Consider the following 914,792-nt stretch of genomic DNA (forward strand, 5'->3'; position numbering starts at 1 on the left):
GAAAACTACTTCAAGGCACAGAAGCTGTTCGGCATCCCGAAGGCCGGCGACATCGACTACACGAAGGTCGTGACGCTGGATCTCGCGACGGTCGCCCCGTCGCTGGCCGGCCCGAAGCGCCCGCAGGACCGCATCGAGATCGGCAACGTCAAGTCGACGTTCACCGACCTGTTCTCGAAGCCGGTCGCGGAAAACGGCTTCGCGAAGAAAGCGGACGACCTGAACACGCAGTACACGACGAGCAACAACGTCGACGTCAAGAACGGCGACGTGCTGATCGCCGCGATCACGTCGTGCACGAACACGTCGAACCCGAGCGTGCTGCTGGCCGCCGGCCTGCTCGCGAAGAAGGCCGTCGAAGCCGGCCTCACGGTCGATCCGAAGATCAAGACCTCGCTCGCGCCGGGATCGCGCATCGTCACCGAGTACCTGACGAAGACGGGCCTGCTGCCCTACCTGTCGAAACTCGGCTTCGAAGTCGCGGCCTACGGTTGCACGACCTGTATCGGCAACGCGGGCGACCTGACGCCAGAGCTAAACGAAGCGATCACGAAGAACGACATCGTCGCGGCGGCCGTGCTGTCGGGCAACCGTAACTTCGAAGCGCGTATCCACCCGAACATCCGCGCGAACTTCCTCGCGTCGCCGCCGCTGGTCGTCGCATACGCGATCGCCGGCAACATCACGCGCGACCTGATGACGGAACCGGTCGGCAAGGGCAAGGGCGGCCGCGACATCTACCTCGGCGACATCTGGCCGACGAGCGACGAAATCCACGCGCTGCTCAAGTTCGCGCTCGATCCGAAGAAGTTCGAGGACAACTACTCGAAGCTGACCAAGAAGGGCGACCTCTGGAGCAAGATCGAGGGCGAATCGGGCCAGGTCTACGACTGGCCGAAGTCGACCTACATCGCCGAGCCGCCGTTCTTCGGCAACGACTTCTCGATGGAACCGGCTGCGTCGATCCCGACGGTCAAGGGCGCGCGCGCACTGGGCATCTTCGGTGACTCGGTCACGACCGACCACATCAGCCCGGCAGGCTCGATCAAGGAAGACTCGCCGGCAGGCAAGTGGCTGAAGGAAAACGGCGTGCAGAAGGCCGACTTCAACAGCTACGGCTCGCGCCGCGGCAACCACGACGTGATGATGCGCGGCACGTTCGCGAACGTGCGGATCAAGAACCTGATGATCCCGGCGAAGGCGGACGGCTCGCGCGTCGAAGGCGGCCTGACGATCCACCAGCCGAGCGGCGAACAGCAGTCGATCTACGACGCGGCGATGCAGTATGTGGGCGCCGACACGCCGACCGTCGTGTTCGCGGGTGAAGAGTACGGCACGGGCTCGTCGCGCGATTGGGCCGCGAAGGGCACGCAGCTGCTCGGCGTGAAGGCCGTGATCGCACGCAGCTTCGAGCGGATCCACCGCTCGAACCTGGTCGGCATGGGCGTGCTGCCGCTGCAGTTCAAGGGCTCGGACAGCATCCAGTCGCTCGGCATCACCGGTGAAGAGACGTACGACATCGAAGGCCTCGGCGACGACTTCAAGCCGCAGCAGGACGTCACGCTCGTGATCAACCGCAAGAACGGCGAAACGCAGCGCGTGCAGGTGCTGCTGCGTATCGATACGCCGATCGAAGTCGACTACTACAAGCACGGCGGTATCCTGCCGTTCGTGCTGCGCTCGCTGCTCGCAGCGTAAGCGCCCTGCTTTTGCAGGTGCCGCAGCCGCCTCGCGGGCGGTTGCGGCCGATTTGGATGCCCGACCTCGTGTCGGGCTTTTTTTTGGTTCATCGAGGATGAATCGGCGTCCCGCCGATCGGCAACGCCATGCAGATAACCGGCTGAGCCGCAACGTAGGGCACCGTGTCACAATGGCTTCATCATCGATCCCAACCGCGCCCCATGTCCCGTCCTGCCCTGCAACTCGCAGCAGCGCTTCTGTCCTTGATGACCGCCACGGCGGCGCTGGCCGCCCCTCAGTACTTTCACAAGTACTTTGCAGGCCTGATCGGCGACCGCTATGCGTTCACGATGGATCTCAAGAATGCCGACGGTAAGTTGACGGGAAGCTATCGCTACGCCGGCAAGCACGACGCTATCGCTCTAAGCGGCAAGATCGATCCATCGGGCACCTTTGCGATGGACGAGATCGGGAGCAGCGGTCAGCACACCGGCACTTTCACGGGCAGGGTGACCGGCAACACACTCGACGGTACCTGGGCATCGGCCCGTGGAGACCGGCATTTGCGCGTCGATGCGCGACAGACCTCTGAAATCGTCATCGGCTCGAAGCGCGAAATTCTCACGCAGGCGATCGGCACGTATGTACTCGATAGCGTCACCGGCTCCGGTGGGGCCAACGGCATGTGGGATTCATGGCGGGAGAAAGGCCGATGGAAATCGAATATATCGGCCATCGAAATGGCACGCCGCGAGTACTCGGACGTGCGCCTCACACATGAGGACCTGCATCGCCTCGACAGTATGACGATCACGGTCGATACGGCGCTCGCTACGCGCCTGAGCGTCGATGGCAAGGCGCTGCTGTCGATCCCGTACCGCGACGCGGGCATGGAGTACAAAATCAACCAGCCTCACAACAGTATCGTGGAGGACGAGCTGAAAACACTTTCGCCCGCCACGACGGTTCAAGACGAACATCTCTACCTGCTCGCCCGCGATGCGGTTGATTTCGTCCCGGCGATGTCAGGTAACTTTCTGCCTAACGACCGCCTGGACGTCGTGACTATCAGCTACGCCATCGTCGACAAAACCTTCGACGTCTACTTGCAGGACGGCAACTGCTGTGGCGGCACCCTGTTCACTTTCCGGCGCAAGGACCGATAGCGGTACCGCACCGCGTCGCGTCACGCTGCATCGCCGCGTCGCGTCTTCGCCGCCGCCCCTCGCGCGTTCTTCTTCAGATGCGTGCGGTTGTATTCGATCGCCGCCCGCACGAGCGTCTTCAGCGCCCGCTTGTCGATCCGGTCGCCTTCGAAGAAATCGATCGCGCGTCGCGCATTGCCGTCCAGGCCGTCGTTGAACAGCTGGTCGGGATCGGGGAGCTGCGCGCCGTGCATGAAGGTCACTTTCACCTTGCCCTTGTGCGCGTTCGCCACCGCGATCATCCCGTCGCATGACCAGACGGGGCTGCCCATCCACTTCCATTCCTCGACGATGCCTGCTTGCGCAGCGAGGATCGTCTGACGCAGGTCGGCGAACGTCTTGCCGCGCCAGTCGGCGATGCCTGCAATCAGCGCATCGATGCGCTCCGACGGCGTGAAGTCCGTTGTGCTCATGCGCGGGCCTCCGTGCCTTCATCGGGGCGCGCCAGCACCTGTTCGAGCGACTCGAAGAACCGTACCCAGCCATGCTGCGCACCGCGGTACGCCTGTTCCTGATCGGCGCGGAAACCGACCTGCTCCATGCGCAGGTGCGTGCCGGCCGGCGTCGGCGTGAGCGTCCACGTAACGACGCTTTCGAGCCCGTACGCGGCCCACGTGTACGACAACGTGCGCGGCGGCTCAATCGCCAGCACCGTGCAGTCGACCGAGCCCCAGTCCGCGCGGAAACTGAACGCACGGCCCGCGACGGGCTCGAAGTCGCTCTGCATCAGCCACGCCTCAATCAGGTGCGGTTGCGTGAGCGCGCGCCAGATCTTCTCCGGCGGATGGGACAGGTCCCGTTCGACGACGACGGAGCGCGTTTCGGTAGTGGCTTGGTTCATTACTGATCCATCCTTTTGAGCAGATCTTCGAGGGCATCGAACCGGTTCTGCCAGAAGCCTGCCATCTGGCTCGTCCAGTCGATCAGCGGGGCCAGCGCTTGCGGCTGTGCGCTGTAGTGCGTCTGCCGGCCTTCGTGACGGTCATTCACGAGCCCGGCCTGCTTCAGTACACCGAGGTGCTTCGACACGGCCGGTTGCGAGACGCCCGCATGGGCCGTCAGCGCGGCAACCGTCAGCTCGCCCTCCTCGCACAGCCGCTCGAAAAGCGCGCGGCGCGTCGGATCGGCAAGCGTCCTGAAAAGCATGTCGTGAGCGTTCTGCATGTCGTCCAAAATCCATAACCCGTTGGTTATGGATTGAAGGATATCTGCTGAACGGCGCACGTCAAGGCGAAATTTCGTGGACGCTATCTTCCGATCCTGAGCCGGTGGCGTGCGCATCGCGCCGGCTCGCGCCCGTCGCGCAATTCGAGCATTCCCTCTAATCCACAATCGCGACACGCGATCCGAAAGCCGCCTGCAAGACTGCCCGGCGGGCCGTTCCACAGTTCGGGAAACGCTTGCGTTTGACCGGCCCCTTTTTTGTGCACGCGCGGATCCGTTCCTGCCGCATCGCTTCGTTTGACCACATAGTGCGACTCGGTGCGCGGCAACGGACACGCAAACGCCACGCATTCGCGCGTCCTTCCGCTCCGCGATCTCGCGCGTTTCGATGTCGCGACGATCAACTCGTGCGTACCAACGCCACGCGTTGCCACGCTGTCGTGCCGCGAACCGGTTCCGTTCGCCGCGCGCGATATCGCAGGCGTGTCCGGCACCACGCCTGCATCGGCACGCGTCGATGTCAGAACTGACAGCTGTGGAAACTGGCAGCTACCCGAACGACACCGACGCCCTACGCTCGTCACCGCTCGCGGCCCCACAAGGGCCGGGGGTTCCAGTAACGTCGCCTCTCCTAAAAAAGGACTCCCGATGAAAAGGAATGCCTGGTTCGCCCTGCCCCTTCCGTCGCCCCGCCGCCTCGCGTGCGTAGCGCCGTTCGTGTTCGCTGCCGCTGCGGCGCATGCGACGACGGATTGGGTCGATACCCATACGAAGGCCTTTCTGACCGGCCCGCAGTTGATGGCGCGCAGTGCGGCGCCATCGCTCGAACTGGCAGCCGGTGAAACGACCAACGTCGTCATCAGCCTGAAGCTGCGCAACGCCGCGCAACTCAAGCAACTGGCGCGCGACGTGAACCGGCCCGGCAGCGCGCATTACCGTCATTACCTGACGCACGAGCAGTTCCTCGCCAACTACGCGCCGACCGATGCGCAGGTGAAGTCGGTCGTCGACTATCTGCACAAGAGCGGCTTCGTGAACGTCGAAGTCGCGCCGAACCGCCTGCTGGTCTCCGCGCGCGGCACTGCCGGCACCGTGAAGACCGCATTCAACACGTCGCTCGTGCATTTCGAGTACGCAGGCCGCTCGGGCTTCGCGAACGCTTCGACCGCGCAGGTCCCGAGCGCGCTCGGCAACGTCGTCGGCTCGGTGCTCGGGCTGCAGAGCGTCGCGCGTGCGCATCCGATGCTGCGCATCGGCAACGTGGCGAAGCCGCAGGCGCTCGCGGCCGGCACGGCAACGGGTCACTATCCGAAGGAATTCCCGGGTCTCTACAACGCAACCGGCGTGCCGACCGCGGCCGGCGTGACCGTCGGCATCATCACGATCGGCGGCGTATCGCAAACGCTGCAGGACCTGAAGCAGTTCACGTCGAGCAACGGTTACGGCGCGGTCTCGACACAGACCGTCCAGACCAACGGCTCGGGCGGCAGCTACACCGACGACCAGGACGGCCAGGGCGAATGGGATCTCGACAGCCAGTCGATCGTCGGCTCGGCCGGCGGCCAGGTCGGCAAGCTCGTGTTCTACATGGCCGACCTCAACGCAAGCGGCAACACGGGTCTCACGCAGGCGTTCAACCGCGCCGTGTCGGACAACACCGCGAAGGTGATCAACGTGTCGCTCGGCTGGTGCGAGACCGACGCGAACGCGGACGGCACGATCGACGCCGAGGAGCAGATCTTCACGACGGCAGCCGCCCAGGGCCAGACGTTCTCGGTGTCGTCGGGCGACGAAGGCGTGTACGAGTGCAACAACCGCGGCTATCCGGACGGCGCGAACTACACGGTATCGTGGCCGGCCTCGTCGCCGCACGTGCTCGCAATCGGCGGCACGACGCTCTACACGACGTCGGCAGGCGCGTTCTCGAATGAAACGGTGTGGAACGAAGGCCTCGACAGCAACGGCAAGCTGTGGGCGACGGGCGGCGGCGTCAGCACGATCCTGCCGGCGCCGTCGTGGCAATCGGGCAGCAACCGCCAGTTGCCGGACGTGTCGTTCGACGCCGCGCAAAGCACCGGCGCGTACATCTACAACTACGGCCAGTTGCAGCAGATCGGCGGCACGAGCCTCGCCGCGCCGATCTTCACGGGCTTCTGGGCGCGCCTGCTCGCGGCGAACGGCACGGGCCTCGGCTTCCCGGCCGGCAACTTCTATGCGGACATTCCGTCGAACCCGTCGCTCGTGCGCTATGACGTCGTGTCGGGCAACAACGGCTATCAGGGGTATGGCTATACCGCCGGCACCGGCTGGGATCTGACGACCGGCTTCGGCAGCCTGAACATCGCGAACCTCAACCAACTGATCAAGTCGGGCGGGTTCTGATCGATGCATGAAGGCCGGCGCGCGGCGGCATTTGCCGCGCGCCGGTTTATAACGCCTACTCCACCGCCCGCTCCTTCGCGCGTTCCGGCGCGGCCGGCACACCGGCCCGATGCGACGGCGCGAACAACCGCAGCCCGCTCGCAACGCTCGCGGCCCCGGCGAACCCTGCGCCAAGCATCAACGCAAGCGTCGGCCCATGGCGCCCCGCGATCCCGAACGACAGCGCAACGAGCGCCGCGCCCGTCGCCTGCCCGATCAGCCGCGCGGTCGCGATGATCCCGCTCGCGCCACCGCTGCGCTCGGGCGGCGCACTCGACATCAGCGCCTTCAGGTTCGGCGACTGGAAGAAACCGAAGCCCGCGCCGCACAGCATCATCCGCCAGCCGATGTCGACGACGCTCGGCGACACCGGCAGCGCGGCGAGCGACACCATGCCCGCGCTCAGCAACGCGAGCCCGATCGCACCGAGCAGACCGGGCGGATAACGATCCGACAACCGGCCCGCGATCGGCGCGGCGAACGCGACGATCGCCGACCACGGCGTCATCAGGAAGCCCGTTTCGACCGCGCTGCGATGCAGGACGGTTTCGAAATAGAACGGCAGCGACACGAACGCCAGCCCCTGCGCGGCGAACGCGCACACGGCCGTCAGCGCGGACAGCGTGAACACCGGCCGGCGAAACAGGTCGACCGGCAGCATCGGCGCCGGGTGCCCGGCCTGGCGGCGGATCAGCAGCCAGCCGAATGCGAGCGCAACCGCGGCCGATGCGAACACGATCGAAAGCGGCCCGCGCTGCGCGAATTCACCGAGCGCGAAGATCAGCGACGCGAACGTGATCACGTTGAACAGCGCGGCGACCGGATCGAACGCATGCTTGCCACGCGCCGTCTGCGGCAGCGACGGAATCGCCACGGCGAGCGCAATCACGCCGAGCGGCACGTTCACCGCGAACAGCCACGGCCATGCGGCAACCGACAGGATCAGCGACGCAATGGTCGGCCCCACCGCGAACGACACGCCGACGACGAGCGCGTTGAAGCCGACGCCGCGTCCGAGCCGGTGTGCGGGAAACAGGCCGCGGATCAGCGCGACGTTGACGCTCATGATCGCGCTCGCGCCGAAGCCCTGCACGATCCGTGCGGCCGTCAGCATCGGCAGCGTCGACGCGAGCGAACAGCCGAGCGATGCGAGCGTGAACACCGCAAGCCCGGCGATATACACGCGCTTGTGGCCGACGATGTCGCCAAGCGAGGCGAACGGCAGCAGCGTCGCGACCATCGCGAGCTGGTATGCGTTGATGATCCACACGGAAGCGGCCGGCGACGCATGCAGGTCGGCGGCGATCGCGGGCAGCGCGGTGTTCGCGATCGCGGTGTCGAGCGTCGCGAGCGCGACGGCCAGCAGCACCGCGGACATCGCGCGCCAGTTGACGGCCGGCTCATGGGCGCCGGCGGGGGTAGCGAATTCGGACAAGATGAGGCTCGGCTGACGAGCGACGCGTTGCGCCACGTCGCGGATTGGACTCGCGGCGGCGTTCCGGTCGCACCGCACGGAACGCGCGCCGCCGCGCCCCGTATTGTTGCAGAGCCGCATCGAACGTGCAGGCGGCCGCGTCGTCAGTCAGCAAAATGAAAGAAAATGCGCCGCGCGCCCCATGCGCGGCGGCGCCTCGTGCCGGGCGTGACCGGTCAGCTCACCGCGCGCCGCGCATTGCGCCCGCGCAGCCATTCGAGCGCCAGCAGCAGGCTCGTCGAGAAGATGATCAGGATCGTTGCGAGCGCAGCGATCGTCGGGCTGATGTTCTCGCGGATACCCGTGAACATCTGGCGCGGCAGCGTCGTCTGGTCCGCGCCCGCGAGGAACAGCGTGACGACCACTTCGTCGAACGATGTCGCGAACGCAAACAGCGCGCCCGACATCACGCCCGGCGCGATCACCGGCAGCGTCACGCGGAAGAAGGTCGACACCGGGTTCGCGCCGAGCGACAGGCTCGCACGCACGAGGTTCTGGTTGAAGCCCTGCAGCGTCGCGGCGACCGTCGTCACGACGAACGGCACGCCGAGCGCCGCGTGCGCGGCGATCAGCCCCGTGTAGGTGTTCGCGAGCCCGAGCGGCGCGAAGAACAGGTACATGCCGACGCCGACGACGACAACCGGCACGATCATCGGCGACAACAGCACGGCCATCAGCAACCCCTTGCCGCGGAAGTCGGCTTTCGTGAGACCGATCGCGGCAAGCGTGCCGAGCACGGTCGCGACGATGGTCGCCGACGGCGCGACGATGAAGCTGTTCTTCGCGGCCATCCGCCACTCGTCCGATGCGATCAGGTTCTCGTACCAGCGCGTCGAGAAGCCCGGAATCGGATAGACGAGGAACGTGCTCGACGAAAACGACAGCGGCACGATCGCGAGCACCGGCAGGATCAGGTACAGCAGCGTCAGCACGACGAGCACGCGCAACGCGACGTACCACGCGCGCTCGACGAACGACATGTGCGGCGCGAACACCGGCCTGGCGAGTTTCATGGTCCGAATCCCCTTCCCGTTTCGTGACGTATTTCTGCCCGGGCGCTCAGCCGAGGCTCACGTTGGTGCGCGTGAAGCGCCCGTACACCGCGTACAGCACGAGCGTCGCCGCGAGCAGCAGCCCGCCGAGCGCACACGCCATGCCCCAGTTGATCGTCACGTTCGTGAAGTACGCGACGTAGTAGCTGACCATCTGGTCGTTCGGCCCGCCGAGCAGCGCGGGCGTGATGTAGTAGCCGATCGCGAGGATGAACACGAGCAGCGCGCCCGCGCCGACGCCCGGATAGGTCTGCGGCACGTACACGCGCCAGAACGCGGCGAACGGATGGCTGCCGAGCGACACGGCCGCACGCTGGTAGGTCGGCGGGATCGACTTCATCACGCTGTACAACGGCAGGATCATGAACGGCAGCAGGATGTGCGTCATCGAGATGTACACGCCGACGCGGTTGAACAGCAGCGTCAGCGGATGCGAGATCAGCCCGCTGCCGATCAGCGCCTTGTTGATCAGCCCTTCGCTCTGCAGCAGCACGATCCACGCGGCGACGCGCACGAGCACCGACGTCCAGAACGGAATCAGCACGAGAATCATCACGAGGTTCGCGCGCCGCTCCGACAGCGTCGAGATCCAGTACGCGAGCGGATAGCCGAGCAGCAGCGCGAACAGCGTGACGGCGATGCCGATCACGAACGTGCGGCCGAAGATCGCGAGATAGATCGACTGGTCGGGGTCGGCCTGCACGATGTGGCCGAAGCCGTCCTGCTTGTGGTCGAGCGCGGCAAGCAGGTAGAACGGCGATACCTGGCTGCCGTTCTTCGCGATCGCCTGCCAGTACGCGGCGTCGCCCCAGCGCGAATCGAGATCGACGATTTTCTCGCGCGTCTGCGCGGGCGTCAGCGCCGCGTCGTTGTCGCCCTTCAGCGGCATCGCACGCGCCGTCTTCGCGACGAGCGAGCGATAGCCGGGAATCTCGGTGTTCAGCCGCCGCGCGAGCGCACCCATCGCCTCGCTGTCGGCCACCTTCGTCATGTCCGCCGCGAGCGCGACATACGCGGCGTCGGCCGGCGGCGCCTTGCGGTCCCAGCCCGACAGCGCGGCGACCGTATTCGGCAACGCGGTTGCGATCTCGGGGTTCTGCACTGCGCGCGTGAGCAGCGTGCCGATCGGCACGACGAAGATCAGCAGCAGGAAAATCGCGAGCGGCGCGACCAGCAGCAACGCCATCGTGCGCTTGCGGGCCTCGGCAGCCTTCAGCTCGCGCTTGAGCGCGGCGGTCGACGGCGAGGAAGGCGCGATCGTCATCGTATTCAACGGTTCTCTCCGGCCGGGCACGTTCCGGCGGAATGCCGCGCGACACGATCGACGCATCGCGCGGCCGGTTGCATCAGGACACCTTCAGGATACCTGACCGGTTACTTCGTCGCCCATGCGGTGAAGCGCTGCTCGAGCTCGTCGCTGTGGTCGGTCCAGAAGCCGATGTCTTCCAGCACCGCGTTCTTGCCGTTGGCCGGCGAGTTCGGCAGGTTCGAGAGCGTCTTCGCGTCGAGCGACTTGATTGCCGCGATGTTCGCAGGGCCGTACGCGATGTGCTGCGCATACGCCTGCTGCGGCTTCGGCGTCAGCGAATACGCGATGTACTGCTCGGCCAGCGCCTTGTTCGGCGAACCCTTCGGAATCGCCCAGTAGTCGAGGTCGTAGATGCTGCCGTTCCACACGACCTTCAGGTTCTTGCCTTCCTTCTGCGCGGCATCGATGCGGCCGTTATACGCGGTCGACATCACGACGTCGCCGGCGACGAGGAACTGCGGCGGCTGCGCGCCTGCTTCCCACCACTGGATGTACGGCTTCAACTCGTCGAGCTTCTTGAACGCGCGGTCCTGGCCGGCCTTCGTGCCAAGCACCTTGTAGACGTCCTTCGTCGCGACGCCGTCGGCCATCAGCGCGAATTCGAGGTTATAGCGCGCGCCCTTGCGCATCCCTCGCTTGCCGGGGAATTTCTTCACGTTCCAGAAATCGGCCCAGCCGGTCGGCGCCGACTTCAGCTTGTCCGCGTTGTACGACAGCGCCGTCGACCACACGAAGAAGCCGACGCCGCACACCTGCGGCGATTCCGGAATCAGGTCGGACTTCTTCGCGATCTTCGACCAGTCGAGCTTCTCGTACAGCCCTTCGTCGCAGCCGCGGTTCAGGTCGCCCGATTCGACTTCGACCACGTCCCAGTTGACGTGCTTCGCCTCGACCATCGCCTTCACCTTCGCCTGCTCGCCGTTGTACTCGACGGCCGTGACCTTGTTGCCGGTTGCCTTTTCGAACGGCTGGTTGAACGCGGCCTTCTGTGCGTCGCCGTTCGCGCCGCCGAAGTTGACGACCGTGAGTTCCGCAGCCGATGCCGATGCACCGAACGCGATCAGTGCCAGCGCGAGTGCCGTGCGGCGCGCAGTAAAGCTTGCTCGTTTCATGATGGTTCCTCTCCTCTCGTGGTGGAAGTGGGCTTTGTTGTTGACGACGTGCTGCGGAAAAGCGGTGAAACCGGGGTCACGCGAACACGCGCAGGTGTTCGGGTGCGAATGCAAGCGAGACCGGCGCGCCGGGCGAGAACGCGTCGAGCGCGCCGGTGCCGAGCGGCACCTTCACGAAGCATTCGTCCTGGCCGGGCAGCGCGCAGCGCATGCGCACGTGATCGCCGAAATAGATGAGGCTGCGCGCTTCGCCGCTCAGGCGGTTCGCGGCGGCGCCGTTCGCGTGGCCGTTGGCAGCGAGGCTCATGCGTTCGGGGCGGATGCACGCGACCGCCGATGCGCCTTCGGCGGCTTCGCCAATGTGGCGGCCGACGAGCTTCGTGCCGTCGTCGAGCCGGAACTCGCAGAATTCGCCGTCGACACGCGCGATGGTGCCGCGCAGCCGGTTGCTGTCGCCGATGAAGTTGGCAACGAATTCGTTGCACGGCGATTCGTACAGGCGGTCCACGGTGTCGAGCTGCTGCACGATGCCCTTGTCGAACACCGCGACGCGGTCGGACATCGTCAGCGCCTCGCCCTGGTCGTGCGTCACGTACACGAAGGTCACGCCGAGCTTCTCGTGCAGCGCCTTGAGTTCGTACTGCATGTGTTCGCGCAACTGCTTGTCGAGCGCGCCGAGCGGCTCGTCCATCAGCACCAGCTTCGGCTCGAACACGAGTGCGCGCGCCAGCGCAATGCGCTGCTGCTGGCCGCCCGACAACTGCGCCGGATAGCGTTTCGCGAAGCGCTCCATCTGCACCATCTTCAGCGCATGCGCGACGCGTTCCGCGCGCTCGCCGGCCGGCAGCTTGCGCACGGTCAGCGGATACGCGACGTTCTGCTCGACCGTCAGGTGCGGGAACAGCGCGTAGTTCTGAAACACCATGCCGATGTTGCGCTTGTGCGGCGGCACGTTGTTCAGCAGCTCGCCGTCCAGGCGGATCTCGCCGCCGGTCGGGAATTCGAAGCCGGCAAGCATCATCAGGCAGGTGGTCTTGCCCGAACCCGACGGCCCGAGCAGCGTCAGGAATTCCCCACGGTGGATATCGAGGTCGAGCGATTTGACGACCAGCGTTTCGCCGTCGTAGGTCTTCCGCACGCCGCGAAAGCTGACGATCACATCATCGGACTTCATCGTGGCTGTCCCCTTGCTTCGCGACAATTGATTTTGAGATGCGAGCCACTATACGGCGCGCACGGTTCTATACTAGGGAACCATTTCAATATTCCAAGTAGGACCACTTTGGATACCGTGATCGTCGCCGACTGGCTCTCCGCCCGTCTCGACCGCAGCTCGCCGGAGCCGATGTACCGGCAGTTGCTGCAGCTGATGCAGCAAGCCATCCTGACCGGGGAATTGGGGCCAGGGACGAAACTGCCGAGCTCGCGCACGCTCGCGGGCGACCTGTCGATCGCGCGCAATACCGTGCTGCATGTGTACGACCAGTTGACGGCCGAGGGCTACGTGCTGACGACGACCGGCAGCGGCACCTACGTGGCCGATACGCGGCCGGACGCCGCGGCGATCCACGCACCGGGCAACGCGCCGGCGCCGTCAGCCGCCGACGAACCGCCGCCGGATGCGCAGGGCAGCCTGTCGACGCGCGGCCGGCAACTGATCGAGCACGCGGGTGTATCGCGACGCCAGTGGGGTGCTTTCATGCCGGGCGTGCCGGACGTGTCGGAATTTCCGAGCCGCACGTGGAGCCGCCTGCAGGCGCGGCTGTGGAAGGAAGCCAATCCCGAACTGCTGACCTACGCGCCGGGCGGCGGCTACCGGCCGTTGCGGCGCGCGCTTGCCGATTACCTGCGCGTCGCGCGCTCGGTCAAATGCTCGCCGGACCAGGTGATCATCACGACGGGCATCCACCAGTCGATCGATCTCGCGGTGCGGCTGCTGTCCGATATCGGCGATCGCGCGTGGGTCGAGGAGCCGTGCTACTGGGGCGTGCGCAGCGTCCTGCAGGCGGCCGGTCTCACGCTCGCCCCGGTGCCGGTCGACCAGGAAGGGCTCGACCCGCGTGCGAGCGACATGCAGCATCCGCCGCGGCTCGTGCTCGTCACGCCATCGCATCAGTACCCGCTCGGCATGGTGATGAGTCTCGCGCGGCGCCGGATGCTGCTCGAATACGCGCGCCAGCACCGCTGCTGGATCATCGAAGACGACTACGACAGCGAATTCCGCTACGGCAGCCGGCCGCTCGCGTCGCTGCAGGGGCTCGACGACGGCGGCCGCGTGATCTACGTCGGCAGCCTCGGCAAGATGCTGTTCCCGGGGCTGCGGATGGGCTATATGGTCGTGCCCGAGCATCTGGTCGATACGTTCCGCACCGGATTGTCGGAGCTGTACCGTGAAGGCCAGCTGATGCAGCAGGCCGTGCTCGCCGAATTCATCATGGACGGCCACCTCACTTCACATGTCAGACGAATGCGCACGCTGTACGGCGAGCGCCGGCAACTGATGATCGACGCGATCCGCGCGCGCTTCGGCGATGCGCTCCCGGTGATGGGCGACGAGGCCGGCCTGCATCTGGTGCTCGGCCTGCCTGACGCGTGCGACGATCGCGCGGTCACGCAGAGCGCGTTCGATGCGGGCGTGATTGTCCGCCCGCTGACCAGCTACTACAGCAGCCTCGACACCGCGCGACAGGGCCTGCTGCTCGGCTATGCGTGCGTCGCGCACGAAGGCATCGGGCCCGCGTTCGACACGCTCGCCGATACCATCGAGCAGCATCTGCCGCGCGACATCACGCGCGCCGCATGAGGCCTCGCGAGACCGGCCACACGCGGCGACGCCCGCGTCATTGCGTGCCGCCGGCCGCGCGATCGAGCGATGCCGCGCGCACGGCTTCGCCCGGCTTCGTGAACACACGCTGCCGCAACCCGGCGATCTGCGCGTCGCGGTCCTGCTGAGACAGGCCGGCCGATTCGATCTGCGCACGCTGCGCCGCGTAGTCCGCATAGCGGCGTTGCCACGACGCATCGTCCTGCTGCATCTGCGCGACGCGCGCGGCGGCGTCGGGGCCGAGCGTCTGCGTCAGCTGCGCGCGCATCGCATCGGGCGTCGCCCCGCTCTTCTGCAATTGCGCGATCTGGTCGATCGCGGCACGCTGCTGGTCGATGCGCTGCTGCGCCGCCCGCTCGTCAGCCGGCATCTGCTGCGCCAGCGCCGCGAGCCGCTCGGCCTTCTGCGCATCGGTCAATGAGCGATCCTGAGTGATCTTCAGCCGTGCGAGGTCGTAGCGCTGCCGCCACTGCTCCGCACCGAAGAACGGCTGGCTCCAGTCGCCGAGCGTGCGGTACGCGATCGACGCGCGCTGATCGAGTGCGAGCTGCAACGCGCCCAGATCGGACTTGTCGACCGCGCCGGCATCGCGCAGTTTCGCGAGCGCGTCGAGATACGCGCGATACCGGTGCCACACGTCGAGCGCCTCGGCCTGCGCGGCCGTACCATCGAGCTGCGCGGCAATCTCGCGCACGACGAACGCATCGAGCGCGGCCGCGCTCAGGTCGCTCTGCGCGGTCAGGCAATAGTCGAAGAAATCGCGTACCGCGCGCGACTTCGCGAGATGGCCGCCGGCATCGAGCGGCAGCCGCGGCGCGCTGGAACCGGCCAGCGACGGCGGCAAGCCCGCGCTCGCCGGCACGGCGGCCTGCGGTGCTGCGGCCGTCACACCGCCCGCCGCTGCCGCGTCCGGTGCGTCACCGGCGGCGCCCGACCCGCGATGCCACCCCGCCCCGCTCCACATCGCGACGCCGGCAACCGCCGCCAGCCCCACGACACCATAGACTGCTGCGCGCCGCGCCAGCGGCGCGCGCCCTTCACGTGCCGTCATCGATTACACGCCCGCGAGCTGCAGCCGGTTCGCATGCGTGCGGATCACCGCGACCGGATCTTCCGCATACGCGCCGCGCACGCCGAGCAGTTGGTTGATCTCGTCGATGTGGTTCCACTTGTAGCTCGTGCTCAGCACCTTGCCGTACAGCGCGCTGCACTTCGACACGAGCCCGTCGTTCTGACCCGAGCCACGGTTGATCATCACCGTGCCGGTGCCGAACAGCGCGAGCGTCGACGGGTCGAGCGCGTTTGCGGGATCGACGAGCGGAATGGTGCTCGTGTCCTTCGCACCCGTCACGCCGAACAGCGAAAGCGTCGGCTGGATCGCCGTGCCGGCCCACGAGTACAGCAGATGCGTGTTGCCGCCGACCGTTTCCGTCGGTGCGCCAGTCTGGCAGCTGCCCGGTGCACCAAGGCCCGCGCTCGGATAGTTCTGGTTGTAGGTCGCCGCCTGCGCGGTCGTCAGCGTCTTCAGCGATGCAAGCGCATCCTGGTTCGTGTTGTGGCTGCTGCTCGTCAGGATTCCGAACACATTGACGAACGCCGCGATCACCGTCGACGACAGCCCGGTCGGATCGTACGCGAGCACGCTCTGCACGAAATCCGCGAACTCGGAGCCGCGATGCGGCGTGCCGATCGTCGTCACCGACGCGACGAGATCGGGCGCGACGGCCGCGACATAGCGCGACGTCAGCCCGCCCTGGCTGTGGCCGACGAGATTGACCTTGGTCGCGCCCGTCGCGGCGAGTACCGTCTTCACGTAGGCGAGCAGCTGTTCGCCGCGCCCGTTCGGGCCATCGTCGCTCTGGAAGCCCGACAGGTTCGCGACGTAGACGGTCGCGCCATGCTGCTGCAGATCCTCCTGGATGCCGTACCAGTACTCGAGCACGCCGGCGTACTTGTCGGTGCCGGTGAGCCCGTGCACGAGGATGATCGGATAACGCGTCGCCGCGTAGTTGTCGGCGGGCGCGGTCGCCGCCATCGCCGCGTGTGTCGTCGCGAGCGTCATCAGCGCGGTCGTCCCCGCGAACGGTGCGACGCTCATCGCACATGCCACTGCCCCTGCCATTACCCTGGAACGCATCGATCTGGCCATGCATGTTCTCCTGATTATTGTGCTGCCGGTGCGAATGACACCGGATCGACGCGCACGCTGCATCGCGCGCACCGTGTGCGTCGAATGCGGGAGTGAATCACGAGTCGCGAACGTTTGCGCCCTGACTAGACACGGTTCTCTAATCGGTTGACGTACCCCGCCCGTTCGGGCGGGGCTGCATTCACACGCGTGCATGCTGCAATGCACACGCGCCGCGCGCTACAGCTTCGCGCTCACGCGCACCCATGCGGTCCGGCCCGGCTCCATCACCGGCGCGTTCGCCGGATAGCCGAAGCCCGCGTTGCCGGCGAGGTTCAGGTGCTCGGTGTAGGCCTTGTTCAGCACGTTGTCGACGCCGACCGAGATCTGCACGGTCTTGCTGACGTTGTATTGCGTATGCAGCGACAGCACGCCGAATCCGGCGCTCGGACCGAAGTCCTTGCCGACCACGTTGCCCTCGTTCAGTGCATAGCGATGCTGCGGCGCAACGATCCGCCACAGGCCGCCGGCCGACCATGCGCCTCGCGTGTATTCGAGCCCGATGCGTGCCTCGAGCGGCGGCATCTGCGGCAGCGGATCGCCGCTTGCCACGTTGCGCCCCCATGCATACGCGAGCGACGTCTCGACGCGCAGCGGCGCAACCGGCCGCCACGACACGCCCGCTTCGCCGCCCATGATCTGCGCGTTGACGTTGGTCGCCTGCGTGGTCGGGCCCATCATGCCGGCCGCGTAGTTGAACAGGATGAAGTCCTGCACATAGCCGGCATATGCCGACACCCACGCATCGAACCGGTCGCTCTTGTACTGCGCGCCGATGTCGATCTGCGTGGTCTTCTCCGGCTGCACCGCCGAGAATGCGTTGACCGAACCGGCCGGCCCGCGCGTCGCGGAGAACAGTTCCCAGTAGTCGGGATAGCGTTCCGCGTGGCCGATCCCCGCGTACCACGTGACGGGCAGCGACGCGAGATCGCGCTCGTAGCGCACGAAGCCGCTCGGCAACACGCGCGAGCGATCGTCGTCGAAGGTCGGGTTCGGCTTGCTCATCATCATCCCGCTCTTCATCGCGCGCTTGTCGCGAGCGCTCGCATAGTCGACGCGCGCGCCGCCGATCACGCGCGACACGTCGCTCGCATACCACGTCAGTTCGCCGAACACGCCCGCGTTCCACATCGTCGCCTGCGCATCCCACGGTTGGTCGCGGTAGTTCTGCTGCCCCATCGACGAGCGCGAATCGAGCCGGTTCGATTGCGCGTCGATACCCGTCACGAGCTTGAAGTCGTCGCCGAAACGGAACGTCGCCGCCGCGCGCGCACCGACCGTGCGGCGCCGCACGTCGGCCGCCATCCGCATCGGCATGCTGCTGGTCGGGTCGGGCTGCCGCAACGTGTAGTTGTCCATCACGTGATCGGCCTCGTTGTAGTACACGCGCGCCTCGATCCGGTCGAGCACGTCGCCGAGGTGCCGCTTGTCGAACGACAGCCCGAGCGTCTCGCGGCGGAAATGCGCACCGTCCATCCCGCGGCCCGCGTAGCGCGCATAACCGTCGCCGGTGCCGGCGGTCAGCTCGACGCGCGTGTGGTCGTCGGGGGTCCAGCCGAGCGCCGCATCGGCGTTCCACTTGTCCCACTGCGACGGCACGGTGTTGCCGTTGCCGTCCTTGTAGTCCTGCGAATGCGCGTGGTTCGCGGTCACGCGGCCGTAGACGTCGGGCGTGCCCGCCGTCAGGTCGATGTTCTGGTCGTTGCGGCCAAACGATCCACCGACCAGGCTGCCGTCGAAACGCATGCCCGGACGCTCGAAGCGCGGCGTCACGCGCTCGAACAGCACGGTGCCGGCCGACGCGCCGGGACCGTACAGCACGGACTGCGGCCCCTTCACGACGGTGACCTTGTCATAGCTTTCCGGTGCGATGTACGACGTCGGCGCATCCATCCGGTTCGGGCATGCGCCGAGCGTCGGCATTCCGTTCGCCAGGATGTTCAACCGCGAACCGAACATCCCGCGCAGCACGGGGTCGCCGTTCGTGCCGCCGCTGCGGATCGACGTGAAGCCGGGGATCGTCTTCAGGTAATCCGCACCGTCGCTGGCGGGCAGCGGCTGGCGCGGCGCCTTCGGATTCGTGACGACGACGAGCGGCGTCGACAGCGGCGCCGCGACGACCTCGACGGGCGGCAGCAGCGCGGCCGACTCGTTCACCGGCGCGACGTCCGCACGCGCCGTTTCGGCCGCCGCAGCACTCGCTGCCAGCGCGCCGGCAGCGAGCGCGGGAACGGTAAGTTTCAACATTCGCGGCACGCGCCGCGCACTGGCATTGCATGACGCCCGCGGCGCACGCAACTGGAAATTGGTCATGATCGAAAGCCCGAGTGACGCCCTCCACGCGGCCGCGACGGGCCGCACGGATATCGGCGGTAATAAGAACGGATAACAGCGCGTCAGGCGCGCTCGGGCGGTGCGCGTGGATACGCGCGCGGATAGCGGCCGGCGTGCACCGCGACGGCAGGCGGCGCGGCGGTGGACGCGGAAACGGCGGGGATGGAAGCGAACGACGCAGCAGCAGGCGCACCGATCGCGGGGCTATGGGCGAAGAAGCCGCAGTAGCCGCACGCGTCGAGATGCAGCGCGTGATCGTGCATGCGGCCCGCATCGGCCGACCGATGCACGCCATGTTCCGTACTGCAGACGATGGCGTCCGGCGTGGCCGCTTGCGCGATGCGCCACTGCGACACCAGCGGCGCCGCGATCGCGATCCAGATCGCGAGCACGCCAAGCCAGGCGGTCAGGTGACGATGTCGGTGCAGCATGCGTGGCGACGAGTAAGCGGAATGTAAAAACAGCCGAGATGTTACCGAATGTTCAACGCGATGAACAGTCACCCATGCCGGTAAACGGACCGGGGGCGCATGGTTGTCAGCACAACCATGCGCCCCCGCCCGTGAGGCATGCCAAGCACGTGGCGATCAGGGCGCCATGCGCCGCAGCACGTCGTCGCGCCGGATGAAGTGGTGGTACAGCGCGGCCAGCGCATGCAGGCCGATCACGAAGTAGAACGCGTTGCCGATCAGCTCGTGCGCTTCCTTGATCGTCGGCCGCAGCGCCTTGTCGGGGCCGAACAGCGTGAACGACACGCCGAGCCAGTCGAGCGACACCGGCTTGCCGCCCAGGTTGATCATCATGATGCCGAGCAGCGGCTGCGCGATGATGAACACGTAGAGCGCGACATGCGCGAGCCTCGACAGCCAGCGCAGCAGCGCCGCCTGCGGAATGGCTTCCGGCACGCGGCTGACGATGCGCCACAGCACGCGCAGCACCGACAGCACCAGCACGAACGTGCCTGCGGTGAGGTGCACGTTCATCCAGAACACGCGGCTGTCGCTGCCCTTCGGGCCGCGAATCTCGATGGCGAGATAGGCCAGCGCCACCAGCACGAAGATGGCCCAGTGGAAGAAGATCGCGGGCGAACTGTAGCGCGTCTGTTTCGCGAGGATGTTTCTCATGCTTCGTCTCGTGTGGTATGCGGGGTGGCGCGCGGGCGGCAACCGGCTCTGCGCCCGGCTTGGCTTTCAGGATTGTAGCCGCACGGGCGTCCGGTTTTACGCGACACGGTCAAATATCTGACGAATCGTCGACGCGCACCGCGCGCGTCCCTCATATGGAAAGTCCGCATCGCGCGCGCAAACGGCTGTGGCACGATGAAGCTTTGGTGCGACGGCGCGCGGGCATCATGAGCAAAGCGTTCTTCGTTGCGGCCTATCGGCTGACCGCCGCGTTGCTCGCGGTATCCACCACGCTGCACAGCGTCGCCGACTACTGGCGCCTGCCGAACTTCCATCTCGGCAACTATCTCAGCTACTTCACGCAACTGAGCAGCCTCTACGCGGCCGCGATGCTGGCCGCGGGGCTCTGGCGCATCGCGCGCCCCGGGTCGGCCCGCTACGAATCGATGCGCGGCGCGGCCGTGCTGTACGTGCTGATCACCGCGATCGTCTACGAACTCCTGCTGGCGCGGCTCGATGCGCTGCGCCATGTCACGCCGGCGTTCAACAACTGGGTGCTGCACCGGATCGTGCCGCTCGTGATGCTGTGCGACTGGCTGTACGTGGAGCCGTGCCGGCCGATCGCGCGCAGCAGCGCGTTCGCCTGGCTCGCTTTTCCGGTCGTCTATCTCGGCTATACGCTCGTGCGCGGTGCGCTGGAGAACTGGTATCCCTACCCGTTCGTCGATCCGCGGCCGCACGGCTACCTGCCGGTCGCGATCCAGTGCTCACTGATCGCGCTTGGCGCGGCGGCGCTCGCATTGGGCATCCGCTGGCTCGGCAATCACGCGAGACAGTCCGGTACCGCGACACTCAAGGGGGGATGAAGGCAGGAGCGTGTGCGCCGCCCGGCGCACACGGAATACTGCGGGCCGTCAGCCGCCGTTGCGCGGCAGGAAGTTCATCGGATCGACGACCTTGCCGTTCTGACGGACTTCGAACTCGAACGTCGAGCGGCCGTTCGCGTCGGTGCCCATTTCGGCGACCGGCTGGCCCTGGCGCACCGCGTCGCCTTCGTTGACGAGCAGCTTGCCGTTGTGCCCGTAGGCCGTGATGAGGCCGTTGTCGTGCTTCAGGATCACGAGCGGACCGTACGCCTTGACGCCGGACCCGGCGTAGACCACGCGCCCGTTCGCCGCGGCCCGCACCGAATGGTCGGGCCCGGATGCGGCGATCACGACGCCGCGCGTCTTGCCAGTCGCGAACGGCGTCGCGACGACACCCGTAGCCGGCCACGCGAGCGAGCCCGGCGCGGCTGCGGCGGACGGCTGCCCGGGCGACGGCGCGGCGGACGGCGGCGCCACGCGCAGCACCTGGCCAGGCGACACGGCATCGGTCGGCGCCATGTGGTTCCAGCTGGCCACGTCCTGCACGCGTTGCCCGTAGGCACTCGCGATGCCCGCGAGCGTATCGCCCGGGTTCACGCGGTAATAGCCGGCGATCACGCCCGGCGTCGCAGCCGACATCGAGGTCGGCTGGCGCGCCGGTTGCCAACTGTCAGTCCACGGTGTCAGCGTACATCCCGACAGCGCGACGGCTGCGGCGATGAGCGCCGCCTGCGGCAACCAGCGCGTCAGCGCATCGTGGATGGGAATAGTTTCTCTCAAGGGTCCTCCCGGATTTGCGTCGTGGCGCCGCCCACCGCCCCCCGGTGCGCGCCGCACGATGTCCGGCCGGACGGCCGGACCAACCAGTATCCGACCGCTCTCGCGGCCGTCAGTTTCCACAGCGGAACGTCGATGCGAATGGGCTCACCGGCCCCTTTTTCGCACTTTTCAGTGTCGTCCCGACCGGCAAAGATACCATTTGTCGCGGTCGGGACTGCGTCAGCTGCCTGTTCCGGCAACAATCTTGCACCGCCGTGCGGGTGTGGCGACGGCCTGCGAGCCGCGCCGCGCGGGCCGTCCGGCGGGCCTGGCGCGGGTTTTCCACCCGCGCCGCCGCGCGCGCCGGCCATCTCGTCCCCGTCACATTCCCCTCTTCGATCGCCGCCTATACTCGGGGATGCAGCGCGCGATCCAATGACAACGAGGAGCATGACAATGAACAACGCGACGTTTCTTTCCGTGCAGCTCGACGCCGACGATTTCGCCGGCTCCAGCAGCCTGGTCGAATTGCTCAACCGGCACCTGCTGTTCGCGACCGATGTCGCTGAAGCGGCCGACGCGCTCGTCCAGCTGGCGAGCGTCGCGCACATGACGGGCGCCACGCGCCACAGCGTCGAGCTGCCGGTCCTCGCGATCGAACGACTGCGCGACGCACTCGACACGCTGAGCGGCTACGACGAAACGTGGCTGCAGGTGCTGGAACCGGCCGAAGCGCTGTTCCGCGATATCGGGCGCGGCCGCCGCCCGCTGCATTGAGCGCCGGCGCATCACGCGCCGCCAATGAAAACAGCCCGTCGTTCCGCATAACGGAACGACGGGCTGTTTGTACTGCATGGGGTCGGATCCGGCCGCCGAAGCGGCCGCACCATTAACGACCCTTGTAGATCGGGGCGTCGTCAGCGATACGCTTGACTTGCCAGCCGGTCTTGGCCTTGGCCGGTGCGCCGGATTCTTGCGCGGCGGCCGGTTGTGCGCCGTAGCCGGTCGTGTCGGCAGCGGCGACGTTTTGTTGCGGGTTCAGACGGGCTTCAGCAGCCTGGATGCCTTCCGGGTAGTTCGTGCGGTCGCTGCCCAGCTTGTAGCCGGCCTGCTGGACGGCGACGAGTTCGGCCTTCACCTGTGCACGGGTGACGGGCGCGTTCTGTTGGGCGAACGAGACGGCGGGAACGGCGAGGACGGCAGCTGCAGCGAACGTTGCGATCAGCGATTTCATGATTACCTCCGGGATTTTTTTGCTCCGCCGCACACACCATGTCTGCAGCGATGGAACAGAGTTTAGTCCCGGCAGCACCTAGGGAAAACCATGAAAGAACGAAAACACTGTTTCCCCGGAGCCAACAATGTCGGCATCCGGGATAGAAAAACCCTATTCAGAGAATAGATTTTCGCAACAATGCTGCCCCCGCGGGCCGGTTACGACCAGTTCGCGTGGAAGCTGCCCGGCTTGTCGGTGCGCTCGAACGTGTGCGCGCCGAAGAAGTCGCGCTGCGCCTGCACCAGGTTCGCCGGCAGCCGCTCGGAACGGTAGCTGTCGAAGTACGCGACCGCCGACGCGAACGCCGGTACCGGCACGCCGGCCTTCACCGCGGCGACCACGACATCGCGCAGCGACGCCTGATAGTTCGCGGCGATGTCCTTGAAGTACGGATCGAGCAACAGGTTCGCGAGCGCCGGATCCTTCGCATAAGCGTCCGTGATCTTCTGCAGGAAGCGCGCGCGGATGATGCAGCCCGCGCGGAAGATCTTCGCGATCGTCCCGAGATCGAGGTTCCAGCCGTACTCTTCCGATGCCGTGCGCAGTTGCGCGAAGCCTTGTGCGTACGAGATCACCTTGCTCAGGTACAGCGCGCGGCGCACGGCTTCGACGAACGCGGCGCGATCGCCGTCGAACGGCGCGGCGGCCGGGCCCGACAGGATCTTGCTGGCCGCGACGCGCTCGGTCTTCAGCGACGACAGCACGCGCGCGAACACCGATTCGGTGATGAGCGGCAGCGGCACGCCGAGATCCAGCGCGTTCTGGCTCGTCCACTTGCCGGTGCCCTTCTGCGCGGCGCGATCGAGGATCACGTCGACGAGGTGCTTGCCGGTCTCTTCGTCCTTCTTGCCGAAGATCTTCGACGTGATCTCGATCAGGTAGCTGTCGAGTTCGCCCTGGTTCCATTCGGTGTACACCGCGCCGAGCTCGTCGTTGGTCAGACCCGCGACGTCCTTCAGCACCGAGTAGCTTTCGGCGATCAGTTGCATGTCGCCGTATTCGATGCCGTTGTGGACCATCTTCACGTAGTGGCCCGCACCGTCCGGTCCCATGTACGCGACGCACGGCTCGCCGTCCGACGGCGCCTTCGCGGCGATCTGCTTGAGGATCGGCTCGACGAGGTCGTACGCGTCGCGCTGACCGCCGGGCATGATCGACGGGCCACGCAGTGCGCCCTCTTCGCCGCCCGACACGCCGGTGCCGATGAAGTGCAGGCCCGATTGCGCGAGTTCCTGGTTGCGGCGGATCGTGTCGGTGAAGTGCGTATTGCCGCCGTCGATCAGCACGTCGCCCTTCTCGAGCAGCGGCTTGAGCGATGCGATCGTCGCATCGGTCGCTTCGCCGGCCTTCACCATCATCAGGATCCGGCGCGGCGTTTCGAGCGACGCGACGAACTCCTCGAGCGTATAGGTCGGCACCAGGTTGCGGCCGGGGAATTCGGCGATCAGTTCGTCGGTTTTCTCGCGGCTGCGGTTGTACACCGACACCGCGTAACCGCGGCTCTCGATATTGAGTGCGAGATTGCGGCCCATCACCGCGAGCCCGATCACACCGATTGCTTGTTTGCCCATTAGTCAATTCTCCGGAAAAAACGGGGCGCGACCCGACCCGGGCCGCGCGCACAGGCGAAAGGATAGTGGAAACCCGGCGTCGATGCGCGCTTGCGTGTCATTGCTCCGCGTGCGGCAGCAGCCGGAACACGACGCTCAGGTTGTTCGCCGGCATCTCGACGACCTCAATGCAGTCGAGCCCGCGATCGAGGCCGAGCGCGACGACGGTCTCGAGATCGCGCACGCCCCACGACGGGTCGCGGCTGCGCAGCTGCAGGTCGAATGCCTCGTTCGACGGCGCCGTGTGCCGGCCTTCGCGACGGTACGGGCCGTACAGGAACAGCACGCCGCCCGGCCGCAGCAGCCGCGCCGCGCCCGCGAACAGCGCTTCCGTGCAGGCCCACGGCGAGATATGAATCATGTTGATGCAGACGATCGCATCGAGTGCCGCGACCGGCCACGATGCATCGCGCACGTCGAACGCCAGCGGCCCGGCGACGTTCGCGAGGCCCGCATGCGCGATCCACGCGGCGACCGAGTGCCGCGCCTGTTCGTCGGGATCGCTCGGCTGCCAGCGCAGGCCCGGCAGTGCCTGCGCGAAATGAACGACATGCTGTCCGGTGCCGCTCGCGATCTCGAGCACGCTGCCGCTCGCCGGCAGCACACGGCGCAACACGTCGAGGATCGGCCCGCGGTTGCGTTCGGCCGCGGGCGCCAGCAGCCGCGCGGAAGGATCGGGTGAAGATGTAGCGCCGGTCACGATGCATGCTCCATGGTGTTGCCGCCAAGACCCAGACGGGTCGTCAGTGCGTCGAGCGCCGGTGCGCAACGCGCCTCGACCTTCAGCGTCAGTATCGGATCGGCGCGCGTATGGCCGAGATTGAGCGCGGCGACCGGCTTCTGCTGCGCCTGCGCCCACACGCAGAAGCGGTAGCCGGAATACACCATCAGCGACGAACCGACGACGAGCAGCGCATCGGCCGCGTCGAGCGCCTGCGACGCCAGCGCCACGCGTTCGCGCGGCACGTTCTCGCCGAAGAACACGACTGCCGGCTTCAGCAGGCCACCGCATGCGGGGCACGCCGGGATCCGGAACGTGTCGAGCGCGGCCCATTCGAGGTGCGCGTCGCCGTCCGCGGCCGGCTCGGCCTGCGCGCCCAGCAATTCGGGATTGTCGGCTTCGAGCACGTCCTGGATCGTCGCGCGTGCATGGTGCGCGCCGCATTCGAGGCAGGTCACGCCGTTGATCCCGCCGTGCAGTTCGATCACGTCGTCGCTGCCCGCCCGCTGGTGCAGGCCGTCGACGTTCTGCGTGACGAGGCGCTCGATCCGGCCCGCGCCGCCGAGCCGCGCCAACGCGACGTGCGACCCGTTCGGCCGCGCGCGGCCGACGACGGGCCAGCCGATCATGCTGCGCGCCCAGTAGCGTCGCCGCGCGGCATCGGAGCCGAGGAATTCGTGAAGCTGGATCGGCGGCGAGCGCATCCACTGACCGTTGCGGTCGCGATAGCCCGGAATGCCGGAATCGGTACTGATGCCCGCGCCGGTCAGCACGAGCAGGCGCGGATGACGCTCGACGAACGCATGCAGCGCATCGAGCGCGGCCGGGTCGACGCCAGCGGTTGAGGGGTCGTGCAAGGCTTTGTCGTTCATGTTGGCAACGCGTGATCGGGCGCGCCGGCAGGCCGTGCGACCGCACGAGCGGCCCGCGCGCCAACACATGATACAGAACGACGCACGATCCGGCCGGCGGCCCCCGCGCAAAACCGGCGCACAAAAAAAGACGCCCATTCACCACTCGGCGATGGGCGCTTCAACAATTGATCCATCGGGGTAGTGGATCAACTGACAGCACAAAGTTGCGACGTCCACCATGCGGCCACCGGTGAACGCTTCCCCTGGACTACGCGTGTTCCACGATGCTGCGCGCTGCGTTGCGCCGCCGGCGCTTCCGTGCGATCCCGATCATCTCCGCCACGCCGCAACGCGCGGCGCGCGGCGCGCGAACGCATCCACTGCGCGACGACTCGCGTTGCGCCACGGCATGACGATCCGGGATCCAGGCCGGAGCCATCCGCATGCATTCGGGGCTCATCCCCGACGGCCGACCGTTGCCGGTCGGCCTCGTGCGTCAAACATGCACGTTGTCGTTCAGAACGAACCCGATTGCTCGGATGGAACGGAAAGCCGCGCGCTCACGTCGCCGCAATCAACGGCGACGCGAATACCCTGGCAGGTCGGCGATTCATGTTTGCAACACGCCACGTTGCGATTCGGTCTCTTTTCATTCTCTTGTCCCCGTCTCCGATACGTCCGACCCACTGAAGCGATTGTCGGGCCGACTGCGCCCTGCGATCGCACTCACGGCCCGTACAGATATGCAAGGAGCGCACCATGCTTCGCGCCGCAAGGCCGCGCGGGCGCCCGCAAGGTCGTCGGAAGGGATCGCGCACCGTCAGGAAGCGCGAACGTTTCGAAACTGAAACGCCCGCCGGCACGACGATGGCCGGCCATGCGTGGCGTCGGGCTGCAGTGGCCCGTTGCGGCGAAGTCGACGCGTTGCGTCTGCGCGCCACGGACAATCGTCTTACAATCGCCCGACAGTGACAGCCCGCCGCGACCGGATTTGCCGGCGTCGCGCAGCTCGCCACCTCCTGACCGGAACCCGCCTCCGACGCATGTCCGACACACGACAGCGACAATTGCGCGGCGCAACGCGCGGCGTGACGCTGCGGATCGCGTAGCGCCGGGGACGGCGTATGCCGCGCGGCTCGCGCCTTGCGCAAACACGCTAGCATTCGGACACGGAACACCGCGCATCCGCTTTGCATCGTCTCCAAGGATCCGACATGACCACGCCTGCCCCTGCCCGCCCCGACGTCGCCCATCGCGTCTTCTCGGACGGACAGCTGTCGATCGGCCTCACGCTGCCGCTGCTTCGCGGCGGCCATATCGTCGCCGACTTCAACGAGCAGCTCGAACTCGCCGAACTGGCCGATACGCTCGGCTTTCGCGCGCTGTGGATTCGCGACGTACCGTTGAACAGCGCCGACTACCCCGACCCGGTCGGCCATCTCGACCCGTGGGTGCTGCTCGGTGCCCTGGCGGCGCGCACGCGCCGGATCGCGCTGGCCAGCGGCGCGATCGTGCTGCCGCTGCGTCATCCGCTGCACATCGCGAAAGGCGCGCTGTCGGTCGCGACGCTCTCACGCGGGCGCTTCATCCTCGGACTCGGCTCCGGCGACCGGCCACCCGAATATGCGGCGTTCGGCGTCGATGCGGAAACGCGTCGCGACCGCTACCGCGCGCACTGGGACGTCGTCGCAGCCGCATTGGGCGTGCCATCCCGCGTGCTGCCCGACGAAGCACCGGCCGACGCGCCCGAGTTCATGCTGCTGCCGCGCGGCGACGCGGTGCCGATGCTCGCGGTCGGCTCGGGCGGACAGAGCGTCGACTGGATCGCGCGGCACTCGATCGGCTGGATGACGTACCACCGTGATCCGGACACGCAGCGCGCACGCCATTCCATGTGGCGCGCGGCGGTCGATCGGCTTTCGGCGCCGGAACTCCGCGCGTTCGGCGTATCTATGCGACTCGACCTCGCCACGGACCCCGACGCACCGGCCAGCGCGCTCTCGCTCGGCTACGCGACCGGGCGCCGCGCCCTGGTCGACATCCTGCAGGACATGCGTGCGGCGGGCACGCATCATGTCACGCTGAACCCGGGATCCGACCGGCCCGTGCGCGAGGTCATCGAGGAAATCGCCGAGTACGTGCTGCCGGTCTTTCACGGCGAACATCCGTGATTCGTCAGGAATCCAGATTTATCTGATGCATCGGACACGTTCGGGCGATTGCTCACGTTGCAACGCACTGCTCGCCTCCCACTGCAAACGGACGTTACAAGCACCTTACGACCCAGCAAGCAGGGCCCTCCCGACTGTCGGACCAGCCGGAGCCTGCGTCAGACATTTGCCTGCGCAAGCGCGACGCAAACGCCCGCGCCGCCTCACGCATGCCCGATTCGAATAGTCGTCGACGGAACTATTCGGCTCCGATCGCGATCATGTTAACTTCCGTCCATCGTTCAGCCTGGCGGGCCGCGCGCCGATGCGCACCCGCATGCCTACTCCATGCGACATTTCCTCCTCGGCTGGCTGCTTGCCGCCGTCGTGTCGGCCGCCCATGCGGCCGCCCCCATTCCGGCCGCTGCATCGGCCGCCTCCGGCACCAAGCCCGCGCTGACGCCGCAACAGGCCCAGCAGGCACTCGATGTGCTCGAAAATCCGCGCGAGCGCGCGCAGGTCGAAACGACGCTGCGCGCGATCGCGGCCGTCGGCGCATTGAGTGCGCCCGCGGTCGCCGCCAGCGAAGCGGCCGCGGCCAGCAGCGCATCGGCCGCCGCGGCCCCGACCGCGCTCACGTCGAACGGGCTCGCGTCGATGCTCGTCCGCCAGGGGTCGCGCTGGAGCACCGAAATCGGCGGCGCGCTGAAGGAATCGCTGCGCTCGCTGCTCGATGTCGGGTCGGTCGGCAGCTGGTGGCATGACAGGCTGGTACGCGCCGACGAGCGCGCCGATCTCGCCCACACGATCTGGGTCATGCTCGCCGTGCTCGTACCCGCGCTCGTCGTCGAATGGTTCGCGAAGCGGCTGTTGCGACGTGCGCTGGCCGCAGTGGCCGCACGGCGCGCCGGCACATCGCGCCCCACCGTGCCCGATTCCGTCACCCCAGACGACGACGCGCCGCCAGACACATCCGCGCCGCCCAACGCCACCGATGCTGCCGAAGCCGCGCCAGCCTCATCCCAGGGTCAAGGCCACGCGCGCCGTCATACCACGCTGCTGCACCGGATGCCGCGTGCGCTCGTCAGCCTCGCGCTGCGCGTGGTGCCGCTGCTCGTGTTCGTCGGCGTCGCGAGCCTGACGATGTCGCTGATCGGCGATGCGGGTACACCGATCGAATCCGCGCTCGAAGCGCTGATCGACATCTACGTGATCTGCCGGCTCGTCACGATCGTCAGCCGGCTGTTCTTCCAGCCCGACGCTCGGCAGCTGCGGCTGCTGCATATCAGCGACGCATGGGCCGATTTCGCGCAGCGCTCGATCGCACGAATCGTGATCGTGGTCGGCGCGTGCACGGCCGCGGTCGAGATCGCCGCCAGCTTCGGCCTCAGCGAAGCCGGTCACGTCGCGCTGTTGAAAGCCGTCGCGCTCGTCGGGCACGTGATGATCTCGGTGCTGATCCTGCAGTGCCGCCAGCCGGTCGCCGCGCGGATTCGCGCGGCCGGCGCGGACCGTCCGAGCTTCGCCGTGATCGGCAACGCGCTCGCGGATGCCTGGGCCCCCGTGTCGGTCTTCGTCGTGATGGCGCTGTGGTTCGTGTGGGCGCTCGACGTCCACAACGGCTATCGCGTGCTGATCACGCTCGGCGGCCGCTCGATCGCCGTGATGATCGGCATGCGGATGGTGTCGATCGTCGTGTTCGGCGCGCTCGCGCGGCTGTTCCAGGGCCGCGACGAAGACCGCACGCTCGTCCATCTGCACGCGTACCGCTACTACCCGCTGCTGCGCCAGATCGTATCGGGCGCGATCGGCATCGTGACGCTCGTGCTGCTGCTGCAGATCTGGGGCGTGCCGGTCTTCCGCGCGTTCGAGACCGGCACGATCGGCCACCGGCTCGCATCGGCGCTGGTGACGATCGCGATCGCGGCGATCGTCGCGCTCGTCGTATGGGAAGCCGCGAACATCGCGATCGAGCGCCGCCTGCAGCGCTGGACGCGCGAAGGCAACCTGGTGCGCGCGGCGCGGTTGCGCACGCTGCTGCCGATGCTGCGCTCGCTGCTGTTCGTGATGATCGCGCTCGTCGTCGTGCTGACGGGTCTCAGCCAGCTCGGCGTGAACGTCGGCCCGCTGCTGGCCGGCGCGAGCATCTTCGGCGTCGCGCTCGGTTTCGGCTCGCAGAAGCTCGTGCAGGATTTCATCACCGGAATCTTCCTGCTGATGGAAAACGCCATGCAGGTCGGCGACTGGGTCACGCTCGCCGGCGTGTCGGGCACGGTCGAATACCTGTCGATCCGCACCGTGCGGCTGCGCGCGGGCGACGGGTCGCTGTATACGATCCCGTTCAGCTCTGTAACGACCGTCAACAACACGAATCGCGGGCTCGGCAATGCGGCCGTCAAGGTCAGCATCGCTTATGGCGAGGACATCGATCGCGCGATCGCGACGCTCAAGGAGATCGGCGCCGCATTGCGCGACGATCCGAAATACCATGACGGCATCCTGTCCGACTTCAGCTACTGGGGTATCGACCAGGTCGACGGCGCAGCGCTCGCGCTGGCCGGACAGATGCAGTGCACGGACTCGACGCGCTGGAGCGTGCAGCGTGAATTCAACCGGCGGATAGCGGAAACGTTCCGCGAACGCGGCATCCGGATCGCCAATCCGCAGCGTAGCGTCGTCGCGTATGCGGATGGATCGCGGCCGGTCGGCAACGGCGAGAACGGCAGCCATGACGGCAACGGCAATGCCGCCGAAACGGCGCCCCGGCCGCCGTCAAACGACGAGCCGGCGCGCAAGCCGAACTGACTTGAAGGGTTAGCGGCCCGCCGCGCTCAACGTGCGGCGGGCTTGGTCACGCGCCGCGTGTTGTTCGCCGCGGAGGTTGATGCGCCGGGCTTCGCCGTGCGTTCCGCCGCAGCACGCGGCCTGCGCTTCGCGGCAGCCTCGGGACCGGCGGCAAACGCATCGCACTGCGCGTGCCATTGTTCGAGCAGCACGCGCGTCTGGTCGGCGATCGTCTCGATCAGCAACGCCGCGCGCTCGCCATTGAATGCATCCCATTCGAGCACCTGCAGCGCGGAACGCTCCGCGATGTGGAACACCGTGATCTGCCCGAACAGGCTCATCGCGCGCAAGCGCGTGACGGGATCGTCGGCCGGCCGCCCCGAGATGCGGCCGATCAACTCGGCGCTCACGTCGTTGAGCGGCTTGCGCATGCGCTTCATCAGGATTTCGCTCGCGCTTGCCGGCTCCTGGCCGACCTGCTCGCGCGCGAAGAACAACCGCTGGTTCATCGTCTTCGGCGCCGTGAACATCCGGTCCGACAACGCACGCAGCAGCCCGATGAACGCGTCGATCAGCACGTCGACGTCCGCGTCCGCGTCGAGCATCGCCCACGCATGGCCGACCGACGGCGCGAACACCTCCCAGCCGTTCTCGGCGATCGTCTCCACGCACGCGCGGTAAACGCCTTCCTTGTTCTCGAAGTAGTACTGGAGCGCCGGTGCGTTCACGCCGGCCATCGCGGCAATCTCGCGCGTCGATGCGCCCGCGAACCCGCGTTCGCCGAACAGTTCAATCGCCGCTTCGATGATCCGCTGGCGCGTTTCGTCGCCGCGCGCGTAGCCGCTCGCGGACGTGCGACGCAGCTTCTTCGCTTCGTTCATGCCTTCCTCGTCATTCGATCGATCGACATTCTACTTGACACAATTCTAGCAACTGGAATAATTCTTCCACTCGGAATAAATTGGATGCCAGCATGTCGACGCTGCAAGACCCGCCACAGAAAGCAAATCGTCAGGAAACCGGAACAACGCCGCGCAACGAAAAGGTCGGATCGAAGCGGCGCATCCTGCTCGTGGTCGCCGTGCTCGCGGTCATCGGCGGCGCCGTCTGGCTCGGCCGCTGGTGGACGGTCGGCCGCTTCATCGAAAGCACCAACGATGCTTACCTGCAGGCGGACAGCATGACCGCCGCGCCGAAGGTCGCCGGCTACGTGACCGACGTGTATGTGCGCGACAATCAGGCCGTGAAGGCCGGCGATCCGCTCGTGCGGCTCGACGTCCGCCAGTACCAGGTCGCGCTCGCGCAATCGCTCGCGACCGTCGACGCGCGCCGCGCGGATATCGCGCGCGCCGAAGCCGATATCAGCCAGCAGCACGCGAATCTCGAACAGGCCGACGCGCAGGCGAAGGTGTCGCAGATCAACGCACGCCACGCGAACGACGAATACGCACGTTATGCACCGCTCGCGGCGACCGGCGCCGAAACGCACGAACGCGTGGCCGACCTGAAGAGCACGCGCGACCAGGCGGCCGCGACGCTCGCCGCGAATAACGCATCGATCGCCGCCGCCCGCACGCAGATCGCATCGTTTACCGCGCAGCTCCAGCAGGCGCGCGCGCAGCTCGAGGCCGCCCAGGCCAGCGCCGCGCAGGCGCAGCTTGACCTCGACAACACGGTCGTGCGCAGCACGCTCGCCGGCCGCGTCGGCGATCGCACGGTGCGCGTCGGTCAATATGTGCAGCCCGGCACGCGCCTGCTGACCGTCGTGCCTGTCGATGCGATCTACCTCGTCGCGAATTTCAAGGAAACGCAGATCGGCCAGATGCGCATCGGCCAGCCCGTCGAACTGCACGTCGATGCGCTGCCGGACGGCGCGCTGTCCGGCGTCGTCGACAGCTTCGCGCCGGGCACGGGCGCACAGTTCGCGCTACTGCCGCCCGAGAACGCGACCGGCAACTTCACGAAGATCGTCCAGCGCGTGCCGGTACGCATCCGCCTCGCCGCGGACGCGCGTGCGCAGCGCATGCTGCTGCCGGGCCTGTCGGTGACGGTCGATGTCGATACGCGTTCGGCCCGCGACGAGCAGCGCCATGGCTGATACGCCCGCCACGATGCCCGCGCCGCCGCACGAAGGCCGCGCGAGCGTGACCGACTGGATCGCGGTCGCGGCCGGCGCGCTCGGCGCGCTGATGGCGACGCTAGACATCTCGATCACGAACTCCGCACTGCCGCAGATCCAGGGCGAAATCGGCGCAACCGGCACCGAAGGCACGTGGATCTCGACCGGCTACCTGATGTCGGAGATCGTGATGATCCCGCTCGCCGCGTGGCTCACGCGTGTGTTCGGGCTGCGCAATTTCCTGCTGACGAACTCCGCGCTCTTCATCGCGTTCTCGATGATGTGCGGCTGGTCGCATTCGCTTCCGATGATGATCGCCGGCCGGATCGGCCAGGGCTTCACCGGCGGTGCGCTGATCCCGACCGCGCAGACCATCATCCGCACGCGGCTGCCGTTGTCGCAGTTGCCGGTCGGGATGACGCTGTTCGGCCTGATCGTGCTGCTCGGGCCGCTGTTCGGCCCCGTGCTCGGCGGCTGGCTTGCGGAGAACGTGAACTGGAGCTGGTGCTTTTTCCTGAACCTGCCCGTGTGCCTGCTGCTGATGGCGCTGCTGGTGTTCGGGCTGCCGTCGGATCGCCCGCAATGGGGTTCGTTCTTCAACGCGGACTGGCTCGGGATCGCCGGCCTCGCGATCGGGCTGAGCTCGCTCACCGTCGTGCTCGAGGAAGGCCAGCGCGAACGCTGGTTCGAATCGCAGATGATCGTCACGTTGAGCCTCGTGTCGCTCGCCGGGATGATCCTGATCGCGCTGTCGCAGCGCTTCGCGAAGCGGCCGATCATGCGGCTGTCGCTGATGCGCAACCCGCGCTACGCGAGCGTGATCGTGATCGTGTCAGCCGTAGGCGCCGGCCTGTACGGCGTGTCCTACCTGCTGCCGCAGTTCCTCGCGATCGTCGCCGGCTACAACGCCGAGCAGGCCGGCGCGATCATGCTGCTGTCGGGGCTGCCGGCCTTTCTCGTGATGCCGATCCTGCCGCGCCTGCTCGGCAAGGTCGATTTCCGCATCCTCGTGATCTCGGGGCTGCTGCTGTTCTGCCTGAGCTGCATGCTCGACATCAGCCTGACCGCGCAGAGCGTCGGCCACGATTTCGTGTGGTCGCAGCTGATCCGCGGCGTCGCGCAGATGCTCGCGATGATGCCGCTCAACCAGGCGTCGATGGCGGCCGTCGCGCGCGAAGACTCGGGCGATGCGGCAGGGCTCTACAACATGGCACGCAACCTCGGCGGCTCGATCGGGCTCGCGATCATCGGCACCGTGATCGACCGGCGCACGACCTTCCATACGGCCGCGCTCCGCGAATCGGTGACCGCGAACTCGCTGATCGGGCAGGAACGGCTGTCGGCCTATGCGGCCAACTGGTTCGCCCACACCGGCGACCTCGCGTATTCGAACATGCGCGCGCTCGGCCAGCTGGCGCAGCAGATCCAGATCCAGGCCGTCGTGATGACCTACTCCGAAACCTTCTACCTGCTGGGCCTCGCACTGCTCGCCTGCGTGCCGCTCGCGTTGCTGCTGAGAACGCCGCGCGGGCCGCAACCGATGTCGTCCGGCCATTGAACCGTCTTACGCGATGAAACCCTTCCCCCTGCCCCGCCGCCCTGCGCTCACGCTGTGTGCGGCCGCGTGCCTGCTCGCCGGCTGCACGGTCGGCCCCGACTATCGCGGCGCGCCCGCCGCACCCGATGCGCCGACCTTCGTGCGCGCGCCTGCCTCCGGCATCGACACCACCGCGCCCGCACCGAGCGCGTGGTGGCACGCGCTGAACGATCGCCAGCTCGACGACCTGATCACCGCCGCGCTCGTCTACAACCCCGATCTGCACGCGGCACAGGCACGCTTGCGCGCATCGCGCGCGCAGCTCTCGCAACAGCGCGCGGCCCAGTTGCCGAAAGCGTCGGCCACCGCAGCGGCCATCCGCATGCGCGAACCGGACGTCAGCGCACTCGGCTCGCTGCTGCCGTCGAACGGGTCGAGCCAGTCGGGCGGCACGTCGCCGTCGCTGGGCGGCTCGGGGCCGCTGCAACTCTATTCGGCGGGCTTCGACGCGACCTGGGAAATCGACCTGTTCGGCGGCACACGTCGTGCGGTCGAAGCGGCATCCGCGCAGGCCGAAGCCGTCGACGCCGATCTCGCCGATACGCAGGTGTCGATCGCAGCCGAAGTCGCGAACGCGTATGTCGACCTGCGCGACCAGCAGCAGCGGCTTGCGCTGTCGCAGCGCACGGCCGAGCTGCAGCAGACGATGCTCGAACTCACGCAGCAGCGCCGCGCGCGCGGCGTCGCGGCCGATGTAGACATCGAACGCCTGACGACGCAGGTCGAGACCACGCGCGCGTCGCTGATCCCGCTCGATGCGCAGGTGACGGAATCGCTCGACCGGCTCGCGATCCTGACGGGCCGTGCGCCGGGTGCGCTCGACGCCGCGCTGTCGGCAACGGACGCCCCGCTGCCGACGCTGCCCGGCAGCGTCGCGATCGGCGATCCGGCCGCACTGCTGAAGCAGCGCCCCGACATTCGCGCGGCCGAACGCCGGCTCGCGTCGAGCAACGCGCAGATCGGCGAGCATGTGGCCGACTATTTCCCGAAGGTGACGCTGCTCGGCGATCTCGGCTTCAGCGCGACGGACCCCGGCCACCTGTTCCGCAAGCAGAATTTCACGTGGGTCGGTGCGCCGTACCTGCAATGGAATATCCTCGACTTCGGGCGCACGCGCGGCGCGGTACGAGCAGCCGAAGCGTCGCGCGACGAAGCGGAAGCGAATTACCAGAAGGCCGTGCTCGGCGCATTACAGGATGCCAACACGGCATTGCAGCGCTACGGGCACCAGCGCGAGCACGTCGTCGCATTGACGAAGGTGCAGACGTCGGCCGTGCATTCGCGCTCGCTGATGGACGAGCGCTATCGTGCGGGCGTCGCGTCGATGATCGACCTGCTCGATACGCAACGCGAAGCGCTGTCCGCACAGCAGAACGTGATCGCCGGACAAGCCGAGCTGATCAAGGACTACGTGTCCGTGCAGAAGAGCCTCGGGCTCGGCTGGCAGGCGAACGCGGGGTGACGGCGCCGGTGCGCATGATGCACGATCGCCACATCATGCACGCCGCAACAACTCATTGCGTGCGCAACAATACCGATTCGTTTCGTCCGCAACGAGTGGGCCCGCGCAGCTTCGACACCTCGGCTATCGAAAACATATCGAATATCAATTAGCCAATCATCTGACGATCTCTTCTAATTCAGTCGGCTTCCCCACCACCGATCGGATTCAAGGAGTTCCATCGTCATGTCCCCATCCTCCCATCGCGTGCTGCGGCACGCAGTCGCCGCGATCTGCGTTGCCCTCTCCGCTTCCCCATACGCCGCCGAGCTCACGCGCGACACCGGCGCCCCCGTCGGCGACAACCAGAATTCGCAGACGGCCGGCCCTGCCGGCCCCGTGCTGCTGCAGGACTCCGCGCTCATCGAGAAGCTGCAGCGCTTCGATCGCGAGCGCATTCCTGAACGCGTCGTGCATGCGCGCGGCACCGGCGCCTTCGGCGAGTTCGTGCCGAGCGCCGACATCTCCGACCTGACGAAAGCGAAGGTCTTCACGCCGGGCACCCGCACGCCGGTGTTCGTGCGCTTCTCGACCGTGATGGGCTATCGCGGCTCGCCCGAACAGGCGCGCGATCCGCGCGGCTTCGCGGTGAAGTTCTATACGCAGCAGGGCAACTGGGACATGGTCGGCATCAACTGGCCCGTGTTCTTCATTCGCGACGGCATCAAGTTCCCCGACTTCGTTCACGCGAACAAGCCAAGCGCCGTGACCGGCGTGCAGGACCCGAACCTCGCATTCGACTTCTTCGCGCACACGCCCGAAGCGACCCACATGCTGACGATGCTGTACACGAACGCGGGTATGCCCGATTCGTATCGCCGCATGGACGGCTTTGCGGTGCATGCGTTCAAGTTCGTCAATGCGCAAGGCGACGTGCACTACGTGAAGTTCCACTGGAAGAGCCAGCAAGGCGTGCATGGCCTGCGTCCGCAAGAGATCGCCGCATCGATCGGGCGCGACTGGAACATGATGACGAACGACCTGTACGGCGCGCTGAAGCAAGGCGATTTCCCGAAATGGGATCTGTACGTGCAGGTGCTCACGCCGAAGGAGCTGAATCGCTTCGACTTCGATGCGCTGGACGATACGAAGGTGTGGACCGGCGTACCTGAGCGAAAGATCGGCACGATGACGCTCAATCGCGTGCCCGACAACTACTTCCAGTCGACCGAGGAATCGGCGTTCGCGCCGTCGCGGCTCGTACCGGGCATCGAACCGTCCGAGGACCGGATGCTGCAGGATCGCCTGTTCGCGTATGCTGACACGCAGATGTACCGCCTCGGCGCGAACTACATGGACCTGCCGATCAACCGCCCTGTCGTGCCGGTGGTCAACAACAACCAGGACGGCAAGATGAATGCGGGCGACCGCAAGGGCGAGGTGAACTACGAACCGTCGACGCAACACGAGCTCGCGCAGGATCCGCAGTACAAGTCCGTGCGTATGGCGCTCGGCGGCACGACGCAGCAGGAGGCGATCCGCAAGAAGCTGCTGTTCCGTCAGGCCGGCGAGTACTACCGCGGCCTGTCGCAGCAGGACAAGGACGACCTCGTCACCGCGCTGTCCGGCGATCTCGGCCAGGTGAAGAACGCGCAAAACCAGTACGCGATGCTGTCGTACTTCTACAAGGCCGATGCCGACTACGGCACGCGGCTCGCGCAGGCCGTTCACGCGAACGTTCAGCAGGTGCAGTCGCTCGCGGCGAAGCTGAGCGAGAACTGATCGCGCGACACCAGTCGCCGCCGACGTGCGTCTTTGTGCCGCGCACGTCGGCCCGACCTCTTCATCAGGACATTCCCATGCGCTCAGAACGCTTCACGCGCGCGATCCGCGCGGCCGCCATGACCGTGGTGCTGGCCACGACCGCCGGCTGCGCGCACCTGCCCGACCGGCCGGCGTACGGCAAGGCCGATCCCGCCGCACTGCGCCGCTATGACGGCGACTGGTTCGATGCCGCACGCGTCGGTCGCGTCGACATCCTGCGTGCATTGCACGACGCCGGGTATCCCGTCGATGCCACCGACAGCCGAGGCTATACGGCCGTGATACTCGCGTCCTACGACGGCCAGCCTGCCGCGCTTGACTACCTGTTGTCGGCCGGCGCCAACGCATGCGCCGGCGATCGTCACGGCAACACGGCGCTGATGGGTGCGCTCTTCAAGAACGAACCCGGCATCGCACGTCGCCTGATCGACACGCATTGCCCGATCGACCAGACGAACGGCGCCGGCGAAACCGCGCTGGGGTTCGCGACGCTGTTCAATCGCTTCGAGTTGATTCCGCTACTCGTCGCGCACGGCGCGAACCCGAACCATGTCGATCGGCGCGGGCAGTCGCTGCTGCAGCTTGCGCTGACGCACGACAACACCTACGCCGCGGATGCGCTGCGACAAGCCGGCGCCAGGCAGTAGCGCGACTACGCGCCAACCGTCTGAACAATGCGAACGCACCGTGCCATCGTGCCGTTGGTTTCATCGCACGGAGACAGGAAAATGCCGAGCCGCTTTGCCATTGTTCTTGTTGCTCGGAAAAACGCGTCGAGCAGCCGGTAGAAGGTGATCCGCTGTGGATCGCCGTGCGTGACGACACGGTCCTCGGTGCACGGCCGGTGCGCCAGCAGCCTCGCGAACAGTTTGTCGAGCGGCACGCCCGTATTCGCGTCGTCGAGGTTGTCCTCGTCGACGCACCCCGCGTCGATCCGCGCCCGGGCGCGCTCGATGCGAAGCGCGGCGCCGTGATCGAACGGGCACGTGGCCGGATCGAGTCGATGCAGCGCACGCAGCGCATCGGCGACGATCGTCACCTTCGACGCCGGTGCGAGCCGCGCCAGCTCGAGGTTGTCGCCGCGCACCGCACTCAGCAGCATCCACTCGCACCCCTTCCCCCGACCATTGCGACGCCGGCTGACACCCTCTTTTCGGTTCCTTTCGCCGGCTCCATCGAATCTCCATCTTTCCGCATAAAAGACGCCAACTAATCCACGCAAACTCCGCCCCGTCAAAGCAGGCAGTGGGCTGCCTGCGTTTCCTGGAGTCGCTATGAAGAATCAGAAACGATGCTGCTACGGCGCCGTATGCGCGCTGGTGGCGGCGATGCTGGCGGGTTGCGGGCCCTCCGAACAGCAGGCCGCCGCACCGGCCGCGCCGGTCGCGGCCATGACCGTGGCCGCCACGCGCCTCGACGTGACGGAAGACTTGCCGGGCCGCGTCGCGGCCGTGCGGGTCGCCGAGATCCGCCCGCAGGTGAGCGGCATCGTGCAGCGCCGCCTGTTCGAGCAAGGCACCGAAGTACGCGTGGGCCAGCCACTGTTCCAGATCAATCCCGCGCCCTTCAAGGCCGAGATGGACACGGCCGCCGCATCGCTGCAGCGCACGCAGGCCGCGCTCGAACGCGCGAAGGTACAGACGGCGCGCTTCAAGCCGCTCGTCGAAGCCGATGCGATCAGCCGCCAGGTGTACGACGACGCCGTCTCGCAACGCGACCAGGCCGCCGCCGATGTCGCGCAGGCCCGCGCGACGCTCGCGCGCCGCCAGCTCGACCTGAAATTCGCGACCGTGGAGGCGCCGATCGCCGGCCGCATCGACCAGGCGCTCGTGACCGAAGGCGCGCTGGTGTCGAGCGGCGACAGCCAGCCGATGGCGCGCATCCAGCAGATCGACCAGGTCTACGTCGACGTACGCCAGCCGGCCGCGTCGCTCGAATCGCTGCGCGGCGCCCTCGCGGCGCAACCGCAAACGCCGGACAGCAATGGCCTGCCGGTCGATGTGCTGCGCGACGACGACACGCGTTACGACGCGCGCGGCCGCATGCTGTTCTCGGGCGTCAACGTCGATCCGGGCACCGGCGACGTGCTGCTGCGCGTGCTGGTCGACAACCCGAAACGCCAGTTGCTGCCGGGCATGTACGTGCGTGCCCGCATTCCGCGCGCGCACTACGCCAACGCGGTGATGGTGCCGCAACAGGCGGTCGTACGCGCCGGCGGCAAGCCGCAGGTGTGGGTGCTCGACGCGAAGGGTACCGCGCATCTGAAGGCTGTCGAGGTCGGCGAACTGACGAACCGCAGCTACCGCATCAAGTCGGGCCTGCAGGCCGGCCAGAAGATCGTCGTCGAAGGCATGGAACGCCTGATCGACGGCGCGCCGGCCGCCGCGACCGACTGGAAGTCGCCTGACGCGGCCACCACCGCGTCCGCGCACTGAGTCACGAGGAGCCTCCAGTCATGGCTGAATTCTTTATCCGCCGCCCGGTGTTTGCGTGGGTGATCGCACTCTTCATCATCCTGACCGGGCTGATCGCGATCCCGCAACTGCCGGTCGCGCGCTACCCGTCGGTCGCGCCGCCGTCCGTCACGATCACCGCGAGCTACCCGGGCGCCACGCCGCAGACGATGAACGACGGCGTGCTGAGTCTCATCGAGCGTGAACTGTCCGGCGTCAAGAACCTGTTGTACTTCGAATCGTCGGCCGATACGTCCGGCTCCGCGCAGATCACCGTGACGTTCAAGCCCGGCACCAATCCGGAGATGGCGCAGGTCGACGTGCAGAACAAGATCAAGTCGGTCGAGCCGCGCCTGCCGGCGGCGGTACGCCAGAACGGGCTGATCGTCGAATCCGCGTCGTCCGGCTTCCTGATGCTGATCGGGCTGCGCTCCGACAACGGCCGCTTCGACGAAGGCGCGCTCGCCGACTACATGGCGCGCAGCGTGTCCGAGGAGCTGCGGCGAATCGACGGCGTCGGGCGTGTGCTGCAGTTCGGCTCCGAACGCGCGATGCGCATCTGGGTCGATCCGCAGAAGTTGATCAATTTCGGCCTGTCGATGAGCGACCTGACGACCGCGATCGGCCAGCAGAACGTGCAGATCGCGCCGGGCAGCCTCGGTGCGCTGCCTGCGCTGCCGGGCCAGCGCGTGACCGTGCCGCTCACCGCGCAGGGCCAGCTCACGACGCCGGAAGAGTTCGCGAAGGTCGTGCTGCGTGCGAACGCGGACGGCTCGAAGGTCGTGCTCGGCGATGTCGCGCGCATCGAACTCGGCTCGCAAAACTACACGTTCGTGAGCCGCGAGAACAACAAGCCGGCCACCCTCGCCGGCGTGCAGCTCGCGCCGGGCGCCAACGCGGTGAAGACCGCCGACGCGATCCGTGCGCGCATGGCCGAACTGAGCAAGTCGATGCCGTCGGGCATGACCTACTCGATCCCGCTCGACACGTCGCCGTTCGTGAAGATCTCGATCGAGAAAGTGCTGCACACGCTGCTCGAAGCGATGGTGCTCGTGTTCCTCGTGATGTACCTGTTCCTGCAGAACGTGCGCTATACGCTGATTCCGGCCATCGTCGCGCCGGTCGCGATGCTCGGCACGTTCACGGTGATGCTGATGACCGGCTTCTCGATCAACGTGCTGACGATGTTCGGCATGGTGCTCGCGATCGGCATCATCGTCGACGATGCGATCGTCGTCGTCGAGAACGTCGAACGCCTGATGGCCGAGGAAGGACTGTCGCCGAGGGATGCAACCTCGAAGGCGATGAAGGAAATCACCGGCGCGATCGTCGGCGTCACGCTGGTGCTGACCGCGGTGTTCCTGCCGATGGCGATGGCGAGCGGCTCGGTCGGCGTGATCTACAAGCAGTTCACGATGTCGATGGCCGTGTCGATCCTGTTCTCGGCGCTCCTGGCGCTGACGCTCACGCCGGCCCTGTGCGCGACGATGCTCAAGCCGCTCGAACCGGGCCACCACGAGAAGCGCGGCTTCTTCGGCTGGTTCAATCGACGCTTCGATCGCCTGACGAAATGGTACGAGACGCGCGTCGGCCGCCTGGTCGGCCGCACGGGCCGCGTGATGCTGGTGTTCGTCGCGATCTCGGGCGCGCTCGTGTTCGGCTTCCGCAGCCTGCCGTCGTCGTTCCTGCCGGACGAGGACCAGGGCTACTTCATCACCAGCTTTCTGCTGCCCGCGGACTCTACCGCCGAGCGTACGCATGACGTGGTCAACACGCTGGAGAAGCATCTTGCTTCGCGTCCGGCAATCCAGTCGAGCATTTCCGTGATCGGCTACGGCTTCTCGGGCCAGGGTTCGAACGCAGCGATCAACTGGTCCGTGATGAAGGACTGGAAGAACCGCGGCAGCTCGTCGACGATCGAGGAAGGCATGCTCGCGCAGCAGGCGATGGCCGGCGTGACCGAAGGCACGGTGATGAGCCTGCTGCCGCCGGCAATCGACGAACTCGGCAACAGCTCGGGCTTCTCGATGCGCCTGGAAGACCGCGCCAACCAGGGCACGGCGGCGCTCAAGGCGGCGGAAGCGAAGCTGCTCGAACTCGCCGCGCAAAGCAAGGTCGTGACCGGCGTGTACCCGGACAGCCTCCCCGCCGGCACGAGCATCCGCCTCGAGATCGACCGCGCGAAGGCGCAGGCGCTCGGCGTGTCGTTCACGACGCTCAGCGACACGCTGTCGACCGCGATGGGTTCGACCTACGTGAACGACTTCCCGAACGCGGGCCGCATGCAGCAGGTGATCATCCAGGCCGATGCGCCGGCACGCATGCAGATCGACAACGTGATGAAGCTGTACGTGCGCAACGCGGCCGGCGGCATGGTGCCGCTGTCCGAAGTGGTTCGCCCGGTATGGGCCGACACGCCGCTGCAGATGGTGCGCTTCAAGGGCTACCCGTCCGCGCGTATCTCGGGCACGGCCGCCCCCGGCCAGTCGAGCGGCGCCGCCATGGCCGAGATGGAGCGTCTCGCCGCGCAACTGCCGCCGGGCTTCGCGGTCGAGTGGACCGGCCAGTCGCTGCAGGAACGTCAGTCGGCGTCGCAGGCGCCGATGCTGATGGCGCTGTCGATGATCGTCGTGTTCCTGGTGCTCGCCGCGCTGTACGAAAGCTGGTCGATCCCGCTGTCGGTGATGCTGGTGGTGCCGCTCGGCCTGATCGGCGCGATCGGTGCGGTGCTGCTGCGCGGCATGCCGAACGACGTGTTCTTCAAGGTCGGGATGATCACCGTGATCGGCTTGTCCGCGAAGAACGCGATCCTGATCGTCGAGTTCGCGAAGCAGTTGCGCGAGGAAGGCAAGGGGCTGATCGAAGCGGCCGTGCAGGCATCGAAGCTGCGCCTGCGCCCGATCCTGATGACCTCGCTCGCATTCGGCCTCGGTGTCGTGCCGCTGATGATCGCGACCGGCGCCAGCGCCGAAACGCAGCACGCGATCGGTACCGGCGTGTTCGGCGGCATGGTGACCGCCACGGTACTGGCCATTTTCTTCGTCCCTGTTTTCTTTGTGTTCGTGATGAGTATCCAGGAGCGTATCGGCGCATGGCGGGCTTCCCGCAAGCAGCCGGCTGCCCCGGCTCACGGACAGGAAGGTTGATGCCATGCGATTGCTTATTCTTCCCCTCGTCCTCGCCCTGTCGGCCTGCTCGCTCGCGCCGACGCTGGTCAAGCCCTCGATGCCGGTGCCGACGGCCTACACGGCCGCCGCGGCCGCCGACCTCAAGGCCAACGCCGCCGATCTCGGCTGGCGCACGATGTTCGGCGATCGCCGCCTGCAGCGCCTGATCGAGATTGCGCTCGAGCACAACCGCGACCTGCGCCTCGCGGCGCTGAACGTCGAGGCTGCCGAAGCGCAGTACGGCATCCAGCGCTCCGCGCGCCTGCCGTCGATCGGCGCCGGCGCGAACTTCACGCGCCAGCGTACGTCGGACGACACGCAGTCGAGTCCGCCGTTGTTCGGCACGACGCAGAACCAGTACGGCGTGAACGTCGGTATCAGCGCGTTCGAGATCGACCTGTTTGGCCGCGTGAAGTCGCAGTCGGATGCGGCCTTCGCACGCTACCTCGCGACCGATCATGGCCGCCGCGCGGTGCAGATCTCGCTGGTCGGCGGCGTCGCCGACGCGTACTTCGCGGAACGCCTCGCGCTGGAGCAGCGCCAGTTGTCCGAGCGCACGCTCGCCGACTGGCAGCAGTCACTCGATCTCGCGCGCCGCCTGAAGGAAGCACATCAGGCGAGCGGCGTCGACATCGCGCAAGCCGAAGGCCAGGTCGCAAGCGCCACGGCCGATCTCGAGGCGCGCACGCGCGCTGTCGAGCAGGCACGCAATGCGTTGCGCCTGCTGGTCGGCACCGAGCTGCCGAAGGATCTGCCCGACCCGGTGCCGCTTCGGCAGCAACCAGTGATGACGCAACTGCCGGCCGGCCTGCCGTCTGAACTGCTGTTCCGTCGCCCGGATATCCAGCAGGCCGAACAGAATCTCGTCGCCGCGAATGCCGATATCGGCGCCGCGCGCGCCGCGTTCTTCCCGCGCCTGTCGCTGACGTCGTCGATCGGCTTCCTCAGCCCGGCGATGGGCAGCCTGTTCGACGGCGGCCAGCGCACGTGGAGCTTCGCGCCGCAGGTCACGGTGCCGATCTTCCAGGGCGGCCGGCTGCGTTCCGAGCTGCGTCTCGCGGAAGTGCGCAAGTCGAGCGCGGTCGCCGAGTACGAACGCTCGATCCAGACTGCATTCCGTGAAGTGGCAGACGGTCTCGCCGGACGCGAAACCTTCGGCCGCCAGATCGAAGCGCAGACACGCGTGGTCGGCTCGGCCGAACGCCGCACCGACCTGTCGAACCTGCGCTATCGCGCGGGTATCGAGGGGCGGCTGGAACTGCTCGATTCGCAGCGGCAGCTCTACTCGGCACGGCAGGCGCTGCTCGACCTGCGTCGCAGCGAGCTCGGCAACGCCGTTGCGCTGTACAAGGCGCTCGGTGGCGGCCTGACGGACAAGGACGTCGCGCCGTCGCAGAGCGTGGTGCAGAACTGAACGAACGGCGCCGTTCCGCCCCGCGCAGCAGCGGGACGGAACGGCGCGATTCAGCCCGGCAACGGGCTGCCCCGATTGTTCGACATCGCACGGCAAACTCCATGACGAATTCCCTGATACTGATTGCAGAAGACGAGCCCGACATCTCCGAGATCCTCGATGCGTACCTGACCCACGATGGCTTTCGCACCTACCGCGTCGCCGACGGGCAAGCGGTGCTCGACGTGCAACCGCACCTGAAGCCCGACCTGATCCTGCTCGACGTGAAGATGCCGCAGAAGAACGGCTGGGACGTGCTCACCGAGCTGCGGCGGCGCGGCAATACGCCTGTCGTCGTCCTCACCGCGTTCGACCGCGACCTCGACCGGCTGCAGGCACTGCATGCCGGCGCGGACGACTACATCGTCAAGCCGTTCAACCCGGCCGAAGTCGTCGCACGGCTGCGCGCGATCCTGCGCCGGTCGGCCGCGCCGCCGGCCACGCGCATGCTGCGCGTCGGTGCCCTGGAGATCGACACCGACAGCTATCTGGCCCGCGTGCGAACGGACTCCGCCGAGATACCGATCACGCTGACGCTGACCGAATTCCGGCTGCTCGCACACATGGCGCGATCGCCGAGCCGCGTGTTCACGCGCGGCGAACTGCTCGATGCGTGCATGGCCGACGTGAGCGCGCTGGAGCGCACGGTCGACAGCCACATCTGCAGGCTGCGCAGGAAGCTCGAACAGGCCGGCGCGCCGGGCATGCCCGAAGTGATGCGCGGTGTCGGCTACCGGCTGCGGGGCATGCAGTGACGCTGCCGGCGAGACCCGGCCGGCACATCGGGCAGGCGATCGGCCTGGGCGCGATCGTCGCCGTGCTGACCGCCTGTACCGTTGCCTTCCTCCTTGCCGTGTTGCGTCACCCGGTCGTGTTGCCGCACGACGCAACGGCCGGCGCCATGATCCGCAATGCGTCCACTTACCTGGTGCTCGCGACGGTGCTGTTCGTGTGCCTGCTGTCAGCCGCGTTCGATCTGCTCCGGCAGATGCGCCGCACGCTCGCGGCGCTCGACACGATTGCCGACAACACCGGCCGCATCGTCGCCGGCGACATGTCCGTGCGCGTGGTTTCCCGCGACGGCTGCACGGCCGACCTGTCGCGCTTCATCGAGGATTTCAATGCGATGACCTTTCAACTGAAACATAGGACTCCCTCCCTTCCGGAATCTGCCACCGGAAGCGGCAGTCGCTCGATGCGCACGCCGCTCGCGGAACTCGAAACCCGGCTCGAAATCATCAAGGGGCTCGCCAACGAAACCGGTACTTCGTCACGCGACGCGCTGCTTCACCAGGTCGACGGCCTGTTCCGGTTCGTCGATGACCTTCAGGTTGCCGAACAGCCCGAGGCGCTGACACTCGACCTGCGCTCGACGGCGCTCGACCGCGAAATCGCCAGCGCCATCGATTCGGTTCGCGAAGCGTTTCGTGAAGCGGGGGTCGCCATCGACCTGACGACCGCCGCGACCGTCGTGACTTGCGACGGCGCGCGCATCCGCCAGGCCGTTCTCGCGCTGCTCGACGACATGCGGCGCCATTCCGCACCGGCGAGGCTGAAGCTCTTCGTCGAGGACCGCCCTGCGGGCGCCGTCGTCCGAATCGAAGACGAAGGTTCGCGACGATTCGTCGAAGACGGGCTTGGCCTGTCCGTCGTGCGCGCGGTCGTCCAGGCGCATGGCGGGCAGATCCGCCTGCTCGCATCGCTTGGTGGAGACGCCGTCCTCGAATTCGACATCCCGCGGCACGCGCCGGCGATTCGAGCATTTCCTCGATAGCAACCGCCCTATTACGAAACGAATCGGAAAGGATCGGCGAATCGATTCCGGCATTACCCTTCTTGCCGGTTTCGAGCATTACAAAATGCCGTCGATCTTTTCAAAATCATTGCGCTTTATTCGATTTAATTTTGTTTCATATAATCAAAAAAAGTTTGACACTTCGCTTTCGTTCTTGATACCGTCCGATGCAAGCAATCTGACGGATTGCCCACCACGCAATCGATTCCGCTCTACGTTTTTTCGCTTCCGCCGCACCGCAGTGCTCGCCGCCGGCTGATTCTTTCGCGCGCCGGCGCATGCAATATCCCGATGCATATCATTGGACAGCTGTCATCCGGCAGCGGGCCGAAGGACCGAAACAAATGAGCAGGACAACGAAACTGTTGCTCTAGCAATCCCGCCCGCGTCAAGTCCGGCGCGGCTGCCTCGCAGTGCAGCCTTCCCGTTATCACGTTTTCCGTATTTCGCCCCCGGAGCAAACCCATCTCTCCGGATCGGGCGAAAGGCCCTGTCGCGTCCGTGCCATCCGCATGCATGCGACAGAACACGGCGGTGCATGACCCGCATCGCCGTCGACCGTTGTTGTTCGTGCCGTTCGATGTTCAACCGGAGGGGTAATTCAAATGAATCAGGTTGCAGACAAGAAACAAAAGCACATTCGCATCGTCAAGCTCGCATCCGCCGCCGCAGCCGTCGCGTCGATCGGCATCGCGACCGCCCATGCCGCGCCAGCGGCCGGCTGGACGGAAACGCGCACCAAGGGGTTCCTGCCGCTCGTGCAGCAAAGTGAAGCCGGTACCGCCGGCGCGCCCGCCGCGAGCACGGCGGCAGCTGCAACGGCCGCCGTCGAACTGGCGCCCGGCGAATCGGTTGACATCGTGCTCGGGCTGAACCTGCGCAACGAGACGCAACTCGACCAATACCTGCGCGACCTGCATACGCCCGGCTCGCCGCACTACAAGCAGTTCCTCACGCCCGCGCAGTTTGCCGCGCAATACGCGCCGACCGACCAGCAAGTCGCGTCCGTCGTCTCGCACCTGCGCAAGGAAGGTTTCGTGAACATCGTGGTCGCACCGAACCGCCTGCTGGTATCGGCGTCCGGCACGGCGGCGACCATCAAGTCCGCGTTCCGCACGACGCTCAAGCGCTTCACGCGCAACGGCCGCAGCGTCTATGCGAATACCGACGCCGCGCAAGTGCCGAACGCGATCGGCAACATCGTGGGCGCGGTGCTCGGGCTGCAGAACGTCGAGTTGATGCATACCGGCGCCGGCAGCAAGCCGCAAGGCAACACCAGCAACCTGACGATCCCGGCCGGCGCGTCGGCGGTGCCGCACAACCCGACCGAGTTCTCGTCGATCTACGGCGGCGACGGCACGCCGACGGCCTCGCAGACCACGGTCGGCATCATCTCCGAAGGCGACCTGTCCCAGACCGTTAGCGACCTCAATACGTTCGCCGCGAACAACGGCCTCGGCACGATCAGCAGCACCATCGTGCAGACGGGCCCGGCAGGCAGTTCGTACACCGACACGTCGGGCACCGTCGAGTGGAACCTCGACAGCCAGTCGATCGTCGGCTCGGCTGGCGGCAGCGTGAAGCAGGTCGTGTTCTATGCCGCACCGTCGATGACGCTCACCGCGATCACGGCCGCGTACAACCGGGTCGTGACCGACAACGTCGCGAAGGTGATCAACGTGTCGCTCGGCGTGTGCGAATCGTCGGCGTACAGCACCGGTTCGCAGGCGACCGACGACACCATCTTCAAGCAGGCGGTCGCGCAAGGGCAGACCTTCTCCGTTTCGGCCGGCGACCACGGCGCGTACGAATGCGCAAGCGGCACGCCGTCGCGCTCCACTTACACGGTGAGCGAACCGGCCACGTCGCCGTACGTGATCGCGGTAGGTGGCACGACGCTGTTCACGAATACGTCCACCAACGCGTACAACAGCGAGATCGTCTGGAACGACCCGAGCTGGCAACCGGGCACCGTGTGGTCGACGGGCGGCGGGTACAGCAAGTACGAGGCCGCGCCGACGTGGCAGTCGTCAACCCTGACCGGATCGACCAAGCGCGCATTGCCCGACGTAGGCTTCGACGCCGACCTGCGCACCGGCGCGATTCTGGTGGTGAACGGCCAGACGTCCGACACGCTGTGGGGCTCGGGCTACCTGAACAACGAAGGCGGCACGAGCCTCGCCGCGCCGATCTTCACGGGCATCTGGGCGCGGCTGCAGTCGGCCAACAACAATGCGCTGGGTTTCCCCGCGTCGAGCATCTACAAGTACTTCCCGTCGAACGCAGCGCTGCTGCACGACGTCACGTCCGGCAACAACGGCAGCGGCACCTACGGCTACAAGGCGAAGGCCGGCTGGGACGCAACGACGGGCTTCGGCAGCGTGAACATCTCGAAGCTGAACGCGTTCATCCAGAGCACGTCGGATTTCGCGCGCTGATGAGCCGATGACCGACCCGGTTCCGGGTGCGCGCGAATGCGTGCGCCCGGGACCGCACGCAACCGCGTAAAAGCCCGCGACAGGTGCAAGCCGTCGCGGGCTTTCTGCATTCCGCGCAATCTCGCGAAGCGAGCATCCAGCGAGACGATACGCGCGCCGACCTTGCAATCGTTGCGCCAGCAACTTTCAGATCGATTACCCGTTGGGTGCCCGCCCGCTTACGGACTGCAAGGTACACACACTGTTACACAACACCCCGACACTTCCGCGCGTGTCGTGCGTTTAACTGAATATGACGATTCGTCGCGGGACTTCCACCATGCGAACACGATCTTGCCGCCCGCTCCGGCCGACGCCGTCGGCGCATGCGCGCACGGTCGCGGCACAGTGCCCAAGCCGATCGCACAGCCCGCGTGCCTGCCAACGCTGCCACCACACCGAACGAACCTCATGAACAACAACCGCGCCTACCGCCCCGTCAGGACGCTGATCGCGTCGTCCCTCATCGTGTCGCTGCTCGGCCTGTCGGCCTGCAACAAGAACGGCGACAGCAGCACCGCCGCACCGGCGAGCGATGCGAGCGCGGCCGCCGCGGCGCAGCCGGCCTCGACGCCCGTCGCCTACACGCCGCCGAGCGCCGACCAGCTCTACCAGATGGTCGCGCCGATCGCGCTGTTCCCCGACAAGCTCGTCGCACTGGTGCTTGCAGGTGCAACGTATCCGGACCAGGTGACGGCCGCCAACAACTGGGTCACGCAGAATCCGGCATTGAAGGGGCAGGCACTCGCGAGCGCAGCCGATACGCAGCCGTGGGACCCGTCCGTCAAGGCGCTGACCGCCTTCCCCGCGGTACTGGCGCAAATGGCGTCGAACCCGGCCTGGACCACGTCGCTCGGCCAGGCGTACTACAACGATCCGACCGACGTGATGAACGCGATCCAGGTGATGCGCCAGCGCGCGCAGACGTCCGGTCATCTGCGCTCGGGCGGCCAGATGCGCGTCACGCAAGTCGCGCAGGCCGCGCCGACCGGCTATACGCCGGCCACCGACGCGCCCGTGGTGTACGCCGGGCCGGCGATCGTGCCGCCGCCCGTGCAGGCGATCGAGATCGAGTCCGCGCAGCCGGATGTCGTGTACGTGCCGTCGTACAACCCGACCGTCGTCTACGGCGAGCCGGTGTCGGCCTACCCTGGCTACGTGTACCGTCCGCCCGCATACAGCACCGGCGAAGTCGTTGCGGCCAGCGTGATCACGTTCGGTGTCGGCGTCGCCGTCGGCGCCGCGATCTTCGGGCACCACGACTGGGGCTGGCATGCATGGGGCATGAACTGGGGTGCGCCGCGTCCGGAAGGCCCGGGGTGGAACGGCGGCTGGCAGCGCCCGGCCGTGGTGTACAACCACACCACGTACGTGACGAAGTCGACCACCGTGATCAACAACATCACCAACATCCGCAACACGCGCATCACGAACAACTACGGCGGCAACGTCACCACCACCACCACCAACAACACGACGATCGAACGCAACACCGTACAGCCGGGCGCCGAACCGATGCGAGGACAGGCCATCGAGCAGCGCGCGGGCGCCGCGCCGATGACGATGCCGCATTTCGGCGCAAACGACGCGCGCCCCGGCACACGCCCCACGCCTGAAGCATTCGCACAGAACCGCGCGAACGCGCCGCATGCCGAGGCACCGGCGCAGCATCCGCCCGGCGCGATGCACGACGAGCGGCAGCAGGCGATGCAGCAGGAGCGTACCGCGCAGGAACATCGTGCGACGGCCCAGCAACAGCAGCAACAACGCGAAGAAACGCAGCAGCACGACGCCGCGCAGCAACAGCAACGCGAAGCGATGCAGCAACGCAATGCGGTGCAACAACAGCAGGAGCGCGCGGCGGCCCAGCAGCGTAACGAAGCCCAGCAGCAGCAACGCCTGGAAGCGCAGCAACGCAGCGAGGCCCAACAGCAACAGCAGCGCGAAGAGGCACAGCAGCAACAGCGCAAGGAAATGCAGCCACACGCCGAAGCGCCGCCGCAGGAACATGCGGCACCGCAACCCCGGCAGCCGGCAACCGAGCACGCGGCGGCTGCGCATCCGCACCCTGCCCAGTCTCACCCGGAGCACGAATCGCGCGAACATCGTCCGGAATAGCCATCACCCCGCGGCACGGCAGCGCCGCATGCGCGCTGCCGGCCGTCGATGCACGATTCAATCGGCCCAGTTCCGCACGTAGTCCGGCACGGGCACGTTGCCGTCGGCATGCACCGGCGCGCCGCGAGTCATCTTCAGCGGCAGGATTCCGGCCCAGGCGGCGAGTTCCAGATCTTCCTCCTTGTCGGACGGCAGCGAATCGCTGACTTTCACGGCCGCCTCGTCCATCGAAATCCGCAGCACGCTGGTCGCATTGAGTTCCTTCGCATTGCCCGGCCGCGCTTCATGCCTGCGGCCCGGTGCGATCTTGTCCATCAATGCATCCAGCGCCGCGAGTTTTTCCTCACTGCCCTCCACTCCATCGAACTGCCCGTAGATCACCGCGGATCGATAATTCATCGAATGGTTGAAGGCTGACTTGGCCAGCACGAGACCGTCCAGCAACGTGATCGCGATGGAAGCCTGCGCGCCCGCCGCCAGCGCCTTGATCATCCGGCTGCCGTTGGATCCGTGGATATAGAGGACGTCGCCCCGCCGCCAGTGCGCGGTCGGGATGCAGTGCGTGTTCTGTCCGTCGCCGAACGCGATGTGGCAAACGTAGGCCTCGTCCACGATGCGGTGGAGCATCGCGCGATCGTGACTGGCCAGCTCGGGGAGCCGTCGAATGGTTGTACGTGGTGTCGGCGAAATTTCAGTCTGGTCTTTCATATTTATGTACTGCGAAATGAATTGAATCGGTATCGCGCTGCATTCTCGGCCGAACGCGCCGCCGCCGGGCTCGTCGACAGTCGCGCGTCAAATCGATCAAAATACGCGCGTGCAACGCGCCGCGACGATCGCCGGAACGCCTTGCGCTCTGGCCTGTACCGCGAGCACGTGAACGATACGATGCGCGTGGCATCTTCAAAAGAACCAGCACAACGGAAATTTCTGGAACCAGCCTATGGATCTCGCGCTGCTCATCTCGTCGCTTTCCCGACAGGACGGCACGACCCGACACAGCCAGCAGGAAGCGCTGTACCGCAGCCTGCGCACCCTGCTGCTCGACGGGCACCTTCCGCCCGGCACGCGGCTCGTGTCGACGCGCGTGCTCGCGGCCGAGCTGGGCATTGCACGCAATTCGGCGGTCTATGCGTACGAGCGCCTGGCGGAAGAAGGCTTCGTGGCTGCCACGCGCAACGGCACGATCACGCGATGGGACGGATCCGGCCGCGCGAGCACCACGAATGAAGACGGTCCGCCCGCGGTTCAGCTGTCGGCGCGCGTGCACGGACTGGAGAACGCCGATCCCGAGCCCGAACGCATGCTGCCGTTCGTCCCCGGCCTGCCCTCGCTCGCCGAATTCCCCGTTGCACAGTGGCGTCGTTGCATCGAGCGCGCGTGGAAAACCATCAAGCCCGCCCACCTCGCGTATGGCCCGGCCGAAGGGCTGCCCGAACTCAGGCGTGCGGTGGCCGCATACATCCGCGTGTCGCGAGGCGTGCGCTGCGACACGAATCAGGTATTCATCACCGACGGCACGCAAGGCAGCCTCGAGTTGTGCGCGCGCATGCTCGCGAATCCCGGCGAATACGGCTGGCTCGAGAATCCCTGCTACAACGGCGCCCGGACGGCTTTCCAGTCGACCGACCTGAACCTCGTGCCGATCGAGGTCGATCACGAAGGGATGGCGCCCACGGGCGAACAGTGGCGTACCCAGCCGCCCCGGTTGATCTATACGACGCCATCGCATCAATACCCGCTCGGCTCGCTGATGAGCCCGGAACGGCGAGCAGCGCTCGTCGAGCATGCGCGCGCGTGCGGTGCATGGATCATCGAGGACGATTACGACAGCGAGTTCCGACACGGCGGCCAGCCGTTGCCCGCGATCCAGGGCCTGCATCCCGACGCGCCAGTCTGCTATCTCGGCACGTTCAGCAAGACGATGTTTCCCGCCCTTCGGCTCGGCTTCATGGTGGTACCGCCTGCCCTGGTCGAACGCTTCACGCGAACGCTGCGCGAACTCGTCCATCGCGGACATTCGGCCGACCAGCTCGCGATGGCCGAATTCATCGACACCGGTCTCTTCGCACGGCACCTGCGCAAGATGAGGTCACTCTACGCCGACCGGCGCAGCAGCCTCGAAGCGGCCCTCGCCCGCCATCTCGGCACCGCGTTGAGCGTGCGTGACAGCCCGGGCGGCATGCATCTGTCTGCGGACCTGGCGGCGCCGCTGCACGACGCTGACGTCGCGCGCGCCGCGTCCGCGCATGGCCTGCTGCTGCAGCCGCTGAGCAACTATCGCGTCGGCGACGGCCGCCCGTACAACGGCTTCGTGCTCGGCTATTCCGGGCTGGACGACGCGACGATCGAGACGGCAACGACGCAGTTCGCGGCCGTCATCGAACGGCTCGGCCGCACGCGCCGCTGAGCGTCGCTCACAGTTGCGATTCGATCGGAAACAGCCCCAGAAACCAGACTTCCATCCGCCGCGCCGCCGACACTTCCGGTTCGTGATCGATTTCGGTGACCTTCCCGTCCGCATCGGTCTGAATCCACTTGAGCCGCCCTTTCCCGGCCGCATCGGTCCTCGGCTCGACACGCCACGCGATCTGGTCGAGTCGCGATTCCAGATCGCCGGCAACCTGCGACGCGATCGCCGGACTCTCGCAGAAAACACCGATCTCGGTATTGAGGTTCAGCGAGCGCGGATCGAAATTCATCGACCCGATGAAAATGCGCTGGTGGTCGAACACGTAGGTTTTCGCATGCAGCGACGCACGCGACGACCCGATGATGACGTCCTTCGAAATGCTCTTGTCGCCCGATGGCCGCCGCTCGTAGAGCCGCACGCCGGCCGCGACGAGGTCGCTCCGGTAGCGGCGATAGCCGGCATGCACGGCCGCCACGTCGGTCGAGGCGAGCGAATTGGTGAGCACCGTCACACGCACGCCGCGCGCCGAATACGCACGCAGCCGCTCGACGAAGTCCTTGCCCGGCACGAAATACGGCGACACGATCAGCAGGTCATGCTGAGGCTGCAACGCAAGTGCTCGCAACTTCGGTAACAGGTGCCCGTCGCTGTCCTTAGGCGCATGCGCGATCTTCGACGGATCGTCGTACAGCACCGTCGCGTGCCCCCACGACAGGTCGGTGCCCTGCCCGTGCACGATCCGGTCGAGCCGCTGCCGTGCTTCGAGCACGTACGGATTGTCCTCCATGGCCCTCAGGTAGTCGCGCAACCGCTCTCGCTGGCGATCGAGCCCGCCCGGCGCCGCGTCGTGCCCGACCAGCGTATCGATCGGATACGCATACGGCGAATTCCAGAACGTATCGAATTCGGTCGAGATGTCCTTCACCGCCGGGCCATGGACGACGACATCGAGATCGCCGAACTCCAGCATCGACGAGGCGCCGAAGTACTCGTCGCCGATATTGCGGCCACCGACGATCGCCACCTGGTTGTCCGCGATCAACGCCTTGTTGTGCATGCGCCGGTTGACGCGCGCGAACTCGAACACCGTGCCGATCCTCTTGAACCGGCGCGTCGCCACCGGATTGAACAGCCGGATCTCGATGTTCGGATGCGAGCTGATCTCGAGCAGCTTGCGGTCGTCCGCGTTCGTGCCGAGATCGTCGAGCAGCGCGCGCACGCGCACGCCGCGATCGGCCGCGCGAATGACCGCATCGGCCAGTTCATGCCCGGTCAGGTCGTCGTGCCAGATGTAGTACTGAAGGTCCAGCGACCGGTCTGCCCGGTCGGCCAGCAGCACACGTGCGTCCAGCGCGTCGACCGGATCGGTCAGCAAGTGAAACGCGTCCTGTCCGGGATGCTCGGCGGCCTGCGGCCGGAACGCGGCGCCCAGCCGCGTGTGTTCCGTATCGGTGAATGCATGCGTCGGCGCGCGATCGGCCTGCGGCGGAAGGCTGGCGCACGCAACGAGCGCCAGCAACGAGAGAATCGCACCCCACGAACGCAGCATGGTCATGATGACCGCCCCCACTCCCGGCGAAGTCTGTTTATTCTGGGCGCCGGATTGAGAACGGCGCGGGTCGGCAGTCCGGGCGCGCGACGCATAGCGCGCTCGGGCCGTGCCGCGCCACAGCATACTTCGATTGCAATCGGCACTGCACCGTTTCCGCGTTTTCCCGGTGGCGGTGCTGCAACATGCCCGGCCGGCGCGCGACATACCGCTGTCACACACGGCGGAAGTGCTCGCGGCGAGATTTCAGCGGGGAGATCGAAGCAGGCACATGCCAAGAAAAACCCGCGACGCACGTTGCCATCGCGGGTTTCCGGCGCGCGACATCGCGCCTCGGATGAATGCGTTGCTCTTCCGCCCGGTCACGACACAGGCGGCGCACCGCGTCCTGTCACTGCTTGCCGGCCGTCGTTGCAGCTTGTTCGATCAGCCTGGCGACTTCGGCAGGATGCGACATGTAGGCCACATGGCTCGAGTCGAGCGCAACCGTCGTACTCCCCGCGCGCTTGGTCATGAAGCGCTCCAGGTCGGGATTGATCGCGCGGTCCGCCGTCGCGACGACAGCCCAGCTCGGCTTGGTCCGCCACGCCGCGTGCTGGATCGGCACGCCGAACGCCTGCGCGGCAGGCGTCACCTGCGAGATCGCCATGAAATTCGCTTCGGCCGCCGGCAGATCGGCGCAGAAGTCCTCATGGAACCTCGCCTGCTCGATATACAGGTGGCCATCCGCGGTCGGCTTGATCGACTTCGAGGCCGGCGGCATCTTCTTGGTCAGGTCGAGCGGGCTTTCCCCCGTATCGGGCTGGAATGCAGCCACATAAACGAGGCCGGCAACCTTGTCGTCGTTGCCGGCTTCCGTCACCACCGCGCCGCCGTAGCTGTGGCCAACCAGGATGCTCGGCCCGTCCTGCGCGTCGATCACCCGTGTCGTCGCCTTGACGTCTTCTTCGAACGACGTCTCCGGCTCCTGCACCACGGACACCTTGTAGCCGTCGCGCGCCAGGATTTTCGATACCGCCTGCCAGCCCGAACCATCGGCGAAAAAGCCGTGGACGAGGACGACATTCTTGACCGGCGCAGCCATCGCGGCAGGAGAACCCAGCGCGGCACCGGAAAGGACCAGCACGGCGGCGGCACGCATTACGGACGAGGTCGTTTTCATTTTCGTGCTCCAACAGGTTGGGGATGACGAACATCGGCCGGCAATCGCGACACCGGCGCTTTCTTCCAACGAAATGCTAGTCCGGCAGTCGCACATGGCATGACTGCCATTGCTCGACATCGCTCCGCCGCACTTGCGACAACGTTAGGCGTACGTCGGCCGCAAGTCCTGTCCTTACCATGGAGAAGTTCTGAAAACCGGCGGGACCGACGGGACCAGACCGTCAGGCGGCGTCGACCGCGTCCTCGCCCAGGACGCCGGCAATGAACGGAGACGAAAGGAACGTCTGCCGAAGCGCCGGCCGGGACCCCAGCGAATCGGCAAGCGCCAGAATCGCGGCTCGGGCGATCTCGCGGTGCCGCTGCGCGACGACAGGCTGCCCGGAGGCCGCGAACAGCGATGCGGCCGTAGCGTGGACACGCCAGGTCGCCAGCGGAACCTCGTGTTCTTCCACGGCCTCGATCGCCCGCACGATGAATGCATGCGCTGTCGATCGTGCGCCACCGGCCAGCGCCACGCGCGCGTTCACTTCGAGCGCGAGCGCCTGATTCGCATAGTCGTCGGTCGACAGCGCGAGTGCCAGGTAGTCGCTCGCCTCTTCACGCGCGTGCGGCGCATCCCCGCGCAAGAGCCAGAGTTCCGCGAATGCCGCATGCAGCGGAAGGCGGAAACACCAGTCGAGCACGATGCGGTGACTGTTCATTTCGTCGCGCGCCGCGATCAGCGTCCGTGCCGCGCGCTCGCCGTTTCCCGAGCAGACATCGGCCGAGCCCGACAGCAGCCGCCCAAGGCGAACGAGGTAGCTGCCGCCGAAACTGTCGCCGATGTGCTCCACCCGTTCACTGGTCGCCAGCACTTCGTCGAAGTCCATCGCATGGAAGTGAATCCACGATCGGCTCAGGCGAAGCATCTGCGCGGGGAATGAGTCGCCGTTCCTGTCGGCCAGCTCGATCGACGCATCCACGGCGTCCAGCGCCTTGCCCCACTCGCCGCGAAACAAGAGCGCGCGCGGCAGATAGAACTGCCCCTTCTGGTACGCGATACTCAAGTACGGGTTCTGCCCCTCGAGCGACGCGGTCAGCATGTTCAGCCCGTCCGCGATGCATCGATACGATTCGTCGTATTCGGACGAAGCCCACTGGATCATCCCGTACTCCATCGACTCGCGCGCCAGCGCCGTACGGTCATGCTGCTGCAGATCCCGGAATATCCGCCGCACCTGACGGACTTCCGTGTCGTTCCATCCGCCGGCCCAGACGTGCCAGAAATGGCAGCTCATCTGAAAGCGCTGTCGCGCGAACGCATCGGGCAGACGCTCCGCGATGCGATACACGCGCTCCGCGACCTTCAGCGCCCGCTCCGCATCGTCCCACGAGAGGCACGTCGCGAGATTCAGCAGCGCCGTCGCGCCAGTCTCCGGCAGTCCATACGCCAAGGCCGTTTCGGCCAATTGCTCGTAGGTGTCGACGCACCGCGCATCGAACGACGCCACGTAGATGGTCGCCAGCTTCTCGAGCAGTTGCAGCTCGACATCGCACCGCGGTTCCGGCGCGATCCAGTTCACCAGTTCGAGTGCGTGCGACAGCAGCGCGATCGCCTCGCGGTGAGCATGGCGCCGCTCCGAATTCTCCGCGGCGATGCGCAGATACCGGACGGCACACGCCCAGTCCCCGGCCTGTTCGAAATGCATCGCCAGCTCGGCAGCGAGTTCTTCGAGATGCCCGTCGTAAAGACGTTCGAGCGCCTGACCGACAAGCTGGTGTTGCGCCGCGCGACGTCCCGGCACCTGCCGCTCGTACAACGTCTCGCGATACAGCGCATGCACGAACGCGTAACGCGGCGACTCCGGGCCGCGCATGCGATGCACGGAGCCCGCCACGCGAATGATCTGGTGCCGACGCGCGAGGTGGTGACACACCTCCTCGACCTGCTCGACCGGATATCCCGCCGCGGAGGCCACGATCGCGGGCGTGAACTCCACACCCGCGACACTCGCCGCTTCCAGCACGCGCCAGCCCTCGGCGCCGAGGTGGTCGAGCTGCGCTTCGATGACCGTCCGCAAGCTTCGCGGAATATCCAGCGCCAGCTTGTCGACCGGCTGCCCCAGGCGCAGCCGCCCGTCGCGATCTTCCAGCAGCCCGCGCTCGACGCTGTGTTCGAGCGCGGCGACCATGAACAACGGATTGCCTTCCGTGCGCCGGAACAGCAGATTCGCGAGCGGTTGCCGCAGCCCGTTGTCCGTCGCCACCTGGCCGAGGTACTCGACGATGTCGCCTTCCGTCAGCCCCGTCAGGCCGATCTCGTCACATAACCGGTGCGCGACGAGTGCCTCTTTCAGCCGCTTGATCGGATGCTCGTTCAGCAACGCTTCCAGCGGCCGGAACGTGCAGATCAGCAGGATGCGCGCCGCATGATGCCTGCGTGCGAATTCGGAGATCACGTCGACGGTCGCATGATCGACCCACTGAAGATCGTCCATGATCAGTACGACTGGCCGCGACTGCCCGAGTGCTTCCAGTGCCGCGAGCATCTCGCGCAGGATGCGCCCGCTGGTCGCGCCCGTGACGTCGCGCTCGAGCGCGTGACGCTGCTCCCTGCCGACCAGATCCGGAAACTGGACGATGCAGGTCGGTGCGTTGTCGACGAACAGCTGCGTGACCGGCTCGCCGCCGGCCCGGCACAGCTGGTGAATGGCCTTGAGCACCGGGAAATACGGTTCCGTGACGCCATACCCCTCGATGCACTGGCCCCACGCGACATGCGGTACCGACTCACGATCGCGAAGCCGGCGGGCGAACGCCAGGCAGAGCGCGGTCTTGCCGATGCCCGGCTCGCCGGTGACGAACACCAGTTGCCGCTTGCCGGCGGCGGCGGCATCGTAAGCCTGCTGCAGCTTCAGCAGCTGGGCGTCCCTGCCGATAAGCGCGGGGACGGCCGCGCCGTTGGCGTCACTCGTCGTCGCGGGTCCGGCCGCGCCGATCTTCGCGATGAAGCGATACCCGCGGCGCGCAACCGTTTCGATGAACGCCGGGCGTCTCGCGTCATCGCCAAGCGCCGCCCGGATATCGCGGATATGGCTTGCCAGCACTTCGGGCTGGACATGCGTATTCCGCCAAAGCTGCTCCATCAGCTCGTCGTGCGTGACCAGCCGACCGGCGTTGTCCAGCAAGTATTGAAGGATTGAAAAGGCCTTGGGCCGAAGTTGAATCCGCCGCGTTTCCCCGTCAGGCATATTGCGCAGCAACGACTGGTTTGCCGCATCGAGACGAAATGGGGAAAACTCGTGCATTGGCGTTTCGCGGAAAGTGAAGCGTGTGCAGAATTTCGGGCGCCTGCGATTTCAGGCGCCGCCGGGTACGTCTCTCGTCGAAATGGATCGTAGCGCAGTTAAACATGGCCTTCCAGTCGGGCGGATGCCGACTGACGAACGCGATGCGAGACGCCAGGGTGAGCGCGGCCGTGCCACGCGGCGAGTGCCGGACGATCCGACCGTCCGCGCAAAGAAAAACCCGCGACGCATGCAGCCATCGCGGGTCTTCGGCACACCACGACACAGCGTGGCGCGGCATGAAATCTGGTGGGCCCGGCGGGGTTCGAACCCGCGACCAATCGATTATGAGTCGACTGCTCTAACCGCTGAGCTACAAGCCCTGATGAGATACGACGCGTGCTACACGCCGCCCCGCCAATGCAGCCGGGCCGGCATTGTAACAACAAAGGGGACAAACGCCACCGGCATCATGCAGATACCGGCGGCGTTCGCAGGACAGACGCTGGAAATCAGTTCCCTTCGAGGAACGACTTCAGCTTGTCGGAACGGCTCGGGTGACGCAGCTTGCGCAGCGCCTTGGCCTCGATCTGACGGATCCGCTCGCGCGTGACGTCGAACTGCTTGCCGACTTCCTCGAGCGTGTGGTCGGTGCTCATCTCGATACCGAAACGCATCCGCAGCACCTTCGCCTCACGCGGCGTCAGCGAATCGAGCACGTCCTTCACGACGTCGCGCATGCTGGCATGCAGCGCTGCATCCGCCGGCGCGACCGTGTTGTTGTCCTCGATGAAGTCGCCAAGATGGGAATCGTCGTCGTCACCGATCGGCGTTTCCATCGAGATCGGCTCCTTCGCGATCTTCATGATCTTGCGGATCTTGTCTTCCGGCATCTCCATCTTCTCGGCGAGCGTTGCCGGATCCGGCTCGAGACCGGTTTCCTGCAGGATCTGCCGCGAGATGCGGTTCATCTTGTTGATCGTTTCGATCATGTGAACCGGAATACGGATCGTGCGCGCCTGGTCCGCGATCGAACGCGTGATGGCCTGACGGATCCACCACGTCGCGTAGGTCGAGAACTTGTAGCCACGACGGTATTCGAACTTGTCCACCGCCTTCATCAGGCCGATGTTGCCTTCCTGGATCAGGTCGAGGAACTGCAGGCCGCGGTTCGTGTACTTCTTCGCGATCGAGATCACGAGACGCAGGTTGGCCTCGGTCATTTCGCGCTTCGCCTGGCGTGCCTTCAGTTCGCCGGCCGCCATCTGGCGGTTGGTTTCCTTCAGGTCCTTCAGCGGCAGCACGACACGCGCCTGCAGGTCGAGCAGGCGCTGCTGCTGTTCGCGGATCGCCGGGATGTTACGCGACAGGACCGCGCTGTACGAATGGCCTTCGGCCGTGATCTTCTCGGACCAGTCGAGATCCGTCTCGCTGCCCGGGAAGCGTGCGATGAATTCCGAACGCGGCATGCCGCACTTGTCGACGACGGTGTGCAGGATCTGGCGTTCGACCTGGCGCACTTCATCCACTTGCGCACGCAGCGTGTCGCACAGGCGCTCGACGGTACGCGCGGTGAAGCGGATCGTCATCAGTTCGGTCTGGATCGTTTCCTGCGCCTTCAGGTAGGCCTTCGACTTGTAGCCTTCCTTTTCGAACGCGCGGCGCATCTTGTCGAACCACTCGCTGATCTGCGAGAACTTGTCGAGCGAGGCACGCTTGAGGGCTTCGAGCTGGGCGGCGTTCGCCGATGCCTGCGCGGCGCCGTCGTCTTCCTCCTCTTCCTCTTCTTCCTCTTCCTCTTCGGCTTCCTCGTCCTCGTTCTCGATGGCTTCCGCTTCCTTCGCGGAGAAACCGTCGGTATCGGCGGAGTCCGAAGCATTCGGATCGAGCAGGCCGTCGACGAGCTCGTCGACGCGGATCTCTTCGTTCGCGACGCGTTCGGCCATCGCGAGGATGTCGGCGATCGTCGTCGGGCAGGCGGAGATGGCCATCACCATGTGGCGCAGGCCGTCCTCGATCCGCTTCGCGATCTCGATTTCGCCTTCGCGCGTGAGCAGCTCGACCGTGCCCATTTCACGCATGTACATCCGGACCGGATCGGTCGTGCGACCGAATTCCGAATCGACGGTGGACAGCGCGACTTCCGCTTCCTCTTCGACTTCATCGTCCGACGACGCGGCCGGCGCGTTGTCGTTCAGGAGCAGCGTTTCCGCGTCCGGCGCCTGCTCGTAGACCGCCACGCCCATGTCGTTGAACGTGCCGATGATGCCTTCGAGGGCTTCGGTCTCGGTGAAGTTGTCCGGCAGGTGGTCGTTGATTTCGGCGTACGTGAGGAAGCCGCGCTCCTTGCCGAGCTTGATCAGCGCGCGCAGTTTCACGCGGCGCTCTTCGAGCTCCTCGGCCGTGCCCGGCGTGCTCGTCGCGAACGCTTCCTTCAGCAGCGCCTTTTCCTTGGCGCGACGATCGCGCACCTTGGATTTGCCCGGTGCAGCCGCGGCTGCGGGCTGCTCGTCGCTCTGATTTGCGTCGTCAACGACGGATACTTCGTTCAGCTTTTTGGTCATGGAGTTCGCCGTACCGGCTATATCGACTCGCGGCTGCTGGACGACAGCCGGTTGAACCGTGGGTGCATGAGTAGTACGTACTGCCGTTTCGTCCGCGTCGGCAGTCGTGTCCCTTGCGCTTTTCGCACTTGCCCGCTTCGCCGCCGGCTTGGCCGGCCCGGAGTCGGGTCTCGCGGCAGCCCGTGTTCTGGCTGCCGGTGCCGGCGCAGCCTGAGCAGTGCCGGCCGCGGTTTTCTTTCCCGCTGAGGCTGACGTGGCTGAAGACGTTGTCCTGGTGGAAGAAGCAGACTTGGCCGCTGTGACCTTCTTGGTCGGCTCCGTCGAGCCCTTGCCTGTTGCTTTCTTTCCGCCTGTCGTCTTTGCCATCGCGATTCTCGCCTCTGCTTGGAAAACAAACCGCTGGAAACCTTATATTATAGCACGCTGGGGAGCCCTCTCTAAGCTCCCCGGCCGCCTACAGCCCGAGCCGACGTTTCATGTCGGTTCGCTGCTGGTTCAATTCCGTCAATTCGGCCAATTCCTCGGGTGTGAAGGTGGATTGCCGCGCCAGCCGGTCAAGCCGGTCGCAGCAAGCGTCATAGCGCATCTTGAGCACCGCCGCCTGCAGTTCCTCCCCCGCGATCCGTTCCTGTTCACGCTGCCGCTCGGGCACCGTCTCGTCTTCCGGATTCTGTAACAGCAAATCGCGGACGTTTTCATCATAGTCCAGAATTTCGCGGAAGATTTCCTCGTAAGTCGCCCCGTTCGAGGACGTCCGCAGGACATCCGACAGCAGCCGGAACTCCGCGCCGTCGCCCAGCGCGCGCGCATGGTCGACGACTTCCGCGAACAACTCGCCGATGCGCGGCAACGCGCGCAGGGTCGCAATCTGCTCGTCGTCGAGCTGCGACGCGATGCGCGGATGCATCACCAGCGTGCGCAGTGCGCGCTTTTCGCTGTCCGTCACGCGGCGGCGCTCGCTGCGCGCGGGCGCCTGGCGCGGCGGCGCCGCGATCCGCGTATCGACGTCGGACAGCCCCGCGACCTCTTCGAACGGGATATCGAGGCGGTCAGCGAACATGTGCATGATCTGCGCGCGCAACGCGTTCGCGGGCAGCGCCTGCAGCAGCGGCTTCGCGTCGAACAACGCCTTCGCGCGCCCTTCCGGCTGATCGAGCGCCTTGCCCGAAATTGCTTCGTTCAGCAGAAATTGCGACAGCGGCATCGCGCGCTCGACCTGCTCGGAGAACGCGTCCGCACCGAACTCGCGCACGTAGCTGTCCGGATCATGCTCGGTCGGCAGAAAAAGGAACCGGATCGTGCGATTGTCGCCCGCATGCGGCAAGCAGGCCTCGAGCGCGCGCCGCGCCGCCCGCCGTCCGGCCGAATCGCCGTCGAAACTGAAAATGACCGTGTCGGTCTGGCGCAGCAGCTTCTGCACGTGAATCGGCGTGCACGCGGTGCCGAGCGTCGCGACCGCGTTCGGAAACCCGAGCTGCGCGAGCGCGACGACATCCATGTAGCCTTCGACGACCAGCACGTACTTGCGCTCGCGAATCGCGAGCCGCGCCTCGAACAGCCCGTACAGCTCGCTACCCTTGTTGAACAGCGGCGTTTCGGGCGAGTTCAGGTACTTCGGTTCGCCGCTGCCGAGCACGCGGCCGCCGAAGCCGATCACCTGCCCCTTCACGTTGCGGATCGGGAACATGATCCGCTCACGGAACCGGTCGTAGCGGCGCGCGACGCCCTGCGCGTCGGTCTTCTCGCTGACGATCACGAGCCCCGACTCGACGAGCGATTCGTCGCGATAGTCCGGAAACGCGGTTTCGAGGTTCTGCCAGCCGTCCGGTGCGTAACCGAGCCCGAAACGCGCGGCGATCTCGCCGGTCAGGCCCCGATTCTTCAGGTACTGGATCGCGACGGTCGCACCGCGCAACTGCTTGCGGTAGTAGTCGCACGCGGCCGTCATCGCATCGGACAGCGCGGTCGCGACCGATTTCGACACCGGCGCCGGATAGTCGCCACCACCCCCGCCGCCACCGCCACCGCGCATCGACGGTTCGTGCGGTACGGTCAGCCCGACGGACTGCGCGAGTTCCTGCACGGCTTCCGGGAACGTGAGCCCCGCGTGTTCCATCAGGAAGCCGATCGCCGTGCCGTGTGCGCCGCAACCGAAGCAGTGATAGAACTGCTTGGTCGGGCTGACGGTAAACGAAGGGCTCTTCTCGTTATGGAACGGGCACAACCCCATGAAGTTGGCGCCGCCCTTCTTGAGCTGCACGTACCGGCCCACCACGTCGACGATATCGACGCGGTTCAGCAAGTCCTGCAGGAACGAATGCGGAATCACCGTGGGATCGAGCGAAAAAAGACAATTCGATGCCCGGCGCACGCATCGCTGGGCGCGCCGGGAACGGGTTTTACTTCGTGAGCGCGGCCTTGACCTGCGCGGAAACGGCCGTCATGTCGGCACGGCCGGCGAGCTTGCCCTTCAGCACGCCCATCACCTTGCCCATGTCCTGCGGGCCGGCTGCGCCGGTTTGCGCGACCGCCGCCTGGACTTCGGCCGCCACTTCGGCGTCCGACAGTTGCGCGGGCATGTAGCCGCCCAGCACGACCAGCTCGGCCTGCTCCTTCGCGACGAGGTCGTCGCGGCCTGCGGCCTGGAACTGGCTGATCGAATCCTTGCGCTGCTTGATCATCTTGTCGATCACGGCCGTGATGCCCGCGTCGTCGAGCGTGACGCGATCATCGACCTCACGCTGCTTGATCGCGGCCATCAGCAGGCGAATCGTCGCCAGGCGCTCGCTTTCCTTCGCGCGCATTGCGGCCTTCATGTCTTCGCTGATCTGCTCTTTCAAACTCATCTTTCACCCGGAATGGAAACGTGAATCCGACGCCCGCGAATGGGCGTCAACACAAAAACCCGCTTGGGACAGTGTCTCAAGCGGGTTGCTCGAATCCGGCATCGGCGACTCGCCGCCTGATCGGCTGCGCGATCGCACCGAATCGCGCGGAGTCGCCGGTGCGCCGCTCAGCGAACCGCGCGGCGCCCAATCGTTCAGTACAGCTTCTTCGGCAACGTCTGGCTGCGAATTCGCTTGTAATGACGCTTCACTGCAGCGGCCTTCTTGCGCTTGCGCTCCGCGGTCGGCTTCTCGAAAAACTCGCGCGCCCGAAGTTCGGTCAGCAGACCGTTCTTCTCGATCGTGCGCTTGAAGCGACGCATTGCAACTTCGAACGGCTCGTTCTCTTTAACGCGAATGATCGTCATGATCCGACACGAATAAAGGTTTGCAGGGAAAGACTACTGAGTATAGCAGAGCGATTGGATTGTCCAAAGGCACGGGGCCTGGTCCCGCCAAGGGGAGCCGGCCCGTCAGGCGCCGCGCGAATACTCCGCCGCGGCTTGCCCGGCCGCCGTGCCGGACGCCCACGCCCACTGGAAGTTGTAGCCGCCGAGCCAGCCCGTCACGTCCACCGCCTCGCCGACGAAGAACAGCCCCGGCACGCGCGCGCTCATCATCGTCGACGACGACAGCTCCCGCGTATCGACCCCGCCCTTCGTCACCTCGGCCTTCTTGTAGCCCTCGGTGCCGTTCGGCGTCAGCGTCCAGCCGGACAGCGCCTCGCCGATCTGGCGCAGTGTCTTGTCGGGCAGGTCCGCGAGCCGCGCGTCGGCCGCGACGCGATGCGTGTCGAGCCACGCATGCGCGAGGCGCGACGGCACCCAGTCGGCGAGCAGCGAACCGATCTGGCGCTTCGACGAGTGCTTCGCGTCGAGCAGGTCGGCCACCGAGTCACGCTGCGGCAGCAGGTCGACGCGAATCGGGTCGCCGGGCTGCCAGTAGCTCGAGATCTGCAGGATGCCGGGCCCCGACAGGCCGCGATGGGTCAGCAGCAGATCCTCGACGAATTCGCCGCCGCGCTTCTTGTCGCCAGTCGACACGCGCACTTCGAGCGACACGCCCGACAGCGCCGCGAACGGCTCCCAGTCCTGCGGCGCGAACGTCAGCGGCACGAGCGCGGGCCGCGTATCGACGAGCTTGTGGCCGAACTGCTTCGCCAGCCGGTAGCCGAAATCGGTCGCACCGATCTTCGGGATCGACAGGCCACCCGTCGCGATGATCAGCGCGCGCGCACCGATCGCCCCCGCCTGCTGCGTGTCGAGCACGAAGCCATCGGCCGGCGCGTGGCGCACCGCGTCGACGACGACCGGCCGGCGCCACGCAATACCACCCGCGTCGCACTCGTGCTTCAGCACGTCGATGACCGCGTCGCTGCCGTGGTCGCAAAAAAGCTGGCCCTTGTGCTTTTCGTGCCAGGTCACGTGATGGCGCTTGAGCAGCCCGAGGAAGTCGCGCGGTGTATAGCGCGCCAGCGCCGAACGCGCGAAATGCGGATTCGACGACAGATAGTTGTCGGGCCCGGCGTACAGGTTCGTGAAGTTGCAGCGGCCGCCGCCCGAGATGCGGATCTTCTCGGCGAGTCGCGGCGCGTGATCGATCAGCACGACGCGGCGGCCGAGCTGCCCGGCAACCGCGGCGCTCATCATCCCGGCGGCGCCCGCGCCGATCACGGCGATGTCAAAAGTTTCCATGGCGCGGATTGTACCTGCCCGGCATCGGCCCCGGGCCGCCGCCAGCGGCGGCAGGCCCTCGCCTGCTATACTTTCCGGTTACGTTGACCTTCCTGCGGCGCGCTCGAAACAGCGCGCCCTGCCCGCACCCATGCTCGTTCTCGGCATCGAAAGCTCCTGTGACGAAACCGGCCTCGCGCTCTACGACACGCAGCGCGGCCTGCTCGCGCACGCGCTCCATTCGCAGATCGCGATGCACCGCGAGTACGGCGGCGTCGTGCCTGAGCTCGCATCGCGCGACCACATCCGCCGCGCATTGCCGCTGCTCGAGGAAGTGATGGCGCAAAGCGGCACGCGCCGCGACGACATCGACGCGATCGCGTTCACCCAGGGCCCCGGCCTGGCCGGCGCGCTGCTGGTCGGTGCGAGCATCGCCAATGCGCTCGCCCTCGCGTGGAACAAGCCGACCGTCGGCATCCATCACCTCGAAGGCCACCTGCTGTCGCCGCTGCTCGTCGACGAACCGCCGCCGTTCCCGTTCATCGCACTGCTGGTGTCCGGCGGCCATACGCAACTGATGCGCGTGACCGACGTCGGCGTGTACGAAACGCTCGGCGAAACGCTCGACGACGCGGCCGGCGAAGCGTTCGACAAGACGGCGAAGCTGATCGGCCTCGGCTACCCGGGTGGCCCGGAAGTGTCGAAGCTCGCCGAGACGGGCACGCCGGGCGCGGTCGTGCTACCGCGCCCGATGTTGCATTCGGGCGATCTCGACTTCAGCTTCAGCGGCCTGAAGACGGCCGTGCTCACGCAGATGAAGAAGTTCGAAGCGGCGAAGCTGGAGGGCACTGCGCTCGACCGCGCGAAGGCCGACCTTGCGCGCGGCTTCGTCGACGCGGCCGTCGACGTGCTCGTCGCGAAGTCGCTCGCCGCACTGAAAAAGACGAAGCTCAAACGCCTCGTGGTCGCGGGCGGCGTCGGCGCGAACCGCCAGTTGCGCGCGGCGCTGTCGGCCGCCGCGGCCAAGCGCGGCTTCGACGTGCACTATCCCGATCTCGCGCTCTGCACCGACAACGGCGCGATGATCGCGCTGGCGGGCGCACTGCGGCTCGGCCGCTGGCCCGAGCAGGCGAATGCCGACTACGCATTCACCGTGAAGCCGCGCTGGGACCTCGCGTCGCTCGCACGCTGAACCACGCAACCCGCGCAAAAAAGGCCGCTCGGTGAGCGGCCTTTCTCATTGGCGCGACGAAAAGACGCAGCGTTATGCGGCCTGACGCTTGTCGCGCTCGATCAGCGCATACGCGCTGTGATTGTGGATCGACTCGAAGTTCTCTGCTTCGAGCACATACGCCACCACGCGCTCGTCGGCATCGAGACGCTGCGCGACGTCGCGCACGAGATCCTCGACGAACTTCGGATTCTCGTATGCACGCTCGGTGACGAACTTCTCGTCCGGACGCTTCAGCAGGCCCCACAGTTCGCACGACGCCTCTTCTTCCGCGATGCGAATCAGCGCCTCGACCGGCAGGTCGGCCGCGAGCTCCGCGTCGATCGTCACGTGCGAGCGCTGGTTGTGCGCGCCGTACTGCGAGATCTTCTTCGAGCACGGGCACAGGCTCGTCACCGGCACGAGCACCTTCAGGAACAGGCGCGTGTCGCCGTTGCGACTTTCGCCCGCGAGCGTCACTTCATAGTCGAGCAGGCTCTGCACGCCGGACACCGGCGCCGTCTTGTTCACGAAGTACGGAAACGTGACCTCGATACGGCCGGCTTCGGCCTCGAGCTTCTCGAGCATCGACGCGAGCATCGCGCGGAAACGCTCGACCGTCAGCGGCGCGCGATTCTCTTCGAGCAGCGCGACGAAGCGCGACATATGCGTGCCCTTCTGGTCCGCAGGCAGGCGGACGTCGAGGTTCCAGACACCGACGGTCGGCTGCACGTCGCCGCTTTCGGTACACACCGTCAATGGATGCCGGACCGCCTTCACGCCCACGCGCTGAATCGGAATCTGACGGGTATCCACCGTGCTCTGCACGTCGGGCATCACGAAGGCGGGATTCATCTGGTTCATCTTGTTCAATCCTTGTAAGCCGCGCGTTCGACGACGCGCACGCCGCGTCATGCGGCAGCCGGAAAAGCAACATGGGCCCGCAGGCCCATGTTTTCCGCATCAATGAAGACCGGTTGCGCCAGTCGCACCGGCACCGCCCGCAGGCGGCGCCAGCTTATGCGACGCGCTTCGCCTGACCGGCGACATCGGCCGCCGGATTCAGAAAGCGTTCGCGAATCGATTTCGCGATGCCCGCGCCGTCGAGGCCGCATTGCGACAGCAGCTTCGCGGGATCGCCGTGATCGATGAACAGGTCAGGGAGGCCCAATTGTAGTACGGGTCGGATAACCCCACTCTCCATCAGGGCTTCCACGCAGGCCGAACCCGCGCCACCCATCACGCAGCCTTCCTCGACCGTGACGAGGTAGTCGTGCGTCTCGGCGAGTTCGCGCACGAGCGCAGCGTCGACCGGCTTCACGAAACGCATGTTCGCGACGGTTGCGTCGAGCTCTTCGCCTGCCGCGAGCGACGGTGCGACCATCGTGCCGAATGCGAGGATCGCGACGCGCTTGCCTTCCGGCTGCGACGTCTGGCGACGCACTTCACCCTTGCCGAGCGGGATCTCGGTGAATTCCTTCACCGTCGCCACGCCCGTGCCCGCGCCGCGCGGATAGCGCACCGCGGTCGGGTTCGGCTGCTGCAGCGCCGTGTGCAGCATCTGGCGGCATTCGTTCTCGTCGGATGCGGCCATGATCGTCATGTTCGGGATGCAGCGCATGAACGCGAGATCGTATGCACCCGCGTGCGTTGCACCGTCCGCGCCGACGAGGCCCGCGCGATCGATCGCGAACACGACCGGCAGGTTCTGCAGCGCGACGTCGTGGATCAGCTGATCGTAAGCACGCTGCAGGAACGTCGAGTAGATCGCGACGACCGGCTTGAGGCCTTCGGTTGCCATGCCGCCCGCGAACGTCACCGCGTGCTGCTCGGCGATGCCGACGTCGTAGTAGCGGTCCTTGAAGCGCTTCTCGAACTCGACCATGCCCGAGCCCTCGCGCATCGCGGGCGTGATGCCGACGACGCGCGTATCGCGCTCGGCTTCGTCACACAGCCACTCGCCGAACACCTGCGTGTAAGTCTTCTTCGCGGGTGTGGTCGACGGCTTGATGCCTTCGGCCGGATTGAACTTGCCGGGGCCGTGGTAGAGCACGGGATCGGCTTCGGCGAGCTTGTAGCCCTGGCCTTTCTTCGTCACCACGTGCAGGAATTGCGGACCGCGCAGTTCGCGGATGTTCTGCAGCGTCGGGATCAGCGAATCGAGATCGTGACCGTCGATCGGGCCGATGTAGTTGAAGCCGAACTCCTCGAACAGCGTAGCCGGCACGACCATGCCCTTCGCGTGCTCCTCGAGCTTGCGCGCGAGTTCGAGCACCGGCGGCGCCACGCTCAGTACGCGTTCGACACCCGCGCGCGCAGCCGCATAGAAGCGGCCCGACATCAGGCGTGCGAGATGGCGATTCAGCGCGCCGACCGGCGGCGAGATCGACATGTCGTTGTCGTTCAGGATGACGAGCACTTTCGCATCTTCCGACACGCCCGCGTTGTTCATCGCTTCGAACGCCATGCCGGCCGTCATCGCGCCGTCGCCGATCACGGCGATCGAGAAGCGGTCGTCGCCGTTCAGCTGGCTGCCGATCGCCATGCCGAGCGCGGCCGAGATCGACGTGCTCGAGTGTGCGGTGCCGAACGTGTCGTATTCGGATTCGCTGCGACGCGGGAAGCCCGAGATGCCGTCCTGCTGACGCAGCGAATGCATCTGGTCGCGACGGCCCGTCAGGATCTTGTGCGGATAGGTCTGGTGGCCCACGTCCCAGACGATGCGATCGTTCGGCGTGTTGAACACGTAGTGCAACGCGATCGTCAGCTCGACCGTCCCGAGGTTGGACGACAAATGGCCGCCCGTCTTCGACACGCTGTCGAGCACAAACGCGCGCAGTTCATCCGCGAGCGGTTGCAGTTGGCGACGATCGAGGCGGCGCAAATCCGCCGGGTCGTCGATGGTTTTCAGCAAGTCGTACATCGTCGTTCCATTGTAGGAAATCAAACGCGCCCGCATTCTGTTGCACGCATCGTAGCGTATGCGCGGCGGCGGGCTTTCGCGTCAGCTGACCCGGTTCACTACCAGGTCGGCAAGTTCGGCGAGACGCTGTGCGCGTGCGCCGAACGGTTTCAGCGCGTCGTGCGCTTCGGCGCGCAGTTGCGCTGCCAGCTCGCGCGACGCCTCGAGGCCGAGGATCGATACGTAGGTCGGCTTGTCGTTCGCCGCGTCCTTGCCGGCCGTCTTGCCGAGCGTCGCCGAATCGGTCGTGACGTCGAGAATGTCGTCGACGACCTGGAAGGCCAGACCCACGGCCCCCGCATAGACGTCGAGCGCAGCCATCGTTTCCGCCGAAGGCGTCTCGCCGGCCAGCGCGCCCATCCGCACGGCTGCACGCAGCAGTGCGCCGGTCTTCATCCGGTGCATCGTCTCGAGCTGCTCGCGCGTCAGCTTGAGGCCGACGCTCGCCAGGTCGATCGCCTGCCCGCCGGCCATGCCGATCGAGCCGCTCGCGAGCGCCAGTTCGCGCACGAGCGCAGCCTGCTGCACCGGCGACAGCGCATCGGCGTCGGTCAGCGCAACGAATGCCTGCGACTGCAGCGCATCGCCAACCAGCAGTGCCGTCGGCTCGTCGTACTGCACGTGCACGGTCGGCTTGCCGCGGCGCAATGCGTCGTCGTCCATGCACGGCATGTCGTCATGCACGAGCGAGTAGACGTGGATCATCTCCAGCGCCGCCGCCGCCGCATTGCGTGCCGCTTCCGTCGCGCCGCTCAGTTCGCCGGCTGCATGGCACAGCAGCGGGCGAACACGCTTGCCACCGCCGAGGACCGCGTAGCGCATCGCCTCGTGGAGTTTCGCGGGCATCGCGGTTTCAGCGGGCAAATAGTGGCCGAGTGCGTTCTCGACACGGTCAAGCACAGACCGCATCCATTGTTCGAATGTCATAGATCGTCGTCTTCGCCGTCCGTGGCGGCCGTTCCGGACGAAAGCGGCTTCAGCGTCGCGCCGTCGAGCACGCGAACCTGCTGCTCCACTTTCTCGAGCTGCTGTTGGCAAAACGCAACGAGGGTCGCACCGCGGCGGTATGCCGTCAGTGAATCCTCGAGGCTCAACGCGCCGCCTTCCATCCGGGCAACCAGCGTCTCGAGTTCCGCGAGCGCCATCTCATAATTGTCCGGCAACGGTTCGGTGCCATTGCCGGGCGGCGTGGCGCCTGGGGATGCGGTTTTCGCCATGGACGAGGGTGTCAAATTTCAAAACAAGTCGGACATTCTACGGCAAAAGAGAATTTTCCGACCTGCCGTCGTGGGCACCCCGGAACATATTCCGGCCCCATCTCCGACACACATTGTGCGCCTTCCGGTGGTCGCCCGACAAAAAATTGACACAAATCAGGCACTTAATCCTAGCCTTGCGAGGCGAACCGGGTATAATTCCCCGTTTCCCTAAATCGATTTTTCGATGGTTGGGTTGTTCACTGCTTTCACGCTAACACCGGGAGTGGGAATGTCCAATCTGAGCGACGCGCTTCAGTTGAAGTCGGCTCACAGCCAGCTTCCAGTCACTGCATATTTCGATGAGGCGCTACTCGAGCGCGAGATCGAAACCCTCTTCAAGAAAGGACCTCGTTACGTCGGGCACGAGTTGATGGTGCCCGAGGCGGGGGATTATTTTGCGCTGCCGTCCGAGAAGGAAGGCCGCGTGCTGGTCCGCAACCAGACGAACCAGATCGAGCTGCTGTCGAACGTCTGCCGTCACCGTCAGGCGATCATGCTTAACGGGCGCGGGCACACGCAGAATATCGTGTGCCCGCTGCACCGCTGGACGTACGACCTGGAAGGCGAGTTGCTCGGCGCGCCGCACTTCCCCGACAAGCCGTGCCTGAACCTCGGCAAGAGCCCGCTGCAAAACTGGCAGGGGCTGCTGTTCGAGGCCGAAGGCCGGAATGTCGCGCGCGACCTCGCCAACCTCGGCACGAAGCATCACTTCGACTTCTCCGAGTACCACTTCGATCACGTCGAAGTGCACGAGTGCGATTACAACTGGAAGACGTTCATCGAGGTCTACCTCGAGGATTACCACGTCGTCCCGTTCCATCCGGGCCTCGGCAGCTTCGTGTCGTGCGACGACCTCAAATGGGAGTTCGGCGACTGGTACAGCGTGCAGACGGTCGGCGTGCACAACGCCCTCGCGAAACCGGGCAGCGCGACTTACCAGAAATGGCACGAGCAGGTGCTGAAGTTCCGCAACGGCGTGCCGCCGGAGTTCGGTGCGATCTGGATGGTCTACTACCCGGGCCTGATGATCGAGTGGTATCCGCACGTGCTCGTCGTGTCGTGGCTGATTCCGCAAGGCCCGCAGAAGACGACCAACATTGTCGAGTTCTATTACCCCGAGGAAATCGCGCTGTTCGAACGCGAGTTCGTCGAGGCCGAGCGCGCCGCCTATATGGAAACGGCCGTCGAGGACGACGAGATCGCAATGCGGATGGACGCAGGCCGCCGTGCACTGATGGCACGCGGCGAGTCGCAGGTCGGCCCGTACCAGAGCCCGATGGAAGACGGCATGCAGCACTTCCACGAGTTCCTGCGCCGCCACCTCGGCGACCTCTGACGGCCGGTGCGGCGCTTTGACGCCGCGCGGCATCCGGCAGACGAAAAGACGGGTTTCGGCCCGTCTTTTTTTGTTTAGACTTGGAGTGTCAGGCCAATTGCACTCCAGGGAGTCGTCATGCCACACACTCACTACACCACGCTCATCTCCGCCGCCAATCTCGCCGAGCGCCTGGCCGCGGCGCCCGGCAGCGTCGTCCTGTTCGACTGCCGCTTCGATCTCGTCGATCCCGCTGCCGGCGAAGCCGCGTATGCGGCCGGCCATATCCCGGGCGCACAGTATCTCCATCTCGACCGCGACCTGTCGGGCCGCAAAACAGGCACCAACGGCCGCCATCCGCTACCGACCCGCGACGCACTCGCCACGCTGCTCGCCAGCCGCGGCCTCAAGCAGGGCCAGCAAGTCGTCGCATACGACGCGCAAGGCGGCGCCTATGCGGCGCGCCTGTGGTGGCTGCTGCGCTGGCTCGGCCACGATTCGGTCGCCGTGCTCGACGGCGGCCTGCAGGCCTGGGAAGCGGCCGGCCAGCCGCTGACGGCCGACGTGCCGCAACCGGCCGCCGGCGATTTCCGCGCGGCTGCGCCGCTCGAATCGACGGTCGACGCGGCAGCCGTGCTCGCCAACGTGAGCGCACCCACGCGCGTCGTGATCGATGCGCGCGCACCGGACCGCTACCGCGGCGAAAACGAAACAATCGATCGTGTCGGCGGCCACATCCCCGGCGCGCGCAACCGCTTCTTCAAGGACAACCTGAACGCCGACGGCCGCTTCAAGACCGGCCATGAACTGCGCGAGGCGTTCTCGACCGTGCTGGCAGGCACCGAGCCGAACCGCGTGATCCTGCAATGCGGCTCCGGCGTGACGGCGTGCCACAACGCCCTGGCAATGGAAGTGGCCGGCCTGCACGGCGCATCGCTGTATCCGGGCTCGTGGAGCGAATGGAGCGCCGATCCGTCGCGGCCGATCGCAACCGGCCCGACGCCGTAAGCGCGGGCACCACGCAGCGGTGATAAAGCGGCGGCATGGGCCGCCGCTCGCCGTTTACATCACGCCGTACTTGTGGAGCCACGCGATCGCGCGCTTCCAGCTCTCCTCGGCATCGGCCTTCACATAGCTCGGCCGATAATCGGCAAAGAACGCGTGACCGGCATCCGGATACACGACGATCTCCGATTCGCGCGCGAGCTTCGAATCGCTCGTCTGGATCGCCTTGCGCATGTCGGCGAGCGATGCCTGCGTGATGTTCGTGTCCTTCTCGCCGTAGAGCCCGAGCACCGGCACCTTCAGCAACGACGCATGATCGACCGGATTGAACGGCGTCATCTCGTCGGTCTTGCCTTCGACGAACCCGTACCATGCAACGGCCGCACGCACGTGCGGATTGTGCTCGGCATACAGCCAGCTCTGACGGCCGCCCCAGCAGAACCCGACCACGCCGAGACGCGACAGGTCGCCGCCGTTCTTGCCGGCCCACGCGACCGTCGCATCGAGATCCTCGGTGACCTGCCGGTCCGGCACCTTGCTGACGATGTTGTCGACGACCCCCTGGATCGTCGGATACTTCGACACGTTGCCCTGCCGCGCAAACAGGTCCGGCGCGATCGCGAGATAGCCGAGCTTTGCAAAGCGGCGGCAGATATCGGCGATATGCGCATGCACCGCAAAGATCTCGTGAATCACGATGACGACCGGCAGGTTCGTCTTGTCGACTGGTTGTGCACGATAAGCCGGCACGCTCGCGTCGCCCGAGCGGATCTCGATGGTGTCGACATCCAGCCCGGTACTGTCGGTCGTGACCGTCTGCGCCGAAACGGGCAACACGGCCGCCGCGAAGGTGCCGCCCAGCGCGGCCTGCATGAATTTGCGGCGCGAGAACGGAACGTGGGGAACCAGGCTGTCGACTTCGGGTTTCAACATGAATGCACTCCTCGATTGGGCGCCACCGTCACGATTCTGGATGCATATGACGGGGCATCGCGCCGGCGCGCGGCACGGATGTCGCGGCGGTTGGCACCCCGCCGCAAACGGAAACCCGGACAAGATGCCCAATAATCCGTTGTCGCGTCAACTGTCAGATGTGTAAGACTCGATTACGGCGCGTTGATTCGACACGTCGATCGTCGTGAAAAAACCGCAGGCGGCCCGTCGAATCGCGATGCAACACGCCGCAGATTGATCGCCGTCACGCGATCGGATGCTGGCGAATTGAAACGAAAAACACGCGGTCGATATTGCCCGTCACACGCGGGCACGGCAGCCCGGCTGCCCGCAAAAACGACAGACAGGGACTACGCACGACGTGTGCGCTCCCCGCCCGCCTCCCACGCGAACACGCGCTCAGTGCAACTTGACGCGCGGCAGCGTCGTGCGTCGCAGCCAGTGCGCGACCGTGTCGAGCATCATGCGCGGATAGCCGTGCAGCGCGGCGATGTGCATCCGGTACAGCGACATGTACATGAAGCGCGCGAACAGCCCTTCGATCAGCATGTTGCCGCCGATCAGCCCGCCCATCAGGTTGCCGACCGCGCTGAAATGGCCGAGCGACACGAGCGAGCCCAGGTCGCGATACGTGAATTCGGGCAGCGGGCGCCCGTCGAGCCGGCAGCCGATTGCCTTCAGCAGGAAGGTCGCCTGCTGGTGCGCGGCCTGCGCGCGCGGCGGCACGTTGCGCTCGTTGCCGGGCCATGCGCATGCCGCGCAATCGCCGAGCGCGAACACGTTGTCGTCGGTAAAGGTCTGCAGCGTGCGGCGCACGTCGAGCTGGCCGAGCTTGTTGACCTGGAGGCCATCGAGACTGGCGAGCACGGATGGCGCCTTGATGCCCGCGGCCCAGACCGTCAGGTCGGCACGCACCGTCTTGCCGCTCGCCGTATGGACGGCCCCGGGCGCCACCTCGGTCACGCGCTCGGCGAGCATCAGCCGCACACCGATCTTTTCGAGCAGTTCGGCCGTCGCCGACGACACGCGCTCCGGCAACGCCGGAAGGATCCGCGGCCCCGATTCGATCAGCACGATGCCGACGTCGTGCCGCGGGTCGAGCTTGTGCAGCCCGTAGGCCGACAACACCTGCGCGGTGTTGCGCAACTCGGCGGACAATTCGACGCCCGTCGCGCCGCCACCGACGATCACGACCTGGATGCGCGGCTCGGCCGCTTCACCCGGCGGGGTCGGCGCCGGCGCCTGATGCTCGGCGCGCATGCACGCGGCGATCAGCCGCTTCCGGAAGCGCTCGGCCTCGCCGACGGTATCGAGCGCGATCGCGTTTTCCGCCGCGCCCTGTACGCCGAAGAAGTGGGTCGTGCTGCCGATCGCGATCACGAGCGTGTCGTATTCCAGCTCGCGCGCCGGCAGCAGTTCCTCGCCGTCGCTGTCGTTGACCGGCGAGAGCGTGATGCGCTTCGCCGCGCGGTCGAGCCCGGTCAGCCCGCCCTGCTGGAACTCGAAGCCATGCCAGCGCGCCTGCGCTGCATATTCGAGCTCCTGCGTGAACGGGTCCATGCTGCCGGCCGCGACCTCGTGCAGCAGCGGTTTCCAGATGTGGGTCGGATTGCGGTCGACGAGCGTGACAAGCGCACGCGCGGGACGATTGCCGCGCGCGCCGTAACGGTCGCCGAGCCGCGTCGCCAGTTCCAGGCCGCCCGCGCCTCCGCCTACGATGATGATCCGATGCATCTGATTCCCCCTTTGCGATTCGAAACTGCTGCCGCCGGACGAAGCAAACACGATCCATTCGCGCCGCCCGGTGGATTAACCGGTTCGGACATCATCGATGTGCAGTTCGAAGCACTTCGATGCGACCGCCCCGGAACGCGGGGCGCGCTGCCCCCGTGTCAATGACATGCATTGTCCGGGAGCTTGCGCGTTGACCACAAGCAAACCAGCTCGATATTCAGCATCCCTGCAACAATATGCCGCGGGAAACGCGAACCGCACGGGGGTGCGTCAGTGTGCCTCTTCCCAGTTCGCGCCGGCACCTACTTCGGCGACGAGCGGCACCTTCAGCTTCGCGACGCCACACATCATTTCCGGCAGTTTCTCGCGCACCAGCGACAGCTCTTCGTCGGGCACCTCGAGCACCAGTTCATCGTGTACCTGCATGATCATGCGCGACGCGAGCTTGTCGCGCGTGAGCCAGTCGTCCACCGCGATCATCGACAGCTTGATCAGGTCGGCCGCCGTGCCCTGCATCGGCGCGTTGATTGCGGCGCGCTCGGCTGCCTGGCGGCGCGGGCCGTTGCCGCCGTTGATCTCCGGCAGCCACAGGCGGCGACCGAAAACGGTTTCGACGTAGCCCTTCTCCTTCGCCACCGAGCGCGTGTCTTCCATGTACTGCGCGACGCCCGGGTAGCGCGCGAAATAGCGATCGATATAAAGCTTCGCGGCGTCACGCGTGATGCCGAGGTTCGACGCGAGGCCGAACGCGCTCATCCCGTAGATGAGCCCGAAGTTGATCACCTTCGCGATCCGGCGCTGGTCGGAATTGACCTCCAGCGGCGTCACGCCGAACACCTCGGCGGCCGTCGCGCGGTGGATGTCCTCGCCCTGCGAGAACGCGCGCAGCAGCGACGCATCGCCCGAGATGTGCGCCATGATCCGCAGTTCGATCTGCGAATAGTCGGCCGACACAATCCGGTGGCCCGGCGGCGCGATGAACGCCTCGCGGATGCGCCGGCCCTCGGCCGTACGCACCGGAATGTTCTGAAGATTCGGATCGTTCGATGCGAGGCGGCCCGTCACCGCGACGGCCTGCGCATAATTCGTGTGCACGCGGCCCGTCGAAGGATTCACCATGCGCGGCAGCTTGTCGGTATAGGTCGACTTCAGCTTCGACAGCCCGCGATGCTCGAGCAGCAGCTTCGGCAGCGGGTAGTCCTCCGCCAGCTTCTGCAGCACCTCTTCGTCGGTCGACGGCGCGCCGCTCGGCGTCTTCTTCACGACGGGCAACTGCAGCTTCTCGAAGAAGATCTGCCCGATTTGCTTCGGCGAGCCGAGATTGAATTCGCCGCCTGCCAGTTCGTACGCCTGCGCTTCAAGCTCGATCAAGCGCGTCGCGATTTCGGTGCTTTGCGCCTGCAGGCGCGCATCGTCGATCAGCACGCCCGTGCGCTCCATCTTGCGCAACACGAGCGACACCGGCATTTCGATCTCGCGATACACGCGCTCGAGGCCCGGTTCGCGCGCGACCTGCGGATACAGCGCGTGATGAAGCTGCAGCGTGACGTCCGCATCTTCGGCCGCGTATGCGGCGGCCTCCGCAAGCGCCACTTCGTCGAAGCCGATCTGCTTCGCGCCCTTGCCCGCGACGTCTTCGTACTTGATCGTCTTGACACCCAGATGACGCAGCGCGAGGCTGTCCATGTCATGCGTGCGGTGCGATTCGACGACGTACGATTCGAGCAGCGTGTCGTGCTCGATGCCGTTCAGCGCGATGTCGTAGTTCGCGAGCACCTGCGCGTCGTACTTCATATGCTGGCCGACCTTCTTGCGATCGGCCGATTCGAGCCACGGCTTCAGGCGTGCGAGCACCTCGTCGATCGGCAGCTGCTCAGGCATGTCGGGGCCGCGGTGCGCAACCGGCAGGTACGCGGCCTTGCCCGGCTCGACCGAGAACGACAGGCCGACGAGCCGCGCGAGCATCGGGTCGAGCGCGGTCGTCTCGGTATCGAACGCGGTCAGTGCGGCCGCATCGATCTTCGCGAACCACGCGTCGAATTGTTCCCAGGTCTGGATCGTGTCGTATTCGCGCACGATGTCGGCCGCCACCACCGGCGCCGGCTCGCCTTCCGGCGCATCGGCGCCGCCGCCTTCGGCCGGCGCGCTGTCGACTTCGCGCAGCCAGGTCTTGAAGCCGTAGCGCGCGAAGATGTCGCGCATCAGGTCGCGCGCTTCGCCGTCGGTCTTCAACGACGCTTCGATCGATTCGAGATGCGGCGCGAGATCGCACGCCGTCTCGACCGTCACGAGCGTGCGGCCGAGCGGCAGGAAGTCGAGCGCACGGCGCAGGTTGTCGCCGACCACGCCCTTGATCTCGCCCGCATGCTCGATCACGCCGTCGAGGCTGTCGTATTGCGCGAGCCATTTCACGGCCGTCTTCGGTCCGCACTTCTCGACGCCCGGCACGTTGTCGACGGTATCGCCGATCAGTGCGAGGTAGTCGATGATGCGCTCGGGCGGCACGCCGAACTTCGCGATCACGCCGTCGCGGTCGAGCGTCTCGTTGGTCATCGTGTTGACGAGCGTGACGTGGTCGGTCACGAGCTGCGCGAGATCCTTGTCGCCGGTCGACACGATCACGTTCATCCCGTGCCGTTCGGCTTCGCGCGCGAGCGTGCCGATCACGTCGTCGGCCTCGACGCCTTCGACCATCAGCAGCGGCCAGCCGAGCGCGCGCACGGCGCCGTGGATCGGTTCGACCTGCAACGCAAGATCGGGCGGCATCGACGGACGGTTTGCCTTATAGTCGGCATAAAGGTCGTCACGGAACGTCTTGCCCTTTGCATCGAACACGCAAGCGCTATACTCTGCACTGACTTCCTTGCGCATACGGCGCAGCATGTTGATGATTCCGTAGAGCGCTCCGGTCGGCTCCCCGCCAGGGCCACGCAAATCAGGCATCGCATGGTAAGCCCGATACAGATAGCTCGAACCGTCAACCAATAGCAGGGTCTTACCTTCCAGATTTCGTTCTTCAGGCATTATGAACAAGAGAAAAGTGATTCCGAGTCTGCGTTCGCTCGCAGATCAAGAACGCGCGACGGCCAAGAAGGCGCGCGCATCGTGGCAGATGTTCACGATTATGGCAGAGTTTATCGAGGCGACCGAGTACCTGTCGGAGATCCGCCCGGCTGTCAGCATCTACGGTTCTGCCCGCCTCAAACCCGACACGCCGCACTACAAGCTCGCCGTGCAGATCGCGCGCAAGCTGTCCGATGCCGGCTTCGCCGTGATCTCCGGCGGCGGCCCCGGCATCATGGAAGCAGCGAACAAGGGCGCGCACGCCGGCAAGGCGCCGTCGGTCGGCCTGAACATCGAGCTGCCGCACGAACAGGCCGGTAACCACTACCAGGACATCTCGCTGCGCTTCCGCCACTTCTTCACGCGCAAGGTCACGTTCGTGAAGAACTCGGATGCGGTGATCGTGATGCCGGGCGGCTTCGGCACGCTCGACGAGCTGTCCGAAGTCCTCACGCTGATCCAGACGAAGAAGTCGCGCCTCGTGCCGATCATTCTCGTCGGCAGCGAATTCTGGAAGGGGCTGCTGCAGTGGTTCCGCGACCAGCTGATCCCGATGGGCCTGATCAATCCGGACGACATGGATCTGATGCAGGTGATCGACGATCCCGACCAGGTGCTCGATGCCGTGCTCGCGTTCTACGAGGACCGCGGCGAGGAAGAAGGTTCGGACGACGAGGATCATCCGCCGCGGCCTGAAGAAGACCGGATGTTCTATCTGTAACGCATCCGTGGCAGCCGCCGGCCTGACGGTCTGCGTGCTGCTTGATGCGCGGAGGGCAGCGCTTCGGCTGCCTACCGCGCGTCACTTTGTAACGCACCGTTAATCCCGCTTCGCGGCGCGCGCCGCCGAATGTCAAATCCGCGCAGCCCGTGCTGTGCGATGCGGAGTGTCTATCCGCACCTGCGGCCCACCATTGTCAAATGGCGCAGGCGCATACCCGCACCCCGCCTCTGCCGACCGGCAACTCTCCGTAATAAACCTGCCTCGCCTTTTCCGTCACGTGCCCGCACACTGCATTTTGTCGGCGCGGCGTTCCCCCGGTGGAACGGTCCCCCTCGCTTCCATCGCGTCGTGCCGGCCTCCTCACAACGACATCACGGAAAAGAACATGCAACGCTCGCTGATCGCCCTCGCTTTCGCCAGCCTCGGCCTCTCGCTATCCGGCCTCGCTCATGCCGTCAACGTCGACGTCAACATCGGCACGCCCGCGCCGGTCGTCGTCGCGCCTGCGCCCGTCATGGTCGCCCCCGCGCCGGCCGTCATCGTCGGTTGGCACGGCGACCGCTACTGGGACGGCCGCCGCTACTGGGAACGCCGTGAATGGGAAGATCACCAGCGTTATCGCGGTCATGACGATCGTCGCGGCTATCACTGCCCGCCGGGACACGCGAAGAAGGGTGAGTGCTAAGCGACACCGCGCGCTCACCCGCCATGCAAGGCCGTCCGCGCGCTTCGGCGCCGGGCGGCCTTGTTGTTTTTGGCGCCGTGCCGGGCCTGCCCCGGCGCGCCGGATCGACCGCGCAGGTCGGAACGAACGCCAACCATCGCCCTCCCCCGGCAACGTGCCATGTCAAGCACGGGCTTCCACAAACGAAAGCGGCTCCAGATCCGGATGCGCACCGAGCCGTGCAACGAGGAAATCCATCAGCAAACGGTTCCGGCGCGGCAGATGCTCACGCTGCGGCATGCACAGGTAGAGGCCATACCGGCAAGTGACGTGCCGGGTCAGCAGCGGCACGAGACGACCTTCGCGTACATGCTCGTGGACCGAATAGCCGAAGAACTGGCCGATCGCGGCGCCGCTCAGCACCGTATCGAGTTCCGCGTCGATGTCGTTGGTCGCGATGAACGGGACGATCTGGCGCGTGTCGACCCGTCCGTCGACGAGGAATTCCCACGGGAACGGCTTGCCCGTGCGAGGGTACAGGAACGCGGTGCATCGATGATCGCTCAGTGCGTCGATCGTCTGCGGTTCGCCGTGGCGGCGCACATACGCGGGCGCCGCGCAGACGATCAGCTGCAGCCCGGCAATGCGCCGCGCGATCAGCCCGCTGTCGGGCAGATCCCCGGTTCGAACCGCGATATCGATCCGCTGCTCGACGATGTCGGCCATGTCGTCGCTGACGATCAGCTCGGCGGTCATGCCCGGATGCTGGTCGCAGAATTCGCCGAGCAACGGTGCGAGAAAACGCCGTGCCAACGAGTAAGGCGCCGCAACGCGTAGCGTGCCGACCGCGTGCTCGCGAGCGTCGTCGAGCATGCGCAGCGCGGTCTCCAGCTCCCCGACGGCGCCACGGCACTGCGCGAGAAGGCGCTCGCCTTCGACCGTCAACGCAATCCGGTGTGTCGAACGCTGGAACAACCGGATATTCAGCAAAGCCTCCAGCGCGGCCACCTGCTTGCTGGCCGCCTGCGGCGTCATGCCAAGCTCGCGGGCACCCGCGCTGATGCCGCCCGCGACTGCGACGCGGACGAACACCGTCAGCGCCTTCAAACGATCCATTTGATGCTCCCGTCGAACCGGGCACGCCCGGGCCTTCATCAATCGCGCCGCGACACCGCTCCGTCAAGTTGAATCGGTTTCAACCGGACCGCCGCTATGCGCGTGCCGTTCCGCTTCGCACAATGGCGCCGTCCTCAACGCTCAGCCCCAACGGGCCGTTCGCCATGAAACTGCGCGCATTTACCACCGCTTTCCGGGCCGCCGCCGTGGCCGCGCCGCTCATCGCCGGTATTGCATCGCCCGCGCTCGCGCAGGAAACCGGTGCGCCTGCCCGCACCGTCGAAACGGTATTGCTGCGAACCACGCACGCATGGGACGGCTCACCCTACCGCGCCTATCCGGCCGGTCGACCGGAGGTGACGGTCGAACGCTACCGCATCCCGCCGCACGCCGTACTGCCGTGGCATACGCATCCGTCCATCAACATCGGCTACGTCCTGTCGGGCCATCTGACCGCCGTGCGCCGCAGCGACGGCAAGCGGCTGGCGCTCGGCCCCGGCGACGTGGTGCCGGAAATGGTCGACGGCGCCCATCGCGGCGAGACCGGCAGCGAGACCGCCGAATTGATCGTGTTCTACGCAGGCACGCCCGGCACTCCGCTGACGGTTCCGGACGGCGAAGACTGAACGCCGGCCCATCGGCCGCCTGATTTCACCCTGGCACGGAGCCATGCACATCATGTCCGATTCACGCATCTTATCAACCCGTTCCACCACGACGCAGCACCGGCTCGGCGGGCGTGTCGCACTCGTCACGGGCGGCGGCAGCGGCATCGGACGGGCAGCCGCGCTCGCGTTCGCGCGCGACGGCGCTCGCGTCGTCGTCGCCGGACGGCGCGCGGCTCCGCTCGACGAAACCGTCCGGACCATTACCGAAGGCGGCGGCGAAGCCTTCGCAATAGCCGTCGACGTCGCCTCCGCCGACGGCGTGCGCGCGCTCATCGACACGACGATCGCGCGCTACGGTGCATTGCACGCAGCCTTCAACAATGCCGGGACGGAAGGCACGTTCGCGCCGATCGTAGAACAATCGGAGGCCGACTTCGACGACGTGATGGCCACCAATCTCAAGGGCACGTGGCTGTCGATCAAATACGAGATGGAAGCGATGCTCGCGCACGGCGGCGGTGCGATCGTCAACACGTCGTCGTGGCTCGCGAAAGGCGCACTTGCCGGCTCGTCGACCTATTCGGCGAGCAAGGGCGCACTCGATGCGCTGGTGCGCGCGGTCGCGCTCGAAGGCGGCCCGCACGGCATCCGGATCAACAACGTGAATCCCGGCATCATCGACACGCCGATGGCACGCCGCTTCGGCGACGACGAGATGTTTCGGCCGTTCGCCGCGTTTACGCCCGCACGGCGGATCGGCACTCCTGAAGACGTGGCCGACGCAGCCGTCTGGCTCTGCAGCGACGAAGCACGTTTCGTGACCGGCGAGTCGATCCTTGTCGACGGCGGCTACACGATCGGTGGCATGCGCTGACCGGCGCCGCAACGGAGGTCGAACCGATGGAATACGTGAGACTGGGAACGTCCGGGCTGAAGGTATCGAAGCTGTGCCTGGGCTGCATGACCTACGGCCATCCGTCGTGGCGGCCGTGGGTGGTAACCGAGGACGTGGCGCGCCCGTTCATCCGCGCGGCGCTCGATGCGGGCGTAACGTTCTTCGATACGGCCGACATCTACTCGGGTGGCGAGAGCGAGCGCATTCTCGGACGCGCACTGCGCGACTTCACGACACGCGATGACGTGGCAATCGCCACCAAGGCGTTCTTTCCGACCGGCGACGGGCCGAATGCACGCGGGCTGTCACGCAAGCACCTGCTCGCGAGCATCGATGCGTCGCTGCAGCGCCTTGGCACCGACTACGTCGATCTCTACGTCATCCACCGGTTCGATCCGGATACGCCGATCGACGAAACGCTCGATGCACTCGACACCATCGTCAGGAGCGGCAAGGTTCGATATCTGGGCGCATCGTCGATGCACGCGTGGCAATTCATGAAGATGCTCGCCTTCCAGCAGCATCATGGCCTCGCGCCGTTCGTATCGATGCAGAGCCAGTACAGCCTGATTTGCCGTGAAGACGAGCGCGACATGCTGCCGCTGTGCGTCGAGGAAGGCATCGCGTACACGCCATGGTCTCCGCTCGGCCGCGGGCTGCTGGCCGGCTCGCGCAGCGCGGAGACGACGCGCGCCGCGACCGATCAGCAGATGGTGTCGTGGTACGACGGTCGCGACGCGGTCGCCGCAACCGTCGAAGCGGTCAGGCAGGTGGCGCAGGCGCGCGGCCTGCCTCCCGCCCGGATCGCCCTCGCATGGGCGCTGCGTCGGCCCGGCGTGACGGCGCCGATCGTCGGGTTGTCGAAGCCGTATCACATGACCGATGCGCTCGCGGCACTCGATCTGGCGCTCGACGATCGCGAAACCGCGATGCTCGAGGCGGCCTTCGACAGGATGGTCGAACCGGTGCAATGGTGAGCGCGGCGCGTGTGGCCCGCCGGGGCCGGGTATCGGTGCCGCGCCGGCCGTGGCGCTCGTTTCGAACGAGCGATCCGGCAGTCGGCTGGATCGCATGACGTCGATGGCAGGATTGGCCTTGTCCCTAGCCAATCCTGCCAACCATGCCGCTCATCCGAAGGGAGCAGCGGCAGGCGAGCAAGCGGCGCGCACCCTGACCGGGGCCGGCGTTTGCATTACTGGAACGCCGTTTCTGCAAAGCTCCGCAGCTTGCAGACACAAAATCACATCAAATCAGGACCTTACTTCACTTCCTAAAATTTTTTGCGAAAATACCGCTCACGATTACGCAGGGAATTCGGCAGCATTCTGCGAGCAAGTTAGACGACTCTTGCGAGCGACCAAACGCTGCCTTCAGAGTGTCACCCGCGCACAAAACCCCCTACAAATCAATGCCTTGCGCAATTTGCAATTTGCAAAACCAAGGCTAAACAAGGTCAATCAGGGCTACCCAAGTTCGACCAAACTGTAATTTCACTGTACTTCGCTCAACGGCCGTTGAAACAGCTTGCAGTTCTTCGCCCCCATCGCTGTAACCATCTCGTCATACTGTCCGGGAAACTCTTGCAGAATAGCGACGCGCCTAGAGCACGTGTTACTGGCGCTAAGGATTTCCCGTGAAGATTCGGCATGAGTTCATGCCTTCATCCGCGAAAGCAACTCGACCGAGTGCGACGACCGCGCGCACGCGTGCAGATTGACCAATATCGTTTTCGGGCAGTCACTCTCACTGGTGGGCGACATGTTGTCACGTCCGCGTTGACGCTGCGTCAACCCGACATTGGAGTAGCCTCCGGTACTAGGTATTCGCGATCGTTGATTTCCCAGCCCTCTCATCGCAGAATGACTTGCGGATAGCCCCCATAGATGCGCTTGACGAATAGACTTCCGCACTTCGAAAACGATCAGAATATCTAGTGAGGACCACATGCGCCTAGACGAAGTTGTAATCCACAATTACTGTTCGTGCTCAGCAGTTAGCGTTCCACTTTCCAGCTTCAACCCCATAATTGGATACAATAACTCTGGAAAATCCAATATATTGCGAGCAATTAGCTGGCTGCTTCGAAAATCTGTACTTCCGACGCATGCGTTCCATGACCCCGCCACCGCCGTAATGGTCGAGGGATTGATTTCAGAAACCAACATCAACCTATTGCCCGCAAACCAACGAACTCAAATTGATCCATACGTCGTGGATGGGAAGCTAAGATTTAGACGGCGACAGGATATTCCGAACGCCCCTGCAGCGCAGATTAGAGTTGACGTATTCAACCCAGCAACCGACCAGTGGGTTGCAAATCCAACAGGATTGGATAACGCAATTGGCGTTCTGTTTCCCGATCCTCTTTACATTGAAGCCATGGATGATGCCGCCGACGACATCAGCCGCTTTGCCGCAAGAAACACAATAGGATTACTCTTAAAATATACACTCGATCAGATTCGCGCAAATAACGCCGCCGCCTTAAACAAGGTCCTAACCGATTTGCAGTCGGTAGGCGCCCATCTTAACGGCCCTGCTCGAATACAGGAGCTGAACACTCTTGAGGGTGACGCAACTCAGGCAATTGGTGATTTTTTCCCCGGACTTTCACTCCACCTCGATATAGAAGCACCATCCTTTGACGATCTGATCAAGGGCGCGACGATCTCATTGTCGGACACTCCTGGACTCCAGCGACCATTCACTTCGTTCGGGCATGGCGCACAGCGCACGGTCCAAATGGCTTTAATAAAGTTGTTGGCATCGCAAATCAATCAACAGGCAGCAGCCGGCTCCATTACAGTATTGCTTATCGACGAGCCGGAACTCTATTTACACCCACAAGCCATTGAGTTGTTGCGAGAATCTCTAAAACTGCTTTCCCAACAAAATTTCCAAGTCGTCTTCTCAACTCACTCTCCATTGCTTCTAGGCATAGAAGATGTTCTCAATACGAGCATGGTCTACAAAACAGCAGCCAATGGAACCGTGGTTCGTGACAAACTGGCTAATGCTTCGAACATGATAGCCACAAATCCACATCAAGCCAGCGTAATTTTTTCGATACAACACGCCACATATTTAATGTTTTCCGAGACCGTCCTCGTAGTTGAAGGAAAGACGGAGATGATGATTCTACCAACGCTCTACAAGGCAATCACCGGTAGAACTATAGTTCAAGACAAGGCTTGCCTAGTTAGCGGATCAAGCAGCAGTTCCATTCCTCCAATGATGCAAGTTCTTAGAGCCGTAGGCTTCGAACCCAAAGCAGTTGTCGATTTGGATTTTGTTTTTAAAGTCGGACCTCAAGCTGGTTTGATAAACAACACCGACGCGGACTTTATTGCATGTCACGCGTGGTTCGCTGCAAATCAAGCGACAGTAAATTTCGAACTTGGCACAGACGGATTTCCGGCTAAAAAAAGCGCGGCGGGAGTAGTTGCGGCAGTCGGGCCGGAGGAGGCATTCAGGCTGATGGCTGCGGCGATGAGTACCGAGGTCACACGACTATGCGCCATCTTTCGCACTCACGGAATCTGGGTGTGGGGGCGAGGAGCAATTGAAGCTCATCTGGGCATTCAGAAGAACGACCCGGCACGCATGGCCTTCATAGGAACCATGCAGGCAAACGGGAACGCCAGTCATGCGGCACATGAGCAAGATCTTATCGATTTCGCAGCGTGGGTTTGAAGTGGAGATAGGCGATCGACGGGGCACAATAAAACTGCCTCGTCGATCCGACGCATCGATTTGCATCATCGCGCATCAAAACGCATGATTCCCGCGCACCGGGAAACGCCCAGAACTCCACACCACCGGGGCCGCCGAGCCGGTCGGTCTAGTGCACAAAAAGCGGCCCCCCAAGCGAAGCCCGCAGGCAGGGGACCGCTCGGCGGTGCAAGGGGAGTCGTTTTCAGCGTGTAGGAAAACGGCGACGCGACGCGAAAAAATCTGCGGCTACGATCGGAATGCTCGACAACTTATTGGAAACAGAAATGGCAAAACCCATCCAACGTCGCCCCGAGTATGTCACCTGCCGAAACCACGACTGCGGCCGGTTACTGAAGCTCGCCGACTACCGCTCCTACTCTGACGCAACCACGAATTGTCATTACGTCCCGGATCCGCGACTCGCCGGAGACCGTGTAATTTGCAGCACGTGCGGGCATTACACCGAGTTTTACGACCCCGCCGAGGACCGGCGAAGCACCGTCCATGCTGAGACTGCATAATCAAGGCGCATAAAAGTGCATAGAGGAATCGGGCCGCCGGTCTCCGCGCGGCCCGCACCGGGCGGCCTCAAGCGCCTGGCGCATGAGTGCATAAAAACCGTTCATTTTTGCGGGCAGGTGGGACGGGGTCACAACTGCGCGTGCCGGGCCTGTGTGAGCCTCACCAGGGCCAGACCCGCCACGTCTAGGCTGCATGCGCGTCAGCAGCCCCTCCACGCGCATGCCGCATGTCAGCGAAACTGCGGCGCGCATCCGCGCGGCCGGCCACTCTGAGGGTGCGGGAACCTGCCACGGCCATGCACGGGCGTGGGTGAAAAAAGCCGCCGGCACCGAAGTGCCTGGCGGCTTTCGGCTACCGGCCGACTGCTCATTTTCGCAGCGGGCGCGGGCGCTTAGGAAACAGGTATTCCGGCCGGTAGACACCGACGCTCATGTTAGACACAAAGGCTCCCCAGCCGAACCAGGGAGCCTTATACAACAAGGACTTATTACTGAAACGCCACTTCCGCAAAGCTTCGCAGCTTGCGGCTATGCAGCTTGTCGAGCCCGTTGGTACGCAGGATCTCCATCGCCTTCACGCCGATCTGCAGATGCTGGTCGACCTGCCCGCGATAGAACGTGTCGGCCATGCCCGGCAGCTTCAGCTCGCCGTGCAGCGGCTTGTCCGATACGCACAACAGCGTGCCGTACGGCACGCGAAAGCGGAAGCCGTTCGCGGCGATCGTCGCGCTTTCCATGTCGAGCGCGACCGCACGGCTCTGCGACAACCGCTGCACGGGCTCGCGATGATCGCGCAGTTCCCAGTTGCGGTTGTCGACGCTTGCGACCGTGCCCGTGCGCATCACGCGCTTCAGTTCCACGCCCTCCAGCCGCGTGACGTCGGCCACCCCGCGTTCGAGCGCGAGCTGCACTTCGGCCAGCGCCGGAATCGGCACCCACAGCGGCAGGTCGTCGTCGAGCACGTGATCCTCGCGCACGTAGCCGTGCGCGAGCACGTAGTCGCCGAGACGCTGCGTGTTGCGCAGCCCCGCGCAGTGGCCGAGCATCACCCACGCGTGCGGACGCAGCACCGCGATGTGATCGGTGATCGTCTTCGCGTTCGACGGACCGACGCCGATGTTGACCATCGTGATCCCGCTGCCGTCCGCGCGCTTCAGGTGATACGCGGGCATCTGCGGCAGGCGCGGCGGCGCGGCGCCCTCGGCCGGCTCGCTGCCGAGGTTCGCGTTGTACGTGACGACATCGCCCGGCTCGACGAACGAGCTGTACTGGCTGCGATATGCGCGCACCTCGGGATCGTCGCTCTCCGTCATCACCGTGCGGCCCAGCTTCACGAACTCGTCGATGTAGAACTGGTAGTTCGTGTAGAGCACGTAGTTCTGGAAATGCGTGGGCGACGTCGCCGTGTAATGGCGCAGCCGGTGCAGCGAGAAGTCGACACGCGCGGCCGTGAACAGCGCAAGCGGGTGCGGCTCGCCCGGCGCCGGCTCGAACGTGCCGTTGACGATGCGGTCGTCGAGATACGACAGGTCGGGCGTGTCGAAGATGTCGCGCATCGCGAGCAGGCGGTCGCGGTCGAGCTCGCCCTCGAGATGGATGCCTTCCGGAAACGCGAAATGAATCGGGATCGGCTGCGATGACACGCCGATCTCGATCTTGACATGGTGGTTCTTCGCCAGCAGGCGCAGCTGCTCACGATAGTAGTTCGCGAAGAGGTCGGGACGCGTGACCGTCGTCTCGAACACGCCGGGGCCGGCGACGAAACCGTACGAGCGGCGCGAATCGACGTGCGTGTTGACATCGGTGCGGATCCGCACGAACGGATAGCACGCGCGCACGTGCTCGGTTATCGGTTCGTGGCGGCGATAGCGCGCGAACGCGTCGCGCAGGAACCCCGTATTCGTGTCGTAAATGGCGGACAGCCGCGCAACGGCGGCGATCGGATCGTCGAAAGCCTCGACCGACGGGCTTTCGGGCGACAGCACTCGGTGCCGGCGGCTCAAATCGTTCTTCATTTTCATCACCTCGTCTGATCGAACGACATTACCACGGAACCCGGTCACGCTTATGGCCGCCCCTGCGCACGCGAGGGCCGGATGGCGCGCAGTATTTGCTAAAATCGGTAGGTTCACTGGAGACTCATCATGAAGCCGCTCATTCTCGTCGTCGCTGCCGCCGCGTTTGCCGCCGCCAGCGCCGCTTACGCCGCCGGCGGCACGCCTGACGCCGACGCGCAGGCCCGGGCCGAGGCCAACGAGGCCGCCGGCCTGCCCGATCTCCGCAAGATCAACCGGCCGGGTGCCGAAGTCACGTCGAAAGTGGACTTCGCGGACATCCGCCGCACGCCGAGCTTCCACGAAAAGAGCAAGAACGGCACCGAGGTCACCGAGTACCGCGACCGCGGCAAGCCGGTCGAGATCGACGTGAAGTCGAATTTCGGCACGCGCTACCAGATGAGCTCGACGCCCGATACGTCGCCGAAGCCGCACGACGCGGGCATCCCGATCACGCGCCTGCCGTCGCTGAACCTGCGCTACTGATTCCGTGGCCCGCCGCGTCGTTCGCGGTGCGCCGCCTCCCTTCACCTGCTGTCGCGACGCACGCCGCCCGCGTGCCGACACCCTGACCTGACGCATCCCGCATGGCCGTTTTCACTGCTGTTTCCGACTCCGATCTCGCGCAATGGATGCGCCACTACGAACTGGGCGACGTGCTTGCGTTCCGCGGCATTCCGTCCGGTATCGAAAACAGCAATTTCTTCCTGACGACGACGCGCGGCGAGTACGTCCTCACGATCTTCGAAAAGCTGTCGGCGCAAGAGTTGCCGTTCTACCTCGACCTGATGCGCCATCTGGCCGGCCACGGCGTACCGGTGCCGGATCCGATTCCGCGTGACGACGGCGCCTTGTTCGGCGAGTTGCACGGCAAGCCGGCCGCGATCGTCACGAAGCTCGACGGTGCGGCCGAGCTCGCGCCGGGGGTCGAACACTGCATCGAGGTCGGGCAGATGCTCGCGCGCCTGCACCTTGCAGGGCGCGACTACGCGAACACCCAGCCGAACTTGCGCAGCCTGCCGTGGTGGCGGGAGAACGTGCCGGCGATCGTGCCGTTCATCACCGACGCGCAACGCACACTGCTGGAAGGCGAGCTCGCGCACCAGGCGGCCTTCTTCGCGTCGGACGACTACGCGGCGCTGCCGGCCGGGCCGTGCCATTGCGACCTGTTCCGCGACAACGTGCTGTTCGCGCACGCGGCGCCCGACACCGGCCACGACGTACGGCTCGGCGGCTTCTTCGACTTCTATTTCGCCGGCTGCGACAAGTGGCTGTTCGACGTCGCGGTGACGGTCAACGACTGGTGCGTCGACCTCGCGACCGGTGTGCTCGACGTCGCGCGCGCCGATGCGCTGCTGCGCGCGTACCAGACCGTACGGCCGTTCACGGCCGAGGAGCGCCGCCACTGGAGCGACATGCTGCGCGCGGGCGCGTACCGCTTCTGGGTGTCGCGCCTGTACGACTTCTACCTGCCGCGTGCGGCCGAAATGCTCAAGCCGCACGACCCCGGCCATTTCGAACGCATCCTGCGCGAGCGTATCGCGCATACGCCCGCGCTTCCCGAGATCCAAACCGCATGCAACTGATCGAAGTGCCCGCCAAAACGGGCTATGTCTGGTTCCGTCAAGGCGTCTGGCTGTTCCGCCGGAACCCGCTCGCGTTCATCACGCTGTTCTTCACGTACCTGTTGGCGATCACGCTGGTGTCGATGGTGCCCGTGATCGGCTCGGCGCTGCCGCTGGTGTTCATTCCCGGCATCGCGGTCGGCTTCATGGCCGCGTGCCGCGACACGGTGGCCGGCAAGCCCGTGATGCCGACGATCCTCGTCGACGGCTTCCGCTCGTACGGCACCGTCGCGACCCACCGGCTGCTGGTGCTCGGCGTGATCTACGTCGCGTCGATGGTGCTGGTGTTCGCGGCTTCGTCGTTCGTCGACGGCGGCGCGCTGTTCCACGTGATGATGGGCGCGGCCGACGAAGCGAGCACGACGCCGGAAGCACTGGCCGCGCAAGGCACGCTCGGTGCGCTGTTCTTCGCGACGCTGCTGTACCTGCCGGTCGCGATGCTGTTCTGGTTCGCGCCGGTGCTGGTCGCGTGGCATGACGTGCCGCCTGCAAAGGCGCTGTTCTTCAGCGTCGTCAGCTGCTGGCGCAATCGCGGCGCCTTCGTCGTGTACGGCGTGCTGTGGTTCGCCGTCGCGCTCGGCACGTCGCTCGCGCTGTCGCTGCTGCTGCAGGCGCTCGGCGCCGGCGCGTATGCGCTGACCATCATGATGCCGGTGACGATCATCATCGTCACGATGCTGTACTGCTCGTTCTACGCGACCTATCGCGGCTGCTTCGGCGTACAGGAACCGGGCGCGCCGACGACCACGTCCGGCCGCTAACCCCCTCCGGCCGGCGCGCGTCGCCGGCCGTCACGCCGTTCACCGCGCCGGGTGTCCTTCCGGCGCACTTCTGATCTTCCCCCCTTTTTCCGCGTCGATCACCGGCAACCCTCGCCGGGCGCCCCTGTTCAACCCGATCTTTTGCGCGCAAAATAATTTGCGTACAAATTGTTCGCGCGTCCGTCGCGCCACCCGAATCATGGACCGCCCACCCGCACTGCCCCAGACGCTCGATGAGCAACTGTGCTTCGCGCTCTACTCGACTTCGCACGCGATGACGAAGGCGTACAAGCCGCTGCTCGACAAGCTGTCGCTGACCTATCCCCAATATCTCGCGATGCTCGTGCTGTGGGAGCGCGACGACATCGCGGTGAAGGACATCGCCGCGCGGCTCGATCTCGATCCGGCCACCGTCACACCGCTGCTCAAGCGACTCGAGGCGCTCGGTTACGTCGAACGCGTGCGCAGCTCGGCCGACGAACGCGTCGTGAACGTGCGCGTGACGCCGGAAGGCCGCGCACTGAAGGATCGCGCGCGCTCGGTACCCGCCGATCTCTTTTGCGCGATGCAGCAGACGCCCGACTTCCTGATCAGGCTGCGCGCCGATCTCCAGCAATTGCGCACCGCGCTGTCGGCCGCCAACGAACGCTGACACGCGAGCGCCGACCACTCGGCCCGGCACTGCCGGGTTTTTCTTCAAAATTTCATTTGCACACTAATGATTTGTGCTCTATATTTCCTTCGTGGCCGGCGACATCCCGTTTGACCGGACCGCTTTTCCCCTTTTCCCGACAGGAGCTGCACGATGAACATTCTGTACAAGACCAGCGCCACGAGCACGGGCGGCCGCGACGGCCGCGCAGTATCCGCCGACAACAAGCTGGAAGTGAAGCTGGCCGCGCCGCGCGAACTCGGCGGCACGGGTGCGGAAGGCACGAATCCGGAGCAACTGTTTGCCGCAGGTTACTCGGCCTGTTTCTTGAGCGCGATGAAATTCGTCGCCGGCCAGAACAAGCAGGCGCTGCCGGCCGATACGCAGGTCACGGCGGAAGTGGGCATCGGCCCGAACGACGCAGGCGGCTTCGGGCTCGACGTCGAGCTGCGCGTGTCGCTGCCCGGGTTCGACAAGGCCGACGCGCAGGCGCTGGTCGAAAAGGCCCACCACGTGTGCCCGTATTCGAACGCGACGCGCAACAACGTGCCGGTGCGCCTGACGGTCGTCTGACGCGACGCTGGAGCGCACATGCAAAAAGGGCGCGTGCGGCATGTAGCCGCACGCGCCCTTTTGCGCGATTCGTCGAAACGGCGGGCCAGCGCGCCCGCCTGCGCTGCTTAGCGCGAGCCGATCGAGTACGGGCGGTTCATCGCCGCTTCGCGATCGATCTTGCGCATGCGGAATTCGAGATCGTAAATGTCGGTGGCATCGGCCAGGTACGCCTCGGCGCGCTCTTTCGAGGCCTTTTCAGCGTTCTTGGTCAGCATCAGGAAGAGGTGGCTCAGCAGGTACATGTTCGATCTCGCAATCCAAAGGTTCTTTGACTAGGGTTTTCCCGAATTATAGGGAAAACCCTAAGCTTTGGCTAGCACTGATCGGATGGTGCGTCGTCAGGTCGCCACAGTGCGTTGATTGGCCTCGAAAAAGGCCCAGATCATCGCGCTTGCATCGGGGCCGACCGCTGCGTGAAACGGCACGGCTTCGTCGCCGCCGGACCACGCATGATCGAGCCCTTTCACGTGACAAAGCCGCACGACCGGCTCGCCGTCGCGGCACACGTCGGTGATCTGCGCGCCTGCTTCGCGCGTCTCGACGCGTTCGCCGCCGCGCAGTGCGCCGCGGGCATCGGCCAGCCCGTTCAGGCGCATGAACTGCACCGTCAGCTGATCGGCATTCTTCGGCGCGACGACGTGGTCGCCGTCACCCTGGACGATCAGCGCGGGCATGCCGGGATACGCAGCCGCATCGACCAGCGCATCGATCACCGCGGCCGGGTTCTCCCGCAGGCCGCGCCGCATCACGTCCATCGCGGTGATGCCGGAATTCGCCTCGCCGAGCGCGGGGCCGGAATGCAGCGCCACCGCCGCGAAGCGGTCCGGATGGTGCAGTGCAAGAAGCGACGCAAGGCCCGCACCGGCCGACAGCCCCGCAACGTAGACGCGCGACGCATCGAAACCGTGTTCGTCGACGAGCGCATCGACCAGCGACGCCACCGTGTTCGCCTCGCCACGGCCCGCGCGGTCGGTATCTTCATACCAGTGCCAGCAGCCGTGTACGTGTGCGCGCAACGACTGCTCCGGATACAGCACCGCGAAACCGTGCTTGTCGGCCAGCAGGTTCATCCGCGTGCCCTGCACGAATTCGTCGACGGACTGCTGGCAGCCGTGCAGCATCACGACGAGCGGCATCGTGCCGCGCCGGCGGCCAGGCGGCACGTACAGGCCGTACGCGAGATTCTGGACGAGGCGCCCGAGCGCGGGCGCCATCGGATGTTCGCCGCGCGTCCACGCGCCCGCCGCCCACGCGGCAGCACGCGGACGCACGCGCGATTCGCGTGGCGGGGACAGATCGGATGCGGCGGGAGAGGCAGCAGCCTCGAGGGCGTCGCGTGTGATGCGCTGCGCATCGCGCGCCGCGCGCTTGGCAGCCGGAGACAGCATGCGTTTCATGCCGCCCACCCACACCTTGGTCAGACTTTTGGTCATCGATCGGGCTCGCAGTCAGGAAAAATAGGGGCGCCATGAAGGTGCCGCAACGGATGCATCGTTCGACTTTGTGCAATGCACCATAACATTGTTTCTGGGATTTTTCCTGCATGCGGATAGTTCCCCGCGGCGCAAAAAACGGGCCTCATGCACACGCGGCGCTATACTGGGGTTTCGCCGCTTGTATCCGTTGTAGTCGTTCTTCCCGGCTCGCGCGTTGATTTAAGCATTCTCCCCGCCTTCGTTCGTCCCCTTCCCGATGTTCGACCTGTCGTCTCACCTCTGGATCATGATTACCGCGTTCGGCGGCGCCGGCCTGACCTTGCCGCTCGCGATCACGATCGCCGTCTGGCTTGCACTCGGCTACTCGTGGCAGCGCGCGGCCGCGTGGCTCGGCGTGCTGGCGGCTGCGATCGGCGTGGTGGCGCTCACGAAGATCGCGTTCCTCGGCTGGGGCATCGGCATCCGCGCGTGGGATTTCACCGGGTTCAGCGGTCATGCGATGCTGTCGACGTCGGTGTATCCGGTCGCGATCTTCCTTGCGCTGATCCGCACGCGCACGCCGGTGCGGATCGCCGGCATCGCGCTCGGGCTCGCGGCCGGCGTCGCGGTCGGCGTGTCGCGCGTCGCACTCGACGCGCATTCGCCGTCCGAATCGATCACCGGCTGCATCGTGGGCGCGATCGCCGCGCTCGCGTTCATCGCCGGCTCGTGGCGCGCGGTGCCGCACCGCTGGTCGGTGCCGGCGGTCGTCGCGAGCCTCGCAATCGTCACCGTCGCACTGCACGGCATCACGGTGCCGTCGCATCGCTGGGTCACCAAGGTCGCGCTGCAACTGTCCGGCCACGAGCGCCCGTTCGTCCGCGCGCGCTGGAAGGCCAACCCGAACTACCATCCCGCATCGCAGCCGTCGTCGCTGCAGCGCACCGAATCGTCGACGCGCACGCTTCGCACGTGACCGGCCGCCCGGCCGCCCCTTTTCAGGTCTGACCATTTCATGCGCGCCGTCGCATGAACGGTATGTCGAGCGTTATAACCCACCCTATATTACGATTACGGTTTCCACCCATTCAAAACGAATCCACCATGCGCTCATCCGTCCGTCCGCTTCGCCGCACCCTGCTCCGCCTGCTGCCGATCGCCACGCTTGCCGCTGCCGGTATCGCGTTCAGCGCGCCCGCTTCCGCCGCCGACGAACTGGTCGTGTCGGCCGCCGCCAGCCTGACGAACGCGTTCAAGGCCGTCGGCGACGCGTACGAGAAGCAGCATCCGGACACCAAGGTGCTGTTCAACTTCGGCGCCTCGGACGTGCTGATGCAGCAGATCGCCAAGGGCGCGCCGGCCGACGTGTTCGCGTCGGCTGACCAGAAGGCAATGGATCGCGCGGCGGAAGAGAAGGTGATCGTGCCCGGCACGCGTCGCGATTTCGCGGCGAACTCGCTCGTGCTGATCGTGCCGGCGGACAGCCGCGCGGCCGCACCGACGTCGTTGAACGACCTGACGGCACCCGGCGTGAAGCGCATCGCATACGGCGACCCGGCATCGGTGCCGGTCGGCCGCTACACCGAAGGCGCGCTGCGCGCGGCCGGCGTGTGGGATGCCGTCAGCGCGAAGGGTGTGCTGGCCGCCAACGTGCGCCAGAGCCTCGACTACGTCGCGCGCGGCGAGGTCGACGCGGGCTTCGTGTTCGGCACCGACGCCGCGATCATGCCGGGCCGCGTGAAGGTCGCGCTGACGGTACCGACCAAGACGGCCATCACCTACCCGATCGCCGTGGTGAAGGACAGCCGGCACGCCGCGCAGGCGCAGTCGTTCATCGACTTCGTCGCGTCACCGCAGGGCCAGGCCGTGCTGTCGACGTTCGGCTTCAAGCCCGCGGGCAAGTGAGCGTTACGCGATGCAAGACGCCTGGGTACCGCTGCTGCTGTCGCTGAAGGTTGCCGGCTGGGCAACCGCGCTCGACATCGTGCTCGGCGTCGCGGCCGCATTCGTGCTTGCGCGCTGGCGCTCGCCGCTGCGCGATGTCGTCGATTCCATCCTGACGCTGCCGCTCGTGCTGCCGCCGACGGTACTCGGCTATTACCTGCTCGTGCTGCTCGGCCGGCGCGGCGTGTTCGGCGCGTGGCTCGACGACCTCGGCATCGAGCTGGTCTTCACGTGGCAAGGCGCGGTGATCGCGTCGATGGTCGTCGCGTTTCCGCTGATCCTGAAGTCGGCGCGCGCCGCGTTCGAAGGCGTCGATCCGCATCTCGAACGCGCGGCGCGCACGCTCGGGCTCGGCGAAGTCGCGGTGTTCTTCCGCGTGACGCTGCCGCTCGCCACGCGCGGCATTCTCGCGGGCGCGCTGCTCGCGTTTGCACGCGCGCTCGGCGAATTCGGCGCGACGCTGATGATCGCGGGCAACCTGCCCGGCCGCACGCAGACGCTGTCGGTCGCGATCTACGCGGCTGTGCAGGCCGGCGACGACAACACGGCCAACTTCCTCGTGCTGGTGACGTCGATCACCTGCGTGCTCGTGCTGCTCGCGACCGGCTGGCTCGTGCCGTCGCGCGCCCGGCGGAGCCAGCTGACATGAAGCGCGTACCCCGTCCGTATCGTTGCGCGGCCGGATTGCTTCGGCGGAGGCCCGCATGAGCCTCGTCGTCGACATCCGCAAGACCTACGCGAACGCCGAGCGGCGCTTCACGCTCGACATGTCGTTTACCGCGACGACGCAGCGCGTCGTGCTGTTCGGGCCGTCCGGCGCGGGCAAGAGCATGACGCTGCAGGCGATCGCCGGGCTGCTGTCGCCCGACGAAGGCTCGATCACGCTGAACGGCGAAGCGCTGTTCGACGCCGCGCGCCACATCGACGTGCCAACCCGCGACCGCCGGGTCGCTTACCTGTTCCAGGATTACGCGCTGTTTCCGCATCTGAACGTGCGCCAGAACATCGCGTTCGGGCTCACGTCGGGGCTGCGCAACCCGCGCGCGAAAGCGGTGCCGCCCGAGGTCGCGTACTGGCTGCGCGCGTTCGACCTGGAAACGCTCGCGGGGCAGTATCCGTCGCAACTGTCGGGCGGGCAGAAACAGCGCGTCGCACTGGCGCGCGCGCTGGTCGCGCAACCGCGAATCCTGCTGCTCGACGAACCGTTTGCGGCGCTCGACGGCGCGATGCGCCAGCGCATGCGCCACGAGCTCGCCGAGTTGCAGGCGCGGCTCGATATCCCGATGGTGCTGATCTCGCACGACCCCGACGACGTCGCCGCATTCGGCGACCAGGTCGTGCAGTTGAGCGAAGGACGCGTGCAGGCGAACCCGCCGCACGCCGAGTGGCCGACGCGCGTCACCTGAATGCGCGAGGCCGTGGTCGTGGCAGGCAGGTTGGAGCCTGAGAGAAGCCGCGCATAGCGGCATATGTCGAAAGCGGAAACGAAGCCGGCGCCGCGCACGCGCTGTGCGGTGCCGGCTTCGCACCGTCCGTCATATGAGCTTCGAAGCGCACCGCCCCGGTGCTTCGTCAGCCCGTCACCGCGAGAATCACGCTCGATGCCTTGAACAGCGCGATCGCCGGCCGGCCAACGTCGAGTTGCAGCGCCGCGACGCTGTCGTTGGTGACGACGGCCGTCAGCGTCCCGCCGCCGTCGAGCGCCAGCGTCACCTCGCTGTTCACCGCGCCCGCCGCGACGGCTTCGACGCTGCCGCGCAACCGGTTGCGCGCGGACACCTTCAGGTCGGGCCCGCCATCGTCGACCGCGAGCACGACCCATGACGCCTTCACCAGTGCGCACGCATCCACGCCTTCCCGCAGGCCGAGCACATCGGCGCTTTCGTGCGTGAGCACGGCAACGACCGGCTGCCCGCCGGGCAGCGTGAGCGTCACCTCGTCGTTGACGGTGCCGCGCACGATCGACGCGACCTTGCCGAACAACTGGTTGCGCGCGCTGGTCTTCATCCCGATCCGGCCGATCAGCGCCCAGTCGACATCGAAACCGGCGACGGCCGCGCTCGCGGCCTCGATGAAACGGCGATGCTCGCGCTCGATCGTGCGGAACGCGGCGATCAGCGACGTCGCACGCGGTGTCAGCGTCGTGCCGCCGCCGCCCTTGCCGCCCGTCGACCGCGTGACAAGCGGTTCGCCGGCGAGATTGTTCATCGTGTCGACTGCGTCCCACGCGGCCTTGTAGCTGAGGCCGACGGCCTTCGCCGCGCGCGTGATCGAACCGGTATCGCCAATCGCCGCGAGCAGCGCGATGCGCGTCGCGCCGCCGAGCGTCTGCTCGCCGGCGCGCAACCACAGCTCGCCGCCCAGTTCGAGCGGTTCGGCGGACGAGGAAGAATGCGGTGCGTCGGTCATCGGGATGCGTGCGGGAAACGGGCGGCCATTATAGTCAGCGCGCCGCTCGGCCCGGCTTGCCGTCGAGCTTCGGCGGACGCAGGCTGGCCAGCAGCGTTTCGGCGTCGCGCGCCGCGCGCTGTTCGAGCGCCGCGCCGTAGCCGCGCACGAAACCGAGCTGGTACGGCGGCGCCGCCAGCTGTTCGAGGTGATGCAGCGCGACCATCGTGTCGTTCGCTTCGCCGAGCACGCTCTGCACGCGCGTGAGCGTCTTGACCGTCTCGCTGCGCGTGCGGCGCGACGCCAACGACGCGAAGAACTCGAGCGCATAGCGCAGCCGCTTCGCATCGATCCGCACCTGGTGGCGCGCAGCCGTATCGAGCGACGTGAGCGACGGCGATGCGTAGAGATGGCCGAACAGCCGGCGCACGCGCTTCGTCGCGTGCCGCCGCAGCGACGGCGCATCGCCGCCTTCGGCCGCCGGCAGCGCAAGCGTGCTCAGCCATTCGAGCCAGCCGAGCGTCAGCCGCGCGTAGCGGGCCGAATGCAGCGCCTGCCGCAGTTCGACCCGCGCGGCCATCGACTGCGCGCGTGCCGCGTCGAGCGTGCCGTTCCAGTCGCCGTCGCCGCCGTCGGCGGCGATCAGCGCGGGCAGGCTTTCGGTCGAAAACACGTCCCAGTCGCGCACCGTGCCGAGCAGCGCGGCAAGCCAGCGCAGGTCGACGCCGAGCGTGTCGCGCCACTGGCGGTCGGCGAAAAGCGGGAAGAAACGCATCAGCGTGCGCAGGCGGCGCAGCGCGACGCGCATCTGGTGGACGAATTCGGGATCGTCGCGATCGAGCACGCCGCCCTCGTTACCGAGCCACTGCGCGGTGATGTCGCCGGACAGCGCGAACAGTGCGGCGCGTTGCGTGCGGATGCCGGTCAGGTCGACGAACTGCGCCTTGACCAGCCCGGCGGCCATCGGCTCGCCCGCACAGGCGCGGTCGATCACGCTCGTCAGTTGCACGAACGCGGGCCACGCGCCGCTCAGTTCGCGCGCCGCGGCAAACAGTGCCTGCAACGCGGCCGTGCGCGCGGCGACGGTTTCCCAGTCGGGTGCGGCAAGACGCAACTCGACATAGCGGCGCGGCGGCTCGCCGCCGCCGTACAGCGTGATGTCGTCGAGCGTCATCTCGACCACGACGCCGCTGTCGTCGGCCCACCGCCCGCGCCGCCGTTCGCTGACGAGGCGCAGCGCCGACGCTTCGGGCTGCGCACCCGCCTCCGGCGGCGCGGCGGCGTCAGGCGCGACGCCATCGACTTCGTCGGTCGGTGCGTCGGCATCGGCTGCGGTCGTCGTCATGGGTACCGGTAACGGCATCGCGACGACGATGCCCGCATGCTCCGCATCGAACAGCTCGCGCTCGGTGACGCCGGGTGCGAACGCCTTCGTGCGCGCCGCGACGACACGCCTGCCATGCGCGTTCGATTCGACCCAGGTCCACCAGCTTGCGCCGGGGCTCGCCTCGGCCTCCTCGATCTGGCACGGCTCGATCGTCACGCGTTCATGGCCGCGCCGCATTCGCACCTGCGGGCAGATCCGCCACGCACGCACGAGTTCGGCGCCGAAGTCGCGCTGCGTGCCGCGGGCGCGACTCGCAGCCTTGACCGGCCAACCTTCCAGCGACAACGACAACACGATTTCCAGCACACGCGACATGAAGGCTCCCGCACAAGAAGAATCGCCGGTGCATCGACCGCGCCGGCGTCGCCCGTGAAGCAGCTTCAATAGTACACGTCGCAAAAACGTGCCGGCGACGATCTGGCCCTGCCGCCCTGTCGGATATCAAATGGCGTATTGCGCAAGGCCGTTGCCGAACGACCAGTCTTCCTTCAATACCTTGACAAGACTGATGAATACGTCCTGCTGTCGCACGCCGGGCTTCTGCGAGAGGTTCTCCGCGATCGTGCGGTACAGCGCCCGCTTCTGCTCGAGCGTGCGCGTGTTGTTCGCGGTGATCTGGATCATCACCAGATCGTCGCTGCGTTCGACGTCGAGGTAATGGCGGCCATACACGAAGTTCTCGGCCGCATGCTCGGTCACGACCATGAAGATGTCGTCCTCGGGCACGTTGAAGGTCTGCATCAGTGCGCGATGCACGCCGTCGACGAGTGCCGCGCGGTAGGCGGCCGGTTTGCCTTCGCGTACGGCGATACGGGTGAATGGCATGGTCCTGCTCCTGTCGGTGAAATTGACGTTGAAGAACGGAAACACAGGGTCAGGTTAGGCGCGCAGAACTATAATGAACAGTCATTGATTAATATTTCATCCATTTACATTGGAAATGAAAGTACTCGATCTCGATGCCGTGCGCGCCTTCGTGCTGGTCGCCGATCTCGCCAGCTTCACGCGCGCCGCCGATGCACTCGGCACCACGCAATCGGCCGTCAGCCTGAAGCTGAAGCGGCTGGAGGCCCATCTCGGCAAGCCGTTGCTCGCGCGCACGCCGCGTGTCGTCAAGCTGGCTGCCGACGGCGAGAATTTCCTGCCGGCCGCCCGCGCGCTGCTCGATGCGCACGATCACGCGCTCGGCGCGATCTCGGCCGGCACGGTCCGCCTGTCGCTCGGTGTCAGCGAGCACGTCGCAGTGCCCGACCTGCCGGCCGTGCTCACGAGCCTGCATCGGCAGGATCCGGGGCTGTCGCTGGAAATGCACCTTGGGACGTCGACGAACCTGCTCGCGCAATACGACGAACGTCGGCTCGACGCGGTGATCGTGCGGCACGAGCCGGGCGAGGATCCGCCGCGCGAAGACGGCACGCTGCTGTTTTCCGAGCCGCTGGCCTGGCTCGCCGCGCCCGACTGGGCACCGCGCGTGGGCGAACCGCTACCGCTCGCGGTACTGGCCAGCCCGTGCGGCGTGCGGGCCGCCGCGCTGCGCGCGCTCGACCGCGCAGGGCGGCCGTGGCGCGAACGCTTTACGGGCGGCGGCGTGGCGGCGGTCACGGCCGCCGCCGCCGCGGGGCTGGCCGTCTGCCCACTGGCACGGCGTGTCGCACCGCGCACGCTGGTCGACGTCGGCGCGAAATACGGGCTGCCGCCGCTGCCGCTGTCGCAGGTCGTGCTTTATTCGCGCGTACGCGACACACGCGCCGCCGCCGCATTGCGAAGGTTTGCCGACAGCCTTGCAATCTCGGCGTAAACTGGCGGATTACGCCGCCCGCAATCTCCAGAAGAATTCCAATGAAGACCGAAGCCCGCAAGCACCTCCGTGCCAACCTGCTGATGCTCGCCGCCGCCGCGATCTGGGGCTCGGCTTTCGTCGCCCAACGCCTGAGCCTAGACGTGATCGGGCCGTTCCTGTTCACCGGGCTGCGCTTCCTGCTCGGCGCACTGGTGCTGGTGCCGCTGCTGATGCTGAACACGGCGTCGCGTGTGCAGTTCGCGGCGATCCGCCGTGAGCCGGCACTGCTGCTGCCGGGCCTCGCGCTCGGCGCGCTGCTGGCGGTATCGATTTCGCTGCAGCAGATCGGCCTGCAATACACGCGCATCGCCAACGCGGGCTTCATCAGCTCGCTGTACGTCGTGATCGTGCCGCTGATGGGCGTGTTCGCCCGTCACCGGATCGGCCCGGGCACGTGGTTCGGTGCGCTGCTCGCGGCGATCGGCCTGTATTTCCTCAGCATCAACGAGCACTTCTCGGTGCTGTACGGCGACTGGTTCCAGCTCGCCGGCGCCGTGATCATCGCCGCGCACGTGATGGCCGTCGGCCATTTCGCGAAGCGCCACAATCCGCTCGTGCTCGCGTTCATGCAATTCGTCGTATGCGGCGTGACATGCCTCGCGGTCGGCCTCGTCATCGAGCCGGTCAGCGGCGCGATGCTGCGTAACGCACTGCCGACGCTGCTGTACGGCGGCCTGCTGTCGGTCGGCGTCGGCTATACGCTGCAGGTCGTCGCGCAACGCGACGCGGCGCCCGCGCACGCGGCCGTGATCTTCAGCATGGAAGGCGTGTTCGCGGCGATCGCCGGCTGGGCCGCGCTCGGCGAAACGCTGACGCTGCGCGCGCTCGTCGGCTGCGCGCTGATGCTGGCCGGCCTGCTCGCCTGCCAGTTGCTGCCGAACGGCGACGCCCGGAAAAAGGACGAGGACGCGCTGCCGGCGTGACACGCGCCGTCCCTATAATGGCGGTTCGCGTGACTTGCACGCCAACCGCTTCCGACAGGCCAGCTCCGTGACGTCCACTTCCGTCGATCCCGCCGCCGACCTGCTGCGCGAACGCGCAGCGCATTACGCTGCCCAGGCCGCGCTGTTCCTGCGCGACCAGGCGCTCTCCACCGCGTCGCACGACCTGCGCAGCCCGCTGAACGCCATGCACAGCTGGGCGTACGTGCTCGAGCGCCAGCTCGCCAATGCCGACCCGAACCTGCAACGCGCGCTCGCGGGCATCCGCACGGGCATCGACCAGCAGGTTGCGCTGATCGACGAGGTGCTCGACGCGCCGCGCGCGGAAACCCGCACGCTCGCCCTCGAGCCGCAGCCGTTCGCGCTGCGCGCGCTGCTCGACGACACGATCGCGCTCGTGCGCGCGACGCTCGCCGATGCACGGCAGGTCGCGCTCGATGCGACGCTGCCGGACGGCGAGCTGTCGCTGACCGTCGACCGCGCGCGCATCGCGCAGGCGCTGTGGACGATGCTGACGACCGCCGTCGAAGCCAGCGCCGCCGGCGCACGCGTGACGTTCGAATGCGCGCGCGACGGCGCGCAGTTCACCGCACGCGTCACCTGCACCGTGAATGCCGCCGCGCTCGCCGATCCCGCGCAGCCGCACGCGTTCGAAGCGTTCGCCCGGCGCGAGATGCTGCGCGAGCGCGACGCGAAGCGGATCGCCTGGACGCTCGCGCTGTGCCAGCGCGTCGCGCTCGCGCACGGCGGCACGTTCTCGCATACCGCGTTCGCCGACGGTGCGCCGGCAACCCTCACGTTCGCCATCCCCTGCGAGGCGCCGGTGTAAGTATTCGGCCGCCCGACACATTACAAATTCCTTTCTGGCTCTATACTGATGGGCCTGTCATAACCGGAGCGATTCTTTGTTACAGATCTTCGCGCTCATCGGCGCGTTGTTCCTGGTGGCCCTCAACGGGTTCTTCGTCGCGGCCGAATTCGGCCTCGTCAAACTGCGCGCCACGCGCGTCAAGACACTGGCCCGCAAGCACGGCCTGCGCGGCCGCATCCTCGGCATCGTGCACGGCCGCCTCGATGCGTACCTTTCCGCGTGTCAGCTCGGCATCACGCTCGCGTCGCTCGGCCTCGGCTGGGTCGGCGAGCCGGCCTTCGCGCAACTGCTCACCCCGGTGCTCGACCTGATCGGCGTGCAGTCGGAACGCGTCGTGCACCTGATCTCGCTGGTGTTCGCGTTCTCGCTGATCTCGTTCCTGCACATCGTCGTCGGCGAACTGGCGCCGAAATCGATGGCGATCCGCCAGTCCGAGAAGGTCGGCCTGTGGGTCGCGCTGCCGCTGTATGCGTTCTACTGGGCGATGTATCCGGCAATCTGGGTGCTCAACAACAGCGCCAACGCGGTGCTGCGGCTCGCGGGGCTGTCGGCCGACCACGGCGGCGACGCACACTACTCGACCGACGAGCTGAAGCTGATCCTGCGCAGCCGCCGCAGCACGGCCGGCAATGCCGCCCAGCCGGCGCGCGGCACGTACAGCAACGACGAGTGGAACACGCTCGCGCATTCGCTCGATTTTTCGTCGATGACCGTGTCGGACCTGATGCGGCCGGCCCATGAAATGATCGGCCTGCGGCGCGACCTGCCGCTGCCGGACAACATGGAGATCGTCGCGCGGCACCGCTTCAGCCGCTATCCGCTGTTCGAGGATGCGTCGCGCGAACAGGTGAGCGGGCTGATCCACCTGAAGGACCTGCTGCTCGCGCGTCATGCCGGCGCGGCGCTCGAAGACCTGTCCGACTACGTTCGCCCCGTGCAGTACGTACGGCCCGACACGCCGGCGCTCGACCTGTTCCGCCGCTTCCGCAAGGGCGCGCCGCACTTCGCGCTGGTCGGCAACAAGGGCGAGAAGCCGATCGGCTTCCTGACGCTCGACAACCTGCTCGGCGCGCTGGTCGGCCAGATCCACGACGAATTCCGCCAGGGCGATGCCGACTGGAGCCGCCTCGACGACGGCACGCTGATGGGCAAGGGCAGCCTGCCCGTCGTGTCGCTCGAACAGGCGCTCGGCATCGACATCGACGAAGGTCGCGCGGAGTCGGTCGGCGGCCTCGTGATCCATGCACTCAGCGACCTGCCGACCGAAGGGCAGCGCGTGTCGTTCGACCGCTTCGACATCGTCGTGAAGAAGATGAACGGGCCACGCATCGTGCTCGTGCGCATCTATCCGAAGGTCGTGAAAGAGGCCGACGAATGACGGCCGCGCAGCGCCACACGCGATGAACGCCACGGCCGCGCCGCTGCCGCGCTGCTGCGTGATCACGCCGGAACCGGCGTCCGCGTCGGCGGCCGATTGCGCGGCGTTCCTCGACCGGCTGTCGGCCGCGCTCGCGCGCGGTGAAACGCTCGTGCAACTGCGCGTGAAATCGCTCGACGCGGCCGCGTTCGCGCAACTCGCCGCCGCGGCGCTCGCGCGCTGCGAAGCAGCCGGCGCGCACCTGATGCTCAACGGGCCGATCGATGCAGCCGGCGTCATGCGGCTCGACGGCGCCGGCTGGCATCTCGACGGCACCGCGTTGCGCGCCGCCACACAGCGGCCGCTGCCGGCCGGACGATGGGTGTCCGCCGCCTGTCACACGCATGACGATCTGCTGCTGGCCGCGCGCGCGGGCGCGGACTTCGTCACGCTGTCGCCCGTATTGCCGACGCTCAGCCACCCCGGTGCGCCGACGCTCGGCTGGGCGCAATTCGATGCGCTGGCCGCGCAGGCCGTGCTGCCCGTCTTCGCGCTTGGCGGAATGACGCATGCGCATCTCGACGACGCGCGCCGCCACGGCGCGTACGGCATCGCGGGCATTCGCGGGTTCTGGTAAGTCCGGGCGTTCCTGCCGCACGGCCGGGCGCGCACGCACCCGGCCTTCCAGCCATCACGCCGTCATCGGCTCATGCGTTCAGGTTCGGACGCATGCCGCGCCACGAACCGTCATCGATACGCCGCGCGTCGTGCGTCAGCGCGTAGCGATTGACGTCGCCCGTCAGCCACGCGACGAGCGAATAAGGCGGCAATTCCCCTTCATCGACACGGTCGCGCGCGCGTGCCGGCGTCTCGAACACGACGCGCCCTCTCGGCGCATCGAAGCGCACCGCATCGGGCGACAGGTTCAGCGCGATCGTCAGCGTCTCGTCGTCGGCGAGCCGCCACGACGCGAGCAGCGCGTCGGCATCGCCGTCGCCGTCCGCCTTCAGCGCATGCGCGTCCCGCGGCCGGCAATCGGACAGCCGCGGCGCAATCAGCTTCGCGCGCACCGCGAGCGCGGACTGCACGAAATGCGCACGATCGGCATCGCGCGCGGTTTCATCGAAGATCAACGGGATCTGCGGCGTGAGCAGCGACAGCGCGAGCGCGGCCAGGCCGGCCTCCTGCTCCTGGTCGCTTTGGCCGCTGTCGCGCCATGCGCCGTCGGACAGCACGAGCGACGTCAGCGCCAGCCCGCTGTCGGCCGCCATGCCCTCTCCCGACGCGGCCGGCTGGAATGCCGCACCGGCCGCGGTCAGTGCGCGCGCGAGCGTGTGGATCGACTGGTGCGCGGAAATGCCTTCGTGGGCCGACGTATCGCGCCCCGTCAGCCGGTGCAGCGCGCGTTCGCCGCACCCGTTCCACTGCGCATCGAAATGGGTATCGGCGAGATGCGCGGGATGCCGCTCGCTGCCGAGCACGAGATGGATGAGCCGGTCGGCCGGCACGGCCGCGCGCACGCGGTCCGCGATCTCGCGCAGCCACGACACGCCGATCCGGTCGGCCTCGCGCAGGCGCAGCCCGTCGCAACGGTATTCGTCGATCCAGTACAGCGCGTTGTCGCAGAAGAAATCGCAGACTTCCGGATGATCGAGCGCCAGCGGCGCAGCCTGCAGCGGATCGTCGCGCGTATGAAAGAACGGCGCCGCGTAGTGACGCAGCGCATCGGTGCCGCTGCCGAAGCGCGCGTAGTCGAGCTCCAGCAGCACCGCGAGACCGTAGCCGTGCGCTTCGTCGATCAGCGCCTTCAGCGCGTCGGGGCCACCCTCGACCGCGAGCGGCGCGAACGGCAGGCTGTCGTGCGGCGACGCGAGCAGTTCCAGCGCGGTCACGCCGAGCCGCGCGAGCTGCGGCAGGCGGCGACGCACGCCTTCGAAGCCGCCCACCGCGTGCGGGCGGATCGCGTAGAGCGCCATGTCTTCCCACGCACGCCCGCGCCAGAACGTGTTGCGCCACGTGAACGCGCGCGGATCGACGACCTCGCTCGGGCCGTTGAGCCCGTCGGGTTGCGAGCGCGACGCGGGATCGGGAATCGACACGGCATCGTCGAGGCGATAGCGGTAACGCGTGCCCGCACCGCAGTCGGCGAAGACTTCGAACCAGTTCGGGCCGGCGGCCGACATCGGAACGAGCGTCGGGTCGGAGCCGGAATCGAGTTCGAGTTGAACCTGTGTACTGCCCGGCGCCCACACGCGGAAATGCGTGCGCGGTGTCGTGCAGAGCGCGCCACAGGGCTGCGCGCCAAACGGCAAACAATGGATGTAGTGCTGCGCGTACGGATCGTGCGGACAATCGGACATCATGCGCTCCTCGTGCGTGCCGAGCGGCATGGCCGCGCCCGTGGCGCGGCGCATCGGGGCCCGGCATGCGACGGCCAGGCGGGGGGAGAGAACCGAGTATGCGCCGGATTCGCCATCGCGATGCGAGCTGGTCAGACATTTTTAAATGCGAATCGACCCCTGGAAAACAGGCACGCCGGCACGTGCCGGCGAGTCGGGTAGTCGGCATACCGGAATGTCTGCCCGCCTTGTTGCGCGGGCCGCGCGCCCCTACGCTCTGCGTCATGCTCGCGGACACGTCGTCCGCCACACACCCAAGGAACCCGCCATGTCGCTTCCCGCCAGCGCCGCGAAATTCGATCCGTCACGCGCGCAAGAATATGCCGAGCAATCGCGCATCGCGCTCGCCGGCTACGATGCGTGCCACGAGCTCGGCGCATGCATGCTCGCGTCGGCGATCGGCGTGACCGATGCGCACATCCTCGTCGCGGGTGCGGGCGGCACGGGGCAGGAAATCTGCGTGGCGGCCGCGCTCGAACCGGGCTGGCACTTCACGGCGGCCGACCCGTCCGCGCCGATGCTGGCGCTTTCGCGCTCGAACGTCGAGGCCGCGGGCTTCGGGCCGCGCACACGCTTCGTCGAGGACGGCGTCGATGCGCTGCCCGATGCCCCCGCGTTCGACGGCGCGACGCTGATCGGCGTGCTGCATCACGTGCCGGGCGACGATGCGAAGGCCGCGCTGCTGCACGCGATCGCGCGGCGCCTGAAGCCCGGCGCGCCGCTCGTGCTCGCCGGCAACCATCGCCGCTACGCGGACCACCCTCGCCTGCTCGACGCGTGGCAGCAGCGCTGGCGCATGAAGGGCGCCACGCCCGACGCCGTGCGCGCGCAACTCGCGAAGATCCTGCAGGGCGCCGATCCACCGGCCTCCGAGGAAGCCGTGTTCGACCTGCTGCGCGATGCGGGCTTCGATGCGCCGCTGCGCTTTTTCGCGAGCCTGTTCTGGGGTGCGTGGGTCGCGGTGCGGCGCGCCTAGCGGCCCATAGCGGCCCAAAGCGGCGCGCGACCGGATTCGCGTGCATGTCGCGCGCGCTGGGTATGATGTCGTTCCCGCCCCCCTTCCGGCCTCGCCATGCTCACCGTCCATCACCTGAACAACTCGCGCTCGCAGCGCGTGCTCTGGCTGCTCGAAGAACTGGATGTGCCGTACGAGATCGTCCGCTACGAGCGCGATCCGAAAACGATGCTCGCGCCGCCCGAACTGCGCGCGATCCATCCGCTCGGCAAGTCGCCCGTCGTTACCGACGAGGGCCACACGTTCGCCGAATCGGGCGCGATCATCGAGTACCTGGTCGAGCGCTACGGCAACGGACGCCTCGCGCCGCCGCCCGGCACGCCCGAACGGCACGACTACACGTACTGGCTGCATTACGCGGAAGGGTCGGCGATGCCGCCGCTGCTGCTCAAGCTCGTCGCGCTGCGGATCGCGCATGCGCCGATGCCGTTCTTCGCGCGGCCGATCGCGCGCAAGATCGCCGACACGCTGCAGTCGGGCTTCGTCGATCCGCAGATCGCGCTGCATCTCGGCCATATCGACGGTGCGCTGCAGCGCACGGGCTGGTTCGTCGGCGACAGCTTCAGCGCGGCCGACATCCAGATGAGCTTTCCGCTCGAAGCCGCGACCGCGCGCGGTGGCGGCAGCCGCTATTCCGCGATCGCGCGCTTCCTCGACGCAATCCATGCGCGGCCCGCGTATCAGCGGGCGCTGGAACGCGGCGGCCCGTACGACCTGCTCAAGTAACCGGCGTCAGCTCAGCAGGCCGGCCGCGACGTTGATCGACAGCCCGAGCACGGCCATGTTGAAGTAGAACGACAGGATCGACTGCGCCAGCACCGAGCGCCGCGCGGAACGGTTCGCCAGCGACACGTCGGCGGTCTGCGACGCGACCGCGAGCGTGAACGCGAAATACAGGAAATCCCAGTAATCGGGTTCGGGATTGCGGTCGGGGAAACGCAGCGCGCGGTCATTGGATGGCGAGCCGTAATAGAGCCGCGCGTAATGCAGCGTGAAGATCGTCGGGATCAGGAACCACGCGCCGAACAGCGTCGCGCCCGTGATCGCGTAGTGGCTGAGCCCCGCACTGAAGCCCACGCTCTTGGCGGTCGCGAGTTCGATCGCGATCGCCGCCACGCTCGCGACGGTCGCGAAACACACGACGGTCAGCACGGTCGTTGCGTTTTCGTCTTCGCGGATCGCGACTTCGCGCACCTTGTGATGATGCGCGGTGACCATGCGCACCCACATCAGCACGAGATACAGCCAGACCGCGCAATCCCAGCCGATCAGCGCGCGCACGGCCGGACGCAGCGGAAACGGCAGCAGCACCGCGCACAGCACGCCAGCGACGAACGCCGCGACCATGCGCGGACGGTTGCGTAATACCTGCGGATAAAACGTCATCGTGTGATTCCGAAAGCGGATGGAAAGGGTTCGAACGGCGCGCGGGGCAGCCCGCTGCGCCGCCCCGGCGGGTACCGTGCCCCGATTATCGCCATTCCATCGTGACGTGGCGATGGGCGTGAGCGCCTAAGATAAGGGGATGACTGCCACCGCCCCCCTCTGCCACCACCCCGCGAACACCGCTGGCCGTGACCTGGTCGTCGGCGACCTGCACGGGTGCGTGGACGTGCTGCGCGCGCTGCTGCACGACATCCGCTTCGATCCGGCCCGCGACCGCCTGTTCTCGGTCGGCGATCTGGTCGACCGCGGCCCTGCTTCCGAAGCTACGCTCGACCTGCTCGACCGCCCGTGGTGCCACGTCGTGCGCGGCAACCACGAGGAAGTGCTGAGCCTCGTGTCGCGCGGCAAGCTGTCGCCGGACGCCTGGCGCGGGATCGGCGGCGACTGGGGCGCCGACCTGCCGCCGGAACGGCTGCACGCGCATGCGGCGCGCGTCGACGCACTGCCGCTGGTGCGCGTGATCGGCAACGGCCCCGGGCGCTTCAACGTGCTGCATGCGGAATTCTTCGGCTCGGACGCCGATCTCGACACGGGCAGCTATGCGCACGACGTGCGCGAGCGGCTGATCTGGGGCCGCGATCTCGTCCAGGGGCTCGCCGATCCGGCGCGGCAGGCCGGGCTGTCGCTGACCTGCACCGGACATACGCCCGTGCGTACGCCGCAGCGGATCGGTGCGCAATGGTTCATCGACACGGGTGCGTTCGCACCTTCCGGGCGGCTCACGCTCGCCGAGCCGCGTACCGGCAGCACGTGGTCGATGACGCAGGCCGAGGCGCGCGAACGCCACGCAGGCGACTGGCCGCTGCCCTGATGGGCTAATGCACCGGCTGGCGCACGCGTCCTGCGAGCGCCCGCGAGCGCGTGAACGCTAGCCGACCTGGTTCAGTTCGAACACCGCATCGACGCCCGAACCGTTCCAGTTGTATTCGAGATAGGCCGCGTGATGGCAATCGCGCAGCAGCGCGGTGCGGAACGCCGCCAGGCACTCACCGCGCGGGTCGCGCACCGACGGATAGACGATCCCCGCGCCGCCCGCGTTGCGCACCGCGCGGCCGAGCGCCTGCCCCGCGCCGTAGTCGAGCGGATGCAGCAACGCCGGATCGCGCTGCGGCCACGTACGCACGTCGACCACGCTGCCCTGCGCGAGCACGGTATAGAGCCGCATTTGCTGGCGCATCGGCGGCTCCTTCGTCGCGGCCAGGAACAGCGCGCTGTGATAGCGCGTTTCCGCGATCGCCGTATCGCGCGAGCGGGTGCAGTAGAACACGCCGTAGCTGCCGTCGGAAAAGCGGCTGCCCTGCGGATTCAGGTGCGTGAACGCGGCCATGATCGGCCCCCAGCCCAGCCCGTAGCGGCGCTCGGCAGGCGGCACGAGGTCGAGTGCGCCGATTTCGTTGCGGATGCGGTCGTTAGTCAGCGATTCGAGCGCGTACAGCGCGTCGAAATCGTCGGCCGACGCCACGCGGTCGAACAGGTTGATCGCCGGAAAACGGGTGGGAATCACGCGATAGGCAGGTGCCCAGTCGACCGTGGTCGTGGGCCATTGTTGTGCTTCGATCGGCATCGTCACGCCCAGCCACCTCGCATCGCGTCGAGATATTGCCGGACGGCGACCAGATCGCCGACATTGCCGGCGAGCATCCGGTCGAGTGCGCGCTTGCCGCCGAACGGCGCCGCATCGTTGGGCCGCTTGACCCACGCGTCGGCCGCGGCCGGCTGCGGCAGCAGGATTTGCAGCGCCTTGTAGATGCCGAGCAGCAGCGACAACCGCTCGAGCGTATCGCGCGGCAACCGCGCCGATTCCGGCGTGGCCTTCCACTTGAAGAACGTCGAACGGCCGGGCGACCCGAGCAGCACGATCTGCTCGTCGATCGTCAGTTGCCAGTCGCGCGCGATGTTGAAAAACGCACGCAGGCCGGCCGCCGACATCTGCGCGACCGAAGCCTGCGGCGGGGCGGAATGCGAATCGTAGGCGGGCTGTGACATGATCGTTAGTCTCGAAACGAATTTACTAACAAGATTAGTCCATTTTCGTATTTTTGCAAGGGTCACACCCGTCGATCGGCCATTGCTTCCAGCGAAACGATATTTTTTGTCCATTCTGGACTCTTATTTTATTTTCTGCGTTAATGACCGTGCGGACACCGCGTCAAGACGCGGCTCGTATCCGTGAAACCGTGTCGCACAGAACCCGGAAGCACCCGCCAAGGAACGCACCATGAAGAGACTGATTGCCGCTGTTTCGATCGCCCTGCTCGCGGTATCCGCAGGCCCCGCCGTCGCGAAGGACTGGACCACGATCCGCTTCGGCACCGATGCCAGCTATGCGCCGTTCGAGTCGAAGGCGCCCGACGGCAAGCTCGTCGGCTTCGACATCGACCTCGGCAACGAGATCTGCGCGCGCCTGAAGGCCAAGTGCGTATGGCTCGAGAACGATTTCGACGGGATGATTCCGGCGCTGAAGGCGAAGAAGTTCGACGCGGTGCTGTCGTCGATGTCGATCACGCCGCAACGCGCGGAGCAGATCGGCTTCACGACCAAGATCTACAACCAGCCGACGCGGCTCGTCGTGAAGAAGGGCTCGCCGCTGCTGCCGACGGCCGAATCGCTGAAGGGCAAGTCGATCGGCGTCGAGCAGGGCACGACGCAGGAAACGTATGCGAAGGCGTACTGGGGCAAGCAAGGCGCGAACGTCGTGTCGTACCAGAACCAGGACGGCGTGTACGCGGACCTGACGTCAGGCCGCCTCGATGCAGCGCTCCAGGATGAAGTGCAGGCCGCGATCGGGTTCCTGAAATCGCCGCGCGGCGCGAACTATGCGTTCGTCGGGCCCGAACTCGTCGACGAGAAGATGCTCGGCATCGGCGCCGGCATCGGGCTGCGCAAGGAAGACGCCGACCTGAAGGCGAAGATCGATCGCGCCATCACCGACATGGTCAAGGACGGCACCTACAAGCGGCTCGCGTCGAAGTACTTCGACTTCGACATCTACGGCGGCTAAAACGGCGTCGCGCGCGTACGGGTACCACTCCCGTCGCGCGCGTCCGACCGCCCCTCCCCTTCAACCGGATGGCAACGGCATCGCGCGGTGCGCCGTTGCATCGAATGTTTCCCGTCTGGCGTCGCGTGTGCGACGCAATGCATCGATCATCGTTCGGATTGCAGATCAATCGTTCAGGGAACGACAGGTCACGCGAACGGATGTCGTGCTGCTTGAGTCAATAGGCGAAGATCGGGCGCCGCGGTACCGGCGCCCGTGCGCACATGCCCATGCGAACCGGGTTGGCGTGCAGGAAAGTGCCGACCCGGCGCGGATGACCGGCAACCAGCCGGATCCGCCTCGCACCGGGCGCGGAGAGATGGCCTGTCGAAGCATGCCGGTCGGCTGCGAGTGCGACGTTCGACCGACGATGCCCCAAATCACTGCGATCGCGGCCTGCCGGCCGCGGCGTGTGGCGATCGTTCATTTTTCTACCCCGTTTGCAGTGTGATGTTTGTTCCGGCAACCGGACGATGCCGGTGCCCCGACGATCAGGCGACGACGTCCCGTGCCCGCCGGAACGCGGCGACTGCGCCGCGCTCCGCCGCCGCATCCCCGCGGAGTGCGTCCTGGCCGTTGGAACCGGCCGGACCTCGCGTCGTCGACTTTCGCACGACAACCTCCGCAAGGAGCGGGCCAGCTGCGCGCGAGCCCGTCCGGACAAGGGGTTGGCCGGGCCGACAGGCAGCCGGAACGGGGGCGGATTGGCGAAAGTTGCGAATCTGAAACATGCGGCGCGCGGCCCGCGCCGGACGGGTGGCGGCGAAGCCTTGCGGGATAAGGCTGAACAATGGAGCGCGACGTTTTTACCGATACGTGTCGGGCCGTTCAGCCCGCTTTGCCGCGAGAATTCGCCCGGCTGCCGAGGCGAAATGTTTCATGCGCTTTACATGCCCGTCGACGCGATGGATCGGCAGACGCAGGCCGAGACGAACACACGGACGCACGACGGGATGCACGACGCAACCGGCGCGTTCGTGCCGCAGCGGCTCCGGTTCAGCCGACCCGTTGATGCCCCGCGTCGCCCGACGGCGCGCCGTCGTGCCCGCCGTTGTCGCCGTTCCCGCCGTTGTTGTCGTGCTCGTTCAGCCCGTGCTCGATCATCATCCGGTAGAGCGTCACGCGCGAGATGCCGAGTTCGGCGGCGGCCTTGTTGATCCGGTGATCGTTGCGCAGCAGCGCGTTCTCGATCGCGGTGCGCTCGGCGAGCGCCCTCGCCTGTTCGAGCGTCACGGGTTCGGTTTCGCCGGGTGTTTCGAGCCCGAGATCGTGCGGCGTCAGCAGCCGGCTCTCGGCCATCACGATCGCGCGCCGCACGCGGTTGATCAGCTCGCGCACATTGCCGGGCCATTCGTAGCGGCGCATCGCATCGAGCGCGGCCGACGTGAAGCCACTGATCTTGCGGCCGCTGTCGGACTTGAATTTCTGCAGCACGTAGTGCGCGAGGATATCGATGTCCTTGCCGCGCGCGCGCAGCGGCGGCTCGTGGATGCGCAGCACGCACAGCCGGTGATAGAGGTCCGCACGGAAGCGCCCGGCCTCGACCGCGCCGTCGAGATCGACGTGCGTGGCCGAGATGATCCGCACGTCGACCGCGATCGACTCCTGCCCGCCGAGCCGCTCGATCTTCCCTTCCTGCAGGAAGCGCAGCAGGCTTGCCTGGCTCTCGACCGGCATGTCGCCGATCTCGTCGAGAAACAGCGTGCCGCCGTTCGCCGATTCGATCCGGCCCGCGCGCCGCTGATTCGCGCCGGTGAATGCGCCACGCTCGTAGCCGAACAGTTCCGACTGCAGCAGGTGATGCGGAATCGCACCGCAATTGATCGCGATGAACGGCCCCTTGCCGCGCCCGGAGCGCTCATGAATCGCGAGCGCCGTCAGCTCCTTGCCGGTGCCCGACTCGCCCGAGATGAACACGCTCGCATCGGTCTTCGCGACCTTGCGGATCGTGCTGAACAGCTGCTGCATCGCTTCGCAGTTGCCGATCATCCCGTGTTCGCCGATCGACGCCGCATAGGCCGCGCCGTCGACGCGATCGAGCGCGGCCATCCCGCGCGCATGGCCGAGCACGTGCGAAATCCATTCGTAGGGCAGCGGCAGCGTCACGTAGTCGAAACAATAGCTGCGGATCAACTCGCGCACGGCAGGGCTGATCGTGACGCCGGCCTGCGCAATGGAAATCCAGCCGATCGCCGGCTGGCTCAGGCACGCCTTCAGCGCGGGATAGTCGCGTGACGTGAAGCCCGTGAAATCGACCAGCCCGGCCGCGACGCTCACGCCGGAGGTCATGTTCTGCGCGGCACCGGCCGTCTTCGCGACCGCGATCTCCCAGCCGAGCCCGCGCAGTTGCGCCAACAACGGCTCGTCGGGCGTCCGCATGATCACGAACAGCTTGCGGCCGGCCTCGGGAGCGGTGACGGATACATCCGTCATCTCGGGCGCCGCCTGCCCGTTTGCGTCGGGTGACCTTGCAACCATCGTTGTTCCCCGCTTGGCGTTGGTATCGTGCGCCGGCTCGCCGCCGTGTACGACGGACCACGATTGAACCGACATATTGGCCGCATTTCCGTCCGAATAAAATCCCCCCGCGCACGAATCGCGCGCGAGGTGGACGTTGTCATGAACGGTATATCGATGCGGCCGGCGGGCGGCTAGATGGGTGTTATCCCTGTGGCGCGCGCGGCGAGAACCGGGAACGGGAACGCACGCCGCGCGCAAACCCGCGCCGGTGCTGGCGCGCGGCGTTTGCATGCGATGCGGCTACGCAGGATCGGCACGCCGGCGCGGACGGGCGCAACCGGCCGGCCGGGCACGCATGCGCCCGCGCAACCGTTTCCGATTGACTTCCGTCAATCGTCATAGGAAGCCCGCTGATGCGGGAACGCAACATGCTCCGCGCGTCGGGACGTGTCAGCGGCCCGACGCGAGCGATGCCGGCGCGTTCGCGCGGCCACGGCCGGCAGGCGCGCCGCCCTGTTCGCCGTAGGTGGCGGCAAGCGCGTCGACGCGCGCCAGATGGTGATGGTTGTCGTGATCCCACGGATGGAAGCCCGGCCGGAAAAAACTCAGCCATTCGCCCGCGATGCGCGGGAACAGGCCACGACGGGGCCCGTACAGGAACGCGATCATCCGCAGCATGCCGCGCACGTGATGGCCGGCGCCGCGATCGCGCCACAGCAGCGTCGCATGCATCAGGAACACGGTCGGCCAGAACGTCAGCGTCGTCAGCAGATAGACGCCGATGCGGATCAGGTAGCGGCGCAGCCCCGGCTTCATCGCGGTATTCCACACGTCGAACGACACCGCCTTGTGCTCGGTTTCCTCGAGCGCGTGCCAGATCCACATCTGGCGGTAGCCTTCGACCGAACCGTCGAGGCGCGTCGGGTCGCGCAGCAGCCAGTCGGCGAGCATCGCCGTGTAGTGTTCCGCCGCGACCGTATGCGCGAGTTGCACCGAATGCGGCAGCTTGCGCTTCATGAAGGCGAGTACCGTCCAGACGCGCTTGTCGAGCTTGCGCGCGGGCAGGTGGTTCGCCTGCATCAGCTCGTTGTATTCGATGTGCTCGCGCGTGTGCATCGCCTCCTGGCCGATAAAGCCGAGCACCTGCTGCTTCAGCACCGGATCGTCGATCCGGTCGCGGTAATTGCGCACCGAATCCATGAAGAAGCGCTCGCCGGCCGGAAACAGCAACGACAGCGCGTTGAAGAAATGGGTCACGTGCGACCCGAGGCCATGCCAGTCCTTCGCACGTTCAACCGGCAGGTCGAAGCGCAGGTCGCGGCGCACCGGCATGATCCCGGCTGCGGTAGCGCAAGCGGCTGACTTCATGTTCATGGTTCTCCTGGTTCCGGAGCGGCCCGGCGCGTCATCCGACGCGGCCGGCGCGGGCCCGGGCGGCGCGTCGCGCACCGCCAAAATCTTGACATCGACAGATGTAAAGATAGGCTGCCCGCGCCGGCGGGCGCAAGCCGCGCGGTAGATGCGCGCTTCCAAACAGGGCACGGTCGGAAAGGCCGAAAAAACGGCGCTCGAGCGGCACCCGGACCGGCCGCGATTCGAACGCGGGGGCTGGCCGGAACGTGATGCACGACGCTCGGCCGCAGGTCCTGTCGGCTACCTGAAAGCCCCGTGGGACGGGCGTTTTGCGGCATCCGACGGCGGCCGGACGGAACGCGGCCGGCCGCCCCGGCAGCGCCGATTCATACGCGCCGCGCACTGGCCTGGTGCAACCGCGATCGTGCGGTTCGCGAAAAATTCAAACGCGCGTTCCAATCGTGTTGCGGGCGACCGCGGGCAAGGTGGTCCGCCGCCGCTCCCGATCCGCCTGCAGCGACGCAAAAACCACGCGCGCCGGCCCGCTGCGCGCTCGCCTACAATAGCGGTTTTACGCAACCCTCTTTCAGGAGAAGTCATGTCTGTCATCACGACCGAATCGGGCCTCAAATACGAAGACCTGACCGAAGGCACCGGCGCCGAAGCGCAAGCCGGCAAGACCGTCAGCGTCCACTACACGGGCTGGCTGACCGACGGTCAGAAATTCGATTCGAGCAAGGACCGCAACGACCCGTTCGCATTCGTGCTGGGCGGCGGCATGGTCATCAAGGGCTGGGACGAAGGCGTGCAGGGCATGAAGGTCGGCGGCGTGCGTCGCCTGACGATCCCGCCGCAACTCGGCTACGGCCCGCGCGGCGCAGGCGGCGTGATCCCGCCGAATGCGACGCTCGTGTTCGAAGTGGAACTGCTCGACGTCTGATCGCGCACCCGGCCGTTTCCTTCCGATGGAACGCATCGCCTCCCCCGCCATCGCGCTGCGCCGCTACGACACGTGCGAAGAGTCGGACGTGCACGACTTCCACCAGGTCGTGCTCGGCGTCGATGGCGCGATGGTGATGACGGTGGACGGGATCGGCCAGCGCATCGACCGGCACGCGGCCTGGCTGATTCCGGCCGGCGCGCGCCACGACTACGCGGGCCTCGGCGACAATCGCCAGCTCGTGATCGACCTGCCCGCGGCGTCGCTCGCGGTGCCGCAGCGGTTGTTCGACCGCGCGCGCGCCGTATCGATCGACCCGGCGCTGACGTCGCTCGTCGCGCAGGTCGCGGCCGCCGCCGTGCAACACGATGCGCCGGCCGGCGACGCAAGTCACGCAGCCGCGCACCGTTTCCAGTGGCAGGCTGCCGCGCGTCTGTGCGGCGCGCTGCTCGACGACGCCGGCATTGCCGCGCCCGCGTCGGGCCTCGATTTCACGCGCATCGACCGCTGGCTGCGCGCGCGGCTCGCGGAGCCGCTGCGCATCGCCGATCTCGCCGCGCATTGCGGCTACGGGATGCGCCGGTTTCATCAACTGTTCGTCGATGCATTCGGCGAAACACCGCATCGCTACCTGCAACGGCTGCGGCTCGACGCAGCGGTCGTGCTGCTCGCCGACGGCCGGCATCCGCTCGTCGACATCGCGGGCATGGTCGGCTTCGCGGACCAGAGCACGTTCACGCATGCGTTCACGAAGCGCTTCGGCGTCGCGCCCGGACGCTGGCGCGGCGAACGGCACTGAGCGCATCGCCCTCGCCGAGCACGCATCAACGCACGTAGCAAGCACGACGCAGCCGCGCCGGCATACGTATCGACGCTTCACCTCCCGCTGAAACATCGCCCGTCCGTCGCGCCCTACGATGGGTGCATGGATACGACCACACCCTCCTCCGCCTTCCCGCCCGCGCTGGCACGCGTCGTCGCGACCGTCAGCATCGGTTTCGTCGTCACGCAGCTCGACGTGACGATCGTCAACATCGCGCTCGCGCATCTCGCGGCCGACCTGCGCTTGCCGGTCGCCGGCCTGCAGTGGGTCGTCGATGCGTACACGCTCGCGTTCGCGGTCCTGATGCTGTCGGGCGGTGCGCTCGGCGATCGCTTCGGCGCGCGCCGCCTGTACATCGCGGGCCTCGTGCTGTTCGCACTCGCGTCGCTCGCGTGCGGCGCCGCACGCGCGCCTGCCATGCTGATCGCGGCCCGTGCGCTGCAGGGCGTCGGCGCCGCGGCGATGCTGCCCAATTCGCTCGCGCTGCTCAACGACGCGTGCCGGCACGACCCGCACCTGCGCGCCCGCGCGGTCGGCTGGTGGACGGCGGCCGGGTCGATCTCGATCGCGGCCGGCCCGGTGGTCGGCGGCCTGCTGATCGCCGCGTGGGGCTGGCGCGGCATCTTTCTCGTGAACCTGCCATTATGCGTGGCGGGGCTTGCAGCCGCCATCGCCTGGGTGCCTGCGCGCCGCGAGCACGCCGCACCATCGCGTGCGGTCCGCGAACTCGACCTGCGCGGCCAGCTCATCGCGATCGCGATGCTGACCGCGCTGACCGGCGCCGTGATCGAATGGCGGCCGCTCGGCTTCGCGCACCCGGTCGTTGCCGGCGGCTTCGGGTTCGCGGCACTCGCCGCGCTCGCCTTCGTCGCAGTCGAATCGCGCACGGCCACGCCGATGCTGCCGCTGTCGCTGTTCCGCCATCGCACGTTCAGCGCGGCCGTCCTGTTCGGGATCTGCGTGAACCTCACGTACTACGGCACCGTATTCGTGCTGGCGCTCTACCTGCAGCGTGCCCGCGGTGAATCGGCGTTGCAGGCCGGCCTCGCGTTCCTGCCGCTGACGGGCGGCTTCCTGCTGTCGAATCTCGCGAGCGGCCGCGTCGTCGCGCGTCACGGCCCGCGCGTGCCGATGCTGGCGGGCGCGCTCGTCGCCGCGCTCGGCTACGGATCGCTGCATTTCGTCGATGCATCGACGCCGCTCGCCGTGCTGCTCGTGCCGTTCCTGCTGATTCCGTCGGGCATGGGATTCGCGGTGCCGGCGATGACGACGGCCGTGCTCGCGTCGGTCGCGCCCGAACGGGCCGGCATCGCGTCGGCCGTGTTGAATACCGCGCGGCAGGCCGGCGGCGCGATGGGTGTCGCGGCATTCGGTGCGCTCGCGGGTGGCGGCGGCGCGTGGCAGGTCGTCAGCGGACTACGGATCGAAACGGCCGTGTCGGTCGCGCTGCTGGTCGCGGCCGCGCTGCTCGCGACGCTCGTGCGGCCCGACGCGCATCGCAGCGCGGCGCCCGCGCGTCACGCGATGCCGGCGGCCGATTGAGCGCGTGCGGTCATGCGTCGCCGGGGTCGGGGTCGGGGTCGATCAGGTGACGCGACGGAAACGCGTTCTGCTTGAAGTGGCTCTCCCCATGCTTCGCCGAAGTACCGAATATGCAGCCCGGCCCGCATCGGCGCGACATCGACGTGGTTGAAATCGGTCAGCTACAGCGGCTTCGCCGGATTCGCATGGTCGCGCCCGTCGTCGGCGCCTTCACTTTCGCCGTGGTCGTGGATACGGCGCGGCAAGTCGAGCAGCAGCCGATAGCCGGCGGAATCCAGCGAATGGGTCATGGCAATGCGGGGCCGGTCAACGACGATCGCATCAGTCTGGCCGACCGGCCGGTCGCCGCGCATCGCGCTCATTGCCGTGTCGCACCCGCTTCGTCGCCGATCTTCTTCACGACGGTCTCGGCCGCCTTCAACGGCCGGCCGTCGTCGTGCCGCAGTGCGAGCTTGCGGATCGCGCGCCCCGTGCCGCGATCGACCAGCACCGAATGCGGCTCGCCGCGCGCGAACAGATTCGCCTCGCCCCACTGCCGCAGCATCACGATGACGGGAAACAACCCCTCGCCCTTTTTCGTCAGCGCGTACTCCTGATACGCGGTGCCGTCCGACGCCGGCACGACGTCGAACACGCCGGCGTCCACCAGCATCTTCAGCCGGTCGGACAGGACGTTGCTCGCGACGCCGAGGCTCGCGCGGAAATCGCCGAACCGCCGCACGCCGTCGAACGCATCGCGCACGATCAGCAACGCCCAGCGATCACCGACGATATCCGTCGCCCGCGCCACCGGGCACGGCGAATCCGCAAGACTTTTCTGCCTGGCCATGTTCCTCTCCGCAATCGTGCCGGCCGCCCTCGCGGCAGTGCCGGCCATCCGTGCCCGAGCTGTCGCCCGCCGCACAACAAGTTGCATTTTAAAACTACTTTTCCTACACTCACACTAGTTTTAATTTGCAACTACATTGCGTGAGGGAACCCATGGCGTCTTCCTGTCATTCCAGCACCGTTGCTTCAACCGAGCCGGCACATGCAACGCATCCGGCCGATGGCGACCACCTGTCCTCGGCACGCGTCGCATTGCTGGCCGTCTGCTGTGCGGCGAGCGTCGCGAACGTCTATTACGCCCAGCCGCTGCTCGATTCGATCGCGCGGGATTTCGGCATGTCGCAGGCGGCCGTCGGCGGTGTCATCACCGCGACGCAGCTCGGCTGTGCGCTCGCGCTGCTGTTCGTCGTGCCGCTCGGCGATCTGCTGAACCGCAAGCGTCTGATCACCGTGCAGCTTCTGCTGCTGACGGCGGCCTGCATCGGCGTCGCCGCATCGTCGACGCGCGTCGCGCTGCTGGCGGGGATGGTCGCGGTCGGGCTGCTCGGCACCGCCATGACACAAGGGCTGATCGCGTGCTCGGCCGCGCTCGCGGGCGCCGGCGAACGCGGGCGCGTGGTGGGCGCCGCCCAGGGCGGCGTCGTGGTCGGGCTGCTGGCCGCGCGCTCGCTGGCCGGCGTCGTCACGGACTTCGCGGGATGGCGGGCCGTCTACCTCGTGTCGGGTGCGCTCGCGATCGCGATGCTCGTCGTGCTGTCGCGGCTGTTGCCCGACACGAACGCACCCCGCGTGCGCATCGGCTACGCGGCGCTGCTGAAGTCGATGGTGTCGTTGTTGCGCCATGAACGCGTGCTGCGCGTACGCGGTGCCATCGCGCTGCTGATGTTCGCCGCGTTCAGCATCTTCTGGAGCGCGCTCGTACTCCCGCTGAGCGCCCCGCCACATTCGATGTCGCATACGCAGATCGGTGCATTCGGCCTCGTCGGCGCGCTGGGTGCGGCGGCCGCCGCCCGCGCAGGCCGGCTCGCGGATCGCGGGCGCGGCGAAGCGACGACCGGCGCCGCGCTCGCGCTGCTCGCGTGCTCCTGGCTGCCGCTCGCATTCGGCGACACGTCGATTGCGTGGTTGATCGTCGGCATCGTGCTGCTCGACGTCGGCGGCCAGGCTGTCCACGTCGTCAACCAGAGCATGATTCTCGGCGCTCGGCCCGATGCGCACGCGCGCCTCGTCGGCTGCTACATGCTGTTCTACTCGGTCGGCAGCGGACTCGGCGCGATCGCGTCGACGATGATGTATGCGCGCGCCGGATGGACGGGCGTCTGCGCGCTTGGCGCGATCGTGAGCATGGCCGCGCTCGGCGCATGGGCCGCGACGCTCAGGCGCGCGTGATGCGCGCCGGCCATCCCGATCGAACGGAACAAGCCGGCCCGCCCTCGTCGGGCGGCCGGCACGCGAACCGGCCACACGCATGCGCCGGCCCGGCTTCAGGTTCGGCGCGCAGGTTGCGCGCCGCGGCGTTCAGCCTGCCGCCTGGATCGCCTCTTCGTACACGCCGGCGACGCGTCGCGCGATCACCGCGTTGTCGAAATGATCACGCGCGTAGCGCTTGCATGCGGCTTCATCGGGCAGCGCGATCGCACCCGACAGCGCGCCGCCGAGCCCTTCCGCGATCGCATCCGCGCCCGTCGACGGCAACACGAGATCGTTCGACAACCCGGCGACCGCCTCCGGCAGCCCGCCGACCGGCGTCACCAGCACGGGTGTGCCGGACGCCAGCGATTCGACGGTGATCAGCCCGAAACCTTCGAGCGCGACCGTCGGCACGACGCTGACCGTCGCCGCGCGGTACAGCGCCGCGAGATGGTTGTCGGGCACGAAGCCGAGCAGCTTCACGTTGTCCTGCAACCCGGCATCGTCGATGCGCTGCTGCAGTTCCTCGCCGATCTTGCCCTTGCCGGCGATCAGCAGCAGCACGTCCGGGTGACGGTGCTTGACGAGGCCGATCGCGTCGATCAGGTCCTCCAGCCCCATGCGCCGCACGAGCCGGCGCACGGCCAGCACGATCGGCCGGTCCTGCGGCAGCTGCAGCTTGTGCCGCGCCTCGGCGGGCGTGAGCGGCGTATCGAACTGCGCGGTATCGACACAGCCGGGAATCACCCGCACGCGCGACGGATCGATCCCGTAGCGGTTCGTCAGGATCTGGCCGAACGCTTGCGACAGCACGATCAGCCGCGACGAGCGCGTATAGACGGCCTGTTCGAGATAGCGCTTCGCGCGCTGGCCCAGTGACGCGGCGCCCTCGACCTGACTTTCGTCGGCCCACGGCCCCTGAAAGTGCGACACCTGCGGAATCCCGCGCGTGACGTCGAGTCCCGGGAACGTGTACAGCGCGAAGTGCGACGAGATCACGTCCGGCCGTTCGCTGCGGATCTCGTCGCGCAGCGCGCGCCGCGCGGCGAGCATCCGGCGCGCGAGCGGCTCCGACGCGGGACCGAAGCCCTGGATCGCGCCGCCCGTGTCGTCGGCGACCTTCGGCGAGCCGGCGACGAGCCCGCGCACCTCGACGCCCGCGCCCGGCAGCGCACCGACGAGCGAGTAATACATCCGGTCGAGGCCGCCCGCGCGTTCGGGGAACCAGTGCATGCCGATTTGCAACGATTTGATCGGCCGGGAAGATTGAGACATCACGACTGCTCCTGCGTGACTGCATGCTCGACCCGCTCGAAGGCGGACGGCTGCGTGGGTTGGCCGATGCGCCGGTAAAGCGCGACGTACTGGGCACCCATATGCGCCCAGCCGAAACGGGTCATCAGTTCGCGGGCCGCGTCGCCCATCGCGCGGCAGGTGTCGCGCGACGCCGCGAGCGAGCCGATCGCCTGCGCGAGCGCGGCCGGATCGTCCGGGTCCTCCAGCACGATCCCGCATTCGCGCGTGATGATTTCCGCGCCGCCCGCCGTGCGCGCGGTGACGACCGGCAAGCCGGCCGCCATCGCCTCCAGCAGCGACAGGCTCATCGCTTCGTAGCGCGACGGGAAGACATACGCGTCGACCGAGCGCATCAGCGTCGGCATGTTTTTCACGAGGCCGAGGAAATGCACGCGCGAATCGATGCCGAGCGCGCGCGCCTCTTCCGGATACGGGCTGCCGGGCAGATAGCCGGCCACCGCCAGATGCACGTTCGCCGGCAGTTTCGTCAGCGCCCTCAGCACGGTGCCGAGGTTCTTGCGCGGCGTGCGCAGGTCGCCGACGAACAGCAGCAGGAACGCGTCGTCCGGCAGCTTGAACGCCGCACGATCGGCCTGCGCACCGGCGAACGCGCTGCCGTCGACGCCGTTGTAGATCACGCTGATCTTGCGGCTGTCGATGCCGAGCCCGGCGATCTCGTCGGCCACCTTCTGCGACACGGCCGTGATCGCGCGCGAGCGCTTGTACGCCCAGCGCTCGAGCGTGGTGTTCACGCGCGTATAGACGTACTGGTAAGCCGACCAGATGCCCTTCGTCGGCCCGAACGGATAGTACGGACTCTTGAACCAGCCGCCGTGCACGAAGTGCGCGGTGTTCACGTCGGCCTTGATCCACGAGATGAAGCCGTTCACGTGCAGCACGTCGTATTCGCCGCGGTGCGCGCGCAGCCAGGCCGCGCTCTTCAGCGCGAACACCTGCTGCTTGACGAGATTCGACGGCCAGAAGCCGCCGACCTTCACGGGCACCCAGCGCACGCGCGGGTCGGCCAGCAGCTCGGGCGCGACATGCGACGCGACCAGCGTGACTTCGTAGTTCTCGGCCAGCGCCGCGCGCGCGATTTCGTAATTGACGCGGCCCTGCCCGTCGTTATGTCGCACGACGTGCGTGACGATCGCGATTCTCAATGGTCGCCTCCCCGTGAATGCGCGACGGCCAGCAGGCGTTGTGCCTTTTGCCAGTGCGCCGCGGCTAGTATCGAAAAAATGGCTGTGAACATCAGCAGGCCGCCCGTGCCGATCAGCGAGTTCGTGAACACGAGCATCGCGAAAGTCGACAGGCACAGGCTCAGGCACGCGCCGACGAACTTGTCCTTGCGCAGCTTGAATGCCGCGCGCAGCGTGCGGCCGAACAGCATCACGACGCCGGCGAGGTAGAGCAGCGTGCCGGGCCAGCCGAGCACGAACGGCACGTTCATCACGCCGCTGTCGAAGCTGCCGTACTTGCCGAGCTCGCCGCTGTCGCTGGACAGCTTCGTGGAGGCGCCCGTCGCGCCCATCCCTTCGCCGGCGACGTCGGTAAACGCCGTCTGCGCGAAGGTGGCGTAGAACTTGTTGCGGTCGTCGTAGCTGCGGTCGTCCTTCAGGTTCGTGATCGACTGCAGACGCGCGCCGAGACGGTCGGCCACCGGCCCGACGGTCAGGAGCGGCACGCAGAGCCCGACCAGCACGACGCCGCTGATCAGGATCCGCATCCGCACGCGGTTGTTCGACTGCGCGAGCTGGATCGCGAGCGCGATCACCCAGCCGCCCCACGTCGAGCGCACGAGACACAGCGCGAACGACACGAAGCCGGCCGCCCCCGCGAACCAGCGGATCTTCTGCGGCGCCGCGAACACGAACACCAGCGCACCCATGATCGCGAACGCGAACGGCCCGGACGAATTCATCGTGCTGAACACGCGCACGCCGTACGGCACCGGCTCGCCCTGCGAACCCATGTCGGACCCGATCATCCACAGCACGTCCCACTGTGGCATCACGAAGTACTGCACGACGCCGTACAGGCCCATCACGAGCATGCCCCACATGAACGTGGACAGCAGCACGTCGCGGTACTCGGGATAGTCGCGCGCGTTGACCATGATGTGGAAACCGATCAGCACCGGATACACCCAGTTCGCCAGGTCATAGGTCGCGGCCATCACGCCGCTCGACACGATCCCGACGAGGTACGCGTACGTGAGCCCGAACAGCATCAGCAGGATGGGAATCCCGCGGCGCTGCGCGAGCACGCGGTAATGCCGGATCAAACCCAGGCCGGCGATCATCGTCACCGCGAGCGGCGCGACCTGGATCAGGCTCGTCGGCGTGAACGCGCCCTTCGACCAGTCGGCGAGCCGCCGCACTTCCGGGCTCAGGAACCACACCCACCACATGAAGCCGACGTAGCGCGCCGGGCTCTTGAAATACAGCCAGATGCCGACCGCGATGGCCAGCACCGGAAACGCGAGCGTCAGCACCTTGCCCTGGTGAATGGCGATCAGCGCGGCGGTGAAGGACCACAGCGCGGCCTGCCCGACCCAGTGCTTCGGCTCGGGTAGCCGACTGCGCTTGCGTGACGGTGCGCGTTCAGCGGTAATCGTACTCATCGATCGGCTCTCACCGCGACGACGGGCGCGAATCCGCGAGCGGCATCGCGACGCCCGCGGCGGCCGGCGTACGGCGCCGGCGCAGCATGTCGCGCGTGATCCGCACGTGCTGCTCGGCGAACGCCTGCGTGGTCAGGTCGCGATCGCGCAGGCACGCGGCGGCTGCCCGCGCGCAGTCGAGCGCCGCCGCCGGGTCGGCGACGAAGCGGTCGGCGGCCTGGCGCATCGCCTGCGCGTCGAACGCCGGCACATACGCGGCCGTGTCGTGCGGGAAGTAGTCGCTGAGCCCGCCGACATCGGACACGATCATCGGCTTGCCGACGGCCGCCGCCTCGAGCATCACGGTGATGCCCGACGCGTGGAAATTCGGCCGCAGCGGCACGACGATCACGTCGGCCCATGCATACAGTTCGTGCTGCTTCGCGAGCCCCGACGCCGAGCCGATCTTCACGTTCGGCGCATGCCATTCGCGCGGCACGCGGCGGCGCGTCGCGAGCCGCACGTCGTAGCGCTCGTCGCCGCCGAACGCGGCGAGGAAGGTGCGCCAGTCGCGGTCGCGGTCGTTGCCGATCGCCGCGATCCGCAACGGCCGGTTCGGCTTCCATTGCTGCGGCTCGGTCAGCGGAAAATCCTGCGTGTTCAGCCCGTAGTAGACGAACTCGGCTTCGCGGCCGAGATAGCGGCGGCACAGGTCGGCGTTGTCGCGCGCCAGCGTGGTCAGCGCGTCGGCGCGCTTGAGCAGCTTGCGGTACAGCCAGCGGCGCGGGCCACCGAAGCTGCCCCACTTGTCGAACAGCCACACGCTCTGCGCGAGCAGCAGCGGGCGCTTGCCCTGTGTGCCGGCAAGCTTCAGGACCAGCGAGGCCGCCAGATGCTCCTGTTCCGTGTGCGTCCAGATCACGTCGGTGTTCAGCAGTGCGGCGCGATTGCGCCACGCATGCACGACGTCGAAGCCGAGCGCCGCCTTCAGCGCGCGGCGCGCGAGGCCGGCGACACGGTTCTCGCCGCCGTCCTGCGAATAGGTCAGCCGGAATTCGTCGGATTCGGCGTGGTGATAGCCGTACAGGCAGCCGATGTTCTCGCCTTTCCGGTAGGTACGCGGATCGGCGCCGTAAAACAGATGGACATGGACCTTGGTTGCAGTCATTCGAGCCCTTCTCCGGGTTCGGCCGCGCGGTGTTGCGCGCGCAGCACGTTCAAGACGTCACCGGCGGCATCGCCGCGCGGTGGGGGGCAAGGTTCGCGCGGCGGGCGTCGCGCGCCCCGCGGCGCACCGCGCGCCAGTGCTCGCGGATCCGCTCGCGCTTCGTCGTATGCAGCGACAGCAGCACGTGTGCGAAGCCCGGGTAGACGCGCGTACCGACCAGCGTCCACCACCACCACGCGATCTCGCGCCGCAACGGCGGCAGGTGTTCGCGCAGGATCAGGTGCAGGTTGTACGCGCCGTTGCTGATCGCATTCAGCGACGCGGCATCGCGCCGGTCGTCGTCGAAGCGTTCCGCCGGATAATGATCGACCGCGATCGCCGGGTCGTAGACGAGCTTCCACCCTTCGCGCTGCACGTGCATGCTGAAACCCATGTCGTTGTGCACCTGCGCGCCGGCGCCGCGCAGCCGCGTGTCGAAGCGCAGCCGCTCGATCGCGGCGCGGCGATAGCTCATGTTCGCGCCTTTCAGCATGTCGACTTCGCGTGCGCCGCCGACGCCGAGATGATGATTGCCGACGATCTTGCCGGACAGCGTGAGCTGGCCGACGAGTTCGCGCGATTCGTCGAGCACGCGGCCCTTCTCGTGGACCCAGTCGCGCCCGCCGACCGCGCCCACGCGCGGATCGGCCTCGAATACCGATTCGACGCGCGCAAGCCAGTCGGGGTGCGGCGCCGCATCGTCGTCGGTGATGGCCACGATGTCGCCGTGCGCGGAGTCGAGCCCCTTGTTCAGCGCGGCGACCTGCCCCGGCACGTCGACCGCCACGATGCGCAGCGGCAGTGCGCCGCCGACCGCCGGATCGGCGAGCCGCTCGTGCGTGGCGTCGTCCTCCGGGCGCGCGACGACGATTACCTCGTCGGGCAGCCGCTGCTGCCGCTGCAGCGCCAGCAGGCAGCGCGCGAGGTCGGCAGGACGCCGGTAGGTCGGAACGAGCACGGAAATTTTCATCGATGGTTCTCCAGTCGGCCGGGTGGGCAGCACGCGCTGCCCGCCCGGTTACGCGCCAGATGGATCAGGCGCTCAGGTATTCATGCACGGCCGCATAGCCGCGGCCGTAGCCGCGCGCCTTCGGCGGCACGCCGTTGAAGATCCCGCCTTCCAGGTCGACACCCGCGGTGCGCAGGCGCTTGATCGCATCGGCGATCTCGCCTTCGGTATGCATGCCCGAACGCAGCACGAGGAACGTCGAGCCGGCCATGCGGCCGATGATCGTCGCGTCGGTCACTGCCAGCACCGGCGGCGAATCGATCAGCACGACGTCGTAGCGCTTGCCGAGCCCTTCGAGGTATTGCGGCAGGCGCGTCGACATCAGCAGCTCCGACGGGTTCGGCGGACGCGTGCCGGCCGAGATGAACGACAGGCCCTGCACCGGCGTCTCGCGCACGGCGTCCTCGAGCGCCGACTGGTCGCTCAGCAGCTCGGACAGGCCCGGCTGCGAGGTCAGGCCGAAGTAGCGGTCGAGCAGGCCGCGGCGCATGTCGGCGTCGATCAGCAGCACGCGCTTGCCCGAATGCGCGAGCAGCACCGCGAGGTTGACCGTCAGGAAGCTCTTGCCGATGCCGGGCGTCGGGCCCGTCAGCACGATCACGCGGTTCTTCGCGTCCATCATCGCGAACTGCATCGCGGTGCGCAGGCTGCGCAGGCTCTCGACGCTGAGATCCTTCGGGCGCAGGCTCGCGAGGATCGGCCGTGCGCGGCTGCCGCTCTTCTCGGCCACCGCGTCGAGCTTCACCTGCTCGGCGCTTTGCGGCACCAGCCCGTACAGCGGCAGGTTGAACGCGCGCTCGATGCGGTCCGGATCCTCGATGCCCTGGAACATGTTGCGGCGCAGGAACACGACGCCGGTGCCGAGGATCAGCCCAAGGAATACCGCGGCCGACAGGATCAGCACCTTCTTCGGCTTGACCGGATCGCCCGGACGCAGCGCCGAATCGACGAGGTGGATGTTGCCGCCCGTGCCGGCCTTCTGCACCGACAGCTCCTGCACGCGGTTCAGCAGCAGCACGTAGATGTCCTCGGCGACCTTCGCGTCACGCTGCAGCTGGACGGCCTTCACTTCGGTGGCCGGCAGGCTGCGGAAGCGGTTGCTGAACTTGTCCTTCTCGCCCTGCAGCTCGGCGAGCTGCTGCTTGGCCGCGATCACCATCGGATGCGAATCGGTGAAGCGCTGCGCGAGCGATGCGAGCTGCAGGCGCTGCGCGGCGATCTGCTGCTCGTACTGCACGCTGCCTTCGAGGTAGACCTTCGCCTCGTCGCTCGCGTTGATCGAGCCCGACGTGCGCTGGTACTGCGTCAGCGCGGCTTCCGCGCGTTCGAGGTCGGACTTCAGGCGCGGTTCCTCGCCCTTCAGGAAGTCGAGCATCTTGGTCGCTTCGGCCTGCTTCGCGACCACGTGCTGGTTCAGGTACGACTGCGCGAGCGCGTTCGCGATCGCGGCGGTCTGGTCCGGGTCCTTGCCTTCGAGCGAGATCTGCACGACGCCCGTCTGCTTGCCCTGCTCGGTCACCTGGATGCCGGTCTGGAAGCCGCTGATCGCGTCGAGATCGTTGTAGCGGACCACCGTGAACTGCGTGCCGGGACGCGCGACCAGCTTCGACACGAGCAGCGTCACGCCGCCGCCCTGCGTCGATTCGCCGACCTGGCCCGACAGCAACCGCGTGCCGTTCTGGTCGACCAGCGAATAAGTCCCGTTCGGGCCGGCCGTCAGCGTCAGCTTCTTGCCTTCGAGCGCGGGCACGACGCTGATCGAATCGACGTCGGCAATTTCACCGCCCCATGCATACGATTTCAGGCCGAGCCACGGTCGGGCCGGCGTACCCGGCGACGCGACGCGCGCGGCGAGGCTGCCGATCACCGGCAGCGTCTTCGGCACGACCGAGAAATTCAGCTTGAACTGCTCGACCACCGGCGCGACCACGCCGCGGCTCTTGATGATCTCGATTTCCGCGTCGGTCTGCGCCTGCTGCGGGCCGGTGTTGATCGTCGCACCGGTCTGCGTCTGCGTGAGCGCCTGCGACGTGTTGTCGTTGCTCTCGACCCGCACGTGCACGTCGGCCTGATACACCGGCTTCGCGATATAGCAGTAGAGGCCGGCGAGCGCGACGACCGTCACCGCGATGCCGAGCAGCAGCCAGATGTCGTCCATGATCACCTGGAGCAACTGGCCGAGGACGACGTCCTCTTCCTCGGTTTTCACGGACAGATCCGCGTAGGAGTGTTTCGCTTGCGTGTTCACCATTCGTTCCCGCTTGAGTGGTGCCGGGGCGGAGGTGCCGCCCCGGCGGGCTATCAGCGCGTGATTTGCTTCATGTAGAAAATCGTCTGAATCGTCGGCAGCACCTGCTGCAGCACCCGGTTGAACTGCACCGAGCTGGCCGTGCTGACGTAGACCACGTCGAGCGGCTGAAGCGGGAAACGGCTCGACAGCATCAGCGCATCGGGCTGTGTCATGTCGAGACGGAACACTTCAGGCTTCGTCGGGTTGTCGCGCATGCCGCGCATCACGTAGATCTTGCGCGGGTTCGCATCGGTGTCGAGGATGCCGCCGCCGGCCGTCAACGCGTCGGCGATGGTCAGCTTGCCCTTGAGCATCGGCACCGTGACCGGCGTCTTGACCTCGCCCATGATGAACACGCGGCTGTCGCTGCGATCCGGCACGTTGACGATGTCGCCCTGCTGCAGCATCACGTTCTGCCGCACTTCGCCGCGGTCGAGCACGCCGTTCGCGTCGAGCGTGTAGAGCTTGCCGTCGCGCGTCAGGCGCACGCGCTGCAGATCGGCGTCGGTGGTCGAGCCGCCCGAGCGCGAGATCGCGTCGACCAGCGTCAGCGGCACGTCGCTCATCGCGAGCGGGCCCGGTGTCTTCACCTCGCCCGTCACCTGCACCTTCTGGCTGCGGAACGACAGCACGCGCACGTCGAGCTGCGGATTCTTCACATAGCGCGCGAGACGCGTGGCGAGCTCGTCACGGGTCTGCGCGATCGTCTTGCCCGCCACGTGGATGCGGCCGACGAACGGGAAGAAGATCGTGCCGTCGGCGGCCACCGTCTGGCCATAAGGATCGGCCTGGCCCGGCAGCGATGACGAATAGGGCTGCTGCAGCGCGCCCGCGATCGTCTGCGTCGTGTTGCCGCCGCTCGAGAACGACTGGCCTTGCGGCGTCGTCAGCTCGGGGTGGTCCCAGACGGTGACGCCGAGGATGTCCTGCGGCCCGATCCGGTACACGTATTGCGACGGATCGGTATAGCGCGCGGGCGGCAGCGGATGGTCGACCTGCGCCTTCTGCAGCTGGTCCATCACCACTTTGGCGTCGATGTAATGAACCGGATAGGTTTCGGCGGCTTGCTGCCGGCCTTCGTCCTTCAGGTTCGACGAGTCGAGGTAGTTGCCGGGAGCGGTTGCACAGGCTGACAGGAAAGTCGTCAGCGCGACGGCAAGCGCCACCGGGCGCATCGGGCGTTTCAGCATAGTTTCTGTAGCCATCCTTGAACCAGACGTTCGATCAGTGAGTAGCTCTCGCGGTAATCGGCTTCGGGGCCGCCGTGCGGGTCGGCAATCTCGGCCCCTTCCCACTTGCCGAGCAGGTGGACCTTGCCGCGCGCGAACGGATCGACCTTTTCGACGGCCGAAATCTGTCCGCGCTCGCTGACGAGAATCAGGTCGGCGTCGCGCACGATCCGGCGCGACAGCCGCCGCGAGCGATGGGGCGTCGCATCGACGCCCCGCTCGGCGAGCAGCTGCCGCATCACCGGATCGATGCCGTCGCCGTCATTCGCATGCACGCCGGCCGAGTGAAACGTCGGGCGCACGCCGCCCCGCGACGCGGCGTGCGACTTGAACAGCATCTCCGCCGCCGGGCTGCGGCAGACGTTTGCGTGGCAGACGATCAGGATGTTCCGGAACATGGCGTCTCGTAACGAGTGACGGGAAACGGGTTACGCGCTTGCGCGCGCGATGCCCGGCACGCGGGCGGCGACAGCCTGGCGCGAGCCCGGCCGGCCGATCGGGTGGTATTCGATGCCCTGCTCGCTCATCGTCTCCGGCTCGTACAGGTTGCGGCCGTCGAAGATCACCGGCGACTTCCACAGGCGGCCGAGCGCGACGAAATCGGGGCTCTTGAAGATCTTCCATTCGGTGACGATCACGAGCGCGTCGGCGTCGCGCGCGGCCTGCGCTTCGTCGTCGACGAAAGTCAGGCGCTCGAGCCAGCTCGGGTGACCGGCGAGATCGAGTGCGATCACGCGGCGCGCTTCCTGCTGCGCGACCGGGTCGTATGCGGCGATGCGCGCGCCGCGCGACAGCAGCTCGGCGATCAGCTCGCGGCTCGGCGCTTCGCGCATGTCGTCGGTGTTCGGCTTGAACGCCAGGCCCCAGATCGCGAACGTGCGGCCCGTCAGGTCCTCGCCGAAACGCGCGACGATCTTGTCGGCGAGCACGCGCTTTTGCGTCGCGTTGACCGACGACACGGCCTTCAGGATCTGCAGCGCCTGCCCGTGCTCGTCGGCCGTGCGGATCAGCGCCTCGACGTCCTTCGGGAAGCACGAGCCGCCGTAGCCGCAGCCGGCATACAGGAAGTGATAGCCGATGCGCGGATCGGAGCCGATCCCGCGGCGCACGGCCTCGATGTCCGCGCCGAAACGGTCGGCGAGGTTCGCCAGCTCGTTCATGAACGAGATGCGCGTCGCGAGCATCGCGTTGGCCGCGTACTTCGTGAACTCGGCCGAGCGCACGTCCATGTACAGCGTGCGTTCGTGGTTGCGGTTGAACGGCGCGTACAGCTTCTTCATCAGCTCGCGGGCGCGCTCGCCCGGCACGTCGTCGTCGCAGCCGATCACGATGCGGTCGGGGCGCGTGAAATCGTCGACGGCCGCGCCTTCCTTCAGGAATTCCGGATTCGACACGACCGAGAACATCTGGTCGCCGCCGCGCTTCGCGAGCTCCTCGGCCACCGCCGCGCGCACGCGCTCGGCCGTGCCGACCGGCACCGTCGACTTGTCGACGATCACCTTGAAGCCCGTCATGTAGCGGCCGATGTTGCGGGCGGCCGCGAGCACGTACTGCAGGTCGGCCGAGCCGTCCTCGTCGGGCGGCGTGCCGACCGCGATGAACTGCACGTCGCCGTGCGCGACCGCGGCCTCGACGTCGGTCGAGAAGCGCAGGCGGCCGGCCGCGCGATTGCGCGCGATGACTTCCTTCAGGCCCGGCTCGTGGATCGGCACGCCGCCATTGTTCAGGACGTCGATCTTTGCCTGGTCGACGTCGAGACAGAACACGTCGTGCCCGATGTCGGCGAGACAGGCGCCGGTGACAAGACCTACGTAACCGCTGCCGATGATAGTCAGATTCATGATGTGTCGGACCTCGTGACCAATGATTCGAAATTCGTAAAACCGGAGTGCCGGCGTGGTGGCGCTGCGTGCCGGCGTCAGTAAGCGTTGCTGCCGGTGAAGCCTTTCCAGAGCGTCAGCACGACGATCTTGATGTCGAGCCAGAACGACCAGTTCTGCATGTAGTACAGATCGAGCTTCACACGTCCCATCATCTTCTCGATCTGGTCGGTCTCGCCGCGATAGCCGTTGATCTGCGCCCATCCGGTGATGCCCGGCTTGATCCGGTAGCGGAACATGTAGCCCTTGACCAGATCCTTGTAGATGTCGTCGTGAGCGAGCGCATGAGGACGCGGGCCAACGACCGACATCTCGCCCTTCAGCACGTTGATGAACTGCGGCAGTTCATCGAGGCTCGTGCGGCGCAGGAACCGGCCGACCGGCGTCACGCGCGTGTCGTTCTTCGTCGCCTGCGTGACCTGCCCGGACACTTCCTGGTGCACCTTCATCGAGCGAAACTTGTAGATCTCGAACTCGTGCCCGTCGATACCCTTGCGCTTCTGGCGAAAGAACACCGGCCCGCGCGACGTCAGCTTGATCAGGCCCGCGATCATCACCATCACCGGCGCGAGCGCCGTGAGCGCCGCCAGCGCGAACATCCGGTCGAACACGAACTTCGGCAGGATCCGCACGTCGGTGATCGGCGACGCCGCGAGGTTGATCGCCGGCACGCCGAGCACCTCGACCACTTCCTGGTTGAAGAACGACAGCGTGCGCACGTCCGGGATGAAGCGGATATTCACGAAGTCGTGGCGGAACACCGTCACGATCTGGTGAATCCGGCGCTCCTCCGTGATCGGCAGCGTGAGCCACAGCTCGCTGATCGCGCGGCTGCGCACCAGCCACACCAGCGATTCGAACTGCCGCTCGATACGCACGTCGTCGAGCGCCACTTCGCCCGGCGCTTCGCTTTCGTCGTACACGCACACCGGGTTGAAACCGGCTTCCGGCCGCGCCCGCATCTGCGCGATCAGCCGCCGCGCCGCCGGCGTACCGCCGACGATCGCGACCGCCTTCAGGTTGTAGCCGCCGCGGCGCAACTGCCGCAGCACGACGTGCACGCAGGCCTTCGAGCCGGCGAGCAGCACCATCGTCACGAGCGCCCAGTAACCGAGCCACATCCGCGACAGGTCGCCCGACTGGTGGAAGCTGAAGCTCATCAGGATGCCCGCGAGCTCGACCACGAGCCACGCGAACGCCACCCGGCCCACCAGCCCGACGAGACGCTTGCCGCGCCACGACTGGTAAATGCCGATGGCCGGAAAGAACACGACGACGAGCAGGCAGTCGAACAGCACCGTCGTGCGCTGCAGGTCGTTGAGCCAGATGCTGCCGCCGTGCAGGGCGGCGGCGATCAGCGCCCCCGCCACGACCATCGCGATATCGATGACTCTCGCCAGCACGCTCAACATGTCTGCTTCCTCTTTGAACAGGCGTTTGCCGAACAGCTCCTCGTGCGACCCGTGCCGCACCTTCGATTCAAACGTTGCATGACGCTATTGAAGCGGTAAGAAAATTCCTCCTCAAGCGCACAAGTATTTCGAAAAATAATCGGAAATTCTTGCCGCGAAGTTTTTGAATTAATTCGGCAGGTTTTCCCGAATCGATCGGAAATCGAGAAGTTTTCGGAAACTTTACGTTCGCCGTAACCCCTTTACAGGCAAGCGCTTGACGCCGATGCGCGGAATTATTTTTTATTTTTTTATTTGCATCCGATGCTATCGCGGAAAATTTTTCCAGATGAATGCCTGATGAATATCAAGCAATGGGCCCGGTTTTATTGTCGATTTACTTCATGCTACAACGACAGGCACTGACTTCAACCGTGGAGAGTGTCATCATGAATGCTCCGGCCGTGGCAGCCGAAACGCGCCATTCTTCTTCCGCCGCCCCCGCTACCGGCACGCGCCTCGCGGTGCAACCGGTGATTCTTGCCGGCGGCTCCGGCACACGCCTGTGGCCGATGTCGCGCGAACGTTTTCCGAAACAGCTGATCGGCCTGCTCGGCGATCATTCGCTGTTGCAGTCGACCGCCCTGCGCCTCGACGGCCTCGCGGCCGCTCATCCGCTGAACGACGACGTGCTGATCGTGTGCGGCGAGGATCACCGCTTCACGACCGCCGAACAGCTGCGCCTGACGGCCAAGCGCGCGACGATCATGCTCGAGCCGCTCGGCCGCGACACCGCGCCCGCGCTGACGCTCGCCGCGCTGCGGCTCGTTGCCGGCGGCAACGATGCGGTGATGACCGTGATGCCGGCCGACCATGCGGTCGCCGACCTGCCGCGCTTTCACGCAGCCGTCGCGGCCGGCGTGCACTGCGCCGCGCAAGGCAAGATCGCGACGATGGGCATCGTGCCGAAGCACGCGGAAACCGGCTACGGCTACATCCGCGTCGGCGCGCCGCTCGGCGATGCCGCGACGGGCAGCCTCGACGTGCGCCGCCTCGACCGTTTCGTCGAGAAGCCGCACCTCGAACTCGCGCAGCAGTACGTCGCGTCCGGCGAGTACTGGTGGAACAGCGGGATCTTCATCGTGCGCGCATCGGTGTGGCTGAAGGCGATCCGCCAGCTCGAACCGGCGATCTACGCCGCGTGCGAACAGGCCGTCGCCCAAGGCAAGGAAGACGGCGATTTCTTCCGCGTCGATCGCGACGCATTCGCCGCGTCGCCGTCGAACTCGATCGACTATGCGGTGATGGAGCCGCTCGCGAGCCTGCCGCAACTTTGCGAAAGCGTCGTCGTGCCGCTCGACGCCGGCTGGTCGGACGTCGGTTCGTGGGATGCAATCTGGCAAATCTCGCCGAAGGACGATGCGGAGAACGTCGGCCGCGGCAATGTGCTGTTCGAAGACGCCGAATCGACTTTCGCGCATTCGGAAAGCCGGCTCGTCGCTTGCGTCGGCACGCAGAACCTCGTCGTCGTCGAAACGCCCGACGCCGTGCTCGTCGCGGATAAATCGCGCGTGCAGGACGTGAAGAAAATCGTCGGCCGCATCAAGGCGCAACGCGGCGCGGAAGCCACCGATCACCGCAAGGTGCACCGCCCGTGGGGCCACTACGACTCGGTCGACATGGGCGAGCGCTTCCAGGTGAAACGCATCGTCGTGAAGCCGGGCGCGCAACTGTCGCTGCAGATGCACCACCACCGCGCCGAACACTGGATCGTCGTGCGCGGCACCGCGCGTATCACGCGCGGCGACGAAACGTTCCTGCTGTCCGAGAACGAGTCGACGTACATTCCGCTCGGCGTCTCGCACCGCCTGGAGAACCCGGGCAAGATGCCGCTCGAACTGATCGAAGTGCAATCGGGCGCGTATCTCGGCGAGGACGACATCGTCCGCTTCGACGATACCTACGGCCGCCAGTGATGCATCAAACGCCGGAGGGCGCCGCTGTCGAAGCGGCGCCCGGCCGGCACGGCAGGCTTGAAGAGACGGAATCGCCGCGCGGGCGTCGTGGCACACGACGGCCCGCGCATTGCATCGACACCGCGATCAACCGACGCGGTACTCGTACTCGCGGCGCTCCGGCTGCACCGGATCGTTGCGGCCTTCGGTCAGCGCGCTCGCGTGGCGCTCGGCGATGAAGCGCTTGATGTCCGACTCCGCACGCGCCAGCGCGGACAGGCCGGCCAGCACCTCGCTTTGCGGCTCGCGCGCCGGCTCGTCGCTCGCGCCGTGGCGATCGATCCACTGGCGCGCCCAGTCGAGCGCGAACTGCTCGGCTTCCTCGGCATCGGTGAAACGCGGGCCGATGAGGCCCGAGCGTTCCACGCGCCGCTCGTCCTGCGAGATCTCGGCCCACGCGCGATACATCAGGTTCTGCACGGGCTGCGCGATGCCGCTGATCGTATAGCCGCGATACTCGTCGACTTGCGGTTCGGCCGCGGCGAAGCTCGCCGACGACGCATGAGCGTGGCGCAGCTCCGTCGCCGGCGCACCGGGCACGACGAATGACGTGTCGGACGGATCGATTACCGCATCGTCCTGCATCGCACTTACCGACGCACCTTCGCCCTCCCAAACGTTTGCCTGCGCAACCGGCAATTGCCACGACTCGGGGTTTTGCCAGAACACGCCGCGCAAGCGATCGTTGTCGGGCACGGGCTCCACGCGGCGCGCGGGAACAACCGGCACCGGCGGCGGCGGAATATACGCGAACGTGCGCCCGCTGAACTGGGTCAGCACGTCGATCATCTGCAGCAGCGTGCCGCTCGCCAGCCATTCCTCGTAGCGGCGACGGCACGTCGGCCCGGACGGATAGCGACCGGGCAACTTGGACCAGGCTTCCCCGGTCGTCAGGATCCAGAGCACCGCATTGGCGACGACGCGCGGTTCGGCACGCGGACGCCCACGACGATTCAGCCGGATGGGTTCATCGGCGATCAGCGTTGAAAGACGAAACCACTCTTCATCGTTAAGCTCATCGAAGAACATAGTAGATCTCTCCACGCAGCCAGGCCGGGCTGCGATTGGCGGCGCCATCGCGACACATCGGGTCGCGGGGCGGCCAGGTTGCACATTATGGTTATCCGGTGTTGTGCATGCCGGCTCGGCACCGCACTTTCACGGTGCCGCAATTCCCGGCAATGGCGCACAAATCACGGTCTCACTCCAATGTGGGAATTTTTGTGCACGAAGCATACCATCCTCAGGGTTTATCTCAATATGACAATGACTTAATGTTACGCACTGAAACATCCAGCCATTGGTGCGCAATCTATTTACGCTTGAATTTTTTTGCGAGATCTTTATGCCCGTCGCTGCAAAGGCCCGTCTGGCGGGGCTCTGCAGGGTATGAAGAATAGCCTGAAATAAGCTGTTACAGGCTGATCCGGCCCTTGCCGGAAACAATTTCCCGGATTGCTTCCTAAAATCGGTAAATCGCGGGAAAATTCGTAACAAGATATTCACGAATCGGTAAATCATTCAATTTCCGTTCACCTTAATTATCCCCGTGCACAATCTTTTTATTGTTTCTCTGCGAGTAATGAAAGGGCAGTGACGTGTGATGCACGGTATGTCCCGGCATGCAAACTCGTGACGCCTGTTACATCTTCGCGGCGACAGGCGCGCGACAGCACCGCCCGGCGAGCGGACATCCCGTTTCGGGTCGGAACGGAAAAGCGGAAACCGCCGTGCGGGACGCGCGGCGGTTGCGTCAGCGCAGATCGCCGGCCAGCGATGCGCTCACGTCCGCGTCCACGCGCTGCGGCGGCATCGCGTAGGCCGGGTGATCGCAGCCGATCGACAGCGCCGCCCCGCCCTTGAGCGCCGCGCGCATCGGCGCGTCGAGTTCGAAACGCACGAAGTGCACGGCCGACGTCTTCTCGGCGGTGTCGCGCTCGAGATCCTCGTCGGCGATCGCGTAGACGTTCGCATGCCCGTCGACCTGCACGTACACGCGATCCTCGACGCCGATCAGCCGCGCGAGCGCCGCGCGCCGCTCGGCCTCGTGCTCGTATTCGATCTGCAGCGTCGCCTTCAGGTTGGTGCCGTCGGGCACCAGCGGCAGATAGGCTTCCAGTTCGCCTTCGATCCCCGCCTCGTCGAAAATCTTCTCGATGTGCAGCATTTCCTGGATCTGATAGCGGATCGTCGTCTCGTCCTCGAACAGGAAGCGCAGGTGGTTGCCGAGCGCCACCGCGCGGCGACGCTTGTACGCGACGAGCCGCGCGTGTTCGGTCCTGCGGATCTTTGCGTAGGCTTCGAGCGTCAGCAGGGAGTCGCGGGTCAGCGTCATGAGCAGTCCTCGTGAACGGCAGGCGTCGGATCAGATTCCGTATGCGCGGCGCAGCAGCGTGAGCGGGTGCGCGAGCGGCGCGGACGGCAGCCCCTTCTCGTCGATGCCCTGCACGATGTGATGGCCGGCCAGCGCGCAGTCGGACGACACGACATCCGGTTGCGGCTCGGCCATCGCCTTGAATACGGGTGCGCCGATCCGCATCGCGTCCGCATGGAATTCCTTTTTCACGCCGAACGTGCCCGCATGGCCCGAGCAACGCTCGACGACGTTCACACGCGTATCGGGCACGAGCGACAGCACGTCGGCCGTCTTGCGGCCGATGTTTTGCACACGCGCATGGCACGGCACGTGATACGACACGGTACCGAGGCCGGTCTTGAAATCGGTCTTCAGCAGCCCGTCGCGATGCCGCGCGATCACGTATTCGAACGGATCCCAGAATGCGTCGGCCACCGCACGCACCACCTCGTCGCCGGGGAACATCAGCGGCAGCTCGCTCTTGTACATCAGCACGCAGCTCGGAATCGCGCCGATCAGCGCGTAGCCTTCGCGCGCGTAGCGTTCGAGCACGGGCATGTTCACGGCCTTCTTCGCGGCGACGCCGGCGAGGTTGCCCTGCTCGAGCAGCGGCATCCCGCAGCAGGCTTCGCGCGTGACGAGTTCGTACGGGATGTCGTTGTGCGCGAGGATCGCGAGCAGGTCGTGGCCGATACCGGGTTCGTTGAAATTCACGTAGCACGTCGCGTAGATCGCGACCTTGCCGGGCGTGCGTTCGCCGTCGCGCACGGGCGGGTTGCCGGAGCGCTTCGCGGTGCGCCGGAACTTGCGCGGCGCGAACTCCGGCAGCCATGCGTTGCGATCGACGCCGAGCGCCGCTTCGAGCGCGTGGCGCGCGGGCGGCGTGCGGTTCACCGCGTTGACGGCCTGCGTGACGATCGGAATGCCCGCGAAATGGCCGAGCGCATCGGTATTCGACAGCACCTTGTCGCGTAACGCCACTTCGCCGCGCTGGTAGCGCGCGGCCTTGCCGCGCAGCATCAGGTGCGGGAAGTCGACGTTCCATGCGTGCGGCGGCACGTACGGGCATTTCGTCATGTAGCAGAGGTCGCACAGATAGCACTGGTCGACGACCTTGCCGAACGCTTCCTTCGGCACCTCCTCGATGTCGCCCATCGGCGTGTCGTCGACCAGGTCGAACAGCGCCGGAAACGCGCCGCACAGCGACACGCAGCGCCGGCACCCGGCACAGATGTCGAACACACGCGTCATTTCAGCGTCGATCGCGGCCTGGTCGTAGAACGCATCGGACTGCCAGTCGAGCGGATGCCGGGTCGGGGCTTCGAGACTGCCTTCCTTGTGGGGCATGGGGCGCTCCAGCGTGGCGCGCATGCGCGCGCGCCGCCCGCGCACGGCGAGCGGCGATGAACGAACAGCCGGCCGCGTGCCGGTCGCACGGCGATGCCGTGCGGCCTGCGGCGGCCCGTCAGTCGACGAGACTGTCCAGCGCCTTCGTATAGCGGTTTGCGTGGCTGCGTTCGGCCTTCGCGAGCGTTTCGAACCAGTTCGCGATTTCGTCGAAGCCTTCGTCGCGCGCGGTCTTCGCCATGCCCGGATACATGTCGGTGTATTCGTGCGTCTCGCCGGCGATCGCCGATTCGAGATTCAGCCGCGACGAACCGAATGGCAAGCCCGTGGCCGGATCGCCGACGGCTTCCAGGTATTCGAGATGGCCGTGCGCATGGCCGGTTTCGCCTTCGGCGGTCGAGCGGAACAGCGCGGCGAGGTCGTTCTGCCCTTCGACGTCAGCCTTCGAAGCGAAATACAGATAGCGCCGGTTCGCCTGCGATTCACCCGCGAATGCGGCCTTCAGGTTCTCTTCGGTCTTGCTGCCCTTGAGGTGAGCCATTTGCGCCTCCGTTCGAGTCGGCGCGGCCGCATGCGAAGCCGGGCCGATGAAGTATGTGGGGAACGATGCGTGTGCCGGGGCGCGCGCATCGTGCTCTTCAATCTAGGCGCTCGCGTTCGCATCCCCCAATAGGCTTTTTCAATGCGCGCGATAGTGTCGGTCCGGACGCGGGTGGTGCCGGAGGCAGCAATGACGGCACGCCCACGCGTGCATCATGCGTCACGCATCGGTCGCGCGCTTCAGCAGCAATTCGCGTTCGCGCTCGTTGCGCGTCAGTTCCGCCGCGCGGCGGAACTCGAGCTTGGCCTCGTCGGCGCGGCCGAGCTTCGCGAGCAGGTCGCCGCGCACGCTCGGCAGCCAGTGATAGCGCGCCAGTGCGGGATGGTCGCGCAGCGCATCGACGAGTTCGAGCGCCGCGGCCGGCCCGAACGCCATCCCCACGGCTACCGCGCGATTCAGCTCGACGACGGGCGACGGCGCAACCTCGGCGAGCGCGTCGTACAGCGCGACGATCTGCGCCCAGTCGGTATCCGACGCGTGCCGCGCACGCGCATGGCAGGCGGCCAGCGCGGCCTGCAGCGCATACGGCCCGCGCACGCCGCCGAGCTTCGTCGCCCGCTCCAGCGCCGCGAGGCCGCGCCGGATCAGCAACGGATCCCAGCGGCTGCGATCCTGGTCGAGCAGCAGCACGGGACGGCCCTGCGCATCGGTGCGCGCATGCATGCGCGATGCCTGCAGTTCCATCAGCGCGACGAGTCCGAGCACTTCGCTTTCGTCCGGCGCGAGCCCGGCCAGCACGCGGCCGAGCCGCAGCGCCTCGTCGCACAGCGCCGGGCGCGTCCAGTCGTCGCCGGCGGTCGCCGCATGGCCTTCGTTGAACACGAGGTAGATGACTTCGAGCACCGACGCGAGCCGCGCGGGCCGCGCATCCGCAGCCGGCACCTCGAACGGCACGTGCGCGGCCGAGAGCGTGCGCTTTGCGCGCACGATCCGCTGCGCGATCGTCGGCTCGGGCGTCAGGAACGCGCGCGCGATCTCGCCCGTCGTCAGCCCGCCGAGCAGCCGCAGCGTCAGCGCGACGCGCGCATCGGTCGACAGCACCGGGTGGCACGACGTGAAGATCAGCCGCAGCAGGTCGTCGCCGATGTCGTCGTCGCTCGCGTCGGCGAGCGCCTCCGCGATGTCGGGGACGACGTGCGCTTCGAGCGCGTCCATCTCGTGCCCGAGCTGGTCGCGCTTCGCCGCGTGCAGCGACTCCTGCCGCACGCGATCGAGCGCACGACGCTTCACGGCCGTCATCAGCCAGGCGGCCGGGTTGTCGGGCACGCCGTCGACGGGCCAGTGCTCGAGCGCCGCGACGAGCGTGTCCTGCGCCAGCTCCTCGGCCACGCCGACGTCGCGCACCACGCGCGCGGCGCGCGCGATGATCTTCGGCGCCTCGATTCGCCAGACCGCTTCGATCGCACGATGCGTCGCCTCAAGCGTCACGACGCCTGCCCCTGGCCGGACGCGTCCAGCGGCATGGCCATCAGCTCCCATGCGTGCCCGTCCGGATCGTCGAACCCGTGGCCGTACATGTTCGGGTACTCGCGCGGCGGCTGCGGCGCGGAACCGCCGGCCGCGAGCGCCTTCGCGACGATCGCGTCGACCTCGGCGCGGGTTTCGCACGACAGGCACGACAGCACCTGCACCTGCGTCGCCGGATCGATGATCGCCTTGCCGGTAAAGGTCTGGAAAAACGGCCGCACGAGCAGCATCGCGAAGATCGTGTCGCTGATCTTGATGCAGGCGGCCATGTCGTTGGTGTATTCCGGCACGACCTCGTAACCAAGCGCCTGGTAGAACGCCTTCGAGCGCGGCAGGTCGGCCACGGGCAGGTTGATGAAGACCATCTTGTGCATGACGGGTGCTCCCGGTGAAGTTGGATTCAGGTGGACGCTCAGACGCCCTTGCGGCCGACGTCGAGCTCGCGGAACCGCTCGACCGCATCGCTCGGCGTGAGATCGTCGAGTTCGAACAGCGGCCGCACCTCGATCTCGCAATCCATCTCGGCGCCGAACGGCGCGGGAAACCGGCGCGTCCATTCGAGCGCCTCGTCGCGCGAACGCACCTGGATCAGCGTATAGCCGGCGATCAGCTCCTTCGTTTCGGCGAACGGGCCGTCGACCACCGAGCCCTTACCGTCCGTGTAGCGCACACGCCAGCCGCGCGCGCTCGGCCGCAGCCCGTTCGCGTCGAGCAGCACGCCGGCCTTGGCCAGTTCCTCGTGATAGACGGTCATGGCCTCGACCAGCCGGTTGTCCGGCAACGCGTCGGATTCGCTGACGGCGTTCGCCCGGATCATGATCATGAATCGCATCGTTCACTCCTTGTCATCGATGGAAGGAGGCGCCCGTTCATCGGGGCCTTATCCGGACGACGCGCGAACGACGGCCGGATCGACATGCGTCGCGACACATCAGGGTAAATACCGAGTCGCGAAAATTACAGGAAGCACGGACCGACCGCGCGAACCTCGACCGTGCACCATTGCGCCGCCGGGCACTGGCGTGCGATCTCGATCGCCTCTTCGCGTGTGTCGACGTCGACGAGGAAGAAGCCGCCGACCATTTCCTTTGCCTCCGCGAACGGGCCGTCGACCAGGCGCGTCTCGCCGTCGCGCACCTGCACGCGCGTGCCGCGCTCGGAGCGCTCCAGCGACTCGACGCCGCGCAGCACGCCACGCGCCTTCAGCGTCTCCGCGAAATCGACCATCCGCGCGTACAGCGCCTGACCTTCGTCGAGCGTGCGCTCGGCGCGCTGTTCGGTCGGTTCGACAATCAACAGCATGTAAGACATGGACTTCTCCTGTGGGAACGGGGCGCGGCAACGTTCGCTGTGCAATCGGCAAGCGACACCCGATGCAAAAGCGTAGCAGCCGCGATGCGGCCTGCCGACATCGTTAGCCGATCGGCACTGGCCTGACGGCCAATTCGGCCACTTCCTGACATTTTGCCTTCAGGATGCAGTCCCGAACTGTCGGATTTTCTTCCTGTGGATCGTCCCATGTCACGCCTGCTGCCGCTGCTTGCCGTTGCACTGTCGCTCGCCCTCTCCGTCCGCCCCGCCATGGCCGGGCTGCCGGTCAGCGCCGGCTGCGGCGGCGCGACCTCGGCGATCGCCGATCTCCGTCGGGCCGACGGCCCGTCGCCGGTGGCCGGACGCACGACGTCGATCGAGGCCGTCGTCACCGCCGCGTTCGGCGGGCCCGACGGCCTCGGCGGCTTCTTCGTCCAGCAGGCCGATGCGCAGCGCAAGCGCAAGCCGGGCGTCCCGGAAGCCCTGTTCGTGTACGCGCCGAACGCGCGCGCGAACGCAGGCGATCTCGTACATCTCACCGGCAGGGTCGACGATCGATACGGTCGCACGCAGTTCACACTGACGGGCGGCATCGCCGTCTGTGCACGCGGGCAAAGGGTCACGCCCGCCACGCTCACGCTGCCGGTCGCCACGCCGGCCGTGCTGGCCGCGCATGAAGGCATGCTGGTGCGCTTGCCGCAAACGCTGACGGTCAGCGACACGCACGAACTCGGCCGCTACGGCAGCGTCGTGCTCAGCAACGGCCGGCTGCGCATCCCGACCCAGGTCGTCCCGCCCGCCGAAGCCGCTGCGCTCGCAGCGGTCAACGCGCGCAACCGCATCGTCCTCGACGATGGCTCGAACCGCCGCGATCGCGCGACCGTGCGCTATCCGCCACCCGCGCTGAGCGCCGCCAACACGCTTCGCTCGGGCTACACGGTGCGCGGTGTCGAAGGTGTACTCGAACTGCGCTACGGCGCGTGGCGGCTGCAACCGGCCGCCGGCGCCGCGCCGATGTTCGACGCCACGACGAACCCGCGCACCGATGCACCGGCCCGGCATCCCGACGCCGACGTGCGCATCGTGTCGTTCAACGTGTTCAACTATTTCAATGGCGACGGCCACGGCGGCGGATTCAATGCAGCGGCCAATCGCGGCGCAAAAACGCCTGCCGCGTTCGCGCGGCAGGAGGCGAAGATCATCGCGGCGTTGCACGCGCTGCGCGCCGACGTGATCGGGCTGATGGAAATCTCGAACAACGGCCATGGCGACGCAAGCGCCGTGCGGCGTCTCGCCACACAACTCGGCGACGGCTGGCGCGCGGTCGACCCCGGTACCGCGCGGCGCGGCCGCGATGCCATCGCGGTTGCGCTGCTGTACGACAGCCGCACGGTCGAACCGGTCGGGCGTGCCGCCACCATCGCGCTCGGTGGCCGGCATCGGCCGCCGCTCGCACAGACATTCCGGCGCGTCGGCGGCACACGTGCGTTCACGGTCGCGGTCAATCACCTGAAGTCGAAGAACTGCCCGAACGCGAGCGGCGCCGATCGCGACCAGTCGGACGGCCAGGGCTGCTGGAATGCGGCGCGCACGCAGGCAGCCGTGCGCATCGCCGACTGGCTCGCCATGTCGCCGACGGGCGCCACCGCCGACAGCGTGCTGCTGATCGGCGACCTGAACAGCTACGCGAAGGAAGATCCCGTTCGTGTGCTCGAAGCGCGCGGCTACGCGAACCTCGTGGCCCGCTTCGCCGGCGATGCTGCGTACAGCTACGTATTTCGCGGCGAGGCCGGCAGCCTCGATCATGCGCTCGCGACGCCGGCACTCGCCGCGCGCGTCAAAGCCGCGCACATCTGGCACATCAACGCCGATGAACCGTTTGCACTGCAACCCGTGCCCGATTACAAAACGGCCGCGCATCGATCGTCCTATTACGCACCCGACGCCTATCGGTCGTCGGACCACGATCCCGTCGTCGTCGACCTCGCGCTGGGCAACCGCGCCCGGATGCCGGTCGCGGGCACAAACCCTGCTCGTCAGTACACCGTCGATTAGTGCATTTGCATCAGCCCATCGCCTGCAACGGCACTATTTACCTGACACCCCGGGCGGCGCCATATTTACCGGACATTCGCTTCGTATCGCTGTCCGCTGCACGCGTTTTGCCCGATTGAGAATTTTTTGCAATCTTCGCGACGCCCCGTACGGCGGGGCTTCCCGGCGATCCCGCCGACGAATTGAAAAATTGTCTCGAAACTCAATCGGGTCAAGTGAATCACATTAGTTGCTGGGATTCGTCTTATCTTCAAATTGGCCTTGAATCGAAGGAGGATAAACATCATGGCGCTCACCGACTCGATCGAACACAAGCTGGACCGCGGTCTGGCCGACATCCGTCGCACCGGCCGGCGCGTGGGACGCACGACGCGCTCTGCCGCCCGCGACCTGCATGCCGACGTGACCGACGATCTGCGCGGGCTGGTCGACGAACTGGAAGACCTGCTGAAAAACGATGGCGACGGCGATATCGCCGCGCTGCGCAAGCGCGTGCAATCCAGGCTCGATGAAGCGCGCAGCACGCTCGACTACGCGTCGGGCAGTGCGGCCGCCCGGCTGCGCGAATCGGCCGAACGCGTGTCGCAGGCCGTGCACGACAACCCGTGGCAAACCGCCGGCGTCGTCGCGGGTCTCGCGTTCGTTGCGGGCCTGCTCCTTGCCCGCCGTTGACCGCGGCCAGCCGCACCGCTGCCCGCCCCGCTGCCCGCACCGCCCATCCTCAATCAGACAACGAAGGAGAATCGCCATGCAGAAATCCCTCGCCATGAAAGCCGCCGCCGCCGTGATGCTCGGCAGCCTCGCACTCGCCGGCTGCACGACCACGCCCGACAAACCCGAAAACGCGTCGACCAGCGCGTCGAAGCGCCAGTCAATCGACGCCAGCGTGAACGCCACGCTGTCGCGCCTCTATTCGACGGTGCCGGGTTCACGTGAACTCGTCGCGAAATCGCGCGGCACACTCGTGTTCCCGAACGTGCTGCAGGCCGGCTTCATCGTCGGCGGCCAGTCCGGCAATGGCGCGCTGCGCGTCGGCGGCAGCACCGTCGGCTACTACAACACGTCGTCGCTGTCGGTCGGCCTGCAGGCCGGCGCGCAGTCGAAGGCGATCGTGTTCCTGTTCATGACGCAGGATGCGCTCGACTCGTTCCGCAGGTCCGAAGGCTGGGCCGCCGGCGCCGACGCATCGGTCGCGGTCGTGAAGGTCGGCGCGAACGGCGCGGTCGACACCACCACGGCCACCGCACCGGTCGAGGTACTGGTCCTGACCAACGCGGGCCTGATGGGCGACCTGTCGGTGAACGGCACCAAGGTCACGAAGCTCAATATCTGACGATGTAGCACGCGGCGTTGCGCCGCGTTCGCTTCCCGGCAGCGCCGCGGCCCCGGCCGCGGCGTTTTCGCAGGGGTCACACGCAGCGGCTATGATGGCGGTGCCTTTGCGGGCATACTCCCGTTCGGGCCGCCCCACGCCGCATTCCGCCGCGAACCCGTGACGTTCGCGAGCCGATCGCGCCCCGGGCAACGCAATTCAATCAAACGAAGCAACAATCTGCGCGAACGCCATCCATGGAAAGCGGACACGATCACCAAAAATTCTTCTATTTCCTGCTGGCCGCGGTCACCGTCGGACTCTGCTGGATCCTCGCGCCGTTCTCCGGCGCCGTGTTCTGGGGCACCATACTCGCGATCCTGTTCCAGCCCGTGCAGCGCTGGCTCGCCGCACGCTTCGGCAAGCGGCGCAACCTGGCCGCGCTCCTGACGCTGTCGCTGATCGTCCTGATCGTGATCCTCCCGCTCGTGTTCGTCGCGGCGACGCTCGTGCAGGAAATCGCATACGTGTACCAGGAAATCAAGACCGCGCAGCCGAACTATTCGCAATACTTCCAGGACATCATCCACGCGCTGCCGTCGTCGATCCAGCACCTGCTGCAGAAGTACGGGCTGACCAACATCCCGAGCATCCAGAAGAAACTGACCGATGGCGCCGCGCAGATCAGCCAGCTCGCCGCAGCCCAGGCACTCAGCATCGGCCAGAACACGTTCCAGTTCGTCGTGAGCTTCGGCGTGATGCTGTACATGGTGTTCTTCCTGCTGCGCGACGGCGGCGAGATAGGCCGCCGCGTGCGCCGCGCGCTGCCGCTCGACGACGAGCACAAGAACCTGCTGCTGGCCAAGTTCACGACGGTCGTGCGCGCGACGGTGAAGGGCAACATCGCGGTTGCGCTCGTGCAGGGCGCGCTTGGCGGGCTGATCTTCTGGATCCTCGGGATCGAAGGCGTCGTGCTGTGGGGCGCGTTGATGGCATTCCTGTCGCTGCTGCCCGCGATCGGCGCGAGCCTCGTATGGGTGCCGGCCGCGCTCTACCTCCTGATGATCGGCGCGGTGTGGAAATGCGTGATCCTCGTCGCGTTCTGCGTGGGCGTGATCGGCCTCGTCGACAACCTGCTGCGCCCGATCCTCGTCGGCAAGGACACGAAGATGCCCGACTGGGTCGTGCTGATCTCGACGCTCGGCGGGATGGCGCTGTTCGGCATCACCGGCTTCGTGATCGGGCCGCTCGTCGCCGCGCTGTTCATGGCGAGCTGGGACATCTACGCACGCTCGGAACAGGGCGAATGACGTGCGGCATGGCCGGCGTGCAGTGATCTGCACACCGGCGGAAACCGTCCGTCAAGGATGACGGATGCTGATTAGGACGGGCGCTACGGCGCCCGTTTCGTCATCTGCCGCCACCGTCATCACGCCGCCATACGGGCCGACGCGCTGCGCACGGCCCGATACGAGCGGCACGCTTCGATCGTCGTGTGCATCGCGCCACGTTGCGCGCACGCCCGAAACGGCATCCGGCCTGAACGGCGTGCCATCGGCCGCGGCCAGCGTCACCTGCGCGCCCGGCAAGCGCCGGCCGTGCGCATCGAACCGGAGTGTCGCCACCGCGCTGCCCGTCATCTCCTGCCCGTCGACGAACGCGCCCGACGGCGCATCGAACGTTACGTCGTAGAGAGCGACGAGTGCGCCCGTGAAATGCACGATGCCGTCCGACCTGGCCTGCCCGTTTGCCATCGCATTCGACATGGCCAGCACGACACCGAGCCCGAGCGCGATCCGCTGCACGGCGCCCGTACACCACACCGTTCGATCGCGCACCGCAGCCGTTGCCGATGCCGCCCGTTTCGCGTCGTTTCGCATGTTCCCTCTCCCTTCGCGTGACCAGAAAAAAGGCGGCGTGACGCGTCGGTCACGCCGCCTGTCTGCTGGCAATCACTTTAGGGAGAGCGGCCGGAACAATATATGGGACAAGTCCTAAACTGCAGCCCGGCTGATCGTACTCGCCGCCGTCGACACCCGGTCGCGGCAACCGTCGACCGGCATCGCACGGCCGTCACGCGTCCGGATCGACGCGCAGCACGAGCTTGCCGCGATGATCGCCGTCGAACAGGCGATTGAGCACGTCCGGTGCGTTTTCGAGACCGTCCACCACGGTTTCCTCGGCCTTGAGCCGGCCGTCGCGCAACCAGCCTGAAAGCGTCTGCACGGCTTCGCGGCTCTTGCGGTAATCGAGGATCAGGAAGCCGCGCATCGTCAGCCGCTTCGAGATCAGCACGCCGACGTCGTCGGCCGCACGGCCGCTGTTGTAGTTCGAGATCACGCCGCACAGCGCGACGCGCCCGCCGATCACCATTCGCGACAGCACCGCGCGCATCACCTCGCCGCCGACGTTCTCGAAGTTCACGTGCACGCCGTCCGGCGTCGCGGCCTTCAGTTGCTGACGGAAATCGTCGGCCTTGTAGTCGACGGCCGCGTCGAAGCCGAGCGTCTCGGTCAGGTAGCGGCACTTGTCCGCACCGCCCGCGATGCCGACCACGCGCGCACCGTGAATCTTGCCGATCTGCCCGGCGATCGAGCCGACCGACCCGGCCGCCGCCGACACGACGAGCGTCTCGCCCGGCTGCACCGGCGCGATGTCGGTCAGCCCGTAGTACGCGGTCAGCCCGCTCATCCCGCATGCGCCCAGCAGCGTCGGCAGCGGCAGGCCCGACTGCGCGGGCAGCCTCACGAGCTGCGCGGTCTGGTCGGCCGGCACGACCGCATAGTCCTGCCAGCCGACGAGCCCCTGCACGAGCTCGCCTTCCGCAAAACCGGCATTGCGCGAGGCGACCACGCGCCCGATGCCGAGCGCACGCATCACCTCGCCGATCGCGACGGGCGGCAGGTACTGCGGCACGTCGCTCATCCACACGCGGTTGGTCGGGTCCATCGACAGGTACAGCACGCGCACGAGCACCTCGCCATCCGCGAGCACCGGCACCGGCGTCTCGACGAGCGAAAAATGTTCGCGGCCGACGCGCCCTTCGGGGCGCGTCTTCAGCAGCAGTTGGCGGTTCATGGGTGTCGACACGGTGTTCTCCTCCAGTCGTTGTGGTTCGGAATGCGCGTCAGACCGCGCACATGCCGCCGTCGATCACGAGTTCGGCGGCCGTCACGAAGCGGCTCTCGTCGGATGCGAGATACACGGCCGCATGCGCGACGTCGTCCGGCTCGCCCAGCCGGCGCAGCGGAATGCCGCGTGCGAGCTTGCGTGTCGCGTCGCGTTCGCCGAGCGACTGGAACAGCGGCTCGACGATCCCCGTGCGGATGAACGCCGGGTGAATCGAATTGCAGCGCACGTCGATCTCGCGGCGCGCGCAGTCGATCGCGACCGACTTCGTCAACGACGCGACCGCCGCCTTCGACGCGTTGTACGCGGTGAAATCCGGCTCGACCTTGAACGCGGCGACCGACGAGATGTTGATGATCGATGCGGGATGGCTCTCGGCCAGGTACGACAACGCATGCTTGCAGCCGAGCACGATGCTCTCGACGTTGATCGCCATCACGCGCCGCCACTCGTCCAGCTCGATCTGCGCGGGCGAGCCGATCGAGCCGACACCTGCGTTGTTGACGAGCACCGACAACCCGCCCATCGCATCGACCGCCTGCGCGAGCAGCGCCTGCCAGCGCGCTTCGTCGCGCACGTCCTGGGTCGCGGCGAACGCGACCGGCGTGGCGTGGCCCGCGTTGAGTTCCTGCGCGAACGCGTCGAGCACCGCTGCTTCGGCGATGTCGGTCAGGAACACGCGTGCACCCTGCTCGACCATCCGGCGCGCAATCGCGCGGCCGAGGCCACCGGCGGCGCCCGTGATGTATGCGCACTTGCCTGCGAGGCGCGATGAAACGGCTGTCATGTGACTGGCTCCTGTCGTGAATCGTCGTCGCGGAACGCCGCCGCGACGGGGTTTCCGTGCGTATCCCGGCCGACACGGGCCGGTTGACCGTGCGTCGCCGTAACGACGCGCCGCTCGGTTTCCGCGAGTATATCGAGATGACTGCGACGCGCACCGGGCCGTCCCGGCAGCCGGCCCCGGTTGAACGTCAGCCAGCGTACGCGAATGCCGCCAATCGATGAAATGAATATTCGTTATGCCCGGTCATAGAAATCGTTCATGACTTTCACGCACCTGCGCCAACGCGCAAGCGAGCGCCGCCGATCCGGTGGGTCGGCCGATTCGTCAATTCGGGGAATGGCAAGGGTGACGTTGCGCAACGCGGGACGCGCCATGGCGTTCAGGACAAGCAATCAGGGAACCGCCGGACGAGGGCCGGCGGGGAACCGCCAACCGTCAGAATCCGTCGCCCGACGGCGCGCGCACGAACGCGCAGAGCTGCGGTGAATGCATGTCGATCATTTGCTGGAACGGCGCGCGGTGCCCGTATGCGATGCCCGACACGAGCAACAGGCAGACTGCCGCGATGCGCGGCGAGAACGCGCGCTGGCGCGCGCCGTCGTAGCCGCGCAGGAACACCAGCGCGACCAGCGCGCCGAGCATCCAGCCGACAACGACTTCCGGCACGGTGTGCGAGTGGTCGAACACGCGTGCGACGGCCGTGATCGCGCCGATGGCCAGCCCGGCCGCCACGCCGGGCGCCTTGCCGGACCGGAACGCCTGCCACAGCATCGACAGCGCGACCGTCCACACGGACGTCGACAGCATCGTATGGCCGCTGATCACGCGGAAATCGAATTGCGGCAGCTCGATGCCGCACCCGGCATACAGGATCTTCGTTGCGCCGACGACACCCATGCCGGCGGCGAGCAGCCCGACCCAGCGGGCGGCGAGGCGCCAGTCGGTCAGCGCCAGCCATACCGCGCACGTCAGCGCGATCGGCAAGGTCAGCGCGGCATCGCCGATGTTGCTGATTTCACTCCACATAACGGACTTCGGACAACGATGGAAAGGCAGCAGTTTACCGCATGCGCGCCCCGCGCCTGTGTCAGCCTGTGTCAGGCTGTATCAGCCCGCGACACCGGTAATCAACAGCAGGTTCGTGCCGCTGATGACGACGAACAGCGCCCACGCGGCGACCTGCATCCCGCGGCCGATCGTGTGCTCGCCCATCGTGTTGCGATCGCTGACCGAGCGGATCAGCGGCCACATCGCGAACGGCAACTGCAGGCTCAGCAGCACCTGGCTCCACACGAGCAGCTGCCCGACCGAGCCGTCGCCAAGCCACAGCACGCCGATCAGCGCCGGCACGAGCGCGAGCCCGCGCGTGATCAGCCGGCGCTGGTAGCACGGGATTTTCGTATGCAGGAAGCCGTCCATGATCACCTGGCCGGCGATCGTGCCGGTCAGCGTCGAACTCTGCCCCGACGCGAGCAGCGCGATGCCGAACAGCAGCGCGGCCGCGCCGCCCGCGATCGGCGTAATCAGTTTGTAGGCCTGCTCGATGTCGGTCACGTTGTGCTGGCCGGTCGCATGGAACGCCGCGCCGGCGACGACCAGGATCGCCGCGTTGACGAGCATCGCGACGAACAGCGACACGCAGGTATCGATGCGCACGAGCGCGAGCGTGTCGCGGATCATGCCGCGCGCACCGCCGACGACACGCCGCGTCTGCACGACCGACGAATGCAGGTACAGGTTGTGCGGCATGATCGTCGCGCCGACGATGCCGAGTGCGAGCACGATCGCGTCCTTGCGGTCATGGCCCGGATCGCCCGGCACCAGCCCGCCGACCACCGCATGCCAGTCGGGCGGCGTGATCGCGACCTGCGCGACGAAGCAGAACGCCATCGTCGCGATCAGCCCGAGCACGATCGCCTCGATCTGCCGGAAGCCCTTGCCCTGCAGGCCGAGCACGATCACCGTGTCGAGCGCGGTCAGCACGATCCCCCACGCGAGCGGCACGCCGAGCAGCAGCTTGAACGCCAGCGCGCAGCCGAGGACTTCGGCGATGTCGCACGCGATGATCGACACTTCGGCGGTCACCCACTGCACGACGCGGCCGAACCGGCCGTAGCGGTCGTAGCTGGCCTGCGCGAGATCCTTGCCCGCGACGAGGCCGAGCCGCGCCGCAAGCATCTGCAGGAAGATCGCCGCGAGGCTCGAGAACGCGACGACCCACAGCAGCGAATAGCCGAACTGCGAGCCGGCCTGGATGTCGGTTGCCCAGTTGCCGGGATCCATGTAACCGATCGCGACGAGCAGGCCGGGGCCGAAGAAGCGCTTGAGCTTCTGCCAGCGCGGCGCGCCGGCGTCGATCGTGATGCTGCCCTTTACTTCCGACGGGCAGAAAGGGGCAGTGGCGGTAGTGGGGAGGAAGGGCATGGAAACCGGGAATCGAGATCGCGACAAGCCGATTCTACGGGTATCCGTCCCGTTTTATCGTGCGCGTCGATGCACGCGTCGCAACCCGCCCCGCCGCCAGCGCAATACGCGACGCCGGGCCCCTCGTCCATATCGGGCGACGCGGCGCCGCGATTCAGGATCCTGTCGCGCTCGGCGACGCGAAATTCGGTCGGCGACATCAGGAGGCGCTGGCGAAACAGCTTCGCGAGCCGCTCGCCGCTGCCGAACCCGGTACGCCGTGCAACCTTGTCGGCCGGCAGCGTCGTATGGATCAGCATGTGGCACGCACGCTCGAGCCGCACGTGCTGGACGAACTCGGTCGGCGTCACGCCGATCTCCTTCTTGAAGCGCCGTAGGAAATTACGCTCGCTCATCGCGGCGGTCTGCGCGGCGTTCGCGATCGAGATGCGGTTCACGCTCTGCGCGCGCAGCCGCTGCGCCGACATCCGGATCGACGGGCTCGCGCTCAGTTCGCGGAACGCCCACATCGACTGCGCATAGCGCTGCTCGACCGGCCGCATCAAGTTGCAGGCGATCTCCTGCGCGGCGCTGTCGCCGAGGTCGACGCGAAACATGTCGAGCGCGGCGGCGAACACGTCGGTCTCGCCGGCCTGCAGTTCGACCGTCGTCGCGGTACGGCGCCCGCCGCGGCCGGGCCGCACGTCGATCGCCGCCGACGGCCACCGGGTGGCCGCGAGCGCGGGCAAATCCATCGCATCGACGATCCAGCGCGCATGCCGGCGAATGTCGGTCAGGCGCCGCTGCAACGCGTCGTCCCAGTTGACGGCCGCGCGGTCGCCGTGAAGATGAAAGAACGCGAGTGCACGACGGCCATGCTCGTCACCGAGCGGATCGGCTGCAATTCTCACGCCGGACGACGACTGCAACAGTCCCCCGCTTTCGGATACGTACTTCAACTGGTAATCCGCACTGTACGCATGCAGGCGATTCGCCAGATTGAAGGCCTCGCCAAGACGCGCGGCCTGGGCCAACGAAAACCCCGTACTCAAATAGATAACGACCCACCTCTGATCTGCTGCATTCACTGGCCAAGCCCCCGACTTGTTCGACTTCTTCTAATACCGTCGAACTGTCAGGCTTATATTTGGTTTGAATGCGTGCGACAGGACGGCTATCCCGAAATATGAAGCGACGGCATCTTAGCCGAACGGGTAGCGCCTTTGGCACGAAATGGCCGACGTGGACAGCATGATGGCGGATTACTACAGGCTGTCATGCGTTGCCGGTATGCCGGCACAGAATCACGCATGCGATGACGTGCGATTGTTGCGGCCGTCTTGCGTGGCGATGCACGCGTCGTGTTGCACCGCGCATCGGATGAAGCCGCACCCGCGTATCGGCTCGAACGACATCGATACGCATCGAACGCGCTCGATCGGCACGCACGACATGCGACGCATCGGTTGCCTGCGCATCCTTTAGAATCGATCCACCGTCCACCACGCCAGCCGCGCTCCGTGCCCGCCGATCATCGTCTCGACCTGAACCTGTTTCGCGTGCTCGACGCCGTCTACGTGCACGGCGGCATCGGCGCGGCCGCCCGCGCGCTGCATCTCACGCAACCGGCCGTCACGCACGCGCTCAACCGGCTGCGTGCGCATTTCGACGATCCGCTGTTCGTGCGCCAGGGCAATCGTGTCGTGCCGACCGAACGCACGCGCTCGATCATCGCGGACGTACAGCTGCACCTGAAAGGCCTGCAACGCACGGTGCACGATCCGTCGGCATTCGATCCCGCGACGCTCGACCTGAGCATCGCCGTCGGCATTCGCGACGTGCTGGAATCCATTGCGTTGCCGCGGATCGTCGCCGCATTCGCCGACGAAGCGCCGGGCCTGCGGCTCGTGAGCCGCCGTATCGCGGTGCCCGACATCGAGCGCGAACTCGCATCGGGCAATGCCGATCTCGTCGTCGATCGTCGCGTGCAGACGGGCCCGCGCATCGCGACCGAACACCTGCTCGACGATTCGCTCGTCGTCGCGCTGCGCCGCGATCATCCGCTCGCGTGCGACCCGCTGCGGCGCGGCGACTATTTCGCGGCGCAGCATATCGCGGTGTCGTCGCTCGGCGAGCCGCAATCGCTCGACGTGCTGCTCGGCAACGACGGACGCTTCCGCGATATCCGCCTCACCTGCCAGCACTATTTCGCCGCGTGCCAGATCGCCGCGACCGGCAACCTGCTGGTCACGCTGCCGCACACCTATGCGTTGCGGATGGCCGCGCTGCTGCCGATCATCGTGCGGCCGCTGCCGTTGCGGCTCAAGCCGTTTCCGCTCCTCGCGTACTGGCACGAATCGCGCGACACCGATCGCGCGCACCAGTGGGTACGCGAACGCATTGCCGCGCTCGTGCGCAGCAGCGCCGGCGTCGCGGACGCATAGGCGCGCTGCGCACTGCGCGCACCGTCGCGACAGGAACGGTATGCTGACGGCTGCGCGCCGTCACGCGGCGCCCGCTTTCGACTTCCCGCTTACCGGAGACTTGCCATGTCGCTCATCCAAGCCGCTGCCGTACTCGATGCGGACGCACCCGATTACGTCGTCCAGCTGCAGGCCGGCACGCACGCACTGACCGGCGACGAAGCGCCGCGCGAAGGCGGCCAGGGTCGCGGGCCGGCGCCGTACGAATTCGTGCTGGCCGGTCTCGCGCAATGCACGGCCGCGACGCTGCGCATGTACATGCAGCGCAAGACGTGGCCGGCCGTGCGCATCGCCGTGCGCACCGAGCTACATGCCGATCGCGAAGGCGTGCAGTACGTGCGACGCGTCGTGACGCTCGACGGCCCGCTCGACGACGCGCAGCGCCAGCGCCTCGCGGAAATCTGCGAGAAGACGCCGGTCACGCAGTTCATCAAACGCGGCACGCGGATCGAAACGACGTTGAACTGATGCACGCGGCGAGCGACACGCATGCCGCGTGTCGCCGCCTGAAATGCAAAACGGGCGGGCCGCGCATGATGCGCGACCCGCCCGTTCATCATGACTGCCGGTGGCGCTTACAGTCCGAGCGCGGACAAATCCAGCTTGCCGCCCTTCATCGGCGGGCACCAGAAATACGCGCCCGTCAGCGGCCGCGTGAAGCGGAACAGGCCGTCGACGATCCCGTCGTCGGCCCCGCTCATTCGGCGCATCTGCACGTCGAACGCGCGGAACGAGCAGCCGAACGCGACGAAGTAGAGGCCCGCGCGACGCGCGTCCGACCACGGCGACGAACGGCGCAGCATGAACGCTTCAGGCTCGAAGCTTTCCTGCGCGGTGCGCTTCACATGCGCGAACTCGGGTGCGTCGTCGAGCTCCTCGTTGTCCGAGCGGCGGCGCCCGATGATGTTGTCCATGTCGCCCGACGCAATGCGCTCCATCTGGTCGAAGTCGTGCAGCCATTGCTGCACCGCGACGAAGCTCGCGCCGTCGAGCCCCGCGCCCTGCCCCGTCACGACTGCCGCCGCTACCGCGTCATCGCCTTCCGGATTCTCGGTGCCGTCTTCATAACCGGAGAGGTCGCGATCGTTCGAATAGCGGAACCCGTCGACGGCATCCTGCAGCGCAAATGCCGGCGCGAGCGCGCGTTCGATCGCCCGCGCACGCAGCACGATCTCGCCGCGGTCGTCGGCGCGCAGCCAGACCCACACGTCGGCCGGCGTGGCCGGCAGCGTGCGGTCCTTCACCGAGAACGCCGGGAAGTCGGTCAGGCCCGGCACCGGACGCCCGAGGTGCGCGGCCAGCGACTGTCCGAAACCGACGACCGTGTCGCGTCCGTCGACGATCTCGCGCAGCGCGGCCAGTGCCGCTGCCACATTGCCGTCATTCGAAATCGTGAAAGTGAGGTATCGGGCTGCCGTGTCGATCGGAGCCAGGATGCCTTGCTGAACGTCGCTCATCGTTTCCTCAGGAGTGTATCGGGGGTGAATCTGCAGGGCCGCGGCAACGTGCGCCGCTGGACGCCGAAGTGTAATCGATGCGCCTGCCGGCCCCTGCGTTGCCGCGCCGCGGAACGCCTGCGAAAGCGGGGCCGAAACCCTGAATACTAACCGTATCGACGCAGCAACGCCGCATTCGTCAGACGTTGCAGCGCGCCGTACACTGCTGATAGAATCTTTTCACGTCTTTTCGGCGTCCTTTCAACGTTCACTTCAGAGGAGGTGCAGATGTTCCGAATGCCAGCCACCTTCTCGAACGTGGTCCCACGGCGCAGCTGATCCAGCCCGCCGTCCGCGCCGGCTCCCGAGTTTTCCGCTAACCCGTCAGCCGCGCTTTTCCCGACAGCCCGTTTTTGCGCTCCGCCCGCGTTTACCGCGCGGCCCGGCTGTTGCGTTTTCGACGTTCTCCGAACCGGAAAGTCCCGTCGCGCGATGCGCCGGGCAACGATAAATGACCAGAAAAACCTCCCATCTGGGCGGCCACGCATTCCAGGCCGTCTTCGGCTTCACCCTTCGTTACTGGCGCCAGCAGCCGGCGCGCATCGCCACGGTCGCGGGCTTCGCGCTGCTCGCCGCGCTCGCCGACGTCCTCACGCCGCTGTTCGCCGGCCGCCTCGTCGACGCGCTGTCGACCGGCCTGACCGACCGCGCCGCCGCGTGGCATTCCGCCCTCGTCGCGTTCGGCACGCTCGCCGCGCTCGGCATCGGCGCGACGGTACTGCGCCAGGGCGTGTACCTGAACATCATCACGCTCACGCTGAAGATGATGAGCGAGATCGCCGCCGCGTCGTTCCACCGCGTGCAGCGCTTCTCGACCGACTGGCACGCGAACAGCTTCGCGGGCTCGACCGTGCGCAAGATCACGCGCGGCATCTGGGCGCTCGACCTGCTGAACGACACCGTGCTGATCGCGCTGCTGCCGTCGGTCACGATGCTGGTCGGCGCCACCGTGCTGCTCGGCACGCACTGGCCCGTGATGGGGCTCGTCGTCGGCGCGGGCTCGCTGCTGTACATCTCGGTGACGGTCGCGGTATCGCTCGGCATCGTCGCGCCGGCCGCGCGGCTCGGCAACCTGTGGGATACGCGCATGGGCGGCGCGCTCGCCGACGCCGTGAGCTGCAATGCCGTGGTCAAGGCATTCGGCGCGGAAACGCGCGAGGAAGCGCGGCTCGCGCGCGTGATCGGCAAGTGGCGGCAGCGCACACGCCGCACGTGGGTGCGCGGCACGTTCAACGGCGGGCTGCAGGGTGCGATGCTCGTCGCGATGCAGGCCGCGATGATCGGTGTCGCACTGCGGCTGTGGGCGAACAACGAGGCGAGCGTCGGCGACATCGCGTTCGCGCTGACGATGTTCTTCATGCTGCAGGGCTACCTGCGCGACGTCGGCATGCACATCCGCAACCTGCAGCGCTCGGTGAACGACATGGAAGAACTCGTCGCGCTCGAACGCCAGCCGCTCGGCATCGACGATCGCCCCGATGCGCCGGCCATCCGGATCGGTCAAGGCGAGATCCGCTTCGAGCACGTGACGTTCCGCTACGGCAACCATCCGGTGCCGCTGTACGACGACTTCTCGATGCGCATCGCACCGGGCGAGCGCGTGGGCCTCGTCGGCCACTCGGGATCGGGCAAGACGACGTTCATCAAGCTGATCCAGCGCCTGTACGACGTGTCGGACGGCCGCATCACGATCGACGGCCAGGACATCGCGCGCGTGCGGCAGGATTCGCTGCGCAGCCAGATCGCGATCGTGCAGCAGGAGCCCGTGCTGTTCCACCGCACGCTTGCCGAGAACATCGCGTATGCGCGCCCCGACGCGAGCCGCGCCGACATCGAGCGCGCCGCGCGTCTTGCCAGCGCGCACGACTTCATCGTCGCGCTGCCGGACGGCTATGACACGCTCGTCGGCGAACGCGGGATCAAGCTGTCGGGTGGGGAGCGCCAGCGCGTCGCGATCGCGCGTGCGTTCCTCGCCGATGCGCCGATCCTGATCCTCGACGAAGCGACGTCGAGCCTCGACAGCGAAAGCGAACTGCTGATCCAGCAGGCGATGGAGCGGCTGATGGTCGGCCGCACGACGCTCGTGGTCGCGCACCGGCTGTCGACCGTGCGCGCGCTCGACCGGCTGCTCGTGCTCGATCGCGGCAAGGTGATCGAGGAAGGCAACCACGACGCGCTGATCCGCATCGACGGCGGCATCTACCGCCGGCTGTTCGAGCGGCAGGCGCTGGAGCTCGCGAAGGGGCTCGCCGATTCGCCGCGGCGCATGGTGGACAACGCCGCCGGGCCGCTCGGCGAGCCGGCCGAGGTGTGACGCGGGCGCGTCGCGATGCGGCCCGACGGTGAGGTCATCACCGCCGGGCCGTGCCGGCGACCGGATTCGGATCGAGGCCGTGCCAGGCGCACGGCCTTTTTTCGTCTACGCGACGCGTTCGCCGCCCGCCGCCGATCCGCGCGCCGCCGCGTCGCCGTTTCCGGGATCACTTATCATGTCGACCAGGAAATTTGCAACGAGGGATCGACCATGTTTACAGGCATTGTTCAGGGTGTTGGCACCATCAAGACCGTCGCGGATCACGGGGAACTGAGAACCTTCAGCATCGAATTCCCGGAACGGTTCACCGACGACATCGAGATCGGCGCCAGCGTGTCGGTCGACGGCGTCTGCCTGACGGTGACGACCATCCATTCGCCGGAGCTGATCGACTTCGACGTGATGCTGCCGAGCCTGCGGATCACCACGCTGGCCGATCTCGCGACCGGCTCCCCCATCAACGTGGAGCGGGCCGCGAAGGACGGCGCGGAAATCGGCGGGCATCCGTTGTCGGGCCATGTCGACTTCACCGGGACCATCCTGCACATCGCGGAGTCCGAGCACAACCGGATGGTACGCATTGGCGTGCCGGACGAGTTCAGGCGGTATGTGTTCGCGAAGGGCTATATCGCGATCAACGGCTGCAGCCTGACGGTGTCCGACGTCAACCGCGACGAAGGCTGGTTCGATGTCTGGCTGATTCCCGAAACGCGACGCGCGACGACCTTCGAAACGAAGGGCGTGAACGACAAGGTCAACATCGAGATCGAGCGCAGCACGCAGGTGGTCGTCGATACGATCCGCGAATCGGTCAAGGAAACGCTTGGTGAGCTAACCGGCGTCGTCACGGCGCTGCTGGCGGAAAAAGGCATCGACATCGAGGAACTGCTGGCGCGCAACGTCACGCGGCTGCCGGAAAAGTAACGAATGCCCGCGTGCTAGGTGATCCGCTGGATCACCGAGTACCGGCCGCCGTCAAGAAACACCTCGACCCACGGCTCCGATCCCTCGAAGGTCCAGAGGACGAGTCGAGGTCGACAGGTTCGTCGTCGTCCGCGAAGCGGTAGCGATGGCACGGCCTGGCAAGACGTTTCGCGTCGGTCAGAAAGTCGTCCAGCGTCATCGAACGTCTCTCGGTTGGTGTCCGGTATTCAGTGAACTGAAACACCGCTCGGCCGATGGAGACGGCGGTGGTCACGTACCCTTTCGCCCCGCCTCACTCCGCCTCGGCCTGCGTCCCCTTCCCCACCGCCACGCGCTGCGCACGGTAAATCCCCGCGTGCCCCGAAAACAGATACGCGACGACACACGCGACGATCGCATACACGCCGATATCCGCGCCGAACAGTTCGATCGCCATGATCGTCGACGCGATCGGCGTGTTGGCGGCACCCGCGAACACTGCGACGAACCCGAGCCCCGCGAGGACCGGCACCGGCAGCGCCAGCACCTGACCGAGCGCGTTGCCGAGCGTCGCGCCGATGTAGAACAGCGGCGTCACTTCGCCACCCTTGAACCCCGACGCGAGCGTGACGACGGTGAACCCGAACTTGCCCGCGAAATCGTACAGCGGCAGCGGGCCGTGAAATGCGGCTTCGATCGTCGGGATGCCGAGGCCGAGATACTGCGGCACGTTCAGAACGGTGGCCGCCACGGCGACCAGCAGGCCGCCGAGCACCGGCTGCAGCGGCGCGTAGCGGACGACGCGGCGGAACCACGCGGTCAGCGCATGCGTCGCGAACGCGAACAGCCGCCCGACCACGCCGAACGCGACGCCCGCGACGATCGTCACGGCCAGCCCCGTCGCCGACACGGCCGGCACGAACGGAATCGCATAGGCCGTGTGATGCACGCCCCATGCGCGGCACACGACGTCCGCGACGATCGCGGACGCGACGCAGGTCAGCAGCGCGTCGTATCGCACGCGCCCAATCGCGAGCACTTCGAGCCCGAACACGGCGCCCGCGAGCGGCGTGCCGAACACCGACGCGAAGCCGGCCGCGATGCCGCCCATCAGCAGCACGCGGCGATGCTCGCGATCGAGGCGGAACACCTGCGTGACGCGATCGGCAAGCGCGCCGCCCATCTGCACGGCCGTGCCCTCACGGCCGGCCGAACCGCCGAACAGGTGCGTGACGACGGTCGCGACGAGCACGAGCGGCGCCATCCGCTTCGGCACGAGCGCCTTCGGATCGTGAATCTCGTCGATCAGCAGGTTGTTGCCGCGCGCGACCGACTGGCCGAAACGGTGATAGATCCAGCCGGTCGCGAAACCGGCGGCCGGCAACCCCCACAGCAGCCACGGATGCGCGACGCGCGTGCCGGTCGCCCAGTCGAGCGCGATCAGGAACAACGCGGAAGCCGTGCCGGCGAGCGCGCCGAGCAGCGCCGAGAGCGCGAGCCAGCGGCACACGTAGCGCACGGTCGCGAGAAGATCGGAAGAAGTCGTGAAAAACATGATTTCCAGATTCGACGGAACATCAAAACCTGGGCGGCAGAATACCGCATGGACGGCCTGCGACCTCCTGACGACCCAGGAACACGCAGGCATCATCAGCCGGGCAAACCGGCGGTTGAGGGCCGCACCGCGCACAACGCGCCGGGAGCGGCCGCAGGGAGGCATGCCATCTCCGCAGGCCGCCATTGTACGCGACGCCGCGCATCGCCTGCAATGCGGCCCCGGCGCGCCGTCAGTCGCGCAGCGGGCGCGTGATGCGCGAGATCAGTTGGGGCGCGATCCGCTCGAGCGGCAGGATCGCCGACGCCGCGCCGATCGCCGCGGCCGCCTTCGGCATCCCGTAGACGGCGCTGGTCGCCTCGTCCTGCGCAATCGTGTAGCACCCCTTCGCGCGCATCGCCTTCAGGCCGAGCGCACCATCGCGCCCCATTCCCGTCAGCAGCACGCCGAGCGCGTCGCCCTGCCAGCCGTCGGCGACGCTGTTGAAGAACACGTCGATCGACGGCCGGTACGGCGTCTCGACCGGATGCTGCGTATAGCCGAGCACGCCGCGCGGCGACAGGTAAAGGTGATCGTTGGTCGCCGCGAGCAGCACCTCGCCGGCCTGCGGCACGCTGCCCTGCCGCGCGACGCGCACCGGCAGCCGCGTATAGCCGTCGAGCCACTCGGCCATCCCGTACGCGAACGCCTGGTCGACGTGCTGGACGATCACGAGCGCGGCCGGGAAATCGGCCGGCAGCGCACGCAGCAGCGCGGTGAGCGCAGTCGGCCCGCCCGCCGACGCGCCGATCGCGACGAGCGTCGGCTGGCCGCGCGCGGGCGCCGGCCCCGGCGGTACGAGCGCCGCGGTCCGGCTTTCGAGCAGCCGGCCGATCTGGTCGATCTTCGCGAGCAGTGCCTGCGGCGACGCGTCGGTCGACAGCCCGAGCGCGAGCGTCGGCGTGTCGACCGCATCGAGCGCGCCGGCCCCCATCGCCTCGTAGACCGAAGACGTGTTCGCGCTGACGCTCGCCGTCACGATCAGGATCGCGCACGGCGCGCGCGCCATGATCTGGCGCGTCGCCGCGACGCCGTCGACCTTCGGCATCACGAGATCCATCAGCACGACGTCGGGCGGATGCGCGACGCAGAAATCGACAGCCTCGTCGCCATCGGTCGCGACCCACAGCACGCGATGGTCCGTGCGCAGCGCGATCACGCGGCGCAGCGCCTCCACGGCCAGCGGCAGGTCGTTGACGATGCCGATGTTCATCCGCGCGCGTCTCCGATCAGGTCCTGCACGGCATCGAGCAGCGCCTCGTCGTGGAAGCTGCTCTTCGCGAGGTAGTAGTCGGCGCCGGCGTCGAGTCCGCGGCGGCGATCCTCGTCGCGATCCTTGTACGACACGATCATCACCGGCACGCGCTTGAGCATCGGGTCGCCCTTGATCAGCGTGACGAGTTCGATGCCATCCATGCGCGGCATGTCGACGTCGGTCACGACGAGATCGAACGCATCGCTGCGCACTGCGTTCCAGCCTTCCATCCCGTCGACCGCGACCGTCACGTCGTAACCGCGCTTCTCCAGCAGCTTGCGTTCGAGTTCGCGCACCGTCAGCGAATCGTCGACGACGAGCACGCGGCGGCGGCGATCGGCGAGCGCGAGCTGCGGGTCGCGCGTAAGCCGCGCCAGCTGCCCGCCGCGCACGAGCTTGTCGACCGAGCGGATCAGGTCCTCGACGTCGACGATCAGCACGGGGTCGCCGTTCTCGAGCAGCGCGCCGGCCGCGATGTTCTGGATCTTGTTCAGGCGGCTGTCGAGCGGCTGCACGACGAGCATCCGCTCGCCGAGAAAGCGGTCGACCGCGACGCCGTACAGCTCGGGCTCGCCGCCGACGACCACGACGGCCGTGCTGGTGCGCGCGGCGTCGGGCTCGCCCGCGTCGAGCAGCTGGTGCGCGGCGACCAGGCCCGCGCGCCGGCCGTCGAATGGAAAATGCGGCTGCCCTTCGAGCACGTCGATGTCGGCGTGCGCGAGTTCGAGCGTGCGGCGGACATGCGCAAGCGGGAACGCATACGGCTCGCCGCCGACTTCGACGAGCAGGCTGCGGATCACCGACAGCGTGAGCGGCAACTGCAGCACGAAGCGCATGCCCGCGCCCGGCTCGTTGAAGATCCGCACCGCGCCGCGCACGCCGCGCACCATCTCCTGCACCGCATCGAGGCCGACACCGCGCCCCGACACGTCGGTCACCGCATCGCGCATCGAGAAGCCCGGCAGCAGCAGGAATTCGAGCAGCTCGGGGTCGGACAGCCGGGCGGCCGTCTCGTCGTCGGTCAGGCGCTGGCGCACGACGGCCGCGCGCAGCGCGTCCATGTCGACGCCCGGCCCGTCGTCGATCACGCTCACGAGCAGCGAACCGGCGCTGTGGCGCGCCTCCAGCGTCACGCTCGCCTCGGCTGGCTTGCCGCGCGCGCGCCGTGCCTCCGGCGAATCGACGCCGTGGTCGATCGCGTTGCGCAGCAGATGGCCGAGCGGCGCGTCGAGCAGGTCGAGGATGTCGCGATCGACCTGCGTACCCTCGCCGACGATCGAGAAGCGCACCTGCTTGCCGAGCGAGCGCGCGAGATCGCGGACGATGCGCGGATACGCACGCGTCGCATCGCCGAACGGCCGCATCCGGCACTGCAACGCCTCGTCGTACAGCTGCTCGGCGATATGCGTGCTGCGCCGCTCGAAGCGGTCGAATTCCTCCATGCGCTCGGCCAGCGAACGCTGCAGGTCGTTGAGCATGTGCCGCACTTCGTTCATCGACGCGAGCATGCCCGCGTCGAGATCGTCGGCGAACTGCTCGACCATCAGATCGAGCGAACGGGCCGCATCGCGCTGCGCACGCTTCACGCGCAGCATCGATTCGGCGAACGGCTTGAGCCAGCGCGATTCGACCAGCGATTCGCCGGACAGGCTCAGCAGCCGGTTCAGCGTATCGGCGCGCACACGGCGCATCGCGCCGGCACCGGCCACGCGGCCGGCCTGCGCCGGATCGGGCACAGCGCCCGACACCGCGAGCGGCGGCACCGCGGCGCTCGCGCCGACCGGTTCGTTCGCGGCGCCGTCGTGGTCGCGATACGGCATGACCGACGGCGGGACCGGCGGCGGCGCGGCAGGCGCCTGCATCGTCTGCGCGCCGTCGGCGCCCGTCAGCGCGGCTGCGAACACGTCGATCTCGGTCGGCGTGACGGGCTGCGCCTGCGGATCGCCGACGCGCACGAGCAAATCGACGCCGGCGAGCAGCACGTCGACGTGCGTGGCCGTCAGCGAGATCGTGCCGGCCTGCGCGGCGACGAAGCATTCCTCCATCCGCCCCGCGATGTCTACGCCGAGCGGCACGCCGACGATGCGCGCGGCGCCCTTCAGCGAATGCGCGGCGCGCATGCAGGCCTCGAGCGCGACGGAATCGGGCTCGCCCGATTCGAGCGCGAGCAGCCGCTCGGACAGCGCCTGGGTCTGCGTGCGCGTCTCCTCGCGATACAGCTCGAGCAGCGACAGGTGGCTCAGGTCGTCGTCGCCGCTCATCGCATGCTCCGTGTCACGGCGTCGAACAGACGGTCGTCGTCGAGCAGGCCCACCGACTTGCCGCGCCACGACAGCACCCCGCGCGACAGGCCGGCGCTCGCGCGCCCGACGGTCGCCGGCACGGGCACCCAGTCGGATGCGCCGAAGCGCAGCACACCCTCGACTTCGTCGACCGGAAACACGACCGGGTCGCCCTGGTGCGCGGCGACCAGCAGCCGCGTGAAACGGCCGTCGCCGTCGCGGTTGCCGCCCTTGCCCGCATCGAGGCCGAGCAGCGCGCCGATCGAGATCGCGATGCGCAGCGTGCCGCGAATGTTGACCACGCCGCGCACGGCCGAATTGCGGCGATGCGGCAGCGAATGGATCGGGCGCGTGCCGGCGATCTCGCGCAGCACGCCGATCGGCAGCGCGAGCCATTCGTCGGCCACGCGGAACGCCAGCGCCGCATGGTGCGTGTCGCCGTCGTCGCCCGCGTGCGGCGCGCCGGACGCACTGATCCGGCGCGTCGCGTCGGCCAGTTCGGCGGCGTCGAGCGGACGCTCGAGCAGCTTCGCCGCGTGATATGCGTAGACCGGGCAGTTCAGGCAGCGCAGGCAGTCGTTCAGCCGCTCGCACGAGCGGTCGCCACGCGTGCCGATCCGGTTCCAGCAATCGTCGACGTCGATCGTCGTGTCGTCAATGGCAGCGGCGTCGCGGTTCATGAATTCCTCTGGTCATCGCGGTGTCGTCCCGATCCCGTCATCGTGTCAGCCGGCCGAGCGCCGTGCGCGCTCGAGCAGCCATTGCGCACCTGCACGATCGCCGCCGACGTCGAGCAGCGTTGCGAGATGGGTCAGCGCTTCGTGGTGCGTGGGTCGCAGGTACAGCGCCTTCCGGTAGAAGTCGCCCGCTTCCGCGGCGCGCCCGCGCGCATCCGCGATCAATCCGTTCAGGTAGAACGCATCGGCATGCGGCCCGACGCGTGCGGAGAACTGCGCGAGCACGCGCTCGGCCTCGTCGAATGCGCCCGCGTTCGCGAGCGCCTGCGCATCCTCGAGCGTCGGCCCGGTGCCTTCGGCAACCGGCGCCACTGCGTCGGCCGTCACCACCGACAGGTCGGCCCGTGCGTCGAAGGTGGCCGTGTTCACGGCCGGCGGCGGCACCGCGAACGGCTGCCCCGGACCACCAGGCCAGGACGGCGGCGCGACGGCCAGCACCGAGCGCGTCGCCGCGAGCGGCGCGACCGTGAAGCGCTCCGCGCGACGGTACGGCGCCGCTGCCGACAGCGGAACCGGCGACCGGGCCGAACCCGCATCGGCCACCGCGCCGGCCGGCTCACGATGAAACGCGAATGCCAGCGGCACGCGCGCCGAGCGCATCCCGTGCCGCATCGCGACGCCCGTTTCGGCCGGCCCGACGAACAGCATGCCGTCGTCGACGAGCAGCGCGTCGAGCGAGCGGATCACGCGATCCTGCGCGTCGCGGTCAAAGTAGATCAGCACATTGCGGCAGAACACGAAATCGTAGCGGATACCCGTATCCGCGACCGGTTCGACGAGGTTGGCGTGACGGAATTGCACGCATGCGCGCACGCGCTCGTCGAGCAGCCAGCCGTCATTGGCCGGCGTGAAGTGCCGCGAACGAAACTCCGTCGCCGTCCCGCGAAACGCGTTGCGCCCATAACAGCCGAGCCGCGCCTGTTCGATCGCGCGCGCGCTGAGGTCGATCGCGTCGATCGTGAAACTGGCCGGGTCGAGCCCCGCGTCGAGCAGCGCCATCGCCGCAGAATACGGCTCCTCGCCCGTCGAGCATGGCGCGCTCAGCACGCGGATCACGCGGCCGGGCAGCGCGGCGAGCCGTTCGAGCGCGAGCCGCGCGAGCGTCGCGAACGCCTCGCGGTCGCGGAAAAACCACGTCTCGGGCACGACAAACAGCTCGATCAGCGCACGCCGCTCGTCGGGCGATGCGTTCAGCTGCTGCCAGTACGCGTCGAGCGCCTCCGGCGTGACGGGCGGCCGCGCCGCCGACGGCAGGCGCTCGCCGTCCGCCTGCAGCGTATGCACGCGCTCCGTCAGCGCCCGCGTCAGAAAATCGTTGCCGAGCGAATCGGGGTCGATGCCGGTCTCGCGCAACAGCCAGTTGCGAAATCGCGATTCGGACGCTTTCATGCGAACTCCCCCCCGTGGCCCGGCAGGCCGTCGAACAGATACAGGCGCGCCACATCGTCGATCAGGTCGGACACCGACACCTGCTGCACGACGCCGTCAGGCGTATTGGCGACGTGCCCGAGCCAGCGCGTGCGCGCGGTCGAGATGCCGCTCGCGTGAAACGCCGCGCGGTCGATCCGCATCGTCTGCGTCGCACGTTCGACGATCAGGCCGAGCGTGCGCTCGACGCCAGCCTCGCCCGCGCGGTAGCGGACCATCACGAGCCGCGTCGAGCGCAGCGCATGCGCGCGCCGCCCGAGCGCCAGCATCGGCACGTCGATCACCGGCACCGGCTGGCCGCCGCGCATCAACAGCCCGGCGATCCAGTCGGGTGCGCCGGGCACGGCCTTCGTGTCCGCGAGCGGCAGCACCTCTTCGATGCCGGCCGCGTCGAGCGCATAGCGCTCTCCGTCGAGCTCGAACATCAGGAACAGCGCATGCGCGCCGTTCTGCGGATCGGCGCGCGTCACGCGTCGACCTTGAAGCGCGACACGCTGGTACGCAACTGGTTCGCCACCAGCGTCAGGTCGTCGATTGCCTGCGACGACTGGCGCAGCGACTCGGCCGTCTGCTGCGCGGCCTCCGACAGCTGCGACAGCGCCTGCGTGATCTGCTCGGCGCCGTTCGCCTGCGTCTGCATCCCTTCGTTGACCATCTGGAAGCGCGGCGCGAGCGTCTGCACTTCGGCGATGATCTGCGACAGCTGCCCGCCGACCTGCTGCACGTCGAGCATCCCGCGGCGCACTTCCTCGGAGAACTTGTCCATCCCCATCACGCCCGCCGACACGGCCGACTGGATTTCCTTCACCGTCTGCTCGATGTCGTAGGTCGCCACCGCCGTCTGATCGGCCAGGCGGCGGATCTCGGTCGCGACGACCGCGAAACCGCGGCCGTACTCGCCGGCCTTCTCGGCCTCGATCGCCGCGTTCAGCGACAGCAGGTTGGTCTGGTCGGCCACCTTGGTGATGGTCGCGACCACCTGGTTGATGTTCAGCGCCTTCTCGTTGAGGATCGCGAGCTTCGCGTTCACCGAGCCGGCCGCGTCCATCACGCTGCGCATCGTCTCGCCCATCCGCGTGAGCCCGCTCTGGCTCACGCCCGCGAGCGTCGCCGACTGCTCGGCCACGCCGGCCACCTCGTTCATCGTGCGCAGCAGGTCGCGCGAGGTCGCGAAGATCTCGCGCGAGGTCGCGCCGATCTCGGTCGTCGTCGCGGCGGTTTCGTTCGCGGTTGCCTGCTGCTCGCGCGAGGTGGCCGCGATCTCGGCCACCGACGTCGTCACCTGCAGCGACGACTGCTGCGCGCGTGCGACCAGCTCGGTCAGCTCGTCGGCCATCCGGTTGAAGCCCGTCTCGAGCGTGCCGAATTCGTCGCGGCGGCGCAGGTCGAGGCGGCGCGTCAGGTTGCCGGTGCGCATCACGTCGTGCACTTCGACGAGCCGCGCCATCGGTACGGTCACCGAACGGTACAGCACGTAGCCGAGCCCGAGCGCGGACAGCAGCATGACCGCGAGCGCGGTCGCGAGCACGACCTCGGTGTCCTGCACGGATTCGCGGATCAGCTTCGCGGACTGCTCCGCGAACTTGCGGTTTTCCTGCACAAGGACGTTCGCATTGCGCACGACCTCGGTCCACGCGGGCAGCGCTTTCGCGTACGCGGCGACAGCCTCCTCGCGCGACACGCGGCTCTTCTGCACGGCATCGTTCAGCAGCGGCACGTAGCGGTCGTACGCGCCGCGGAACGCCGCGAAGCGTTGCCGGTCGTCGTCGCGGAACGTCGTGCTCTGGTAGTCGACCGACAGCGACTCGACGTCCTTCAGCGCATCGGAGATCTTCGCGAGATCGCGCTGCACGGTTTCGGACTCGGTGTCGACGAAGGTCGCCTGCTGCAGCAGCGTGAACGATTCGTTGACCGAACCGCGCAGCGACGACGCGAGGTAGACGCCGGGCAGCGAGTCGCGCTCGATGCTGACGGCTTCGGCATTGATCGCGCGCAGTCGCTCGTACGACACGCCGGCTGTCACCAGCATCAGCACGAACAGCACGCCGAAGCTGAGCAGGATGCGATTGCCGAGCGTCAGCCGGGCAGCGCCGATCGTCGGATGCAGGCTTTCATTGGTCGCGCGGGGTGTCACGGTGGCCATGTTCGTTATGGGCTTTCTAATATCAGCGTTGAAAAAATCCGCGCCCGCCTGCGCGCCGGAAGGCGCGCCACGAGCGCATCGGGGTCGGATGCGAACGACGCGGCGCCGGCAGGCCGCGCCGCGAAATCACCGCTCCGCTTGCGCCGGCAGCCGAAGCGCGACCATGAAGCCGCGCGCCGTATTGCGCATCAGGATCTGGCCGCGATGCCGCGCCGCCGTCGCGCGGACGAACGCGAGCCCGAGGCCGAAGCCGCCGCGCGCCGCGCCATGCGCCGATTCGAGCTGCACGAACGACTCGGTCGCGGCCGTGCGCTGCTCCGGTGCGATGCCGGCGCCGGTATCCTCGACGCCGATCAGCCAGGCACCGTCCTCGCCGCTCAGCGTGCAGTGCACGTCCATGCCGGCCGGGCCGTACTTCAGCCCGTTGTCGATCAGGTTCGCGACCGCGCGCGTGAGCATCATGCGGTCGCCCATCGTCACGCACTCGGTGTCGGGCACGTGCGCGACGACCCGGCAGCCGAGCCCGGCCGCCTTCTCCCACAGCTGGTCGACGGCATCGAGCGCGATCTCGTTGAGACTCACGACCTCGTGCGCGCGACGCTCGGACTGCGCGCGGGTCAGGTGGATGAAGCCGTCGGCGAGCGCGAGCGCGCGCCGCGCATGACCGGCGATGCGCTCCATGATCGCCGGCATGTCGCCGTGTTCGGTGCGGTAGACGTCGAGCAGCGCGAGGATCGACGTCTGCGGGGAACGCATGTCGTGCGACAGGAAATCGAGCGCCTCGTCGCGCTGCCGGGACATCAGGTACGAATTCGAGTGATAGCGGATGCGCGCGGTCAACTCCATCGCGTCGGGGAGCTTCACCAGATAGTCGTTCGCGCCGGCAATGAACGCCTCGCGCTTGACGATCGGCTCCTCCTTCGCGGACAGCACGATGATCGGCACGCGTGCGGTGCCGGCGTCCGCGCGCCACGCGCGGACGAGATCGAGGCCGTCGATCTCCGGCATCACCAGGTCCTGCAGGATCACCGTCGGCTTCACGTCGCGCGCGACCGCCATCGCCCGGTGCGCGTCGGTGCACACGTGCAGGTCGATGTCGTGTTCGCTGCGCAGCGCGCGACGGATCACCTCGCCGACGAACGGTTGATCGTCGACCAGGAGGACCGATAACCCCGATTCAAGACAATCCGAGGCATTATCACTGCTCGATTCTTTCATAAATACAGTTTCAAACGCCGAATCTCCAATCGATTCTTTCATAGGAGTTGTTTATCCGACTTGGACGCTATCTTATTTTGGCGGTTGAAAAACCCGCCTGATTCCGCCGATTTAGCCTGTCGGCACTGCCTTGCAGGGCTTCGGACGCCGATTCTTTCCCCGTTGGCGACCGCATTACCTCCGCATTCTTTCTCTCAATAAACATAACCGGCTGATTCTAAATGAAATTAGAACACAGCATCTATCTCCTTCCGGTTTAGTTTTGCCAAATATGCAGAAAGAGACGGATTCAGATAAATCAGATCATTTCCGGATTCGAAAGACGATAACGTTTGCGAGACCGGCGCCACAAGGTTTGCATGGGCTGCAAGGGTGTTTGCCGGACGTATTGAGGGACGGATTCCGATACGTCGCATCGGCCGGCAGGCGGGAGCAAAAATCGCGCGGCGGGCAAGGGTCGGCCCGCGCGCCGTTCGGCGCCGGCAGGACGCCGGCCCGTGTGATGGCAGGTCGCGCCCGCTTACCCGCGCGCGTGCTGCGCGGACACTTCCTGCAGGTCGAGATCGCGTTCGAGCGTATGCAGCATCTCGTCATGGATGCGCCCCGACCGATGCAGGCGCAACAACTCCGCGCGCCCGGCCCGGATCGCGGCCAGCACGACGTCGTAGTGCGCGGTGCGCACTTCCGCCGGGTACTCGGGCTCGTCCTTCGCGCGCTCGGTCAGCTCCGCGCGATACGTGTACTGCTCGAGCAGGCGCGGATGGATCACGACGCCGTTCTCGTCGCGCACGAGCGGCTGGATCGCCGCGAGTTGCGCGGCCTCGACATGCGCCCACGTCTGCGGCTCGGTCAGGTGATGCGCGGCGCGCTCCTCGCGCTGCGGCAGGCGCAGCAGCCGGATCAGCGGCCCGATCGTCGTGCCCTGCAAGAGCACCGTGACGAGGATCACCGCGAACGACGCGACCAGGATCACGTCGCGACCGGGCAGCGCCTCGGGCAGCGACAGCGCGATCGCGAGCGTCACGACGCCGCGCATCCCGGCCCAGCTCATGATCGTCGCGGCCTTCCAGTCGGGTGCTTCGCCGCGCCGTGCGAACCCGCGCACCGGCCACTTCAGCGCCTCGACCGCATAGATCCACACGAAGCGCGACACGATCACCGCCGCCAGCACCGCGGCCACCGGCGGCACCATCGTGGCAAGCACCTGCTCGAAACCGCCGAGCCGGTGAATCGCGCCGCGCAGCGACAGCCCGATCAGCACGAACACCATCGATTCGAGCAGGAACACGATGACCTGCCAGAACGCGGTGCCGCGCGTGCGCACGGCCGCCGAGAACACCTCGTGCTGATGCCAGCCGATGATCATGCCGGCCGTGACGGTCGCGATCACGCCCGACACCTCGAGCATTTCGCCCGCGATGTACGCGATCCAGCCGGCGATCACCGCGACGGTGATCACGAGATAGTCGTCGTCGAGCAGCTTCAGGAACCACACGACGAGCTTGCCGACCACGAAGCCGACCACCACGCCGCCGAGCCCGAGCTCCGCGAAACGCACGACCGCATGCTCGAGGCTGAACGCGCCGGTGAGCGCAGCCGCGACCGCGAAGCGGAACAGCACGAGGCCGGCCGCGTCGTTCAGCAGGCTCTCGCCTTCGAGCAGCACCATCAGCCGGCGCGGCAGCGCGACGCGTTCGAGCACGGCTTTCGCGGCGACCGCGTCGGGCGGCGACACGATCGCGCCGAGCGCGAAGCACGCGGCCCAAGGCAGCGCCGGCACGACCCAGTGCACGGCAAAGCCGACCGCGAACGTCGTGAACACGACCGCGCCGATCGCGAGCATCAGGATGCCGCCGACGTTGCGCTTGAACTCCTCCCACACGGAGAAGTACGCGCCGTCCATCAGCAGCGGCGGCAGAAACACCAGCAGCACCAGCTCGGGATCGAGGTTGATCGGCGGCAGGCCGGGAATGAACGCGATACCGATGCCGCCGATCAGCAGCGCGGCCGCGGGCGGCAGCCGCAGCCGCTTGGCGATGCATTCGAGCGCGACGATCGCGAGGAATGACAACAGAACCAGCTTGAATGCCGAGACGGGGGACATGAATCGACCTCGTGAAGAATGAATTCGCGCTTTCCGGTGTCGCACCCCGGTCGGCAGTTTGGCGCGATTACATCACGAGGCGAGGCCCGCAGTCGAGCGGGCATCGGGCGGGCCGTCATTCAGCGCACACACCGTGCCGGCCCGATGCGGGCACCGCAATGAAAACGGCACGCAGGCCGGCCTGATCGCCGGCCTGCGTGCCGTTGCGGAACCGCGCCGCGTGCCTGCGCGTTACCGGCGCCGCACGACCATCAGCCGCGGTTCGGTCATGTCCTCGATCGCGTAGCGGATCCCTTCCCGGCCGAGGCCCGAATCCTTCACGCCACCGTACGGCATGTTGTCGACACGGAACGACGGCACGTCGTTGATCACGACGCCGCCGACTTCCAGTTCATCCCACGCGCGCTGCGCATGCGTGAGCGAATCGGTGAACACGCCGGCCTGCAGCCCGAAGTCGCTGTCGTTCACCCGTGCGAGCGCGTCGTCAAAGCGGTCGAACTTCTCGAGGATCGCGACCGGGCCGAACGCCTCCTTCCGGTACAGGTCCTGCTCATGCCCGACGTTTTCCAGCAGCGTCGCCTCGAACATCGCGCCGTCGACCTTGCCGCCCGCGACGATCTTCGCGCCCGCCGCGACGGCCGCGTCCATCCAGCCCGACAGCCGGCGCGACTCCGATTCGGAGATCATCGGGCCGACGAACGTCGACGGATCCTTCGGATCGCCCATCTTCAGCGATCGCGTCTTCGCGATCAGCTTCTCGCGCAGCGCGTCGTAGAGATCGGCATGCACGAGGATCCGCTGCACGCCGATGCAGCTCTGGCCCGACTGGTAGTACGCACCGAACGCGAGACGCTCGACCACGTAGTCGAGCCGGTCACGCTGGTCCGCATCGACGATCGCGGCTGCGTTGCCGCCGAGTTCCAGCACGACCTTCTTCTTGCCGGCCTTCTCCTTCAGCGCCCAGCCGACGGCCGGCGACCCCGTGAACGACAACAGTTTGAAACGCTCGTCGGTCGTGAACAGGTCGGCGCCATCGCGATGCGCGGGCAGTACCGAGAACGCGCCCTTCGGCAAGTCGGTTTCCGCGAGCACCTCGCCGATGATCAGCGCGCCGATCGGCGTGCGGCTCGCGGGCTTCAGCACGAACGGGCAGCCGGCCGCGAGCGCGGGCGCGACCTTGTGCGCGGCAAGGTTCAGCGGGAAGTTGAACGGCGAGATGAACGAGCACGGGCCGACCGGCACGCGCTTCGTATAGCCCGTATAGCCCTGCGCACGCGCGGAGATCTCGAGGTTGATGATCTCGCCGTCGATGCGCACCGATTCCTCGGACGCGACGCGGAACGTATCGATCAGCCGCGTCACTTCGCCCTTCGAATCGTTGATCGGCTTGCCGGCCTCGATGCACAGCGCCTCGGCCAGCTCGTCGAAGCGCTCGCGAAAGCGCGCGACGCAATGGTCGAGCACGGCCTGCCGCTTGAAGGCCGGCATCTCGCGCATCGGCTTCGCGGCGTCGACCGCCGCGGCGATCGCCGCATCGATCGCCTTCGCGTCGGCCAGCGCGACGCGCGTCGCGACCTTGCCGCTGAACTTGTCCGTCACGTCCAGATCGGTATTCGCGTAGACGGCTTCGTTGGCGAGGTAGTACGGATAGGTTTCCTTCAACATGGAACGACTCCTTCCTGTGAACGGGGAATTCAGAGCTGCGCCGACAGGCGCTTGATCTCGCGGTTCAGCACGCGCTCGTTGTCCGAGTAATCGATCGGCACGTCGATCACGTGCACGCCCGGCGACGAGAAGCACTCGCGCAGCAGCGGCTCCAGATCGTCAGCCGACTCGACGCGATGCCCGTGCGCGCCATAGCTTTGCGCATACGACACGAAATCGGGGTTCTGCAGCGTCATCGCGTAATCGGGGAAATTCATGTTCTCCTGCTTCCAGCGGATCATCCCGAACGCGTCGTCGCGCAGGATCATCACGACGAGGTCGAGCTTCAGCCGCACGGCCGTTTCGAGCTCCTGCGAATTCATCATGAAGCCGCCGTCGCCGCATACGGCGATCACCTTGCGCTGCGGATGCACGATCTTCGTCGCGATCGCCGACGGCAGACCCGCGCCCATCGACGCGAGCGCATTGTCGAGCAGCAGCGAGTTCGGCTCGTGCGCACGCCAGTAGCGCGCGAACCAGATCTTGTACATCCCGTTGTCGAGACAGACGATGCCGTCGACCGGCATTGCGTTGTACAGGTCGTTGACGATGCGCACCGGATACATCGGGAAACGCGGATCGTGCTGGCCCTTCTCCAGGTGCGCGTCGAAATGCTCCTTGATCATCGCGAAGCGCGCGAAATCCCAGTGCGGCTGCGGCGCGATCGCTTCCGTCATCTGCCACACCGCGTTCGCGATGTCGCCGACCACCTCGATCTGCGGAAAATAGACGGGATCGACCTGCGCGCCGAGGAAGTTCACATGGATCACGGTCTTGTCGTCCGCGCGCATGAAGAACGGCGGCTTCTCGATCACGTCGTGGCCGACGTTGATGATGCAGTCGGCGTGCTCGATCGCGCGGTGCACGAAATCGCCGTCGGACAGCGTCGCGTTGCCGAGCCACAGCGGGTGCGTCTCGTCGATCACGCCCTTGCCCATCTGCGTCGTGAAGAACGGGATGCCCGTCTTGTCGACGAATTCGACGAGGATCTTGCGGGTCGTCTTGCGGTTGCCGCCCGCGCCGATCATCAGCAGCGGATGGCGCGCGGCCTGGATCGCGTCGACCGCGTGCGCGACGGCCTTCTCCTCGGCCACCGGCCGCCGGCTGTAGCTGCGCGGGATCGGCTTGCCGTCACCCTCTTCGTGCGCGATGTCTTCCGGCAGTTCGAGGTGCGCGGCGCCCGGGCGCTCCTCCTCGGCGCGGCGGAACGCCTCGCGCACGGCCGACGGGATATTGCCGATCGACACGATCTGCCGCGTGAACTTCGTGAGCGGCTGCATCATGTCGACCACGTCGACGATCTGGAAGTGGCCCTGCTTGCTGGACTTGATCGGCTTCTGCCCGGTGATCATCAGCATCGGCATGCCGCCGAGCTGCGCATACGCCGCGGCCGTGACGAAGTTCGTCGCGCCGGGCCCGAGCGTCGCGAGACACACGCCGGTGCGCCCCGTCAGGCGGCCGTAGGTGGCGGCCATGAACCCGGCCGCCTGCTCGTGCCGGGTCAGCACGAGCTTGATCTTCGATCGCCGCAGCGATTCGAGCAGATCGAGGTTTTCTTCGCCGGGAATACCGAACACGTACTCGACGCCTTCGGCTTCCAGCGCCTTCACGAACAGATCCGATGCTTTCATGGGGGACTCTCGGTTATGCCACCTGCCCGGCCTACGGACACGCGGCGTTCATGACGCGCGCCGGCCTACGGCACGCGGACGCTCTACCTACTGGACACAGACCACGACACCTCCCGCCGCGCAACGAACGATGCACGGCGGCGCCTCCGGATGCCGGAGGACGAACGGACCCGCCCGTGCGCGGCAAGCGCGCACGGGCGGCAAAGACGTGTTTGATTGTAGACGGATTCGAAAGATTTCGACTTCGGCCGAACGGCCAATCCGCACACGAACGCAGCGGGCGGCCCTACCGTAGGGCCACGAAACGACCCGCCACCCGCCACCTCACCTGTGAACCATGGTTGACATACCGCAATCGATGCCCTACAGTGCGCCTACGTTCAGCATCCGGACCACCGACGTCTTCGACGCCTGGTTTGCCGGCCTTCAGGATCGCGTCGCGAAGCGACGCATCCAGGCACGCATCGACCGCCTGTCGATGGGCAATCCGGGCGACTGGAAGTCCGCCGGCGCGCCGGTCGTCGAAATGCGGATCGACCATGGCCCCGGCTACCGCGTCTACTACGTCCGGCGCGGGCCGATCTGGGTCATCCTGCTCTGCGGCGGCAACAAGTCGACGCAACAGGCCGACATACGCGCCGCGCACGCGATGCTCGCGCACCTCGACATGGAGTGATCGATGGACAAGATCAGCACCCGGCCGTGGGATTCGGCCGAACACCTGAAAACCGAAGACGACATGGCCGACTACTTCGAGGCCTGCCTGCAGGAGGCCGGCGACGATCCGGCCTTCATCGCGCACGCGCTCGGCGTGATCGCACGCGCACGCGGCATGTCGCAGGTCGCACGCGATGCCGGCCTGTCGCGCGAAGGGCTGTACAAGGCGCTGTCGCACGACGGCAACCCGAGCTTCGGCACCATCCTGAAAGTCATCAAGGCGCTCGGCCTGCAGCTGCACGGCTCGAAAGCGCACGCGTGATGCGCGCGCGTCCGGTGTCGCGCGCCGCGCGCGATGCCTTCCGCCGTGTCAATGCAGCCACCCGGCCGCCCAGCGCGGCACCAGCGACACCAGATACAGCCCGAGCCCGATCAGCCCGCCCACCAGCGTGCCGTTGATGCGGATGTATTGCAGGTCCTTGCCGATATTCAGCTCGATCTGCCGCGACATCTCGCGCGCATCCCAGTTGCGCACCGTATCGCGAATGTGGCGCATCAGGAAATCGGCGAAATCCGGCGCCATCTCGTGCACGGCCTTCTCCACGTGCTCGTTCAGCGATGCGCGCAGCGCGGGGCTCTCCGAAAGCCGCGCCCCGAGCCAGCCGCCGAGCGTCGCGGCCTGCCGGTGCAGCGCCGAATCGGCACGGGCGAGATCGGCCTTCAGCCACGCGCGCAACTGGTCCCACAAGTCGCGCACATACTCGTTGAACGCATCGCCGTCGCGGATATAGCGCTTGATCTCCTCGCCCTTCGCGACGAACGCCGGATCGTGCTTCAGCTTCTCGGTCAGCCGCGCGACCGTCCGGTCGAAGCGCTGCCGCAGTTCGTGCTCGGGGTCGGCCGCCACGCCTTCGAGCACGCGGCTCACCGCGCTCGCGAGCATCCGCGCGCCGTTCTCGCCGAACCACTGCGTCGGCATGATCTTCTCGACCTTCGGATACTGCGTCTTCAGCCATTCGACGATGAAGCCCGCGATCACCTCGCGGTTCTCCTCCTTGTCGAGCACGTCGACCACCTGTTCGATCGCGTCGTCGAGCAGCGCCTGATGGCGGCCGTCCTTCGTCAGCGTATCGAGGATCGCGCCGGCCGACTGCGACAGGTCGACCCGGTCGATCACCGCGCGGAACGCGTCGTGCACGAACGACTGGATTCGCGCGTCGTCCGTCATGTCGAGCGCGAAGCTCATCAGCTTCGTCACGTAACCGCCGAGCGCGTCGGTGTTCCGCGGTTCGCCCAGCCACGCGCCGAGCTTCTGCGCGGGATCGTGCTGGCGAATCTGCGCGGCGAGCGCGTCGGGGCCCAAGAATTTCTCGCGCACGAACACCGCGAGGTTGTCGGCGATCTTGTCCTTGTTCTTCGGAATGATCTCGGTATGACGCGACACGAACGGAATCGGCACGCGGCGGAACAGCGCGACGACCGCGAACCAGTCGGCGAGCGCGCCGACCATCGCGGCTTCGGCCACGGCCTTGACGCCGTCGACCCACGGGCCGCGCGGCAGCAGGATTGTCGTGACGAACACCGCGACGGCGGCCAGCAGCAGCCACAGCGCGCGGCGCTTGCTGCGTTTCAGTTCGAGGGCTTTGTCTGGCGTCATGGAGGTCCGGCGGATCGGCGATGCCGCTAATATCCCCGATTTCGTCGCGGCCGACAAACACGCAGGCGGTGCCGGGATGCACGGCGCACGCGCCGCGCATCCTGCTTTTACATGAACGACTTCAGGTTCACCGCCGGATCGGCCAGCTTCGCCGGATCGGGCACGGCCCCTGCCGCGATCAGACGGCGAGATGCGCCGATGTCACGGCCCAGGTTCGCCGCGGCCACCGCAACGATCCTGCCGTCGTCGCCCAGCCCGAACACCGTGAACGGCCCGCTCGCCGGATCGCCGCGCACGACGATCGTGCGTTCGCCGCCGAACAGCCCGAGCATCTGCAGGTTGCAGTCGTACTGATCGGACCACAGCCACGGCAGCTCGGCATAGGTTTCGTCCGCGCCGAGCAGGTTCGCGGCCGCGACGGCCGGCTGGTTTTCGGCGACCTGCCACGATTCGATCCGCACGTGACGCCCGAGCAGCGGGTTGAAGTGCATCGTCACCTCGCCCGTCGCGAAAATCGCGGTGTCGGTCGTGCGGCAGCCCGCGTCGACGCGTATCCCGTTGTCGACGTCGAGCCCGGCCGCCTGTGCCAACTCGACGTTGGGCACCACGCCGATGCCGACCACGACGATATCGGCCGGCACATCGCCGCGATCAGTCTCGACGATCGCGCCGCCGCCCGGTGCGCGACGGATCGCGCGCGGCAGCGTCGCCATCTGGAACACCACACCGCGCCCATCGTGCAGCTGGCGCGCATACGAACCGACGACTTCCGGCAACGCACGCTGCAACAAGCGCGGTGCCGGATCGATCACCGTCACGTCGCAGCCGAGCTGGCGCGCGGCAGCCGCCACCTCGAGCCCGATGAAACCACCGCCGAGCACCGCCACGCGGCGTCCCGGCGCAAGCCGCGCACGCAACGCACGTGCATCGTCGACCGTGCGGACGTAGTGCGGCGTGACGCCTTCGTCGACCGTCCCGCCGAACGTACGTACGCGCGAACCCGTCGCGAGCACGAGGCGTGCATAGGGTAACGTCGCGCCGTCGTCGAGCTGCACGCGCTGAGCGGCGCGCTCGATCGCATCGACGCGCGTGCCGAGCCGCAACTCGATGCGCTGCGCGTCGTACCACGCCGCATCGCGCACGAACGCGCGCTGCTCGCCGCCGTCCGTCAGTAGCGCATCCTTCGACAGCGCGGGCCGGTCATACGGCAGCTCGCGCTCCGCGCCGATCATCACGATGCGCGCCGCCGCATCGCGTTCGCGCAGCTTCGGCCGTGCGCCGCGCCGCGTGGCCGGCGCCGACGATCACGAACGGATCAGTCGACATTGACTTCCACCTGCCCGTCGACGATCCGGATCGGATAGGTCCGCACCGGCTCCGTGATCGGCGCGCATTTCGGCGCGCCGGTGCGGATGTCGATCAGCCCCTGGTGCAGCGGGCATTCGACGCAGCCGTCCTCCACATAGCCTTCGGACAGCCGCGCATGGCCGTGCGTGCAGAGGTCGTGCATCGCGAACAGTTCGTCGCCGATCCGGAACACGGCGATCGGTTTCTGGCCGGCGACGCGCGCCGCCGGTTCGTCTTCGGAGAATTCGTCGAAAGCGCCGAGCGGATGCCACTCGGCCAGCGTTGCTTCGGTCATGTCGGTTCCTTGCTTCGTCAGATCGGCGTCGCGAGCAGTGTCTGCACGCGCGACGTGTCGTAGATCACGCGCTTGGTCTTGTAGCGCAGCCCGTCGGGCGTACGCACGACCGTGTCGTAGTACTTGCCGGCCTGGTACACGTTCGACTCGCCGTTGCTGCGCGTCTGCACGACGACGTAGTTGCTCTCGGTGTCGATCTCGCCGTCGCGTTCGGCGACGATCGTCAGGCCCGATGTCATGTGCCGGTACGTGTGCTCTTCATAGATGTTCGCGTGCCGCAGCGACACCACGCGGTCGCGCAGCATGCGCTGGTTCGTGCAGTGGACGATCCCGACCGGCAGCCCGAGGTCGGCGTTCTCCTTCGGCACGATTTCGTACGTGCAGTCCTCGGTAAACATCGTCGGCCATGCTTCGAGCCGGTTGTTGTCGAGGTGCCCGATATAGCGGTTCTGGAGCATGTAAATCTCGAACCACGTCTTCATGTCTTCCGTCATTTCGCGCTCCCGCCTCAATAGCCCATCAGCTTCTGGTAGCCGACCCAGAACTTGCGGATCAGGCTTTCAGTGATCACCGTGTCCTGCTGGTCCGGATTGCCGCGCGACATCTCGATCACCGACGTCGCGTCGCCGTCACGCACCGTGCCGCGCTGCACGAGCTCGGTCGCCTCGGTGTCCTCCATCGAGATATAGCCGGCCGGCCCGACGAGGTTCGCCTGCTTGATGCGCAGCGCGCGCAGCTCGGGCGTGTCGTCCGCGTAACCGAAGAAATGGAAGATCAGTTCGAAGTTGTCGGGGCCTTTCGGCAGGATCTGGCGTGCGACCAGCGTGTTGTGGATCTGCTGGATCACGAGCTGCGGGAAGATCGGCTGGATATGGTTCGTGCAATCCTCGTCGTATTCCGACACGAGATCGAGAATCGATTCGTCCTCCAGATGAAAGCCTTCGTCGAACGAGCGAATGTTCTGCTGCTTGTACGCGGCCGACGTATCGTCGCCCGTCTTCGTCACCGTGATGATGCTGTGCAGCCCGTGATTCGCATCCGGAATCGAGCGCGCCTTCATCCCGACGCGGAAGATGTTGAAGGTCGTATGGAACAGGTGCAGCATGCTCGCGTGATACGGGTCCTTCACGTTCTCCATGTACAGCTTCCAGTTCGACTTCGAATACTGGCGCGTGCAGCCGAGATACTCGATCGGCTTGTGGAAGATCCGGTCGATCCACGGGCGCATCTGCTCGCCGAGATAGTCGGGCAGCGGCATCACATCGTCGCTGAAGGTGGCGAACACGAGCCCGCGATAGCTGTCGACGCGCAGCTTGCGCAGCCCGTGCTGCTTCGGGTCGAAGTCGGCCGGCATCCCGGACATCCCCTTCTGGCCGCGCCGGAACGGCACGCCGAGCAGGTTGCCGGAGTTATCGAAGCTCCACTGGTGATACACGCACGTGTGCGAGCTCGCGTTGCCGCGCGACTTGCGGCACACCTGCGCGCCGCGGTGCGCGCAACGGTTCACCCACGCGGAAAGTGCGCCATCCTCGGTGCGCGTGACGACCACCGGCGTATCGCCGACGAACGTGCTCTTGAAGTCGCCGGCGTTCGGGATTTCCGCTTCCAGCGCGACGAAGTTCCACGTCGGGCCGCGGAAGATGCGTTCCTGCTCGCGTTCGTAGACGGCCTGCGAACTGAACACCTTGTACGGCACGCGCGAGCCGTCGTCGTGCGGAAAGCTCACGGCGGACGCGTCGTCGCGCGGGGCGAACACGACGGGCGATTCTGTCTGCTCCATGTCGGACTCCTTGTGGTTCCGTTTCATTAACAAGATGGAGTCCATTTTTGAAAGGCTAATATTCGCCGTCTATCCGGAAAGTGCGATTGCGGCGGCGCAATATCCACTTTCGGCGGATTTCTGCGCTAGCATGGCGGCACACACGACCCTGCGCACGATCGCGACCCATTCATCGGATCGAAGCGCGCGTCGCCCATACAAAGGCTGAGGCCCATGTCCCCAACGTCGTTCGAGCCGCTCGCGCTGCGCGCGCACCGGCTGTTCGAATCCCGCGATCTCGACGAGACGCGCGAGCGGATCTCGCGCGTGATGCAGCCGCATGCGCTGCTGCCGAACGGTCGCACGCATGGTGCGTCGCACATGGATTTCGTCAGGCTCGGCGGGCTCGGGATCGGCACGATCGCATTCGGCGACGCGATGCGCGTGCAGGTCGACGCGGTCGATGGCTACTACCTGCTGATGTTCTGCCTGTCCGGCCAGGCAGAGGTGCGCGCGATGGGGCGGCAGCTCGGCGTCGACGGCCAGACCGGCGTGCTGTGCGCGCCCGGGGAGCCCTTCGATGCAGTGCTGTCCGCCGATTGCGAGCAGTTCGTGCTGCGCATCGACGCAGCCACGGTCGGCTCGCTCACGGGCGACCCGCGCGCGACGCTCGATCCCGTGCTGCACGTCAGCGACGCCGCACTCGCCGCGTGGCGCCAGCAACTGATGCTCGTTGCGCGCTCGCCCGAACTGCTCGAACGCGCGAACGCGAACCCGCGCGTCGCGTCGCAGCTCGAGCACCTGCTGATCGACCTGCTGATCGAGGGCCACCCGCCGTCGGTACTGCACGCGTCACGCCGCGATCCGGCACCGGGCTTCGTGCGACGCGCGCAGGAGTTCGTGAACGCGCACTACGCTCAGCCGCTGCAGCTCGCCGATATCGTCCAGGCCGCCAACGTGCCGGAGCGGACGCTGCGCGACGCGTTCCTGCAGTTCCGCGGAATGAGCCCGATGCAATACCTGCGCGCGACGCGGCTCGACCATGCGCGCGAACTGCTGCGCGGCGCGATGTCCGACCGGCGGATCGCCGATGTCGCGCTCGATTGCGGGTTTACCCACCTCGGGCGATTCGCGATCGCGTATCGGGAAAAGTTCGGCGAGTCTCCATCGGAAACGCTCGACGCGAAGCGATAGCGATGCATTCGCTGGCGCGGCCCGCAACCTGTACGACCGGCGCGCGGCTTGCATCGCCGTGCATGACATTGCGACACCTCGTCCGCATTGACTGGCGCCCACCGAAACAGACCGTTAGTTGCGATATTTGAGAGCGGCGACGCCCATCAGGCCGATGCCCCGATCATATCCCGCGCAATCGCGCAGAACGCGGCAGTCGCCGCGCTTTCACCGTGCAGCCGCCGGCTCATGATGATCGGCGAAGTCGCGGCCGGCTCCGGCAACCGCCGGTAGACCACGCCTTTTACGCGCACGCCCTCCACGCTCTCCGGCACCAGCGACACACCGACCTGCGCGGCCACGAGCCCGAGCGCCGTCTGCAGTTCGCGCACTTCGTGCACGGCCGCCGGCACCAGCGCGCCGTCGCGCAACGCGGACAGCTGCTGGTCGGCGAAGCTCGGCCGCGGCGTGCTCGGATAGACGATCAGCGTCTCGTTCGCGATATCCGCGAGCGTCAGAAGCCGTGCCGGATCGGCGAGCGGATGCCCGACCGGCAGCGCCGCGATCAGCTTTTCCTCGATCAGCGCCTCGCGCACGAGTTGGTCGTCGTCGAAGCGCAGCCGGCCGAAGCCCACGTCGATCCGCCCGCCCTTCAGCGCGCCGAGCTGCTCCAGCGTGAACATTTCGATCAGCGACAGTTCCACTTCCGGCTGCGCCTCGCGAAACGCGCGGATCACGTCCGGCAGCGCGCCGTACAGCGTCGACGGCACGAAGCCGATCACGATCCGCTCCGACAGCTGCGCGAGCCGCCGCGTCAGCGGACCGAGCTCGTCGGCCTGGTCGACGAGGCGCTTCGCCTGCGCGTAGAACACCCGCCCCGCATCCGTCAGTTTCAGCGGCCGCGCACCGCGCTCGAACAGCGGCAGCCCGATCTCGTCCTCGATCGCCTGGAGCTGGCGGCTCAGCGGCGGCTGCGTCATGTGCAAGCGCTCCGCCGCCCGCGTGATGTTCATTTCCTCGGCGACGGCGATGAAGTAGCGGAGCTGACGCAATTCCATTTCATGCCTCAAAGGTATGGAAGTAGTCGGAAAGAGTGTTGGACGACGCGGGGCGGGAATTCCTACCATGTGCACCAACAGGAGGAATCGCATGATAGCAACTGCCGCCACCATCGAACGCATCGAGACGCTGCTCGTCGACGTGCCGACGATCAGGCCCCACAAACTGTCGGTCGCGACGATGAATTGCCAGACCCTCGTACTGGTCCGTGTTCGATGCACGGACGGTATCGAAGGCGTCGGCGAGGCGACGACCATCGGCGGCCTCGCGTACGGCGAGGAAAGCCCCGAAAGCATCAAGGTCAACATCGACACTTACTTCGCGCCGCTGCTGCAGGGCATGGACGCGACGCGTCCGGGCGCCGCGATGGCGCGCGCACGCAAGCTGTTCCAGGGCAACCGTTTCGCGAAGTGCGCGATCGAGACCGCGCTGTTCGACGCGCAGGCGCAACGTCTCGGCGTACCGCTGTCCGAGCTGTTCGGCGGCCGCCGGACCGATGCGGTGGACGTCGCCTGGACGCTCGCGAGCGGCGATACGCAGCGCGACATCGCGGAAGCCGAAGCGATGCTCGACGCGCGCCGCCACCGTGCGTTCAAGCTGAAGATCGGCTCGAACGCGGTCGCGAACGACGTCGCGCACGTCGTCGCGATCAAGCGCGCGCTAGGCGAGCGCGGCGATGTGCGGGTCGACGTGAACCAGGCATGGAGCGAAACCGACGCAATCTGGGCCGGCGCGCGGCTCGCCGAAGCCGGCGTGAGCCTCGTTGAGCAGCCGATCGCCGCGACCAACCGCGCGGGGCTGAAACGCCTCACGCAACTCGCGCAGGTGCCCATCATGGCCGACGAGGCGCTGCACGGCCCCGTCGATGCGTTCGCGCTCGCGCAGGATCGCGCGGCCGACGTGTTCGCGGTGAAGATCGCGCAATCGGGCGGCCTGCAGGGCGCGGCGAGCGTTGCGTCGATCGCGGCGGCGGCCGGCATCGAACTGTACGGCGGCACCATGCTCGAGGGCGCGGCCGGCACGATGGCGTCCGCGCAACTGTTCAGCACGTTCGACTCGCTGAAATGGGGCACCGAGCTGTTCGGCCCGCTGCTGCTCACCGAGGAAATCCTCGTCGAGCCGCTGCGCTACCAGGATTTCAAGCTGCACCTGCCGGCGACGCCCGGCCTCGGCATCACCTTCGACTGGGCCCGCATCGAACGGATGCAACGCGGCGCCCGTTGACCCCACACGACAACCGAAACCGGAGACACAGATGAACAAGCAAGCCATCGACGCACTGCTGAAGACCTTCGACGACGCCGCCGAGAAGCCGGGCAATCCGCGCGTGCGCGCGATCGTCAACCGGATCGTGAAGGACATCTGCTACACGATCGAGGATTTCGACGTGCAGCCGAGCGAGTTCTGGACGGCACTGAACTACCTGAACGAAGCCGGCCGCGAATTCGGGCTGATCGCCGCGGGTCTCGGGCTCGAGCGCTTCCTCGACGTGCGGATGGACGAAGCCGAGGAACAGGCCGGCATCCAGGGCGGCACGCCGCGCACGATCGAAGGCCCGCTGTATGTCGCCGGTGCGCCGGAATCGGTCGGCCATGCGCGTCTCGACGACGGCACCGACCCGGGCCAGACGCTGATCATGCGCGGCCAGGTGCTCGGCCACGACGGCGCGCCGCTCGCGAACGCGCTGGTCGAGGTGTGGCACGCGAACCATCTGGGCAACTATTCGTACTTCGACCAGTCGCAGCCCGCGTTCAACCTGCGCCGCTCGATCCGCACCGATGCCGACGGCCGCTACAGCTTCCGCAGCGTGCTGCCGGTGGGCTACAGCGTGCCGCCGGGCAGCAAGACCGAGCAACTGCTCGACCAGCTCGGCCGCCACGGCCATCGTCCGGCGCACATTCACTTCTTCGTTTCGGCCGACGGTTATCGTAAGCTGACGACGCAGATCAACATCGACGGCGATCCGCATCTGTGGGACGACTTCGCGTTCGCGACACGCGACGGGCTGATCCCGCCGGTCAAGCAGGCGGAAGGCGCGGAAGGCAAGCCGTACGGCGTCGACGGGCAGTTCGCGCTGATCGACTTCGACTTCTCGCTGCTCAAGGAAAAGCAGGACGTACCGGGCAGCGAAGTCGAGCGGGCACGCGCACAGGCCTGAGCGCCCTTCCCGTTCGACGTATCGACAACTCAAGGAGTGCAGGATGCTGTTTCATGTGGAAATGACCGTTCGCCTGCCGGCGGACATGGATCCGGTCAAGGCGGCAACGCTGAAGGCGGAAGAAAAGGCGATGTGCCAGCGACTGATGAACGAAGGCGTCTGGCGTCATCTGTGGCGGATCGCCGGGCAGTATGCGAACGTCAGCATCTTCGACGTCGAAAGCGTGCAGCAACTGCATGACCTGCTGAGCCAGTTGCCGCTGTTTCCGTACATGGAGATGGAAGTGCGGGCGCTGTGCCGGCATCCGTCGTCGATCCGGGACGACGACCGGTAAGCGGCCGGGCAATCGCGATGCGTCGGCGCCACTTCGACGGCGACGCATCGCGGCATTCCGATACGGTCATGCCGGATTTTCGCGGTGCAAGCCGCCAAGCGGCCCTAACCACGAACGGACTTCCAGGTTTTGTCTTCCGCGGATCTGCGTGAATCGGGTGCGCCGTCGCCCGCGCCCGTACGAGTGCGCATTCCCCCGGACTCCATCCGGGCTTGACGGCGCGCGGCACCGGCGCATTTTCAGGTCCGCACGCGACGCGTGGCTCCCACCGTCCGCCGCGCTGCGCCCGCGAGCAGACGCACGCTGAAATCCAGCCATTCCACGGCCCGATCCCTCGCCGCCCCGGCGAGCGCGCATCCGGATGCCATGTGGACCAGGCGCCCCCCCTCCCATCATCGACGCGCACCCGCGCCTTCCCCGCCGGCGAAGAACAATTAGCGGCAAATTCAGGACTATTCAGGCGCATCGTGGCAACTTCTCTCGTGTCGTGCCGGCACGGAAATCCGCCGCATGTTGCCCGCCCCCCCGCAGCGCGAACGCCACGAACCTGACGGCGCGCGGTCTTCGCACCCGCTCGTTCCGTCCTCGATCGCGCGCGCAATCGAGAGTCCGGTCGAATGCGTCGTCGCGCCGCGCACGGATAACCCTCTGCAAAACCAAGCACCGCCCGGAATCGCGTACCCGAGGACGCCATCATTCGTTTGCCATGCGCTCAACCATCCCGCCCGCTTCTCGCATGACGCTACTGCGTAGCGTCCTGTCCAAGGTCCGTCAGTATCTGAAGTGGCAACCCGTCGCGCCCGCGCGGTTTGTGTCCGCCACGCTGTTCTGCGTCGGCGGCAGTATTGCCGTGGCCGCCGCCACGTGGGCATGCCTTGCGTGGCATGTCGAATACCCGACCGCCAGCCTCGTGCTGAGGCTGGTGATCGTCGTCCTCGCAATCTTCGGCTCCATGCTGTCGGCCGTCCTGTTCGCGGTGCTCGGCGGCGCACTGCTGGACTACTATTTCACGGCGCCCTATTTCGCGCTGGCGGTCAGCCGGACGCAGGACATCGTCGCACTCGCGACGTTCCTCGTCACGACGCTCATCGTCTGCGCGTTGATCCGGTACATTCGTTTTCTCGGACACGTCCAGCACGAGCAGGCGCGTCTGCTGGATCTCACGAACGACAGCATTTTCGTGCGCGACGAAAACGACGCGATCAAGTACTGGAATCGCGCCGCGGAAACCCTGTACGGCTGGAAAAGCGCCGACGCGATCGGCCGGCATGCGCACACGCTGCTCAAGACCGTCTTCCCCGTACCGCTCGACGAGATCAACGCGATCCTGAGGGGCTCCGGTCATTGGGAAGGCGAACTCGTTCATACGAATCGCGACGGCAAGACCCTCGTCCTCGCGAGCCGGTGGTCCGTTCAGCTCGATGCGGGCGGCGAGCCGCGCGGCATACTCGAAAGCAACACGGACATCACCCGGCGCAAATTCGCCGAGCAGGCGCTGCGCCGCAGCGAGGCGGAATTCCTCGCCGAAGTGCAACGCCTGAGCCGCACCGGCAGCTTCGGCTGGAATATCGCCACCGCGGCCGTTTCGTGGTCGGCCGAGACATTCCGGATTCTCGAATACGACACCGCGACCACGCCCTCCATCGCGCTGTTCGCGGCCCGCCTGCATCCCGAGGACGCCTGCGCCTTCCAGGCCGCGTTGACGGCAGCCACGCAGTCGAGAGGCCACCTCGACGTTCATGCCCGATTGCTGATGCCCGACGGAACCGTCAAGCATGTCCATCTGGTCGCCCATCCGCTCGACGCCGCGCATCATGGTGCGCAGTACGTCGGCGCCGTGATGGACGTCAGTGCCACGCGACAGGCCGAGGAACAGATTCGCTCGACCCGCGCCGAACTCGAACGCGTTGCGCGCGCAACGGTATTGGGTGCGCTCAGCGCGTCTATCGCGCATGAAGTCGGCCAGCCGCTGTCGGCGATCCTCACCTTCGGGCAGACCGCCCAGCGCTGGATCGAGCGCGACCCGCCGGAACTCGTCGAAGTGCGCGCGTGCCTCGACGGCGTGATCTCCAGCAGCACGCGGGCCGCCAGCATCGTGCAACGGGTTCGCGATCTGACGTCGCGCTCCGCCGCCGTGCAACGCGACAGTCTGGCCTTGAACGACGTGGTCGAGGAAACCGTGGCATTGCTCAACGGGGAAATGGCGTATCACGACATCGCGTTGCGCATCGAACTCGCAGCCGGCCTGCCGCCGGTTTCGGGCAACCGGGTGCAGCTTCAACAGGTGTTGATGAACCTGTCCGTGAACGCGATACAGGCGATGGCCGGCCAGCCCGACGGCTTGCGCCACCTGCTCGTCACGTCGCATCTGGAAGACAACGGCCATGTCGCCGTCGCGCTGCGGGATTCGGGCGCCGGCATTCGCGACGAAGATATCGACCGGCTGTTCGACGCGTTCTTCACGACGAAGCCTGCCGGCATGGGCATCGGCCTGTCGATCTGCCAGTCGATCATCGAATCGCACTGCGGACGCGTATGGGCAACCAACAACGCGGATCGCGGATCGACCTTTACGTTCTCCCTGCCGCCCGCGTGAGGACCGGGATCGCAACGGCACGGCCCGCGGCGCCGCACGCGTGCGGGCCGACGACGTGCCCGCGAACGGCGGGCCCGTCTTCGGGGCCGACTTGCGGCAGTCAACTCACGTGCGCGCCGAACCCGACCTTCCCCGGCGCGATCCCGTCCTTCAGCGTCAGCGCCGGGATCGCGTAATCACCTGCGTTCTGCCGACGGAACGGAATCGGCTGCTCGGTCCACAGATCGTCGAGACGCCGGCCAAGCGCCGCACGCGTTTCGTCGAAGCGCGCGTCGTTCATCTTGCCCGTGCGGTAGATCACGAACGGCGGCAGCACGTCGAACCCCGGGTAATACAGCACGCCGTGCTGGATCGGGAACAATATGTCGTCGATCGGCCCGTTGATGCCGCGCGGGCTGTAGTGCGATTCCCACCCGCCCGTCGTGACGATCACCATCGCCCGCTTGCCGGCAAACGAGCCTTCGCCGTAGCGATCGCCCCAGTGCGTATCGGAATGCTCGCCGACGCCGTACGCAAACCCGTACGCATACACCCGCTCGACCCAGCCCTTCATGATCGCCGGCATCGAGAACCACCACAGCGGGAATTGCAGGATCACCGCATCGGCCCACTTCAGCTTGTCCTGCTCGCGCGCGATGTCTTCGCTTTGCGTGCCCGTCGCGAACGCATGCTTCGAGTCCAGCGACGGATCGAACCGCGCGTCGGGCGCGCGACCGGTCACGTCGTTCGCGTCGAACGCCGCCTTCCAGTTCATCGCATACAGATCCGTCACCTGCACGCTGTGGCCCGCCGCTTCGAGATGCTCGACGGCAAAGTCGCGCAGCGCACCGTTCAGCGAACGCGGTTCGGGATGGGCATAAACGATCAGCACATTCATGTTCGTCACTCCGTTGATTGAATGACTGCAGGATGCCGCCGCCGAAGGTATATTTGAAATGAATTCCTGATATTCCAGGTATAGCCATGAATAATCTCAGACGACTCGACCTGAATCTGCTCGTCACGCTGGACGTGCTGCTCGCCGAGCACAACGTCACGCGCGCGGCCGAGAAGCTGAACATGTCGCAGCCGTCGGTCAGCGTGCAGTTGCAGAAACTGCGCGACGTGTTCGGCGATCCGCTGCTGCTGCCGGGGCCGCGCGGAATGCGGCCGACCGCGCGTGCGGAAGCGCTGCGCGAGCCGTTGCGCGACGCGCTGGAAGCCGTCGAACGCGCGGTGGTTCCGGCTACCCCGTTCGATCCGGCGACCGCGACGAACACGTGGCGCGTGGCCGCGACCGACTACGGCGAATCGACGATCGTGCTGCCCGCGCTGCACATGCTGCGCTCGGCCGCGCCCGGCACGCGGCTGGCCGTCGTCGAGCTCGTGCCGCCGCGCATCGAGCAGGATGCCGAACGGAACGGCATCGACCTGGCGTTCCACACGACCGAGGGTTCGCCGGCCGGCATGCGGCGCCTGCCGCTGTTCGTCGAACGTTACGTGCTCATCGGCCGCGCCGGGCATCCGAAGCTGAAGCGCCGCCCGACGCTCGCGCAGTTCGGCACGCTCGAACACGTGATCGTGTCGCCCGACGGCGGCGGCTTCTTCGGCGTGACGGACGAAGCGCTCGCGAAAGTCGGCGCCGCGCGGCGCGTCGTGCTGTCGGTGCCGCATTTCCTGTTCGTGATGTCGGCCGTCGCGAGCACCGATCTCGTCGCGATGCTGCCCGAGCGGCTGGTGCGCGACGTGCCCGCGCTGCGCGTGGTGGACGCACCGGTCGAGGTGCCCGGCTATGAAATGTCGATGCTGTGGCATGAACGCGTGCATCGCGATCCGGCGCATCGGTGGCTGCGGGAGACCATCGCAGCAGCGGTCTGAAACGGTCCGGTTGCCGGACGGCTGCCATCTGCTGTCATCGGGGGCTTGAAAGTACGCCAGACACTGTATATATTTACAGTGTTTCTGCGTCATTTGACCCGAATTCCGTCCCCCGAGACGGTCTTTAGTGAGGCGACCATGTTCCAGTCATCCGCATTCGATCCCGAGCAACCCGGCTTCAATCCCGTCCACTTCGAGCGCGCCGCGCGGCAGGCGGTCGTCGATCTTCAGCGTGTCGTCGGCGGCCCCGCACAGCGGGCGCTCGGCTTGCGGCGCCGCAGCCATCCGGCCGCCGTCCGCACGATGAGCTGGCAGGCGCTGCTGAATGTCGAGGAGCTGGCGTTCTCGAACTCCGGCTTCCTGAACCGCAACGATCCGCTGGTCGTCGACGCCTTCATCCGGCTGCGCGACAGCCGGATGGTCGCCGCGGACGTCGAGGAATCCGTCGACTGGAAGCGCGACGACGACGATTTGCCCGCCGTCTATCTGATCGTCAAGGCGATGCTGGAAGCGGAAGAGCGCGAGACGCAACGCGTCGAGATGGAGTGACGGCAGCGCCTCGCGGCCGTACCGTTACAGCCGCGCCGCGAGGCGCGCGCCCTGATCGATCGCGCGCTTCGCGTCGAGTTCGGCGGCCAGTTCCGCACCGCCGATCAGGTGCACCGAGCGCCCGGCCGCCTGCAGCGGCGCGAGCAGCGCGCGCTGCGGTTCCTGCCCCGTGCAGAGCACGATCGTGTCGGCTTCGATCAGCTCGTGATCGGTGCGCTGCTCGCCGTACGACACGTGCAGCCCGCGCGCGTCGATCAGCTCGTAGTTCACGCCACCGATCATCTTCACCTGCTTCATCTTCAGCGTCGCGCGGTGAATCCAGCCGGTCGTCTTGCCGAGCCCCTTGCCGAGCGGCGCGGCCTTGCGCTGCAGCAGCGTCACCTCGCGCGCCGGGGCCGATACCTGTGCACGCGTCACGCCGCCGCGCGTCGCGGCCGGGTCGGTTACACCCCACTCGGCCTTCCACTCTTCCAGATCGAGCGCCGGCGATTCGCCGTCCTGCACCAGATATTCGGCGACATCGAAGCCGATCCCGCCCGCGCCGACCACCGCGACGCGTCGGCCGACCGGCTGTTTGCCCGCGAGCACCTCGATATAGCTGAGCACGTTCGGCCCGTCCTGCCCCGGAATCTTCGGGTCGCGCGGCGCGACGCCCGTTGCGAGCACGATCTCGTCGTAGCCGCCCGCGATCAGGTCGCTTGCATCGACGCGGCGGTTCAGGTGCAGGTTCACGCCGGTCAGCTCGACCTGGCGGCCGAAGTAGCTCAGCGCTTCATGAAACTCTTCCTTGCCCGGCACCTGCTTGGCCATGTTGAACTGGCCGCCGATCTCCGACGCGCCATCGAACAGGTCGACGTGATGGCCGCGCTGCGCGAGCACGGTCGAGCAGGCGAGCCCGGCCGGCCCCGCACCGACCACCGCGATACGCTTCGGCTGCTGCGCAGGCGTGTATTTCAGTTCCGTCTCGTGGCACGCGCGCGGATTCAGCAGGCACGACGCGACCTTGTTCTTGAATGCGTGATCGAGACACGCCTGGTTGCAGCCGATACAGGTGTTGATTTCATCGGCGCGGCCTTGCGCGGCCTTGACGACGAATTCGGCATCGGCGAGCAGCGGGCGCGCCATCGACACCATGTCCGCGCAGCCGTCCGCGAGAATCTGCTCGGCCACTTCCGGCCGGTTGATCCGGTTGGTCGTCACGAGCGGAATGCCGACCTCGCCCTTCATCTTCTTCGTCACCCACGCGAACGCGCCGCGCGGCACCGACGTCGCGATCGTCGGCACACGCGCCTCGTGCCAGCCGATCCCCGTGTTGATGATCGTCGCACCCGCGCGCTCGACGGCTTTTGCGAGCTGCACGGTTTCGCTCCAGTCGCTGCCGTCGGGAATCAGGTCGAGCATCGACAGCCGGTAGATCAGGATGAAATCGCGGCCGACCGCTTCGCGCGTGCGCTCGATGATCTCGATCGGCAGGCGGATGCGGTTCTCGTACGATCCGCCCCACTGGTCGGTGCGCTTGTTCGTATGCATCGAGATGAACTGGTTGATCAGGTAGCCCTCGGAGCCCATGATCTCGACGCCGTCGTAACCGGCTTCGCGCGCGAGCTTCGCGCAACGCACGAACGCGCGGATCTGCCGCTCGACGCCGCGCGCGCTCAGCTCATGCGGCGCGAACGGCGAGATTGGCGACTTGATCTTCGACGGCGCGACCGCGAACGGGTGGTACCCGTAGCGGCCCGTATGCAGGATCTGCAGCGCGATCTTGCCGTCTTCCGCATGCACGGCGTCGGTGATCTCGCGATGCCGCCGCGCGGCGGCCAACGTCATCAGCGTGCCGCCGAACGGCTTGGTCCAGCCGGCCACGTTCGGCGCGAAGCCGCCCGTGACGATCAGGCCGACACCGCCGCGCGCGCGTTCGGCGAAATATTCGGCGAGCCGCGGCAGCGTCTTGCGGCTGTCTTCGAGGCCCGTATGCATCGAGCCCATCAGCACGCGGTTCTTCAGCGTCGTGAAACCCAGGTCGAGCGGCGCGAGCAGGTGGGGAAAGGTGGTTGTCATGATGGTCGAGCCCATAAGCGATGCCTGCCATCGTAGGCGCGCGCCGCCTTGAGCGTGAGGGGGCAAACAGCCATAATGCTTGTCATTTCCGGCCAAAACACCATGACTTCCCCACTCGCCAAAGACCGCCTCGGGCTGCGCCGGCCGACGATTCCGGTTGCCTATACGCGCCTGCTGCTGCAGGCGCTGGCCGCCCGCGGCGTCGACCTGGCCGCCGTGCGCGCCGGCACCGGCCTGCGCGACGCGGTGCTGGCCGAACCAGACGCGCGCGTCGCGCCGTCGCAATGGGGGCGGCTCGTCCTCAATGCGATCGAGATCGGCGGCGATCCGGGCATCGGGCTCGCGTTCGGGCTGCTGCTGAAGCCGACCGTGCACGGCTTTCTCGGCTATGCGACGCTGACCGCGCGGGACATCCGCGACGCGCTGTCCGTCACGCAACGCTACTTCCGGATGCGCAATCGCCAGTACCGGCTGACCTATGCGGAAGACGAACGCGGCGCGACGCTCGAACTGCACGGCGTGCAGGCCAGCCCCGTGCTGCAGCATCACGTGATGTTCGAGTTCGTGCTGACGGGGCTCGCGCAGAACATCTCGCAATGGTCCGGGCGTGCGTCGCCGCCGATCGAGCTGCAGTTCGCGTGGCCGGAGCCCGCGTATTTCGCACGCTATCGCGACCAGTTGCCGCCGGTGGAATTCGACTGCGCGGCCAACGCGCTGTGGATCGCGCGCGACGTGCTCGACTGGCCGCTGCCGCTCGCCGATGAAGTCGCGCACCGGCAGGCACTCGTGCAGGTCGAACGCGAGTATGCGCAGGTGCGTCAGGAGGAAGGCGATCTCGTCGAACGTGTGCGCGCGGAACTGGCGCGGGCGGCAGGCAATTACCCCGGGCCGGACACGCTCGCCGATGCGCTGCTCGTGTCGACGCGCACGCTGCGGCGCCGGCTCGAGGAAGCCGGGTCGAGCTATCGGCAGTTGCTCGACGAAGCACGGTTTCGCGACGCGAAGCAGTTGCTCGCCGCGTCGGATCTCGACCTGAAGACGATCGCCGAGCGGCTGCAGTTCACCGACCCGGCGAATTTCACGCGCGCATTCCGGCGCTGGGCCGGGCAGACGCCGAGTGCTTACCGTGAGGCAGCCGGCGGGTTGGGGGAACCGGCGTCGGGTCCTGCGTCACCGAGGTAGATCCGCGCGCCACCATCGCCCTCGCCCGCCTCGATCCGCACATCGCCCGTCGCGGCGACGATCGCGTCGTACACGGCGTCGCTCACGCACACCACCGGCACCGCGATCGCATACAGCTCGGCGGCCACGATCGCGCCGATCGAGATGATCAGGTCGCGCTCCTTCAGCACGATTCCGACCGGCCCCGTGCCGTTGCGCACGGCTTCCGCGAGCACGCTGCTGCTCGAACTCGAGCCCTTCGCATGCGGCATCACCATCACCTTGCCGGCGAGGCTCGCGCCGGCCTGCGGATGCCCGCGATCGACGATCCTGCCCGCGCCCGAGTCGTAACCGCCCCAGAAGCTGAGCGGCTTGTCGAGCACGAAGGGCCGCGCGCACGCGCTGCCCGGCACGAGCGTGTCGCCCGTCAGACCCTTGCCTGTCGCTTCAGTCATCGAATCGCACCTTTCCTTCGTACGCCGAGCGCACGCATTCGCGCATGCTGCCGTACGCGACCGTCACGCCGATGTTCGCGGGCGCATACGACGCCCATTTCCCCGAGTTGGTCATCACCAGCCCCGACAACTGCTTCATCACCGGCGTGATGTACGTGCAGGTGTCGACGACGATCTGGATGCCGCGCGCCGCGAACTTGCCGGCGAGGCCGGTTTCCTCCAGTTCCCACAGGATGAAGCGGCTCGTGTTCACGTAGAAATCGCACGCCGGCTTGCCGTCGAACGCGTCGAGCAGCGTATCGAGCGTGCGGAATTCGGCCAGCGAGAAATGCGGCGTGCCGAGCGCCACCGCGACGAGCGCGTCGCCGGCCGCACCGTGGTTCAGCGTGCGGCGAATCTCGTCGAGATCGGCCATCGCGACGTCAACCATGCGTTGCGCCGCGTGCCCGTGCAGCGCGGCGTCGAGCGTCGGCGCCTCGGGTGTGATGCCCACCGCATGAAACAGCGCGACGGCGCCGCTCGACGCGGCCGCCGCGCCGAGCGCCTTGAGTTCGTCTTCGGTGGTGTCCGCCGGCAGCCCGACGATCGCCGGCACGACCGCGCCCGCGATCTTGCCGATCAGCAGACCGAGCGCGGCGAAATAAATGTCGCGCGACGCCAGGCCGCTGAAATCCGGCGCGTTGAACACGATCCGCGCGGCGCGGTTCGCTTCGACATGCAGCCCCGCATACGGCGCGCGCCCGGTGATCGCGGCGGCCAGGTCGAGAAAATCGCCATACCGGCTCGTGCGTGCGCCAAGCACCGAGTTCGCGAACACGATCGCATTCGATTCGGCCCATGCGATCTGCTCGCCTTTCGCGGGACGGTTCTTCAGTTGATACGGCGCGCACGTGAAGCTCGATTCGCAGCCGAGTTGCAGATGCGCGTCCATCAGGCGCTGCGCATCGCGCTGGATCGTGCGGTCGCCGTGATACAGCTCGGGATGGATCAGGTCGAGCGACCCGACGTTCAAGGTGGTCGGCACCGCGACCTGCGCGCCGGTGTCGACGAAATACTCGACGAAGTCGAGGCTCGTCTGGCCGTGATAAAGGCAGCCGTCGATATGGGCAGACGTAATGTCGATCAGGTGCGGCGCGGACATCACCTGCGCCGTACGCGCGACGATCCGCATCGCGCGCGCGACGCCATCGCCGAAATCCCCGCGCAACATCGCGTCGTCGCGGTCACTCAACTGCAGCATCGGTTGCTCCTCGTGACTCGTATCCGGCAGTGCGCCGGCCCGTGAAATCCGTCAGAGGACTCTACAACTGGAAATAAAAACTGTCCAGATCGACATCGATCCGGACAGATTCAAAACCAATTTCCACCATGAGAGGCCACCGAAGCGATCGATGGCTCGAATTCCGCTCCAGTTCGCCTAACGTTCGGCCGTCAGGCTGAATAGCTCGCCGCGCAACGCCTTCGCGCGCGCGCTGCCGAACTGCGTCTCGAATTCGTCCTGCGCCGCCTGCCACGCGATCTTTGCTTGCGCGAACGTGCGCTCGCCGAGCTTCGTCAGGTGCAGCGCATGCGCGCGCGCATCGTGCTCGGACGCGGCCGTCGCGACGAAACCGTCGCGCTGCAACGGCTTCAGCGCGCGCAGCAGCGTCGTGCGATCCATCACGAGCGTGTCGGCGAGTTCGCTCATCAACAGGCCGGGCCGGTGCGTCAGGTTCGCCATGATCGAGAACTGCGCGGGCGTGACGCCGACCGGGGCCAGATGGCGTTCGTACAGTTGCGTGACGAAGCGCGCCGCCTGACGCAGCGCGAGGCAGTTGCACGCTTGGGCAATCGAGGTGTCGTTCATGTTCGTCAATTTATATGTGCATATGCATAAAGTCAATGTACACTCCGCCGTAACCAGGCTGGCGGCCGGCCATCGCATCAAGGAGACGGACATGGACTACATCGACAAGCTGCGGATTTTCCGGTCGGTGGTGGAGATGCGCAGCTTCACGCGCGCCGCCGACATGCACGGCCTCGCGCGGCCGGTCGTGTCGCGCGCGGTCGCGGATCTGGAAGCGCGCTTCGGCAGCCGGCTGCTGCACCGGACCACGCGCCAGGTGTCGCTGACCGAAACGGCCGAGCGCATCTACGAGCGCTGCGCGGCCGTGCTCGACGAGCTCGACGCGCTCGAAGTCGAAGCGCAGACGCAGACGCGCGAACCCGAGGGCCTGCTGCGCCTCGTCGCGCACACGACGGCCGCGCTGAACCGGCTCGTGCCGCTGATCGCCGGCTTCAAGAGCGCGCATCCGAAGGTGCGCCTCGACGTCACGCTGACCGAGCGCCCGGTCGATCTCGTCGGCGAAGGCTACGACATCGGCATCGTGGTGCCGTACATGCTGACGAGCGAATCGACCGTCGTGCGGCTGGTTGAGCGCATTCCGGTCGTGATCGTCGCGACGCCCACCTACCTGCGCGAACATTCCCGCCCCGAGACGCCGGCCGATCTCGCCGAGCATCCGTTCGTGCCGCTGTCGCCGTCGCTGCGCCGGCCCGCGCTGTCGTTCCGCGTCGACGGCGACCTGCTGACCGTACCGTTCCGCTTCGACATCTCGTCGAACAGCCCCGTCTTCAACCGCGAAATGGTGATGCACGACTTCGGCATCGGCGTCGTCCCGAAAACGCTCGTGCAGGCCGAACTCGCGTCGGGCGCGCTCGTGCAACTGCTGGCGGACGCCGACCTCGTCGACGCGTTCGTCGAAATCAAGCTCGCGTACGCGAACCGCGTGCTGCTGCCCGCGAAGGTCAAGGCGTTCATCGACTACACGGCCGCCTATTGCGACCGCGAAGGCTGGATCGTCCCGGCGGCCGCCTGATGGCGATTGGTACAGCCACGACACCAATCTGATCCTGCCCCGCCCATCGCTTCGCGACGCCCTGCGCCCTAACATGTGCACATGCACAAGATCACCCTCACCGACGACGATTGCTTTGCGGTCCGGCAAGCCGCCCGCCGGATCTCGCAGTTCTACGAGCGCTATCTGTCGCGGGCCGGAGTGACGCCGTCGCAGTACAGCATTCTCGCGCTGCTGCGCGACCGGCCGGGCCTGACGATGGCGACGTTGTCGAGCGTGCTGGTGATCGAACGCACGGCGCTGCTGCGCGCGCTCAAACCGCTCGTCGGCGCCGCGCTGGTGACGGGCATGATCGAGCCGCCGTACCGCCGCCAGACCTTCACGCTGACCGCGGACGGCGAAACGAAGGTCGCCGACGCGCACGTGCACTGGCTCGCCGCGCAGGAAGCGTTCGAGCTGCGCTTCGGGCCGACACGGGCGGCCCGCCTGAGAGACGAATTGTTCCGGATCACGCACAACCTGCAGGAACGCTAGCCCCTTCCCCGATCGACGCCATGCCGTCGATCGCTTTGATTAGTGCATATACATAGGTGAAACGATGGAAACGACCCAAGCCGCTGCCGCCACGCGCGAAGCAGCCACAACCGAGCGGCCCGCGAAGCAGCGCAGCGTACCGTGGATGCGCATCGCGGTAGGCGTCACCGTCGTCGTCGTGGCCGCGGCCGTGCTCGACTGGCTGTTCGTGCTGCGTTTCCAGGAGAGCACCGACGACGCGTATGTCGGCGGCGACGTGACCGTGCTCGCGCCGAAGGTCAACGGCTTCGTCGACAAGATTCTCGTGACCGACAACCAGCGCGTGAAGGCCGGCGACGTGCTCGTGCAGCTCGATGCGCGCGACTACGACGCGAAGCTCGCACAGGCGAGCGCCGAAGTCGACAGCGCGCGCTCCGCCGTGACCGAACTCGAAGCGAAGCAGCAACTGCAATTCGCGGTAATCGGCCAGCACGCGGCGGACAAGAACGCATCGTCGGCCGAGCTCACGCGCGCCGCCTCGGACCGCGTGCGCTACCGCGAACTCGTGAAATCCGACGCCGTGTCGAACCAGATCGTCGAGCGCGCGGACGCCGATTACTCGAAAGCCGGCGCGGCCGTCGAACGCAGCGACGCCGCGCTGCTCGCATCGAAGCGACAACTCGACGTGCTCGGCGCGCAACTCGCCGATGCACAGGCCCGCGTGAACACCGCGCTGGCCGCGCAGCGCGTCGCCGCGCTCAACGTCGAATACACGACGATCCGCTCGCCGGTCGACGGCTACGTCGGCAACCGCACGGGCCGCGTCGGCATGCTCGCGAACGTCGGCGTGCCGCTGCTGACGGTCGTACCGGCTTCCGGGCTGTGGATCGACGCGAACTTCAAGGAGGACCAGTTGCGCAAGATGCGCGCGGGCGATCGCGTCGACGTCGCGCTCGATGCATCGAGCACGCGGCTGCACGGCCGCGTCGACAGCGTCGCGCCCGCGACCGGCGCGACCTTCAGCGTGCTGCCACCCGAGAACGCGACCGGCAACTTCACGAAGATCGTCCAGCGCGTGCCCGTGCGCGTGCACCTCGATCCGCAGCCCGGTATCGAACACGTGCTGCGCCCCGGCCTGTCCGCGGTCGTGACCGTGCATACCGATCACGCGAACTGAGCGGGAGCCGACGATGACCACCGCGTTTTCCGGCGACCCCGCGTCGCAACCGACCAGGCAGCGCGTATTCGCGTTCGCGCTGATGTGCGTCGGCTTCTTCATGGCGACGCTCGACATCCAGATCGTCGCGTCGTCGCTGCGCGACATCGGCGGTGGGCTTTCCGCCAGCCAGGACGAACTGTCGTGGGTGCAGACGGCCTACCTGATCGCCGAGATCATCGTGATCCCGATGTCGGGCTGGCTGTCGAAGGTGATGTCGACGCGCTGGCTGTTCGTCGCATCGGCCGTGGGCTTCACGATCACCAGCATGCTGTGCGGGCTCGCGTGGGACATCAACTCGATGATCCTGTTTCGCGGGCTGCAGGGCGCGCTCGGCGCCGCGATGATCCCGACCGTGTTCACCACCGCGTTCGTGCTGTTCCCCGGCAAGCAGCGGCTGATCGCGTCGACGACCATCGGCGCGCTCGCGTCGCTCGCGCCGGCGATCGGCCCCGTGATTGGCGGCTGGATCACCGACCAGTGGTCGTGGCACTGGCTGTTCTACCTGAACCTCGTGCCGGGCATCGCGGTGGCCGCGCTCGTGCCGCGCTACGTGCATATCGACGAGCCCGACCTCAGCCTCATCAAGCGCGGCGACTATCTCGGCATCGTGCTGATGTCAGGCTTCCTCGGCTGCCTCGAATACGTGCTCGAAGAAGGCCCGCGCAAGAACTGGTTTGGCGACGATGCGATCGTCATCTGCGCGTGGATTTCCGGCATCTGCGGTTTCCTGTTCCTCGTGCATGCGCTCACCGCGAAAGATCCGATCGTCGACCTGCGCGCGCTCGCCGTGCGCAACTTCGGGATCGGCAGCCTGCTGTCGTTCGTGACCGGCATCGGCATCTTCGTGACCGTGTTCCTGACGCCGCTGTTTCTCGCGCAGGTGCGTGCGTTCAGCTCGCTGCAGATCGGTATCGCGCTGCTGTCGGTCGGTGCGTTCCAGTTGCTCGCGCTGTGTGCGTATGCGTTCGCAGCGCGCTACTTCAGCATGCGTGCGCTGCTGGTGTTCGGGCTGATCTGTTTCGGCCTCGGCTGCTACCTGTACACGCCGATCACGCACGACTGGGGCTGGAAGGAACTGCTGCTGCCGCAGGCGCTGCGCGGCATCGGTCAGCAATTCAGCGTACCGCCGATCGTGACGATGGCGCTCGGCTCGCTGCCGCAATCGCGGCTGAAATCGGCGAGCGGGTTGTTCAACCTGATGCGTAACCTCGGCGGGGCGATCGGTATCGCGGTGAGCGCGACGATGCTCAACGACCGGCTGAACTTTCACTATCTGCGGCTGAACGAGCACGTGAGTGCCGGCGAACCGCAGATCGCGTCGCTGCTCGATCGTCAGGCGGCCTACTGGGGCTCGGTGGCAGGCAATACGCTGAATACCGCGCAGGCCGGGCTCGCGAACCTGCATCGGCTGATTTATCGCGAAGCGCTGACGCTCACGTATGCCGATGCGTACTACGCGCTGTCGCTGTGCTTCGTCGTCGCGCTGCTTGCCGTCGTGTTTTCCAAACCCATTACGTTGAACGCGCCGCCGCCGGACGCGCACTGAGATCGTCATCATGAAAAAGCTACTTCTCGCGCTGGCTGTCAGTGCATTCGCCGCCGGGTGTGCGGTGCAGCCCGCGCAGCATCCGGCGCTGCCCGAATCCGTTCAGACGCTCGCGCCCGCTGCCTGGGATACGGACGTGCCGCGCGCTGGCATCGACGCCGCCGCATGGTGGGCGCAATTCCACGATCCCGTGCTCGACCAACTGATCGCCACCGTGCTCGACGGCAACCTCGATCTGCAGGCAGCCGCCGAACGCGTGAAGCAGGCGCAGGCGCTGACCGTGCAGAAGCGCGCGGTGCTGCTGCCCGAACTCGACGCGACCGCGCATGCGGCCGACGCGCGGCAGAACACGCCGCCGCCGCTCGGGTATGTGCGGCAGGCTGGCGCGGGGCTTGCGCTGAGCTGGTCGCCCGATGTGTTCGGCGGTGAACGGCTCGATTTGCTTGCCGCGCAGGCGGAACTCGTCGGGCAGAAACATGCGGAAGATGCGATGCGGCTCGCGCTTGCTGCCGATGCGGCATCCGCGTATGTCGATCTGCGCTGGGCGCAGCAGGAGTTGAAGATCCTGCAGGACAACGCGAAGATCCGGCAGCACGCGCTCGAACTCACGCGCAAGCGGCAGGCGTTCGGGTTGTCGACGGAGCTCGACGTTACCCGCGCGCAGAACCAGCTCGATGCGCTCGAAGCGCGGATTCCGCCGACGCAGGCGCAGATCTCGCATCAGCTCAATCTGATAGCCGTGTATTCGGGGCGCACGCCGGAATCGGTCGATCGGCTCGTGTTGGCGCAGGCCGGGGAAATTCCCGCGCCGCCGGTTGGCGCGCCGGGAACGCTGCCTTCGCAGGCATTGTTGCGGCGGCCCGATGTGCTGACGGCTTATGCGCAGGTCGAGCGGCGTGCGGCGCAAGTGGGCGTGGCGAAAGCCGAGCGATATCCGAAGTTTTCGTTGAACCTGACGGACGGGATTCTGGCGGCTTCGTATCTCGGGTTGCCGACGTTGACCGATAACCTGTTCAGCGCGGCGTTGAGTGCGACGAGCCCGATCTTCAACGCGGGGCGGATTACCGCCGATATCTCGCAGAGCGAAAGCCGGATGCGCGAGTCGGAACTCGGGTTACGGCAGACGATGCTGCAAGCGTTGCGCGAAGTCGAGGATGCGCGTGCGAATCTCGTCAGTTCCGACGAGGCGACGCGGAAGCTGGGTAGCGCGCTCTCTGCATCGGACAAGGCGCTTGGGTTGGCGAATCAGCTCTATAAGGGTGGCGCGACGGATTTTCTGGATGTGCTGTCGGCGCAGGAGGTTTATCTGCGGGATTCGGATTCGCTCAATCAGCTCAAGCGGGAGCATGCGCTGGCGGCGGTGGCGTTGTATCGGTCGCTTGGGGGCGGGTGGAGCAGGAATGACGCGGCCGGCGGGCCGGAGGTGGAGGCTGTGGCGAAGAACTAGGCGCAGTCACGATCCGGCGCCGGCCTCAACACTTGCCGGCGCCCCGCCCCGCCCTTCAGCCGCACGATCCGAGACATTGGACCGATGACAAGGCGATCAAGTAGACCGCCAACCATGCGATACCCAGCCCAGCGATCACGGTGACGATACGCGTGACGAGCATGTGCCAGAACCGGATCGCGGCGAACACGCCTGCCGCCAGCAGGAGCACGATGACGATCGGCCCGATCACATTCATCGCGAATTACAGCGGCGGCCGCTTCAGCTTCACCCAGCGCTGCACCGACGTCCGCTCCCACTGCGCACGCGCATAGTCGGCGAGGCGCTGCGGCACCGGATCGTCATTCAGCACCAGACGGTTCAGCATCACCGCCAGATCGACATCCGCAATGCTCCACTCGCCGAACAGGTTCACCGCACCGGGCGCGAGCACCTTGTCGGCAGCCGCGAACAGCTTCTGCGCGGCGGCCTGCGCGAGACTCGACAGCGGCTCGCTCGACGGGCCGTAGAACAGCACTTCGGTCGACCGTTCCGTGCGGATCGCCATCAGGTCGCTGCGCAGCCACGCCTGCACCTGCCGCGCCCGCGCACGCTGGCGCGGCTCGGCCGGATAGAGCCGTGTGCCCGGGAAGGTCTCGTCGAGATATTCGGTAATCGCCGACGATTCCGACAGCGCGAAATCGTCGTGCACGAGCGTCGGCACGCGTTGCGTCAGCGACGTCGCCGCATAGTCCGGCGCGAAATGCGCGCGGTTGCCGAGATCGACGGTCACCAGTTCGTAAGGGAGTGCCTTTTCCTCGAGCGCGACAAAGACCGACATCGCGTAAGGGCTCGTGTATTGCGCATCCGCGTAGAGACGGAGATTACCGGTTTGCACTGCAGGCTCCTTGTGGGTGCGGAGGTCGGCGATTGCCGGTTGGCGCGCCGCCGGGCTCCGGGTGGTCAATGCGGTGTGTTCGACAGATTAGCAGCGGCGGAAACCGCGTTGTTTGCTGTTTTGTGTGCGCTGCCGCCGTGTGGTCACGCGGCGGCGGGCCAGCGATATCCGATCACTTCGTTCAACGGGTACGCGAGTTCGCGGACTTCTTCCAGCTGGTTGCCACCGAAGAGGTACACCTGTTCGGCGTCGTGACGCAGGTAGAAACCGACGTGCCCTTTCCAGCTCGTCGGGTCGTCACGCGTCAGGATCGCGATGCAGCCGTAGACCGGGCGGTCCAGCGGGCGGCCCCATTCGAGCCATGAGCGTGCCAGTGCGGAGCCGGTGCCGCGGAATCCGGCGTGTTTCATGCACCAGTTGACGAAGGACGAGCACCAGGAAATTTTGTCGTCGTAACCGACCAGGTTCGTCTGGTTGTTGTATTCGACGATGCGCGGGTTGATGCTGCCCGGCGGATGGCGACGGATGCCGAGTTCGGCCAGGGCGACGCGCATCCACGGCGGATGGGCGGCCTCCGGGTTGCGCTCAGGATTGGATAGGGTCACGTCGTTCTCGGGCGAGTGTGATGTGTGCACAATCTTCGCACGAATGCGGAAGTTGGCAGCATCGTTCGGTCATCCAGTTGGGTGGGTAGAGAATCGACCGCACGCGAGGTTCGGGCGCGCGATGTTGCGCGCCCCCGGGTGACTCACATGCGCTGGGTGCCCGGCACCACGGGGTTGCCTTTAACCGCGCGTATCGACCCAGTTGCGTGCCCAGCGTGCCGAGTGCCGCAGTGCCTGCGCTTCAGTCGCGAAGTAATCGAGCGAATAGAACCGGTAGCGGCCTTCGGCGGACGCGCTATCGATGCGTTCGAGCTGCAGGTTGGCTGAAAAACTGCCGTCGGGCAAACAATGCGCCGAGGGTTGGACGGCATAGCCATTGTATTGCTGAATTCGTTTGTTTGGCATTTTTAATTTTAATAATGTTCGACTGCGCGCGTGCCGTGCGAAATGTGCACGGATGCGCCGACTCAAAGCCATTGCGAGCTGAATCTGAAGCAGTCGGAAAGCGAAAATAAGGCGCTGTGGCCGGAGGGGGGAATGAAGTGCAACGAGGCGTGTGGCGCTTGGTTAGCTGCTGAATGAACAGACGCAGCCAAGAACAATCGCGCCAACTTTAGGAGACAAAGCTCCGTGAGGATGTCGCTGCGACCCGGCGCCCATCGTGGGAGGCCGGGCCCTTCAAACTTTACAGCGGCTTGATGTTGGCCGCTTGCAGACCCTTCGGGCCTTGCTTCGTCTCGAAGCTCACTTTCTGGTTTTCAGCCAGCGTCTTGAAGCCGTCGGCACGAATTTCCGAGAAATGAGCGAACAGGTCGTCGCCGCCGTTGTCCGGCGTGATGAAGCCAAAGCCTTTGCTGTCGTTGAACCACTTGACGATACCGGTATCCATGAAGATTCCTTGAGAAAAAAATTAAAGATTTGCCCTGTTGGAGAGCGCGTGAAGTATCAAGGAGGGAGTGGACAACGAATACCGCTGAGGAGAGCGAGCAATTGATGAACAGCAATCGGACTTCTTGGACTTCGACGCATACACTAACCGCCGGGCTTGAGCGCGTCAACAGCTAACTTGTAACTGTTTTACCTCGCGATCCGCTCTTCGGGCGAATCGATGCGGCCCTAACAGGCTGCGTGCGTTGCCTGGCCGGGCGCGCGTGCCCACGATCTCCGCACGAGTACGCCGATCGGCTAGGCCCTTCCCGCTTTGTGATTTCCGTTCGATCCGCCCGTATCATATCGGCAGTCCCCGCCCCAATTCCCCGCCCGTCATGCGCATCACGCCGCTTCCGCCCCTGCAGTGCCTCGTCGCGTTCGAAGCCGCCGTGCGGCACGCGAGCTTCACGAAAGCCGCCGCCGAACTGCACCTGACCCAAAGCGCGATCAGCCGCCAGATCCAGCAGCTCGAGGAATTCCTCGGCCGCTCGCTGTTCGTGCGCGAACATCGCTCGCTGCGGCTGACGATCGCCGGCGAGCAATACGCGGCGCAGGTCCACCATCTGCTCACGCAATGCGCGGAAGCCACGCACGACGTGATGAAACCGTACGGCGATCTCGAACTGACGATCGCGTGCTCGTCCGGCGTCGCGGTGCTGTGGCTGACGCCGCGGCTGCCGGACTTTCGCGCCGCGTATCCGAACATCAAGCTGCGCCTGATCGTGCGCGACGGCCTTGCCTCGATGTCGCCGGCGGAATTCGACGTCGGCGTCTACTACGTGCGCCAGCAGGCCCCGGCCGAATACACCGTGCGCAAGCTCTTCGACGAGGAAGTGTTTCCCGTCTGCGCGCCGGGCTATCTGGCCGGCCGCACGCTGAGCGCGGCCGACCTCGCGAACGAAACGCTGCTGCGCCTCGAAGACGGCCAGCGCCAATGGATGTCGTGGCCGGAATGGTTCGACATGAACGACGTCGACCGGCAGAAGCTGCAGCCGCAGGACATCATGATCAACTCGTATCCGCAGATCGTGCAGATGACGATTCTCGGCCAGGGCGTGTCGCTCGGCTGGCGCTACATGATCGACGCGTGCATCGAAGCCGGGCTGCTCGTGCGCGTGACGGATGCGTCCGCGAGCCACGGCGGCGGCTACTACGTGATCTCGCCCAACGACCGCGCGCAGAACCAGGCCGCCCGCCTGTTCACGCGCTGGCTGTTCGAACAGGCGGAGAAACAGACCGCGCCCTGAAGGTCCCGAGCGCGATGCATGCGTCCAGCGCATGCGTGCATGCGAATCTTTCGTTTCAGAAAAAATTGCGCCTATCCGTAGCATGGGATTCATGCGGGGCAGCCGTCCCGTCTTCTGACAAAGGAAGAGACCATGCAAGGAACGCTTTCCCCGCGCGCCGCGCCTTCCGTCGATGCGGCCGTGCAGCAACGCCGCCGCGCCATCGTCGCGACCGTGATCGGCAACGGCCTCGAATGGTTCGACTTCACCGTCTACAGCTTCTTCGCGGTGATCATCGCGAAGCTGTTCTTCCCGACCGGCAACGAACTGACCTCCGTGCTGCTCACCGTCGCGACGTTCGGCGTCGGCTTCTTCATGCGGCCGGTGGGCGGCATCGTGCTCGGCGTCTATGCCGACAAGGTCGGACGCAAGGCCGCGCTGTCGCTCACGATCCTGCTGATGGCGGCCGGCACCGCGCTCATCGGGATCGCACCGACCTACGAACAGGCCGGCATCGCCGCGCCGCTCCTGATCGTCGTCGCGCGGCTGCTGCAAGGCTTCTCGGCCGGCGGCGAGATGGGCGGCGCCACGGCGTTCCTCACCGAATACGCGCCACCGGAGAAACGCGCGTATTACTCGAGCTGGATCCAGTCGAGCATCGGTTTCGCGGTGCTGCTCGGCGCGGCGACCGGCACGTTCGTTACCACGTCGCTCGATACGCAGGCACTGCATAGCTGGGGCTGGCGGCTGCCGTTCCTGCTCGGGATCATCGTCGGGCCGGTCGGTTACTTCATCCGCAGCCATATCGACGAGACGCCCGCGTTCAGCGCCGTCGAATCGCAGGCGAAGGAAAGCTCGCCCTTGAAGGAGGTGCTGTCGACCTACCCGCGCGAAACGTTCGCGAGTTTTTCGATGGTCATTCTGTGGACCGTCTGTACCTACGTGCTGCTGTTCTACATGCCGACGTATTCCGTGCGCACGCTGCATCTGCCGCAATCGACCGGCTTCGCGGCCGGCATGGTCGGCGGGCTGATGATCATGTGCTGCTCGCCGATCGTCGGCCGGCTCGCCGACGCGTGGGGACGGCGCGTGTTCCTGTCCGGCTCGGCGCTCGCGATCCTCGTGCTGGCGTGGCCGATGTTCGCGTGGATCAATCATGCACCCGGGTTCGCGTCGTTGATCGTGTTCCAGGCCGTGTTCGGCGTGCTGATTGCGACTTATACGGGGCCGATCCTCGCGGCGTTCGCGGAGCTGTTTCCGACCAAGGTGCTGTCGACCGGGCTTTCGGTTGCGTACAACTTCGCGGTGACGATCTTCGGCGGGTTCGCGCCGTTCCTGATTACGTGGCTCATCGCCCGCACGGGCAGCAACATGGCGCCTGCTTTCTACGTGATTCTCGCGGCGGCAGTCAGTTTCGTCGGGACGCGCTTCGTGAAGGATGCGAAGCGTACGGCCTCCATGACTCGATAAGGAAATTTCTCCATGACCATTACCGTGCTTCAAGGCGGCAACGTGCTCGACCTCGAACGAGGCGTGTTGCTCGAACATCATCATGTCGTGATCGAAGGCGAACGGATCGTCGAAGTCACCGATCGGCCGGTGGATTTTCCGAATGCGCAGGTGATCGATGTACGCGGCAAGACCGTGATGCCGGGGTTCATCGATTGCCATGTGCATGTGCTGGCTTCGAATGCGAACCTTGGCGCGAATGCGACGCAGCCGAATATTCTCGCGGCGATTCGGTCGCTGCCGATTCTCGATGCGATGTTGTCGCGTGGGTTTACCAGCGTTCGGGATGCGGGAGGCGCGGATTGGAGTTTGATGCAGGCGGTCGAGACGGGGCTGGTTTCTGGGCCGCGGATTTTCCCGTCGGGGAAGGCGTTGTCGCAGACCGGCGGGCATGGGGATTTTCGGCCTCGGGGGGATTTGCTGGAGCCCTGTTCTTGTTGCTTTCGGACGGGGGCGATTGCGCGGGTCGTTGACGGCGTCGAAGGTGTGCGGCTCGCGGTGCGTGAGGAGATTCAGAAAGGCGCGACGCAGATCAAGATCATGGCTTCAGGTGGAGTCGCTTCGCCGACAGATCCGATTGCCAATACGCAGTATTCGGAGGATGAGATTCGTGCGATCGTCGATGAAGCCGAGGCTGCGAATACTTATGTGATGGCGCATGCGTATACGGGGCGGGCGATTGCGCGGGCCGTGCGCTGCGGTGTGCGGACGATCGAGCACGGGAATCTCGTGGATGAAGCGGCCGCCAAGATCATGCATGAGCATGGGGCGTTCGTGGTGCCAACGCTGGTGACTTATGACGCGCTGGCCAAACATGGCGCGGAGTTCGGGATGCCCGCCGACTCCGTCGCGAAGGTGGCTTCCGTGCAGCAGAAAGGTCGCGAGTCGCTTGAGATCTATGCGAAGGCCGGCGTGAAGATGGGGTTCGGGTCGGATCTGCTCGGCGAGATGCATGCGTTTCAGTCGGGTGAGTTCCGGATTCGGGCGGAAGTGCTCGGGAATCTGGAAGCGCTCAGGTCTGCGACGACGGTGGCGGCGGAGATTGTGAATATGCAGGGGCTGCTTGGGGTGGTTGCGGTGGGAGCAATCGCCGACCTCGTCGTGCTGGATGGCAATCCGCTCGAGAATATCGGGGTGGTGGCCGATGAAGGCGCGCGGGTCGAGTATGTATTGCAGCGGGGAGCGATTGTGAAGCGGCGTGATAGCGGGCGTTGATGTGGAGGCATGCGGCTATTTCGGCGGGTGTAGCGCGGCCTCACGGGCCTTGCGGTCGTGACAGTTGTTGATGGTGGTAGCGGGTGTGAGTCGCGGCGTTTGCGGCAATGGCCAGGGCGGTGTCGCCCCGGCGGTCGGTCGCGTTCGGGAAGCACTACGCAAACGGTCAGTATGTAATTGAGGACCTAGATTCACACGATCATGAAACAAACCAACTCTTATTCACTCCCCTCCAGGCAACACTTTTCGGCCAAACGCAATCTCAAACCCGTCTGGCACCGGTTTGAATGGCCTGGTTGGAGAGCGGTGGCTACTCTGAAACTGACGTAGCGCCTGCACATCGATTTCACCGACCACACAATAGTCAGTCACGCCCCCCTTGACTCGAAGCAGGTCACGTTGCCAACTCTCTTTGAACGGCGCGCGTATCCGGCTGTCACCGTATTGACGGTCGTTGCATTGAATGATGTAGGCGTGCACATCTAGCGCGGCCGACTCTACGAGGGCGTTGAAGGTTTCTATGTCCTGATTCCACTCCGGCACAAACAGCGCATCCACTTTGCCGCGCAAAGCGGCACGGTAGCTGATGTTGGTCAGTTCACTACACACCAGTAACGCAAAACGTAGATCCCCGTGCTGGAGGACAGGCGGCGTCCGCCAAGCCTTGTCTGGCTTAAGCTCTAGATTAGCTAGGCGCGCTAGCTCCTGCTCCTCATGCAACGCTGGCCGCTGCTTGTCCTGCCGATAGATCATCAACGAAGGGAATCCAAGTCCATCGTGTGACAGCGCAGCCCACACCTGATTGCGCACTCGTCCTTTACTAGCGTGCAGATACTCGATGCCGGTGATTAAAGAAATACCACGCCCGTGCAACTTGCGGGCGATGCGGATAAACCAGTGTGCCGGCAGGGCAAGCTCTGGAAGTACGAGGTAACGGCTGTGCTGCGGCTGGGCAATCACCCCATCGAGCAAACGGCACAGGCGTGCGTAGCGATCTGCATCGGGATCCGGCATACGCATGACCGCCGCTGTCCAGCTCGCCATGCGCGTTTTCCAACTCGACACAGCAATGCCGTATCGACGCTGTTGCTGTTCATCCGGAATCTGCAGAACACCATGCTTGTCGAAGCTTGGCGCCGCGCTACCGAGGGTGAATCCACGCACAGCAAGAACCACTGCTCTCATAGCAGCATGTTCCGAAGCCTCATAGGCTGCCTTGTTCAAAATAAACAGCTCAGGCAAGTTGTACGGGCGGGAGGCAAACAGAAATCCATGCGGCAAGCATTTAAATCGAGTCAACTTGGCAAGTATTTCGATGCCGTCGACTAAGCTCTTCGGTAACAACTCGGCGGCGTTAGCACAGTGCGTGGCAGTCTTCTTCGCCGGAATGCCGCGCTGGGCCACCATCTCGCTCGGAAAGCCGATGAAGCGGAAAGGCATGTGTGCTAGATCAAACGAAAACAAACGCGCTTGCTCAACTTGAAACGCCTTCGGTGACGAGAACCAATTGAAGAAAAGGCCACCGACACCCCCTGTCGGGGAATAGTCTGCCATGTGCGCTTGCCACGCTTGCTGACCAACTCTGGACAATCGTGGCGGAAAAGCCGCACAAATGCTTTCTTGCACGGTGGCGTAAAGCTGAACTTGCCACCGAATCGTCATCTCAAATACGGGTGGCAGTTGCAGGGCAGGCCTTAACGCTGAGCTCGCAGTTCTGCGTTACTTGCCGACAAAGACGTTCAAGCGCTTGCAAGATCTTGCGCAGGTCTTCAAAATCTTCGCACGCAGTTGCTAGGCGAATGACTCGTGGCAAGTAAACTGCCAGATCAAAAAAATTGCGGCAGCACCAACACATGCTGAACAAACGCGCGGAAAAAGGCTCGTCGATGGTCTCGCCAAGCATCTGGCGTTAGATCACGTTCATATGCTTCGAAGTCCCGGAGCTTGATGGCAAAGCTAGCACGGCGCATTGTCAGTGCATCGGCCTTGCGCAAGTTGTCGGCGGCCTCGCCATCGCTTTGCGTTGCGGCAAGTAAGTCAGTACCAACGTGGTCAGCAGATCGCGGCAATCTGGGCATGGCGCGCCATTCGCTGGCGCGCTCATGGATCTGGTGAGCAATAGCGTCCACCAGTGTCTTGCCCGGCTCTCCCGCCAATACAAACACCTTGTTCTTAGAGTTGGCGAAATGGATTTTGCTATCGCTCAAGTAGCCTGGAGCAAAGCCAATCTGACTGCGCTCCGTTGGAGTCACCCAACCCAAGTTGCCGTTAGAACGCGCGAACAGCCACTCCCAAAGTTCTGAGGTTGAGCGGAAGCTGGCAACGTCCTCCATCACCAGAAGGATGTCATCCACATATCGACCGTAATATAGCGGCGCGCATTGCTGCTCGATCATTCGGTCCAACTCGGCCAGCGCGACATTCGCCACAACTGCTGAGGCGGGCAGCCCGACCGGCAACCCCTTCTTCAACGGCGTAACCGCTGCCCACGCAAGTAGCGCCCGAATGAACATGCGATGAAGCTTCGCCTGATTGGCGTCCATCTCCAATCCCAGCACATCTGTGACAAAGACTGGATTGAGCATGAAGCCCGGATTGAGCTCGTGATAGAAGGAGCTAACATCCGCCGTGAGCGCCACGATTTTTTTGCCAGCATCCAGTGCGCCCCGCATGGTTGCAATGCCGTTGTCGCGCCAGTCACGGAAAGGCTTGAGATAGGGTTGGAACGAGCCGAGTGAGAGCTTGTTAATACCCTTTCCGTCCGTGGTTCGACGTAGCCGATTACCATAAGCGCAACCGGTCAACTGAGCATCGAACAGGTGACCCACCTCAAGCATCCACAGCGCGGACAGCACGTGAAAATCCACACTACATTGCGCCATCACGCGAAACTCAGCTTTGGGCTTTTTCGGCTCTTCGGTTTTCTCCAACAGGCTGCAGACGGTTTCCCACTCGTCCACCGGGGAGGAAAAGATCAAACCGTTTCCGTGCTTCTCGCGGTATCGATCCCAGCAGTCCATGTCTACAGACTTGGTTGCCAAGGTCCAACCGCCGATGAATTCCGGAGTTGTCACCCAAGACTCATCATCGCCATGAATCTTTGCAAGAAGCGCCGTCAGGTTCGCATGCAGGCTGCTCTCATAATCAGCGATCGCTGATAACGACGGATGAGAAGAGTAGTACAAGTCAACTTTGGCTTTTCGGTAGGCTAAACCGAGATCTTGTAGATTGGTCACTTTTATATATCTTCCGCCGAGGTTCTAGACGGTTTTAGACTTAATTGATAGGTATTTGGAGGCGCTCGAAGAACGCGCGATTGCGCTTCTTTGCATCAACAAGGATTTTGTCGTAAGACACGATTTCTATGTAGCAGCCCTGCGCCTGATGGTATTTGAAAAATCCTTCATTGTCGGGCGTTTTGACGAAGTCGTGGTTGTCAGCAATAGCCTTAATACGTGGTGTCAAGCTGCATAGGATATACGCATAGAACGGGATAGAACCAACGTTGATGGTCTTACCATCCTTGTCCTTAGCCTGCCCTTCCTTGATTTTTCTGACATAGCGCAGTACCTGCTCCACCGGGTTCTCGTCCTTCGTGGGGTACTCGTTGCGCTCAGGTCGCTTAAACTCTACGACAACCACCGACTGGTACGGACTCTTTGTCTCAGAGAAGGCGCGCGCCGTATTGAAGATGGCCAAATCCGGTTCGTCCCCGCCATTGGCATTCACCGCTTTCAACCGCGTCATCGGAAGATCGGACGCTAGGTACGAGTGGTAAGCCAAGCGTTCGTCAACGACCCACAGGTTCTGCCGGGAGAACTCGACATCTTCGGAATCGGCCTGCATCGGATAGATGAGACTGTGCACAAGGTCCTCGCGTGCGTAAGACCCTGAATCTTGTACCTTGAGCGCGGTTTCAAGCATTTCCAAAATGGTGCGACGATGGACAACATACTTGGCAAGTGCCGCTTTCCCGAGTTCGTTCTCCTCGTCGAGGAATTGTTGATAGAGGGCCGCATACTCAGGAGAACCAGCTACAGTGTCGATCGGCGTCTTCTTAATATCGGCCGCGCGCTGCCGGTGCTCCAATTCGATGTCTTTCTGCGTCTTGTATAGCTCAATGTCGAGTTGATCCTTCGACACGTTAGCTGGAATGCGTTCCAGCTTATCTCGATAGCGCTCTTGCAGTTGGAACCGGTACTGCGGTGCGTCCTGCTGAATGAAGGTTTCGATAAGCTGACGCTTCTCTTCGCGCAGTTGAGTCGTGTACGGTTCTGCGACCTGCTTGAGCGCTTTTATGACTTCGGCATCAAGCTCTTCACGCGTCATTTCTCCCGGGAAATCCAGATCGGTTTCCTGCAGAAACATGAAAGTCGTGCGCTCAGCACTCACCCTGGCGTCAAGGTACGGAGCTGCAACGTAAGTGCGGAAGACGAATTGCTCACCTTGGTCGTCGGTCAGGCGCCCCTGAAGATCTGGTATTGCCTTGCTTGCCTTCCACTCCAGCACTTCACGTTGGTTGGCACAGTATGAGATGGTGTGGTTCTTGGCCGCGCTAGACTGGTAACGCAGGACGGTTACCTTGAAAGCGTGGCCCTTGAGTTCAAATGTCACCTCCTGTGCCCGCTCCTTCGCCTCCTCAGCAAAAATGTAGTTCAGGTTGCAAGACTGCCCATCCGCATCGTGGAGAAAGATTTGCGGGCAGCGACCGCCTACGAAATGGATGAGCAGATGGTCGATGACCTTGTGAGCAATGGTTTCAAGCGACTTCGGGAAGTGCTTTTCGTATTCGCCGCGCAAGCTGGTGAGCTTTACCGAAGTCCGCCGCTCCTCCACCTCAGCTTCGGTTACTTCTTCTCCCTCAACTCCTTCCGTCGTTACAACGAATCGGAAGGTTCGACGCATCCAATGATTGTCATCTTGACAGTATGTGCTGTCGATGGCGGCCTGGTTAAACACCTTGAGCCAGGTGAAGCGTCCAATGCCTTTGTTTCCTCGAGTTACCTTGCGAGTCGAGTCGGAAAGGAAGAACGCACGAACGTTACCATCATTGAATCCAGATCCGTTATCGACGATGGTAATGTCCCGTATGGAAGCAAGTACTGTTTCCTCACTGCCAACCAGTGCCACTTGGCGAGCCTCTCGCTCAAGATACACGTCGATACGACCATCGGAAGCACCACTCTCCTCTATGGCCTCAATTGAGTTCACTAGACACTCGAAGAGAGGGACAAGCGGTTGCGTAACAGGCAACTGGAGGTTGCGTATCCGTCCAACGATGTCGACCTGCATGGTTTGCCCCCCGCTTTCGAGTCTTCTAAAAATTATCTGCTGACACGGTTCTTCAAGAGTAACCGATTGTAGTCGGAAACGTCGCCGCATCATCAGCGAACACATCTATATAGAAAGTCTCGCTATCGAAGATAACGGCAACATCGTCCGTCGACTTGAGCCCCATACCTGCCTTCTTCGCCCAAGCCTTCAAACGCGGAACCGTCTTAACCAGAAGTCTCACCTTCCCGTCATCCGACTTCAAGAACAGCGCATCCGGCCCGAGCGTCATCCCGTCATAGGCAACAACGCTTTGCACGTTACTCCCCACCGTCCCGGAAATCGCTTCACCTTGACCATCCCAATGAGCTTAACCAGCCTTGCAATCACCTCGACCGTATATTTCTTGTCCAGATCCGCCCGGTCTTCCATCCTCGCCGGTCCGACCTCCGCCGCAACCTTCTCCCGATAAGCCAGATAAGAATCCGTCGGCGATGCAACTACCTTCGCCCCGATGCCGCAATGACAGCGGGAAGCACTATCGCCCCTCACCCCAACCTTCAATCTGGAAATGCGTTTCATTTCCATAAAGGTCACCGATTCTCGCGCCGACATGCAAAAACGGCTGCCGTGAACCCACGGCAGCCGTCCTTAAAAACGCCTCACTCCTAAACCGCGAATCAGCCCTTACTCATCCACCTTAAAAGCCGACACCAGCTTGGTCAATTCCGCCGCCTGCTGCTTTAAACTCGCCGCTGCCGCCGCGCTTTCCTCGACCAAAGCCGCATTCTGCTGCGTCATCTGATCGAGCGACTGCACCGCATCCCCAATCTGATCGATCCCGGCACTCTGCTCCAGGCTCGCCTCGGCAATCTCGCTCATCATCGCGCTAACACCCTGAACCTGCGAGACAACATCACTCATCACCTTCCCCGCCTCACTCACCAGCCGCGACCCGGTATTCACCGTCCCTGCGCTGTGCTCAATCAACGCCTTGATCTCCTTCGCCGCCTGCGCACTACGCTGCGCCAGATTCCGCACTTCCGAAGCAACAACAGCAAACCCCCGCCCCTGCTCCCCCGCCCGCGCCGCCTCCACCGCAGCATTCAGCGCCAGAATATTCGTCTGAAACGAAATACTGTCGATCATCACGATGATCTCGGAGATTCGCTGCGACGCGTCGCTGATCTGCTCCATCGTCATCACGACCTCGCCCACCACCTGCCCGCCGCGCGCCGCCGTATCCGACGCGCCATTGATCATCTTCGCGGCCGTCGTCGCCGTTTCGGTGTTGTTGCGCACCACGGCCGTGATCTCTTCCATCGACGAAGCCGTCCGCTCCAGGTTGCTCGACTGCCCCTCGGTCCGCTCGCTCAGATCAGCATTCCCCGACGCAATCTGCGCTGAACCCGTAGCAATCGACGCCGAAGCCGCGCGAATCCGGTGAACCAGCGTCGACAGCGACGACACGAACCGGTTGAACGCATCCGACAACTGCCCGATCTCGTCCTGGCTCTCGACCGTCATCCGGCGCGTCAAGTCGCCCTGACCGCTGGCGATCTCCGACAGCAGCGTCGCGGCGCGGCGGATCGGCGCGGCAATCGCGCGGCCCACCAGCCAGATCACGAGCAGCGCGACCCCAAGGCCCACCACCGCCGCAACCAGCGCCGCACTGCGAATCGCACGCGTCACCGGCCCGAGCAATTCAGCCTGCGGCACCTCGACGACGACATAAGCATTCAGCTCCGGAATGAACGACGTCGCGATGAAGCGCGCGCCGCCGTCGCCTTCGTAGCTCAGGTACGCATACGGCTTACCGGCGAGCAGCGTAGACGACGCATCACCCGGCAACCCCGGCTGATCCTTCAGGAAATGCTTGCCGTCGATCAGCGATGTATCGCGATGCATCATGATCGCGCCGTCGGGACGCACGAGATACGCGAACCCGGTCTGGCCGATCCGGTACGCAGAGATGCCCTTCGCGAGCGCATCCACGGACAAGCTCATGCACGCCGCGCCGATCGGCACGCCGTCGAGTTCCACGCGGCTGTTGATGAACATCATGTAGCCGCCGACGGTCACCTCGCGGTCCATGTTCACGTCGAACGCCTTGCCGGACGACAGGAAGCTGGTCAGCCACTGGTCCTTGTCGGTCACCTTCCGCTGCAGGCCGGCTTCGTTGTAGTAGTTGCCGCTCTTCACCGACACCCACTGCACGGACGCGGCCTTCTGCTCGTCCTTCACGTTCTTCGCCAACTGGATCCAGTTGCGCGTGCCGGCATCGGGTTCGCCGTCGGCTTCCCATTGCAATAGGAACGCATCGCGCGCGAGAATCCGCGATGCGGCGATCGGGCCGGCCATCTGCCGCTGCACGTCGGCGCGAATGCCGTTCACGGCGGTCGGCAGTTCTTCGCGGACGACGCGATCGCGCACCGCGTTGCCGATCAGACGGACACTGAGCCCGCTCGAAATCGCGACGAACACGAGCAGACAACTCGTCATGCTGAGAATCAGCTTGTTCTGAATGGAAAGCTTGCGCCAGAAATGCATGGGGAACCCTCGATAACCGCTCGGTCTGAGCCAGTTTGGGTTATCGGCATGCACGCGCGGAACCGCATCGCTGATTTCAGATGTTCATCATGTTCAAATCGATATATCCCGATACCGACGGGCGTCGCGACGCCTATTCAGTGGATCGCTGCGGTTCGGTCGCGCAGGGCGCATTCGAGCAACGTTGGGTGTCAGGTGTAGATGTGGGCTTGGCATCGTCACCAACAGGCAAGAGCGCGACCCGGTATTCATACACGGCAACCGCGAGCTTGAACCCGACCGCGACGGTAACCGTCAACACCAGAAACGACGCAATGGCCATCTGCAGCAACGAGAACAATGCCTCGTCCGGGTACGCGGCGTCGATATTGTCGAGCAAGCGCTCCAGTTCGCCATCCGCGCCGTCTTGAATCTTCGCAAGCAACGGACGCAGGCGGCCCAACATGTCGGTTACCGCAGTTCGCCGCTCGATCGTATCGGTTGCCTTCTCGACGTTTTCGATCAGCTGGCGCACCGTGGGCGGGCTCATACATATCTCCGCCGACACCCCCATGACGCACGTCTGTTCGGTCAGCTCCTGGATCCGCGTCAAGTCCGCGGTGATCTCGCGTTGAGTGGGGCGCAGGAATCGTGCATCGAACGACGTATAGGAAACCACCAACGAAAACACGGCACCCAGCACCGACATTGCCGCGAATACCTCGCCGATCATCTTGTACAGGCTGCGTTTTCTTTCGACCCGGCTCTTGAGCTGGCTCTTCTGCTCCTTCGGCGCCTTCTCCGGGAGCGCGAGGAACTCCTTCTGCACGGCCATCAGCGACCGGTGCCGCATGACACCGATCAGCAACAGATAGATCAACGCGAGAGGAAGCGGCATCCAGCGCCACGCGCTCAGCGACATGACCGTGATGTTCCTCGCTATCCATTGGCCAAGCCCCCAATGCCAGGCGAGGGTAATCGCTGCAGTCAGGACAACCGTCTCGATGACCAGATTCCAAATCGACAAATCGGCCGTCAACAGCCGCATCAACAGTGCACCGAAGCCGGCGTGTCGTTTCCCCGTGGCCACGGCAACGGCCTCGGTATTATTCTCAGTCGACATCCTCGGATTCCCTCAGGTTCGAATTATTGGTTGAGCGCTAGCTAAAGTACTGAATCAATACGCAACGAAAATCGTCACCCGCCGATTCCTCGCCCTTGAATCCGCATCATCACCCGCCACGAGCGGCTGCGTATCGGCCCGCCCGATCGCCGCCAGGCGATGCGGTGCCACACCGCGCTCGGTCAGATAGCGCACGACACTCCCCGCACGCGCCGACGAAAGCTCCCAGTTCGATTCGTATTTAGCGTTCGCGATCGGCACATTGTCCGTGTGGCCTTCGACGAGGATGTCGCCGGTCGCATGCTCGCTCAGTGCCTGTGCAATCTGGTTCAGCACCGGCGATGAATCCGGCAGCAAGCGCGCATCGCCGACATTGAACAGGATCTTCGCGTCGATGCCAATCTCGACGCCATGCGGCGCCTTCACCAGCGAAATCCGGCCGTTCGACTTCAACGAATCGAGCAGTGCAAGCCACGGCGGCGCATGGTCGGGCGTGGCGGCATCGGCAACACTCGCAGCACCACCAGCCTGCCGCGCAAGCGTCTGGTATCGCGCATCGAGCGCATTGTATTTCGCGAGCTGCAGCACATACAGCGCGAGAAACAGCACCATCAGCGTCGTGATGAGGTCCGCGTACGAAATCAGCCAGCGCCCGGACTGCGAGCCTTCGAGTTCATCATCGTCGCGATCGGCAGCGGATGCGCCGTCAGTTCGAGCTGTCATGCGGTCGAGAATCCCGGTTCGTCATATGGCGCTGGCGCCTGAACAGGCACACGCCCATCAAGCAAGCGATTCCGCTGCACGCCCGCGCACATCGCCGGTCAGCCGCGTTTCGATCGTATGCGGCGACTCCTTGCGCGAAATCGCGAGCAAGCCGTCGAGATACAGCTTGCGGAAGCGCATCTCGCTATCGATCTGCGCGCGCAGCTTGCCGTACAGCGGCAGGAACACGAGGTTCGCGAACGCGAGCCCGTACAGCGTCGCGACGAACGCGACCGCGATGCCTGGCCCGAGCTGCGCGGGTTCGAGAATATGGCTCGTCACCTGCACGAGCCCGAGCACCGAGCCGAGAATGCCGAACGTCGGCGCATAGCCACCGGCCTGCTGCCACACGCGCACGGCCGCCAGGCGGCTGCGCTCGTACGCATCGAGTTCGCGCTGCAACGCATCCTCGAGCACGGCGGTCGACACGCCGTTCGCCAGCAGTTCGAGCCCGCGGCGCGCAAACGGATGAATCCCGCTCACGTCCATCGATTCGAACGCGAGCATCCCGTCGACTTTCGCGCGATCGCCCCATTCGAGCAGGTCGGACAGGTTCTTGCGATCGACTTCGCGCGCCCGGACGAACGCGAGCCGCAACTGCTTCACCGCGTCGAAGAAACGCGCCCACGTGTTCTGGATCATCACCGCGCCGAGCGTGCCGCCGAACACGATCACGAGCGCCTCGAACTGGAACAGCATCGAGAAATGTCCGCCTTCGAGCGCGAAACCGAACACGATCGCCGCGCCGCCGAGCACCACACCGGCCAGGGTCAACAGATCCATATGGCTCTCCGTTTCACGCATCCGACGACGATGTCGACGCCACCGGTGCCACACCGGCTGCAGGCGCCTTCGCCGCGCGCACGGCATCGAGCACGCGCTGCTCGATCTCCTCGACCTCGATCGGATCAAGCTTGATCTCGCGGCGCATCACCCACGACACCTCGTTGCGCCGCGCCTCGGTCATCACGGAAAACAGCTTGTCGGCCACCGCGCGATCGTCGAGGTTCGCGATCAGCTTCGCGAGATCGTACGTATCGAACGCGCTGATCACGTCGAACAGCGTGCGCTGGTCGACCCACACGAGATCCTCCAGCGCACGCACCTCGCCGCCACGACGCGCGTTGCGTCGCGAGAAGTACGCCACGCCCTTCTGCTCGACGTAACTGAGCACCTTCGATTTGCGGAACGCGAACACTTCGTCGGCGATCTCGCCGTTCGACAGCTTGTTGAGCAGCAGCGTCTTGTCGACGCCGATCAGCGATTCGAGATCGGCCAGCTCGATGAGTTCGAGTTCACTGTTGATCGACAGGTCGAGATCGTGATCGGCCACCTGCTGCGCGCGATCGATCACGCGCGCGGCGTCGAAGGTGACGACCTGGCGCGCATCCGACGAAGCCGCGTAGTCGATTGCGCCACCAGCAGCATCGGCCTGCGCGGCTTCGATCGAGACGAGATTGAGCTTCTCCATGCGTCGCAGCATCGCGAGCACGTGCGGGCGCGAGTGGCCGGCAATCGCGCGGCATTTGCGGATCACTTCGGCGAGCGGCACCGAGGTTTCGGCCGCATGAGCCTGCATCGGCCGGCGCGCCCACGAGTCGCTCGCTTCGCGTGCATCGGCGTTCGCCATCAGCGCCAGCAGGTGCGCATAGGACAGCACGCCCGGCATGAAGTCCGCATGGGTATAGGTGGCAAGCTGGTCGTCCTTGCGCTTCACGCGGCGAATCATCGTCCGCACGATATGGCGCAGCAGCGCGGACACGCGCTCGATTTCGTCATCGAGCATGCCGGCCGGCACGACAGTGAGCTGACAGAACGACAGCGCCTTCGCGGTATGCGCACGCGGCTCGGCCGCGAGCAACGCTGATTCGCCGAAGAACTCGCCGCGGCCGAGCGTCGCGACGATGACGCGCTTGTCGTCGCATCGCGTGGACAGCTCGACCTTGCCGTCGGTAATCAGAAAGATGACGGGCTCGCCGGCGAAGCCCTCGGAATAAATGATTTCCCCGGGCGCCGCCGTACGCGTCCACGATTGCTGACGATTCAAGTCGATTCCCCTGCTGCGCTGGTTATTGCGGACTGCGCGTCGCACGTCGAAAGCGTGCGTATCGCGAGTCATCCCCGTGACTCGTTTACGTCAGCGGGCTCAACATCCTTTAGGGAATTCATCCTCGTTTCGAACCGAAATCAAGGTAAAACGTTTGCGAGTTGCGCGAGCGCATCGAACGTTCGTTTCGCCCCTTGCGCATGTAGTGAAATTGAAAGTGTGCGACGATCGCGTGCGTCAGAACTCCATGTCGAGTTCGTCGATGTCTTCATGCTCGGCCTTCGCCGCTTCGATCCACTCGGCGACGAACGGATGCGCGAGCACGCGCATACAGTATTCGGCGACGTCCGGCTCAAGCTTCACGTCGTATGTCAGGAAGCGCGTGACGACCGGCGCGTACATCGCATCGGCAATGCCGATCTCCGCACCGAACAACCAGGGCCCGCCGTAAGCGGCCAGGCACTCGCGCCAGATCGTGACGATCCGCTGGATGTCGTGCTGCGCGCGCGACCAGATCCGGAAGCCGGGGAAATGCGCGCGCAGGTTCATCGGCAGCGCGGATCGCAACGCACTGAAGCCGGAATGCATCTCGCCGCAGATCGACCGGCAATGCGCGCGCGCATGCCGGTCGTCGGGCAGCAGCCGCGCCTGGGGCCGGATCTCGTTCAGGTATTCGGCGATCGCGAGCGTGTCCCACACCGTGCTGCCGTCGTGCGTCAGGCACGGCACGAGGATCGACGGCGACAGCAGCAGCAATTCCGCGCGCGACGCCGCATCGATCGGCACGCTGACCGTCTCGAACGCGAGCCCGCTCAGCTTCGCGAGCAGCCAGCCGCGCATCGACCACGACGAGTAATTGCGGCTGCTGATGGTCAGCGTCGTCTGTCCGGTGGATTCCATGTCGCTCCCCTGCTGGTTGCCGTTCGTGCCCCTGCACCGAAAACGGACGCATCACGCCGTTATCCGCACCACGCCTGTGCGGCCCATTCGCCGAACTGGCGCAGCACCGCACCGTGGCGCGGCACGCATCACTCGCGAGACCGGCGCGGCAGCGCATCGCCTTCGCCCACCCGTCCTCACGTACCGCCTGCGCCGCCGCGTTCCCGAACCGCGTGCAACGCGCGTGCCAGCCGCACGCTGGCACACGGCTTGCCTCGTTCCCTGCAACGCGGCGCAACGAGCGACGGTCATGAACCTGCTTGCCTATCCGTTTTATCAATGGTCTGCCGAATGCCTGCGCCCGGCGCGTGCATGGGCGGCCGCCACGCGCGCGACGATGTCGCTGTGGCCACCCGCGACGTCGACGCCGACCGGCCGCATGCTCGACGCGCTGTGCGAGCTGCTCGAATGCTGCGCGTTCTCGCATCGGCGCCCGCCATTCGGGATCGAATCGATCGTGGTCGACGGCGAATCGGTGCCGATCGTCGAGGAAGCGGCGGCCGTCACGCCGTTCGCGACGCTGCTGCATTTCCGCAAGGCGCGGCCGGTCGCGCGCCAGCCGCGCGTGCTGATCGTCGCGCCGATGTCCGGGCACTTCGCGACGCTGCTGCGCGGCACGGTGCACACGATGCTGGCCGATCACGACGTGTACATCACCGACTGGCACAACCCGCGCGACATCCCGCTGACGGCCGGGCGCTTCGGCTTCGACGAATACGTTGCGCACGTGATCGACTTCATCCGCCAGATCGGCCCGGACGCGCACGTGCTCGCAATCTGCCAGCCGACCGTCGCCGCGCTCGCGGCCGTCGCGCTGATGGCGGCCGGCGGCGATCCGGCGCAGCCCGCGAGCCTGACGCTGATGGCGGGCCCGATCGATTGTCGCGTGAATCCGACGAAGGTCAACGCGCTCGCGACGAGCCAGCCGATCGAATGGTTCGCACGCAACCTGATCAGCGTCGTGCCGGCCGGCTTCGTCGGCGCGCAGCGGTGCGTGTATCCGGGCTTCGTGCAGGTCGGCGCGTTCATGTCGATGAACCCGGACCGGCATGCGGCGTCGTTCGCCGATCTGTATTACGAGCGCGCGAAAGGCGACCCCGCGAAAGCGGACACGCTACGGCACTTCTACGACGAATATTTCGCGACGGCCGACCTCACCGCGGAGTTCTACCTGGAAACGGTCGAGAAGGTGTTCCAGCAATACGCGCTCGCGCGCGGCGAGCTGACGGTCGGCGACAGGCTCGTCGAACCGGCGGCGATTCATCGCACCGCGCTGTTGACGATCGAAGGCGAAAAAGACGATATCTGCGCGGTGGGCCAGACGGTGGCCGCGCAGGAACTGTGTTCGGGGTTACCGCCGTATCTGAAGACGCACCATGTACAGACGGGTGCGGGGCACTACGGCGTATTCAACGGCAGCCGGTGGGAAACGCAGATCTACCCGATCGTGCGGGCGACGATCCATGACAACGAGCCGTACGATCGCACCGCAGCTGCGGAAGGCGATACGAACGGCACCCACTACGTCACACTGCGTGCCCTGCTCGATGCGCGCACAACCGGGAGCGATGCGACGACAGAGACACGATCAAATCACGCGCACTGAACGCGGGTGACGACACAAATGAATCGCCCCGCCGGACAGGCGGGGCGATTCAGGTATTGCAGCATTCGGACGACGCGCGAGCGCATGCACGCGCGCGCCGGCCTTGCGCGTTACGAGCAGGCCTTGCCGTGCGACGCGTGGTAGCCCTTCGCCTTCGCGTCGGCTTCCGACATGTAGCTGCCGTGCTTCGTCTTGCCGTAGTACTTGTCGGTCGAGCAGTGATAGACCTTCGTGCTGTCGTTCGCCCACACCTTGCCTGCACCGCCGCCCGGCGCGGCTGCCGTCGTCGCGGCGGCGCTCTTCGCGGGAGCGGCGCCCGATGCCGGCGCAGCGGAAGCCGCCATGGCCGGTGCCGCGGCCGGTGCGCTCGCCGCAGCGGCGGCCGATGCGCCGTACCACGTCTTCACGCCCTTGTGGCCTGCACATGCGCCCTTCTTCGACGCGCCCGAGTAGAACGAGCCATCCTTGCACAGACCGGTCGTGCCGGCCGGCGCGCTGGCCGGAACCTGCGCGAATGCACCGATCGACACACCCATGCCGGCGACCAGCGCGGCGATCAACATCGTCTTTTTCATAGTCCTCTCCTGATTTGCCTGAATGATGAAAGCGTCCGGGGCGTCCCCGGGAAAACCCACGGTTACCGCACCCAGCGGCACACGCGATGGTGGTGATGATCGAAATGGCACACGCGGTGCGAATGCGCTTCGGCCAGTGCCGGCGCGAGCACGGCGCAAGCCAGTGCAGTTGCCGTCAGGATCTTCGCGATGCGGTTCATGGTGGAACTCTCCCGGATAGGTCAGCCGGTGATCCGGCTGGTACCTCCTTAACGCCGGTCGTCGACAGACCGTGCACCGTGCATGCGTGCAATTGACGATCTTTGACATCGCATCGCCAATCGGCGGTCGAAGCTGACGAATGTCTTTCTTTTCTTTCCGGATCTTCAGCTTCCCGATCCTTCGGCATTCGAAGGAACACGTTGAAGCGAAGGAAGCAGGTCGCGGGTGTCGGTGGATCAACAAAAAAACCGCCCGAAGGCGGTCTATCGACAGCGTGCGCGGGCGCGCGTGAAGGCTACGCGCCCGCCTCGCCCCATGGCGTCGGCGGCGGCACCGCGCACGGCCCGTCGACGTCGATCGACTTGAAATCGGCGGGCCCGACGATCTCCAGGTACTCCATGTCCGGCGAGTAGTCGAACAGGTAGTGGACGATTCCCGGCGCCTGATGCACGCAGTCGCCTGCGGCCACCAGCGTCTCCTGTTCGCCGTACATGAAGCGCGCCCAGCCCTTCAGCATGATCACGATATGGAACTCGGCCTCGTGACGGTGCCAGCCGGTGCCCGCCACCGGTGCATGATTTGCCCTGACGAGTTGCGCGACGACCTTGCCGTTCGTCGCGGCCGCGATGCCGAGATCGCGATACAGGAAGAAGTCGCGCAGGCCCTCGCCGCGATACGCGGTGTCCTGCGGCCGGACGTGGGAAAAGGCGGTGGTGGTCGGTGTGCTCATTGTCGTGCTCCTTCATCGAAAGGATCACGCGTGACAAGCATTTAGCGTTCCACCTTGCACCACCACCCGCGTGCTTACTTCAACCGCCCCGACAGGAACTGCCCGAGCCGTTCGCTCTTCGGATTCACGAGAATCTCCTGCGGATTCCCTTCCTCCTCGATCTTCCCCTGATGCAGGAAGATCACGTGATTCGACACGTTGCGCGCGAAGCCCATCTCGTGCGTGACGACGACCATCGTGCGGCCTTCCTCGGCGAGCTTCTGCATCACCTTCAGCACTTCGCCCACCAGTTCCGGATCGAGCGCCGACGTCGGCTCGTCGAACAGCATCACTTCCGGCTCCATCGCAAGCGCACGAGCAATCGCCACACGCTGCTGCTGGCCGCCCGACAGGTGCGCCGGATACATGCCTTCGACGCGCGACGCGAGGCCGACCTTCTCCAGATACTTGCGCGCCCGTGCGATCGCTTCATCCTTGCCGATCCCGAGCACGGCCATCGGCGCCTCGATCACGTTCTCGAGCACCGTCATGTGCGCCCACAGGTTGAAGTGCTGGAACACCATCGACAGCTTCGTGCGCATCCGCTGCAGCTGCTTCTGGTCGGCCACGCGCAGCGAGCCGTTGCGGTCGCGCGTGGTCTGGATCGGCTCGCTGCCGATCGTGATCTGCCCCGAGCACGGCTGCTCGAGGAAGTTGATGCAGCGCAGGAACGTGCTCTTGCCGGAGCCGCTCGAGCCGATGATGCTGATCACGTCGCCGGCCTTCGCCTTCATCGACACGCCCTTCAACACCTCGTTGTCGCCGAATTTCTTGTGCAGGTTGTCAACGGTAAGCTTGTACATGCTGGGTCCTTCCTTGCGAATCTTGCGAATGCGTTAATGGCCGCGCGGCGAGAGGTACGCGAGCCAGCGCGTCTCGAGCTTGCGGAACGCCCAGATGAGCGTGAACACGACGACGGCGTACAGCACGGCGGCAATGCCGTAGGCCTGGAACGACATGTACGTCGCCGAATTGACGTCGCGCGTGACCTTCAGGATGTCGGGCACGGTCGCGGTGAACGCGAGCGTCGTCGCGTGCAGCATCAGGATCACTTCGTTGCTGTAGCTCGGCAGCGAACGGCGCAGCGCGGAAGGCAGGATGATGCGCGTATAGAGCTTGTAGCGCGACATCCCGTAGGCCATGCCGGCCTCGATCTCGCCGGCCGACGTCGCCTTGATCGCACCGGCGAAGATTTCCGTCGCATACGCGCATTCGTTCAGCACGAACGCGAGCAGCGTGCAGTTCATCGCGTTGCGGAAGAACGTGTCGAGCAACACGTGGTTGTGCACGACCTGCAGGCTGTAGATGCCCGTGTAGCACATCAGCAGCTGCACGTAGAGCGGCGTGCCGCGGAACACGTACGTATAGAGCCACACCGGGCCCGAGATCCAGCGGTTCGACGACGCACGCGCGATCGCGAGCGGCACGGCGAGCGCGAAACCGAGCGCGATCGACACGACCAGCAGCCACAGCGTGATCGCGAGGCCGCTGAAGCGGTAGCCGTCGGTATAGAGATAGCTTTGCCAGTACTGGCTGACGAGTTCGATCACAGTGCGAGCCTCCGGACACCGACGGAATAACGCTTCTCGAGGTGATGCAGCACGAGGTTGGATACCGTCGTGATCGCGAGGTAGATCGCGCCTGCAGCCAGCGTGAAGAAGAAGAAATCGAGCGTGCTCTTGCCGGCGTCCTGCGACGCCTTGACGACGTCGGCCAGGCCGATGATCGACACCAGCGCAGTCGCCTTGACGAGCACCTGCCAGTTGTTGCCGATGCCCGGCAGCGCGAAGCGCATCATCTGCGGGAACAGGATGCGGCGGAACACGCGCCAGCCGCTCATCCCGTACGCGAAGCCCGCTTCGAGCTGGCCGCGCGGCACCGAGAGGAACGCGCCGCGGAACGTCTCGGTGAAGTACGCGCCGTAGATGAAGCCGAGCGTGATGACGCCGGCCACGAACGGGTCGATGTCGATCTGGTCCCAGCCGAGCATGTCGGTGACGTTGTTCAGCAGGATCTGGATCCCGTAGAACAGCAGCAGCATCAGCACGAGATCCGGCACCGCGCGGATCAGTGTCGTGTAGAAGGTGCCGATCGACTTGAGCACGCGGTTCGTCGACAGCTTCGCGCTCGCACCGACGAGGCCCAGAATGAGCGACGCGGCGAGCGACAGCACCGCGAGCTTCACGGTCTCGACCGTGCCGGCCCACAGCAGCGGGCCAAATCCTTGGAAGATCATATGAGGGATCCAGAACGAGGTGGCTGGATTGTCAATAGCCATTAGCCGCGCATCAAACGATATCTGCGCACTACCTGATGCAGGCTGCTCATCAAGTCGGACGCATCACGCGAAGCGGGTTGCACCCACGACAGACGCGGCGCGCCCCAGCCGGTGCGCGCCGCATGGAGGGTCAGCCGCCGTAGACGTCGAACGCGAAGTACTTCTTCTCGAGCTTCTTGTACGTGCCGTCCTTGATGATGTCGGCGATCGCGTGATCGATCTTCGCCTTCAGGTCGCCATCGTCCTTGCGCAGGCCGATGCCCGCGCCGTTGCCGAGCGTCTTCGGATCGTCGATGTCCTTGCCGGCGAATTCGAAGTTCGCGCCGCGCGGCGTCTTCAGGAAGCCGATATCGGCCTGCACCGCGTCTTGCAGCGCCGCGTCGAGGCGGCCGGACATCAGGTCCTGGTACACGCCGTCCTGATTCTGGTAAGGCACGACCTGCACGCCCTTCGGCGCCCAGTAGGCCTTCGCGTAGGTTTCCTGGATGGTGCCCTGCTCGACGCCCACCGACTTGCCCTTCAGCGATTCGGCCGTCGGCTGCAGGTTCGCGCCCTTCTTCGCGACGAGGCGCGTCGGCGTGTTGAACAGCTTGTCGGAGAACGCGATCTGCTCGGCGCGCGCCGGCGTCATCGACATCGACGACAGCACGCCGTCGAACTTCTTCGCCTTCAGCGCCGGGATCATCCCGTCGAAGTCGTTCTCGATCCACACGCATTTCGCCTTCAGGCGGGCGCAGATCTCGTTGCCGAGATCGACGTCGAAGCCGACGACCTTGCCGCTTGCGTCCTTCGATTCGAACGGCGGGTAGCTGGCGTCGACGCCGAACCGGATCGTCGACCAATCCTTGGCGTGGGCACCGACCGCGATGCAGGCAAGGGCAATACTGAGCGCGAGTTTCTTCATGGCGTTCCTGTCAGAGGCGAACTGGGCCGGGTTCCGGTCGGACTGCCCGCCGTGAACCCTTCCAACCCGGGAATCGCCTCTCCCGGCGACGCTCCAAGTTGTACATACAACTTTGCCTTTCAGGGATGGGGCCAGCAATCCGTGTTTATCTCTAATTGTCGGCGGATTCTTGCCGTGGGCTACGATTTTCCTTAAATTTCAATTAATTATCGATTACATGATGCTGAATTCCGGCTTTCTCGCGGCGTAAGGCGGCAGCCGGGCTGGGTGTGACGCCTGTCTATACTTCCCGCGGCAAGCCGACCGTTTCCAGACCGACCAGCCGGTAGCCGAACTGCAACTCCGTCAGCAGGTGCCGCGGCCGCGCGGGCACCGGTTCGAGCTTCTGCCGCAGGTTCGTCATGTACACGCGTACGTAGTGCGCGCGATCGGCGTCATGGATGCCCCACACCTCGGCCAGCAACTGCCGCGCGGCGACCACGCCGCCGCGCGCGCGGATCAGCGCGGCGAGCAGCCGGAATTCGAGGCGCGTCAGATGGACGGGCTCCCCGCCACGGGCGACTTCGTGCCGGCCGAGATCGACGGTCACGTCGCCGAACCGCACGACCGACGACGATTGCCCGTCGGCCGTCACGAACGCCGCGCGCCGCAACTGCGCCCGCGCCCGCGCGAGCAGTTCGGGCACGCCGAACGGCTTGGGCAGGTAATCGTCGGCGCCCGCATCGAGCGCCGCGACCTTCTCCACCTCCTGCTGCCGCGCGGACAGCACGATCACCGGCACCGTCGACCACTCGCGCAACTCGCGGATGAAGGTCTTGCCGTCGTCGTCGGGCAGCCCGAGATCGACGATCACGAGATCGGGCTTGCTGCTCGACGCATACATCCGCGCCTCGCGGGCCGTCGACGCCTCGTAGGTGTCGAGCCCCTCCTGTTCCAGCGCCATCCGCACGAAGCGGCGGATATCCGCTTCGTCCTCGACGATGAGTACGCGCGATCTGATCATGTCCGGCTCTCGTGTTCGATGTCGGGCGGCGCGCCCAGTGGCAGGCGAATCTCGAACCGCGCGCCGTGCGGATCGAGCGGCACCGCGCGGATCGAGCCGCCGTGCGCGTTGACGATGCTGCGACACAGCGCGAGCCCGAGCCCGACGCCGCTGATCGACGATTCCTTGCGTTCGCGCTCGAACGGCTCGAACAGCGGCTCGGTGTTGCGCGCGATGAAACCGGGCCCGTCGTCCTCGACGAACACGTACAGCGTTTCGCCGAACACGCGCGCGCGCACCGACACGGCCGCCTCCGCGCCCGCGTATTTCGCGGCGTTGTCGAGCAGGTTCATCAGCACGCGCTCGATCAGCAGCGCGTCCACGTCGATCAGCGGCAGGTCGGCCGGCAGGTCGGCGCTCACGTCGCGGCCGGCCAGCACGCCGGCCGAATGCGCGAGCGCGCTGCCGACGATCTCGTCGAGCATGTGCCATTCGCGGTTGAGCCGTACGCCTTCGCTCTGCATCCGTGCGAGGTCGAGCAAGTTCACGACGAGCCCGTGCAGCGCCTCGGCCTGGTTGCGGATGCCATGCGCGAGCGCGGCCGGCTGGCCGCTCGCGAGCCGCTCGGGCCGCTCCAGCGTCTCGGCAAGCCCGCGGATCGCGGTGAGCGGCGTCTTCAGGTCGTGCGACACGGCGGCCAGCAGTGCATTGCGCAACCGCTCGCCTTCGATCCGGACCAGCGTGTGCTGCGCGACGCCGACGTAGTGCACGCGTTCGAGCGCCATCGCAATCGATGAACACAGCGCATCGATCAGGCGGCGATCGTCGGGATCGGTCGGCACCGGCTGCGCATCGCCGAACAGCACAAGCACGCCACGCACGCGCATCGGCGCCTTCAGCGGCAGGTACTGCGCGGCCGCACGCTCGAACGGCGGCATCCCGCAACCGGCCGCGCGGGCATGCTCGTAGACCCAGCGTGCAGTCGGCACGTCGACGAATCGTGCGTGCCGCGCCGGCATCAGGTGATCGTCTGCATCGGGCAGCACGAGCGCGACGCGCACGCCGAGCAGCGGCGCGATCGTGCCGGTGCAGATCGATGCGATCTGGTCGGTCTCGATCGCGGCCGACAGATCGTGCGCGACGCGCGCGAGTGCGGCCGAGCGTTTCTCATTCGCCCGCGCGGCGCGTGCCTCCGCGCGCAGGCGTGCCGCGAGCTGGCCGATCGCGAGCGCGACGGCGAGCATCAGCGCGAACGTAAACACGTACTGCGTATCGGACACTGCGAACGACAGCCTCGGCTCGACGAAGAAGAAGTCGAAGCAGCCGACGCAGACGAACGCGGCCCACGCGCCGGCCAGCCGGCCGAGCCGCAGCGCGATCAGCACGACGGTCATCAGGAACAGCATCACGACGTTCGACAGGTCGAATACGCGCAGCAGCGCGCTCGCCGCGAGCGTCGCCAGCGCGCAGACGAGCGTGGCCAGCAGCAGCGGCACCGCGTACCGCGACACCCACACATGCGTGCGCGGGCGCGCTTCGCTCACGGCCAGCGCGGGCCGCGTATCGGGCCCGGCGCCCGCGATGCGGTCGGCCATCGCCGCACAGGCTCGCAGCATGCCGCGCCAGCGGTCGCCGCCCGTGGCGGGTTCCGGCGGCATCCTCGTCCGCCGATTCGCATCGTTCACGTTCACATCCATGATCGCTTCCGGCAATTGAAACGCCGAACGGCCCCGCACACGCCGCGAAGGCGTGAACGGGGCCGCGACGGCGCGTTCGGTCAGATAAACGGCGTCAACAGCATGTCGATCAGCTTGATGCCGATGAACGGCGCGACGATCCCGCCCACTCCGTAGATCAGCAGGTTGCGCCCCAGCAGCTTCTCGGCCGGCTCCGCGCGATACTTCACGCCCTTCAGCGCGAGCGGAATCAGCGCGACGATGATCAGCGCGTTGAAGATCACCGCCGACAGGATCGCCGACGTCGGGCTGTGCAGCCCCATCACGTTCAGCGCGCCGAGCGCCGGATACGTCGCGACGAACGCGGCCGGGATGATCGCGAAATACTTCGCGAGATCGTTCGCGACGCTGAAGGTGGTCAGCGCGCCGCGCGTCATGATCATCTGCTTGCCGACCTCGACCACCTGCATCAGCTTCGTCGGGTTGCTGTCGAGGTCGACCATGTTGGCCGCCTCCTTCGCCGCCTGCGTGCCGCTGTGCATCGCGACGGCCACGTCGGCCTGCGCGAGCGCCGGCGCGTCGTTGGTGCCGTCGCCCGTCATCGCGACGAGATGGCCCTTCGCCTGGTGCTCGCGGATCAGCCGCAGCTTGTCTTCGGGCGTCGCTTCGGCGAGGTAGTCGTCGACACCGGCTTCCGCCGCGATCGCGGCCGCGGTGAGCCGGTTGTCGCCGGTGATCATCACGGTCTTCACGCCAACCTTGCGCAACTCGGCGAAGCGCGCGGCGATCCCGTGCTTGACGATGTCCTTCAGCTCGATCGCGCCGAGCACCGTCGAACCATCGGCGACGACGAGCGGCGTACCGCCGCGCCGCGCGATGTCGTTGACGGCAGTTTCGACCGCTTGAGGAAACACGCCGCCGAGCGCATCGACATGCGCGCGGATCGCGGACGCCGCGCCCTTGCGCACCTGGCGCTCGCCGATGTCGAGGCCGCTCATCCGCGTGCGTGCGCTGAACGGCACCGTGATGCTGCCGTCGGCCGCCGCCACGTCCAGCGAGAAACGCTGTTTCGCGAGCGCGACGATCGAGCGCCCTTCTGGCGTTTCGTCGGCGCGCGACGACAGTTGCGCGGCCTCGGCCAGCGCGCGCTCGTCCACGCCGGGCGCCGGCCGGAACTGCACGGCCTCGCGGTTGCCGAGCGTGATCGTGCCGGTCTTGTCGAGCAGCAGCACGTCGACGTCGCCGGCCGCCTCGATCGCGCGGCCCGACGTCGCGAGCACGTTCGCGCGCATCATGCGGCTCATCCCCGCGATGCCGATCGCCGACAGCAGCGCGCCGATCGTCGTCGGGATCAGGCACACGAGCAGCGCGATCAGCACGGTCAGGCTCACGGCCGAGCCCGACGCGTTCAGCAGCACGCTGAACTGCGAGAACGGCAGCAGCGTCACGCAGACGAGCAGGAAAATGATCGTCAGCGCGACGAGCAGGATCGTCAGCGCCACTTCGTTCGGCGTCTTGCCGCGCTTCGCGCCTTCGACCATCGCGATCATCCGGTCGAGGAACGCTTCGCCCGGTTGCGCGGTGATCTTCACGATGATCCAGTCGGACAGCACGCGCGTGCCGCCCGTCACCGACGAGAAATCGCCGCCCGACTCGCGGATCACCGGTGCGGATTCGCCGGTGATTGCCGACTCGTCGACCGACGCGACGCCGTCGATCACTTCGCCGTCGGCCGGAATCGTGTCGCCGGCCTCGACGAGCACGATGCTGCCGGCCGCGAGTTCGTCGCTCGGCACGCGATGGCTGGTGCTGCCGGCTTGCTTCGGTTCGTCGAGCACCTTCGCGTACACGCGCTTGCGCGCCGCCCGCAACGCGTCGGCCTGCGCCTTGCCGCGCCCTTCGGCCAGCGCTTCGGCCGCGTTCGCGAACAGCACGGTGAACCACAGCCAGCACGCGACCGCGAAGATGAAGCCGACCGGCGCGTCGGCGGTGCCGGTCAGCGCTTGCAGCCACAGCACGGTCGTGACGATGCTGCCGAGATAGACGACGAACATCACCGGGTTCTTCAACTGCACCCGCGGCGCGAGCTTGCGGAACGCCTCGCGCAGCACGGCCGTCCAGCGCATCGGCGGCACGGCGCCGACCGGTATCGCCGCCGGATTGATCGGGGTTTCGATATGGGACATGAGTGACTCCGTGGTTCCTGCCATTACTTCACGCTGGCCGCTTGGCCGAACGTGCGGTCGAGCGCGAGGTTCAGGTCGAGCACGCGCACGCGCGGCTCGCCGAGCACACCGAGTTGGCGCGGCGAGGCAATGCGATCGACGAGCGTTGCCACCTGCGCGGCATCGACGCCGCGTGCGTGAGCGACGCGTGCCGCCTGCAACCGCGCGTTCGCGACCGAGATCTCGGGATCGAGCCCCGACGCCGATGCGGTGACGGCGTCCACCGGCACCGGCGTGCCGTCGGCGAGCGCGTTGTCCTGCCGGTACGCGCGCACCCGCTGCGCGATGTCGGCGAGCAGCTTCTTGCTGGTCGCACCCTGGTTGCTGGCGCCGCTGCCGGCCGCGTTGTAAGGCTGGTCGACCGTCTTCGACGGATCGGCCGGATCGGTGCCCGTCGTCGCGCTCGGGCGCCCGTGGAAATAGCCGGCGCGCGTAAAGTTCTGCCCGATCACCGCCGAGCCGATCGTCGTGCCGTTGCGCCCCACGAGACTGCCGCGCGCCTGCGCCGGGAACAGCACGTTCGCGACGCCCGTGGTGAGCAGCGGATACACGAGGCCGGTGACGAGCATGAACAGCACCGACGATGCGATCACGGGCCGCACGAGGCCGCGCGTCGCCGCGCCGAACGAAGAACCGGGTGCCGGCGCGGCGGCGGCCGCTGCCTGGCGATTGCCTTGCATCATGATGTTTCCCTCAGAACAGTTGGCCGCCCGACATCAGCAGGTGCTCGACGACCGGGCCGAGCGCGAGCGCCGGCAGGAACGTGAGACCGCCGACCACCAGGATCACGAAAACCAGCAGGCCGGCGAACAGGCCCGTCGACGTCGACAGCGTGCCCGCGCTTTCCGGCACGCCCTTCTTCGCGGCAAGGCTGCCCGCGACCGCGAGCATCGGCAGCAGCGTCAGGTAGCGGCCGATCAGCATCGCGAAGCCGATCGTCGTGTTGAAGAACGGCGTGTTCGCGCTCAGGCCCGCGAACGCGGAGCCGTTGTTGGCCGTGCCCGACGTGTACGCATACAGCACTTCGCTGAAGCCGTGCGGGCCGAGGTTCGCAAGGCTGTCCATCGTCGAATGCAGCATCGCGGCCAGCGCGGTGAAGCCGAGGATGCTGAACGGATGCGCGAGCACCGCGAGCATGACGAGCTTCATCTCGCGCGCCTCGATCTTCTTGCCGAGGAATTCCGGCGTGCGGCCGATCATCATCCCGACGAGGAACACCGTGAGGATCGCGAACGTGAACAGGTTGATCAGCCCGACGCCGTCGCCGCCGAACACGTTGTTCAGCATCATCTGCGCGATCGGCACGAGCCCGCCGAGCGGCGTCAGCGAGTCATGCATCGCATCGACCGAACCGGTGGTCGCAGCCGTCGTGACGGTGGCGAACAGGCTCGTCTGCGCGATGCCGAAGCGCATTTCCTTGCCTTCCATGTTGCCGCCCGGCTGCGCGGCGCTCATCTGCTGGTCGACGCCGAGCCCGGTCAACAGCGGATTGCCGTGCTGCTCGGCTGAATAGATCACGGCGAGGAAACCCACGAACATCACGACGAACGCGCCGAGGAGCACCCAGCCCTGGCGGCGCCGGCCGATCATCGTGCCGAGCGCATAGGTCAGCGCGGACGGGATCAGCAGCATCGACAGCATGTGCAGCGTGTTGGTGAGCGGCGTCGGGTTCTCGAACGGATGCGCGGCGTTCATGCTGAAGAAGCCGCCACCGTTCGTGCCGATGTGCTTGATCGATTCGAGGCTGGCAACCGGCCCCATCACGATCTGCTGGCGTGCGCCCTCGAGCGTGGTCGCCCACGCGTCGGCGGCGAGCGTCTGCGGCATGCCCTGCCATACGTATACGAGCGCCATCACGAAGCTGAGCGGCAGCAGCACGCGATAGGTCACGCGCGTGAAGTCGACCCAGTAGTTGCCGATATCGGCCGCGCTCTTGCGGCTCAGCCCGCGGATGAAGCCGCCCGCGGCCGCGACGCCGGTCGCGGCGCTGACGACCATCAGGAACGTGATGACGGCCATCTGCGAGAAGTTCGACAGGCTGCTTTCGCCCGCATACGCCTGCCAGTTCGTGTTCGTGATGAACGACGCGGCCGTGTTGAACGCGAGGTCGGGGCTTTGCGACACGCGCTGCAGCGCATCGAACGGCAGCGCGTCCTGGATACGCAGCAGCAGGTAGCCGAGCAGCATCATCCCGGCGTTACTGAGCAGCAGCACCATGCCGTAGCGCTGCCACGACATCGCTTCGTCGGGGTTCACGCCGAGCAGCGCATAGGTCCGGCGTTCGACCCACGCATGGCGCGGGCTCGTGAAGGCGTGCGCAAGCCATTTCCCGACGACGGGCACCAGCGCCAGCATGATCGCGAGAACGATCGCGAATTGAATGAGATTGTTGAACATGTCGACGCTCGCTCAGATCCGGTCGATGCCGGTGATGAAACCGGCCGTCAAGGCAAAGAAAGCGAGCGTGAAAAAAATGAAAAGCAGATCGCTCATGACATTCACCGATATTTTCGAATTCCTGTTGAATCGCGCCGATCAATACCGCTCGGGTTTGATCAACGCATGAAACAGATAGATAAAGAGCGCGAGCGATAGCGCGCCGGTGATCCACAACATGGCTTTCCCCTTTTGTTCGTATGCGCGGCAACGCCGCGCGACCGTCGGCGTAGCGGGCCGTGCCGTGTCGGCACAAACCCCGGTGACGCCCCCATGCTCATCTGGCGAATGGGATGCGACAGTGTAGAAATCCGCGTATCAAAGCGGTGTTCAATTTCCTTGCAGGGAATAAAAAAGCTGTAAAGACGAAAACCGGTGCGCACTGCATTTTTATGCGTTCTTTTCAGGGCCGGGTCGAGTCTATACACCGTATCGCGACCGCGATTCTTAAAATGGGCGCCATGTCCAGAACGCGCTTTTCGCGGTGCGAAGCACGATGCGACCAGGGGAAGAAAGCATGAAACCGACCAGAACCGAATCCGCTGCTTCACACGATCTGCCGCGCGTGCGTTCGAGGCGTCGCTCCCCCGCGGACGACCTCGTGCTGCTGTCGATCCGTGTCGAATCGGACAACCTCGCGGCCGTGCGACGCCGGCTGCATCAGGCCGTCGGCGCCGCGCTGAATTTCTACACGGCCGCGATCGACAGGCGCACCGGGCGCGCATGCATCGAACTCGAAGTCGCACGGTCGCAGGCATCGCCCGCGATCCTGTCGATCCTCCGCCTGCTGCCGGCCGCCGAGTTCGGCACGATCCGCCTGTTGCAGCACTAGCCGGCATTCGCCGCCGCCGTGCGTGACCCGCGTCACGCGCGCCTCCCTTTTCATCGATTCGAACGCGCGTGTCCGCACGGATACGCGCGACGAATCGTCGTTCCCGTCGCAACGGGCCTTTCCAGGAAGCACACGCAATGAAAAAAGCAGTCGTCGGTACCCTCTCCCTCGCCTTCTTCGGCGCCGCGGCGCATGCGCAAAGCAGCGTCACGCTTTACGGGATGCTGGATGCCGGTATCGCCTATACGAACAACCAGTCAGGCAAAAGCACATGGCAGCAAGGCAGCGGCCTGCTGTCGAATACCGTCTTCGGCCTGAGCGGCAACGAGGATCTCGGCGGCGGCCTGCACGCGCTGTTCCGCCTCGAGAACGGCTTCAACCTGAACAACGGCACGCAGTCCTACAAGAACACGATATTCGGCCGCCGCGCGTACGTCGGCCTGCAGAGCGACCGGTACGGCGCGCTGACACTCGGCCGCCAGTACGATGCCGTGGTCGACTACCTCGGCCCGCTCGCGATGGCGAACAACGGCGACGGCAACAACCTCGCGTCGCATCCGTTCGACAACGACAACATCGACGATTCGTTCTACATCGACAACGCGGTGAAATACACGAGCCCGACGCTCGCCGGCTGGCAGTTCGGCGGCCTGTACGGGTTCAGCAACGCGGCGGGCGGCTTCGCGAACAACCGCGCGTACAGCGCGGGCGTGTCGTACGCGAACGGGCCGGTCAGCCTCGGCGCCGCGTACCTGCAGCTCAATCGCGGCGGGCTGACGGCCGGCGGTGCGCTGTCGCCGAACGACGGCGCGAACTTCCCGGCGGTGCGCCAGCGTGTCATGGGCGCCGGCGGCAGCTACGCGTTCGACCGGCTGACGGTCGGCGCGCTGTGGACGCATTCGATGTTCGACGAAACGGCTGCGTCGTCGCTGCCCGGCGCGCTGAATGCGCTGCGCTTCGACAACTACGAGGTCAACGCGCGCTATGCGCTGACGCCGGCCGTCTCGCTCGCGGGCGCCTATACGTTCACCGACGGCCGCTACGACGACGCAACCGGCAGCCACCGGCCGAAATGGCACCAGGTGACGCTGATGGCCGATTACGCGCTGAGCAAGCGCACCGACGTGTATGCGGAAACCGTGTACCAGCACCAGTTCGGCGTGCCGTCCGGCGCGACGCTCGGGTTCGCGAACGTGACGGGGCTCGCGGCTTCGTCGACGAATACGCAGGTCGTCGCGACGGTCGGCATCCGGCATCGGTTCTGACCGCGCGCCGGCGGTCGTTGGCCGGCCGCTCTGTGCAATCCCGCATGGACGCGCGCCGGCCGAACAGGGATCATTCGGGGAATCCGGGCCCGCTCGCCCGCGAAACCGGTACACTCGGCGCCGGGCGCGCGCCGGATCGGCATTCGGCAGCGGGCGCCGCCGACTCTGGAATCGCGATCCCATGACCACACCGATCTATCAGGAAATCAAGGACTTCATCCTCGCACGCATTCATGCCGGCGAGTGGGCGGAAGGCGACCAGGTGCCCTCGGAAAACGAACTCGCGCGCGAATTCAACGTCGCACGGATGACCGTAAACCGCGCGCTGCGCGAACTGACGGCCGAACAGGTGCTCACGCGCACGCGCGGTTCGGGCACGTATGTCGCCTCGCCGAAGTACGAATCGACACTCGTCGCGATCCGCAGCATCTCGGACGAAGTCGCCGCGCGCGGCCACGGATATCGCGCGCAGGTGCTGCAGGTCGGCGCGGCCGTCGCCGATGCGAAGCTCGCCGACGAACTGCAGCTCGATACGGGCAGCCCGATCTTCCATTCGCGCGTGCTGCATTTCGAGAACGACACGCCCGTGCAGCTCGAGGAGCGCTGGGTCAATCCGGCGTGCGCGCCGGAATATGCGTTGCAGGACTTCACGACGACCACGCCGAACCTGTACCTGACGCGCGTCGCGCCGCTACAGCGCGTCGAATACCGGATCGAGGCCGCCATGCCCGACGCCGAAACGCGCCGCCACCTGACGATGGACGACCGCGAGCCGTGCCTGTTGCTGCATCGGCGCACGTGGTCGCAGGGGATGGTCGCGTCGGTCGCCAATCTGTGGCACCCGGGCAGCCGTTACCGGTTCACCGGGCATTTCTGATCCCGCGGCGCGGGTTCACCGCGCTGCGGCGCGCCCCTATCGCTCGATCGCAGTGACGGCGAGCGTCAAACCGTCCTCTTGCGCGATGCGCGTACCGAGTTCCGTGGCACGCGCCTTCGTTTCGCCGCGATCGGCGAACGCGATGGCCCGCGCCAGCGCCGCCGCATCCACGCGCCGCCCCGCCACTGGCGCATCGGCCACACCGAGTCGCTGCAACCGGTTCGCCCAGAAAAACTGATCGCCCGCGAACGGCACGACGACCGACGGAATCCCGGCCCGCGCAGCCGAATGCGTGGTGCCCGACCCGCCGTGATGAATCGCCATCGATACACGCGGGAACAGCCAGTCGTGCGGCGTGTCGCCGATCACGCGGACGTGAGCCGGCAGCATCGACGCGTCGATACCGCTCCAGCCCGGATAGAACAATGCGCGCCGGCCGGCAAGCGCATGGGTCAGCGCGTCGACCAAGGCAGCCCGGTCGAAGCCGGCCATGCTGCCGAATCCGATGTACACGGGCCGATCGCCCGATTCGAGAAACGCCGCAAGATCCGGGGGCGGCGCCCATCCACGCGCATCGATCCGCCATTGGCCGCATGCCTGCACATTCGATGGCCAGTCGGTCGGGCCGGACAGCAGCGCCGGCGACACTCCGTACAGCATCGGATGATCGCTCCACACGTGCTTGCGCGGCGGCAACCCGCACACATCGGCCCGCGCCGCGTTCGTCGACTTCCTGAACGCCTGCCACAACAGCGCATTCACGAACCGATGGCTTGCGCGATTCAGCCAGCGCGGCAACTTCCCCGGCGGCAGGAACGGCGACGCGAATTCGGCAGTCGGCGTGATCGGGATCATGCCGGCGCCGATCGCCGGCACACCGCGATACTCGGCGACCGACAGCCCGACGAACGACGCAAGCCCCGACACGAGGATCGCGTCGCAACCGTCCGACGCGTCCGCGACTTCGCGCATCCACGCGGCCGTGTTCGCATTCGCGATTGCCGCGAGCGCCTTCGACGTGTCGTTGAAACCGCCGCGCCCGCGCACCGCATCGGCCAGCGCACCATCCGGCGCGATCGCGCGGCTGATATCGCCGGACAACGGCGCCGACGGCACGCCGAGCATGGCGGCCGACCCGAGCGTCGCCGCGTCGGCCAGCAGCCGGACGTCATGGCCAGCATCGATCAGCGCACGGCCGAGCGCCGCGAGCGGGCGCGTGTCGCCTTCGGTGCCGTAGGTGGCGATGACGAGCTTCATGCGTAACTCCTCTTGCCCGATGGAAACGGGTGGATTCATAAAAATGCACGTCGTATACTAATGCAACTTGTGCACTTTCAGTCAATCCCCCGCCATGCCGATTCCGACCGACGATCCGGGCCGCCGCGCACGCAAGCGCATCCAGATGCTCACGCATCTCGCCACTACCGGCGCGCGCCTGTTCGATGCGCACGGCTACGATGCCGTCACGATGGAGCAGATTGCGGCCGAGGCCGACGTCGCGAAACGCACGCTGTACAACCACTTTCCGACGAAGGAAGCCGTGCTCGCGCACTGGCTCGAAGGTGAACTCGCGCGCGATCTCGCGCATCTGCAGCGCGACGTCGCACGGCGCAAGACCTTCGCATCGCGCATCGGCTGCGTGCTCGACGCGTCGGCCGCGTGGTGCGAAGCGCATCCCGCATACCTGCTCGCGTACCTGCGGCACCGACTCCTGAGCATCGGCGCGGTCGAACCGGATATTGGGGGAGAGAACGGCAGCGATATCGCGCTGGTGTGGCGGCAACTGATCGTCGCCGGGCAGCAGGCCGGCGAACTGAACGGCACGTTGCAGGCCGATCAGCTCGCCACCTGGTTCCACCACCTGTATCTGGCGGCGATGCTGCGCTGGCTGACCGTGCCGGGGTTGTCGCTGAAACGGGAGTTTCAGTCGATTGCGAAGCTGTTTATCGAAGGCGCGGAAGCGAAAAACTGAGCAACGCCCGCCTTCGCATCGCGCATTCACACGCGCTTGCGCTTACAAGCGCCCAAGTACGACCGCGAGCAACGAGCGCCCGAAACGGGCGACCGCTGCACCGCATGCGACCCATGCGCGCCTCATTTTTTCCGCGACGCGTTCGCCGCCGGCGCACCGCGTTGCGCGACGGCGTCACCGCCCGATGGCCATTGCGTCTCGTCGAGCAGCCGGTCGAACAGCCTGGCGCGCTCATCGGCCGACAGCGGGCACAGCCCGAACATCGCCGATAGCGCGAGCCCCCACGCGGCCTTCCATCGCAGCAGCGCGAGATCGGGATCGCCGGATTCGGCCGCCATGCGCTTCACGTTCGCGGCATCGGTCTCGCGCACCGTCTGCAGCGGCGCGGGATCCTCGACGAGCGCCGCCATGATCGCGAGCGCCGCCGACGGCTGCTGGTTGATCACTTCGCGCATCGTCGCGATCTGCGCGGACAGTGTCGGCTGCGCTTCGCGCGGATCGCGCGCGGCCAGATAGTCGCGCTGGAAGCGTTGGTAGGTGTCCTGCTGATGTTCCATCAGCGCGTTCAGCACATCGCCTTTCGTGCGGAACTGATGCATCAGCCCGCCCTTGCTGATCCCGCTTTCGCGCGAAATCGCATCGAACGTGAGCTTGCCCGGACCGTCGCGCTCGAGGATCGCGAGCGCCGCCTGGATCGCGGCAGTGCGCGTTCGCTCGGAACGCGTCGGGTTATCCATGTACTGTCCCCGGAATGGAGTGATGCCATGCGACCGCGCCGGACCGATGCGATCGTATGAAGGAAGTGCGCGGAGTCTATCACAAACAAACCGCCTGGTCGGTTTACATCCGGAAACGGCGGTGCTACGATCGGCTCCCGCATCGGCCCCGGCCGGATGACGGGCACGTCGCGCAACGCATGGTGCGACGCAAGGACCGCCTGTGGCCTGGCTTTCCGGCCGATAACCGCTGCAGGATGGCCCATCCGTCACCGATCGTCATGCGGCTATTGCGCCTTAAAAACAAACCGTCTGGTTGGTTTTTTTACGAACCCAAGCGGCGGTGCCGCTTTGTTGCCCCACCCTTCGCACCGGCTCCACCGGCGCGAATCCCGACCCGGAGCGTCAGATGAACCGAACGATCAAGCCCAGCCACCTGCTCAACGCCGCGCTTTGCGCCGCACTTACCGCACTTACCGCGCTTGCCGCACTCGCCGGATGCGCTGGCGTCCAGCCCGCCCGCTACAGCAGCATCGAATCGTCGCCATATCTGCGCAGCGATCCGCAAGACAAGTCGGGCCGCGTGCCCTACCGCTACGCGCTACCGGCGGACTGGCACGCGTACCGGAAGCTGATCCTCGACCCGATCGCCGTCTATCGCGGCACCGATCATCAGTTCGGCGACCTGACCGACCAGGACAAGTCGACGCTCGCCGCGTACATGGGCGACACGTTCGCGAAGAAGCTCGGCAAGCGTTTCGAGCTGACGAGCACGCCGGGCCCCGACACGCTGCGCGTGAAGCTGACGCTGACGGGCGCCGTCACGACGACGACGTTTGCCGGCGCATTCGCGCATTTCGATCTCGCGGGCAACGTCTACAACGGCGTGCAGGCTATCCGCGGTCGCGAAGGTGCGTTCACGGGTTCGGTCATCTACGCGGTGGAGATCCGCGACGCCTCGACGAACCGGCTGATCAACGCCTACGTGACGAAGCAGTATCCGAACGCGATGAACATCGGCGCGAGTTTCGGCGCGCTCAGTGCGGCGAAGACCGGCATCGACAAGGGTGCCGATGCGCTCGTCGCACAATTCGACTGAAGCCTGCCGGCGTACGTCGGCACGTGTTGCGCAGATGCGTGCCGGGTGGCCGCGGGCGGCAATCGTCTGGATCGTTCCGCTCGCGGCCGCTGCATGCTGTCTCGCATGGGGCGTATCGTTGCTCGGCAGCCGCGGGCCGACGGTCACGATCGCATTCGCGACCGCCGACGGACTGGAAGCCGGCCGATCGACACTGCGGCTGCGCAACGTCGAGATCGGCCGCGTCACGCGTGTTCACGCATTGCACGGGCAACCGGGCGTGCTGATCGACGTGCGGCTGGACACCAGCGCACGCGCGCTGGCAGTGGCGGACACGCGTTTCTGGATCGTGCGGCCGCGCATCGGGCCCGGTGGCCTCTCGGGTCTCGACTCGATGCTGTCCGGTTCGTACATCGCGGCCGCACTCGGCAGTTCGCACGAACCGCGCGCGCATTTCACCGGGCTCGATGCGCCGCCGCCCATGACCGGGGACGGCGGCCGGCGCTACACGTTGCGCGCGACATCACTCGGCTCGGTCGCGATCGGCTCGCCGGTCTACCACCGGCGCGCACGCGTCGGCCAGGTTACCGGCTGTGCGCTCGATGCGGACGGACACGGCGTGTCGATCGACGTGTTCATCGCCGCGCCGTTCGATCGCTACGTCGACGTCGATACGCGCTGGTGGCAGGCCGGCGGCCTCGGCCTGCGACTCGACGCCGGCGGCATGCAACTCGACACGCCGTCGATTGCCGCGCTGCTCGCCGGCGCGCTGGCATTCGCATCGCCGCCCGGGCACGCATCGATCACGGCTGCGCCGGACGGCACGCGTTTTCGCGTGGCCGACAACGAGATCGACGCAATGCGCACGCCGAACGCGCCGGCCGCGCCGGTGGTGATGCGTTTCGACCGCTCGCTGCGCGGCCTCGCGGTCGGTGCGCCGGTGGATTTTCGCGGGATCGAACTCGGCAACGTGACGGCAGTCGGCACCGAATACGACGCAACGCGCGGCGACGTCACGATGCGCGTGACGATGGCGCTCTACCCCGATCGTCTCGGGCAACGCTACCGCGCCGTGCTCGGCAACGGCGACACCGATGCCGGCAGGGCGCTACTGCACACGCTCGTCGCACGCGGTTTGCGCGGCCAGCTGCGCATCGGCAATCCGATTGCGAACCGCTCGTATGTCGCGCTCGACATGTTCCCGCACGCGCCGCCCGCGTCGGTCGACACGAATCGCGAGCCGATTGCACTCCCGACCGTGCCCGGCACGCTCGACGTACTGCGCGACCAGATTGCCGACATCGTCGGCACCGTTTCCCGATTGCCGCTCGACAGAATGGGCGCACACCTGAACGCCGCGCTCGTGAACACCGATGCGCTGTTCGCACAACTCGATACCGAACTGGCGCCGCAAACGCACGATGCGCTGGGCGCCGCACGTCAGGCATTCACGACTGCGCAGGCCATGCTTCGGCAAGAGGGTGCGAACACATCGAATGTCCGCCGCACGCTGACGCAGTTCGCGCGCACATCGAGCACGCTGCGCGCACTGGCGGACGATTTGGAGCAGCATCCGGAATGGTTGCTGCCGAACGGTTCAGGCGCCACGCGGCGCGATAATGCACCGCATCCGGCAAGTACGGCGCGGTAAATGCGTCGCGCGCAGCACACACATTTTTACGACGACTGCACGCACCGCAAGCCAAATTTCCCGCGCGGCAGTATGCTGGTGTCGTACGGCTGCGCACTGTGCATCGGGTAATCCCTTCGTTCGCATGTGACCGCGCCGCCGTCGCGACTGCAATCACGCGTTGCAAGGAGGGTTGTGATGGCTACCACGCATCAGCACTTCCACCTCGAACTACGGCACGCTACCGCGCCGACCTACTTCATCAGTTACCTGTTCCCCGCCTTGCTGTTCGTCTACGAACTGCTGCGCGTCGGCCAGTGGATCCGCGATCACGGGATGCAATTTGCCGCGTTCAAGCAGATGGGTTACGAGTACCTGCTGATGCTGCTGTTCGTCGGGCTGCAGATCGTCGTCGAGGCGATCTTCCTGCTCGGCGCCGCGATGCGCCGCGACAATCGCGACTTCGAGCACCGGCTGCCAAACGTGATCCTCGGCATCGGCTGCTCGATCGCGCTGCTCGCGATCGATCTCGCGATCCAGCTGTCGTTCTGACGGCCGGCGGGCCCGGCCCGCCGGTTGCCGGGCGGCCGGGCGCTCAGGCGCCCGCGTCGCGCAGGAACGTCGCGATGGCGGCCAGCACGTCGTCGGTCCGCTCGCGGTGCGGCATGTGCCCGCATCGTGCCAGCAGCAGGAACGACGACGGCCCCGCGACGCGCGCGGCGATCCGCTTCGGATGCACGTCGGACCCGTATTCGTCGTCTTCGCCGTGAATCGCGAGCGTCGCGCATTGCACGCGCGGCAAGTCTTCGTCGAGATTCCAGCCGCGAAACGCCGGTGACAGCCACGTGTCGACCCATGAGCGCAGCACCCAGCCGGCCTTGTCGCCGTGGTAGCGCGCGAGCCGGTCGAGCTGACCCGGTTCGTCGAACTGCTGCCCCGCCGCGCGAATGCCGTCCAGCGTGCGGTCCTCGACGAACGCCTGCGCGGCGACCGTCACGAGCGCGCGACAGCGATCGGGATGCGCGGCGGCGCAACCCACCGCCATCCCGCCGCCGACGCTATGCCCGAATGCGACGAACGCATCGACGCGCAGTTGCTCGAGCACCGCAGCGAACGCGTGATCGGCCTCGTCGCGCACGAACGTCGTGCCGAGCGTTCCCGGATGACGATCCGAGCGGCCGAAGCCGAGGCGATCGTATGCGATCACGTCACGCTGCGTGGCACGCGCGAGTTGCTCGGGAAAGTCACGCCACAGGTCGACGCAACCGAGCGAATCGTGCAGCAGCACGATGGGCGCTGCCACATCCTGCGCCGGGCCCGCACGCCAGCGTTTCGCAAAGAGTCGCCCTTGCGGCGTCTCGACGGTAGTCTCCTCGGTCACGATATCGGTCATGTGTCTGTCGTCTGCGTGAAAGCGGCCGCACACGGGCGGCCGCATCGAATCCGGACATGGTGGCCTGCCGGCGCGCGCAGCGTCAAGCAAGCCCCTACGGCCCGCGCGTTCATTCGGGCTGCGGCGGCAGGTACTCCATCTGCGCTTCGTCGTAGAGCCGGTAGATCAGCGCCTGCATCGCGCGAATGTCCTCCGATTCGTCGAGCATCCGCATGCTCATGATGATCGGCGACACGAGGTTCGGATCGTCGAGCGGCTTGTAGCTGATGTCGTCGCGCTTCAGCCCGTACACGCTGTGCGGCACGACCGATACGCCCTCGCCCATCGCCACGAGGCCGAGCGCGATCTGCAGTTCGCGCGTCTCGTAGATCTTGCGCGGCTGCAATGCGCGATCGTGGAAGGCCGCGAGCACCTGGTCCGCATAGCTCGGGCGCGGCGCCTTCGGGAAGATGATCAGCGTGTCGTTCACGAGATCGTGCAGCGACAGCACGGGTTTCGCGCTGTCGAGCACATGGCCGACCGGCAGCGCGACGATCATCCGCTCCTCGCGCAGCACGACGCGCCGCACGCTCGGATCCTCGTGGCGGATGCGCCCGAACCCGACGTCGATGCGCCCTTCCTTCAACGCCTTGATCTGGTCCATCGTCGACATCTCGTGCAGGCTCAGCTCGACGGCCGGATACTCGCTGCGAAAGCGCCGGATGATCTTCGGCAGCATCCCGTACAACGTCGAGCCGACGAAACCGACCGACATGCTGCGCTCGATCTTGCCGACCCGCTTCGTCATCGATTCGAGTTCGGTCGTCTGCGCGAGCAGCTGCACCGCGTGCGAATAGAAGAAGCGTCCCGCGTCGGTCAGTTTCAGCGGCCGCGCGTTGCGCTCGAACAGCGGCACGCCGAGCGCTTCCTCGAGCTGCTGGATCTGCCGGCTCAGCGGCGGCTGCGCGATATGCAGCCGTTCCGCCGCCCGCGTGAAATTCCGCTCTTCGGCCACCGCGACGAAGTAGCGGAGGTGTCTCAACTCCATTTTGATGTCTCCCGGACAGCGTTCCGGCGCAATCCACAGCCGGATGATGTCGTCACGATACCGCAGGCGGCGCCAGCCGCCACGCGCCGCCCAAAGCAAAACGGGAAGCCCGCGAGCTTCCCGTTGCTTCATCGACGCCGTGTGGCGATGACGTCACGACCGCACGTCACACCTCGGTCGCGTAGAGCGCATCGCGCTGCTCGTGGCTCAGCGAGTCGAGCGGCACGTCCGGCAGCTGGTAGCAGATCATCGTGCCGTACAGCTCGGCGAGGCAGTTGCTGCCGGCGTCCAGCGCGTAGCCGTCCTCGCCGTCCGGCGCCGGCGGGTACACTTCGCGCCACGCGTTGATCGCGGCTTCGATTCGCACGATGGAAACGGGTCCGGCCTTCCGCTCGGCGGGTGATGCGCTCATGGATTCCTCTGGGTTGCGCGCTCCGCGGGCCCTGCCGGCCCGGATGGAACGATGAAAACGCCGGGCATCTCGCCGGCCGCCGCGCGCCGCGCACGCCGGATGCCGATCCGCGCTGCGCCTGTCGCGCCGGCCGGGCCGTGGCCCGGTAGGGTCGGGCAATATAACCGGCTTTGACCCCGTGCAGGCAAAAGCCGGGCAAAAAAAACGGGAAGCACGCGGCTTCCCGTTTCATCGTGCGGCGCGCGGCCGCTTGCCGCGCCCGCGTCAGCCCGCGGTTTCGCGGTTCGCCACCGGCTGCCCCTGCGCGCCGCGGCTCGCGGCGATCCACGGCGCGATCTCCATGTCTTCGTAGCGCACGAAGCGGCTCTTCTTCAGGAACCGGTAGCCGAGCCACACGACGAGGAACAGCGGAATGCCGACATAGGTCGCGGTGACGCCGGCCCAGTCGATCCGGTTCGCGAGGAACGCCTGGTAATCCTGGCCGAGCGCGATCACGAGACACAGCACGAACGCGAACAGCGGGCCGAACGGGAACCACTTCGACTGGTACGGCAGTTGGTCGAGCGCATAACCCTGCTTCACGTAGCCCTTGCGGAAGCGGTAATGGCTGACCGCGATGCCGAGCCACGCGATGAAGCCCGTCATCCCCGACGTGTTCAGCAGCCACAGGTACACGGTCTTGTCGCCGTACAGCGACGTAAAGAAGCACAGCGCGCCGACGGCGGTGGTCGCGTACAGCGCGTTGCGCGGCACGCCGCCCGCCGACAGCTTCGCGAAGATCTTCGGCGCGCGGCCTTCGGTCGCGAGGGTGTAGAGCATCCGCGTCGACGCGTACATGCCCGAGTTGCCGGCCGACAGCACGGCCGTCAGGATCACCGCGTTCATCACGCCGGCCGCGAACGCGAGGCCCGCGTGGCGGAACACGAGCGTAAACGGGCTCACGCCGATGTCGGTCACGTCCGTCTTCAGGAGGTTCGGGTCGGTGTACGGAATCAGCACGCCGATCACGAAGATCGCGAACACGTAGAACAGCAGGATCCGCCAGAACACCTGGCGCACCGCGCGCGGAATCGTCGTGCGCGGGTTTTCCGATTCGCCGGCCGCGACGCCGATCAGCTCGGTGCCCTGGAACGAGAAGCCCGCGATCATCGCGACGCCCATCAGCGCCGGCAGGCCGCCCGCGAACGGTGCGTCGCCGATCGTCAGGTTGCCCCAGCCGTTGCTCGGCGCGCCCTTCAGAATGCCGAAGATCATCAGCAGGCCGACGCCGATGAACGCGACCACGGTGACGACCTTGATCAGCGCGAACCAGTATTCGGCTTCGCCAAAACCGCGCACGGTGAGCGCGTTGAGCAGGAACATCACGCCGAGGAAGGCCGCGCTCCACCACACGCCCGGCACGTCCGGAAACCAGTAGTGCATCACGAGCTGCGCGGCGACGAGTTCCACCGCGATCGTCACGGCCCAGTTGTACCAGTAGTTCCAGCCGAGCGCGAAGCCGAAGCCTTCGTCCACGTATTTCGCGCCGTAGGTCGCGAACGAACCCGACACCGGCATGAACGCGGCCATTTCGCCGAGGCTCGTCATCAGGAAGTAGACCATCAGGCCGATCAGCATGTACGCGACCATCGCGCCGCCGGGGCCGGCCTGCGAGATCGACGCGCCGGACGCGACGAACAGGCCCGTGCCGATCGAGCCGCCGATGGCGATCATCGTCAGGTGGCGCGCCTTCAGCGCGCGATGAAGCTTGGGTGGGTTCGCGGACGAACCGGGTTGGTCGGAATTCGGAATTGCGGACATAAACGAAACGAACGTTGAGCGGGCCGGCATCCGTAGCCGGCGCATGCGGAATCGGAGCGCGGTGCGCGTCCTGCGATGCATTCGATACGGCCCCGATACGCGTTGCGCGACGGGCGCCTGCGGCGAAGCGCGGATTCTACCTGATTCGCCAAGGGGACAGCTCGGGTCGACGCGCCCGCCATCGCGGGGAGATTTCGCAGAATCAAGGAGTTGGCTGCATCAACGCGGCCACCATCGCATGCCGGCACAAAAACCATACGTTATTCGGGGTTATTCGGTTTTCCATTCCAGCCTGAATGCAGGCAATCCTGTCGCAATCCGCCAAATACCGCGCGGATATGCAAAATCGACCGGCCCTCTCGCTATTAATCAGACAAAACGACCGGAACTGATAATTGATTCAAATCAAATCGCCCTCGTGCGATGCGGTAATGATGCGTAACAGTTTCGAATCACCGTTTCCGCATGCATGTTTTGCATGCGCACGCGAAAATCAGGAATTCGCGAGATAATGTCGATTAATTCGAAATAATCAGCGCGCGGAATCGCCAGCCACGCGAATATCCGCCGCCCCGCCACTCCCGAGGATGAAGTCACTCCCGCTGCCCGCCACGCTGCGCCGCCATACCGCGTCGATCGTGGCACGCATTCTGTCGCCCCGCGGCGTGCTCGTTGCGGGCATCCTGCTGCTGATGTTCAGTTGGGGACTTTCCGCGTCGCTATTAATCGAGGCTCGGCGCGACGCGTATGACCATGCGGTCGAAAATGCGCGCAACCTGATGCTGCTGATCGAACGCGATATCGCGCGCAATATCGAGCTCTACGATTTGTCGCTGCAAAACGTCGTCGACGGCGTCATCGATCCCGAACTGATGACATTGCCGCCGCGCCAGCGCCACCGGCTGCTGTTCGACCGCGCCGCGACCGGCGAGTATCTCGGCTCGATTTTCGTGATGGACCCGCACGGCAATATCGTGATCGATTCGAGTGCGTCGCCTCCCCGGCAAGGCAATTTCGCCGACCGCGACTATTTCGCCGTGCATCGCGACCGGCTCGCGCAGGGCCTCTACATCAGCCGGCCCTACGCTTCCCGGCTGCGCGGCGGCGCACTGACGATCGCGCTCAGCCGCCGGATCACCCTGTCCGACGGCAGTTTCGGCGGCATCGTCGTCGGCACGCTCAGCGTCGACTACTTCCGCGCGCTGCTCGACGGCCTCGCGGTCGGCCGGCACGGCAGCGCGGCGATCGTCGAGGACAACGGCACGCTCGTGTCGCGCCTGCCGTACGACACGCGTGTGGTCGGCCTCGACCTGCGCGACTCGCCGCTGTTCATCGAGTCGCAGCGCAGCCGCAACGGCGAGCTGACCGGTACCGGCGCGATCGACGGCGTCCGGCGCATCTACGTCTACAAGCATCTCGCCGGCCTGCCGCTGGTGGTCGACGTCGCGCCGGCCGAGATCGACATCTACGCGTCGTGGCACCACCGCGCGGTCTGGACCGTCGTGCTGATGTGCCTGTTCACCGGGTTCATCGCGTGGGGATCGCTCGCGCTGTCGCGCGAACTGAAGCGGCGGCAGGTCGCCGAGTCGAAGCTGTACCGGCTCGCCCACACCGATTCACTGACGGGCCTCGACAACCGCGGCACGTTCGACACGGTGCTCGCGAAAGAGGCGCAGCGCGCGGCGCGCAGCGGCCGGCCGCTGTCCGTGCTGTTCGTCGACGTCGATCACTTCAAGGCATTCAACGACTTCTACGGCCACCCGGCGGGCGACGACGTGCTGCGCCGCGTCGCGCAATCCGCCTCGGGCTGCCTGCGCCGCAACAGCGACCATGTCGCGCGCTACGGCGGCGAGGAATTCGTCGTCACGCTGCCCGATACCGACGCGCGAGGCGCGGCCACGGTCGCCGAAGGCATCCGGCACGCGATCGCGGAACTCGGCATCGAGCACGTGAAGAGCCCGTACGGGCACGTCACGGCCAGTATCGGTACGGCAACCACCGCCGACGGCCGGATGAACGCCGCGACACTGCTGAGGCGCGCCGACGAAGCGCTGTACCGCGCGAAGTCAGGCGGCCGCAACCGCGTACTGGAAGCGCTGCCGACCACGGCCGACGCGTGACGCCCCGCGTCGCGACCGGGCGCGGCGCCCGCGCCGTGGACAGCCCGCGCGCGTTCGGTTAGCGTGACGTCTGCTGCGCAAGCGGCGTGCGCCGGCCCGTGCACGCCGCCGTGCGCGTTCCGGCCACCTCCGCTCCGTCATGACCACCCCGCTCCCTACCCGGCTGCCGCCCCTGCTGCGCAATGCGCTCCGCCCGCTGCTCGACCCGTACCGCCGCTACCGGCACGCGAAGCTGATCCATGCGGCGCGCGTCGCGCTCGCGATTCTCGTGTCGATCGCGCTGTCCACCGGCCTGCACGTGCCGCACGGCGAGTGGTCGACGATCACCGTGCTGATCGTCGTCGGCGGGCTGCAGCATCACGGCAACATCCGCAAGAAGGCGGCCGAGCGCGCGCTCGGCACGTCGATCGGCGCGCTCGCGGGGCTCGGGCTGATCGTGCTGTATTCCGTGTCGCATGCGCCCGTCGCGATCTACCTGCTGATGGCCGTCGCGTGCGGCTTCTGCGCGTATCACGCGATCGGCAAGGCCGGCTACATCGCGCTGCTGTCGGCGATCACGATGGTGATCGTCGCCGGGCACGGCGACAACGAGATCGTCGACGGCCTGTGGCGCGCGGTGAACGTGCTGACCGGCATCGCGATCGCGCTGGCGTTCTCGTTCGCGCTGCCGCTCTATGCGACCTACTCGTGGCGCTACAAGCTCGCCGACGCGTTGCGTGCGTGCGCGGCCGTGCACGCACGGCTCGCGGGCGACCGCCAGGTCAGCGACGACGCGCACCTGAAGGAAATGGCCGCGCTGAGCGCGCTGCTCGTGCAGTTGCGTTCGCTGATGCCGTCGGTGTCGAAGGAATGCGAGACGTCGATGACGCAGCTCGAGGCGATCCAGCGCAGCCTGCGCCTGTGCATCGGCTATCTGGAGATCCTGTCGAGCGCGGTGCCGGCCCGCGACGACGTGACGGCCCGCGAATACATGCGCGTCGAAATGAAGGCCGTGAACCGGCGTATCCGCGACACACTGGTCGGCGCAAGCCGCGCGCTCAAGTTCGGCACGCCGAGCCGGCTCGCGCCGCGCCGCCGCCCGGCCGACCCGCCGCACGACGCGCCGCCGCCGCAGCTGTCCGGCTACGTGTCGATCACGGCCAAGCTGGCCGGCGAAGTCGATCAGCTGCGCGAGAAGCTGCTGGATACCGCGCAGTCGTGGAATATCTGAGGGACTGACGGGTTCCGGGTTTCGAGCGTCAGTCTTTCATATTCCTTTCTTGGCGATCGGCCGGCACCCTGGCGGCCGTTGCCGTGCCTTTCGGCCGATCCGGCCCCGCGAGTTCGGCCGGAACCGCACTCGCCCGAGCCCGTTTCGGCCGCGATTTCGCGCCTTTCGGCACCACGTTCTCCGCTTGGTTAACCGCCGGCCAAGCCCGCCCGACGGGCCGGACGACGATTTCGCGCGAAAATCAGCCCTTGCCCCAACTTCCCGGACAGCCGATACTCGCATATTCCGCGAAATACGATCCCACCGGCTTCAATCCACGGTTATTCCTATGAGCACGATTCTCGAAAGCCTCCCGACCGGCCAGAAGGTCGGTATCGCCTTCTCCGGCGGCCTGGACACCAGCGCAGCGCTGCACTGGATGAAACTCAAGGGCGCCGTCCCGTACGCATACACGGCGAACCTCGGCCAGCCCGACGAAGACGATTACGACGCAATCCCGAAACGCGCGATCGAATACGGCGCAGCCGGCGCCCGCCTGATCGACTGCCGTGCGCAGCTCGTCGCCGAAGGCATCGCGGCGCTGCAAAGCGGCGCGTTCCACATCACGACGGCCGGCGTCACGTACTTCAACACGACGCCGATCGGCCGCGCCGTGACGGGCACGATGCTCGTCGCCGCGATGAAGGAAGACGGCGTCAACATCTGGGGTGACGGCAGCACGTACAAGGGCAACGACATCGAGCGCTTCTACCGCTACGGCCTGCTCGTGAACCCGGATCTGAAGATCTACAAGCCGTGGCTCGACCAGACGTTCATCGACGAACTCGGCGGCCGCGCCGAAATGTCCGAATTCATGAACCAGGCGGGCTTTGCATACAAGATGTCGGCCGAGAAGGCCTATTCGACCGACTCGAACCTGCTCGGCGCGACGCACGAAGCGAAGGATCTCGAAAGCCTCGAAAGCGGCATCAAGATCGTGAACCCGATCATGGGCGTCGCGTTCTGGCGCGACGACGTGAAGATCGCCGCGGAAGAAGTGACGGTGCGCTTCGAAGCCGGCCAGCCGGTCGCGCTGAATGGCGTCGAGTTCACCGATCCGGTCGAGCTGCTGCTGGAAGCGAACCGCATCGGCGGCCGCCACGGCCTCGGCATGAGCGACCAGATCGAAAACCGGATCATCGAGGCGAAGAGCCGCGGCATCTACGAAGCCCCGGGCCTCGCGCTGCTGTACATCGCGTACGAGCGTCTCGTCACCGGCATCCACAACGAAGACACGATCGAGCAGTACCGCGAGAACGGCCGCCGCCTCGGCCGCCTGCTGTACCAGGGCCGCTGGTTCGATCCGCAGGCGATCATGCTGCGTGAAACGGCCCAGCGCTGGGTCGCGCGCGCGATCACCGGCGAAGTGAAGATCGAACTGCGCCGCGGCAACGACTACTCGATCCTGAGCACGAAGTCGCCGAACCTCACGTACCAGCCGGAACGCCTGTCGATGGAGAAGGTTGCATCGACGTTCTCGCCGCGCGACCGGATCGGCCAACTGACGATGCGTAACCTCGACATCACCGATACGCGCGACAAGCTGCGCGTGTACTCGCAAGTCGGGCTGCTGACGCCGGGCGAAAACACGGCGCTGCCGCAGATCAAGGGCGACGACAAGTAAGTCGTTTCGCTCGACGCCGTGCCGCATCGCTGCATGCGGCACGGTCGGGCAGGCTGCGTGTGCGGCGCATCATCGCGCACGCAGCCTGCCACCTCTTCCCTCTCCTGCTTTCCCCCTCCGCAAACGCATCACGCCGCGTGACGCACCCACGGCACTGCATCGCCACGCCCGTCATGGCAAGCTGCGAGTCATTCGATTCTCCGCCTCGTCTCATGACCACCCTTACCGTCATCCACCTGAATGGCCCAATCAACAGCGGCAAGACGACGATCGGCCTCGCACTCGCGCGCGTGCTGCCCGACGCGCGCTTCATCGACGGCGACGATCACGATGCGCCTGACGATGCGCCGTTCGACGTGCAGTGGGCGATCGCGCTCGAACGCCTCGTCACGCTGATCACGACCGCGCGCGAACGCCATCTGGTGATCGCCTATCCGATCGGCGAAGCGGAACACGAACGGCTGCGCGCCGCCTGCGACGCGCGTGATGCGCGGTTGTTCGTCATCACGCTTGCGCCGCCCGAGGCGATTGCCGCATCGAATCGCGGCTCGCGCGCATTGACGGACTGGGAGCGCAGCCGGATCGCCGAGATGTATCGCGAAGGCTATGCGTCGCGGCCGTTCAGCCAGATGGTGCTGGATACGTCGGGCGCGACGCCCGATGCCTGTGCGGCGCGCATCGCGCAGCATGTCGCTGCTGCGGCGTCGTAACGCCCGCGCCTGCGCGCACACCACTGTACCGAATCGCGAATTGCACGCGCCGCGGCTCGGCGGCAAACAGCTTCATCACCCCACGAAGGAAAACGTTTACTCTTCTGAGGCTTCTTGCTAGCATCGTCCCCGACCGGCTGACCAAACCACCCGGAAAGCCGATCGCAAGCTTCAAGAATTTCAGAATTCCCCGCTTTAAACTTCCAGCTTCCCCAGTCGTGCCCGCGCCTTACCTGCTTTCTGTATTTTGGAGTGCTTTCTACTGGCTGCCGACCGCCTTCGCGGCGATCTCATGCCAAAAAAGGAAAACGTTATCCACAACGTGGCGCCCGGCCACGGACCATCAGAGAGAGACATCATGAAGAACCGGATCATCCCGTGCGTCGCCGCCGTCCTGTCCGTTGCGTTCCTTTCCGCCTGCGGCGGTGACGACCCGGCCAGCCCGGCCGCCGCCGCGCGCCAGCAGGCCACCGTCATGGCGCTCAGCCCGTCGAACCCGCCCGGCTCGAACTTCAACCTTGCGCCGTTCACGCTGCAGTTGCCGACCGGCTCGTCCGGCAACGTCAACACCGTGAGCGGCTCGTCGCTCGCGGGCGGCTACGTGAACCCGACGTATTTCTACACGGACGGCAGCGACGGCTCGATGGTGATGATGGACCCGACGCAGGGCTGGACGACGTCCGGCTCGCTGCATCCGCGCACGGAGCTGCGCGAGAACGCGATCTGGCCGACGTCCGGCACCAACCGGCTGAATGCGACGGTGGCCGTCACGCAAGTGCCCGATCACACGACGATCGGCCAGATCTTCCAGGGCACCGGCCCGAGCAAGCCGCTGTGCGAGTTGCAGTTCACATCCGGCGGCGTCGTGCAACTGCTGCTCGAAAGCACCAACCAGGGCGGCAAGTCGACGACCACGCCGATCACTACGGTCGGCGTCGGCAAGACGTTCAGTTATGCGCTGAGCCTGAGCGGCACGACGATCACCGTCACCGCGAACGGCACGACCAAGACTTTCACGATGGATTCGAGCTTCGACGGCGAGAGCTTCTACTTCAAGGCGGGCGACTACGACCAGACGGCCGTGTCCGGCACGCCGCTGACGACGCCCGGCACCGTCGTGAAGTTCTATGCGCTGACGCTCACGCACAGCTGAAGAGGCTCGCGCGTCACGACGCACGAAGCCGGGCGGGTATGCAACGCGCACCCGCCCGGTTTTTCCGCGCGCATGCCACGCTTACGAGTGATGCCGCACGCCCGGCACGACCGCTTCCCGCGCGCTCTTGCGGCTCAGCATCAGCGTGACGATCGCCGACACCGCGAGCGTGCCGGCCACCACGTACAGCCCCGCCGCATACCCGCCCGTCGCGTGCTTCAGCCAGCCGATCGCGAACGGCCCGACGAACCCGCCGAGATTGCCGATCGAGTTGATCATCGCGATGCCCGCCGCCGCGCCGGCACCCGACAGGAACGCGCTCGGCATCGCCCACAGCGGCGCCTTCGCGGCGCTGATCCCGATGTTGACGACGACCAGCGCGAGCACGGTCAGCAGCGCGGTGCTCGCCTGCCCCGCGAACACGAAGCCGATGCACGCGAGCACGCACGGAATCACGACGTGCCACGTGCGCTCGCCGGTGCGATCCGAATGCCGCGCCCACACGATCATCGCGACGACGGCGGCGATGCTGGGGATGCCGGTCAGCAAACCCGTCTGCAACGCGGTGAAGCCGAACTGCCTGACCATCAGCGGCGCCCACAGCCCGAGCGTATAGAGCCCGGCCGACGTGCCGAAGTAGATCAGCGCGAGCGCCAGCACGCGCGGATCGCGCAGCGCCTGCCACGCGCCGGCCGTGTGCCCGGCGTGCGTATGCCGCGCGTCGGCTTCGGCTTTCAGCTTCGCGATCAGCCAGTCGCGCTCGTCGGCGCGCAGCCATGCGGCCTTCGACGGCGAATCGGTCAGGCACTTCAGCACCACGAAGCCGAGCACGACCGCCGGCAGCGCTTCGACGATGTACAGCATCTGCCAGTCGGCGAGCCCGAACATCGGCGGCATCTGCATGATCGCGCCCGACAGCGGCGAACCGATCGCGGTCGAGATCGGCGCGGCCGCCATGAACCATGCGGCGGCCACCGCGCGCTGCTTCGCGGGGAACCACAGGCTCAGGTACAGGATGATGCCGGGGAAGAAGCCGGCTTCGGCCATGCCGAGCAGGAAGCGCAGCACGTAGAAGCTCGTCGGCCCGGCCGCGAATGCGGACACGGCCGACACGCCCCCCCACGTGATCATCACGCGTGCGATCCAGATGCGCGCGCCGACACGATGGAGGATCAGGTTGGACGGCACTTCGAACAGAAAGTAGCCGATGAAGAACAGGCCGCCGCCGAACCCGAACGCGGTCGGCGACAGGCCGATCGCCTTGTTCATCGTCATCGCGGCGAAGCCGACGTTGACGCGATCGAGAAAGCTGACGAAGTAAAGCAGCATCACGAACGGAATGATGCGCCACATCAGTTTCCGCGCGACGCGGGTTTCCAGATCCGCTTGCATGTGTCTCCTCCTTCGAGGTCGAGCCGTGCTCTGTCTGTGAATGTTCGGCGGCGCCGGGATGAAGCGGGCGGCGGGCGGCCGGCGCCCGGCTCGCGTCGGATGCGCGAGTCCCGGGCAGGAAAATCCGGGGCGATGAGCGGACGGCGCCCGCCTGCTACTTGCGCAGGCGCGCCGCCCGCCCGTTCGTCAGGCCGCGACCGCCGCGTGCGCGACGCGCTCGCACACGGCCGCCGTCACCTGCGCGGTCGTCGCACTGCCACCGAGATCGCGCGTATGCAGCGACGGGGCGGCCGTCACGGCCTCGATCGCCTGCATCACGCGCGCGGCGGCGTCCGTTTCGCCGAGATGCTCGAGCAACATCACGACCGACCAGAACGTGCCGACCGGATTCGCGAGCCCCTTGCCCATGATGTCGAACGCGGAGCCGTGGATCGGCTCGAACATCGACGGGTAGCGGCGTTCGGGATCGATGTTGCCGGTCGGCGCGATGCCGAGGCTGCCGGCCAGCGCGGCGGCGAGATCGCTGAGGATGTCCGCGTGCAGGTTGGTCGCGACGATCGTGTCGAGCGACGCCGGCCGGTTGACCATGCGCGCGGTCGCTGCATCGACGAGCTCCTTGTCCCACGTCACGTCGGGGAATTCCTGCGCGATCTGCTTCGCGATCTCGTCCCACATCACCATCGCATGCCGCTGCGCGTTGCTCTTCGTGATCACGGTCAACAGCTTGCGGGGGCGCGACTGCGCGAGCCGGAACGCGAAGCGCATGATGCGTTCGACGCCGGCGCGCGTGAGGATCGACACGTCGGTCGCGGCCTCGATCGGATGGCCCTGGTGCACGCGGCCGCCGACGCCCGCGTATTCGCCTTCGGAGTTCTCGCGGACGATCACCCAGTTCAGGTCGTCCGGCCCGCAGCGCTTCAGCGGCGCGTCGATGCCCGGCAGGATGCGCGTCGGGCGCACGTTCGCGTACTGGTCGAAGCCCTGGCAGATCTTCAGGCGCAGCCCCCACAGCGTCACGTGGTCGGGCACGTCGGGGTCGCCCGCCGAGCCGAACAGGATCGCGTCCTTGCCGCGCAGCGCGTCGAGACCGTCGGCCGGCATCATCGCGCCGTGCTGGCGGTAGTAATCGGCGCCCCAGTCGAAATCCTCGAACTCGAAGGCAAAGCGGTCGCTGCCGCGGGCCAGCGCTTCCAGCACCTGCTTGCCGGCCGGCACCACTTCCTTGCCGATGCCGTCGCCGGGAATCGTTGCGATACGGTAGGTCTTCATGCGGACATCCTCGATTGATCGTGAGCGTGAACGCACTTTACCGAACCAGAAGTGCAGAAACCGGGGCTATACTCAAAGCATCTTTAACTTAAATTCACAAATCCCGTCATGGCGGATACCGTTCAGCCGGCCGATCTCGGCTTCTTCTCGACACTGGCCGCGTCGGGCAGCCTGAGCGCGGCCGCGCGCGAACTCGGGCTGACCGCGGCAGCCGTCAGCAAGCGGCTCACGCAGATGGAGCGGCGCGCGGGCGTAACGCTCGTCAACCGCACGACGCGACGGATGATGCTGACGCCCGAAGGCGACGTGTATCTCGACTACGCGCGCCGGATCCTCGACCAGATGGACGAACTCGGCGAACTGCTTGGCAGCGCGAAGCAGCGGCCGAAAGGGCTGCTGCGCGTGAACGCGACGCTCGGGTTCGGGCGCAGCCACATCGGCCCCGCGATCTCGCGCTTCGTCGCGCGCTATCCGGAGGTGTCGGTGCAGTTGCAGCTGTCGGTGATGCCGCCGCCGCTCACCGACGATGCATTCGACGTGTGCATCCGCTTCGGCGAGCCGCCCGACACGCGCGTCGTCGCGCGGCGGCTCGCGCCGAACCGCCGGCTGCTGTGCGCGGCGCCCGCCTATCTCGCGCGGCACGGCACGCCCGGCACGCCGCACGACCTCGCGCGGCACAACTGCATCGGCATCCGGCAAGGCGACGAAGGGTACGGCGTCTGGCGCCTGACGAGCGGCCGCGGCGCGGCGCGCCACACGGAGGCCGTGCGGATCAACGGCAACCTGACGACGAACGACGGCGAGATCGCGGTGAAGTGGGCGCTCGACGGACACGGGATCCTGATGCGCGCGGAGTGGGACCTGCGCGACTATCTCGCCGACGGGCGTCTGGTCGTCGTGCTGCCTGATCAAGAAACGCCGAGCGCCGACATCTACGCGGTGTATGCGCAGCGTCACCAGATGTCCACGCGGATTCGCGCGTTCGTCGATTTCCTGGCGGAAGAGCTGGGGCGGTTGAAGGCGGCGTAGGCGGCGACACGTCAAATATGGTTGTTATTTTGGCGAAATTTGTTCTAAATCGCCAAAATAATTGCATTCTCGCGCACTTGACTGGCTATGATTATCCTAACGTCACTCCAATTGCGCTAATATTCTGGCATTATCGTCACCAGAATGATGAAATATCACCATCATGGGACAGAAGACAGCACCACTCCTGCCGGTATCGAGCAAGCTGCTCGCCGAATTTGGCGAGCGGTTGAAACTGGCTCGCCTGCGCCGGAAGTTGACGGCCAAGCAGGTCGCGGAGCGCGCCGGCATGTCGCCGATGACGCTTCGTTCACTGGAAGCCGGCGGGGCGGGCGTGACCATGGGGGCGTATCTTTCCGTGATGCAGGTGCTGGGCCTCCAGAACGATCTGGAGCAGCTGGCCGCCACTGACGAAGTCGGCCGCCAGCTTCAGGACGCCCGCCTCGTCACGCCACGATCCGCCAGACAAACCTCGGCGCCTCGGTCCCCCGCAACTTCGCCCACACGCAGTCAGTACAAGCGAGCCGTCGTTCGACCCGTTGCGGAAACGGCGGTACCAGACACATCGGCGTACGGCACTACCGAACCTGGCGAGATCCGTGGCACGACGGCGGCCGATCTGGTCGCCCTGCTGAAGCCTGCGAAGCGACGGCATAGGGAGCCTTGAGGAACATGACAACGATCGGTGTCTACGCAGATTGGGAAGGGCTGCCGGAACCCCGAAAGCTCGGACTCCTGCACAGCCGCAAGACGCGAGCGCACGAGCGGTTCGAGTTCCAGTACGATCCTGCTGCGCTGGCTGCTCCCGAATTCGCCAACGTACAGATCGATCCGGGTATCGGTCTCTTCGAGGGCCCGCAGTATCCGCTTCCGCCACGGGATGCGTTCGGCGCCTTCGCCGATTCCAGCCCCGACCGGTGGGGCCGCATGCTGATGGATCGCAGGCTGGAGCGGGACATGCGTGCCGGCCAGCGGCCGGCGGGCACCCGGCTCCACGAATCGGACTACCTGCTTGGCGTTCACGATCTTTATCGTGTCGGCGCGTTGCGCTACAAGCTAGACGACACCGGCGAATTCCTCGACGATCGCCTTGATCTTGCCGCCCCTCCGTTTGCGGAAATCCGTGAACTGGAACGTGCGAGTCGCGCGCTGGAGGACGACGTCGACAACGTCGCCCCGGACGGCCGCGACTGGCTGGCGATGCTGATCGCACCCGGCGGCTCGCTCGGTGGCGCCAGGCCGAAGGCAAGCGTGGCCGACGATCTCGGCCATCTCTATATCGCCAAATTCCCGAGCGCGCGAGACGACTACGACGTAGGCGGCTGGGAAATGGTGGTGAACGCGCTGGCAGCCGGTTGCGGCTTGAACGTCGCCCAAGCCGAAGCGCGGAAATTCGCCAGCGACCATCACTGCTTCCTGGTTCGACGTTTCGATCGAACCGCGGCAGGCCGACGTCTGCATTTCGCATCGGCCATGACGATGACCGGCCACGTCGACGGCGACGACGCATCGACAGGTGTCAGCTATCTGGAATTGGCCGAAGTCCTCATGCGGCACGGTGCGCAACCGAATGCCGACTTGCGTGAGCTTTGGGCGCGCATCGTATTCAATCTGCTCGTCTCGAATACGGACGACCATCTTCGCAATCACGGATTCATGCTCGCACCGGGCGCCGGCTGGCGACTCTCCGCCGCCTACGACATGAATCCGGTCGCGATCGCCGACGGCCTCAAGCTCAACATCACGGAAGCCGACAACGCGCTCGACCTCGAACTCGCCCGCGAGGTATGCGAGTACTTCCGACTGAGCCTGAGCGACGCCGACGAAATCATCGATGATTTCCGCGGCGTCGTCAGCCAGTGGAGAACGCTCGCGATGCGACTCGCGCTTCCTGCCCGGGAACAGGAGCGCATGGCCGGGGCGTTCCACCTCGCGGACGCCTGAATTCACATCAGGCGGCGTCATGCCGTCACGCCAGTTCGGCCAGCCTGCTATCGCGATCGCAGGTGGCGATTGCCTCCGGCACCGGCCGCCACCCTGCCGCCCCCGCCGCCGCCATCCCTTCATGTTCGTGCGCGGCCTGCGCGAAACGCTCCGCGATCCAGTCGACGAATGCACGCACGCCGGGCGACACATGCGGGCGCTTCACATAGACCGCCGACACGGCAGCCGCCGCGGGCCGCCAGCGCGGCAGCACTTCCCGCAACCGCCCCGCGTCGATCAGCGGCTGCGCGGCGATGCGCGTCGGCTGGATCAGCCCGAGGCCATGCACGCCGCAGGCCAGATACGCCTGCTCGTCGTCCACGCTGACGATGCTGTCGAGCCGGATCTTGCGCACGACGTCGTCCGCGACGAAATCGAGTTCGGCCGTGCGCTGGCCGGACACCAGCGTGCCGCTGACCGCGCGGTGCGCCGTCAGCGCGTCGAGCGTGCGCGGAACGCCGAAGCGGTCGAGATACGCGGGGCTCGCGCACGTCACGCGCTCGAGCGTGCCGAGCCGGCGCGCGACGAGCGACGAATCGGGCAGCGCACCCAGCCGGATACGGCAGTCGATCGCGTCGGCGTCGCGATCGCCCGCGCGCCCGGCCACGCCCAGCATCAGCACGAGATCGGGATGCCGTGCATGAAACGCGTCGAGCGCCGGCAGCACGATCGCGCCGGCCACCGACGCCGGCACCTCGACGCGCAGCGGCCCGCTCGGGTGCCGCGCGGCGCCGCGAATGCTGGCCTCGAGCTCGTCGACGTCCGCCGTGATGCTCACGCAGCGTCGGTAATACGCGTCGCCTTCGGACGTCGCCCGCAGCGCGCGCGTCGTGCGCACCAGCAGCGGCGTGCCGAGCGCCGCTTCGAGTTCCTGCACGGTTCGCGTCGCGGTGGCGCGCGAGATGCCGAGCGCCAGCGCCGCGCGTGTAAAGCTCTTCATTTCGACGATGCGCGTAAAGATGCGCATCGCGCGGATCGGATTGTCCACCGGTCACCCCTGCGTGGTTGCGACACGCCGCGGCGCGCGTGCGCACCGTGCATGTGTGTCGTTGTCGACGAGAGCCGCGCGGCTCGCGCGGCGGCCGGTTCAGGCGTTCGCCGCCGCCATGCTGCGCGCGGGTTCCGCAAGCAGCCGCTGCGCGAGCGCCAGCGCGTCGTCGCGCGTCGCCGCCGCGTTCAGCGGATAGCCCCAGACCTTCTCGAACGTGCCCGAAAATGCATCGAGCGCGACACGCCGTGCCGCATCCGGCTCGATCGCGATCATCGCGGGGATCCACTCGCGCGACTGCGCGCGGTTGGCCTTGCTCCACTTCGCGAGCTGCTTGCGCATCTCGTGATCGGTGTCGCCTCGATCGTCGCCGGACGGCGCATCGTCGGTCAGAAGAACGAAGCGTTCGCCGCGCGCCAGCAGCGCATCGAGCTCGGCGATCAGTTGGGCCGGTTCGAGGTGCGTCGAACCGCTGTAACGCAGCCAGACAAACGGGAATTCAGTCGTGGTGATTTGCATGTCGACCCCCAGATGAGAACGATTCTCATTTTATGGATCGAGGCCAAACACGTCATTTCTCATCCCGGCCAACTGCTTTTTCAATCCGGCCAAACGTGCGTGAACGCCGGTGCGGCCCGGTCGTTCAGCGCTGCCGGTCGGTCAGGAATTGCGTGGGCGACTTGCCGGTCGCCTTGCGGAACATCGTCACGAAGCTGCTCGCGCTCTCGTAGCCGAGGTCGATCGCGATCTGGTGCACGCGGCGGCCGGTCGTCAGCATCCGCAGCGACAGCGCGACGTGCAGCCGCCGGCGCCAGTCGCCGAGGCTCATCCCGAGCTCCTTCGTCGCGAGGCGTGTGAGGCTGCGCTCGCTGACGCCCGCGCGCCGCGCGAGTTCGGGCAGCGGCGACTTGTCGGCCGGATCGTCGAGCAGATGGTCGATCAGCTTGCGCAGCCGGCGGTCGGTCGGCATCGGCAGGTACAGGTCCTCGACCGGCGCCGCCACGAGTTCGTCGAGCAGCGTCGCCATCAGCCGCCCTTGCGGCCCGTCGACGTCGTACAGGTTCGGGAAGCTCGCGGCTTTCAGCAGCAGTTCGCGCAGCAGCGGCGACACGGACAGCGTGCAGCAGCGCGCCGGCAGGTCGAGCGCGGCGTCGGGTTCGACCAGCACCGCATAGAAGGTCGCACCGGCCGAGCCGCGCGCGGCGTGCGGGACGTCGCCAGGAATCCATACCGTGCATTGCGGCGGCGCGCTCCACACGCCGCCGTCGATCTCGCAATAGACGACGCCACTCAGCGTGTAAAGCAACTGCGCCTGGCGATGGCGGTGCCGCTCCAGCCGCCATTCGGGCTCCACGACCGAGCCGCCGAACACGACGAGCGGACGCGGCACGTGATAGACGTCGGCGTCCGCGGCGGGATCGGTGGTCGGTGGAAGCTCGCGCATGAAACGATGGGCGGTGGAAGAAGCCGGACGCCCTGCTGCGCGTCCTTTCGTGCTTATACCAGAAAGGCGCCCGTGCGGCCGGGTCGTTCAACGGCGCGTCAGCGGCCGTGCGCCGAACCGAATACAATGCCCCGATCCCCCGCCGCTGCGCCAAACTGCCGGAGCCGCCATGTTCGACCTGACCACGCTGACCACCTTCACGGCCGTCGTTCTGGGCTTGTTCCTGATCCCCGGCCCCGCCGTGCTGCTCGTGCTGAGCCGCACCGTGCAGGGCGGGCGCAAGACCGGCATCCTGACCGGCCTCGGCGTCGCGAGCGGTGACTTCGTGCACACGCTGTTCGCGGCCGTCGGGCTGTCCGCGCTGCTGATGACGTCGGCGCTCGCGTTCAACGTCGTGAAACTGGTCGGCGCCGCGTACCTGATCTATCTCGGCGTGCGTGCGCTGCTGGAGAAGGCGTCCGATCCGTCGCTGCCGCAAGTGTCGCCCGTCACGCCGCTCAAGGCGTACCTGCAGGCCATTCCCGCCGAAGTGCTGAATCCGAAGACCGCGCTGTTCTTTCTCGCGTTCATGCCGCAGTTCGTGCATCCGGAGCGCGGCTCGACGTTCGTGCAGTTCGCGGTGCTCGGGCTGATCTTCGTCGTGCTCAGCTCGCTCTACACGACGCTCATCGCGTGCTCGATCCGCCCGCTCGGCCGCATCGTGAAACGGCTCACGTGGCTCACGCGCTGGCAGGGCAAGATCATCGGTTCGATCTTCATCGCGCTCGGGCTGCGCGTGGCCGTGCAGCAGCGGTAAGCCCGGCAAGCGGCTCGCCCCGCACGGCGAGCGCGGACGGACCAGACAACAACTCGACAACCACCGGCAGCGACGCCCCGATCCATGGCCGCTTCCCCTCGCGTATCGCGCACCCGCACCACCCGGCGCCTGACGTGGATACTCGGCGTCGCCGCCGCGAGCACGATTGCAGCCTGGTGGCTGCTGACACCCCGCGATCCAAAGCCCCGCGACGTCCTGGCACCGCCCGGCACCTCGCACGTCACGATCGCACTGAGCGATCTCTACATGCCGTTCCTGTCGCCCGGGGAAAATGCCGATCTGCGCAGCCGGCTGCCCGACAGCGTCGAGATCGTCGCGCACTACACGCGCACGACCACCACCTACAGCCTGCTGTCGTGCAGCTATGGCCTCGGGTGCTTGCCCGATCCGCAATGGAACCAGCACACCGACGAGGAAGTGCGCCGTCTGACCGCCACGGTCACGCCGCGACGCGGCCTCGACACGTTGCGCACGATCGGCTTCGACCTGCCGCACCGGATCGACGACGGCTTCTCGATCGCGTCGTTTGCCGTGGTGCTGTCGCCCGGCGCGCTACCGCGCCAGCCCGGCTACCAAGCGCTCGTCTCGAGAAGCGGGGAGGCCCATGCCAAACCGCTCGGAGACAACGGCCCACTGCTCGACTATAGCGTGCGCTTCGACGCGCAGGACACGGGCCACGACGCAGGGGCAGGCTCGCGCAACGTGCAGGACTGCCTCAATACGATTTTGCCGATCGCCCTCCCCGGGGTGAGCGTTCCGATCGTCACGACGCTCACGACCAGTACGCCGAGCATGTCGCTCACCGGCAGCACGCGCTGCCCGATGCCGGATGCTCTGGCCAATGCCATTCCCGGCTACGACGTGACGCCCGGCATCAACGTGCCTGCGGTACCGGGGCGGTTGCCGCCGAGCCGGATCGCCGCCGCGCAGGTTGCGCTCGACCTGGATCACCATGACGGCGCCACGCTGCTGTCGGGCCCCTTCACGCCGACGCCCGCGATGGTGCGCTGGTATCACCGGAATGACGAAGGGCCGGACGCGTACCTGATCGAATTCGGTCCGTATCGCCAGCTCGAGGTCCGCATGCGCTTCGACAACGCGCATCCGGTGAACGGGTTGCTGCCGATCCGTACCGAACGCTGGACCTTCTTCGACGACGCGCTGGTCGGCTACACCGCCGACATCAACTACTTCGTCGATACGCAGAAGGGCATCGTCATCTTCAACACGCATTGGGACCAATATTTCCACGATGGCAAGACCGTGTTCACGCAGACAACATCGCGACCATGCGACGACGCGGTTTCCTGCGGCAACGACGTGGCGGGCAACCCGGAAGCGCAGGCGGTCAGCGGCGCGGTGCGGGCCGCCGGCCGCGATGCGCTCGCCGAGATCAGAGACTGGATGACGCGGCCCTACGATGCGCTGCAGGCCGAAGCGCACGCATACCTGCAATTTCGCGGGGTGCTGAAGCCGGTTGCCGATCGTTGACGTCTCGCCTGCCGATGCCGACCATCGAAGACGCCCTCTACACCGACCCACGCCTCGTCGCGGTCTACGACCTGTTCAACGCGGATGATCGGGATTTCGCGTTCTACGCGTCCGTGATCGGCACCTCGCCGCAACGCATCCTCGATCTCGGCTGCGGCACCGGCACGTTCGCGCGCCGGCTCGCGACAGCCGGGCATGACGTCGTCGCGATCGATCCGGCGCCCGCAATGATCGAATACGCTCGACGCCAGCCGCACGCCGACACCGTGCGCTGGTTCGCGTGCGAACTCGGTGGCCTGCCGCCCGGCGCGCCGTTCGATTCGGTCGTGATGACCGGGCATGCGTTCCAGTGCCTGCTGACCGATGACGAAATCGACGTCGTGCTGCACGGCGTGCGACGCGTACTCGCCGATGGCGGCCGCTTCCTGTTCGACACCCGCAACCCGCGCATCGAGCCGTGGCGTGCGTGGACACCCGCGCATTCGGCACGCCGCGTCGAATCGCGCGACTTCGGCAGCGTCGATCTCCATCACGCGGTGCGTGCGGTCGACCGCGCGATCGTGACGTTCGACACGCACTACCGCTTCCACCGCGACGATACGGTGCTGACGAACACGAGCCGGCTGCGTTTCATCGCGCAACCCGAATTGCAGGCACGCGTGGCGGCAGCCGGATTCGCGTCGGCCGACTGGTACGGCGACTGGCAGCATGCGCCATTCGACGAAGCGGCCAGCGCGGAGATCATCGCGATCTGCCGCGCTTAAGTGCGCTTGCGTGCGCGAGCATCGACGACGTCAGCCCGCAATGGGCAGCGCATCGACCGCATACGCGTGGCGAATCGTGCGGCCCAGCACTGGATCTTCCAACTCGACCTCGAAGCGCTCGGCCGGCCGGATGCCGCCGATCGCCGCAAGCGTACCGCACAGCATCGCGGTGCCGTCGACGAAGCGGCCGTCATCGCGCGCGAACTGTGCGATCAGGTCGTCCGGTGCGCGCATCGCGGTCACCTTGCCTTCCTGGTACAGCACGCGCTCGCCGTCGATCGTCGCGTACGCGCGCAGCACGAGCTGATCCCAGTGCCCGGCCACGTCGTCGAACTTCCATAGCGTGCTCGCGCACGGCTTGCCGCACATCTGCTTCGAGACGGTGATCCCGTACGTCTCGACTTCGCGGTCGGTGTGATCGGACGCGATGCCGACGAACGTCTCGCCGCCGTCGCGCACCAGCACGAATTCCGCTTCGCCGCTGCTCTGCCCGCCCGACACCTGGATCGCGGGTGACGGGCCGAGGCGATCGGCCGCGACGCGGTAGAACACCGGTGTCGTCGCCGGGCGCTTGACGCCCAGTTCCTCCAGCTCGCGGATGTGCTTCTCCATGGCGACCGTGTCGCGTCCGGTCCAGCCCGCGATCACGAGCGTGTCGATCGCGATCGCGCGCTCGGTACGGCCGTCGCGACCGTCGATCGCGAACGTAATGGTTTTCATCGAATGCTCCTCGTGGCGGGCAGAGCACGATATGGCGCTGCCCGCGATGTGTCGTGAATGGCCGCGCTTATGCCGGGTCGTAGTAGTGGATCTCCAGCAGCACGCAGCCGCCGTTCGATTTGAACGGGCCGTGCCATGCACCGGGCGGACGCACCGCGTACGTGTAGCCGTTGAACGGCGTGCCGCCGTCGCCGTGCTCGTCGTTGCCGACGGTCAGGTCGCCTTCGACCAGAAACACTTCTTCCCAGTAGTCGTGCACGAACGGCTTCTTCGTATGCAGCCCGGCAGGCAGTCGCAGCAGGCGCGTGCGGCTGCCGCGCTTGCGCTCGGTATCGAGCGCGCCGGACAGGATCAGCTCCTGCGCGCCGGATGCGGGGTCATAGCCTTCCGGCAGTTGCCAGTCGCGCTGCATGTCCAGCGTATGGAATTCGTCGTGAAGCTTGTTGATGGCCATCTGTCTCTCCTGAATGCGATAGCGGGTGAAGTTGGACGCGACCGGACGCGTCAAGCGGCGCGCGGCGTCGACAGTTCCTGGTTCAGCGAATAGCTGCCGAGCATCGAATCGACGAGATGCGACGCGCGCTGCCAGTCGTACGTGCGGTACGCATGCCCCTTCGTGACGAACGACGCACCCGCATAGAACAGTTCGTACTGGTTGTGGCGCGACGCGAATTCGGAGCCGACCGCGTCCCACGCGAGCTTGAAGAACTTCACGCGCTCCTCGGACGAGCACACCGGCGACTTCTGCGTCTTCTCGATGATGCGCAGCAGGTCGGGGTTCTCGAAATCGCGCACGCTGGACGGCAGCATGATCATTCCGCCGCCGGCGAGCTCGCGCAGCGTGTTGAGCACCTTCGAATACAGCTGCTGCGTGACGACCTGCGAGCCGTACAGCATGTTGCGGTCGGGCACGTAGAAGCCGTTGACGACCGTGCCCTTCGCCTCCATCCCGTAGACCCACGCCTCGACCATCGACGCTTCGGCCGCGAGCTGGCCCAGCGTCTCGCGCACCTGCGGGAACGTGTTCGTCCCGTTGACCTCGGAGATCTTCAAGCCGAGCCCGACCAGGAAGCGCAGCTTCGTCATCAGGCGCACCTGGCATTGATAGTTCTGGTACACGTGGGCCGGCGTCGCGTGAAACTGCTTCGCGCACATCGCCGTATTGCCGGCGACGAAGATCCGTTCCCACGGCACCTTCACGTCGTCGAAGTACAGCACCGCGTCGTTCTCGTCGAAGCGGCTCGACAGCGGGTTGTCGAACACCGATGTCGCGTTTTCCTCGTACGACTTGCGCGACATGATCTTCATGCCCTTCGCGTTCATCGGCACCGCAAACGACAGCGCGTACATCTCGTCGCCTTCGCGCAGCGGCTGGATGCAGCTGCAGAACACCTCGTTCGCCATGATTCCGCTTGTCGCGAGCATCTTCGCGCCGCGCACCGTGATGCCTTCGGCGTCCTGATCGACGATGCCGACTGCGAGGTACTTGTCTTCCTGTTCGTGCGCGCTCTTCGACTGGTTCGCCTGAGGATTCACGATCACGTAGGTCAGGAACAGGTCGTTGTCGCGTGCGTAACGGTAGTAGTCGCGCAGCGCGCCTGCACGGGCGGGGTCGTATTGCTCGAACACGTCGGCGCCCATATACATGCCCGACAGGCACGACGCAACGTGGTCGGGCGAACGGCCCATGAAGCCGTAATGCAGCTCAGACCACGCCTCCAGCGCGGTACGGCGCTCGAGCAGTTCGTCATAGGACGTCGGCAGTTGCCAGATCCGGCTCACGCGGTTGCCCGTGTCGGGCGACACGAACGTCATCTTCTCGACGTTTTCGTCGCGCGCCTGGTAGTCGTACAGGCTCGCGTAGCTGCGAATCGAATTGCGGAATGCTGCATGCGCGGTCACGTCGCCGACCGGCTGGCCGTTCAGGTAAACCTGCCGACCGTCGCGCAGCGACGCGATGTGCTGAGTCCCGTTCTTGATCATGATGTCCTCCTGGGTGGAATGAATCGTGGGTTGCGTTCACACGGACGGCGCGTGCGCGCCGTCGAGCGCGCGGTAGCGACCGCCGAAGAAGATCAGCGGGCGCCCTTCCGAGCGCGCGCGATGTCGCGTCACGCGGCCGACGAAGATCACGTGGTCGCCGCCGTCGTACTGCGCATAGGGTTCGCATTCGAACGTCGCGAGTGCGTCGGGCAGCAGCACCGCGCCGTCGTCGTCCGTCGCGCCGGCGCGCCAGCCCCATTTGTCGCCGTTCGCTTTCGCAAAGCAGTTCGACAGGTGCTGCTGCGTCTCGTCGAGCACGTTGACCGCGTAGCCGCGCGCGCCGGCCAGGTCGCCAAGGCTCAGGCTGCGGCGATCGACCGAGAACAGGATCAGCGGCGGATCCAGCGAGACCGAATTGAACGACGCGACCGTGATGCCGACCGGCATCCCCTCCTTGCGCGGTGCGGTAATCACCGCGACACCCGTCGCGAACATCGACAACGCACTGCGAAAGCGCCGCTGCTCGTCAGCGCCCGCGCCGGCTCCGGCATGGTTCTCGCTCATCTCGTCCTCCTTGGGTTGCATCGCCGGATCCCGCCGTGGAATCCGGCCCAACAAAGCACCGTTATTTAGCTTTGTTATTTAGCTTTTATTAAATGTAAACACAAAGGCGGGTTCAAGCTGTCGTAAACCCTGACCTTGAAAGCTTTGTTTGAAAGACAACCCTACTGGCGTGATGGATGTTGCGCGGCGCCCGTGAATGTCCACGTACACTGCGGCAACCGTATTCCCCGGCTTTCGCGATCCGCGAGAGACCCGCTTTCCGGAGCCCTTTCGATGTCATCTCGTCCGATCTACATGGACTACAGTGCGACGACACCCGTCGATCCGCGCGTGGTCGACAAAATGGTGCCATTCCTGCACGAGCGGTTCGGCAACCCCGCTTCACGCAGCCACAGCTATGGCTGGGATGCCGAGCAGGCCGTCGAGGAAGCGCGCGCGCACGTCGCCGCACTGCTGGGCGCGGACCCGCGCGAAATCGTGTGGACGTCCGGCGCGACCGAAGGCAACAACCTCGCGATCAAGGGAGCCGCGCACTTCTACCAGGGCCGCGGCAGGCATCTCGTCACGGTGAAGACCGAGCACAAGGCCGTGCTCGATACGTGCCGCGAACTCGAACGGCAGGGCTTCGACGTCACGTACCTCGACGTGCGGGAAGACGGCCTCGTCGATCTCGATGCGCTGCGGCAGGCGCTGCGCGGCGACACGATCCTGGTGTCGGTGATGCTCGCGAACAATGAAACGGGCGTGATCCAGCCGGTTGCCGAGATCGGTGCGCTGTGCCGCGCGCGCGGCATCGTGTTCCACTGCGACGCCGTGCAGGCGGCCGGCAAGATTCCGGTGGACGTCAATGCGCTGAATGTCGACCTGCTGACGGTGACCGCGCACAAGGTGTACGGCCCGAAGGGGATCGGCGCGCTGTACGTGCGCCGCAAGCCGCGCGTGCGCATCGAAGCGCAGATGCACGGCGGCGGCCACGAGCGCGGGATGCGCTCGGGCACGCTGCCGACGCACCAGATCGTCGGGATGGGCGAAGCGTTTCGGCTTGCGAAGGAAGAGATGGGAGAAGAAAGCCGCCGCGTCGGCGCGTTGCGCGACCGGCTGCTGGCCGGGCTGTCGACGCTCGACGAGGTTTACGTGAACGGCGACCTGACGCAGCGGATTCCGCACAACCTGAACGTCAGCTTCAACTTCGTCGAAGGCGAATCGCTGATCATGGGGATCAAGGGCGTGGCGGTATCGTCAGGCTCCGCGTGTACGTCGGCGTCGCTGGAGCCGTCTTACGTGCTGCGTGCGCTCGGCCGCAGCGACGAACTCGCGCACAGCTCGATCCGTTTCACGCTCGGCCGCTTCACGACCGAAGCCGAAGTCGACAGCGTGATCGCACAGGTGCGCGACACGGTCGGCAAGCTGCGCGCGCTGAGCCCGTTGTGGGACATGCATCTGGAAGGGGTCGACCTGAACACGATCGAGTGGGCCGCGCACTGAGTGTGGCCGAGGCGCCGCGCCGGCCCGCGGCCGGCGTGCGTCAGCTTTTTTCCTGGCGCGCGATCATGTGCGCGAGATCGAGCGTCGCGCGATCGCCGTTGGTGACGAGGCGGTCGATCACCGAGCACATCACCTTGAATTCGGTCTTGGTCACGCCCTCGAACAGCACGTTGTTGATCCGTTGCTGGGTGGGCGCCAGCGCCTTCAGCAGCTTCGTGCCGGCCGACGTGACCGTGAGCCGCATCTTGCGCTTGTCGTCCGGGTCCGCTCGCTTGTCGATCAGGCCGAGCTTCTTGAGCTTGCCGGTTTCGATCGTCACGAACGCGCCGCTCAGGTGCAGGTGATCGGCCAGGCGGTTGACGGTCACGACGTCGTCGTGAGACAGGTGCGCGACCGACACGAGCAACGAATACTGAATGCCGGTCAGCCCGGCGATCGAGCCGAAACCGTCGCGCACCGACAGCAGGCGCGCCGCGAACGGCAACAGCCCGTTGATCAGGTGACGGAATTCCGTGTCCGTGCCGTCGATCAGGCAGGCCGGGTTGGTAATGGTCAGAACGGACTCCTCTTGCTGCTTGGCCATGACGTCGACGCTCCGTGCAGTCATGCGAATTTAGCTTTGAAACGAAATTATACGGCAAAGGCACATGCACCCCCGACCAGGTCCGGCGGCCCGCATGCGGCCCGATTTTCCGACACTGGAGGTTCGACCATGCCCTTCCCGCTTCATCCCGCGACGGTTCGCGCGCTGCTCGAATGCTATCTGCGCGCGAAAGACCTGAACCGGCCCGCACTGATCGCCGACTGCTTCGCGGCCGATGCCGAGCTGAGCTTTTCGCTCGCCAACGACGATATCGATTTTCCGCCGCGCGTGACGGGCGCGGGCGCCATCGCGCGCACGCTCGTCAAGGAATTCGGCGAGCGGTTCGAGCGGTGCCGCACCTATTACGTCTGCACGGAACCGGATGTCGACAAACATGGCGTCAGCAACATGCCGTGGCTCGTCGCGATGCGGCAGAAGGACAGCGGCGCGCTGCGGATCGGGCATGGCACGTATCGCTGGCAGTTCGCGGGAGATGACAACGGTGATGACGTTGTGCGGATCGCCGCGCTGCACATTCATATCGCGCGGATGGATACGGTCGACGATCCGCAATCGCTGAAGCTCGGCGCGCTGCATGCGGCGTTCGGGTATCCGTGGCTGCCGGCGCGTGCGTTTGCGCACGGGCTGGCGGATGTCGCGGCGGCTCACCCGGATTGGGGATTCCTGGCGCCGTTTCACGACGCGGCGACTGCGGCGGCCTGACCGATCACGCCGGCCGCGCCGCTCGTCATGCCCCGTCGAGCGCCTGCCTCGCCGCCTCCCAATCGAGCCCGAACCGCGCGAGATACTTGCGCAGCCGGTCCGCATCGTTCGGCTGCTTCTTGCTCTGCCGCGACACCGCGAACAGCGTGCGCCCTGCTTCCGACAGGCTCGCCGAAGTGCGACACACGTCGAGCACGCGTTCGAGCTGCGCCCGGTCGAACAGGTCGAGTTCCGCCGCGCGCGTACCGAACACCGCGTCAACGCACGATTCCGACACACCCGCGCCGCCCGGCGACGACCACGTGCGCGTCAGCCGCTCGACTTCCTGCTCGGCAAGCGCCTCGGTAATCCGCCCTGCATCGGCCAGCGTCGCCATCCGCGTGACCGACGCCGACAGTTCGCGGAAGTTGCCGGCCCACGTTGCGCGCGGTGACGCCGCGAACGCGAGATAGCGCCGCTTCGCCTCCACGTTGAATCGCACCTGCTCGCCCTGCTCGCGGCCGAAGCGATCGAGTTCGAATTCGAGATTCGGCTCGATGTCCTCGCGGCGTTCGGCGAGCCCCGGCAGTTCGTACGTCCACAGATTGATCCGCGCATAGAGATCCTCGCGGAACGTGCCGGCCGCCACCATCTGCCGCAGGTCGCGATGCGTGCCCGCAATCAGCTCGAAATCGCTGGTCGCCTCGACGTCCGCGCCGACCGGCAGGAAACGCTTCTCCTCGATCGCCTTCAGCAGCATCGCCTGCTCGTCGAGCCCGAGCTCACCGATCTCGTCGAGAAACAGCAGCCCGCCGTCCGCCGCGCGCAGCAGGCCCGCGCGCGCCGTCTGCGCGCCCGTGAACGCGCCCTTCACGTGCCCGAACAGCGTCGACATCGCCGCGTCGCCGCGCAGCGTCGCGCAGTTGATCTCGATGAACGGCCCCGCGAGCCGATGGCGGCCGCGCTTCAGCTCGTACACGCGCTTCGCGAGAAACGATTTGCCGGCGCCCGTCGGCCCGACCAGCAGCATCGGCGCGCGCGAACGCACGGCCACGCGCTCCAGTTGCTCGATCAGCGCATTGAAACGCGCGTTGCGCGTGGCGATGCCGGCCTTCAGGAACGACACCGTTTCGTCGCGCTCCCGCGTGAAGCGTTGCGCGATCCGGTTGTAGCGCGACAGGTCAAGATCGATCACCGATATCGTGCCCGGCCCGCTCGGGCCCTCGTCGGTCCGCTGCGGCGGCCCCGTCTGCACGAGCCGTGCGGGCAGGTAGCGCGCTTCCGCCAGCAGGAACCAGCAGATTTGCGCGACGTGCGTGCCGGTCGTGATGTGGATCAGGTAATCCTCGTGCTCGAGGTCGAACGGATATGCGCGTGCGAAGTCGTGCAGCGTCGCGTAGACCTCCTCGAAATCCCACGGATCGTGGATCGTGACCGGCGTGAGCCGCACGTCGGTATGCGGCGACAGTTGCGCGAGATCCTCCCGCACGTGGCTCGCGAGACGCAGGTACTCCTTCGGATACAGCAGTTCGAGCCGGTCGATCGGCTGGCCGGGATGCTCGCACAGCGAAATCGTCGGCCGCCATTTCGGGTAGCGACGCGCCGTGCGATCGCCCTGATCGAGCACGATACCGAGAAAACCGATGGCAACGGTCTTTCGCATGTTTATCTCACCGGATAAAAAACGATCCGATTGTATCGGAATTTCGCGATGACGCGAGACGGGGCGCACCGACAACCAATGAATCGCATCAAATAAAATCCCTTTATTTTCAATGAATTAAAAAATATCCCGAGCGCAAACACGCCCACTGGCACGCTCCTCGCTTAATAGAACACGCCGGATGTCCCGCTGGCCCGCGAGTCAGGGTTCAACAAGCCCTGCTGGTGCGCCGCCGCCGAACCTCGTTCGTCGCGGTAGCGCATGCCGCCATGGACAGATGAAGGCAAAGGGGCGCGCGCCAGGATGCCTCGTCCGGGTTCGAATCCCGGAGCGCCCATTGTTCGGAAGCTCAGCCAGGTGGAGCAGCCGGCGAAAGCCGGCCGGTGGCGGGTTCGAATCCCGCTCGAACACTGTCCGTAAAGACAGTCTTGTGATGAAAGCAGTACCCGCCGGTGCGGGCCGACAGGCCCGCCGCGCGTCGGACCGGTCAAGGTTCCGCGCGATCGGCCGGGCGGCCGCACGGCCCGCGCGAATGCGCACGACGACGCGATGCAGGATGCGTCGCTGTGTGCTTCGACGCCGGCCAGCGCGCCGCCCGCCCGATCGCGTCGCACCCCGATTCGCACGATGCGCGTCACCCGGCGGCCGTTGAAAAAAAGGACAAAAATATGTGGAAGCGTCATGTAGTGAAAAAGAACGAACGCGCGCTGCTGATGAGCGAAGGCGATTTCGTGAAGGTGCTGGAACCGGGCGTGTTCAAGGCTTTCGATCCGTTCAAGCGTCTGTCGGTGCAGACCGCGCGTCTCGACGCGCCGCTCGCCGACGCCGCGCTGGCCGACTACCTGCGTCACGACGCACCTGACGTGCTCGCGCGGTACTTCGTCGCGATGGATCTCGCCGACGACGAAGCGGGCCTGCGCTATGAAGACGACGTGCTCGTCGAGATCCTGGCGCCGGGCACGCGCCGGCTGTACTGGCGCGGCCTGACCGCGCACCGCCTCGAACGCGTCGACCTCGCGCAGGACAGCATGCTGCCGGCCGCGCTCGTGAAGCGCATCGCGCAACCGGCGCTGCGGGCACGCGGCGTGGCGGGCCTGACGGGCGTACTGCTGGCGCAGGTGCCGGCGTACCACGTCGGCGTGCTGAAGATCGACGGCAAGATCGAGCGGTTGCTGGACGCGGGTACGTCGGCGTTCTGGCGCTTCAACCGCGACGTCGCGGTCGAACTCGTCGACCTGCGCCTGCAGGCGATCGAAGTCGGCGGACAGGAAATCCTGACGCGTGACAAGGTCGCGCTGCGGTTGAACCTGTCGGCGACGTGGTGCTATGCAGACGTGCTGCGTGCATTCGGCCAGTTGCAGAAGCCGGTCGAGCACCTGTATCGCGAGCTGCAGTTCGCACTGCGCTCGGCGGTCGGCACGCGCTCGCTCGATGAACTGCTGGAGGACAAGCAGTCGATCGACGAGGTCGTGATCGCACAGGTGCGTGCCCGTCTCGGCGATTCGGGCGTGGACGTGCGCAGCGTCGGCGTGAAGGATATCGTGCTGCCGGGCGACATGAAGACGATCCTCGCGCAGGTGGTCGAGGCGGAGAAATCCGCGCAGGCGAACGTGATTCGCCGCCGCGAGGAAACGGCGGCCACGCGTTCGCTGCTGAACACCGCGAAGGTGATGGAAGAAAACCCGACCGCGCTGCGGCTCAAGGAGCTGGAAACGCTCGAGCGCGTCGCGGAACGGATCGACCGCATCTCGGTGTTCGGCGGTCTCGACCAGGTGCTGAACGGACTCGTCAGCATCAAGGGCACGTAATGCAGGACACGGCGCGGCACGCGTGTGCCGCGCCGGACAACGAAATGAATGGTGAAGCAAATGAATGACATGGGTTACCAGGTGATGGAACTGGCGAACGGCAAGCCGGTGAAGATGTGGACGCAAGGCGTCGCCGTCGAGGACGAAGCGCGCGCGCAGCTGCGCAACACCGCGCAGATGCCGTTCGTCTTCAGCCACATCGCGGTGATGCCGGACGTCCACCTCGGCAAGGGCTCGACGATCGGCAGCGTGATTCCGACGAAGGGCGCGATCATCCCGGCCGCGGTCGGCGTCGATATCGGCTGCGGGATGATGGCGGCACGCACGACGCTGACGGCGTCCGACCTGCCGGATTCGCTCGCGGGGCTGCGCGGCGCGATCGAGCGCGCGGTGCCGCACGGCCGCGCGCCGGGCCGTCGCGATCCGGGCGCGTGGGGCGATCGCACGCCGGCCGCCGTGACCGAATCGTGGAAGTCGCTGCTGCCGGGTTTCCAGCGGATCGTCGACAAGTATCCGAAGCTGGAAAAGACGAACCACTACGCGCATCTCGGCACGCTGGGCACCGGCAATCACTTCATCGAAGTGTGCATCGACGAAGCGGACCACGTGTGGTTCATGCTGCACAGCGGCTCGCGCGGCGTCGGCAATGCGATCGGCAGCCTGTTCATCGAACTCGCGCAGGCCGACATGCGTCAGCACATCGCAAACCTGCCGGATCGCAACCTCGCGTATTTCACCGAAGGCAGCCGGCACTTCGACGACTACGTCGAAGCGGTCGGATGGGCGCAGGACTATGCGCGGCGCAATCGGCAGGCGATGATGGACGCGGTGATCGCCGCGGCGCGCAGCGTGATCGCGAAGCCGTTCGCGGTCGACGAGCACGCGGTGAACTGCCACCACAACTACGTGCAACGCGAACGCCACTTCGGCGAAGACGTGCTCGTGACGCGCAAGGGCGCGGTGTCCGCGCAGAAGGGGCAACTGGGGATCATTCCGGGCTCGATGGGCGCGAAGAGCTTCATCGTGCGCGGGCTCGGCAACCCGGAAAGCTTCTGCTCGTGCAGCCACGGCGCGGGCCGGACGATGAGCCGCACCGAAGCGAAGCGCCGCTTCACGGCTGACGACCAGGCGCAAGCCACGCAAGGCGTCGAATGCCGGAAGGACGCGGGCGTCGTCGACGAAATCCCGATGGCCTACAAGGACATCGACGCGGTGATGGCGGCCCAGCGCAGCCTCGTCGAAGTGGTGCACACGCTGCGTCAGGTGGTGTGCGTGAAGGGATAGCATGGGGCGGCGTGTCGATGCCCGACATGTTCCCGTGCGACATCATCGAAGGTCGATGACAAGCAAACGGCGCGGTGCCTGGCGGCATCGCGCCGTTTGTCCGTCTGCAGCGGCCTCCGCGCGGCCAGCAACGCACGCACCCGCGTACTACGAGCCGCCACATCGGGCGCCTCCCGTCGCAGCGGTATACTTGACGCCGTTCGCGCCGCTGCACTCGACCTGCACCGCTTGCTGACGATGCGCTTGCAGTCCGGCATCTTCCGCCCGCCCTTTCACCGTCGATACGAACCGTCATGTCGCACCGTTTTTCGCTTGCCCTCGCCGTCCTCCTCGCCGTTTCCCCATTCGCCGCACAGGCCCGTCCGCTCGCGCGGCCGCCGGTCGAGCGCGATTTCAAGAACTGGGCAGTTGTCTGCGACAACGGCAATCGCTGCATCGCCGAAAGCCATGCGGACGATATCGACGATGCACGCCCCACCCTCATCCTGCGCGTGACGCGCGATGCCGGCCCCGATGCGCAACCGTCGCTCGACCTCTACGCGTCGGCGCCGCTGGACCTGCGTACCGCACGCGTCGACGGCCGCCCGTTCGATGCGGTGCCGGCCCAATGGCATGCGTTCGGCGACAAGACCGACGACGAAGCACACCCGTTCCGGGTCCGCACGAGCGATCCGGCAACGGTTGCCGCGTGGCTTTCCGCGTCGCGCAACGCACAGCTGCTGAGCTTCGGCGATCCGGCGTCGGCGCACACCGCGCGTACGCCGTTGTCGGGGCTGAATGCCGCGCTGCTGCTGATCGACGATACGCAGGGCCGTGTCGGCACGGTCACCGCGCTGCTGCGCCCCGGTACCAAGCCTGCGTCGTCGGTGCCGTCCGCACCGGCGCTGCCGCCCGCCGTCACGCCGGCGCCGCCGCCCGTCGCCAACCTGTCGGCAGCAGAACAGCGTCCGCTCGTCGACGCGGTGCTTGCGAAATTCGGCACGGACGTGAAGCAATGCGCGGCCGATGTCGAAGACGAAATGTCGGCAAGCGATCGCAGGAAGGCGTCGACCGCCGTCGCGATCTCGGCCGACGAGGCGCTCGTCGCGATCCCGTGCCAGACCAGCAGCATGTATAACCACACCGATCTGTGGTATCGCATCCGCCGCACCGCACCGTACGCGCCGACGGCCCTGAATTTCGGCGAATACGCGAATGCGGGCCTCGATTCGGCGTCGTTTCCGAATGAACTCACCGACGCCGGCTACGATCCGTCGAGCGCGATGCTGTCGAGCAAGGTCCGGTTGCGCAGTGCCGGCGATTGCGGCTCGACCGCGTCGTGGATCTTCGACGGCCGGCGCTTCCTGCTCGCCGACATCGCAACGCACGGCACCTGCAACGGCCTGTTCCAGGATCAGTGGCCACGCCTGTATCGCCGCGCCGACGCGAGCACAAGCGCGCACTGACGCATCACGTCACGCGCCGACGATCGAGATCGAGAACCCGTCCCAGCCCTTCTGCCCGACCGTCTGCACGGCCGTCGTCGTGAGCGACGGCTCGGCCACGAGGCGCGCGAACCCGTCGCGCACGCCGACCACGTCGGGCTCGCGATTGTCCGGGTCGGCCACGCGCCCGCGCCGCACGACGTTGTCGACGACGATCACCGTGCCGGGCCGCGACAGCTTCAGCGCCGCGTCGAGATAGACCGCGTTGTTGTCCTTGTCCGCATCGATGAAGATGAAATCGAACGGCGCCTCACCGGCGTCGACGAGCCGCGCGAGGCTGTCTTTCGCGCTGCCGACCACCACCGACACGACCTCCGCGAACCCGGCGCGCGCGATGTTCTGCGTCGCGACCTTCGCATGCTCGGGGTTCAGTTCGAGCGTCACGAGCGTGCCGCCGGGCGGCAATGCGCGCGCGAGCCAGATCGTGCTGTAGCCGCCGAGCGTGCCGACCTCGAGAATGCGGCGCGCGCCGCGGATCGTCGCGAGCAGCTGCAGCAGCTTGCCCTGGTTCGGCGCGACGTTGATCGCGGGCAGCCCGGCCGCGTCGCTTGCCGCCAGCGCGGCATCGAGCGCGTCGTCGGACGGCACGAGCGTTGCGGAGAAATACGCATCCACCTGGTTCCACTGATCCTGATCCATCGCGCACCTTTCGTCTGCGGAAAAAGGCATTCTATGCGCGACGTCCCCATAAGCAACAAACCATTCGTTCTAAGGACAGCAGCGCACGTGCTCCTATAATCGCCGGACGGCAGGACCCCTCGACCTTCACAACAACAAACGGAGCACCCATGACCGATCAGGCCAATCCGAACTGGCGTCTCGAAACCATCGCCGTGCACGGCGGTTATCGTCCCGACCCGACCACGCGTGCGGTCGCCGTCCCGATCTACCAGACCGTTGCGTACGCATTCGACGATACGCAGCACGGCGCCGACCTGTTCGACCTGAAGGTCCAGGGCAACATCTACACGCGGATCATGAACCCGACGACGGACGTGCTCGAGCAGCGGATCGCCGCGCTCGAGGGCGGCATCGGCGCGCTCGCGCTTGCATCGGGGCAATCCGCGGTCACGTACGCGATCCAGACGATTGCCGAAGCCGGCGACAACATCGTGTCCGCGAGTTCGCTGTACGGCGGCACCTACAACCTGTTCGCGCATACGCTGCCGCAATACGGGATCACCACGCGCTTCGCCGATCCGCGCGACCCCGCATCGTTCGAACCGCTGATCGATGCACGCACGAAGGCGATCTTCGCGGAATCGGTCGGCAACCCGCTCGGCAACGTCACCGACATCGCCGCGCTCGCGGAAGTCGCGCATCGGCATGGCATCCCGCTGATCGTCGACAACACGGTGCCGTCGCCGTACCTGCTGCGCCCGTTCGAGCATGGCGCGGACATCGTCGTGCACTCGCTGACGAAGTACCTCGGCGGGCACGGCACGAGCCTCGGCGGCGCGATCGTCGATTCGGGCAAGTTCCCGTGGGCCAAACACGCCGACCGGTTCAAGCGGCTGAACGAGCCGGACGTCAGCTACCACGGCGTCGTCTATACGGAAGCGTTCGGGCCGGCCGCGTATATCGGCCGCGCGCGCGTGGTGCCGCTGCGCAACATGGGCGCGGCGATCTCGCCGTTCAACGCCTTCCAGATCCTGCAGGGCATCGAGACGCTGGCGCTGCGCGTCGAGCGGATCAGCGACAACGCGCTGAAGATCGCGCAGCATCTCGCGCGCCACGAGCACGTCGAGTGGGTGAACTATGCGGGCCTGCCCGATCACCCCGACCATCCGCTCGTCGCACGCTACCTGTCGGGCCGCGCGCCGGGCATCCTGACGTTCGGCGTGAAGGGCGGCCGCGACGGCGGTGCGAAGTTCCAGGATGCGCTGAAGCTGTTCACGCGGCTCGTCAACATCGGCGATACGAAGTCGCTCGCGACGCACCCCGCATCGACGACGCACCGGCAACTGTCGCCGGCCGAGCTCGCGAAGGCCGGCGTGAAGGAAGAAACGGTGCGGCTGTCGATCGGCATCGAGCATATCGACGATCTGCTCGCCGACCTCGATCAGGCGCTCGCGCAACTTTGACGGGAACGGGCGTGCCGGCTGGCCGGTGCGCCCCGCATCAAATGCCTTGACCCTGAAGCGGCTTCAAGGTGTTCAATCCCCGGTTGATGCCGGGGCACCGCCCGGCGCGTACGAACCGTGCAATGCAGCGCCCGCTGCGGCACGCCAACTGCCCGAGGCCACATGACACCGACCGCGAAGCTTGCGCTGCTCACGTTACCGCCCGTGCTGGCGGCCTGTTTCGGCGCCCTCGCGGCCGCGTGGCGCGCGCCCGGCCCGAAAACGTCGAGCGTCATCCAGCATTTCACCGGCGGCATCGTGTTCGCGGCCGCGGCGCTCGAACTGCTGCCGCAAGACCGCGCGCATGCGCTGTTTCCGGTCGTCGTCGGGTTCGTGCTCGGCATCGCGCTGATGCTCGCGATCCGCGCGCTGTCGGGCGCGATCGAGACGCGCTTCGAGGAAGCGCGGCTGCCCGTGAGCCTGATCGTCGTCACCGCGATCGACCTCGTCGTCGACGGCCTCGTGCTCGGCATCGCCTTCTCGGCCAGCGACGAAAGCGGCATCATCCTGACTGTCGCGCTGACGCTCGAAGTGCTGTTCCTCGCGCTGTCGGTCAGCGCCGCGCTTGCCGCCGCAGGGATCGGCCGGATGCTGTCGATCGTCGTGCCGGTCGGGCTGGCCGCATTGTTGAGCATCGCGGCCGTTGCCGGCAATGCGGCGTTTGCCGGCCTGCCGACGAATATCTACGCGGCGCTACTGGGGCTCGGCACCGTCGCGCTGCTGTACCTCGTGACCGAAGAACTGCTGGTCGAAGCGCACGAGGTGCCCGAAACGCCGTTCGCGACGGCCGCGTTCTTCATCGGCTTCATCGTGTTCTTCCTGATCGAAGGGTCGGTCAAGGCCGGATAAGCCGGACGCGGCGGCTACCACGTCGTCGCGCCTGCCGGATAGGTGTCGACGATCCGCGTGCCGTTCACGGGCGTGACGCCCTCGTTGCGCAACGCAGCCCACAGATCGATCGCATGTTCACGCGACTTGCGGCTGCCGTCGTCGGTCAGCACGTTCAGTGCGATCACTTCGTCGCGCGTCGTCAGTTGCAGCTGTTCCTTCAACTTGCGCGACTGATGCGACGCGGTACGGACGTCGCCGAGCACGATCCGTTTCTCCGTCATCGTCGCCCCGCTTCCCGCATCGGCTGGCACGAACGTCAGCCGGCCGTTGTCGACTTCGCATTGCCCTCGCGTGAACGTCGCCGTCCACGCGCCAGCGGGCACGGCCGCGAATTCGCAGCGCATCCGCTCGTTTGCACGGCTGCCGACGTCATGCGCCGGCGCGTGCGACAGCGCACGTTCCGGCCAGCCGGCCGCCATCGCGGCCGTCGACATCAGGCACACCGCAAGCACGATTCCTTTCGCAATAGTGCGCATGGCACGCTCCTCTACACAGCTGAATCCAGCCGGCGGGCATCGCGCCGCCCGGCCACGAATGAACGCTCAACGCACCGCAAAGCGGTTGTCGTGCGCATCGACCATCGGTGCCTGCTCGCCGCGATGAACGGTCGAGCGATGAATTTCCTGATTTCGCGCGACAACAGCCGGGCTCGCCGGGTAATCGTGATTCGGGCTCGGGATCACGCCGTCGTGCCGCGCGCGCACCAGTTCCTGACGCACTTCCTGCCGGGTTTTCGATTGGGCGGCAACCGCCTGTGAGAAGGCCGCAATCGACAGTGCGGCAACGGCGATGACGATCATCGGTCGCGGAATGTTCATGTTGTTGGCTCCTTGCTGGAAATCCGTGACGGGAGCGTTCACTTTGAGCCGACGCCGGTGCGAGATCGTGATCGCAGCATGACGGTTTCGTCACCGTCCCGGCATCTGCTGCGTCGCAGTACGAATGAAATCCCTCGCCTGATTTGGCGCACATGACACGGCGATGACATTTTTCTCATTTGTCCCTCACCTCCACGATCCGAACGCTTTCCAGAATCGCCAGCGCGATCGCGATATTCCTGCCCGCCATCACAAGGCGCCGCACCGGAATCGAGCGATGCACGAAACGATCTTCTTGAACCTCAGGGGCACACCATGAAAACTCCAGTTCGGCTCGTCATGATGTCGGGTACGCTGCTCGCGGCCACCCACGCGGCACATGCGACGGAAGTCACGCTGTACGGCCTGTTCGATACGTCGCTCACGTACGTGTGGAACGCCAGCGCGGACGGCAAGAACCTCGTCGGCCTCGGCAACGGCAATCTGCTCGGCAACCGCTTCGGCGTGAAAGGCGCGGAAGACCTGGGCGGCGGGTTGAAAGCGGTCTTCACGCTGGAAAACGGCTTCAATCCGAACACCGGCGCGCTCGGGCAAGGCAACCGGATGTTCGGCCGGCAGGCGTTCGTCGGCCTTGAAAGCGCCCGCTGGGGCACGCTGACGCTCGGCCGCCAGTACGACGCGCTTGCGGACGTCGCATGGCCGGTCACCGGCGACTTCTACTTCGGCAGCGTGTACGCGACACCCGGCGACGTCGACAACTACGACACGTCGTCGCGCACCGACAATGCGGTGAAGTACACGTCCCCCGTGATCGGCGGATTCCAGTTCGTCGGCATGTATGCGCTCGGCGGCGTGGCCGGCAAGAGCGGCGCGGGCCAGACCTGGTCGGCCGGCCTGTCGTACAGCAACGGCCCGGTGGACGTCGCGGGCGGCTACTACTATGCGGCCAATCGTTCATCGCTCGCCAACGGGATCCGGACGGGCTGGAACGGTACGTCCGACGGCACGTTCGACGGGTCGCTGGTCAACGGCGGCTACATCTCCGCGAAATCGATCGGCATCGCGCGCGGTGCGCTGCGCTACAACTTCGCGCCATTCGCGATCGGCATCGACTACAGCAATGCGCTGTACAAGGCCGACGCGATGTCCGCGTTCCGCAGCACGCAGAAGTACGACACCGCGCGCGGCTTCTTCAACTATCAGGCGACGCCGAGCCTGCTCGTCGGCCTCGGCTACAGCTACACGCGTGCCCGCGGCGATACGGGCGCAACCTACCATCAGGTGTCCGCCGGCGCCGACTACGTGCTGTCGAAGCGCACCGATCTCTATGCGGTCGGCGCCTGGCAGCGTGCGAACGGCGAGCAGCGCACGCTCGACGGCGGCACGCAAACGGCGCAGGCATCGATCGGTTCCTACGGCTACGGCGGCATGCGCACGCAGGGCATCGTCAATCTCGGGTTGCGCCACCGGTTCTGATCGCGACGGCCAGCTCCGCGCTGCGTGACAAAAATTTCATGTTGCGATCAGGTTCGCGATGCGTGATGTCGCTACGATCGGTACGGTAACGGGCCCTGCCCGTTCCCACCCACGCAGCGGGTCGTTGTCGTACGGCACGATCACGCGTTAGGCCCGGACTCGTCGAGTGCCGGGCCTTTTTTTTGCATATCGGACGATCACTGTGCGGGATTGCGTTGCGGAAACAGGCACGTGTGCGTTTTCACATACAGGTTCGGATTGCCGCAGCGGTGACCGGCATAGTCGATCTGCTCGCCGGGCATCAGGTCGGCCGGCACCGGCTTGCGTGCGGCGGAAGACGTGGCGGCAGGCGTGGCCGCGGAGGTGCCGGAGCGAGTCGACGCGCAGCCCGCGAACAGCGGGACGATCAGGACTGCGATCAAGGTTAAGCGAATGGCGGGACAATGCACTTTTCGGTCCGGAATGGGAGGCTGAACAGGGCCGCCCGCTTTCCATGCTGCTGTCGCGAACGGCGCGAATGCCTTCGGCCCTGTCGGCCAACGGCAGACTTCATGTTCCGCTTCCCGCTCATCGCGCCCATGACGCGAACATGACGGTTGCGTCATGTCGGGAGTCCCAACGATTCGCCACCTGCTTTCGCAATCTGACGATTTTTTCATCTCGCGATCACGATCACGCACGGCTGCTTTCGCATACTGGGTCCATGGTTCGCCACCCGGCGACCTGATCAAGGAGAGCACTCGATGAAAACGGCAAAACTCGCAGCACTGTTCGTCACCGCCACGCTGTCGCTCGGCATGGCCACGCAGGCCGCATTCGCGGAAACGCAAACGCAGGGCAAGACCCGCACGCAGGTCGTCAACGAACTGAAGCAGGCGCAGCACGACGGCGTCGTGCCGACGGGCAAGACGCAATATCCGCCGACCGGCGAGATGGTCGCGCGCAACAAGGAGCTTCACGGGATTTCGGTGCATGGCGGCGAGAAGAAGCCGCAGGCCGACAACCACGACAACCTGACCGCGCGGCAATGACGCTCGGCCGCACGACCGCGGGCAGCGCGCCGCGCGCAGCCGCCTCATGGCGAACGCGCGAGCGTGCCCGCCCGCGGTGTCAGGTGCTGAGGGCCGCCGGCCGGTTCGGCTCGGCCGGCCGGCGCGGAAAGCGCAGCCAGAACGTCGTGCGCCGGCCGGGATCGCTGTCGACACCGCATTCGCCGCCGTGATTGTCCATGATCGACCGGACGATCGCGAGACCGAGCCCCGTGCCCGACGCGGAATTGTGCCGCGACGGATCGACACGATAGAAGCGCTCGAAGATCCGCCCGACATGTTCCGCGGCAATGCCGGGCCCCGTATCCGACACGGCGATCGTCGTCGCGCCGCCCTGCTCGATGCAATCGATCGTCACGACGCTGCCGCGCGGCGCATAGGTCAGCGCATTGGACAGCAGGTTGCTCAGCGCACGCTGGTACAGCGTCAGGTCGGCATCGACCCACGCGTGGCCGTCGACCTTCACCGTCACGCCCTCGTCCTCCGCAAGCGGCTCGTAGTAGCCGGCCACCCGCTCCGCCTCCTCCGCCGCATTCAGGCGCCGCACGCCGATTGACGTGCCGGCCTGTTCCGAGCGCGCGAGAAACAGCATGTCCTCGATCATGCGGGACAAGCGCTGGTATTCGTCGATGCTCGACTCGATCACGTTCCGGTATTCATCCGCGCTGCGCGGCTGCGACAGCACGACCTGCGCGGCCGCCTGCAGGTTCGTGAGCGGCGTGCGCATGTCGTGCGCGAGATTCGACGAGAACTGGCTCAGTCGCGTAAACGACTCGTTCAGCCGTTCGAGCATCCCGTTGAATGCATGCTCGAGTTCCTTCAGCTCGCCGGACGTATCGAGTTCCGGCAGCGGATGCGCCAGCCGGCTCGTCGACATCTGCTCGGCCCGCGCCGCGAAGCGCCGCAGCGGGCTCAAGCCCAGCGCCGCGATGCCGTACGCGATCGCGGCCGCCAGCACCACGCCGAACACCTCGATCACGACGATCGTATAAGCATGCGTGCGCAGCAGCAGCACGTCGGCGCTGCGGTCGTACTGCACGGCGACGCGCACCACGGGCGCACCGGCGCTGGTGCCGCCCGCGAGCGGCACGGTCGTCACCAGATACTGGTGCCGCGCGCCGGGCGGTGTGACGGCGACCGGCACGCGCCCCGCATCCAGCGACAGCAGCGGCGCATAGGGACGGAATCCGGGCGTACCGACGAGGCGCGTGCCCGTCGCGTCGAAAATCGCGAGATCCATGTTCGGATGGCCGTGCAACTGGTCGATCCAGATGCCGGGGTTGCGCGCGACGTCGGCCGTCGTGTCCGCTCCGCCCAGGTGCGTGCCCAGCGCGGCGGATATGCCGGCCATCTGCTCGGCGGCCGTCATCTCGACACGGTTGCTCAACGCCTTGTAAAGCGCGACGCCGCTCGACGCGAGGATCACCGACGTCGACAGGATGATCAGCGCGGTCAGGCGTCCGCGCAGCGTGCGCGGCAGCAGGCGCGCGATCATGCGGCCGCGCCGCCGCGCGCTTCGAGCACGTAGCCCATGCCGCGCACCGTGTGGATCAGTTTCGGTTCGTACGCGTCGTCGATCTTCGAGCGCAGCCGCCGGATCGCCGAATCGACGACGTTCGTGTCGCTGTTGAAGTTCATGTCCCACACCTGCGACGCGATCGTCGCGCGCGGCAGGATCTCGCCTTCACGGCGCATCAACAGCCACAGCAGCGCGAATTCCTTCGCGGTCAGCAGGATCGTGTCGCCCTGCCGCGTGGCCTTGCGGCGTGTCAGGTCGAGCTCGAGATCGGCCACGCGCAGCGTATTCGAATCGCGCGGCTGGCCGCGCCGCAAGATCGACTTGATGCGCGCGGTCAGCTCGACGAAGTCGAACGGCTTCGCGAGATAGTCGTCGGCGCCGAGCTCGAGCCCCTTCACGCGATCGCCGACGTCGTCGCGCGCGGTGAGGAACAGCACGGGCGTCGACTTGCTGCGCCGCAGGTTCTGCAGCAGCGTCCAGCCGTCCTGGCCGGGCAGCATCACGTCGAGCACGAGCAGGTCGTACTCCTCGGTTTCGGCCTGGTGCTGGCCCGTGATGCCGTCCTCGACCCAATCGACGACGTAGCCGGCCTCGGTGAGCCCCTTGCGCAGGTACGCGCCCGTCTTCGGTTCATCCTCGACAATCAGAATTCGCATCACGCATTACCCTTGAAGAAACCCAGCCGGCGCAGCACACCTGCGCCGAGGCTGCCGCGAAACGCCGCGCGCCACGACACCGCATGGCTCACGCGGTACAGCACGGGCAGCACCAGCAGCGTCAGCGCCGTGGACGACAGGATACCGCCGATCACGACCGTCGCGAGCGGGCGTTGCACCTCGGCGCCGGTGCCGGTCGCGAACGCCATCGGCAGGAAGCCGAGCGACGCGACCAGCGCGGTCATCAGCACCGGCCGCAGCCGCGTGAGCGCGCCGTCATGGACGGCCGCCTCGAGCGGCATCCCTTCGTCGCGCAGGTTTCGGATGAACGAGATCATCACGAGACCATTGAGCACGGCCACGCCAGACAGCGCGATGAAGCCGACCGCCGCCGTGATCGACAGCGGAATCCCGCGCAGCCACAGCGACACCACGCCGCCGCTCAGCGCGAACGGGATACCGGTGAACACGAGCAGCCCGTCCTTCACGTTGTTGAACATCACGAACAGCAGCACAAACACCATGAACAGCGCGAGCGGCACGACGAGCTTCAGGCGTTCGCTCGCGCTTTGCAGCTGCTCGAACTGGCCGCCCCACGACACCCAGTAACCGGCCGGCACGCGCACGTCCTGCTGCAGTTGCTCGCGCGCATCGGCGACGAACGAGCCGACATCGCGGCCACGCACGTTCGCGCTGACGACGACGCGCCGCTTGCCGTCCTCGCGGCTGATCTGGTTCGGACCCGGCGCGACGTCGATCGTCGCCAGTTCCGCGAGCGGCACGTACGGCGCCGCCGCGAGCGGCGCGCTGGCGCCGGCGGCCGGCGCGGGCAGCGCGATCGGCAGCCGCTTGATCGCCTCGATGTCCGAGCGCAGCTCGTCGGGCAGCCGCACGACGATGTCGAAACGGCGGTCGCCCTGGAACAGCGTGCCGGCCTTTTGCCCGCCGACGGCCGCGGCCACCGAGTCCTGCAGGTCGGCCACGCTCACGCCGTAGCGTGCGAGCTTGTCGCGGTCGAGGTTGACGGTCAGCACCGGCAGGCCGGTGGTTTGCTCGACCTTCACCTCCGATGCGCCCGGCACTTTCTGCAAGGCGGCCGCGATTTGCTCTCCCGTCTGGTTCAGCACGGCCATGTCGTCGCCGAAGATCTTCACCGCGACGTCGCTGCGCACGCCCGAGATCAGCTCGTTGAAGCGCAGCTGGATCGGCTGCGAGAACTCGTACGCGTTGCCCGGAAGCTCGGCGAGCGCCGCCTCGATCTCGCGCACGAGCTGGTCGCGCGGCTTCTTCGGGTCGGGCCACTGGTCGGCCGGCTTCAGCATGATGTAGCCATCCGACAGGTTCGGCGGCATGGGGTCGGCCGCGATCTCGGCCGTGCCGGTACGCGCGAACACGCGCTCGATCTCGGGGAAGCGCGCCTTCAGCGTCTTCTCGATCGACTTCTGCATCTCGACCGACTGCGACAGGCTCGTGCCGGGAATCCGCAGCGCGGAAACGGCCAGATCGCCCTCATTGAGGCTCGGAATGAACTCGCTGCCGAGCCGCGTGGCGAGCCCGAGCGTGACGAGCACGATTGCGCCCGCGCCGATCATCACGCGCGCCGGGCGCGTCATGAACGCGGCGAGCACCGGTTCGTACGCGCGCCGCGCCCAGCCCATCAGCCGGTTTTCCTTTTCCTCGACACGCTCGCCGATGAACAGCGCGACGGCCGCCGGAATGAACGTGACGGTCAGCACCATCGCGGCCGCGAGCGCCATCACGACGGTAATCGCCATCGGGTGGAACATCTTGCCTTCGACACCCGTCAGCGCAAAGATCGGCAGGTACACGACCATGATGATCAGTTGCCCGAAGATCAGCGCGCGCCGCGCTTCCTGCGACGCGCCGAACACCTCCGCGAAACGCTCGTCGCGCGTGAGTGGCCGGCCGGCCGCCGCCTGCGCATGTGCGAGCCGCCGCACGCAGTTCTCGACGATCACCACCGCGCCATCGACGATGATCCCGAAATCGAGCGCGCCGAGGCTCATCAGGTTCGCGCTCACCTTCGCGTTGACCATGCCGGTGAAGGTCATCAGCATCGACAGCGGAATCACGAGCGCGGTGATCAGCGCCGCGCGAATATTGCCGAGGAACAGGAACAGCACGGCGATCACGAGGATCGCGCCTTCGAGCAGGTTCTTCTTCACCGTCGCGACGGCCTTCTCGACGAGCACGGTGCGGTCGTACACGGGAATCGCCTTCACGCCGGCCGGCAGCGTGCGGTTCACGTCCTCCATCTTCGCGGCGACGGCCTTCGCGACCGTGCGGCTGTTCTCGCCCATCAGCATGAAGACCGTGCCGAGCACCACTTCCTCGCCGTTCGCCGTCGCGGCGCCGGTACGCAGTTCGCGGCCGATGTCGACGACGCCGACGTCCTTCATCCGCACCGGCACGCCGCCGACGTTGGTCAGCACGATGTTCGCGATATCGTCGACGGTGCGCGCCTGGCCCGGCACGCGCACGAGATACTGCTCGCCGCGCTTTTCGATGTAGCCCGCGCCGACGTTGTCGTTGTTGCGTTCCAGCGCGCGCACGACGTCGGCGAGCGTCAGCCCGTACGACATCAGCTTCGCCGGGTTCGGCGCGACGCGGTATTCCTTCACGTAGCCGCCGATCGAGTTGACCTCGGTCACGCCGCGCACGTTGCGCAGCTGCGGCCGCACGACCCAGTCCTGCAGCTCGCGCAGGTCGGCCGCCGAATAGCGCGTGCCGTCGGGCTTGCGCGCGCTGGCGTCGGCCTCGACGGTCCACAGGTAGATCTCGCCGAGCCCCGTCGACGTCGGCCCCATCGCGGGTGCGATGCCGGCCGGCAACTTGTCCTTCGCTTCCTGGATGCGCTCGTTGACGAGCTGCCGCGCGAAGTAGATGTCGGTGCCGTCCTTGAAGATCACGGTGACCTGCGACAGCCCGTAGCGCGAGATCGAGCGCGTCTGCTCGAGGCCCGGCAGCCCGGCCATCACGGTCTCGACCGGATAGGTGATGCGCTGCTCGGCCTCGAGCGGCGAATAGCCGGGCGCGGACGTGTTGATCTGGACCTGCACGTTCGTGATGTCGGGCACCGCGTCGATCGGCAGCTTCTGGTAGCTGAACACGCCCAGCGCGGCCACGGCCGCGATCGCCAGCATCACGAGCCAGCGGTGCGCAATCGCAAAGCGGATCAGGCGCTCAAACATGTCGGGATTCCTTGAAACGGGGAACGGTCGCCCGCACCGGACGGGCCGCCCGGCCGGTCACGCGACGGACCGGAAAGCGGGCCGCATATCGGGCCGCGAGCCGCGTAACGGCGCACACGTATCGCTCATTCATGTTCCGCGCTCCCCTTGCCCAGCTCGGCCTTCAGCACGAAGCTGTTCGACGCCGCGTATTCCTGGCCCGGCTTGAGCCCCTTCAGCACCTCGGTCGCGCGCTCGTCGCGCCGCCCCGTTTCGACGGCCTGCGCGACGAAGCCCTTCGGCGAACGCACGAACACCGACGGCGCGCCGTCGACGTCCTGCAGCGCGTCGCTCGCGACCGCCAGCGGCACGCCCTGCTTGCCCGCATCGACCGACACGTTGACGAACATCCCCGGGCGCCACACGCCGTTCGGGTTCGGCAGCACGACACGCGCCGGCGCAGTGCGCGTCTGTTCGCCGAGCAGCGACCCGACGTACGCGATCGGGCCGCTCGAACGCGATTCGAACGCCGTCGCGACGACCGTCGCATCGCGGCCGACGCGCACGTCGTTGAGCCGCTGTGCCGGCACGGCCATCTCGGCCCACACGGTCGACAGATCGGAGATCACGAACATGCTCGCATCGGCGGCGATCGCCTCGCCGGGCGTCGCGTGCTTTTCGACGATCGTGCCCGCGAACGGCGCACGCAGTTCGTAGCGGTTCAGCGCGCCCGCACCGACCGGCGCGTTCAGCGCGGCGAGCTTCTGCCGTGCGTTCTGCACGGCGATCTCGGCTTCGCGCAATTGCACCTGCGCCTGCTGGTAATCCTGCTCGGCGGAGATGCGCTCCTTCCACAACGTGCGTTCGCGCTCGTAGGTCGCGCGCGCCCCCGACAGCCTGCGCTCGGCCGTCAGCAGTTCGCTGCGGCGGTCGGCCAGGTCGGTGCTTGCAATCACCGCGAGCACCTGCCCCTTCGCGATGTTCTGCCCGAGCGACACCGACACCTGCTCGACGATGCCGGCCACGCGCGGCACCACGTGCGCGGTGCGGTCCTCGTTGAACTTGATCTCGCCCGGCAACTGGAACGGCGTCGCGATCTGCGCGGGGCCGGCCTTCGCGAGTGCGATCTTCGAGGTAGCGAGTTGCGCGTCGGTCAACGCGATCGCACCGTCGGCGCGTGCGAACGGGAACGAGGCGGCTTCATTGCCCGCCTTCACGTCGATCGTCGCATCGAACACATGCGGCTTGGCAATCGACTGCGCGGACACGAACTTCTGGCCGGCCGCGTCGAAACGCAACGGTTCGTGGGTGCGGTCGTATCGCACCAGCGTGCCGGACACGGTGACGCCCTTGGTCGCAGGCTTGCCGTCGACGAACGGATAGACGACGAGGCGCGCGTCGCCGGGCTTCTCCGTCATCACGATTTCGACGGACAGCTTGCCGCGCTTGAGCACGACACCGCCGCGCTCGCCGACGGCTGCGGCGGATGAAGCGGCGTCGGGCGCCGCCGACACGGACGTGCCGTTGCCGCCGCTATTGCGCGTGACGCCGAGTGCGCCGAGGACGATCCCGGCACTGCCGAGCACGACCGCCGCGATGATCAGGATTCTGCTGCGTGACATGATGATCCTTCAGGTAATGGAGGCGTCTGTTGCGCTATTGCGTGACAGGTGCAAGCGGCGCGAGCGGCGTACCGACGAGCCGGCCGATGTCGGCACGCGCCGTATGGGCATCGGCGAGCGCGCGCACGTATTGCGACTGGCCCTGAAACAGCGTGCGCTGCGCGTCGAGCACGTCGAGGAAGCTGAACTTCCCGAGCTCGTAGCCGCGCGACATCGCATCGAGCGCGAGGCGCGCGGCCGGCAGGATGTCGGCCTTCAGCCGCTGCGCTTCCTGCGCGGCGGCTTCGAAATTCGCGTACGCCTGCGTGAGCTCCAGCCGCAGGCGCGTGCGTTCGCGATCGAGATCGGCGTTCGCCCGCTCGGCCTTGTGCGTCGCTTCGAGCAGCGCGCCCTTGTTCGTGTTGAACAGCGGAATCGGGATCGACACGCCGACCACGGCCTGGTTGTCCGGCACGCCGCCCGTGGTCACGCGCTTCACGCCCGCGCTGATCGTCACGTCCGGAATGCGCCGTGCACGTTCGAGCGATACGGCCGCGTTCGAGCGCAGCATCTCGGCGCGCGCGACCCGCGCGAGCGGCGCATCGTCGAGCTGTGCGGTCAGCGCGGACAACGACTCGACCGGCGGCACGACTTCGAGGTCGCCGAGCACCGCGAGCCGGCCGTCGCGCGCTTCGCCCATCACCGCGATCAGCTTCTCGCGTGCGACCTCGACACGGCCGCGCGCGGTCACGACTTCGATCTGCACGCCGGCCGCTGCCACATGCGCCTTGGTCGCCTCGACCGGCGACACCTTGCCGGCCTGTGCCCGGCGACTCGCGAGATCCGCCGAGCGCGCGGCGATCGCGGCCGATTCCTCGGTGACCTGGAGCTGGCGCTGCGCGGCGAGCAGCCCGTAGAATGCGGCGATCACGCCGGCACGCACGACGGCGCCCTGCTCGTCGAGCGATGCATTGGCCGCTTCCCTGCCGTACGACGCGACGTCGAGCCGCGCGCTGCGCTTGCCGCCGAGTTCGATCGTCTGGTTGATCAGCGCGGTCGACGTGCGTTCGGCGCGACGAAAGCCTTCCTGCAGGAACGACACTTCGGGGTTGGGGCGCGCGCCGGCCTGCATCAGCGTGCCGGCCGACGCATCGACGTCCGCGCGTGCACCGCGCAGCGCAGGGTTGTTCCGGGCCGCGACGGCGAGTGCATCGGGAAGCGTCAACGACGGGGCGGGAAGTGCGTCGGATGGCGGCGCGCCGATCGGTGCGGCGCTGCCCGAGACAGCCGGAGTCGGCCCCGGCGACAGCGACGGCTGCGCATAAGCCGTCGCGGCCGTCGCGAAGGCGACGGCCACGGCGAGAGAGAGCTTGAGCATGTTCGGTTCTGCGGTAACGGTTTGCGACCGATGCTACGGTCGGGCCGCAGTGCGAACATGAGGCGAAGATGATATTTCCGTCATCTTCGGTGCGTTGTACTCGCCCAACCAGCGTGCGTATCTGCCCAGACGGCCATCTGTACGCGGCGTCCGAACGATCGCGTGCGATCCCGCGAAGCCATCAAATTTCGCCAGACCGTTCGCATTACTTTCGATCACGTACAAATCAAAAAATCTCTTTGCATTCCGAAATTTCGAACTAGTTCTATAGACACGTTCACTTGAAAAGACGATTGTTCGAGGTTCCGGAGACACAAACGTAACCATTCCGCTCCATGACTATTGAAGCGTAACGGAGACCGCACAGATCTTCACCTGCAACACTGATAGCGCCGAGCAAACGCGAAGCTTCGTTACTGATGCGACAACATCCTTGAAAATCTAAACGACGGGGCCTTGAAACCATGAACAATTTTTCTGACAACAACCAATACAATTTTGATGCTGACGAAGACAAAGATTGGTTTCTCGTTCACTCCGGAGCAGTCACCAACACAAATCCGGGATCAACGGTTGACGTTTACATCAACACAACACCCATTTGCCCCAACATGACCAATAAAGAATTCAGAACTATGGTAGCGCGACTGCTTAAATGGTCCATCATTCTTGTCGAACGAAGGATTGCCGACCTGAATCGATATGACAAGACCGTCAAGGATAGAATGACCTATTGGTTCAATCGATGCGATGAGAATACTCGGCAATATCTTATCATCGGCTTCTCACGACATCTCTCCGTACTGAAGACGCTAACGCCACACAACTTCGTCCGAACCGATTCGAACCTCGACCGAATGTTAGGCTGCGTCCCGAATATGAGTGACATCGATAACGAGGCAGCTCATGTTTGCGGACCTAATACGGAGCGAAAACTTATAAGTATCGCCATGAAATTCTGCACCGGCTTGCGCGACCAGAATATGTTCGGAGATTCCCGGCTGTCTACGCTCATTCACGAAGTAACACATTTCATTGACACCTTCGGCAGCAGCGACCCTCGTTACGGGATTGATCCCACAGCAGCCGCATGGGCAAGGGCCAATCCTGACCTGGCATTGAGAAATGCGGATACACTCACCGGATTCGTGATCTACGGCGAAAGCTTATTTGCAGATCAAGGAGCCTAAATCAACATGAAAATTTTTACCACAACACTCGTCACCGCGATTTCAGGATTATTTATTTTTCCCGCAGACGCCACTGCAGAATGCCAGGCATCACAAAATCTTCCATCACAACAACTGTTCGTGCCATTTTCACCCAACAGCCACGAGATCACCGAATCCGAGAAAATACGAATTGAACGATGGGTGTCAGAAATCAATTCCAAGCACCCGATTCAGAACTGGATCTACATAATTGGCAGCGCGTCCAAAAATGAAACCACTCCTACCCAACTCGCGACAAAACGTGCTTCCGAAGTGACAAAGACCATCATAGACGATGGTTTGACAAACGCACCATTTCAGATAAAAACGCAAATTTATCCGATCAACAGCGCGAGCGAATCAACGTTCGCAACCCGTGAAGTCACCGTGCAAGTGAGTCCCGGCTGTCTCGACAACTGCTGTACTGACCATTGACATGAGAGTTGGCTCATTTATCGCCGCTGCGTTTGCAGTGAGCTCAGCGCTTCCGGCACTCGCGTGCGACAGCCCATCGAATCTATCCAGGTAAGATTTCGATAACGATTCGAGCAACATATCGATCGCCGAACCGGTGAAGCTGCCAGGGTATTCTCAAGAATCAAACGCCCCCTTGCTTCGCGCGCCGACGCTGCACGAGCCAGTCGAGCAGTTGCCGACCGTCACGTTCGCCGAACCACCGCGCGTGCCCGATCAGATATCCGTCGTATGCGATATCGACGATGGCCGGCGCATCGATGATGCAGCCGAAGTAAGCCACTTCCGACAGCGCGAACTCCGTATGCACGATCGGCAGCAGCGCAACCAGTGCCGCATAGGCTGCGTCGCCCAGCGGTTCGAGCGATTCATACCCGTCGAGCAGCGCGTCGATCTGGGCGTACTCGACGCGGCGCGCATCGGCCGGCGCCATCCAGTCGACCGTATTGCGCTCGATCGCGAGCGCGAGGTCCATCACCGCGCAAGTGCGATCCGACAGCCCGAAATCGAGCACGGTCCGCACCTGCGCGCCGGGCCCCGCCTCGGTCCACAGCAGGTTCGACGCGTGCCAGTCGCCGTGCGTCCACAGCGGCGGCAGCGCAGGCAGCAGCGGCGCGAGGCGCGCGTGATACGGGCCGATCGCGTCGGCCACGTCGCCGCGCCAGTCGCGCGCGCCGAGCGCACGCACGAGCAACGGCTGCGCCTCGACCCAGCGTTCGAGCGCCCCCGCCAGATCGCCGGACGACAGCACGCGAAAGCTCGACAGCAGCGTGCGCACGGGCCGCGCCGGCGCATCGTAGCCGGCCGACGCGCGATGCAGTTCGGCCAGCGCGCGACCGGCCGCGTATGCGTGCGACGGATGCGTGAACGGCTGCCACGACATCACGCCGCGATACGGATCGACGCCGGGTGCCCGCACGTGCACCTCGTAGGTCCAGTCGCCCGATGCGAACGCGGTGGTGCCGTCGCGATCCGCGAGCACGTCGACCACCGGCATACCGCGTTCGCGCAGATGCGCGATGAAGCGATGCTCTTCCTCGAGCCCTTCGACATCGCGCAGGCTGACGTGGTGACGCTTGACGAACAGCCCGCGCCCGTCCGTCATCTGCACCAGGACGGCCGCCGCGAACTGCCGCGGGCTGTGCCACGTGAGCCGCGCCGGCTCGCCGGCGCCGTCGATCCGCGCGAGCACCGCTGCTACCTCGTCGTGCGTCATCAGCGGCCAGTCGCGTTCGGCCTGCTCGCCGTCGACACCGAATTGCGGTGGCGCGATGTCACGCGACAGGGATCCGTCCGGCTCGAGTGGGAATGACATGAACGACGTTGCTCCGTAGTTGAATCCGAATCGGCGCGTGGATCAGCGCGCGCTGCCGCCCGTTGCCAGCGCACCGCCGGCCGCCGCGCGCAGCGCCGCGGCCGTGCGGCTCCAGTCGCGCCAGCCGACGATGGCCAGCCCGATGAACAGCGCATAGAGTCCGGCCGTCAGATACAGTTCCTTGAACACGAACATCCCGACGTACACGACGTTCACGACGATCCACAGCCCCCACGACGCGATGTAGCGCCGCGCGGTCCAGTATTGCGCGACGAGGCTGAACGCGGTCAGCGACGCATCGACGAACGGCAGCGCCGCGTCGGTCCAGCGCGCCATCATGCCGCCGAGCAACGCGCTGCCGACGACGGCCGCGATCAGGTCGGGCAGCATCTGCATCGGCCGCACGCCCGTGACGGGCGCGACATCGCCCGCCGGCGCGGCGCTGCCGTCGGCTTCGCTCGCGCGCTGCGCGAGCCAGCGTTGCCAGCCGTACACCTGCAGCACCGCGAACGCGCCCTGCAGCAGCATGTCCGAGTACAGCTTTGCATCGAAGAAGATCCAGCCGTACAACGCGACCGATACGAGCCCGACCGGCCAGCACAGCATGCGGCGCTTCGCGGTCAGCCAGATCGCGAGCGCGCTGACGATCACGCCGGCGATTTCGAGTGGGGACATCGTCTGTGCTCTCCTGGTTGGCTGCCGGGGCCGCGCATCACGCGGCCGGATCCGGACGATCAGAAATCATAGGTCAACGACACGCGCGCGGTGCGCGGCGCACCCGGGAACAGGTACGCATCGCCCTGCTGCTCGCCCGCATCGCGCCAGTAGAACTTGTTGAACAGGTTGTCGACCGACACGCGCAGCACCGTGCGGTGGCCGCCAATCTTCGTCGTGTAACGCGCACCGAGATTGAACACGAACCACGACGGCACGCGCGCGGTACCCTCCTCATTCGCATTGCGCGCCGCGCTGTACTCGACGCCGCCCAGCACGTTCAGCCCCGCGACGCCCGGCACCGCGTAGTCCGCATATACCGACGCGCGCAGCGCGGGCACGTTGATGATCTGGTGCCCTTCGTACGCCGGCGAACCCGAATCGTACGCGCGCGCGCGAATCGCCGCGACGCTGGCCGTCAGCCCGAGCCGCTCGGTCACGCGCCCGGCCGCGCCGAGCTCGATCCCCTGGTGGCGCTGCGTGCCGCGCTGCACGAACGTGTAGGACGTGCCCGACGGATCCGGATCGGCGAACTGGAACGGCTTGCTGATCGAGAACACGGCCGCCGTGAGGCTCAGCCGGTCGAGCCAGTCGTATTTCGCGCCGACCTCGATCTGGTGCGATTCGACGGGCGGCAGGAACGCATACGCGTTGGTCGCACGCACGGGCGCCTGGTCGCCGAGCGACAGCGCCTTGCTATACGACGCGTACAGCGACAGCACGTTCACCGGCTTGTAGACGAGCGCGACCTGCGGCAGGAACACCGAGCGGTCGGTGTGTGTCGTGTCGCCGTCGAGGCTGCTCCAGCTGCGCTGGCGCAACAGCACTTCCTTGCCGCCCGCGAGCACCTGCCAGTGTTCGCCGATGCTGATGCGATCGAGCCCGAACACACCGTACTGCCATGCGTCGAGGCGCGGGTACGACGGCCCCGGCGAATTCGGCGACGGCGAGAAGGCCGTGTCGGGCCCGTAGATGTTCTCGCTGCCCACGTAGTCGTACACGGCATCGGCCATGCTCACGACGCGGCGCTGCACGCTCACGCCGAGCGTCAGCTCGTGCCGCAGCGGCCCCGTCGCGAACTTGCCGGTCGTAACCGCACGCAGGTCGTCGTTGCGCCGGTATTCGCCGGGGCTGCGGAAATCGTAGACGTCGTAGTCGCCGTTCGCGCCGAAGAAGAACGGCGATGTCGCGCCGGCCGTGCAACTCGCCGCGTACGAGCAACCGTACGCGAACGCGCTGTTGTCATCGATCATCGTGCGGCTGCGGCCGGCGGCGATGTAGGCCTTCCAGTCGTCGTTGAACTGGTAGTCGAAGCGCGCGTTCAGGTTCAGCGCATCGGTCGTCACCGGTTTCGCCCATGGCTGCGTGCCGAGCGCCTTCGACGTCGTCTTGACCGACGGCACGACGGTGCCGCCGAGCAACTGGTAGCCGGGCGCCGAGCGCTGGATCCACTGCTGGAATTCGGCGTTGAGCTGCAGGCTTGCGCGCGGGCTGATGTCCCAGTCGGCGGCGATCGAGCCGAACGTACGCCGCCCGTTCGTGCCGTCGATATAGGAGTGCATGTTCTCCTTCGCGGCATTGATCCGGAAGCCGAACTGATTGTCGGGGCCGAAGCGGCGGCCGAGATCGACGGCCGCCGACGTCGAGCCGCGGCTGTCGACGCCGCCCGTCACGCTCGCGACATTCGCGGAGCGCTTGGTCACGAAGTTGATCACGCCGCCGGGCGCGACGACGCCGCTGTCGATGCCGGCCAGCCCCTTCAGGATCTCGACGCGCTCCTTGTTCTCGAGCGGCACGTTCTGCTCGCCGGACACCGTCAGCCCGTCGATCCGGATCGCGCTCGCGAGATCGACCGGAAAGCCGCGGATCGCGAAGCCTTCGAAATAACCGACCGGCGCATAGTCGTTGACGACCGATGCGTCGTTGCGCACGACGTCGCTCAGCCGCTTCGCCTGCTGGTCGTCGATCAACGCGCGCGTGATGACGTTCACCGACGCCGGCGTGTCGCGCAGCGGCGCGTCGTCGAGCCCGGCGACCGAGGCTTCGCGCGCGCGCAGCGTGCTGCCGCGCTCGCCGCTCACCGTGATCGCGGGCAGCGTCGCGGTGCCGGCCGCATCGGCGTCCGGTGCGGGCGCGTCGCCCGGTGCCGCGGCGGCCTGCGCCGCGAAAAGCGTGATGCCGAGGCCGACTCCGAGCCCGACCTTCGTGCGCCGCCGCCGTGCGGGCGTCGCTGTTGTTCTATTTACCGTCATTGTTCTGGATGGAAAACTCGCCACTCGACCCTGTCGAAACACGTTACGAAGCTGCGAAGCGTGCCCCCGCGGACGCGTGCGACAACACGATATTCATCAGACGAATCGGACGATACGGCACACTCGCGTGCCGGTCGGTCAGGAAGACGCAGGATGGGACATCGGATACAGGTGACGCACCGGGCACCGACGCAGCCGTCGACGGATTCGTCGGGAGCGGGCGGGCGGCCGGCGGCATCGCGCGGTCGTGTCATGCGGGGGACGCTTCGAACGCCCCGGCGCAGGCGGCGGGCGCTTGCGCCGGCCGTTCATCGGAACGGCGGCCTGCCCGTCGCGCGCGACATCGCGGCGTGGCGCGCATTTTACCCCGGGCGGGAACGATGGCCGTGGAATCGGGTGGAACGGGAGGCGGGAACGGCGGAATGGGGGAAATGTACTGCGAGTGATGCGACCGCGGCGACGATGCGATCGCTGTGCTCGTCCTGCGAGGCAACCGCGACAACCGGTGCAGTCACGCGCCGGTCGAACGGGCGAAAACCGGCGCGGGAATGACAGCCCGCTGCCGGCTCACTCGCCGCTCAGAACCCCTGCATCGTCGCGGTCGGATCGACAACCAGATGCACGACGCCGTAGATGACCGCGCCGACGAGCAGCGCGAGCACAATCGCCACGAACGGCAGCAACGTGTAGTTCACGTTCGCGAGATCGGCCGCGTGCGCCTTGCTGTTGCGTACGCCGAAGAAACTCCACAGGACCAGCTTGATCATGCCGAGCAGTTTCATGGTTGTGCTCCTTTCATCGAATCGGTTGACGCTATCGTCGATCCGACCGGCATCCGAAAAAAGAAGCAGTTGCGCGTGCTTTTCGCGCAGCAGGCCGTCTGCGGCGGCATGTCGCAGGGGCCATCAGCGGTCGAGCACGAGCGGCGCCGTGGCGCCTGTCGCGGGCCGCGCGACGCACAGCAGCGCGCAGCCCGGTTCGACCGGCGCATCGGGCGTTTGCTCGTAGTCGACCGCACCGGACAGCACGCGCGTCGCGCACGTGCCGCACGAGCCGGACCGGCATTCGGACGGCACGGCAACCCCCTGCCCCTCGGCGAACTCGAGCAACGGGCCGTCGGCGGATGTCCATGCGGCTTCGCGCCCCGTGCGCCGGAAGACGACCGGCACGCTCGCCGCAGGCGGCGTGGCAGACGTGCGGGTCGCGGTGCGTGCAACGCTCGACGGCCCGAACGCCTCGAAACGGATGCGTTCGTCCGGCACGTTCAACGCACGCAGCCCGTCGTACAGGTCGCGCATGAACGCCGCCGGCCCGCACAGGTAGAAGTCGTAGTCGTCGAACGACAGGATCCGTTTCAGCTGTGCGATGTCGATGCGGCCGGCCTGCGCTGCCGAGCCTTCTTCAGGATGACTGTCGAACCAGTGGAGCGACAGGCGTGGATCGGTGGCCGCGACGCGCGTCAGTTCCGTCGCGAACGGCCGGTCGGCCGCTTCACGCGCGCCGTGCACGAACACGATGCGGCGCAACGGTTGATCGTCAGCCAGCGCTCGGCGCAGCATCGCAACCATCGGCGTGATGCCGATGCCGGCCGACACGAGCACGGCCGGGCGCGGGCTCGCGAGATCGAACGTGAAGCGGCCGCGCGGCATCTGCGCGTCGAGCGTCATGCCCGCCCACGCGTGATCGTGCAGCCATGCCGATACGCGCCCTTCACGCTTCACGGTGATCCGGTAATGCGTGTTGCCCGGCGCATCGGACAGCGTGTAGCTGCGAATCGACGGCGCATCGCTGCCCGGCAGCGCAACGCGCAGCGTCAGGTGCTGCCCGGCGTCATGGGCCGGCAGCGCGCCGCCATCGGCCGGTTCGAAATGAAACGAACGGATCGCGCGCGCTTCGTCGACGATCTTCGCGACGCGCAGCGGCCGCCATGCGGGTGCCGGTGCGGAGAGCGATTCTGATGCCGGTGCCGGTGGCGTTGCCGATGCGGACTGCACCGGGCCGCCCGCCGCACCCGTGCCCGCCGCCATCGCCGCGAACTGCGGCGCGCGTTCGACCGCCGACCACCGGAACGGCAGCACCGCGCGCAAGCGCCGCACTTCCCGCACATGGAACCGCACGACGCGCTGCGCGCCGTCGAACGACGCGACGAGCGGCCCGTCCCATACGATTTCCGCCCGCGCGGCCACGACCAGCAGGTCGCCGCTGTCGAAATCGATGAACAGCAGCCCCGCGCGCGGATCGTGCTGCAGGTTGCCGAGCGTGTTGAAGAAGCGGTTGCCGCTGAAATCCGGCGTCGTCAGCGTGTGTGCATCGTCGACACGCACGAAACCCGGCATCCCGCCGCGATGCGACACGTCCGCGCCGCGCGCGGCCCCCGCGTCTGCAGACGTGTTTGCGCTCGCGACGAAAAACGTGTCGGCCTGCGCGAGCAGCACACGATCGGCGTCGCTCAATGCGTCCGACACGTCGGGCTCGACGGCGGCATCGACTTCGCGTGCCACGAAAGTCGGCTTGCGGCCCTGGATGTACTTCGCGCAATTGCCGAAGCTCTGCTCGACCGCGATCGTCAACGCATCGCCGTCGACCGCGCGCACGACGCCGTTCACGCGATTGCGCCGCCGCGTATCGAATTCGATCCCGAGCCCGCCGAGCGCCGCGCCCGGCTGCCACGCGCCGGCCAGCGGATCGCCCGGCAGCGCGCGCGCCGCGATGCGCAGCGTGCGGGCGTCCGGCGACGCGACGAAACCCGGCTCGCCCGCGCGCAACGTCGCCCACGGCTGGCCATGCGCATCGACGCCGCCGAGCACGAAGAACGGCAATTGCGCGAAGAACGTCCGGTGCTGGTCCGGCATGAAACGCCGGATTCCGCGCCGGCCGGCCGAACCCGCGGCCTCCGTCACGCCCGCGCGCTGCTGCACGGCGAGCTCGCCCGCATGAAACGGCGCGGTGTCGAGTTCCCAGCCCGGTACGACGGAGGTCGGTGCGTTCATCGCGTTCTCCCTGGACAGGCGCGGCTTAGGTGGTCGTTACGCGGCGAGCAGGCCCGCGCGCGTCGCCGGCATGCCGACGAAGCCCGGCAGCGCCTCGACACGCGCCAGCCACGCACGCACGTGCGGATACGGCTCGAGCGACACGCCGCCTTCCGGGGCGTGCGCGATATACGTGTACGCAGCAATGTCCGCGATCGTCGGCTGCGTGCCGGCCGCGAACGGCTTGCCGGCCAGCTCGCGATCGATCACGTCGAGCACCTTCGCGGCCGTGCGCTTGGCCGCCTCCGGGTCGAGCGGCGCGCCGAACACGGTCACGAGCCGTGCGGCGGCCGGGCCCGACGCGATCGGGCCAGCCGCATATGACAGCCAGCGCTGCACCACGGCCGCGCCGGCCGGATCGTCAGGCAGCCAGTGCGCATCGCCGTAGCGCTTCGCGAGGTACACGAGGATCGCGTTCGAATCGGCGATCACGGTGCCGCCGTCGTCGATCACCGGCACCTGCCCGAGCGGATTGAGCGCGAGGAACGCCGGCTCGCGTTGCGCGCCGGCCGCGAGATCGACGTCGACGGTCTCGGACGGCAGGCCGAGCAGCGACAGGAACAACCTGACGCGGTGCGCGTGCCCCGAGAGCAGGAACGAATACACGCGGATCGGCGAGGCGGGCTTGCTGGCGGCAGACATGGAAACACTCCGGAATCTCGCGCCGCCGGGAGTCGGCGACGAACGGCTCCAGCGTAGCGCTCGCCGTTCATTGCCAGAAGACGGATAATCGCTGAAACATTATCCGCTCCTATAGGACAATCGACGATGGCCGATCTGCGCGACGTGAACCTGAACCGGCTGGCGATCTTCGTCGCGGTGGTCGATGCCGGCTCGCTGACGGCCGCGGCCGAGCGGCTCGGCCTCGCGAAGACGGTCGTCAGTACACACATGCAGCGCCTCGAATCCGAGATCGGCGCGAACCTGCTGGTACGCACGACGCGGCGGCTGAGCGTGACCGATGCGGGGCGCACGTTCTACGACGCGTGCCGCGACATCCTGCGCGCAACCGAAACCGCGCTGGATGCGGTGTCGTCCGACGCGGGGCCGCTGCGCGGCACGCTGCGCGTGAGCGTGCCGATCGACTACGGCGCGCTGGTCGTCGCGCCGGCCGTCGTCGCGTTGCGCGACCTGCATCCGGCGCTCGATGTGGAACTGGTCGCGAACGACCGCGTCGTCGACCTCGTCGCCGACAACCTCGACGTCGCGATCCGGATCGGCCGCCTCGCCGATTCGAACTATCGTGCGGTGCAGCTCGGCACCTACGAGAAATGGCTGGTTGCGAGCCCCGCGTTCATCGCGCGATACGGGCTACCGCGCGATACGGATGCGCTCGCCGCGCTGCCGTTCGTGATGCTGTCGACGCTGCCGCGCCCGCATACGCTCGAACTCGACCACGAGAGCGGCGGCAGCGCGGCGGTCCGCTGCGTCGCGCCGGTGGTGTCGAACACCGCGACCGCATGCCGCGCGATCGTGCTCGCGGGCGGCGGCTTCGGGCTGCTGACGGATTTCTCGACCGCGGACGATGTCGCAGCCTGCCGGCTTGTGCGGCTGCTGCCGGGGTGGCACACCGCGCCGGCCGGGATCCATGCGGTGTATCCGTCGACGCGGCTGCCGTCGCCGAAGGTGCGGGCGTTCATCGACGCGATGAAGGGGAGGATTGCGGAAACGCGGCCTGTGGGCCCGGCGGCAAAGCGCGGAAGCGTGCGTTAGGTCGCGGAGAAATACGGAGGCCGGGAGCGCTCAATGCGCAAGCATGAGCCTTCGCATCAGCAAGGACTTCAGGTCCTTGCGCGTATCGCAGACGATATGGACATACAGGGTATCGCCGCGAACCTCGTAAATGACACGATTCATTCCCGCGATGATCTGGCGGTACTGCGTCAAGCCGACATTCGCCAGTTCATCCGGAACCCTGCCTTGATCGGGGAAGACTCGAATCGCTGCAACGGCGCGCTTGATCTCGTCGTAACTCGAGCGCCAGGTCGCCGCCCCGAAGTGCGATACGACATAGCGTTTTAGCGCCTTCAAATCATCTTCTGCAAACCGAATAAAAACGGCGCGAAGCGTCATTGTTCATCGTCCTTGTCGAGATCCGCGAACACGTCCTCGACAGAACGAAATTGCCCTTTTTCGATTTCCCGGTTGCCCAGCGCAAGCAGCTTGAGGAGCGCGAGTGTCTCCTCATGCTCCTCATAGGATTTGACATCCATGACGACAAGCTTCGCCTCGCCATTCTGGGTAATCAACATCGGCTCGCGGCTCTCCGAAATCTCCTTGACGATCTCGGCCGCGTGACTCTTGAGATAGCTGATCGGCTTGACTTGAGTAGAGAATTTCATGCGAAGCGCCCGCTGTCCGATCACGATGAGACCGATTATAGTCCGAATTTAGTCTTTCCTTGGACGGAAAGGCACCGATGCGGGGCCGACTGCCCCTTTCCTTACCCCGCCTCCCGCAACGTCCCCAGCAGCACCTTCCTGCAACTCGCGATCATCTGCGCCTCCGAATCGCGATATTCGGTGAGCAACCACGCCGCGCCGACGTTCGTCATCGCACCGACGAGCGCGAGCCCGATCAGTCGTTGCTCGGTGCGCTCCGCGGGCGTCGCCGCTTCACCAGGCGAGCCAATTTCCATGATCAGCTTGCCGAAGTCGATCAGCATGCGCTGGTATGTCATGTCTGTATCCGCGCTCACGCCCATCACCTCGAGCAGCAGCACGCGTGCCGCGCACGGGTCACGCAGGAACGCGAAGAACGCGGCGAGCCCCGCGTCGATGCTTTCGCGCAGATCGCCGCCGCGCGCGGCCACCGCTTGCGCGACCGCGTCATGCAGCTGCTGCGCGTGATGCAGGTAGGTGCAGCGCAGCAACTCCTCGGTGCTGTCGAACGCCGCATAGAAATAGCGATCGTTCAGCTTCGCTTCCTGGCAAATCGACCGCACGGTCGCCTTGCGGAACCCGACCGTGCCGAACACGCGCGTCGCCGCGCGGATCAACGCGTCGCGCCGCTCGGCGGCCCGCACTTCGGGCGCGACGCCGCCGTACGACCGGCCCCTTTTTTCCGTTTCGAGTGCTTTCTCCATTCCGCTATTTGACATCAGGACACCCGAAAACTAAAGTGGTGACGACCAACACCACAATAGACGCGCCGCCGATGCAGCGCAAGCGGAACGGGAGGAACGACGGATGAAGGGGTTTTCCGGGAAGGTTGCCGCGATCACGGGCGCCGGTTCGGGCATGGGCCGCAGCCTCGCGGTCGAGCTCGCGCGGCGCGGCTGCGAGGTCGCGCTCGCCGATGTCAACGAAACCGGGCTCGCCGGCACAGCCGCTGCCTGCGCGCAGCACGGCGTGCGCGTGAGCACGCGGCGGCTTGACGTCTCCGACCGCGACGCGGTGTTCATGTGGGCCGATTTCGTCCGCGCCGAACACGGCAAGGTCAACCTGATCTTCAACAACGCGGGTGTGTCGCTGGCCGCCAGCGCCGAGACCGCGCGCCTCGCCGATCTCGAATGGATCGTCGGCATCAATTTCTGGGGCGTCGTGCACGGCACGCAGGCGTTCCTGCCGCACCTGCGCGCGTCGGGCGACGGTCACATCGTCAACACGTCGAGCCTGTTCGGCCTCGTCGCGATGCCGACGCAAAGCGCGTACAACGCAACCAAGTTCGCGGTGCGCGGCTTCACCGAGGCGCTGCGGATGGAACTCGAACTCGACGGCGCGCCGGTGAGCGCGACCTGCGTGCATCCGGGCGGCGTCGCGACCAGCATCGTCGACGCGGGCCGCGTCGACACCAGCATCCACGCGCTGACGGGCCAGGACGAAGCGACCCATCGCCGCCAGGCGAACCGCCTGATCAACGCAACGACGGCCGACGACGCCGCGCGGCAGATCCTCGCGGGCGTCGAGCGCAACGCGCGCCGCGTGCTCGTCGGCGCCGACGCGCGCCGGCTCGACCGGATCGCGCGCCTGCTCGGCGCCGGCTACCAGTGGCTGATGCTGCGCCACGTGCGCCGCGCCCGCGCACGCAATCTCCGCCCGAAGGAAGTCCCCATGGGAGACCGCGCGCACGCTCCGGCCGCGCGCCCGACCACGCCGACCAAGGACCTCGCATGACCTCGACGACGACCGACCGGCGCGACGCGCCGCCCGCCCCCGGCGCCCGCCGCGACAGTGGCGACAACCGCGACCTCGACGTGCTGATCGTCGGCGCCGGCCTGTCCGGCATCGGCGCCGCGTATCACCTGAAGCAGCGCTGCCCGTATGCGAGCGTGGCCATCGTCGAAGCGCGCGACGCGATCGGCGGGACCTGGGACCTGTTCCGTTATCCGGGCGTCCGTTCGGATTCCGACATGTTCACGCTCGGCTACAGCTTCCGCCCGTGGCACAGCGACAAGGCGATCTCGGACGGCCAGACGATCCTCGACTACATCCGCGACACAGCGCGCACGTACGGCATCGACAAGACGATCCGCTACGGCCAGAAGGTCGTCGCGGCCGACTGGGATTCGAACCGCGCGCGCTGGACGGTACGCATCGAGCGCACGCAGGGCGGCACGACCGACACGCTCGTGTATACGTGCCGCTTCCTGTTCATGTGCAGCGGCTACTACGACTACGACGCCGGCTACCGGCCCGAGTGGCCCGGCATGGACACGTTCGAGGGCAAGCTCGTGCATCCGCAGCACTGGCCGAAGGACCTGTCGTACGCGAACCGGCGCGTCGTCGTGATCGGCAGCGGCGCGACGGCCGTCACGCTCGTGCCGTCGATGGCGGCCGACGCGCAGCACGTGACGATGCTGCAGCGCTCGCCGACCTACATCGTGTCGCTGCCCGCACGCGACAAGATCGCGAACGCATTGCGGCGCGTGCTGCCGTCGCGGCTCGCGCACCGGCTCGTGCGCGTGAAGAACGTGCTGCTGACGATCTACCTGTACAACGTGTCGCGCCGCAAGCCCGACCAGACGAAGAAGTTCATCATCCGCGCGGCCAGCAAGCAGCTCGGCCCCGACTTCGACGTCGCGAAGCACCTGACGCCGCGCTACATGCCGTGGGACCAGCGCGTGTGCCTCGTGCCGAACGGCGACCTGTTCAAGTCGATCCGCGCGGGCCGCGCGTCGATCGTCACCGACGAGATCGAGCGCTTCACGCCGACCGGCCTCAAGCTGAAGAGCGGCCAGCAGCTCGACGCGGACGTGATCGTCACCGCGACCGGGCTGAAGGTGAAGATGCTCGGCGGTGCACGCGTCACGGTTGACGGCCGCGTGGTCGACCTGCCGGAGACCGTGTCGTACAAGGGCATGATGTACAGCGACGTGCCGAACCTCGCGTCGTCGTTCGGCTACACGAATGCGTCGTGGACGCTGAAGGCCGAGCTGATCGCGCGCTACGTGTGCCGGCTGCTCAACCACATGCGCGCGAACGACTACGACACGTGCGTGCCGCGGCTCGGTGCCGGCGAACTCGGCGACGTGCCGGCCGTCAACCTGAGCTCGGGCTACATCCAGCGCGCGGCCGGCATCCTGCCGAAACAGGGCCATCACAAGCCGTGGAAATTCCACCAGAACTACGTGCGCGATCTCGCGTCGCTGAAGTTCAGCGCGCTCGCCGATTCGGCGATGCATTTCGAACGCCGCGCGAAAGCCGGCACGACCGCCACGGCGGCGGTTGCCGAACCCGCACTCGAAACCCGTTGAGGCCGACATGACCCATACGCTCCATCTGATCCAGAACGTGCTGCTCGGCGTCGTGGCGGTGCTCGCCGCGCTCGCGCTGTTCACCGGTTACGTGGCCCGGCGCGTGACGCGCGCGTTTCCGCCCGAAGGCCGCTTCGTCGACATCGGCGGCGACCGCATCCATTACGTCGAATACGGCAACGGCCCGCCGATCGTGTTCGTCCACGGGCTCGCCGGGCAGTTGCGCAACTTCGCGTACCTGCCGCTTGCACGGCTCGCGCAGCAGCATCGCGTGATCCTCATCGACCGGCCGGGCGCCGGCCGGTCGATCCGCGGCGCGGGTTCGCAGGCGAACGTGTACGCGCAGGCCCGCACGGTCGCCGCGTTCATCGACGCGCTACGGCTCGACAAGCCGGTGCTGGTCGGCCATTCGCTCGGCGGCGCGATCGCGCTGGCGGTCGGCCTCAACCATGCGGACCGCGTGAGCCGGCTCGCGCTGATTGCGCCGCTGTCGCACGAGCAGACCGAGCCGCCGGCGCCGTTCAAGCCGCTGATGCTGCCGTCGCCGCTCGTGCGCCGCTTTGTGTCGTGGACCTTCGCGATCCCGTTGACGATCCTGACCGGCCGCAAGGCCGTGCGCCAGGTGTTCGCGCCGGAAGACGTGCCGCGCGACTTCCCGGTCAAGGGCGGCGGCCTGCTCGGGATGCGCCCGCACGTGTTCTACGCGACGGCGACGGACCTGCTGTCGGCGCCCACCGACCTGCCCGCGATGGAGCGCCGCTACGCGGATCTCGCGCTGCCGGTCGACGTGCTGTACGGCCGCGCCGATCCGATCCTGAACTGGCGCGAGCACGGCGACGCGCTCGCGAAGAAGTCGGCTCGGGTGCGGCTGAAGGTCGTAGACGGCGGGCACATGCTGCCGGTCACGATTCCCGATGCGACGGCCGACTGGCTGCTCGAAGTCGCCGCCGCGCCGGCCGAAGCGACCGCACCGACGGCACGCATCGCGTAAGCCGCGACTGCTTGGCCACGCCTGATTCCGCGCCCCGCAGCCGGCGCGGCGGCGGAATCAGGCTTCTTCGTCGGGCACCGACAGCCCGAGATCCGATATCACCTCTCGCGCGCTGCGGAACGCCTCGACCGCGGCCGGCGCGCCCGCATACAGCGCGCTGTGCAGCAACACCTCGCGGATCTCGACAAGGCTCGCGCCGTTATTGAGCGCGCCGCGAATGTGGCCCTTCAGTTCCGTGCTTCGGCCGAGCGCCGCCAGCATCGCGCACGTACACAGGCTGCGCGTCTTCAGGTCGATCCCGCCCCGCTGCCACGTGCTGCCCCACGCGTGTTCGTTCAGCCAGTTCTGCAACGGACGCGAAAATCCGTCGAGGTCGCGCATCGCGCGCTCGACGAATGCCTCGCCCATCACCTCGATCCGCCGCGCCTTGCCGTATTCCCTGTCCTGTTCGCTCATGTCCGTGTCCTGGTTGAAGTCGTGGCCGCTTCGGCATCGCCGGCGGCCGGGCGTTTTCGGGCCATGTTCCCGGGGCCCGGACGTTTCGTCAAAGACGCGGCCCTCGGTTCGCGGCTGCCCGTGTCGCGCGATGTCGAACGCTACGTAACATCGTGCCGCGCGTTACGTCTGCTTACGGGAACATCGCAACGGACCCGCCGGCGCACCGTATATGCCCGCTGCGCGAAACCACCTTTACTCCGTTTAAATCGCGTCGATATTCCCGATTCCCGCAACAAAGCGCGACACCGTTTCGTGGAACCCGTCATGGCGCGGAATTTGCAGAGGAGGCTTGGACACACTTCCAATGTCGAGGCCAACATGCACAAATTCTTCAAGAAGACGACGGTAACGATGGCCGTCTCGTCACTGCTCGCGCTGTACGGCTGCGGCTCGGTCGATGGACCGACGACCCCGCCGACGATCAAGCCGAGCACGTCCGGGACGGGTGGCAGTTCGGGGACTTCGGGTACGTCGGGCGGTGGGACGTCTGGCGGCGGGACGTCGGGTAGTTCCGGGACGTCGGGTACTTCCGGTACGTCGGGCACCTCGGGCACCTCGGGCACTTCCGGCACTTCCGGCACATCGGGCACTTCCGGCACCTCGGGCACCTCCGGCACCTCGGGCACCTCCGGTACGTCGGGCACCTCCGGCACCTCAGGCACCTCCGGTACGTCGGGCACTTCCGGTACGTCGGGTACTTCCGGCACGTCCGGCACCTCCGGCACCTCCGGTACGTCTGGCACTTCCGGTACGTCTGGCACTTCCGGTACGTCGGGCACTTCCGGTACATCGGGCACTTCCGGCACGTCGGGTACTTCCGGCACGTCGGGTACTTCCGGCACGTCCGGCACCTCCGGTACGTCTGGCACTTCCGGTACGTCTGGCACTTCCGGTACGTCTGGCACTTCCGGTACGTCTGGCACTTCCGGTACGTCTGGCACTTCCGGTACATCGGGTACTTCCGGCACGTCGGGCACCTCCGGCACGTCGGGCACTTCCGGCACCTCGGGCACTTCCGGTACGTCGGGTACTTCCGGCACCTCGGGCACTTCCGGCACGTCGGGCACCTCCGGTACGTCGGGCACCTCCGGTACGTCGGGTACTTCCGGCACCTCGGGCACTTCCGGCACGTCGGGCACCTCCGGTACCTCGGGCACCTCCGGCACGTCAGGCACTTCCGGCACCTCTGGCACCTCGGGCACTTCCGGTACCTCCGGCACCTCCGGCTCCGGCGTCACCCCCCTCGGCAATGTCCTCCAGAAATCCGGCAACCTCGTGACGGCGCTCGGCACGACGGTCGCGAACGGCGGCGGCCAGATCGGCGGCGTGCAGATCCCCGGCACGAACCCGACGACGGCCACCAGCGTCGGCAACGCAGTCACGAGCCTCGGCAACGGCGTGCAGGCGCTCGGCAACGGTGTCGCGGCCGGCCTCGGCTCGATCGGCGTGTCGGCGAACCCGCTCGGACCGACGCTGACGTCGACCACCGGCCTGCTGACCGGCGCCGGCGGCGCGGTCAACAACCTCGGCAACGCGGTGAAGAGCCTCGGCTCGGGCCCGCTGTCGCCGCTGTCGCCCGTCACGACGCTCGTCGGCGATCTCGTCAACACCGTCGGCGGCGCCGTCAACTCGACCGCGTCGGGCCTGAACACGGCGCTGAACAGCTCGCCGGTCCAGCAGCTCGAGACGCAGATCGGCAAGGTGATCAACCCGATCACGAACACGCTGACCGGCGGCGTCACGACGCCGGGTGCGACGCAAACGCTCGGCGGCGCCACGCTGCTCGGCACGCCGCTCAACGGACTGCTGAGCACGCTCGGCAACGGCCTCGCGCTCGCCGGCACGAAGGTCGGCGGCGCGACCGACAACCCGGTCGGCACGGGCCTCGGCGGCGCCGTGGCCCAGCTCGGCAACACGGTGACGTCCGCCGGTGGCCTCGTCCACGACAACAACGCGGGCAGCTCCAGCAGCGGCTCGGGCGGCAGCAACCCGCTCGCCCCGATCACCGGCCTGCTCGGCACGCTGACGGGCGGGCTCGGCGGCAGCAGCTCGAGCGGTTCGGGCGGCACCAGTGGCACGAGCGGCGGCCCGCTCGGGCCGGTCACGGGCCTGCTCGGCTCGCTGACGGGCGCGCTCGGCGGCCTCGGTGGCACCAGCGGCACCGGCGGGACGAGTGGCACCGGCGGCACCAGCGGTACCGGTGGCGCGGGCCTCGGCGGCCTGCTGGCGCCGGTCACGAACCTCGTCAACTCGCTGACGCCGCTCGGCGCAAGCCTCACGGGCACGGTCACGACGCCGGGCGGCAACGTGACGGGCACCCTCGGCGGCCTGCTGTCGAGCGGCCCGGTCGGCACGCTGACGGGTGCGCTGACGACGCCGGCCGGCGCGGCCGGCGCCACCGGCACGGTCAGCCCCGGCGGCGCAGCCGGCACGGTGACGACGCCGGCTGGCGGCGGCTCCGTGGTTGGCGGCCTGACCGGCGGCTCGAACGGTGGCGCCGCGGGCGGTGCCGGCAACCTGCTGTCGCCGGTGACCAACCTGCTCGGCGGTCTGCTGGGCGGCGGCACCAAGAAGTAACGCTTCACCTATCAGAACGACAGGCCAATGGCCGGGCGCGCATCCATACAAAGCCCGGCCGACGGCCGGCGTCACCCGCCAAGCGGGGGCGCCGGCCCTCATCCGTACGAGGATCCGATCATGAACTCCACGCTCGACGGCATCGTCGCTGCCCAGGACCGCCCACCGCGTTCCGCCACGCCCTTCCGTGCCGGCCTGCTCGGCATCACCGCAGGCCTCCTCGCGTTGTGGATCACGCGCGACCATCCGACGCTCGACGCGGCCACGCGCGCGGTCATCGCCAGCCTCGCGATCATCGGCACGATCGCGCTGCACGAACTCTTCATCTCGCGCGTCTACCTGCGCCCGAGCGCGGGGCTGTCGCGGCAGGCTGTCCGGCCGCTCGGCATCGCGCGTGTCGCGACGCGGCTCGGCGCGCTGACGTCGATCTACGCGGGCATCGGCATCCTCTACTGGCTGCTGCCCGAATACCATGGCGCGTTCTACCTGCCGTTCTGGTCGCTGCTGCGCTCGCTCGCGCCGTACGTGATCGTCGCCGCGCCGTTCTACTTCGCGTGGATGGACCGTCACCAGCGCGAGACCGACGACGCGTACCTGCTGTGGGGCCGCTTCCTGTTCCGCCGCGAGCAGCCCGCGAGCTGGAAGCCGGTGCGCGAGATGCTCGCCGGCTGGGGCGTGAAGGCGTTCTTCCTGCCGCTGATGACCGTCTACCTGTCGAAGGACGCCGATCACCTGAGCGCGTCGCTCGCGAACGCGATGCACGCGCCGATGTCGATCGCGGCCTTCGTGTTCATGTACGACCTGTCGTTCACGATGGACCTGATGTTCGGCACGGTCGGCTACCTGTGCACGTTCCGCATCCTCGACAGCCACGTGCGCACCGTCGAGCCGACGACGCTCGGCTGGGTGGCCGCACTGATCTGCTACCAGCCGTTCTGGTCGCTGATCTCGAACAACTACATCCGCTACGAAGGTTCGGTGTTCTGGGACAACTGGCTGCTGTCGGCGCCGATGCTGCGCGTGATCTGGGGCGCGGTGATCATCCTGCTGCTGCTGACCTACGCGCTGTGCACGATCTCGTTCGGGCTGCGGTTCTCGAACCTCACCAACCGCGGGATCATCACGTCGGGCCCGTACCGCTTTACCAAGCATCCTGCGTACATCACGAAGAACCTGTCGTACTGGATGGTGTCGGTGCCGTTCGTCGAGCCGCTCGGCTGGCAGATCGGGCTCATGCACTGCGCCGGGCTCGTCGCGGTCAACCTGATCTACTACACGCGCGCGAAGACGGAAGAGCGTCACCTGATGCGCGATCCCGACTATCGCGCATACGCCGAATGGATCGCGCAGCACGGGCTGTTCGCGCGGGTCCGGCAGGCTTTCGGGGGGCGGCAACCCGCGTGACGTCTCCAGTTGCGACCGGGGCCGGGGCGGCGGTATACGCCGTTCCGGCCGTCGCACGAGTGGTAGCGGCCCCGCACTGACGCCGGGCGCGCCTCGCACACCTTCCACCGCCTGGCGGCGCATGCCCGCCCGCATCGCCGAACACTTCGATGCACGGCCCCTTGCGGCCAATTGTCGCGAAACAGCGCGATTCTCCGCTTTTCATCGCTTTTCTCCGCCAGTCCGATTGCCCGCCCCCGGCACCTCGCGTATGGTGCTGGCCGTCCGCGCACGATCCGTCGCCCGGACTCCGACCGTCGTCCCGCACGACGGCCGTGCGGGCCGTGCCCGCCGCTCACCGTCTCCGCGATGCCGCCCGCCGGCACCGCGCATTCATGAGGAAAGAGGCGTGATCCACAAAGTCCTGATCCTGTTCGCACTCTGCATCGCGGGCCTCGCCGCGATCGCCGCCGGTTTCCAGCACATCCCCAGCTGATTCGCGGCCCCGGCTCGCTTCGCCGAGCCCGGGGGCCGCACCCATTCCTGTTCCCTTTTGCGATGAACCCCTTTCTCGAACCGCCCGGGACGGGCGACCTTTGCCATGCGTATCGACGTACAGCATTCCCAGCACGACATCGACGACGAACTCGACACACTTCATGAGCGCCTCCACCAGCCGGGCCACCGCCTGCACGGCCTGCCGGCCGTCGCACTCGGCCGCTCGGGCCTGATCGTCCGCCACCGCGAAGCGGACGGCGAGTACTTCCTGTACGTCGAGGATCCGGCCGCGCGCCAGCTCGCCGGCTACACGGTATTCAACCGCCTGCCCGAAATCCCCCGACGCGCCGATCGCTACCTGCGCGCGCCGCATACGCGGCTGCGCGGCTCGGCGCAACGCAAGGGCCTCGCGACGACGCTGTACCGCTGGGGGCTCGACGCGGGCCTGTGCCTGATCAGCGGCGCGCGCCAGTCGGTCGGCGCCGCGCAGCTGTGGACAGCGCTCGCGCACGATTACCGGCACGGCTTCGTCGATGTCGAGGGCCGCGCGCTGCGCTTTCTCGGCGATACCGTTGCCGACGATGTGCATGGCGCACTGCATACACGGCGGCTGTTGCTCGGCCACGGATGGACGATGAAGGAATTTGCGCGGGCGGCCGGGATGAGCGGCGCGGAACCGGCCCGGTGCGATCCCGCGGCGATTTTCAACGCGGCACTGCGGGGTGCAAGCGTCGGCCGCGCACGTCACGCCACGCGAACGCCGATGCGATAATCCGTCCGGGCCGCGCGATGCGGCTACGCACTGCGCGCCAACCGACACACCCATCGATGACCACCGATCCCCGAACCGACGCCGAGCGCCACATCGACATCGTTGCGCTGTGCGGCAGCCTCCGCGCGCAGTCGTACAACGCCGCGCTGCTTGACGCGGCCGCGCTCGTCGCGCCGCGCGGCATGCATATCACGCGCTTCGATCGCCTCGGCGAATTCCCGTTGTTCAATCCCGATGCCGAGTTTCCGTCGCCTGCCGCCGTGCACGACCTGATCGATCGCCTGAACGCAGCCGACGGCGTGCTGATCGCGAGCCCGGAATACGCGCACGGCGTGACGGGCGTGATGAAGAATGCGCTGGACTGGGTCGTGGGATGCGAGGCCGTCGTGTACAAGCCGGTCGCGGTACTGAATGCGTCGCCGCGCGCGACACATGCGGACGCCGCGCTGCGGGAAACGCTATCGGTGATGTCGGCTCGCATCGTCGAACCTGCGTCGATCGCGCTGCCGATCCTCGGCAGCCAGCTCGACGCGACGGGCATCGCCGCGCATCCACCGTTCGCGGCGGCGCTGGCCGACGCGTTGCACGCGCTCGGTGCGGTGATTGCCGACAGCAGGTCAACGCGCTGACGTTGGGTATCCGGTAATCCATCGCAGTCCGAATTGATTGGACGTTGCACCCGCCGACAGACGCAACGTCCTACCCGGATCATCGTCCGCGATAGATCGGCCGATCGGCTGCGATCGGACCCGATTCGCTCGCGGCCGGCGCTGCCGTTCCGTATCCGCTGGTATCGGCCGTCGACGTGCCAGTCGAGCCGACCTTCTTCAGCGCTTCCGACAGCCGCGCCGGATAATACGGGTCTTCGCCGGTCTGGCGGTAGCCGGCCGCGCGCAGTGCGGCCAGCTCGGCCTTCACCTCCGCGCGCGTCACGGTGGACTGCGGCGCGGCCCACGCCGAAACGGAAGCGGTCGCGGCAACCGTCGCAAGAACATACAGAGCAAGCTTGTTCATTTGATCTCTCCTGAGCATCGACGATGTTGTCGACGGAGAGTGAGTCGATCCGCGCGCGCAAAGATGACACACGCCAACGAAAAAAAATCCGGCGCCGCGCCGCGATGCAGCTGTCGCGCGGCGTGCCCGGCAGAAACGGCGTGTTCAACGGAAAGGGAAAACCGATCGGCTGTCAGATTCCGCCGGCTCGCGCGACTACAGGCATGTGGCCCTGCGCCACCCACTGTTCTCGCTCAAAGGGTCCGACATGAAAACCGGAATCTGGGTACTGATCGCATCGCATCTCGCGACGGGTCTCGTGGCGTTTGCCGCGGGCATCTACGTGCTGCCGATCCTCACGGCATCGGAGGGCGCAAGCGCCGTCGAACTGCAACTGGCCGCGGAAAACGCACGCCATACCGGCCGCTTCGAACGCGGCCTGCCGGGAAGCGACGCGTTGCACTGGGCAGACGGCAAGGTGACGATCACCGATACGTCGATCGCGTTCGAAGGCGACGTCGCACCGGGGCCCGACTACAAGATCTATCTCGTGCCGGAATTCGTCGACACCCAGGCGTCGTTCGTCGCGATCAAGGCGCGTGCCGCGCGCGTGGGCGACCTCAAGACCTTCGGCAATTTCGTCGTGCCGCTGCCCGCCGACGTGAATCCCGCGCAATACACGTCGGTCGTGATCTGGTGCGAACGCTTTTCGAAATTCATCAGCGCGGCCCGGTATCAACACGCGGCGACGTCGGGCCAGCTATCGATGTAGCCGGCCGCCGCTCCCACGGTGCACGCTCGCGCGCTAGCGGCTCTTGCTCCGTGTGGCCTTCTTCGCCACCTTCGCACGCGGCGCTTCCTTCTCGGGCTGCGCGCCGCCGCCGGCGAGATCCTCGAGCCAGGCGAGCGCATCGACGTACGACAGGAACTGCTGCAGATATTCCGGCGACAACTCGCGCATCGTCGCGAGCGACCGGTGCACGAGACTGTTCGAATTGAGCGGCCCCGCGTTGCGCGGCACCTGGTCGAGCGACTGCCGGTACTGTTGCTCCGTGCGGACTTTCGACCACATCGTGCGGAAGTAGTCGACCAGTTCGGGATCAAGCCCGCGCCGGTCGGCCTGCGCATCGCGCGCGAGCCGCTCGACGAGCGCCGAGAGCGCGCCACGCGGCGACGCAACCCGTGCCGCGTGGCCCACAGCCGGCGCTTCCTCCGCCCGCGCAACGACTTCCGCGTAGCCTTCGATCAACGTCGCCAGCCGCACGTCGAGCAAGGCGCGCGCGTCGCCACCGAGCGCGGCCGCGCGCCGTTCGAGCGCGTCGATCCGATGAAAGCGCACGGGATCGAACCGGTCGGCGCCCTGCTCGCGCCATGCGTCGAGCGTCGCGCGGACGTGCGTCGCGTCGTCCGTCACTTCGCCTTCCCTCCGTTCGAGGCCGACTTGCGCGGCACCGGCGCAATCTCCACGCGGCGGTTCTTCGCGCGGCCTTCATCGTCCGCATTCGAGCTGACCGGCTGCTCGGAGCCGAACGCGGCCGCGAACACCGACGACGCCGGCACGCCGGCATCGATCAGCGCACGCGTGACCGTCAATGCGCGCTTGGCCGACAGTTCCCAGTTGTCCGCGAACAGGCGGTTGCCGGTATGCACCTGCTGGTCGTCGGCGAAGCCGCTGATCATCAGGATCTCGTCGCGCGTCGTCAGGTACGTGGCCAGCGGTACGGCCAGCGTCTTCAGCAGGTCGCGGCCAGCGGGCTGCAACTGGTCGGAGTTCAATGCGAACAGCACGTTGCCGCTGATGCCGATGCGCCCGTTCACGAGCGTCACGCGGCCGGCCGCGAGCGGCCCGGCGAGCGCCTGTTCGAGCGACTTGCGCTGCTGTGCTTCGAGCTGGCGCGCCCGCACGGCTTCCTCGAGCTTCGACGTGAGTTGAAGCTGCATGCCGATCACGCCGACGAGGATCAGCACGAACGCACCGAGCAGCACCGACATCAGGTCGGCGAACGCGGGCCATACCGGCGCCGATTCCGCGCCGCCGTCGATTTCGTCGTGCATGCGTTACGCTCCGACGGGCGCGCGCCGGCCGGCGAGCTGCTGCAGATCCTCGACGATCTGCTTCTGCGACATCATGCTCAGGTCGATCACTTCGCGCGCCTGCGCGACGTAGTACTCGAGCTGCTCGTCGCTGCGCGCGAGCGATTTCTCGAGCGCGGCCTCGATGCGCTGCAGATGGGTCAGCAGCTTGTCGTTCGACTCGCCGAACACCTGCACGGCCATCCCGAACGCATCGCCGAGGCTCGCCACCTCGACGGCGCCGGCCGTGACCTGCGCCGCGACCGAATCGAGCTTGCGCGTCTCGGCATCGACAGTATCGTTGAAGCGTGCGCCGACGCGATCGAGCAGGTCGGCCGACGTGCTGACGAGCGCGTCGATCGCGGTGCGCTGTTCGGTCGACGCGTGGTTGACCGCACCGAGCAGCGTTTCGAGCGTCGCGAGCAGGCGGCTGCGCTCCTCGAGCATCGCGGTGTCGTGAACCAGGCTGTCGGACAGGCGCTGGCGCAGCTCGGCGACGACGTCGGCCGCGGCCTTCGGCGCTTCCGATGCGGCTTGCACGAGGCGCGCGATCTCGTTGATCGTGTCGCTGGCATGCACCTGCGCCTGTGCGGTGATGTCGTTCGCGGTGCGGGTCAGCGTGTCGCAGATGTCCTGCTGGCGCGTCGCGGCTTGCGCGCTCGTTTGTGCCCATTCGTCGCGCAGCGCGGTCGCCATCGCGGCGAGCGAATCGTTCCATGCGGACAGGCGGGCTTCGTCGCGTGCGGCGAGCTGCGTTTGCAGGCCCGCGTGCGAATCGCGGATCGTCGCCAGCAAGTCGTTCGAGCGTTGTTCGAACGTCGAAGCCTGTGTGGTGAGATCGCGCGTCGTTTGCGCGAGCGCGTCGCAGATTTCCTGCTGACGGCCGGCACTATGCACGCCCGCGCGCTGCCATTCGTCGCCGAGCTTCGTGGCCATTGCCGACAGCGAGTCGTTCCACGCCGACAGACGTTCTTCGTCGCGTGCCGCCAGTTGCGATTGAAGGCCCGTGTGCGAGTCACGGATCGTCGACAGCAGATCGGTCGAGCGTTGTTCGAACGTCGAAGCCTGCGCGGTCAGATCACGCGTCGTTTGTGCAAGCGCGTCGCAGATTTCCTGCTGACGCCCGGCGCTATGCACGCCTGCGCGTTGCCATTCGTCGCCGAGCTGCGTGGCCATCGCAGCCAGCGAGTCGTTCCATGCCGACAGACGTTCTTCGTCGCGTGCCGCCAGTTGCGATTGAAGGCCCGTGTGCGAATCGCGGATCGTCGACAGCAGATCGGTCGAGCGTTGTTCGAACGTCGAAGCCTGCGCGGTGAGATCGCGCGTCGTTTGCGCGAGCGCGTCGCAGATTTCCTGCTGACGGCCCGCACTGTGCACGCCCGCACGCTGCCATTCGTCGCCGAGCTTCGTGGCCATCGCGGCCAGCGAATCGTTCCATGCCGACAGGCGTTCTTCGTCGCGTGCGGCGAGCTGCGTTTGCAGGCCCGTGTGCGATTCGCGAATCGTCGACAGCAAATCGGTCGAGCGCTGTTCGAACGTCGACGCCTGCGCGGTCAGATCGCGCGTCGTTTGCGCGAGCGCATCGCAGATCTCCTGCTGACGGCCCGCGCTATGCACACCCGCACGCTGCCATTCGTCGCCGAGCTTCGCGGCCATCGCAGTCAGCGAGCCGTTCCATGCCGCGAGGCGCTGTTCGTCGCGCGCAGCCAGTTCGGTCTGCAGCCCCGCGTGCGACTCGCGCATCGCGGCGAGCGTCGCGCCCGAATGACGCTCGAACGTCGCGGCGGCTTCGCCCAGTGCACGCGCGTGCTGGCTCGCGAGCGTCTCGCCGACCTGCTCCTGACGCGACAGCGCATCGCGCCACGCATCCGACAGACGGCCTTCGGTCGATTCGAGGCGCGTCGCGACGCCGTCGAGCAAATCCGTCGAACGCTGCGCGAAGGTATCGGTGAACTGGCCGAGCGTCGTCCGCAGTTGCTGCGCGACGGCGTCGCCCGCCTGCCGTTGGTCGTCGATCGCGCGGTGCCAGACGGCCGTCACGTTGCCGGTAGTCTTCTCGAAGCCGTCCGTCAGCCCGTCGAGCTGACGCTGCACGGCGCCCGTCACGGTGTCGCGCAGCGCGGCCATCTCCTGCGCCAGCCCCGTCATCGTCGCGGCGACGACCGGCTGCAGCGCGGCGCCGGCCACACGCGCGCTTTCGGCGGCGCTTTCCTTCAGCGCGTCGCCGACGTTCGACGCGAGGCCCGCGTACGCGCGCTCGGTCCGGTCGAAAAACGCCTGCTGGCTTTCGATCTGGCGATCGCGCAGCGCGACGCTGCGCGCTTCGAGCGTCGTCATCATCGTCTGCAACCGGTCGACCAGCGCCGGCATCACGTCGGCCTGGCGCTGCAGCAGCCGGAACGATTCGTCGCGCTGGTGCGCGGATGAATGCACGCGCAACGTCGTCGCGATCTTCGCGTCGAGCTGCTGGGCCGCGTCGACACGCTCGCGTCGCACGAGTGCGGACAGCAAGCCGAGCATCGCGGACGTCGCGACGCCGGCGATCGACGTGCCGAATGCGAACCCGAGGCCCTTCACCGGCGCGATCAGCGACGCGCGGATCGCATCGAGATCGGTCGCGCTTTCGAGCGCGGCGCCCGTGCCCTTCAGCGTGACGACCATGCCGAGCAGCGTGCCGAGCATGCCGAGCAGCACGAGCAGGCCGACGAGGTACGGTGTGAGCGCCGGGCCCGGCAGCGCGACGCGCGCGCCTTCGACCCGGGCGCGCACGGCGCCGCGCAGGCCTGCGGGCAGCGTGTCGAGCCAGGCGTCGAGCTTCGCGGGCGGTTCGGTCAGGCCGGCCACCGCCCGCGACAGCGTGGCGGTCGCCTGGCGGTAGCGCAGCAGTTCCCATGCGCCGGCGACGTAGCACGCGCCGATCAGCAGCGTCACGGCCGACGCTAGCGGGTTCGACGCGACATAGCCGACACCGATCCAGCCCACTGCGAGCAGACCGGCGACGAAGACAACGAGATCAAGGCGAATTCTGGACATAGCGTGTTGATTAGCAGGTGCGAAGGGCCGCGAGCAGCCCGTCTACCGTTTGAAACCGGACTTCGAGTTCGGCAAGCAGGATGCTTTGCATCTCGTCGCGAAACGTATCGAGCCATGTGCCGGGCACGATCGCCGCGACGGCCGTGGCGCCGGCCGCCGCGCCGTCATCGGCCGGATCGGCCGGGCCGGCCGCAGTGGTGGCGGATTCGGCATCGGCCAGCGCCTGCCGTTCCGCGTCGCGCAACCGCCCGAAACGCGTGCCGAGCAGCGCGGGCACGGCCGACAGCAGGCTGCGCTCACGCGCGCCAAGCACGCGCTCCATGATCGTGTCGAGCGTCGCGAGCCGCGCCATCCCGGACGAGCGCGCGGCGAGCGCAACCCGCAGGCGGCCGCGCAACTGGCCGATCGCCGTCTCCATATCCTGTTGCAGCGTCAGGTAACGCTGGCGGAAATCGGCGAAATCGGCCGTATCGGCGGCCGGCGGCGGCAGGTCGCCGGGCCGGCGCCGCGCACGCGGCCGGTTGGTGGCCGTGATCGCCTGCGCGAGGTCGTGGCGCACGCGCGCGCAGTCGCGTTCCGCATCGTAGCCGCGCACGCCGGCCGCGACGCCCGGCGGGCTCGCGGTCAGCGCGGACGACAGCGTGATCGCGTCGGTCCAGCCGAGCCACTGGCTCAGCCGGTCGGACAGCGTCTGCCGGGATTCCGCGACGTCGGCATCGGCCAGGCGCGCGAGCAGCCGGACGAGCGTCGGACCGCTCAGCGCCGGGCGCGGAGGTGCTTGCACCATGCTGCAAACCGTCAAAAAAGGCAGCAGTTTACACGTCGTCGGGAGGTCGGCCGTCAGAATCGGGGAAGCGGCACCGGCCGGTGGGCCGTGCGGCACACGCGAACGCCCGTCAGGCAAGGCTCGGCGGGCGGTGGCCGGGATCCGGGAGGCGCGTCGGCCGCGGCCCGGTGAACGGCCGCGTCATGGGAAAAGGAAGGCGTTTCCGGAAACCTGATGCGCATGCGCGCGGCGGCCCCGGCGGTTCGCTCCGGCGGCCAGCCTGGGGAATGGCCGGCCGTCGTGCGATGCCGATCGGGAATGACAGGTCAGATCCCCGCTTTCGGCGCGTTCAGGATCAGCCGCAGCCCGAGCAGCGTGATCGCGCCGGCCGCGATGCGGTCGACCCACTTCTTCGCGCGCAGGTAGAGCTCGCGCGGCCGGCGCGTCGAGAAGCACAGCGCGACGATCGTGTACCAGCCGAATTCAACGGTGAACACGAGCGGCGGCAGCACGAGGTAGCACCACAGCGGCGGATGCTGCGGAAGCAGCGCCGCGAAGATGCTGCCGTACCAGATCGCCGTCTTGGGGTTGCTGAGCTGGGTCGTGAGGCCCGTCAGGAACGACTTGCGCGCGCTGCCGCCGGCCATCGCCTGCGGATCGTCCATCGCGATCGGCCGGTCGGCGCCGCGCCAGATCTTCGACGCCATGTAGATCAGGTACGCGCCGCCCGCGACCTTGAGGCCCACGTACAGCCATTCGACGGCCTGCAGCAGCGTGTAGAGCCCCGCCAGCGCGACGCCGCCGAACACGATGCCGCCGATGCCCATGCCGAGCGCGGTGGCGAGCCCGTCGCGGCGCGACAGCCCGATCGAATTGCGGGCAACCAGCACGAAGCTCGGGCCCGGAATCATCGCGCCGAGAAACAGCGCAGCCAGGATGGCGAGTACGGCAGCCGATGCAGTCATCGAAGTCTCCTTGGTCAGCGACGCCGATTCGCCGGCGCCGGCGTGTCGTTTCCGACGGTCGAGCCGCTGATTCTGGCACGCTTCGCGCGTGGCCGAAAGCGGCTGCACGCTGCTATGCTGGCCCTCTTTCCAGCCATCCCGCACCGCCGCCATGATCGAGATCCGCACCGCCCGCTATCCCGACGACGCCGCAGCCGTCGAAGCGATCTTCCGCGAGTACATCGCGAGCCCGACCGTCAGCCTCGCATTCCAGGACTACGAGCCGGAAATCGCCGCGCTGCCCGGCAAGTACGCGGCGCCGCGCGGGCTGTTGCTGCTCGCGTGGCACGGCGAGCGCGTGGTCGGCTGCGCGGCGTTTCGCGAAATCGACGACACGGCGTGCGAGATGAAGCGGGTGTACGTCCGCCCCGAGGCGCGCGGGCTGAACCTCGGCCGCCAGCTCGTCGAACGGCTGCTGCGCGACGCGAAGGCGGCTGGCTACACGCGCATGTGCCTCGACGTGCTGCCCGAGTTCGTCGCGGCACGGCAACTGTATGCGTCGCTCGGTTTTACGCCCGCGCCACCCGTCGCGTTCAATCCGGTGCCGGGCACCGAATTTCTCGGGCGCGATCTGTAACGCCGCGCGACCGGCAGCCCTTTCCTCCTTTCGACCCGACCTCCCATCATGCGCGCGCTCCGCCTCGCTACCCTGATGCTCCCGCTGCTCGCGGCACTGCCTGCCGCCGCCCGCGCGGCCGACCTGCCGCAGTCGATCGCCGCGCAACTGCCGCCCGGCTACCAGCCGCTGCTCGCGCAAGCCGGGCCGGATCTCGACAACGGGCGGCACAGCTTTCTCGTCGTCGTGCATCGCGCGGTCGATACGCGCGAACAGCCGTCGCCGCGCCCGCTGCTGATCTACGAGGAACAGGCCGATCACACCTACCGGCTCGCCGCGCGCAACGACCAGGTCGTGCTGCGCGCGAACGAAGGCGGCCAGTGCGATCCGTTCGATCCCGAAGATGCCGCCGACAACGGCTTTTCGGTGAAGGGCCGCTATTTCACCGTGCAGAACTTCGTCGCGTGCGGCCAGCACTGGACCGACTACGTCACGTTCCGCTACGACCCGCGCACGCACGGCTGGCTGTTCTCGAACCAGATCGTCACCGAATCCTTCCCGCTCGACGACCAGCCCGACCACGTCACCGTCACGCGCGCCGACACGCACCGGCCGGTGTCGTTCGGTCAGTGGAAACGCAAGGACTGACACCGCCGCCACGCTGCCCGGATCGATCGTCCCCGCCCGTCACCCGCCGGCCGGTACTCGCGAGCGAGCGCCAACAGGACTACCATAGGCGCTCGCCGTCGCGCGACCGTGCGCCGGCATCGCACGCGGCTCGCCCGCACGCCTTCCCTCGCTGCACCTGCACCGGAGGACGTCATGACGCAACACTTCGACGCGATCGTCATCGGCACCGGCCAGGCCGGGCCGCCGCTCGCCGCGCGGCTGTCGGCCGCCGGCATGAAAGTCGCGATCATCGAACGCGGCCGCTTCGGCGGCACCTGCGTGAACACCGGCTGCATCCCGACCAAGACGCTGATCGCGAGCGCATACGCCGCGCACCTCGCGCGGCGCGCCGGCGAATACGGCGTGTCGGTCGGCGGCCCCGTCACCGTCGACATGAAAGCCGTGAAGGCGCGCAAGGACCAGATCTCCGGCCGCTCGAACCACGGCGTCGAGCAATGGGTGCGCGGCCTCGCGAACACCACGGTGTTTCAGGGTCACGCCCGATTCGAGCGCGCCGATGCCGTGCGCGTGGGCGACGAGCTGCTCGAAGCCGAACGCATCTTCATCAACGTCGGCGGCCGCGCGCAGGTGCCCGCGATGCCGGGCCTCGACTCGGTGCCGTACCTGACCAACTCGACGATGATGGACGTCGACTTCCTGCCCGAGCATCTCGTGGTCGTCGGCGGCAGTTATGTCGGGCTCGAATTCGGCCAGATGTATCGCCGCTTCGGATCGAAAGTCACGATCGTCGAGAAGGGCTCGCGCCTGATCCGCCGCGAGGACGAAGACGTGTCGCAGGCCGTGCGCGAGATTCTCGAGAACGAAGGAATCGACGTGCAGCTCGACGCGACCTGCCTGAGCGCGCGGCGCGACGGCGCAGGCATCGTGATCGGCCTCGATTGCTCGGGCGGCGGCCGCGAGGTCGCGGGCTCGCACCTGCTGCTCGCGGTCGGCCGCGTGCCGAACACCGACGACCTCGGGCTCGACCGCGCGGGCGTCGGCACCGACGCGCGCGGCTACATCGCCGTCGACGAGCAGTTGCGCACGAACGTGCCGGGCATCTGGGCGCTCGGCGACTGCAACGGACGCGGCGCGTTCACGCACACCGCGTACAACGACTACGAGATCGTCGCGGCCAACCTGCTCGACGACGATCCGCGCAAGGTGTCCGACCGCATCACGGCCTATGCGATGTATATCGATCCGCCGCTCGGCCGCGTCGGCATGACGCTCGCGGAAGCGAAGCAGACGGGCCGCCGGCTGCTGGTCGGCACGCGCCCCATGACGCGCGTCGGCCGTGCGGTCGAGAAAGGCGAAAGCCAGGGTTTCATGAAGGTGATCGTCGACGCGGACAGCCACGCGATTCTCGGCGCATCGATCCTCGGCGTGACCGGTGACGAAGTCGTGCACGGGATGCTCGACGTGATGGCCGCCGGCGCGCCGTACACGACGATCAGTCGCGCGATGCATATTCACCCGACCGTGTCGGAACTCGTGCCGACGCTGCTGCAGGATCTGCATCCGGCCGAATGACGCGCGGCGGGCGGCGCTGCATCGCCGCCGCACGGGTGTCGGGCGGTGTGCGAAGATGACCGCTCGCCACGACACCCGGGAACGCCATGGACCGCCTGCAAGCGATGCAGATCTACGTACAGATCGTCGAGCGCGGCAACTTCACGCAAGCCGCCGACGCGCTGCAACTGCATCGGCCGGCCGTGACGAAAGCCGTGCAGCAGCTCGAGCAGGAACTCGGCGTGCGGCTGCTGAACCGCAGCACGCGCCGCGTGAGCGTGACGGCCGAAGGCGAGGCGTTCCATGCGCGCTGCGTGCAGCTGCTCGGCAGCATCGATGACGCATTCGCGTCGTTCCCCAAGCAACGCGCGGTGCCGAAGGGCCGGTTGCGGATCGACATCGCACTCGCGCTCGCGAAGACCGTCGTGATTCCGGCGCTGCCCGAGTTCCAGCAGCGCTATCCGCAGATCGAACTCGTGCTCGGCGCGAGCGACCAGCCGGCCGACCTGATCGGCGAAGGCATCGACTGCGTCGTGCGGGTCGGCACGCTGAAGGATTCGAGCATGGTCGCGCGCACCGTCGGCGCGGTGCCGATGGTCACGTGCGCGTCGCCCGCCTATCTCTCGCGCCACGGCTTGCCGCGCACGCTCGACGATCTTCGTACGCATCGCGCGGTGAACTTTTTCACCGGCGGCAATCGCCGCATACTCGAATGGACGTTCCGCCCGCACGGCGAAACCGTCGCGGTGAAGCTCGCGAGCAGCCTGCTCACCGACAACTCGGAAGCGCTGCTGTCCTGCGGGCTCGCCGGCCTCGGCGTCGTGCATGCACTGCGCCCCGCGCTGCAGCCGAGCATCGACGCGGGCCTGCTGATCGAACTGCTGCCCGGCGTACCGGCCGTGCCGAAGCCGGTGTCGGTGCTGTACCCGAACCGCGCGCACCTGTCCGACAAGGTGCGCGCGTTCATCGACTGGCTGACCGAGCTGTTTGCGCGCCGGTATCCGGCGTAGAACAGGTTCGCGCCGATTGTTATTCCTCGAATAACAATCAATGATTCCGGTGCGCGTTTATCCGGCGCGATCCCCCACCTACGATGCTGCTTCATCGACACCCGTTCATCGAAGGAGCATCCCATGTCCCGCATCGTCCGTTTCCACCGCATCGGCGGCCCCGAAGTCCTGCAGATCGACACGGTCGACGTACCCGCGCCGGGCCCCGACGAGATCCAGCTGCGCGTGAAGGCGATCGGCCTCAATCGCGCGGAAGTCATGTTCCGCAGCGGCGAATACACGTTCATGCCACGCTTTCCGGCATCGCTCGGCTATGAAGCGTCGGGGGTGGTCGCAGCCGTCGGCAACCACGTGACGGCGTTCGCCGCAGGCGACGCGGTGAGCGTCGTACCCGCGTTCTCGTTCGCCGACTACGGGATGTACGGCGAAGTCGTCAACGTGCCCGCGCATGCCGTGGTCAAGCATCCGGACAGCCTGTCGTTCGAGGAAGCGGCCGCGACGTGGATGATGTTCGTCACGGCCTGGGGCGCGCTGATCGAACTCGGCGGGCTGCAGCGCGGCGATGCGGTGCTGATCGGCGCCGCATCGAGCAGCGTCGGGCAGGCGGCGATCCAGGTCGCGAACCACATCGGCGCGGTGCCGATCGCGCTGACGCGCGGCGAATCGAAGCGCCAGGCACTGCTCGACGCGGGCGCGAAGCACGTGATCGCCGGCAGCCCTGCCGACCTGCCGCAGCAGGTGGCGGAGATCACCGGCGGTGTCGGCGCGCGCCTCGTGTTCGATCCGGTCGGCGGCCCCGATGCGGCGAACCTGCTGCGCGCGCTGGCCACGAACGGCACGTTCTTCCAGTACGGCGCACTCGACACGCGCGACATCCCGGTGCCCGTGATGGACCTGCTCGCGCGCCACCTGACGCTGCGCGGCTACGAGCTGTTCGAGATCACCGGCGACGCGCAACGCCTCGAGCGCGCGAAGCGCTTCATCGTCGACGGGCTCGCGGCCGGCGCGCTGAAGCCGCTGATCGACCGCACGTTCGCGTTCGACGACATCGCCGACGCGCACCGCTACATGGAAGCCGGTGCGCAGGTCGGGAAGATCGTCGTCACGGTCTGACCCGTGCGCGGCGGGCGGCGCACGCCGCCCGCTCAGTTGTCGAAGTACCGCGGCCGGTCGATATCGGCCAGCAGCCGTGGCTGCGTCGGCGCCCAGTCGAGCCATGCCCGCGTGCGCTCGCTGGTTGCCGGCGCATCCATCCCGGCAAACATCGCGAACCAGCCGAAATGCTCGCCCGCTTCCGCGCTCGATTTCGCGACGACCGGCACGTTCAGCCGCCGGCCGATCACTTGCGCGATCTCGCGAAACGGCACACCGGTATCGTCGACCGCGTGATAGCGCGCGCCGGCCGTGCCGCGTTCGATCGCGAGCCGGTACACGCGCGCCGCGTCGAGCCGGTGCACGGCCGGCCAGCGATTGTCGCCGTCGCCGATAAAGGCCGACGCCCCCTTCTCCCGTGCAAATGCAATCAGCCGCGGCACGAAGCCGTGATCGCCGTCGCCGTGCACGGACGGCGGCAGGCGCACGACCGACGCATGCACACCGCGCGCCTCGAGCGCGACCGCGGTCGCTTCGGACGCACGCGGATAGGTCGACGACACGGGCACGTGCGGATCGTCCTCGGTCGCCGCGCGGCCGGGCGCGACGAGCGCGAGCCCCGACGTGACGACCAGCGGCCGTGACGAGCCCGCGAGCACCGCGCCGATCGTCTCGATCGCGCGGCGGTCGAGTTCGCAGTTCTGCGCGAAGCGCGAAAAGTCGTGATTGAATCCCGTGTGGATCACCGCGTCGGCGCGTTCGGTGCCGCGCGTCAGGCTGTCGAGATCCTCCAGCGACCCGCGATGCACGTCGGCCCCCGCGGCCGCGACCGACGCGGCGGCCGCATCGGACCGCGCAAGGCCGAGCACCGAATGCCCGGCGGCCACGAGTTCGGCAACGACGGCCGAACCGACGAATCCCGACGCCCCAGTAACAAAGACACGCATGTTCAGCACCTCCGGATGGAATGGAGGCTTACTATCTGCCGAGGGCCGCGCGCGGTGAAGTCGTGACGGTTTACCGGTAAACGAACTAACAGGATATGGCTGACGCCCCCGACAACCTGCTCGGCGCGTACCTGCGGGACCGCCGCGAGAAACTCGACCCGGCCGCACTCGGGCTGCCGGCCACGCGCCGCCGCACGCCGGGCCTGCGGCGCGAGGAAGTCGCGCAGCGCGCCCACGTGAGCGCCGCGTGGTACACGTGGCTCGAACAGGGGCGCGGCGGCGCACCGTCGGCCGACGTGCTCGACCGGCTCGCCCGCGCGCTGATGCTGAACGAAGCGGAACGCGAGCACCTGTTCCTGATCGGCGTCGGCCATCCGCCCGAAGTGCACTATCACGCACCGGCCAGCGTGACGCCACGCCTGCAGCACGTGCTCGATTCGCTCGACGCGAGCCCCGCGATCGTGCGCTCCGCGACGTGGGACGTCGTCGCATGGAACGACGCGGCGGCCGCCACGCTGACCGACTATGCGACGCTGCCGCCGTCCGCGCGCAACATCCTGCGGCTGATTTTCGTCGACGCGGGGGTGCGCGACGCGCAGCCGAACTGGGAGCGCGTCGCGCGATTCGCGGTCGGCGCGTTTCGCGCGGATGTCGCGCGCGGCGGCGCGACGCGGGCCGTGCAGGCGTTCGTCGACGAGATGCGCGCGACGAGCGCCGAATTCGACGCGATGTGGCGCGACCACGATATCCATTCGCATGACGAAGGGACGAAAGAGATCCGCCACCCGCAGGCCGGCCGGATCGCGCTCGAATATTCGGCGTTCTCGGTGACCGGCCGCCCCGACCTGAGCCTCGTGATCTTCACGCCGGCGACGCCGGCCGACCGCGCACGCATCCGGGCGCTCGTCGCGGCCCGCGAACAGGCCGGCGCGATGCCGGCACCGGCTGCATAGGCACGCGGCGGACCGTGCCCATCCGGCCCCATCGGCCCGCGCGCGCCATCGTATTCCGCACTGATTCCCAGTCGAATATTTAATTTTCTCCTGGCGTAGCGCGCGCTTACCCTTTCGGCATCGCATCACAGGGCCACCGGCCCCTCCCTGGAGCATTCCGATGACCGACCCCGGCACCGCGCAAGCCGCACCCCGCCCGCACGCGGCTTCCGTGTCCTATGGCGCGCTCGCGCTGCTGGTGCTGGCCGGCCTCAACCTGCGCCCGTTCCTGACCGCGTTCGGCCCCGTGCTCGACGTCGTGCGCGCCGACACGGGCCTCGGCTTTCGCGCGGCCGCGCTGCTGACCACGCTGCCGTTCGTGCTGATGGGCGTCGTCGCCGGTGTCGGCGTCGGGCTCGCGCGGCGCATCGGCGAGCGGCGCGCGCTGACCGCCGCGCTCGCGCTGATCGCGGCCGGCTGCACGGCGCGCCTGTGGACCGGCGGCAGCACGGGCCTGATCGCGACCGCGATCGCGGCAGGCGCCGGCGTCGCCGTCGTGCAGGCGCTCGTGCCGGGCCTCGCGAAACGCTGGTTCGTCGACCGGCTGCCGCTCGCGATGGGCCTCTATTCGGCCGCGCTCGTCGGCGGCGGTGCGTTCGGCGCGGTCGCCGCACCGTGGCTCGCCGCGCACGGCGGCTGGCATCTGGCGCTCGCCGTGTGGGCCGTGCCTGCGCTCGTCACGCTCGCGCTGTGGCGCGCGAAAGCGCCGCGCGACGCCGTGCACGCAGCGGCCGCCTCGGCGCCGGTCAGCGCATTCGCCCGCGTGCCGCGCGCATGGCAGCTCGCGCTGTTCTTCGGCCTCAGCAACAGCGGCTACGCGAGCCTCGTCGCGTGGCTGCCCGCGTTCTACCGCAGCGTCGGCATGAGCCCGCAGGCGAGCGGCAACCTGCTCGCGTGGATGGCGCTGTTCCAGGCGACCGGCGCACTGGCGATGCCGATGCTCGCGAAACGTTCGTCCGACCGCCGCCCCGTGCTGTGGCTCACGCTCGCGCTGCAGGCAGCCGGCTTCGCCGGGTTCGCGACGCTGCCCGAGCTTGCGCCGTGGTTCTGGGTCGCGAGCGTCGGCCTCGGTCTCGGCGGCTTCTTCTCGATGAGCCTGATCGTCACGCTCGACCACCTGCCCGATGCGCGGCTCGCCGGCGCGCTCGCCGCGTTCGTGCAGGGCATCGGCTTCCTGACCGTCGCGGCCAGCCCCTGGCTGATCGGCTGGCTGCGCGACGCGGGCGGCGGCTTTGCGATCGCGTGGTGGATGCATCTCGGCGTGATCGCATCGATGGCCCTGCTGAACGCCGCGTTCTCGCCCGCCGGCTACCGGCACAGCATGGCGCGCATCACCGGCGCCGCCCGCTAACCCCCTTCGAATCCGGACGTTTCGCCGCCGCTTTCGGCGGCCGTCCAGCCGCCCGCGCATGGCCGGGCGCGGGTCGTCACGCCCATCGGCCGCCTGTTCGCTTCACGACAAACAACATCAATCGGTAATGGAGACAATCATGAAAAAGCTCGTTCTGGCCGTCGCGCTCGCGCTGACGGCAGGTGCCGCCGCCGCGAAAGACCCGGCGGTGCTGCGCCTCGGCGTCGATCCCAGTTATGCGCCGTTCGAATCGCTCGCACCCGACGGCAAGCTCGTCGGCTTCGACATCGATCTCGGCAACGCGATCTGCGAGCGAATGAAGGTGCGCTGCGTGTGGGTCGAAAACGCATTCGACGGCATGATCCCGGCCCTGAAGGCACGCAAGTTCGACGGCGTGCTGTCGTCGATGAGCGTGACCGAGAAGCGGCTCGCGCAGATCGCGTTCACCGACAAGATCAACAACGTGCCGCCGCGCCTCGTCGCGCGGCGCGGGTCGAACCTGCAGCCGACGGCCGAGTCGCTGCAAGGCAAGAGCGTCGGCGTCGAGCAGGGGTCGACGCAGGAAACCTATGCACGCACGTACTGGGAACCGAAGGGTGTGATCGTCCGCACGTACCAGACGCAGGATCTCGTGTACCAGGACTTGCTGTCGGGCCGGCTCGATGCGTCGCTGCAGTCGTCGGTGCAGGCCGACCTCGGTTTCCTGAAGACCGCGAAGGGTGCGAACTTCGAATTCGCGGGGCCGGCGCTGCATGATCCGAAGACGCTCGGCGTGGGTTCGGCAATCGGCGTGCGCAAGGACGACGACGCACTGCGTACGCAGATCAACCAGGCGCTCGCGAGCCTGATTCAGGACGGGACGTATCAGCGGATCGCGAAGAAGTACTTCTCGTTCGATATCTACAACTGACGGACGCGGGCGGAATCAATGAAGGGGCGTTGCGCACCGGCACGCAACGCCCCTTCGCGAATCGTCCTTCCTGAATGCCGTTCGAGAACGCGATCAGAGGAACGGCGCAATGTTCCCGATCGCACGCGTCACGTAAGCCTCCTTCTCCCCCACCGGCGCGACGTAGTGAATCGCGCTGCGTGCGGCCTCGACGCCCTCCAGGCGCGCGATGACCCAGGCCGCCAGATAGTGCGACGCCAGGCATCCGCCCGACGTTGCCACATTCCCCCGCGCCACGAACGGCTGATCGAGCACGGCCACGCCCGCCTCCTCGACCCAAGGCTTGGTGGTCAGGTCGGTGCAGGCCGGCACGTCGTTCAGCAGGCCCAGCTTCGCGAGTATCAGCGTGCCCGAGCATTGCGCACCCAGCAGCTGGCGCGCCGGATCGAGCTTCAACTGCGCCATCAGCGCGGCATCGCGCACGACGTCCCGCGTCAGTGCGCCGCTGCCGACCAGCACGGCATCGGCGTCGCATGCCTCCTGCAACGACACGTGTGCGTCCAGCACCAGACCGTTCATCGACCGCGGCCGCGGCACCGGGCTTGCAATCGATACGCGCCAGCCGGGCGTCTTGACCCGGTTAAGCAGGCCGAACGCGATCAGCGAATCGAGTTCGTTGAAGCCCTCGAAAGTCAGGATGGCGATGTGCATGACGTCCTTGCATCGTGGCGTGGTGGTATCGCGCCTATCGTAGATCAATCACGACGCATTCGCGACGCGCATCGGTGGCTGCGTCAACGCGCGCCGCCGCCGGCCTCTTCCAGCATCCATGTCGCGAAAGCCCGTACCGGCCCCCCGCTCGATTCGACCGGTTCCGGCAGCACGAGGCAGAAGGTCTTGGTCACGGCCTTCCCGTCCGGCCAGGGCGCGACCAGGCGGCCCTGCTCAAGCTCCGCCCCGATGTAAAGACGCGGCACCAATGCCACGCCCAGGCCGGCCAGTGCCGCCTCGATCAGCATCGAATGGAGATCGTAGCGGGGGCCGACCGCCGAATTGGTCAGCGCAATACCGGCCGCTTCCGCGTACGTCTGCCAGGCATCGGGATTCTGCCGCCGATGAAGGCGCGGCAGCGCGTCCAGCGACGCGTTCTTCCCCGCGCCCTTCAGGAGCGCCGGACTGCAGACCGGCACCAGCACTTCCTCCAGCAGAGGATGCAGATGCATGCCGGCCCATGCCGGATGTTCGAAATGAATGGCTGCGTCGAAACCGCTACCCGCGAGCAGGAACGGGTCCATCCGTTCGGCGATATGCACGGTGATGTTCGAGTGGCGATCCTGAAAGCGCTTCAACCGAGGAATCAGCCAGCGCGTGGCGAAGGTCGGGATCGCGGCGATATCGAGGCTCGCGCCCTCGGCGGGCTGCCCCATCAGATACAGGCTGTCGCGCTCCAGCCGGTCCAGGATCTCCCGCACCTGCACCGCGTAGCGCGTGCCGTTCGGCGCCAGCCGGACCCGGTTTCCGACGCGCTCGAACAACGTCACGCCCAGAAACGCCTCCAGCCGGCCGATCTGGCGGCTGACCGCGCCTTCGGTGCGTGCCAGCTCGTCTGCCGCGCGGGCGAAGCTCCCGTGTCGGGCCGCCGCCTCGAAGGCCAGGAGCGCGGAATTGCTTGGAATCTTGCGTCGCATGGAGGTCTCGCCGATCGGGGGAATTCGACGTCAGCTTGAGCAAACATCACTGAAGGCTGACTTTTTGTCGATATTTATGCAGGAAACATCAGATTAGCATTACGTCACAGCACTGAACATCGTGCGTTCGCCGCAGGATGCCCCTCCGTTACGAAGGACGATCTGATGATCTACACCGTGGAATGCAGCTTCGCCGACCGCGACAGCGAAGCTGAATGGAACAACTTCTACAGCCTCGACAAGCTGCCGGCCCTCATCTCCGTGACGGGTTTTCATACGTCGCAGCGCTTCAAGGCGATCGGCGACGATTGCCCCGTCTACCTGGCCATCCACACGATCGACGGCCTCGACGTGCTGGCCGGGGACGAATATCGCCAGAAAGGCGGTGGCAATTTCGCGAGATGGCAACAGCACATTACCGACTGGCACCGCAATCTCTACAGCGATATCGGTGTCGCGCCTGAAGTGGCCGCCGACGAACTGCTCGTGCTGTGCGAGAGCGGCCCCGAGCCGCTGATCCGCATGGGCGTGACCCCGCTCGCCATGCAGGCCGTCGCGCTGGAGAAGTTTCCGGCGAGCCGCTGGCTCGGCGTCCTGCCCCGGCGCGACGCCCGGCTGGCCGGGCACGCCGAGGCCGGCCTTTACCTTTACGCACCGATCACCGCGCAACTGACCAAGGCAGGCCAGCCATGCCGAACGTGACTTTTCATATTCAGGCGGGACGCATGCCGCCCGACGACGACCTTGCCGCACTGTCCGGCGACTGCGTCGACCTGTGCACCGAAGTCCTCCACGCAGAACTCAAGAACGTTCATGTGATCTTCATGGAAGTTCGGCTGGGACACGGGCATCCCGTTTTCGCGGAAATCCAGTATCGCGTCGACGCGTTTCGACAGCCCGCGATCATGAACCGGTTCATGGAAGCGCTCGATCACGCGATCGTTCGCCGCACGGGCCTGACCGCGCGCATCCGCTGTTTTGGCCATGCCGCGCCGAGCATTCACGCGCGAAACTAGCTTGCCTGGAGAAGCCTTGTGTCCACCGTTACTTTTCCCTTTCAGCGAGTCGGCGATTTCACGGTCACGGCGATCAGCGACGGCTACCTGACCGCCAGCCTCGATGTCCTGTCGAATATCGACACGCCCGAAGCCACCCGAATGCAGCACGCTGCCGGCCAGCAGGAACCGTCCGCCATCCATATCAACTGCTACGTGGTGCGCGGCGCGGGCCGCACGATCCTCATCGACGCCGGGGCCGGCGGCATCCGGCAATGGGGCGGCCGCCTGATCGCCAATCTGTTGGAGGCCGGCATCGCCCCGTCCGCGATCGACACGATCCTGCTCACGCACGCGCATCCCGACCATGTCGGGGGGCTGGTGAATGCCGCCGGACACGTGACGTTTCCACATGCGGAGCTGGTCGTCCATCGGCGGGAGGTCGGCTTCTGGCAGGACGACGCCAATCTGAGCCGCGCCAGCGAGCGCGCCCGCGGCAACTTCCAGATCGCGCGCCAGGTATTCGACGGCTATCGCGACAGGCTTCGCCTGTTTGACGAAGGCGACGTGTTGCCGGGCATCCGCGCGATGCCGCTACCGGGGCATACCGATGGGCACACCGGATACGTCGTCGAATCCGGCGATCAGGGCCTGCTCGTGTGGGGAGATATCGTGCATTTCCCGCATATCCAGATCAAACGGCCCGACGTGTCGATTGCATTCGACCAGGACTCGACCCAGGCCGCAACCACGCGATCACGGCTGCTGGACCGGGTCAGTTCGGAGGGGCTATTGATCGCGGGCATGCATTTAGGAGAACCCGGTTTCGCCCGCATCGCGCGAACGAAAGGAGAATATGGTCTGCGTTACGAGACCGACGCGTGATGTCACGACCGGAGAAAGTCACATCCGGCGCGCGGATCCGCGGTCATGACATCCGCGTCGATCCGCGCGTGGCGCGGTGTCGCGCCATCCGGCATGCGGCCGGATCCTACGCCGCGCGTTGCAATAGATCCGTTGCGAACGACTGTGCGTGCGCGACGGCTTCCTGCGCGTCGCCGAATACACCGAGCTGATCCCAGTGCTCTTCGGCCGCGAATGTTCCTTTCACCGCGAGCGCGCGCTGAACGCACAACTGCGCCGCATACGTGCCGTCGTCCAGCGGCCTGGCGGTCGCGACGACCTTGTGCGGCGGACTCGCCCGCTCCGGCTGAACCAGCTCGACGTGGCCAACCACCGTGCCGATATCCATCAACTCGTTCCTGGTGTTGCAGTCCGGACAGTAGAAGCACCACCCGGCGTCCTCCTGGCGAGTCTTGACCTGCCCGCGCGCCAGCACGGCACGACATTCAACGTTTTCGCAGATGAACGGCATCACGGCGTCTCCGAAGTTGTTTGATGGAAATCCTAGCATGTCCGCTGGCGGTCAACCATCGGCATTGTTGCCGCACCGGTCAGGCGCTCGCCAGCGCCTTTCGTGTTGCCGTGTCGCGCTTCGGCGGCGTGTTGAACAGGCGCCCGTACTCGCGGCTGAACTGGGACGGGCTTTCGTACCCGACACGGAACCCGGCCTCCGCCGCCCCCAGCCCTTCGGCCAGCATCAGACGACGCGCTTCCTGCAAGCGGATCTGCGCACGAAAACGCAGCGGGCTCATGTGCGTCGCGACCTTGAATTGCGCGTGGAACGTCGACACGCTCATGTCCGCCAACGCGGCGAGCGCGTCGATCGCGAAGTCTTCGGTGTAGTGATGGCGGATGAACGCGATCGCCCGCTGAATCCGGTTGATGCGACCGGTCAGATACGCGACCTGACGCAACATGTCCGCATGCGGGCCACGCAACAGGCGATAGAGAATCTCGCGCTCGATCAGCGGCGCGAGCGCCGGGATGTCGTCCGGCGTGTCGAGCAGATGCAGCAGCCGCGTGGCCGCGTCGATCAGGTGCGGCGTCGCGGCTTCCACCGCGATCGCCGGTGACCCGCGCGCGTCGCCGCGCCCGGGCTTCGTCGAATCGTGCATCAGCATGTCGGCGAGCGCCTGACGATTCAGCGGCAACCGCACACTGAGATACGGCTGCGCCACGCTGGCCTCGATCACCGCCCCGATCACCGGCAAATCGAGGCCGACGATCAGGTAGTTCGAAGGATCGTACTGATACGCGCGGCCACCGACCACCGCGCGCTTCCGGCCCTGCGCGACGATGCAGCAGGAAGGCTCGTAAAGCGTATGCACGGGCTCCGTTTCAGCCGACGAGCGCAACAGGCCCAGACCCTTAATCGCCGTTTCCACGGCGCCGTCCGCCCGCGCATGGCGGGCGATCAGCGCCGCGAGATCATCGATTTTTTCCATGCGCCGAGTGTCGCATGCCGAATCGCGGCGCGTATCGCCTTCGCTGCATCTTCGGAGAATCGTGCAAGAAATACGGAGTCGCAGGATAACGGCCGCGCCCCCTTCCGCGCGATGCTGTCGACTCTTCACCCTGAACCGAGGAACGAACATGTCCAGCCACAACATCGAACAGAAAGTGATCCTGATCACCGGCGCGAGCAGCGGGATCGGCGAAGCCACGGCCCGCTATCTGGGCGAGCGCGGCGCGCGCCTGATGCTCGGCGCGCGTCGCACCGAGCGTCTTGCTGACCTCGCCGGCAACATTCGCGCCAAGGGCGGCACGGCGGCGTGGCGTGCGCTCGACGTCACGAAGCGCGACGACAACGACGCGTTCGTCGAAGCCGCGCTCGCCGAATATGGCCATATCGATGTCATCGTCAACAATGCGGGCGTGATGCCGCTGTCGCCGATGGCGTCGCTGAAGGTCGACGAATGGGACCGCATGATCGACGTCAACATCAAGGGCGTGCTGTACGGCATCGCGGCCGCATTGCCGGTGATGAATCGCCAGGGTTTCGGCCAGATCATCAACGTGTCGTCGATCGGCGGGTTGCGCGTCTCGCCGACGGCCGCCGTCTATTGCGCGACGAAGTATGCGGTGCGCGCGATTTCCGACGGCTTGCGGCAGGAGAACGACAAGCTGCGCGTCACGAGCATCTGCCCCGGTGTCGTGACGTCCGAGCTGGCCGACACGATCACGGACCCGGTCGCCGCCGAAGCGATGGCGCGGTACCGCAGCATCGCGCTCGAGCCGGAAGCGATCGCGGCAGCCATTGCGTATGCGATCGCGCAGCCCGCCGATGTCGACGTGAACGAGATCGTCGTGCGCCCGACGGCGACGATCACCGGTTAGCGGGTAACGGTGCACCGGCTGGATGTCGCTCGCGATACACTGTCCGCCCGACTACCGAAGCGAGACACTTCCGATGTTGATCCGCGTTGCGACACTGGCCGATGCAGCCCCGCTTGCCGACTTGAAGCGCGATACGTTTCGCGAAACCTTTCTGCAGGACGGCTTCGGCATCGACTACCCGCCGAACGATCTTGCCGCGTACGAGGCCCGCAGTTACTCGGTTGCAACGGTCAGCGAACAGCTCATCGACCCGCAGTGCCGTACGTGGGTCGCCGAAAGCGACGACGGCTCGCTGGTCGGCTATGCCCACGCGGGGCCGTGCAAGCTCCCGCACCCGGAAGTCGCGGAAGGGTCGGGCGAGATCCATCAGATCTACCTTCGACGCGGTACGCAGGGTACCGGCGCCGGACGTGCGTTGTTCGACGCCGCGCTGGATTATCTCGCCGACGAACGCCCCGGGCCGGTATGGCTGGGCGTGTGGTCCGGCAACGCGAAGGCCATCGCGTTCTACGAGAAGGCGGGCTTCAGGCAGGTCGGCACGTACGATTTCCAGGTCGGCGAATCGACCGACCTGGAATACATCTACCGTCGCTGACCTCCGCAACCGCATGACAACCGCGCCCCGCCGGCAAACGACGGGGCGCTTTGCGTTTACGGCTTGTCGCGTCTTGTCGGCCGTGCAGGCAATCGATGGTGACGTCAACGACGTATTTCCCTCGTTTCAGGCTGAGTGACACTATTTGAGGGTTCTCGGTAAAATACGCCGTCCCCGATTTTCCGGTATCTGCCCTGTCATGCATCGAATTGGATTCTTCGTTTGCCGCGGCTACGATGCGCTTGATCTTGGCGGGCCGCTGTCGGCCTTCAATCAGGTGGCCACGGCGGCCGGCCATTCGCCCTATGACCTTCATGTCATCTCGCAAGCCGGCGGCCCGATTCAGGGCAATACGGGTCTCTCGATCGAGACCAGGCCGGTCGGAAGGCGCACGTTCGACACCGTCGTGTTCGTGGGCGGCGATATCGAGCCGATGCAGACACCGGAAAATATCGCCGCGGCCAAAAAACTGACGGCCAGGACCTCGCGGGTAGCGAGCGTGTGCACGGGCGCGTTTCTGCTCGCGGAAACCGGCTCGCTGGACGGCTTGAGGGCAGCGACGCACTGGCGGTACGCCGCGCTGATGCAGTCGCGCTTCCCTCGCATCAAAGTCGACGGCGACAGTATCTATGTCGTGGATGGCCGCGTCTGGACGTCGGCGGGCATCGCCTCCGGCATCGACCTGGCGCTCGGCATCATCGAAACAGACATGGGTGCGGAGATTGCGCGCGCTGTCTCCCGGCTGCTGGTCGTTCCATATCGTCGGCCAGGCGGGCAGTCGCAATTCTCGGCGATGTCGCAGATGGAACCGGAGTCGGATCGCATCCGCATCGCGCTGAATTTTGCGCGGGAACATCTGGCGGAAGCGTTGCCTGTCGAACGACTCGCGGATGCCGCGCGATTGAGTTTGCGGCAGTTCGGGCGTGCCTTCCGGCGGGAAACCGGTGAAACACCTGCGAAGGCGGTCGAGCGCTTGCGCGTCGAAGCCGCGAGGCTGCGCCTGCAGGGTGGCAGCGAACCGATCGAACAGATTGCGCTGGCGGTGGGATTCACCGATCCGGAACGGATGCGGCGGGCCTTCATCAAACTGCATGGACACCCGCCGCAAGCGATTCGGCGCGAGAGCCGATCGAACGCGGCGCGCTGATCGACCGCCGGCCGATCAGCACGCGGTGCGGTCAACGTCCGTCTGGCGGGCTAGCAGCGCGTCGGTACGTGACGCGCCAATCGCCGGACGCTCAATGGCCGTCCGTCTTGACGGGCGCGTAATCGTTCCACATGTCGCGATGCAGCTTCCAGGCGCCACCCTGCTTCAGAAAGACGAGGATCTGCTTCGCGCGAATCTTGAGCTTTCCTTCGTGGTCGCGAACCTCCGCATCCGACACCTCCGTCACGACCCGGTCGTCACCGTAGAACTCGTCATTGCTGAACGACACGGTGCCAGGTTTCGATCCGGCATACCCGTTGGCGAAGTACGCCACGATCGCGCGGCGCCCCGTGACCTTGTCGCCGCCGAGCGGCAAGAGTGCACCGTCGTCGGTATAGAGGCGGCCGATCGCCTCATAGTCCCCTCGCGCAAAGGCATCGGCCCACCGCGCGTTTTCGGCCTTGATGGCCGCTTCGGGCGGGTGTTGCGAACCACCGGCGACAGCCGGCGCGGTGAATGCGAAGAAGGACACGCACGCTGCAAGCGCAGCAGTACACAAACGAATCTGTTGCATCGAGTGATTTCCGGTTTGGGCTTGAATTGAAGCGGTTGCCCGAATGAGCAGATGGCGCAGGCAGCGTCGCCCGCGGCGTTCGTCGAGGCCAGCGGATGGCCTCGCGCACATTGGCTGCAGGCGCTCAGCGAACGCCGGGGATTCGTGCGAGCCCCCTCGATGCGCCCGGCAGTTTCTTGTCGACCATCGCGATCACGTCCGGCCGTGCGTCCCTCGGATGACCGGAATGGAACGGCGGAGCGGGATCGTATTCGATCACGAGTTGCGTGAATTCGGCGGCCCGTTGGCCGCGCAACTTCGCGGCCACGCGCAGGGCGAAGTCAATGCCCGCCGTCACACCGCCACCGCTCATGAAGCGGCCGTCGTCGTCTTCGACGAAGCGCTCGGGAACGGGAATCGCGCCATACTCGGAAAGCTTGTTGACGAAGGCCCAGTGACAGGCGCTGCGCTTGCCCTTGAGCACGCCCGTTGCGGCAAGCACCAGCGATCCGTTGCACACCGACGTCACGTGTTTCGCGCCTTGTGCCAAACGCCGGATCTGCGCCTGATACGCCGGTCGCATCGGCACACTCAAATCGGATCCGCCGGGCACCAGAATCACGTCCGTCTTCTCGATATCGGCCAGCCGTTCGGTATTGCCGTACACGACGCCGAATTCGAGCGTCACGTTGCCGCCATTGAGGCTCGCGTAGCGAACGTTCGTATTCGGCAGCCGGTGGAAAATCTCGCTCGGCCCCGCGAAGTCGAGAAGCGTTCCGCCGTCGTAATTGACGATCAGGATATTGAGCGGATCGTTCGGGGCAAGTACGCCGTCACCGCCTGCCTGCGCGAGCGCAGGCGTGGCATGGCCGAGCAAGGCGCCGCCGCCCAGCACGGCGCCGAGCGTGGCGACGCTGCCCAGCTTGAGAACATCGCGCCGCGAACGACCGGCCCGGGTGAGTTGGGTGACGGAAGCGGCGCTATCGATACTGTCGGTCAAGATGATTTCTCCTTGCACTGCGGCCCCTGCCGCGAACGCATCCAGGCCGGGCCGGATTGAACAACCGCCACGACGAACGGCGAGGCGGACGTGAGATCAGGGTGTGGATGAGCCGCGATGACGTATCGGGCTCCGGAATCGCGAGCCGCCGGCTTAAAGCTGAGACGCACCGCCATCGACGACCAGTTCGGTGCCGACAACGTAGGAGGATTCGTCGCTGGCGAGATACAGTGCCGCGTTGGCAATATCCTCGGCCGTGCCCATGCGGCCGACCGGAATCGCTTCGGCGAACGCGGCCTTGCGGTCGCGAACCCATTCGTCGGGCATGCCCCATTTGGAAAGCAGCGGCGTGTCGATCGCACCGGGGGCGATCGCATTGAAGCGGATTTTCCGGTCGAGGAACTCGTAGGACCAGCTGCGGGCCAGCGATCGCACGGCGGCTTTCGCGGCCGCCGTCAACGAGATGCCATGCTTGCCGGTCTGCGCGACGAACGATGTATTCAGGATGACGGACGAACCTTCCCGCAAGTCCGGCAACACCGCCTGAAGCGTGAACACCACGCCCTTGACGTTGATGTCCATGATCTCGTTGTAGAGTGCGTCGTCGATGTCGTTGGCCGCGGACGGAAACGCCCAGCCAGCGTTGGCGAACACGATATCCAGGCCGCCGAACTTTTCTTTGACCTCGGCGGCAATCGCCCGCATGTCCTCGAGCGAACGGACATCGCCCTTGAGGACGATCGCATGCTCGCCAAGCTCGGCCTTCACGCGCTCGAATACGGCATCGTCGCGGCCGGTAACCGCTACGCGGGCTCCTTCCTCAATGAAGCGCTTTGCAGTGGCGAGACCGATGCCGCTGGTGCCACCCGTGATCAACGCTGTCTTGTTCCTGAGCCTCATCTTCGGTTCCTTTTCATGTCGTGATGGATCAGGCCGGAAGCTCGAAACGCCGTCGCGTTCGTGCGCTGTTCCCGGCCTGATCTTCGACTGAAGTATGGAACGTGAGGCAGATGGCGCAAAGGTCGTATAACCCTCGAAAAACGCCACTCCATTCAAACGGGCGCTGCGCCATCCACCGGCCGCGCCCTCGCGATGACTCAGTAGTGGCTACGCCCCCACAGCGTCTTCGGCTCGTCGAGCAGATGACGCAAGCCGCTGCGACGAATCATGGTTTCCGCGACTTCGTTCACGCGCTCGAGCACCTCGCCTTCATCGACCGACAGCACGCGACGGTCCTCCATCAGCACACGGCCGCCGACCATCGTCATGCACACGTCGGCCGCATTCGCGAAGCACGTCACGCGATACACCGGCATGTTCATCGGCATCATGTGCGGCCGGAACAGGTCGACGAGGATGATGTCGGCGAACTTGCCGGCTTCGAGCGACCCGACTTCGTGATCGATCGACAGCGCCTTCGCCGCATCGATCGTCACCATCTCCAGCACCTTGCCGTGCGGCAGCACGTCCGGGTCGCGGAAATGCCGGCGGTGGTAGTGCATGCACTGCCACATGTGGCGGAACATGTCGTAGCCGCGATCGGGCGCCGCACCGTCCGACGCGATCGCCACCGTCACGCCCGCATCGATCAGCTCGGGCACGGGGCAGCGCCCGATGATCGACATGATCGCGCTCGGGTTGTGGACGATCGCCGTACCCGTTTCCACGCATGCCGCGATGTCGTCGTCGGTCAGGTCGATGCTGTGCGACATGAACGACGTCGGCCCGAGCAGCCCGAGCTCGCGATGTGCGAACGCGAGCGTGCCGGCACGATGGCCGTCCTGCGTGAAGGTCAGCCCGCGCCCGCGCGCGAGTGCGCCGTAGCGTGCGGCCTGATCGCGGAAGTCTTGCTCGTACTGCGCAAGTTCCGGGTCGTGCTCGGGGCCGTACACGGGCAGCGTCAGCGCGATCCGGATGCGGCCGTCGGCATCGCCGTGGCATTCGTCGACGATGCGCTCGCACACGTCGTACATCGTGTCGAAATCGATGTCGCGCGTATCGCTGCCGTCCGGCGTGTGGCGCGTGTACGCGCGCGGCGCGGGCGGACGCGACGGGCCGACCGCGACGATCGAGCGCGTGCCGGTGCGCACGACCGCGTCGCAATGACGTCGCGCGTAGACGGGGTCGTCGACGCGCATGATCGAGTTGCCGCCGCCGAGCAGCGACACACCCGTCGTCACGCCGGCCTTCAGCCGCTCGAGCGCGGCGAGATGCGATTCGGTTTCCCAGAACGCCTCGTCCGATGCGCGCGTGTAAATCGTCTCGGCCGCGGCCGACCATGCATCGCCATCCGCGCCGCCGATCGTGCGCAGCATCGCGTGCCCCGCGTGCGCATGCGCATCGATCAGGCCGGGCAGCACGGCCTTGCGGCGCGCATCGATCGTGCGCGTCGCACGGTAGCGTGCCTGCAGTTCAGCGGTGCTGCCGACGGCGACGATGCGATCGCCCTCCACGGCAACCGCGCCGTTCTCGATCACGCGCCGCTGCGGGTCCATCGTGATCACGCAGCCGTTCACGATCAGCGTGTCGATCGCTTCGCGCTTGTCCTCGGTAGTCATGACGTGGTGTCCTGTTGTGGTTCGAATGGGTCGGGGCGCCGTCAAACGGCAAAGCCGCCGGGCGGCTGCCCGGCGGCCTGACCGCGAAACGGCGAAGCAACTGTCACGCGGAGCGCACCGGCGCCGCAACACGCGCCTTCAGCTTGCGCTGTCCCGCGCTGATCGCGATGAACACCACCGCGTTCACCGCGAGCGCGACGAGCCCGGGGTTGATCGACGTGAACGTGTTCGATGCGCCGGGGAACAGCGATGCGAGCGTCACGCCATAGTAGTTCGTCATCGCGATCACGATCGCGCCGGCGACGATGCCCGCGAATGCGCCTTCACGCGTGCCGAACGGCCGCTTCAAAAAGCTCGATGCGAGCATCGGCACGAGCTGCGTGAGCAGGCTCGACGAGAAGATCGCGAGCGTCACGAAGGTCGCACCGCCGCGCAGCACGAAGTAGACGACCACCAGCGTGAAGATCGGCAGCGCGATCCGCGCGACGCGCGTCACTTCGCGGTCGGTCGCGTTCGGCGCGAAGCCTTCGCGGTAGATGTTGCGCGCGATCGTCGTCGACGCGTTGAGCATGATCAGCGAGCCCGGCACCAGCGCAGTGAGCAGGCCCGTGCCGCCGACGATGCCGACGAACCACGCGGGGAAGGTCTGCTTCACGAGGCGCAGCAGCGCGAGATCGGTCTGCGCGCCTTCGAGCCCGTGCACGGTCATCACGGCCGCGAAGCCGACCAGGAACAGGAACGCGATCAGCACCTGGTACAGCGGCATCAGGATCACGTTGCGGCGCAGCGCGCGCTCGTCCTTCGCGACGTAGATCGCCGTGAAGCCGTGCGGATAGAGGTAGTAGCCGAGCGACGTGAGCAGGATCGTCGAGTTGTACCAGCTCAGGTTGAAGCCGTGCTCGGGCATGCGCAGCAGTTCGGGATGCGCGGCGTCGATCTTCGCGAACATCTCGCCGAGGCCGCCGTAGTAATGCATCGGCAGGTACAGGCCGAGGAAGATCGCGATCGCAAGGATCAGCACGTCCTTGAAAATCGCGATGCTCGCCGACCCGTGGATGCCCGACACGACCATGTACACGGCCATCAGCGTCGCCGCGATCCAGATCGCGGCCGACTGCGGAATCAGCCCGTACGACATCTCCGACACGATCACGCCGAGCCCGCGCAGCTGGATCATCAGCAGCGACACCATCGCGAACACCGCGACGATCGACACCAGCACGCCGATCGCGCGGCTGTCGTACTTCGACGCGAAGTAATCGGCGAACGACACGAGCCCGCGCTCCTTCGCGTAACGCCAGATCGCCGGCAGCATCCAGTAGCCGATCACGAACGCGAGGCAGCCGTACGACAGGATGTAGAACGCCGGCACGCCCTTGCTGTAGGTCCAGCCGCTCGCGCCGAGGAACGAGAACGTCGAGAACGCCTCGCCGGCCATCAGCAGGAACGTGAGCAGCGAGCCGAAGCCGCGCCCGCCGACCGCCCACTGTTCGAGCGTGAGCTTGCGGCCGCGGCGCGCCATCACGCCGATCGCCAGCGCGAATACGGCGAACGCCGCGATGATGATGATCGAAGCGTTCATCGCGCGTCTCCCGAACGGCCTGCGCGGGCCGCGTCGCGCTCGTCGAGATGAAACAGGATCGCGAGGATCACGGCGGTCGCCGCCATCCAGATCAGGTTCCAGACGAGCAGGAACGGCAGCCCGAACAGCAACGGAAGTGCCTCGGCGAGCGAGCCGCCTGCATACATCCCGACGAACGGCAGCGCCGCCAGCAACAGTTTGAATTTCATGTGAGTCTCCTCCGGAAGACGCGCAAACGCGTCAGGACATCAGAACTTCGTGCGGATGCCGGCCACCACCGCCACTTGCGACGTCGTCGACGACGGGCCGTTGGCGCCCTCGATCCACGCAGTGCCCACCGACGACGACGCCTTCTGGTAGAAGCCGTTCACGTACACGTCGGTACGCTTGGACAGCAGGTACTGCACGCCGGCCGACACCTGCTGGTAGTGGCCGCTATCGCCGCCGCGCGCGACCTTCGTATAGGTGTAGCCGCCGGCGGCCATCAGTGCGGGTGTGATCAGGTAGCGCAGGCTGCCTTCGTAGTTGTTGAAGCGCAGCGCGCCGCCCGTCGCCTGCCCGAAGTTCGAGCCCGTGTACAACAGGCCGAGCGTCGCCTGCCCGATCGCGTAGCTGCCGCCCGCGCCCCAGATCTGCTGGCGCACCGCGCTCGACAGGCCGGCGCCGAACACCGAGGCCGACGCGGGGAAGTAGTTGTCGGACGCGACGGCGCCCGTCGCGCTGCTCGCCGGGTGGTTCACGCGCGCATAGGCGGCGCCCGCGTTGAGCGGCCCGTTCACGTACGTGACGCCCGCGCTCCACGTGTTGTCGTTGGAGAAGCCCGTCGAGTTCGAGAACCCGTACATCAGGTTCGCCTGCAGGCCGGCGATCGTCGGCGAGATGTACTTGACCGCGTTGTTGGTGCGGAACGTGTTGTTGATGTCGTCGTTGTCGAACGGGTGCGTCGAGTACTGCGCGAGGAAGCTGCTCATCTGCAGCGAACCGAGGATGTCCTGCGTCGAGTTGTACTGGCGGCCGAGTGTCACCGCACCCCAGTTCGTGCCGCTCAGGCCGACCCACGCCGACCGCCCGAACATCCGGCCGCCCTGCCCGAGCGCGCCGTTCGCGACGTTGAAGCCGTTCTCGAGCTTGAAGTTCGCCTTCAGGCCGCCGCCGAGATCCTCGGAGCCGATCAAGCCCCAGCGCGGGCCCGACTCGTTGCCGCCCGTGAACTGCCACAGCGAATGGCCCGTCGTGTTGTTCGTATAGGTCACGCCTGCATCGACGATCCCGTACAGCGTCACCGTCGACTGCGCGTGCGCGGCGCCGGCGAACAGCATTGCGATCGCCGCGCCCAATGCGGCGCCCGTCTTCCCACCCTTCAATCGCACCATCTCCATCATCTCCTCTCCAAACCTGCTCATCGATGTCGTGTTTTATTGATCCTGCCCATACGCGCCGGTCGGCTTGTCTAGACAGTGGCTGGATGGTATCCAGCCGTAACGGCATCAAGAAATGAAATGTTCAACTGGGCGGCAGTTGAAAATCGAATGGGAGGCAATGAAGGGAAAATGAGCGGGGGTCACGCGACCCCGCAAGGGAAACGAAAGCACGCAGGCCGGCTGGACGCGGCGCGCTTTGCTCAGACGTGAATGGCTTGCGTAAGCAAGCTGACTAAACGGCGACGCGCGACGCGGCTATACGGTTTTCCCTGATAGCCGACGTACCGCGCGCCCTTCGGAGGGCGTGTTACCGCAGCTTCTCCGCGACCGCGCGCGCCACCACGCTCAGCGCATCGCCGCGTTCGAGCGCCGCGCGCGGCCGTGTCGCCTGGCCCTGCGCATCGAGCGCACGCGGCGCGAAGTCCGGCGACGACGAGAACTTGACGATCGTCAGCGCGGTCTTCGGATCGACGAGGATCGACTGGCCGAACCGCCCGGCCGCGGCGAACGAGCCGTCACCGTCGTTCACCTGATACCAGTAGTCGCGATACGCATAGCCGTCCTTGCCGGGAATCACGTTGCCCTGCGCGAACAGCGCCGCGTTGTGCGCCGGCTGCAACGCAGCGCGAACCGTCGCGGCCGGCAGCGTGCCACGCGCGCCGCCGAGCCCCGTGCGCACGCGCTCCGCGAAGCGCGCGGCGTCGCGCAGCGTCGTGTACAGCCCGCCGCTGGCCATCGCCATCGCATTGCGGTCGACCGCGACGTACGCATCGTCTTCCGCGAAATCGCGCCACAGCCAATGCTCGACCAGCGCGCTCCACGACTGTCCCGTCGCGCGCTGCATCGCCCACGCGACGGCTTCCGGCGAACCGTTCTGATAAAACCATGCGCTGCCGGGCGCCACATCCGGCACGCGCCGCACGGTTAGCAGGAAGTCAGCGATGCTGGCCGGTGCGCCTTCGCGGCGCGGCACCAGCCCGACCGCGCCGAACAGGCCGATATCGGGCGGAATGCCCGGCGTATAGGCAGTCGGCACTTCCATGTCGAGGTTCTGCTGCAGCGTCGCGCTGCCGAACGGCGTGTCGGCGAGTTCCGGCACCGTGCGCGACAGCGGCGCGCCTGCGTCGAGCACGCCCGATTCGATCATCTGTGCTGCCAGCAGCCCCGTCACCGATTTCGTCATCGACGCCCAGGCATGCGTCTGGTCGGGCCGGAAGCCGTCGAAATAGCGTTCGTAGACGATCCGGCCGCGCTGCAGCACGATGAAGCCGTCGGTATGCGTCGCGCGCAAATACGCGTCGAGCGTCAGCGTCTCGCCGCCGATCGTCACGGGCAGCGCGTCGAGGCCAGGCGCCGGCTGCTCGGGGAGCGGCATCGGCGCGGCCGCGTGCCGGATGCCGGCCGTCGGCGCGAGCAAGCGCGTGTTGCTCAACGCCCAGCGCAGGCTGGCCGGCGTGAACACGTTTTTCTTGTTGACGATCTGGTCTGGCGGCGGCGGGAAGCCCTGCATCATGCCCGCCGGCGTCGCGCCGTCGGCCGCGGTGGCGGGTGCGGCGGTCGCGGCGAGCGCGAGCCCGCCGGCCAGCATCAAGGTGCCGGCGAGCCGGCGGGGACGCCGGTCAGCCGTAAAGCGTCGATGGATTCGCATCGAATGAGTGCCTCGTCGTTAAAAGAGAATGGGCGGCACGCCCGGACATTACGGCTGCTGGCCGTCGATACGCAACAGGTTCGACACCGACGTCACGCCGTCGACGCCCCGCGCGACCGTCGCCGCGAGATTCACCTGGGTCGTATCCATGACCGAGCCGGACAGCGTCACGCTCCCGTCGCGCACGCGCACGAGGATGCGCGTCACGTTCAGGTTTTTCGTACGGGCCAGCGCCGTGCTGACGCGACGCTTCAACTTGCGGTCGGCTGCCTTGCGTTGCGCCGGCGACAGGCTGGCCGATGCCGGCGTTTGCGCCGATTCCCGCGCAACCGGGGCCGCCGATGACGGAACCGCCGCGCTCGCGGCGTCGGGTTGCGCGCAGGCCGTGATGCTCCAGCATGCTGCCGTCAGCAGCGCCGCGACAAGTCGGAATGAAGTACGCATGATCGTGTCACGCTCCTTGAAAGCCATTGAAAAGAACACCTCAGAACTGCGTCATCAGCCCGATCGACACGCCGGTCGTCGCACTTGCCCCGCGCCGCAGGTTCAATGCCGCGATCGTCGCCGGGTCACGCATGTACGCGCCGGTCATCCCGTTGCGATCGACTTCGACATACAGCTCGGTGCGCTTCGACAGGAAGTACTCGGCGATCGCGTAGGTCGTCAGCTTGTGGCCGTCCGCACCCGATACGTTGCCGAGATTGCGCGCACGGTCGTAGAACGCAGCCGCGCTCAGCTGCACCGACGGCAGCGGCTGCACGACGACGCCGAACGACGGGATGTCGTCGCGCCGCGACGGTGCGCCGGCCTTGTTCGCGCGCACGTTCAGCGACGCATAGCTCAGGTAGAAACGCGCGCGGCCGAGCTGCAGCGTGCCGCCCGCCTGGATCGTCTGCGCGGATTGCGAGCCGTCCGGGCTGTACGTCTTCGCATACGACACGCCGCCCATCAGGTCCGAATACGTGTACATCGCGGCCGTCGAATAGCTGGTACCCGCGTGCACGCTGCCCGCGACGCCGCCGGGCGAATAGTTCGCGCCGAAGCGCAGGCCGCCCACCTGTCCGAGATACTTGATCGTGTTGTTGAAGCGCGAATCGAGCGTGAAGAAGTTGCCGTCGAACAGCACGCCCGGCTCGACCGCGAGCGACTGCCCGCGCCCGCCGAGCGGATCGAGCGCGATGCCGAGATCCTCCGCGACGTTGAACTGGCGGCCGAACGTCACGCGGCCGAAATCGCCCGTGAGGCCGACATACGCGGCCTGCGAGAACAGCGTGCCGGACGTCTTCAGCGCACCGGTGCCGCTGCTGAATGCGCCGTCGAGCACGAACAGCGCCTTCACCCCGTTGCCGAGATCCTCCCGGCCGCGAATGCCGAACTCGTTGCCCGCGATGATGTTGTTGTTGAAGCCGACCTGGCTGCCGCCCGGCAGCCCGTTGACCCAGCGCACGCCGCCGCCGATCCGGCCGAACAGCGTCACGCTCGACTGCGCGTGCGCACTCCCGCACAGCGCGCCGACCAGCGCCGCTGCAAGCATCTTCTTCATGTCTCCTCCTGCCGCGTCGTTGCGCGGCGTATCGTGGTGCTGCTACCGTCGAAAGGCGCCGCCGCCCGGCAAGCGGGCCGCACGCCGAAAGCGATGTGATGCCATGTGATGCGATACGCGGCGCTAGCGGCCGCACGCGCCAGCTGGCGACGCGACGTGTTCCGCGTCACCGGCGAGGCGCCGCAGCGAGCGTTGCGGATCGAGGCACCAGGCGCCGAGCACGCCGCATGCGATCAGCACGACGCCGCACACGATGCTCGCCTGCTCGAAGCCATGCGCGACCGACGCGCCGGCCCCCTCGATCAGCATCCCGGTAATGACCGGCGCGCCGAGGCCCGCGAGCGATGCGAAGCCGTTGCTGAGCGCGAGCACGCCGCCGCGCTGCGCATCCGGCGTCACTTCGGCAAGCATCGCGGGGCCGATCGAGTACATCGTCAGCGTCAGCCCGCTGCCGAGCGTCAGCAGCACGAGCTTCGCCGCGCGCGGCATCTCCGGCACCGGCAGCAGGGCCAGCATCGCGCCGGCGATCGCGAGCGTGACCGCGATGAACGTGCCGCGCCCGTGCCGCGACGGCATCCCGCGCGCGAGCAGGGTTTGCGACAGCCATGCCAGTGCGAGGCTGAGCGGCGACGTGACCGCGACGAACAATGCGAACATCCGGCCGGCCTCGTGCGGCCCGAAGCCGAGCCCGAGCTGCAGGTAGGTCGGCATCCACGTGAGCGTCATCGCGAGAATCCAGTTCGCCGCGAAATGGCCGAGGAAGTTGCCGAGCACCGTGCGGTCGGTCAGCAGCCGCCCGTACGGCACGCGGTCGCCGCCGGCCGTGCGTGGCGCCCGCGACAGCGTGCCCTCCTCGCCGGCCACGGCCCACGCGATGCACCACACCATCCCAAGCAGCGCCAGTACCGCGAAATTCGCGCGCCAGCCCCAGTGCGTCGTGATGATCGGGATCGAGAGCCCCGCGATCAGCAGGCCGAGCGCGCTGCCCTGGTGCAGCAGCGCAACGGGGAGGTTGCGCCGCGTATCGGGAAACCACTTGTAGATCGCGTGCGTCGCGACCGGCGACGCGGGCCCTTCGCCGATGCCGAGCAGCACGCGGCACGCGATGACGACCCAGATCGAGCTCGCGGCGAGCATCGGCAATTGCAGCAGCGCCCACGCGGCCGCCATCGCGAACAGCAGCCATTTCGCGGGCCAGCGGTTCGCGGCGATGCCGCCCGCGACGGCCGCGACCGCGAACAGCCAGTTGAGGCTGCCGCCGATCACGCCGAACTGCGTCGGGCTCAGATGCAGGTCGCGCATCATCGGCACCGACACGAGGCCGAGCACGACCTTGTCGAGAAAATTCACCAGCATCATCAGCGCGAGCATCGTCGCGATGGACCACGCCCGTCCGGGGCGGTATTGCGCGCCATTCGTCATGGCTGTCTCCTGTTTCGTTATCGTCGGCGGCCGGGTGCGTCGCGCTACCCGCCGCCGTGCTCGCCGGGCGCCGGCACACGGTCATCGCCGTCCGGCAAGCCGAGCGAGAACTTCACCGGGAAGCGCACCGCGAGCGTGTGGTCTGCCGCCACCTCGCGCGCGACACCACGTGCACGCACGTGCGGATCGTCGAACACCTCGCCGGCCACCGGCACGCGCGACACGGGCAAACCGAGCGCGCCGAGCACGTGCATCCAGTCGTCCAGCGTGCGGGTTGCGAACGTGGTACGCAGCAGCGCGCCGAGTGCGTGCCGATGCTGCTGCCGGCCTGCCCGCCGGGCGTAGCGCGGGTCGCGCAACGCCGGATACGCGTCGCCGATCGCATCGGCGAACGCGGTCCAGAACTTGTCCTCGAACGTCGCGAGGACGATGTACCGCCCGTCGGCGGTTTCGAACAGGTCGTTGTCGGGCATCACCCAGCGTGCGGTGTCGGGCGTATCGCGGCCCGTGCGCAGTGCCCACGCGGCCGGTGCGGTCCACGCGAACATCGCGTCGTGGATCGACACGTCCAGATGCTGGCCGACCCCGTTCGCGCGTGCGCTCATCACGGCAACGGCGAGCGCGAGCGCCGCATGCATGGCGGCCGCATGATCGGCCAGCCGCACGCGCGGCCGCGCGACGGCGTCATGCAGTTGCGCGGGCACCGACCAGTAACCGGCGTCGGCAAGAAAGTTCAGGTCGTGGCCGGGGCGGTTCGCATACGGGCCTTCCTGCCCGTAGCCGGTGATCGAACACAGCACGATGCGCGGGTTCACGCCGGCCAGCGCGGCGTAATCGAGCCCGAGCCGCGCCATCACGCCCGGCCGGTTGCCTTCGACCACCGCATCGGCATCGCGCACGAGATCGAGAAAGCGCGCGCGGCCGTCGGGCGTTTTCAGGTCGAGCACGATCGAGCGCTTGCCGCGGTTGAACTGCGCGAACGTATCCGCGCCGAACTGCCGCAGCGCGTCGCCGCCCGGCGGCTCGACCTTGATCACGTCGGCGCCGAGCTGGCGCAGCAGCGCGCACGCATGCGGCCCGGGCAGCAACTGGCCGGCATCGATGATCCGCACGCCGCGCAGGCACGACCAGGCGGGCGCGTGGTCGTCGCCTGCCGGCCACGGGTCGTGCAGGTCGGCGGCATGTTCCGTGTCGTCGCGCGCCGTCATGCTTCGCGCCCCGCGCCGGCCGGTTCGAGAATCGCTTTCGCGATCGCGTTGCGCTGGATCTCGCTCGTGCCGGTCAGGATGCGGAACATCCGCAGCTTGCGGAACGTCTGCTCGACCGGGTGGCCGCGCGTCACGCCGACGTTGCCGTGGATCTGAACAGCCTTGTCCGCCACTTCGAAGCAGCGCTCCGACACATACAGCTTGCATGCCGATGCCGTCATCCGCAGGTCGGCTCCCGCGTCGGCCAGCGCGGCCGTGTGCGCGATCATGCTTTCGCACGCCCACAGCGCGGCGGCCATGTCGGCGAGCATGTGCTGGATCGCCTGGAAGCGCGCGATCGGCCCGCCGAACTGCCGGCGCGTGCGCGCATGATCGAGCGACGCGCGATACGCGGACATCGCGAGGCCAAGCATCGTCGGGCAATGCAGCAGCCGGTTCACGTTGATGCGCGACATGCCGAGCTTGAAGCCGTTGCCGACCCCGCCGAACACGTTCTCGCGCGGCACGCGCACGTCGACGAAGCGGATGTCCGCGTCGATGTGCTGGCCGGACATCGGCACGTACTCGTGCTCCACGCTCACGCCCGGCAGGTCGAGATCGACGAGCACGGCCGTGATCTGCGGCGGCGTCGCGGTCGCATCGGTCACGCACATCACGATCGCGAAATCGGCGAACGGCGCGCCGCTGATGTAATGCTTCGTGCCGTTGATGACGAGCGAATCGCCATCCTCGACCGCCGTCGTGCGGATGCTCATCGCGTCCGAGCCCGAGTGCGGCTCGGTCAGCGCGAAGCAGGTCGATTTCTCGCCGCGCATCACCGGCTTGAAATAGCGTTCGAGCTGCGCGGGCGTCGCGTACTTCAGCATGTTGCCGATGCGCGGCGGGCCGCCGAGTTCGCCGAGCACGTGCGGCGCGAGCGCCGCGCCGCATGCGGCGAGGTCGGCCTTCAGCGCGCAGACCTCGGCGATCGACAGCCCCTGGCCGCCGATCTCGACGGGCAGGCTCGCGGTGTAGAAGCCGAGCGCGGCCGAACGTTGCCACACGCGACGCAGCACGTCGCGCGGCCAGACGTCTTCCGAGTCGAGCCGCAGCTCGCGCTCGATCGGGCGCAGTTCGTCGTCGACGAAGCGCAGCACGGCCGCGCGCAGCGCGACGAATTCGGGGCGTTGCAGATGATCGAACATGGCGGGCTCCTTCAGTTGACGCGGCGCGTGACACCGCGCCAGTACGGCTCGCGCACGAGCTTGCGGGCGATCTTGCCGCTCGCGTTCTTCGGCAGCTCCGCGACGAAATCGATGGAGCGCGGCGCCTTGTAGTCGGCGAGCCGCTCGCGGCAGTGCGCAACAAGATCGGTCGCCTGCGCGCTGCGGCCCGAACGCAGCACGACGACGGCCTTCACGGCCTCGCCCCACTTGTCGTCGGGCACGCCGACGACGCACGCCTCGAGCACGTCGTCATGCCGGTACAGCGCCGCTTCGACTTCGGTCGGATACACGTTGAAGCCGCCCGAAATGATCATGTCGTGCTTGCGGTCGACCAGGTAGATGAAGCCTTCGCGGTCGGTGCGCGCGAGGTCGCCCGTGTACAGCCAGCCGTCGACCAGCACCTCGCGCGTCAGCTCCGGCGCGTTCCAGTAGCCCTGGAACACGTCCGCGCCACGAATCACGATCTCGCCGATCGCATCGCCTTCGACTTCGCGCCCGTCGGCGCCGACCACCCGCACCTCGGTCTCGCCGAGCGGCCGGCCGCACGACGCGAGCTGCTCGCGGTCGTACAGCAGCGCATGCGCGTGATCGGCGATGCCAAGCCGCGTGACGCCCGACGTCGATTCGCTCGCGCCATAGCCCTGCGACAGCACGGGGCCGATGCGCGCCCACGCTTCCTCGATACGCGCCGGCGCCATCGGCGCCGCGCCGTAGCCGAGCACCTTCAGGCTGCGCAGGTCGGCCTGTGCCAGCTCGGGCACGTTCAGCAGCATGTTGACCATCGCCGGCACCATGAACGTGTGCGTGATGCGCTGGCGCGCGACTTCGGCGAGGAAATGCGCGGGCTCGAACGCGTCGAACAGCACGAGCGTCGCGCCGCAGAACAGGTACGGCTGCATCAGCATCCCCGACGCATGCGTGATCGGCCCGATCAGCGCGAGCCGGTCGCCGGGCTGCGCGGGGCGATCCATTCCGAGCACGATCTTGCGCAGCGACGCGAGCCGGTTGCCATAGCTCTGCATCGCGGCCTTGATGCGCCCGGTCGAGCCGGACGAGAAGTGCAGCACCGCGAGATCGTCGGCCGCCGGCGTGTAGTCGGGCGGCGTATCGCCGCCCTTCGCGAGCAGCGTTTCATAGTCGAGATAGCCGGCGACCGCGCCGCCGAGCGACACGAACCGCTCGACCGCCCCGAAGCCCGGCGAATCGGGCGTGTAGTCCGTATAGCCGCGCCCGCCGATGAACGCGACGGGCGTGCAGTTGCCGACGACGTCGGCAGCCTCGGCCGCCGTGAAGCGCGGGTTCAGCGCGGCCTTCACGAGACCAGCCTTGTACAGCGCGCATTCGATCTCGACGAGCTCGATGCAGTTGCGCGACTGCACGGCGATGCGCTCGCCGCGCGCGAAGCCGAGGCCGCGCAGCGCGTTCGCGAGTCGAGTCGAACGCTCGTCGAGCTGACGGTAAGTGACGGCGCGGTCGCGGTGGATCACGGCGGGCTGGCTGCCCCAGTAGCGGGCAGCGCGCCGCAGGAAGTAGGCGAAGCTCAAAACGAATCTCCTGGTCGAACAGTGCCGCCAGTCTGTAAGATGCCGAGGCATCACCACAATGCATCACCAGATATAAAGTCATAACCAATAGGAATCCCATCGATGGATACGCGCGATCTGGAGTACCTGCTGGCCGTGGAGCGGCACGGCAGCATCGGCAAGGCGGCCGAGGCGCTGGGGTTGTCGCAGCCCGCGCTGACCAAGGCCGTGCAGCGGCTGGAGGCGCAGGTCGGCGTGACGCTGTTCGAGCGCACCGCGAACGGGATGACGCCGACGCCGGCCGGCGCGCGCTTCGTCGCCCGCGCGCAGCGGATCGCGCTCGAATTCGACGATGCGATGCAGGAGATGCGCGCGATCCGCGGCGGCGAACAGGGCATCGTGCGGATCGGCTACTCGCCGACCGTGCCCAACGCGTTCGTGCTCGGCGCGTGCCGGCAGCTGATCCGCGAACGGCCGGCCGCGCGGCTGCGGCTGCGCTGCCGGCTCGCGCGCGAACTGCTCGACCTGCTCGCGGCCGGCGAACTCGACCTCGTGATCGCGCCCGAACCGCAGCAACCGGACGCCGCACTCGACACCATCGCGTTGCTCGACGACCGCCTGACGGTGCTGGCCGACGCCGCCCACCCGCTGCAGCGCAAGCGCGCGCTCACGCTCGCGGATCTCGCCGACCAGGAATGGCTGCTGCCGGAAACCACGATCCCGGTGCGACACCGGATCGACGACGCGTTCCGCGCGCGCGGGCTGCCGGCGCCGCGCCTGCGCATCGAGATGGATTTCGGCAACACGTCGCTGTTGCAGCTGCTGCACGGCACATCGCTGCTGTGCGTCGGCGGCGCCGATGCGCTCGACCAGGTGGCCGGACTGCGTGCGCTCGACCTGAAGGCCGGCGAGCTCGAACTGGACCGCCGCATCGGCGCGATGCACCGCGCGGGCGCGTACGTGCCGCCGCTGGCGCAGCGGATGATCGCGCTGCTGCAGGAGAACGTCGCGTAGCGGCACGCGGACCATCATTTGCGGGAGTGATGACCCTCCCCTTTTTCTGCGGATTTGACCGGGGGCACGGTGCCGACAACACTAGCCCGCAGTGCTGCACAAGACGGCACGCGCCCGCCTCCCCCCTTCAGAGTCCGCCATGTACCCGACCGACACCGTGCAATCCCCGAGCGCCGCCCGGCCGCTCGCCGACCGGCAACTGCGCCGGATCGTCATCGCCTCCGTCGCCGGCAACGCGATGGAGTGGTACGACTTTTTCGTGTACGGCACGGCCGCGGCGCTCGTGTTCGGTCACGTATTCTTTCCGCCCGGCGCATCGCCGCTCGCCGGCAGCCTCGCCGCGTTCGCGGCGTTCGCGCTCGGTTTCGTCGCGCGGCCGCTCGGCGGGATCGTGTTCGGCCACGTCGGCGATCGCTACGGTCGCAAGGCGTCGCTCGTGTGGACGCTGCTGATCATGGGCGCGTCGACCTTCGCGATCGGCCTGCTGCCGACCTATGCGCAGGTCGGCCTGTGGGCGCCGGCGGCGCTCGTCGTGCTGCGGCTGCTGCAAGGCGTCGCGTCCGGAGGCGAATGGGGCGGCGGCGTGCTGATGATCAGCGAAAACGCGCCGCCCGAGCAGCGCGGCTACTACGCGGCGTGGAGCCAGCTCGGCGTGGGCGGCGGCTTCGTGCTGTCGTCGGCCGCGTTTCTCGCCGCGCAGGCGCTGCCGGACGACATGTTCCGCACGTGGGGCTGGCGGCTGCCGTTCCTCGCGAGCATCGCCATCTTCGCGATCGGCATCTACATCCGCCGCCATCTGCCGGAAAGCCGTGACTTCGAGCAGGCCGGCAAGCGCGGCGCGCACACGCATCTGCCGATCGTCGAGTGCATCCGCCGTCATCCGAAGGAAATCCTGCTCGCGATGGGGCTGCGCGTGGCCGAGAACGGCGGCGCATACATCTTCCTCGCGTTCTCGCTCGTCTACGGCAAATACGTCGGCATCCCGAACGGCGTGATGCTGACCGGCGTGATGATCGCGATGATCGTCGAGATGGGTGCGATGCTTGCGTGGGGCCGGCTGTCCGACCGGATCGGCCGCAAGCCCGTGTACCTGATCGGCGCGCTGAGCCTCGTCGCGTGCGCGTTCCCGTTCTTCTGGCTGCTCGACACGCGCGTGACGCCGCTCGTCTGGCTCGCGTTGACGATCGGCACGGCCGTGAGCCACGGCGCGATGATCGGCACGCTGCCCGCGCTCGTCGGCGAGCTGTTCAGCACCGAGGTGCGTTACTCGGGCGTCGCGCTCGGGCATGAAGTCGCGTCGATCTTCGCGGGCGGGATGTCGCCGCTGATTGCAACCGCGCTGCTCGCGCGCTATCACGCGTCGTGGCCCGTCTCGCTGTTTCTCGTCGCGCTCGGCCTCGTGACCGTCGCAACATTGTGCGTGATGCGCGAGACGCGCACCACGCACGCCGACGGTTCGCGCGGCGACGCCGCATGACCGCGCGACGGTCAGCGCCCGGCGTCGCGCCGCGCGCTGTCGAACGCCGGCGCCAGCCCCAGGTGATCGAGCAGCCGCGCGAATTCGCCGAGCCGCTGCCGCATGTACGCGGGCACGTCGACCTCCGCATAGTCGTGGAAGCCGGCGCCCGTACGCACGCCGTCGCGCCCGGCTTCCATGTTCCGCACGACGCTCGCGGCCGGTGCGAAGCGCGGGCCGATCTCGCCGGCCAGGTACGTCGACGCGTAGTACAGGATGTCGCAGCCGCCCCAGTCGATGAATTCAAGCAGCCCGAGCACCGCGAAGCGCGGCCCGAAACCCGTGCGGATCGCCGTGTCGATGTCCTCGGCGCTTGCCACGCCTTCCTCGACCATCCGCGCGGCTTCGTTCATCGCGAGCGCCTGGATGCGCGGCACGATATAGCCGGGCGCCGGCCCGCAAATCACCGGCTTCTTGCCGACGCGTTCGAGCAGTGCGGCAAGCATGTCGACGACGGCTTGATCGGTCGCGTCGCTGCGGCTGATCTCGACGAGCGGCATCAGCAGCGCGGGATTCAGCCAGTGCGCGTTCAGCATCCGCCCCGGGTGCGCAACATGGCGCTGCAACTCGGTGACGACGAACGTCGACGTGGTCGACGCGATCGTGGCATGGGTATCGACGTGTTCGCCGAGCCAGCGCAGTGCGTCGGCCTTCGCGTCCAGCACTTCGGGCAGCGCTTCGAACACGATATCGGCGTGGCGCACCGCGTCCGCCACGCCGTCACGCGAGACGAGCACGATGCGCGCGACGACGGCATCGGCCTGAGCGGCATCGATGCGGCCGAGCGCGACCTGCGCGTGCAGCGGCCGCACGATCTCGTCGCGCGTGCGCGCTTCGAATGCCTGCCAGCCGGCCGCATCGCGCCGCTTGAAGTCGACCAGCGTCACGTCGAGCCCCGCGAACGCGAACACGAGTGCGATCCCCTGCCCCATGCGTCCCGCGCCGAGCACGTGAATGCGCGTCACATCGGCGGCCGCCTTCATGCCGTGTACCCCACGTCGAGCAGCGCGCGCAGCGCGTCCTTCGACAATGCGGCAAGCCCGAGCCGCTCCAGCGTGCGGCCTTCCGCGTACAGGTCGCGCACCGCGACCGCGCTCGCGATGCTCAGCAGCCCCTGCGCGACCGGCGTCGGCACACCGGCCCAGCGCCCGCACGACACGACGAACGACAGCCCGAGCCGGGTGTCTTCGAGCATGTAGCGATGCGTGCGCAGATCGATCTTCTCGCGCCAGTCGCCGCTATCGGTCAGCTTGCCGTGCGCGCCGCGCCCGTACATCCATTCGTCGCCCTCGGTCGCGTAGTGATCGGCGAGCGGGAAATGCGGCGCGTGGTAACCGAGCGCTTCGCGCACCGCGATGCGTTCGGCGTCGAGCGCGTTCGTCACGCGGCGGATCGACGGCTGCGTGCCTTCGTTGTGGATGTCCCACGCATCGAAGTGTTCGAGCGGCCCGGCATTCATCAGGATCAGCGGCGGATGAATTACGGGGCCCGCGTTCATCAGCGCGCCGGACAATGCGTCCTCGACCGGCTCGACCGACGGATAGCCGGCGCGCAACACGTCGAACGCCCAGCCGGCCGCATTCGCCGGAAACACGCCGGTCGGCAGGCGTGTCGCGTATGCGCTGATCACGACATCGTTGTCGCCATGCTTGCGCACAAGATACGGCAGCGTGCCCGTTTCGGCGAATGCGACGCGCGAACGGTTGCCGGCATCGGCCGCCGCACGCGCGAACACGAAGCTGCCGAACGTGCCGGGCGGCAGGAAGACGACCTGACCGTCCTCCAGCAGCGGGGCGACCTGCGCGGCGAGCGCGTCGTGCGACGTGGACGGCAGCGGCACCACGACGAGCTGCGTGCCGCGCAGCGCGGCCGCCAGATCGTCCGTCAGGCGGATCGCGCCGGGCGCATCGCCAAGCGGCACCGTCCGCTTGCCGCGATAGTCGGTCACGTTCAGCACACCAAGCTCGCGCAGCCGCGCGTGCGGCTCGCGGTCACGCCGCCACCACGTCACGTCGTGGCCTTTCTCGAGCAGGTCGATCGCCGCCGCATGGCAGCCGTGGCCGCCGCCCAGAACACATGCCTTCATCGTTTTCTCCCGGTGATTGAGTGCTTCCGAGACTACGCGGCCGACTTCGCCGCGTCGCTTCAAAACGCGCAACGACACACCCATTCGCGCAACGCAATCGCGGCGACGCGCATGCCGCCACGCCCCTGCATCCGTTACGAGGTCTATCGATGGACATCGCCCTTTCCCGCCATGCGCCGAACCGGCTCGGCACGCTGCAGGCGCCCGACGAAGTCGAGCGCGCGGTCGCGCACCGGCTCGGGCCGCACCGGATGGCCGCGTACGGCCGCGATCCGTTTCATGCGGAGCTGTATGAAGTGCCGCTGCATCACGGCGCACTGCTCGAACTCTGCTACGGCCGCGAAACGCGTATCGATTTCGGCGACGACGCCGATCACTTCCTGTTCAGGCTCACGCTCGCCGGCACGTGCGAGCTGCAGGCCGGCAGCATCGCCGCACGCGCGGGGCCCGGCGAGCTGACAGTGTCGTCGCCCGCGCTCGCCAGCCGCCTGCGCACGAGCCCCGATTGCCGCAACCTCGTGCTGCGCCTCGAACGCGGCGCACTCGAACGCAAGCTGCAGGACCTGCTGCAGGCAACGCTCACACGGCCGCTGCAATTCGAACTCGCAAGCGGCGGCACGGGCGCCGCGCTCGTACTGCCGACCTTCGAATACCTGTGCCGGCTCGGCGTGCAGCCGGGCATCGGCACCGCGTCGCCCGTGTTCGGCGCGGACCTCACCGCGTGGCTGATGTCGCTGCTGCTCACGCACCTGCCGCACTCGTACAGCGACACGCTCGCGCGCGGCACGCCGCCGTTGCCGGCGCATGTGCGCCGCGCATGCAACCACGTCGACGCGCATCTCGGCGAATCGCTCTCGCTGGCCGCCCTGGCGGCCGTCGCGGGTGTCGCCCCGCGCACGCTGCAGCACGCGTTCCGCACGTTCCTGCACACCACGCCGGCCGCGTACGTTCGCGAGCGCCGGCTTGCGGCCGTGCACGCGGCGCTGCAACGTGGCGACGCACGCAGCGTGACCGACGTGTTGATCGCGCACGGCATCCATGGCTTCGGCCATTTCGCGAAGGCGTATGCGCGGCGTTACGGCCACGCGCCTTCCGTCACCGCGAGGCAACCACGATGACGCACCCCGCTCCCGGCCGCCCGGCGACGCCGGCCCGCCCCGACCCTTCCGCTCACGATGCCGACTCGCTCGACGGCCTGCGCGTGCAGGATCTCGATCTCAACTTGCTGAAGACGTTTCGCGCGGTCTACGAGGAGCGGCACGTCGGCCGCGCGGCGCTGCGGCTCGGCGTCACACAGCCGTCGGTCAGCTATGCGCTCGGCCGGTTGCGGCTGATGTTCCGCGACGCGCTGTTCGTGCGTACCGGCACCGGCGTCGAGCCGACGCCGCGCGCACAGCGGCTCGCGATCTCGGTCGACAAGGCGCTCGCGATCCTGCAGGACGTGCTCGACGAAGGGTCGCGCTTCACGCCCGACAGCACGCAGCGCGTGTTCCGCCTGCACATGAGCGATTTCGCGGCGAGCGCATTCCTGCCGACGCTGCTCGCCGCGTTCGACCGGCGCGCGCCGGGTGCGGTGATCGAGACGTTGCACGTCGACGAATGCCAACTCAACGTCGCGCTCGAATCGGGGCGCATCGATTTCGCGCTCGGGCATTTCGCCGATGCGTCGAGCCACTTCCAGCGCACCGCGCTGCTGCACGAGCGCTGCGTGCTGCTGATGCCGCGCCGCACCGCGCAGCGCGTCGGGTTGCCCGACGATTTCGTGCTCGACGGTACGGCGCCCGACGCGCTGCGCTTCGTCGCGGTCACGTCGCATCCGCAGTCGATGCAACTGCTCGAGCGGCACGCGCTGATGCCGCGCGTGCGCGCGGCACTGCCCGATTTCATGGTGGTGCCCGCGCTGCTGCAGGACGGCGACTACGCGCTGATCCTGCCGGAGACGATCGCGATCACGTTCGCCGCGCGACAGCCGTGCGTGCTGTACGAGATTGCGGGCGCCGGCGAATGGGCCGTCAATGCATACTGGCACCGGCGCTTCGACGCGGACCCTGGCCATCGCTGGCTGCGCGCGTTGCTGCTCGAACTGTTCAATATCGGGCAGCAGGCGCCGTTCGACACATGGCTCGCGCCGCAGCCGCCCGCCTGCGCGTAGCGGCGCACGCGGGCCCGCGCACGGACGCGTGCCCGCCGGCACGCTCAGAACGACGTGAGGATGCCCGCGACGATCGAGCTCGCGGTCGCGCCCGGCTTCGCGACCGCGACGCCGCCGCCCGCCGCGCCGTTGACGACGAAGCGCGCATGCGCGCCATTGCGCACCATCGCGGCGCCCGTGTACAGCACCGTGCGCTTCGACAGCGGATAGTCGAAGCGGATGCCGTACGAATCCGCGTTGCCTTCGCTGTCAGCGACCTTCCGGTAATGGCCGACGCTCAACAGCAGCGACGCGCGCCCGATCGGCACCGTCGCGCTCAGTTCCATGATGTCGCTGTGCGGATACGCGCTCTGGCTGTCGATCGCGGTCGCGACGTCGGGGCCGCCGCGATGGCGCATGTACAGCGCGGCGACCTTCACGACGTTGAAGTCGTACGAAACCGCGCCGAGCGTGTAGTTGCCGTTCGCGGCCGGGCTCGTGTCGCCGAGCGTGGCCGCCGCTACCGGGCTGAACTTCTGCTGCATGTAGTCGACGTCGACCGACAGGCCGCCGTGCACGTAGTTGACGCCCGCGCCGTACGTATCGCCGAGCGTCGCCGGCTGCCCGGCCGCACCGTTGGTGCCGCGCGCGGCCATCGCGCGCAGCAGGAAGCCCGCGTAGCGCGGCGACGTGTAGCGCATCGAATTGCGCACGCGCAGGAACGCGGGCCCGACGAAGTTGTTGGTCGCGTTGCCCCATGCGAGCCCCGCGCCGAGGCCGGGCAGGCTGTACGTGACGAGCGTCGTATGCAGGATCGTGTAAAGCTCGCCGAACTGCACGCCGCCGAACGGCCCCGTGATGCCGACCCACGCTTCGCGGCCGAACAGCGCGCTGCTGTTCGACAGCGCACCGCTGCCCGCGTTGAAGCCGTCCTCAAGCTTGAAGATCGTCGCGTAGCCGCCGCCGAGATCCTCTACGCCCTTCAGCCCCCATTGCGACGCCCACAGGTTGCCGCTGCCCATGCGCGTCACGTGGTTCGGCCCGGCGTTCGCGTATTCGATCGCGGTGTCGATGCGCCCATAGAGCGTCACGCTCGATTGCGCGGCGGCCGGCAGCGCAATGCAGGCGAGCAGCGCGGCAAGCGGTACGGCAAGCCGGTCGGCCCGCCCGTTCGGTTGGTTCATCTTCGTCGTCCCGTAGAAATGCCGGCGCCGGTCGGCGTCGCGCCGCGTGGTGTGATGCGCGTTCGCCGCAAGCGGCCAACGCTGCCGATCAAAAACGGGCCGAGTCTAGGAACGACAATTTCGGACGTCGACGCAATGCGCTCTATAACGCTTATAGATGCGCCGCATGATGGGCGCGCGCCCCGCCGCACGCGCGCTGCGCGGCCGCCCGTGCGCACGGCCTCGGTGTTTTCTTTATCCGGGTCGGTAAATGTCCGTGTGGCGCCGCTGTCACTCCGGCTATGGCGGCCGAATTTGGCCGACTACGCTGCGTCTCCGATCGTGTCACCCGCACGCTTTCGCGCCGCGACGGCGCCCGGCCCGCAAGGCCGCTGCCGCGCTTTTCCACCGCCCGCTCCTGGAGAATCCGCATGTCCGCATCCACGGCCCGCGCTGCCGACGGCAAGCGCTATACGTACGAATGGTATGTCGTCGTCATCTGCATGCTCGCGTACGTCTTTTCGTTCGTCGACCGCCAGGTCCTCGTGCTGATGATCGAGCCGATCAAGCGCGACCTGCACCTGTCCGACACGCAGTTCAGCCTGCTCAACGGCTTCGCGTTCTCGCTGTTCTACGCGGTGATGGGGCTGCCGGTCGCGTATCTCGCCGACCGCTATGCGCGCCCGCGCATCATCTCGATCGGCATCGCGCTGTGGAGCGTCGCGACGGCCGCATGCGGGCTCAGCCAGCATTTCGTGCAGATGTTCATCGCGCGGATGGGCGTGGGCGTCGGCGAAGCCGCGCTGTCGCCCGGCGCGTATTCGATGCTCGCCGACTACTTCCCGAAGGAGAAGCTCGGGCGCGCGATCGCCGTGTATTCGCTCGGCTCGTTCATCGGCGGCGGCGTCGCCTTCCTGATCGGCGGCTACGTGATCGCGCTGCTCAAGCATGCGAGCGCGTTCACTCTGCCGGTCGTCGGGCAGGTGCATGCGTGGCAGGTTACGTTCCTGATCGTCGGGCTGCCGGGGATTCTCGTTGCACTGCTGTTCGCCGCGACCGTGCGCGACCCGCAGCGCAAGGGGCTCGCACAGGATCGCTCGGGCGCCGTGCGGCGCGTGTCGATGCGCGATTCGCTGCGCTTCGTCGGCACGCATCGCGCGACCTTCTCGTGCCACTACCTCGGCTTCTCGTTCTACGCGATGACGCTGTACTGCCTGCTGAGCTGGACGCCCGCGTTCTATATCCGACGCTTCGGGATGACGGCCGTCGAAGCCGGCTACACGCTCGGCATCGTGCTGCTGGTCGCGAATACGGCCGGCGTGTTCTGCGGCGGCTGGCTCAACGACTGGCTGCTGCGACGCGGCCGTGCCGATGCACCGATGCGCGCCGGCGCGATCGGCGCCGCCTGCATGGTGATTCCCGCGACGCTGTTCACGCAGCTCGACTCGCTGCCCGCGTCGCTCGCGATGCTCGTGGTCGCGATGTTCTTCGCGTCGTTCCCGATGCCGACGTCGACCGCCGCGATGCAGACGCTCGCGCCGAACCAGATGCGCGCGCAGATCTCCGCGCTGTTCCTGCTCGTGTCGAACCTGATCGCGCTCGGGATCGGCACGACCGTCGTCGCACTGTTCACCGACCGCGTATTCGGCGCACCGGCCGCGGTCGGCCATTCGATGTCGATCGTCAACGTCGCGGCAGCCACGCTCGCCGCGCTGCTGCTCGCCGCCGGCTGCCGGCACTACCGCCGCAGCCTCGATCGCGAACGCGGTCACGCATCGGCAGCGGCACCGCTGGCAGCCGATGCGGGCGACGCGATCGCCGCGCGCTGAGCACACTTGCGCCATCCGACTACTATCCATCCCACTGATTCCGGCATCGCTTTTTAATCGATTTGATTTATGCGATGCCCATCCCTATTCTCGATCGCATGACGGCGCGGTGTCTGCCGCGCCGCTTTCCTCGTACCCCACGGAATTTCCCATGCAAGCGAACCGCCACCAGGTCCGGATCGACGCGCTGATCGACGCGGCGCAGGACATCCGCTGTTTCCGGGTTTCGCGCGTCGACGGCCAGCCGTTCGATGCGTACGAACCGGGCGCCCATATCGACGTCACCGCCCCGTCCGGCATCACGCGCCAATACTCGCTGTGCGGCAACCCCGACGAACGTGGCAGCTACCTGTTCGCGGTGAAGAAGGAAGCGCAGTCGCGCGGCGGCTCGCGTTCGCTGCACGACGACGTGGCCGTCGGCGCCGAGCTGTCGATCGGCACGCCGCGCAACCTGTTTCGTCTGACGGATGACGCGAGCGAGCACGTGCTGATCGCGGCCGGCATCGGCATCACGCCGCTGCTGTCGATGGCGTACGCGCTGCACAAGCGCGGCGCGCGCTACCGACTGCACTACTTCGCACGCAGCCGCGAGCATGCGGCCTTTGTCGATGAACTGTCGGCCGAGCCGTTCGCGTCGCGCGTGACGTTCCACTACGGCGTCGAGCCCGATGGGCTCGCGGTTGAACTCGACCGCTGCGTCGCGTCGGTCGATGCGCACGCGCATGTTTATACGTGCGGCCCGGGACCGTTCATGGATGCGGTCGTCGCGGCGGCCGCGACGCGCGTGCCCGAAGACTCGATCCATCTCGAACGTTTCGCTGCGGAACCCGCCGCCGCCGATGCGGGCCAGGCCGAAGCCGGCGCCGGCCCGGCCGACGGCTTCGAAGTCCGGCTGCAGCGCAGCGGGCAATCGGTCCGCGTGACGCCCGACACGTCGATCGTCGACGCGCTCGCGCGGATCGGCATCGAAGTCGATACGTCATGCGGCGAAGGCGTGTGCGGCACCTGCATGGTGCCCGTCATCGACGGCGAACCCGATCATCGCGACCATTGCCTCAGCAAGGCCGAACGCGCGAGCAATACGGTGATCTGCTGCTGCGTGTCGCGGGCACGCTCGGCGGTGCTGGTGCTCGATCTCTGATGCTGTCGGCACGAGCAGCGCCCGTTCAGGACGTCTCGTGCCGCTGAACCGCCCAACGAGTTCGAGCCGGCAACGCGCGCATCCACGCGTTGCCCTCGCCCTCATCGGTCAAGCGTTGTCGAAGCGCTCGACGAGTTCGGTCAGCAGCGTGCGCATCCACGCGTTGCCTTCGTCTTCATGGAAATGCTCGTGCCAGTGCATCGTCACCGGCGCGGGCGGCAGCGTGACAGGCAAGTCGTACAGGCGGAATGCGTTGTCGCGGTTCAGGATCTGCGCGAGCCGCTTCGGCAGCGTCGCGTAAAGATCCGTGACGGACAACACACTCGGCAGCGCGACGAAGTGCGGTACTTCCAGCGCGATATTGCGGCCCACGCCCTGTGCACGCAATGCGTCGTCGAGCGCGTGATGGCTGTGCTCGACCGACTTCACGTTGACGTGCGCTGCGCGCACGAACTGGTCGAGACTCAGCGCGGCCCCGCTCGGCAACCCGCGCCGGCGGCCCGTCATGCACACGTAGGTTTCCTCGAACAGCACCTGGTGGCGCGTGCGCGGCATCAGCTCCGGCAGGTTGCCGATCGCGAAATCCAGCCGGCTCGCGCGCAGCGCCTCCTCGATCTCCTCCACCGGCAACGGCTGCACGCTCAGCGTCACGCGCGGCGCGCGCTCGCGCAGCGCCTGACAGATCGCCGGCAGGTACGCCATCTCGCCCGCGTCCGACAGCGACAGCCGGAAGGTGCGCGTGCTGGTTGCCGGATCGAAGCGCTCCGCGTAGCGCAGCGCGACGCGCACCATGTCGAGCGCCTTGCCGACGATCCCCGCGAGTTCGAGCGCGACCGGCGTCGGCTGCATACCCGAGCGCGTGCGCACGAACAGCGGATCGTCGAACAGCGTGCGCAGCCGGCCGAGCGAATAGCTGACGGCCGGCTGCGACAGCGCGAGCCGCTCACCGGCCTTCGTCAGGCTGCGTTCCTCGACGATCGCCTGGAACACGCGCAACAGGTTCAGATCGAGATGATCGACCGACGTCATCGTTGCCTCCATTATTTGCCGCATTTATTGACTGGCCAATTTTAGATCAATTTGACGGATATGTAGTGGGAGACGAGACTGGGTACTCGATACCGCGCATGACGCGGCCCGATTTCGCGACTCTTTCCCCACGACGACGATGAGCGACATTTCCTACCAGACGATCGACACCAGTGCGTTGCACGGTCTCGCGCAACCCGACCGCATCGCGCCGGCGATGTATCACGATCCCGCGCTGTTCGAAGCCGAGCTCGACCGCATCTTCTACCGCACCTGGATCTGGGTCGCGCACGAGAGCGAGCTGCCGAACCCGGGCGACTTCATCACGACGACGATCGGCCGCCAGCCGGTGATCGTCGTGCGCGACAAGACCGGCGAGATCAACGTGCTGCAGAACCGCTGCCGCCATCGCGGCGCGACCGTGTGCGAATCGCACAAGGGCAACGCGAAGGGTTTCACGTGCCCGTATCACAGCTGGTCGTACGCGCTCGACGGCACGCTGCGCGCGCTGCCGTACGGCGACGGCTACGAAGGCGTGTGCGAGAAAGGCGACCTGCCGCTCGTGAAGCTGCGCGTCGGCGTGTACCAGGGGCTGATCTTCGCGAGCTTCAACGACGCGATCGAACCGCTCGAGGATTTCCTCGGCGGTGCGAAGCCGTGGATCGACCTGTTCATGAAACAGGGCGCCGGTTACCCGATCAAGGCGAACGGCGAGCACAAGTTCAAGTTCAAGGGCAACTGGAAGATCCAGCTCGAGAACACGACCGACCTCTACCACTTCCCGGTCGTGCACAAATCGTGGATGAAGTCGATCGACGACGAGACGGCCGCCGCGATCACGAGCTTCATGACGAGCGAGGACGCGTTCTGCCGCGGGCTCGGCAACGGCCACAGCCTCGCGGTGCTGATGCCCGAGCTGATCGACCTCGACGAAGACGACGGCGCGCCGCTGCCCGAGCGCTTCGCGCCGCTCGCGGCGAAGCTTGCCGAGCGCCATTCGCCGGAGGAAGTGCGCCGTATCGTGCGCTCGCTGATGGGCGTCGGCTTCAACCTGAACCTGTTCCCGAACCTCGCGCTGTCGATGGCGTTCTTCCGCGTGCTGCGGCCGATCGCCGCGAACGAAACCGAAATCCGCCACGTCGCGCTCGCGATGGACGGCGGCCCCGACGAAGCGAACCGCGAGCGGCTGCGCATTCACGAGCACTTCCAGGGCCCGTTCGGCTTCGGCAGCCCCGACGACGCGGAAGCGTGGGAACGCGTGCAGCGCGGCGCGCATGCGGGCCCCGATGTGCCGATCCTCGTGAACCGCGGGCTGAACCGCGAGACGACCGCCGCGAACGGCGAAAAGACCGCCCATGCGACCGACGAGACCGGCATGCGCGAGGCCTACCAGCAATGGCGCAAGATGATGGAGCAGCAATAATGGACGACCGCAACGCCCTCTTTTCCGAGCAGACCTTTGCCCGCGCGGTCGAATTCGTGTGGCGCGAAGCCGAGATGCTCGACCGCCGCGACTACCGCGCATGGCTCGACCTGTGGGATCCGGCCGGCCATTACGTGGTGCCGATCGATCCCGACACGACCGATTTCGCGGCGACGCTGAACTACGTGTTCGACGACCAGGACATGCGCGAGAAGCGCGTGCAGCGGATGGTGTCCGGCTACTCGGCATCGGCCGCCGACGCGGCACGCACGGTGCGCACCGTGTCGCGCTTCACGCTGGAAAGCGGCAGCGCCGACACCGTCGAGCTGAAATCGGCGCAAGTCGTCGTCGCGTACAAGCGCGGCGTCGCGACGCTGTTCGCGGCTGACGTCACGCACAAGCTGCGCGTCGATGCCGAAGGCGAGATGCGGATCGCCGAGAAGGTCGTGCGCCTGATCGACTCGACCGAAGCACTCAGCGCGATCGGCTTCCTGCTGTAAGCCGTGGCCGGTTCACCGCCGCACGTGCGAAGGTGAACCGGTGACCTTCACCTTTGCGGACCACCATGCCCACACTCGAAGTTTTCCTGCCGGCCGGCCATGACGACGCGCGCAAGGCCGAGCTGATCGCGCGGCTGACCGGTGCGACCGTCGACGCGATCGGCGCACCGATCGAATCCGTACGCGTGCTGCTCACCGAACTGCCCGCGACGCATATCGGCCTCGGCGGCCGCAGTGCCGCCGATGGCGCGCCGCCGTCGCTGCCGGTGATCGTCGCGATCCTGATCGCCGGCCGCACCGACGAACAGAAGCGCGCGCTGATCGCCGCGTTGTCCGATGCGGGCGCGAACGTGCTCGATGCACCGCTGCAGGCCACGCGCGTGATCATCAAGGACATCCCGAATACCGACTTTGGCATCGGCGGCCAGACCGCGCGGGCACTGGGGCGCTGATCGTGCGCCGCGCGTCGCTGCCCGGCCGTGACGCGACGCAGCGGCTACGCGTGCGTGCCGGTGAGCGGCAACCTCACGCGGCAGTCGAGCCCGCCGCCGTCGGCCGGGCTCGCCGCGATCCGCCCGCCGTGACGCGTGACGATGCTCTTGCACAGCGACAACCCGATGCCGTTGCCGCCGGCCTTCGACGACGAGAATCCGTCGAACAGCCGGTCGTGCGCACCGTCTGCAATGCCCGGACCGTTATCGATCGCACGCAGCTCCGCCTGCCCGGCGATGTCTGCCGTACCGAGCGTCAGCGTACGCGGCGTGCGCTCGCAACTGGCGAACGCCTCGATCGCATTGAACGCGAGATTCAGGATCACCTGCCCGATCAGCACGCGCTCGCAGCGGATCGGCAGCGGCGTGCCGGCCTGCACGATCGCGACCGTCACGCCGGCCTCCTTCGCGCGCAGCTCGATGAAGTAAGCGACATCGGCAAGGATGTCGCGCAGGTCGGCAACCGCGACGACCGGTTCGCGCTTCACGATGAATTCGCGCACGCTCTTGATGATCAGCGCCGCATGCTCGGCCTGCCGGTCGGCGCTGCGCAGCCCCCAGATCGCGTCGTCGATGGTGCCATTGCCGTTCAGCCGCCGCACCGCGCCTTCGATGAAGTTGCGCACGGCCGCGAGCGGCTGGCTCAGCTCGTGCGCGATCACGCTCGCCATCTCGCCCATCGCGTTGTAGCGGCCCGCGTGTTCGAGCAGGCGCGCTTCGGCGCGGCGTGCATCCTCGATCGCGACTTCGTCGCTCACGTCGCGGAACTGCACGAGCAGCCCGTCGAGATCGCCTTCGATCTCGACCTGCCGGCACAGGATGCGCAGCCAGCACGACGAGCCGTCGCGCCGCATCCGGTAGCGCTGCGGCGCGGACGGGTACGCCGACGGCGCATCGCGCAGTTGTGCGACAAGGCGGTCGCGATCGCTCTCGGAGCAGTAGTCGAGCACCTCGCCGAGCGGTTCGTCGGCTGCGAGCCCGAGCACGCGCCGCCCCGACTCGCTGATGAACTGCACGCCGCCGTGCGGCCGTCACGACCGCGATGCCTTCGTCGAGATCCTGCATGAATTCGCGCAGCCGCGCCTCGTAGCGGCGCAACTGCTGGCGGACCGCCTCTTCCGCGCTGATGTCGCGAAACTGCACCATCACGACGTCGTGCCCGCGCAGCGGCACGTAGGTCGCGGTGGCCTCGGACAGCATGTCGACGCCCGTACGCGATCGATAGCACCATTCGTACACCTGCGGCCCGTCGACGAGCGCGCGATCCCATGCGCTCACCGCGATCTCGCGCTGGTATTTCGGCTCGGGACGCGTCATGTCCGGCGCCTTCAGCGGCAGCAGTTCCTCGACGGAAAAGCCGAGCGCGATGCACGCGGCGCGATTCGCCCACACGATCGCCTTCGTCTGCGCGTCGTGCAGCAGCACGCAGGTCGTCAGCGCGTCGAGCAGCCGGTGGAAATCGTCTTCGTCGGGGAAACTCATGATCGGATCCGGATGAAGGCGCGCGGCGTCGCGCGGCCGGAAACCCAACATAGCACCGGTGCACGCCGATCGCATCTGAAGATTTCTTTAGGCCGGCACGGAACCTCACCAGTCGCGCGGCCCAACGCACCAATTGCTGCGTGTTTTCGGCGTTTCTAGACTGGTTGCATCGTCGTGTTGCCACCCAGGACAGCACGCATGCCGCCCCGCATCCGAACCCTTATCCGCCCAGGAGACAACCATGCCGCAAGCCGCCCTCGCGATCGAACCCGCGCCGTCCTCCCAGCCCGTGGCAGGCGCCGCTGCCGCGCAGTTGTCGCCGCTCGACGCGGTGCTCGAAACCGTCGCCTTGCGCCGCGAAGAATTCGACCGCCTGTCGCACGTGCCGCGCGACGTGATCGCGCTGTTCAAGCAGGCCGGCATCTATCGCGCGGGCACGCCGCGCCGCTTCGGCGGCGATGCGCTCGCGCCGACCGCGTTCCTCGACATGATCGAACGGATCGCGACCGCCGACGGCTCGGCTGCGTGGGTCGCGAGCTTCGGCTCCGCGAACGTCTATCTCGCCGCGCTGCCGCTCGAGACCCAGGCCGAGCTGTACGCGAGCGGCCCCGACCAGGTGTTCGCGGGCGGCCTGTTTCCGGTGCAGCCGGCGCCAGCCGCGCCGGGCGGCTGGCGCGTGAACGGCACGTGGAAATTCGCGAGCGGCTGCAAGGGCGCCGACTGGCTCGGCGTCGGCATCGCCGTGCCGGGCGCGCAGGACGCCGCGCCGAACAAGCCGCGCACGGCCGTGTTCCGCGCAGCCGACGTCGAGATCGTCGAGAACTGGAGCGTGGTCGGCATGCAGGGCACCGGCAGCCATGACCTGCGCGTGAACGACCGCTTCGTGCCCGAAGCGTGGACCTTCGTGCGCGGCGGCGAACCAACCGTCGACGAGCCGCTGTACCGCTACCCGACCGTCGCGTATGCGGCGCAGGTGCTGGCAGTCGTGAACCTCGGCCTCGCGCGCGCCGCGCTCGATGTCGTGAACCGGATGTCCGGTGGCCGGCAGACGACGACCGGCGCGCCGCGTCTCGCCGATCGCGCGTACTACCGCATCGAGCTCGCGAAGGCCGAGGCGCAACTGCGCTCGGCACGCGCGTTCTTCTACGATGCGACCGACACCGTATGGCAATCGATCCTCGCCGGCAACCCGGTGACGCCCGACCAGGTCAGCCTGCTGCGGCTCGCGGCAACGCAGATCGCACGCGAAGGCGCGAGCGTCGTCGAACGCGCGTACCGCCTCGGCGGCACGGCGGCGATCTATCGCACGCATCCGCTGCAGCGGCTGCTGCGCGACGCGATGGTCGTCACGCAGCACGCGTTTCTCGGCGAGGGCAACTTCGACGGCGCCGGCGCGGTGTTCACCGGCGTGACGCCGTTTCCCGGCTATCTGTAACCGGCGTCGACCGAATTGTTTTTCAACGCGCATGACGCCGATGCCGATGTCGATGTCGAACCACCGTCGCCGGCCGGTTCATGCGCCTGACCCTTTCCCCTGGAGAACCTGATATGTCCGACTCGAATCCGCTGCCGCTGCGCGTCCTGTTCTGCTGCGGCGTGTCGCAGAACTTCTTCGACCTGCCGCGCGAGAAGATCGGCGAAGTGTGGCAGGCGTACGGTGCGATGCTCGCGGCCGTCGAAGCGATGCCCGGCGTGCGCGTGCTCGGCGTGATGGACGACGACCGTCTCGTGGTCGGCCAGGCCGACGGCGCGCCGTGGACGTTCTACATCATGGCCGACGTCGCCGATTTCGACACGACGGTCGCCGTGTGCAACCTGTACCGCACGACGCCGGTCGGCGAATACAACCTGTGGCGCTACGGCAAGATCGAAGCACGCGTCGGCCGCGCGCTGACCGTGCCGCCGGCCGCGAAGCCCGCGGCGTGAGGCACGCGATGGCCGACCTGTCACCGGATCCGATCGACGCGCTCGTGCAGCGCATGGCGGCGCTCGACGCCGAGCGCGCGGTGCGCGCGACGATCACGCGCTACATGGCGCTGTGCGACGTGCCCGAGAATGCCGGCGACGGCCCGTCGCTCGCCGGGCTGTTCACCGCCGACGCCGTGTGGGAAGGCATCGGCCCGCAATACGCGCAGAAGTTCGGCCGCCTCGCAGGCACGGACGCGATCGTCGCGATGCTGGGGCGCTACCTGCCGCCTGACCCGCATTTCTCGGCGAACCTGCACTTCCTGACGTCGGAGTCGATCGAGATCGGCACCGGCAACGCAAGCGCGCGCGGCCGCTGGATCATGCTGCAGGCGTCGCGCTACGCGGACGGCACGGCTGAACTGATCGCCGCGCGGCTGACCGTCGATTTCGCGCCGGCCGCCAGCGGCGCCGCATGGCTGATCCGTCATTTCCGCACCGAACGCGTGCTCGACGGCCCGTGGCCGCTCGCCGCCGCGCCACGGTCCTGATGCATTCCACCGCTTTCGCACGATACCGACCATGACAGGCTTCATCGACACCTTCACGCTCGGCGGCCCCGGCCCCACGATCGCGATCAAGGACACGATCGACATCGCGGGCCATCCGACCCGCGCGGCGAGCCGCGCGCTCGCCGACGCGCCGCCTGCCGCCCGACACGCGGACGTGGTCCGCCTGTTGCTCGACGCCGGCTGGCAGATCGCCGGCAAGGCGAACATGCATGAACTCGCGTTCGGCATGACGGGCATCAACGACTACACCGGCACGCCCGTCAATCCGCAAGATGCCACCCGCATTCCCGGCGGCTCGTCGAGCGGGTCCGCATCGCTCGTCGGACTCGGCGCCGTCGACGCGGCGCTCGGCACCGATACCGGCGGCTCGATTCGCGGGCCGGCCGCGTGCTGCGGCGTGGCCGGGCTGAAGCCGACATTCGGCCGCGTGTCGCGGCGCGGTGTCGCGCCCGCCGATACGACGCTCGATTGCGTCGGGCCGTTCGCGCGCGATATCCGCACGCTCGTCGCGGTGATGGCCGCGATCGCGCCGGGTTTCGATCGTGCGCAAGCGGCGGCGTCCGCGGCAGGCTGTACCGTCGCGCACCTCACCGTCGAAGCCGATCCGGCGATCGCCGCCGCGCTCGATGCGGCCGTTCGCGCATCGGGCCTGCATTCGCACGCCGTCGTACTCGACGACATGCCGGCCTCGTTCGCGGCCGGGCTCACCGTGATCAACGCGGAAACGTCGCGCGCGTTCGGCCATCTGGTCGAAACCGGCCGGCTCGGCGCCGATCTCGATGCACGCCTGCGCGCGGCCGCGGCGACGACACCCGCGGCACTCGCGGAAGCCGAAGCCGTCCGCGCACGCTTCACCGCGCAGGTCGATGCGGCACTCGACCATGCGGACGTGCTGGTGCTGCCGACGCTGCCCGCGCTGCCGATCACGCTGCAACAGGCACGCGACGGCGTGTCGGTCATCGCGATGTCGTCGCTGATCCGGCCGTTCAACCTGAGCGGCCATCCGGCGCTCAGCCTGCCGCTACCGCTGGCCGGTTCGCCGCTGAAGGCCGGCCTGCAGATCGTCGGGCGCAAGGGCGCGGACGAACGGGTCTGCGCGATCGCGGCGCACTTCGAAGCGGCACTCGCCGCATGAATCACGATGCGGGCGCCGCGTCCTTCGGCGCGCACCCGCGAACCAGGGAACTACGCACCATGTCAGATCGAGTCGTCCTCGTCACCGGCGCCGCGCGCGGGCTCGGCGCCGTCATCGCCGAGCGCTTTCATGCAGCCGGCTACCGCGTCGCGCTCGCCGATATCGCCGCCGACGCCATTCACGCGCATGCGCGCGACCTCGACCCGAGCGGCGAACGCGCGATCGCGCTGCCGCTCGACGTCACGTCGAAACGCGATTTCGAAGCCGCGCGCGATGCGCTCGTCGCGCGCTGGGGCACGATCGACGTGCTCGTCAACAACGCGGGCGCCTCGAAGGTCGTGCCGGCGATGGAGATCACGGCCGAACAGTTCGACCAGGTGATCGACGTGAACCTGCGCAGCGTGCTGTTCGGCTGCCAGGTGTTCGGCCGGTATTTCGCGGAGCGTGGCGCGGGCCGCATCGTCAACATCGCATCGCTCGCCGGGCAGAACGGCGGCTCGGCGACCGGTGCGCACTACGCGGCCGCGAAAGGCGGCACGCTGACGCTGACCAAGGTATTCGCACGCGATCTCGCCGCGCAGGGCGTGACCGTCAACGCGATCTCGCCGGGCCCGCTCGACCTGCCGATCGTGTATGAAAGCGTCGCGCCGGAAAAGCTGCGCCAGGTGCTGGCGAGCCTGCCGGGCGGCAAGCTCGGATCGGCCGCATTCGTTGCGGATGCAGCCGTATTGCTCGCGTCGGGCGACGCGCATTTCGCGAACGGCGCATGCTGGGACATCAACGGCGGGTTGTACATGCGCTGAGCGCGGCAGTCCTTATCGCGACGATTCCCCGTCGTCGCCCCACACGACCATCACGTCGCGCACAAGCGCGGCGATCGACGTCGCGCCGAGCTTCTCCTTGATACTCGCGCGATGCACGTCGACGGTCTTCACGCTGATCGACAGATCCGACGCGATCTGCTTGCTGCCCTTGCCGTCCACCACGCCGCGCAGCACTTCCTTCTCGCGCGCGGTCAGCGCATCGAGCCGCTGGCGCAGCTCGCGGTGACGCTGGCTCACCGCATGCCGCTGCTGCGCGAGCCGCAGCGCGCGCTGCACGCGTTCGAGCATCTGCTGCGAGTTGTACGGTTTCTCGACGAAATCGATCGCGCCGTTCTGCAGCGCACGCACCGACATCGGAATGTCGCCGTGCCCGCTGACGAAGATCACCGGCAGCGTCGCGCCGCGCGCATTCAGTTCGGCCTGCACGTCGAAACCGCTTTTCTCCGGCATCCGCACGTCGAGCACCAGGCACGCGGGCAGGTTCACGTCGAAGCGCGCGAGAAAGTCGGCGGCGTTCGCGAACCCTTCGGACGCGATGCCGACCGATTCGAGCAACCACGCGAGCGACGTCCGCATGCCGCTGTCGTCGTCGACGATGTATACGATCGGTACGGGTGACGTCGTCATCGCGGGTGTCTCGCTGAATATCGGTATGGGTATCGCACGCGCTGCGCGAGAGGCCGGTGGCCGGCGTGCCGCGCGCGTCGTTCGCTGGGGGTGTGCGGCACATCATAACGAGCCGAAAACCCGCTGAAAACCCCTTCACGTGCCGCACGAACGCGTAATCGCGGTTTTTTTCGGGCGATGCGTCGCGCATCTAGGTAGAACCTTTAGACACGTTGGCGAGAACGCCATCTTCATCGTCAATCGTGCGAATGGTCGGCCGCATTTTCGCGACGTACGCTTGGGTCACCGTCGGCGATCCGGCGCTGCACCGGCAGCGCTGTGCGACCGCCGCTTTCGTCCAACCAGGAGCGCCCATGTCTTCCACGACCGATATCCAGCGACCGGCGCGCGTCGAACCGACCGACGCGCAGAAGGCCTTCCGCCAGGCGATGGCCCACCTCGGCGCGGCCGTCAACGTCATCACCACGGCCGGGCCGCACGGCCGCTGCGGGATCACCGCGAGCGCCGTGTGCTCCGTCACCGATACGCCGCCGACGCTGCTCGTGTGCATGAACCGGTCGAGCGCGATGCACGCGACCTTCGAGCGCAACCGTCACGTCTGCATCAACGTGCTGCCCGCCGAGCACGAGTTGCTCGCACGGCATTTCGCGGGGCTCACCGACTTGCCGATGGAGCGGCGTTTCGACCTGCCCGTGTGGGAGCGGGGCGAACAGGACGTACCCGTGCTGCGCGACGCGCTCGCGAGCCTGCAGGGCACGATCGCCGAGATGAAGGAAGTCGGCTCGCATTCGGTGATGTTCATCGAGGCGACGTCGATTCGCGTGCGCGACGACGGCGACAGCCTCATCTACTTCAGCCGCGCGTTTCATCGCGTGTCGCGCACCGCGTGCGTGCGGTGACGTTCGCGTGACTACGCGGGCGTTCGCAACGCGCGCTGCCCGGCCGCAAGCGCCGCGCCGGCAAACAGCGTCAGCGCCGAATACACGAGCCCGCGCGCGAGCCCCGCGCTGTCCGACACCCAGCCGATCGCGACCGGCCCCGCGATCTGGCCGAACGCAAAGACCGTCGTGAACGCGCTGATCCCCTTCGCCCAGCCGTCGGGCGGCAGGTTGTGCCGCACGAAGGCCGTCGTCGACGCGACGGCCGACAGGAACGTCGCGCCGAACAGCACGCCCGACACGAACGCAGCGGCCGGATGCACGAACATCGCAGGCATCAGCGTCGCGATGCCGAGCAGCGCGTTGAGCACCGCGAGCGCCTGGCCGCCGCGCATCCGGTCGAGCAGCCCCGACCACAACCGCGCCGACACGACGGTTGCGACGCCGAGCATCACGTAGAACGCGGAGACCACCGTGCCGCTCATGCCCGCGCCGCGCAGCAGCGCGACGATGAACGTCATGTAGCCGATATAGCCGACACCGAACAGGCCGTAGCCGGCCAGCGCGAATGCGAAGCGCGCCGGGCTCGCGGTCGCGGCCGGCGGCGTGCCGTCGCGCTGCCTGGCCGGTGCCGCATGCACATGCTCGATGCGGCGCGCGGCCGACACGGCCACCGCCGAGAACAGCACGCATGCGACCGCGAGCGCGAACCATGCCGGCTGCCAGCCGTGCACGCCATGCGTAAGCGTGGCCGGCACGAGCAGCGACGACGCGACGATGCCCCAGCCCGTGCCGCCGTAGTAGAGCCCCAGCAGCAACCCCGCGTCGCGCGGCGACGCCGACGCGAGCCGCGCGGCCAGCACACCGCCGCTGATGAAGATCAGCGCGCTGCCGACACCCGTTGCCAGCCGCTGCACGAGCAGCGCGTGCATGCCGGACGTGAGCCCGCATGTCGCCATGAGCACCGCGGTCAGTGCGCAGCCGGCCGCCAGCAGCGTGCCCGCGCGCCAGCGTCGCGACAGCAACGGAAACGCGAGCGCGCCGATCAGGTAGCCGGCCGCGTTCGCGGTGTTCAGCGCGCCGGCCTGCGCGAACGTCCAGCCGAGATCGGCCTTCATCGGCGGCAGCAGCAGCGCATACGAAAAGCGCGCGAGGCCGAGCGCGATCGCGCTGCCGAGCGACAGGCAGATCGCGAGCCGCCACGCGGCCATGCGATCGGGATCGGTTGCGCCGGCGTCCGGCCGCGAGGGGCCGGCACGCTCCGGTTGCGGCGCTGCGCGCATCGGGTCGTCTCCATCGTTGTTCGGTTTCGAGGCTTCCGCCATCGTCGGACGATCATACTTGAGCTGCCGCACCACCGGCGTGCTTCGGCGGCAGAAACCCGACGGCAGCCGCGCCCGGATCCGGTTCCACCACGCAACGGCCGGAAGGCCCGGTGAAACGACAACCGCTCGCAGCGCTACCGCCCCAGTCCGGCGGCAAACGCCTCGAGCAGCGCCCGCCCCTCGCGCCATTCCGCCAGCCCGGAAGCTACGTTCAGGTGGCCGCGCGCGCCAATCGGAAGCGGCGTCGCGCCGCGTTCCGTTGCCCACTCGAGCGCGCGCCCCGACGGATCGTACGGGTCGTCCGAACTCGCGACCGCAAGCACCGGCAAGCCGTTGAAGCGACCGTTCGGCAGTCGCGCGAACGCGTGGGCGGCCACCGGGAAACGCGGTCCCTGCGGATCAGGCACGGCCACGAGAAACGCGCCGCACACCGCACGCGCCGACACGGCATGCCAATGCGCGAACAACAGGCAACCCAGCGAATGACAAATGACCAGCGGCGGAGTCCGGGCGTTTGCAACGGCCGCATCCAGCGCCGCCATCCAGTCGGTCAGGTCGGGCGCATCCCATGAAGCCGGCGCGATGCGCACGGCGTCGGGCAGCGCTGCTTCCCAGTCACTCTGCCAATGCTCCGGTTCCGAGTTGCCGATACCCGGCACGATCACGATTGATCGATCCATCATCACCTCCGTGAAAGGAAGCCCGAAGTGTGGCCCCGCGCTCGTCCGCCCGGAATGGCAAGTCATCGGTTATTGAGACAAAATGCCGATGAATCAACGGTACTGGAGGACGGCCATGCCGGACGAAGCACTGGATCGCCTGGATCTTGCGATCCTGGAAGCCCTGCAGGAAAACGCGCGGACGCCGCTGTCGGAAGTGGGCCGGCGTATCGGGCTGTCGCAGCCGGCGACCTCGGAACGCGTCAAGCGGCTGGAAGAGCGCGGCATCATCGCCGGCTACGGCGCGCGGATCGATCCGGCTGCGTTGGGCCTGGGAATGATGGCCATCATCCGGCTGAAAACGACGCACGAACACATCAAGCCCGCGCTGCGCGCGTTTGCGGAGATGCCGCATGTCATCGAAGTCCACCGCATGACCGGAGACGATTGTTTTCTGCTGAAGGTGCTGGTGCCGACACCGGGCCAGCTGGAGACCCTCGTCGACGCGATTGCCCGTTTCGGGGCGGTCACGACTTCACTGGTGTTGCGATCCGAACCGGCCAAGACGATCGGAAAGGCGCTGCTCGGATGACGTACGCATGCGGACCGGCCGCGTGGCGCCAATCCGGGTATTGCATCGATCACAATAATCCGGGCAATTGAATTGGCGATTAAAAATTGCTGAATGCATTGCATCGATACAGATTCAATCCGTCGGAAATGGCGTCGAATCCGTGATGTGTTTTATTCGTTCTTTTTCGACGCAAGAATCACAAACGTCCGGTGTTTAGCACGCCCTGGCTAAAATCCTTGCAACGCATTGCATTCATAAAATCGTCAGACTAATATCGACGCCACTTGTCCGGCATTCACAAAATACCGAACGAGGAGCGGGAATATTTTTTACCGCGCTTTCATGTTGAATCACTCATGTTCACCACAGGAGAATTGACATGCAGGACACCCAGCAGATCGAATTGCTTGACTGGATGCAGGAAGACACGCACCCCGAGGCCGTCGACATGATGGTCGAGGACGCCGTAGTGCCGTTCGGCACCGCGCTCTGGCCAGTCTGAGCGGGCCACCCGTTCTCGCGGAAGGGCCGAGGCCCTTCCGCCGCTTCCGGAGATACGCATGCTGAACCTGCACCGCGCGCTCGGGTTTCACCCCGCGCTACGCGACAAGCTGGCGCGCGGCGAGTCGGGAAAACTGCTGGTCGGCCATGACACCCGCAACCGCGACATCGCGTTGCGCGCGTTTTCCGCCCTGCCCGCATCGCTCGACGCCACGACCCTCTGCCTCGAAAGCACCGCCCCCGCCGACATCGCCGCCGCGCTCCACGAAGCCGACCTGTTCGTGCTGCTGTACGACTCGTCGTGCCTGCCGACACCGTCGCCGAGCGGTCCGCCGTTCCTCGCCGCGATCCGCCCGGCGATCGTCGCGCACTGGAGCAAGTCGGTTTTGTTCAAGGATTACGGCCCGCACCTCGACGAGGCGTTCGCCGAATCGCTCGACGACATCGCCGCGCGCAACGGCCGGCTGATCGACGCGGCCGCACACGCATCTCAGATCCGCTTCATCGATGAAGCCGGCAACACGCTGACGGGCTCGCTCGCGCCGGACCAGAAATGGACGAGAGTGGACGGCATGGGCAATCTCGACGTCGTGCCGGGCGAGATCGCGACGCACGTGACCGACCTGAACGGCTCGGTCGTGTTCAGCGGCACGTTTCTCGGCACCGTGCCGTTCGCGATCAAATACAAGGTGGCCGAGCGACTCGCGACGCTGCAGGTCGAGAACAGCACGATCGTCGATTTCGATACCGACGATGCGGGCTTCCGGCGCGATTTCTCGACCTATCTCGACCGCCACGCGAATCACCGGCGCATCGAGGAATTCGGCATCGGCACGAACCTCGGCATACGCGGGCTCTACGGCCGCAACGCGGGGTTCGAGGAACGCCATCCGGGCCTGCATCTCGGGCTCGGCGGCGGCGAAAACGGCAGCCACCATCTCGACCTGATCTTCGCGCGCGGCACGCTCGCGCTCGACGAGCGGATCGTGTTCGACGGCGCGTTCGCCGTCTGACGAGGCAGGTGCTTGCGTGCTCAGGCTTCGGCGGCAGGCGTGTCGCCGAGCCACTTGAACATCACGAGGCAGTCGACGAAGCCGAGCCGCGCATGACGGTATGCGCGCGGCAGCCGGCCGACGATCTCGAATCCCAGCTTCTGCCACAGCGCGACCGCGACCTCGTTCGTCGCGACCACCGAGTTGAACTGCATCGCGAGGAAACCGCGCTCGCGTGCGACCTGCTGCGAGTGCTCGCACATCAGTCGCGCGACGCCGCGACCGCGCGCGGCCTCGCTCACCATGTAGCCGCAATTGCTCACGTGCTTGCCGGGCCCCGCCGCGTTCGCCTTCAGGTAGTACGAGCCGAGCACCACGCCGTCCTCTTCGGCGATCCACGTGCAGAGCGGTGCGGTGAGCCACAGTGCGCGCGCCGCTTCCGGTGTCGGCGCCGGATCGAAAGCGTAGGTTTCCTGAGCAGCGACGATGGCGCGATAGGTCGGCCAGAAGCGCGGGAAATCGTCCTCGGTCATCGGGCGAATCGTGATCATGCGGGTTCTCTCGTGATGGGGATGTCAACAGGCAAGCGATCGATCGTACCGCGATTCATTGACGGTCGCTTTCCCGTTGCGCCGCGCTGCGATACGCGCCCGGCGGCACGCCGTACCAGCGCTTGAATGCCTGCGAAAAACTCGACAGGTCGCTGAAGCCGAGCCGCTCGGCCACTTCCGCGAGCGACAGCCGCGCATCGCCGAGCAGCGTCTCGGCCATCGCGCCGCGTGCCTGCGCGAGCAACGCGCGAAACGTCGTGCCCTCCTCCTGCAGCCGGCGCTTGAGCGTGCGCGGGCTCGTGTTCATCAGCCGCGCCATGTCCTCGAGCGAGAACGGCGCGCTCCCTGGCGTCGAGCCCAGGTACTGGCGCACCATCTCCGACGTGCCCACGCGCGCGCGCCGCGCTTCGACGAGCTGGCCGCACATCTGCTCGCACATCGACACCGTCAGCGGATTCGCGTGCGGCAGCGGCCGGTCGAGAAACGCGCGGTCGAACGCGAGACTGTTCGCGCGCGCCGAGAACGCCGGCTCGATACCGGCGATGCGCGGCGCGGCAAGCGACGGCGAGCGCGCGGCCTGCAGCGTGAAACTCGACAACGTGAAATCGCCGCTGGCGATTTCCTGCAGCAGCACGGCCGCGGCCGTCATGTCGCGTTCGACGAGGAACCGGCTCAGGTCGCCGTCGAGCTCCGGCGCACCGAAGTTGAGTACGCCCGTATCGGGCGCCTCGCGGTACGTGATGACGGTATACGCATACGTGAGCGGCAGGAAGCGCATCGCCAGCGCGAGCGCGTCGCGCCCGGTCGCGCTCGCGATCAGCCCGTAGCCCCACACGCCGTACGCGGAGAAGTGATAGCGCAGGCCGACCTCGAACCCGAGGCCCTGCGCACGGCCGAGCGCGCGCAACAGGTTGCCGGTCAGCCGCAGTTCCTGCGCGGCCGTCACCTCGACTTTCGGATCGTCGAGTTGCGCGTCCGCGAGCCCCGTGCCGGCCAGCAGCGCCTTGTGCGACACGCCGCGTTCGTCGCCGAAATCGACCAGCAGCCGGGCGCTGGCCGGACTCCGGGTGAAGTCCCAGAAGCTCATGCGGAGAAACCCTCGAAGCGCCGATTTGGCCCAAATACTAAAACAATTGTCCCCAAGCAGCATTGGTGTTTTCCCATGCGGCCCGCACCATCGGCGTCATCCAGTCGTCGTCCGAACGACGCCATCGCCCCAGGAGGAGACACCATGCGACCGAGTCGCCCGACCGATCCCGCCGCCTGCGCCCGCATGGCGGCGCGCGTCGCCTGATCCATCGACTACCGAAGAAAGGAGACGATTCCATGAGCAAGACTTTCGACTACATCGTCGTCGGCGGCGGGTCGGGCGGCTGCGTCGTCGCGGGGCGCCTGACCGAGGACCCGGCCGTGACCGTCTGCGTGCTCGAGGCCGGCGGCCGCGGCGACAGCGCGGTCGTCAACGTGCCGACCGGCGCGGTCGCGATGATGCCCACGCGCCTGAACAACTGGGCGTTCGACACGGTGCCGCAGCCGGGGCTCGGCGGGCGCATCGGCTACCAGCCGCGCGGCAAGGCGCTCGGTGGATCGTCGGCGATCAACGCGATGGTCTATATCCGCGGCCATCGCGTCGACTACGACGGCTGGGCCGCGCTCGGCAACGAAGGCTGGGCGTACGACGACGTGCTGCCGTACTTCCGCCTGAGCGAGCACAACGAGCGCTTCGACGATGCATGGCACGGCCGCGACGGCCCACTGTGGGTCAGCGACCTGCGCACCGGCAACCCGTTCCATGCGCGTTACCTGGAAGCCGCGCAACAGGCCGGCCTGCCGCTCACCGACGATTTCAACGGTGCGCGACAGGAAGGTATCGGGATCTACCAGGTCACGCAGAAGCACGGCGAACGCTGGAGCGCGGCGCGCGCGTACCTGCTGCCGCATCTCGGCCGCCGCGACAACCTGACGGTCGAGACGCACGCGCAGGTACTGCGCATCCTGTTCGACGGCACGCGCGCGATCGGTGTCGAGGTGCGGCAGCACGGCGAAGTCCGCACGCTGCGCGCGCGGCGCGAAGTCGTGCTCGCGGCCGGCGCGCTGCAGACGCCGCAGTTGCTGATGCTGTCGGGCGTCGGCCCGGGCCGCGAACTCCAGCAGCTCGGCATCGCGGTGCAGGCCGACCTGCCCGGCGTCGGCCGCAACCTGCAGGATCATCCGGATTTCATCTTCGGCTATCGCACACGCAGCGTCGACACGATGGGCGTGTCCGCGCGCGGCGGCCTGCGGATGCTGCGCGAGTTCGCGCGCTTTCGCCGCGAACGGCGCGGGATGCTGACGTCGAATTTCGCGGAAGGCGGCGGCTTCCTGAAAACGCGTGCCGATCTCGCCGCGCCGGACATCCAGCTGCATTTCGTCGTCGCGCTCGTCGACGATCATGCGCGCAAGCTGCACGCCGGCCACGGGCTGTCGTGCCACGTGTGCCTGCTGCGGCCGCGCAGCCGCGGCTCGGTCACGCTGAACAGCGCCGATCTGCTCGCGGCGCCGCGCATCGATCCCGCGTTCTTCGACGATCCGCGCGATGTCGACGACATGGTCGCCGGCTTCCGGATCACGCGCCGGCTGATGGAAGCACCGGCGCTCGCGAGCTGGATCACGCGCGACCTGTTCACCGCGAACGTGACGACCGACGACGAGATCCGCGACGTGCTGCGGCGACGCACCGACACCGTTTATCACCCGGTCGGCACCTGCCGGATGGGTCACGATGAAATGGCCGTCGTCGATCCGCAACTGCGCGTGCGCGGCGTGCAGGGGCTGCGCATCGTCGATGCGTCGGTGATGCCGACGCTGATCGGCGGCAACACCAACGCGCCGACGATCATGATCGCCGAGAAGGCCGTCGACCTGATGCGCGGCGTGCGCCGCGTGCCCGCGCGGCCGCATGCCGAAACCGACGATCCGTCGACGGCGCGCGACGCCGTTCTTGCCCCCTGCGCCACGCACGATGTCGTCCAGCCCGAGGAAACCCGCCATGCTGTCGCCTGATCCCTCCCGTTCCGCCGGCTCCGCCGCGCCGCTTGCCGCGATCATCATCGGCGCCGGCTTCGCCGGCATCGGCATGGCCGTCGCGCTGCAACGCGCCGGCATCCACGATTTCGTGATCGTCGAACGCTCGCACGACGTCGGCGGCGTATGGCGCGACAACAGCTACCCGGGCGCCGCGTGCGACGTGCCTTCGCACCTGTACTCGTTCTCGTTCGAACCGAATCCGGCCTGGTCGCGCGTGTTCGCACCGCAACCGGAAATCCATGCGTACCTGCAGCATTGCGCGCGCAAGTACGGCCTCGCGCGCCACCTGCGCTTCGGCGCCGAAGTCGAGCACGCGCGCTACGACGAAGCCCACGCGCTGTGGCACGTCACGCTCGCCGACGGCACGACGCTCGGCGCCGCCGTGCTCGTCAGCGGCACCGGCCAGTTGAGCCGTCCGGCGATGCCCGACCTGCCCGGCATCGACACCTTCCGCGGCCGGGCATTCCACTCCGCGCACTGGGATCACGACTATTCGCTCGCCGGCAAGCGCGTGGCCGTGGTCGGCACCGGCGCGTCGGCGATCCAGTTCGTGCCTGCGATCGCCGGCAGCGTTCGGCACCTGGCCGTGTTCCAGCGTTCGCCGGCCTACGTGATACCGCGCCCCGACCGCGCGTATCGCCCATGGGAGCAGGCGCTGTTTCGCCGGATGCCGTGGGCGATGAAACTGCATCGCGCATCGATCTACCTGCGCTACGAATCGCGTGCGATCGCGTTCACGCGCCTGCACGGGCTGATGAAAGTCGCGGTCGGCCGGCCGTTCCGCAAGCTGCTTGCGCGCGACGTGCCGGACCCGGCGCTGCGCGCACGGCTCACGCCCGACTACCCGATCGGCTGCAAGCGGCTCCTGCTGTCGAGCGACTACCTCGCGACGATGAGCCGCGAGCACGTCGAACTCGTCACGCAACGGATCCGGCGCGTGACCGAGGACGGGATCGAAACCGCCGACGGCGTCCATCATCCGGTCGATGCGATCGTCTACGGCACGGGGTTCGCGGCGACCGAGTTCCTGTCGCCGATGCGCATCACGGGCCGCGACGGGCTCGACCTGAACGACGCGTGGCGACGCGGTGCGCAGGCCTATCTCGGGCTCACCGTGCCCGGCTTCCCGAATTTCTTCATGCTGTACGGCCCGAACACCAACCTCGGTCACAACTCGATCGTCTACATGCTCGAAAGCCAGATCGCGCACGTGATGCGCTGCGTGCGGGCGATGCGGCGCGACGGCGCGCGCGAGATCGACGTCGACGCGCGCCGCTACCGGCGCTTCAACGCGCACGTGCAGCAGCGGCTCGCCGGTTCGGTGTGGAGCGGCTGCAAGAGCTGGTACGTCGATGCATCGGGGCACAACAGCACGAACTGGCCGGGCTTCACGCTGACCTACCGGTGGATCACGCGGTTCACCGGCATGGCTGCGTACCGCTTCACGCGTCCGTTGCCCGAGCCGGCCGCGCCGACGCGCGGCGCGGTGGTCGCACCACCTGCCGGCGGGCTGGAGGCGCTCGCCGCCGCGTCGCTGCGCGGCTTCCTGCGCGTCGCGTTCCGGCCGCTGATCGGGCCGCCGTTCGGGGCGCGCATGCAGCGCCGTGTCGTCGCGCTGCTGTCGCCGCTGATGCCCGGCGTGGGCGGCACGCTGCGCTACCGCCTGTCCGCGCACGGCGTGCCGGTCGAAGTCGTCGCGCCGAAGCGCGGCGATACGGGTGGTGCGATCCTGTATCTGCACGGCGGTGCGTTCTGCCTTGGCGGGCCGCATACGCATCGCGGCGTGACGACGCGGCTCGCGAACGATGCGGGCCTGCCGGTGTGGGTGCCCGATTACCGGCTCGCGCCCGAACACCCTAGCCCGGCCGCGCTCGACGATGCGCTGGCCGTGTACGACGCGATGCGCGCGCAGGGTCATGCGCCGCACCGGATCGTGATCGCCGGCGACTCGGCCGGCGGTGCGCTGGCACTCGCGCTCGCGATCGCGCTACGCGAGCGCGGCGACCCGGCCGCCGCCGCGCTGCTGCTGATCTCGCCCGTGACCGACCCCGCGCTCGGCGGTGCGACACTCGCCTCGCGCCGCCACGACGATCCGATGATCCGGCGCGGCTGGCTCGAACAGGGGCTGCGCTGGTACCACGGCGCCGGCTCGGCCGTCGCGCGCGGCCCGCTCGACACCGACCTGCGCGGCCTGCCCCCGATGCTGGTCCAGGCCGGCGACCAGGAGGTGCTGCTGTCGGACGCACAGCGGCTGGCCGATCACGCGAGCGCGTGCGGCGTGCCATGCCGGCTGGAGATTCATGCGGCGCGCTGGCACGTGTTTCATCTGCAGGCGTTTTACTTGCGCTCGGCGCGCGATGCGTTGCGGACGCTGGCGGCGTTTGCGTCGGCACGGGTGGCTGCAACGGCATGATGATCTGGCGGCGATACGCGGCGATCGGCGCATCCGCGTATCGCCGCGCATCGCTTGCAACGAAGCGACACCGTCTTGCGAAAACCGGCCGTTTATTTTTTTCCGTCGCGCGCGGCCGTCATGATCTCCGCAAGCCCCGGCGCGCCGCCGGGGCGACAACCACCCCACTCAGGCGGACACATCATGAAAAGAAGGCACACCCTCAACGCACTCGCACTGCTCTGTTGCGTCGGCATCCAGTGCGCGACGTCGGCGTTCGCCGACGAGCCGAAGAAAGTCGCGTTCGTCGACACGGGCAACACCGGGCGCAGCGTGATGGCCGAAGCGATCGCGGGCCAGTTGATCGCGCAGCGCCATGCGCACATCGCCGTGATCTCGCGCGCGGTCGACGAGGATCCGTACGACGAAAAACCGGAAGAGAACGGCGTGATCCTGATGAAGCGGCGCGGCATCGACACGTCCGCGCATCGCTCGGTGCAGTTGAACGCAAACGACATCAAGCATTCCGACGTGATCCTGACGATGACCGACAAGCACAAGGAGAAGGTGCTCGCGCTCTATCCGTCGGCCGCCGGCAAGGTGTTCACGCTCGCCGAGTATGCGTCCGGGAAGCACCTCGACGTGCCCGATGCCTGGGGCAAGCCGATGGATTTCTACGAGGCGGTGACCGCGCAGCTCGACACGTACATCCCGGCCGCGCTCGACAAGGTCGCGACGGCCGCGCCGGCGAAGCAGTAACGCACGAAGGCCTGTCGGCTCGCCGGAAGCACGGCGTGCCGGCAGGTCTGCTGTTCGCGAACGTCCTCCTCGCTCTGGTTCGCCCATCCTTTTATGTAGCTTATAAGCTATAATTGCGTTCAAGATCGAACTGGAACCGGAGGCAATCATGACCAAACTCAAAGGCGCGGTATCGCACCACGACGCGGAAGTTGCCGAACTCGGCGCCGACCGCGAACTCGCAGTGGCCTATCTGCGCGTCGCGATGGAATCGCTCGACGATCCCGACAATCGTGCGGCCGGCCTGCTCGCGCTGCGCACGGTCGCGGAAGCCTACGGCGGGCTCGGCGCGGTCGCGGCCGAAGCCGGCATCAGCCGCGAATCGCTGTATCGCACGCTGTCCCCGAACGGCAACCCGACGCTGAAGACCCTGCTCGCGGTGCTCAAGACCGTCGGCCTGCGCCTGTCCGTCGTCCCCGCGCAGCCCGCGCACGCATGAGCGCCCCCTTCCCGCTCACGGCCTGACCATCCACACGAGCAGCATCTCGGCCGGCGCGGCCGTCATCCCCGCCGGCGGACGCTCGATCGTCGGCTCGACCGCCAGCGCCTGCGCGATCGCTGCCGCGTCGTCGATCGTCGTCGTGCGCACGATCGTCATCAGGCGCGCCGGCCGGTGCAGCGCCTCGCGATACAGCGCGCCGTACCACAGCGGCCGCATGCCGAGCGCGTCCTGCAGCACGTACGGATAGCGCCACAGCCGCAGTACGAGGCGACTGTCCGGGTGGGCCGGATCGACGCGCACGAACACCCGGCGGGTGCTTTCGCCGTGCGTGTAGCGCGGCAGCACGGGCAGCGTATCGGCCGGCGCCTGCGGCAACAGCCAGCGCAGCGCGGTGGCCGGCGACCACGGCGTCGCGCGCTGCCAGCCGGCCTGCGCGAGATGCCGGTCGAGCGTGTCCGATGTCGCACTCCATTGCAGCGGCAGATATTCCTCGCGGTCGCCGCCGATCTCGGTGCGCCGCGTCGGCACGCGCTGCCACCCGCCGCGCAACCACTGGTCGACGGTCATCGCGACCACGTCGCCGACATGCGGGCGCGCCGCGCGATCGAGCTGCCATTGCGCAGGGATCGTCCATACGCCGGCCGTCGCGAGCACCACGAGCACCGCGACGAGCGCACCCCGCGGCTGCACATGCTCGCGCACGCGCCAGTACGCATACGCGCCGGCGAGCAGCGCGAACCAGGCCAGCCCGAGGCTCCATCCGCCGAGCAGCCCCGACAGCCAGGTATCGCCGACGTACAGCCGCGCGAAACCGCCGAGCACGATCCACAACACGACCGCCGTCACGACCGGAATGCGCCACAGCGCGGGCCGGTCGCGCGTGATCACCCAGCCGAGGCCGCTGCTCGCGAGGATCGCAAACGCGGCATCCGCATCGGGCAGCGGTACGTGCGGCGCGCCGGGCGGCAGGCTCGCGGGTGTCGCGCCCGGCACGAGCGCGCCGAACGCCGGTACGAGCACGACGGCGACACCGACCGTCGCGAGCCACCACGCGGCAGTCAGCCAGCAGCGATGGATCATCAGCCAGACCAGAAACGCGGCCGCGACGATCAGCCCCGTATCGTGCCCGTGCAGCACGGCAAGCGCACTCATCGCGGCGTCGACGGGCGGGGTGCGCAGGTTCTGCAGGAACGCATACAGCGCGATGTCCGCGTGCATCAGCGGATCGTTCGCGACGACGTCCTGCACGATCCCCGCGAACAGCCACACGCAGCCGACGAACAGCAGCGCGAGCACGGGCACCGCGCCCGGCAGGCCGCGCACATAAGCGATCGCGTCGTGCAGCCGCGCGCCGAAGCGCGGCCAGCGGCGCGCGCATGCGTGCACGGCTTCGACGAGCGCGCGGCGCAGCAACGGCCAGCCGCGCCGCAGCGCGACGCGTACGCCGATCCACACGAGCGCGACCAGGGCGGCCACGACCAGCAGGATCGCGGCAACCCGCACGCTGATCGCCGCGGCCAGCGCGGCCGACGCGCCGAACAGGATGCCCGGCGCGACATGTACGGGCGCCCACACGAGCGCCGACACGACGTTGACCGGATAGAACGACCGGCGCGGCAGCGTCGCGCAGCCGACGACGACCGGCACGACCGCACGCACCGGTGCGAGGAAGCGGGCGAGCACGATGCTCTTCATCCCGTGACGCAGCACGAACTCCTCGCCGCGCGCGTACGCGTTCGCATAGCCAAAGCGCGCCCACACGTTGCGGATCATCCCGCGATAGTGCCGCCCGAGCTCGTAGCTGATCCCGTCGCCGACCACCGCGCCGACGGCCGCGACGCCGATCGTCGTCCACCCGTCGAGCGCGCCGGCGCCGATCAGCGCACCGGCCGCGAACATCACCGCGCCGGCCGGCACCACCGTGCCGATCAGCGCGATCGCCTCGGCGCACGCCGTCACGAACACGATCGCCAGCACGAGCAGCGGATGCGCGCCGATCGCGCCGATCCACGCGTGGATCGTGTCGCTCATCGCACGCCCCGTGGCGAAACGATCCGGCAGGCGAACACCGGATCGGCGATGGCAGGGGGAATGGTCATGGCGGAGTGCGCGCGGTCGCGCCGGCGTAAGCGGTCAATCTAACTCGTGCTGCCGCGCATCGACCTCGAGCGGCGCATCGTGGTAGCCGACCGTCGCGATCTCCTGCAGATAGCGCGCCAGAAATGCGCCGATCGACCCGGCGGCCTCGTACTGATGCACGTGACGGAATTCGTGGGTCAGCAGGCGGCGCGTGTCCTGCCCGCGCAGCACGTACACCGCATGGCCGAGCGTCAGGCCGATCGTCCCCGGCGACAGCAGCCCCGTGTCGCGGGCGATCGCAGCCAGCGACGGCGTCTCGGGGAACGGCATGCGATCGACGATCACGACTCGGATCCGTTCCGGCCGGGCAACGCCCACCGTGCGTGCATCGTCGGCCTGTGCCGCCGTCAGCGGCGTGCCCTGCGCGATCCCGCGCGCCGCCTCCGCTTCAGCCCACGCGACGGCGGCAGGCAACGCGGACGGCAGGATATCGGCAAGGTCAATCATCGCAGTGCTCCCCGGTGGGTGTAGTGGCATCGGGCACCAGTTTAGTCCCGATTCGTAGCGGTTCGAGGCGCGGTTCGCGTCGCGCCGCGCCGGTCCATCCCAGGCATGGCGATGATCAGGGAATACCCTTATCTTCGCGTACTACCCGCCGTGCCCTTTCCCGTCGATTATTTCGTTTCAGTACACATTCCGCGACCAGCTATCTCGAAAATTTCCCGGATGAGTACCGTTTTCGGATTCGACGGAATATATTGGTCAGAAGAACAGCCGCGGCGATAACCGGACAAGCAGTTCGCGGCGTGATCCCGAAGAGGACCGCTAGATGATCAGGGTAATTCTGGCTGACGATCACGCAGTCATGCGGGACGGACTGCGTTACATCCTGGAGATGGCCGGCGGTTTCGAGATCGTCGGCGAGGCGAGCGACGGCTCGGCCACGCTCGCGCTCGCCGAACGCGCCGCCGCCGACGTGCTGCTGCTCGACCTGTCGATGCCCGCGCCGACCGGCATCGAGCTGATCCGGCTGATCAAGAGCCATGCGCCGTCGCTGCGCACGCTCGTGCTGACGATGCACGCCGAGGCGCAGTACGCCGCGCGCGCGTTCAAGGCCGGCGCCACCGGCTACCTGACGAAGGACAGCGCGACCGCCGAGCTCGTCGAAGCGGTCGGCAAGGTCGCGGCGGGCGGCATCTACGTGAGCCCGTCGGCAGCCGAAAGCCTCGCGCGCACGCTGCGCGCGCCGGCACTGACATTGCCGCACGAGCGGCTGTCCAACCGCGAACTCGACGTGATGCGCCGCATCGTCGCCGGCCAGACCGTCACGCAGATCGCTTCCGAACTCGCGCTGAGCGCGAAAACGGTCAGCACATACAAGACACGGATCCTCGAGAAGATGGAATTGCCCCACGAAGCCGCACTGGTCCGCTACGCGGTGCGCCACGACCTCGACCCCGGCGCCAACGACGCATGACGGCCGCCTTCCGCTTCCCGCCCGCGCCGCCGGACGACGACGATCCGGACGCGTCGCGCCTGTTCATGTCGTCGCTGCCGCCGGGCCGGCGCGAACGGCGGTTCGCGCTCGCGACCGTGCTCGTGTCGGCCATGATCTTCGCCGCGCTCGCGCCGTTCGCGGGCATGCCGCTCGCGCCGGGCTGGGCGTTCATTCCCGTGTACCAGTCGGCGATCGTCGTCAACGACATGGTGACGGCCGGCCTGCTGCTCGGCCAATACGCGATCCTGCGCCAGAAGCCGCTGCTCGTGCTCGCGGGCGGCTACCTGTTCACGGGCTTCATGGCCGGCACGCACATGCTGACCTTTCCCGGGCTGTTCGCGCCGCACGGCCTGCTCGGCGCCGGCGACCAGACCACCGCGTGGCTGTACCTGTTCTGGCACGGCGGCTTTCCGCTGGCGGTTTCCGCGTATGCGCTGCTGCGTGCGACCTTGCGCGCCCGCCCGATCCCGACCCCGCAGCGCCGTGCGGCGATTCCGGTGGTGTTCTGCATCGCGTCGGCGGTCGCCGCGACGGTCGCGCTCGCGCTGCTCGCGACGGCCGGCCACGACCTGTTGCCACGCATCATGAACGGCAACCGGATGGCCGCAACGATGACGAACGCGATCACGGTCGTCTGGGGGCTGAACCTGGTCGCGCTGATGCTGATGTGGTGGCAGCGGCGCCGCCATTCCGTGCTCGACTTGTGGGTGATGACGGTGCTCGTCGCGTGGCTGTTCGACATCGCGCTGTCGTCGATGCTGAATCACGGGCGCTACGATCTCGGCTTCTATGCGGGGCGCGCGTACGGCCTCGTCGCGTCCGGCGTCGTGTTGTTCGCGATGCTGTTCGAGAACGGCCGGCTGCATGCGCAAACCGTGCGAGCACTGGCCGGTGCGCGCTATCAGCACCTGCTCGTCGTGCAGAAAAGCGCGCAGCTGAACGACGCGAACGAACGCCTCGAACAGCGCGTCGCCGCGCGCACCGCGCAACTGAGCGCGTCGAACCGCGACCTGCGGCGCGAAGTCGAGGAGCGCGTGCGCGCGGAGCGGGCGCTGCAGGCGTCACGCGAAGAATTGCGCGAGATTGCTGCGATCAGCGCCAGCGCGCGCGAAGCCGAGCAGCGCCGCATCGCGCGCGAACTGCACGACGAACTCGCGCAGTCGCTCGCGGCGCTGAAGAACGATCTCGAATGGCTGATCGACCGCGTGCCGCAGGACGACGCGCAACTCGCGCGCAAGATCGCGGCGATGCATACGCTCGCGCGCGGTGCGGTGGCCGCGACGCGGCGCATCGCGTCCGACCTACGTCCGCTGATGCTGGATGACCTCGGGTTCGCCGCGGCGATGCAATGGCTCGTCGAGGATTTCCGGCACCGGCATGGGATTGCGTGCTCGCTGCACGTCGAGCCGCCCGAGCTGCAGCTCGACGAGCCATATGCGACGGCCGTGTTCCGCATCGCGCAGGAAGCGCTCGCGAACGTCGCACGGCATGCGGCCGCGTCGCATGCGGACGTCGAACTCGTGCACGGCGGCGATGCGATAGCGCTGACGATTCGCGACGACGGCGCGGGATTCGATCCCGGCGTGCCGCGCAAGTCAGGGTCGTTCGGGCTGGTGGGATTGCGCGAGCGCGCGTATCTGGTGGGCGGCACACTGCGGATCGCGACGACGCTCGGCGAAGGCACGACGGTCGAGGTCGAAATTCCGCTGACGCATGCGCCGGTTGCGGTCGCGCACGGCGGGGATGGGGGTTCGCGGATCGATCGCTGATCGAGGCGGCAATATCGGCGAATGCCGGCTGCCGCGTCGATCACGCATCAGTGGTAGTCATCTTCCCGTTGATGACGTACGGCAAGAATCGTGACTTGCTCGGCCGCTTCAATCTCGAACAGCAGGACATAGCCCGATGTGCCGAAGGACACGATCAGCTCGCGCAAAAACGGATTTCCAGCGTCGATCTTGCGGCATGTGAAGGGAAACATTCGCAGCATGGCGACACCTTGTTCGATCGCATCGGCAGCCCGCGCCGCTGCGTCGATATCGCGTTCGAGCAGGTATCGATACATCCGTATCAGATCCTCACGGGCCGCGCGTGTATATCGGACCCGATAGATCAATCAGCCGCCTTCCCTGCTCGCGCAGCCTTCAGCATGCCCTCGAGTTCGGCCTGCACGTCGACAGCATCGACGTATTCACCGGTTCGGCGCGCCTCGTCGCGCGATGCAAGGCCACGGGTGACAAACTCACGCTGCAGTCGGCGACGCGCGATACCATCGCGCAGCGCCGACTCCATGAACGCAGACAGCGTCTCGTTTTCCTCAAGGACCGACTCCGCCGCCTCCCGCAATTGCGGATCGACACGTAGCGCCGGCATGGTCGCGGTTTTCATCGAACACTCCATGCATTACATATGTAATGCATGGTAGCACGCCCTCTTTTACGCGTGCAGTCGGCCATTCGGCCTAACCAACGTATCCGGGACCACAATCCGGCCGCACCGCCTCACACCCGCGCCGCCACCATCCCCCGCTCCGAGCGCGTCCACGCGACCAGCGCGCCGATCCCGAGCAGTGCGAGGCACACGATCGGCACGATCATCGGCCCAAACGCGGTGCCCGTCACCTTGCCCGCGAACGGCATCAGGTTCTGGCTGAAGAAGCCGCCGAGGTTGCCGATCGAGTTGATCGCCGCGACACTCGCCGCCGCCCGCGCGCCGGTGAAATAACGCGGCGGCATCGACCAGAAGCACGGATACAGCAGCGGAATGCACGCGCCGCCCAGCACGAGCGCGATAAAGCGCAACGGCGTCGACGGCAGCACGAGGCTCATCAGGAAACCGAGCGCGCCGAGCGCCGCGACGATCGCGATCGTGCGCAGGATGCTCTTCGCGCGGCGCAGTTTCCCCGGCAGCCACACCAGCAGCAGCACGGCAAGCGCCCACGGCAGCATGCTCAGGAAGCCGTTGGTCGTGCTCGACACGCCGAACGATTTCACGAGCGTCGGCAGCCAGTACGTAACACCGTACAGCGACGTCGACATCAGCATGTAGGTTGCCGCGAACAGCATCACACGCGGATCGAGCAGCGCCTTCCACGGCTGGCCGTGTTCGGCCTGCGCGGGCTTCTCACGCTCCAGCGCGGCCTCGACGATCTGTTTCTCGCGGTCGTCCAGGAAACGGGCGTCGCGCACCGATGCGGGCAGCACGCGGAACACGACGATCGCGACGATCACGGCCGGGATGCCCGTTGCAATGAACACCCACTGCCAGCCCGCCAGCCCCCACACGCCGTTCAGGCTCAGCAGCACGCCGCCGACCAGCGAGCCGAGCATGTTCGCGAGCGCGCTGCCGAGCGTGAAGATGCCGAGCACCTTCGCGCGGTAGCTCTGCGGGAACCAGAGCGTCAGGTAGTAGATCACGCCCGGATAGAAGCCGGCCTCGGCGATGCCGAGCACGAAGCGCAGCGCGCAGAACGCGGGCATCGACGTCGTGAAGCCCATCAGCACCGTGATGAGACCCCACGTCAGCATGATCCGCGCGAGCCACACGCGCGCGCCGTAGCGATGCAGCGCGAGCGTGCTCGGCACCTCGAACAGCAGGTAGCCGATGAAGAACAGCGAGGACGCAAGCCCGAACGCGGCCTCCGTCATCCCGAGGCTGTGCACCATCTGCAGTTTCGCGAAACCGACGTTCTGCCGGTCGATGAACGCGATCAGGAACATCACGACGAGGATGGGCAGCAGGCGCCGCGCCATCTTCGACATGATGCGCTGCTCTTCGGCGGACGCGGGGTCCAGGGTGTCGGTAGCGTTCACTTCAGGCTCCTTGCGTGAATCGGTTGCATGTCGGTTGCGTATCGGTTGAATCTGCGCGGCGCACGGCACGCGCGCGGCGCAGGATGTCTCGTTGGATGGAGGCGGCGACGTTCAGCCCGACCGGTAGGCGTCGAGCATCGGCGCGAACATCTCGTGCCACGCGCGCGGCTTTGCCTTGATCGTGCCGGCGAGGTAAAGGAATTCGACGTAGTCCATCAGTTGGTTCGGAAGCACCGAGAAGCGCGTGTCGGGCGCGGCGAGCATTTGCATCACATCGTCGTGCGACACACCGACACCCGACGACGCCGCATACAGCGCGGCCGCCGCGCGCGGATCCTGCACGATCAGGCGGTTCGCTTCGTCAAGCGCGGCGATGAAGGCCACCGCCAGCGCGGGCTCCGTATCGACGAGCCGCTTCGGCGCGAACACGACGTCGAGCGTCAGCGGGCCGAGCACGTCGACCGAATTCACGACGCGATGAATGCCCGGCTGCCGCAACTCGAGCGTCGAGAACGGTGGCGACGTGAAGTGCGCGGTGACGCCGCTCTCTCGGCGGATCAGCGCCTGCATCGCCTGCGGATGCGGCAGGTTCACGGTGATCGAATCGAGCTGCGCGAAATGCTTCGGGCCGAGCTGCCGGCTCGCAACCATCTGCAGCACGACGGCCGACAGCGACGTGCGAATGCCCGGCACCGCGATCCGGTCGGACGGCGTGAAGTCGCGCAGCGACGTCAGGCCCGGACGGTTCGCGTTCAGCGACAGCGACGTGGTCGACAGCCCGCTGATGCCGATCACCTCGACGTTCGGAATGCCGCGCGCCCGCGCCCACAGCTCGATGAAGCCCGGCGCGCCGGCGCCCGCGAAATCGAGCGTGCCAGCCATCATCGCGTCGTTGACGGAATTGCCGCCGTCGAGCAGCACCCAGTCGACCGCGACGTCGCACACGCCGTGGCGCGCTGCGTGCTGCTCGAACAGCCGCTGCTTCTCCATCACGAGCAGCGGCAGGTACAGCACGCCATAGCCTTTGGAAATCCGCACCGTGCGCGGCTTCGCCCGCACGAGCGCCGGTGCGGCGAGCACGCCGAGACCGGAGGCGATCAGTGCGCGGCGGCGCGGCGACGTCGTCATGCGCACGCCGCCATGCGTCGGACGGCAAACGGCCACGCGAAGGCCGCCGGCGCGCCGCGTCGCGCGTTCGTCGCTCCCGTGACATGCTGCATGTTGCCGTCTCCTTGAATAATTCTGGTATTAATGCCGTCCTTGCCTGCTGCTTCCGGCTCGACACAGGTTATCGACCGAGTCTGAGAAAATGCTGACATCCCGCCCTCGGGAAAACCCCTAATCCACCTACCTGCAAAACGGCACCATGCGCATTCTCGTCGTGGAGGACGATGCCGAAATCGGCGCGGCGATCCGCAGCCGCCTGGCGCGGCTCGGCCACGCGGTCGATCTCGAAACCGACGGCGCGACCGCGCACGGGCTGCTGCGCGTCGAGCGCTTCGACCTCGTCGTGCTCGACGCGAACCTGCCCGGCATGGACGGCTTCACGGTATTGCGCCACCTGCGCGCGTCGGGCAGCACGACGCCCGTGCTGCTCGTCACAGCGCGCTCGGCGATCGACGATCGCGTGAGCGGCCTCGGTCTCGGCGCCGACGACTATCTCGTGAAGCCGTTCGACTATCGCGAACTCGACGCGCGCGTGCAGGCGCTCCTGCGCCGCAACAGCGGCCACGCGAACGACGTGCTGACGCTCGGCGGCCTCGCGATCGACCGTAGCAGCCGCCTGGCGGAACTCGACGGCCAGCCGCTGTCGCTATCGCGCCAGGAGTTCGCACTGCTCGAAATTCTTGCGAGCCGGCCACAGCGCATCTTCTCGAAGGATGAACTGCTGAACCAGCTCTTCAGCTTCGGCAACGAGCCGACCACGAACGCGGTCGAGCAGTACGTGACGCGCGTGCGCAAGAAGCTGCAGGGCAGCTCGGTCGAGATCCGCACCGCGCGCGGGATGGGGTATCAGATTGTCGCGCATTGACTGGTTCCCGAAGACGCTGTTCGGGCGCACGCTGCTCTTCATCGCGCTCGTCGTCGCGACCGGCGCGCTCGCGCTCGCGGCGATCGCGCGATATTACGCGGGCGTCGCGGCCGAACGCGCGTACGACCAGTTGCTTGCGGGCGCATCGATCCAGGTCGCGGAGAATCTCTACGTCCAAGGCGGCGTGCTCGCGCTGAATCCGCCGGTGGCCGCGCTGTCGACGCTGTCGCGCTACGACCTCGTCTATTACAAGGTCGTCGATTCGCGCGGCGTCGTCGTGGCCGGCTACAACGATCTCGCAAGCCCCGCGACGCTCGCCGCCGCGAAACAGGGCCCCGCGTTCGCGAATGCGGTCTACCAGGGGCACCGGATCCGCACCGCGACGATCGCGCGCTACATGCCCGAGGAAAGCACGCCGGGCTGGGCGCTCGTGACAGTCGCGCAAACCACCAACGCACGCCAGCAGCTCACGAACGACATGAGCATCAAGGTGTGGACGCTGATCCTGTTGATGAGCGTGCTCGCGATCGGCGCAAGCGGCCTCGCGATCCGGCGCGGCCTGCGCCCGCTCGCGCAGATCGGCACGATTATCGCCGCGCGCGATCCGGCCGACCTGCGGCCGGTGGCCGTCGATACGCCGAGCGAGATCGATGCCATCATCGGGTCGATCAACGGGCTGATGCACCGCCTGGCCGAACGCATCAACGCAATGCAGCGCTTCATCGCCGATGCCGCGCATCAGATGCGCACGCCGCTTGCGCGGCTCGACGCGCAGATCGAGCTGCTCGACGGCGAATCCGATCCCGCGCGTCACGCGGCGCGGCTCGATGCGCTGCGCGCGACCTCCTCGGACGTCGGCCGGCTCACCGGCCAGTTACTCAATCACGCGATGGTGATTCATCGCACCGAGGCCGTGCCGCTGCAACCCGTCGAACTCGTCGCGCTCGCGAAAGAGGTGCTCGGGCGCACGATTCCGCTCGCGGGCGAACGCGATGTCGCCGTTGCGTTCGCGAGCGATGCGCCGCTGGCATGGATCGACGGCGACGCGATCAGCCTGCAGGAAGCGCTGTCGAACGTGCTGCACAACGCGCTGCTGCACGGCCATGCCGATGACATCGTCGTATCCGTCGCGACCACGGGCAATGCCGACGGCGCGGTCACGCTGACCGTCACCGACAACGGCAGCGGGATTCCGCGCGAGCACTGGGATGCGGCACTGCAGCCGTTCGTGCGGATCGCGCCGGACGGCAGCGAGCGGCGCACGGGGTCGGGCCTCGGGCTCGCGATCGTGCAGGAGGTGATGAAGGCGCACGGCGGGCGCATCGGGTTCGCGTTTCCCGATGGGGGCGGGTTTGCGGTGGTGCTGACGTTTCCGCGCGCGGCGGGAAGCGGCGCGGAAAAGGCATAGGCCGGCTCCGAGCCGGCCCGTGTGCGGCAGACGCTTAATCGTCGTTGTCGTCGTCGAGCCGGTTGCGCTCCGCATGCCGCGCCACCAGCCGATCCAGCTCGTCATACTGACGATCGCAGAACAACCGGCACAACGTGTCGACCTCCGCGCGCGTGTCGACGTCGATCGTGTCGACGTGCTGTTCCGGCTTTTCCTTGCCGAGACCGAACAGTCCCTTCTTCATCCGCGTGGAAACCGCATTCAACTGGAAGCCGTCTGCATGCGCGTCGCTCAGCGCGGTCACCCATAACTCCCGCTGATCGTCAGCATGCTGCAGTACAAGGGCCGGCAACGGGCCTTCCTGCGTATCGTCCCATTCGGCATGCTGCGCCGCCCACGGGAACGAGTCGAATGCACGCGTGAACGACGCGTAGTCGGTCGCACCCTGAGAGTCGAGTTGATTGTAGTCGTAGCCGGTTTTCTGAATGGAATACGTCAACATGGCGCGGTAGCCCCCGTGGCATTCAAGATCAGGAGAGCATCAATCTACCCTGAATTTCGGTGTCCATCATTATTTTCCCCACGGCTCACGAACGTGCCTTCGCCGCGCTCGATCGCTGGTATCTCGACTATGCCGAAACCGCCACGCCCGGGATGCTGTCCGAATCGATTCCCTTTGCGTTCACCGACGGCGACAACGGATACATGACGCGCAAAGAGATGCTGATCCATGTCGTTACGCACGGTGGCTATCATCGCGACGAAGCCGGAAGACTGATGATCCAGGCAGCCGCGCGTTCGGGGCAGGACATCAAGCTGCCGTGGGACACCTACGCCGTTCATCTGCACCGGACGGAGCCCGCGTGCAGGCTTCAGGGCAAGACCGAAGCGGCGAACGCGGCAATCGCCGGGCGATAGGTGGGCGCCCCGCCCGCTACGCCGCCACCGCTTCCCCGCCCAGATACGCATCGCGCACGCGCTCGTCGTCGAGCAACGCCTTCTCGGGCCCTCCGAGCACCACACGCCCGATCTGCAGCACGTACCCGTATGCGCGATCTCCACCGCGAGGCTCGCGTTCTGCTCGACCATGAACACCGTCACGCTCTGCCGGTTGATCGCGCCGATCTGTTCCAGCACCTTGTCGACGTAGAGCGGCGACAGCCCCATCGTCGGCTCGTCCATGCGGAACGATGACCCGCTCTATTTCGCTACGGGAACAGGTATTCGCATTTTCTCAATCGGGCAAATGTTACAAAAGCGTGACAGTATTTGTGCGATTTCCACGATTGTGCTCGAATCGCGCTGCACTTTGCTCACGACATGAGGAAACGCAACCAAATGGAAATCGAAGGTCAGAAGTTGCCGTATCACAAACCGAACAAGCTGCTTTGGAGATGGGCACGCTGCGAAGGTGACGAGGGATGCAGAATAGCCCGTGGATTGCGTCTCTCGATAGGCCGACTGCCGCCCATTCCCGATTCAAAGCCACCGGCGAAAAAACCGATGAGGTCACAGAAGACAGCCCGCCCGGACCCTGCCATGAAGATGCTCGACGACATCGAGCGCATGGCAAACGCCTACTCCAGATTAAAAAAATGGCTCGACACCCCCTCCCCACCGAAGCCGTCGACTCCTGAGCCGAAAAGAAATGATGCAACGGTCGAGCCGTTTGACATTCAGGAAATACCCGGTGCAATGCGAAAACTAATGATGCCGGTATCAGCGACACTCATGGACAAGTGGTTTTCCGGCCGCTTGAATTATTCCCCGACCGTTGAAGACGAGCGAAACGGTATCAATCAAGATGGTGTTCCATATCCCCCGGACATGATCGACACGACGACGGTCAAGCTGGAGTGGGTGTTGAAATACGCCAGAGCGAAAGAACGGTTCGACCACCTCACTTCGTCGGCGATCCATAGCAATGCCGCGACACGCGTGATGCGCGATCGTTTGCTACCGTACAAAAACCGCTATCCGATCCTTTCCGTCTCCGACGTATGCGGCGACGACATCCAGTCGATCCATCGCCACTTTCATGTTCAATACGCCCGGGTAGAAGGAACGTTCGAACAGAAAGCATTGCAGTACCTGAAGCGCCTCATCGAATCCAATGGCATTCCCGACGATCTGACGGGCGCACTTGGATCATTCAATTTATACGCGGCCATCGAGCGTGCAGAGATTAGCCTTGACGGGACCATGGCTGCGGTCACGCACATATCCGTCTACGTCAAGGACAACTACACCTTTGGAAGCGAACCAGGCGAACCGTCTCAGTATTTGGGCCACTGGAACGCACGAAGCGTAAATCTCGTCCCCGCGACGCTTGCGACAAGTGCGGCCGGTCAACCGTGGATAGATTATCCGGTTGGTGTCGGCGACCTACGCAAGAAGGACAATTTTCTCTACCCGGTTCGAAATCAAGATTTCAGAGCCTGGCAAGCAAGGCATCGCCGCGGAGGCGATTTCTTCATCTATTCCGATCGACGGATCATTCGCCTTCAATACCCAATCTATCTGTACCTGTCATGACACTTGCTTCGAAACACTTCATGCGCGTCGCAATTGCCGTGGCACTGGTCATCATGCTCATTCCCTATATGTGGCGAGCGGATGTCCGAAAAAGAACGACCGAGCTGAACAAGTGCCATACGGAGCGATCTCGTGCGGACAATGGACGCTACACGGCAACGTATTGTTATGGGCCGGGTGAAGATGTCGTGCTGCGCCTGTACCGCTCAAGCAGCATGAACTTGCTGGCCGAGCGCCTGTTCAGCTATCCGCGGGACGAACCGGTCAGACTAACTTGGAACCGGGACGCAGTCGTGTACGACACCGCCGCCTCAGACGGTGACGGCATCATCACGCTTCCCCCCTCGTTGATCGACCGCTTGCGGGCAAAGCTCCCTTAGCGGTCTCATGCGATCGTTGCTCGGCATGGAACATACATGTTGTCCATAGCCTTGCATGTCGCCAATTACGCCGCCACGGCCTCCCCGCCCAGATACGCATCGCGCACGCGCTCGTCGTCGAGCAACGCTTTCGCGGGCCCTTCGAGTACGACGCGCCCCATCTGCAGCACGTACCCGTAATGCGCGATCTCCAGCGCGAGGCTTGCATTCTGCTCGACCATGAACACCGTCACGCCCTGCTTGTTGATCGCATCGATCAGTTCGAGCACCTTGTCGACGTAAAGCGGCGACAGCCCCATCGTCGGCTCGTCCATGCAGATCAGCTTCGGCCGCGCCATCAGCGCACGCGCCATCGCGAGCATCTGCTGCTCGCCGCCCGACAGCGTGCCGGCACGCTGCGTCAATCGCTCGCGCACACGCGGAAACAGGTCGAGCACACGCTCGTAGTCATCGGCCACGGCCGCGCGATCGCCACGCGTGTACGCACCCATCAGCAGGTTCTCGCGCACGCTCATGTCGCCGAACAGCCGCCGCGCCTCGGGCACGGCCGCAATGCCGCGCCGCACGCGCTGCGGCGTCGCGAGCGCCGTCACGTCGTCGCCGTCGAAGCGCACTACGCCGTGCTTCGGCCGCATCAAACCGAGAATCAGCTTCATCGTCGTCGACTTTCCGCTCGCGTTGCCGCCGAGCAGGCTGACGATCTGCCCGCGGCCGACTTCGAAGTTCACGTCGAAATGCACCTGCACGGGCCCGTAGAACGTGTCGAGATGTTCCAGTTTCAGCAGTGCGTCGGTCATATTCGTTCGCAATCCGGAAGAAGCGGCGCTCATGCGGCCGCCTGGGTCGTGCGATCGGCCGGCGCGCCGCCCGCATGGCGGCGGCCAAGGTACGCCTCGATCACGCGCGGATCGTGCCGCACGTCGCGCGGCGCGCCTTCGGCGATCTTCACGCCGTTGTCGAGCACCATCACGCGGTCGGACACGCGCATCACGAGTTCGAGCTTGTGCTCGATCAGCAGGATCGTCAGGCCGCGCGCCTTCAGCGACTGGATCAGTTGCAGCATCTCGGCCGTCTCCGTCTCGTTCATCCCGGCCGTCGGTTCGTCGAGCAGCAGCAGGCGCGGATGCAGCGCCAGCGCGCGGCCGATCTCCACGCGCCGCCGGTTCGCATACGACAGGCTGTGCGCCGGATGATCGATGCGCGGCGTGAGCCGTTCGCCGAACCCGGCGACGATCGCGCGCGCCTCGTCGCGCAAAGCGGCTTCCTCGCGCCGCACCGACGCCGGCCGCACGAGCGCACGCAGCACTTCGGCGGCCGCGCCAAGCGCGGGCCAGCCGGGCCGCGCCGCGCGCAGCCGCGCATGCGCACCGATCAGCACGTTGTCGAGCACGCTCAGGTTGCCGAACACGCGACCGTGCTGGAACGTGCGCGCAATCCCGAGCGCCGCGAGGCGTTCGGGCGCCGTGCCCGTGATGTCGCGGCCGTCGAAGGTCACGCGGCCGGCATCGGGCCGGTCGGCGCCCGCGATCAGGTTGAACAGCGTCGACTTGCCGGCCCCGTTCGGGCCGATCACGCTCAGCAGTTCGCCGTCGGCGAGCGTGAGGCTCGCGCCGTCGAGCGCGGTCACGCCGTCGAAGCGGCGCGTCAAACCCTGCACTTCAAGCAAAGGTCCAGTGGTGGTCATCGCATTCCTCTCCTCACACCGTACCGAGCAGGCCCTGCGGCCGGAACCGGACGAGCAGCAACAGCACGAGGCCGTAGATCAGCATCCGGTAGTCGGCCGCCCAGCGGAACAGTTCGGGCAGCCCGATCAGTGCGATCGCGCCCGCGATGCCGCCGAGCACGTTGCCGAGCCCGCCGAGGATCACCATCGTCAGCGCGAGGATCGACACCTGCGAATCGAAGGTCTGGTGATTGATGTAGCTGTACAGGTGCGCGGCAATGCCGCCGCTCACCCCGGCCGCGACACCGCCGACCGCGAATGCGATCGCCTTGTAGCGGTTCGGCGCGATGCCGTGCGCACGCGCGGCGACGTCGTCCTCGCGCACCGCGCGCAGCGTGCGGCCGAGATGCGAACGCAGCAGCCGCACCTGCACGAGCGCGAACGCGACGAGCACCGCGAACGTGAACCAGTACGCGGCGCGCGCGGTGCTCGCCCACGGCAGCGGCGCGATGCCGGTGATGCCGAGCGGGCCGCGCGTGAGGCCATCCCAGTTCAGGATCACGAGGCTCACCACTTCGCCGATGCCGAGCGTCGCGATCGACACGTAGTGCCCGCGCAGCCGGAACGCCGGGTAGACGAGCAGCGTGCCGAGCACGGCCGTGATGATGCCCGCGCACGGGATCGTCACGGCCGGCGACCAGCCGAGATCCGACGACAGCAGCGCGGACGCATACGCGCCGATCACGAGCAGCGCCGCGTGGCCAAGGGAAATCTGCCCGACCGTGCCCGCGACGAGCGTGAGGCTCAGCGCGAGCAGCCCGTACAGCCATGCGTTGGTGAGCGTCTGCAGCACGTAAGGCGACGCGCCGAGCCACGGCAGCACGGCCGCCAGTGCGATCAGCGCGACGAGCACCGGACGCGGTACGCGCACGGCCTTCGCGGCCGCGAGGAAGGTGCCCGTCATCGGCTCGGGAGGCAGCGCGCGTTTCGCGCTGAACAAACCGTTCGGCCGCCACACGAGGAACACGATCAGCAGCCCGAACGCGAACAGGTCGCGATAGCTCGTGCCGAACAGCGCGACGCCATAGCTTTCGACGAGACCGAGCAGCAGGCTGCCGGCGATCGCACCCGGCACGTTGCCGAGTCCGCCGATCAGCAGCGCGACGACGCCCTTCAGCGTGGCCTGGAAGCCCATCGCCGGATCGATGCTGTTGTAGTACATGCCGACCAGCAATCCGCTCACGCCGCCGAGCGCGCACGCGATCGCGAACACGGTCTGGTTCACGCGGTCGACGTCGACGCCCATCTGCAGCGCCGCGTCGCGATCCTGCGCGGTCGCGCGCACGGCCCAGCCGAGCCGCGTGAAGCGCAGGAAGCCGTACAGCAGCGCGGCCGCCGCGATGCCGATGCCCGCGATCAGCAGGTCGAGCGAGCCGAGCGTCGCACCGGCGATCCGCACGTGCCAGTCGGGCAGCGGCGTCGGCACCGCGCGCGGGTCCGCACCGAAGGCGAGCTGCGCGAGCTGGTCGAGGATGAAGCTGATGCCGATCGTCGCGAGCAGCGGCGCGATGCGCGCCGCGTGGCGCAGCGGCCGCAGCCCGATCCGCTCGATCGCGACGCCGAGCGCGCCGCAGCCGACGACGACGGCCGCCAGCGCGACTGGCAGCGGAAGCCCGAAGCGCGTCAGGCACAGCCAGCCGATGAATGCGCCGACCATGTAAACCGAGCCATGCGCGAAGTTGATCAGGTGCGACACGCCGAAGATCAGCGCGAGCCCGACCGCGAGCAGCGCGTAGATGTTGCCGACGATGAGGCCGTTGAGCGTGTAGTCGAGCCAGGAAGCCATCACGATGCGTCCGTCACTTGCATGCGGTTCATGCGGAATCAGCGTGCGGCGAGCTGCGGTTTCGCGCCGTCCCACAGCGCCCACTGCCCCTGCTTCACGACGAGATACACGGTGCGCGCACCGGCGACACGACGCGTCTGCGGATCGAAGCGCACCTTGCCGAAGATCACGCTCGGTACATCGCTGACCTTCGCGAAGCCGTCGTGCGCGGCCTGGCGCGTCGTGCCGTAGCGGCGCAGCACCTCGGCCGACAGGATCAACGCGTCATAGGCGCGCGCGACGAACGAATCGGGATCGGTATGGAATTTCGCGCGATAGCGCTGCACGAACGCCTGTACTTCGGGGCGCGGCTCTGCCGGGAAGAAGTTCGATTCCGTAAAGACGCCTTCGACGGCCGTGCCGCCCAGTTCGAGGAATTTCGGCGAATACACGGAGCCGACCGCCGCGATCGGCAGCGCGACGCCCGACGTGCGTGCCTGCCGCACGATCTGCGCGCCGTCCGCGTAGTACGAGATCAGCACGATCGAATCGGGCTTCGACGCGCCGATCCGCACGAGCGTCGAGCGGAAATCCTTCTCCGCCGGCTGGTAGCCTTCGGCCGCGACGACCTGCGCGCCGAGCCCGGCCACCGCCTTCGCGAAGATGTCCTTGCTGGTGCGGCCCCAGTCGGTGTTCAGGTACAGCACCGCGATCCGCTTGAAACCGAGTTCCTTCACCGCGTAGCGCGCCAGCAGCGGCTGCTCTTCGGCCTGGCTCAGCGCGGTGCTCCACAGATAGTCACCGCCCTTCGTGAAATCCGGATGCGAATTCGTGAAGCCGAATTGCACCAGTTGCCCGCGCTGGTAGATCGGCGACGCGGCCATCGACGTCGCGCTCGAGAAGTCGCCAAGCTCGATCGCGATGCGCGGATCGGCGACGAACTTCTGCGCGATCGCGACTGCCTGGCGCGGATCGCTGCGGCTGTCCTGGAAGTCGATCGCGAGCGGCCGGCCGTGTATGCCGCCGCTGCCGTTGATCTCGTCGAGCGCGAGATCGAAGCCGCGCTTCCATTGCTCGCCGTATTGCGCGTCCTGGCCCGTGAGCGGTCCGCTCACGCCGACCACCACCGGCTCGCCCGACACGCCCGCCGCGAGCGCGCCGCCCGTCGACAAGCCCCATGCGGCAGCGAGCGCCGCCACCGTGCCCAGCACGCGCCGCCATGCGCCGCGTACGTCGTTCCCCGAAACGTTCATGCCGCCCCCACCTTCAGTCAGTCGAAAAGAGTGAGGGCATGTAACCATCCGGTTCAGGGCGATCCAACGAAGTTTTGCGCATATCGATATCGCGTGCCGCGCGAAGCGGATCGCGCTCGCGAACGGTCATCCGTTCGACCCGCTTGGCACGCGCCATCGACACACATCGCATCGCGTTGATTCGATTGGTGTTTCCTTCGCGTCGCCACGCGCAACCGATGCGCGGGCTTGTGCAACCGCACGCTGCAGCAATCGCACGCTTCGCAGTTTTCGCGCTGTCGATAGCAAAAATCATTATATGAATCACGCATGCTCGCACTTCTACAATGCGTAAATCGCATCATCGGAACGCGTCATGGAGCTGCATCAACTCGAAGCCTTTTCCGCGGTCATGTCGGCCGGCAGCGTGACCGGCGCAGGCGAGCTGCTCGGCCGCTCGCAGCCTGCCGTCACGCGGCAGATCCAGGAGCTCGAAGCCGATCTCGGTTACGCGCTGTTCGACCGGCACGGCCCGCGCGTCACGCCGACGCGGCGCGCGTTCCTGCTGTACGAGGAAGTCGAACGCTCGCTGGTCGGCCTGCGCGCGATCGAGGCACGCGCACGCGCGCTCGGCGATGAAACGGCTGAACCCGTGCGCATCGCGGCCACGCCCTCGCTCGCGGCCACACTCGTGCCCGCCGCGCTTGCCGCGCTGCCCGACGACGCACACGCGCCGCACTATCAATTGCGCAGCGAATCGGCCGAGCATGTCGTACACGAAGTGCTGGCCGGCACGGCCGACGTCGGCGTCGTCACGCTGCCGATGGCGCATGCCGGGCTCGACGTGCACTGGATCGCGCAAACGCCGTGCGTCGCCGTGCTGCCCGCCGGCGATCCGCTTGCGGCGAAGCCGCGCATCGCGCTGCGCGATCTCGCGCGCCGCCGCATCGTGACGGTCGCGAACCGGCACCGGCTGCGCCAGCGGATCGACGCGGCGTTCGCGGCCGCGCGCGTCGATGCACGCGTGTTCATCGAAACCAATGCGTCGCTGAATGCGGTGATGGCCGCGCGTGCGGGTATCGGGATCGGCATCGTCGATCCGGCGACGGGCGTCGCGCTGCCGGTGGACGGCGTCGTCGCGCGGCCGCTCGACGTCGACATCCCGTTCGCGTTCGGCGTCGCGACGCCGGCCGGCAAGCCGCGCACGGCAGCCGTCGATGCGCTGCTCGACGCGCTGCATCGCACGACACGCACGCTGCTCGACGACGTGATCTTTCACGACGCAGCCGCGCACGACGCGCTGCTGCGCGGCGACCGGCTACGCAGCGAGCGGGCGACACGCCCACCTCGCACGACACGTGCGCGCCGCACGCGCCCGGAGGCCGCATGACGACACAGCTCGACGCACTCGAAGCCCGGCTCGCGCAGGATCTGCGCTGGCTCGACCTGCCCGCGCCGTCGTGGGTGCCGCCGCGCGAAGCGGACGGCACGCGCGTGCTCGACGTCGCGATTGTCGGCGGCGGCATGGCGGGGCTCGCGGCGTCCGCCGAACTACGCCTGCTCGGCATCGACAACCAGTGCGTGATCGATCGCGCGCCGGCCGGCTACGAAGGGCCGTGGGTCACGTTCGCGCGAATGGACACGCTGCGCTCGCCGAAGCAGCTCGCGGGCCCCGCGCTCGGCCTGCCCGCGCTGACGTTCCGCGCCTGGTTCGAAGCGCAGTACGGCCGCGATGCATGGGAGGCACTCTACAAGATTCCGCGTACGCAATGGATGGACTACCTGCGCTGGTATCGGCGCGTGCTCGACCTGCAGGTGCGCAACGACACCACGCTCGTCGCGCTGCGCGCGCGCGACGACGGGCTGCTCGCGCTCGACGTGCGCGGCAACGGCGAAGCGCAGACGCTGCTCGCGCGACACGTCGTGCTCGCGACCGGCCGTGACGGGCTCGGCGGCCCGTATGTGCCCCCCGTCGCGCACCGTGTGCCACGCACGCGCTGGGCCCATTCGTCGGAGCCGATCGACTTCGCGGCGCTCGCGGGCAGGCGTGTGGGCGTAGTCGGCGCGGGCGCGTCCGCGTTCGACAACGCGGGCACCGCGCTCGAAGCCGGCGCCGCGCGCGTCGACCTGTTCTTCCGCCGCGCGGACATTCCGCGCATCAACAAGCTGACCGGCATCGGCAGCCCGGGGCTCGTGCACGGCTATGCCGATCTCGACGACGCGACGAAGTGGCGCTTCATGCACTACGCGTTGACGTCGCAGACGCCGCCGCCCCGCGACAGCGTGCTGCGTGTGTCACGCCACGAACATGCGCACTTTCATGCGGGCAGCCCGATCGAGACGCTTGCCGACCACGCGGACGGCCTCGACGTCAAGACGCCGCGCGGGCGCTACACCGTCGACTTCCTGATCTTCGCGACGGGCTTTCATTCGGACTGGACGACGCGCGAGGAATTTACGTCGTTCGGTTCGCAGGTGCGACGCTGGAAGGATCGCTATCGCCCGGAACCTGGCTTGTGGCTCGACGAACTCGCGGAGTCGCCCGATCTCGGCCCCGCGTTCTCGTTCCAGGAGCGCGAGCGCGGTGCGTGCCCGGCCGTCACGCGAATCCATTGCTTCAACCATGCGGCGAGCCTGAGCCACGGCAAGCTGTCCGGCGATATCCCCGCCATCAGCGCGGGCGCGAAGCGGCTGGCGCGCGGTATCGCAAGCCGGCTGTTCGATGCCGACCGCGATCGCCACTACGACGCGCTCGTCGCGTATGCGAATGCCGAGCTGCAAGGCGACGAATGGCACGACGCCGATGCATGAGCCCGCGTCCATCGATCACTCAGATGAAGAAAGGAAACCGAAACGATGACTGATTCCGTCACGCCGGCCGTTGAGCCGGATACGATCGACGCGGTGGCCGGCCTGCGCGACGGCGATGCCGTCGCCGCGCTGCGCCGCGCGCGCCACAAGGTGCTGCTGCACACGCAGCTGAGCGAAGCCGCGCTGTTCGACCCTGCATTGCGCGATCTTTCGCTGGTCGAGCGGCTGCATGCGGCACGCTATGTCGCGCGGAAATCGAATGCGCACGCACTGGCCGACACCTATCGCGCCCGCCTGCTCGACGCAGGCGGCACGATCGACGACATGGGACAGGCCGATGCCGACGCGTTCGACGCGCTGCCTCACCGTCTCGGCGCAATCCTCGCGCATTCGAAGCGCCTGACGCTCGCCCCTGTCGACGCACGCGCCTCCGATCTCGACGCACTGAAGTCGGCCGGCCTCACGACACCCGCGATCGTCGCGCTGTCGCAGCTCGTGGCGTTCGTCGCGTATCAGTTGCGCATTGCCCTTGCCGCGCAGGCGCTTCAGGCGCGTGCCGCCAAGGAGGCTGCATGACGACGACCGCTCATGGCTTCACGTCCGACACGCTCGGCTGGCACGCGTGGCTCGACACGGTATCGCTCGATGCCGCGACGCCCGATCAGCTGGCGGTGCTCGAAGCAAGCCACCCGCAAGCGAAGACGTCCGACTATTACCTGCTGCTCGTCCACCTTCCCGAGATCCTGCGGCAACGCTCGGGCGTGTTCAACGCAATCATGTACGGCCCCGGCGGGCTGTCGCGCGCGGAGCGCGAACTGGCCAGCACGGCCGTGTCGCGCGTAAACGGCTGCGTGTATTGCGCGTCGGTGCACGCGCAGCGCTTCGCGCAGCTCGCGAAACGCACCGATGCGATCGAGCAGGTATTCGACGATCCGGCGACGGCCGGTACGACGGCACGCGAACGCGCGATCATCCGCTATGCGATCGCGCTAACGGAACGGCCCGACGCGATCGACGAAAGCGCCATTACCGCACTCGAAGCCGAAGGGCTGACGCATGAAGAAATTCTCGACCTGTCGCACGCGGTCGCGATCTTCGCGTGGGCGAATCGGCTGATGCTGACGCTGGGCGAACCGGTGTTTCCGGAACCGGCGACCCGCGCCTGACGGCACGAAACGGAGCGTGACGCAGGCGCCGCCCGCGTCACGCCTTGTGCGTCGACAGCAGGATACTCGTCTCGGTATTCGCGATCCCGTCGATCAGCCGGATCGCACCGAGCACGCGATCGAAGTGCTCGAGCGAATCGGCATGCAGCTCGGCGACGAGATCCCAGCGGCCGTTGGTGCTGTGGATCGACGCGACGTTCGGATGCCCGCGCAGCACCTTCACCACTTCCGCGCCGCGATTGCCCTGCACGGCGATCGACATCAGCGCGCGGATCCGGTGGCGTTCCGCCGCCGGCTTGAGCCGCACCGTATAGCCAACGATCACGCCGTTTTTCTCGAGCCGCGTCAGCCGGTTCTGCACGGTCGCGCGCGCGACGCGCAATTCCTTCGCCAGCGCGACGACGGGCAGTCGCGCGTTGTCGCGCAGCAGTGCGATGAGTTGCCGGTCGACGTCGTCGAGCGTGATCATGAACGGGCCTTCCTGTTGAGCGTGAGCCGGCCGCCAGCGTGCCGGAGACTGCGCATTCCGACCAGCACAAACTGAACAAACTGCCGGAATCGGCTGGCGATTTGCCAAGTCTATCGATAAATCTGCCACTTTTGCCGTCTTTTTGTTGGCTCGACTCACGGAAATAATGACTCCATCGATCGGCAGAACACGCCGCGCCGCGCTTTTCAGGAAGCCCGAGGCCCGCGCCGAAGCACCGCCCGGTCGACCAGAACGCCAGGACACCCGTACCGGCACTGAATATGGAGACAGACCGATGACCCGCTTCCTCGACGTTCCCGCCACCGCCCGCCTGATCGCCAAAACCGGCGTCACGACGTTCCTGCGCGAACTCGTCGACACGCTGCGCGCCGATTACCTGCACTGGGCCGACTTCGACAAGTCGCCGCGCGTCGCGTGCCATTCGCGCGACGGCGTGATCGAGCTGATGCCCGTCGCGAACGCGTCGCTGTTCGCGTTCAAGTACGTGAACGGCCACCCCGTCAACGCGGCGCGCGGCATGCACACGGTGATGGCGTTCGGCGCGCTCGCCGAAGTCGATACCGGCTACCCGCTGCTGCTCGCCGAACTCACGCTCACCACCGCACTGCGCACGGCCGCCACGTCGGTGCTCGCCGCGCAGCTGCTCGCACGGCCCGATTCGCGCAAGATGGCGCTGATCGGCAACGGCGCGCAGAGCGAATTCCAGGCGATCGCGTTCCACACGCTGCTCGGCATCGACGAAATCCGCGTGTTCGACGTCGATCCGCTCGCGACCGACAAGCTCGTGCAGAACCTCGCCGCCTATCCCGGGTTGCGCGTCGTGCGCGCCGCATCGACCGCCGACGCCGTGCGCGGCGCCGACATCGTGACGACCGTCACCGCCGACAAGGCGTACGCGACGATCGTCACGGCCGACATGATCGAGCCCGGCATGCACCTGAACGCCGTTGGCGGCGATTGCCCCGGCAAGACCGAACTCGAAGCGGGCGTGCTGCATGCAGGCCGCGTGTTCGTCGAATTCGAGCCGCAGTCGCGCATCGAAGGCGAGATCCAGCAGATGCCGGCCGACTTCCCCGTCACCGAGCTGTGGCGCGTGCTGCAAGGCGAGACGACTGGCCGCGAACGCGCGGACGAAGTCACCGTGTTCGATTCGGTCGGCTTCGCGCTCGAGGATTACTCGGCGCTGCGCTACCTGTATGCGCTCGCGCAGCAGCACAACGCGGGCGTCGAGATCGCGCTGATTCCGCCGGCCGTCGATCCGAAGAACCTGTTCGCGCTGATCGACGACCCGGCTGCGATCGCGCAGGGTCACGCGGCGTTCGTGACCGAAGCCGTCGCCGCGTTCGCACGCTGACCGTCATCCGCGGGCGGCCCGTGCGCCGCCCGTTTTCCTGCCTTTCGCTCCAGCCTTCCATGAATCTCGTATCGATCCAGGCGCCGGCCGCCGTCGTGATGATCCGGCCGCACCGCTTCCTGCCGAACCCGCAGACCGCGGCCGACAATGCGTTCCAGCGCACGGCCAGTGGCGGCTCGGGCGACACGCCCTCGGTATCCGAGGCCGCGCGCGACGAAGTCACGGCCGCCGCGCAGACGCTCGCCGATGCGGGTGTGCGCGTGCATGTATTCGACGATCACGGCGAGCGCGACACGCCCGACTCCGTGTTCCCGAACAACTGGTTCTCGACGCACCCGGGCGGCCACGTCGCGCTGTTTCCGATGTATAGCGCGAACCGCCGCCGCGAGCGACGCGCGGACGTGATCGAGATGCTGAAGGCCGAATATCGCGTCCAGGACGTGATCGACTACTCGGGCCTCGAATACGACGACGTGTTCCTCGAAGGCACCGGCGCGATGGTGCTCGACCACGTCGCGCGCATCGCTTACACCGCGCGTTCGCGCCGCGCCGATCCGGTCGCACTCGAACGCTTCTGCACGAACTTCAATTTCGAGCCGATCTGCTTCGATACCGCCGATGCGAGCGGGCGGCCGATCTATCACACGAACGTGATGATGAGCGTCGCGACCGAGTTCGCGATGGTCGGCCTCGACCTGATCGCCGACAGCCGGCGCCGCGGCGAGATCGCGCAACGCCTGACCGAAACGGGGCGCGCGGTGATCGCGCTCGATCAATCGCAAATCGAAAATTTCGCAGGGAATACGCTGGAATTGTCGGGCAAGGACGGGCGTGTGCTTGCGCTGTCGCGACGTGCGTTCGATTGCCTCACACGGGACCAGCGCGCGGTGATCGAGCGCTCCGCACGGCTGCTGCCACTTGACGTGCCGACGATCGAACTGGCCGGCGGGTCGGTGCGCTGCATGCTCGCGGGGATTCATCTCGCGCGGCGAACCAAAGCGCCGGACTCGGCCGCCGTGGAATCGGCCGCACCGTTGCATGAAGCGGTGCCGCAGGTCTGACCGACGCTCGATCGTGCAAACGAAAACGGCTGCCGATGCAACGGCAGCCGTTTTTTTTGAGGTCGTCGAACCCGCGAGCGTCGACAGCATCGCGGCATGCTCAGGTATCCGGACGATACCGTCACACCCCGCACCGTTCACCCAGCCAGCAGCTTCAACCCGGCCGGCAGCGTCTCGCCGAACACGCGCACCGTGTCGGCTTCGTCGAACGCGATCGCCTCGCGCACCATGTCGATCCAGGCCGAGGACGCATTCGCCGCCGACAGGCGCTTGATTACGGCCTCGCGCGTATCGTCTGGCAAATCGCGTGAACGGTCGCCCGTCATCCGCGCAATCTGCGCAGCCGCGAACGCAGCCGGTTCGACCTGCTTCCAGTCGAGCGCGAACAACGCATCGAGCCAGCCATTGACGACTTCCGCCGGCACGACACTGTGCGCGCTGCCATAGAACGGCCGGCGCGCGCCGATACGCCCGAGTGCCCATGCGCACAGCGCGCGCTCGGCGGGCTTCTGCAATTGCGCGATCAGGCGTTCGGCCAGTTCGACCTTGCGCTCGACGGGCAGCCGTTCGAGCGACGCGGACAGCCGCGTCATGTCGGCCGGGCCGACCTTGCCCGGATCGAACGGCAGCTTGCGCCGCTTGTCGTCGGACGGTTCGAGGAACGCGATCGCGTCGCGCACCTGCGTCTGCGCATCGTCGTCGAGGCCGCCGGCCACGCGCCGCCACAGCGTCCACCACTCGGACCACACCTGTCCGTCGGTCACGTATTGAATGCCATCGTCGAACAACGGCCACAGCTGCTCGATGCGCCATGCATCGAGCGGATGACCGAAACCCGGACGCAGGCAATAACCCGCGAGGTTCAGCCACGCGCGCTCGTGATCGGCCGAACGGCGACGACGACGTGCACGTGCGAGCAACGCGTCGAACAGTTCGCGCGCGAGCGCGACGTCCCAATCCTCACGCGCGCCGAGCACCTGTTCAAGTTGCGCGCGCAACCGGCGCGTGTCTTTCGGCGTGACATCGGCGGCCTTGCTGCCGAACGAGCGCTCGATCAACTCGATCGCCTGGTCGAGCCGCGGATGCCGCGCGGGCCCCGCATCGTCGCCGTGAACAGGTGCATCGCCGCGCAACTGAAATTCGAGCCGCCAGCGGCGCGCCGCGTCGTCGGTCGCGATGCAGTGCATTTCGAGCGTGCCGACTTCGGTCAACGACGCGGTGAGCTTCACCGGCGTTTCGCGCGTGTCGCTGCCCGCCTTCGCATCGACGACCGTCGCGATCGGCGGCAGCCGCACGAAATCGCCGCCGTCGAGATCGACGAGATCGCCGGGTTGATACTGGGTCTCGGCCACCGTCGACACGAGGTGGAAACGCACGGGCTGACCGAGCTGCAGCGCGAACGTGCGTTCGTCGAGCCGGATCTCGCGGCCCTCTTCCGCACCACGCGGCAGCAGGCAGACGCCGCGCGCGGCGGCATCGGCCGCGCCGTCGTCGAGCACGAGGAAGTAGCTGCGCGCGGAGCCGCCGCCGATGCGCGGCGCATGCCCGGCGCGCGCCAGCCCGTACGCGACCGCGCCACGTGCGACGGCCACGTCCGGATGCGCGTTGTGCAGCACGTCGAGCCGCGCGCCGCGCCACGCGCCGAGCGTCTGCGCGAGGCGGCCGGCGAGCGCGCCCGCACGAAACACGCCGCCGTTGAGCAGCAGCGTGTCGGGCAGCGGGCCTTCCGCATGACGATTCAGGAACGCGGCAACGTGGCGCGTGACGGCCGCGTCGCTCGCATACGGCAAGCCGAATTCGACGATCGCCGCACGCGCACGGCGCGGCAGCTCGCCCGCTTCGACCTGCGGAAAGAAACCGTCGACGACGATCTGTTCAACTTCCTCGCGCGTCAGCTCGGCCGAGCGCGCGCCGCCCACGAGCTTGCTGCCCGTGCCGAGCAGCGTGACGGTGACGGACGCCGGCGCATCGTCGCCGAGCAGCCGCTCCTTCGCCGCGCGGCAACGCTCGACGAGCTGCGACAGGCTCGCGGCCGACAGCCGCGTGCCGGGCTCGGTCAGCCGCGTCTCGACCAGGCGCGCGAGCGCGAGGTCCATGTTGTCGCCGCCGAGCATCAGGTGATTGCCGACGCCTACACGTGTGAAGGTCGGCTCGCCGTCGTCGCCCGGCGCGACATCGACGAGCGTGAGGTCGGTCGTGCCGCCGCCGACGTCGCAGATCAGCACGCGCCGCGCCGTGGCAAACGTGTCGCGCAGCGTGTCGCGCTGGCCATACAGCCAGTCGTAGAACGCGGCCTGCGGCTCTTCCAGCAGCCGCAGCGCGGGGAGCTTCGCGCGCCGTGCGGCCTCGACCGTCAATGCGCGCGCGCCGTCGTCGAACGACGCGGGCACCGTCAGGATCACGTCCTGCTTCGCGAGCGGCGCATCGGGAAAGCGCGCGTCCCACGCGTCGCGCACATGCGCGAGATAGCTCGCGCTCGCGTCGACCGGCGACACCTTGTCGACGCCGTCGGCCGCGCCCCACGGCAGGATCGCCGCGAGCCGGTCGACCGCTGCGTGCGACAGCCAGCTCTTGGCGCTCGACACGAGCCGGCCCGGCACCTGCGCGCCGAGCGTGCGCGCGTAGCGGCCGATCACGGCCGGCGGCGCGTCACCCGTGCCGCTGTCACGAACGATTGACCGGCCGTCACGGCCGCCGCCCGAACGGGCGGCCGCGTCGCGCGCGCCGGCCGCTTGCCACGGCAGCCGCAGCGCGTCCGGCGGCAGTTCGCCGGCCGCCGGGTGATAGCGCACCGACGGCAGCAACGGCTGCGCGGCCACCGCACCGGGGCCGACCAGCTGCTCGACGTCGAACACGCGGATCGCGTCGGAACCGGCCTCGACGTACGCGACGACCGTATTGCTCGTGCCGAGGTCGATGCCGACCGTATAACGCTTCATCGCGCTCAGGCGGCGCCGCGCACGTCGAACTCGACCTTCCAGCGCTCGTTCGTGCCGCTCGGGATCGCCTCGAGTTCGAGCGTGCCGGCTTCGGTCACGCGCGCATGCAGCTTCACCGGCACGACTTCGCCGACGGTGCGCCCTTCGGCGGGCAGCGTCGCCTGGATTTCTTCAAGCTCCTGCAGCTCTTCCGCCGACCAGTAGTCGAGCAGCGTGCCGACCTGGTCCTGGCGGCGCACCGACGACCCGAAGAAGCGGAACTGCACCGGTTCGCCGACGACGAGGCCGAATTCCTGCGGCGGAAGCGCCGCGTCCGAACCTTCCTCCATCCCGAACGGCGCGACGCACAGCGCCTGCACCGGCGGTTCGAGCCCCGGCACCGCGGGCATCGCCGATTCGATCGCGACGTAGTACGCACGTGCCGTGCCGCCGCGAATGCGTACGCCACGGCCGCGCTTCACGTAGCCGTAGTACGCGGCGCCGCGCGCGACCGCGAGGTCGAGATCGGCGCCTTCGAGCAGGCGGGCGGGCGGCGCGCCTTCGGACGCGAGCCAGCTGTTGAGCGTGTCGAGCACGCGCTGCGTGAGCAGCGTCGACTTGAACACGCCGCCGTTGAACAGCACGGCAGTCGGATGCAGGAACGTCGCGCCCTGCGGCAGCGTGCGCTGCACGCCTTCGAGCGCGTCGAGCGCCGCGACCTGGCGGCCGAGGAACGCCGCGAGATGGCGCGTGATGCCCGCGTCCTGCGCATACGGCAGGCCGAGCTGCGTCAGGCCGACCCGTGCGCGGCTCACCGGGCGCGCAGCCGCATCGACCTGCGGGAAGAAGCCTTCGAGGATCGTCTGCGTGAGTTCGGCGCGCGTGAGTTCCGTGCGGATCGAGCCGCCGATCAGCTTCGAGCCGCGGCTCGGCACGACGAGCGGCACCGCGTCGGTCGTCGGGTCGGACAGCAGCGTTTCCTTCGCGGAGCGGCACGCGTAGGTCAGCGCGCGCAGTTGCCACGGATCGGCCTGCGTGCCCTGCTGCGCGAGCTTGCGCGCGACCACGTGCGCGAGCGCGAGGTCCATGTTGTCGCCGCCGAGCAGGATGTGCTCGCCGACCGCCACGCGATGCAGTTCAAGATTGCCTTCGCGCTCCACCACCGCGATCAGCGACAGGTCGGTCGTGCCGCCACCGACGTCGACGCACAGGATCAGGTCGCCGACCTGCACCTGCTTGCGCCAGCCGCCCTGGCTCTTCTGGATCCAGCTGTACAGCGCGGCCTGCGGCTCCTCGAGCAGCGTCATCCGCGAGTAGCCGGCAGCGCGGGCGGCCTCGGCCGTCAGTTCGCGCGCGGCCGGGTCGAACGACGCGGGAATCGTGACCGTCACGTCCTGATCGGCGAACGGCGCGTCGGGATGCGCATGGTCCCACGCTTCGCGCAGGTGCGTCAGGTAGCGGATCGAGCTTTCCAGCGGCGACACGCGCGACACTTCCGGCGGCGCATCGCTCGGCAGGATCGCCGCGCGGCGGTCGACGCCCGGGTGGCACAGCCAGCTCTTCGCGCTCGATACGAGGCGGATCGGCGTGCCGGCGCCGCGCGTGCGCGCCATTTCGCCGACCGCGAAGGCGCGCGAGGCCGTCCAAGGCAGCGTCAGGTCACCCTGCGTCAGTTCGCTTTCATGCGGCAGGTAGAGAAACGACGGCAGCAGGTCGCGCGATTCCAGCGCGCCGGGCGCGGTCAGCTGCGCGATCGGCAGCACCTGCTGCGCGATCTTTTCGCCGTCGCTCGCGCTGCTGTCGACATACGACAGCGCACAGTGGGTCGTACCGAGGTCGATACCGATCGAATAGCGCGGATCGCTCACAGTTCCACCTCCGCCGGTGCGACCACCGAGGCGTCGTGGCTGCCCGTCAGCTTCGGCAGGCGCACGTCGGCCACGCGCCAGCCGCGATGGCTGACCGTGCCCGTGAACGGCGCGGAGCCGACCACGTTGCCCGTCACGCGCACGGCCGTCGCGTCGAAGCCGGCCGGCAGCGTCACACGGCTGCCTTCGGCCTCGTCGCGCACCGGCACGATCGTGAAATGTTCGCGCAGCGTGGCGCGGCAGCCGTCGTGCACGAGGCGTGCGGCGGCGCCGATCTCGGCGTCCGCGTAGCCGGCGATGTCTTCCTCGACGAAATCGATGAAGCGCGCATCGCGCTGCAGCAGGCCGAGCAGTTGCAGCGCGGCCTGCGGGCTCGCTTCGCGCAGCTCGGGCGCCGGCGCCTTCACGGGTGCGGGTGCGGGCGCCGGTGCAACGGGCGCGGCGGCCGGGGCCGCGGTCGGCACGACCGGTGCCGGGGCGCCATCGCGCACGCGCAGCACGCCGGCCGCGAACTCGCGGTTGCCGAGCACGGAGAAAAACGTGCCGACGGCCAGCGACAGCCGGCCGAAGAAGGACAGGTTGGATTCGGGCATGGGGTCTGGACTCCTGTGGGCTCGCGACATGGCGAGCGTTCTTGCCTGGGCGCCCGGCGGCAGCGTGCGGATTGCGCACTGGCGCCGCCCGGCGCGTGATTCGGTCGCGCCCTCGCGGGTGCGGAAAACCCGTATTTTGCCCTGTGGCGGGCGAACCGGGCAGAAGTTGGGGGACAGAACATCGCGACGCGGCGGTTTTGGCCGCGCCGGATCGTGACGGATTGCACGTCAGGCACGATCGATCGCGATGCTGCGCCGCGTCAGCGCGTGTAGCCGCGCAGCACTGCCTTCGCTTCGAAATCGCGCGACAGCATACCGAGCGTGACTTCGCCGAAGCGCGCCAGCAGCGACGCTTCGGCATCCTTCAGGGTCGCCGACAGATGCGCGTTGACCGCCTGTTCGACCAGGCATTCGGGCTCGTCCTCGGGCACCAGGTCGGAGAACAGCGGCGGCTCGCCCACTGCGCGATAGACGTCGAGCAGCGTGATGTCGTCGAGCGCGACGCTCAGCACCCAGCCGCCGCCGTGACCTTTCTCCGACTGCACGTAGCCGCAGTCGCGCAAGCCGCCGAGCAGGCGCCGCACGACGACCGGATTCGTGGCCAGCATCGTCGCGATCGTCTCCGACGTCAGCGGGCCGTCGGCCTGGTCCATGTGGATCAGCGCATGCAGCATGCGCGACAAACGGCTGTCGGTTCTCACGGCCAGTGCTCTCCTTTCTCGGAACTCCTGAAGTTGCATGAATGATACCACCGCCCTATCATGTAACTTTTCGTGTTTCATGAGTTGGCCGCCAGCGGAGCACGTGTGTCATTCACGCAGGTTCGGAAAGGAGTTGATGGATGGATACCCATCATGAAGTGATCGTGGTCGGCGGCAGCTTTGCAGGACTGTCGGCCGCGATGCAGCTCGCACGCGCACGCCGACGCGTGCTCGTGATCGACGCGGGCCGGCCGCGCAACCGGTTTGCCGAGCACGCTCACGGCTTTTTCGGGCAGGACGGCAAGCCGCCCGCGCAGATCGTCGCGGAAGCTTCCGCGCAGCTCGCCGCGTATCCGACGGTGCGGCGGATCGAAGGCGAGGTGCGCACGGCCGGGCGCGATGCCGACGGGCGCTTTCACGTGACGCTCGCCGACGGCAGCCGCGCGAGCGCCGACCGGCTGATTCTCGCGACCGGCATCCGCGACGAACTGCCCGCGCTGCCGGGGCTCGCCGAACGCTGGGGCATCAGCGTGCTGCATTGTCCGTATTGCCATGGATACGAGGTGAGCGGCCAGCGGCTCGGCGTGCTCGCCACGCATCCGCTTTCCGTGCATCAGGCGATCCTGATTCCCGACTGGGGCCCGACGACGTGGTTCACGCAGGGGGTGGTCGACGCGAACGAGGAAGAAGCCGCGTTGCTCGCCGCGCGCGGCGTGCGCATCGAGCACTCGCCCGTCGTCGAGATCCTCGGCGATGCGCCGCGGATCGACGCGCTGCGGCTCGCCGACGGGCAGGTCGTGCCGATCGATGCCTTGTTCGTCGGCGCGCGCACCGGCATGGCGAGCGACCTCGCACAGCAGCTCGGCTGCGCGTTCGACGAAGGGCCGCTCGGCAATGCGATTCGCGTCGATACGTGGAAGCAGACGAGCGTCGCCGGCGTGTATGCGGCCGGCGACGCGTCGAGCCTGATGACCAACGCGACGTTCGCGTCGGCGTCGGGCGTTGCGGCCGGCGTCGGTGTGCACCGGTCGCTGATCTTCGGGCTGCACGCGTAAGCGCAAGGCGGCGTGCAGCCGGATGTCACGCGATGCGCGGCGCGGCGTCCACCGCCGGTTGCTCGCCGACTTCCGTGCTGCACTCTTCCAGCGACATCCGCCGCGTCTCGCGTCCGTTCAGCCACCACAGGCCGGCCGCGAGCGGCCCCGGCAACGCGAGCACCAGCAGCACGACCAGCGCGGCCGACGGCGAGCCCGACATCGCATAGACGTTGGTCAGCATCAGCGGCGCGATCACCGCGCCGAGCCGGCCGATCGCGACCGATACGCCGAGCCCCGTCGCGCGAATCCGCGTCGGCAGGATCTCCGACGACACGACATAGCCCGAGATGTACGCCCACGTGACGCCGAACTGGATCAGGCAGTAGCCGAGCACCATGCCGGGCAGCGCGTGCATCGCGTAGATGAACACGATCGCCGCGACGGTGAACGTGTAGCTGACGAACAGCGACGCGCGCCGCCCCCACGCCTCGACGAGCACCGCCGCAACGATGCCGCCCGCGAGCGCCGCGGCGTTGCCGATCATGTAGTAGAGCGGCATATCGGTCGACGGCACCTTCATGTAAGGCAGGATCACGAGCGCCATCAGCGACAGCACGCCGTACACGACGGCCGCCTGCGAGAAGTTCAGCGCTCCGGCCAGTGCGCAGCGCGCGCGATACGCGCCGAACAGCTCGCCGACGTTGCGCCAGAACGCGGGCGCCTGATGCGCGAAACGGGTCGGCACATAGCGTTTCGTCAATTGTGCACGATCGGCCGGTGCGTGCGAATCGCGCGCCGCGCTCGCGACGATCTGCTCGACGATCGCATCGGCCTCCGCCACGCGCCCCTGCTGGATCAGCCAGCGCGGCGACTCCGGAATCACGCGGCGAATCCAGAAGAACACCAGCGCCATCGTCGTGCCGAGGCCGAAGCCCACACGCCACGCCCACTCGGCCGGCAACTGGTTCAGCACCAGATACGACACCGCCGCCGACAGCAGCGCGCCGACCGGAAAGCCCGACAGGATCAGCGCGTCGGTGCGGCCGCGATGGCGCTTCGGGATGAACTCGCCCATCGTCGCGGTCACCGCCGAATATTCGCCGCCGACGGCCAGCGCCGTCATCGCGCGGAAGAACAGGAACGACGCGTAGTTCCACGACAGCACGGTCGCGACGCTGAAGAACGCGTACCAGAGCAGCGTCGCGAGGAACAGGCGCTTGCGGCCGTAGCGATCGGCCAGATAGCCGAACGCGATCGCGCCGACCAGCATCCCGAACACCCAGATGCTGACCGCGAGCGAGCCCTGCGCGGCGCTCAGGTGCCAGTGCGACTTGAGCACGCCGAACACGCTGCCGATGATGTTGGTTTCGAACGAATCGAGCGCCCAGCCGACGCCGAGCGCGACCAGCATCAGCGTGTGGAAGCGTGTCCACGGCAGGTTGTCCAGACGCGCGAGCGCGTCCGTTTCGATCGGGTGAGACGGTTTCATGATGGAAGGTTCCTCGTCAGTGAAGCGCCAGCCCGGGTTGTGCCGGGCTGAAGTCGAGATGCGGAAAACGCGCGCGCGTGCCGATGAAGTTGCGGCCGCGCGCGCCGTCGAATGCGTGGTCCACGATCCGCGCCCATTCGTGCGCGCCGATCCCGTAGGCGGCCGGGTGGCTCGCGACGCCGAGCGCGCCGAGCAGCGCGTCGAGCTGTGCCGGCGCCGACGCCGTGTCGCCGAAGATCTCGCGCAGCGCGGCGTCGCATGCGTCGTCGACGCCGAGCGCTGCCTGCATCACGGCCGGCAGGCAGAACGAGCACGCGATCCCGTGCGCGACGCCGCGCGTCAGCGTGATCGCGTACGAGATGTTGTGCGCGAGCGCCGTATGCGTGTTCGAAAACGCCAGCCCCGCACGCAGCGCGCCGAGCGCCATGTCGCTGCGCGCGCCGAGATCGTCGGGACGTGCGCTCACGCGGCCGAGGCCGTCGATCAGTTCGCGCGCCGCCTGCACGGCCAGGCCGCGCGTCACGGGGTTCGCATGGACGTTCCAGATGCTTTCGAGCGCGTGCGACAACGCGTCGAGGCCGCTCGCGAGCGTCGGCTGCATGGGCAGGCCGACCATCAGGCGCGGATCGACGATCACCGTTTCCGGGTAGAGATCGAGCCGCGACAGCGACAGCTTGCGTGCGTTGTGCGGATCCCAGACGGTCGCCCAGTGCGTCACTTCGCTGCCGGTGCCGGCGGTGGTCGGAATCGCGACGATCGGCAGTGCGCGCCGCGCCGCCTGGCCGTCGCCTGCGTCGCCGGACAGGATGCGCAGCACGCGGTCGAAATCGCCGTGCTCGGCGGCGAGCACTTTCGCCGAATCGATCACCGAGCCGCCGCCGAGCGCGACCAGCACGCCGGGCTTGTCGCGCAGCGCGGCGAGCTGCCCGCACGCGCGCCGCAGCATCGGCAGCGACGGGTTCGCCTCGACGCAGTCGATCCGCGCGAGCGCCGGCCCGAGCTGCGCTTCGACACGATCGGCGAGCCGCGCGAACACTGCGTCGGGATATGTGACGATCGCGTAGCTGCGGCCGGCGAGTGCGTCGTTCAGATCGGCCAGCGCGTCGACGCCGAAGCGGATCCGGACGGGATTGTGGAAGCGCCAGTCGCTCATGCCGCCGCTCCCGCGCGACACGGCGCGCCATGCACGCGCACGGCCGGATAATCTGCATGACGAATCAAGTTGAAAGGCCAATCTGCTGCGGAATTCATGCTCGTCCCTGAGTGGAATGGGGATGAGCAGCAGGTTAGGCATCCGCGATGACGCGTTCATGATCGAAAATCCCGGTCGTCGACTATGAATCGATCGAATTTTTCGATCGATCGCCGCCGTGGGCCGGCACGGGAGGGGCCGCCGTCACGCGTCGAGCGGCCGGCACCGCGCGACCGCATCGAAGAACGATGCGACCAGCCGGCTGTCGCGCCGCTCGCTCAGGCAGCACACGTGGATATGGGTTTCGACCGGGTCGCCGTCGATGCGCAGCGGCCGCAGCCGCTCGTCGGGCACGTATTCGGCCTGCGACACGGTGCCGACGCCGAGCCCGCGCGCGACGGCTTCGCGCAGTGCCTCGCGGCTGCCGATGTCCATCGCGATGCGCGGCGTCAGGCCGGCCGCCTCCATCGCGTCTTCGAGCGCACGGCGCGTCGTCGAGCCCGGTTCGCGCATCAGCAGCGGCTCACCGGCCAGTTCGCGCAGCGTGATCGCATCGCGCTTCGCGAACGGATGCGTCGCGCGCACGAACGCGATCACCGGAAAGCTCGCATAGCGCTGCGTGAAGTAGCGCGCATCCTCGAACGCGCGCGCCACCACGCCGACGTCGCACACGTACTGGTCGAGATCGCGCAGCACGGTCTCCGAATTGCCGAGCGCGACCGACAGGTGCATGTGCGGATGAATCGCGTGATACGCCTCGATCATCTCGGTCACGTGGAACGGCCCGACTGCGCCGATCTTCAGCGAGCCGCGCTGCAATGCGCCGCTGTCGCGCAGCAGCGCAGCCGCATCGCTCTCGTCGCTGCAGATGCGGCGCGCGATCGGCAGGAATTCGAGCCCGACCGCCGACAGCTCGACGCGCCGGCCGCGCCGGTGGAACAGCTCGACGCCGTGTTCGTGTTCGAGCGTCTGGATCTGTGACGTGATCGTCGTCTGGCTGGTGGACAGCGCGCGGGCGGCCGCGGTGAAGCCGCCGTGCTGGACGACGGCGATAAAGCTGCGAAGCTGGGTGAGGGTCATGACGGACGGTCGATCGATCGGGAAATTCGTGCCGAATGCCGGACGGCATCGGGAAATTCAATGTATCGGCCGAATGTGACAAGCGCGTTCCTGCCACGTCGATGGCTTCACCGCATGAAGTGCGGTTTAATGCCTGACATCACCTGCATTAAGAGAATTGAAATGCTCGATCTCGACGACCTGCGACTCGTCCGCGCGATCGGCGCGTCGCGCTCGCTGGCCGCTGCCGCACGCCTGCTCGATCTCACGCCGCCCGCGGTCACGATTCGCCTGCAGCGGATGGAAGCGCGCCTGCACGCCCGGCTCGCGGTGCGGCAGCCGAAAGGAATTGCGCTGACGGACGAAGGACAGCGGCTGTACCAGGAAGCCGTCGAGATTCTGGAGCGCGTGGAGGCGCTGCCGGTCAGCATCGCGGGCGACCACGGCGACGTGCAGGGCACGCTGCGCGTCGTCGCCCCGCTCGGCTTCGGGCGCAAGTACGTCGCGCGGATCGTGCGCGACGTGCAGCGTGCGCATCCGAAGCTCGAAATCTCGCTGCATCTGTCGGACAGCCCGTTGACCAGCGCACCGGGGGCCGACGTGGTCGTCCACGTCGGCAGCCTCAAGTCGTCGTCGTGGGTCGGCTTTCCGCTCGCGCCCAACGAGCGCTTCCTGTGTGCGAGCCCGGCTTACGCACGCCGCATCAAGGACCTGAACCATCCGTCCGATCTCGCGCGATACGACTGCCTGTGCCTGCGCGAGAACGACGAGGACATCCCGCGCTGGCGGTTCTCGCCCGATGGCGACGTCCAAGGCGAGTCGCGGCGGCCTGCCGTTATTCGCGTCACCGGCGCGCTGTCGTCGAACGACGGCACCGTCATCACCGAATGGGCATTGGCCGGGCTCGGCATCGTCGAACGCTCCGAGTGGGACGTCGCCCCGCTGCTGGCGAGCGGCAAGCTCGTCCGGTTGTTGCCGGGCTGGCGCCTGCCGCCCGCGCCGGTGACGGCACTGTTGCCGTCTCGAACCGGCCGTTCCGCGCGGCAACGGGTCTTTCTCGACGCCGCACGGCAGTTTCTCGATCCGCCGCCGTGGCGCGCCAACGCATGAGTCGCGCCGTGGCCCGATCGATTCAACAGATTAAATGACGCTTAATGGCAAATTAGTCCCGCGTTAAACCCGGCGCTTGCCAACCGCCCTACTGTGTCCACGTCGACAATCTCCCCATCGAACGCATCGTGGACATTCAAACCCTCAACACCCCGGCCGCCTTGATCGATGTCGGCCGCATGCGCGCCAACATCGACCGCATGCAGACGCATCTCAATGCACTCGGCGTCACGTTCCGCCCGCACGTCAAGACCACCAAATGCCGGCATGTCGTCGACGCACAGATCGCGGCCGGCGCGCAGGGCATCACGGTGTCGACGCTCAAGGAGGCCGAACAATTCTTCGCGGGCGGCGTCCGCGACATCGTCTATGCGGTCGGCATGGTGCCCGCCAAGCTTGGCCACGCGCTTGCGTTGCGCCGGCAAGGCTGCGACCTGAAGATCGTCGCCGACAGCTTGCCGGCCGCCCATGCCATCGCCCGGTTCGGGCGCGAACACGGCGAGTGTTTCGACGTGTGGATCGAGGTCGACGTCGACGGCCACCGCTCCGGTATCCCGCCCGACGCCGGCCTGCTGATCGACGTCGGCCGCGCACTGGTCGACGGCGGGATGACGCTTGGCGGCGTGCTGGCCCATGCGGGCTCCAGCTACGAGTACGACACGCACGAAGCACTGGTCGCGATCGCCGAACAGGAGCGCAGCCGCACCGTGCGGGCCGCGGAGCGCCTGAGAGCCGCCGGGCTGCCCTGCCCGGTCGTGAGCATCGGCTCGACGCCCAGCGCGCTGTCGGCGCAACGCCTCGACGGCGTGACCGAGGTGCGCGCCGGCGTTTACGTGATGTTCGACCTCGTGATGCACAACATCGGCGTATGCGAACTGTCCGATATCGCGCTGTCGGTGCTGACGACCGTGATCGGACACCAGGAAGAGAAAGGCTGGGCGATCGTCGATGCGGGCTGGATGGCGATGAGCCGCGACCGCGGCACGCAGCGCCAGGCGCGCGATTTCGGCTACGGGCAGGTCTGTACCGAAGGCGGCGATGTGCTCGGCGACTACGTGATGAGCGCGGCCAATCAGGAGCACGGGATCGTGTCGCGCACGGGCACGCCGGACACGGGCATCGCGCAGCGGTTTCCGATCGGCACGCGCCTGCGCATCCTGCCGAATCACGCGTGCGCCACCGGCGCGCAGCACCCGGAATATCAAGCCCTCAGCGCAGACGGCGTCGCGCAGGCCTGGCCGCGCTTCTACGGATGGTAGGCAACACGCGTCATCGACATCGTCTTGCGCATACGTTGACTATTTGTCTAAATCTGGACACACTTTAAACCTTGCCGTTTCACCGTGCGCCGGAAAGGCGTATCCGACATGCCGACAGACGCCCGACTCCTCCTTCTCGACCGCGATGCCGTCGAACCCGCCCTTCAGGCCGAGCAGGTGATGGCGGCGGTCCGCGAAGCCTTCGTGCTGCACAGTCAGCGGGCCGGACGCGTGTTCCCGGTGGTGCGCGAGAAACTGCACACCGGCGGCGTGTTCGGCATCAAGTCGGGTGACGTCGCGGGCCAGGACCTGCTTGGTTTCAAGGCTGCCGGGTTCTGGCCCGGCAACCGGCGCCTCGGCGGCGAGCCGCATCAGGCCACCGTGGCGCTGTTCGATCCGGCCACGGGCCGCCCGCTGTGCATCATGGACGGCAACGCAATCACCACGGCCCGGACCGGCGCCGCCGGCGGCCTCGGGCTGCAACAGCTGGCCCGCCGCGACAGCGCGCGAATCTGCGTGTTCGGCACGGGCGTGCAGGCGCGCGTCCAGCTCGACTACGCGCTCAGGCTGCTGCCGCAACGGTGCACGGTGCAATACGTGAACGTCAGCGGCGAGCCCGACCCGGTGTTCGAATCGGCCTTCCTGTCGCGATGCACGATCGGCGTGGCACGCGACCGGAACGACGCGGTAGCTCACAGCGACTTGGTGATCACGGCAACGCCCGGTGGCGGCGCGCTGTTCGACGCGGATGCCGTGCAGCCGGGCACGCATCTCACTTGCGTGGGCGCCGATACGGCAGGCAAGCGCGAACTCCCGGCCGGCCTGCTCGAACGCGCGCGCATTTTCGTCGACGATCACGATCAGGCGCGCAGCATCGGCGAGTGCCAGTGGGCGCCGGATTTGCCGCGCACCGAAATCGGTGACATCCTCGCCGGTGCGGCATCGGTCGACCGTGCCGCGCACGAGATCACCGTCTTCGACATGACAGGGCTCGCGCTTCAGGACCTGACCGTCGCGCGCTTCCTGTATCGGCACGCCCTCGACAACGGCACCGGAACCGCCGTTCCGTGGCCGTGGTAAGCAACCCTCCTCGTTCAACCGCCATGCGTCTGACCAAAGTTTCCGCCCTCTCCTTCGATCTCGACGACACCCTGTGGCCGTTCGGGCCGTCGGTCATACGAGCCGAGGCGATGCTGCGCGCATGGTTGATCGAGCACGCTCCCAATACCGAGAGCGTGCTGCCCACGCAACAGGCGTTGAGCGAACTACGTGAGGAATACGAACGGTTGCGCCCGGACCTCGCCGGCGATTTTCGTGCGATGAGAATCGGATCGATCCGCATCGCACTGGAGCGCGCGAACGAAGATGTCTCTCTGACCGACCGGGCATACGACGTGTTCTACGCGGCACGGAACCGTGTCGAATTCTACGAAGACGCGTTGCCTGCGCTGGCGTGGTTGAGCGCCCGCTTTCCGTTGGTTGCCGTGACCAACGGCAACGCGGATCTCCGGCTGACCGGCGGCGGCGAATTCTTCCGCACGACGCTCAGCGCGCGCGCATTCGGCTTCGCGAAGCCGGAACCCGAGATCTTCCATGCGGCGGCGGAAACGCTCGATGTGCCGCCGGCGGAACTGCTGCACGTCGGCGACGACTATCACCTCGATATCGTCGGCGCGTTGAACGCGGGGCTTCAGGCGGCGTGGGTGGTTCGCGATACGCATCCGGAAACGGAGCGAGCGCAGCAGCAGGCCGCCACGCCGCACCTTACGCTCAGCGACCTGTCGATGCTGTGTCGCGCGCTCGGCGGGCCCGACGACGTAGCGTGAGCGCAAGGGCCCGCGTGCGCCGCGTTCGCGACGCATGCTCCACCGCCATGAAATGCGGCCTGCCGCCGTTCACCGACTGCACAAACGGAGGGGCCGCGGCGCATGCACGCGCCGTGCCGTCACGCCGCCTTGCGTGCGTCCGCGATCCGCTGCGGCGCCTTCGGCCGTGCATACAACCGTTCGAGATACGCGCGCAGCTGCGGGAACGGTTCGATCAGGTGGCATTCGCTCGCCCAGTCGATCAGGTAGGCCGTCACGCAATCGGCCACCGTCAGCGAATCGCCGACGATGAATTCGCGCCCTTCGAGATGCTTGTCGAGGATCGCGGCCATCGTCGCGAAATCCTCGCGCGCCAGTTCGATGTCGGCCGGCGAGCGCTTCTCCGGCGGATAGATGAACGAATGCCGCGTGATCCGCCACAGCGGCTGCTCGAGCTCCGTCACCGCGAACATGACCCAACGGTAGGCCTGCGCGCGCAACGCCGGATCGACGGGCAGCAGCGCCTTCTCCGGATACTTGTCCGCGAGATACAGCACGATCGCGGCCGACTCGGGAATCACGAGGTCGCCGTCCACCAGCACGGGCACCTTGCCGGCCGGATTGAGGCGCAGGAATTCGGGTCGCTTGTGCTCGCCCTGGAGCAGGTTGACCGACACGAATTCGAAATCCGCATCCAGTTCCTTCAGCCCCCACAGCGCGCGCTGCGAACGCGTGCCGGCAAATCCGTAAAGCTTCATCGCCAATCTCCATCCAGAATGTCGTGAAAAGTCCGCACGCGGGCCACGGCGCATCGACGCGACGCGCGGCGCCCGGCACCACGGGTCGCTCACGCGCCGGGAATCGCCAGCACCGGCATCACGTCGATCGCCACGCCCGGGAACAGCGTGAAATGCGGATGGCCTTCGAACAGCGCGGCCGCTGCATCGTGCGACGCCGCGCGCACGACGGTAAAGCCGCTCAGCGCGTTGGCCGTGTCCTTGATGCCGCCTGCGTCGATGGTCTTGGTCTTGCCGAGCGGCCCGCCCATCTCGACGATCGCGTCGCGATGCCGGTCGACCCATGCATGCCACGCCGCAATGCCGTCGCGCTCGCGCGTGCGCCGCTCTTCCTCCGGAAGCGCCACCCACGCCTTCATGGCCGGGCTATCCTGGGTCCCGAGAAATACGGCGAGATACAACTGCTGTTGCGCACTCATGCCTTCTCCTCCGATGACGGGCGTGGCGGGCTGCCGCGCCTCGACCTTGACAAGATAGGTTGATATCAACACAATTGCAACATGGCACGAAAAGAAAAGCTTCCTTTCGAAACGACGCTGATGGTACGCGATTGCTGCCTGTGCCTGCACATGCAGCGCGCGGCGCGCAATCTTGCGCGCATCTTCGACGATGCGCTGCGTCCGCTCGACCTCACCAACGGCCAGTTTTCGCTGCTGATGTCGCTGAACCGGCCGCAACCGGCCCCGATGAAATCGGTTGCGTCACTGCTCGCGATGGACCGCACCACGCTCACCGCCGCGCTCAAGCCCCTCGAGCGGCGCGGCCTCGTGACGATCGTGCAGGACCCGGATGACCGGCGCAGCCGCCTGCTCGAACTGACGCCGGCCGGCCACGACCTGCTCGCCGAGGCGTTCCCGCTGTGGCAACAGACGCATGCTGACATCGAGCGCCCGTTCGCGCCGGGCGAAGTCGATCAGTTGCGCGGCCAGCTGCGTGCGCTGTCGGTCGATCCGGCTGCGCGCGACTGAGCCGGCGCGCGGCCGGTCGCTGGCCTCCTGCCATTCCTTGTCAGTTGTCATTGCGCGAATGCTTCGCGGCGCCCGATTCGGTGGCAATATCGCTCGGCACGACAATCGATCCGGTATTCACAAGGAGGGACGAGCATGGGCAGCAACGAGAAAGGCGCGTATTTCCGGTCGCTTCACCGCGCGGGCCAGCCGCTGGCGCTGTTCAACGTGTGGGACGCCGGCAGTGCACGCACGGTGGCCGACGCGGGCGCCGTCGCGCTGGCGACCGGCAGCTGGTCGGTCGCGGTGGCGAACGGCTTCGTCGACGGCGAACAGATGCCGCGCGCGTTGATGATGGAGGTGCTCGAGCGGATCACGCGCGCGACGGACCTGCCCGTCACCGTCGATCTGGAAAGCGGGTACGGCGAGCGGCCGGACGATGTCGGCGACACGATCACGCTGAGCATCCAGGCCGGCGCGATCGGCTGCAATCTCGAAGACAGCGTTCCGGCGACGGGCGAATTGCGCGACGCGGACGAAGCGGCGGCCCGTATCGCGGCGGCCCGGCAGGCGGCCGATCGCGCGGGCGCCGACTACTTCATCAACGCGCGTACCGACGTGTTCTTCAAGGCAGCCGCCGATACGCACGACGAACGCTTGCTCGATGCGACGCTCGCTCGCGCTCGCGCCTATGCGGCGGCCGGCGCCGACGGTCTGTTCGTGCCGGGCCTTCGCTCGCCGGCGCTCATTCGCGCGCTGACGGCCGCATCGCCGCTGCCCGTGAACGTGATGCGCGTGTCGGAAACGCCGACGCTCGCGGATTTTGCCGACTACGGCGTGGCACGCATCAGCCACGGGCCGTATCCGTACCTGCAGGCGATGAAGACGCTGGCTTCGATGGTCAAGCAAGGCGGCTAGCGAATTCGCGGGACGGCGGGCGCCCTGTCGCGCGTCAAACGATTACATCCCATGTAATTGGCGCGCGACAGGCACGCTCCTACGCTTCGGGTGTCGCGCCGCCATTCCGGCGGCGCTCATCGCCCCGGAGACATCATGTCCGCCTATCCGCTTCATACGATCGATTCCGCACCGGCCGAATCGAAGCCCGCCCTCCAGCAACTCCAGCAAACCTTCGGCGTCGTCCCGAACATCGCGGCGGCCATGGCCGCGTCGCCGGTGCTGATCAACGGCTTCATCGGCCTGTTCGAGCGCGTGCACGCCAGCAGCCTCACCGAGCCGCAGATCCAGACGCTGCTGCTCACCAACGCGGTCACGAACGCAAGCGAATGGCCGGTTGCGTTCCACACCGCGCTCGCGCTGAAACAGGGCGTGCTTCCCGGCGATGTCGATGCGATCCGGCACGGCAACCTGCCCGCCGACGCGAATCTGGCCGCGCTGTCGGCCATCGCGCGCAAGCTGATCGACACGCGAGGACGGATCGCCGACGCCGACCGGCAGGCGTTCCTCGACGCCGGATTCAGCGCCGAGCAGTTGCTGGAAGTAATCGCCGTCGTCGCCGCGTCGACGATCACGAACTACGTCGGCAGCGTCACACGGCCCGCGCTCGAAGCACCGTTCGATGCATTCGCGTGGCATGCGCGTGCCGCGTGAGTCCGATATAGTCGTTCGCGTCGATCACGGAACGACCAGGGACATCCGATGAACGCCAGCCGCCGCGATCCGGACACGCCGCCGCACGAACTGGGCCAGTTGCTGCGCTACTGGCGCGACGTGCGCGGCGTGAGCCAGCTCGACCTGTCGCTCGACGCGGGGATCTCGCAGCGCCAGATCAGCTTCATCGAAAGCGGGCGCAGCGTGCCGGGCCGCGACACGCTGCTGACGCTTGCGCAGACGCTGGACGTGCCGCTGCGCGAGCGCAACGCGCTGCTGCTCGCGGCCGGCTATGCGCCGGTGTATTCGGAAGCGCCGTGGGATGCGCAGGAGATGCACGGCGTGATCCGCGCGCTCGAACGTGTCGTGCGCCAGCACGAGCCGTTTCCGGCGATCGTGATGGACCGGCACTGGAACGTGTTGATGACCAACGATGCGGCGCCGCGCTTTTTCAGCTGCTTCATCGACATGGCTGCACGCGAAGGCCCGCGCAACCTGCTGCGCCTGATGTTCGATCCGCTCGGCATGCAGCCGTTCGTCGCCGACTGGGACACCGTGTCGCGCAGCCTGCTGCAGCGCGTGCATCGCGAATCGGTCGGCCGCGTGATCGACGACGAAACCCGGCAGTTGCTCGACGACCTGCTCGCCGCCCCCGAGGCGCCGCGTGACTGGAAAACGCCACCTGCGCCGGCCGCGTCGCCGTCACTGCCGGTCATTCCGATCGGCTTCATTCACGACGGCGTCGTGCTGCGCTACTTCTCGCTGGTCACGACGGTCGGCACGCCGCAAAGCGCGGCCGCGCAGGAACTGCGCATGGAGTGCATGTTTCCGGCGGACGATGCGACCGACGCGCGCCACCGGCAGTTGCTCGGCGCGCACGCGCCGGTGCGCTGAGCGTCGGGCCGCCCGGCCCGCCGGTACCGGTCATTCCGCGAGTGCGGACACCACGCCGACGCGCTTCGGCACGCCGGTCACGATCGTTGCAACGGCAACGGCCAGCACGACGGCCGCACCGACGAACACGCCGGCCGCGCCGTTCGCGTCGAACACGACGCCGCCGGCCGCCGCACCCGTCGCGATCGCCAGCTGGATCGCCGCGACGATCAGCCCGCCCGCGCTCTCGGCCTCGTCGGGCACGGTACGCGTGACCCACGTCGACCACGCGACGGGCACGCCGCCGAACGCCATCCCCCACAACGCGACGAGCACCGCGTCGATCATCGGCGCGCGGCCGAGCACGACGAGCGCGATGCCGAGCACGACCATCAACGCGGGCATGCCGATCAGCATCGGCCGCAACCGGTGTTCGAGCACGCGGCCGGCGAGCGACGTGCCGACGAAATTCGCGATGCCGTAGCCGAGCAGGATCGCCGACAGCCCGTTCACGCCGACCCCGGCCACCTGCTCGAGGAACGGCCGCAGATACGTGAAGAACGCGAAATGCCCGGTGAACACGAGAATCGTCGCGAACATCCCGAGGCCGACGGTCGGCCGGCGCAGCACGTCGATCAGCGTGCGCAGCCGCGTTGTGCCGCTCGGCGGCATCGACGGCAGCGTGAGGATCTGCGACACGAACGAAAGCCCGCCGAGCGCGGCCGCGATCAGGAACACGTTGCGCCAGCCGATCAGGTGGCCGAAGTAACTGCCCATCGGCGCGGACGCGATCGTCGCGACCGCCACGCCGCTGAAGATGATCGACAGCGCGCGCGGCACCATCGACGTCGGTACGAGCCGCATCGCGGTGGCCGTCGCCATCGTCCAGAAGCCGCCGAGCGCGATACCGAGCACGACGCGGCCGATCAGCAGCGTCGTCAGGTTCGGCGCGAACGCGACCGCCAGGTTCGACGCCACGAGCAGCACCGAGAACACGAGCAGCACGCGCCGCCGGTCGATCGTGCGCGTCAGCGCCGAGATCAGCAGGCTCGTGACGAGCGCGACCGTCGCGGTGGCCGTGACGGCCTGTCCGGCCACGCCTTCGGTCACGCCGAGGCTGTCGGCCATCGGCGTCAGCAGGCTCGCCGGCAGGAATTCGGCCGTAACGAGCGCGAACACGCCGAGCGTCATCGCGAATACCGCGCCCCAGGCCGGTTCGCGGGGGGCCGCCGTCGAGGCGGCCGAGGAGATTCCGGGATTCATGCGTGGTTCCGTGTCGGTTAGGGAAAATACTGATGAGGGCGTATCGTAAGGAACCACGTCAGGACGGTCTATGACATACAATCCGCACTTATTGATCGAACGTCCGAATCTCGATATGTCCGAACCGCTTCTGCCCCCGATTCCCGATGTGCACGACCTCGTCAGCGAGCTTCTGCTGGGGATGCGACTGAGCGGCGTGCAGTACCGCCGGATCCAGGTCGCGCGGCCGTTCGGGCTGAATTTCGGCCATGTGACGGGCCGCGCGCAGTTCCATTTCGTCGTGCGCGGGCCCGTGCTGCTGCGCGATGCGTCGGGCGACACGATGCGGCTCGAGGCCGGCGACGCGATCCTGCTGCCGCACGGCCGCGTGCACGCGCTGGTGTCCGACGCGGATGCGCCGTGCCGCGAGCTCAACGGCTTCGAGGTCGCGAAGATCTGCGATACGGTCGCGTCGGTGGCGTCGGCCGGCGCGTCGCCGGCCGGTTGCGCGACGACCGAACCGGGCGCCGGCGATGCGTTGATCTTCAGCGCGTGCATGGAGCTCGATCTCGGCGGCATGCAGCCGCTGGTCGGCACGATGCCCGAGTTCATGCACGTCGGCACGCTGCTCGCGCGCTACCCGGAAATCCGCCCGATGCTCGACGCGATGGAACGCGAAGCGTGCACGGCGCGCGCGGGCTTCGCGGGCATCCTCGCGCGGCTCGCGGATGTGGTCGCGGCGTTCATCGTGCGCGGCTGGGTCGAGTGCGGATGCGGTGACGCGACAGGCTGGGTGCAGGCGCTGCGCGAGCCGAAGCTCGGCCGCGCGATCGTCGCGCTGCATCGCGACCCGGGGCGCAACTGGAGCGTCGCGGATCTCGCGACCGAAGCGGGCGTGTCGCGCTCGGTGTTCGCCGAACGGTTTCTCGCGGCCACCGGGATGACGCCCGTGCGCTACCTGACCGATCTGCGGATGCGGCTCGCCGCGCAGTGGATTGCACGCGACCACGAGACGATCGAAGCCGTCGCGTACCGGCTCGGCTACGGTTCGCTGGCCGCGTTCAGCCGTGCGTTCAAGCGCGTGGTCGGCAAGCCACCGGGCGCGGTGCGCGCGGATGGCGAGGTGCGTGTCGAAGCGTAGCGGCCGTCGTCACGTCAGCGCTCAACCGCCGCCGGTCGCTTCGAGCTTGTCGACCAGCGCCGTCGCGCACTGCACGGCAAGCGCCGCACACTGCTCCGCATCCACGGCTGCGCCGTTCGCAACGACGCCCTGCACGATCCTGCCCAGCAAGTCCTTCGAGAGATCGGCGATCTCGTGATCCCGTTCCGTCATGATGGCCCTCCCGCGCGTCGATCGATGGCGGCGACGCGCTCGATGCTGCTACCCGTTCAACGCCCTGTCGCCCTCACGACGATCTGTGCCTGCGTGTCGCGCTCGATACGCTCGAGCGACGCACGCAGCGCGGTAAATTCGTCGGGCGTACACACCTGGCGGCCGAAATCCGCCTTCATCCGCCGCGTGACCTGCACGACGCGCGCCGCCGCATCGAACACGTAATGCGACGTGAAGTCGATAAAGCCGTCGTGCACGGCCGCGTCGACCGGCAGGTCGGTCACGACGACACCGGCCGGCAACGCAATCTGGCCCGTCTCGTCGAACGTGCCGCCCAGGCAGCCCCAAGGCTGCGTGCGCACGGGCTCGGCCAGCCAGCTCTCGACCTGCGTCGCGATACCGCCCGTGAGGCTCGACAGCGCGGGCAAGGCGGTCGTGCCATCGGGCCATACGAAATGATCGAGCGTGCCCGCGACCGTCACGTCGAACGGCCCGTCGGTCACGCGCCGGTCGCTGGTCGACAATTGCGCGCGGCCGCGCAGGCCGCTTTGCCGCAAGCGTTCGGTCGCGAGCTGATCGATGCGGTCGTGCGGCGCGCGACGAAAGAGATTGCGTTCGAGTTCCGCGGTCCAGCCGCTGTCCTCGACGTACGCATGAAAACGCGCGGCGCCGGGTTGCGCGGCGTCGATCTCGACGCGCGCCACACGGCCACGCGGCTGCGTGGCCGGCGTCCGCGACAGCACGCCCGTTTCGACCAGCAGCGCCGGGCGATCCATCACGATCGGCGGCAGGTAGCCGAACGCGATGCCGGCCGTCGTCGTATCCGCGTAAAGCGCGAGATCGGGCAGCCACGTGATCGCGTGATTGATCGCGCCGCCACCGTAACCGGGCACCGACGGCAGCGTGTACACCGAACCAAGATTGATCAGCACCGGCTCGCTGTGAATGCCGACCGCCGCGAGCAGCGCGCCGAACAGCGCGACATGATCCTTGCAATCGCCGTAGCGGTTGCGCAGGATGTCCGTCGCGCGATGCGGGGCGGCGGCCGTTTCGCCGAGGAACAGCCCGACGTAGCGCACGTTCGCCTGCACCCAGTCGTACAGGATGCGCGCCTTGTCGCGCGGATCGGCGGCATCCGCGGTGAGCGCACGCGCCAGCTGCACGACGGCCGGATCACCCGCGCTCGGGTCGACAGCCGCGTTGCGGTAGCGCGCGGCGAATGCCGCGTAGTCGGGCAGCGTCGAGACGACGAGGCGGTCGCCGTAGGTCGGGTAGCCGACCGCGCCGCTCTCGATGCGGTCGTACGGGCCGTGCCGATAATCGAATTCGTAGCGCGTGCGGCCGTTCACCGTGACCGGCGGCAGCGCGACGTAGCCGCGCGAATCCGCGTACAACGGCATGTCGGCCGGCACGTCGAAGATCAGCCGCTGGCTGTCGACGGGCTCGCGCGACGGCTCGACGTAGTAGCCGAAGTAGCCGCGATTGACGGGCTTCGTGCGCGTCTTGCGGAACGCCACGCGCGTGCTGGACCCGGCTTCGACGCCGGGAAACACGACGGTACGCAACAGCCCGTCCTGAAACGTCGGCGCGCCGGCCGAGCGCGGCTCCTGCACGTCGCGAATGCCGTCCGCGCCGACCGGATGCGCGACGCCTTCGCGGTCGATCGTCTCGGCCGCGAGCAGGTCGACCTGCTCGAGATTCTTGTCGAACCACACGTAGCGCTGCGCGACCGCGTCGATACCGTTCGCGTTGTTCGCGCGCAGCGTCGAATCGTCGTGCTCGTCGAGCGAGCCGTCGTGCTGGATCACGAATTCGTGGACGTCGCTGACGAGCGTGACGGGCGCTTCGTCGGCAACATCGTTTGCGCCGTCCGCCGCCGGGCCCGCGCCCGTCGTCGCATCGACGGCGTTCGACGCACCGAACGCAGCAGCGCATGCCAGCATCCAGCCGGCCAGACCGACAGAAAAGCGCACCACATCGCACCTCGTCGCGGTTCACGGAAAGCGCGGTTGCGCAGCGATCAGGGTCAACCGCGCGACACTCGTGCGGCCAGTGTGGGCGACGCATACGCACGCGTCAAGCCGGTGGCCGCCGGCCTAGAATGAGACATGAAAGCGTCGTCGCGTGCGGCCGCCGGCATACACCCGATCGCCGAACGCTGACGAAGGATCGCACGCCTGCGACCGGGAGGCACCATGGAAAACGGGATCGTGGAAGTCGTCGTACTGCTGGCGTTTGTCGCGCTCGCCGTGCTGTTCTTCGTCAAGCGTCCGGGGCGCGACCGGCTGCGGGCCAAATTCCGTCATCCGCCGCTGCGGCGGCCTCACCGCCCGCATCGGCATCATCAGCCCTGACGGCTGCGACCGGCAGTCGCCCACGCGCTTGCCGCACCACGTCAAGCGAGCGTGTGCGTGCCGCGATGCTACCCGACATTCATCGGCAGCAACACCATCTGCTTGCCCTCGACATGCAGCCGCGCCTGCAATTCGACCGGCGTCTGATTGTGCAGCCACGCGGTCAGGAAATTCACGCGCCGGAAGATCAGCTTGCTCGCGAAGCACACCGCGTTCGGATAGTCATCGAGCGTCGACGACGCGAGGTTCATGAATTCGACGACGGGGTTCGTGCCGAATGCGATCCGGTAGTCGGCCGCGATGCCGTTGCGGCGGCAGTGCGCGACATAGTAGTCGAGCGATTCGGTGATCGCGCGGCGTAGCCGTTCGAGATGTTCGTGCCCGTCGTACGCCTTCGCATCGACTTCGCCGACCGCGAGGAAAATCACGTTGCGGAAGTGGCCGGGAAACAGTCGGTTGACCCACAGCAGCGCGTGCATGCTCGCGCCGCGATGCTTGCCGACCAGCAGCACGGCGGTCGGCTGCGACGGGTCGGGCTTGCCCGGCGCGGTGGCCTCGTCCACTTCGGGCGGCTTCCCGGAAAACAGCGCGTCCTCCTTCGCAAGCTGCGTGCGCGTATCCGCATAGTGGCGGTTGATCATGAAGCACAGCGCGATCACCGCACTCGTCACGAGCACCGTGAGCCAGCCGCCCGCCGTGAACTTCTCGATCAGCGTGATGACGAGCACCGTCGCCGTCACGCTCAGCCCGAGCGCGGAAAGAAAGAAATGCTTGAACCAGCCACGCTCGCTGCGGCGGCGCCACCAGTACGTGCACAGCCCGAGCAGCGACATGCTGAACGTGAGGAACACGTTGATGCTGTACAGCACGACGAGCACATCGACGTTGCCGTGCGTCCAAAGCAGGATCAGCAGGCTCGACAGGCCGACGACGATGATGCCGTTCTGCCGCACGAGGCGTGTCGACAGGTCGCGGAAATGGCGCGGCACCCACGAATCCGACGCCATGTTCGACAGCACGGCGGGGCCGTCGAGGAAGCCCGTCTGCGCGCCGACCAGCAACAGCCCGGCCTCGAACGCGAGCACGGCCGCGAGCAGCGCATGGCGCGCGAACGCCGAGCCGAGCCCGAGATGATCGATCACGCTGCCGAACACGACCGCGTTGAGCGTCTCGCCTTCGACGGGCCGCGCGTGCCACAGCATGTACAGCAGGATGATGCCGCCGGCCGTGAACGCGAGCGACGTCGACATGTACCACATCGTCACCTTGCCGTTCGGCACGCGCGGATCGGCGAGCATGTTCACGTTGTTCGATACGGCCTCGAGGCCGGTATAGGTGCCGCCGCCCAGCGAGAACGCGCGCATCAGCAACGCGAGCATCACGAACACGCCGACGGACTGCGACATGCCGTGCGCCTCGCGCACGGCGTCGGGCACGATCATCGCGAGGTTGCTGCCGTGCGCGGCGACGCCATACACGATCAGCCCGAAATGCAGCACGACGAAGCCGATGAAGATCGGCAGCATCACCATGATCGATTCGCGCATCCCGCGGAAGTTGAGCCCGGTCATCAGCAGGATCAGCACGATCTCGGTCGTGAGCTTGAACGCCTGCGCACTGACCGGCAGCAGGCTGAAGAACGCGTCGACGCCGCTCGCGAGCGACGTCGCGACGGTCAGCACGTAGTCGACCAGCAGCGCGGCGCCCGATACCAGCCCCGGCTTCGACCCGAGCAGCGACGTCGCGACGCGATAGCCGCCGCCGCCCGTCGGGAACAGCTCGATCACCTGGTTGTAGCCGAGCGCGATGATGAAGACGGTCGCCGCGGTTGCAAGCGCGAGGAACAGCGCGAGCGGCGTGTGGTGCGCGAGCGCGAGGAACGCCTCTTCCGGGCCGTAGCACGACGATGACAGCCCGTCGGCGCCGAGCCCGACCCAGGCCAGCAGCGGCGTCACGGCGATCGCATGCCGCGTGCGCGGATCGAGCGGGTCCAGCGGTTTTCCGACCAGCAGCTGCCACACCTTCTGGAATGCGGTCATGGTCCCCTCCCGGAACGCCGGGTGCCACGCGCGGCGTGATCCTTTAAAGCTAATCGACGCACGCGCGCGGCGCCAGTCCGCACATTCCATAGGCCCCGACTGGCGGCCTGACGCCGCTTTCAGCGTGTAAGCGCACGGCGCCGGCGGTCGTGCACTGGAACGGCCGTTTGAACACGTGTGCGCGAGCCGGCGAACCCGCCGCCGGCCGCGCTTCCCGCCCGTACCAGCCGCGTTGGGCCCGCCGGCCGCGGCCTCCCGATCCCCGTCCGTCCGCCCGCCGCCTCCCGTCCCGCCCGCCTGAACGCAATCGCTGCCCGCGTCCCGGTCGTGCGTTGTTCCCCGCAGTTCGTCTTTTGTGCGCGCGCAACAATGGCGATGCCTCGCGCCCGGCGCCCTGCGGGCAACCCATTTCCCGCATGGCACCGGGCGCGGCGGTCTTCAAAAACCACATCTCACGAGGACATACCATGCAACTCCAATCCCATCCGGCGTGCCGCCCGTTTTACGAAGCCGGCGAACTGTCGCAACTGACTGCCTTTTACGAAGAAGGCCGTAATGTCATGTGGATGATGCTGCGATCGGAGCCGCGGCCGTGCTTTAACCAACAACTCGTTACCGACATCATCCATCTCGCGCGCGTCGCGCGCGACTCGGGCCTCACGTTCGACTTCTGGGTGACGGGCTCGCTCGTCCCCGAGCTGTTCAACGTCGGCGGCGACCTGAGCTTCTTCGTCGACGCGATCCGCAGCGGCCGGCGCGACCAGCTGATGGCCTACGCGCGCTCGTGCATCGACGGCGTGTACGAGATCTACACGGGCTTCGGCACCGGGGCGATCTCGATCGCGATGGTCGAGGGAAGCGCGCTCGGCGGCGGCTTCGAGGCCGCGCTCGCGCATCACTACGTGCTTGCGCAGAAGGGCGTGAAGCTCGGGTTTCCGGAGATCGCGTTCAACCTGTTCCCGGGCATGGGCGGCTATTCACTCGTCGCGCGCAAGGCCGATCGGGGCCTCGCGGAGCAACTGATCGCGACCGGTGAAGCGCATGCATCCGAGTGGTACGAGGATCGCGGCCTGATCGACCAGACGTTCGATGCGGGCGACGCGTATCTCGCGACGCGCACCTTCATCGACGTGACGAAGCCGAAGCTGAACGGCGTGCGCGCGATGCTGCGCGCCCGCGAGCGGGTGTTCCAGCTATCGCGCTCCGAGCTGATGGACATCACCGAAGCATGGGTGCATGCGGCGTTCACGATCGAGCCGAAGGACCTCGCGTACATGGAACGCCTGGTGATGCTGCAGAACCGGCGCGTGTCGAAGCTGCGCACGGTGTAATGCGACGGGCGCCGCCGCTTGCGGGCGGCGCCTTTTCATGAACGAGGCTCAGGCGATCAGCCTGAGCTTCCTCGTCTCCGCGAGCCACGCCTCGAACGCCTGCGCCGGCATCGGCCGCGCGTAGTAGTAGCCCTGCGCGTGATCGACGTCGAGCTGCTTGAGGAAATCGGCTTCCGCATGGGTTTCGACGCCTTCGGCGACCACCGCGAAATTCAGCGCCTTCGCGAGCGACACGACCGAGCGCACCAGCGCCTGCGAGCGCGGGTTGCGGTCGATGCCCGTGATGAAGGTGCGGTCGAGCTTGATTGCGTCGAGCGGCAGGCGCGACAACTGCGACAGCGATGAATAGCCGGTGCCGAAATCGTCGAGATGGATCTCCGCGCCGAGCTGGCGGAACTGCCGCATCAACCCGATCGCCGCCTCCTCGTCCTCGATGAAGCAGCTCTCGGTCAGCTCGATGTCGAGCAGGCCGGGCTTCAGCCCCGCGCCGTCGAGAATCGACGCGAACTGGTGCACGATGTTCATGTCCTGCAACTGCCGCGCGGACAGGTTCACCGCGATCCGGATGCCGAGCCCCTTCGCCTTCCACGCGGCGGCCTGCGCGGCCGCGGTGCGCATCACCCAGCGCCCGAGCGGCGCGATCAGCCCCGATTCCTCCGCGAAGCGGATGAACTCGACTGGCGCGACGAGCCCGCGATCGGGCGACTGCCAGCGGATCAGCGCCTCGACGCCGTTCACGTCGCCCGTCGCGATATCGACGACCGGCTGGTAGTGCAGCACGAACTGCTCTTCCTCGAGCGCCTTGCGCAGGTTCGTGTCGAGCCACATGTACTTCGCGACCTTCTGGTTCATCTCCAGCGAGAACACGCGGTACGTATGCTTGCCTTCTTCCTTCGCGACGTACATCGCGGTGTCGGCGCTGCGGATCAACGTCTCGAGCGAATCGCCGTGCTGCGGATGCATCGCGATGCCGATCGAGCAGCTCGTGTAGACCTCCATCAGCCCGAGGTGGATCGGCGTGCGCAGCCGCTCGAGGATGATCTGCGCGGTCGCTTCGAGCAGCGGCCGCGTGCCATGCTCGAACAGCACGAGGAACTCGTCGCCGCCGAGCCGCGCGAGCGTCGCGCCGGACGGCAGGCAGCCGCTGATGATCGACGACACATCCTGCAGCAGGCGGTCGCCGGTGATGTGCCCGTAGTGATCGTTGACGCGCTTGAAGTTGTCGAGGTCGAGGAACAGGATGCCGACCTGGCCGCGCGTGTCGGGGCTCTCCGCGTCGATCGCCGCGCGGATCCGCTCGCTGATCGCATGGCGGTTCGGCAGCCCGGTGAGCACGTCGGTGTTCGCGAGTTCGGTGAGCCGATGCTGCGCGTTGCGCTCCTCGGTGATGTCGATGCCCGAGCAGATCAGGAACTGCTCTTCGATGCCGCTGCCGCTCTGCACGAACTTGTTGCGGAACTGGAACAGGCGCGGCCCGTTGACCGTGTTGATGTAGCGCTCGACCGCGTACGACTGGTTGCTCGCGAAAAAGCCCGTGATGTTGGTGCGCGACTGCGCGCCCTGCTCGGGGCTCATGAACAGCTCGAACGCGCTGCGGCCGATCACGTCGACCTCGCGCTTGCCCGTCACTTCCTCGCACAGGCGGTTGAAGCGCTGCACCATCCCGTTGCGGTCGAGGATCACGACGAGTGAATTCACTTCGGACACGACCTGCTCGGCAAACGCGAGCCCGTGCGCGAGATCGCCCGCGACGGACACCGTATCGGAATAGGCCGAGGCCGTGCCGGCCCAGTCGGTCGTGTTGAGCTTCTTGCCGACGAGATGGAGGCTGATCGGATTGCCGAACAGCGCGATGTCGAGCACGAGGTGCGACGTGACGCCCGTCAGCGCCCGGATGCGCGCGGCCTGCTCGCCCGTCAATGCAACGGCGACGTTGGTCAGGCCGCGCACGGCGGCCAGCTCGAGCGCATTGCTGTCGCTGCCGAGACGCCAGCAGGGGCTGCGCGTACCGACATGCGCCTCGAGCACCGCGCTATCGTTTTCGTCATCCATGGAGCGCCCCGATCCAGAAAAAACGCACAGTGTAGACGGAGGCGAGTGGGCCGACCGCCTTCCCGGGACGCGCAGTGCGCGTGCCCGGCAAGCCAGCCGTGATTGCGGTAACAGCAGTCCTCGTCCCGTACTTGTTTCCAGCTAATGCGACCCGGCGTTCGCGCCTAATGCGCGCAGGTTCTGCCTAACGAATGATGAGAGCCATCTTATCAAATGACGATGAGTATTGGCACTCACATTTAGAGCAGAGTGTCAAGGAATCGGGACTCGATTGGCAAGCCGGATTTTTCATGATTGGCGGCATCCAAAAGACCGGATGCGGCACTGCGGAACGAATCGGGTGGAATCGGCTGAATGCCTTTCCAGTCATGGGTTTGCGGCCGTCTCCGCCAGATCGGGATATGGCGGCGGAGACACCGTTCAGACAGGGTCGGATCGCGGCCGGGCGATCCGGTTTTCCGCCATTTTTGATTCCGTTTGTGCGTGAATTCGTTGTTTTATTCCACAGTCCGTTGCAATGTTTTCTGTGCAACCGGCGCGGGCGACCGGCGCGGGCATCCGGCGCGGGCATCCGCGCCGGATGCACCGGTCAGCCCGCCGCGCCGTAGCCGCCGCCGCCCGGCGTTTCGACGACGAACACGTCGCCCGGCGCCATCTGCGCACGGCCGATGTGGTCGAGCGCCTCGACCGTGCCGTCCGCCCGCTCGATCGTGTTGCGGCCGAGCGCGCCGGCGTCGCCGCCCGCCGCGCCGAACGGCGCGTGGATCCGGTTGTTCGACAGGATCGACGCGGTCATCGGCTCCAGGAAGCGGATCCGCCGCACCGCGCCGTCGCCGCCGCGCCAGCGCCCGCCACCGCCCGAGCCGGCGCGGATCCGGTGCGAGTCGAGCCGCACCGGGTAGCGCCATTCGAGCACCTCCGGATCGGTCAGCCGCGAGTTCGTCATGTGCGTCTGCACCGCGCCGACGCCCGCGAAGCCGTCGCCGGCGCCGCTGCCGCCCGCGATCGTCTCGTAATACTGGTATTGAGCGTTGCCGAACGTGAAGTTATTCATCGTTCCCTGGCTCGACGCGACGCAGCCGAGCGCGCCGTACAGCGCGTTGGTGATGGCCGACGACGTTTCGACGTTGCCCGACACGACGGCCGCCGGATACTCGGGGTTCAGCATCGAGCGGGCCGGCACGATCACCGTCAGCGGCTTCAGGCAGCCGGCGTTCAGCGGGATATCGTCGCCGACCAGCGTGCGGAACACGTACAGCACGGCGGCCATGCAGACGGCCTTCGGCGCATTGAAGTTGTTGTCGAGCTGCGCGGACGTGCCGGTGAAATCGATTTCGGCACACCGCGCCGCGCGGTTGACGCGGATCGCGACGCGAATCTGGGCGCCGTTGTCGAGCGGATACCGGTACGCGCCGTCCTGCAGCGCGCCGATCACCCGCCGCACTGCCTCCTCCGCGTTGTCCTGCACGTGCCCCATGAACGCGAGCACGACGTCGCGGCCGAACAGCGCGACCATCCGGCGCAGTTCGTCGACGCCCTTCTGGTTCGCGGCGACCTGCGCGCGCAGGTCGGCCATGTTCTGCTCGACGTTGCGCGCCGGGTAGCGGCCCGATGCGAGCAGCGCGCGGGTTTCGGCATCGCGCAGCACGCCGGCCGACACGAGCTGCCAGTTGTCGATCAGCACGCCCTCCTCGTCGATATGCGTCGAATCGGGTGGCATCGAGCCGGGCGTCGTACCGCCGATGTCCGCGTGGTGGCCGCGCGAGCCGACGTAAAACAGCGGCGCATCCGAGCCGTCGGCAAATACCGGCGTGATGACCGTCACGTCCGGCAGGTGCGTGCCGCCGTGATACGGGTCGTTCAGCATGAAGACGTCGCCGTCGCGCATCCGGCCGCGATTGCGCTCGATCACCGTGCGGATGCTCTCGCCCATCGAGCCGAGATGCACGGGCATGTGCGGCGCATTCGCGATCAGGTTGCCGTCGCCGTCGAAGATCGCGCACGAGAAGTCGAGCCGCTCCTTGATGTTCACCGAGTACGCGGTGTTCTGCAGCCGCAGCCCCATCTGCTCGGCGATCGACATGAACAGGTTGTTGAAGATCTCGAGCCGCACCGGGTCGGCGTCGGTGCCGAGCGAGCGGCGCGTCGGCAGCGGCGTCGTGCGCGTCAGCACGAGGTTGCCCTGCGCGGTCATCTCCGCCCGCCAGCCAGGCTCGACAACAGTCGTGCCGTTCTTCTCCGCGACGATCGCCGGGCCGTCGATCGCGTCGCCGGCCAGCAGCGTGTCGCGCACGTACAGCGCCGCGTCGTGCCACCGGCCGCCGGAATGGAAGCGCACCGCGGAGTCGGCGCGGGGTGTCGCGCCATCGCCCGCGCCACGCGGCGCCAGCGACGCGATGTCGACCGGCGCGTCCGAACGGCCGATCGCCTCGACCGACGCAAGCTCGGCGACGAGCGGTGTGCCGGGCATCAGGAATGCGTAGCGCTGCCGGTACGCGGCCTCGAACGCCTGCTGCATCGCATCGACACTGCCGGCCGGCACGTCGAGCGCCGAATCGGTGCCCTGATAGCGCAGGTGCACGCGCCGCTCGGTCGCGATCCGCTCCGGCGGCACCCCTTGTTCGAGCAGCGCGCCGACGGCCTCGTCGGCCAGCCGGTCGAGCGCCGCGTTCAGCGCCGGCAACGATGCGTCGGACAGCGCGGCCTCGACCGCGCGCTCGCGCATCGCCGTCTGGTCGGCAAGGCCCATCCCGTAGGCGGACAGCACGCCCGCGAGCGGATGCGCGAACACTTGCGTCATCCCGAGCGCGTCGGCCACACCGCATGCGTGCTGGCCGCCCGCGCCGCCGAACGTCGTCAGCACGTAGCGCGACACGTCGTGGCCGCGCTGCACGGAAATCTTCTTGATCGCGTTGGCCATGCTGCCGATCGCGATCTCCAGGAAGCCTTCGGCCAGCGCCTCGGGCGTCTCGCGCCGCCCCGTCGCCGCGTGGATCTCGTCGGCGAGCGCCGCGAACTTCGCGACCACGCCGTCGCGGTCGAGCGGTTCGTCCGCATGCGGGCCGAACACGCGCGGAAAATAATCGGGCTGGATCTTGCCGAGCATCAGGTTGCAGTCGGTGACCGTCAACGGCCCGCCGCGCCGGTATGCGGCCGGCCCCGGGTTCGCGCCGGCCGATTCGGGCCCGACGCGCAGCCGCGCGCCGTCGAAACCCAGCACCGAGCCGCCGCCGGCCGCGACCGTGTGGATGCTCATCATCGGCGCGCGCATCCGCACGCCGGCCACCTGCGTCTCGAACTCGCGCTCGAACTCGCCGTTGTAGTGCGACACGTCGGTCGACGTACCGCCCATGTCGAAGCCGATCACCTGGCCGAAGCCGGCCGCGCGCGCCGCACGCACCATCCCGACGATGCCGCCGGCCGGACCCGACAAGATCGCGTCCTTGCCCTGGAACGCATCGGCGCGCGTCAGCCCGCCGCTGCTCTGCATGAACTGCAGGTTCACGCCCGGCATCTCGTGCGCGACCTGCTCGACGTAGCGGCGCAGGATCGGCGACAGGTACGCATCGACGACGGTCGTGTCGCCCCGCGACACCATCTTCATCAGCGGCGACACCTCGTGCGACACCGACACCTGCGTGAAGCCGATGCGGCGCGCGAGCTCCGCCAGCGCGCGTTCGTGCGCGGTGTAACGGTAGCCGTGGATCAGCACGATCGCGAGCGCACGCACGCCGCTGTCGAACACGCCGCGCAGCGACGCTTCGGCACCCTGAACATCGAGCGGCACGACGACGTCGCCATGCGCGCCGACGCGCTCGTCGATCTCGACGACGGTTTCGTACAGCGCATCGGGCAGCACGATATCGAGGTCGAACAGGCGCGGCCGGTTCTGGTAAGCGATGCGCAGCACGTCGCGAAAGCCGCGCGTCGTCGCGAGCGCGGTGCGTTCGCCCTTGCGTTCGAGCAACGCGTTGGTCGCGACCGTCGTGCCCATCTTCACCATGTCGACGTGCGCGGGCGTGATCGGCTCGCCTGCCGCGAGCCCGAGCAGGTGGCGGATACCGGCCACGGCCGCGTCGCGATACTGCTCGGGGTTCTCCGACAGCAGCTTGTGCGTGACGAGCGTGCCGTCGGGCCGGCGCGCGACGATGTCGGTGAAGGTGCCGCCGCGGTCGATCCAGAATTGCCAGCGTGCGGCGTCGGAAGGAACGGAAGAAAGGTGTCGGTCAGTCATGATGTCGGGTCGATGCGTCGTGGAATCAAGGGACGAGTGCCGCCGCACGGCGCGCGTCGCGCGCCGTGTCACGGTCTCGATGAAAAGGGAAGAAAAACGAAGGGCCGGCCGCCCTGCCGCTTACGCGGCGTCGAGTTCGCGGCCGCGGGTCTCGGGCAGCGTCAGCGCGGCGACGATCACGACGCCGTATGCGGCGACCGCGAAGATGCCGATGCTCGTGCCGAGCCCGTACTGCTTCGACAGCGCACCGATCAGGAACGGGAACAGCGCACCGATCGCGCGGCCCACGTTGTAGCAGAAGCCCTGGCCGGAACCGCGCACGCGGGTCGGGAACAGTTCGGTGAGGAACGCGCCCATCCCCGAGAAGATGCCCGACGCGAAGAAGCCGAGCGGGAAGCCGAGCCACAGCATCGACGCGTTGGTCAGGTTCAGCGACGTGTACGCGAACGCGATCACCATCGAGCCGACCGCGAACAGGATGAAGTTCGGCTTGCGGCCGAGGCGATCGGTCAGGTACGCACTCGTCAGGTAGCCGACCCACGAACCGAAGATGATCATCGCGAGATAGCCGCCGGTGCCCATCACCGTGAGGTGACGCTCGGTCTTCAGGAAGGTCGGCAACCACGTCGTGATCGCGTAGTAGCCGCCCTGCGCGCCGGTGGTCAGCAGCGCAGCGCGCAGCGTCGTCGTGATCAGCTTCGGCGCGAAGATCTCGGTCAGGCGCGGCGCATCGGCCACTTTTGCCTGCGCGGCCTTCTCCTTCTCGTAGACGTCCGGTTCCTTCACGTAGCGGCGGATCGCGACGACCAGCAGCGCGGGCGCGAGCCCGACCAGGAACAGCGCGCGCCAGGCCTGCTCGGCCGGCAGCACCGAGAACAGCAGCGCATACAGCAATGCGCACAGCCCCCAGCCGATCGCCCAGCCCGACTGCACGAGGCCGACCGCCTTGCCGCGATCGCGGGCACGGATCACTTCACCGATCAGCACCGCGCCGGCCGTCCATTCGCCGCCGAAGCCGAAGCCCATCAGCGCACGTGCCGCGAGCAGCTGGTGGTAGCTCTGCGCGAGCCCGCACAACGCGGTGAACACGGCGAACCACAGCACCGTGAGCTGCAGCGTGCGCACGCGGCCGATCCGGTCGGACAGGATGCCGGCGATCCAGCCGCCGAGCGCCGACGCGAGCAGCGTGATCGTGCCGATGAAGCCGGCGTCCGCGAGCGAGATGCCCCACGTCGCGACGAGCGTCGGGATCACGAACGACAGCATCTGCGTGTCCATCCCGTCGAGCATGTAGCCGACCTTGCAGCTCCAGAACGCGCGGCGCTCGCGCGGCTGCGCATCGGCGTACCACGAGAACAGGCCGCTGCGCTCGGGGCTCGCGGGCTCCGCGGCGGGTGCCGCGAGGGTCTTGCTTTCCATGGTGGTGCTCCTGTCGTTATGCGCGTTCGAATGGCGATCGTGCGTGCGGTATGTCGTGCGTGGCCGTCTGCCGGCCCGGAATTCAGAATACGGCGAGCGACGCGTTCGTGATGTCGGTCATCAGCATGTGGCCGGGCGTATGCGCGATCGCGATCGGCAGCTTCGCCTCCATCAGCGCGGTTTGCGGCGTCACGCCGCACGCCCAGAACACCGGCAGCTCGCCGTCGCGGATCGTGACTGCATCGCCGAACTCGGGTGCGTTCAGATCGGCAATGCCGAGTTCCCCCGGATGGCCGATATGGATCGGCGCGCCGTGCACGCCCGGGAACCGGCTCGTGATCTGCACCGCGCGGATCGCGTCGGCGCCGCGCATCGGCCGCATCGACACAACCAGCTGGCCGCCGAAGATGCCCGCGCGGCGGTTCGGAATCGACGTGCGGTACATCGGCACGTTGCGACCCTCCTCGACGTGGCGCAGCCCGATCCCCTCGCGGGCGAGCATGTCCTCGAACGAGAACGAGCAGCCGATCGCAAACACGACGAAATCGTCGCGCCACAGCGCTTCCAGCGACTCGACGCGCTCGGTCAGGCGGCCGTCGCGGTACACGTTGTAGCTCGGCACGTCGGTGCGGATGTCGAGATCCTCGCCGAGCGCGTCGATCCGGAACGCGCCCGGTTCGCCGACGCCCAGCAGCGGGCACGCTTTCGGGTTTGCCTGGCAGAAGCGCAGGAAATCATGCGCATACGCGTCGGGCAGGATCGCGAGGTTCGCTTGCGCAAACGGGCCGCAATGGCCGGCGGTCGGGCCGCGGAACGCGCCGTGGCGCACGGACTGGCGGAATTCGGAAGGCGTCATGATGTTGGATCGCTGATCGGGATGGCGTCGGGATGACGGTGGCGTGTCATCGGATACGGCGAAGAATAGAAAAGAAAAAATTTTGTCGCCAACGAGTTTTTTTGCGTCTCTTGTATAGAATTTCTTAACACATCTCGGGGTTTTCCCCTGCTCCGTTCACTTTTCCTCACCGGCAAGCTGCGCCTTCATCGTCCTCCCGATCCGCCATGAACACGCGTTTTCTCGAAACCTTCGTCACGCTCGCGAAGCTGCGCAACTTCCGCACGACGGCTGCGGCGCTGCACGCGACGCCGGCCGCGATCTCGCAGCGCCTGAAGGCGCTGGAGGACGAACTGCAGACAGTACTCGTCGATCGCGACAGTCGTGAATTCCGGCTCACGCCGAACGGCGAGTACCTGCTCGGCTATGCAAAGGCCGTGGTCGAGGCCACGCAGGAGCTGCAGGCCGCCGCGTCCGGAGAAAGCGCGCTGCGCGGCAAGCTGCGGCTCGGCGTGATCGAGACCGTCGTGCACAGCTGGCTTCCGCACTATATGCGGCGGCTGGCGGCCGACTATCCGCAGCTGGAAATCGACCTGACCGTCGACGTGAGCGTCGTGTTGCAGCGCCGACTGATGGCCGGCGAGCTCGACCTGATCATCCGCGTCGAGGGCAGCGACGAGGCGTCGGTCGTGTGCGACGCGCTCGCGAACTACCCGGTGCGCTGGATCGCGCGCGCGGGGCTGCTGCCGAACACGCGCACGGGCCTCGCGCGGCAGGTGCTGCGCCAGCCGATCCTGACCTACGGACGCGGCACCGCGCCGCATCGTGCGCTGGAAGACATCGTCCGCGCGCTCGCGCACGCGCATGGCGTGCCGCTGTCGGAGACGCGCATCACCGGGTCGCCGTCGATCTCGGTAATCGTACAGCTGGTGCGCGACGGTTTCGGCGTCGCCGCGATTCCGGTGCTGTTCGTCGATGCGCTGATCGAAAGCGGCGAGGTTGTCGAGCTGCCGCTGCAGCCGTCGCCGCCGTCGATCGTCGTGTCGATGTCGCGACGGGCGGATGCGCCGAGGTTCGTGCACGGTGCGTCAATTGCCGCGCGGGCGGCGTGTCATGAGTATTGCGAGAAGAGTACGCGGAGGTTGGTTGAAGCGCTTTGACTTTGCAGCGGTGGATGACCTGCTTTCGACATCGCGGCGGGAATCGCCCACAATCGCCCTCGGCGCGTTTGCACTTCGCGCTACGCATCGTGAATGACGGCACGGCCGTCCGGCATTCACCGATTCGCATGCCCCGCACGACAAGAAGGCACCATGCCGATCCGCTCCGCTTCCACCCGCCTGAACCTCGCGCGCGCCGTGATCGTCGCGCTGTATGTCGCGTCGCTGCTGCTGCCCGTCGCGGCCGAACCGCCGAATGCGGCCGGCGCGGTGAGCTGGTGGCACGGGTACACGGTGCTCGCGCTCGGCGGCCTCGCGATCCTCGACCTGCAGTTCGCGTGGCTCGGCAACCCGCTGCTCGTCGTGGCACTGATCAGGCCGAACCGTACCGTGTCCGCGCTGCTCGCCGTGGTCGTGGTGTTCGCGATCGGCTGGCACACGATCCCGACCGACGCGAACTACGAAAAAATCGGCACGTTCGGCCTCGGGTACTACCTGTGGATTGCTGCGATGATTGGCGCCGCCGTGTTGCCGTGGATCGATGGTCTCGGAGGGAACGACAGCGTTGCGGCCGAAGCGGTTGCCGCTACCGCATCGGCAAGCACCAGCCGCCCGGCGCAACCGCATGCCGCACCGTCATCGGCCCGCCCGCCGGGCCGGCAAAGCGGCTGGACCGTCACCGCGACCGACACGCGCATCGAGTCGACCGACCCGACCGGCGCAACACGCGGAATCGCGCTGTCCGACCTCGGTGCGGTCCTGATCGAAACCAACGACCAGGGGCCATTCGTGTCGGATGTCTGGTGGATCCTGTTCGACACGAACAAGCAGTTCGCGTGCGGGTTCCCGCAGGACACCGAAGGCGCGAAAGCAGCCGTCGACCGGCTGCTCGACCTGCCCGGCATCGATCATCGCAAGGTCATCGACGCGCAGACGTCGATCCAGAACGCGACGTTCCCGATCTGGGAACGAGCGGTTCAAGCGGAGCCGAAGGACGACGAGACGCAACGCACCGGCTGAAAACGCGCGTCGATCATTGCTGAAGGCACGGCCGCCGAAACAGGCGGCCGTGCCTGCCGAGCCCGGCATCAGCCGGGCATCACCCCCCTCAGTGCGACCGGCCCGTTTCCGTACCCGGCGCGAACGAGATGCCGCGCAGCACTTCCGCAAACTTCGCCGTACGCAGCACCGCGAACCGCTCGGTGGCAGCCGTCGTCGCGCTCGTGTTGCGCAGCGCGTCGCGCACCGCGACGAGCCGGTTCGGATCGGCGCCGACGTCGCCGTTGCCGCTGACCGTCGACGTGACCGCCCAGATCGTCACCGTGCCATCGCGTTCGACGCGGCCCGTCAGGTTGCGCAGGCCAGCCGTCGCCGGCGCCCACGGCAACCCCGTCGCCGCATTGTTGCCGAGCGGATAACCCGCCACGGAATACGGCTTGCCGAGGTCCAGCCCGTTCTGCAGCGTGTACGCGAGCTTCCACTGCTTCGTGCCCGCGTCGTACACCCACTTCTGCAGGCCGGCGCCCGTCTGCGCGGCCGCATGCGTGTACAGGTCCGCGCCACCCGTGTAGCCGTCGCCTTCATCCGCGACGTACAGCGTGTTCGCGTCGGCGAACCACATCCCGAACGGGTAGGAGAGCGTCGTCGCGGTCTTGTTCGGCGTGGTCGGGAAGCCCGCCAGCACGCACATGTTGTTCGGCAAACCCGTCGTCTGCAGCGTCGCCGCGTTGTACGCGAGCGGCGCCGTCGGCAGCACGGCCTTCGGCGACGGCACGCCGACGCCCGACGGGCACGCGGTGCCGGTCGTATCGACGAAGTACACGGTGTTCACGCCGTTGCCGCCGCTGCCCTTCGAGTAGTACACGACGTTGTCGTGCACCGCGATGCCGCGGAAGTTGTCGTCCTTGCCGATCTTGTCGGCCTTCGCGCCGAGTTCCGTGACCGAAAAGCTCGCGAGGGGCGTCGGCACGCCCGGATCCTGCTGCGCTTCGTGGTGCTTCGCGCCGTCGATCAGTTGCGCGCCCGCGCCGAGGATCACGTTGTCCGGTTGCGGATTCGAACCGTTGCCGGCATTGCCCGACGTGTAGTAGATCTCGCGGCCGTCGCGGTTGTTCAGGATCGCCGCGCGGCCGTTGTTGCCGCTGTACGCGTTCGTCTCGGTGAAGCGGAAATGGCCGTGACGATCGACGCGCGCGATCGCGCGATAGAAGTTCTGCCCGTCCGGGTTCGTCGTATCGACCGCGAGCGGCGTGTTCGAGTTCGACACGTCGATCGTGTTGACCGGTGCGACGTAACCCATGAACGTCAGGTAGTTGCCGTCGGCCGACAGGTGCAGGCCGAGTTCCGACTTCGAGCTGAAGCTCGTCACCATCTGGTCGTGCGCGAAGCCTTTCTGCAGGCTGTTCGGCACTTCGAGGGTGCTGACGGTGCCGCCCGCCGGCGTGATCTGGTCGAGGAAGATGCGCGACGTGATGCCGAAACTGCCGTCGTAGCGGTCGTTGTTCCACAAGTACGGATAGGTGCCGTCGTTCGGCGCGCCCGAAGCCGCGCCGCAACCGCCGGTGGTCTTCGCGCAGTTCGGCGGCAGGATCGCGCCGGGTTGCACGTTGGCTGACACGTTGTCGTACACGCTGCGGCTGAGCACCAGGAAGCCCGGCACGAAACCCGGTGCAAAGCGGCTTTCACCGCCGTCATTCGGGGCGGCCTGCGCGCCGATGCTCGCTGCGATCAGCGTGAGTGCGACGACGGGAACGGTTCGATCGCGCAGCGCGCGGCGGCGCTTCGCGGACAAGGCGAAATTCGGCATGGACAAGGCTCCGTACGACATCGATTGGGGATGTTGTTGTGGACAGACTGACGACGTGAAGCCACGCCACCTTAGCCATGCTTGATGAAGAATTGATTGCACGCGATGTCGCCGGAACCCGCAGACAAATACGAGTGTGACTCGCGCCTCTTTTTGTTATTTATCCGTAATGCGAAAGAAATGAATCAGACAGCCGGCGACGCGGATTGCCCGGCATGCGGCTGCGTCAACTTGCCGTCGCCGTACTCACGGAGCACCTTCGAGATCACGACGCGATAGCCGTCGAGCCAGCGCGCCTGCTTCGCTTTCGCTTCGAGATGCGCCGGATGCTGCATCAACTGCTGCAGCGCCGCTTCTGATTCCCAGTAGTAGACGTTCTGGATCAGCCCCGCTTCGGCGTTCTCCCAGGTTTCCTCGCCGAGATAGCCGGGCGTCGCGCGCGCCATGTCGGCGATCTGTCGGTCGAGCCGGTGGAATTCGTCGTCATATTGCCCGGCACGGAAAATGAAGGTCGACGCGTACATGCACGCTCCATCGAAGACGGTTGAAAGAGCGCCAAGTGTAAGGCACGCACGGCGTGCCACGATCGTTACGCAGTGGGCGGATCAGTGTCGAGCCATGCGTCGATGTATGACGCGTCTTCAAGGGCCCCGGCCGCAGGTGCCGGCGTCGCCGCAAGCGCATGCCGCGCACGTTCGAGCGCCTGCGCGAAGCCGCGCAACTCGTGCGTCGCGGGCCGATCGTCGGCGCGTCGGCGTGCGAGCGCCGCTTCGATGTTTGCACCGATCAATGCCCGCTGCGCGTCGATGAAGTCGATGCACAGCGCGCGGCAATGTGCGGAAGCCGATGCGACGGCCAGCAACACGGGCACGATCGACACGGTCAGGTAGCCGCCCGGTGCGAGCCGCGACAGCGCATGACGCACGTCCTGCCCGCCATCGGTCAACGACGCGAACACCGCATCGCGCCACACCGCGCGCTCGAACGTGAGCGCGTCGCGATGCGCGTCGAGCGCCGCGCGATCCGCGACCTGCCCGGCCGTTACCAACGGAATCGGAAAGGAAGATTCGATGGAAGGCTGCGCGGCTCCCGCCTCGACGATGCAGTTCGCGCCCAGCCATGCCGTTTCGTCGCGCCGTGCGGCAAGCACGCGCGACTGCAACCGGTCAGGCAACATCGGATCGAGCGGCACCGCGCCGCAGATCGACGGTTTCTCCGCGTGCACACTGCAGCAGCCGTCGTCGGCCAGCGCCGCACAACGGCCGAGCGACGGATAGTCGTAGCCCTGCAGCGTCAGCGCGATCCATTCGCCATTCGCGCCGCCGATACGATGGAACAGCCGGTCGGCCAGCGCTTCGGATGCCGCAACATCATCCGCATCGAGCGCATGCTCATGCCCGCCCGCACGCCAGCGTTCGCCGATCCGCCGCTTCGGCACGCGACGGATCGTCAGCGCGCCGACGAAGCGATGCCGATGCCGGAACAGTTCGCGCAACGACAGCGTCGGCGCGCTGTTGCAGCAGCGTCCGCATGCATTGCACGCGAGCCCATACGTCTCTACCACGGCCGCCGCACCGAATCCTGGTAGCGCGTGAGGATGAAGCGCGCGACGTCGTCCGAGTGATACGCGGCGACGAGCTGCGCGACCCACGGTTTCGTGCGATCGGCGTCGCGCACCGTCAGCACATTCGCATACGGCGAGCGGGCATCTTCGAGGCTGATGCTGTCGCGCGCGGGTTGCAGCCCCGCGCGGGCGGCATCGTCGCTGTCGATCGCGACGAACGCGGCCGTATCGAGCTCCGCGTAAAGCCGGTCGCGGCGCAGCGCGACGAGTTTCAGTCCAAGCCGGTTTCCGGTCACGTCGCGCAGCGTCGCGTGCAGGCCGGCCTTCTCGCGCAGCGTCACCAGCGTGTCGTTCTGCAGCAGCACGAGCGCGCGTGCCATGCCGCGCGGATCGGCGGGAAGCGCGACCGTCGCGCCCGGTTGCAATGCGTTCAGGCTTTTCAGCTTGCGCGAATAAAACGCCATCGGCAGCGTGACGGTCGGCGCGACGTCGGTCAGTGCGTAGCGCTTCTGCGTGCGCGTCGCGGCAAGCTGTTGCGCATCCTCGAAGCTGGCCGCGTCGATCCGGCCGTCGGCAAGCGCCGTGTCGATACGTGACGCGTCGTCGAATTCGACGACGTCGATACCCAATCCTCGCGTGGCGGCAACCCGCCTCACTTCGTCCAGGATCTGCGCATGCACGCCGCGCGTGACGCCGACGCGCACCGCCGGTGCAACGGCGTCGGCCGCCACCGCCGATCCCTGCTGCACGACGCCGCACGCGGCCAGCAACCACACCAAAACGAATCGCACGAAGCCCTTCGTCATGACGCATCCCTCAGAATCGTGCGAAAGCCGATGTGCGACGCACCGAGATCGGCTTCCTGCTGTTCGCGCGACGACGCGCGATAGCGTACGCAGTAATCGCGCGAGCACAGGAACGAGCCGCCCTTGATGACCATCGGCGTATCGTGCCGGCGTGTCGGCGGTGCGACGGCCGCCGTGTCGCCGTTCGTGTGCGACTGATGCGGGCCCGTGTACGCGTCCTTCGTCCATTCCCATGCGTTGCCGATCATGTCGTAGAGCCGGAAGCCGTTCGCCGCGTAGCAGCCGACGGGCGCGAGCCCCGCATGACCGTCCTCGGCCGTGTCGAGCACCGGGAACGCGCCCTGCCAATAGTTCGCCGCCGGCTTGCCCTGCGCATCGCGCGGCGCCGCATCGAGCGACGCATCGTCGCGGCCGGCCTTGCCCGCGTATTCCCATTCGGCTTCGGTCGGCAGATCGCGGCCGAGCCAGTGCGCATACGCGAACGCGTCGCGCTGCGTGACGAGCGTGACGGGCAGGTTGCCGAGCCCTTCGACGTCGCTGCCCGGCCCGCGCGGATGACGCCACGACGCACCCTTCACCCACGACCACCACGCGAGGTCGCGCGCATTCATCTCGTCGCGCGTCGGCACGTGGAACACCGCCGCGCCGCCCTGCTGCTCGGCCTCGGTCACGTAATCGGTCGCCTGCACGAACGCGGCGAACTGCGCGATCGTCACGTCGGTCTGGTCGATCCAGAAGCCGCCGACGCGCGTGCGGCCGTCGCCGACCGGACGCTCGTCCGCATAGCCTTGTGTGCTGCCGAACACGAACGCGCCGCGGCGCAGGTGCACCATCCCGGCCTGCGGGTCGTCGCGCCACTTCGCCGGCAGCCCCGAGTAGCGTTCGCACTGGCGTTCCGAACCGAGCGGCGCAAGCGCGCGGCCGCGATTCAGGTCATCGAATGCACCGCCCGCCGGCGCCGCCGAATTCGCATAGCCCACCGCGAACGCGGCAGCGAACAGCGTGGCGGCGAGCGCCGCGCCGGTCGTCCAGAAGCGGAACCGCATCGTGTCGTCCCCGCTATCAGTAGTAGCCGCGCGGACGCAGCGGCTCGACACCGCCGACGTTGCTCATGTAGGTCTTCCACTGGTCGACGAGCGTGCCGATCACCGACGGGTTTTGCGCCGACACGTCGGTCGTCTCGCCGCGATCCGACGCGAGGTCGTACAGTTGCCAGTGACCGTCGAGCGGCCCGAGCGGCGGCTCGGTCCACAACGCCTTCCAGCGGCCGTCGGCGCTGCGCAGGTAGGCGCGGCCGTACGCTTCGTCGCCGAACGGCGTCGTGTGCACTTCGCCCGTCGCCGAGCCCGTGAGCACCGGCAGCAGCGACTGGCCCGTGACCGGATACACGTAGCGGTTGTTGTAGACCACCTTGCCCTTGTTCTGGTCGACGCCCGTCAGCGTGTTGACGAGCGGCGGCGCGGGCTGCGACGGCGGCGTGACGCCCGCGACCGCGAGGAAGGTCGCCGTGTTGTCGGTCACGTGCGTGAATGCGCGCAGCGTCGGCAACTGCTGCGACTGGCCAGGCAGCCGCACGATCGTCGGCGTCGACACGCCGCCTTCAGCCGAATAGCCCTTCGTGAGCCGGAACGGCGACGCGCTCACTTCGGCCCAGCGCAGCCCGTACTGCAGGCGCTGCGCGTTCTGCTTGCCGTTGTCGGTGCCGAGCGTCGAATAGATCGGATCCTGCCCGTTCGCGGTGTCGGTTGCCGTCGGGTCCGCGCCGCCGTCGATCGGCCAGCCTTCCGCGCCGTTGTCCGACTGGAACATGATGAACGTGTTGTCGTATTCGCCGATGTCCTTCAAGTGCTGGATCAGCAGGCCGATGTTGTAGTCGAGGTTCTCGACCATCCCCGCGTAGATCTCCATGTAGCGTGCCTGGGCCTTTCGCTCGGCCGGCGACAGGCTCGACCACAGCTTGTCGACCTTGCCGGCACCGTAATCGCTGTATCCGTCCGCAGCCGAATGCACGGCGCTGATGTATTTCGCGTTCGCGGCACCGTTGTTCGCGGTCGCGGGCGACGCGGCCGTCGTTTCGGGCAGGCCGTCGAACGGCTTGAAGTCGGCGGGAATCAGGCCGAGCGCCTTCTGCCGCGCGATCCGCGCATTGCGGATCGCGTCGTAACCGGCGTCGTATACGCCCGCGTACTTGTGCAGCCAGGGGTCGGGCACCTGCAGCGGCCAGTGCGGCGACGTGTAGGCCGCGTAGGCGAAGAACGGCTTGCCGTCGCGCTGGTTCGAATCGATGTAGGAGATCAGCTTCTGCGTATAGAAGTCGGTCGAATAGAACACGGCCGGGCTGCCGCCCGTACCACCCGGCTGCCCGGGCTGGCCAGGCTGCACGTAGCGGCCGTCTTCCGTGTAGTTCGACGAGCCGGCCGGCTCGTGCGCGAAGTGATTCGTCGCCGCGCCGCCGAGCAGCACGTAGCTGCGCTCGAAGCCCCACTGGTCAGGCGTCTGCCCGCTGCCCGTCGCACTGCCGACGATCCCCGAGCCGATGTGCCACTTGCCCGCGATATACGTGTGGTAGCCGGCGTCCTTCAGCAGTTGCGCGAACGACAGCGCGCGATCGTTCAGGTAGCCCTCGTAGCCGGGCAGCCCGCGCCGCTCGTCGGTCGGCACGCCCATCGTGCCTTCGCCGACGAGATGGTGATCGGTGCCGGACACCAGCATCGCGCGCGTGATCGCGCAGACAGTGCCCGTGTGGTGGTTCGACAGGATGCGGCCCGATGCGACGAGCGCGTCGAGGTTCGGCGTGTTGATCTCGCCGCCGAACGCATGGATGTCGGAATAGCCGAGATCGTCGGCCATGATGTACAGGATGTTCGGGCGTTTCGCGGCTTGCGGCGGCGTGGTATTGGCCTGCGGGGGCGGCGAATCGCTGTCGACGCCGCCGCACGAGGCGAGCGACACCGCGCCGGCAATCGCGGCGCAGACGACACGGAAACGGAAAGCATGCAACGGCGAAGCGGACTTTTTCATTATTGTTGACGCTCGATCTACGGGATCGGCGATCTTAGCGTCGCCCGCGCGGCGCCCAAAGTCGGATTCGTCACATGCTAACGGGGTGCGGGAATATGCGATGCGCACCGCTCGGCACGCGTCGCGCCGCGGTGCGTCAACCGCGCCCGCCGAGGCTGCCGCCGCCGTCCACCGACAGCACCTGCCCCGTGACGAAGCCCGCTTCGTCGGACAGGAACTCACGCACACGCAAGCCGATCAGCCCGCCCGCCCCGCCGCCACCGGCATCGCGCGCCGCGATGCGATCCGCCATGCAAGCACCCCGCCCGCCAACAATGCGACAGCGACGAGCAGCAGCGCGAGATCGTACGAATGCGTGACGTCCTTGATCCGACCCATCACCGGCGGCAGCGCGAGCCCCGCGATGTTCGCGACCGCGTTGATCAGCGCGATCGATGCGGCGGCCGTGAGGCCCGACACGTATTCGGTCGTGACCGCCCAGAACACCGGTGTCGCGGCCCAGTTGAAACCGACTGCGAGCACGAGCAGCGCATACGCGACCGGCAGCACCGGCGTATAGATCGCCGCGACCAGCAGCGCGCCGGCCAGCAGCATCGGTACACAGAGATGCAGCGCGCGTTCGCCGCCGAGATCCGAATGACGGCCGTTCAGATACATCGCGACGCACGCGAACAGGAACGGCAGCGCGGACAGGCTGCCGACCGCGAAGCTCGACTGTCCCGACAAGCTCTTCACGAGCAGCGGCAGGAACAGCGTGAGGCCGATCGTGCCGAATGCCTGCAGCAGCCAGAACGCGGCGAGCGCCCACACCTTCCCGTCGCCGAACGCACGCCGCAGTGCAACGCCATGCGACAGGTGCTCGCGCGGCGCGCTGTCGCGCAGCGTCGCTTCGAGCCACGCGCGCTCGTCGGCCGGCAGCCAGCGCGCATGCGCGGGCGTGTCCGGCAGGCGGCGCAGCACGACGAACCCGAGCAGCAGCGCGGGCACGCCTTCGAGCAGGAACAGCCAGCGCCAGCCTTCGATGCCGAGCACGCCGTTCAGGTTCAGCAGCGCGCCGGACAGCGGCAGCCCGATCACCGATGCGAGCGTCGCGCCGATATAGAAGAACGACATCGCGCGCGCCCGATCGCTCTGCGGATACCACGCGGACAGGTAGTAGATGATGCCCGGCGTGAAACCCGCTTCGGCCGCACCGAGCAGCAGGCGCATCGCATAGAGCTGCCCCGGCGTATGAACGGCGCTCATCGCGGCCGCGACGATGCCCCACGTGATCATGATCCGCGCGATCCAGCGGCGCGCGCCGACGCGCGCGAGAAACAGGTTGCTCGGCACCTCGAAGAGGATGTACGTCACGTAGAACAGCCCCGCGCCGAGCCCGTACATTTCGGCGCTGAGGCCGAGGTCGGCGTTCATCTGCAGCGCCGCGACCGAGATGTTCGAGCGGTCGATGTACGCGACGAGGTACAGCAGCATCAGGAACGGAATCAATCGCAGGTTCAGTCGCCGCATCGTCGCGGCGTGCAACTGCGGGTTGGCGGCATTCATCGGCATGTCTCCTGGATCGTCTCGCGTGAGGCGCGGCGTCATGCAAGCGAGTCTAGGAGGCCCATGAAATTCGCGTCAATTACCGGGACGCCTTCTCGATATGTGAGACGCCGCCGGACCGGTGCGTTCAGTAACGCATCACGAGAAACAGCCCGGCCGCCGCAAGCGCCATGCCCGGCCACGCGAGCGTGCCGATCGTCTCGCCGAGCGCCACCAGCGCGATCAGCGCGGTCGCGGGCGGAATCAGGAAGAACAGCGCCGACACGCGCGACGCCTCGCCGTAGCGCACCATCGCGAGCAGCAGCGAAATCGCGATCAGCGAGTTGCAGATGACGAGGTACGCCAGCGACCCGGCGAGGCCGGCCGTCCATTCGACGTGCATCGGTTCGAGCGCGAACGCGAGCGGCGCGGTGACGGCCAGGCCGACCGCGTACTGCACGAGGTTCGCGGTGACCGGGTGAATGTCGGTGCCGAAACGCTTTTCCCACAGCGTGCCGCCGGTGATGCACGCAAGCGCAAGCAACGCAAAGGCCAGCGCCCACGGCGAAGCCACCGCGACCGACGAGCGCGCGAGGATCACGAGCACCGCGCCCGCGGCGCCGAGAGCGAGCCCGAGCCAGCGCAGCGCGCCGACGCGTTCGCCCGCGATCATCGGCGCGAGCAGCCCGACGAGGATCGGCTGCTGCGACGTGACGAGCGCGACCGCGCCGGCCGACATGCCGAGCTTCAGGCTCAGGTACGTGAACGCGAAATAGCCGGCCTGCAGCAGCAGCCCGACGACGACGAGATCGCGCCATGCGCGCCGCGTACGCGGCAACGGCGGGCGCAACCACAGGAACGGACCGGCGAGCAACGCGACGACGCACGCATAGCGGAGTGCAAGGAACGTGAGCGGATCGGCATAGCGCAGGCCGAGCTTCAGGAACACGAAGCCGCTGGCCCACAGCAGCAGGAACAGCGCGGGCGCGAAGCGCAGCCAGCCGGGTTGTCGTGCGGCCACCGGGGGATCGATCGCCGTCATGCGCGTGCGCCTTGCGGTGCCTGGCGAGCGTCTGCCCCGTTCACGCCGGGGTCGCGCGCGGGTCGGCGCATCATCGACGAATCAGGTGATACACGACGTTCAGCACGGTCACGACGATGCCGATGACGATCAACACCTGCAGCTTCCTGTTCATGACAGCGTGCCCTCGGCGGTTCGTTGTGCGGGTGATCATACGCCGCGCCAACCGAGCGTGCCGTGTCGCTACGAAGCGCGAGCGCTGCGCTGCGGTACGCGCTCGCCATCGGCGTCGTCGGACGCCAGCATGGACGGGATCTCGTCGACCAGCGCGTCGATGACGACGCGCACCTTCGACGGCACATGGCGCGATGCCGGCCGCACCGCGTAGACCTCGGCACCCGACACGCTGTCGCTGTCCATCACGAGTGCGAGACGGCCGTCGCGCACGTACGGCGCCATCAGCCAGCACGGCAGCCACGCGAGGCCCGCGCCGGCGGCAGCCGCATCGGCGATCGCCTGCAGGTCGTCGAACCGCAGCCGGCCGGCCGTGCGATGGTCGTGCACCGCGCCGTCCGAACCGATGATCCGCCACGGCGTCGGCTGCCCGCCGCGCGAATACGCAATGCCAACGTGCGACGCGAGTTCATCGAGCCCCGACGGCCGCCCGTGGCGGTCCAGATACGTGGGCGACGCGCCAATGCCCATGCGCTGCACGCCCAGCTTCCGGCCGACGAGCGCGCTCGTATCGGCCAGCGCGCCGATGCGTACGGCAATGTCGAAGCCGTCGTTCACGAGGTCGGCCACGCGGTCGCTGAACGACATGTCGATTTCGAGCCGTGGAAACCGCTCGACGAGGCGCCGCACGACAGGCGCCACGCATTGCCGGCCGAACAGCACCGGCACGCTGATCCGCACGCGCCCGGCCGGCTCGCGGCGGCCCGCGTCGAGCGCGGCCTCCGTCTCGCCGAGTTCGGCCAGCAGCCGCCGGCATTGCTCGTAATAGACGAGCCCTTCGTCGGTCAGCCCGAGTTGGCGCGTCGTGCGCTGCAGGAGGCGCACGCCGAGACGGTGTTCGAGCCGCGCGACGATCTTCGCGACGGCCGAACGCGTCATGCCGAAGCGCAGCGCCGCCGCCGCGAAGCTGCCCGACTCCACGACGTCGACGAATTCGGCAACGCCTCTCAACCGTTCGTCCATGCAATTCCGCTCCGATGGGATGACTGGCTTGTGTCCGTACTGGCGACAATCGTTGGCCGAATTCTCGCCAATGCGTCCTCGCACGCAACACTATGATAGTCCGGACTATCTCGAAAAGGAGTGGACATGCACGCATGGCAAGTGAAACCGGGCGACGGCATCGCCGGGCTTCGGCGCATCGACGCGACACCGCGCGCGCTCGGGCCGAACGACGTCGTCGTAAAGATCCACTCGGCCGCGCTGAACTATCGCGACCTGATGTTCGCGCGCGGCGACTATCTCGGCATCGGCACGGAGGCGCTGATCCCTGTCGCCGACGGCGCCGGCGAAGTCGTCGAAATCGGCCGCGACGTCACGCGATTCAAGCCGGGCGATCGCGTGATCAACACATATTTCCCGCACTGGATTGACGGACCGGCCACACCGCGGAAAGTCTCGGGGTCGGCCGGTTCGCATTTCGATGGCGTACTTGCCGAACGCTTCGTGTCCGACGAAGCCGCGCTGGTCGCGATTCCCGCGCATCTCGACTACGACGAAGCGGCGACGCTGTCATGCGCGGGCATCACCGCCTGGAACGCGCTGTTCGTCGACGGCGGATTGGGGCCAGGCGCGACCGTCGTGCTGCTCGGCACGGGCGGCGTGTCGATCATCGCGCTGCAACTCGCGCATGCGGCCGGGCTGCGCACGATCGTGACCTCGTCGAGCGATGCGAAGCTCGAACGCGCCCGCACACTCGGTGCGGACGCAACGATCAACTATCTCGCCACGCCCGAATGGCAGCATGAGGTGCTGCGGCTCACCGGTGGCGTCGGCGCGGATCTGGTCGTCGAAGTCGGTGGCCGCGATACGCTGCCGCGCTCGGTCGCCGCGACGAAGATGGGCGGCATCGTGTCGGTGATCGGCGGCCTCAGCAGCTTCGGCGGGCCGGAACTCGGGCTGCTGTCGCTGATCGGCGGCGTCCGGCAACTGCACGGGTTCATGGTCGGCAGCCGCGCGATGCTCGACGACGTCGTGCGGCTCGTCGATGCGAAGCGGATCAAGCCGGTGGTCGATCGCGTGTTCGGCTTCGACGAAGCGCCGCAGGCGTATGCGCACCTGCAGTCCGGCCAGCATTTCGGGAAGGTCGTGATTCGCGTCGCGCCGTAATCGAACAAGGCGGCGGGCTGCCGTCCGCCGCCTTCCGGCCCGGGTCCGTCAGAACTTGTGCCGGATCCCCGCATGGACCATCAACTGCTTCCCGTTCGATGACAAGTCGGCCGCGCCGGGGACGTACGCCTGATCAAGCGACGAACCGGTTGCGTCGCCGGCGATCCGCTGGTACGCCCCCATCAGGTAGACGTCCGTGCGCTTCGACAGGTTGTAGTCGGCCATCAAGCCGATCGAATGGATCTTCGGCTTCGCCGCGCCCGTCGTCGCGTCGTAGCGCACCGTCGTGTACACGTACTGCGCGCCGACGAACAGGGCCGGCGTGAACTGGTACTTCCCGTTCACTTCGAAGTTCTGGTACTTGATCGACGTCACCGTGCCGCCGGCGAGCGGCCCGGTCGACGGTTCGATCGTCTCGTCGCCGAACAGGTACCCGACGTTCGCCGTGGGCCGCGTGACGTTGCTGTTCGTGTATGCGAACCCGACTGTCGCGGGCCCGGCCGTGTAGTTGACGCCCGCACCGAAGATCCGCAGCCGCGCCGACACGAAGTTCGCATCGGCGCCGACCGATCCGGAACCCGCGATCCCGCCGCCCGATGTCGCGCCCGGATTGTCCGCGTTCAGGAAGGCCGCGCCGACGAGCAAGCCGCCCTGCTCGTACTGCGCGCCGACGCTCCACTGGCGATTGTTCGCGAAGCCCGTGTCATTGCTGAAGCTGTACGTGCCGCCGAACGAGAAGCCGGAGAAATCCGGGCTCGCGTACTTGACCGTATTGTTGACGCGAAACGTGTTGCCCGTGTTGTCGTTGTCGAGCGGGTGCGAGAACGGATAGACGCCCCAGCTGCCGTTGGCGGTCGTCGGTGCGAGATAGTCGACCACCGAATCGTATTGTCGACCGAGCGTCAGCGTGCCGTAGCGCGTGCTGCCCAGCCCCACGTACGCTTGCCGCCCGAACATGCGTCCGCCCTGTGCGAGCGTGCCGTTGTTCACGTTGAAGCCGTTTTCGATCTGGAACACGGCGTTGTATCCGCCGCCCAGATCTTCGGTACCCTTCAGCCCCCAGCGACTTCCTTGCGCGAAGCCGCTCGCCATCTGCCATGCGGCGTGGCCGCCGACGTTGTTCGTATAGTCGATGCCCGCATCGACGAGGCCGTAAAGCGTGACACTGCCCTGCGCGAACGCCGGTGCTGCGCACAGCGCCGGAATCGCGACGAAAAACGATCTCCAGTTCATTTGGTATCCTTATTTATATTTTCATTCCTTCGCACACACCTGGTTCGATACGGTTACTTCGCGCCGTAGATGTCGAAGTCGAAGTACTTCTGGTTGATCTTCCGGTACGTGCCGTTCGCGAGGATCGTCGCCAGCGCGTGGTTGAACGCGTCGCGCAGGTCGTTATCCTGCTTGCGCAGGCCGAGCCCGTCGCCCTGTCCGAAATACTTCACGTCGCCGATCGGTGCGCCGACGAACATGTAGTCTTTGCCCTGCGGCTTCTTCAGAAAGCCGTCACTGGCCGCGATCGACGCCTGAAACGCCGCGTCGAGTCGCCCCGACACGAGATCGGCATAGACCTGATCCTGATTCTGGTAAGACACGATCTGTACGCCCGCCGGCTGCCAGTTCGCGATTGCGTAATCGGCCTGCGCGGAACCCTGCTCGACGCCCACGCGCTTGCCTTTCAGCGCATCGGCCGTCGGCAGCAGCGGCGAGCCCTTGTGCGCGATCAGCCGCGCAGGCGCATTCGAGATGCGGTTCGTGAAGGCGATCTGCTGCATCCGCTTCGGCGTGATCGTCATCGACGACGCAATCACATCGAACTTGCGCGCGAGCAGGCCGGGAATCATCCCGTCGAAGCTCGACTCGACCCACACGCAATGTGCATGCAGTTCCGCGCACATCGCATTCGTGATGTCGATCCCGAAGCCCGTCAACGTGCCGTCGGGCAGCTTGTATTCGAGCGGCGGGTAGGTCGGATCGACCCCGAGCCGGATCTCCTTGCCGGTCCAGTCGCCGGCGTGCGCCGTCCCTGCCGCCAGCGCCACCGCGAGTACCGCCATCCACTGTTTCATTGCCTGTCTCCTTGTGTGAAGCATGAATCGAAATCGTTCGGCGCGTCAGGCGCCGGTTCATCGTGTATGCGGCATCACGCGAGATACCGCTCCGCCAGCGCGATCCAGTAGCTCGCGCCCGTCGCGAGGCACGCGTCGTTGAAGTCGTAGCCGGAATGGTGCAGCCCGCAACCGGTCGCACCATCGCCATTGCCAACGCCATTGCCGATCGACAGGTAGCTGCCGGGGCAGACGTCGAGCATGAACGCGAAATCCTCGCTCGCCGCGATCGGCCGCATGTGCGGAATCAGCGCTGCGTCGCCGCCCCATTCGCGGGCCACGTCGCGCGCAAATGCCGTTTCCGCCGCATGGTTGACGAGCACCGGATAGCCGTACCGATAGTCGATTTCGACCGTGGCGCCGTAGCTCGCGGCCTGCCCGTGAACGATCGCGCGAATGCATCGTTCGAGCAGTGCACGCACGTCCGGGGACAGCGCACGCACGCTGAGTGCCAGTTCCGCGTACGACGGGATCACGTTCGACGCGGTGCCCGCATGAATCGAGCCGGCCGACACGATCGCGAGATCCTGCGGATTCACGTTGCGCGACACGACTGTCTGCAGCGCCATCACGATCGACGCGCACACGACCACCGGATCGACCGCCGTGTGCGGCGCAGCGCCATGCCCGCCGCGTCCGATCACGCGCACGAGCACCTCGTCGGCCGATGCCATCGCCGGGCCGTCGCAGAACCCGAGAACACCGGCCGGCAAGCCCGGTACGTTGTGCATCGCGAATACCGCATCGCACGGAAACCGTACGAACAATCCGTCGTCGATCATCCGCTTCGCGCCGCCGAGCCCTTCCTCGGCCGGCTGAAAAATCAGGTTCAACGTGCCGGTGAAGCGCGCACGCCCGGCAAGACAGCGGGCCGCCGCAAGCAGCATTGCCGTATGACCGTCGTGTCCGCATGCGTGCATCACGCCGTCGTGTCGGCTGGCATGCGGCAGCGCGGTCGTCTCCTGGATCGGCAGCGCGTCCATGTCAGCACGCAACCCGAGCCGTTTCCCGGCGCCGCGCGTCAACGTGCCGATCACGCCCGTGCCGCCGACTCCTCGTGTGACCTGATAACCCCATGTTGTCAGCAAACCAGCGACGAGATCGCTCGTCACATGCTCTTCGAAGCCGAGTTCCGGATGCGCATGAAGCCGGTGACGCAGCGCGATCATCTCCGTTTCGATGGCTGCCATTTCCGGCTGGATAGGATTTTGTTCCAACCCTGATTCTCCTTTGCACGTTCCGGTTGCCGATTGCTCCGATGACCAATCGTGGCCGAATCGTATGCAGCGGAAATCCCGTCGAACAGCCGCGCTTTCGTTATGATGACAACCTTTCGTTGTCGGGTATCACGCCATGAGCAGCATGAAACTGCATCAGTTGCAGGCCCTCGTCGCGAGCGCGGAGGCCGGCAGTATTCGCGGCGCGGCACGCGCGCTCGGGCTGTCGCAGGCGGCCGTCACGCGCGCGCTGCGCGAACTGGAAGCGAACGAACGCCTGCCGCTGCTCGTGCGCGCGCCGGAAGGCATCGGCTTCACCGACTACGGAAAAACGCTGCTTACGCATGCGAAGCTCGTGCTGAAGCAGCTGGAACTCGCGCAGAGCGATCTCGAGCGGATGCGCGGTCGTGTCGAAGGCCGGCTGAGCATCGGCATCACGCCGTGGCTCGCGACGACGTTTCTTGCGGAGACGGTTCTGCTGTTTCGCGAGCGGATGCCCGACGTGCGCCTCGAACTCCACGAAGCGCTGATGGCCGTCGCGCAGCCGCTGCTGCGCGACGGCAGCATGGACTTCGCGCTCGGGCATGTACCACCGGCCGGCACGCAGGAATTTGCCTGCGAACCGATGCTGCGCTACGAGACGTCGGTCATGGTGCGTGCCGGCCATCCGCTCGAACGCGCGCGGTCGATCCACGACCTGCTCGACAACGACTGGGTGCTGAATTTCGCGGCCGACGGGCAGGCCGCACTCGTCGACTATCTGTTCACGCGCCACGGCGCGCGGATCGACGAACGGCGCATCGTTCGTGCACAGTCGGTCGTCATGTTGCAGACGATGCTCGAACAGGCCGACATGTGCACGTGGTGCCCGACGATTCTCGCGGCCGTGCCGCCGTTCGGCGAACGGATGCGGCCCTTGCCGCTGAAGGAGACGTTCGAGCCGCGCGACCTCGGGATCGTCACGCGCCGCAGCAGCACGCTGAGCGACGCGGCGCGCTGCTTCATCGAGTGTCTGCTGCAAGTGATCCGCCGGCATGCAAGATCCGCACGCAAGGAGGATCTCGCGCTGTTCAGGACGGTGTCGCTGCTGATCTGACGGCTTGCGCCGTCACGGCCCAAATCGCGACCTGCCGCGGCACCGGCTCACCACGCACCGGTGCCGCGGCAAGCGTCACATCTCAGATCTTCGCGGTCAGCGTGATCCCGACCGTGCGCGGATCGCCGTAGAGCACCGGATACGCGCCATATGACGGCAGCAGCTCGAGTTTCTTGTAGACCTTGTTCGTCAGGTTCGTCACGTAGCCCGTCACGATGTACTTCTGGTTCGGCGTCGTGTACGACACGTGCGCGTTCAGCACCGTATAGCCTCCTTGCCACAACTGCGGCATCGTCTGCCGCGTCGCGCTGAAGTACTCGCGGCTGCGGTAGTTCACGTCGCCGCCGGCCGTCAGCGTGCCGAACGACACCGGCACGCGATAGTCGAAGCCCGCGTTCAGCGTCGTGTGCGGCGAACGCGCAAACGAGTTCCCGACGGCCGTCGGCACGTAGCGGAACTCCGTGTAGCGCGTGTTCAGCATCCCGAGGTTCGCGAACAGGTACAGGCTGTTGACCGGCTGTGCCTTCAGCTCCAGCTCGAAACCGTCCGCGCGCCCCTGCCCCGCATTCGACAGCGTCGACACCGGCGGCCCGCCGAACGGGTTCGGCGCGAGCGCGAACACCTGGATGTCACGATAGTCGTAGTGGAACACGCTGGCGTTGACGATCAGGCGCTTGTCGAACCACTCGCTCTTGATGCCGACCTCGTAGTCGGTCAGGTACTCCGGCGACACGGTCGACACCGTGCTCTGCGTATAGGCGTTGCCGTTGTAGCCACCCGAACGGAAACCGCGCGCATAGCGGAAGTACGCGCGTACGTTGTTGCTGAGCGCATATTCGGGCGTGAGATCCCAGGTCGGCGCGCGCCACGTGTTCGTCTGGTTCTGCCGCGCGCTGACCGCGAGCGGCGACGACACCGACGATGGCGACCACCAGCTGTTCGGATCGCTGAACGTCACGTTGCCCGTATCCTGCAGCCCGGTCAGGTTGATGGTCTTGCGCTCGATCGTGTAGCGCAGCCCGCCCGTCACGTTGAAGCGGTCGGTGAACCGGTACTTCACGCTGCCGAAGATCGCCGCGCTCTGCGTGTGCTGCGTGAGGTCGGTCAGGTGATAGTACGCGGGCGACGGCGAACCCGGCAGTCCGCCGCCGGCGCCCTGCTCGGCCAGTTGCTCCGTAAACAGGTGCGTGCCGACAAGCCAGCTCAGCCGGTCGCTCTGCGGCGATTCGAGCCGGAATTCCTGCGAGAACTGGCGGCTCGACAGGCGGTCATGTGAACGCGCCGCGTCGAACGGCGAGTAGTCCTCGTCGTCCTGGTACCAGCGGTGCAGCCCTTCGAACGCGGTGATCGACGTCAGCGACACCGCCGGGTTGATGCGCCAGTGCGCGGTCAGCGACGTGCCCCACGACGAGATGTGATCGCTCGACGGCGCATTGAGCGACACCGTGTACGGATCGCTCGACCCGACGAAGCCGAACTGGTTCGCACCGCCGCGTCCCGCGCCTTCCGCGTGCCACGCGTTGCCGCCGCCCGTGTAGTTGCGGCCGTGGATATTGAACAGGAAGTCGGTGTCCGACGTCGGCACGGCGAGCACCTGGAAGCGCACCGCGTTGTCGTGGAAGCCGCCGAAACGCCCCTGCTGCACGGTGTTCGTGTAGAAGCTGTCTGCATTCTCGTGATACACCGACACGCGTGCGGCCAGCACGTCGTTCTTGCCGATCGGCCCGCCGATCGCGGCTTCCGCGAGCCGGCTGTTGTACTGGCCGAGCCCGAGCTTGCCGTAGCCGCTCACGTCGAAGGTCGGCTTCTGCGACGTGATGCTGAGCGCACCGCCCACGGTATTCTTGCCCCACAGCGTGCCCTGTGGCCCGCGCAGCACTTCGATGCGATCGAGGTCGAACAGCGGAAAACCCTGCCCGAACACACTGTTGATGTACACGTCGTCGAAGTACACGCCGATCGGGCTCAGCGACAGGTCCGACGGATCGTTGCTGCCGACCCCACGCAGGAACCAGCGCGGCCGTTCGCGGCCCTCGGTCGACTGCCCGGTGAAGTTCGGCACGTACTTCGTCACGTCGTTGATCACGCGCAGTTCGTTGTTCTTGATCGCATCGCCGCTCAGCGCGCTCACCGCGACCGGCACGTCCTGGATGCTCTCCTTGCGCCGGCGCGCCGTCACGGTCACCGTGCCGAGGTTCGTTTCGCGTGCGGCCGTGGCGCGGTTCGCGCGCGCCGGCTTCGGCGCAGCCACGACCGCGTCGTCCTGTGCCTGTTTGGCCGGCTTCGCGCCCGGCGAGCCCGCCGTCGACGCGCCGTCCTCTGCCCACGCCGGCAACGATACGGCGCCGCCCGTCAGCAGTCCCCCCAGCGCGGTGACGATTAGTTTTTTCCTGAACATCGATGAGTCATCCTGTTTGATCGGTTGAACGCACGTGCGAGCTACGCACGGGTTCTCTCTTGCAATTCGGATGCCAGCATCGACAAGCCCGTCGCACGGGGCTTCCGGCCTGCATGCGGTGCCGGTGTTGCTGCATGCGCATCTGTGGAGGGAAGCAAACTGCTTGTCACGCAACACCGGCGTCGACAATCGTCAGGACAGCTTCGCAGGCAGCGGCTGCGCCGCACCGCGACGGCCTTGGGCGAACCGCAGCGCGAATGCAACCAGCACGACGACGGGCAACCAGCACAGAAAGACTACCGGCAACCCGACGATCGGCACGAGCGCACTGCCGGCCAGCGGGCCGCAGAACGCGCCGGTCATCGACGCGAGGTTGTAGAGGCTCGACACCTGGCTCTTGTCGGCCGGGTGACGACCGAGATACTGCATGTTGACGAGATGCAGCAGCGACGACCCGGTGCACAGCGCGGCGAGCCCCGCGCCGACGATCCGCGCGTCATGCGCGAGGCCGAGCGCGAGCAGCCCGGCGACGACGCCCGCGAGGCTGAGGCCATGGCAGCGTCGCTCCGTCATCCGCTGCGCGGCATGCCCGAGCCCGAACAGCGCGATCACCGCGACGACGCCCTGCAGGGTCAGCAGCGCGACGGCGCCCGACTGCGACAACCCGAGATACTGAATGGCGAGCACGACCGTAAAAGTGCCGGCGAGCGAGCGCGTCGCGCTGTTCACGGCCTCGATCACGAGCTGCTCGCGCACGTCGCGGCTCCAGGCGAGCGCGAGCAATGCACGCAGGCCGCCGGTTGCCGGTTGCGCGCCGAGTGGCGGCTGCTCCGCATCGCCGAGCAGCATCCAGCTGAACAACGCCATGCCCGCGAAGCTCGCCGACACCGCGCAGAACGTCGCGACCGCACCATGCGCGCCGATCAGCCAGCTCGCGAGCCACGGCCCGGCCATGCCCGTTCCGACCGACATGGCCGCGCGATACCAGCCTGCGCGCGCGAGGCCGATCTGTGCGAGACGCGCGAGGAACACGCCGTTGATCGACACGATCCGGAACGGGATGCACAACCCGATCAGCGCCTGCATGAGCGCGATCAGCGGCCATGCGCCGGTGAACGGCATGACGAGATTGAGCAGCATCGGCCCCATGCTCGCGGCGAAGTACACGCGCCGCGCGCCATAGCGCGCAACCAGCAGCCCGGCCGGCAACGTCATCAGCGCGATGCCGAGCGGCTCCATTGCGGCGATGATGCCGAGCCGCGCGCTGTCGACGCCGAGCGCGAGCGCATACAGCGTCGTCGCGAGCTGCGCCATGCTGATCGTCGTGCCGCTGGCGAGCGCCATCAGCATGAAGCCACCACTGAAGCGCTCGCGCCGCCATGCGTCGGTAATGCGCGCCGGCGTACTCACCGCGACAGCGTCGCGATGCCGTCGAGCGCGCGCCGGTCGATCCACGCTCGCACATCGAAGTCGGCGGGCAGGAACCGCCAGTCGACGAGGAAGCGCTTGAAATCGTCGAGCGCGGCGATCGACGCTTCGTCGAGATCCGTGCGCAGCCGCCGGTGCACGTCGGCGCCGTATGCAAGCCGCAGCCAATCATGGCCCGAGCCCGTCTCGCGGCCGAGATAGCCGAGCACTTCCTGCTCGTGCTCGCGCGCCCAGCCTTCGACATCGGTCACGCGTGCGAGGAAGCGGCTGACGATGCCGGGATGACGCTCGAGCGTCGACGCATTGACGGTCAGCGGCCGCGGCGAACCGTTGTTGATGCGGATCTGCGGATCGGGATGAAACCCGATGTCGACGACCGGCTGCGCGCCGATCAGGTGCGCGGTTTCCAGCCCGAGCGAGCCCTTCACGTAGATCGCGTCGACGTCGCCGCGCACGAGCGCGGCCGCCTCGGCCGCATAGAGCCGCCGGCTCGACAGGCTCGCGGGATGGCTGAACGCCACGTCGCGAGTGACCGGCGTCGACGTCGGGGCGCGCAGGTTCGACGCCGGGACGTCGATCCATTCGACATCGTCGGGGCCGAGCCCGTCGAGCGACAGCGCGCTGACGAAGCCGCGCAACGCCGCAGCGCGGAAGATGTCGATGCGCTCGCCGTCGCGGCGCGGCAGGCCGATGCGGCGCCCGCGCAGGTCCTTCGGGCGCGTCAGGCCGGCTTCCGGCAGCGCGACGATCGCCTGTGCCTCGTCGACCCAGGTCAGCGCGACCACACGCGTGTCGGCGCCGGCCGCGCGCGCCCACAGTGCGGGAATGCTGCCGCCCTGCCGGAACGCGTTGTCGAGCGAGTGATCGACGTGTGCGTGATGCAGCGCCACGTGCTGGCTTTCCTGCAGCGCGCGCACGGTGATGCCGTCGCCGGCGAATTCGCTGTCGAGCCAGCCGAGATGCGCGGCGATGCCGAGCGGCGTCGGCACCGGACAGCGCGTGTACCAGATCGACTGAACGTTGTGTGAAGCCGTGGTGCTCATGGATGCGTTCGCAAATGAAGTCGTGAAAGGCGCGTCAGGCACGCGGCGCGGTCAGCACCGACAGTCGCGTGATGCCGGCGTGCTCGATTGCGGCCATCAACTTCGCGACGGTGCCGTACGGCACATGCTCGTCGGCCTGCAGATCCAGCGCGACGTCGGGCCGGCCCGCTTTCAGCGCGGCCAGCTCGGCCGGCACCGTGGCGAGCGCGACCGCACGCTTGTCGAGATACACGACACCCTTCGCGTCGACGCTCACGGTGACGTTCGGCTTGCGGTCGGCCGGCGCGGTGGCGACTGTGTTCGGGAGCGTCACGTGTACCGCGTTGTTGAGCAGCGGCGCGGTGACGATGAAGGCGACGAGCAGCACGAGCATCACGTCGACGAGCGGCGTGATGTTGATTTCGCTGAGCACGTCGTCGTTGTCGGAAGAGGACGAGAAAGCCATTACGCGAACGCCTCCTGACGGGTGTCGCCGGCACGGCCTGCCGGTGCCGCAGCGGGCACGGCGGCCGGCACGCGGAAGCCGGCCTTCTGCGCGAGCGTGACGAAGTCGGTCGCGAACGCGTCGAGGTCGGCCGATGCAGCCTTCACGCGGCGTACGAAGAAGTTGTACGCGAGCACGGCCGGCACCGCGACCGCGATGCCGATCCCGGTCGCGACGAGCGCCTCGCCGATCGGCCCCGCGACGACGTCGATGCTCGCCGATGCGCTGTGCGTGATCGCGGTCAGCGCATGGATGATGCCGAACACGGTGCCGAACAGGCCCACGAACGGCGCGGTGCTGCCGATCGATGCGAGCACGGCAAGCCCCGCTTCCTCGCGCCGGCGCGCATTGTGGATCTGCTGCCGCAGGTGACGTTCGAGCAGGTCGTGGCGGCTCCAGCTGTGTTCGAGATCGTGCGCGCTGCTTTCGTCGGCGCGCCGGAGCGCGTCGAAGCCCGTCGCGGCGAGTTCGCCCACGGGGCTGTTCGCGCCGTCGAGTGCGGCCGCATCGTGGAAGCTGTTTGCAGCCCAGAACGCGCTGACGTAACGCCGATTGCGGGCGCTCGACCGCAGGCTCTGGATCGCCTTCACGACGATCAGCGTCCACGTGACGACGGAGAAGACGACGAGCAGCCAGAGCGCGCCCTGGACGATGAAGGTGGTCGGAATACCGTTCATGATGTGAGTTCCTTGAAAAATGTGGCGGGCGGCCCGACGGGTCAGCCCAGCTTGAAATCGATCGGCACGTTGACCCAGCCGTCGACGGCTTCGTCACCGCGCTTCGCGGGCACGAACGTCCAGCGCTTCACGGCAGCCACCGCCGCGTTGTCGAGCAGGCGGCGGCCGCTGCTCGTGCGAACGTCGACGGAATCGGGCGTGCCGTTCGCGAGCACGTGCACGCGCAGCACGACGTGCCCTTCCCAGCCCTGGTCCTGCGCGAATGCCGGGTAGTCGGGCGCCGGGTTGCGCAAGTACGCCGCGTCGCCGATCGGTGCGGTTTCGCGCACGGGTGCGGCCGGCGCCGGCGCCGCGGCGGCCGGGGCCGCGATGGCTGGCGCCGTCGGCGCGGGCGCGGCTTCGCGCGACGCCTGCGGCACGGCGGCCGGTGCGGGCGCCGGATGCGGAACGGCCGCGCGCGGCGTCTGCGGCTTCGGCGGGGTCGGCGCCTGCTTCAGCGGCTTCGGCGGCACGACCGGCGGCGGCGGATGCGCGGCCTGCGGCAGCGGCTCGGGCGGCCGTGTCAGTTCCACCGTCATCGGCAGTGGCCGTGGCGGCTGCACGGGCGGTGCGGCGGGCGCGCGCGCAGCCAGTAGCGCCACACCCGCATGGAGCACCGCGACGGCCAGCCCAATCGCGCCCACGCCGCGCCATCCGTTCGCAGGTACCGGCCGTGCGTCAGCCTGCGCGGACGGCACCACCGAAGGCGGCCGCGCAACCGCTGCAACCGCCGCCGCGCGGGGCGCTGCACGCGCCGCATGCCGGCGCGCCGGCGGCGCGCCGTATTCCATCGTCAGCCCTGTCATGTTCGACTCCTTGCAATGACGCGCCGCGGCGCGCTACGCGACCCACGCATGGCGGTGCCGGTCGATCTGCGTGAACGGCGCCGGATCGATCCAGGCGCGCGCGTCGAAATCGCGTTCGAGAAAGCCCCACTCGACGAGGAAATCCTTGAACGCGACCAGACCGTCGATCGACGTCGGCGCGAGCCCCGTCTCCAGATGGCGGTGCACATCCGCGCCGTACGCGTAGCGCACCCACTCGTCGGACGCGCGCGTTTCGCGGCCGATATAGGCGACCGTCTCCGCCGGGTGGCGCGCGGCCCAGTCGCCCGCACCGACCACGACCGACAGGAAGCGGCTCACGAGATCGGGGCGCGCGTCGATCAGCGCGCGGTCGACGGTCAGCGTGCGCGGCGTGCCGTTGCCGATCCGCACCAGCGGATCGGGATGCGCGCCGAGATCGATGACGACCTGCGCGTCGATCAGGTGCACGGTTTCCAGCCCTGCCACGCCCTTCACGAACACCGCGTCGACGTCGCCGCGCACGAGCGCCGCGATCTCGATTCCGTACTCGTGCGGGCCGCGCGTGAACGAAGCAGGCCCGGTGTGGCGCTCGCGCGTATCGGGCAGGTCGACCCATTCGGCGTCGCCGTGGCCGAGCCCTTCCAGCTCGAGCGCGCTCAGGAAGCCCTTCAGCGCAGCGGCCCGCCAGAAGTCGATGCTGATCGGATGACGCGGCAACCCGAGCCGCCGGCCGCGCAGATCGCGCGCGGTGCGGATGCCGCGCTCGGGCAGCGTGACGATCGCCTGGAATTCGTTGGTCCACGACAGGCCGATCACACGCGTATCGGCGCCGCGTGCCCGCGCCCATAGCGCGGGAATGTTGCCGCCCTGCCGGAACGAGTGCGGCAGGCTGTGATCGAAGTGGGATTCGCGCTTGTCGGCATCGGCCGTCTCCTGCAGCGAATTCAGCACGATGCCTTCCGGCCCGAACTCTTCGTCGAACCAGCCGCGATGCACGGCGATGCCGAGCGCGGTCGGCACCGGGCAGCGCGTATACCAGAGTGCGTCGCAGGCGGTGGCCTGCGCAGCTAGTGTCGTCATGGTGAGTGTCCTTGTCGATTTCGTTGAGACGCGCGGCGAGAAAGCCGCGCTCAGGCGCCGGCCATGCGCAGCGCTGCCTGCGTGCCGCGTGCGTTCAGCGCGCCGTCGACGAGCGGCAGCACTTCCTCGCCCACGCGGTACGCCTCTTCGAGATGCGGATTGCTCGCCAGGATGAAGGTCGACACGCCAATGTCGACGTATTCCGCGAGCCGCTCGGCCACCTGCTCGTGGCTGCCGACGATCACGCAGCCGGGGCCGCCGCGGATCTGCGACATCCCGGCCCACAGGTTCGGGCCGACGATCAAGTCGTCGAAGTGCTGCGTGTTGCCCTGATGCAGCGCGAACTGGCGTTTCGCGCCGACCGATTCCGACGATTCGCCGCGCCCGCCAAAACCGCTGCGCGTCGTGTCGCCCACCGTCGCGAACATCTGCCGCAATTCGGCCCAAGCCTGCTCCTCGGTCTCGCGCGCCAGGATGTCGATGCGCATGCCGAAGCGCAGGTCGCGCTCGGCGTTCTGCCGGTCGAGCGCGCGGCGCGCCGCATCGATCACTTCCTTCTGCTTCGCCAGCGGCTCCCCCCAGCTCAGATGCACATCGCCGTGCTTCGCGGCGACCGCGAGCGCGGCGTCGCTGGCGCCGGCCAGGTAGAGCCGCGGCGGCTTCTGCCCACTCAGTGGGGGCAGCAGGCCGCCGGCTTCGACGCGATAGAAGCGGCCATCGAACGTGAACGGCTCGCCGGCCGCGACACCCTTCACGACGTCGAGGAATTCGTCGGTGCGCGCATAGCGACTGTCGTGATCGATGAAGTCGCCATATGCGCGCTGGTCGGGGCCGCCACCGCCCGTGACGACGTTCCACTCGACGCGGCCGCGGCTGATCCGCTGCAGGCTCGCGGCCATCTGGGCCGCATAGACGGGATGCACGAAATGCGGCTGCAGCGCGATCAGCAGCCGCAGCCGGCGCGTCTCGCGCGCCAGCGCGGCCGCGACGACCCACGGCTCCTCGGTGAAGCGGAAGATCGGAATCAGCGCGCCATGGAAGCCGGCAATGTCGGCCGCGCGGGCGACCTGCGACAGATAGTCGATGTAGCCGAAATCGTCGTCGTCGACTTTCGGCGCGACGCGCGATGCGCGCTGGCGGTTCCATTCGCCGCGCGTATGCAGATCGTGCGCGCGCCTGCCGTCGCCGTGCATCGGCAGGCGCCACAGAAATTCAACAGCCATCGGGGTTCTCCTTGTCGGCCCGTTCGGATTGCGTGCGGCACCGGCGTGCCGCGCGTATGCAGCGCTGTAAAGCACGCGGTGTGCCAACGCGCTCGCCGCCCCGCATGCGCGGCCGCCGGCCAGCACGCGCGACGCCTTGCGGGCCGGGCGTCGACGGCAATCAAGGGACACCCACCGCACATTGCCGACATCACGCGAACGAACCGTCGTCGTGCTGCTGCACCGGCCGCACCGGTGCTGCACGCGCAACAGCACCGGACGCGACTGTTGCTCACGCAACAGGCGATGCGCCGGCCGACACGCCATGCATCGCGCGCGATGCCCGCGCCGCGTGCCGCACGGCCGTCTCCGCTCACTGGCCCGGAACTTGCAACGTGGTACGGCCCGCGCGTGCGACACCGCGCATCGACCACGCTTACCCAGACAGGGGAATCTCACACATGACAGACAGGCCCGATTCGTCATCGGACAAGCAGCAGACGTTCTGGTACGCCCGATCGCCCGTGCCGACGCCGCTCGGCATTGCCGTGCACCTCGGCTGGCTCAATGGCGAGACGTCGGCCGACGGCGTCGCGATCCGCTCGCCGCGCGGCGCCACGCGGCACGACGTGTCGTCGATCAGCGATCACACGCTCGCGCAGTCGTTCCGCCAGGGTGGCAGCATCCCCGCGATGTGGGCACGCTCGAACGACGCAAACACGCGCGTGATCGGACTGTCGTGGGTCGACGAATCGCAATTGATCCTCACGCGGCCCGAGTCGGGCATCCGCTCGGTGAAAGCCTTGCGCGGGCGCCGGATCGCGATCCCGAGCCGCCCCGACGACCGCATCGACATCTTTCGCGCGTCGGCGCTGCGCGGCTTCGTCAACGCGCTGAGCCTCGACGGATTGACCACGCGCGACGTCGAGCTCGTCGACGTGCGAGCCCGCACGCTACAGGCCGTCGGGCCCGCGCGCGCGGCAGACCTGTTCGCGTCGCCCCATGGCTTTTCGAGCCGCGCGCTGTACGCGGCCGAAGCCGGCGCGCTGCTGCGCGGCGAAGTCGACGCGATCTACGTCAAGGGCTCGACCGGCCTCGAGATCGCGCAGCTGATCGGCGCGCACGTCGTGATCGACATCGGCTTCCATCCGGAGCGCTCGATCCGCAACAACAACGGCACGCCGCGCCCGCTGACGGTCAACGCGGACGTGCTCGCGAACCATCCGGACATCGTTGCCGGCTTCCTGAAGCTCGTGGTCGCTGCCGGTGAATGGGCGAGCACGCATCCCGACGAAACCGCCCACTACGTCGCCGGCGAAACCGCGTCGTCGATCGACTGGGTGCGCGCCGCATACGGCAATCAGCTGCACCGCCATCTCGGCGTCAATCTCGACGACGAATCGATCGCCGCGCTCGACGAATTCAAGACGTTCCTGCACATCCACGGCTTTCTGGAGGCCGACTTCGACGTCTCCGACTGGATCGACCCGCGCCCGCTCGCCGACGTGCTGCGGCCGTCGCTGCAGAAGCGCGCGTGAGCCCCTTTACCGTTCACTGTTCGGGACCATCATGAAACACACGCTTTCCCTCGCCGTGCTGCACCGCCAGCTCCGCACACTGCTCGCCGCGCTGCCGCTGGCCGCCGCATCGCTCGCGGCACCAGCCGCGCATGCGCAAGACGCCCCCAAGGTCGTACGCATCGCCGTCGTCGCGTATTCGAGCGGCGGCAAGACGCAATATGCAGGCGCCTCCGCATTGATCGACGCCGACAAGTCGCTCGAGAAAGCGCTCGCCGCCCGGCACGTGAAGCTGCAATGGGTGCCCGTGTCGACCGCGGCGGTCGGCACGCTCGTCAACGAGGCATTCACGAACGGCAGCATCGATTTCGCGGGCTACGGCGACCTGCCGTCGGTCGTCGTCAACGCATCGGGCACGCACACGCGCCTGATCGTGCCGGGCGGCGTCGGCAGCAACACGTATCTCGTCGTGCCGGCCGGCTCGGCCGCGAAATCGATCGTCGACCTGAAGGGCAAGCGCATCGCGCTCAATCGCGGCCGGCCATGGGAAGTCACGTTCAGCAAGCTGCTCGCCGAGAACGGGCTGAAGCTGTCCGACTTCAAGATCTACAACCTCGATCCGCAGGCCGGCGCGGCGGCCGTCGCGGCCGGCCGCGTCGACGGCTTCTTCACGCTGTCCGACGCGTATTCGCTCGTCGACAAAAATGTCGGCAAGATCATCTGGTCGACCAAGACCGCGCCCGACGACTGGAAGATGCGCTCGGAACTGTGGGCGTCCGACGATTTCGTACGACGCTACCCGGACATCACGCAGCTCGTCGCGACGGCCTACGTGCGCGCCGCGCACTGGATCTCGCAGCCGCAGAACCGCGACGCCTACGTGAAGATCCTGAGCGCATCGGGCCAGCCCGAAAACGTGGTGCGCCGCGAATACGCGGACGAATCGACGCCGTGGAAAGAGCAATGGACGCCGCTCTTCACGCCGGCGCTGACCGGCCACTACCGCGACGTCGTCGCGTACAGCCGCCAGGCCGGCCTGACGTCCGCGCCGGTCGACGTGAACGCGTTGCTCGCACCGACCTTCGTCGCGACCGCGCTCAAGCAGCTCGGCCTCGACGGCTACTGGCGCGCCGACGCCACGCGCGTCGCGAACCGCTGATGCCGGCGCGCGCCCTCTCGCGGAACGGCTCGCGCGCGGTCCGCCTGCCCGGCATCGCGCGGCTCGGCGAGCACGCGCTGTGGTGGGTCACGCCCGCCGCATTCGCCGCGCTGTGGTGGCTTGCAAGCGCGCAGCGCTGGTTTCCGCCGCAGCTCGTCGTGCCGCCCGACCGGCTCGCGGCGACGTTGCTTGCGCTGCTCGACACCGGCGAGCTACACGACAACCTTCTGATCACGCTGCACCGCCTCGCGCTCGGTTTCTCGCTCGGCGCAACCGGCGGCGCAGCGTTCGGCATCCTGCTCGCACGCAGCCGGCTGTTCTCCGACTATCTGCGGCCGACGTTCGACCTGCTGCGGCAAGTGCCGACGCTCACGCTGATCCCGCTGCTGATCCTGCTGATCGGTGTCGACGAACCATTGAAGCTCGTCGTCGTCGGCAAGGCCGTGTTCTTCCCGGTCGCGCTGGCCGCGTACACGGGCGTGCACGACGCGCCGCGCGATCTCGTCGAGATGGCACGCCACTACGGGCTCGGCCGCTTCGCGCTGCTGCGCGACGTGCTGCTGCCGGCCGCGTTGCCGCCGCTGCTGACGGGCGTGCGGATCGCGCTCGCGCGCGCGTGGCTCGCGCTCGTCGCGGTCGAGCTGCTCAGTGCCGATAGCGGAATCGGCCAGATGATGGAACTCGCGCGGCAGATGCTGCGGCTCGACGTGGTGCTCGTCGACGTCGCGGTGATCGGCTTGATCGGCTTCGCGCTCGACCGATCGATCGCGCTCGTGCAGCGCTACGCATTGCGCTGGCAGTCACCCACGCGCTGACTTTGACTGGAACCGCTTCGGCATGACCTTCGCTACCCGTGCTTTCTCGTTCGCCCCGCTGCGCCGCCGCGCGCGCGGCCTCGTCGTACCGGCCTTGCTGGTTGCCGCATGGCAAATCGCATCGTCCGGCGACGCGGCCCATCAATACGCATTCGTGCCGCTGCAGCAGGTCGCTGCAGCGTTCGTCGAACTCGTCCGCAGCGGCGAGCTCGCGACCGATCTCGGCGCAAGCCTGCGCCGCACGACGCTCGGGCTGGCATCCGGCGTCGCGGTCGGGCTGCTGTTCGGCGCGGCGATGGCGCGTTCGACGCTCGCACGCAAGCTCGCCGAACCGGCGTTCCAGGCGCTGCGTTACGTGCCGCTGCTCGGGCTGATTCCGCTGCTGAGCCTGTGGGCCGGCACCGGCGAGTTCGCGAAGGTGTTCATCATCGCGCTCGCCGCGTTCTACCCGATGACCACCGCCAGCTTCGACGGGCTGCGCCGCGTCGATCCGCGTTATGTCGAGCTTGCGCAGTCGTATCGGCTGACGCGCATCGGCCTGTGGCGCGACGTGCTGATTCCGGGTGCGTTGCCCGACCTGTTCGCGGGCGTCCTGCAGGCCGTGCCGTTCGCGTGGATCACCGCGACCAGCAGCGAGCTGCTGTTCAACACGGGAGCCGGGGTCGGCAGCCTGATGCAGAACGCGCAGGCCGGCGCACGCGCCGACGTGCTGCTCGTATGCGTCCTGGGTGTGACGACGCTGGCCGTCGGGATGAGCGCGTTATGCGAGCGGATCGCGCGGCGCGCGCTGCGCTGGCGCGATCACGCCTGACGTCGCAGCCGCGCGTCGGCGTCGCTCGCGTCGCGCGGTTTCAGGATGCCGAGCTGCGCGAGCCGTGCGCGCACGATGTTGCGCGACTGGTCGAGCAGGCGTGACATGCGCAGCTGGTTGTGCTCGCTGTAGTCGAACACGCTGCGGTAGACGGTGTCCTCGATGTGCTGCCACAGCGCCGGCGTGCCGAGATCCAGCAGCTCGATCACCGCGTGACGCAGCGCATCGGTCGCTTCGGCCACGTCGCGCGCACGGCGCGGAGGCGCCGCGGCCACGCCCGGCGCATTGGTCGTGTCGGGCGCAAGCGACAGCGCCGAGAACTGCAGGTCGCCGACGTCGATCGCTCCGCCCGCGCAGATCAGCATCGCGTGGTGGATCACGTTTTCGAGTTCGCGGATATTGCCCGGCCACGCGTGCGCGTGCAGCCGTGCGCGCGCGGCGTCGGTCAGCGTCGGCGCGGTCACGCGCAGCCGCTTCGCATAGGTGTCGATGAAGTGCTCGATCAGCGGTGCAATGTCGCCGGGCCGCTCGCGCAGCGGCAGCAGGCTCAGTTTCACGACGTTGAGCCGGTAGTACAGATCCTCACGGAAATTGCCCGCGCGCACCGCGGCTTCGAGATTCACGTTGGTCGCCGCGACGAGCCGCACGTCGATCTTCACGGTCTTGCGCGAGCCGACCGGCGTCACCTCGCGCTCCTGCAGCACGCGCAGCAGCTTGACCTGCGCGGACAGCGGCAGGTCGCCCACTTCATCGAGAAAAAGCGTGCCGCGATTCGCGGATTCGAACCAGCCGGGCTGGCTGTTGATCGCACCGGTGAACGCGCCGCGCTCGTGGCCGAACAGTTCGCTTTCGATCAGCGTTTCCGAAAACGCACCGCAGTTGACCGCGACGAACGGGCCGTCATGGCGCTCGCTCAGCGAATGCACGAGGCGCGCGATCAGCTCCTTGCCGGTGCCGCTTTCGCCGGTGACGAGCACCGTCGCATCGCTCGGCGCGACGAGCTGGATGCGTTCGAGCAGCACCCGCGATTTGGGATCGTCGAACGTCAGTGCCTTCGCGCGGATCGTGATCGCGTGCGAAGTCGGGTCCGGCAAGCTGAAGATGGCCATGGCACGACCGGCGTGTTGAACGGGGAAGGTTCGACGATAGCAAGACGCGCGCCGGCCACGAACCAATTCATCGAGCTATCGGTATGACGGCGGCCGGATTGCGCCGGCCGCCGCTCGGCGTCATGCAAGGCCGGTCATCTTCCATTGCTGTTCGAGCGCGCCCGGCCCGAAGTCGAGCGAGCCGCCGAGCGGTTCCGCAAGTGCCTGGAAATACGCCGCTTCCTCGAGAATCAGGATGTACTTCGACACGTCGATGATCGACTTGCCCCAGAACGTCGCCCCGCCGTTCGCCTCGATGATCGCCGGCACCTCGGGATCGCGCCGGATCGTGTCGACGATGAAGCGCGGCTCGCCGGGACGGCGATCGACATACACCGGAATCTCGCGGGCGCGCGTGTAGCGCGCGGCCGGCGCATAGCGGATCGGCAGCGGACGATGCGCGCTCGCCCATGCACCGAGGTACGGGCCGTGTACGTGAATCACGACGTCGACATCCGGAGCCTCGCGGAACACGCCCGCGTAGCGCGGGCCATTGCCGCCCGCGCGCGCATCGCCGTGCAGTACGTCGCCATCGAGCGTCACGACGACGGGCTGGATCTCCTGGGACGCAGCCCACGGGCTCGGCGCCGACAGCGCGACGACGAGTTCCGTGCCCGGCACGCGCTGAAACGCCTGGAACGTGTTGGTCGCGGACAGCGTGTGGGTTTCCTTCAGCACGCGCGCGGCCTGCGTGAATTCGCGCGTGGCGCGCTCGACGAATGCCACGAGTTCGCCGCTGTCGATGGCTTGGGTGACGGACATGAGGACGGTTTCCTTGATCGGGTGGACGGAAGCGCTTGCATCGCAACACCGCGACGCACGGCCACCGGATCAGCAGCAATCGTGCCAGCCGCGCAAGGCGCACGGCGCAGGCCGGCTGGTGCGGCACGGGCGCGCGATGCGTGACTCGCGCGGTGCCGTCCTTGTGTATGCGTCTGTTGCGGGAGCAACAACCAGCCGACCGTGATTGCTGCACGACGCGCAGCCGGTACGCATGCGCGATCCGTGCGATGCGGATCGATTGCCCGTCACACCGCGCGCGGCTTGCGCAACGCGCCCGCTGGTTCAAAACTTGCGTCGTGGTCGACCCGCACCTGCCTTGCACGGCGCATCCGATCTTATCGACCTTCATCCGACCATGACGCTTCTTCCCCTGCGCGGCCTCGCCGCACGCACGCTACTCGTCTCGGCACTCGCCGCTTCCACCGTCATTTCGCACGCGGCTTCACCCGGCCGCGTTCCCGCACCTGATCCGTTGCAGGGCGACGGCCGCGTGTCGGCGTTCTACACGTGGGACCACGACATTCCGGCCACGCCCGGCGCGCTGCTGCGCACCGAACCGCTGCCCGCGACCCTCGGGCTCGCGAGCGCCGGGCAGCAACTGCGCATCCTGTATGCCTCGACCGACGGTGTCGGCGGCCACACGCCGATCGCCGTGTCGGGCGCGCTGTTCGTGCCACGCGGCCAACCGCCGGCGGGCGGCTGGCCGATCGTCGCATGGGCACACGGCACGTTCGGGATGGTCGACATCTGTGCGCCCTCCTGGTTCGGCCGTTCGTATCGCGACGTGCGCTACCTGAATGCATGGCTTCAGCAAGGATTCGCGGTGGTCGCGACCGATTACCAGGGTCTTGGCACGCCCGGCCCGAATCCGCAGCTCAACAATCGTTCGAACAGCTACACGCTGCTCGACAGCGTGCGCGCGGTGCTCGGCGGCGTGCCGGGCCTCGCGAACGAAATCGTGCTCGTCGGCCAGTCGCAAGGCGGCTCGGCCGTGTTCGCGGCGGCCGGCTACGCGCCCACCTATGCGCCCGAACTCGCGATCCGCGCGACCGTCGCGACCGGGACGATCTACAACGCGTCGCGCGCCACGCTCGCTTCGCTGCCGAAGTTCGAGACGGCCTACCGGCGCGATGCCGAGCGCGTCGATCCGACACTCGCGTACCAGTTCTACTCGGTGCTGTCCGCGCAGCAGATCGACCCTTCGTTGCGCGCCGACGAAGTGCTGACCGACCGCGCGCTGCCGATCCTCGAACAGGCGCGCATCGGTTGCCTCGCGTCGCTCGAAGACGACGCGGCGCTCGCACACCTTACGCATGCGAACACGGTGAAGCCCGGCGGCGATGCGCGGCTGCAGGCGTGGTGGGACGACTACCTGAAATACCCGACGCTGAAGATCGCCACGCCCGTCTTCATCGGCGCGGGCGCCGACGACGGGCTGGCGCCGCTCGAACTCGCGCTCGCGAAGGATGCGTGCGCGGCCGGCACGACCGTCGAGGCGCACCTGTATGCGGGCCGCGAGCACAACGGCACCGTGAACGCGTCGCTAGCCGATTCGATTCCGTTCGTGAAGCGCGTGCTGGCCGGCGAGACGATCCGCCCGCTCTGCTCGCCGGTCGCGCAGCAGGCCGTGTCGCAATAGCCGGCTTCCGGCGCTTTGCACGACGGCGCGAATGCTTGTGCAAATCCGTTATTGGATCGCGCCGCCGCGCATTTTTATACTCGTCAGCACTCTCTGTTAAAGAGTGCCAGCCAATCCGGACAGAACAGCACAGGACGAAAAAATGAGCCTACGCCCCTTGCACGACCGCGTGATCGTGAAGCGACTCGACCAGGAAACCACCACCGCGTCGGGCATCGTGATCCCCGACAGCGCCGCCGAAAAGCCCGATCAGGGCGAAGTGATCGCCGTCGGCCCCGGCCGCAAGGATGCGGACGGCCAGCGCATCGTGCTCGACCTGCAGGTCGGCGAGCGCGTGCTGTTCGGCAAATACGCGGGCCAGGCCGTCAAAGTGGACGGCAACGAGTTTCTCGTGCTGCGCGAGGAAGACATCGTCGCGGTCGTCAATCAATAACGGAGCGCAATCATGGCAGCCAAGGAAATCATTTTCAGTGACATCGCACGCTCGAAGCTGACCGAAGGCGTGAACATTCTCGCGAACGCGGTGAAGGTCACGCTCGGGCCGAAGGGCCGCAACGTCGTGCTCGAACGCAGCTTCGGCGCCCCCGTCGTCACGAAGGACGGCGTGTCGGTCGCGAAGGAAATCGAACTCGCGGACAAGCTGCAGAACATCGGCGCGCAGCTCGTGAAGGAAGTCGCGTCGCGCACCAGCGACGCTGCCGGCGACGGCACGACGACGGCCACCGTGCTCGCGCAGGCGATCGTTCGCGAAGGCCAGAAATACGTGGCGGCCGGGCTCAACCCGCTCGACCTGAAGCGCGGCATCGACAAGGCCGTCGCAGCGGCCGTCGAGGAGCTGAAGAAGATCAGCAAGCCGACCACCACGAGCAAGGAAATCGCGCAGGTCGCGACGATCTCCGCGAACGGCGAGGAATCGATCGGCCAGCGCATCGCCGAAGCGATCGACCGCGTCGGCAAGGAAGGCGTGATCACCGTCGAAGACGGCAAGTCGCTCGCCGACGAGCTCGACGTCGTCGAAGGGCTGCAGTTCGATCGCGGCTACCTGTCGCCGTACTTCATCAACAATCCGGAGAAGCAGGTCGCCGAGATCGAAAGTCCGTACATCCTGCTGCACGACAAGAAGATCTCGAACATCCGCGACCTGCTGCCGGTGCTCGAACAGGTTGCGAAGTCGGGCCGCCCGCTGCTGATCATCGCGGAAGACGTCGAAGGCGAAGCGCTCGCGACGCTCGTCGTGAACAACATCCGCGGGATCCTGAAGACGGTCGCGGTCAAGGCGCCGGGCTTCGGCGATCGCCGCAAGGCGCTGCTCGAGGACATCGCGATCCTCACCGGCGGGCAGGTGATCGCCGAGGAAACGGGCCTGACGCTCGAAAAGGCGACGCTCGCCGAGCTTGGCCAGGCGAAGCGCATCGAGGTCGGCAAGGAAAATACGACCGTGATCGACGGCGCGGGCGACGCGAAGAACATCGAGGCACGCGTGAAGCAGATCCGCGTGCAGATCGACGAAGCGACGTCGGATTACGATCGCGAGAAGCTGCAGGAACGCGTCGCGAAGCTCGCGGGCGGCGTCGCGGTGATCAAGGTCGGCGGTGCCACCGAAATCGAAGTGAAGGAGAAGAAGGACCGCGTCGACGACGCGCTGCACGCGACGCGCGCGGCCGTCGAGGAAGGCATCGTGCCGGGCGGCGGCGTCGCGCTGATCCGCGTGCGGCAGGCGATCCGAGAACTGAAAGGCGTGAACGCCGACCAGGATGCCGGCATCAAGATCGTGCTGCGCGCGCTCGAGGAACCGCTGCGCCAGATCGTCACGAATGCGGGCGAGGAAGCGAGCGTCGTCGTCGCGAAGGTCGCGGAAGGCACGGGCAACTTCGGCTACAACGCGCAGACGGGCGAGTACGGCGATCTCGTCGAGTCGGGCGTGCTCGATCCGACCAAGGTCACGCGCACGGCGCTGCAGAACGCGGCGTCGGTGGCCGGGCTGCTGCTGACGACCGATGCGACCGTGTTCGAAGCGCCGAAGGATGCCGCGCCGGTCGCCGGCCCGGGCGGCCCGGGCGCGGGCGGGCCGGGGTTCGATTTCTGATGATGGACGGTGCGCGCTGGTTCGCCGGCGTGCGCGCGGTCTTGCCGGAACATGAAACGCGTGGCGACGGAAGTCGTCACGCGTTTTTCTTTGGAATCGGCCGTATGCGTGGCCGTTACCGCGCTCGGGTAAGATGAAAGCCCGTCTGCCGCTACCGCCCTCCACGCCATGTCGACCACCGTCAACACCCTGCTCCCGCTCGCCGGCGTCCTGCTGCTGAGCGTCGCCAGCCCCGGCCCGAACTTCGTGATCGTCACGTCGACCGCGGTCGTGTCGCGCCGCGCGGGTGTGATGACGGGGCTCGGCCTCGCCGCCGCGTCCGGCACCTGGGCCGCGATCGCGATTGCCGGGCTGAGCCTGCTCGTGACGCACGTTGCATGGGTCCACACCGCGCTGCGGCTCGCGGGCGCCGCGTATCTGATCTGGCTCGGCCTGAAAATGGTCGTGACGGCGCGCAAGCCGCTGCCCGTTTCCACGCCGGCTGCTGCGTCCGACTGGAACGCGGCGAAAAAGGGCTATGTCGTCAGCATGACCAACCCGAAATCCGTCGCGTTCTACGGCAGTATCTTCGCGCTGATGGTGCCGACCCAGGCGCCCGCTTGGCTCGATCTCGCAGTCGTCGCGCTGTCGGTCGCGATCTCCGCCGCGTGGTATTGCGCGATGGCGCTGCTTGCGTCGCATCCTTCCGTACGCCGGCTGCTGGTCCGGCGCAAGGCCGTGCTCGATACTACGGCCGGGCTGCTGCTGATGGGCGTTGGCGGAAGGATGCTGGCTGGACGCTGATTCGCGGCGCACGTTCCGCTCATGGTCATGCCGACCGTTCAGGCGCATGGCTGTGGGCCAGCGGCGGCGCGAACTACACGTTCCAGGGCACACCTTGCCGCACCAGCGCGCATCTCTGGCCGTGCACGTAGCGGGTGCATTACGTACCTTTACGACCTTTTTACTTGCGCCCGCGAATACGTTCACTAGAATGAGTTCGCCATCCATCACCGAGCACGCATCATGCGCATCCGAAGTCCTCGCCCTCCGAGTTGCTTTTCTGCCTGACAGGCAGGACGCCTGCGTCTCGCTTCCCCGAGCCACCGTCCTGCCGCCTGGCGGACGGTGCGCGCCGTAGTCATTCCCGTGCACGCCTGAACACGACGTCGATGCGATAACCGCGCATCGCGAAGCGTGCGCTCGATCCTGTGTGCGCGGCATATCGCGTGCAACGACGCATCATCGATCCGCCGATCCGGTCCATTTACTTTGCATTCCTGATTTCATTCCGGGAAATTCCCGTTTTCGGAGCCAGTTCATGTTCGAGATCGACAAGCAGTACACACGCGAATTCATCCACACCGCCTGCGGCGGCAGCAAGCAGGGATTCCTGCCGACGAAGAACGGCAAGGTCGTGGCCGCCTGCCTGCGCACGGACCTCAACCCGCACGCGCCCGACGTCATCCTCTGCGACGGCAGCGCGTCCGCGCGCTCGGCCGGCAGGACGCTCGCCGCGCAACGCGATGCGATTCCGGTGTTCATCAAGACGGCAACCGACGCCTACCGCTTCGTCGGACAGTACGTCGTCTGCGAATCGCTCACGGCGCCGCTCGACTGTGCGCCTTACGTGCGCAACAGCGGCTTCACCGCCGCGCAGATCTCGCGCGTGCTCAAGCTCAAGCGCAGCTGACACGCTTGCGCGGCGCATCGCGCGCCGCGTCCCCGTCGTCTTTCATACAGGAGCAATCATGCTTGGCCTGACGTTCTGGAAACACGTGATCGGCGCGCGGACCGATGCAGTCCGCGACAACAGGACAATCGCGCACGACCGGCACCGCCGGGTGTCGAGAACGCTCGTGCTGACCAGCGCCGCGGTGGCGTTCGCGGCGATCGCGTTCGGTGCGCCGGTCGTCGGCATTTCGGTCTTTCTGCTGACGACGTTGCCGTTTGTGCTGTCGGGTACCTGAGGCGCCCGTATCGGGCTCGGTTCCAACAGCGATCGATACGAAATTTTAATACCGCGCCCCTACGTCTCTGACACCGTCTTTACGCGGTTTTGTCTAGGATTTCCCTGTCATCCCGACACGGAGAGATCCGCATGCAAACGCAGCAGGCCGCCGCCGGCGGCCAACCCGACCTTCCCCACCGACGCAGCGGCACACCACTCGCGACGCGGCTGGCCGACGCGTGTCCGCCGGAGCACATCCTGCTCGACGTCCCGGTGGAAAGCGCGATCCAGCTGTTCGACCTTGTCGCGCGCCATATCGAGCGCACGAGCGGCGTGTCCGCCGAACGGATCCGGACCGAACTCGTCAGGCGCGAGCAGCTCGGCTCGACCGGTCTCGGCCAGGGCGTCGCGATTCCGCATGCGCGCGTCGACGGGCTCGGCTCGGCCGTCGCACTGTTCGTTCGCGCGCTGTACCCGTTCACGTTCAACGCACCGGACCGCAAACCCGTGCGCGAATTCATCGTGCTGGTCCTGCCGCAAGCGGACGACCGCGCGCACCTCGAACTGCTCGCCGACGCGGCGCGATGTTTCAGCGAGCGCGCGTTCCGGCAGGCGTCGCGCGACGCGCAGACGCCCGGCGACATTCACCGGTTGATGCAACACACCCACTGATGCCGCACGACGCGGCGACAGGCACTCCCTTCATCCTTTCGGATTCCCATGTTCCCAGACCCTGAAAGTCCCACTATTGCGTCGCGGCGCGTAGCCGGCCTGGCCCGCTCGCTGCCGTTCATGCAGGCCCTGCACGGGCAGACCGTCGTCATCGTCGACGATGGCGCCGCGAACGATGCGCGCACCCGCGCGGCCTTCGCGCAGGATGTCGCGCTGCTCGCACTCACCGGCGTTCGCCCGATCGTCGTCCAGGGCCGACCGGCCGCGTTCGAGACGCAATCGGTCCACACCGCGCACGCCGCGATGGCCGGCGTGAATCATGAACTGGTGCGCCTGATCGGCAGCCACGGCGCCAGGGCGATCGGCATCGACGGTCACGACGGCGGCCTGCTGGTCGCCAGCGCGGAACCCGACCGCGCCAACACGAGCGCGGTCACGCGGTTCGACGGCGCCGCGTTGAATGCCTTTCTGGAAAACGGACTGGTGCCCGTCGTGATGCCGGTCGCACCGGACGACACGGGTCACGATCGCCTGCTGCGCCCGGAACGCCTCGGCAGCCTGTTCGCGCAACGCACGGGTGCCGTCACGCTCGTGATGATGGTCGGCAGCGCGTTGCTGCACGAGCTTGGCGAACTTGCCGGGCTGTACGGCATCACGGAACTCGAACAATGGCTCGCCGAGCATCCGGCCGCCGACGCGGCGCCTTGCGTGCGGGAAGCGCTCGATGCACTCGCGCATGGCGTGCAGAACGTCCACCTCGCCGATATCGGGCAACCCGAATCGCTGATCGACGAACTGTTGACGGAGGAAGGATCGGGCGTGGTGTTCTGTCGGCGCGGCAACACCGACCTGCTGTCGGAAACCCGCCGCTACTTCGCCGATTCCGCGTGCGTGCTGCGCGACGGATTCAGCGTCGAGAAGAAACCGGTCGTACGGTTCTGACCGGGTAGCAAGAAAGCGCTTGCGGCGACCCGAAAAGGCCGCCGCAAGCGTGCAACCTCAACGACGCGTCGCCAGTCGCCGCACGACACGCACGAGTGCATCGACCTCGTCGCACGTGTTGTAGAACGCAAGCGACGGGCGCACTGTCGCCTCAAGCCCGAAACGCCGCAGGATCGGCTGTGCGCAGTGATGCCCCGAGCGCACCGCGATGCCCTCTTCGTTCAGCGCCTGTCCGACCTCCTCGGTTTCATAGCCCTTCAACACGAACGACAGCACGCTCGCCTTGTCGCGCGCAGTGCCGACGAGCCGCACGCCCGGCACCGGCGCGAGCACGCTCGTCGCATACGCGAGCAGGTCGTGCTCGTAACGCGCGATGTTCTCGATGCCGACGCGGTTCACGTAGTCGAGCGCCGCGCCGAGCCCCACCGCATCGGCGATGTTGCCGGTGCCGGCCTCGAAACGATTGGGCGGCGGCTGAAACACCGTGCGCTCGAACGTCACGTCCGCGATCATGTTGCCGCCGCCTTGCCACGGCGGCATGTCTTCGAGGATCGCGCGCTTGCCGTATACAACGCCGATACCGGTCGGCCCGTAGATCTTGTGCCCGGAGAACACGAAGAAATCCGCATCGAGCGCCTGCACGTCGACGCGTATGTGCGAGATCGACTGCGCGCCGTCGACGAGCGCCTTCGCGCCCGCGCGATGCGCAAGCTCGACGATCTCCTTCACCGGCACGACCGTGCCGAGCGCGTTCGACACCTGCGTTACGGACACGATCTTCGTGCGGTCGTTGAGCAGCTTCCGGTATTCGTCGAGCAGCACCTGCCCCGAATCGTCGACCGGAATCACGCGCAGCTTCGCGCCTTTCTGCGCGGCAAGCTGCTGCCACGGCACGATGTTCGCGTGATGCTCGAGGTTCGATACGATGATCTCGTCGCCTTCGCCGACGTTCTGCACGCCCCACGACTTCGCGATCAGGTTGATCGCCTCGGTCGTGCCGCGCACGAACACGATCTCGTCGGGCGACGATGCGCCGATGAAGCGCTGCACCGTTTCCCGCGCATGCTCGTAGGCATCCGTCGCGCGGCCGGCCAGGGCATGTGCCGCACGGTGAATGTTCGAGTTCTCGTGTGCGTAGAAGTAGGCGAGCCGGTCGATCACGGCCTGCGGCTTGTGCGTCGTCGCCGCGTTGTCGAACCAGACGAGCTGCTTGCCGTTCACGCGCTCCTGCAGGATCGGGAAATCGCGGCGAATCGCGTTCACGTCGAACGGCGGATGCGCACCGCGATACAACTGACCTTGAGGCTCAGCTGCATGCGTATCGTCGATGAAGTAACGCGGCACGTCGGCGCCCGATGCACGCGACACCGGCACGTCGCGATGCACGGCGAGCAGCTCGCGCAACGCATCGTCGCCCGGCAGCCCGAACGCTTCCGGCGACGCTAGGCCGTTCGACGGCACGACGATGTCCTGCGGCGTCGCCTGCCAGCCCTGCAGCGAACCGTCGGTGAAGTAGTACGGCGACGCCTTAGCCGCACCTTCCGGTGCCGGCGCATTCACCTGCGGCACGCCGAGCGCCGCGCCGCCGACACGCGGTTCGAGCGCGGGCGCGATCGACACGACGTTGTCGGGCAGCCCGTTCTGCGCGGCCGCATGCGGCGCAAGCGCCGGTGCGCGGTTGCCGAGCGACAGCACATGCGTCGGCGCGGACGGCGCGAGGTTCGCGCCGGGCACTTTTCCTTGCGGCAGCGCGAGCCCCGGCACGCCGGTGCCCGCTCCGCCCGGGCCCGCGAGCGGCGAGCCGCCCGGCACCGGGTTGCTGACCGACGCGAGGATCGGCGCGGCCGCCGGCAACGCGGACGGCACGCCGCCGGCCGCACCGCTGCCGGCCGACAGCCCGGGCGCGGTGGCCTGCCCGGGCGGCGTCGCGAAGAACTCCGACGCGAGCCGCGCGAGCGTTGCCGGGTCGGGCAACCCTGCCGGCAGCGGCGCGTGCGGCAGCGCGTGCGCGTCGCCGCCGGCCAGGCCGGGATTAACGGTAGGTGTCGGGATAGTCATGGAACTTGGCGATTTCGACGTCATCGAGGACAGCCAGCGCATCCGGCGAATGGACCGCGAGCGAGCAATACAGCGAGATCAGGTACGACGCGATCGCCTGGTTGTTGATCCCCATGAAGCGCACCGACAGGCCCGGGCCCTGCTCGCCCGCGACGCCCGGCTGATACAGGCCGACGACGCCCTGGCGCTTGTCGCCGACGCGCAGCAGCAGGATCTTGGTCTTGCCGTCCGCAACGGGCACCTTGTCCGACGGGATCAGCGGAATGCCACGCCACGTGAGGAACTGCGAACCGAACAGGCTGACCGTCGGCGGCGGCACGCCGCGCCGTGTGCATTCGCGGCCGAACGCAGCGATCGCGAGCGGGTGCGTGAGGAAGAACGCCGGCTCCTTCCACACCTTCGTCAGCAGCTCGTCGAGATCGTCCGGCGTCGGCGCGCCCGTCAGCGGGAAGATCCGCTGGTCGTCCGTCACATTCGCGAGCAGCCCGTAGTCGGGGTTGTTGATCAACTGGCTTTCCTGCAGCTCCTTGATCGTCTCGATCGTCAGGCGCAGCTGTTCCTTGATCTGGTCATGAGGACTGCTGTAAAGATCGGAGATCCGCGTATGCACGTCGAGCACCGTGCTGACCGCATTCAGGAAGTATTCGCGCGGCTGTTCCTCGTACGGCACGAAGGTCTGCGGCAGCACGCTTTCGTCCTCGAGCTGCGTGCACGCAGCGCGCACGGCTTCCGGGTTCTTCACCTGGTTCAGGCGATAGATGCCAGCCTCGACCGGCACCCATTGCAGCAGATGGGTCAGCCAGCGCGGCGTGATCGTGGAAAGCTGGGGGACGGTCTTGGTAGCGTTCGCTAGTTGGCGGGCGGCGTGATCGCTCAGCGCGGCCGTGCCGCTTGCAACGGTCGACATGTGTGGCTCCGGGTTCTTAAGATGAAAAACGGGATTGCTTATGACGCTGGGTGATTATCGGAAGCACGCCCCTGCCGGCTCAACATGCTATAGCCGTCAGGCGGTGCAACCGAACGGGAAACGGTGCGACGCGGCCTCAGGTGACGTACACGCCCGGCAGCAGCATCGAGATCGAAACGTCGAACGCGCGCGCGATCTTGTCGGCCGTGACGATCGACGCGATCGCCTCGCCACGCTCGATCTCGCCGACATACGAACGGTTCAACCCCGCGTGCTCGGCCAGCTGCTCCTGCGACCACGTGCGGGCTTCGCGCAGCTTGCGCACGTTGGCGCCGAAGTGATGGATGAGGTCGCTCATCGCGCCTCCTAGGCAACCCGCGCCGCCGCGCGCGGCACGGCGTTCGCTTCGCTGCGCAGCACGGCCTGCGTGACGTTTTCGCCGGCCGGCACGTCCTGCGTGAGCCACACGTTGCCGCCGATCACCGCGCCGCGCCCGATCGTCACGCGGCCGAGAATGGTCGCGCCCGCATAGATCACGACGTCGTCCTCGACGATCGGATGGCGTGCGAGCCCTTTCTCCAGATGGCCGGCCGCATCGCGCGGGAAGCGCTTCGCGCCGAGCGTGACAGCCTGGTACACGCGCACGCGCTCGCCGATGATCGCCGTTTCGCCGATCACCACACCCGTGCCGTGATCGATGAAGAAGCCCGCGCCGATACGCGCGCCCGGATGAATGTCGATGCCCGTTTCCGCATGCGCCTGTTCGGCGATGATCCGCGCAAGCAGCGGCAGGCCGAGGCCGTACAGCTCGTGCGCGAGCCGGTGATGGATCATCGCGAGGATGCCCGGGTAGCACAGCAGCACCTCGTCGACGCTGCCGGCCGCCGGATCGCCGTGGAACGCGGCCAGCACGTCGCTGTCGAGCAGCCGGCGGATCTCGGGCAATCGCGCGGCAAAGGCCTGCACGGCTTTCGACGCGACGTCATCGACGCGATCGGGCGGCGGCCCGTCGGCATTGCGCTGGCGCGCGGCGTAACGCAATTCGAGCGTCACCTGCGCGAGCAGCGCATTCAACGCCGCGTCGAGCGCATGGGCCACGTGGAAGTTCTCGCTTTCCTGCCGAAGATCCGGCGGCCCGAGCCGCATCGGAAACAGCACGCCCTTCAGCGCGCCGATGATCTGCGCAAGCGCTTCGCGCGCAGGCAGGTCGCGCCCACCCGGTTCGAGCGAGCGCCGCTGCTTCTCGCGCCACGCGCGGCGCACCGTCTGCAGCGATTGAACGATGTCGTCGATGTCAAATGCGGCCATGCTGCTTTCTCCCTGTCCCGGCCGTGAATCAGTCCTGCGCCCACGGCAGGCCACGCAAGCGCCAACCGTTCTGGCTACCGCGATGCTGCCGCTCGTCGAGGTCACCCTCGAAGCCTTCGAGCACATTGAATACCTGCGTGAAACCGCCCTTTGTCGCGGCCTCGGCCGCCTGCGCCGAGCGGTTTCCGCTGCGGCACAACAACAGCACGACGGCCTCCTTGCCGGTCTTCGCTTCCAGCTCGCGCACGAAGCGCGGGTTGCGCGTCAGGCTCGTGCCGGTCGCCCACGGCACATGCAGCGACTCCGGCACGTGGCCGACGAATTTCCGTTCCTCCGCCGTGCGTACATCCACCAGCAATGCATCGCCGGCCGAGAACAACGCCCACGCGGCTTCCGGCGCAACGCCACCCGCATAGGGCGTGCCGGCCGCCACCGCCGCCGCGCGCGCGTCTTCGAGCGCCTGCTGTGCAGCGGTTCGTTCTTCCAGTCCAACCGTCATGACACTTCCTTGTTTTCGTAGATTCGTATGAACAAAAACACCGGGAATTCGGCCGTTGCAGCTTGCGTGCTGTCTATAGCCGTCAGCGCCACTATGCGAGTGCGCTCGGGTAAGCAGAACCAATAAAAATTCATTTCCTAATCAGCGCCGCGGGGAATGCAATAGCAGACGCGCGCTATCGGCGCGGGCTCACTGGCGGGCTGGAAATGCAGGGCGAGGACCGTTCGATGTCATGCACCGAAGGGTTTTGAAAGGAAAAGAGAGACGATCAACGCGGCGCACGCCGCGTTGTCATGGAATCCGAAATGGAACGAACGGGCAGTCGAGAATGGCACGCGCATCGCCGACGCACGCGCCCATCAAACCATCACGACACCGGATCGACCGGCGCGATCGACACGCCACGCGCTTCGATATCGCGCCCTGCGAGCAGACACAGATCCTCGCGATGATGCGTAGCCACCACCTGCACGCCCACCGGCACGCCGTTCACGAGCGACGTCGTGACGGCCAGCCCCGGCAGCCCCATCGCGGGCAGCGCGCGCAACGTGAGTTGCGCTTCCCACACGCGCTCGAAGCCGTCCGGCTCCTGGCGGTCGAGATCGTCGGCGAACGGCAGTTCCGATGAGACGGGCAGCAGCAACACCGGATACGCGTCGAGAAACAGCCGCCATTGTCGCGTCAGCGTCGTACGCCGGACCAGCGCCCGGCTGATCACGTCGGCCGGCAGGTCACGCACCTTGCCGCGCACCGCGGCAATCACCGCCGCCGCGCCCGGATCGCCGTCCTTCTCGACCGAATTCGCCAACGCATCGAAACCGTCGCCGAGCCATAGCTGTTCCTGCAGCAACGCAGCTTCGCGCATCGGCGGCGTATCGTCGATCTCGTCGACGGTCCAGCCCGCGTCGACCAGCCGGCGCGCGGCATCACGCAACGCGGCCTCCACGTCGGGCACGACCTGCAAGCCGCCCGGGCGCACGCACAGCGCCGCGCGCTTCGGCACCTCGTGCCCGTCGAACGGCACAGCCACATTCCATGGATCGCGCGGGTCCGGCGCAGCGAATGCACGCAGCGCGAGCGACAAGTCGTCGATCGTGCGCGCGATCGGCCCCGCCGTCGACATCAGCTGCGCGCCGACCGCACGCTCGGGCGACGACGCATTGAACGCCGGCACGCGGCCGAGCGACGGCCGGATCCCGTGCACGCCACACGCATACGCCGGGTAGCGCACCGAGCCGCCGATGTCGGTACCGACCGCAAGCGGGCCGATCCCGGCCGCCACCGCGGCCGCCGCACCGCCGCTCGATCCGCCCGGCGTCAGCGACACGTTGCGCGGATTGCGCGTGTGGCCATGTACGAGATTCGACGTGAACCAACGCAATGCGAACGTCGGTGAATTGGTGCGGCCCAGCAGGATTCCGCCAGCCTTCCGGATATTGGCGACCACCGGGCTGTCGGCCTGTGCGATCAGGTTTTCCTGCAGGCGTGTGCCGTTGGTCGTCGCAAATCCCGCCTGATCGATGTTGATCTTCACGGTGACGGGCACGCCCGCGAGCGGCCCCGGATCGTCGCCACGCGCGAGCGCGCGATCGACTTCGTCGGCCTGCCGCCGCACGTCGTCGGGGCGGTGTTCGACCACCGCATTGATCGCCGGATTCACTGCATCGAGACGATCGAGCACGGCGTCCGCCACTTCGCGCGCGGACACTTCACGCTGACGCACGCGTTTCGCGAGTTCGGTTGCGGACAGTTGCCAGAGTTCGGTCATGACTTCTCCTGGTGGAAAGACATCACAAACGTTCCCGGTGCCGCGCTTCCTCACGAAAGCACGGCACCGTGTTCACTCACTGCGTATCCTGCTTCGCGCGTTCGGCGGCCGCGATGATCGCGTCGGCCACGGCCTTCGGCTGGCTCAGCATCGCGACATGGCTGCCGTTCACACGCGCAACCGTCGCGCCGATCCGCTTCGCCATCGTTTCCTGCAGCGCAGGATCGATCATCTTGTCCTGCGTCGCGACGACGAACGTCGATGGCTTCGCATGCCACGCGGCCTGTGAGACCTTCTCCGAAATGCAACCGCTATACCACGGCCCCTGGGTCGCGGCAACGATGCGCTGTTGCGCAGGCGGCAAGTCCGGCGCGAAATCCTGCGCGATCGCCTTGTCCGACAGCCGGGCGAAACCGCCTGCATCCTTGTGCAGCTCGCCGGCCCATGCCGGCGCCGGCAATCCTTGCGTGACATCGGCGATCGACTGGCCGTTGTCGGGCGCGAACGCCGCGACGTACACGAGCGACTTCACCTTGTCGTTGTTGCCGGCATCGCTGATCACGACGCCGGCCCATGAATGGCCAACCAGCACGACCGGCCCCCTCTGCTCGTCGATCGTGCGCTTCGTCGCGGCCGCATCGTCGGCGAGCGAGCTCAGCGGATTCTGCACCGACACCACGTGCAGCCCGCGTGCCTCGAGCAGCGGAATCACGCGGTTCCAGCTCGACCCGTCAGCGAACGCGCCGTGTACGAGCACGACGTTCGTGCCCTTAAGGTCCTTCGTCGGCGCAGCCTGCGCCGCGACCGCACCGAACAATCCGCCGATCACCGCGGCGGACACCAGAACGCGTTTCATCAAACCGGCCATCGTCATGCTCCTTTCTCTGTCGTGTTGTTCAAATGAAGTGCTGCACCGAAGGCCGCGCCTGCATGCAACAGGCGCGGCACCCGATCACGAATGCGCGTACAGGTCGTCGGCCGCATTCCGTGCGGCGCGCGATTGCGCCGAGTCGCGATGGCCGGCAGGCGTCGACGCATCGGCCACGTTGTCGCCTTGCGACTTCGACGGGCCGTTCTGGTCGGAACGCGCCACCTGCAGCGCGGCGATAACGTCTTCCGGGTAGTGCGGCTCGCTACGTGCCGGGTTGTAGCCGGCCTGTTCGAGGCGGACGAGTTCGGCACGCACGTCGGCACGCGTGAGGCTGTGGCCGGTATCGGCGAACGACAAAACGGGAGCGACGGCGAGGACGGCAACGGCGAGGATTCGAGCGGCTTTCATGAGAGTTCTCCTTGACGGAAGTTGAGGTGTCGATCACTTGGCATCCGGTGCGAACGTCTGGCACCGAACGTTTGCTGCATGTCGACAGTAGAACCCGCCCACGTATCCGCCATGTTTCCGGAACCGGTGCTTTCTGCATGCCAGTTTTTCAGGAGCGCCCGCAGATACAGTGCGATACAAACCCGCTTGCCGATGCGCGCGTTCACGCCCACGCACCATAAAAAAAGCGTGCCTCGCACGGCACGCTTTTTCCATCGATCTCACATCGTCGTTTCACGTCACGGTGCAAGCCGCGTGAACACGTAGTCATGGTTCTTCACCAATGCCTGGTGACACGCAAAGCACGTCTGATGCTGGCCGATATCGGCCGGCACGCCGTTGATGAAGCGCCCGAAGCCCCAACCGCCCGTCGACGCATAGCGGCGCGAATCCTTCACCATCACCTGCACGGTCGTCGCCTTGCCGGGTACTGTCGCCGACGCGAACTCGTCGGACTGCTTGCGCTTGTACGCAAGCTTCACGAGGATCGTGCCGTCCGGAAACGGCAGCGTCGCCTGTTCGAGCGCGCGGATCGCAACGGGGTTGCCGAGCACCACGCGCAGTTCGTCGAGCGGCGCGGCCTCCTCGGCCGGTGCGACCATTTCCCACTTCCGGTACCCAGGCGGGATCGTCACGCCGTAGATCGGCGATGCAGCCGCGGCCGGCTTCGGTTGCTCCGCGAACGCGGCCGGCCCGCTCGCCGACAGCGCGCCGCCCAGCAGCACGCCCGCGACGAGCACGCGGCGCGCGCCGCGCTGCACTACGCCCATGCCAGCCCGCATCAGAGATGCTCCACTTGCAGGATCGCATCGGCAAACGCCTGCGGCGCTTCCTGCGGCAGGTTATGGCCGATGCCGCCGGTGATCGTCCGGTGCTGGTACTTGCCGGTGAATTTCTTCGCGTACGCGGCCGGTTCCGGATGCGGCGCGCCGTTCGCATCGCCTTCCATCGTGATCGTCGGCACCGTGATCGCCGGTCCGGCCGCCAGACGCCGCTCGATGTCGTCGTATTGCGCTTCGCCCTTCGCGAGCCCGAGGCGCCAGCGATAGTTGTGAATCACGACGGCCACGTGATCGGGGTTCTGGAACGACGCGGCCGAACGCGCATAGGTTTCGTCGGAGAACTGCCACTTCGGCGACGCGAGTTGCCAGATCAGCTTGTTGAACGCATCGCGGTTCGCCGTGTAGCCGAGTTCGCCGCGCTCGGTCGTGAAGTAGAACTGGTACCACCACTGGAATTCGGCCTGCGGCGGCAGCGGCTTGCGGTTCGCCTCCTGGCTGCCGATCAGGTAGCCGCTTACCGACACCAGCGCCTTCACGCGCTGCGGCCACAGCGCCGCGATGATGTCGGCCGTGCGCGCACCCCAGTCGTAGCCGCCGAACACGGCACTGTCGATTTTCAGCGCATCCATCAGCGCGACGATGTCGACGGCCGTCACGGCCTGCTGGCCGTTGCGCACCGTGTCGGCCGAGCGAAACGTCGTCGAACCGTAGCCGCGCAGGTACGGCACGATCACGCGATAACCCGCCTTGACGAGCAGCGGCGCGACTTCCGCGTAGCTGTAGATGTCGTACGGCCAGCCGTGCAGCAGGAACACCACGGGGCCCTTCTTCGGCCCGAGATCCGCATACCCGACGTTGAGCACGCCTGCGTCGATCTGGTGGATCGTGCCCAACGACGACACGCCGGCTGCACGCTTCCCGGTCGATGCATCAGGGGCGGACTGCGCACGCGCCAGCGCGCTGAACCCGAGGTCGGCGAGGCTCAGGCTCGCCAGCGTCGTGCCCAGGATCAGGCGGCGGCGGGTGTTCACGGTATCAGGCATGACTCGTTCTCCATTGTCGATCGCTAAGGAAGAGGCCCGCGGCACGTGCGGGCAATCAGGTGTCGCCGTTCGCAGCGGCGGCGCATGGCACCGCGCCGCCGTGTGAATCGCTTCACCGGTTTTATATCCGAACCATCCGGAGGCTTTGTATCCCAACGTATCCGTGTGCGAACACGACACACAGCGATTCAAAAATCACGCGAGAAACGACGCTGTCGGGCGGCCGCGCGGCACACGCGGCGCCCGTGCGCCGGTACGTCAGAACAGCTTGGCGATCGCGGGCACACTGAGCACCGCGACGTAGTAGCCCATGAACTGCACGCCCGTGTTGAACGCGAACAGGCGCGACAGCATCCCGCCGAACAGGCCGATCGTCACGATCACGGCGAGCCCCAGCAACTGCCCTTCCCAGACGCCGATCACGACGATCAGCCCCGCGAAGGTCGCGATGATCGCCTCGTGGCTCAGCTTGCGCGCAACGAACGACGCCGCGCGGTGCGCATGGTGCATCGCGAGCGGATATGCGATCAGCGCGGCCAGCAGGATCGACAGCAGCCCGTAGCCGAGGAACTCGGGCCAGCTCATCAACGTATGCAGGTTGTGGATCTGCCCGCTCGCCGCATCGACCGTGAAGCGCGGCGGCGCATTGAACAGCGGCGCGGCCGGCCCGGCCGCCACCGGGGCTCAGCGGCAACCCGAACGCAATCAGCGGAATCAGCGCCTCGGCGATGTAGGTCGCCTCCGTCACACCGTTACGCGCGGCGATCACCGTCGTCAGGCGCTGATAAGCGTGACGCACACGCGCGCCGACGATCTCGCCCATCAGCACCGTCATCGCGACCGGGCTGAACACGAAGGTCGCGCTCGACACGGCGGCCGTGCCGACCGTCCATGCGACCTGCTCGCGGTCGAGCACCTTCAGCGGATTCGGGAAATAGCCGCGCCAGCTTTTCACGTCGGGTGCGAGCACGAACGTCGACGGCCCGTCGCGGCGCATGCGCCGCCGCTCGGCCGGCGACAGGATCGAGAACAGGTCGGCCACCAGCGGCCCGATCGCGATCCCGAGGAAGTAGCTGACGCTCAGCTTCACGCCGTAGTGGCCCGTCAGCGCCTGCAGCCCGACCACCAGCATCACGAACGGCACGAGCAGCAGCACCGATGCCCAGCGCCCCGCGGAGAAGTACGCGATGCCGATGGCCGCCGCGAGGAACACCCACGGCGCGGCCTTCGCGATCGCGGCGCCAAACGGCGCGAGCAGCGACGCGAACAGCACCGCGAGCGGCAGCGCGACGAACGCGGCGACGATCGCGCCCGAGATCATCTTGCGCAGCGCGATGTGCGGCACGCCGAGCGCACGCAACAGCGTCGCCTGCTGCAGCAGCGGTGCGGCCATCGTGTCGCCGGGAATGCCGAGCAGCGCGGTCGGGATCGAATGCGTGATGTGCTTGGCCACCGCACCGGCGAGGAAGAACGTGAAGACGCCGGCCGGCGGCACGCCGAGCAGCGCGACGAGCAATGTAAGCGGCGCGATCGTCGTCGTTTCGTCGGTGCCGGAGATCAACCCGATGCCCGAGAACACGATCGCGCCGAGCAGCCCCATCGCGAACGCGGCCGGCAGCGCATGCAGCAGTGCGTCCATCAGCGGCCTCCCGCGCGTGCGCGCCCGGACGATGCGTCGTACGACGCGAACAAGTCGAGCAACCCGAGTTCCTCCATCTCGGCACGCGCGCTGGCCGACAGGTCGCTCGTCGAGCCCAGCCCGCCCGATGCTTCCGCGAGCTGCCGGAGCGCCTCGTCGCGCTCCGCGCCGCCGGCCGCATGTTCGATCACCGTGCGCTTCGGCTTGAACAGCACCGCGCAGATCGTGCCGGCCAGCAGGCAGCCGCCGAGGCCGATCAGCATCGCGTAAGCACGCGCAATCGCCACGTCGTGGACGAACGATGCGAGCACGACGCGGCCGATCTCGAACGCGCCGAGGCTGATCGCGATGCCGAGCAGCACCGACCACGCAAGATGTTTCGTCGCCACCGTGTCGCCCCACACCTCGACGAGCGTCGAGGCCGCCGCATCGGCGCCGGCCAACTGCCGCGCGCGATGCGGCGCGGTTGCGACCGCGCTTGAACCGGTCTGTTCCATGTGTCTCCTCCTGGATTGATATGTCGCCGGTCTGGCCGGCGTGGCGCGCTGCACGCCGCACGTATCGCGCGGCGCGCAGTCCGCGCGTCAGCCGCCGCTGCGGCCCGCGAGCAACTCGACCGCGAAGTCGGTGCGCACGTCTTTCGCCGCGACCATCTGCTGCGCGATCCGGTCGATGTCCGCGCCGGTCGCACCCGCCGCGACGGCGATGTTGCGCGCATGCAGCGCCATGTGGCCACGCTGGATGCCTTCGGTCGCGAGCGCACGCAGCGCACCGAGATTCTGCGCAAGCCCGACCGCGACCGCAATTTCACCGAGTTCCTGTGCGGACGTCACGTTCATGATCTTCAGCGCGAGACGCGCGAGCGGATGCGTCTTCGTCGCGCCGCCGACGAGCCCGACCGGCATCGGCATCTCGATCGTGCCGACGAGATCGCCGTTGGCGGCCTTCTCCCACGTGGTCAGCGACGTATAGCGACCGCTGCGGCTCGCGTACGCATGCGCGCCGGCCTCGACCGCGCGCCAGTCGTTGCCGGTCGCGACCACGACCGGATCGATGCCGTTCATGATGCCCTTGTTGTGTGTCGCCGCGCGGTACGGGTCGGTCGCCGCGAACACGTACGCGTCGATCACGCGGTCGATCACGTCTTCGCCGGAATAGGCGTCGGTCGCAAGCGTGGCGGCCGAGTACCGTACCTCTGCACGCGCCAACCGGAGATCCGCCAGGTTGGACAGTATCCGCAACCGTACCTGGCCCCCGGTAATCGCTTCGATCCGCGTTGCGACGGTTTCGGCCATCGTGTTCACCGTGTTCGCGCCCATCGCGTCGCGCACGTCGACGATCAGGTGCGCGACGACCATCGCGCCGCGCGGCGTGTCGGGGAATACATGAACCTCGATGTCGCGGCAGCCGCCGCCGAGACCGACGAGCACCTTGTCGCGGCTGTTCGCGAGTGCGATCAGCTCGGCCGCGTGCCGCAGGATCGCGAGCCGCGCGCCGTACGGATCGCCGACGCCGATCACCTGCACCTGCGCGCGCATCAGCGGGCCGCTGCTCGACGTGCGGAAGCCGCCGGCCACGCGGGACAGTTTCGCCATGTACGAGGCGGCCGCAACGATCGACGGCTCCTCGACGGCCATCGGCACGATCACGTCACGGTCATTGATCCGGAAGTAACCGGCCACGGCCATCGGCAGCTCGAACGTGCCGATCACGTTCTCGATCATCCCGTTCGCGGTATCGAGCGGCAGCGCGCCGGGTTTCGCGAGCAGCGCGTACTCGGCATCGTCGAGCCCGACGGCGCGGGACAGGTGGGACAGACGTTGCTCGGGCGTGAGCGAGCGGAAGTTCGGCAAGGCGGAATCGGTCGGCATGATGGGTCTGCTGTTTCAGGGTGGCGGTGTCGCCCGTCGGCGCTTGCGGCGGGCAGCGGATAGCCGAATAATAGTCACGCTGTACCCATTGAAAAGGTACAGAACGCGCAGACAGTCACCCAACCGTACCCATGACAGTAGGCAGGTCCGACGGAACAATCCGATGAAACAGCGTGCAAAAGCCAGCCTGTCTGGCGCGATGGCGGACAATCTCGCCAGACAGATCGAGGAAGGCGTGTTGCCGGCCGGCGCGAAGCTGCCTTCCATCAGGGAATACGCTGAGGCGTCCGGTTGCTCGAAGAACACCGTGATCAGCGCGTTCGAGATGCTCGCGGCCGACGGCCTGATCGAGCCGCGCCGCGGCTCCGGCTTCTTCGTCACGCGCCGCGCCGTGGCCGCCCCCGAGATCGACGAGCCGAGCTCGCTCGACCGCGCGATGGACATCGTGTGGCTGATGCGTGAGCAACTACATGTGAAGCCCGACGTGCTCAATCTCGGCGAAGGTTTCCCGCCGATCGAGTGGCTCGAGGAAACGCGGCTGAACCAGTACCAGCAGCGCATCATGCGCACGAGCGCCGCGTCGCTGTTCCGCTATGGCAGCCGCTTCGGCTACCTGCCGCTGCGCCAGTCGCTGCAGCAGAAGCTCGCCGGCTACGAGATCGAGGCGCCGCCCGCGCAGATCGTGCTCACGCATGGCGCGAACCAGGCGATGGACCTCGTGCTGCGCTACTTCGTGCGCCCCGGCGACACCGTGCTCGTCGACGATCCCGGCTACTACCCGCTGTTCGGCAAGCTGAAGCTGAGCGGCGCGAATATCGTCGGCGTGCCGCGCGAAATCGACGGCCCCGACGTCGCGAAACTGGCCGAACTGATTGCCGAATACCGGCCGAAGCTGTTCTTCACGCAATCGGTCGGGCACAACCCGACCGCGACCGATACGAGCGCGGCCAAGGCGCACCGCATTTTGCAGCTCGCCGACGCGCACGACCTGATCATCGTCGAGGACGATGCACTCGCCGACCTGCGGCCGCGCTCGCTCACGCGCATCGCGACGCTCGACCAGCTGCGCCGGACCATCTATATCGGCAGTTTCTCGAAATCGGTGTCGGCTGCGCTGCGGGTCGGCTTCCTGGCGTGCAACGCCGCGCTTGCCAGCGATCTCGCCGACGTGAAGATGCTGACGCATGTCAGCAGCTCGGAATACTGCGAGCGCACGCTCGACGCGATCGTCAGCGACGGCCACTTCCTCAGGCATACGAATCATCTGCAGGAGAAGCTGCGGCGCGCGACCGGCACTGCGCTCGATGCGCTCGGTCGTCTCGGTGCGGAGGTCTATCGGCCCTGTGACCAGAACCTGTATCTGTGGGCCGCGCTGCCCGGCTGGCCCGATTCGATGCAGCTTGCGCAGGCGATGCTCGAGCGTGGCGTGATCCTCGCGCCCGGTGCGGTGTTTTCGCCGCAGGCCGATCGGCCGTCGAAATATTGCCGGTTCAATGTCGCGTATCTCGCGGACAAGCGGTTTGCGCAGGCGTTGAGTGCGGTTGCGTAGAAATGAACGCGGGCCGCACAACCACCGGCCCGCATTCACCGCGCCTACTCCGCTTACGCGCGCCGCAACGGCCTGAACCCTGCCCGCACCTCACGCGCAAACAATTCCGGCTCTTCCCACGCCGCGAAATGCCCGCCCTTGTCGACTTCGTTGAAGTAGATCAGGTTGTGATAACTGCGCTCGGCCCAACTACGCGGCGCTTGATAGATCTCGCCCGGAAACACCGTGATCGCGGCCGGCAACGCGATATCCACCGCGTTGAAGTTGTTCGAGTGATCCTCCCAGTAGATCTGCGCGGCCGATGTCGCCGTATTCGTCAGCCAGTACAGCGAGATGTCGTCGAGAATCTCGTCGCGCGGAATCGAGCGCTCCGGCACGCCGCCACTGTACGTCCACTGCGAAATCTTGTCGTACATCCACGCGGCCTGCCCGGACGGCGAATCGGCGAGCGCATAACCGACCGTCTGCGGGCGCGTGACCATCATCGCCGAGTAGCCGCAGTTGTCGCGATAGAACGTCGCGAGCTTCTCGTACGCGGCCTTCTCCTTCGGCGACAGCGAAGCCGGCGCGGGCGAATCGGTTGCGAGCAGTGTCGCGATGTCCGGCGGCACCGTCGCCGGCATGTTCACGTGAATCCCGGCCAGGCCCTGCACGCGCTGCATCGCCATCCGGTGCGAGATCACCGAGCCGCAGTCGCCACCCTGCGACACGAAGCGCGTATAGCCGAGCCGCGCCATCAGCTCGCCCCACGCACGCGCGATGTGGTCCGAGCCCCAGCCGGTTTTCGTCGGCCGGCCCGAAAAACCAAAGCCCGGCAACGACGGCACGACGACGTGGAACGCATCGTCCGCGCTCGCGCCATGCGCGGTCGGATCGGTCAGCGGGCCGATCGCCTTCAGCAGCTCGAAGATCGAACCGGGCCAGCCGTGCGTCATGATCATCGGCATCGCGTTCTCGTGCCGCGACCGCACGTGGATGAAGTGAATGTCGAGCCCGTCGATTTCCGTGATGAACATCGGGAAACCGTTCAGGCGCGCCTCGCCCTTGCGCCAGTCGTAGTCGGTGCCCCAGTAGCGCAGCAGCGCCTGCATGCGCGCGAGCCGCACGCCTTGCGATTCGTCGGCGACGGTCTCGCGGCCCGGCCAGCGCGTCGCGGCAATGCGGCGACGCAGGTCGGCGACGGCGTCATCGGGAATGTGCGCGGTGAACGGGCGTATGCCGCTCGCGCCGGTTGCAGCATGCAGCGCGGTGGGCAGCATCGCCGAGACCCCGGCGGCCACGGAAGTGGCCAGCAGGTGGCGACGCATCGGGGAAAACGGTGTGGAAGACATCGTTCGGCATCTCCTTTCGTGAAGTGGAAAGTGAACATGCCGCGCGCGGGATCGCGCCCAGGCTTTCAATCCGGCACGCCCTCGTCACACGGCGTCGCCCATTTGAAAGATCTGATGTATCCCGGATTTGTCTGATTTGTATGCGTTTGTAGTTGCCGCGCGGCGAGCGGCCCGACTCGCCGCCCGCTCGCCGTCGCGACGCTCAGAGCGCCTTGACGATCGCGCCGTCGACGCGAATGTTCTGCCCGGTGATGTAGCCCGCGCCGTCCGACAGCAGGAACGCGACCGTCTTCGCGATCTCGCCGGTCTTGCCGAAGCGGCCGGCCGGAATGCGTGCGACGATCTCCGGAGTTTCCGGCCAGCTGTCGATGAAGCCCGGCAGCACCGCGTTCATCCGGATGTTCTCGGCCGCATAGCGTTCCGCGTACAGGCGCGTCCATGCGCTCAGCGCCGCGCGCAGCGCCGACGAAACGGGCATCGGCTGCTCGGGCGCGTCCGCCGCGAAACTCGAGATGTTGACCACCGCGCCGCCGCCCTGCTTCTGGAAGATCGGCGTCACGCGGCGCATCACGCGCACCACGTTCAGCAGGATCAGGTCGAGGCCGGCGTGCCAGTTGTCGTCGGTGATCGCCAGCAGATCGCCCTTCGGCGGATGGCCGGTGTTGTTCACGACCGCGTCGATCCGGCCGTAGCGCGCGACCGTTTCCTGCACGAGCCGGTCGATATCGGCCTCTTCCGTCACCGAGCCTTTGATGCCGAAGCCGCCCAGTTCCTCGCCCAGCGCCACCGCGCTGCCCGATGGCGACATCAGCGCGACGCGATAGCCCGTCGCCGCCAGTTCGCGCGCGATCGCCGCGCCCATGCCCTTGCCCGCCGCCGTGATCAACGCCACTTTTTCTACAGTCACGATTTGCTCCTCGTTTCGATTCTGCCGCCGCGCAGCCGCCATTCGGCGCGCCATGGTGGTAATGTAGGCGCATCAAATCCGGCTGTCGAATCAGTATTTCTGCCGCCAGCCGATAGTTTTTCTACAGCCTTCCGATGCCGCCACGCCCTTCCCGCCTGCCGCCGCTGAATGCGCTTCGTGCGTTCGAAGTGTCCGCGCGGCACCTCAATTTCCGCGCCGCGGCCGACGAGATCGGCGTCACGCAGGGCGCCGTCGCGCAGCAGGTGCGCCACCTCGAGGACGTGCTCGGCCTGAAGCTGTTCGAGCGCCTGCCGCGCGGCCTTGCGCTCACGCACGACGGCGCCGCGTATTTCTCCGACGTGCAGCGCGCGCTGCACGCGATCGCCGACGCGACCGACAAGCTCGTGAAGCGGCGCGCGGCGCTGACGATCAGCACGACACCGTCATTCGCATCGAAGTGGCTGATCCCGCGGCTCGCGCACTTCACCGAAGCCCATCCCGACTACGACGTGCGCGTGATCGCCGATCCGCAGATCGCGACGTTCCGCCACGATGGCGTCGATCTCGCGATCCGCTACGGCAAGCCGCCGTTCGGCAAGCATCTCGTCGCGCATGCGCTGTTTCCGCTCGACGTGTGCGCGGTGTGCAGCCCTGCCGTGCTGGCCGCGCCGGCTTCACCGCGTGCGCTGGCCGGTCAGGTGCTGCTGCACGACGCGCACGACCTGTGGCCGGAGTTCCTTGCAGCGATGCCGGAGCCCGTCGATATCGATCCGCACAAGGGGCTGCGCTTCAACCAGACCTCGCTCGCGATCGATGCGGCCGTCGCCGGCCAGGGCATCGCGCTCGCAACCGATCCGCTCGTCGAGCGCGACATCGCCGCCGGCCGGCTGTGCAAGCCGTTCGATTTCGCGTTTCCGCTGTCGATGGGGTTCTATCTCGTGTATCCGGCCGAGCGCCGCGACGACGATGCGATCGTGGTGATGCGCAAGTGGATGACCGGACAGGCAGTGGCGGACGGGCGGCCTTGAGCGCCTTGAACGTCCTGCGTCAGCGTCAGGGGGCGATCCAGCGCGCTGCGCAGCCGCTCGCGCCGTTCAGATCGAACACCGCCCGGCGATGCCCTGCTCGCGCGAGTTCGAGCCAGTCGATGCGCGTGACCGCCATGTGGATCAGGCAGAAGTTTTCGTAGCCGTCGCCGGTTGGCGCGGTGCTGTCGAGATGCGCTTCTTCCGGTGAGTTGATCACCGTGCCGGGCGGCAACGGCGCACGATACAGCAGCAGCGTATGCGGACGGCTCGATTCCCAAATCGCACGCCGCTGTGCTTCGTCTTCGCAGATCGAGGCAATGCCTTCTGCGCGAATCTGCACGAGCGCGTCGAGATCGTTGGCGACGATCGAGAAGCGCGGATCGCGGCGCAACTCCGCGACTTTCTCCGAACGCGCATCGGTATGAAACGACAGCACGCGATCGGCACGGCTCACCTGACGCAATACGATCGTCCGAACCTTCGGCGCGCCGTCGAGGCCGAGCGTGGCCGCCTGCAGCATCGTGAACGGCGAGCGCTTCATGCTCACGCCTGATTCGAGGCAAGACCAGACGCGGTCGTATGTTTGCGCGAGCGATTCGGAGGTCGAGTCGGACATGAGGCGGCGGCGATCGTCAGTGTGTCGATCGCGGAAGCTTAACCGTTTGTTCGGGCGACGGCTCGCGTACGACGCGGGCCGCCGCGCTCGAACCGATCAGTTATAGCCGAGCACGACCGGCGCGGCATCGCCGGCATCGGTCGCCGGCTCCGCGCCGAAGCGGCCGAGCACGTCGGCTACATATTGCGGCCCGGCGCTGATCTGCGACGAGCGATGCTTTGCCGGCCGATTATCGCCCGCGCCTGACGCCGCGCCCATCGATGCCGTTTCGTTGACGGTGATATTCACGTTGATGTCTCCTCACGCGGCCAGCGCCGCACCATACGCGCGCACGAGGCGCGCAACGCCTTCCCGGATCGCATCGACGTCCGGCGCGGCGAACGACAGCCGCAGCGACGCTGCGTCGACGTTGTCCGCGAAGAACGCCTTGCCGGGTACGAACACGATCTTGTTGGCGATCGCCTGTTGCAGCAGCACGTCCGACGACACCGCGCCGATCCGCGCCCACACGAACATCCCGCCTTCGGGACGATGGAATTCGATCGCATCGCCGAACCCGTCGCGCAGTGCGTCGCACATCGCGTCGCATTTGCGCTGGTATGCGGCCGTGATGCGCGGCAAATGGCGTTCGAGCGCGCCGTCGGCCAGGTATTCGGCGGCGGCGGCCTGCGTCCACGGCGTGCTGCACAAGTCGACCGTCTGCTTCGCGATCACGCAGCGCCGCGCGATCTCGGCCGGCGCGATCGTCCAGCCCACGCGCAGCCCCGGCGCGACGATCTTCGACAGGCTCGCGAAATGCACGATCCAGTCGCGCGCGCCGTCCACTTCGCCGGCCAGCGCGAGCATCGACGGCACGGCTTCGCCCGCGAAACGCAGATCGCCGTACGGATCGTCCTCGATGATCAGGAAACGGTATTGCACCGCGAGACGCAGCAGCTTCAGCCGGCGTTCGCGCGTGAGCGTCGCGCCCGTCGGGTTCGCGAAGGTCGGAACGGTGTAAAGCAGCTTCGGTTGCGCGATCGCGCCGGATGCGAGTTGCCCGGCAAGACGGTCGACGTCGAGCCCTTCACCGTCGACGGGGATCGTCACGATGCGCGCCTGCTGCAGACGCATCGCCTGCAGCGTGGCCGGATAGGCCGGCTGTTCGGTCAGCACGACGTCGCCGGGCGAGACCATCACGCGCAGCAGCAGGTCGAGGCCCTGCTGCGAGCCGGTCGTGACGAGCAGTTCGGCCGCCGTGCACGCGACGCCGCGACGCGCCATCAGCGCGATCAGTTGCTGTTTCAGTTCGGCGAGGCCGTCGGTCGGGCCGTATTGCAGGCAGCGCACGGGCTGCGCGTACGCGCGCTCGGCGGCCGCGTTCAGGCCGTCGACGTCGAACAGGTCGCTGGCCGGATAGCCGCCCGCGAAGGAAATCATGCCCGGTTCGGACAGGTACTTGAACAACTCGCGGATCGGCGAGCCGGCGGGATTCTGGAATGAGGGAGTGAACGCGTACATGTCGTCGTGAGCTGGAGGGCGCGGACGGCCGGGATAGCCGTCAAGGGCCTGCCGCCGGGGCGCTTCTGGCGCCACGGCGGTGAATTCGAGCCACGATTGTCGATAGTCATTAAGGGCTCGGCAAACGATATCTATGCACTAGGTCTTGCGGTTTGGTCATTAAATCCCGGGTTTGGGCGTGGTGGGGCTGGGGTGTTGATGCGGGTTTCGGGGACGGGTTGGCGAGCGGGTGTTTGATTCGGGCGATTGTTTCGCCGGGCGTGGTGCGGCCTTACAGGCCTTGGGGTCGTGGCAGTTGTTTAAGGTCGTGGTCGGTGTGGATCGCGGCGTTCGTGGCGATGCCAGGGCGATATGGACCTATCCGTCATTTTGTGGGCGGGGCATATCATGAGGTGTGGCAGCCATGGATATGCCGATGAAGAAGAGACAAACCGTAGCGCGTCAGGCAGCGGCCCGAGGGCCGCTGCCTGAACTGCCCAAGGAACTGCTGGACCAGTTGGTCAAGGGTCCAATGTCGCCAGCCGAGGTTCAGGACTTGATGCTGGCGTTCAACAAGGCGGTCATCGAACGAGCGATGGGCGCCGAGATGAATCTGCATCTGGGCTACCCACCTGGCCAGCCCAAGCCGGCCGGCCAAGCCAACGAGCGCAACGGCGCCAGCGGCAAGACAGTCATCACCGATCGCGGCCCGGTTCGGGTCGAAGTCCCCCGCGATCGCGACGGCAGTTTCGAGCCGATCCTGATTCCCAAGCACGAACGCCGCTTTACCGGTTTCGACGAACGCATTATCGCGATGTACGCACGTGGCATGAGTGTGCGCGAGATTCAGGCCTTTCTGGCCGAGAGCTACGGCACCGAGGTCTCGCCCGACTTCATCAGCTCAGTCACCGACGAGGTCATGGCCGACGCGTTGACCTGGCAGAGCCGCCCGCTTGAGGTGATGTACCCGGTGGTGTTCTTCGATGCACTACGGGTCAAGATCCGTGACGACGGCGTGGTCAGCAACAAGGCCGTGTATCTTGCCTTGGGCATTCAGGCCGATGGCCAGCGCGACGTGCTGGGCCTCTGGATCGAGCAGACCGAGGGCGCCAAGTTCTGGCTCAAGGTATTCAACGAGCTCAAGACTCGCGGCTGTCAGGATATCCTGATCGCCGTCGTCGATGGCCTAAAAGGGTTGGCCGAGGCCATCGGCACCGCCTATCCCCGGACCACCGTTCAGACTTGCATCGTGCATCTGATCCGCAACAGTCTCGAGTACGCCAGCTACAAGGACCGCAAGGCGCTCGCCGCAGCACTGCGTCCGATCTACGCAGCCGCCAGCGAAGAGGCGGCAAGGCAGGCGCTGCAAGACTTCGCCGACGGTCCCTGGGGTGCGAAGTACCCGACTGTCGTGCAATCGTGGCAACGCGCTTGGGAACACGTCATACCGTTCTATGTGTTCCCGCCGGAGATTCGACGGGTCGTGTACACCACGAACGCCATAGAAAGTTTGAACATGCAGTTGCGCAAGATCATCAAGACCCGCGGTCACTTCCCGAATGACGAGGCGGCCATCAAGCTGCTCTGGCTGGCGCTGCGCAATGTCCTGGCCAAGACCGTGCGGTCCGCCTTCGACTGGAAATCAGCGATGAACCAGTTTGCTATCCTGTTCGGCGAGCGGTTTATGCAGGCGCGCGGATAACCTGTTGTTCAACCGCCTCGCCCACGAAAATGCGGACAGGTTCGGCGATATCGCCCTGGCGATCAGTCTCGCTCGGGAAACACCTGCATTCCACTCGCTAGAGCCGCGTCAAGCAGCCTTCGCGCGTGTTATAGCGGCGATCCTAATGGAAGCGCCTTGCGAACTAATCCCACTACCACTCAATCACCCACCCACACCCCGATTCGCCTCAATCACCGTCAACGCAGCCATATTCACAATCCGCCGCACGGTCGCGCTCGAAGTAAGGATGTTCACGGGAGCATTAACGCCCAACAGGAAAGGCCCCACCGCCACATTGCTCCCCGCCTCGGTCTTGAGCAGGTTATAAGCAATATTCCCCGCATCCACATTCGGACACACCAGCAAATTCGCCGCTCCCTTCAACGGCGACATCGGCAGCAGCTTCGCCCGCAGTCCTTCATCCAGCGCGCAGTCGCCATGCATCTCGCCATCCGCCTCGATATCCGGCGCCTGCTCCCGCACGATCTCCAGCGCCCGGCGCATCTTCACGCCCGAAGCCGCACTCCCTGAGCCGAAATTCGACCGCGACAGCAGCGCAACCTTCGGCGTCAGATTCAGCCATTCCATCTGCCGCGCCGCCGCAATCGTGAATTCAGCAATCTGCTCCGCATCGGGGTTGTCGTTGACATGCGTATCCACCAGCGCGACCGTGCGCTGATCGAGCAGCAGGATGTTCATCGCCGCGTAGGTCGACGCCCCCGGCTTCTTCCCGATCACCTCATCCACGAACCGCAGGTGATTGTGATACTCGCCCACCGTGCCGCAGATCATCCCGTCCGCATCGCCGAGCTGCACCATCATCGCGCCGATCAGCGTCAGGCGGCGGCGCATTTCCACGCGCGCCATTTCCTTCGAAATGCCGTCGCGGCACCGCAGCTCCCAATACTTCGTCCAGTACTGCGGAAAGCGCTCGTCATACTCAGGATTGGTCACTTCGACATCCTGACCAAGTCGCAGGCGCAGGCCGAACCGCTCGATGCGCGCCAGCAACACCTCCGGACGCCCGACCAGAATCGGACGCGCGAGCTTCTCGTCGACGATCACCTGCACCGCCCGCAGCACCCGCTCGTCTTCGCCTTCGGTGAACACGATCCGCGCCTTGCCGCCGTCACGCACCAGCCGACGCGCGGTCGCGAACAGCGGCTTCATGAACGCACCGGAGTGATAGACGAACTGCTGCAGCTGCTCGACATAGGCGTCGAGATTCGCGAGCGGACGCGTCGCCACACCGCCTTCCATCGCCGCCTTGGCCACGGCCGGCGCGATACGCACGATCAGGCGCGGATCGAACGGCTTCGGAATCAGGTATTGCGCGCCGAACGACACGTCATACGCACCGTATGCCGCCGCGACGACTTCGTTCTGCTCTTCCTCGGCCAGCCCCGCGATCGCGTGAACCGCGGCGATCTCCATTTCGCGCGTGATCGTCGTCGCGCCCACATCCAGCGCGCCCCGGAAAATGTACGGGAAGCACAGCACGTTGTTGACCTGGTTCGGGTAGTCCGAGCGGCCCGTCGCGATAACGACGTCGTCGCGCGTCTCGTGCGCCAGTTCCGGGAAGATTTCCGGCGTCGGATTGGCGAGCGCGAGAATCAGCGGACGCGCCGCCATCGCCTTCAGCATCTCCGCCGTGAGGATGCCGCCGACCGACAGCCCCAGGAACACATCCGCGCCGCCGATCACTTCGGCGAGCTTGCGCGCATCGGTTTCCTGCGCGAAGCGCGACTTGGCCGGGTCCATCAGCGTGGTACGGCCGCGATAGACGACGCCTTCGATGTCCGTCACCCAGACGTTTTCCACCGGCAGCCCGAGGTCGACCAGCAGGTCCAGGCACGCCAGTGCGGCCGCACCGGCGCCCGACGTCACGACCTTCACCTCCTTGATCGATTTCCCGACGACCTTCAGCCCGTTGATGAACGCGGCGGAAACGGTAATGGCCGTGCCGTGCTGATCGTCGTGGAAGACGGGAATCTTCATGCGTTCGCGCAGCTTCTGCTCGACCGTGAAGCATTCCGGCGCCTTGATGTCCTCGAGGTTGATCCCGCCGAACGTGGGTTCGAGGCCGGCGATGATGTCGACCAGCTTGTCCGGGTCGGTCTCGTTGATCTCGATGTCGAACACGTCGATCCCGGCGAACTTCTTGAACAGCACGGCCTTGCCTTCCATGACCGGCTTCGATGCGAGCGGGCCGATGTTGCCCAGGCCGAGCACCGCGGTGCCGTTCGTGATCACGCCGACCAGGTTGCCGCGGCTCGTGAAGCGGTGCGCCTGCAGCGGATCGGCGGCGATCGACTCGCACACGCTCGCCACGCCGGGCGTATAGGCCAGCGCCAGATCGCGCTGGGTCACCAGCGGCTTGCTCGCCACGACCGAGATTTTCCCGGGGGTCGGAAACTCGTGATAGTCGAACGCGGCCTGCTGCTGTGTCTCTGTCTGTTTCATGTTTTGGGTCCCGGCGTGGGCGCCAGGCCAGTCCCGGCGCGATCCATGAAGCTGATTCTAGGGATCTGCCATAACGTGATGATTCTGTTTTAATATCGGTCCATCACTTTTTCATGATGAATGCATGACTAGTCAATGACTTTTGACGCAAATGACGTGGTCAGACGGCTGGGCGCTCGTCTGAAGATTCGGCATCTGGTGCTGTTGTTGCAGATCCAGCAGCACGGGTCGCTGACGCGCGTCGCCGAGCACATGGCCAGCAGCCAGCCGGCCGTGACGAATGCGCTGTCGGAGCTGGAGAGCATGTTCGGCACGCCGCTGTTCGAGCGATCGTCGCGCGGCATGCGGCCCACCGCGCTCGGCGCGGTCGTGCTCGAGCGGGCGAAGGCGATGATCAAGGATCTCGACCACCTCGCCCGCGAGATGGAGGCCGTCGCCGCCGGGCACGCGGCCCATCTGCACATCGGCGTGATTCCGTTCATCTCCGGCCAGATGCTGTCGGCCGCGCTGAAGCGGTTGCAAGCGCGGATGGAGCGACGGCTGACCGTGACGATTCACGAAGGCACCAGCGATCAACTGCTGCTGCAGCTCAGGGATCACAGCGTCGACATCGTGATCGGGCGCGCGTCGTCGGCGATCGATCTGGGGCAGGTTTCGTTTGAAGTGCTGTACCAGCAGCAGCCGCGCATGATCGCGAGCCGGCGTCTTGCGGCCAAGCTCGCGCGCACGCCACTGGACTGGCACAAGCTGCACGCGCTCGACTGGATTCTCGGCGCGCCGCATACGCCGATGCGCGAACAGGTGACCGACCTGTTCCTGTCGGCCGGCATCGCACCGCCCGTGCCGATCGTCGAAAGCTACTCGTCGAAACTGATCGGCGAAATGATCGCGTCGAGCGACGAGGCCGTGTCGATCGTGCCGGCCGATATCGCGGAAGAACTGGTGCGGATCGCCGGTGTGGCGATCGTGCCTTACTCGCTCGTGTGGACGCTTCCGCCGATTGCGCTGTTTACGCGCTCCGCCGATTCACGTTCGCCCGCGCGCGATCTGCTAGTCGAGGCGCTGCGCGGCGTGTGCAAGGAGACGTACGGGGACATGCAGCGATAAGCGGCTATTTGCTCGCGGCAAGGCGGCGCAGGATTTCCGCGCGCTCGGCGGTCAGCACGTGGTCGGAGCCCTCGCCGCGGTCATAGCGCTTCGCCGTGCGATAGGAAAAGCGCTTCGAGTACTGATTGGCGGCGGGATCGAACACCCACGCGTCGACTTCGAAGAAGTGCTTGCCGAAATGATCCTCGTCCTTCTCCCAGATATAGTCCGCCCGGACAAACAGCGGATACGACGACACATCCGGCAACTTCCACATCGCGCGGTCGGCCATCTCCGTCTGGGTGACTTTCGGCATCAGGTTCTCGATCTTGCCGTTCGCGCCGACACGCAGGACGGCCACGCGCTCCAGCATCCCGCTGCCGCCACCCGAGAACATCCCCGAGAAGAACACCCACGAGCCGCCCGACGCGATCGGCAACCGCTCGGACTTCGGATCCAGGCCGAACTGGTAAAGCTCTCTGGAAGCATGGGGAAGCGGCGCCGGCGGCATCTCGAAGCATGGTGCATGGTCGGGAAGCACGCAGAGCTTCACGCCGGACAGCGGGAACCCGTCGCTGTCGAGCTTGCCTTCCACCTGCGTATAGCGCGGGAATGCAGATTCGTCAGGGGCTGCCTGAACGTCGGCGATCCCGACGACCGCAAAGCTCACGATCACCGCGAGCGTCTTGCCGGTCCTGCGCATACACCACCCTCTCTGATTTTTTGAAGGACGCGGATTGTCGATGATTCGGCAGGCTTGTGCCGACAATCGTTGCCGGGTTCACTTCGTTTGACGAGACGCCTGCGAGCAACCCGTCGATGATCCAGTCGACAGTCGATCGGCCGGCCTCTCGTACAACGACCAGTCACGGCCGTCCGACTTCAATCCGACGCGGACAAAGCCAAGCGATTCGTAGTAAGCGCAAAGCTTCGCGTTTTCAGCGTCGCAGTCGAGTCTGACGAAACGCCGGTTCGAGCCGCTCACCTCGCGGGCACACCAGTCAAGCACGAAGCTGCCAATTCCCAGCCCGTTGAAACCTTGCCGCACACATAGCCCATGCACGTACCCGGCGATCGGTGCTTGAGGCCCCCAGTGGTTGTCGTCGTCGAAACCGAGCGCGAACGTTCCGATCAACGTGCCATCCTGTTCGACGACATACACCGCTTTCTCGGCGACATTGTTTCGTACCCACCGCTCGGAGAAGCCGTCGCCCGCGTTGCCCCACACATAATCGCCATGCGCGACTTTCTTGGCGTGTGCATCGTTCCGGATCTGCGTGAGCGCCGGCACGTCGTCTGCCGTGGCCTTGCGGATGATTTTCGAATTCATCGCTCGTCTTTCCGTTGAGTCTTCGCGGCGTGGCACGACAGCCTTCATCTCGCCAAGCCGCATTCGCAATAGCAATCGTGACGCTCTTACGAAGTCGTACCCTGGAACCAACGCGAACACGGGCCAGAATAAATGAGCACAGTCGCAATCGCATTGGCGAAAAAGGACACTTCGATCAGGTTCATCCTGAACGGGAGCGCCACCACAATGAAGGCCAGCGTCGTGACAATCGTGAGGACCAGTTCCAGCGTGCGTGCCAGCTTTTGTCGTTGGCAAAGGCCGATGATCAGGCTGGCGTTCAGGAACAGCCAGAATCCCTGAACCACGGCGATCATGGCAAGGCCCTGACGCATGAGCGTTACCTTTGCCGCGGGCACTTCACCAATTTGACTGATACCCATCTTCTGAAGCCAGACTGCAAATCCGGCTTCGATGAGCCAGACAATCGTGAAGAGCGCGATGGCATGACGGATCTGCGGCGGCGCGTCCGTGTGAAACGCCGGCATGGCCTTCAGTTTGCTGATTGGCATTGTCTTTTCGGGAGGCAGATGGCCCCCGCCCCGGAATGTATTGGTATCGTCTCCGCCGCTAGCCGGCGCCGCGTAGCACCGCACGCCGACCGAGTGTAGCGCACCCGCTCTCAAGGCAATTAAAACCCGACAAAGCGACCATAGATCCCGAAGCAGGCTTCGGCGGCGAACAATAGTGAAACGACGATACAGACAACACGCCAGCCACCGCGCAAACGGGTCGCCGCGAAATACAATCCGGCCGCGCCGACAAAAAGCGTCACGGGCCAGTAGTCGGCGCCGATCAAGATCACGACGATATAAAAAGGCAAATCGATGGCGATGTCACTCATCCCGGTCGGCCCCCGTGCGCGCCTGACGCATGCGTTTGATCATGCTTTCGAGCACATCCGTCCGCGGCCGACGGATCACCCCTCCGCCTGATGACAAACCACCTCGATATTGTGCCCATCCGGCCCGATGACGAACGCCGCGTAGTAGTTCGCGTGATAATGCGGCCGCAGCCCGGGCGCGCCATTGTCCTTCCCGCCCGCCTCCAGCGCCGCGCGATGGAACGCATCGACTTGCTGCCGATTGTCGGCCACGAATGCAATGTGGAGATGCGCCGGTTTCTCGGCCGTCTGGAACAGACACAACGAAGGCTTGCCGGGCGGACTGATCTCGATCCCGTATGAAGGCTCGCCCTCACCCACCGTCACTGCACCGATCGGTGCGAGTGCCTTGAGGAAAAACGCCTTGCTGGCGGCAAAGTCGCTGACTCCGAATTTGACGTGGTCAAACATGAGATCCCCTCGGATAGACGGGCTGGCCTGCACCCGGGTGTGATGTCGAGACCACCGCGATGGTGCCACACACAGCCGGCGACCGTACACCTTCCGCTCACCAACAAAAAAAGCCCGACAGAGTCGGGCCAACGAGCGAGATACAAGGGGAATCCCGCTCACCCCTCACCGGGCGGTCACGCCGCGCCGCGTGACGTTGTCGAGATTCGGGCAATACCTGACGATCGCATGTCGATCGCCCTGCTTGCCTGAAAGGATTCGGAGAAACCGCGCTACTGCGAAACGGGCGCAGCGGATGATCCGTCCGCCGGCATTTGAGGAAGAGGTACGGCCGCCCCGCTGTTCGATCCGCCACTCGTTGCGCCCGCAGCATTCGTGCTGCCCGTTTGCCCGCGACGGCCCCGGTGCGCGCCACGCACGACCGCAGGCTCACTCGCCGCGACCGGCCGCATCGGCGGATGGGTGATGTACTGGAAATTCTCGTTGATCGCGCTATTGCCCGTGTCGTACGGCGGGTGCACAAACACACTGCTGGTAACGGGCGCACTGGCTTGGGCGAACGCTGCCGGAACGATGAACATCGCGGCGGCAGCCGCCGCTACTCGCAACGCGACGAAGCGCGCGAGCGAACCGGCATCCCGGGCAGTCGGGTGTACTGTCACGCTAGGTTTCCTCCAGTGCGCGTCCGGCTTGCGATCGTTCGACCGCCGACGATACCCGCTCGAAAAAGTTGGCCCACGCTGAAAAGCGCGGGCCGAGCGGAGGTCACACAACACCTTGGAGGGGACAAGGCGAGACCAGTCTAGCCGGAGTCATCGGAAAGAAGATTTCATGCGGGATTACAGCTATTACTTCATATGACGAAGCATGGGCTGGCGTCGTCGGCACCAGGCTGCGACACGTCGTTCGGGAGCCCGCGTTACCGTGCGACCGGCTTCCGCATCGCCGAAGGTGTGCAGCGCATCGCCGGGTTTGCTATCGTCCAATGGCGTGATGCCCCAACCCTCCACACCCACATCGAAGAAGGCGGCTCAATGATCGACCACGTCTACCTCTCCGTCACCGACATCGACAAGTCGCTGGCCTTCTACGCCGAAGCCTTGAAACCGCTGGGCTGGCACATCTTCGGCAACTACGATTCCGCGTCAGGCCCCGAAGGCGTCCCCGATCTTTACGGCCTGGGCGACGACGTGTACGGCAAGGGCAACGCGGTCGGATCAAGCATCTGGCTCCGCCAGCGCAAGCCCGGTGAAACGGGGCTGTATCTCGGGATCGTCTGCGACACCAACGAACTGGTCGACGCAGCCTATGCATCCGCCATCAAGGCCGGCGGCATCGACGAGGGGAAACCGGCGGATCGCACCTATTTCGCCCCTGGCTACTACGCGGCCAACGTCGCCGACTTCGACGGCAATCGCCTCGAGTTCGTCCACAAGGCGTGGAACCCGAAGCGGCACGCATAGCGCCAACGAGCGCGGGCTCAGGTCAGCGCGCGCCGCCGAGATGCTGCGTGAACCATTCCGCCGCCGCCCGACTGGTTGCGTCGAAGTGCTCGATATACGGCGTGAAATGGCCACCCTTGATCTGGAGCAACCGCTTCGGTTGCAGCGCGTTTTCCCATGCCTTGAGGCAAAGGTCGGTCGGCGTCAGCACGTCCTGGTCGGCGACGATCATCAGCAGCGGAGTCGGCGAGATCCGGTCGACGTACTGCCCAGGTTCGTTCTCGCGCGATAGCTCTGCACTGCGTAACGTCACTTCATTTCGCCAGTTCGGCGCAAACTGCGCGGCCGATTCGGTGAAGAACCGGTACGCATCCGCGCCGGCCATCGCACAGGCAGCCGAGGGGTCGGCACTGACGGTCGGCAACATGGCCGGCGGGCCACCCGCGAAGCGCTGCCGACGATCGTCGTCGAAGCGCGCCAGCATCGCGGGTACGAGATCGGACCGCGTGCGGCGCAAGCCCGACTGATACCCGCTGATCGTCGGCACCTGCGACACCACGCATTTCACGCGCTGGTCGATGGCGGCCACTTCGAGCACGTGGCCGCCGCTGTAACTGGTGCCCCAGATGCCGATGCGTTCGGCGTCGACATCGGTGCGCGTCAGCAGATAGCTGATCGCATCACGATAGCCACGCTTCTGTTGCACGGGGTCGATTTCCTGACGTGGAACTCCGTCGCTTGCGCCGAAGTTCTTGTGATCGTAGAGCAGCACCGCAAAGCCGCTGGCGGCGAACACCTCCGCGTAGCGGTCCAGATACTGCTCCTTCACGGCCGAAAAGCCGTGCGCCATCACGATGGCGGGCCATGCTTCCCGGTCGGCGATGCGCTGCGCCGGCGCGTAGAACCAGCCTCGCAGCGTCGTGGATTCGGACGGGAATTCGATGTCGTGTCGCGTCATGTCGGTTTGCCTCATTCGGTCGGCGGGGTCGATGACCAACACGATAAGTGCAACACGCCCAGTCCCGCGTGTTCTGGAAAGACGTTTGCTACGCGGAATCGGACAGTTTCGCGTAAGCGCTCGGCGTGATGCCGGTGAAACGGCGAAACACGGTCGAGAATGCGCTCGTCGTTTCGTATCCCAGATCGGCCGCGACGGCGATCACCGTGCAACCCGATGCCAGCAACGGGCGCGCGGCTGAAATCCGGGCCTGCTGTCGCCACTGGCTGAACGACAAGCCGGTTTCCGCGGTGAACAGCCGGGCCAACGTTCGACTCGACGCACCGACTTCACCGGCCCACTCCGTCAGCGTGCGCTGATCGGCCGGATTCGACAGGATCGCATCGCAGACGCGTGCAAGCCGCCGATCCTGGCCGGACGGAAGCCGCAACGGCTGCTCCGGAGACCATTCGATTTCAGCGAGCATGAGCTGGATGACGAGATCGTCGCGCCCAGCGGGATGCGCGTCGATCGGAAGGGACGACGCGCGCACGATCAGTTCACGCAGCAGCGGTGAAACGTTGACCAGTCGCGGTTGATTCGGGTAGGCCGGCGGGTACGCGCGCGGGTCGACGTATGCGGTTCGCATTTCGAGCTGCCCATGTGCGCGCATCGCATGCGGAAGGTCAGGCGGAATCCAGAGCGCGCGATGAGGTGGGATCATCCACATCGACTGGCATGCGAAGACTTCGGCAATGCCTGTGGTCGTGTAGACGAGTTGTGCGCGCGGATGCTGGTGCTCCGCGACGACGAAGCCGTCGGGAAACGCTTTCGGCATGACCACCGCGATGCCCGGCGCGCTCTGGTAGTCGCGCGGGTCGGTGCTCTTCTGAACGGAGGCGATACCGGCGCGCTTCGAGTTGGCTGTCGCGTTGCGCTCGATCGCGCTACCGTGGCCGCTCCGTTCGCCCTTCATCGCTCGTCCTTTCACTTGTGCGGGATGGCCGGGTCATGCGATCCCGGCGAATCGGACGAATGATACGGGAATGCCTGCTGCGTGGAAAAGCGGTCGGTCGCCGCGAGGATTGCAGCACACGACTGAATCACACAGGAACCCGCAGGATCGGAACAAATCGACCCGGGATGACTGTCGATTCTTTCTCGGCAATCTTCTCTGCGCCGAGCGCCATATAAAACGGCACCGCGTTGGGATCAGCCTCGATCACGAAGCTTCTGATTCCCTTCTCAGCGGCTTCTTTCCTGAGCTCGGACCACAGCGCACGCGCGACGCCCTGCCCCATATGATCCGGATGAACGAATAACCATCCGCGTGTAAGTTCATCGGAATCGGTCGGAGTCCTGACCCAGAACCCGATGATCCGTTCTTCAGTTTCAGCGACGTACGCCATCGAGCTTTCGATCATCTCGGGCGTCACCGTGAGATCGGCTTGCCAAAGATTCAGCCAGTCCTTGGGCTAGCCCCAGTGCGCTTTCGACAGAAATGCCAGCTTCGTGAGTTCGTCTGCATCGGCAGGACGGCCGGCTCGGATGACAAATTGGCGAAGCATCGGGTCTCCTTTCACGGTCGGCAAAGATCGACGACAATTCGCAACATCCCCCGAGTTGGGGCATCAGGCCGCAGTCGACAACATTTGAGTACAAGGTACGTCGATGAAAGTACATCAAAGCCCGATCTGGCTGCTTCTCGTCGGATGCTGTCTGCTCTCGGCATACGGCAATGTGTCAGCCGCCGATGCCGAATATATCGGCTATACGCCCACGAATCGGCCCGCCGCCACGGATGCTCGAACGTTTGTCTTTGTCGAAATCAACGAATCGATCATGCCGATCGAGCGTGGGCACAAGTACGAAGATCCGCTCGACGACGCGTTAAAGAAGGGAAATCTCGGCGAAGTTACCGGCGGCGGCAGCATGCTCTCGAAAGATCACGCGGTCGAGTGGGTCGGCATTGACGTCGAATTGACGGACCTCGACAAAGGGCTGCCCTTCCTGAAGCAAAAGCTCATCGAGCTGGGCGTGCAAGACGGCATGCTGGAATATCGCGTGCAGAATCGACGCTTCGCCGTGCCCATTCGAGACCGCTAGACTCCAGCACCGCTCAAAAACGCTTTGGCTATCGAGTACAAAGGCCACCGCCCATTGAAATGAGGGTGGCCGCAAGAACGACGCATCACATCGCGCACCGTCCCGGCAACGGTCCGGTTCGCACCAACGCTGGAACAACGCGTCAAAGAATTCGGTTCAACGCATCCGAGAACCGTTTAACCGCGCCATCGACATCATGCAGCTTGTCGAGACCAAACAACCCGAGCCGGAACGTCTTGAAGTCTTCCGGCTCGTCGCATTGCAGCGGAACCCCCGCCGCGATCTGCAACCCGACATCCGCAAACTTCTTCCCGGTTCGAATCCCGTCATCGTCCGTGTAACTGACCACGACACCCGGCGCCTCGAACCCTGCCGCCGCCACGCTCCTGAACCCTTTCTCTGTCAGCAACGCACGAATGCGTTCGCCAAGCTCGAGCTGCTCGGCCTTCACCTTGTCGAAGCCGTACGCCTCGGTTTCCTGCATCACGTCGCGCAGCGTCGTGAGGCTGTCGGTAGGCATCGTCGCGTGATACGCAAACCCGCCGCCCTCGTACGCCTCCATGATCTGCAGCCACTTGCGCAGGTCGCATGCGAAGCTGGTGCTGGTCGTCGAATCGATGCGTTCGCGCGCAAGCGGGCTCAACATGACCATCGCGCAACACGGCGACGCACTCCAGCCCTTCTGCGGCGCGCTGATCAGGATATCGACGCCACTCGCCTGCATGTCGACCCAGACCGTACCCGACGCAATGCAATCCAGCACGAACATCCCGCCCACCGCATGGACGGCGTCGGCCACCGCGCGCAGGTATCCGTCAGGCAGCATCATCCCGGAAGCCGTTTCGACGTGCGGCGCAAACACCAGATCGGGCTTGTTCTCGAGGATCGCGGCGACCACTTCGTCGATCGGCGCCGGCGCGTACGCGGCCTGGCGGCCCGCTTCGACCGGACGCGCCTTCAGCACCGTCGTTTCGGACGGAATGCTGCCCATGTCGAAAATCTGCGACCAGCGGAAGCTGAACCAGCCGTTGCGGATCACGAGGCACTTCTTGTTCGTCGCGAACTGCCGTGCAACGGCTTCCATGCCGAACGTCCCGCTGCCCGGGACGATCACGGCCGATTTCGCGTTGTAGACCTTTTTCAGCGTGGCGGAAATGTCGCGCATGACACCTTGAAAACGCTGCGACATGTGGTTGACCGAGCGATCGGTGTACACCACCGAATATTCGAGGAGACCCTCGCGGTCAACATCGGGAAGTAAACCTGGCATGCTCGCCTCCGGTGAAAGATGAACGATGGAATCAGGGCGCGCAGCGCCTGCGACTCGATACTGCTCTGCACCAATGCAATTGCGTCATTTCCTCGACGAATGCAGATTCTAACGAACGCCGCCGGCCGATTGGGGCATATTTTGTCCGCCATCCGGTTCGATGCGCGTCAATGCCGGCGCGTGCCGCGCACGTAGCCCTGTTCCGTGTAAGGGTTAACGACGCATGCGGCGGGCAGCCCATAACATGTCGACCAGACTCTTCACGACGGAATCCTCGATGACCTCCTCTTCAGCTTCGTCACTGCAGTCGTCAACCGATCCCGCGCTCGCCGAGCGCATCGATGCGGTGCTGTCCCGCCAGCTCGACACGCAGCGCCTCGTCGGCGCGGTGGTCCTGGTCTCACGCGACGGCGAACTCGTCTACCGCCGCGCAGCCGGGTTCGCGGACCGCGAATCGCGCACGCCGATGCGCGAGGACACGCTGTTCCGCCTCGCGTCGGTGACGAAGCCGATCGTCTCGGCGGCCGCGATGGCGCTCGTCGCGCAACGCAAGCTGTCGCTCGACGACGATGTGACGCGCTGGCTGCCGGAGTTCCGTCCCGCGCTGCCCGACGGCCGCGTGCCGGCGATCACGGTGCGTCAGTTGCTCGTGCATACCGCCGGCCTCGACTATCGCTACCACGAAACCGACGAGAACGGCCCCTATGCGCGCGCGGGCGTGTCCGACGGGCTGGACGGCGCATCGATCACGCTCGCCGAAAACCTGCGCCGGATCGCAAGCGTGCCGCTGCTGTTCGCGCCCGGCACCAACTTCAACTATTCGCTGTCGATCGACGTCATCGGCGCGGTGATCGAAGCCGTCTGCGGCGTGCCGCTCGCCGACGCGATCGATGCACTCGTGCTCCACCCGCTCGGTGTGCGCGACACGGCTTTCGTCGCACGCGATCCCGCGCGGCTCGCCACGCCCTACGTCAACGACACGCCACGGCCGCACCGGCTCGCCGAGAACGAAGCCGTGCCCATCGCCGAAGGGACCGTCGGCGTCACATACTCGCCGGCGCGCGCACTCAACGCGCAGGCGTTCCCATCGGGTGGCGCCGGAATGGTCGGTACGGCCGGCGACGCGCTGACCGTGCTGGACACGCTGCGCGCGGGCGGCGGCGCCATCCTGCCGGCCGACCTGGTCGACGAGATGGGCCGCGTACAGACCGGCGACTTCGAATTGGCGGATCTGCCCGGCGCGGGTTTCGGGATCGGGTTTTCGGTATTGCACGACCCGCAGGCGGCCGCATCGCCGGAATCCGTCGGCACATGGCGCTGGGGTGGCGTCTACGGTCATTCGTGGTTCGTCGATCGCGCACGCGGGCTGACCGTCGTGTCGCTGTCGAACACGCTCTACGAAGGAATGAACGGCCAGTACACGCTCGATCTGCGCGATGCCGTCTACGGCGCGGGGTAACACGTCGAACAACATGCGGGCCCGCGCCGAAAGGCACGGGGCCGGCGGAGACAACGCGACACCTTGGGAAACGAGCGGCCGTTGGCGCGATTATTTCGCGCCGGCCGCGTTCGGCAAGACGAACTCGACACGCCGGTTCAGTTTGCGTCCATCCGGATTGTCCGCACCGTTTTTCAGCGTGTTGGACGCGACCGGGCGGCTGCCGCCGAAACCCTTGACCGACAGCCGCGATTTTTTCGCGCCGTGTGTCGTGAGCCAGTCGGCCACGGCATTTGCCCGTCGAACGGAGAGATCCCGGTTATAGGAGGCGGAGCCTTTGGAGTCGGTATGCCCCTCGATAACGACCGTGCCGGCGGGAATCGACGTGATGAGCCGCAGAATGTCCTGAAGCGTCGGCTCGGCGGACGGCTGGATACTGGCCTTGTCGAAATCGAACAGGACATCGCCCAACATCGACACCCTGACGGCCGTTTTGTCCTGCCGCACGGACAAACCACTGTGCTGTGCGGCGAGCCCGGCAACCTGGGCGTTCAGATCCAGGCTGGCGCTGTTCGCATCGGACGACAACCCCTTCAGGTCCAGTATCGTCGGCTTGAGATCACGGATGTCCCGAGTGGAGGAAGGCTCCTGCGCGAGAACCCCGCTCGCGGTCGCCATCGACATCACTACCGCGAGAGCTGCTTTGATCGCTCGAGTCATCGCTATCGATCGGTGATCTTGATGCCGTCGAGGGTCTCGACATTGGGGATCGTCAGCGACACCTTGGTGATGTTTTTCGGCGGGGCCGGAAATTTGCCATACCAGGTGCCGGCAATGGCGGAATCCTTCGATGCACTGAGGATGACGCGAGGATTGGTCAGCGGCTGATTATGGCTATCCGTCAGCAACAGGTGTTTCTTGTTGCCGGCAAGAACATAGAAACTGTTTTCGTAATCGCTTTTGCTGATCGAGCCATAAAGCGGTTCCGTCTTGTGATCGACGATCGGCTTGAACCGCACCTTGATGGTCAGAATATCGCCTTCTCGAACCGCCTCGATCACCTGAGCCTCGGCCGCGCCGCCCGACGTGACACCGGTAGCCAGTGGCGTAGCGGCCGCCGTCTGGGCCTGAACCGACGTGATGCCAGCCAGCCCGGTGGCCGCCAGCAGTGCACCCACCATCGTGCAAACGCGCGCTGCGTTTCTGATCGGAGTCACGATCGCCATCCTCTTTTGATCAAGGTGATTGGTCACGCGCATTAATTACCGAATAAATTCCACGAAGCGCTTATTCGGGAATATTTGCCCGCATTCCGAAATACAGCATTTGGTAAGGAAAATATCAGACTATTGCAAGGGAAGGCAACCCGTGAAATTCATACCCGCTTCGGATGTCGCGCACGGCAATGACGGCCATGCGCACGCCGTCATCGTCCATCGCGTCAGTGCGACAACGCGACAACGCGACAGTTAATTTGCATTGCGAATCAGTTCGGAAGCGGCAAGGAAGAAAACCGGGCGGGAGAAAACCGAAGGGCGGGCGCGGGCTCGGCAAGCGACACCCCGCAAGCAATGAAAAAAGGCCCGACACAGTCGGGCCAATGGGTTTGAGACACAAGGAGAATCCCGCCCACCCCACTTCCGGGCGGTTACGCCGCGCTACACGACGTTCTTTTCGACGATCGGCCGGTTTTCCAGCACGCGCGCCCAGCCGAGCGACGACAGGTCGAGCGTGTCGTAACGCCCGCCCAGAATGAGTTCACTGACGCCCCGCCCCGTCGCCGGCCCCTGCTGCAGCCCGTGGCCGCTGTAGCCGTTCGCGAACACGACGTTGTCGAGTTCGGGGTGGTAACCGATGATCGCGTTGTGATCGAACACGTTGTACTCGTAGTACCCGGACCAGCAATTCTCGACACGCAGCGCCTCGAATTCCGGCACGCGATTCGCGAGCGTCGGCCAGATCACCTCGTCGAACAGGTCGTGGTCGACTTCATCGAGCGGCAGGTCGTCCGGATCGCGATCGGGGCTCGGTGACGTGCCGCAGATATACGTGCGCCCTTCCGGCCGGAAATACACGCCGCTCGGATCGATCAGCAACGGACAATCGGTGAGCTTCGCCGGCGACGACACGTTGAAGATGCTGCGGCGCCGCGCAAACACCGGAATATCGATACCCATCATCGACGACAGCGTGCGCGTCCACGCACCGGCTGCGTTGACGAGCGTGTCGCACGCGTAACGTTCGCCGTCGCCCGTCACGACATGCGTGATCCGGCGGCCGTCGCGCACGACGTCCTTCACATCGGCCGGCACGTAGCGGGCACCGAGCGCCTGCGCCTTCTTGCGCAGCGCCTGCACGAGCCCGTAGCCGTCGAACCAGCCTTCGCCGCTCACGCCGTACGCACCCGACACCAGATCGTCGACGTTCAGCCACGGAAACTTCGCGCGCAGCGCATCGCCGTCCATCAGCCGGATATCGGCACCGAGGCTCGTCTGCAGCGCATGATTCTCGCGCAGCGTCGCATCGCCGGCCGGCGTCGCGAGGAACAGGTAACCGCCTTCGTGCAGGTCGATCGACGGCCGGTTGCCGTCCACTTCGAGCCGCTCGCCGATCGTGCGCAGGAAGTCGATGCCGAACAGCGACATCTCGATCGACAGCGGCGTCGAGAACTGCTGGCGAATCGACGCGGCCGACAGCGCCGACGACGATCTTGCATAGGTGGGGTCGCGTTCGATGACGGTCACGGCGACCGTGGGATCGGTGGCGCGCAGGAAATAAGCGATCGAACTGCCGATCACACCACCGCCGACGATGACGACTTGAGAACTCACGACTGACTCCGGTTGCACGTAAAAGGCACGGCCTGCCGACCGCGCCCGTGGGTTGTTCGTACCGCGTCGTGCGCGGCGTCGCGTGGGCAGAGTGCCCCGGCGATCGCTTCGGCTATTTCAGCACGTCCCGCATCGCCGCGAAAGTCTGCTCGCGCGGATTGCGTTCAGTCCGCCGATTTCGTCGTGACGGGCTGCCACGCGGCGTTCTTCACTTCATACAGCGTCGAGCTCGGGTTCTTCAGGTCGCCCGTGTTCGTGAACGCGATCGTGCCCGTGATGCCGTCGTAGCGCGTGCCCTTCAGCGCGCCGTTGAAATCGGCCGGCTTCGTCGAGTTCGCTTTCTGCATCGCGTTGATCGCGATCCACGTCGCGTCGTAGGCGAACGGCGCATACGCGAGCATGTCGACGCCGTACTTCTGCTTGAATTTCGTTTCGAACTGCTTGCCCTTCGCAAGACGCGACAGCGGCTGCCCGTATTCCCACACCGACGCGCCTTCGGCCGCATTGCCGGCGAGCTTGATGAAGTTCGCGTTCATCACGCCGCCGCCCGCGAGAAACTGCGCGCGGATGCCGAGCTGGCGCATGCGCTTCACGAGCATCGCGGCCTGCGCGTCGAGGCCGCCGAAGAACACGAGATCGGCGTTGGTGCTCTTGATCTTGGTGAGCTGCGCGCTGAAGTCGACGGCCTTGTCGTTCGTGAATTCGCGCGCGACGATCGTGCCGCCGTTCGCCTTCACGGCCTTCTCGAATTCGTCGGCTTCGCCCTGGCCGAACGCGGTGCGATCGTCGATGATCGCGATGCGCTTCGCCTTCGTCACGCTCGCGGCGTACGTACCGGCGTTGCCCGCGTTCTGCGTATCAGTCGCGATCACGCGGTACACGGTGCCGAGCCCGGCGCGCGTGATGTCGGGATTGGTCGCCGACGGCGTAATCATCGGAATGCCGGCCTTCGCGTAGATCTTCGACGCGGGCAGCGTCGTGCCCGAATTGAAGTGGCCGATCACGACGGCCACCTGCGCGTCGGCGAGTTGCTGCGCGGCCTGCACGCCGGTGCGCGGATCGCTCTGGTCGTCCTGCGACGCGATCACGAACTTCACCGGCTTGCCACCGACCGTCGTGTGCGCGGCATTCGCTTCGTCGACCGCCATGCGCACGCCGTTCTCAATGTCCTTGCCGTAGGCGGCGCCGCCACCCGTCAGCGGGCCGGCCACGCCGACCTTCACGACCGTTTCCTGCGCGTGGGCGGCGCCCGTCTGGAACGCGAGGAGCGCGGCGGTCAATGCAACGCCGGAAAGCGAACGAATGCGGAACGTCATGGCAATCCTTCTTCTGTGGGTCGGGGTGCAACGCGCGCTTGCCGCGCGTCGGCGACCTCTTGCGCGCCGGTGATGTCTTGCGCTGCCGGGGTGCAATTTGATGCGCCCGACCGGCCGGCCGATCACCGCGATTCCGTCTCCGAAGAACCTTTCATCGCGAAAGAGGTGAATGGATTGTGGATAGCCAATACCCGTGCAGCAAACGAAATATCGGAACTATGTTGTGAGGATTTGTCATCAAGTTCCGCGCGCGCGGCCGACCCGCGGCCGCGCAGTGGCGGGCCGTGGGTGGAAAACCTCAATGGGGAATGGCGGTAGCGCCCTTTGGTAAAGGCCGGCCGTGGTCATGCCGATCGCGCATCACCGTACCGACGGCGGCCCGGCCGGCCATCGTGACGCCCGTGGCGGGCGCCGCGTCATCGGTCAGTGCCGATCGGCGCCCGTGCGCCTGCGCACCGCATCGGCCGCCTCGCCGGCCTTTTCCTGGATCTTGCCGGCCTGCTGCTCGGCGATGCCTTCCGCTTCCGTCCTGCGGTCGCCCGTCACCTTGCCGAGCGCTTCCTTGACAGAACCCTTGACCTGCTTGAGCTTGCCTTCGATGCGATTCCTGTCCATGGTCGTCTCCTGCGATGGGTTGGAGAGAGCCGGCGATGTGGCGGCCTGCGCCGCGCCGCCGAGTGGACAGGATCGCAAGCGAACGCAGCGCGCGGCAGATGCGGATGCACCAGTGTGCGTGGTGCATTCGTACCGTCGGCGTCAGTCCTTGCCCTTCGTCCCGCCCTTGTCGCCGCGCGCGCCGTTCGCTTCGGCCGCGCCGACGATCCCGCGCTCGCGCGCCCACACGATCGCCTCGCCGCGGCTGTGGACGTCGAGCTTCGCGTAGATCGTCGCGACGTGATTGCGCACGGTGTTCGGCGCGAGCCCGAGGCGACCGGCGATCTCCTTGTCGGCGAGACCGTGGCACAGCAGGTCGAACACGTCACGTTCGCGCGCAGTCAGGTCCGACAACTGCGCGCCTGCGTCGGGCGCATTCGCGCGCCGCACGTTCGCGAGCTTCTCGATCAGCGTGCGGCTGAACCACGATGCATCCTGCATCGCGGTCTCGATCGCATAAACGAGTTCCATCTCGGTGCGCTTGCGATCGCTGATGTCGAGCAGCGCGACGAGCAGGCAGTCGCGGCCGTGAATCGCAACCGGATCGGCCGACACGACGCAATCGCGCACGTCGCCGTCACGCGTGCGAATCTGCACGTCGGCGTTGCGTACGTTGCCGTCGCGCGCAAGCCGGCCTTCAATGCGCTGCCACGCGCCGCGCTCGGCCCACAGCCCGATCTCGTCCGCGGACTTGCCGAGCAGGTCGTCCTGCGCATGGCCCGTCATCGCGGCGAATGCGCCGTTCACGTCGAGCAATTCGAAGCGGTCGGCCGTGACGATCGCGGTCGCGACCGGCGCCATCCGGAATGCCGTCGCGAAGCGTTCCTCGCTCTGCTTGAGCGCGCGCTCGGCCTGCTTGCGCGGCTCGAGATCCATGAACGTGAACAGCATGCATGCCTCGTCGTTCATGTCGATCGGCTGCCCGGCGACGACCACCGCCTTCGTGCCGCCGTCCGCGAGTTTCAGCACGGCTTCCATCTGCGGGATCGTCGCGCCTTCGCCGAGCCGCTCGATCGCGAGCTCGCGCCGCTCGGCCTGTTCGAGCACGTCGACTTCGTACACCGAGCGGCCCAGCACGTCGTCGCGCGCGTGGCCCGTCATGTCGAGAAAGCCCTGGTTGACCTTCACGTAGCGCAAGTCGTCGAGCCGGCAGATCACGGCCGGCGCCGGGTTCGCGTTGAAGGTGCGCTCGAAGCGCTCCTCGGCGCTCGCCCATTCGGTCGCGTCGTGCAGCACGAGCGCGAGGCAGTCGGGTTCGCCGGCCGCGTTCGTCAGCACGAGGCTGCGGATGCGGTGAACCCAGCTCACGGTTTCATCGGCGGCCGATTCGACTTCGACCGTCACGTCGCTGAACTCTTCGCCGGCGATCACGCGATCCATCGGATAGTGGCCGTCGCGCACCGGATGGTTGTTCCGGTAGCGCAGCCGGAAGCGCTCGCGGTATTCGGTAACGGTCGCACCGAGCGCCTTCAGTTCGGTCACGCCGTGCATCGCGAGCGCGGCCTCGTTCGCCCACACGATCCGCTGGTCGGGCTCGACCAGGATCACGCCCTCGGTGAGTCCCGCGATGATCTGGTGCAGCTGGCGACGGTCGGTATGCGACTTGAGCGCCTGTTCGTTTACCTGTTCGTTCATCGAATGGTTCCGCTGGGTCGACACGCGCCGGCCGGCGCGTGGGGCGATGATCGCTTGCCGCGCATCGGCACGACAGGCGCGAATGCACTAGCCGTCATAGTACATTCGCACGGCGCGCCGCCATCGTGCGGCATCCCGCCGACTCCGGAAGCATCCGCTGCGCCCGCTTGCCCCGCTTTGCGGTCGGCGGCCACACCACCCTCCTTCTTCGTCCCCCCGTGCAAACGCACTAGCCGATCAGGTGAATTTGCGCGATGCCCGCTCGCGTTCGCGTCGGTACGCTGGTCCTGCATCGGCGCGCATGCGCTGCCTTTCCACCGCAGAGGAGAAGCACGATGAAGCAGCATCAGACACCCGATCCGACGCGGCCCGAACCGCCTCCGGGCAGTCCGCCCGAACCGCCGCCCGGCACCGATCCACCGGTGCCGCTGCCACCCGACATACCGCGCCCGGATATCCCGCCGCGCGAGCCCGGCTACGACACGCCGATCGTCCGGTAACGGACGACGCCGTTCGCGCGCCCCCATCCAACACGCCAATCGACGGAGAACCCATCCATGAAGAAGACCCCGCATCTTTCGACGCTGCTCGCCGTCAGCGCCGCTTTCCTGCTCGGCGCCGCGCCGCTCACGAACGCGGTTGCACAGGACGCATCTACCGACAACGGCATGAAAACCGAATCGAGCCAGCCGGTGACCGACACGTGGATCACGACCAAGGTGAAAAGCCAGCTGGCCGCCACCGATGGCATGAAGAGTGTCGACATCAGCGTGAAGACGGTCGACGGCGTCGTCACGCTCACGGGCGTGCTGCCGACGAAGATCGCCGTGAAGAAGGCGATCGCCGTGTCGCGCGCCGTGAAGGGCGTGAAGCACGTCGACGCATCCGGCCTGAAGGCGAAGGCCTGACTTCCCGCGCGGCGGTTGCCGCGCGTTATCTCCGCAGTTTTCCCGTCACGACACAGGAGCACACGATGAACGAGGACAAGATCAAGGGCCAATGGAAGCAGCTCACCGGCAAGCTGAAGGCCAAGTGGGGCAAGCTGACCGACGACGATCTCGCGGTCGCCGAAGGCAATCGCGACTATCTGGCCGGGAAGATCCAGGAACGTTACGGAATCGCCCGCGACGCGGCCGAGAAGCAGTTGAAGGAATTCGATCGCGAGCTGTAACGCAACCGGCCATCTCTCCCCGCCGCGACGCTGCCGGCGTCGCGGCCATCAGGATCACGACATGGGCAAATACCTGATCGCCTGGCTGCTCGGCGTGCCGTTCGGGCTGCTGGTGCTGTTCTATCTGATCACGCACGTCTTCTGAGCGCGCGGCGCACGGCACGCGCCGGCGGCCTTCGCTGCACCCTCGCCTTCCCGACTACGCAATCGACCGCGACACGGCGTTCCGCTGCATCGCGGCCGCCCAACGCAAATCGGGCAGGACGCTTGCACGCCCTGCCCGATCCGCTCATTCATGCTTCAGGGACGCGCGTCGCGCGCAGCCCCCGGTTCGTTACTTCGCCGCGTTCGCCGTCATCTTGAAGATGCCTTGCGCGTTGCCCGCATCGAAACGCAGGTCGGTCACCCAGCGGCGCGCGCCCTGGTCGAACGTGCGCTTGCGCGTGATGAACTCGTAGAACGAGCCCGGCACGTTGCGCTTCACCGTGCCGCCGTCGCGCGTGCGGAACTCGCGCTCGACGGTGTCGGCGCGATACGCGGTCTGGAACACGCGGCCCGAGCGCGAGCGCTCGACTTCCGGCTTCATCGGCCGGCCCTTCGCCTTCTCGTCGTCGGACAGCTTGAATACGTCGGCAACGCGATCGGTCGCATGGTTGAACGCGTTGCCTTCGGTCGAGATCCACGCCATTTCCGCCGATTCCATCAGCAGCGTTTCGTAGTCGAGTTCGTTCGGCAAGTCGTGCTGGCGCGCGAACGCACCGACGATTTCCGGCAGCAGCGCCTGCGCGGCTTCCAGCGACAGCCAGCCTTCGCGCTCGACTTCCCACAGCAGCGCGACGGCCGCCGGCGACAGCGGATCGCGCGACGAGCTGACGACGTTCGTCACGGCCTGCTGGAATTCCTTCGAGAAACGTTCCGGATGCAGTTCGCTGACGAAGAACTGCGCGATTTCGTCCGGTGCGTCTTCATGCGCATATGCGCGGCCCGTCATGCCGAGCTTGTCGAGCGGGTAGCGGCCGTTCAGGCGGAAGCCGAGCGGACGCAGGATGCGCGTGAACGCGGCTTCGCCCGGCGGCAGCGCACCCGTGTCCGGCCAGCGCACCGTGCGCAGCGCGCCGTGGTCGAAATAAACCGAGCCGCCGCTTTCGATCGCTTCGGCCGTGTACGCCCGCCCGTTCGCCGAACGCTCGAGCAGCCCTTCGAACAGCGCCATGTTCATCGCCTGCGCGATTTCCGCGCGCGTCACGACGCCGTCTTCCCATTCTTCGAGGATGGCCGGCATGTTCAGGGTCGAGAACAGGGCGTCGGTCTTCGCCTGTCCCAGCAGCTTCGTCAGCAAGCTCTCGATATTCGGATTGCGCATCAGGATTCTCGTCTCGGGGGACCGCCGGCAAACGTGCCGGCAACTCGTTGGCCGGCCGCCCAGCGGGCGCCTAGCCTTGCATGGGAAGCATTATTCAAAGGGTTGCAGCCGGGCGTAAAGCGAGATTAAATTGACATGTGATGAGTTTTTGGAATTATTAGCCATTCCTCGCCCGCCTTCCGCCCCCGCGCGGCGCGGCCCTGTTCGTCAGACGAATCGAGCATCATGCGTAAATTCAAGATCCCCAACATGGGCGCGCTCGTGGCCTTCGAAGCCGCCGCGCGCCACGAGAGCTTCACGCACGCGGCCAAGGAGCTGTTCCTGACCGAAAGCGCGGTGTCGCGCCAGATCGCGACGCTGGAGGCCAGCCTTGGCGTGCGGCTGTTCGCCCGGGTGAAGCAGCGCGTCGTGCTGACGCGCGCCGGCAAGCTGTACGGCACGCAGGTGCGACGGGCGCTGGAAACGCTCGACCGCGACACGCTGTCGATCATCGCGCACGGCAGCGGCGGCGGCTACCTGGAACTCGCGGTGCTGCCCACCTTCGCGTCGCACTGGCTGATCCCGCGCATCAAGAGCTTCTACGACCGCACGCCCGACGTGCGCGTGAACATGGGCAGCCGCACCGACCTGTTCTCGTTCGAGGACACGCACTTCGAGGCCGCGATCCACTACGGCAAGCCAACCTGGCCTGGTACGTCGTCCGACTACCTGTTCGGCGAGGAAGTCGTGCCGATCTGCTCGCCCGCGCTGCTCGACGGGCCCGTCGAGCGCGTCGAGGATCTGCTCACGTATCCGCTGCTGCACTCGACGACGCGCCCCGGTGCGTGGGCGCAGTGGTTCGAGACGCACGGCGTCGAGGACATCCGCACGATGCAGGGCGTGCGCTACGAACTCCACACGATGCTGATCAGCGCGGCCGCGGCCGGGCTCGGGATCGCGCTCGTGCCGAAGTTCTTCGTCGAGGAACAGTTGCAGCAGCTCGGCCTGATCGTGCCGTGCGACGCGGCGACGGTCGGCGATTCGGCGTACTACCTCGTGTATCCGACCGAATTCAGCCACAGCAAGCCGCTGGAGCTGTTCCGCGGCTGGCTGCTCGAACAGGCGAGCGCGTATGCGGCGCCGGAGCGCGCGGAGGAGGATGGCGATATGGTGGATGACGAGGACGTCGAGTAACGGCGCGGTGGCGTCAGCGTCAGGGCGTGGTGGCGTGGCAGGCGTGCCGCGCCGGCACGCTGGCCTTGACGACCTTCACCAGCCGCGCGCTATCGGGCGTTTCCAGCCCCGGGCACGCGGTGTACACATCGCGAATCACGAGCGTCGCGCGCCCGTCGAGCAGGCAAACGCCGTGCGGCTGCGCGGCGGGCAGCCGCAGCCCGCGTCGCGCAACGTCCTGGTTCGTGAAAACGATCATGGCCGCGCGTTGCGAGCGGTCGGGCAAGCGCTTCGCCGACGCATCGTCCTCTTCGAACCACACGTCCGGCCCGATCGCTTCATCGTCGTAATCGACCGCGTAACGCCCCGACAGCGTGATCGCGCGGTCGACATGCACGGCATGGCATTCAGGCTCGGCATCGGCCAGGATCGGCCGCTCGCCCGCCGCGGCCGGACCGCACGCCAGCAACAACAAGGCGCACAGCATGCAGGCGCGGCCGGTCAGGTTCGATACATCGATCGCTTGGCGGATCATGGGCGGTGAGAAACGGGCCATCGTGACGATGACCCGCATTGTCGCGCAACGCACGCGCGATGCGCGTGACGCGCGTTACATGTGCCACTTCACCGTGGCGGTCAGCGTGCGCGGATCGCCGGGCATGTTGTACAGGTCGGCGTTGCCGTGCGCGGCGATGAAGTAGTGGCGATTGAACAGGTTGTCGAGCGTGAGCGTCACGTCGACCTTCTTGCTGCGATACCCGGCGCCGAGGTTGAACACCGTGAACGAAGGCAGCGTGACGAGATCGCTCGCCGACGTATAGCGCGCCGACTGGAACTGCATGCCGGCCGCCGCATAGAAACCGTACGGCAACTCGCGCTTGAGCCACAGATTTGCGCTGTGGCGCGGCATCAGCCCCGGCGTGTTGCTCGACACCGCGAGGCCGGCCGCCGTCGATTGCGCGGAACCGTCGACAGTGCCGTTCAGGTACGCGTAACCCGCATACACCGACCACTTCGGCGCGATTTCGCCGGTGAAGCCGAGCTCCATCCCCCGTACGTGCTGGGTGCCGATCGGCAGCGCATAACCGGGGTTCGCGGGATCGCCGATCTGCTGGTTGGTCTGACGCATGTCGAACAGCGCGACGCTGGCCGTCGCCTTGCCGCCGAGGTCGAAGCGCGAGCCGACTTCATACGCGGTGGTCTTCTGCGGCGCGAGCGCGGCGCCGTTCGCGAACGCGCCGGAACTGATCAGCGTATCGGCGAGCGGCGAGAACGACTGGCTGAACGACCCGTACAGCGTCAGCCAGTCGAGCGGTTCGTAGATCAGGCCGACGCGCGGGCTCCACGCGTGATCGGTGCGGTCGAGGTTGATGTTCGACGACGTGTAGTCATGGCGGATCTGGTTCAGGTAGTCGAAGCGCAAGCCGGCCAGCACCTTCCAGTGCTCGGTCAGCGAGATCAGGTCCTGCGCGTAGACGCCCGCGAGCCCGACAACGGTCGACGCATTCGTCTTCGCCCGCGCGCCCGTCGGCACGCCGGGCAGGATCACCTGCTGCGGATTGAACAGATCGTAGGTCGCGACCTTCGTCACGCTGTAGATCGTGTCGAACTTCTGCTGCTGCGACAGTTCGACCCCGTACAGCAGCTCGTGGCGCATGCCGAACAGCGAGGTCTTCTGCGTGAGTTCGAACACGCCGTCGATGCCGTGATCGGTGCGCTGGCGCGTCGACTGGTCGAGCGTGACGACCGGGTGCGCCGCCGTCTTGATCGGCTCGTACGTCACGTAGTTCTTGCGTTCGAGCGAGAAGTCGTACGCGCGGATCGCGCCGTGGAACGACAGCGAATCGTTGAAGCGGTGATCGAGCGACACCGTCGCGCTCTTCGCGGAAATGTCGTTGTACGAACTGTTCGCCGCGTCGGCCGAACCGTAGTATGTGTTGATCGGCACGTCGACCGGCCGGCCGCCATACGCGGGCAGGCCCTGGTCGGACGTGCGGCGGTCGTGCAGGTAGTCGAATTCGACGTTCAGCACCGTGTCGCTGTCGAGCTTGAACTGCGCGGACGGCGCGATCGCCTGGCGGTTGAGCTGGAACTGGTCGCGGAAGCTGTTCGAGTTCTCGGCCGCGCCGGTCACGCGGAAACGCGCCGCGTCGTTCGCGTTCCAACCGAGGTCGAATTCGCCGCGCCGCTCGCCGCGCGTGCCAAGCGTCACGCCCACATCGTTCACCGGGGTCGCCAGCGGCCGCTTCAGCACGCGATTCACGATGCCGCCCGCCGAGCCACGCCCGTACAGCACGGCCGCCGGCCCCTTCAGCACCTCGACGCGATCGACGTTCGACAGGTCGCGGTAGTACAGCGCATCGTCGCGAATACCGTCGACGTACTGGTCCGTGATGCTGTTGAAACCGCGGATCGTGATCTGGTCGCGCTGACCATCGCCGACCGAGAAGCCGACGCCCGGCACGTTGCGCAGTGCATCCTGCATCGACGTCGCGTTCTGGTCCTCGATCACTGCGTGCGGGACGACGTTCACCGTCTGCGGGACGTCCATCAGCGACATGTCGGTCTTGGTCGCCGCGCGCGAGTGGCCGCCGTCGTACGACGCATGCTCGGCGGCCGCGTTGACGGAAATCGCGGGCAAGGTTGCCGCGGCATCGCTCGCCTGAGCGAACGCGGTACGCGCGCCAGCCAGCGACGTGGCGATCAGAAGCGCATGGCAGGCGCTCTTGTTGAGTTTCATCGTGAACGTAGGGGTGGTGAAGAAAAACGGCGAACGGAAACGTGTCCGGCCCATGCGCGAGTCGTGCGGCGAATCGGCTGACGACGCCCTTTCCGTGAAGCAGGCGGTGGCGCGCGGAGGATCGCCCCGTCGCGCATGCCGGCCGGCACGACCGGCACGAAAGAGCCGTGACGCGATGTCATGGCTCGTAACGGAGCGAAATATTAAACGAGAATGATTCGTGTTTTTAGTTAATTTTTAACGTGTCGCCTGCCCGCAACGTGCATACGCATTGCGCTCTGCATTCCTGACGAATGCCTTTCTGTTTTGCGGGTTTGGTCCGCCAGAAACGTAATAAAAACGAAAGAATCAGACCGGCCGCGTCATGCGGAGACGATCAAACAAAAGGCGGGATTCGGGAAACGACGGGGGAGAAACTGGAGAGGATCACGAAGGATCCGGTGAAGCACGCGGGACGCATGCAAATGTCCGGTGCGCGCCGGACCGGGCAACCCCGACCCGGCGCTCCGGGCAGCCGACCTCGCATCGGCATCGCGGCGGACCTACTTCTATTCTTCACTACGTCTGCTCTCAGGCTCACTTCATTTTTTTCTTCGCCGCGCCGCGCCATTATCCGCTCAATCCGGTCAGAGTGAAACGTTTGCGAACGCATCAGGCACGTTATACCGGCTATTCGGAAACAGTCTTTCCAAACGCTTACGGTTCACGCCAAGCGATTCGGCAATTCTTGCATTCGTGACGGCGTTCCTTTTTAATGGAACTGGTTCCATTCATTGAATCGGCCAGGTTCCCGCGTGACGCGTCGTCGTGTGCGCGTCATCATGCCGATTCAGGATCGAGGATCAATCAGCTCAGGATTCGCATCGCCCGTCCTTCCCGGACACCCCGTCAAACGAGACCGTCATGCCCGATTCCGCCTCCCTGCAGCAGCTGTTTCCCGCCTATCAGGACATCCCCGCCGAGTTCCGGCTCACTGCACCGATCCACCAGCGCGTGTCGCTCGTCGACGGCGAACTGCGACCGTGGGACGGTGCGACCAAGACCGTGCTGTCGCCCGTGTGCGTGCGGCAGGCGGACGGCAGCGTCGAGCAGGTCGAAATCGGCAGCTACCCGGTGATGGGCGAAACGGAAAGCGACGCGGCGCTCGATGCCGCGGTGCGCGCATACGATGCCGGCCGCGGCGAGTGGCCGACCATGAAGGTCGAGCAGCGCATCGCGTGCATGCAGGACTTCATCAAGCGGATGGTCGCGCAGCGCGAACTCGTCGTGAACCTGATCATGTGGGAGATCGGCAAGAGCCTCGCCGATTCGCAGAAGGAATTCGACCGCACCGTCACGTACATGACGCAGACGATCGATGCGCTGAAGGAGCTCGACAACGCGAACTCGCGCTTCGTGATCGCGGAAGGCACGATCGGCCAGATCCGCCGCACGCCGCTCGGCGTCGTGCTGTGCATGGGCCCGTACAACTATCCGCTGAACGAGACGTTCGCGACGCTGATCCCCGCGCTGCTGATGGGCAATACCGTGGTGTTCAAGCCGCCCCAGTACGGCACGCTGCTGTTCGAGCCGCTGCTCGAAGCGTTCCGCGACGCGTTTCCGAAGGGCGTGATCAACACGATCTACGCGCCCGGCGCGGTGGTCGTGCCGCACATGCTCGCATCGGGCAAGATCAACGTGCTCGCGCTGATCGGGTCGAGCAAGGTCGCCGACCACCTGAAGAAGCAGCACCCGAAGTCGCACCGGCTGCGCGCGATCCTCGGCCTCGACGCGAAGAACGCGGCGATCGTGCTGCCCGACGCCGATCTCGACCTGACCGTGAAGGAGTGCCTGCTCGGCGCGCTGTCGTTCAACGGCCAGCGCTGCACCGCGCTGAAGATGCTGCTCGTGCACCGCTCGATCGTCGACGAATTCCTGAAGCGCTTCACCGCCGCGCTCGAACAGCTGAAGATCGGCATGCCGTGGGAGAAAGGCGTCAGCATCACGCCGCTGCCCGGCATGCATCGCACGGCCTACATGACGGACGCGATCGACGACGCGAAGGCCAGGGGCGCGCAGGTCGTCAATCATTCGGGCGGCGAGTTCAGCAAGACGCTGTTCTATCCGGCCGTCGTGTATCCGGTGTCGGAAGGGATGAAGCTGTACCGTGAGGAACAGTTCGGCCCGATCATTCCGGTCGCGCCGTTCGACGACGTCGAGACCGCCCTCGACTACGTGACGACGTCGGATCACGGCCAGCAGGTCAGCATCTTCGGTTCCGATCCGGCGCAGATCGGCGCGCTCGTCGATCCGCTCGTGAACCAGGTGTGCCGCGTGAACATCAACTGCCAGTGCCAGCGCGGGCCTGACGTGTTCCCGTTCGCGGGCCGCAAGGATTCGGCCGAAGGTACGCTGTCGGTGAGCGACGCGCTGCGCGCGTTCTCGATCCGCTCGATGGTCGCCGCGAAGCAGACCGACAGCAGCAAGCAGCTGCTCGATTCGATCGTGTCGGATCACCACTCGAAGTTCATCAACACGGGCTTCATTTTCTGAAGCCGCGTCGATGCTTGAGCCCTCCGCCGTGCGTCAGCGCCGCGGAGGGTTTCGGCAACGACCGCGCGGCTAGACGTTCGTCACCAGCAGCCGAATCCCCGCCACGCCGAACACGACGGCCAGACACGCCTCCATCGCACGGCGGCCACGCACGTACAGCCGGCGTGCACCGTCCATCGAGAACACGAGCGCATACCCGCCGAACACGAGGCTGCCGATCACGAGGCAGCCCGGCACGACGGCGCCGTGCGACGCACCCGCGCCGTTCGACGACAGCGCGACGATCGATACCCACACGAGAATCGCCTTCGGATTGGTCAGGTGCAGCATCGCGCCGTGCACGTAGAAGCGCGACAACCGCTGCTCGCGCGCCGCGTTCACCGATGCCGCCACCGGGCCCGACAGCGCCGTGCGCCCCGACTTGAACGCGAGCCACAGCAGGTACAGCCCGCCGAAGACCTTGATCGCGACCAGGAGCTTCGACCACGCGAGCAGCGCGGCCGATACGCCGAGCGCCGCCACCGTCGCCCAGAACATCGACCCGGAAATGACGCCGAGCGCGAACGCCAGCGCCGCCTTGCGGCCCTGGTTCGCGGCGACCGACATGATCGCCAGGTTGCTCGGCCCCGGGCTGGCCGTGCCGATGAAGTAAGCCGTATAGGCGAGCAGCAGGTTGGCCGAGAAGAAGGCGTGGACGCTCATGTCGAACCTCGCAGGGATGATCTGGAGATTGTTGGCAAACGCACGCCGTCTGCCCATGGACAGTTGGCCGGCAATTCGCTGGGCCAGTTTCGTGGCCATGGGCCCGGATCGTCGCTCGCGTATACGTCTCGGTTTTGAAACAACTGAGGCATTCGCAGCAGGTTTGCGTCGCGCTACGCGAGGCGTCCCGTTCCGGCATGTCGCACCGGCGAACGTACGTCAGACGTGGCCGGGACGCGCGAAACGCATCGTCCCGGCCGCTCGCTGACGGAATCATGCGACAGGTTTTATGCGGGCGTTACGTTACATCCCTGAAGCATTTCGACTCGTCGATCCGTTTTGCGTGCGCGGCACACATCGCGCCGCGCGTATGGATGCCTTCCTCGAGCGCCGCCTCGATCCAGTACCGGCGGGACTCGCCGACGTCGCGTTATCACGGCTCAACATTACTCAACAATCGTCCCGCGACGCTGGTACGGAACCTGCATTCCGTTCGGGTGAACACCGCGCCGATCAAAGCGCGGACACACATCCACCCACGGGCGCGTCCACGGATTCGCCCGAACGATCCGCACACGCACGAGGCTCTTCATGGATGCGCTGCCCAACTCGTCCGATACGTCATTCCAGCTCTTTCTCGCGAAGGTGCTCGAACAGCCGCTGCCCGACTGGACCGAAAAACAGCAGATGGAACTCGAGATGGCGCGCACGCTGTCGACGCAAATGGTCAACCTCGCCGAAGACATGCGCGGCCGTACACCCGACCTCGCACGTTGCCTCGTGCTGCTTCGCTACGCCAAAGTGCTCGACTTCATGCTGACGTCGCTTGCATCGCACCGCGACATTCATCCGCAGACGCTGCGCACGCTGTTCCGGCTCGCGAACCTGAAGGTCGACGACGCCTATCCGGCTTGAACCGGCACACCGCATCGGCTGCCACGGACGGCCATCGCGGCAGGCACGGCCGCGCCGGGTTCCGTCCATCGACATGCCCCTCGTGAACGCGGCCGACTTCGACCGGATCTGGCCGGCCATCTGCGATACGCCGGCCTGGTCCGTGACGAAAGGTCAGGGCAGCTTCCTCACGTTCGAGTTCGGACAACCCGCGCTGCATGTCCGCGAGCCGCGCGTCGGCGCGTCCGGCCTGTCCGCCTCGGCGCGCGACAGGCTGGCGTCGCGGCACGTGAGCGTCGCCGGCGACGGACACCTGTGGATCTGCTACTGCCACTGGTCGATCGCGTTCGACGGCCGTGAACTCGCGCATAGCGAATCGCGCGCCGGCGACATCGCGGCCGCCGCGCTGCAGCTCGACGGACAGTTCCTGAGATCGGTCGCGCCGCGCACCCAGCCGGGTGCGTGGGCCTTCGACTTCGACCTCGGCGGCAGGCTGACGACCTGGCCGTACGGCGACGACCCGGCCGACGAGCAGTGGCATCTGTACGACGGGCGCACGGGCAACGTGCTGACCGCGCTGGCCGACGGCACCTGGTCGTACGGCCCCGCGAACGTCGCGCCGGCCCCGGGATCAGTCGGCCCGCAATAGCCCCGCGTTCCACTTCCGGCTACGCGGCGTCTGATCCCGCCCATCAGCGCCGCACGCCAGTCCGTGCGCGCAAACGGATGTACAATCGCGCGCCATGAACGCACTTCGCCACTTCCTGCTTCGGCCAGGCGTCGCGCGACAGCTGTTGTGGGGTTTCCTCCTCGTGACGCTGCTGTCCCGCGCGCTGATGTCGGGCGCCGTGATGCTCGATCCGGACGGTCCGGATGCGGGCTCGGTGGTGCTGTGTTCGGGCCGCGGCCCGCTGATCGTCGCGGGCGCCGCACTGGCCGCCCGCTTCGATGCGAGCACGCCGATCACGCCGGCCAACGATGCGCTGGCGCTCGTCGATGCGCTCAAGCATGACGCGCATGCCGGCAAGACGGCGTCCTCCGGCAACGGCGACAGTCTGTGCGCATTCGGTGCCGCGCTGTTCACCGCGCTCGCGTCGTTCGTGCTGCTGGTGCTGCTGTTTCCCGCCGCGGCGCCGCGACGGTTCCGCGTTCACTTCGACAGTCTTCCTTTCGTGCGATCGATATTCGACGATCGCCCGCCTTCTCGCGCGCCTCCTCTGTTCTGCTGAACGTTCCGCCCTGTGGCGCATGCACGTCGATGTGCATGCGCGTTCACGCCGTTCGTTTCACACGACCTGATTCAAGCGTTCATCCGCATGCCCGCATCGCGCGGGCGACGCCGCGTCGCGCACCGTTTGCGCACGACGCCGTGCCGCCCGTTGCGTCGATGCGCGCACGCGGGTGCGACGCGCGTTGACGGCGGCCGGCCCGCGCCGGTCCTGCCGCTCGACGAACACGAGGAGCTGACACCATGTCGACCACCGTCGATCGGGCAATCTCGCCCACCCATTCCGCAAGCGCCGGTTACCGGACGCTCTGGCGCTGGCACTTCTATGCCGGCCTGTTCGTGATGCCGTTTCTCGTGATCCTCGCGATCACGGGCACGCTTTACTGCTTCCAGCCGCAGATCGAGCCGCTGCTGTACCCACACCGGCTGGTCGTCGAGCCGCAGGCCACGCCGCGGCTCGACGCCGACACGCTGCTCGCGCGCGCACGCACCGCGATGCCGGCCGGCGCAACGCCGGTGTCCGCGCAGGTGTCCACCGCGCCCGACCGCAGCGCCGAATACGTATTCCGGCTGCGCGACGGTAGCCGCGAGAGCGTGTACGTGAACCCGTACGACGGCAGCGTGCTCGGCACGCTGAGCGTGGAGAACCGCTTCATGCAGGTCGCCCGGATGCTGCATCGCAAGCTGCTGCTCGGCAAGACGGGCGAGCTGCTGATGGAGCTCGCCGCCTGCTGGACCTTCGTGATGATCGGCACCGGCATCGCGCTGTGGTGGCCACGCGGCACCACGCGCGTCGGGCGCGCACTGCGGCCCGACCTGTCGCTGCGCGGCCGGCCGCTGAAAAGCGTCCACGCGACGGCCGGCATCTGGCTCGCGGCTGGCACCGTCGCATTCATCCTGTCGGGGCTGCCGTGGTCGGGCTCGTGGGGCAAGAACTTCAAGGCGCTCGCGGCGACCGTGAACCTCGGCGCGCCGGAAGGCGCATGGGGCGGCTCATCGGTGCGCTCGACGCGCCCGGGCGCGGTAACAACGCCCGAGCATGCGCCCGCGCAAACCGCCGCACCATCGGGCCATCATCACGATTCGGACGACTCGATGCCGGAGATGGTGATGGACGACCTGCCGTTGCCGCAAACGCCGTGGGCGGTCGGCAACGTACCCGTTCCGCATTCGCCGTCAGCGCCGACGCCCGCGCCGCTGCCGCTGGCCCGCGCGATCGCGATCGTCGCCGGCCTCGGCGTGACGAGCGGCTACACGCTCGCGCTGCCATCCGGCGCGGACGGCGTGTTCACCGCGTCGTACTTCCCCGCCGACCCGAAGGCGGAACGCACGATCTACATCGACCAGTACAGCGGCGCCGTGCTCAAGGACATCCGCTATGACGACTACGGCGCCGTATCGCGGGCCGTGTCGTACGGCACGTCGCTGCACATGGGCCGCTACTTCGGGCTCGCGAACCAGATCATTTGCGCGGTGTTGTCGCTCGGGCTGGCCGCAATGGCCGTCACGGGCACCGTGATGTGGTGGAAGCGCCGCCCGGCCGGAAAGCTGGGCGCACCCTCGCGCGAACGCGGCACGCCGCCGATGCGCGGCTGGGTCACCGGACTCGTGCTGCTCGGTATCGTCTTCCCGTTGATGGGAATCACGATCGTCGCGGTCTGGCTCGTCGACCGGCTGCTGTTCGGCCGCGCGACGCGTACCGCTGCGTGATCGACGCAAGCGCTTCCCCCATTCAAAGGAAACCGAAACAATGAAGTTCAGATTGATGCTGCCCGCCGCCGTTCTCGCGGCCTTCTCTCCCGCCGGGCAGGCACAGGAAAGCGGTATCGACAGCACGGGCACCACGCTCGCCCCGATCCGCGTCGACGCGCAGAAAGCGCCCGCGCTCACGCAACCGCTCGATACCGGCAGCCATCTCGGCCTGTCGTCGCTCGAAACGCCCGCGAGCGTCGAGCAGATCGATCGCAAGACGCTCGACACGCGCGGCGACAATTCGATCATCGACGCAGTGAGCCGCGCCGCCGGCATCAGCGCGTCGCCGCACCCCGGCAACGGCAACTCGGAGCTCGCCGCGCGCGGCTTCGTCGGTGCGTCGTCGGTCACGCAGCTCTATGACGGCGTGCGCCCGTACGGCGCGATCGGTGTCACGTTCCCGTTCGACACGTGGTCGGTCGACCATATCGACGTGCTGCGCGGCCCGGCTTCGGTGATCTACGGCGAAGGTGCGATCGGCGGCATCGTCAACATCGTGCCGAAGAAGCCGACACGCACGCCGATCCGCAACGAGCTGCAGGTCGGCGGCGGCACCGAGGGCACGGCGCGCGCCGCGTTCGGCAGCGGCGGTGCGATCAACGACAAGCTGTCGTACCGCTTCGACATCAGCGGCAACCGCTCGTCGAACTGGGTCGACCGCGGCGATTCGCGCAACCTGTCAGTCTCCGGCGCGCTGCGCTACGATGTAACGCCCGACCTGTACGTGACGGCGTCGTATGCGCAGGGCTTCATGCACCCGATGCAGTATTTCGGTGTGCCGCTCGTGAACGGCGCGCGCGATCGCGCGCTCGACAAGAAGAACTACAACGTCGGTGACAGCGACATCGCGTTCCGCGACAGCTGGGCCACCGTGTCGGCGAACTGGCAGCCGAGCGACAGCCTGAACGTGACGACCACGCTGTACCGGATGAAGAGCAACCGTCACTGGAAGGACGCCGAGTACTACACGTACCTGCCGTCGAGCGCGCAGGTCCGGCGCAGCAGCTACACGGAAATCTTCCACGACCAGGAACAGTACGGCAACGTGACGACGGCCACCGTGAGCAGCGCGCTGCTCGGCATGCGCAACACGTTCTCGACCGGCTTCGAGTTCAACCACACGACGTTCCAGCACGACAACAACTCGCCGTATTCGGGCACGTCGACGGTCGATCCGTTCAACTTCGACCTGGGCAGTTTCATCAACACGGCCGGCACGTATCCGAAGTACCGCAGCCAGTCGAACCAGTACGCGCTGTTCGCGGAGAACCGGCTCGAGATCACGTCGCGCTGGTCGGTGATCGGCGGGCTGCGCTACGACCACGCAAGCGTGAACCGCGACGATCTCGTCAACGGCGGCGCGTTCACGAAGGTGTTCGCGAATACCGGCTGGCGCATCGGCACCGTGTACGACGTGCGGCCCGGTCTCGCCGTGTATGGCCAGTACTCGGTGTCGGCCGATCCGGTCAGCTCGCTGCTGTCGCTGAATGCGTCGAAGGCGAACTTCACGCTCGCGACCGGCAAGCAGATCGAGATCGGCGTGAAGCAGTCGTTCCTCGACGGCAAGGCGGAATGGACGCTCGCCGCGTACCGGATCGTGAAGAGCAACCTGTTGACGGCCGATCCGGTGAACCCGAACCAGTCGATCCAGGTCGGCCAGCAGTCGTCGCGCGGGCTCGAGGCGACGGTCGGCGCGGAGATCGCGAAGGACTGGCGGGTCGACGCGAACGTGTCGATCCTGCGCGCGAAGTACGACGATTTCCAGCAGTCGTCCGGCGGCACGACGGTGTCGCGCGCGGGCAATGTGCCGGTGTCGGTGCCGCAGCGGCTCGCGAACCTGTGGGTGAGCTGGCGCTTCGCGCCTGACTGGACGGGCATCGCGGGCGTCAAGTACGTCGGCAAGCGCTTCGCCGATACCGCGAACCAGCTCGTAATGCCGTCGTACACGACCGTCGACCTCGGTCTCGCGTGGAAGCCGCGCAAGGACACGACGATCACCGCGCGTGCGTACAACGTGTTCAACCGCCGCTACGTGCAGTCCGCGTACTACAACGAGACGCAGTACCTGCTCGGCAACGACCGGCGGTTCGAGGTGCTGGCGAACTACCGGTTCTGACGGTACTTGCACGGCGGCGCGGCCGGTCAGTCTCCGGCCGCGCCGCCGCAGGCACGCACGCGCACATTACGCGCGCGTGCCCGCCGCCCGCCCCGCCATCCACTTCCGGTAGCGCCGCGTCTGGCACTGCGCGGCCAGTTGCTGCCGCACCAGTGCGCGCAGCGGCGACACCTGCGGGTGCGTGCGCCGCCCTTCGCTGAGCCGCGTGAGCTGGAACTTGACGACGGCCATGTTGGCCAGCGCGCCCAGCGCCTTGTTCTTCCACCGGATCGGCTGCAGCACCGGCGCGCTGTCCTTGCCCGCGCGCCAGTCGCGCGGCAGGTTCGGATCGATCGACAGCGCGGTCGCGATGCCGACCATCGCCACGCCGCTGTTCACCACCTGCTCGGCAACCGCACGGCGCCGGATCCCGCCCGTGACCATCAGCGGCATCTTCGCGACGGCCGTGATGTCGCGCGCGAACTCGAGGAAATACGCTTCACGGGCCAACGTGCGCCCGTCTCGCGCCTCGCCCTGCATCGCCGGCACTTCATAGCTGCCGCCCGACAGCTCGACGAGATCGACGTCAAGCGGATTCAGCAGTTCGACCACGCGCTTCGCGTCGTCCGCGCTGAAGCCGCCGCGCTGGAAATCGGCCGAGTTCAGCTTCACTGCAACGACGAACTCCGGCGACACCGTCGCGCGCACGGCCTTCACGATATCGAGCAGCAGGCGCGCGCGATTCTCGATGCTGCCGCCCCACTGGTCCTGCCGGCGGTTCGTCAGCGGCGACAGGAACTGGCTCAGCAGATAGCCGTGCGCCGCGTGAACCTGCACGCCGGTGAAGCCGCTTCGCTCCGCGAGCTGCGCGGCGCGCACGAAGCGCTGCTGCACGTCGCGGATATCGGCTTCCGTCATTTCCTTCGGCACCGGGAACTGCTTCGACAGCGCGCCGAGCGCGAGCGGCACGGCCGACGGCGCGAGCGTCGTCTGGCCGAGCGCGGCCTGCATCTGGCGCCCCGGATGATTGATCTGCATCCACACGTGCGCGCCGCCCGAGCGCGCGATCTGCGCCCAGCGGCGGAAGCGGTCGAGATGCGTGTCGCTCTCGAGCACGACGCCGTTCGGCCCCGTCATCGCGCGGCCGTCCACCATCACGTTGCCGGTCAGGATCAGGCCGGCCTGGCCGTCGGCCCACGCTTGGTACAGGCGCAGCAATGCGTCGGACGGTGCGTGGTCCGCATCGGCCATGTTCTCTTCCATCGCGGCCTTGGCCAGACGGTTCGGAATCACCGCCCCGTTGGGCAGTGTCAGCGGCGCAAACAGATTCATGGTGGACATCCTCGGTTGACGATGCCCAACGATAACTTTAAAGTCAACTTTAAGGTCAAGCCCTTTTGGAGCACACCATGAAAATCGGCGAACTGGCGAAGGCGAGCGGCCTCGCGGCGTCGCGCATCCGTTTTTACGAAGCGAGCGGGCTGCTCGAACCGGCCCGCCGCCAGGCCAACGGCTATCGGGAATACGGGTCGGAAGCGTTGACGCGGCTCGCGATCATCGACCGCGCGCAGCGCGCGGGCTTCGCGCTCGACGAAATCCGCGCGGTGCTGCCGCCCGATCTCGGCGCGTGGCCGCGCGACGAACTGCTGGTCGCGCTGCGGCACAAGGTCGACGAGATCGCACTGCTCGAACAGCGGCTCGTGCAGAACCGGCAGCAGTTGGAGACACTGATCGACGAGATCGAGAACAAGCCCGAAGGCGAGGATTGCGCGGGCGCCGCGCAACGGATGCTCGACCGCCTCTGCGAGCAGGCCAGCCAGCCGCTCGAATCGGCGCCCGTCGTGCGGCCGGCACGCAAGCGCGCGTGACGGATTGCACCGCGTCACCCATCGATCAACCCGAGCTGCGGCGAGACGAGCCGATGCAAGCGCATCGGCTTCCGCTGCGCACCCTCATGACCCTATCCGCATGACGATCCCCCGTATCAGAGGATTTCTCGTCGCCGCGCTGCTGACGTTCGGCATCGGCAATGCCTTCGCCTCGACCTGCGACGACACGCATTCGTCGATCCGTTGCCCGGACACGTCCGCCCTGCCGGACGACATCGTCGCGCAGTTGCCCGCCGGCTACGAAGCGCTGGATGCCGCGTCGGGGCGCCTGACCGACGGTATACGCAACGGTTATGTCGTCGTCGCGCATCAGCCCGGCGATTCGATGAGCACACCGTCGCTGCGCCCGCTGCTGATCTTCCTGCAGAGCGCGAACGGACGCTACCAACTGGCCGCTCGCAACGACACCGTGATCATGAAAGCCGACGAAGGCGGCATGGGCGATCCGTATCTCGACGGCGTCGCCGAGAACGCGCTCACGGTCGAGCCTCGCACGTTCACCGTCGAGCAGGGCGTATTCGCGGGCCACAACCACTGGCGCGACCGCGTGACGTTTCGCTATGACGTCGCGCACCGCACGTGGGTGTTCCATCGCGAAGTGTTCCGGAACTGGCAATTCAACTACGAGCAGGAGGGCGATGCGCTGAAGGCCGACCCGGTACGCGTCACGCGCGCCAATGCGGCCAAGGCCGTTTCGTTCGAAGCGTGGCGGCCGAGCTACTGGTGCGAATCGAGCGAGCGGCACGACAGCGATCCGGCGTGCCGCAACAAGCATTGACGGCGGCGGCCCGGCAGCAATGCGGCGCGGCTGTCGGGATTTGCTTACGTCGCAGGTAATCGACGCGCGCCGCCCGCGCCGCGATCATGGCTCCATCGACTCACGAACCGCAACGCCACGGAGCCCGCCATGACCGCCTATGCCATCGCCCACCTGCACGACGTCGACCTGTGCGACGACATCGTCGAATACCTCGAACGCATCGACGGCACGCTCGCGCCGTATGACGGCCATTTCGTGATTCACGGCGCGCGGCCGGAGGTGCGCGAAGGCATGTGGCGCGGCGACCTGATCGCGATCGCGTTTCCCGATCTCGACACGGCGCGCGCCTGGTACGAATCGGATGCGTACGGGCAGATCCAGCCGCTGCGTGCACGACACGCGAGCGGCCCGCTGATCCTGATCGACGGCGTCGACGAACGGCACAAGGCGACCGACATCCTGCGCTGAATCGCTCCGCCGGCGATGCGTGCGATGCTTACGACGCCTTCCGCTCCATCGGCTCACCGACGACGAAGCCGCCGCCCTGGAACCGCTGCGCGGGATCGTCGTACTCGGCGGTCGGCGCCGTCACCGGGAACAGCTCGGCGAACTGCTCGGAGCTGTCGCGCGGACGGAAGCCGAGGAAGCCGGCCTTCGTGTTGTCCCACCACTTCACCGGGTTGTCCGACGCGCCGTAGACGATCGCGTGCCCGACGCGATTCGTCAGCAGCGAGCAACGCACGAGCTCGATGAAATCGCGATAGCTGAGGAACGTGACCAGCATGCGCGGATTCTTCGGCACTTCGAACGACGAGCCGATCCGCAGGCACACCGTCTCGATCCCGAAGCGGTCGAAGTAATAGCGCGACAGCGATTCGCCAAAGCACTTCGTCACGCCGTACAGGCTGTCGGGGCGCAACGGCGAATCGGCGTCGAGCACTTCCGTGACCGGATGGAAACCGATCGCATGGTTCGAGCTCGCGAACACGACGCGCTTCACGCCATGCTTGCGCGCGGCTTCGTACAGGTTGTACGTGCCGGTGATGTTCGCGCCGACCAGATCGTCGAACGGCGCGTCGACCGAAATGCCGCCGAGGTGGACGATCGCGTCCACGCCTTCGACGAGCGCCATCACGGCCGGGCGATCGGCCAGGTCGACCACGCGGATTTCTTCATGCGCGGCCGCGTCGTCCAGCGCCGCGATGTCGCTGACGCGCACGACGTCGGCCCAGTCGGCGAGCGCGCCGCGCAACTGGCGGCCGAGGTTGCCGGCCGCGCCCGTCAGCAGCAGGCGCCCGAACGGTTTGCGCGCCGCGGTGGATGAGGCGTTCATCGAATCTCCTTGAATCTGACCAAAATCGGAAAACGTTTTCCAACTATACGCGGTGGCGCGGCCGAACGTCAATGGTCGAACCTGTTCGCAGCCATCCGCACTTTCCCGATATCGGCCAGTGGCCGCGGGCCGGCTTTTTCTGCCACAATCCGGCGTTATCGAACGAAAACGTTACCCTTCCGATGAAAAAAGTTTCCCCGACGATCCGCGACGTGGCCGCGGAAGCCGGCGTGTCGGTCGCGACGGTATCGAAGTACGTGAACGGCACGCAGCGCTTCTCGCCGACCGTCGAGGCGCGGCTCAAGGAGGCCATCGACCGGCTCGGCTACCGTTCGAACCCGCTCGCGCGCTCGATGATCACCGGCCGCACGCGCACGATCGGTCTCGTGATCCTCGACATCAGCAACCCGCACTTCACGAACGTGGTGAAAGGCGCGAACCGCGTCGCGCTGCAGCACGACTACACGCTGCTGCTCGTCGATACGGAAGAGAGTCAGGCGCGCGAACGCTCGCTGATCGAGGCGCTCGCGCAGCGCGTCGACGGGCTGATCGTCAGCACGCGGATGCCCGACGACGAAGCCGGCTGGATGCTCGACCTCAACAAGCCGCTCGTGCTGCTGCGTCGCAGCCCCGGTCTGCCGATTCCGAGCGTCGGCATCGACAACCGGCTGTCGACCTACATGCTCGCGCGTCACCTGCTCAATCTCGGCCATACGCGCATCGCCTATCTCGGCTTCGGCACCGCGCGCGTGAACGACGAGCGGATCCAGGGCGCGCGCGACTGCCTCGCCGAAGCGGGGCTCACGCTCGACGTGCACGACGCGCATGCGCCGACCGCCGAAGCCGGCGAACGCGCGTGCTCGCGCGTGATGCTCGGGCCGCAGCGCCCGCAGGCCGTGATCTGCTACAACGACCTGATCGCGCTCGGCTTCATGAAGGAAGCCGCGTCGCTCGGCTTCCGGCTGCCGCAGGACGTGTCGGTCGCGGGCATCGACAACGTGCCGTACGGCGCATACGCGGCGCCCGCGCTGACGACCGTCGACATCCAGAGCGAGAACATGGGCGAGCTCGCGATGCAAAAGCTGATCGACGCGCTCGCGGGACGCACCGATGCGAGTTATTCGACGTTCGAGCCGCGCTTGATCATGCGCGCGTCGACGGCATCGGCCGGCTGACCACACGCCCTTCCCGAACGCCAAAAGAAAACACGCCGCCCTCGGGCGGCGCGTTCGTTTGCCGGGACGCAATCAGGCGTCGAGTTTCGCGGGCTTCATCTTCGGCGTGAGCACGTGCATCACGGCCAGCGCGATCAGGTAGGCCGACGCGCCGATCGCGAACAGCACCCAGTAGTGGCCCGTGCGCTGCAGCACCTGGCCGATCACTTCCGAGAACAGCACGCCGCCGATCGAGCCGGCCATCCCGCCGATACCGACCACCGACGCGACCGCACGGCGCGGGAACAGGTCGGACGCCGTCGTGAACAGGTTCGCCGACCAGCCCTGGTGCGCGGCGGCGGCGAGGCCGACGATCAGCACCGCGGGCCACAGGCTCTGCACCTGCGACACGAACGCGATCGGCAGCACGCAGCATGCGCAGATCAGCATCGCCGTCTTGCGCGCGCCGTTCACGCTCCAGCCCGCGCGCAGCAACACCGACGACAGCCAGCCGCCACCGATGCTGCCGACCGTCGTCAGCGCGTAGATGCAGACGAGCGGCAGGCCGATGTGCTGCATGTCCATCCCGCGCGACTCGTTGAGCCACTTCGGCAGCCAGAACAGATAGAACCACCACACCGGATCGGTCAGGAACTTGCCGATCAGGAACGCCCACGTTTCGCGCTTGCGGATCAGTTCGCCCCAGCGCGGCGCACCGGCGTTCGCATTCGCGGCATCGAGCGCTTCGGCTTCGTCGCGCGGCTCGTCGTACTCCGCGGCGAGCGCACGCGTGTCGGCCTGGCGATAGAGCACGAGCCACACCACGAGCCACACGAGGCCGATCGCGCCGATGATCACGAACGCCGCGCGCCAGCCGTAGGCCACCGCGATCGCCGGGATGATCGCCGGGGCGAACACCGCGCCGATGTTCGCGCCCGAGTTGAAGATGCCGGTAGCCAGCGCGCGCTCGCGGCGCGGAAACCATTCGGCCGTCGTCTTGATCGCGGCCGGGAAGTTGCCGCCCTCGCCGATCCCGAGCAGCGCGCGCACGAACGCGAAGCCCGTCACCGAGCCGACCGCCGCGTGCAGCATCGCGGCGATGCTCCACACCAGCATCGCCACCGCGTACGACACGCGCGTGCCGAGCCAGTCGACGATCCGCCCGAAGCCGAGCAGGCCGAGCGCATAGAACGCGGAAAACGCCATCACGATGCGGCCGTACTGCACCTGGCTCCAGCCGATGTCGTGCTGGAGCATCGGCGCGAGCAGGCCGAGGATCTGCCGGTCCATGTAGTTGATCACGGTCGCGAAAAACAGCAGCGCACACACGGTCCAGCGGTAGCGGCTGGCGGCTGCGCGCACGGCGCCGACGACGGCAGATTGCATGAATGTCTCCGATGCGCGGCCGCGCCCGTCGCGCCGCACTGTGTTCGTTGACCGGCGACCGGCGCCGGGGCGAACGGCCCGCGCGCTGTCGCACAGGCCCTTTCACCAACCAATCCGGAAAACGTTTTTCAAAGGATAGGGCGTCTGCCGGCGCCCTGTCATTCGGGGATTTCGATGAGTCATCTCAAATTGGCCGCGGCAAAAGAGACGACTGTTTCGCGGATTGGCATTAACCGTTTTTCCCGGATTTTCCCGACACGCGCACGGGAGGGTGGCCGCCGAACCACATGTCCGATTCCAGCCAGAATCGATCGCGGGGATGGTTTACAGTCGCGGCATGCGCCTCGATCCCGACACCTGCTGCGACGCCCTGCTTTCGCGGAACCGCCGCTCGACGGCGGGTTACGACGGGCGTGTATTGCCGCCCCGTCTGCCCGGCGAAGCCGCCGAACGCGCGGAACTTCAGCTTCTACCCGACCGCCGTGGCGCGCGTATGCCGCATTGCATGTGTGGCGCCTTCATGGAGATGTAGCGCGATGACTCCCGCTCACCTGATTCCGAGCCCGCTGGGCGACATCGCCGTGCGCATCGAGGACGATGCGCTGACGGGCCCGTACTTCGTCGGCCAGAAATACTTTCCGGCGGTGGCGATCGTGACCGAAGCGGACGCGCACGCGATGTCGCCAATCGCACGCACGGTCGCGGAAGAAATCGCCGAGTACTTCACCGGCACGCGCGACACGTTCTCGGTGCCGATCCACCTGCGCGGCACGGCGTTTCAGCAACGCGTGTGGAAGGAACTGCTCGCGATTCCGTTCGGCGAACTCGTGTCGTACGGCGACATCACGGAACGCGTCGGGCTGCCGATGAGCGGCGCACGCGCCGTCGGCGGCGCGGTCGGCCGCAATCCGGTATCGATCATCGTGCCGTGCCATCGCGTGGTCGGCGCGTCGGGCAGCCTGACCGGCTATGCGGGCGGCATCGACCGCAAGCGCGCGCTGCTGTCGCTCGAAGGCGCCGAGTTCTCGCGCGGCATCCACCACCCGGTGCAGCAGGCGCTCGCGTTCTGATCAACGGCGCGCGTCACGCGCTCAACACGGGCCGGCGCGCTTCACGCTTCGCATACGCGCCGGGCGTCACGCGGAACTTCGCCTGGAACAGCGCGATGAACGACGACGTCGAGTCGTAGCCCAGTTGCGCGGCCACCGTGCCGATCGGCTCGCCCGCATCGAGCAGTGGCAACGACGCGAGCAGCCGCACGGCCTGCCGCCATTCGGTGAACGACAGCCCCGTGTCCTGCCGGAACAGCCGCGACAGCGTGCGCCGCGTCGCGCCGACCTGATGGCCCCATTCGTCGAGACTGCGCGTATCGCCCGGCGCGGCATGCAACGCACGCGCGATTTTCAGCAGCCGCGGATCGCGCGGTAGCGGCACCGTCAGCGGCGCCGGCTCCATGCGTGCGATCCGGTCGGCGATCAGGCACACGAGCGCGCCGTCCGGCCCCGTCTCGTCGTAATTCACCGGCAACTCGCCCGTCGCGATCACCAGCTCGCGCAGCAGCGGCGTCATGCAGAGGATCGTGCAGTCGTCGTTCACGTCGTCGCGCGCGATCGCCGCGTCGAGATACAGGCTGTGGAACGCGACGCAATCGCGCGTCGACACCGCATGCGGCACGTGCGGCGGAATCCACATCGCATAGTGCGGTGGCAGCAATTGCCGGCCCGACGGCGTCGACACCTCGAGCACGCCGCTCGTCGCATACATCAGCTGGGCCCACGGATGACTGTGCGCATCGACGCTCACGTTGCCGGGGATCCCGAACGCCCGCACGTACAGCGGCCTCGGCAGGCGCGCCATCGGCGGCACCGCGTAAGGGTCACCCGATTGTCCCGCCAGCAACATAAGACGTCCTCCGAAGGTCATTGCACGAACGAGCGCGATGCTACCGTGGCGGCTCTTCTTTCACACGGCTTCCGTTCATGAGCGCTCACACCCGCACCACCCGCAAGACCGTCACCGCGATCCGTTCGACCAAAGGCATCGGCAGCCTCGTGTCGCTGACCGCGTATTCCGCGCCGATGGCGAAGCTCGTCGACGAAGTGGCCGACGTGATCATCGTCGGCGACTCCGTCGGCATGGTGCTGTACGGGATGCCCGATACGTTGCGCGTCACGCTCGACATGATGATTGCACACGGTGCGGCCGTCGTGCGCGGCGCCGCGCAGGCGTGCGTCGTCGTCGACCTGCCGTTCTCGACCTACCAGGAATCGCCTGCGCAGGCCTATCGCTCCGCCGCGCGGCTGCTCGCCGAAACCGGCGCGCAGGCCGTGAAACTCGAAGGCGGCAGCGAGATGGCCGACACGATCCGCTTCCTGACCGAGCGCGGCATTCCGGTGATGTCGCATGTCGGCCTCATGCCGCAGCAGGCCAACGCGACGGGCGGCTTTCGCGCGCAGGGCATGGACTCGCGTTCGGCCGCGCAGGTGTTCGACGCCGCGTGCGCGGCCGAGCGGGCCGGCGCGTTCAGCGTGGTGATCGAAGGCACGGCGGAAGCCCTCGCGCGCCATCTGACCGAAACGCTGACGATCCCGACGATCGGCATCGGCGCGTCGCCGGCATGCGACGGGCAAGTGCTCGTGACCGAGGACATGATCGGCGCGTTCGATGCGTACACGCCGCGCTTCGTGAAGCGCTATGCCGATGCGAATGCAGTGATGCGCGACGCGATCCGCCAGTACGCGCACGACGTGAGGCAGCGCGTGTTTCCGGAGCCCGCGCATTGCTTCGGGTACGGCAAGCCGCTGCAACTCGCGGATGCAGCCGCGGCTGCGTGATGTTTGATGCGTGATGCGTGATGCGTGATGCGTGGCGAACGAAGCGGTCACGTCACGCGCGCTTGCGCATCGCATGCGCGACCCGCGCATTCGCTTCGAATTTCGCGCGATGCGTCGAGAAGAACGTCCGCACGTTGCGGACGTTTGATGCACCCGTGAACAGCCGCCGTGCGAATTCATCGTATTCGGCGACGTCGGCCAGATCGGCCACCACGACGAAATCGGGCCCCGGCGACACGCGGTAGCACTGCGTGACGGCCGGCTCCGCACAGACGTAGGTTTCGAACGCATCGTAGTCTTCCGCCGTCTGGCGATCGAGGCTGATCTCGATCAGCGCGGTGACGGCCGTACCGATCGCGACAGGGTCGAGCACCGCGACCTGCCGACGAATCACGCCGGCTTCCGTCAGCCGCCGCACGCGGCGCATGCAGGTAGGCGGCGACGACAGCGCGCGCTCGGCCAGTTCCAGGTTCGACACCGACGCGTCGTCCTGCAGGATCGCGAGGATGCGCAGGTCGAGATCGTCGAGGGTGATGCCGGCCATCGGCGGCTCCTTCCGGTCATGGAGTGAAATTTAATTTCAACATGATAGACGATCTACCGTTCATTTCACTTTTTCTTGCTTTTTGAAATTTAATTCCATTTCACTGGTTCTACTATCGCTCTCACTGGCCCAGACGGGACATTTACGGAGCGCGATATGTGTGGAATTGTCGGGGCGGTCGCCCAGCGGGACATCCTGCCGAACCTGGTCGACGGCCTGAAGCGGCTCGAATACCGCGGCTACGATTCGTGCGGCGTCGTGGTCTACCGCGACCGTGCGCTGGCGCGCGCCCGCAGCGTCGATCGGGTAGCCAACCTGCAGCGCGAGATCGCCGAACATGCGTTGTCGGGTTACACGGGCATCGCGCATACGCGCTGGGCCACGCACGGTGCACCCGTTACGCTCAACGCACATCCGCACTTCTCGCCGAGTGACGCCAATGCACGCATCGCGCTGTCACATAACGGGATCATCGAGAACTGCGATCAGCTGCGTGCGGAGCTGCAGGCACATGGCTATGTGTTCGCCAGCCAGACCGACAGCGAAGCGATCGCGCATCTGATCGACCACCTGTACGACGGCGATCTGTTCGACGCGGTCCGGCGCGCGGTTGCACGACTGCGCGGCAGCTATGCGATCGCGGTGATGTGCCGCGACGAGCCGCACCGTATCGTCGGTGCGCGCGACGGGATGCCGCTCGTCGTCGGTGTCGGCGAAGGCGAGAATTTCCTGGCGTCCGATGCGATCGCGCTGTCGGGCATCACCGATCGCATCGCGTATCTGGAGAACGGCGATGTCGCCGACATTCAACTGCATCGCTACTGGATCGTCGATGCTGCCGGCCAGCGCGTCGAGCGCGCGGTGCAACGCGTCGCCGCGCATAGCGGCGCGGCCGATCTCGGGTCGTACCGCTACTACATGCAGAAGGAGATCTTCGAGCAGCCGCAGGCCGTGGCCGATACGCTGCTCGATGTTTCGTCGATCATGCCCGAGCTGTTCGGCGACGGCGCGTGGCGCGTGTTCAACGACGTCGATTCGGTGCTGCTGCTCGCGTGCGGCGGCAGTTATCACGCGGCCTTGACCGCGAAGTACTGGATCGAGAGCATCGCGAAGCTGCCCGCGAGCGTGGAAATTGCCAGCGAGTTCCGTTATCGCGACAGCGTGCCGAATCCGCGCACGCTGGTTGTCGCGGTGTCGCAGAGCGGTGAAACAGCCGATGTGCTCGGCGCGGTGCATGTCGCGAAGAAGAGCGGGATGACGCATACGCTCGCGATCTGCAACGTCGCGACGAGTGCGCTGATGCGTGAATGTGCGCTGCAGTTCGTCACGCGTGCGGGGATCGAGATCGGGGTGGCTTCGACGAAAGCGTTCACGACGCAGCTTGTGGCGTTGTTCCTGCTGACGTTGTCACTCGCGCAAGTGCGCGGGCGCTTGAGCGACGACGAGGAAAAGGCGCATCTGCGCGCGCTGCGGCACCTGCCCGATGCGATGTCGAAAGTGCTCGCACTGGAACCGCAAATCATGGCGTGGTCGGAATTGCTCGCGCGACGCGACAACATGCTGTTTCTCGGGCGTGGAATGCATTATCCGATCGCGCTCGAAGGCGCGCTGAAGATGAAGGAGATTTCCTATATTCACGCGGAGGCTTATCCGGCCGGTGAACTGAAGCATGGGCCGCTGGCGCTCGTCAGCAACGAGATGCCGGTGATCGCGGTTGCGCCGAATGACATGCTGCTCGAAAAGCTGCGGTCGAACATGCATGAGGTCAGCGCGCGGAATGGTCGGCTGTTCGTGTTCGCGGATGTGGACTGTGGGCTCGTGCCGAGCGAGGGGATCGAGGTGATTCGGCTCAACGAGTACTACGGGCCGCTGTCGCCCATTTTGCATACGGTGCCGATGCAGTTGCTGGCGTATCACGCGGCGTTGGCGCGGGGGACGGATATCGATAAGCCGCGGAATCTGGCGAAGTCGGTGACGGTGGAGTGAGGGGGGGGCGTTTTCAGCCGGTATGTGTTCGCGAGAAATGAAAGTGTCCCTCAGCCTCGGTTAAAAGCATCCCTATAGGGGAGGCTATTTTCGCGGAGATGACCACCCGACCGAGCAGGGGCCACTATTACATGTCAGTAGGATTTTTCGAAAAATTTGGATCTGTTGCCCCCTCCTCGGCGCTCAAGAATTGTGTCAATTTCTCCCGGGGGGACACTTCTGCACTCCGGCAAGCGATATTTGCTGTGCAAAATCGAACACAAGAAAGAGCGCACATCCGGCTATCTAGACAAGCAATTCCTGTCGGATAATTAGTAACTACTTGAAGCTTCTATGGTCGCACCCTATTATCAGGGCAGCCTCAAAAACACGCGACAAGGTAACTGGTCGCCGAAACGCAAGCGTGAGGTGGCCAAACATACGCCATCTGTCCACACGCCAGATGACCGCGCGATGAAGGTCCTCAGGGTTTCGGTCTGCCCGACCGAGAGGCGCTTTCCGCGCGTGGCTCGGCTCCCATATCGAGCAATAGCTTGTGCGAGGCCTCTTTTTCCATGGCCACCAACCGTTTCTTGACCCCAATTTTCGAATCTAGACCAATGGCGGCACGGTAAGCCTCTATTGCCTCGGTTGGCTTGTTCATCTTTTCTAGCAGCTCGCCCTTAAGGCGATAGCCACCCGCGAGCCACCTGTCGTCCGTCCCGCGCCGAAAGGCGGAAATCGTTGCATCAACAACACCGAACGCCCGCCCAAGTGCCTTGTCGGAGTCGTCCGTCTGGACCAGCTCCCCTGCGGCCCGGATGCGCGTCCACGGGTCGCCTTTGGTTAGGCGGGCAGACATGAATTTCTTTGCGTCGAGAAATTCTCCGGCCGGAGAATATGCGAACCACCCAAGGTCGTGGATTTTCGCAAAGACGCGCTTGAGCTCCCCGTCCTCAGTTTCAAACCTGTATTCCGAACTCCAGCCCGCGACCGGCGTGCATGAGGCCAGCACCCGCTGCTGCGCAACGTCGTGTATCTCGAGGATGAAGCTGTCTTCGTTGGCCGAATTGCAGGTTTGACTCGCGACGTACTGCCCACACGGCGAAATGCTGAAGCCGGCCAGATTCGCGTTGTACACACGCTGGTACACCAGCTTTCCGGATGGGTCGAAAATCATGAGCTTGGCGGAAAGCGCTGAAGTCTGACCCGCGTCGTTCACCCCAAAAACGCCCGTGTCCGAGACGTCAACCGAAAAAGGGCGTTCCAGGGTACCAACCCTGGCCACAATGTCGCCGGTTGAATTATCTCGAAGACTCACAGTTCTTTGTCGCTTCTGCGATGCATCGGGGCCCGGGTCCCAATATCCGACAGACCAATGCTTGTTGGGCGAGTGATGCGCGAGACCGAAATCCATCATGTCGTCAATTTTTGATGGAAGCCGGATACGCTTACGAGCCGACTCAGCAACCACCGTGTCTGCAGCGTTGGCGGTCGCTGACGCGGTAGCCGTCGGCCGGGGTGCTGCCGTAGGTGCGTTCCGAGGTTTTCGCCCCAAGAAACCGAAGACTCTTTTTAAGAGCGTCATGCCACGCCCTCCCGTACGAGACGGTCCCGATTGTCACGCGCATTACGAGGCTCCCTCGGCTCCCGCCTTCCAGAGACCCTGAGTTATGGCTCCGTATCCTTTGTCCACCGAACCGCAAATTGGTCTTGCGTAAACCGAGTTGGCGACATGAAGTCAAGCAATGAATGACCGCTTCGGTTATCGAACACATCGAGCATCACATGCCGTACGGGGTCAGCATGCTTGCTTCGGCAAGCTATTTCGCAAAGCCACCAAAACGTCGTCGTGCAGGTCGCTGCCGTCAATCCGAACAGCAGCATTGTTTGCGATGAGCACCGCGGTGCGCAAATCCCCTCGCGCCACACGGAACTGGAGTTTTTCAAGTACGTGTTTCCTGCCTGCAATGAGCTCTTTGCAGGCAGACCGCACATCTTCCTCTCCTTTCAGCATCACCTTCGCGCGGACACTTTTGTCGATGTGGAGCGCCCCCAATTGGATGGAATCAATGACAACGCGGCTGCCGAAATGCTCCTGAAAAACATTCGCCCAAGTCATCACGTCTACCATCAACGGAGCGATGGAGAGAGCAAAATCCGCAGTCTCCAAGAGCTGGCTTACAAGGCTCTGAGTTGACCGAGGAGCATCCACGAGCTCTAATCCGGGCCACTCCGGTGCGGCCCGAAAAGAGGTCTGGTGAAACTCCAGACGATTAAACGTCAGCGCTTTACCAAACGGGTCCGAGATGGTCTCTTCGTACTCGTAACGCTCAACGTACCGCGCCTCTAGGAAATCGTCGCGCACCCTATCCAAGATGAAACCGCTCGACTCATCATCCGAAAATGAGCGTTGTCGAATCTGCTTGGCAAGCGTTCGGACCGGCATCGGCCAATCGGCTTGCAACCATCGATAGCGGCTCATTCCTCCGTTACCTCAGTGGCGGCGACTGGCGTCCGTTTTGCCCCCATGTCGAGCAATATCGTGCGGGCCGCGGATTCGACGAGCTGATAGAGGCTTTCCCGTTCACCATCGTCAACAGGGCGAGCCGTTTTTGTGTACTCACCTTCTTGGAAGCGGTACACCCCCTTAACGGAATACTTAAAGTTCTTGCCATTCTCGCCATCCTCAAACTCGGCATGTAGATGAGGGATGTCATAGGGAATGGTCGTTTGCCGAGTTTTCCACGTAATCGACGTGATGTAGAACCCTCGCTCCTTTAGCGACAGGTATTCCTTTGAAGCTATCAGATTCTCACCGCTCAGAGCCATGCTCCGTACAATAACTAGCAGTTTCTCACTTGCTTCCGCTCGGATGTCTTCGTCGAGGTCGTCTTCATCGAGGTCCTCGTCGGGGCGCAAACTTGGGGCAATTTTTAAGTTGGTCACTCCGTAGAGTCTATGGCCTGGTAGTTCGGAAATCAGGCGTATAAAGAACGTGGTGCGCTCATCCGCCGTGAAGTCGGCGTCAAGCTCAATCGCCTCTCGCGTTATGGGAGTGCGGCGACGACTTTCGATGCGACCGGTGATGTCCTCAACAATGCGCTTCGACTTTTCCGACGCAGGTAGGCGAACGATGGTCTTTCCGCCTTGCTGGAAGAACTCAATAGTTGCGTCTTGGCGCTGACGCTGGATTAGGCGCGTCCGCGAATAATCCATGTCGTCGTACTCGACGTTCATTACCAAGCCGTCCGTGCCCTTCGAGTGGGAGACAACCCTCTCGCTGGCCCCAACTTCGTCCTTGTACTCACGGACGACGGCCTTTAGCTCGTCAATCGGAATATTCGCGTCGAGCGTAACCGAAGTAGTCTTTTCAGCCCGCCGGGAAGTCTCCCGCCGCCCCATAATCTCCCGAAGTTCGTTCAGCGTGAACGGCAACTCTGAAATGGCTTCCACCAAATCTTCGCGGGTATCGTGCGGCGAAAAAAAGATGCCACGCTCGCGAGCAATTTCTCGGAGAACCCCTTCCGTTAAGCTACGCTTTGCGCATGCAAGCAGGTCGAATATATCCTTGTCTGTCGCATAGAACTGCGTATCATCAGGCATAGTCCATCCCCAATTCAATGTCCGAGAAGCGCGTCAATACTTGGGACATCCGCTTGTATTGAATCTGCTTGATTCTCACCGCCAATGGCGAGCCAGTCGATACATCCGAAAGGCCATCGATGTACATTTGCTGCGCTTTTTGAAACATCGGCTGCGCAACAGGAGATGCATCGAGAAGCTTTATCTCGATATCGATGCCTTCTTTGAGCAATTGGAGGCTACGCAGATAGTCGAACAGGTACGAAAACTCCTCCGCTGACTCGCCTTTACCGCGATAGAAGAGCACGAGTCCTCGGTGCTCGGGATGGTCGGGGCGGTCATACTCGAGCACGATGAGCCGCGACGTAAGCATCTCAAGCGTCGCCGCCTTGGCATGCTCCAACTCCAAATTTTTCCGTCGGACGAGTTGGGGATAGAAGTATCGACAATGCGCGGGGTCGGGCAGCGGAACTCCGCCGGTACGTCGACCACGCATCTGGACGATTTCATAGCGGACATTATCGAGCCAGAAGATGTCCTCCGGCCCGAGAACGACGAGCCGCGAGCCCCTCGGCAAGTCGAGTTGTGCATTCTTCAAACCCTTCAGATGCTGCCTGAAGTCTTTATCATACTCACCATCATGGTTGTATACAAACAGTAGACCACAAATCGAGGGAGTTACGTTTGGGTGGATGTACAGTTCCCGCCACTCGTCACTCACCTCTGCGCACGAGACCTGTTTAGACAAGCTCTCGAGTGCACCTTTAATTGCCGAAGCCGTGATTGAAGACTTAGCGTAGCTTTTAAGGTCGCAGTTTACATAGACGCGGTCCCGCGAGTACGGGTCGTCATAGTAGAAGACCACGTCTGACGGGTGGGTAGCCAGGTCGTGCAACTCCTTCTTTTCACAGCTCCAATTTTTGTTCATTGGGCCAGTGATATTCCAGAAGAACTCTGCGAAAAGTTCATTCGAAAGTCGTTCTGCCATAGCGGCAATGTTGGCCGTCTCAGCCATTCAATCCGGTCTCCTTTTTTTGGCCCGGCATACCGTCTACTGAGCCAAATACGCTAACTGCAAGTCACGCCAATTATCCAAGCCTACGTCCGGAGGAAGACATTGACGTTGCTATCCAGCCTCATGCAGGTTCCCCGTGAATCTTACAAGCGCAAGCACCACCGAGCAGAAACCTTAAAGAGACCGAGTTCTAAGAATATCCCATTAGCCGCAAAAGCGAAATGAACTGCATATAAACAGCCCGTGAGTTTGGCCGGTAGTCAATCAACGCTCAACCGCGGTAGTTCGCCTACACCAGACTCAGACCGCTGCAGATGGAAGACACAGCCGTCGGCATATTCAGCGAGCTACAAGCGGTTTCCTCGCATAGACTACCGCTCGCCGGATAGTGGGGGCCGCACAAAGGCTCTCAGCAGTTCAGTCCGCATTTCCTTCATTGACGACCTCTAGAAAGCCGGGGATTCGATTGCCTCTGTGCGTTGCGTCCTCACGCGGAGGCGGGCCGCCTCTGAGAACAGCGCGCGACAGCAATTGGTTCTGTGCAAGACATGATGTCTCGGGAATCATAATGCAGTCCGGGCAGGCCCCGCCGGCCGTGTCACAGAGGCGGCCCGAATTGCAGCGATGCGTGGACGGCTCGAGCAAGCGAGACAGAAACCGGTTGTTCTCGTTACGCCACAGCGACGAAAGGTTGCCGAGGTCCATGGTCGTACCGTTTCGGTAGACGACGAACGCCAGGTCCAAAGGAAAGAGATACTCTCCCATCGAGCCCAGGTCCAGACCAGAGAGCTCAGCCACGCTCTTCATCATGGAGTGAGCGTAGGTATGGAGCAAGGTGTAGACGTAGCGATAGGTAGCTGCATCATCCTCCTTGAGCAACGAGAAGTACCGCCCAAAAGGCTGCGCGACCTCCACAATCTTTCCCCCCAGCTTGACCGTGCCGCTCTCGTCCCAGTCTGGCAGGTCAACGACGCCGACGGCCTGCAGCCACCTGTAAACCGAGCGAGAGTCGAGGCGCACATACAACGCTTCGTTGGCTTGCGTTACGACGTAGATGGGTCGTTTGCCGTTACGCAGCGGGTCGAACAGGCGCAAGCGCACGGGCATCAATTGGTTCCGCTTCTCCAAGGTCGGCGTCGCGCTAACTCGCGTATAGCCGTGCGTGAAGCGACACAGGTCAAACTCTCGAATCAGGCCCAGGTCGGCGATGCCGAGCTTTGTCATCAAATGCTGGGTCTGCGCTTCCTGCTCTGCCTTAACGCTGGCGTCTTTGGGTGCGAGGTCGTTGTCGAGATGGTTAAAGCGCACGAACTTAGCCCGACCGCCGTCAGGCACAGCGGAGAGCTTGCCCCGGTTGAGTGCCTCATGCTCTACTGTCAGAACGAAGGGGTCGAAGCGGCTTGTGTACTCACTGCGAGCGGCCAGCTGTGCGTTGATTCCTGGCGGCAGGACGACACGCGGTGGTACGAGCGGAGGGTCGCTTGTAGTCCACCGGTCGATGAGCTTCTTGAGTTCCTTTTCAGCCATCTCCTGTGGGCCCTTGTCGCCCATTCCCCGGGCTAGGTCACAGATGCGCGAAAGGTTTTCGTATGTCTCCCACTCGCCGGTTTTCCCGCCCGCCAGCAGCGCTGCTTTCATCTCGTCAGTGGTTAGTTCACCGCCCTCAAACCGAAACTGCTTGCCGATAAATGCGGCGAGCTCCGACTGTCGTTGCGGTTCGAGCATCTCCAGCAAATGGTGCTCGGACTCCGAAAACAGGACGAACTGCTCGGATTGAGCGTAGTAGGCGGAAGAGGCTCGGTACGAGATGGGCTCCATACGACGCTCGCTCACGCGCTTGTTGGCCGTGTCCCTGAACACCTCCGTCGTAAACTCGTCGTTCTGCCGCCACTCATCAGAACCTTTATGCCCACAGGTCGGATTGGCGCAGTAGAAGTGCCACTGACCGATGCGCGGCGAATCGGTATTCAGCTTGAAGTCACTTTTGCCACATACGCTGCACTCTTCGCCGAAAAGCCGCAGGTCCTTCTTGCGGTCATCCCACTCCCATCGACCAGGAGTCGCTGGCATCCACTCGCCCGACCAGTGCACGAAGATGACGTCCAGTTGACGCCACTGGCACAGGCCCTTCCCGTCAGCCGCGGTGCACTGCGTTTTGCGTAGACGGGTGATGTTCTGCGCCAAGTCGTGCGCTGATTCGAAGCGCCTGAAGAGTCGGCACTTGTTGCACACGAAAGTCAGCGGCGCCGGGGCATATCCCATGCGTAGCGGGCTCAGGAACGATAGCCGGTCTGCGCCCAGAGGCACAACGGTAGCGCCGCCGAGAAGCGCCTCATCCAAGCACTGGCGGGGGTCGATTTGCCGGTTTCCGACGCCCACCGCGTAAGACCGCGTAAACCAACTCTGCCAGACCTCCTGAAGTCGCAGAATGATTTGTGCCTTCGTGGTCGCGTGAATCGGAGCATCGTCGACCATTGCCGAGAAGTCCGGCAAGGAAATGCACGCGCCGAGACCGCCCTCAAAGGTGAAGAAGGCACCGGGCGCGTAAGCAGAACCGAGCTGCCCACGGGACCGCGCCATCGTCGGAGCGCTGAGCGTCTTTTCTTCGCCCTCGGTGTCCAAGAAACCCTTGCGAGTTGCCATCTCAGTCCCCCGTCTGTGCGTTATCCGCACCGTCGTTGCTAGCCACGCCGTGACGGACAAGGTCCATCACCAGCAGAACCTCGCCGGGCGTCTGGGTCTTGCCTTCCGCGTCACGGGTAGACGCCTGAATGGCACCTCCCTGGTCGACATCGCGCAGCGATGTCATCGGTTTGAGCATCAGGTCTGTCTGAGCCTTAAAGTAGCCTTCCATATTACCGCTGCCCCAAACCGGGCTGCTCCACGCATTGACAACGAGGTCGCGGGTCTTTTGGTCGATGCGGGCACGGTAATGCTCCTTGCCCTCTGGCGCGAAGGCGTCACGCAGTCCGATGGCCAACTCAACGAACCTGTCGATTTCCTCGATGAAGGCGTCGCCGCGGGAGTTCAACTCCTTACGCACGTTGGGGATGAAGCTAAAGTCCGGCGTCCTACCCTTCTCGTCCTCCGGTAGGCCAATCAATTCGCGGCTTGGAACGACCCCGAGCAGGTAGGCCTGCAGCAGGCTCGGGAAGACCCGCTCCACGGCACGCTCTGCCCAGCGGTCGATAGCCGCTGGCTGCACCATGCGCTCCAGGAAGCGATGAAATATGTCGAAGACGTGCACGATGTGACGGTCGCGGCGGCGCTGTGGCGTGGGCACCAGGACCACGAAGCCGATGTGCGTACGCCCTACACGTGACGAGGCCTGGATGTACTCCGCGATGTCGGAGGGCATACCGGCAAAGAACATCGAGTTGAACTCGTCGACGTCCACGCCGTGCGAGATAGCTGAGGTGGCGATGACGGAGCGAAGTTGCTCTCGAATCGGCGGCAGCGGCTGGCCAGGGGCGACGCGGCGCTGTGCGGTATCGACGACGGCCTGGATTTCGCCTTGTTCGACCGAGCCGGTGATGAGGCGAGTATCAAGGCCTTCCAGCGCGATGCGCTCGTTGAGGTGGCGCTTTCGAGTCTCCTCAGCTTCGGCGGCCATGATTTGGTCGCCGCCCTTCTTGTTCGTGACGTAGGTGAGCGCAATGCGGTGCAGGTCGATAAGCGTGGCCAGCTGCGACGCGTCCGCTGCGGCCAGTACCTGCTTATGCAGCTGCTCAAGCGGCCCCGCACATACATGGTCGACCAACATTTGCTGCGCCGCCTGGAAGTGCGCGGGCACACCGCTGGTGAGGTTGTCGAAGAGCCTCGTGACGGTCAAGTGAAACCCCGACAGTACCGCCACGCTGGTGGATGTGTGCGGCTTGCCGTTGGTCATAAAAGCGGTATACACCCGTGCCTGCTGGCTAGCCACTTCCACGTCCGGGTGAGCCTCGCGCAGCACTTCCTTAGCTTGCGCGGGCTTGGCGTAGAAAGACTCATAGAGAGTCGGTCCGGGTTCCGGGAACTGGGTAGCCGGAATCGAGCGCTGATACAGGTGCTCAAGTTGTCTCTCGGGGTCTGCCACGGTGGCTGACGCCGCGATGACCTTGGCTCGTCGCCGGCGGCCCTGGCCGTCGACCGCTATCAGGCTCGCGAGCGGCTTCGCGAGACACTCGAACACGGCATCCAGCGTGGACTCGAACAGGCCGGCGAACGTGCCGAGGGACTCGTCGAGCAGGTGCGCCTCGTCTTGGATTATGAGGCTCGGGAACGGGTCGTGGAAGACGCGCTTGCCAGTCTGATAGGCAGGGTACACCCCCTCCATGCCTTTTGCTGCTGGACCAGCCGTGAGTTCACGGTTGTCGATGGGAACGTACAACCGCCCGTTAGACGGGTTGACCCAAGGTGCGGCGCCGAACATGCCATAGATGCGGCGGATGGTGTGATTCGAGTGGCCGATGAGCGCCAGCTTATCGACCGTGCCGAGCAGGACCGACGGCGCTAGGTCGTAGATGTCCTCATCGACGATGTAGAAGGGGAGCGGCTTCCACTGACCCTCGTTGGAGTCACACTGGACGTTGGTGCAGACATGGCCCAGCGTCTGGTTTTTCGAGTCGACGAACAACCGCAGTGCGGTTTCGCTGCCGCAAAACGGGCACTTAGGCAGCTTTCGCCACGCGCGCATGGCCAACGTGTATTTGCTGTCGTTCTCCCGAAGGGACTGCTCGTCAGCGAGGACGGGAGGCGCCTCAGACACGGTCGGAATGCTCTTGACACCCTTGGCGCTGTGGCGGTTAGGCGAGCCACCGTTTCCCACCCAGAAGCCGATAGACAGCGAGTCTCCGCCGTAGCCATGACGGCGACGCACACGCTCGCCATGCGCCAGCACGCGCGCGCCCCGTTGCGCCTGCTGAATCGTCAGCAAGCGCAACGGGTAGCGAATCAGGGCCGTCACCCCACGGTGCTTGCCGCGCAGACGGTCTAGCATGAGGTTGAAGACCAGCAGTCCGAAGAACGCCTCGGACTTGCCACCACCGGTGGCGAAGTACAGCAGCGTCACCGAATCGTCGCGGCGCTCGTCGTAGCAGTGCGACAACCCCGGAATGCGCGAGGCGAGTGCCGGAATGTTGGCGATGATGAAAGCCAGCTGGAACAAGCGCCATTCGCTGTCGTCGCTCCCGAAGCGCGCCTGCATGAAGTCGGCCATCGTCTCGTTCGTGGCCAGCCACGCTTCGTAGACGACGGCTTTCATGTCCGTCTGGAGGCCCCGGCTGCGCCAGGCGTCGCGTGACTCGCGCAGACAGTTCAGGCCTGCCTCGACCGCCTTCATCTCAGTCTCCCATTTGCACAAGTCCTGACGGAATGCCTCTTCTTCGCGAGCGATGCCCGCCACGTCGGAGGAGTCGAGACCTTCGGCCGGGTTGACCTGCGTGGGTAGGTTCTTCAGCCACTCCCGCATTGAAGGCAAGAGTGGCGACAAGCCATCCAGTCCATCGGGCTGCGCGAGTGAGCGCACTCGCCGCTGGACCCCGTTAGCGCTCGTCGGGACAATGCGCGGTTGCGTGTAACGAGGTGTCCACGTCGTCTCAAGCACGCAAACCGCGGGGTCAGACTGTACCTGCACGACACCACAGTTGTGGCCCATTGCCGGATAGGTGAGGTACTTGTTATAGCGATAGGATGGCTCGACGCGCTCAAGCTTCAGCGGGTGATGGAGCGCGGTCGGCAACTCAACCCGAAGCGACACGAGGAAGACCGCCTCTTCCGTCTCGTCGACGTGCTGCTTGGGCATCTTGCTGACGTTCTCAAGCGCAAGAAAGAAGCTGCGCTTTGAGGGGTCCAGCCAGTCAGGGTACAGCTCAAGGTCCCAACTCAGCTGAATCTGGGGCAACGTGATGCGCAGGTTCGACTTGCGGACCAGGTCAAGGAAGTCGGCCCATTTGGTGTAGCGGCTTGCTGGGATGCTCAGGTCGTGCCGGTAACCCCACGCCTTGCCGCCGATGTCCGGGTCGTCGCTTTGCGCCCACTCTGCCACGCGTTTGGCCACGGCCGCGTTCATGCGCGCGGCGTGGTCGTCAAGGTCGCGCTGCAGTTCTTCGCTGCTCTTGAAGATATCAAGCTCGAGCGGCGGGAGCTGCACCTCAAGTCGCATCCATTTGTGCGGGACGGTCAACGGCTCGAAATGCTCGTCCTTGATGGGCAAAGACTCGTCAGCTTTAACTGGCACCCCCTCCTTCGTGCTCTCGCCTGCGCTGTCTGCGTCGCCTAGCGCCTCATCAGCCTCGACGTCGGCTTCGTCTTGCGGGACGTCAGCGGTCAGGAGATGCCGAGGGACGCCTTTGGCTTTGTAGACCTCATCGACGACACGGGCCCGAATCACCGGCCAGCCCGGGTGCTTCCACTTGGACGTGTAAGACCCCTTGACCTTTTCCCACTCCTCCTCCAGCCGGCGGTCACGCTCGGCTTTAATTTCATCGACCAGCGCTTGTCGCAACATGAAAACCGGCCGGCAGTTCGGTCGCCTTAGGTCTTCCTCGCGGGGCAGCACACGTACATAAACGCTAAACCGAGGTGAGACCGTCATCACTGCCGTTGTCATGGCGTTGAGCTGCATCTGTAGTCCGTGCGACGAGACCCAGATGGGAGAGGTCACTTCGTCGTCGCCCGAGACACTGCGCTGGGGCAGCAGGAAGCCGGAGTTGAGGAGTGCTCGCGGACGGGCGCCGAAGATGTATTGTCCGGTTTGTCCTTGACCACTGAGTTGCGCATAAGTCAAGTTGAGTAGACTGTCGACCACCGCCTCCTTTAGCGTGGGGGAGATTTTCGCAGGGTCAGCGCGCAAAACAGACTGGCTCATTCTTTTGACTCCTTCAGGGGGCCAACAATTTCGACGGTAGCGACGTTCTCACGTGCCTTGTCGAACAACTGGTGAAGCGTCTTCCGTCTGATGCTGGAATGAGCCATAACGGACTCGGGCTGCAAGAGCATGTACGCGTAGATGTCGGAAACATGGCGTCCGTCTAGCCGGCGAGAGGTGCGGACGGCCATGATGACACGCTGCCAATGATAGGCGGCCTCAAGTGAGGAAAAACCGAGCACCTCCGCGAAGGCTTTGAACACGTCTTCACGATTTGGCGCTTGTGGCCTCAACTGTTCGAATGGAGTGTCGGGAGAGCGCCCTAGGTCAATCCAGTGGCGCATCGCCTGCAAAGTTGGCAACCTGCGTTCCAGGCTAGCATCAAGTTCCAACATCGACTGGCGAACGGCGCGTACCTTGTCTGCCACTGTAGCTTGCGGAAACCGATGCGCAAGGCGCTTTTGCACGAGCTCGTGGTAACTACGAAGCGCTGACTCGAACGTCTTGTCGGACTGGATTGATACCCCTGCTTCACACAATACCTGCTCGACCATCTCGCGCAGCTCCGCTGACATCACGAAGACCCTGTCCCCGACTTCCAAAGAACGAACCTGGCACGTCCTGAATCCCGCGTCAGTAGCATTTTGCGAAGCCGGCTCGTAGACGTACACGTCCGATGTGCCACGGCGATATTGCGTGAGGCCGTTGTCGAACCGGATGCCCCATGAATCAGGGTCGACCTCCTGCTCGTGCGGCGAAATATCGGACGACAGTTCAACCCGGAAGGTCGGCAACACGTAGTCCCCGGTAGAAAGAACAGACGCGTCTTCAGGCAATTCCTTGAGTTGCCGCAGAATGGACTCCATCCGCGGCTTGTAGGATTTGAACTCCGGCATGCGTTCCACGATGGGCTTGAGGGTTGCACGCAGGAACTGACCTGCCCGCTGGGTCAGCAAGAGTACCGAGTGCGCGGGGACTCGGTCGTCGGTCAACAGCACGCGCAGACAATCCTCGTTGAGTCCGGCGAACACAAGCGTGGCGCCGTGCAGCCCGTCAATGTGCTCATCCAGTTGCGCAGCAGGCAGTAGGTGCACGCGGTCACCGAAGGCATCGTAAGTCACACCTGACGGGTACTGGTCATACTCGGCGAGAAAGCGCTCGGCAAGGCGCCGGTAAAGCGCATTGGGGAACACGATGGCCACGCTGCGCTTCTTTCTCGTAGCAGCATTCGCGACGAGGGCGGCCAGCTTGTGGGCAAAGGGGGTCGCAGCTTGGTAGTTGCCGAAGAGCTTCGAGCCGCGCTCCAGGCAATCAAGTAGGGCCGGCCGGTCGTCTCCGACACCAACGCTGCGGTTGAACTCGAGGGCGGCACCAAAATGAGTGGGCCAGTCGAACTCCCTACGTGTGCGGTCGGTCACGTCCGGGCCGGCTAAGTATTCCGACATGTGGCGCACGCCGCAAGGAAGGGCCGCCAAGCGCGAAAGAAAGGTGGCAGCGTCGGCAAGCGGCTTCGCTGCCGCTTGTCCGCCCGGCGCAGCACTGGCGATGCGAACGAGCCTGTTCGCCACCTTGGCCGCGTCGGCATCCACGATGTGGACATCGAATTCGCGCGGAGACGGATGAGCAGCCTCGCAAGTTCCTGCCGCCAGGAGCCCTTCATTGCCCACAGTGCTTGGAATGCCGGCAATCCGGAACTCGTGCCGCATGTCCCAGCGGTGCTGAGGGTCACGCTTATGGTTTCGCTCCCAGAGCTCGTCCTTGAGCCGGTAGGCGGCATGCGGCTCATCCGTGACGACGACCACTCCCGGCATGGCACTCTGAAAAACGTCTTCGAGCATGAGGCAGAAGCGGGCCAAGTGCCTTTTCCAGCCCGGAGCCTCGAAACGCACCGCGCGTGTTGCTTGCACCAGTACCACTTCCGGCGGGCCGAGTTTTGCCAGCGCCTTGCAGGCCTTACGGAGTTCCTCTTCCGTCATGCGCCCATCAAGCGCGAAAAGCGCGTCCGGCGCGGTACGAGGGTCGCCGATAACTGCGCAATTCATCTGCAATGCCTTCGCATGCGCTCGTCTGGCGAGCTTGGCTCGAACGAGTGCAAGCAGTCGAGCGTTGCAAGCACTCCAACTGTTGGAGTCGGGCGTGGCTAGGAATAGCGGCAGCAACTCGCCAATGGTCGGGTTGAAGGCCTCCCCCGGGACCTGAGGAAGCCCCCCGTCGGCAAGCGAGAATAGGAAAGCATCCTTATCTCGCATCGGCCGGGTGACTTTCGGATTTCCGTTGACCTCGGCCAAGTCGCTGGCGATGTGCAACAGAGACCTCCGGTCGAAGTGCAGGTGGTTTAGCCGATAGAAAACGTTGGTCTTGGCTGGGTAGAGCGTGCCCCGGACACCCTGCTTGTCGCCTTCGTGCCAACGCGCCAGCGTAGCCAGGGCGTGTACGACGGTCAAAGTCTTGAGCGTGGCTGGCCATACCATCGCGATGTGGCGCGAACGGTACTGCGCGGCGTGCAGATACAAGTCAGCAAGCGAAACGAGCGCCGACGAGGGCTCGCTCGGCTGGATGCTGTCGTCTTGGTACAGCGAGATGAGCGCCTCGCGAGTGCGCGGCAACACGGGTGGCGGTTCAGGCGCCCGCGGAGGGGAGACAGGCTCCGACTGTTGCAACGGCTTCGGGGGCTTCGTCACGGCCCTTGGCCGCGCGGCAGGTTTGCGGGCAGCTAGTCTCGCGAGCTCTTCGCGCCTCTTCTTCTGCGCCTCAAGCAAGCCGTTGAGCTGTTTTCTCGATGCCATGAGTCTTATGTTTCTCGCTGTTCGCGGCGCGTAGGCAAGAGGGGCTAATTCTCTTGAAGCGCTTTGCGCGCCGCACTCGGCATGTCATATCCCCGCGCGAGGAGACTTCTGAGCCGTCCTGGGTCGGGCAATCGAAGCTGGCTGAGCTCGAAGATGGATACGTTTGTCGCCCCGGAGATGCAGCGGAAGTAGCGGTCCACCGTGGGTGTGGCGAGCAATTGTGCAAGCTGCTCTGGCGTGAGCGCGGGCTCAACGCTCACCTGCTCGAGGATGACAGTGTGGTTCTCGCCGACGAAACCGCCGTAGGTTTCGATTAGTGGTCGCGGTACTGCTGCGGCAACCAGACGTCGCGGTTGGTCATTAGACGTGACGCGTTGCAGCAAGACACTGGGCCTACGGACGACCGAGCGGTGGTCCTTCGCCCCAAGGTTTACGAAGCAATGTTCCCGGTTTGCTTTCGCTGCTCCAGAGAAACGTAGCTGGCCATCTGGCGAAATATCGCTCGACCACAGCAGTGGGACAGCGGTTCCTCCGCGTGCATGCGCTGCACTTTTCGCAGACGGATAGGTTGTGCGCGTGTCTCGGTTCCACACGAAGGCGCCAATACGCGGGGTATAACCGTAGTCAGTTAGAGTTGCGCGCGATTTAGCGGCGCTCTTGAGCAAGATGACGTCGCTTTCTGTACGTGGAATTGGCCAAGCAGTGCCCGAGTTAGGAAGGACACAGCGACCGACGCTGACGTAGTGACCGTCGCGTGCAACAACCGACACGTCTGGCTTTGCGGCGGACACATGCCCTACCTGTGCGCGGCGCGCCAAAGTCAGTGCAGTTTCCTGCTCGACGTCGATGAATACACCGAGTCGGTCACTGACCATGCCGATGCTAAGCACGTTCGCTTGGGTCAGCAGGAACGTGCGCAGCTTCGAGAAGTACTGGCCGGACAGGAAGCTCGTGGGCGTAACTAGTGCGCAGGTGCCGCCCGGTGCCAACAGTTTGACGCACAAGGCAACGAAAAGCGCATACAGGTTCGGCTGCGCTTCGATGATGTCGGCAAAGTCCCCAAGGTAATGCACAACTTCGGTCGACGGCATCTTCCGGAACGGCGGGTTGCAGACCACGACGTCCAGGGTTCCAAGCAGGTACTGAGCCTGCAGAAGCGAGTCTCCATGGTAAACCTGGAACTTCGGTCGCCCGCCGGTCGCGACAACCTCTTCATGTAGCACCATCAGCAGGAAGTGCTTCGACATCTCACAAAGCGCTACCTCCTTGTCGAACCCGAGGATGTGATGCTGCACATGGTCGATGATTTGTGCGGCAGAGGCTCCTCGCTCGCGCAGCGTATCGCGCATGCGAATCGCAATCGGCGCCAGGAACGCTGCCCCCCCACAGGCAGGGTCGCAAAACTTTCGAACGGCATAGTCCACACCGCTTGCCAACAAGTCGTCCAGCAAACGCTTGGTTAGCGATGGCGGCGTGAAAAACATCGCCAGTTGCTTGCGGCGCTCATCGCCAGCGAGCTGGGCATAGGCTGATGAGAGCCAGTAGGTCGCCTCGACCAATTCTTGGTCTTTAACGAAATCCACGAATGCGCCCACGGCCGGGTCATGCTGCAGTTGCGCGTTCACCGGCAGGCCTGAGCGCGGCAGCCCTGGGAACGACTCCTTGCACCATCGTGCTAATGTGCTGCCAATGACCACGTCTGGCCCGATTTGCGCGCCTTGTGTGGCAGCACGAAGGGTACGGACAAGACGCAGGAAGTGCGACTTGGAGGTTGTTGTCATTGGCGAGCGGCGGTCGTGTCGATTTGCTGCATTGGTCTGGTTCTTTAGCGGCGCTCCGAGCGGACTCGAGGCGCCTTGGCCCTGGGCTTTCGAAACTCGTCCATGTCTCAGGCCTTGCGGTCGAACTCCCAAAGCGCAGACTGCGGACGATATGCCCCGCTCTTGTCCGGTGCGAAGACCTCGGGCATGCGCTCGCCTTGTTGCACCATCACGCCGGGCACGTTGTGTCCCTGCGCTTTCCAAATACCAGTCTCCGGGCAGGCCTGGCCTGTACGCACAGTCGTTGCGGCGCCACCTTGAAGCGCTGGCGCGGTTTCCTTTGATGCGTCGAAGTTGCGGGCGTAGTCAGCGAGGTCCTTCGGATACAATAGGTGGTCGCGGAAGGCGCTGTCGTCTAACTGCAGCAGAAATGCGACAGCTGCTGCTTCAACGGCCCAGTAGCCGACGTAGGTACCCTTGCCATTCTTCTTGGCTTCAAGATGGCCGTCGTGCCACGGAGCTGCGGCCATGCCCCGATACCAAGCATCGAGGTATTCCGTCAAGTCGACGACTGACTCCAATTTCGTTTCGCGATATAGACTGAAAACGAGGGGCCGGTATGGCACGTCGTGATACCAGCTATCTACGTTGATTCGACCTTCGAGGTCGTACGCCAGCAGATCCTCATACAAGGTGTCCTTCCCACGATAGGAGGGGTCGAACATCTCTACAATCCGCGGAAGCAAGTCACGTCGATGCAGCAGATAGCAAAAGCCAATTAGCTGCATTACTGTCTCATACTCGCCAATTTCCTCGAAAACCAGTGGTGGCTCGCTGGCGTCTTGCCGGTTCATGCGTTGAGCTTTCGTGTACCGTTCATATGCTTCGAGCACTGGTTCGAGCTCACTACGCATCAGCCCGATGTCCGCGCCACCCGTGTACATAAGCAGGAAGCGTCGATAGACATCGGAAACGAGGTAGCGTTGCGCCAGCGCTTTCCGCTCGTTCTCATCGCTACCGTTTGGGGCAACATTTTCGGACCAGTATGCGATGTTGTCATCCAAGAGCTCCATACGCCACTTGAAGTAGCTCTCGCCAAGAAAACGTTGCCGCCGTTTCGAATCGAAGTCTTCGCTCATATCAATAATCTCGTGGCACTAGGCTATTTTAGCCTGCTCGCTTTGAGCTTGACCGCTTCTTCAACCTCGCCGTCCTTATAGTGATGGGTGAAGGGAAGGTCGTGGTCCGCATGTTCGTGCTCAGCGCCCGTAGCGAGCGCTTCGACGTGCTGCGCAGCAGACGGAAGATAAAACGGAACATACAACAGATGTCGCGAATAATGCGACCTCAGTATGGTGTTTACCAGACCTTGGTCCGCAACTGCTCCCGGAAGTCTCGCTTCAATCCATTCGTGACTCATTTGAACCCTGGCGATTTTTGCGCTGCTAGGTCCGGCTGGAGCATTCTTGTCCGTCGGAGTTGTTTCCGTTGTCGGTGTAGCAGAATCCGATTGCTGCTTTCTCGGAGGACTACTCTCATTTGAGGCCCCACCTGCCGTTGGTTTTCCGCCGCCCGGCGTGGGCTTACCGCCACCAGTCGCCGGCTTGCCTCCACCTCCTGGCTTACCGCTTCCCTTGGTCGGCAACGCCGGCCCGGTATCTTCAGGTGGCTCGAGAAGGTCCTGGGCAGGGGGGCGCACTTTCTCCTTAATCGTTCCGAGTTTGCTCGCAATGCTGGGTTTAGCGTTTGGGTCTTTCAGCTTTCGTGTCGTTGTCGATGCCTTGATTTCGACGATAGCGAAGTCCTTCATCTGGTTGCTGAACGGTGCAGCACGCCAGACGCCGTCGATACCGTGCCCACGCGCTTTGAAGTCGAAAAGCTTGTTCAGCTTGCCCTTGTCGTTGAGCTTCCCCATGACCCGAAGGCCCGGTTGCTCACTCCATTTGCCACTCAGCCCCTTGTCGTGGTTCTTCCATCCGTTGCCCCACTTGAGATTCTCATAGCAGTAATAGTCGCCGATGTGTTCGCCCAGAATGCCGGTGATGCTAGTCGTGATGTCGGTTACAGCGAGCTTGGCGTTCACCACCCCCCTAGAGGGTGTCGGCACTGGTCGGTCATGACCCGCCTTCGCCTCTTCCCCCTTCGCGCCGGGCTTTTCGGTGGTCCGATGTTCATCCAGAGTGCTGACCGCGGAGGAATTCGGCTGCTTCTTGCGCCAGTGGAGCAGCTTGCGCTGGACGAACTGCGCAAGCCAATACGGCAGATTCGTTTCGACGAAGGTCAGTGCCTGCATGAACGTAACCTGCATTCCCGACGGCATCTCACGATACAGCCAGGATTTCTGGATGTGTTCGCGCGCCTCGGTCAGATACTTCTTAACGCCGGTGGCATCGAACAGCCTGTCAATCAACGCATCCGGGCTGGTCTGAATGTGCGCTTGCTGGAGCACTAGGCGGAGAATGTCGAACAGCAGAGGGCCGTAGATTTCTGACTTGTGGTTGACGAGGCGAAACGTGCGCTTGACGCCGGCGCCGACGACGGGCACCCAGCCCACGACGGCGAATACGAGGTCGATGCCTGCCTCGATTTTCGTCATCTCGTCCGCACTTTCACGTGCATTCCACACTGTCCATACGCTCTCGGTGGTGTCGTAGACGTTCTGCGCGACATAGAACACAGGCACGGCGTTGGCCGCCATCGACCACCCAATCTCTTTGACGGCTTCTTCGATTGCTTGTTGGTCGTTCTCGTTCATTTGACGTCCGGCCGGCCAGAAAATTTGTTGAACAGGCTGTAGAGGTTTTCGTCCGTAATGCCCTCATGTCCGGCCGCATGCAGTTCTTTGAGAACATCAGTCTGAGCGAGCTCCTTCGGCGCGGGCACGGGTTGCGGATTGAACGGCCGCGCGTCTTCGCCGAAAAAGACCTTCGCAGTGCCGTCAGGCACATCGCGCAGGACCGCGTGACCGTTTCCGTCGAGCTTGCCAGCCAAGGTTGTTCCGTTCTCGAACACGACTTTGTAGGGAGCCTGAGGCACAGCCTTCAGGTTGTCGTCCGTAAGGTTCAGCTCGAGCTTGTTGTGCAGGTCGCCCTTCGGCAGCGCGGGCAGGTCGTAGGGGGCACTCGTCGGACCGGCGAACGCATGCTGCGCGCCCTTGATGTCTATCTTGCCCGGAGCGTGAATCTCGATATTGCCGCCCTGAATGCGGATGTACGCGCCGCCGGCCGTCAAAAGAACACCCTGACTGGCCGCCACCTCCACCTTCTCGGTCGCCGACAGCACCTTCACCGTCTTCTGTGCCGTCACTTCGATGTTGTCCGACTGCGCCTGGATTTCCACCTTGCCCTTTGCCGCAAAGAGCTTCATCCCCGCGTTCTGCACGAACAGGCTGATGCGCTCGGCCACACTCGCGAGCAACGACTTGCCGGCTGCGATGTGCGTGCTCTGGCCGCTGACTAGGGTGACCTGTTCGTCTGCCCCAAGGTGCACCGACTGCTGCGTCGACAGCGCGATACCCGCCGGGCTGGCTGCCAGGAGGATGGGTTTCTTGAACGCATTGGCCGAGCCGGTGCCGCCACCCGCCGTGCGCCCGCCGTTTGCCTGTCCTTGCCCCTGGACGTTGTCGGTCGTGACGTCCGTAAAGTCCTTGAGCGCATCTTGGCCTGCCTTCAGGCTTTCGGCCTGGTGCTGGGTACTGACGTCGGAAAGCGACTCGACAAGGTTGTGCGCGCCGGTGAGTTGCTGCTGAGCCTGCCGGACCTCGAGCTGCTGGGTCGCCGCACCCGAGCCTGGATGCGTCGTAAGGAATAGCCCGCGGTTGGCGCGAATCGCGCCATACGCGTCGGTGCGTAGGTCAAAGCCGTTGCCGAGATAGCTGCCGCGGACATTGCCGTCCTGGGCTATCAGGTATCCCAGATGAAGCATCGAGCTGCCTTGCGACGAGAACAATTGCAGGCGGTTCTGGCCCGTCGCATCGTCCATTACCAGATGGTTGTAGCCGCCACCGCCATACTCCCTGGAGCGGTAGCCGGACAACAGGCCGTTCGTGTGCCAGCGCGGCTGGTTGGCGCCGTTGTAGACGCGCCCCGTCGCAAGCGGCCGGTCGCAGTCACCACCGACCCAGTCGATGGTCACCTCTTCACCCACGCGCGGCACATGCACGCTGCCATAGCCGCTCCCGGTGTCGGAAAATGCAGCGCGGACCCAGCACGTTGCTCCAAGACCCTCGCGTCGGTCCCAGTGCATGCGCACCAGGATGCGATTCAGTGAATCGGTGTAGACCTCCTCATTCCCAGGACCAACGACGGTCGCCGTCTGCAGATGCATGACAGGCTTCTGGTGCTCGAACGGGCTGCGAAACGGCGCCTTCTGACGCTGGGCTTCGACCTTGACGAGGAAGAAGCCTTCGCTGCCCATGGCGTCCGTGACCGTGAATGCCGACGCTGACTCCTCGTGAGCATCGCGAACCTCGGCAAAACGCGCGTCCAGGCTATGCGGATAGGGGCGACTTTCGCCCACCGGCAGATTGTTGCGGATGTACCAAGTTGTTTCGACCACGACGAACTTGCGGTCCTCTGCACTATCCCGGTCGTGCTCTGGATGGTCCAACAAGCTGAACCAGTGTCCCACGTCAATGCTCGGTGCACTGCCTACGCCGTAGAATCGCTTCGCGCGCGACTCCCATTCCTCCAGCTTGAGCTTGGTCAGCTGGTCGCCGCGGCCATCCCCCAGGTACGTGTACGGTCCGGTGTACTCGTAGACCTCGGCCTGCTGCGGCAGGTCGCCCTGGTTCGCGACGGTAGGGAATGACTTTTCCTTGCGCGCTTCGGGATTCTTATAGTCGAACGTACTCGTCGAATGCAGCGTGCTCTGCAAGGTCCGAGTGCCCGACCAGTGCACGAGCGCGTCGGGCTGACGCGTGATGCCGGCACGATAGAATCGGACATGCTCCTGCTCAAGAGGCTTGAGCGAATACAGGTCGTCCGTGACGACGAGGGTATGCGACTTACCATCGTCGGCGTGCTCGAAATAGTAGAACCAGCCTTCCGACTCCATCAGCCGATGCACGAAGTTCCAATCGTCCTCGTACTGAACGCAGAACGAGCGAACTGGCGAGGGTTTCTGCACGTCGATTCGGTAAGCACCGATTGCCTGCGGATGCCCTCGAAAGACTGTTTCGAGAATGGCCTCGACCGTCTGGTCCTGAAATATGCGAGCGTCCTTACGGAACCTCAGGAAATGAAGCCAGGACGAGAAAGTCAGTTGCAGACTTATCAGTCGTCCGTCAGCGCCCAGGCGTCGCGCAGTATGTACGTAGCCGTGTTGCGGCCGGTAGGTCTTGTCAGTCTGCTGAAGCCAGAGTGTAACTGGTTGCGCAATGAGTGATTTCAGCTCGAGCGAATCCAGCAGCGAAACCACGTCGAGCGTGTACTCGTAATTGCGCCCCAAGCGAGCAGTACCCACCACGATATGCGGTATCAGCACATTCGGCCCGGCAGGGGTATCCAGTTTCACAATCCGGTCCGACTGGAGTAACCCCGAATTCATTAACGCGATAAGGTCCTGTGCTCCCATTTGATTTTCCTTGTATCGGCTTCTCTCAGAGCCGAGCAAAATCATACGGGGAAGACCCTATGTACACAATATAAGTGATGCGACCCAACCTCCCAACAAGCAGTGGCGGAAGCAATTTGCTGTAATTGCGCACATTTTTTAAATAATTGAGGTGAGTGCGAGCCATTGATGGCTGCGGGCGTGGTAATTCAATGGCTCATAAATCCTTGCCCGTTTCTGCACCCCGCTTCAATTCCGCAGACGGCTCAACCCGCCCGCACGAAATGATGCTCCACCCGCGTGCGGAGCACGCCATCGAGCGCGGCAAGCCGTTCGCGCAACCGCACCGCCTGCCCTTCCGTCATTTCGCCGAGCACGATCTTTTGCTCGAGAACGTCGCCACAGCGGGTGATAGCCCACCGATCGACCGTGGCCGTTTCGCCTTCGAGCACAGCAGCCGCGGTCGAGACGATGCCCGGATTCCGTCTCGATACGAGATGAACCGTGTGCGTCAACGTGAAACCGGGAAGGAACTGCGACCAGTCTTCACAGACGGTCGGGCGGGAAGCGGAGGAAACTTGGCTCATGGTTGCTCCGGATGATTGGTGATCGAACCGGTGCCAGCCATGCTGTTCCCGTTTCGTTGCCGTGAATCGGCCGCATCGCCTCAAAGGCGTCCACCTTGCCCGGGAGGGCAGGTTGGCGTCGGAAAATCCGACTCTGGATGCTTGATTTCTTACGTTCGACATTCCGAACGTGGGTTCATTATACTGAAAAACGAGCGTCGGGCAAGAAGCCGCGGGAAAGCGGCGCTTCGGGAGGAAATGGCTTCACCGATCCGGCCCTTATCGGCGACTCGACGGCAAGCGCCGTAGCGGTCGCACCGAACCTGTCCGCGTTTTCATGGGCTAGGTGGTTGAACAACAGGCTAACCACGCGCCTGCATCAACCGCGCCCCGAAACCCGCTACTTCGACAAACCCAGCTTCTTCGACACCACGACGCCGCTCGACGGACTCACCAGCCGGATGTCATGGAGGTCCATGTGCAACGTGGAGATCTTCGTCGTAATGTCCGTCGGCTCGTCGATACTCGGATCGGCATGTTCGGTTTGTTCGGTCAGGTAAGGCCGAACCAAGCGCCCGGAAAAAACGAGCGCGAAGTTGCCCTGCGTTTTGGCGTACTCGGCGGGTGAAAGCCGCATGCGGCTACGAACCGTGGTCTTTTTACCTTGCCCGGAATCGAGTTCGATGATGTCGACGTGCTGGATGTACCCTTTCGCCTTCGCTTCGGGTGCAATCACGAGCCCGCGCCCTCGCGGCCCCGTCGTGACCTTGCTGAGCAGGATGCCCGTGCGATCTTCGCGCTCCCCATCGAACAGGTCGACATCCAGTGTCAGAAGGTGCCGCCGTGACCGGTACCTCACGCCGTACCGCACCGGCACCACGAACGTCACGTCACGATCCAGATCGACGGCCGCCAGGTCGGGGTTCGGGACATGCCGGTCGGCCGCGTCGGAGACCAGGCCGCGAACCCGGTCGCGCAACGAAGGCGCGAGCGTGCTGACGTGCAGCTTCTTCAACGCATCCCGGATCGCAACCGGATCGTCGCCGGCAATCTGTCTCGCCGGCGATGTGTCTCGATTGACAGCCGACGCGATGCGCGTCGTGCCGTCGGCAACCTCCGCCTCTGCATGCGCCGCGACTGTCGTCAGCATCGTCGTCAGGGCGACGATGCACGCGAAGCTCGAGCGACCCAATTTGGATTTCCGGTGAAACACGACGAACTCCTGATGTGCTTGCAGATCGATTGACGACGAGCACTATAGAGTGGAATGCTCGGCAGCGCACCCGCCGCTCGAAATTCACCGATGGTCGCGCGCCCCATCCTAGGATCATCGCCGGCCAGGCAGCAGGTCAATGGGTACACTCCCGTGTTGCCCGGACGACGACAACCGGCGGGAAGCCAGCGGCGGCGCCCATCAGGAATCCGCAATCGCATCCCCGCCCGTCCTCCTGACGATACGCGGCCGGCGCTCGCGAGCCTCGTCTCGAATACGCTCGACGCCCCCCCCGAAGATCCCCGTCTGCCGCCGATCGACCACCTCATTCACGCACGGATACGGCAGTGTGCGCCGCACATGAGGCGGCCGCAGCGTCCAGGAAGTCCGTTGGCGGGCTGACCTTGACATCAGATCCGCCCGCCGCCCGCCTCAAAACACAGTATGCAACCCGACCCGCGCCACGGCCTGACTCGCTGAACTCGATGCGCCATTCGGATCCAGCACGCCGTTCACCTGCGCGTTCGCGCCGCTGTTTGCCCGCTGATAATCGGCCGACACGTACACCATCGTCCGCTTCGACAACAGGTACTGAAGCGCCACGCTGACCTGATGCGCGTGGTTGTCGTTCACCGCTTCATTCCCCTTCATGTACATGTACTTCGCGCCGAAGACGACATCCGGCCTGATCCGCCACAGGCCGCCGGCTTCGGCCATCCACACGGCGGCATCGTTGAACGAATTCCGCACCGTGGTCATCAATGCAGTCGCCTTCACGACACCGAAGTCGTAGTGCATGCCGACGCCCCAGTTACGCACGCTGGTCGACGGCACGCCCGGCGCCGGGCCGTACTTCTCGTTCGTGTAGGCCGCGCCCACGCCGAAAGCCCCCATTTCATAGTTCACCCCGGCACTGACGGCATTGTCCGCGCCGACCGAGCCGGCCACGCCGCCGAACGCATACATCACGCCGCCGGAAAAACCTGAGACCGTCGGCGACGTGTACTTGACCGAATTCGCGATCGGCTTGCTGCCTGCGGTGCGGTCCCAGTCGAACGCACCGGTCGGGTTGTCGGGGAGCGCGAGCCGCTGGAACGGGCCGTTCCGGAAACCGTACAGCCCCGAGATGTCCCTTCCGATCGCATTCCCCTTGTTGAAGAGCGCATCGACCATGAAGTCGTATTGATTGCCCAGCGTGATGCTGCCGAACCGGTCGCTGTCGATGCCCACGTAGGCGTTGCGGCCGAAAATCCCGGTTCCGATGATGCTGCCGTTCGCCATCGAAAACTGGTTCACGAGCGCGAATGTCGCGTGGTACCCGCCGCCGAGATCTTCCGTGCCGCGAAAGCCGAAGAGGTTGGGCGCGTAGATACCGTCGTCGAACTTGACGTTCTTTCCGCCGCCCTCGTTGCTGACATACGAGATGCCGGAGTCGATCAGACCGAACATCGTCACACTGCTCTGCGCCCATGCACCTTGCGCAACGGCAAGAACCGCCACTGCTCCAAACCTGAGTTTCATGTTGTCTCCGTCTTTTTTATGGAAATACGAGTCCGTCACCGCGCCGGATGGCGGGTGATCGCTCATTGCTTCTTGGGGAATCGCCTTGATTCAGGCAGTTACATCAACACCAGCGATATGATTAGCTTTACTGATTTATAAAAACGAACTTCCTGACGCGAACCCGAGAATCAATTGCCTCTGAAAATAATCCACGCAGCGGAATCCACTTCGACCGCCACGGCTTCCAGTCCAGCCCCCGTGCACGGTCCGTCGATGCAAACCCCATCGTCGAAGCGAAACAGCGCGCTGTGATGCGCGCACATCAGCACCTGCGACCGATAGCAGGAAACATTGCCCGGCACGAAATCGAGCGGCACGGAGAAATGCGGGCAACGATTCACATACGCCCATACCTGCTCACCCCGCCGCACCACGATGACGGGACGCCCGATGCACGCTTCATCGACGACCCGCGCGCCGCCGTCGGGCACCTCGGACACGCGGCAGAGTTGTCTCGCTTCCATCGCTCACACCCTCTGCTCGGGGTTGCCGAGGCTCCAGTCCCACGGACGCACTTCCACGCGCGAGAAGAGCCCTTCCTTCACATACGGGTCGTTCCCGACGAACTGCATCACCGCCTGAATGTCGTCGGCCTCGACGACGAGCAACGTGCCGTTCATCGCATCGCCTTGCGGGTCGAGCGTCGGCCCACCGAGCCGCACCACCACGCCGTGCTCGGCAGCCGAACGCAGATAGGTCCGGTGAATCGGCCGCATGCGGTCGCGCACGTGGCGCATACCGGGCTGGTCCGTCGCAAATACCGCGAAAAATCGAGCCATGACGATCAGCTCCGGTCGATGGGGTCATTCATCACGTCTTTCTCCGTTGACGCATCGGGCCGCTCAATGCGGCGCGCGCCCTTCCCATGCATCCTGAAGCAGCGCACGAATCGCTGCGCGCTCGATCGGCCGCGGATTCGCATACGGGTTCCTGCACGCGAGATCGGCTGCTTCGTCGAGGCCAGCCTCCGGCATCCCGATGTCTGCGAGCGCCGGTGCGATACCGAGCTGCTCGTTCAGCCTGAACAGCAGCGGGCCGGCGTCCGCAGCGTCGTTCCCGCCCAGCGCCCGCGCAACCCGGCGCAGCGCATCGGGCGCCGCAGCGTGGTTGTAGTGCGCGGTATGCGGCAACATCGCCGCGTGCGTCTGCGCGTGCGGCAGATTGAACGTGCCGCCGAGCGTGTGACAAAGCTTGTGGTGCAACGCCATGCCGACCGCACCGAGGCAGGTGCCGGCAAGCCACGCGCCGTACAACGCGCGACTACGCATCGTGCGATCTTCCGGATCGCGCACCACCACGGGCAACGCTTCGCCCAGCGCGCGAATCGATTCTTCGGCCATCAAGCTGATCACCGGGTTCGCGTCTTCCGCGTAGAGCGCCTCGACCGCGTGCGCCATCGCATTGACGCCCGACGCCGCCGAAATGCCCGGCGGCAGCGACAACGTCAGCGACGGGTCGTACAGCACGGTACGCGGCAGCACGCGCACATCGCGCCCGGTGCGCTTCAGCCGGCCTTCCGTGAGCCCGTAGATCGGCGTCATCTCCGAGCCCGCGTAAGTCGTCGGCACGGCCAGGATCGGCAGCGACGATTCGAGCGCAATGGCCTTGCCAAGCCCGATCGTCGACCCGCCGCCGATCGCGATGCAACAGTCCGCGCCCAGCTCCGCGGCCATCTCGCGCGCCGCGTGTGCGACTTCGAGCGGCACGTGCATGACGGCCTGCGCACACACGCCGGCCGCGCGCTCGCCGAGTACCGCCTTCACTCGGTCGGCGAGATGCCGCTGCTCGGGCGTCGACAGAATGAGCGCGCGGCTGGCGCCGAGCGTCGACAGCTCGTCCGGCAGCCTGTCGAGCGCACCCCATTCGAACACCACGCGGGAAGGCGTGCCTTGATAGACGAAGCGCTCCATGAAAGCCTCAGCGCTTGAAGTGCGGCGGCACGTTGCCGTCGACGTTGACCCACACCGAGCGCGCCTCCGTGTAGTCGTGCATGGCCTCGAAACCCATCTCGCGGCCGTAGCCCGACTTGCCGACGCCGCCGAACGGGCTGCCCGGATTGACGCGCTTGTAGCAGTTGATCCAGCACATGCCTGCATTGATCTGCGATGCCATCTTGTGTGCACGCGACAGATTCTGGGTCCAGAGGCCGCTGCCGAGCCCGTATTCCGTTGCGTTGGCGATGGCAAGCGCTTCTTCGTCGCTGCCGAAACGCAGCACCGTGACGAACGGGCCGAACACTTCCTCCTGCGCGACGCGGTCGCTCGCGCTCTTCGCCTCGATGATCGTCGGGCGCACGTAGTAACCATTGGCGAGCGCCGGATCCTGCGGTGCGCTGCCGCCCGTCAGCACGCGGCCACCCTGCTCGCGCGCGACGTCGACATATGACAGCACGCGATCGAGGTGCTGCTTCGACGTCAGCGGGCCCATTTCCGTGTTCGGATCGAGCGGATTGCCGATCCGGATCGACGACGCGAGCGCGACGAATCGCTCGAGGAACGCGTCCGCGATCCGTTCGTGCAGCACGAGGCGCGAACCCGCGATGCATGCCTGCCCCTGGTTGTGAAAGATCGCCCAGGCAGCGCCGTTGATCGCCGCGTCGAGGTTGGCATCGTCGAACACGATATTCGCGCCCTTGCCGCCCAGTTCCAGCTGAATGCGCTTCAGGTTGCCCTGCGACGCTTCGACGATCCGCCGGCCGGTGGCCGTCGACCCCGTGAACGCGATCTTGCCGACGCCCGGATGTTCGGCGAGCCGCTGGCCGGCCGTATGGCCGTAACCGGGGACGATATTGACGACGCCCGCGGGAAACCCGACTTCGGCCATCAGCTCGACGATGCGCAACGTCGACAGCGGCGTGATTTCCGACGGCTTGAGCACCACCGTGTTGCCGGCGGCCAGCGCCGGGCCCATCTTCCAGCTCGTGAACATCAGCGGAAAATTCCACGGCACGATCTGGCCGACGACGCCGATCGGCGCGCGCTGCACGTAGTTCAGGAAGCCGGTCTCGACCGGAATCACCGAGCCTTGCAGCTTGTCGGCCATGCCGCCGAAATAGCGGAAGCAGGCCGCCGTGCGCGGCACGTCGAGCGAACGCGAATCGCGAATCGGGTGGCCGGTGTCCAGCGATTCGAGCTGCGCCAGCTCCTCCGTGTTGGCTTCGATCGCATCGGCCAGGCGCAGCAGCAGACGGCCACGCTCGGCCGCCGGCAGCGCCGACCATTTGGGAAACGCGCGCGTCGCGGCGTCGACGGCCAGATCGACGTCCGCCGCGGTGGCTGCGGCGATCTTCGCGATGACGGAGCCGTCGTGCGGGTTCAGCACGTCGATCGTGCCGCGGTCGACGGCGTCAACGAAGCGCCCGTCGATGAAGAGTTGGGTTTGCATGAATCGTCCTCGGTGTTTGGCAGAAGCTGAAGCAGTCGCCGGCGCGCGGCTCAGAATGCGATCGGATACGGTGCGAGCTCGCCGCTCTCGTAGCGTTGCGGCAGGTTCGGCGTCGCGTTTTCCCAGACCAGCAGCATCGAACGCTTGGTCGAGTAGCCCTGGTGACGGATGTCGGCCGGCATCGCGCAGATGTCGCCTGCGCGCATCGTGACGCGTGCGCGCGGCGCGCCGGTGTTCTTGTCGCCGATGTCCCACACGATTTCGTCGGACAGTTGCAGGAACCATTCGACGCGGTCGTTGCCATGGAACACCGGCAGGATGAATTCCTCGGTGGTCGGGCAAAACAGGCTGCGCCCGCACACCGACGTGACCGACGGATTCCACGTGACGTCCGAGCGCGACAGGTACTTGAACAGGTTGAACGCGTGCAGCTCGCCTTCGAAGCCCGGCTCGACATGCACTTCCGGCTCGTCCTGCGCGACGTCGAGGAACGCGCGGTTGACCGGCAGCTCGTTGCGCAGCGGCGAATCGCCTTCGAGGCCCGGCATGCGGCGCGTCGCGATGCGCGTGCGCTCGATCGCCGCGCCGTTTTCACCGTGCTTGCGCCCGAATGCGGTGCCGGTTTCCTCCGGCGCCGCGAACGGGTCGAAGCCTTCGTTCGTCCAGTCGTGCAGCATCGCCTTGAAGGTCGCCATGATCGTCGGCGTTTCGAAGGTCTCGGTGTAATCGACACCGGCGTCCTTCAGGATGCCGTTGAACGTGCCCGCATACATGTCGACCTTGCCGTAGTGATTGCGCGTGCCGAACACGTGGTCGAAGTTCACCCAGCCGTAGAAGAAGCCCCATGCGACGTCGCGCATCATCGCGCGCAGGAACGCGTCCGCCGGCATCGCATGCGTGCGGGTCTGGCCTTTCGCGGGCCAGCTGATCTTCACGAAGTATTCGTCGCGCTGGAATTCGAATGCGCCGAGCTGGAAGCGGCGGTAGCCGGTCACGGCATCGGCTTCGGTCGATCGCACCAGATCGGCGGCAAAGCCCGTGGACGGGTCGAGGGTTTCGAGGGTGGCCATAACGTGTCTCCTGGGATAGTCGAATGAGGTCGGAAGGTCAGTGCAGGCAGATCTCGGCCCACTTCTCGACGGACAACTCGCCGAGGATGGTCTGCACGAGAGCGACGCCCGGCCGGCTCGCGGTGAAGCGATAGGCACAGCCGGCCGGCAGCAGTGCCTGATGGCCCTTGCGCAATACGACGTACCCCATGTTCCGGCCGGCCGGTTGCTCGCCGGCGCTCACGGTGCCGCGACCCGATGCCGGCGGGTTGTCGAGCTTGATGAATTCGATCCGGACTTCGCCGTCCATCTGGATCGTGAACTCGTCATGCGCACACGCGAACCACGGCGACTGGCCGTCGGTCCTCAACACTTCGATCACGTATTCGAGATTCTTGCCGGCGACGACCTTTTCATAAGGGGCCGACTTCGATGCCACCTCGAAGACATTCGAGAAGGCGTAGTGCTGCGCGCTGCCGCTGGTGATTTCGATCTCGCCCTTCCGGTAACCATCGAGCGAGCCGAAGACGGTGTGGAATGCCGTGCTGGTCATTTCTGTCTCCTGAGTTGAACCGCTTGTTGGATTCCACTCTAGGGGCAAGGGACAGCAGCAACAAGGCAACGGATGGCGATTACGGCATTTGCGTTTCGCGAATAATCCGCCTGGTTCAACGCACCCAGCCGCGCTCCAGCAGCGGGAGATCCCACGAGGGCTCGTCGCCGATGTATTCGGCGAGGAATTCGACCAGGGCCTTCACCTTCAACGCCTGTCGCTGCGTTGCGGGATAAACGGCGGCAAAGCTCAAAGGCGCGAGTTGATAGTCGGTGAGGATCGGCACCAGGCGGCCCGCGACGAGCGCATCGCTCGCCACGAGCGTGGGCAAGCAGACCACGCCGCCGCCCGTCAGCGCGTATTCGCGCAACAGGTGAACGGAGTTCGAGCGAATCATGCCCGGCAGCTCCATTTCGACGACCTCGTCGCCGCGCGCCATCGTCCAGCGGTTGCGCGACGGATAGCCCGAATACAGCGCCGTCGTGTGCTGCAGCAGATCGCGTGGATGTTGTGGTGCACCATGTGCGTCGACGTACGCGGGCGCCGCACAAAAGAGACGCCGGACCGTGAACAGCCGTCGCTCGATCAGCGATTCGGAAATCGGCGGGAAGATCTGGAACGCGATGTCGAACCCTTCTTCGACAGGGTCCACGACACGGTCATTGACGATGATGTCGAGCTGGATGCCCGGGTAGCGCTGATTGAATGCGGCCAGCGGCACGCCGAAGTGATCGAGCGCGAAACCGGGCAGCATCTGGATGCGCAGCCGCCCGGTCGGCGTCGCGCGAAGCTCGCGCATCTGGTCCGTCAACTCGTTGACGCGCCCGACCACCTCCGCACACTCGCGATAGAACGCCTCGCCCACTTCGGACAGGCGCACGTGGCGCGTGCTGCGATGGAACAGCGGCGCGTTGACGAACTTCTCGAGCTGCTGGATACGGTTCGTCACGACCGAACTCGTCACACCCAGTTGCCGCGCGGCCTCGGCGAAGCTGCTCGCCTCGGCCACTCTCACGAATGCTTCGATGCTCAGGAACCGGTCCATGCCCCGCCCTTTTTCGACAGCGAAAACGGCAGTCTACCTGTGCGGGTATCGGGTTGTGTCATGCGAAAGGCGTCACAGTGTCGCCAAATCGATGTCAATCGACGAACGCACCGGCATTACCGCGATTGCTCTCCGGTTGCCAGTTCCGGCTGCACGACCGCGCGGCGCTGCAACACGGCCGGTGCGGTTTCCTTCAGCAACAGGCTGACCACGATGCCCAGCACGACCGCGCACATCGGCAGCCACAGAATATTCTGGATGCCAAAGTGTGCGGCGACATAGCCGCCCATCGCCGGCGCGATGCCGCCGCCGAAGATCTCGCCGACGCCGACCACCATGCCGATGGACGTCGACACGAGGCCGATGGGTGCGGCCTCGGTCGCCACCGGGCCGGACAGCAGCGACACCAGCCCGAGCGTGAAGAACGACGCGACGAACAGCACGCCGAACAGCGCCAGCGGCTGCGGGCCGAGGCCGCGGAAGATGTAGAGCATCACGGCCGTTCCGGCGAAGCCGACGATGCTCGCGATGCGACGGCCGACCAGGTCGGACAGCCCCGGCAACCCGAACTGCCCGAGAAACCCGCCGAAGCCGATCGCCGACACGACGAGGCCCATCTTCTGCGTGCCGAGCGACAGGTAATCGGTCAGGTACAGCGGCAGCAGCGCACCGAGCACGAAGACGCCGGTCATCGCGCAGCACAGCGCGGCCATCGCCACGAGGATGTTGCGGCTCTTGAGCACATGGCCGAGCGATGCCGGCGCATGTTCCGATGCGACTTCCTTCACGACTTTCGGCTCGCGGATCACGAAGAACATGATCGCGCCGAGGATCAGGCCGGGCACGGCCACCAGCGCAAAGACCCAGCGCCACGACACGAAGCCGAGCAGTTGCGTGGCGATGATCGGCGACAGCGCGAGGCCGAACAGCGCGAAGCCGCTTTGCTGCAGGCCGAGGTTCAGGCCGCGACGCCGCGGATGCGACGCATCGGCCGTCGCCGCGAAACTCGTCGGGCAGAACGAGCCCTCCGCGACGCCCATCAACCCGCGAATCGCCATCAGGCCAAGCAGACCGCCCGCGAGCCCCGAGAAACCCGACAGCAGCGAGAACGCGATGATCGCCGGAATCAGCACCTTCCGGCGGCCGATCTTGTCGGAGATGCCGCCCATCAGCGCCGCGAAGATACCCCACGACAAACCGAGCACACCGATGCAATTGCCGACGTCCTGCGCGGTCAGGTTCAGGTCCTTCATGATCGAAGGGAACAGCGGCGCGATGAGCCAGCGGTCGAGGCCGACCAGCCCGAAACCGAGCGCCAGCAGCGTGACCGCTTTCCACTCGTATGAGGTATCCCACTCGTTTGCTTTCATGTCCGTCTCCGTGGACGCCGGTTCGCCTGCGCGCGCCGGAGCGCCTGCGCATGGATCAGGTCCGATGGTTTTTGTGTGCGATGTGAATCGCGAGGAAGTGTCGGCGGACGTTCGGGTTCGATGCGTCGAATACGCTCAGCCGACGCCACCACGATAGGTGCACGGCCGCCAATCGGGTATGGAACAACCGGCGAACGCGCCATTCGCGAAACGCAAATAATCGGGCGAGAAGGGCCGGGCGTGCCTGCAGAGAAGCGCCGAGCGAATCCGCGCGGCGTTGAAATGCCGCTCACTCGCGCGATATCGGGGAATCCCTCATGGACTTGAAGGTTCCCGGGTACGGCACCGCCCGGGAACGCACGATGGCGCGTGGTTCATCGGGGCAGAAAGGGTGCTGCATCGACATAGAAACAAATTCTCCCATTCAATTTAACGAGAAAACGTTATTCCATATCAAGCTGAATCGCCAGCCAACTTTGGATCCTTTTTCCCTCCTGTCCCCCGTATCATTTCTCTCACTACGCAATGAGCAAGAGACGGACATGAGCGACACCAACACGCTGCACTACCTCGACTACGCCGCCACGACGCCCGCCGATCCGCGCGTGATCGAAGCGATGACGGCCTGCCTCGGCTTCGACGGCATCTTCGGCAACCCCGCATCGAGCTCGCACGCCGCCGGCCGGCTGGCGAAAGACAAGGTCGAACACGCGCGCGCGCAGGTCGCCGCGCTGATCGGCGCGGACGCCGACGAGATCGTCTGGACCTCGGGCGCCACCGAATCGAACAACCTCGCGCTGAAGGGCTATGCGGAAAACGCGACCGACAAGCGCCACCTGATCACGAGCCGCATCGAGCACAAGGCCATTCTCGACACGATGGCGAACCTGTCGAAGCACGGCTCGTCGGTCACGTTCCTGACGCCCACGCGTGACGGCGAGATCACCGCCGACGCCGTGGCGGCCGCGATCGGCCCCGAGACGGGCCTTGTGTCGCTGATGCTCGTGAACAACGAGATCGGCACGCTGACCGACATCGCCGCCATTTCCCGCATCGTGCATGCCGCCGGCGCACTGCTCCACGTCGATGCCGCGCAGGCGCTCGGCAAGACGCCGATCGACGTGCGCGCGCTCGGCATCGACATGATGTCGATGTCGGCGCACAAGGTTTACGGGCCCAAGGGTATCGGCGCGCTGTTCGTCCGCCGCGATATAGCCGATCGCATCGCACCGCAGATTCACGGCGGCGGTCACGAGCGCGGGTTGCGCTCGGGCACGCTCGCGACGCATCAGATCGTCGGGATGGGCGTCGCGTGCGAACTCGCTGCTGAAAAGCTCGACGGCGAAGCCGCGCGGATCGCCGCGCTCGGCGCACGCCTCACCGACGCACTGTTCGCGCTCGGCGACGTCACGCAGAACGCGGCCGCCGCGCGCCGCATCCCGCACACGCTGAGCTTGACGGTGAACGCACCGGGCTTCTTCCCGTTCATGCTCGGCGAAGCGCTCGCCGTGTCGTCGACTTCCGCGTGCAACTCGACCAGCGGCGCACCGTCGCACGTGCTGACCGCGATCGGCCTCGATGCGGAAACGGCCGGCCGCACCGTGCGCGTCAGCTTCGGCCGCTTCACGACGGAGCAGGACGTCGACTTTGCGATCGCGTGTTTCCGCCAAGCAATCGAGCAATGCCGCGCGACCGCCGCGAACGGGTTCTCCGCGTCGCGTCAGATCACGCCGGCCGACCTGAAGGCGATCCGCAATGCCGGCTACCGCTCGGTCATCTGCAACCGGCCCGACGGCGAAGGCGACGACCATCCGGCCTTCGACGAGATCGCCGCCGCCGCCCGCGAACTGGGCCTCGAAGCACGCTACCTGCCGGTCGAGCGCGACCACATCGGCGACGCGGAAGTCGACGCGTTCGGGGCGCTGGTCGATACGCTGCAGAAGCCGGTGCTCGCGTATTGCCGCAGCGGCAACCGCTCCGGCCTGTTGTGGAATCGCCTGTCCGCACGACGCACGGCCTGAGCCGGCACACCTCCCCCGTTACACCGCACCACCCGCGTTCACGCACGAAGCCGATGCTTCGCTGCGTGAACGGCGGTGACTTCATTCACGCCCCGTACGCATCCAGCGCCTTCAACGGCACATGCAGGCTTTCGTTCGCCGCAAACGCGTCGAGCAGATAGTCGACCGTGGCCTGCACACGCGACGCCTTCAATGCGCGATGCGGGTACTGGATCGCCATCTCGTAGTTGCCCGGCAAAAAATGGCGACGCAGGAGCACCTTCAACGTGCCGGCACGCAAATGCGCCCACGCGAGATGCACGCCGACCCGTGCGATGCCCAACCCGTCGACGGCGGCCTGCACCCCCGCTTCCGGCGCCGAAAACGTCAGCAGTGCCGATTCGCCCGGATCGAACTCGACGACGCTCCCGTCGCGCATCCTGAAGCCCCACGTCGCGATCCCGCCGTCGAGAAAGCGGCGGGCGATCAGCCGGTGCGCGCCGAGTTCGTCCGGCGCTCTCGGAATCCCGTGGCGGGCCAGATAGGCCGGTGACGCAACCAGCACGGCATGCATGCGAAAGATCGGCCGCGACACCAGCGCCGAATCGCGAATGTCGCCGCCGCGTATCACGATGTCGTAGCCATCGCGCACGACGTCGACGATCCGGTCGTCGAAATCGACTTCCACCGACAAGCCGGGGTAACGCGCGAGCAACCCGGGCAACACCGGTTGCAAGTGATCGCGCCCGAACGCGGCGCTGGTCGAAATGCGTACACGCCCCTGCGGGCCGAGCCGCTGCGCGACGATGCTGTCGACCGCCGAATCGAGCGCTTCCAGCGCGACGCGCGCCTGGCGCAGAAACACGGCGCCTTCGTCGGTGAGCTTCAGCGTGCGCGTGGTGCGGTTCATCAGCCGCACACCGAGCGCCTGCTCGAGGCCGGCGACGTTCTTGCTGACGGCGGCGGACGTGATGCCGAGCATGCGGCCGGCCGCCGCAAAGCTGCCGCCGTCGGCCGCGTGCACGAACGACAAGATCGCCCGCGTTCGTTGCGACAAATCCAAAGCAGCCTCCTTCGATCGACACGTCGCACGGTACACCTTCGCCTGCCGCCGATTATCAACCTGAAGTTGAGAGCGACTCAACCCGGACCCAACTTCTGGTTGTGGCCCGCGCCGCCCACAATGCGGCCATCGTTCAACGTACTGCAAAGGAGCTTGCATGCTTGCCACCATCGTTTTCGACAGCGGCCACGGACATACCGAGCGACAGGCGCAAGCCGTCGCGGAAGGCGTGCAGCGCGTACCGGGTGCGGAAGTCCGGCTCGTCGCGGTCTCCGACGGCGCGATTCCGTGGGATACGCTCGCCGCCAGCGACGCGATCATCTTCGGTTCGCCGACGTACAACGGCTCGATCAGTTCGCGGCTCAAGAAGTTCATGGAAGACTCGACGCGCCCCGCGTGGATTCCGCAAACCTGGCGCAACAAGGTCGCGGCCGGCTTCACGAACTCCGGCGCGCAGCACGGCGACAAGCTGAATTCGCTGATGACGATGACGCTGTTCGCGGCGCAGCACGGGATGATCTGGGTCGGGCTCGACCTGTTCGCCGGCACCGCGGCGAACGAACGCAACCGGATCGGCGGCTGGCTCGGCGCGATGGCGCAGTCCGACGACGTGTCACCGGAGTTGTCGCCGATCGCCAGCGACCTCGAAACCGCCGCGCATCTCGGGCAGCGTGTGGCCGAACTGGCGTCGCGGTTCGCGGCCGGCGCGTAAGCGGCGCACCGTTCGAAAGGAAATCGACATGAAACTGCTGTGTCTCGACGTACCGCTGCCCGGCGCCAGCCCGGAAGCGTATCAGCCGCACCTGCTCGACGAAGTGCGCTACGGCTGGCAATTGCTCAAGCGCGGGATCGTCCGCGACATCTATTTCCGCGAGGATCGCCCCGGCGTCGCGATCATTGCGGAGTGCGATTCGATCGATAGCGCGCGCGACGCACTGCGCGAGTTTCCGCTGGCCAAGGCCGGTCTGATCGACTGGGAGATCATTCCGCTCGGCGCGTTTCTCGGCTGGGAAGCGCTGTTTGCAGCCGGCAACGCGTGATCATGCGCGCCTGACGGCCTGACGCTCGCCTTTCAACCACCCGGCGCGAGCGCGTGCACCCTGCCCTCATCCGGTGCACGCCTCCGGATTTTCACTACATTGCCGAAATCTGATAGAGCCGGGAGATTTGATTACATACCGTTCACGCATCGGACTGGAAAGCGATTGCCGATTTCCCCACGGCATCGCGTGCCGCCGACGAATCCCAGGAGCGGGCCGTATCGCACGGCCCGGGCGGCGATGACGGTCCTGCCACGCAGGACATTCGTGACGGAGCGACTATGGATGCAAAATTCCAGCCTGATTCAGGCACCGACAGTGACGTAAGCCTGCTGCACAAGATGGGCTATGCGCAGGAACTGTCGAGACGTATGAGCGGTTTCTCGAACTTCGCCGTGTCGTTTTCGGTGATCTGCATCCTGTCCGGCGGCATCACCGCGTTCCAGCTCGCGTTTTCCGCGGCCGGCGGCGCATCGATCGGCCTCGGCTGGCCACTCGGCTCGCTGTTCGCGCTCATCGTCGCCGTTTCGATGTCCCAAATCGCCTCCGCGTTTCCGACGGCCGGCGGCCTCTATCACTGGGGCGCGATCCTCGGCGGGAAGAAATGGGGGTGGATGACGGCGTGGCTCAACCTGATCGGCCTGATCTTCGTGATCGCCGCGATCAATTTCGGCACCTACGATCCGTTTTTCAAGACGCTGATCGCGCCGATGTTCGGCGTCAGCCCGGACAGCCTGACGTGGTGGCATCAAACGGCGTTCATCGCGGTCATCACGATCTCGCAGGCGATCCTGAACGCGCGCGGCATCAAGATCGCGAGCAAGATCACCGACCTGTCGGGCTACCTGATCTTCGTGGTGACGATCGCGCTGGTGGTGTCGCTGCTCTACTACTCGCCCGTCGCGTTCGATGCGCACCGGCTGGTCACCTTCACCAACTTCACCGGCGTCGACGGCGGCGCATGGCCGAAACAGACCACGCCGCTCGCGTTCCTGTCCGGCCTGCTGCTCGTGACCTACACGATCACCGGCTTCGATGCTTCCGCCCATACCTCCGAAGAGACGCATGACGCGGCCAGGAACGTGCCGCGCGGCATCATCGGCTCGGTGTTCTGGTCCGCGGTGTTCGGCTACGTGATGGTGTGCGCGTTCGTGCTGGTGATGCCCGACCTGACCGCCAGCATGAAGCAGGGCACGGGCTTCTTCGAAGCGATCCTCGCGCCGATTCCGAAGACGCTGCGCGTGACGCTCGAAATCGCGATGTTCTTCATCAACTACGTGTGCGGGCTCGCGGCGATCATGTCGACGTCGCGGATGGTGTACGCATTCGCACGCGACGGCGGCCTGCCGGCATCGAAGCTGCTGCGCAGCGTCAGCCCGACCCACCGGACGCCCGGGCCCGCGATCTGGACGTGTGCGGTGCTCGCGATCGTCGTCACGCTGTACGGCGACGCGTTCTCGGTACTGAGCGCCGGCAGCGCGGTGTTCCTGTTCATCTCGTACGCGATGCCGATCGGCTCCGGGATGCTGGCCGAAGGCCGCTCGTGGACCGACAAGGGCCCGTTTCAACTGGGGATCTGGTCGAAGCCGTGCGCGCTGCTCGCACTCGTCGGCGCCTGCGTGCTCGCGTATGTCGGTATCCAGCCGCCGAACGAAAAGGTGCTGTACGTGCTGGTCGGCTTCGTCGTGGTGCTGATGGTGATCTGGTACGGCTTCGGCGTGCGCAACACGTTCGCGGGGCCGCCGGTGCTGAAGGACACGCGCAATCTCGACCGCATTCGCGAACTCGAGGCGAACGTCGATCCGTCCGTCTGAAGCAGCTTCGAACCAGATTGAAAAAACCGACTCGCGGGCTCGATGCCGCGAGTCGGTTTTTTGTTGCAACGTGACACGACACGGTTCGACCGCCTCGCGGCAGCCGAACCTCGCGACCATCAGCCGTAAACGGGGAAACGCTTCGTCAATTCGGCGACCTGTGCTCGCACGCGCTCGATCGTCGCTGCATCTTCCGGGTTGTCCAGCACGTCCGCGATCAGGTTACCCACCTGTTCCGCCTCTGCCGGACCGAACCCACGCGTCGTCATCGCCGGCGACCCCAGGCGCACGCCGCTCGTCACGAACGGCTTTTCCGGATCGTTCGGGATCGCGTTCTTGTTCACCGTGATGTGCGCCGCGCCGAGTGCCGCTTCCGCTGCCTTGCCCGTGATGTGCTTCGCGCGCAGGTCCACCAGCATCACGTGGCTTTCGGCGCGGCCCGACACGATCCGCAGCCCGCGCTTAACCAGCGTTTCGGCCAGCACGCGTGCGTTCTCGACAACCTTCTCCTGGTACGACTTGAACTCCGGCGACAGCGCTTCCTTGAACGCCACTGCCTTGCCCGCGATCACGTGCATCAGCGGGCCGCCCTGGATCCCCGGGAAGATCGCCGAGTTGATCGGCTTCTCGTACTCGGCCTTCATCAGGATCACGCCGCCGCGCGGGCCGCGCAGGCTCTTGTGCGTCGTCGTCGTCACGAAGTCCGCGTGCGGCACCGGGTTCGGGTACACGCCGGCCGCGATCAGGCCCGCGTAGTGAGCCATGTCACGCGACGGGCAGACAAAAAAATCGAAGGCCCGCATCGCTGCGGAACCTTCGACGAGTCTTGCCGATCATGCTGCAGGCAGGACGCCTGCCCGCCGGCTTCTTGCGAACATCCGTAATCAGACAGCCGAAAAACAGTTGTCGACGAACAGGTGGGTGCCGTTGACGAAACTCGACTCGTCGGACGCGAGGAACAGCGCGGCCGCCGCGACTTCCGACGGCTCGCACAACCGGCCCTGCTGAACCGCGATCGCCGCTTCGGTCGCATCGACGCCCATCGCCTGCAGGTCCTTCAGTTCGCGCATCCCGTGCGGCGTGCGGATGAACCCGGGCGCCAGCGCATTGCAACGAATCCCGCGATCGCGATACTCGACGGCAATGGCCCGCGCGAACATGTGGCACGCGCCCTTGGTCGCGTCGTACAGCACTTCGCCCGGCGTCGCGCAGACGGCCGAAATCGACGACGTGCAGACGATGCTGCCGCGCCCTTTCTCCAGCATCTGCGGCAGCACGGCTTGCGTCATCAGGAACATGCTCTTGACGTTCACGCCCATCAGCCAGTCCCACTCCGACTCCTCGATGTCGAGGAACGGTTTGACGATCAGCGTGCCCGCGTGGTTGAAGAGGATGTCCGCATTGCCGTACTGCTTGCGCGCCGCATCGACCGCGTTCCGGACCTCCGCCTGCTTCGACACGTCCGCGCCGAGGCCGATCGCCTGCAGGCCGGCGTCGCGCAGCCGCGCGGCGAGCGTTTCGGCCGCGTCGCCGTCGCGGTCGATGATCGCCACCTTCGCGCCCTGCGCGGCGAACAGTTCGGACGCCGCGCCGCCGCATCCGCCGGCGCCGCCGCTGACGATGGCGACCTTGCCGGCCAGGCGGCCGTCAATCTTGACATTCATGTGTGGTTCTCCAGTCTGGTTCGTTCGGTCTGCTTAGCTGAACAGGGTCCGCAGGTGATCGTTGAGGAAGTAGCCTTCGGGATCCACGCTGCGGCGCAGCGCGCGGAATGCTTCGGCCTTGGGGAACCAGCGATCGACGTCGTCGCGGTTCGTGAAATGCAATTTGCCCCAGTGCGGACGCGACGCGTAGTCGCGAAGGATGTCGTCGACGTCCTTCAGGAACGGCCAGTAGTCGACGCCGTTCGGGCCGCCCGAGCATGAAATCGTGACGCTGTCCTGTTGATGGAACGGGCTGATCCACGCCGGATCGCCCTTGGTAAAGCGGTATTCGACCGGGAAGATGCAGTCGCGGTGTTTCGTGAGAATGAGCTCACGCACGCGGCGCAGCGCTTCCTTGCCGTGTTGCGCGGGCACCGCGTATTCGAGCTCGTGGAAGTTCGGCACGTAGTGGATCGCATACACCTCGGAGCTGTAGGCGATCTTCTCGTGCTCGCCTTCGTGGAACGTGCGTTCGTCGGTAACGTCCATCACCTTGATCTCGCACACGTCGTAGTCCTTCTTCGAGTTCGACACCTTCGTGGTGTCGGGCAGGCAGTACAGGTCACGGCTCGCGGAGGTCGGGCACCAGAAGAAGCCGAAATGCCGGTGCTTCGCCGCCAGCTCGTCGTACTGCTCCATCAACGCGTCGAAGTCCTCGCGCCACACGCGGTCGTGCAGCCAGAACGCATCGGTCACCTGCAGCGTCAGCTCCGACACCACGCCGAACATGCCGATATTCACCTGCGTCGCATGCAGCAGGTCGGGATCCTTTCGGTCGCTCACGTCCAGGATCGAGCCGTCCGGACGCACGATGCGCATCCCGACGACCTGCGACGACAGGTTGCTCAGCGTCGTCCCCGTGCCGTGCGTGCCGGTGGCGAGCGCACCGGCGATCGCCTGCGAATCGATGTCGCCCTGGTTGACGAGCGACAGGCCAACCTCCTTCAGGTGGCGCGTCACCGCGTTCAGCTTGGTGCCGGCCTTCACCGTCACACGCTTGCGGCCCTGATCGACATCGACGATGCCCTGGTAATCCTGCAGCGACAGCAACAGCCCGCTGGTCGCGACGACGGGCGTGAACGAGTGCCCCGATCCCGAGCAGCGGACATGCTTGCCCTGGCGCGTCGCGGTGCGCACCAGTTCCGCGATCTCGGCCTCGCTGGTCGGCGCGGCCAGGTGCGCGGCCACGCACGACTGGTTGCCGACCCAGTTTCTCCAAAATCCGCCACGGGGAAGTTCCATCGACGTCGCTCCTGTATTGGTGTCGTGCCAAAGGTAGGGCGTCGGCAGGCTTTTCACTATCGGATTTCGGCAAGTTAGGGTTTTGACGAGCCTGTGCCGGTTACGGCCTTTTTGACCGGCCGGGCGAGCGGCTACAATGAATCGGTCCGGACCGCCCCTTCCCGTTCCTTCCCGCCCCCGATGACGCCGCCTGCCCATCCGAGCGATTTCTCCCGCGACCCGCTGTTCGCGCGCACGGTCGCGTTCTGCGCGTTCACCGACGTGGAAGAACAGGCGCGATCGTTTGACGGCTGGAACATGAACTACACGCAGATCTCGGGCGGGTTGTTTCACGGCTCGTCGTCGATCGTGTCGCTGGGCGGCATCAAGCTGCTGGTCGAGGACCTCGACAAGATCATCCTGCAACAAGGCGCGGTGCCGTCCGAGCGGATCGCCGTGGCCGTGCCGCTGGAACTGGAAGGCCATGCGCGCCTGTGCGGCGAGAAGAGCGGGCGCGACAGCCTGCACGTGTTCTCGAGCCAGCCGCAATTCGAGTTCTATTCGCCCGACCGGCACCTGCTCGTGAATGTCGAGATCGAGCCCGAGAAGCTGTCGACGGAGGCGATGCGGACGGTGGCCGCGTCGCTGCGCGCGCAACCCCATTCACCGGTGATTCCGATGGCCACCTATGTGGCCGACCATCTGCGCGACCTGCTGCGCCAGACGCTCGCCGCCGCGGCCAGAGGCCCGCGCATCGACGACGTGGCGACCCAGGATCGGATCGAATTGCTGGAGCGCACCGTGCTGTACGCGATTTCGGAAGTGATGACGGCCGCCGTGCCCGAGGCCGGTGTGCCGGCCGCACGCCCGACGAAATACTGGTCGCTGGTCAACGCGGTGCAGGAACGGCTCCAGGACGCCTCGACCTGCCCGCTGTCGATCGCCGAACTGTGCGTCCAGCTCGGCATCAGCCGTCGTACCGCACAGTACGCGTTCCACGACACGTTGAACCTGAACCCGATTGCGTATCTGCGGGCCGTGCGCCTGAATCACGTGCGCCGCGAGCTGCGGCTCGGCGATTCCGTCACGTCCGCCGCCACCAAGTGGGGCTTCTGGCACCTGAGCAGCTTCGCGCAGGACTATCGCGCGATGTTCGGCGAGTTGCCGTCGGCCACGGCGAAACGCTACGCCGCGCACCGGGCTATCTAGGCATCCTTCACGATCCGGCGGCCGGTGCGACGGATGTCGCACTGGCCGCCGTGCTGCCTGCTACATCACTCGTCCTGCTGTTCCTGCTGCGCCTGCACCTGCCGCTGCTGGATGAACTGCCGCACATCGCTCATCGTCACGCGACCGGTGTGCTTCGCATCGATCTCGTCGAAGTGCTTCGACACGAAACCGAGCCCGCTGCTCTGCGCCTGCGCCTTCGTCACGGCCGCGCCGTTGCTCAGCACGGTATTGCCGCCGAGCCGCGCGTCGACACGCTGCTGCGCCTGCTGCTGCAGCGCCGAGCCGGTCGACGGCAACACCGGCGCCGCGCGCGTGGCAGGAAAGAACGGACCGTCGACACCGCGCCCGCCGTGCGGCAGCTTCACCGGCGCCACCGCTTGCGGCGGCAACGCATAGGCACTGCTCATCACGGCACCGAGGACGATCAACGGAGACATACGCCGCATCAATTTGATTAGGGACATGATCACTCGCATTCAATGGATGAATAGAGGGTTCCTTTGACAAGGAGTCCCGCTCAAGGGGCCGCCGCCAGCGTCGTTGCGGCCGTCGCGCCCGGGACGCTGCCGGTCGGCACGCTGGGCGGGTTTTCATCCGGCCACGGCGGCGGCAGCGTGTGCAGCGTCAGCGCCGTCGGAATCCGCGCACCCTTGTAGAACGTCGTCAGGTCCCGCTTCATCTGCGGGCGGGCGACGTCGTCCAGGTAGATCATGTGACCGCCCTGGAAGAAGTTCACCTGCAGCTTCGGATTCAGGCCCTTCACCGTTTGCAGCCGCGCGAGTTGCTTCTCGGTGTTGAAGAACGGCGTCGCGAGATCGTGATAGCCGTTCTCCGCGAGTACGCGAAGCTTCGGGTTGAGCTGTAGCGCACCGAGCAGATCGGGGATCGTGTCGGGCATCGGCTGGCCATCGTGCGTGAAGTCCCAGACGCCGATGATGTTGTCGTTCAGCGGCAGGTACGTCGCGTTCGGTGCCGAGTAGCCGAGGTAATCCGGCATCTGCGTCGCGAGCGCGTTCGTGAACGGCTGCGAGATCAGGATGTCGGACGGATCGCCGTCGTTCTGCAGCCGCGGATCGGAGTTCGGCAACGACACGCGTCCGTCATACCGGCCGATCGTCGTCCCGGGCAACAGGCTCGTGCCGAACGGATTCGCGTTGAAGTAGCCCTGCAGCGCCTGCAGCGTCAGGCCCGACGGTATCCCCCACAGCTTGAGCGTTGCATCGCTCGGGAACACCGGCGTGCCGAGCGCATCCGGAATGCCGAGCTGGCTCAACACCCACGACTGCGAATACTTCTGCAGCTGGTTGTAGATCAGCGTCGTGAACAGTTCCGTCTGCAGTGCGTACAGCCCCTGGTTCACCGGCGCCGGCGACACCTGGTTGAAGTACGCCGCGACCGCCGCATAGCCGGGCAGATAGCCGGCCACCGTATCGGTTTCGAGCAGCAGCCCTTCCGTCGACTGCGTGATCGCCACCGCTTCCACCGCATCCGCGAAGTAGTTCAGGATTGCCGACTGCAGCACGATGCCCGTCAGGTGCACGCCGGCCGATTCGAGCGCGAGCGCCAGCATGTCGGTACGCGGCGTGCCGTACGATTCGCCGTACAGGTAGATCGGCGACGTGCCGCGGCTGTTGACGTTCAGGTAGCGCTGGATGAAGTCGCGCATGATGTTCACGTCCGCATCGGAACCCCAGTACTTCTGGTTGGTGTTCGGCAACACGGCTTCCGACAGCCCCGTTCCGGGCGGGTCGATGAACACGAGGTCGGTGGTGTCGATCAGGCTCTCCGCGTTGTCGACGATCGGATAGTTCGGCCAGTTGCTGCCGAACCCCGGATCGGGCGTGGCCACCCGCGTCGGCGCGAACGAGCCGAGCCGCAGCCAGATCGACGACGAGCCGGGGCCGCCGTTATAGACGAACGTGACGGGGCGCGGCTTGCCGTTCTTGCTCGGCGCGGTGTACGCGACATACGACATCGACGCTTCCGCGTTGCCGTTTGCGTCCTGTGCGGTCAGGTGGCCGGTCGTCGTCGTGTAGTTGACCGTCGTGCCGCCGCCCTTCCACTGGTAATGCATGACGGCCGCTTTCTCGGACACCTGCGACGCGGCGAGGCCGTCGGTCGCATTCATCGAGTACGCGACCTGGTCGACGTAAGGCTGGTTGGCCGCCGGCGTCTGGCTGCCGGCCGCTTGCGCACTGGCCTGCTGGCTGGCCGTGGCCTGCGCGAGGCTCGACGCGCCGACGGACGACGAATCGTCGCCGCCGCATGCCGCGAGCGCCAGCGTCATGGCGGTCAATGCGCCTAGCCCGGCCATCCTGCCGCGACGGGCGCGGTGGCTGCCGGTACAGCTTCTGTCTGGTTTCATCTCTATCCTTGTGCCTGGTTCGAATACCACTTCACAAAGGCCGCCTTCACTGGCGAGACGCGCAGCAACACCCGCCACTCGCGCAAAGGCGGTTGGGATCGGACTGCTTCAAGAGACTGAACGTGATACAGACGCAGCAAACTGCTGGCGAGAATCGTGCTTGAACCGCCCCCTGCAGTTTGGACTTCTTTTCTGATTACCGAAATTTACGACATCGACAAAATAGGCGGTGCTGCGCCGCGTTGTCAAAGATCATTCCGATATTAAAAATCCCGTAATGATGCGAAGGGCCGCCAGTGTCTGGCATTTGAAAGAAAACGGGATTATTCGCAGATGGTGCGCTTTATCGGCAATGCTGCGCGAAATATTTTACTTTTTTCTCATAACACTGAAGCCTTGCCTGCGTTGATGCTGCGATGACAAAACCTTCAAATCGACAGAATTTTTCTTTCATTTTTATTATCCGCGATCGATTAATACTGCACGACGACACTCACCCATCACGCCATGATTCGATTAGCTTCAATCTTTCTTTAATCGCCACGCCGCCGCGCACCGCATCATCCACAAAATACCGATTCGTTAATTCGAATCGGGTTTTTGCGGAATTATTTACCCGATATCCGGCCGCCATTTCCGGGCGAATGACGACGTGCGGCATCGCCACACGTCGTCCGTGACAGCACTTCAGTCAGCGATTACTTCCCGCCGCCCGGCAGCGCGATATCGATCAGCACCGGATCGTGATCCGACGAGCGATACGCATCCGGCGCGTAGAACGTCTTCTGCTGCTCGGCCGACTTGTACGCGAGCGTGTACTGCAGCGCGAGCGGCTCGTCCGCGTTGATGTGCCATTCGTGCACGGCCTTCACGTGTGAGGCGAGCGGCAGCGTCGCGAGCGCGTGATCGAGATAGCCGGCTTCGCCGTTGTACACATAGCTGTACGCATTCGCGCCGATCCAGCGTGCGACGAGGTTGCGGTAGCCGCGCGATTCGAGCGTGCGGATCGGGTCTTCATACGTGTAGCTGTTGAAGTCGCCGATCAGCAGCACGCCCTGGCCCGCGACACCCGTCGGGTTGCCGGCCAGCCAGTCGGCCACCTTCGCCGCCGCGCGCGTGCGCGTCGGGTTCCAGCAGCCCTGGCCGTCGCCCTGGTCGAGATCGTCGTTCGCGGCGTCCGGGCAGTTCTTCGACTTCAGGTGGTTCACGGCCACCGTCAGCGCCTGCTTGTTGCCGTTGATCAGCCGGAACGATTGCGCGAGCGGCTGGCGGTTCTTGTCGTCGATCGCGAGCGTCGCCGCGCGGCCGACCGGTTCGACCTTGCGGCTGTCGTAGATCATCGCGACCGTGATCGCATCGCCGCCGAGGCGCGACACGCCCGGATCGACGACGCGCCAGTTGTTGCCGAGCTTCGCCGCGAGCTGGCGCACCGCACTCAGTTCGCCGTAGCCGTTGTTCTGGATTTCCATCAGGCCGATCACGTCGGCATCGATCGCCTTCAGCGCGCTGACGATCTTCGCTTCCTGACGCTGGAATTCCTGGAAGGTCTTCGCGCCGCGGTTGTTCGGATCGTCGAAGCCGCCGCCGAGCCCGTTGCCGTTGAAGTAGTTCAGCACGTTGAACGATGCGACACGCAGGTTCGACTTCGGATCGCGTGCGGGTGCGTTGGTGCGCGGGTTCGTGCGCGCTTCGAACGCCGGCACGGCCGCGCCGGGCAGCGGCTGCACGCGCCATGCGCCGTAACGCACCTCGAGCACGCCTTCGACGTCGCGCACGGTGTAGCCCGCACGCAGCGTGTTCGCGGCCGACAGGCCCGGCGCCGGGTACGGCACGGTCGCGGGGTTCTGCTTGTTCGAGCCGTCGTCGAGGACGAGGCGGTTGCGCGCGTTCGCATCGATCTGCGTCTGCGCCTGCGCGGGCGGCACGACGCTCGTCGGCGTGCGCAGGCGGCCGTTGCTGAGCATCACGCTGCCGTAGCGGCCAAGCTCGTAGTTGTCGGTGACGTTCAGCGTCTGCGGCAGGCGCACCAGCATCCCTTCATACGCGGCGAACGCGTTCGGGCTGTCGACCGGCAGCGTGAGCGTCGTGGGCGTGACCGTCTGGCCGTTCGCGCACACCGCGATCGCACCCGACTGCGTGAGCTGCGTCTGCCCGTACTTCTCCTCGACCTTGCCTGTCACGTGCACGAGATCGCCGGCCTTCGCACGCACTTTTGGCGCGTAGACGAACAGGCCTTCCGACACGCCCGGCTGGTTGCGGCGCTGCGCGTCGGCCTGCTGGACGAAGAAGCCGCCGAAGCCGTCCGTGCCGCCGAAATCGGCGGTGACGACGGCTTCGATCGACACGTTCTGGCCGGCGAGCGGCGACGGCGCGCCCGGCCCCTGGATATCGGCGATCGGCGTCGTGCTGCCGCCGCAGTTCGGGCTGACGGGCGCGGCAGTGGCGGCGAAAACCGGCGCGGCGAGCGTCGGGAGCAGCAGTAGCGGGGTAAACAGGCGGATTGTCGAGCGCATGACGGGAAATCCCGGTTGTGAGGGTGGCGAAAGCTTAGCGGCGCTCAATGACAGTTTTTGGTAATCGAAAGACAGGTCGATGTAATTGTCGTTATCGCGCGTCGATCGCCATCAAGCGCGCGTTCATGCCTGAAAAAGCGGGGCAATCGTCTGACAAGAAGCCGCCGTGCCCGTGACGATTGCCCCGCGTGCCTTCACCGCCGCGGCGTCACGCTATACCGTCCCCGGCAACGCGCTCGACACGAGCACGGCCGCGACCATCAGCACACCGCCGAGCACGACCGCCTCGATCCGCAACACTGTGCCGAACCGTTTCAGTGAAACAGCCGGCATCGCGGCAGCCGGATCCTTCAGCGCGGCCAACAGCTTCGGCATCCAGAAGAAGCGGTTATGCCCACCGAGCGCCGCCGCGATCAACACCAGCGCGAGCTTCAGCAGCAGGATCTGTCCGTATGTCGACGCAAGCAGGTTGACGGGCGTATCGACGCCGCGCCAGCCGTTGTACGCGCCGGTCGCGAACAGCACGACCAGCGCATACGTCGATGCATCGGACAGCGACTGCACGAACGACGCGCCCGTCGTGCGTTCGCTCGCGGGCATGCCGGTGAGCCGCGGCATCACACCGAACGCCGTCACGAGCACGAGCCCGACCCACGCGCTGATCGCCAGCAGATGCAGCCAGTCGACCCACACGGGCAAGCTGAACAGCCCTGCGTCCACCGGATGCCCGCCGTTGCTGCGCGCGAGCGCGACACAGGCGAGCGCGGCCCAGATCGCGAACGGAAAGCGCGTATCGTGCGCGCGCCTGACGAACGACAGCAGCACGACGACGAGCATGAATACGGCGCCGGCCAGCCATGCATGACCGAACCCCGTGCCCGCGAGCATCGCGCAGACGGCCGGCCCCGCATCGAGCAACGACACGTCGCTCATCAGCGCGCAGTGCGCCCAGAACGCGGTGATGCTCGCGAGCAGCGACACGACGGACGCGATACGCAACGTCGCGACGAGCCGCTGCGAGACGCCGTGCCGCCATGCCGACGCGCCGCGCGCGAGCCAGTGGCTGCCGAGCAGCGCACCGACGACGACGGCGAACCCGGCGTTCTGGATCGCCACCGCCACGAGCCGCAGCAGGCCGACGATGCCGTCGTTCATCCCTTCACCCGAAACGTATAGGTGCCCTTCGTGCGATGGGCGTCGGCCGTCATCGCCGCCCATTGCACCGTGTATGCGCCGGGCGCGAGCTTCGGCATCGCGACCGTCATCACGCGCGGGTTCGACGCATCGACCTTCGCCTTGTCCTGCGTGACGGCGTTGCCGTTCGCATCCGACACCTTCACCGAGCTGAATGCCGGTTCGAGGTCTTCGTTGAACGTGAGCCGCACCGTGTCGGGCGCCACGTCGAGCGTGCTGCCCGTCGCCGGTGCGGCGCTTTCCAGCTTGCCGTGCGCCGAGGCCGCGACCGGCGCTGCCGCGAGAATCGCGCCGGCCGCGGCGAAGCCGGCCAGCCGCTTGAGCGTCGTGATCGTCATGTTCACGCTCCGTGTCACGGCTTCGTCAGTTCGACGACGGTCAGCGCGCCGTTCACTTCTTGCGCGACGAAGTCGATCTTGTCGCCGGTCCTGACCTGCGACAGCATCGCCGGGTCCTTCACCTTGAACACCATCGTCATCGCCTCCATCCCGAGGTTCTCCAGCGGGCCATGCTTGATCGTCAGCTTGCCGGCAGCCGTATCGACCTTGCGGATTTCACCGTGCGACATGCGCTGCGCCGCGTCGGCGCCCTGCTTCGCGCCGCCGCCCATGTCCATGCCTGCCATGTCGCCGGCCGCGTACGTCGCGGCGGAAAACGCCAGCGCGCAACCCGTTGCCATCAAAACCAGTCCCTTCTTCATCGTGTCGACTCCCGTGTGAGTGAAATGAAACCGGCGGCCGCATCGGCGCGGCCGCCGCGTACTGCTGCTCGGCCTCAGCCGTCCGGTAATTCGCCGGTGTATTCGTACGCGACGGTGCCCTTCGGATGCCGGAACCAGCCCGGATCGCGATAGTCGTTGCGGCCGAGCCCCTGCCGCACCTTGCAGACCGTGAACATGCCGCCCATCTCCAGCGGCCCGAACGGGCCCGTGCCCGTCATCATCGGCAGCGTGTTGTCGGGCAGCGGCATTTCCATGCCGCCCATCGCGCCGCCCGTGCTGCCCATCGCCATGTAGTCGGGCACGAGCTTGCCGATCCGTTTCGCGAGATCCTTCTGCGGCACGCCGATCAGGTTCGGCACCTGATGGCCCATCGCATTCATCGTGTGGTGCGACTTGTGGCAATGAAACGCCCAGTCGCCCGGGCGATCGGCGGTGAACTCGATCGCGCGCATCTGCCCCACCGCGACATCGGCCGTCACTTCCGGCCAGCGCGCCGCCGGCGGAATCCAGCCGCCGTCGGTGCCCGCGACTTCGAAGCTGAAGCCGTGCAGGTGGATCGGATGGTTCGTCATCGTCAGGTTGCCGAAACGAATCCGCACGCGGTCGCCGGCACGCACCGGCAGCGGATCGATGCCCGGGAACACGCGGGAATTGAACGTCCACATGTTGAAGTCGGTCATCTCGTTCACGCGCGGCGTGTAGCTGCCCGGGTCGATGTCGTACGCGGCGAGCAGGAACACGAAATCGCGGTCGACCGGCATCGTGCCGCGATCCTTCGGGTGCACGATGAACATGCCCATCATGCCCATCGCCATCTGCACCATCTCGTCGGCGTGCGGGTGATACATGAACGTGCCGTGCGATTCGAGCTGGAACTCGTAGACGAAGGTCTTGCCGGGCGGGATGTGCGGCTGCGTGAGGCCGCCGACGCCGTCCATCCCGTTCGGCAGCCGCAGCCCGTGCCAGTGGATCGTCGTGTGTTCGGGCAGCCGGTTGGTCACGAAGATGCGGACCTTGTCGCCTTCGACGGCCTCGATCGTCGGGCCCGGCGACTGGCCGTTGTAGCCCCACAGGTTCGCGTTCATGCCGGGCGCCATCTCGCGCACGACGGGCTCGGCCGTCAGGTGGAATTCCTTCCAGCCGTTCTTCATCCGCCACGGCAGCGACCAGCCGTTCAGCGTCGCGACAGGCGTGTACGGGCGACCGTTCGGCGGCATGAGCGGTGGCTGCGTGCCGGTTTTCGCCATCGTGGGCGCTTCGGGCAGCGAGGCGGCGCCGGCCTTGCTGACCATCGCCGCACCGAGCAGCGCGGCGCCCGAGCCGCTGAGAAATTGTCGACGGGACACCATGTCAATGACCTTCCGGATGCGTTTGCGTCGCGGGCGCCGGTTGCGCCGCGGGGGTGGAAGCCGGCTGCGGGGCAGCATCGGCGTTGGGAGTGGATTCGGGTGCCGGTTCGGCGGAATGCGTCGCGCGCGGCGCAGCACCCGACGACGGCAACCGGCCTCCGACGGCCATCTGCAGATCGGTCTCGGCGAGCCAGTAGTCCTTCAGCGCGTCGATGTAGCCGTTCACTGCACCGACCTGTTCGCGCGCATCGCTCAGCAGTTCGAACACGCTCGCGAGCATCCCGTTGTAGCGCAGCAGCAACTCGTCCGAGATCGTCTTGCGCAGCGGCACGACTTCATCGCGGTAGTGCGTCGCGACGTCGTAACTCGTCACGTATGCCGCGTACGATTCGCGCACTTCGGAGCGTGCGTCGATCGCCGTCTTCGCGAGCCGGTTCGCCGACTGCATGTAGATGGCCTCGGCGCGCGCGACCTTCGCGCCGCCCCAGTCGAACAGCGGAATCTCGATGCTGATCTCGTAGCCGTGCTCGTGGCCCTTGCCGGTTTCGTAGTTGTTCACGTAGCCGAGATCGACCGCGTTGACGAAGCGTGTCGCCTTGCTGAGGCCGAGCGACGACGCGACGCCCTGCGTCTGCAGCTTCGCGGCCTGGATGTCGAAGCGGTTGCTCATCGCGAAGCGTTCGAGATCGGGCAGGTTCGGCCGCGCTTTCGGCAAGTCGGGCAAGCGCTCGGGCAGCGCGTATTGCGTGCGCTCGCCCCACAGCCCCATCGCGCGCGTGAGTTTCTCGCGTGCTGCCACGGCCTGCTGGCGCGCCTTCGCGTGCTGCGCGACCGCGTCGGCATGAAACGCCTGTTCGCGCGCGTAGTCGAGGCGGCTGAAGTTGCCGGCCTGCCGCATGCGCTGCGCAAGTTCGGCCGCCGCGCTCGCGGCGTCGCGCACCTGTTGCGCATAGTTCGCGGCCTGCTCGGCGGCGACGGCTTCCACGTAGGCGCGGCGTGCGTCGGCCGCCACCTTCAGCATCGCGTCGGCCGTTTCGAGCTTGGTCTGCTCGAAGCGACGGCGTTCGATGTTCGTCGCGAGCGGCATCGTCAGCAACGCGAACACGTTCGCCGAGAACGTGCGGCCGAGTGTCAGCTCGCCGTCGCCGGCACGGGTGCGGCTGAATGCGAAGCGCGGGTTCGGCAGCCGGCCGGCCTGGACGAGATCGGCCTCCGACAGCCCGAGTTCGGCGTACGACGCCTGCAGGCCGCGGTTGTTCAGCAGCGCGACCTGCACCGCGTCGTCCATCGACAGCGGTTTCGCAAGCAGTTCCTTCGTGCGCGTGTCGACGGCTTCGCGGTCGGCATCGGTCTTGACGATCACCGCGTCTTTGCCAATCCGTTCCGATGCGGCGGACGACACGGCGTCGAACCCGCCGTCCTTCGAAAACGTCGTACAGCCCGCGAGGAACGCCAGCGCGACCGCCGCCGCGCCGATCCTCGGCGATATCGCCAGGTTCGTCATTGCGCGGGCCCTCCGTGCGTCGAATGCGCACCGCCATTGGGCGCCGCATGGCCGGGCTTCGCGGGCCGCTCCATCACGTCGCGGTTCAGTTGTTTCCAGCCCGGGCCGGCGTCGTCGCGATACGGCCGGTAGCCGTCGAATGCGGACGTCACGGTGACGTCCGGCACCGACGCGGCGGCGTCCGCCGGATCGGGTAATGGGGTTTGCGCAGGCGCGAGCGACGGCACGAGGGCCGCCGCGCTCAACAGCGCCGCAGTGATCAGTCGCATGAAAATGTCTCGTCGTGAATCGTCCGGCGGACCGCGTGCGGCCGCCAGCGTGGATTGCAGGTCGCGGCCTGTCGGCCACGGGCAGGGACTAGACGAAGATCCGGCGGGGCGGCCGGTCGATGCCGCCGGTCAGGAACGACACGACGACGGCCGAAAGCGGCGGCGCGGCGATCGCGGCGCTGACGCTCGCGACGGCCGGCACGGCTCCGGCACCCGACATGCCCGTGCCGAAGCAGCACGACACACACGCCGAACACGACGACGCATGCCGTGCGTGGTCGTCGTGATCGTGATGGCCCGCCTGCGCGGCCGGCATCGCGTGCGACGGCGCTTCCATCGGCGCGACGGCAACGCGTTCGCACTGCATCGAAACAGTCGCGAACGACTGGATCGGCAGGCTCAGCGCCAGCAGCACGACGAGGAGGAATTTGCGCCAGTACGACATGGATGCGGAATCAGGCAGGCAACGATCGGTTGGGCCGGCGCGGCGCCATGAAGGTGCGTGCCGGGGGACAAGACGGCTGCAGCTTATCGCCGCCGCGGTGACGACGACATGGCCGAAAGATGACCGGATTTTCATGAAAGGCGGAGATGCGGCACACGGACGCTTCATGACAATCCCGTCATCCGGCAGTCATCCTTCGCGCACGCGCGGCGCCTTAAGCTCAGGCGTTACACTGACCGGCTGGAATCACGGACAGCCTGCCTCACCATGCGGATACTGATAGTCGAAGATGAACCCAAGATGGCGTCGTACCTCCGAAAGGGGCTGATGGAGGCGAGCTACACGGTCGACATCGCGGAAACCGGCAAGGACGGGCTGTTCCTCGCGCTGCACGAGGATTTCGATCTCGTCGTGCTCGACGTGATGCTGCCGGAGCTGGACGGCTTCGAGGTGCTCAGGCGGCTGCGCGCGCAGAAGCAGACACCCGTGCTGCTGCTCACGGCCCGCGAGGCGATCGAGGACAAGGTGACCGGCCTCGAACTCGGCGCCGACGATTACCTGCTCAAGCCGTTCGCGTATGCCGAATTCCTCGCGCGCATCCGCTCGCTGCTGCGGCGCGCGCCGCGCAACGTGCGCGACATCCTGCACGTCGCCGATCTCGAGATCGACCTGCTCAAGCGCCGCGTGCGGCGCGCCGACACCCGCATCGACCTGACCGCGCAGGAATTCGCGCTGCTGCAACTGCTCGCCGAACGCGAAGGCGAAGTGCTGACGCGCACCTTCATCACGTCGCAGATCTGGGACATGAATTTCGACAGCGACACGAACGTCGTCGATGCGGCGATCAAGCGCCTGCGCGCGAAGATCGACAACGCCTATGAGAAGAAGCTGATCCACACGATCCGCGGGATGGGCTACGTGCTCGAGGATCGTTCGTGACCGCGAGCCCGGCTTCGTATTCGCTGCTGCGGCGCCTGACCGTCGCGTTCGCGGTGGTCGCCGCGCTCGTGTTCGCGCTGACCGGCGCGTACCTGTACCGCTCGCTGTCCGCCGAACTCACGCGGCGCGACGACATCGAGATCTCCGGCAAGCTCAACCAGTTCCTGCAGCTGGCGCACGCCAGCGGATCGACGGCCGCGCTGCGCGCCGATCCGGCCGTGTTTCATGAAGTGCTGCTGTCGCATCCGGGTGTCTATCTCGGCATCTACGACGCGCAGAACCGGCCACTGGTCGAACATTCCGACGAGGCCGGCAACACGCTCGTATCGGTCATCACCGCACCGCATCCGGCAGGCAACGCAGGCCGAAGCAGCAGCCCGTTCACCTGCTCTCCGCCGGGCATCGGCACGTCGCGCTGCGTGTATGCACGCACAACGCTGCCATCCGGCGAAGCGATCCAGGTCGCGCTCGCGCGCACGGCGACCGATCGCCAGTCGCTGCTCGAAAGCTATCGCGTCGACATCTGGCTCGCGGCGGCCGTCGGCGCGCTGCTGGTCGGCGCGCTCGGCTACGCGGTCGCATCGCGAGGCCTGCGCCCGGTCGAGAGCCTCGGCCGGCAGACGTCGCGCATCGAGGCGCACAACCTGAACGCGCGTCTCGATGCGCGCGGCGGCCCCGTCGAGCTGCGCGAGCTCGCGACGTCGGTCAACCGGATGCTCGACCGCCTCGAACGCGCGTTCGTGCGGCTGTCGCAGTTCTCGTCCGATCTCGCGCACGACATGCGCACGCCGCTCGCGAACGTGATCAGCTCGTCGCAGGTCACGCTGTCGCGTGCGCGCACGACCGAGGAATACGAGGCGCTGATCGATTCGAACATCGAGGAATGCGAACGGCTGCAGCGGATGATCGAGAACATGCTGTTTCTCGCGCGCACCGACAATGCGCGTCAGCACCTGAAAACCGCCGAACTCGACGCGGGCAGCGAGCTGCGCCGGCTCGCGTCGTATTTCCAGGCGCTCGCCGACGAAGCCGGCGTGCGCATCGACGTGCGCGGCGAAGCGCCGGTCGTGGCCGACGCGACGCTGTTCCGGCGCGCGGTGAGCAACCTCGCGTCGAATGCGCTCGAACACGCGGAAGCCGCGTCGACGATCGAGCTGGCCGTTTCGGCACAAGGGAATTACGCGGTCGTCGAGGTCACGAATCGCGGCGCCGCGATTCCGCGCGAGCAAGTCGAACGGATCTTCGAGCGCTTCTACCGCATCGATTCGTCGCGGCACGGTGCGGCGCGCAATGCGGGCCTCGGGCTCGCGATCGTGAAGTCGATCATGGAGCTGCATCGCGGCAAGGTCGAGGTCGCGAGCCGCGACGGGCGCACGACGTTCGCGCTTTATTTTCCGCGCGGCGCAGAAGGGTAAGCTGCTTGCCGCGCGGGTCGCATCGACATGACGGCCGGTGCGACGCCAAACACCGCACGACGGCCCCTGCGGCCGAACACCTTCACTCCCCCGGCTCGCGCCGGATTTTCGCCTGGCGACGATTGCGGTCGTTCAGTATCTGGTGCCGGCGATGGTCGGTCATCTTCCTCCAGTCACGCGCCTCGTCGCGCGTGCGCAGGCAGCCGACACAAAAGCCCGTCCGGCCGTCAAACGCGCACAGTTCGATACAGGGTGATTTCACGGCCACGGTCAGGCCGCCTTCGCAGGCGTCATCACTTCGACGGTCACGTGCGACACGCCGTCGAAACCCTCGATCAGCGCATGGTAGAAACGCGCGTCGCGCACCGTATCGACGGTCTCGACCGACACGATCGCGCTCATGTGGCCCGGGCCGACACGCCACACGTGAAGATCGTTGACCTTGTCGCCAAGCGCCTCGATCGCATGACGTACGCGCGCCGCCAGCTTGCGATCGACGTTGACGTCGAGCAGGATGCCGCCCGTATCGCGCATCAGCCCGTACGACCAGTTCGCGATCACGAGTGCGCCGATAATGCCCGCGACGGGATCCATCCAGACCCAGCCGAAAGCGCGGGCGAGCAGCAGGCCGACGATGGCCAGCACCGACACGGCCGCGTCGGCGATCACGTGAACGTAGGCCGACCGGATGTTGTGGTCGCGATGGGCTGCCGTTTGCGAACCGTGATCGTGATGCGCGTGATGGTCATCATCGTCGTGATCATGATCGTGGTCGTGACCGTGGTCGTGCCCATGATGATGACCGTGCCCATGGCCATGCCCATGGTGATGGCCGCCGCTCAGCAGCCACACGCTGGCGAGGTTCACCGCGAGCCCCAGCACGGCAATCGGAATCGCTTCGCCGAAATGAATGGGAACGGGCGCCAGCAGACGCGCAATCGCCTCGTAGCCGATCAGGATCGCGATCATCGCCAGCACGATCGCGCTCGTGAAGCCGGCCAGGTCGCCCAGCTTGCCGGTGCCGAACACGAAGCGCGGATCGTCCGCATGCTTGCGCGCATAGGTATAGGCCAGCGCGGCGATCAGCATCGCGCCTGCGTGCGTCGACATGTGCAACCCGTCGGCTACGAGCGCGAGTGATCCGAACAGCGTGCCGCCGACGATCTCGGCCACCATCATCGCCGAGCACAGGCCGATGACCATCCACGTCTTCCGTTCGTTCTGCTCGTGCGCATCGCCGAGGAAGATATGGTCATGCCCCGCGCCGAACGCGTCATCCCGGAAAGAATTCATGCTCTGCCCTGATTACTTGAAATAGCTATGCACCACGTCGATCAGCTGCTCGGTCGCGCTGCCTTCGTGTGCGTCAGGTTCGTGCGCATCGACCAGATGCTCGCGAATGTGGTCTTCCAGCACGACGGCCAGCAACCCGTTCATCGCGCCGCGGCAACTCGTGATCAATTGCAGGACCTCGTTGCAGCCGCGCTCGTCCCCGAGCGCGCGCTCGATGGCCTCGACCTGGCCCTTGATTCGACGCACGCGGTTCAGCAACTTCTGTTTTTCACGAACGGTATGGCTCATCGATGACGGGCTCCTGAATAGGGAAGGGGAGTATATATCCGGAAGGCTTCCCCTATAGGGGAGAGGGGTATATTTTTTTGAGATGAAGGCTTGTCGAAAGAAATCCGCTCGGCTAGACTGCCCTTCGTCTTTGGGGAGTAGCCTGCTTTCCGTCCCCGGAAAGCGAACGCGTCAACACACTCGGCCTGTGGCCGTGGCGCGTTCAGCCTGATCGGCCTGGCGAGACCATGGGCGCATCGCGTCGTTCCTGGTCGGACGTCGGCGGATGCGCCATGGTTCGTCAGCGTCCGACCACGGAGTCCCCATGTTCCCCGCCGTCTTGTCCCCGCACTCCCCCGCCCGCCCTCCACGTGCCAGCGGAGGTGCCGCATGACCTTCATGCTCCTCGAACTGGCGTTCATGCTGATCGTCATCCTCATCGCGGCCGAGGTCTTCACCAATGCGCTCGAACATCTCGGCGAACGCCTGAAGATTTCCGAAGGCGTGACCGGTTCGCTGTTCGCGGCCGTCGGCACGGCGCTGCCCGAAACGATGGTGCCGCTGCTCGCCCTGGCCGGCGGCACGGCGAACCAGGCCGTGAACGAGGAAATCGGCGTCGGCGCGATTCTCGGCGCACCGCTGATGCTCGCGACGCTCACCACGTTCCTGATGACACTCGCCGTGATCCGCTCGCGCGGGCTGCGCGGCACGATCGCACCGGAACGCACGGGCTTCGTGCGCGACATGAACTACTTCCTCGCCGCGTTCTCGCTGGCGACCGCGGCGATGTTCGTCCCGCATCACAACTGGGCCGTGCGCGCACTGCTCGCCGCGATGCTGGTCGGCATCTACGTGATGTACGTCGTGATGACGTTCCGCGCGTCGACCCGGCTGGTCGATGCCGGGCACGGCACCGAGGCGCCGCACACGATGTTCCTGTCGCGCGTGGGCCTGCCGACCAATCTTGCGACGATCGCGCTGCAGTTGCTGATCGGCCTTGCGCTGCTGATCGGTGGAGCGAAAGGCTTCATTCACGGCGTGGAAGGCGTGTCGCAGGTACTCGGCATCTCGGCGCTGCTGCTGTCGCTGATCATCGTGCCGATCGCGACCGAACTACCGGAGAAGGTCAACAGCGTGCTGTGGATCCGCCGCAAGAAGGACACGCTCGCGTTCGGCAACATCACCGGCGCGATGGTGTTCCAGGGTACGCTGCTGCCGGCGATCGGCATCATGCTGACGCCGTGGGAGCCACGCCCCGAAGTGCTGACCGGCGTGATCATCACGCTCGCGGCGGCCGCCTGGCTGCGCTTCAACGCGCGTACGCGCGGGCTCGCGATCTGGGCGTTGCTCGCGAACGGCGCGGGTTATGCCGGGTATCTGGTCCTGACGCTGGCGCGCTGACGTACTGACGCCATGACCGGGCGCGCCGGCCGACGGACACGTCGGCACGGCGCGCTTCACTGTGCAGGATGCGGGCGACGGTTGCGCCCGCCCCGGACGATCAGGAACCCTTGACGAGCTTGACGATCGTCAGCGTGCCGTCGACCTTCTCGATCCGCACCTTCACCTTGTCGCCCGCATGCGCGTGCGCGAGCATCGCGGCGTCCTTCGCCTTGAACGCCATCGTCATCGCCGGCATCCCGACGTTGTCGAGGGCGCCGTGCTTCAGCGTGATCTTGCCGCTCGCGGCGTCGACCTTCTTCACTTCGGCATCGGTCAGCGCGGCATTCGAATCGGCCGCACCGTCCGACGACATCTTCATGCCGGACATGTCCATGCCCGACATCTCGCCGGCGGCAAACGCCGGTACGGCGGCAACGCCGAGCGCGACGACGGCGGTTGCGGTGGCGATCAATTGATTCATCTTCATCGTGATTCTCCGGTTGGGATGGTTGGCACGTTCGTGCCGGAAAGAACTGCATCGGAATGCCGCGCCCGGCCCGCGCTTCGCGCACGACGGCGCTGAAGCAGGAGCCACGCGGCGGGAATGACGAACATCGACAGCAGCGGCGCCGTGACCATGCCGCCGACCATCGGCGCAGCGATACGCTGCATGACTTCGGAACCGGCGCCGTGACCGACCATGATCGGCACGAGCCCGGCGAGCACGACGGCGACCGTCATCGCCTTCGGCCGCACGCGCAGCACCGCGCCTTCGCGGATCGCGTCGAGCAGCACCGCATCGGTCAGCGGTTCGCCGGCATCGAGCCGGCGCTGCAGCGCGCCCTTCAGGTACAGCAGCATCACGACGCCGAACTCGGCGGCCACGCCCGCGAGCGCGATGAAGCCGACCGACGTCGCGACCGACACCGCGTGACCGAGCGCCCACACGAGCCAGAAGCCGCCGACCAGCGCGAACGGCACCGTCGACATCAGCAGCAGCGCATCGGCCGCCGAGTCGAACGTGAGGAACAGCAGTACGAAGATCACGACGAGCGTGACGGGCACGACGGTGCGCAACGTCGCCGCCGCGCGTTCGAGATACTCGAACTGCCCCGACCACGCGATCGAATAGCCGGGCGGCAACGCGACCTGTTGCGCGACGGCCTGCTGCATTGCACGGACCGCCGTGCTCAGGTCGACGCCGCGAAGATCGACGTACACATAGCCGGACAGCCGCGCGTTCTCGCTGCGAATCATCGGCGGCCCGTCGGCGATGTCGATGCGCGCGACGTCGCCGAGGCGGATCTGCGCGCCGCGCGCGGTGACGACCGGCAGTTGCCGCAGGTTCTCGAGCGAATCGCGGATCTCGCGCGGATAGCGGATGTTGATCGGAAAGCGCTCGCGCCCCGCGATCACTTCACCGACATCGTCGCCGCCGACCGCCGACGACACGACCGACTGGATATCGGCCACCGACAGCCCGTAGCGCGCGGCGGCGAGCCGGTCGATGTCGACGTCGATGTAGCGGCCGCCGTTCAGCCGCTCAGCGAGCGCGGAGGTGACACCCGGCACGGGCTTCACCGCGGCCTCGACCTGCTTCGCGATCGCGTCGATGCCGGCCAGGTCAGGCCCGGAAATCTTCACGCCGACCGGCGTCTTGATCCCGGTGGACAGCATGTCGAGCCGGTTGCGGATCGGCGGCACCCACACGTTCGACAGGCCCGGCACCTTCACCGTCCGGTCGAGTTCGTCGACGAGCTTCTCCGGCGTCATGCCGGGCCGCCACGCGCTGCGCGGCTTGAAGCGAATCGTCGTCTCGAACATCTCGAGCGGTGCGGGATCGGTCGCGGTATCGGCGCGACCCGATTTGCCGAACACCGTGTCGACCTCGGGCACGGTCTTGATCAGCCGGTCGGTCTGCTGCAGCAGCTCGCTCGCCTTGTCCGCCGAAATGCCCGGCAGCGCGGTCGGCATGTACAGCAGGTCGCCTTCGTCGAGCGGCGGCATGAATTCGCCGCCGAGCCGCGACAACGGCACGGCCGTCAGCACGAGCGCGACGACCGCGACGCCGATCGCGAACCACGGGCGCCGCAGCGTCGCCTCGAGCAGCGGTCGGTACAGGCGGATCAGCACGCGGTTGATCGGGTTCGCGTGCTCGTGCGGAATGCGGCCGCGCACGAGATAGCCCATCAGCACCGGCACCAGCGTGACCGACAACCCGGCGGCCGCGGCGATCGTGTAGGTTTTCGTGAACGCCAGCGGCGCGAACAGCTTGCCCTCCTGCCCTTCCAGCGAAAACACCGGAATGAACGACAGCGTGATGATCAGCAGCGAGAAGAACAGCGCGGGCCCGACTTCCGCCGCCGACGCCGCAACGAGCTCCCAGCGGCGCGCGACCGTGAGCGGTTCGCCCGGATGCGCGTGGTCGTACGCTTCCAGATGCTTGTGCGCGTTCTCGATCATCACGATCGCCGCGTCGATCATCGCGCCGATCGCGATCGCGATCCCCCCGAGCGACATCAGGTTCGCGTTCACGCCCTGGTAGCGCATCACGATGAACGCGGCCAGCACGCCGAGCGGCAGCGACAGGATCGCGACGAACGCGCTGCGCAGATGGAACAGGAACACCGCGCAGACGATCCCGACGATGACGAATTCCTCGATCAGCTTGTCCTTCAGGTTGCCGACCGCGCGCTCGATCAGTTGCGAACGATCGTAGGTCGTGACGATCTCGACGCCGGGCGGCAGCGAACGCTTCAGGCCGGCGAGCTTCGCCTTCACCGCATCGATCGTCGTCAGTGCGTTCTTGCCCGAGCGCATCACGACGACGCCGCCCGCCACCTCGCCCTGCCCGTTCAATTCGGCGATCCCGCGTCGCATCGCCGGGCCGACCTGGATGCGCGCGACGTCGCCGAGCAGCACGGGCGTACCCGCGTCGTCGGTGCGCAGCACGACATGGCGGAAGTCATCGAGCGTGCGCAGGTAGCCGGACGAACGCACCATGTACTCCGACTCGGCCAGCTCGACGACCGAGCCGCCGGATTCCTGGTTGGCCTGACGCAGCGCATCCGCAACCGCGGCCTGCGTGATGCCGTAGGCGCGCAGCTTGTCGGGATCGAGCACGACCTGGTACTGGCGCACCATGCCGCCGATGCTCGCGACTTCCGAGACGTCCGGCACCGCCTTCAGCTCGAACTTCAGGAACCAGTCGTTGAGCGCGCGCAGTTGCCCGAGATCGTGATGGCCGGTGCGATCGACGAGCGCGTACTCGTACACCCAGCCGACGCCGGTCGCATCGGGCCCGAGCGACACGGTCGCGCCGGCCGGCAGCCGGCTCTGCACCTGGCTCAGGTACTCGAGCACGCGCGAGCGCGCCCAGTATGGATCGGTGTGGTCGTCGAACAGCACGTAGACGAACGCGTCGCCGAACGACGAGTACGCGCGCACGGTTTTCGCGCCCGGTACGCCGAGCAGCGTCGTCGTCAACGGATAGGTGACCTGATCCTCAACGACCTGAGGCGCCTTGCCCGGATAAGACGCCTTCACGATCACCTGCGTGTCCGACAGGTCGGGCAATGCGTCGAGCGGCGTCTGGCGCAGCGAATGAACGCCCCATGCCGCGATCAGCACGGTGGCCAGCAGCACGAGGAAGCGGTTCCGGACCGACCAGAGAATGATGCGCGCGATCATCGTTCGCCCCCCTGCGGCTCGACCTTCGTCAGCCGGTAGCCGTCGTCGGTCTGCATGAACGCGAAACGCACGGTCTGGCCCGGCTTCACGTCCGGGAATGCCCGGGCCGTGGGCTTGCCGAACGCCATCGTCATCGCACCCCAGCCGAGCGCCGGCACCGGTTGATGCGAGAACGTGATGTCGTCGGCCGTAACCTTCTCGACCTTGCCGGTGGTTTCATAGACCGGCGCGGCGGCCGCCGTGGCGGATGCTGCCGCGCTTGCTCCCGCCGCGCGTTCCAGCCGCGGCAGCACGCTTTTCAGGCTGGCTTCCGAATCGATCAGGAACTGCCCCGACGCGACGACCGTGTCGCCTTCGTGCAACCCGTCGAGCACTTCCGTATCGCCGCCGACGTCGTTGCCGACCGTGACCGATACCGGTTGAAGCCGGCCGTCGCCGTCCTTCACGATGACGATCGTGCGCTTGCCGGTCGCGATCACGGCCTCGGACGGCACGAGCAGGCGCGACACCGCGTCCTTCGCGGCGACGCGCACGCGCATCAGCATGCCGGGCGTGAGCTTCAGCGCTGCGTTGTCGATCTCCACGCGCGCCTGCAGCGTACGGCTGCCGGTGCTGATGCCGGGCAGCACCTCGCGAATCCGTCCGCTGAAATGCCGCGCCGGATCGCCCGCGAACGTCGCGTCGACCGACATCCCCGGCTGTACGTTCAGCGCAAGCGCTTCCGGCACCTCGACGATCAGCCACAGCGTCGACAGCCCGGCGATCTTCGCGAGCGTCTGACCGGGTGCGACCATCGCGCCGTCGCGCACGTTCAGCTCGCTCACGACGCCCGTTTCCGGCGCGGCGAGCACGACATGCGTCTGCGCGCGGCCCGTGCGATCGAGCGCCGCGATCATGCCGTCCGGAATCGACAGCGCCCGCATCCGTGCGCGTGCCGCATCGAGCAGGCTGCCGTCCATTCCACCGCGCCTCAGCGCGAGATACTCTTCCTGCGGCGCGAGCCAGTCGGGCACGAACAGCGACGCGACCGGTGCGCCCTTCGCGATGTGCTGCATCGGCGCCCGCGCGTACAGACGGTCGATATAGCCCGTGACGCGCGACTGCACGACGTCCGCGCGCGATTCGTCGAACTGCGTGGTGCCCACCGCGTCGAAGCCTGCCGCCGTCTGCTGCCGGCGGACGGCCGCATAACGAATGCCGAGGTTCTGCTGCAGGCCCGGATCGATCCGGATGCCCGAGGCATTGCCGCCTTCGTCCGCATAGACGGGCTGCAACTGCATGTCCATGAACGGCGATTTGCCCGGTTTATCGAAGTGCTGGTTCGGTACCATCGGGTCGTGCCAGTACAGCACCTTGCGTGCTGCTTGCGGATCGTGCGCGCTCGTCGCCGCGCCGCCCGCCGCATGGCGGACGCCCGCGACATAGCCGGCGCCGGCGAGCGCCGCGCCGGCGAACGCCATCAGCGCCGCGCGCGCCAGTGATTGCTTGGTCATGGTGATCTCCTTCACTGCGCGGCGGCCATCGCCGACGGTACAACCTGATATTCGAGCTGCGCCCAGGTCTGCGACACGTCGCGCCTGAGATCCAGCACCCGCAACTGCGCATCGAGTTGCGCGCGCCGCGCGGCGAACGTGTCGGCGAGCGCCCCGGTGCCGGCCCGGTACGCGGCCGTCGCGAGTTGCACGCGCTGATCGGCGGCAGGCAGCAGCGCGGTGCTCAGGTTCGCGATGCGTTCGCGGCCGCTTGCCAGCGTTTCGGATTGCGTACGGATATCGGCCTGCACCTGACGTAGCGTGTCCTCGTACATCAGGCGCGCCTTCGTCTCGAGCGCGGCCTTCTCGGCGACGTCGCGATTCTGGCGGTTCTTGCGATTGAGCGGCAGCGGGATCGAGACGCCGACCGACACCATGTTCGAATACGCGCCGCCGCGCTGCTGGTACGCGATCTCCCACGTCCAGTTCGGGCTGCGCTCGCTGTTCGCGACCGCCGTGTCGGCCTCGGCCACTGCGATGTCGTCCGCCGCGGCGACCAGCGCGGGCTGCGACAGGCGCAGTTCGTCCGGCGGCAGCGACGACACGAAGGATTCCGGCGCGGGCGGCGCTCCCGTCACGTCGGCCACCGGAACGGCCGTCCAGCGGGCCAGCGCGATGAGCGCGGTGCGATACGCCTGCTGCGCCTTGAGCACCTGATCCTGCGTTTGCGCGAGCATCGCGCGCGCCTGCACGACGTCGCCCGCGCTCGCCTTCGCGCCGCGATACGACGCCTGCGTCGCCTCGAGTTCGTGGTTCATGTGACCGAGCAACGCCTGCTGGAGCGCGAGCGCCTGCTTCGCGTAGACGGCATCGAGCCACGCCGTCGCGGTCTGCTGGCGCACGGCGGCGAGTTGCGCGAGATAGCCCGCGTGCTCGCGGCCGACCTGCTCGTTGGCGAGCGCCGTACGTAGCCGCCGCTTGTCGCCGGACACCCACTCCTGCTCGATGCCGATACGGCGCATCGTCATGAAGTCCTGGCCGACGGTGAAGCGCTGACCGCCGTTGACCGGCAGGTTGTCGATGCCGGCCTTGAGCATCGGGTCCGGCAATTGGCCGGCCCGGACGGCCGCTTCGGAACGCGCGAGCACGGAAGCCTGCGCGGCCTGCATCGAAGCGGAATGATCGGTGGCGGACTGCAGCGCGGCGTCCAGCGTAAAGGGTGGCTGCTGCGCGTGAACCGCGCCCGCCACCAGCAGCGCCGCCCAAAGCATAGGCGCGCGCCGGCGCGCACGCCGCGTACGCGGCGTGCTGAAATCGAATGACATGGTGTAACCCCAAGTCGGAACCCAAAGGGATTCCACGTCCTGCGCACAGGACGAACCTCACCGCGTGGGCGGTGAACCGGTCAGATCGGGATCAGCTGATGCGTGGAGGGCGCCACAACCCGCTCGGGTCGCGGACCGGGACGGACTGCGTGTAGTGGAAGACGATCGTGCTGGCGAATGCAGCGGGACGGCTGACGTCGGTGCGCGCGGCCGGGTGATAGAGACTGCCGAACTGGCATTGGGCCGTCACCTTGCAGGCCATGCCCTTGGCCTTGGCTTTGGCCTTCGCGTGATCGGCGGATGACGGCTGCATCGAATCGCAGTCGCTCATGTCGGCGGACATGGCCATGTTCATGCCGGTGTCCGAATCCATCGACATCGTGTGCTGCATCGGACATTCACCGGTCAGGCCGCTGGCTGCCAGCCCACTGATGGGCAGCACCGCGCAGAGCAGCAGCAGGATGAAGGTCCGAAGCCATTTCATGGCCGCGATTATAGCGCGGCCGATTGCTGCGTGGCGGCGCGTCGATACGGCGGAATGACGCGCCGCCGCCGCGCATTACTTCAGCAGGTTGTCCGCCGCCAGCACGGCCTGCACGGCCGGCCGCGCGCGCACGCGCTCGTACCACGCGCGCAGATGCGCGTGCCGGCTCAGGTCGATATCCGCGTGGTACACCGAGCGCATCCAGTCGGCCTTGCCCCAGCCGGTGAGCGCGAACAGATAGGCATCGGCGACCGTGAACGTATCGCCCGTCAGGAACGTCCGGCCTTCGAGCTGGCGGTCGATCCATGCGAAGCGGCTGTCGAGCTTCTGCCGGACGGGCTCCACGTACTTCCCGGCCTGCACCGCATACAGCAGCGGAATGAACCCCTTGTGGATCTCGGTGCCGAGGAAGTTGAGCCATTCCATCAGCCGGTAGCGCGCGAGCGTGCCGTAAGCCGGTGCGAGCGCGGCTTCCGGGCGCTGGTCCGCGAGATACTGCGAGATCACCGGGCCTTCGCGCAGTATCGTGCCATCGGCGAGTTCGAGCAGCGGCACGTAGCCGAGGTCGGTCACGTCGTAGTAGTTGCGGCCGTCTTCGACGACATGCTTGCGTGCGTCGACCTTGACGATCTCCGCGTCGATATTGCCTTCGCGCAGCACGATGCAGATCGCCTGCGAACAGCTGCCGGGAGCGTGATAGAGCTTCATGCGTTTCCTTCGTGGGTTGTCCATGTATCGATTCGCCGCGACGCGGGCGCTAATATCTCGCATCGGCGCAGCGCTGAGAAGACGGCAGTCGTTTGTGCCGTAGTCACAAAAAATTTACCGACCAGGGTTCAGCACGATGAAAACGAGTGCGACAGGATGTTCCGTTGAAGAAGCGATGCGCCTGCTCGGCGGCCGCTGGCGGCTGTTGCTGGTGTCGTATCTGCTCGACGGGCCGAGGCGTTTCAGCGACCTGCGCCGCGACATGCCGGGCATCTCGCAACGCATGCTGACGCTCGACCTGCGCGCACTGGAGGATGCAGGGCTCGTGCGACGGACCGTCTATCCGGAAGTGCCGGTGCGTGTCGAGTACGATCTGACCGCGGACGGTGACCGGCTGCGGCCCGTGGTCGACGTGATGCGCGAATTCGGGCTGTGGCTGAAAGCGCGCGATGTCGATGCGACGTGCGATACCGGCGCGACGCTCGAAGTGGCGATCGAAATGCAACCCGATTGCCCCGGTAACCCCAGATAACCCATACGCAGGAACCTACGTTCATGGAACTTCACGCTACCGTCGGCGCGGCGACGTCCGACCTCGACGACGACGAAAGCTTCGCCAACATCTACTGTCACGATGCGGAGCAGGATTATTGCTTCGCGCTGTCGCGCTTTCCGGACGACGCGCTGATCGAAGTGATGGTGCGCGACCAGATCAACTGGCGCGTCAAGGATCTGTCGGTGCGACTGACGGACGATACGATCGACGTCGAGATCGAACCGGGCATCGCCGCGCGTCTCGACGGCCAAACGCGTTACGTCATCCATCTCGCACCCGGCCAGTACGATCCGGTCACGCTGCGCGCCGCGCTGAAGGAGATCTTCGTCGGCAAGGACGGCTTTCAGGACGACAGCTCGCGCGGCTGACCGATTGGCCGCGCACTCCCTCCGTTCACGCCGATAACCGCTCATGACGCGCACCTTGCCACTCCAACCGTTTCCACGCGTTGCCGCACTGCTGCTCGCCGCGTGCGCAACGCTGGCCTCCGCCGCGCATGCGGCCAAACCGCTGCTCACGTTCACAGCGTCGCGGCTTATGATCTTCTTCCACTGCATCGCATTTGATTGCTCCGGCCCTCGCTCACCGCCCCCTTTACGCGATCTCCGATTCATCCAGCGAATCACGCACCTCCACCTCATTAACATCGCCGCCGGGCCAGACCCAAAGCTGCCAGTTGTCGATAAGCCATTGATTCGATATACAATCCGAATTAGGTTGCTCCGGGAATACTACATAACAATTTATTCCAGCCTTATAACCACTAACCGTGATAAGGCCAAGTCTTCCAGTTTCACCTGGCGCTTCACAGACCATCATCACCACGCGACTTTCAAATGGTTTTCCTGCGGCAAAACGAAGTAACGCACCTCGCTTTAAAAAGAAGTCCGAGCTCTCAGTTAACCTTATCCAATTCATCATTTCAATTCCAGATCAAGTCGCCCCGACATATCCGCCGGCTTTGTAGGTTTAAGCTCAAGCCTGCTGATTTCACCCATATGCCCCGTTCTCCCATTCACCATCTCAAAGCGACCGTATTGAGAGTCAACAGCATGTAAAGCTCCATCATCCGATCGATATACATCTCATCCATTAATACGACTAAGCTAAGAATTATTTTTCCAACCATTATCCGCCGCGACTGCTTGAGCAGTCTGCTTCACTTGTGCAACTCGCTCACCCGGGGGAAGGGTAACAAGTGACTTCTCAAACGAATCACGAGCAGACTTATCACCAGAATCCCCTTCAACCGAATTTACAACGGCCTGTACAATCTGCCTGAGCGAATCCGGTGTGGCCGATGTGATTAGCTCCCCAAATTGCTGCGGCCCCGGATTCGGAGTCACCAGCCCTCCTGCCTTCGCACCCGAATCAAGCTCTGTCGCCGGATCGGCAATCACGCCGTCGCCCTTGCCTGCCGTCTCGCCCTTGTACCCCGGTAGTTTGAATCGAGCGAGCCAGCCGCGAACCGGGACATCGGCGCGACCTGATTGTTCTCAACCTCGATATTGCCAGCACTGGTCGCGGTTGCTACATTCTGCCCCGACATTGTCTCGATGCCCGCAATCAGGCTGGCCACCAGATTGGCGCGCGCTTCGCGCTCCGACGCAGACAGGTTCGTTGAAGGCGCAAGCAGACTGCCTAACGCGAAGCTCGCCGTCGCCCCCATTGCGCCCGCGCCACAACTCTGGCTGCTGGCAGCCGCGCCTGCAACCACCGTCGGCTGCGAGGCTGTCGTCCCGCGCGCCTAACGCGCCGATGCCTTGCCGATATGCGAGCGTCCCGTCGAACTGTGCAATACCAAAGTAGTGGCGATCGGTCAGGCCAAATTCGACGAACATGTTGTTGCGGCACTGCTGGGGAATTTCGGTATCCTCGATGAAGCTTTGCCCGAATCGACGCGACAATCGAAATTGCGCACCAAACACGTCATTCTGGCTGCGCGACAACACGCGGTTTAGCTTGAAATCGACGGTTTTCGAATTGCCGCTCGCGATGAACGTTTGGTTCACACCAGCGATCTGCTGGTAGTACGTGTTTGCGTACGCGGACTGCGTCGCGGTCCAGTAGCCCCACAGGATCGAATAGAAGCCGTTCCAGCTGTGCGAGCCGAGCAGCTTGTCTCCAAATTCGAGATCCTGGCTCACGCCGATGTTGAAGATATCGTTTAGGCCTAGGGGATTGTCGATACCGAAAGACAAATTGCCCTGAAGGCGGCCCGTCGCGCGCGTACCCGAGTTGTCGATCGATGCGACGACCGATTTGTTTTCGCCTTCGCCGTCGTTCGTCTTATAGCTATCGCGCGCCTTCCTGTAGCTGTTGTCGAATGGCTTGATCTTCAACATCGCAGCACGGCTTGTGAACCCGCCGACCAGCGCCGTCCCGAAGCCGGCCAACAACACGATCCTCCGAGAATCGACGGCGGAATGAACTTCACCGCGACATACATTGCCGCGATGTCAATCGCGATCAAACTGAATCTGATCCATCGAGGGAAATTGCCATCTTCGATCAGCTTAATTTTTCGCACCGCTTCCTCCTGCCTTCCCTGCGGCATCCTTCACAACTCCCTGCCAATAAGAATTGAGAATTCCTTGGATCCTATTTGATATATCACTGTTATTCACACTATTGGATACTCCGTTGATAACAGGGCCCAAGAGAGGATATTTTTCTGATGCCGCATTCGATACCGTGTTTAGTAAACTACCAACTCCGTATTGACCGACGTTCGGGCTCACAATTTGTCCGACAGCATCGGCACCAACGCCGACAACGGTTGCACCGAACGCAATCTGTGCGAACAATGGCGCAAATGGAGTCGGTGCGGATGCGAGGGCGCCGCTCAGCTCGCTCAGCTTGCCCGATGCGATCGCTGCAACGGCTGCGCCCCCTACCGCATTGCCGCCCGCCAACCCCGTTACCAAAGCCGCACCCGCACCTTGCATCAGCGCTCGGTTCGCTCCGCCTTCCTTCCACGCGTCGACGCCGGCTTGGTCACCGTTCGCGGCAGCGTCCTTCATCATCTTGTCCGCGTAGTCCCCAATCCGGCGCGACACTGCCTCACCGACTGCACCGGCCGCAGCCATCATGTCCGCTTGGTTGCTCAACAGGTTCTGCATGTCGGGGAGTTTAGCGACCGTCCCGTTCGTGTTCGTCGTATCGCGGTTCAAGCTCGCCACATCCTGCTTCTGGCTTGCCGAATCCGTAATCGTGACTGTCCCCGCGCTTACGCCGCTCTTCGTCGTCGCGCTATCGCTGCCGCTGTCGTTCTGTTCAAGCATGGGCGCGACGCCACCCGCTTTCTTGCCCGACGTGCTGCCGTGCGTGCTGTAGTTCATCTCACCATTTATGCAATAACTTCACTTTTTTAAGGAATCGTAAAAACCCACTGTGATCGCAAGAGATTCGCCAGTGCCGAAAATGCCAGGCTTACTCCCGCTGAAACAGCAAGACTAATATTCGGCTCTGTGTACGACACCCACAAAACCAATGCCATCCATAGCAATATGGTCGATTTAAACCAATACAAAAATCTACCTCTTCTTGATTTTTCTTTTTCTGTACCAAACATAAGCCATGTCACGAACAACGAACCCAGAGTAATACAAACAACCCCTATTCCGAAGTTCATTATTTCTTAACTCCAAAATTTTTCAAAGTATTATTGAATCCCCACCAAGAATTCGTTGCCGGATCAACCAGCGGATCGACTGACCCACCTAATCCAGTAGTATTTCCAAGCGGAATCCCAGTCTGCTTTCCAGCGTACGTAGGAGCAATTTTGGTTACCCCCAGCACAGCTTTTTCAACCCATCCGCTTGTTTCTCCGACCCATGCGCTCAAGTTAGCACCATAGACTCCACCGATCCCTCCCCCGAGGAAGCCACCGATAGCCTCCGCCGCGGTAACGCGGCTTACCGGTCGCGTAATTCATCAAACCAGTAATTCCAAGCCCAGTCACTGCTGCTTCGCATGCAGCACCTCAAGAAACTAGACAAGCAGTCGCCGTAGTTGCGATCTTTCCAGTGCGCTCATACACGAGATTCTGATTGCGCATTTCCGCATCGTCAGCCCTGTTCCAAGCTGCTGCTGTCCCGCGCTGTACCCATCCTGATTTCTCTTGATGTACTGGCTGTTGTAATCATGGTTTGTATACTGTGAATCATTCTTATAGCCATCGCAATTCAGGTTTTGGCAACCAATAATGCTGCGAACTTCCCAATCGTGCTTTCCGCCGGAAGCTTCCATCGTCTGTTGATCGGAATTTCGCAGGATTTCGGCAACTATCCGCCCCTCGGCTTCGTGTACGCTTATCCCAAGCTTCTCCGCTACGATCTTCGCGTCCTTCTTTGCTCTCGCGTACTCGTCCGGGTGAAGTTGCCGATTAAACCGATCAACGTAATATCCCGAGAACGCCCCCGATTCCCCACCCACAGCCGCACCAGCCCCCGTCGCAAGCGCGTTCGCCACAATATTGCCCAGCGCTTGATTCATATTGGCGTTGCCAGTCGGATCGCTGCCTGCGATTGCACTGCTCAACTCGTTCAGCTTGCCCGAAGCAATCGACGCAATCGCCGCCCCGGCTGCGCCCCCTACCGCATTGCCGCCCGCCAACCCCGTTACCAAAGCCGCACCCGCACCTTGCATCAGCGCGCGGTTCGCTCCGCCTTCCTTCCACGCGTCGACGCCGGCCTGGTCACCGTTTGCCTTATCCTGGATAGCCTTCTTTTCATCCGGATGCAGCAGTCGGTTGAACCGGTCTGTATCGAGAATAAGGGGCGAGATTGTAGGGGGGGGGGGGGGGGGGGGGGGGGGGGGGGGGGGGGGGGGGGGGGGGGGGGTGGAAAATTCCAGCCACTAGTCGACCACACTCCAGCCGACGGCGCGAAGTCTGCATAAACACGGAGCACGGTATAGGCCGGGACTATCGTTTTAGCTTTTCCTCTCAGACTTGAACCATGGACCGAATTTCGATGGATCATCACTCAACATTCCGGCCTTACGCAACGGCTTCGGCAAAAATCGAATGTGTAAAACCAGAAGAACAATAAATAATGGAATGCCTATAGCAAATACAGAGACACCATTACTCAGCCCCATCAACTTCCGACAAATACCAATCACAACGACCGCATAGCATCCTGCACTAAAAATAGAAACCAAGCAAACCATGAACCATATTTGAGCTGCCGCATAGAGTCGTCGCCAGTTCATTTCTGCACTCCTGCGCGGTGAACATCATTGATGACCGCTGCCCCCTTCGAACCAACACCAAACAGCAAAATGCCCTGCGTCGCCCCGTATGGTGCCGCTTGGTTAATGAATGGAATCAAGGTATTGTTATTCGTACGTGGCACGGTCACATCAAACATCGATCCCGGACGATTCAGACCATCAGCATTACCCATCTTTAGCGGGACCGGCGCTTTCAACGCCGCAATCGCAGCTACCAAATTCAACCCGTCATACACAACATTCCCCCAACCAGCAGGCAATGCCTCATTAAACCCATACCGCACAGGATTCACACCAGGAGAACTAGTACCGTTATAACGGTTGTAAAGACCATCCGCACCTTCTGCCATATCACCCAATCCAAAAACGATCATTCCTCCACCGCCGAGAGCACAACCCAGACCGCTTGCACAAAGTCCCGCTCCCGTCTTTACCGTCACACCACCAACAACGACCTTGGCAGTATCCTTCGCAACTCCAACCGGATCGTTCTTCAACGCATCGCCAACCTTCTGCATCGGTGTGTAATCGAACAAACCCGCTTCCTTCTGCCGATTTACCCAATCCAGTTCCGGACCCAGCGAGGCCACCTCAACTTCACTCACGAAGTTCTTGTTCCGCTCCGCGCTCCCTTCCGGGTATTCTGCCCAACACTTCACCGCATAGCACGCTGCGCGCGTCAGCTTCTCTTGCTCCGCCTTGTCCTTCCCAGCCTTCTCGGCAATTGCTTTCTTTTCATTGTCGTGCAACTGCCGATTGAACCGATCGACGTTGTACCCCGAGAACGCCCCCGATTCCCCACCCACAGCCGCACCAGCCCCCATCGCAAGCGCGTTCGCCACAATATTGCCCAGCGCTTGATTCATATTGGCGTTGCCAGTCGGATCGCTGCCTGCGATTGCACTGCTCAACTCGTTCAGCTTGCCCGACGCAATCGACGCAATCGCCGCCCCGGCTGCGCCACCTACCGCATTGCCGCCCGCCAGTCCCGTCATCAGTGCCGCACCCGCACCTTGCATCAGCGCGCGGTTCGCTCCGCCTTCCTTCCACGCGTCGACGCCGGCCTGGTCACCGTTCGCGGCGGCATCCTTCATCATCTTGTCCGCGTAGTCCCCAATCCGGCGCGACACCGCTTCACCAGCCACGCTGGCCGCAGCCATCATGTCCGCTTGGTTGCTCAACAGGTTCTGCATGTCGGGGAGTTTAGCGACCGTACCGTTCGTGTTCGTCGTATCGCGGTTCAAGCTCGCCAAATCCTGCTTCTGGCTTGCCGATTCCGTAATCGTGACTGTCCCTGCGCTTACGCCGCTCTTCGTCGTCGCGCTATCGCTGCCGCTGTCGTTCTGGCCAAGCATGGGCGCGGCGCCACCCGCATTCTTGCCCGACGCGCTGCCGTGCGTGCTGTAGTTCATCCCACCATCACCAGTCGTCGCCCCCGCACTGAAGCCGCTTGAGCTCGCATCGTAGTGCGACTGATTCTGGATGTCCGAGAAGGACAGCGAAGCTGTCGTCAGTGCATTCTTCGACGCATCCGAGTCGCTCGCGATCAGCCCGCCTTTCAGATCGGTATTGCCGGTGACGTTGATATTGAAGCCGTCGTCGCCCGCGTGAATCCCGGCCTGTTCATTGACGCCCGCATAGCTGCCGGCCGCGTTACCCTTGCTCTGGCTGAAGCTCGCACTTGCGCCGCCCTGACTGATGTTGAAGCCGCCGCCCGAACTCGACTGATGCACCGCGCTCGACAACGTGTCCTGCACGCTCGCGATGTTCAGATTCCCGCCCACATCGGCATTCACCTGATTGCCCTTCACGTTCGAGCCGATGATGTTCGTATCGCCAACCGAGATGATCGTCACGCCGTTTGTTGCGTTTACATGGCTGTTGTTCTGCGTGGCCAGATCGCTGTTGCCGTCGCCATTGGCCTTCGACATTGCCGCCGAAATACCAAAGCCCCCCGTGCCAACTGATACGCCCACACTTGCGCTCTTCGATTCATTCGTGCTGCGCGTCGAATCGGTGTCCGTCGTACTGACGATATTGACCTGATTCTTCGCTGTCAGAATCACATCATTTGCGTTCACGTTCAAGCCGGCGATCGTCACATTGCCGCTGCCCGACTGCCCGTCCCCCGTTGCAGCGAACGCTACGGTCCCGCCTGCATTCACGTTCGAGCCGCGATTCGTCACGCTGTTCTCGCTAAATGCGCTCTTGCTGTGGCTGCTGCCGACGCTGACCTCAACCTTGAACTGCGGTGTCTCACCCGCGCCCAGCGCTCTGACCAGATCGCCGGCGGCCATGTTTGCATCCCAAGCCGCGCTCGCCGCTGCCATTCCGTGCAGCGCTGCCGCACGACCATCCTGACTGCTGCTGGACGCACGCGATTGATCCACCGCGTTCGACACCGCATCGATTACCGGTGCCTTCAATGCCAGTGTCAGGCCGCTTTTCGACACCTCCTGCGTCTCGCCGCGGTGACGCGTGTCCCGTGCCGAGTCGATCGTCACGTTCGCGCCTGTACCGTTAAGATTCTTCGCTGCAATCAGGTCGCTTCCCGTCACGTGCAGGTCGTTTCCAGCAGTAACGTTGACGTTGCCCTTCAGCGAACCGATCGTACTGCCGTTGTTCGACACCTCGGTCGACTGACTGTTCGTCTTCAGCGAACTACTGCCAATCGACACCGACAGGCCGCCGCCCGACATCAAACCCGATTCCTTCTTGTCGTAGTAGCTCGACGACTGCAAGGTGTCCTGCAACGTCGTAACCGTCACGTTGCGCGCGGCGGTGAGTGTCACATCGTTCGTTCCGACGATGGTACTGCCCTGAACATTGACGTCCTTCCCGCTGACGATGTTCACACCATCCGCTGACACCAGACTGCCCTGATTCAACGTCATGGTCTGATCGATTCCACTCGCGATCTTCGCACCGCTAACCACGTTGCTATGGCTATGCGTTTCGTGCGAGTTCAGCTCGTGTGTCTCGGTTGCAGCACCGACATTCACATCACCAGCCGCGAGCATGTTCGCGTTGCCCTTGTCGAGGCTGATCGCACTGCCGGAGAGCGTAATGTCCTTGCCCGACACGATGCTGACTGTGTCGCCGCCCTTGAGCGTCGTGCCGGTCAGCACCTGATCGGACGTGTGCAGCGTTTCCGCGTAGCTGCCGTGACTATCACTGCCTGAACTATTGCTGTTCACCGTCGACGTCGCGCTCGCCGCGCCGAGCGTCACGTTGCCCTTGGCGGCAAGCGTCCCACCTTGCCCAAGGTCGATCTGCGCGCCCTGTGCCGTTAGATCACCACCCACGACGACATTCGATTGCCCACCGACCGTCACCGAGCTGCCAGTGACCTTGTTGATGTCGGTGTTCGATATACCGTTCGCCCGCTGCACGATCTTGTGCTCGCCCGTCTGGACCGCACTGAGATCCCAGTTACCGCCGACATTCATCCCGAGGTTGCCGCCAACCGACAGGTTGCCCGCGTTCTGCTGGAAGTTCCCGCCAGTGGCTATCGATGCGTCGCCCGCAACATCCAGCTTCGAGGTCGGCCCAAGCGTGGTCACCACGCTCGTCGCGCCATCGCGGCTCACCCGCGTGTTCGTCTTTGTCGCCGTGTCGAGAATCAGGTCTTTCCCGGCGTCCAGCTGCAGACTGCCAGCCTTCACATTCGCCGACGTCAGGTCGATGTTGTTCTCGGTCTTCAGCGACATCAGCCCGCCGCTTTGCAGCGCGCCGAATGCGTTGTCGATCTGCTGGCCCTGGATTGCGAGTGTGTTGTCCGCCTTGATCGTGCCGCGATTCGTGAAGGACTGCGCGTTCTGGAAATCGATGTTCGTCGCGCTGATCAACGGCCCGTCGATGTTCTGCTGGCTCGCCTTCGCGAGATACACGACCGGCACAAGCACCGACTGACCGTCGACCACGCGTGTTTCCATCATGATCACGTTGCTGGTCAGCTTCGACACCTGATCGGCCGACAGGCTAGCGCCGATCGGCAAATCGAGCGACTTCGACAGATCCGCGCCGGCAGCCATCAGCGATTGATACATCGTCTGCAGGTCCGCATACGGTCCCAGCACAGCCTTGCCAGTCAGCGCGGTGACTTCGTTGCGCACGAGCTGCTGTTCGTAGAAGCCGTCACCGAGGCGCTTCGGAATATGCGTGAGGTCGACGCCGAGCTGCCCGAAGAAGTAGTCACTCGAAATGAAATTCGTCTGGTTCGTGAACGCCGGGTTCGTCTCGATCACGTAGCTCGCGTTCGGCGCGGTGGTCGGCTTGAACAAGCCGCCTTGCGGAATGGTGAGGTTGTTCAGGACGTTCAACGCCGTCGCACTGGCGATGATCGTATCGACTGGCGCCGGTGTACCGCCCTGCACCGCCGAAGCTCCCGATTTCGCGCCGCTCGCGTTACCGCTCAGGTTGGTAGGCGTGAGACCCGGCACCGACTGGCCCGGCAGCAAGCCTAGAGACGGAATCGATGCGTTGCCCGCCGAGTTGTTGACACTCACTCCAGTGCCCGAAATCGTGTCGTTCGAATTCAACGTCGGATCGTAACGCGGTAGCTTGTAGTCCTTGATCGACGCCGGCGCCACCTGCGTGTAACCACCCGGACGCCCCGTCACAAATGGCGCATTGCCGAACGGCAATTGCCAGTCGTGTTCGGTGTTGTCGTAGTTGTTGTAGTGATATTGCCCCGAGTAGGAAACCGACACGCCTGGCAGATTCTGACCGGACGCCGCCCAGCCGTCGGCATCGTAGCGCGCTGGCATCTTGATGTCGCCGACCGCCGCGATGTTGCTCCAATAGTTTTGCAGCGTGCCGGCCGAAGAGGCGTCGATCTTGCCGCCCGACACGATCTGGGCGGCCGGGCTGATGTCCGTCACGGTCGTCGCCGTCGCGCTGTCCGCATAGTACGTCGTCTTCTGGTAGCCGCTGTTCCACTGCCCGCCATGTGGCGGATCGGTCGGAACCCCGCCCACGAAATCCAGAAAGAGCTCACGCTCCTCGGGCTTGCTCAGGTCGACCCAGCGCACGTCCCGACCGGAGCAGGCGTCCATGTAGACCGCCACGCATCCGGACATGCTGATGCCAAACTGCGCAAGCGATGCCGGATCGATCTGGCTGGTGGACGTCTTCATCACGCGGCGCGTGCTCGTCACCTTGTCCGCGTGCAATTCCATGTCGCCGCCGGACTGGATCAGCGCAGACACGTTATTCACCAACGCTGCGTTCGTGTAGTTACCGCTCGCGTCCTTGCCGCCTGCCAGCACGACCTTGCCCATGCCGAAGATGGCCGTCGTCGCCATCGAGTCGGTGGCCGTCGTGTCGTCGCGGTTCTCGATGTCATGCGCGAGAATCTCGAGCGTACCGTTGCTGTCTGAACCGCCGATCAAAGCGGTTGGTCCAAGGTTCGAAATCGTATTCGTCGCGTTGAGCGAGACGCTGGCGCCGACCAGCGCACCCGTGTTGGTCAAATCGGTCGACTGTGTGCGCAGCAAGCCGCCGGCCGTCAGGGCGCCCGCGTTGACGATGTTGCCCGCGTTGACGCTCAGGTTGTTGACCGACTGCAGGTTCGCGTGGTTCGTAAAGGTGCCGGGCAGCTTGAAGGCGAGATCGTGACCGACGTTGAACTGCGTATCGGATGCCGCCGTGTAATCGCCCTGCAGGTCCACGTTGGCGTCGTGCGTCGCGCTGAATGTACCGCCACCTTGCAGCGTAGCGGCTGCGACCGACAGGTCGTGCGTCGAGCTGATCCGGCCGTTCGTGTTCGTGATCGCACCGGTCGTCGTGACGTTCACGTCGCCGTTCGAATTCGTGACGTTACCGATGGTGCCACCGCTGTTGTCGAGCGAGTTCCCCTGGACATGCAGCGATGCGCCACTGAGCTGACCGCCCTGCGTGTTGCTGATCGACGCTGCGCTTACCGTCACGTCCCCGTTACCGGTGATGGCCCCCATACCCGACACACCGCCGGCATGACTGTTCGCGATCTGGCTGCCGCCTTGCACCGTCATCTTGCCCGCACCGAGGTCGACTATGGCGCCGTCCGCGTTGTCGATCGACGCCGATTGAATGTCGAGCGTGCTGGTGTCGCCCGCAGCCAATTGCCCGGCCTGGACGTGGCCGCCTCGGTTCGACAGCGCGCCGCCGTTCGTCAACAACAGCAACGCGTCCGATCGAATCAGGCCCTGCGCGTTGTTCACGTCGCCCGCAATCGTGGCGTTGATACCGCGCTGTGCCGCGAGAATACCGCTCGCGTTGTTCCAGCTGCTCGCATCGACGACCGCTTGCCCCTTCGTCACGATGGTGCCTGATGCGTTGTTCAACGCGCTGGCGCCATTACCCGGTGCGATCGTCAGCGTGCCCGTGCCGGCATGCGTGATGGTGCCGCCTGCGTTGTTCAGCTCGGCGGGCTTGAGCGTCAGATCCGTGCTGTTGGTCTGGATCGCGCCCGTGGCCGAGTTGTCGAGCGTGCCGCTGACATTCATGCCCATCGCTGACGCCCCATACTGCGTGATCGTGCCGCCATGGTTGACAAGGTTTGCGGTCGTCAGCGCAAGCTGATTGGCCTCGAGCTTGCCGCCGCTGTTGTCGAGCGTCGAATCGGCAGTGACCGACAGGTTCGGCGCGACGATCGAACCGCCTTGGTTCGTCATCGAGCCCATGTGGATTGTCGCGTTCGTGCCCGCACCGATCTGGCCGCCATCGTTCGCCAGCGTACCGCTGGCGACACTCAGATCCGTGTTCGACAGCAGCTTGCCGCTCGCGTTGTTCAGCGTGCCGCCGACGGTCGCAGTCAGCCCGCTCTGCGCGTTGATCGAGCCCGACGTGTTGTTCAGCGCGCCGGCTTGCGCGACGATGTGTCCGTTGCTCGCGATCGACCCGCCCACGTTCGACACCGAGCCCGAACCGCTTCCGAGCGTCAGTGTGCCGTTGCCGGCATGGGTGATCGTGCCACCATCGTTGACGATCGCCGCCGGCGCGATCGTCAGATCGGAACTGTTGGTCTGCAGCGTGCCGCCATTGGAATTGTCGAGCGTGCGCGACACATTAACGGCCATCTGGCCAGTGCCGGTCTGCGTGATCGTACCGCCGTGATTCACGAGGTCGGTAGCATCCAACGACACCTGGCCGGCCTGCACGGTGCCGGCGCTGTTGTCGATCGTCGTTGCGCTGACCGTTGCCGTCTGACCGACAATCGAGCCACCGTTGTTCGTCAAATGTGCGTCGGCATCGACTGCGACGTTCTGTGCCGCCTGCAGCGTGCCGCCGCCGTTGTCGACCGACTGGCCCGCAACGTGGAGATTCGTGTTGGACGTGATCGCGCCGCGGTTGACAACGTTTGTGCCCTGGACCGAAACATCACCGTTGCCGCCGATGACACCGCCTTGCGCACCGTTCGCGGTCGTGCCTGCAGCGTTGGTCAATTGGCCGCTCGTCGTCACCGACAAGCCATCACCGTTGAGCGACGTGATCCGTCCTGCCGTGTTATCCAGCGACGCGCCGGCCATCGTCATGCCGGCCGCGCTTTGGATGGTGCCCTGGTTGTTCGCGATGGCGCCGCCGTGTATGTCCACCGTGCTTTCGGAGATCAGTTCGCCCGACTGGTTAGCGATCTGGCCAGCCACGTTGACCGACAGCGGACCCTGCGACGAGACCTTGCCGCTCTGGTTCGCGAGGGCGCCACCGGTCAGCGTCGTGCCTCCGCCACTCGACAGGCTGCCGTGATCGTTGATTACCGTGCCCGAAGCGTTCGCCTGAATGGCGCCTTGTGCGCTCGTCGTCGCGTTCGCGAGATTCACGTCGCCAGCCGTCGCGTTCAGCGACAGATTGCCGTTTGCCGCCGTCTGGCTGCCGGCGAGATTCACGCCGGAGCCTGTCAACGATGCATTGCCACCCGCGACATTCTGGCCGGTCGCGCTCAACTGACCCGAGGCTGTCAGGTTCAGGTCGCCACCATGCGCAACGGAGCCGTCGTCGTTCACGCCCGCGCCGAGCGTGCCGGTCGAATTGACGCTGCCGGCATTCACTGTCGTATTCTGCTTCGCCGCGAGCGTCCCGCTGTTCGCGAGATCGGCGCTTGTGACGGCCGACAGCGATTGCTGCGTGTACGTCGTACCGCTGTTCTGGATGCCGCCTGCCGCCGACAGCGCGAGGTTGCCGCTCGCGGTCGTCTTGCCCGTGAGCACGAGCCGGCCGTTCGACTGCAGCGTCAAATCGCCTGCCTGCGCCGCGATCGTACCGGCGTTGGCCACCCCCACGCCGTTCTCGTTCGAGGCGAGGAAGATCCGATTGCTGTACATGCCGCCCAACTGACTCACGTCGATTGCAACCGACGGTGCGGGGCCTTCGCCAGCGATCGGCATCGCGGCGAGCGTGTCGTGGTTGACCTGGCTCGCACCGGCGACCACATTCAGATTCTTCGCGTAGACCGCCGCGTTCACCTGCACCGCGCGTGCAATCAGATCGACTTGATCGAAATTGGCTGCATTCAGGCCCGCGCCAGCGACGGTCACGAGGCCGCGATTGACGTTGTAGCCGGCAAGCGACCCGTCGGCACCGTAGAACGGTACGCCGGTTGTCAGGGTCGCTCGACTGGTGTTGAGAAAGCCGCCGCCATCGACAAAAATCCCGGACGGGTTAGCCAGGACGAGTTCCGCACGGGCGCCTGCGATCTCGACTGTGCCGCGGATTTGGGACGGATTCGGACTGTTGACCTGATTGACGATGATCCGCGCAGCCTGCCCGGCTCCGTAATTCTGGTTGCCGTTGATCCAGCCCGCCTGCTGCGTCTGAACCATCGTGGCCGAGTTGTTCAGGATCGCGCCAGCCTTCTGTACATCGAACTGGTTGTAGGTATTGACCGAGACGCCTGCGCTCGACGGACGCGCCACGTTGACTTGAGGCAAACCGTTCGGCGTCTGGATTACGTGCGTACTGGTACCAGGCGTCGGGACGATCTGCGCACCGGACAGGACAGGTAGCATGCCGAGCACGGCAACGCCCGCCGCAACGGCGCGCGCGCCGGACGCCGATGAACGCCGCCGCGCGCGCGCCTCGCCCGTTGCCGATTTCCCCTCAGCCGTCGCCGTCTCCGCGACGGCGACCACCATTCCCGGCGCCTGGAATACACCAAGCGATGCGTATTCTTGTTCATTCTCGTCGACGCGGCCCGCGTCCATTCGTTGGCTTAGTGGACGCGATCTTACCGAGACAATTGAAAGGCAATCGTCATAAATTTCTAACCTGTTGAATACAAACCACAAATTTCAATTTTCAGACTCGTCCAATTGACGTGCGCTCGGGCATCTCTAGTCGAGCTCCTAAAATATTCCGGCGGCAAATATGTGCGTCCCGTCTCGGACCGGCGCACGATGCGGCGCTATCGCAACGCCTTCTCACATATTGAGCACCCAACATCCCATTAATAGGGATACCTGCCCAAATGTTGACGCACTTCGCTCCACGGCTCTAACGTTCGCCCCAACGCCATTCGATTCGGCCGCCCCGTTCGCGGGCGCCGGCCGGGCACAGAACACAGGAGACAACCGTGGCCCAATCCGCGTCGCGCACCCACGCGAACCCGACGGATCAGTTGCACGCACACGCCGGCATTGCATCCGATCCCGCCGCCCGTGCGGCCGCGGCACAAGCCGCGCCACCCAGCCGCAAGCGCCTGCTGATCCTCGCGCTGCTGTTCATCACGGTCGTGATCAACTATCTCGACCGCAGCAACCTGTCGATCGCCGCGCCCGCCTTGTTCAAGGAACTGAACATCGATCCCGTCCGCGCGGGCCTCGTGTTTTCCGCATTCGGCTGGACCTACGCGCTGATGCAGATTCCGGGCGGCTGGCTCGTCGACAAGGTGTCGCCGCGCGTGCTGTATGCAGGCGCGCTCGCGTTGTGGTCGGCCGCAACGCTGCTGCTCGGTTTCGCAGGCTCGTTCGTCGGGCTGATCGTGCTGCGTCTCGCGGTCGGCGCACTGGAAGCGCCGGCCTACCCGATCAACAACCGCGTGGTCACGACGTGGTTCCCGACCCGCGAACGCGCAAGCGCGATCGGCGGCTACACATCGGGCCAGTTCGTCGGCCTCGCGTTCCTGACGCCGGTGCTCGCGTGGCTGCAGGTGCATCTCGGCTGGCACATGGTGTTCGTCGCAACGGGCCTCGCCGGCATCGCGTGGGCTGCGGTCTGGTATGCGGTGTATCGCGAGCCGCGCGCGTTTCGCGGCGTCAACGCGGCCGAGATCGCACTGATTCGCGATGGCGGCGGTCTCGTCGATCTCGAGGATCGCATCGCGGCGCGCAGCGAACGCGCGCCGTCGACGTTGCGAGACCTCGGCGTCGTGCTCGGCCGGCGCAAGCTGTGGGGCATCTACCTCGGCCAGTTCGCGCTGAACTCGACGCTGTGGTTCTTCCTCACGTGGTTCCCGACTTATCTCGTCAAGTATCGCGGGATGAATTTCATCAAGTCGGGCTTCCTTGCGTCGCTGCCGTTCCTCGCCGCGTTCGTCGGCGTGCTGTGCTCGGGCGTGCTGTCGGACTGGCTGATGCGCCGCGGCGCGTCGCAGGGTTTCGCACGCAAGCTGCCGATCATCTCGGGCCTGCTGATCTCGACCTGCATCATCGGCGCGAACTACGTCACGTCGACGGGCTGGGTGATCGCGTTCATGACGATCGCGTTCTTCGGCAACGGCTTCGCATCGATCACGTGGTCGCTGGTGTCGGGGCTCGCGCCCGCTCGGCTGCTCGGCCTCACGGGCGGCATGTTCAACCTGATCGGCAACCTGTCTGCGATCGCGACGCCGATCGTGATCGGGCTGCTGGTCGACGGTGCTGATTTCTCGCGCGCGATCACCTACATCGCCGCGATGGCGCTCGCGGGCAGCCTGTCGTACGGGTTGCTCGTCGGCAAGGTCGAGCGCATCGACGCATGAGCGTCACGAGGGCGGCACACACGTGCCGCCCTGCCTTACCGCTGCCCGCGTGCCGCGTCAGAACCGCATGAACCCGTCGCGCGCGAGATCGTGCGGATTACCGGCCACGTAGTCGAGCGCGCACGCGTCGGTGTCGATGCCGACGGTCAGTAGCGTTTCCCAGCGCTCGGTGTCGGGCATCGACAGGTCCGGGTGGAAACACACGACGGCCGCGTCGCCAGCCGCACCGCACATCGCCGCCGCGCGCTCGCGCACATCGGCGCTCGTCATTCCGGTCACGACTTCGTTCAGGTGCGCGAAGCGCTCGCGCGTGGTCGAGCTGTCGGGCATGCATTCACCGCCACTCAACGCGAGATCGAGGAAGTGGTTCGTGTGCAGCAGCCAGCCGTCCGGGCGCGGCACGACCACACCAACACCCGACGGGCTCAGCTCGATGCTCGCCGCGCGCGGGTTCGCGTCGTGCCGCGTGAACACGGTCAGCACCGTCGATGCGCTCACGCGCGCGGTGCGCGCGAGTTCGATCGCCTCCTGCACCGTCGTCGCATCCTCGAGCAGGCGCCGCGCGATGGCATGCACGGGCACGCCCGCGCTGTCGTTGTCGCTCGCGTGATGCAGGATGTTGAAATGCAGCCCGAGCCCCGCGCTGTTCACGCCGAGCTTCGAGAGCATCCCGAATTCGGTGAACAGCTTGACGGTGCGGCCTTGCGACGTCGCGAACTGCATCAGCAGCCCCTGCGGCGCGAGGCTGTCGTGCCAGTCCCACGTCTGCAGCGTGCGTGGCGCCTGCGGGCCGGCCGGCGCGTAGACGGTCGTCGAGCATTCGCCCTCGGCTGACGCGGGCGCGGTCGCGAGAATCTCGGTGCGCGCGTTCAGGCATGCGAGCTGCCAACGCGGCAGCTCGACGCCGTCGGCGATCGCCTCGACTTCGGCGGCCAGGCGCGGGCACCATGCGTCGAGCGCGGCCAGGCTCGCTTCGCCGATCTCCCGCGCGCGCTGCGGATCGATACCGAGCTTCGGGAAGAACGCGAGATAAAGCGCGACCGTCTCGCGGATCGCCGGCGCGAAGCGCGCGCCGATCAGGCGGCCCCGTTCGCGCGGATCGGTGATGTCGGTCGCGAATGTGTGCAGCTTCAAGATCAAACCTCCTGTGTTGAATCAGGTCCGGGCCCGCAGCCCGGAACATGTTTCGTTATACGAAAAAAACGGCGCGCGCCAACGTCAGAACGAGTAGATGAACTGCATCCCGGCCAGGTCGTTGCTGCGCGCGTACGTGCCGTTGCTCTTCAGGAACACCGGATGGTTCGCCGCGTCGTGGCGGTATTCGACCTTCACGGTGATCTGCTGCGTCGGATAGAACAACAGGTCGGCCGTGATCGCATAGCGTTGCGCGCCCTTGCATTCGGTACCGTTCGTCGCCGAACCCTGGAAGCACGACGGATCGATGCCGAAGCCGCTCGTGCCGTTCACCGACGGGTTGCCGCCCGCGAGCCCGTACTGGACGTTCGTGCCGCCGCCGCCGTTCGACGTGTTGTTCAGGTAGTCGAAGCGCAGCGTCGCGCCCATGCGGCCGACCCACGCCTGTGTCCACTTCGTATGGCCCAGCAGCGACATCCCGTACCAGCGCGCGGTGCCACCGTTCCATGCGCCCTTCTGCAGCTCGCCGTAGTCGACCTGCGCGTTGACCTGCGTCTTGTCGTGCGTATAGGTCATGTCGGCTTCCACGTACTTGTAGAGACCGGTCGGCGACGAGCCGTTGCACTGGTAGCCGTAGCCGCCCGCCACCGCGCACGGCGAGAACAGCGACTGCCGGCCGAGCATCCCGGAGATGCCGAAGTCGAAGGCCGTCGACGTCGCGTTGTCGAAGCGCGCGGTGATCGTCGGCGTCCAGTTGGTCTTCGTCGTGTTGTTCGCCGCGTTCGCGATCGCGCCGGCGGTGCGCAGCACCTCGTTGCCGATCACGACCTGCCAGAAGCGCGTCATCGCCGCGTTGGAACCCTTCAGCCCGATGCCGATCAGGTTGCCCGGCTCGCTGAAGTCGTACAGCATCCCGTGCGTGAGCGTGAGCATCTGGTTCGACGGCTGCACCTCGTAGCCCGCGAGGCTCGGCATCATCCCGATCTCGAAGGTGCGCGTCGTGCTGAGCGGCACGGTGACCACCGCCTGCGTGACGATGTTGTTGCCGACGCCGCCGTGCGAATTGCTGAACACGTTGCCGAAGCCGCGGTTCGGCTGGATCACGACCTCCGCTGCCGGCGCCATCGGGCCGACGCCAAAGGTCTTCTTGATGTCGAGATAGACATCGCCGATCGTGCTGTTGTAGTAGTCGTACGCACCCGGGTCGTGATTCAGGAACTGGAAGCCGGACGTGCGCTGCGCGCGGTTGAACAAATACACGGGGTCAACGTAGCCGGTGATGCTCAGGCCCGCGAGCGGGCCGGTCGTCGCGGCTTCCTGCAGCGAGTCGACCTTCAGCGACGCGTTCGCGATCTGTTCGCGCATCTGCTGCAGGTCGTCGTTGGTGAACGCCGGTGCGGCATCGGCTGCCGGCGCGGCGGCCGCGGCCGTGTTGATCGTGCCGATCGTCGCGCCGCCCGATGCGGCCGTGGCCGTCGTGGCGGCGCCGGCCGGCTTCGCGGCCAGCATGCTCGCGCGCAGCTCGTTCACCTGCTGCTGCAGCGCGGTGACCTGCGCCTGCAGCGCCTTCATCTTGCCGGCGTCGGTCGCTTGCGGTGATGTGTGTGCGATCGCCGAGGCCGCTTCGAATGCGAGCAGGCACAGCGCCGTCATGTGTTTGATTTTCATGTTCTGGGTGGTCGTCGGGACGAGCGCGCCCCCGCCCGCCGCGGTGAGCGGCGGGGCGCGCGAAAGGTATGCGGGAGTGCGGGGAACGGCGGCCGGCTTACTCGGTCTTCAGCTTCGTCCAGAGACGGTTCTGCAAGCGCATCAGCTCGGGCGGAACCGGCTTGCTGAGGCTCAGCTTGCGGATCACGTCGGCGGGCGGGAACACGGCCGGATCGCTCGTCACTTCAGCGCGCACGAGATGCTTCGACGACGGCACGGCCGACGGGTACGACGTGTCGTTGGTCAGGTTCGCGCTCTCCTTCTCCGACAGCACGAAGTTGACGAACTTCAGCGCGGCGTCCGGGTGCGGCGCATCCTTCGGCACCGCCATCATGTCGAACCACATCGCGCTGCCCTCGGTCGGGATCACGTACTTGATGTGATACGGCTTCTTCGCGGAAGCGGCCGCGATCCGCGCGGAGTTCACGTCGCCCGACCAGCCGAGCGCGAGGCAGATGTCGCCGCCCGCGAGATCGTTGATGTAGCTGCTCGAATTGAACTGCGTGATGTACGGCCGCACCGACTTAAGCAGCTCATAGGCGGCCTGATAGTCGGCCGGGTTCGTCGTGTTCGGATCCTTCTTCAGGTAGACGAACGCCATCCCGAACGCATCGACCGGCGAATCGAGCACCGACACGCCGCAGTGCTTGAGCTTCTGCGCGTACTTCGGGTCGAACAGCAGCGCCCAGCTGTCGAGCGGCGCGTCGTTGCCGAGCGCCGCCTTCACCTTCTCGACGTTCATTCCGAGGCCATCCGTGCCCCATGTCCACGGAATGCCGAACTGGTTGCCCGGATCGTCCTTCGACAGCACCTTCATGATTTCCGGATCGAGCAGCCCGTAGTTCGGCACCTGGCTCTTGTCGATCTTGCGGTAGATGCCGGCCTGCAGTTGCCGCGCCCAGAAGATGTCGGACGGCACGACGACGTCATAGCCCGACGTGCCCGACAGCAGCTTCGCCTGCAGCGTCTCGTTCGAATCGAACTCCTGGTAGACGACCTTGATGCCGGTCGCCTTCTCGAAGTTCGCGATCGTCGCCTTGCCGATCGAGTTGCCCCAGTTGTACACGTTGACGACGTCCGCCGCGTGCGCGACGGGCGTGCCGGCCCACAGGACGCCGCCCAGCGCGAGCGCCGCGCATGCCGTTCTCAGATGCTTGCTCCAATCCCCTGCCATGGTTTCCTCCGTCGATATCATGATCCGTTCGCGATGAACGGGGTGTGCTTCGGTCCGGAAAAATGTAGCCAGAGGAAATTGGCCGGTCTGCCCTGCCAATAGGGGGACACGCCGCACAATCGGCGCATCCGGTTCCGGCCGGATGCGCCGACCCGCGAAAACGGAAGCCATCTGAAAGCCTCCGTCACCGCTTCGTCAGCCGATGCCCGCTCAGGACGCCTGCATACCCGTGCGCGCGCCGAAATCGTCGCCCACGTGCGTGACGCGGCCGCCCATCATCGTCAGCCCGACGTCGATGCGGCCGATGTCGTACTGGCCGACCTCGAACAGGTCGTTCTCGAGCACGACGAGATCCGCGCGCTTGCCGGGCGTGAGCGACCCGACCTCGTGCTCCATCCCGAGCTGGTACGCACCGTGGATCGTGTACGCGGCGATCAGCTGCGGAATGCTCAGGCGCTCGGCGATATCCGGGAACACCGCCGCATCGGGCTCGCCCGCGAGCTGGCGCGTATGGCCCGACTCGATGTGTTCGAGCGGCTTGTGCTGGCAGCGGCACTGGCATGCCAGGCCGTCCATGCCGATCGACACCGTCACGCCTTCGTCGAGGAACGTGCGGAACTTGTACATGTTGCTCCAGCGCTCGTGGCCGTAATGGTCGCGCAGCTGCTCGGTGTACGCGTCGACCACGCCCCACTGCAGCTGCGTGTTCGCCATCACGCCCGCGCGACGGAAGCGCGGGATGTCGTCCGGATGCGTGAGGAACGCGTGCGTGATCACGTGGCGGCGGTCGCGCGGCGGGTTCGAGCGGTTCACCGCGTCGAAGCCGTCGAGCGCCATCCGCACGGCCGCGTCGCCGACGCAGTGAACCATCACGTTCGCGTTCGCGCGATCGGCTTCGACCAGATAGCGGTTGAACGTGTCGGCCGGCATCGTCGGCGCGCCGCAGGTGTCGGGGCGGTCCGCGTACGGTTCGAGCAGGTAGGCGGTGTGGTTCGCCTCGGTGCCGTCGAGGAACAACTTCAGCGCGCGCGCCTTCACGAGCGGCGAATCGTACTGCTCGCGGTATTTGACGAGCGTGCCGACCGGATCGTCGATCTCGCCGATCACCGCGACACTGCCGACCACCCGCAGCTTCAGGTCGCCCGCGCGCTCCAGCGTCTGCAGCGTCTCGTACAACAGCGACTGGTCGCCGCTCGGATCGAAGAAGCCTGCATCGAACACGGTCGTCACGCCCGCCGCGCACAGCTTCTTCTGCCACGGCGGAATCGACTTCAGGTACAGGTCGATGCCGGTCGGCAGCAAGCCGGCCGCGCTGATCCGCTGCATCAGCAGCGAATACGCGGCGCCGTCGACGATCAGTCCGGTCGGCTCGCCCGTCACCGCGTCCTTTTCGAACCAGCTCGCGCCTTCCTGAACGGGCGGCGTCGACGCGTCGATGCCGGCGATCTCCAGCGCCTTCGAGTTCACCCACATCGAATGGAAATCGGTCGACAGCAGGCACACGGGACGATCCGCGCAAATCGCGTCGAGCGTCTCCTTGCGCAACATCGCCGGCGGAATCGTCGCCTGCACCCAGCCCATCCCGGTGATCGCCGGCTCGTCCGGATGCGATTCGACATAGGCGCGCAGCGCGCCGAGCACCTTCTGCGGATCCTCGTAGTTCACGAACGCCTGGAACGCGAACGCGGTGGTCTCGAAGTGCCAGTGCGATTCGACGAAGCCCGGCAGCACGAGCCGGCCTGCTGCGTCGACGACCTTCGTCTGCGCGCCGACATACGCCTGCGCGGCCGCCGTGTCACCGACGTGGACGATCCGGCCGTCGCGCACGGCGACGGCCTGTGCCCAGGGCTTGTGCGGATCGACGGTATAAACCTTCGCGTTGGTCAGAACGAAATCCGCCGGCGTCGTGGCGGCGGGCGTCGGTTGCATCTGCATGGCCTGTCCTTTCTGGTCATCAGGTTTTCGAAGTGCTTTCACTATAGGCAGACGATTCGCGCCGGTATGCCCCCCCGCCGCCGGGGCTTGGGCGAATTCCGGCCGCCGCACGCATGGTCTTGTCATCGTTTTGGGGACAACGCACAAAATCCGTGGGGCGGATCCGGTGAATTCCCGGCTGACGCGTGCACGGCGTTCGCGTAACGTCGCGCTGTCCCTTGACCGCCCTCGCCCGACCATGCGACTTCTCCAGCCCGACCCTGCCGCACGCGGCCACTACCTGATCGGCGTGCGCCCCGATTCGCTCGGCGCGACGTTACGCGCGGTCGGCACGCCGGATTTCGTCGGCGCGGTGACGGAGTTCGTCAACGACAGCATCGACGCCGACGCCGTGCACCTCGAACGCTGGCGCGCGGACACGGGCAGCACGTCGGGCTTCGTGGTCGAATGGCTCGGCAGCGGCAGCCTGCGCTTCGCGGCCGATACGCTGCGCGTGATGGACGTCTACTACCAGGACTATTGCCAGGCCGACCCGCTGGTCGCGCCGCTGCGCGGCAAGGCCGGCACGCTGCTCGTGCAGCGCCATGTCGACGGCATCGCGCAAGGCGAGTTCCGCCGACGGATCTTCGACGAGCCCGGCATCGGGCAGGAATGCCTGCTCGTGCACGGCAACGCGCACCTGCAGTACGCACTCGGGCTCGCGCGCACCGTCGGGCGCGCCGCGTTCACGACGGACGAGCTGTTCCACTTCCGCCAGATGGTCGACCTGCTGTTCCCGATGTTCGAGCTGCATGCGCGCACCTGCGCGGCGCGGCGCGTGGCGGCGGTGTCGGTGAATGTCGAATCGCAGGCGAGCTTCGACGCGCGCCTTGAGCGGCAGGACGTGCAGTTGTCGCGCCGCGAACACGAGATCTGCCGGCTGATGCTGTGCGGGCGCTCGGTGCCCGAGGCCGCGCAGCAACTCGACGTGAAACTGTCGACGGCCGAGTCGTACGTGAAGCGCGCGTTCGCGAAGCTCGGCGTGCGCACGCGCCGCGAGCTGTTCGACTGGGTGCTGGTCGACTGCTGAGCGCGCGGCGCGCATAGGGCCTGCTCCAGCTAATAACGGGCTTGTGCTGGCCCCACTGATGTTTTTTCAGATCAGGGGAACGTGCCCTATGCGGCCAGCGCGGCCGCCTTGATGTTGAAGGCGCGCAGCAAGTCCTCGCAGAATGCATCGACGATCGGCTTGTCGCTCGTGCTGCGCTTCATCGCGAGATGCAGCGGCACGTCGAAGCTGAACGTCGTGCGGCCGACGGCCTTCACGAGCCCGCGCTGCTCGAATGGCTCCGCGTAATGCGCGGGCAGGTAGCCGAGATGGCCGCCCGACAGGATCAGGATCGTCGCGGCCTCGATGCTGTCCGCGCTCGCGGTCACGCGCCGCTCGGGCAGCGGATACTGCTCCTCCGGCACCGGATAGGTGCGCCATACCCAGTCGTGAAGCTGCAGGTCGTCCGCCGTCACGGGCCGCGACGCATGGAACAGCGGATGCCCGCGCCCGCAGTAGATCACCTGCTGCTCGGTGAAGAGCGGCGTGTAGAGCAGGCCGGGCACGCGATGCCAGAAATAGCCGATCGCGAGATCGAGCTGGTTGTTGACGAGGCTTTCCTCGAGCTCCTGCGGCGACGCGACCTTCATCGAGAACGTGACGGCCTGGTCGCGCTTGCGGAACGCGCCGATCGCGTCGGCCACGCGCGCGTTCTCGACGAGCGGCGCCTGGCCGATCAGGCCGATCGACAGCGTGCCGACCAGCTTGCGGTCGATGTCGCGCACGCGCGCGACGAATTCGGAGGTCGCCGCGACAAGCGTGCGCGCGGTGGCCGCGAAGCGTTCGCCCTTCGACGTCAGGCGAAAGCCGCCGCGCCCGCGATCGCACAGCTTGAAGCCGACGCGCGCTTCGAGCGCCGACAGCTGCGTGCTGATGGTCGACTGCCGCACGCCGAGCGACGCCTCGGCGGCCGTGATGCCGCGTGCGTCGACGACGGCCAGAAAGACCCGGATGAGCCGGAGATCGAGATCGGAGGTATTCGAGAACATGCTTCAAGCCGCTGCGCGTGTGCGCGTTGCCCGGCCGGCCCGCACGACGCGCATCGCGCGCCACGCCGGCCGCCTTCGCCGATGAACCGAACCGGACGCGCGCCGCCATCGGCAGCGGCGCGCGTCGCAACCGTCATTCAGGTGCCACCGCGAGCACGCGTTCCATGCCGAACACGGCCGGCCGCAGACGCCTGTAGCAAAGGAACGCCACCGCGCATAGCACGATCGCCGCGATCAGCGCCGACTGCGTGCCCGCGCTCTCGATCAGCGAGCCGCCCGCGACCGAACCGACGCCGTAGCCGAGCGCAACGCAACCCGGCGACAGCGCGGCCGACTTGCCGATCAGGTCGTACTGCGGAATCGTTGCATAGATCAGCAACGCGCCACCGGTCCAGCAGCCGATGAACACGATCGCGCCGAGCGCGAACGTCGCGACCGACGCCGGCATCGCGAGCAGCACGGCCGCGACCGCGCAGCCGCCGAGGTTCACGAGCGTCCAGCGGCGCAGGCCCTTGCCGGCGCCGAGCTTCGGCATCGCCGCGCAGATCACGAGGCTCGCGACGTTCGCGATGCCGAGCACGAGCGATACCGACTTGCCGCTCAGGCCCGCATCGGTGCCGATCTTCTCGAGGAAGGTCCATACGACGCCGACACCGCCATACAACGCAAGCTGCGCGCACAGTACGAGCATCGCGCCCTTCCGGTCGATGCTGCCGGCGATGCCGGCCGGTGCCGGTACGGCCAGCGTCTCGCCGCGGCGAAACAGCGGCGCCGCTAGCACGAACACGCCGAGCACGCATGCGACGAAGCCGAACACGCCGTGCGCGCCCCATGTGTCGCTCAGCATCGGGAAAATGTACGCAAGCAGCACCATGCTCCACGTCACCTGCCCCATCAGCATGATCCCGAGATTGCGTTCCGGCGCACGCGAGTACGACAGATAACGCAGCGCGATGCCGTTCAGCCCGCCCGAGCCGACGCCCGCGATGAACTGCAATGCGGAATACGCGACGAGCCCGTGCGTCGCAAGCGTGCCGAGGTTCGCGCCGGCCGCGAGCGTCACGGCGCCCGCGAGCACCCAGCGCACCGGCTGGCGGCCGAGCACGAACGCGACGAGCAGCGTGCCCGTCGATTCGCCGAGCACCTCGACGAAGCTCGACAGCCCGAGCGCCGCTTCGCCGAAGCCCCAATGGCGTTCGACCTGCCCGACGATCGCGGGCAGGCCGAGAAAGACCGTCGGCCCGAGGATGCCGAGCAGCAGCATCACGACGACGAACAGCGCGCTTTCCTGTCGCGCTTCATCCTGCAGGTTGACTACATTCATCTGGTGTCTCTCTCCGTGTCCGCGGCGCGGACCGTCTCCTCAGGGGAGTTTGGTATGGCGGCGGCCCGGCCCGGGCCGCCGTGTCGCTTACATCGGGAAGCCCATCGCCTTGAGGCCGCTGATCCACGCGCGCTTCCAGCCGCCTTCGGCATCTGCGCCATCGAATGCGTGGAACGTGATTTTCGCGGCGACCCAGCGCATCGGCTCCGGCGGGATGTAGCTCGGGCTCTGGTTCGCGATGTCGAGCTTACGCTCGGGGCTGTCGCGGTCGAACAGGATGTTCAGCCCCATGAACGCGCCGAACCGGCTCGCCGCGACGCCGAAGCCCGTATAGCCGGCGACGAACACGGCCTTGTCGCCGAGATAGCGCTTCGCGAATACCGAACCGCGCGAGCAATAGTCGATCGGGCCGCCCCACGCATGCGAGAAGCGCACGTCGCACAGTTGCGGGAAGGTGCGGTAGAACGCTTCCGCGAGCCGGTAGTAGGTTTCGCGCTGGCCGTCCTGATGCGGCTCCGGATCGCCGTCGAAGTGATAGCTGACAAGGCCGCCGAAGATGATGTTGTTGTTCTTCGTCAGCCGGAAATAGTTGAGCTGCGTGCGCGTGTCGTACACGCCCTGGCGATTCTTCCAGCCGATCCGCGCGAGTTGCTCGTCGGTCAGCGGCTCGGTCGCGAGCACGTGGTCGCGCACCTGCATCACGCGGCGGTTGATATCGGGAATCCCGACTTTCGCGGTGCCACTGCCGAACACGACGCGCGGAGCACGCACGCTGCCCTTCGGCGTCGTCACGAGCACGGTGCTGCCTTCGTCGATCACGGTTGTGAGCGGCGTGTGTTCGTACAGCTTCACGCCGAGCGACAGCGCCGCGCGCTTCAGCCCCCACGCGAGCTTGGCCGGATGCACGATGCCGCTGCGGTTGCGCGACCACAGCGCGCCGGCGAACATCGGCGAATTCAGTTGTTCGAGCGTTTCCTCGCGGTTCAGCAGCACGACGTTGTGGCCGTATTCGCGATGCAGGTCGTAATCGCCCTTCAGGTGCGCGATGTGCTCGGGATCGACCGCGACCGTCATCTCGCCGTTCCACTCGATGTCGGCGTCGATGTCGTAGCGCTTCAGCGTTTCCTCGAAGCCGTCGAGGTTGTGATGGCCGAACGTCTCGAGCTGCGCGATGTCGTTCGGGAACACGCGCACCGCGTTCGGCAGCCCGTGCATCACCGACGTCGAGATGATCCCGCCCGCGCGGCCCGATGCGCCGTGCGCAACCTTGCCAGCCTCGATCAGCACCACGTTCAGGTGCGGCATCTGTTCCTTCGCCTGCACGGCGGACCACAGCCCCGTGAAGCCGCCGCCGACGATCAGCAGGTCGGCGCTCACGTCGCCGACGAGTTCCGGCTCGGTGGCCGGCGCGGCCGGGTTGTCGAGCCAGTACGGGAACAGCTTCGTATTCGCGAGCGCCGCCTCGACGCCCAGCGCGACCGGCGCGCCACGCAGCGCGTGCGCCTGCATCGGCGCGGTCTGTTTTGCTTCGTTGACTTCCATTTCCATGATCCCAGCCATCACACGCGAAAAACGAAACCGCCGCCGGGTTCGCGTCACACGGACGACGACACCACGGCGGCGGCTTCGGACATCACGACTTCTCGAGCAGCACGTAGAACTTCTTCGCGTCCTCGATCGTCTCCCAGCGGCCCGCGAAGCCGGCCGGCAGCAGGTAACCCTGGCCCGGCGTGAATTCCTTGCGGTTGCCTTCGACGTCCGTCAGTGCGATCCGGCCCTCGACAAGCCACACCGCTTCATCGGCGGCCGTTTCCGGAAACTCCACCGAGCCGACCTTGCCTTCCCACCAGCCGATGATGTAGTTGCCGCTCTTGCCTTCCGCCGCGCGCCAGTCGCTTTCGTCCATTCCGAAGTCGAGCTTCGTGAATTCGCCGATACCTGCGCCGAGTGGCAGGATGTCCTTGATCAGTTTGGTCATCAGAATCTTTCGTCTCTTGATTGAAAAAAGCAGAGACAAAGTTACTCATTTACACTGCCCCGGTATGCCCCCCTCCGGGGGGGACAAGCAGTGTTTTCCGGGGCCGGGCAAGTCGCAAGGACACCTGCCGGTATTTCCCCCTAATGACGTTTTTCGTTGCCGACGCTACAATCGCGCCGCTTTTCACCGGGGAACCGCATGCTGCTCAACGTGAACCCCTTCCACCGCGACAACGACCGCTTCAACGTGTCGTTCAAGGCGCTGGGCGAGCTGATCGAGACGGTCGGCACGCCGCACTTCGTGCCGCGCCTCACGCAACTGCTGAACGACGTCGTGCCGCTCGACGTCGCGCACGTCGAACGCTCGCGCGTCGACGGGTCGATGCCCACCGGCTACCGATGCGAATGGATCGGCAGCAGCGGCATCGGCACCGAATCCAACGAAATCTCCGACGTGATGACGCTCTACTACGAGCGCTTTCTCGACAGCGACCCGCTGTTCGCGGGGCTGCGCGGCAAGACGGGCACGATGCTCGTCGTGCGCGACATCGCGGCGATCCCGCCCGGCGAATTCCGCCAGCGGATATTCGACGACGTGCAGATCGGGCACGAATGCGTGCTCGCGCGCGGCACGCGCTATTCGCAGCACTCGATCGCGCTGGAGCGCGGCCGCGACCGGCCGCCGTTCACGCTCGCCGAGATGAACCGCTTCCGCAGCATCAGCGACGTGCTGTTCCCGCTGCTCGAACTGCATGCATCGACCACGGCTGTGCGGCGCGTCGCGCACCCGACACCGGAAGTCCATCCGCTCGCGCAGTTCGATGCGCGCATCGCGGCCGACGGCGTGAAGCTGTCGAAACGCGAATACGAAACCTGCAAGCACCTGATCTCCGGCAAGACCGTGCCCGAAACCGCCGAGATTCTCGGCGTGCGCGTCGCGTCGGCCGAGTCGTACGTGAAGCGCGCGTTCGCGAAGCTCGGCGTGCGGACCAAACGCGAACTCGCCGCGTGGGGTTCGGCAACCACCGCATTCCCTTCCGCCGGATCGCACGACGGCGCCACGCCGCCAGCCATCCCGGGTTGACCTGGCCCGGCCGCGCGGCCGGCTCCGGTTGCACGGCGTCGATGCGGCGGCGCCACTCGCATCGAGACCCGTCGATGTAAACGTTGCGACTTCAAAATCTTCGCGCGGGCGTTCTCCTCTACCATCGGCCGATCGCTTTACCTCAGAAAAAGGAGACGGCCCATGCCCCGCGAACTGAATCAACCGATGGGCGGCAACGAAATGCCGCGCTTTGGCGGCATCGCCACGATGATGCGGCTGCCGCAGGCCGCGACGACCGACGGCCTCGACGTGTGCTTCGTCGGCGTGCCGCTCGACCTCGGCACGTCGAACCGCTCGGGCTCACGCTTCGGCCCGCGCCAGATCCGCACCGAATCCGTGCTGCTGCGCCCGTACAACATGGCCACGCGCGCCGCGCCCTTCGATTCGCTGCAGGTGGCCGACATCGGCGACGTCGCGACCAACCCGTACGACCTGAAGGACTCGGTGCGCCGCATCGAAGAGGCTTATGACGAGATCGTCGCGAACGGCTGCCGGCCGATCACGCTCGGCGGCGATCACACGATCGCGTGGCCGATCCTGCGCGCGCTGCATAAAAAGTACGGCAAGGTCGCCGTCGTCCACATCGACGCGCATGCGGACGTGAACGACACGATGTTCGGCGAGAAGATCGCGCACGGCACGCCGTTCCGCCGCGCGGTGGAAGACGGGCTGCTGCAATGCGACAAGGTCACGCAGATCGGCCTGCGCGGCACCGGCTACCACGCGGACGATTTCGACTGGTGCCGCCAGCAGGGCTTCACCGTCGTGCAGGCGGAGGAATGCTGGAACAAGTCGCTCGTGCCGCTGATGGCGCAGGTGCGCGAACGCGTCGGCGACACGCCGGTCTACCTGAGCTTCGACATCGACGGCCTCGACCCGTCGTTCGCGCCCGGCACCGGTACGCCGGAAATCGGCGGCCTCACCGTGCAGCAGGGCCTGGAAATCATCCGCGGGATGAAGGGCCTGAACATCGTCGGTGCGGACCTCGTCGAAGTGTCGCCGCCGTACGATCCGGCCGGCACCACCGCGCTCACGGGCGCGAACCTCGCGTTCGAGATGCTCTGCGTGATGCCGGGCGTCGCCTACCGCTAACCCGACCGATCTCGACAGGATGAACCTCATGTCTACCGCCGCGCTTTCCCCTTCCGCCGCGACGTTCGTGCTGCCCGCCGCGCACATCGCCGGCCAGCCCGTGCATACGCATTCCGACACGGCTGGCGCACCGGTCTTCGACGCGTCGACCGGCAACGCGATCGGCTGGCAGGAATTCGCGACGGCCGCGCACGTCGACGCCGCGGTGCGTGCCGCGCGCGACGCATTCGCCGGCTGGCGCGACACGCCGCCGGCCGAACGCGGCCGCGTGCTCGCGAAGATCGCCGAGCGCGTCGAAGCATCGCGCGATCGCCTTGCGGCGCTGCAAATGCAAGTGAGCGGCAAGCCGCCGTTCGAGGCCGAGGCCGACGTCGGCGACGTCGCCGCCACGTTTGCCTACTACGCGAAGCTGTGCGAAGACCCGGCGCTGTTCGCGGCCGAACCGGTCGCGCTGCCGAGCGACGCCGTCACGGCCGAACGCTTTTACGACGCGGTCGGCGTCGCGGCGCTCGTCATGCCGTGGAACTTCCCGATGGTCACGACCGCGTGGAAGCTCGCGCCGGCGCTCGCGGCCGGCTGCGCGGTCGTGCTGAAGCCGTCCGAACTCACGTCGCCGACCGAGCACGCGCTGCTCGAGATCGTCGAGCAAGCCGGCGTGCCGGCCGGCGTCGTCAACGTCGTGAACGGCGGCGCCGAGGTCGGCGCGGCGCTGACCGCGCATCCGCTGATCGACAAGATTTCGTTTACCGGCAGCACGGCGGCCGGCCGCAAGGTCATGCAGGCCGCCGCCGTCGACATGAAGCGCGTGACGCTAGAACTCGGCGGCAAGTCGTCGCTGATCGTGCGCGACGACGCCGATCTCGACGTCGCGGTATCGCTCGCGGTCGCGGGCGCGTTCACGAACGCGGGCCAGATGTGCTCGGCCACCGCGCGCATCCTCGTGCACGACAGCGTGTATCGCAGCTTCATGGCCGCGTTCGAGACGGCCGTGCGTGCGCTCGTCGTGGCGCCGCCCGCTGCGGAACAGGTCGCGATGGGGCCGCTGATCTCGGCCGCGCAGCGTACGCGCGTCGAAGCGATGCTCCAGCAGGGCATCGATGCGGGCGCACGCGTCGCCTTCAGCGGCCGGGTGACGGATGCCTGCGGTGCCGGCTTTTTCATGGCACCTGTCGTGATCGCCGAGCCGGCGGCCGACAACCCGCTGTGGACCGACGAAGTGTTCGGCCCCGTCGCGTGCGTGAAGTCGTTCCGCACCGACGACGAAGCCATCGCGCTCGCGAACGACACACGCTACGGGCTCGTCGCGACCGTCGTGACGCGCGATGCGGGTATCGCGAAGCAATTCCAGCAGCACGTGCGCGCGGGGCTCGTGTGGATCAATGCACCGCAGCTCATCTATCCGCACGTGTGCTGGGGCGGGTTCGGGCTCAGCGGGATCGGCCGCGAACTCGGCGTCACGGGGCTGCGCAGCTATCAGGAACTGCGCCACGCAATGCGCGCGATCGACTGACCAGTGCGGCCGTTCAGGCCGTTGGCGGCACCGTGGCGGATGGCACGGTGCCGCCTTTTTTTGGGTGCTTCGCGGATTTCCATGGAGAGGGCCCGGCGGCCGGGCAATCCACGTTCGTCGGCCGTGAGTCCGCACGATGCGCGAGCACCCCTCAATGCGACAGCGCCGCGGCGTGATCGTGCTCGCGCAGCGGGCCGGGAATCTCGCACTGCGCGAGCCCGCCCGCATCGATCCACGCGCGTGTGCGTTCCGCGGCCTTGTTGATCAATTGCGCACACTGCGAGTAATCGTATGACGACACGTCGAGCGGACAGAGCGGCGGCACGACGTGGATTTGCGCGCGCGCCGCGTACAACTCCAGGTCGCGCACCAGTTGCCGCGCGATCACGAGCGTCAGCGCGTGCGTCGCATGCGCGATCGCGCTGCGCGGCGGTGCGCGCAACGCACAGGCGAACCCGGCCGGCAGCACGACGATCCGCTTGACGCCGAGCGCGATCGCCACGGAGATCGGCGTATTGTTCGCGACGCCGCCGTCGACGAGTTCCACGCCGCCGATGCTGACCGACGGAAACACGCCGGGAATGGCCGCGCTGGCCTGCACGGCATCCACGACCGGGCCGGCGGACAGCACGACTTCCCGGCCGCTCAGCACGTCGGTCGCGACGATATGGAGCGGTAGCACGGCCTGCTCGATCCGACGGTACGGCAGGTTCTGTTCCAGCAGCAGGCGCAGCGCATCGGCCTCGACCAGATGCGCACGGTTGCGCAGCAGCATCGCGACGATGCTGCGCATCGAGAACGGCATGACGTCCTGGCGGCGGATCCTGCACCACAGCGCGGCGAGCATCGCGACGCCGTCCGCGTCCGGCCGGCCGGCGAAATAGGCGGCATTGATCGCGCCCGCCGACGCGCCGACGACGCAATCGGGCCGTTCGCCGCTGGCGACCAGTTCGCGGAGCATGCCGACCTCGATCGCGCCAAGGCTGCCGCCGCCGGCGAACACGAAGGCGGTCGAGGGAGTGGGATCGGGAGTCACGGGAGCGCCCTCCTGCTGTTTGCCAAAACAGTACCTTCGCCATGATGGATCGTGCCGCGCCCCGGATGTCCTGATGAAAACCCTGCCGGCGCGCGGCCCCAACCGTTCGGCGACGATGCACGCCGCGCTCCCCTGAATCCCGCAATGAAGCGCTCATGGGGAGGGTGACGTCATTCGCCGCCCCGTTTCCGCGTCGCATCATTACGGAAATCCACGCGACGATCGCGCACTTTTTGACCTCGATCAAGAAAGTCGCGCGCATCGCCGCCCGCAAACGTGTGCCAGGGCGTGAATCACGCGCGATACGTGGAATCACGGGTTCAGTCGTCCCGACGATCGCCGTTATTGCATCAACACCCGCCGACGGGCATCGCGTTGCGACACATCGGGACGACCGCCCGGATCGCACCCGCTACGCACCGATCCGGCGCCGTCGCGGGTAGTGAGCGAGACCGCAGGACGTCCCGCTCGCTTTTCTAAAACAGATGCAGCAGCGCAAGATGCGGAAGAGGGAATCATGTTTGTAGCCATCGGGTGGATCGTCGTGATCGGATCGGTCATCGGCAGCTTTATCGGCGTGGGCGGCCATTTGCCGGCCTTGCTGCAACCGTTCGAGCTGCTGTGCATTTTCGGCGCCGCGCTGGGTGCGTTCGTCGTCAGCAATCCGGTCACGACGCTGAAGAAGACCATCAAGAGCCTGCCGACCTGCTTCAAGGGCGGCGGCTATACGAAGCAGCAATACGTCGAACTGATCGCGCTGCTGTACGAACTGCTGCAGAAGGCGCGCAAGGACGGCATGATGGCGCTCGAGGCCGACGTCGATGCACCCGAGCAAAGCCCGCTGTTCCAGAAGTATTCGCATGTGCTCGAAGACCATCACCTGCTCGACTTCATCGTCGATTACCTGCGGATGATGTCGAGCGGCAACGTGAACGTGCTGGAGATGCAGGACCTGATGGATGAGGAACTGCACACGCACCATGCGGAAGCGTCGGTCGCGGCCAATGCGATCCAGAAGATGGCCGACGGCCTGCCAGCGTTCGGCATCGTCGCCGCGGTGATGGGCGTCGTGCACACGATGGGCTCCGTCGGCGCGCCGCCCGCCGTGCTCGGCAAGATGATCGCCGGCGCGCTCGTCGGCACGTTCCTCGGCATCCTGCTCGCCTATGGCTTCGTCGGGCCGCTCGCGGATCTGCTCAACGCGAAGGGCCGCGCCGCGGCCAAACCGTTCCAGTGCGTGAAGGCCGTGCTGCTCGCGTCGATGAGCGGCTACGCGCCTTCGGTGGCGGTGGAGTTCGGCCGCAAGGTGCTGTTCACCGCCGATCGCCCGAGCTTCAAGGAACTCGACGACGCCGTCCGCGCGACGAAGTCGCCCAAGGCTGCGTAACGGATACGCGAGGAAACGGAACACGCCATGGCCGACCATCGCTCCAGTTCGTCGAAACCGTCCGCATCGGCACCGCTCGTCGTCGTGCGCCGCAAGAAAGGTGAGGACCACGACGCCCACCATGGCGGCGCATGGAAAATCGCCTACGCCGATTTCGTCACGGCGATGATGGCGTTCTTCCTGCTGATGTGGCTGCTCGGCTCGGTTTCCAAGTACGACAAGCAGGGGATCGAGGATTACTTCAACACGCCGCTGTCGACGCTCCTGTCCGGCGGGAAAGACGCACAGGCGCCGCGCCCGAGCGTCGTGCAAGGCGGCGGCCGCGACCTGTCGGACCCGGCGCCGGCAATCAACGCGCAAGCGCAACCGGTGCCGGCCAGCTCACCCGCGGCGCTCGTGAGCATCGTCGATACGCAAAAGCTCGAACGCCTGAAGGCAAAGCTGACCGCGGCGATCGCACAGAGTCCGTCGTTGCGCGCCTACCAGGACCAGATCCGGATCGCGATCACCCACGAGGGCCTGCGCATCGAGATCGTCGATTCGCTCAAGCGCCCGATGTTTGCATCAGGCAGTTCGCAACCGGAAAGCTATGCGACCGCGATTCTCACGCAGGTCGGCGCGGCGCTCGACGATGTCGAAAACCGCGTGTCGATCGCCGGGCATACCGATTCGACACCGTATCCCGACGGCCCGAACGGCTATTCGAACTGGGAGCTGTCCAGCGATCGCGCGAACGCCGCGCGGCGCGCGCTGGTCGCCGGCGGGTTGCGGGAAGCGAAGCTGCTGCAGGTGCGCGGGCTCGCGGATGTGCTGCCGCTCGACCGGAACGTGGCGGACGAGCCGACCAATCGCCGCATCAGCATCCTCGTCATGAACAATGCCGCCGAGCAGGCGTTCTTTCGCGACGGTGGGCGCACGACCGTCGACGAGACACCCGGCATCCGGCCGGCCGTCCCGCCGGTGACGCTCGAGCGGCAGCACCCGGCAACGATCAACTGACGAGCGCGGCCGTTCAGGCCGTTGACGACACCCTGCCGCGCGGCACGGTGTCGTCTTTTTTTTCGTACTCGATATATTCCGTAGAATATATCGACACCTGCCCACCCGGAGAAACTGCATGGCCCGCACGTCGACGGATCGCGCCCCGCTGCGTATCGCTCGGGAACAGCCGATTGCGCGCAAGATCCGCGCACTCAAGCCGCTGTCGAGCGACGCGCGGGCGCAACAGGTCACGGATGTCGTTGACGCGTTCCGGCGCCTGCGCGGCAGCATCGTGCGTTTCATCCGGATGCTCTCGTCCGCGCACGCCGACGCGATGCCGGACGAAGCGTTGTCGGCACTGGGCTTTCGTGAGCTGCTGGCGACGCTCGAACACGAAGCACGCGCCGCCCGCTTCACGCGCCTGCCCGACCTCGAACGCGCGATCGGTCAAGCGCGCGGTCTCGAACGCACACGCGACGACGTGTTTTCCGATTCGTTCAGCAACGACCCGGCCGCCATGCGCGACGCGGTCGCTGCGCTGGAGCGCGTCGACGTGCTGATCGTCGGGCTGTGCGTCGAATCCGTGATGGCGCGCCACGCGTCGCCATCGCTCCCCGTTTCGCCGGTGGCACCGGCCGCCCTGCCGCAAACCGACCGTTCGACGGCGCTCTGCTGACCGCGCCACCCGGCGCCATCCGGTGGTTTCCCCTGCATTTACCCCGTTATATTCCGTGGTATATTTCGCAAATCTTTCGCGCATCCGTCTCCGGTCCGATCGTGCCGGATAGAGGTCAACATGCACGCTCCGCCCTTTCGCCTTGCCCGCACGGCGGATCTCTCGTCGTCGGGCGGCCATCCGTCCGCGGCCACCGGCACGCGGATCGACGCGTGCTGCGCACCGTCCCGCGCGCAACAGGTCGAGCTGAAACGCCGCGCGCGCCTGTCCGAACTCGATGCGAACCTGCACTGCTCGATCATCGGCACCTGCCTGACCACGCACGAACTGCGCAAGCTCGTGCCGAAGTTCACCGACCTCGACCGGCAGCGTGCGACCGACCTCGAAATCCATCACGCGGCCGTCGAGCTCGCGATCGACGGCACGGCCGGCGCGAAGGCGTTGCACAAGGCGCTCGACGAACGCTATGCGGGCGCGATACGCGCGTTCGACCAGGCAAAGGACGCGGATGAACTGCTCGCGCGCTGGCAGGAAGCGCTCAAGAGCGGCGACATTCCGCCCGCGTACTGGGCGCTGATGACGCATCCGCGCACGACGATGGGCGTGCGCCAGGCCGCATTCGGCGACCTGCACATGCTGTCGCACCTGGTCGGCGCGGCCAATCGCGCCGATATCCGGCGGCTGGTCGCGCTGGAGGAAGAGAATGCGGAACTGCACGCGAAGGTCGAACGGCAGCAGGCGCGCCTGCACGAGATGAGCACGCAGCGCGACGCGGCGCTACAGGAACGGGATGCGCTGCATGCGCGCCACAACGCGCAGCCGCTGGCCGCCGAAAGCGTGTTGCGCGACGAAGTGCATGAACTGCGCGAGGCGCTGGCCGCGCGCGACGAACGGCTCGCGCTGCACACGAGCCGCCGCGAAGCCGCCGAGCAGCGGATCGCCGCGGAACAGGCGAGCGCCCGTGCGATGCGCGCACGGCTCGACGACCTGATGGCGATGGTGAAGACACTACGCGCCGAAGCGAGCGCAATCGAACAGGCCGTGCAGGCGTCGGCCGACGATCCGGTCGACCAGGCGGCGAATTCGCTGTCGATGCTGCAGGGCACGCGCGTTGTCTACGTCGGCGGGCGGCCCGGGTCGAACCGGGCGATCCGGCGGATCGTCGAGGCGTCAGGCGGCGAAGTGACGCTGCACGACGGTGGCATCGAGGATCGCAAGGGCCTGCTGGCCGCTGCGCTGCCGGGCGCGCAGATGGTTGTGTTCCCGGTCGACTGCATCGATCACGATTCGATGAACCTGCTCAAGCGCATCTGCGAACGCCACCACATCGCGTACTACCCGCTGCGGACCGCCAGTGTCGCGAGCTTCGTCGAACTGATCGGGCGGCTCGATGCGCAGGCGCGCGATGTCATCGTGCCGGATGGCGCCGCGAGCGACCCGTCACGCTTCTGCCTGCGGCACGGGTAGGCAAGCGCCGGCGCAACGCGCCTTTCAGCGACGCACCATTTTCGTGAGCGCGGCGATTTCGTCGGCGCAAGCTGCGTACGCGCGCTCCTCGATCCCGCGATAAAGACGGATGATCTCCTCGCCAACCGGCGTCAGCACGCTACCGCCGCCGCTCTGCCCGCCATGCTCGGACACCGTCGCAGGCGATTTCAGCGACCGGTTCAGTTCGTCCATCAGCAGCCACGCGCGCCGGTACGACATCTTCAGGCTGCGCGCCGCGGCCGAAATCGAACCGTGCTCGCGCACCGCTTCGAGCAGCGCGACCTTGCCCGGGCCGAGCGCGATCGTGTCGGCCTGCTGGATACGCATCCTGAACCGCACCTCAGGCTTGGGGTGTGCCGAAGTCTTCATGTTGTCCGCCGAGTGATCGATGCGGGCAAGCATACACGATGGCCGGTACGGCGAACGCCGCGCTCAAACCTCCAGCACGCGCGCGACGATGCCGGCCAGCCGCTTCACGTGGCGCGGCGCGGGCAGCAGGTCGGCGCCCGAAAACAGCAGCGGCGCGCCGTCGTCGATCGACAGCGGTGCATCGCCGCATTCGAACGCGACGATCACGTGCTCGCCGACGGGCGTGTTGAACAGTTCATGCCACGAAAACGTCACCGCATAGCCGTCGTGCGCATGCGCGATGAACACCATCCGCTTGAAGTCGCCGGGTTCGTCGTTGCGCAGGCCGGCTGCGTCGAGCAGATCCTTCAGCCGCGCGCCCCGATACGGCGCGACCGAGCGGATGAAGCGGTTCGTCGTGAAGCAGCGCAGGTCGAACGGCTCGGCCGTCGCGCTCGCGTGCCGGCGCAGTTCGTCGAGCGTCACCGTCATCGGCCGCACGAATGCACCGGTCAGCGCGATCGAGCCTGCCGCCGCCTGATGCGCCGAAGGCGCCGCCGTCCCTGCCATCTCCATCGCCCGCCTCCATGACGGCCCACCGGTGGGCGGGCCCGCGTTGTATCGGCGGATATATTACGCCGGGAACAGGCCGGCCGGCAGAATGCGCGCCGCATGGGCGGTATACGGCAGCCGATCGTGCCCCTTCCCGCAAGCACTATGAAAGCACGACGTTCCCGACGGCCTTCCTGATGCTCTTGTAGCTGTCGACCGATTCCGCCTTCTGGTCGGTCACCAGCGTGCCAATCCGCGCCGGCTCGCAGAAGCTGATCCGGCTGTTCGTGCCGAGCTTGCTGAAATCGGCCAGGATCGCGACCTCCGCCGCGTTGCTCACCATCGCGCGCGCCACCTCGGTTTCCATCCGGTCGTAGTTCGTCGCACCGCGGACGGCATCGACGCCCACCGGCGACAGCAGCGCGAGATCGGCGCGGTAGCGGAAAATCTCGGCGATCGTGCCGTCGCCGACCGTCGCGGCCGCGCGGCTGCCGATCATCCCGCCGAGCAGGATCGTTTCGTTCTTCCCTTGCGCCGGGTCGCTCGAGCGCATCTTCAGCGCGACGTCGATCGAATTCGTGACGATCGTGAGGCCCGACAGCTTCGCCAGTTCCTCGGCCAGCAGCGTGGTGGTCGTGCCGGCGTCGATGAACAGCGTCTGCGAGCCCGAGACGAGCCGCGCCGCCGCGCGCGCGATGGCCAGCTTCGCCTTCACATGCGTCTGCGCGCGCTCAGCAATCGGCGCTTCGTCGCCGACCTGCACCGCGCCGCCGTGCACGCGCTTCAGTTCACCGAGCGCTTCGAGGTCGACGAGATCGCGGCGTACGGTTTCCCGCGACACGTTCAGGTCGGCCATGATCCGGTCGGTGGAGACGCGCTGCATCTTCGATAACAGAAGCCGGATCCTCTGGTATCGCTCTTCTTGCCACATGGAATGTCCTCGGAGTGAACGTCAATGTTATTCGAACGACGAACTACGCAGCGCTCTCCTCCATTTTTTTGATGCCGACGAGGGTCTGCAGGGATTGACGGACCACCTGGAATTCACGGCTCGTCATCTTCGAAAACACCACGTGGATATGGTCGTCGTCGGGTGTCGCGTCGTCCTGCTCGATGATGAACTGGACGATGCGCGCCTGGTCGATGCCGGGCATCGACTGCAGCGACGTCAGCTTCACGGCGCCGCGGCTCGCGAGGATGCGCACGCCCCGGCGCTGCCGCTCGGCGAAAAAGCGTTTCTCGATCGGCTTCAGGCCGGCCAGGATCGCGAGCACGATCGCCGTCGCGGCGATCGCGGCCACGTACATGCCGCCGCCCACGGCCAGTCCGACCGCCGCGACGACCCACAGGCTCGCCGCGGTCGTCAGTCCGCGGATGATCTCGCCGCGCAGCATGATCGACCCCGCACCGAGAAAGCCGATACCCGACACGACCTGCGCGGCGACGCGCGACGGATCGAGCGACACGTTCTTCGCCTCCTGGATATCCGCGAAGCCGAACGCCGACACGATCATCACGAGCGCGGCGCCCACGGCCACCAGCATGTGCGTGCGCAGCCCCGCCGCCCATGACAGGCGCTCGCGCTCGATGCCGACGATGCTGCCGAGCAAGGCCGCCAGCAACAGGCGGGAAACAATTTCCAGCTGACTGATCATTCGAGGTCTCCTTCCTTACGGATTCACTTGATGACGCATGGACCGCGCGGACCGCATCCCGGCTTTTCCCGCCTTCGCGTGCGGCGGGTTGTATTTTTGTGCAATCTTGCGATTTTGTGCGTTCTAATATACGGTACGCAAAACGACAAAGCCAGACCCAAGTTCGTTTGTTTCATCCGATCCGCGCGATCAATCGTCAGACCAATCAGGCAACACGATCCGAAACACTTGCTTAGGAGACCATCATGATCAAGAAGGCATGGATGCTGGCAGCCACGTTGGTGGCGGCGCTGGCTACGGCCCCCGTTCACGCATCCGAAGGCGACGTCTGCAAGAAGGTGACGCTCGGCGATGTCGGCTGGAGCGACATCGCGGCCACCACCGGCGTCGCGATGATGCTGCTCGACGGGCTCGGCTACGAGGCGGCCAAGACGATCGCGTCGCCGCCGATCGTGCTGGCCGGCGTGAAGAAGGCGCAGATCGATGCGTTCCTCGGCTACTGGGATCCGAGCATGACGCCGACCGTGAAGCCGTTCGTCGATGCCGGCGCCGTGCACCTGCTGCCGCAACCGAACTTGGTCGGCGCGCGCTACACGCTGGCCGTGCCGCAGTACGCGTCGGACAAGGGCCTCAAGAGCTTCGCCGATATCGCCAGATTCCGCGACCAGCTCGACGGCAAGATCTACGGGATCGGCGCCGGCAACAACGGCAACGCGCTGATCCAGCGGATGATCGACAAGAACGAATTCGGACTCGGCGGCTTCAAGCTGGTTGAATCGAGCGAGGCCGGGATGCTCGTCCAGGTCACGCGCGCGGTGCAGGAGCACCGGATGATCGTCTTCCTGGCCTGGGAGCCGCATCCGATGAACCTCAACTACAAGATCGCGTATCTCGACGGCGGCGACACCGTGTTCGGCCCGAATTACGGCTCGGCGAAGGTCTACACGCTCGTCACGCCCGGCTATCTCGAGCGCTGCCCGAACGTCGGCCGGCTGCTGACCAACCTGAAATTCACGACCGACGAAGAAAACCAGCTGATGGTGCCGATCATGAATCACGCCGATCCGATCGCGGTCGCGAAGGAATGGGCGAAGAAGAATCCCGGCGTGCTGTCGAAGTGGCTCGACGGCGTCACGACCATCGACGGGAAAAACGCCAGGGACGCGATCGAGAAGCTCATCGGCGCGTAAGCACGCAATCCACGGAATGACCCATGCACAAGAATCTCGCGCTGTTCGACCTCGATCACACGCTGCTGCCGCTCGACAGCGACCAGGCCTGGAGCCGCTTCATCACGCGGGTCGGCTGGCAGGAGGATGACGCGCATACGGCGCTGATCGACGAGCACTACGGCCACTATGCGGCCGGAACGCTCGACATGGACGCGTATCTCGCCGTGACGCTCGCGCCGCTCACGCGCTACTCGCGCGAGCAGCTCGCACGCTGGCATGCGCAGTTCATGGACGAGGTGATCCGGCCGGCGATTACACCGGAGGCCCGCGCGCTGGTCGACCGGCATCGCGAGAACGGCGATCTCTGCTGCATCGTGACGGCGACCAACGTCTTCGTCACACGACCGATCGCGGCCGAGTTCGGGATCGAGCACCTGCTCGGCATCGAGCTCGATACCGACGACGGCACGCCGGCCGGGCAGTTCACCGGGCGCAGCATCGGCGTGCCGAGCTTCCGCGAAGGCAAGATCGTGCGCACGGCCGCATGGCTGAGATCGCTCGGCTACCTGCCGTCCGATTTCGAACGGACCTACTTCTACAGCGATTCCATCAACGACGTGCCGCTGCTCGACTACGTCACGCATCCGGTCGCGACCAATCCCGACTCGAAGCTTTCCCAGGTAGCCGGCAAACGCGGCTGGCCTGTCATGAAGTTGTTCTGATTCGGGCGATATTCTCTGCTGTCCATTTTCATGTCTGGAGGGGTAATGAAATACGGAGCACGCAGCAATCATCACGATCAATCAGGAATCCGATTTGAATCGGATCGAAAGCATGTTGTCAGGTCGCGCCGGTCGGAAAGCCGCTTTCCGCACTGGCGCGGCGTTTTCATGATCGCGCTGCTTTGCACGCTGTCCGCTTGCGGCGATGGCGACTCGGGCACCGCGGCCAACGTGGCGGCCGCACGCGCGGCCGCACCGGGTTCGGCGTCCACGCCCGTCCTGCACTGCGCGAGCGCGTGCCACTGACCGACGCAGGCCCCAAGGCCAGCCATCCACGACAGAGAGCGATCATGCAAAACAAACCCACAACACGACGCCAGTTCCTCGCCGATGCGTTGAAGCTCGCCGGTGCGACCGCGATCACGGGCATGCTGCCCGAAAGCATCGCGCGCGCCCAGGCCATTCCGGCGGCCACCGTGACCGGCACGATCCAGGACGTGAAGCACGTCGTGATCCTGATGCAGGAAAACCGCTCGTTCGACCACTATCTCGGCACGCTCGCCGGCGCGCGCGGCTTCGGCGATCCGCGGCCGGTCGTGATTTCGAGCGGGTATCCGGTGTGGCGCCAGCCCTGGCTGCTGTCCTACGTGTTCCCGTTCAACCCGTCCCCGCCCTCCGGCATGGCGAACGGCGACACGTACTACGGTGACCTGGACCACAGCTGGACCGGCACGCACAGTGCCTGGAACAACGGCCGCTACGACAACTGGGCCGACGCGAAGACCAGCGGCACGATGTACTACTTCACGCAGAAGGACATCCCCTTCTACTACGCGCTGGCAAGCGCGTTCACGGTGTGCGACGACTACCACTGTTCGATGCTCGGCCCGACCGACCCGAACCGGCTGTATCTGTGGACCGGGTGCTGCGGCAACGTGCCGGGTTATTCGCCGTACACGGACAACACGATGACCGGCACCGGCTGGACGACCTTGCCGGAACGGCTGAACGCGGCCGGCGTCACGTGGAAGTTCTACCAGGACAAGGGCAACGGCCTGGATGCCGGCCATGCGTACGGCAACTCCAACAGCGCCGGCAGCACGCTCTGGTGGAACGGGAACTACGGCGACAACATCGTTCTCAACTTCAAGCAGTACCAGAACCTCGGCGCCAACGATCCGCTGGCGCCCGCGATCAACGGCACGCAGATCGACCCGAGCGGCGGCGGCAAGGAATACGACACGAACCTGTTCAGCCAGCTGCAGGCCGACGTCGCGAACGACACCTTGCCGCAAGTGTCGTGGATTGCCGCGCCTTACGCGTATTGCGAGCATCCGTCGTGGGCCGCGAGCGGCGGCGAATGGTACGTGAGCAACGTGCTGAATGCGCTGACCTCGAATCCGAAGGTCTGGGCCAGCACGGTCCTGCTCGTGATGTACGACGAGAACGACGGCCTGTTCGATCACGTCCCGCCCGCCGTCCCTGCCAGCTCCGCGGCCGGCACCGGGCAGTCGACCGTGTCGACGGCCGCGGAATTCGTCGCCAGCGGCGGCAGCGCATCGGATGGCTCGGCGAGCGGCGACGTGCCGATCGGGCTCGGGCCGCGCGTGCCGATGTTCGTGATCTCGCCGTGGTCGAAGGGCGGCAAGGTGAATTCGCAAGTCTTCGATCACACGTCGGTGGTCCGCTTCCTGGAGGCGCGCTTCGGGTTTCAGGAATCCAATATCTCGCCGTGGCGACGCGCGGTCTGCGGCGACCTGACGTCGGCCTTCGATTTCTCGAACGCCGACCAGACCGTTCCCGCGATCCTGCCGCCGGCGAGCAACATGAACCCGAACGGCCCGGCCGTCCTGATCCCCTACCCGACCACCACCGCGGTGCCGGCGCAGACGGCAGGCCGCAGCACCGCCTGCCGCCTGCCCTACGAGTTCTTCGTGCAAGGCAAGGTCAACCGCGCCGGCAACGCGCTGTCGCTGACGATGACCAACACCGGCACCGCCGGCGTCCACCTGCAGGCGTGGGTCGACGGCACGAGCACGATCCCCCGGCATTACACGATCGCGGCCGGCGCCGGCCAGTGCGCGAACCTGTCGGATTCGCTCGCGCTGAATGCCGGCGGCAGCTACGACTATTCCGTCTACGGCCCGAACGGCTTCCTGCAGACGTTCCGCGGCAGCGTCGGTTCGTCCGGCAACACGGGATCGACCGCCGAAATCAGCCTGTGCTACGACGTGGCCAACGGCAACGTGCAGATCACGCTCGACAACTCCGCCGGCTCCGGCGCGACGACGTTCCAGCTCACCGACAACGCATACGGCATGAACACGCGGCAGTCGGTGACCGTCGCCGCCGGCGCGACGCAAGCCGTCACGTGGTACGGCGACGGCGGCTGGTACGACGCAAGCATCCGCGACGCGAACGATCCGAACTTCCTGCGCCGGGTGGCCGGCTGCGTGCAGACGCAATCCGGCCTCCTGCTCACGGATTCGGCAATCGGCAATTCCGGCAAGAAGTTCGTCGCGTCGCTCGCTTCGCAGGGCTCGACGTTCGGCACGCTGCGGTTCGACTACGTCGCGCCGCCGTGGAGCCACAGCCCGAAGAACTGGGTGGGCATCTTTGCGCATGGCGCGCAGCCGATCAAGGGCAGCTACAAGTCGTGGGCGTACGTGCCGAAGAGCACCGGCTCGCTGCTGCTCTCGTCCACGGCCAACAGCACGCTGGCGTCGGGGCAGTACGATGCGTGGTACCTGTTCGACGACGGCTACACGCCGCTCGCGGGCCCCGTCACGATCAACATCTGACGGCATGGCCAGACCGTGCCGGCCGCCTGGATGGGGCCGGCACGCATTCGGGCGCGACGTGCCACGTTGCGCCCGAATGTTTTTCCAGCCGCCCTGCACGCGCTACGGGCACGACAAGCGCTACACGAGCAAGTCTTCGTAGAATGCGCCGAACGGCCGCGTCGGGTGCGCGATCTGGATTTCGAGGATCCACAAGCCGGCGGCTGGCGCGGCATCGAAATCGCCGAGATTGCCGGCCTTGTAGATCGCGTGCGGGAAATCGCTGACGCGATGGCCCTTGATGTCGACGTTCAACCGGAAGCCGTGTGCGTCGGCGCGTTGCGCGGCGAATTCGTACAGCGCGATGCCCGCGCAGCCAGTGGTGCGCCAGTGATGCTCGACTTCGTCGTAGATCACGCGCGCCGCGTGCGCACACGCATGCATGTCGGGGTCGTCGCCGGACACGAACGTCGCGCCCGCGTCGCCCTCATGCTTCGCCCACACCGCGCCCAGGTCGATGAAGAAGATGTCGTCGTCGGCGAGCACCGGGTCCGCCACCGAGCGCGCCTTGAACGTGCGCAGCGTGTTTTCCCCGAAGCGGACGAGCACCGGATGCCAGATCCGGTCCATCCCGAGCGCTTTCAGCACGCTCAGCCCGAGTGCGTTGGCCTCCGATTCCCGCATGCCCGGCCGAATGCCGTCGGCAATGGCGTCGACGGCCTGCCAGGTCATGGTTCTTGCGTGCTGCATCGCGTCGAGAGAAAAGGCTTCGCCGACGGCTTCGCGTTGCGTCGAGTTCAAGATGGGGCTCCCGTATGGGTGAATGTGGGGCGACACGATCGACCGTCGCCTCGATATGCATGATCGAATATATCGCTTTCCGGGCCAGCGCGTTTCCGGGCCATCGTGTCGCCCACAGCAAAACGGGCGCTCCGATGGGAGCGCCCGTTGTTGTGCCGGCTCAGGTTCCGGACATCGCGACGGGTGCCGCCGACATCGGCAACGCCCGCCTTCCCGCGTCGATCAGAACTTGTGACGCAGGCCGATCCGCGTGACGAGCTGCGTGTTCGCACCCGCGTTGCCGATGAACGACCCCGACGAACCGATCTCGGCCTGCACCGGCACCACGCGGCCATTGATCGTGTTGCTGCCCGACGCCTTCTGGTAGGCCGCGCTCACGTACACGTCGGTGCGCTTCGACAGCGCATAGTCGAGCGCGGCGTTGACCTGGTGCCACTTGCCGTCGAAGCGGCCGTCGAGCTTCGAGAACGTATAGCCGAGGCCGCCGCTCAGGGCCGGCGTGAACGCATAACGGCCGCCGATTTCGTAGTTGTTCAGCTTCGATGATTCGCCCGACAACGGCGTGAACTTCGTATGCGTCCAGTTCGCCCATACGAGCGCCGCCGCGATTGCGTAGCGCGCGCCGACGCCGACCGTCTCGAGATCGCGCAGCCCCTGCGTGTTGATGTTCGCGATGCTCACGCCGAACGCGGGCGTCGCGCCGTTCGGGAAGCGGATGTTCGTGTACGCGGCGCCGATGCCGAACGGCCCTTGCGCGTAGTTCGCACCGAAGCTGTACGCACTCGACGAGCCTTGCGAACCGTTCGCGCCGGTCGTGGTCGGCGTGCCGGCAAACTGCGTCGAATTCGAGAAGCCGTACATCGCGCCGAACGTCAGACCCGCGAAGTTCGCGCTCTGGAACTTCACCGCGTTGTTGATGCGACTCGACGTCAGCTGGTCGAGATCGTTGATGTGATACGCGTAGTTGCCGGCCGGCGTCTGGCTGCCCATCGTGTAGTTCGCGCCGATGTAGTCGGTCGAGAACGAGTACTGGCGGCCGAACGTCAGCGAGCCGATCCCGTTCTTCGACAGGCCGACGAATGCCTGCCGGCCGAACAGCGCGCCACCCTGGCCGATCGTGCCGTCGCCGCTGCTGAAGCCGTTCTCCAGCACGAACAGCGCCTTCAGCCCGCCGCCGAGATCCTCGGTGCCGCGGATGCCCCAGCGGCTGCCCGACGCCACGCCGTCGCCGTACTTGACGAGCTTGTCGTGCCCGGCCGCTGTCGCGACCTTGTTCGAATACGTGATACCCGCATCGATCAGCCCGTAGAGCGTGACGCTGCTTTGCGCGTGCGCGGCGGTGCCGAACATCCCGAGTGCGGCCGCGGCCACGATGGTCTTATTCATGCTGCTTCCTCTTGTTGTTGACGCGCGCGCCTGCGTCGCAGCGAGACGCGCGGCGTATTGACGAAAAAATGGTTGACGGACGAGCGCAAGCTCCCGAACCGAAGGAACGCCGGACACGCCAATACCTCATGCGCGTGCACGATGTTCCGTTTCGATGCCAGTGTGGGCTTGCTGAAGCGGCATGCCGCAGGGGCGGCCGCTCGTGTTGCAGCGTCGGGAAGCGCGCGCACCGGTTGCGCATGCCATGACGACGCGTTGCTCCGGCGATGCAGGTCAGAATCTCTTCCGGCTTTCGTGGAGCAGGTGGACGACGTGACGCCTGACGGCGCCACGACCTTCGATATATTTTTCGGAATATATCGAGTTGTCACCAAACGGTAAACAATTATTCGGGTTCCTGTCGTCTTTCATCCACAGGCGAGCGCCGGCCGAACCGGATCGAAGACACGACGCACGGCAGCCCTCATCGCACGGCAGCAGCACCGTGGCGGCGCCGAAATCCAGCATAATCAGGCGGTTGAACGAACGCATCTGCCAGTGCGCGCAGGCCGCAAACGTGTGCGGCGCCGCCCGGCGCACGAGTGGCGCCTGGCCGGCAGCCGGACACGCGGCCGGTCTGTGCCGGTTTCGCGCGCGGCGAATTGTGCAGATTCAGAAAACGAAGAACGGAAACGGGCGCGATTCGACGCACATCGGTGCGCCGGCGATCGCGTCACCGACGAGACCACACCCTCCGCCGAAGACAGGACACCGACATATGGACCGAGCCGAGCACATCAGCATCGAACCGGCGATCTCGCTTGCCGCCGACGAACTGGACCAATGCGACTTCTCGTTCGACATCGCATGGGAGCTGAATGCGCCGTATCAGGATTTGCTCGACCTTCGCGCACTGCCCGCGCGCCGCAAGGACTACGGGTTCGATCCGGCCGGCTGGGCGGACGAAGCGTCGGGCAAGACTGCGCTCTTTCGCGCGACCGCCGGCGGGCAGTTCGCCGGGTTCGTGGCGGTCAGCCAGAGCTGGAACGGCATGGCCGAGATCGCCGAACTGGCCGTCGACCGGGAACATCGACGCCTCGGTATCGGGCAATTCCTGCTGGCGGCAGCGGAAGCCTGGGCGCGCAATCACGGGTTCGGCTTCATGCGGCTGGAAACGCAGGCGAACAATGTCGCGGCCTGTTCCACCTATGCGCGCGCGGGCTTCGCGCTCGGCGGCCACGACCGCTTCCTGTATGCGGATGGCGAGAACGCCGGCGAAGTCGCGCTGTTCTGGTACAAGGACTTGCGCGACGGGCAGACTGCGCGAATCCGCACGGTCGACCCGGAATCGATGCGGCCGGTGCGCTGACGCCCCGCCGCCCGGCGCGTCATTGCCACCTCACTTGCGCGTCGCGACGATGAACAGGCGCGGGAACGGCAGCAGCACGGTGCCGTCGTCGAGTACCGGGTAACCGTCCGGCCCGACGATCGCGTCGCGATAACGCGCGAGGAAGGCGCGCTGTTCGGCGTCGTCGAGCGCCGCAAGGAACGGCCGCAGCGCACTGCCCTTGAACCATTCGACGACCGCGTCCGCGCCGCCGCGCAGCGGATGGTAGTAGGTCGTTCGCCACACGTCCACGCGCGAACACAGCGGCGACAGCAACGCGTAGTAGTACCGCGCATCGAACCGCTCGGTGCGCGCCGCGTCTTTCAGCTTGCCGGCCCACGGCCCGCCCGCGGCGACGTCGCGCATCAGCCGGTGCGCGGGCTCGTCGAGATTGTCCGGCATCTGCACCGCGAGATGGCCGCCCGGCGCGAGCCTGCCGACGAGCATCGGGAACAGCGTGTCGTGCGCGGGCACCCATTGCAGCACCGCGTTCGACAGGATCAGGTCATAGCCGCCCGGATCGTCCCACGTGGCGACATCGGCGAGATCGAAACGCAACGCCGGCAGCCGCTTGCGCGTGGCCGCGACCATGTCCGCCGACGCGTCGATCCCGTGGATCGTCGCATCCGGCGCACGTGCAATCAGCGCCTCGGTCGAATTGCCGGGCCCGCAGCCGATGTCGATCGCGGTATGGATGGGCGTCTTCGGCACGGCGGCCAGGAGGTCGCGCACCGGCCGCGTGCGTTCGTCCTCGAACTGCACGTACTGGTTCGCGTATTGATCGAGTGGGGTCGTCACGAGGGTTCTCCTTGTCGGCACGGACGGCAAGCGCACCGGGATCCGCGCAGCCGTCGATGCTGCGCATTCTGCGACCGCACGCGACCTTCAGTAAAATGAATTTAATATCGTAATTGATTCAAAATTCTGATGAAGATCGATACGCTCGGTGTCCAGGCTTTCGTCGCAATCGCCGACGGCGGCAGCTTCCGGCAGGCGGCCGATACGCTGCACGTCACGCAGACGGCCATCACGCAGCGGCTGCGCAAGCTCGAATCCTATCTCGGCGTCGCGCTGGTTGAGCGCACGACACGCCGCACCACGCTGACCGAGATCGGCCGGCGCTTCCTGCCACAAGCACGCCGGCTGCTGAACGAATTGTCCGACGCGCTGACCGAAATCCGCGAGACGGGCCTGAGCCAGCGCGGCGACGTCACGATTGCGTGCGTGCCGACGGTCGGCGTGCAATACCTGCCCCGCATCCTGCGCGCATTCTCCGCGCACCGGCCGCACGATCGCGTGAAGATCCTCGATCACGCGTCGGCGTCGGTACTGCAGGCCGTGCTGCATCGCGAGGCCGAGTTCGGCATCGGCATCGCCGGCGACCAGCATCCCGAACTGGTCAACGTCCCGCTGACGAGCGATCCCTACGTGCTGGTGTGCCGCGACGATCATCCGCTCGCGAAACGGCGGCGCATTCGCTGGGCCGCGCTGCAGCCGCATCCGCTGATCTTCGCGGGCGAAGTGAGCGGCAATCGCGGGCTGCTCGACGGCGCGCTGAAGACGAGCGGCGTGTCGCTGCATTCGTTCTACGAGGTGCAGCGCAGCTCCACGGCGCTCGGGCTCGTTGCGGAAGGACTCGGCGCGGCCGTCGTGCCGAAGCTCGCGATCCAGAAGAACGCGTATCCGATGATCCGCACGATCGAGCTCGTCGAGCCGTCGGTGTCGCGCACGCTCGTCCTCGTCACGCGTAAAAGCGCACAACTGTCGCCGGCCGCGCGTGCGCTTTACGACATGATCGTCGAGCGGGCGGCGCCGGCGCGGTAACGGCAGGCCTTGGCCTTCACTCGGCGCCGCCGCCCGCGCCGAGATGCTGCCGCTCGAGGCGTGCGATCGTGCCATCCGCCTTCAACCGCGCCAGCGCCGCGTCGAGCAGCCGCAGCGTTTGCGCGTCGCCCTTGCGCACGCCGATCACGCTCGCGGCGCCGGCGATCGCGGGATCGTCGATGCGCGGCCCAGACAGCATGAAGCGCGCGCCTTGCGGCTTGTCGAGGAAGCCGAGCCGCGCGGCCGTACCGAGCACCAGCGTGCCGTCGAGACGGCCGTTCGCGAGATCCGCATAGATACTGTTCTGGTCCGAGTATTCGTGCATGACGACGCCGCGCGGCTCCCAGTTCGCCTTCACGAACGCGGCCTGCGTCGAACCCTGCAGCACGCCGATCCGCTTGCCGGCCAGCGATGCCGGCTCGGGCATCAGCCGGCGGTCGCGCGCGGCCACGAGCCGGATGTCGGCCGCGTAGAGCGGCTGCGTGAAATCCATCACGCGCCGCCGTGCGGCAGTCGGCGCCATCGACGCGTCGATCGCATCGAACTTGCGCGCGGCGAGCCCCGCGACGAGGCCGTCGAAACTGCTCTCGACCCACACGCAGCGCACCTGCGCCGCCGCACACACCGCGTTGCCGATGTCGATGTCGAGGCCCGCGAGCCGGCCGTCAGGCGTCTTGTATTCGTAGGGCGGATAGGTCGGGTCGGTGCCGAAACGCAGCGTCGCGCCGGCGGCGGCGGCCTCGCCCGAGGCCACCGATGCGGCGATGGCCAGCATCGCTGTCAGCGCGCGGACGACTCCGCGGTACCGTCGTGCTTCACAGGTCATTGCAATCGCCTCCCGAACTTTCCTGCCGACGCGCAAGCCGCGCACGCGCAAGCGTCACGAAATAGCGCACGCCGAGCGGCAGCACGTCGTCGTTGAAATCGAACTCGGGGTGGTGGCAGTACACGCCGCCCTGCCCGATCAATGCGTACGCGCCCGGCCGGCGCAGCAGGAATTCGGAGAAATCCTCCGAGCCGTTGAGCGGCACGAAATCGCGCAGCACGTTCTGCGTGCCGAACACGTCGGAGGCGGCCGCGGCGGCCGCCTCCGCCTGCTCGCGATGATTGACCGTCGCCGGCGAGCTGTTCGCGAAGTCGACCGAGATCGCGCACTCGCTCGCCAGCGCGACGCCCTCGCAGATGCCGCGAATCCGCGCCTTCGCCAGCGTACGCACGCGCTCGTCGAACGTGCGCAGCGTGCCGGTCAACGCCGCGTGACTGGGGATCACGTTCGGCGCGCTGCCCGCATGGATGCTGCCGATGCTCACCACGGCCGCGGCATTCGGCTCGACCGTGCGGCTCACGACGGTCTGCAACGCGCAGATCAGCTGCGCGGCGGCCATCACCGGGTCCTTGGTCTTCTCCGGCGCCGACCCGTGGCCGCCGACGCCCACGATCGAGATCACGATCTCGTCGCACGACGCCAGCATCGCACCGTCGCGCACGCCGAACGTGCCGGGCTCGAAATGGGGCGCGTTGTGCAGCGCGTAGATCTCGTCGTAGCCGAAGCGTTCCTCGAGGCCGTCCGCGAGCATCGCATTCGCGCCGCCGCCCGTCTCTTCGGCCGGCTGAAACACCAGCACGATCGTGCCGGCGAAATCGCGATGCTTGCCGAAGTGGCAAGCCGCGCCCAGCAGCATCGCCGTGTGCCCGTCATGCCCGCAGCCATGGAACACGCCGTTGCGCAGCGACCGGTGCAGCGGCCGACCCTCCTCTTCCATAGGCAGCGCGTCCATGTCGGCGCGCAGCGCGATCGTGCGGCCCGCGCCGCGCTGCCCGCGCACGACGCCGACAACGCCCGTTCCGCCGATCCCCGTATGTGTTTCGATGTCCCACGCGCGCAGCTTCGCGGCGACCAGTTCGCTGGTGCGATGCTCGTCGAACGCCGTTTCGGGGTTGGCGTGGATGTCGCGGCGCAATGCGACGAGCTCGTCGAGATCGACGTCGATACCGTTCGTTGTCAAACCTGCCTCCTTGTATACTCGTGCCGTCTTGCCGGCCGGTGCCCACAAGATAAGCGCGCCGGGCGGCCGGCCGATTTCCAATTTCTCATGCGTATAGCGAACGCTTATGGAACGCGGCACCCTGAAGACAGCACAGTTGCAGATGCTCGTCGCGATCGCCGAGCACGGCACGCTGATGGCCGCGGCCGACGCGCTGAGCGTGTCGCAGCCGGCCGTCACGAAAAGCATCAAGGAACTCGAAGCGCGCGTCGGCGTGCAGTTGCTCGAACGCAGCGGCGCCGGCGTGCGGCTCACGCGCTACGGCGAGGCGCTGCTGCGCCATGCGCGCACGGTGGTCGCCGAAATCGCACTCGCCGAACGCGAGCTGGAAGCGATGCGCTCCGGGGCCGGGCGCATGCTGTCGGTGGGGGTGTCGCTGCTGGCCGCGTCGATCGTCGTGCCCGACGCGTTGCGTGCGTTCCGCGCCGCGCGCCCCGACGTGTTGCTGAACGTCTACGAATGCGCGCCGACGCAGATCATCGACGGGCTGCGCGACGGTTCGTTCGACTTGTGCGTCGCATTCGTCGCCGACAGCGACCGAACGGCCGAATACCGCGTCGTGCCGCTCGGCACGTCCGCGCAATCGCTTGGCGTGGCGCACGGCGATCCGCTCGCCGGCGAAACGCGCCTCGACCGGCTCGCCGGCGCACATTGGCTCTACAATCACACTCGCGACAGCTGGCCCGCATTCTGGCGCGCGCTCTGCGGCGACGGCGTGCATGCGCCGACGCCGCGCGTGACGGTCTGCACGTCACAGCGGCTCTACGGCGAGCTGGCACGGGAGCCAGGCGTCGTCAGCGTATGGCCGGACTTCCTGCTCGACGACCCGGCGTGCGGCGGCCGGCTGGTGCGGCTGCAGACGGATGCGAACCTGTCGCCGCTGACGCTCGGGCTGATGCACCGCAAGGATCTTGTGCCGGGCGCAAGCATGACGGCGTTCATCGAATGCCTGAAACGCGCGGCGCATCAGGCGCCGTGAACCGGATCGCCGGGCCGGCTCCGGATCAAAGCACCTTCACCATGAACACGCGCGCGGTCCCTTCCGGCTCGCACGGCACTTCGCCGAACGGCTCGTAACCCTGCTTCCGGTAGAAATCCGGCGCCTGGAACGAGATCGTGTACAGCACCGCACGCGCACATCCGCGGCGCTTCGCTTCCGCTTCGGCCTCGCGCAGCAGCCGGCTGCCGAAGCCGCCGCCGCGCAGCGATTCGGGCAGGTAGAACAGATCGATGAAAAAGAGGCCGAGCGACGTCCGGCCGGTCAGTCCGCCCAGAATCTCTCCGGTGGCCGGGTCGGTCACGTAGACGTCGAGCGCGGCCGCATCCGAGCGCCCCGTCATCGCGTGATTGAATTCGCCGAGCTTGCGGCTGATGAAGTCTCGTGCGGCCGGCTGCTCGGTGTCGGTCAGTCGCAGGGTAACGTCGGGAAGGGCTGTCATCGGGAGAACACGTGCGTGAAAGGGCCGCCGGGTGTGCCGCACCGTCGGCGGGCATCGCACGACTATAGCGTGTCGCCCGCGGCGCGGCGAGCGCGCTACTCGCGTGCGATATTGCGTGCCATGTGGAATTCCCACTCGTTGCCCGGCCACATCGGGAACCCGAAGCCCGGCACCGAAGGCGCCGTCGCGAATCGGGCCGGCTGCGCCGCCTTGCAAGTGGCACCGTCGCCGTAGCCGACCAGCTCGGTCACGCGCACGCGCACAGCACACGACCGCCCCGTTACCTGCCCCGCAAGCAAGCGACCCATGCAAACGGCGGGCCCGTTATGCGCCCGCCGTCGCTGTCGTCATGCCATCACACCGACGCTCACGCCATCGCAAACGCCGCCTTCAGGTCGGCCATCCGGCGCCGCTCGCGCGCGATCATCATCCGGTTCACGACGATCACGCCGATCGTCACGGCCGTGATGAACAGCGTCGCCAGGGCGTTCATCTCAGGGTTCAGCCCCAGCCGCACGCGCGAGAACACCACCAGCGGCAGCGTCGTCGACCCCGGCCCCGACAGGAACGCCGACAGCACCAGGTCGTCGATCGACAGCGTGAACGACAGCAGCCACCCCGACAGCAGCGCCTGCGAGATCAACGGCAGCGTCACCACGAAGAACACCTTCAGCGGCGTCGCGCCCAGATCCAGCGCGGCCTCCTCCAGCGACTTGTTCATCTCCTTCACGCGCGACTGCACGATGATCGCCACGTACGACACGCACAACATCACGTGACCGATCCAGATCGTCACCATCCCGCGACCCTTCGGCCAGCCGAACATCTGCTCCAGCGCCACGAACAGCAGCAAGAGCGAGATGCCCTGGATCACTTCCGGAATCACCAGCGGCGCGTTGATCATCCCCGTGTACAGCGTGAAGCCCTTGAAGCGGCCGAAGCGCGCGAGCACGAAGCCCGCCCACGTGCCGATCACGACCGACGCGGTCGCCGTCAGCAGGCCGATCTTCAGCGACAGCCACGCGGCCGTCAGCAGCTCGTCGTCCTCCAGCAGCGCCGCGTACCACTTCAGCGAGAAGCCCGACCACACCGTCACCAGCTTCGACTCGTTGAACGAGTACACGATCAGGCTGATGATCGGGATGTACAGGAACAGGAAGCCGAAGGCGAGGACGCCCGTCGACAGCGGTTTGCTCGGCTTGATCATTTCGCTTCCTCCAGTTCCTTGACCTGGTAGTACTGGAACAGCGCCATCGGCACCAGCAACAGCAGCACCATCGCGACCGTCACCGCGGACGCCATCGGCCAGTCCATGTTGTTGAAGAATTCATCCCACATCACGCGGCCGATCATCAGCGTGTCGGCGCCGCCCAGCAGCTCCGGAATCACGTACTCGCCGACGGCCGGGATGAACACCAGCAGGCTGCCGGCGATGATCCCGTTCTTCGACAGCGGCAGCGTGATGCGCGTGAACGCGACCCACGGCTTCGCGCCGAGGTCGTACGCGGCTTCGAGCAGCGTCAGGTCCATCTTCACCAGGTGCGCGTACAGCGGCATCACCATGAACGGCAGGTACGAATAGACCATCCCGATGTAGACGCCCGCATCGCTGTGATAGAGGCGCAGCGGCGTGTGGATGATGCCCAGCGCGATCAGCGTGTGGTTCAGCAGACCATCATCCTTCAGGATGCCGATCCATGCGTACACGCGGATCAGGAACGAGGTCCAGAACGGCAGCATCACGGCCATCATCAGCACGTTGCGGCGGTTCGGTTCCGAGCGCGCGATGTAGTACGCCATCGGATAGCCGATCAGCAGGCACAGTACGGTCGACACGGCGGCCATCTTCAGCGAGCTGAGGTAGGTCGCGATGTACAGGTCGTCCTGCAGCAGGAACGCGTAGTGCGACAGCTGCAGCGCGAAGTGCACGACGCCGTCCTTGAACTCGACGAGCGACGTGTACGGCGGGATGCCCATCACCTGGTCGGCGAAGCTGATCTTCAGCACCAGCACGAACGGCAGCGCGAAGAACACCGCGAGCCACAGGAACGGCACGCCGATCGCGACGCTCGGCCCGACGGCAGGAAGCGCGACAGCGCGGCGAAGCGGCCCGGGCGCGCCGGCCGGCGCCGGTGCTCGCGGCGCCGGCAGACACCGGCGTGGAAGGCGTGGAAGCAGAGGTTCTCATCGCGTCGTCCTCATTGCGTCAGCACGACGCCGCTGGCCGGCGACCACGACACGAACACGTCGTCGTTCCACGCCGGCGCGTTGTCGCTCATCAGGTGCGAGCTCGACAGGTTCGACACCACCGTCTTGCCGCTCGGCAGGCGCACGTGGTACAGCGAGTAGCTGCCCATGTACGCGATGTCGGTCACGACGCCGCGCGCCCAGTTGTGCTTCGAGCCCGGCTTCTCGCGCGACACGTGGATGCGTTCCGGGCGCACCGAGATGCCGACCGGCATCCCGAGCGGCCCGGTGATGCCGTGGCTCACGTACATGCGCGCTTCGAGGTCGTCGCTCTCGACGAAGATGTGATCGGGTTCGTCCTCGACGACGCGGCCTTCGAACAGGTTGGTCGAGCCGATGAATTCGGCCGAGAAGCGGCTGTTCGGGAATTCGTAGACTTCACCCGGCGCGCCGATCTGCACGATCTTGCCTTCGCTCATCACCGCGAGGCGGCTGGCCATCGTCATCGCCTCTTCCTGGTCGTGCGTGACCATCACGCAGGTCACGTCGACCTTCTCGATGATGTTCACGAGTTCGAGCTGGGTTTTCTGGCGGATCTTCTTGTCGAGCGCGGACATCGGCTCGTCGAGCAGCAGGAGCTTCGGGCGCTTGACCAGCGAGCGGGCCAGCGCGACGCGCTGCTGCTGGCCGCCGGAGAGCTGATGCGGCTTGCGCTGCGCGTACTTGCTCATCTGCACGAGCGCGAGCGCATCGGCCACGCGCTCCTTGATCTCGTTCTTCGGCGTGCCTTCCTGCTTCAGGCCGAATGCGACGTTCGATTCGACCGTCATGTGCGGGAACAGCGCGTACGACTGGAACATCATGTTCACCGGGCGGCGGTACGGCGGCAGCGACGCGAGGTCCTCGCCGTCGACGAAGATCTTGCCGGAGGTCGCCGTTTCCAGCCCGGCGAGCATGCGCAGCAACGTGGACTTGCCGCAGCCGGAGCTGCCGAGCAGCGCGAACAGCTCGTTCTTCGCGATCGTCAGGTTCACGTTGTCGACGGCCGTGCTGTCGCCGAATTTCTTCACGACGTTTTCGATGCGCACGAATGCGTCGTTCGGCTTGATCATATCCGTCGTCGGTCGATGCATCGCATCAGGTGTACTGAATGAATCCCGTTTCATGATGGTCCGTTTTAAGCAGGTAAGCGAATCTCTGGCGTCAGGCGCGACCGGTCGGCAGTCGCGCGGTGCTGGCGGAGAGGGATCGAGCGATTCCTCGTCCGGAACGAATGGCGCAACGAAACAGGTGTGGGGGCACGCACGGCGATCGGTGGCAATCAGTCGCGAACGACCGGAGGCACCGCGCTGGCTGTCAGGAAGATTTCATCGGTTTTCATCGGGCTTTCCGCACGTTTCTGTCGTCTCCAGTGCGAATTTTTAAACCCGTCAAAAACCTTTTGGATCGCGGATTTCCGTTTCGGACATTGAACGGGATCGATGTTTGGGGAGGCGGCAAAACGGGGCATGACCCGGCCGCGCGCGGCAGCGCGGGCGCCCCGGCGGAACGGGCGCCGCCGGGTGACACGGAGGGTGAAACGGGGGGTCGGGAAAACGAGCAGCCGGGCGGCTGCCACGCGCGGCCGGCGCGCCGCGCGGGTCACGTCACTTCGCGTTCAGTTCCTTCCAGCGCCGGTAGACGGCGATCGCGTCGGCGTGCTTGTGCTGCACCATCGGCAGCCGGCGTTCCTCGATCGGTTTCGCATATTCGGCATAGAACGTGTCGAGCTCGAAATACTTGCGGTCGTCGCGGTAGAACGGCGCGTAGTCCTCGCGCGTCGTGATGTAGACGACGCGTTTCGGGCTGCAGTAGTACAGCGAGCCGAGGCACATCGGGCACGGGCTCGCGAGAATGTAGATCTCGCAATCGGTCAGGTGCTCGGTGCCGAGCTTGCGGCACGCGTCGCGCACCGCGAGGATCTCCGCATGCGCGGTCGGGTCGCTGGTCTGTGCGACGAGGTTCGGGCTTTCCGCGACGATCTCGCCGTCGCGGACGATCACAGTCGCGAACGGGCGGCCGCCCTCTTCCACGTTCTTCATCGCAAGATCGATCGTGCGTTTCACAAAATCCATGGCTGCATCCTCATTGAAACGGAATGGCGGGAACGTGCGGCGGATTCAACCGGCCGACGCACGTCGGGTGGAAACCTGCGCGGCACCGCGGCCGCGGCGCCGCGCCGGCCTCAGAACGGCTTGGTCGGCAGGTACTTGCCGTCGAGCGTGATCACCGCGCGCGAACCGCCTTCGGGATCGTCGACCTTCTTCACGTCGAGCCGGAAATTGATCGCGCTGATGATGCCGTCGCCGAACTTCTCGTGAACGAGCGCCTTCAGCGTCGTGCCGTACACCTGCAGCATCTCGTAGAAGCGGTAAATGGTCGGATCGGTCGGCACGCGATCGTCGATGCTGCCGCGCAGCGGGATCGTCTGCAGCAGCAGCACCGCGTCGTCGTCGAGGCCGAGCTTGCTGGCAACGCTGCGCGCCGCATCGGCCGGCAGCGCATGCTGGCCGAGCAACGCGGCCGTCACGAACGCTTCGCTCAAGCCCGTGCCTTCGGTGAGCTGCGCGAACGACAGGTTCTTGCGCGCCTTCGCGAGAACGATGGTCTCCGCAAGCGCGTGGCGGGCGGTCTGGCTGTGCTGGGACTGGATCATGGCAATTCCTCGTGGTGGGGTTGGAGCGATTCAGGCCGCGACGGGAAGCGTCGCGGGCGTGGCGCGGACTTCGGGATGGTCCGCCAGGGAGACGAACCGGCCGGTCGCGCCGTCATGGGCGTCGATGCAGCCCGATTCGATGTCGTAGACCCAGCCGTGCAGCGCGAGCCGCCCTTCTTCGAGCGCGAGCCGCACGGCAGGGTGCGTCTTCAGGTTCGCCAGTTGCGCGACGACGTTCTCGCGCACCATCGAGTCGATCCGCTCGCGTTCGCTGCGATGCGTGCGCGCCTCGTTCACGACACGTGCCGAATCGGCGTAGCGCAGCCAGTGGCCGACGGCCGGCATGTGATCCATGCACTGGCAGGTGGCAATCGCCGTCATCGCGCCGCAATCGGAATGGCCGCAGATCACGACGTCGGTCACGCGCAGCGCGGCCACCGCGTATTCGACCGACGCCGACACGCCGCCCGGCTCGGGGCCGTACGACGGCACGATGTTGCCGGCATTGCGGATCACGAACAGGTCGCCCGGTTCGCGCTGCGTGACGAGTTCGGGCACGAGCCGGCTGTCCGAGCACGAGATGAACAGCGCCCGCGGATTCTGGCTGCGCGCGAGATCGCGGAACAGCGCGGCGCGCGCCGGATAGGCATCGCGCTGGAACTTCAGGAAGCCTTCGATGATGTCCTTCATCGCGTGTTCTCCGGTGCGGGTGGAATCGATGAAGGGCAGGTTACGCCGGACTTCCAATAACGTAAAAGACTGATTTATGATCCCCCGGATAAGCAGAACTTATAGGAACGACCATGCTGCTGCGCCATATCCACTACTTCCTCGCCGTCGCCGAGCATCGCAGCTTCACGCGCGCGGCCGCCGCGCTGCACGTGTCGCAGCCCGCGCTGTCCCAGCAGATTCGCCAGCTCGAGGAGACGCTCGGCGCGCAACTGTTCGACCGCACCGGGCGCGTGACGCGGCTGACCGACGCCGGCGACGTGTATTACCGCTATGCGCGGCAGGCACTGCACGATCTCGCCGAAGGCCGCCGCGCCATTCACGACGTGCAGGATCTCAGCCGCGGCTCGCTGCGGATCGCGGTCACGCCGACCTTCACGAGCTATCTCGTCGGGCCGCTCGTCGAGGCGTTTCACGGCCGCTATCCGGATGTGTCGCTGTCGGTGCGCGAGATGTCGCAGGAACGCATCGAGGCGCTGCTCGTCGACGACGAGATCGATGTCGGCATCGCGTTCGACGAGGTGCAGACGGTGGATATCGAAGCGCAAACGCTGCTGGTCGAAACGCTCGCGCTCGTCGTGAGCCGCCGGCATGCGCTCGCCGGGAAACGCAAGGCTGGCCTGCGCGCGCTGCACGACGCGCCGCTCGTGCTGCTCACGGCAGAGTTCGCGACACGCGTGCAGATCGATCGCTATTTCCGCGAGCACGACGTGCAGCCGCGCGTGTTGATGGAAGCAAATTCGCTGGGGGCCGTGATCGAGATCGTGCGCCGCACGAACCTCGCGACGCTGCTGCCCGCGACGATCGCGAGCGGGCACGACGATCTCGTCGCCGTCGCGCTCGATCCGGCCGTCCTGCGGCGCACGGCCGTGCTGCTGCAGCGCAAGGGGGCGTACCGGAGCGCGGCCGCGCGCGCGTTCGTCGAACTGGCGCTGGCACGGGGAAAGGGCAAGGAGAAGGAAAAACCGATAGGCGATTCACGCCCGGCGAGCCGGAAGGCCGCCGGTCAATGAATGCCGCGGCGCCGGATCGAACCGGCGCGGCAAATCACGTCAGTTGTAGCCGAGAATCGCCACCGCCGCGACGTCCGGCCGATCGATCGTATTCCCGACGAGCGACGTCATCGGCTCCTGCAGTACGGCCTGATACGACGTCACGCGCGCGGCCTCGGGCACACCCGCATCATCCGGCGCCGGTTCGTCGAATGCGGCATCGAAACCGCTGTAAAAACCCGGTTGTTTCTGCGAAAAAGTCATCTCCACTCCTTTACCTGATCATGTTTTAGATGTTCTAACCGACCTGCTTCATCGCTGCCGCATGAACCACGGTGCCGTCATGCGCAGCCTCCGATCGCGCCAGCTGTGCGCGCGTGCGCCGCGTGATGTGAATCACCGCGAACACGACCGGCGCGATCAGCAGGCCTTCCGCCAGTTCGGGATCGACCGGCAGGTTCATCACGTGCAGCGCCTTGAACGCCGCCGTTGCGAGCGACAGCACGTAGTACGAAATGGCTGCCACCGACAACCCCTCGACCGCGTGCTGCAGATGCAGCTGGTTGCGTGCGGTGCGCTCCATCCCGGCCAGCAAACGCGTTACGTCCTTTTCCTGCGCGAGGTTCACGCGCGTGCGCAGCAAGTCGACCGCCCGCGCAATCCGCGCGGCGATCTGTTCGTGGCGCGCCCATACGCTGCGACATGTTTCCATCGCCGGTGCAAAACGACGCTCCATGAATTCGGCGATCGTCGGCATCCCTTCGATGCGCTCCTCGCGCAACTCGTGGATGCGCGCCAGCACGAGCTTTTCGTACGCCCGCGACGCGCTGAAGCGCGCGCCCGATCCCGACAGCGATTCGACCCGCACCGCGAGATGCGTGAGCTTGACGAGCAGCGCCGTATCGTCGCCGTCGGCGCCGCTCGCATCCATCCGCTGCATCAATGCGTGCAGCGCCGCGTGGATCTCGTCGAGCTCGCGGCTCATCCGGCGCGCGACGGGCAGCGCCAGCAACGCCATCATCCGGTACGTTTCGATCTCATGCAGGCGCTGCAGCAGGCGGCCGCCCTGCTCCTCGCGGAAATCCTCGTCGACGACGAGAAAGCGCATGAAGCCGTCGTCGCGCACGTGCCAGTCGCAGAACACCTTGCCGCCGCCGAGCACGTTGCTGCCGACGAGCGCGGGCCCGTCGATCCAGCGGCGCAGGTCGCCGCAGACGAGCCGCGCGGCGTCGCCCGTCAGCAGCTCCATGCGCACCGCGACGAAGCGGATACCGGCGAGCCGCGCGAACCATGCAGCCGGAATGCCTTCGATCGCGAGATCGTCGAAATAGCCGGTGTCGCGCCGCGTCGCGACGAACGTGAAGGTCGAGAATTCGGTGTGGCGCTCCCACTTCAGGTGCCAGCCGCTTGGCGACTGCACCGCGTAGTGCGTCGCGCCTTCGTGCGGCGCGGCGATGCCGGTATCGCGGCACAGCGCGTGCAGCAACGTTTCGTGGATGTCGGGTTGGCCGTCCGCGTAGATCGCGTAATGCGTGAGCGACACGGCTTCGGCGAGCCGCAGGAACGGCCGGGCGTGCAATTCCGCGGCCAGTGCGGCGCGCAACGGATGGTCGATCATCGATACACCACGCTTCCTTGTTCAATCCTGCACACCGGATCAACCGGCCTGAACGCCGCGCCGCCCTCGGGCGAAACGCCAGCGTGATCGCACTATGGCAGACACACAGCAACAATAAAAACGCATAATGCTGATCGTTACGTTCAGTTTTCCTGATACCCATGAAGATGCTCGATCACGACGTGCTGGCCACCGTCGTCGCCGTCGCGGAGACCGGCAACATGACCCGCGCCGCCGAGGCGGTGAACCGCTCACAGTCGGCCGTGAGCATGCAGATCAAGAGCCTGGAAGACGCGATCGGCCGGCCGCTGTTCGTGCGCAAGCCGCGCAGCATCGTGCTGACGCGCGAAGGCGAGGTACTGCTGGGATTCGCCAGACGAATGCTGGCGCTGCGCGACGAGGCGTGGGCGGCCGTGGTGCGGCCGGAAGTGACCGGTAAAGTCGTGATCGGCGTGCCGGACGACTATGCGTCGTCGCTGCTGCCGTCGGTCCTGAAGAAGTTCTCGGCGACCTACCCGAAGGTCGAGATCCAGGTGATGGGGCTGCCGAGCAGCGCGCTCGCGCCGCTGATCAAGGAGGGCACCGTCGACCTCGTCTGCGGCACACGCATCAAGGGGTTGTCGGGCGACTTCATCCGCCACGAGCCGATGGCATGGGCCGCGATGACGAACGGGCCGCGCGTGTGGGAAGAGCGGCCGCTGCCGATCGCAGTGTTCATGCCGGGTAGCGTCGCGCGCGAGAACGCGATCCGCAGCCTCGAACGCGCGAAGGTGCCGTACCGCACCTCCTATGAAAGCCCGAGCCTGCTCGGGCTGCTCAGCATGGTCGAGGCCGGCCTCGCGGTCGCGCCGCTCGCGCGCTGCGCGATCCCCGCGCAACTGTCGATGCTCGGCCGCGCGCACGGGCTGCCCGACCTGCCGCCGCTCGAACTGATACTCGCGCGCAGCACGAAATCGAAGCGCCCGCCGTGCGACTTTCTCGCGGAACAGTTGATGGAAGACCTGCAGCGGCCGACCGGGCAGACCAGCGACGCGTGATCAGCGCGTCGCGCCGAACCCGGCCACGCCCAGCGCCGCGTTGACGTTCGCGGCAACCCGATCGACGAGCGCTTCCAGCGTATCGCCGCGCACCTGCGTATGTTCCGGCGCGACGTGCTCCGTGCGTTGCCAACCCCACTGCGCGCCCGACGCGACCGACAGCGTCGCGCCGAAGCGATTGCCGTGGCGACGGCCGAAGGTACTCACGCGCCGCTCGGCCACGTAGTCCTGTTCGGGCAGACAGAGCCGGATCTCGACCGCGACCTGGTCGCGATCGTTGACGCGCGCGGCCGGGCTGACTGTCGCGGCGAACACCTTGCCGATCCGCCAGGTCACACACGTCTCCCAGGCCGCAAGCGGGCCGCCGATCGCGTCGACCCACTCGGTGTCGACCGACCATTGATGCCCGTCGGGCACGACGATCGCCTGATGCAGCAGGACTTCGGCCACGCGCACCGTCGTCACGAGCTGACGCGCGAGTTGCTGGCCCGACGGCAGCGACGCCGTCCGTACCCGGCGGCTTGCCGGCCGCGCGACATGCGCTGCTTCCATGAGGTCCATGACCCCTCCGTAGTCAGGATCGACGCCGCGCACGCGGTGCCGCGCGCCTGTTCGCCCCCTGCGGGCGGACGACACGGCAACCGGCGATCGGCGGCGGATCGGACAAACCGTCAAGGAGCGGGCAACACCCGCTCCCCGCTTCACCGTGCCTTCGGCCCGACGCGCAACCGGCGCGCGACCGGCCCGATCACCGCATCGGCCTGCTGTGCGATCAGCATGTGCAGCGTGAAATCCAGGTCTTCCGGCGCGATGTCGAAGTGCACGTGGACCACGTCTCGCACGGTGCGCGCACTGACGACATACACACCGAGCGGGGAATGCAGCAGCGCCGCGAGCCGCGCATGCGCGCGTTCGCCGGAATCGGCCGTCAACGTGACGGGCAACTGCAGGCGCGGGCGCGGCGGCGGGAACGGAATGACGTTGTTGCGTACGCCGGCGCGCAACCGGCGGCCGGCGACATCGAAGGCGGGAACGGGATGAATGAAGGTCATGGAGCGGACGGAGGCCGTCTCGGCTGTTCGACACATGCCCAGCTTAGAAGAGACGGCATAAACGTCGTGCAAAAAAAACGGGGCGGCGGTGCAAAAAACGGCGTGGAGGACACGTCACCGGCTGGTGGCTGGTGGCTGGTGGCTGGTGGGCGGTGGGCGGTGGGCGGTGGGCGGCGGGCGGCGGGCGGCGGGCGGCGGGCGGCGGGCGGCGGGCGGCGGGCGGCGGGCGGCGGGCGGCGAGCGGTTAGCGGTTAGCGGTGAGCGGTGAGCGGTGAGCGGTGAGCGGTGAGCGCTGGGCGCTGGGCGCTGGGCGCTGGGCGCTGGGCGCTGGGCGCTGGGCGGTAGGCGCTGGACGGCGGCTAAAGCCTGGCGACCGATTTCGCAGTCGCCATGCCCGCACCGCGGCCGCGCGCCACAGTCCGCGTCGCCCCCGCCTGCGCGCCGGTCATCCCGCTACGCGAACGCCTCGAGCGACGCGCGCCGCCGCTCGTCGACCATCGATTCGATCAGCGACACCAGATCGTCGGTCAGCGGATCGCAGATGCCCGGCGAGCGATGCAGTTCGAGATCGGCCGCCGGCAGCGGCGGCAGCCCGTCCGTCTCGTCGAGCACGCGCCAGTTCTCGGGCAACGTGCAGCGGTCGATCATCGTCACGGCCGCGCCGTGGTTCACCGCGATCTTGATGCCGGTCGGGCTCTGGCTCGTATAGACGACGTGATACGGCCGCTCGGCCGTCGCGAGCGCCTGCAGCCCGCGCTGCCGGTAGCAGCACGTCTCCGGAAACAGCGCGAGCGGCACCGACGCCTGCGGGCCGAGCGCGAAATCCCGGTGCGCGGCCCACACGACCTCGTGACGGCCGAGCAGCCGCCCGCCCGCGTTCGGCCCGTGGCGCACGACGAGCGCGACGTCGAGCTCGCCGGCCTGCAGCCGTTCGAGCAGTTCGAGCGACGTGCGGCAATGCACGTGAAAGCGCGCGCCCGGCCGCATCGCATAGAACGACTTCAACAGGTCGGGCAGCCACAGCTCCGCATAGTCCTCGGGCAGCCCGAAGCGCACGACGCCGCGGTCGCTGCTCGCCTGCTTCAGCGCGAGGATCGCGTCGTTCTGCACCTGGATGATGCGGCGCGCATGGATCAGGAAATTCTCGCCGTCGCGCGACAGTTCGAGCCGCCGGCTGTTGCGCATGAACAGGTGCGTGTCGAGCCGCTCCTCGAGCGTGCGGATGCGCAGGCTGATCGTCGATTGCGTGCGATGCAGTTGCCGGGCCGCCGCGGTGAAGCCGCCGCTCTCGACCACGGCGACGAATGCGCGGATCAGTTCGGGATCGAGCGAACTGAGCTTCGACCAATCGGGCCTTTGAATGGCAGCCATCGGAATTACTCGCTTTCGAAAAAAGAAGGGAAGACGAAAGATAGGGCTCGGAGTACGCCGATTGTTGTCCGGATGCGCCCGGCCCTCCAACCCCTGCCCGGGTATGACAAACCCGGAGCCGGTTCGCGAATGCCCACCCGCCGATCCCGCCCCGCCCACCGTCATGACAACGGCCGAGGCTTGCCCGGCGGGCGTTCGCGTACCGGGCCGAGGGCATTCCCGGAGACGACGAAAACTCATAGCCCGATCAGGAAACATCGATTCACCGGCCACGCCACGGCCCACCACAATCGCCTCACACCAACCTTATCGACGAGACACCGCAATGACCGCATCCCAACCCAGGCAGCTTTACATCGGCGAAGGCTTCGAAGGCCCCGGCGTCAACCTCGCGCACATCAACGTGCTGGTCGGCCCGCGCAACGGCCCGGCGGGCCAGGCGTTCGCCACCGCGCTCGCGACGCCGTCGGCCGGCCACGCGCCGTTCGTCGTGATCGCGCAGCCGGGCGTGCCGACCAAGCCGCTCACGCTGTACGTCAACAAGGCGCAGATCGCCAACGACTTCCACGGCAACGCCACGTGGGGCGCGTCGCAGGCCGGCATCGCGAAGGCCGTGGCCGAAGCGCTCGAGAACGGCACGCTGCCGCCCGAAGCGGAGAACGACTGGGTCGTGGTGTCAGCGAACTGGGTGAACCCGCAGACCGACGATCTCGATGCCGTGTTCGAGAACAACTATCGCGCGTGCCGCAACGCGATCGTCGCCGCGATGGAAGGGCTGCCGCATCGCGACGCGGTATTCGCCGCCGCGCGCGACGTGTCGAACCCGTTCTACACCCCGAAGAAAAACTGACGACGACAAGCGGCCGGCACAAGGCCGCACCTGGAGGAAACATGGAATACGTCCGCCTCGGCCAGTCAGGCCTGAAGGTGTCCCGCCTGTGCCTCGGCACGATGAACATGGGCACCCCCGAATGGAAGCCCTGGATCTTCGACGAAGCGCAGAGCGAGCCGATCGTGCGCCGCGCGCTCGACGCCGGCGTGAACTTCATCGATCTCGCGGATTTCTATTCGACGGGCGTCGGCGAGGAAGTGGTCGGCCGCATCCTGAAGCGCAATGCGCGCCGCGAGGAGCTCGTCGTGACGACCAAGGTCGGCTACGACATGGGCAGCTACCCGAACGCCGGCGGCCATTCGCGCAAGCACGTGCTGGACGGCATCGACGCTTCGCTGAAGCGGCTCGGGATGGATTACGTCGACATCTTCATGCTGCACTTCTTCGACGTGAACACGCCCGTCGAGGAGACGATGAGCGCGCTCCACGACATCGTGCGCGCGGGCAAGGCGCGCTATATCGGCGTATCGACGATGTACACGTGGCAGTTCGCGAAGATCATGCAGGCCTGCGAACGAAACGGCTGGGACAAGCCGATCAACATGCAGCTGCAGCTGAACCTCGCGTATCGCGAGGAAGAGCGCGAAATGGTGCCGTACTGCATCGACCAGGGCGTCGGCGTGTCGGTATTCAGCCCGCTCGCGCGCGGCCTGCTGACCTGCGAGCCGCAATCGACGCGCAACCAGACCGACTTCTTCACCGCGCAGATGTACGGCGATGCATCGTCGCTCGCAATTGCCGCATCGGTCGCGAAGGTCGCGAAGCGCCGCGGCGTGCCGCCCGCGCAGATCGCGCAGGCCTGGGTGCTGAGCCGCCCGGGCATCGCGAGCATGCTGGTCGGCGCGGATTCCGTCGCGCAATTCGACAGCGCGCTCGGCGCGCTCGAAACGCAGCTCACCGAAGAAGAGCTGCACGAGCTGGAACGCAACTACACGCCGTGCGACCTGATCAACGACTACACGGCCGGCAAGCGCATCGCGCGCGAGTCGCGTCCGGCGCAGGGCAGTTTCGCGACGGACTGAGGCACTGAAGCACTGAAGCTCCGAGGCACTGAAGGAACGACACACAATGAACGAATTTCTGAGGACCGGCCATTACATCGGCGGCGAATGGCACGAATCGCATGGCGCGAGCGATGCAACCTATCCGGTGCTGAACCCGGCGACCGGCGAGACGATCGCGAAGGTCGCGAAAGGCGGCGCCGACGACACGCAACGCGCGATCGATGCCGCCGCGCACGCGTTTCCCGCGTGGCGCGCATTGACCGCGAAGGAACGCGGCGCCCGCGTGAAGCGCTGGGGCGAGCTGATGCTCGAGAATCGCGACGCGCTCGCCGAGCTGCTGACGCGCGAGCAAGGCAAGCCGCTCGCGGAAGCGCGCGGCGAAGTCGCGTATGCGGCGAGCTTTCTCGAATGGTTCGCGGAAGAAGCGAAGCGCATGTACGGCGACGTGATCCCGAGCCCGAAGCCGGATTCGCAGATCGTCGTCACGCGCGAGCCGGTCGGCGTCGTCGCGGCGATCACGCCGTGGAATTTCCCGCTCGCGATGATCACGCGCAAGGCCGGCCCCGCGCTCGCGGCCGGCTGCACGATGGTGCTGAAGCCGTCGGAGGAAACGCCGCTGTCGGCGTTCGCGCTCGCGGTGCTCGCCGAGCGCGCGGGCGTGCCGGCCGGTGTGTTCAACGTCGTGTCGGGCGACGCGGTCGCGATCGGCGAGACGCTGACGAGTTCGTCCGCCGTGCGCAAGCTGTCGTTCACGGGCTCGACGCGGGTCGGCAAGCTGCTCGCGAAGCAGTCGGCCGACACGCTGAAGAAGCTGTCGCTCGAACTCGGCGGCAACGCGCCGTTCATCGTGTTCGACGATGCCGATCTCGATGCGGCGGTCACGGGCGCGATCGCGTCGAAGTTCCGCAACACGGGCCAGACCTGCGTGTGCGTGAACCGCTTTCTCGTGCAGGACGGCGTCTACGACGCGTTCACGCGCAAGCTCGCGGACGCCGTGCGCACGCTGCGCGTCGGCAACGCACTCGCGGGTGAAGTGGACCAGGGGCCGCTGATCAACGAGGCGGCGCTCGGCAAGGTCGAGCGGCACGTGGCCGATGCGACCGCGAAGGGCGCCCACGTGCTCACCGGCGGCAGGCGTCACGCGCTCGGCGGCACGTTCTACGAGCCGACCGTGCTGACCGGCATGACGGCCGACATGCTGATCGCCGAAGAGGAAACCTTCGGCCCCGTCGCCGGCTGCTTCCGCTTCACGACCGAGGAAGAGGCCGTCGCCGCGGCCAACGACACGCCGTTCGGGCTATCCGCGTATTTCTACACACGCGACCTCGGCCGTGCGTGGCGCGTGTCGGGTGCGCTGGAGAGCGGGATGGTCGGCGTCAACGACGGGATCATCTCGACCGAAGTCGCGCCGTTCGGCGGCGTCAAGCAATCGGGGCTCGGCCGCGAAGGCTCGAAGTACGGCCTCGACGAATACGTGGAACTCAAGTACACGCTGATGGCCGGCCTCGGCCGCTGACCGCTCCCCGCGGTCGACCCGCGCCGCGCGCCGTCCGGCCGCGCGGCGCCTCGCACGACGCTCGCGGCGGCATGCCGCCTGCTCGCGCCGCTGCGCACCAGAGAACAATCCAGGAGGCAGCTTGACCCAAGCCAACGTTCAATCCGGCACTGCACGCGCGTTGCCGCTGCCGCGTGGCGCCGGTGCGCCGCACCGCCCCGTCGCGCTCGACGACGTGCCGCTCAACCGTTTCCACGTGAAGATCGCCGGCCTCACGTTCGGCGCCCATTTCACCGAAGGCTACACGCTCGGCACGATCGGCTACGCGCTCGCCGCGCTCGGCAAGCAGATGCCGATCGACGCATTCTGGATGGGGATGATCGGCAGCTCGGCGCTGATCGGCATCTTCTTCGGCAGCCTCGTGTTCGGCTGGCTGTCCGACCGGATGGGCCGGCAGAAGATCTTCCTGACGAGCTTCGTGATCATCACGGCGGCCGCGTTCGCGCAGTTCTTCGTCACATCGCCGCTCGAACTGTGCGTGCTGCGCGTGCTGATCGGCTTCGGGATGGGCGGCGACTTCACCGTCGGCCACGCGATCCTCGCCGAGTTCTCTCCGCGCAAGCATCGCGGTGCGCTGCTCGGCTCGTTCAGCGTGATCTGGACGATCGGCTATGTCGCCGCGAACGTACTCGGCCTTGCGTACGGCGATGCCACGCCCGACGCATGGCGCTGGCTGCTCGCGTCGGCTGCGTTGCCTGCGCTGATCGTGCTGGTGCTGCGGATCGGCACGCCCGAATCGCCGCGCTGGCTGCTCGGCAAGGGTCGCGTGCAGGAAGCGCGCGCGATCGTCGCGAAACATTTCGGGCCGCACGTGATGCTCGACGGTTCGGCTGAACCGCATGCGAATGCCGGCTTCGCGCGACTGTTCCAGCGCGACCTGATTCGCCGCACGCTTTTCAACTGCGCGTTCTTCGTGTGCCTCGTGATTCCATATTTCGCGATCTACACGTTCCTGCCGACGATCCTGAAGACGATCGGCCTCGCCGAAGGTTTCGGTGCGGACCTGCTGCTGAACGCGTTTCTCGTGCTGGGTGCGCTGATCGGCATCTGGCTGACGATCCGGCTGTCGCGACGCGGCTTCCTGATCGGCTCGTTCGCGGTGACGTGCGCGTCGCTCGTCGCGCTCGCGGTGCTGCCGTCGTCGGCGGCCGTCGCGATGATCGTCGCATTCGCGATCTTCACGCTGACGATGTCTGCGTTCAGCAACCTCGTCGGCGTGTTCCCGCCCGAGTGCTTCCCGACCGAAGTGCGTGCATGCGGCGTCGGTCTCGCGATCGCGTGCAGCCGGCTTGGTTCGGCGATCGGCACGTTCCTGCTGCCGGCCGGCATCGCGACGCTGGGCTTTCACGCGACGATGTTCGCGCTCGCGGGCGTGCTGCTGGTGGGGATGATCGTGTCGATCGCGTGGGCGCCGGAGACGAAGCATCTGACGCTGGAGGAGGCGTCGGGGCATTGACGATGGAGGCGGGTTGCGTGCCTGCGTCGGTACGCTCGACGCTTTTACGTCGACTCGCGGCTGATGTGCGGCGGCAATGTGGAATGCGATTCGAATGAACCCGGCCAAGGCCGGGTTCGTGCATTCGAGCCGGCAGTTTTTCTACCTTCCCGACAATACGCGATTCGTGAAATCGCTCAGAACAGAATCGACGCGTAATCCCGCGCGCCGTGCAGGATGTGAAGAATATCGATCTGCTCAGGCGGATCACCGACGCTCCGATAGAAGATCTGATAGTTGCCGTACACGCGGTGCCGCACGCCGTGACGCTCGAAGCGCGGCACCAGCGGAAAAGCCAGCGGCATCCCGGCAAGACCCAGACACTTGTCGCGCATCTCCCGCACGAAGGTCACGGCTCGTTGCGGATTGTCACGCGCGATGTAATCGGCAATCGCTTCGAGTTCAGCAATCGCGAAATCTGACAGGCGCACGGTCAGGCCTGGCGATCGGCCTGGGCCCGGTACTTCGCCTCCAGACGATCGAAGACTTCCGCCGCCTCGGCGCCGCGTCCGGCTTCCGCATCGGCCAGGCTGCGCGCGATCACCGCGTCCAGCGCATTGAGTTGCGCCTCGCGATCCTGGATCAGGCGCACGCCTTCGCGCAGCACTTCGCTCTTGGATCCGTAACGCCCCGATTCGACCAGCTTCGCGACGTAAGCCTCCAGTTGCTGGCCCAGTTCCGCACTGATCATGCCGACCTCCCGACCGGATTGAATTCGATCCATCCAGCGTATCCCGGTTATCAACTATTATCAAGAAGACGATCTCCAGACGGATCGACGCGAATGCCTTCACAGCCGATCGGGTGGATGGAACGGGATGGAATTCAGACAGGCCGCGGCGCGCCGGCATTCATCCGGGTTTCGCCTTCCCTCGTGTAGCCTTGCCGAACGCTCACCATGCGGACACCGATCATGATTGAAGACATCGTCACGCCACAACCTGGCCTGAAGGTCTACCCGTCGGACACCGACGTGTTTGCCGAGCCCCATGCCGCACTTGCGCGCCATCTGCATCCGCTCGTGTCGATCGACCTGTCGACGGTCAATCCGTCGTGGGAGGGCTGGATCCACCTGCTCAGCCCCGTCGAACCTTATGACGGGCTCGTCGGGCAGGACACGGCCGCGTACCACAACGACTATCTCCGCGCGAACTGGATCGGGTTCCGGCTCGACGAAAACAACCGCTACACGCTGCTCGGCGACCCGCGCTACTTCTATCTGGAAAACCCGCCCGGCACGCATGACACGGGCTATCGCAAGGAACTGGAGGCGCACTACGCCGAGCAACAGGCCAGCATCGAAACCGCGCGCAAGCGGTTCACCGAATACGGCGTGCTCTACTCGTCCAACCAGTACGCACCGGACGAGCGCGATTTCAGCCAGGAAAAACCGTGCAACCTCATCGACCAGCTTGGCGGATCGGTCAGCTGGGGCAACTGGTCGGGCACGTCGGATTTTCCGATCGACGACAGCAATCGGGACGACATCCGGCCGATCGGCCCCGACGGTGCGCGCTTTCGCTTCGTCGCCGGCGTGACGGGATGGGAATATCGCGCGATGGGGGCCGACTGGATTCTGCTGTTTTACGAGCCGGTCAGCCGCGTGGCGCTGCTGACGTTCGACTGGTCGTAAGGCGGGCGGAAGGGGCCATCGTCCCGCCTCGCGATTGGCCGTTTGGCGGACTCGGCCTGCCGGATTCGCGGCGATATGCTGGGTGCTTTCCACTCTCCGCCCGCAACCATGCCCGCCCAGCATGTCGACCTCAGCCATGTCCTGCCGTACGAGGCGATGTACTTCGACGATCAGCTCGCGATCGATCGAAACGACCTGGATATCTCCGCGTTGCTGGGCGTGGACGGTCACGTTCCCGACGCGTTGCTGGTTTCGTTGTGCGGAGCGCCCACCGGATCGGAGATTCAAGCCTATCTCGACAGCAGAGGCTGGTTGACGCTCTCGGTCACGAACGCCACCTGGATCCGATCCGAAAACCGCGTATCGGTGCGTCGAGAATCGGACACATCCCTACTCGAACTCAAGACGATCGATCTCGTCGACAACGCAATCGCGGGACTCGGCGCGGCGATGCTGTGGCGCATCGTCAGGGCGTCTGATACGTTGGGCATCACTCGAATCATTGCATTCGCAGCGGGGGGCCGGAAGGCCGCGCCCAAACCGGGCGGGCGCCGGCTACTCGGGTACTACGCATGGCCACGGTTCGGTTTCGACGCGCCCATTCCCGACAAGTGCAGCGATGAAGCGGCGTTGTTCCAGTATTTCCAGGGGCACCCGGCCGGCCTTGCCGACGGATCGCTCCGGTCGCTGCGTGCGCTCTATGCCACGCGATTCGGGCGAGATTTCTGGCGCGTGGCGGGATCACATCGCTGGATGTCATTCGACGTCGCACCGCATGGCACATCCGTGCAGGCGCTGCAAAGATACCTGATCGAAAAGGAGATTTACGAATGAACGCAAAGCACACGCCGATTGCCGGATTCCGGATCGCGCGCGCCATGGCAAAGCGGGGCCGGCCGGCGAACCGGCATCGCCTTGCGCTCGTCTCCGAAGCCAGGCAACTCCTCGATACGCTCGTCGCAAACGAACTCCATCGAAGCCTGTCGCGCATCATGCGCCAGTCGGCCGTCGGGCACGACACACGGCCGGCCGACATGCCGGCATCCCCGCCGCGACGCACCGTCTTCAACGTCGGGCGTATCGATCTCTCCAAGTGCCAGTTGCCGGTCGAATCGATCGCCGATATCGAAGCCAGCGGCCGCCGGGAGACACTCATGCACTTCGGACACGATCCCGACGCGTAGCCGGCCACGACGGGAGAAAACTGTCTGGCTCGGCTCGACAACGAGCGTACAGATCTCCCGTTGGTAACGATCTTTAACGGACACCAAAGTGGGAAGCACCGCACGACCGGCGCTGACCAATCCGATTTTTCCCACATCCAATCAGCCGCGTCCCACAGTCGCCCCCTCCCCCTTCCGTCCCGCCTGCCCCCGCATCCACGCGGCAAACGCAACCACGTGCTCGACGGCGACACTCTCCGGCTCGACATCGAGCCAATAGCCGAACGGCCCGATCGGCTGCACCGGAGACAGTCGCACGAGGCTGCCCTCGGCGATCTCCTCCTCGATCATGTTCAGGTCGACCACCGCGAGCCCCGCGCCCTTGCGCGCCGCGCGGATCGCCTGTTCGAGCGTGGAAAACTCGATACCGTCGCCGATCCGCGCCAGCGGCACGCCCGCCTGCTCGCACCAGTCGGCCCACAGCGTCAGGCGCTTGCCTTCGTGCAGCACATGCAGCGACGGCAGCCGGCCGAGCAGCACGTCGAGCGCGTCACCGCGATAACGCGGCGCGCCGACGAGCGCATGCCGCTCCATCATCAGCAGCTCCGACTGCATCCCCGAGCGCGCCGCGCGCCCGAAGCGGATGTGGCAATGACAATCGTCGGCCGGCTCGGTGCGGATCGACAACTCGACGTCGGGCAGCGCCTCCGCGAGCGTGCCGAGCCGCGGCGAAAACCACTGCGTCGCGAACGTCGGCGGCAGCGACACCGTCAGACGCCGCTTCGCACCCGGCCGCGTGGCGGCGACTTCGTCGACGCCGCGTTCGATCGTGTCGAACGCCTGCCCGATGAACGGCAGCAACCGCTGGCCGGCATCGGTCAGGCGCACGCCCTTGTGATCGCGCTCGAACAGCCGCGCGCCGAGCGCTTCCTCGAGCAGCCGGATCTGCCGGCTCACCGCCCCCTGCGTCACGCACAGCGAAACTGCCGCACGGTTGAAGCTCAGGTGACGCGCGGTCTCCTCGAAAAATCGCAATGCGATCAACGATGGCAGGCGTCGCATGATGAGTGTCCCTTTCGTTCGTATCGTTTGTATCGTTCGTGCTGTTACCGGCCGTCACCGCCGTCCCGACTGCGGGCAGCCTGATCGCAACAAGGCGCCCCAATCACCGCGCCGTAAAAACCGCGATGGCCCGCGCCCTCCGTCGTATCCATTCATCGTCCCCGCACCCGCGCCGCCCGCCTACAATAAGCATCCCGCACCAAACACGACACCGCCCCGTGAGACGCAAGATGCCGGCGCTGAACGCGCTGAAAGCCTTCGAGATGGCCGGCCGCACCGGCAGCTTCACGCGCGCGGCCGAACTGCTCAACGTGACGCAGAGCGCGGTGAGCCGCCAGGTCCGCCAGCTCGAGGGCCAGCTTGGCGAAACCCTGCTCGAGCGCCGTCATCACCAGCTCGAACTGACGGCGGCCGGCCGCGTGCTGCTGCGCGCGCTGCAGCAATCGTTCGACAAGATCGAGCTGACCGTACGCAGCCTGCAGGAAAAAACCCACCTGAACCGCCTGCGCGCGAACGTGCCACCCACCTTCGCCGCGCGCTGGCTGATGCCGCGGCTCGGCCGGCTGCGCGACGCACATCCCGAATTCGAGCTGAGCCTCACGACCCGCATTCACGACAGCCTCGGCGAATCGCGCGTGCTCGACTGCGCGATCCGGTTCGGCGACGGCGAATGGGACGGCTTCGACAACGCCCTGCTGATGCAGGAGCAGCATATCGCCGTCTGCGCGCCCGCGCTGTATGCGCGGCTGCGACAGGAAGGCGCGCCGATCGACCTGAACCGCTTTACGCTGCTGCACGTGCTCGCCACCGACGACCAGCGCTACCTGACCTGGCAGCACTGGCTGAAGGCCGCCGGCATCACCGACGTCGACACGCGCGGCGGCTACGAATTCGACCTCCTCGACCACGCGATCCGCGCGGCAATCGACGGCCTCGGGATCACGATCGCCGATCGCCACATGGTCGCGCGCGAACTCGCGACCGGGCAACTGATGCAGGTGCTTAACGTGCACGTCGACGGCCACCAGTCGTACTGGTTCGTCACACGGCCCGAGCAGACGAACCTGCCGCACATCGTCCAGTTCCGCGACTGGCTGCAGCAGGAAGTGTGGCTCGCGAAGCGCCATCTCGAACCGTCGTCGCCGCTGCCGCAAGTGCCGCTGGCCTGACGCGCGATCCGCCCGCGGCCGACGCGACCGCCGGCCGCGGGCGACACCTTACCGGCTCCCGCGCGGGTCCGCACGCGGTCCGGTCGAAAATACGACAGCGCCGCCGCCCGCGCGCCATCCCACCATCACCACAGCAGCCTTGCCCGACGGCCGATTCCGGCCGATTCGCCGAGTAACGTGCATTTTTCTCATGTTCGACGCGAAAATAAGTCGTTTGTCGTGCGCTAAACGCATGAACAGAATGGCCTCTGTCCCGTGCCACGCGTGTCGCCACTCGAAGCGATCCGCCTGCATTCATCGGAGGAGTCACTTCATGCGCACCGAACGCAACTACGTGAACGGCCGTTTCGTCGCCCCGGAAAGCGACACGTTCATCGTCGTCCACAATCCCGCTACCGAAGCGCCGTTCGCGCGCGTGCCGGCCGCGACGCCGGCCGACGCACTTGCGGCCGTCGACGCCGCGGCCGCCGCGCAGAAGGCATGGCGCAAACTGCCGAGCGCCGAGCGCGCCGCGTACCTGCACCGCTTCGCCGACGCGCTGACCGCCCGCGCATCCGAGATCGGCGCGGCGCTCGCGCAGGAATCCGGCAAGAGCGTCGAGGACGCGTCGAACGAAGCCGTCTACGCGGGCCAGATCACGCGCTATCACGCCGAGTGGGCGCGCCGGATCGAGGGCGAGATCATCCCGAGCGACACGCCCGACGAAAACCTGTTCCTGCAGCGCGAGCCGATCGGCGTCGTCGCGTGCCTGATCCCGTTCAACTATCCCGTCTACACGCTGCTGCGCAAGGTCGCGCCCGCGCTGATCGCCGGCAACACCGTGGTCGTGCGGCCGAGCAACCACACGCCGGTGTCCGCGTTCGAGATCGCGAAGGCGGCCGACGATGCGGGCTTCCCGCCGGGCGTCATCAACATCCTGACGATGGACCACGCGACGGCCGAAGCGCTGTGCACGCACCCGGCGGTCGGGATGATCACGCTGACCGGCAGCGTAAACGCGGGCCGCAAGGTGCTCGATTACTGCAAGACGAACATCGCGAAGCCGTCGCTCGAACTCGGCGGCAAGACGCCCGCGATCATCGAGCCCGACGCCGACCTCGAACGCGCGGCCGCCGCGCTCGTTGCGTCGAAGACAACCCATTGCGGCCAGCTCTGCACGGCGATCGAGCGCGTGTACGTGCACGACAGCGTGCACGACCGTTTCGTCGCGCTGCTGAAGGAAAAGATGGCGGCCGTGCGCATCGGCAACCGTGCGGAAGACGCCACGCGGATGGGCCCGCTCGTCAGCGCATCGGCGCGCGCGCACATTCACGGTATGGTCGAACGCGCGATCGCGGCAGGCGCGACGCTCGAAACCGGTGGCGAGATCCCCGACGGCCCCGGCTTCTTCTACCCGGCCACGCTGCTCACCGGCGTGCGGCAGGACATGGAGATCGTGCAGGAGGAAACCTTCGGCCCGATCATGCCCGTGCTGCGCTACAAGACGATCGACGAAGCGATTGCGCAGGCGAACGACCACCAGTTCGGCCTGTCGTCGGTGCTCTACACCGAGCATTACCGCACCGCGATGACCGTCGCGAACGCGATCGAAGCCGGCGAGCTGTACGTGAACCGCACGCCGGCCGATCCGTACCAGGGCTTCCATGCCGGCTGGAAACGTTCGGGCCTCGGCGGCGACGACGGCAAGCACGGGATGCTCGAATTCACGCAGACGCGCCTCGTCGTCATGAAGTACTGACACCGGCGCGCGCACCACGACACCACCCCGCGCGCGCCGCCCCTGATTCAACCAGAACATAAAAAACCTGCAGGCCTCCGCTTCAAGGACGCCTGATGGAGGAAGACATCATGCCGACCCAACCGTCGACGCCCGCGGCGTCGCTCGCGTTGCAAGACAAAACGCTCGACGCCCACGCGTCGCCGCATTCCCGTGCGCAACGCTACCTGCAACTGCTGCTGCTCGTGATCGCCGCGGGCGCGATCTACCCGATGCTGTATCTGCGGCAGGTGTACCAGCCGACGATGCTGCAGTTCTTCCATATCGACGACGTGCAGCTCGGCTACCTGTATTCGTCGCTCGGCACGATCTTCCTCGTCAGCTACTTGCCGAGCGGCTGGCTGGCCGACCGCCTGTCGCCGCGCTGGCTGATCTGCTTCTCGCTGCTCGCCACCGGCGCGCTCGGGCTCGTCTACGCGACCGGGCCGTCGTTCGACACGCTCGTGCTGATCTTCGGCGGCTGGGGGCTGACCACCGGCCTCACGTTCTGGGCCGCCGTGATCAAGCGCGTGAACATGATCGCAGGCCCCGACGAACAGGGCCGTTTCTTCGGGCTGCTCGACGGCGGCCGCGGGCTCGTCGAGGCGCTGCTCGCGACGATCGCGATCACGCTGTTCGCCTACGTGACGCAGGCGCACGGCGGCACCGATGCGGCCGGCTTCAAGCTCGTCGTGCATCTGTACGCGTTCTCCTGCATCGCGCTCGGCGTGCTGCTCGCGCTGGTGAAGGATCCGGCGGGCGCGAACGAACGCAAGGCCGTGACGGAACGCCGAACAGGCAACGTGCTGACCGACCTGAAGACGCTCGCGGCGATCCCCGAGCTGTGGCTCGTCGCCGCGATCGTGTTCTGCGGCTACCAGGTGTTCTGGGCGACCTACAGCTTCTCGGCCTACCTGCACGAAGGCAATTTCGGGCTCAGCGCGACGGCGGCCGGCTTCATCACGACGCTCAAGCTGTGGATGCGCCCCGTCGGCGGCATCGGCGGCGGCTTCCTCGGCGACCGCGTATCGAAGGTGTCGGTGCTGTTCTGGGCGCTGGTGCTCGCCGCGCTGTCGCTCGTCGGGCTGATCGCCGCGCCCGCGCACAGCCCGCAGGCGATGCTCGTCGTACTCGTGCTGTTCATCGGCATCCTCACCTATGCGATCCGCGGCCTGTACTGGTCGCTGCTCGACGACTGCAAGGTGCCGACGCATTGCGCGGGCCTCGCGATCGGCCTGATCTCGGTGCTCGGCTATTCGCCCGACGTGTTCGTGCCGCTGATCAACGGCTACGTGACGCAGACCTACCCGGGCGCGCACGGCTACCAGCTCTATTTCGGCTACATCGCGGCCATCGCGCTCTGCGGCGCGGGCGCGGCTGCCTTCCTCAAATACCGCCTCAACCGCATTCACCGAATCCAGGAGTCCGTATGAAGATCGTTTCGCTCGAAACCCATATCGTCGCCGTGCCGCCGCCGCATATCGGCGGGATGTACTGGATCTTCGTGAAGCTGAAGACCGACGACGGCATCGAAGGTGTTGGCGAGATCTATTCGGCGACGTTCGGCCCGAAGGCAATGGCTCCGATCATCGACGACGTGTTCGAACGCCACCTGCTGAACCGCGACCCGCATCACGTCGAACGGCTGTTCCGCCAGGCGTATTCGAGCGGCTTCACGCAGCGACCCGACCTCACGATGATGGGTGTCGTCAGCGGCCTCGAAATGGCGTGCTGGGACATCATCGGCAAGGCGGCTGGCAAGCCCGTGTACGAACTGCTCGGCGGCCGGATCCACGAGCGGCTGCGCTCGTACACGTACCTGTACCCGAAGAACACGAAAGGCGAATACGACTACGACGATCCCGACCTCGCGGCCGAATGCGCGGCCGAGAACGTGAAGCTCGGCTTCACGGCCGTCAAGTTCGACCCAGCCGGCCCGTACACGGCCTACTCGGGCCACCAGTTGTCGCTGGAAGTGCTCGACCGCTGTGAGCTGTTCTGCCGCCGCGTGCGCGAAGCCGTCGGCAGCAAGGCCGACCTGTTGTTCGGCACGCACGGGCAGATGGTGCCGTCGTCGGCAATCCGGCTCGCGAAGCGGCTCGAAAAATACGACCCGCTGTGGTTCGAGGAGCCGGTCCCCCCCGGTCAGGAAGAGGCGATCGCGCAAGTCGCGAAGCATACGTCGATTCCGATCGCGACCGGCGAGCGCCTGACCACCAAGTACGAATTCCACAAGCTGCTGCAAGCCGGTGGTGCGTCGATCCTGCAGCTGAACGTCGCGCGCGTGGGCGGCCTGCTCGAAGCGAAGAAGATCGCGTCGCTCGCCGAAGTGCACTACGCGCAGATCGCGCCGCACCTGTACAACGGGCCGGTGGGTGCAGCCGCGAGCATCCAGCTTGCGACCTGCACGCCGAACTTCCTGATCCAGGAAAGCATCATGACGTGGGGCGGTTTCCACGCGGAAGTCGTGAAGACGCCGATCCGCTGGGAAGACGGCTACATCATCCCGTCGAACGAGCCGGGCCTCGGTATCGAACTCGACATGGACGTCGTGCGCCGCCACACGCCGTACACCGGCGAACGGCTGCACCTGCAGATGGGCGAACACCCCGTCGACGTGAAGGATCTCGCCCCCGCGAAGGGCTGAGCGCAAAGGACAGACATGAGCTACGACTACATCATCGTCGGCGCGGGCTCGGCCGGCTGCATCCTCGCGAACCGCCTGAGCGAATCGGGCCGGCACTCGGTGCTGCTGCTCGAAGCGGGCGAACGCGACGCGTCGTTCTGGTTCAAAGTGCCGGTCGGCTTCACGAAGACCTACTACAACCGCCGCTACAACTGGATGTACTACAGCGAGCCCGAGGCGCAACTCGCCGACCGCAAGCTGTACTGCCCGCGCGGCAAGGTGGTCGGCGGGTCGGGCTCGATCAACGCGATGGTCTACGTGCGCGGCCAGCGCAGCGACTACGACGACTGGGCGAACGCCGGCAATCCGGGCTGGGCGTACGACGACGTGCTGCCGTACTTCCGCAAGCTCGAAACCCACGCGGCCGGCGCGACCGATCCGCAGCATCACGGCGCGACGGGGCCGATCCACATTACGTCGATGAAGGCCGACGTGCATCCGATCGTCCACGAGTTCCTGAAGGGCTGCGGGCAACTGAACCTGCCGCGCACCGACGATTTCAACGGCGCGCAGTTCGAGGGCGCGGGCATCTACGACCTGAACACGAAACACGGCGAACGCTGCTCCAGCAGCTTCGCGTACCTGCGCCCTGCGCTGGGCCGCGCGAACCTCACGCTGCGCTCGGGCGTGCTCGTGCGGCGCGTGACGTTCGACGGCACGCGCGCGACCGGCGTGGTGGTCGCGGGCGCGCATGGCGATGAAACGCTCGTCGCCGCACGCGAGGTGATCCTCGCGGCCGGCGCGGTCGATACGCCGAAGCTGCTGCAACTGTCGGGCGTCGGCGATCCGGCACTGCTCGCGCGCCACCGCGTGCCGCTTGTGCAGGCGCTGCCGGCCGTCGGCCGCAACCTGCAGGACCACCTGTGCGTGAGCTTCTACTTCAAGGCGAACCGGTCGACGCTGAACGACGAGATGGGCACACTCATCGGCAAGATGAAGATCGGGCTGCGCTACCTGCTGACGAAACGCGGCCCGCTCGCGATGAGCGTGAACCAGGCGGGCGGCTTCTTCCGCGGCACGGCCGATGCGCAGGAGCCGAACATTCAGCTCTACTTCAATCCACTGTCGTACCGGATCCCGAAGAGCGACCGCGCAAGCATCAAGCCCGAGCCTTACTCCGGATTCCTGATCGCGTTCAACCCGTGCCGGCCGACGAGCCGCGGCACGATCGAGATCGCGTCGAACCGCGTGGAAGATGCCGCGAAGATCCACATCAACGCGCTCACCACGCAGAAGGATCTCGACGAGGCCGTGCAGGGCAGCAAGGTGATTCGTGCGCTGATGCGTGCGCCGGCGCTGAAGTCGATGACCGTCGAGGAAATCTCGCCGGGGCCGCAGGTCGATTCCGACGAGGCGATGCTGCAGTATTTCCGCGAGCAGTCGGGTTCGATCTACCACCTGTGCGGCTCGTGCGCGATGGGGCCGGACGCGGCGACGTCGGTGGTCAATGCGTCGCTTCGCGTGCATGGGCTGCAGGCGCTGCGGATCGTCGATGCGTCGGTGTTCCCGAACATCACATCGGGCAACATCAACGCGCCGACGATGATGGTCGCGGAGAAAGGCGCGGATCTGATTCTGGCGGATGCGTCGCGCGGCGAGACGACCGGCGCGCGGACAGGCGAACGGGAGCCCGTCGCGCACTGAGTGGTCGCCAGGGGGCCTGTCGAAAGTCGTTCATAATTCACGAGGTCTTCCTCCTCGCGCGGCAGGTTCCCGATTCAATGGCGACACAACAAAAAGAAATGAAGAGATGGCACGCGATCACCTTTCTCTCGCTGATTCTCGCGCCACTCGTCATCATGTTCGTCGGCCTGTTTGCGACGAAGCACTGCTACCCTGCCGACTGGCCCGGTTCCTCGGCGGTCGTCGCCGGATTCGCCATTGCCTTCGCGCTGCTTGCCGTCATCGTCACGTCGGACCTTCGAAAGGCGGGTGGCCTCAAGGAGCTCCTTTTCTGCCTTTTCATGTTCGGCGGCCTGGGCATGATGTTCGGCAACTTCACGCTCATCGCGCTGGTCAGAATGACCGCGCATTCGCCCCGCTCCTTCGAGGCCGGCTTCGCGCTGGACGAGTCCGGTCCGAAGGGCTGCCGGCACCAGGTCACGTTCATGGACGCCGGCCTCGACGCGCCGGTCTCGGTGTGCAACCGTGATCTGGATCTGCCTGACGCAAGCGCATCGGGCATCGTCCGCGTCAAGGAACTGGCCGGCCCGTACGGCGTGCGGCTGACCGACATCTCGGTCGTCACGTCGACCGCGGCCGGCAAGTAGTGTCGTCTCGCAACAAACCACCACCGGGTCGGTTCCCATTCGTGCGCCGCTCCACGAACCGCCTCGCATCATCGTCGGCCGGCCGCGACGGAATATCGTCCGGCGTGCCGTCGAGCAGGATCGCGATCCGGTCGCCGTCCCCGCCTCAATCCCCCGCCCCGCCCTGCACCGGCACCTCGTCGAACACCCGCACGATGTGATCGATCATCGCGCTCATCCGCGCGGTATGCCGCAAATCCTTGTGCGTCACCATCCAGACTTCGTAAGGCCGCGCCGACGTACGCGCCGGCCACACGCGCACCAGCGCGTCGCGCTCCGCGATCGGCACCGGGAGTTCGGCGAGCCCGAGCCCGGCGCGCGCCGCCGCGCGCAGCATCAGATTCGAATTCAGCCCCGACACGATCCGCCCGGCGCGCACCGGCTCGCCGACCACCGTGAGCGGGCCGCGCGCATTCAGGTGCGGCAGGAAGCACACGAGGTCATGCCCTTCGAAGCCGGTGCCAGGCACCGGTTCGCCATGCCGCGCCAGGTATTCCTCTGACGCGTACAAACCCGTCGGCCACGCGGCGAGCCGGCGCGTGAGCAGATCGGGATTGTCGGGCTTGATCGTGCGGATCGCGATGTCCGCCTCGCGCTTGGCCAGGTTCTCCACCTGCGTCGACGTGTTGAGCAGCACGCGCACGTCCGGATGCTCGTCGTGCAGGTTGCGCATCGCGCGCATCACGAATTCGAGCCCGATCGTATCGGTCGTCGTCACGCGTACGTCGCCGGCCAGGCGCCGGTCGACGCCCTGGGTCTGCCGCACCAGGTCGATCGCCGACTGCTCCATCTTCTCCACGTTGCGCAGCGCGACCTCGCCCACCGCGGTCGGCACGTACCCGGCCGACGTGCGCAGGAACAGCGTCGCGCCGAGCGCGCGCTCGAGTGCCGCGAGCCGCCTGCCGACCGTTGCCTGGTCGAGCCCGACCGCCCGCGCGGCGCCGCGCAGGCTGCGTTCCCGGTGGATGGCGAGAAAAATCCGTGCGTCGTCCCAGTTCAAGCGCCTTCTCCGCTGTGATGCAAATTTGCATCTGTGGTCGTGAAAATCGCTGCGCGAATTCATCAAGGCCCAAGCCTATACTTTTTTCACCGACCACTCACCTGTCTTTTCGAGGCAAACATGTCCGATACGCTCTCCTCCCTTCCCGCCGACATGGCGGCAGTCGAAATCACCCGCCCCGGCGGCCCCGACGTCCTCGCGACCGCACGTCGCCCCGTGCCGCGGCCCAAGGCCGACGAAGTGCTGATCCGGGTTCACGCCGCCGGCGTGAACGGCCCGGACGTGCTGCAACGCAAGGGGCTGTACAACCCGCCGCCCGGCGCGTCCGACATCCCGGGTCTGGAAATCGCGGGCGAAGTCGTCGCGACCGGCGAAGCCGTGCACGGTTTCGCGCCGGGCGACCGGGTCAGCGCGCTGGTGACGGGCGGCGGCTATGCGGAATACGCGGTCGCCCATCACCTCACGACGATGAAGCTGCCGCCCGGCCTCGACATGATCGAAGCCGCGGCGATGCCGGAAACGTTCCTGACGGTCTGGCTGAACCTGATCCAGCGCGGGCGGCTGCAGGCGGACGAGTCGGTGCTGATTCACGGCGGCGCGTCGGGCATCGGCACGACCGCGACGATGATCGCGAAGGCGATGGGCGCATCGACCGTCATCACGACGGTCGGCTCGGAAGCGCATCGCGCCGCGAGCCTGCGGCTCGGCGCGGATCACGCGGTGAATTACCGTGAGCAGGATTTCGTCGCCGAAGTCGACGCGATCACGGCGGGCAAGGGCGTGGACGTGATCCTCGACATCATCGCGGGCGACTACGTGGCGCGCAATTACCGGGCCGCGGCGATGAACGGGCGGATCCTGCAGGTCAGCGCGCTCAACGGGCCGGCGAAGGAACTCGACGTATGGCCGATGATGACCAAGCGCCTCACGCACATCGGTTCGACGCTGCGCTCGCGCACGCCGGAGGAAAAGGGCGCGCTCATCGCCGATCTCGAACGCCACCTGTGGCCGCACGTCGCGGCGGGCACGGTCAAGCCGCAGGTGTTCCGCACCTTCCCGCTCGACGACGCGCGCGGCGCGCACGTGCTGATCGACTCGGGCGTGCACGTCGGCAAGATCGTGCTGACCACAGCCGCGCACCGCGCGCAGTGAGCGCAGTACGCGGCCTGGGTAGCGCGATGCGCGTCAGTTCATGCTCGTGCGCTTCTCGACGAACCGCCGCACATAGTCGTCCGCCGGACGCGACAGGATGTCGTCCGGCGTGCCAACCTGCACGAGCGTGCCGTCACGCAGGATCGCGATGCGGTCGCCGATGCGCAGCGCCTCGTCGAGATCGTGCGTGATGAACACGATTGTCTTCGACAGCGTCGCCTGCAGTTCGAGCAGCTGATCCTGCATCTCGGTGCGGATCAGCGGGTCGAGCGCGGAGAACGCCTCGTCCATCAGCAGCACGTCGGTATCGGCCGCCAGCGCGCGCGCCAGCCCGACACGCTGTCGCATCCCGCCCGACAGCTCGTCCGGATAGTGATCGCCATACCCGTCGAGCCCGACCTTCGTCAGCCAGTTGCGCGCCGCGTCGGCCGCGTCGTGCCGTTTCTCGCCACGCGTGCGCAGCGCATACGCGGCGTTGTCGAGCACGGTCTGGTGCGGCAGCAGCCCGAAGTTCTGGAACACCATGCTGACCTTGAAGCGGCGCAGTTCGCGCAGCCCGTGCGCGTCGAGCTTGATCACGTCGCTGCCGTCGATCACGATCTCGCCGGCCGTCGGTTCGATCAGCCGGTTGAAGTGCCGCACGAGCGTCGATTTCCCCGAGCCCGACAGCCCCATGATCACGAAGATCTCGCCCGACTCGATACCGAGGCTCACGTCGTTGAGCCCGACGTTGCAGCCCGTTTCGGCCAGCACGTCGGCCTTGCGCTTGCCCGAGCGCAGCAGGTCGAGCACGCGCGCATGCGCGGCCTGCGGCCCGAACAGCTTGTACACGTGTTTGACGTCGATGGTCGCCATGTCTGCCTCCGTTCCTATGCGCGCGACGATTGCGTCGCCTGATTCGAATCGACGCCCGCCGACTGCGCCTTGCGCGGCAGCCGGTACGGCACGCGCGATGCGCCCTTCTGCCGGCGCTGCTGCGCGAGCCGGCGGCGTGCGCGCCGCTCCTGGCCGAAGCCCTGGCTGATCCGGTCGATCACGATCGCGAGGATCACGATCGCGAGGCCGGCCTGCGTGCCCTTGCCGACGTCGAGCGTCTGGATGCCCGCGAGCACGTCCTCGCCGAGCCCGCGCGAGCCGATCATCGACGCGATCACGACCATCGACAGCGCCATCATCGTCGTCTGGTTGATGCCAGCCATGATGCTCGGCCGCGCGAGCGGCAACTGCACGTTGACGAGCAGTTGCCAGCGCGTCGTGCCGAATGCGCGCGCGGCCTCCGTCACGTCCGGATCGACCTGGCGGATGCCGAGATCGGTCAGGCGGATCAGCGGCGGCAGCGCGTAGATGATCGTCGCGAGGATCGCGGGCACCTTGCCGAGCCCGAACAGCATCAGCACCGGGATCAGGTACACGAAGCTCGGCAGGGTCTGCATCACGTCGAGCACGGGCAACAGCAGCCGGCGCAGCCATGGGCTGCGCGAGGCGAGGATGCCGACCGGCACGCCGATCGCGACCGACAGCACCGTCGAGACAAGCATCAGCGCGAGTGTCTGCATCAGCTTGTCCCACAGGCCGAAGCAGCCGATCGCGTAAAGCAGCAGCATGAAGAGCACGCCGAGGCCGATTCGGCGCGTCGCATTCCACGCGATCGCGCCGACGACCAGCAGCACCAGCCACGGCGGCGCGACGCGCAGCGCGCCTTCGAGCGGCACGAGCAGGTAGCGCAACACGAGCACGCTGAAGTGATGGAAGCTGTCGCCGTATTGCGCGACGAACGTCTCGAGCGCGCTGTTCACCCAGTCGGCGATCGACAGGTGCAGAAAGAAGCCGTTCATGTTGATTCTCCGTCGCGCCGCGAAGGCGCGTGACGGCGGCAGCGGGCACGGGCCCGCCGCCGCGCGCAGGTTACGCGCCCTTCAGGCTGCCGGCGATCTTCTGCGCGACGTCGGCCGGCACCCACTGCTTCCACATGTCCTGGCGAGTCTTCAGGAACTGCGTGGCCATCGCCGCGCCGTCGATCTTCTTCGTCGTCATCTCGAGGATCGTCTGGTTCAGGAAGTCCATCGGAAAACGCACCTTGCCGAATACGCCGACGAGATCGGGATTCGCATCGGCGAACGGCTTCGACACGCCCACCGTCAGCCGCGACACCATGTACGACGACGCGCACTGGTGCGTGCTGCTCTCGTCGCGCAACGTCTTCCAGCATGCTTCGTTATAGGCCGGCATCTTCAGCGCGGTGAACTTGTATTTCGCCATCAGCGCGGCCGGGCCCCAGTAATAGAACACGATCGGCGCGCCGCGCTGGTACGCGGACGCGATCGCCGCGTCGAGCGCCGCGCCCGTGCCCGGATGGAAGTTCGTGTACGACTGGTCGAGCTTCAGCACCTTCAAGAGACGTGTGTTCACGCGCTCGCAGTCCCAGCCCGTCGGGCAGTTCAGGAAGCGGCCCTTGTCCGGTTCCTCCTCGTCGGCGAACACCTGCTTGAACTTCGGCAGATCGTCGACCGATACGAGCCCGGGCGCGACCGGCTTGATGTTGCGCGCCGGATCGCCCTTCACCACGTAGTCGGGCACGAACCAGCCTTCGGTCGTGCCGCCCGGCAGCGTGTCGCCGATCAGCTTCACCGCGCCCGACGAGACGGCCTTCGCGGTGATCTCGCTGCGGCCCGTCCACTGCTCGGCCCAGATCTGCAGGTCGTTGCGCGCGAGCGCCGTTTCGGTCGCGGCCGTGCTGCCCGGCACGACGTCCGTCTTGCAGCCGTAGCCCTTCTCCATGATCTGCCGCAGCACTTCGGTCGCAAACGACCCACTCTCCCACGTGATGCCCGCGAAATGGACCGTCTTGCCGTCGGCGCACGCGCCGCCGGCCGCGTGGGCCGCGGGCGCGGAAAGAATCGCCGCGGCGGCGAGAAGGACCGTTTTCAGTCGTCGAATCTGCATGGTGGGTCGTCTCCAAATCGAATCTGTTGTTTGTGCGTCGCGGCATGCGCGGCGACCGGCGAATCGTGCATCCAGCCACGTCCGGTCAGCCTGCATGTTTCAGCCGCCAATATGTTTAGGGAAACGAGTAATTCCGATCATTGCAATCGGCAGCGTCAATCGATCCCCGGGTGTACCGCGAGGCCCGCCGGACGGGCTTCCCGGCCGATTTCCCGTGCCCGCGCACGGCCCTGCCAGGGCCGCGTCGCGCCCCCGTTCGGCGAGGGTGCGAGCGGTGTTGCAGCGCGGCGCCGCGCATGCCGTTCCGACTGTCGAAACGGCCTGTCGCAACCCCATTGGCGAACCCGATCCCATCCATCGAAATTACTCGCTTTCGGTTCCTTTTCGGCTTGGGAAGAATGCGCGGTGTCATCGAAGGAGACACGACCCGGCACAGCCGGTCGCCGCGCCGCTGCGCATCGCGCGTTTCCGGCGCCGCGCGCGCTGCGCCAGGTCGCCCCGGATGACGGGGCGCGCCTCGCCGGACGCGCTCACGACAACCGATACAAGAAGCTGGATATCCCGGAGATCTCTCAATGAAAAAGACCCTGACGGCGCTCGCCGTAACGGCAACCTTCGCAGCCCCCGTGTTCGCGCAAAGCAGCGTCACGCTGTACGGCGTGATCGACGAAGGCCTGAACTACACGAACAACGTCGGCACCGGCCACGTCTACGAAATGGCGAGCGGCTACGCGCAAGGCAGCCGCTGGGGCCTGAAGGGCAGCGAGGATCTCGGCGGCGGCATGAAGGCGATCTTCCAGCTCGAAAACGGCTTCGACGTGAACACCGGCCGGCTCAACCAGGGCGGCCGCATGTTCGGCCGCCAGGCGTACGTCGGCCTGAGCCAGACGCAATACGGCACGCTGACGTTCGGCCGCCAGTACGACTCCGTCGTCGACTATCTCGCGCCGACCACCGCCAACGGCAACTGGGGCGGCTACCTGCTCGCGCACCCGTTCGACAACGACAACACCGACAACTCGTTCCGCCTCGACAACACGGTGAAATACGCGAGCCCGAACTTCGGCGGCTTCACGTTCGGCGGCGCATACAGCTTCAGCAACAGCACGAACTTCTCGGACAACCGCGCGTACAGCTTCGGCGCGCAGTACCAGAACAACGGCCTGCTGATCGGCGCCGCGTACCTGCAGGCGAACCACCCGGGAGACGGCTCGGCCGGCGCGATCACCGCGAACGACGCGAGCTACATCGCCGAGCGCATGCGCGTGTTCGGCGCGGGTATCAACTACACGTTCGGCCAGGCGACGGTCGGCTTCGCGTACACGAACTCGAACTACAAGAATCCGACCGGCAACGGTTACCTCGGCACGCCGGGCGCGATCATCGCACCGGGTGCAACGGTCAGCGCGATCAAGTACCAGAACTTCGAGGTGAACGGTTCGTACCAGATCACACCGGCGTTCATGGTCGGCGCGCAGTACGTGCTGTCGCTCGAGAAGTACGACGCATCGACCGGCAATGCGAAGCCGAAGATCCACTCGGCCGGGCTGATGGCCGACTACAACCTGTCGAAGCGCACCGACGTGTACGTGCAGGCCGCGTACCAGCACATCGCCGGCGACAAGACGAACTCGATCCTCGACAACGCGTTCATCCCCGGCACCGACGCGCCGTCGTCGACGTCGAACCAGGTGGCCGTGCGTCTCGCGCTGCGCCACAAGTTCTGACGCAACCCGGTTCTCCGTTCTTCACGCGACACCCGCGCCGGTCGGCCCGAGGTGTCTTCGCCCGCCCGCAAGCGCAAGCCTGCCGGCGGGCTTTTTCATGCGCGTCGCCACGCGTGACCGGCCGGCGCCGCCGCCGCAACGGATAGCAAGCAGGCGCGCAATCGCCCCGTCAACCGTGACAGGTCAACGCACGACGATCCGTCGATACACTGTGGGCCTGCGCAACGGCCGCCATCCCCGCCTTCCTCGATGCCGGCCACCGCCTTCATTGCGCACGGCCTGCCGCCTTTCGTCCGCGCCGTGCGCCTGCCGCCCATCCCCGAGGAGTGTCACTTGAAGCACTGGCGCCGCGCGCTGTTCACCTTCGCCGCCGGCCTTCTGGCCAGCGCGACGTCCGATGCCCGCCCGATCTGCACCGTCGTCGCCGACGCCGCCACCGGCCAGATGCTCGTGCAGCAAGGCGACTGCGCGACCCGCGTAACGCCGGCGTCGACGTTCAAGGTCGCCATCAGCCTGATGGGCTTCGACGCGGGCGTCCTGAAGGACGCGCACACCCCGACGCTCGACTTCCACGCCGGCTACCCCGACTGGGGCGGCGCGCCGTGGCGCGAGCCGACCGATCCGGCACGCTGGATGAAGCTGTCGGTGTTCTGGTACTCGCAGCAGGTCACGCAGGCGCTCGGGCAGGCACGCTGCCAGCAGTACACGAACGCGTTCGGCTACGGCAACGCGGACGTGACCAGCCGGCAGGGTGAACTGAACGGCGTGATGGGCGCATGGGTCAACGCGTCGCTGCGCATCTCGCCGCTCGAACAGGTCGGCTTCATGCGCAAGATCGCGAACCGGACGCTGCCCGTCAGCGCGCACGCGTACGACATGACCGAGCGCATCACGCTGATCGACGCGCAGCCCGGCGGCTGGATCGTGCACGGCAAGACGGGCACCGGGTCGCCGGGGCGCAAGTACGATGCATCGCACGCGTACGGCTGGTTCGTCGGCTGGGCGGCCAAGGGGCCGCGCAAGCTCGTGTTCGCGTACCTGATACAGGACGACGAGCGGCAGACGCCGAATGCCGGCCTGCGCGCACGCGATACGTTCCTGGCGACGCTGCCGGCCCTCGCCGAAGCGGGCAGGCAGCAATGAGCGCCGGCCCGCGCAACGCGCGGATCGACCTGCTGCGCGGCGTGTCGATCGTGCTCGTCCTGCTGCATCACTTCAACATCCCCTACTCGCTGCGCGACACGTCGCTCGCACGCGTATTCGGCTGGGATGCGGTGCATGCGGTGGCGCGCAACGGCAACTACGGCGTGACGATGTTCTTCGTGATTTCCGGCTACCTGATCACGTCGAATGCGCGGCACCGCTGGGGCAACCTCGGCGCGATCGACGTGCGCACTTTCTACGTGTCACGCGTCGCGCGCATCGTGCCGTGCCTGCTCCTGCTGCTCGCGCTGGTCAACGGCCTCGCGGCGGCCGGCGTGCCGATCTTCCAGAACCACGCGCCGGAGGGTATCGCCGCATCGTTCTGGCTCGTGAATCTCGCGTCGCTCACGTTCTGGATGAACGTGCTGATCGGTGCATACGGGTGGGTCAACTACGCGCTCGGCGTGCTGTGGTCGCTGTCGGTCGAAGAGGTGTTCTATCTATCGTTTCCGCTGTTGTGCATCGCGTTGCGCCGCGATGCACGGCTGGCCGCGTTCTGGGTGATCGTCGCCGCGATCGGGCCCGTGTACCGCTTCACGCACGCCGGCGACGAAGGCGGGTTCCTCTATGCGTACTTTGCGTCGTTCGACGGGATCGCGATCGGCTGCTGCACCGCGTTGCTAGCCGAACGCGCAAGCTGGCAACGGTTGGCCGCGCCGCTCGTGCAGGGTCTCGTCGCGGCGGCGATGGCCGCGCTTTACCTGGCCTGGCCGATCGCGGAAAGCCACGTCGCCGGCGTCACGGCGATGGCGCTCGGCACCGCCGTGCTGCTGATCGGCGCGCACGTCAACGGCACGCGCGCGCAGGGCCGCCTGCTCGCGCCGTTGCGCCGGGCCGGCACGCTGAGCTACGAGCTGTACCTGTTTCACCTGATCGTGCTCGGCGGGTTGCGCACATTCTGGCCGCCGTCGGGCATGCACGGCGACGGCAAGCTCGGGTTGCTCGTCGCGTATCTGGCGCTGTCGGCCGCATTGAGCGCAGCGATCGCGCGCGGCTATGCGACACCGCTCGACCGCTTCATCAAGCGGGTCGCGTCGCGGCCTTCAGCGCGTGTGCCGGACGGCGCGCAGCTCTAGCAAATCGTCGGCATCCCCTGCCGGGCGACACGACGCCGGAAAAAGAAAAAAGCGGCCAGCGCCCGGCCGTATCGCGATTGCGATACCGGCCGGCCTGACCGCAAGCCCCGCGTACGAATCGTACGATCGACCGGGCGACAGAAGCCGTTGCGTGATCGGTAGAGCATGGCCGCCCGCCGGTCAATCCAGATAGTCGGCGTACTCCTTGCGCGTATAGCTGGCGAGCGTCGTCCACGGCAGCGGCTCGCGCCGCGCGGCGGGCGCCGGCGTCAACGTCAGCTTGCGCACGACGCGACCGTCGACACTCCGGTATTCGACCGACAGCGGCGCCTGCAGCTTCTCGCTCCACAGGATCCGGTTCACCCCGCGCGCGCCGGGCGTATCGACGGCCTGCTCATACCAGACGGTGCCGGGCGCGTCGCCGCGCTTGGCGACCGCGAGCCGCTTCAACTGCGACGGCGGCGTCACGTAATACGCGTTGTCCCACGAGCCGTCGAAACCGGTGGTTTCGTACTCGGCCGGCGGCACGCCGACGACCGTCCGGTTCGCCGCATCGACGTACTCGATGCGTGCCGTCTTGCCGTCGTATGTCACGTGCCGCGCGGCCGCCTGGAAGTTGAAATGCTTGTGGCCCGCGTGGGCGGCGGCCGGCTGCACACCGGCGCGGCGGCCCGTGTCGTGGTCATGATCGTGATCGTCGCCATGCCCGCCGCCAGCCGCCGCGGCGGGCAGCACGCGTTCGACCCACACGTGCCCGTCGCGCCGCACCATCCGTTCGCGATACAGCGTCGTGCGCGTCACGCCGTCGGCCGTCACCGTGCGGCTCTCGTGCAGCAGCACGGCGTCGAGGTCCGCCGCTGCGAACGCGGGGAGCGCGGCCAGCCCGCACGCGAGCGCGCAGAAGAAGTGACGTTTCATCGCAGGTTTCCGTTCATCGTGAAATCGCCGGCCTCAGAAACCGAACGCCGAGCGCACGAGACCGAACACCTTCGTGTTGTCGATCGTGCCCTTGAACGCCTTCGCATCCGCGCCGTCGGCGAACAGCATCACGTCGCCGCCGCCGTGCGTTTCCGAACCCGCGCTGCCCATCCGCACGCCGACTTCCTGCAGATACGCCTCGTTCGTCGCCGTGGCCGAATCGACCGACGTGCGCACGTTCGGCCGGTTCGCGCCGTTGCCGAACACCAGCGTCGTGTAGGTATTGCCGTCGGCGTCCTTGCTCGGCTGGCCGTCGCGGTAGTTGCGGCTGATGTCCAGAATCGGGTTGCCACGCTTCGAATAGCCGTTGATCGTCATCGTGTGGTCGTGGTCGGCCGTCACGACGATCAGCGTGTTCGACAGGTCGACCTTCGACAGCGCGACGCGAATCGCTTCGTCGAATGCGGCCGTGTCTTCGAGTGCGCGCTTCGCGTTGGTGCCGTGCAGCGCGTGATCGATCCGGCCGCCCTCGACCATCAGGAAATAGCCGTTCGAATTCTTCGACAGCACGTCGATCGCCTTCGACGTCATCTCGGCGAGGCTCGGCTGCGACGGGCCTTCGCCCTTGCCCGCGACGCGGTCAAGCTCGTATTCAAGATGGCTCGTCGAACTGAACAAACCGACCAGCTTGCCGTTGCCGGCCTGCGCGAGCTGATCCTTCGTGGCGACGACCGTATAGCCCTTCGCCTTCATCTCGTTGAGCAGGTTGCGTCCGTCCGCGCGGCCGCGCTTGTTGGTTGCCGCGTCGAACGGCGTCCAGTGGTTGCGGCCGCCGCCCATCAGCACGTCGACGCCGTCGCCGAGCGCCGCGTTGTAGCCCGCGCCGCCCGGCGCCGCCTGCGCGGCGATGTCGTACTGCGCGTCGCGATGGCAGATGTGCGAATAGGTCGCGGCCGGCGTCGCGTGCGTCAGTTCGGTCGTCGTGATCGCGCCGACCGCCTTGCCACGCGCCTTCGCCAGCTCCAGCAGCGTCGCGACCGGCTGGCCGTTGCCCGGCGCGCAGTTGTTCACCGTCTTGTTGCCGTTCGCGTCGTTGCCCGGCGCGACCGCGCGCGTGTCCGACGACATCGACAGCACTTCGTTGTTCATCTTCACGCCGGTCATGTACGCGGCCATCGACGGCGCGCTGTCGGTCGTCTGCGCGTCGTTCGAGAAGGTCTTGATGCGCGCGGTGCGCGCCAGCTTCTCCATCGTCAGTTGTCCCGACTCACCGACCTTGTAGATCCGGCTCGCCGTCACGGTCGTCGGCCCCATGCCGTCGCCGAGAAAGAAAATCACGTTCTTCGCCTGGCCGGCGGCCTGCGCCGCGCCGCACGCGAAACCCGCGACGGCCAGCGCCGCCGCGATGCACTTGATGGTCGACATCCTGTATTCCCCTGTACCCGTATGGTCGGCGCTCACAGCTGCACCGCGTTGCGCACCAGCTCGAAGACCTTGTTGTTCTCGATCACGCCGTGGAACGCATCCGCGCCGCGGCCGATCGCACCGAGGAACACATCGGTGCCGCCGTGCGTCTCGTTGCCCTTGTCCATCCGCACGACCGCCTCCTGGCGATAGTCGTCGGCGCCCGTCACCGCATCGGTGAGCGCGGTGCCCGCGCGGCTGCCCTGCACGCGGTTCTCGCCGTTGCCGAAGCCGATGATCGTGTACGGCGCGCCGTCCGCGTCCTTCGCGATCGCGCCCGTCTGGTAGCTGCGCAGCACGCCCAGCACGCCGGGCTTGCCCGCCTCGGTCTTGCCAGTGCGCGCCGCATAGCCGTTCAGCACCAGCGTGTGGTCGTGGTCGGCCGTGACGACGATCAGCGTGTTCTTCAGGTCGGGATCGGTCTTGCGCACCTTGTCGATCGTCGCCTTGATCGCGTTGTCGAACGCGACCGTATCCTGCAGCGCGCGCTTCGCGTTGGTGTCGTGCAGCGCGTGATCGATCCGGCCGCCTTCGACCATCAGGAAATAGCCGTTCGAATTCTTCTGCAGCACGTCGAGCGCGCGCGTCGCCATGTCGGTGAGGCTCGGCTCCTTGGTCGCGCCGCGATCGAGGTCGTAGCTCATGTGGCTCGACGAGAACAGGCCGACCAGCTTGCCGCTCTTCGTCGCATCGGCCGCCAGCAGGTCGTCGCGGTTCTGCGCGAACGCATAGCCCTTCGCCTTCAGCTCGTTGACCAGGTTGCGCCCGTCGGTGCGCTTGCCGCCGCCGTCCTTCGGCACGAAGAATTGCGTGCCGCCGCCGAGCACGACGTCGACGCCGTCGCCCAGCGCGCCGTTGTAGCCCGCGCCGCCCGGCACGAGCTGCGCCGCGATGTCGTTCTCGGCATCGCGATGGCACACGTGTGCGTAGGTTGCAGCAGGCGTCGCGTGCGTGACGCGCGTGGTCGTCACGACGCCGGTGGCCCAGCCCTTCGCCTTCGCGATTTCAAGCAGCGTCGTCGCCGATTTGCCGTTGTTCGCGCCGCAGTTGCCGGTCAGGCTCGCGCTCGGCTCGATCGCCTTCGTGTCGGGCGACATCGAGATCACTTCGTTGTTGGTCTTCACGCCGGTCATGTACGCCGACATCGACGGCGCGCTGTCCGTCACCTGCGCATCGTTCGAGTAGGTCTTCACGAACGCGGTTTCCGGCAGCGTATCGATCGTGAGCGCGCCGTCTTCACCGACGCCGTAGATACGTGCGGCCGTCAGCGTCGTCATCCCCATCCCGTCGCCGAGGAAGAAGATCACGTTGCGCGCCGCCGTCTGAACGGGCGGCTGGGTGGGCGACGTGCTGGTCGGGCCGTCGTCGCTGCCGCATCCGGCAAGTGCAAAGGCGCCCGCACACAGCAGCGCCACCGTTTTGATTCGATTCATGTACCGGTTCTCCCCGCCGTTGATGCTTTCGAAATGAAAGGCGATGGTAGGAACCTGATGTGACGACAATATGAATGGTAATTGGAAGGTGTCGAATGAATTATGAAAGGATACGGCGAGGCGCCCCGGTCGGGCGCCGCGCGCGCGGCGGCATCATTTCGCGTGTTCGGCGGTGATGCTGCGCACGGTCACGATGCGCGCGGGCGGAATGTTTGCCCAGACGATCCGGCTGCCGCAAGCAACAAATGCCGAATCGCCCAGCGGATGGCGGCCGGGCGGCCGCAGGTCGTACGTGAACTGGATCATCACGCCGTCGGCCGACAGCACGCGGTGGCACTGATCGATGATCGCCGTCACGTCCTCGCGTGGCAGCGTTCGCAGCGGCAGGCACGACACGATCGCGTCAACGCGCGCATCGGGCGGCAGCAGCCGCTCGAGCTGCCGCGCGTCGCCCGATACGATCGAGATGCCCGGAAAGCGTCGTCGCAGGTGCTGGACGAACGCCGACGAGCGTTCGACCACGACGAGGCGCCGTGGCGCGACGCCGCGCTCGAGCAACGCCGCAGTGATCGCGCCGGTGCCGCCGCCGAGCTCGACAACGAGCCCGTCGCCGTCCGGCACGGCATCGGCCATCTCGCGCGCCAGGTGCCGCGAACTCGGACACAACGCCCCTACCGCGGCCGGACGGCCGACCCACTCACGCACGAACAGTGCCGAGACACGCCACGCATTCGGCCACATCATGGGCAGCCCTTGAGCGATTGCGCCGTCAGCAACGACACGCCGACGACTTCATGGAACAGGGCTACGGCGACTCGAGGCTTTGGCATGCGCATCCTCCTGGACGAATCGGTCCGCCGCAGGAAGAGCGACGATCAAATCGATTCTAGGAAACGCAAACTTAAGGCGACGTGAAGATTGACCCTGATTCCCCTGATCAATTCGTGCCCGATCAGACGCCGGACGCGCGTTCAGCGATCGACGCGCTGCTGCAACTGCGCGGGATAACGCTCGCCGACGATCCTGATCTGCTGCAGCGCGGTCTCGATCGCGGCGAGATCGTCGGCCGTCAGCACGACGTCGGCCGCGCCGACGTTCTCGTCGAGCCGGTGCAGCTTCGTCGTGCCCGGAATCGGCACGATCCACGGCTGGCGGGCCAGCAGCCAGGCCAGCGCGATCTGTGCGCGCGTCACACCTTTATCGGTCGCGATGCGGCCGATCAGATCGACGAGGCCCGCATTGGCCTTGCGGTTGTCCTCGGAGAAGCGCGGCACGATATTGCGGAAATCGTTCTCGGCAAAGGTCGTGTTCGCATCGATCGCGCCGGTCAGGAAGCCTTTCCCGAGCGGGCTGAACGGCACGAAGCCGATCCCGAGTTCCTCGAGCGTCGGCAGGATCCGCGCCTCCGGCTCGCGCCACCACAGCGAATACTCGCTTTGCAGCGCGGCGACCGGCTGCACCGCGTGCGCGCGGCGGATCGTCTGCTCACCGGCTTCCGACAGCCCGAAGTGCGCGACCTTGCCCTCGCGGATCAGGTCCTTGACCGTGCCGGCCACGTCTTCGATCGGTACGTTCGGATCGACGCGGTGCTGGTAGAACAGGTCGATGCGATCGACCTTCAGCCGCTTCAGCGCTGCGTCGGCCACATCGCGGATATGCGACGGCCGGCTGTCGACGCCCTTCATCGGCAGGCCGTCCTCGAAACCGAACTTGGTCGCGATCACGACCTGGTCGCGAAACGGCGCGACCGCCTCGCCGACCAGTTCCTCGTTGACGAACGGGCCATACGCTTCCGCCGTGTCGAAGAACGTCACGCCGCGCTCGAACGCGGTGCGAATCAGCGCGATGCCGCTCGCCTTGTCGGTCGCGGGGCCGTAGCCGTAACTCAATCCCATGCAGCCGAGCCCGATTGCCGAGACTTCGAGGCCGCTCTTACCAAGCATGCGCTTTTGCATGAATTTCTCCTGCGAAAAAGATGAAGACGATCGACGGAATGCCGAGGAACGCAGTGTAGGTTGATGGATACCGCTCAACAATCGGCGTACCATTTCACGTGTTATTGAGGAATTTTCACAAATGCAGCGCACCGACATCGGCGAACTCACCAGCTTCATCACGATCGCGGAGCAGCGCAGCTTCAGCGGCGCGGCGCGCATCCTGGGTGTGTCGCCGTCGGCGCTGAGCCATACGATCCGCCATCTCGAAGCACGGCTCGGCGTGCGCCTGTTCAACCGCACGACGCGCTCGGTCGCGCTGACGGAGGCCGGTGAACAGTTGCTGGTGCGCGTGCGGCCCGCGGTGGCCGATCTCGAGGACGCGCTGAACGACGCCGCGACCGCCCGCAACCGCCCGTCCGGCCAGATCCGGATCAGCGCGTCGGAGGCTGCGTCGCGCCCGCTGATCCGGCATGTGCTGCCGGCCTTCGTCGCCCGCTACCCGGACATCCACGTCGAGTTCGTCACCGATTCGCGGCTGATCGACATCGTCGAACACGGGTTCGACGCCGGCATCCGCGTTCACGAGGACGTGCCGCGCGACATGATCGCCGTGCGCTTCGGCGGCCCGATGCGCTTCGTCGCGGTCGCATCGCCCGACTACCTGTCGCGCCACGCCGCGCCGGAAAGCCCGCAGGACCTCACGCTCCACGCGTGCATCCGCTACCGCTTCGAAAGCGGCGCGCTTTATCGCTGGGACCTGATGCGCGACGGCAAGCGCGTGAGCGTCGATGTCGACGGGCCGTTGACGCTCGGCAACCAGACGCTGATGATCGACGCGGCGCTGGCCGGCATCGGGATCGCGTGGGTCACGGAAGCGCGCGTCGCCGAGCATCTGGCATCGGGGCGGCTGGTGCAGGTACTGCCCGAGTGGAGCCAGTTGTTCGACAGTCTGTGCCTTTACTATCCGGCGAACCGGCATCCGCCGGCGGCGTTGCGGCTGTTCGTCGAGGCCGTGCGAGAGTGGGTGGCGGCCGGGTGCGAAGCGGCGCCGGGCTGAACGCACGCGCCAGCGCACCGGAACATCGTCGCGGCCGACGCCGTGCAGCGTGCGTGCCGTGCGGCGTGCTCGGCGTGGCGTCGCGCCGTGCCGCGCGACGCACACATCCTGCCCGCCCGCTCAGCGCGTGGCGCGCATCCGGATGTTCGCGAACGGCAAGCCTTCGTCGTCCTCGTCGCGCCGCGAAATTTCCTCGAAGCCGAGCCGCGTGTAAAACGCACGGGCATCGCGATTGTCGGCATACACCTCGAGATCGAGCGCGCCCTTGAGCGCGAGCGCATGCTCGACCAGCGCGCGGCCGATCCCGTGGCCGTGCATCGACGGCGCGACGAACAATCCGCCGATCGACGTGTCGAGCAGGCCAATGAAGCCGACCGGTTCGCCGGCACGGCACGCGACCCAGGTTTCCGCGTCGGGCAGATAGATCTTCTCGACCAGCGTGCGCTGCTCGCGCAGCCGCGCCTCGCCCAGAAACGGATGCGCGTGCAGCGATGCGTCGAACCAGATGGCCGACAGCGTGTGCAGGTCAGATGCCTCGTAGGCGCGAATTTCGATTGCCATGTTTTTGTGTTGTTCAATGCCTCACGCATCGACGCACGCACCCCGGCGCGTTCGTCGATGCGTGACGCCGCGGGCGCTGCCCGAAGCAGCGCGGCGCGGCTCGTCTTACCGCAGGTTGGTTCTCGCCAATTCGACGATCTCGTCGCCGCGACCGCTGAGGATCGCGCGCAGCATGAACAGGCTGAAGCCTTTCGCATGCGCGAGTTCGATCTTCGGCGGCATCGCGAGTTCGTACTTCGACGTGACGACGTCGACGACGGCCGGCCCGTCATGCGCGAACGCCATGCGCAGCGCTTCCTCGACGTTCTCCGAGTGCTCGACGCGCACGCTGAAGATGCCCGCGCCCTTCGCGATCGCCGCGAAATCGGTCGGGCTCAGGTCGACGTTCGTGTCGAGATAGCCGGCCGCCTTCAGCTCCATCGACACGAAGCCGAGCAGGCTGTTGTTGTACACGACGATCTTGATCGGCAGCTTGAGCTGGCGTGCGGTGAGCAGGTCGCCGAGCAGCATCGACAGCCCGCCGTCGCCGGACAGCGACACCACCTGCCGGCCCGGATGCGCGCCCTGCGCGCCGAGCGCCTGCGGCATTGCATTCGCCATCGAGCCGTGATTGAACGAGCCGTGCAGTTGCCGCTTGCCGTTCATCGTCAGGTAGCGCGCGGCCCACAGCGTCGGCGTGCCGACGTCGGCCGTGAAGATCGCGTCTTCCGCCGCGACTTCGTCGACGATCTTCGTCAGGTATTGCGGATGGATCGCGCGGCCCGGCGGCTCGGCCACCGCGAGATCGTCGAGCCCCTTGCGCGCGGCTGCGTAATGCTTCAGCGCATTCTCGAGGAAACGCCGCTGCGTCTTGCGCGTCAGGCGCGGCAGCAGCGCCGCGATCGTTTCCTTCACGGTGCCGACGAGGCCGAGCGCGAGCGGCGCGCGATGGCCGAGCTGCGAGCCTTTCCAGTCGATCTGCGCGACCTTCGCGTTCGACGGATAGAACGGCCGGTACGGAAAATCCGTGCCGAGCATCAGCAGCGTGTCGCACGACTCCATTGCGTGATAGCCCGAGCTGAAGCCGATCAGCCCCGTCATCCCGACATCGAACGGGTTGTCCCATTCGACGAACTGCTTGCCGCGCAACGCATGCACGACCGGCGCGCCGAGCGTGTCGGCCAGCGCGACCACCTCGTCGTGCGCGCCCTGCGTGCCGCTGCCGCACAGCAGCGTCACCGCGTCGGACGCATTGAGCAGCGCCGCGAGCCGGTCGAGATCGGCGTCGGCCGGCAGGATCGACGGCGGCGCCGCTTCGCTCCATGCAGGCAGCTCTTCCGGGCCGTCGCCGAGCGCGATGTCGCCCGGCAGCACGATCACCGCGACGCCGCGCTCGTCGATCGCGGTGCGCATCGCGCGCGCGAGCACGCGCGGGAACTGCGACGCGTTCGTCACGAGTTCCGCGAAATGGCTGCACTCGCGGAACAGTTCCTGCGGATGGGTTTCCTGGAAGTAACCGAGCCCGATCTCGGTCGACGGGATGTGCGCGGCGATCGCGAGCACCGGCTGGTGATTGCGGTGGCAGTCGTACAACCCGTTGATCAGGTGCAGGTTGCCGGGGCCGCAACTGCCCGCGCACACCGCGAGCCGCCCGGTCGACGCGGCATCCGCGCCGGCCGCGAACGCGGCGCTTTCCTCGTGCCGCGTATGCATCCAGCGGATCGAGCCGATCTGGCTCAGGCTGAACGACAGCCCGTTCAGGCTGTCGCCCGTCACGCCCCAGATGCGCTCGACGCCCGCTGCCGCCAGCGTCTTCGCCAGGTATTCCGCCATCGTCTGTCTTGCCATGTTGCCCTCGCTCGTTGATCGGTCGTCACACGATTGATCCGGCAACGGCAGCCGCCGTCGCCGCTGACGGGACGAGCATACGCGATCGTGCCGCGCGGCGTCGTGAAGACGCGAACGCCCTGCACACCGCTGCGGCAGCGATCCGTCGTGCCGCATGCCGCCCCTTTCGACGGCGTCGGGAAATCGTCGGCACTTTGTCATCGCTCCGACTGCAGTCGGAAGTCCGAAACCGGGCAGGCGCGCCTGCGACTCCCCGCTCAGCTCCAGTCCGACGCGGCCTCGTCCGGATCGACCAGCGTCAACCCCGCCGCCGGCAGCGGCAGTGCGGTCTTGTAGCGCACCTGCTTCAGCGCGAAGCTCGACCGGATGTTCGACACGCCGGGAATCGTCGTCAGGCGCTCGATGATGAAACGCTCGAGCGTGCGCATGTCGGGCATCACGACGCGCAGCAGGTAGTCGGCGTCGCCCGACATCAGGTAGCACTCCATCACCTCGGGCCGCTGCGAGATCGCTTCCTCGAAGCGCTGCAGCGCATCCTCGACCTGCTTCTCCAGGCTGACCTGGATGAACACGTTGATCCGCAGCCCGAGCGGCTCCGGATCGAGCAGCGTGACCTGCTGCCGGAACAGCCCGAGCTTCTCCAGCGCGCGCACGCGGTTGAAGCATGGCGTGGCCGACAGGTTCACCGCACGCGCGAGTTCCGCGTTCGTGATCCGGGCGTTCTGCTGAAGCTGGTTCAGGATACCGATGTCGATGCGGTCGAGCCGCCGCGGGTTTGAGCTCATGGTCGAAATATTCCGGAAGAGTAGCCACAACCGGAATATTTACACTATCGGAGCGCGAAATCCCAATGAAATCAGACGCATATTTTGCGGATCGGCGGGTAGCATGATCCGACTGATTGCCACTGATGCGCGCCGCTTTGAACCAGCGCGCGGGAGACCTGCGATGACGGACCTGTCGAACGGTATCGATGCCACGCGGCGCGCGGGCGCAGCACACGCCGACGCCGACCCTGAAGAAACCGCCGAATGGCTGGAGGCGCTCGACGCCGTCGTCGCGCACGTCGGCAAGGAGCGCGCGCAATACCTGCTCGGCCAGCTCGCCGCGCATGCGCACACCCGCGGGCTCGCGGCCCCGCGCGGCCCCGTCACGCCGTACCTGAACACGATCGCCGCGCACGAACAGCCGCCCTACCCGGGTGACGCCGATCTCGAGGAGCGGCTGTCCGCCGCGTTGCGCTGGAACGCACTCGCGATGGTCGTGCGCGCGAACCGCGCATACGGCGAGCTCGGCGGCCACATCGCGAGCTACGCGTCGGCATCCGACCTGTTCGAAGTCGGCTTCAACCACTTCTTCCGCGCGACGCCGGCCGGCGCGGGCAATGAGGGCGGCCCGGGCGGCGATCTCGTGTACTTCCAGCCGCATTCGTCGCCGGGCGTCTATGCACGTGCGTATCTCGAAGGCTTTCTCGGCGAAGACCATCTCACGCACTATCGCCGCGAAATCGCCGGGCCCGGGCTGTGTTCGTATCCGCATCCGTGGCTGATGCCGGACTTCTGGCAGTTCCCGACCGGCTCGATGGGCATCGGCCCGATCAACGCGATCTACCAGGCGCGCTTCATGCGCTACCTGCAGCATCGCGGGCTCGCGAACACCGCCGGCCGCACCGTGTGGGGCTTCTTCGGCGACGGCGAGATGGACGAGCCCGAATCGCTCGGCGCGCTGTCGCTCGCCGCGCGCGAGGGGCTCGACAACCTCGTGTTCGTGATCAACTGCAACCTGCAGCGGCTCGACGGCCCGGTGCGCGGCAACGGCCGCGTGATCGACGAGCTGGAGGCGCTGTTCGCGGGCGCCGGCTGGAACACGATCAAGGTGCTGTGGGGTTCCGACTGGGATCCGCTGTTCGCACGCGATCACGCGGGCGCACTCGCGCGCGCGTTCGCCGATACCGTCGACGGCCAGTTCCAGACCTTCTCCGCGAACGACGGCGCGTACAACCGCGCGCGCTTCTTCAGTCAGGACCCGGCGCTCGAAGCGCTCGCCGCGCAGCTCACCGACACGGAGATCGACCGCCTGCGCCGCGGCGGCCACGATGCGCGCAAGCTGCACGCCGCGTACGCACGTGCGCTCGCCCATCGCGGCCAGCCGACCGTGATCCTCGCGAAGACGATGAAGGGCTACGGAATGGGCGCGGCCGGCCAGGGCCGGATGACGACCCATCAGCAGAAGAAGCTCGACGTCGACGATCTGAAGGCGTTCCGCGACCGCTTCCGGTTGCCGCTGTCGGACAGCGACGTCGAGCAGTTGAAGTTTTACAAGCCAGCGGAAGACAGCCCGGAAATGCGTTACCTGCATGCCCGCCGGGCTGCCCTGGGAGGCTATCTGCCCAGAAGGCGGATGGCGGCATCGAAGGGGCTGACCGTCCCTTCGATGCCGGCCTGGGGTGCGTTCGCGCTGGATGCGGCCGGCCGCGAGATGTCGACGACGATGGCGCTCGTGCGCATGCTCTCGGCGTTGATCAAGGATCGCGACATCGGCCCGCGCGTCGTGCCGATCGTGGCCGACGAAGCGCGCACGTTCGGCATGGCAAGCCTGTTCCGGCAGGTCGGCATCTACTCGCCGCTCGGCCAGCGCTACGAGCCGGAAGACCTCGGCTCGATGCTCTATTACCGCGAGGACACACGCGGGCAGATCCTCGAGGAAGGGATTTCGGAAGCGGGCGCGATCTCGTCGTGGATCGCCGCCGCGACGGCATACAGCGTGCACGACCTGCCGATGCTGCCGTTCTACATCTACTACTCGATGTTCGGTTTCCAGCGCATCGGCGACCTGATCTGGGCCGCCGCCGACCAGCGCTCGCGCGGCTTTCTGATCGGCGCGACCTCCGGGCGCACGACGCTCGGCGGCGAGGGCCTGCAGCACCAGGACGGCAGCAGCCATCTCGCGGCATCGACGATTCCGAACTGCCGCGCGTACGATCCGGCGTTCGCGTACGAAGTCGCGACGATCGTCGATGCCGGCATGCGCGAGATGGTCGAGCAGCAGCGCGATGTGTTCTATTACGTGACCGTCATGAACGAGAACTACGCGCAGCCGTCGATGCCCGCCGACGATCCGGACGCGCGGCGCGAAGGCATCCTGAAGGGCATGCACCGGCTGCCGTCCGCCGCGAACGCGACCGCGCGCGTGCAGTTGTTCGGCGCGGGCGCGATTCTCGGCGAAGTGCTCGCCGCGCAGCGGACGCTGCTGGACGACTGGGGGATCGATGCGGCCGTCTGGAGCGTCACGAGCTTCAGCGAATTGCAGCGCGACGGGATGGAAGCCGAGCGGCTGTCGCGGCTCGGCGACGGTTCGGCATCGTCGTATGTCACGCGGATGCTTGAAGGAACACACGGCCCGGTGATCGCCGCGACCGACTACGTACGTGCGGTGCCCGAGCTGATCCGCGCCTACGTGCCGCGCCGCTACGTGACGCTCGGCACCGACGGGTTCGGGCGCAGCGACACGCGCGATGCGCTGCGCGCGTTCTTCGAAGTCGATCGTGCGAGCATCGTGCTCGCCGCGCTGAAGGCATTGGCGGATGACGGGGAACTCGATGCGACTATCGTGCGCAACGCACGGGAGCGTCTCGGCAAAACCTCGCATCCGGGCGTCGCGCCATGGCAGCGATGATCGAACGACGCGACCGGGCAGCAGCCGACGACGATTCGTCGATCCAAACAATACGGCCGACTAGCCAAACAGGCGAGGATCCAGCGCGAACGCTTCTTTGCCGATCACTTTTACGCTCGAAGCAAAATCCGCATGCAGCGGGTTCAGCAGCAAGTTGAAGTCGGTCGGGCAGACGACGGATGGTATGCGCATCGCCAACTGCTCGCCCGCTTCAAGCCAGCCCCGTCCGATCCGGGCAGTCGACTCCGGATCCTGCGACAGTACCGCCCAATCGTCCGGCAGGTCCGGCTGGTACGCGTTGTCATGCACGGTGTCGGGCACTTCCAGCGTCACCAAACAAAGTCCGCCAGCAGGAAGCAAGCCGGACAGTTGGACGAGCGCCTCGAGCAACGACGTCGACGCATGGCAGCAGGTGTACAGCACCCGCATGCCGCGAGGATTCCAGCGGCCGCCTGCGATCGCCGCGCCGTTCCCGCTCAGGTCGTCGGCCAGGTAGTGCCCCTTTCGTTCTTTCGCGAGACGATACACCCTCACGCGCCGACCCCGAACTGGGCACGGTTCAGAATGTCGCGCACCCGGTCGTAGCCGGGCTGTACGTCGAGCACTTCGAGCGGCTTCAAACCGTCGAGCTCCGCGTTCGCCCGGCTCATCCACGCCGCCGCGCGTTCGCCGTCCTCAAACAAATCGGTGGCGAGACCCAGTACGTAGAGCACGCGCGCAACGCGATCGGACTCGCCATGCGACAACCGATCGTGTTTGGCAATTTTCCGCAGAATGGTCGAGCTGGGCAGGCTCAACGCGCTCAAGAGGGACTGAACCGGCACGCCGAGCAACTCGCGTGCGACGCGCTCGATGATGATCGCGTCGAAACCCTCCGCAATCGCGCGCCGCTGCGACATCGGCGCCATCCGGCCAAAGGTGTCGAAATCGCCCTTGGCGGCGCCCAGGCCGTTCGAGCTACTCGCCGGCGGCGCGGCGCGAGACGCGGCGGCCCGCTTGGCCGGCTGACGAGCCGCGGGTGTGGTTGCTGCCATGACGACTCCCAAATGGGTTAATTCAAGCTCCCATTTTATACACCCAATCGGGAATTTTCAATTAACCAAACGGCATATCCGTAACCAGCGGGAATCGACGGCGCTCCGCGCTAAACCGGCAGCGCATGCGTCGACAGAATCTCCTTGAGCACCATGAACGAGCGCACCTGTCGCACACCGGGCAGGTACAGCAACTGTTCGGCATGCAAACGGTTGAAGCTCTCGTTGTCGCGCGTGCGGACCAGCATGAAGTAGTCGAATTCGCCCGTCACCACGTGGCACTCGACGCACCCCGACACCTTCTGCGCGGCCTTCTCGAATTCGGCGAACGCCTCCGGCGTCGAGCGATCGAGCACGAAGCCGATCACGACCAGCATCCCGGCACCCAACGGCTTCGGGTCGAGCAACGCGACGATGCCGCGAATCAACCCCATCTCCTTCAACCGTTCGACGCGCCGCAGGCAAGCCGGCGCGCTCAGCTTCACCTTCGCGGCGAGGCTCACGTTCGAAATCGACGCGTCCTGCTGCAACTGCCGCAGGATCGCTCGGTCGATGCGGTCGAGCGCCGGCGCGGTGTCGGCCGGCGACGTACTACCTCGATCTAATTTCATTGCGTCTCACGTATATTTTGCGAATCAAAATTGTCTCGACTTCTCATATCTCATCGATAACGTAGGTCGTCACTATTTATTTCGCAAGCTCATTTCGCGCCGTCCTGCCTATCATTTTTCCATCGGGACACGGCGTGCGAACAGCACCCGACCGATCCGGTTTCCTGCCCACCGCCTTTCGGAGCTTGTCGATGAACCTGCAACGTTTCCCCCGTTATCCGCTCACGTTCGGCCCGACGCCGATCCAGCCGCTCAAGCGCCTGAGCGCGCACCTCGGCGGCAAGGTCGAGCTGTATGCGAAGCGCGAGGACTGCAACAGCGGTCTGGCGTTCGGCGGCAACAAGACACGCAAGCTCGAATACCTCGTCCCCGACGCGCTTGCGCAAGGCGCCGACACGCTCGTGTCGATCGGCGGCGTACAGTCGAACCAGACGCGCCAGGTCGCGGCCGTCGCCGCGCATCTGGGAATGAAGTGCGTGCTCGTGCAGGAGCATTGGGTCAACTACGAGGATCCGGTATACGACCGCGTCGGCAACATCCAGCTGTCGCGGATGATGGGCGCCGACGTGCGGCTCGTCGCCGACGGTTTCGACATCGGCATCCGTCGCAGCTGGGAAGAAGCGATGGAAAGCGTGCGGCAGGCGGGCGGCAAGCCGTATCCGGTTCCAGCCGGGTGTTCCGAGCATCCGCTCGGCGGGCTCGGGTTCGTCGGCTTCGCGGAAGAAGTGCGGGAACAGGAAGCGCAGCTCGGCTTCAAGTTCGACTACATCGTGGTCTGCTCGGTCACGGGCAGCACACAGGCGGGGATGGTTGTCGGCTTCGCGGCCGACGGACGCGCGGATCGCGTGATCGGCATCGACGCGTCGGCGAAGCCTGAGCAAACGCGCGAACAGATCACGCGCATCGCGCGGCATACGGCCGAACTGGTCGGTCTGGGACGCGACATCGGCGAACGGGACGTCGTGCTCGACACGCGTTACGGCGGGCCCGAATACGGTTTGCCGAGCGACGGCACGCTTGAAGCGATTCGTCTGTGCGCGCGACTGGAAGGCATGCTGACTGATCCCGTCTATGAAGGGAAATCGATGCACGGGATGATCGACAAGGTGCGCCTCGGTGAATTCGAACCGGGGTCGAAGGTGCTGTATGCGCACCTTGGCGGGGTGCCGGCGTTGAGCGCTTACTCGGAGATCTTCCGCAACGGTTGACGGGCATCCGAAATCGCTCCGGCGCACGATGGCCATTTCTGCGCACGCAATGAAGCAGCGACCTCCGTCACCCGCCGGAGGCGCGGACATGCCGGATAACCTGTAATCGGGCGTCGCGCTGTTCCGCGCGATGCCGTCCGACGCCCGCGTGCCGCCCCGCTTTCAGCACGGCGACGTGTCGGGGCACCGCTAACGCATGCTGCGCGTCCATCATTGCTGTCGCGCGTCCGTCCATGAACACACTCGACAGGCGAGCGCCTAATTCCAGAAGATTCAGTGCGCACGCCTGCGCAGCGCAGTGCTCGTGCTCGTGCTCGTGCTCGTGCTCGTGCTCGTGCTCGTCGGCCATCATCATCGCGCGCCTCTTGCGCCATCGCGCCCGAAGGCACGGCGCCGCTCCGTTCAGATGCCTGACAATCTCGACAGCGCAGCCTCCACCGCCACGCGTATCTCCGACCATTCCGGCTTGAGCGCATCGGCACCGCCTGCGGCCAGCACGCGCTCGCCTTTCGCGCATGCATCGCTCGCGTCTGCGTCGCCGGCCAGCGCGAAGCCGCCTCGCATCGAATGCAGTTCGCCCTTGAGGCAATCGTCGTCACCGCGCAGCAATGCGGCGTCGATCGTCGCCAGCGAGTGCAGCGTCGCGGCGCGCAATTGCTCGCGCACCTCGTCCGTCATCGGCGGCGCCTGCTGGTCGTCGCGATCGGCCGCGTGCAACGCCGTCGCGCCGCGCCCGCCGTGGCGCTGCAACACCGCACCGAGCGCATCGATCGACAACGGCTTGAGCACGACCTCCACCACGCCGACCTGCGCGCACCGCCGACGATCCTCTTCGGTCGCGTGCGCGGTCATCGCGATCACGGGTACCGTCGCGCCCTGCTCACGCAGGAAGTTCGCCAGCGCAAAACCATCGAGCTCCGGCATGCCAAGATCGGTCAGTACCACGTCGAACGAATTCGCGAAGTACGCACGCATCGCCTCGACGCCGTTCGTGACGATCGTCGCATCGTAGTGCAGCGCATCGAGTTGATCCCGCAACAGTACGCGGCTCGCCGGGTGGTCTTCCGCGACGAGCACGCGCAGTGGCGCGCCGTCGTCCGCGTGCGTCGGCAACGCATGTTCCGCAGCGGGCTCGTCGTCGAACGCGACGCGCCATCCGGACGGCGCCTCCGCCAGCGGCAGCGATGCGGTAAAGGTTGTCCCCATACCCGGTTGGCTTTCGACCGTCAGCGCACCGCCCATCAGGCGCGCGAGACGTCCGCAGAGCGGCAGCCCCAGCCCGGTGCCGCCGAAGCGCCGGTCAATCGACGGATCGGTCCGCACGTACACGTCGAACAGCGTTGGCAGCGCTTCTGCCGGAATGCCGATGCCCGTGTCGCGCACCGACACTTCAAGGCCGCACGGGCTGCCGGAAGCGGCAGCCGGCATCGCGTCGATCGTCACGCTGCCCTGCTCGGTGAATTTGATCGCATTGCTGACGAGGTTCGACACGATCTGCCGCAGGCGGGTCGGATCGCCGACGTAACCGTCGGCCAGCCCCAGCGCAACGCGGCATTCGAGTACGAGCCGTTTCGCCTCGGCGAGCGGACGAAAGATCGCCGCGACATCGCGCAGCACCGCACGCAGGTCGAACGGCACGGCTTCCAGCACCATCTGGTTGGATTCGGCCTTCGACAGGTCGAGCACGTCGGTGATCACGCGCATCAGCGCGTCGGACGACGACATGACCGTCTGCAGCCGACGCTGTTCGTCCGATGGCAACGCCGCACGCGCCATCAATTCGAGATTGCCGATGATCGCATTCAGCGGCGTGCGAATCTCGTGGCTCATCGTCGCCAGGAAGGTCGACTTCGCCTTGTTCGCGTCGTCCGCGGCTTCGCGCGCCTCGCGCAACTTGTCTTCCGCCTGCTTGCGCGCGGTGATGTCGGTCAGCGTACAGAGCAGCACATCGACGCCGCGATAGCGGGTACGGACGATGTGCGCAGCAAGATAGGCCGCCCTGCCACCTTCGCGGTCGACCGACAATTCGTGCGTGACGATGCGCGACCTCCGTCCGCCCGCGGGACTGTCGCGGTACGCCTGCCAGATGCGCTTGCCGAGCGGCGGCGCCGCGCCGGTATCGCCATAACCCTGTGCGGCCTCGTTGCGCACCATCGTGTCGCCATTGGCCAGCGACAGCAGCATGATGCCGACCGGCGCCGTGCGAATCAGCGTGCGATTCAGCGCCTCGCTTTCGATCAGCCGGATCGCGCGGCGGTTGGCGGAGCGCAGCGCGCGCCGGTCGAACATGGCGATCGCGACCCAGACCGTTCCGATCGCGAGCAACGCAAGACCGGCGGCTATACCCAGGCGGACGGCCACGCCGTCGAACAGGCTGCGCCACGAGTACGTCGCGGTCAGCACCACCTCGTGGAACCCCGGCATGCGCTCGCCGATGACGATATTCGTGCCGACACGGTGTGCGGCCGCCCGTTCGCCACGGGCCGCGCGCGCATGATCGAGCGCGTGGGCAGTCAGCGCGGGCGCCGCCTGCCGGCCGGTCAGGACATTCGCGTTCGAATCGACCAGTGCGTAGTCCTTGCCGGCGGACGACGCACGCAGGATGTCGTCGATCTCCGGTCGCGTGACGACGACGAACCATGCGATCGGCTTGCCTTGCTTGTCCCGCACCACCTGCGTGAACCGCAGCACGGATCGCCCGAGCAGCGGGTCCTGCCGCCGGTCCAGAAAAATCGGCCGATTGCCTGGCGCAGCGGCCGCCGATACAAAATCGGCCGGCGGCTGCAACTGCTGGATCAACGCCTTCACGTCGAAATCGGCCGGCAGCGCGCGCGCCGACTTCACCAGCGGATAGCCGGCGACGATGACAAAGCCGCCGTCCGGATCGATCAGATATCCGCCCATGCCCGGATCGCCGGGCTGTCTCGGCGACATGACACCGGTCTTCTCGATCTGCTCGAGAAACGCGGCCAGAAACGGCGCATGGGCGCCCCCTGGCCGGGACGACGGACCGGCCGCGAATGCAGCCACCGCCACGCGTCCCGCGCGCCCGAGGACGGACAGCCTGCCGCGCTCGTCGGCAAACCGGCTGAGGGCATCGGGCGGCGCGCTCGGCCCGTGTCCGGCGATCGACTCGAAGTTTTCGAGATAGCGATTCTGGAGCGCCTTGACCACCTCCATCTCCGCCAGCAGGTCGGCCTTGCGTACCAGGAACTCCGACCGGTCATGCGCAACCGATTCCTGCAGGTCGAGCCGCGCGACCAGTGCCGCGCAGACCAGCACGAACACCGTGATCGCCACCCCGCTTCCGTACAGCAGCCATTGCTGCTGGCGTCGCACGCGGCCCGGCTCGAACGGTTTGCGGCCCGCGGCCGCGGCACGCGCGATCAGCGTTTTCAGTTTGGTGGGCATGCGTGTCGTCGAAGTCGCGTCGGCGTCGGCGCCGGCGCCGGCACGGCGTCATGCGTTGTCCCGGTCACTCGGTACAGTCCGCCGGGCACCGTCTACGTACCGGCCCCGGGCAATTCGGGCAGATGGCCCTCGCTCGCGTAGCGAATCAGATCGGCATCTCGGACGATACCGAGCTTCTTCATCGCGCTCGATTTCTGCGAACTGATCGTCTGCTTGCTGCGGTGAAGCTGGACGGCGATCTCGCCGACCGTCAGGCCGGCCCCGTAGAGCCGCACGACTTCGATCTCGCGGGCGGTCAGCGTGCGGAGACCCGCCGACGGTTGGCAGTCCTCCAGCAGTTTCTTGACGAACGGAGACAGATAATTGGCGCCGACGAAGGCCGCATGCACCGCGCCGACCAGATGCGAAATCGCATCGGACTTGCTCAGGATGCACCCGACACCCTGCTTCTGAATCGCGAGCAGCACGCTCGGATTGTCGATCATCGTGATCGTCACGAGGCGCAGCGCGGGGTAGCGGCGCTGGAGAAACGACAGCAGTGAAAGACCGTCGCCATACTTGCCGCCGGGCATCACATAGTCGACGACGAGTACATCGCTTTGCTGCTCGTCGAGCATCACCACGAGGTCGGTCGAATTCGAGACAGTGCCGAGCAGCTTGATCGTGCTGCTGCCTGCGAGCGCCTGCGACATCCCGAGCGCGGACGAAGGATGATCGTCCGCCACCATCACCCGCACAAAAAATTCATCCATCTCTCTTCTTCTCCCGATACACGCGGCCCGACGTGCCATGTTGTGCGACGCGCCGGAACTCGAATCGATCCCGCAACACAGTCGCGTTGCGGCGTTCGGCGAACCCGGCGGTGCGCAGCGTATTTTTTAGATAACAGACGGGTTCCGCGTCGCGGCCGTGCGATCAGGCTTGGCGGCCTGCACCCCGCACCGATCCCATACACGAACCATCTTGCCGGCAGACGTACCCGATACGACGTTGCGACACGAACCGTCGATAGTCCGCCGCCCACGCGCATCCGATCGGCGACGCCCCCACGCCGTCGATCCGTCCCGTCCCGCAGAGCGGCCGAAGCCGCTCCCTAATGCTTGACCGCGGTTCTGTCCGGCTCGCCAGCCCCGTCATCCGCGGCACGCTGCCACTCGCTGATGGCCCGCCGCTTCTGCGACGGCGACATCATCATGAATTCGTTCAGTTTCGTCAGGAAATCCCGTCTGGATTTCTCCGGCAGCGTCGCGAATCCAAGCAACAGCCCGAACACCTTTCCCATATAGCGCACGGCCTTACCCTTCCTTCTTCAGTCGAAATCACGCGGCATCGAAGCGATGCGACGCGTCTGCCTTCCCAGTTCTGACGCAGGCGATCTACGTCGCCGTCGCGCCGCCTCTTTTATCGTCCCGGCCAGTGTGTCGCCGTGGCGACCATTGCGCTTGAAGCGGGCCGCTCGGCCGCCGCGCGATGCGGGCGAGGCCACGGCGCAGGTCGGCCAGTGTCACCGGCTTGGTCAACACACACGCGACGTTCGATGCCGCGTAACGCCGGGCATCGTCGGGCGCCAGATGCGATGCCACGACGATCATGTCGCACGGCAACGCACGCGAATGGACGGCTTCCGCCAGTTCCCGGGCCGACATGTCGGGCAGGTCGGCACCGAGCAGCAGCACGTCCCACGCGCCGTTCGCGAGCGTGTCGAGCGCCGCGTCGCCGGACGACACGCACCGGACCATGCAACCGAGCACATCCAGCTGCTCGCGGAAAATCGACCCGTTGACGGCCGCATCGTCGGCGACCAGCACACGTGGCACACGCGCACCGGAAGCCGGCAGTGTCGGCTGCCCGAAATCGGTCGCGCGCCCCAGCCCGCGCGGCGATTCGGCGGTAGCCATTCGCGCCGGTGCGATCGCCATGTACAGCCCGTTCAGCGAATAGCTCGACACGCGAATCGTGCGGCCCGCGACGTCCGGCTGCAGCGGGCCGTCCGGCGTAGCCAGCACGACCGGCGTACCGCCGCCGAGGCTGTCGAGTTCCTCGCGCCGCCATTGGTCGGAATCGCCGAAGAGCACGATCGCGTGTGCACGCGCGAGGCACCCGGCGGCAATCCCGATCGGACTCGGATGCATCGCGACGTCGAAACCCCATGCACGCAGATGCGGAAATGCGAACGCACGCCACGCGTCCTCCGCCGACACGACGATCAGTGTCTGGCCGGCGCCCGCACCGGCCGGGGATTTCGGCGCAATGCCCATGCGCAGCGGCAAGCGCACGGTGAACAGGCTGCCGACGCGCGGCGCGCTGTCGACCGAAATCGTGCCGCCCATCGCGGCGACCAGCCGATCGCACAGCGCGAGCCCGAGCCCCGTGCCGCCGTAGCGCCGCGTGATCGATGCGTCGACCTGCGAGAACGGCTTGAACAACCGCGCCTGCTGCGCGAGATCAATCCCGATGCCGGTATCCTCGATGCCGATGGCGATCTCGGGCTCACCGCGCGCACTTCGCCCGACCGCCACGCGCGCGACGATGCGCCCGTTACTCGTGAACTTGATCGCGTTGCCCAACAGGTTGCCGACCACCTGTGCGAGCCGCGTCGGATCGCCGCGCATTCGCTGCGCGCCGCTCGCATCGATATCGGCGAACAGCGGCAACCCTTTTGCCTTTGCGACCGGCGCGAATGCCGCGAGCTCGCGCTCGATCACCGCGATCACGTCGAACTCGATCGACTCGACCGACATCGCACCGGCTTCGATCTTCGAGAAATCGAGCACGTCGCTGACGATCGCGAGCAGCCCTTCGGCCGACGCGCGCAGCGTCTGCACCCGGCTTTGCTGCGAAGCATCGAGCGCCGTGCGCTCGAGCAGCTCGAGGTTGCCGAGGATCACGTTCAGCGGCGTGCGGATCTCGTGACTCGTCGCGGCAAGAAACGACGACTTGGCCGCATTCGCCGAATCGGCCGCGCGCACCGCTTCCTCGAGCTGATGAACGAGGCGGCGCTGCGCGCTCGTGTCGGCGAACGTCGCGATCAGCACGTCCTCGCCCTGATAACGTGCGCCGTGCGCGATGACCTGCAGGTGCAGCGGCGTATCGCCATGCGCGTCGAGCACGAGTTCGTTCGTCATCGTCCGGCCGGCCCCGCCGTTCGCGACGAACGCGTCGTACTTCTCGAGTGCCCGCGCGGACAGCGCATGGTGATCGCCGCCATGCGGCAGCAGCATCTGCGTGAGCGTGTCGCTCGCGAGCATCACGCGCCGGTCGGACAACGACACGAGGCCGATGCCGACCGGCGCCATCGCGATCACGTTGCGGCACAGCGCCTCGCTGTCGAACACGCGGGCCGAGCGCGCGTAGACCGGCACGAGCACGCGCCGGTGAAAACGCACGAGCAGCAACCACATCACGGCGATTGCAACAAGGGTCGACGCCGCGAGCGCACCGGCCTGCACGCCGACGCCGGCCAACACGTCGCCCCATGACAGCACGTAGGCAATTGTCCAGCCGGTGGCCGCGAGCTTGCTGCTGAAGACGATCGCACCGTCGCGAAAGCGCGGCTCGGCGGACGCGGTACCACGATGCGCGACGTCGAGATTCACCAGCCGCGCCGTCAGTGCGTTCGTGCGTTCGACGTCGGGATCGATCGCGATCAGCCGGTTGTCCGCCGACGTGATGAAGAACGTGCCGGCCAACCCGCGCCCGGGCAGCCATGACAGCAGGTATTCGGGTGCGTATTCGGTGACCAGCACCGCGAACGGCTGGCCAGCGGCGCGTGCCTCGGCGGCGACGCGAATGCGCACCTGCCCGGTGACGGGGTTGATGTACGGCGGCAGCCAGCGGACATTCGGGCGGCCGTCGTTCGGGGCCGGCGGCGAGCCGTCGAAATCGACGCGCAATGCATCGAGCACAGGCGCACGCGCGTCGGCCGACGCAAGTGCCGGATGGTCGCGCGACAGATGCGGCACTAAGCCGAACACCCCCGTGCGCGTGCTGTAGTGATAGCCCTCAAGCGTGCGCCCACGATTGAGCGAGCTCGCCGCGCAGATGCGCGACAGCAGGAACGACATCGCGAGATAGCGCGCGACTTCGTCGCGCTGCACGGTTTGCCCCGGCACGCCGACCACGAGCGACGGATACGGCCTGATCGCGAGCTGCTGGCCGTCGGTGAAGAACGTGTTCACGACGTCGGCCGGCGCCGCGCCGATCTCGCGCCAGATGAGTTGCGTATTCGTGACGCCGTTGCGGAACGACGTCTCGGCCACCCGCACCTCGTTGGCCGCTTCCTCGACACCGTTCAGGAAATTGCGCCGCTCGCCGTCCAGATGGCCGTAAACGATCGACGTGATCCCGAGCCCGCAGGCGATCAGGATCAGGATCGTGACGACGACACCGCCCCCGAACATCGAAATGCTCTGGTAGCGGCGAATGGACTGAAGCGCGCTGTATGGCATGGCTCGGCGTGACGGAACCCTGAGCGCGGACCTGTGGCAGATCCCCTCCGGGCGGACGTCACGATGGAAACAGTCGGGATAGTGATGTCCCGATCATGCCAAACGACACTGCGAAAATCAGGAATGCATTAATACTTTAGTACTCGTCCTATCTATTTGAATGCTTGTTTTGAACTTGAACGAAACGTGACGGCGGAATCGTGTGTCGCGCACCGATCCGTCCGGACAGGCTGCTTCGTCGAATCGACGCGGGCGCGCCAAAAATGAAATGCCGCCGGCAAGCCGGCGGCAAAAGATGCGTCAACGAATTTCGTGACGCACCGAGGCACCTGATTCGAACCGCGCGGGACGTCCTCACCGGATCGCCCGCGCGCTGTTGCGCCGGCAGCGCCCGCTCAGTTCTGCGTGAGCGGATTGAGCGTCGTGCACAGGAAGCCCGTGCAGTTCGCCGGCTTGAAATAGAACGATGCCATCACGATCGGCGGCGTGGTGCCGAGCGCGATATCGCTCAGGTACGCGGATCCTTGCGCACCGAATCCGTTCGCCTGCTGCACGAAACTCGCGCCGGTCGACTGGATCGCGGCCGACTGGTACGTGAAGGTCGGCGACTGCGTCTGGTCCTTCACGTAGACCCACGAGATCGTGCTGCCGAACAGCATCGCGCCCTTCGCGCGATAACCCTTCGCGCCCTCGCTGTTGGCCTGCGCGATGAAGTCGCTGACATTCGTCGTCGGCGCGAGGGCGTCGTACGTGTAGGTCGCGCTCGACGCATTGTTCTTCATGTACACGTTCGCCTGCACCGAGCCGATCACCATCGGGCCCAGGAACCAGTAGCCCGACTGGCCCTGGCCGTTCGCCTGCGTGAGGAACGCGTTCGGGTCGGCAGGCAGGCCGGTCGTTGTGTACGCGTAGGTGGCGGACGAACCGCCATCCTTGCGATACAGGTAGCCGTACGTGAGCGGCCCTTCGTAGCGATAGCCGTTCGTGCCCTGCGTGTTGGCCTGGCTGAGGAAGGTCGTCCAGTCGCCCGGCGTCGATTGCAACTGGTACGTGTAGGTCTGCGCGGTGCCGTCGTTCACGAAGATCGAGCGCGAACCGCCGTTGGATGCGTTGTAGTAGTAATCGCCCAGATAGCGATAGCCCTTTGCGCCTTCACTGTTGAGAAGTGTCACGAAACTCGCCTGATCGGCCGCGATCTGCTGTGCGTCGTAGCGCCACGTCATCGTGCCGCCGCCCGAACCACCCGAGCCACCGCTCCCACTACCGCCGGTGCCGCCGGTGCCGCCGCTGCCGCCGTTGTTGCTCGTCCCCGATCCGCCGGACGCGGCGGGTGAGGAATTGTCGTCGCCGCCGCCGCAAGCGGTCAGCGCCAGACAGGTCAATGCGATCAATGCAGCGGCTTTCATCGGATTACCTCAAACGAAAAGGACGAACGAAGCCGGCACGCGCGGATCACCCGCGCGCACAGACAATCACGAATCAGAAATCAGGACACGGCCAGCGGCCCGCCGCCGGCCGATGAGCGTCAGTTGACCTGCAGCTGGCCGCCGCGGCCGAGGCCGCCCTTGACGTCCTGCGCCTTGTAGCTGCGCAGTGCGACGACCATCTTGTTGTACGCGTCGATGAACGCGACGACGGTCGCCTTGCCTTCCGGCGTCGACGAGAAACCGGCCAGCGCACCGCCCACGCCGCCGCCGAAGCCGCCCAGCGCGGCACCGTAGTTGGTCGCCGTCGAGCTGCCTTCCGACGCGGCGATCTGCACGGCCGAACGCACGTCGAACAGCGTCAGCGTGACGACCGATGCCTTCGTCTGCAGGTGGCCGGCCACCGCCGCCACCGCGCTGTTGCCGATCAGCCCGCCGATCATGCTGCCGATGCCGCCGATCGGCGAATCGTTGATGACGATCTGCGGTTCCATGTAATAGTCGGCCGCGACACGCTGGCCCTTCTGCTGCTTCGAGCCCGCGCGGTATTCGCCCGAGTTGCGCTGCAGTTGCGTGATGCGCGACAGGCGCGCATCGCTCTTCTGGTTGCCGATCGACGTGATCACGAAGCAGTTCGACTGCTGGACGGCCAGGCGCAGCAGCGGGTCGATCGTCGTCATCTTGGTCGCGCTGCCGAACGGGCCCCACCAGTCGGCGTTGCGGCCGTCGTCGACGGCGATCGTGCCGAGCGGCGACGTGCAGCGCTGCAGCCCCGAATCAGCGCCGGCGCTCGCGCCGCCCGCGGCGGCACCGGTCACGCCCGCGTTCTGACCGCCGGGCGTCACTACGCCGCCGCAGCCCGCCACGGACGCGCAAAGCGCTGCAACCAGCGCACCTTGAGTGAGACGTTGGGAAAGGTTGGTCTTCATGTCGTTGTCGATCGATTAGAGTCGTTGTTCGGCTTATGTGTTCGTGCGAACTTCGATAAGCCCCCCGGCTGGCGCGCGATGGTGGTCTCCCCGCTGCTGCCCCCGTTGCTTCAGGCCCGGTCAGTAGTACCAGTACGTCTGCTGCCAGACGCCGTAGTACGGATAGCCCGAGTACCAGTAGCCGTAATAGACGTCACGCCATTGCGTGCGCCATTTCCAGTCTTCTTCGTCTTCCTTCTTGGCCTTGCGTGCAAGGTCGAGCAGTTTCTTCGATTCCTTGTCGCCGCGGCCGGCCGCGATCGACAGCCACTTCTCAGCTTCGCGCGCGTCGGAGCCCATTTCCTCGAGGCCGAACAGGTAGAAACTGCCGAGCGCCTTCTGCGCCTGCAGGTCGCCCCGCTCGGCGGCCTCGCGCATCCACTTGAGTGCCTGGTAGCTGTCCTGGCGCACGCCGTCGCCGCGGAAATAGCGCAGGCCGAGATCGTAGGCGGCCTTCGGCTGGGTCTTCGCGGTTTGCTTCAGCGCGGCGATGCGCGGATCTTCCCGGTCTTCCGAATCGTCCTTTTTTTGATAGGACACCTGATCTTTAGGACGGTCGGAACAACCTGCGTCGTCGCAGATCCGCACCGTGTTGCTGGTGGCGGACGGATCCTGCGCGCACGCGGCCAATAGCAACAGCAGCCCCGGTGCGAGTAAACGGCGGTACATTGGTACTTTCCTCAAGTTTTATTGGCGCCGCAATTCTTCGAGCTTTTCACCCCCGTGAGCTCGCACCCGGTCGCGCGCGGCGCAACGGATACAATCCGTCGACGCCGACACGCACTCCAAGGCTCTCTCAGGTTCTCTCTTCGAATCGTTCAGTCACCGCTTCATTGTTGTCGCTTTTCGTTGTACCGGCTGTTGCCGGCTGCGATCTCCAAACATGACGCGACAAACAAAGGTGACGTGGTGAGCAATAATAATGAAGAAAAACGGCATGTCAAGGTGATTCGCTTTTTCAAAGTTTGCGTGTCACGTCAGTTTTGATATGCTCTCCCTCGCCCAAAACCCCTGGAGACCCCATCGAGATGTCCAACAGCGAGCAGGCCAACGTCGATCTCATCACCGCCAACAAGGTGCGCGACCTACTGAACCGGAACGGCATTCCGCCGCGAAGTCACAACACGACGATCGCGAACGTGCTCGGCCTCAGTTTCTCGGTCGTCACGCGCAAGATGAAAGGCCTGATCCCGTGGAACCTGTCGCAGTTGCAGGACATTGCGACGCATTTCGGCGTGCCGCCCGCGATCCTGCTCGACGACAAGGGCACGCAGCCGGCCGCGGCCGAGATGATCGACGCGACGCTCGTGATCGAGTCGCGGCGCTTTCGCTGCCGCGCCGCGATCTCGACCAAGGCGAGCAGCCAGATCGAGACGGACTTCGTCGCGCTGCAGTGGCAGGGCGAATGGCTCATCACCGAGCGTCAGCACGCGCGCGAGGGCCGCACGTATCCGGTCGACGTGATCGAGCTGCGCTCGACCCAGCCGAACGTGTATGCGGCGCGGATTGCCGTGGTCGACGATTCGCAGGACGTCGCCGAAACCGTCTGTGAATATTTCATCGAAAAAGGCGTGAACGCGATCCCGTACTTCGACGGCGCGACGTTCCGCAAGGCACTGGAGGTCGAGGATTTCGACGGCTACATCCTCGACTGGATGCTCGGCGACCAGACCGCCGCCGAGCTCGTGCGCGGCATCCGTTCGAGCGAGAACAGCGGCGCGCCGATCTTCCTGCTGACCGGCAAGATCTCGACCGGCGAAGCCAGCGAAGACGAAATCGCGCACATCGTGTCGCACTACAACGCGCGCTGCGAGGAAAAGCCGGTGCGCCTGCCGATCCTGTTCGCCGAAGTGGCGCGCGAACTGAAGATCACACTGCCGGCCGCGGCCGCCGCGAACTGAGACCAGAAACACAACCCACCACACAACACGACAAGACCGAGGGCATGACATGCGAATTCCGAACATCTGGACCAAGAGCCTGCTGACGGCCTGCCTGCTCGGCATGGCCGCCGCGGCCTGGGCCGCTTCGTCGTTCAGTTTCACCGTCGACGGCAAGATCGACAAGCACAACCAGCAGGGCAAGTCGACTTACGTCTTCTCCGAGCAGGCGCTGATGGCGCTGCCCCAGCACACGATCGTCACGTCGACGAGCTGGACGCCGAAGGCGACCTTCACCGGCCCGCGCCTGTCCGACATCCTGAAGACGGTCGGCGCGCACGGCACGCAGATCGAGTTCCGCTGCATCGACGAGTACACGTTCACGATTCCCGTGTCCGACGCCGATCGCTACGGCGTGATCCTCGCGCGGACGATGAACGGCAAGGTGCTCGACAACGACAACTACGGCCCGCTGTGGATCATGTACCCGCGCGACCAGTATCCCGACGAACTGAAGACGCCGCTCGGCGAAGCCAAGTTCGCGTGGCAGATCATCGGCCTGACCGTGAAGTGAAATGAAACGCGGGCGATGGAAAAATAGAAAAATCATCCTGATCCTCGGCTCGCTGTGGATCATGGGGTTCGCCGCGTGGGCGTTCCTGCTGTGGGACCTCCTCGCCACCTCGGTCAACGAGGGCGTACTCGAAGGGCCCCGCGAAGGCGTGTTCTGGACCGCCGCGCAATACCGGAACGTCTATACGCGGTTCGACCGGCAACTGATCCTCTACGCGACGCACGAGGACGACGACTTCGATCACGTCCAGATGCAGCTCGACAGCCTGTCGGTGTCGTTCGGCTTTCTGCAGCGGCCGTCGGAAGTGTCCCGATACTGGCTGCGCATCCCGCGCGCGCGCAACGAGATCGACGCACTCGGCGAATTCATGACGCGCCTGAAGCGCGACGTACCGCCGCTGCGCGATACGCCGCAGCACGCACGGCAGGTGATCGACGAGGTGAACGCGTACTGGCCGAAGGTCAACGGCCTCGCGAACTATTTCCGCGCGATCGAGATGGCGCAGCGCGACTTCACGTTCCATCAGCTGAAGGAAAAGCAGCGCGCGATCCTGATCCTCGGCATCGTGCTCGGCATCATCCTGTGCGCGCTGTTCCTGCTGCTGTTCTATACGATGCGCACGCGTGACGACCTGCTCGAACGGCAGGACGCGGCGCTCGACGCGGAACGCAAGGCGTCCGACCGCGCATTCGAAATGATCGAGGCGAAAAACGCGTTCCTCGGAATGGTCAGCCACGAGTTGCGCACACCGCTGCAGGCGATCTGCGGATCGGTCGAGATCCTCCTCGCGCGCCCGCAGTCGGACGCGAACCTGAAGACGATCCGGCGGCTGCAGAATTCCGCGCTGTCGCTCGAGGCACTCGTCAAGGACCTGACCGATTACATCAAGCTGCGCTCGACGAAGCGCCTCGCCGAACGGGAAACCGTCGGCATGGCGTCGCTGCTCGCCGAGGTGCTCGATCCGCTGCGCGAGAAGATCGCGGCCAAGCGGATCGCGGTCGCGCAACAGGTCGAGCCGCACGATCTGGCGATCCGTTCCGATCGCAAGCTGCTGCGCCAGGTGCTGTCGAACCTGATCGAGAACTCGGTCAAGTACACGCTCGGCGGATCGATCGACGTGTCGATCACGCTCGCCGACGCGCCGGCCGGCCAGCAATTGCGGATCGCCGTGCGCGACACCGGCGCCGGCATCGCGAAACCACACCTGTCGAAGATCTTCGAGCCGTTCTATCGCGCGAACGACGCGGTCGGGCTGCATGTGGACGGAATCGGCATGGGGCTCGCCGTCGTGCGTGAAATCGTGACGACGCTGCGTGGGCATGTGGACGTGCGCAGCACGGTGGGCGAAGGCAGCGAGTTCGTCGTTACGCTGCCGGCCGAAGTGCCCGGCATCGACACCGCCGGCAACGCGGCCGCGGATGCGCCCGCTCTGCCGCACGCGGCCGCGCACCGCGACCGGCGCGCGCTGGTGGTCGACGACGACGACAACGCACGCGAAACGCTCGGCGCGATGCTGTCGGCGCTCGGCATCGACGCCGACCTGTGCAGCACCGGGCAGGAAGGTGTCGCGCGCTTCGGCGCGAGCCGCTACGACATCGTCGTGCTCGATCTCGAGCTGCCGGACCTGAGCGGCTTCGAGGTCGCACGGCGCATTCGCGCAGTTGCGGTACCCGACGACGACGGCCGGCATCCGGCGATCCTCGGCGTCAGCGCGTATGAATCGGCCGCGCTGCGCGAGAACAAGCAGGTGTTCGACGAATTCCTGCCGAAGCCCGTCCACCTGCGTGAACTCGGCGCGCTCGTCGAGAAGCTGCTCGCCTGAATCGGTGCGCCGCGTGCAGACGCATACGGCATGGCGCGCCAGCGCGGCATCAGGCGCCCCCTCTCACCTTCCCGTTTATTCGCCGATCAGGTGCAGCACGATATCGCGCCGGTGTGCCGCGCGGCGGTGCTCGAACAGGTAGATCCCCTGCCAGGTGCCGAGCACCATGCGCCCTTGTTCGACCGGAATCGACAACTGCACTTGCGTGAGCGCGGTGCGAAGATGCGCCGGCATGTCGTCGGCACCTTCGGTGTCGTGCTCGTAGCGTGTGTCGTCCTCGGGCGCGAGCGTCGCGAAAAAGCGTTCGAGATCGCGCCGCACCGACGGATCTGCGTTCTCCTGGATCAGCAGCGACGCCGACGTATGGCGGCAGAACACGGTGAGCAGGCCCGTGCGGATCGCCTGCTGGTCGACGAACGCACGCACCTGCGGCGTGAATTCGACGAGGCCGCTGCCACGCGTGTCGACGCCGATATGCGTGATGGCCTGTTGCATCGCCTCGACCTCAGCCCAGCGCGGCGAAGCCGTCGGCTTCGATCTGCTTCGCGTCGGCGGGGCGCACGACGCGCGCCACTTCGACGCCGTCGCGCAGGAACACCAGCGTCGGCCACAGCTTCACGCGGAACGAGCGGCCAAGCGGGCGGCCCGGGCCATCCTCGATCTTCAGGTGCCGCACGGCAGGATGCGTGGCGAACGACGCGACGATCGCGGGCTGCGCGGCGGCGCAGATCCCGCACCAGTTTGTACCGAATTCGATGACGGTGGTGCCCGCGAGTGCGTCGACTTCCGCGCGCGTCGGCGCATCCTCGGTATAGCGTTGCGGCGTGTGCATCGGGGCCCTCGTGTGGAATTCTGGAACGTGAGCGCGTCGGGTCGGCGGGCGCGGTCGGCGATGTCCTACTGTAGCGGAAAAGCAAGCGCGATGCCGGCGCACGCGGAAGCCGGCGGTTGCGACAGTCGGCCGTCCGCCCGACACCGCTCGTGTATGACGCGCAGTTCCCGTCCCCTCATCGCGCCGCCGCCGTCCGAATGACACGACAAGATTCGGAGCGCCGCGCTGCCGCGCGAGGATCAGCATGCGGGCTGATCCGTCAACGAAGGCGCCGACCATGAATGCTCCGCATTGCGTCACCGAACCGAACATCCTTTATTTCGGCACGCCCGTCGTGCTGGTCAGCACGCTGAACGAGAACGGCACGGCCAATCTCGCACCGATCTCGTCCGCATTCTGGCTCGGCTGGCGCGGCGTGATCGGCATCGCCGCCAGTTCGCAGACCACCCGCAACCTGCTGCGTACCGGAGAATGCGTGCTGAACCTGCCATCGGCGGCACAGGCGCACGTAGTCGACCGGATCGCGCGCACGACGGGCACGTATCCGGTGCCCGACGGCAAGCGTGCGAAGGGTTATGTGTTCGAACCCGACAAGTTCGGCACGGCCGGGCTTACCGAAGCGGCGTCGCAAACCGTCGCGCCGCCGCGGGCGCTCGAATGCCCGGTGCACATGGAAGCGGTCGTCGCGGCGACGCACGGGATCGGGGAAGAAGCGCGCGACCTGCGCGGCCACATTCGCGTGTTCGAGGTGCGCATCCAGCGAGTGCACGTGCATCCTGACCTGCTGATGAACGGCCACTCCGACCGCGTCGATCCGGACAAGTGGTCGCCGCTGATCATGAGTTTTCAGAAGTTCTATGGCCTCGCGCCGCGGCAAGTGCACGCGTCGCGACTCGCCGAAATTCCCGAGCGCGCGTATCGCAGCCCGGATATCGAGCGCTCGCGCGACGCGGGCGCACCGGCCGGTGCGCCGAAGCCGATCGGATAAGATACGGCCGGCCACGTTCTGTGGCCCATGACCGAACCGACGGAGTGTTTTCAGTGATTCAACCGACCCCAGTATTCAAGGACAACCTCGCGCAACTGCCGGCCATCGACGGCATCGCGCGCATCGATCTCGTCGGCGCGAACGGCGACGTGGTCGCGACGATCGAGAACCAGCCGGGCAAGCAAGGTTCGCTCGCGGTGTACCACTACCTGAAACAGGCGTTCGGTACGCTCGACGCGAATGCCGCCGAGCACGGCCTGGCCGTGTTCGCGGAGCATACTGCCGACGCGCGCAACCGCCCGGGCGCGCATCCGAACGTCGACCGGCTGCTGGCGATCGTCGCGGGTGGCGACGCGCTGCGGATCGATGTCGTTGCGAAGGGCTGATTGACCGGCAACGCACAGGCGCGCCGCCGGCAACCCGTCGGACGCGCATGTTCCTGTCATCCGGAGACGTTCGCGTGCCCCGCTTCATTGCCCTGCCCTTCATCGGCCGCATCGCATCGGTCGCCGCACTTGTTGCGTGCGCCGCGCTGAACGGCACGGCATCGGCTGAACCGCTTCACACCGCGTCGGAGATCGCCGGTGCATCGCTGGTGCCGATCTCCACGCTGCCGCGCTCGCCGGAGAACGGCACGCTCGACGCGTTCTGCACGCAGTATCGCGTGAAGCAAACAACCAGCGCGGCCGGCCGCGAAGTCGCGAAGCTCGGCTGGATCGTCACGTCCGAGGCGCCGCTCGGCCGCTATCAGGTCGTCACGTTCGCGAGCGGATTCAAGGCGGGCACCAGTGCGATCTGCTTTGCGCGCAACGGCAATGTCGGCGTCTTCGACGGCACGACGCTGATCGCGCTCGCGTACACGTCGCGCGCCGCCGGCTGGCAGCTCGGCTCGGCCGATCCGCTGGAAAGCGGCGCGCTGTTGCTCTGGGGCGGCGACGGCCCCGCGCCGCCGGTCGCCGAATTGCGCGACGAGCACGGCACGCTGCGCCTGACCCGCGTCGCCGCAGAACACACGTTCTGCCACGGCCGCACGGCCGTGCCCAACGTGTACGGCAAGCCGCTCGACGCGGCGCGCAAGATCCTGATCGCGCACGGCTGGCAGCCGTTGCGGCCGCGCGAGAAGCCGGACCCGATGGACGGCGCCGCGACGCTCGCAAAACACGGCATCGTCGAGGCCGAAGCGTGCTCGGGCACCGGCATGGGGTATTGCGCGCTGCGGTACCGGAATGCGGTTGGCGTGCTCGGCGTGACGACCGTCGGCGGCGAACCGGACAAGCCGGCCAATAACACCGTGATCGACTATCAGGTCGCGTGCCGCCAGCCGTGACGGCTGCACCGGCCGCGCGTGCATGACACCTCGCCGGAAGCGCCGCGCGCGACCGGCTTCGCAGGCATTCCGCCATCGCAGGCGAAACGGATGCATCGACGCACGATCGCATCCGAAGCGCGTGCCGCTGCCTCCGCATCCGATTGACCGGCCTCGTACGCCCTTCTAAACTGATCGTCCTTTACGCCGTTCCGGCGCAAGGGCCTTCCATGATCGATCTCTCCACGCTCGCGCTGTTCTCCGGCGCGTGTCTCGCGCTGACCGCCACGCCGGGCCCCGACATGCTGCTGATCGCGTCCCGCAGCGTGAGCCAGGGGCGACGCGCCGGCTTCGCGACGCTCGCGGGCATTCAGGCCGGCACCTACTGCCACGCGCTCGCGGCGGCGCTCGGGCTGTCGCAACTCTTTGTCGCGGTGCCGATCGCGTACGATGCCGTGCGCTTCGCCGGTGCCGCGTATCTGCTGTATCTCGCATGGAAGACGTTCCGCTCGGACGCGACCGCGCTGTCTCCCGTCGCGTCGCAGCGTCGCCACTCGAGCGCGACGATCTTCCGCCAGGGGCTGACGACCAACCTGCTGAACCCGAAGATGGCGCTGTTCGTGCTCGCGCTGTTCCCGCAGTTCGTGCGGCCCGAGCATGGTTCGATCGCCGTGCAGATCCTCGTGCTCGCGACAGTGCTGAACCTGATCGGGCTCGTCGTCAACGGCGCGGTCATTCTCTCCGCGAGCCGGTTGAGCCAGCGGATCGGCGCACGCCGCCGCCCGTCGAAACTGCCGCAATACCTGCTCGGCACCGTGTTCGTCGGGCTCGCCGCGCGGCTCGCCATCGCGGGACGGAACTGATCCCGCAATCTCCCGAAACCCTCCCGCAACATCCGGGCAGGCCCGATATCCGTTCGGCCAGTTAGTCGAATTCGGGCCACCGGCAAACAATCCGGCTCGCACTTCAGCAATGAAGCACCGGGGAAACGTCCGAACGTCTCCCCGGCGTTTCCGTGCATTCCGCGAGCCGCCCTCATGACACACGACGGCGCGCTTTCTTGTGAATAGATAACATATTTGTTACTATGCAAACCGTCGCGTATGAAATCCGTTTCTTCAGCGCGCAGGTCGAAGCGGGCGTGTTTGCGTTGCCGAAAACGCTCACCGCCAGGTTCTTCGCACTCGCCGATCGTATGGAGCGGTGCGGCCCGAATCTGGGCGAACCTCACACCAAGCCGATAGGCGAAGGGTTGTATGAAATGCGCCTGAAGGGCCTGGAAGGTATCGCCCGTGTGTTTTACTGCGCGGTCGTCAACCGGCGGATCGTCATGCTTCACAGCTTCGTGAAGAAGACGCAGAGAACGCCGCATAAAGAACTGGCCACCGCGCGCCGCCGTTTGAAGGAGGTTCGATATGGCAACCTATAAGGCCCTGCGCGAACGCGCGTTGGCCGATCCGGAAGTACGCGCCGAATACGAACGACTGAACCGCGAGGAATTCGCGCTGCTCGACGCGATGCTGGCCGCCCGGCGGGCCGCCGGCCTTTCGCAAGCCGAGGTGGCCGAGCGCATGGGTACGAAGGCGCCTGCCGTCACACGGCTCGAACGCGCACTCGCGACCGGCCGGCACTCGCCGTCGATCGATACGTTGCGCAAGTACGCGGCCGCGTGCGGCAAGAAGCTCGTGATCTCGTTCGCCTGAATCACGTCAGGGCACGGCGGCGTCGAATCGGCCAGCCGCTCGTCAAGCGACCGACGGCCCGCCTGCCCCGCATCGCGCCCGCTCTCCGCCTGCCCGCGCATCGCCGTCGCGATCGCGCGTATCCGTCACCACGCGCAGTTCCCCGCTCTCCATCAGGCTCGCCGGCGTCACCGTGCGGCGTTGCCACGGAATCCGGCCGAAATACCAGACCTTCCAGAAGCCGAGCGGATGATCGGGATTCCGGCGCAGCAGCGTGTCGAACGTCTCGACGTCGCCGAGCACGATCCGCGTCGCATCGCGCACGACCTCACGCACGAACCGCGAGCAGAACTGCCGGCTCGACGCGAGATTGAAACCCGTGTCGTAGACCACGCCGATCCGACGCATCGCCGCATCGACGAGCCGACGCCGCTGCCTGGCATCGAGCGGCTGCTTCAGGCGCGCGATCACGCACGCGCCGCGATCGGAACGCGCAAGGAAGCGCGACATCGTCGTCACGCGCGACAGCGGGAACGTGCTCTCCGCAATCAGCACCTCGCCGCCACGTTCGCCGACGACGATCCCCACGTGATTCGTCCACGCGCGTGTCGCACTGGCCACCTCGAGAAACGGCCGCACTGTCACGCGGATAAACACGATGTCGCCGATCTGCGGTTCGACCGGCAGCGACATGGCATGCGGTTCGGGAGAATCGCCGGAGAAGAGACGCCGCATGCCCGCGCCAGGCGGGCGGATCATGAGCGGCCGGCAGCCGGTATCGACAACCATACGGACCTCGCGCAAGTGAACTTGGCGCAAGCATGTCAGCAGGCGCCGCACACCGCATCCGCCGCGTGCGCGAGGGTGAGAATCCGTGCCGCCGGGTGGCGGATTCCGATACTGGAGAAACAACGTGCGATGCACGCCGCCGGGCCGTCAGCGCGTCGCGCCCAGTGCCACGCGCAGCTGCTCCATCAGGTGCGTGTAATACCGCAGCACGTCGTCCTTCGGCACGACATTCGCAGTCGCGAAACGGTCGGACCACACCGGTTTCCATTCGTACGAGCCGTGCACGCTGCGGTCGCCGTCGGGCGCCTGGATCAGCGAGCGGATCCGCGCGTCGCGGCCCGGGCCCGTATGCACGTCGAACAACGCGTGAATATACGTGTGATACGCGTCGTACACGGCGTCGTCGAACAGGTAGCGATAGATGTGAAACGTGCGGTCGAGCTCGCGCTTCGCGCGGATCACGTCGTCCGGCGAGATGTCCTTCCAGTAACCGATCCACGTGTAGAAGCACAGCAGCGCATTGAGCTGCGGCGCGACCGCGTCGTACAGCGCGAGGCGTTTCTCGATCAGCCGCTGGTTGGTCCACTGCACGAGTTCGAGCCGTTTCAGCCGGCGCGCGACGAGCCAGCCGAGACACGCGACCGACAACGGCGTCAGCACGCCGAGCACGAGCTTGACGATTTCCAGCGAATTCCACGGATTGTTGAATGGCTGCATGAATGGCCCGACAAGAAGGAATGTACCCGCGCCTGCGCATGACCCGGCGCGCAGCGCCGCCTGCCCGATCGCATCGACATTGACCGTTAGTTGCGCACGCACCGAACGTCGCGCGACAACACCGGCAACATGCTCGAACTGGCGTGATTCATCAGTCTATCGGACGATTGTCACCGAGCCGTGACCGTTCGTCGATCCGTCGACCCGTCGTCGCGCGACCGCACGCCCGTATCGCGCTAGGTCGGCAGCGCCGACGTGAGCTTGACCTTCTGCATCGGAATGTCGGTCTTCACGCTCAGCACGCCCGGGATACGCGTGAGGGTCTCCATCTGGAAGCGCCGGTAGTCGTCGATATCGGCAGCGACAACGCGCAGCAGGAAATCGCAGTCGCCCGCCATCAGGTGGCATTCGACGACTTCCGGCATCTGCTGGACGGCCTCGGCGAAGCGGTTCACCGACTCCGCGTCCTGCCCCTTCAGCCACACGCGCGTGAAGATCGTCAGGCCCTTGCCGACTTTCGCGGGATTCAGCACGGCCACGTATTTCTCGATCACGCCGGCCTCCTCGAGAAGCCGCACGCGCCGCAGGCACGGCGACGGCGACAGCCCGACCTCGTGCGCGAGTTCCACGTTCTGCATGCGGCCGTCGCGCTGGAGCGCGCTCAGGATCCGGCGGTCGATGGCGTCAAGTTTCATTTGGCATCCGATTCCAATAAATTCCAGAATTCTGCGTTTGATGCCAAATTCTCTGAAATTCATGGCCACAACGCAACCCGATTCGAGTCAAAAAAGCAGACAATCCCTCCCCCGAAGGAGGAGTAATGAGCAGTAGCGTTTCAACGTCGTCAGGGCTTCGCGACAAGCCCGCCTATGTCGCCGAGATGGGTCGCGGATTGCGCGCGGCGCTGCCCGTCATGCTGGGCTTCGTGCCGTTCGCGCTCGTGCTGGGCGCGCAGGCCGCGCAGAAAGGGCTGAGCCTGTTCGAAGTGCCGATGATGACCGGCATGAACTTCGGCGGCGGTTCCGAATTCGCGGCGATCCATCTGTGGACGTCGCCGCCGCACATCGCGCTGATCGTCGCGATGTCGTTCCTCGTGAATTCGCGCCACATCCTGATGGGCGCCGCATTCGAGCCGTATATCCGCCGCCTGCCCCGCCGCCGCGCGTTCTTCGCGCTGTTCTTCATGTGCGACGAAAGCTGGGCGATGTCGCTCGCCGACGCCCGGGCGCGCTCGGCCACGCACATCAGCGTGCCCTATTACGCCGGCATCTGCGTGGGGCTCTACCTGACGTGGATCTCGATGACCACGCTCGGCGCGGCGGTCGGCCCGACGATCGGCAACGTCGAGCAGTACGGCTTCGACATGGCGTTCACGGCCGTCTTCCTGGTGCTGTTGCGCGGGATGTGGAAAGGGATGCGCGCGAGCCGCCCGTGGTTCGTGAGCCTCGTCGTCGCGGCGGCCACGCACCTGGCCGTGCCCGGCGCATGGTACGTCGCGGCCGGCGCCTGCGCGGGGCTGATCGCCGCGCTGCTGTGGGAGCCGCGCGATGCCTGATTTCCCGGATCTCAATACGGTCGTGACGATCGTGTTGATGGCGTCGACGACTTACCTGTCGCGCATCCTCGGCTACGTGCTGCTGCGCAACCGCACGCTGAGCCCGCGCATGGCGTCGGTGATGGAGAACGTGCCCGGCTGCGTGCTGATCTCGGTGATCGCGCCGGCCTTCGTGTCGACGCGCCCGGCCGACCTGCTCGCGCTGGCCGTTACGCTGATTGCGGCGACGCGCCTGTCGATCCTGCCGACCGTCATCGTCGGCGTCGTATCGGCCGGCGTGCTGCGGCACCTGCTCGGCTGAGCGGTTCCGACCCGCCGCGCACGCCGCACGGCCACCGACGAACGGGCGCGCGATGCGCCCGTTTTCACATCCGCGCCGACCGCACGACACGACGATTCTCGCGCGGGAATGCTAGCCTTGTGGCTTGCGCCACGCTGCTCCCTCTCCTTACCCATCTCCGCGAGGATCGCTCCGATGCAAGAAACCCGCCCGCTGTTCGATCGTGTGCTGCTCACCAACGACGACGGATTCGACGCCCCCGGCCTTGACGTGCTCGAACAGGTCGCCACGCAACTGGCGCGCGATGTGTGGATCGTCGCGCCGGCGGAAGACCAGAGCGGCACGTCGCATTCGCTGAGCCTGCACGAACCGCTGCGCGTGCATCGCAAGGGCGAACGCCGCTTCGCGGTGCGCGGCACACCCGGCGATTGCGTCGCGATCGCGGTCAGCCATCTGATGAAGGATGCGCGGCCCGACGTCGTGCTGTCCGGCGTGAATCGCGGCGCGAATCTCGGCACCGAAACGGTGTTCTCCGGCACGGTCGGCGCCGCGATGACGAGCATGCTGGTCGGTGTGCCGGCCATCGCGCTGAGCCAGGCCTTCACCGACCGCAATGCGGTGCCGTGGGGCACTGCGCTGGCGCTCGCGCCGGACGTCATTCGCCGGCTCGTCGCCGCCGGCTGGGACAGCGATGCGTGCCTCAACGTGAATTTCCCCGCACGGCCAGCCGAGGACGTGCACGGCCTGAAGGTGACGAACCAGGGTGCCGGCACACTGCAGGGCGTCGATATCGTGTCGGGGCGCGACCCGCGCGAGATCGACTATCACTGGCTGAAACTGGCCCGTGCGCCGCGCGAGGACGATCCGGATTCGGAAACGGTCGCACTCGGCGAAGGGTATGTCGCCGTCACGCCGCTGAAGTTCGAACGCACGCACGACCACGCGCTCGCGCAACTGCGGTCGCGCCTCGGCTGATCAGCGGACACAGGCAGGAAAGCGGTCGCGGCAATCGCGTGTATTACAACTGCGCGCGGCTGTTCGGCCGCGACACTGCATCACGACATCACCGCATCGCCACAACACCGCGACGCTGCATCGCCACATCACCGCACCACCGCACCACCGCATCACGTCAGGTTCATTCCCCCATCAAGCATCACGATCTCGCCCGTCACGTAATCAGACGCGACGAGCATCGCGACCGTCTGCGCGATGTCATCCGGCGTCGCCGCACGGCGCATCGGCGCGCGCTCGCGCCAGAGCTGCTGCGCGTCCGTCCAGTCAGCCGTGAGCGGCGTATCGACGAGCCCCGGCGCGACCGCATTGACGCGAATCGCCGGCGCGAGCGTGCGCGCGAGCAGCCGTGTCGTGTGATTGAGCGCGGCCTTCGCCGCCGCATAGGGAATCGACGCGCCCTTCGGCCGCACGCCCGCATGCGAACTGACGTTCACGACACACCCGGCCCGCCCGTGCGACGCCGCCTCGCGCAGCGCGGCCTCTGCTTCGGTGACGAGCCGGAATGGTGCGATCACGTTGATCTCGTGCATCTCGCGCCACACGTCGGGCGTCGCCGCGGCAAGGTCGTCATGCGGAATCACGCGACTGACGCCCGCGTTGTTGACGAGGACGTCGAGCCGCCCGTGCACGGCCAGTGCGTCGCGGATCAGCCGCACGCGTTCGGCATCGTCGGCGAGATCGGCCTGCACATAGGCCGCGCCGAGTTCACGCGCCATCGCGCGCCCCGCGTCGGCCGAACTGCGCGAATGCAGGATCACCGCATAGCCGTCCGCCGCCAGGCGGCGTGCGATCGCCGCGCCGATGCCCGACGTCGATCCAGTGACGAGCGCGACCGGGCGATGCAGCCGCGACGCACGCGGCTCGGCGACGGTTTCGGTTTCAGGTTCCGTTTCGGGAATCGGGGCAGAGATCGGCGGAAGCGGCGCGTCCATGTCGGGGAACCCTGTCAGTGGCGTTCCCGCATCATAATCGCGACGACGCCTCCAGACGCGAACGTCACGGCGGCCACCACGAGGATCGCAGCGGCGAAACCGAAGCGGTCGGCCATCAGGCCGGCCGACAACGCGCCGATCGCATAGCCGAGATCGCGCCAGAACCGGTACACGCTCAGCGAGCGCGCGCGCCAGCCGGGCTCGGACGCATCGGACACGGCCGCGATCAGGCTCGGATAGACCATCGCCGTGCCGAGGCCGAGCAATACGCTCGCCACGAGCCACCACCGGAACTGCCCCGTCAGCGCGGTCAGCGCAAGCCCGGCCGCCTGCACCCACATCCCGGCGACGATCAGCCCCTTGCGGCCCCACCGGTCGCTCAGCGGCCCGGTGACGATCTGGCAACTGCCCCATACGACCGGATAAACGGCCTTCAGGATGCCGATCCGCTCGATGCCGAGCCCGAGCGTCGTAAAGAACAACGGGAAGATGCCCCAGCTCATCCCGTCGTTGAGGTTGTTGATCATGCCAGCCTGCGATGCCGCGAACAGGTTCCGGTTGCGGAACGACGTCAGCATGAAGACTTCGCGAAACGACAGCGCGCACGCACCGGTCGGCTGGCCGCTTTCCAGCCGCACATGCTCGCGCGTGTCGCGCACGACGAGGATCGACAGCAGCAGGCCCGCGAACGCGTAGAACACGCCGAGGTAGATCGGCGTCGGCCGCAACCCGTAGCGGCTCGCGAGATAGCCGGTCGCGAATGCGGTCGCGCCCACCGCGAAATAGCCGGCGAATTCGTTCAGGCCGACCGCGAGCCCGCGGCTTTTCGGGCCGACGAGGTCGACCTTCATGATCACGGTCATCGACCACGCGAACCCCTGACTCAGCCCGAGCAGCACGTTCGCGGCGATCACCCATTCCCAGTTCGGCGCAGCGATGATCATGAACGGCACGGGCAGACCGAGCAGCCAGCCGGCGACCAGCACGCGCTTGCGCCCCCACGTGTCGGCAAGCTGGCCCGACACGAGGTTTGCGAATGCCTTGACCAGCCCGAAGCTGACGATGAACGACGTGATCAGCGCGGTCGATTCGAGATGGAACTGCTCGGCGCCGATCAGCGGCACGACCGTGCGCTCGATGCCGACCATCCCGCCGACGAACGCGTTGACCAGCACGAGCAGCGCGAATTGCCGCCAGTTCTCGCGCAGGCCGAGCGCCACTGCGCGCCCGCCTGGCGCGATCGCTACATTTGACATCGCATCAGCCCCCTGCCGCATCGCGACCCGCGTTGACCGCGCGCCGTCGCGCGTCGGCTGGCGGTGCGGGCGGCACACCAGCAGCCTTGCCACCGCAACCGGACAGAGGTGAAATGCGTCCCGTATCGGGATGCCGGAATGGTCTGAGGATCATCGGATTGTCTCCGTCCCGCGAATACGCTAACATTCAATCAATTTGATGAATGATTGATCGAGGAGCGGCCACGTGTCAAGCGCGGGACCCAAGCAAGCGATTTACGCCAGCCTCGCCGAGGTGGCGCAGGCGATCGGCCATCCGAACCGCCTGGAATTGCTCGAGCATCTCGCCCAGCGCGAGCGGTCGGTCGAGGAACTGACGGCCCTGTCCGGGATGACGTTCGCGAACACGTCGCGGCACCTGCAGATCCTGCGGCGTGCGCGCCTGGTCGATACCGAGCGGCGCGGCAAGCACATCGTGTATCGCCTTGCTGGCGACAGCGAGGTCGTCGTGCTGATGAAGGCGCTCGGCCGCGTGGGCGAGCGCAATGTCGCCGAGGTCAACAAGGTGATGGGCGACTACTTCCACGCGCGCGATGCGCTGGAGCCCGTGTCGCGCGACGAGCTGACCGCGCGGCTCGCGGATGGTCTCGTCACGCTGCTGGACGTCCGTCCGCAAGACGAATTCGCGCAGGGCCACCTGCCGGGCGCGCTGAACATCCCGCTGTCCGAACTCGATGCGCGCGTGGGCGAGTTGCCGGCCGGGACGGAGATCGTCGCCTACTGTCGCGGCCCGTACTGTGTGTTTGCGGTCGAGGCGGTCGCCGCATTGCGCGCGCGCGGCTTCACGGCCGTGCGGCTGGAAGACGGGTTTCCGGAGTGGAAGGCGGCCGGCCTCGCGGTCGAGACCGGCGCCGCTGGATGAAGGAACATGGCCCGCGTCGAAGCGGGCCGTTTGCCGATTACTTGACGGCCAGCGCCAGCGACGGCGCGAGCGCGCTGTTCGGATCCTGCCCGTTCCAGGTGCCGACCCATGCGTCGTTCGGCGCCGAACCCATCACGAAGTCGAGCGTGCCGCCGGCCTTCATCTCGTCGTAGGTGATGTAGGGCCGATGCAGCGGCGTGCCGTTCAGGCTGACCGACTGGACGTAGCGATTCACCGATGACGGTGCGCCGCCGCCGGCCGTGTGCGCGGTCACGGTGAAGCGCCGTGACTTGCCGAACTTCAACGCACCGCCGCCCCCGCCTCCCGATGCGACCGGAATGTCGATCGTCGCTTCCTCGAACAGCGGCGTGCCGAGGTAGAACACGCCGCCCACCGGGTTCAGCGAATAGATGCCGAGCGCGGACAACACGTACCACGCGGACAGCTGTCCGCAATCGTCGTTGCCGGGAATCGCCGAATCGCGCACGCGGCGCGGGTCGGCCAGCGCGGCCTTCAGGCTGTCGCCGCTCAAGAGCGCGCGATCGCCGGCCGTCAGCGTCAGCGAGTACATGTCGTCCATCACGGTGCGCACACGGTCTTGCGTCTTCGACGGCATGCCCGCGACGTCGTACAGGTACGGCAGGTGGTTCGCCGGCTCGTTCCCCGCGAAGAACTGGCCGCTGCGGCCGGTCAGATCCGGAAAGCCCTGGTTGCCGAGGAAGGTCAGCGGATTGGCCGGATCGAACGTGCGATCGAGCTGGGCGACGAACTGGCTTTTCCCGCCGAGCATCGCAACGAGGCCGGGGAAGTCATGGAAGATGTTCCACGTATCGATCCACGAATTCGATTCGGAGAAGTCCGTCTTCTCGGCCGCCGTCGGGTCGAAGCCCGCCGTCCAGTTGCCTTGCGCATCCTTCGGCTGTGAGAACGTCCAGCCGTTGTTCAGCACCGAGTTGAACACGTTCCGGTAGTTCTGGCTGCGCTGCAGGTAGGGCCGGTAGTCGGCCGTGCTCTTGCCCGCCGCCTTGCCGACCGCGGCCGTCGCCCAGTCGTCGAACGCGTAGTCCTGCGTCGTCGACACCGATGCGTTGTCGCCGGCATACACGTAGCCGCTCTGCCGGTACTGGTCGAAACCGTGCGCACTCGCGCTCTGCGTGGTCGTCAGCGCGGTCCAGATATCGTCGATGCCCGCGCTCGTCAGGTGTTTCAGGTACGCATCGGCGATCAGCGGGATCGACGGGTGGCCGGCCATCGTGAAGGTTTCCGTCTGCGCGAGCGGCCACACCGGCAGCTCGCCCTTGCCGTTCTGCCTGAACTGCGTGAGCAGCGACTTCACCCAGCCATCGACACGCTCGGGCTGCACCAGCGTCATCAACGGCGACTCGGCACGGAAGGTGTCCCACAGCGAGAACGTCGACGAATAGTCGAAGCCCGGATTCGCATGCTTGCTCGTCGTCGGCGGCGACGTCGTGCCGTCGTTGGTCGAATCGGTGCCGACGTAGCTGCCGTCCGCATTGTTGTAGACGGTCGGCGCGAGCATCGTGCGATACAGCGACGTGTAGAACATCGTCCGCTGGTCGGCGCTGCCGCCCTTGATCCGGATCCGGTCAAGCGCGTCGGCCCACACGCGTTCGGCCGCGCCGCGCACCTGGTCGAACGACTTCGCACCGACTTCCGACGCGAGATTGGCCTGCGCATCCGCGACGCTCGACGGCGAGATGCCGACCTTCACCGTGACCGCGCCGCCGCTGTCGTTGCCGCCGGCGAACGTCAGGTAGGCCTTGAAGCCGTCGGCGCTGAACGCGACGTGCTTCGTATCGAACGGCTTCGAAAAACGCGCGACGAAGTACGTCGGCTTGTTGTTCGCCCAGTTGTTGGTGATCTCCCAGCCGGCGATCGTCTGCGCGTCGATGACCTGGATCTTGCCGCTCGCGGTCGAGCCGCCGATCGGGTTGTCGATGCTGACGATCATGCTGCGCTTCTGCGCGGCCGCGCTCGGGAAATACGTGTAGCGATGCACGCCTGCATGCGTGGTAGCCGTCATCTCGGCGAGGATCTTCGCGCCCTTGACGTTCCACGGCGTATTGCCGCTGCCGACAGGCGCCATCTTCACGCGGTAGTAGCCGGGGCTCGCGGTTTCATCGTCGTGGCTAAACGATGCGTTGTAGGTGATCGACGCATCGGCGGCCACCTTGGCCAGCGTCGCGGTGTCGACCGGTGCCAGCGTCGGCAGGAATCGCACTTCGCCGCCCGAGCCGATACCGGTGCCCGACAGGTGCGTATGCGTGAAGCCGGTGATGAGCGGATCGTCGTACTGGTAGCCCGACGTACGATCCCAGTTCCACGGCAGCGTGTGCGCGCCGCCGGTCGTGTCGGGCCCGAGCTGCACCATGCCGAACGGCACGGTCGCGCCCGGATAGACGTGGCCGTGACCGCGCACGCCGCTGCTCCAGTCCGCGTTGATGTCGAGGTTCGCGGTGCCGATCATCGGGTCGACACTGCGCAGCACCGACCGCTTGCTTGCACCACCGTTGCCGTTCTGATCGCCTTGGTCGTTCTGGTTGCCTTGATCGTTCTGGTTGCCCTGCGCGTTCGACATCTGCGCGAGCACGCTCGCATCCGTCGAACCCTGATCGCCCCCACACCCCGACAACACGGCAAGGCACCCGATACCCACCACATGACGTAGCTTCATCCGTTCGTCCCTCCCTCTCTCTGCGTCGATCCTGTTGGCAAGAACCGCTCGTTGATCTTTTCGACCGTTACGGCGCGCTGGCCGCCTGCGGGAACGACGGCATCGCGGATGCGTCGGTGCCCCACGTCGTGGCGCTCGCGTCGGCAGTCATCGAGTACGACAGCTTTCCGCCCTTCGCGATGTGCTCGAACGGCAGCCACGCGGTCGAATAAGGCGCACCGTTCAGCTTCAGCGACTTCACATAGAACGACGCGTTATCGCCCGAGCCGGCCCCCGGCGCGACGATGTGCAGCAGGCGGTAGCTGCCGTCCTTCTGCCCGACGCGCACCGTGATCTTCTCGAACTGCGGGCTCGACAGCGCGACGCCGCTCACGCCCGGCACGACCGGGTAGAGGCCGAGCGCGGCCCACACGTACCAGCCCGAGACAGCACCGAGATCGTCGTTGCCGGGCAGCCCGGCCGCACCGGTGCCGAACTCGTTCGCGAGCAACGCGTGCAGCACGCGCTGCGTATGCGACGGCGCGCCGGCCCACGCATAGACCCACGGCACGGCCATCGTCACTTCGTTGCCGACATAGAAATACGGCTGCACGGTGCCGATGTTCAAGTGCGTGAAGAACGTGTCGAGCCGGTTGACGACCGACGTGGCGCCGCCTGCCTGCGCGACCACGCCGCCGAGATCGTGCGGCACGTACCACGTGTATTGCTCCGAGTTGCCTTCCATGAAGCCGGTGCCGTCGGTGATCCAGGCGCCCGCCGATGTCTTCGGCTGGATCGCGCTCTTGTCGAACAGGTTCTGCCAGTTGCCGCTCGACTTCAGCAGCGTGCCGGCCGTCGCCGTATCGCCGAGCGCCGTCGCGAAGCGCGACACCGCGAAGTCGCGCACCGCATATTCGAGCGTGTTCGATGCAGTCTGGTTGTCGCCCGAGCCCGACGACGGCACGTAGCCGAGCCGGTCGTAGTCCGCGCGGCTGCCCATCACCGGCGTGCCGGCGCACGCAGCGCCCGGCGCCGTGCTGGTCTTCATGATCGACAGCGCGGCCTGCGTGTCGAAGTTCGTCGCGCCGAACGCATGCGCGTTCGCGACGATGATCGAGCCCGCGTCGCCCGGCATCACGGCCGTCTCGGTATTGAAGTACGCCCAGCGCGGGAACGCGCCGCACGCCTTCGCATCGAGCACGAGCGACTGCACGATGTCGCTGGTCCGCACCGGATCGAGCAGCGCCTGCAACTGGATGAACGAGCGATCGATGTCCCAGCCGGAGAAATTCGCGTACATCGTGCGGCCTTTCTCGACCTGACGCGTCGGCGCGGCCGACGCGCCGTTCGACGCGTAGAAGTCCGGATACTGGCCGTTCACGTCGTTGAACACGTTCGGATGCAGCGACGCGTGATACAGCGCGGTGTAGAACCTGGTCTTGTCGGCGTCGCTGCCGCCCGTGACCTGGATCGCGTTCAGGCGCGCGTTCCATGCATCGCTCGCCGCGCGGCGCACCTTGTCGAAGCGCCAGCCCGCGCGGCCGTGCGCTTCGTCGCCCGGATTTTCCGCGTCGAGATTCGCCTTCGCATTCGCTTCGCTGACGAACGAGATCCCGAGCTTCATCATCACGGCCGGGTGCTGCTTGTCGACCGCGAACGTCACGGTGAGCGGGCTGTTCGCAGCCAGCGCCGGCTTCGCCGCGAACGGCTGGCTGAACTCCGCGTAGTAGTAAAGCGGCACCGCATGCCCGGCCCAGCAGAAACCGCTGCCCGCGATCGTGCCGGACAGCGCGCGATCGCCGACCTGCTTCACCGTATCCGCGGTCGTGCCCTGCGAACGGTTGTTCTGCACGGTCGGATCGATCGCGATCGTCGCCTGCTGGCCCTGCGCGAGCACCGGATACGTGAAGCGCGCGAAGCCGGTGCGCACCGTCGTCGTCAGCTCGGCCTTGATGCCGTTGCCGAGCGTGACCCCGTAATAACCGGCCTGCGCGGTTTCGTTCGCGTGGCTGAAGCTGGCCGGCGTGCCGGCGTCGCCGGGCGCGAGCTGCGGCATCACGTTCAGGTAGCCGCCGTTCGCCCAGCAGCCGGTGCCGCTCAGGTGCAGGATGCTGAATGCGTTGATCGACGTGTCGCCGTACCAGTAGCCGCCGGAGAAGCCGGAGCCGTCGCCTTTGCGGCTGTCGTACTGGGCGGTGGGCGTCATCGGGCTCCACTGCATCATCCCGAACGGAACCGTCGGCCCCGGGAACGTTCCGCCGCCAAGACCCGAGCCGACCGGGTCGGCCGGCTGGTCGGTCGCGTAGTCGGTGCCGATCAGCGGATTGACGTACTGAACGACGCGAATGTCGGCGTTCTTTTTCGCTGCTTCGTTGCCGTTGTCGCGTCCATTGCCGTTGTCGTTGCCGCCGTTGCCGTCTTCGTTGCCCTGCGACTGCGCCGCGGCCGACAGATTCGAAGTGGCTGCCGACGGCGAGTCGCCATCGCCGCCGCACGCAGCCAAGCCAACGCACAGCGCCAGCAGCGCCGCTCCCAACCCCAGGTTCCTCGACATCGCCTGTCTCCGCTTCGTTCTTGAATCAAGCTTTTGGTTCGAACTACTGACCTTTAAATCAGGAATCTTTCCGTGACTTGTCGCGTACGCGGTCAATCGGTCGAAACTGCCGGACGCGTGTATTTATTTCCGTATTCGGGTGCCTGAAAAAAGCGCGCCGGCAGGTCGAAATGCCGGCACCCGGGAATGGACAATGCGCACAAGCGTGCCCAAATAAACGCGGTTTCTCTACCCCGTATTTTTACGAATTTTTATTTTGTTTATCTAAACAAGAGGCAATCGATTCAGTTTTTTATACGGAATTCGACATTGCGAATGCGATTGGCAATCACGGCTGTTTCGGCAACTCGACATAGTCTTCAAGCTCGCCGGCGATATAAAGCCGCTTGCCGCTACGCGGGTATTCGCAGACATCGTGTTCGAGCCGCTGTCCGCCGACGAGCAACTCCAGCGGCACTTCACCGGTGTTCTGCACCGTATGCGCTTCTCCGCCGCGCGGAAAGCCCAGAAAATCGCCGGGCCCGATTTCACTGACGCGTTCGCCGATCGTGACCGAGCCCGTGCCGGACAGCACGTAGACGAATTCTTCTTCGTACAGGTGGCGGTGATATTCGGCCGATTCGTGACCGGGCATCAGCGTGAGCAGGTGGACACCGAATTGCGTCAGGCCGGTCAGGTCGCTGAGTTGTCGTTTGAGTCGGACGGCATTGGGTTTCAGCGAATGCACCGCGCGCGTCGGTTCCATCTTCGCAATATCGGCGGCCTTCAGCAGTTCCCGGGGAAAGGGAGTCGACATGGGGATCTCGCAAGCGTGAATGCTTCGGTTGAACGCTGCGCCGGCGCGGCGCGCGTAGCGGCTATTGTCCGATATTTTCACGCCGGCAGACGTGGTATCCACACCGCCGTCACACGCGACTAACGCGCGCAATCGGCCAGCAGGTTCGCCAGCACCGACGCACCTTGCGCGAGATGCACGGGATCGGCATCTTCCGCTTCGTTATGGCTCAAGCCGGCCTTGCACGGCACGAACACCATCGCGGACGGCGCGACGTACGACAGGTTCACCGCGTCGTGCCCCGCACCGCTGCACATCTCCAGGTACGGATAACCGGCGGCGGCCGTTGCCTGCCGCACGCGCGCGACGCAGTTCGCATCGAACACCACCGGCTCATATTCGGCGATCGTCTCCACCTGCACGCTCGCGCCGCGCAGCGCGGTGCGCTGCGAGCAGATCGCTTCGATGTCGGCAACCAGTTGCTGCAGCGCCGGTCGCGACGGATGGCGCACGTCGACGCTGAAGCGCACCTTGCCCGGAATCGTGCTCGGCGAATTCGGCTGGCATGCGACATGGCCAACCGTCACGCGCGCATCGGCGTCGAACGCATGGCCGTGCTCGATGATCGCGGCGATCATCGCGGCCGCCGCACCCATCGCGTCACGGCGCACGCTCATCGGCGTCGTGCCCGCATGCGATTCGAAGCCGGTCACCGTGACGTCGAGTTCGTAGATGCCCTGCACGCCCGTCACGACGCCGATCGGCAACCCGGCCTGCTCCAGCACCGGCCCCTGTTCGATATGCGCTTCGAAATACGCTTTCGGCATCTGCCGCTCGCGAGCGGGGCCCGCGAAACCGGTGCGTTCGAGTTCGTCGCGCAGCAGCGCCCCCGTCTGCATGCAGGGGCGATCCAGTGCGTAGTCGAGGTCCAGTGTGCCAGCATAGACGGCCGAGCCCATCATGCCCGGCGTGAAGCGCGAGCCCTCTTCATTGGTCCACGCGACGACGTCGATCGGATGCCGCGTCACGATGCCATGCTCGTTCAGCGTACGAATCGCCTCGAGGCCCGCGAGCACCCCATACACGCCATCGAAGCGGCCACCGAGCGGTTGCGTGTCGAGATGGCTGCCGCACGACACGGCCGGCAAGCCGGGTTCCGTGCCCGGCCGGCGCGCGAATACGTTGCCGATCGGATCGATGCGGATCTCGCAACCGGCTTCCTCGCACCACGCGATGAAGCGGCGCCGGCCCCGCGCGTCGTCGTCGCTCAGCGCGAGCCGGCAGCTGCCGCCCTGCGCGGTTGCGCCGATCGTCGCCATCTCCATCAGCGAATCCCACAGCCTTTGCTGGTTAACGAGAATCATCGTGACCGCTCCTGAAAAGCACCGAGCATATACACTCGATCCAATAAGAAAAATCCAAGATTTCGTTGTGGACGATAAATTTTCCTTGTCACCCGGGGTTCCGTCCGGAACCCCGTGCCTGCTTCGCATCCGGATCGCTCACTCATGAAGCTCAAGCAGCTCGATGCGTTTCTCGCGGTCGCCGAGCATCGCACCATTCGCGGTGCGGCGCGCGCGCTGGGTGTCACGCAACCGGCCATCAGCAGTATCGTGCGCGAGCTCGAACAGGAGCTGGGCGTGCCACTCGTCGTGCGCAGCGTCAAGGGAATCGCACTCACCGATTACGGCAGCGCGTTCGCGATTCGCGCGCGGCTGATCGTCGAGGAAATCCAGCGCACGCGCGACGAGATCGAACAGTTGCGGCTGGGTACGACGGGGGCGGTGTCGATCGCGGTCAGTCCGACGGTTGCGCTGACGATCCTGCCGCGCGCGTTCGCCGCGTTCACGCGCGACCTGCCCGGCGCGACGCTGAACGTCGACGACGCGTTGACCGCGACGGATCTCGCGCGGCTGCGCGACGGCTCGCTCGATTTCATCGTTACGCATCAGTTGGCCAACGCATTGCCGGACCCCGACGAATTCGCGAGCATTCCGTTGTTCCGGACGGCGTTCGCGGTCGTCGCGAGAAACCGGCATCGGCTCGCGCGCGCCCGTTCGTTGCGCGAGCTCGCCGATGCGCAATGGTGCGTGCCGCGCTACGGCGAAGGCGGGGACGATCTGGTCCGCTCGATCTTCGTGCCGTTCGCCATCGATGTGCCGAAGCGCGTGGTCCACTGCCCGTCGTTTGCGGCGACGCTCGGGCTCGTGTCGCAGACGGATGCGCTCGGCGTATTCGCGCGACCGCTCGCCGATGTCGAGCGCAAGTCGCGCGGCATCGTCGTACTGGATCTCGCCGAGCCGATGCCGGCGTTGACGGTCGCGATCGTGATGCGGCGGCATGCGTTGCTGACGCCGGCCGCGCTGCACTTCATCGAATGCCTGAAGGTGGCGTCCGCCGCCGTGACGGGCACGGACGCCGCATGACGCTCAGCGCACGTGCACGCCGCGCAGCGCCGTCAGCAATGCGATGAGCCGATCGATGTGCGCATCTTCCGTGCGCCACGACGACACGCTGATCCGGAACGCCGGACGCCCCTGCCACACGGTCGCGCCGAACCATACGTCGCCCGATGCCTGCGCGGCTTCGAGGATCGCCGCGGTTTCGTCGTCGGTGCCGGCGCGCACGAGCACCTGGTTCAGCACGACGCGGTTCAGCACGTCGTAGCCGGCCGCGCGCAGGCCGTCCGCGACCCGCGCCGCCTGCGCGCAATGCCGCTCGACCATCGTCGCCACGCCCGCGCGGCCGAGCGCACGCAACGCAGCCCACACGGGAATGCCGCGCGCCCGCCGCGAGAATTCGAGGTTCAGGTTCTTCTGCGCATCCTGTGCGCCGCTCAGGTAGACGGCATCGCTGTTCATCGCGGTGGCGAGCGCGGCCGCGTCGCGGCAGATCACCATCGCACCGTCGTACGGCGTGTTGAGCCACTTGTGGCCGTCGGTCGTCCAGCTGTCCGCGCCGTCGATGCCGTCCGTCAGCGCGCGCTTCGACGAGGCGCGCGCCCACAGGCCGAACGCGCCGTCCACGTGCACCCATGCGCCGGCCGCCTTCGCGGGCGGGATCAGCGCCGCGAACGGATCGAATTCGCCGGTGTTCACTTCGCCGGCCTGCACGCAGAGGATCGTCATGTCGTCGAGCGGCGGCAACTGGGCCGGGTCGATACGGCCGTGCGCGTCGACCGGCGCGACGACGATGCGCTTCATCCCGAAGCCGAGCACGCGCAGCGCCTTCTTCACCGTGATGTGCGCGAGCGCGGAGATCACGACCTTCACTTCGGGCGCACCGATCAGCCCGTCCTCGTCGATATCCCAGCCCTTGCGCGCGAGCAGCGCGCGCCGCGCGGCCACCAGCGCGACGAGCGTGCAGGCCGTCGCGCTCGTGCCGAACCCGACCGCGCTGCCTTCAGGCAACGCGAGCGCATCGACGACCCAGCGTGCGGCCTGGCGCTCGATCGTCGCCGCGACCGGCGAATTCGCGTACGACGACGCGCACTGGTCCCACGCGAGCATCAATCGCTCGGCAGCAGCGGCAGCCGGGAGCGCCGCGCCGATCACGAAGCCGAAGTAGTTCGGGCCGTTCGACGCCACCGTCGCGGGCGTGCCGCGCTCGTCGAGCAGGCGCAGCACGTCGTCGGCCGGGCGACCCGCGTCGGGCAGCGGCTCGTCGAATGCGGCGAGGCCGGCCAGCGCGGCCGCGTCGGGAAACGCGCGTCGCTCGCTGGTTGCGGCCAGATATGCATGCGCGCGCCGGTCGGCGTCGGCCAGCAGTGCAAGTTCGTCCATGTCGGTTGCCTCGGTGGGAATCAGAGTTGCGAGAGATCGTGGCCGAGCTGCTGCAGCGCGCCGTCGATCCGCTTGTAGTACGTGAACTTGCCGACGCGGGTCGCCCGCACGAGCCCGGCATCCGCGAGGATGCGCATGTGGCGCGTGGTCGTGGCCGGCGCGATGCCGAGCTTCTCGGTGATGTACGTGCAGCACACGCCAAGCTCGTCGAAGTCGCCGTGCGGCTGCGGCGGGAAATGCTTGCGCGGCTGCTTGAGCCAGCGCATCACGGCGAGACGGCTTTCGTTGGCCAGGGCGCTGATGCGAGTAACGTCGTCCATGGGATTGCGGGTTCGTTTAACGTTTTGAATATTAGCTAAATGACGAAATGTGGACAATCGGTTTGACGGACGATTTCAGCCGGCGATGGGGCGTGCACGGATGCCGCATCGACACGCGATGCAAGCGCGACGGAATCGCTGCTTCAACGTTGCGCGACAGCCTGGGTAGCCTGCGTTACGCCGCAGTCAGCGCCTGCACGAGCCTGTCGATCAACGCGCGCACGCGCGTCGGCTGCGCGGCACTGCCCGGATAGACGATCTGCAAGTCGACGTCGCCCGGCGAGAAGTCGCGAAGGATCTCGACGAGCGCGCCGGACGCCAGATCCTGCTCGACGTCGACCAGCGACTTCAGCGCGACGCCATGCCCCGCGATGCACCACGCGCGCACGAGCGCGCCGTCGTTGGCCACGCGGCGGCCGCGCACCATCACGCGCTTCGGTTCGCCATCGATGCTGAACGGCCAGTCGGCATACAGGTCCGGCCCGAAACGCATCACGATGCAGTCGTGAGACGCGAGATCGTCCGGATGCGCTGGCGTGCCGTGCGCGGCGAGATACGCGGGCGACGCGCACACCACGCGCCGCGCGCGGCCGAGCGAACGGCTGCGCAGCGAACTGTCCGCGAGCGTGCCGCGGCGAATCGCGAAATCGAGCCCCTGCCCGACGAGATCGACGTAACCGTCGCCGAGATGCAGGTCGACCGTCACACCCGGGTGCTCGGCCAGGAACGCATCGACGACCGGTACGACGCGCTCGCGCCCGAGATCGGCCGGTGCGCTGAGCCGCACGGGCCCCGACAGCGTCTGCACGCCCAGCCGCACACGGCTTTCGAGTTCGCCGGCTTCGGCCAGCAGGCGCCGCGCACCGTCGACGAGCGTGCGGCCCTCGTCGGTCAGGCTGATCGCGCGCGTCGTGCGCGTGAGCAGCGCCGCGCCGTAGTGGCGCTCGAGCGCCGTCAGCCGCTCGGATACCGTGGCCGGCGACAGCCCGACCTCGCGGCCCGCCGCGGCCAGCCCGCCCTTCTCCACGATGCGCAGGAACAGCGCGAGATTGTCGAGCAGCATTGTTCGCTCCTTCCGAAGGATATTTTCGAAATCTGACCAATTATCCGAAATATCCGCAAGCGATACAGTGTGGCAACGCTCGGCGTCACGGCCGCTCGCCCCGGGCACTACGATCATTCAAAGGAAACCCGCCATGGAATACCGCACCCTCGGCCGCTCCGGCCTCAAGGTTCCCGTCCTGAGCTTCGGCGCCGGCACGTTCGGCGGCACCGGCCCGCTGTTCAGCGCATGGGGCAACACGGGCGTCGACGAAGCGCGCCGCCTGATCGACATCTGCCTCGAAGCCGGCGTGAACCTGTTCGACACGGCCGACGTGTATTCGGACGGCGAATCCGAGCGCGTGCTCGGCGCCGCGATCAAGGGGCGTCGCGATCAGGTGCTGATCTCGACGAAGACGGGCCTGCCAACCGGCGACGGCCCGAACGATGCGGGCACGTCGCGCGCGCGGCTGGTCCGTGCCGTCGACGACGCGCTGCGTCGCCTCGACACCGACTACATCGACCTGCTGCAACTTCATGCGTTCGACGCGCTCACGCCGGTCGAGGAAGTGATGTCGACGCTCGACGATCTCGTGCGCGCGGGCAAGCTGCGCTACATCGGCGTGTCGAACTTCGCGGGGTGGCAGATCATGAAGTCGCTGGCGGTGGCCGACCGGCACGGCTGGTCGCGTTACGTGGCGAACCAGGTGTACTACTCGCTCGTCGGCCGCGACTACGAGTGGGACCTGATGCCACTCGGTGCCGACCAGGGCCTCGGCGCACTCGTGTGGAGCCCGCTCGGCTGGGGCAGGCTCACCGGCAGGATCCGGCGCAACGCGCCGCTGCCCGAAGGCAGCCGCCTGCATGAAACGGCCAGCTACGGGCCGCCGGTCGACGACGAGCGCCTGTATGACGTGGTCGACGTGCTCGACGCGATCGCCGAGGAAACCGGCAAGACGGTGCCGCAGATCGCGCTGAACTGGCTGCTGCAGCGGCCGACCGTGTCGTCGGTCATCATCGGCGCACGCAACGAGGAACAGTTGCGGCAGAACCTCGGCGCGGCAGGCTGGGCGCTGACCGATGCGCAGGTCGCGAAGCTCGATGCGGCGAGCGCCGTGGAAGCGCCTTATCCGTATTTCCCGTATCGCCGGCAGGCGGCGTTCGCGCGGCTCAATCCGCCGATGCGCGGGTAAAAAGCGGCCGCGGCGACGCGGCTGCGTGGCTGCGTCAGGCCGGCACGCCTGCGTGGCCGAGCCGCACGACCTTGTCGGCCGCGCCGATGACCGAGCGCCGGTGAGTGATCGCGATCACCGTGACGTCGCGGGCGAGCAGCCGCACGTGTTCCATGATGTCGCGTTCCGTTGCTTCATCGAGCGCGGAACTCGCCTCGTCGAGAAACAGCACGGTCGGGTTGCCGCATCATCACGATCCTGTCGCGCGGCTGCTCGACCATTGGCCGTGGCACCATGAAATGCAGTCGTCATGGGCCTACCCGTGGTGCCGCGAACTTCCTATCGTAGAGACCTGCGACGCGCCGGCCGGATCGGCAGCGCGCGCCCTTCTCATCGAAAGGTCCGCCCACATGAACACCAACAACACAGGACTGACCGTACGCGCGGTCACGGAAGACGACTACGACCAGTGGCTGCCGCTGTGGGACGGCTACAACCGCTTCTACGGCCGCTTCGACGACACGGCCCTGCCACTGCGCATCACGCAGCTCACGTGGTCGCGCTTCTTCGACGGCTACGAGCCCATTCATGCTTTCGTCGCGGAACGTGACGGCAAGCTCGTCGGGCTCGTGCATTTCCTGTATCACCGCAGCACGACGCACGCCGGACCGACCTGCTACCTGCAAGACCTGTTCACGCCCAACAGCGAACGCGGCAAGGGCGTCGGGCGCGCGCTGATCGAAGCCGTGTACGACACCGCGCGTGCGCATCGCGCCGAACGCGTGTACTGGCAGACGCACGAGACGAACCACACCGCGATGCGGCTCTACGACACCGTCGCGGACAAGCCGGGGGCCGTGCTCTACCGGAAGGAGTTGTCGCGCTGAGCTGAGCGGGGCGAGCCGTGCCTAAGCGCCACGGCTCGTTCGCCCCGCCCGATTGAAGGCCATGATCCCTCCCGGGAACGGCCGCTTCGGCAAACTTGGTAGCCCCGGGGCTACCGATTCACTCCACCGGCCGCGCCTTGATCCACAGAAACAGCGGCACGCGCGCCCACTGCTTCAACTGGTCCGTATCGGCCTGGTCGGGCGGCGGCTCGCGCAGCGACACGATCGCGAACCCGGCCGCTTCCAGTGCCTCCATATACGCCTGCAGCGGCAGCGACCAGCCTGCGAAATGCATCGACAGCCCGTCCCGCGTTTCCACGCCGTCGAAGTGCTCTCGTCCGAAATAGCTGCCCTTCAGCACGAACGGCGCATCGGGTTGCGGCCCCGCGAAGCCGCCGCGATCACGAAACGGATGCACGAGCGAGATGAACAGCAGCCCGCCCGGCTTCAGCACGCGGCGCGCCTCGTTCAATGCGCGCTGCATGTCGTCAAGATCCATCAGCACGTTGTACGCCATCACGAGATCGAAGCTGGCCGCGTCGAACGGCAGCGACGCCGCGTCGGCCAGCTCGTAGCGATGCGCGGAATCCGCGTGACGCGCGGCGTCGAGCATCGCGGGCACCACGTCGCTCGCGGTCACGTCGTAGCCGAGCGCCTTCAGCTCGCGGCTCACGCGGCCTTCGCCGCAGCCGATCTCCAGCGCGCGGCCGGTGTCGCGGCCGATATAGGCCGCGAGCCCCGCGCGGTATTTCCAGAACGCATCGTGCCCGGGCTTGCCGGCCCAGTCGATCCATTGGCCGGCGACCTGCGCCCAGTGTTCGGTGATGGCTTTCGTGTCGGTCATGCGCGCTCCCGCCCGGTGTGCGTCGTTGGCTCAGGATGCGCATGGTAAGCCGAAGCGGCGGAACGCGTGAGCAAGTCGCGCCACATCGCGTCGCCGGTTTCCGTTTCCGGCGGCGACGTTCTACAGTGACATAAAACAATCCGCGCCTCCGTGCGTCGTTCCCGCCCGGCGATGCGCACCCGATTCCGAGGACATCCCATGCCGAGCATCCTGGCCGCGCCCGCCAACCTCCCCCCGAGCCCCGTCGCGGCGGAAACGCGCATGGTGCACGACGTCGCGACGCTGAAGCCGTCCGACTACCGTTCGGCGGACGGTGCGTCGTGGGTCATCTCCACCCTCACCCCGGCCGCGGACAGCGGCACGAACGTGACCGGCACGACGTACTTCGACACCGCGAAAGGGCAGACCGTCCCGGTGCCCGATGCGCGCCGCCGCTATGCGAATCGCGGCACGTGGCAGGTCGTCGCGAGTTCGAGCCCTGCCGTGCCCGCCACCGGCCGCTATGACTGGCTGACGCTCGCCTGGCTGCCGATCAACCGGCGGCCGCTGCCGCAAACGCCCGAACACCTGTATTCGCCGTTCATTCGCGGCGGCACGATCGTGTATCGATGGAATCCGGCGGCGGAAGGCGGCGAGCAGTTCGGCAACGTGCGGATGATCTTTCCGGAATGGACCCGGCAGGTGGCCGATGCGTTGCGGTCTGCGCCGGCAGCGATGCCAGCTGGCGCGCCTGCCCTCGACCGACTGAAATCGGACCGCAACCCGATGACCGCCGTGCTCGATTTCGGCGATGCGCTGCGCGAAGAGCCGGTCGAACGGATCGTCACGCGGCTGCCTGCGTTGCTGCAGGTAAATGACCTGCATGAGCTGTCGGCGCTCGTGTTCCTGTGCCTGTCCGGATCGCGCGCCGAAGACCGGCCGCGCCTCGTCGAAACGATCGACGCAGCCATCGCAGGCACCGATGACCAGGCGCGTCTGCTGGCAATCGCATACGGTGCGTTCGCCGCAGGGCGGGCGCAGCCGGTACCGTTCCGCGACCAGACGCTGACCGTATTCATCAACGACGTGTTCGGCATGCTGAAACGTCGTACGACGGCACTCGGCGTGCCTGCCGGGGAACGGACGCCGTGGTATGAGTTCTTTACGGCGTACCGACTAGGTGAATCGGCGTCCGGCAACGGCCAGTAATCGCCCGTCAATAGACGACCCGCGAAAGTAACAGCGAATCTCCAGCGCCATTCATCACTCGCCGCGCATTGTCCCGGCGATTCATCGGTGTACATACCGCGACGCATAAACACCGAAGCGATTTTCAATCGATTCGACGATATGCATCGGAGCGCGGCCGCACCCACCGACCGCCACAAGGCATTCACACCCGCACGCACGACGCTAAAAAAGCGGCCGCTCGCGGAGGAGCGGCCGCCAAGGAGAGATCCCTGTTCGGGATACCGGCGGACACCACTCCGAGCCGGTGTATCTATTGTTGTGGAAGCATCCGCGACCGACCATCAGCCCAGTCTGGTTCGCGCTTCGTCTGCATGAACGTCGCGCAGTCTCGAACCCAGCGCGCGCATCCGAATCCGCAATACGCCGTTACGTTCTCAAAGGGAACCCGCATTCGCGGCAGCCAGTCGAAACGCCGCACGCCTGTCGACGGCTTCGTCGCCACGGCGGACAATCCCTCCATCTGCCCCGCACCGTGACATCCAACCTGATCCCTTCATGCTGAGCATCGGTCCCTTCTCGATCCGCGTCGTCGCGGTAGCCGTCGCCGCGTTGCTGGCGTGGCTCGTCGCGCGTGTCATCCAGCGCCGCCCACCCGACGGCCATCACAAGACCGCATCGAGCCTGATCCTCGACGTGCTGCTGCTCGGGCTGCTCGCCGCGCGCATCGGCTATGTCGCGCAATGGTGGCGCGACTACGCGGCCGCGCCGCGCTCGATCGTCGCGCTCGGCGACGGCGGCTTCGACTGGCGCATCGGCGTCGCGGCCGCGCTCGTGTTCGCGGGCTGGCGCCTGCGCCACCTGCCCGCACTGCGTCGCCCGGTGATGGCCGGCATGCTCGCGGGCCTCGCCGCATGGGGCATCGCGCAGGGCACGCTCGCAACATTGCAGCACAGCGCGCCGCCGCTTGCCGCGTTGCAGCTCGAAGCGCTCGACGCCACGCCGGTGCCGGTGCAACGCTTCGCGGGCAAACCCGTCGTCGTGAACCTGTGGGCCACGTGGTGTCCGCCGTGCCAGCGCGAAATGCCGATCCTCGCGCAAGCGCAGCAGGATCATCCGGGGATGACGGTGCTGATGGTCAACCAGGGGGAAGACGCGCAAGCGGTGCGCGCGTTCCTCGAACAGAAAGGGCTGCGGTTCGATCACGTGCTGCTCGACCGCACGCTGCACGCGATGCAGGCCTACGGTTCGCGCGGGCTGCCGACGACGCTCTTCTTCGATGCGAAAGGCAATCTCGTCGAATCGCACATGGGCGAGATCACCGCCGCGCGGCTGAAAGACGCCGTGGCGGACCGCTTCGGCCAGTAACGCACGTCGGCCGAAAGGCAACCGCATCGCTTCGTCACATCCGCGCCTCGACCGCGGCGAGCCGGGCCGGGAGATGTTCCTGCAGCGCATCGACGGCGGCCCGCACTTTCAGCGGAAGATGCAGCGTGTACGGCCATACCGCGTGAATCGGAAAGATCACGCCCGGCCGGTCGGGCAGCAACTCCCGCAGCGTGCCGCCGCGCAGCGCATCGCGCACCAGCCAGTACGGCAGCCACGCAACGCCGAGATCGGCAACGGCCGCATCCATCAGTGCGCTCAGGTCGTCTGACAGCAGGCGAACGGCGGGCTGCAATTCCACGCGCTGGCCGTCGACGATGACGGGCCAGCGATGCACCTGGCCGAAACGCGTATAGGCCAGCGCCTTGTGCCGTTCGAGATCTTCGTAGGTCGCGGGTTCACCGCAGCGGCTCAGGTACGCCGGCGATGCGCAGAACGCCATCCGGTGCTCGCCCAGCGGACGCGCCACCAGGCCGCTGCTGTTCGGCAACGTGCCGACGCGCACCGCCAGATCGAAACGCTCTTCGACCAGGTCGACGGAGCGATCGCTGAACGACAGGTCGAGATCGAGCTCGGGATGCGCCTTCGCCAGTTCGATCAGGATCGGCGCCACGCAAAGATGACCGAAGAGCGTCGGCATCGACACGCGCAAGCGCCCCTTCATCTGCCATTTGCCGGTTTCGAGCAGCGCTTCGCCCGCCTGGATCTGCTCCATCGCGCGCAGGCAATGGTCGTAGAACAACGCCCCTTCATCGGTCAGGCTCTGGCTGCGCGTCGTCCGCTGAAACAGCACGACGCCCAGCCGCTCCTCGAGGCGCGCGATGCTCTTGCCGACCGCGGACCGCGTGATGTGCAGTTTCTCGGCGGCCTGCGCGAAGCTGCTCGCTTCCACCGCAGCGACGAAGACGTCGAGGCCCTTCAGGTTGTTTCGCATGCGTTTGGGGACAAATACGCTACACAATGCGTCGATCTTATCGCTTTTGGCGATAAAAAGTGAATGCTAGGATCGATTCCAGTCTTTACTTTCGCAATGGAGCACCCCCCCATGGCCCGGATCCTCGTCCTCAAATCCAGCATCAACGGCAGTCAGTCGCAAACTGGTGCGCTGATCGACACGTTCCTCGCCGAGCGCCAGGCCAACGGCCATGCCGACGACGTGATCGTGCGCAATCTCGTCGACACCGACCTGCCGATGCTCGACAGCGAACTGTTTCACGCGCTGCGCGGCGCGGCCAACCCGAGCGAGCGCGCGCAACGCGCCATCGTGTTGTCCGACGAACTGATTGCCGAGCTCAAGGGCAGCGACCTGCTGCTGATCGGCGCGCCGATGTACAACCTGAACGTGCCGACGCAGTTGAAGAACTGGTTCGACCTCGTCGCACGCGCACGCGTGACGTTCCGCTACACGGAGACCTACCCGGTGGGCCTCGTCGAAGGCGTCGGCGCGATCGTGTTCAGTTCACGCGGCGGCGTGCACGTCGGCCAGGATACGGATACGGTCACGCCGTACCTGCGGGCCGTGCTCGGCCTGATGGGCATCACCGATGTGGAATTCGTCTATGCGGAAGGGCTCGACATGAAGCCGCACGGTGTCGAAGCCGGACTGGAAAACGCGCGCCGGCAGATGGAAGCACTGCACGCGTAACGCGTCAGTCGCGGCCGGCAGGAAGCGCCACACCGGAACCCGACACATCCGATAGGTCCGGCAAAGCACCGTCCGTACACTCGGACGCATGATTTCAGCCATCCAGACCGCCTTCGACGCGGTGCGCGATGCCGTCACGCAGTGCACACGGCGCCCTTCGTTTCTTCGCCAGCTCGACGGCCAGCTCGACGTCGCGGTGCTCGCGCTGCCGATCTTCCTGCTGCTCGTGTCGCAGATGGTGCTGATGGTCGCGTACGCGGTGTTCGTCACGTACCGGCTGCCGGGGCGCAACTACGACGCGGCCGTGCTAGCCGCCGGCCATTGCGGCTTCGGGCTCGGTGCAACACCGACGGCGATCGCAAACATGCAGGCCGTGACCGCAAGGTTCGGCCCGTCACGCATGGCGTTCCTGATCGTGCTGATGGTCAACGCGTTCTTCATCGACATCGCGAACGCGATCGTGATCAAGCTGTTTTGGCGTTGCCGATTTACGGGTGCGGCCGCGGCAATCATCGCGACGCGGCGACGGTCCTGCCAGACTGGATAGTAGTGCGAAGAAGCATGACAGTTGCCGATGCCGGGCACACACCGGCGAACTGACCGGATGACAACAGAGGCCCCGGGACGTCGCCAAGCGCGATGCGCACGAAACCCAATCGGGCAAAATAGGTCTCGGCTGTCGTCGTGCGCAACACGATCGCCTCGACCGCGCGACCGCGACACGCATCCAGCAACCGGGAAACGACCGCCTTTCCCAGGCCGTTTCCACGCGCGCCTTCAGCCACCGCTATCGACCGAATCAGCGCAAAATTGCCGTGATACTCGATGCCGCCGCATGCCGTCATGCCGTCGGCATCCACGGCCACGATGAAATTCGGTAAATGATCCGCCACACCGGCGACAGGCAAGTCGGAAGCACGAAGCAGCGCCTCAATCGAGGTCAGATTCGATACTGCGGCAGCGCGGAGTTGCATGGCGTCGATCCTCGAAAGTAAAGACTCGGCAAACAGCAACGACTCAAGCATGCGATCAGGATCGACGCGCAAGTGGCCGGCGGCTCACCGCGAACCGCCGGGAGGCCCCTACACCGTCGTACGTCAGATACTCCGCTGATTCACCCGCTTCGACAGCTCCTCCGCGCTCTCCTTGCGCTCGCTGTACCGGTCGACCAGATAAGGCCCGACATCGCGCGTGAGCAACGTGAACTTGACCAGTTCTTCCAGCACATCGACCACGCGATCGAAATAAGCCGACGGCTTCATTCGCCCAGCCTCGTCGAATTCCGCGAACGCCTTCGCCACCGACGACTGGTTCGGGATGGTCAGCATGCGCATCCAGCGCCCGAGCACGCGCATCTGGTTCACCGCGTTGAACGATTGCGACCCGCCGCTGACCTGCATCACCGCGAGCGTCTTGCCCTGCGTCGGCCGAACCGCGCCGATCGACAGCGGAATCCAGTCGATCTGCGCCTTCATGATCCCGGTCATCGCGCCATGCCGTTCCGGCGAGCACCACACCATGCCTTCCGACCATTGCACCAGCTCGCGCAACTCGACGACCTTCGGATGGCTCTCCGGTGCATCGTCGGGCAGCGGCAGGCCGCTCGGATTGAACACGCGCACTTCGGCACCCATCGCCGTGAGCAGGCGCGCGGCTTCCTCGGTCAGCAAGCGGCTGAGCGATCGCTCGCGCAGCGAGCCGTACAAAAGCAGGAACCGCGGCGGATGCGTGGATGGCGACGCTGGCCGCAACTGGCCGGCATCCGGCACGCGGAACGATTCGGTGTCGAGTTGCGGCAGCTCGTTCGGATAATCAGACATGCTTGTGTTCCGTTTGATTGCGATGAATCGCGGTGTCGGTCTTACTCATGCGAATGGGCTTTCCCGTTTTTCAAGCACACTCGTACCAGCCTTTCGACCGGTTCACGACGCGCACCACCAGCAGCATCACCGGCACTTCGATCAGCACACCGACGACGGTCGCCAGCGCCGCGCCCGAATGAAAACCGAACAGGCTGATCGCGGCCGCGACGGCCAGCTCGAAGAAATTGGACGCGCCGATCAGCGCCGACGGGCACGCAATGTTGTGCTTCTCACCCACCGCGCGATTGAGCCAGTAGGCAAGGGCCGAATTGAAGAACACCTGGATCAGGATCGGCACCGCGAGCAGCGCAATCACCAGCGGCTGCTTGAGAATCGCTTCCCCCTGGAATGCGAACAGCAGCACGAGCGTCGCGAGCAGCGCGGCGATCGACCACGGACCGATCTTCGCCATCGCGGCGTCGAATGCGGCCGGCCCCTTGACGAGCAACCGCTTGCGCAACACCTGCGCGATGATCACCGGAATGACGATATAGAGCACGACCGACGTAAGCAGCGTCGCCCACGGCACGGTGATCGCGGACATTCCCAACAGCAGTCCGACCAGCGGCGCGAACGCGATCACCATGATGCTGTCGTTCAACGCGACCTGCGACAGCGTGAACAGCGGATCGCCGCCCGTCAGCCGGCTCCACACGAACACCATCGCCGTACACGGCGCGGCGGCCAGCAGAATCAGTCCGGCAATGTAGCTGTCGATTTGCCCGGCCGGCAGCATCGGTGCGAACAGATGCCGGATGAACAGCCAGCCGAGGAATGCCATCGAGAACGGCTTGACGAGCCAGTTCACGACGAGCGTGACGCCGATGCCTTTCACGTGCTGACGCACTTCGTGCAATGCGCCGAAATCGACCTTCACGAGCATCGGGATGATCATCACCCAGATCAACAGTCCGACCGGCAGGTTGACCTGTGCATATTCCATCTGGCCGATTTGCTGGAACACGCCCGGCAGCAACTGGCCGAGCGCGATGCCGGCGACGATGCACAACGCCACCCAGACGGTCAGGTAGCGTTCGAAGAAATTAATGGACGGCTTGGCGACAAGTTTGCCTGCCGGAGTGGCGTCGGACGTGTTCATGGGGCGGATATCAATCTCGAAATCGCAGTCGGCGCGCTCGCGCTTCGGCAAGCCGCCGCCATGCAAATGATCAGTTTCGCGAAATGTCGATCAGCGCCGCCTGGAGTTCGGCATCGCTCACGCGATCGAGCGGCAGCGCCAGCAATTGCAGCATCCGGTAGCCGATCGCCTCGCGCGTGAGTTCGAACGCGACGCGCTTCCCGTCGTCGCCGCCCAACGCATTCGACGGATCGGCATAACCCCAATGCACTTTCACGGGGCTGCCGGGCCAGTACGGGCAGGTCTCCGCTGCGGCGCTGTCGCACACCGTGATGACGACGCGCATTTCAGGCGCACTGTCGCCGACGAATTCGTCCCAGCTCTTGCTGCGGTAGCCGTTCACGTCGATACCGGCGTTCGTCAGCGCTTCCAGCGCGAACGGATTGAGCCTGCCGCTCGGCGCGCTGCCGGCGCTGTACGCGCGCACATCCTTGCCGAGCTTCGCGGCCCAGTGATTGAGCATCCCTTCGGACAGCACGCTGCGCGCGGAGTTGTGGGTGCAGAGGATCAGTACGTTGGTGGTCATGGGCGAGGTGCGCGAACGCGCGTCAACAGGATTGCGTACCCGACGTCGAACACGCGGACATCGGCGAGCACGGATTGCCGCCGCAGCAGTTCTCCGTGAGATAGGCCAGCAGGCCGTTCATCGTCGCGAAGTTCGCGCTGTAGATGACGAAGCGGCCTTCCTGCCGGCTCGTGACGAGCTCGGCATGGGCCAGTTCCTTCAGATGAAAGGACAGCGATGACGGGGGCACATCCAGCAGCGTGGCGATCTGCCCCGCGGGCAGGCCCGGTGGCCCGGCCTGCACGAGCGTGCGGAACACGGCGAGGCGGGATTCGTGCGCGAGTGCCGACAGCGCGGCGACGGTCTGATTCGTTTCCATATTTCGATAATAGTCGAAATATGGAAGAATAAAAAGCCGCTTCGACATGAAGCGGCGAGCACGTAATGACCCACGAACGGGGAGCGAACCAAAACGGCTGCGTCAGCCGATGAACCCTTCCCGCGCCGGAAGTCGCGCATTCAACGACGCCTCGCGTACTCCGCGATGCGCGATGCAGCGCCTACGCGGCCAACAGAACGGCATCGAACCCGAAGCACGACCTGCCGCACGACACGCGGTTCACGGCCGCGAAAACACCATCACGCGCCCGTTGACACGCTGGAGCTTGAGCCAGCCCATGTCGGCCGTGAAACGCAGTTGCTGCAGCGTGAAATCGAACGACGCGTGCTCGGCGGCGCTCACGACCGCGTTGGCGATCCAGCGAATCAGCGCCTTCCCTTCCTCGGTCGTCACGCTGCCGTTCTGGACACCGTAGAAATAGCGATTCCCGGCGTTGACCTCGTTCTGCAACTGCATCCAGTGCCCCGGCAATCCCGGCAAGGTCCTGAACAGGTCGGCGACGCGCTGCGTCGTAAGACCGCGCGCCCACAGCGCGCCGTTCGCGGCCGGCCGCGCCAGGTTGTGGCGGTCCGCCGTCTGGGCCTGTCCCTTGATATCGCCCCGCAGGGCATCGTCCTTCGACATGACGCATTCCTCATGGTGATGGGCGCGGGAAAACGGGCCCCGCGCGCGCCGCTTGCACGATACGCCCGTTAGGCGAAGTCATCGCCTGTCAGGTTTGTCAGGCTCGCGTCACGCCGGCTCGCTCATCACCGCGCTCATCACCGCGCCGCTTACGCGACGGCCTTCACCGCAGGCTGCGCGGCAAAAAACGTCGCCTGCGCCGCGTCGTCCGCGCGCGCATACGCGCGATTAACGCCGCTGATCACCGCACGGATCGACGCGGTCGTCAGGTTCGCGTCGATGCCGACGCCGAACGCGCTGCCGCGCACGCCCGCGCCGGCCAGCTCGGCGATCGCGATCGCTTTCGCATCGGCGCCCTGAGACAGCGCGCGTTCCTCGTAGTGCTGGATCCGCAGCGGCGTGCGCAACGCGTGCATCAGCGCGTCGAGCGGGCCGTTGCCTTCGCCGCGCAGCACACGGCGCTCGCCGTGCACGTCCGCGGTCAGCACGATCGTCTCGCGGCCGTCGCGCTCGGTCAGCTCATGGCCGACGTAACGCAGCGGCGCATCGCCTTCGACATATTCCTGCTGGAACAGCGACCAGATCTGTGCGCTCGTCACCTCGTGCCCGCTGTCGTCGGTCAGGCGCTGCACGGCCGCGCTGAAGTCGACCTGCAGGCGGCGCGGCAGCGCGACGCCATAACTCTGCTCGAGCAGGTACGCAATGCCGCCCTTACCCGACTGGCTGTTCACGCGAATGATCGAGTCGTACGTGCGGCCGACATCGCTCGGATCGATCGGCAGATACGGCATTTCCCAAACGGCGTCGGGTTTTTGCACGGCGAAGCCCTTCTTGATCGCGTCCTGGTGCGAGCCGGAGAACGCGGTAAACACCAGGTCGCCGACATACGGATGGCGCGGGTGGATCGGCAACTGCGTGCACTCCTCGGACGTGCGCGCGACTTCGTTGATCTGCGAGAAATCGAGACCCGGATCGACGCCCTGCGAGTAGAGGTTCAGCGCAAGCGTGACGAGATCGACGTTACCCGTGCGTTCGCCGTTGCCGAACAGGCAGCCTTCGATGCGATCCGCGCCGGCCATCACCGCGAGTTCGGCCGCCGCGACTGCCGTACCGCGGTCGTTGTGCGGATGCACGGACACGATCAGCGCATCGCGGCGCGCGAGGTTGCGGTGCATCCATTCGATCTGGTCCGCGTAGAAGTTCGGCGTGCCGACTTCGACCGTAGCAGGCAGGTTCACGATCGCCTTGTGCTCCGGCGTCGGCTGCCAGACGTCGAACACGGCGTCGCAGACTTCCTTTGCGAAATCGAGTTCGGTCGACGTAAAGGTTTCCGGGCTGTATTGCAGCGTGAAACGCGTGCCGGTCGCGGCGTCGGCGAAGCGCTTGATCGTGCGCGCGGCGTTCACCGCGAGTGCCTTCACGCCGTCGCGATCGAGGCCGAACACGATCTTGCGGAATTCCGGCGCGGTCGCGTTGTACAGGTGCACGATCGCGCGCTTCGCGCCGCGCAACGACTCGAACGTGCGCTCGATCAGGTCGTCGCGCGCCTGCGTAAGCACCTCGATCGTCACGTCGTCGGGAATGTGGCCGCCTTCGATCAGTTCGCGCACGAAGTTGAAGTCGGTCTCGGACGCCGACGGGAACGCGACCTCGATCTCCTTGAAGCCGATCGCGACCAGCATCTTGAACATCCGCATCTTGCGCGCGGCGTCCATCGGCTCGAACAGCGACTGGTTGCCGTCGCGCAGGTCGGTGCTCATCCAGATCGGCGCCTGCGTGATCGTGCGCGTCGGCCACGTGCGGTTCGGCAGGTTGACGGGCGTAAACGGTCGGTACTTCGTCGCGGGGTTCTTCAGCATCATGGTGTTCGGTCCTCGGTCGGTTTGTCGGGAAACCACGTCGCGGCGGCCTTCAGCGGGAGAGGCCGGCTGCGCGCGCAGCGGTGACAGCGATGAAACGGCACAACGGCAAAGCGGTACGGCGAACAGCAGCCTTGGCGGTTGAGCGACCGGGACGGAGCGGAGCGATACGGAAAAAAGACGAACTCAGGCGCCGGTCGACAACCGGGGCCAGGTCGGTGATACGGGGGAAATCTGGCGCTTCAGGAAAGAAGCAGATGGAAAGCGCGCAGCCGCAGACCCAGCCCGGAGAAACGGGCTAGTAGTCGTAGCGAGAAGAGGGACTGGGCGGCTTGCATGGCCGGAATCAAATCACAGGGTGCACGCTGCTGTCAACCGGGCCCGCTGAAATCGTGCGGTGCGCGGGCGCGCGAAATCAGCCCTGTCCGATAGGCGGCGCCCCGCCCTGTCGATATGCTTCACGGGTGCGGCACCGGTGAGGTCCTATTCATGTTCGGAGTGAGTCGGTCCATCCTCTTCGCCGGTCGCCGCACGCCTTCCCCTTGCAATCGGGCTTCGGTGCGGGCGTTCGGCGGTGGCCGGTGGGCGCGGCCACGACCGAGATGCTGATGTTGAAACGACAACGCTGCCATATGCGAACGCCGAGCGTCTGCTCCGAAGCCCGATTGTCCGCTGCGCCCTCCGTCTCTCTCCTCTCCGGTACGGCCACGTATCGTTCAATAAAACGATATGCGTGCCGATATAATTTCTCAAATACATCGAAAAACAGTTCATTAAATCAATTTCATTAAATCGATTAACCTTGATTTTCGATTTACTGAACAATAACCATTCCCGCTCGAATATTTTTTTATTTATTTTTCGCCATGCTTGGTACGTCGCGCTTCAAACGGCAAACGTTTGCGCGACAAGGATCACGCCTTATCCAACACTCCTCAGGAGGCAAGCATGGCCGACTCTCAAACGTCTTCCAACCGTGCCGGCGAATTTTCGATTCCGCCGAATACCGATTTCCGCGCGATTTTCTTCGCGAATGCCGCCGAGCAGCAACACATCAAGCTGTTTATCGGCGACAGCAAGGAACCGGCCGCCTATCACAAGCTGACGACGCGCGACGGCACGCGTGAAGTCACGCTCAATTCCGGCAACGGCAAGCTCCGCTTCGAAGTGTCGGTGAACGGCAAGCCGTCGGCCACCGATGCGCGCCTCGCGCCAATCAACGGCAAGAAATCGGACGGTTCGCCGTACACGGTCAACTTCGGGATCGTCGTGTCGGAAGACGGCCACGACAGCGACTACAACGACGGCATCGTCGTGCTCCAGTGGCCGATCGGCTGATCGGCCAGCCACCGATTGACCGATGACCGCCGGACCGCCGCCTGCAAGGCGGCCCGGTGGTTCCGCGTCGAACCGCGAAGCACCCCGATCAAAACCCGTATCGCCTTCAGGAGACCGCCATGCCCATCTTTTCGGCATCGATCAACAGCGCGCCCGTCATCACGTCCGAGGCTTACGTCGACATTCCCGGCCTGCATCTCGACCTGACGAAAGAAAAGGACACCATTCGCGACGGCAAGCTGCTCGTCACGCTCAACGTGCCGACACCGTACGCCACCGGCGACAACTACCCCGGCATCTATTTCGCGATCGCGACCGACAAGGGCGTCGCCGCCGAAGGCTGCTTCACCCATTCGGAAAAAGCCCCGGCAACCAGCGGACGCTCGCCGTTCACGCTCGTCGTCGCCATCGACGTCGCGAGCGGCGTGACGTTCGTGAAAGGCCAATGGAAAAGCGTGCGCGGCAGCACGATCCATATCGATTCGTTTGCGAGCCTTTCCGCGATCGGCGACACGGTCGTGCAATCGTCGTCGCATGGCAGCGGCAATCAGGGTGCCGAAACCGGCGGCGGCAGCGGAACCGGCGGCGCCGGCAACATCGGCGGCGGCGGCGAACGCGACGGCACGTTCAACCTCCCGGCCAACATCAAGTTCGGCGTCACCGCGCTCGCGAACGCGGCGAACGAACAGACGATCGACATCTACATCGACGACAACCCGAAACCGGCCGCCACGTTCAAGGGTGCCGGCTCGCACGACGAAAACCTGGGCACGAAGGTGCTCGACTCTGGCAAGGGGCGCGTGCGCGTAGTCGTGACGGTGAACGGCAAGCCGTCGCGGCTCGGTTCGCGGCAGGTCGACATCTTCAAGAAATCGTACTTCGGGATCGTCGGGTCGGAAGACGGCACGGACGACGACTACAACGACGGCATCGTATTCCTGAACTGGCCGCTCGACTGATCGATCGGCAGTCACGACACATCGCAATGGCGACGGGGCCAACCACACATTGCGAATCGTTCTGGCAGTCCCACGCTTTGCTCCGCGCGCGGCACGGTGACCTCCATTCACCGGCTGCGCGACGCGAGATATTCCATTCAGACGAGGACGACATGTCACAACCGTTTACCCATGACGACCTGTATGCGCTGCTGCAACTCGCGGGCAACGACGCCACCGCCGTACAAGCCAGCGGCGACCAGGCCGTGCTCGACCGGATGCGTCAGTTCATGACCACACAACTGGTCGAGAAACTGCCGCAGTACGACGTGTTCGTCGATATCGCGACGATCCCGTACAGCTTCGATGTCGGCAGCTGGCAGAACAAGGTAAAAACCGATGCGGCAGGGCAAGTCGTCGCCTGCACGGTAACGTGGGCCGGCGCACCCGGCGTGCTGCCCGGCGCGGCGGCGAAGTTCGGTGTCGGCGCGGTGGTCAATTACTTCTCGAAAGCGACGCCGCAACCCGCGCAGCCGGATCCCACGACGACCGGCGGCGGCGAACGCGACGGCATCTTCAACCTGCCGCCGAACATCGCATTCGGCGTGACCGCGCTGGTCAATTCGTCTGCACAGCAGACGATCGAGGTCTTCGTCGACGACAACACGAAGCCAGCCGCGACGTTCCAGGGTGCCGGCACGCAGGACGCGAACCTGAACACGCAGATCGTGAACTCGGGCAAGGGGAAGGTGCGCGTGGTCGTGACCGCGAACGGCAAGCCGTCGAAGATCGGCTCGCGTCAGGTCGACATCTTCAAGAAGACCTACTTCGGGCTCGTCGGGTCGGAGGACGGTGGCGATGGGGATTACAACGACGGCATCGCGATTCTGAACTGGCCGCTCGGTTAAGTCGCGGCAACCTGTTGATCATCGCCACGCCGCCTGGCGTGGCGATGGGCGTTGGCATGGCGCAGCCACCTGTCCCGATGCATCCCGCCGCCGTGACGCATCGAAGCCGCCGATCCCGTGCGGCAAGCCCGCAACGCTTGTACGGCCACACGTCCATCCCCCTCATGTCGATGCCACTTCCCGTTCTCGACATCGCCTTTCGCCGGGTCGCTCCCTGATTTTTCACAGGCTCACCCCGAACACAGGACTTGCGCTCCATAACTACGACTCATAGAATCGTAGTTATGGAGCGCATCGATGCGGGAGGCAACGTCGGTGTTCTACCGACCTCGTGCATCAATCAACCGGAGTGGAACAGTGGCACAGCGAATTCTTGTTATCGGGGCCGGCTTTGCCGGCATGTGGAGCGCATTGAGCGCAGCGCGTCTGCTCGACCTGCACGGTCGAACCGACGTCGAGATCACCGTGGTGGCGCCCGACGCGCATCTGCACGTTCGTCCGCGCCTTTATGAAGAAGGCCCGGCCAATTTCCGCGCACCGCTCGGCGAGATCTTCGATGCGGTCGGTGTGACGTTCGTCCAGGGCACGGTCGAGCGCATCGACGTCGCGCGCCGGGCCGCTGATGTATCAACTCACGACGGCAAGACATCGACGCTCGCCTACGACCGCCTCGTGCTGGCCACTGGCAGCCGCCTGTTCCGCCCGGCGATTCCGGGCCTCGCCGAGCACACGTTCAGCGTCGACCAGACCGACGAAGCCGTCGAACTCGAAGCGCACATCCGCGATCTGGCGCGGCAGCCGGCTTCCATCGCACGCAATACGGTCGTCGTCGCTGGCGGCGGATTCACGGGCATCGAGACGGCGGCGGAAATGCCGGCACGCCTGCGCGCCGCGCTGGGCGAGCACACGGACGTGCGGGTCGTGATCGTCGAGCGCAACGACGCGATCGGCCCGGATCTGGGCGCAGGCCCGCGCCCCGTCATCGAAGAAGCGCTGCGCACGCTCGGCGTGACGTGGAAGCTCGGCTCCGGCGTCGTATCGGTCGACGCGGGCGGCATCACGACGGCCGACGGCGAACGGATCGAATCAAGCACCGTGATCTGGACGGCCGGCCTGCGCGCGAGCACGCTGACCGAACAGATTCCGGGCCGCCGCGATGCGACGGGCCGCCTGCATGTCGACCGCAACCTCGCGGTCGACGGCGTGCCGGGCGTCTACGCGACGGGCGACGTCGCGTACGCGGCGACCGACGATGCAGGCAACCACACGATGATGTCGTGCCAGCACGCAATGAATCTCGGCCGTTCGGCCGGGCACAACGTGGCGGCCGATCTGCTGGGTCTCGAGCAGATTCCGTACAGCCAGCCGAAGTACGTGACGTGCCTGGACCTCGGCCCGTGGGGCGCGGTGTATACGGAAGGGTGGGATCGCGAAGTGAAACTGACGGGGGCGGAAGCGAAGCAACTGAAGCACCGGATCAATTCGGAGTGGATCTATCCGCCGCGCGCGGATCGTGCGGAAGCACTGACGGCCGCGGATCCGTTGCGGATCGTCGTGGCCTGAGCGGCGCACGTGCGCCGAAGATGCGCGCGGTGCGGTGAACGCACCGCGCGTTGTCGTTCGATGCGAACGCGAATCAGCGCTCGCCGCCGCGGCTCGCCGCGCGATCGGCAAACCAGCCGACCACCTTCGGGCCGTAACTGGCCGGCGCTTTCGACCACGCACGCTCGGCGAGATCGGCGAGCGACTGCTTCTTCAGTTCCTCGCGCATCGCCTGCTCCGCCGCCTGCATCACCGCGTGAATCGAACACGTGCCGCGCGTGGCCCATGCCGGTGCGTCACCCTCGAATACCGCGCACTGGCTGCGTACCTCGCGGCAGTCGAACAGCCGCTTGTCGCCGTCGATCGCTTCGACGACATCCTGCACGGAGATGTCACGCGCCGGTTTCGCCAGCGTGAACCCGCCGCGAATGCCCTCGCTGGACACGACAATGCCGGCCTTCGCGAGACGCGTGAACAGCTTCGCCGCGTAATCGACGGACACGCCCTGCATCTCGGCCAGATCGCGCACGCTTGCGTCGCGCACGCCCGTGGAAGTGTCGGCAAGGTAAAGCAGGCAATGCAGGCCATACTCGACGCCGGTGCTGATGAACGACATGCTATTACGACTCGGGGTATCGGAGTTGCGAGCGTAGCGCAGGTCGGCGGCAAAGTCACCCGTGACGCAGTACGATGCATCCGTTCCTTTTTTTCTCGACGAAACCCGCCTGCATGTGCAAGAACGATCAAATGCCCGGGACGCCGATACCCTATAGTCCGCCCGACACCCTCATTGGCACGCCATGAACCCGGTAGGAAAAGCACTCTGGTTGATCGAAACCGAACTGGACAGGGAACTGACGCTCGACAGGATTTCCGCCGGTTGCGACATGTCACGCTTCGGCTTCTCGCGCCTGTTCTCGATGAATACCGGCTGGCCGGTGATGCGCTATGTGCGGTCGCGGCGGCTCACGCGTGCGGCACGCGCGCTGGCGCAAGGCGCGCCGGACATCCTGCACGTGGCGCTCGATGCCGGCTATGGCTCCCATGAGGCGTTCACGCGCGCCTTCCGCGATCTCTTCGGCATGACACCCGAGGACGTGCGGGCACGGCGCACTCTCGACGGGTTGTCTCTTGTGGAGCCGCTTCGCATGAAAGAACTGAAGATCATCGACGTGATGCCGTCACGCTTCGAAACCGCCGGCAAGCGGCTGATTGCCGGCATGAGCGACCGCTATACGTTTGAAACCAACGAAGGGATTCCGGCGCTCTGGCAAGCGTTCATCCCATACATCGGCACCCTTCCCGGCCAGGTCGGCGACGTGACGTACGGCGTGTGCTGCAACCCCGATGCGGATGGCAGCTTCGAATACATCGCGGGCGTGGAAGTCACGAGCCGCGACCGGCTGCCCACGCCGTTTCGCTGGGTCGAACTGGCGCCGCAGCGGTATGCGGTGTTCGAACACGCCGGGCATATCTCGACGTTGCACCAGACCTTCTACAGCATCTGGAACGGCTGGCTGCCGACGTCGGGATTCAAGGCGGTGGACGCACCCGAGTTCGAGCGCTACAGCGGCGACTACGATCCGGTGACGGGCGCCGGCGTGCTGGAAATCTGGTTGCCGGTCGAACAGGCTGCCTGAGTGGACTGAACCGGTCGGCCGCGACGATCCGTGCCGCGGCCGGTCGATCAACGCATCGTTACCCTTTCAATCACCACGCCCACCGCACACCCGCATTCCCGGTGATCGTGCGCTGGTGCTCGCCGCCGAGATTCGTCAGGTAGCTGACCGTCGCATACACGCTGCCGCGCTTCGTCAGCTGCGCGACAAGCCCCGCGCCGATCTGCCCGGCCGTCTGCCCGACCTGCGTGCCGATCGTCGTCGCGCCGCCGAACGTCGTCTTGTCGTCGCTGCCGAACGAGCGCAGCACGTTCACGCGCAGGTACGGCTTCCAGCTCACTCCGTTCGAATCGAACGCGTATTGCAGGCGAGCGCCGATCCGGCCGAGGAACGTGTTGCCGTTGTTCCACGTGACATCCGACACGCCGTCGTTGAACTTGTCCAGCGACAGGTACTGCCACACCAGTTGCGCCTGCGGCTCCAGCGTCAGCCCGTAACCGAGCGCGATCGGGAAGCCCGCTTCGACCGAACCGGTGAACGCGTTGCCGTTCGTCGAGCCGCTCACGTTGTCGTTCGAATGCGTGCGCACCGTGAGTGCACTGCCCATCACGACCGCATCCGTGTACCAGCCGCCCGGGCCGATGTGGGTCCAGTAGCCGCCCAGGTTATACGCATTGACCTGCAGCGTGCCGACGCCCATGTCCTGCTGCGCGAGTGCGAAGCCGTTCACGTCGCCGACCGCGCGCGAGAAGCCGAGGAAAAAGCCGTAGTGGTTGCGATGGCCGCTGGCGGTGGTATCGGCGTACAGATCCTGCCCGACCTGCATCCCCCACACCGTGCCGTCGAACGACGGCGTCACGTCGCCCTTCTGCTTGATGTTGCTGTTGCCGCCCCACACGCGTGCCCATGACGCAGGTATCGAACCGTTCTCGGCGAGCAGGCCCTGTTCGCCCTGCCGGTCATGGAATGTGTCGATCTGCAGCAGGCCGAGCTGGCGCGCGACGGCCGGCGCTTCCGCGTACAACGGCACTTCGGGGCGATAGACCGGTTCCGGATTGCCGCCCGAACCCGCATGGTCGACCGCATCGACGATCGATTCCGGCGTGCCTTCGGCCGGCGTGATCGGCGGCTCAGTCGGCGGCGTCGGCTGGCCGGGCTCGACCACGGGCGGCTGCGGTTTCGGTGGCACCGTGTTGCGCAGGTACCAGCTGTCGCCGGTGCCGTTCGCCGCACCACCTTTCGCGAGGAAGTACGTATAGGCGCCCGCGCTCACCGTCCCGCCGGACAGCGCGAACGCGCCGGCGCTCGTGGTCGCGCCATTTGTCGCCTGCACGACCTGGATGCCGTCGCCTGTCGTCTGCGCGCCTGGGCCGCCGACGTTCGTCACCTTCAGCGTGCTCGATCCACTTGCGGTGCCGCCGCTGACAACCAGTTTGTCGGATGCCGCGCCGTCGCCACCCAGGAACGTGTTCATCGCGATCGTCGCGTTCTGGCCGACGTAGTTGCCTGCGACCGTTAGTGTGTTGCCGATGCCGCTGCCGCCGAGTTGCACGAGCCCCGCGTTGGTCAAGTTGCCGTTGATCTGGAAATTGCCGGTTGTGCCGCTCGCGAGGCTCGCCAGTGCGTTGGCCACCGAGATTGTGCCGTTGTTCGTCAGATTGCCCGTCACGCTGCCGTAGCCGCCAAGCGTCGCGCCCGATGCCACCGTCACCGGCCCGCCGCCGCCCAGCGCGGCCGAGGCGCTCGTGCCGTCGCCGACGATCACGGTGCCCGCATTGACGTTCGTGCCGCCCGCATAGCTGTTCGCCCCGTTCAGCGTCAGCGAGCCGCTACCGAGCTTCGTCAGCGATCCCGCGCCCGTGATGCCTTGCGTCAGCATCGAGTTGAAGCTCTGCGTGTCGATCGTGCCGTTGTTCGCCGTGATCGACACCGCGCGGCTCGATGCGAGGTTGAACGAACTGCCAAGCTGCAACGTGCCACCGTTGAACGTCAAGCTGCCCGACGCCACACCGAGCGCGTTGTCGGCGGCGACCGACAGCGTACCTTGCGTGATCGTCGTGCCGCCCGAATACGTGTTGCCGCCGGCAGAAGAAGGCGTGACCGTCAGCGTGCCCGCGCCGGTTTTCTCCACCGCGCCCGAACCGCTGATCGCGCCCGTGTACGTACCCGCGCTGTCCTGCTGAAAACGCACGAGCCCGTTGTCGGTGACGGACAGCGGCAGGTTCGACGCATTCGCCTGCAGCGTCGCGCCCGCGTTGACCGTCGCGACAACCGACGCCGTCGTCGTGCCGAGCGTGCCGGTGAGGTTCAACGTGCCGCTCTGCACGAGCGCGGTCGAGAACGTACCGGTGCCGGCCCACGTCCAGTCGGTGCCGGCCATCGTCAGGCTCTGGAAGTTCGTGAACGCATTCGACGCCGTGCCCGTGCCCTGCAGCGTCACCGTGTTGGTGCCCGCGCCGCCGTTCGCAGTGCCGACGATCTGCGAGCCCGTCTGCAGGATCAGCGTAACGTTGCCGTTGCCGCCCTGGATCGCGGTGCCGCCGCCCCCCTGGATCAGCCCGGCATTGGTGATCGTGGTCGCGCCATTGGTCGAGCGCACGCCGATCCCGTTGTTGCTGATGATCTTGCCGCCGGCCTGGTTCGTGATCGTCGCGGTGAACGAGCTGCCGAGCGTGTTCGACACGACCGCGTCGACGCTGCCGCCGCTCGTCGCAGTGCCGGTCGTCTGGATCGTGCCGCTGTTGACCAGTGTGTCGTTGTTGCCCTGCATGTAGACGGCCGGCGCATCGCGGCCGTTCGACGTCAGCGTGCCGCTGTTGGTGATCGTGCCGCTGCCGCCGAGCAGCGACGCGGCGCGCGCATTGTTGCCGGACGTCGTCACGGTGCCCGTGTTGACGATCTGGTTGCCCGACGCGCCGGGGTTGCTCTGCCCCCACGCGGCCGTCATCCCGTAGGAATTGTTGCCGGTGGTCGTGATCGAGCCGTTGTTGACGAGCGTGTTGTTGTTGCCGTTCGCGGCCATCCCGTCGTTGTACTGGCCCGTCGTCGAAATCACGCCGGTCGCACCGTTGGTGAGCGTGTTGCCGCTGTTCACGCCGAGCAGCACCGCACCGCGGTTCGCGACGCCCGTGCCGTTGCCGGACATCGACAGGTTGCCGTTGTTGGTAATCGCGCTCGACGTATCGACGGAGAACGGTGTCGGTGTGGACGTCAGCACATAGCTGCCCGTGACGGTCGAATCGAGATTGATCGTCACATTGGTGCTGCCGGCCGCGGCCACGACCGACGGCGCATTCGCGCCGGAACACGTGACCGTCGTTCCGCTGCCCGGCGCGGTGGCCGAGCATGCCGCATAGGCGCCCACCGGCATCGCGCCGGTCAGGATCGCCATCCCACCCAAACCCAGGTTCCGCGTCTTTCTTTTCATCGTTCCGCTCGCTTTTATTGGTGACGTTATTGCAGCAAACCGGTGCGTGAAACGGGTTATATCACCTGCCTTGAAATAATCGCAAGATCCGATGGCGTGATATCGGCAATCACATTGCGATTAATTTCGGATCGGGAAATAAAGAAAGCGGAATTGCCGCTGTGCAGCATACGAAGGCGTGGCGGGCGCCATAGCCGGATCAAACGAATTGCCGGTTGAAATTGCCGGCTTTGCTCAACGCGTTGAAGGAGATCGCACCGCATTCCGAAGCAATCGGAAAATCTGACGCAATTCGATGAATGATTGGCGGCGCACGTGCCGCACGCCATTCAGTGATGCTGCTTCGCACGATGACCTGTCATTCAAACGCACGCGCATTCCGGATAGCGACGCCACCGCGACATACAACGAGTGTGCTCGATAACGCAATGCCGGCCGTGAAAACCGGCGTCCGGCTAACGATCAGCCCGCCTGCGACGCTGAAGGCTTCGACATCGCAACCGGTAGCGTCCACGTGGCCGAAGCGAGTTGCGTGCGCGCCTCCCGCGCCACGCGGTTGAACGCGACACGCTGCTCGCCCTTCAGCTTCGCCGCCTTGGCCGTCTGCACCAGCGCGATCGGATCCACGAGGCGGGCATGCCTGCGTACCTCGAAGTGCAGATGCGGGCCGGTGGCCGTCCCGGTGCTGCCGACGGCGCCCACTCGCTGACCGCGCACGACCCGCATGCATGCATTCGCGCGAACCATCGCATGACGTTTGCAGTCGAAGGCTGCCTGCGCGCGAACCCGTGCCTGCCCGAACGCGGCGGGACCGTCGCGTATCGCGCAACCTGTCACCCAACCGGAATCCCGTCATGTTTCTCGATCAACTGCACCCGGAACGCTGGACGTTCCTGTGGAACGCGCTGTCCACCCTTTCCCTCAGGCTGTGCGCCGCACTGGCGCTGCTCTTCGCCGGCTGGTGGCTGTCCAAACGCATCGGCAACTGGCTGAACCGGCTGCTTGCGAACAAGGAGCGCGTCGACGACACGCTGCGGCCGATCCTCTGCGACGTCGCCGTGTGGGGCATCCGGATCGTCGCGATCGTCGGCGCGCTGTCGCAGCTCGGCATCGAAACCGCGAGCCTCATCGCGGTGCTCGGCGCGGCCGGTCTTGCGATCGGGCTCGCGCTGCAGGGCACGATGCAGAACATCGCGGCCGGCATCATGCTTCTGCTGCTGCGGCCGTTCAAGGTCGGCGACTACATCGACGGCGGCACGGGCGTCGCCGGCACGGTCGACGAAGTCGGGCTCTTCATGACGCGACTCACGAAGCCGGACGGCATCTGCGAGTACGTGCCGAACAGTGCGCTGTGGGGCAGCTCGCTGCGCAACTACACGCGCAATCCGACGCGCCGCCTCGATCTCGAAGTGGAAGTGTCGGTGCACGACGATATCGATCGCGCGCTCGACGCGCTGCGGGCGCTGGCCGTGGCCGACCCCGACGTGCTGCGGGATCCCGCACCGGACGTGATGGTGATGCGCTTCGACGACAGCACGGCCATCGCGAACATGCGCGTTTGGACGCACACCGACAAGTTCTGGGCGATGCGCTGGCGCCTTGCGCGCCAGGTGCGCAAGACGCTCGCCGACGCGAATTGCGCGCTGCCGATCCGCACGCGCGAGTTGCATATCGTGCACGATGCGGAGTCGCAACGTAGCGGCTCGCGCGTGCATACATCGTAAGACGTCCGGGCGTGGCGCCGCACATCACGCGCGGCGCGCCCGAAAACAGTAACCGGCCGGCAGCGGATGCGCCCGGCCTTCAACGCCAGCACGGCCGCGACATCGAACGCCACGCCGCGGCACACATGGGTTCCGCTCCGATTTCCTGCTCGGTCCGCCTGCAAATCAGACCCGTCTGATTCACTGCGCGATGTCACGTCGCGACAATGGTCATGCCGGACGAAACGGTCATCCCATCCCGCACCCTGTAGCGAACCTCTCCGCTCCCTGCCGCCCTTCGAGGGCGGCTTTTTTTTGCCTGCTGCCTCGACGCGTCGGCATCCAACCAGGAAACCGAAATGAACGCACGCGCGACCATCCTCTGCCGACGCGGCGACCAGATCCTTCTGGTCCACTGGACGCGGCGCGACGCCAAGCCGCGAGCTCGCATATTTTTTTCGCCATTCATGCATCCGGATACTCGCCCGGCACGTAAATGCTGAATCGGCGGGCCCCGAGATCGTGGCCGCGTGCCCGCCCCAACGCGAAAGGGATCAGGATACGATGGCTCACGCATCAGATATCACCCCGGATTCTTCAGACAACCGACTTGGGGACACCGTGCACACGAGAGGCAACCCTGCGTTCGACGGCAGTCGGCCGACCAGCGAATCCGAGCGCCGTCGCCGCGAGGAACTGAACCAGTTCCTTCTCGACGTCGCCGCCGGCGATCAGGACGCGTTCGGCATCCTTTACCGCCGGACCTCCGCGAAGCTGTTCGGCGTATGCCTGACGATCCTGCGAGATCGCGGTGAAGCCGAGGAGGTGCTGCAGGACGTCTATGTCACGGTATGGCGCCGGGCGGCGACGTTCGATCCGGCGCTGGCCAGCGCGATCACCTGGCTCGGGGCCATCGCGCGCAACCGGGCGATCGACCGGCTGCGGCGCCATCGTGAAGCCCCGGTCGACGAGTCGACGATGGAAGAGACCGCCGACGAGCAGCCGTCGCCCGCCGCGGTCGCCGAGCACAGCGAGGCGAGGCGCCGGCTGGAGTACTGTCTGGAAAACCTGCCGGCCGCACAGGGTAGCGTCGTGCGCGAAGCGTTCTTCGCGGGGGCGACCTATGCGGAACTGGCCGAACACCTGCGCGTGCCGCTCGGCACCCTGAAAAGCTGGATTCGGCGCAGTTTGATCCAACTCAAGGCATGCCTCGAACGATGAATACCCCACTCTCCAGCCCGAACGACATCCGTTGTGCCGAATACGTGCTGGGCGTACTCGACGGCACGGAGCGCAGGCGAATCGAGCAGGCGATGCATCTCGATCCGCAACTGGCCGCGAGCGTCCTGCGCTGGCAAAACCACCTGATGCCGCTGAACGACGACATCGTCGCGATCGAGCCCGCGCCGCACGTCTGGAAGCGCATCCAGTCCGACCTGGGATTCGTGCTCGCCACGCCGTCCCGGCCGCGCATCAGCTTCTGGAACAACCTGAGCGGGTGGCGCTGGATCGGTATCGGTTCGAGCGTCGCGGCGCTTGCGCTCGCCGTGCTGGCCGTTCTGCCTGTCCGCGAGCAAACCGCCGCCGGGCCCGGCCAGGACGCGTACAAGGTGGCAAGCCTCGTACGGAACGGCGGCGGCGCCGGTTGGACCGTGACCGTCGACGTCGAGCGCGCGCGCATGGTGATCGTGCCGTCGAGCGATACGCCGGTCGCGGCCGATCGCTCGACGGAACTGTGGCTGATTACGCCGGATGGACGGCCCGCGTCCCTCGGCCTGATCGCCGCCGACCGGCCGACCGTCGTGCCGTTGCCGCGCGCGGCGCTCTTGTCGCTGAACGCTCGCGCGGTACTCGCCGTGTCGCTGGAACCGCATGGCGGTTCGCCGACCGGGCAGCCGACCGGGCCGGTGCTGGCACAGGGCGCCGTCGGCGGCGCATGAGCGGGTCTGCCGGGCGAGCCGCCGTCGCGGCTCGTAGTATCTCTGTCACGGATGCATCCGCCGCCCCGTTCCACGCGTATCTCCGTTTGCTTCCAGCCGGAAGCATCGATCTTTCGGGAGAACGCAAATGGAATTCCGCAACAAGTCGAGCATGGCCGCCACGCTGCTTGCCCTCGCGATCGCGCTAGGCGCCACCGCGCCCGCCGCGATGGCAGGTTCGATGTCCGGCGACAAAACCGTGGAGGTCGGCGGCGCCGCCATGTATCCGTCGAAGAACATCATCGAGAACGCGGTGAACTCGAATGATCACACGACGCTGGTCGCGGCCGTGAAGGCCGGCGGGCTCGTCGATACGCTGTCGGGCAAGGGGCCGTTCACGGTCTTCGCACCGACCAACGAGGCATTCGCCGCGCTGCCGTCCGGCACGGTGCAAACCTTGCTGAAGCCGGAGAACAAGGCAACGCTGGTCAAGGTGCTGACCTATCACGTCGTCCCCGGACGCATCACCGCGCACGATCTGGCGATGGCGGTCGACCAAGGCGGCGGCAAAGCGACGCTGAAGACGGTCGAGGGCGATCCGCTGATAGTCAGCAAGGACGCACGGGGCTGGGCCATCACCGACGACAAGGGAAATGTCGCGCACGTGACGATCGGCGACGTCATGCAATCCAATGGCGTCATCCACGTGGTCGACACCGTGCTGTTGCCCTGACGCCAGACGGCAGGCCGGGAACGGCACGCGACGCGACACGACGTGAATCCGTCACGCGCCTGCCGTACCGTTCCCGATGCGGGTCGCCCGCGTGCGTCGCGCCACGTCGGTCACATCTTGACGATATCGAGCAGCGCCTTCTTGCCGCTCTTGTACGTGAACACCGAGATCGCACCGTGCTTCAGGTCGCCCTGCGGCGTGAAGCTCGTTTCGCCGATCACGCCGCGATAGTCGGTGGCCGGCATCGCGGCCAGCACCTTCGCCTGGTCGGTCGAATTCGCGCGCTTCATCGCGTCGACGATGATGTAGACGGCGTCGTACGAGAACGGCGCATACACCTGCATCGGCTGGTGATAACGCGCTTCATAGCGTTTCGCGAACGCCGCACCGCCCGGCATCTTCTCGAGCGCGATGCCGGCCTCGGAGCACACGACGTTGTCCGACGCCGGGCCCGCGAGCTTCGGCAGGTCGGTCGAGCACACGCCGTCGCCCGCGAGGATCTTCGCGCGCATGCCGAGCTGGCGCGCCTGCTTCGCGAGCGGGCCGCCCGTCGCGTCCATTCCACCGTACATGATCGCGTCCGGGTTCTCGCCCTTGATCTTCGTGAGGATCGCGCGGAAATCGATCGCCTTGTCGTTCGTCGCGTCGCGCGACACGACCTTCATCCCGGCCGATTTCGCGGCCTTCTCGAACTCGGTTGCAAGGCCCTGCCCGTACGCGGTCGAATCGTCGACCACGGCGACCGTCTTGATGCCCATGTTCTTCGCCGCGTACATCGCGAGCGCCGGACCCTGCTGCGCATCGGTCGCGACGACGCGATAGGTCGTCTTGAAGCCCTGCTGCGTGTACGTCGGGTTGGTCGCGGCCTGCGAAATCTGTACGACGCCGCCATCGCGATACACGCGCGACGCCGGAATCGACGTGCCCGAGTTGTGATGGCCGACGACGCCGACGACCTTGTCGTCGACGAGCCGCTGCGCAACCTGCGTCGCGGTGCGCGGATCGCCCGCGTCGTCCTGCGCGTCGAGCTGCAGCGTGACCTTCTTGCCGCCGATCGTCAGCCCCTTCGCGTTGATTTCCTCGACCGCGAGGCGCGCGCCGTTCTCGCTGTCCTTGCCGAGGTGCGCGATCGCGCCGGTCAGCGGCGCGACGTGCCCGATGCGCACGATATCGTCCGCGTGTGCAGGCCAGGCGGACAGCGCGCACGTCAATGCAGCCGCGGTGGCAAGTGCCGTCTTGTGATGTCGATTCATGGTTGTCTCCGTCCTTGTCGCGCTTCGTTCGTGTTCAGATCCGTCGTTCGTCGAAAGGCTTGCCGTGCGCTTACGCGCGCCCTTCGAAACCCAGCAATACGTTCACCGCGTTGATACCGATCTCGTCGACCATGTAGCCGCCTTCCATCACGAACAGCGTCGGCAGGTTCAGGCGCGCGAGCGATTCGCCGATCCGCAGGTAGTCGGGCGAACGCAGCTTGAAATGGCTGATGGGGTCATGCTCGAACGTGTCGACACCGAGCGACACGACGAGCAGGTCGGGCGCGTGCTTCGCGATCGCGGCAGTAGCCTGGCCGAGCGCCTCCGAGTAGGTGTCCCACTGCGTGCCCTTCGGCAGCGGCAGGTTCAGGTTGAAGCCTTCGCCGGCCCCCGCGCCGCGTTCGTCCGCATAGCCGGAGAAGTACGGATACGACACCGGCGGCTCGCCGTGCAGCGACGCGAACAGCACGTCCGGCCGCTCGTAGAAGATGTCCTGCGTGCCGTTGCCGTGGTGGAAATCGACGTCGAGCACCGCGACGCGCGCGGCACCGCTTGCGATGCCGTGCTGCGCCGCGATCGCCGCGTTGTTCAGGTAGCAGTAACCGCCCATGTACTCGCGGCCCGCGTGATGGCCGGGCGGGCGGCACAGCGCGAACGCCGCGCGCGCACCGCCGCCCGACAGCAGGTCGGCGCCCGTGAGCGCCGAGTTCGCGCTCGCGCTTACCGCGTCCCACGTGCCCGCGTTGATCGGCGCGCCGGCATCCATCGCGAAGAAGCCGAGCTTGCCGTCGATGAAGTCGGGCAGCATCGCCGAGGCCGGCATCGCGCGCACCGGCCACACGAGCGGCAGCGCCTGGCAGGTGCGGCCGGTCGCCGTCCATTCGTCCCACGCACCGGCGAGGAAGTCGACGTAGCGCCGGCTGTGCGCGCCGGCGTAGCTCGCGCGGTCGAACGCGCGTGGCGCGATCACGTCGCCGAGGCCGGCCGCGCGGACCTGCGCCAGCACCGTTTCGGCACGAAGGGGGTTTTCGAACGACTCGGTGATCGCGCCGTCCTTCAGTTCGACGCCGCGATGCAGGTGGTGATCGCTGCTGTAGACCGTGAGCATGGTTGACCGTTGCAGGGGTGACTAGGGGAAAGGGGTGGCAACAGTTTATTGACGCCGGCCGGCAATAACTTTGCTTTCCACCTCTTCGTTTCGTACAATTTTGAGAAATCTGCCTACAGGACACCGGATATGAGCAAAAATCGCGCTTCAGTTGAACTGGACGGTGTCGACCGCGCGATGCTCCGCCTGCTGCAGGAAGACGGCGCGCTGTCGAACGCGACGCTCGGCGAGAAGCTGTCGCTGAGCGTCACGCCGTGCTGGCGCCGCCGCAAGCGGCTCGAGGACGAGCACGTGATCACCGGCTACCAGGCGAACCTCGACCGGCGCGCGCTCGGCATGAACGTGTTCGCGTTCGTGCAGGTCACGTTCAACATGCATTCGGACCAGGACTCGGATCACTTCGAGGAGGTGATGCGGCGTCACGACGAGGTCACGTCGTGCCACAAGATCACCGGCGCGGCCGACTACATCCTGCAGGTCGTCGCGGCCGATCTCGATGCGTATGCTGAATTCGTCGAGCGCGTGCTGAGAAAGCAGGCCGGCGTGTCGTCGATCCAGTCGAGCCTCGCGTTGCGCGAGGTGAAGTTCTCGTCGCGCGTGCCAGTGCCGGACGCGTGATCGTTGCCGAGTTCATGCGCCCGCGCACGGGCATCCGCTGTCGTTCGTCATCCCATGGAGCGCTACCCGATGAAACGTTACCTTCCCTCCGCGTCGTTGGCCGCCGCGATCGCTTGCGCATTCGCGTTGAGCGCCTGTGCGGCGCAATCGTCCGCACCGGCCAGTGCGCCAGCACCGGCGGATACCGCCGCGCAAGCGACCCCGCCGATGGTCGGCGGCGATCGCGATGCACACGGCTGCATCGGCTCGGCCGGCTACGCATGGTGCGAACGCACGCAGCAATGCGAGCGTCCGTGGGAACTCGCGAAAGCGCATGGCTTCGCGAATTCGGCGCAGGTCTACGAGCAGTTCTGCCGAAACGGCGGCGCGAAGTGAAGTGATTTGACGTGAACGGGTCGCGGTGCAACGCCGCGACGCCATGCGGTACCGACGCTACGCGCGGTGTGCCCACCGTGCATGTTTCGCCGCCCTGACTCCCGCCGGTTTTCCCGCGCCGCGCACCGCCATTCCGGAAACCCGGACACTCAAAAAACCCCACGAAAACAGGGGCATTCGGCGTCTGCGACACGTTGTCCGAGTTCGGTTATATTACGCGCCCCTTGCCACCCCGCCCCCGCAAAAACGCGTCGCGCGCGGCTCCTTTCCACGCAGCCTGAAGCGCTTTCCGCCGAGGCTTGCCACAAGGGCCCGGGCGCGTTGCGCACCCTCGCGACGCAGGCGCTTGCCTGCCTGCGGGAGGCCGATCCGAAGGTGTCCTTCCGAACGGCTTCGCGTGCGCAAATGCAACGGCGCACAGCGCCGATCCGGAATTCCGGATTCGCGGTCCGGATCTCCGGATCCGTGTTTCTGCGCAATGGAAACGCACGCCGGGCGGCATGGCAAACCGATGCATCCAAGTTGAAAAAGGGATCTGCTGTGATCAAAACGTTACGGGTAATACTGTCGGCGCTCGCGCTGTTCGTCGCGACATCGTCCGCGCACGCCGCCGATACGAAAAAGGTCGACGTCCTGCTGGTGGGCGGCGGCATCATGAGCTCGACGCTCGGCGTCTGGCTGCACGAACTCCAGCCCGACTGGTCGATGACGATGGTCGAACGCCTCGACGGCGTCGCGCTCGAAAGCTCGAACGGCTGGAACAACGCCGGCACCGGCCACTCGGCGCTCGCCGAGCTGAACTACACGCCGGAGAAGGCGGACGGCAAGATCGACATCTCCAAGGCGATCGAGATCAACGAGTCGTTCCAGATCTCGCGCCAGTTCTGGGCATGGCAGGTCAAGCAAGGCGTGCTGAAGAACCCGCATTCGTTCATCAACTCGACGCCGCACATGAGCTTCGTATGGGGCGACGACAACGTCCGCTTCCTGAAGAAGCGCTATGAAGCGCTGCAGGCGAGCCCGCTGTTCCGCGGGATGCAGTATTCGGAAGACTACGACCAGATCAAGCAGTGGGTGCCGCTGATGATGGAAGGCCGCGACCGCAACCAGAAGGTCGCGGCGACGTGGACGCCGATCGGCACCGACGTGAACTTCGGCGAGATCACGCGCCAGTTCGTCGGCTACCTGAAGACGCAACCGAACTTCACGCTGTCGCTGTCGAGCGAAGTGCGCGAGATCACGCGCAATGCCGACGGCACGTGGCACGTGTCGTGGGTCAAGCTGCACTCGGATGAACCGCCGCAATCCGTCGACGCGAAGTTCGTGTTCATCGGCGCGGGCGGCGGTGCGCTGCACCTGCTGCAGGCATCGGGCATCCCCGAAGCGAAGGACTACGGCGCGTTCCCGGTCGGCGGCTCGTTCCTCGTGACCGACAACCCCGACGTCGTGAAGCAGCACCTCGCGAAGGCGTACGGCAAGGCGTCGGTCGGCTCGCCGCCGATGTCGGTGCCGCACCTCGACACGCGGATCATCGACGGCAAGAAGATCATCCTGTTCGGGCCGTTCGCGACGTTCTCGACCAAGTTCCTGAAGAACGGTTCGTACTTCGACCTCGCCAAGAGCACCAACCTGCACAACGTCGCGCCGATGATGCGCGTGGGCGTCGACGAATTCCCGCTGGTCCAGTACCTCGCCGGCCAGCTGATGCTGTCCGACGACGATCGCTTCAACGCGCTGAAGGAATACTTCCCGAACGCGAAGAAGGAAGACTGGCGCCTGTGGCAGGCCGGCCAGCGCGTGCAGATCATCAAGCGCGACCCGGTCAAGGGCGGCGTGCTGAAGCTCGGCACCGAGATCGTCAGCTCGCAGGACGGCAGCATCGCGGGCCTGCTCGGCGCATCGCCGGGCGCGTCGACGGCCGCGCCGATCATGCTGAACCTGATGAAGAAGGTGTTCAAGGACAAGGTCGCGACGCCCGAGTGGCAGCAGAAGATCCGCCAGATCGTGCCGAGCTACGGCACGAAGTTGAACGACAGCCCGGCGAAGGTCGTCGAGGAATGGACCTACACGAGCGACGTGCTGCAACTGTCGCCGCCGCCGAAGATCGACGTCACCGTGCCGTCGCAGCCGGCCAGCAACGCGCCGGCCCGCCCGGCGAAGGCATCGGCCGACATGGCGCTGTAAGCATCGCAGCAACTGCGCCGCACGGCACGGCCGCCCTCCGGGGTGGCCGTTTTTCTTGGTGCGCACAGGTCGGATATGCCGTGCCACTCGCCCGCATCCGCTAGAATTGCGGCACGCGCGACCCTGTCGCCGCCCGATCCATCATCCGCATCGACGCCATCCAAGCGACGGCCGGCGCGGCCCGCGCCCGAGCCGCGCGAGCGCCGCCCGCCGTTGCCGCGCCCGCCCGGGCGCGCCATCAACCGAATTCAGCTGGAGAAAGACCGTGTTTACTTGCCGAAACCAGAGCTGCGGCACGCAGTGGGAAACGTCCGACGTCGTCATCAAGGACGAAGGCCAGGGGCTGCTGTTCCGCTGTCCGCTGTGCGGCGCGCGCAACTACCTCGAGCGCTTCGAGGACGATGAAGGCAACGTCGCCTACGAACAGCTGGAAGGCAAGCCTTACCTCGGAGACCTCGAATGACACAACCGACCGCCACGCCCTTCAGCGCGCTGCCGCTGACGCCCGCCGCGCTCGCGAACCTCGCGCAGCTCGGCTATGTCGACATGACGCCGATCCAGGCCGCGAGCCTGCCGATCGCGCTGGCCGGCCAGGACCTGATCGCGCAGGCTAAGACGGGCAGCGGCAAGACCGCCGCGTTCTCGCTCGCGCTGCTGGCGCGCCTCGACACGCGCAGCTTCGACGTGCAGGCGATGATCCTGTGCCCGACGCGCGAGCTTGCCGACCAGGTCGCGCAGGAAGTGCGCCGCCTCGCGCGCGCCGAGGAGAACGTGAAGGTGCTGACGCTGTGCGGCGGCACGCCGATGCGCCCGCAGGCGCAGAGCCTCGAACACGGCGCGCACATCGTCGTCGGCACGCCGGGCCGCATCATGGATCACCTCGACCGCGGCAACCTGAAGCTCGACGCGCTGAGCACGCTGGTGCTCGACGAAGCCGACCGGATGCTCGACATGGGCTTCTTCGACGACATCGCGAAGGTCGCGCGGATGTGCCCGACGACGCGCCAGACGCTGCTGTTCTCCGCGACCTATCCGGACGGCATCGCGAAGCTGAGCCAGCAGTTCCTGCGCAACCCGAAGGAAATCAAGCTCCAGGAGCGCCATGACGACAGCAAGATCCGCCAGCGCTTCTATGAAGTGACCGAGAACGAGCGGCTGCACGCGGTCGGCCAGTTGCTGAACCACTTCCGGCCGGTGAGCACGATCGCGTTCTGCAACACGAAGCAGCAGTGCCGCGACCTGCTCGACGTGCTGCATGCGCAGGGCTTCCACGCGCTCGCGCTGCACGGCGAGCTCGACCAGCGCGAACGCGACCAGGTATTGATCCAGTTCGCGAACCGCAGCTGCTCGGTGCTGGTGGCGACCGACGTCGCCGCGCGCGGGCTCGACATCGCGCAGCTCGAAGCCGTGATCAACGTCGACGTGACGCCCGACCCCGAAGTACACGTGCACCGCATCGGCCGCACCGGACGCGCGGACCAGGACGGCTGGGCGCTGAGCCTCGCGAGCATGGACGAGATGGGCCGCGTCGGCGGGATCGAACAGGCGCAGAAGCGCGAAGTCGAATGGCATCCGCTCGCCGAGCTGACGCCGGCCGGCAACGACACGCTGCTGCCGCCGATGGAAACGCTGCAGATCCTCGGCGGGCGCAAGGACAAGATCCGCCCGGGCGACGTGCTCGGCGCGCTGACCGGCGACGCCGGGTTCGACGGCAAGCAGATCGGCAAGATCAACGTGACCGAGTTCTCGACCTATGTCGCGATCGAGCGCGGCGTCGCGCACGACGCGCTGCGCAAGCTCAATGCAGGGAAGATCAAGGGCAAGCGGGTCAAGGTCCGGTTGATGGACGAGGAGTAAGCCCCGCGCGCGCCGCCACGCCTATGCGGCGCGCTCGCCCAGCATCGCCAGGTACTGCTGTACCGCCCCCCATTCCGCGCCGATCCGGCTAAGCGCGACGAGTTCCGATCGCGGCGTATCGCCAGCCAGTTTCCGGTACACGACGTTCGGCGCCGCGATCCGGCTGAGCGGCGCCGGCACGATCGACACGCCCAGGCCCGCACCCGTCAGCGCCAGCACCGACAGCGTGCTGCTCACCTGGTGCGCGATGCGCGGCTCGCGCCCGAGCACCTGGCGCAGGATCGCCAGTTGCCCTTCGTCGTCGCCGTCGGCCGCATACAGGATGAACGGTTCGTCCGCGAGCGCGGCAACGCTCACCGAGCGCCGCTTCGCGAACGGATGCCGATCGCTCATCACGACTTCCCATGACCAGCTGCCGACCGTCCGCACGGCCAGTTTCGCGTCGAAGGCCACGCCGAACGCCGGGCAATAGCCGATGTCGAGCCGGCCCGCGAGAATCGCGTCCTGCTGCGCGGCCGGCGCCATTTCGTGCAGGTCGAGCACCACGCCCGGCCAGGTCGCATGAAACTCGGTCAGATCATGGGACAGCCGCCCCGTCGCGACCGCATTCCCGACGAAACCGATCCGCACGATGCCCGTCTCGCCGCGCGCCGCGCGCTGGACCAGCGTCTTCGCGCGCACGGCCTGCTCGAGCGTGCGCTGCGCCTCGATCACCAGCAGCCGGCCGGCATCCGTCAGCGCGACCTTGCGCGTGCTGCGCTCGAACAGCGGCGTGCCCAGTTCCTCCTCGAGTGCGCGGATCTGCTGGCTCAACGCGGGCTGCACGATATGCAGTCGCTCCGCCGCGCGACCGAAATGCCCTTCCTCGGCAACCGCGAGAAAGTAGCGCAAATGACGAAGATCCATGGGGTCGATTAATCACTCAAAACGATCAATCTCGAAATTTAATCTATTGGATTGAAAAATCAAGCGCGCGCATCCTGACGATCAGACGTTGCACCGCAGCGCACTTTCACAGGAGCCGCATCATGTCCGACCGCAACCGCATCGATGTTCACCAGCATGTCGTCCCGCCGTTCTGGGCCGACGCGCTGCCCGCCCACGGCGGCGACCCGTCCGGCTGGGGCAGCCCCAACTGGAGCCCGGAAAGCGCCATCGCGTTCATGGATTCGCTGGAGATCCAGACCGGCGTGCTGTCGTTGACCGCGCCAGGTGTACAGGGCTGGAACGGCCAGGCCAAGCGTGACATGGCGCGCCAGGTGAACGAATACGTCGCCAGCCTCGTCGCGAAATGGCCGACCCGCTTCGGCAACTTCGCGACGCTGCCGCTGCCCGACGTCGACGGCACGCTCGCCGAAATCGACCACGCGTTCGACACGCTGAAAGCCGACGGCGTCGTGCTGCTCAGCAACTATGGCGGCACGTATCTCGGCGATTCGGCCTTCGAAGCCGTCTGGGCGGAACTCGATCGCCGTCACGCCGTGGTGTTCATCCACCCGGCCAAACCCGCGATCGACGTGCTGCCCGGCATGCCCGGCCCGCTGCTCGACTACCCGTTCGACACGACGCGCACGGCGCTGCAGCTCGTGCTCAACGGCGTGATGACGCGCTACCCGAACGTGCGCATCATCCTGTCGCATGCCGGCGGTTTCCTGCCGTACGCCGCGTACCGCTTCGCCGAACTCGCGCCGGGCGTGCGCAACGACGTGCCGGATCGCGACGGGCTGCTCGACCTGCTGCGCTCGTTCTACTTCGATACCGCGCTGTCGTCGCCGTCGGCGTTGCCGAGCCTCACCGCGTTCGCGCACCCCGATCGCGTGCTGTACGGCAGCGACTTTCCGTACGCGCCGCCGTCGGTCAGCACGTCGTTCACCCGCGCGCAGGATGCGTATGCGGCGCTGAGCGCCGACCGGCATGCCGCACTCAACCATGCGAACGCGCTGCCGCTGTTCCCGCGCCTCGCCACGCAGGCACGGTAACGCACGATGAAAAATCGCATGACGCTCCGCGATGGCAGCGTCACGCGCACGACCGATGGCCGGCGCCACGCCGGCAGGTCAGAACGGAATGACGGCCTTCGCCCACACGGCCTCGCCGGCCGGCCGGTTGCGGACGAAAAACTCCTTCACGACGCGCGCTTCCACGCTGATCTTGCTGAACTGATAGCGAAACCCCGGCCCGATCGCGAACGCCTGCCCGCGAAACCCGTCGCCCGCGACAGGCTGGCCGTTCTGCATGTCGTCGGTGGTCTGCTTGACGAAATAGCCCGACAGCCCGACCCGCACTTTCGGTGTCACCGCATAGCTCGCCGAGTAGTCGAAGTGAAACAGGTTCCCCGAGTGGTAATGCGTGTCGTTGTTCGGCGAGTTGAAGCTGTACGTGATCTTCGCGGATACCTCGACCTTGTCGTTCGGCAGCCAGGTCACGCCGAATACCGGCCGCGCGGTGTAGTAGTTCTTGCCGGTGTTCAGCGCAGATTGCGCGTCGTACTGCCCGGTCGGGAACACGAACTCGACCGCCGCAACGGTGCGCAACGCGCCCGAACCCCATGCGATCAGCGCGGGGCTGACGATCAGGTCGCCGAGGTTGGTACGGTCGAACGACGCGCCGCCCGCGTCGAGCGCCAGATGCTGCATCGGCAGCACCGCATACGCACCGAAGCGCCCGCCGAGCACCGACAGGTTCGACATCCAGACCACGCGCGGAATCAGCACGTCCGCATCGAGCTTGAAGCCCGGCACCGAGCCATTGCCATGCGAATCGTTGAAGCGCGACGCATGGTAGTGCGTGTAGTACAGCAACGCGTACAGCCCGGCCGGCGGCAGCGCGCCGGCGAAGAACGCTTCCGCGCCCTCGCCGATCGTGTCGCCGCCGCCCTCCGTCGCGCGGGCGCCGGTGCTCAGCGCCATGCCCGCGCACGCCGCGAGCGAGATCAGTCCGAATGCAGCCTTTCGTTTCATCGATGTCTCCAATCTTCGTTCTACTGATTTGATTTCTTGTGGTTATCTGCGTTTCCAGCCCTGCCGATGTGTTACTCGTTGAAGTGGTCGATCACGAGCCGGTTGAAACGCGCCGCATGCTCGATCTGCGTCCAGTGCCCGCAGCGGCCGAACACGTGCAGCTGCGCGTTCGGCAGCCATTCCGTCAGCGTCAGCGAACTCTCGAGCGGAATCACTCGGTCCTCGCGGCCGTGCACGATCAGCGTGTCGTGCATCAGCGCGCGCAGCTTCGTCTCGTCGCTCGCGAGCGCATCGACCCAGCGCTGGCGTGGCGCGGGAAACATGTCTGCGAACGCCTCCTGGTAGCCGGGCCGCACGCTGGCGTCGTAGCGCAGCTTCGCGAGTTCGTCGTTCACAAGCGTGCGATCGAACGCGAAGATGTCCAGCAGCGCGCGCATGTTCGCGATTGACGGCGTATAGCCCCACACCGCGTCGAGCCCTTCGGTCAGTGCGAAGCGCGTGCCGGCGGCGCCCATCAGCACGAGCTTGCCGACCCGCTCCGGCGCACGGATCGCGAGTGCCAGCGCGAGCGCGCCGCCGAACGAATTGCCGACCACGTGCGCGCGCTCGACGTCGAGCGCATCGAGCAAGCCCAGCGCGTGGTCGACCCAGTGCTCCATCGAATAGCGGTACCCGGCCAGGCGTTCGGTTTCACCGAAGCCGGCCATGTCCGGCGCGATCACGCGGAACTGCTGCGCAAGCGCGGGCATCGTGAGCCGCCAGTTCGCATAGGCCGTGACACCGGGCCCCGAGCCATGGATCAGCAGCACGGGCGGGCCGTCACCGGTGTCGTGATAGTTCGTGTCGATGCCGCCGGCAACGATCCGGCGGCCGATTTCAGGATTGGATGACATGACGCTCCCCCAGTCGATTCATGTAGACGCGGCGCCTTAGCGTCCGCGCTGCTTCGCGCTCTGCCCGCCGATCCCGAAATGCGCTTTCGGCATCTCGGTGATGATCACGCGCACCGATTCGACCGGTGCGTCGAGCGAGCGATGGATGGCTTCGGTAACCTCGGCGATCAGACGTTCCTTCTTGTCGTCGCTGCGGCCTTCCAGGATGTACAGATGAGCAACCGGCACGATCGGCCTCCCCGTCAGATGAAACGCAGGCCGACCGACCCGACGTCCTGCACACGCAGCGTCACGCTGTCGCCGGCCGCGACGGCTACCGCCTCGGTGATGCCGCCCGACAGGATCAGGCTGCCCGCCGGAATCGATTCGCCGCGCGCGCCGAGATGGTTCGCGAGCATCGCGACCGCGGCGGCCGGATGCCCGAGCACGGCCGCGCCCGCACCGAACGCGACCGGCAGCCCGTTCTTCTCGAGCACGATGCCGAGCGTGCGCAGATCGACGCCGTCCACCGTCAGCGGGCGGCCACCCGCGACGAAGCGCGCGGCCGACGTGTTGTCGGCCACCACGCTCTTCAGGTCGAACTTGAAGTCGCGGTAGCGGCTGTCGATCACCTCGATGCCGGCGAAGACGAAATCCGTCGCGGCGAGCACCGCGCCGATATGGCAACCGGGGCCTTTCAGCTCGGCCTTCGTCACGAACGCGATCTCGGGCTCCACCTTCGGGTGGATCAGCGCGGACGTATCGCACTCGCCGCCGTCGGGCAGGTCGTAGAGATCCGTGAGGAACCCGAACACGGGCGTATCGACGCCCATCTGGCGCATCTTCGCGTGCGACGTCAGGCCAGCCTTGTAGCCGACGATCCGCGCGCCGCGCGCGAGCTGCCGGCGGCGAATCGCGTCCTGGACCGCGTACGCGTCGTCCCAGTCCATCTCCGGATGGCGGTCGGTAATCTTCGGCGTGTCGTGCGCTTCGCGCATGCAGTCGTCGAGATGCGCGGCGAGCGATTCGACGAGGTCGGTGGTCAGGTTCATGCAGCCTCCCGCTTTGCCTGCGCCGCGCGCGCCTTCGCGAGCGTCAACGCAGTGTCCTCGATCATGTCTTCCTGGCCGCCGACCATCCCGCGCCGGCCCAGCTCGACGAGGATGTCGCGCGCCGGGATCCCGTACTTGTCGCCCGCGCGCTTCGCGAACAGCAGGAACGACCCGTACACGCCGGCGTAGCCGAGCGTCAGCGCATCGCGATCGACGCGGATCGGGAAATCCATCATCGGCACGACGAGATCCTCTGCGACGTCCTGGATCTTCCACACGTCGACGCCAGTCTCGATGCCCATCCGCTCGCACACGGCGACGAACACTTCGAGCGGCGTGTTGCCCGCGCCGGCGCCGAGGCCGGCCGCCGCGCCGTCGATCCGGTTCGCGCCGGCCTCGATCGCCGCGATCGAGTTCGCGACGCCCATCGCGAGGTTGTGGTGGCCGTGAAAGCCGAGTTCGGTATCCGGCTGCAGCGCATCGCGCACCGCGGCGAGGCGCGCCCTCACGTCGTCGGGCAGCATGTAGCCGGCCGAATCGGTGATGTAGATGCAGTTCGCGCCGTACGACTCCATCAGCTTCGCCTGCTTCACGAGCCCCTCAGGGCTGTTCATGTGGCTCATCATCAGGAAGCCGACGGTATCCATGCCGAGCTTGCGCGCCATCGCGATGTGCTGCTCCGACACATCGGCCTCGGTGCAGTGCGTCGCGACGCGGATCGTCTGCACGCCGAGCGCATGCGCCTCCTTCAGATGATCGACGGTGCCGATGCCCGGCAGCAGCAGCGCCGACACCTTCGCGCGCTTCAGCAGCGGGATCACCGCAGCGAGGTATTCGGCGTCGGTGTGTGCGGGGAAGCCGTAGTTGACCGACGAGCCGCCGAGCCCGTCGCCGTGCGTGACTTCGATCAGCGGCACGCCGGCCGCATCGAGCCCGGTCGCGACCGCGCGCATCTGGTCGAGCGTCATCTGGTGTCGCTTCGGGTGCATGCCGTCACGCAGCGTCATGTCGTGGACGGTGATTCGCTTGCCTTTGAGGTTCATTGCCGTTTCCTTGTTCGTCCGGTCATGGGAGAAGCGCGCGTCAGGCTGCCTGCGCGGCCGGCTGGAGCGCGAGGCGGCCGGCCAGCAGTTCCTCGGCAAACATCTCGGCGGTACGCGCGGCGGCGGCCGTCATGATGTCGAGGTTGCCCGCGTATTTCGGCAGGTAGTCGCCGAGGCCTTCGACCTCGAGGTAGATCGACACGCGGTTGCCGTCGAACACCGGCCCGTTGACGAGCCGGTAGCCGGGCACGTAGCGCTGCACGTCGGCGATCATCGCGTGCACCGATTCGACGATGCGCGCTTCGTCGGGCGCGCTTTCCGTCAGGCAATGCACGGTGTCGCGCATGATCAGCGGCGGGTCGGCCGGATTGATCACGATGATCGCCTTGCCGGCCTGCGCGCCGCCGACCTGCGCGACCGCCGCCGCCGTCGTGCGCGTGAACTCGTCGATGTTCTTGCGCGTGCCGGGGCCGACCGAGCGCGACGACACGGTCGCGACGATCTCGCCGTACGCGACAGGCTGCACGCGGGACACCGCGCGCACCATCGGGATCGTCGCCTGGCCGCCGCACGTGACCATGTTCACGTTCATCTCGCCGGAGCCGATGTGATCCTTCAGGTTCACGGGCGGCACGCAGTACGGGCCGATCGCGGCCGGCGTCAGGTCGATCATCAGCACGCCGAGCGCGTTGAGCTTGCGGCTGTTCTCCGCGTGCACGTAGGCGCTCGTCGCGTCGAAGGCGATCTGCACGCCGTCGGCCTGCACGTGCGGCAGCAGGCCGTCGACGCCTTCCGCGGTCGTCTTCAGCCCGAGTTCGCGCGCACGCTTCAGGCCGTCGGAATCGGGATCGATGCCGACCATCCAGACGGGTTCGAGCACGGGGCTGCGCATGAGTTTGGCGAGCAGGTCGGTGCCGATGTTGCCGGGGCCGATCAGCGCGCAACGGATCTTTCGGGTCATGGGGATGTCCTCGTTTGCGATTGAATGGGAACGGCGCCGCTCACGCGAACCGCACCGAACACGCGCCGATCCCGCCGATCGACACGCGAAAGTTGTCGCCGGGCCCGGCCGGCGCCATCGCGGCCAGCGCGCCGGACAGGATCACCTCGCCGGCCTTCAGCGGAATGCCGAGGCGGCCGAGCGTATTGGCGAGCCACGCGACGGCGTTCACCGGCGAGCCGAGCGCGGCCGCGCCGGCGCCGGTGCCGATCACGTCGCCGTTCTTCTCGAGCACCATCCCGCAGGTCGAGAGATCGACGCGGCGCGTGCTGACCGCCTGGTCGCCGAGCACGAACACGCCGCACGACGCGTTGTCGGCCACCGTGTCGCCGATGCGGATCTTCCAGTCGCGAATGCGCGAATCGACGATCTCGAAGCACGGCATCACGCATTCGGTCGCGGCCAGCACCATCGCGTTCGTCACGCCAGGGCCGAGCAGGTCGCGCTTCAGCACGAACGCGATCTCGCCTTCGGCCTTCGGCTGGATCAGCGTGTCGAGCGCGATGCACGCGCCATCGCCAACCACCATGCCCGACAGCAGGTAGCCGAAATCGGGCTGGTACACGCCGAGCATGTCCATCACGGCTTTCGACGTGACGCCGATCTTCTTGCCGATGACGGTCTCGCCGGCGTCCAGGCGGCGCTGCACGAAGCGCTGCTGGATCCGGTACGCGTCGTCGACCGACAGGTCCTCGTGCTGGGACGTCAACGGCGCGACGGGCGCGCGCGACACCATCGCGTCGTACAGACGATCGCCCAGCGTGGTAATCAATGTGGAGTCCATAAGCGTTTTCCGGTCGGTAACAGGGGATCAAAGCTTGATGCAGACGTTGCGGAGTTCCGTGTAGAACTCGAGCGAATGCACGCCGCCTTCGCGGCCGATACCCGATTGCTTCGCGCCGCCGAACGCGGTGCGCAGGTCGCGCAGGAACCACGAGTTGACCCACGCGATGCCGACGTCGATCGACGCGGCGACGCGATGCGCGCGGGCCAGGTTGGTCGTCCAGATGGCGGTCGACAGCCCGTACACGTTCGCGTTCGCGCGACCGATCACCTCGGCTTCGGAGTCGAACGGCATCACGAGCGTGCACGGGCCGAAGATTTCTTCGCGCGCGATCGGCGAATCGTCGCCGAGACCGATCCAGATCGTCGGCTGCACCCATGCGCCGCCGCGCAGATCGTCCGGCAGGTCGGGCACGCCGCCGCCCGTCACGACCGTCGCGCCGAGTTCGGTCGCCTTGCGGTAGTACGACAGCACCTTGTCGCGGTGTTCCTGGCTGATCAGCGGGCCGATGCCGGTCGTGTCCGCTTCCGGGCGGCCCGGCCGCAGCGCTTCGGCGCCGGCCTTCAGCGCGGCGACGAAACGCTCGAACAGCGGGCGCTCGACGTACACGCGCTCGGTGCCGAGACACACCTGCCCGGCATTCGCGAAGCACGAGCGCAACGTGCCCTCGACGGCCGCATCGAAGTCGCAATCGGCGAACACGATCGCCGCATTCTTGCCGCCCATCTCGAGGCTGACGGGCCGCGCGCCGTCGGCGGCCGCCTTCATGATCGCCGCGCCGGTGCGCGTCTCGCCGGTGAACGTAATCGCATTCACGCCGGGATGGGTCGTCAGGAATTCGCCGGCCGAGTCGGGCCCGAAGCCGTGCACAACGTTGTAGACGCCGCGCGGCACGCCCGCCGCGTTCATCACTTCGCCGAGCAGCGCAGCCGTCTGCGGCGTTTCCTCCGACGGCTTCACGACCACCGTGTTGCCGCACGCGAGTGCCGGCCCGACCTTCCACGTCATCAGCAGCAGCGGCAGGTTCCACGGGCAGATCACGCCGACCACACCGACCGGGCGGCGAATCGCGTAGTTGAGCGCGCCCGCGCCGTCCGGCGTCGCCATTTCGAAGCTTTCGCCTGGCACGTTCTTCACGATGTCCGCGAATACCTTGAAGTTCGCCGCGCCGCGCGGGATGTCGATATGGCTCGCGAGGCTCACCGGCTTGCCGGTGTCGGCCACTTCGGCTTCGAGAAAATCGTCGAAGCGGCGCGTGATGCCATCGGCCACCGCGTACAGGATCTCGACGCGCTGTGCGACCGTGAGGCCGCCCCACGGCCCCGACAGCGCCGAGCGCGCCGCGTGGACGGCCGCGTCGACGTCGGCGCGGCTCGCTTCGGCCACGCGCGCGATCACCGCGTCGTCGAGCGGCGAGCGCTTGTCGAACCAGCGTTCTCCGGCGCGATAGCTGCCGTCGATGAAATTGCGGACGAGCCGCACGTCCGGCTGCCCGCCGGCGGGGCCGCGTGTCGCGGCGATGGGTTCGGTGTCGTACATGATGTGTCTGCCGAGTGTCTTGAATCCGTGATCCGGTTGGTTCGTTTCGCGCGTTCGCGTGCCGTGCGTCATCGCGCGCCGAAGCCGGTGGCGGCGAGGCCCGCGTGCGCGCACTGCTCGTCCTGCGCCTCGCTGCCGCCCGACACGCCGATGCCGCCGATCCGCGTGCCGTCGTCGACGATCGGCAGGCCGCCGCCGAACGCGACGAAGCGTGCGCGCAATACGAGCCCCTGCCGCACCGCGTCCGAATGCGTGGCCAGCGCGTCGTGCCAGGCACCGGTCGGCACGCCGAAGCTCGCGGCCGTGTACGCCTTGTCGATCGCGATGTCGATCGAATGCAGCGGCGCGCCGGGCATCCGCACGAAGGCCGCAAGCAACCCCACCGCATCGACGACCGCGACGTTCACGCACACGCCGAGCCGTTCGGCCGCTTCTGCTGCCGCGTGCGCGGCGCGCGCGGCGGCCGGCCAGTCGATCGTGCGCATCTCGACGCTGCGGGTCGAATCATTCCGTGCCATGACGCAGTGCTCCTTCGCGGGTCAGGTGTAGACGGTCGTGAACGCTTCGTTCAGCTCGCCGGAGTGGAAGAAGATCCCGCGCCCAAGTTCGTCCTCGGTCCAGGTCGTGACCGGGCGATCGGGTTGCGCGAGATAGCCGAGCCCCGCGAAGGTTTCGTTGCGGTTGCCGCTCGGATCGAAGAAGTAGATGGTCGTGCCGCGCGTGATGCCGTGCCGCGTCGGCGCGACGTCGATCTTCACCTTGTTCTTCGCCATCACGTCGGCCGACTTCAGCACGTCGGCCCAGTCGTCGAGGAAGAACGCGATGTGATGCAGGCCGTTGCGCGGGCCGCCGACGAACGCGATGTCGTGCGGCGTCGAGCTGCGGAACATCCACGTCGCGGCGCGAATCGTGTTGCCCGGGCCGACCATCACCTGCTCGGCCAGATGGAAGTCGAGGCACTCGGCCATGAAGCGCGTGTTCTCCTCGACACGGTTCACGCCAGTCTCGGGATTCAACTCGCACATCAGCAGGCAATGGTCGAGCCAGTGCACGGCCGACCCCGGAATGTCGTCGGGCCATGGATCTGGATTCAGCGAACCGACGGCCGTGCCGACCTGCTCCTTCTGCGCGAACAGGCGCAGTTCATGCCCGCTCGGCAGCAGGAACCGCAGCTGGCGGCCCACGGCCGGCAGCGCGCCTTCCGGCAGCATCTCGGTCTTGATCCCGTACGCGTCGATACGCTGCTGCAGCGTGTCCAGGTCGGCATCGTGCTCGACCTTGTAGGCCGCATGCTTGAGCCCGGCCTGGTCGGACGGCGACAGGATCAGCGAATAGCGGTCCCATTCGTCCCAGCATTTCAGGTAGACGTTGCCAGCCGCGTCGCGCATCGTCTCCTGCATGCCGAGCACGCGTATGTAATGACGCAGCGCCGCTTCCATGTCCATCACCTTCAGATTGACATGACCAATACGCATCACACCCATGGTGAGTCTCCTCCTTGGTTACTTGTTGAGTTCCCGCATCCCGGCACAGGCCGAGCCGCAGAAAAACGGCTTCTTCAGCCGGCCGGCCACTTCCAGTTCGACGTCGCCGTCGGCCGTCACGCGGCACGCGAGCGCGTAGCCGTCGCCTTCCTCCTCGGCGCTCACGTGCGCGCGGCTGACCGGTCCGAGCTTGCGCACCGCGCCGCGCAGCACGCGCACCTTGCACACGCCGCACCCGCCGTTCAGGCAGCCGACCGGGATGCCGCGCCGGCCGAGCTTCGCCATGCCGGCCAGCAACGATTCGCCGGCGCCGCACGCGTAGCGCTCGTCGGTCTGCGCGATCGTCACCGTCGCGCACACGCGGCCCGCATCCATGTCACACCCGCCGGAACAGCGGGCTGCGCGTCTGTTGCGCGTCGGCCGCCGAAATGAACTTCTCGTGATAGATGTCGCGCTCGAACAGGCGCCCCTGCATCAGCGCGGTGATGCACGCGTCGATCATCGCGGGCGGTCCGCACAGGTAGGCTTGATGTCCGGAAAAATCGCCGTCGAAATGCGCCTTCGCGACGTCGTGCACGAAGCCGCTCGCGACGCCGTTACCCGCGTCCGATGCGCCTTCCGACAGCGCCGGCACGTACGTGAAATTCGGGTGACGTTCGGCCAGCGCGCGGAATTCGTCGTGGTAATAGAGCTCCTTCGCGTTGCGCTGACCGTAGACCAGCGTGATTGGCGTGGTGACGCCGCTCGCGAGCAGGTCGGCGATCATCGAGCGCGGGCTCGACAGCCCGGAGCCGCCGGCCATGAAGATCATCGGCAACGCGGCCGAGCGGCGCACGAAGAAGCGGCCGTACGGACCCGACAGCCGCACGCGCTCGCCGGTCGCCAGCTGCTCGTGCAGGTAGCCGGTGCCCAGGCCGCCCGGCACCTGCCGCACGTTCAGCTCGATCTCGCCGGTGGCGGCCACATCGGCCGGTGCGTTCGCGATCGAGAACGCGCGGCTCTGCCCGAGCCCGGGGATTTCAAGCTGCACGTACTGGCCCGCCTGGAAATGGATCGGCTGCGACAGCTTCAGGCGGATCGACTTGATGGTCGGTGTGAGCTGCTCGATGCGCGTGACGTCGGCCGCGAAGTCCTTGACCGGGATGATCTCCGCGTCGGGTTCCTCGTCGACGTCGGCCTCGATCACGGTGTCGGCCTGCAGCGTCGCGCAGCACGCGAGCGCCTTGCCTTCCTCTCGCTCGAAGTCCATCAGCGCGAACGGGTTCGCGTCGCCGAGATCGGTGTCGCCGTCGAGCACCGCGACCTTGCAGGTGCCGCACAGGCCGTGACAGCATGCGTGCGGAATGTAGATGCCCTGGCGCAGCGCTGCGTCGAGCATCGTCTGTCCCTCCTCGACCTCGATCGTGACGCCCAGCGGCTCGATGGTAAGTTGGTGGCTCATGATGGTTCGCTCATCCGCGTGGCGGTCAGAAGCTCGCGCCGCCGAGGCCGTCGAGGCCCGGCGTGCGGAAGCTGATCAGGTCCTTGTGCCCGAGGCCGTTGCCGGCGAGGCTCTTCGCTGCATCCGGCGCCCACGGCTCGCCGGAGCGAAACCACTCGACGCGATCCCAGTCGATCTTCGCGAAGTCCGGGTGGTAGCCGTAGACGGGCGGCAGCACGTCGCGCGCGAGCGCGCCGAACGGCAGGTCGGGCGGCAGCGGCAGGCAGAACGGCGCCGGGAACATCAGGTGGTCTTCCCAGCACACGTAGAGCAGCGGTGCCGGAAACTTCCCGACCGCGTCCTTGATCGGGAAGTCATAGGGTTTGAGCGCGATGACGGCCATGCTTGTCTCCTGTCGGCCGGCGTTCGCGCCTTCGCGCGTGCGCCGGTCTCGTTCAAGGTTGCGGATTGATCAGTTGCTCGTGGCCTGGCCACGCCATGCCGCGAAGTTCTTCTGGTCTTCCGAGCCGTCGAAATCGAGGTTGTCGCGGCCCATGCCCACCGCGTAGTAATCGAGTACGGCGGCAAGCGGATCGAAGCCTTCCGCGGTCGGATCCGCGTCGGGCGGGAAACAGTTGCCCTGGTGGATCTGATGCACCGGCAACCACGCCTGCACGTACTTCTGCGGCTCGTGATCGAAGATTTCCTTGCAGTGGTCGCTGCAGAAATGGAACTTGTTGCCGAGGTAGTCCGATTCGCGCGCGCCGATCTTCGTCGGGTTGCCGCGCTCGGTGAACAGCATCGGGATCTGGCAGGTCTGGCACAGCATCGGCAGCGTCTTCATGTAGAAGCGGTTGCCGGCCTTCGCCTGCTCGCCCCAGTAATCGAAGCGCGGGCGGTAGTAGCGGTCGAACGATTCCGGATACTTCGCGGACAGCCATGCCATCTCGTCCTCGCCCGGCACCCACGTATGGAATGCGGACGCCGCGTTGAAGCCGTAGAACGTCGACCACGCCTGGTGGCTGATGTGGTCCTTGCCTTCGCATGCGTCCTGCCAGCCCTTCGGCTCGCGGATCCCGTAGCGCGCGAGATCCTTGAACAGCGCGCCGCCGTTCTGCTCCGCGTACATCTCCCACGATTCGCGCCAGCTCATCACGCGCTTCGGCTGCATGTAGTCCATCATCATCGCGACGAGCGTCAGCAGCCGGTAGCCGCGCCAGAACCACTTGTCGATCCAGCGCTGCACGATCGGCACGTTGTCGGGATCCTGTTCGAGCAGGAACTTGATGCACTCGATGCCGAGCGTCATGTGGCGCGATTCGTCCGATTGCGCGGAGAAGCCGAACGTAACCGTCGACATGTCGCCGTTGTACGCGGCGCCCGACATGAACGGCACGAACAGCAGGTTCGTCAGCACGTATTCGAACGAGAAGCTCACGGCGGTCAGGAATTCGAACGGCCCCGACGAATACGCATCTTCGAAGAACGACTTCGGCACCGACAGGTACCAGACGCGATCGAACCAGTGGTTCGAGTGATGGAAGCCGTTGAAGAACTTGTTGTACGTCGACATCGCGTGCGTTTCGGTCTGGTAGTGCCGCAGCTCGTCGATCGACTGCATCTGGCACGCGATGCGCGCGCCCTCGCCGGTGAAATGCCGGCCGACGTGTGCGAAGCCGCGGTGCGCGAGGTATTCGAGCGGCGTCACGCCCTGGATGAACAGCTTCAGCGCGTTGATGTAGCGCGCGTCCGTCACGCCGAGGAACGCGTTGTTCTGCGTGAACGCGTCGATCACCGCGTACAGCTTCTTTTCCTTCTCGCCCTGGTATTTCCAGTACGCGTCCATCGTCAGGCGAAACGGGTCGACCCACTTGTCCCAGTCGTGGATCTTGATGCCCTCGTAGCGGTCATACGGGAAGACCTTGTCCATCGGCTGGTAGGTCGTTTCCCAGCCGAGGCCGCGCGTCATCGCCGCGTAGCGGTCCTTCAGGCCGAGCTTTTTCTTGAGCGTAGGCGTATCCATTCGTGTCTCCGGTGTTGTCGGTGTGAGGTGCGCGGCGTTCAGTGCGACCAGCTCAGCGTGAACTGGTCGTCGTCCTCGTCGATGTGGCCGGACAGCGTGATCAGGTTCACCTGCAGTTGCTGCAGGTCGAAGCGCGTGCCGGTCAGTTCCTCGATCGTTTCGCGGCGGATCGTCAGCCGGTCGGGCGAATCGATCTTGACCATGCCGGGCGACTCGACCACCGTCGCGAGCGGGTTGTCCGCGACGATCGCCTCGACGATCGGTCTGGACTCCTCATTGGCCTGGAAGGCGATGAATACGTTGGACATGCTGGTTTCCCTGTTTGATTGATTGACGCCCGTCGTCAGAACCCGATGCCGAGCTTCGCGATGCGTGCCTGGAACAGCTCGCGCACTTCGTCTAGCGCCGCACGGCCGTCGTCCCGCAACGCCAGCGCCGCCACCGGCGCGAGCGCCGCATCGGCCCGTGCGGACCAGTCGCGCGTCCAGCGCGCAAGCAGTGCGCGGTTGTCGTCCGATTCGGCCGCCATCGTCTTCACGACCGCGTCGATCCAGCGGGTCGATTCCGTGTGCCATTCGGGCATGAACGCGGTCAGCATCGCGACGGCCGAGCCGCCCGCGAGCGCGATCCGTTCGTCGACGAAGCGGTCGTATATGAGCGGATAAAGCAGCCCGTCGAGCGCGAGGTTCTGCGCGACGAACAGTTCGACCGGATCGGCGACGACCAGCGTGTCCTCGACGTAGCGGCGCAGCGGCTGCCACGCGGCGCCGGTCAGCCATGCCGCCTTGGCCGTGTCGAGCACGTCGGGCTCGGCCATCGCAAGCGCGAGACGCGTGAGGTACTGCGCGACGCCAAGGTTGTCCATCGCATGGAACATCGCGGGCGCGGTGAACGCGGTGCCGTAGCCGAGCGCGCAGACCTGCGCGTTGTTCATGTTCGCGCCCCACGCCGCGTGACGCAGCGGCACCAGCACGTCGAGTGCGTGCGCGGCGACGTCGTCACGCATCAGGCCGATCATCCGGCGCGATTCGACGAACTCGAAGTTCGCTTCCATCGTGTCCTGCTGGCGCGCCCGCGCGGTCGCCCACGACGCGTAGTAGAACTGGCGCGGATCCTTCAGCGCATACCAGCTCGCCATCCGGATTGCCGAGCGCGACGCGTCGAAGATTTCGTGATCGGGGTCCCACGTCGGCCGGTAATGGAAGTTCGCCTGGGGCTGCGCGCCCATCATGCCTTCCTGGTAGCGCGTCGCCGTCTTGTCGCCGCCGATGTGCTGCGCGACGTGCGCAAAGGTGTGCCGGAGCGGCTTGATGTCGACTGTCTTCAGCTCGATGGTCACTTCTTGCTCCTCAAGGTCATGGGTTCGCTTCGACGTCCAGCCGCGTGACCTGCTGTTCGCGGCAAAACGCGTCGAAGGCGGCAGGAGGCAACGTCAGCTCGACGCACAGCTCCGGCGCACCGCCGATCGACAGCTCGAATTCGACGAAGCCGCGTGAGTTCGTGCCGGTCACGCGGACGCACTTGCAGCCCGGGTCGAGCGGGGAAAGATCGGTGTCGGGTGGATTCATGTTCGGTGTCGCCTCCATGCCGTCCTTCAATGCAGCATCCGTGCCACGCACGACCGGTTTGGCAAAAAATCTCGATAATTCAGGGAAAGCCCTGACGCAAAGTTCGAATTCGCGATCCACAATGGCGGTTAACCAGAATGCAATCCGCGCCCGAACAATCGCGCCAAAGCCCAGATCAGACGGACCTCTTCATCATTTGATCAATCCGGTTTCGCGCATTTGATCAAATGATCAAACCGTCATGCACCCCGGGGCGCCGATTGTGGAAATTTCGAAAATCACGAGAAATCTCGACGGAGGAGACATGACACGGCCCAGCCTGCCCCCCTTGCCGCCGGACACCGACCTGCGCAAGCTGATCCATTTTTCGGCAAGCGACGGCCGCATCTGGCTCGCCGGCCAGCGGATGGTGCTGCTGCATGCCGGTGCACTGGCGACGCTGCGCCAGGAGCTGATGGAAAGCGTCGGGCCGGCGCAGACGCGGCGATTCTTTACCCGCGTCGGCTTCGCCGCCGGCGAACGGGACGCCGCGCTCGCGCGCGAGATCCGCAGCGGCGCGTCGCTATTCGACATGTTTCATGTCGGCCCGCAGTTGCACATGCTCGAAGGGGCGGTGCAGGTCACGCCGCTGCGTTTCGAAGCGGATCCTGCGACCGGTGCGTTCTATTGCGAGTACCGGTGGGAGCACTCATGGGAAGCCGACGTGCACCGCCGCACGTTCGGCCCGCAGCCCGAGCCCGTGTGCTGGATGCTGATCGGCTATGCAACCGGCTATACGAGCGCGTTCATCGGCCGGACCATCCTGTTCAAGGAAACGTCCTGTGTCGGCATGCACGATCCGCACTGCACGATCGTCGGCAAGCCGGCCGACGAATGGCCCGATGCAGAGGAAATTTCATCATGGTTCAAGGCCGATTCGCTGATCAATACGATCCGCGACCTGCAGACCGAGGTCGAATCGCTGCGCCTCGAGATCGCGCCCGACGACAGCCGGACGCGGCTTGTCGGGCGCTCCGATGCGTTTCGCGCCGCGTACGCGCTGCTCGAGACGGCCGCGCCGACCAAGGTCGCCGTGCTGCTCACCGGTGAGACGGGCGTCGGCAAGGAGCGGTTCGCCCGCGCACTGCACAGCCTCAGCCCGCGCGCCGCGAAGCCGTTCGTCGCGATCAACTGCGCGGCGATTCCGCACGCGCTGATCGAATCGGAACTGTTCGGCGCGGAGAAAGGCGCGTTCACGGGCTCGCAGGCCGCCCGCGCCGGGCGCTTCGAGCGTGCGAACGGCGGCACGCTGTTCCTGGACGAAATCGGCGAACTGCCGCTCGACGTGCAGGCCAAGCTGCTGCGCGTGCTTCAGGAGGGCGAAGTCGAGCGGCTCGGCGCGACGGAAGGCAGGAAGGTCGACGTGCGTGTCGTCGCGGCGACCAACCGCGACCTCGAACAGGCCGTGCGCGACGGCACCTTTCGCGCGGATCTCTACTACCGGATCAACGTCTACCCCGTACTGATTCCGCCGCTGCGCGACCGGCAGGACGACATCGCGCTGCTCGCCGACGCGATGCTGGAACGCTTCGCGTCGCTGCACGGCAAGCCGGCGCCCACGCTGACCGACTATGCGTATGACGCGCTGCGCGGCTACCGGTGGCCCGGCAACGTGCGCGAGCTCGAGAACCTGATCGAACGCGCGGTGATCCTGTCGCGCCCCAACCGGCCGGTCGACGCGAAGGACCTGTTCCCCGGCGTCGGGCTGCCCGGCGGCGCGACGGTCGACCGTGCGGGGCAGATCCGGCCGGCGGCCGCACTGTCGATCGACTGCACGACGCTCCTCGACCAGCTGCAGGGCGGCGGCGGGCTCGACGGCCTCGAACGCGCGCTGCTGCATGAAGCCGTCGACCGCGCGAACGGCAACCTGTCGGCTGCCGCACGCCTGCTCGGCCTGACGCGCGCGCAGCTCAGCTATCGCCTCAACCGCAAACAGGATCAGGAGGACGCGTAACATGAACACCATCCTGCCCGTGCACCCTTTCGCCGACACGCCGCCCGACGACACGTCAGCAACCGACGATAGCGTCGAGCCGCATGCACGCACGCTCAGCGAGCATGCCTACCATCAGCTGCGCCAGCACATCATCGAAGGCCACTACCCGCCCGGCGCGAAGCTGCGCGTCGAGCATCTGAAGAACGTGTACGGCGTCGGTGCCGGCACGCTGCGCGAGGCGCTCACGCGGCTCGTCAGCGATGCGCTGGTCGTCGCCGAAGGGCAGCGCGGCTTTCGCGTGACGCCGATGTCGGTCGACGATCTCGAAGCGATCACGCGGCTGCGCATCCACATCGAGGTCGATGCATTGCGCGAATCCGTGCGACGCGGCGATGATGCATGGGAACAGCGCGTGCGCCACAGCTTCGAGATGCTGTCTGCATGGGAGCAACCGGTGTCGATCGCGCACCGGACCGCGTGGGAAGCCTGCAACCGGCGCTTTCACGAAGCGCTGATCTCCGCCGCCGCGACGCCCTGGACCTACCTGATCCTGCGGATGCTGTCGCAGCAAAGCGAACGGTACCGGCGCGTGTGCATCGGGCTCGGCGATTCGAAGCGCGACGTGCATGCGGAACACACGTGCCTGTTCGACGCCGCAATGCGGCGCGCGGATGCCCGCGCGGCACTCGCGCTCGAGGACCATATCGGCACGACGCTCGCGGTGGTGCGCAACGCCCCGCCCGGCACGCTGCCGTTCTAGCGCTTCACGGCGCTCAGGCCAGCTCGGGATAGCCGCACGCGGCCGCGCCCTGCGCGAACCGTGCGATCGTGTCGTAGTCGGCCGGTAGCAGCCGTTCGAATCCCTTCAGCCTCAGCACGCGCGCTCGTTCCGCGTCGGCGGCCACTGCTCGATCGAGCGCGTCCCGCAACGCGCCGACCTGTGTTTCCGGCAGCGCGCGCGATGCGATGAACGGCAATCCCGGCGCGCAAGCCGTCGCACCGATGATCCTGATGTCCTTCAGCAGATCGGGCAACGCGTCGCGGATATAAGCAAACGTCACGCAGTCGATCGACGCACAATCGGCATCGCCGGACGCCAGCGCACGCAGCACGTTCACGTGCGAGCCGAACGGCGTGACCGATCCGAAGAAACGCCCGTCATGCGCATGCGGCGCGACCGCGTGCCGGAATGCGTTCATCCCGCTGTGTGAATCCTCGCCGTTGAATGCGGCCCGCAGCCCGCGACAGGCGGCGAGCGTCGTCGCGCCGCCCGCATGCACGCGGGCCGACACGACCAGCACGCTGCTGTAGCGCGCCCCGTCGCAACCGTCCGCGTCAAAAGCGGGCGTTGCGATCAAACGCACGGCGTCGCGCAAACCGAGCATCCGGTACGGGTAGCCGCAGGTCTGCGACAGCAGCAGATCGTCGCGCCGCCACAGCGCATGCAGGTCGTCGAACGGCGCGTCGGGCAGCGCGACGCCGGCCGGGCCACCTGCCTTCACGAACGCATCGAGCGCATCGCGCAACAGCGCGCGCCACAGAGCGGCGTGGCGCGGCGTCACGTTGTACATCGGCAGTACTGCGATCGATGGGTTCATGCGGGCATTCTACGCACCGGCGGCGGTCCCGATGCTTATCGGCCGCACGTCGATAAGCAAATACGAATCGATTGGTTGGCCGTGCCGCGCCCGCCGGGTACCGTTCGAAGGCCTGCCGGCGCCGCCATCGTGCGCGATGCCGGGCAGGCCGACCGTGATCCGCGAGACACCTGCGCACCCGGGCCGAGCGCCCCGGTTCTACCGCTCGTTCCCCGCACTGCCCGATCCATCCCGCGTCAACACCATGGCCGAATACTTCGACGTCGATCACGCGCGCGCCATTGCCGCACTCGACGCCCGCTTCACCGCCCGCACCGAGTGGCCGACCTGGCTGCTGGTCGCCGTCATCTACGGCGGCTGGCTTGCCGTGCTGCTGCTCGTGCGCGACGGGCACCTGTCGCTCGCGGCCGCGACGCCGCCGCTGATCCTGCTCGGCGCGTGGCATATGTCGCTGCAGCACGAGCTGCTGCACGGCCATCCGACGCGTTCCGCGTTCGTGAACAAGCTGCTTGGCTATCCGCCGCTGACGGTCTGGTATCCGTACACGCTGTATCGCGACACGCACCTCGACCATCATCGCGACGAAGACCTGACCGTGCCGGGCATCGATCCGGAAACGAACTACGTGACGCGCGAACGCTGGGCGCAACTGCCGCGCTGGCGCCGTGCGCTGACGGTCGCGCGCAAGACTTTCATCGGACGAATCGTCGTCGGGCCGCCGCTCGCCATCATCGCGACGGTCGCCGATTCGGTCGCCGCGTTCCGGCGCGGCGACTTCCGCTATCTGCCGATGTGGATGACGCACGTTGCCTGCGTGGTCGTACTGCTCGCCTGGTTGCAATGGGCGATCGGCGTGCCGTGGTGGTACTACCTGCTGGCCATCACGTGGCCCGCGCTGTCGCTCGCGATGATCCGCTCGCTGTACGAGCATCGCGCCGCGCGGCACCCGAAGGCACGCATCACGATCAACGAGGCCGGCTTCGCGATGCGGCTGCTGTACCTGAACAACAACTACCACCTCGTTCATCACGACCTGCCGAAGCTGCCGTGGTACGACCTGCCGCGTGCGTACCGGATGCGACGCGACGCGTATCTGAAGAAATGCGGCGGCTTCGTGATCCGCGGCGGGTACCGCGAGTTGCTCGCGCGCCACGCGTGGACGCCGACCGATACGCCCGTGCATCCATTCGACGAAGGCACGGCATCGCTGTCGACGGGGAGCGGCGTGAAGGTGGCCGTGGTCGACACGGTGCTGCAGATCAGTACGTGACGCCCGGCAGAGCCATCGGTCCACCGACGTTGGCGCCAATCCTTACGAAATGCCGACAATATCGTTCTTCGCCGGCGAATTGCCAATTGCGCCGGCAATGCCCAGAATGACGGCTCATCCGGGGCTTCCAACAATCATTCGCCCCGGCTCTGCCTCGCGGCCGCGCGCCGCATTCCCCGACGACGATGCAACCGAACTCCCCGCCCGGCACGATCCGAACGATCGGCAACGACTGGTCCGTTTCCGCGATCACCGCGGGCTTTCTCGCTGTACTGATTTCCTACGCGGGCCCGCTCGCGATCTTCTTCCAGGCGTCGCAGGCCGCGCACGCGTCCAATGAAATGGTGTCGTCGTGGGTCTGGGCGATCTCGATCGGCGCGGGCGTATCGGGCCTGTTCGCGAGCTGGAAGATGAAGGTGCCGATCATCACCGCGTGGTCGGCGCCCGGCACCGCGCTGCTCGTCGGCCTGTTTCCGCAACTGACGCTCAACCAGGCCGTCGGCGCGTACATCACGGCCGCGCTGATCATCCTGCTGATCGGCGTGACGGGCTATTTCGACCGGCTCGTGCGCCACATTCCGCGTGGCATCGCGTGCGGGATGATGGCCGGCATCCTGCTGCCGTTCGGTATGCATGCGTTCTCCGCGGCGTCGGATCAGCCCGTGCTCGCCTTCGGAATGATCGCGGCCTACGTGATCTTCAGGCGCCTGCTGCCGCGCTACAGCATCGTGCTCGTGCTGCTGACGGGCGCCGCGCTCGCGACGCTGCTCGGGATGACACATCTCGGCAACGTGTCGCCGAGCATCGCGCGCCCGATCTTCATCGCGCCCGAATGGACGCTCGGCACGACGCTCAGCCTCGCGTTGCCGCTCGTCGTCGTGAGCCTCACCGGCCAGTTCCTGCCGGGGATGACCATCCTGCGCGTGTCCGGCTATCACACACCGGCGCGCCCGATCATCACCGCGACCAGCGTGGTGTCGCTCGTCGTCGCCTGCTTTGGCGGAATCACGATCGTCGTTGCCGCGATCACCGCGGCGCTGTGCACCGGAAAGGACGCGCACGAGGATCCGGACCGGCGCTACATCGCCGGCCTCGCGAACGGCGCGTTCTACCTGATCGGCGGGCTCTTCGCGGGCACGATCGTCACGGTGTTCTTCGCGCTGCCGAAGGCGTTCGTCGCGATCCTCGCGGGGCTCGCGCTGATCGGTGCGATCGGCGCGAACGTGCACGGGATCTTCGAGGACGAGAACCACCGCGAAGCGTCGGTGATCACGTTCCTCGCGACCGCATCGGGGATGACGTGGCTCGGCCTCGGCTCCGCGTTCTGGGGAATCGTGATCGGGTCGCTGTCGTATGCGGTGCTGAACAAGGTGCGGCGGGCGGCGTGATGTCTGTCACGTACACCACGCGCTGCCGCTTCGATCAGCGTGCGTGCTGGCGCACCAGTTGCGAGAGTCCATCTACCGGCGGCGTCGTCCCGTAAGCGCGTTCCGAAACGCCCGCCTCGACGTCGATCTCCCCGGCGTTGTGCACGTCGTACAGATCGACGATCAGTTGTGCATGGCGTTCGCTGAGCCCGGCGCGCAGCAGCGTCGCATTCCACGTGTCGCGCGGCAGCTCATGCGCGACGATCGAGCGGCCGGCCGCCGCGCCGAGCGTATCCGCGATTGCCGTCACGCTCACCCGCCGCGGCCCTTCCACGCTGACGATGCGCGGTCCGTTGCCACCTTCCGGTGCATCGAGCAGCAGCCGCGCCGAGACGACACCCACGTCGGGCGCCCAGACCGTCGGAAATACCTTGTCGACCGGATGGTGGAAGCTCGGCAGCACGCCCGTGCCAAGCGCGACCGGCAGCACGCGCGCCCAGTTCTGCAGATGCTCGGCGGAACGCAGCAGCGTCAGCTGCGTCGGGATCGTCTTCAGCCGTTCCTCGAAATGATGAAACAGGCGGGTGATGCCGGTATTGCCATCGCGCTCCGCGCCGTAGTCCGATAGCGCGAGCAGTGCCGGCGGCGGGTTCGCGGCGAGCGCGGCGGCGGCCACATCGATCGTTCGCGTCATCGTCGCGGCGGGATCGGGGTCGGCGACCGGCACCGGGCACAGGATCTGCACGGCCTGTGCGCCATCGATTGCTGCGGCGATTGCATTCGCATCCGTCAATTCCGCGATCGCGACATCGCAGCCGAGTTGTACGAAACGGTCACGATGGCGTGCGTCGTGCAACACCGCGCGTACGGAATGACCTGCGTTGCGCAAGGTCGTCACGGTCGACAGGCCGACGTTGCCTGATGCTCCGAAGATCACGAACACGATTCGCTCCTGGGGGATGAAGGTGTCGTGATTGTCGGGTTGTGCGATCAGGACGGCGCTCAGGGAGGGATGAATCGAGCAGGAAAGGATGACGAGTTGAATGGCCGTGCCATGCGAGCGGCTCGTTGCAACACCTGTCACCCCGGATCGTACGATCTGCCAATCATGAGACGTTGCACTTCAGCAGCCCCCTCGAGACAGAGAAGATGAGCGTGGCAATTGTCCAGCAGCCTGTTGGACAATTACCTTCGGATCAAACGCGATATCACGTATCCGAATCCGTGCCATCGCGTCGTTATGTCCCGCTTCCGCCGCCCTCTCCGTCATAAGCCAGCCGCAACCCGCCCCGCGCGCCCGACCGCGCAATTTCCGTCGGCGTCGCACCCAGCACGCGATTCATCCAGTTCGCCATATGACTCTGGTGTGCAAACCCGGCTTCCAGCGCAATCTGGCTGATACTGAGCCGGCCTTCAAGCAGCAACGCCTTCGCCCGCTCCACCCGGCGCCGCACGACGTACTGGTGCACGGGCATCCCGAGCGTTTCGCGGAACAGCACCTTGAAATGCGGCACGCTGATCGACACGAGCGCCGCGAGTTCGGCCAGCGTCATGCGCCGGTCGAGGTTCGCTTCGACGTAGTCGATCACGCGCGCGGCCGCCTTCGGTGCAAGCGTGCGCCTGCGTTCGCGGAACGCGGGCTGGCCGTCGACCAGCCGCGCGACGAGCGCCGTGCACAGGCTTTCCGCGTAGAGCGGATCCGACGCGTCTTCCGCTTCGAGCTCGGCGGCCATCGCCCATGCGATGTGCTGCAGGCGCGGGTCGCGCACCTGCAGCCGGCGACGGATCTGCGCCTGCGACGGCTTCAGTTCGAGTTGCTCGACGGTGCGCCGCACGAACGTGTCGCTGAGCATGATGTGCAGGATCCGGCAGTCGGCGCTGTCGGTCCACTGGCCGGGCAGGCCGGCCGGAATCACGTCGACGTCGCCGTGCGCCTGGATGCGCGACACGCGCTCGCCGTCGCACACGCAATCCGCACGAACCGGCGAGCCGATATGCACGCCGATCCGGTGATGCTCGGCTGCCGGAATCCGGTAGGTGCCCGCGCGGATCTCCAGCAGCGACGCGCCAAAGCCCTGCCAGCCGAGCCCGCGGCTGGAGCGCAGGCTGACCGGGACGCCGTTGTCCGCCGGCGCCGCGAGAATCGCATCGCTCATGGCCTTCCTCCCGTGGATGGGGATGTCGAACGCGCATTGTGACGCGTTTTCAGCCCGCCTGCCGGGCAGCCGGCGGCGCAACCGGGTCGAGCAAAAAAGATCATCCGTTTCTGCTCGGGGCCATCCTTGCGTGTGCGCCGGCCGGCGCCGCGGCGCTTACGATGGCCCCATCCGACACCTACGGAGACCGTCATGCCCCATTACTGCCCGCAACGCGCGGCGTTCATCGCGCGCTCGCCTTCCGCCGCCACCCGTCCGTTGTCCGGCCCCAGCGCCAACCGCACGGCCATCGCCACATGGTGCCTGCGCCTCGTGGGCTGGTACCGGCTCGAACGGCTGCTCGCGTCGATTCCCGACAGCAACGACGATTTCGGGCTCGTCTGACCGGTCGGTCAACGTATCCGCCTACTTGCGCCGCCGCTCGTGCGGCGCCACCGTCGCACCGTCGATCACCGGCGCGCCCTGCTTGATCAGGAAATCGCGGAACAGCCCCGTCACCTGCGAGATCCGCCGGTCGGCGAGCGTGACCACATACCATTCGCGTTCGATCGGGTTGCCGGGAAACGGCAGTTGCCCGAGCAGCCCGGTGCGCAGTTCGAGTGCACACGCGTGCAACGACAGGAACGCGATGCCGAGCCCGGCTTCGGCCATCTGCTTGATCGCCTCGTTGCTCGACAGTTCGGAGCCCACATGAAACCGGTGGCCCGCGTTCTTGAACAGGCTCTCGACGGTCGAGCGCGTGCCTGCACCGCGTTCACGCACGAGCAGGTGCGCGGATTCGAGATCCTTCAGCGCGACGCGCTTGCGCTGCATCAGCGGATGGCCGGGCGCCGCGACGAACACCATTGGATGCTTCGCGAACTCGACCGCATGCGTACGCAGCTCCTTCGGCGCGCTGCCCATCACCGCGAGATCGATTTCATGCGTAGCGAGCATGCGGATGATGTCGTCGCGATTTCCAACCTTGAAATAAGTCTTCACATGCGGACGCGTCGCGGTGAATTTCACGAGCAGCGGCGGGATCAGGTACTCGGCCGTCGTGATCGCGCCAATCCGCAGCGTGCCGCCGAGGTCGCCCGTCAACGCGGCCACTTCGTCGCCGGCCTCGCTCCACAGATGCAGGATCTCGCGCGCATAGCGCGACACGATCTCGCCGGCCGCGGTCAGCTGCACGCCGCGCCCCACCCGCTGCAGCAACGCGGCGCCCACGGCCTCCTCGAGCAGGCGAACCTGCAGCGACACGGCCGGCTGCGTCAGGTTCAGTTCCTCGGCCGCGCGCGACACGCTGCCGAGCCGCGCAATCATGTCCAGCGCCTTCAGTTGCCGGAACGTCGCGGTCTTTCCTATAAGTGAATACATATGAGTCGCTTATAAACATTAAATTGTTCGAGTGGGTTCGAAACTATATCGTCGGTTCTTGAGCAATGTCATCCGAATCGTCATTCAGCGGGAGCCCAACATGGACAACACCACGCCCAACCTTGCAACGGACCGCGCACCGCGCCTGCCGCGCATCGTGATCGTCGGCGGCGGCGCCGGCGGCCTGCAGCTCGCGACGCGTCTCGGCGACACGATCGGACGTCGCGGCCAGGCCGACATCGTGCTCGTCGACCGCTATCCGACGCACTTCTGGAAGCCGCTGCTGCACGAAGCCGCATCGGGCCATCGCGATCCGGCCTCGCACACGATCGAATACGCGGCGCAGGCCAAGCGCCACGGCTTCCGTTTCGTGCAGGGCGCGCTGCAGCAGGTCGACCGCGCGGCGCGCACCGCGACGATCGCGGCCGTGCACGATGCGGACGGCACCGAAGTCCTGCCGCAGCGCGAACTCGGCTACGACGATCTCGTGCTCGCCGTCGGCAGCGTGACGAACTTCTTCAACGTGCCGGGCGCCGCGCGTCATGCGCTGCCGCTCGAGAACCTCGACCAGGCCGAGGATTTCCGCCGCAAGTTCCTCGCGGCCTGCACGAAGGCGAATCACGCCGCAGAGCAGCAACCGGCGCGGCGCGCGGCGCCGATCTGCATCAACGTGATCGGCGCGGGCGCGACGGGCGTCGAACTGGCGGCCGCACTGCGGCACGCGGTCCAGCAACTGACGACGTACCGCTTCAAGGCGCTGGTGTCGGCTCGCGACGTGCACATCCGGCTGATCGAAGGCGGCCCGCGTATCCTGCCGGCGCTCGACGCGCGGCTGTCCGGCAAGATGCACGCACAGCTGCGCGCGCTGAACGTCGACGTGCTGACCGATACGCGTGTGGCGGAAGTCGGTGCGGATGCGGTGACGACCGCCACCGGCGAACGGCTCGCGAGCGACATCACGATCTGGGCGGCCGGCGTCGCCGGCCCCGCGATCCTGCGGGACATCGGCGAGCTCGCGCTCAACCGCTCGAACCAGGTGATCGTGACCGACACGCTGCAGACGCCCGACGATCCGCACGTGTATGCATTCGGCGACTGCGCGGCATGCCCGTCGACCGGTGCGAGCGGATTCCTGCCGCCGCGCGCGCAGGTCGCGCATCAGCAGGCCGTGTATCTGGTCAACGCGTTCGCACGGCGCATCGCCGGCAAGCCGGTGGCCGGCTTCACGTTCCACGATGCGGGCACCGTCGTGTCGCTCGGGCATGCGGGCGCCGTGTACCAGGCGGACATCAGCGTGCGTTCGCGCTCGCTGATCGTCGACGGGCTGGCGGCGATCGGGCTGTACAAGTTCCTGTATCGCAAGCACCTGTTCAGCGTGGTCGGCGTGAAGCGCGCGCTGTTCCAGTCGCTGAGCCACTGGCTGCAAAGCCGCAACCAGCCGTCGATCAAGCTGCACTGAGCGACCACTCTCACGCAGCATCGCACAACGGCATATCGGGCGGCCACCGCTCGATATGCCGTTTTTTTATATGCATATAACGGTTGCATCCACAACGTGCGCGAGTTTGGTGCATCACATCGAAGGCGGTCGATGCGATGCATGTCGCACGAAAAATGTCGAACGACACGCATCCCGCGCCGGCTCTGGCTCGCACCCGGATTCATTAGTGAAACCGTATGAGTCTAATAAAAATATTAATTGGTCGCGCTTTCCGCATCCCCGCTAAGGTGTGTGGCATTCCCGTCGGCGAACGGATCATCACGTCTCTGAAGAGGAATCACCGTGGTTATCGAAGCCATCGTCACCCGTCTCGACGCAGCATTCGCACAGATCGAAGCAACACCGGATTCACGCGAAGCGCGCCATCAGCGCGACGCGATCATCCAGTGGCTCGACCAGGCATCGGAAGAAGGATATCGGCTCGGTCTCGTCACGACACTGCCAGCCGCGCGGCTCAGCGACATGTTCGAAGGCCAGTTCGGCCGTGCGAACCTCGACCGCTTCTCGGTCGTCGTCACCGATGCCAATCAGCAGGACTCCGGATCAAATCAGCATCCTTTCGACGTCGCACTGCAGGCGCTCGGCGTGCCGCCCGAACGCGCGGTCGCGATCGCGAGCAGCGAACCGGAGCGCCGCGAAGCCGAGCATTTCGGCCTGTCGCGCTGCGTGAACATCACCGACACCGTGCGCTCGATCGCATCGGCCGGCCTGCACTGAGCGCCGGCACACGGGCCGGCAGCGGCCGGCCAGCATCGATCCGGCGGCAATCCGACGATTGCCCGACCACATCCTGACATTCTGCTGTCAAAGTTGCTTGCAACACTTCCGGGCTCGACCGAACTCTCCCGGAGATGGGACGACGCGAACGCGCAACGTCCCGTCCGCTGCTCGCCACGATGACACGCCCGACCCGCACCGCCGCCGCCCTCACGATTGCCTGCCTGCTGCTCGCCGCCTGTGGCGGCGACGACTCGACGCCGCCCGCCGCGTCGGCCGACAACGGCAGCACGACGCCCGCACCACTGCCACAGCCCAAGCCGGCACCGGCGCCCGCGACCTACTACCAGACGAAGACGCCGTACCGTCCGCAGCAGGACGCCGCGACGTACGAAGCGCCGCCCGCCGGCTATGCGCCGGTCTACACCGAACTCGTCGCGCGCCACGGCTCGCGCGGACTGTCGGGCTTCAAGTACGACGGCGCGATCTACGCGATGCTGATCAAGGCCGAGGCAGACGGCGCGCTGACCGCGCTCGGCGCGCAGCTCAAGGTCGACACGTACGCGATGATGAAGGCCAACGCGCTGCTCGGTTACGGCGTGCAGGGCATTTCGACGCCCGGGTACGGCAACCTCACGCAAACCGGCATCCGTGAACACCAGCAGCTCGCCACGCGTCTCGCGCAACGGCTGCCTGCGCTGTTCGCGGCGGGCAACCGGCAGGTCGTGGTCGTCAACTCGGGCCAGGATCGCGCGGTCGACAGCTCGACTTATTTCTCCGCGGCGCTCGTCGCCGCCCAGCCGGCACTGGCGCCGGCCATCACGCTGCCCGCCGCGCCGTCAGGCTATCCCGCGAACGCACCGGCCGCGCAGCCGGCCGGCACCAACCGCTTCCTGCTGTATTTCCACTCGCTGAAGCCAGCCACCGATCTCGTGACCGATGCAGGCGATCCGTACTACGCGACCTATCAGGCGAGCCAGGCGTACCAGGCCTATGCGAACGATGCGACGGTGGCCGCGAAGCTGAAGGCGATCAAGGCAGCGCCGCAGGCGGCCGACGTCGCGCAGACGGTGCTGTCCGCACTCGTGTCGCCGGCATTCATCGCGAAGCTCGGCACCGACGGCTACACGTTCGCGAACGCGGGCACCTATGCGTTCACGTCGCCGGACGGCAAGTTCACCAACACGCTGAAGGGCGACGGCAAGACGAAGATCGCGACAGCCGTCGATGCGGTGAACGTGCTGTACAACCTGTTGCAGATCGCACCCGCGATGACCGCGGAAACCGGCGGCGTCACGCTCGAGAAGTACATCGGCGCCGAGCAGGCGCAGTATCTTGCGTATCTGCAAGATGCCGAGGACTACTACCAGAAGGGGCCGGGCATCCAGGAGGCGAACCCCGTCACGTACCGGATGGCGAAAGTGCTGCAGGACGATTTCTTCGGCGAAGTCGACGCGATCGCGCGCGGCGACCTGACGCGCGCCGCGAAGCTGCGCTTCACGCACGCGGAAATCGTGATTCCGTTCGCGTCGGTCATGAACCTGAAGAACGTGTTCGTGCCGACGCCGCAGGCGCAGACGTTCACGTACGCGAACAATCCGTGGCGCGGCGACCAGGTGTCGCCGATGGCCGCGAACATGCAGTGGGATGTCTATCGCAACGGGACACGGCTCATCGTGAAGATGCTGTACAACGAGCGCGAGACGGATTTCCAGGCCGCATGCGACAGCGCGAAGATCACACCATCGAGCCACTTCTATGACTACGCGGGGTTGAAGCAGTGCTACGGGTATCAGTGATGCAAGCGTGACGAGCGGTGCGGATCACGCAAGCCGCATCGTCGCGCGCCCGCCTGCCGCCTGCGGGTCGAGCAGCATCACCTCGATCCGCTCCTTGCCCTTCCCGGTGTTCTTGCGCTTGAGCGTCAGCATGCCGATCTCGCCGGTCGTCGCCGGATGCGTGCCGCCGCATGCCATCGTCGCAAAGCCTTCGACCGTCCAGAAGCGACGTTGCGCGTCGACATCGCTGAAGTCGGTCACGATGCGCAGGTCGCGCTTCGACAGATCGGCCGCAGCCGCTTCGATCTCCGGAAACAACGGCGACAGGCTCATATCGCTCGCGAAGTCGATACGCGCCTTGTCCTGAGCAATATGCGCGCCGATGCGCTCGATACCGGGCCTGAGCCGGTAGACCAGTTGCAGCACCATTTCGGCCGCGAAGTGCAGGCGCATCAGCCGGTACCGGCGCGCCCAGTCGATGCGCCAGGTCACCGGATCCCCGACGCGCAGCGCATGGTCGTGCGGGAGCGTATAGACGATGTCGAGGCCCTGCTTCTCGGCGCGGACGACCGGATAGTCGCCCAGCGATCCCGCATCGCTTTCCTGGCCGCCTGAAAACGCGAAGAAAATGGTCGCATCCACCCGCACGCATTCGCCGTCGACATGCGTGACGACGCTATCCAGCGTGGTCCGGTAGGGATCGTCCCAGAATACTTTCCTTGTCATCGCCCGCCACGCCTTTCGCCGAGGAAAACCCCCAGCTTAGCCCGGGCGCGTCCCGGTGGCTTGTACGATCTTGCGCCCGGATCCCGTCGCGCCGCCGGCCGGCCCGGCACGCGGTGCCATTGCGCCTTCCTCGCCTTCCTCGCCCTTGCGCTCGACGCTCCACGTATGGATCGGCCGATGCCCCGGCCGCTCCCACTCGGGCGGCATCCACAGGTGTTTCAACCGCTGCAGAACCGGCCCGGGTGCGAGCACGTCGCGCCACATGTCGACGAACTCGTGCACGTTCAGAATCAGGAAGTTATACGAACGAATCTGCTGCGTGATCCCGTAGTCGACCGGTTCCGTTTCCTCGACATACGTGCCGAACATGCGATCGAAAATGATCAGCACGCCGCCGTAGTTCCTGTCGATATAGCGCGGATTGCGGCCGTGATGCGCACGATGGTTCGACGGCGTGTCGAACACGTACTCGAACCAGCGCGGCAGCCGCCCGATCGCTTCGGTATGCACGAAGTACTGGTACGCGAGATCGACCGCAAGCAGGAACAGCACGACGGCCGGCGGAATGCCGAGCCACACGGGCGGCAGATAGAACACGAACACGCCGACGAACGCGTTCAGCAAAGACTGCCGCATCGCCGTCGTGAAGTTCATCACTTCGCCGCTGTGATGCGGTACGTGCGCGGACCAGAACCAGCGCACGCGGTGCGACGTACGATGAAACCAGTAGTAGCAGAATTCCACGAGGACGAAGATCGGCACGATCGTGAAGCCGTTCACCGGCACGTCGAGCAGCCGGTGCCGATAGACCCACGCGAAGATCGCGCCCGTGAACAGGAGCCCCATCACGGTCTCGGCCACCTGATAGCCAGCGCCGAGCGACAGGTTCGCGACGATCTCCTTCCAGCGAAACGGTTCGCGGCGCCCGCGCCCGGTCATCACCGCATATTCGATCGCGAACGCGATCAGGAACACCGGCGTCATGCCGATCAGCAACACCTGCTTCCAGTCCACGTCGTTACCCAGGAACGCATGGAGCCACGTCATCAACTCGGTCGGCATGTCGGCAGCCTCGATCAGGAACTGCCGCGCAGTATGGTCGCGCACGGGTCAGCCCGCGTTGACACTTGCCGACGATTACTTGACACTTTCCGCCATGCCCGCCGCCTCTCCGCTCGCGACCCAGCGCGTCTACTACTCGAGCACCTACGTGCGGCTGCTGTTCGACTATCTGTCCGAGCAAGGCCAGGATGCAGCGCGCGTGCTCGGCGAGGCGCGACCGCCCGAGGACGATCGCGGGCTGACGCTTTATGCGAGCGCGCATTGGCGCGGCCTGCTCGAACGCGCGGTCGGCGCGCTCGACGATCCGCTGCTCGGCCTGCACGTCGGCCAGCGGATCACGCCCGCGCATCTCGGCGCACTCGGCTATGCGTTGCATGCGTGCCGCGACGCCGGCGCCGCGCTCGCGCGCTGGCAGCAATACGAACACCTGATCGCGAACGTCGCGCGCATGGAAGTGCGCGTCGAGGCGGCGTCGGTCGCGATCGAATGGCACGATGCGCCCGAACCGCTCGGCCCGCTCGTCGACGAAGTGGCGCTGACCGCGATCGTCCAGTTCGCGCGCAACATCACCGGCACGCGCAACGGGCCCGACGAAGTCTGCTTCGTGCATCCGTCACCGGGTAACCCGCAGCCGTATGTCGACTACTTCGGCTGCCCGGTGCGGTTCGGCCAGCCGGTGAACCGGCTCGCGTTTCCGTTACACCTGCTCACGCAGCCGCTGCAACAGCCGGACGACGCGCTGCGGCACATGATGGAACGCCAGGCGAGCGCGCTGCTCGCCGAGCTGCGGCAGACCGACGACCTCGAACAGTCGGTGCGCGAAGCCGTCGCGCGCTTGTTGACGCAAGGCGAAGCCAGCATCGAGCAGATCGCGTCCGACCTGCATGTGTCGTCGCGCACGCTGCATCGCCGGCTGGCCGAACTCGGGCTGAACTACCGGATCCTGCGCGAGGACACGCGGCGGCGGCTCGCGATCGACCACCTGAACGATCCGCGGCTGACGCTGGCGGAAGTCGCCTGGCTGCTCGGTTATTCAGAGCACAGCGCATTCACGCGCGCCTTCCGGCGCTGGACCGGCGAATCGCCGCAGCAGTGGCGCAGCCGGCAGCCGGCGCGGCCGGCAAGCGTCGCACGCGGCTGACGAACTCGCGCCGGCTGGCGCGGTCGAACGGGCATCGCCGGAGAATCCTCATGAAACGCGTTGCCACTGCTGCTGTCCTGACCCTGCTCGCCGCCGTCAGCTTGCCGGCAACCGCTGGCGCACCGTCCGGCGCCACCGCGCCGGTTCCCGTTCAGGCGCCCGCGAAAAACTGCGTCCCGTCACGGGAGGCCATGCAGGACGTCCGCTCGCCGTCGAAGGCCCCGCCGATCCGCATCTGCGTCGGCGATTCCGATACGCAACTGAACCTGCCGTGGTTCGTGACCGATGTCCTCACCGCGGTCGACACGCGCCAGTCACCCGGCGCCCTGCTTCACAAGATGCGCAACGATTTCTGAATCGCGGCGGGCGCCACCTGCCGCGCACCGCGCCTGCATCGGTCGTTCCGCGTCAGCAGCACCCATTCCTTTCGCTATCCTTTCGGATGTGCATGCGCCGACACGTCGCCCAAAACGGCATTTCGCGGTAATGTTTCTTTTTGAGATTCAATCACAAAACTGCACCAATTTTTAATCAACAATATTTCGTAATAGCGCGTCACATCTTATACTTGCCGCGCACCATCCTCGTGCCAAGAGACGGTGTCTTTCGACCCGGCCGCATGACCATGCGGTCGGGGTTTTTTTCGGTGCGCCACGTCAATATAGATGCGCAGAATGCACTTGTTATTGACGCGTGCCGCCGGACTGCATGACCGATCTTGACGGGGCTGCCGCCGATGCCCGTCACGATCGTTGACGCGGCTTGCATCGCGATACCGATGCGCGAGCCGGATCACCCGGACCGGGCATGACACGTGCGCGCCGCATGCGCACTCACCGGTTCGGCTTGCCTCTCAATGCATACAACATCAAAGGCAACCGCGGGAATGTCGGCGCTCATACCAGGCTCGAAGTCCGTTTTCCAGCGCAGCGGCGCGTGGCCGCGGGTAGCCTTTTTCATCGCCGTAATCGTTTGCGTGCTCGTGCCCGCCTGCGCGATCGTGCTTGCCGATCGCTACGCGCGCGACGCCGTCACCACGCAGGAACGTGTCGTCGCGAACGACATCGTGGCCAAGGTGGACCGCATCCTCGACGGCACACGCCTGCGGCATGCGGACGAGTTGAACGCGCTCGTCGGACGCCCCTGCGCGACGGTATTCCGGACGCTGGCCGAAGTGAGCACCCGCCTTCGCTACCTGCGCGCCGTCGGGCTGGTGAACGACGGTCGCGTCATGTGCTCGTCGGCCCTCGGCGCCATCGACCTGCCGCTCGAGGCGTACACGCGTGAGCCCGTACCGGGTTCGACGATCGTCACGCTGCTGCGCCAGACGCCGTTTCAGCACGGCATTCCAGTGCTGGCCGTGTATCGCGCCACCGCGCATGGCGCGGGTGTCCTGTACCTGATCGAAGGCGACTATGTGGTCGATGCGCTCGCACCGAGCGCCCGCAACGGGACGGAAACCGCCACGCTGTCGATCGCCGGATCGGGCCGTCTCGACCAGCAAGGAAAGTTCACGCCGGAATCGGGCACAGGCCCCGCCGGCGGCACCGCGATTGCATCGCAACGATGGCCGTTCACGGTGTCGGTCGGTGCGTCGGTTCAGTACGCATCGCACGTCCAGGGCCACTACCGGTTGATCGCCATGACGATCGTGCTGCTCGCCGACGGTCTCGTGATGGCCGCCTACCTGCTGGCGATGGCGCCGCGGCGGCTGTTGCTGAAAGCCGTTCGCCACGCACTCAGTCACAACGAGTTTCATGTCGTGTACCAGCCGATCGTCGATGTGCAGACGCGCAGGACGGTCGGCGTTGAAGCGTTGCTGCGCTGGCAGCATCCGAAGTGGGGGGCCATCAGCCCGTCCGTGTTCATCCCGCAGGTGGAAGCGAGCACGGTGCTGCCGAAGGTGACCGAATTCGTGCTGCGAACGGCCGTGTCCGAACTCACGGCGCTGACGCCGTCCGCGCCGCTGCGCATCGCGGTGAACATCGCGCCGAAGGATCTCGAGCGCGCGCGATTCGTGGCCGTCGTCGAGGAGGCGATCCACGCGCTGCCGCCCGGCTTCACGCTGGTGCTCGAAGTGACCGAACGCATCCTGCTCGAAAAGAATGCGTGGACCACCGAAATATTCCATGCACTCCGGTCGAAAGGCGCGAAGTTCGCGATCGACGATTTCGGCACGCATCACAGCAACCTCGACATGCTGTCGCGCTTCCCGTTCGACTACGTGAAGATCGACCGGCAGTTCGTCGCGCAGCTGAACGGCGGCGGTGCAGGGCTGATTGAGGGAATCGCGGCCGTCGCGCATCACTACGACCTGAAGATCATCGCGGAAGGCGTGGAGACGGAAGCGCAGCATCGCGCGCTGCGCGCGGTCGGGATTCAGTATGCGCAGGGCTATCTGTACCGGCGGCCGCAGCGCGCGGAAAGCCTGAAACGCGATTTCGGGTGGGCGTCGGCATAGCGGCGACGCCGCACGCTCAATCCTGCGCGACCGTCGCCGGCTCGACACCGGCCGCTTGCGGACGATACCCGAGCCGCGCGGAAATCGCCTGACCGGCTTCCTTCAGCAGTGCGACGTAATGCGCTTTCGTGTCCGCGCCGCAACGCATCGTCGGGAACGACAGCGACAACCCCGCGATCACACGCTCGAAACGGTCGAACACGGGCACCGCGAGACACAGCAGGCCGTCTTCCTGTTCCTCGTTGTCTTCGCCGTAGCCCTGCTGCCGTACGTGCGGCAGGATGCTCATCACCGCATCCGCCGACGCGAGCGTCTTCGCGGTCGACTTCCTGAACTCGATGCCTGCCAGCACCGCGCGCGCTTCGTCGGGCGTCATCCACGCGAGCAGCACCTTGCCGATCGCCGTGCTGTACAGCGGATTGCGCCGGCCGATCCGCGACTGCATGCGCAGCCCGTAATCGGCGTCGATCTTGTGGATGTAGATGATCGCGTCCTCGTCGAACGCGCCGAGATGCACGGCTTCGCGCGTCAGCTGCCCGATGCGGCGCATCTCGAGATCGGCCTCGCGCACGAGGTCCACGCTTTCCAGCGCCTTGCTGCCCAGCTCGAACAGCCGGATCGTCAGCCGGTAGCGGTCGGTCTCGCCTTCTTGCGCGACGTAGCCGAGCGCCTTCAGCGTCTGCAGGAAGCGATGAACCGTCGTCTTCGACATGCCGAGATGCTGCGACAGTTCGCTGATGCCGATCTCGCGGCGATCGCCGAGCGCGGCGAGGATCGTGAAGACCTTGCCGACGGCCGCGACCGAATCTGCCTTTTCGGCGGACCCTGCCGCCGACGTGTCGGCTTCGGCTCCCTGGTTCGCCTGATCGCCTTTGCGCTGCCTGGGCGTTGCTGTCATGTCCGTGAATCCGTGAGTGCGAATCGGGAGAGCATAACGCGTCCGCCGCGCGGCACGGTCAGCGCGCGAGCCACCCGCCGTCGACGGCGAGCGTGTGACCGTGCACGTAGTCCGACGCACGCGACGCGAGAAACACGGCCGCGCCCGCGAGATCGTCGGGCACGCCCCAGCGGCCGGCCGGGATGCGGCCGAGGATTTCGTCGCTGCGCCGGCTGTCCTCCCGCAATTGCGCGGTGTTGTCGGTTTCCATGTAGCCAGGCGCGATCGCGTTCACGTTGATCCCGCGCGCGGCCCATTCGTTCGCGAGCAGGCGCGTCAGCCCCAGCACGCCGCTTTTCGACGCTGTGTACGACGGCACGCGGATACCGCCCTGGAACGACAGCATCGACGCGACGTTCACGATCTTGCCGCCGTGCCCCTGCCGCACCATCTGCCGCGCGACGGCCTGCGACAAAAAGAACACGCTCTTCAGGTTCACGTCGATCACGGCGTCCCAGTCGGCTTCGGTGAATTCGAGTGCATCGCAACGGCGGATCATGCCCGCGTTGTTGACGAGGATGTCGACGTGGCCAAACGCATCGACCGCGTCGCCGACGATCCGCTCGACCGGCTCGAGCGTCGACAGATCGGCGCGCACGTCGACGAAGCGCCGGCCGGCCGCCTCGACGCGCGCCGATGTCTCGGCAGGCGCCGAACGGTTCGCGCCGACGATGTCGCACCCGGCCGACGCGAGCGCGACGGCCATCGCCGCGCCGAGCCCCGTGTTGCAGCCGGTGACGATCGCGACCTTGCCGGTCAGGTCGAACAGGCCGGCGAGCGCGGTGCGCGCGTCGGTGGCAGGAAGCTCGGGCGTATCGCGTTTCATGATGTCAGCGCAGGTCGGCAACGGCGATGTGATCCATGTCCTTGAACACCTGGTTCTCGCCAACCATCCCCCAGATGAACGTGTACGCCTTCGTGCCGACGCCCGAATGGATCGACCAGCTCGGCGAGAGCACCGCCTGCTCGTTGTGCACGACGACGTGGCGCGTTTCCTGCGGTTCGCCGAGCATGTGGAACACGGCCGCGTCGTCGGCGAGGTTGAAGTAGAAATACACCTCCATCCGGCGCTCGTGCGTGTGGCACGGCATCGTGTTCCACAGGCTGCCGGGCTCGAGCTTCGTCATCCCCATCGACAACTGGCAGGTGGGCAGCACGTCGGGCACGATGAACTTGTAGATCGTGCGGCGGTTGCTCGTGGCCGCATCGCCGAGCGTTTCGGGCGACGCCTGCGCGAGCGTGATCGTGCGTGTCGGATAGGCCGTGTGCGCGGGCGCGCAGTTCAGGTAGAACTTCGCGGGATGCGTGCGATCGTCGCTGCCGAACACGACGCCCTGCCCGCCTTGCCCGATGTAGATCGCCTCTTCGGTGCCCACCGCGTGACGCTGCCCGTCGACCTCGACCCAGCCGGGCCCGCCGATGTTGATCGCGCCCAGTTCGCGCCGCTCCAGCAGATGGCTCACGCCCATCGCCGCACCGAGCGACGCGGGCACCTCGACCGGCCGCGTGGCCGGCCACGCGCCGCCGACGATGATCCGGTCGATATGGCTGTAGGTGAGCGACAGCGCGTCCGGTGCGAATACGTTCTCCACCAGGAAATGCCGGCGCAAGCCGGCCGTATCGAGCGTCTTCGCGTGTTCGCCGTGTATGCCCTGTCGCACTTCCATGCCGGTTCTCCGTGGAGATTGAATATGCCACCAGCCTCCGCAACGGCGGCGGTCATACGATGAATTGAAGCACAGAATCCACAAATACGGAACGACGATCCGAAAACAAAGCCTGATGCAACACCCATTAAATTCCCTTTTTTATCAGCAATTTATGTCGATACGGGTATACGACTACCCGTCAATTCATCAAAATCGGACCATCGTTCCGAATCATGTCCTATAGTCAGTCAGCAGACATCATTCGACAACGGGACGCATCGACGTCCACGGAGGAGACGTGAAGCTGAAACAGGCCATCGACCGCATTCCTGGCGGGCTCATGCTGGTCCCGATGCTGCTCGGCGCATGCGTGCACACGTTCGCGCCGAACGCCGGGAAGTACTTCGGCTCGTTCACCAACGGCCTGATTGCGGGCACGGTGCCGATCCTCGCCGTCTGGTTCTTCTGCATGGGCGCGACGATCAACCTGCGCGCGACCGGTGTCGTGCTGCGCAAATCCGGCACGCTGCTCGCGACGAAGATCGTGGTCGCGTGGCTTGCGACCGTGATCGCCGCGCAGTTCATCCCCGACGAAGGCATCCGCACGGGCCTCTTCGCGGGCCTGTCGCTGCTCGCGATCACGACGTCGATGGACATGACCAACGGCGGCCTCTATGCGGCCGTGATGCAGCAGTACGGCAGCAAGGAAGAAGCCGGCGCGTTCGTGCTGATGTCGATCGAATCTGGGCCGCTCGTCAGCATGCTGATCCTCGGCGCGGCCGGTGTCGCGGTGTTCGAGACGCGGCTGTTCGTCGGCGCGGTGCTGCCGTTCCTGATCGGCTTCACGCTCGGCAACCTCGATGAAGACCTGCGTGAGCTGTTCGGGCGCTGCGTGCATCCGCTGATCCCGTTCTTCGGCTTCGCGCTCGGCAACGGCATCGATCTCAACGTGATCGCGAAAAGCGGACTGCCGGGCATCGCGCTCGGGCTCGCGGTGATCGTCGTGACCGGTGTGCCGCTGATTCTGGCGGACAAGTTGCTTGGCGGCGGTAACGGAACCGCCGGGCTTGCCGCGTCGTCGACGGCCGGCGCCGCGGTCGCAAACCCGGCGATCATCGGCGAGATGATTCCAAAGTTCAAACCGATGGTGCCGGCCGCGACGGCGATCGTCGCGACGGCTTGCCTCGTGACGGCGATTCTCGTACCGATCTTGACGGCGATATGGGCGAAGCGGGCGGCGAGATTGTCAGGGGTGCCAATTATCGTTTCGGCGCGGGCGGGGCATGGCGCACCGATCGAACATGAGGGGCATGTTTGACGAGGACGGTTCGAGCCCGCGTTTCAGGCGCCCGCTTCGAGCCGATCAATGTTCGATTGCATAAAAACCCCGGGAAATCGATGCGTTTCCCGGGGTTTTGTTCGTTGGTGTTTGCGCGGACTCTGTCGCATCTGCAGCGCGGCGCGTCAGTCGAACGTACTCACGATGGCGGATGCCTTGTTTGCAATCAGCCAACTGCCTTCCACCTTGTGTATGGCGAAGTGATCGTTGAACAGCCTGTTTCCGATCCGCACTCGTACCGTGGCCGTTGAAAGGCTATCCGAAATGTTCTCCATCGAGAGGATCGCCTCGTCTCTTGGTGCGCCGGTTGAGCGGGGACTCGGCCTCCCGTTGATGAGCGCCGCATACTCCGACGATGACAGGGTGCGCAGCCGACCTTCATCCAGCCACTGAATCAGGCAGCTCGGGTGAAAGACCTTGTTGAAGTCACGGCTCTGCGGCTCATAAGCCAAATTGAAATAATCCTCGATCAAGGCGACGACGGCTTGGGTCTGGGTCATGACTGGCTTTCCTCGGTAGTGAACGGCTCGTATAGTGAGCGATCGTCCTCGCCTCGGATACGGCGGCCCGGTTATCGCTGCCATTACAGGAACACATCGATCATGGAAGACCTCGACGGAGGGCTGGTAAGCGGCTTGCTTGTCCTCGCGGCCGTTGCCGAATCCGGGAGCTTTGGCCGTGCCGCCTCTCGTCTGGGCAAGACTCAGCCTGCAGTCAGTCGCGCCATTCAGCGACTGGAGGACCGCCTGCACGCGAAGCTCGTGCATCGCACCAGCCGGTACGTCGAAGTGACGGACGCGGGCCACGAGCTGTTGTCAAAGGTGCTGCCGTTGCTCCAGGGAATCGAAGATGCGACCGCCGGCGCTTCCGACCAGACCTCGGTCGTCAGCGGAACGCTCCGTGTGGCGTGCGATGCCGCGTTCGCCCGCCTGGTGCTGGCGCCGGAGTTGGCCCAGTTCATGAAGGATTACCCTGCTCTACATCTGAAGCTGGAAACCAGGAACGACCTGTCGGACCTGGTAAGCGACGGATTCGATCTCGCCATCCGGTTTGGAGTGCCAACCGTTTCAACCCTGGTCTGCCGCAGGCTGTACAGTCCGCGGGTCCTGACCGTGGCAGCGCCGTCCTACCTGGAGCAACGCGGTCGGCCGAGGTCGCCGCAGGATCTGGTCGATGACGGCCACGAATGCATCCTGGCCATCGATCCGGCTACCGGTCGGCCCTTCGACTGGGAGTTCTGGCGTGACGACGAGAAAGTGAGAGTGGCCGTCAGCGGCAACCTGACCGTCACGGATGCAGGAACGAAAATCGGCGCGTGCGTTGCCGGCTTCGGGATCGCTCAGATAATCGACCTCGGAATCGATGCGCACCTGCGTGCCGGCACACTGGAGCTGATTCTGACGGACTGGCCCGACGAGACGTTCCCTCTTTACGTCTACTATCCCAGTCGAAATCACGTTCCGGCCAAGGTGAGAGCATTCATCGACTTTGTCGTCGGGATGATGCCCGGGCTGCAGTCGAAGGGCGATGGCGCTAGCCAGCGGCCGTCATCGGCCGTGCTCGAAACGTTGCGTCGCGAGTAATCCTGTTTCCGTCGCGCCTGCCGCCACGGCCTCGAGAGGTCGGAACGCCAGTCGGCCCGTACGGGATCGCGCATCGCCCTCACCTGCGTTCGGTTTCTACGGCGAAGGCATCCCACGAGGCGTTTCGACAGTGCCACGGCTCACCGGAGCGTAGAACACGCGGAACCACACCCAGTAAGCCACAAAGGCCCCGCCGAGAACAACGATCGCCATCGTCCCGGACAACACGGCCGCCCCAAGCATGCCGCCAAGCAACTGCAACGCCAAATAGAACAGCACCGCGGTGGATGCCAACGCCGCGAGCGACGCGCCCAGCCAGCGCCAGCCGTGCAGTCGAACGAGATCGCGGGGCAGGCCAAGCCGCGCGCCCGCAAAGATCAGCGCCGCGGGAACCACCAACGCGCCAACGTAGCTGAACATCACGCGCATGAGGTCGTCATCGAAAGTGTCGAGCAGCATCGGCACTGTCTGCGTCATCAAAAGCAGCCATACGCTTGCGAACAGCCAGGCCGCGAGGCCTGCGATGTACCGCGTTGCTTGACTGTGGGGCGCCTCGGGTAGCGCATCGTTGCGAAACACGCGCGTAACGAACCACCACGCAAGCCAGGCCACGAACGCAAACAGGGCGGCACTCACCGGCGCGATGAGCGGCAAGATGGCCGTCAGATGCGTGCCGTTGCCGGCCAAGCTCACCACCACCATCTGGATGATGAATATTTGCGCGATCTGCCAGATCAGCAGGCATAACGCATAAGCCGACAACAACCGTGCGGGGCGACGGAACGCAAGCTGATCTCGATGCTCGCCGTGCCAGCGAACGATCAGATACACCAGACCGGTTCGAAACACGAGGTTCTGGATGAAGCTGGTCAGTTGAATCGCCACCATATGCGAGTCTAGTGAGAACTTCGTCAACTGCACGTAGAGGCCGGATAGAAACAGCACGGTGATGATCAGCGCGGCGATGAGCGCCGCCGCACCGGGTAGCGAGACGGGCCGGGTGGGTGAATTCATGTGGACTCCGGGGGCAAGGAGGTTGTCAGTTGCACGGCGGTGGACTTGCCGGCCTGTAGGTCGATCGACGGCCATGTGTTGTCTTTGAGAAACCGATGCGGTCTGTCGTCAATCTGGCCGGTTCCTGGTTCCGTATGTCAGCTTGTGAGCAAGTTGTCGATGCGTGCCCATATCCAGCGGCACGCAGGATGCGAGCTTTCAGGTTGGCAGCCTATGAAGGCTTGTCTGCCGACCCCGAAAGCGGCAGCCCTGTCGCGGGATCGAGATGCTTGGCTTTCGCCATCTTGTTGATAAGTTCGTCCGACGGCTTCTGCGGTGGTGTGGCTGCATCCTGTTCTTTTTGCCATTGGAAGGTGCCGTTCCAAGGGGGAAGCTTTGCGGGTGGCAGGGGAACGATCTTGTCGAGATCCGGAACCTTGGGATTATGGCCGTCATTGGCTCGAAGAAATTTTCCGATAACGTTGTATCGGTGAACACGCTCAGGATCGGCGTGAACGTCGAGATTAGTTACCGGGTCGCGCCCACCATTTACATCAAAGGCACACTCAAGTAAAAGCGCCGATTGGCTGCTTCCTGCCGCGACGCTCATCTGAAACGCTTTGGCAGCATCACTGAATTTATTGTCGGTCTGAAGGCTCACGCCAAGGTAGTTCGCCGCTTCGGCATGACCCTGCTCCGCTGCGCATTGAAACATCTGAAGAGCGATGTCCGGCGCAGCGTCGGCCGGATCAAGCAAATTTGCCACATAATACTGAGCATCTGCGTTACCCAGATCGGCCGCCTTACGAATGTACCGGCGTGCGGCATCTTCACCACCCTGGAGGCCGTACCCATTCAGCAGGTAGTGGCCAATGTCGTAATAGCCGCTAGCGACGCCTGCCTTGATCAACTGCTCGGCGAGATCCACGCTTTCCTTTTCGGCATCAGGTGATGGTGCTGCCCCGGACGAAATCAGAATTTGCAGATTGTGGTTGGCTTTGTAATGCCCGACCGCAGCTGCAATCCGGTAGTAGCGAGCGACATCGTTGAAATCTTTCTGGCCATCTTTTTTCTCAAGATACCGGCCATATTGAAATAATTTATCCGCTTCCGGGTCAAGAGTCGGCAGATGATCGACCTCGTGCACGCAGGTGAAGGCGAGATTCAGACGTACCGCACTTACGTCAGGCAACGGGCTGACAGCATTTTCGCTCTTCGAGCAAGCTGCCAGCAGGCAAGAAATCAGCAGGACGGCGGGCGCTCTACGCATGATAAATCGAGCCTGCTTCGTGGCCATGATCGAGCGAGCGATTGGCCACGAAGCGTTGCTGAATGAGTCGATCAAGCCTGATCAAGGTACGCAACGAGTTCCCACGCAACTTGTTCAACGTGCTGGCGCGTACCCATCATGCTGTCGAGCATCGCCAATTTTCTGGGCTCATGCACGACGACGGACGGTAACGCGTCCCCCTTGAGAAACCGGCGCTGCGTGTCGCCAACCTGGCCGGTCGAAAGTTTCGCGCACCATACGCCGTCTTCCGGGCAGGATTGCCCCGTGTGAGCGACTGTGCCCAACGGCAGGCGGGACCCGACGTTTTCAGGTTGCTCCGCCTGTGACGTCTTGTCTGCCGATTCCGGGAGCGGCAACCCAGTCGCGGGATCGAGACGCTTGGCCTTCGCCATCTCGTTGATGAAATCATCCGCAGGCTTCTGCGGCGGAGCAACTGCATCCTGCTCCTTTTGCCATTGGAACGTACCGTCCCATGGGGGCAGCTTCGCGGGTGGTAGCGGAACAATTTTGTCGATGTCCGGAACCTTGGGATTACGTCCATCGTTATGGTCGAGAAATCTCGCAATCAGATCGTAACGCCGAGTTCGCTCCGGATCTTTTGGGAGAGCAAGGTAATACAGGCGGTCACTCTCGGGGGGGCCTTCGAACCCATTTTCCAGGAACGATGCTGACTGAATATTCCCCGACTCAACTCCTTTCTGGAATGCCTTCACCGCCTCCGCATAGTATTTATTGGTTTTTAGATTGATTCCCAAGGCACTCGCAGCCTTGCCGAAACCTTGAGCCGTAGCGCATTCGCGCATTTGCTTAGCGACGGCAGGAGCCTTATCCATTGGGGCCAGAAGATCCGCCACGTAGTATTGCGCTTCCGGACTACCCAGATCAGCCGCCTTCCGGAAATAACGTAGCGACATCTCAGGATCTTGCTTCAAGCCGTACCCTCCCTCGAGATAATGACCTATATCATAGTATCCGGAGGGTATCCCTTTATCGACAAGCTGCGAGGCAAGGCCAACCGATTCCTTCTCCGCATTGGGGGAGCTGGCAAGCCCCTGAGAAATCAATAGTTGCGCATTAGTATTGGCCTTGTAGTGATCGTATGCTGCCGCAATTCGATAGTAACGAAGAATGTCGTCAAAATCCTTCGGACCATCCTTTTTTTGCAAGTATCTGGCATATTTGAACAGAATATCTGCATTGGGGTCCAATGGCGGCAAATACTCCGATTCATGAGCACAGGAAAACGCCAGATTTGCACGAACAGCGCTCAGATCAGGAAATTGAGACACTTGCGACTCCTTTTTGGTACAAGCGCACAAACACACCAGAAACAAAACAATCAAAAGATTTCTGTTCATCGATTAATCTGCATATGTGCGTTTATCTGACTTTCTCAGAAATTTTACAAGCGATTTATCCGGCGGAAGATTATTTATCTTATTTTCCTTATTCTGATCAGCGACATTACCCCACTCCAAAAAAGCCTTGAAAAAATCATCTTGCGCACATTTGTCTCCGGCATGCATTCTCCACAACTTCTGCCTCAGCGGTTTCGTCACAGCCGAATTTTCGTGGCAGATATTGAGTTCACTATCAACATTCATGCTTCGGAGATTCACATTTGCAGATCCAATCGTCATGAATGCATCGTCAATCGTCATCAGTTTTGCATGAACATATATCGGCAGCCAGTTTCCCGCGGGCGAATCCGGAGCCACAAGCGTACAGACTTGTACCTTGAGCCCCTCGATGTTCGACGGTGGAGCATCCGGATCGATATGCGCATTGAGCTGCTTTTTCCTATTCAACTCGTTCAATTCCTGCTGCAGTTCCTGTTGCTTCGCCATATTATCCTGATAGAAATTCATGGCACCCTGCAGGGATGCGGCATTTATATCGACACCTTGTGCCGCAAATTTTTGCTGTATCGACTGTTGGGTGGCTAGCTGAGCCTCCAGATTCTTTTGCTGTGTAGCGTAGTCATCCTTACGCTCGAGCTGAGCCACTCCAGGCATAGAGTTTCCACACCCAAGCGACTCAAGCATTTGGTACGTTCTTACCGTTCCGTTTCCGACCGCATCGTCGCTGGAATTGGTGATGACGAACAGATAAATCGAACCGTCTCTGCCGGAATCCCGACCCGCCTTTGCTTGTGCCTTTGCGACGTCCTTTATTTTCAGCGCAAGGTCGTTCCAACGAAAATATTGATTCTGGATGAAAATGCACTGAGTCGCGTTGTTAACTGCATTCAGATACATGACCTGAATGTCCCGCTTGTTCTTCTCCGATTGCGTGCGAACAATCTGGGCCATCACGGGAGCGTCATCCGGAGCATCATTCCTGAGTTTGTGTGTCCCAGCCAAATGCTCTCGTGATTTCTCCAATTTTTGACCAGTTGCGTCATCCCATGCTTCACAGAAATTCTTATTTAGATACTGCAGTATCGGGCCGGTCACTCGACTCGAGATATCCTGCCACGGATAAGGACCATTGCGCCCCTTACTGGGTGCCATGGCGTGACAGCTATGCATGTCAGTGTCCCAATACTGGTCAAGCATGTTGTGCCCCATGACGAAACCAGTAGCCAGATCCGAATCTTCGTAGTCCACCAGCACCATTTTCTGATGGTGCGACGGTTCGCCTCCCATTGCAGCAGAAGTCGTCGCTTTTGTGCCGCCGCTCCACCCATCCATGGTCCCGTAACCGGATATCCTTCCCACGATTTCCGAGCGCACCGACAGGTCGAATCCTCGTGTAGCCAACTCGATATTCGGAAACCCTGCAATCTTGTGCAAAACCGGATTGGACCCAGAACTAAATGGTGCCGACAAGGCACTTACTACGTTCATCGGTAAATTAACGACACCATCGATAACTCGATCGGTTACAGAGTGAATTACTGGGTTCGTGACATTATTAAAATTTGCACGCTTGTACCAGTTTATATCAAACAGTCGCTCTTCATCCGTTTGATAATCTCGCCCAAGCATTGACACTCGATCGTAAACCCACTTCGGAAGCACGCGTTTAAGTGGTGTCACGAAGTCATTTCCAGGCATGTTGTTTTCGCTGAGTTCCGCCATATAAAACGGGTCACGCCAGCACAACAATCTAATCTTTTTACCTTCCTTCCCTTTTTGCTCCAGCAGCTCGCCGATTCGCATCCCGCTGCCATCACGGACAAAATACATGGAAGGCTGGAAACCCCAGCAAATGATGTCGATCGAATGCTTCGCGTCCGCTATCGCCTTGTACACAGCGGCGAATGCATCATGGCCATTGACCAATGGACGGAAACCTGCGGTTGCCGGACCATACTCACTGTGACAGACAAACCATGGCAGGCATGCCATCGCCGACGAGGTGTGATTCTGTGCAATGGGCGTGGTAATGGATTTATTTACATTTGCCATGACTTATGATTCCGATGAAGGAGTCAGCAGTTCGTTATAGGTTTGTCGATGCGCGGCTCTATCTGATGCAGCACTATCGTCAGATGCGCCTTCGTGATACTGAAACCCCTGATTCGCAAGCGCACCATTCGCCGCATCCCGATACTCCCCCGGCACCGGAATCTCGTGCTTCACGCCATTCGCCATTTCGAGCGTGTACTTCTGCGTGGTGACCTGATGATCGATCGGCAACTGCCCTGACTTGTCGAACACGCCCTGCTTGACCAGCGCCCCGTCCGCATAAAGCTTGTACGGCATACCCACCGGAACGACACCGGTGGCAGACGGCGAAGCCATCGTATTCAGCATCAACCGCCGCGTCGGCAGATCCTTGAACGCGGGGTTGGTCACATCCATGCTGGTCGGACCACTGAACGCATGCTGCGCCCCCTTCACGTCGATCTTGCCCGGCGCATGAATCTCGATGTCGCCGCCTTTGAGCCGGATGTAGGCGCCGCCCGAGGTCAACAAAATCTCCTGTTGCGCCGAGGCCTGAACCTTCTCGGTAACAGACGCCAGCAACAGCGATTTCTGCGCCGTCACTTCGACATTATCCGCATGGGTTTGAACCTCGATCTTCCCCTTCGCCGCAAACAGCTTCATCCCGGCGTTCTGCACAAACAGGCTCAGTTTCTCCGTAATGCTGGCAACGAGCGACTTGCCGGTCGCAACGTGCGTGCTTTGCCCGCTGACGATATTGACGTGCTGATCGGCTGCAACGTGCGTCGACTTCTGCGTCGACAGGCCGATGCCCGCGGGCGCGGCCACCAGAATCACTGGCTGCTTGAACGCGCCGGCGTCGCCCGTCCCTCCACCGGCTGTCACACCGCCACCGCCCGTCGCCCCTGATTCGTTGTGCTGCGCCGCATCTGCAAAGGCCTTGAAGGTGTCGTGGCCATCCTTCAGGCTTTCCGCCTTCGACGTTTCGCTCGCCTGCGACAGGCCATCGAGGATACTCACCGAGCCGTTCAATTGACGCGTCGCCAAAGTGGTATCGAGCGGCTGGCTGGCGACCGGGTGCGTCGTCACGAACAGCCCTCGCCCAGCCCGCAGCGCACCGTAGGCCTCCGAACTCAGATCGAAGCCCTTGCCCAGGTAACTGCCGCGCGTGTTGTCGGTCTGATCGATCAGGTAGCCCAGGTGCAACGCCGCGTTCGTACTGCTGCTGTACAGGTGTACGCGGTTCTGGCCCGTCGAATCGTCCATCACCATCTGGTTGTAACCGCTCCCCGAGAATTCCTGGGACCGGTAACCCGACAGCAGGGCATTCGAATGCCATCGTGGCTTTGCGCCCCCGTTGTACACCCGGTGCAGCGCAATCGGACGATCGATGTCGTTCCCGATATGACCAATCAGCAGTTCCTCGCCCGCGCGCGGCATGTGAACGCCGCCATACCCGTCGCCGGTATCGGATTGCGCGACACGCACCCAGCACGAAGCCCGCTCGTCGCCTTCGTTGTGCCGGTCCCAGATGAACAGCACCTTGATCCGGTTCAGGTCGTCGGTATACGCCTGCTCCCCCTTCGGACCGGCAACGATGGCCGATTCGAGCTTTGCTTCGGGCTTTTTGTGTTCGAGGGGGCTGTGATACGGGACCGACGTGCGCTGCGCTTCGATGGCCACTCGATAGAAACCCGTCGAGCCATCGGCATGCGACACGGAGAACAGCTTGTCCGTGTCGTCCGCATCGGCCTGCTTCACTGCCTGATAGAGGCTATGCGGGTAATTCGCTTCGTGCCCGGAAAGCGGAACGTTGTTGACGATGATCCACTCGACCTCGATCACCGCGAATTCCCGATGGTCGGCCGCGTCCTGATCATGCTCGGGATGGCCGGTCAGCGTGAATCGCCGCCCCGCATCGATGCGGCGCACCCCACCGACACCGTCGTAGCGCTTGGCCTGCGACTCCCATTCCTCCATGCGGATCTTGCTGAGATGGTCGCCACGCTCCTGTTCGGGGTACGTATAGCCGCCCGTGTATTCATACACCTCGGCCTGCGACGGGAGATCACCCTGATGGGCCATCGTGGGAACCGACGTCGCCTTCGGATTGGCTGGCGTGGCCGGATTCTTGTAGTCGAACGTTCGCGTCGACAGCAGGACAGACTGCAGCGTCCGGGTTCCTGCCCACTGCGTAAAAGCGTCCACTTCACCATGAACGCTCGCATGGGAAAAATCCACTGTTGCCGGCGCAAGCGGCTCGAGCGTCTGAAGACGATCGGTGATCACCAGCGTATGCGACTTTCCGTCCTGCGCCTGTTTCCAGACGCCGTACAGGCCCTCGGATTCGAGCAGCCGGTGCACGAAATTCCAGTCGGTTTCGTCCTGACGGCAGTAGGAGCGTGAAGGCAGCGGTTGCGACAATTCAAAGCGATACATTCCGCGTGCCTGCGGATGATCATTGAATACATCGGTAATGATTGCGTCGACGCTTTTATCTTGCCAGTGGCGCTGGTCGCGACGGAATTTCAGGAAATGCAGCCACGACGAGAAACTGAGCTGATAACACGCGAGGCCGCCGTCCACACCGAGTTTTCTCGCGGTATGAACGTAGCCGTGGTGAGGCAGATAGGTCTTGTCGGTCTGCTGAATCCACAGCGTGACGGGCTGCGAAATCAGTGTCTTGAGCTGGACATCGTTCGACGTCGACACGCAGTCGATCATGAACAGGTAATCTCGACCGATGCGGGACTGCCCGAACACCCGGTGCGGGATCAGCACGTTACTGCCAAGCGGTGTATCGAGCTTGAGAAGTCGTTCTTGCTGAACCAGCCCTCCCGTGAGTGTCCCGATCATGCCGTGCGCATCCATAGCGCCTCTCTCAGAATTATGTTGTTCTTGACTGACGATTCTACGAATGACGATTCTGTGACGTCAATCGGGGGGAATTCAAATAATTGAAAACTGTAATCGCTCATTCATCCATATGAATGGATTTAGTAATTTCACCCTGCTGCTCCGCACACCCTATTCGCACCGGTATCCCGGCAGCACCGTGACGCTTGGCCATGACGCGCCGCGCAACGCGAAGCCCCAGCCCGCCGTGATCGAATTCGCGGGCGGATCGGGCGCCACCGCTACGCCTTCCCATGTCGACGACGGCACGCTCGAAGTCGCCGTCGACAAATACGTCACGCAAAAGCGCCACAAGATCACCGCGCGCCGCTGGCTGCTGCGGCCCGCCGACACCACGCGTAGGGCATGGCGTGTCGCCGAAAAATTGCCGGTCACCTGATATTCCCGCGCGAAAGCCTCCAGCCCTTGCACGACAGCGCCTGTCCGTCATCGCCCATCCGACCGCATGACACCCGCGCTGCGATCCCTGCCCCTTACGCCCTAATGACGCCGATCGACGTACTGGCGTCGGGATATGCATCGCCCATCAATTCGTTAACGACGCTACGAATCGCCGCTCGCCTCATCCCTGGACGCTGAGCGCCTTCTCGATCGCGGCAATCAGCTTGAACGCATCATCCCGCGCGATCAAAAAACCGCGGGGGGTGTACTCGCATCCGAACGCATAGAAGCTCGGCAGCAGTGTCACCATGTCTTTCTGCCGATCGAGATCGACTTCGCATTTCGTCAACGGGAAGAACGGGGGCGCCTCGGCCGGCATGTTGTACATGATGTTCTCCTAGTACATTTTGCGCGGCGGCAGCATGCGCTTCGCCCGCAGGCGTTGCCTGGCCACGGCGCTGGCCATTTTGCGCTTGCGTTCCGTCGTGGGCTTTTCATAGCCGGTGCGACTGCGCAGCTCCCGGATCAGCCCGGTTTTCTCGATGCCGCGCCGGAATCGCCGCAGCGCGACATCGATCGGTTCGTTTTCCTTCAGCGTAATGGTTGTCATCAGGATCCTGTTTCAGGAAAAGGGGAAGGGTGAACGGAAAACTAGCCAAGCCGTGTCATGACGGCACTCGCTATCTCGTCGGACTCGAATTCCGAATATCCGGCTCCGGTCGACAGTGCGCGTACCGCTGCGAGCATGTGCAGTTCCTGCTGATGGCGCAGCGCCGAATCGGCGATTACAGCGGGCACGGCGGTGCCCGTCCAGGTCACCTCGCGCCGTTCTATCAATCCCAGCAGTTCATCGATCATCATTTCGCTGTCCGAATTCATGACGCATTGCGCTGCCTGAGCACGACACATCAAAGCAAGGCGGCGAAGAAATCCTGTTTGTCGTGATTGCAGTCGATGATGTTCTCGGCATAGCTCAGCGAAGCACGGCGTGCGTCACCGGCATTGTCGAACGGGCAACGCTCGCCCAGCATGAAAGTCTGGCTGCGGGTCAGCGTATCGTCGGTGCCGCGAAGACAAATCTTGACCGCCGCGTCGAAACCGGCGTCGTAGTTGTGCGGGCTGCCATTCAGCGCCGGCACGTGAGGGTAAATCAGTGGATAAATCTCGAATCCACGATAGATATGCATGCTCATGACGAACTCCTGACGTTCGGCCACGTCGCATCGCATGGGCGAACACATCCGGCCTGCATCCCCGTTGCGGGGCGGGCCGGTAGGGTGAAAGGGACAACGTTGCAGCGAGGAGGCGGGGCGATGCAGCGCGCGGGATCGGGAGGGGTGAGCGGCCGGAGGGCTGGCGCCGGCACGGATGAACCCATCATACGCGCATCGTTTGTCGGATGCCTAACTTATTCCGGGTTGCGCGCGACAATGCGCGCAGGTGCAGTCGAACGGCACGCTGTGTCCGGCCACGATGCCGACACTCGCCGTTACGGAGTCGGCACGCGCTTCTTCGGGCGCGATTTCGTGACTGCGGCTGCCTTGGGCGGTACCCAGTTCAATGCGGTGCCGAGCCTGGGCAGCATGATGGCCGGCTTGGCGCGCGGAGGCGCCTTGTTGCTACGGGACTGACTTCGGGTCATGCGGATTCTCCTGCCGCACCGCTCGTGCGATCCAATGAGCGCGACGCGTCAAATCACGCGCGCTGCAATGCGTGTCCGGGCATCGGCATGCGCGCAGGTTCGACGGCGACGCGTCACCCGTGAAGCGGCGGTGACGTGCCGCTTCGTGGACGACGCTGACGACCCCGGGGCAATTACAGCGGAGTAATGTTCGACGCCTGCAGACCCTTGGGGCCCGTCTTGGTCTCGTAGCTGACCTTCTGGCCTTCGGCGAGGGTCTTGAAGCCCTCGCCGCGAATCTCGGAGAAGTGGGCGAACAGGTCGTCGCCGCCGCTGTCGGGCGTGATGAAGCCGAAACCCTTGCCATCGTTGAACCACTTGACGATACCGGTATCCATGTTAGATCTCCTGAAGATATGGACGAGCGTATGCACCCCGAAAGGATGCGGACACAAGAAATAATCAAGGAGGGAGAGGACAACGAATACCGCAGGCTGCGGTCGATGATGAGCAGCAATCGCGCTTCTTGAATACTTACGCGGCCGACAGTACGCCTCGCCAACAGGGGTGTCAAGCGCTTTCGGCCGAGGAGCAAAACGTGCGGCCACCGTTCGCGCCGTTCCGACGACGCCCTCGGAGAGCGGCCAGCAAACGCAACTGATGTTCGGTTTCGATGCCGTCGATCAATGCAAAGAGTCCAGTCTCGCGACGCTCGACCACCGACAGGCCCTCGGTGCCGGAGAAGATGTTCCACACGACGTCGTCGACATACGCAGACCCGCCGCGCGATCGTGCAAACGCCCGCAACAGCGGGCTCGCCGCGCCGCGAAGCACCAGGCGATCCTCATTCAATACGTCCGGTGCCCAGCCGGCACGCAGGTCGAGGCAACAGGGAATGGCACTGCGATCGACTTTCATGGGCACGCCGTTTCTTCCGGAGCTACGTTGCCGATCTCGCTCGTGTCGACCCGAACCTCCGAACAGCGCTTGCTCCGCTATACGCGCTACCGCTGTCGTGCACGCCATCGCCGCCGCGCGAAGGCCGCTCACGACTGAGGAAATCTGTTCGAAATTTTGCTATACAAACGGATTGGACGGCGTACCATCGAAGCGTCGGAAGGCCGGTGGCCGATTCCGGCGCATTGCGCTGCGTACCTCCTTGAATACGATCGGGCCCCTCACCCCGACCGATCACCCCGGCACCGTCTAGCGGCATTGATGCCCCCTTCCTGCCCCGTCGCTTGAGCGTGGCTCCGAAGCAGTTCCGGAGCAGCGGGCCTTCTCCTCTCCCTGCGGGCGGCATCTGGTTTGCCGGTCCATCCATCACCCTCCCGCGCCAGCCCACTCGCGGTTACTCGACAGGGAGGAGCTCATGCTCTTCGACACGACACGTTTCCGGATCGACCCGACACCGCGCCGGGCGGACGGCGAATACATCGCGCATGCGCGGATCACCACGATTCTCCTGGACGGAGATGAGCAGGAAGTTCACGCTAGCGGCGATCTCGCCGGCTTCGATGCGCGCGATGACGCAGTAATCTACGCGACCCAGTGGGCCAAAGGATGGCTGAACGCGCAGTTCGGTTGAGCACGTACGATCTGCAACCGGGGAGGCAACCCACAACGGCGGAACGTGAGCCGTACGAGCGATGCCGACTTCGCGCACGGCCAGCGCGAGCGAGAACTCGTCCCAGGCGCTAAAATCCGCCGCCTGAGCATCCACGACGAGCAAGCGTTTTGACGGCGTTCGAGCAGGGTTTCATCCTCACCCGCCACTGGCGGGACACCGCATCCGGCATCGAGATCGAGTTCTGGCTGGCAACCGAACACGGTCCGCGCCGCGTACGCTTGCGCCCGCAGGAAGCCGTCGCGTTCATCCCGGCCGAACAGCAGGCGCTCGCCGAACGCACGCTGGCCGGCGAGCGCGAAGCCGAGTTGCGCCCGCTCGCGCTGCGCGACTTCCGGCAACGGCCGGTCGTCGGCCTCTATTGCAAGCGCTACCGCCATCTGTCCGGACTCCAGAAGCGCCTGGCCACGGCCGGCGTCGACGTCTACGAAGCCGACGTGCAACCGCCCGACCGCTACGCGATGGAGCGCTTCATCACGGCCTCGGTGCAGTTTCGCGGCCAGCCCGGCCGCGACGGCACGCTGACGGGTGGCGAACTGAAGCCCGCAGACGGCTACCGCCCGACGCTGCGCTGCGTGTCGCTCGACATCGAGACCAGCGTCCACGGCGAGCTGTATTCGATCGCACTCGAAGGCTGCGGGCAACGGCAGGTCTACATGCTCGGCCCGCCGAACGGCGACGCAAGCAGCGGCGCAGGCACGCCGGACTTCGACCTCGACTATTGCGACAGTCGGGCCGCGATACTCACGCGGCTCAACGAATGGTTCGAAACACACGATCCCGATGCGGTGATCGGCTGGAACCTCGTGCAGTTCGACCTGCGCATCCTGCATGCGCATTCGGAACAATACGGCATCCCGCTGAAGCTCGGCCGCGGCGGCAGCGTGCTCGACTGGCGCGCGCACGGCCAGCAGCCCGACCACTTCTTCGCGGGCGCGGCCGGCCGGCTGATCCTCGACGGCATCGACATGCTGAAATCCGCGACGTGGACGTTCCCGTCGTTCAGCCTCGAATACGTGTCGCAGGCACTGCTCGGCGAAGGCAAGTCGATCGACAACCCGTACCAGCGGATGGACGAGATCCAGCGCCGCTTCGATCACGACAAGCCCGCGCTCGCGCGCTACAACCTGAAGGACTGCGAGCTCGTCACACGCATCTTCGACAAGGCCGACCTGCTGTCCTTCGCGCTCGAACGCGCGAGCGTCACGGGCCTCGCGGCCGATCGCACCGGCGGCTCGGTCGCGGCGTTCACGCACCTGTACCTGCCGCGCATGCACCGGCTCGGCTATGTCGCGCCGAACCTCGGCGACGTGACGGGACAGAACAGCCCCGGCGGCTTCGTGATGGATTCGCGCCCCGGCCTGTACGACTCGGTGCTCGTGTTCGACTACAAGAGCCTCTATCCGTCGATCATCCGCACATTCCTGATCGATCCGGTCGGCCTGATCGAAGGGCTCGCGAACCCCGGCGACGACGCATCGGTGCCCGGCTTCCTCGGCGCGCGCTTCTCGCGCACCGCGCACTGCCTGCCCGATGTCGTACGCCGCGTGTGGGAAGGCCGCGACGACGCGAAGCGGCAACGCAACGCGCCGCTGTCGCAGGCGCTGAAGATCATCATGAATTCGTTCTACGGCGTGCTCGGCTCGACGGGCTGCCGCTTCTTCGACCCGCGCCTCGCGTCGTCGATCACGATGCGCGGCCACGAGATCATGCATCGCACGCGCGAGCTGATCGAAGCTCAGGGTTACGAAGTGATTTACGGCGACACCGATTCGACGTTCGTGTGGCTCGGCCGCGCGCACGACGACGACGAAGCCGGCACCAAGGGCCGCGCGCTCGTCGAGCACGTGAACCGCTGGTGGCACACACACCTGCGCGACCACTTCGGGCTCGACAGCGCACTGGAGCTGCAATACGAACGGCACTACCGCCGCTTCCTGATGCCGACCGTGCGCGGCGCGGAAGAAGGCAGCAAGAAGCGCTACGCGGGCCTCGCGGCCGCGGCCGGCGGCGGCGAGGACCTCGTGTTCAAGGGGCTCGAAACGGTGCGCACCGACTGGACGCCGCTCGCGCAGCAGTTCCAGCGCGAACTGTACCGGCGCGTGTTCCGGCGCGAGCCGTACCAGGATTTCATTCGCGACACCGTGCGACGCACGCTGGCCGGCGAATTCGACGATCAGCTGGTCTACCGCAAGCGCGTACGCCGGCCGCTGCGCGAGTACGAGCGCAACGTGCCGCCGCACGTGCGCGCGGCGCGGATCGCCGACGAGTTCAACCACGCGCAGGGCCGGCCGCTGCAGTATCAGCGCGGCGGCTGGATCAGCTACGTGATGACGACGGCCGGCCCCGAGCCGCTCGAAACGATGCGCTCGCCGATCGACTATGCGTTCTACCTGAGCCGCCAGCTTCAGCCTGTCGCCGATGCGATCCTGCCGTTCCTGCGGGACGATTTCGAGCGCGTGATCTCCGGGCAGGGGCAGCTGTTCGGCGACTGACGCCACGGCGCCACCTCATCCACTCTTGCTCGTTCTGTAACACAGCTGGCTCGGATTCCCCATTTATCCGGGCGGTCCGGGTTCCTAAACTTGTCTCGTCGGTTCAGCCAGGCAAATGCGAGCCGGACCGTAACGAAACCGTCTGAGGAAACCGTGAAATCCATCATCGTCACCATTGCCGCCGCCGCTGCCGCTACCGCTCTCCTCGCCGCACCGGCCGTGTCCTACGCACAATCGTCGCACTCGACGCTCACGCGTGCCCAGGTGCGCCAGGAGCTGTTCGACCTCGAATCGGTCGGCTACGTGCCGATCGCGGCCGACGGCGAGAACTATCCGGGCGACATCGTCGCCGCGCAGGAACGCCTGACCGCCAAGCGCCTCGCCGAACGCAAGAACGCCGAGGCAGCCTACGGGTCGAATGGCGCACCGGCTATGGAAGCGGGTACGCCGGCGGTTGCAACCGTGAAGCAGTAACGCGCGCGGCCGGTCGCGTCGGGAAAGCGCGCCGCTCCGGGCGGCCCTCGGCCCGTCCGGCTAAAATACCGGCCTGCCGCGCGTCCCGCCGCGGCCGGAGGACATTCAATCATGACCGCACGTCGCGGTGCCGCGGTCGCCATCGCACCCGGACACGAGACAGCCAGCCTGTCGAAAGCCCAGAACACGTTCAATACGCTCGTCAAGCAGATCGAAAAGCGGCGCGAGCGGCTTGGCGCCTGGGACGCCGTGATGCCGGCCTTCCAGACGAAATTCGTCGACGGGCTGCTGCCGCTCGAACAGGCCTCGACGGCGTTGCGGATCCGCTTGCTCAATCTGCTCGACGACGCATTCCTGCAGAAGGGCTTGAGCAAGGCCGAGCAGCGCACGCTGTCCGGGCTGATCGCCGACATGGCGCGCAACCTGCTCGACTTCAGCGACGACGCGCAGTTGAAAGTCATCTACAACCGGCACCACGCAGCGGCCGACCATGCACCGGCAAGGCAAGAACCGGAGCCGATTCCGGACGTTGCACCGGCGGACGATCTCGATTCGCTGTCGCCCGACGAACTCGCCGAGCGCATGCAAGCGGAACTGGACGAGCAGTTCAGGCGCGACATGGCCGAGCACGAGGCCCGCGAAGCACAGCGTGCGAAGCGCAAGAAAGCGCCCCGGCAATCGGCCGCGCAAGCGAAGCGCGAGGCCGAGCAGGCCGAATCGAGCAAGTCGATCCGCGAGGTCTATCGCAAGCTCGCAAGCGCGCTGCACCCCGATCGTGAAACCGATCCTCAGGAACAGGCGCGCAAGACCGTACTGATGCAGCGGGTCAACCACGCGTATGAGAAGGGCAATCTCCTGCAACTGCTCGAACTGCAACTGGAAATCGAGCAGATCGACCGGCGCGCGATCGACGGCCTGAGCGAAGCGCGGTTGACGCGTTACAACGGCATCCTGGAGGAACAGCTCCGCGAGCTGGATCAGGAGATTCAGCACGTCGAAACCGGCTTCCGGCGAACTTACGGGATCGCGCAGTCGGTCAAGGTCGCGCCCGATACCGTGATGCGCATGCTCACGCGCGACATTGCCGGCATGCAGCGCAGCAACCACGACCTCACCGTGGCGCTGCGCGAGTTCGACGATCCGGAGAACGTCCGGGACTGGCTGAAGGACATGAAGCGCCGGCCTGCTTCGTCCCGCTTCGACGACGATTCTTTCTAGGCGCGGTTCGACCCTGCGGACACGGCGACACACCACGCCGCCGCGCGCCCGGACACCCTGCCTTACGCCTTGTGCCCCGAGATCGGCCCTGCTTCACCGGTCAGGTTGAACACGCTGTCGATCCACGCGAGAAACGTCGAGAACGTGAAGTCCGACCACTGCTGCGTGCGGAACGCCTTCATCACCGGCGTATCGGCCGGGTCCTGCTGGTTCAGCAGGTTGTCGACGAACGTGCCGATGTCGGCATCGGTGCCGTTCTCGTGAATCCCCGACCCGGTGAAGCTGACGGCCGTCACCTGGTGGTTGTCGATGAAGTCATTGCGCGCCCACGGCATGAAGTAGCCGAAGTTCGGCAACGGGTTCAGCGTCTGCTTGAGCCCGTCCAGCTCCTTCGCGAACATCGCGAGCGACAGCGCATCCTTCGTCGCATCGTCGGGCGCCGCCATCACGGCCGGCACGAACGCGCGATAGTGATACGCGGCGATGATCTTGTCGCGCTGGTAGCTGGAAAAACCGAAGCGGTCATGCGGAAAGGTCGCCGACAACGCCGCGTACGCGCTCCCCATGTTGCCCGGATCGAAACGGCTGGTCAGCCGGCTGTTCACGGTGATCATCCCGTCGGGGCCCGTCATCCCCCACTCGGTGCGCACCTTGTCGTACAGGCCGACCGACGGATGCGTGGCCGCATCGGCATCGAACGGCGTGTTGAACACCGTGCCGGCATCGTCGAGCAGCGAACTATGCGCCTGCGGCTGCAGCGTGTTGCGCAGCGTCGCGTAGTTCGCGAGCGTGCCGTAGCCGCCCGCGCTCATCCCGTACACGAGCAGCCGGTTCGGCTTGCCGAAGCCGTGCGACGTCAGCCACTGCGCGACCGCCTGGATGTTCTTCAGCCCGCTGTAGTGCTGGAGGCGCCAGTCGCCGGAAGGCGACGTATAGTTGCGCACCGCGCTGCCCATGTGGATATCTCCGGTGCAATAGGGCACGAAAACCTGTGTCCATTGCTGCGTCTCGACCTTCGGCTCGCCGACAAGAATGTGCGCGAGATCCATGCGGGTGAGCAGCGGCGACAGGAACGACGACAGCAGGCTCTCGTTCGCCGTGCCGTTCATGTAGTTGTGCGGGATGCCGTCCGGATTGAAGCCGCCGAGGCCGGCCTCGGCGCCGGTCGACGTCTGCGTGCAGGTGCCGTAGTTCCAGCACGCGCCGCCCGGCTCCATCATGTACAGCAGGTTGTCCGACTGCGCGCGATTGATGTAGAAGCGCATCGGCGTGCCGTTGCCGCACGATGCGCCGCTGCTCTCCGGCAACGTCACTTCGTACCACGAATAATACGGAATCGACGGATCCGGCATGGTCGTATCGGCCGCGTGGCCGTTCAGTGCCGCGCAACCGAGCAGCGTCGCGACGGCGACGCGCAGCAGACATCGTGCTGTGGACATCTCCCCTCCTTGTCGATGGACATGACGCGGCCGCCGGGCATCGTCCCGGCGTCGCGGATTCGGCGCTCAGTGCGCGCCGGACGGTGAAGCGCCGTCGAACAGCTGGACACGCAGCGCCTGCAGGCGCTGCGCGATGACGGTCTGTTGCTGGTCGGGATCGGCAATGCTCGCCTGAACCTGCCGGACGACGTCGCGGCTTTGCTGCTCGTACGCGAGATAGCGCGGATCCTGCGCGGGCGACGGGCCGACCGTCTGCTGCGCATACGCATCCCATTGCGCGCGCATCGACCGGATCGCCGCGCTGCGTGTCGCGGGATCGGCCTCGGTATCGGTCAACAACGCCGCGCTGAGCGCTTCAGCCTGCACGGGCACGATTTCGTTGCGCGCGACGTGGTCGGGAAGTTCGTCGAGAATCCGGCGCGCGAGCGCGTCGCGCTCAGCTTGCGGCAGGCTGTTGCGGCGATCGCCGTACGCGGCGACTTCGTCGCGGAACCGCGCGAACGCGACGATGCGCTTCACTTCGGCGTCGGCGTCGGGGCGCCCCGCGAGGCTGCGGCGCAGCGCGTCGACATCGAGCCGCCGCTCTTCGGGGCCGGGCGTCGCGGCGCCGGTGCCGAACGCATCGGCCGCGCCCGGCTGCGCGTTCGCCATCGCAGCCGTCGTGCCCGATGACGCGGCTTGCGCCGGTGTCGCTGCTTCATATCGCCAGATTGCAACGACGGCCACGCCGATCGCCGCGATCGCGCCTGTGCGCCGCCAGAGTGCCCTGTTCTTCTTCACGTCGCCTCCTCGTCACGTCATGCCGTTCTGCGCCGGTGCATCCGCGAGTAGGTTCTAGGTCGAATCCGGCACGCAGTCAAAAGCGGCGCTAGAACGCAGGCACTAAACCTGCTCGCATCGGCCGCGCCCGGCAAAACGTTTGAAACGCGTTTCGTTGCCGCATGGGCAAACACGGCATGTCGCGCGCCACGCCCGTGCGGCGGCGGTTCGGGCCGGTGCACGTCCCGCGAGTCGCAGCGCCAAGCAAGGCACGGTCCAGCCGAACGACGCGCGGCGGCGCCCGTTCGGCGTGGCCGATACGGATGGCCGGATCGGACCCGTCTAACGACCCGCTCAGCGCTTGGTCACCATTTTGGCCAGCCCTATGCTGATTTCCGACACGCGCCGAACGGTCGGCGCGACGCACACCCGAACCAGCCGAGCCCGTTCCATGAGCCGTGCAGACCTTCCGCTTCGCGCCCCTGCGGCCGTCCGCGACTACCGTTACTACCTTGACGCGCTCGCGGGCCGCCGGCTCCCCGCCGCGTTCGTCGATCTCGATTGCCTCGACGCCAATCTCGCCGACCTGAAGCGCCGCGCGCACGGCATGCCGATCCGGCTCGCGACGAAGTCGGTGCGCTCGCGCGAGCTGATCGGCGCGGTGCTGGCCGCCGGCCCGTTCATGCAGGGGCTGCTGTGCTACTCGGCCGCGGAGGCCGCGTGGCTCGCGGACGGCGGATTCGACGACATCGTCGTCGCCTATCCGACCGTCGAGCCCGACGACCTGCGCGCGGTCGCCGCGCAACTCAGGCTGGGCCGCTCGATCACGCTGATGGTCGACGACGGCGCTCAGGTGGACGCGATCGACCGGATCGCGCACGACGAACGCGTAATGATCCCGCTCGCGATCGATCTCGACATGTCATCGGCATATCCGGGCCTGTACTTCGGCATGTACCGCTCGCCGGTACGCGACGTGGCCGGCGCACTCAAGCTCGCCAACCGCATTCGCGAGCGGCAGCACGTGCGGCTCGATGGGCTGATGGGCTACGAAGGGCAGATTGCGGGCGTCGCCGACACCGAGCCGGGCGGCGGCGCGCGCAACGCGCTGGTGCGCCACCTGAAGCGCCGCTCGGCGCGCGAGATCAATGCGCGCCGCCAGGCCGCCGTGCAGGCGCTCGCGGCAGCCGGCCACACGCTGCGTTTCGTGAACGGCGGCGGCACCGGCAGCTTCGAGAGCACGCTCGGCGACGCGTCCGTCACCGAGCTCGCGGCCGGCTCCGGCCTCTACGCGCCGGCGCTGTTCGATCACTACGCGGCATTCCACGCGCAGCCGGCCGCCGGCTTCGCGCTGCCGGTCGTGCGGATGCCGCAGCCGGGCATCGCGACCTGCTCCGGCGGCGGCTATATCGCGTCCGGCCCGGCCGGCAAGAGCCGCCTGCCGCGCCCGTGGCTACCGGCCGGCTGCACGCTGATCGCCAACGAAGGCGCGGGAGAAGTGCAGACACCCGTGCGCGTGCCACCCGGCTTCGCACCGGCCATAGGCGATCCGATCCTGTTCCGCCACGCGAAAGCCGGCGAGCTGTGCGAGCGCTTCAACACGCTGCTGCTGATTCGAGGCGGCCGCGTGGTCGGCGAGGCGCCCACCTATCGCGGCGAAGGCAAGAGCTTCTTCTAGCGGGCTGCGTGGCCCTCATTCAAACCGCTCAAACCAAACCATTCAAACGAAACCCACGGAGACAACGCATGTGGCGCAACTGGTCCGGATATGTCTGCAGTCCTGATGCAACCGTATCGATGCCCGCGTCGCGCACCGCGCTCGCGTCCGTGCTGCGCGATGCGGCGGCGTCGGGCGCCACCGTGCGCGCGGCGGGCGCCGGTCATTCGTTCTCGCCGCTCGTGCAGACCGACGACGTGATCCTGTCGCTCGACGCCATGCAGGGCGTGATCGACGTCGACCGCGACCGGCGCGTCGCGCGCGTGCATGCGGGCACGCGGCTGTGGGCGCTGGGCCCCGCGCTCGCCGCGCACGGCCTCGCGATGGAAAACCTCGGCGATATCAACGTGCAGTCGATCGCCGGCGCGACCAGCACCGGCACGCACGGCACCGGCATCACGCTCGGCAACCTGTCGACGCAGATCGACAGCCTGACCTTCCTGTGCGCGGACGGCAGCGAGATCCGCGCGACGGCCGACACGCATCCCGACGTGTTCGCGGGCGGCCGGATCGGGCTCGGCGCGCTCGGCGTGCTGACCGAGATCGGCCTGCGCCTCGTGCCGGCGTTCAACCTGCGCCTCGAGCGCGGCGGCATGCGGCTCGACGACTGCCTCGCGCAAGCGGACGCGCTGATCGCGAAGCATCGCTCGTTCGAGTTCTACTGGTTCCCGCACACCGACACCGTGCTGACCAAAGCGTGGGACATGACCGACGAGCCGGCCAACGCCGTGCACTGGGCGAGCCGCGCCTCCGAATCGTTCCTCGAGAACACGGTGTTCGGCGCGCTATGCGGGCTCGGCCGGCGCGTGCCGTCGCTGTGCCCCGCGCTGAGCCGGCTGTGCGCGTCGACCGTGTCGGCTGGCCGGCATGTCGATGCGAGCTACGCGATGCTGTCGACGGTGCGTCGCGTGCGCTTCAACGAAACGGAATGGTCCGTGCCGGCCGAACGCGGCGCCGATGCGCTGCGCGAAATCCGCGACTTCATCGCGCGCCGCAGCTTCCCGCTGATGTTCCCGATCGAATACCGCTGGGTGCGCGGCGACGACATCTGGCTGAGCCCCGACTACGGGCGCGACAGCGTGCGCATCTCGGTGCACCAGTATCGCGGGATGCCGTTCGACGCGTACTTCTCGGGCGTGCAGGCGATCTGCCGCAATCATGGCGGGCGGCCGCACTGGGGCAAGGTGCATGCGCTGCGCGCGGCCGAGCTGGCCGCGTGCTACCCGCACTGGGACGACTTCCTCGCGCTGCGCGAACGGATGGACCCGCACGGCCGCTTCCTGACACCGTACCTGCGCACGCTGTTCGGGCTGCAGCAAAGCTCATCGGCACCCGCGCCGGCTTCGACGGCCCGACGAGGGACACACCCGATGCACGAAACGGCCGGCGCCGCGCAAGATCGGCCGCGTTCCAGCCAGGAGGCTTCATGAGCACCGCCACGCTGCACACCGCCGCACAGTCGCGGCCCGATCCGTCGACCGGCGCCGTCGTGCGCCTCGCGCTCGCGTTCGCGGCGGCCACCAACGGCCTGATCCTGTCGCCGTTCCTCGTCGCGGCCGTGATGACGCGCTTCCGGCTCGACGAAGGCACGGCGACCGCGCTCGTCAGCGCCGAGATCCTCGGCATCGCGATCAGTTGTGCGCTGCTGTCGCACCGGATCGCGCGCGCAGCGCGGCCGTTCACGCTGGCCGGCATCGTCGGCACGATCGTCGGCCAGGCGGCCAGCGCGGTCGCGCCCGGCGTCGTGTCAGCGGCCGCCGCGCGCGGGATGACGGGGCTGTTCGAAGGGATGCTGTTCGTCGTCGTCGCATCGGGTGTATCGCAGCGCGCGTCGACCGACCGCCTGTGGGGGCAAATCAACCTGCTCGCGGGCGGCATCAACGGCGGCATCCTCGTGCTGATCTCCGCGCTGCCGGCCGCGTGGCTCGGCCGCTGGGTGTTCGCGCTGCTGGCGGCCGTCGTCGCCGTGCTGGCGCCCGCGATCCGCGGCATCGACGCGTTCGCGAGCGCGCAGTCGCAGGCCCGCGCGCGCGGCCACGCGCTGCCGTGGCGGCCGGTCGTCGCGATCTGGGTCGTGACCGCGCTCGTGTACGGCGTGCAGGCGTCGCAATGGGCGATCGCCGGCTTCGTCGGCGAGCGGGCCGGGCTGTCGCCGACGACGATCGGCGTGCTGCTGTCGGTGTCGTCGCTGCTCGGCTTCGTCGGCGCGGCGATTCCGTCGCATCCGGCCAGCCACAAGCACCGCCTCGTGCTGATCTGGGCCGCTCAGCTCGCGATGATCGGGTCGATCGAATGGTTCTTCGCCGCGCGCGGCGGCAGCGCGTACTTCCTGAGCCAGTTCGTGTTGAACAGCGCGTTCTTCGTCATCGTGCCGTTCCTCACCGGGATGCTGTCCGACGTCGACCCGGACGGCTCGCTCGTCGCGCGCACGCTCGTCGTCACGTTCTTCGCGGCCGGTATCGGCACCGCGTTGTCCGGCGCGCTGCTCGACCGCTTCGGCGGTACGCATGTCGCCCACGTGCTGTGCGTGGCCGTGCTGGCGGCCGCGCCATGCGTGCGCATCGCGTTGCGGCGCGCGGAATCGGGTGCCGTGGCCCGCGCGTCGTCCTGATCGCACTGCGCAACGGCGTGGCCGCGACGCACCACGAGATTGGCCGCCACGGCCGTGGCCCGCGCAAATTTGGTTTTCTACAGTCGTTTCCGGCAGTGCAACGCTGCCGGCCCCCTGACCGATGTGGAGTCCAGAAGAATGAATCGTCCCGATAGCATTCGCGCGGCGTGCTGCGCGGTGATGGTCCTGGCCAGTGCCGGCGCGCACGCGCAAAGCAACGTGACGCTCTACGGCGTGATCGATGCGGGCATCCGCTACGAGACGCACGGCGTGTCCTATGGCGCCGACGGCACGCCGGTGTCGACCGGCCGCAAGATCTCGATGGCCGACGGCGGCGGCCTGACCGAAAGCTACTGGGGCCTCAAGGGCAATGAGGATCTGGGCGGCGGGCTGTCCGCGCAGTTCAACGTGGAAAGCCACTTCGGCCCGAACAGCGGCGCCATCGTGCCGGCCGGCTCACCGAATTTCTTCCAGGTCGCGTACGTCGGGCTCACGTCGACGTCGCTCGGCCAGCTCTCGCTCGGGCGCCAGTACAACGTGCCGTTCGAGATGGTGTCGCTGACCTTCGGCTCGAACCTGTGGGCCGGCCCGCAGGATCCGTACTTCAACCTGTTCAAGCCGGAGCAGACGATGCTCGCGGGCGCGCGCACCAGCAACATGATCCAGTACGGCGCGCAGCTCGGCAGCTTCTACCTGCTCGCGCAATACGCGCCGGGCGGTCACGCGGGCGGCGGCGTGAACGGCGGCCAGCTCGGCGCGGCCGCCGCGTATGCGCCGGACAAGGGGCCGTTCACGGTCGGCGCATCGTTCATGCGCAGCTGGGACGACGTCACGCACGGGAAATTCGACATCTACACGGGCGGCGGCTCGGTGACGATCGGCAACGCGACCGTCAACGCCGGCTATATCGAGAACGCGCGCGACAACGATTTCACGTCGTTCGAGAACGGCCCGTTCAGCCCGACCGACCTGGCCGGGCTCGGCATCATCTCGCCCGCGCAGGTGGTCGACCCGACGACGCCCGGCGGGTTCCGCCGCCGCAAGATGGCGCTCGCGGGGCTGACGTACCGCTTCACATCGGCGTTTACGGCGGCCGTCAACGCGTGGTGGACCCAGCAGTCGGGTTACACGTCGGACTTCGACGGCCGCGCGCGCCAGTTTCAGGTGATCGCCGGCTACAGCCTGTCGAAGCGCAGCATGCTCTATGCGGAAGTCGACTACGCGATCTACCGAGGCGGGCTGGTCGGCGCGCAGCTGGTCGGCGTGAACGGGCAGGCGCCGAGTACGAGCACCACGCAGCTCGGTGCGACGGTCGGCCTGCGCCACTACTTCTGACGCGGGGTCGCATGGCATGTGGGCGATAACGGCCGGGGCGGCACCCCGGCCGAGCGGGACGAGTACAATCCGTGGAAAAAAACAGGGAGCATCCATGGACGATACCGCCCGTTATACGACGGCGAATCTGCCGGTGCATTTACTGCGGTGCCTCGCGGAGACAAGCAAGGAACTGGGCATCGATCCCGTGCGGCTGTGCCTCGGGCTCGGCTTCGACGTGGCCGACCTGTCGAATCCGTCGTGCCGGATTTCGTTGCGCCAGGCGAGCACGATGATCCGGCGTGCGCTCGAAATGGCGCCGCGGCGCGCGCTCGGCCTCGAACTCGGCACGAGCGAGACGATCGCGTCGATCGGGCTGGTCGGCTATGCGATGCTGACGAGCCCCACGCTGAAGGACGCGATCACGGTCGGCCTCGAGTTGCAGCGCCACACGGGGCCGCTGATGCGCTTCGACCTCGTGTCGGACGCGCGCACGCTGTCGATCCGCGCGACCAACGTCTTTCTCGAACCGGATATCGAGGCGTTCCTCGTCGAGGAAGCGTTCGGCAGCTTCATGAAGATCGGGCGTTCACTCGTCGGCCCGTCGTTCCAGCCGAAGGTCATCGACCTCAGCTACCCGCCGCCCGCGTACGCGGAGCAGTACGCTCGCGTGTTCCAGTGCCCGGTGCGCTTCGAGCAGGAGCAGAACCTGCTGTCATGCGACGCGTCGCTCGGCAACCGCGCGATCGCGACGCACGATCCGCTCGCGCATCGCCAGGTGCTCGAATTCCTGCAGGACGCACTGCCGCCCGAATCCGAAGGCACCGAGTTCCTCGAATCGATCGAACGGATCATGCGGCGCGACCTGCGGCATACGCCATCGCTCGCCGAGATCGCCGCGCAGTTGTGCATGAGCGAGCGTACGCTGAGGCGGCGGCTCGCCGACCAGGGCGTGTCGTATCAAACGGTGATCGACACGATCCGCCGCAAGCGCGCATTTACGCTGCTGAGCAACCCGCGGCTGTCGATCGAGGATGTTGCGCACGAAGTCGGGTTCAGCGACGCGCACAACTTCCGCCGCGCGTTCAAGCGCTGGACGGGGCATGGGCCGCGCGAGGGGCAGCGCACGGCGTAGTAGCCCCGCCGCACGGCTGCCATGACGTTACGCCGCGCCCGCCAGCGAACGATCGAGCGCGACGAGCGTCTGGTACAGCACGCGCGTGCCGTCGAGCAGTTGCTGCGGCTCGATCCATTCTTCCGGGCAATGGCTGCGGCCGCCCAGGCACGGAATGAAGATCATCCCGATCGGCCCGGTCGGCGCGACGTACACGGCGTCGTGCCCCGCGCCGCTCGGCAGCCGCATGCTCGGATAGCCGAGCTGCGTGGCCGCTTGCTCGACCGCGTCCATCACGAGCGGCTGGCAGTCGGTCGGGCGCGCACGACTCACGTGCTCGGCGCTTGCACTCAAGCGCAACGCATCGAGGCGCGCGGCCGCACCGGCCAGCAGCGCCTCGGGGAAAGCGTCGAGCACCGCGTCGCTGTCGCTGCGCACTTCCAGCATCAGCTCGACATGGCCCGGCACCGCGTTCGGCACGTTCGGCGTCATCGCGATCCGCCCGATCGTCGCCACCACGTAATGCGGGTTGCCCGACAGCGCCGACGCGCGCGCGTGCGCGGCCTCGATCAGGTGCGCGGCGCCGACGAGCGCGTCGCGGCGGATATCCATCGGCGTCGTACCCGCATGATCGGGCTGGCCGGTCACGGTAATCAGCACGCGCCGGATGCCGACGATGTTGGTCACGACGCCGATCGGCAAGCCGCGCGTTTCGAGCACGGGACCCTGTTCGATATGCAGCTCGACGAACGCGGCCGTGCTGCCCGGCGCGCGCAGCGGCTCGTGCAGCGCATCCGGGTTGCCGCCGATGCGGCGCAATGCTTCCGCCAGCGTTTCGCCTTCGGCGTTCGTCGCGCGCAGCATGCCCGCGTCGAGCACGCCCGACAATGCACGGCTGCCGACGCACGAGATGCCGTAATCGCTCGGCTCCTCTGACAGGAAGTCGATCACCTCGAACGGATGGTCGAGCACGATCCCCTGCTCGTTCAACGTATGCGCGACCTCGATGCCCGCGAGCACGCCGATGATCCCGTCGAAGCGGCCGCCGCCGACCACCGTGTCGCAGTGCGACCCCGTGACGAGCGGCTTCGTGCAGCGGCCGCTGCCTTCGCGGCGGCCGATCAGGTTGCCGCCCGCGTCCATCGACACCGCGAGCCCGGCTTCGGCGAACTGCGCGGCGAGCCATGCACGCGCCTCCGTGAAGAGCGGCGAGAACGCGCGGCGCGTCCACGGAACGTCGGGCCGCGTGAAGCGCGCCAGTTGCTCGACGCGCGCGCTCAGGCGTTCGGCGTTCAGCGGCGGGAAAGGGAAAGCCGTCGGGTTCATGCTTGCTCCTGTTGCGTGGCGATCGACCGGCTGCCGTGCGGCTTCAGGAAGCGGCCCGAGCCCGCCGCGTTGACGATGCGCTCGCCGTCGTACACGAGCGCGCCGCGACAGTAGGTGGCGGCGATGCGCACCGTGAATTCCATCCCTTCGAATGCGCTCCACTGCACGGCCGACAGGCTGCGCGACGGATCGAACGCGTAGCGTTCCGGCGTGAGGATCACGAAATCCGCATCGGCGCCGACGTCGAGCGATCCCTTGCGATCGTCGAGCAGGAAGTGCCGCGCAGGATTCGTCGCCAGCAGTTCGGCCACGCGCGTCGGCGCGATCCCATGCTGTTCGCAGCCGGTCCAGAATGCCGGCAGCAACGTTTCGAGCCCCGGGCCGCCCGATGCATTGCGGAACACGTTCGGGTCACCCTTGCGTTCGAGCCCCCAGCTCACGTGATCCGACGACACGAACGTGCATTCGCCGCGCGCGATGTGCGTCCACAGCAGGTCCTGCTCGGCGCGCGGCCGGATCGGTGGGTAATGCTTGGTTTTCGCGCCGAAGCGCTTCGTATGCGTCTCGTGATCGAGCATCAGGTACTGCACGCAGGTCTCGATACTGGCGCGATGGCCGGCCTGCCGGAACATGTTGCACAGCGCGAAGCCGCGCGACGTCGACACATGCACCGCGTGCGCGCGGGCGCCCGTCTCCGCGCCGATCTCGTAGATCAACGCGGTCGCGAGGTTCTCGATCAGCGGCGGATGCGCGCGCAGGAACGCGTCCCAGCCCGTGTCGCCTGCCTCTATCATCCGCGCGACGTTCTTGCGCGTCATGTCCTGCATCTGGTTGTGCACGCCGCATGCGAGGCCCGACGGCGCGATCAGCCGGAACGCGTCGTACAGCACGTCCTCTTCCACGCGCGGGAACCGGCCGGGCGTCGCCTCGAACGTCGAGAACTTGAACGCGCACACGCCGCCGTCGATCAGCCCGGCCGCCGCTTCGAGGCCGTGCTTCGCGTTGAGCGTGCCGTACAGCGCGACGTCGACGTGGCAGTCGCGCTCGGCTTCCGCGATCTTGCGGTCGAGCTGCGCGCGCGACGCGACCGGTTCCGGATCGTCGTACGGCATGTCGACCATCACCGTCACGCCACCCGCGGCGGCCGCACGCGACGCGTGACCGAGCCCCTCCTGGTTGGCCTGGCTGGCCGCATGCACCTGCCCGTCGACGACGCCCGGCAGCACCCACTGCCCGCGCGCATCGATCGTGTCGCGCGCCGCCGGCGGCACGCCCGCGCCGCGCGCGGCGATCCGTCCGCCCCGGATCGCAAGCCAGCCGTCGTCGACCACCTCGCGCGCATCGACCAGACGGCCGCGCACTACCTGCTCGAATTCGCTCATCTTCGCCTCCTGCTTTTTTGATCACGAGCAGTTTAGGCAGCGCTCTGCCAGAATGTCTCATGCCGATTTATCGTCCCCACATAACATGGAGTTAAGGCTGTGCGTCTGAACCTGCGCCAGATCGAGGTGTTTCGCGCCATCATGCTGACCGGCTCGATCAGCGGCGCCGCGAAGCTGCTGCACGTATCGCAGCCGGCCGTCTCGCGGCTCATTTCGTATGCCGAACAACGGCTCGGCCTCGCGCTGTTCGAGCGCATCAAGGGGCGGCTCTACCCGACACCGGAGGCGCAGCGGCTGTTCGTCGAAGTGAACGCGGTGTACCAGAGCGTGCAGCGCGTCAACGAAATCGCGGAGGACCTGATCGAGAACCGGATGGGCCACTTGCGCATCGCGTGCAGCCCCAATCTCGGGCAATCGCTGCTGCCGCGCGCGATCGCGGCGTTCTACGAGCGCTTTCCCGACGTGCGCATCATCCTGCACACGATGATCCCGAGCGTGCTGCTGCAAGCGGTGCTCACGCAGCAGGTCGAGCTCGGCATCGCGTTCCTGCAGGACACGCACCCGAACGTCGAGAGCCAGCCGCTCTATGAAAACCGGATGGTCGCGGCCGTGCCCGCATCGCACCCGTTCGCGCGCCGCAAGACGCTGGCCGTGCGCGATCTCGCGAACCAGCCGCTGATCGGCTATGGCAGCGACATTCCGCTCGGGCAGCTGGTGCGGCGGCTGTTCAGCGACGAAGGGCTCGTGCCGCAGGTCAAGATCGAGGTGCAGCAGGCGCACGTCGCATGCGCGCTCGCGCAGGCCGGCACCGGCATCGCGCTGATCGACGAACTGACGGTCGCGGGGCCCGTGTGGCCGCAGATCGTCGTGAAGCCGATCGTGCCGACCATTTCCGCGCCGGTCAGCGTGCTGCACCCCGTACTCGCACCGCTGTCGAGGCTCGCGAACGAGTTCATCGACACACTTCATTCGCTGTCCGCAAACGCATGAATTCCGGTGCCGAAACGGGCTGAAATCGTTGTCCAGCCTGCGTTTCGCCGTCCCACCGGCAGCCGCCGATCGCGGCGCGGGCAGCCCGTCGCTCGGGCGTCACCGGGATTACCCTACGCTTAACATCGCGTTATGAAGTCTCCATAAAATAGCAATAACGCTCAATATTCGGCGTCCCTAGAATCGTTTGGACAGTACCGCCACACAAGGCTTTCCGGCCGGCGCGTACAGCCCTTTTTCCCTCTCAGGACAAACGACACATGGGACGCATTCTGTCTTCGAAGGACGTCGAAGCCGCCGTCAAGGGCGGTTCGGTTTTCGCATGCGGCGGCGGCGGCTGGGCCGACCACGGCCGTGAACTCGGCACGCTCGCGGTCACGATCGGCCGCCCCGAACTGGTGAGCATCGACGAGTTGCCGAACGACGCATGGATCGCCACGGCTGCCGCGATCGGCGCGCCGGGCGGCCTCACCGACTGGCAAATGCTCGGCGCCGACTACGTGAAGGCCGCGCAGCTCGTCCAGGACGCGCTCGGCGAGCCGCTCGCGGGGCTCATCATCGGGCAGAACGGGATGTCGAGCACGCTGAACGCGTGGCTGCCGTCCGCGCTGCTCGGCACCAAGGTGGTCGACGCGGTGGGCGACATCCGCGCGCATCCGACCGGTGACATGGGTTCGCTCGGCCTCGCATCGAGCACCGCGCCGATGATCCAGGCGGCGGCCGGCGGCAACCGCGCCCAGCATGCGTACATGGAAGTGGTCGTGCGCGGCGCGACCGCGCGGGTGTCGCCGGTGCTGCGCAAGGCGGCCGACATGGCCGGCGGCTTCATCGCGAGTTGCCGCAACCCGATTCGCGCATCGTATGTGCGCCAGCACGCGGCGCTCGGCGGCATCAGCCGCGCGCTCGCACTCGGCGAAGCGATCATCGACGCCGAGCGACGCGGCGGCAGTGCGGTGATCGATGCGATCTGCGCGACCACGCACGGCGAGATCATCGCGAGCGGCAAGGTCGAGCGCAACACGCTCGAATACACGCGCGAAGCGTTCGACGTCGGCCTCGTCTACCTCGGCAGCGGCGCGCAGCGCGCGGTCATTCACGTGATGAACGAACACATGGCGGTGGACGACGCACACGGCGAACGGATCGCGACGTACCCGGACGTGATCACGACGCTCGATGCCGAAGGCCGCCCCGTCAGCGCCGGCCAGTTGAAGGAAGGGATGGAGATCCACGTGCTGCGCGTGGCGAAGGCGCACATTCCGCTGTCGTCGTCGGTATTCGATCCGGCCGTGTATCCGCCGGTCGAAGCCGCGCTCGGCATTTCGATCGCCGACTATGCGCTCGCGCGCTGAACGGAGGGCGACACCATGACCCGCACCTTCGAAGTCACGTCCGGCAACACGCTGCGCTGCAAGGGCTGGCGCCAGGAAGCACTGCTGCGCCTGCTCGAGAACGTGCTCGCCGTCGGCGAGGACCCCGAACAATTGATCGTCTACGCGGCGCTCGGCCGTGCGGCGCGCGACTGGCCGTCGCACGACGCGATCGTGCACACGCTGAAGACGATGGACGAGGACCACACGCTCGTCGTCCAGTCCGGCAAGCCCGTCGCGCTGCTGCGCACGCATGCGAGCGCGCCGCTCGTCGTGATGGCGAACTGCAACCTGATCGGCCAGTGGGCGAAGGCCGAACACTTCTACGAACTGGAGCGGCGCAACCTGATCTGCTGGGGCGGCCTGACGGCCGGCGACTGGCAGTACATCGGCTCGCAGGGCGTGATCCAGGGCACGTATGAAATCTTCTCGCGCATCGCCGAGCGCCATTTCGACAACGACCTGCGCGGCCGCTTCATCCTGACCGCCGGCCTCGGCGGAATGGGTGGCGCGCAACCGCTCGCGGGCCGGATGGCGAACGCGGCGACACTCGTCGTCGAGATCGACCAGACGCGCATCGACAAGCGGCTGCAGATCGGCTTCCTCGAACGGCAGGCGCGCGATCTCGACGAGGCGCTCGCGCTGATCCGCGACGCGCAGGCCCGGCGCGAACCGATCTCGGTCGGCCTGCTCGGCAACGCGGCCGACGTGTTCCCGGCGATCCTCGCGCGCGGCGTCGTGCCCGACATCGTCACCGACCAGACGGCCGCGCACGATCTCGTCTACGGCTACGTGCCGTCGGGCTTCACGCTCGACGAAGTGCGCGCGCTGCGCGAGCGCGACCTCACGCGGCTGATGGATGCGAGCCGCGCGTCGATCGTGCGACACGTCGAGGCGATGCTGGGCTTCAAGGATCGCGGCGCGATCGTGTTCGACAACGGCAACCTGATCCGCACGCATGCGAAAGACGGCGGCGTCGCGCGCGCGTTCGAGATCCCGGTGTTCACCGAGGCATTCCTGCGCCCGCTGTTCTGCCGTGCGATCGGCCCATTCCGCTGGATCGCGCTGTCGAACGACCCGAACGACATCCGCCTCATCGACGACTACCTGCTCGAACACTTTCCGGACAACCGGATCGTCACGAACTGGATCCAGCGCGCCCGCGAATGCGTGCCGTTCGAAGGGCTGCCGGCGCGCATCGCATGGCTCGGCCACGGCGAGCGCACGCGGCTCGCGCTCGCGGTCAACGCGATGGTGCGCGACGGCGTGCTGGCCGGGCCGGTCGCGTTCACGCGCGACCACCTCGATGCCGGTGCGATGGCGCACCCGAACATCATGACCGAGAACCTGCGCGACGGCTCCGACGCGGTGGCCGACTGGCCGCTGCTGAACGCGATGATGAGCTGCTCGTCGATGGCCGATCTCGTCGCGATCCATTCGGGCGGCGGCGGCTACAGCGGCTACATGACGAGTGCGGGCGTCACCGTCGTGGCCGACGGCAGCGCGGCGGCGAACGAGCGGCTCACGCTGTCGATGACCAACGACACCGCGCTCGGCGTGATCCGCTACGCGGATGCCGGCTACGAAGAAGCTCTCGACGAAGCGCAACGCAAGCAGATTCCGCACATCCGGCTGTAACGGCCGGCTCGCACGACGACAAGACAGGAGATCGAAGTGAAGCAAACCGCGGTTCCCCTCGACACGGCCACGGCCGTGTCGCCCCCCGCCTCGCGTGCCGGGCGCGCAATCGCCGCGGCATCGATCGGCAACGCGCTGGAGTGGTACGACTTTTCCGTCTACGCGTTTTTTGCGGTGTACATCGCGCAGAACTTCTTCCATCGCGGCAACACCGGCACCGAGCTGGTCGAGGCGTTCATGGCGTTCGGGATCGGCTTCATCGCGCGGCCGCTCGGCGCGCTCGCGATCGGCGTGTACGGCGATCGCGCCGGCCGCAAGGCCGCGCTGACGCTGACCATCCTCGTGATGGCGGCCGGCACCGGCATCATCGCGTTCGCGCCGCCGTTCACCGCGATCGGCATCGGCGCGCCGCTGCTGATCCTGTGCGGCCGGCTGCTGCAGGGTTTCTCGGCCGGCGGCGAAGTGGGCGGCGCCGCGGCGTTCCTGATCGAGCACGCGCCGGCGGACAAGAAGGGCCGCTACGCATCGTGGCTGCAGGCGAGCATGGCCGCGTCGAACATCCTCGGCGCGCTGGTCGCCACGGCCGTGACGCTCACGCTGTCGCGCGAACAGATCGGCGACTGGGGCTGGCGGATTCCGTTCATCCTCGGTCTCGCGATCGCGCCGGTCGGCCTGTGGCTGCGCAAGACGCTCGACGAAACGCCGCATTTCCGCGCGGAAATGGCACGCGCCGCGCACGCACCGGCCGAGCGCAAGACGCCGCTGCTGCAGGTCGTGCGCGACTATCCGCGCGCGCTCGTGGTCGGCACCGGGTTCTCGGTGCTGTGGGCCGTGTGCGTGTATGCGCTGGTGATCTACATGCCGACGCACGTGCAGCGCGCGCTGCATTTCGACGGGCGCGATGCGTTCATCGCGTCGCTGGTCGGCAACTGCCTGATGGCCGTCACCTGCGTGTGCGCCGGAAGCTGGTCGGATCGCTTCGGGCGGCGCAAGGTGCTGACGGCCGGCGCGACGCTGATGCTCGTGTCGGTGTATCCGCTGCTGCACTGGCTCGCCGACGTACACACGCTCGCCGCGCTGATCGTCGTGCAAAGCGCGTTCTGCGTGATGGTCGCGATCTTCACGGGTGTCGCGCCCGCCGCGCTGTCGGAACTGTTCCCGACCCGCGTGCGCGCGACCGGCATGTCGCTGTCCTACAACATCGCCACGACGATCTTCGGCGGCTTCGCGCCGGCGATCCTCGCGTGGCTCACGCAACGATCGGGCAACCCGTTCGCGCCTGCCTGGTATGTGATGGTCGCGAGCGTCATCGCGCTCGTGTCGATCGCCGCGCTGTCTTCCACGTCACGTCACGCCTGAATTCGGAGAACTGCTTCATGCAACGCTTCCTCATGCGGAGCGCGGTCGCGCTCGCGCTTTTCGCCGCCGTCCCGGCCTTCGCGGACGTCACGCTCGACGGCCGGTCCGCCACGCCCGAATCGATCGCCCGCATCGCCGACGGCGAAGCCGTGTCGATCGCACCGGCCGCCCGCCAGCGCGTCGTCGCCGCGCACGACGTGCTGCTGAAGGCCGCCGCGGCCGGCCAGCAGATCTACGGGCTGACAGTCGGCGTCGGTCTCAACAAGGACCGCGAGATGGTCGATGCGCACGGCAAGCTGTCGCAGGAAGTCATCGACGCGTCGACGCGCTTCAACATCGGGCTGATCCACGCGCACTCGGGCAGCGTCGGCCCCGACATGAGCGTACGCGTGGCGCGCGCCGCGATGGCCGCCCGCCTGAACGCGATGCTCGACGGCGGCGCCGGCGTGCAGCCGGCGATCGTCGACGCGTATGCGCAGTTCCTCAATCGCGGCGTCACGCCCGCGATGCCGGCGGACGGCTCGATCGGCGAAGCCGACATCACGATCCTGAGCCATGTCGGCCTCGCGATGCTCGGCGAAGGCGACGTGTATTACCAGGGCCGCAAGGTCGCGGCCGCCGACGCGCTGAAGTCGACCGGCATCGCGACGATCCGCCCGTACGGCAAGGACGCACTCGCGATCCTCAGCTCCAACGCGTATTCGGCCGGCATGGGCGCACTGGCGCTCACCGACATGGCGCGGCTCGCGCGGGTGTCGAAGGTCGTGTTCGCGCTGAGCCTGCAGGGGCTGAACGGCAACGTGTCGCCGTTCCGCGAGGACACGCTCGCGCTGCGGCCGTTCCCGGCGACGCTGCGCGCCGGCGCCACGCTGCGCACGCTGCTCGCGGGCAGCAGCTTGTGGAACAAGGACCCGGAGCGGCCGCTGCAGGATCCGCTCAGCTTCCGTTCCGGCGTCTACCTGCTCGGCGAAGAGGATCGCACCTATGACGAGGCGCGTGCGTTGCTGCAGGTGCAGCTCAATTCGAGCGACGACAACCCAGGCGTCGCGGTCGGCGTCACGCCGAAGTCGACCCGCGCGCAGGATGCGGCCGGCTACGTCGACGGTGGTGGCGCCGTGCTGCCGAGCGCGAACTTCGAACCGCTGCCGTGGGTACTCGCGTTCGAACAGCTCGGGCTCGCGCTCGGCCACAACGCACTCGCGTCCGCGCAACGCATCGTCAAGCTGAACGACCCGCACCTCACCGGCCTCTCGCGCTTCCTCGGCACCGAGGACACCGTGCATGCGTTCGGTGCGATGGAGAAGCCGCCGACCGCGCTCGCGATGACGGTGAAGTCGCTCGCGATGCCCGTGTCGCTCGACTACCTGCCCGTTGCGGGCGGCATCGAGGACATCGCGACGAACGCGCCCGACGTCGTGCAGCGCGTGCAGAAGCAGATCGACGCGAGCTACACGCTGCTCGGCCTCGAGCTGATCGAGGCATCGCAAGCGATCGACCTGCGCCAGCGCAAGCAGCCGTCGTTCACGCTCGCGCCGGCCACGCAGCCGCTGTACCGCGCACTGCGTACCAAGGTCGCGTTCCTCCAGCGCGACCGCCCGCTCACGCCCGATTTCCGCGCCGCCGATGCGCTGCTGCGCACGTATCGCGACTGAGCGGCGCACCGCCCTTTCTTCGCTTCACCCGTCAGCTGTCCCGCCCGCACCGCGATCGACATTCGATCGCGGTGCGGGACCCGAAGATCCGTTCGTATCGCACCGCCGCTCGCTGACTTTCAACCATCCCGCACCGGAACATCATCATGAAAAGAATCCTGTTCGCGCTGCCGCTCGCCGCGGCCGCCACCGCTCACGCGCAAAGCAGCGTCACGCTGTACGGCATCGTCGAAGACGGCGTCGACTACGTGTCGAACGTGCAGGGCAAGCATCTCGTGCAGCTCGCGTCGGGCGTGACGGCCGGCAGCCGCTGGGGCGTGCGCGGCACCGAGGATCTCGGCGGCGGCCTCAGCGCGATCTTCCGGCTCGAAAGCGGCTTCGACCTCAACTCCGGCCGCCTCGGCAGCGGGCTCGCGTTCTCGCGCAACGCGTACGTCGGCCTGAACGACACGAAGCTCGGCACGCTCACGCTCGGCCGCCAGTGGGATTCGATCGTCGACTACGTCGAGCCGTTCACGCTGAACGGCAACATCGGCGGCTACTACTTCGCGCACCCGAATGACATGGACAACACCGACAACGGCTTTCCGATCTCGAATGCGGTCAAGTACCGCAGCCCGACGATCGCGGGCATCACGTTCGGCGGCCTCTATGCGTTCGGCGGGCAGCCCGGCCGCTTCTCCGACAAAGCGACGTTCAGCGTCGGCGCGAGCTACGCGGCGGGCCCGGTCGGCTTCGGCATCGGCTATCTGCGGATCAACAACCCGGGCGTGTCGACACAGGGCTACCAGAACTATCCGGGCTTCACGAACGCGATCTACGGCAACTACCTCGATGCGGCGCGCGCGCAGAAGGTGTTCGGCGTAGGCGCGTCGTATCAGGTCGTGCAGTGGCTCAAGGTGCTCGCCGACTTCACGAATACGAACTTCCAGCATGGCAGCGCGGGGCACGACGCGACGTTCCAGAACTACGAGCTGTCGACGCTCGTCACGCCGACGCCGGCCGTAACGGTCGGCGCCGGCTATACGTACACGACGGGCCGCGACCACGCGACGAACGCCGAACCGAAGTATCACCAGTTCAACCTGAGCGTCGAATACGCGCTGTCCAAGCGCACGAGCGTCTACGTGATGGGTGCGTTCCAGAAGGCGGCCGGCGACGCACCGGTCGCGCAGATCGCGGGCTTCAATCCGTCGAGCAACCAGAAGCAGGCCGTCGGGCGCGCGGGCATCCGCCACGTGTTCTGACGCGCCGTTCGACGGGTGCCGCCGCGCACCCGTCCGCCTCTCTTTCTTCACGCCATTCAATCAGTATGCCTATTCATTTGATCCGGAGTGCCGGCAGGCGCCGCCGGCTGCTGTCGACCGTCGGCGCATCGCTGATCGCCTGTACGATCGCCGACGACGCCACGGCCCAGTCGTCCGTCTCGCTGTACGGGCTGGCCGACGTCTATGTCGGCACGCAAAAGAGCCTCGGCAAGCCGCGCGCGTATGCCATGAATTCGGGCGGCTTCACGACGAGCTTCTGGGGAATCGGCGGCCGCGAGGATCTCGGCGGCGGCTACGCGCTGCAGTTCGCGCTCGAAGCGTTCATGCGCCCGTCGAACGGCGGCGCCGGCCGCTTCAGCGGCGATACGTTCTTCGGGCGCAACGCGTATGTCGGCGTCGCGGCGCCGTACGGCGTGCTGCGCGCGGGACGCAACACGACACCGTATTACGTCTCGGTCGTGCGCTTCAACCCGTTCTCGACGTCGTTCGGCTTCTCGCCGGCGCTGAACCAGATGTACAAGGGCGTATCGGGGCAAGGCCTCGTCGGCGACAACGGCTGGAGCAATTCGGTGCTGGTTTCGACGCCCGGCGAGCACGCGCTGCAAGCGAGCCTGATCTATGCGACCGGCAACGCGCCCGGCCACGCGGGCGCGAACCAGTGGGGTGGCAACTTCACCTACGACGGGCGCCGCGCGTTCAGCGCGACGCTCGCGTTCCAGCAGGCGAAATTCGACCGGACGCCAGGCGACCTGAACGCCGCCATCACCGGCTTCACGCAGCAGGACGCCGTGCTGGCCGGCGTCGGCTACGACCTGAAGGTCGTGAAGTTCACCGCGTTCTATCAGTACGTGCACGATGCGATCGACGGCGGCGGGCTCGGCACCCACAGCGCGCAGGTGGGCGCAGCGGTGCCGATCGGCTTCGGCACGGTGCTCGCGTCGGTGATGGCCGCGAAGAGCCACGGGCGCGACCGCCCGTCGAGAACGACCTGGGCGCTCGGCTACGACTACCGGCTGTCGAAGCGGACCGACGTGTACGTGGCCTACATGCGTGACCGTGCGAGCGGCTACGGCAATGGCGACTCGGCCGGGCTCGGGCTGCGCACGGCGTTCTGAGCCGGCGCGACAGCGCGGTGCGGTGCGACGCCGTGCGGCGCGGCGACGATGCTACGCTTCGCGCGCGGCGCGCGATGACTACGCGTCGACTTCCGCGTGCAGCAGCAACACCGCGTCGCGCTTCTCCAGCAAGTGCCGCCGCAGGATCGCCGCGAGCGCCTTGCCGTCGCGTGCCTCCAGCGCCTTGATCATCTCCTCGTGATCGTGCACCGCGCGATCCCACTTCTCGACGTGCTGGTTCGAGCGGAACCGCATCGACATGATCCGGCGGTTGATCGCCTGGTACGTGCCGCGCAGCGCCGAATTGCGCGCGGCCTCGTTGATGCGGTCGTGGATTTCCTGGTTGCGGCTGTAGTAGCCGGGCAGATCGTTCTGCATCCGGCACGCGAGCATCGAGTAATGCAGCGCCTTGATCTCCGCGAGTTCGGCCGGCGTGATGCGCTCGCAAGCCAGCTCGCCTGAAAACGCCTCCAGCCCCGACATCAGCTCGAACGTCTCGCGGATCTCCGATTCGCTCATCCGGTACACGCTCGCGCCGCGGTTCGGCGACAGCACCAGCAGCCCCTCGGACGCCAGCACCTTGAACGCCTCGCGCAGCGGCGTACGCGAAATGCCGAGCGTCTCGCACAGCTCGCGCTCGTTCAGCCGCATGCCGGGCGTCAGCACGCCTTCGACGATGAACTTGCGCAGGTGCTCGACGACCGTGTCATGCAGCCGTTGCCGCTCCAGTTTCGGCAGTGCCGGCGCGCCGCCGGCATGCTCCAGATCATTCAAATTTTGCATGCAAAGTCCTTCCCTCTTGCTTCCCGCGATTCTACTGCAACTCGCCCGACCCGAATATCGCCCCGCCAATATCGGGTAAACACCGGCATTTTCGGCGAAATCAGCGCTTGGTTCTACTGCGATCGCTCTGCTAAAGTATTTTGCATTCAAAATGCAAAATGCAACCAAGGAGACAGAACGACCATGCTGCAACTCGACTTTCACCCGTCCGGCCGCCACTTCCTGCAGATTCCGGGGCCGAGCCCGGTACCCGACCGCATCCTGCGGGCGATGAGCTACCCGACCATCGACCACCGTGGCCCCGAATTCGGCGCACTCGGCCTGAAGGTGCTGGCCGGCATCAAGAAGATCTTCAAGACCACGCAGCCGGTGGTCATCTATCCGGCGTCGGGCACCGGCGCATGGGAAGCCGCGCTGACCAACACGCTGAGCGCCGACGACACCGTGCTGATGGTTGAGACCGGCCACTTCGCGACGCTGTGGAAGAAGATGGCCGAGGCGCTCGGCCTGAAACCCGAATTCCTCGGGCTGCCGGGCATCGAAGGCTGGCGCCGCGGCGTGCAGCCCGACATGATCGAAGCGCGCCTGCGCGCCGACACAGCGCGCGACATCAAGGCCGTGTGCGTGGTGCACAACGAGACGTCCACCGGCGTCACGTCCGACATCGCCGCGGTGCGCCGCGCGATCGACGCGGCCGGCCACCCGGCGCTGCTGATGGTCGACACGATCTCGGGGCTCGCGTCCGCCGACTACCGCCATGACGAATGGGGCGTCGACGTAACGGTGTCGGGTTCGCAGAAGGGGTTGATGCTGCCGCCGGGCATCAGCTTCAACGCGGTGTCGCCGAAGGCGCTCGCGGCGAGCGAGCACGCGAAGCTGCCGCGCGCGTTCTGGGGCTGGCACGAGATCATCGAGGCGAACAGGAACGGCTACTGGCCGTACACGCCGAACACCAACCTGCTGTACGGGCTGGCCGAAGCGCTCGACATGATCCTCGGCGAAGGGCTCGACAACGTGTTCGCGCGCCACCAGCGGCTCGCGGAAGCGACGCGCCGCGCGGTGCGCGCATGGGGCCTCGAGATCCAGTGCGCGGACCCGGCCGTCTACAGCCCCGTGCTGACCGGCGTGATGATGCCCGACGGCGTCGACGCGGACGCCGTGCGCAAGCTGATCTACGAACGCTTCGACATGTCGCTCGGGCAAGCGCTCGGCAAGATGCGCGGCAAGATGTTCCGCATCGGCCATCTCGGCGACTGCAACGACCTCACGCTGATGGCCACGCTCGCCGGTTGCGAGATGGGGTTGAAACTCGCCGGCGTGCCGGTTGCCGCGAGCGGCGTGGTCGCGGCGATGGACTATCTCGCGTCGAACACCCATACGCCCGCGCTGCGCGCGGCGGCCTGACCGCGCGTGCCTGCGGCCCGCCGCAGGCACATCGCTTATTCCCCTTTGCGGCCCGCACGACGCGCGGCCGCGCTGCATCGGCACGAAACCGGCCTCAGAGCCGGCGCGGTTGCAGCGGCAAGCCAGACAACATTCAGGAGACGCAACATGAAGCTGTTCCGGGCGACCGGCATCGTGCTGGTGATGCTATGCGTGATGTACTTCATCACGTACCTCGACCGCGTGAACGTGAGCACGGCTGCCGCCGGGTTCGGCCGGGAATTCGGGCTGAACAAGACGGAGATCGGCCTCGTGTTCTCCGCGTTCGCGTATCCGTATCTCGTATTCCAGATCATCGGCGGCTGGGTCAGCGACCGCTTCGGCGCGCGCCGCACGCTGCTCGCGTGCGGGCTGCTGTGGGCCGTGGCGACACTGCTCACCGGGATGGCCGGCGGCCTCGCGTCGCTGCTCGCCGCGCGGCTGCTGCTCGGGCTCGGCGAAGGCGCGACGTTCCCGGCGGCCACGTCGGCGATGTCGCGCTGGGTGCCGCGCGAGAAGCGCGGCTTCGCACAGGGCATCACGCACGCGTTTTCGCGCGTCGGCAACGCGGTCGCGCCGGCCGCCGTGGTCGCGGTGATGGCCGTGTACGGGTGGCGCGAATCGTTCTACATCTGCGGCGTGATCAGCATCGTGTGGGTCGCGGTCTGGGCGCTCGTCTACACCGAGCATCCGAAGGATCACCCGCGCATCACGCAGGCCGAACTCGATGCGCTGCCGCCGCCCAAACAGAAGCCCGCCACCGTGCCGTGGGGCCCGCTGTTCCGCCGGATGATGCCCGTCACGATCGTCTACTTCTGCTACGGCTGGACGCTGTGGCTGTTTCTGAGCTGGATTCCGCAGTACTTCCTGCACAGCTACGACCTCGACCTGAAGAAATCGGCCGTGTTTGCATCCGCGGTGTTCTTCGCTGGCGTGATCGGCGACACGCTCGGCGGCATCGTCACCGACCGCATCTACGCACGCACCGGCAGCCTCAAGCGTGCGCGCAGCTGGATGGTGTCGATCTGCATGCTGTTCACGCTGCTGTCGCTGCTGCCGCTGCTGTTCATGCACGACCTGTACGTGTCGATGGCGTGCCTCGCGGCCGGCTTCTTCTTCGCCGAGATGACGATCGGCCCGATGTGGGCCGTGCCGATGGACATCGCGCCGGAATACTCGGGCACCGCGAGCGGGATGATGAATTCCGGCTCCGCGCTCGCGGCGATCCTGTCGCCGGTGATCTCCGGCTTCGTGATCGACCGCTTCGGCAGCTGGGAGCTGCCGTTCATCGGCAGCATGGTGCTGATGGGCTTGGGCGTGCTGCTCGCGTTCCGCATGCAGCCAGATAGCCGCTTCGCCGATGCCCCTGCAGAACAGCCCGCAACCCACCGCTCGCCGGCCTGATGCCAACGGGGCGCTGCTGCTAGTGGCGCCCCCCTCTTTTTCGTACCGCAAACCATGACCCAAGCTACCCACGACCTCGCCGTCCGGCTCGCCGACGGCTGGCAACATGGCATCGCGTTCGCCGCGCTGCCTTCGGAACTCGTCCCCGCCGATGCCGACGCCGCCTATGCGGTGCAGGCGCAAGTACTCGCCGTGCGCAGCGCCGCGATCGGCGCATGGAAGGTCGGCGCGAAGCAGCCCGACGGCCCGATTCAGGGCGCGCCGCTGCCGGACGACTGCCGCCATGCGAGCGGCGTCACGCTGCCGCGCAGTGCGTTCCGGCCGCTCGGCCTCGAACTGGAAATCGCGTTCCGCTTCGGCCGCGACTTCGCACCGCGTGCGACCGCCTATGCCGACGACGAAGTGTTCGACGGCATCGCGCAGATGGGCGCATCGATCGAGATCGTCGCAAGCCGCTTCCGCGAATGGCCGGACGTCGCCCCCGTCGCGCAGCTCGCCGACCTGCAGAACCACGGCGCGCTCGTGCTCGGCGAGATGACCGGTTATCGCGACGATTTCCCGTTCGTCGCGCCGGCCCCGATGTTCACATTCGACGGGCAGGACATCGCCGGTGCCGCATCGGGCACGAACCCCGCAGGCGACCCGCGCCGCCTGCTGCCGTGGCTCGTCAATCACGCATCGCGGCGCGGCATCGTACTGCCGGCCGGCACCGTCGTCACGACCGGCTCGTACACGGGGATGTATTTCCCGCAGGCTGCCGGCACGGCCGTCGGCCACATCGCCGGGCTGCCGCCCGTCAGCGTCACGCTCGCCTGATTCGCTTTTACCCGATACCGACCGCCGCCATGACATCCGCCGTCTCGCCCTCGCTGGTTCGCCCCGTCCATCTCGTGCCGTCGCAAGGCGCCGCGCTGTCGCCGCTGTTCGAGCGGCTGCGCACGGAAATGCGCGGCGACGTCCACGCCGATCGCGCGAGCCGCGGCCGCTACGCGACCGACGCGTCGATCTACCAGATCATGCCGCTCGGCGTGGTCGTACCGCGCGACCAGGACGACCTGCGCATCGCGCTCGACATCGCGCGCGACCGCAAGATTCCCGTGCTCGCACGCGGCGCCGGCACGAGCCAGTGCGGGCAGACGGTCGGCGAGGCGCTCGTCGTCGACAACAGCAAATGGTTGAACCGGATCGTTGAATTCGATGCGCAAGCGCGCACCGTCACCGTCGAACCCGGCATCGTCCTCGATCACCTGAACGCGTGGCTGAAGCCGCACGGGCTGTGGTTCCCGGTCGACGTGTCGACCGGCTCGCAATGCACGATCGGCGGGATGGCCGGCAACAACTCATGCGGGTCGCGCTCGATCGAGTACGGCAACATGGTGCACAACGTGCTCGCGATCGACGCGATCCTTGCCGACGGCAGCGAATGCCGGTTCGGCTCGCTCGCGCAGCCCGTTACCGACCGTCGCACGCTCGAGCTGCTGCACGGCGTCGAACGCATCGCGACACGCGAGCGCGACGAGATCGTCGAGCGCGTGCCGAAGGTGCTGCGCCGCGTGGCCGGCTACAACCTCGACCTGTTCGACTGCCAGAACCCGCGCGCGTACACCGACGATGGTCACGCAAATCTCGCGCACCTGCTCGTCGGCTCGGAAGGCACGCTCGCGTACAGCCGGCAGATCACGCTGAAGCTCGCGCCGCTGCCCGCGCACAAGGCGCTCGGCGTCGTGAACTTCCCGACCTTCTACCAGGCGATGGACACTGCGCAGCACATCGTGAAGCTGAAGCCGGTGGCCGTCGAACTCGTCGATCGCACGATGATCGACCTGTCGATGGAGAACCCGGCGTTCCGCACGGTGATCGAACAGGCGCTGGTCGGGCAGCCACAAGCGATCCTGCTCGTCGAATTCGCGGGCGAATCGCGCGATGCGCAGCTGACGCAACTCGACCGGCTCGCCGAACTGATGGCCGATCTCGGGCTGCCCGACAGCGTCGTGAAGATGACCGATGCCGGCGCGCAGAAGGCGCTGTGGGACGTGCGCAAGGCCGGGCTGAACATCATGATGAGCATGAAGGGCGACGGCAAGCCGGTGTCGTTCATCGAGGATTGCGCTGTGCCGCTCGAACATCTCGCCGAATACACGCGCCGCCTGACCGACGTATTCCACAAGCATGAAACCGAAGGCACGTGGTACGCGCATGCCAGCGTCGGCACGCTGCACGTGCGGCCGATCCTCGACATGCGGCGCGACGGCGCGACGCGCATGCGCGAGATCGCCGAAGAGGCGGCGGCGCTCGTGCGCGAGTACAAGGGCGCGTATTCGGGCGAACACGGTGACGGGCTGTGTCGCGGCGAATGGGTCGCGTGGCAATACGGCCCGCGCCTGAACGCGGCGTTCGCGGAGATCAAGGCGCTGTTCGATCCCGACAACCGCTTCAACCCGGACAAGATCGTCAATCCGCCGAAGATGGATACGCGCGAACATTTCCGTTTCGCGCCCGGCTATGCGGCACTGCCGCTGCGACCGGCGCTCGACTGGTCGGCCTGGAACGTCACGCGCGACCCGCTGATCGGTGACGAAACCGCCCCCGGCTCCGGCACCGACATCACGCACGGGCTCGCGTCGGCTATCGAGATGTGCAACAACAACGGCCACTGCCGCAAGTTCGACGCGGGCACGATGTGCCCGAGCTACCGCGTGACACGCGACGAGCAGCACGTGACGCGCGGCCGCGCGAATACGCTGCGGCTCGCGGTGACGGGCCAGCTCGGCGCCGACGGCCTCGCCGGCGACGACGTGAAGGCCGCGCTCGACCTGTGCGTGTCGTGCAAGGGCTGCAAGCGCGATTGCCCGACGGGTGTCGACATGGCGCGCTTCAAGATCGAGGCGCGACATGCGTGGAACCGCAAGCACGGCACGACGCTGCGTGAACGGCTCGTTGCGTACCTGCCGCGTTATGCGTCGTGGGCCGCGCGGATGCGTGGCGCGATCGCGTTCGCGAATGGCGTGCCGGTCGTGGCGTCGTGGATGAAGCGATGGATCGGCCTCGCGCCGCAGCGGGCGCTGCCTGCGTTTGCGCGGCCGTTCCTCGCGAATATAGGCGCTGGCGCGAGTACGTCAGCACCTTCGAAAAAAGGGGCGGCCACCCGCGAAGTGCTGCTCTTCGTCGATACGTTCAGCAACTACCAGGAACCGGACAACGCGCGCGCCGCGCAGGCCGTGCTCGAAGCGGCCGGCTACACCGTGCATTTCAACGTGCGCGAAGGTGAGCGGCCACTGTGCTGCGGCCGCACGTTCCTCGCGGCCGGGCTTGTCGATGAAGCGAAGGCCGAGGCGAAACGCACGCTCGATACGTTGCGTCCATATCTCGAACGCGGCGTCGCGATCGTCGGGCTGGAGCCTTCGTGCCTGCTGTCGATGCGCGACGAGTTTCTTGCTTATAGCTATGGCGACGAAGCGGCGCGACTCGCAAGCCACGCGTTCCTGTTCGAGGAGTTTCTCGTGCGCGAACAGGAGGCCGGCCGGTTGTCACTGCCGCTGCACGCAATCGATGCGAAAGAAGCGCTCGTGCACGGCCATTGCCATCAGAAGGCGTTCGGCGCGTTCACGCCGGTGCAGACGGTGCTGCGCTGGATTCCGGGGTTGAAGGTGTTGCCGGTCGAATCGTCGTGCTGCGGGATGGCCGGCAGCTTCGGCTACGAAGCCGAACACTACGACGCGTCGCAGGCGATGGCCGAACAGTCGCTGCTGCCGGCGGTGCGGGCGCGGGCCGAGGGCGCGATCGTCATCGCGGACGGCACGAGTTGCCGGCATCAGATTCAGGACGGCGCGCAGACGCAGGCCGTGCATGTGGCGCGTGTACTGGCGCAGGCGTTGCGCGGTTGACGGCCGGCGCCACGGCAGCCGAGAAATTGGCTCGGCGTGGATATGCTCGTGGTCGTCGATATGATCAACCACCCATTACGTCATTAATGCCACTCTCTCTCGACGCGCAGGCGATCTGCTCCATACATGGGGGCACGGTAAGCCATTCGAGCAAGTAAGCCACTGGAGCAGCTTTGGCCGGCTTGAAAAGAGATATATCGGGCCCGCCAAGTAATTTCAACACTTTGCGTTAAACACGGTCAGAGCAATCCTTGAGCTTACGAGTATCTTTGAGCTCGACATAAATTTTTTTCGTTCGCCCTTCATTACCCTCCCCGAACTGATTGATTTCGAGGTCGGCTGAAAGAGCACGGTGTACTCTTTGTCAAGAAAGACCAGCATAGTCGTGGCCTCTTGGGAGAAGAACTGGAACGTGATTGCTCGGTAGCTTTCGAGCGCACAACTGATACGTGCCGCTGCAGTCTCTCTGTCGGCAGTCAATCGGACTCGCTATTGTGTCGGGACGAATAACTGATTGATCAATTCACTAACGATCTCGAATGTGCGTGAGACCGTGTTATGAAGGAAACCTGAGCCATGAGCGTATTCGTTGCGAATCCTGGGCAATGTATCAATGAATATGCCGATCCAGTCATCGAAATCCTCGAGCATCGGCTCTACATTCGAGTAGTCGATCTGGACCGTCGTCAATCCGCGGCGCTGCATCTCTTGGAGTTTCTGGTGTTCGGCTCGATGTCTGGCGCGCTGCAGTGCTTGCTCCCTTGACCACGAAAACCTGTCGTTCGATATCGCCTTTCGCTTCATTGCTTCTTTCAGCAATTTGTTCAAACCGCGAGGCGGCTCGGCCCTGACCAGCGACGATCGCTCGATCTCGGTAGTTAACCACTCGCGCAACGCGAACTCCAACGATGTCAGGGCTTGCTGTTCCGCTACAGGATAGAAGCGATAGACGAACCACGCATATGCATAGAGATTTTTTGCCGTCTCGAAATGGATTCGAACCGACTCTGGCACATTCACGCTGAGTATGAACAATGCTACGTCCTCGAGATGCTCGGCTGCAGTGCCTGGCCGGAAATTCCCAATGGTCCTGTCGAACCGAGAAAAATATCCGTTTCTGATGTCGGGCTCATAAAGCGAGTCGATCGTCCTCAGCAAATCGCATGGATGTAGAGTATCCAACGCCTTTTCTTCCATTTCCGGCCTACATTCCAGTTAATTGTCCGGATCGACTGAACGATCCTCGCCAGCCGACGTCTCCACGAATGCTGTTCCGATCAACAACCTCACCTCGGGCGACAAAAATTCTCACCCCGACCAATTATCAATTGACGGCCATCAGACTGACCGCTGCTTGTCTGAACGAAGCAGATCGTAAGCGTGCCCACGCGAGATCCTCAGGAACTCTCGCACCTCAGCCAACATTATCAGCAGTACTTTATCGCTACGGCATCTATCACTGCGATTCGCCGATCCCGCCCATCAACGTCATCAGCTGTTCGCGCAGCCACCGGCTGCCCTGGTCCTGATCCGCGCTGCGATGCCAGTAGCAGAAGTAGTCGAGCCCCGGCATCTCGAACGGCAGTTCGAGAATGCGCGCCGGATAGCGCTGCAGCAGCCGCAGCGGCGCCGTCAGCACGAGATCGCCGCGCATCGCGATCAGCGGCGCGACCATGTAGTGCTGCACGCGCATCTGGATGTCGCGGCGCAGCCCGAGACGCGTCAGCTCCGCATCGACGTGCCCGCTGCCCTTGCGGCGGCTCGACACGTGGATGTGCCCCATCGACAGGTAGTCGTCCATGGTGAGCGTGTCGCCCTTGAACGGGTGATCGTCGCGGATCATGCATGCGTAGCGGTCTTGCACGAGCAGCGCCTGGTGCAGATGTGGATCGCCGATCAGCGGCGCGTCGATCGCGATGTCGACGGAACCGTTCGCGAGCGCGGTCGCGACTTCGCGGCGATCCATCGTGTAGCTGCGCACGTGCATGCCGGGCGCATGCGTCTGCAACAGTTCGCCGAGCGCCGGCAGGAGCAGCGCTTCGGTCAGGTCGCTCATGCTGAGCCGGAACACGCGCTCGGACGACGCCGGATCGAACACGTCGCCTTCGTGCGCACTCGAATCGAGCAGTTGCAGCGCTTCGCGCACGCGGCCGACGATGTTCTCGGCCATCGGGGTCGGCATCATCCCGGCCGGCGTGCTGACGAACAGCGGATCGTTCAGCGTCTTGCGCAGCCGCGCCAGCGCATTGCTGACGGCCGGCTGCGTGAGGTTCAGCACCTCGGCCGCACGCGTCAGGTTGCGCTTGTTGTAGATCGCCTCGAATACGACGAACAGGTTCAGATCAATCTTCGTCAAGCGCATCGCCGGATCTCCTTGCCGGCATCTTACGGCGCGCGCCTCCCGTTCGTCCACGGCCTTGCGTATCCCGGCGGGACGCTCAGCCGCGCAGCGGCGGCGTCAGGTACGGTGCGGTCGAACCGGGCTCGCCGTCCTTGATCTCCATCCGTGCAATTGCCTGCAGATGCACCTCGTCCGGGCCGTCGGCGAAGCGCAGCGCGCGGCCCCAGGTCCACAGGTCGGCGAGCGGCGTATCGGGGCTCAACCCCGCCGCACCGAACACCTGCATCGCGCGGTCGCACACATCGGTATAGACGGTCGGCACGAGCGCCTTGATCATCGAGATCTCCTTGCGCGCGGCTTTCGCGCCGACCTTGTCGATCATCCACGCGGCCTTCAGCACCAGCAGGCGCGCCTGGTCGATCTCGATCCGCGAACGCGCGATCCATTCGCCGACGGTGCCATGCCGGTTCAGCGGCTTGCCGAACGCGACGCGCGACTGCGCGCGGTCGACCATCAGTTCCAGCGCCAGTTCGGCCGCACCGATCGAGCGCATGCAGTGGTGGATGCGGCCCGGCCCGAGGCGCGCCTGCGCGAGCGCGAAACCGCTGCCCTCCTCGCCGAGCAGGTTGCGCGCCGGCACGCGCACGTTGTCGAACGTGATTTCACAGTGCCCTTCCGGCGCGTAGTGATTGACCACCGTGATGTTGCGCACGACCGTCACGCCCGGCGTGTCGCGCGGCACGAGAATCATGCTCTGCTGCTGGTGCGATTCGGCATCGGGGTCGGTCTTGCCCATCACGATGAAGATCTTGCAGTTCGGATGCGCGGCGTTCGTGATGAACCACTTGCGGCCGTTGATCACGTACTCGTCGCCAACGCGCTCGATGCGCGTCGTGATGTTCGTCGCATCCGACGACGCGACGTCGGGCTCCGTCATCGCGAACGCCGAGCGGATCTCGCCGCGCAGCAATGGCAGCAGCCATTCCTCGCGCTGCTCGGGCGTCGCGAACATGTGCAGCAGCTCCATGTTGCCGGTGTCCGGCGCATTGCAGTTGAACACTTCCGACGCCCAACTCACGCGCCCCATGATCTCGGCGAGCGGCGCGTATTCGAGGTTCGTCAGGCCCATGCCGGGCTCGTCGTCCTTCAGGTGCGGCAGGAACAAGTTCCACAGCCCTTCCGCCTTCGCGCGCTCTTTCAGCTCCTCCATGAACGACACGGGATACTGGCCCGCATGCACTTCCTCGTTCCACTGGCGGATGCGCGGCACGATGTGCGCGTCCATGAATGCGCGCACGCGTTCGCACAGTGCTTCCACTTTCGGGGTGTAGCCAAAGTCCATGATCGACTCCTCGAGATATTGGTGTTCCGTTCGGTCAGAAAGCCGAGACACCGCCGTCGACGGCGACGGCCTGCCCGGTCAGATACGTGTTTTCCTTCGCGCACAGCGTCAGCATCGTCGCGACGATTTCGTCGGGCCGGCCGAGCCGCTTCATCGGCGAGCCCTGCGCGAGAAAGTCCTGGCGGTCGCCGATATCGCTATCGGTGACCATCGGCGTCGCGCTGTAGAACGGGCACACCGCGTTCACGCGGATGCCGTGGCGCGCGTATTCGAGCGCGGCCGTCTTCGTGAGCCCGACCACCGCATGCTTCGACGCCGCGTACGCGGCCAGCTTCGGCGCGCCGCCGAGCCCGGCCATCGACGCGACGTTCAGGATCACGCCTTCGCGCTGCGCGAGCATCTGGCGGATCTGGTGCTTCATCCCGAAGAACACGCCCTTTGCGTTCACCGCGAAGCTCAGGTCGAGATCGGCTTCGTCGGTGTCGATCAGCGCCTTCATCGGCGGGGCGATGCCCGCGTTGTTGATGCCGACGTCGAGCCGCCCGAAACGCTCGGCGGCGTCATGCACCAGCGCCGCCACGTCCGCTTCGACGCGCACGTCGCAACGCTGCGCAATCACGTCGGCGCCGGCCGCGCGCAGCGGCGCGGCCACGCGTTCGAGCGCTTCGCCGTTCAGGTCGCCGAGCGCGAGCCGCGCGCCCATCGCGGCGAGTTCGCTCGCGAGCAGCGCGCCGAAGCCGCTCGCGGCGCCGGTGATCATCACGGCCTGGCCGGCGTAGCTGTCGATTTTCATCGCGCGTTCAGATCGTCAGGCCGCCGTCGACGACGATGCATTCGCCGTTCGTGTAGCTCGCCGCGTCCGACACGAGATACAGCACGGTGCCGGCCATTTCGCGCGGCTCCGCGTGGCGGCGCAGCGGGATCTTCGCCTTCCAGGTTTCGTAGATGTCCTTGTCGGCGAACAGCGCGCCCGCGAACTTCGTCTTCGTGAGCCCCGGCAGCAGCGCGTTCACGCGAATGCCGAGCGGCCCGCACTCCTTCGCGAACGCCTTCGTCATGTTGACGACGGCCGCCTTCGTGATCGAGTAGATGCCCTGCCGGTCGCCCGGCTGCAGCGCGTTCACCGACGCCGTGTTGACGATCGCGCCGCCGCCGTGTTCCTTCATCAGCTTGCCGGCCTCGACCGACATGAAGAAGTAGCCGCGGATGTTCACGTCGACGGTCTTCTCGTAGGCGGCGAGATCCGTATCGAGGATGTGCCCGAAATACGGGTTCGCGGCCGCATTGTTCACGAGGATGTCGAGCCGCCCGTGCCTGCCGCGGATGTGCTCGAACGTCGCCGCGATATCTTCCAGCCGGCCGACGTGGCAGGCCAGCGCCTCGGCGCGGCCGCCCGCCGCGACGATCGCGTCGGCCACGGCCTGACAGTCGTCGAGCTTGCGGCTCGACACGATCACGTGCGCGCCCTGCTCCGCGAGCAGTTTCGCGATTTCCTCGCCGATGCCGCGGCTTGCGCCCGTCACCAGCGCGATCTTGCCGGTCAGGTCGAACAGATTCGTTGCCATGTTGTCTCGCTCCTCCATTGATGGGTGTGTCGTGTGGCCGCGTACGATCGCGGCGCTTTCAGCGATGCGCGTCGATCACGCTCACGGCCAGTTCGGCCAGCCGGCCAGCCATCGCGCCAACACGAAGCGCCTGCTCGCTCGACGCGTTGCCCTGCAGCGCGCGCGCCTTCACGCCCTGCGCGATCGACGCGAGCCGGAAGAAACTGAACGCGAGATAGAAGTGCCAGTCGCGGATCGGCTCGATCCCGCGCAGTTCGCAGTAACGCGCGACGATCGCCGCTTCGTCAGGAATGCCGAGTTCGGCGCGATCCTGGCCCGCGAGCCCGCGCACCTGCCCGCCCGACGGCAGCCGCAGACACATGCAGAAATAGGCGAGATCGGCGAGCGGATTGCCAAGCGTCGACAGTTCCCAGTCGAGCACGGCCTGCACGCGATAGCTGTCGCGCGCGAACATCAGGTTGTCGATCCGGAAATCGCCGTGCACCAGCGCCGGCCGGCCCGTGTCCTCGGGGCAGGCTTTCGGCAGCCAGTCGATCAGCGTCTCCATCGCGTCGAGACGCTCGGTTTCGGCCGCGCGATACTGCTTCGTCCATACGCCGATCTGGCGCTCGAAGTAGTTGCCGGGGCGGCCGTAGTCGGCCAGGCCCACCGCGTCGACATCGACGTCGTGCAGCGCGGCCATCGTCTGCAGCAGCGCGTCGTAGCACGCCGCGCGATCGGCCTTCGGCAGTTCCGGCAGCGCGGGATCCCAGAAGATCCGGCCGTCCTCGAAACTCATCACGTAGAACAGGCTGCCGATCACGTCGCGGTCTTCGCACAGGTGATACGGTCGTGCGACCGGCACCGCGGTGCCCGACAGCGCGGTCAGCACGCGGAATTCGCGGTCGACCGCGTGCGCGGACTTCAGCAGTTCGCCCGGCGGCTGGCGGCGCAGCACGTAGCGGCCGCTCTTCGCGTGCAGCAGGAAAGTCGGATTCGACTGGCCGCCGGCAAACTTCTCCGTGTCGACCGGGCCTTCGAAGCCCGGCACGTGCGTTTCCAGATAGCGCGTGAGGCGGGCTACGTCGAGTTGCTGGGAAGGGTTCGTCATCGTCGCGTGTCGTTCGTGGGTCAGCCGTAGGTCCGCCAAGCGTGCCGTTCGGGATCCTCCAGATGCGGGATGCCGTTGAACGACGCGAGGTGGAACGCATCGGCGTTGAAGAAAAACTGCGAAAGACTGCTGTTGCGGATCTGCAGGTTCAGCGCGATCGCGCTCGACGGCGGCGCCGCGAGCACCTGCTGGACGGTGACGGCGATCGGGCCGCCGGAGCTCACCGCGAGCACGCGCTGGCCGCCGCCGTGGCGGATCGCCGCGCGGGCATCGGAAACGCGCTGCTGGAAATGCGACCAGGTTTCGGGGGCCGCGTCGCCGAGCTTGTCCTCGGTCCACAGCTGCAGCACCTGCCGGAGCGCGCGGAAATGCTCCTTCATCGAGCCGGCGGCAAGCCGCGCGATCTCCGGGTAGTCGTGGGCGGCAGCCGCGAACAGCCCGTGGAAGTCGTATTCGTTCAGGCCCGGATGGCGGTCGACCGGCACGCCTTCGCGGCCCATCCCGCGCAGGATCGCGTCGACCGTCTGCGCGTGGCGGGTCATCGTGCCGCAGATCACGCGGTCGAACGCCAGGCCCTGCCGCGCGAAGTATTCGCCGAGCCAGACGCCCTGCTGCTCGCCCGCCGCGGAAAGCCGGTCGTAGTCGTCGGTGCCGAACGACGCCTGCCCGTGCCGTACCAGAAAGAGTTCAGCCATCGCATGCCCGCCAGATCAGAAGGATTCAGCATAGGCGGCCGGGATGCATTCTCAAACTTTATTTTCTGAATCCGGGGGTATTCATCGAGTGAATCGAAACGGGGTGTCGTTGCCACGGATCGGCGAGCGGGTGCTACCGGATCGGGCGCTGCATGACGATGACGTCTCCGGTGAATTTCGGATTCACCGTGCGCCGAATCTCGTCGAAGCCTTCGCGCTGCCAGAATGCCAGCGCGCGAGGATTGGTCGAAATGACGGCCAGTTGCGCAAGGCAATAGCCCCAATCCCGTGCCATGTCGACCAGCAACCCCAACGCTGCCTTCCCGTAACCGTGCCCTTGGCTCACTTCCGACAGCAACAGCAGGCCGATCCATACGCAATCGCCGTTCGGATAGGCGCGGATGACATCTGCACATCCGATCATCTGCTCGCCGGCAAACAACCCGAACACCGATTTGTCAGCCGCGTCCTTGCCGGCAGGCTTGCCGGCGAAAAAATCGTCGATGTCTTCTTCGGCCGGTGAGCGGCCTTCGACGAGTTGCGTATATGAAGGGGATTCGAAAAAGACACGCCGGACGTTTGTGCGGTCGCTTTCCAACTCGCCGGAAAGCCGGTGGATTGTGAGCATCAGCATCGGATATTCGTCGGAAACGGGAGAGGTAATTTTAATTCGAATGAATGTTCGTCACTTCACGCGACGCCATCCGGTACTGCGATAATCCTGCCACCACCTGTCGGTCGTATGTCACGGCGTGGCGGCGACACCGCCCTCAAGCCGGCGAGCAATCGTGTCGATAAACCTTGTGAGTTCGAAAATCACCGGCACTTCGAAACGGACAATAAAGATGAATCTGCATACGGTTGGACTCATTGCAAAGGGATTCTTTGTCATTGCTACATATGCTGCGTTGAAAGACCGGGCTCACCGGGAACAGACCCCTCTCGCGACGCGTAAACTCGATCAGCGCATGTCTGATATGTATAAAGCCGTGATCAAACTGGTGTTGTTCTTCGCGGCTATCTACGTAATCAGTCAAGTGATTGACGCGATTACTGCTGCGTCGCATCACGCGATATAGCGTCTTGTTCGAGTAATCCGCGCCAGGCCCGGACAGATGCGGCGAGTCAAACTGACGTGACAGGGCCACGCTGGCCCGGCTGACGCTCGCAGCCGGGCTTCGTCCATGCGGCCCGGCCATTCGGGGCGCTCGCCCGGCACAGCCCAGGCACCTTCCGTTCTGCGTTACGCTTTCGCCCCCCCCCCCGCAAGCCGTACGCGAGCGGCTTGCGCGCCAGCGCCCCAGATAAACCTCGGCTCACCCCACTGAAAGCACCATGACCGACGTCCTCAATCCGAACTTCATCGAATCTGTCGCCGCCAGTTTCGACAAGCAGCATGCGATGCGCCTGATCCAGGCCAGCATGCCGCTGATCGACGTCGGACGGACCGAAATCCACGTGCCGCACTGGCAGGGCATCGAGCAGCAGCACGGTTTCATCCACGGAGGCGTAGTCGGCATGATCGCCGATTCGGCCGCCGGCTACGCTGCAATGACCACCGTGGCTGCCGATGCGTCGGTCCTGACCGTCGAGTACAAGGTCAATCTCGTCGCCCCTGCCGCGGGCGACAAGCTGATCGCCCGTGGCGAGGTGATCCGGCCGGGACGCACGCTGATCGTCACCAAGGCGGAAGTCTTCGCCGTTAGCGGCAACAAGGAAACGCTGTGCGCGGTCATGCAGCAAACCATCATGGTGATGCACGGCAAGCGCGATCGCGCGTGACGCGGCGCCGCCGCCCTGCCTTTGTTCAACGGCGTTTCCCGTGCGGTAGTATGGCGACTCGATGGAACCCCGATGGATCTGAACGAGTGGCCATGCCCGAATTTTCTTCATCTCCCGGCGCCGGCCAGGGCGCGCAAGCGCTCGTCCTCATTGCCGAGGACGAACCCGAGATCGCCGAAATCCTGACCGCCTACTTCGCGCGCAACGGCCTGCGCACCGTGCACGCCGCCGACGGTCGCCGCGCGCTCGAACTCCACCTGTCGCTGAAACCCGACCTCGTGCTGCTCGACGTGCAGATGCCGCACGTCGACGGCTGGAAGGTGCTCGCCGAAATCCGCCATCGCGGCGACACGCCGGTCATCATGCTGACCGCGCTCGACCAGGACATCGACAAGCTGACCGGGCTGCGCATCGGCGCCGACGACTACGTGGTCAAGCCGTTCAACCCGGCCGAAGTCGTCGCACGCGCGCAGGCCGTGCTGCGCCGGTCGATGGCCGGCTCGCGCCAGGAAGAACAGCGCGTGCTGCGCGCCGCCCCGTTCGAGATCGATCTCGAGCACCACGAAGCGACGGTCGAAGTCGGCAGCGCACGGCACACGCTCGTACTCACGCTCACCGAATTCAAGCTGCTCGCGCAGCTTGCGCGCGCGCCGCGCCGCGTGTTCAGTCGCGCCGAACTGATGGCCACCTGCCTGCCGGAAGGCGATGCGCTGGAGCGTACGGTCGACAGCCACGTCAGCAAACTGCGCAAGAAACTGGACGATCTCGGCGTGCAGGGCGTGCCCGCCAGCGTGCGCGGCGTCGGCTACAAACTGTGGAGCGGCGATTGAAACTCGACGGCCTGAGCCGCCAGATCGCGCTGACGATGGGCGCGATCGCGTTCGGCATCACGGTGCTGATCGTCGTGACGGCCTACGCGTTCTACTACCTGCTGTACCAGTACTCGCCCGAGTACTTCAAGCCGCAGAGCTGGCTCCCGAGCGGGCCGGAGTGGGTGTGGATCATCTCGACCACGCTGGTCGGCCTGCTGATCTCGGTCGTCGTCGCGGTCAACCTGTCGCGCCGCATCCTCGTGCCGCTGAACTCGGTGACGGACAGCATCCGCCGCGTCGCGCGCGGCGATCTCGGTGCACGCGCCGTCGCCGGCGACCGTTCACTGCACGAAGCGGCGCTGCTCGCCGACAACTTCAACGCACTCGCGAGCGAACTGCAGCGCGTGACCGACGAGCAGACGTTCTGGAACGCGGCGATCGCCCATGAACTGCGCACGCCCGTGACCGTGCTGCGCGGGCGGCTGCAGGGGCTCGCCGAAGGCGTGTTCACGCCGAGCGAAGCGCTGTACCGCAGCCTGCTCGCACAGGTCGAAGGGCTGACGCGGCTGATCGAGGATCTGCGCGTGGTCAGTCTCGCCGACAGCGGCCACCTGAGCATCGAGATCCGAGACACCGATCTCGCCGCCGATGTGCGCGCCGTGGTCGACGTGTTCGCGCACGCGCTGCAGGCCGCCGGCCAGCATCCGGAACTCGATCTCGACGCGCGACGCATGTGCTGCGACCCGGTCCGCATCCGCCAGGCGTTGCTGGCGCTGCTGGAGAACGCGCGCCGCCATGCGGTGCCCGGCACGATCCGGATCCAGACGCGCGTCGAGAACGGGATGTGCCGGCTGCGCGTCGAGGACGACGGCCCCGGCATCCCGGCCGAGTTCGCGCAGCACGTGTTCCAGGCATTCCGGCGCGTGGACGATACGCAACCCGGCGGCACCGGCCTCGGGCTCGCCGTCGTCGCGGCGATCGCGCATGCGCACCGCGGCGAAGCCCTCTGCGTGCCGACCGGCGCGGGCGGCACGCGATTCGAGGTGCAGTGGCCCGACGACCTCGCGCCGGCGCCCGACAGCGAGCGCTTCCCGGCGTAACGCGCCGCGGTTACGCCTCTACGCCCTTACTCCGTTACACCTTCACGCGCGCGGTTCACGCCCGACCTGTTCGAGCGGCGGGCTGAACCCGAGCACCGTGTACTCCATCGCGGACACCGTGCCTTTGGTCCCCTCCCCGGCCGCGCCCTGCACGACCACCGCGCGCACGGCGCCGGCCCGGTCGAATTTCAGCTTCGTGCCGAGCGTTGCGTTGCGCAGCGCCTCCAGTTCCTCGATTCGCGCGATCGCCAGCTTGCGCACCGCGCCGGACACGTACACCGGCAGGAATACCAGCGCGATGAAGATCGACACGGCATCCTTCGACACGCTGTCCAGCACCGGCTGCCCTGACATCACGAGCGACAGCGAGGTCGCGGCGACGAAGATCGCGAGCACCGTCGCGCCGACGCCGAGCGACGCGAGCCGCTCGGCCGCCTTCTTCATGCGCGCCTTCACGAGTGCGCGCGCGGTCGCGGACGTCACAAGCCATTCGCGCTGCGCGCCGTAGTAACCGGCGACGCCGAGGAACAGCGTCGCGACCGCGCTGACGGCGATGCTCGTGTACAGCGCCTCGAACATCATGCAGGCGAATTCGAGCACGAACACGAGCACGAGCGGGCACAGCAGCAGACGGAACGAATAGCCGTCGCGGCCGTGCCCGCGAATCCACCATTTCACCGGCGCAAGCTGCCAGAAGCGGCTTTCCGGGCGGAGCGATAGTTCTTCGTTGTCGGTCAATTTCCCACCTGTCGGATCCTGCGCCGTATCGGTGCGGGCCGTGAATCGGCACGGCCGCAGCCGCATTCTCCCAGATGCGCAGCGCGGCGAGAACGGGGCCGCCGACTGAGCGGGCGCGCAATCGCGCTTGACCCGGCCCTTGGGATCGCCTTTATGCTGACCGCAACGAATCGACAGCAAAGAGGTGACGGATGGGTACGTCCACGCCCCGTTTGAACGCATCGGCGGCCGCCGCGCAGCTCGGCGTCTCGATCAAGGCGCTGCGGCTGTACGAGCAGCACGGCCTCGTCACGCCCGAACGTACGCCGGCCGGATACCGCGCGTATGGCCCGGACGATCTCGCCCGCGCCGCCGACATCGCGGCGCTACGCAAGCTCGGCATCGGTCTCGCGCAGGTGGCGAGCGTGCTCGACGGCGACGCGCGCAGCCTCGACGACGCGCTGGCCGCTCATGAAACGGCGCTTGACCACGGCATTCAGGATCTCGTGCGCAAGATCGACCGCGTGCGCGCGATCCGTGCCGGCCTCGCACGCGGCCGGATGCCGGCCGATGGCGAACTCACCAGGCTGCTCGACGATACGGGCGCCGGTGTCGCATTCAACCTGCCGTGGCCGTGGGGCGGCGAGTGGTTCGAGTGTCGTGACATCCGGCCGCTGAACTACATCATCGGCTCGCTGGGAAGCGGCAAGACGCGGCTCGCGCTTCGGCTGGCCGACGCGCTGCCCGACGCCGTGTTCGTGGGGCTCGATCGGCTGGAAAGCGATGGTGCGGCGGCATGCGCGGCATTGCACGCCGATCCTGCGCTGAAGTCGCGGGTCGACCGCACATTGACCTCGCTCACCGGCAGAGGCGCAACGCCGTCGACAGCGCTGACCGCGCTGCTCGTCGGCCTCGAAGCGGAAAGCCCGCACGCGCGGGTCGTCGACATGATCGAACAGGATCTCGACCGGCCCACGCAACTGGCCTTGATCGCACATCTGCGTGAATGCGCGGCCGCCGGCATGCGCCCGCTGTTCCTGCTCACGCGCTCGTCGGCGATCCTCGATCTGTCCGCCGTCGGCCCCGACGAAACCATCCTGTTGTGCCCCGCCAATCACAGCCCGCCGTCACGCGTGGCGCCTTACCCCGGCGCACCCGGCTATGAAGCCGTGGCGACGTGCCTGGCGTCGCCGGAGATCCGCGAGCGGCTCGCCCGCCGGCCGGAAGCGACGTAGTCCGCCGTCACGATTCCGGCCGCCCCATCCGCCGCGCCATCGCCGGGCTCACCGCATGCACGGGATCGAAGCCGAAGAATTCGAGCACGTGCCGCGCGACGTCGTCGCGATCGTTGTCCGCGCAGATCATGTGATAGCTGTTCTCCAGCACGATCCCGCGCGCGTCGGGCATCTTCTCCAGCAGGAAATCGGCCGAGCGCAGGCTCGTCAGTTCGTCCTCGCGCGCATGCAGCACGAGCGTCGGGCACGGCGTGCCGGACGCGGCCCCGAGCGCCCAGTCGCGCATCCGGTCGACCTGCCGCACACAGGCAAGCGGCACCCACGCGTAGTGGAAGCTGTCCTGCCGCTCGAACTTCTTCTTCACGATCGCGCGGATCGTCGCGTTCTTGATGCCGAACGGATCGCCTTCCTCGACGCGCATCCGCTCCGCGACACCCGGCACGCGATACAGCACATGCCGCAGCGACCGGTACCACGGCGTCGACCAGCCGTCGATGAACACCGGCGTCGCCAGCAACGCGAGCCGGCCGCGCGCATGCTGCACGCGGTGGCACAGCAGCAGTGCGACCAGCGCGCCCATGCACATGCCCGCGACATGCAGCGTGTCGTACTCGCGTTCCAGCGCGCGATACTGTTCGGTCACCGCGTCGAGCCACGCCTCCGCGCGCACGCCGACCAGATCCTCGGGGCGCGTGCCGTGTCCCGGCAGCGTGATCATGTGCGTGTCGGCGCCCGCGCGCCGCATCGCCTTGTGCAGCGAACCGAGATCGTATTGCGTGCCGCCGAGCCCGTGGATCAGCAGGACGCCCGTGCGGCCTGTCATGACACGTGCCTGCTCATTCGTCCGCCGGCCACACGCGTTCGATCTGCCAGACGCCCGCGACCACCGTTACGTCGACGTTCGAATCGAGCAACGGCGCGCCGTGGTCGGTGATCGTCTGCGTGCCGCCGTCGCGCAGCACGATGCGCAGCGACAGCGACGCGCGATCCTCGCCGGCGATCTCCGCGTTCCAGTAGTCGCTCAGTGCTTCGCGGTCGCCCGGCTGCACGCGTTCGAGCACGAGCGGCACGCTCGCGATCTGCGACGCATCGACGCCGACGCCGAACACACGCTCGACGTCGCCGCTCCAGTCGATCCGGCCCGACTCCGGATCGAGCACGTACGCGATCTGGCCGGCGCTCGCGAGCGCGAGCTCCATGTTGTTCTGCAGGACCGCCGCATGCTCGTGCACACGCTCGCGCGTCGTCTTCAGCGTGCTGACCGTCAGCACCAGCAGCGACGCGACCGCGAGATAGAGCTGCGCTTCGAGCAGCGCGCTGCCGTAGTGTTCGTGAAACGACGAGAACGGGCCGTCGCCCTGCGCGGTCTGCTCGATCACGATCAGCGCGAGCACCAGCACCGACGACGAGCCCGCGCGACCGCCGAGCAGCAGCGTCACCGCGACGGTCAGGAACAGCGGAATATACGTGAGCGCGAAGCCGGCGCCCGTGCCGAATTTCTGCGACGTGTCGCCGTCGAAGATCACCAGCGCGACGATCACGAGCAGCACGAACGCGACGATCCCGAGCATCAGGTCGAAGCGCTCGTGGTCGCCCGAGCGGTGCGCGCGAAAGCGCGACCACGACGCGAGCACCGGCGTGACCAGCAGCACGCCGACGAAATCGGATGCAGCCCACACCGACCACACGTCGAAGAACGGCGCGCCCTTGACCGTCGTGTACCACGCCGCGCCGCCGATCGCGCCGACGACGCCCGCGATCAACCCGGCGAGGATCACCGAGCGCAGGAAGTACAGCCCTTCGAGCGAGAAGCGCACGCGCTGCACGAGCCAGACCGCGAGCGCGGCCGCGCCGACCTCGTCGATCGTGAACAGCACCGCATTGACGAGGCTGCCGTGTTCGATCGCCGTCAGTGCGAGCTGCCCCACGAGGAACGCGCCGGCCAGCGTCAGCCAGTCGCGCACCGGCCGCAACATGAACGCGCCGACCGTGACGCCGGCCGGCAGCCAGATGTAGCCCGTCAGCCGGACGGGGCCGTTGAACTCGTGCGAGATGTAGCCGGTCGCGAGATACAGCGCCGCCCAGAGCAGCGCGGCGACGAGCCCCGGCCGCGATCGTTTGGTGTCCATCGAGAATCCCTGTGTGCCGCGCCTGCGGCCTGCAGGTGCGCGATGTGCGAATGATATGCGGATGGGGTAGGTGGGGGAATACCGGGGCCCGGAACCACGTTCGGGGCCCCGGCACGCCCGCAGGCTGGCGAGTGTGACCGGGAAAGTATCGGAAAAGTTCGTGGCTCGCCGACTGCTATCGGGACACGTTCGTATGCGGTCTTGTCCGGATGGCCAAAATCGCGCGCAGCCGGCCGGCCGCGCCTACGATGAAAGGCATCCGAAAGCATTCGTTTCGGGTATCGTCCACGTCTCCAGCCCGCATTCCCCATGACCACACGTAATGGAAACAGCCCCGGTCCGGCCGACATCGGCCCCTTCGATGCCATGAGCCGATTTCGCGTCACGTACGACGGGCCCGCGCTCGAATCGTCCGAGATGGACGTGCGCGAACTCGCGCCCGCGCTGCTTGCATTCGGCGATTTGCTCGACGCATCGACGCGCGCACTGTGCGGCGATCAGGTTCGGCCGCAGGTGAACGTGCGCGGCAGCTTCAAGACCGGCAGCTTCGGCATCGACTTCACGCTCGCGACCTCACTGCTCGGCCGCATGCGTGACATGCTGAGCGGCAACGAAGGCACGGCGCTCGCCAATGCGGTCACGATCCTGACCGCGCTCGGCATCGCCGCGCCCAAGGCGAGGAAGGGGCTCTTCGCCGTTCTCAGATGGCTGCGCGGGCGCGAGATCCGGCAGGTGCGGATCCAGGATCACATCGCGGTGCTGCAGGTCGAGGGCGACGAACTCGAGATCGACCTGCCCGTCCTCACGCTGCTGCGCGACGTCCGCGTTCGCCACGCAACCGCGCAGGTCCTGGCGCCGCTCGCGCGCGAAGGCGTCGAGATTTTCGCGGCCGGCACCGATACGGAAGTGTTCGAGACGGTCGCCCGCCACGAGATTGCGTGGTTTCACGCGCCCGAGCCAACCGACGCGCTCCTGCTCGACGAGCATCGCAAGATGGCGTTCTCGATCGTGTCGCTCGCGTTCAAGGACGACAACAAATGGCGGCTGTACGACGGCACGTCGACGATTCACGCAACGATCACGGATGCCGGCTTCCTGTCGCGCGTGAACAACAGCCAGATCAGTTTCAGCAAGGGGGACGTGCTCTTGTGCAATGTCCGTATGCAGCAATGGCAAACTTCAGACGGCGCAAAAACCGAATATGAAGTCACGGATGTTCTCGAACATCGCCCGGCCGGCCTGCAAATTCAGTTGCCCGGCCTGTGATCCGCGTCGAAGCCCGATGCCCAACGCAACCCGTCAACCATCATGAAACCGGCGATCGATCTGCGTCCTGCCTCCGCCACCGACCTCCCGTTCCTGCTGACGCTCCGTCGACTGACGATGACCGAGCACCTGCAACGCGTCGGCGCGCCGACCGATGACGCGGCGCACGACCAGCGCATCCGCGCGCACTTTGAAGACGCGATGATTGTTTGCGCAGGCGCCGAGGCCATCGGCTTGCTGAAGGTGACGCGCGCCGCCGGCGAATGGCACGTCCATCAGATCCAGATTCTCCCGGCGCACCAGGGCCGCGGCATCGGCGAGGCCGTGCTGAACGCATTGCTGACCGACGCCGCACGCGAGCACGTGCCGGTATCGCTCAGCGTGCTGCACGGCAACCCGGCGCGGCGGCTCTACGAACGGCTCGGCTTCCGGCTCGCGTCGGAAACCGACACGAGCGCGAGCCTGATCTGGCGCGCGTGACGCACGCCGTTGCGACGCCGCCGCATGACGATCATTGCGTGATCTTCGCGTCCTTCAGCAGATTGCCGATCATCTGCGCGCTCGCCTTCTCGACCGCGATCGCCTGCAGCTGCTGCTGAAGCCCCGGCTTCGCGGCCTCGAAACCGGGCACCTGCGTCGGCCGCTTCGCATCCAGCTTCACGATCGCCCGCACGCCATCGACCGGAATCGAATCCTTCGTCGCCGCGCCGACGGTCAGCTTCTCGAGCGCCTGAGCGACCGGCAGCGGCAACCCGCCCGTCCTGCCTTCCGCCGCCGGCGTGTTGAAGCTCACCCACGGCAGCTCGCCGCCGCTGTCGCGGCTCGGCGCCATGCTGTACTGACGCGCGAGCCCGTCGAACGACTTGCCCGCTTTCAACTCACTCAGCACGGTCGCGGCCGTCACCGGATCCTTGACGACGATCACGCGCGGCTTGTATTCGCTCTTGCCGAGCGTCGCGACGAGCGCGTCGTAACGCGCCTTCACCTGCTCGTCGGTCACCGGCTCGGGCTTCACGTTGTCGCGCAGGTATAGCTGCACCTCGGCCGTCGCCTTCGCCTGCTGCACCGCCGCCTTGACCTCGGGCTTGTCGCCGTAGTTCGCCTTCTCGGCCGCCTGCTGCACCAGCACGCGCGTGATCAGCTGGTTCTTGATCGCTTGGCGGACCTGCGGCGAATCGGGCTGCCCGGACGCGCGCAGCAGCGTGTCGACGTCGGTCTGCGTGATCGGCGTGCCGTTGACGGTCGCGACTGTCGCGGCCGTCTGCGCGTAAACGGAACCGCTCAGTGCGCCGGCCAGTGCGGCGATCAGCAACAGGCGGTTCGGTGTCGTCTTCATCTTCATCGTTATCGTCGCTTCGAGCGTAAAAAGCCCGGCATGGAGCATGCCGCGCCAGTTCATCGTGCACGCACACGCAGCGCCTGCGTGTGCCGCTGTCATTGTGCACGGAACCGCATTTCCGCGTCGGGAGGTTGGGAAGCGCCGCGCAACGCGGCCCGGCGCGCATTGCGCGCACCGTTCATTGCGAACATGTGACGTGGCAATCACGCGAAACCGCGTCGATTGACGTCACGACTTCGCGAGTCCGGCCGCTGCCCGAAGCGGCCGCGCGTTCAGCCGGTCAAGGCGTCCATCGGTACACGGTGATGCTGTTCCCCTTCACGTTGTTCTTCATCACCACGTACTCGCCATTCGAGCGGCGGTACGCGCGGATGCTGTACATCGCGTCGATCGCGCTGCTCGTATCGACGGTCGCGGGGCTCGCATTGACCAGCGTGGTATCGAGATTGCCGGTGGTAAGGTTGAACGCGTCGACGTTCGGCCACAGCGGCCCGCTGCTGCTGAACCAGTAGCCGACGAACAGGTGATTGCCGACCGCATCGATCGACTTCGCGCCGCTGTGCGGCAGTGTGATCACCGGATCGGGTTTCGTCGTGTTGCCCGTGCTCCAGCCGTGGTACACCTCGATACGCGTGCCGATCGACGTCCAGTCGTTGCTGCCGAGCGCCCCCTGCGCGAGCACCATCGTGTCGCTGTCCGCGAGATAGACGATGCGCGTCAGCGGCAGGATGCTGGCCGGAATGCGGGTCGCGACACCCGGCCCCCACGACGGTTTGCCGTTCGCGTCGAAACCGGTCAGCGGGTAATGCGTGATCGCGCCGGTCTTGTCGAGGCCGGCCCACACGCCGCCCTTGCTGTCGATGCTGAAGCCGCTCGTCACGCGCTGCGTCGTGTTGAACGCGGGGCCCGGAATCGATCCGTCGGGAATCGCGATATAGCCGTTCGCCGCGTTGAAGTGGTAGAAGTAGAAGACGGGCGGATTCTGGCCGGCCGCGACGAGGATCCGGTTCGCGCCCACCGACGTGAGCAGCCCAAAGTGTTCGTCGCGCTGCGTATCGCTCATGTTGATGCGCGGGTCCGACGGGTACGCGAACGGATCCACGGTGTTCGCGACGAACTTGCCGCCCGCGGTTCCGCTGTATACATGCGTGCCGCCATAGAACAGCGCGCCGTCCGTGACGGGGTCCGGCGCCGCGATGCCTTCGAAGTTCAGCGACTGCAGCGTATAGCGCAGGCTCCCGGTGCTGCTGTACGCATGAATGTCGGTCGCGCCGTTGCGGCCGAGATCCCAGCTGCCGCCCCATGGATTGTTGAGCACATAAAGGTTGCCGCCGGTGTCCTTGCCGATCCCGACGATCCGCGTGAAGCGCTGCGCGCCGACCTGCCCCTTGATGCCCGTCGTCGTGTCGAGATAGCCGCCGCGCACGCCGAACGTGCCGGCCAGCGCGGGCCGGCCCGCCACCGTATAGCGCTTGATGTTCTGGTCGGGGCCTTCATCGCCCACCAGCAGTTGCGCGGCCGCCGCATCGAAATACAGCGCCGACGGCTGCGACCCGGCCGCCATCCGGATCGTGTTCAGCAGCGCGCCCGCCGGGCTGAAGCCGACGATCGCGCCCGCGCTCTTCTGCGCGACCCACACGTTGCCCGCGCCGTCCACCGCGAGCGCGCCCGGCGCCGACACATTGATGTCGCGCTGCCACACGCCGTCGGTGGTGAATACGCGCACGCGATTGCCGTAGAAGTCGCTGGCGTAGAGCAGCGAACCGGCCGTCGCGAGCCCGGTGACGACGTCGATGCGCGGCTGGTTGGTTGCCGCGCTGATCTGGATCACGCGGTCGCGATACTTCGTCGCGCGGTTGTAGCGCCCCACCGCGCCGCTGCCGTACGTCTTGCCGGGCTGCAGCGCAACGAACAGCGACGTCGCGTTGCCGGTGATCGCGCTGCCCTGGAATTCCGAGTGCGTGCCGATCGAGCCGATGCTCTTGCCGTTCTGGTAAATCGCCACACCGCCTTCATCCTCGTCCCACATCGACGCCGTGTAAATCACGCCTTCCGGGGCAACCCACATCGCACGCGCGACGTTGCCGACGTGCGCCGCGAGCGTGCCGTAGGTATTCGCCAGCCAGTCGGTGGTATTGCCGGCGTGTGCGGCCGGTGCGATCGCGGCAATCGCTGCGGCAACAAGCGCAGCCTGGATTCGTTTTCTGGCGACCATGACGGATGCTCTCCTGAATGATGCAAACATTCACATGAGGGGTCGGCCGGCCAGATGGCTTGAAATTCGCAATGCGTAAATTCTTCCCCTGAATCATCTGGCGCAGTCGGTATTACGTACGGCATGCCTTCGATAATGAGCAGGGCGAGAATAGCGTTATATAAATCGAAAAAAATTGCGGGCCGCTCGCGCTTTCGGCAAGCACCACCATGCGATTGCGCGACAGTGAATGTTCACTTACGCGCTGGCGCGGAAATGGCGGGAATCAGGCATTCGCCTGCGGGAATATCACCGCTGGTCCAGCGATGACGGATTGAAACGGCAAACATTTTTACCGGCGAATCGGAAAAAGCCGCCGAATGCGGTGCAAAGGCACCGCACAAAACAAATCGCCGGCCTGGATCCGTATCGAATCCAGGCCGGCGATCGTCATTGACTACGGGGCAGGCAACGCGTCGCCGCGTTGCCGTGCATCACGCCGAGGTCTCCCGCACTTTCACCTCGGCCACGCGCCCGCCGTCCGAATCGTTGTCATCGCGCGGATCGTCGAGTTGCCCTTCCCACTTCGCGACCACCGCAGCCGCGATCGAGTTGCCGACCGCGTTGGTGGCCGAGCGCCCCATGTCGAGGAACATGTCGACGCCCATGATCAGCAGCAACCCGGCTTCGGGCATGTTGAACTGGTTGAGCGTCGCGGCGATCACGACCAGCGACGCACGCGGTACGCCGGCCATCCCCTTCGACGTCACCATCAGCATCAGCAGCATCGTGATCTGCGTGCCCAGCGGCAGATGGATGCCGTACACCTGCGCGATGAACAGCACCGCGAACGTGCAGTACATCATCGAGCCGTCGAGGTTGAACGAATAGCCGATCGGCAGCACGAAGCTCGAGATCTTGCGGTTCACGCCGAAGCGGTCCAGCGCGTCCAGCAGCTTCGGATACGCAGCCTCGGAGCTCGCCGTCGCGAACGACAGCAGGAACGGCTCGCGAATCAGCCGGATCAGCGTGAACGCGCGCTTGCCCAGGAACGTCACGCCGGCGAGCGTCAGCACGCCCCACAGCAGCGCGAGCGCCAGATAGAAGCTCGCCATGAACTTCGCAAACGTCAGCAGGATGCCGAGCCCTTCGGTCGTGATCGTCGACGCGAGCGCCGCGAACACCGCGATCGGCGCAAACCACATCACCGCGCCCGTCACCTTCAGCATCACCTGCGCGAGATCCTCGATCACGCCCGTCAGGCGCTTGCCCGCGTCGCCGAGCGCCGACAGCGCGGTGCCGAAGAAGATCGAGAACACCACGATCTGCAGGATTTCGTTGTTCGCCATCGCCTCGGCGATCGACTTCGGCACCAGGTGGACCACGAAGTCCTTCAGCGTGAAGGCACCCGTCTTCAGGTTGAGGGCCGCATCGGCAGGCGGCAGCGGCAGGCTCAGGTGGCTGCCCGGCTGCAGGATCGTCGCGGTCAGCAGACCCAGCAGCAGCGACGTGAACGACGCGATGAAGAACCAGCCGAACGCCTTGACGCCCACGCGGCCCACCGCGCCGCCGTCGCCCATCTGCGCAATGCCGACGGTCAGCGTCGCGAATACCAGCGGCGCGATGATCATCTTGATCAATCGCAGGAATACATCAGACAGCAACGACACGTAACCGGCGACTTCCTTCGCCATCTTCGGGTCGGGAAACGCGCTGTGACACGCGTAACCCACGGCGATACCCAGCATCATCGCCACGACGATGTACTTGGTAATGTTGTGCTTCTTCTTCATTAGTAATCCAAATCACAAAACGTATGTTGCTAACGGCTGGCAAATCATTCGCGTCCGGCTGCGAATCGGAACCTGGGTCGCCACGCGTGCGACAAGTCCGCGCTGGCGCTCACCAGGGCGGACAAGGGGGGGCATTCTAACGCAAATGGCGC

The 914,792-nt window shown here is 66.3% G+C and carries 827 protein-coding genes, 2 tRNA genes, 12 pseudogenes and 3 riboswitches (1 of these 844 cut by a window edge); of the genes and pseudogenes, 347 read left to right on the top strand and 494 right to left on the bottom strand.

Features of this window, described 5'->3' with window-relative positions:
* Together acnA and KEC55_RS22465 are read left to right on the top strand one after the other, a co-directional pair.
* Positions 1–1,698, top strand: partial view of an aconitate hydratase AcnA gene (gene acnA, locus KEC55_RS22460; RefSeq protein ID WP_282510944.1) — the 3' portion only. Its footprint begins 1,020 nt before the window's first position; only the last 1,698 of its 2,718 coding nucleotides appear in the window; its start codon lies beyond the left edge, outside the window; it ends in the stop codon at positions 1,696–1,698.
* Between the two features lie 203 nt (positions 1,699–1,901).
* Entirely contained in the window at positions 1,902–2,846 is a 945-nt protein-coding gene (locus tag KEC55_RS22465) for a hypothetical protein (RefSeq protein ID WP_282510946.1), read from the top strand.
* A gap of 20 nt (positions 2,847–2,866) precedes the next feature.
* Here the strand turns inward: KEC55_RS22465 and KEC55_RS22470 are convergent, their stop codons facing one another.
* Genes KEC55_RS22470 through KEC55_RS22480 form a run of 3 tightly spaced genes read right to left on the bottom strand, consistent with a single transcriptional unit; the run spans position 2,867 to position 4,049 of the window.
* Complete coding sequence (locus tag KEC55_RS22470; protein ID WP_282510948.1) at positions 2,867–3,298, bottom strand: DUF1801 domain-containing protein; 432 nt, start codon at positions 3,296–3,298, stop codon at positions 2,867–2,869.
* Entirely contained in the window at positions 3,295–3,726 is a 432-nt protein-coding gene (locus KEC55_RS22475) for an SRPBCC family protein (protein ID WP_282510950.1), read from the bottom strand. Before KEC55_RS22475 ends, KEC55_RS22470 begins: the two co-directional genes overlap by 4 nt.
* Complete coding sequence (locus tag KEC55_RS22480; protein WP_034180131.1) at positions 3,726–4,049, bottom strand: ArsR/SmtB family transcription factor; 324 nt, start codon at positions 4,047–4,049, stop codon at positions 3,726–3,728. The genes KEC55_RS22475 and KEC55_RS22480 overlap by 1 nt, the downstream gene beginning before the upstream one ends.
* A 648-nt stretch (positions 4,050–4,697) precedes the next feature.
* On the opposite strand from KEC55_RS22480, the gene KEC55_RS22485 reads away from it, so the two are divergent.
* Complete coding sequence (locus KEC55_RS22485; protein ID WP_282510958.1) at positions 4,698–6,431, top strand: S53 family peptidase; 1,734 nt, start codon at positions 4,698–4,700, stop codon at positions 6,429–6,431.
* Between the two features lie 55 nt (positions 6,432–6,486).
* Here the strand turns inward: KEC55_RS22485 and KEC55_RS22490 are convergent, their stop codons facing one another.
* The 5 genes from KEC55_RS22490 to KEC55_RS22510 all read right to left on the bottom strand — a co-directional run bounded on the left by KEC55_RS22490 (position 6,487) and on the right by KEC55_RS22510 (position 12,591).
* A complete protein-coding gene (locus KEC55_RS22490) occupies positions 6,487–7,905 on the bottom strand; it encodes an MFS transporter (RefSeq protein ID WP_282510960.1) in 1,419 nt (472 codons plus the stop codon).
* Positions 7,906–8,120: 215 nt separating this feature from the next.
* On the bottom strand, positions 8,121–8,957 hold the full coding sequence (locus KEC55_RS22495; protein ID WP_282510962.1) for an ABC transporter permease: 837 nt from the start codon (positions 8,955–8,957) through the stop codon (positions 8,121–8,123).
* Between the two features lie 46 nt (positions 8,958–9,003).
* Positions 9,004–10,260 carry an ABC transporter permease gene (locus KEC55_RS22500; RefSeq protein WP_282511386.1) on the bottom strand — a complete coding sequence of 419 codons (1,257 nt, stop codon included), beginning with the start codon at positions 10,258–10,260 and terminating at the stop codon, positions 9,004–9,006.
* A gap of 110 nt (positions 10,261–10,370) precedes the next feature.
* On the bottom strand, positions 10,371–11,417 hold the full coding sequence (locus tag KEC55_RS22505; protein ID WP_282510965.1) for an ABC transporter substrate-binding protein: 1,047 nt from the start codon (positions 11,415–11,417) through the stop codon (positions 10,371–10,373).
* A 76-nt stretch (positions 11,418–11,493) separates the two neighbouring features.
* Entirely contained in the window at positions 11,494–12,591 is a 1,098-nt protein-coding gene (locus KEC55_RS22510; protein ID WP_176045950.1) for an ABC transporter ATP-binding protein, read from the bottom strand.
* Between the two features lie 108 nt (positions 12,592–12,699).
* On the opposite strand from KEC55_RS22510, the gene KEC55_RS22515 reads away from it, so the two are divergent.
* On the top strand, positions 12,700–14,220 hold the full coding sequence (locus tag KEC55_RS22515; RefSeq protein WP_282510971.1) for a PLP-dependent aminotransferase family protein: 1,521 nt from the start codon (positions 12,700–12,702) through the stop codon (positions 14,218–14,220).
* 37 nt (positions 14,221–14,257) lie between these two features.
* Here KEC55_RS22515 and KEC55_RS22520 read toward each other — a convergent pair whose 3' ends face one another.
* The 5 genes from KEC55_RS22520 to KEC55_RS22540 form a co-directional block, all read right to left on the bottom strand.
* Positions 14,258–15,292, bottom strand: coding sequence for a lipase secretion chaperone (locus KEC55_RS22520; RefSeq protein WP_282510973.1), 1,035 nt, complete (start codon positions 15,290–15,292; stop codon positions 14,258–14,260).
* A 3-nt stretch (positions 15,293–15,295) separates the two neighbouring features.
* A complete protein-coding gene (locus tag KEC55_RS22525; protein WP_282510975.1) occupies positions 15,296–16,390 on the bottom strand; it encodes a triacylglycerol lipase in 1,095 nt (364 codons plus the stop codon).
* A gap of 219 nt (positions 16,391–16,609) precedes the next feature.
* The gene (locus KEC55_RS22530; protein WP_282510977.1) at positions 16,610–18,742 is read right to left on the bottom strand and encodes a TonB-dependent copper receptor; all 2,133 of its coding nucleotides are present in this window, start codon (positions 18,740–18,742) and stop codon (positions 16,610–16,612) included.
* Positions 18,743–18,825: 83 nt separating this feature from the next.
* Positions 18,826–19,194, bottom strand: a complete 369-nt coding sequence (locus tag KEC55_RS22535; RefSeq protein ID WP_282510979.1) for a DUF2946 domain-containing protein — start codon at positions 19,192–19,194, stop codon at positions 18,826–18,828.
* Positions 19,195–19,350: 156 nt separating this feature from the next.
* The gene (locus KEC55_RS22540) at positions 19,351–19,887 is read right to left on the bottom strand and encodes a cytochrome b (RefSeq protein ID WP_282510981.1); all 537 of its coding nucleotides are present in this window, start codon (positions 19,885–19,887) and stop codon (positions 19,351–19,353) included.
* A gap of 227 nt (positions 19,888–20,114) precedes the next feature.
* Between KEC55_RS22540 and KEC55_RS22545 the strand changes: the two genes are divergently transcribed.
* Positions 20,115–20,753: a Pr6Pr family membrane protein gene (locus KEC55_RS22545; RefSeq protein ID WP_282510983.1), complete on the top strand. Its 639-nt coding sequence runs from the start codon at positions 20,115–20,117 to the stop codon at positions 20,751–20,753.
* Between the two features lie 48 nt (positions 20,754–20,801).
* Here KEC55_RS22545 and KEC55_RS22550 read toward each other — a convergent pair whose 3' ends face one another.
* Positions 20,802–21,533 (bottom strand): peptidoglycan DD-metalloendopeptidase family protein, encoded by a 732-nt coding sequence (locus KEC55_RS22550; RefSeq protein ID WP_282510986.1) that lies wholly within the window; start codon positions 21,531–21,533, stop codon positions 20,802–20,804.
* 435 nt (positions 21,534–21,968) lie between these two features.
* Between KEC55_RS22550 and KEC55_RS22555 the strand changes: the two genes are divergently transcribed.
* Positions 21,969–22,289 carry a hypothetical protein gene (locus tag KEC55_RS22555; RefSeq protein WP_282510989.1) on the top strand — a complete coding sequence of 107 codons (321 nt, stop codon included), beginning with the start codon at positions 21,969–21,971 and terminating at the stop codon, positions 22,287–22,289.
* Positions 22,290–22,401: 112 nt separating this feature from the next.
* Here the strand turns inward: KEC55_RS22555 and KEC55_RS22560 are convergent, their stop codons facing one another.
* The 4 genes from KEC55_RS22560 to KEC55_RS22575 all read right to left on the bottom strand — a co-directional run bounded on the left by KEC55_RS22560 (position 22,402) and on the right by KEC55_RS22575 (position 25,991).
* A complete protein-coding gene (locus tag KEC55_RS22560) occupies positions 22,402–22,746 on the bottom strand; it encodes a DUF4148 domain-containing protein (protein WP_011355774.1) in 345 nt (114 codons plus the stop codon).
* 200 nt (positions 22,747–22,946) lie between these two features.
* The gene (gene gndA, locus KEC55_RS22565) at positions 22,947–24,359 is read right to left on the bottom strand and encodes an NADP-dependent phosphogluconate dehydrogenase (RefSeq protein WP_021160879.1); all 1,413 of its coding nucleotides are present in this window, start codon (positions 24,357–24,359) and stop codon (positions 22,947–22,949) included.
* Positions 24,360–24,456: 97 nt separating this feature from the next.
* Entirely contained in the window at positions 24,457–25,098 is a 642-nt protein-coding gene (locus tag KEC55_RS22570; protein WP_176045962.1) for a DUF938 domain-containing protein, read from the bottom strand.
* A complete protein-coding gene (locus tag KEC55_RS22575; RefSeq protein ID WP_282510994.1) occupies positions 25,095–25,991 on the bottom strand; it encodes an NAD-dependent protein deacetylase in 897 nt (298 codons plus the stop codon). Before KEC55_RS22575 ends, KEC55_RS22570 begins: the two co-directional genes overlap by 4 nt.
* Positions 25,992–27,187: 1,196 nt before the next feature.
* Between KEC55_RS22575 and KEC55_RS22580 the strand changes: the two genes are divergently transcribed.
* Positions 27,188–28,144, top strand: coding sequence for an LLM class oxidoreductase (locus KEC55_RS22580; RefSeq protein WP_282510996.1), 957 nt, complete (start codon positions 27,188–27,190; stop codon positions 28,142–28,144).
* A gap of 327 nt (positions 28,145–28,471) precedes the next feature.
* The gene (locus KEC55_RS22585) at positions 28,472–30,928 is read left to right on the top strand and encodes a mechanosensitive ion channel family protein (protein WP_282510998.1); all 2,457 of its coding nucleotides are present in this window, start codon (positions 28,472–28,474) and stop codon (positions 30,926–30,928) included.
* Positions 30,929–30,954: 26 nt separating this feature from the next.
* Here the strand turns inward: KEC55_RS22585 and KEC55_RS22590 are convergent, their stop codons facing one another.
* The gene (locus tag KEC55_RS22590) at positions 30,955–31,788 is read right to left on the bottom strand and encodes a CerR family C-terminal domain-containing protein (protein WP_282511001.1); all 834 of its coding nucleotides are present in this window, start codon (positions 31,786–31,788) and stop codon (positions 30,955–30,957) included.
* 92 nt (positions 31,789–31,880) lie between these two features.
* On the opposite strand from KEC55_RS22590, the gene KEC55_RS22595 reads away from it, so the two are divergent.
* From KEC55_RS22595 to KEC55_RS22615, 5 genes are all read left to right on the top strand, one after another.
* On the top strand, positions 31,881–33,005 hold the full coding sequence (locus tag KEC55_RS22595) for an HlyD family secretion protein (RefSeq protein WP_176045967.1): 1,125 nt from the start codon (positions 31,881–31,883) through the stop codon (positions 33,003–33,005).
* A complete protein-coding gene (locus KEC55_RS22600; protein ID WP_282511003.1) occupies positions 32,998–34,584 on the top strand; it encodes an MDR family MFS transporter in 1,587 nt (528 codons plus the stop codon). Before KEC55_RS22595 ends, KEC55_RS22600 begins: the two co-directional genes overlap by 8 nt.
* A 13-nt stretch (positions 34,585–34,597) precedes the next feature.
* Positions 34,598–36,085 carry an efflux transporter outer membrane subunit gene (locus KEC55_RS22605; RefSeq protein WP_282511006.1) on the top strand — a complete coding sequence of 496 codons (1,488 nt, stop codon included), beginning with the start codon at positions 34,598–34,600 and terminating at the stop codon, positions 36,083–36,085.
* 225 nt (positions 36,086–36,310) lie between these two features.
* Complete coding sequence (locus KEC55_RS22610; protein ID WP_282511009.1) at positions 36,311–37,846, top strand: catalase; 1,536 nt, start codon at positions 36,311–36,313, stop codon at positions 37,844–37,846.
* A 77-nt stretch (positions 37,847–37,923) separates the two neighbouring features.
* Complete coding sequence (locus KEC55_RS22615; protein WP_282511012.1) at positions 37,924–38,535, top strand: ankyrin repeat domain-containing protein; 612 nt, start codon at positions 37,924–37,926, stop codon at positions 38,533–38,535.
* A 5-nt stretch (positions 38,536–38,540) separates the two neighbouring features.
* Here KEC55_RS22615 and KEC55_RS22620 read toward each other — a convergent pair whose 3' ends face one another.
* On the bottom strand, positions 38,541–38,990 hold the full coding sequence (locus tag KEC55_RS22620) for a phosphotransferase (protein WP_432626314.1): 450 nt from the start codon (positions 38,988–38,990) through the stop codon (positions 38,541–38,543).
* A gap of 172 nt (positions 38,991–39,162) precedes the next feature.
* On the opposite strand from KEC55_RS22620, the gene KEC55_RS22625 reads away from it, so the two are divergent.
* The 6 genes from KEC55_RS22625 (at position 39,163) to KEC55_RS22650 (ending at position 51,351) form a co-directional block, all read left to right on the top strand.
* Positions 39,163–40,323 (top strand): efflux RND transporter periplasmic adaptor subunit, encoded by a 1,161-nt coding sequence (locus KEC55_RS22625; RefSeq protein ID WP_282511015.1) that lies wholly within the window; start codon positions 39,163–39,165, stop codon positions 40,321–40,323.
* 20 nt (positions 40,324–40,343) lie between these two features.
* Positions 40,344–43,487, top strand: a complete 3,144-nt coding sequence (locus KEC55_RS22630; RefSeq protein WP_282511017.1) for a multidrug efflux RND transporter permease subunit — start codon at positions 40,344–40,346, stop codon at positions 43,485–43,487.
* A 4-nt stretch (positions 43,488–43,491) separates the two neighbouring features.
* On the top strand, positions 43,492–44,922 hold the full coding sequence (locus KEC55_RS22635) for an efflux transporter outer membrane subunit (RefSeq protein WP_282511019.1): 1,431 nt from the start codon (positions 43,492–43,494) through the stop codon (positions 44,920–44,922).
* 101 nt (positions 44,923–45,023) lie between these two features.
* On the top strand, positions 45,024–45,716 hold the full coding sequence (locus tag KEC55_RS22640; protein ID WP_282511021.1) for a response regulator: 693 nt from the start codon (positions 45,024–45,026) through the stop codon (positions 45,714–45,716).
* A gap of 1,645 nt (positions 45,717–47,361) precedes the next feature.
* Positions 47,362–49,194: a S53 family peptidase gene (locus KEC55_RS22645; RefSeq protein ID WP_282511022.1), complete on the top strand. Its 1,833-nt coding sequence runs from the start codon at positions 47,362–47,364 to the stop codon at positions 49,192–49,194.
* 450 nt (positions 49,195–49,644) lie between these two features.
* Complete coding sequence (locus KEC55_RS22650; protein WP_282511023.1) at positions 49,645–51,351, top strand: DUF3300 domain-containing protein; 1,707 nt, start codon at positions 49,645–49,647, stop codon at positions 51,349–51,351.
* Positions 51,352–51,408: 57 nt separating this feature from the next.
* Here the strand turns inward: KEC55_RS22650 and KEC55_RS22655 are convergent, their stop codons facing one another.
* Complete coding sequence (locus KEC55_RS22655; protein WP_282511025.1) at positions 51,409–52,059, bottom strand: pyridoxamine 5'-phosphate oxidase family protein; 651 nt, start codon at positions 52,057–52,059, stop codon at positions 51,409–51,411.
* Positions 52,060–52,294: 235 nt separating this feature from the next.
* On the opposite strand from KEC55_RS22655, the gene KEC55_RS22660 reads away from it, so the two are divergent.
* Positions 52,295–53,761 carry a PLP-dependent aminotransferase family protein gene (locus KEC55_RS22660; protein WP_282511026.1) on the top strand — a complete coding sequence of 489 codons (1,467 nt, stop codon included), beginning with the start codon at positions 52,295–52,297 and terminating at the stop codon, positions 53,759–53,761.
* Positions 53,762–53,768: 7 nt separating this feature from the next.
* Here the strand turns inward: KEC55_RS22660 and KEC55_RS22665 are convergent, their stop codons facing one another.
* From KEC55_RS22665 to KEC55_RS22705, 9 genes are all read right to left on the bottom strand, one after another.
* Positions 53,769–55,319, bottom strand: coding sequence for a phospholipase D family protein (locus tag KEC55_RS22665; RefSeq protein ID WP_282511027.1), 1,551 nt, complete (start codon positions 55,317–55,319; stop codon positions 53,769–53,771).
* Positions 55,320–55,704: 385 nt separating this feature from the next.
* Positions 55,705–56,475 (bottom strand): alpha/beta hydrolase, encoded by a 771-nt coding sequence (locus tag KEC55_RS22670; RefSeq protein ID WP_282511388.1) that lies wholly within the window; start codon positions 56,473–56,475, stop codon positions 55,705–55,707.
* Between the two features lie 223 nt (positions 56,476–56,698).
* The gene (locus KEC55_RS22675; protein WP_348995859.1) at positions 56,699–59,764 is read right to left on the bottom strand and encodes an ATP-binding protein; all 3,066 of its coding nucleotides are present in this window, start codon (positions 59,762–59,764) and stop codon (positions 56,699–56,701) included.
* A 286-nt stretch (positions 59,765–60,050) separates the two neighbouring features.
* Positions 60,051–60,126 (bottom strand) — tRNA-Ile (locus tag KEC55_RS22680).
* Positions 60,127–60,255: 129 nt separating this feature from the next.
* Complete coding sequence (rpoD, locus tag KEC55_RS22685) at positions 60,256–62,673, bottom strand: RNA polymerase sigma factor RpoD (protein ID WP_176045982.1); 2,418 nt, start codon at positions 62,671–62,673, stop codon at positions 60,256–60,258.
* Positions 62,674–62,761: 88 nt separating this feature from the next.
* On the bottom strand, positions 62,762–64,636 hold the full coding sequence (gene dnaG / locus KEC55_RS22690) for a DNA primase (RefSeq protein ID WP_282511030.1): 1,875 nt from the start codon (positions 64,634–64,636) through the stop codon (positions 62,762–62,764).
* Positions 64,637–64,706: 70 nt separating this feature from the next.
* A complete protein-coding gene (locus tag KEC55_RS22695; protein ID WP_027782559.1) occupies positions 64,707–65,153 on the bottom strand; it encodes a GatB/YqeY domain-containing protein in 447 nt (148 codons plus the stop codon).
* A gap of 194 nt (positions 65,154–65,347) precedes the next feature.
* Complete coding sequence (gene rpsU, locus KEC55_RS22700) at positions 65,348–65,560, bottom strand: 30S ribosomal protein S21 (RefSeq protein ID WP_006751743.1); 213 nt, start codon at positions 65,558–65,560, stop codon at positions 65,348–65,350.
* 105 nt (positions 65,561–65,665) lie between these two features.
* Complete coding sequence (locus KEC55_RS22705) at positions 65,666–66,886, bottom strand: NAD(P)/FAD-dependent oxidoreductase (protein ID WP_282511033.1); 1,221 nt, start codon at positions 66,884–66,886, stop codon at positions 65,666–65,668.
* Positions 66,887–67,016: 130 nt separating this feature from the next.
* Between KEC55_RS22705 and tsaD the strand changes: the two genes are divergently transcribed.
* Complete coding sequence (tsaD, locus tag KEC55_RS22710) at positions 67,017–68,057, top strand: tRNA (adenosine(37)-N6)-threonylcarbamoyltransferase complex transferase subunit TsaD (protein WP_282511035.1); 1,041 nt, start codon at positions 67,017–67,019, stop codon at positions 68,055–68,057.
* Positions 68,058–68,129: 72 nt separating this feature from the next.
* Here the strand turns inward: tsaD and folE2 are convergent, their stop codons facing one another.
* From folE2 to KEC55_RS22730, 4 genes are all read right to left on the bottom strand, one after another.
* Complete coding sequence (folE2, locus tag KEC55_RS22715; protein ID WP_006486446.1) at positions 68,130–68,939, bottom strand: GTP cyclohydrolase FolE2; 810 nt, start codon at positions 68,937–68,939, stop codon at positions 68,130–68,132.
* 154 nt (positions 68,940–69,093) lie between these two features.
* Positions 69,094–70,998, bottom strand: coding sequence for a 1-deoxy-D-xylulose-5-phosphate synthase (dxs, locus tag KEC55_RS22720; protein WP_176045988.1), 1,905 nt, complete (start codon positions 70,996–70,998; stop codon positions 69,094–69,096).
* A gap of 81 nt (positions 70,999–71,079) precedes the next feature.
* A complete protein-coding gene (locus tag KEC55_RS22725; RefSeq protein ID WP_176045989.1) occupies positions 71,080–71,964 on the bottom strand; it encodes a polyprenyl synthetase family protein in 885 nt (294 codons plus the stop codon).
* Entirely contained in the window at positions 71,961–72,254 is a 294-nt protein-coding gene (locus KEC55_RS22730; protein WP_011355806.1) for an exodeoxyribonuclease VII small subunit, read from the bottom strand. Before KEC55_RS22730 ends, KEC55_RS22725 begins: the two co-directional genes overlap by 4 nt.
* 271 nt (positions 72,255–72,525) lie before the next feature.
* On the opposite strand from KEC55_RS22730, the gene KEC55_RS22735 reads away from it, so the two are divergent.
* Complete coding sequence (locus tag KEC55_RS22735; protein WP_176045990.1) at positions 72,526–73,632, top strand: aromatic ring-hydroxylating oxygenase subunit alpha; 1,107 nt, start codon at positions 72,526–72,528, stop codon at positions 73,630–73,632.
* 117 nt (positions 73,633–73,749) lie between these two features.
* Positions 73,750–74,619 carry a sulfurtransferase gene (locus KEC55_RS22740; RefSeq protein ID WP_282511047.1) on the top strand — a complete coding sequence of 290 codons (870 nt, stop codon included), beginning with the start codon at positions 73,750–73,752 and terminating at the stop codon, positions 74,617–74,619.
* 54 nt (positions 74,620–74,673) lie between these two features.
* Here KEC55_RS22740 and KEC55_RS22745 read toward each other — a convergent pair whose 3' ends face one another.
* From KEC55_RS22745 to polA, 3 genes are all read right to left on the bottom strand, one after another.
* On the bottom strand, positions 74,674–75,549 hold the full coding sequence (locus KEC55_RS22745) for a dienelactone hydrolase family protein (protein WP_282511048.1): 876 nt from the start codon (positions 75,547–75,549) through the stop codon (positions 74,674–74,676).
* A gap of 420 nt (positions 75,550–75,969) precedes the next feature.
* The gene (locus tag KEC55_RS22750) at positions 75,970–77,304 is read right to left on the bottom strand and encodes an NAD(P)/FAD-dependent oxidoreductase (RefSeq protein WP_282511050.1); all 1,335 of its coding nucleotides are present in this window, start codon (positions 77,302–77,304) and stop codon (positions 75,970–75,972) included.
* A 270-nt stretch (positions 77,305–77,574) separates the two neighbouring features.
* Positions 77,575–80,328: a DNA polymerase I gene (polA, locus tag KEC55_RS22755; protein ID WP_282511052.1), complete on the bottom strand. Its 2,754-nt coding sequence runs from the start codon at positions 80,326–80,328 to the stop codon at positions 77,575–77,577.
* A gap of 1 nt (position 80,329) precedes the next feature.
* On the opposite strand from polA, the gene KEC55_RS22760 reads away from it, so the two are divergent.
* Both KEC55_RS22760 and KEC55_RS22765 read left to right on the top strand, forming a co-directional pair.
* Entirely contained in the window at positions 80,330–81,088 is a 759-nt protein-coding gene (locus KEC55_RS22760; RefSeq protein ID WP_282511054.1) for a TIGR00730 family Rossman fold protein, read from the top strand.
* Positions 81,089–81,476: 388 nt separating this feature from the next.
* Positions 81,477–81,776: a hypothetical protein gene (locus tag KEC55_RS22765; protein WP_282511056.1), complete on the top strand. Its 300-nt coding sequence runs from the start codon at positions 81,477–81,479 to the stop codon at positions 81,774–81,776.
* 162 nt (positions 81,777–81,938) lie between these two features.
* Here KEC55_RS22765 and KEC55_RS22770 read toward each other — a convergent pair whose 3' ends face one another.
* Positions 81,939–82,871, bottom strand: a complete 933-nt coding sequence (locus KEC55_RS22770) for a LysR family transcriptional regulator (RefSeq protein ID WP_176046341.1) — start codon at positions 82,869–82,871, stop codon at positions 81,939–81,941.
* 164 nt (positions 82,872–83,035) lie between these two features.
* Here KEC55_RS22770 and KEC55_RS22775 point away from each other — a divergent pair, with 164 nt between their 5' ends.
* From KEC55_RS22775 to KEC55_RS22795, 5 genes are all read left to right on the top strand, one after another.
* Positions 83,036–83,497 carry a cupin domain-containing protein gene (locus KEC55_RS22775; RefSeq protein WP_282511058.1) on the top strand — a complete coding sequence of 154 codons (462 nt, stop codon included), beginning with the start codon at positions 83,036–83,038 and terminating at the stop codon, positions 83,495–83,497.
* 52 nt (positions 83,498–83,549) lie between these two features.
* Positions 83,550–84,353 carry an SDR family NAD(P)-dependent oxidoreductase gene (locus KEC55_RS22780; RefSeq protein ID WP_282511060.1) on the top strand — a complete coding sequence of 268 codons (804 nt, stop codon included), beginning with the start codon at positions 83,550–83,552 and terminating at the stop codon, positions 84,351–84,353.
* A 26-nt stretch (positions 84,354–84,379) separates the two neighbouring features.
* Positions 84,380–85,351 (top strand): aldo/keto reductase, encoded by a 972-nt coding sequence (locus KEC55_RS22785; RefSeq protein ID WP_282511062.1) that lies wholly within the window; start codon positions 84,380–84,382, stop codon positions 85,349–85,351.
* 118 nt (positions 85,352–85,469) lie between these two features.
* Positions 85,470–85,862, top strand: a complete 393-nt coding sequence (locus tag KEC55_RS22790) for a hypothetical protein (protein WP_282511064.1) — start codon at positions 85,470–85,472, stop codon at positions 85,860–85,862.
* A gap of 456 nt (positions 85,863–86,318) precedes the next feature.
* Entirely contained in the window at positions 86,319–88,067 is a 1,749-nt protein-coding gene (locus KEC55_RS22795; RefSeq protein WP_282511066.1) for an ATP-dependent nuclease, read from the top strand.
* Positions 88,068–89,097: 1,030 nt separating this feature from the next.
* Here KEC55_RS22795 and KEC55_RS22800 read toward each other — a convergent pair.
* Entirely contained in the window at positions 89,098–90,624 is a 1,527-nt protein-coding gene (locus tag KEC55_RS22800; protein WP_282511068.1) for an AMP nucleosidase, read from the bottom strand.
* Between the two features lie 129 nt (positions 90,625–90,753).
* On the opposite strand from KEC55_RS22800, the gene KEC55_RS22805 reads away from it, so the two are divergent.
* The 5 genes from KEC55_RS22805 (at position 90,754) to KEC55_RS22825 (ending at position 94,274) form a co-directional block, all read left to right on the top strand.
* The gene (locus tag KEC55_RS22805; RefSeq protein WP_021160838.1) at positions 90,754–91,149 is read left to right on the top strand and encodes a hypothetical protein; all 396 of its coding nucleotides are present in this window, start codon (positions 90,754–90,756) and stop codon (positions 91,147–91,149) included.
* Between the two features lie 101 nt (positions 91,150–91,250).
* Positions 91,251–92,249, top strand: a complete 999-nt coding sequence (locus tag KEC55_RS22810) for a homoserine kinase (RefSeq protein ID WP_282511070.1) — start codon at positions 91,251–91,253, stop codon at positions 92,247–92,249.
* Positions 92,240–93,049 carry a BPSS1780 family membrane protein gene (locus KEC55_RS22815; RefSeq protein WP_282511072.1) on the top strand — a complete coding sequence of 270 codons (810 nt, stop codon included), beginning with the start codon at positions 92,240–92,242 and terminating at the stop codon, positions 93,047–93,049. The genes KEC55_RS22810 and KEC55_RS22815 overlap by 10 nt, the downstream gene beginning before the upstream one ends.
* A 199-nt stretch (positions 93,050–93,248) precedes the next feature.
* The gene (locus KEC55_RS22820; protein ID WP_282511074.1) at positions 93,249–93,701 is read left to right on the top strand and encodes a MarR family winged helix-turn-helix transcriptional regulator; all 453 of its coding nucleotides are present in this window, start codon (positions 93,249–93,251) and stop codon (positions 93,699–93,701) included.
* Positions 93,702–93,854: 153 nt separating this feature from the next.
* On the top strand, positions 93,855–94,274 hold the full coding sequence (locus KEC55_RS22825) for an organic hydroperoxide resistance protein (RefSeq protein ID WP_176046005.1): 420 nt from the start codon (positions 93,855–93,857) through the stop codon (positions 94,272–94,274).
* A 107-nt stretch (positions 94,275–94,381) separates the two neighbouring features.
* Here KEC55_RS22825 and KEC55_RS22830 read toward each other — a convergent pair whose 3' ends face one another.
* Together KEC55_RS22830 and KEC55_RS22835 are read right to left on the bottom strand one after the other, a co-directional pair.
* Positions 94,382–94,558 carry a DUF3563 family protein gene (locus KEC55_RS22830; protein WP_081051934.1) on the bottom strand — a complete coding sequence of 59 codons (177 nt, stop codon included), beginning with the start codon at positions 94,556–94,558 and terminating at the stop codon, positions 94,382–94,384.
* A gap of 96 nt (positions 94,559–94,654) precedes the next feature.
* On the bottom strand, positions 94,655–95,749 hold the full coding sequence (locus KEC55_RS22835; protein ID WP_282511078.1) for an extracellular catalytic domain type 1 short-chain-length polyhydroxyalkanoate depolymerase: 1,095 nt from the start codon (positions 95,747–95,749) through the stop codon (positions 94,655–94,657).
* 259 nt (positions 95,750–96,008) lie between these two features.
* Here KEC55_RS22835 and KEC55_RS22840 point away from each other — a divergent pair, with 259 nt between their 5' ends.
* The 4 genes from KEC55_RS22840 to KEC55_RS22855 all read left to right on the top strand — a co-directional run bounded on the left by KEC55_RS22840 (position 96,009) and on the right by KEC55_RS22855 (position 99,081).
* A complete protein-coding gene (locus KEC55_RS22840; RefSeq protein ID WP_282511080.1) occupies positions 96,009–96,707 on the top strand; it encodes a phosphatase PAP2 family protein in 699 nt (232 codons plus the stop codon).
* 128 nt (positions 96,708–96,835) lie between these two features.
* Positions 96,836–97,636: a molybdate ABC transporter substrate-binding protein gene (gene modA, locus KEC55_RS22845; RefSeq protein WP_282511082.1), complete on the top strand. Its 801-nt coding sequence runs from the start codon at positions 96,836–96,838 to the stop codon at positions 97,634–97,636.
* Positions 97,637–97,646: 10 nt separating this feature from the next.
* The gene (gene modB, locus KEC55_RS22850) at positions 97,647–98,324 is read left to right on the top strand and encodes a molybdate ABC transporter permease subunit (protein ID WP_222905476.1); all 678 of its coding nucleotides are present in this window, start codon (positions 97,647–97,649) and stop codon (positions 98,322–98,324) included.
* A 55-nt stretch (positions 98,325–98,379) separates the two neighbouring features.
* Positions 98,380–99,081 carry a sulfate/molybdate ABC transporter ATP-binding protein gene (locus KEC55_RS22855; RefSeq protein ID WP_282511092.1) on the top strand — a complete coding sequence of 234 codons (702 nt, stop codon included), beginning with the start codon at positions 98,380–98,382 and terminating at the stop codon, positions 99,079–99,081.
* Positions 99,082–99,247: 166 nt separating this feature from the next.
* Here the strand turns inward: KEC55_RS22855 and KEC55_RS22860 are convergent, their stop codons facing one another.
* The 3 genes from KEC55_RS22860 to KEC55_RS22870 all read right to left on the bottom strand — a co-directional run bounded on the left by KEC55_RS22860 (position 99,248) and on the right by KEC55_RS22870 (position 102,275).
* Entirely contained in the window at positions 99,248–100,084 is an 837-nt protein-coding gene (locus KEC55_RS22860) for a TOBE domain-containing protein (RefSeq protein ID WP_282511094.1), read from the bottom strand.
* Between the two features lie 34 nt (positions 100,085–100,118).
* Positions 100,119–101,765, bottom strand: a complete 1,647-nt coding sequence (locus KEC55_RS22865; RefSeq protein ID WP_282511096.1) for a CHAD domain-containing protein — start codon at positions 101,763–101,765, stop codon at positions 100,119–100,121.
* A 126-nt stretch (positions 101,766–101,891) separates the two neighbouring features.
* Positions 101,892–102,275 carry a tautomerase family protein gene (locus tag KEC55_RS22870; RefSeq protein ID WP_282511098.1) on the bottom strand — a complete coding sequence of 128 codons (384 nt, stop codon included), beginning with the start codon at positions 102,273–102,275 and terminating at the stop codon, positions 101,892–101,894.
* A gap of 115 nt (positions 102,276–102,390) precedes the next feature.
* Here KEC55_RS22870 and KEC55_RS22875 point away from each other — a divergent pair, with 115 nt between their 5' ends.
* The 5 genes from KEC55_RS22875 to KEC55_RS22895 all read left to right on the top strand — a co-directional run bounded on the left by KEC55_RS22875 (position 102,391) and on the right by KEC55_RS22895 (position 107,096).
* Positions 102,391–103,248: a LysR family transcriptional regulator gene (locus KEC55_RS22875; RefSeq protein ID WP_282511100.1), complete on the top strand. Its 858-nt coding sequence runs from the start codon at positions 102,391–102,393 to the stop codon at positions 103,246–103,248.
* 41 nt (positions 103,249–103,289) lie between these two features.
* Positions 103,290–104,213 carry a DMT family transporter gene (locus KEC55_RS22880; protein ID WP_282511102.1) on the top strand — a complete coding sequence of 308 codons (924 nt, stop codon included), beginning with the start codon at positions 103,290–103,292 and terminating at the stop codon, positions 104,211–104,213.
* Between the two features lie 67 nt (positions 104,214–104,280).
* Positions 104,281–105,060, top strand: coding sequence for a sensor histidine kinase (locus tag KEC55_RS22885; RefSeq protein WP_282511104.1), 780 nt, complete (start codon positions 104,281–104,283; stop codon positions 105,058–105,060).
* Positions 105,061–105,136: 76 nt separating this feature from the next.
* A complete protein-coding gene (locus tag KEC55_RS22890) occupies positions 105,137–106,480 on the top strand; it encodes a hemolysin family protein (RefSeq protein ID WP_282511106.1) in 1,344 nt (447 codons plus the stop codon).
* Positions 106,481–106,502: 22 nt separating this feature from the next.
* Positions 106,503–107,096: a thiamine phosphate synthase gene (locus KEC55_RS22895; RefSeq protein ID WP_282511108.1), complete on the top strand. Its 594-nt coding sequence runs from the start codon at positions 106,503–106,505 to the stop codon at positions 107,094–107,096.
* A gap of 70 nt (positions 107,097–107,166) precedes the next feature.
* Here KEC55_RS22895 and KEC55_RS22900 read toward each other — a convergent pair whose 3' ends face one another.
* Positions 107,167–108,819, bottom strand: coding sequence for a DUF3459 domain-containing protein (locus KEC55_RS22900; RefSeq protein ID WP_282511393.1), 1,653 nt, complete (start codon positions 108,817–108,819; stop codon positions 107,167–107,169).
* A gap of 307 nt (positions 108,820–109,126) precedes the next feature.
* Here KEC55_RS22900 and KEC55_RS22905 point away from each other — a divergent pair, with 307 nt between their 5' ends.
* The gene (locus tag KEC55_RS22905) at positions 109,127–109,834 is read left to right on the top strand and encodes a class I SAM-dependent methyltransferase (protein ID WP_282511110.1); all 708 of its coding nucleotides are present in this window, start codon (positions 109,127–109,129) and stop codon (positions 109,832–109,834) included.
* 96 nt (positions 109,835–109,930) lie between these two features.
* Positions 109,931–110,599, top strand: a complete 669-nt coding sequence (locus KEC55_RS22910; RefSeq protein WP_282511112.1) for a glutathione S-transferase — start codon at positions 109,931–109,933, stop codon at positions 110,597–110,599.
* A 6-nt stretch (positions 110,600–110,605) separates the two neighbouring features.
* Here the strand turns inward: KEC55_RS22910 and KEC55_RS22915 are convergent, their stop codons facing one another.
* Entirely contained in the window at positions 110,606–111,259 is a 654-nt protein-coding gene (locus KEC55_RS22915; protein WP_282511114.1) for a DUF1345 domain-containing protein, read from the bottom strand.
* Positions 111,260–111,398: 139 nt separating this feature from the next.
* On the opposite strand from KEC55_RS22915, the gene KEC55_RS22920 reads away from it, so the two are divergent.
* On the top strand, positions 111,399–112,130 hold the full coding sequence (locus KEC55_RS22920) for a metallophosphoesterase (protein ID WP_282511116.1): 732 nt from the start codon (positions 111,399–111,401) through the stop codon (positions 112,128–112,130).
* A gap of 57 nt (positions 112,131–112,187) precedes the next feature.
* Here KEC55_RS22920 and KEC55_RS22925 read toward each other — a convergent pair whose 3' ends face one another.
* Together KEC55_RS22925 and KEC55_RS22930 are read right to left on the bottom strand one after the other, a co-directional pair.
* Positions 112,188–112,883, bottom strand: a complete 696-nt coding sequence (locus KEC55_RS22925) for an RES family NAD+ phosphorylase (protein ID WP_282511395.1) — start codon at positions 112,881–112,883, stop codon at positions 112,188–112,190.
* Positions 112,884–112,885: 2 nt separating this feature from the next.
* Positions 112,886–113,305, bottom strand: coding sequence for an MbcA/ParS/Xre antitoxin family protein (locus KEC55_RS22930; RefSeq protein WP_176046023.1), 420 nt, complete (start codon positions 113,303–113,305; stop codon positions 112,886–112,888).
* A 232-nt stretch (positions 113,306–113,537) separates the two neighbouring features.
* On the opposite strand from KEC55_RS22930, the gene KEC55_RS22935 reads away from it, so the two are divergent.
* Positions 113,538–114,320 carry an ABC transporter substrate-binding protein gene (locus KEC55_RS22935; RefSeq protein ID WP_282511119.1) on the top strand — a complete coding sequence of 261 codons (783 nt, stop codon included), beginning with the start codon at positions 113,538–113,540 and terminating at the stop codon, positions 114,318–114,320.
* Between the two features lie 1,035 nt (positions 114,321–115,355).
* Here the strand turns inward: KEC55_RS22935 and KEC55_RS22940 are convergent.
* Positions 115,356–116,837, bottom strand: coding sequence for a sigma-54 dependent transcriptional regulator (locus KEC55_RS22940; protein ID WP_282511121.1), 1,482 nt, complete (start codon positions 116,835–116,837; stop codon positions 115,356–115,358).
* Between the two features lie 432 nt (positions 116,838–117,269).
* Positions 117,270–118,187 carry a metal-dependent hydrolase gene (locus KEC55_RS22945; protein WP_282511123.1) on the bottom strand — a complete coding sequence of 306 codons (918 nt, stop codon included), beginning with the start codon at positions 118,185–118,187 and terminating at the stop codon, positions 117,270–117,272.
* Between the two features lie 583 nt (positions 118,188–118,770).
* Here KEC55_RS22945 and KEC55_RS22950 point away from each other — a divergent pair.
* The 3 genes from KEC55_RS22950 to KEC55_RS22960 all read left to right on the top strand — a co-directional run bounded on the left by KEC55_RS22950 (position 118,771) and on the right by KEC55_RS22960 (position 121,477).
* A complete protein-coding gene (locus KEC55_RS22950) occupies positions 118,771–119,112 on the top strand; it encodes an FKBP-type peptidyl-prolyl cis-trans isomerase (RefSeq protein ID WP_006479474.1) in 342 nt (113 codons plus the stop codon).
* 25 nt (positions 119,113–119,137) lie between these two features.
* Positions 119,138–119,911 carry a helix-turn-helix transcriptional regulator gene (locus KEC55_RS22955; RefSeq protein WP_282511128.1) on the top strand — a complete coding sequence of 258 codons (774 nt, stop codon included), beginning with the start codon at positions 119,138–119,140 and terminating at the stop codon, positions 119,909–119,911.
* Positions 119,912–120,037: 126 nt separating this feature from the next.
* On the top strand, positions 120,038–121,477 hold the full coding sequence (locus tag KEC55_RS22960) for an MFS transporter (RefSeq protein ID WP_282511130.1): 1,440 nt from the start codon (positions 120,038–120,040) through the stop codon (positions 121,475–121,477).
* 161 nt (positions 121,478–121,638) lie between these two features.
* Here KEC55_RS22960 and KEC55_RS22965 read toward each other — a convergent pair whose 3' ends face one another.
* Complete coding sequence (locus tag KEC55_RS22965) at positions 121,639–121,839, bottom strand: hypothetical protein (RefSeq protein ID WP_282511132.1); 201 nt, start codon at positions 121,837–121,839, stop codon at positions 121,639–121,641.
* The gene (locus KEC55_RS22970) at positions 121,836–122,306 is read right to left on the bottom strand and encodes a winged helix-turn-helix transcriptional regulator (protein ID WP_282511134.1); all 471 of its coding nucleotides are present in this window, start codon (positions 122,304–122,306) and stop codon (positions 121,836–121,838) included. Before KEC55_RS22970 ends, KEC55_RS22965 begins: the two co-directional genes overlap by 4 nt.
* A 152-nt stretch (positions 122,307–122,458) precedes the next feature.
* Between KEC55_RS22970 and KEC55_RS22975 the strand changes: the two genes are divergently transcribed.
* Positions 122,459–123,694 carry an MFS transporter gene (locus KEC55_RS22975; protein ID WP_282511136.1) on the top strand — a complete coding sequence of 412 codons (1,236 nt, stop codon included), beginning with the start codon at positions 122,459–122,461 and terminating at the stop codon, positions 123,692–123,694.
* 129 nt (positions 123,695–123,823) lie between these two features.
* Here KEC55_RS22975 and KEC55_RS22980 read toward each other — a convergent pair whose 3' ends face one another.
* The 10 genes from KEC55_RS22980 to KEC55_RS23025 form a co-directional block, all read right to left on the bottom strand.
* Positions 123,824–124,990 (bottom strand): glycosyltransferase family 4 protein, encoded by a 1,167-nt coding sequence (locus KEC55_RS22980; protein WP_282511138.1) that lies wholly within the window; start codon positions 124,988–124,990, stop codon positions 123,824–123,826.
* The gene (locus KEC55_RS22985; RefSeq protein ID WP_282511139.1) at positions 124,990–126,174 is read right to left on the bottom strand and encodes a glycosyltransferase family 4 protein; all 1,185 of its coding nucleotides are present in this window, start codon (positions 126,172–126,174) and stop codon (positions 124,990–124,992) included. Before KEC55_RS22985 ends, KEC55_RS22980 begins: the two co-directional genes overlap by 1 nt.
* Positions 126,171–127,637 (bottom strand): O-antigen ligase family protein, encoded by a 1,467-nt coding sequence (locus KEC55_RS22990; protein WP_282511141.1) that lies wholly within the window; start codon positions 127,635–127,637, stop codon positions 126,171–126,173. Before KEC55_RS22990 ends, KEC55_RS22985 begins: the two co-directional genes overlap by 4 nt.
* 10 nt (positions 127,638–127,647) lie before the next feature.
* A complete protein-coding gene (locus KEC55_RS22995; protein ID WP_282511142.1) occupies positions 127,648–128,784 on the bottom strand; it encodes a glycosyltransferase family 4 protein in 1,137 nt (378 codons plus the stop codon).
* 49 nt (positions 128,785–128,833) lie between these two features.
* Positions 128,834–129,793 carry a glycosyltransferase family 2 protein gene (locus tag KEC55_RS23000; protein ID WP_282511144.1) on the bottom strand — a complete coding sequence of 320 codons (960 nt, stop codon included), beginning with the start codon at positions 129,791–129,793 and terminating at the stop codon, positions 128,834–128,836.
* 64 nt (positions 129,794–129,857) lie between these two features.
* On the bottom strand, positions 129,858–132,083 hold the full coding sequence (locus KEC55_RS23005) for a polysaccharide biosynthesis tyrosine autokinase (RefSeq protein WP_282511146.1): 2,226 nt from the start codon (positions 132,081–132,083) through the stop codon (positions 129,858–129,860).
* Between the two features lie 50 nt (positions 132,084–132,133).
* Positions 132,134–133,312 (bottom strand): polysaccharide biosynthesis/export family protein, encoded by a 1,179-nt coding sequence (locus KEC55_RS23010; RefSeq protein WP_282511397.1) that lies wholly within the window; start codon positions 133,310–133,312, stop codon positions 132,134–132,136.
* A complete protein-coding gene (locus KEC55_RS23015) occupies positions 133,306–133,749 on the bottom strand; it encodes a low molecular weight protein-tyrosine-phosphatase (protein ID WP_282511147.1) in 444 nt (147 codons plus the stop codon). The genes KEC55_RS23010 and KEC55_RS23015 overlap by 7 nt, the downstream gene beginning before the upstream one ends.
* 30 nt (positions 133,750–133,779) lie before the next feature.
* Entirely contained in the window at positions 133,780–135,192 is a 1,413-nt protein-coding gene (locus KEC55_RS23020) for a UDP-glucose dehydrogenase family protein (protein WP_282511149.1), read from the bottom strand.
* A gap of 77 nt (positions 135,193–135,269) precedes the next feature.
* Positions 135,270–136,643, bottom strand: coding sequence for an undecaprenyl-phosphate glucose phosphotransferase (locus tag KEC55_RS23025; RefSeq protein WP_176046040.1), 1,374 nt, complete (start codon positions 136,641–136,643; stop codon positions 135,270–135,272).
* A 428-nt stretch (positions 136,644–137,071) separates the two neighbouring features.
* Between KEC55_RS23025 and KEC55_RS23030 the strand changes: the two genes are divergently transcribed.
* Positions 137,072–138,598 (top strand): mannose-1-phosphate guanylyltransferase/mannose-6-phosphate isomerase, encoded by a 1,527-nt coding sequence (locus KEC55_RS23030; protein ID WP_176046041.1) that lies wholly within the window; start codon positions 137,072–137,074, stop codon positions 138,596–138,598.
* 126 nt (positions 138,599–138,724) lie between these two features.
* Here KEC55_RS23030 and KEC55_RS23035 read toward each other — a convergent pair whose 3' ends face one another.
* The 8 genes from KEC55_RS23035 to KEC55_RS23070 all read right to left on the bottom strand — a co-directional run bounded on the left by KEC55_RS23035 (position 138,725) and on the right by KEC55_RS23070 (position 145,719).
* Positions 138,725–139,666, bottom strand: a complete 942-nt coding sequence (locus tag KEC55_RS23035) for a transposase (protein WP_282511399.1) — start codon at positions 139,664–139,666, stop codon at positions 138,725–138,727.
* A 724-nt stretch (positions 139,667–140,390) separates the two neighbouring features.
* Complete coding sequence (locus KEC55_RS23040; protein WP_282511151.1) at positions 140,391–140,972, bottom strand: DUF3501 family protein; 582 nt, start codon at positions 140,970–140,972, stop codon at positions 140,391–140,393.
* 30 nt (positions 140,973–141,002) lie between these two features.
* Positions 141,003–142,340 carry a heterodisulfide reductase-related iron-sulfur binding cluster gene (locus KEC55_RS23045; RefSeq protein ID WP_282511153.1) on the bottom strand — a complete coding sequence of 446 codons (1,338 nt, stop codon included), beginning with the start codon at positions 142,338–142,340 and terminating at the stop codon, positions 141,003–141,005.
* Between the two features lie 118 nt (positions 142,341–142,458).
* Positions 142,459–142,881 (bottom strand): rubrerythrin family protein, encoded by a 423-nt coding sequence (locus tag KEC55_RS23050; RefSeq protein ID WP_034185149.1) that lies wholly within the window; start codon positions 142,879–142,881, stop codon positions 142,459–142,461.
* 219 nt (positions 142,882–143,100) lie between these two features.
* The gene (locus KEC55_RS23055) at positions 143,101–144,369 is read right to left on the bottom strand and encodes an RNA polymerase sigma factor (RefSeq protein WP_282511157.1); all 1,269 of its coding nucleotides are present in this window, start codon (positions 144,367–144,369) and stop codon (positions 143,101–143,103) included.
* The gene (locus KEC55_RS23060) at positions 144,366–144,782 is read right to left on the bottom strand and encodes a VOC family protein (RefSeq protein ID WP_282511158.1); all 417 of its coding nucleotides are present in this window, start codon (positions 144,780–144,782) and stop codon (positions 144,366–144,368) included. The genes KEC55_RS23055 and KEC55_RS23060 overlap by 4 nt, the downstream gene beginning before the upstream one ends.
* Positions 144,783–144,820: 38 nt before the next feature.
* On the bottom strand, positions 144,821–145,240 hold the full coding sequence (locus KEC55_RS23065; protein WP_282511159.1) for a YciI family protein: 420 nt from the start codon (positions 145,238–145,240) through the stop codon (positions 144,821–144,823).
* A gap of 125 nt (positions 145,241–145,365) precedes the next feature.
* On the bottom strand, positions 145,366–145,719 hold the full coding sequence (locus KEC55_RS23070; RefSeq protein WP_282511160.1) for a YciI family protein: 354 nt from the start codon (positions 145,717–145,719) through the stop codon (positions 145,366–145,368).
* A 207-nt stretch (positions 145,720–145,926) separates the two neighbouring features.
* Here KEC55_RS23070 and KEC55_RS23075 point away from each other — a divergent pair, with 207 nt between their 5' ends.
* The 4 genes from KEC55_RS23075 (at position 145,927) to KEC55_RS23090 (ending at position 150,396) form a co-directional block, all read left to right on the top strand.
* Entirely contained in the window at positions 145,927–147,774 is a 1,848-nt protein-coding gene (locus tag KEC55_RS23075) for an ExeM/NucH family extracellular endonuclease (protein WP_282511161.1), read from the top strand.
* Between the two features lie 285 nt (positions 147,775–148,059).
* Positions 148,060–148,446, top strand: coding sequence for a DUF883 family protein (locus KEC55_RS23080; RefSeq protein WP_176046049.1), 387 nt, complete (start codon positions 148,060–148,062; stop codon positions 148,444–148,446).
* Positions 148,447–148,522: 76 nt separating this feature from the next.
* Positions 148,523–149,107, top strand: coding sequence for a BPSL1445 family SYLF domain-containing lipoprotein (locus tag KEC55_RS23085; protein WP_282511162.1), 585 nt, complete (start codon positions 148,523–148,525; stop codon positions 149,105–149,107).
* A gap of 236 nt (positions 149,108–149,343) precedes the next feature.
* Positions 149,344–150,396 (top strand): AI-2E family transporter, encoded by a 1,053-nt coding sequence (locus KEC55_RS23090; protein WP_176046051.1) that lies wholly within the window; start codon positions 149,344–149,346, stop codon positions 150,394–150,396.
* Between the two features lie 51 nt (positions 150,397–150,447).
* Here KEC55_RS23090 and KEC55_RS23095 read toward each other — a convergent pair whose 3' ends face one another.
* From KEC55_RS23095 to KEC55_RS23120, 6 genes are all read right to left on the bottom strand, one after another.
* Positions 150,448–150,966 (bottom strand): thioesterase, encoded by a 519-nt coding sequence (locus tag KEC55_RS23095; RefSeq protein ID WP_282511163.1) that lies wholly within the window; start codon positions 150,964–150,966, stop codon positions 150,448–150,450.
* A gap of 193 nt (positions 150,967–151,159) precedes the next feature.
* Positions 151,160–152,176: an NADP-dependent oxidoreductase gene (locus KEC55_RS23100; RefSeq protein WP_282511165.1), complete on the bottom strand. Its 1,017-nt coding sequence runs from the start codon at positions 152,174–152,176 to the stop codon at positions 151,160–151,162.
* Between the two features lie 37 nt (positions 152,177–152,213).
* The gene (locus tag KEC55_RS23105) at positions 152,214–153,002 is read right to left on the bottom strand and encodes an SDR family oxidoreductase (RefSeq protein ID WP_282511166.1); all 789 of its coding nucleotides are present in this window, start codon (positions 153,000–153,002) and stop codon (positions 152,214–152,216) included.
* A gap of 435 nt (positions 153,003–153,437) precedes the next feature.
* On the bottom strand, positions 153,438–154,028 hold the full coding sequence (locus tag KEC55_RS23110; protein WP_282511167.1) for a phosphatase PAP2 family protein: 591 nt from the start codon (positions 154,026–154,028) through the stop codon (positions 153,438–153,440).
* An 81-nt stretch (positions 154,029–154,109) separates the two neighbouring features.
* Positions 154,110–155,426, bottom strand: a complete 1,317-nt coding sequence (locus KEC55_RS23115) for an Nramp family divalent metal transporter (RefSeq protein WP_176046056.1) — start codon at positions 155,424–155,426, stop codon at positions 154,110–154,112.
* Entirely contained in the window at positions 155,375–156,439 is a 1,065-nt protein-coding gene (locus KEC55_RS23120) for a helix-turn-helix domain-containing protein (RefSeq protein WP_282511169.1), read from the bottom strand. Before KEC55_RS23120 ends, KEC55_RS23115 begins: the two co-directional genes overlap by 52 nt.
* 486 nt (positions 156,440–156,925) lie before the next feature.
* Between KEC55_RS23120 and KEC55_RS23125 the strand changes: the two genes are divergently transcribed.
* Both KEC55_RS23125 and KEC55_RS23130 read left to right on the top strand, forming a co-directional pair.
* A complete protein-coding gene (locus KEC55_RS23125) occupies positions 156,926–157,849 on the top strand; it encodes a LysR family transcriptional regulator (protein WP_282511171.1) in 924 nt (307 codons plus the stop codon).
* Positions 157,850–157,954: 105 nt separating this feature from the next.
* Complete coding sequence (locus KEC55_RS23130) at positions 157,955–158,356, top strand: OsmC family protein (RefSeq protein ID WP_176046060.1); 402 nt, start codon at positions 157,955–157,957, stop codon at positions 158,354–158,356.
* 107 nt (positions 158,357–158,463) lie between these two features.
* Here the strand turns inward: KEC55_RS23130 and KEC55_RS23135 are convergent, their stop codons facing one another.
* The gene (locus KEC55_RS23135; RefSeq protein ID WP_282511173.1) at positions 158,464–159,345 is read right to left on the bottom strand and encodes a Dyp-type peroxidase; all 882 of its coding nucleotides are present in this window, start codon (positions 159,343–159,345) and stop codon (positions 158,464–158,466) included.
* A gap of 490 nt (positions 159,346–159,835) precedes the next feature.
* On the opposite strand from KEC55_RS23135, the gene KEC55_RS23140 reads away from it, so the two are divergent.
* Both KEC55_RS23140 and KEC55_RS23145 read left to right on the top strand, forming a co-directional pair.
* Complete coding sequence (locus KEC55_RS23140; protein WP_282511174.1) at positions 159,836–161,698, top strand: ABC transporter ATP-binding protein; 1,863 nt, start codon at positions 159,836–159,838, stop codon at positions 161,696–161,698.
* Between the two features lie 210 nt (positions 161,699–161,908).
* Positions 161,909–162,622 (top strand): riboflavin synthase subunit alpha, encoded by a 714-nt coding sequence (locus KEC55_RS23145; RefSeq protein WP_282511401.1) that lies wholly within the window; start codon positions 161,909–161,911, stop codon positions 162,620–162,622.
* Between the two features lie 292 nt (positions 162,623–162,914).
* On the opposite strand, the gene KEC55_RS23150 is transcribed toward KEC55_RS23145, so the two are convergent.
* The 11 genes from KEC55_RS23150 to KEC55_RS23200 form a co-directional block, all read right to left on the bottom strand.
* Positions 162,915–164,156 (bottom strand): voltage-gated chloride channel family protein, encoded by a 1,242-nt coding sequence (locus KEC55_RS23150; RefSeq protein WP_282511175.1) that lies wholly within the window; start codon positions 164,154–164,156, stop codon positions 162,915–162,917.
* Between the two features lie 79 nt (positions 164,157–164,235).
* A riboswitch (Fluoride riboswitch) is annotated at positions 164,236–164,339 on the bottom strand.
* A gap of 49 nt (positions 164,340–164,388) precedes the next feature.
* Positions 164,389–165,408 (bottom strand): chemotaxis response regulator protein-glutamate methylesterase, encoded by a 1,020-nt coding sequence (locus tag KEC55_RS23155; protein WP_282511176.1) that lies wholly within the window; start codon positions 165,406–165,408, stop codon positions 164,389–164,391.
* Positions 165,405–167,711 carry a hybrid sensor histidine kinase/response regulator gene (locus tag KEC55_RS23160; protein WP_282511179.1) on the bottom strand — a complete coding sequence of 769 codons (2,307 nt, stop codon included), beginning with the start codon at positions 167,709–167,711 and terminating at the stop codon, positions 165,405–165,407. The genes KEC55_RS23155 and KEC55_RS23160 overlap by 4 nt, the downstream gene beginning before the upstream one ends.
* Complete coding sequence (locus tag KEC55_RS23165) at positions 167,708–168,412, bottom strand: chemotaxis protein CheW (protein WP_282511181.1); 705 nt, start codon at positions 168,410–168,412, stop codon at positions 167,708–167,710. Before KEC55_RS23165 ends, KEC55_RS23160 begins: the two co-directional genes overlap by 4 nt.
* Before the next feature lie 45 nt (positions 168,413–168,457).
* Positions 168,458–169,858: a CheR family methyltransferase gene (locus KEC55_RS23170; RefSeq protein ID WP_282511182.1), complete on the bottom strand. Its 1,401-nt coding sequence runs from the start codon at positions 169,856–169,858 to the stop codon at positions 168,458–168,460.
* Positions 169,855–170,367 (bottom strand): chemotaxis protein CheW, encoded by a 513-nt coding sequence (locus tag KEC55_RS23175; protein WP_282511183.1) that lies wholly within the window; start codon positions 170,365–170,367, stop codon positions 169,855–169,857. Before KEC55_RS23175 ends, KEC55_RS23170 begins: the two co-directional genes overlap by 4 nt.
* Positions 170,364–172,040: a methyl-accepting chemotaxis protein gene (locus KEC55_RS23180; RefSeq protein ID WP_282511184.1), complete on the bottom strand. Its 1,677-nt coding sequence runs from the start codon at positions 172,038–172,040 to the stop codon at positions 170,364–170,366. The genes KEC55_RS23175 and KEC55_RS23180 overlap by 4 nt, the downstream gene beginning before the upstream one ends.
* Before the next feature lie 126 nt (positions 172,041–172,166).
* Complete coding sequence (locus KEC55_RS23185) at positions 172,167–173,300, bottom strand: hybrid sensor histidine kinase/response regulator (RefSeq protein ID WP_282511185.1); 1,134 nt, start codon at positions 173,298–173,300, stop codon at positions 172,167–172,169.
* Between the two features lie 478 nt (positions 173,301–173,778).
* Positions 173,779–175,362 carry a Na+/H+ antiporter gene (locus tag KEC55_RS23190; protein WP_282511186.1) on the bottom strand — a complete coding sequence of 528 codons (1,584 nt, stop codon included), beginning with the start codon at positions 175,360–175,362 and terminating at the stop codon, positions 173,779–173,781.
* Between the two features lie 231 nt (positions 175,363–175,593).
* Positions 175,594–177,027: an aldehyde dehydrogenase family protein gene (locus KEC55_RS23195; RefSeq protein ID WP_282511188.1), complete on the bottom strand. Its 1,434-nt coding sequence runs from the start codon at positions 177,025–177,027 to the stop codon at positions 175,594–175,596.
* Between the two features lie 29 nt (positions 177,028–177,056).
* The gene (locus KEC55_RS23200) at positions 177,057–178,697 is read right to left on the bottom strand and encodes an acetolactate synthase large subunit (RefSeq protein WP_176046073.1); all 1,641 of its coding nucleotides are present in this window, start codon (positions 178,695–178,697) and stop codon (positions 177,057–177,059) included.
* 358 nt (positions 178,698–179,055) lie between these two features.
* Between KEC55_RS23200 and KEC55_RS23205 the strand changes: the two genes are divergently transcribed.
* Both KEC55_RS23205 and KEC55_RS23210 read left to right on the top strand, forming a co-directional pair.
* Positions 179,056–179,373, top strand: coding sequence for a type II toxin-antitoxin system RelE/ParE family toxin (locus KEC55_RS23205; protein ID WP_282511191.1), 318 nt, complete (start codon positions 179,056–179,058; stop codon positions 179,371–179,373).
* A gap of 3 nt (positions 179,374–179,376) precedes the next feature.
* The gene (locus tag KEC55_RS23210; RefSeq protein WP_124446336.1) at positions 179,377–179,676 is read left to right on the top strand and encodes an addiction module antidote protein; all 300 of its coding nucleotides are present in this window, start codon (positions 179,377–179,379) and stop codon (positions 179,674–179,676) included.
* Positions 179,677–179,724: 48 nt separating this feature from the next.
* Here the strand turns inward: KEC55_RS23210 and KEC55_RS23215 are convergent, their stop codons facing one another.
* The 5 genes and pseudogenes from KEC55_RS23215 to andAc form a co-directional block, all read right to left on the bottom strand.
* Positions 179,725–181,011 carry a DUF445 domain-containing protein gene (locus KEC55_RS23215; protein WP_282511194.1) on the bottom strand — a complete coding sequence of 429 codons (1,287 nt, stop codon included), beginning with the start codon at positions 181,009–181,011 and terminating at the stop codon, positions 179,725–179,727.
* 107 nt (positions 181,012–181,118) lie between these two features.
* A pseudogene (gene andAa / locus KEC55_RS23220) lies at positions 181,119–182,337 on the bottom strand (anthranilate 1,2-dioxygenase system ferredoxin--NAD(+) reductase).
* Positions 182,327–182,653: an anthranilate 1,2-dioxygenase ferredoxin subunit AndAb gene (gene andAb, locus KEC55_RS23225; RefSeq protein ID WP_282511195.1), complete on the bottom strand. Its 327-nt coding sequence runs from the start codon at positions 182,651–182,653 to the stop codon at positions 182,327–182,329. The pseudogene andAa and the gene andAb overlap by 11 nt, the downstream one beginning before the upstream one ends.
* Positions 182,654–182,670: 17 nt before the next feature.
* The gene (gene andAd, locus KEC55_RS23230) at positions 182,671–183,147 is read right to left on the bottom strand and encodes an anthranilate 1,2-dioxygenase small subunit AndAd (RefSeq protein ID WP_166954302.1); all 477 of its coding nucleotides are present in this window, start codon (positions 183,145–183,147) and stop codon (positions 182,671–182,673) included.
* A 14-nt stretch (positions 183,148–183,161) separates the two neighbouring features.
* Positions 183,162–184,433: an anthranilate 1,2-dioxygenase large subunit AndAc gene (gene andAc / locus KEC55_RS23235; RefSeq protein WP_282511201.1), complete on the bottom strand. Its 1,272-nt coding sequence runs from the start codon at positions 184,431–184,433 to the stop codon at positions 183,162–183,164.
* 213 nt (positions 184,434–184,646) lie between these two features.
* Here andAc and andR point away from each other — a divergent pair, with 213 nt between their 5' ends.
* Entirely contained in the window at positions 184,647–185,606 is a 960-nt protein-coding gene (gene andR, locus KEC55_RS23240) for an anthranilate 1,2-dioxygenase regulatory protein AndR (RefSeq protein ID WP_282511203.1), read from the top strand.
* Between the two features lie 146 nt (positions 185,607–185,752).
* Here the strand turns inward: andR and KEC55_RS23245 are convergent, their stop codons facing one another.
* Positions 185,753–186,643 carry a LysR family transcriptional regulator gene (locus KEC55_RS23245; protein ID WP_282511205.1) on the bottom strand — a complete coding sequence of 297 codons (891 nt, stop codon included), beginning with the start codon at positions 186,641–186,643 and terminating at the stop codon, positions 185,753–185,755.
* Positions 186,644–186,734: 91 nt separating this feature from the next.
* Between KEC55_RS23245 and KEC55_RS23250 the strand changes: the two genes are divergently transcribed.
* The 4 genes from KEC55_RS23250 (at position 186,735) to KEC55_RS23265 (ending at position 191,732) form a co-directional block, all read left to right on the top strand.
* Complete coding sequence (locus tag KEC55_RS23250; protein ID WP_282511207.1) at positions 186,735–187,868, top strand: muconate/chloromuconate family cycloisomerase; 1,134 nt, start codon at positions 186,735–186,737, stop codon at positions 187,866–187,868.
* Between the two features lie 31 nt (positions 187,869–187,899).
* Positions 187,900–188,802 (top strand): catechol 1,2-dioxygenase, encoded by a 903-nt coding sequence (catA, locus tag KEC55_RS23255; RefSeq protein ID WP_282511209.1) that lies wholly within the window; start codon positions 187,900–187,902, stop codon positions 188,800–188,802.
* Positions 188,803–188,845: 43 nt separating this feature from the next.
* A complete protein-coding gene (gene catC, locus KEC55_RS23260; protein WP_059237400.1) occupies positions 188,846–189,136 on the top strand; it encodes a muconolactone Delta-isomerase in 291 nt (96 codons plus the stop codon).
* A gap of 361 nt (positions 189,137–189,497) precedes the next feature.
* Positions 189,498–191,732 (top strand): ATP-binding protein, encoded by a 2,235-nt coding sequence (locus tag KEC55_RS23265; RefSeq protein ID WP_282511210.1) that lies wholly within the window; start codon positions 189,498–189,500, stop codon positions 191,730–191,732.
* A gap of 100 nt (positions 191,733–191,832) precedes the next feature.
* Here KEC55_RS23265 and KEC55_RS23270 read toward each other — a convergent pair whose 3' ends face one another.
* A complete protein-coding gene (locus tag KEC55_RS23270) occupies positions 191,833–192,609 on the bottom strand; it encodes an NAD(P)H-dependent oxidoreductase (protein WP_282511211.1) in 777 nt (258 codons plus the stop codon).
* An 86-nt stretch (positions 192,610–192,695) separates the two neighbouring features.
* On the opposite strand from KEC55_RS23270, the gene KEC55_RS23275 reads away from it, so the two are divergent.
* Both KEC55_RS23275 and KEC55_RS23280 read left to right on the top strand, forming a co-directional pair.
* Positions 192,696–193,589 (top strand): LysR family transcriptional regulator, encoded by an 894-nt coding sequence (locus KEC55_RS23275; RefSeq protein ID WP_282511212.1) that lies wholly within the window; start codon positions 192,696–192,698, stop codon positions 193,587–193,589.
* Between the two features lie 138 nt (positions 193,590–193,727).
* Positions 193,728–194,138, top strand: coding sequence for a DUF2471 family protein (locus KEC55_RS23280; RefSeq protein WP_282511213.1), 411 nt, complete (start codon positions 193,728–193,730; stop codon positions 194,136–194,138).
* A gap of 24 nt (positions 194,139–194,162) precedes the next feature.
* On the opposite strand, the gene KEC55_RS23285 is transcribed toward KEC55_RS23280, so the two are convergent.
* Complete coding sequence (locus KEC55_RS23285) at positions 194,163–196,196, bottom strand: NADPH-dependent 2,4-dienoyl-CoA reductase (protein ID WP_282511214.1); 2,034 nt, start codon at positions 196,194–196,196, stop codon at positions 194,163–194,165.
* Positions 196,197–196,271: 75 nt separating this feature from the next.
* Between KEC55_RS23285 and KEC55_RS23290 the strand changes: the two genes are divergently transcribed.
* Positions 196,272–197,378 carry an AraC family transcriptional regulator gene (locus KEC55_RS23290; protein ID WP_282511215.1) on the top strand — a complete coding sequence of 369 codons (1,107 nt, stop codon included), beginning with the start codon at positions 196,272–196,274 and terminating at the stop codon, positions 197,376–197,378.
* Here the strand turns inward: KEC55_RS23290 and KEC55_RS23295 are convergent.
* From KEC55_RS23295 to KEC55_RS23305, 3 genes are all read right to left on the bottom strand, one after another.
* Positions 197,318–197,812: an aconitase X swivel domain-containing protein gene (locus KEC55_RS23295; protein WP_282511217.1), complete on the bottom strand. Its 495-nt coding sequence runs from the start codon at positions 197,810–197,812 to the stop codon at positions 197,318–197,320. The genes KEC55_RS23290 and KEC55_RS23295 overlap by 61 nt on opposite strands.
* Complete coding sequence (locus KEC55_RS23300) at positions 197,805–199,052, bottom strand: aconitase X (protein ID WP_282511219.1); 1,248 nt, start codon at positions 199,050–199,052, stop codon at positions 197,805–197,807. The genes KEC55_RS23295 and KEC55_RS23300 overlap by 8 nt, the downstream gene beginning before the upstream one ends.
* 177 nt (positions 199,053–199,229) lie before the next feature.
* Complete coding sequence (locus tag KEC55_RS23305; RefSeq protein WP_282511221.1) at positions 199,230–199,658, bottom strand: MarR family winged helix-turn-helix transcriptional regulator; 429 nt, start codon at positions 199,656–199,658, stop codon at positions 199,230–199,232.
* Positions 199,659–199,749: 91 nt separating this feature from the next.
* On the opposite strand from KEC55_RS23305, the gene KEC55_RS23310 reads away from it, so the two are divergent.
* The 5 genes from KEC55_RS23310 (at position 199,750) to KEC55_RS23330 (ending at position 205,374) form a co-directional block, all read left to right on the top strand.
* The gene (locus KEC55_RS23310; RefSeq protein ID WP_282511223.1) at positions 199,750–200,670 is read left to right on the top strand and encodes a LysR family transcriptional regulator; all 921 of its coding nucleotides are present in this window, start codon (positions 199,750–199,752) and stop codon (positions 200,668–200,670) included.
* Positions 200,671–200,751: 81 nt separating this feature from the next.
* The gene (locus tag KEC55_RS23315) at positions 200,752–201,183 is read left to right on the top strand and encodes a MarR family winged helix-turn-helix transcriptional regulator (RefSeq protein ID WP_282511225.1); all 432 of its coding nucleotides are present in this window, start codon (positions 200,752–200,754) and stop codon (positions 201,181–201,183) included.
* Between the two features lie 64 nt (positions 201,184–201,247).
* Positions 201,248–202,339: an HlyD family secretion protein gene (locus KEC55_RS23320; protein WP_282511227.1), complete on the top strand. Its 1,092-nt coding sequence runs from the start codon at positions 201,248–201,250 to the stop codon at positions 202,337–202,339.
* 13 nt (positions 202,340–202,352) lie between these two features.
* The gene (locus KEC55_RS23325; protein ID WP_282511229.1) at positions 202,353–203,927 is read left to right on the top strand and encodes a DHA2 family efflux MFS transporter permease subunit; all 1,575 of its coding nucleotides are present in this window, start codon (positions 202,353–202,355) and stop codon (positions 203,925–203,927) included.
* Between the two features lie 10 nt (positions 203,928–203,937).
* The gene (locus KEC55_RS23330; protein WP_282511231.1) at positions 203,938–205,374 is read left to right on the top strand and encodes an efflux transporter outer membrane subunit; all 1,437 of its coding nucleotides are present in this window, start codon (positions 203,938–203,940) and stop codon (positions 205,372–205,374) included.
* Between the two features lie 55 nt (positions 205,375–205,429).
* Here KEC55_RS23330 and KEC55_RS23335 read toward each other — a convergent pair whose 3' ends face one another.
* The 5 genes from KEC55_RS23335 to KEC55_RS23355 form a co-directional block, all read right to left on the bottom strand.
* The gene (locus KEC55_RS23335) at positions 205,430–205,612 is read right to left on the bottom strand and encodes a hypothetical protein (protein ID WP_282511270.1); all 183 of its coding nucleotides are present in this window, start codon (positions 205,610–205,612) and stop codon (positions 205,430–205,432) included.
* A 6-nt stretch (positions 205,613–205,618) separates the two neighbouring features.
* Positions 205,619–206,251 (bottom strand): glutathione transferase, encoded by a 633-nt coding sequence (gene yfcF, locus KEC55_RS23340; RefSeq protein WP_282511272.1) that lies wholly within the window; start codon positions 206,249–206,251, stop codon positions 205,619–205,621.
* A gap of 143 nt (positions 206,252–206,394) precedes the next feature.
* Entirely contained in the window at positions 206,395–206,805 is a 411-nt protein-coding gene (locus KEC55_RS23345; RefSeq protein WP_282511403.1) for a TIGR02594 family protein, read from the bottom strand.
* Between the two features lie 231 nt (positions 206,806–207,036).
* Positions 207,037–207,261, bottom strand: a complete 225-nt coding sequence (locus KEC55_RS23350) for a hypothetical protein (RefSeq protein ID WP_282511405.1) — start codon at positions 207,259–207,261, stop codon at positions 207,037–207,039.
* A gap of 280 nt (positions 207,262–207,541) precedes the next feature.
* Positions 207,542–207,745, bottom strand: a complete 204-nt coding sequence (locus tag KEC55_RS23355) for a cold-shock protein (protein ID WP_006485974.1) — start codon at positions 207,743–207,745, stop codon at positions 207,542–207,544.
* A 376-nt stretch (positions 207,746–208,121) separates the two neighbouring features.
* On the opposite strand from KEC55_RS23355, the gene KEC55_RS23360 reads away from it, so the two are divergent.
* From KEC55_RS23360 to KEC55_RS23370, 3 genes are all read left to right on the top strand, one after another.
* Positions 208,122–209,033: a LysR substrate-binding domain-containing protein gene (locus KEC55_RS23360; protein WP_282511274.1), complete on the top strand. Its 912-nt coding sequence runs from the start codon at positions 208,122–208,124 to the stop codon at positions 209,031–209,033.
* Between the two features lie 132 nt (positions 209,034–209,165).
* The gene (locus KEC55_RS23365; protein WP_282511276.1) at positions 209,166–210,482 is read left to right on the top strand and encodes an MFS transporter; all 1,317 of its coding nucleotides are present in this window, start codon (positions 209,166–209,168) and stop codon (positions 210,480–210,482) included.
* Between the two features lie 12 nt (positions 210,483–210,494).
* Positions 210,495–211,736 carry a metal-dependent hydrolase family protein gene (locus tag KEC55_RS23370; protein ID WP_282511278.1) on the top strand — a complete coding sequence of 414 codons (1,242 nt, stop codon included), beginning with the start codon at positions 210,495–210,497 and terminating at the stop codon, positions 211,734–211,736.
* Positions 211,737–211,958: 222 nt separating this feature from the next.
* On the opposite strand, the gene KEC55_RS23375 is transcribed toward KEC55_RS23370, so the two are convergent.
* From KEC55_RS23375 to KEC55_RS23420, 10 genes are all read right to left on the bottom strand, one after another.
* Positions 211,959–213,290, bottom strand: a complete 1,332-nt coding sequence (locus tag KEC55_RS23375) for a hypothetical protein (protein ID WP_282511280.1) — start codon at positions 213,288–213,290, stop codon at positions 211,959–211,961.
* Between the two features lie 272 nt (positions 213,291–213,562).
* Positions 213,563–214,972: an RNA-directed DNA polymerase gene (locus tag KEC55_RS23380; protein WP_282511282.1), complete on the bottom strand. Its 1,410-nt coding sequence runs from the start codon at positions 214,970–214,972 to the stop codon at positions 213,563–213,565.
* 40 nt (positions 214,973–215,012) lie between these two features.
* On the bottom strand, positions 215,013–217,028 hold the full coding sequence (locus KEC55_RS23385) for a hypothetical protein (protein WP_282511284.1): 2,016 nt from the start codon (positions 217,026–217,028) through the stop codon (positions 215,013–215,015).
* A gap of 52 nt (positions 217,029–217,080) precedes the next feature.
* Positions 217,081–217,326 carry a hypothetical protein gene (locus tag KEC55_RS23390; protein ID WP_282511286.1) on the bottom strand — a complete coding sequence of 82 codons (246 nt, stop codon included), beginning with the start codon at positions 217,324–217,326 and terminating at the stop codon, positions 217,081–217,083.
* A 368-nt stretch (positions 217,327–217,694) separates the two neighbouring features.
* Positions 217,695–219,557, bottom strand: a complete 1,863-nt coding sequence (locus KEC55_RS23395; protein ID WP_282511288.1) for a methyl-accepting chemotaxis protein — start codon at positions 219,555–219,557, stop codon at positions 217,695–217,697.
* Positions 219,558–219,690: 133 nt separating this feature from the next.
* A complete protein-coding gene (locus tag KEC55_RS23400; RefSeq protein WP_282511290.1) occupies positions 219,691–220,659 on the bottom strand; it encodes a hypothetical protein in 969 nt (322 codons plus the stop codon).
* Between the two features lie 54 nt (positions 220,660–220,713).
* Complete coding sequence (locus tag KEC55_RS23405) at positions 220,714–221,382, bottom strand: OmpA/MotB family protein (RefSeq protein ID WP_282511292.1); 669 nt, start codon at positions 221,380–221,382, stop codon at positions 220,714–220,716.
* Between the two features lie 57 nt (positions 221,383–221,439).
* Positions 221,440–222,204: a flagellar motor protein gene (locus tag KEC55_RS23410; RefSeq protein ID WP_282511293.1), complete on the bottom strand. Its 765-nt coding sequence runs from the start codon at positions 222,202–222,204 to the stop codon at positions 221,440–221,442.
* A gap of 13 nt (positions 222,205–222,217) precedes the next feature.
* The gene (locus KEC55_RS23415) at positions 222,218–223,468 is read right to left on the bottom strand and encodes a Crp/Fnr family transcriptional regulator (protein ID WP_282511294.1); all 1,251 of its coding nucleotides are present in this window, start codon (positions 223,466–223,468) and stop codon (positions 222,218–222,220) included.
* A gap of 237 nt (positions 223,469–223,705) precedes the next feature.
* Positions 223,706–224,368, bottom strand: coding sequence for a glutathione S-transferase family protein (locus KEC55_RS23420; protein ID WP_059237427.1), 663 nt, complete (start codon positions 224,366–224,368; stop codon positions 223,706–223,708).
* Positions 224,369–224,657: 289 nt separating this feature from the next.
* On the opposite strand from KEC55_RS23420, the gene KEC55_RS23425 reads away from it, so the two are divergent.
* Complete coding sequence (locus KEC55_RS23425) at positions 224,658–226,013, top strand: polyhydroxyalkanoate depolymerase (RefSeq protein WP_282511295.1); 1,356 nt, start codon at positions 224,658–224,660, stop codon at positions 226,011–226,013.
* Positions 226,014–226,123: 110 nt separating this feature from the next.
* Here the strand turns inward: KEC55_RS23425 and KEC55_RS23430 are convergent, their stop codons facing one another.
* The 12 genes from KEC55_RS23430 to kdpA form a co-directional block, all read right to left on the bottom strand.
* Positions 226,124–226,588, bottom strand: coding sequence for a hypothetical protein (locus KEC55_RS23430; protein ID WP_282511296.1), 465 nt, complete (start codon positions 226,586–226,588; stop codon positions 226,124–226,126).
* Between the two features lie 62 nt (positions 226,589–226,650).
* Positions 226,651–226,788, bottom strand: a complete 138-nt coding sequence (locus tag KEC55_RS23435) for an HHHH-motif protein (protein WP_175883728.1) — start codon at positions 226,786–226,788, stop codon at positions 226,651–226,653.
* Between the two features lie 296 nt (positions 226,789–227,084).
* Entirely contained in the window at positions 227,085–227,519 is a 435-nt protein-coding gene (locus KEC55_RS23440) for a cupin domain-containing protein (RefSeq protein WP_282511299.1), read from the bottom strand.
* Between the two features lie 74 nt (positions 227,520–227,593).
* Positions 227,594–228,361, bottom strand: a complete 768-nt coding sequence (locus KEC55_RS23445; protein WP_282511301.1) for an ABC transporter ATP-binding protein — start codon at positions 228,359–228,361, stop codon at positions 227,594–227,596.
* Between the two features lie 33 nt (positions 228,362–228,394).
* On the bottom strand, positions 228,395–229,108 hold the full coding sequence (locus KEC55_RS23450) for an ABC transporter permease (protein ID WP_282511303.1): 714 nt from the start codon (positions 229,106–229,108) through the stop codon (positions 228,395–228,397).
* Positions 229,105–229,794, bottom strand: a complete 690-nt coding sequence (locus KEC55_RS23455; protein ID WP_282511305.1) for an ABC transporter permease — start codon at positions 229,792–229,794, stop codon at positions 229,105–229,107. The genes KEC55_RS23450 and KEC55_RS23455 overlap by 4 nt, the downstream gene beginning before the upstream one ends.
* Positions 229,795–229,966: 172 nt before the next feature.
* On the bottom strand, positions 229,967–230,740 hold the full coding sequence (locus KEC55_RS23460) for an ABC transporter substrate-binding protein (RefSeq protein WP_176046121.1): 774 nt from the start codon (positions 230,738–230,740) through the stop codon (positions 229,967–229,969).
* 280 nt (positions 230,741–231,020) lie between these two features.
* Positions 231,021–231,743 carry a response regulator gene (locus KEC55_RS23465; protein ID WP_282511307.1) on the bottom strand — a complete coding sequence of 241 codons (723 nt, stop codon included), beginning with the start codon at positions 231,741–231,743 and terminating at the stop codon, positions 231,021–231,023.
* Positions 231,740–233,380: a DUF4118 domain-containing protein gene (locus tag KEC55_RS23470; protein WP_282511309.1), complete on the bottom strand. Its 1,641-nt coding sequence runs from the start codon at positions 233,378–233,380 to the stop codon at positions 231,740–231,742. The genes KEC55_RS23465 and KEC55_RS23470 overlap by 4 nt, the downstream gene beginning before the upstream one ends.
* 119 nt (positions 233,381–233,499) lie before the next feature.
* The gene (gene kdpB / locus KEC55_RS23475; protein WP_282511408.1) at positions 233,500–235,524 is read right to left on the bottom strand and encodes a potassium-transporting ATPase subunit KdpB; all 2,025 of its coding nucleotides are present in this window, start codon (positions 235,522–235,524) and stop codon (positions 233,500–233,502) included.
* 83 nt (positions 235,525–235,607) lie between these two features.
* Positions 235,608–236,306 carry a potassium-transporting ATPase subunit KdpC gene (kdpC, locus tag KEC55_RS23480; protein ID WP_282511311.1) on the bottom strand — a complete coding sequence of 233 codons (699 nt, stop codon included), beginning with the start codon at positions 236,304–236,306 and terminating at the stop codon, positions 235,608–235,610.
* A gap of 10 nt (positions 236,307–236,316) precedes the next feature.
* A complete protein-coding gene (kdpA, locus tag KEC55_RS23485) occupies positions 236,317–238,020 on the bottom strand; it encodes a potassium-transporting ATPase subunit KdpA (RefSeq protein ID WP_282511313.1) in 1,704 nt (567 codons plus the stop codon).
* Here kdpA and KEC55_RS23490 point away from each other — a divergent pair.
* The gene (locus tag KEC55_RS23490) at positions 238,019–238,189 is read left to right on the top strand and encodes a hypothetical protein (protein ID WP_282511314.1); all 171 of its coding nucleotides are present in this window, start codon (positions 238,019–238,021) and stop codon (positions 238,187–238,189) included. The two genes, kdpA and KEC55_RS23490, sit on opposite strands and share 2 nt — an antisense overlap.
* Here the strand turns inward: KEC55_RS23490 and kdpF are convergent.
* On the bottom strand, positions 238,159–238,239 hold the full coding sequence (kdpF, locus tag KEC55_RS35140; RefSeq protein WP_063623159.1) for a K(+)-transporting ATPase subunit F: 81 nt from the start codon (positions 238,237–238,239) through the stop codon (positions 238,159–238,161). The two genes, KEC55_RS23490 and kdpF, sit on opposite strands and share 31 nt — an antisense overlap.
* Before the next feature lie 337 nt (positions 238,240–238,576).
* On the opposite strand from kdpF, the gene KEC55_RS23495 reads away from it, so the two are divergent.
* From KEC55_RS23495 to hutC, 3 genes are all read left to right on the top strand, one after another.
* The gene (locus tag KEC55_RS23495) at positions 238,577–238,891 is read left to right on the top strand and encodes a hypothetical protein (protein WP_282511315.1); all 315 of its coding nucleotides are present in this window, start codon (positions 238,577–238,579) and stop codon (positions 238,889–238,891) included.
* Between the two features lie 137 nt (positions 238,892–239,028).
* Complete coding sequence (locus tag KEC55_RS23500) at positions 239,029–240,156, top strand: porin (protein ID WP_282511316.1); 1,128 nt, start codon at positions 239,029–239,031, stop codon at positions 240,154–240,156.
* A 181-nt stretch (positions 240,157–240,337) separates the two neighbouring features.
* Entirely contained in the window at positions 240,338–241,033 is a 696-nt protein-coding gene (hutC, locus tag KEC55_RS23505; protein WP_282511317.1) for a histidine utilization repressor, read from the top strand.
* A gap of 36 nt (positions 241,034–241,069) precedes the next feature.
* On the opposite strand, the gene KEC55_RS23510 is transcribed toward hutC, so the two are convergent.
* Complete coding sequence (locus KEC55_RS23510) at positions 241,070–242,290, bottom strand: glycosyltransferase (RefSeq protein ID WP_282511318.1); 1,221 nt, start codon at positions 242,288–242,290, stop codon at positions 241,070–241,072.
* A gap of 94 nt (positions 242,291–242,384) precedes the next feature.
* Between KEC55_RS23510 and KEC55_RS23515 the strand changes: the two genes are divergently transcribed.
* Positions 242,385–243,005, top strand: coding sequence for a TetR/AcrR family transcriptional regulator (locus KEC55_RS23515; protein WP_282511319.1), 621 nt, complete (start codon positions 242,385–242,387; stop codon positions 243,003–243,005).
* A gap of 122 nt (positions 243,006–243,127) precedes the next feature.
* On the opposite strand, the gene KEC55_RS23520 is transcribed toward KEC55_RS23515, so the two are convergent.
* Positions 243,128–243,742, bottom strand: coding sequence for a TetR family transcriptional regulator (locus KEC55_RS23520; protein ID WP_282511320.1), 615 nt, complete (start codon positions 243,740–243,742; stop codon positions 243,128–243,130).
* A gap of 388 nt (positions 243,743–244,130) precedes the next feature.
* On the opposite strand from KEC55_RS23520, the gene KEC55_RS23525 reads away from it, so the two are divergent.
* The 3 genes from KEC55_RS23525 (at position 244,131) to KEC55_RS23535 (ending at position 246,981) form a co-directional block, all read left to right on the top strand.
* Positions 244,131–244,820: a DUF3313 domain-containing protein gene (locus KEC55_RS23525; protein WP_282511321.1), complete on the top strand. Its 690-nt coding sequence runs from the start codon at positions 244,131–244,133 to the stop codon at positions 244,818–244,820.
* A gap of 34 nt (positions 244,821–244,854) precedes the next feature.
* A complete protein-coding gene (locus tag KEC55_RS23530; protein ID WP_282511322.1) occupies positions 244,855–246,450 on the top strand; it encodes an intermembrane transport protein PqiB in 1,596 nt (531 codons plus the stop codon).
* Positions 246,451–246,627: 177 nt separating this feature from the next.
* Positions 246,628–246,981, top strand: a complete 354-nt coding sequence (locus tag KEC55_RS23535; protein ID WP_124455866.1) for a hypothetical protein — start codon at positions 246,628–246,630, stop codon at positions 246,979–246,981.
* A gap of 43 nt (positions 246,982–247,024) precedes the next feature.
* Here KEC55_RS23535 and KEC55_RS23540 read toward each other — a convergent pair whose 3' ends face one another.
* The 4 genes from KEC55_RS23540 to KEC55_RS23555 form a co-directional block, all read right to left on the bottom strand.
* The gene (locus KEC55_RS23540; protein ID WP_282511323.1) at positions 247,025–247,822 is read right to left on the bottom strand and encodes an alpha/beta fold hydrolase; all 798 of its coding nucleotides are present in this window, start codon (positions 247,820–247,822) and stop codon (positions 247,025–247,027) included.
* A 109-nt stretch (positions 247,823–247,931) separates the two neighbouring features.
* Positions 247,932–248,849, bottom strand: a complete 918-nt coding sequence (locus KEC55_RS23545; protein ID WP_021157347.1) for a LysR family transcriptional regulator — start codon at positions 248,847–248,849, stop codon at positions 247,932–247,934.
* A gap of 166 nt (positions 248,850–249,015) precedes the next feature.
* Positions 249,016–249,261: a DUF3717 domain-containing protein gene (locus tag KEC55_RS23550; RefSeq protein WP_012338561.1), complete on the bottom strand. Its 246-nt coding sequence runs from the start codon at positions 249,259–249,261 to the stop codon at positions 249,016–249,018.
* A 264-nt stretch (positions 249,262–249,525) separates the two neighbouring features.
* Positions 249,526–251,061 carry an amino acid permease gene (locus KEC55_RS23555; RefSeq protein WP_282511325.1) on the bottom strand — a complete coding sequence of 512 codons (1,536 nt, stop codon included), beginning with the start codon at positions 251,059–251,061 and terminating at the stop codon, positions 249,526–249,528.
* Positions 251,062–251,648: 587 nt separating this feature from the next.
* On the opposite strand from KEC55_RS23555, the gene KEC55_RS23560 reads away from it, so the two are divergent.
* From KEC55_RS23560 to KEC55_RS23580, 5 genes are all read left to right on the top strand, one after another.
* Positions 251,649–253,181 (top strand): GGDEF domain-containing protein, encoded by a 1,533-nt coding sequence (locus KEC55_RS23560; RefSeq protein ID WP_282511326.1) that lies wholly within the window; start codon positions 251,649–251,651, stop codon positions 253,179–253,181.
* 139 nt (positions 253,182–253,320) lie between these two features.
* The gene (locus KEC55_RS23565; protein WP_282511328.1) at positions 253,321–254,391 is read left to right on the top strand and encodes an FUSC family protein; all 1,071 of its coding nucleotides are present in this window, start codon (positions 253,321–253,323) and stop codon (positions 254,389–254,391) included.
* Positions 254,392–254,719: 328 nt separating this feature from the next.
* On the top strand, positions 254,720–256,054 hold the full coding sequence (gene argG, locus KEC55_RS23570; protein ID WP_176046135.1) for an argininosuccinate synthase: 1,335 nt from the start codon (positions 254,720–254,722) through the stop codon (positions 256,052–256,054).
* A gap of 212 nt (positions 256,055–256,266) precedes the next feature.
* On the top strand, positions 256,267–256,764 hold the full coding sequence (locus KEC55_RS23575) for a shikimate kinase (RefSeq protein WP_282511329.1): 498 nt from the start codon (positions 256,267–256,269) through the stop codon (positions 256,762–256,764).
* 358 nt (positions 256,765–257,122) lie between these two features.
* Entirely contained in the window at positions 257,123–257,917 is a 795-nt protein-coding gene (locus KEC55_RS23580) for a polysaccharide lyase family 7 protein (protein ID WP_282511331.1), read from the top strand.
* A gap of 81 nt (positions 257,918–257,998) precedes the next feature.
* Here KEC55_RS23580 and KEC55_RS23585 read toward each other — a convergent pair whose 3' ends face one another.
* Both KEC55_RS23585 and KEC55_RS23590 read right to left on the bottom strand, forming a co-directional pair.
* Positions 257,999–259,309 carry an MFS transporter gene (locus KEC55_RS23585; protein ID WP_282511333.1) on the bottom strand — a complete coding sequence of 437 codons (1,311 nt, stop codon included), beginning with the start codon at positions 259,307–259,309 and terminating at the stop codon, positions 257,999–258,001.
* Between the two features lie 186 nt (positions 259,310–259,495).
* Complete coding sequence (locus KEC55_RS23590) at positions 259,496–260,578, bottom strand: tartrate dehydrogenase (protein WP_282511335.1); 1,083 nt, start codon at positions 260,576–260,578, stop codon at positions 259,496–259,498.
* A 108-nt stretch (positions 260,579–260,686) separates the two neighbouring features.
* Here KEC55_RS23590 and KEC55_RS23595 point away from each other — a divergent pair, with 108 nt between their 5' ends.
* The 3 genes from KEC55_RS23595 to KEC55_RS23605 all read left to right on the top strand — a co-directional run bounded on the left by KEC55_RS23595 (position 260,687) and on the right by KEC55_RS23605 (position 263,551).
* Complete coding sequence (locus KEC55_RS23595) at positions 260,687–261,607, top strand: LysR substrate-binding domain-containing protein (RefSeq protein ID WP_282511337.1); 921 nt, start codon at positions 260,687–260,689, stop codon at positions 261,605–261,607.
* A gap of 163 nt (positions 261,608–261,770) precedes the next feature.
* Positions 261,771–262,274 carry a helix-turn-helix domain-containing protein gene (locus tag KEC55_RS23600; RefSeq protein WP_282511339.1) on the top strand — a complete coding sequence of 168 codons (504 nt, stop codon included), beginning with the start codon at positions 261,771–261,773 and terminating at the stop codon, positions 262,272–262,274.
* A gap of 5 nt (positions 262,275–262,279) precedes the next feature.
* Complete coding sequence (locus KEC55_RS23605) at positions 262,280–263,551, top strand: type II toxin-antitoxin system HipA family toxin (RefSeq protein WP_282511341.1); 1,272 nt, start codon at positions 262,280–262,282, stop codon at positions 263,549–263,551.
* Positions 263,552–263,576: 25 nt separating this feature from the next.
* Here KEC55_RS23605 and KEC55_RS23610 read toward each other — a convergent pair whose 3' ends face one another.
* The 3 genes from KEC55_RS23610 to KEC55_RS23620 all read right to left on the bottom strand — a co-directional run bounded on the left by KEC55_RS23610 (position 263,577) and on the right by KEC55_RS23620 (position 266,022).
* Entirely contained in the window at positions 263,577–264,578 is a 1,002-nt protein-coding gene (locus KEC55_RS23610; protein ID WP_282511342.1) for a LysR family transcriptional regulator, read from the bottom strand.
* Between the two features lie 99 nt (positions 264,579–264,677).
* A complete protein-coding gene (locus KEC55_RS23615; protein WP_282507544.1) occupies positions 264,678–265,097 on the bottom strand; it encodes an ATP--cob(I)alamin adenosyltransferase in 420 nt (139 codons plus the stop codon).
* 124 nt (positions 265,098–265,221) lie between these two features.
* On the bottom strand, positions 265,222–266,022 hold the full coding sequence (locus KEC55_RS23620; RefSeq protein WP_282507545.1) for an AraC family transcriptional regulator: 801 nt from the start codon (positions 266,020–266,022) through the stop codon (positions 265,222–265,224).
* Positions 266,023–266,191: 169 nt separating this feature from the next.
* Between KEC55_RS23620 and KEC55_RS23625 the strand changes: the two genes are divergently transcribed.
* From KEC55_RS23625 to KEC55_RS23635, 3 genes are all read left to right on the top strand, one after another.
* Positions 266,192–266,818, top strand: a complete 627-nt coding sequence (locus tag KEC55_RS23625) for a LysE family translocator (protein ID WP_059237464.1) — start codon at positions 266,192–266,194, stop codon at positions 266,816–266,818.
* Positions 266,819–266,902: 84 nt separating this feature from the next.
* Complete coding sequence (locus tag KEC55_RS23630; RefSeq protein ID WP_282507546.1) at positions 266,903–268,330, top strand: hypothetical protein; 1,428 nt, start codon at positions 266,903–266,905, stop codon at positions 268,328–268,330.
* A 14-nt stretch (positions 268,331–268,344) separates the two neighbouring features.
* Positions 268,345–269,094, top strand: coding sequence for a class I SAM-dependent methyltransferase (locus KEC55_RS23635; protein WP_282507547.1), 750 nt, complete (start codon positions 268,345–268,347; stop codon positions 269,092–269,094).
* 30 nt (positions 269,095–269,124) lie between these two features.
* On the opposite strand, the gene KEC55_RS23640 is transcribed toward KEC55_RS23635, so the two are convergent.
* From KEC55_RS23640 to KEC55_RS23655, 4 genes are all read right to left on the bottom strand, one after another.
* The gene (locus KEC55_RS23640) at positions 269,125–269,814 is read right to left on the bottom strand and encodes a DUF2848 domain-containing protein (protein ID WP_282507548.1); all 690 of its coding nucleotides are present in this window, start codon (positions 269,812–269,814) and stop codon (positions 269,125–269,127) included.
* 67 nt (positions 269,815–269,881) lie between these two features.
* On the bottom strand, positions 269,882–270,268 hold the full coding sequence (locus KEC55_RS23645) for a cupin (protein ID WP_176046148.1): 387 nt from the start codon (positions 270,266–270,268) through the stop codon (positions 269,882–269,884).
* A gap of 50 nt (positions 270,269–270,318) precedes the next feature.
* Positions 270,319–271,797 (bottom strand): 4-hydroxyphenylacetate 3-hydroxylase family protein, encoded by a 1,479-nt coding sequence (locus tag KEC55_RS23650; protein WP_282507549.1) that lies wholly within the window; start codon positions 271,795–271,797, stop codon positions 270,319–270,321.
* A gap of 36 nt (positions 271,798–271,833) precedes the next feature.
* Positions 271,834–272,361: a flavin reductase family protein gene (locus KEC55_RS23655; RefSeq protein WP_282507550.1), complete on the bottom strand. Its 528-nt coding sequence runs from the start codon at positions 272,359–272,361 to the stop codon at positions 271,834–271,836.
* A gap of 273 nt (positions 272,362–272,634) precedes the next feature.
* Here KEC55_RS23655 and KEC55_RS23660 point away from each other — a divergent pair, with 273 nt between their 5' ends.
* Positions 272,635–273,846 (top strand): IscS subfamily cysteine desulfurase, encoded by a 1,212-nt coding sequence (locus KEC55_RS23660; RefSeq protein ID WP_282507551.1) that lies wholly within the window; start codon positions 272,635–272,637, stop codon positions 273,844–273,846.
* Positions 273,847–273,886: 40 nt separating this feature from the next.
* Here the strand turns inward: KEC55_RS23660 and KEC55_RS23665 are convergent, their stop codons facing one another.
* The gene (locus tag KEC55_RS23665) at positions 273,887–274,429 is read right to left on the bottom strand and encodes a MarR family winged helix-turn-helix transcriptional regulator (RefSeq protein WP_176046152.1); all 543 of its coding nucleotides are present in this window, start codon (positions 274,427–274,429) and stop codon (positions 273,887–273,889) included.
* Between the two features lie 129 nt (positions 274,430–274,558).
* On the opposite strand from KEC55_RS23665, the gene KEC55_RS23670 reads away from it, so the two are divergent.
* Entirely contained in the window at positions 274,559–275,152 is a 594-nt protein-coding gene (locus tag KEC55_RS23670) for a nuclear transport factor 2 family protein (protein WP_282507552.1), read from the top strand.
* A gap of 25 nt (positions 275,153–275,177) precedes the next feature.
* On the opposite strand, the gene rtcR is transcribed toward KEC55_RS23670, so the two are convergent.
* Positions 275,178–276,794, bottom strand: a complete 1,617-nt coding sequence (rtcR, locus tag KEC55_RS23675; protein WP_282507553.1) for an RNA repair transcriptional activator RtcR — start codon at positions 276,792–276,794, stop codon at positions 275,178–275,180.
* Between the two features lie 338 nt (positions 276,795–277,132).
* On the opposite strand from rtcR, the gene KEC55_RS23680 reads away from it, so the two are divergent.
* The 4 genes from KEC55_RS23680 to KEC55_RS23695 all read left to right on the top strand — a co-directional run bounded on the left by KEC55_RS23680 (position 277,133) and on the right by KEC55_RS23695 (position 281,331).
* Positions 277,133–277,205, top strand: a tRNA-Phe gene (locus KEC55_RS23680).
* 257 nt (positions 277,206–277,462) lie between these two features.
* Positions 277,463–278,602, top strand: a complete 1,140-nt coding sequence (locus tag KEC55_RS23685) for a slipin family protein (protein WP_282507554.1) — start codon at positions 277,463–277,465, stop codon at positions 278,600–278,602.
* A gap of 60 nt (positions 278,603–278,662) precedes the next feature.
* On the top strand, positions 278,663–279,886 hold the full coding sequence (locus KEC55_RS23690) for an RtcB family protein (protein WP_282507555.1): 1,224 nt from the start codon (positions 278,663–278,665) through the stop codon (positions 279,884–279,886).
* 293 nt (positions 279,887–280,179) lie between these two features.
* The gene (locus KEC55_RS23695; protein WP_282507556.1) at positions 280,180–281,331 is read left to right on the top strand and encodes a DUF1176 domain-containing protein; all 1,152 of its coding nucleotides are present in this window, start codon (positions 280,180–280,182) and stop codon (positions 281,329–281,331) included.
* Positions 281,332–281,340: 9 nt separating this feature from the next.
* Here the strand turns inward: KEC55_RS23695 and KEC55_RS23700 are convergent, their stop codons facing one another.
* Complete coding sequence (locus tag KEC55_RS23700) at positions 281,341–282,009, bottom strand: O-methyltransferase (protein ID WP_282507557.1); 669 nt, start codon at positions 282,007–282,009, stop codon at positions 281,341–281,343.
* 149 nt (positions 282,010–282,158) lie between these two features.
* Here KEC55_RS23700 and KEC55_RS23705 point away from each other — a divergent pair, with 149 nt between their 5' ends.
* The gene (locus tag KEC55_RS23705) at positions 282,159–283,454 is read left to right on the top strand and encodes an O-acetylhomoserine aminocarboxypropyltransferase/cysteine synthase family protein (protein ID WP_282507558.1); all 1,296 of its coding nucleotides are present in this window, start codon (positions 282,159–282,161) and stop codon (positions 283,452–283,454) included.
* 162 nt (positions 283,455–283,616) lie between these two features.
* Positions 283,617–284,342, top strand: coding sequence for a ZIP family metal transporter (locus tag KEC55_RS23710; protein ID WP_282507559.1), 726 nt, complete (start codon positions 283,617–283,619; stop codon positions 284,340–284,342).
* A gap of 14 nt (positions 284,343–284,356) precedes the next feature.
* On the opposite strand, the gene KEC55_RS23715 is transcribed toward KEC55_RS23710, so the two are convergent.
* On the bottom strand, positions 284,357–284,860 hold the full coding sequence (locus KEC55_RS23715) for a hypothetical protein (protein WP_282507560.1): 504 nt from the start codon (positions 284,858–284,860) through the stop codon (positions 284,357–284,359).
* A gap of 66 nt (positions 284,861–284,926) precedes the next feature.
* Positions 284,927–285,202 carry a DUF4148 domain-containing protein gene (locus tag KEC55_RS23720; protein WP_282507562.1) on the bottom strand — a complete coding sequence of 92 codons (276 nt, stop codon included), beginning with the start codon at positions 285,200–285,202 and terminating at the stop codon, positions 284,927–284,929.
* Positions 285,203–285,517: 315 nt separating this feature from the next.
* Here KEC55_RS23720 and KEC55_RS23725 point away from each other — a divergent pair, with 315 nt between their 5' ends.
* Positions 285,518–286,678 carry a porin gene (locus tag KEC55_RS23725; protein WP_282507563.1) on the top strand — a complete coding sequence of 387 codons (1,161 nt, stop codon included), beginning with the start codon at positions 285,518–285,520 and terminating at the stop codon, positions 286,676–286,678.
* Between the two features lie 197 nt (positions 286,679–286,875).
* On the opposite strand, the gene KEC55_RS23730 is transcribed toward KEC55_RS23725, so the two are convergent.
* The gene (locus tag KEC55_RS23730; RefSeq protein WP_282507564.1) at positions 286,876–287,283 is read right to left on the bottom strand and encodes a hypothetical protein; all 408 of its coding nucleotides are present in this window, start codon (positions 287,281–287,283) and stop codon (positions 286,876–286,878) included.
* 138 nt (positions 287,284–287,421) lie between these two features.
* Between KEC55_RS23730 and KEC55_RS23735 the strand changes: the two genes are divergently transcribed.
* A complete protein-coding gene (locus KEC55_RS23735; RefSeq protein ID WP_282507566.1) occupies positions 287,422–287,709 on the top strand; it encodes a DUF4148 domain-containing protein in 288 nt (95 codons plus the stop codon).
* A gap of 79 nt (positions 287,710–287,788) precedes the next feature.
* Here KEC55_RS23735 and KEC55_RS23740 read toward each other — a convergent pair whose 3' ends face one another.
* The 5 genes from KEC55_RS23740 to KEC55_RS23760 all read right to left on the bottom strand — a co-directional run bounded on the left by KEC55_RS23740 (position 287,789) and on the right by KEC55_RS23760 (position 296,072).
* The gene (locus KEC55_RS23740) at positions 287,789–289,222 is read right to left on the bottom strand and encodes a heavy metal sensor histidine kinase (RefSeq protein ID WP_282507567.1); all 1,434 of its coding nucleotides are present in this window, start codon (positions 289,220–289,222) and stop codon (positions 287,789–287,791) included.
* Positions 289,219–289,902: a heavy metal response regulator transcription factor IrlR gene (gene irlR, locus KEC55_RS23745; protein ID WP_006490455.1), complete on the bottom strand. Its 684-nt coding sequence runs from the start codon at positions 289,900–289,902 to the stop codon at positions 289,219–289,221. Before irlR ends, KEC55_RS23740 begins: the two co-directional genes overlap by 4 nt.
* Complete coding sequence (locus KEC55_RS23750; protein WP_282507583.1) at positions 289,902–293,114, bottom strand: efflux RND transporter permease subunit; 3,213 nt, start codon at positions 293,112–293,114, stop codon at positions 289,902–289,904. The genes irlR and KEC55_RS23750 overlap by 1 nt, the downstream gene beginning before the upstream one ends.
* A gap of 125 nt (positions 293,115–293,239) precedes the next feature.
* Positions 293,240–294,715, bottom strand: coding sequence for an efflux RND transporter periplasmic adaptor subunit (locus KEC55_RS23755; protein WP_282507584.1), 1,476 nt, complete (start codon positions 294,713–294,715; stop codon positions 293,240–293,242).
* 34 nt (positions 294,716–294,749) lie between these two features.
* Entirely contained in the window at positions 294,750–296,072 is a 1,323-nt protein-coding gene (locus KEC55_RS23760; RefSeq protein WP_282507585.1) for a TolC family protein, read from the bottom strand.
* Positions 296,073–296,536: 464 nt separating this feature from the next.
* On the opposite strand from KEC55_RS23760, the gene KEC55_RS23765 reads away from it, so the two are divergent.
* Both KEC55_RS23765 and KEC55_RS23770 read left to right on the top strand, forming a co-directional pair.
* A complete protein-coding gene (locus KEC55_RS23765; RefSeq protein ID WP_282507586.1) occupies positions 296,537–297,262 on the top strand; it encodes a M35 family metallo-endopeptidase in 726 nt (241 codons plus the stop codon).
* 6 nt (positions 297,263–297,268) lie between these two features.
* Positions 297,269–297,718, top strand: a complete 450-nt coding sequence (locus KEC55_RS23770; RefSeq protein ID WP_282507587.1) for an OmpA family protein — start codon at positions 297,269–297,271, stop codon at positions 297,716–297,718.
* Between the two features lie 163 nt (positions 297,719–297,881).
* Here the strand turns inward: KEC55_RS23770 and KEC55_RS23775 are convergent, their stop codons facing one another.
* From KEC55_RS23775 to KEC55_RS23800, 6 genes are all read right to left on the bottom strand, one after another.
* Positions 297,882–299,072 (bottom strand): phosphotransferase enzyme family protein, encoded by a 1,191-nt coding sequence (locus tag KEC55_RS23775; RefSeq protein ID WP_282507588.1) that lies wholly within the window; start codon positions 299,070–299,072, stop codon positions 297,882–297,884.
* Positions 299,073–299,114: 42 nt separating this feature from the next.
* Entirely contained in the window at positions 299,115–299,747 is a 633-nt protein-coding gene (pnuC, locus tag KEC55_RS23780) for a nicotinamide riboside transporter PnuC (RefSeq protein WP_282507589.1), read from the bottom strand.
* 59 nt (positions 299,748–299,806) lie between these two features.
* Entirely contained in the window at positions 299,807–302,038 is a 2,232-nt protein-coding gene (locus KEC55_RS23785) for a TonB-dependent siderophore receptor (protein ID WP_282507590.1), read from the bottom strand.
* 578 nt (positions 302,039–302,616) lie between these two features.
* Positions 302,617–302,820: a DUF2970 domain-containing protein gene (locus KEC55_RS23790; protein ID WP_021164122.1), complete on the bottom strand. Its 204-nt coding sequence runs from the start codon at positions 302,818–302,820 to the stop codon at positions 302,617–302,619.
* 123 nt (positions 302,821–302,943) lie between these two features.
* A complete protein-coding gene (locus KEC55_RS23795; protein ID WP_282507591.1) occupies positions 302,944–305,028 on the bottom strand; it encodes a pyridoxamine 5'-phosphate oxidase family protein in 2,085 nt (694 codons plus the stop codon).
* A gap of 36 nt (positions 305,029–305,064) precedes the next feature.
* A complete protein-coding gene (locus KEC55_RS23800) occupies positions 305,065–305,709 on the bottom strand; it encodes a glutathione S-transferase family protein (RefSeq protein WP_282507592.1) in 645 nt (214 codons plus the stop codon).
* Positions 305,710–305,835: 126 nt separating this feature from the next.
* On the opposite strand from KEC55_RS23800, the gene KEC55_RS23805 reads away from it, so the two are divergent.
* The gene (locus tag KEC55_RS23805; protein WP_282507593.1) at positions 305,836–306,780 is read left to right on the top strand and encodes a LysR family transcriptional regulator; all 945 of its coding nucleotides are present in this window, start codon (positions 305,836–305,838) and stop codon (positions 306,778–306,780) included.
* A gap of 30 nt (positions 306,781–306,810) precedes the next feature.
* On the opposite strand, the gene KEC55_RS23810 is transcribed toward KEC55_RS23805, so the two are convergent.
* From KEC55_RS23810 to KEC55_RS23820, 3 genes are all read right to left on the bottom strand, one after another.
* The gene (locus KEC55_RS23810) at positions 306,811–307,140 is read right to left on the bottom strand and encodes a type II toxin-antitoxin system RelE/ParE family toxin (protein WP_282507594.1); all 330 of its coding nucleotides are present in this window, start codon (positions 307,138–307,140) and stop codon (positions 306,811–306,813) included.
* Complete coding sequence (locus KEC55_RS23815; RefSeq protein ID WP_282507595.1) at positions 307,137–307,409, bottom strand: type II toxin-antitoxin system Phd/YefM family antitoxin; 273 nt, start codon at positions 307,407–307,409, stop codon at positions 307,137–307,139. Before KEC55_RS23815 ends, KEC55_RS23810 begins: the two co-directional genes overlap by 4 nt.
* A gap of 101 nt (positions 307,410–307,510) precedes the next feature.
* A complete protein-coding gene (locus KEC55_RS23820) occupies positions 307,511–308,167 on the bottom strand; it encodes a TetR/AcrR family transcriptional regulator (protein ID WP_282507596.1) in 657 nt (218 codons plus the stop codon).
* Positions 308,168–308,255: 88 nt separating this feature from the next.
* Between KEC55_RS23820 and KEC55_RS23825 the strand changes: the two genes are divergently transcribed.
* From KEC55_RS23825 to KEC55_RS23835, 3 genes are read left to right on the top strand one after another with little or no spacing between them, the layout of a single operon-like run.
* The gene (locus KEC55_RS23825) at positions 308,256–309,182 is read left to right on the top strand and encodes an SDR family NAD(P)-dependent oxidoreductase (protein ID WP_282507597.1); all 927 of its coding nucleotides are present in this window, start codon (positions 308,256–308,258) and stop codon (positions 309,180–309,182) included.
* The gene (locus KEC55_RS23830; protein WP_282507598.1) at positions 309,179–310,762 is read left to right on the top strand and encodes a flavin-containing monooxygenase; all 1,584 of its coding nucleotides are present in this window, start codon (positions 309,179–309,181) and stop codon (positions 310,760–310,762) included. Before KEC55_RS23825 ends, KEC55_RS23830 begins: the two co-directional genes overlap by 4 nt.
* Positions 310,763–310,769: 7 nt before the next feature.
* On the top strand, positions 310,770–311,753 hold the full coding sequence (locus KEC55_RS23835) for an alpha/beta fold hydrolase (RefSeq protein ID WP_282507600.1): 984 nt from the start codon (positions 310,770–310,772) through the stop codon (positions 311,751–311,753).
* A gap of 57 nt (positions 311,754–311,810) precedes the next feature.
* Here KEC55_RS23835 and KEC55_RS23840 read toward each other — a convergent pair whose 3' ends face one another.
* Positions 311,811–312,209 carry a carboxymuconolactone decarboxylase family protein gene (locus KEC55_RS23840; protein WP_282507602.1) on the bottom strand — a complete coding sequence of 133 codons (399 nt, stop codon included), beginning with the start codon at positions 312,207–312,209 and terminating at the stop codon, positions 311,811–311,813.
* Positions 312,210–312,569: 360 nt separating this feature from the next.
* Here KEC55_RS23840 and KEC55_RS23845 point away from each other — a divergent pair, with 360 nt between their 5' ends.
* From KEC55_RS23845 to KEC55_RS23860, 4 genes are all read left to right on the top strand, one after another.
* Positions 312,570–314,828: a collagen-like triple helix repeat-containing protein gene (locus KEC55_RS23845; protein ID WP_282507603.1), complete on the top strand. Its 2,259-nt coding sequence runs from the start codon at positions 312,570–312,572 to the stop codon at positions 314,826–314,828.
* Between the two features lie 120 nt (positions 314,829–314,948).
* Positions 314,949–316,232 carry an isoprenylcysteine carboxylmethyltransferase family protein gene (locus tag KEC55_RS23850; RefSeq protein ID WP_282507604.1) on the top strand — a complete coding sequence of 428 codons (1,284 nt, stop codon included), beginning with the start codon at positions 314,949–314,951 and terminating at the stop codon, positions 316,230–316,232.
* Positions 316,233–316,812: 580 nt separating this feature from the next.
* Positions 316,813–317,481, top strand: coding sequence for a histone acetyltransferase (locus KEC55_RS23855; protein WP_282507605.1), 669 nt, complete (start codon positions 316,813–316,815; stop codon positions 317,479–317,481).
* Between the two features lie 56 nt (positions 317,482–317,537).
* Positions 317,538–318,110 (top strand): NADPH-dependent FMN reductase, encoded by a 573-nt coding sequence (locus tag KEC55_RS23860; RefSeq protein WP_282507606.1) that lies wholly within the window; start codon positions 317,538–317,540, stop codon positions 318,108–318,110.
* A gap of 79 nt (positions 318,111–318,189) precedes the next feature.
* On the opposite strand, the gene KEC55_RS23865 is transcribed toward KEC55_RS23860, so the two are convergent.
* Complete coding sequence (locus KEC55_RS23865; RefSeq protein WP_282507607.1) at positions 318,190–318,495, bottom strand: DUF4148 domain-containing protein; 306 nt, start codon at positions 318,493–318,495, stop codon at positions 318,190–318,192.
* A 247-nt stretch (positions 318,496–318,742) separates the two neighbouring features.
* On the opposite strand from KEC55_RS23865, the gene KEC55_RS23870 reads away from it, so the two are divergent.
* Positions 318,743–319,246 (top strand): DM13 domain-containing protein, encoded by a 504-nt coding sequence (locus KEC55_RS23870; RefSeq protein ID WP_282507608.1) that lies wholly within the window; start codon positions 318,743–318,745, stop codon positions 319,244–319,246.
* A 33-nt stretch (positions 319,247–319,279) separates the two neighbouring features.
* Here the strand turns inward: KEC55_RS23870 and KEC55_RS23875 are convergent, their stop codons facing one another.
* From KEC55_RS23875 to KEC55_RS23895, 5 genes are all read right to left on the bottom strand, one after another.
* The gene (locus KEC55_RS23875; RefSeq protein ID WP_282507609.1) at positions 319,280–319,888 is read right to left on the bottom strand and encodes a DUF2894 domain-containing protein; all 609 of its coding nucleotides are present in this window, start codon (positions 319,886–319,888) and stop codon (positions 319,280–319,282) included.
* Positions 319,885–320,529, bottom strand: a complete 645-nt coding sequence (locus KEC55_RS23880) for an OmpA family protein (RefSeq protein WP_282507611.1) — start codon at positions 320,527–320,529, stop codon at positions 319,885–319,887. The genes KEC55_RS23875 and KEC55_RS23880 overlap by 4 nt, the downstream gene beginning before the upstream one ends.
* A 3-nt stretch (positions 320,530–320,532) precedes the next feature.
* Positions 320,533–323,580: a DUF802 domain-containing protein gene (locus KEC55_RS23885; RefSeq protein WP_282507612.1), complete on the bottom strand. Its 3,048-nt coding sequence runs from the start codon at positions 323,578–323,580 to the stop codon at positions 320,533–320,535.
* 10 nt (positions 323,581–323,590) lie between these two features.
* Entirely contained in the window at positions 323,591–324,367 is a 777-nt protein-coding gene (locus tag KEC55_RS23890) for a DUF3348 domain-containing protein (RefSeq protein WP_282507613.1), read from the bottom strand.
* 305 nt (positions 324,368–324,672) lie between these two features.
* Complete coding sequence (locus KEC55_RS23895; protein ID WP_282507614.1) at positions 324,673–325,311, bottom strand: LysE family translocator; 639 nt, start codon at positions 325,309–325,311, stop codon at positions 324,673–324,675.
* Between the two features lie 151 nt (positions 325,312–325,462).
* On the opposite strand from KEC55_RS23895, the gene KEC55_RS23900 reads away from it, so the two are divergent.
* The 5 genes from KEC55_RS23900 (at position 325,463) to KEC55_RS23920 (ending at position 330,210) form a co-directional block, all read left to right on the top strand.
* Positions 325,463–325,927, top strand: a complete 465-nt coding sequence (locus KEC55_RS23900; RefSeq protein ID WP_282507615.1) for a GNAT family N-acetyltransferase — start codon at positions 325,463–325,465, stop codon at positions 325,925–325,927.
* 48 nt (positions 325,928–325,975) lie between these two features.
* On the top strand, positions 325,976–326,554 hold the full coding sequence (locus KEC55_RS23905; protein ID WP_282507616.1) for a hypothetical protein: 579 nt from the start codon (positions 325,976–325,978) through the stop codon (positions 326,552–326,554).
* 174 nt (positions 326,555–326,728) lie between these two features.
* Positions 326,729–328,108: an FAD-containing oxidoreductase gene (locus KEC55_RS23910; protein ID WP_282507617.1), complete on the top strand. Its 1,380-nt coding sequence runs from the start codon at positions 326,729–326,731 to the stop codon at positions 328,106–328,108.
* Positions 328,109–328,194: 86 nt separating this feature from the next.
* Complete coding sequence (locus tag KEC55_RS23915) at positions 328,195–329,097, top strand: LysR family transcriptional regulator (RefSeq protein ID WP_282507618.1); 903 nt, start codon at positions 328,195–328,197, stop codon at positions 329,095–329,097.
* A 123-nt stretch (positions 329,098–329,220) separates the two neighbouring features.
* On the top strand, positions 329,221–330,210 hold the full coding sequence (locus KEC55_RS23920; protein WP_282507619.1) for a zinc-dependent alcohol dehydrogenase family protein: 990 nt from the start codon (positions 329,221–329,223) through the stop codon (positions 330,208–330,210).
* Between the two features lie 32 nt (positions 330,211–330,242).
* Here the strand turns inward: KEC55_RS23920 and KEC55_RS23925 are convergent, their stop codons facing one another.
* Positions 330,243–331,136: an SDR family oxidoreductase gene (locus KEC55_RS23925; protein ID WP_282507620.1), complete on the bottom strand. Its 894-nt coding sequence runs from the start codon at positions 331,134–331,136 to the stop codon at positions 330,243–330,245.
* Positions 331,137–331,231: 95 nt separating this feature from the next.
* Here KEC55_RS23925 and KEC55_RS23930 point away from each other — a divergent pair, with 95 nt between their 5' ends.
* The 3 genes from KEC55_RS23930 to KEC55_RS23940 all read left to right on the top strand — a co-directional run bounded on the left by KEC55_RS23930 (position 331,232) and on the right by KEC55_RS23940 (position 334,389).
* Positions 331,232–332,089, top strand: a complete 858-nt coding sequence (locus KEC55_RS23930) for a helix-turn-helix transcriptional regulator (protein ID WP_282507621.1) — start codon at positions 331,232–331,234, stop codon at positions 332,087–332,089.
* A 160-nt stretch (positions 332,090–332,249) separates the two neighbouring features.
* A complete protein-coding gene (locus tag KEC55_RS23935) occupies positions 332,250–333,479 on the top strand; it encodes a cyanate transporter (RefSeq protein WP_282507622.1) in 1,230 nt (409 codons plus the stop codon).
* A gap of 139 nt (positions 333,480–333,618) precedes the next feature.
* Positions 333,619–334,389: an ABC transporter substrate-binding protein gene (locus tag KEC55_RS23940; RefSeq protein WP_282507623.1), complete on the top strand. Its 771-nt coding sequence runs from the start codon at positions 333,619–333,621 to the stop codon at positions 334,387–334,389.
* 93 nt (positions 334,390–334,482) lie between these two features.
* On the opposite strand, the gene KEC55_RS23945 is transcribed toward KEC55_RS23940, so the two are convergent.
* Both KEC55_RS23945 and KEC55_RS23950 read right to left on the bottom strand, forming a co-directional pair.
* A complete protein-coding gene (locus KEC55_RS23945; protein WP_282507624.1) occupies positions 334,483–335,079 on the bottom strand; it encodes a DJ-1/PfpI family protein in 597 nt (198 codons plus the stop codon).
* A gap of 83 nt (positions 335,080–335,162) precedes the next feature.
* Positions 335,163–336,056, bottom strand: a complete 894-nt coding sequence (locus tag KEC55_RS23950; protein ID WP_282507625.1) for a LysR substrate-binding domain-containing protein — start codon at positions 336,054–336,056, stop codon at positions 335,163–335,165.
* 165 nt (positions 336,057–336,221) lie between these two features.
* On the opposite strand from KEC55_RS23950, the gene KEC55_RS23955 reads away from it, so the two are divergent.
* From KEC55_RS23955 to KEC55_RS23965, 3 genes are read left to right on the top strand one after another with little or no spacing between them, the layout of a single operon-like run.
* Positions 336,222–336,758: a sugar ABC transporter gene (locus KEC55_RS23955; RefSeq protein WP_282507626.1), complete on the top strand. Its 537-nt coding sequence runs from the start codon at positions 336,222–336,224 to the stop codon at positions 336,756–336,758.
* On the top strand, positions 336,746–337,072 hold the full coding sequence (locus KEC55_RS23960; protein ID WP_282507627.1) for a hypothetical protein: 327 nt from the start codon (positions 336,746–336,748) through the stop codon (positions 337,070–337,072). Before KEC55_RS23955 ends, KEC55_RS23960 begins: the two co-directional genes overlap by 13 nt.
* A gap of 18 nt (positions 337,073–337,090) precedes the next feature.
* Positions 337,091–337,936 (top strand): MBL fold metallo-hydrolase, encoded by an 846-nt coding sequence (locus tag KEC55_RS23965; protein ID WP_282507628.1) that lies wholly within the window; start codon positions 337,091–337,093, stop codon positions 337,934–337,936.
* Between the two features lie 106 nt (positions 337,937–338,042).
* Here KEC55_RS23965 and KEC55_RS23970 read toward each other — a convergent pair whose 3' ends face one another.
* Together KEC55_RS23970 and KEC55_RS23975 are read right to left on the bottom strand one after the other, a co-directional pair.
* Positions 338,043–338,426: a hypothetical protein gene (locus tag KEC55_RS23970; RefSeq protein WP_282507629.1), complete on the bottom strand. Its 384-nt coding sequence runs from the start codon at positions 338,424–338,426 to the stop codon at positions 338,043–338,045.
* Positions 338,427–338,505: 79 nt separating this feature from the next.
* On the bottom strand, positions 338,506–339,564 hold the full coding sequence (locus KEC55_RS23975) for an AraC family transcriptional regulator (RefSeq protein ID WP_282507630.1): 1,059 nt from the start codon (positions 339,562–339,564) through the stop codon (positions 338,506–338,508).
* Here KEC55_RS23975 and KEC55_RS23980 point away from each other — a divergent pair.
* From KEC55_RS23980 to KEC55_RS23990, 3 genes are all read left to right on the top strand, one after another.
* Positions 339,548–340,291, top strand: coding sequence for an SDR family oxidoreductase (locus KEC55_RS23980; protein WP_176046211.1), 744 nt, complete (start codon positions 339,548–339,550; stop codon positions 340,289–340,291). The two genes, KEC55_RS23975 and KEC55_RS23980, sit on opposite strands and share 17 nt — an antisense overlap.
* A gap of 73 nt (positions 340,292–340,364) precedes the next feature.
* On the top strand, positions 340,365–340,886 hold the full coding sequence (locus KEC55_RS23985) for a GNAT family N-acetyltransferase (RefSeq protein WP_282507631.1): 522 nt from the start codon (positions 340,365–340,367) through the stop codon (positions 340,884–340,886).
* Positions 340,887–341,085: 199 nt separating this feature from the next.
* Positions 341,086–342,033, top strand: a complete 948-nt coding sequence (locus KEC55_RS23990) for a GlxA family transcriptional regulator (protein WP_282507632.1) — start codon at positions 341,086–341,088, stop codon at positions 342,031–342,033.
* 91 nt (positions 342,034–342,124) lie between these two features.
* Here the strand turns inward: KEC55_RS23990 and KEC55_RS23995 are convergent, their stop codons facing one another.
* From KEC55_RS23995 to KEC55_RS24060, 14 genes are all read right to left on the bottom strand, one after another.
* On the bottom strand, positions 342,125–342,607 hold the full coding sequence (locus KEC55_RS23995) for a YybH family protein (protein WP_282507633.1): 483 nt from the start codon (positions 342,605–342,607) through the stop codon (positions 342,125–342,127).
* Between the two features lie 124 nt (positions 342,608–342,731).
* Positions 342,732–343,586, bottom strand: coding sequence for a DJ-1/PfpI family protein (locus KEC55_RS24000; protein WP_282507634.1), 855 nt, complete (start codon positions 343,584–343,586; stop codon positions 342,732–342,734).
* 153 nt (positions 343,587–343,739) lie between these two features.
* The gene (locus tag KEC55_RS24005; RefSeq protein ID WP_282507635.1) at positions 343,740–344,486 is read right to left on the bottom strand and encodes a glucose 1-dehydrogenase; all 747 of its coding nucleotides are present in this window, start codon (positions 344,484–344,486) and stop codon (positions 343,740–343,742) included.
* Between the two features lie 197 nt (positions 344,487–344,683).
* Positions 344,684–346,144 (bottom strand): amidohydrolase family protein, encoded by a 1,461-nt coding sequence (locus tag KEC55_RS24010; protein ID WP_282507636.1) that lies wholly within the window; start codon positions 346,142–346,144, stop codon positions 344,684–344,686.
* A gap of 103 nt (positions 346,145–346,247) precedes the next feature.
* Positions 346,248–347,726: a sodium:solute symporter family protein gene (locus KEC55_RS24015; RefSeq protein WP_282507637.1), complete on the bottom strand. Its 1,479-nt coding sequence runs from the start codon at positions 347,724–347,726 to the stop codon at positions 346,248–346,250.
* Positions 347,723–347,935, bottom strand: a complete 213-nt coding sequence (locus KEC55_RS24020; protein ID WP_282507638.1) for a DUF3311 domain-containing protein — start codon at positions 347,933–347,935, stop codon at positions 347,723–347,725. Before KEC55_RS24020 ends, KEC55_RS24015 begins: the two co-directional genes overlap by 4 nt.
* 39 nt (positions 347,936–347,974) lie before the next feature.
* Positions 347,975–349,099, bottom strand: a complete 1,125-nt coding sequence (locus KEC55_RS24025; RefSeq protein WP_415877940.1) for a porin — start codon at positions 349,097–349,099, stop codon at positions 347,975–347,977.
* A 355-nt stretch (positions 349,100–349,454) separates the two neighbouring features.
* Complete coding sequence (locus KEC55_RS24030; RefSeq protein ID WP_282507639.1) at positions 349,455–350,795, bottom strand: serine hydrolase domain-containing protein; 1,341 nt, start codon at positions 350,793–350,795, stop codon at positions 349,455–349,457.
* A 48-nt stretch (positions 350,796–350,843) separates the two neighbouring features.
* Complete coding sequence (locus KEC55_RS24035) at positions 350,844–351,239, bottom strand: BON domain-containing protein (RefSeq protein WP_282507640.1); 396 nt, start codon at positions 351,237–351,239, stop codon at positions 350,844–350,846.
* A 40-nt stretch (positions 351,240–351,279) separates the two neighbouring features.
* Positions 351,280–352,338: a porin gene (locus tag KEC55_RS24040; protein ID WP_282507641.1), complete on the bottom strand. Its 1,059-nt coding sequence runs from the start codon at positions 352,336–352,338 to the stop codon at positions 351,280–351,282.
* Between the two features lie 123 nt (positions 352,339–352,461).
* Positions 352,462–353,760, bottom strand: coding sequence for an MFS transporter (locus tag KEC55_RS24045; protein WP_282507642.1), 1,299 nt, complete (start codon positions 353,758–353,760; stop codon positions 352,462–352,464).
* 44 nt (positions 353,761–353,804) lie between these two features.
* The gene (locus KEC55_RS24050; RefSeq protein WP_282507643.1) at positions 353,805–354,968 is read right to left on the bottom strand and encodes a CaiB/BaiF CoA transferase family protein; all 1,164 of its coding nucleotides are present in this window, start codon (positions 354,966–354,968) and stop codon (positions 353,805–353,807) included.
* A complete protein-coding gene (locus KEC55_RS24055; RefSeq protein ID WP_282507644.1) occupies positions 354,965–356,152 on the bottom strand; it encodes an acyl-CoA dehydrogenase family protein in 1,188 nt (395 codons plus the stop codon). The genes KEC55_RS24050 and KEC55_RS24055 overlap by 4 nt, the downstream gene beginning before the upstream one ends.
* Before the next feature lie 11 nt (positions 356,153–356,163).
* Positions 356,164–357,717, bottom strand: coding sequence for an AMP-binding protein (locus KEC55_RS24060; RefSeq protein WP_282507645.1), 1,554 nt, complete (start codon positions 357,715–357,717; stop codon positions 356,164–356,166).
* A 102-nt stretch (positions 357,718–357,819) separates the two neighbouring features.
* Between KEC55_RS24060 and KEC55_RS24065 the strand changes: the two genes are divergently transcribed.
* Together KEC55_RS24065 and KEC55_RS24070 are read left to right on the top strand one after the other, a co-directional pair.
* On the top strand, positions 357,820–358,710 hold the full coding sequence (locus KEC55_RS24065; RefSeq protein WP_282507646.1) for a LysR family transcriptional regulator: 891 nt from the start codon (positions 357,820–357,822) through the stop codon (positions 358,708–358,710).
* A gap of 139 nt (positions 358,711–358,849) precedes the next feature.
* Entirely contained in the window at positions 358,850–360,187 is a 1,338-nt protein-coding gene (locus tag KEC55_RS24070; protein ID WP_282507647.1) for an MFS transporter, read from the top strand.
* 11 nt (positions 360,188–360,198) lie between these two features.
* On the opposite strand, the gene KEC55_RS24075 is transcribed toward KEC55_RS24070, so the two are convergent.
* On the bottom strand, positions 360,199–361,209 hold the full coding sequence (locus KEC55_RS24075) for a 3-hydroxybutyryl-CoA dehydrogenase (protein ID WP_282507648.1): 1,011 nt from the start codon (positions 361,207–361,209) through the stop codon (positions 360,199–360,201).
* Positions 361,206–362,312, bottom strand: a complete 1,107-nt coding sequence (locus KEC55_RS24080; RefSeq protein WP_282507649.1) for an NAD/NADP-dependent octopine/nopaline dehydrogenase family protein — start codon at positions 362,310–362,312, stop codon at positions 361,206–361,208. Before KEC55_RS24080 ends, KEC55_RS24075 begins: the two co-directional genes overlap by 4 nt.
* Before the next feature lie 149 nt (positions 362,313–362,461).
* Here KEC55_RS24080 and KEC55_RS24085 point away from each other — a divergent pair, with 149 nt between their 5' ends.
* Positions 362,462–363,430, top strand: coding sequence for an AraC family transcriptional regulator (locus tag KEC55_RS24085; RefSeq protein ID WP_282507650.1), 969 nt, complete (start codon positions 362,462–362,464; stop codon positions 363,428–363,430).
* On the top strand, positions 363,427–364,464 hold the full coding sequence (locus KEC55_RS24090; RefSeq protein WP_282507651.1) for a LysR family transcriptional regulator: 1,038 nt from the start codon (positions 363,427–363,429) through the stop codon (positions 364,462–364,464). The genes KEC55_RS24085 and KEC55_RS24090 overlap by 4 nt, the downstream gene beginning before the upstream one ends.
* 44 nt (positions 364,465–364,508) lie before the next feature.
* Here KEC55_RS24090 and KEC55_RS24095 read toward each other — a convergent pair whose 3' ends face one another.
* Positions 364,509–365,627: a porin gene (locus tag KEC55_RS24095; RefSeq protein WP_282507652.1), complete on the bottom strand. Its 1,119-nt coding sequence runs from the start codon at positions 365,625–365,627 to the stop codon at positions 364,509–364,511.
* A gap of 410 nt (positions 365,628–366,037) precedes the next feature.
* Between KEC55_RS24095 and KEC55_RS24100 the strand changes: the two genes are divergently transcribed.
* Positions 366,038–367,435 carry a spinster family MFS transporter gene (locus KEC55_RS24100; protein ID WP_176046242.1) on the top strand — a complete coding sequence of 466 codons (1,398 nt, stop codon included), beginning with the start codon at positions 366,038–366,040 and terminating at the stop codon, positions 367,433–367,435.
* A gap of 151 nt (positions 367,436–367,586) precedes the next feature.
* On the top strand, positions 367,587–368,576 hold the full coding sequence (locus tag KEC55_RS24105; protein ID WP_282507653.1) for a PDR/VanB family oxidoreductase: 990 nt from the start codon (positions 367,587–367,589) through the stop codon (positions 368,574–368,576).
* Positions 368,577–368,684: 108 nt separating this feature from the next.
* Here KEC55_RS24105 and KEC55_RS24110 read toward each other — a convergent pair whose 3' ends face one another.
* Positions 368,685–369,605 carry a LysR family transcriptional regulator gene (locus tag KEC55_RS24110; RefSeq protein ID WP_282507654.1) on the bottom strand — a complete coding sequence of 307 codons (921 nt, stop codon included), beginning with the start codon at positions 369,603–369,605 and terminating at the stop codon, positions 368,685–368,687.
* A 139-nt stretch (positions 369,606–369,744) separates the two neighbouring features.
* Here KEC55_RS24110 and KEC55_RS24115 point away from each other — a divergent pair, with 139 nt between their 5' ends.
* The 3 genes from KEC55_RS24115 (at position 369,745) to KEC55_RS24125 (ending at position 371,980) form a co-directional block, all read left to right on the top strand.
* On the top strand, positions 369,745–371,028 hold the full coding sequence (locus KEC55_RS24115; protein ID WP_282507655.1) for an aromatic ring-hydroxylating oxygenase subunit alpha: 1,284 nt from the start codon (positions 369,745–369,747) through the stop codon (positions 371,026–371,028).
* Positions 371,025–371,528: an aromatic-ring-hydroxylating dioxygenase subunit beta gene (locus KEC55_RS24120; protein ID WP_282511412.1), complete on the top strand. Its 504-nt coding sequence runs from the start codon at positions 371,025–371,027 to the stop codon at positions 371,526–371,528. The genes KEC55_RS24115 and KEC55_RS24120 overlap by 4 nt, the downstream gene beginning before the upstream one ends.
* 65 nt (positions 371,529–371,593) lie before the next feature.
* Positions 371,594–371,980 carry a 2-hydroxymuconate tautomerase family protein gene (locus tag KEC55_RS24125; protein ID WP_174429285.1) on the top strand — a complete coding sequence of 129 codons (387 nt, stop codon included), beginning with the start codon at positions 371,594–371,596 and terminating at the stop codon, positions 371,978–371,980.
* 44 nt (positions 371,981–372,024) lie between these two features.
* On the opposite strand, the pseudogene KEC55_RS24130 reads toward KEC55_RS24125, so the two are convergent.
* A pseudogene (locus tag KEC55_RS24130) lies at positions 372,025–373,552 on the bottom strand (ATP-binding protein).
* Between the two features lie 190 nt (positions 373,553–373,742).
* On the opposite strand from KEC55_RS24130, the gene KEC55_RS24135 reads away from it, so the two are divergent.
* The 5 genes from KEC55_RS24135 (at position 373,743) to KEC55_RS24155 (ending at position 377,916) form a co-directional block, all read left to right on the top strand.
* Positions 373,743–374,936 (top strand): acyl-CoA dehydrogenase family protein, encoded by a 1,194-nt coding sequence (locus tag KEC55_RS24135; protein WP_282507656.1) that lies wholly within the window; start codon positions 373,743–373,745, stop codon positions 374,934–374,936.
* Between the two features lie 113 nt (positions 374,937–375,049).
* The gene (locus KEC55_RS24140) at positions 375,050–375,427 is read left to right on the top strand and encodes a hypothetical protein (RefSeq protein ID WP_011356094.1); all 378 of its coding nucleotides are present in this window, start codon (positions 375,050–375,052) and stop codon (positions 375,425–375,427) included.
* A gap of 8 nt (positions 375,428–375,435) precedes the next feature.
* Positions 375,436–375,957, top strand: a complete 522-nt coding sequence (locus KEC55_RS24145; RefSeq protein WP_282507657.1) for a nuclear transport factor 2 family protein — start codon at positions 375,436–375,438, stop codon at positions 375,955–375,957.
* 31 nt (positions 375,958–375,988) lie between these two features.
* Entirely contained in the window at positions 375,989–377,113 is a 1,125-nt protein-coding gene (locus KEC55_RS24150) for an amidase (RefSeq protein WP_282507658.1), read from the top strand.
* Between the two features lie 59 nt (positions 377,114–377,172).
* Positions 377,173–377,916 (top strand): SDR family NAD(P)-dependent oxidoreductase, encoded by a 744-nt coding sequence (locus KEC55_RS24155; protein ID WP_282507659.1) that lies wholly within the window; start codon positions 377,173–377,175, stop codon positions 377,914–377,916.
* A 12-nt stretch (positions 377,917–377,928) separates the two neighbouring features.
* On the opposite strand, the gene KEC55_RS24160 is transcribed toward KEC55_RS24155, so the two are convergent.
* A complete protein-coding gene (locus KEC55_RS24160) occupies positions 377,929–378,564 on the bottom strand; it encodes a response regulator transcription factor (protein WP_282507660.1) in 636 nt (211 codons plus the stop codon).
* A gap of 353 nt (positions 378,565–378,917) precedes the next feature.
* Here KEC55_RS24160 and hpaC point away from each other — a divergent pair, with 353 nt between their 5' ends.
* On the top strand, positions 378,918–379,463 hold the full coding sequence (gene hpaC / locus KEC55_RS24165; RefSeq protein ID WP_282507661.1) for a 4-hydroxyphenylacetate 3-monooxygenase, reductase component: 546 nt from the start codon (positions 378,918–378,920) through the stop codon (positions 379,461–379,463).
* A gap of 11 nt (positions 379,464–379,474) precedes the next feature.
* Here the strand turns inward: hpaC and KEC55_RS24170 are convergent, their stop codons facing one another.
* Together KEC55_RS24170 and KEC55_RS24175 are read right to left on the bottom strand one after the other, a co-directional pair.
* Complete coding sequence (locus tag KEC55_RS24170) at positions 379,475–380,725, bottom strand: YbfB/YjiJ family MFS transporter (protein ID WP_282507662.1); 1,251 nt, start codon at positions 380,723–380,725, stop codon at positions 379,475–379,477.
* 176 nt (positions 380,726–380,901) lie between these two features.
* Positions 380,902–381,447, bottom strand: coding sequence for an RBBP9/YdeN family alpha/beta hydrolase (locus tag KEC55_RS24175; protein ID WP_282507663.1), 546 nt, complete (start codon positions 381,445–381,447; stop codon positions 380,902–380,904).
* 115 nt (positions 381,448–381,562) lie between these two features.
* On the opposite strand from KEC55_RS24175, the gene KEC55_RS24180 reads away from it, so the two are divergent.
* The 3 genes from KEC55_RS24180 to KEC55_RS24190 all read left to right on the top strand — a co-directional run bounded on the left by KEC55_RS24180 (position 381,563) and on the right by KEC55_RS24190 (position 383,514).
* Complete coding sequence (locus KEC55_RS24180; RefSeq protein ID WP_282507664.1) at positions 381,563–382,018, top strand: Lrp/AsnC family transcriptional regulator; 456 nt, start codon at positions 381,563–381,565, stop codon at positions 382,016–382,018.
* Positions 382,019–382,379: 361 nt separating this feature from the next.
* Positions 382,380–382,502, top strand: coding sequence for a hypothetical protein (locus tag KEC55_RS24185; protein WP_006766865.1), 123 nt, complete (start codon positions 382,380–382,382; stop codon positions 382,500–382,502).
* Positions 382,503–382,560: 58 nt separating this feature from the next.
* On the top strand, positions 382,561–383,514 hold the full coding sequence (locus KEC55_RS24190) for a leucyl aminopeptidase (RefSeq protein WP_282507665.1): 954 nt from the start codon (positions 382,561–382,563) through the stop codon (positions 383,512–383,514).
* 20 nt (positions 383,515–383,534) lie between these two features.
* Here the strand turns inward: KEC55_RS24190 and KEC55_RS24195 are convergent, their stop codons facing one another.
* Positions 383,535–384,044 carry a GNAT family N-acetyltransferase gene (locus KEC55_RS24195; RefSeq protein WP_282507666.1) on the bottom strand — a complete coding sequence of 170 codons (510 nt, stop codon included), beginning with the start codon at positions 384,042–384,044 and terminating at the stop codon, positions 383,535–383,537.
* Between the two features lie 55 nt (positions 384,045–384,099).
* Positions 384,100–385,131 carry an AraC family transcriptional regulator gene (locus tag KEC55_RS24200; RefSeq protein ID WP_282507667.1) on the bottom strand — a complete coding sequence of 344 codons (1,032 nt, stop codon included), beginning with the start codon at positions 385,129–385,131 and terminating at the stop codon, positions 384,100–384,102.
* 239 nt (positions 385,132–385,370) lie between these two features.
* On the opposite strand from KEC55_RS24200, the gene KEC55_RS24205 reads away from it, so the two are divergent.
* The 4 genes from KEC55_RS24205 to KEC55_RS24220 all read left to right on the top strand — a co-directional run bounded on the left by KEC55_RS24205 (position 385,371) and on the right by KEC55_RS24220 (position 390,739).
* The gene (locus tag KEC55_RS24205; protein WP_282507668.1) at positions 385,371–387,086 is read left to right on the top strand and encodes a GMC family oxidoreductase; all 1,716 of its coding nucleotides are present in this window, start codon (positions 385,371–385,373) and stop codon (positions 387,084–387,086) included.
* On the top strand, positions 387,073–389,523 hold the full coding sequence (locus KEC55_RS24210) for a flavin-containing monooxygenase (protein ID WP_282507669.1): 2,451 nt from the start codon (positions 387,073–387,075) through the stop codon (positions 389,521–389,523). The genes KEC55_RS24205 and KEC55_RS24210 overlap by 14 nt, the downstream gene beginning before the upstream one ends.
* A gap of 183 nt (positions 389,524–389,706) precedes the next feature.
* Positions 389,707–390,261, top strand: coding sequence for a protein tyrosine phosphatase (locus KEC55_RS24215; protein ID WP_282507670.1), 555 nt, complete (start codon positions 389,707–389,709; stop codon positions 390,259–390,261).
* Between the two features lie 148 nt (positions 390,262–390,409).
* Positions 390,410–390,739, top strand: a complete 330-nt coding sequence (locus KEC55_RS24220; RefSeq protein WP_011356110.1) for a DNA-binding protein — start codon at positions 390,410–390,412, stop codon at positions 390,737–390,739.
* 15 nt (positions 390,740–390,754) lie between these two features.
* Here the strand turns inward: KEC55_RS24220 and KEC55_RS24225 are convergent, their stop codons facing one another.
* Positions 390,755–392,773 (bottom strand): LssY C-terminal domain-containing protein, encoded by a 2,019-nt coding sequence (locus KEC55_RS24225; protein WP_282507671.1) that lies wholly within the window; start codon positions 392,771–392,773, stop codon positions 390,755–390,757.
* Positions 392,774–392,875: 102 nt separating this feature from the next.
* Positions 392,876–393,328, bottom strand: a complete 453-nt coding sequence (locus KEC55_RS24230; protein WP_282507672.1) for a hypothetical protein — start codon at positions 393,326–393,328, stop codon at positions 392,876–392,878.
* Between the two features lie 322 nt (positions 393,329–393,650).
* Between KEC55_RS24230 and KEC55_RS24235 the strand changes: the two genes are divergently transcribed.
* A complete protein-coding gene (locus KEC55_RS24235) occupies positions 393,651–394,298 on the top strand; it encodes a response regulator (RefSeq protein ID WP_282507673.1) in 648 nt (215 codons plus the stop codon).
* A complete protein-coding gene (locus KEC55_RS24240; RefSeq protein ID WP_282507674.1) occupies positions 394,295–396,088 on the top strand; it encodes a sensor histidine kinase in 1,794 nt (597 codons plus the stop codon). The genes KEC55_RS24235 and KEC55_RS24240 overlap by 4 nt, the downstream gene beginning before the upstream one ends.
* Before the next feature lie 47 nt (positions 396,089–396,135).
* On the opposite strand, the gene KEC55_RS24245 is transcribed toward KEC55_RS24240, so the two are convergent.
* The 4 genes from KEC55_RS24245 to KEC55_RS24260 all read right to left on the bottom strand — a co-directional run bounded on the left by KEC55_RS24245 (position 396,136) and on the right by KEC55_RS24260 (position 399,259).
* Positions 396,136–396,384: a type II toxin-antitoxin system RelE/ParE family toxin gene (locus tag KEC55_RS24245; RefSeq protein ID WP_432626297.1), complete on the bottom strand. Its 249-nt coding sequence runs from the start codon at positions 396,382–396,384 to the stop codon at positions 396,136–396,138.
* 47 nt (positions 396,385–396,431) lie between these two features.
* Positions 396,432–396,707 carry a YlcI/YnfO family protein gene (locus KEC55_RS24250; RefSeq protein ID WP_282507676.1) on the bottom strand — a complete coding sequence of 92 codons (276 nt, stop codon included), beginning with the start codon at positions 396,705–396,707 and terminating at the stop codon, positions 396,432–396,434.
* Between the two features lie 113 nt (positions 396,708–396,820).
* Positions 396,821–398,131 (bottom strand): MFS transporter, encoded by a 1,311-nt coding sequence (locus tag KEC55_RS24255; RefSeq protein WP_282507677.1) that lies wholly within the window; start codon positions 398,129–398,131, stop codon positions 396,821–396,823.
* 111 nt (positions 398,132–398,242) lie between these two features.
* Positions 398,243–399,259 carry an ABC transporter substrate-binding protein gene (locus KEC55_RS24260; protein WP_282507678.1) on the bottom strand — a complete coding sequence of 339 codons (1,017 nt, stop codon included), beginning with the start codon at positions 399,257–399,259 and terminating at the stop codon, positions 398,243–398,245.
* 238 nt (positions 399,260–399,497) lie between these two features.
* Between KEC55_RS24260 and KEC55_RS24265 the strand changes: the two genes are divergently transcribed.
* The gene (locus KEC55_RS24265; RefSeq protein WP_176046277.1) at positions 399,498–400,163 is read left to right on the top strand and encodes a response regulator transcription factor; all 666 of its coding nucleotides are present in this window, start codon (positions 399,498–399,500) and stop codon (positions 400,161–400,163) included.
* Positions 400,150–401,571: a sensor histidine kinase gene (locus KEC55_RS24270; RefSeq protein WP_282507679.1), complete on the top strand. Its 1,422-nt coding sequence runs from the start codon at positions 400,150–400,152 to the stop codon at positions 401,569–401,571. The genes KEC55_RS24265 and KEC55_RS24270 overlap by 14 nt, the downstream gene beginning before the upstream one ends.
* 34 nt (positions 401,572–401,605) lie before the next feature.
* Here KEC55_RS24270 and KEC55_RS24275 read toward each other — a convergent pair whose 3' ends face one another.
* Complete coding sequence (locus KEC55_RS24275; RefSeq protein ID WP_282507680.1) at positions 401,606–402,052, bottom strand: hypothetical protein; 447 nt, start codon at positions 402,050–402,052, stop codon at positions 401,606–401,608.
* Positions 402,053–402,111: 59 nt separating this feature from the next.
* Between KEC55_RS24275 and KEC55_RS24280 the strand changes: the two genes are divergently transcribed.
* Positions 402,112–402,468, top strand: a complete 357-nt coding sequence (locus KEC55_RS24280; RefSeq protein WP_282507681.1) for a DinB family protein — start codon at positions 402,112–402,114, stop codon at positions 402,466–402,468.
* Between the two features lie 16 nt (positions 402,469–402,484).
* On the opposite strand, the pseudogene KEC55_RS24285 reads toward KEC55_RS24280, so the two are convergent.
* Positions 402,485–402,732, bottom strand: a pseudogene (locus KEC55_RS24285) (ABC transporter ATP-binding protein); the annotation flags it as partial.
* Positions 402,733–402,888: 156 nt separating this feature from the next.
* Between KEC55_RS24285 and KEC55_RS24290 the strand changes: the two are divergent.
* Entirely contained in the window at positions 402,889–404,085 is a 1,197-nt protein-coding gene (locus KEC55_RS24290; RefSeq protein WP_282507682.1) for a DUF6402 family protein, read from the top strand.
* A 20-nt stretch (positions 404,086–404,105) separates the two neighbouring features.
* On the top strand, positions 404,106–404,465 hold the full coding sequence (locus KEC55_RS24295) for a hypothetical protein (RefSeq protein ID WP_282507683.1): 360 nt from the start codon (positions 404,106–404,108) through the stop codon (positions 404,463–404,465).
* A 65-nt stretch (positions 404,466–404,530) separates the two neighbouring features.
* Here KEC55_RS24295 and KEC55_RS24300 read toward each other — a convergent pair whose 3' ends face one another.
* From KEC55_RS24300 to KEC55_RS24320, 5 genes are read right to left on the bottom strand one after another with little or no spacing between them, the layout of a single operon-like run.
* On the bottom strand, positions 404,531–405,295 hold the full coding sequence (locus tag KEC55_RS24300) for an ABC transporter ATP-binding protein (RefSeq protein WP_282507684.1): 765 nt from the start codon (positions 405,293–405,295) through the stop codon (positions 404,531–404,533).
* Positions 405,292–406,149, bottom strand: a complete 858-nt coding sequence (locus tag KEC55_RS24305) for an ABC transporter ATP-binding protein (RefSeq protein WP_282507685.1) — start codon at positions 406,147–406,149, stop codon at positions 405,292–405,294. Before KEC55_RS24305 ends, KEC55_RS24300 begins: the two co-directional genes overlap by 4 nt.
* A gap of 13 nt (positions 406,150–406,162) precedes the next feature.
* On the bottom strand, positions 406,163–407,974 hold the full coding sequence (locus tag KEC55_RS24310) for an ABC transporter permease (protein WP_282511414.1): 1,812 nt from the start codon (positions 407,972–407,974) through the stop codon (positions 406,163–406,165).
* 38 nt (positions 407,975–408,012) lie between these two features.
* A complete protein-coding gene (locus KEC55_RS24315) occupies positions 408,013–409,206 on the bottom strand; it encodes an ABC transporter substrate-binding protein (protein ID WP_282507686.1) in 1,194 nt (397 codons plus the stop codon).
* Between the two features lie 13 nt (positions 409,207–409,219).
* Positions 409,220–409,501, bottom strand: a complete 282-nt coding sequence (locus tag KEC55_RS24320; protein WP_282507687.1) for a hypothetical protein — start codon at positions 409,499–409,501, stop codon at positions 409,220–409,222.
* 60 nt (positions 409,502–409,561) lie between these two features.
* Here KEC55_RS24320 and KEC55_RS24325 point away from each other — a divergent pair, with 60 nt between their 5' ends.
* Genes KEC55_RS24325 through KEC55_RS24340 form a run of 4 tightly spaced genes read left to right on the top strand, consistent with a single transcriptional unit; the run spans position 409,562 to position 413,162 of the window.
* Positions 409,562–410,575 carry a LysR family transcriptional regulator gene (locus tag KEC55_RS24325; protein ID WP_282507688.1) on the top strand — a complete coding sequence of 338 codons (1,014 nt, stop codon included), beginning with the start codon at positions 409,562–409,564 and terminating at the stop codon, positions 410,573–410,575.
* Complete coding sequence (locus tag KEC55_RS24330) at positions 410,572–411,996, top strand: NAD(P)-binding domain-containing protein (protein WP_282507689.1); 1,425 nt, start codon at positions 410,572–410,574, stop codon at positions 411,994–411,996. The genes KEC55_RS24325 and KEC55_RS24330 overlap by 4 nt, the downstream gene beginning before the upstream one ends.
* 45 nt (positions 411,997–412,041) lie before the next feature.
* On the top strand, positions 412,042–412,572 hold the full coding sequence (locus KEC55_RS24335; protein ID WP_282507690.1) for a CMD domain-containing protein: 531 nt from the start codon (positions 412,042–412,044) through the stop codon (positions 412,570–412,572).
* Positions 412,569–413,162: a peroxidase-related enzyme gene (locus tag KEC55_RS24340; protein ID WP_282507691.1), complete on the top strand. Its 594-nt coding sequence runs from the start codon at positions 412,569–412,571 to the stop codon at positions 413,160–413,162. The genes KEC55_RS24335 and KEC55_RS24340 overlap by 4 nt, the downstream gene beginning before the upstream one ends.
* Positions 413,163–413,199: 37 nt before the next feature.
* Here KEC55_RS24340 and KEC55_RS24345 read toward each other — a convergent pair whose 3' ends face one another.
* A complete protein-coding gene (locus KEC55_RS24345) occupies positions 413,200–413,631 on the bottom strand; it encodes an Lrp/AsnC family transcriptional regulator (RefSeq protein WP_006479718.1) in 432 nt (143 codons plus the stop codon).
* Positions 413,632–413,926: 295 nt separating this feature from the next.
* Here KEC55_RS24345 and KEC55_RS24350 point away from each other — a divergent pair, with 295 nt between their 5' ends.
* Both KEC55_RS24350 and ctlX read left to right on the top strand, forming a co-directional pair.
* The gene (locus tag KEC55_RS24350; RefSeq protein ID WP_282507693.1) at positions 413,927–415,006 is read left to right on the top strand and encodes an ornithine cyclodeaminase; all 1,080 of its coding nucleotides are present in this window, start codon (positions 413,927–413,929) and stop codon (positions 415,004–415,006) included.
* 59 nt (positions 415,007–415,065) lie between these two features.
* Positions 415,066–416,067: a citrulline utilization hydrolase CtlX gene (gene ctlX / locus KEC55_RS24355; protein WP_282507694.1), complete on the top strand. Its 1,002-nt coding sequence runs from the start codon at positions 415,066–415,068 to the stop codon at positions 416,065–416,067.
* Positions 416,068–416,204: 137 nt separating this feature from the next.
* Here ctlX and KEC55_RS24360 read toward each other — a convergent pair whose 3' ends face one another.
* From KEC55_RS24360 to KEC55_RS24375, 4 genes are all read right to left on the bottom strand, one after another.
* Positions 416,205–419,006 carry an Hsp70 family protein gene (locus KEC55_RS24360; protein ID WP_282507695.1) on the bottom strand — a complete coding sequence of 934 codons (2,802 nt, stop codon included), beginning with the start codon at positions 419,004–419,006 and terminating at the stop codon, positions 416,205–416,207.
* A gap of 5 nt (positions 419,007–419,011) precedes the next feature.
* Positions 419,012–420,853 carry an Hsp70 family protein gene (locus KEC55_RS24365; protein ID WP_282507696.1) on the bottom strand — a complete coding sequence of 614 codons (1,842 nt, stop codon included), beginning with the start codon at positions 420,851–420,853 and terminating at the stop codon, positions 419,012–419,014.
* Positions 420,850–421,446, bottom strand: coding sequence for a DUF2760 domain-containing protein (locus KEC55_RS24370; protein ID WP_282507697.1), 597 nt, complete (start codon positions 421,444–421,446; stop codon positions 420,850–420,852). Before KEC55_RS24370 ends, KEC55_RS24365 begins: the two co-directional genes overlap by 4 nt.
* A gap of 260 nt (positions 421,447–421,706) precedes the next feature.
* Complete coding sequence (locus KEC55_RS24375; protein ID WP_176046300.1) at positions 421,707–422,147, bottom strand: Rrf2 family transcriptional regulator; 441 nt, start codon at positions 422,145–422,147, stop codon at positions 421,707–421,709.
* A 140-nt stretch (positions 422,148–422,287) separates the two neighbouring features.
* On the opposite strand from KEC55_RS24375, the gene KEC55_RS24380 reads away from it, so the two are divergent.
* Complete coding sequence (locus tag KEC55_RS24380) at positions 422,288–423,202, top strand: NAD(P)/FAD-dependent oxidoreductase (RefSeq protein ID WP_282507698.1); 915 nt, start codon at positions 422,288–422,290, stop codon at positions 423,200–423,202.
* 25 nt (positions 423,203–423,227) lie between these two features.
* Here KEC55_RS24380 and KEC55_RS24385 read toward each other — a convergent pair whose 3' ends face one another.
* From KEC55_RS24385 to KEC55_RS24395, 3 genes are all read right to left on the bottom strand, one after another.
* Complete coding sequence (locus tag KEC55_RS24385; RefSeq protein ID WP_282507699.1) at positions 423,228–424,673, bottom strand: MFS transporter; 1,446 nt, start codon at positions 424,671–424,673, stop codon at positions 423,228–423,230.
* A gap of 16 nt (positions 424,674–424,689) precedes the next feature.
* Complete coding sequence (psrA, locus tag KEC55_RS24390) at positions 424,690–425,826, bottom strand: iron-containing alcohol dehydrogenase PsrA (RefSeq protein ID WP_282507700.1); 1,137 nt, start codon at positions 425,824–425,826, stop codon at positions 424,690–424,692.
* Positions 425,827–426,069: 243 nt separating this feature from the next.
* Positions 426,070–426,945, bottom strand: coding sequence for a LysR substrate-binding domain-containing protein (locus KEC55_RS24395; RefSeq protein ID WP_282507701.1), 876 nt, complete (start codon positions 426,943–426,945; stop codon positions 426,070–426,072).
* Positions 426,946–427,074: 129 nt separating this feature from the next.
* On the opposite strand from KEC55_RS24395, the gene KEC55_RS24400 reads away from it, so the two are divergent.
* The 4 genes from KEC55_RS24400 (at position 427,075) to KEC55_RS24415 (ending at position 431,119) form a co-directional block, all read left to right on the top strand.
* Complete coding sequence (locus KEC55_RS24400; protein ID WP_282507702.1) at positions 427,075–428,034, top strand: LysR substrate-binding domain-containing protein; 960 nt, start codon at positions 427,075–427,077, stop codon at positions 428,032–428,034.
* A 179-nt stretch (positions 428,035–428,213) separates the two neighbouring features.
* The gene (locus KEC55_RS24405) at positions 428,214–429,293 is read left to right on the top strand and encodes a DSD1 family PLP-dependent enzyme (RefSeq protein ID WP_432626317.1); all 1,080 of its coding nucleotides are present in this window, start codon (positions 428,214–428,216) and stop codon (positions 429,291–429,293) included.
* 108 nt (positions 429,294–429,401) lie between these two features.
* Complete coding sequence (locus tag KEC55_RS24410; protein ID WP_282511415.1) at positions 429,402–430,373, top strand: ornithine cyclodeaminase family protein; 972 nt, start codon at positions 429,402–429,404, stop codon at positions 430,371–430,373.
* 23 nt (positions 430,374–430,396) lie between these two features.
* Positions 430,397–431,119 (top strand): HAD family hydrolase, encoded by a 723-nt coding sequence (locus tag KEC55_RS24415; RefSeq protein ID WP_282511417.1) that lies wholly within the window; start codon positions 430,397–430,399, stop codon positions 431,117–431,119.
* 119 nt (positions 431,120–431,238) lie between these two features.
* Here the strand turns inward: KEC55_RS24415 and KEC55_RS24420 are convergent, their stop codons facing one another.
* Complete coding sequence (locus tag KEC55_RS24420; RefSeq protein WP_282507704.1) at positions 431,239–431,856, bottom strand: glutathione S-transferase family protein; 618 nt, start codon at positions 431,854–431,856, stop codon at positions 431,239–431,241.
* An 89-nt stretch (positions 431,857–431,945) separates the two neighbouring features.
* Positions 431,946–432,314: a hypothetical protein gene (locus tag KEC55_RS24425; protein WP_282507705.1), complete on the bottom strand. Its 369-nt coding sequence runs from the start codon at positions 432,312–432,314 to the stop codon at positions 431,946–431,948.
* 81 nt (positions 432,315–432,395) lie between these two features.
* Here KEC55_RS24425 and KEC55_RS24430 point away from each other — a divergent pair, with 81 nt between their 5' ends.
* From KEC55_RS24430 to KEC55_RS24445, 4 genes are all read left to right on the top strand, one after another.
* Positions 432,396–432,863 carry a MarR family winged helix-turn-helix transcriptional regulator gene (locus KEC55_RS24430; RefSeq protein WP_176046311.1) on the top strand — a complete coding sequence of 156 codons (468 nt, stop codon included), beginning with the start codon at positions 432,396–432,398 and terminating at the stop codon, positions 432,861–432,863.
* A gap of 135 nt (positions 432,864–432,998) precedes the next feature.
* Complete coding sequence (locus KEC55_RS24435) at positions 432,999–433,760, top strand: isocitrate lyase/PEP mutase family protein (protein ID WP_282507706.1); 762 nt, start codon at positions 432,999–433,001, stop codon at positions 433,758–433,760.
* Between the two features lie 135 nt (positions 433,761–433,895).
* Positions 433,896–434,453, top strand: a complete 558-nt coding sequence (locus KEC55_RS24440; protein ID WP_282507707.1) for a carboxymuconolactone decarboxylase family protein — start codon at positions 433,896–433,898, stop codon at positions 434,451–434,453.
* A gap of 48 nt (positions 434,454–434,501) precedes the next feature.
* The gene (locus KEC55_RS24445) at positions 434,502–435,347 is read left to right on the top strand and encodes a helix-turn-helix domain-containing protein (protein WP_282507708.1); all 846 of its coding nucleotides are present in this window, start codon (positions 434,502–434,504) and stop codon (positions 435,345–435,347) included.
* A gap of 30 nt (positions 435,348–435,377) precedes the next feature.
* Here the strand turns inward: KEC55_RS24445 and KEC55_RS24450 are convergent, their stop codons facing one another.
* Entirely contained in the window at positions 435,378–436,589 is a 1,212-nt protein-coding gene (locus KEC55_RS24450; protein ID WP_282507709.1) for an MFS transporter, read from the bottom strand.
* Positions 436,590–436,659: 70 nt separating this feature from the next.
* Between KEC55_RS24450 and KEC55_RS24455 the strand changes: the two genes are divergently transcribed.
* Positions 436,660–437,709: an AraC family transcriptional regulator gene (locus KEC55_RS24455; RefSeq protein ID WP_282507710.1), complete on the top strand. Its 1,050-nt coding sequence runs from the start codon at positions 436,660–436,662 to the stop codon at positions 437,707–437,709.
* A 21-nt stretch (positions 437,710–437,730) separates the two neighbouring features.
* On the opposite strand, the gene KEC55_RS24460 is transcribed toward KEC55_RS24455, so the two are convergent.
* Together KEC55_RS24460 and KEC55_RS24465 are read right to left on the bottom strand one after the other, a co-directional pair.
* Positions 437,731–437,901 carry a hypothetical protein gene (locus KEC55_RS24460; protein WP_282507711.1) on the bottom strand — a complete coding sequence of 57 codons (171 nt, stop codon included), beginning with the start codon at positions 437,899–437,901 and terminating at the stop codon, positions 437,731–437,733.
* 56 nt (positions 437,902–437,957) lie between these two features.
* Positions 437,958–439,844: a DUF3857 domain-containing transglutaminase family protein gene (locus KEC55_RS24465; protein ID WP_282511419.1), complete on the bottom strand. Its 1,887-nt coding sequence runs from the start codon at positions 439,842–439,844 to the stop codon at positions 437,958–437,960.
* Positions 439,845–440,096: 252 nt separating this feature from the next.
* Between KEC55_RS24465 and KEC55_RS24470 the strand changes: the two genes are divergently transcribed.
* A complete protein-coding gene (locus tag KEC55_RS24470; protein WP_208457039.1) occupies positions 440,097–440,255 on the top strand; it encodes a hypothetical protein in 159 nt (52 codons plus the stop codon).
* Positions 440,256–440,323: 68 nt separating this feature from the next.
* Here the strand turns inward: KEC55_RS24470 and KEC55_RS24475 are convergent, their stop codons facing one another.
* Positions 440,324–442,294 carry an APC family permease gene (locus KEC55_RS24475; RefSeq protein ID WP_282507712.1) on the bottom strand — a complete coding sequence of 657 codons (1,971 nt, stop codon included), beginning with the start codon at positions 442,292–442,294 and terminating at the stop codon, positions 440,324–440,326.
* 467 nt (positions 442,295–442,761) lie between these two features.
* Here KEC55_RS24475 and KEC55_RS24480 point away from each other — a divergent pair, with 467 nt between their 5' ends.
* Positions 442,762–443,625 carry a crotonase/enoyl-CoA hydratase family protein gene (locus KEC55_RS24480; RefSeq protein WP_176051276.1) on the top strand — a complete coding sequence of 288 codons (864 nt, stop codon included), beginning with the start codon at positions 442,762–442,764 and terminating at the stop codon, positions 443,623–443,625.
* Positions 443,626–443,673: 48 nt separating this feature from the next.
* On the opposite strand, the gene pdeR is transcribed toward KEC55_RS24480, so the two are convergent.
* From pdeR to KEC55_RS24500, 4 genes are all read right to left on the bottom strand, one after another.
* Positions 443,674–445,677 carry a cyclic di-GMP phosphodiesterase gene (gene pdeR / locus KEC55_RS24485; RefSeq protein WP_282507713.1) on the bottom strand — a complete coding sequence of 668 codons (2,004 nt, stop codon included), beginning with the start codon at positions 445,675–445,677 and terminating at the stop codon, positions 443,674–443,676.
* A gap of 589 nt (positions 445,678–446,266) precedes the next feature.
* Positions 446,267–449,911: a hydantoinase B/oxoprolinase family protein gene (locus KEC55_RS24490; RefSeq protein WP_282507714.1), complete on the bottom strand. Its 3,645-nt coding sequence runs from the start codon at positions 449,909–449,911 to the stop codon at positions 446,267–446,269.
* A gap of 120 nt (positions 449,912–450,031) precedes the next feature.
* Positions 450,032–451,330 carry an MFS transporter gene (locus tag KEC55_RS24495; protein WP_176051279.1) on the bottom strand — a complete coding sequence of 433 codons (1,299 nt, stop codon included), beginning with the start codon at positions 451,328–451,330 and terminating at the stop codon, positions 450,032–450,034.
* Positions 451,331–451,412: 82 nt separating this feature from the next.
* Positions 451,413–452,186 (bottom strand): putative hydro-lyase, encoded by a 774-nt coding sequence (locus tag KEC55_RS24500; RefSeq protein WP_282507715.1) that lies wholly within the window; start codon positions 452,184–452,186, stop codon positions 451,413–451,415.
* 206 nt (positions 452,187–452,392) lie between these two features.
* Here KEC55_RS24500 and KEC55_RS24505 point away from each other — a divergent pair, with 206 nt between their 5' ends.
* Positions 452,393–453,325 (top strand): LysR family transcriptional regulator, encoded by a 933-nt coding sequence (locus KEC55_RS24505; protein ID WP_282507716.1) that lies wholly within the window; start codon positions 452,393–452,395, stop codon positions 453,323–453,325.
* 153 nt (positions 453,326–453,478) lie between these two features.
* Positions 453,479–454,345: a hypothetical protein gene (locus KEC55_RS24510; RefSeq protein ID WP_282507717.1), complete on the top strand. Its 867-nt coding sequence runs from the start codon at positions 453,479–453,481 to the stop codon at positions 454,343–454,345.
* 88 nt (positions 454,346–454,433) lie between these two features.
* On the opposite strand, the gene KEC55_RS24515 is transcribed toward KEC55_RS24510, so the two are convergent.
* From KEC55_RS24515 to KEC55_RS24565, 11 genes and pseudogenes are all read right to left on the bottom strand, one after another.
* On the bottom strand, positions 454,434–456,131 hold the full coding sequence (locus tag KEC55_RS24515; RefSeq protein WP_282507718.1) for a hypothetical protein: 1,698 nt from the start codon (positions 456,129–456,131) through the stop codon (positions 454,434–454,436).
* 185 nt (positions 456,132–456,316) lie between these two features.
* Positions 456,317–456,655 (bottom strand): antibiotic biosynthesis monooxygenase family protein, encoded by a 339-nt coding sequence (locus KEC55_RS24520; RefSeq protein ID WP_222904732.1) that lies wholly within the window; start codon positions 456,653–456,655, stop codon positions 456,317–456,319.
* A 65-nt stretch (positions 456,656–456,720) separates the two neighbouring features.
* Positions 456,721–457,695: a flagellin N-methylase gene (locus tag KEC55_RS24525; protein ID WP_282507720.1), complete on the bottom strand. Its 975-nt coding sequence runs from the start codon at positions 457,693–457,695 to the stop codon at positions 456,721–456,723.
* A complete protein-coding gene (locus tag KEC55_RS24530) occupies positions 457,689–458,486 on the bottom strand; it encodes a MetQ/NlpA family lipoprotein (protein ID WP_282507721.1) in 798 nt (265 codons plus the stop codon). The genes KEC55_RS24525 and KEC55_RS24530 overlap by 7 nt, the downstream gene beginning before the upstream one ends.
* An 11-nt stretch (positions 458,487–458,497) precedes the next feature.
* Positions 458,498–459,547, bottom strand: coding sequence for a formylglycine-generating enzyme family protein (locus tag KEC55_RS24535; RefSeq protein WP_282507722.1), 1,050 nt, complete (start codon positions 459,545–459,547; stop codon positions 458,498–458,500).
* Positions 459,548–459,563: 16 nt separating this feature from the next.
* Positions 459,564–461,522 carry an arylsulfatase gene (locus KEC55_RS24540; protein WP_282507723.1) on the bottom strand — a complete coding sequence of 653 codons (1,959 nt, stop codon included), beginning with the start codon at positions 461,520–461,522 and terminating at the stop codon, positions 459,564–459,566.
* 136 nt (positions 461,523–461,658) lie between these two features.
* Positions 461,659–461,739, bottom strand: a pseudogene (locus KEC55_RS35050) (SDR family oxidoreductase); the annotation flags it as partial.
* 20 nt (positions 461,740–461,759) lie between these two features.
* Positions 461,760–463,067, bottom strand: a complete 1,308-nt coding sequence (locus KEC55_RS24550; RefSeq protein ID WP_282507725.1) for an MFS transporter — start codon at positions 463,065–463,067, stop codon at positions 461,760–461,762.
* Positions 463,068–463,194: 127 nt separating this feature from the next.
* A complete protein-coding gene (locus tag KEC55_RS24555) occupies positions 463,195–464,088 on the bottom strand; it encodes a DMT family transporter (RefSeq protein WP_282507726.1) in 894 nt (297 codons plus the stop codon).
* Positions 464,089–464,158: 70 nt separating this feature from the next.
* Positions 464,159–464,281, bottom strand: a complete 123-nt coding sequence (locus KEC55_RS24560) for a hypothetical protein (RefSeq protein ID WP_282507727.1) — start codon at positions 464,279–464,281, stop codon at positions 464,159–464,161.
* A gap of 29 nt (positions 464,282–464,310) precedes the next feature.
* The gene (locus KEC55_RS24565; RefSeq protein WP_282507728.1) at positions 464,311–465,264 is read right to left on the bottom strand and encodes a LysR family transcriptional regulator; all 954 of its coding nucleotides are present in this window, start codon (positions 465,262–465,264) and stop codon (positions 464,311–464,313) included.
* 126 nt (positions 465,265–465,390) lie between these two features.
* On the opposite strand from KEC55_RS24565, the gene KEC55_RS24570 reads away from it, so the two are divergent.
* Complete coding sequence (locus KEC55_RS24570) at positions 465,391–466,410, top strand: zinc-dependent alcohol dehydrogenase family protein (RefSeq protein ID WP_282507729.1); 1,020 nt, start codon at positions 465,391–465,393, stop codon at positions 466,408–466,410.
* Between the two features lie 48 nt (positions 466,411–466,458).
* Here KEC55_RS24570 and KEC55_RS24575 read toward each other — a convergent pair whose 3' ends face one another.
* The 3 genes from KEC55_RS24575 to KEC55_RS24585 form a co-directional block, all read right to left on the bottom strand.
* On the bottom strand, positions 466,459–467,643 hold the full coding sequence (locus KEC55_RS24575; protein WP_282507730.1) for a porin: 1,185 nt from the start codon (positions 467,641–467,643) through the stop codon (positions 466,459–466,461).
* Between the two features lie 53 nt (positions 467,644–467,696).
* Complete coding sequence (locus tag KEC55_RS24580) at positions 467,697–468,479, bottom strand: ABC transporter substrate-binding protein (protein WP_282507731.1); 783 nt, start codon at positions 468,477–468,479, stop codon at positions 467,697–467,699.
* Between the two features lie 74 nt (positions 468,480–468,553).
* Positions 468,554–469,687: a M20 aminoacylase family protein gene (locus KEC55_RS24585; protein WP_282511421.1), complete on the bottom strand. Its 1,134-nt coding sequence runs from the start codon at positions 469,685–469,687 to the stop codon at positions 468,554–468,556.
* Positions 469,688–469,871: 184 nt separating this feature from the next.
* Between KEC55_RS24585 and KEC55_RS24590 the strand changes: the two genes are divergently transcribed.
* A complete protein-coding gene (locus KEC55_RS24590) occupies positions 469,872–470,831 on the top strand; it encodes a LysR substrate-binding domain-containing protein (RefSeq protein ID WP_282507732.1) in 960 nt (319 codons plus the stop codon).
* 82 nt (positions 470,832–470,913) lie between these two features.
* Here the strand turns inward: KEC55_RS24590 and KEC55_RS24595 are convergent, their stop codons facing one another.
* The 8 genes from KEC55_RS24595 to KEC55_RS24630 form a co-directional block, all read right to left on the bottom strand.
* Positions 470,914–473,229, bottom strand: a complete 2,316-nt coding sequence (locus KEC55_RS24595; protein ID WP_282507733.1) for a TonB-dependent receptor — start codon at positions 473,227–473,229, stop codon at positions 470,914–470,916.
* Between the two features lie 192 nt (positions 473,230–473,421).
* Positions 473,422–474,639 carry an MFS transporter gene (locus KEC55_RS24600; RefSeq protein ID WP_282507734.1) on the bottom strand — a complete coding sequence of 406 codons (1,218 nt, stop codon included), beginning with the start codon at positions 474,637–474,639 and terminating at the stop codon, positions 473,422–473,424.
* Positions 474,636–475,700, bottom strand: a complete 1,065-nt coding sequence (locus tag KEC55_RS24605) for an ABC transporter substrate-binding protein (protein WP_282507735.1) — start codon at positions 475,698–475,700, stop codon at positions 474,636–474,638. Before KEC55_RS24605 ends, KEC55_RS24600 begins: the two co-directional genes overlap by 4 nt.
* A 34-nt stretch (positions 475,701–475,734) precedes the next feature.
* Entirely contained in the window at positions 475,735–476,145 is a 411-nt protein-coding gene (locus KEC55_RS24610; protein WP_282507736.1) for an ExbD/TolR family protein, read from the bottom strand.
* On the bottom strand, positions 476,145–476,861 hold the full coding sequence (locus KEC55_RS24615; RefSeq protein ID WP_282507737.1) for a MotA/TolQ/ExbB proton channel family protein: 717 nt from the start codon (positions 476,859–476,861) through the stop codon (positions 476,145–476,147). Before KEC55_RS24615 ends, KEC55_RS24610 begins: the two co-directional genes overlap by 1 nt.
* A gap of 41 nt (positions 476,862–476,902) precedes the next feature.
* Entirely contained in the window at positions 476,903–477,706 is an 804-nt protein-coding gene (locus tag KEC55_RS24620) for an energy transducer TonB (RefSeq protein WP_282507738.1), read from the bottom strand.
* Between the two features lie 33 nt (positions 477,707–477,739).
* The gene (locus KEC55_RS24625) at positions 477,740–478,786 is read right to left on the bottom strand and encodes an ABC transporter substrate-binding protein (RefSeq protein WP_282507739.1); all 1,047 of its coding nucleotides are present in this window, start codon (positions 478,784–478,786) and stop codon (positions 477,740–477,742) included.
* A 50-nt stretch (positions 478,787–478,836) separates the two neighbouring features.
* The gene (locus KEC55_RS24630; RefSeq protein WP_282507740.1) at positions 478,837–480,009 is read right to left on the bottom strand and encodes an LLM class flavin-dependent oxidoreductase; all 1,173 of its coding nucleotides are present in this window, start codon (positions 480,007–480,009) and stop codon (positions 478,837–478,839) included.
* 440 nt (positions 480,010–480,449) lie between these two features.
* Here KEC55_RS24630 and KEC55_RS24635 point away from each other — a divergent pair, with 440 nt between their 5' ends.
* From KEC55_RS24635 to KEC55_RS24650, 4 genes are read left to right on the top strand one after another with little or no spacing between them, the layout of a single operon-like run.
* Entirely contained in the window at positions 480,450–481,526 is a 1,077-nt protein-coding gene (locus tag KEC55_RS24635; protein WP_282507741.1) for an ABC transporter substrate-binding protein, read from the top strand.
* Positions 481,527–481,557: 31 nt separating this feature from the next.
* Entirely contained in the window at positions 481,558–482,664 is a 1,107-nt protein-coding gene (locus tag KEC55_RS24640) for a PhnD/SsuA/transferrin family substrate-binding protein (protein WP_282507742.1), read from the top strand.
* The gene (locus KEC55_RS24645; RefSeq protein ID WP_282507743.1) at positions 482,664–483,479 is read left to right on the top strand and encodes an ABC transporter permease; all 816 of its coding nucleotides are present in this window, start codon (positions 482,664–482,666) and stop codon (positions 483,477–483,479) included. Before KEC55_RS24640 ends, KEC55_RS24645 begins: the two co-directional genes overlap by 1 nt.
* A gap of 22 nt (positions 483,480–483,501) precedes the next feature.
* Positions 483,502–484,290: an ABC transporter permease gene (locus tag KEC55_RS24650; protein WP_282507744.1), complete on the top strand. Its 789-nt coding sequence runs from the start codon at positions 483,502–483,504 to the stop codon at positions 484,288–484,290.
* On the opposite strand, the gene KEC55_RS24655 is transcribed toward KEC55_RS24650, so the two are convergent.
* Together KEC55_RS24655 and KEC55_RS24660 are read right to left on the bottom strand one after the other, a co-directional pair.
* Positions 484,281–485,399 carry a sigma-54 interaction domain-containing protein gene (locus tag KEC55_RS24655; protein ID WP_282507745.1) on the bottom strand — a complete coding sequence of 373 codons (1,119 nt, stop codon included), beginning with the start codon at positions 485,397–485,399 and terminating at the stop codon, positions 484,281–484,283. The two genes, KEC55_RS24650 and KEC55_RS24655, sit on opposite strands and share 10 nt — an antisense overlap.
* 120 nt (positions 485,400–485,519) lie before the next feature.
* Positions 485,520–486,200 (bottom strand): class II aldolase/adducin family protein, encoded by a 681-nt coding sequence (locus tag KEC55_RS24660; protein ID WP_282507747.1) that lies wholly within the window; start codon positions 486,198–486,200, stop codon positions 485,520–485,522.
* A gap of 376 nt (positions 486,201–486,576) precedes the next feature.
* On the opposite strand from KEC55_RS24660, the gene KEC55_RS24665 reads away from it, so the two are divergent.
* The 8 genes from KEC55_RS24665 (at position 486,577) to KEC55_RS24700 (ending at position 493,490) form a co-directional block, all read left to right on the top strand.
* Positions 486,577–487,860 carry an alpha/beta fold hydrolase gene (locus KEC55_RS24665; protein WP_282507749.1) on the top strand — a complete coding sequence of 428 codons (1,284 nt, stop codon included), beginning with the start codon at positions 486,577–486,579 and terminating at the stop codon, positions 487,858–487,860.
* 142 nt (positions 487,861–488,002) lie between these two features.
* Positions 488,003–488,293, top strand: coding sequence for a co-chaperone GroES (gene groES / locus KEC55_RS24670; RefSeq protein ID WP_048248265.1), 291 nt, complete (start codon positions 488,003–488,005; stop codon positions 488,291–488,293).
* 12 nt (positions 488,294–488,305) lie between these two features.
* The gene (groL, locus tag KEC55_RS24675; RefSeq protein WP_282507750.1) at positions 488,306–489,946 is read left to right on the top strand and encodes a chaperonin GroEL; all 1,641 of its coding nucleotides are present in this window, start codon (positions 488,306–488,308) and stop codon (positions 489,944–489,946) included.
* Positions 489,947–490,114: 168 nt separating this feature from the next.
* The gene (locus tag KEC55_RS24680) at positions 490,115–490,729 is read left to right on the top strand and encodes a LysE family translocator (protein ID WP_282507751.1); all 615 of its coding nucleotides are present in this window, start codon (positions 490,115–490,117) and stop codon (positions 490,727–490,729) included.
* A 517-nt stretch (positions 490,730–491,246) separates the two neighbouring features.
* Positions 491,247–491,618: a DUF6697 family protein gene (locus KEC55_RS24685; protein ID WP_282507752.1), complete on the top strand. Its 372-nt coding sequence runs from the start codon at positions 491,247–491,249 to the stop codon at positions 491,616–491,618.
* Between the two features lie 58 nt (positions 491,619–491,676).
* On the top strand, positions 491,677–491,895 hold the full coding sequence (locus KEC55_RS24690) for a hypothetical protein (protein ID WP_282507753.1): 219 nt from the start codon (positions 491,677–491,679) through the stop codon (positions 491,893–491,895).
* A gap of 131 nt (positions 491,896–492,026) precedes the next feature.
* Positions 492,027–492,548: a PTS sugar transporter subunit IIA gene (locus KEC55_RS24695; protein ID WP_282507754.1), complete on the top strand. Its 522-nt coding sequence runs from the start codon at positions 492,027–492,029 to the stop codon at positions 492,546–492,548.
* 48 nt (positions 492,549–492,596) lie between these two features.
* Positions 492,597–493,490 (top strand): acetylglutamate kinase, encoded by an 894-nt coding sequence (locus KEC55_RS24700; protein ID WP_348995494.1) that lies wholly within the window; start codon positions 492,597–492,599, stop codon positions 493,488–493,490.
* Between the two features lie 57 nt (positions 493,491–493,547).
* Here the strand turns inward: KEC55_RS24700 and KEC55_RS24705 are convergent, their stop codons facing one another.
* The 13 genes and pseudogenes from KEC55_RS24705 to KEC55_RS24765 form a co-directional block, all read right to left on the bottom strand.
* The gene (locus KEC55_RS24705) at positions 493,548–495,548 is read right to left on the bottom strand and encodes a family 2A encapsulin nanocompartment cargo protein cysteine desulfurase (RefSeq protein ID WP_282507759.1); all 2,001 of its coding nucleotides are present in this window, start codon (positions 495,546–495,548) and stop codon (positions 493,548–493,550) included.
* Positions 495,523–496,455, bottom strand: coding sequence for a family 2A encapsulin nanocompartment shell protein (locus KEC55_RS24710; RefSeq protein ID WP_021156739.1), 933 nt, complete (start codon positions 496,453–496,455; stop codon positions 495,523–495,525). Before KEC55_RS24710 ends, KEC55_RS24705 begins: the two co-directional genes overlap by 26 nt.
* Positions 496,456–496,591: 136 nt before the next feature.
* On the bottom strand, positions 496,592–496,813 hold the full coding sequence (locus KEC55_RS24715) for a helix-turn-helix domain-containing protein (RefSeq protein ID WP_059237663.1): 222 nt from the start codon (positions 496,811–496,813) through the stop codon (positions 496,592–496,594).
* An 8-nt stretch (positions 496,814–496,821) separates the two neighbouring features.
* Entirely contained in the window at positions 496,822–497,763 is a 942-nt protein-coding gene (epsC, locus tag KEC55_RS24720) for a serine O-acetyltransferase EpsC (RefSeq protein ID WP_282507760.1), read from the bottom strand.
* 28 nt (positions 497,764–497,791) lie between these two features.
* Positions 497,792–498,262, bottom strand: a complete 471-nt coding sequence (locus KEC55_RS24725; RefSeq protein ID WP_282507761.1) for a rhodanese-like domain-containing protein — start codon at positions 498,260–498,262, stop codon at positions 497,792–497,794.
* Between the two features lie 367 nt (positions 498,263–498,629).
* Complete coding sequence (locus tag KEC55_RS24730; RefSeq protein ID WP_282507762.1) at positions 498,630–500,030, bottom strand: amidase family protein; 1,401 nt, start codon at positions 500,028–500,030, stop codon at positions 498,630–498,632.
* Between the two features lie 76 nt (positions 500,031–500,106).
* Positions 500,107–500,898, bottom strand: a complete 792-nt coding sequence (locus tag KEC55_RS24735) for an alpha/beta fold hydrolase (RefSeq protein WP_282507763.1) — start codon at positions 500,896–500,898, stop codon at positions 500,107–500,109.
* 84 nt (positions 500,899–500,982) lie between these two features.
* Positions 500,983–501,309, bottom strand: coding sequence for a DUF4148 domain-containing protein (locus tag KEC55_RS24740; protein ID WP_282507764.1), 327 nt, complete (start codon positions 501,307–501,309; stop codon positions 500,983–500,985).
* A gap of 278 nt (positions 501,310–501,587) precedes the next feature.
* On the bottom strand, positions 501,588–502,130 hold the full coding sequence (locus KEC55_RS24745) for a cytochrome P460 family protein (protein ID WP_282507765.1): 543 nt from the start codon (positions 502,128–502,130) through the stop codon (positions 501,588–501,590).
* A complete protein-coding gene (locus tag KEC55_RS24750; RefSeq protein WP_282507766.1) occupies positions 502,130–503,173 on the bottom strand; it encodes an alpha/beta fold hydrolase in 1,044 nt (347 codons plus the stop codon). The genes KEC55_RS24745 and KEC55_RS24750 overlap by 1 nt, the downstream gene beginning before the upstream one ends.
* Before the next feature lie 258 nt (positions 503,174–503,431).
* Positions 503,432–504,812, bottom strand: a pseudogene (locus tag KEC55_RS24755) (tripartite tricarboxylate transporter permease).
* Positions 504,812–505,309 (bottom strand): hypothetical protein, encoded by a 498-nt coding sequence (locus KEC55_RS24760; RefSeq protein ID WP_282507767.1) that lies wholly within the window; start codon positions 505,307–505,309, stop codon positions 504,812–504,814. The pseudogene KEC55_RS24755 and the gene KEC55_RS24760 overlap by 1 nt, the downstream one beginning before the upstream one ends.
* 87 nt (positions 505,310–505,396) lie before the next feature.
* Entirely contained in the window at positions 505,397–506,683 is a 1,287-nt protein-coding gene (locus tag KEC55_RS24765) for a hydroxymethylglutaryl-CoA reductase, degradative (RefSeq protein ID WP_282507768.1), read from the bottom strand.
* Positions 506,684–506,846: 163 nt separating this feature from the next.
* On the opposite strand from KEC55_RS24765, the gene KEC55_RS24770 reads away from it, so the two are divergent.
* Entirely contained in the window at positions 506,847–508,232 is a 1,386-nt protein-coding gene (locus tag KEC55_RS24770; protein ID WP_282507770.1) for a PLP-dependent aminotransferase family protein, read from the top strand.
* A 53-nt stretch (positions 508,233–508,285) separates the two neighbouring features.
* Here the strand turns inward: KEC55_RS24770 and KEC55_RS24775 are convergent, their stop codons facing one another.
* Both KEC55_RS24775 and KEC55_RS24780 read right to left on the bottom strand, forming a co-directional pair.
* Positions 508,286–509,563 carry an epoxide hydrolase family protein gene (locus KEC55_RS24775; RefSeq protein ID WP_282507771.1) on the bottom strand — a complete coding sequence of 426 codons (1,278 nt, stop codon included), beginning with the start codon at positions 509,561–509,563 and terminating at the stop codon, positions 508,286–508,288.
* A 202-nt stretch (positions 509,564–509,765) separates the two neighbouring features.
* On the bottom strand, positions 509,766–510,470 hold the full coding sequence (locus KEC55_RS24780; protein WP_282507772.1) for an SDR family oxidoreductase: 705 nt from the start codon (positions 510,468–510,470) through the stop codon (positions 509,766–509,768).
* Between the two features lie 134 nt (positions 510,471–510,604).
* Between KEC55_RS24780 and gcvA the strand changes: the two genes are divergently transcribed.
* Positions 510,605–511,498, top strand: a complete 894-nt coding sequence (gcvA, locus tag KEC55_RS24785; RefSeq protein WP_282507773.1) for a transcriptional regulator GcvA — start codon at positions 510,605–510,607, stop codon at positions 511,496–511,498.
* 25 nt (positions 511,499–511,523) lie between these two features.
* Here the strand turns inward: gcvA and KEC55_RS24790 are convergent, their stop codons facing one another.
* From KEC55_RS24790 to KEC55_RS24800, 3 genes are all read right to left on the bottom strand, one after another.
* Positions 511,524–512,114 carry a pyridoxamine 5'-phosphate oxidase family protein gene (locus KEC55_RS24790; protein WP_282507774.1) on the bottom strand — a complete coding sequence of 197 codons (591 nt, stop codon included), beginning with the start codon at positions 512,112–512,114 and terminating at the stop codon, positions 511,524–511,526.
* Between the two features lie 96 nt (positions 512,115–512,210).
* The gene (locus KEC55_RS24795; protein WP_096475692.1) at positions 512,211–512,402 is read right to left on the bottom strand and encodes a hypothetical protein; all 192 of its coding nucleotides are present in this window, start codon (positions 512,400–512,402) and stop codon (positions 512,211–512,213) included.
* Positions 512,403–512,414: 12 nt separating this feature from the next.
* On the bottom strand, positions 512,415–513,614 hold the full coding sequence (locus KEC55_RS24800; RefSeq protein ID WP_282507775.1) for a PLP-dependent aminotransferase family protein: 1,200 nt from the start codon (positions 513,612–513,614) through the stop codon (positions 512,415–512,417).
* Between the two features lie 409 nt (positions 513,615–514,023).
* Between KEC55_RS24800 and KEC55_RS24805 the strand changes: the two genes are divergently transcribed.
* The gene (locus KEC55_RS24805; protein ID WP_282507486.1) at positions 514,024–515,295 is read left to right on the top strand and encodes an IS256 family transposase; all 1,272 of its coding nucleotides are present in this window, start codon (positions 514,024–514,026) and stop codon (positions 515,293–515,295) included.
* Between the two features lie 183 nt (positions 515,296–515,478).
* Here the strand turns inward: KEC55_RS24805 and KEC55_RS24810 are convergent, their stop codons facing one another.
* On the bottom strand, positions 515,479–517,779 hold the full coding sequence (locus tag KEC55_RS24810) for an NADP-dependent malic enzyme (protein WP_282507776.1): 2,301 nt from the start codon (positions 517,777–517,779) through the stop codon (positions 515,479–515,481).
* Positions 517,780–517,914: 135 nt separating this feature from the next.
* Here KEC55_RS24810 and KEC55_RS24815 point away from each other — a divergent pair, with 135 nt between their 5' ends.
* Positions 517,915–518,886, top strand: a complete 972-nt coding sequence (locus tag KEC55_RS24815) for a LysR substrate-binding domain-containing protein (RefSeq protein WP_282507777.1) — start codon at positions 517,915–517,917, stop codon at positions 518,884–518,886.
* A gap of 4 nt (positions 518,887–518,890) precedes the next feature.
* On the opposite strand, the gene KEC55_RS24820 is transcribed toward KEC55_RS24815, so the two are convergent.
* The 6 genes from KEC55_RS24820 to KEC55_RS24845 form a co-directional block, all read right to left on the bottom strand.
* The gene (locus tag KEC55_RS24820; protein ID WP_282507778.1) at positions 518,891–519,568 is read right to left on the bottom strand and encodes a hypothetical protein; all 678 of its coding nucleotides are present in this window, start codon (positions 519,566–519,568) and stop codon (positions 518,891–518,893) included.
* A 78-nt stretch (positions 519,569–519,646) separates the two neighbouring features.
* Positions 519,647–520,195 (bottom strand): GNAT family N-acetyltransferase, encoded by a 549-nt coding sequence (locus KEC55_RS24825; protein WP_282507779.1) that lies wholly within the window; start codon positions 520,193–520,195, stop codon positions 519,647–519,649.
* 86 nt (positions 520,196–520,281) lie between these two features.
* Positions 520,282–520,725 (bottom strand): hypothetical protein, encoded by a 444-nt coding sequence (locus KEC55_RS24830; RefSeq protein ID WP_282507780.1) that lies wholly within the window; start codon positions 520,723–520,725, stop codon positions 520,282–520,284.
* 119 nt (positions 520,726–520,844) lie between these two features.
* On the bottom strand, positions 520,845–521,057 hold the full coding sequence (locus KEC55_RS24835) for a hypothetical protein (protein ID WP_282507782.1): 213 nt from the start codon (positions 521,055–521,057) through the stop codon (positions 520,845–520,847).
* 75 nt (positions 521,058–521,132) lie between these two features.
* Positions 521,133–521,507 carry a VOC family protein gene (locus KEC55_RS24840; RefSeq protein ID WP_282507783.1) on the bottom strand — a complete coding sequence of 125 codons (375 nt, stop codon included), beginning with the start codon at positions 521,505–521,507 and terminating at the stop codon, positions 521,133–521,135.
* A gap of 272 nt (positions 521,508–521,779) precedes the next feature.
* Positions 521,780–522,169, bottom strand: a complete 390-nt coding sequence (locus tag KEC55_RS24845) for a hypothetical protein (protein WP_282507784.1) — start codon at positions 522,167–522,169, stop codon at positions 521,780–521,782.
* Between the two features lie 195 nt (positions 522,170–522,364).
* Here KEC55_RS24845 and KEC55_RS24850 point away from each other — a divergent pair, with 195 nt between their 5' ends.
* Positions 522,365–522,970 (top strand): VOC family protein, encoded by a 606-nt coding sequence (locus KEC55_RS24850; RefSeq protein ID WP_282507785.1) that lies wholly within the window; start codon positions 522,365–522,367, stop codon positions 522,968–522,970.
* Between the two features lie 22 nt (positions 522,971–522,992).
* Here the strand turns inward: KEC55_RS24850 and KEC55_RS24855 are convergent, their stop codons facing one another.
* From KEC55_RS24855 to KEC55_RS24865, 3 genes and pseudogenes are all read right to left on the bottom strand, one after another.
* Positions 522,993–523,907, bottom strand: a complete 915-nt coding sequence (locus KEC55_RS24855; RefSeq protein ID WP_282507786.1) for an alpha/beta hydrolase — start codon at positions 523,905–523,907, stop codon at positions 522,993–522,995.
* 88 nt (positions 523,908–523,995) lie between these two features.
* Positions 523,996–524,862, bottom strand: coding sequence for an AraC family transcriptional regulator (locus KEC55_RS24860; RefSeq protein WP_282507787.1), 867 nt, complete (start codon positions 524,860–524,862; stop codon positions 523,996–523,998).
* A gap of 127 nt (positions 524,863–524,989) precedes the next feature.
* A pseudogene (locus tag KEC55_RS24865) lies at positions 524,990–525,454 on the bottom strand (GNAT family N-acetyltransferase).
* A 103-nt stretch (positions 525,455–525,557) separates the two neighbouring features.
* Between KEC55_RS24865 and KEC55_RS24870 the strand changes: the two are divergent.
* A complete protein-coding gene (locus KEC55_RS24870; protein ID WP_282507788.1) occupies positions 525,558–525,992 on the top strand; it encodes a hypothetical protein in 435 nt (144 codons plus the stop codon).
* Positions 525,993–526,134: 142 nt separating this feature from the next.
* Here KEC55_RS24870 and KEC55_RS24875 read toward each other — a convergent pair whose 3' ends face one another.
* Positions 526,135–527,262 carry an aminotransferase class V-fold PLP-dependent enzyme gene (locus KEC55_RS24875; protein ID WP_282507789.1) on the bottom strand — a complete coding sequence of 376 codons (1,128 nt, stop codon included), beginning with the start codon at positions 527,260–527,262 and terminating at the stop codon, positions 526,135–526,137.
* A gap of 277 nt (positions 527,263–527,539) precedes the next feature.
* Between KEC55_RS24875 and KEC55_RS24880 the strand changes: the two genes are divergently transcribed.
* A complete protein-coding gene (locus KEC55_RS24880; RefSeq protein ID WP_282507790.1) occupies positions 527,540–528,721 on the top strand; it encodes a serine hydrolase domain-containing protein in 1,182 nt (393 codons plus the stop codon).
* A gap of 90 nt (positions 528,722–528,811) precedes the next feature.
* Here KEC55_RS24880 and KEC55_RS24885 read toward each other — a convergent pair whose 3' ends face one another.
* From KEC55_RS24885 to KEC55_RS24910, 6 genes are all read right to left on the bottom strand, one after another.
* Positions 528,812–529,420: an OmpA family protein gene (locus KEC55_RS24885; RefSeq protein ID WP_282507791.1), complete on the bottom strand. Its 609-nt coding sequence runs from the start codon at positions 529,418–529,420 to the stop codon at positions 528,812–528,814.
* Between the two features lie 2 nt (positions 529,421–529,422).
* The gene (locus tag KEC55_RS24890; protein ID WP_282507793.1) at positions 529,423–529,953 is read right to left on the bottom strand and encodes a hypothetical protein; all 531 of its coding nucleotides are present in this window, start codon (positions 529,951–529,953) and stop codon (positions 529,423–529,425) included.
* 405 nt (positions 529,954–530,358) lie between these two features.
* Complete coding sequence (locus tag KEC55_RS24895; RefSeq protein WP_282507794.1) at positions 530,359–531,531, bottom strand: NAD(P)/FAD-dependent oxidoreductase; 1,173 nt, start codon at positions 531,529–531,531, stop codon at positions 530,359–530,361.
* A 164-nt stretch (positions 531,532–531,695) separates the two neighbouring features.
* A complete protein-coding gene (locus KEC55_RS24900) occupies positions 531,696–532,847 on the bottom strand; it encodes a branched-chain amino acid ABC transporter substrate-binding protein (protein WP_176051341.1) in 1,152 nt (383 codons plus the stop codon).
* 423 nt (positions 532,848–533,270) lie between these two features.
* Positions 533,271–533,462, bottom strand: a complete 192-nt coding sequence (locus KEC55_RS24905) for a CsbD family protein (RefSeq protein WP_282507795.1) — start codon at positions 533,460–533,462, stop codon at positions 533,271–533,273.
* Between the two features lie 141 nt (positions 533,463–533,603).
* Positions 533,604–535,136: a PAS domain S-box protein gene (locus KEC55_RS24910; protein ID WP_282507796.1), complete on the bottom strand. Its 1,533-nt coding sequence runs from the start codon at positions 535,134–535,136 to the stop codon at positions 533,604–533,606.
* Positions 535,137–535,471: 335 nt separating this feature from the next.
* Here KEC55_RS24910 and KEC55_RS24915 point away from each other — a divergent pair, with 335 nt between their 5' ends.
* From KEC55_RS24915 to KEC55_RS24925, 3 genes are all read left to right on the top strand, one after another.
* Complete coding sequence (locus KEC55_RS24915) at positions 535,472–535,636, top strand: hypothetical protein (RefSeq protein ID WP_282507797.1); 165 nt, start codon at positions 535,472–535,474, stop codon at positions 535,634–535,636.
* Between the two features lie 57 nt (positions 535,637–535,693).
* Complete coding sequence (locus KEC55_RS24920; RefSeq protein WP_282507798.1) at positions 535,694–536,044, top strand: BON domain-containing protein; 351 nt, start codon at positions 535,694–535,696, stop codon at positions 536,042–536,044.
* Positions 536,045–536,109: 65 nt separating this feature from the next.
* Positions 536,110–536,307 (top strand): CsbD family protein, encoded by a 198-nt coding sequence (locus tag KEC55_RS24925; RefSeq protein ID WP_048251752.1) that lies wholly within the window; start codon positions 536,110–536,112, stop codon positions 536,305–536,307.
* Positions 536,308–536,641: 334 nt separating this feature from the next.
* On the opposite strand, the gene KEC55_RS24930 is transcribed toward KEC55_RS24925, so the two are convergent.
* Positions 536,642–537,670: a DUF1338 domain-containing protein gene (locus KEC55_RS24930; protein WP_282507799.1), complete on the bottom strand. Its 1,029-nt coding sequence runs from the start codon at positions 537,668–537,670 to the stop codon at positions 536,642–536,644.
* Between the two features lie 225 nt (positions 537,671–537,895).
* Here KEC55_RS24930 and KEC55_RS24935 point away from each other — a divergent pair, with 225 nt between their 5' ends.
* Positions 537,896–538,843, top strand: a complete 948-nt coding sequence (locus KEC55_RS24935; protein WP_282507800.1) for a LysR family transcriptional regulator — start codon at positions 537,896–537,898, stop codon at positions 538,841–538,843.
* Between the two features lie 19 nt (positions 538,844–538,862).
* Here KEC55_RS24935 and KEC55_RS24940 read toward each other — a convergent pair whose 3' ends face one another.
* On the bottom strand, positions 538,863–539,396 hold the full coding sequence (locus tag KEC55_RS24940) for a hypothetical protein (RefSeq protein WP_282507801.1): 534 nt from the start codon (positions 539,394–539,396) through the stop codon (positions 538,863–538,865).
* A gap of 36 nt (positions 539,397–539,432) precedes the next feature.
* Positions 539,433–541,562: a TonB-dependent receptor gene (locus KEC55_RS24945; RefSeq protein ID WP_282507802.1), complete on the bottom strand. Its 2,130-nt coding sequence runs from the start codon at positions 541,560–541,562 to the stop codon at positions 539,433–539,435.
* A gap of 903 nt (positions 541,563–542,465) precedes the next feature.
* Between KEC55_RS24945 and KEC55_RS24950 the strand changes: the two genes are divergently transcribed.
* A complete protein-coding gene (locus KEC55_RS24950; RefSeq protein ID WP_282507803.1) occupies positions 542,466–544,094 on the top strand; it encodes an NADP-dependent glyceraldehyde-3-phosphate dehydrogenase in 1,629 nt (542 codons plus the stop codon).
* 69 nt (positions 544,095–544,163) lie between these two features.
* Here KEC55_RS24950 and KEC55_RS24955 read toward each other — a convergent pair whose 3' ends face one another.
* A complete protein-coding gene (locus tag KEC55_RS24955) occupies positions 544,164–544,796 on the bottom strand; it encodes a LysE family translocator (RefSeq protein ID WP_282507804.1) in 633 nt (210 codons plus the stop codon).
* Positions 544,797–545,387: 591 nt separating this feature from the next.
* Between KEC55_RS24955 and KEC55_RS24960 the strand changes: the two genes are divergently transcribed.
* The 5 genes from KEC55_RS24960 to KEC55_RS24980 all read left to right on the top strand — a co-directional run bounded on the left by KEC55_RS24960 (position 545,388) and on the right by KEC55_RS24980 (position 550,786).
* Complete coding sequence (locus KEC55_RS24960; protein ID WP_282507805.1) at positions 545,388–545,711, top strand: DNA-binding protein; 324 nt, start codon at positions 545,388–545,390, stop codon at positions 545,709–545,711.
* 73 nt (positions 545,712–545,784) lie between these two features.
* Entirely contained in the window at positions 545,785–546,339 is a 555-nt protein-coding gene (locus tag KEC55_RS24965; protein WP_282507806.1) for a hypothetical protein, read from the top strand.
* Between the two features lie 94 nt (positions 546,340–546,433).
* Positions 546,434–546,919, top strand: a complete 486-nt coding sequence (locus KEC55_RS24970) for a hypothetical protein (protein ID WP_282507807.1) — start codon at positions 546,434–546,436, stop codon at positions 546,917–546,919.
* Positions 546,920–547,161: 242 nt separating this feature from the next.
* A complete protein-coding gene (locus tag KEC55_RS24975; RefSeq protein ID WP_282507808.1) occupies positions 547,162–548,628 on the top strand; it encodes a PepSY-associated TM helix domain-containing protein in 1,467 nt (488 codons plus the stop codon).
* 40 nt (positions 548,629–548,668) lie between these two features.
* The gene (locus tag KEC55_RS24980) at positions 548,669–550,786 is read left to right on the top strand and encodes a TonB-dependent receptor (RefSeq protein WP_282507809.1); all 2,118 of its coding nucleotides are present in this window, start codon (positions 548,669–548,671) and stop codon (positions 550,784–550,786) included.
* A 66-nt stretch (positions 550,787–550,852) separates the two neighbouring features.
* On the opposite strand, the gene KEC55_RS24985 is transcribed toward KEC55_RS24980, so the two are convergent.
* Entirely contained in the window at positions 550,853–552,097 is a 1,245-nt protein-coding gene (locus KEC55_RS24985; RefSeq protein ID WP_282507810.1) for an NADH:flavin oxidoreductase/NADH oxidase family protein, read from the bottom strand.
* Positions 552,098–552,174: 77 nt separating this feature from the next.
* Here KEC55_RS24985 and KEC55_RS24990 point away from each other — a divergent pair, with 77 nt between their 5' ends.
* The 3 genes from KEC55_RS24990 (at position 552,175) to KEC55_RS25000 (ending at position 553,882) form a co-directional block, all read left to right on the top strand.
* Positions 552,175–552,633, top strand: coding sequence for a MerR family transcriptional regulator (locus KEC55_RS24990; protein ID WP_282507811.1), 459 nt, complete (start codon positions 552,175–552,177; stop codon positions 552,631–552,633).
* 100 nt (positions 552,634–552,733) lie between these two features.
* Positions 552,734–553,432, top strand: coding sequence for a hypothetical protein (locus KEC55_RS24995; RefSeq protein ID WP_282507812.1), 699 nt, complete (start codon positions 552,734–552,736; stop codon positions 553,430–553,432).
* A gap of 129 nt (positions 553,433–553,561) precedes the next feature.
* Complete coding sequence (locus tag KEC55_RS25000; RefSeq protein ID WP_282507813.1) at positions 553,562–553,882, top strand: DUF1330 domain-containing protein; 321 nt, start codon at positions 553,562–553,564, stop codon at positions 553,880–553,882.
* A 28-nt stretch (positions 553,883–553,910) separates the two neighbouring features.
* Here the strand turns inward: KEC55_RS25000 and KEC55_RS25005 are convergent, their stop codons facing one another.
* Positions 553,911–554,747, bottom strand: a complete 837-nt coding sequence (locus KEC55_RS25005; protein WP_176051716.1) for an NAD-dependent epimerase/dehydratase family protein — start codon at positions 554,745–554,747, stop codon at positions 553,911–553,913.
* Between the two features lie 71 nt (positions 554,748–554,818).
* Between KEC55_RS25005 and KEC55_RS25010 the strand changes: the two genes are divergently transcribed.
* Entirely contained in the window at positions 554,819–555,922 is a 1,104-nt protein-coding gene (locus KEC55_RS25010; RefSeq protein ID WP_282507814.1) for a LacI family DNA-binding transcriptional regulator, read from the top strand.
* Positions 555,923–555,994: 72 nt separating this feature from the next.
* On the opposite strand, the gene KEC55_RS25015 is transcribed toward KEC55_RS25010, so the two are convergent.
* A complete protein-coding gene (locus KEC55_RS25015) occupies positions 555,995–557,287 on the bottom strand; it encodes an MFS transporter (protein ID WP_282507815.1) in 1,293 nt (430 codons plus the stop codon).
* Positions 557,288–557,574: 287 nt separating this feature from the next.
* On the opposite strand from KEC55_RS25015, the pseudogene KEC55_RS25020 reads away from it, so the two are divergent.
* Together KEC55_RS25020 and KEC55_RS25025 are read left to right on the top strand one after the other, a co-directional pair.
* Positions 557,575–557,733: pseudogene (locus KEC55_RS25020) on the top strand (hypothetical protein); the annotation flags it as partial.
* Positions 557,734–557,823: 90 nt separating this feature from the next.
* Complete coding sequence (locus tag KEC55_RS25025) at positions 557,824–558,357, top strand: methylated-DNA--[protein]-cysteine S-methyltransferase (protein ID WP_282511422.1); 534 nt, start codon at positions 557,824–557,826, stop codon at positions 558,355–558,357.
* 13 nt (positions 558,358–558,370) lie between these two features.
* Here KEC55_RS25025 and KEC55_RS25030 read toward each other — a convergent pair whose 3' ends face one another.
* Positions 558,371–559,189 (bottom strand): AraC family transcriptional regulator, encoded by an 819-nt coding sequence (locus tag KEC55_RS25030; RefSeq protein WP_282507816.1) that lies wholly within the window; start codon positions 559,187–559,189, stop codon positions 558,371–558,373.
* A gap of 77 nt (positions 559,190–559,266) precedes the next feature.
* Between KEC55_RS25030 and panB the strand changes: the two genes are divergently transcribed.
* Positions 559,267–560,121: a 3-methyl-2-oxobutanoate hydroxymethyltransferase gene (gene panB / locus KEC55_RS25035; protein WP_282507817.1), complete on the top strand. Its 855-nt coding sequence runs from the start codon at positions 559,267–559,269 to the stop codon at positions 560,119–560,121.
* Positions 560,122–560,173: 52 nt separating this feature from the next.
* On the opposite strand, the gene KEC55_RS25040 is transcribed toward panB, so the two are convergent.
* Positions 560,174–560,665, bottom strand: a complete 492-nt coding sequence (locus KEC55_RS25040; protein WP_175845666.1) for an Lrp/AsnC family transcriptional regulator — start codon at positions 560,663–560,665, stop codon at positions 560,174–560,176.
* Between the two features lie 156 nt (positions 560,666–560,821).
* On the opposite strand from KEC55_RS25040, the gene glmS reads away from it, so the two are divergent.
* The gene (gene glmS, locus KEC55_RS25045; RefSeq protein WP_282507818.1) at positions 560,822–562,651 is read left to right on the top strand and encodes a glutamine--fructose-6-phosphate transaminase (isomerizing); all 1,830 of its coding nucleotides are present in this window, start codon (positions 560,822–560,824) and stop codon (positions 562,649–562,651) included.
* 463 nt (positions 562,652–563,114) lie between these two features.
* Here glmS and KEC55_RS25050 read toward each other — a convergent pair whose 3' ends face one another.
* The 22 genes from KEC55_RS25050 to KEC55_RS25155 all read right to left on the bottom strand — a co-directional run bounded on the left by KEC55_RS25050 (position 563,115) and on the right by KEC55_RS25155 (position 594,922).
* Positions 563,115–564,218 (bottom strand): hypothetical protein, encoded by a 1,104-nt coding sequence (locus tag KEC55_RS25050; RefSeq protein WP_282507819.1) that lies wholly within the window; start codon positions 564,216–564,218, stop codon positions 563,115–563,117.
* 213 nt (positions 564,219–564,431) lie between these two features.
* Complete coding sequence (locus KEC55_RS25055; protein WP_282507820.1) at positions 564,432–565,115, bottom strand: hypothetical protein; 684 nt, start codon at positions 565,113–565,115, stop codon at positions 564,432–564,434.
* A complete protein-coding gene (locus KEC55_RS25060) occupies positions 565,112–566,236 on the bottom strand; it encodes a hypothetical protein (RefSeq protein WP_282507821.1) in 1,125 nt (374 codons plus the stop codon). Before KEC55_RS25060 ends, KEC55_RS25055 begins: the two co-directional genes overlap by 4 nt.
* Positions 566,229–567,230, bottom strand: coding sequence for a hypothetical protein (locus tag KEC55_RS25065; RefSeq protein ID WP_282507822.1), 1,002 nt, complete (start codon positions 567,228–567,230; stop codon positions 566,229–566,231). Before KEC55_RS25065 ends, KEC55_RS25060 begins: the two co-directional genes overlap by 8 nt.
* 417 nt (positions 567,231–567,647) lie before the next feature.
* Positions 567,648–569,873, bottom strand: coding sequence for a hypothetical protein (locus KEC55_RS25070; protein ID WP_282507823.1), 2,226 nt, complete (start codon positions 569,871–569,873; stop codon positions 567,648–567,650).
* A 1-nt stretch (position 569,874) separates the two neighbouring features.
* On the bottom strand, positions 569,875–574,080 hold the full coding sequence (locus tag KEC55_RS25075) for a DEAD/DEAH box helicase family protein (RefSeq protein WP_282507824.1): 4,206 nt from the start codon (positions 574,078–574,080) through the stop codon (positions 569,875–569,877).
* On the bottom strand, positions 574,077–576,866 hold the full coding sequence (locus KEC55_RS25080) for a hypothetical protein (RefSeq protein ID WP_282507825.1): 2,790 nt from the start codon (positions 576,864–576,866) through the stop codon (positions 574,077–574,079). The genes KEC55_RS25075 and KEC55_RS25080 overlap by 4 nt, the downstream gene beginning before the upstream one ends.
* Before the next feature lie 44 nt (positions 576,867–576,910).
* Positions 576,911–578,647: an HsdM family class I SAM-dependent methyltransferase gene (locus KEC55_RS25085; RefSeq protein WP_282507826.1), complete on the bottom strand. Its 1,737-nt coding sequence runs from the start codon at positions 578,645–578,647 to the stop codon at positions 576,911–576,913.
* A 107-nt stretch (positions 578,648–578,754) separates the two neighbouring features.
* Complete coding sequence (locus KEC55_RS25090) at positions 578,755–579,765, bottom strand: PoNe immunity protein domain-containing protein (protein ID WP_282507827.1); 1,011 nt, start codon at positions 579,763–579,765, stop codon at positions 578,755–578,757.
* A gap of 23 nt (positions 579,766–579,788) precedes the next feature.
* A complete protein-coding gene (locus KEC55_RS25095; protein WP_282507828.1) occupies positions 579,789–581,381 on the bottom strand; it encodes a hypothetical protein in 1,593 nt (530 codons plus the stop codon).
* Complete coding sequence (locus KEC55_RS25100) at positions 581,378–584,200, bottom strand: type VI secretion system Vgr family protein (protein ID WP_282507829.1); 2,823 nt, start codon at positions 584,198–584,200, stop codon at positions 581,378–581,380. Before KEC55_RS25100 ends, KEC55_RS25095 begins: the two co-directional genes overlap by 4 nt.
* Positions 584,201–584,445: 245 nt before the next feature.
* Positions 584,446–584,766, bottom strand: a complete 321-nt coding sequence (locus KEC55_RS25105; protein ID WP_176051708.1) for a hypothetical protein — start codon at positions 584,764–584,766, stop codon at positions 584,446–584,448.
* 42 nt (positions 584,767–584,808) lie between these two features.
* Positions 584,809–584,912, bottom strand: a riboswitch (SAM-I-IV-variant riboswitch).
* Positions 584,913–585,145: 233 nt separating this feature from the next.
* Positions 585,146–585,958 carry a hypothetical protein gene (locus KEC55_RS25110; RefSeq protein WP_282507830.1) on the bottom strand — a complete coding sequence of 271 codons (813 nt, stop codon included), beginning with the start codon at positions 585,956–585,958 and terminating at the stop codon, positions 585,146–585,148.
* A gap of 432 nt (positions 585,959–586,390) precedes the next feature.
* Positions 586,391–587,479 (bottom strand): porin, encoded by a 1,089-nt coding sequence (locus KEC55_RS25115; protein WP_282507831.1) that lies wholly within the window; start codon positions 587,477–587,479, stop codon positions 586,391–586,393.
* 170 nt (positions 587,480–587,649) lie between these two features.
* On the bottom strand, positions 587,650–587,985 hold the full coding sequence (locus KEC55_RS25120; RefSeq protein ID WP_282507832.1) for a Rieske (2Fe-2S) protein: 336 nt from the start codon (positions 587,983–587,985) through the stop codon (positions 587,650–587,652).
* A 3-nt stretch (positions 587,986–587,988) separates the two neighbouring features.
* Positions 587,989–588,300 carry a YciI family protein gene (locus KEC55_RS25125; RefSeq protein ID WP_176051705.1) on the bottom strand — a complete coding sequence of 104 codons (312 nt, stop codon included), beginning with the start codon at positions 588,298–588,300 and terminating at the stop codon, positions 587,989–587,991.
* 63 nt (positions 588,301–588,363) lie between these two features.
* On the bottom strand, positions 588,364–589,431 hold the full coding sequence (locus KEC55_RS25130) for a maleylacetate reductase (protein WP_282507833.1): 1,068 nt from the start codon (positions 589,429–589,431) through the stop codon (positions 588,364–588,366).
* A 7-nt stretch (positions 589,432–589,438) separates the two neighbouring features.
* Complete coding sequence (locus KEC55_RS25135) at positions 589,439–590,905, bottom strand: aldehyde dehydrogenase family protein (RefSeq protein WP_282507834.1); 1,467 nt, start codon at positions 590,903–590,905, stop codon at positions 589,439–589,441.
* Between the two features lie 50 nt (positions 590,906–590,955).
* Positions 590,956–591,975: a hydroxyquinol 1,2-dioxygenase gene (locus KEC55_RS25140; protein WP_282507835.1), complete on the bottom strand. Its 1,020-nt coding sequence runs from the start codon at positions 591,973–591,975 to the stop codon at positions 590,956–590,958.
* A 37-nt stretch (positions 591,976–592,012) separates the two neighbouring features.
* A complete protein-coding gene (locus KEC55_RS25145; RefSeq protein ID WP_282507836.1) occupies positions 592,013–592,507 on the bottom strand; it encodes a hydroxyquinol 1,2-dioxygenase in 495 nt (164 codons plus the stop codon).
* A gap of 115 nt (positions 592,508–592,622) precedes the next feature.
* Positions 592,623–593,552, bottom strand: coding sequence for a LysR family transcriptional regulator (locus KEC55_RS25150; RefSeq protein WP_282507837.1), 930 nt, complete (start codon positions 593,550–593,552; stop codon positions 592,623–592,625).
* Positions 593,553–593,668: 116 nt separating this feature from the next.
* Positions 593,669–594,922, bottom strand: coding sequence for an MFS transporter (locus tag KEC55_RS25155; RefSeq protein ID WP_282507838.1), 1,254 nt, complete (start codon positions 594,920–594,922; stop codon positions 593,669–593,671).
* A 542-nt stretch (positions 594,923–595,464) separates the two neighbouring features.
* Here KEC55_RS25155 and KEC55_RS25160 point away from each other — a divergent pair.
* Complete coding sequence (locus tag KEC55_RS25160; RefSeq protein ID WP_282507839.1) at positions 595,465–596,943, top strand: aminotransferase class V-fold PLP-dependent enzyme; 1,479 nt, start codon at positions 595,465–595,467, stop codon at positions 596,941–596,943.
* Positions 596,944–597,028: 85 nt separating this feature from the next.
* On the opposite strand, the gene KEC55_RS25165 is transcribed toward KEC55_RS25160, so the two are convergent.
* Entirely contained in the window at positions 597,029–597,985 is a 957-nt protein-coding gene (locus tag KEC55_RS25165; RefSeq protein ID WP_282507840.1) for a LysR family transcriptional regulator, read from the bottom strand.
* A 157-nt stretch (positions 597,986–598,142) separates the two neighbouring features.
* On the opposite strand from KEC55_RS25165, the gene KEC55_RS25170 reads away from it, so the two are divergent.
* The 3 genes from KEC55_RS25170 (at position 598,143) to KEC55_RS25180 (ending at position 600,839) form a co-directional block, all read left to right on the top strand.
* A complete protein-coding gene (locus KEC55_RS25170) occupies positions 598,143–598,697 on the top strand; it encodes a flavodoxin family protein (RefSeq protein ID WP_282507841.1) in 555 nt (184 codons plus the stop codon).
* A gap of 28 nt (positions 598,698–598,725) precedes the next feature.
* Positions 598,726–599,025: a superoxide dismutase gene (locus tag KEC55_RS25175; RefSeq protein WP_282507842.1), complete on the top strand. Its 300-nt coding sequence runs from the start codon at positions 598,726–598,728 to the stop codon at positions 599,023–599,025.
* 281 nt (positions 599,026–599,306) lie between these two features.
* Positions 599,307–600,839: an amino acid permease gene (locus KEC55_RS25180; RefSeq protein ID WP_176051689.1), complete on the top strand. Its 1,533-nt coding sequence runs from the start codon at positions 599,307–599,309 to the stop codon at positions 600,837–600,839.
* A 119-nt stretch (positions 600,840–600,958) separates the two neighbouring features.
* On the opposite strand, the pseudogene glyA reads toward KEC55_RS25180, so the two are convergent.
* The 3 genes and pseudogenes from glyA to KEC55_RS25195 all read right to left on the bottom strand — a co-directional run.
* Positions 600,959–601,606: pseudogene (glyA, locus tag KEC55_RS25185) on the bottom strand (serine hydroxymethyltransferase); the annotation flags it as partial.
* Positions 601,607–601,723: 117 nt separating this feature from the next.
* Positions 601,724–602,503, bottom strand: a complete 780-nt coding sequence (locus KEC55_RS25190; protein ID WP_282507843.1) for an SDR family NAD(P)-dependent oxidoreductase — start codon at positions 602,501–602,503, stop codon at positions 601,724–601,726.
* Positions 602,504–602,536: 33 nt separating this feature from the next.
* On the bottom strand, positions 602,537–603,784 hold the full coding sequence (locus KEC55_RS25195) for a D-arabinono-1,4-lactone oxidase (protein WP_282507844.1): 1,248 nt from the start codon (positions 603,782–603,784) through the stop codon (positions 602,537–602,539).
* A 180-nt stretch (positions 603,785–603,964) separates the two neighbouring features.
* Between KEC55_RS25195 and KEC55_RS25200 the strand changes: the two genes are divergently transcribed.
* On the top strand, positions 603,965–604,972 hold the full coding sequence (locus KEC55_RS25200) for a helix-turn-helix domain-containing protein (protein WP_282507845.1): 1,008 nt from the start codon (positions 603,965–603,967) through the stop codon (positions 604,970–604,972).
* Positions 604,973–605,037: 65 nt separating this feature from the next.
* Here KEC55_RS25200 and KEC55_RS25205 read toward each other — a convergent pair whose 3' ends face one another.
* The 11 genes from KEC55_RS25205 to KEC55_RS25255 form a co-directional block, all read right to left on the bottom strand.
* The gene (locus KEC55_RS25205; protein WP_282507846.1) at positions 605,038–605,430 is read right to left on the bottom strand and encodes a 2-oxoglutarate dehydrogenase; all 393 of its coding nucleotides are present in this window, start codon (positions 605,428–605,430) and stop codon (positions 605,038–605,040) included.
* 80 nt (positions 605,431–605,510) lie between these two features.
* On the bottom strand, positions 605,511–607,358 hold the full coding sequence (locus tag KEC55_RS25210; RefSeq protein ID WP_282507847.1) for a S10 family serine carboxypeptidase-like protein: 1,848 nt from the start codon (positions 607,356–607,358) through the stop codon (positions 605,511–605,513).
* 493 nt (positions 607,359–607,851) lie between these two features.
* Complete coding sequence (locus KEC55_RS25215) at positions 607,852–608,019, bottom strand: hypothetical protein (RefSeq protein WP_282507848.1); 168 nt, start codon at positions 608,017–608,019, stop codon at positions 607,852–607,854.
* A 37-nt stretch (positions 608,020–608,056) separates the two neighbouring features.
* Entirely contained in the window at positions 608,057–609,871 is a 1,815-nt protein-coding gene (locus tag KEC55_RS25220) for an ExeM/NucH family extracellular endonuclease (RefSeq protein WP_282507849.1), read from the bottom strand.
* Between the two features lie 213 nt (positions 609,872–610,084).
* Positions 610,085–611,026, bottom strand: a complete 942-nt coding sequence (locus KEC55_RS25225) for a CopD family protein (RefSeq protein WP_282507850.1) — start codon at positions 611,024–611,026, stop codon at positions 610,085–610,087.
* Complete coding sequence (gene copC / locus KEC55_RS25230; RefSeq protein ID WP_176051464.1) at positions 611,023–611,403, bottom strand: copper homeostasis periplasmic binding protein CopC; 381 nt, start codon at positions 611,401–611,403, stop codon at positions 611,023–611,025. The genes KEC55_RS25225 and copC overlap by 4 nt, the downstream gene beginning before the upstream one ends.
* A gap of 14 nt (positions 611,404–611,417) precedes the next feature.
* The gene (locus KEC55_RS25235; protein ID WP_282507851.1) at positions 611,418–611,765 is read right to left on the bottom strand and encodes a copper-binding protein; all 348 of its coding nucleotides are present in this window, start codon (positions 611,763–611,765) and stop codon (positions 611,418–611,420) included.
* Positions 611,766–611,839: 74 nt separating this feature from the next.
* A complete protein-coding gene (locus KEC55_RS25240) occupies positions 611,840–613,135 on the bottom strand; it encodes a multicopper oxidase family protein (RefSeq protein WP_282507852.1) in 1,296 nt (431 codons plus the stop codon).
* 1 nt (position 613,136) lies between these two features.
* Complete coding sequence (locus KEC55_RS25245) at positions 613,137–614,639, bottom strand: TolC family protein (protein WP_282507853.1); 1,503 nt, start codon at positions 614,637–614,639, stop codon at positions 613,137–613,139.
* Positions 614,636–614,908 carry a hypothetical protein gene (locus KEC55_RS25250; protein WP_282507854.1) on the bottom strand — a complete coding sequence of 91 codons (273 nt, stop codon included), beginning with the start codon at positions 614,906–614,908 and terminating at the stop codon, positions 614,636–614,638. The genes KEC55_RS25245 and KEC55_RS25250 overlap by 4 nt, the downstream gene beginning before the upstream one ends.
* 88 nt (positions 614,909–614,996) lie before the next feature.
* On the bottom strand, positions 614,997–615,353 hold the full coding sequence (locus tag KEC55_RS25255; RefSeq protein ID WP_282507855.1) for a hypothetical protein: 357 nt from the start codon (positions 615,351–615,353) through the stop codon (positions 614,997–614,999).
* Between the two features lie 267 nt (positions 615,354–615,620).
* Here KEC55_RS25255 and KEC55_RS25260 point away from each other — a divergent pair, with 267 nt between their 5' ends.
* Together KEC55_RS25260 and KEC55_RS25265 are read left to right on the top strand one after the other, a co-directional pair.
* A complete protein-coding gene (locus KEC55_RS25260) occupies positions 615,621–616,292 on the top strand; it encodes a heavy metal response regulator transcription factor (RefSeq protein ID WP_282507856.1) in 672 nt (223 codons plus the stop codon).
* Positions 616,289–617,707: a heavy metal sensor histidine kinase gene (locus KEC55_RS25265; RefSeq protein ID WP_282507857.1), complete on the top strand. Its 1,419-nt coding sequence runs from the start codon at positions 616,289–616,291 to the stop codon at positions 617,705–617,707. Before KEC55_RS25260 ends, KEC55_RS25265 begins: the two co-directional genes overlap by 4 nt.
* 82 nt (positions 617,708–617,789) lie before the next feature.
* Here the strand turns inward: KEC55_RS25265 and KEC55_RS25270 are convergent, their stop codons facing one another.
* From KEC55_RS25270 to KEC55_RS25280, 3 genes are read right to left on the bottom strand one after another with little or no spacing between them, the layout of a single operon-like run.
* A complete protein-coding gene (locus KEC55_RS25270) occupies positions 617,790–617,975 on the bottom strand; it encodes a DUF1289 domain-containing protein (protein ID WP_176051456.1) in 186 nt (61 codons plus the stop codon).
* 2 nt (positions 617,976–617,977) lie between these two features.
* Entirely contained in the window at positions 617,978–619,000 is a 1,023-nt protein-coding gene (gene dmeF, locus KEC55_RS25275; RefSeq protein ID WP_282507858.1) for a CDF family Co(II)/Ni(II) efflux transporter DmeF, read from the bottom strand.
* 12 nt (positions 619,001–619,012) lie between these two features.
* Positions 619,013–619,288 carry a metal/formaldehyde-sensitive transcriptional repressor gene (locus KEC55_RS25280; RefSeq protein ID WP_176051454.1) on the bottom strand — a complete coding sequence of 92 codons (276 nt, stop codon included), beginning with the start codon at positions 619,286–619,288 and terminating at the stop codon, positions 619,013–619,015.
* A 120-nt stretch (positions 619,289–619,408) separates the two neighbouring features.
* Positions 619,409–619,583, top strand: a riboswitch (yybP-ykoY riboswitch).
* A gap of 74 nt (positions 619,584–619,657) precedes the next feature.
* Between KEC55_RS25280 and KEC55_RS25285 the strand changes: the two genes are divergently transcribed.
* Positions 619,658–620,668 carry a sodium:calcium antiporter gene (locus tag KEC55_RS25285; protein WP_282507859.1) on the top strand — a complete coding sequence of 337 codons (1,011 nt, stop codon included), beginning with the start codon at positions 619,658–619,660 and terminating at the stop codon, positions 620,666–620,668.
* 100 nt (positions 620,669–620,768) lie between these two features.
* On the opposite strand, the gene KEC55_RS25290 is transcribed toward KEC55_RS25285, so the two are convergent.
* The 6 genes from KEC55_RS25290 to KEC55_RS25315 form a co-directional block, all read right to left on the bottom strand.
* Positions 620,769–621,137: a copper-binding protein gene (locus tag KEC55_RS25290; protein WP_282507860.1), complete on the bottom strand. Its 369-nt coding sequence runs from the start codon at positions 621,135–621,137 to the stop codon at positions 620,769–620,771.
* Positions 621,134–624,340, bottom strand: a complete 3,207-nt coding sequence (locus tag KEC55_RS25295) for an efflux RND transporter permease subunit (RefSeq protein WP_282507861.1) — start codon at positions 624,338–624,340, stop codon at positions 621,134–621,136. Before KEC55_RS25295 ends, KEC55_RS25290 begins: the two co-directional genes overlap by 4 nt.
* Positions 624,337–625,833: an efflux RND transporter periplasmic adaptor subunit gene (locus KEC55_RS25300; protein WP_282507862.1), complete on the bottom strand. Its 1,497-nt coding sequence runs from the start codon at positions 625,831–625,833 to the stop codon at positions 624,337–624,339. The genes KEC55_RS25295 and KEC55_RS25300 overlap by 4 nt, the downstream gene beginning before the upstream one ends.
* 11 nt (positions 625,834–625,844) lie before the next feature.
* Positions 625,845–627,137: a TolC family protein gene (locus KEC55_RS25305; protein WP_282507863.1), complete on the bottom strand. Its 1,293-nt coding sequence runs from the start codon at positions 627,135–627,137 to the stop codon at positions 625,845–625,847.
* A 91-nt stretch (positions 627,138–627,228) separates the two neighbouring features.
* The gene (locus KEC55_RS25310; RefSeq protein ID WP_282507864.1) at positions 627,229–627,621 is read right to left on the bottom strand and encodes a hypothetical protein; all 393 of its coding nucleotides are present in this window, start codon (positions 627,619–627,621) and stop codon (positions 627,229–627,231) included.
* A gap of 75 nt (positions 627,622–627,696) precedes the next feature.
* On the bottom strand, positions 627,697–628,329 hold the full coding sequence (locus tag KEC55_RS25315) for a glutathione S-transferase C-terminal domain-containing protein (RefSeq protein ID WP_282507865.1): 633 nt from the start codon (positions 628,327–628,329) through the stop codon (positions 627,697–627,699).
* Positions 628,330–628,465: 136 nt separating this feature from the next.
* Between KEC55_RS25315 and KEC55_RS25320 the strand changes: the two genes are divergently transcribed.
* Complete coding sequence (locus tag KEC55_RS25320; RefSeq protein ID WP_282507866.1) at positions 628,466–628,861, top strand: winged helix-turn-helix transcriptional regulator; 396 nt, start codon at positions 628,466–628,468, stop codon at positions 628,859–628,861.
* Between the two features lie 23 nt (positions 628,862–628,884).
* Positions 628,885–629,253, top strand: coding sequence for a hypothetical protein (locus KEC55_RS25325; protein WP_282507867.1), 369 nt, complete (start codon positions 628,885–628,887; stop codon positions 629,251–629,253).
* A gap of 226 nt (positions 629,254–629,479) precedes the next feature.
* Here the strand turns inward: KEC55_RS25325 and imm45 are convergent, their stop codons facing one another.
* The 6 genes and pseudogenes from imm45 to KEC55_RS25355 form a co-directional block, all read right to left on the bottom strand.
* The gene (gene imm45 / locus KEC55_RS25330) at positions 629,480–629,806 is read right to left on the bottom strand and encodes an Imm45 family immunity protein (RefSeq protein WP_282507868.1); all 327 of its coding nucleotides are present in this window, start codon (positions 629,804–629,806) and stop codon (positions 629,480–629,482) included.
* A gap of 791 nt (positions 629,807–630,597) precedes the next feature.
* Positions 630,598–631,158: pseudogene (locus KEC55_RS25335) on the bottom strand (ShlB/FhaC/HecB family hemolysin secretion/activation protein); the annotation flags it as partial.
* 243 nt (positions 631,159–631,401) lie between these two features.
* Positions 631,402–632,226 carry a hypothetical protein gene (locus KEC55_RS25340; RefSeq protein WP_282507869.1) on the bottom strand — a complete coding sequence of 275 codons (825 nt, stop codon included), beginning with the start codon at positions 632,224–632,226 and terminating at the stop codon, positions 631,402–631,404.
* 652 nt (positions 632,227–632,878) lie between these two features.
* Positions 632,879–633,535 carry a hypothetical protein gene (locus tag KEC55_RS25345; RefSeq protein ID WP_282507870.1) on the bottom strand — a complete coding sequence of 219 codons (657 nt, stop codon included), beginning with the start codon at positions 633,533–633,535 and terminating at the stop codon, positions 632,879–632,881.
* Between the two features lie 285 nt (positions 633,536–633,820).
* Positions 633,821–634,102, bottom strand: coding sequence for a hypothetical protein (locus KEC55_RS25350; RefSeq protein ID WP_282507871.1), 282 nt, complete (start codon positions 634,100–634,102; stop codon positions 633,821–633,823).
* Positions 634,099–643,236, bottom strand: a complete 9,138-nt coding sequence (locus tag KEC55_RS25355) for a hemagglutinin repeat-containing protein (protein ID WP_282511423.1) — start codon at positions 643,234–643,236, stop codon at positions 634,099–634,101. The genes KEC55_RS25350 and KEC55_RS25355 overlap by 4 nt, the downstream gene beginning before the upstream one ends.
* Positions 643,237–643,673: 437 nt before the next feature.
* Between KEC55_RS25355 and KEC55_RS25360 the strand changes: the two genes are divergently transcribed.
* Positions 643,674–645,059, top strand: a complete 1,386-nt coding sequence (locus KEC55_RS25360) for an MFS transporter (RefSeq protein ID WP_282507872.1) — start codon at positions 643,674–643,676, stop codon at positions 645,057–645,059.
* 57 nt (positions 645,060–645,116) lie between these two features.
* Here KEC55_RS25360 and KEC55_RS25365 read toward each other — a convergent pair whose 3' ends face one another.
* The 4 genes from KEC55_RS25365 to KEC55_RS25380 form a co-directional block, all read right to left on the bottom strand.
* Positions 645,117–646,193: a C45 family autoproteolytic acyltransferase/hydolase gene (locus KEC55_RS25365; protein WP_282507873.1), complete on the bottom strand. Its 1,077-nt coding sequence runs from the start codon at positions 646,191–646,193 to the stop codon at positions 645,117–645,119.
* Between the two features lie 84 nt (positions 646,194–646,277).
* Positions 646,278–647,861, bottom strand: a complete 1,584-nt coding sequence (locus tag KEC55_RS25370) for a DUF3138 family protein (RefSeq protein ID WP_282507874.1) — start codon at positions 647,859–647,861, stop codon at positions 646,278–646,280.
* A 97-nt stretch (positions 647,862–647,958) separates the two neighbouring features.
* Complete coding sequence (locus tag KEC55_RS25375) at positions 647,959–649,074, bottom strand: polyamine ABC transporter substrate-binding protein (RefSeq protein ID WP_282507875.1); 1,116 nt, start codon at positions 649,072–649,074, stop codon at positions 647,959–647,961.
* A 210-nt stretch (positions 649,075–649,284) separates the two neighbouring features.
* On the bottom strand, positions 649,285–651,009 hold the full coding sequence (locus KEC55_RS25380) for an amidohydrolase (RefSeq protein ID WP_282507876.1): 1,725 nt from the start codon (positions 651,007–651,009) through the stop codon (positions 649,285–649,287).
* A 238-nt stretch (positions 651,010–651,247) separates the two neighbouring features.
* Between KEC55_RS25380 and KEC55_RS25385 the strand changes: the two genes are divergently transcribed.
* Positions 651,248–652,078 carry a helix-turn-helix transcriptional regulator gene (locus tag KEC55_RS25385; protein WP_039320668.1) on the top strand — a complete coding sequence of 277 codons (831 nt, stop codon included), beginning with the start codon at positions 651,248–651,250 and terminating at the stop codon, positions 652,076–652,078.
* Positions 652,079–652,164: 86 nt separating this feature from the next.
* Here KEC55_RS25385 and KEC55_RS25390 read toward each other — a convergent pair whose 3' ends face one another.
* From KEC55_RS25390 to KEC55_RS25405, 4 genes are all read right to left on the bottom strand, one after another.
* Positions 652,165–653,085 (bottom strand): LysR family transcriptional regulator, encoded by a 921-nt coding sequence (locus KEC55_RS25390; RefSeq protein ID WP_039320670.1) that lies wholly within the window; start codon positions 653,083–653,085, stop codon positions 652,165–652,167.
* Between the two features lie 133 nt (positions 653,086–653,218).
* On the bottom strand, positions 653,219–654,409 hold the full coding sequence (locus tag KEC55_RS25395; RefSeq protein ID WP_282507877.1) for an MFS transporter: 1,191 nt from the start codon (positions 654,407–654,409) through the stop codon (positions 653,219–653,221).
* A gap of 87 nt (positions 654,410–654,496) precedes the next feature.
* Positions 654,497–655,957, bottom strand: a complete 1,461-nt coding sequence (locus KEC55_RS25400) for an NAD(P)/FAD-dependent oxidoreductase (RefSeq protein WP_282507878.1) — start codon at positions 655,955–655,957, stop codon at positions 654,497–654,499.
* A gap of 85 nt (positions 655,958–656,042) precedes the next feature.
* Positions 656,043–656,387, bottom strand: coding sequence for a cupin domain-containing protein (locus KEC55_RS25405; protein ID WP_011356376.1), 345 nt, complete (start codon positions 656,385–656,387; stop codon positions 656,043–656,045).
* 198 nt (positions 656,388–656,585) lie between these two features.
* Between KEC55_RS25405 and KEC55_RS25410 the strand changes: the two genes are divergently transcribed.
* The 3 genes from KEC55_RS25410 to KEC55_RS25420 all read left to right on the top strand — a co-directional run bounded on the left by KEC55_RS25410 (position 656,586) and on the right by KEC55_RS25420 (position 660,093).
* A complete protein-coding gene (locus tag KEC55_RS25410) occupies positions 656,586–657,470 on the top strand; it encodes a helix-turn-helix transcriptional regulator (protein ID WP_282507879.1) in 885 nt (294 codons plus the stop codon).
* 162 nt (positions 657,471–657,632) lie between these two features.
* Entirely contained in the window at positions 657,633–658,583 is a 951-nt protein-coding gene (gene speB, locus KEC55_RS25415) for an agmatinase (RefSeq protein ID WP_176051433.1), read from the top strand.
* A 28-nt stretch (positions 658,584–658,611) separates the two neighbouring features.
* Complete coding sequence (locus KEC55_RS25420) at positions 658,612–660,093, top strand: aldehyde dehydrogenase family protein (protein ID WP_282507880.1); 1,482 nt, start codon at positions 658,612–658,614, stop codon at positions 660,091–660,093.
* Between the two features lie 151 nt (positions 660,094–660,244).
* On the opposite strand, the gene KEC55_RS25425 is transcribed toward KEC55_RS25420, so the two are convergent.
* A complete protein-coding gene (locus tag KEC55_RS25425; protein ID WP_282507881.1) occupies positions 660,245–661,129 on the bottom strand; it encodes a patatin-like phospholipase family protein in 885 nt (294 codons plus the stop codon).
* A gap of 517 nt (positions 661,130–661,646) precedes the next feature.
* Here KEC55_RS25425 and motA point away from each other — a divergent pair.
* From motA to KEC55_RS25445, 4 genes are all read left to right on the top strand, one after another.
* The gene (motA, locus tag KEC55_RS25430) at positions 661,647–662,516 is read left to right on the top strand and encodes a flagellar motor stator protein MotA (RefSeq protein WP_282507882.1); all 870 of its coding nucleotides are present in this window, start codon (positions 661,647–661,649) and stop codon (positions 662,514–662,516) included.
* Positions 662,517–662,543: 27 nt separating this feature from the next.
* The gene (gene motB, locus KEC55_RS25435; RefSeq protein ID WP_282507883.1) at positions 662,544–663,515 is read left to right on the top strand and encodes a flagellar motor protein MotB; all 972 of its coding nucleotides are present in this window, start codon (positions 662,544–662,546) and stop codon (positions 663,513–663,515) included.
* 118 nt (positions 663,516–663,633) lie between these two features.
* Entirely contained in the window at positions 663,634–664,173 is a 540-nt protein-coding gene (locus KEC55_RS25440) for a hypothetical protein (protein ID WP_282507884.1), read from the top strand.
* Between the two features lie 120 nt (positions 664,174–664,293).
* The gene (locus tag KEC55_RS25445) at positions 664,294–665,640 is read left to right on the top strand and encodes a DUF2325 domain-containing protein (RefSeq protein ID WP_282507885.1); all 1,347 of its coding nucleotides are present in this window, start codon (positions 664,294–664,296) and stop codon (positions 665,638–665,640) included.
* Positions 665,641–665,664: 24 nt separating this feature from the next.
* Here KEC55_RS25445 and KEC55_RS25450 read toward each other — a convergent pair whose 3' ends face one another.
* The 4 genes from KEC55_RS25450 to KEC55_RS25465 form a co-directional block, all read right to left on the bottom strand.
* On the bottom strand, positions 665,665–665,988 hold the full coding sequence (locus KEC55_RS25450; RefSeq protein ID WP_047901809.1) for a winged helix-turn-helix domain-containing protein: 324 nt from the start codon (positions 665,986–665,988) through the stop codon (positions 665,665–665,667).
* Positions 665,989–666,093: 105 nt separating this feature from the next.
* Complete coding sequence (locus tag KEC55_RS25455; protein ID WP_282507886.1) at positions 666,094–666,585, bottom strand: molybdopterin-dependent oxidoreductase; 492 nt, start codon at positions 666,583–666,585, stop codon at positions 666,094–666,096.
* A 139-nt stretch (positions 666,586–666,724) separates the two neighbouring features.
* Positions 666,725–667,492, bottom strand: a complete 768-nt coding sequence (locus KEC55_RS25460; protein ID WP_282507887.1) for a DeoR/GlpR family DNA-binding transcription regulator — start codon at positions 667,490–667,492, stop codon at positions 666,725–666,727.
* Positions 667,493–667,535: 43 nt separating this feature from the next.
* Positions 667,536–668,216 (bottom strand): MgtC/SapB family protein, encoded by a 681-nt coding sequence (locus tag KEC55_RS25465; protein ID WP_176051424.1) that lies wholly within the window; start codon positions 668,214–668,216, stop codon positions 667,536–667,538.
* 245 nt (positions 668,217–668,461) lie between these two features.
* Here KEC55_RS25465 and KEC55_RS25470 point away from each other — a divergent pair, with 245 nt between their 5' ends.
* From KEC55_RS25470 to KEC55_RS25485, 4 genes are all read left to right on the top strand, one after another.
* The gene (locus KEC55_RS25470) at positions 668,462–669,406 is read left to right on the top strand and encodes a choline ABC transporter substrate-binding protein (RefSeq protein ID WP_282507888.1); all 945 of its coding nucleotides are present in this window, start codon (positions 668,462–668,464) and stop codon (positions 669,404–669,406) included.
* A 23-nt stretch (positions 669,407–669,429) separates the two neighbouring features.
* The gene (locus KEC55_RS25475; RefSeq protein ID WP_176051422.1) at positions 669,430–670,110 is read left to right on the top strand and encodes an HAD family hydrolase; all 681 of its coding nucleotides are present in this window, start codon (positions 669,430–669,432) and stop codon (positions 670,108–670,110) included.
* A gap of 168 nt (positions 670,111–670,278) precedes the next feature.
* Positions 670,279–670,416 carry a hypothetical protein gene (locus KEC55_RS25480; protein ID WP_282507889.1) on the top strand — a complete coding sequence of 46 codons (138 nt, stop codon included), beginning with the start codon at positions 670,279–670,281 and terminating at the stop codon, positions 670,414–670,416.
* Positions 670,417–670,460: 44 nt separating this feature from the next.
* Positions 670,461–672,911 (top strand): phosphocholine-specific phospholipase C, encoded by a 2,451-nt coding sequence (locus tag KEC55_RS25485; RefSeq protein ID WP_282507890.1) that lies wholly within the window; start codon positions 670,461–670,463, stop codon positions 672,909–672,911.
* A gap of 120 nt (positions 672,912–673,031) precedes the next feature.
* Here KEC55_RS25485 and KEC55_RS25490 read toward each other — a convergent pair whose 3' ends face one another.
* Positions 673,032–673,691, bottom strand: a complete 660-nt coding sequence (locus KEC55_RS25490) for a M24 family metallopeptidase (protein ID WP_282507891.1) — start codon at positions 673,689–673,691, stop codon at positions 673,032–673,034.
* Between the two features lie 222 nt (positions 673,692–673,913).
* Entirely contained in the window at positions 673,914–675,077 is a 1,164-nt protein-coding gene (locus tag KEC55_RS25495) for a porin (RefSeq protein ID WP_282507892.1), read from the bottom strand.
* Between the two features lie 757 nt (positions 675,078–675,834).
* Here KEC55_RS25495 and KEC55_RS25500 point away from each other — a divergent pair.
* The gene (locus KEC55_RS25500; protein ID WP_282507893.1) at positions 675,835–676,425 is read left to right on the top strand and encodes a GNAT family N-acetyltransferase; all 591 of its coding nucleotides are present in this window, start codon (positions 675,835–675,837) and stop codon (positions 676,423–676,425) included.
* A 30-nt stretch (positions 676,426–676,455) separates the two neighbouring features.
* Here the strand turns inward: KEC55_RS25500 and tam are convergent, their stop codons facing one another.
* Positions 676,456–677,241, bottom strand: a complete 786-nt coding sequence (gene tam, locus KEC55_RS25505) for a trans-aconitate 2-methyltransferase (protein ID WP_282507894.1) — start codon at positions 677,239–677,241, stop codon at positions 676,456–676,458.
* Positions 677,242–677,370: 129 nt separating this feature from the next.
* Here tam and KEC55_RS25510 point away from each other — a divergent pair, with 129 nt between their 5' ends.
* Positions 677,371–678,267: a LysR family transcriptional regulator gene (locus KEC55_RS25510; protein WP_282507895.1), complete on the top strand. Its 897-nt coding sequence runs from the start codon at positions 677,371–677,373 to the stop codon at positions 678,265–678,267.
* Between the two features lie 16 nt (positions 678,268–678,283).
* Here the strand turns inward: KEC55_RS25510 and KEC55_RS25515 are convergent, their stop codons facing one another.
* Entirely contained in the window at positions 678,284–679,042 is a 759-nt protein-coding gene (locus KEC55_RS25515; RefSeq protein ID WP_282507896.1) for a transporter substrate-binding domain-containing protein, read from the bottom strand.
* 40 nt (positions 679,043–679,082) lie between these two features.
* On the bottom strand, positions 679,083–680,273 hold the full coding sequence (locus KEC55_RS25520; protein ID WP_282507897.1) for an amidohydrolase: 1,191 nt from the start codon (positions 680,271–680,273) through the stop codon (positions 679,083–679,085).
* Positions 680,274–680,379: 106 nt separating this feature from the next.
* Here KEC55_RS25520 and KEC55_RS25525 point away from each other — a divergent pair, with 106 nt between their 5' ends.
* Positions 680,380–681,291 carry a LysR family transcriptional regulator gene (locus tag KEC55_RS25525; protein ID WP_282507898.1) on the top strand — a complete coding sequence of 304 codons (912 nt, stop codon included), beginning with the start codon at positions 680,380–680,382 and terminating at the stop codon, positions 681,289–681,291.
* A gap of 25 nt (positions 681,292–681,316) precedes the next feature.
* On the opposite strand, the gene KEC55_RS25530 is transcribed toward KEC55_RS25525, so the two are convergent.
* From KEC55_RS25530 to KEC55_RS25565, 8 genes and pseudogenes are all read right to left on the bottom strand, one after another.
* Positions 681,317–681,751, bottom strand: a complete 435-nt coding sequence (locus KEC55_RS25530; RefSeq protein WP_282507899.1) for a GNAT family N-acetyltransferase — start codon at positions 681,749–681,751, stop codon at positions 681,317–681,319.
* 95 nt (positions 681,752–681,846) lie between these two features.
* Positions 681,847–682,059, bottom strand: coding sequence for a hypothetical protein (locus KEC55_RS25535; RefSeq protein WP_282507900.1), 213 nt, complete (start codon positions 682,057–682,059; stop codon positions 681,847–681,849).
* 59 nt (positions 682,060–682,118) lie between these two features.
* On the bottom strand, positions 682,119–682,958 hold the full coding sequence (locus KEC55_RS25540) for an ABC transporter permease subunit (RefSeq protein WP_282507901.1): 840 nt from the start codon (positions 682,956–682,958) through the stop codon (positions 682,119–682,121).
* Positions 682,955–683,939, bottom strand: a pseudogene (locus KEC55_RS25545) (ABC transporter permease subunit). Before KEC55_RS25545 ends, KEC55_RS25540 begins: the two are co-directional and overlap by 4 nt.
* A gap of 10 nt (positions 683,940–683,949) precedes the next feature.
* Positions 683,950–685,071, bottom strand: a complete 1,122-nt coding sequence (locus KEC55_RS25550) for an ABC transporter ATP-binding protein (RefSeq protein ID WP_282507902.1) — start codon at positions 685,069–685,071, stop codon at positions 683,950–683,952.
* Positions 685,072–685,584: 513 nt separating this feature from the next.
* Complete coding sequence (locus tag KEC55_RS25555) at positions 685,585–686,052, bottom strand: nucleoside deaminase (RefSeq protein ID WP_282507903.1); 468 nt, start codon at positions 686,050–686,052, stop codon at positions 685,585–685,587.
* A 110-nt stretch (positions 686,053–686,162) separates the two neighbouring features.
* Positions 686,163–686,633, bottom strand: coding sequence for a cyanase (gene cynS / locus KEC55_RS25560; RefSeq protein ID WP_282507904.1), 471 nt, complete (start codon positions 686,631–686,633; stop codon positions 686,163–686,165).
* A gap of 30 nt (positions 686,634–686,663) precedes the next feature.
* On the bottom strand, positions 686,664–687,323 hold the full coding sequence (locus KEC55_RS25565; protein ID WP_043178750.1) for a carbonic anhydrase: 660 nt from the start codon (positions 687,321–687,323) through the stop codon (positions 686,664–686,666).
* Between the two features lie 113 nt (positions 687,324–687,436).
* On the opposite strand from KEC55_RS25565, the gene cynR reads away from it, so the two are divergent.
* Positions 687,437–688,375: a transcriptional regulator CynR gene (gene cynR / locus KEC55_RS25570; protein ID WP_282507905.1), complete on the top strand. Its 939-nt coding sequence runs from the start codon at positions 687,437–687,439 to the stop codon at positions 688,373–688,375.
* A 39-nt stretch (positions 688,376–688,414) separates the two neighbouring features.
* Here cynR and KEC55_RS25575 read toward each other — a convergent pair whose 3' ends face one another.
* Both KEC55_RS25575 and KEC55_RS25580 read right to left on the bottom strand, forming a co-directional pair.
* Positions 688,415–688,618 carry a hypothetical protein gene (locus KEC55_RS25575; protein WP_027789889.1) on the bottom strand — a complete coding sequence of 68 codons (204 nt, stop codon included), beginning with the start codon at positions 688,616–688,618 and terminating at the stop codon, positions 688,415–688,417.
* Between the two features lie 34 nt (positions 688,619–688,652).
* Positions 688,653–689,972: a DUF3422 family protein gene (locus tag KEC55_RS25580; protein ID WP_282507906.1), complete on the bottom strand. Its 1,320-nt coding sequence runs from the start codon at positions 689,970–689,972 to the stop codon at positions 688,653–688,655.
* A gap of 161 nt (positions 689,973–690,133) precedes the next feature.
* Between KEC55_RS25580 and KEC55_RS25585 the strand changes: the two genes are divergently transcribed.
* Entirely contained in the window at positions 690,134–691,009 is an 876-nt protein-coding gene (locus tag KEC55_RS25585) for a LysR family transcriptional regulator (protein WP_176048552.1), read from the top strand.
* On the opposite strand, the gene KEC55_RS25590 is transcribed toward KEC55_RS25585, so the two are convergent.
* From KEC55_RS25590 to KEC55_RS25600, 3 genes are all read right to left on the bottom strand, one after another.
* Positions 691,010–691,570, bottom strand: a complete 561-nt coding sequence (locus tag KEC55_RS25590) for a hypothetical protein (protein ID WP_282507907.1) — start codon at positions 691,568–691,570, stop codon at positions 691,010–691,012. It lies immediately after the preceding gene.
* A 140-nt stretch (positions 691,571–691,710) separates the two neighbouring features.
* The gene (locus tag KEC55_RS25595; RefSeq protein WP_282507908.1) at positions 691,711–692,061 is read right to left on the bottom strand and encodes a hypothetical protein; all 351 of its coding nucleotides are present in this window, start codon (positions 692,059–692,061) and stop codon (positions 691,711–691,713) included.
* A 453-nt stretch (positions 692,062–692,514) separates the two neighbouring features.
* On the bottom strand, positions 692,515–693,432 hold the full coding sequence (locus tag KEC55_RS25600) for a LysR family transcriptional regulator (RefSeq protein ID WP_044848054.1): 918 nt from the start codon (positions 693,430–693,432) through the stop codon (positions 692,515–692,517).
* A gap of 325 nt (positions 693,433–693,757) precedes the next feature.
* Between KEC55_RS25600 and fae the strand changes: the two genes are divergently transcribed.
* From fae to KEC55_RS25620, 4 genes are all read left to right on the top strand, one after another.
* Positions 693,758–694,282 (top strand): formaldehyde-activating enzyme, encoded by a 525-nt coding sequence (fae, locus tag KEC55_RS25605; RefSeq protein WP_124520836.1) that lies wholly within the window; start codon positions 693,758–693,760, stop codon positions 694,280–694,282.
* A 41-nt stretch (positions 694,283–694,323) separates the two neighbouring features.
* The gene (locus KEC55_RS25610; protein WP_282507909.1) at positions 694,324–695,346 is read left to right on the top strand and encodes an aldo/keto reductase; all 1,023 of its coding nucleotides are present in this window, start codon (positions 694,324–694,326) and stop codon (positions 695,344–695,346) included.
* 46 nt (positions 695,347–695,392) lie between these two features.
* On the top strand, positions 695,393–696,844 hold the full coding sequence (locus KEC55_RS25615; RefSeq protein WP_282507910.1) for an NAD-dependent succinate-semialdehyde dehydrogenase: 1,452 nt from the start codon (positions 695,393–695,395) through the stop codon (positions 696,842–696,844).
* A gap of 160 nt (positions 696,845–697,004) precedes the next feature.
* Positions 697,005–698,339: an MFS transporter gene (locus KEC55_RS25620; protein WP_282511424.1), complete on the top strand. Its 1,335-nt coding sequence runs from the start codon at positions 697,005–697,007 to the stop codon at positions 698,337–698,339.
* A gap of 176 nt (positions 698,340–698,515) precedes the next feature.
* On the opposite strand, the gene KEC55_RS25625 is transcribed toward KEC55_RS25620, so the two are convergent.
* The gene (locus KEC55_RS25625) at positions 698,516–698,809 is read right to left on the bottom strand and encodes a type II toxin-antitoxin system RelE/ParE family toxin (protein WP_432626298.1); all 294 of its coding nucleotides are present in this window, start codon (positions 698,807–698,809) and stop codon (positions 698,516–698,518) included.
* Positions 698,810–698,811: 2 nt separating this feature from the next.
* On the bottom strand, positions 698,812–699,069 hold the full coding sequence (locus tag KEC55_RS25630) for a type II toxin-antitoxin system ParD family antitoxin (protein ID WP_048021519.1): 258 nt from the start codon (positions 699,067–699,069) through the stop codon (positions 698,812–698,814).
* A gap of 222 nt (positions 699,070–699,291) precedes the next feature.
* Here KEC55_RS25630 and KEC55_RS25635 point away from each other — a divergent pair, with 222 nt between their 5' ends.
* From KEC55_RS25635 to KEC55_RS25645, 3 genes are all read left to right on the top strand, one after another.
* A complete protein-coding gene (locus tag KEC55_RS25635) occupies positions 699,292–700,011 on the top strand; it encodes a hypothetical protein (RefSeq protein ID WP_282507911.1) in 720 nt (239 codons plus the stop codon).
* Positions 700,012–700,086: 75 nt separating this feature from the next.
* Positions 700,087–700,845, top strand: a complete 759-nt coding sequence (locus tag KEC55_RS25640; RefSeq protein ID WP_282507912.1) for a hypothetical protein — start codon at positions 700,087–700,089, stop codon at positions 700,843–700,845.
* A complete protein-coding gene (locus KEC55_RS25645) occupies positions 700,842–701,195 on the top strand; it encodes a hypothetical protein (protein WP_282507913.1) in 354 nt (117 codons plus the stop codon). Before KEC55_RS25640 ends, KEC55_RS25645 begins: the two co-directional genes overlap by 4 nt.
* Before the next feature lie 141 nt (positions 701,196–701,336).
* On the opposite strand, the gene KEC55_RS25650 is transcribed toward KEC55_RS25645, so the two are convergent.
* Entirely contained in the window at positions 701,337–702,236 is a 900-nt protein-coding gene (locus KEC55_RS25650) for a LysR family transcriptional regulator (protein ID WP_282507914.1), read from the bottom strand.
* A gap of 230 nt (positions 702,237–702,466) precedes the next feature.
* On the opposite strand from KEC55_RS25650, the gene KEC55_RS25655 reads away from it, so the two are divergent.
* The 6 genes from KEC55_RS25655 to KEC55_RS25680 all read left to right on the top strand — a co-directional run bounded on the left by KEC55_RS25655 (position 702,467) and on the right by KEC55_RS25680 (position 710,117).
* A complete protein-coding gene (locus KEC55_RS25655) occupies positions 702,467–703,405 on the top strand; it encodes a LysR substrate-binding domain-containing protein (RefSeq protein WP_262547008.1) in 939 nt (312 codons plus the stop codon).
* Between the two features lie 313 nt (positions 703,406–703,718).
* Positions 703,719–705,143: an aldehyde dehydrogenase gene (aldA, locus tag KEC55_RS25660; protein WP_282507915.1), complete on the top strand. Its 1,425-nt coding sequence runs from the start codon at positions 703,719–703,721 to the stop codon at positions 705,141–705,143.
* A 110-nt stretch (positions 705,144–705,253) separates the two neighbouring features.
* The gene (locus tag KEC55_RS25665) at positions 705,254–706,594 is read left to right on the top strand and encodes an MFS transporter (RefSeq protein WP_282507916.1); all 1,341 of its coding nucleotides are present in this window, start codon (positions 705,254–705,256) and stop codon (positions 706,592–706,594) included.
* Positions 706,591–707,808 (top strand): mandelate racemase/muconate lactonizing enzyme family protein, encoded by a 1,218-nt coding sequence (locus KEC55_RS25670; protein WP_282507917.1) that lies wholly within the window; start codon positions 706,591–706,593, stop codon positions 707,806–707,808. The genes KEC55_RS25665 and KEC55_RS25670 overlap by 4 nt, the downstream gene beginning before the upstream one ends.
* Positions 707,809–707,823: 15 nt before the next feature.
* Positions 707,824–709,491 carry a GMC family oxidoreductase gene (locus tag KEC55_RS25675; RefSeq protein WP_282507918.1) on the top strand — a complete coding sequence of 556 codons (1,668 nt, stop codon included), beginning with the start codon at positions 707,824–707,826 and terminating at the stop codon, positions 709,489–709,491.
* 77 nt (positions 709,492–709,568) lie between these two features.
* Positions 709,569–710,117, top strand: coding sequence for a hypothetical protein (locus KEC55_RS25680; protein WP_282507919.1), 549 nt, complete (start codon positions 709,569–709,571; stop codon positions 710,115–710,117).
* 145 nt (positions 710,118–710,262) lie between these two features.
* On the opposite strand, the gene KEC55_RS25685 is transcribed toward KEC55_RS25680, so the two are convergent.
* Positions 710,263–711,156: a LysR family transcriptional regulator gene (locus KEC55_RS25685; RefSeq protein ID WP_282507920.1), complete on the bottom strand. Its 894-nt coding sequence runs from the start codon at positions 711,154–711,156 to the stop codon at positions 710,263–710,265.
* A gap of 120 nt (positions 711,157–711,276) precedes the next feature.
* On the opposite strand from KEC55_RS25685, the gene KEC55_RS25690 reads away from it, so the two are divergent.
* Positions 711,277–712,308, top strand: coding sequence for an NAD(P)H-quinone oxidoreductase (locus KEC55_RS25690; protein ID WP_282507921.1), 1,032 nt, complete (start codon positions 711,277–711,279; stop codon positions 712,306–712,308).
* A 33-nt stretch (positions 712,309–712,341) separates the two neighbouring features.
* Here the strand turns inward: KEC55_RS25690 and KEC55_RS25695 are convergent, their stop codons facing one another.
* From KEC55_RS25695 to KEC55_RS25705, 3 genes are all read right to left on the bottom strand, one after another.
* The gene (locus tag KEC55_RS25695; RefSeq protein WP_176048568.1) at positions 712,342–713,163 is read right to left on the bottom strand and encodes a quaternary amine ABC transporter ATP-binding protein; all 822 of its coding nucleotides are present in this window, start codon (positions 713,161–713,163) and stop codon (positions 712,342–712,344) included.
* A 14-nt stretch (positions 713,164–713,177) separates the two neighbouring features.
* Positions 713,178–714,143, bottom strand: a complete 966-nt coding sequence (locus KEC55_RS25700) for an ABC transporter permease (protein ID WP_176048569.1) — start codon at positions 714,141–714,143, stop codon at positions 713,178–713,180.
* A gap of 70 nt (positions 714,144–714,213) precedes the next feature.
* On the bottom strand, positions 714,214–715,251 hold the full coding sequence (locus KEC55_RS25705; protein ID WP_044848040.1) for an ABC transporter substrate-binding protein: 1,038 nt from the start codon (positions 715,249–715,251) through the stop codon (positions 714,214–714,216).
* Between the two features lie 575 nt (positions 715,252–715,826).
* Here KEC55_RS25705 and KEC55_RS25710 point away from each other — a divergent pair.
* From KEC55_RS25710 to KEC55_RS25720, 3 genes are all read left to right on the top strand, one after another.
* Positions 715,827–716,978, top strand: a complete 1,152-nt coding sequence (locus KEC55_RS25710) for a porin (protein WP_282507923.1) — start codon at positions 715,827–715,829, stop codon at positions 716,976–716,978.
* Between the two features lie 333 nt (positions 716,979–717,311).
* The gene (blaOXA, locus tag KEC55_RS25715) at positions 717,312–718,121 is read left to right on the top strand and encodes an OXA-1043 family class D beta-lactamase (protein ID WP_282507924.1); all 810 of its coding nucleotides are present in this window, start codon (positions 717,312–717,314) and stop codon (positions 718,119–718,121) included.
* Positions 718,118–719,257, top strand: coding sequence for an acyltransferase family protein (locus KEC55_RS25720; RefSeq protein WP_282507925.1), 1,140 nt, complete (start codon positions 718,118–718,120; stop codon positions 719,255–719,257). The genes blaOXA and KEC55_RS25720 overlap by 4 nt, the downstream gene beginning before the upstream one ends.
* Positions 719,258–719,437: 180 nt before the next feature.
* On the opposite strand, the gene KEC55_RS25725 is transcribed toward KEC55_RS25720, so the two are convergent.
* From KEC55_RS25725 to KEC55_RS25745, 5 genes are all read right to left on the bottom strand, one after another.
* Positions 719,438–720,175 (bottom strand): hypothetical protein, encoded by a 738-nt coding sequence (locus KEC55_RS25725; protein ID WP_282507926.1) that lies wholly within the window; start codon positions 720,173–720,175, stop codon positions 719,438–719,440.
* 33 nt (positions 720,176–720,208) lie between these two features.
* Positions 720,209–721,600, bottom strand: coding sequence for an alkaline phosphatase (locus KEC55_RS25730; protein ID WP_282507927.1), 1,392 nt, complete (start codon positions 721,598–721,600; stop codon positions 720,209–720,211).
* Positions 721,601–721,632: 32 nt separating this feature from the next.
* Positions 721,633–723,072, bottom strand: a complete 1,440-nt coding sequence (locus tag KEC55_RS25735) for an alkaline phosphatase (protein ID WP_282507928.1) — start codon at positions 723,070–723,072, stop codon at positions 721,633–721,635.
* A 153-nt stretch (positions 723,073–723,225) separates the two neighbouring features.
* Positions 723,226–723,816, bottom strand: a complete 591-nt coding sequence (locus KEC55_RS25740; RefSeq protein WP_282507929.1) for a class I SAM-dependent methyltransferase — start codon at positions 723,814–723,816, stop codon at positions 723,226–723,228.
* 227 nt (positions 723,817–724,043) lie between these two features.
* Positions 724,044–725,027 (bottom strand): aldo/keto reductase, encoded by a 984-nt coding sequence (locus tag KEC55_RS25745; RefSeq protein WP_282507931.1) that lies wholly within the window; start codon positions 725,025–725,027, stop codon positions 724,044–724,046.
* 121 nt (positions 725,028–725,148) lie between these two features.
* Between KEC55_RS25745 and KEC55_RS25750 the strand changes: the two genes are divergently transcribed.
* A complete protein-coding gene (locus KEC55_RS25750) occupies positions 725,149–726,066 on the top strand; it encodes a LysR family transcriptional regulator (protein ID WP_282507932.1) in 918 nt (305 codons plus the stop codon).
* Positions 726,067–726,186: 120 nt separating this feature from the next.
* On the opposite strand, the gene KEC55_RS25755 is transcribed toward KEC55_RS25750, so the two are convergent.
* From KEC55_RS25755 to KEC55_RS25765, 3 genes are all read right to left on the bottom strand, one after another.
* Positions 726,187–726,627, bottom strand: a complete 441-nt coding sequence (locus KEC55_RS25755) for a GNAT family N-acetyltransferase (protein ID WP_282507933.1) — start codon at positions 726,625–726,627, stop codon at positions 726,187–726,189.
* Positions 726,628–726,732: 105 nt separating this feature from the next.
* The gene (poxB, locus tag KEC55_RS25760) at positions 726,733–728,454 is read right to left on the bottom strand and encodes a ubiquinone-dependent pyruvate dehydrogenase (RefSeq protein ID WP_282507934.1); all 1,722 of its coding nucleotides are present in this window, start codon (positions 728,452–728,454) and stop codon (positions 726,733–726,735) included.
* Positions 728,455–728,711: 257 nt separating this feature from the next.
* A complete protein-coding gene (locus tag KEC55_RS25765; protein WP_039322783.1) occupies positions 728,712–729,239 on the bottom strand; it encodes an Lrp/AsnC family transcriptional regulator in 528 nt (175 codons plus the stop codon).
* Positions 729,240–729,402: 163 nt separating this feature from the next.
* Between KEC55_RS25765 and mdeB the strand changes: the two genes are divergently transcribed.
* Positions 729,403–732,129 carry an alpha-ketoglutarate dehydrogenase gene (gene mdeB, locus KEC55_RS25770; RefSeq protein WP_282507935.1) on the top strand — a complete coding sequence of 909 codons (2,727 nt, stop codon included), beginning with the start codon at positions 729,403–729,405 and terminating at the stop codon, positions 732,127–732,129.
* 60 nt (positions 732,130–732,189) lie between these two features.
* Here the strand turns inward: mdeB and KEC55_RS25775 are convergent, their stop codons facing one another.
* The 3 genes from KEC55_RS25775 to KEC55_RS25785 all read right to left on the bottom strand — a co-directional run bounded on the left by KEC55_RS25775 (position 732,190) and on the right by KEC55_RS25785 (position 733,774).
* Entirely contained in the window at positions 732,190–732,663 is a 474-nt protein-coding gene (locus KEC55_RS25775) for an RES family NAD+ phosphorylase (protein WP_282507936.1), read from the bottom strand.
* Positions 732,660–733,163, bottom strand: coding sequence for an antitoxin Xre/MbcA/ParS toxin-binding domain-containing protein (locus KEC55_RS25780; RefSeq protein WP_282507937.1), 504 nt, complete (start codon positions 733,161–733,163; stop codon positions 732,660–732,662). Before KEC55_RS25780 ends, KEC55_RS25775 begins: the two co-directional genes overlap by 4 nt.
* Positions 733,164–733,273: 110 nt before the next feature.
* Positions 733,274–733,774 carry an Lrp/AsnC family transcriptional regulator gene (locus KEC55_RS25785; RefSeq protein ID WP_282507938.1) on the bottom strand — a complete coding sequence of 167 codons (501 nt, stop codon included), beginning with the start codon at positions 733,772–733,774 and terminating at the stop codon, positions 733,274–733,276.
* 191 nt (positions 733,775–733,965) lie between these two features.
* On the opposite strand from KEC55_RS25785, the gene KEC55_RS25790 reads away from it, so the two are divergent.
* Positions 733,966–734,982, top strand: coding sequence for a 1-aminocyclopropane-1-carboxylate deaminase (locus KEC55_RS25790; protein ID WP_282507939.1), 1,017 nt, complete (start codon positions 733,966–733,968; stop codon positions 734,980–734,982).
* A gap of 67 nt (positions 734,983–735,049) precedes the next feature.
* Here KEC55_RS25790 and KEC55_RS25795 read toward each other — a convergent pair whose 3' ends face one another.
* From KEC55_RS25795 to KEC55_RS25830, 8 genes are all read right to left on the bottom strand, one after another.
* Positions 735,050–735,337, bottom strand: a complete 288-nt coding sequence (locus tag KEC55_RS25795) for a hypothetical protein (protein ID WP_282507940.1) — start codon at positions 735,335–735,337, stop codon at positions 735,050–735,052.
* Positions 735,338–735,384: 47 nt separating this feature from the next.
* Positions 735,385–738,393 carry an ATP-binding protein gene (locus KEC55_RS25800; RefSeq protein ID WP_282507941.1) on the bottom strand — a complete coding sequence of 1,003 codons (3,009 nt, stop codon included), beginning with the start codon at positions 738,391–738,393 and terminating at the stop codon, positions 735,385–735,387.
* Positions 738,394–738,485: 92 nt separating this feature from the next.
* On the bottom strand, positions 738,486–739,145 hold the full coding sequence (locus KEC55_RS25805; RefSeq protein WP_282507942.1) for a response regulator: 660 nt from the start codon (positions 739,143–739,145) through the stop codon (positions 738,486–738,488).
* A 341-nt stretch (positions 739,146–739,486) separates the two neighbouring features.
* Positions 739,487–739,675, bottom strand: a complete 189-nt coding sequence (locus tag KEC55_RS25810; protein ID WP_282511432.1) for a hypothetical protein — start codon at positions 739,673–739,675, stop codon at positions 739,487–739,489.
* A gap of 94 nt (positions 739,676–739,769) precedes the next feature.
* Positions 739,770–742,841, bottom strand: coding sequence for an ATP-binding protein (locus KEC55_RS25815; RefSeq protein WP_282507943.1), 3,072 nt, complete (start codon positions 742,839–742,841; stop codon positions 739,770–739,772).
* A 395-nt stretch (positions 742,842–743,236) separates the two neighbouring features.
* Positions 743,237–744,247: a hypothetical protein gene (locus KEC55_RS25820; RefSeq protein WP_282507944.1), complete on the bottom strand. Its 1,011-nt coding sequence runs from the start codon at positions 744,245–744,247 to the stop codon at positions 743,237–743,239.
* Between the two features lie 119 nt (positions 744,248–744,366).
* The gene (locus tag KEC55_RS25825) at positions 744,367–745,194 is read right to left on the bottom strand and encodes a hypothetical protein (RefSeq protein ID WP_282507945.1); all 828 of its coding nucleotides are present in this window, start codon (positions 745,192–745,194) and stop codon (positions 744,367–744,369) included.
* A 120-nt stretch (positions 745,195–745,314) separates the two neighbouring features.
* Positions 745,315–745,902 carry a tetratricopeptide repeat protein gene (locus KEC55_RS25830; RefSeq protein ID WP_282507946.1) on the bottom strand — a complete coding sequence of 196 codons (588 nt, stop codon included), beginning with the start codon at positions 745,900–745,902 and terminating at the stop codon, positions 745,315–745,317.
* Between the two features lie 359 nt (positions 745,903–746,261).
* Between KEC55_RS25830 and KEC55_RS25835 the strand changes: the two genes are divergently transcribed.
* The 3 genes from KEC55_RS25835 to atsR are packed head-to-tail and all read left to right on the top strand — an operon-like array spanning position 746,262 to position 749,509.
* Entirely contained in the window at positions 746,262–747,134 is an 873-nt protein-coding gene (locus KEC55_RS25835) for a response regulator (RefSeq protein ID WP_085038381.1), read from the top strand.
* Positions 747,135–747,183: 49 nt separating this feature from the next.
* Positions 747,184–747,687: a molybdopterin-dependent oxidoreductase gene (locus KEC55_RS25840; RefSeq protein WP_282507947.1), complete on the top strand. Its 504-nt coding sequence runs from the start codon at positions 747,184–747,186 to the stop codon at positions 747,685–747,687.
* A 1-nt stretch (position 747,688) separates the two neighbouring features.
* A complete protein-coding gene (gene atsR, locus KEC55_RS25845; protein ID WP_282507948.1) occupies positions 747,689–749,509 on the top strand; it encodes a hybrid sensor histidine kinase/response regulator AtsR in 1,821 nt (606 codons plus the stop codon).
* Between the two features lie 75 nt (positions 749,510–749,584).
* Here the strand turns inward: atsR and KEC55_RS25850 are convergent, their stop codons facing one another.
* Together KEC55_RS25850 and KEC55_RS25855 are read right to left on the bottom strand one after the other, a co-directional pair.
* The gene (locus tag KEC55_RS25850; RefSeq protein ID WP_282507949.1) at positions 749,585–750,004 is read right to left on the bottom strand and encodes a secondary thiamine-phosphate synthase enzyme YjbQ; all 420 of its coding nucleotides are present in this window, start codon (positions 750,002–750,004) and stop codon (positions 749,585–749,587) included.
* 10 nt (positions 750,005–750,014) lie between these two features.
* Positions 750,015–750,341, bottom strand: a complete 327-nt coding sequence (locus KEC55_RS25855; RefSeq protein WP_282507950.1) for a thioredoxin family protein — start codon at positions 750,339–750,341, stop codon at positions 750,015–750,017.
* A gap of 277 nt (positions 750,342–750,618) precedes the next feature.
* Here KEC55_RS25855 and KEC55_RS25860 point away from each other — a divergent pair, with 277 nt between their 5' ends.
* From KEC55_RS25860 to KEC55_RS25885, 6 genes are all read left to right on the top strand, one after another.
* On the top strand, positions 750,619–751,329 hold the full coding sequence (locus tag KEC55_RS25860) for a flavin reductase family protein (RefSeq protein WP_282507951.1): 711 nt from the start codon (positions 750,619–750,621) through the stop codon (positions 751,327–751,329).
* Positions 751,330–751,382: 53 nt separating this feature from the next.
* A complete protein-coding gene (locus tag KEC55_RS25865; protein WP_282507952.1) occupies positions 751,383–751,715 on the top strand; it encodes a DUF2322 family protein in 333 nt (110 codons plus the stop codon).
* 47 nt (positions 751,716–751,762) lie between these two features.
* Positions 751,763–752,656 carry a PASTA domain-containing protein gene (locus KEC55_RS25870; protein ID WP_432626299.1) on the top strand — a complete coding sequence of 298 codons (894 nt, stop codon included), beginning with the start codon at positions 751,763–751,765 and terminating at the stop codon, positions 752,654–752,656.
* 209 nt (positions 752,657–752,865) lie between these two features.
* Positions 752,866–753,498 carry a LysE family translocator gene (locus KEC55_RS25875; protein WP_282507954.1) on the top strand — a complete coding sequence of 211 codons (633 nt, stop codon included), beginning with the start codon at positions 752,866–752,868 and terminating at the stop codon, positions 753,496–753,498.
* A gap of 224 nt (positions 753,499–753,722) precedes the next feature.
* A complete protein-coding gene (locus tag KEC55_RS25880; RefSeq protein WP_282507955.1) occupies positions 753,723–754,064 on the top strand; it encodes a type II toxin-antitoxin system RelE/ParE family toxin in 342 nt (113 codons plus the stop codon).
* Positions 754,051–754,338 carry a helix-turn-helix domain-containing protein gene (locus KEC55_RS25885; protein WP_282507956.1) on the top strand — a complete coding sequence of 96 codons (288 nt, stop codon included), beginning with the start codon at positions 754,051–754,053 and terminating at the stop codon, positions 754,336–754,338. Before KEC55_RS25880 ends, KEC55_RS25885 begins: the two co-directional genes overlap by 14 nt.
* Before the next feature lie 42 nt (positions 754,339–754,380).
* Here the strand turns inward: KEC55_RS25885 and KEC55_RS25890 are convergent, their stop codons facing one another.
* The 3 genes from KEC55_RS25890 to KEC55_RS25900 form a co-directional block, all read right to left on the bottom strand.
* Entirely contained in the window at positions 754,381–755,106 is a 726-nt protein-coding gene (locus KEC55_RS25890) for a YebB family permuted papain-like enzyme (protein ID WP_282507957.1), read from the bottom strand.
* A gap of 147 nt (positions 755,107–755,253) precedes the next feature.
* Positions 755,254–755,823 carry a hypothetical protein gene (locus KEC55_RS25895; protein ID WP_282507958.1) on the bottom strand — a complete coding sequence of 190 codons (570 nt, stop codon included), beginning with the start codon at positions 755,821–755,823 and terminating at the stop codon, positions 755,254–755,256.
* A 236-nt stretch (positions 755,824–756,059) separates the two neighbouring features.
* A complete protein-coding gene (locus KEC55_RS25900) occupies positions 756,060–756,518 on the bottom strand; it encodes an Lrp/AsnC family transcriptional regulator (RefSeq protein ID WP_012365188.1) in 459 nt (152 codons plus the stop codon).
* Between the two features lie 125 nt (positions 756,519–756,643).
* Here KEC55_RS25900 and KEC55_RS25905 point away from each other — a divergent pair, with 125 nt between their 5' ends.
* The 3 genes from KEC55_RS25905 to surE all read left to right on the top strand — a co-directional run bounded on the left by KEC55_RS25905 (position 756,644) and on the right by surE (position 758,633).
* Positions 756,644–757,378: an AzlC family ABC transporter permease gene (locus KEC55_RS25905; RefSeq protein WP_059696142.1), complete on the top strand. Its 735-nt coding sequence runs from the start codon at positions 756,644–756,646 to the stop codon at positions 757,376–757,378.
* Positions 757,371–757,679, top strand: a complete 309-nt coding sequence (locus KEC55_RS25910; protein WP_282507959.1) for an AzlD family protein — start codon at positions 757,371–757,373, stop codon at positions 757,677–757,679. The genes KEC55_RS25905 and KEC55_RS25910 overlap by 8 nt, the downstream gene beginning before the upstream one ends.
* A gap of 174 nt (positions 757,680–757,853) precedes the next feature.
* Positions 757,854–758,633 carry a 5'/3'-nucleotidase SurE gene (surE, locus tag KEC55_RS25915; RefSeq protein ID WP_282507960.1) on the top strand — a complete coding sequence of 260 codons (780 nt, stop codon included), beginning with the start codon at positions 757,854–757,856 and terminating at the stop codon, positions 758,631–758,633.
* Between the two features lie 152 nt (positions 758,634–758,785).
* Here surE and KEC55_RS25920 read toward each other — a convergent pair whose 3' ends face one another.
* Positions 758,786–759,607 (bottom strand): SDR family NAD(P)-dependent oxidoreductase, encoded by an 822-nt coding sequence (locus KEC55_RS25920; protein WP_282507961.1) that lies wholly within the window; start codon positions 759,605–759,607, stop codon positions 758,786–758,788.
* Between the two features lie 14 nt (positions 759,608–759,621).
* Positions 759,622–760,863 (bottom strand): MFS transporter, encoded by a 1,242-nt coding sequence (locus KEC55_RS25925; RefSeq protein WP_282507962.1) that lies wholly within the window; start codon positions 760,861–760,863, stop codon positions 759,622–759,624.
* 226 nt (positions 760,864–761,089) lie between these two features.
* On the opposite strand from KEC55_RS25925, the gene KEC55_RS25930 reads away from it, so the two are divergent.
* A complete protein-coding gene (locus KEC55_RS25930) occupies positions 761,090–761,764 on the top strand; it encodes an ArsR/SmtB family transcription factor (RefSeq protein WP_282507964.1) in 675 nt (224 codons plus the stop codon).
* A gap of 37 nt (positions 761,765–761,801) precedes the next feature.
* Here KEC55_RS25930 and KEC55_RS25935 read toward each other — a convergent pair whose 3' ends face one another.
* The 4 genes from KEC55_RS25935 to KEC55_RS25950 form a co-directional block, all read right to left on the bottom strand.
* A complete protein-coding gene (locus KEC55_RS25935) occupies positions 761,802–764,459 on the bottom strand; it encodes a GH92 family glycosyl hydrolase (protein WP_282507965.1) in 2,658 nt (885 codons plus the stop codon).
* 67 nt (positions 764,460–764,526) lie between these two features.
* Positions 764,527–766,992: a GH92 family glycosyl hydrolase gene (locus KEC55_RS25940; protein WP_282507966.1), complete on the bottom strand. Its 2,466-nt coding sequence runs from the start codon at positions 766,990–766,992 to the stop codon at positions 764,527–764,529.
* A gap of 328 nt (positions 766,993–767,320) precedes the next feature.
* Positions 767,321–767,788: a cupin domain-containing protein gene (locus KEC55_RS25945; RefSeq protein WP_282511434.1), complete on the bottom strand. Its 468-nt coding sequence runs from the start codon at positions 767,786–767,788 to the stop codon at positions 767,321–767,323.
* 119 nt (positions 767,789–767,907) lie between these two features.
* A complete protein-coding gene (locus tag KEC55_RS25950) occupies positions 767,908–769,131 on the bottom strand; it encodes a Zn-dependent hydrolase (protein ID WP_282507967.1) in 1,224 nt (407 codons plus the stop codon).
* A gap of 144 nt (positions 769,132–769,275) precedes the next feature.
* Between KEC55_RS25950 and KEC55_RS25955 the strand changes: the two genes are divergently transcribed.
* Complete coding sequence (locus KEC55_RS25955) at positions 769,276–770,193, top strand: LysR family transcriptional regulator (protein ID WP_282507968.1); 918 nt, start codon at positions 769,276–769,278, stop codon at positions 770,191–770,193.
* 3 nt (positions 770,194–770,196) lie between these two features.
* Here KEC55_RS25955 and KEC55_RS25960 read toward each other — a convergent pair whose 3' ends face one another.
* The 3 genes from KEC55_RS25960 to KEC55_RS25970 all read right to left on the bottom strand — a co-directional run bounded on the left by KEC55_RS25960 (position 770,197) and on the right by KEC55_RS25970 (position 772,932).
* On the bottom strand, positions 770,197–771,549 hold the full coding sequence (locus KEC55_RS25960) for a pyridoxal phosphate-dependent decarboxylase family protein (RefSeq protein WP_282507969.1): 1,353 nt from the start codon (positions 771,547–771,549) through the stop codon (positions 770,197–770,199).
* A 20-nt stretch (positions 771,550–771,569) separates the two neighbouring features.
* Complete coding sequence (locus KEC55_RS25965) at positions 771,570–771,869, bottom strand: ArsR/SmtB family transcription factor (protein WP_059523766.1); 300 nt, start codon at positions 771,867–771,869, stop codon at positions 771,570–771,572.
* A 175-nt stretch (positions 771,870–772,044) separates the two neighbouring features.
* A complete protein-coding gene (locus KEC55_RS25970; protein WP_282507970.1) occupies positions 772,045–772,932 on the bottom strand; it encodes a LysR family transcriptional regulator in 888 nt (295 codons plus the stop codon).
* A gap of 133 nt (positions 772,933–773,065) precedes the next feature.
* Between KEC55_RS25970 and KEC55_RS25975 the strand changes: the two genes are divergently transcribed.
* Positions 773,066–774,103 carry an aldo/keto reductase gene (locus KEC55_RS25975; RefSeq protein ID WP_282507971.1) on the top strand — a complete coding sequence of 346 codons (1,038 nt, stop codon included), beginning with the start codon at positions 773,066–773,068 and terminating at the stop codon, positions 774,101–774,103.
* 34 nt (positions 774,104–774,137) lie between these two features.
* On the opposite strand, the gene KEC55_RS25980 is transcribed toward KEC55_RS25975, so the two are convergent.
* Positions 774,138–774,314, bottom strand: a complete 177-nt coding sequence (locus KEC55_RS25980; protein ID WP_282507972.1) for a hypothetical protein — start codon at positions 774,312–774,314, stop codon at positions 774,138–774,140.
* Between the two features lie 178 nt (positions 774,315–774,492).
* On the opposite strand from KEC55_RS25980, the gene KEC55_RS25985 reads away from it, so the two are divergent.
* Positions 774,493–774,969, top strand: coding sequence for a GNAT family N-acetyltransferase (locus KEC55_RS25985; RefSeq protein WP_282507973.1), 477 nt, complete (start codon positions 774,493–774,495; stop codon positions 774,967–774,969).
* Positions 774,970–775,087: 118 nt separating this feature from the next.
* Here the strand turns inward: KEC55_RS25985 and KEC55_RS25990 are convergent, their stop codons facing one another.
* Complete coding sequence (locus KEC55_RS25990) at positions 775,088–775,813, bottom strand: class I SAM-dependent methyltransferase (protein ID WP_282507975.1); 726 nt, start codon at positions 775,811–775,813, stop codon at positions 775,088–775,090.
* A gap of 198 nt (positions 775,814–776,011) precedes the next feature.
* On the opposite strand from KEC55_RS25990, the gene KEC55_RS25995 reads away from it, so the two are divergent.
* A complete protein-coding gene (locus tag KEC55_RS25995; protein WP_282507976.1) occupies positions 776,012–777,001 on the top strand; it encodes a hypothetical protein in 990 nt (329 codons plus the stop codon).
* Positions 777,002–777,538: 537 nt separating this feature from the next.
* Positions 777,539–778,348 (top strand): TlpA disulfide reductase family protein, encoded by an 810-nt coding sequence (locus KEC55_RS26000; protein ID WP_282507977.1) that lies wholly within the window; start codon positions 777,539–777,541, stop codon positions 778,346–778,348.
* Positions 778,349–778,382: 34 nt separating this feature from the next.
* Here the strand turns inward: KEC55_RS26000 and KEC55_RS26005 are convergent, their stop codons facing one another.
* Positions 778,383–779,300: a LysR family transcriptional regulator gene (locus tag KEC55_RS26005; protein WP_282507978.1), complete on the bottom strand. Its 918-nt coding sequence runs from the start codon at positions 779,298–779,300 to the stop codon at positions 778,383–778,385.
* 111 nt (positions 779,301–779,411) lie between these two features.
* Between KEC55_RS26005 and KEC55_RS26010 the strand changes: the two genes are divergently transcribed.
* Positions 779,412–780,011, top strand: a complete 600-nt coding sequence (locus tag KEC55_RS26010) for an NAD(P)H-dependent oxidoreductase (RefSeq protein WP_282507979.1) — start codon at positions 779,412–779,414, stop codon at positions 780,009–780,011.
* Positions 780,012–780,198: 187 nt separating this feature from the next.
* A pseudogene (locus tag KEC55_RS26015) lies at positions 780,199–780,486 on the top strand (sodium/glutamate symporter); the annotation flags it as partial.
* A 34-nt stretch (positions 780,487–780,520) separates the two neighbouring features.
* On the opposite strand, the gene arsN2 reads toward KEC55_RS26015, so the two are convergent.
* From arsN2 to leuA, 7 genes are all read right to left on the bottom strand, one after another.
* The gene (gene arsN2 / locus KEC55_RS26020; protein WP_282507980.1) at positions 780,521–780,985 is read right to left on the bottom strand and encodes an arsenic resistance N-acetyltransferase ArsN2; all 465 of its coding nucleotides are present in this window, start codon (positions 780,983–780,985) and stop codon (positions 780,521–780,523) included.
* Between the two features lie 123 nt (positions 780,986–781,108).
* Positions 781,109–781,831, bottom strand: a complete 723-nt coding sequence (arsH, locus tag KEC55_RS26025; RefSeq protein ID WP_282507982.1) for an arsenical resistance protein ArsH — start codon at positions 781,829–781,831, stop codon at positions 781,109–781,111.
* Positions 781,832–781,901: 70 nt separating this feature from the next.
* A complete protein-coding gene (arsB, locus tag KEC55_RS26030) occupies positions 781,902–782,972 on the bottom strand; it encodes an ACR3 family arsenite efflux transporter (protein ID WP_282507983.1) in 1,071 nt (356 codons plus the stop codon).
* A 70-nt stretch (positions 782,973–783,042) separates the two neighbouring features.
* A complete protein-coding gene (locus tag KEC55_RS26035; RefSeq protein ID WP_282507984.1) occupies positions 783,043–783,537 on the bottom strand; it encodes an arsenate reductase ArsC in 495 nt (164 codons plus the stop codon).
* Between the two features lie 22 nt (positions 783,538–783,559).
* Positions 783,560–783,895 carry an ArsR/SmtB family transcription factor gene (locus KEC55_RS26040; protein WP_282507985.1) on the bottom strand — a complete coding sequence of 112 codons (336 nt, stop codon included), beginning with the start codon at positions 783,893–783,895 and terminating at the stop codon, positions 783,560–783,562.
* A gap of 240 nt (positions 783,896–784,135) precedes the next feature.
* A complete protein-coding gene (locus tag KEC55_RS26045; RefSeq protein ID WP_282507986.1) occupies positions 784,136–784,540 on the bottom strand; it encodes a peptide ABC transporter ATPase in 405 nt (134 codons plus the stop codon).
* 149 nt (positions 784,541–784,689) lie between these two features.
* On the bottom strand, positions 784,690–786,399 hold the full coding sequence (leuA, locus tag KEC55_RS26050) for a 2-isopropylmalate synthase (protein ID WP_282511436.1): 1,710 nt from the start codon (positions 786,397–786,399) through the stop codon (positions 784,690–784,692).
* 948 nt (positions 786,400–787,347) lie between these two features.
* On the opposite strand from leuA, the gene KEC55_RS26055 reads away from it, so the two are divergent.
* From KEC55_RS26055 to KEC55_RS26070, 4 genes are all read left to right on the top strand, one after another.
* Positions 787,348–787,737 (top strand): fucose-binding lectin II, encoded by a 390-nt coding sequence (locus KEC55_RS26055; protein ID WP_282507987.1) that lies wholly within the window; start codon positions 787,348–787,350, stop codon positions 787,735–787,737.
* A gap of 119 nt (positions 787,738–787,856) precedes the next feature.
* A complete protein-coding gene (locus tag KEC55_RS26060; RefSeq protein ID WP_282507988.1) occupies positions 787,857–788,696 on the top strand; it encodes a fucose-binding lectin II in 840 nt (279 codons plus the stop codon).
* A 152-nt stretch (positions 788,697–788,848) separates the two neighbouring features.
* Positions 788,849–789,583: a fucose-binding lectin II gene (locus KEC55_RS26065; RefSeq protein WP_282507989.1), complete on the top strand. Its 735-nt coding sequence runs from the start codon at positions 788,849–788,851 to the stop codon at positions 789,581–789,583.
* Between the two features lie 357 nt (positions 789,584–789,940).
* Positions 789,941–791,146 carry an NAD(P)/FAD-dependent oxidoreductase gene (locus KEC55_RS26070; protein WP_282507990.1) on the top strand — a complete coding sequence of 402 codons (1,206 nt, stop codon included), beginning with the start codon at positions 789,941–789,943 and terminating at the stop codon, positions 791,144–791,146.
* Positions 791,147–791,219: 73 nt separating this feature from the next.
* Here the strand turns inward: KEC55_RS26070 and KEC55_RS26075 are convergent, their stop codons facing one another.
* Positions 791,220–791,741, bottom strand: coding sequence for an RrF2 family transcriptional regulator (locus tag KEC55_RS26075; protein ID WP_175847737.1), 522 nt, complete (start codon positions 791,739–791,741; stop codon positions 791,220–791,222).
* A gap of 184 nt (positions 791,742–791,925) precedes the next feature.
* Between KEC55_RS26075 and KEC55_RS26080 the strand changes: the two genes are divergently transcribed.
* Positions 791,926–792,765 (top strand): AraC family transcriptional regulator, encoded by an 840-nt coding sequence (locus KEC55_RS26080; RefSeq protein ID WP_282507992.1) that lies wholly within the window; start codon positions 791,926–791,928, stop codon positions 792,763–792,765.
* A 70-nt stretch (positions 792,766–792,835) separates the two neighbouring features.
* Here the strand turns inward: KEC55_RS26080 and KEC55_RS26085 are convergent, their stop codons facing one another.
* Together KEC55_RS26085 and KEC55_RS26090 are read right to left on the bottom strand one after the other, a co-directional pair.
* A complete protein-coding gene (locus KEC55_RS26085; RefSeq protein WP_348995911.1) occupies positions 792,836–796,135 on the bottom strand; it encodes an autotransporter outer membrane beta-barrel domain-containing protein in 3,300 nt (1,099 codons plus the stop codon).
* A 498-nt stretch (positions 796,136–796,633) separates the two neighbouring features.
* Positions 796,634–796,894, bottom strand: a pseudogene (locus KEC55_RS26090) (M23 family metallopeptidase); the annotation flags it as partial.
* 131 nt (positions 796,895–797,025) lie between these two features.
* Between KEC55_RS26090 and KEC55_RS26095 the strand changes: the two are divergent.
* The 4 genes from KEC55_RS26095 (at position 797,026) to KEC55_RS26110 (ending at position 800,526) form a co-directional block, all read left to right on the top strand.
* Positions 797,026–797,895 (top strand): mechanosensitive ion channel family protein, encoded by an 870-nt coding sequence (locus tag KEC55_RS26095; RefSeq protein WP_282507994.1) that lies wholly within the window; start codon positions 797,026–797,028, stop codon positions 797,893–797,895.
* A gap of 543 nt (positions 797,896–798,438) precedes the next feature.
* A complete protein-coding gene (locus KEC55_RS26100) occupies positions 798,439–799,095 on the top strand; it encodes a sigma-70 family RNA polymerase sigma factor (protein WP_282507995.1) in 657 nt (218 codons plus the stop codon).
* Positions 799,092–799,814, top strand: a complete 723-nt coding sequence (locus KEC55_RS26105) for an anti-sigma factor (protein WP_282507996.1) — start codon at positions 799,092–799,094, stop codon at positions 799,812–799,814. The genes KEC55_RS26100 and KEC55_RS26105 overlap by 4 nt, the downstream gene beginning before the upstream one ends.
* 127 nt (positions 799,815–799,941) lie before the next feature.
* A complete protein-coding gene (locus KEC55_RS26110; RefSeq protein WP_282507997.1) occupies positions 799,942–800,526 on the top strand; it encodes a fasciclin domain-containing protein in 585 nt (194 codons plus the stop codon).
* 110 nt (positions 800,527–800,636) lie between these two features.
* Here KEC55_RS26110 and KEC55_RS26115 read toward each other — a convergent pair whose 3' ends face one another.
* Together KEC55_RS26115 and KEC55_RS26120 are read right to left on the bottom strand one after the other, a co-directional pair.
* Positions 800,637–801,779, bottom strand: coding sequence for a branched-chain amino acid ABC transporter substrate-binding protein (locus tag KEC55_RS26115; RefSeq protein WP_282507998.1), 1,143 nt, complete (start codon positions 801,777–801,779; stop codon positions 800,637–800,639).
* Positions 801,780–801,849: 70 nt separating this feature from the next.
* Complete coding sequence (locus KEC55_RS26120; protein WP_282508000.1) at positions 801,850–802,887, bottom strand: histone deacetylase family protein; 1,038 nt, start codon at positions 802,885–802,887, stop codon at positions 801,850–801,852.
* A gap of 129 nt (positions 802,888–803,016) precedes the next feature.
* Here KEC55_RS26120 and KEC55_RS26125 point away from each other — a divergent pair, with 129 nt between their 5' ends.
* The 5 genes from KEC55_RS26125 to dbpA all read left to right on the top strand — a co-directional run bounded on the left by KEC55_RS26125 (position 803,017) and on the right by dbpA (position 807,921).
* Complete coding sequence (locus KEC55_RS26125) at positions 803,017–803,505, top strand: Lrp/AsnC family transcriptional regulator (protein ID WP_059237927.1); 489 nt, start codon at positions 803,017–803,019, stop codon at positions 803,503–803,505.
* 69 nt (positions 803,506–803,574) lie between these two features.
* Positions 803,575–803,880 (top strand): hypothetical protein, encoded by a 306-nt coding sequence (locus tag KEC55_RS26130; RefSeq protein ID WP_282508001.1) that lies wholly within the window; start codon positions 803,575–803,577, stop codon positions 803,878–803,880.
* Positions 803,881–804,420: 540 nt separating this feature from the next.
* Positions 804,421–806,064, top strand: coding sequence for a malate dehydrogenase (quinone) (gene mqo, locus KEC55_RS26135; RefSeq protein ID WP_432626300.1), 1,644 nt, complete (start codon positions 804,421–804,423; stop codon positions 806,062–806,064).
* A 265-nt stretch (positions 806,065–806,329) separates the two neighbouring features.
* A complete protein-coding gene (locus KEC55_RS26140; protein WP_282508003.1) occupies positions 806,330–806,527 on the top strand; it encodes a hypothetical protein in 198 nt (65 codons plus the stop codon).
* Positions 806,524–807,921 (top strand): ATP-dependent RNA helicase DbpA, encoded by a 1,398-nt coding sequence (gene dbpA, locus KEC55_RS26145; protein ID WP_176048663.1) that lies wholly within the window; start codon positions 806,524–806,526, stop codon positions 807,919–807,921. Before KEC55_RS26140 ends, dbpA begins: the two co-directional genes overlap by 4 nt.
* Positions 807,922–807,942: 21 nt before the next feature.
* Here the strand turns inward: dbpA and KEC55_RS26150 are convergent, their stop codons facing one another.
* Complete coding sequence (locus KEC55_RS26150) at positions 807,943–808,827, bottom strand: LysR substrate-binding domain-containing protein (RefSeq protein WP_282508004.1); 885 nt, start codon at positions 808,825–808,827, stop codon at positions 807,943–807,945.
* Positions 808,828–808,949: 122 nt separating this feature from the next.
* Here KEC55_RS26150 and hndA point away from each other — a divergent pair, with 122 nt between their 5' ends.
* A complete protein-coding gene (hndA, locus tag KEC55_RS26155; RefSeq protein ID WP_282508005.1) occupies positions 808,950–809,900 on the top strand; it encodes a 2-hydroxy-1-naphthoic acid nonoxidative decarboxylase in 951 nt (316 codons plus the stop codon).
* A gap of 78 nt (positions 809,901–809,978) precedes the next feature.
* Here hndA and KEC55_RS26160 read toward each other — a convergent pair whose 3' ends face one another.
* From KEC55_RS26160 to KEC55_RS26240, 17 genes are all read right to left on the bottom strand, one after another.
* The gene (locus tag KEC55_RS26160; RefSeq protein ID WP_282508006.1) at positions 809,979–810,881 is read right to left on the bottom strand and encodes a SphA family protein; all 903 of its coding nucleotides are present in this window, start codon (positions 810,879–810,881) and stop codon (positions 809,979–809,981) included.
* A gap of 71 nt (positions 810,882–810,952) precedes the next feature.
* Positions 810,953–811,774, bottom strand: a complete 822-nt coding sequence (locus tag KEC55_RS26165) for an alpha/beta fold hydrolase (protein WP_282508007.1) — start codon at positions 811,772–811,774, stop codon at positions 810,953–810,955.
* Between the two features lie 36 nt (positions 811,775–811,810).
* The gene (locus tag KEC55_RS26170; RefSeq protein WP_059684940.1) at positions 811,811–812,002 is read right to left on the bottom strand and encodes a 2-hydroxymuconate tautomerase; all 192 of its coding nucleotides are present in this window, start codon (positions 812,000–812,002) and stop codon (positions 811,811–811,813) included.
* A gap of 14 nt (positions 812,003–812,016) precedes the next feature.
* The gene (gene dmpH, locus KEC55_RS26175) at positions 812,017–812,805 is read right to left on the bottom strand and encodes a 2-oxo-3-hexenedioate decarboxylase (protein WP_282508008.1); all 789 of its coding nucleotides are present in this window, start codon (positions 812,803–812,805) and stop codon (positions 812,017–812,019) included.
* Positions 812,802–813,848: a 4-hydroxy-2-oxovalerate aldolase gene (dmpG, locus tag KEC55_RS26180; protein WP_282508009.1), complete on the bottom strand. Its 1,047-nt coding sequence runs from the start codon at positions 813,846–813,848 to the stop codon at positions 812,802–812,804. The genes dmpH and dmpG overlap by 4 nt, the downstream gene beginning before the upstream one ends.
* 40 nt (positions 813,849–813,888) lie before the next feature.
* Positions 813,889–814,809 carry an acetaldehyde dehydrogenase (acetylating) gene (locus tag KEC55_RS26185; protein ID WP_282508010.1) on the bottom strand — a complete coding sequence of 307 codons (921 nt, stop codon included), beginning with the start codon at positions 814,807–814,809 and terminating at the stop codon, positions 813,889–813,891.
* A gap of 40 nt (positions 814,810–814,849) precedes the next feature.
* Positions 814,850–815,632 (bottom strand): 2-oxopent-4-enoate hydratase, encoded by a 783-nt coding sequence (dmpE, locus tag KEC55_RS26190; RefSeq protein WP_282508011.1) that lies wholly within the window; start codon positions 815,630–815,632, stop codon positions 814,850–814,852.
* 27 nt (positions 815,633–815,659) lie between these two features.
* Entirely contained in the window at positions 815,660–817,171 is a 1,512-nt protein-coding gene (locus KEC55_RS26195) for a 2-hydroxymuconic semialdehyde dehydrogenase (RefSeq protein WP_282508012.1), read from the bottom strand.
* Positions 817,172–817,239: 68 nt separating this feature from the next.
* Positions 817,240–817,689 (bottom strand): GlcG/HbpS family heme-binding protein, encoded by a 450-nt coding sequence (locus tag KEC55_RS26200; RefSeq protein ID WP_282508013.1) that lies wholly within the window; start codon positions 817,687–817,689, stop codon positions 817,240–817,242.
* A 21-nt stretch (positions 817,690–817,710) separates the two neighbouring features.
* Positions 817,711–818,655 (bottom strand): catechol 2,3-dioxygenase, encoded by a 945-nt coding sequence (locus KEC55_RS26205; protein ID WP_282508014.1) that lies wholly within the window; start codon positions 818,653–818,655, stop codon positions 817,711–817,713.
* An 18-nt stretch (positions 818,656–818,673) separates the two neighbouring features.
* Entirely contained in the window at positions 818,674–819,030 is a 357-nt protein-coding gene (locus tag KEC55_RS26210) for a 2Fe-2S iron-sulfur cluster-binding protein (RefSeq protein ID WP_282508015.1), read from the bottom strand.
* A gap of 1 nt (position 819,031) precedes the next feature.
* On the bottom strand, positions 819,032–820,096 hold the full coding sequence (locus KEC55_RS26215) for an NADH:ubiquinone reductase (Na(+)-transporting) subunit F (protein WP_282508016.1): 1,065 nt from the start codon (positions 820,094–820,096) through the stop codon (positions 819,032–819,034).
* Positions 820,097–820,121: 25 nt separating this feature from the next.
* Complete coding sequence (locus KEC55_RS26220; RefSeq protein ID WP_175022691.1) at positions 820,122–820,478, bottom strand: phenol hydroxylase subunit P4; 357 nt, start codon at positions 820,476–820,478, stop codon at positions 820,122–820,124.
* Positions 820,479–820,547: 69 nt separating this feature from the next.
* A complete protein-coding gene (locus KEC55_RS26225; RefSeq protein WP_282508018.1) occupies positions 820,548–822,098 on the bottom strand; it encodes an aromatic/alkene/methane monooxygenase hydroxylase/oxygenase subunit alpha in 1,551 nt (516 codons plus the stop codon).
* Between the two features lie 38 nt (positions 822,099–822,136).
* Positions 822,137–822,406 (bottom strand): MmoB/DmpM family protein, encoded by a 270-nt coding sequence (locus tag KEC55_RS26230; RefSeq protein WP_059684923.1) that lies wholly within the window; start codon positions 822,404–822,406, stop codon positions 822,137–822,139.
* A gap of 35 nt (positions 822,407–822,441) precedes the next feature.
* Positions 822,442–823,437: a phenol hydroxylase gene (locus KEC55_RS26235; protein ID WP_282508019.1), complete on the bottom strand. Its 996-nt coding sequence runs from the start codon at positions 823,435–823,437 to the stop codon at positions 822,442–822,444.
* A 16-nt stretch (positions 823,438–823,453) separates the two neighbouring features.
* On the bottom strand, positions 823,454–823,666 hold the full coding sequence (locus KEC55_RS26240) for a phenol hydroxylase subunit (RefSeq protein ID WP_282508020.1): 213 nt from the start codon (positions 823,664–823,666) through the stop codon (positions 823,454–823,456).
* A gap of 304 nt (positions 823,667–823,970) precedes the next feature.
* Between KEC55_RS26240 and KEC55_RS26245 the strand changes: the two genes are divergently transcribed.
* The gene (locus KEC55_RS26245) at positions 823,971–825,659 is read left to right on the top strand and encodes a sigma-54-dependent Fis family transcriptional regulator (RefSeq protein WP_282508021.1); all 1,689 of its coding nucleotides are present in this window, start codon (positions 823,971–823,973) and stop codon (positions 825,657–825,659) included.
* Position 825,660: 1 nt separating this feature from the next.
* Positions 825,661–826,401, top strand: coding sequence for a GntR family transcriptional regulator (locus KEC55_RS26250; protein WP_282508022.1), 741 nt, complete (start codon positions 825,661–825,663; stop codon positions 826,399–826,401).
* Between the two features lie 13 nt (positions 826,402–826,414).
* On the opposite strand, the gene KEC55_RS26255 is transcribed toward KEC55_RS26250, so the two are convergent.
* Complete coding sequence (locus KEC55_RS26255) at positions 826,415–827,239, bottom strand: phosphate/phosphite/phosphonate ABC transporter substrate-binding protein (RefSeq protein ID WP_282508023.1); 825 nt, start codon at positions 827,237–827,239, stop codon at positions 826,415–826,417.
* Positions 827,240–827,483: 244 nt separating this feature from the next.
* Between KEC55_RS26255 and KEC55_RS26260 the strand changes: the two genes are divergently transcribed.
* Together KEC55_RS26260 and KEC55_RS26265 are read left to right on the top strand one after the other, a co-directional pair.
* Entirely contained in the window at positions 827,484–828,509 is a 1,026-nt protein-coding gene (locus KEC55_RS26260) for a fatty acid desaturase (protein WP_282508024.1), read from the top strand.
* A gap of 185 nt (positions 828,510–828,694) precedes the next feature.
* On the top strand, positions 828,695–829,897 hold the full coding sequence (locus tag KEC55_RS26265) for a benzoate/H(+) symporter BenE family transporter (RefSeq protein ID WP_282508025.1): 1,203 nt from the start codon (positions 828,695–828,697) through the stop codon (positions 829,895–829,897).
* A gap of 34 nt (positions 829,898–829,931) precedes the next feature.
* Here KEC55_RS26265 and KEC55_RS26270 read toward each other — a convergent pair whose 3' ends face one another.
* Together KEC55_RS26270 and KEC55_RS26275 are read right to left on the bottom strand one after the other, a co-directional pair.
* Positions 829,932–830,819, bottom strand: a complete 888-nt coding sequence (locus KEC55_RS26270) for an NAD(P)H-binding protein (RefSeq protein ID WP_282508027.1) — start codon at positions 830,817–830,819, stop codon at positions 829,932–829,934.
* Positions 830,820–831,114: 295 nt separating this feature from the next.
* Entirely contained in the window at positions 831,115–832,032 is a 918-nt protein-coding gene (locus KEC55_RS26275) for an AraC family transcriptional regulator (protein ID WP_282508028.1), read from the bottom strand.
* Positions 832,033–832,224: 192 nt separating this feature from the next.
* On the opposite strand from KEC55_RS26275, the gene KEC55_RS26280 reads away from it, so the two are divergent.
* Positions 832,225–832,416 carry a hypothetical protein gene (locus KEC55_RS26280; RefSeq protein ID WP_282508029.1) on the top strand — a complete coding sequence of 64 codons (192 nt, stop codon included), beginning with the start codon at positions 832,225–832,227 and terminating at the stop codon, positions 832,414–832,416.
* A 21-nt stretch (positions 832,417–832,437) separates the two neighbouring features.
* Here the strand turns inward: KEC55_RS26280 and KEC55_RS26285 are convergent, their stop codons facing one another.
* On the bottom strand, positions 832,438–833,391 hold the full coding sequence (locus KEC55_RS26285) for a LysR family transcriptional regulator (RefSeq protein ID WP_176048670.1): 954 nt from the start codon (positions 833,389–833,391) through the stop codon (positions 832,438–832,440).
* Between the two features lie 100 nt (positions 833,392–833,491).
* On the opposite strand from KEC55_RS26285, the gene KEC55_RS26290 reads away from it, so the two are divergent.
* The 3 genes from KEC55_RS26290 to KEC55_RS26300 all read left to right on the top strand — a co-directional run bounded on the left by KEC55_RS26290 (position 833,492) and on the right by KEC55_RS26300 (position 837,408).
* Positions 833,492–834,850, top strand: coding sequence for an NAD(P)/FAD-dependent oxidoreductase (locus tag KEC55_RS26290; RefSeq protein WP_282508030.1), 1,359 nt, complete (start codon positions 833,492–833,494; stop codon positions 834,848–834,850).
* Positions 834,851–835,174: 324 nt separating this feature from the next.
* Positions 835,175–835,609, top strand: a complete 435-nt coding sequence (locus tag KEC55_RS26295; RefSeq protein WP_282508031.1) for a phosphatase — start codon at positions 835,175–835,177, stop codon at positions 835,607–835,609.
* 179 nt (positions 835,610–835,788) lie between these two features.
* Entirely contained in the window at positions 835,789–837,408 is a 1,620-nt protein-coding gene (locus KEC55_RS26300; protein ID WP_282508032.1) for a histidine-type phosphatase, read from the top strand.
* Between the two features lie 24 nt (positions 837,409–837,432).
* Here KEC55_RS26300 and KEC55_RS26305 read toward each other — a convergent pair whose 3' ends face one another.
* Both KEC55_RS26305 and KEC55_RS26310 read right to left on the bottom strand, forming a co-directional pair.
* Positions 837,433–838,113, bottom strand: coding sequence for an alanyl-tRNA editing protein (locus tag KEC55_RS26305; RefSeq protein WP_282508033.1), 681 nt, complete (start codon positions 838,111–838,113; stop codon positions 837,433–837,435).
* A 36-nt stretch (positions 838,114–838,149) separates the two neighbouring features.
* Positions 838,150–839,175, bottom strand: coding sequence for a sterol desaturase family protein (locus KEC55_RS26310; RefSeq protein ID WP_282511438.1), 1,026 nt, complete (start codon positions 839,173–839,175; stop codon positions 838,150–838,152).
* Positions 839,176–839,269: 94 nt separating this feature from the next.
* Between KEC55_RS26310 and KEC55_RS26315 the strand changes: the two genes are divergently transcribed.
* The 3 genes from KEC55_RS26315 to KEC55_RS26325 all read left to right on the top strand — a co-directional run bounded on the left by KEC55_RS26315 (position 839,270) and on the right by KEC55_RS26325 (position 842,777).
* A complete protein-coding gene (locus KEC55_RS26315; protein ID WP_282508034.1) occupies positions 839,270–840,316 on the top strand; it encodes an AraC family transcriptional regulator in 1,047 nt (348 codons plus the stop codon).
* Between the two features lie 50 nt (positions 840,317–840,366).
* On the top strand, positions 840,367–840,672 hold the full coding sequence (locus KEC55_RS26320) for a hypothetical protein (RefSeq protein ID WP_282508035.1): 306 nt from the start codon (positions 840,367–840,369) through the stop codon (positions 840,670–840,672).
* A gap of 500 nt (positions 840,673–841,172) precedes the next feature.
* Positions 841,173–842,777: an EAL domain-containing protein gene (locus tag KEC55_RS26325; RefSeq protein ID WP_282508036.1), complete on the top strand. Its 1,605-nt coding sequence runs from the start codon at positions 841,173–841,175 to the stop codon at positions 842,775–842,777.
* Between the two features lie 16 nt (positions 842,778–842,793).
* On the opposite strand, the gene kdgR is transcribed toward KEC55_RS26325, so the two are convergent.
* From kdgR to kduI, 3 genes are read right to left on the bottom strand one after another with little or no spacing between them, the layout of a single operon-like run.
* The gene (gene kdgR, locus KEC55_RS26330; protein ID WP_282508038.1) at positions 842,794–843,675 is read right to left on the bottom strand and encodes a DNA-binding transcriptional regulator KdgR; all 882 of its coding nucleotides are present in this window, start codon (positions 843,673–843,675) and stop codon (positions 842,794–842,796) included.
* Between the two features lie 58 nt (positions 843,676–843,733).
* Entirely contained in the window at positions 843,734–844,540 is an 807-nt protein-coding gene (kduD, locus tag KEC55_RS26335) for a 2-dehydro-3-deoxy-D-gluconate 5-dehydrogenase KduD (RefSeq protein ID WP_282508039.1), read from the bottom strand.
* Positions 844,541–844,544: 4 nt separating this feature from the next.
* Complete coding sequence (kduI, locus tag KEC55_RS26340) at positions 844,545–845,381, bottom strand: 5-dehydro-4-deoxy-D-glucuronate isomerase (protein ID WP_282508040.1); 837 nt, start codon at positions 845,379–845,381, stop codon at positions 844,545–844,547.
* Positions 845,382–845,661: 280 nt separating this feature from the next.
* Between kduI and kdgT the strand changes: the two genes are divergently transcribed.
* Positions 845,662–846,681 (top strand): 2-keto-3-deoxygluconate transporter, encoded by a 1,020-nt coding sequence (gene kdgT, locus KEC55_RS26345; protein ID WP_282508041.1) that lies wholly within the window; start codon positions 845,662–845,664, stop codon positions 846,679–846,681.
* 146 nt (positions 846,682–846,827) lie between these two features.
* Here kdgT and KEC55_RS26350 read toward each other — a convergent pair whose 3' ends face one another.
* Positions 846,828–847,202, bottom strand: coding sequence for a nuclear transport factor 2 family protein (locus KEC55_RS26350; protein WP_282508042.1), 375 nt, complete (start codon positions 847,200–847,202; stop codon positions 846,828–846,830).
* Positions 847,203–847,304: 102 nt separating this feature from the next.
* On the opposite strand from KEC55_RS26350, the gene KEC55_RS26355 reads away from it, so the two are divergent.
* The gene (locus KEC55_RS26355; protein WP_282508043.1) at positions 847,305–848,285 is read left to right on the top strand and encodes a LysR family transcriptional regulator; all 981 of its coding nucleotides are present in this window, start codon (positions 847,305–847,307) and stop codon (positions 848,283–848,285) included.
* A gap of 96 nt (positions 848,286–848,381) precedes the next feature.
* Here the strand turns inward: KEC55_RS26355 and KEC55_RS26360 are convergent, their stop codons facing one another.
* From KEC55_RS26360 to KEC55_RS26380, 5 genes are all read right to left on the bottom strand, one after another.
* Positions 848,382–849,299 (bottom strand): hypothetical protein, encoded by a 918-nt coding sequence (locus tag KEC55_RS26360; RefSeq protein ID WP_282508044.1) that lies wholly within the window; start codon positions 849,297–849,299, stop codon positions 848,382–848,384.
* A 211-nt stretch (positions 849,300–849,510) separates the two neighbouring features.
* On the bottom strand, positions 849,511–850,575 hold the full coding sequence (locus KEC55_RS26365; RefSeq protein WP_348995533.1) for an SEL1-like repeat protein: 1,065 nt from the start codon (positions 850,573–850,575) through the stop codon (positions 849,511–849,513).
* Positions 850,576–850,619: 44 nt separating this feature from the next.
* Entirely contained in the window at positions 850,620–851,927 is a 1,308-nt protein-coding gene (locus KEC55_RS26370; RefSeq protein WP_282508045.1) for an SEL1-like repeat protein, read from the bottom strand.
* A gap of 3 nt (positions 851,928–851,930) precedes the next feature.
* On the bottom strand, positions 851,931–853,982 hold the full coding sequence (locus KEC55_RS26375; RefSeq protein WP_282508046.1) for a phospholipase D-like domain-containing protein: 2,052 nt from the start codon (positions 853,980–853,982) through the stop codon (positions 851,931–851,933).
* A 3-nt stretch (positions 853,983–853,985) separates the two neighbouring features.
* Positions 853,986–856,832, bottom strand: a complete 2,847-nt coding sequence (locus KEC55_RS26380; protein ID WP_282508047.1) for a type VI secretion system Vgr family protein — start codon at positions 856,830–856,832, stop codon at positions 853,986–853,988.
* Positions 856,833–857,064: 232 nt separating this feature from the next.
* On the opposite strand from KEC55_RS26380, the gene KEC55_RS26385 reads away from it, so the two are divergent.
* Complete coding sequence (locus KEC55_RS26385) at positions 857,065–857,256, top strand: hypothetical protein (protein ID WP_282508048.1); 192 nt, start codon at positions 857,065–857,067, stop codon at positions 857,254–857,256.
* A gap of 183 nt (positions 857,257–857,439) precedes the next feature.
* Here KEC55_RS26385 and KEC55_RS26390 read toward each other — a convergent pair whose 3' ends face one another.
* The 7 genes from KEC55_RS26390 to KEC55_RS26420 all read right to left on the bottom strand — a co-directional run bounded on the left by KEC55_RS26390 (position 857,440) and on the right by KEC55_RS26420 (position 859,797).
* Positions 857,440–857,646: a hypothetical protein gene (locus KEC55_RS26390; RefSeq protein WP_282508049.1), complete on the bottom strand. Its 207-nt coding sequence runs from the start codon at positions 857,644–857,646 to the stop codon at positions 857,440–857,442.
* Positions 857,647–857,655: 9 nt separating this feature from the next.
* The gene (rpsU, locus tag KEC55_RS26395; protein ID WP_282508050.1) at positions 857,656–857,868 is read right to left on the bottom strand and encodes a 30S ribosomal protein S21; all 213 of its coding nucleotides are present in this window, start codon (positions 857,866–857,868) and stop codon (positions 857,656–857,658) included.
* Positions 857,869–857,909: 41 nt separating this feature from the next.
* Positions 857,910–858,119, bottom strand: coding sequence for a hypothetical protein (locus tag KEC55_RS26400; protein WP_282508051.1), 210 nt, complete (start codon positions 858,117–858,119; stop codon positions 857,910–857,912).
* A 47-nt stretch (positions 858,120–858,166) separates the two neighbouring features.
* Positions 858,167–858,451, bottom strand: a complete 285-nt coding sequence (locus tag KEC55_RS26405) for a hypothetical protein (protein ID WP_282508052.1) — start codon at positions 858,449–858,451, stop codon at positions 858,167–858,169.
* Between the two features lie 296 nt (positions 858,452–858,747).
* Positions 858,748–858,900, bottom strand: a complete 153-nt coding sequence (locus tag KEC55_RS26410) for a hypothetical protein (protein WP_282508053.1) — start codon at positions 858,898–858,900, stop codon at positions 858,748–858,750.
* Positions 858,901–859,073: 173 nt separating this feature from the next.
* Positions 859,074–859,277 carry a cold-shock protein gene (locus KEC55_RS26415; protein ID WP_282508054.1) on the bottom strand — a complete coding sequence of 68 codons (204 nt, stop codon included), beginning with the start codon at positions 859,275–859,277 and terminating at the stop codon, positions 859,074–859,076.
* A 172-nt stretch (positions 859,278–859,449) separates the two neighbouring features.
* Positions 859,450–859,797: a hypothetical protein gene (locus KEC55_RS26420; protein ID WP_282508055.1), complete on the bottom strand. Its 348-nt coding sequence runs from the start codon at positions 859,795–859,797 to the stop codon at positions 859,450–859,452.
* A 454-nt stretch (positions 859,798–860,251) separates the two neighbouring features.
* Between KEC55_RS26420 and KEC55_RS26425 the strand changes: the two genes are divergently transcribed.
* The 4 genes from KEC55_RS26425 (at position 860,252) to KEC55_RS26440 (ending at position 864,693) form a co-directional block, all read left to right on the top strand.
* Positions 860,252–860,467, top strand: a complete 216-nt coding sequence (locus KEC55_RS26425; protein WP_282508056.1) for a hypothetical protein — start codon at positions 860,252–860,254, stop codon at positions 860,465–860,467.
* Between the two features lie 149 nt (positions 860,468–860,616).
* Positions 860,617–863,001: a DNA polymerase II gene (locus tag KEC55_RS26430; protein WP_282508057.1), complete on the top strand. Its 2,385-nt coding sequence runs from the start codon at positions 860,617–860,619 to the stop codon at positions 862,999–863,001.
* 153 nt (positions 863,002–863,154) lie between these two features.
* Positions 863,155–863,475, top strand: a complete 321-nt coding sequence (locus tag KEC55_RS26435) for a DUF4148 domain-containing protein (protein WP_282508058.1) — start codon at positions 863,155–863,157, stop codon at positions 863,473–863,475.
* 111 nt (positions 863,476–863,586) lie between these two features.
* Entirely contained in the window at positions 863,587–864,693 is a 1,107-nt protein-coding gene (locus tag KEC55_RS26440; protein WP_282508059.1) for a J domain-containing protein, read from the top strand.
* 62 nt (positions 864,694–864,755) lie between these two features.
* Here KEC55_RS26440 and KEC55_RS26445 read toward each other — a convergent pair whose 3' ends face one another.
* Together KEC55_RS26445 and plcR are read right to left on the bottom strand one after the other, a co-directional pair.
* Entirely contained in the window at positions 864,756–866,132 is a 1,377-nt protein-coding gene (locus tag KEC55_RS26445) for a pectin acetylesterase-family hydrolase (protein WP_282508060.1), read from the bottom strand.
* 66 nt (positions 866,133–866,198) lie between these two features.
* Entirely contained in the window at positions 866,199–866,912 is a 714-nt protein-coding gene (gene plcR, locus KEC55_RS26450; RefSeq protein ID WP_282508061.1) for a phospholipase C accessory protein PlcR, read from the bottom strand.
* Between the two features lie 430 nt (positions 866,913–867,342).
* Here plcR and KEC55_RS26455 point away from each other — a divergent pair, with 430 nt between their 5' ends.
* The 5 genes from KEC55_RS26455 (at position 867,343) to KEC55_RS26475 (ending at position 873,668) form a co-directional block, all read left to right on the top strand.
* Positions 867,343–868,569 (top strand): amino acid deaminase/aldolase, encoded by a 1,227-nt coding sequence (locus KEC55_RS26455; protein WP_282508062.1) that lies wholly within the window; start codon positions 867,343–867,345, stop codon positions 868,567–868,569.
* A 68-nt stretch (positions 868,570–868,637) separates the two neighbouring features.
* Positions 868,638–870,038: a D-arabinono-1,4-lactone oxidase gene (locus tag KEC55_RS26460; RefSeq protein ID WP_282508063.1), complete on the top strand. Its 1,401-nt coding sequence runs from the start codon at positions 868,638–868,640 to the stop codon at positions 870,036–870,038.
* Positions 870,035–871,219, top strand: a complete 1,185-nt coding sequence (locus tag KEC55_RS26465) for an MFS transporter (RefSeq protein ID WP_282508064.1) — start codon at positions 870,035–870,037, stop codon at positions 871,217–871,219. Before KEC55_RS26460 ends, KEC55_RS26465 begins: the two co-directional genes overlap by 4 nt.
* Positions 871,220–871,357: 138 nt before the next feature.
* A complete protein-coding gene (locus KEC55_RS26470) occupies positions 871,358–872,554 on the top strand; it encodes a porin (RefSeq protein WP_282508066.1) in 1,197 nt (398 codons plus the stop codon).
* A 94-nt stretch (positions 872,555–872,648) separates the two neighbouring features.
* Positions 872,649–873,668, top strand: a complete 1,020-nt coding sequence (locus tag KEC55_RS26475) for an AraC family transcriptional regulator (protein WP_282508067.1) — start codon at positions 872,649–872,651, stop codon at positions 873,666–873,668.
* Between the two features lie 27 nt (positions 873,669–873,695).
* Here KEC55_RS26475 and KEC55_RS26480 read toward each other — a convergent pair whose 3' ends face one another.
* Both KEC55_RS26480 and KEC55_RS26485 read right to left on the bottom strand, forming a co-directional pair.
* A complete protein-coding gene (locus KEC55_RS26480) occupies positions 873,696–874,973 on the bottom strand; it encodes a Zn-dependent hydrolase (RefSeq protein WP_282508068.1) in 1,278 nt (425 codons plus the stop codon).
* Entirely contained in the window at positions 874,970–876,355 is a 1,386-nt protein-coding gene (locus KEC55_RS26485; RefSeq protein WP_282508069.1) for a dihydroorotase, read from the bottom strand. The genes KEC55_RS26480 and KEC55_RS26485 overlap by 4 nt, the downstream gene beginning before the upstream one ends.
* A gap of 99 nt (positions 876,356–876,454) precedes the next feature.
* On the opposite strand from KEC55_RS26485, the gene KEC55_RS26490 reads away from it, so the two are divergent.
* From KEC55_RS26490 to KEC55_RS26520, 7 genes are all read left to right on the top strand, one after another.
* Entirely contained in the window at positions 876,455–877,345 is an 891-nt protein-coding gene (locus tag KEC55_RS26490) for a LysR family transcriptional regulator (RefSeq protein ID WP_282508070.1), read from the top strand.
* A gap of 260 nt (positions 877,346–877,605) precedes the next feature.
* Positions 877,606–878,697 carry a DUF917 domain-containing protein gene (locus KEC55_RS26495; RefSeq protein ID WP_282508071.1) on the top strand — a complete coding sequence of 364 codons (1,092 nt, stop codon included), beginning with the start codon at positions 877,606–877,608 and terminating at the stop codon, positions 878,695–878,697.
* Between the two features lie 15 nt (positions 878,698–878,712).
* Positions 878,713–880,353, top strand: coding sequence for a urocanate hydratase (locus KEC55_RS26500; RefSeq protein WP_282508072.1), 1,641 nt, complete (start codon positions 878,713–878,715; stop codon positions 880,351–880,353).
* A gap of 36 nt (positions 880,354–880,389) precedes the next feature.
* Complete coding sequence (locus KEC55_RS26505; protein WP_176048703.1) at positions 880,390–881,712, top strand: MFS transporter; 1,323 nt, start codon at positions 880,390–880,392, stop codon at positions 881,710–881,712.
* 17 nt (positions 881,713–881,729) lie between these two features.
* Complete coding sequence (locus KEC55_RS26510) at positions 881,730–883,364, top strand: HAL/PAL/TAL family ammonia-lyase (RefSeq protein WP_282508073.1); 1,635 nt, start codon at positions 881,730–881,732, stop codon at positions 883,362–883,364.
* A gap of 146 nt (positions 883,365–883,510) precedes the next feature.
* A complete protein-coding gene (locus KEC55_RS26515) occupies positions 883,511–884,611 on the top strand; it encodes a porin (protein ID WP_282508074.1) in 1,101 nt (366 codons plus the stop codon).
* Positions 884,612–884,676: 65 nt separating this feature from the next.
* The gene (locus KEC55_RS26520; protein ID WP_282508075.1) at positions 884,677–885,747 is read left to right on the top strand and encodes a porin; all 1,071 of its coding nucleotides are present in this window, start codon (positions 884,677–884,679) and stop codon (positions 885,745–885,747) included.
* A gap of 78 nt (positions 885,748–885,825) precedes the next feature.
* Here the strand turns inward: KEC55_RS26520 and KEC55_RS26525 are convergent, their stop codons facing one another.
* Positions 885,826–886,530: a GntR family transcriptional regulator gene (locus tag KEC55_RS26525; protein ID WP_282508076.1), complete on the bottom strand. Its 705-nt coding sequence runs from the start codon at positions 886,528–886,530 to the stop codon at positions 885,826–885,828.
* Positions 886,531–886,713: 183 nt separating this feature from the next.
* Between KEC55_RS26525 and KEC55_RS26530 the strand changes: the two genes are divergently transcribed.
* The 4 genes from KEC55_RS26530 to KEC55_RS26545 all read left to right on the top strand — a co-directional run bounded on the left by KEC55_RS26530 (position 886,714) and on the right by KEC55_RS26545 (position 893,240).
* Complete coding sequence (locus tag KEC55_RS26530) at positions 886,714–887,934, top strand: pyridoxal-phosphate-dependent aminotransferase family protein (RefSeq protein ID WP_282508077.1); 1,221 nt, start codon at positions 886,714–886,716, stop codon at positions 887,932–887,934.
* A 147-nt stretch (positions 887,935–888,081) separates the two neighbouring features.
* Positions 888,082–889,356, top strand: a complete 1,275-nt coding sequence (locus KEC55_RS26535) for an MFS transporter (RefSeq protein ID WP_282508078.1) — start codon at positions 888,082–888,084, stop codon at positions 889,354–889,356.
* A gap of 54 nt (positions 889,357–889,410) precedes the next feature.
* Positions 889,411–890,172: a 2-keto-4-pentenoate hydratase gene (locus tag KEC55_RS26540; protein WP_282508079.1), complete on the top strand. Its 762-nt coding sequence runs from the start codon at positions 889,411–889,413 to the stop codon at positions 890,170–890,172.
* Positions 890,173–890,201: 29 nt separating this feature from the next.
* Entirely contained in the window at positions 890,202–893,240 is a 3,039-nt protein-coding gene (locus KEC55_RS26545; RefSeq protein ID WP_282508080.1) for an FAD-binding and (Fe-S)-binding domain-containing protein, read from the top strand.
* 489 nt (positions 893,241–893,729) lie between these two features.
* Here the strand turns inward: KEC55_RS26545 and KEC55_RS26550 are convergent, their stop codons facing one another.
* From KEC55_RS26550 to KEC55_RS26585, 8 genes are all read right to left on the bottom strand, one after another.
* Entirely contained in the window at positions 893,730–894,437 is a 708-nt protein-coding gene (locus KEC55_RS26550; RefSeq protein ID WP_282508082.1) for a hypothetical protein, read from the bottom strand.
* Positions 894,438–894,696: 259 nt separating this feature from the next.
* On the bottom strand, positions 894,697–895,602 hold the full coding sequence (locus KEC55_RS26555) for a LysR family transcriptional regulator (RefSeq protein ID WP_282508083.1): 906 nt from the start codon (positions 895,600–895,602) through the stop codon (positions 894,697–894,699).
* Between the two features lie 76 nt (positions 895,603–895,678).
* Positions 895,679–896,923, bottom strand: coding sequence for an acyl-CoA dehydrogenase family protein (locus KEC55_RS26560; protein WP_282508084.1), 1,245 nt, complete (start codon positions 896,921–896,923; stop codon positions 895,679–895,681).
* 34 nt (positions 896,924–896,957) lie between these two features.
* A complete protein-coding gene (locus KEC55_RS26565) occupies positions 896,958–897,716 on the bottom strand; it encodes an SDR family NAD(P)-dependent oxidoreductase (RefSeq protein WP_176048714.1) in 759 nt (252 codons plus the stop codon).
* Positions 897,717–897,723: 7 nt separating this feature from the next.
* On the bottom strand, positions 897,724–898,488 hold the full coding sequence (locus KEC55_RS26570; protein WP_176048715.1) for an SDR family oxidoreductase: 765 nt from the start codon (positions 898,486–898,488) through the stop codon (positions 897,724–897,726).
* Between the two features lie 58 nt (positions 898,489–898,546).
* Positions 898,547–899,578 (bottom strand): phosphotransferase, encoded by a 1,032-nt coding sequence (locus tag KEC55_RS26575; RefSeq protein WP_282508086.1) that lies wholly within the window; start codon positions 899,576–899,578, stop codon positions 898,547–898,549.
* Between the two features lie 20 nt (positions 899,579–899,598).
* A complete protein-coding gene (locus KEC55_RS26580) occupies positions 899,599–900,273 on the bottom strand; it encodes a histidine phosphatase family protein (protein ID WP_282508087.1) in 675 nt (224 codons plus the stop codon).
* Between the two features lie 133 nt (positions 900,274–900,406).
* Positions 900,407–900,907: a GNAT family N-acetyltransferase gene (locus KEC55_RS26585; protein WP_282508088.1), complete on the bottom strand. Its 501-nt coding sequence runs from the start codon at positions 900,905–900,907 to the stop codon at positions 900,407–900,409.
* A 211-nt stretch (positions 900,908–901,118) separates the two neighbouring features.
* Here KEC55_RS26585 and KEC55_RS26590 point away from each other — a divergent pair, with 211 nt between their 5' ends.
* The 4 genes from KEC55_RS26590 (at position 901,119) to KEC55_RS26605 (ending at position 903,967) form a co-directional block, all read left to right on the top strand.
* Complete coding sequence (locus tag KEC55_RS26590) at positions 901,119–901,352, top strand: hypothetical protein (RefSeq protein WP_282508089.1); 234 nt, start codon at positions 901,119–901,121, stop codon at positions 901,350–901,352.
* Between the two features lie 256 nt (positions 901,353–901,608).
* Positions 901,609–902,055, top strand: coding sequence for a PaaI family thioesterase (locus KEC55_RS26595; RefSeq protein ID WP_282508090.1), 447 nt, complete (start codon positions 901,609–901,611; stop codon positions 902,053–902,055).
* 92 nt (positions 902,056–902,147) lie between these two features.
* On the top strand, positions 902,148–902,885 hold the full coding sequence (locus KEC55_RS26600) for a response regulator (protein ID WP_282508091.1): 738 nt from the start codon (positions 902,148–902,150) through the stop codon (positions 902,883–902,885).
* Complete coding sequence (locus tag KEC55_RS26605; RefSeq protein ID WP_282508092.1) at positions 902,882–903,967, top strand: ATP-binding protein; 1,086 nt, start codon at positions 902,882–902,884, stop codon at positions 903,965–903,967. Before KEC55_RS26600 ends, KEC55_RS26605 begins: the two co-directional genes overlap by 4 nt.
* A gap of 42 nt (positions 903,968–904,009) precedes the next feature.
* On the opposite strand, the gene KEC55_RS26610 is transcribed toward KEC55_RS26605, so the two are convergent.
* Positions 904,010–904,705 (bottom strand): hypothetical protein, encoded by a 696-nt coding sequence (locus KEC55_RS26610; RefSeq protein WP_282508093.1) that lies wholly within the window; start codon positions 904,703–904,705, stop codon positions 904,010–904,012.
* A 191-nt stretch (positions 904,706–904,896) separates the two neighbouring features.
* On the opposite strand from KEC55_RS26610, the gene KEC55_RS26615 reads away from it, so the two are divergent.
* Entirely contained in the window at positions 904,897–905,919 is a 1,023-nt protein-coding gene (locus tag KEC55_RS26615; RefSeq protein ID WP_282508094.1) for a MerR family transcriptional regulator, read from the top strand.
* A 7-nt stretch (positions 905,920–905,926) separates the two neighbouring features.
* Here KEC55_RS26615 and KEC55_RS26620 read toward each other — a convergent pair whose 3' ends face one another.
* Both KEC55_RS26620 and KEC55_RS26625 read right to left on the bottom strand, forming a co-directional pair.
* A complete protein-coding gene (locus KEC55_RS26620) occupies positions 905,927–906,742 on the bottom strand; it encodes an alpha/beta hydrolase (RefSeq protein WP_282508095.1) in 816 nt (271 codons plus the stop codon).
* Between the two features lie 13 nt (positions 906,743–906,755).
* Entirely contained in the window at positions 906,756–908,048 is a 1,293-nt protein-coding gene (locus tag KEC55_RS26625; RefSeq protein WP_282508096.1) for an MASE1 domain-containing protein, read from the bottom strand.
* A 309-nt stretch (positions 908,049–908,357) separates the two neighbouring features.
* Between KEC55_RS26625 and KEC55_RS26630 the strand changes: the two genes are divergently transcribed.
* On the top strand, positions 908,358–909,314 hold the full coding sequence (locus KEC55_RS26630) for a hypothetical protein (RefSeq protein ID WP_348995540.1): 957 nt from the start codon (positions 908,358–908,360) through the stop codon (positions 909,312–909,314).
* A gap of 42 nt (positions 909,315–909,356) precedes the next feature.
* Positions 909,357–909,794 (top strand): GNAT family N-acetyltransferase, encoded by a 438-nt coding sequence (locus KEC55_RS26635; RefSeq protein WP_282508098.1) that lies wholly within the window; start codon positions 909,357–909,359, stop codon positions 909,792–909,794.
* A gap of 31 nt (positions 909,795–909,825) precedes the next feature.
* On the opposite strand, the gene KEC55_RS26640 is transcribed toward KEC55_RS26635, so the two are convergent.
* A complete protein-coding gene (locus tag KEC55_RS26640; protein WP_282508099.1) occupies positions 909,826–910,656 on the bottom strand; it encodes a peptidylprolyl isomerase in 831 nt (276 codons plus the stop codon).
* Between the two features lie 277 nt (positions 910,657–910,933).
* Positions 910,934–912,868, bottom strand: a complete 1,935-nt coding sequence (locus KEC55_RS26645; RefSeq protein ID WP_282508100.1) for an SMP-30/gluconolactonase/LRE family protein — start codon at positions 912,866–912,868, stop codon at positions 910,934–910,936.
* Positions 912,869–913,097: 229 nt separating this feature from the next.
* Between KEC55_RS26645 and KEC55_RS26650 the strand changes: the two genes are divergently transcribed.
* Positions 913,098–913,304 (top strand): hypothetical protein, encoded by a 207-nt coding sequence (locus KEC55_RS26650; protein ID WP_282508101.1) that lies wholly within the window; start codon positions 913,098–913,100, stop codon positions 913,302–913,304.
* Between the two features lie 37 nt (positions 913,305–913,341).
* On the opposite strand, the gene KEC55_RS26655 is transcribed toward KEC55_RS26650, so the two are convergent.
* Positions 913,342–914,640: a dicarboxylate/amino acid:cation symporter gene (locus tag KEC55_RS26655; protein ID WP_282508102.1), complete on the bottom strand. Its 1,299-nt coding sequence runs from the start codon at positions 914,638–914,640 to the stop codon at positions 913,342–913,344.
* Positions 914,641–914,792 lie beyond the last annotated feature (152 nt).

The sequence above is a fragment of the Burkholderia cepacia genome (genome assembly GCF_029962485.1).
Classification (GTDB): Bacteria; Pseudomonadota; Gammaproteobacteria; order Burkholderiales; family Burkholderiaceae; genus Burkholderia.

Bases quoted from the DNA above. Each gene is read 5' to 3' on its own strand.
- KEC55_RS23140 (WP_282511174.1), top strand. From the start codon at position 159,836: ATGACCAGAAAAACCTCCCATCTGGGCGGCCACGCATTCCAGGCCGTC.
- arsN2 (WP_282507980.1), bottom strand. From the start codon at position 780,985: ATGCAACTCCGCGCTGCCGCAGTATCGAATCTGACCTCGATTGAGGCG.
- KEC55_RS24975 (WP_282507808.1), top strand. From the start codon at position 547,162: ATGTCGACCACCGTCGATCGGGCAATCTCGCCCACCCATTCCGCAAGC.
- KEC55_RS24010 (WP_282507636.1), bottom strand. From the start codon at position 346,144: ATGACTACCGAGGACAAGCGCGAAGCGATCGACACGCTGATCGTGAAC.
- kdpC (WP_282511311.1), bottom strand. From the start codon at position 236,306: ATGATGCAAGGCAATCGCCAGGCAGCGGCCGCCGCCGCGCCGGCACCC.
- KEC55_RS25030 (WP_282507816.1), bottom strand. From the start codon at position 559,189: ATGTTGCTGGCGGGACAATCGGGTGACCCTTACGCGGTGCCGCCGATG.
- KEC55_RS24605 (WP_282507735.1), bottom strand. From the start codon at position 475,700: ATGAGCACCACGGCTTCACACAACGTTCAGTCGATCTGGTACACGCGC.
- KEC55_RS22625 (WP_282511015.1), top strand. From the start codon at position 39,163: ATGAAGAATCAGAAACGATGCTGCTACGGCGCCGTATGCGCGCTGGTG.
- KEC55_RS23930 (WP_282507621.1), top strand. From the start codon at position 331,232: ATGGCTGACGCCCCCGACAACCTGCTCGGCGCGTACCTGCGGGACCGC.
- arsH (WP_282507982.1), bottom strand. From the start codon at position 781,831: ATGTCTGATTATCCGAACGAGCTGCCGCAACTCGACACCGAATCGTTC.
- kdpA (WP_282511313.1), bottom strand. From the start codon at position 238,020: ATGTTCAACAATCTCATTCAATTCGCGATCGTTCTCGCGATCATGCTG.
- KEC55_RS26080 (WP_282507992.1), top strand. From the start codon at position 791,926: ATGAACCCGGTAGGAAAAGCACTCTGGTTGATCGAAACCGAACTGGAC.
- KEC55_RS24790 (WP_282507774.1), bottom strand. From the start codon at position 512,114: ATGTCCGACTCGACCTCCGAATCGCTCGCGCAAACATACGACCGCGTC.
- KEC55_RS23890 (WP_282507613.1), bottom strand. From the start codon at position 324,367: ATGGTGCAAGCACCTCCGCGCCCGGCGCTGAGCGGTCCGACGCTCGTC.
- KEC55_RS23770 (WP_282507587.1), top strand. From the start codon at position 297,269: ATGAAAATTTTTACCACAACACTCGTCACCGCGATTTCAGGATTATTT.
- KEC55_RS26215 (WP_282508016.1), bottom strand. From the start codon at position 820,096: ATGAGCCACCAACTTACCATCGAGCCGCTGGGCGTCACGATCGAGGTC.
- KEC55_RS23710 (WP_282507559.1), top strand. From the start codon at position 283,617: ATGACACCGACCGCGAAGCTTGCGCTGCTCACGTTACCGCCCGTGCTG.
- KEC55_RS24700 (WP_348995494.1), top strand. From the start codon at position 492,597: ATGTTCCCAGACCCTGAAAGTCCCACTATTGCGTCGCGGCGCGTAGCC.
- KEC55_RS26540 (WP_282508079.1), top strand. From the start codon at position 889,411: ATGACCCAAGCTACCCACGACCTCGCCGTCCGGCTCGCCGACGGCTGG.
- KEC55_RS23905 (WP_282507616.1), top strand. From the start codon at position 325,976: ATGCGCGCGCTCCGCCTCGCTACCCTGATGCTCCCGCTGCTCGCGGCA.
- KEC55_RS24645 (WP_282507743.1), top strand. From the start codon at position 482,664: ATGCCGGCGCGCGCCCTCTCGCGGAACGGCTCGCGCGCGGTCCGCCTG.
- KEC55_RS22555 (WP_282510989.1), top strand. From the start codon at position 21,969: ATGAACAACGCGACGTTTCTTTCCGTGCAGCTCGACGCCGACGATTTC.
- KEC55_RS26040 (WP_282507985.1), bottom strand. From the start codon at position 783,895: ATGGAAACGAATCAGACCGTCGCCGCGCTGTCGGCACTCGCGCACGAA.
- KEC55_RS24885 (WP_282507791.1), bottom strand. From the start codon at position 529,420: ATGACTCGAGCGATCAAAGCAGCTCTCGCGGTAGTGATGTCGATGGCG.
- KEC55_RS24955 (WP_282507804.1), bottom strand. From the start codon at position 544,796: ATGAGCGTCCACGCCTTCTTCTCGGCCAACCTGCTGCTCGCCTATACG.
- KEC55_RS26640 (WP_282508099.1), bottom strand. From the start codon at position 910,656: ATGAAGATGAAGACGACACCGAACCGCCTGTTGCTGATCGCCGCACTG.
- KEC55_RS23775 (WP_282507588.1), bottom strand. From the start codon at position 299,072: ATGTCATTCCCACTCGAGCCGGACGGATCCCTGTCGCGTGACATCGCG.
- KEC55_RS24875 (WP_282507789.1), bottom strand. From the start codon at position 527,262: ATGCCAGGTTTACTTCCCGATGTTGACCGCGAGGGTCTCCTCGAATAT.
- KEC55_RS24560 (WP_282507727.1), bottom strand. From the start codon at position 464,281: ATGATCACCCGCACAACGAACCGCCGAGGGCACGCTGTCATGAACAGG.
- KEC55_RS25950 (WP_282507967.1), bottom strand. From the start codon at position 769,131: ATGATTCTCGTTAACCAGCAAAGGCTGTGGGATTCGCTGATGGAGATG.
- KEC55_RS24680 (WP_282507751.1), top strand. From the start codon at position 490,115: ATGTCGACCACCGTCAACACCCTGCTCCCGCTCGCCGGCGTCCTGCTG.
- KEC55_RS24535 (WP_282507722.1), bottom strand. From the start codon at position 459,547: ATGCGGTTCCGCTTCTGGACGACCGGCGCGGCGCTCGCCGCCACGCTG.
- KEC55_RS25855 (WP_282507950.1), bottom strand. From the start codon at position 750,341: ATGCACACGCCGCAACGCTATACCGAGGATGCGCCGACGCGCGCGGAA.
- KEC55_RS24030 (WP_282507639.1), bottom strand. From the start codon at position 350,795: ATGCGAATCCATCGACGCTTTACGGCTGACCGGCGTCCCCGCCGGCTC.
- KEC55_RS23600 (WP_282511339.1), top strand. From the start codon at position 261,771: ATGGGACAGAAGACAGCACCACTCCTGCCGGTATCGAGCAAGCTGCTC.
- KEC55_RS23130 (WP_176046060.1), top strand. From the start codon at position 157,955: ATGTCGCTCATCCAAGCCGCTGCCGTACTCGATGCGGACGCACCCGAT.
- KEC55_RS24665 (WP_282507749.1), top strand. From the start codon at position 486,577: ATGACGCTTCTTCCCCTGCGCGGCCTCGCCGCACGCACGCTACTCGTC.
- KEC55_RS25205 (WP_282507846.1), bottom strand. From the start codon at position 605,430: ATGTCTCCGTTGATCGTCCTCGGTGCCGTGATGAGCAGTGCCTATGCG.
- dxs (WP_176045988.1), bottom strand. From the start codon at position 70,998: ATGTACGACTTGCTGAAAACCATCGACGACCCGGCGGATTTGCGCCGC.
- KEC55_RS23540 (WP_282511323.1), bottom strand. From the start codon at position 247,822: ATGACCGATATCGTGACCGAGGAGACTACCGTCGAGACGCCGCAAGGG.
- KEC55_RS26595 (WP_282508090.1), top strand. From the start codon at position 901,609: ATGACCGACGTCCTCAATCCGAACTTCATCGAATCTGTCGCCGCCAGT.
- KEC55_RS23040 (WP_282511151.1), bottom strand. From the start codon at position 140,972: ATGACGCTGACCCGCGACTCCCTGCTGACGCTCGAAGCCTACGCAAAG.
- KEC55_RS22785 (WP_282511062.1), top strand. From the start codon at position 84,380: ATGGAATACGTGAGACTGGGAACGTCCGGGCTGAAGGTATCGAAGCTG.
- KEC55_RS23080 (WP_176046049.1), top strand. From the start codon at position 148,060: ATGGCGCTCACCGACTCGATCGAACACAAGCTGGACCGCGGTCTGGCC.
- KEC55_RS23740 (WP_282507567.1), bottom strand. From the start codon at position 289,222: ATGATCGCGCGCCTGCTGCCGCGCACGCTGCGCGGACGCCTGACCGCG.
- rpsU (WP_282508050.1), bottom strand. From the start codon at position 857,868: ATGACAACCATTACGCTGAAGGAAAACGAACCGATCGATGTCGCGCTG.
- KEC55_RS26515 (WP_282508074.1), top strand. From the start codon at position 883,511: ATGAAAAGAATCCTGTTCGCGCTGCCGCTCGCCGCGGCCGCCACCGCT.
- KEC55_RS22630 (WP_282511017.1), top strand. From the start codon at position 40,344: ATGGCTGAATTCTTTATCCGCCGCCCGGTGTTTGCGTGGGTGATCGCA.
- KEC55_RS26440 (WP_282508059.1), top strand. From the start codon at position 863,587: ATGACCGCACGTCGCGGTGCCGCGGTCGCCATCGCACCCGGACACGAG.
- KEC55_RS25670 (WP_282507917.1), top strand. From the start codon at position 706,591: ATGAAGATCGTTTCGCTCGAAACCCATATCGTCGCCGTGCCGCCGCCG.
- KEC55_RS26635 (WP_282508098.1), top strand. From the start codon at position 909,357: ATGAAACCGGCGATCGATCTGCGTCCTGCCTCCGCCACCGACCTCCCG.
- KEC55_RS23025 (WP_176046040.1), bottom strand. From the start codon at position 136,643: ATGTTGAGCGTGCTGGCGAGAGTCATCGATATCGCGATGGTCGTGGCG.
- KEC55_RS23655 (WP_282507550.1), bottom strand. From the start codon at position 272,361: ATGAGCGAGAACCATGCCGGAGCCGGCGCGGGCGCTGACGAGCAGCGG.
- KEC55_RS23075 (WP_282511161.1), top strand. From the start codon at position 145,927: ATGTCACGCCTGCTGCCGCTGCTTGCCGTTGCACTGTCGCTCGCCCTC.
- KEC55_RS24730 (WP_282507762.1), bottom strand. From the start codon at position 500,030: ATGACCGAACTCTGGCAACTGTCCGCAACCGAACTCGCGAAACGCGTG.
- KEC55_RS23950 (WP_282507625.1), bottom strand. From the start codon at position 336,056: ATGCGACGCAAGATTCCAAGCAATTCCGCGCTCCTGGCCTTCGAGGCG.
- KEC55_RS24395 (WP_282507701.1), bottom strand. From the start codon at position 426,945: ATGACCCTCACCCAGCTTCGCAGCTTTATCGCCGTCGTCCAGCACGGC.
- KEC55_RS23660 (WP_282507551.1), top strand. From the start codon at position 272,635: ATGTCATCTCGTCCGATCTACATGGACTACAGTGCGACGACACCCGTC.
- KEC55_RS24045 (WP_282507642.1), bottom strand. From the start codon at position 353,760: ATGACGAATGGCGCGCAATACCGCCCCGGACGGGCGTGGTCCATCGCG.
- KEC55_RS23265 (WP_282511210.1), top strand. From the start codon at position 189,498: ATGCCATGTGGACCAGGCGCCCCCCCTCCCATCATCGACGCGCACCCG.
- KEC55_RS23435 (WP_175883728.1), bottom strand. From the start codon at position 226,788: ATGAACCGCATCGCGAAGATCCTGACGGCAACTGCACTGGCTTGCGCC.
- KEC55_RS24090 (WP_282507651.1), top strand. From the start codon at position 363,427: ATGACGCACCCCGCTCCCGGCCGCCCGGCGACGCCGGCCCGCCCCGAC.
- KEC55_RS22875 (WP_282511100.1), top strand. From the start codon at position 102,391: ATGAAAGTACTCGATCTCGATGCCGTGCGCGCCTTCGTGCTGGTCGCC.
- KEC55_RS22895 (WP_282511108.1), top strand. From the start codon at position 106,503: ATGAACGCCACGGCCGCGCCGCTGCCGCGCTGCTGCGTGATCACGCCG.
- KEC55_RS22955 (WP_282511128.1), top strand. From the start codon at position 119,138: ATGGAACGCATCGCCTCCCCCGCCATCGCGCTGCGCCGCTACGACACG.
- KEC55_RS24215 (WP_282507670.1), top strand. From the start codon at position 389,707: ATGAAAAGAAGGCACACCCTCAACGCACTCGCACTGCTCTGTTGCGTC.
- KEC55_RS26625 (WP_282508096.1), bottom strand. From the start codon at position 908,048: ATGGACACCAAACGATCGCGGCCGGGGCTCGTCGCCGCGCTGCTCTGG.
- KEC55_RS26310 (WP_282511438.1), bottom strand. From the start codon at position 839,175: ATGCCGACCGAGTTGATGACGTGGCTCCATGCGTTCCTGGGTAACGAC.
- KEC55_RS23160 (WP_282511179.1), bottom strand. From the start codon at position 167,711: ATGAGCGGCGACGACGACCTGAGCCACCTGTCGCTGCTCGAGCTGTAT.
- KEC55_RS25900 (WP_012365188.1), bottom strand. From the start codon at position 756,518: ATGAAACTTGACGCCATCGACCGCCGGATCCTGAGCGCGCTCCAGCGC.
- KEC55_RS24015 (WP_282507637.1), bottom strand. From the start codon at position 347,726: ATGAACGCTTCGATCATCATCATCGCGGCGTTCGCCGTATTCGCGCTG.
- KEC55_RS25115 (WP_282507831.1), bottom strand. From the start codon at position 587,479: ATGAAACTCAGGTTTGGAGCAGTGGCGGTTCTTGCCGTTGCGCAAGGT.
- panB (WP_282507817.1), top strand. From the start codon at position 559,267: ATGAGCGCTCACACCCGCACCACCCGCAAGACCGTCACCGCGATCCGT.
- KEC55_RS26285 (WP_176048670.1), bottom strand. From the start codon at position 833,391: ATGTATTCACTTATAGGAAAGACCGCGACGTTCCGGCAACTGAAGGCG.
- KEC55_RS22855 (WP_282511092.1), top strand. From the start codon at position 98,380: ATGAGCCTCGTCGTCGACATCCGCAAGACCTACGCGAACGCCGAGCGG.
- KEC55_RS24960 (WP_282507805.1), top strand. From the start codon at position 545,388: ATGGATGCGCTGCCCAACTCGTCCGATACGTCATTCCAGCTCTTTCTC.
- KEC55_RS22970 (WP_282511134.1), bottom strand. From the start codon at position 122,306: ATGGCCAGGCAGAAAAGTCTTGCGGATTCGCCGTGCCCGGTGGCGCGG.
- KEC55_RS23000 (WP_282511144.1), bottom strand. From the start codon at position 129,793: ATGAAAATTTCCGTGCTCGTTCCGACCTACCGGCGTCCTGCCGACCTC.
- KEC55_RS23105 (WP_282511166.1), bottom strand. From the start codon at position 153,002: ATGACAGCCGTTTCATCGCGCCTCGCAGGCAAGTGCGCATACATCACG.
- KEC55_RS23980 (WP_176046211.1), top strand. From the start codon at position 339,548: ATGTCCAGCCACAACATCGAACAGAAAGTGATCCTGATCACCGGCGCG.
- KEC55_RS24620 (WP_282507738.1), bottom strand. From the start codon at position 477,706: ATGACAGGGCTGACGATGGAATACGGCGCGCCGCCGGCGCGCCGGCAT.
- KEC55_RS23755 (WP_282507584.1), bottom strand. From the start codon at position 294,715: ATGTCACGCAGCAGAATCCTGATCATCGCGGCGGTCGTGCTCGGCAGT.
- dmpH (WP_282508008.1), bottom strand. From the start codon at position 812,805: ATGAACCTGACCACCGACCTCGTCGAATCGCTCGCCGCGCATCTCGAC.
- KEC55_RS26210 (WP_282508015.1), bottom strand. From the start codon at position 819,030: ATGGATGCGGGCCGCGTGTGCGCGACGGTGACGATCGCGCAGACCGAC.
- KEC55_RS25180 (WP_176051689.1), top strand. From the start codon at position 599,307: ATGGATGCAAAATTCCAGCCTGATTCAGGCACCGACAGTGACGTAAGC.
- KEC55_RS22835 (WP_282511078.1), bottom strand. From the start codon at position 95,749: ATGACCAAAAGTCTGACCAAGGTGTGGGTGGGCGGCATGAAACGCATG.
- KEC55_RS26485 (WP_282508069.1), bottom strand. From the start codon at position 876,355: ATGAGCGAATTCGAGCAGGTAGTGCGCGGCCGTCTGGTCGATGCGCGC.
- cynR (WP_282507905.1), top strand. From the start codon at position 687,437: ATGCTGCTGCGCCATATCCACTACTTCCTCGCCGTCGCCGAGCATCGC.
- KEC55_RS26110 (WP_282507997.1), top strand. From the start codon at position 799,942: ATGGAATTCCGCAACAAGTCGAGCATGGCCGCCACGCTGCTTGCCCTC.
- KEC55_RS25170 (WP_282507841.1), top strand. From the start codon at position 598,143: ATGCTTGCCACCATCGTTTTCGACAGCGGCCACGGACATACCGAGCGA.
- KEC55_RS26000 (WP_282507977.1), top strand. From the start codon at position 777,539: ATGCTGAGCATCGGTCCCTTCTCGATCCGCGTCGTCGCGGTAGCCGTC.
- KEC55_RS26275 (WP_282508028.1), bottom strand. From the start codon at position 832,032: ATGAGCGATGCGATTCTCGCGGCGCCGGCGGACAACGGCGTCCCGGTC.
- KEC55_RS26300 (WP_282508032.1), top strand. From the start codon at position 835,789: ATGACACGCCCGACCCGCACCGCCGCCGCCCTCACGATTGCCTGCCTG.
- KEC55_RS22485 (WP_282510958.1), top strand. From the start codon at position 4,698: ATGAAAAGGAATGCCTGGTTCGCCCTGCCCCTTCCGTCGCCCCGCCGC.
- KEC55_RS24055 (WP_282507644.1), bottom strand. From the start codon at position 356,152: ATGTTCGATCATCTGCAACGCCCCGAATTCGTCGCGCTGCGCGCGGCC.
- KEC55_RS23620 (WP_282507545.1), bottom strand. From the start codon at position 266,022: ATGCGCGAGCTTCCACCGACCACCGATCCCGCCGCGGACGCCGACGTC.
- KEC55_RS22775 (WP_282511058.1), top strand. From the start codon at position 83,036: ATGAAACTGCGCGCATTTACCACCGCTTTCCGGGCCGCCGCCGTGGCC.
- KEC55_RS23725 (WP_282507563.1), top strand. From the start codon at position 285,518: ATGAAAACTCCAGTTCGGCTCGTCATGATGTCGGGTACGCTGCTCGCG.
- andR (WP_282511203.1), top strand. From the start codon at position 184,647: ATGTCCCCAACGTCGTTCGAGCCGCTCGCGCTGCGCGCGCACCGGCTG.
- KEC55_RS22960 (WP_282511130.1), top strand. From the start codon at position 120,038: ATGGATACGACCACACCCTCCTCCGCCTTCCCGCCCGCGCTGGCACGC.
- KEC55_RS24275 (WP_282507680.1), bottom strand. From the start codon at position 402,052: ATGTTGACGTATTCCATTCAGAAAACCGGCTACGACTACAATCAACTC.
- KEC55_RS24210 (WP_282507669.1), top strand. From the start codon at position 387,073: ATGCTGTCGCCTGATCCCTCCCGTTCCGCCGGCTCCGCCGCGCCGCTT.
- KEC55_RS23855 (WP_282507605.1), top strand. From the start codon at position 316,813: ATGCGTATCGACGTACAGCATTCCCAGCACGACATCGACGACGAACTC.
- KEC55_RS25885 (WP_282507956.1), top strand. From the start codon at position 754,051: ATGGCAACCTATAAGGCCCTGCGCGAACGCGCGTTGGCCGATCCGGAA.
- KEC55_RS24815 (WP_282507777.1), top strand. From the start codon at position 517,915: ATGACTTTTGACGCAAATGACGTGGTCAGACGGCTGGGCGCTCGTCTG.
- KEC55_RS26460 (WP_282508063.1), top strand. From the start codon at position 868,638: ATGTGGCGCAACTGGTCCGGATATGTCTGCAGTCCTGATGCAACCGTA.
- KEC55_RS24555 (WP_282507726.1), bottom strand. From the start codon at position 464,088: ATGACGGCGATCGATCCCCCGGTGGCCGCACGACAACCCGGCTGGCTG.
- KEC55_RS25975 (WP_282507971.1), top strand. From the start codon at position 773,066: ATGGAATACCGCACCCTCGGCCGCTCCGGCCTCAAGGTTCCCGTCCTG.
- KEC55_RS25410 (WP_282507879.1), top strand. From the start codon at position 656,586: ATGCTGCTCAACGTGAACCCCTTCCACCGCGACAACGACCGCTTCAAC.
- KEC55_RS23300 (WP_282511219.1), bottom strand. From the start codon at position 199,052: ATGCTGCAGTTGAGTGACCGCGACGACGCGATGTTGCGCGGGGATTTC.
- KEC55_RS24570 (WP_282507729.1), top strand. From the start codon at position 465,391: ATGCACGCATGGCAAGTGAAACCGGGCGACGGCATCGCCGGGCTTCGG.
- KEC55_RS25840 (WP_282507947.1), top strand. From the start codon at position 747,184: ATGCGAATTCCGAACATCTGGACCAAGAGCCTGCTGACGGCCTGCCTG.
- KEC55_RS24945 (WP_282507802.1), bottom strand. From the start codon at position 541,562: ATGAAACTCAACAAGAGCGCCTGCCATGCGCTTCTGATCGCCACGTCG.
- KEC55_RS24080 (WP_282507649.1), bottom strand. From the start codon at position 362,312: ATGAAGGCATGTGTTCTGGGCGGCGGCCACGGCTGCCATGCGGCGGCG.
- KEC55_RS25895 (WP_282507958.1), bottom strand. From the start codon at position 755,823: ATGCAGCCATTCAACAATCCGTGGAATTCGCTGGAAATCGTCAAGCTC.
- KEC55_RS25310 (WP_282507864.1), bottom strand. From the start codon at position 627,621: ATGAAATGGCTTCGGACCTTCATCCTGCTGCTGCTCTGCGCGGTGCTG.
- KEC55_RS26055 (WP_282507987.1), top strand. From the start codon at position 787,348: ATGGCCGACTCTCAAACGTCTTCCAACCGTGCCGGCGAATTTTCGATT.
- KEC55_RS24305 (WP_282507685.1), bottom strand. From the start codon at position 406,149: ATGACCACCACTGGACCTTTGCTTGAAGTGCAGGGTTTGACGCGCCGC.
- KEC55_RS25810 (WP_282511432.1), bottom strand. From the start codon at position 739,675: ATGGGAAAGGTGTTCGGGCTGTTGCTTGGATTCGCGACGCTGCCGGAG.
- KEC55_RS22530 (WP_282510977.1), bottom strand. From the start codon at position 18,742: ATGACCAATTTCCAGTTGCGTGCGCCGCGGGCGTCATGCAATGCCAGT.
- KEC55_RS23640 (WP_282507548.1), bottom strand. From the start codon at position 269,814: ATGAAAACCATTACGTTCGCGATCGACGGTCGCGACGGCCGTACCGAG.
- KEC55_RS26380 (WP_282508047.1), bottom strand. From the start codon at position 856,832: ATGGATGCGCACGGCATGATCGGGACACTCACGGGAGGGCTGGTTCAG.
- gcvA (WP_282507773.1), top strand. From the start codon at position 510,605: ATGCCGCCACGCCCTTCCCGCCTGCCGCCGCTGAATGCGCTTCGTGCG.
- KEC55_RS24315 (WP_282507686.1), bottom strand. From the start codon at position 409,206: ATGAACGTTTCGGGGAACGACGTACGCGGCGCATGGCGGCGCGTGCTG.
- KEC55_RS24900 (WP_176051341.1), bottom strand. From the start codon at position 532,847: ATGACGTTCCGCATTCGTTCGCTTTCCGGCGTTGCATTGACCGCCGCG.
- KEC55_RS24495 (WP_176051279.1), bottom strand. From the start codon at position 451,330: ATGGAAAGCAAGACCCTCGCGGCACCCGCCGCGGAGCCCGCGAGCCCC.
- KEC55_RS22645 (WP_282511022.1), top strand. From the start codon at position 47,362: ATGAATCAGGTTGCAGACAAGAAACAAAAGCACATTCGCATCGTCAAG.
- KEC55_RS24745 (WP_282507765.1), bottom strand. From the start codon at position 502,130: ATGCGGGCTGGCATGGGCGTAGTGCAGCGCGGCGCGCGCCGCGTGCTC.
- hutC (WP_282511317.1), top strand. From the start codon at position 240,338: ATGACCACACCGATCTATCAGGAAATCAAGGACTTCATCCTCGCACGC.
- KEC55_RS24565 (WP_282507728.1), bottom strand. From the start codon at position 465,264: ATGGACGAACGGTTGAGAGGCGTTGCCGAATTCGTCGACGTCGTGGAG.
- KEC55_RS25145 (WP_282507836.1), bottom strand. From the start codon at position 592,507: ATGACCAGCACGGCATTCCACACCGTCTTCGGCTCGCTCGATGGTTAC.
- KEC55_RS25315 (WP_282507865.1), bottom strand. From the start codon at position 628,329: ATGAAGCTCTATCACGCTCCCGGCAGCTGTTCGCAGGCGATCTGCATC.
- KEC55_RS23250 (WP_282511207.1), top strand. From the start codon at position 186,735: ATGATAGCAACTGCCGCCACCATCGAACGCATCGAGACGCTGCTCGTC.
- KEC55_RS23860 (WP_282507606.1), top strand. From the start codon at position 317,538: ATGACCACCGATCCCCGAACCGACGCCGAGCGCCACATCGACATCGTT.
- KEC55_RS25235 (WP_282507851.1), bottom strand. From the start codon at position 611,765: ATGAAGAAGGGACTGGTTTTGATGGCAACGGGTTGCGCGCTGGCGTTT.
- KEC55_RS24330 (WP_282507689.1), top strand. From the start codon at position 410,572: ATGACGACACAGCTCGACGCACTCGAAGCCCGGCTCGCGCAGGATCTG.
- KEC55_RS24825 (WP_282507779.1), bottom strand. From the start codon at position 520,195: ATGAATTCGAAAATCATCCGCAAGGCCACGGCAGACGACGTGCCGGCG.
- KEC55_RS23385 (WP_282511284.1), bottom strand. From the start codon at position 217,028: ATGCAGGTCGACATCGTTGGACGGATACGCAACCTCCAGTTGCCTGTT.
- KEC55_RS26550 (WP_282508082.1), bottom strand. From the start codon at position 894,437: ATGGAAGAAAAGGCGTTGGATACTCTACATCCATGCGATTTGCTGAGG.
- KEC55_RS25250 (WP_282507854.1), bottom strand. From the start codon at position 614,908: ATGCGACTGATCACTGCGGCGCTGTTGAGCGCGGCGGCCCTCGTGCCG.
- KEC55_RS23945 (WP_282507624.1), bottom strand. From the start codon at position 335,079: ATGCACATCGCCATCCTGACTTTCGAGGGCTTCAACGAACTCGATTCG.
- KEC55_RS23490 (WP_282511314.1), top strand. From the start codon at position 238,019: ATGTCGACGCTCGCTCAGATCCGGTCGATGCCGGTGATGAAACCGGCC.
- folE2 (WP_006486446.1), bottom strand. From the start codon at position 68,939: ATGAACCAGATGAATCCCGCCTTCGTGATGCCCGACGTGCAGAGCACG.
- KEC55_RS26580 (WP_282508087.1), bottom strand. From the start codon at position 900,273: ATGGCTGAACTCTTTCTGGTACGGCACGGGCAGGCGTCGTTCGGCACC.
- atsR (WP_282507948.1), top strand. From the start codon at position 747,689: ATGAAACGCGGGCGATGGAAAAATAGAAAAATCATCCTGATCCTCGGC.
- KEC55_RS23070 (WP_282511160.1), bottom strand. From the start codon at position 145,719: ATGTCTTACATGCTGTTGATTGTCGAACCGACCGAACAGCGCGCCGAG.
- KEC55_RS23465 (WP_282511307.1), bottom strand. From the start codon at position 231,743: ATGATCAGATCGCGCGTACTCATCGTCGAGGACGAAGCGGATATCCGC.
- KEC55_RS24160 (WP_282507660.1), bottom strand. From the start codon at position 378,564: ATGACGACGTCACCCGTACCGATCGTATACATCGTCGACGACGACAGC.
- KEC55_RS25955 (WP_282507968.1), top strand. From the start codon at position 769,276: ATGAAGCTCAAGCAGCTCGATGCGTTTCTCGCGGTCGCCGAGCATCGC.
- KEC55_RS25965 (WP_059523766.1), bottom strand. From the start codon at position 771,869: ATGGACGACGTTACTCGCATCAGCGCCCTGGCCAACGAAAGCCGTCTC.
- KEC55_RS22495 (WP_282510962.1), bottom strand. From the start codon at position 8,957: ATGAAACTCGCCAGGCCGGTGTTCGCGCCGCACATGTCGTTCGTCGAG.
- KEC55_RS25325 (WP_282507867.1), top strand. From the start codon at position 628,885: ATGGAACTTCACGCTACCGTCGGCGCGGCGACGTCCGACCTCGACGAC.
- kduI (WP_282508040.1), bottom strand. From the start codon at position 845,381: ATGGAAGTGCGACAGGGCATACACGGCGAACACGCGAAGACGCTCGAT.
- KEC55_RS23795 (WP_282507591.1), bottom strand. From the start codon at position 305,028: ATGAACGCACCGACCTCCGTCGTACCGGGCTGGGAACTCGACACCGCG.
- KEC55_RS23285 (WP_282511214.1), bottom strand. From the start codon at position 196,196: ATGACAACCACCTTTCCCCACCTGCTCGCGCCGCTCGACCTGGGTTTC.
- KEC55_RS25705 (WP_044848040.1), bottom strand. From the start codon at position 715,251: ATGCAGATTCGACGACTGAAAACGGTCCTTCTCGCCGCCGCGGCGATT.
- KEC55_RS24660 (WP_282507747.1), bottom strand. From the start codon at position 486,200: ATGTCCGTCACCCAAGCCATCGACAGCGGCGAACTCGTGGCATTCGTC.
- KEC55_RS24505 (WP_282507716.1), top strand. From the start codon at position 452,393: ATGAACACGCGTTTTCTCGAAACCTTCGTCACGCTCGCGAAGCTGCGC.
- KEC55_RS23020 (WP_282511149.1), bottom strand. From the start codon at position 135,192: ATGAATCTGACTATCATCGGCAGCGGTTACGTAGGTCTTGTCACCGGC.
- KEC55_RS25320 (WP_282507866.1), top strand. From the start codon at position 628,466: ATGAAAACGAGTGCGACAGGATGTTCCGTTGAAGAAGCGATGCGCCTG.
- KEC55_RS22805 (WP_021160838.1), top strand. From the start codon at position 90,754: ATGAAGCCGCTCATTCTCGTCGTCGCTGCCGCCGCGTTTGCCGCCGCC.
- KEC55_RS25945 (WP_282511434.1), bottom strand. From the start codon at position 767,788: ATGTCGACTCCCTTTCCCCGGGAACTGCTGAAGGCCGCCGATATTGCG.
- KEC55_RS25375 (WP_282507875.1), bottom strand. From the start codon at position 649,074: ATGGCAGGGGATTGGAGCAAGCATCTGAGAACGGCATGCGCGGCGCTC.
- rpsU (WP_006751743.1), bottom strand. From the start codon at position 65,560: ATGACGATCATTCGCGTTAAAGAGAACGAGCCGTTCGAAGTTGCAATG.
- catA (WP_282511209.1), top strand. From the start codon at position 187,900: ATGAACAAGCAAGCCATCGACGCACTGCTGAAGACCTTCGACGACGCC.
- KEC55_RS24265 (WP_176046277.1), top strand. From the start codon at position 399,498: ATGCGCATTCTCGTCGTGGAGGACGATGCCGAAATCGGCGCGGCGATC.
- KEC55_RS24480 (WP_176051276.1), top strand. From the start codon at position 442,762: ATGCAACTCCAATCCCATCCGGCGTGCCGCCCGTTTTACGAAGCCGGC.
- KEC55_RS23425 (WP_282511295.1), top strand. From the start codon at position 224,658: ATGAACCTGCTTGCCTATCCGTTTTATCAATGGTCTGCCGAATGCCTG.
- KEC55_RS24430 (WP_176046311.1), top strand. From the start codon at position 432,396: ATGGCACGAAAAGAAAAGCTTCCTTTCGAAACGACGCTGATGGTACGC.
- KEC55_RS22815 (WP_282511072.1), top strand. From the start codon at position 92,240: ATGCAACTGATCGAAGTGCCCGCCAAAACGGGCTATGTCTGGTTCCGT.
- KEC55_RS26510 (WP_282508073.1), top strand. From the start codon at position 881,730: ATGCAACGCTTCCTCATGCGGAGCGCGGTCGCGCTCGCGCTTTTCGCC.
- KEC55_RS25510 (WP_282507895.1), top strand. From the start codon at position 677,371: ATGAAGATCGATACGCTCGGTGTCCAGGCTTTCGTCGCAATCGCCGAC.
- KEC55_RS23520 (WP_282511320.1), bottom strand. From the start codon at position 243,742: ATGGATAACCCGACGCGTTCCGAGCGAACGCGCACTGCCGCGATCCAG.
- KEC55_RS23790 (WP_021164122.1), bottom strand. From the start codon at position 302,820: ATGAAACTGCTCGGCATGATCAAGCTGGTCCTGTGGAGTTTCTTCGGC.
- KEC55_RS25460 (WP_282507887.1), bottom strand. From the start codon at position 667,492: ATGTGGCAAGAAGAGCGATACCAGAGGATCCGGCTTCTGTTATCGAAG.
- KEC55_RS24075 (WP_282507648.1), bottom strand. From the start codon at position 361,209: ATGAAGGCGGCCGCCGATGTGACGCGCATTCACGTGCTCGGCGCGGGA.
- KEC55_RS23830 (WP_282507598.1), top strand. From the start codon at position 309,179: ATGACCTCGACGACGACCGACCGGCGCGACGCGCCGCCCGCCCCCGGC.
- KEC55_RS22905 (WP_282511110.1), top strand. From the start codon at position 109,127: ATGTCGCTTCCCGCCAGCGCCGCGAAATTCGATCCGTCACGCGCGCAA.
- KEC55_RS24750 (WP_282507766.1), bottom strand. From the start codon at position 503,173: ATGCCTGATACCGTGAACACCCGCCGCCGCCTGATCCTGGGCACGACG.
- KEC55_RS22600 (WP_282511003.1), top strand. From the start codon at position 32,998: ATGGCTGATACGCCCGCCACGATGCCCGCGCCGCCGCACGAAGGCCGC.
- KEC55_RS24835 (WP_282507782.1), bottom strand. From the start codon at position 521,057: ATGAGTGACATCGCCATCGATTTGCCTTTTTATATCGTCGTGATCTTG.
- KEC55_RS24370 (WP_282507697.1), bottom strand. From the start codon at position 421,446: ATGCCCGAATCCAACCTGTCCTTCTTCGGCCGGCTGTCGCTGGCCGTC.
- KEC55_RS23735 (WP_282507566.1), top strand. From the start codon at position 287,422: ATGAAAACGGCAAAACTCGCAGCACTGTTCGTCACCGCCACGCTGTCG.
- arsB (WP_282507983.1), bottom strand. From the start codon at position 782,972: ATGAACACGTCCGACGCCACTCCGGCAGGCAAACTTGTCGCCAAGCCG.
- leuA (WP_282511436.1), bottom strand. From the start codon at position 786,399: ATGCTGAAGAACCCCGCGACGAAGTACCGACCGTTTACGCCCGTCAAC.
- KEC55_RS22590 (WP_282511001.1), bottom strand. From the start codon at position 31,788: ATGAACGAAGCGAAGAAGCTGCGTCGCACGTCCGCGAGCGGCTACGCG.
- KEC55_RS25875 (WP_282507954.1), top strand. From the start codon at position 752,866: ATGATCGATCTCTCCACGCTCGCGCTGTTCTCCGGCGCGTGTCTCGCG.
- KEC55_RS26560 (WP_282508084.1), bottom strand. From the start codon at position 896,923: ATGGACTTTGGCTACACCCCGAAAGTGGAAGCACTGTGCGAACGCGTG.
- KEC55_RS23960 (WP_282507627.1), top strand. From the start codon at position 336,746: ATGCCGAACGTGACTTTTCATATTCAGGCGGGACGCATGCCGCCCGAC.
- KEC55_RS25800 (WP_282507941.1), bottom strand. From the start codon at position 738,393: ATGCCCACCAAACTGAAAACGCTGATCGCGCGTGCCGCGGCCGCGGGC.
- ctlX (WP_282507694.1), top strand. From the start codon at position 415,066: ATGAATCTCGTATCGATCCAGGCGCCGGCCGCCGTCGTGATGATCCGG.
- KEC55_RS25735 (WP_282507928.1), bottom strand. From the start codon at position 723,072: ATGAATCGAATCAAAACGGTGGCGCTGCTGTGTGCGGGCGCCTTTGCA.
- KEC55_RS23185 (WP_282511185.1), bottom strand. From the start codon at position 173,300: ATGAAAGAATCGATTGGAGATTCGGCGTTTGAAACTGTATTTATGAAA.
- KEC55_RS25580 (WP_282507906.1), bottom strand. From the start codon at position 689,972: ATGATCGACCATCCGTTGCGCGCCGCACTGGCCGCGGAATTGCACGCC.
- KEC55_RS23440 (WP_282511299.1), bottom strand. From the start codon at position 227,519: ATGAGCACACCGACCACCACCGCCTTTTCCCACGTCCGGCCGCAGGAC.
- KEC55_RS25200 (WP_282507845.1), top strand. From the start codon at position 603,965: ATGACGCCGCCTGCCCATCCGAGCGATTTCTCCCGCGACCCGCTGTTC.
- KEC55_RS25305 (WP_282507863.1), bottom strand. From the start codon at position 627,137: ATGTCATTCGATTTCAGCACGCCGCGTACGCGGCGTGCGCGCCGGCGC.
- KEC55_RS24435 (WP_282507706.1), top strand. From the start codon at position 432,999: ATGGGCAGCAACGAGAAAGGCGCGTATTTCCGGTCGCTTCACCGCGCG.
- KEC55_RS23920 (WP_282507619.1), top strand. From the start codon at position 329,221: ATGTCCCGCATCGTCCGTTTCCACCGCATCGGCGGCCCCGAAGTCCTG.
- KEC55_RS26600 (WP_282508091.1), top strand. From the start codon at position 902,148: ATGCCCGAATTTTCTTCATCTCCCGGCGCCGGCCAGGGCGCGCAAGCG.
- KEC55_RS23670 (WP_282507552.1), top strand. From the start codon at position 274,559: ATGCCCTTCCCGCTTCATCCCGCGACGGTTCGCGCGCTGCTCGAATGC.
- KEC55_RS25805 (WP_282507942.1), bottom strand. From the start codon at position 739,145: ATGGATGAATTTTTTGTGCGGGTGATGGTGGCGGACGATCATCCTTCG.
- KEC55_RS25280 (WP_176051454.1), bottom strand. From the start codon at position 619,288: ATGAGCCATACCGTTCGTGAAAAACAGAAGTTGCTGAACCGCGTGCGT.
- KEC55_RS23845 (WP_282507603.1), top strand. From the start codon at position 312,570: ATGCACAAATTCTTCAAGAAGACGACGGTAACGATGGCCGTCTCGTCA.
- KEC55_RS23350 (WP_282511405.1), bottom strand. From the start codon at position 207,261: ATGCCAAACAAACGAATTCAGCAATACAATGGCTATGCCGTCCAACCC.
- speB (WP_176051433.1), top strand. From the start codon at position 657,633: ATGCCCCGCGAACTGAATCAACCGATGGGCGGCAACGAAATGCCGCGC.
- KEC55_RS25475 (WP_176051422.1), top strand. From the start codon at position 669,430: ATGCACAAGAATCTCGCGCTGTTCGACCTCGATCACACGCTGCTGCCG.
- KEC55_RS23560 (WP_282511326.1), top strand. From the start codon at position 251,649: ATGAAGTCACTCCCGCTGCCCGCCACGCTGCGCCGCCATACCGCGTCG.
- KEC55_RS25675 (WP_282507918.1), top strand. From the start codon at position 707,824: ATGAGCTACGACTACATCATCGTCGGCGCGGGCTCGGCCGGCTGCATC.
- KEC55_RS26530 (WP_282508077.1), top strand. From the start codon at position 886,714: ATGCTGCAACTCGACTTTCACCCGTCCGGCCGCCACTTCCTGCAGATT.
- KEC55_RS22820 (WP_282511074.1), top strand. From the start codon at position 93,249: ATGGACCGCCCACCCGCACTGCCCCAGACGCTCGATGAGCAACTGTGC.
- KEC55_RS24855 (WP_282507786.1), bottom strand. From the start codon at position 523,907: ATGACGCGACACGACATCGAATTCCCGTCCGAATCCACGACGCTGCGA.
- KEC55_RS24805 (WP_282507486.1), top strand. From the start codon at position 514,024: ATGCCGATGAAGAAGAGACAAACCGTAGCGCGTCAGGCAGCGGCCCGA.
- KEC55_RS23325 (WP_282511229.1), top strand. From the start codon at position 202,353: ATGACCACCGCGTTTTCCGGCGACCCCGCGTCGCAACCGACCAGGCAG.
- KEC55_RS26365 (WP_348995533.1), bottom strand. From the start codon at position 850,575: ATGGCCACGAAGCAGGCTCGATTTATCATGCGTAGAGCGCCCGCCGTC.
- KEC55_RS22965 (WP_282511132.1), bottom strand. From the start codon at position 121,839: ATGAGCGCGATGCGCGGCGACCGGCCGGTCGGCCAGACTGATGCGATC.
- KEC55_RS25195 (WP_282507844.1), bottom strand. From the start codon at position 603,784: ATGGAACTTCCCCGTGGCGGATTTTGGAGAAACTGGGTCGGCAACCAG.
- KEC55_RS24695 (WP_282507754.1), top strand. From the start codon at position 492,027: ATGCAAACGCAGCAGGCCGCCGCCGGCGGCCAACCCGACCTTCCCCAC.
- KEC55_RS25345 (WP_282507870.1), bottom strand. From the start codon at position 633,535: ATGCAAGGTGCGGGTGCGGCTTTGGTAACGGGGTTGGCGGGCGGCAAT.
- KEC55_RS25060 (WP_282507821.1), bottom strand. From the start codon at position 566,236: ATGCCTGATGATACGCAGTTCTATGCGACAGACAAGGATATATTCGAC.
- KEC55_RS22745 (WP_282511048.1), bottom strand. From the start codon at position 75,549: ATGTTGAAACCCGAAGTCGACAGCCTGGTTCCCCACGTTCCGTTCTCG.
- KEC55_RS26650 (WP_282508101.1), top strand. From the start codon at position 913,098: ATGTTCACTTACGCGCTGGCGCGGAAATGGCGGGAATCAGGCATTCGC.
- KEC55_RS26585 (WP_282508088.1), bottom strand. From the start codon at position 900,907: ATGCTGATGCTCACAATCCACCGGCTTTCCGGCGAGTTGGAAAGCGAC.
- KEC55_RS26150 (WP_282508004.1), bottom strand. From the start codon at position 808,827: ATGGATCTTCGTCATTTGCGCTACTTTCTCGCGGTTGCCGAGGAAGGG.
- KEC55_RS25630 (WP_048021519.1), bottom strand. From the start codon at position 699,069: ATGATCAGTGCGGAACTGGGCCAGCAACTGGAGGCTTACGTCGCGAAG.
- KEC55_RS24235 (WP_282507673.1), top strand. From the start codon at position 393,651: ATGATCAGGGTAATTCTGGCTGACGATCACGCAGTCATGCGGGACGGA.
- KEC55_RS24930 (WP_282507799.1), bottom strand. From the start codon at position 537,670: ATGCGCAATCCGAATATCGAGAGCTTGCTGACGAAGCTGCTGGGACAG.
- KEC55_RS26045 (WP_282507986.1), bottom strand. From the start codon at position 784,540: ATGTCGAAGGACGATGCCCTGCGGGGCGATATCAAGGGACAGGCCCAG.
- KEC55_RS22615 (WP_282511012.1), top strand. From the start codon at position 37,924: ATGCGCTCAGAACGCTTCACGCGCGCGATCCGCGCGGCCGCCATGACC.
- KEC55_RS24420 (WP_282507704.1), bottom strand. From the start codon at position 431,856: ATGAAGCTTTACGGATTTGCCGGCACGCGTTCGCAGCGCGCGCTGTGG.
- KEC55_RS26120 (WP_282508000.1), bottom strand. From the start codon at position 802,887: ATGCTCACGGTCTACAGCAGCGATCACCACCTGCATCGCGGCGTCGAA.
- KEC55_RS23785 (WP_282507590.1), bottom strand. From the start codon at position 302,038: ATGACGGTAAATAGAACAACAGCGACGCCCGCACGGCGGCGGCGCACG.
- KEC55_RS26065 (WP_282507989.1), top strand. From the start codon at position 788,849: ATGTCACAACCGTTTACCCATGACGACCTGTATGCGCTGCTGCAACTC.
- KEC55_RS26350 (WP_282508042.1), bottom strand. From the start codon at position 847,202: ATGACCCAGACCCAAGCCGTCGTCGCCTTGATCGAGGATTATTTCAAT.
- KEC55_RS23170 (WP_282511182.1), bottom strand. From the start codon at position 169,858: ATGAAAGCGTCCGAATCGCGATTTCGCAACTGGCTGTTGCGCGAGACC.
- KEC55_RS22990 (WP_282511141.1), bottom strand. From the start codon at position 127,637: ATGAGTACGATTACCGCTGAACGCGCACCGTCACGCAAGCGCAGTCGG.
- KEC55_RS24490 (WP_282507714.1), bottom strand. From the start codon at position 449,911: ATGACTGACCGACACCTTTCTTCCGTTCCTTCCGACGCCGCACGCTGG.
- KEC55_RS25350 (WP_282507871.1), bottom strand. From the start codon at position 634,102: ATGAACTGGCGACGACTCTATGCGGCAGCTCAAATATGGTTCATGGTT.
- KEC55_RS24500 (WP_282507715.1), bottom strand. From the start codon at position 452,186: ATGACGCCTTCCGAATTCCGCCAGTCCGTGCGCCACGGCGCGTTCCGC.
- KEC55_RS23765 (WP_282507586.1), top strand. From the start codon at position 296,537: ATGAACAATTTTTCTGACAACAACCAATACAATTTTGATGCTGACGAA.
- KEC55_RS24035 (WP_282507640.1), bottom strand. From the start codon at position 351,239: ATGCGTACTTCATTCCGACTTGTCGCGGCGCTGCTGACGGCAGCATGC.
- kduD (WP_282508039.1), bottom strand. From the start codon at position 844,540: ATGAAACGCGATACGCCCGAGCTTCCTGCCACCGACGCGCGCACCGCG.
- KEC55_RS23110 (WP_282511167.1), bottom strand. From the start codon at position 154,028: ATGTGGAGTGAAATCAGCAACATCGGCGATGCCGCGCTGACCTTGCCG.
- KEC55_RS24340 (WP_282507691.1), top strand. From the start codon at position 412,569: ATGACGACGACCGCTCATGGCTTCACGTCCGACACGCTCGGCTGGCAC.
- KEC55_RS23455 (WP_282511305.1), bottom strand. From the start codon at position 229,794: ATGATCTTCCAAGGATTTGGCCCGCTGCTGTGGGCCGGCACGGTCGAG.
- KEC55_RS23685 (WP_282507554.1), top strand. From the start codon at position 277,463: ATGTGGAAGCGTCATGTAGTGAAAAAGAACGAACGCGCGCTGCTGATG.
- KEC55_RS22510 (WP_176045950.1), bottom strand. From the start codon at position 12,591: ATGAAGTCCGATGATGTGATCGTCAGCTTTCGCGGCGTGCGGAAGACC.
- KEC55_RS25080 (WP_282507825.1), bottom strand. From the start codon at position 576,866: ATGGCATCGAGAAAACAGCTCAACGGCTTGCTTGAGGCGCAGAAGAAG.
- KEC55_RS24345 (WP_006479718.1), bottom strand. From the start codon at position 413,631: ATGATCACGCTCGACGACGTCGACCGGCAACTCATCGCACTGCTGCGC.
- KEC55_RS24410 (WP_282511415.1), top strand. From the start codon at position 429,402: ATGCCGACAGACGCCCGACTCCTCCTTCTCGACCGCGATGCCGTCGAA.
- KEC55_RS22610 (WP_282511009.1), top strand. From the start codon at position 36,311: ATGTCCCCATCCTCCCATCGCGTGCTGCGGCACGCAGTCGCCGCGATC.
- KEC55_RS22900 (WP_282511393.1), bottom strand. From the start codon at position 108,819: ATGTCCGATTGTCCGCACGATCCGTACGCGCAGCACTACATCCATTGT.
- KEC55_RS24300 (WP_282507684.1), bottom strand. From the start codon at position 405,295: ATGAGCGCCGCTTCTTCCGGATTGCGAACGAATATGACCGACGCACTG.
- KEC55_RS22730 (WP_011355806.1), bottom strand. From the start codon at position 72,254: ATGGCGAAAACCGCATCCCCAGGCGCCACGCCGCCCGGCAATGGCACC.
- KEC55_RS25765 (WP_039322783.1), bottom strand. From the start codon at position 729,239: ATGAGCTCAAACCCGCGGCGGCTCGACCGCATCGACATCGGTATCCTG.
- KEC55_RS23445 (WP_282511301.1), bottom strand. From the start codon at position 228,361: ATGTACAAGCTTACCGTTGACAACCTGCACAAGAAATTCGGCGACAAC.
- KEC55_RS26035 (WP_282507984.1), bottom strand. From the start codon at position 783,537: ATGACCACCAACGTACTGATCCTCTGCACCCACAACTCCGCGCGCAGC.
- KEC55_RS25905 (WP_059696142.1), top strand. From the start codon at position 756,644: ATGAGCAGTAGCGTTTCAACGTCGTCAGGGCTTCGCGACAAGCCCGCC.
- KEC55_RS24465 (WP_282511419.1), bottom strand. From the start codon at position 439,844: ATGCTGGCATGCGCTGCTGCGTTCGGTGCGTCGAACGCCGTCGATGCG.
- KEC55_RS24135 (WP_282507656.1), top strand. From the start codon at position 373,743: ATGCCGCAAGCCGCCCTCGCGATCGAACCCGCGCCGTCCTCCCAGCCC.
- KEC55_RS24725 (WP_282507761.1), bottom strand. From the start codon at position 498,262: ATGACGGTTGGACTGGAAGAACGAACCGCTGCACAGCAGGCGCTCGAA.
- KEC55_RS25990 (WP_282507975.1), bottom strand. From the start codon at position 775,813: ATGACCGACACGAAAGCCATCACCGAACACTGGGCGCAGGTCGCCGGC.
- KEC55_RS22945 (WP_282511123.1), bottom strand. From the start codon at position 118,187: ATGAAGTCAGCCGCTTGCGCTACCGCAGCCGGGATCATGCCGGTGCGC.
- KEC55_RS23005 (WP_282511146.1), bottom strand. From the start codon at position 132,083: ATGGTGAACACGCAAGCGAAACACTCCTACGCGGATCTGTCCGTGAAA.
- KEC55_RS26645 (WP_282508100.1), bottom strand. From the start codon at position 912,868: ATGGTCGCCAGAAAACGAATCCAGGCTGCGCTTGTTGCCGCAGCGATT.
- KEC55_RS25225 (WP_282507850.1), bottom strand. From the start codon at position 611,026: ATGAACGACGGCATCGTCGGCCTGCTGCGGCTCGTGGCGGTGGCGATC.
- KEC55_RS23940 (WP_282507623.1), top strand. From the start codon at position 333,619: ATGAAAAAGCTCGTTCTGGCCGTCGCGCTCGCGCTGACGGCAGGTGCC.
- KEC55_RS24415 (WP_282511417.1), top strand. From the start codon at position 430,397: ATGCGTCTGACCAAAGTTTCCGCCCTCTCCTTCGATCTCGACGACACC.
- KEC55_RS24810 (WP_282507776.1), bottom strand. From the start codon at position 517,779: ATGAAACAGACAGAGACACAGCAGCAGGCCGCGTTCGACTATCACGAG.
- KEC55_RS26555 (WP_282508083.1), bottom strand. From the start codon at position 895,602: ATGCGCTTGACGAAGATTGATCTGAACCTGTTCGTCGTATTCGAGGCG.
- KEC55_RS23320 (WP_282511227.1), top strand. From the start codon at position 201,248: ATGGAAACGACCCAAGCCGCTGCCGCCACGCGCGAAGCAGCCACAACC.
- KEC55_RS24575 (WP_282507730.1), bottom strand. From the start codon at position 467,643: ATGAACTGGAGATCGTTTTTCGTCGCGATTCCGGCGCTGTGCGCAGCA.
- KEC55_RS26500 (WP_282508072.1), top strand. From the start codon at position 878,713: ATGACCCGCACCTTCGAAGTCACGTCCGGCAACACGCTGCGCTGCAAG.
- KEC55_RS24225 (WP_282507671.1), bottom strand. From the start codon at position 392,773: ATGAGCGACACGATCCACGCGTGGATCGGCGCGATCGGCGCGCATCCG.
- KEC55_RS26410 (WP_282508053.1), bottom strand. From the start codon at position 858,900: ATGACCCGAAGTCAGTCCCGTAGCAACAAGGCGCCTCCGCGCGCCAAG.
- KEC55_RS23205 (WP_282511191.1), top strand. From the start codon at position 179,056: ATGCCCTACAGTGCGCCTACGTTCAGCATCCGGACCACCGACGTCTTC.
- KEC55_RS22920 (WP_282511116.1), top strand. From the start codon at position 111,399: ATGACTGCCACCGCCCCCCTCTGCCACCACCCCGCGAACACCGCTGGC.
- KEC55_RS23335 (WP_282511270.1), bottom strand. From the start codon at position 205,612: ATGAATGTGATCGGGCCGATCGTCATCGTGCTCCTGCTGGCGGCAGGC.
- KEC55_RS24025 (WP_415877940.1), bottom strand. From the start codon at position 349,099: ATGGTGCGATTGAAGGGTGGGAAGACGGGCGCCGCATTGGGCGCGGCG.
- KEC55_RS23145 (WP_282511401.1), top strand. From the start codon at position 161,909: ATGTTTACAGGCATTGTTCAGGGTGTTGGCACCATCAAGACCGTCGCG.
- KEC55_RS23650 (WP_282507549.1), bottom strand. From the start codon at position 271,797: ATGATCAAGAACGGGACTCAGCACATCGCGTCGCTGCGCGACGGTCGG.
- KEC55_RS22975 (WP_282511136.1), top strand. From the start codon at position 122,459: ATGGCGTCTTCCTGTCATTCCAGCACCGTTGCTTCAACCGAGCCGGCA.
- KEC55_RS23310 (WP_282511223.1), top strand. From the start codon at position 199,750: ATGGACTACATCGACAAGCTGCGGATTTTCCGGTCGGTGGTGGAGATG.
- KEC55_RS25175 (WP_282507842.1), top strand. From the start codon at position 598,726: ATGAAACTGCTGTGTCTCGACGTACCGCTGCCCGGCGCCAGCCCGGAA.
- KEC55_RS25240 (WP_282507852.1), bottom strand. From the start codon at position 613,135: ATGGTGTCCCGTCGACAATTTCTCAGCGGCTCGGGCGCCGCGCTGCTC.
- KEC55_RS23565 (WP_282511328.1), top strand. From the start codon at position 253,321: ATGACCACCCCGCTCCCTACCCGGCTGCCGCCCCTGCTGCGCAATGCG.
- KEC55_RS25440 (WP_282507884.1), top strand. From the start codon at position 663,634: ATGGCCCGCACGTCGACGGATCGCGCCCCGCTGCGTATCGCTCGGGAA.
- KEC55_RS25485 (WP_282507890.1), top strand. From the start codon at position 670,461: ATGCAAAACAAACCCACAACACGACGCCAGTTCCTCGCCGATGCGTTG.
- dmpE (WP_282508011.1), bottom strand. From the start codon at position 815,632: ATGGACTCCACATTGATTACCACGCTGGGCGATCGTCTGTACGACGCG.
- kdgR (WP_282508038.1), bottom strand. From the start codon at position 843,675: ATGACAGCAACGCCCAGGCAGCGCAAAGGCGATCAGGCGAACCAGGGA.
- KEC55_RS24935 (WP_282507800.1), top strand. From the start codon at position 537,896: ATGCGTAAATTCAAGATCCCCAACATGGGCGCGCTCGTGGCCTTCGAA.
- KEC55_RS23630 (WP_282507546.1), top strand. From the start codon at position 266,903: ATGGCCGCTTCCCCTCGCGTATCGCGCACCCGCACCACCCGGCGCCTG.
- KEC55_RS22935 (WP_282511119.1), top strand. From the start codon at position 113,538: ATGAAGAGACTGATTGCCGCTGTTTCGATCGCCCTGCTCGCGGTATCC.
- KEC55_RS23935 (WP_282507622.1), top strand. From the start codon at position 332,250: ATGACCGACCCCGGCACCGCGCAAGCCGCACCCCGCCCGCACGCGGCT.
- KEC55_RS24295 (WP_282507683.1), top strand. From the start codon at position 404,106: ATGCGCGTCGCAATTGCCGTGGCACTGGTCATCATGCTCATTCCCTAT.
- KEC55_RS23715 (WP_282507560.1), bottom strand. From the start codon at position 284,860: ATGCGCACTATTGCGAAAGGAATCGTGCTTGCGGTGTGCCTGATGTCG.
- KEC55_RS23405 (WP_282511292.1), bottom strand. From the start codon at position 221,382: ATGACAGCTCGAACTGACGGCGCATCCGCTGCCGATCGCGACGATGAT.
- KEC55_RS24320 (WP_282507687.1), bottom strand. From the start codon at position 409,501: ATGATTTTTGCTATCGACAGCGCGAAAACTGCGAAGCGTGCGATTGCT.
- KEC55_RS22800 (WP_282511068.1), bottom strand. From the start codon at position 90,624: ATGAAGAACGATTTGAGCCGCCGGCACCGAGTGCTGTCGCCCGAAAGC.
- KEC55_RS25665 (WP_282507916.1), top strand. From the start codon at position 705,254: ATGCCGACCCAACCGTCGACGCCCGCGGCGTCGCTCGCGTTGCAAGAC.
- KEC55_RS24760 (WP_282507767.1), bottom strand. From the start codon at position 505,309: ATGGAACAGACCGGTTCAAGCGCGGTCGCAACCGCGCCGCATCGCGCG.
- KEC55_RS25970 (WP_282507970.1), bottom strand. From the start codon at position 772,932: ATGCTGCTCGACAATCTCGCGCTGTTCCTGCGCATCGTGGAGAAGGGC.
- KEC55_RS25600 (WP_044848054.1), bottom strand. From the start codon at position 693,432: ATGGCTGCCATTCAAAGGCCCGATTGGTCGAAGCTCAGTTCGCTCGAT.
- KEC55_RS24585 (WP_282511421.1), bottom strand. From the start codon at position 469,687: ATGATCGCGCTGCGTCACCGGCTTCATGCGCATCCGGAACTCGGCTTC.
- dmpG (WP_282508009.1), bottom strand. From the start codon at position 813,848: ATGAACCTCAAAGGCAAGCGAATCACCGTCCACGACATGACGCTGCGT.
- KEC55_RS23410 (WP_282511293.1), bottom strand. From the start codon at position 222,204: ATGGATCTGTTGACCCTGGCCGGTGTGGTGCTCGGCGGCGCGGCGATC.
- KEC55_RS23720 (WP_282507562.1), bottom strand. From the start codon at position 285,202: ATGAACATTCCGCGACCGATGATCGTCATCGCCGTTGCCGCACTGTCG.
- KEC55_RS25880 (WP_282507955.1), top strand. From the start codon at position 753,723: ATGCAAACCGTCGCGTATGAAATCCGTTTCTTCAGCGCGCAGGTCGAA.
- KEC55_RS24185 (WP_006766865.1), top strand. From the start codon at position 382,380: ATGCAGGACACCCAGCAGATCGAATTGCTTGACTGGATGCAGGAAGAC.
- KEC55_RS25540 (WP_282507901.1), bottom strand. From the start codon at position 682,958: ATGATCAAGCCGAGCAAACCGCTGTCGACGGGCGTCCTCGCCTTCGGC.
- KEC55_RS25610 (WP_282507909.1), top strand. From the start codon at position 694,324: ATGGAATACGTCCGCCTCGGCCAGTCAGGCCTGAAGGTGTCCCGCCTG.
- KEC55_RS22605 (WP_282511006.1), top strand. From the start codon at position 34,598: ATGAAACCCTTCCCCCTGCCCCGCCGCCCTGCGCTCACGCTGTGTGCG.
- KEC55_RS23545 (WP_021157347.1), bottom strand. From the start codon at position 248,849: ATGGAGTTGAGACACCTCCGCTACTTCGTCGCGGTGGCCGAAGAGCGG.
- KEC55_RS22840 (WP_282511080.1), top strand. From the start codon at position 96,009: ATGTTCGACCTGTCGTCTCACCTCTGGATCATGATTACCGCGTTCGGC.
- KEC55_RS23155 (WP_282511176.1), bottom strand. From the start codon at position 165,408: ATGAACATCGGCATCGTCAACGACCTGCCGCTGGCCGTGGAGGCGCTG.
- KEC55_RS26130 (WP_282508001.1), top strand. From the start codon at position 803,575: ATGAAACGTTACCTTCCCTCCGCGTCGTTGGCCGCCGCGATCGCTTGC.
- KEC55_RS25500 (WP_282507893.1), top strand. From the start codon at position 675,835: ATGGACCGAGCCGAGCACATCAGCATCGAACCGGCGATCTCGCTTGCC.
- KEC55_RS26570 (WP_176048715.1), bottom strand. From the start codon at position 898,488: ATGGCAACGAATCTGTTCGACCTGACCGGCAAGATCGCGCTGGTGACG.
- KEC55_RS25910 (WP_282507959.1), top strand. From the start codon at position 757,371: ATGCCTGATTTCCCGGATCTCAATACGGTCGTGACGATCGTGTTGATG.
- KEC55_RS25830 (WP_282507946.1), bottom strand. From the start codon at position 745,902: ATGTACCGCCGTTTACTCGCACCGGGGCTGCTGTTGCTATTGGCCGCG.
- KEC55_RS25155 (WP_282507838.1), bottom strand. From the start codon at position 594,922: ATGAAAGCAAACGAGTGGGATACCTCATACGAGTGGAAAGCGGTCACG.
- KEC55_RS23580 (WP_282511331.1), top strand. From the start codon at position 257,123: ATGAAGAACCGGATCATCCCGTGCGTCGCCGCCGTCCTGTCCGTTGCG.
- KEC55_RS25700 (WP_176048569.1), bottom strand. From the start codon at position 714,143: ATGAACGGCTTCTTTCTGCACCTGTCGATCGCCGACTGGGTGAACAGC.
- KEC55_RS22780 (WP_282511060.1), top strand. From the start codon at position 83,550: ATGTCCGATTCACGCATCTTATCAACCCGTTCCACCACGACGCAGCAC.
- KEC55_RS25745 (WP_282507931.1), bottom strand. From the start codon at position 725,027: ATGCAAAAGCGCATGCTTGGTAAGAGCGGCCTCGAAGTCTCGGCAATC.
- KEC55_RS25935 (WP_282507965.1), bottom strand. From the start codon at position 764,459: ATGAAGCTACGTCATGTGGTGGGTATCGGGTGCCTTGCCGTGTTGTCG.
- KEC55_RS25995 (WP_282507976.1), top strand. From the start codon at position 776,012: ATGCCGAGCATCCTGGCCGCGCCCGCCAACCTCCCCCCGAGCCCCGTC.
- KEC55_RS24240 (WP_282507674.1), top strand. From the start codon at position 394,295: ATGACGGCCGCCTTCCGCTTCCCGCCCGCGCCGCCGGACGACGACGAT.
- KEC55_RS23135 (WP_282511173.1), bottom strand. From the start codon at position 159,345: ATGAGCGACGTTCAGCAAGGCATCCTGGCTCCGATCGACACGGCAGCC.
- KEC55_RS25795 (WP_282507940.1), bottom strand. From the start codon at position 735,337: ATGATGATGGCCGACGAGCACGAGCACGAGCACGAGCACGAGCACGAG.
- KEC55_RS25455 (WP_282507886.1), bottom strand. From the start codon at position 666,585: ATGGAGATGGCAGGGACGGCGGCGCCTTCGGCGCATCAGGCGGCGGCA.
- KEC55_RS24735 (WP_282507763.1), bottom strand. From the start codon at position 500,898: ATGGCCGGTTTGATGAAACGCGTTCTGGTGTCCGCCGCGGTGATCGGC.
- KEC55_RS24640 (WP_282507742.1), top strand. From the start codon at position 481,558: ATGAAACACACGCTTTCCCTCGCCGTGCTGCACCGCCAGCTCCGCACA.
- KEC55_RS25645 (WP_282507913.1), top strand. From the start codon at position 700,842: ATGAACGCAAAGCACACGCCGATTGCCGGATTCCGGATCGCGCGCGCC.
- KEC55_RS26525 (WP_282508076.1), bottom strand. From the start codon at position 886,530: ATGCAAAATTTGAATGATCTGGAGCATGCCGGCGGCGCGCCGGCACTG.
- KEC55_RS22525 (WP_282510975.1), bottom strand. From the start codon at position 16,390: ATGGCCAGATCGATGCGTTCCAGGGTAATGGCAGGGGCAGTGGCATGT.
- KEC55_RS25395 (WP_282507877.1), bottom strand. From the start codon at position 654,409: ATGAATGTAGTCAACCTGCAGGATGAAGCGCGACAGGAAAGCGCGCTG.
- KEC55_RS26470 (WP_282508066.1), top strand. From the start codon at position 871,358: ATGAATCGTCCCGATAGCATTCGCGCGGCGTGCTGCGCGGTGATGGTC.
- KEC55_RS25065 (WP_282507822.1), bottom strand. From the start codon at position 567,230: ATGGCTGAGACGGCCAACATTGCCGCTATGGCAGAACGACTTTCGAAT.
- KEC55_RS22505 (WP_282510965.1), bottom strand. From the start codon at position 11,417: ATGAAACGAGCAAGCTTTACTGCGCGCCGCACGGCACTCGCGCTGGCA.
- KEC55_RS26520 (WP_282508075.1), top strand. From the start codon at position 884,677: ATGCCTATTCATTTGATCCGGAGTGCCGGCAGGCGCCGCCGGCTGCTG.
- KEC55_RS26320 (WP_282508035.1), top strand. From the start codon at position 840,367: ATGAAACGCGTTGCCACTGCTGCTGTCCTGACCCTGCTCGCCGCCGTC.
- andAd (WP_166954302.1), bottom strand. From the start codon at position 183,147: ATGACGGAAGACATGAAGACGTGGTTCGAGATTTACATGCTCCAGAAC.
- KEC55_RS23525 (WP_282511321.1), top strand. From the start codon at position 244,131: ATGAACCGAACGATCAAGCCCAGCCACCTGCTCAACGCCGCGCTTTGC.
- KEC55_RS22465 (WP_282510946.1), top strand. From the start codon at position 1,902: ATGTCCCGTCCTGCCCTGCAACTCGCAGCAGCGCTTCTGTCCTTGATG.
- KEC55_RS25680 (WP_282507919.1), top strand. From the start codon at position 709,569: ATGGCGACACAACAAAAAGAAATGAAGAGATGGCACGCGATCACCTTT.
- KEC55_RS22640 (WP_282511021.1), top strand. From the start codon at position 45,024: ATGACGAATTCCCTGATACTGATTGCAGAAGACGAGCCCGACATCTCC.
- irlR (WP_006490455.1), bottom strand. From the start codon at position 289,902: ATGCGAATTCTGATTGTCGAGGATGAACCGAAGACGGGCGCGTACCTG.
- KEC55_RS23315 (WP_282511225.1), top strand. From the start codon at position 200,752: ATGCACAAGATCACCCTCACCGACGACGATTGCTTTGCGGTCCGGCAA.
- KEC55_RS22810 (WP_282511070.1), top strand. From the start codon at position 91,251: ATGGCCGTTTTCACTGCTGTTTCCGACTCCGATCTCGCGCAATGGATG.
- KEC55_RS23345 (WP_282511403.1), bottom strand. From the start codon at position 206,805: ATGCGCGTCGCCCTGGCCGAACTCGGCATCCGTCGCCATCCGCCGGGC.
- KEC55_RS23430 (WP_282511296.1), bottom strand. From the start codon at position 226,588: ATGAAAAAGACGATGTTGATCGCCGCGCTGGTCGCCGGCATGGGTGTG.
- KEC55_RS22725 (WP_176045989.1), bottom strand. From the start codon at position 71,964: ATGACATTCGAACAATGGATGCGGTCTGTGCTTGACCGTGTCGAGAAC.
- KEC55_RS26125 (WP_059237927.1), top strand. From the start codon at position 803,017: ATGAGCAAAAATCGCGCTTCAGTTGAACTGGACGGTGTCGACCGCGCG.
- KEC55_RS26495 (WP_282508071.1), top strand. From the start codon at position 877,606: ATGGGACGCATTCTGTCTTCGAAGGACGTCGAAGCCGCCGTCAAGGGC.
- andAc (WP_282511201.1), bottom strand. From the start codon at position 184,433: ATGGAGCAGACAGAATCGCCCGTCGTGTTCGCCCCGCGCGACGACGCG.
- modB (WP_222905476.1), top strand. From the start codon at position 97,647: ATGCAAGACGCCTGGGTACCGCTGCTGCTGTCGCTGAAGGTTGCCGGC.
- KEC55_RS25465 (WP_176051424.1), bottom strand. From the start codon at position 668,216: ATGATCAGTCAGCTGGAAATTGTTTCCCGCCTGTTGCTGGCGGCCTTG.
- KEC55_RS22650 (WP_282511023.1), top strand. From the start codon at position 49,645: ATGAACAACAACCGCGCCTACCGCCCCGTCAGGACGCTGATCGCGTCG.
- KEC55_RS25920 (WP_282507961.1), bottom strand. From the start codon at position 759,607: ATGGACGCGCCGCTTCCGCCGATCTCTGCCCCGATTCCCGAAACGGAA.
- KEC55_RS25010 (WP_282507814.1), top strand. From the start codon at position 554,819: ATGGTCGAACCTGTTCGCAGCCATCCGCACTTTCCCGATATCGGCCAG.
- KEC55_RS24310 (WP_282511414.1), bottom strand. From the start codon at position 407,974: ATGGCTTCCTGGCTCGACTACACGCTCAACGGCCTCATCGTCGGCAAC.
- KEC55_RS25040 (WP_175845666.1), bottom strand. From the start codon at position 560,665: ATGGCCGGCATCACCCTCGACGATCTCGACCTGCGCATCCTCGCGATC.
- KEC55_RS25550 (WP_282507902.1), bottom strand. From the start codon at position 685,071: ATGCATCGACCGACGACGGATATGATCAAGCCGAACGACGCATTCGTG.
- KEC55_RS23815 (WP_282507595.1), bottom strand. From the start codon at position 307,409: ATGAAATTCTCTACTCAAGTCAAGCCGATCAGCTATCTCAAGAGTCAC.
- KEC55_RS24990 (WP_282507811.1), top strand. From the start codon at position 552,175: ATGAAAATCGGCGAACTGGCGAAGGCGAGCGGCCTCGCGGCGTCGCGC.
- KEC55_RS23530 (WP_282511322.1), top strand. From the start codon at position 244,855: ATGCGTGCCGGGTGGCCGCGGGCGGCAATCGTCTGGATCGTTCCGCTC.
- KEC55_RS25125 (WP_176051705.1), bottom strand. From the start codon at position 588,300: ATGGCTCGATTTTTCGCGGTATTTGCGACGGACCAGCCCGGTATGCGC.
- KEC55_RS23895 (WP_282507614.1), bottom strand. From the start codon at position 325,311: ATGACTGCATCGGCTGCCGTACTCGCCATCCTGGCTGCGCTGTTTCTC.
- KEC55_RS25850 (WP_282507949.1), bottom strand. From the start codon at position 750,004: ATGCAACAGGCCATCACGCATATCGGCGTCGACACGCGTGGCAGCGGC.
- KEC55_RS24200 (WP_282507667.1), bottom strand. From the start codon at position 385,131: ATGAGCTTCTGGGACTTCACCCGGAGTCCGGCCAGCGCCCGGCTGCTG.
- KEC55_RS26455 (WP_282508062.1), top strand. From the start codon at position 867,343: ATGAGCCGTGCAGACCTTCCGCTTCGCGCCCCTGCGGCCGTCCGCGAC.
- KEC55_RS23865 (WP_282507607.1), bottom strand. From the start codon at position 318,495: ATGAACAAGCTTGCTCTGTATGTTCTTGCGACGGTTGCCGCGACCGCT.
- KEC55_RS23210 (WP_124446336.1), top strand. From the start codon at position 179,377: ATGGACAAGATCAGCACCCGGCCGTGGGATTCGGCCGAACACCTGAAA.
- KEC55_RS25050 (WP_282507819.1), bottom strand. From the start codon at position 564,218: ATGACGCTCTTAAAAAGAGTCTTCGGTTTCTTGGGGCGAAAACCTCGG.
- KEC55_RS24580 (WP_282507731.1), bottom strand. From the start codon at position 468,479: ATGAAACAGTGGATGGCGGTACTCGCGGTGGCGCTGGCGGCAGGGACG.
- KEC55_RS23085 (WP_282511162.1), top strand. From the start codon at position 148,523: ATGCAGAAATCCCTCGCCATGAAAGCCGCCGCCGCCGTGATGCTCGGC.
- KEC55_RS23195 (WP_282511188.1), bottom strand. From the start codon at position 177,027: ATGTTGAAGGAAACCTATCCGTACTACCTCGCCAACGAAGCCGTCTAC.
- KEC55_RS25140 (WP_282507835.1), bottom strand. From the start codon at position 591,975: ATGGCCACCCTCGAAACCCTCGACCCGTCCACGGGCTTTGCCGCCGAT.
- KEC55_RS25535 (WP_282507900.1), bottom strand. From the start codon at position 682,059: ATGGGTCGCTTGCTTGCGGGGCAGGTAACGGGGCGGTCGTGTGCTGTG.
- KEC55_RS23165 (WP_282511181.1), bottom strand. From the start codon at position 168,412: ATGAACCGCGACGCCGCTGCCATTGACGACACGACGATCGACGTCGAC.
- KEC55_RS26355 (WP_282508043.1), top strand. From the start codon at position 847,305: ATGGAAGACCTCGACGGAGGGCTGGTAAGCGGCTTGCTTGTCCTCGCG.
- KEC55_RS23495 (WP_282511315.1), top strand. From the start codon at position 238,577: ATGAAACCGACCAGAACCGAATCCGCTGCTTCACACGATCTGCCGCGC.
- KEC55_RS22475 (WP_282510950.1), bottom strand. From the start codon at position 3,726: ATGAACCAAGCCACTACCGAAACGCGCTCCGTCGTCGTCGAACGGGAC.
- KEC55_RS22750 (WP_282511050.1), bottom strand. From the start codon at position 77,304: ATGCATCGGATCATCATCGTAGGCGGAGGCGCGGGCGGCCTGGAACTG.
- KEC55_RS26315 (WP_282508034.1), top strand. From the start codon at position 839,270: ATGCCCGCCGCCTCTCCGCTCGCGACCCAGCGCGTCTACTACTCGAGC.
- KEC55_RS24830 (WP_282507780.1), bottom strand. From the start codon at position 520,725: ATGCCAATCAGCAAACTGAAGGCCATGCCGGCGTTTCACACGGACGCG.
- KEC55_RS26420 (WP_282508055.1), bottom strand. From the start codon at position 859,797: ATGAAAGTCGATCGCAGTGCCATTCCCTGTTGCCTCGACCTGCGTGCC.
- KEC55_RS23115 (WP_176046056.1), bottom strand. From the start codon at position 155,426: ATGCCCTTCCTCCCCACTACCGCCACTGCCCCTTTCTGCCCGTCGGAA.
- KEC55_RS26360 (WP_282508044.1), bottom strand. From the start codon at position 849,299: ATGAATTCACCCACCCGGCCCGTCTCGCTACCCGGTGCGGCGGCGCTC.
- KEC55_RS25635 (WP_282507911.1), top strand. From the start codon at position 699,292: ATGATTGAAGACATCGTCACGCCACAACCTGGCCTGAAGGTCTACCCG.
- KEC55_RS26230 (WP_059684923.1), bottom strand. From the start codon at position 822,406: ATGTCCAACGTATTCATCGCCTTCCAGGCCAATGAGGAGTCCAGACCG.
- KEC55_RS22520 (WP_282510973.1), bottom strand. From the start codon at position 15,292: ATGACGGCACGTGAAGGGCGCGCGCCGCTGGCGCGGCGCGCAGCAGTC.
- KEC55_RS22880 (WP_282511102.1), top strand. From the start codon at position 103,290: ATGAAGACCGAAGCCCGCAAGCACCTCCGTGCCAACCTGCTGATGCTC.
- KEC55_RS24550 (WP_282507725.1), bottom strand. From the start codon at position 463,067: ATGAATGCCGCCAACCCGCAGTTGCACGCCGCGACGATGCGGCGACTG.
- KEC55_RS23805 (WP_282507593.1), top strand. From the start codon at position 305,836: ATGGCCGATCTGCGCGACGTGAACCTGAACCGGCTGGCGATCTTCGTC.
- KEC55_RS25695 (WP_176048568.1), bottom strand. From the start codon at position 713,163: ATGGCGACCATCGACGTCAAACACGTGTACAAGCTGTTCGGGCCGCAG.
- KEC55_RS22980 (WP_282511138.1), bottom strand. From the start codon at position 124,990: ATGTCTCAATCTTCCCGGCCGATCAAATCGTTGCAAATCGGCATGCAC.
- KEC55_RS25515 (WP_282507896.1), bottom strand. From the start codon at position 679,042: ATGCTGGCCATCGCCGCATCGGTGGCCTCGGGCGAGGCCGCCGCCGCC.
- KEC55_RS24325 (WP_282507688.1), top strand. From the start codon at position 409,562: ATGGAGCTGCATCAACTCGAAGCCTTTTCCGCGGTCATGTCGGCCGGC.
- KEC55_RS23575 (WP_282511329.1), top strand. From the start codon at position 256,267: ATGACCACCCTTACCGTCATCCACCTGAATGGCCCAATCAACAGCGGC.
- KEC55_RS26415 (WP_282508054.1), bottom strand. From the start codon at position 859,277: ATGGATACCGGTATCGTCAAGTGGTTCAACGATGGCAAGGGTTTCGGC.
- KEC55_RS25105 (WP_176051708.1), bottom strand. From the start codon at position 584,766: ATGAGCCAAGTTTCCTCCGCTTCCCGCCCGACCGTCTGTGAAGACTGG.
- KEC55_RS23690 (WP_282507555.1), top strand. From the start codon at position 278,663: ATGAATGACATGGGTTACCAGGTGATGGAACTGGCGAACGGCAAGCCG.
- KEC55_RS24400 (WP_282507702.1), top strand. From the start codon at position 427,075: ATGCCTGACATCACCTGCATTAAGAGAATTGAAATGCTCGATCTCGAC.
- KEC55_RS24115 (WP_282507655.1), top strand. From the start codon at position 369,745: ATGAGCGACATTTCCTACCAGACGATCGACACCAGTGCGTTGCACGGT.
- KEC55_RS25295 (WP_282507861.1), bottom strand. From the start codon at position 624,340: ATGATCGCGCGCATCATTCTCTGGTCGGTCCGGAACCGCTTCCTCGTG.
- KEC55_RS25755 (WP_282507933.1), bottom strand. From the start codon at position 726,627: ATGGCAATCGAAATTCGCGCCTACGAGGCATCTGACCTGCACACGCTG.
- KEC55_RS25640 (WP_282507912.1), top strand. From the start codon at position 700,087: ATGCTGGGTGCTTTCCACTCTCCGCCCGCAACCATGCCCGCCCAGCAT.
- KEC55_RS22620 (WP_432626314.1), bottom strand. From the start codon at position 38,990: ATGCTGCTGAGTGCGGTGCGCGGCGACAACCTCGAGCTGGCGCGGCTC.
- andAb (WP_282511195.1), bottom strand. From the start codon at position 182,653: ATGACCGAAGCAACGCTGGCCGAGTGGCATCCGCTCGGCGCTTTCGAC.
- KEC55_RS22665 (WP_282511027.1), bottom strand. From the start codon at position 55,319: ATGACCATGCTGCGTTCGTGGGGTGCGATTCTCTCGTTGCTGGCGCTC.
- KEC55_RS26325 (WP_282508036.1), top strand. From the start codon at position 841,173: ATGCATACAACATCAAAGGCAACCGCGGGAATGTCGGCGCTCATACCA.
- KEC55_RS26010 (WP_282507979.1), top strand. From the start codon at position 779,412: ATGGCCCGGATCCTCGTCCTCAAATCCAGCATCAACGGCAGTCAGTCG.
- KEC55_RS23305 (WP_282511221.1), bottom strand. From the start codon at position 199,658: ATGAACGACACCTCGATTGCCCAAGCGTGCAACTGCCTCGCGCTGCGT.
- KEC55_RS26225 (WP_282508018.1), bottom strand. From the start codon at position 822,098: ATGGATACGCCTACGCTCAAGAAAAAGCTCGGCCTGAAGGACCGCTAC.
- KEC55_RS26195 (WP_282508012.1), bottom strand. From the start codon at position 817,171: ATGTACGACACCGAACCCATCGCCGCGACACGCGGCCCCGCCGGCGGG.
- KEC55_RS25220 (WP_282507849.1), bottom strand. From the start codon at position 609,871: ATGCGCTCGACAATCCGCCTGTTTACCCCGCTACTGCTGCTCCCGACG.
- KEC55_RS23045 (WP_282511153.1), bottom strand. From the start codon at position 142,340: ATGCCCCACAAGGAAGGCAGTCTCGAAGCCCCGACCCGGCATCCGCTC.
- KEC55_RS25260 (WP_282507856.1), top strand. From the start codon at position 615,621: ATGCGGATACTGATAGTCGAAGATGAACCCAAGATGGCGTCGTACCTC.
- KEC55_RS23915 (WP_282507618.1), top strand. From the start codon at position 328,195: ATGGACCGCCTGCAAGCGATGCAGATCTACGTACAGATCGTCGAGCGC.
- hndA (WP_282508005.1), top strand. From the start codon at position 808,950: ATGTCCGACCGCAACCGCATCGATGTTCACCAGCATGTCGTCCCGCCG.
- KEC55_RS24800 (WP_282507775.1), bottom strand. From the start codon at position 513,614: ATGTACGCGTTCACTCCCTCATTCCAGAATCCCGCCGGCTCGCCGATC.
- KEC55_RS23975 (WP_282507630.1), bottom strand. From the start codon at position 339,564: ATGTTGTGGCTGGACATGTTCGTTCCTCGGTTCAGGGTGAAGAGTCGA.
- KEC55_RS22915 (WP_282511114.1), bottom strand. From the start codon at position 111,259: ATGACGTTTTATCCGCAGGTATTACGCAACCGTCCGCGCATGGTCGCG.
- motB (WP_282507883.1), top strand. From the start codon at position 662,544: ATGGCCGACCATCGCTCCAGTTCGTCGAAACCGTCCGCATCGGCACCG.
- KEC55_RS24840 (WP_282507783.1), bottom strand. From the start codon at position 521,507: ATGTTTGACCACGTCAAATTCGGAGTCAGCGACTTTGCCGCCAGCAAG.
- KEC55_RS24965 (WP_282507806.1), top strand. From the start codon at position 545,785: ATGCCCCTCGTGAACGCGGCCGACTTCGACCGGATCTGGCCGGCCATC.
- KEC55_RS23245 (WP_282511205.1), bottom strand. From the start codon at position 186,643: ATGGAATTGCGTCAGCTCCGCTACTTCATCGCCGTCGCCGAGGAAATG.
- KEC55_RS23095 (WP_282511163.1), bottom strand. From the start codon at position 150,966: ATGCGAAACGACGCGAAACGGGCGGCATCGGCAACGGCTGCGGTGCGC.
- KEC55_RS23470 (WP_282511309.1), bottom strand. From the start codon at position 233,380: ATGCCGCCGGAACCCGCCACGGGCGGCGACCGCTGGCGCGGCATGCTG.
- KEC55_RS25120 (WP_282507832.1), bottom strand. From the start codon at position 587,985: ATGGAAGCGAGACAACTCTGCCGCGTGTCCGAGGTGCCCGACGGCGGC.
- KEC55_RS24440 (WP_282507707.1), top strand. From the start codon at position 433,896: ATGTCCGCCTATCCGCTTCATACGATCGATTCCGCACCGGCCGAATCG.
- poxB (WP_282507934.1), bottom strand. From the start codon at position 728,454: ATGGCAAGACAGACGATGGCGGAATACCTGGCGAAGACGCTGGCGGCA.
- KEC55_RS22950 (WP_006479474.1), top strand. From the start codon at position 118,771: ATGTCTGTCATCACGACCGAATCGGGCCTCAAATACGAAGACCTGACC.
- pnuC (WP_282507589.1), bottom strand. From the start codon at position 299,747: ATGTCCCCACTCGAAATCGCCGGCGTGATCGTCAGCGCGCTCGCGATC.
- KEC55_RS22580 (WP_282510996.1), top strand. From the start codon at position 27,188: ATGACCACGCCTGCCCCTGCCCGCCCCGACGTCGCCCATCGCGTCTTC.
- KEC55_RS24020 (WP_282507638.1), bottom strand. From the start codon at position 347,935: ATGAAATTCAAACTGTTGCTGGCGGCGCTGCCGTTCGTCGGGATGTAT.
- KEC55_RS25005 (WP_176051716.1), bottom strand. From the start codon at position 554,747: ATGAACGCCTCATCCACCGCGGCGCGCAAACCGTTCGGGCGCCTGCTG.
- KEC55_RS23290 (WP_282511215.1), top strand. From the start codon at position 196,272: ATGCTTGTCATTTCCGGCCAAAACACCATGACTTCCCCACTCGCCAAA.
- KEC55_RS24095 (WP_282507652.1), bottom strand. From the start codon at position 365,627: ATGAACCAACCGAACGGGCGGGCCGACCGGCTTGCCGTACCGCTTGCC.
- KEC55_RS25530 (WP_282507899.1), bottom strand. From the start codon at position 681,751: ATGACAGCCCTTCCCGACGTTACCCTGCGACTGACCGACACCGAGCAG.
- KEC55_RS23500 (WP_282511316.1), top strand. From the start codon at position 239,029: ATGAAAAAAGCAGTCGTCGGTACCCTCTCCCTCGCCTTCTTCGGCGCC.
- KEC55_RS22635 (WP_282511019.1), top strand. From the start codon at position 43,492: ATGCGATTGCTTATTCTTCCCCTCGTCCTCGCCCTGTCGGCCTGCTCG.
- mdeB (WP_282507935.1), top strand. From the start codon at position 729,403: ATGACGGACCTGTCGAACGGTATCGATGCCACGCGGCGCGCGGGCGCA.
- KEC55_RS22560 (WP_011355774.1), bottom strand. From the start codon at position 22,746: ATGAAATCGCTGATCGCAACGTTCGCTGCAGCTGCCGTCCTCGCCGTT.
- KEC55_RS24590 (WP_282507732.1), top strand. From the start codon at position 469,872: ATGAGCAGCATGAAACTGCATCAGTTGCAGGCCCTCGTCGCGAGCGCG.
- dbpA (WP_176048663.1), top strand. From the start codon at position 806,524: ATGACACAACCGACCGCCACGCCCTTCAGCGCGCTGCCGCTGACGCCC.
- KEC55_RS22995 (WP_282511142.1), bottom strand. From the start codon at position 128,784: ATGACTGCAACCAAGGTCCATGTCCATCTGTTTTACGGCGCCGATCCG.
- KEC55_RS22500 (WP_282511386.1), bottom strand. From the start codon at position 10,260: ATGACGATCGCGCCTTCCTCGCCGTCGACCGCCGCGCTCAAGCGCGAG.
- KEC55_RS25290 (WP_282507860.1), bottom strand. From the start codon at position 621,137: ATGAAGATGAATCAATTGATCGCCACCGCAACCGCCGTCGTCGCGCTC.
- KEC55_RS25590 (WP_282507907.1), bottom strand. From the start codon at position 691,570: ATGGACCTCATGGAAGCAGCGCATGTCGCGCGGCCGGCAAGCCGCCGG.
- KEC55_RS26085 (WP_348995911.1), bottom strand. From the start codon at position 796,135: ATGGCGATCCTGACCGGCGCGATGCCGGTGGGCGCCTATGCGGCATGC.
- KEC55_RS24190 (WP_282507665.1), top strand. From the start codon at position 382,561: ATGCTGAACCTGCACCGCGCGCTCGGGTTTCACCCCGCGCTACGCGAC.
- KEC55_RS26220 (WP_175022691.1), bottom strand. From the start codon at position 820,478: ATGGCCGTCATCGCGCTCAAACCCTATGACTTCCCGATCAAGGACGCG.
- KEC55_RS25025 (WP_282511422.1), top strand. From the start codon at position 557,824: ATGACTCCCGCTCACCTGATTCCGAGCCCGCTGGGCGACATCGCCGTG.
- KEC55_RS23365 (WP_282511276.1), top strand. From the start codon at position 209,166: ATGCAAGGAACGCTTTCCCCGCGCGCCGCGCCTTCCGTCGATGCGGCC.
- KEC55_RS22860 (WP_282511094.1), bottom strand. From the start codon at position 100,084: ATGACCGACGCACCGCATTCTTCCTCGTCCGCCGAACCGCTCGAACTG.
- KEC55_RS23705 (WP_282507558.1), top strand. From the start codon at position 282,159: ATGACCGATCAGGCCAATCCGAACTGGCGTCTCGAAACCATCGCCGTG.
- KEC55_RS24920 (WP_282507798.1), top strand. From the start codon at position 535,694: ATGAAGAAGACCCCGCATCTTTCGACGCTGCTCGCCGTCAGCGCCGCT.
- KEC55_RS23295 (WP_282511217.1), bottom strand. From the start codon at position 197,812: ATGACTGAAGCGACAGGCAAGGGTCTGACGGGCGACACGCTCGTGCCG.
- KEC55_RS25720 (WP_282507925.1), top strand. From the start codon at position 718,118: ATGAGCGCCGGCCCGCGCAACGCGCGGATCGACCTGCTGCGCGGCGTG.
- KEC55_RS22735 (WP_176045990.1), top strand. From the start codon at position 72,526: ATGTCCAATCTGAGCGACGCGCTTCAGTTGAAGTCGGCTCACAGCCAG.
- KEC55_RS25370 (WP_282507874.1), bottom strand. From the start codon at position 647,861: ATGAAAATCAAACACATGACGGCGCTGTGCCTGCTCGCATTCGAAGCG.
- KEC55_RS23605 (WP_282511341.1), top strand. From the start codon at position 262,280: ATGACAACGATCGGTGTCTACGCAGATTGGGAAGGGCTGCCGGAACCC.
- KEC55_RS23065 (WP_282511159.1), bottom strand. From the start codon at position 145,240: ATGCGATTCATGATCATGATCCGGGCGAACGCCGTCAGCGAATCCGAC.
- KEC55_RS26615 (WP_282508094.1), top strand. From the start codon at position 904,897: ATGGGTACGTCCACGCCCCGTTTGAACGCATCGGCGGCCGCCGCGCAG.
- KEC55_RS23810 (WP_282507594.1), bottom strand. From the start codon at position 307,140: ATGACGCTTCGCGCCGTTTTTATTCGGTTTGCAGAAGATGATTTGAAG.
- KEC55_RS24050 (WP_282507643.1), bottom strand. From the start codon at position 354,968: ATGACGGCGCGCGACGACACGGAACATGCCGCCGACCTGCACGACCCG.
- KEC55_RS24230 (WP_282507672.1), bottom strand. From the start codon at position 393,328: ATGATTGACCTTGCCGATATCCTGCCGTCCGCGTTGCCTGCCGCCGTC.
- KEC55_RS25340 (WP_282507869.1), bottom strand. From the start codon at position 632,226: ATGAACTACAGCACGCACGGCAGCACGTCGGGCAAGAAAGCGGGTGGC.
- KEC55_RS26240 (WP_282508020.1), bottom strand. From the start codon at position 823,666: ATGAATCCACCCGACACCGATCTTTCCCCGCTCGACCCGGGCTGCAAG.
- KEC55_RS23625 (WP_059237464.1), top strand. From the start codon at position 266,192: ATGTTCGACCTGACCACGCTGACCACCTTCACGGCCGTCGTTCTGGGC.
- KEC55_RS23400 (WP_282511290.1), bottom strand. From the start codon at position 220,659: ATGTCGACTGAGAATAATACCGAGGCCGTTGCCGTGGCCACGGGGAAA.
- KEC55_RS25255 (WP_282507855.1), bottom strand. From the start codon at position 615,353: ATGTCGTACTGGCGCAAATTCCTCCTCGTCGTGCTGCTGGCGCTGAGC.
- KEC55_RS26535 (WP_282508078.1), top strand. From the start codon at position 888,082: ATGAAGCTGTTCCGGGCGACCGGCATCGTGCTGGTGATGCTATGCGTG.
- copC (WP_176051464.1), bottom strand. From the start codon at position 611,403: ATGACGATCACGACGCTCAAGCGGCTGGCCGGCTTCGCCGCGGCCGGC.
- KEC55_RS25450 (WP_047901809.1), bottom strand. From the start codon at position 665,988: ATGCGTATCCAGCAGGCCGACACGATCGCGCTCGGCCCGGGCAAGGTC.
- KEC55_RS25815 (WP_282507943.1), bottom strand. From the start codon at position 742,841: ATGCCATACAGCGCGCTTCAGTCCATTCGCCGCTACCAGAGCATTTCG.
- KEC55_RS23990 (WP_282507632.1), top strand. From the start codon at position 341,086: ATGCATCGAATTGGATTCTTCGTTTGCCGCGGCTACGATGCGCTTGAT.
- KEC55_RS25585 (WP_176048552.1), top strand. From the start codon at position 690,134: ATGAAGATGCTCGATCACGACGTGCTGGCCACCGTCGTCGCCGTCGCG.
- KEC55_RS23695 (WP_282507556.1), top strand. From the start codon at position 280,180: ATGTCGCACCGTTTTTCGCTTGCCCTCGCCGTCCTCCTCGCCGTTTCC.
- KEC55_RS25575 (WP_027789889.1), bottom strand. From the start codon at position 688,618: ATGACTTTTTCGCAGAAACAACCGGGTTTTTACAGCGGTTTCGATGCC.
- KEC55_RS25730 (WP_282507927.1), bottom strand. From the start codon at position 721,600: ATGTCGACCATCAAGTGCATCGCGGCGGCGCTGGCCGTCGCGGGTTTC.
- KEC55_RS24770 (WP_282507770.1), top strand. From the start codon at position 506,847: ATGAAACAGCGTGCAAAAGCCAGCCTGTCTGGCGCGATGGCGGACAAT.
- KEC55_RS23035 (WP_282511399.1), bottom strand. From the start codon at position 139,666: ATGTTCTTCGATGAGCTTAACGATGAAGAGTGGTTTCGTCTTTCAACG.
- KEC55_RS23835 (WP_282507600.1), top strand. From the start codon at position 310,770: ATGACCCATACGCTCCATCTGATCCAGAACGTGCTGCTCGGCGTCGTG.
- KEC55_RS23585 (WP_282511333.1), bottom strand. From the start codon at position 259,309: ATGCAAGCGGATCTGGAAACCCGCGTCGCGCGGAAACTGATGTGGCGC.
- kdpB (WP_282511408.1), bottom strand. From the start codon at position 235,524: ATGCGCTGGACGGCCGTGCTGCGCGAGGCGTTCCGCAAGCTCGCGCCG.
- KEC55_RS23215 (WP_282511194.1), bottom strand. From the start codon at position 181,011: ATGACGCCAGACAAAGCCCTCGAACTGAAACGCAGCAAGCGCCGCGCG.
- KEC55_RS25075 (WP_282507824.1), bottom strand. From the start codon at position 574,080: ATGAGCCAGTCTGTTTTGCGCGCTGACCCTGCGAAAATCTCCCCCACG.
- KEC55_RS24625 (WP_282507739.1), bottom strand. From the start codon at position 478,786: ATGACGACACTAGCTGCGCAGGCCACCGCCTGCGACGCACTCTGGTAT.
- KEC55_RS23840 (WP_282507602.1), bottom strand. From the start codon at position 312,209: ATGAGCGAACAGGACAGGGAATACGGCAAGGCGCGGCGGATCGAGGTG.
- KEC55_RS24980 (WP_282507809.1), top strand. From the start codon at position 548,669: ATGAAGTTCAGATTGATGCTGCCCGCCGCCGTTCTCGCGGCCTTCTCT.
- KEC55_RS23150 (WP_282511175.1), bottom strand. From the start codon at position 164,156: ATGTTTTTCACGACTTCTTCCGATCTTCTCGCGACCGTGCGCTACGTG.
- KEC55_RS24925 (WP_048251752.1), top strand. From the start codon at position 536,110: ATGAACGAGGACAAGATCAAGGGCCAATGGAAGCAGCTCACCGGCAAG.
- KEC55_RS22765 (WP_282511056.1), top strand. From the start codon at position 81,477: ATGCAACGCTCGCTGATCGCCCTCGCTTTCGCCAGCCTCGGCCTCTCG.
- KEC55_RS24145 (WP_282507657.1), top strand. From the start codon at position 375,436: ATGGCCGACCTGTCACCGGATCCGATCGACGCGCTCGTGCAGCGCATG.
- KEC55_RS24615 (WP_282507737.1), bottom strand. From the start codon at position 476,861: ATGAACGGTATTCCGACCACCTTCATCGTCCAGGGCGCGCTCTGGCTG.
- KEC55_RS23050 (WP_034185149.1), bottom strand. From the start codon at position 142,881: ATGGCTCACCTCAAGGGCAGCAAGACCGAAGAGAACCTGAAGGCCGCA.
- KEC55_RS26075 (WP_175847737.1), bottom strand. From the start codon at position 791,741: ATGTCGTTCATCAGCACCGGCGTCGAGTATGGCCTGCATTGCCTGCTT.
- fae (WP_124520836.1), top strand. From the start codon at position 693,758: ATGACCGCATCCCAACCCAGGCAGCTTTACATCGGCGAAGGCTTCGAA.
- imm45 (WP_282507868.1), bottom strand. From the start codon at position 629,806: ATGATGAATTGGATAAGGTTAACTGAGAGCTCGGACTTCTTTTTAAAG.
- KEC55_RS25420 (WP_282507880.1), top strand. From the start codon at position 658,612: ATGTCTACCGCCGCGCTTTCCCCTTCCGCCGCGACGTTCGTGCTGCCC.
- KEC55_RS23395 (WP_282511288.1), bottom strand. From the start codon at position 219,557: ATGCATTTCTGGCGCAAGCTTTCCATTCAGAACAAGCTGATTCTCAGC.
- KEC55_RS25100 (WP_282507829.1), bottom strand. From the start codon at position 584,200: ATGGGAGCACAGGACCTTATCGCGTTAATGAATTCGGGGTTACTCCAG.
- KEC55_RS24775 (WP_282507771.1), bottom strand. From the start codon at position 509,563: ATGTCTTCCACACCGTTTTCCCCGATGCGTCGCCACCTGCTGGCCACT.
- KEC55_RS24460 (WP_282507711.1), bottom strand. From the start codon at position 437,901: ATGACGGAACGGGATCACGAGATCGCCGATCTCTCGAAGGACTTGCTG.
- KEC55_RS26205 (WP_282508014.1), bottom strand. From the start codon at position 818,655: ATGGGTGTGATGCGTATTGGTCATGTCAATCTGAAGGTGATGGACATG.
- KEC55_RS25595 (WP_282507908.1), bottom strand. From the start codon at position 692,061: ATGACCTTCATTCATCCCGTTCCCGCCTTCGATGTCGCCGGCCGCCGG.
- KEC55_RS23900 (WP_282507615.1), top strand. From the start codon at position 325,463: ATGATCGAGATCCGCACCGCCCGCTATCCCGACGACGCCGCAGCCGTC.
- KEC55_RS23880 (WP_282507611.1), bottom strand. From the start codon at position 320,529: ATGCACGACGAAATCGACGGCGGCGCGGAATCGGCGCCGGTATGGCCC.
- KEC55_RS24870 (WP_282507788.1), top strand. From the start codon at position 525,558: ATGAAAGTACATCAAAGCCCGATCTGGCTGCTTCTCGTCGGATGCTGT.
- KEC55_RS22930 (WP_176046023.1), bottom strand. From the start codon at position 113,305: ATGTCACAGCCCGCCTACGATTCGCATTCCGCCCCGCCGCAGGCTTCG.
- KEC55_RS22585 (WP_282510998.1), top strand. From the start codon at position 28,472: ATGCGACATTTCCTCCTCGGCTGGCTGCTTGCCGCCGTCGTGTCGGCC.
- KEC55_RS24065 (WP_282507646.1), top strand. From the start codon at position 357,820: ATGGATACGCGCGATCTGGAGTACCTGCTGGCCGTGGAGCGGCACGGC.
- KEC55_RS24360 (WP_282507695.1), bottom strand. From the start codon at position 419,006: ATGAAGCGTTATACGGTCGGCATCGACCTCGGCACGAGCAATACGGTC.
- KEC55_RS25150 (WP_282507837.1), bottom strand. From the start codon at position 593,552: ATGGACCGGTTCCTGAGCATCGAAGCATTCGTGAGAGTGGCCGAGGCG.
- KEC55_RS22595 (WP_176045967.1), top strand. From the start codon at position 31,881: ATGTCGACGCTGCAAGACCCGCCACAGAAAGCAAATCGTCAGGAAACC.
- KEC55_RS24425 (WP_282507705.1), bottom strand. From the start codon at position 432,314: ATGAGTGCGCAACAGCAGTTGTATCTCGCCGTATTTCTCGGGACCCAG.
- KEC55_RS26630 (WP_348995540.1), top strand. From the start codon at position 908,358: ATGACCACACGTAATGGAAACAGCCCCGGTCCGGCCGACATCGGCCCC.
- KEC55_RS25650 (WP_282507914.1), bottom strand. From the start codon at position 702,236: ATGCGACGCCTGCCATCGTTGATCGCATTGCGATTTTTCGAGGAGACC.
- KEC55_RS22740 (WP_282511047.1), top strand. From the start codon at position 73,750: ATGCCACACACTCACTACACCACGCTCATCTCCGCCGCCAATCTCGCC.
- KEC55_RS24350 (WP_282507693.1), top strand. From the start codon at position 413,927: ATGACCCGCTTCCTCGACGTTCCCGCCACCGCCCGCCTGATCGCCAAA.
- KEC55_RS24470 (WP_208457039.1), top strand. From the start codon at position 440,097: ATGGAAAACGGGATCGTGGAAGTCGTCGTACTGCTGGCGTTTGTCGCG.
- KEC55_RS25245 (WP_282507853.1), bottom strand. From the start codon at position 614,639: ATGACGAACCTGGCGATATCGCCGAGGATCGGCGCGGCGGCGGTCGCG.
- KEC55_RS25870 (WP_432626299.1), top strand. From the start codon at position 751,763: ATGTTCCTGTCATCCGGAGACGTTCGCGTGCCCCGCTTCATTGCCCTG.
- KEC55_RS24610 (WP_282507736.1), bottom strand. From the start codon at position 476,145: ATGGCTTTCTCGTCCTCTTCCGACAACGACGACGTGCTCAGCGAAATC.
- motA (WP_282507882.1), top strand. From the start codon at position 661,647: ATGTTTGTAGCCATCGGGTGGATCGTCGTGATCGGATCGGTCATCGGC.
- KEC55_RS23370 (WP_282511278.1), top strand. From the start codon at position 210,495: ATGACCATTACCGTGCTTCAAGGCGGCAACGTGCTCGACCTCGAACGA.
- KEC55_RS26245 (WP_282508021.1), top strand. From the start codon at position 823,971: ATGACACGGCCCAGCCTGCCCCCCTTGCCGCCGGACACCGACCTGCGC.
- KEC55_RS25780 (WP_282507937.1), bottom strand. From the start codon at position 733,163: ATGGCAGCAACCACACCCGCGGCTCGTCAGCCGGCCAAGCGGGCCGCC.
- KEC55_RS25750 (WP_282507932.1), top strand. From the start codon at position 725,149: ATGCAGCGCACCGACATCGGCGAACTCACCAGCTTCATCACGATCGCG.
- KEC55_RS25355 (WP_282511423.1), bottom strand. From the start codon at position 643,236: ATGGTGGTCGCCGTCGCGGAGACGGCGACGGCTGAGGGGAAATCGGCA.
- KEC55_RS24150 (WP_282507658.1), top strand. From the start codon at position 375,989: ATGACAGGCTTCATCGACACCTTCACGCTCGGCGGCCCCGGCCCCACG.
- KEC55_RS22540 (WP_282510981.1), bottom strand. From the start codon at position 19,887: ATGAGAAACATCCTCGCGAAACAGACGCGCTACAGTTCGCCCGCGATC.
- KEC55_RS22545 (WP_282510983.1), top strand. From the start codon at position 20,115: ATGAGCAAAGCGTTCTTCGTTGCGGCCTATCGGCTGACCGCCGCGTTG.
- KEC55_RS25015 (WP_282507815.1), bottom strand. From the start codon at position 557,287: ATGCAATCTGCCGTCGTCGGCGCCGTGCGCGCAGCCGCCAGCCGCTAC.
- KEC55_RS23270 (WP_282511211.1), bottom strand. From the start codon at position 192,609: ATGAATGTGCTGATCGTTTATGCCCATCCCGAACCGCGTTCGCTGAAC.
- KEC55_RS22480 (WP_034180131.1), bottom strand. From the start codon at position 4,049: ATGCAGAACGCTCACGACATGCTTTTCAGGACGCTTGCCGATCCGACG.
- KEC55_RS22670 (WP_282511388.1), bottom strand. From the start codon at position 56,475: ATGAAAACGACCTCGTCCGTAATGCGTGCCGCCGCCGTGCTGGTCCTT.
- hpaC (WP_282507661.1), top strand. From the start codon at position 378,918: ATGTCTTCCACGACCGATATCCAGCGACCGGCGCGCGTCGAACCGACC.
- KEC55_RS24245 (WP_432626297.1), bottom strand. From the start codon at position 396,384: ATGTATCGATACCTGCTCGAACGCGATATCGACGCAGCGGCGCGGGCT.
- KEC55_RS23635 (WP_282507547.1), top strand. From the start codon at position 268,345: ATGCCGACCATCGAAGACGCCCTCTACACCGACCCACGCCTCGTCGCG.
- KEC55_RS22695 (WP_027782559.1), bottom strand. From the start codon at position 65,153: ATGAGTTTGAAAGAGCAGATCAGCGAAGACATGAAGGCCGCAATGCGC.
- KEC55_RS25380 (WP_282507876.1), bottom strand. From the start codon at position 651,009: ATGCAGATGCAACCGACGCCCGCCGCCACGACGCCGGCGGATTTCGTT.
- KEC55_RS23180 (WP_282511184.1), bottom strand. From the start codon at position 172,040: ATGGCCACCGTGACACCCCGCGCGACCAATGAAAGCCTGCATCCGACG.
- KEC55_RS23760 (WP_282507585.1), bottom strand. From the start codon at position 296,072: ATGCTCAAGCTCTCTCTCGCCGTGGCCGTCGCCTTCGCGACGGCCGCG.
- KEC55_RS23355 (WP_006485974.1), bottom strand. From the start codon at position 207,745: ATGGATACCGGTATCGTCAAGTGGTTCAACGACAGCAAAGGCTTTGGC.
- KEC55_RS24685 (WP_282507752.1), top strand. From the start codon at position 491,247: ATGTTCGAGATCGACAAGCAGTACACACGCGAATTCATCCACACCGCC.
- KEC55_RS25300 (WP_282507862.1), bottom strand. From the start codon at position 625,833: ATGACCAAGCAATCACTGGCGCGCGCGGCGCTGATGGCGTTCGCCGGC.
- KEC55_RS24475 (WP_282507712.1), bottom strand. From the start codon at position 442,294: ATGACCGCATTCCAGAAGGTGTGGCAGCTGCTGGTCGGAAAACCGCTG.
- KEC55_RS26465 (WP_282508064.1), top strand. From the start codon at position 870,035: ATGAGCACCGCCACGCTGCACACCGCCGCACAGTCGCGGCCCGATCCG.
- KEC55_RS25890 (WP_282507957.1), bottom strand. From the start codon at position 755,106: ATGGTTGTCGATACCGGCTGCCGGCCGCTCATGATCCGCCCGCCTGGC.
- KEC55_RS25190 (WP_282507843.1), bottom strand. From the start codon at position 602,503: ATGAATGTCAAGATTGACGGCCGCCTGGCCGGCAAGGTCGCCATCGTC.
- KEC55_RS26590 (WP_282508089.1), top strand. From the start codon at position 901,119: ATGAATCTGCATACGGTTGGACTCATTGCAAAGGGATTCTTTGTCATT.
- epsC (WP_282507760.1), bottom strand. From the start codon at position 497,763: ATGGCCGCATTTGACATCGACGACATCGTTCAATCGCTGCAGACGGTG.
- KEC55_RS22470 (WP_282510948.1), bottom strand. From the start codon at position 3,298: ATGAGCACAACGGACTTCACGCCGTCGGAGCGCATCGATGCGCTGATT.
- KEC55_RS24195 (WP_282507666.1), bottom strand. From the start codon at position 384,044: ATGATCACGATTCGCCCGATGACCGAGGACGATTTCCCGCGCTTCTGG.
- tsaD (WP_282511035.1), top strand. From the start codon at position 67,017: ATGCTCGTTCTCGGCATCGAAAGCTCCTGTGACGAAACCGGCCTCGCG.
- KEC55_RS22795 (WP_282511066.1), top strand. From the start codon at position 86,319: ATGCGCCTAGACGAAGTTGTAATCCACAATTACTGTTCGTGCTCAGCA.
- KEC55_RS25070 (WP_282507823.1), bottom strand. From the start codon at position 569,873: ATGGCAACTCGCAAGGGTTTCTTGGACACCGAGGGCGAAGAAAAGACG.
- KEC55_RS24715 (WP_059237663.1), bottom strand. From the start codon at position 496,813: ATGAGCGACCTCATCCATCACTTCGGCGCCAACGTGCGCAAGCTGCGC.
- KEC55_RS25495 (WP_282507892.1), bottom strand. From the start codon at position 675,077: ATGAATAAGACCATCGTGGCCGCGGCCGCACTCGGGATGTTCGGCACC.
- KEC55_RS24635 (WP_282507741.1), top strand. From the start codon at position 480,450: ATGACAGACAGGCCCGATTCGTCATCGGACAAGCAGCAGACGTTCTGG.
- KEC55_RS24880 (WP_282507790.1), top strand. From the start codon at position 527,540: ATGACCTCCTCTTCAGCTTCGTCACTGCAGTCGTCAACCGATCCCGCG.
- KEC55_RS24705 (WP_282507759.1), bottom strand. From the start codon at position 495,548: ATGACTATCCCGACACCTACCGTTAATCCCGGCCTGGCCGGCGGCGAC.
- KEC55_RS23870 (WP_282507608.1), top strand. From the start codon at position 318,743: ATGAAAACCGGAATCTGGGTACTGATCGCATCGCATCTCGCGACGGGT.
- KEC55_RS24650 (WP_282507744.1), top strand. From the start codon at position 483,502: ATGACCTTCGCTACCCGTGCTTTCTCGTTCGCCCCGCTGCGCCGCCGC.
- KEC55_RS24335 (WP_282507690.1), top strand. From the start codon at position 412,042: ATGACTGATTCCGTCACGCCGGCCGTTGAGCCGGATACGATCGACGCG.
- KEC55_RS25960 (WP_282507969.1), bottom strand. From the start codon at position 771,549: ATGGACGAACTTGCACTGCTGGCCGACGCCGACCGGCGCGCGCATGCA.
- KEC55_RS24520 (WP_222904732.1), bottom strand. From the start codon at position 456,655: ATGTACGCGTCGACCTTCATTTTCCGTGCCGGGCAATATGACGACGAA.
- KEC55_RS25820 (WP_282507944.1), bottom strand. From the start codon at position 744,247: ATGAAAGCCGCTGCATTGATCGCATTGACCTGTCTGGCGCTGACCGCT.
- KEC55_RS24260 (WP_282507678.1), bottom strand. From the start codon at position 399,259: ATGACGACGTCGCCGCGCCGCCGCGCACTGATCGCCTCCGGTCTCGGC.
- KEC55_RS25130 (WP_282507833.1), bottom strand. From the start codon at position 589,431: ATGGAGCGCTTCGTCTATCAAGGCACGCCTTCCCGCGTGGTGTTCGAA.
- KEC55_RS22870 (WP_282511098.1), bottom strand. From the start codon at position 102,275: ATGCCATTCACCCGTATCGCCGTACGCGAAGGCAAACCGGCCGCCTAC.
- KEC55_RS24125 (WP_174429285.1), top strand. From the start codon at position 371,594: ATGCCCACACTCGAAGTTTTCCTGCCGGCCGGCCATGACGACGCGCGC.
- KEC55_RS22940 (WP_282511121.1), bottom strand. From the start codon at position 116,837: ATGGTTGCAAGGTCACCCGACGCAAACGGGCAGGCGGCGCCCGAGATG.
- KEC55_RS23985 (WP_282507631.1), top strand. From the start codon at position 340,365: ATGTTGATCCGCGTTGCGACACTGGCCGATGCAGCCCCGCTTGCCGAC.
- KEC55_RS26255 (WP_282508023.1), bottom strand. From the start codon at position 827,239: ATGAACCCATCGATCGCAGTACTGCCGATGTACAACGTGACGCCGCGC.
- KEC55_RS24100 (WP_176046242.1), top strand. From the start codon at position 366,038: ATGTCCGCATCCACGGCCCGCGCTGCCGACGGCAAGCGCTATACGTAC.
- KEC55_RS26545 (WP_282508080.1), top strand. From the start codon at position 890,202: ATGACATCCGCCGTCTCGCCCTCGCTGGTTCGCCCCGTCCATCTCGTG.
- KEC55_RS24915 (WP_282507797.1), top strand. From the start codon at position 535,472: ATGAAGCAGCATCAGACACCCGATCCGACGCGGCCCGAACCGCCTCCG.
- KEC55_RS22535 (WP_282510979.1), bottom strand. From the start codon at position 19,194: ATGCTGCACCGACATCGTCACCTGACCGCCTGGCTTGGCGTGCTCGCG.
- groES (WP_048248265.1), top strand. From the start codon at position 488,003: ATGAGCCTACGCCCCTTGCACGACCGCGTGATCGTGAAGCGACTCGAC.
- KEC55_RS23275 (WP_282511212.1), top strand. From the start codon at position 192,696: ATGAATAATCTCAGACGACTCGACCTGAATCTGCTCGTCACGCTGGAC.
- KEC55_RS24105 (WP_282507653.1), top strand. From the start codon at position 367,587: ATGCAAGCGAACCGCCACCAGGTCCGGATCGACGCGCTGATCGACGCG.
- KEC55_RS25095 (WP_282507828.1), bottom strand. From the start codon at position 581,381: ATGAACGAGAACGACCAACAAGCAATCGAAGAAGCCGTCAAAGAGATT.
- KEC55_RS24905 (WP_282507795.1), bottom strand. From the start codon at position 533,462: ATGGACAGGAATCGCATCGAAGGCAAGCTCAAGCAGGTCAAGGGTTCT.
- KEC55_RS24710 (WP_021156739.1), bottom strand. From the start codon at position 496,455: ATGTCGACCGTTGCAAGCGGCACGGCCGCGCTGAGCGATCACGCCGCC.
- KEC55_RS26200 (WP_282508013.1), bottom strand. From the start codon at position 817,689: ATGGCACGGAATGATTCGACCCGCAGCGTCGAGATGCGCACGATCGAC.
- KEC55_RS23910 (WP_282507617.1), top strand. From the start codon at position 326,729: ATGACGCAACACTTCGACGCGATCGTCATCGGCACCGGCCAGGCCGGG.
- KEC55_RS25565 (WP_043178750.1), bottom strand. From the start codon at position 687,323: ATGAAGGACATCATCGAAGGCTTCCTGAAGTTCCAGCGCGATGCCTAT.
- KEC55_RS26305 (WP_282508033.1), bottom strand. From the start codon at position 838,113: ATGACAAGGAAAGTATTCTGGGACGATCCCTACCGGACCACGCTGGAT.
- KEC55_RS25790 (WP_282507939.1), top strand. From the start codon at position 733,966: ATGAACCTGCAACGTTTCCCCCGTTATCCGCTCACGTTCGGCCCGACG.
- KEC55_RS26370 (WP_282508045.1), bottom strand. From the start codon at position 851,927: ATGAACAGAAATCTTTTGATTGTTTTGTTTCTGGTGTGTTTGTGCGCT.
- KEC55_RS25480 (WP_282507889.1), top strand. From the start codon at position 670,279: ATGATCGCGCTGCTTTGCACGCTGTCCGCTTGCGGCGATGGCGACTCG.
- KEC55_RS25655 (WP_262547008.1), top strand. From the start codon at position 702,467: ATGCCGGCGCTGAACGCGCTGAAAGCCTTCGAGATGGCCGGCCGCACC.
- KEC55_RS25055 (WP_282507820.1), bottom strand. From the start codon at position 565,115: ATGAGCCGCTATCGATGGTTGCAAGCCGATTGGCCGATGCCGGTCCGA.
- KEC55_RS24995 (WP_282507812.1), top strand. From the start codon at position 552,734: ATGACGATCCCCCGTATCAGAGGATTTCTCGTCGCCGCGCTGCTGACG.
- KEC55_RS24510 (WP_282507717.1), top strand. From the start codon at position 453,479: ATGCCGATCCGCTCCGCTTCCACCCGCCTGAACCTCGCGCGCGCCGTG.
- KEC55_RS25555 (WP_282507903.1), bottom strand. From the start codon at position 686,052: ATGGATTTTGTGAAACGCACGATCGATCTTGCGATGAAGAACGTGGAA.
- KEC55_RS26425 (WP_282508056.1), top strand. From the start codon at position 860,252: ATGCTCTTCGACACGACACGTTTCCGGATCGACCCGACACCGCGCCGG.
- KEC55_RS22825 (WP_176046005.1), top strand. From the start codon at position 93,855: ATGAACATTCTGTACAAGACCAGCGCCACGAGCACGGGCGGCCGCGAC.
- KEC55_RS24250 (WP_282507676.1), bottom strand. From the start codon at position 396,707: ATGAAAACCGCGACCATGCCGGCGCTACGTGTCGATCCGCAATTGCGG.
- catC (WP_059237400.1), top strand. From the start codon at position 188,846: ATGCTGTTTCATGTGGAAATGACCGTTCGCCTGCCGGCGGACATGGAT.
- KEC55_RS24155 (WP_282507659.1), top strand. From the start codon at position 377,173: ATGTCAGATCGAGTCGTCCTCGTCACCGGCGCCGCGCGCGGGCTCGGC.
- KEC55_RS24140 (WP_011356094.1), top strand. From the start codon at position 375,050: ATGTCCGACTCGAATCCGCTGCCGCTGCGCGTCCTGTTCTGCTGCGGC.
- KEC55_RS24630 (WP_282507740.1), bottom strand. From the start codon at position 480,009: ATGGCTGTTGAATTTCTGTGGCGCCTGCCGATGCACGGCGACGGCAGG.
- KEC55_RS23420 (WP_059237427.1), bottom strand. From the start codon at position 224,368: ATGGAATCCACCGGACAGACGACGCTGACCATCAGCAGCCGCAATTAC.
- modA (WP_282511082.1), top strand. From the start codon at position 96,836: ATGCGCTCATCCGTCCGTCCGCTTCGCCGCACCCTGCTCCGCCTGCTG.
- KEC55_RS25400 (WP_282507878.1), bottom strand. From the start codon at position 655,957: ATGGAAATGGAAGTCAACGAAGCAAAACAGACCGCGCCGATGCAGGCG.
- pdeR (WP_282507713.1), bottom strand. From the start codon at position 445,677: ATGGATGACGAAAACGATAGCGCGGTGCTCGAGGCGCATGTCGGTACG.
- KEC55_RS25390 (WP_039320670.1), bottom strand. From the start codon at position 653,085: ATGTTCTCGAATACCTCCGATCTCGATCTCCGGCTCATCCGGGTCTTT.
- KEC55_RS26620 (WP_282508095.1), bottom strand. From the start codon at position 906,742: ATGACAGGCCGCACGGGCGTCCTGCTGATCCACGGGCTCGGCGGCACG.
- KEC55_RS24070 (WP_282507647.1), top strand. From the start codon at position 358,850: ATGTACCCGACCGACACCGTGCAATCCCCGAGCGCCGCCCGGCCGCTC.
- KEC55_RS26375 (WP_282508046.1), bottom strand. From the start codon at position 853,982: ATGGCAAATGTAAATAAATCCATTACCACGCCCATTGCACAGAATCAC.
- KEC55_RS26250 (WP_282508022.1), top strand. From the start codon at position 825,661: ATGAACACCATCCTGCCCGTGCACCCTTTCGCCGACACGCCGCCCGAC.
- KEC55_RS25710 (WP_282507923.1), top strand. From the start codon at position 715,827: ATGAAAAAGACCCTGACGGCGCTCGCCGTAACGGCAACCTTCGCAGCC.
- KEC55_RS25285 (WP_282507859.1), top strand. From the start codon at position 619,658: ATGACCTTCATGCTCCTCGAACTGGCGTTCATGCTGATCGTCATCCTC.
- KEC55_RS24405 (WP_432626317.1), top strand. From the start codon at position 428,214: ATGCGCGCCAACATCGACCGCATGCAGACGCATCTCAATGCACTCGGC.
- KEC55_RS24110 (WP_282507654.1), bottom strand. From the start codon at position 369,605: ATGACGTCGGTCGATCATCTCGATCTGAACCTGTTGCGCGTGTTCCAG.
- KEC55_RS23090 (WP_176046051.1), top strand. From the start codon at position 149,344: ATGGAAAGCGGACACGATCACCAAAAATTCTTCTATTTCCTGCTGGCC.
- KEC55_RS24940 (WP_282507801.1), bottom strand. From the start codon at position 539,396: ATGCGGGTCATCGTCACGATGGCCCGTTTCTCACCGCCCATGATCCGC.
- KEC55_RS23665 (WP_176046152.1), bottom strand. From the start codon at position 274,429: ATGGCCAAGCAGCAAGAGGAGTCCGTTCTGACCATTACCAACCCGGCC.
- KEC55_RS24850 (WP_282507785.1), top strand. From the start codon at position 522,365: ATGACGAAGCATGGGCTGGCGTCGTCGGCACCAGGCTGCGACACGTCG.
- KEC55_RS24040 (WP_282507641.1), bottom strand. From the start codon at position 352,338: ATGAAGAAGATGCTTGCAGCGGCGCTGGTCGGCGCGCTGTGCGGGAGT.
- KEC55_RS24765 (WP_282507768.1), bottom strand. From the start codon at position 506,683: ATGCCGACCGATTCCGCCTTGCCGAACTTCCGCTCGCTCACGCCCGAG.
- KEC55_RS23550 (WP_012338561.1), bottom strand. From the start codon at position 249,261: ATGAGCGCATCACCCGCCGAGCGGAAGGCCGGACCCGTTTCCATCGTG.
- KEC55_RS25985 (WP_282507973.1), top strand. From the start codon at position 774,493: ATGAACACCAACAACACAGGACTGACCGTACGCGCGGTCACGGAAGAC.
- KEC55_RS24595 (WP_282507733.1), bottom strand. From the start codon at position 473,229: ATGTTCAGGAAAAAACTAATCGTCACCGCGCTGGGGGGACTGCTGACG.
- KEC55_RS26445 (WP_282508060.1), bottom strand. From the start codon at position 866,132: ATGTCCACAGCACGATGTCTGCTGCGCGTCGCCGTCGCGACGCTGCTC.
- groL (WP_282507750.1), top strand. From the start codon at position 488,306: ATGGCAGCCAAGGAAATCATTTTCAGTGACATCGCACGCTCGAAGCTG.
- KEC55_RS24450 (WP_282507709.1), bottom strand. From the start codon at position 436,589: ATGAATCCCGGAATCTCCTCGGCCGCCTCGACGGCGGCCCCCCGCGAA.
- KEC55_RS23970 (WP_282507629.1), bottom strand. From the start codon at position 338,426: ATGCCGTTCATCTGCGAAAACGTTGAATGTCGTGCCGTGCTGGCGCGC.
- KEC55_RS23995 (WP_282507633.1), bottom strand. From the start codon at position 342,607: ATGCAACAGATTCGTTTGTGTACTGCTGCGCTTGCAGCGTGCGTGTCC.
- KEC55_RS24170 (WP_282507662.1), bottom strand. From the start codon at position 380,725: ATGCGCGCAGCGCCGCAACCGGAGCGTGCCGGCCCCTCGCGGCCGGAC.
- KEC55_RS25925 (WP_282507962.1), bottom strand. From the start codon at position 760,863: ATGTCAAATGTAGCGATCGCGCCAGGCGGGCGCGCAGTGGCGCTCGGC.
- KEC55_RS22655 (WP_282511025.1), bottom strand. From the start codon at position 52,059: ATGAAAGACCAGACTGAAATTTCGCCGACACCACGTACAACCATTCGA.
- KEC55_RS23750 (WP_282507583.1), bottom strand. From the start codon at position 293,114: ATGTTTGAGCGCCTGATCCGCTTTGCGATTGCGCACCGCTGGCTCGTG.
- KEC55_RS23510 (WP_282511318.1), bottom strand. From the start codon at position 242,290: ATGAAGCTCGTCATCGCCACCTACGGCACCGAAGGCGACACGCGCCCG.
- KEC55_RS26280 (WP_282508029.1), top strand. From the start codon at position 832,225: ATGCCCCATTACTGCCCGCAACGCGCGGCGTTCATCGCGCGCTCGCCT.
- rpoD (WP_176045982.1), bottom strand. From the start codon at position 62,673: ATGGCAAAGACGACAGGCGGAAAGAAAGCAACAGGCAAGGGCTCGACG.
- cynS (WP_282507904.1), bottom strand. From the start codon at position 686,633: ATGATCCAGTCCCAGCACAGCCAGACCGCCCGCCACGCGCTTGCGGAG.
- KEC55_RS25470 (WP_282507888.1), top strand. From the start codon at position 668,462: ATGATCAAGAAGGCATGGATGCTGGCAGCCACGTTGGTGGCGGCGCTG.
- KEC55_RS24540 (WP_282507723.1), bottom strand. From the start codon at position 461,522: ATGAAAAAGTCCGCTTCGCCGTTGCATGCTTTCCGTTTCCGTGTCGTC.
- KEC55_RS23850 (WP_282507604.1), top strand. From the start codon at position 314,949: ATGAACTCCACGCTCGACGGCATCGTCGCTGCCCAGGACCGCCCACCG.
- KEC55_RS23590 (WP_282511335.1), bottom strand. From the start codon at position 260,578: ATGAAGACCTACCGTATCGCAACGATTCCCGGCGACGGCATCGGCAAG.
- KEC55_RS23820 (WP_282507596.1), bottom strand. From the start codon at position 308,167: ATGTCAAATAGCGGAATGGAGAAAGCACTCGAAACGGAAAAAAGGGGC.
- KEC55_RS22865 (WP_282511096.1), bottom strand. From the start codon at position 101,765: ATGTCGCGTGTGCTGGAAATCGTGTTGTCGTTGTCGCTGGAAGGTTGG.
- polA (WP_282511052.1), bottom strand. From the start codon at position 80,328: ATGCCTGAAGAACGAAATCTGGAAGGTAAGACCCTGCTATTGGTTGAC.
- KEC55_RS26480 (WP_282508068.1), bottom strand. From the start codon at position 874,973: ATGAACCCGACGGCTTTCCCTTTCCCGCCGCTGAACGCCGAACGCCTG.
- psrA (WP_282507700.1), bottom strand. From the start codon at position 425,826: ATGAGCGACTGGCGCTTCCACAATCCCGTCCGGATCCGCTTCGGCGTC.
- KEC55_RS23730 (WP_282507564.1), bottom strand. From the start codon at position 287,283: ATGACGCAACCGTCATGTTCGCGTCATGGGCGCGATGAGCGGGAAGCG.
- KEC55_RS22925 (WP_282511395.1), bottom strand. From the start codon at position 112,883: ATGCCGATCGAAGCACAACAATGGCCCACGACCACGGTCGACTGGGCA.
- KEC55_RS24950 (WP_282507803.1), top strand. From the start codon at position 542,466: ATGCCCGATTCCGCCTCCCTGCAGCAGCTGTTTCCCGCCTATCAGGAC.
- KEC55_RS26390 (WP_282508049.1), bottom strand. From the start codon at position 857,646: ATGTACAACATGCCGGCCGAGGCGCCCCCGTTCTTCCCGTTGACGAAA.
- KEC55_RS24220 (WP_011356110.1), top strand. From the start codon at position 390,410: ATGACCAAACTCAAAGGCGCGGTATCGCACCACGACGCGGAAGTTGCC.
- KEC55_RS23800 (WP_282507592.1), bottom strand. From the start codon at position 305,709: ATGTCTGCCGCCAGCAAGCCCGCCTCGCCGATCCGCGTGTATTCGTTC.
- argG (WP_176046135.1), top strand. From the start codon at position 254,720: ATGAGCACGATTCTCGAAAGCCTCCCGACCGGCCAGAAGGTCGGTATC.
- KEC55_RS24970 (WP_282507807.1), top strand. From the start codon at position 546,434: ATGAACGCACTTCGCCACTTCCTGCTTCGGCCAGGCGTCGCGCGACAG.
- KEC55_RS24175 (WP_282507663.1), bottom strand. From the start codon at position 381,447: ATGGATCGATCAATCGTGATCGTGCCGGGTATCGGCAACTCGGAACCG.
- KEC55_RS23360 (WP_282511274.1), top strand. From the start codon at position 208,122: ATGCGCATCACGCCGCTTCCGCCCCTGCAGTGCCTCGTCGCGTTCGAA.
- kdpF (WP_063623159.1), bottom strand. From the start codon at position 238,239: ATGTTGTGGATCACCGGCGCGCTATCGCTCGCGCTCTTTATCTATCTG.
- KEC55_RS26005 (WP_282507978.1), bottom strand. From the start codon at position 779,300: ATGCGAAACAACCTGAAGGGCCTCGACGTCTTCGTCGCTGCGGTGGAA.
- KEC55_RS22705 (WP_282511033.1), bottom strand. From the start codon at position 66,886: ATGGAAACTTTTGACATCGCCGTGATCGGCGCGGGCGCCGCCGGGATG.
- KEC55_RS24445 (WP_282507708.1), top strand. From the start codon at position 434,502: ATGAACGCCAGCCGCCGCGATCCGGACACGCCGCCGCACGAACTGGGC.
- KEC55_RS23615 (WP_282507544.1), bottom strand. From the start codon at position 265,097: ATGCAAATCACCACGACTGAATTCCCGTTTGTCTGGCTGCGTTACAGC.
- KEC55_RS25525 (WP_282507898.1), top strand. From the start codon at position 680,380: ATGGAACGCGGCACCCTGAAGACAGCACAGTTGCAGATGCTCGTCGCG.
- KEC55_RS26405 (WP_282508052.1), bottom strand. From the start codon at position 858,451: ATGAGCATGCATATCTATCGTGGATTCGAGATTTATCCACTGATTTAC.
- KEC55_RS25160 (WP_282507839.1), top strand. From the start codon at position 595,465: ATGAGCGACACCAACACGCTGCACTACCTCGACTACGCCGCCACGACG.
- KEC55_RS25385 (WP_039320668.1), top strand. From the start codon at position 651,248: ATGCGACTTCTCCAGCCCGACCCTGCCGCACGCGGCCACTACCTGATC.
- KEC55_RS26160 (WP_282508006.1), bottom strand. From the start codon at position 810,881: ATGAAACGAAAGGCTGCATTCGGACTGATCTCGCTCGCGGCGTGCGCG.
- KEC55_RS25210 (WP_282507847.1), bottom strand. From the start codon at position 607,358: ATGAAACCAGACAGAAGCTGTACCGGCAGCCACCGCGCCCGTCGCGGC.
- KEC55_RS24910 (WP_282507796.1), bottom strand. From the start codon at position 535,136: ATGAACGAACAGGTAAACGAACAGGCGCTCAAGTCGCATACCGACCGT.
- KEC55_RS22770 (WP_176046341.1), bottom strand. From the start codon at position 82,871: ATGGATCGTTTGAAGGCGCTGACGGTGTTCGTCCGCGTCGCAGTCGCG.
- KEC55_RS26655 (WP_282508102.1), bottom strand. From the start codon at position 914,640: ATGAAGAAGAAGCACAACATTACCAAGTACATCGTCGTGGCGATGATG.
- aldA (WP_282507915.1), top strand. From the start codon at position 703,719: ATGCGCACCGAACGCAACTACGTGAACGGCCGTTTCGTCGCCCCGGAA.
- KEC55_RS26165 (WP_282508007.1), bottom strand. From the start codon at position 811,774: ATGTCATCCAATCCTGAAATCGGCCGCCGGATCGTTGCCGGCGGCATC.
- KEC55_RS22830 (WP_081051934.1), bottom strand. From the start codon at position 94,558: ATGTACCTGCTGAGCCACCTCTTCCTGATGCTGACCAAGAACGCTGAA.
- KEC55_RS23190 (WP_282511186.1), bottom strand. From the start codon at position 175,362: ATGTCCCCCGTCTCGGCATTCAAGCTGGTTCTGTTGTCATTCCTCGCG.
- KEC55_RS26115 (WP_282507998.1), bottom strand. From the start codon at position 801,779: ATGAATCGACATCACAAGACGGCACTTGCCACCGCGGCTGCATTGACG.
- KEC55_RS24290 (WP_282507682.1), top strand. From the start codon at position 402,889: ATGGAAATCGAAGGTCAGAAGTTGCCGTATCACAAACCGAACAAGCTG.
- KEC55_RS23825 (WP_282507597.1), top strand. From the start codon at position 308,256: ATGAAGGGGTTTTCCGGGAAGGTTGCCGCGATCACGGGCGCCGGTTCG.
- KEC55_RS24860 (WP_282507787.1), bottom strand. From the start codon at position 524,862: ATGAAGGGCGAACGGAGCGGCCACGGTAGCGCGATCGAGCGCAACGCG.
- KEC55_RS25215 (WP_282507848.1), bottom strand. From the start codon at position 608,019: ATGCCGCACGTCGTCATTCGCCCGGAAATGGCGGCCGGATATCGGGTA.
- KEC55_RS26095 (WP_282507994.1), top strand. From the start codon at position 797,026: ATGTTTCTCGATCAACTGCACCCGGAACGCTGGACGTTCCTGTGGAAC.
- KEC55_RS24655 (WP_282507745.1), bottom strand. From the start codon at position 485,399: ATGGCCATCTTCAGCTTGCCGGACCCGACTTCGCACGCGATCACGATC.
- KEC55_RS23280 (WP_282511213.1), top strand. From the start codon at position 193,728: ATGTTCCAGTCATCCGCATTCGATCCCGAGCAACCCGGCTTCAATCCC.
- KEC55_RS25135 (WP_282507834.1), bottom strand. From the start codon at position 590,905: ATGCAAACCCAACTCTTCATCGACGGGCGCTTCGTTGACGCCGTCGAC.
- KEC55_RS22760 (WP_282511054.1), top strand. From the start codon at position 80,330: ATGAACAAGAGAAAAGTGATTCCGAGTCTGCGTTCGCTCGCAGATCAA.
- KEC55_RS23375 (WP_282511280.1), bottom strand. From the start codon at position 213,290: ATGGCAGACTATTCCCCGACAGGGGGTGTCGGTGGCCTTTTCTTCAAT.
- KEC55_RS24515 (WP_282507718.1), bottom strand. From the start codon at position 456,131: ATGCCGAATTTCGCCTTGTCCGCGAAGCGCCGCCGCGCGCTGCGCGAT.
- KEC55_RS25405 (WP_011356376.1), bottom strand. From the start codon at position 656,387: ATGACCAAACTGATCAAGGACATCCTGCCACTCGGCGCAGGTATCGGC.
- KEC55_RS23030 (WP_176046041.1), top strand. From the start codon at position 137,072: ATGAATGCTCCGGCCGTGGCAGCCGAAACGCGCCATTCTTCTTCCGCC.
- gndA (WP_021160879.1), bottom strand. From the start codon at position 24,359: ATGGGCAAACAAGCAATCGGTGTGATCGGGCTCGCGGTGATGGGCCGC.
- KEC55_RS25000 (WP_282507813.1), top strand. From the start codon at position 553,562: ATGACCGCCTATGCCATCGCCCACCTGCACGACGTCGACCTGTGCGAC.
- KEC55_RS23015 (WP_282511147.1), bottom strand. From the start codon at position 133,749: ATGTTCCGGAACATCCTGATCGTCTGCCACGCAAACGTCTGCCGCAGC.
- KEC55_RS25615 (WP_282507910.1), top strand. From the start codon at position 695,393: ATGAACGAATTTCTGAGGACCGGCCATTACATCGGCGGCGAATGGCAC.
- KEC55_RS25085 (WP_282507826.1), bottom strand. From the start codon at position 578,647: ATGACAACAACCTCCAAGTCGCACTTCCTGCGTCTTGTCCGTACCCTT.
- KEC55_RS23535 (WP_124455866.1), top strand. From the start codon at position 246,628: ATGGCTACCACGCATCAGCACTTCCACCTCGAACTACGGCACGCTACC.
- KEC55_RS24205 (WP_282507668.1), top strand. From the start codon at position 385,371: ATGAGCAAGACTTTCGACTACATCGTCGTCGGCGGCGGGTCGGGCGGC.
- KEC55_RS26400 (WP_282508051.1), bottom strand. From the start codon at position 858,119: ATGATGATCGATGAACTGCTGGGATTGATAGAACGGCGCGAGGTGACC.
- KEC55_RS24085 (WP_282507650.1), top strand. From the start codon at position 362,462: ATGGACATCGCCCTTTCCCGCCATGCGCCGAACCGGCTCGGCACGCTG.
- KEC55_RS26185 (WP_282508010.1), bottom strand. From the start codon at position 814,809: ATGACCCGAAAGATCCGTTGCGCGCTGATCGGCCCCGGCAACATCGGC.
- KEC55_RS23515 (WP_282511319.1), top strand. From the start codon at position 242,385: ATGCCGATTCCGACCGACGATCCGGGCCGCCGCGCACGCAAGCGCATC.
- KEC55_RS26260 (WP_282508024.1), top strand. From the start codon at position 827,484: ATGGCCGAATACTTCGACGTCGATCACGCGCGCGCCATTGCCGCACTC.
- KEC55_RS23955 (WP_282507626.1), top strand. From the start codon at position 336,222: ATGATCTACACCGTGGAATGCAGCTTCGCCGACCGCGACAGCGAAGCT.
- KEC55_RS23200 (WP_176046073.1), bottom strand. From the start codon at position 178,697: ATGAAAGCATCGGATCTGTTCGTGAAGGCGCTGGAAGCCGAAGGCGTC.
- KEC55_RS26565 (WP_176048714.1), bottom strand. From the start codon at position 897,716: ATGAAAATCGACAGCTACGCCGGCCAGGCCGTGATGATCACCGGCGCC.
- KEC55_RS25860 (WP_282507951.1), top strand. From the start codon at position 750,619: ATGAATGCTCCGCATTGCGTCACCGAACCGAACATCCTTTATTTCGGC.
- surE (WP_282507960.1), top strand. From the start codon at position 757,854: ATGCAAGAAACCCGCCCGCTGTTCGATCGTGTGCTGCTCACCAACGAC.
- KEC55_RS23060 (WP_282511158.1), bottom strand. From the start codon at position 144,782: ATGCACAAGATGGTCTTCATCAACCTGCCCGTGGCCGACCTGCCGCGC.
- KEC55_RS25825 (WP_282507945.1), bottom strand. From the start codon at position 745,194: ATGAAGACCAACCTTTCCCAACGTCTCACTCAAGGTGCGCTGGTTGCA.
- KEC55_RS22575 (WP_282510994.1), bottom strand. From the start codon at position 25,991: ATGAACGACAAAGCCTTGCACGACCCCTCAACCGCTGGCGTCGACCCG.
- KEC55_RS24385 (WP_282507699.1), bottom strand. From the start codon at position 424,673: ATGAAACCGTCTCACCCGATCGAAACGGACGCGCTCGCGCGTCTGGAC.
- KEC55_RS23555 (WP_282511325.1), bottom strand. From the start codon at position 251,061: ATGTCCGCAATTCCGAATTCCGACCAACCCGGTTCGTCCGCGAACCCA.
- KEC55_RS25690 (WP_282507921.1), top strand. From the start codon at position 711,277: ATGTCCGATACGCTCTCCTCCCTTCCCGCCGACATGGCGGCAGTCGAA.
- KEC55_RS24690 (WP_282507753.1), top strand. From the start codon at position 491,677: ATGCTTGGCCTGACGTTCTGGAAACACGTGATCGGCGCGCGGACCGAT.
- KEC55_RS22660 (WP_282511026.1), top strand. From the start codon at position 52,295: ATGGATCTCGCGCTGCTCATCTCGTCGCTTTCCCGACAGGACGGCACG.
- KEC55_RS23010 (WP_282511397.1), bottom strand. From the start codon at position 133,312: ATGCTGAAACGCCCGATGCGCCCGGTGGCGCTTGCCGTCGCGCTGACG.
- glmS (WP_282507818.1), top strand. From the start codon at position 560,822: ATGTGTGGAATTGTCGGGGCGGTCGCCCAGCGGGACATCCTGCCGAAC.
- KEC55_RS23645 (WP_176046148.1), bottom strand. From the start codon at position 270,268: ATGGCCATCAACAAGCTTCACGACGAATTCCATACGCTGGACATGCAG.
- KEC55_RS25445 (WP_282507885.1), top strand. From the start codon at position 664,294: ATGCACGCTCCGCCCTTTCGCCTTGCCCGCACGGCGGATCTCTCGTCG.
- KEC55_RS23925 (WP_282507620.1), bottom strand. From the start codon at position 331,136: ATGCGTGTCTTTGTTACTGGGGCGTCGGGATTCGTCGGTTCGGCCGTC.
- KEC55_RS24180 (WP_282507664.1), top strand. From the start codon at position 381,563: ATGCCGGACGAAGCACTGGATCGCCTGGATCTTGCGATCCTGGAAGCC.
- KEC55_RS25090 (WP_282507827.1), bottom strand. From the start codon at position 579,765: ATGAGCGAAGACTTCGATTCGAAACGGCGGCAACGTTTTCTTGGCGAG.
- KEC55_RS23700 (WP_282507557.1), bottom strand. From the start codon at position 282,009: ATGGATCAGGATCAGTGGAACCAGGTGGATGCGTATTTCTCCGCAACG.
- KEC55_RS26060 (WP_282507988.1), top strand. From the start codon at position 787,857: ATGCCCATCTTTTCGGCATCGATCAACAGCGCGCCCGTCATCACGTCC.
- KEC55_RS25940 (WP_282507966.1), bottom strand. From the start codon at position 766,992: ATGTCGAGGAACCTGGGGTTGGGAGCGGCGCTGCTGGCGCTGTGCGTT.
- KEC55_RS25835 (WP_085038381.1), top strand. From the start codon at position 746,262: ATGTCCAACAGCGAGCAGGCCAACGTCGATCTCATCACCGCCAACAAG.
- rtcR (WP_282507553.1), bottom strand. From the start codon at position 276,794: ATGCGAAAGACCGTTGCCATCGGTTTTCTCGGTATCGTGCTCGATCAG.
- KEC55_RS24740 (WP_282507764.1), bottom strand. From the start codon at position 501,309: ATGAAAGCCGCTCGAATCCTCGCCGTTGCCGTCCTCGCCGTCGCTCCC.
- KEC55_RS26475 (WP_282508067.1), top strand. From the start codon at position 872,649: ATGGACGATACCGCCCGTTATACGACGGCGAATCTGCCGGTGCATTTA.
- KEC55_RS23460 (WP_176046121.1), bottom strand. From the start codon at position 230,740: ATGAAGAAACTCGCGCTCAGTATTGCCCTTGCCTGCATCGCGGTCGGT.
- KEC55_RS24985 (WP_282507810.1), bottom strand. From the start codon at position 552,097: ATGAATCTGTTTGCGCCGCTGACACTGCCCAACGGGGCGGTGATTCCG.
- dmeF (WP_282507858.1), bottom strand. From the start codon at position 619,000: ATGAATTCTTTCCGGGATGACGCGTTCGGCGCGGGGCATGACCATATC.
- KEC55_RS23330 (WP_282511231.1), top strand. From the start codon at position 203,938: ATGAAAAAGCTACTTCTCGCGCTGGCTGTCAGTGCATTCGCCGCCGGG.
- KEC55_RS26100 (WP_282507995.1), top strand. From the start codon at position 798,439: ATGGCTCACGCATCAGATATCACCCCGGATTCTTCAGACAACCGACTT.
- KEC55_RS25725 (WP_282507926.1), bottom strand. From the start codon at position 720,175: ATGAAACGTCACTTCTTCTGCGCGCTCGCGTGCGGGCTGGCCGCGCTC.
- KEC55_RS26575 (WP_282508086.1), bottom strand. From the start codon at position 899,578: ATGACGAACCCTTCCCAGCAACTCGACGTAGCCCGCCTCACGCGCTAT.
- KEC55_RS24380 (WP_282507698.1), top strand. From the start codon at position 422,288: ATGGATACCCATCATGAAGTGATCGTGGTCGGCGGCAGCTTTGCAGGA.
- KEC55_RS26265 (WP_282508025.1), top strand. From the start codon at position 828,695: ATGCAACCGAACTCCCCGCCCGGCACGATCCGAACGATCGGCAACGAC.
- KEC55_RS24455 (WP_282507710.1), top strand. From the start codon at position 436,660: ATGACATACAATCCGCACTTATTGATCGAACGTCCGAATCTCGATATG.
- KEC55_RS26290 (WP_282508030.1), top strand. From the start codon at position 833,492: ATGGACAACACCACGCCCAACCTTGCAACGGACCGCGCACCGCGCCTG.
- KEC55_RS25785 (WP_282507938.1), bottom strand. From the start codon at position 733,774: ATGAAATTAGATCGAGGTAGTACGTCGCCGGCCGACACCGCGCCGGCG.
- KEC55_RS23885 (WP_282507612.1), bottom strand. From the start codon at position 323,580: ATGTCCAGAATTCGCCTTGATCTCGTTGTCTTCGTCGCCGGTCTGCTC.
- KEC55_RS24820 (WP_282507778.1), bottom strand. From the start codon at position 519,568: ATGCGCAGGACCGGCAAGACGCTCGCGGTGATCGTGAGCTTTGCGGTC.
- KEC55_RS22910 (WP_282511112.1), top strand. From the start codon at position 109,931: ATGCTCACCGTCCATCACCTGAACAACTCGCGCTCGCAGCGCGTGCTC.
- KEC55_RS24005 (WP_282507635.1), bottom strand. From the start codon at position 344,486: ATGAGGCTCAGGAACAAGACAGCGTTGATCACGGGTGGCACCAGCGGC.
- KEC55_RS23595 (WP_282511337.1), top strand. From the start codon at position 260,687: ATGGCGGATACCGTTCAGCCGGCCGATCTCGGCTTCTTCTCGACACTG.
- KEC55_RS22675 (WP_348995859.1), bottom strand. From the start codon at position 59,764: ATGCACGAGTTTTCCCCATTTCGTCTCGATGCGGCAAACCAGTCGTTG.
- KEC55_RS25740 (WP_282507929.1), bottom strand. From the start codon at position 723,816: ATGATGTGGCCGAATGCGTGGCGTGTCTCGGCACTGTTCGTGCGTGAG.
- KEC55_RS26105 (WP_282507996.1), top strand. From the start codon at position 799,092: ATGAATACCCCACTCTCCAGCCCGAACGACATCCGTTGTGCCGAATAC.